The 912,844-nt window shown below is 60.4% G+C and carries 848 protein-coding genes, 5 tRNA genes, 2 other RNA genes, 6 pseudogenes, 3 riboswitches and 1 other annotated feature (2 of these 865 only partly in view); of the genes and pseudogenes, 464 read left to right on the top strand and 397 right to left on the bottom strand.

Features of this window, described 5'->3' with window-relative positions:
- Positions 1–191 carry the 5' portion of a CtrA inhibitor SciP gene (sciP, locus tag IM739_RS16795; protein WP_007606379.1) on the bottom strand. It extends 85 nt beyond the left edge of the window, so only the first 191 of its 276 coding nucleotides appear in the window; it begins with the start codon at positions 189–191; its stop codon lies beyond the left edge, outside the window.
- 459 nt (positions 192–650) lie between these two features.
- Between sciP and IM739_RS16790 the strand changes: the two genes are divergently transcribed.
- Positions 651–1,328: a helix-turn-helix transcriptional regulator gene (locus tag IM739_RS16790; protein WP_237368826.1), complete on the top strand. Its 678-nt coding sequence runs from the start codon at positions 651–653 to the stop codon at positions 1,326–1,328.
- Between the two features lie 80 nt (positions 1,329–1,408).
- Here IM739_RS16790 and IM739_RS16785 read toward each other — a convergent pair whose 3' ends face one another.
- Together IM739_RS16785 and cysQ are read right to left on the bottom strand one after the other, a co-directional pair.
- Positions 1,409–2,434, bottom strand: a complete 1,026-nt coding sequence (locus tag IM739_RS16785) for a DUF2793 domain-containing protein (RefSeq protein ID WP_237368825.1) — start codon at positions 2,432–2,434, stop codon at positions 1,409–1,411.
- A 136-nt stretch (positions 2,435–2,570) separates the two neighbouring features.
- Positions 2,571–3,377, bottom strand: coding sequence for a 3'(2'),5'-bisphosphate nucleotidase CysQ (gene cysQ / locus IM739_RS16780; protein ID WP_237368824.1), 807 nt, complete (start codon positions 3,375–3,377; stop codon positions 2,571–2,573).
- A gap of 237 nt (positions 3,378–3,614) precedes the next feature.
- On the opposite strand from cysQ, the gene IM739_RS16775 reads away from it, so the two are divergent.
- The 11 genes from IM739_RS16775 to IM739_RS16725 all read left to right on the top strand — a co-directional run bounded on the left by IM739_RS16775 (position 3,615) and on the right by IM739_RS16725 (position 17,169).
- Positions 3,615–4,868, top strand: a complete 1,254-nt coding sequence (locus IM739_RS16775) for a sarcosine oxidase subunit beta family protein (RefSeq protein WP_237368823.1) — start codon at positions 3,615–3,617, stop codon at positions 4,866–4,868.
- Positions 4,869–4,877: 9 nt separating this feature from the next.
- A complete protein-coding gene (locus IM739_RS16770) occupies positions 4,878–5,159 on the top strand; it encodes a sarcosine oxidase subunit delta (protein WP_237368822.1) in 282 nt (93 codons plus the stop codon).
- Positions 5,156–8,113 carry a sarcosine oxidase subunit alpha family protein gene (locus IM739_RS16765; RefSeq protein ID WP_237368821.1) on the top strand — a complete coding sequence of 986 codons (2,958 nt, stop codon included), beginning with the start codon at positions 5,156–5,158 and terminating at the stop codon, positions 8,111–8,113. Before IM739_RS16770 ends, IM739_RS16765 begins: the two co-directional genes overlap by 4 nt.
- An 11-nt stretch (positions 8,114–8,124) precedes the next feature.
- Positions 8,125–8,685 (top strand): sarcosine oxidase subunit gamma, encoded by a 561-nt coding sequence (locus tag IM739_RS16760; RefSeq protein WP_237368820.1) that lies wholly within the window; start codon positions 8,125–8,127, stop codon positions 8,683–8,685.
- Positions 8,686–8,925: 240 nt separating this feature from the next.
- Positions 8,926–11,352, top strand: coding sequence for a GcvT family protein (locus tag IM739_RS16755; RefSeq protein WP_237368819.1), 2,427 nt, complete (start codon positions 8,926–8,928; stop codon positions 11,350–11,352).
- Between the two features lie 278 nt (positions 11,353–11,630).
- Entirely contained in the window at positions 11,631–12,533 is a 903-nt protein-coding gene (locus tag IM739_RS16750) for a branched-chain amino acid ABC transporter permease (protein ID WP_237368818.1), read from the top strand.
- Positions 12,534–12,537: 4 nt separating this feature from the next.
- Positions 12,538–13,929, top strand: coding sequence for a high-affinity branched-chain amino acid ABC transporter permease LivM (gene livM / locus IM739_RS16745; RefSeq protein WP_237368817.1), 1,392 nt, complete (start codon positions 12,538–12,540; stop codon positions 13,927–13,929).
- Positions 13,929–14,813, top strand: coding sequence for an ABC transporter ATP-binding protein (locus IM739_RS16740; RefSeq protein ID WP_237368816.1), 885 nt, complete (start codon positions 13,929–13,931; stop codon positions 14,811–14,813). The genes livM and IM739_RS16740 overlap by 1 nt, the downstream gene beginning before the upstream one ends.
- Complete coding sequence (locus IM739_RS16735; RefSeq protein WP_237368815.1) at positions 14,813–15,541, top strand: ABC transporter ATP-binding protein; 729 nt, start codon at positions 14,813–14,815, stop codon at positions 15,539–15,541. Before IM739_RS16740 ends, IM739_RS16735 begins: the two co-directional genes overlap by 1 nt.
- Positions 15,542–15,559: 18 nt before the next feature.
- Positions 15,560–15,913 carry a DUF6867 family protein gene (locus IM739_RS16730; protein ID WP_237368814.1) on the top strand — a complete coding sequence of 118 codons (354 nt, stop codon included), beginning with the start codon at positions 15,560–15,562 and terminating at the stop codon, positions 15,911–15,913.
- 140 nt (positions 15,914–16,053) lie between these two features.
- On the top strand, positions 16,054–17,169 hold the full coding sequence (locus tag IM739_RS16725; protein ID WP_007606404.1) for a branched-chain amino acid ABC transporter substrate-binding protein: 1,116 nt from the start codon (positions 16,054–16,056) through the stop codon (positions 17,167–17,169).
- 120 nt (positions 17,170–17,289) lie between these two features.
- On the opposite strand, the gene IM739_RS16720 is transcribed toward IM739_RS16725, so the two are convergent.
- The 3 genes from IM739_RS16720 to IM739_RS16710 form a co-directional block, all read right to left on the bottom strand.
- Entirely contained in the window at positions 17,290–18,213 is a 924-nt protein-coding gene (locus tag IM739_RS16720; protein ID WP_159950714.1) for a response regulator transcription factor, read from the bottom strand.
- Positions 18,206–21,589, bottom strand: coding sequence for a hybrid sensor histidine kinase/response regulator (locus IM739_RS16715; RefSeq protein ID WP_237368813.1), 3,384 nt, complete (start codon positions 21,587–21,589; stop codon positions 18,206–18,208). The genes IM739_RS16720 and IM739_RS16715 overlap by 8 nt, the downstream gene beginning before the upstream one ends.
- 107 nt (positions 21,590–21,696) lie before the next feature.
- On the bottom strand, positions 21,697–22,155 hold the full coding sequence (locus IM739_RS16710) for a DUF5680 domain-containing protein (protein WP_237368812.1): 459 nt from the start codon (positions 22,153–22,155) through the stop codon (positions 21,697–21,699).
- A 221-nt stretch (positions 22,156–22,376) separates the two neighbouring features.
- Here IM739_RS16710 and IM739_RS16705 point away from each other — a divergent pair, with 221 nt between their 5' ends.
- Complete coding sequence (locus IM739_RS16705; protein ID WP_237371101.1) at positions 22,377–23,006, top strand: TerC family protein; 630 nt, start codon at positions 22,377–22,379, stop codon at positions 23,004–23,006.
- Between the two features lie 87 nt (positions 23,007–23,093).
- On the opposite strand, the gene IM739_RS16700 is transcribed toward IM739_RS16705, so the two are convergent.
- The 3 genes from IM739_RS16700 to IM739_RS16690 form a co-directional block, all read right to left on the bottom strand.
- Entirely contained in the window at positions 23,094–25,643 is a 2,550-nt protein-coding gene (locus tag IM739_RS16700; RefSeq protein WP_237368811.1) for an HWE histidine kinase domain-containing protein, read from the bottom strand.
- Positions 25,621–26,187 (bottom strand): biliverdin-producing heme oxygenase, encoded by a 567-nt coding sequence (locus IM739_RS16695; protein ID WP_237368810.1) that lies wholly within the window; start codon positions 26,185–26,187, stop codon positions 25,621–25,623. Before IM739_RS16695 ends, IM739_RS16700 begins: the two co-directional genes overlap by 23 nt.
- 82 nt (positions 26,188–26,269) lie before the next feature.
- Positions 26,270–27,148 carry an SHOCT domain-containing protein gene (locus tag IM739_RS16690; RefSeq protein WP_237368809.1) on the bottom strand — a complete coding sequence of 293 codons (879 nt, stop codon included), beginning with the start codon at positions 27,146–27,148 and terminating at the stop codon, positions 26,270–26,272.
- A 276-nt stretch (positions 27,149–27,424) separates the two neighbouring features.
- Here IM739_RS16690 and urtA point away from each other — a divergent pair, with 276 nt between their 5' ends.
- From urtA to ureG, 20 genes are all read left to right on the top strand, one after another.
- On the top strand, positions 27,425–28,714 hold the full coding sequence (gene urtA, locus IM739_RS16685) for an urea ABC transporter substrate-binding protein (protein WP_237368808.1): 1,290 nt from the start codon (positions 27,425–27,427) through the stop codon (positions 28,712–28,714).
- 269 nt (positions 28,715–28,983) lie between these two features.
- The gene (urtB, locus tag IM739_RS16680; protein WP_237368807.1) at positions 28,984–30,588 is read left to right on the top strand and encodes an urea ABC transporter permease subunit UrtB; all 1,605 of its coding nucleotides are present in this window, start codon (positions 28,984–28,986) and stop codon (positions 30,586–30,588) included.
- On the top strand, positions 30,585–31,754 hold the full coding sequence (gene urtC / locus IM739_RS16675) for an urea ABC transporter permease subunit UrtC (protein WP_237368806.1): 1,170 nt from the start codon (positions 30,585–30,587) through the stop codon (positions 31,752–31,754). Before urtB ends, urtC begins: the two co-directional genes overlap by 4 nt.
- A gap of 4 nt (positions 31,755–31,758) precedes the next feature.
- Entirely contained in the window at positions 31,759–32,526 is a 768-nt protein-coding gene (gene urtD, locus IM739_RS16670) for an urea ABC transporter ATP-binding protein UrtD (protein WP_237368805.1), read from the top strand.
- Between the two features lie 142 nt (positions 32,527–32,668).
- Positions 32,669–33,364: an urea ABC transporter ATP-binding subunit UrtE gene (gene urtE / locus IM739_RS16665; RefSeq protein WP_237368804.1), complete on the top strand. Its 696-nt coding sequence runs from the start codon at positions 32,669–32,671 to the stop codon at positions 33,362–33,364.
- A gap of 134 nt (positions 33,365–33,498) precedes the next feature.
- Positions 33,499–34,632 (top strand): alpha/beta hydrolase family esterase, encoded by a 1,134-nt coding sequence (locus IM739_RS16660; RefSeq protein WP_237368803.1) that lies wholly within the window; start codon positions 33,499–33,501, stop codon positions 34,630–34,632.
- Positions 34,575–35,393, top strand: coding sequence for an urease accessory protein UreD (locus tag IM739_RS16655; RefSeq protein WP_237368802.1), 819 nt, complete (start codon positions 34,575–34,577; stop codon positions 35,391–35,393). Before IM739_RS16660 ends, IM739_RS16655 begins: the two co-directional genes overlap by 58 nt.
- Before the next feature lie 22 nt (positions 35,394–35,415).
- Positions 35,416–35,718 (top strand): urease subunit gamma, encoded by a 303-nt coding sequence (locus IM739_RS16650; protein WP_237368801.1) that lies wholly within the window; start codon positions 35,416–35,418, stop codon positions 35,716–35,718.
- Positions 35,719–35,726: 8 nt separating this feature from the next.
- Positions 35,727–35,984: a DUF1272 domain-containing protein gene (locus tag IM739_RS16645; protein ID WP_237368800.1), complete on the top strand. Its 258-nt coding sequence runs from the start codon at positions 35,727–35,729 to the stop codon at positions 35,982–35,984.
- 18 nt (positions 35,985–36,002) lie between these two features.
- Positions 36,003–36,308, top strand: coding sequence for an urease subunit beta (locus IM739_RS16640; RefSeq protein WP_237368799.1), 306 nt, complete (start codon positions 36,003–36,005; stop codon positions 36,306–36,308).
- A gap of 1 nt (position 36,309) precedes the next feature.
- Positions 36,310–36,666 (top strand): GFA family protein, encoded by a 357-nt coding sequence (locus IM739_RS16635; RefSeq protein WP_237368798.1) that lies wholly within the window; start codon positions 36,310–36,312, stop codon positions 36,664–36,666.
- A gap of 21 nt (positions 36,667–36,687) precedes the next feature.
- The gene (locus tag IM739_RS16630; protein WP_237368797.1) at positions 36,688–37,104 is read left to right on the top strand and encodes a lysozyme inhibitor LprI family protein; all 417 of its coding nucleotides are present in this window, start codon (positions 36,688–36,690) and stop codon (positions 37,102–37,104) included.
- A gap of 10 nt (positions 37,105–37,114) precedes the next feature.
- Positions 37,115–37,765, top strand: coding sequence for a glycosyltransferase family 29 protein (locus IM739_RS16625; RefSeq protein ID WP_336886397.1), 651 nt, complete (start codon positions 37,115–37,117; stop codon positions 37,763–37,765).
- Between the two features lie 4 nt (positions 37,766–37,769).
- A complete protein-coding gene (gene ureC / locus IM739_RS16620) occupies positions 37,770–39,479 on the top strand; it encodes an urease subunit alpha (protein WP_237368796.1) in 1,710 nt (569 codons plus the stop codon).
- Positions 39,480–39,528: 49 nt separating this feature from the next.
- Positions 39,529–40,161: a TIGR02117 family protein gene (locus tag IM739_RS16615; protein WP_237368795.1), complete on the top strand. Its 633-nt coding sequence runs from the start codon at positions 39,529–39,531 to the stop codon at positions 40,159–40,161.
- Positions 40,162–40,330: 169 nt separating this feature from the next.
- The gene (locus tag IM739_RS16610) at positions 40,331–40,870 is read left to right on the top strand and encodes a peroxiredoxin (protein WP_237368794.1); all 540 of its coding nucleotides are present in this window, start codon (positions 40,331–40,333) and stop codon (positions 40,868–40,870) included.
- 410 nt (positions 40,871–41,280) lie between these two features.
- Complete coding sequence (locus tag IM739_RS16605) at positions 41,281–42,138, top strand: GGDEF domain-containing protein (RefSeq protein ID WP_237368793.1); 858 nt, start codon at positions 41,281–41,283, stop codon at positions 42,136–42,138.
- 65 nt (positions 42,139–42,203) lie between these two features.
- Entirely contained in the window at positions 42,204–42,662 is a 459-nt protein-coding gene (gene ureE, locus IM739_RS16600; RefSeq protein WP_237368792.1) for an urease accessory protein UreE, read from the top strand.
- Positions 42,655–43,338 carry an urease accessory protein UreF gene (locus tag IM739_RS16595; RefSeq protein ID WP_237368791.1) on the top strand — a complete coding sequence of 228 codons (684 nt, stop codon included), beginning with the start codon at positions 42,655–42,657 and terminating at the stop codon, positions 43,336–43,338. The genes ureE and IM739_RS16595 overlap by 8 nt, the downstream gene beginning before the upstream one ends.
- Before the next feature lie 56 nt (positions 43,339–43,394).
- A complete protein-coding gene (gene ureG, locus IM739_RS16590; protein ID WP_237368790.1) occupies positions 43,395–44,006 on the top strand; it encodes an urease accessory protein UreG in 612 nt (203 codons plus the stop codon).
- A 21-nt stretch (positions 44,007–44,027) separates the two neighbouring features.
- On the opposite strand, the gene IM739_RS16585 is transcribed toward ureG, so the two are convergent.
- The 9 genes from IM739_RS16585 to IM739_RS16545 all read right to left on the bottom strand — a co-directional run bounded on the left by IM739_RS16585 (position 44,028) and on the right by IM739_RS16545 (position 54,398).
- On the bottom strand, positions 44,028–44,702 hold the full coding sequence (locus IM739_RS16585) for a Crp/Fnr family transcriptional regulator (RefSeq protein WP_037074916.1): 675 nt from the start codon (positions 44,700–44,702) through the stop codon (positions 44,028–44,030).
- A 315-nt stretch (positions 44,703–45,017) separates the two neighbouring features.
- Positions 45,018–48,320 carry an efflux RND transporter permease subunit gene (locus IM739_RS16580; protein WP_237368789.1) on the bottom strand — a complete coding sequence of 1,101 codons (3,303 nt, stop codon included), beginning with the start codon at positions 48,318–48,320 and terminating at the stop codon, positions 45,018–45,020.
- A gap of 14 nt (positions 48,321–48,334) precedes the next feature.
- Complete coding sequence (locus tag IM739_RS16575; RefSeq protein ID WP_237368788.1) at positions 48,335–49,519, bottom strand: efflux RND transporter periplasmic adaptor subunit; 1,185 nt, start codon at positions 49,517–49,519, stop codon at positions 48,335–48,337.
- A 331-nt stretch (positions 49,520–49,850) separates the two neighbouring features.
- On the bottom strand, positions 49,851–50,843 hold the full coding sequence (locus tag IM739_RS16570; protein ID WP_237368787.1) for an ABC transporter substrate-binding protein: 993 nt from the start codon (positions 50,841–50,843) through the stop codon (positions 49,851–49,853).
- A 33-nt stretch (positions 50,844–50,876) separates the two neighbouring features.
- Positions 50,877–51,743 (bottom strand): ABC transporter permease, encoded by an 867-nt coding sequence (locus IM739_RS16565; protein ID WP_237368786.1) that lies wholly within the window; start codon positions 51,741–51,743, stop codon positions 50,877–50,879.
- Entirely contained in the window at positions 51,740–52,624 is an 885-nt protein-coding gene (locus IM739_RS16560; RefSeq protein ID WP_237368785.1) for an ABC transporter permease, read from the bottom strand. Before IM739_RS16560 ends, IM739_RS16565 begins: the two co-directional genes overlap by 4 nt.
- Position 52,625: 1 nt before the next feature.
- On the bottom strand, positions 52,626–52,961 hold the full coding sequence (locus IM739_RS16555; RefSeq protein ID WP_237368784.1) for a hypothetical protein: 336 nt from the start codon (positions 52,959–52,961) through the stop codon (positions 52,626–52,628).
- Positions 52,958–53,260: an endonuclease domain-containing protein gene (locus IM739_RS16550; RefSeq protein WP_237371099.1), complete on the bottom strand. Its 303-nt coding sequence runs from the start codon at positions 53,258–53,260 to the stop codon at positions 52,958–52,960. Before IM739_RS16550 ends, IM739_RS16555 begins: the two co-directional genes overlap by 4 nt.
- 349 nt (positions 53,261–53,609) lie before the next feature.
- On the bottom strand, positions 53,610–54,398 hold the full coding sequence (locus IM739_RS16545; RefSeq protein WP_237368783.1) for an ABC transporter ATP-binding protein: 789 nt from the start codon (positions 54,396–54,398) through the stop codon (positions 53,610–53,612).
- A gap of 124 nt (positions 54,399–54,522) precedes the next feature.
- Between IM739_RS16545 and IM739_RS16540 the strand changes: the two genes are divergently transcribed.
- Positions 54,523–54,936: a cupin domain-containing protein gene (locus IM739_RS16540; RefSeq protein ID WP_237368782.1), complete on the top strand. Its 414-nt coding sequence runs from the start codon at positions 54,523–54,525 to the stop codon at positions 54,934–54,936.
- A 101-nt stretch (positions 54,937–55,037) separates the two neighbouring features.
- On the opposite strand, the gene IM739_RS16535 is transcribed toward IM739_RS16540, so the two are convergent.
- The 5 genes from IM739_RS16535 to IM739_RS16515 are packed head-to-tail and all read right to left on the bottom strand — an operon-like array spanning position 55,038 to position 58,905.
- Entirely contained in the window at positions 55,038–55,529 is a 492-nt protein-coding gene (locus IM739_RS16535; RefSeq protein ID WP_237368781.1) for a DUF4760 domain-containing protein, read from the bottom strand.
- A 2-nt stretch (positions 55,530–55,531) separates the two neighbouring features.
- Positions 55,532–56,986 (bottom strand): dihydropyrimidinase, encoded by a 1,455-nt coding sequence (gene hydA, locus IM739_RS16530; RefSeq protein WP_237368780.1) that lies wholly within the window; start codon positions 56,984–56,986, stop codon positions 55,532–55,534.
- A gap of 11 nt (positions 56,987–56,997) precedes the next feature.
- Positions 56,998–57,333 carry a hypothetical protein gene (locus IM739_RS16525; protein WP_237368779.1) on the bottom strand — a complete coding sequence of 112 codons (336 nt, stop codon included), beginning with the start codon at positions 57,331–57,333 and terminating at the stop codon, positions 56,998–57,000.
- 44 nt (positions 57,334–57,377) lie between these two features.
- On the bottom strand, positions 57,378–57,602 hold the full coding sequence (locus IM739_RS16520) for a hypothetical protein (protein WP_237368778.1): 225 nt from the start codon (positions 57,600–57,602) through the stop codon (positions 57,378–57,380).
- A gap of 49 nt (positions 57,603–57,651) precedes the next feature.
- Positions 57,652–58,905, bottom strand: a complete 1,254-nt coding sequence (locus IM739_RS16515; protein WP_237368777.1) for a Zn-dependent hydrolase — start codon at positions 58,903–58,905, stop codon at positions 57,652–57,654.
- Between the two features lie 289 nt (positions 58,906–59,194).
- Between IM739_RS16515 and IM739_RS16510 the strand changes: the two genes are divergently transcribed.
- On the top strand, positions 59,195–59,845 hold the full coding sequence (locus IM739_RS16510) for a TetR family transcriptional regulator C-terminal domain-containing protein (RefSeq protein WP_237368776.1): 651 nt from the start codon (positions 59,195–59,197) through the stop codon (positions 59,843–59,845).
- On the opposite strand, the gene IM739_RS16505 is transcribed toward IM739_RS16510, so the two are convergent.
- Positions 59,846–60,784, bottom strand: a complete 939-nt coding sequence (locus IM739_RS16505) for a DMT family transporter (protein ID WP_237368775.1) — start codon at positions 60,782–60,784, stop codon at positions 59,846–59,848.
- A gap of 190 nt (positions 60,785–60,974) precedes the next feature.
- Here IM739_RS16505 and IM739_RS16500 point away from each other — a divergent pair, with 190 nt between their 5' ends.
- Positions 60,975–61,616, top strand: coding sequence for an exopolysaccharide biosynthesis protein (locus IM739_RS16500; RefSeq protein ID WP_237368774.1), 642 nt, complete (start codon positions 60,975–60,977; stop codon positions 61,614–61,616).
- Here the strand turns inward: IM739_RS16500 and IM739_RS16495 are convergent, their stop codons facing one another.
- From IM739_RS16495 to IM739_RS16485, 3 genes are all read right to left on the bottom strand, one after another.
- On the bottom strand, positions 61,617–64,301 hold the full coding sequence (locus tag IM739_RS16495) for a bifunctional diguanylate cyclase/phosphodiesterase (RefSeq protein ID WP_237368773.1): 2,685 nt from the start codon (positions 64,299–64,301) through the stop codon (positions 61,617–61,619).
- Between the two features lie 200 nt (positions 64,302–64,501).
- Entirely contained in the window at positions 64,502–65,815 is a 1,314-nt protein-coding gene (gene preA, locus IM739_RS16490; RefSeq protein ID WP_237368772.1) for an NAD-dependent dihydropyrimidine dehydrogenase subunit PreA, read from the bottom strand.
- Positions 65,816–65,839: 24 nt separating this feature from the next.
- Positions 65,840–67,201 carry an NAD(P)-dependent oxidoreductase gene (locus IM739_RS16485; RefSeq protein ID WP_237368771.1) on the bottom strand — a complete coding sequence of 454 codons (1,362 nt, stop codon included), beginning with the start codon at positions 67,199–67,201 and terminating at the stop codon, positions 65,840–65,842.
- Positions 67,202–67,553: 352 nt separating this feature from the next.
- Between IM739_RS16485 and IM739_RS16480 the strand changes: the two genes are divergently transcribed.
- Genes IM739_RS16480 through IM739_RS16470 form a run of 3 tightly spaced genes read left to right on the top strand, consistent with a single transcriptional unit; the run spans position 67,554 to position 68,617 of the window.
- Positions 67,554–67,898 (top strand): DUF2325 domain-containing protein, encoded by a 345-nt coding sequence (locus IM739_RS16480; RefSeq protein ID WP_237371098.1) that lies wholly within the window; start codon positions 67,554–67,556, stop codon positions 67,896–67,898.
- Complete coding sequence (locus tag IM739_RS16475) at positions 67,895–68,164, top strand: hypothetical protein (protein ID WP_237368770.1); 270 nt, start codon at positions 67,895–67,897, stop codon at positions 68,162–68,164. The genes IM739_RS16480 and IM739_RS16475 overlap by 4 nt, the downstream gene beginning before the upstream one ends.
- A gap of 45 nt (positions 68,165–68,209) precedes the next feature.
- Positions 68,210–68,617 (top strand): glyoxalase, encoded by a 408-nt coding sequence (locus IM739_RS16470; RefSeq protein ID WP_237368769.1) that lies wholly within the window; start codon positions 68,210–68,212, stop codon positions 68,615–68,617.
- A 44-nt stretch (positions 68,618–68,661) separates the two neighbouring features.
- On the opposite strand, the gene IM739_RS16465 is transcribed toward IM739_RS16470, so the two are convergent.
- The gene (locus IM739_RS16465; protein WP_237368768.1) at positions 68,662–69,042 is read right to left on the bottom strand and encodes a DUF423 domain-containing protein; all 381 of its coding nucleotides are present in this window, start codon (positions 69,040–69,042) and stop codon (positions 68,662–68,664) included.
- A gap of 2 nt (positions 69,043–69,044) precedes the next feature.
- Positions 69,045–69,434, bottom strand: coding sequence for a globin domain-containing protein (locus IM739_RS16460; RefSeq protein WP_237368767.1), 390 nt, complete (start codon positions 69,432–69,434; stop codon positions 69,045–69,047).
- A 233-nt stretch (positions 69,435–69,667) separates the two neighbouring features.
- Between IM739_RS16460 and IM739_RS16455 the strand changes: the two genes are divergently transcribed.
- Positions 69,668–71,290, top strand: a complete 1,623-nt coding sequence (locus IM739_RS16455) for an ABC-F family ATP-binding cassette domain-containing protein (RefSeq protein ID WP_237368766.1) — start codon at positions 69,668–69,670, stop codon at positions 71,288–71,290.
- A gap of 6 nt (positions 71,291–71,296) precedes the next feature.
- On the opposite strand, the gene IM739_RS16450 is transcribed toward IM739_RS16455, so the two are convergent.
- The 4 genes from IM739_RS16450 to IM739_RS16435 form a co-directional block, all read right to left on the bottom strand.
- Complete coding sequence (locus IM739_RS16450; protein WP_237368765.1) at positions 71,297–72,019, bottom strand: phosphatase PAP2 family protein; 723 nt, start codon at positions 72,017–72,019, stop codon at positions 71,297–71,299.
- Between the two features lie 148 nt (positions 72,020–72,167).
- Positions 72,168–73,148 (bottom strand): UDP-glucose 4-epimerase GalE, encoded by a 981-nt coding sequence (gene galE / locus IM739_RS16445; RefSeq protein WP_237368764.1) that lies wholly within the window; start codon positions 73,146–73,148, stop codon positions 72,168–72,170.
- A 74-nt stretch (positions 73,149–73,222) separates the two neighbouring features.
- Positions 73,223–74,380, bottom strand: a complete 1,158-nt coding sequence (locus IM739_RS16440) for a UDP-galactopyranose/dTDP-fucopyranose mutase family protein (RefSeq protein ID WP_237368763.1) — start codon at positions 74,378–74,380, stop codon at positions 73,223–73,225.
- Between the two features lie 212 nt (positions 74,381–74,592).
- The gene (locus IM739_RS16435; RefSeq protein WP_237368762.1) at positions 74,593–76,638 is read right to left on the bottom strand and encodes an O-linked N-acetylglucosamine transferase, SPINDLY family protein; all 2,046 of its coding nucleotides are present in this window, start codon (positions 76,636–76,638) and stop codon (positions 74,593–74,595) included.
- A 675-nt stretch (positions 76,639–77,313) separates the two neighbouring features.
- Here IM739_RS16435 and IM739_RS16430 point away from each other — a divergent pair.
- From IM739_RS16430 to IM739_RS16420, 3 genes and pseudogenes are all read left to right on the top strand, one after another.
- Positions 77,314–79,305 (top strand): annotated as a pseudogene (locus IM739_RS16430) (beta strand repeat-containing protein); the annotation flags it as partial.
- A gap of 247 nt (positions 79,306–79,552) precedes the next feature.
- Positions 79,553–79,636, top strand: a pseudogene (locus tag IM739_RS24150) (hypothetical protein); the annotation flags it as partial.
- 15 nt (positions 79,637–79,651) lie between these two features.
- On the top strand, positions 79,652–82,108 hold the full coding sequence (locus IM739_RS16420) for a beta strand repeat-containing protein (RefSeq protein WP_442981144.1): 2,457 nt from the start codon (positions 79,652–79,654) through the stop codon (positions 82,106–82,108).
- A gap of 336 nt (positions 82,109–82,444) precedes the next feature.
- On the opposite strand, the gene IM739_RS16415 is transcribed toward IM739_RS16420, so the two are convergent.
- Complete coding sequence (locus IM739_RS16415; RefSeq protein ID WP_237368761.1) at positions 82,445–83,101, bottom strand: class I SAM-dependent methyltransferase; 657 nt, start codon at positions 83,099–83,101, stop codon at positions 82,445–82,447.
- A gap of 179 nt (positions 83,102–83,280) precedes the next feature.
- Positions 83,281–83,357 (bottom strand) — tRNA-Arg (locus IM739_RS16410).
- A gap of 355 nt (positions 83,358–83,712) precedes the next feature.
- Between IM739_RS16410 and IM739_RS16405 the strand changes: the two genes are divergently transcribed.
- Complete coding sequence (locus IM739_RS16405; RefSeq protein WP_237368760.1) at positions 83,713–84,171, top strand: MarR family winged helix-turn-helix transcriptional regulator; 459 nt, start codon at positions 83,713–83,715, stop codon at positions 84,169–84,171.
- A 20-nt stretch (positions 84,172–84,191) separates the two neighbouring features.
- Here IM739_RS16405 and IM739_RS16400 read toward each other — a convergent pair whose 3' ends face one another.
- From IM739_RS16400 to IM739_RS16385, 4 genes are all read right to left on the bottom strand, one after another.
- A complete protein-coding gene (locus IM739_RS16400; protein WP_237368759.1) occupies positions 84,192–84,638 on the bottom strand; it encodes a hypothetical protein in 447 nt (148 codons plus the stop codon).
- A 140-nt stretch (positions 84,639–84,778) separates the two neighbouring features.
- Positions 84,779–85,603: a transglutaminase family protein gene (locus tag IM739_RS16395; protein ID WP_237368758.1), complete on the bottom strand. Its 825-nt coding sequence runs from the start codon at positions 85,601–85,603 to the stop codon at positions 84,779–84,781.
- 18 nt (positions 85,604–85,621) lie between these two features.
- Positions 85,622–86,563 (bottom strand): alpha-E domain-containing protein, encoded by a 942-nt coding sequence (locus IM739_RS16390; RefSeq protein WP_237371096.1) that lies wholly within the window; start codon positions 86,561–86,563, stop codon positions 85,622–85,624.
- Positions 86,564–86,570: 7 nt separating this feature from the next.
- On the bottom strand, positions 86,571–87,980 hold the full coding sequence (locus IM739_RS16385; protein WP_237368757.1) for a circularly permuted type 2 ATP-grasp protein: 1,410 nt from the start codon (positions 87,978–87,980) through the stop codon (positions 86,571–86,573).
- A 394-nt stretch (positions 87,981–88,374) separates the two neighbouring features.
- Between IM739_RS16385 and IM739_RS16380 the strand changes: the two genes are divergently transcribed.
- Complete coding sequence (locus IM739_RS16380; protein ID WP_237368756.1) at positions 88,375–89,262, top strand: DMT family transporter; 888 nt, start codon at positions 88,375–88,377, stop codon at positions 89,260–89,262.
- 80 nt (positions 89,263–89,342) lie between these two features.
- Here IM739_RS16380 and IM739_RS16375 read toward each other — a convergent pair whose 3' ends face one another.
- From IM739_RS16375 to IM739_RS16360, 4 genes are all read right to left on the bottom strand, one after another.
- Positions 89,343–90,740 carry a DEAD/DEAH box helicase gene (locus IM739_RS16375; RefSeq protein WP_237368755.1) on the bottom strand — a complete coding sequence of 466 codons (1,398 nt, stop codon included), beginning with the start codon at positions 90,738–90,740 and terminating at the stop codon, positions 89,343–89,345.
- A gap of 280 nt (positions 90,741–91,020) precedes the next feature.
- Complete coding sequence (locus tag IM739_RS16370; protein ID WP_237368754.1) at positions 91,021–92,367, bottom strand: sensor histidine kinase; 1,347 nt, start codon at positions 92,365–92,367, stop codon at positions 91,021–91,023.
- Positions 92,364–93,029, bottom strand: a complete 666-nt coding sequence (locus tag IM739_RS16365) for a response regulator transcription factor (RefSeq protein ID WP_237368753.1) — start codon at positions 93,027–93,029, stop codon at positions 92,364–92,366. Before IM739_RS16365 ends, IM739_RS16370 begins: the two co-directional genes overlap by 4 nt.
- On the bottom strand, positions 93,029–93,364 hold the full coding sequence (locus IM739_RS16360) for a PepSY domain-containing protein (RefSeq protein WP_237368752.1): 336 nt from the start codon (positions 93,362–93,364) through the stop codon (positions 93,029–93,031). Before IM739_RS16360 ends, IM739_RS16365 begins: the two co-directional genes overlap by 1 nt.
- A gap of 173 nt (positions 93,365–93,537) precedes the next feature.
- On the opposite strand from IM739_RS16360, the gene IM739_RS16355 reads away from it, so the two are divergent.
- Complete coding sequence (locus IM739_RS16355) at positions 93,538–93,801, top strand: PepSY domain-containing protein (RefSeq protein ID WP_237368751.1); 264 nt, start codon at positions 93,538–93,540, stop codon at positions 93,799–93,801.
- Positions 93,801–94,373 (top strand): cytochrome b/b6 domain-containing protein, encoded by a 573-nt coding sequence (locus IM739_RS16350; protein ID WP_237368750.1) that lies wholly within the window; start codon positions 93,801–93,803, stop codon positions 94,371–94,373. Before IM739_RS16355 ends, IM739_RS16350 begins: the two co-directional genes overlap by 1 nt.
- A gap of 128 nt (positions 94,374–94,501) precedes the next feature.
- Here IM739_RS16350 and IM739_RS16345 read toward each other — a convergent pair whose 3' ends face one another.
- Entirely contained in the window at positions 94,502–95,632 is a 1,131-nt protein-coding gene (locus IM739_RS16345) for a DNA alkylation repair protein (RefSeq protein ID WP_237368749.1), read from the bottom strand.
- 189 nt (positions 95,633–95,821) lie between these two features.
- On the opposite strand from IM739_RS16345, the gene IM739_RS16340 reads away from it, so the two are divergent.
- Positions 95,822–96,505, top strand: coding sequence for a helix-turn-helix transcriptional regulator (locus tag IM739_RS16340; protein WP_272911322.1), 684 nt, complete (start codon positions 95,822–95,824; stop codon positions 96,503–96,505).
- Here IM739_RS16340 and IM739_RS16335 read toward each other — a convergent pair whose 3' ends face one another.
- Complete coding sequence (locus IM739_RS16335) at positions 96,506–98,092, bottom strand: trimethylamine methyltransferase family protein (protein WP_237368747.1); 1,587 nt, start codon at positions 98,090–98,092, stop codon at positions 96,506–96,508.
- A gap of 229 nt (positions 98,093–98,321) precedes the next feature.
- Between IM739_RS16335 and IM739_RS16330 the strand changes: the two genes are divergently transcribed.
- Entirely contained in the window at positions 98,322–101,993 is a 3,672-nt protein-coding gene (locus IM739_RS16330) for a PAS-domain containing protein (protein WP_237368746.1), read from the top strand.
- A 3-nt stretch (positions 101,994–101,996) separates the two neighbouring features.
- On the opposite strand, the gene mnmD is transcribed toward IM739_RS16330, so the two are convergent.
- Positions 101,997–102,719 carry a tRNA (5-methylaminomethyl-2-thiouridine)(34)-methyltransferase MnmD gene (gene mnmD / locus IM739_RS16325; RefSeq protein ID WP_237368745.1) on the bottom strand — a complete coding sequence of 241 codons (723 nt, stop codon included), beginning with the start codon at positions 102,717–102,719 and terminating at the stop codon, positions 101,997–101,999.
- Positions 102,720–102,722: 3 nt separating this feature from the next.
- Here mnmD and IM739_RS16320 point away from each other — a divergent pair, with 3 nt between their 5' ends.
- The 3 genes from IM739_RS16320 to puuE all read left to right on the top strand — a co-directional run bounded on the left by IM739_RS16320 (position 102,723) and on the right by puuE (position 105,805).
- A complete protein-coding gene (locus IM739_RS16320; RefSeq protein ID WP_237368744.1) occupies positions 102,723–103,895 on the top strand; it encodes an NAD(P)/FAD-dependent oxidoreductase in 1,173 nt (390 codons plus the stop codon).
- Positions 103,896–104,076: 181 nt separating this feature from the next.
- On the top strand, positions 104,077–104,784 hold the full coding sequence (locus IM739_RS16315) for a DUF1045 domain-containing protein (RefSeq protein WP_237368743.1): 708 nt from the start codon (positions 104,077–104,079) through the stop codon (positions 104,782–104,784).
- Between the two features lie 100 nt (positions 104,785–104,884).
- Positions 104,885–105,805: an allantoinase PuuE gene (gene puuE / locus IM739_RS16310; protein ID WP_237368742.1), complete on the top strand. Its 921-nt coding sequence runs from the start codon at positions 104,885–104,887 to the stop codon at positions 105,803–105,805.
- 26 nt (positions 105,806–105,831) lie between these two features.
- Here the strand turns inward: puuE and IM739_RS16305 are convergent, their stop codons facing one another.
- Positions 105,832–106,698 (bottom strand): LysR substrate-binding domain-containing protein, encoded by an 867-nt coding sequence (locus IM739_RS16305; protein ID WP_237368741.1) that lies wholly within the window; start codon positions 106,696–106,698, stop codon positions 105,832–105,834.
- Positions 106,699–106,829: 131 nt separating this feature from the next.
- On the opposite strand from IM739_RS16305, the gene IM739_RS16300 reads away from it, so the two are divergent.
- Positions 106,830–107,684 carry an urea carboxylase-associated family protein gene (locus IM739_RS16300; RefSeq protein ID WP_237368740.1) on the top strand — a complete coding sequence of 285 codons (855 nt, stop codon included), beginning with the start codon at positions 106,830–106,832 and terminating at the stop codon, positions 107,682–107,684.
- A gap of 74 nt (positions 107,685–107,758) precedes the next feature.
- Here the strand turns inward: IM739_RS16300 and IM739_RS16295 are convergent, their stop codons facing one another.
- Positions 107,759–108,808 (bottom strand): NAD(P)-dependent alcohol dehydrogenase, encoded by a 1,050-nt coding sequence (locus IM739_RS16295; protein WP_237368739.1) that lies wholly within the window; start codon positions 108,806–108,808, stop codon positions 107,759–107,761.
- 240 nt (positions 108,809–109,048) lie between these two features.
- On the opposite strand from IM739_RS16295, the gene uraD reads away from it, so the two are divergent.
- A complete protein-coding gene (gene uraD / locus IM739_RS16290; RefSeq protein WP_237368738.1) occupies positions 109,049–109,546 on the top strand; it encodes a 2-oxo-4-hydroxy-4-carboxy-5-ureidoimidazoline decarboxylase in 498 nt (165 codons plus the stop codon).
- Between the two features lies 1 nt (position 109,547).
- A complete protein-coding gene (gene alc, locus IM739_RS16285) occupies positions 109,548–110,570 on the top strand; it encodes an allantoicase (RefSeq protein WP_237368737.1) in 1,023 nt (340 codons plus the stop codon).
- A gap of 129 nt (positions 110,571–110,699) precedes the next feature.
- Here the strand turns inward: alc and IM739_RS16280 are convergent, their stop codons facing one another.
- Positions 110,700–110,879, bottom strand: a complete 180-nt coding sequence (locus tag IM739_RS16280) for a DUF2735 domain-containing protein (RefSeq protein WP_159950558.1) — start codon at positions 110,877–110,879, stop codon at positions 110,700–110,702.
- A gap of 402 nt (positions 110,880–111,281) precedes the next feature.
- On the opposite strand from IM739_RS16280, the gene IM739_RS16275 reads away from it, so the two are divergent.
- From IM739_RS16275 to IM739_RS16245, 7 genes are all read left to right on the top strand, one after another.
- Entirely contained in the window at positions 111,282–112,316 is a 1,035-nt protein-coding gene (locus IM739_RS16275) for a glutamine synthetase beta-grasp domain-containing protein (RefSeq protein ID WP_237368736.1), read from the top strand.
- Between the two features lie 132 nt (positions 112,317–112,448).
- Positions 112,449–112,739, top strand: coding sequence for a nucleotidyltransferase family protein (locus IM739_RS16270; RefSeq protein WP_237368735.1), 291 nt, complete (start codon positions 112,449–112,451; stop codon positions 112,737–112,739).
- Complete coding sequence (locus tag IM739_RS16265; RefSeq protein ID WP_237368734.1) at positions 112,736–113,101, top strand: HepT-like ribonuclease domain-containing protein; 366 nt, start codon at positions 112,736–112,738, stop codon at positions 113,099–113,101. Before IM739_RS16270 ends, IM739_RS16265 begins: the two co-directional genes overlap by 4 nt.
- A 4-nt stretch (positions 113,102–113,105) precedes the next feature.
- Positions 113,106–113,606 (top strand): ureidoglycolate lyase, encoded by a 501-nt coding sequence (locus IM739_RS16260; RefSeq protein ID WP_237368733.1) that lies wholly within the window; start codon positions 113,106–113,108, stop codon positions 113,604–113,606.
- The gene (gene uraH, locus IM739_RS16255) at positions 113,603–113,959 is read left to right on the top strand and encodes a hydroxyisourate hydrolase (RefSeq protein WP_237368732.1); all 357 of its coding nucleotides are present in this window, start codon (positions 113,603–113,605) and stop codon (positions 113,957–113,959) included. The genes IM739_RS16260 and uraH overlap by 4 nt, the downstream gene beginning before the upstream one ends.
- Positions 113,959–114,699 carry a metallophosphoesterase family protein gene (locus IM739_RS16250; protein ID WP_237368731.1) on the top strand — a complete coding sequence of 247 codons (741 nt, stop codon included), beginning with the start codon at positions 113,959–113,961 and terminating at the stop codon, positions 114,697–114,699. Before uraH ends, IM739_RS16250 begins: the two co-directional genes overlap by 1 nt.
- Positions 114,700–114,711: 12 nt before the next feature.
- Positions 114,712–115,452, top strand: coding sequence for a metallophosphoesterase family protein (locus IM739_RS16245; protein WP_237368730.1), 741 nt, complete (start codon positions 114,712–114,714; stop codon positions 115,450–115,452).
- A gap of 212 nt (positions 115,453–115,664) precedes the next feature.
- On the opposite strand, the gene IM739_RS16240 is transcribed toward IM739_RS16245, so the two are convergent.
- The 7 genes from IM739_RS16240 to puuD form a co-directional block, all read right to left on the bottom strand.
- The gene (locus IM739_RS16240) at positions 115,665–116,810 is read right to left on the bottom strand and encodes an alpha-hydroxy acid oxidase (protein WP_237368729.1); all 1,146 of its coding nucleotides are present in this window, start codon (positions 116,808–116,810) and stop codon (positions 115,665–115,667) included.
- A 130-nt stretch (positions 116,811–116,940) separates the two neighbouring features.
- Complete coding sequence (locus IM739_RS16235; protein ID WP_237368728.1) at positions 116,941–117,429, bottom strand: hypothetical protein; 489 nt, start codon at positions 117,427–117,429, stop codon at positions 116,941–116,943.
- 109 nt (positions 117,430–117,538) lie between these two features.
- A complete protein-coding gene (locus tag IM739_RS16230; RefSeq protein ID WP_237368727.1) occupies positions 117,539–118,123 on the bottom strand; it encodes a TetR/AcrR family transcriptional regulator in 585 nt (194 codons plus the stop codon).
- 73 nt (positions 118,124–118,196) lie between these two features.
- Positions 118,197–118,631 (bottom strand): potassium channel family protein, encoded by a 435-nt coding sequence (locus IM739_RS16225; protein ID WP_237368726.1) that lies wholly within the window; start codon positions 118,629–118,631, stop codon positions 118,197–118,199.
- Positions 118,632–118,664: 33 nt separating this feature from the next.
- The gene (locus tag IM739_RS16220; RefSeq protein WP_237368725.1) at positions 118,665–119,087 is read right to left on the bottom strand and encodes a hypothetical protein; all 423 of its coding nucleotides are present in this window, start codon (positions 119,085–119,087) and stop codon (positions 118,665–118,667) included.
- A gap of 8 nt (positions 119,088–119,095) precedes the next feature.
- Complete coding sequence (guaD, locus tag IM739_RS16215) at positions 119,096–120,409, bottom strand: guanine deaminase (protein WP_237368724.1); 1,314 nt, start codon at positions 120,407–120,409, stop codon at positions 119,096–119,098.
- A 2-nt stretch (positions 120,410–120,411) separates the two neighbouring features.
- Positions 120,412–121,641 carry a urate hydroxylase PuuD gene (gene puuD / locus IM739_RS16210; RefSeq protein ID WP_237368723.1) on the bottom strand — a complete coding sequence of 410 codons (1,230 nt, stop codon included), beginning with the start codon at positions 121,639–121,641 and terminating at the stop codon, positions 120,412–120,414.
- 232 nt (positions 121,642–121,873) lie between these two features.
- On the opposite strand from puuD, the gene IM739_RS16205 reads away from it, so the two are divergent.
- Entirely contained in the window at positions 121,874–122,206 is a 333-nt protein-coding gene (locus tag IM739_RS16205) for a hypothetical protein (RefSeq protein WP_237368722.1), read from the top strand.
- On the opposite strand, the gene IM739_RS16200 is transcribed toward IM739_RS16205, so the two are convergent.
- Entirely contained in the window at positions 122,182–123,138 is a 957-nt protein-coding gene (locus IM739_RS16200; RefSeq protein WP_237368721.1) for a LysR substrate-binding domain-containing protein, read from the bottom strand. The two genes, IM739_RS16205 and IM739_RS16200, sit on opposite strands and share 25 nt — an antisense overlap.
- A gap of 110 nt (positions 123,139–123,248) precedes the next feature.
- On the opposite strand from IM739_RS16200, the gene IM739_RS16195 reads away from it, so the two are divergent.
- Positions 123,249–123,479 carry a hypothetical protein gene (locus IM739_RS16195; RefSeq protein ID WP_237368720.1) on the top strand — a complete coding sequence of 77 codons (231 nt, stop codon included), beginning with the start codon at positions 123,249–123,251 and terminating at the stop codon, positions 123,477–123,479.
- A 71-nt stretch (positions 123,480–123,550) separates the two neighbouring features.
- Here the strand turns inward: IM739_RS16195 and xdhC are convergent, their stop codons facing one another.
- From xdhC to IM739_RS16175, 4 genes are all read right to left on the bottom strand, one after another.
- Positions 123,551–124,339 carry a xanthine dehydrogenase accessory protein XdhC gene (gene xdhC / locus IM739_RS16190; RefSeq protein ID WP_237368719.1) on the bottom strand — a complete coding sequence of 263 codons (789 nt, stop codon included), beginning with the start codon at positions 124,337–124,339 and terminating at the stop codon, positions 123,551–123,553.
- 124 nt (positions 124,340–124,463) lie between these two features.
- Entirely contained in the window at positions 124,464–126,800 is a 2,337-nt protein-coding gene (xdhB, locus tag IM739_RS16185; protein WP_237368718.1) for a xanthine dehydrogenase molybdopterin binding subunit, read from the bottom strand.
- Between the two features lie 183 nt (positions 126,801–126,983).
- Positions 126,984–128,453, bottom strand: a complete 1,470-nt coding sequence (gene xdhA / locus IM739_RS16180; RefSeq protein WP_237368717.1) for a xanthine dehydrogenase small subunit — start codon at positions 128,451–128,453, stop codon at positions 126,984–126,986.
- Positions 128,454–128,539: 86 nt separating this feature from the next.
- Complete coding sequence (locus tag IM739_RS16175) at positions 128,540–129,313, bottom strand: 3-hydroxybutyrate dehydrogenase (RefSeq protein ID WP_237368716.1); 774 nt, start codon at positions 129,311–129,313, stop codon at positions 128,540–128,542.
- Between the two features lie 230 nt (positions 129,314–129,543).
- Here IM739_RS16175 and IM739_RS16170 point away from each other — a divergent pair, with 230 nt between their 5' ends.
- Together IM739_RS16170 and map are read left to right on the top strand one after the other, a co-directional pair.
- Positions 129,544–130,590, top strand: a complete 1,047-nt coding sequence (locus tag IM739_RS16170) for an LLM class flavin-dependent oxidoreductase (protein WP_237368715.1) — start codon at positions 129,544–129,546, stop codon at positions 130,588–130,590.
- A gap of 48 nt (positions 130,591–130,638) precedes the next feature.
- Positions 130,639–131,391 carry a type I methionyl aminopeptidase gene (map, locus tag IM739_RS16165; RefSeq protein WP_237368714.1) on the top strand — a complete coding sequence of 251 codons (753 nt, stop codon included), beginning with the start codon at positions 130,639–130,641 and terminating at the stop codon, positions 131,389–131,391.
- Between the two features lie 167 nt (positions 131,392–131,558).
- Here the strand turns inward: map and IM739_RS16160 are convergent, their stop codons facing one another.
- Positions 131,559–131,789 (bottom strand): hypothetical protein, encoded by a 231-nt coding sequence (locus IM739_RS16160; RefSeq protein ID WP_237368713.1) that lies wholly within the window; start codon positions 131,787–131,789, stop codon positions 131,559–131,561.
- Between the two features lie 181 nt (positions 131,790–131,970).
- Here IM739_RS16160 and IM739_RS16155 point away from each other — a divergent pair, with 181 nt between their 5' ends.
- Entirely contained in the window at positions 131,971–133,158 is a 1,188-nt protein-coding gene (locus IM739_RS16155) for a YbfB/YjiJ family MFS transporter (RefSeq protein WP_237368712.1), read from the top strand.
- 131 nt (positions 133,159–133,289) lie between these two features.
- The gene (gene sbmA / locus IM739_RS16150; protein ID WP_237368711.1) at positions 133,290–134,567 is read left to right on the top strand and encodes a peptide antibiotic transporter SbmA; all 1,278 of its coding nucleotides are present in this window, start codon (positions 133,290–133,292) and stop codon (positions 134,565–134,567) included.
- A gap of 33 nt (positions 134,568–134,600) precedes the next feature.
- Here sbmA and IM739_RS16145 read toward each other — a convergent pair whose 3' ends face one another.
- On the bottom strand, positions 134,601–135,635 hold the full coding sequence (locus tag IM739_RS16145) for a polysaccharide deacetylase (protein ID WP_237368710.1): 1,035 nt from the start codon (positions 135,633–135,635) through the stop codon (positions 134,601–134,603).
- Between the two features lie 126 nt (positions 135,636–135,761).
- Between IM739_RS16145 and IM739_RS16140 the strand changes: the two genes are divergently transcribed.
- The 3 genes from IM739_RS16140 (at position 135,762) to der (ending at position 138,576) form a co-directional block, all read left to right on the top strand.
- Positions 135,762–136,340 (top strand): NnrU family protein, encoded by a 579-nt coding sequence (locus IM739_RS16140; RefSeq protein WP_237368709.1) that lies wholly within the window; start codon positions 135,762–135,764, stop codon positions 136,338–136,340.
- Positions 136,341–136,447: 107 nt separating this feature from the next.
- The gene (locus IM739_RS16135; protein ID WP_237368708.1) at positions 136,448–137,119 is read left to right on the top strand and encodes a tetratricopeptide repeat protein; all 672 of its coding nucleotides are present in this window, start codon (positions 136,448–136,450) and stop codon (positions 137,117–137,119) included.
- Positions 137,120–137,157: 38 nt separating this feature from the next.
- Positions 137,158–138,576: a ribosome biogenesis GTPase Der gene (der, locus tag IM739_RS16130; protein WP_237368707.1), complete on the top strand. Its 1,419-nt coding sequence runs from the start codon at positions 137,158–137,160 to the stop codon at positions 138,574–138,576.
- 9 nt (positions 138,577–138,585) lie between these two features.
- Here the strand turns inward: der and IM739_RS16125 are convergent, their stop codons facing one another.
- Positions 138,586–139,662, bottom strand: coding sequence for a glycosyltransferase family 4 protein (locus IM739_RS16125; protein WP_237368706.1), 1,077 nt, complete (start codon positions 139,660–139,662; stop codon positions 138,586–138,588).
- Positions 139,663–139,863: 201 nt separating this feature from the next.
- Between IM739_RS16125 and bglA the strand changes: the two genes are divergently transcribed.
- The gene (gene bglA / locus IM739_RS16120) at positions 139,864–141,525 is read left to right on the top strand and encodes a beta-galactosidase BglA (protein ID WP_237368705.1); all 1,662 of its coding nucleotides are present in this window, start codon (positions 139,864–139,866) and stop codon (positions 141,523–141,525) included.
- Positions 141,526–141,552: 27 nt separating this feature from the next.
- Here bglA and IM739_RS16115 read toward each other — a convergent pair whose 3' ends face one another.
- Positions 141,553–142,455 carry an AraC family transcriptional regulator gene (locus IM739_RS16115; protein WP_237368704.1) on the bottom strand — a complete coding sequence of 301 codons (903 nt, stop codon included), beginning with the start codon at positions 142,453–142,455 and terminating at the stop codon, positions 141,553–141,555.
- A 206-nt stretch (positions 142,456–142,661) separates the two neighbouring features.
- On the opposite strand from IM739_RS16115, the gene IM739_RS16110 reads away from it, so the two are divergent.
- Both IM739_RS16110 and IM739_RS16105 read left to right on the top strand, forming a co-directional pair.
- Entirely contained in the window at positions 142,662–142,799 is a 138-nt protein-coding gene (locus tag IM739_RS16110) for a hypothetical protein (protein WP_237368703.1), read from the top strand.
- A gap of 70 nt (positions 142,800–142,869) precedes the next feature.
- On the top strand, positions 142,870–143,157 hold the full coding sequence (locus IM739_RS16105; RefSeq protein ID WP_237371095.1) for an Atu4866 domain-containing protein: 288 nt from the start codon (positions 142,870–142,872) through the stop codon (positions 143,155–143,157).
- 24 nt (positions 143,158–143,181) lie between these two features.
- On the opposite strand, the gene IM739_RS16100 is transcribed toward IM739_RS16105, so the two are convergent.
- The 15 genes from IM739_RS16100 to IM739_RS16030 all read right to left on the bottom strand — a co-directional run bounded on the left by IM739_RS16100 (position 143,182) and on the right by IM739_RS16030 (position 156,693).
- Positions 143,182–143,970 (bottom strand): potassium channel family protein, encoded by a 789-nt coding sequence (locus tag IM739_RS16100; RefSeq protein WP_237368702.1) that lies wholly within the window; start codon positions 143,968–143,970, stop codon positions 143,182–143,184.
- An 11-nt stretch (positions 143,971–143,981) separates the two neighbouring features.
- Positions 143,982–144,251, bottom strand: coding sequence for a Txe/YoeB family addiction module toxin (locus tag IM739_RS16095; protein ID WP_272911321.1), 270 nt, complete (start codon positions 144,249–144,251; stop codon positions 143,982–143,984).
- A complete protein-coding gene (locus IM739_RS16090) occupies positions 144,248–144,514 on the bottom strand; it encodes a type II toxin-antitoxin system Phd/YefM family antitoxin (protein WP_237368701.1) in 267 nt (88 codons plus the stop codon). The genes IM739_RS16095 and IM739_RS16090 overlap by 4 nt, the downstream gene beginning before the upstream one ends.
- A 54-nt stretch (positions 144,515–144,568) precedes the next feature.
- The gene (gene ade / locus IM739_RS16085; protein ID WP_237368700.1) at positions 144,569–146,263 is read right to left on the bottom strand and encodes an adenine deaminase; all 1,695 of its coding nucleotides are present in this window, start codon (positions 146,261–146,263) and stop codon (positions 144,569–144,571) included.
- 106 nt (positions 146,264–146,369) lie between these two features.
- A complete protein-coding gene (locus IM739_RS16080) occupies positions 146,370–146,735 on the bottom strand; it encodes a VOC family protein (protein ID WP_237368699.1) in 366 nt (121 codons plus the stop codon).
- A gap of 10 nt (positions 146,736–146,745) precedes the next feature.
- The gene (locus IM739_RS16075) at positions 146,746–147,615 is read right to left on the bottom strand and encodes an aldose 1-epimerase family protein (protein ID WP_237368698.1); all 870 of its coding nucleotides are present in this window, start codon (positions 147,613–147,615) and stop codon (positions 146,746–146,748) included.
- A 137-nt stretch (positions 147,616–147,752) separates the two neighbouring features.
- Positions 147,753–148,754 (bottom strand): inorganic phosphate transporter, encoded by a 1,002-nt coding sequence (locus IM739_RS16070; protein WP_237368697.1) that lies wholly within the window; start codon positions 148,752–148,754, stop codon positions 147,753–147,755.
- Positions 148,754–149,398 carry a DUF47 domain-containing protein gene (locus IM739_RS16065; protein WP_237368696.1) on the bottom strand — a complete coding sequence of 215 codons (645 nt, stop codon included), beginning with the start codon at positions 149,396–149,398 and terminating at the stop codon, positions 148,754–148,756. The genes IM739_RS16070 and IM739_RS16065 overlap by 1 nt, the downstream gene beginning before the upstream one ends.
- A gap of 170 nt (positions 149,399–149,568) precedes the next feature.
- Positions 149,569–150,675 (bottom strand): branched-chain amino acid ABC transporter substrate-binding protein, encoded by a 1,107-nt coding sequence (locus IM739_RS16060; RefSeq protein ID WP_237368695.1) that lies wholly within the window; start codon positions 150,673–150,675, stop codon positions 149,569–149,571.
- Between the two features lie 157 nt (positions 150,676–150,832).
- Positions 150,833–152,161, bottom strand: a complete 1,329-nt coding sequence (locus IM739_RS16055; protein WP_237368694.1) for an aspartate aminotransferase family protein — start codon at positions 152,159–152,161, stop codon at positions 150,833–150,835.
- Positions 152,162–152,570: 409 nt separating this feature from the next.
- Positions 152,571–152,888, bottom strand: coding sequence for an ArsR/SmtB family transcription factor (locus IM739_RS16050; RefSeq protein WP_007603362.1), 318 nt, complete (start codon positions 152,886–152,888; stop codon positions 152,571–152,573).
- Positions 152,889–153,000: 112 nt separating this feature from the next.
- The gene (locus tag IM739_RS16045) at positions 153,001–153,747 is read right to left on the bottom strand and encodes a HugZ family pyridoxamine 5'-phosphate oxidase (protein ID WP_237368693.1); all 747 of its coding nucleotides are present in this window, start codon (positions 153,745–153,747) and stop codon (positions 153,001–153,003) included.
- A gap of 60 nt (positions 153,748–153,807) precedes the next feature.
- Positions 153,808–154,851 (bottom strand): choline ABC transporter ATP-binding protein, encoded by a 1,044-nt coding sequence (gene choV, locus IM739_RS16040; RefSeq protein WP_237368692.1) that lies wholly within the window; start codon positions 154,849–154,851, stop codon positions 153,808–153,810.
- A complete protein-coding gene (gene choW / locus IM739_RS16035) occupies positions 154,848–155,711 on the bottom strand; it encodes a choline ABC transporter permease subunit (RefSeq protein ID WP_237368691.1) in 864 nt (287 codons plus the stop codon). Before choW ends, choV begins: the two co-directional genes overlap by 4 nt.
- A 76-nt stretch (positions 155,712–155,787) precedes the next feature.
- Positions 155,788–156,693 (bottom strand): choline ABC transporter substrate-binding protein, encoded by a 906-nt coding sequence (locus IM739_RS16030; protein WP_237371093.1) that lies wholly within the window; start codon positions 156,691–156,693, stop codon positions 155,788–155,790.
- Positions 156,694–157,039: 346 nt separating this feature from the next.
- On the opposite strand from IM739_RS16030, the gene IM739_RS16025 reads away from it, so the two are divergent.
- The 6 genes from IM739_RS16025 (at position 157,040) to IM739_RS16000 (ending at position 164,284) form a co-directional block, all read left to right on the top strand.
- The gene (locus IM739_RS16025; protein ID WP_237368690.1) at positions 157,040–157,426 is read left to right on the top strand and encodes a c-type cytochrome; all 387 of its coding nucleotides are present in this window, start codon (positions 157,040–157,042) and stop codon (positions 157,424–157,426) included.
- Between the two features lie 233 nt (positions 157,427–157,659).
- Positions 157,660–158,748, top strand: coding sequence for a hypothetical protein (locus IM739_RS16020; protein WP_237368689.1), 1,089 nt, complete (start codon positions 157,660–157,662; stop codon positions 158,746–158,748).
- A 67-nt stretch (positions 158,749–158,815) separates the two neighbouring features.
- Complete coding sequence (locus IM739_RS16015) at positions 158,816–159,967, top strand: hypothetical protein (RefSeq protein ID WP_237368688.1); 1,152 nt, start codon at positions 158,816–158,818, stop codon at positions 159,965–159,967.
- Positions 159,968–159,970: 3 nt separating this feature from the next.
- Positions 159,971–161,887, top strand: a complete 1,917-nt coding sequence (locus IM739_RS16010; RefSeq protein ID WP_237368687.1) for an AAA family ATPase — start codon at positions 159,971–159,973, stop codon at positions 161,885–161,887.
- Complete coding sequence (locus IM739_RS16005; protein WP_237368686.1) at positions 161,884–163,182, top strand: DUF6638 family protein; 1,299 nt, start codon at positions 161,884–161,886, stop codon at positions 163,180–163,182. The genes IM739_RS16010 and IM739_RS16005 overlap by 4 nt, the downstream gene beginning before the upstream one ends.
- Positions 163,175–164,284: a DUF2333 family protein gene (locus IM739_RS16000; protein WP_237368685.1), complete on the top strand. Its 1,110-nt coding sequence runs from the start codon at positions 163,175–163,177 to the stop codon at positions 164,282–164,284. The genes IM739_RS16005 and IM739_RS16000 overlap by 8 nt, the downstream gene beginning before the upstream one ends.
- Positions 164,285–164,361: 77 nt before the next feature.
- Here the strand turns inward: IM739_RS16000 and IM739_RS15995 are convergent, their stop codons facing one another.
- Positions 164,362–165,012: a response regulator transcription factor gene (locus IM739_RS15995; protein ID WP_237368684.1), complete on the bottom strand. Its 651-nt coding sequence runs from the start codon at positions 165,010–165,012 to the stop codon at positions 164,362–164,364.
- A gap of 457 nt (positions 165,013–165,469) precedes the next feature.
- Entirely contained in the window at positions 165,470–165,988 is a 519-nt protein-coding gene (locus tag IM739_RS15990; RefSeq protein WP_237368683.1) for a TIGR00645 family protein, read from the bottom strand.
- Between the two features lie 244 nt (positions 165,989–166,232).
- On the opposite strand from IM739_RS15990, the gene IM739_RS15985 reads away from it, so the two are divergent.
- Both IM739_RS15985 and IM739_RS15980 read left to right on the top strand, forming a co-directional pair.
- A complete protein-coding gene (locus IM739_RS15985) occupies positions 166,233–167,909 on the top strand; it encodes a formate--tetrahydrofolate ligase (protein ID WP_237368682.1) in 1,677 nt (558 codons plus the stop codon).
- 230 nt (positions 167,910–168,139) lie between these two features.
- Positions 168,140–170,407 (top strand): TonB-dependent hemoglobin/transferrin/lactoferrin family receptor, encoded by a 2,268-nt coding sequence (locus IM739_RS15980; RefSeq protein WP_237368681.1) that lies wholly within the window; start codon positions 168,140–168,142, stop codon positions 170,405–170,407.
- Between the two features lie 57 nt (positions 170,408–170,464).
- Here IM739_RS15980 and IM739_RS15975 read toward each other — a convergent pair whose 3' ends face one another.
- Positions 170,465–171,586 (bottom strand): extensin family protein, encoded by a 1,122-nt coding sequence (locus IM739_RS15975; protein ID WP_237368680.1) that lies wholly within the window; start codon positions 171,584–171,586, stop codon positions 170,465–170,467.
- Between the two features lie 106 nt (positions 171,587–171,692).
- Between IM739_RS15975 and IM739_RS15970 the strand changes: the two genes are divergently transcribed.
- The 3 genes from IM739_RS15970 to queF all read left to right on the top strand — a co-directional run bounded on the left by IM739_RS15970 (position 171,693) and on the right by queF (position 175,402).
- Positions 171,693–173,882 (top strand): anthranilate synthase, encoded by a 2,190-nt coding sequence (locus IM739_RS15970; protein WP_237368679.1) that lies wholly within the window; start codon positions 171,693–171,695, stop codon positions 173,880–173,882.
- 142 nt (positions 173,883–174,024) lie between these two features.
- The gene (locus IM739_RS15965; protein WP_237368678.1) at positions 174,025–174,933 is read left to right on the top strand and encodes a cation diffusion facilitator family transporter; all 909 of its coding nucleotides are present in this window, start codon (positions 174,025–174,027) and stop codon (positions 174,931–174,933) included.
- Positions 174,934–174,937: 4 nt separating this feature from the next.
- A complete protein-coding gene (gene queF, locus IM739_RS15960; protein WP_237368677.1) occupies positions 174,938–175,402 on the top strand; it encodes a preQ(1) synthase in 465 nt (154 codons plus the stop codon).
- A gap of 137 nt (positions 175,403–175,539) precedes the next feature.
- Here queF and IM739_RS15955 read toward each other — a convergent pair whose 3' ends face one another.
- Positions 175,540–176,112, bottom strand: a complete 573-nt coding sequence (locus IM739_RS15955; RefSeq protein WP_237368676.1) for a HupE/UreJ family protein — start codon at positions 176,110–176,112, stop codon at positions 175,540–175,542.
- A 526-nt stretch (positions 176,113–176,638) separates the two neighbouring features.
- On the opposite strand from IM739_RS15955, the gene IM739_RS15950 reads away from it, so the two are divergent.
- Positions 176,639–177,364 (top strand): pentapeptide repeat-containing protein, encoded by a 726-nt coding sequence (locus IM739_RS15950; RefSeq protein ID WP_442981143.1) that lies wholly within the window; start codon positions 176,639–176,641, stop codon positions 177,362–177,364.
- A gap of 66 nt (positions 177,365–177,430) precedes the next feature.
- Here the strand turns inward: IM739_RS15950 and IM739_RS15945 are convergent, their stop codons facing one another.
- From IM739_RS15945 to IM739_RS15935, 3 genes are all read right to left on the bottom strand, one after another.
- Positions 177,431–178,378 carry an MYG1 family protein gene (locus tag IM739_RS15945; protein WP_237368675.1) on the bottom strand — a complete coding sequence of 316 codons (948 nt, stop codon included), beginning with the start codon at positions 178,376–178,378 and terminating at the stop codon, positions 177,431–177,433.
- Positions 178,379–178,596: 218 nt separating this feature from the next.
- Positions 178,597–179,079, bottom strand: a complete 483-nt coding sequence (gene greA, locus IM739_RS15940) for a transcription elongation factor GreA (protein ID WP_237368674.1) — start codon at positions 179,077–179,079, stop codon at positions 178,597–178,599.
- Between the two features lie 122 nt (positions 179,080–179,201).
- Positions 179,202–179,705, bottom strand: a complete 504-nt coding sequence (locus tag IM739_RS15935) for a hypothetical protein (protein ID WP_237368673.1) — start codon at positions 179,703–179,705, stop codon at positions 179,202–179,204.
- Positions 179,706–179,962: 257 nt separating this feature from the next.
- Here IM739_RS15935 and IM739_RS15930 point away from each other — a divergent pair, with 257 nt between their 5' ends.
- Complete coding sequence (locus IM739_RS15930) at positions 179,963–181,423, top strand: protein adenylyltransferase SelO (RefSeq protein WP_237368672.1); 1,461 nt, start codon at positions 179,963–179,965, stop codon at positions 181,421–181,423.
- Positions 181,424–181,470: 47 nt separating this feature from the next.
- On the opposite strand, the gene IM739_RS15925 is transcribed toward IM739_RS15930, so the two are convergent.
- Complete coding sequence (locus tag IM739_RS15925) at positions 181,471–183,339, bottom strand: methyl-accepting chemotaxis protein (RefSeq protein WP_237368671.1); 1,869 nt, start codon at positions 183,337–183,339, stop codon at positions 181,471–181,473.
- Between the two features lie 347 nt (positions 183,340–183,686).
- On the opposite strand from IM739_RS15925, the gene IM739_RS15920 reads away from it, so the two are divergent.
- On the top strand, positions 183,687–186,248 hold the full coding sequence (locus tag IM739_RS15920; protein ID WP_237368670.1) for a GcvT family protein: 2,562 nt from the start codon (positions 183,687–183,689) through the stop codon (positions 186,246–186,248).
- A 90-nt stretch (positions 186,249–186,338) separates the two neighbouring features.
- Here IM739_RS15920 and IM739_RS15915 read toward each other — a convergent pair whose 3' ends face one another.
- On the bottom strand, positions 186,339–187,136 hold the full coding sequence (locus IM739_RS15915; RefSeq protein ID WP_237368669.1) for a DUF6232 family protein: 798 nt from the start codon (positions 187,134–187,136) through the stop codon (positions 186,339–186,341).
- A 554-nt stretch (positions 187,137–187,690) separates the two neighbouring features.
- Positions 187,691–188,794 (bottom strand): saccharopine dehydrogenase family protein, encoded by a 1,104-nt coding sequence (locus IM739_RS15910; RefSeq protein WP_237368668.1) that lies wholly within the window; start codon positions 188,792–188,794, stop codon positions 187,691–187,693.
- A gap of 152 nt (positions 188,795–188,946) precedes the next feature.
- Here IM739_RS15910 and IM739_RS15905 point away from each other — a divergent pair, with 152 nt between their 5' ends.
- Entirely contained in the window at positions 188,947–189,378 is a 432-nt protein-coding gene (locus IM739_RS15905) for an Lrp/AsnC family transcriptional regulator (protein ID WP_237368667.1), read from the top strand.
- 323 nt (positions 189,379–189,701) lie between these two features.
- Here IM739_RS15905 and IM739_RS15900 read toward each other — a convergent pair whose 3' ends face one another.
- Positions 189,702–191,045 (bottom strand): HD-GYP domain-containing protein, encoded by a 1,344-nt coding sequence (locus tag IM739_RS15900; RefSeq protein WP_237368666.1) that lies wholly within the window; start codon positions 191,043–191,045, stop codon positions 189,702–189,704.
- 210 nt (positions 191,046–191,255) lie between these two features.
- Here IM739_RS15900 and IM739_RS15895 point away from each other — a divergent pair, with 210 nt between their 5' ends.
- The 3 genes from IM739_RS15895 (at position 191,256) to leuA (ending at position 195,403) form a co-directional block, all read left to right on the top strand.
- Entirely contained in the window at positions 191,256–191,840 is a 585-nt protein-coding gene (locus IM739_RS15895; protein WP_237368665.1) for an ATP-dependent Clp protease proteolytic subunit, read from the top strand.
- Between the two features lie 211 nt (positions 191,841–192,051).
- Positions 192,052–193,236, top strand: a complete 1,185-nt coding sequence (locus tag IM739_RS15890) for a benzoate/H(+) symporter BenE family transporter (RefSeq protein ID WP_237368664.1) — start codon at positions 192,052–192,054, stop codon at positions 193,234–193,236.
- Between the two features lie 445 nt (positions 193,237–193,681).
- A complete protein-coding gene (gene leuA, locus IM739_RS15885) occupies positions 193,682–195,403 on the top strand; it encodes a 2-isopropylmalate synthase (RefSeq protein ID WP_237371091.1) in 1,722 nt (573 codons plus the stop codon).
- A gap of 98 nt (positions 195,404–195,501) precedes the next feature.
- On the opposite strand, the gene IM739_RS15880 is transcribed toward leuA, so the two are convergent.
- On the bottom strand, positions 195,502–196,413 hold the full coding sequence (locus IM739_RS15880) for a metallophosphoesterase family protein (protein WP_237368663.1): 912 nt from the start codon (positions 196,411–196,413) through the stop codon (positions 195,502–195,504).
- Positions 196,414–196,454: 41 nt separating this feature from the next.
- Here IM739_RS15880 and IM739_RS15875 point away from each other — a divergent pair, with 41 nt between their 5' ends.
- Complete coding sequence (locus IM739_RS15875) at positions 196,455–196,946, top strand: NUDIX domain-containing protein (protein ID WP_237368662.1); 492 nt, start codon at positions 196,455–196,457, stop codon at positions 196,944–196,946.
- A gap of 3 nt (positions 196,947–196,949) precedes the next feature.
- Here IM739_RS15875 and IM739_RS15870 read toward each other — a convergent pair whose 3' ends face one another.
- The gene (locus IM739_RS15870) at positions 196,950–197,933 is read right to left on the bottom strand and encodes a glutathione S-transferase family protein (RefSeq protein WP_237368661.1); all 984 of its coding nucleotides are present in this window, start codon (positions 197,931–197,933) and stop codon (positions 196,950–196,952) included.
- Positions 197,934–198,182: 249 nt separating this feature from the next.
- Here IM739_RS15870 and IM739_RS15865 point away from each other — a divergent pair, with 249 nt between their 5' ends.
- Positions 198,183–198,773, top strand: coding sequence for a GNAT family N-acetyltransferase (locus IM739_RS15865; protein ID WP_237368660.1), 591 nt, complete (start codon positions 198,183–198,185; stop codon positions 198,771–198,773).
- A 38-nt stretch (positions 198,774–198,811) separates the two neighbouring features.
- Positions 198,812–199,762, top strand: coding sequence for a glycosyltransferase family 8 protein (locus tag IM739_RS15860; protein ID WP_336886393.1), 951 nt, complete (start codon positions 198,812–198,814; stop codon positions 199,760–199,762).
- Positions 199,763–199,769: 7 nt separating this feature from the next.
- On the opposite strand, the gene IM739_RS15855 is transcribed toward IM739_RS15860, so the two are convergent.
- Genes IM739_RS15855 through IM739_RS15835 form a run of 5 tightly spaced genes read right to left on the bottom strand, consistent with a single transcriptional unit; the run spans position 199,770 to position 207,024 of the window.
- Positions 199,770–200,186: a GNAT family N-acetyltransferase gene (locus IM739_RS15855; protein WP_237368658.1), complete on the bottom strand. Its 417-nt coding sequence runs from the start codon at positions 200,184–200,186 to the stop codon at positions 199,770–199,772.
- A 4-nt stretch (positions 200,187–200,190) separates the two neighbouring features.
- Positions 200,191–202,260, bottom strand: a complete 2,070-nt coding sequence (locus tag IM739_RS15850; protein WP_237368657.1) for a hypothetical protein — start codon at positions 202,258–202,260, stop codon at positions 200,191–200,193.
- A 1-nt stretch (position 202,261) separates the two neighbouring features.
- The gene (locus IM739_RS15845; RefSeq protein ID WP_237368656.1) at positions 202,262–205,078 is read right to left on the bottom strand and encodes a DUF4159 domain-containing protein; all 2,817 of its coding nucleotides are present in this window, start codon (positions 205,076–205,078) and stop codon (positions 202,262–202,264) included.
- Entirely contained in the window at positions 205,075–205,995 is a 921-nt protein-coding gene (locus IM739_RS15840) for a DUF58 domain-containing protein (RefSeq protein ID WP_237368655.1), read from the bottom strand. Before IM739_RS15840 ends, IM739_RS15845 begins: the two co-directional genes overlap by 4 nt.
- Before the next feature lie 15 nt (positions 205,996–206,010).
- Entirely contained in the window at positions 206,011–207,024 is a 1,014-nt protein-coding gene (locus tag IM739_RS15835) for an AAA family ATPase (RefSeq protein WP_237368654.1), read from the bottom strand.
- A gap of 158 nt (positions 207,025–207,182) precedes the next feature.
- Here IM739_RS15835 and IM739_RS15830 point away from each other — a divergent pair, with 158 nt between their 5' ends.
- Genes IM739_RS15830 through IM739_RS15820 form a run of 3 tightly spaced genes read left to right on the top strand, consistent with a single transcriptional unit; the run spans position 207,183 to position 209,688 of the window.
- Positions 207,183–207,806: a DUF1285 domain-containing protein gene (locus tag IM739_RS15830; protein WP_237368653.1), complete on the top strand. Its 624-nt coding sequence runs from the start codon at positions 207,183–207,185 to the stop codon at positions 207,804–207,806.
- Complete coding sequence (locus tag IM739_RS15825; RefSeq protein WP_237368652.1) at positions 207,803–208,435, top strand: CoA pyrophosphatase; 633 nt, start codon at positions 207,803–207,805, stop codon at positions 208,433–208,435. The genes IM739_RS15830 and IM739_RS15825 overlap by 4 nt, the downstream gene beginning before the upstream one ends.
- On the top strand, positions 208,432–209,688 hold the full coding sequence (locus IM739_RS15820) for a CCA tRNA nucleotidyltransferase (RefSeq protein ID WP_237368651.1): 1,257 nt from the start codon (positions 208,432–208,434) through the stop codon (positions 209,686–209,688). The genes IM739_RS15825 and IM739_RS15820 overlap by 4 nt, the downstream gene beginning before the upstream one ends.
- A gap of 41 nt (positions 209,689–209,729) precedes the next feature.
- Here the strand turns inward: IM739_RS15820 and IM739_RS15815 are convergent, their stop codons facing one another.
- From IM739_RS15815 to hemF, 3 genes are all read right to left on the bottom strand, one after another.
- Positions 209,730–209,918, bottom strand: coding sequence for a DUF1059 domain-containing protein (locus IM739_RS15815; RefSeq protein ID WP_237368650.1), 189 nt, complete (start codon positions 209,916–209,918; stop codon positions 209,730–209,732).
- Between the two features lie 187 nt (positions 209,919–210,105).
- Positions 210,106–210,381 carry a hypothetical protein gene (locus IM739_RS15810; RefSeq protein ID WP_237368649.1) on the bottom strand — a complete coding sequence of 92 codons (276 nt, stop codon included), beginning with the start codon at positions 210,379–210,381 and terminating at the stop codon, positions 210,106–210,108.
- Positions 210,382–210,565: 184 nt separating this feature from the next.
- A complete protein-coding gene (gene hemF / locus IM739_RS15805; RefSeq protein WP_237368648.1) occupies positions 210,566–211,480 on the bottom strand; it encodes an oxygen-dependent coproporphyrinogen oxidase in 915 nt (304 codons plus the stop codon).
- A 137-nt stretch (positions 211,481–211,617) separates the two neighbouring features.
- On the opposite strand from hemF, the gene IM739_RS15800 reads away from it, so the two are divergent.
- Together IM739_RS15800 and IM739_RS15795 are read left to right on the top strand one after the other, a co-directional pair.
- Positions 211,618–211,878, top strand: a complete 261-nt coding sequence (locus IM739_RS15800) for a hypothetical protein (RefSeq protein ID WP_237368647.1) — start codon at positions 211,618–211,620, stop codon at positions 211,876–211,878.
- Positions 211,879–212,029: 151 nt separating this feature from the next.
- A complete protein-coding gene (locus IM739_RS15795) occupies positions 212,030–212,992 on the top strand; it encodes a flagellin N-terminal helical domain-containing protein (RefSeq protein WP_237368646.1) in 963 nt (320 codons plus the stop codon).
- A gap of 63 nt (positions 212,993–213,055) precedes the next feature.
- Here the strand turns inward: IM739_RS15795 and IM739_RS15790 are convergent, their stop codons facing one another.
- Positions 213,056–214,417: a cell envelope biogenesis protein OmpA gene (locus IM739_RS15790; protein WP_237368645.1), complete on the bottom strand. Its 1,362-nt coding sequence runs from the start codon at positions 214,415–214,417 to the stop codon at positions 213,056–213,058.
- 149 nt (positions 214,418–214,566) lie between these two features.
- Entirely contained in the window at positions 214,567–215,025 is a 459-nt protein-coding gene (locus IM739_RS15785; RefSeq protein ID WP_237371090.1) for a tRNA (cytidine(34)-2'-O)-methyltransferase, read from the bottom strand.
- A gap of 385 nt (positions 215,026–215,410) precedes the next feature.
- On the opposite strand from IM739_RS15785, the gene IM739_RS15780 reads away from it, so the two are divergent.
- The 5 genes from IM739_RS15780 (at position 215,411) to IM739_RS15760 (ending at position 222,477) form a co-directional block, all read left to right on the top strand.
- Positions 215,411–217,270, top strand: a complete 1,860-nt coding sequence (locus IM739_RS15780; RefSeq protein WP_237368644.1) for an ABC transporter ATP-binding protein — start codon at positions 215,411–215,413, stop codon at positions 217,268–217,270.
- Positions 217,271–217,418: 148 nt separating this feature from the next.
- The gene (locus tag IM739_RS15775; protein ID WP_237368643.1) at positions 217,419–217,901 is read left to right on the top strand and encodes a DMT family transporter; all 483 of its coding nucleotides are present in this window, start codon (positions 217,419–217,421) and stop codon (positions 217,899–217,901) included.
- A complete protein-coding gene (locus IM739_RS15770) occupies positions 217,898–218,320 on the top strand; it encodes a DMT family transporter (RefSeq protein ID WP_237368642.1) in 423 nt (140 codons plus the stop codon). The genes IM739_RS15775 and IM739_RS15770 overlap by 4 nt, the downstream gene beginning before the upstream one ends.
- Before the next feature lie 237 nt (positions 218,321–218,557).
- Positions 218,558–220,459: a HAMP domain-containing methyl-accepting chemotaxis protein gene (locus IM739_RS15765; protein ID WP_237368641.1), complete on the top strand. Its 1,902-nt coding sequence runs from the start codon at positions 218,558–218,560 to the stop codon at positions 220,457–220,459.
- A 146-nt stretch (positions 220,460–220,605) separates the two neighbouring features.
- Positions 220,606–222,477 carry an ABC transporter ATP-binding protein gene (locus IM739_RS15760; protein ID WP_237368640.1) on the top strand — a complete coding sequence of 624 codons (1,872 nt, stop codon included), beginning with the start codon at positions 220,606–220,608 and terminating at the stop codon, positions 222,475–222,477.
- 54 nt (positions 222,478–222,531) lie between these two features.
- On the opposite strand, the gene IM739_RS15755 is transcribed toward IM739_RS15760, so the two are convergent.
- Positions 222,532–223,491, bottom strand: a complete 960-nt coding sequence (locus IM739_RS15755) for an endonuclease/exonuclease/phosphatase family protein (protein ID WP_237368639.1) — start codon at positions 223,489–223,491, stop codon at positions 222,532–222,534.
- Positions 223,492–223,774: 283 nt separating this feature from the next.
- Here IM739_RS15755 and petA point away from each other — a divergent pair, with 283 nt between their 5' ends.
- The 4 genes from petA to IM739_RS15735 all read left to right on the top strand — a co-directional run bounded on the left by petA (position 223,775) and on the right by IM739_RS15735 (position 227,284).
- Positions 223,775–224,353 carry a ubiquinol-cytochrome c reductase iron-sulfur subunit gene (gene petA / locus IM739_RS15750; protein ID WP_037075490.1) on the top strand — a complete coding sequence of 193 codons (579 nt, stop codon included), beginning with the start codon at positions 223,775–223,777 and terminating at the stop codon, positions 224,351–224,353.
- A gap of 14 nt (positions 224,354–224,367) precedes the next feature.
- Positions 224,368–225,636, top strand: coding sequence for a cytochrome b (locus tag IM739_RS15745; protein ID WP_237368638.1), 1,269 nt, complete (start codon positions 224,368–224,370; stop codon positions 225,634–225,636).
- A 26-nt stretch (positions 225,637–225,662) separates the two neighbouring features.
- Complete coding sequence (locus tag IM739_RS15740; protein WP_237368637.1) at positions 225,663–226,547, top strand: cytochrome c1; 885 nt, start codon at positions 225,663–225,665, stop codon at positions 226,545–226,547.
- Positions 226,548–226,738: 191 nt separating this feature from the next.
- A complete protein-coding gene (locus tag IM739_RS15735; protein ID WP_007608340.1) occupies positions 226,739–227,284 on the top strand; it encodes an adenine phosphoribosyltransferase in 546 nt (181 codons plus the stop codon).
- Positions 227,285–227,354: 70 nt separating this feature from the next.
- Here IM739_RS15735 and IM739_RS15730 read toward each other — a convergent pair whose 3' ends face one another.
- The 5 genes from IM739_RS15730 to ychF all read right to left on the bottom strand — a co-directional run bounded on the left by IM739_RS15730 (position 227,355) and on the right by ychF (position 231,473).
- Positions 227,355–227,834: a glutathione peroxidase gene (locus IM739_RS15730; RefSeq protein ID WP_237368636.1), complete on the bottom strand. Its 480-nt coding sequence runs from the start codon at positions 227,832–227,834 to the stop codon at positions 227,355–227,357.
- Complete coding sequence (locus IM739_RS15725; protein ID WP_237368635.1) at positions 227,831–228,319, bottom strand: MaoC family dehydratase; 489 nt, start codon at positions 228,317–228,319, stop codon at positions 227,831–227,833. Before IM739_RS15725 ends, IM739_RS15730 begins: the two co-directional genes overlap by 4 nt.
- Positions 228,316–228,786: a MaoC family dehydratase gene (locus tag IM739_RS15720; RefSeq protein WP_237368634.1), complete on the bottom strand. Its 471-nt coding sequence runs from the start codon at positions 228,784–228,786 to the stop codon at positions 228,316–228,318. Before IM739_RS15720 ends, IM739_RS15725 begins: the two co-directional genes overlap by 4 nt.
- Before the next feature lie 80 nt (positions 228,787–228,866).
- A complete protein-coding gene (locus IM739_RS15715; protein WP_237368633.1) occupies positions 228,867–230,315 on the bottom strand; it encodes a hypothetical protein in 1,449 nt (482 codons plus the stop codon).
- 54 nt (positions 230,316–230,369) lie between these two features.
- The gene (gene ychF, locus IM739_RS15710) at positions 230,370–231,473 is read right to left on the bottom strand and encodes a redox-regulated ATPase YchF (protein ID WP_237368632.1); all 1,104 of its coding nucleotides are present in this window, start codon (positions 231,471–231,473) and stop codon (positions 230,370–230,372) included.
- Between the two features lie 203 nt (positions 231,474–231,676).
- Between ychF and clpS the strand changes: the two genes are divergently transcribed.
- The 3 genes from clpS to IM739_RS15695 all read left to right on the top strand — a co-directional run bounded on the left by clpS (position 231,677) and on the right by IM739_RS15695 (position 233,396).
- Entirely contained in the window at positions 231,677–231,988 is a 312-nt protein-coding gene (clpS, locus tag IM739_RS15705) for an ATP-dependent Clp protease adapter ClpS (RefSeq protein ID WP_037075493.1), read from the top strand.
- 260 nt (positions 231,989–232,248) lie between these two features.
- Positions 232,249–232,938, top strand: a complete 690-nt coding sequence (aqpZ, locus tag IM739_RS15700) for an aquaporin Z (RefSeq protein ID WP_237368631.1) — start codon at positions 232,249–232,251, stop codon at positions 232,936–232,938.
- Between the two features lie 74 nt (positions 232,939–233,012).
- A complete protein-coding gene (locus IM739_RS15695; protein ID WP_237368630.1) occupies positions 233,013–233,396 on the top strand; it encodes a hypothetical protein in 384 nt (127 codons plus the stop codon).
- 36 nt (positions 233,397–233,432) lie between these two features.
- Here the strand turns inward: IM739_RS15695 and IM739_RS15690 are convergent, their stop codons facing one another.
- From IM739_RS15690 to IM739_RS15665, 6 genes are all read right to left on the bottom strand, one after another.
- Positions 233,433–233,882 carry a GNAT family N-acetyltransferase gene (locus IM739_RS15690; RefSeq protein WP_237368629.1) on the bottom strand — a complete coding sequence of 150 codons (450 nt, stop codon included), beginning with the start codon at positions 233,880–233,882 and terminating at the stop codon, positions 233,433–233,435.
- 146 nt (positions 233,883–234,028) lie between these two features.
- Positions 234,029–234,940, bottom strand: a complete 912-nt coding sequence (locus IM739_RS15685; RefSeq protein WP_237368628.1) for an oxygenase MpaB family protein — start codon at positions 234,938–234,940, stop codon at positions 234,029–234,031.
- A gap of 102 nt (positions 234,941–235,042) precedes the next feature.
- Positions 235,043–235,795, bottom strand: coding sequence for an aminoacyl-tRNA hydrolase (pth, locus tag IM739_RS15680; RefSeq protein ID WP_237368627.1), 753 nt, complete (start codon positions 235,793–235,795; stop codon positions 235,043–235,045).
- An 82-nt stretch (positions 235,796–235,877) separates the two neighbouring features.
- Positions 235,878–236,618 (bottom strand): substrate-binding periplasmic protein, encoded by a 741-nt coding sequence (locus IM739_RS15675; protein ID WP_237368626.1) that lies wholly within the window; start codon positions 236,616–236,618, stop codon positions 235,878–235,880.
- Between the two features lie 27 nt (positions 236,619–236,645).
- Positions 236,646–239,021 (bottom strand): EAL domain-containing protein, encoded by a 2,376-nt coding sequence (locus IM739_RS15670; RefSeq protein WP_237368625.1) that lies wholly within the window; start codon positions 239,019–239,021, stop codon positions 236,646–236,648.
- A gap of 219 nt (positions 239,022–239,240) precedes the next feature.
- Complete coding sequence (locus IM739_RS15665) at positions 239,241–239,834, bottom strand: 50S ribosomal protein L25/general stress protein Ctc (RefSeq protein ID WP_237368624.1); 594 nt, start codon at positions 239,832–239,834, stop codon at positions 239,241–239,243.
- 319 nt (positions 239,835–240,153) lie between these two features.
- Between IM739_RS15665 and IM739_RS15660 the strand changes: the two genes are divergently transcribed.
- The 4 genes from IM739_RS15660 to IM739_RS15645 all read left to right on the top strand — a co-directional run bounded on the left by IM739_RS15660 (position 240,154) and on the right by IM739_RS15645 (position 245,569).
- Complete coding sequence (locus tag IM739_RS15660; protein WP_237368623.1) at positions 240,154–242,238, top strand: putative bifunctional diguanylate cyclase/phosphodiesterase; 2,085 nt, start codon at positions 240,154–240,156, stop codon at positions 242,236–242,238.
- A gap of 146 nt (positions 242,239–242,384) precedes the next feature.
- Complete coding sequence (locus tag IM739_RS15655) at positions 242,385–243,341, top strand: helix-turn-helix domain-containing protein (RefSeq protein ID WP_237368622.1); 957 nt, start codon at positions 242,385–242,387, stop codon at positions 243,339–243,341.
- 135 nt (positions 243,342–243,476) lie between these two features.
- The gene (gene adh, locus IM739_RS15650) at positions 243,477–244,991 is read left to right on the top strand and encodes an aldehyde dehydrogenase (protein WP_237368621.1); all 1,515 of its coding nucleotides are present in this window, start codon (positions 243,477–243,479) and stop codon (positions 244,989–244,991) included.
- Positions 244,992–245,188: 197 nt separating this feature from the next.
- Entirely contained in the window at positions 245,189–245,569 is a 381-nt protein-coding gene (locus tag IM739_RS15645) for a DUF779 domain-containing protein (RefSeq protein WP_237368620.1), read from the top strand.
- A 29-nt stretch (positions 245,570–245,598) separates the two neighbouring features.
- On the opposite strand, the gene IM739_RS15640 is transcribed toward IM739_RS15645, so the two are convergent.
- From IM739_RS15640 to lgt, 7 genes are all read right to left on the bottom strand, one after another.
- On the bottom strand, positions 245,599–246,453 hold the full coding sequence (locus IM739_RS15640) for a hypothetical protein (RefSeq protein ID WP_237368619.1): 855 nt from the start codon (positions 246,451–246,453) through the stop codon (positions 245,599–245,601).
- A 187-nt stretch (positions 246,454–246,640) separates the two neighbouring features.
- Entirely contained in the window at positions 246,641–247,573 is a 933-nt protein-coding gene (locus tag IM739_RS15635; RefSeq protein WP_007608394.1) for a ribose-phosphate pyrophosphokinase, read from the bottom strand.
- A gap of 160 nt (positions 247,574–247,733) precedes the next feature.
- A complete protein-coding gene (locus IM739_RS15630; protein WP_237368618.1) occupies positions 247,734–248,537 on the bottom strand; it encodes a hypothetical protein in 804 nt (267 codons plus the stop codon).
- A gap of 92 nt (positions 248,538–248,629) precedes the next feature.
- Positions 248,630–249,781, bottom strand: coding sequence for a M24 family metallopeptidase (locus IM739_RS15625; protein ID WP_237368617.1), 1,152 nt, complete (start codon positions 249,779–249,781; stop codon positions 248,630–248,632).
- A 1-nt stretch (position 249,782) separates the two neighbouring features.
- Complete coding sequence (gene pgeF / locus IM739_RS15620) at positions 249,783–250,577, bottom strand: peptidoglycan editing factor PgeF (protein ID WP_237368616.1); 795 nt, start codon at positions 250,575–250,577, stop codon at positions 249,783–249,785.
- Positions 250,578–250,712: 135 nt separating this feature from the next.
- On the bottom strand, positions 250,713–251,813 hold the full coding sequence (locus IM739_RS15615) for a class I SAM-dependent methyltransferase (RefSeq protein WP_237368615.1): 1,101 nt from the start codon (positions 251,811–251,813) through the stop codon (positions 250,713–250,715).
- Between the two features lie 13 nt (positions 251,814–251,826).
- Entirely contained in the window at positions 251,827–252,675 is an 849-nt protein-coding gene (gene lgt / locus IM739_RS15610; RefSeq protein ID WP_237368614.1) for a prolipoprotein diacylglyceryl transferase, read from the bottom strand.
- Positions 252,676–252,866: 191 nt separating this feature from the next.
- Between lgt and IM739_RS15605 the strand changes: the two genes are divergently transcribed.
- The 4 genes from IM739_RS15605 to IM739_RS15590 all read left to right on the top strand — a co-directional run bounded on the left by IM739_RS15605 (position 252,867) and on the right by IM739_RS15590 (position 255,242).
- Entirely contained in the window at positions 252,867–253,139 is a 273-nt protein-coding gene (locus tag IM739_RS15605) for an accessory factor UbiK family protein (RefSeq protein WP_237368613.1), read from the top strand.
- 431 nt (positions 253,140–253,570) lie between these two features.
- Entirely contained in the window at positions 253,571–254,071 is a 501-nt protein-coding gene (locus IM739_RS15600) for a YbjN domain-containing protein (protein WP_113141848.1), read from the top strand.
- Positions 254,072–254,073: 2 nt separating this feature from the next.
- Positions 254,074–254,892 (top strand): pyrroline-5-carboxylate reductase, encoded by an 819-nt coding sequence (proC, locus tag IM739_RS15595; protein WP_237368612.1) that lies wholly within the window; start codon positions 254,074–254,076, stop codon positions 254,890–254,892.
- Positions 254,889–255,242: a tRNA-binding protein gene (locus IM739_RS15590; protein WP_237368611.1), complete on the top strand. Its 354-nt coding sequence runs from the start codon at positions 254,889–254,891 to the stop codon at positions 255,240–255,242. Before proC ends, IM739_RS15590 begins: the two co-directional genes overlap by 4 nt.
- 26 nt (positions 255,243–255,268) lie before the next feature.
- Here the strand turns inward: IM739_RS15590 and IM739_RS15585 are convergent, their stop codons facing one another.
- Genes IM739_RS15585 through IM739_RS15570 form a run of 4 tightly spaced genes read right to left on the bottom strand, consistent with a single transcriptional unit; the run spans position 255,269 to position 258,545 of the window.
- The gene (locus IM739_RS15585) at positions 255,269–255,877 is read right to left on the bottom strand and encodes a DUF1349 domain-containing protein (RefSeq protein ID WP_237368610.1); all 609 of its coding nucleotides are present in this window, start codon (positions 255,875–255,877) and stop codon (positions 255,269–255,271) included.
- A gap of 18 nt (positions 255,878–255,895) precedes the next feature.
- Positions 255,896–257,278, bottom strand: coding sequence for an ATP-binding protein (locus IM739_RS15580; protein ID WP_237368609.1), 1,383 nt, complete (start codon positions 257,276–257,278; stop codon positions 255,896–255,898).
- Positions 257,279–257,326: 48 nt separating this feature from the next.
- A complete protein-coding gene (locus IM739_RS15575; RefSeq protein ID WP_007608416.1) occupies positions 257,327–258,028 on the bottom strand; it encodes a response regulator in 702 nt (233 codons plus the stop codon).
- Between the two features lies 1 nt (position 258,029).
- Positions 258,030–258,545, bottom strand: a complete 516-nt coding sequence (locus IM739_RS15570) for a MarR family winged helix-turn-helix transcriptional regulator (RefSeq protein WP_237368608.1) — start codon at positions 258,543–258,545, stop codon at positions 258,030–258,032.
- 370 nt (positions 258,546–258,915) lie between these two features.
- On the opposite strand from IM739_RS15570, the gene IM739_RS15565 reads away from it, so the two are divergent.
- Positions 258,916–259,077: a hypothetical protein gene (locus tag IM739_RS15565; RefSeq protein WP_237368607.1), complete on the top strand. Its 162-nt coding sequence runs from the start codon at positions 258,916–258,918 to the stop codon at positions 259,075–259,077.
- Positions 259,078–259,140: 63 nt separating this feature from the next.
- The gene (locus IM739_RS15560) at positions 259,141–259,785 is read left to right on the top strand and encodes an MBL fold metallo-hydrolase (RefSeq protein ID WP_237368606.1); all 645 of its coding nucleotides are present in this window, start codon (positions 259,141–259,143) and stop codon (positions 259,783–259,785) included.
- A 110-nt stretch (positions 259,786–259,895) separates the two neighbouring features.
- Here the strand turns inward: IM739_RS15560 and IM739_RS15555 are convergent, their stop codons facing one another.
- From IM739_RS15555 to IM739_RS15540, 4 genes are all read right to left on the bottom strand, one after another.
- Positions 259,896–260,321 carry a BA14K family protein gene (locus IM739_RS15555; RefSeq protein ID WP_237368605.1) on the bottom strand — a complete coding sequence of 142 codons (426 nt, stop codon included), beginning with the start codon at positions 260,319–260,321 and terminating at the stop codon, positions 259,896–259,898.
- 145 nt (positions 260,322–260,466) lie between these two features.
- Complete coding sequence (locus IM739_RS15550; RefSeq protein ID WP_237368604.1) at positions 260,467–260,682, bottom strand: cold-shock protein; 216 nt, start codon at positions 260,680–260,682, stop codon at positions 260,467–260,469.
- 457 nt (positions 260,683–261,139) lie between these two features.
- Complete coding sequence (locus IM739_RS15545) at positions 261,140–262,297, bottom strand: PQQ-dependent sugar dehydrogenase (protein WP_237368603.1); 1,158 nt, start codon at positions 262,295–262,297, stop codon at positions 261,140–261,142.
- Between the two features lie 174 nt (positions 262,298–262,471).
- Entirely contained in the window at positions 262,472–262,816 is a 345-nt protein-coding gene (locus IM739_RS15540; RefSeq protein ID WP_237368602.1) for a hypothetical protein, read from the bottom strand.
- 390 nt (positions 262,817–263,206) lie between these two features.
- On the opposite strand from IM739_RS15540, the gene IM739_RS15535 reads away from it, so the two are divergent.
- Positions 263,207–264,409, top strand: a complete 1,203-nt coding sequence (locus IM739_RS15535; RefSeq protein ID WP_237368601.1) for a pyridoxal phosphate-dependent aminotransferase — start codon at positions 263,207–263,209, stop codon at positions 264,407–264,409.
- A gap of 74 nt (positions 264,410–264,483) precedes the next feature.
- On the opposite strand, the gene IM739_RS15530 is transcribed toward IM739_RS15535, so the two are convergent.
- Entirely contained in the window at positions 264,484–265,689 is a 1,206-nt protein-coding gene (locus IM739_RS15530; protein ID WP_237368600.1) for an OpgC family protein, read from the bottom strand.
- 176 nt (positions 265,690–265,865) lie between these two features.
- Complete coding sequence (locus IM739_RS15525) at positions 265,866–267,011, bottom strand: calcium:proton antiporter (RefSeq protein WP_237368599.1); 1,146 nt, start codon at positions 267,009–267,011, stop codon at positions 265,866–265,868.
- Positions 267,012–267,146: 135 nt separating this feature from the next.
- On the opposite strand from IM739_RS15525, the gene IM739_RS15520 reads away from it, so the two are divergent.
- On the top strand, positions 267,147–267,416 hold the full coding sequence (locus IM739_RS15520; RefSeq protein ID WP_237368598.1) for a DUF2188 domain-containing protein: 270 nt from the start codon (positions 267,147–267,149) through the stop codon (positions 267,414–267,416).
- A 267-nt stretch (positions 267,417–267,683) separates the two neighbouring features.
- Here the strand turns inward: IM739_RS15520 and IM739_RS15515 are convergent, their stop codons facing one another.
- From IM739_RS15515 to trxB, 4 genes are all read right to left on the bottom strand, one after another.
- On the bottom strand, positions 267,684–268,784 hold the full coding sequence (locus IM739_RS15515) for an alkene reductase (RefSeq protein WP_237368597.1): 1,101 nt from the start codon (positions 268,782–268,784) through the stop codon (positions 267,684–267,686).
- Positions 268,785–268,848: 64 nt separating this feature from the next.
- Entirely contained in the window at positions 268,849–269,124 is a 276-nt protein-coding gene (locus IM739_RS15510; protein ID WP_237368596.1) for an ArsR/SmtB family transcription factor, read from the bottom strand.
- Between the two features lie 397 nt (positions 269,125–269,521).
- Positions 269,522–270,418 (bottom strand): LysR family transcriptional regulator VtlR, encoded by an 897-nt coding sequence (locus IM739_RS15505; protein ID WP_159948555.1) that lies wholly within the window; start codon positions 270,416–270,418, stop codon positions 269,522–269,524.
- An 18-nt stretch (positions 270,419–270,436) separates the two neighbouring features.
- A complete protein-coding gene (trxB, locus tag IM739_RS15500) occupies positions 270,437–271,414 on the bottom strand; it encodes a thioredoxin-disulfide reductase (RefSeq protein WP_237368595.1) in 978 nt (325 codons plus the stop codon).
- Between the two features lie 227 nt (positions 271,415–271,641).
- On the opposite strand from trxB, the gene IM739_RS15495 reads away from it, so the two are divergent.
- The gene (locus IM739_RS15495; protein WP_237368594.1) at positions 271,642–272,109 is read left to right on the top strand and encodes an Lrp/AsnC family transcriptional regulator; all 468 of its coding nucleotides are present in this window, start codon (positions 271,642–271,644) and stop codon (positions 272,107–272,109) included.
- 54 nt (positions 272,110–272,163) lie between these two features.
- Here the strand turns inward: IM739_RS15495 and IM739_RS15490 are convergent, their stop codons facing one another.
- The 3 genes from IM739_RS15490 to greA (IM739_RS15480) are packed head-to-tail and all read right to left on the bottom strand — an operon-like array spanning position 272,164 to position 274,601.
- On the bottom strand, positions 272,164–272,961 hold the full coding sequence (locus IM739_RS15490; RefSeq protein ID WP_237368593.1) for a hypothetical protein: 798 nt from the start codon (positions 272,959–272,961) through the stop codon (positions 272,164–272,166).
- Positions 272,962–273,021: 60 nt separating this feature from the next.
- Complete coding sequence (locus IM739_RS15485; protein ID WP_237368592.1) at positions 273,022–274,107, bottom strand: glycosyltransferase family 4 protein; 1,086 nt, start codon at positions 274,105–274,107, stop codon at positions 273,022–273,024.
- A gap of 17 nt (positions 274,108–274,124) precedes the next feature.
- Positions 274,125–274,601, bottom strand: a complete 477-nt coding sequence (gene greA / locus IM739_RS15480; protein WP_237368591.1) for a transcription elongation factor GreA — start codon at positions 274,599–274,601, stop codon at positions 274,125–274,127.
- 415 nt (positions 274,602–275,016) lie between these two features.
- On the opposite strand from greA (IM739_RS15480), the gene IM739_RS15475 reads away from it, so the two are divergent.
- Entirely contained in the window at positions 275,017–276,246 is a 1,230-nt protein-coding gene (locus IM739_RS15475) for a putative DNA modification/repair radical SAM protein (protein WP_237368590.1), read from the top strand.
- Positions 276,246–277,709, top strand: a complete 1,464-nt coding sequence (locus tag IM739_RS15470) for a UdgX family uracil-DNA binding protein (RefSeq protein ID WP_237368589.1) — start codon at positions 276,246–276,248, stop codon at positions 277,707–277,709. The genes IM739_RS15475 and IM739_RS15470 overlap by 1 nt, the downstream gene beginning before the upstream one ends.
- Positions 277,710–277,725: 16 nt before the next feature.
- On the opposite strand, the gene IM739_RS15465 is transcribed toward IM739_RS15470, so the two are convergent.
- The 7 genes from IM739_RS15465 to carB all read right to left on the bottom strand — a co-directional run bounded on the left by IM739_RS15465 (position 277,726) and on the right by carB (position 284,724).
- Positions 277,726–279,267 (bottom strand): MFS transporter, encoded by a 1,542-nt coding sequence (locus IM739_RS15465; protein WP_237368588.1) that lies wholly within the window; start codon positions 279,265–279,267, stop codon positions 277,726–277,728.
- A gap of 99 nt (positions 279,268–279,366) precedes the next feature.
- Positions 279,367–279,837, bottom strand: coding sequence for an SRPBCC family protein (locus tag IM739_RS15460; protein WP_237368587.1), 471 nt, complete (start codon positions 279,835–279,837; stop codon positions 279,367–279,369).
- A 1-nt stretch (position 279,838) separates the two neighbouring features.
- Positions 279,839–280,285, bottom strand: a complete 447-nt coding sequence (locus IM739_RS15455; protein ID WP_237368586.1) for an SRPBCC domain-containing protein — start codon at positions 280,283–280,285, stop codon at positions 279,839–279,841.
- Positions 280,278–280,640 (bottom strand): ArsR/SmtB family transcription factor, encoded by a 363-nt coding sequence (locus tag IM739_RS15450; RefSeq protein ID WP_237371089.1) that lies wholly within the window; start codon positions 280,638–280,640, stop codon positions 280,278–280,280. Before IM739_RS15450 ends, IM739_RS15455 begins: the two co-directional genes overlap by 8 nt.
- A 130-nt stretch (positions 280,641–280,770) precedes the next feature.
- Positions 280,771–280,965 carry a DUF2283 domain-containing protein gene (locus IM739_RS15445; RefSeq protein WP_237368585.1) on the bottom strand — a complete coding sequence of 65 codons (195 nt, stop codon included), beginning with the start codon at positions 280,963–280,965 and terminating at the stop codon, positions 280,771–280,773.
- On the bottom strand, positions 280,962–281,219 hold the full coding sequence (locus IM739_RS15440) for a DUF4258 domain-containing protein (protein WP_237368584.1): 258 nt from the start codon (positions 281,217–281,219) through the stop codon (positions 280,962–280,964). Before IM739_RS15440 ends, IM739_RS15445 begins: the two co-directional genes overlap by 4 nt.
- Positions 281,220–281,229: 10 nt before the next feature.
- Positions 281,230–284,724 (bottom strand): carbamoyl-phosphate synthase large subunit, encoded by a 3,495-nt coding sequence (gene carB / locus IM739_RS15435; RefSeq protein WP_237368583.1) that lies wholly within the window; start codon positions 284,722–284,724, stop codon positions 281,230–281,232.
- Positions 284,725–284,983: 259 nt separating this feature from the next.
- Between carB and IM739_RS15430 the strand changes: the two genes are divergently transcribed.
- On the top strand, positions 284,984–285,730 hold the full coding sequence (locus tag IM739_RS15430; protein WP_237368582.1) for a DUF1868 domain-containing protein: 747 nt from the start codon (positions 284,984–284,986) through the stop codon (positions 285,728–285,730).
- Positions 285,731–285,834: 104 nt separating this feature from the next.
- On the opposite strand, the gene IM739_RS15425 is transcribed toward IM739_RS15430, so the two are convergent.
- Positions 285,835–286,872 (bottom strand): zinc-dependent alcohol dehydrogenase family protein, encoded by a 1,038-nt coding sequence (locus tag IM739_RS15425; RefSeq protein ID WP_237368581.1) that lies wholly within the window; start codon positions 286,870–286,872, stop codon positions 285,835–285,837.
- Positions 286,873–287,037: 165 nt separating this feature from the next.
- Between IM739_RS15425 and IM739_RS15420 the strand changes: the two genes are divergently transcribed.
- On the top strand, positions 287,038–287,706 hold the full coding sequence (locus tag IM739_RS15420; protein ID WP_237368580.1) for a glutathione S-transferase family protein: 669 nt from the start codon (positions 287,038–287,040) through the stop codon (positions 287,704–287,706).
- Positions 287,707–287,781: 75 nt separating this feature from the next.
- Positions 287,782–288,711, top strand: a complete 930-nt coding sequence (gene ypfJ, locus IM739_RS15415) for a KPN_02809 family neutral zinc metallopeptidase (protein WP_237368579.1) — start codon at positions 287,782–287,784, stop codon at positions 288,709–288,711.
- Positions 288,712–288,795: 84 nt separating this feature from the next.
- Here the strand turns inward: ypfJ and IM739_RS15410 are convergent, their stop codons facing one another.
- Both IM739_RS15410 and IM739_RS15405 read right to left on the bottom strand, forming a co-directional pair.
- Positions 288,796–289,275, bottom strand: coding sequence for a DUF2938 domain-containing protein (locus IM739_RS15410; protein ID WP_237368578.1), 480 nt, complete (start codon positions 289,273–289,275; stop codon positions 288,796–288,798).
- Between the two features lie 154 nt (positions 289,276–289,429).
- A complete protein-coding gene (locus IM739_RS15405) occupies positions 289,430–290,425 on the bottom strand; it encodes an aldo/keto reductase (RefSeq protein WP_237368577.1) in 996 nt (331 codons plus the stop codon).
- 119 nt (positions 290,426–290,544) lie between these two features.
- Between IM739_RS15405 and IM739_RS15400 the strand changes: the two are divergent.
- Positions 290,545–291,455 (top strand): annotated as a pseudogene (locus IM739_RS15400) (LysR family transcriptional regulator).
- Between the two features lie 99 nt (positions 291,456–291,554).
- On the opposite strand, the gene IM739_RS15395 reads toward IM739_RS15400, so the two are convergent.
- Positions 291,555–293,705 carry a TonB-dependent siderophore receptor gene (locus IM739_RS15395; RefSeq protein ID WP_237368576.1) on the bottom strand — a complete coding sequence of 717 codons (2,151 nt, stop codon included), beginning with the start codon at positions 293,703–293,705 and terminating at the stop codon, positions 291,555–291,557.
- 347 nt (positions 293,706–294,052) lie between these two features.
- On the opposite strand from IM739_RS15395, the gene IM739_RS15390 reads away from it, so the two are divergent.
- On the top strand, positions 294,053–295,453 hold the full coding sequence (locus tag IM739_RS15390; protein WP_237368575.1) for an MATE family efflux transporter: 1,401 nt from the start codon (positions 294,053–294,055) through the stop codon (positions 295,451–295,453).
- A 47-nt stretch (positions 295,454–295,500) separates the two neighbouring features.
- Here the strand turns inward: IM739_RS15390 and carA are convergent, their stop codons facing one another.
- On the bottom strand, positions 295,501–296,706 hold the full coding sequence (carA, locus tag IM739_RS15385) for a glutamine-hydrolyzing carbamoyl-phosphate synthase small subunit (protein WP_237368574.1): 1,206 nt from the start codon (positions 296,704–296,706) through the stop codon (positions 295,501–295,503).
- A gap of 317 nt (positions 296,707–297,023) precedes the next feature.
- On the opposite strand from carA, the gene IM739_RS15380 reads away from it, so the two are divergent.
- A complete protein-coding gene (locus IM739_RS15380) occupies positions 297,024–297,476 on the top strand; it encodes a GatB/YqeY domain-containing protein (protein WP_237368573.1) in 453 nt (150 codons plus the stop codon).
- Between the two features lie 69 nt (positions 297,477–297,545).
- Here the strand turns inward: IM739_RS15380 and IM739_RS15375 are convergent, their stop codons facing one another.
- Together IM739_RS15375 and IM739_RS15370 are read right to left on the bottom strand one after the other, a co-directional pair.
- Positions 297,546–297,827 carry a BrnA antitoxin family protein gene (locus tag IM739_RS15375; RefSeq protein ID WP_442981052.1) on the bottom strand — a complete coding sequence of 94 codons (282 nt, stop codon included), beginning with the start codon at positions 297,825–297,827 and terminating at the stop codon, positions 297,546–297,548.
- A 13-nt stretch (positions 297,828–297,840) separates the two neighbouring features.
- Positions 297,841–298,140, bottom strand: a complete 300-nt coding sequence (locus IM739_RS15370; protein ID WP_237368571.1) for a BrnT family toxin — start codon at positions 298,138–298,140, stop codon at positions 297,841–297,843.
- A gap of 148 nt (positions 298,141–298,288) precedes the next feature.
- Between IM739_RS15370 and dnaG the strand changes: the two genes are divergently transcribed.
- The 4 genes from dnaG to IM739_RS24070 all read left to right on the top strand — a co-directional run bounded on the left by dnaG (position 298,289) and on the right by IM739_RS24070 (position 305,349).
- Entirely contained in the window at positions 298,289–300,328 is a 2,040-nt protein-coding gene (gene dnaG, locus IM739_RS15365) for a DNA primase (protein WP_237368570.1), read from the top strand.
- Positions 300,329–300,409: 81 nt separating this feature from the next.
- On the top strand, positions 300,410–301,699 hold the full coding sequence (locus tag IM739_RS15360; RefSeq protein ID WP_237368569.1) for an adenylate/guanylate cyclase domain-containing protein: 1,290 nt from the start codon (positions 300,410–300,412) through the stop codon (positions 301,697–301,699).
- Between the two features lie 402 nt (positions 301,700–302,101).
- Positions 302,102–304,162: an RNA polymerase sigma factor RpoD gene (gene rpoD, locus IM739_RS15355; RefSeq protein ID WP_237368568.1), complete on the top strand. Its 2,061-nt coding sequence runs from the start codon at positions 302,102–302,104 to the stop codon at positions 304,160–304,162.
- A gap of 149 nt (positions 304,163–304,311) precedes the next feature.
- Positions 304,312–305,349 (top strand): DUF930 domain-containing protein, encoded by a 1,038-nt coding sequence (locus IM739_RS24070; protein WP_272911319.1) that lies wholly within the window; start codon positions 304,312–304,314, stop codon positions 305,347–305,349.
- A gap of 15 nt (positions 305,350–305,364) precedes the next feature.
- Here the strand turns inward: IM739_RS24070 and IM739_RS15345 are convergent, their stop codons facing one another.
- Both IM739_RS15345 and IM739_RS15340 read right to left on the bottom strand, forming a co-directional pair.
- Complete coding sequence (locus IM739_RS15345) at positions 305,365–306,513, bottom strand: amidohydrolase (RefSeq protein WP_237368567.1); 1,149 nt, start codon at positions 306,511–306,513, stop codon at positions 305,365–305,367.
- 86 nt (positions 306,514–306,599) lie between these two features.
- The gene (locus tag IM739_RS15340) at positions 306,600–307,199 is read right to left on the bottom strand and encodes a LysE/ArgO family amino acid transporter (protein WP_237368566.1); all 600 of its coding nucleotides are present in this window, start codon (positions 307,197–307,199) and stop codon (positions 306,600–306,602) included.
- An 86-nt stretch (positions 307,200–307,285) separates the two neighbouring features.
- Here IM739_RS15340 and IM739_RS15335 point away from each other — a divergent pair, with 86 nt between their 5' ends.
- Both IM739_RS15335 and IM739_RS15330 read left to right on the top strand, forming a co-directional pair.
- The gene (locus IM739_RS15335) at positions 307,286–308,185 is read left to right on the top strand and encodes a LysR family transcriptional regulator ArgP (protein WP_237368565.1); all 900 of its coding nucleotides are present in this window, start codon (positions 307,286–307,288) and stop codon (positions 308,183–308,185) included.
- A 77-nt stretch (positions 308,186–308,262) separates the two neighbouring features.
- Positions 308,263–308,643, top strand: coding sequence for a nuclear transport factor 2 family protein (locus IM739_RS15330; protein WP_237368564.1), 381 nt, complete (start codon positions 308,263–308,265; stop codon positions 308,641–308,643).
- A gap of 6 nt (positions 308,644–308,649) precedes the next feature.
- Here IM739_RS15330 and IM739_RS15325 read toward each other — a convergent pair whose 3' ends face one another.
- Positions 308,650–309,102, bottom strand: a complete 453-nt coding sequence (locus IM739_RS15325) for a heme-degrading domain-containing protein (RefSeq protein WP_237368563.1) — start codon at positions 309,100–309,102, stop codon at positions 308,650–308,652.
- Positions 309,103–309,215: 113 nt separating this feature from the next.
- Here IM739_RS15325 and IM739_RS15320 point away from each other — a divergent pair, with 113 nt between their 5' ends.
- The 4 genes from IM739_RS15320 (at position 309,216) to IM739_RS15305 (ending at position 311,271) form a co-directional block, all read left to right on the top strand.
- Complete coding sequence (locus IM739_RS15320) at positions 309,216–309,632, top strand: secondary thiamine-phosphate synthase enzyme YjbQ (RefSeq protein ID WP_237368562.1); 417 nt, start codon at positions 309,216–309,218, stop codon at positions 309,630–309,632.
- A gap of 144 nt (positions 309,633–309,776) precedes the next feature.
- Positions 309,777–310,190: a hypothetical protein gene (locus tag IM739_RS15315; protein ID WP_442981051.1), complete on the top strand. Its 414-nt coding sequence runs from the start codon at positions 309,777–309,779 to the stop codon at positions 310,188–310,190.
- 419 nt (positions 310,191–310,609) lie between these two features.
- The gene (locus IM739_RS15310) at positions 310,610–310,912 is read left to right on the top strand and encodes a hypothetical protein (RefSeq protein ID WP_237368561.1); all 303 of its coding nucleotides are present in this window, start codon (positions 310,610–310,612) and stop codon (positions 310,910–310,912) included.
- Between the two features lie 26 nt (positions 310,913–310,938).
- A complete protein-coding gene (locus tag IM739_RS15305; RefSeq protein ID WP_237368560.1) occupies positions 310,939–311,271 on the top strand; it encodes an ATPase inhibitor subunit zeta in 333 nt (110 codons plus the stop codon).
- A 358-nt stretch (positions 311,272–311,629) separates the two neighbouring features.
- On the opposite strand, the gene IM739_RS15300 is transcribed toward IM739_RS15305, so the two are convergent.
- Positions 311,630–312,979: an enoyl ACP reductase FabMG family protein gene (locus IM739_RS15300; protein ID WP_237368559.1), complete on the bottom strand. Its 1,350-nt coding sequence runs from the start codon at positions 312,977–312,979 to the stop codon at positions 311,630–311,632.
- Between the two features lie 452 nt (positions 312,980–313,431).
- Here IM739_RS15300 and IM739_RS15295 point away from each other — a divergent pair, with 452 nt between their 5' ends.
- From IM739_RS15295 to IM739_RS15245, 11 genes are all read left to right on the top strand, one after another.
- Positions 313,432–314,256 carry a nickel-binding protein gene (locus tag IM739_RS15295; protein WP_237368558.1) on the top strand — a complete coding sequence of 275 codons (825 nt, stop codon included), beginning with the start codon at positions 313,432–313,434 and terminating at the stop codon, positions 314,254–314,256.
- Between the two features lie 1,132 nt (positions 314,257–315,388).
- Complete coding sequence (locus IM739_RS15290; protein WP_237368557.1) at positions 315,389–315,664, top strand: hypothetical protein; 276 nt, start codon at positions 315,389–315,391, stop codon at positions 315,662–315,664.
- A 204-nt stretch (positions 315,665–315,868) separates the two neighbouring features.
- Positions 315,869–316,033 (top strand): hypothetical protein, encoded by a 165-nt coding sequence (locus tag IM739_RS15285; protein ID WP_237368556.1) that lies wholly within the window; start codon positions 315,869–315,871, stop codon positions 316,031–316,033.
- 3 nt (positions 316,034–316,036) lie between these two features.
- Positions 316,037–316,324 carry a hypothetical protein gene (locus IM739_RS15280; protein WP_237368555.1) on the top strand — a complete coding sequence of 96 codons (288 nt, stop codon included), beginning with the start codon at positions 316,037–316,039 and terminating at the stop codon, positions 316,322–316,324.
- A 325-nt stretch (positions 316,325–316,649) separates the two neighbouring features.
- Positions 316,650–317,075, top strand: a complete 426-nt coding sequence (locus tag IM739_RS15275; protein WP_237368554.1) for an acetyl-CoA carboxylase biotin carboxyl carrier protein — start codon at positions 316,650–316,652, stop codon at positions 317,073–317,075.
- The gene (locus tag IM739_RS15270; protein WP_237368553.1) at positions 317,075–318,466 is read left to right on the top strand and encodes an acetyl-CoA carboxylase biotin carboxylase subunit; all 1,392 of its coding nucleotides are present in this window, start codon (positions 317,075–317,077) and stop codon (positions 318,464–318,466) included. The genes IM739_RS15275 and IM739_RS15270 overlap by 1 nt, the downstream gene beginning before the upstream one ends.
- Positions 318,459–318,866, top strand: coding sequence for a biotin/lipoyl-containing protein (locus IM739_RS15265; RefSeq protein WP_237368552.1), 408 nt, complete (start codon positions 318,459–318,461; stop codon positions 318,864–318,866). The genes IM739_RS15270 and IM739_RS15265 overlap by 8 nt, the downstream gene beginning before the upstream one ends.
- Entirely contained in the window at positions 318,863–319,573 is a 711-nt protein-coding gene (gene pxpB, locus IM739_RS15260) for a 5-oxoprolinase subunit PxpB (protein ID WP_237368551.1), read from the top strand. The genes IM739_RS15265 and pxpB overlap by 4 nt, the downstream gene beginning before the upstream one ends.
- A complete protein-coding gene (locus IM739_RS15255) occupies positions 319,570–320,565 on the top strand; it encodes a biotin-dependent carboxyltransferase family protein (RefSeq protein ID WP_237368550.1) in 996 nt (331 codons plus the stop codon). The genes pxpB and IM739_RS15255 overlap by 4 nt, the downstream gene beginning before the upstream one ends.
- Positions 320,566–320,595: 30 nt before the next feature.
- Positions 320,596–321,363 carry a LamB/YcsF family protein gene (locus IM739_RS15250; RefSeq protein ID WP_237368549.1) on the top strand — a complete coding sequence of 256 codons (768 nt, stop codon included), beginning with the start codon at positions 320,596–320,598 and terminating at the stop codon, positions 321,361–321,363.
- A gap of 47 nt (positions 321,364–321,410) precedes the next feature.
- Positions 321,411–322,613, top strand: a complete 1,203-nt coding sequence (locus IM739_RS15245; RefSeq protein ID WP_237368548.1) for a pyridoxal phosphate-dependent aminotransferase — start codon at positions 321,411–321,413, stop codon at positions 322,611–322,613.
- A 76-nt stretch (positions 322,614–322,689) separates the two neighbouring features.
- On the opposite strand, the gene nac is transcribed toward IM739_RS15245, so the two are convergent.
- A complete protein-coding gene (gene nac, locus IM739_RS15240) occupies positions 322,690–323,595 on the bottom strand; it encodes a nitrogen assimilation transcriptional regulator NAC (protein WP_237368547.1) in 906 nt (301 codons plus the stop codon).
- 242 nt (positions 323,596–323,837) lie between these two features.
- Here nac and IM739_RS15235 point away from each other — a divergent pair, with 242 nt between their 5' ends.
- From IM739_RS15235 to gndA (IM739_RS15185), 11 genes are all read left to right on the top strand, one after another.
- A complete protein-coding gene (locus IM739_RS15235; protein ID WP_237368546.1) occupies positions 323,838–324,602 on the top strand; it encodes an SDR family oxidoreductase in 765 nt (254 codons plus the stop codon).
- Entirely contained in the window at positions 324,599–325,306 is a 708-nt protein-coding gene (locus IM739_RS15230; RefSeq protein WP_237368545.1) for an amino acid ABC transporter permease, read from the top strand. The genes IM739_RS15235 and IM739_RS15230 overlap by 4 nt, the downstream gene beginning before the upstream one ends.
- Positions 325,303–326,064 (top strand): amino acid ABC transporter permease, encoded by a 762-nt coding sequence (locus IM739_RS15225; RefSeq protein ID WP_237368544.1) that lies wholly within the window; start codon positions 325,303–325,305, stop codon positions 326,062–326,064. The genes IM739_RS15230 and IM739_RS15225 overlap by 4 nt, the downstream gene beginning before the upstream one ends.
- A complete protein-coding gene (locus tag IM739_RS15220; RefSeq protein ID WP_237368543.1) occupies positions 326,061–326,828 on the top strand; it encodes an amino acid ABC transporter ATP-binding protein in 768 nt (255 codons plus the stop codon). Before IM739_RS15225 ends, IM739_RS15220 begins: the two co-directional genes overlap by 4 nt.
- A 121-nt stretch (positions 326,829–326,949) precedes the next feature.
- On the top strand, positions 326,950–327,786 hold the full coding sequence (locus IM739_RS15215; protein WP_237368542.1) for an ABC transporter substrate-binding protein: 837 nt from the start codon (positions 326,950–326,952) through the stop codon (positions 327,784–327,786).
- A gap of 97 nt (positions 327,787–327,883) precedes the next feature.
- Positions 327,884–328,558, top strand: coding sequence for a 4-carboxy-4-hydroxy-2-oxoadipate aldolase/oxaloacetate decarboxylase (locus tag IM739_RS15210; protein WP_237368541.1), 675 nt, complete (start codon positions 327,884–327,886; stop codon positions 328,556–328,558).
- A 64-nt stretch (positions 328,559–328,622) separates the two neighbouring features.
- Positions 328,623–329,390, top strand: a complete 768-nt coding sequence (locus tag IM739_RS15205; protein ID WP_237368540.1) for an SDR family oxidoreductase — start codon at positions 328,623–328,625, stop codon at positions 329,388–329,390.
- 61 nt (positions 329,391–329,451) lie between these two features.
- Positions 329,452–329,952, top strand: coding sequence for a gluconokinase (locus IM739_RS15200; protein WP_237371086.1), 501 nt, complete (start codon positions 329,452–329,454; stop codon positions 329,950–329,952).
- 21 nt (positions 329,953–329,973) lie between these two features.
- Positions 329,974–330,921, top strand: a complete 948-nt coding sequence (locus IM739_RS15195) for a 2-hydroxyacid dehydrogenase (protein ID WP_237368539.1) — start codon at positions 329,974–329,976, stop codon at positions 330,919–330,921.
- An 11-nt stretch (positions 330,922–330,932) separates the two neighbouring features.
- Positions 330,933–331,964 carry an L-idonate 5-dehydrogenase gene (locus IM739_RS15190; RefSeq protein WP_237368538.1) on the top strand — a complete coding sequence of 344 codons (1,032 nt, stop codon included), beginning with the start codon at positions 330,933–330,935 and terminating at the stop codon, positions 331,962–331,964.
- A 27-nt stretch (positions 331,965–331,991) separates the two neighbouring features.
- Positions 331,992–333,416, top strand: a complete 1,425-nt coding sequence (gene gndA / locus IM739_RS15185; RefSeq protein ID WP_237368537.1) for an NADP-dependent phosphogluconate dehydrogenase — start codon at positions 331,992–331,994, stop codon at positions 333,414–333,416.
- 789 nt (positions 333,417–334,205) lie between these two features.
- Here gndA (IM739_RS15185) and IM739_RS15180 read toward each other — a convergent pair.
- Entirely contained in the window at positions 334,206–335,228 is a 1,023-nt protein-coding gene (locus IM739_RS15180) for a LacI family DNA-binding transcriptional regulator (RefSeq protein WP_237368536.1), read from the bottom strand.
- A 300-nt stretch (positions 335,229–335,528) separates the two neighbouring features.
- Here IM739_RS15180 and IM739_RS15175 point away from each other — a divergent pair, with 300 nt between their 5' ends.
- The 7 genes from IM739_RS15175 (at position 335,529) to IM739_RS15145 (ending at position 342,763) form a co-directional block, all read left to right on the top strand.
- A complete protein-coding gene (locus IM739_RS15175; protein ID WP_237368535.1) occupies positions 335,529–336,863 on the top strand; it encodes an ABC transporter substrate-binding protein in 1,335 nt (444 codons plus the stop codon).
- A gap of 105 nt (positions 336,864–336,968) precedes the next feature.
- Positions 336,969–337,916, top strand: a complete 948-nt coding sequence (locus tag IM739_RS15170) for a carbohydrate ABC transporter permease (RefSeq protein WP_237368534.1) — start codon at positions 336,969–336,971, stop codon at positions 337,914–337,916.
- A complete protein-coding gene (locus IM739_RS15165) occupies positions 337,913–338,851 on the top strand; it encodes a carbohydrate ABC transporter permease (RefSeq protein ID WP_237368533.1) in 939 nt (312 codons plus the stop codon). Before IM739_RS15170 ends, IM739_RS15165 begins: the two co-directional genes overlap by 4 nt.
- Positions 338,848–339,036: a hypothetical protein gene (locus IM739_RS15160; protein ID WP_237368532.1), complete on the top strand. Its 189-nt coding sequence runs from the start codon at positions 338,848–338,850 to the stop codon at positions 339,034–339,036. Before IM739_RS15165 ends, IM739_RS15160 begins: the two co-directional genes overlap by 4 nt.
- Positions 339,037–339,038: 2 nt before the next feature.
- Positions 339,039–340,136 carry an ABC transporter ATP-binding protein gene (locus IM739_RS15155; protein ID WP_237368531.1) on the top strand — a complete coding sequence of 366 codons (1,098 nt, stop codon included), beginning with the start codon at positions 339,039–339,041 and terminating at the stop codon, positions 340,134–340,136.
- The gene (locus IM739_RS15150; protein WP_237368530.1) at positions 340,129–341,124 is read left to right on the top strand and encodes an ABC transporter ATP-binding protein; all 996 of its coding nucleotides are present in this window, start codon (positions 340,129–340,131) and stop codon (positions 341,122–341,124) included. The genes IM739_RS15155 and IM739_RS15150 overlap by 8 nt, the downstream gene beginning before the upstream one ends.
- 13 nt (positions 341,125–341,137) lie before the next feature.
- The gene (locus IM739_RS15145) at positions 341,138–342,763 is read left to right on the top strand and encodes a dihydroxyacetone kinase subunit DhaK (protein WP_237368529.1); all 1,626 of its coding nucleotides are present in this window, start codon (positions 341,138–341,140) and stop codon (positions 342,761–342,763) included.
- A gap of 540 nt (positions 342,764–343,303) precedes the next feature.
- Here IM739_RS15145 and IM739_RS15140 read toward each other — a convergent pair.
- Entirely contained in the window at positions 343,304–349,036 is a 5,733-nt protein-coding gene (locus IM739_RS15140) for a M10 family metallopeptidase C-terminal domain-containing protein (protein WP_237368528.1), read from the bottom strand.
- A gap of 115 nt (positions 349,037–349,151) precedes the next feature.
- On the opposite strand from IM739_RS15140, the gene IM739_RS15135 reads away from it, so the two are divergent.
- From IM739_RS15135 to IM739_RS15125, 3 genes are all read left to right on the top strand, one after another.
- A complete protein-coding gene (locus IM739_RS15135) occupies positions 349,152–349,370 on the top strand; it encodes a hypothetical protein (RefSeq protein WP_237368527.1) in 219 nt (72 codons plus the stop codon).
- 615 nt (positions 349,371–349,985) lie between these two features.
- Entirely contained in the window at positions 349,986–350,729 is a 744-nt protein-coding gene (locus IM739_RS15130; protein ID WP_237368526.1) for a hypothetical protein, read from the top strand.
- A 33-nt stretch (positions 350,730–350,762) separates the two neighbouring features.
- On the top strand, positions 350,763–351,608 hold the full coding sequence (locus IM739_RS15125) for an FRG domain-containing protein (RefSeq protein WP_237368525.1): 846 nt from the start codon (positions 350,763–350,765) through the stop codon (positions 351,606–351,608).
- A 481-nt stretch (positions 351,609–352,089) separates the two neighbouring features.
- Here the strand turns inward: IM739_RS15125 and IM739_RS15120 are convergent, their stop codons facing one another.
- Entirely contained in the window at positions 352,090–353,181 is a 1,092-nt protein-coding gene (locus tag IM739_RS15120) for a GTP pyrophosphokinase (RefSeq protein WP_237368524.1), read from the bottom strand.
- Positions 353,182–353,920: 739 nt separating this feature from the next.
- Here IM739_RS15120 and IM739_RS24145 point away from each other — a divergent pair.
- Positions 353,921–354,682 carry a competence protein CoiA gene (locus IM739_RS24145; protein ID WP_442981050.1) on the top strand — a complete coding sequence of 254 codons (762 nt, stop codon included), beginning with the start codon at positions 353,921–353,923 and terminating at the stop codon, positions 354,680–354,682.
- A 320-nt stretch (positions 354,683–355,002) separates the two neighbouring features.
- Here the strand turns inward: IM739_RS24145 and istB are convergent, their stop codons facing one another.
- From istB to IM739_RS15105, 4 genes and pseudogenes are all read right to left on the bottom strand, one after another.
- Positions 355,003–355,797, bottom strand: a complete 795-nt coding sequence (gene istB, locus IM739_RS15115; RefSeq protein WP_237368523.1) for an IS21-like element helper ATPase IstB — start codon at positions 355,795–355,797, stop codon at positions 355,003–355,005.
- Positions 355,787–357,306, bottom strand: a pseudogene (istA, locus tag IM739_RS15110) (IS21 family transposase). Before istA ends, istB begins: the two are co-directional and overlap by 11 nt.
- A gap of 55 nt (positions 357,307–357,361) precedes the next feature.
- A complete protein-coding gene (locus tag IM739_RS24140; RefSeq protein WP_442981142.1) occupies positions 357,362–357,805 on the bottom strand; it encodes a DUF6538 domain-containing protein in 444 nt (147 codons plus the stop codon).
- Between the two features lie 87 nt (positions 357,806–357,892).
- Positions 357,893–357,968: transfer RNA gene (locus tag IM739_RS15105), tRNA-Ile, on the bottom strand.
- A gap of 205 nt (positions 357,969–358,173) precedes the next feature.
- Between IM739_RS15105 and IM739_RS15100 the strand changes: the two genes are divergently transcribed.
- On the top strand, positions 358,174–358,917 hold the full coding sequence (locus tag IM739_RS15100) for an SIMPL domain-containing protein (protein WP_237368522.1): 744 nt from the start codon (positions 358,174–358,176) through the stop codon (positions 358,915–358,917).
- A 156-nt stretch (positions 358,918–359,073) separates the two neighbouring features.
- On the opposite strand, the gene IM739_RS15095 is transcribed toward IM739_RS15100, so the two are convergent.
- On the bottom strand, positions 359,074–360,330 hold the full coding sequence (locus IM739_RS15095) for an AGE family epimerase/isomerase (protein WP_237368521.1): 1,257 nt from the start codon (positions 360,328–360,330) through the stop codon (positions 359,074–359,076).
- Positions 360,331–360,489: 159 nt separating this feature from the next.
- Between IM739_RS15095 and metH the strand changes: the two genes are divergently transcribed.
- The gene (metH, locus tag IM739_RS15090) at positions 360,490–364,245 is read left to right on the top strand and encodes a methionine synthase (RefSeq protein ID WP_237368520.1); all 3,756 of its coding nucleotides are present in this window, start codon (positions 360,490–360,492) and stop codon (positions 364,243–364,245) included.
- Positions 364,246–364,416: 171 nt separating this feature from the next.
- Here the strand turns inward: metH and IM739_RS15085 are convergent, their stop codons facing one another.
- The 8 genes from IM739_RS15085 to IM739_RS15050 form a co-directional block, all read right to left on the bottom strand.
- Positions 364,417–365,295, bottom strand: coding sequence for a protein phosphatase 2C domain-containing protein (locus tag IM739_RS15085; RefSeq protein WP_237368519.1), 879 nt, complete (start codon positions 365,293–365,295; stop codon positions 364,417–364,419).
- A 93-nt stretch (positions 365,296–365,388) separates the two neighbouring features.
- Positions 365,389–366,537, bottom strand: a complete 1,149-nt coding sequence (locus tag IM739_RS15080) for an ABC transporter substrate-binding protein (protein WP_442981141.1) — start codon at positions 366,535–366,537, stop codon at positions 365,389–365,391.
- Between the two features lie 174 nt (positions 366,538–366,711).
- Positions 366,712–367,755, bottom strand: a complete 1,044-nt coding sequence (locus IM739_RS15075; protein WP_237368517.1) for a zinc-dependent alcohol dehydrogenase family protein — start codon at positions 367,753–367,755, stop codon at positions 366,712–366,714.
- Positions 367,756–367,841: 86 nt separating this feature from the next.
- Positions 367,842–368,894, bottom strand: coding sequence for an ABC transporter ATP-binding protein (locus tag IM739_RS15070; RefSeq protein ID WP_237368516.1), 1,053 nt, complete (start codon positions 368,892–368,894; stop codon positions 367,842–367,844).
- A 13-nt stretch (positions 368,895–368,907) separates the two neighbouring features.
- Positions 368,908–369,690, bottom strand: coding sequence for an ABC transporter permease (locus tag IM739_RS15065; protein ID WP_237368515.1), 783 nt, complete (start codon positions 369,688–369,690; stop codon positions 368,908–368,910).
- Positions 369,687–370,577, bottom strand: coding sequence for an ABC transporter permease (locus IM739_RS15060; RefSeq protein ID WP_237368514.1), 891 nt, complete (start codon positions 370,575–370,577; stop codon positions 369,687–369,689). The genes IM739_RS15065 and IM739_RS15060 overlap by 4 nt, the downstream gene beginning before the upstream one ends.
- Positions 370,578–370,671: 94 nt before the next feature.
- Positions 370,672–371,730 (bottom strand): ABC transporter substrate-binding protein, encoded by a 1,059-nt coding sequence (locus IM739_RS15055; protein WP_442981140.1) that lies wholly within the window; start codon positions 371,728–371,730, stop codon positions 370,672–370,674.
- A 183-nt stretch (positions 371,731–371,913) separates the two neighbouring features.
- Positions 371,914–372,795 carry a MurR/RpiR family transcriptional regulator gene (locus tag IM739_RS15050; protein WP_237368512.1) on the bottom strand — a complete coding sequence of 294 codons (882 nt, stop codon included), beginning with the start codon at positions 372,793–372,795 and terminating at the stop codon, positions 371,914–371,916.
- A 178-nt stretch (positions 372,796–372,973) separates the two neighbouring features.
- Between IM739_RS15050 and IM739_RS15045 the strand changes: the two genes are divergently transcribed.
- From IM739_RS15045 to IM739_RS15015, 7 genes are all read left to right on the top strand, one after another.
- Positions 372,974–373,750, top strand: coding sequence for an N-formylglutamate amidohydrolase (locus IM739_RS15045; RefSeq protein WP_237368511.1), 777 nt, complete (start codon positions 372,974–372,976; stop codon positions 373,748–373,750).
- 109 nt (positions 373,751–373,859) lie between these two features.
- The gene (locus tag IM739_RS15040; RefSeq protein ID WP_237368510.1) at positions 373,860–375,413 is read left to right on the top strand and encodes an amino acid permease; all 1,554 of its coding nucleotides are present in this window, start codon (positions 373,860–373,862) and stop codon (positions 375,411–375,413) included.
- 118 nt (positions 375,414–375,531) lie between these two features.
- The gene (locus IM739_RS15035) at positions 375,532–376,899 is read left to right on the top strand and encodes a glutamine synthetase family protein (protein WP_237368509.1); all 1,368 of its coding nucleotides are present in this window, start codon (positions 375,532–375,534) and stop codon (positions 376,897–376,899) included.
- Positions 376,900–377,003: 104 nt separating this feature from the next.
- Positions 377,004–378,389, top strand: coding sequence for an aldehyde dehydrogenase family protein (locus tag IM739_RS15030; protein WP_237368508.1), 1,386 nt, complete (start codon positions 377,004–377,006; stop codon positions 378,387–378,389).
- On the top strand, positions 378,386–379,531 hold the full coding sequence (locus IM739_RS15025; RefSeq protein WP_237368507.1) for an iron-containing alcohol dehydrogenase: 1,146 nt from the start codon (positions 378,386–378,388) through the stop codon (positions 379,529–379,531). Before IM739_RS15030 ends, IM739_RS15025 begins: the two co-directional genes overlap by 4 nt.
- 122 nt (positions 379,532–379,653) lie before the next feature.
- Positions 379,654–380,040 (top strand): hypothetical protein, encoded by a 387-nt coding sequence (locus IM739_RS15020; RefSeq protein ID WP_237368506.1) that lies wholly within the window; start codon positions 379,654–379,656, stop codon positions 380,038–380,040.
- 206 nt (positions 380,041–380,246) lie between these two features.
- Positions 380,247–380,966 (top strand): ParA family protein, encoded by a 720-nt coding sequence (locus IM739_RS15015; protein ID WP_237368505.1) that lies wholly within the window; start codon positions 380,247–380,249, stop codon positions 380,964–380,966.
- Positions 380,967–381,108: 142 nt separating this feature from the next.
- On the opposite strand, the gene IM739_RS15010 is transcribed toward IM739_RS15015, so the two are convergent.
- Positions 381,109–382,425, bottom strand: coding sequence for a L,D-transpeptidase family protein (locus IM739_RS15010; protein ID WP_442981139.1), 1,317 nt, complete (start codon positions 382,423–382,425; stop codon positions 381,109–381,111).
- Between the two features lie 221 nt (positions 382,426–382,646).
- Between IM739_RS15010 and IM739_RS15005 the strand changes: the two genes are divergently transcribed.
- The 4 genes from IM739_RS15005 to IM739_RS14990 all read left to right on the top strand — a co-directional run bounded on the left by IM739_RS15005 (position 382,647) and on the right by IM739_RS14990 (position 384,785).
- Positions 382,647–383,111, top strand: a complete 465-nt coding sequence (locus IM739_RS15005; RefSeq protein WP_237368504.1) for a MarR family winged helix-turn-helix transcriptional regulator — start codon at positions 382,647–382,649, stop codon at positions 383,109–383,111.
- Positions 383,108–383,935 (top strand): DUF4432 family protein, encoded by an 828-nt coding sequence (locus IM739_RS15000; protein WP_237368503.1) that lies wholly within the window; start codon positions 383,108–383,110, stop codon positions 383,933–383,935. The genes IM739_RS15005 and IM739_RS15000 overlap by 4 nt, the downstream gene beginning before the upstream one ends.
- Positions 383,936–384,024: 89 nt before the next feature.
- Positions 384,025–384,363: a TIGR01244 family sulfur transferase gene (locus IM739_RS14995; RefSeq protein WP_007604963.1), complete on the top strand. Its 339-nt coding sequence runs from the start codon at positions 384,025–384,027 to the stop codon at positions 384,361–384,363.
- Between the two features lie 80 nt (positions 384,364–384,443).
- Entirely contained in the window at positions 384,444–384,785 is a 342-nt protein-coding gene (locus IM739_RS14990; RefSeq protein WP_007604961.1) for a RidA family protein, read from the top strand.
- A gap of 72 nt (positions 384,786–384,857) precedes the next feature.
- Here the strand turns inward: IM739_RS14990 and IM739_RS14985 are convergent, their stop codons facing one another.
- From IM739_RS14985 to IM739_RS14975, 3 genes are all read right to left on the bottom strand, one after another.
- On the bottom strand, positions 384,858–386,510 hold the full coding sequence (locus tag IM739_RS14985; RefSeq protein WP_237368502.1) for a thiamine pyrophosphate-binding protein: 1,653 nt from the start codon (positions 386,508–386,510) through the stop codon (positions 384,858–384,860).
- Entirely contained in the window at positions 386,507–387,733 is a 1,227-nt protein-coding gene (locus IM739_RS14980) for a CaiB/BaiF CoA transferase family protein (protein WP_237368501.1), read from the bottom strand. Before IM739_RS14980 ends, IM739_RS14985 begins: the two co-directional genes overlap by 4 nt.
- Positions 387,734–387,893: 160 nt before the next feature.
- A complete protein-coding gene (locus IM739_RS14975) occupies positions 387,894–388,880 on the bottom strand; it encodes an alpha/beta fold hydrolase (RefSeq protein WP_237368500.1) in 987 nt (328 codons plus the stop codon).
- Positions 388,881–389,148: 268 nt separating this feature from the next.
- On the opposite strand from IM739_RS14975, the gene IM739_RS14970 reads away from it, so the two are divergent.
- The 4 genes from IM739_RS14970 to metF all read left to right on the top strand — a co-directional run bounded on the left by IM739_RS14970 (position 389,149) and on the right by metF (position 394,774).
- Positions 389,149–390,852, top strand: a complete 1,704-nt coding sequence (locus tag IM739_RS14970) for a hypothetical protein (protein ID WP_237368499.1) — start codon at positions 389,149–389,151, stop codon at positions 390,850–390,852.
- Positions 390,853–390,962: 110 nt separating this feature from the next.
- Entirely contained in the window at positions 390,963–392,612 is a 1,650-nt protein-coding gene (ettA, locus tag IM739_RS14965) for an energy-dependent translational throttle protein EttA (RefSeq protein ID WP_237368498.1), read from the top strand.
- A 245-nt stretch (positions 392,613–392,857) separates the two neighbouring features.
- Positions 392,858–393,865, top strand: a complete 1,008-nt coding sequence (locus IM739_RS14960) for an ArsR/SmtB family transcription factor (RefSeq protein WP_237368497.1) — start codon at positions 392,858–392,860, stop codon at positions 393,863–393,865.
- On the top strand, positions 393,866–394,774 hold the full coding sequence (gene metF / locus IM739_RS14955; protein WP_237368496.1) for a methylenetetrahydrofolate reductase [NAD(P)H]: 909 nt from the start codon (positions 393,866–393,868) through the stop codon (positions 394,772–394,774).
- A 431-nt stretch (positions 394,775–395,205) separates the two neighbouring features.
- On the opposite strand, the gene IM739_RS14950 is transcribed toward metF, so the two are convergent.
- The 9 genes from IM739_RS14950 to IM739_RS14910 all read right to left on the bottom strand — a co-directional run bounded on the left by IM739_RS14950 (position 395,206) and on the right by IM739_RS14910 (position 404,655).
- Positions 395,206–396,138 (bottom strand): DMT family transporter, encoded by a 933-nt coding sequence (locus IM739_RS14950; protein WP_237368495.1) that lies wholly within the window; start codon positions 396,136–396,138, stop codon positions 395,206–395,208.
- Between the two features lie 80 nt (positions 396,139–396,218).
- Positions 396,219–397,406 carry a lytic murein transglycosylase gene (locus tag IM739_RS14945; RefSeq protein ID WP_237368494.1) on the bottom strand — a complete coding sequence of 396 codons (1,188 nt, stop codon included), beginning with the start codon at positions 397,404–397,406 and terminating at the stop codon, positions 396,219–396,221.
- Positions 397,407–397,529: 123 nt separating this feature from the next.
- Positions 397,530–398,309: a glycoside hydrolase family 25 protein gene (locus IM739_RS14940; RefSeq protein ID WP_237368493.1), complete on the bottom strand. Its 780-nt coding sequence runs from the start codon at positions 398,307–398,309 to the stop codon at positions 397,530–397,532.
- A 149-nt stretch (positions 398,310–398,458) separates the two neighbouring features.
- Positions 398,459–399,121, bottom strand: coding sequence for a class I SAM-dependent methyltransferase (locus tag IM739_RS14935; protein ID WP_237368492.1), 663 nt, complete (start codon positions 399,119–399,121; stop codon positions 398,459–398,461).
- Positions 399,118–400,368: a DUF3419 family protein gene (locus tag IM739_RS14930; protein ID WP_237368491.1), complete on the bottom strand. Its 1,251-nt coding sequence runs from the start codon at positions 400,366–400,368 to the stop codon at positions 399,118–399,120. Before IM739_RS14930 ends, IM739_RS14935 begins: the two co-directional genes overlap by 4 nt.
- Positions 400,369–400,683: 315 nt before the next feature.
- A complete protein-coding gene (locus IM739_RS14925) occupies positions 400,684–401,661 on the bottom strand; it encodes a lytic transglycosylase domain-containing protein (protein WP_237368490.1) in 978 nt (325 codons plus the stop codon).
- Between the two features lie 127 nt (positions 401,662–401,788).
- The gene (locus IM739_RS14920) at positions 401,789–402,424 is read right to left on the bottom strand and encodes a LysE family translocator (protein ID WP_237368489.1); all 636 of its coding nucleotides are present in this window, start codon (positions 402,422–402,424) and stop codon (positions 401,789–401,791) included.
- Between the two features lie 47 nt (positions 402,425–402,471).
- Positions 402,472–403,686: a pyrophosphate--fructose-6-phosphate 1-phosphotransferase gene (locus IM739_RS14915; RefSeq protein ID WP_237368488.1), complete on the bottom strand. Its 1,215-nt coding sequence runs from the start codon at positions 403,684–403,686 to the stop codon at positions 402,472–402,474.
- 93 nt (positions 403,687–403,779) lie between these two features.
- The gene (locus tag IM739_RS14910) at positions 403,780–404,655 is read right to left on the bottom strand and encodes a DMT family transporter (RefSeq protein ID WP_237368487.1); all 876 of its coding nucleotides are present in this window, start codon (positions 404,653–404,655) and stop codon (positions 403,780–403,782) included.
- A gap of 178 nt (positions 404,656–404,833) precedes the next feature.
- Between IM739_RS14910 and IM739_RS14905 the strand changes: the two genes are divergently transcribed.
- From IM739_RS14905 to murB, 17 genes are all read left to right on the top strand, one after another.
- Positions 404,834–405,571 carry a J domain-containing protein gene (locus tag IM739_RS14905; RefSeq protein WP_237368486.1) on the top strand — a complete coding sequence of 246 codons (738 nt, stop codon included), beginning with the start codon at positions 404,834–404,836 and terminating at the stop codon, positions 405,569–405,571.
- The gene (locus tag IM739_RS14900) at positions 405,568–406,329 is read left to right on the top strand and encodes an N-acetylmuramoyl-L-alanine amidase (RefSeq protein ID WP_237368485.1); all 762 of its coding nucleotides are present in this window, start codon (positions 405,568–405,570) and stop codon (positions 406,327–406,329) included. Before IM739_RS14905 ends, IM739_RS14900 begins: the two co-directional genes overlap by 4 nt.
- 256 nt (positions 406,330–406,585) lie before the next feature.
- Positions 406,586–407,110: a lytic transglycosylase domain-containing protein gene (locus IM739_RS14895; RefSeq protein ID WP_237368484.1), complete on the top strand. Its 525-nt coding sequence runs from the start codon at positions 406,586–406,588 to the stop codon at positions 407,108–407,110.
- 88 nt (positions 407,111–407,198) lie between these two features.
- Entirely contained in the window at positions 407,199–408,389 is a 1,191-nt protein-coding gene (locus IM739_RS14890) for an NAD(P)/FAD-dependent oxidoreductase (protein WP_237368483.1), read from the top strand.
- 79 nt (positions 408,390–408,468) lie between these two features.
- Positions 408,469–408,891, top strand: an RNA gene (rnpB, locus tag IM739_RS14885) — RNase P RNA component class A.
- A gap of 421 nt (positions 408,892–409,312) precedes the next feature.
- Entirely contained in the window at positions 409,313–409,750 is a 438-nt protein-coding gene (mraZ, locus tag IM739_RS14880; protein ID WP_237368482.1) for a division/cell wall cluster transcriptional repressor MraZ, read from the top strand.
- 17 nt (positions 409,751–409,767) lie between these two features.
- Entirely contained in the window at positions 409,768–410,793 is a 1,026-nt protein-coding gene (rsmH, locus tag IM739_RS14875; RefSeq protein ID WP_237368481.1) for a 16S rRNA (cytosine(1402)-N(4))-methyltransferase RsmH, read from the top strand.
- Positions 410,794–410,795: 2 nt separating this feature from the next.
- Positions 410,796–411,188, top strand: a complete 393-nt coding sequence (gene ftsL, locus IM739_RS14870) for a cell division protein FtsL (RefSeq protein WP_237368480.1) — start codon at positions 410,796–410,798, stop codon at positions 411,186–411,188.
- Complete coding sequence (locus tag IM739_RS14865; RefSeq protein WP_237368479.1) at positions 411,188–412,933, top strand: peptidoglycan D,D-transpeptidase FtsI family protein; 1,746 nt, start codon at positions 411,188–411,190, stop codon at positions 412,931–412,933. The genes ftsL and IM739_RS14865 overlap by 1 nt, the downstream gene beginning before the upstream one ends.
- Before the next feature lie 59 nt (positions 412,934–412,992).
- A complete protein-coding gene (locus IM739_RS14860) occupies positions 412,993–414,444 on the top strand; it encodes a UDP-N-acetylmuramoyl-L-alanyl-D-glutamate--2,6-diaminopimelate ligase (RefSeq protein WP_237371084.1) in 1,452 nt (483 codons plus the stop codon).
- Complete coding sequence (locus IM739_RS14855) at positions 414,441–415,874, top strand: UDP-N-acetylmuramoylalanyl-D-glutamyl-2,6-diaminopimelate--D-alanyl-D-alanine ligase (protein ID WP_237368478.1); 1,434 nt, start codon at positions 414,441–414,443, stop codon at positions 415,872–415,874. The genes IM739_RS14860 and IM739_RS14855 overlap by 4 nt, the downstream gene beginning before the upstream one ends.
- 24 nt (positions 415,875–415,898) lie before the next feature.
- The gene (gene mraY, locus IM739_RS14850; RefSeq protein WP_237368477.1) at positions 415,899–416,999 is read left to right on the top strand and encodes a phospho-N-acetylmuramoyl-pentapeptide-transferase; all 1,101 of its coding nucleotides are present in this window, start codon (positions 415,899–415,901) and stop codon (positions 416,997–416,999) included.
- Between the two features lie 7 nt (positions 417,000–417,006).
- Positions 417,007–418,416: a UDP-N-acetylmuramoyl-L-alanine--D-glutamate ligase gene (gene murD / locus IM739_RS14845; protein WP_237368476.1), complete on the top strand. Its 1,410-nt coding sequence runs from the start codon at positions 417,007–417,009 to the stop codon at positions 418,414–418,416.
- Between the two features lies 1 nt (position 418,417).
- Positions 418,418–419,572 carry a putative lipid II flippase FtsW gene (ftsW, locus tag IM739_RS14840; protein WP_237368475.1) on the top strand — a complete coding sequence of 385 codons (1,155 nt, stop codon included), beginning with the start codon at positions 418,418–418,420 and terminating at the stop codon, positions 419,570–419,572.
- Positions 419,573–419,576: 4 nt separating this feature from the next.
- Positions 419,577–420,698 (top strand): undecaprenyldiphospho-muramoylpentapeptide beta-N-acetylglucosaminyltransferase, encoded by a 1,122-nt coding sequence (gene murG / locus IM739_RS14835; protein WP_237368474.1) that lies wholly within the window; start codon positions 419,577–419,579, stop codon positions 420,696–420,698.
- Positions 420,695–422,107 carry a UDP-N-acetylmuramate--L-alanine ligase gene (murC, locus tag IM739_RS14830; protein ID WP_237368473.1) on the top strand — a complete coding sequence of 471 codons (1,413 nt, stop codon included), beginning with the start codon at positions 420,695–420,697 and terminating at the stop codon, positions 422,105–422,107. The genes murG and murC overlap by 4 nt, the downstream gene beginning before the upstream one ends.
- Complete coding sequence (gene murB / locus IM739_RS14825) at positions 422,108–423,088, top strand: UDP-N-acetylmuramate dehydrogenase (protein ID WP_237368472.1); 981 nt, start codon at positions 422,108–422,110, stop codon at positions 423,086–423,088.
- A gap of 38 nt (positions 423,089–423,126) precedes the next feature.
- Here the strand turns inward: murB and IM739_RS14820 are convergent, their stop codons facing one another.
- On the bottom strand, positions 423,127–424,227 hold the full coding sequence (locus IM739_RS14820; protein ID WP_237368471.1) for a metallophosphoesterase: 1,101 nt from the start codon (positions 424,225–424,227) through the stop codon (positions 423,127–423,129).
- Between the two features lie 249 nt (positions 424,228–424,476).
- On the opposite strand from IM739_RS14820, the gene IM739_RS14815 reads away from it, so the two are divergent.
- The 13 genes from IM739_RS14815 (at position 424,477) to IM739_RS14755 (ending at position 441,605) form a co-directional block, all read left to right on the top strand.
- Entirely contained in the window at positions 424,477–425,331 is an 855-nt protein-coding gene (locus IM739_RS14815) for a GGDEF domain-containing protein (RefSeq protein WP_237368470.1), read from the top strand.
- A 205-nt stretch (positions 425,332–425,536) separates the two neighbouring features.
- Positions 425,537–426,463: a D-alanine--D-alanine ligase gene (locus tag IM739_RS14810; RefSeq protein WP_237368469.1), complete on the top strand. Its 927-nt coding sequence runs from the start codon at positions 425,537–425,539 to the stop codon at positions 426,461–426,463.
- Positions 426,451–427,383: a cell division protein FtsQ/DivIB gene (locus IM739_RS14805; RefSeq protein WP_442981049.1), complete on the top strand. Its 933-nt coding sequence runs from the start codon at positions 426,451–426,453 to the stop codon at positions 427,381–427,383. The genes IM739_RS14810 and IM739_RS14805 overlap by 13 nt, the downstream gene beginning before the upstream one ends.
- On the top strand, positions 427,380–428,711 hold the full coding sequence (ftsA, locus tag IM739_RS14800) for a cell division protein FtsA (RefSeq protein ID WP_007597870.1): 1,332 nt from the start codon (positions 427,380–427,382) through the stop codon (positions 428,709–428,711). The genes IM739_RS14805 and ftsA overlap by 4 nt, the downstream gene beginning before the upstream one ends.
- A gap of 96 nt (positions 428,712–428,807) precedes the next feature.
- Positions 428,808–430,571, top strand: a complete 1,764-nt coding sequence (ftsZ, locus tag IM739_RS14795) for a cell division protein FtsZ (RefSeq protein WP_237368468.1) — start codon at positions 428,808–428,810, stop codon at positions 430,569–430,571.
- 261 nt (positions 430,572–430,832) lie between these two features.
- On the top strand, positions 430,833–431,786 hold the full coding sequence (gene lpxC / locus IM739_RS14790) for a UDP-3-O-acyl-N-acetylglucosamine deacetylase (RefSeq protein WP_237368467.1): 954 nt from the start codon (positions 430,833–430,835) through the stop codon (positions 431,784–431,786).
- A gap of 297 nt (positions 431,787–432,083) precedes the next feature.
- Positions 432,084–432,890, top strand: a complete 807-nt coding sequence (locus IM739_RS14785; RefSeq protein WP_442981138.1) for an outer membrane protein assembly factor BamD — start codon at positions 432,084–432,086, stop codon at positions 432,888–432,890.
- Between the two features lie 46 nt (positions 432,891–432,936).
- Positions 432,937–434,610, top strand: a complete 1,674-nt coding sequence (gene recN / locus IM739_RS14780; RefSeq protein ID WP_237368466.1) for a DNA repair protein RecN — start codon at positions 432,937–432,939, stop codon at positions 434,608–434,610.
- A gap of 64 nt (positions 434,611–434,674) precedes the next feature.
- Positions 434,675–436,123: a phospholipase D-like domain-containing protein gene (locus IM739_RS14775; RefSeq protein ID WP_237368465.1), complete on the top strand. Its 1,449-nt coding sequence runs from the start codon at positions 434,675–434,677 to the stop codon at positions 436,121–436,123.
- Positions 436,124–436,166: 43 nt separating this feature from the next.
- The gene (locus IM739_RS14770) at positions 436,167–436,979 is read left to right on the top strand and encodes an endonuclease/exonuclease/phosphatase family protein (RefSeq protein ID WP_237368464.1); all 813 of its coding nucleotides are present in this window, start codon (positions 436,167–436,169) and stop codon (positions 436,977–436,979) included.
- 68 nt (positions 436,980–437,047) lie between these two features.
- Positions 437,048–439,207, top strand: coding sequence for an NAD-dependent DNA ligase LigA (gene ligA / locus IM739_RS14765; RefSeq protein ID WP_237368463.1), 2,160 nt, complete (start codon positions 437,048–437,050; stop codon positions 439,205–439,207).
- 193 nt (positions 439,208–439,400) lie between these two features.
- Positions 439,401–440,612, top strand: coding sequence for a glycosyltransferase family 4 protein (locus tag IM739_RS14760; protein WP_237368462.1), 1,212 nt, complete (start codon positions 439,401–439,403; stop codon positions 440,610–440,612).
- Positions 440,613–440,624: 12 nt separating this feature from the next.
- Positions 440,625–441,605: an NAD-dependent epimerase/dehydratase family protein gene (locus IM739_RS14755; RefSeq protein WP_237368461.1), complete on the top strand. Its 981-nt coding sequence runs from the start codon at positions 440,625–440,627 to the stop codon at positions 441,603–441,605.
- 30 nt (positions 441,606–441,635) lie between these two features.
- On the opposite strand, the gene IM739_RS14750 is transcribed toward IM739_RS14755, so the two are convergent.
- The 4 genes from IM739_RS14750 to IM739_RS14735 all read right to left on the bottom strand — a co-directional run bounded on the left by IM739_RS14750 (position 441,636) and on the right by IM739_RS14735 (position 445,945).
- Positions 441,636–442,070 carry a TIGR02588 family protein gene (locus tag IM739_RS14750; RefSeq protein ID WP_237368460.1) on the bottom strand — a complete coding sequence of 145 codons (435 nt, stop codon included), beginning with the start codon at positions 442,068–442,070 and terminating at the stop codon, positions 441,636–441,638.
- An 11-nt stretch (positions 442,071–442,081) separates the two neighbouring features.
- A complete protein-coding gene (locus tag IM739_RS14745) occupies positions 442,082–442,960 on the bottom strand; it encodes a TIGR02587 family membrane protein (protein WP_237368459.1) in 879 nt (292 codons plus the stop codon).
- Positions 442,961–443,073: 113 nt separating this feature from the next.
- A complete protein-coding gene (locus IM739_RS14740; RefSeq protein ID WP_237368458.1) occupies positions 443,074–445,170 on the bottom strand; it encodes a DEAD/DEAH box helicase in 2,097 nt (698 codons plus the stop codon).
- A gap of 199 nt (positions 445,171–445,369) precedes the next feature.
- Positions 445,370–445,945: a GNAT family N-acetyltransferase gene (locus tag IM739_RS14735; RefSeq protein WP_237368457.1), complete on the bottom strand. Its 576-nt coding sequence runs from the start codon at positions 445,943–445,945 to the stop codon at positions 445,370–445,372.
- 275 nt (positions 445,946–446,220) lie between these two features.
- On the opposite strand from IM739_RS14735, the gene IM739_RS14730 reads away from it, so the two are divergent.
- Positions 446,221–446,826, top strand: coding sequence for a 3'-5' exonuclease (locus tag IM739_RS14730; protein WP_237368456.1), 606 nt, complete (start codon positions 446,221–446,223; stop codon positions 446,824–446,826).
- Positions 446,827–446,875: 49 nt separating this feature from the next.
- The gene (locus IM739_RS14725; protein ID WP_237368455.1) at positions 446,876–447,373 is read left to right on the top strand and encodes a CreA family protein; all 498 of its coding nucleotides are present in this window, start codon (positions 446,876–446,878) and stop codon (positions 447,371–447,373) included.
- Between the two features lie 245 nt (positions 447,374–447,618).
- On the opposite strand, the gene IM739_RS14720 is transcribed toward IM739_RS14725, so the two are convergent.
- The 4 genes from IM739_RS14720 to IM739_RS14705 form a co-directional block, all read right to left on the bottom strand.
- On the bottom strand, positions 447,619–447,981 hold the full coding sequence (locus IM739_RS14720; protein ID WP_237368454.1) for a hypothetical protein: 363 nt from the start codon (positions 447,979–447,981) through the stop codon (positions 447,619–447,621).
- 249 nt (positions 447,982–448,230) lie between these two features.
- Positions 448,231–448,695 carry a chemotaxis protein CheW gene (locus tag IM739_RS14715; RefSeq protein WP_007602076.1) on the bottom strand — a complete coding sequence of 155 codons (465 nt, stop codon included), beginning with the start codon at positions 448,693–448,695 and terminating at the stop codon, positions 448,231–448,233.
- A 1-nt stretch (position 448,696) separates the two neighbouring features.
- Entirely contained in the window at positions 448,697–450,664 is a 1,968-nt protein-coding gene (locus tag IM739_RS14710; protein WP_237368453.1) for a methyl-accepting chemotaxis protein, read from the bottom strand.
- 213 nt (positions 450,665–450,877) lie between these two features.
- Positions 450,878–451,666 (bottom strand): DUF2189 domain-containing protein, encoded by a 789-nt coding sequence (locus IM739_RS14705; RefSeq protein ID WP_237368452.1) that lies wholly within the window; start codon positions 451,664–451,666, stop codon positions 450,878–450,880.
- A 138-nt stretch (positions 451,667–451,804) separates the two neighbouring features.
- On the opposite strand from IM739_RS14705, the gene IM739_RS14700 reads away from it, so the two are divergent.
- From IM739_RS14700 to IM739_RS14690, 3 genes are all read left to right on the top strand, one after another.
- On the top strand, positions 451,805–451,960 hold the full coding sequence (locus IM739_RS14700) for a hypothetical protein (protein ID WP_237368451.1): 156 nt from the start codon (positions 451,805–451,807) through the stop codon (positions 451,958–451,960).
- 128 nt (positions 451,961–452,088) lie between these two features.
- Positions 452,089–452,688, top strand: coding sequence for an SCO family protein (locus IM739_RS14695; protein ID WP_237368450.1), 600 nt, complete (start codon positions 452,089–452,091; stop codon positions 452,686–452,688).
- A 94-nt stretch (positions 452,689–452,782) separates the two neighbouring features.
- The gene (locus IM739_RS14690; protein WP_237368449.1) at positions 452,783–453,667 is read left to right on the top strand and encodes a 50S ribosomal protein L11 methyltransferase; all 885 of its coding nucleotides are present in this window, start codon (positions 452,783–452,785) and stop codon (positions 453,665–453,667) included.
- A 144-nt stretch (positions 453,668–453,811) separates the two neighbouring features.
- Here IM739_RS14690 and IM739_RS14685 read toward each other — a convergent pair whose 3' ends face one another.
- Positions 453,812–454,273, bottom strand: a complete 462-nt coding sequence (locus IM739_RS14685; protein ID WP_237371122.1) for a hypothetical protein — start codon at positions 454,271–454,273, stop codon at positions 453,812–453,814.
- Between IM739_RS14685 and IM739_RS14680 the strand changes: the two genes are divergently transcribed.
- Positions 454,272–456,107, top strand: coding sequence for an aminopeptidase P family protein (locus IM739_RS14680; protein WP_237368448.1), 1,836 nt, complete (start codon positions 454,272–454,274; stop codon positions 456,105–456,107). The two genes, IM739_RS14685 and IM739_RS14680, sit on opposite strands and share 2 nt — an antisense overlap.
- Positions 456,108–456,202: 95 nt before the next feature.
- On the opposite strand, the gene IM739_RS14675 is transcribed toward IM739_RS14680, so the two are convergent.
- Together IM739_RS14675 and IM739_RS14670 are read right to left on the bottom strand one after the other, a co-directional pair.
- Positions 456,203–456,490: an AzlD family protein gene (locus tag IM739_RS14675; protein ID WP_237371082.1), complete on the bottom strand. Its 288-nt coding sequence runs from the start codon at positions 456,488–456,490 to the stop codon at positions 456,203–456,205.
- A 20-nt stretch (positions 456,491–456,510) separates the two neighbouring features.
- Positions 456,511–457,239 carry an AzlC family ABC transporter permease gene (locus IM739_RS14670; RefSeq protein ID WP_237368447.1) on the bottom strand — a complete coding sequence of 243 codons (729 nt, stop codon included), beginning with the start codon at positions 457,237–457,239 and terminating at the stop codon, positions 456,511–456,513.
- 278 nt (positions 457,240–457,517) lie between these two features.
- Between IM739_RS14670 and IM739_RS14665 the strand changes: the two genes are divergently transcribed.
- A complete protein-coding gene (locus IM739_RS14665) occupies positions 457,518–457,766 on the top strand; it encodes a DUF2164 domain-containing protein (protein WP_237368446.1) in 249 nt (82 codons plus the stop codon).
- Positions 457,767–457,775: 9 nt separating this feature from the next.
- Here IM739_RS14665 and panB read toward each other — a convergent pair whose 3' ends face one another.
- The 3 genes from panB to pncA form a co-directional block, all read right to left on the bottom strand.
- Positions 457,776–458,603, bottom strand: a complete 828-nt coding sequence (panB, locus tag IM739_RS14660; RefSeq protein ID WP_237368445.1) for a 3-methyl-2-oxobutanoate hydroxymethyltransferase — start codon at positions 458,601–458,603, stop codon at positions 457,776–457,778.
- A gap of 1 nt (position 458,604) precedes the next feature.
- Entirely contained in the window at positions 458,605–459,477 is an 873-nt protein-coding gene (gene panC / locus IM739_RS14655) for a pantoate--beta-alanine ligase (protein ID WP_237368444.1), read from the bottom strand.
- Positions 459,478–459,567: 90 nt separating this feature from the next.
- Positions 459,568–460,194: a bifunctional nicotinamidase/pyrazinamidase gene (gene pncA / locus IM739_RS14650; RefSeq protein WP_237371081.1), complete on the bottom strand. Its 627-nt coding sequence runs from the start codon at positions 460,192–460,194 to the stop codon at positions 459,568–459,570.
- Positions 460,195–460,408: 214 nt separating this feature from the next.
- Between pncA and IM739_RS14645 the strand changes: the two genes are divergently transcribed.
- Positions 460,409–462,748: a glucose/quinate/shikimate family membrane-bound PQQ-dependent dehydrogenase gene (locus IM739_RS14645; RefSeq protein ID WP_237368443.1), complete on the top strand. Its 2,340-nt coding sequence runs from the start codon at positions 460,409–460,411 to the stop codon at positions 462,746–462,748.
- A gap of 164 nt (positions 462,749–462,912) precedes the next feature.
- Positions 462,913–463,191 carry a DUF6074 family protein gene (locus tag IM739_RS14640; RefSeq protein WP_237368442.1) on the top strand — a complete coding sequence of 93 codons (279 nt, stop codon included), beginning with the start codon at positions 462,913–462,915 and terminating at the stop codon, positions 463,189–463,191.
- A 48-nt stretch (positions 463,192–463,239) separates the two neighbouring features.
- Here IM739_RS14640 and IM739_RS14635 read toward each other — a convergent pair whose 3' ends face one another.
- Positions 463,240–464,010, bottom strand: a complete 771-nt coding sequence (locus tag IM739_RS14635; protein ID WP_237368441.1) for a glycosyltransferase family 25 protein — start codon at positions 464,008–464,010, stop codon at positions 463,240–463,242.
- 103 nt (positions 464,011–464,113) lie between these two features.
- On the bottom strand, positions 464,114–466,594 hold the full coding sequence (locus tag IM739_RS14630; RefSeq protein WP_237368440.1) for an ATP-dependent helicase: 2,481 nt from the start codon (positions 466,592–466,594) through the stop codon (positions 464,114–464,116).
- Positions 466,595–466,931: 337 nt separating this feature from the next.
- Here IM739_RS14630 and IM739_RS14625 point away from each other — a divergent pair, with 337 nt between their 5' ends.
- The 4 genes from IM739_RS14625 (at position 466,932) to IM739_RS14610 (ending at position 476,673) form a co-directional block, all read left to right on the top strand.
- The gene (locus IM739_RS14625; protein ID WP_237368439.1) at positions 466,932–468,143 is read left to right on the top strand and encodes an efflux RND transporter periplasmic adaptor subunit; all 1,212 of its coding nucleotides are present in this window, start codon (positions 466,932–466,934) and stop codon (positions 468,141–468,143) included.
- The gene (locus IM739_RS14620; RefSeq protein ID WP_237368438.1) at positions 468,140–471,286 is read left to right on the top strand and encodes an efflux RND transporter permease subunit; all 3,147 of its coding nucleotides are present in this window, start codon (positions 468,140–468,142) and stop codon (positions 471,284–471,286) included. Before IM739_RS14625 ends, IM739_RS14620 begins: the two co-directional genes overlap by 4 nt.
- A gap of 141 nt (positions 471,287–471,427) precedes the next feature.
- Complete coding sequence (locus tag IM739_RS14615; protein WP_237368437.1) at positions 471,428–472,837, top strand: FAD-binding oxidoreductase; 1,410 nt, start codon at positions 471,428–471,430, stop codon at positions 472,835–472,837.
- A gap of 74 nt (positions 472,838–472,911) precedes the next feature.
- Positions 472,912–476,673 (top strand): AsmA family protein, encoded by a 3,762-nt coding sequence (locus IM739_RS14610; protein ID WP_237368436.1) that lies wholly within the window; start codon positions 472,912–472,914, stop codon positions 476,671–476,673.
- Between the two features lie 88 nt (positions 476,674–476,761).
- On the opposite strand, the gene IM739_RS14605 is transcribed toward IM739_RS14610, so the two are convergent.
- From IM739_RS14605 to ssrA, 4 genes are all read right to left on the bottom strand, one after another.
- The gene (locus tag IM739_RS14605; RefSeq protein WP_237368435.1) at positions 476,762–476,995 is read right to left on the bottom strand and encodes a ribbon-helix-helix domain-containing protein; all 234 of its coding nucleotides are present in this window, start codon (positions 476,993–476,995) and stop codon (positions 476,762–476,764) included.
- 87 nt (positions 476,996–477,082) lie between these two features.
- The gene (locus tag IM739_RS14600; RefSeq protein WP_237368434.1) at positions 477,083–477,274 is read right to left on the bottom strand and encodes a DUF4169 family protein; all 192 of its coding nucleotides are present in this window, start codon (positions 477,272–477,274) and stop codon (positions 477,083–477,085) included.
- Positions 477,275–477,337: 63 nt separating this feature from the next.
- Positions 477,338–477,850: an SspB family protein gene (locus tag IM739_RS14595; RefSeq protein WP_237368433.1), complete on the bottom strand. Its 513-nt coding sequence runs from the start codon at positions 477,848–477,850 to the stop codon at positions 477,338–477,340.
- A 138-nt stretch (positions 477,851–477,988) separates the two neighbouring features.
- Positions 477,989–478,369: a transfer-messenger RNA gene (gene ssrA, locus IM739_RS14590) on the bottom strand.
- 142 nt (positions 478,370–478,511) lie between these two features.
- Between ssrA and IM739_RS14585 the strand changes: the two genes are divergently transcribed.
- The 6 genes from IM739_RS14585 (at position 478,512) to IM739_RS14560 (ending at position 483,953) form a co-directional block, all read left to right on the top strand.
- A complete protein-coding gene (locus IM739_RS14585; RefSeq protein WP_237368432.1) occupies positions 478,512–479,306 on the top strand; it encodes a thymidylate synthase in 795 nt (264 codons plus the stop codon).
- 33 nt (positions 479,307–479,339) lie between these two features.
- Complete coding sequence (locus tag IM739_RS14580) at positions 479,340–479,861, top strand: dihydrofolate reductase (protein WP_237368431.1); 522 nt, start codon at positions 479,340–479,342, stop codon at positions 479,859–479,861.
- 154 nt (positions 479,862–480,015) lie between these two features.
- The gene (gene hflK / locus IM739_RS14575; RefSeq protein ID WP_237368430.1) at positions 480,016–481,119 is read left to right on the top strand and encodes an FtsH protease activity modulator HflK; all 1,104 of its coding nucleotides are present in this window, start codon (positions 480,016–480,018) and stop codon (positions 481,117–481,119) included.
- A gap of 1 nt (position 481,120) precedes the next feature.
- Positions 481,121–482,047, top strand: coding sequence for a protease modulator HflC (gene hflC / locus IM739_RS14570; protein WP_237368429.1), 927 nt, complete (start codon positions 481,121–481,123; stop codon positions 482,045–482,047).
- Between the two features lie 6 nt (positions 482,048–482,053).
- On the top strand, positions 482,054–482,239 hold the full coding sequence (locus IM739_RS14565; protein WP_007598994.1) for a DUF2065 domain-containing protein: 186 nt from the start codon (positions 482,054–482,056) through the stop codon (positions 482,237–482,239).
- 112 nt (positions 482,240–482,351) lie between these two features.
- Positions 482,352–483,953, top strand: a complete 1,602-nt coding sequence (locus tag IM739_RS14560) for a Do family serine endopeptidase (protein WP_237368428.1) — start codon at positions 482,352–482,354, stop codon at positions 483,951–483,953.
- 4 nt (positions 483,954–483,957) lie between these two features.
- Here IM739_RS14560 and IM739_RS14555 read toward each other — a convergent pair whose 3' ends face one another.
- The 3 genes from IM739_RS14555 to serB all read right to left on the bottom strand — a co-directional run bounded on the left by IM739_RS14555 (position 483,958) and on the right by serB (position 487,889).
- Positions 483,958–486,303, bottom strand: a complete 2,346-nt coding sequence (locus IM739_RS14555) for a putative bifunctional diguanylate cyclase/phosphodiesterase (RefSeq protein ID WP_237368427.1) — start codon at positions 486,301–486,303, stop codon at positions 483,958–483,960.
- Positions 486,304–486,427: 124 nt separating this feature from the next.
- Entirely contained in the window at positions 486,428–486,982 is a 555-nt protein-coding gene (locus IM739_RS14550; protein ID WP_237368426.1) for a GNAT family N-acetyltransferase, read from the bottom strand.
- A gap of 16 nt (positions 486,983–486,998) precedes the next feature.
- On the bottom strand, positions 486,999–487,889 hold the full coding sequence (serB, locus tag IM739_RS14545; RefSeq protein WP_237368425.1) for a phosphoserine phosphatase SerB: 891 nt from the start codon (positions 487,887–487,889) through the stop codon (positions 486,999–487,001).
- Here serB and miaA point away from each other — a divergent pair.
- Positions 487,888–488,802 carry a tRNA (adenosine(37)-N6)-dimethylallyltransferase MiaA gene (gene miaA, locus IM739_RS14540; RefSeq protein ID WP_237368424.1) on the top strand — a complete coding sequence of 305 codons (915 nt, stop codon included), beginning with the start codon at positions 487,888–487,890 and terminating at the stop codon, positions 488,800–488,802. The genes serB and miaA overlap by 2 nt on opposite strands.
- A gap of 31 nt (positions 488,803–488,833) precedes the next feature.
- Here the strand turns inward: miaA and IM739_RS14535 are convergent, their stop codons facing one another.
- Complete coding sequence (locus IM739_RS14535) at positions 488,834–490,939, bottom strand: ATP-binding protein (RefSeq protein ID WP_237368423.1); 2,106 nt, start codon at positions 490,937–490,939, stop codon at positions 488,834–488,836.
- A gap of 341 nt (positions 490,940–491,280) precedes the next feature.
- On the opposite strand from IM739_RS14535, the gene IM739_RS14530 reads away from it, so the two are divergent.
- Both IM739_RS14530 and ilvN read left to right on the top strand, forming a co-directional pair.
- Positions 491,281–493,059 carry an acetolactate synthase 3 large subunit gene (locus IM739_RS14530; protein WP_237368422.1) on the top strand — a complete coding sequence of 593 codons (1,779 nt, stop codon included), beginning with the start codon at positions 491,281–491,283 and terminating at the stop codon, positions 493,057–493,059.
- Positions 493,060–493,076: 17 nt separating this feature from the next.
- Positions 493,077–493,649, top strand: a complete 573-nt coding sequence (ilvN, locus tag IM739_RS14525; protein ID WP_237368421.1) for an acetolactate synthase small subunit — start codon at positions 493,077–493,079, stop codon at positions 493,647–493,649.
- A gap of 71 nt (positions 493,650–493,720) precedes the next feature.
- Here the strand turns inward: ilvN and IM739_RS24105 are convergent, their stop codons facing one another.
- Entirely contained in the window at positions 493,721–494,215 is a 495-nt protein-coding gene (locus IM739_RS24105) for a metalloregulator ArsR/SmtB family transcription factor (RefSeq protein WP_336886386.1), read from the bottom strand.
- A 125-nt stretch (positions 494,216–494,340) separates the two neighbouring features.
- Positions 494,341–495,186: an aldo/keto reductase gene (locus IM739_RS14515; RefSeq protein ID WP_237368420.1), complete on the bottom strand. Its 846-nt coding sequence runs from the start codon at positions 495,184–495,186 to the stop codon at positions 494,341–494,343.
- A 157-nt stretch (positions 495,187–495,343) separates the two neighbouring features.
- On the opposite strand from IM739_RS14515, the gene IM739_RS14510 reads away from it, so the two are divergent.
- The 6 genes from IM739_RS14510 (at position 495,344) to IM739_RS14485 (ending at position 499,736) form a co-directional block, all read left to right on the top strand.
- Positions 495,344–495,943, top strand: coding sequence for a LysE family translocator (locus IM739_RS14510; RefSeq protein ID WP_237368419.1), 600 nt, complete (start codon positions 495,344–495,346; stop codon positions 495,941–495,943).
- Between the two features lie 41 nt (positions 495,944–495,984).
- Entirely contained in the window at positions 495,985–496,776 is a 792-nt protein-coding gene (locus IM739_RS14505; protein WP_237368418.1) for a bestrophin-like domain, read from the top strand.
- Between the two features lie 81 nt (positions 496,777–496,857).
- Positions 496,858–497,517, top strand: a complete 660-nt coding sequence (nthA, locus tag IM739_RS14500) for a nitrile hydratase subunit alpha (RefSeq protein ID WP_237368417.1) — start codon at positions 496,858–496,860, stop codon at positions 497,515–497,517.
- Complete coding sequence (nthB, locus tag IM739_RS14495) at positions 497,514–498,173, top strand: nitrile hydratase subunit beta (RefSeq protein ID WP_237368416.1); 660 nt, start codon at positions 497,514–497,516, stop codon at positions 498,171–498,173. The genes nthA and nthB overlap by 4 nt, the downstream gene beginning before the upstream one ends.
- Positions 498,160–498,534 carry a nitrile hydratase accessory protein gene (locus IM739_RS14490; RefSeq protein ID WP_237368415.1) on the top strand — a complete coding sequence of 125 codons (375 nt, stop codon included), beginning with the start codon at positions 498,160–498,162 and terminating at the stop codon, positions 498,532–498,534. Before nthB ends, IM739_RS14490 begins: the two co-directional genes overlap by 14 nt.
- Positions 498,535–498,605: 71 nt before the next feature.
- A complete protein-coding gene (locus tag IM739_RS14485) occupies positions 498,606–499,736 on the top strand; it encodes an ATP-dependent DNA helicase (protein ID WP_237368414.1) in 1,131 nt (376 codons plus the stop codon).
- 86 nt (positions 499,737–499,822) lie between these two features.
- Here the strand turns inward: IM739_RS14485 and IM739_RS14480 are convergent, their stop codons facing one another.
- Both IM739_RS14480 and IM739_RS14475 read right to left on the bottom strand, forming a co-directional pair.
- Positions 499,823–500,515: a MerR family transcriptional regulator gene (locus tag IM739_RS14480; protein WP_442981048.1), complete on the bottom strand. Its 693-nt coding sequence runs from the start codon at positions 500,513–500,515 to the stop codon at positions 499,823–499,825.
- Between the two features lie 223 nt (positions 500,516–500,738).
- Positions 500,739–501,755: a hypothetical protein gene (locus IM739_RS14475; RefSeq protein ID WP_237368412.1), complete on the bottom strand. Its 1,017-nt coding sequence runs from the start codon at positions 501,753–501,755 to the stop codon at positions 500,739–500,741.
- A gap of 274 nt (positions 501,756–502,029) precedes the next feature.
- On the opposite strand from IM739_RS14475, the gene IM739_RS14470 reads away from it, so the two are divergent.
- Positions 502,030–502,782, top strand: coding sequence for a pyridoxine 5'-phosphate synthase (locus tag IM739_RS14470; protein ID WP_237368411.1), 753 nt, complete (start codon positions 502,030–502,032; stop codon positions 502,780–502,782).
- A gap of 13 nt (positions 502,783–502,795) precedes the next feature.
- Here the strand turns inward: IM739_RS14470 and IM739_RS14465 are convergent, their stop codons facing one another.
- Positions 502,796–503,509 (bottom strand): aspartate/glutamate racemase family protein, encoded by a 714-nt coding sequence (locus IM739_RS14465; RefSeq protein WP_237368410.1) that lies wholly within the window; start codon positions 503,507–503,509, stop codon positions 502,796–502,798.
- Between the two features lie 163 nt (positions 503,510–503,672).
- On the opposite strand from IM739_RS14465, the gene IM739_RS14460 reads away from it, so the two are divergent.
- Positions 503,673–504,137: an Lrp/AsnC family transcriptional regulator gene (locus tag IM739_RS14460; RefSeq protein WP_237368409.1), complete on the top strand. Its 465-nt coding sequence runs from the start codon at positions 503,673–503,675 to the stop codon at positions 504,135–504,137.
- Positions 504,138–504,199: 62 nt separating this feature from the next.
- Here the strand turns inward: IM739_RS14460 and IM739_RS14455 are convergent, their stop codons facing one another.
- Complete coding sequence (locus IM739_RS14455; protein WP_237368408.1) at positions 504,200–504,451, bottom strand: hypothetical protein; 252 nt, start codon at positions 504,449–504,451, stop codon at positions 504,200–504,202.
- A 96-nt stretch (positions 504,452–504,547) separates the two neighbouring features.
- Positions 504,548–504,790: a hypothetical protein gene (locus IM739_RS14450; protein ID WP_237368407.1), complete on the bottom strand. Its 243-nt coding sequence runs from the start codon at positions 504,788–504,790 to the stop codon at positions 504,548–504,550.
- A 434-nt stretch (positions 504,791–505,224) separates the two neighbouring features.
- Here IM739_RS14450 and IM739_RS14445 point away from each other — a divergent pair, with 434 nt between their 5' ends.
- The 4 genes from IM739_RS14445 (at position 505,225) to IM739_RS14430 (ending at position 510,470) form a co-directional block, all read left to right on the top strand.
- Complete coding sequence (locus tag IM739_RS14445; RefSeq protein ID WP_237368406.1) at positions 505,225–505,914, top strand: TetR/AcrR family transcriptional regulator; 690 nt, start codon at positions 505,225–505,227, stop codon at positions 505,912–505,914.
- A 23-nt stretch (positions 505,915–505,937) separates the two neighbouring features.
- Positions 505,938–506,957, top strand: coding sequence for a ketol-acid reductoisomerase (gene ilvC, locus IM739_RS14440; RefSeq protein WP_237368405.1), 1,020 nt, complete (start codon positions 505,938–505,940; stop codon positions 506,955–506,957).
- A 363-nt stretch (positions 506,958–507,320) separates the two neighbouring features.
- Positions 507,321–508,997 carry a methyl-accepting chemotaxis protein gene (locus tag IM739_RS14435; protein WP_442981047.1) on the top strand — a complete coding sequence of 559 codons (1,677 nt, stop codon included), beginning with the start codon at positions 507,321–507,323 and terminating at the stop codon, positions 508,995–508,997.
- A gap of 249 nt (positions 508,998–509,246) precedes the next feature.
- Positions 509,247–510,470, top strand: coding sequence for an aminotransferase-like domain-containing protein (locus IM739_RS14430; protein WP_237368403.1), 1,224 nt, complete (start codon positions 509,247–509,249; stop codon positions 510,468–510,470).
- A gap of 78 nt (positions 510,471–510,548) precedes the next feature.
- Here the strand turns inward: IM739_RS14430 and IM739_RS14425 are convergent, their stop codons facing one another.
- Positions 510,549–512,450 (bottom strand): CASTOR/POLLUX-related putative ion channel, encoded by a 1,902-nt coding sequence (locus tag IM739_RS14425; protein ID WP_237368402.1) that lies wholly within the window; start codon positions 512,448–512,450, stop codon positions 510,549–510,551.
- Between the two features lie 216 nt (positions 512,451–512,666).
- Here IM739_RS14425 and IM739_RS14420 point away from each other — a divergent pair, with 216 nt between their 5' ends.
- The 7 genes from IM739_RS14420 to IM739_RS14390 all read left to right on the top strand — a co-directional run bounded on the left by IM739_RS14420 (position 512,667) and on the right by IM739_RS14390 (position 519,582).
- Positions 512,667–513,647, top strand: a complete 981-nt coding sequence (locus IM739_RS14420) for an ABC transporter substrate-binding protein (protein WP_237368401.1) — start codon at positions 512,667–512,669, stop codon at positions 513,645–513,647.
- Positions 513,648–513,655: 8 nt separating this feature from the next.
- On the top strand, positions 513,656–515,350 hold the full coding sequence (locus tag IM739_RS14415; protein ID WP_237368400.1) for an ABC transporter permease: 1,695 nt from the start codon (positions 513,656–513,658) through the stop codon (positions 515,348–515,350).
- Positions 515,338–516,360, top strand: a complete 1,023-nt coding sequence (locus IM739_RS14410; RefSeq protein WP_237368399.1) for an ABC transporter ATP-binding protein — start codon at positions 515,338–515,340, stop codon at positions 516,358–516,360. Before IM739_RS14415 ends, IM739_RS14410 begins: the two co-directional genes overlap by 13 nt.
- A gap of 183 nt (positions 516,361–516,543) precedes the next feature.
- Entirely contained in the window at positions 516,544–517,653 is a 1,110-nt protein-coding gene (locus tag IM739_RS14405; protein WP_237368398.1) for an endonuclease/exonuclease/phosphatase family protein, read from the top strand.
- A gap of 10 nt (positions 517,654–517,663) precedes the next feature.
- Entirely contained in the window at positions 517,664–518,389 is a 726-nt protein-coding gene (locus IM739_RS14400; protein ID WP_237368397.1) for an NUDIX hydrolase, read from the top strand.
- 72 nt (positions 518,390–518,461) lie between these two features.
- Entirely contained in the window at positions 518,462–519,379 is a 918-nt protein-coding gene (locus IM739_RS14395) for a PhzF family phenazine biosynthesis protein (RefSeq protein ID WP_237368396.1), read from the top strand.
- 127 nt (positions 519,380–519,506) lie between these two features.
- Positions 519,507–519,582, top strand: a tRNA-Lys gene (locus IM739_RS14390).
- A gap of 342 nt (positions 519,583–519,924) precedes the next feature.
- On the opposite strand, the gene IM739_RS14385 is transcribed toward IM739_RS14390, so the two are convergent.
- The 3 genes from IM739_RS14385 to IM739_RS14375 form a co-directional block, all read right to left on the bottom strand.
- Positions 519,925–520,716, bottom strand: coding sequence for a heme ABC transporter ATP-binding protein (locus IM739_RS14385; protein WP_237368395.1), 792 nt, complete (start codon positions 520,714–520,716; stop codon positions 519,925–519,927).
- 1 nt (position 520,717) lies between these two features.
- Positions 520,718–521,737 (bottom strand): FecCD family ABC transporter permease, encoded by a 1,020-nt coding sequence (locus tag IM739_RS14380; RefSeq protein ID WP_442981137.1) that lies wholly within the window; start codon positions 521,735–521,737, stop codon positions 520,718–520,720.
- Positions 521,738–521,802: 65 nt separating this feature from the next.
- A complete protein-coding gene (locus IM739_RS14375; RefSeq protein WP_237368393.1) occupies positions 521,803–522,678 on the bottom strand; it encodes a heme/hemin ABC transporter substrate-binding protein in 876 nt (291 codons plus the stop codon).
- A 246-nt stretch (positions 522,679–522,924) separates the two neighbouring features.
- On the opposite strand from IM739_RS14375, the gene IM739_RS14370 reads away from it, so the two are divergent.
- From IM739_RS14370 to IM739_RS14335, 8 genes are all read left to right on the top strand, one after another.
- Positions 522,925–523,266: an antibiotic biosynthesis monooxygenase family protein gene (locus tag IM739_RS14370; RefSeq protein WP_237368392.1), complete on the top strand. Its 342-nt coding sequence runs from the start codon at positions 522,925–522,927 to the stop codon at positions 523,264–523,266.
- Between the two features lie 7 nt (positions 523,267–523,273).
- Positions 523,274–523,795: a heme utilization cystosolic carrier protein HutX gene (gene hutX / locus IM739_RS14365; protein WP_237371080.1), complete on the top strand. Its 522-nt coding sequence runs from the start codon at positions 523,274–523,276 to the stop codon at positions 523,793–523,795.
- Between the two features lie 129 nt (positions 523,796–523,924).
- A complete protein-coding gene (locus IM739_RS14360; RefSeq protein WP_237368391.1) occupies positions 523,925–526,546 on the top strand; it encodes a mechanosensitive ion channel family protein in 2,622 nt (873 codons plus the stop codon).
- A 121-nt stretch (positions 526,547–526,667) separates the two neighbouring features.
- Complete coding sequence (locus IM739_RS14355; protein ID WP_237368390.1) at positions 526,668–526,943, top strand: hypothetical protein; 276 nt, start codon at positions 526,668–526,670, stop codon at positions 526,941–526,943.
- A gap of 222 nt (positions 526,944–527,165) precedes the next feature.
- Positions 527,166–527,990, top strand: a complete 825-nt coding sequence (locus IM739_RS14350) for a response regulator (RefSeq protein WP_007598909.1) — start codon at positions 527,166–527,168, stop codon at positions 527,988–527,990.
- Positions 527,991–528,094: 104 nt separating this feature from the next.
- The gene (locus tag IM739_RS14345; RefSeq protein ID WP_237368389.1) at positions 528,095–529,396 is read left to right on the top strand and encodes a diguanylate cyclase; all 1,302 of its coding nucleotides are present in this window, start codon (positions 528,095–528,097) and stop codon (positions 529,394–529,396) included.
- A 90-nt stretch (positions 529,397–529,486) separates the two neighbouring features.
- Positions 529,487–530,413, top strand: a complete 927-nt coding sequence (locus IM739_RS14340) for an ABC transporter ATP-binding protein (RefSeq protein ID WP_237368388.1) — start codon at positions 529,487–529,489, stop codon at positions 530,411–530,413.
- On the top strand, positions 530,410–531,171 hold the full coding sequence (locus tag IM739_RS14335) for an ABC transporter permease (RefSeq protein WP_237368387.1): 762 nt from the start codon (positions 530,410–530,412) through the stop codon (positions 531,169–531,171). The genes IM739_RS14340 and IM739_RS14335 overlap by 4 nt, the downstream gene beginning before the upstream one ends.
- Positions 531,172–531,176: 5 nt before the next feature.
- Here the strand turns inward: IM739_RS14335 and IM739_RS14330 are convergent, their stop codons facing one another.
- The 3 genes from IM739_RS14330 to cobS are packed head-to-tail and all read right to left on the bottom strand — an operon-like array spanning position 531,177 to position 532,917.
- Entirely contained in the window at positions 531,177–531,878 is a 702-nt protein-coding gene (locus IM739_RS14330) for a TIGR02281 family clan AA aspartic protease (protein ID WP_237371079.1), read from the bottom strand.
- A complete protein-coding gene (locus IM739_RS14325) occupies positions 531,875–532,096 on the bottom strand; it encodes a DUF1289 domain-containing protein (RefSeq protein WP_237368386.1) in 222 nt (73 codons plus the stop codon). Before IM739_RS14325 ends, IM739_RS14330 begins: the two co-directional genes overlap by 4 nt.
- A gap of 35 nt (positions 532,097–532,131) precedes the next feature.
- Positions 532,132–532,917 carry an adenosylcobinamide-GDP ribazoletransferase gene (gene cobS / locus IM739_RS14320; protein ID WP_237368385.1) on the bottom strand — a complete coding sequence of 262 codons (786 nt, stop codon included), beginning with the start codon at positions 532,915–532,917 and terminating at the stop codon, positions 532,132–532,134.
- Positions 532,918–533,041: 124 nt separating this feature from the next.
- On the opposite strand from cobS, the gene cobT reads away from it, so the two are divergent.
- Together cobT and IM739_RS14310 are read left to right on the top strand one after the other, a co-directional pair.
- Complete coding sequence (cobT, locus tag IM739_RS14315; protein ID WP_237368384.1) at positions 533,042–534,064, top strand: nicotinate-nucleotide--dimethylbenzimidazole phosphoribosyltransferase; 1,023 nt, start codon at positions 533,042–533,044, stop codon at positions 534,062–534,064.
- The gene (locus IM739_RS14310) at positions 534,057–534,482 is read left to right on the top strand and encodes a diacylglycerol kinase (protein WP_237368383.1); all 426 of its coding nucleotides are present in this window, start codon (positions 534,057–534,059) and stop codon (positions 534,480–534,482) included. Before cobT ends, IM739_RS14310 begins: the two co-directional genes overlap by 8 nt.
- Here the strand turns inward: IM739_RS14310 and IM739_RS14305 are convergent, their stop codons facing one another.
- Positions 534,483–536,018 (bottom strand): sensor histidine kinase, encoded by a 1,536-nt coding sequence (locus tag IM739_RS14305; protein WP_237368382.1) that lies wholly within the window; start codon positions 536,016–536,018, stop codon positions 534,483–534,485.
- Positions 536,019–536,085: 67 nt separating this feature from the next.
- On the opposite strand from IM739_RS14305, the gene IM739_RS14300 reads away from it, so the two are divergent.
- The 3 genes from IM739_RS14300 (at position 536,086) to IM739_RS14290 (ending at position 537,958) form a co-directional block, all read left to right on the top strand.
- Complete coding sequence (locus IM739_RS14300) at positions 536,086–536,712, top strand: thermonuclease family protein (protein ID WP_237368381.1); 627 nt, start codon at positions 536,086–536,088, stop codon at positions 536,710–536,712.
- Positions 536,713–536,774: 62 nt separating this feature from the next.
- A complete protein-coding gene (locus IM739_RS14295; protein ID WP_237368380.1) occupies positions 536,775–537,419 on the top strand; it encodes a uracil-DNA glycosylase family protein in 645 nt (214 codons plus the stop codon).
- A 50-nt stretch (positions 537,420–537,469) separates the two neighbouring features.
- Positions 537,470–537,958: an Lrp/AsnC family transcriptional regulator gene (locus tag IM739_RS14290; protein WP_159948143.1), complete on the top strand. Its 489-nt coding sequence runs from the start codon at positions 537,470–537,472 to the stop codon at positions 537,956–537,958.
- On the opposite strand, the gene IM739_RS14285 is transcribed toward IM739_RS14290, so the two are convergent.
- The 4 genes from IM739_RS14285 to IM739_RS14270 all read right to left on the bottom strand — a co-directional run bounded on the left by IM739_RS14285 (position 537,955) and on the right by IM739_RS14270 (position 542,120).
- On the bottom strand, positions 537,955–538,659 hold the full coding sequence (locus IM739_RS14285) for a DNA alkylation repair protein (RefSeq protein ID WP_237368379.1): 705 nt from the start codon (positions 538,657–538,659) through the stop codon (positions 537,955–537,957). The two genes, IM739_RS14290 and IM739_RS14285, sit on opposite strands and share 4 nt — an antisense overlap.
- Positions 538,656–539,531 carry an NAD(P)-dependent oxidoreductase gene (locus IM739_RS14280; protein WP_272911318.1) on the bottom strand — a complete coding sequence of 292 codons (876 nt, stop codon included), beginning with the start codon at positions 539,529–539,531 and terminating at the stop codon, positions 538,656–538,658. Before IM739_RS14280 ends, IM739_RS14285 begins: the two co-directional genes overlap by 4 nt.
- Positions 539,532–539,604: 73 nt before the next feature.
- Positions 539,605–541,287: a hypothetical protein gene (locus tag IM739_RS14275; protein WP_237368377.1), complete on the bottom strand. Its 1,683-nt coding sequence runs from the start codon at positions 541,285–541,287 to the stop codon at positions 539,605–539,607.
- Positions 541,288–541,307: 20 nt separating this feature from the next.
- Positions 541,308–542,120 carry a methyltransferase domain-containing protein gene (locus IM739_RS14270; RefSeq protein ID WP_237368376.1) on the bottom strand — a complete coding sequence of 271 codons (813 nt, stop codon included), beginning with the start codon at positions 542,118–542,120 and terminating at the stop codon, positions 541,308–541,310.
- Between the two features lie 158 nt (positions 542,121–542,278).
- Between IM739_RS14270 and IM739_RS14265 the strand changes: the two genes are divergently transcribed.
- Positions 542,279–543,019 (top strand): DUF2270 domain-containing protein, encoded by a 741-nt coding sequence (locus IM739_RS14265; protein WP_442981046.1) that lies wholly within the window; start codon positions 542,279–542,281, stop codon positions 543,017–543,019.
- A 10-nt stretch (positions 543,020–543,029) separates the two neighbouring features.
- Here the strand turns inward: IM739_RS14265 and IM739_RS14260 are convergent, their stop codons facing one another.
- The 4 genes from IM739_RS14260 to IM739_RS14245 all read right to left on the bottom strand — a co-directional run bounded on the left by IM739_RS14260 (position 543,030) and on the right by IM739_RS14245 (position 546,021).
- Complete coding sequence (locus tag IM739_RS14260) at positions 543,030–543,296, bottom strand: usg protein (protein WP_237368375.1); 267 nt, start codon at positions 543,294–543,296, stop codon at positions 543,030–543,032.
- Positions 543,297–543,504: 208 nt separating this feature from the next.
- Positions 543,505–544,335: an ABC transporter permease gene (locus IM739_RS14255; RefSeq protein ID WP_237368374.1), complete on the bottom strand. Its 831-nt coding sequence runs from the start codon at positions 544,333–544,335 to the stop codon at positions 543,505–543,507.
- A complete protein-coding gene (locus IM739_RS14250) occupies positions 544,332–545,135 on the bottom strand; it encodes an ABC transporter permease (protein WP_237368373.1) in 804 nt (267 codons plus the stop codon). The genes IM739_RS14255 and IM739_RS14250 overlap by 4 nt, the downstream gene beginning before the upstream one ends.
- A gap of 112 nt (positions 545,136–545,247) precedes the next feature.
- Positions 545,248–546,021: a transporter substrate-binding domain-containing protein gene (locus IM739_RS14245; RefSeq protein WP_007608803.1), complete on the bottom strand. Its 774-nt coding sequence runs from the start codon at positions 546,019–546,021 to the stop codon at positions 545,248–545,250.
- Positions 546,022–546,389: 368 nt separating this feature from the next.
- Between IM739_RS14245 and IM739_RS14240 the strand changes: the two genes are divergently transcribed.
- Positions 546,390–548,711, top strand: a complete 2,322-nt coding sequence (locus tag IM739_RS14240) for an OmpA family protein (protein ID WP_237368372.1) — start codon at positions 546,390–546,392, stop codon at positions 548,709–548,711.
- Between the two features lie 75 nt (positions 548,712–548,786).
- Here IM739_RS14240 and mobB read toward each other — a convergent pair whose 3' ends face one another.
- The 3 genes from mobB to IM739_RS14225 all read right to left on the bottom strand — a co-directional run bounded on the left by mobB (position 548,787) and on the right by IM739_RS14225 (position 550,915).
- Positions 548,787–549,305, bottom strand: a complete 519-nt coding sequence (gene mobB / locus IM739_RS14235; RefSeq protein ID WP_237368371.1) for a molybdopterin-guanine dinucleotide biosynthesis protein B — start codon at positions 549,303–549,305, stop codon at positions 548,787–548,789.
- Positions 549,302–549,928: a molybdenum cofactor guanylyltransferase MobA gene (gene mobA / locus IM739_RS14230; protein ID WP_272911317.1), complete on the bottom strand. Its 627-nt coding sequence runs from the start codon at positions 549,926–549,928 to the stop codon at positions 549,302–549,304. Before mobA ends, mobB begins: the two co-directional genes overlap by 4 nt.
- Before the next feature lie 81 nt (positions 549,929–550,009).
- Entirely contained in the window at positions 550,010–550,915 is a 906-nt protein-coding gene (locus IM739_RS14225) for a DMT family transporter (protein ID WP_237368369.1), read from the bottom strand.
- Positions 550,916–551,171: 256 nt separating this feature from the next.
- On the opposite strand from IM739_RS14225, the gene IM739_RS14220 reads away from it, so the two are divergent.
- Entirely contained in the window at positions 551,172–553,706 is a 2,535-nt protein-coding gene (locus tag IM739_RS14220) for a methyl-accepting chemotaxis protein (protein WP_237368368.1), read from the top strand.
- Between the two features lie 34 nt (positions 553,707–553,740).
- Here IM739_RS14220 and moaA read toward each other — a convergent pair whose 3' ends face one another.
- Entirely contained in the window at positions 553,741–554,727 is a 987-nt protein-coding gene (gene moaA, locus IM739_RS14215; protein WP_237368367.1) for a GTP 3',8-cyclase MoaA, read from the bottom strand.
- Between the two features lie 214 nt (positions 554,728–554,941).
- Between moaA and IM739_RS14210 the strand changes: the two genes are divergently transcribed.
- Complete coding sequence (locus IM739_RS14210) at positions 554,942–555,304, top strand: gamma-butyrobetaine hydroxylase-like domain-containing protein (RefSeq protein ID WP_237368366.1); 363 nt, start codon at positions 554,942–554,944, stop codon at positions 555,302–555,304.
- Here the strand turns inward: IM739_RS14210 and IM739_RS14205 are convergent.
- Positions 555,285–555,788: a MarR family winged helix-turn-helix transcriptional regulator gene (locus tag IM739_RS14205; RefSeq protein WP_237368365.1), complete on the bottom strand. Its 504-nt coding sequence runs from the start codon at positions 555,786–555,788 to the stop codon at positions 555,285–555,287. The genes IM739_RS14210 and IM739_RS14205 overlap by 20 nt on opposite strands.
- Positions 555,789–555,836: 48 nt before the next feature.
- On the opposite strand from IM739_RS14205, the gene IM739_RS14200 reads away from it, so the two are divergent.
- Positions 555,837–556,763, top strand: a complete 927-nt coding sequence (locus tag IM739_RS14200) for an alpha/beta hydrolase (protein WP_237368364.1) — start codon at positions 555,837–555,839, stop codon at positions 556,761–556,763.
- A gap of 83 nt (positions 556,764–556,846) precedes the next feature.
- The gene (locus IM739_RS14195) at positions 556,847–557,455 is read left to right on the top strand and encodes a pyridoxamine 5'-phosphate oxidase family protein (protein WP_237368363.1); all 609 of its coding nucleotides are present in this window, start codon (positions 556,847–556,849) and stop codon (positions 557,453–557,455) included.
- Between the two features lie 39 nt (positions 557,456–557,494).
- On the opposite strand, the gene IM739_RS14190 is transcribed toward IM739_RS14195, so the two are convergent.
- From IM739_RS14190 to fumC, 4 genes are all read right to left on the bottom strand, one after another.
- A complete protein-coding gene (locus IM739_RS14190) occupies positions 557,495–558,559 on the bottom strand; it encodes a GGDEF domain-containing protein (protein WP_237368362.1) in 1,065 nt (354 codons plus the stop codon).
- 207 nt (positions 558,560–558,766) lie between these two features.
- Positions 558,767–560,374: a fumarate hydratase gene (locus tag IM739_RS14185; RefSeq protein WP_237368361.1), complete on the bottom strand. Its 1,608-nt coding sequence runs from the start codon at positions 560,372–560,374 to the stop codon at positions 558,767–558,769.
- A 105-nt stretch (positions 560,375–560,479) separates the two neighbouring features.
- Positions 560,480–560,740 (bottom strand): ribbon-helix-helix protein, CopG family, encoded by a 261-nt coding sequence (locus IM739_RS14180; RefSeq protein WP_237368360.1) that lies wholly within the window; start codon positions 560,738–560,740, stop codon positions 560,480–560,482.
- 84 nt (positions 560,741–560,824) lie between these two features.
- Positions 560,825–562,249 carry a class II fumarate hydratase gene (gene fumC / locus IM739_RS14175; protein ID WP_237368359.1) on the bottom strand — a complete coding sequence of 475 codons (1,425 nt, stop codon included), beginning with the start codon at positions 562,247–562,249 and terminating at the stop codon, positions 560,825–560,827.
- 531 nt (positions 562,250–562,780) lie between these two features.
- On the opposite strand from fumC, the gene IM739_RS14170 reads away from it, so the two are divergent.
- Positions 562,781–564,640 (top strand): L,D-transpeptidase family protein, encoded by a 1,860-nt coding sequence (locus tag IM739_RS14170; RefSeq protein ID WP_237368357.1) that lies wholly within the window; start codon positions 562,781–562,783, stop codon positions 564,638–564,640.
- 82 nt (positions 564,641–564,722) lie between these two features.
- On the opposite strand, the gene IM739_RS14165 is transcribed toward IM739_RS14170, so the two are convergent.
- On the bottom strand, positions 564,723–565,400 hold the full coding sequence (locus tag IM739_RS14165) for an HAD family hydrolase (protein WP_237368354.1): 678 nt from the start codon (positions 565,398–565,400) through the stop codon (positions 564,723–564,725).
- Between the two features lie 150 nt (positions 565,401–565,550).
- Between IM739_RS14165 and rpiA the strand changes: the two genes are divergently transcribed.
- The 3 genes from rpiA to gor all read left to right on the top strand — a co-directional run bounded on the left by rpiA (position 565,551) and on the right by gor (position 568,325).
- Positions 565,551–566,252, top strand: coding sequence for a ribose-5-phosphate isomerase RpiA (gene rpiA / locus IM739_RS14160; protein ID WP_237368353.1), 702 nt, complete (start codon positions 565,551–565,553; stop codon positions 566,250–566,252).
- Between the two features lie 18 nt (positions 566,253–566,270).
- Positions 566,271–566,822, top strand: a complete 552-nt coding sequence (locus tag IM739_RS14155; RefSeq protein ID WP_237368352.1) for a DUF2059 domain-containing protein — start codon at positions 566,271–566,273, stop codon at positions 566,820–566,822.
- 114 nt (positions 566,823–566,936) lie between these two features.
- Positions 566,937–568,325, top strand: a complete 1,389-nt coding sequence (gor, locus tag IM739_RS14150) for a glutathione-disulfide reductase (protein ID WP_237368351.1) — start codon at positions 566,937–566,939, stop codon at positions 568,323–568,325.
- Between the two features lie 493 nt (positions 568,326–568,818).
- On the opposite strand, the gene IM739_RS14145 is transcribed toward gor, so the two are convergent.
- The gene (locus IM739_RS14145; protein ID WP_237368350.1) at positions 568,819–569,685 is read right to left on the bottom strand and encodes an alpha/beta hydrolase family protein; all 867 of its coding nucleotides are present in this window, start codon (positions 569,683–569,685) and stop codon (positions 568,819–568,821) included.
- Positions 569,686–569,957: 272 nt separating this feature from the next.
- On the opposite strand from IM739_RS14145, the gene IM739_RS14140 reads away from it, so the two are divergent.
- Positions 569,958–571,334 (top strand): class II 3-deoxy-7-phosphoheptulonate synthase, encoded by a 1,377-nt coding sequence (locus IM739_RS14140; protein WP_007597342.1) that lies wholly within the window; start codon positions 569,958–569,960, stop codon positions 571,332–571,334.
- A gap of 78 nt (positions 571,335–571,412) precedes the next feature.
- Here IM739_RS14140 and IM739_RS14135 read toward each other — a convergent pair whose 3' ends face one another.
- Positions 571,413–573,140 (bottom strand): pilus assembly protein TadG-related protein, encoded by a 1,728-nt coding sequence (locus tag IM739_RS14135; protein ID WP_237368349.1) that lies wholly within the window; start codon positions 573,138–573,140, stop codon positions 571,413–571,415.
- On the bottom strand, positions 573,141–573,563 hold the full coding sequence (locus IM739_RS14130; RefSeq protein ID WP_237368348.1) for a TadE/TadG family type IV pilus assembly protein: 423 nt from the start codon (positions 573,561–573,563) through the stop codon (positions 573,141–573,143).
- A 387-nt stretch (positions 573,564–573,950) separates the two neighbouring features.
- Here IM739_RS14130 and IM739_RS14125 point away from each other — a divergent pair, with 387 nt between their 5' ends.
- Positions 573,951–574,352 carry a GFA family protein gene (locus tag IM739_RS14125; protein WP_237368347.1) on the top strand — a complete coding sequence of 134 codons (402 nt, stop codon included), beginning with the start codon at positions 573,951–573,953 and terminating at the stop codon, positions 574,350–574,352.
- Between the two features lie 42 nt (positions 574,353–574,394).
- Here IM739_RS14125 and IM739_RS14120 read toward each other — a convergent pair whose 3' ends face one another.
- The gene (locus IM739_RS14120) at positions 574,395–575,279 is read right to left on the bottom strand and encodes a hypothetical protein (protein WP_237368346.1); all 885 of its coding nucleotides are present in this window, start codon (positions 575,277–575,279) and stop codon (positions 574,395–574,397) included.
- A gap of 204 nt (positions 575,280–575,483) precedes the next feature.
- The gene (locus IM739_RS14115; RefSeq protein ID WP_442981045.1) at positions 575,484–577,451 is read right to left on the bottom strand and encodes an LTA synthase family protein; all 1,968 of its coding nucleotides are present in this window, start codon (positions 577,449–577,451) and stop codon (positions 575,484–575,486) included.
- A gap of 160 nt (positions 577,452–577,611) precedes the next feature.
- Between IM739_RS14115 and IM739_RS14110 the strand changes: the two genes are divergently transcribed.
- From IM739_RS14110 to bluB, 3 genes are all read left to right on the top strand, one after another.
- Complete coding sequence (locus IM739_RS14110; protein WP_237368344.1) at positions 577,612–579,291, top strand: NAD+ synthase; 1,680 nt, start codon at positions 577,612–577,614, stop codon at positions 579,289–579,291.
- A gap of 38 nt (positions 579,292–579,329) precedes the next feature.
- Positions 579,330–580,163: a TolB family protein gene (locus tag IM739_RS14105; protein ID WP_237368343.1), complete on the top strand. Its 834-nt coding sequence runs from the start codon at positions 579,330–579,332 to the stop codon at positions 580,161–580,163.
- 41 nt (positions 580,164–580,204) lie between these two features.
- A riboswitch (cobalamin riboswitch) is annotated at positions 580,205–580,396 on the top strand.
- Positions 580,397–580,439: 43 nt separating this feature from the next.
- Positions 580,440–581,189, top strand: a complete 750-nt coding sequence (gene bluB, locus IM739_RS14100) for a 5,6-dimethylbenzimidazole synthase (protein ID WP_237368342.1) — start codon at positions 580,440–580,442, stop codon at positions 581,187–581,189.
- Here bluB and IM739_RS14095 read toward each other — a convergent pair.
- The 4 genes from IM739_RS14095 to IM739_RS14080 all read right to left on the bottom strand — a co-directional run bounded on the left by IM739_RS14095 (position 581,146) and on the right by IM739_RS14080 (position 586,341).
- A complete protein-coding gene (locus IM739_RS14095) occupies positions 581,146–582,231 on the bottom strand; it encodes a DUF2865 domain-containing protein (protein WP_237368341.1) in 1,086 nt (361 codons plus the stop codon). The genes bluB and IM739_RS14095 overlap by 44 nt on opposite strands.
- Before the next feature lie 150 nt (positions 582,232–582,381).
- Complete coding sequence (locus IM739_RS14090) at positions 582,382–583,023, bottom strand: acyl-homoserine-lactone synthase (protein WP_237368340.1); 642 nt, start codon at positions 583,021–583,023, stop codon at positions 582,382–582,384.
- A gap of 117 nt (positions 583,024–583,140) precedes the next feature.
- Positions 583,141–583,899, bottom strand: a complete 759-nt coding sequence (locus tag IM739_RS24065; protein ID WP_272911316.1) for a helix-turn-helix transcriptional regulator — start codon at positions 583,897–583,899, stop codon at positions 583,141–583,143.
- 129 nt (positions 583,900–584,028) lie between these two features.
- Positions 584,029–586,341: an NADP-dependent malic enzyme gene (locus IM739_RS14080; protein WP_237368339.1), complete on the bottom strand. Its 2,313-nt coding sequence runs from the start codon at positions 586,339–586,341 to the stop codon at positions 584,029–584,031.
- A 157-nt stretch (positions 586,342–586,498) separates the two neighbouring features.
- On the opposite strand from IM739_RS14080, the gene IM739_RS14075 reads away from it, so the two are divergent.
- The 5 genes from IM739_RS14075 to IM739_RS14055 all read left to right on the top strand — a co-directional run bounded on the left by IM739_RS14075 (position 586,499) and on the right by IM739_RS14055 (position 591,547).
- The gene (locus tag IM739_RS14075; RefSeq protein ID WP_237368338.1) at positions 586,499–587,353 is read left to right on the top strand and encodes a UDP-2,3-diacylglucosamine diphosphatase; all 855 of its coding nucleotides are present in this window, start codon (positions 586,499–586,501) and stop codon (positions 587,351–587,353) included.
- Between the two features lie 178 nt (positions 587,354–587,531).
- Positions 587,532–588,683: an ABC transporter permease gene (locus IM739_RS14070; protein WP_237368337.1), complete on the top strand. Its 1,152-nt coding sequence runs from the start codon at positions 587,532–587,534 to the stop codon at positions 588,681–588,683.
- A gap of 8 nt (positions 588,684–588,691) precedes the next feature.
- Positions 588,692–589,510, top strand: a complete 819-nt coding sequence (locus tag IM739_RS14065) for an ABC transporter ATP-binding protein (RefSeq protein WP_237368336.1) — start codon at positions 588,692–588,694, stop codon at positions 589,508–589,510.
- Between the two features lie 7 nt (positions 589,511–589,517).
- A complete protein-coding gene (locus IM739_RS14060; protein WP_237368335.1) occupies positions 589,518–590,891 on the top strand; it encodes an MlaD family protein in 1,374 nt (457 codons plus the stop codon).
- 29 nt (positions 590,892–590,920) lie between these two features.
- Positions 590,921–591,547, top strand: coding sequence for an ABC-type transport auxiliary lipoprotein family protein (locus IM739_RS14055; RefSeq protein ID WP_237368334.1), 627 nt, complete (start codon positions 590,921–590,923; stop codon positions 591,545–591,547).
- A gap of 97 nt (positions 591,548–591,644) precedes the next feature.
- Here IM739_RS14055 and IM739_RS14050 read toward each other — a convergent pair whose 3' ends face one another.
- Positions 591,645–598,037, bottom strand: coding sequence for a hypothetical protein (locus tag IM739_RS14050; protein WP_237368333.1), 6,393 nt, complete (start codon positions 598,035–598,037; stop codon positions 591,645–591,647).
- Positions 598,038–598,512: 475 nt separating this feature from the next.
- Here IM739_RS14050 and IM739_RS14045 point away from each other — a divergent pair, with 475 nt between their 5' ends.
- Both IM739_RS14045 and IM739_RS14040 read left to right on the top strand, forming a co-directional pair.
- Positions 598,513–598,884, top strand: coding sequence for an Hpt domain-containing protein (locus IM739_RS14045; protein ID WP_237368332.1), 372 nt, complete (start codon positions 598,513–598,515; stop codon positions 598,882–598,884).
- A gap of 136 nt (positions 598,885–599,020) precedes the next feature.
- Entirely contained in the window at positions 599,021–599,341 is a 321-nt protein-coding gene (locus IM739_RS14040) for a 2Fe-2S iron-sulfur cluster-binding protein (protein ID WP_113142481.1), read from the top strand.
- A 308-nt stretch (positions 599,342–599,649) separates the two neighbouring features.
- Here IM739_RS14040 and IM739_RS14035 read toward each other — a convergent pair whose 3' ends face one another.
- Entirely contained in the window at positions 599,650–600,273 is a 624-nt protein-coding gene (locus tag IM739_RS14035; RefSeq protein WP_237368331.1) for a DUF922 domain-containing Zn-dependent protease, read from the bottom strand.
- Positions 600,274–600,389: 116 nt separating this feature from the next.
- Here IM739_RS14035 and folP point away from each other — a divergent pair, with 116 nt between their 5' ends.
- The 3 genes from folP to folK are packed head-to-tail and all read left to right on the top strand — an operon-like array spanning position 600,390 to position 602,132.
- On the top strand, positions 600,390–601,259 hold the full coding sequence (folP, locus tag IM739_RS14030) for a dihydropteroate synthase (protein WP_442981136.1): 870 nt from the start codon (positions 600,390–600,392) through the stop codon (positions 601,257–601,259).
- On the top strand, positions 601,256–601,624 hold the full coding sequence (gene folB, locus IM739_RS14025; protein ID WP_237368329.1) for a dihydroneopterin aldolase: 369 nt from the start codon (positions 601,256–601,258) through the stop codon (positions 601,622–601,624). Before folP ends, folB begins: the two co-directional genes overlap by 4 nt.
- Entirely contained in the window at positions 601,608–602,132 is a 525-nt protein-coding gene (folK, locus tag IM739_RS14020) for a 2-amino-4-hydroxy-6-hydroxymethyldihydropteridine diphosphokinase (protein WP_272911315.1), read from the top strand. The genes folB and folK overlap by 17 nt, the downstream gene beginning before the upstream one ends.
- A 35-nt stretch (positions 602,133–602,167) precedes the next feature.
- Here folK and IM739_RS14015 read toward each other — a convergent pair whose 3' ends face one another.
- From IM739_RS14015 to IM739_RS14000, 4 genes are all read right to left on the bottom strand, one after another.
- Positions 602,168–602,722 (bottom strand): hypothetical protein, encoded by a 555-nt coding sequence (locus IM739_RS14015; protein WP_237368328.1) that lies wholly within the window; start codon positions 602,720–602,722, stop codon positions 602,168–602,170.
- A gap of 142 nt (positions 602,723–602,864) precedes the next feature.
- Positions 602,865–603,968: a YcjF family protein gene (locus tag IM739_RS14010; protein ID WP_237368327.1), complete on the bottom strand. Its 1,104-nt coding sequence runs from the start codon at positions 603,966–603,968 to the stop codon at positions 602,865–602,867.
- Positions 603,965–605,440, bottom strand: a complete 1,476-nt coding sequence (locus IM739_RS14005) for a YcjX family protein (protein ID WP_237368326.1) — start codon at positions 605,438–605,440, stop codon at positions 603,965–603,967. The genes IM739_RS14010 and IM739_RS14005 overlap by 4 nt, the downstream gene beginning before the upstream one ends.
- A 145-nt stretch (positions 605,441–605,585) precedes the next feature.
- Complete coding sequence (locus IM739_RS14000) at positions 605,586–606,092, bottom strand: SixA phosphatase family protein (protein ID WP_237368325.1); 507 nt, start codon at positions 606,090–606,092, stop codon at positions 605,586–605,588.
- A gap of 274 nt (positions 606,093–606,366) precedes the next feature.
- Between IM739_RS14000 and dksA the strand changes: the two genes are divergently transcribed.
- Entirely contained in the window at positions 606,367–606,786 is a 420-nt protein-coding gene (gene dksA, locus IM739_RS13995) for an RNA polymerase-binding protein DksA (protein ID WP_009109440.1), read from the top strand.
- 1,370 nt (positions 606,787–608,156) lie between these two features.
- On the opposite strand, the pseudogene IM739_RS24135 reads toward dksA, so the two are convergent.
- A pseudogene (locus IM739_RS24135) lies at positions 608,157–608,480 on the bottom strand (flagellar biosynthetic protein FliO); the annotation flags it as partial.
- 273 nt (positions 608,481–608,753) lie between these two features.
- Between IM739_RS24135 and cckA the strand changes: the two are divergent.
- Positions 608,754–611,369 (top strand): cell cycle histidine kinase CckA, encoded by a 2,616-nt coding sequence (cckA, locus tag IM739_RS13985; RefSeq protein ID WP_237368323.1) that lies wholly within the window; start codon positions 608,754–608,756, stop codon positions 611,367–611,369.
- A 77-nt stretch (positions 611,370–611,446) separates the two neighbouring features.
- On the opposite strand, the gene IM739_RS13980 is transcribed toward cckA, so the two are convergent.
- Entirely contained in the window at positions 611,447–612,373 is a 927-nt protein-coding gene (locus IM739_RS13980; protein ID WP_237368322.1) for a pseudouridine-5'-phosphate glycosidase, read from the bottom strand.
- A gap of 25 nt (positions 612,374–612,398) precedes the next feature.
- Positions 612,399–613,343 (bottom strand): carbohydrate kinase family protein, encoded by a 945-nt coding sequence (locus IM739_RS13975; RefSeq protein ID WP_237368321.1) that lies wholly within the window; start codon positions 613,341–613,343, stop codon positions 612,399–612,401.
- A 241-nt stretch (positions 613,344–613,584) separates the two neighbouring features.
- Between IM739_RS13975 and recA the strand changes: the two genes are divergently transcribed.
- The 3 genes from recA to IM739_RS13960 all read left to right on the top strand — a co-directional run bounded on the left by recA (position 613,585) and on the right by IM739_RS13960 (position 618,881).
- Complete coding sequence (recA, locus tag IM739_RS13970) at positions 613,585–614,670, top strand: recombinase RecA (RefSeq protein ID WP_237368320.1); 1,086 nt, start codon at positions 613,585–613,587, stop codon at positions 614,668–614,670.
- A gap of 155 nt (positions 614,671–614,825) precedes the next feature.
- A complete protein-coding gene (gene alaS, locus IM739_RS13965) occupies positions 614,826–617,486 on the top strand; it encodes an alanine--tRNA ligase (RefSeq protein WP_237368319.1) in 2,661 nt (886 codons plus the stop codon).
- Between the two features lie 162 nt (positions 617,487–617,648).
- On the top strand, positions 617,649–618,881 hold the full coding sequence (locus IM739_RS13960; RefSeq protein ID WP_237368318.1) for a GGDEF domain-containing protein: 1,233 nt from the start codon (positions 617,649–617,651) through the stop codon (positions 618,879–618,881).
- Between the two features lie 14 nt (positions 618,882–618,895).
- On the opposite strand, the gene IM739_RS13955 is transcribed toward IM739_RS13960, so the two are convergent.
- The 3 genes from IM739_RS13955 to IM739_RS13945 all read right to left on the bottom strand — a co-directional run bounded on the left by IM739_RS13955 (position 618,896) and on the right by IM739_RS13945 (position 622,759).
- Complete coding sequence (locus tag IM739_RS13955; protein ID WP_237368317.1) at positions 618,896–620,518, bottom strand: SulP family inorganic anion transporter; 1,623 nt, start codon at positions 620,516–620,518, stop codon at positions 618,896–618,898.
- A gap of 272 nt (positions 620,519–620,790) precedes the next feature.
- Positions 620,791–621,420, bottom strand: coding sequence for a glutathione S-transferase family protein (locus tag IM739_RS13950; RefSeq protein WP_237368316.1), 630 nt, complete (start codon positions 621,418–621,420; stop codon positions 620,791–620,793).
- Positions 621,421–621,544: 124 nt separating this feature from the next.
- A complete protein-coding gene (locus tag IM739_RS13945) occupies positions 621,545–622,759 on the bottom strand; it encodes an NADP-dependent isocitrate dehydrogenase (protein ID WP_237368315.1) in 1,215 nt (404 codons plus the stop codon).
- Positions 622,760–622,983: 224 nt separating this feature from the next.
- On the opposite strand from IM739_RS13945, the gene IM739_RS13940 reads away from it, so the two are divergent.
- The 6 genes from IM739_RS13940 (at position 622,984) to IM739_RS13915 (ending at position 629,150) form a co-directional block, all read left to right on the top strand.
- Entirely contained in the window at positions 622,984–623,508 is a 525-nt protein-coding gene (locus IM739_RS13940; RefSeq protein WP_237368314.1) for a hypothetical protein, read from the top strand.
- Positions 623,509–623,643: 135 nt separating this feature from the next.
- Positions 623,644–624,483 (top strand): RNA methyltransferase, encoded by an 840-nt coding sequence (locus IM739_RS13935; protein WP_237368313.1) that lies wholly within the window; start codon positions 623,644–623,646, stop codon positions 624,481–624,483.
- Positions 624,461–625,294, top strand: a complete 834-nt coding sequence (gene murI / locus IM739_RS13930; RefSeq protein WP_237368312.1) for a glutamate racemase — start codon at positions 624,461–624,463, stop codon at positions 625,292–625,294. Before IM739_RS13935 ends, murI begins: the two co-directional genes overlap by 23 nt.
- Before the next feature lie 84 nt (positions 625,295–625,378).
- Positions 625,379–626,665, top strand: coding sequence for a hemolysin family protein (locus IM739_RS13925; protein WP_272911314.1), 1,287 nt, complete (start codon positions 625,379–625,381; stop codon positions 626,663–626,665).
- A gap of 442 nt (positions 626,666–627,107) precedes the next feature.
- Positions 627,108–627,344, top strand: a complete 237-nt coding sequence (locus IM739_RS13920; RefSeq protein WP_237368311.1) for a DUF1127 domain-containing protein — start codon at positions 627,108–627,110, stop codon at positions 627,342–627,344.
- Positions 627,345–627,620: 276 nt separating this feature from the next.
- On the top strand, positions 627,621–629,150 hold the full coding sequence (locus tag IM739_RS13915) for an ATP-binding protein (RefSeq protein WP_237368310.1): 1,530 nt from the start codon (positions 627,621–627,623) through the stop codon (positions 629,148–629,150).
- Positions 629,151–629,187: 37 nt separating this feature from the next.
- On the opposite strand, the gene pepT is transcribed toward IM739_RS13915, so the two are convergent.
- The 3 genes from pepT to IM739_RS13900 all read right to left on the bottom strand — a co-directional run bounded on the left by pepT (position 629,188) and on the right by IM739_RS13900 (position 632,424).
- Complete coding sequence (pepT, locus tag IM739_RS13910; protein WP_237368309.1) at positions 629,188–630,429, bottom strand: peptidase T; 1,242 nt, start codon at positions 630,427–630,429, stop codon at positions 629,188–629,190.
- A gap of 26 nt (positions 630,430–630,455) precedes the next feature.
- Complete coding sequence (locus IM739_RS13905) at positions 630,456–631,268, bottom strand: D-alanyl-D-alanine carboxypeptidase family protein (protein ID WP_237368308.1); 813 nt, start codon at positions 631,266–631,268, stop codon at positions 630,456–630,458.
- A gap of 157 nt (positions 631,269–631,425) precedes the next feature.
- Positions 631,426–632,424, bottom strand: a complete 999-nt coding sequence (locus IM739_RS13900) for a TerC family protein (protein WP_237371075.1) — start codon at positions 632,422–632,424, stop codon at positions 631,426–631,428.
- A gap of 339 nt (positions 632,425–632,763) precedes the next feature.
- Here IM739_RS13900 and rpsD point away from each other — a divergent pair, with 339 nt between their 5' ends.
- From rpsD to IM739_RS13880, 4 genes are all read left to right on the top strand, one after another.
- Positions 632,764–633,381 (top strand): 30S ribosomal protein S4, encoded by a 618-nt coding sequence (gene rpsD / locus IM739_RS13895; protein WP_237368307.1) that lies wholly within the window; start codon positions 632,764–632,766, stop codon positions 633,379–633,381.
- A 112-nt stretch (positions 633,382–633,493) separates the two neighbouring features.
- Entirely contained in the window at positions 633,494–634,420 is a 927-nt protein-coding gene (locus IM739_RS13890; RefSeq protein WP_237371074.1) for a glutaminase, read from the top strand.
- Between the two features lie 69 nt (positions 634,421–634,489).
- Positions 634,490–635,377, top strand: a complete 888-nt coding sequence (ttcA, locus tag IM739_RS13885; protein WP_237368306.1) for a tRNA 2-thiocytidine(32) synthetase TtcA — start codon at positions 634,490–634,492, stop codon at positions 635,375–635,377.
- Position 635,378: 1 nt separating this feature from the next.
- Positions 635,379–636,200 (top strand): inositol monophosphatase family protein, encoded by an 822-nt coding sequence (locus tag IM739_RS13880; protein WP_237368305.1) that lies wholly within the window; start codon positions 635,379–635,381, stop codon positions 636,198–636,200.
- 46 nt (positions 636,201–636,246) lie between these two features.
- Here IM739_RS13880 and IM739_RS13875 read toward each other — a convergent pair whose 3' ends face one another.
- From IM739_RS13875 to IM739_RS13865, 3 genes are all read right to left on the bottom strand, one after another.
- Positions 636,247–637,452, bottom strand: coding sequence for a multidrug effflux MFS transporter (locus tag IM739_RS13875; protein WP_237371073.1), 1,206 nt, complete (start codon positions 637,450–637,452; stop codon positions 636,247–636,249).
- Between the two features lie 129 nt (positions 637,453–637,581).
- Entirely contained in the window at positions 637,582–637,917 is a 336-nt protein-coding gene (gene grxD, locus IM739_RS13870; protein ID WP_237368304.1) for a Grx4 family monothiol glutaredoxin, read from the bottom strand.
- A gap of 126 nt (positions 637,918–638,043) precedes the next feature.
- Positions 638,044–638,283 carry a hypothetical protein gene (locus IM739_RS13865; RefSeq protein WP_237368303.1) on the bottom strand — a complete coding sequence of 80 codons (240 nt, stop codon included), beginning with the start codon at positions 638,281–638,283 and terminating at the stop codon, positions 638,044–638,046.
- Between the two features lie 144 nt (positions 638,284–638,427).
- Between IM739_RS13865 and IM739_RS13860 the strand changes: the two genes are divergently transcribed.
- The gene (locus IM739_RS13860) at positions 638,428–639,576 is read left to right on the top strand and encodes a hypothetical protein (protein WP_237368302.1); all 1,149 of its coding nucleotides are present in this window, start codon (positions 638,428–638,430) and stop codon (positions 639,574–639,576) included.
- Between the two features lie 77 nt (positions 639,577–639,653).
- Here the strand turns inward: IM739_RS13860 and IM739_RS13855 are convergent, their stop codons facing one another.
- The 3 genes from IM739_RS13855 to IM739_RS13845 all read right to left on the bottom strand — a co-directional run bounded on the left by IM739_RS13855 (position 639,654) and on the right by IM739_RS13845 (position 643,723).
- Entirely contained in the window at positions 639,654–639,887 is a 234-nt protein-coding gene (locus tag IM739_RS13855) for a BolA/IbaG family iron-sulfur metabolism protein (RefSeq protein WP_237368301.1), read from the bottom strand.
- 33 nt (positions 639,888–639,920) lie between these two features.
- Entirely contained in the window at positions 639,921–642,143 is a 2,223-nt protein-coding gene (purL, locus tag IM739_RS13850; protein ID WP_237368300.1) for a phosphoribosylformylglycinamidine synthase subunit PurL, read from the bottom strand.
- Between the two features lie 161 nt (positions 642,144–642,304).
- Positions 642,305–643,723: an aminotransferase-like domain-containing protein gene (locus tag IM739_RS13845; RefSeq protein ID WP_237368299.1), complete on the bottom strand. Its 1,419-nt coding sequence runs from the start codon at positions 643,721–643,723 to the stop codon at positions 642,305–642,307.
- A 93-nt stretch (positions 643,724–643,816) separates the two neighbouring features.
- Here IM739_RS13845 and IM739_RS13840 point away from each other — a divergent pair, with 93 nt between their 5' ends.
- A complete protein-coding gene (locus tag IM739_RS13840; protein ID WP_237368298.1) occupies positions 643,817–644,050 on the top strand; it encodes a DUF1127 domain-containing protein in 234 nt (77 codons plus the stop codon).
- 90 nt (positions 644,051–644,140) lie between these two features.
- Here IM739_RS13840 and IM739_RS13835 read toward each other — a convergent pair whose 3' ends face one another.
- From IM739_RS13835 to purC, 5 genes are read right to left on the bottom strand one after another with little or no spacing between them, the layout of a single operon-like run.
- On the bottom strand, positions 644,141–644,527 hold the full coding sequence (locus IM739_RS13835) for a hypothetical protein (RefSeq protein ID WP_237368297.1): 387 nt from the start codon (positions 644,525–644,527) through the stop codon (positions 644,141–644,143).
- Positions 644,528–644,586: 59 nt separating this feature from the next.
- A complete protein-coding gene (purQ, locus tag IM739_RS13830; RefSeq protein WP_237368296.1) occupies positions 644,587–645,258 on the bottom strand; it encodes a phosphoribosylformylglycinamidine synthase subunit PurQ in 672 nt (223 codons plus the stop codon).
- On the bottom strand, positions 645,255–645,512 hold the full coding sequence (locus tag IM739_RS13825) for a hypothetical protein (RefSeq protein ID WP_237368295.1): 258 nt from the start codon (positions 645,510–645,512) through the stop codon (positions 645,255–645,257). The genes purQ and IM739_RS13825 overlap by 4 nt, the downstream gene beginning before the upstream one ends.
- A gap of 32 nt (positions 645,513–645,544) precedes the next feature.
- Positions 645,545–645,787, bottom strand: coding sequence for a phosphoribosylformylglycinamidine synthase subunit PurS (purS, locus tag IM739_RS13820; RefSeq protein WP_237368294.1), 243 nt, complete (start codon positions 645,785–645,787; stop codon positions 645,545–645,547).
- An 18-nt stretch (positions 645,788–645,805) separates the two neighbouring features.
- Complete coding sequence (purC, locus tag IM739_RS13815; protein ID WP_007606066.1) at positions 645,806–646,570, bottom strand: phosphoribosylaminoimidazolesuccinocarboxamide synthase; 765 nt, start codon at positions 646,568–646,570, stop codon at positions 645,806–645,808.
- 233 nt (positions 646,571–646,803) lie between these two features.
- On the opposite strand from purC, the gene IM739_RS13810 reads away from it, so the two are divergent.
- Positions 646,804–647,118: a DUF1476 domain-containing protein gene (locus tag IM739_RS13810; protein ID WP_237368293.1), complete on the top strand. Its 315-nt coding sequence runs from the start codon at positions 646,804–646,806 to the stop codon at positions 647,116–647,118.
- A gap of 51 nt (positions 647,119–647,169) precedes the next feature.
- Here the strand turns inward: IM739_RS13810 and IM739_RS13805 are convergent, their stop codons facing one another.
- Both IM739_RS13805 and IM739_RS13800 read right to left on the bottom strand, forming a co-directional pair.
- Complete coding sequence (locus IM739_RS13805; protein ID WP_237368292.1) at positions 647,170–649,677, bottom strand: putative bifunctional diguanylate cyclase/phosphodiesterase; 2,508 nt, start codon at positions 649,675–649,677, stop codon at positions 647,170–647,172.
- Between the two features lie 154 nt (positions 649,678–649,831).
- On the bottom strand, positions 649,832–650,380 hold the full coding sequence (locus IM739_RS13800) for an RBBP9/YdeN family alpha/beta hydrolase (protein WP_237368291.1): 549 nt from the start codon (positions 650,378–650,380) through the stop codon (positions 649,832–649,834).
- Between the two features lie 408 nt (positions 650,381–650,788).
- Between IM739_RS13800 and IM739_RS13795 the strand changes: the two genes are divergently transcribed.
- A complete protein-coding gene (locus IM739_RS13795; protein ID WP_237368290.1) occupies positions 650,789–651,592 on the top strand; it encodes a DUF2189 domain-containing protein in 804 nt (267 codons plus the stop codon).
- Between the two features lie 79 nt (positions 651,593–651,671).
- On the opposite strand, the gene purB is transcribed toward IM739_RS13795, so the two are convergent.
- The 3 genes from purB to rpe all read right to left on the bottom strand — a co-directional run bounded on the left by purB (position 651,672) and on the right by rpe (position 654,391).
- The gene (gene purB, locus IM739_RS13790) at positions 651,672–652,973 is read right to left on the bottom strand and encodes an adenylosuccinate lyase (RefSeq protein WP_237368289.1); all 1,302 of its coding nucleotides are present in this window, start codon (positions 652,971–652,973) and stop codon (positions 651,672–651,674) included.
- Positions 652,974–653,091: 118 nt separating this feature from the next.
- On the bottom strand, positions 653,092–653,505 hold the full coding sequence (locus tag IM739_RS13785; protein WP_237368288.1) for a hypothetical protein: 414 nt from the start codon (positions 653,503–653,505) through the stop codon (positions 653,092–653,094).
- A gap of 208 nt (positions 653,506–653,713) precedes the next feature.
- Positions 653,714–654,391 carry a ribulose-phosphate 3-epimerase gene (gene rpe, locus IM739_RS13780; RefSeq protein ID WP_237368287.1) on the bottom strand — a complete coding sequence of 226 codons (678 nt, stop codon included), beginning with the start codon at positions 654,389–654,391 and terminating at the stop codon, positions 653,714–653,716.
- Positions 654,392–654,574: 183 nt separating this feature from the next.
- On the opposite strand from rpe, the gene IM739_RS13775 reads away from it, so the two are divergent.
- A complete protein-coding gene (locus tag IM739_RS13775; protein WP_237368286.1) occupies positions 654,575–655,339 on the top strand; it encodes an SDR family NAD(P)-dependent oxidoreductase in 765 nt (254 codons plus the stop codon).
- A gap of 3 nt (positions 655,340–655,342) precedes the next feature.
- On the opposite strand, the gene IM739_RS13770 is transcribed toward IM739_RS13775, so the two are convergent.
- Entirely contained in the window at positions 655,343–656,419 is a 1,077-nt protein-coding gene (locus tag IM739_RS13770) for a branched-chain amino acid ABC transporter substrate-binding protein (protein WP_237368285.1), read from the bottom strand.
- A gap of 220 nt (positions 656,420–656,639) precedes the next feature.
- Between IM739_RS13770 and IM739_RS13765 the strand changes: the two genes are divergently transcribed.
- Genes IM739_RS13765 through IM739_RS13735 form a run of 7 tightly spaced genes read left to right on the top strand, consistent with a single transcriptional unit; the run spans position 656,640 to position 662,329 of the window.
- Positions 656,640–657,089 (top strand): flavin reductase family protein, encoded by a 450-nt coding sequence (locus tag IM739_RS13765; protein ID WP_237371072.1) that lies wholly within the window; start codon positions 656,640–656,642, stop codon positions 657,087–657,089.
- A 24-nt stretch (positions 657,090–657,113) separates the two neighbouring features.
- Entirely contained in the window at positions 657,114–658,043 is a 930-nt protein-coding gene (locus IM739_RS13760; protein ID WP_237368284.1) for an AAA family ATPase, read from the top strand.
- A 3-nt stretch (positions 658,044–658,046) separates the two neighbouring features.
- Positions 658,047–659,318, top strand: a complete 1,272-nt coding sequence (locus IM739_RS13755; protein ID WP_237368283.1) for a vWA domain-containing protein — start codon at positions 658,047–658,049, stop codon at positions 659,316–659,318.
- Entirely contained in the window at positions 659,315–659,644 is a 330-nt protein-coding gene (locus IM739_RS13750) for an XdhC family protein (protein ID WP_237368282.1), read from the top strand. Before IM739_RS13755 ends, IM739_RS13750 begins: the two co-directional genes overlap by 4 nt.
- Positions 659,644–660,351 (top strand): XdhC family protein, encoded by a 708-nt coding sequence (locus tag IM739_RS13745; RefSeq protein ID WP_237368281.1) that lies wholly within the window; start codon positions 659,644–659,646, stop codon positions 660,349–660,351. The genes IM739_RS13750 and IM739_RS13745 overlap by 1 nt, the downstream gene beginning before the upstream one ends.
- Positions 660,348–661,994, top strand: coding sequence for an NTP transferase domain-containing protein (locus IM739_RS13740; protein ID WP_237368280.1), 1,647 nt, complete (start codon positions 660,348–660,350; stop codon positions 661,992–661,994). The genes IM739_RS13745 and IM739_RS13740 overlap by 4 nt, the downstream gene beginning before the upstream one ends.
- A gap of 8 nt (positions 661,995–662,002) precedes the next feature.
- On the top strand, positions 662,003–662,329 hold the full coding sequence (locus IM739_RS13735; protein ID WP_237368279.1) for a TfoX/Sxy family protein: 327 nt from the start codon (positions 662,003–662,005) through the stop codon (positions 662,327–662,329).
- A gap of 3 nt (positions 662,330–662,332) precedes the next feature.
- On the opposite strand, the gene IM739_RS13730 is transcribed toward IM739_RS13735, so the two are convergent.
- The 6 genes from IM739_RS13730 to bcp all read right to left on the bottom strand — a co-directional run bounded on the left by IM739_RS13730 (position 662,333) and on the right by bcp (position 667,886).
- Positions 662,333–662,740, bottom strand: coding sequence for an NUDIX domain-containing protein (locus IM739_RS13730; RefSeq protein WP_237368278.1), 408 nt, complete (start codon positions 662,738–662,740; stop codon positions 662,333–662,335).
- 7 nt (positions 662,741–662,747) lie between these two features.
- Complete coding sequence (locus tag IM739_RS13725) at positions 662,748–664,313, bottom strand: DEAD/DEAH box helicase (protein ID WP_237368277.1); 1,566 nt, start codon at positions 664,311–664,313, stop codon at positions 662,748–662,750.
- A 144-nt stretch (positions 664,314–664,457) separates the two neighbouring features.
- Entirely contained in the window at positions 664,458–665,084 is a 627-nt protein-coding gene (locus tag IM739_RS13720) for a LysE family translocator (RefSeq protein ID WP_237368276.1), read from the bottom strand.
- A gap of 52 nt (positions 665,085–665,136) precedes the next feature.
- On the bottom strand, positions 665,137–666,438 hold the full coding sequence (locus tag IM739_RS13715) for a M23 family metallopeptidase (protein ID WP_237368275.1): 1,302 nt from the start codon (positions 666,436–666,438) through the stop codon (positions 665,137–665,139).
- Positions 666,439–666,576: 138 nt separating this feature from the next.
- Positions 666,577–667,419, bottom strand: coding sequence for a ferritin-like domain-containing protein (locus IM739_RS13710; RefSeq protein WP_237368274.1), 843 nt, complete (start codon positions 667,417–667,419; stop codon positions 666,577–666,579).
- Positions 667,419–667,886, bottom strand: coding sequence for a thioredoxin-dependent thiol peroxidase (gene bcp, locus IM739_RS13705; RefSeq protein ID WP_237368273.1), 468 nt, complete (start codon positions 667,884–667,886; stop codon positions 667,419–667,421). Before bcp ends, IM739_RS13710 begins: the two co-directional genes overlap by 1 nt.
- Positions 667,887–668,008: 122 nt before the next feature.
- Here bcp and IM739_RS13700 point away from each other — a divergent pair, with 122 nt between their 5' ends.
- Entirely contained in the window at positions 668,009–671,413 is a 3,405-nt protein-coding gene (locus IM739_RS13700) for an AsmA-like C-terminal region-containing protein (protein ID WP_237368272.1), read from the top strand.
- Positions 671,414–671,473: 60 nt separating this feature from the next.
- On the opposite strand, the gene tyrS is transcribed toward IM739_RS13700, so the two are convergent.
- Positions 671,474–672,727 carry a tyrosine--tRNA ligase gene (gene tyrS, locus IM739_RS13695; protein ID WP_237368271.1) on the bottom strand — a complete coding sequence of 418 codons (1,254 nt, stop codon included), beginning with the start codon at positions 672,725–672,727 and terminating at the stop codon, positions 671,474–671,476.
- A gap of 123 nt (positions 672,728–672,850) precedes the next feature.
- Here tyrS and IM739_RS13690 point away from each other — a divergent pair, with 123 nt between their 5' ends.
- Complete coding sequence (locus IM739_RS13690) at positions 672,851–674,002, top strand: anhydro-N-acetylmuramic acid kinase (protein ID WP_237368270.1); 1,152 nt, start codon at positions 672,851–672,853, stop codon at positions 674,000–674,002.
- Here the strand turns inward: IM739_RS13690 and IM739_RS13685 are convergent.
- From IM739_RS13685 to IM739_RS13670, 4 genes are all read right to left on the bottom strand, one after another.
- Positions 673,989–674,393 (bottom strand): GFA family protein, encoded by a 405-nt coding sequence (locus IM739_RS13685; protein ID WP_237368269.1) that lies wholly within the window; start codon positions 674,391–674,393, stop codon positions 673,989–673,991. The genes IM739_RS13690 and IM739_RS13685 overlap by 14 nt on opposite strands.
- A gap of 15 nt (positions 674,394–674,408) precedes the next feature.
- Positions 674,409–674,738 carry a patatin-like phospholipase family protein gene (locus IM739_RS13680; RefSeq protein WP_442981135.1) on the bottom strand — a complete coding sequence of 110 codons (330 nt, stop codon included), beginning with the start codon at positions 674,736–674,738 and terminating at the stop codon, positions 674,409–674,411.
- Positions 674,669–675,262: a hypothetical protein gene (locus IM739_RS13675; RefSeq protein WP_237368267.1), complete on the bottom strand. Its 594-nt coding sequence runs from the start codon at positions 675,260–675,262 to the stop codon at positions 674,669–674,671. The genes IM739_RS13680 and IM739_RS13675 overlap by 70 nt, the downstream gene beginning before the upstream one ends.
- A gap of 177 nt (positions 675,263–675,439) precedes the next feature.
- Positions 675,440–676,117, bottom strand: a complete 678-nt coding sequence (locus IM739_RS13670) for an alpha/beta hydrolase (RefSeq protein ID WP_237368266.1) — start codon at positions 676,115–676,117, stop codon at positions 675,440–675,442.
- A gap of 206 nt (positions 676,118–676,323) precedes the next feature.
- On the opposite strand from IM739_RS13670, the gene IM739_RS13665 reads away from it, so the two are divergent.
- From IM739_RS13665 to bla, 7 genes are all read left to right on the top strand, one after another.
- The gene (locus tag IM739_RS13665; protein WP_237368265.1) at positions 676,324–677,490 is read left to right on the top strand and encodes a cysteine desulfurase family protein; all 1,167 of its coding nucleotides are present in this window, start codon (positions 676,324–676,326) and stop codon (positions 677,488–677,490) included.
- Positions 677,491–677,633: 143 nt separating this feature from the next.
- Complete coding sequence (gene sufB / locus IM739_RS13660) at positions 677,634–679,103, top strand: Fe-S cluster assembly protein SufB (protein ID WP_237368264.1); 1,470 nt, start codon at positions 677,634–677,636, stop codon at positions 679,101–679,103.
- Positions 679,104–679,172: 69 nt separating this feature from the next.
- A complete protein-coding gene (gene sufC / locus IM739_RS13655; protein ID WP_237368263.1) occupies positions 679,173–679,928 on the top strand; it encodes a Fe-S cluster assembly ATPase SufC in 756 nt (251 codons plus the stop codon).
- Between the two features lie 29 nt (positions 679,929–679,957).
- Positions 679,958–681,235 (top strand): Fe-S cluster assembly protein SufD, encoded by a 1,278-nt coding sequence (gene sufD, locus IM739_RS13650; protein ID WP_237368262.1) that lies wholly within the window; start codon positions 679,958–679,960, stop codon positions 681,233–681,235.
- Entirely contained in the window at positions 681,228–682,472 is a 1,245-nt protein-coding gene (locus tag IM739_RS13645; protein ID WP_237368261.1) for a cysteine desulfurase, read from the top strand. Before sufD ends, IM739_RS13645 begins: the two co-directional genes overlap by 8 nt.
- Before the next feature lie 10 nt (positions 682,473–682,482).
- Positions 682,483–682,857, top strand: a complete 375-nt coding sequence (locus IM739_RS13640; RefSeq protein ID WP_237368260.1) for an SUF system Fe-S cluster assembly protein — start codon at positions 682,483–682,485, stop codon at positions 682,855–682,857.
- A gap of 135 nt (positions 682,858–682,992) precedes the next feature.
- Entirely contained in the window at positions 682,993–683,961 is a 969-nt protein-coding gene (gene bla, locus IM739_RS13635; protein ID WP_237368259.1) for a subclass B3 metallo-beta-lactamase, read from the top strand.
- Positions 683,962–684,116: 155 nt separating this feature from the next.
- Here the strand turns inward: bla and IM739_RS13630 are convergent, their stop codons facing one another.
- The 5 genes from IM739_RS13630 to rutA all read right to left on the bottom strand — a co-directional run bounded on the left by IM739_RS13630 (position 684,117) and on the right by rutA (position 687,868).
- Positions 684,117–684,644, bottom strand: coding sequence for a flavin reductase (locus tag IM739_RS13630; protein ID WP_442981134.1), 528 nt, complete (start codon positions 684,642–684,644; stop codon positions 684,117–684,119).
- Between the two features lie 28 nt (positions 684,645–684,672).
- On the bottom strand, positions 684,673–685,443 hold the full coding sequence (gene rutD, locus IM739_RS13625) for a pyrimidine utilization protein D (protein ID WP_237368257.1): 771 nt from the start codon (positions 685,441–685,443) through the stop codon (positions 684,673–684,675).
- Positions 685,444–685,618: 175 nt separating this feature from the next.
- On the bottom strand, positions 685,619–686,008 hold the full coding sequence (gene rutC / locus IM739_RS13620) for a pyrimidine utilization protein C (protein WP_007599555.1): 390 nt from the start codon (positions 686,006–686,008) through the stop codon (positions 685,619–685,621).
- Positions 686,009–686,036: 28 nt separating this feature from the next.
- Entirely contained in the window at positions 686,037–686,780 is a 744-nt protein-coding gene (gene rutB, locus IM739_RS13615) for a pyrimidine utilization protein B (protein ID WP_237368256.1), read from the bottom strand.
- Positions 686,777–687,868: a pyrimidine utilization protein A gene (rutA, locus tag IM739_RS13610; protein ID WP_237368255.1), complete on the bottom strand. Its 1,092-nt coding sequence runs from the start codon at positions 687,866–687,868 to the stop codon at positions 686,777–686,779. Before rutA ends, rutB begins: the two co-directional genes overlap by 4 nt.
- A 467-nt stretch (positions 687,869–688,335) precedes the next feature.
- Between rutA and sufA the strand changes: the two genes are divergently transcribed.
- The 3 genes from sufA (at position 688,336) to IM739_RS13595 (ending at position 689,948) form a co-directional block, all read left to right on the top strand.
- Entirely contained in the window at positions 688,336–688,722 is a 387-nt protein-coding gene (gene sufA / locus IM739_RS13605) for a Fe-S cluster assembly scaffold SufA (protein ID WP_237368254.1), read from the top strand.
- A gap of 151 nt (positions 688,723–688,873) precedes the next feature.
- Positions 688,874–689,323 carry an Lrp/AsnC family transcriptional regulator gene (locus IM739_RS13600; protein ID WP_237368253.1) on the top strand — a complete coding sequence of 150 codons (450 nt, stop codon included), beginning with the start codon at positions 688,874–688,876 and terminating at the stop codon, positions 689,321–689,323.
- A 1-nt stretch (position 689,324) separates the two neighbouring features.
- Positions 689,325–689,948, top strand: coding sequence for a LysE family translocator (locus IM739_RS13595; protein ID WP_237368252.1), 624 nt, complete (start codon positions 689,325–689,327; stop codon positions 689,946–689,948).
- A gap of 28 nt (positions 689,949–689,976) precedes the next feature.
- Here IM739_RS13595 and IM739_RS13590 read toward each other — a convergent pair whose 3' ends face one another.
- From IM739_RS13590 to gcvT, 6 genes are all read right to left on the bottom strand, one after another.
- Positions 689,977–690,306 carry a flagellar basal body protein gene (locus tag IM739_RS13590; protein WP_237368251.1) on the bottom strand — a complete coding sequence of 110 codons (330 nt, stop codon included), beginning with the start codon at positions 690,304–690,306 and terminating at the stop codon, positions 689,977–689,979.
- Positions 690,307–690,449: 143 nt separating this feature from the next.
- A complete protein-coding gene (locus IM739_RS13585) occupies positions 690,450–692,204 on the bottom strand; it encodes a hypothetical protein (protein WP_237368250.1) in 1,755 nt (584 codons plus the stop codon).
- 285 nt (positions 692,205–692,489) lie between these two features.
- Complete coding sequence (locus IM739_RS13580) at positions 692,490–693,116, bottom strand: class I SAM-dependent methyltransferase (RefSeq protein ID WP_237368249.1); 627 nt, start codon at positions 693,114–693,116, stop codon at positions 692,490–692,492.
- 439 nt (positions 693,117–693,555) lie between these two features.
- A complete protein-coding gene (gene gcvP / locus IM739_RS13575) occupies positions 693,556–696,420 on the bottom strand; it encodes an aminomethyl-transferring glycine dehydrogenase (RefSeq protein WP_237368248.1) in 2,865 nt (954 codons plus the stop codon).
- A complete protein-coding gene (gcvH, locus tag IM739_RS13570; RefSeq protein WP_007601882.1) occupies positions 696,420–696,782 on the bottom strand; it encodes a glycine cleavage system protein GcvH in 363 nt (120 codons plus the stop codon). Before gcvH ends, gcvP begins: the two co-directional genes overlap by 1 nt.
- Before the next feature lie 186 nt (positions 696,783–696,968).
- Positions 696,969–698,108: a glycine cleavage system aminomethyltransferase GcvT gene (gene gcvT / locus IM739_RS13565; protein WP_237368247.1), complete on the bottom strand. Its 1,140-nt coding sequence runs from the start codon at positions 698,106–698,108 to the stop codon at positions 696,969–696,971.
- A gap of 147 nt (positions 698,109–698,255) precedes the next feature.
- Positions 698,256–698,343: riboswitch (glycine riboswitch) on the bottom strand.
- Between the two features lie 188 nt (positions 698,344–698,531).
- Between gcvT and IM739_RS13560 the strand changes: the two genes are divergently transcribed.
- Positions 698,532–698,903: a hypothetical protein gene (locus IM739_RS13560; RefSeq protein ID WP_237368246.1), complete on the top strand. Its 372-nt coding sequence runs from the start codon at positions 698,532–698,534 to the stop codon at positions 698,901–698,903.
- 77 nt (positions 698,904–698,980) lie between these two features.
- Positions 698,981–700,012, top strand: a complete 1,032-nt coding sequence (locus IM739_RS13555) for a copper chaperone PCu(A)C (protein WP_237368245.1) — start codon at positions 698,981–698,983, stop codon at positions 700,010–700,012.
- Between the two features lie 96 nt (positions 700,013–700,108).
- Here IM739_RS13555 and IM739_RS13550 read toward each other — a convergent pair whose 3' ends face one another.
- Positions 700,109–700,384, bottom strand: coding sequence for a hypothetical protein (locus tag IM739_RS13550; RefSeq protein ID WP_237368244.1), 276 nt, complete (start codon positions 700,382–700,384; stop codon positions 700,109–700,111).
- Positions 700,385–700,509: 125 nt separating this feature from the next.
- Here IM739_RS13550 and IM739_RS13545 point away from each other — a divergent pair, with 125 nt between their 5' ends.
- From IM739_RS13545 to IM739_RS13485, 13 genes are all read left to right on the top strand, one after another.
- Positions 700,510–701,145, top strand: coding sequence for a flavodoxin domain-containing protein (locus IM739_RS13545; RefSeq protein WP_237368243.1), 636 nt, complete (start codon positions 700,510–700,512; stop codon positions 701,143–701,145).
- A gap of 51 nt (positions 701,146–701,196) precedes the next feature.
- The gene (crcB, locus tag IM739_RS13540; protein ID WP_237368242.1) at positions 701,197–701,574 is read left to right on the top strand and encodes a fluoride efflux transporter CrcB; all 378 of its coding nucleotides are present in this window, start codon (positions 701,197–701,199) and stop codon (positions 701,572–701,574) included.
- Positions 701,575–701,670: 96 nt separating this feature from the next.
- On the top strand, positions 701,671–702,666 hold the full coding sequence (locus IM739_RS13535; protein ID WP_237368241.1) for an RluA family pseudouridine synthase: 996 nt from the start codon (positions 701,671–701,673) through the stop codon (positions 702,664–702,666).
- Entirely contained in the window at positions 702,663–703,316 is a 654-nt protein-coding gene (locus IM739_RS13530) for an HAD-IA family hydrolase (protein ID WP_237368240.1), read from the top strand. Before IM739_RS13535 ends, IM739_RS13530 begins: the two co-directional genes overlap by 4 nt.
- A 10-nt stretch (positions 703,317–703,326) precedes the next feature.
- Entirely contained in the window at positions 703,327–704,130 is an 804-nt protein-coding gene (locus IM739_RS13525) for an ATP12 family chaperone protein (protein ID WP_237368239.1), read from the top strand.
- A 66-nt stretch (positions 704,131–704,196) separates the two neighbouring features.
- Positions 704,197–704,988, top strand: a complete 792-nt coding sequence (locus IM739_RS13520; protein ID WP_237368238.1) for a hypothetical protein — start codon at positions 704,197–704,199, stop codon at positions 704,986–704,988.
- An 86-nt stretch (positions 704,989–705,074) separates the two neighbouring features.
- Positions 705,075–705,445: riboswitch (cobalamin riboswitch) on the top strand.
- 196 nt (positions 705,446–705,641) lie between these two features.
- Positions 705,642–706,169, top strand: coding sequence for a bifunctional adenosylcobinamide kinase/adenosylcobinamide-phosphate guanylyltransferase (gene cobU / locus IM739_RS13515; RefSeq protein ID WP_237368237.1), 528 nt, complete (start codon positions 705,642–705,644; stop codon positions 706,167–706,169).
- 3 nt (positions 706,170–706,172) lie between these two features.
- Complete coding sequence (gene cobW / locus IM739_RS13510; protein WP_237368236.1) at positions 706,173–707,246, top strand: cobalamin biosynthesis protein CobW; 1,074 nt, start codon at positions 706,173–706,175, stop codon at positions 707,244–707,246.
- A gap of 3 nt (positions 707,247–707,249) precedes the next feature.
- A complete protein-coding gene (cobN, locus tag IM739_RS13505; RefSeq protein WP_237368235.1) occupies positions 707,250–711,011 on the top strand; it encodes a cobaltochelatase subunit CobN in 3,762 nt (1,253 codons plus the stop codon).
- 3 nt (positions 711,012–711,014) lie between these two features.
- Positions 711,015–711,410: a GFA family protein gene (locus IM739_RS13500; RefSeq protein WP_237368234.1), complete on the top strand. Its 396-nt coding sequence runs from the start codon at positions 711,015–711,017 to the stop codon at positions 711,408–711,410.
- Positions 711,407–711,853 (top strand): GNAT family N-acetyltransferase, encoded by a 447-nt coding sequence (locus IM739_RS13495; protein WP_237368233.1) that lies wholly within the window; start codon positions 711,407–711,409, stop codon positions 711,851–711,853. The genes IM739_RS13500 and IM739_RS13495 overlap by 4 nt, the downstream gene beginning before the upstream one ends.
- Positions 711,850–712,479, top strand: a complete 630-nt coding sequence (gene cobO, locus IM739_RS13490; RefSeq protein ID WP_237368232.1) for a cob(I)yrinic acid a,c-diamide adenosyltransferase — start codon at positions 711,850–711,852, stop codon at positions 712,477–712,479. The genes IM739_RS13495 and cobO overlap by 4 nt, the downstream gene beginning before the upstream one ends.
- Entirely contained in the window at positions 712,479–712,904 is a 426-nt protein-coding gene (locus IM739_RS13485; RefSeq protein ID WP_237368231.1) for an EamA family transporter, read from the top strand. The genes cobO and IM739_RS13485 overlap by 1 nt, the downstream gene beginning before the upstream one ends.
- Here the strand turns inward: IM739_RS13485 and IM739_RS13480 are convergent.
- Positions 712,901–713,686 carry a TSUP family transporter gene (locus IM739_RS13480; RefSeq protein ID WP_237368230.1) on the bottom strand — a complete coding sequence of 262 codons (786 nt, stop codon included), beginning with the start codon at positions 713,684–713,686 and terminating at the stop codon, positions 712,901–712,903. The genes IM739_RS13485 and IM739_RS13480 overlap by 4 nt on opposite strands.
- Before the next feature lie 415 nt (positions 713,687–714,101).
- Here IM739_RS13480 and IM739_RS13475 point away from each other — a divergent pair, with 415 nt between their 5' ends.
- From IM739_RS13475 to IM739_RS13430, 10 genes are all read left to right on the top strand, one after another.
- Complete coding sequence (locus tag IM739_RS13475) at positions 714,102–715,478, top strand: sirohydrochlorin chelatase (RefSeq protein WP_237371071.1); 1,377 nt, start codon at positions 714,102–714,104, stop codon at positions 715,476–715,478.
- The gene (locus tag IM739_RS13470) at positions 715,478–716,389 is read left to right on the top strand and encodes a hypothetical protein (protein WP_237368229.1); all 912 of its coding nucleotides are present in this window, start codon (positions 715,478–715,480) and stop codon (positions 716,387–716,389) included. The genes IM739_RS13475 and IM739_RS13470 overlap by 1 nt, the downstream gene beginning before the upstream one ends.
- Positions 716,386–717,030 carry a precorrin-8X methylmutase gene (locus IM739_RS13465; RefSeq protein WP_237368228.1) on the top strand — a complete coding sequence of 215 codons (645 nt, stop codon included), beginning with the start codon at positions 716,386–716,388 and terminating at the stop codon, positions 717,028–717,030. The genes IM739_RS13470 and IM739_RS13465 overlap by 4 nt, the downstream gene beginning before the upstream one ends.
- Entirely contained in the window at positions 717,023–718,258 is a 1,236-nt protein-coding gene (gene cbiE / locus IM739_RS13460; protein WP_237368227.1) for a precorrin-6y C5,15-methyltransferase (decarboxylating) subunit CbiE, read from the top strand. Before IM739_RS13465 ends, cbiE begins: the two co-directional genes overlap by 8 nt.
- Before the next feature lie 6 nt (positions 718,259–718,264).
- Positions 718,265–719,008 carry a precorrin-2 C(20)-methyltransferase gene (cobI, locus tag IM739_RS13455; RefSeq protein ID WP_237368226.1) on the top strand — a complete coding sequence of 248 codons (744 nt, stop codon included), beginning with the start codon at positions 718,265–718,267 and terminating at the stop codon, positions 719,006–719,008.
- Positions 719,005–720,822, top strand: coding sequence for a precorrin-3B C(17)-methyltransferase (gene cobJ, locus IM739_RS13450; RefSeq protein WP_237368225.1), 1,818 nt, complete (start codon positions 719,005–719,007; stop codon positions 720,820–720,822). Before cobI ends, cobJ begins: the two co-directional genes overlap by 4 nt.
- A gap of 195 nt (positions 720,823–721,017) precedes the next feature.
- Positions 721,018–721,800 (top strand): precorrin-4 C(11)-methyltransferase, encoded by a 783-nt coding sequence (gene cobM / locus IM739_RS13445; RefSeq protein WP_237368224.1) that lies wholly within the window; start codon positions 721,018–721,020, stop codon positions 721,798–721,800.
- 50 nt (positions 721,801–721,850) lie between these two features.
- A complete protein-coding gene (locus IM739_RS13440; protein WP_237368223.1) occupies positions 721,851–722,321 on the top strand; it encodes a hypothetical protein in 471 nt (156 codons plus the stop codon).
- A gap of 17 nt (positions 722,322–722,338) precedes the next feature.
- The gene (locus IM739_RS13435) at positions 722,339–722,794 is read left to right on the top strand and encodes a GFA family protein (RefSeq protein WP_237368222.1); all 456 of its coding nucleotides are present in this window, start codon (positions 722,339–722,341) and stop codon (positions 722,792–722,794) included.
- 128 nt (positions 722,795–722,922) lie between these two features.
- Entirely contained in the window at positions 722,923–723,885 is a 963-nt protein-coding gene (locus tag IM739_RS13430; protein WP_237368221.1) for a nucleoside hydrolase, read from the top strand.
- 53 nt (positions 723,886–723,938) lie between these two features.
- Here IM739_RS13430 and IM739_RS13425 read toward each other — a convergent pair whose 3' ends face one another.
- The 3 genes from IM739_RS13425 to IM739_RS13415 are packed head-to-tail and all read right to left on the bottom strand — an operon-like array spanning position 723,939 to position 726,202.
- Complete coding sequence (locus tag IM739_RS13425; RefSeq protein ID WP_237368220.1) at positions 723,939–724,316, bottom strand: nuclear transport factor 2 family protein; 378 nt, start codon at positions 724,314–724,316, stop codon at positions 723,939–723,941.
- Between the two features lie 37 nt (positions 724,317–724,353).
- Entirely contained in the window at positions 724,354–725,073 is a 720-nt protein-coding gene (locus IM739_RS13420) for a cobalt-precorrin-6A reductase (RefSeq protein ID WP_237368219.1), read from the bottom strand.
- Complete coding sequence (locus IM739_RS13415) at positions 725,063–726,202, bottom strand: cobalt-precorrin-5B (C(1))-methyltransferase (RefSeq protein ID WP_237371070.1); 1,140 nt, start codon at positions 726,200–726,202, stop codon at positions 725,063–725,065. Before IM739_RS13415 ends, IM739_RS13420 begins: the two co-directional genes overlap by 11 nt.
- Before the next feature lie 86 nt (positions 726,203–726,288).
- On the opposite strand from IM739_RS13415, the gene cobA reads away from it, so the two are divergent.
- From cobA to IM739_RS13390, 5 genes are all read left to right on the top strand, one after another.
- Positions 726,289–727,149: a uroporphyrinogen-III C-methyltransferase gene (gene cobA, locus IM739_RS13410; RefSeq protein WP_442981044.1), complete on the top strand. Its 861-nt coding sequence runs from the start codon at positions 726,289–726,291 to the stop codon at positions 727,147–727,149.
- A complete protein-coding gene (locus IM739_RS13405) occupies positions 727,146–728,450 on the top strand; it encodes a cobyrinate a,c-diamide synthase (RefSeq protein ID WP_237368218.1) in 1,305 nt (434 codons plus the stop codon). The genes cobA and IM739_RS13405 overlap by 4 nt, the downstream gene beginning before the upstream one ends.
- The gene (gene cobD / locus IM739_RS13400; protein WP_237368217.1) at positions 728,447–729,451 is read left to right on the top strand and encodes a threonine-phosphate decarboxylase CobD; all 1,005 of its coding nucleotides are present in this window, start codon (positions 728,447–728,449) and stop codon (positions 729,449–729,451) included. Before IM739_RS13405 ends, cobD begins: the two co-directional genes overlap by 4 nt.
- On the top strand, positions 729,448–730,422 hold the full coding sequence (cbiB, locus tag IM739_RS13395; protein ID WP_237368216.1) for an adenosylcobinamide-phosphate synthase CbiB: 975 nt from the start codon (positions 729,448–729,450) through the stop codon (positions 730,420–730,422). The genes cobD and cbiB overlap by 4 nt, the downstream gene beginning before the upstream one ends.
- 145 nt (positions 730,423–730,567) lie before the next feature.
- Positions 730,568–730,969, top strand: coding sequence for a L,D-transpeptidase (locus IM739_RS13390; RefSeq protein WP_442981133.1), 402 nt, complete (start codon positions 730,568–730,570; stop codon positions 730,967–730,969).
- 14 nt (positions 730,970–730,983) lie between these two features.
- Here the strand turns inward: IM739_RS13390 and IM739_RS13385 are convergent, their stop codons facing one another.
- The gene (locus IM739_RS13385; protein WP_237371068.1) at positions 730,984–731,709 is read right to left on the bottom strand and encodes a Crp/Fnr family transcriptional regulator; all 726 of its coding nucleotides are present in this window, start codon (positions 731,707–731,709) and stop codon (positions 730,984–730,986) included.
- A gap of 189 nt (positions 731,710–731,898) precedes the next feature.
- Between IM739_RS13385 and hemN the strand changes: the two genes are divergently transcribed.
- The 8 genes from hemN (at position 731,899) to IM739_RS13345 (ending at position 739,687) form a co-directional block, all read left to right on the top strand.
- Positions 731,899–733,248, top strand: a complete 1,350-nt coding sequence (gene hemN, locus IM739_RS13380; RefSeq protein WP_237368214.1) for an oxygen-independent coproporphyrinogen III oxidase — start codon at positions 731,899–731,901, stop codon at positions 733,246–733,248.
- A 105-nt stretch (positions 733,249–733,353) separates the two neighbouring features.
- Positions 733,354–733,632 carry an acyl carrier protein gene (locus tag IM739_RS13375; protein ID WP_007601806.1) on the top strand — a complete coding sequence of 93 codons (279 nt, stop codon included), beginning with the start codon at positions 733,354–733,356 and terminating at the stop codon, positions 733,630–733,632.
- 25 nt (positions 733,633–733,657) lie between these two features.
- The gene (locus IM739_RS13370; protein WP_237368213.1) at positions 733,658–734,131 is read left to right on the top strand and encodes a 3-hydroxyacyl-ACP dehydratase FabZ family protein; all 474 of its coding nucleotides are present in this window, start codon (positions 733,658–733,660) and stop codon (positions 734,129–734,131) included.
- A gap of 103 nt (positions 734,132–734,234) precedes the next feature.
- Positions 734,235–735,437, top strand: a complete 1,203-nt coding sequence (locus IM739_RS13365; protein ID WP_237368212.1) for a beta-ketoacyl-ACP synthase — start codon at positions 734,235–734,237, stop codon at positions 735,435–735,437.
- Positions 735,438–735,450: 13 nt separating this feature from the next.
- On the top strand, positions 735,451–736,740 hold the full coding sequence (locus tag IM739_RS13360) for a beta-ketoacyl-ACP synthase (RefSeq protein WP_237368211.1): 1,290 nt from the start codon (positions 735,451–735,453) through the stop codon (positions 736,738–736,740).
- 57 nt (positions 736,741–736,797) lie between these two features.
- Entirely contained in the window at positions 736,798–737,826 is a 1,029-nt protein-coding gene (locus IM739_RS13355) for a zinc-binding dehydrogenase (RefSeq protein ID WP_237368210.1), read from the top strand.
- Between the two features lie 4 nt (positions 737,827–737,830).
- Positions 737,831–738,760, top strand: a complete 930-nt coding sequence (locus IM739_RS13350; protein WP_237368209.1) for a lipid A biosynthesis lauroyl acyltransferase — start codon at positions 737,831–737,833, stop codon at positions 738,758–738,760.
- A gap of 180 nt (positions 738,761–738,940) precedes the next feature.
- Positions 738,941–739,687 carry a PAS domain-containing protein gene (locus tag IM739_RS13345; protein ID WP_237368208.1) on the top strand — a complete coding sequence of 249 codons (747 nt, stop codon included), beginning with the start codon at positions 738,941–738,943 and terminating at the stop codon, positions 739,685–739,687.
- A 47-nt stretch (positions 739,688–739,734) separates the two neighbouring features.
- Here the strand turns inward: IM739_RS13345 and IM739_RS13340 are convergent, their stop codons facing one another.
- Entirely contained in the window at positions 739,735–740,493 is a 759-nt protein-coding gene (locus tag IM739_RS13340; protein ID WP_237368207.1) for a hemerythrin domain-containing protein, read from the bottom strand.
- Positions 740,494–740,513: 20 nt separating this feature from the next.
- On the opposite strand from IM739_RS13340, the gene ccoN reads away from it, so the two are divergent.
- The 10 genes from ccoN (at position 740,514) to IM739_RS13290 (ending at position 751,583) form a co-directional block, all read left to right on the top strand.
- Positions 740,514–742,148, top strand: coding sequence for a cytochrome-c oxidase, cbb3-type subunit I (gene ccoN, locus IM739_RS13335; RefSeq protein ID WP_237368206.1), 1,635 nt, complete (start codon positions 740,514–740,516; stop codon positions 742,146–742,148).
- 14 nt (positions 742,149–742,162) lie between these two features.
- Positions 742,163–742,894 (top strand): cytochrome-c oxidase, cbb3-type subunit II, encoded by a 732-nt coding sequence (gene ccoO / locus IM739_RS13330; protein WP_237368205.1) that lies wholly within the window; start codon positions 742,163–742,165, stop codon positions 742,892–742,894.
- Positions 742,895–742,904: 10 nt separating this feature from the next.
- Complete coding sequence (locus IM739_RS13325) at positions 742,905–743,057, top strand: cbb3-type cytochrome c oxidase subunit 3 (protein ID WP_237368204.1); 153 nt, start codon at positions 742,905–742,907, stop codon at positions 743,055–743,057.
- Between the two features lie 3 nt (positions 743,058–743,060).
- Complete coding sequence (ccoP, locus tag IM739_RS13320; protein WP_237368203.1) at positions 743,061–743,924, top strand: cytochrome-c oxidase, cbb3-type subunit III; 864 nt, start codon at positions 743,061–743,063, stop codon at positions 743,922–743,924.
- A 194-nt stretch (positions 743,925–744,118) separates the two neighbouring features.
- Positions 744,119–745,699, top strand: a complete 1,581-nt coding sequence (ccoG, locus tag IM739_RS13315; RefSeq protein WP_237368202.1) for a cytochrome c oxidase accessory protein CcoG — start codon at positions 744,119–744,121, stop codon at positions 745,697–745,699.
- Positions 745,696–746,184 (top strand): FixH family protein, encoded by a 489-nt coding sequence (locus IM739_RS13310; protein WP_237368201.1) that lies wholly within the window; start codon positions 745,696–745,698, stop codon positions 746,182–746,184. Before ccoG ends, IM739_RS13310 begins: the two co-directional genes overlap by 4 nt.
- Positions 746,185–746,186: 2 nt before the next feature.
- Positions 746,187–748,499 (top strand): cation-translocating P-type ATPase, encoded by a 2,313-nt coding sequence (locus IM739_RS13305; RefSeq protein ID WP_237368200.1) that lies wholly within the window; start codon positions 746,187–746,189, stop codon positions 748,497–748,499.
- Positions 748,496–748,651 (top strand): cbb3-type cytochrome oxidase assembly protein CcoS, encoded by a 156-nt coding sequence (gene ccoS, locus IM739_RS13300; protein ID WP_237368199.1) that lies wholly within the window; start codon positions 748,496–748,498, stop codon positions 748,649–748,651. The genes IM739_RS13305 and ccoS overlap by 4 nt, the downstream gene beginning before the upstream one ends.
- Before the next feature lie 122 nt (positions 748,652–748,773).
- Positions 748,774–750,192, top strand: a complete 1,419-nt coding sequence (gene gndA, locus IM739_RS13295; protein WP_237368198.1) for an NADP-dependent phosphogluconate dehydrogenase — start codon at positions 748,774–748,776, stop codon at positions 750,190–750,192.
- Between the two features lie 215 nt (positions 750,193–750,407).
- Positions 750,408–751,583, top strand: a complete 1,176-nt coding sequence (locus tag IM739_RS13290) for a GGDEF domain-containing protein (protein WP_237368197.1) — start codon at positions 750,408–750,410, stop codon at positions 751,581–751,583.
- 48 nt (positions 751,584–751,631) lie between these two features.
- On the opposite strand, the gene IM739_RS13285 is transcribed toward IM739_RS13290, so the two are convergent.
- A complete protein-coding gene (locus IM739_RS13285) occupies positions 751,632–752,666 on the bottom strand; it encodes a LacI family transcriptional regulator (protein WP_237368196.1) in 1,035 nt (344 codons plus the stop codon).
- 449 nt (positions 752,667–753,115) lie between these two features.
- On the opposite strand from IM739_RS13285, the gene IM739_RS13280 reads away from it, so the two are divergent.
- The 10 genes from IM739_RS13280 to IM739_RS13235 all read left to right on the top strand — a co-directional run bounded on the left by IM739_RS13280 (position 753,116) and on the right by IM739_RS13235 (position 765,409).
- Positions 753,116–754,348 carry an ABC transporter substrate-binding protein gene (locus IM739_RS13280; protein WP_237368195.1) on the top strand — a complete coding sequence of 411 codons (1,233 nt, stop codon included), beginning with the start codon at positions 753,116–753,118 and terminating at the stop codon, positions 754,346–754,348.
- Positions 754,349–754,522: 174 nt separating this feature from the next.
- The gene (locus IM739_RS13275; RefSeq protein WP_237368194.1) at positions 754,523–755,425 is read left to right on the top strand and encodes a carbohydrate ABC transporter permease; all 903 of its coding nucleotides are present in this window, start codon (positions 754,523–754,525) and stop codon (positions 755,423–755,425) included.
- Between the two features lie 37 nt (positions 755,426–755,462).
- Complete coding sequence (locus tag IM739_RS13270) at positions 755,463–756,383, top strand: carbohydrate ABC transporter permease (RefSeq protein ID WP_237371067.1); 921 nt, start codon at positions 755,463–755,465, stop codon at positions 756,381–756,383.
- A 4-nt stretch (positions 756,384–756,387) separates the two neighbouring features.
- A complete protein-coding gene (locus tag IM739_RS13265; protein WP_237368193.1) occupies positions 756,388–757,476 on the top strand; it encodes an ABC transporter ATP-binding protein in 1,089 nt (362 codons plus the stop codon).
- 59 nt (positions 757,477–757,535) lie between these two features.
- Positions 757,536–759,992, top strand: coding sequence for a beta-mannosidase (locus tag IM739_RS13260; RefSeq protein ID WP_237368192.1), 2,457 nt, complete (start codon positions 757,536–757,538; stop codon positions 759,990–759,992).
- Between the two features lie 59 nt (positions 759,993–760,051).
- Positions 760,052–760,813 (top strand): sugar phosphate isomerase/epimerase family protein, encoded by a 762-nt coding sequence (locus tag IM739_RS13255; protein WP_237368191.1) that lies wholly within the window; start codon positions 760,052–760,054, stop codon positions 760,811–760,813.
- A 26-nt stretch (positions 760,814–760,839) separates the two neighbouring features.
- A complete protein-coding gene (locus IM739_RS13250) occupies positions 760,840–761,973 on the top strand; it encodes a Gfo/Idh/MocA family protein (protein ID WP_237368190.1) in 1,134 nt (377 codons plus the stop codon).
- A gap of 127 nt (positions 761,974–762,100) precedes the next feature.
- Positions 762,101–763,153, top strand: coding sequence for an L-glyceraldehyde 3-phosphate reductase (gene mgrA / locus IM739_RS13245; protein WP_237368189.1), 1,053 nt, complete (start codon positions 762,101–762,103; stop codon positions 763,151–763,153).
- Positions 763,154–763,383: 230 nt separating this feature from the next.
- The gene (locus IM739_RS13240) at positions 763,384–765,000 is read left to right on the top strand and encodes a glycoside hydrolase family 43 protein (RefSeq protein ID WP_237368188.1); all 1,617 of its coding nucleotides are present in this window, start codon (positions 763,384–763,386) and stop codon (positions 764,998–765,000) included.
- 70 nt (positions 765,001–765,070) lie between these two features.
- Positions 765,071–765,409: a YciI family protein gene (locus IM739_RS13235; RefSeq protein ID WP_237368187.1), complete on the top strand. Its 339-nt coding sequence runs from the start codon at positions 765,071–765,073 to the stop codon at positions 765,407–765,409.
- A gap of 39 nt (positions 765,410–765,448) precedes the next feature.
- Here the strand turns inward: IM739_RS13235 and fghA are convergent, their stop codons facing one another.
- From fghA to IM739_RS13190, 9 genes are all read right to left on the bottom strand, one after another.
- Complete coding sequence (gene fghA, locus IM739_RS13230; protein WP_237368186.1) at positions 765,449–766,282, bottom strand: S-formylglutathione hydrolase; 834 nt, start codon at positions 766,280–766,282, stop codon at positions 765,449–765,451.
- 44 nt (positions 766,283–766,326) lie between these two features.
- Positions 766,327–766,992, bottom strand: coding sequence for a DUF1345 domain-containing protein (locus tag IM739_RS13225; RefSeq protein ID WP_442981043.1), 666 nt, complete (start codon positions 766,990–766,992; stop codon positions 766,327–766,329).
- A gap of 43 nt (positions 766,993–767,035) precedes the next feature.
- Complete coding sequence (locus IM739_RS13220) at positions 767,036–767,476, bottom strand: YaiI/YqxD family protein (RefSeq protein ID WP_237368185.1); 441 nt, start codon at positions 767,474–767,476, stop codon at positions 767,036–767,038.
- A 29-nt stretch (positions 767,477–767,505) separates the two neighbouring features.
- Entirely contained in the window at positions 767,506–767,979 is a 474-nt protein-coding gene (locus IM739_RS13215) for a GNAT family N-acetyltransferase (protein WP_237368184.1), read from the bottom strand.
- Positions 767,979–769,106, bottom strand: a complete 1,128-nt coding sequence (locus IM739_RS13210) for an S-(hydroxymethyl)glutathione dehydrogenase/class III alcohol dehydrogenase (RefSeq protein ID WP_237368183.1) — start codon at positions 769,104–769,106, stop codon at positions 767,979–767,981. The genes IM739_RS13215 and IM739_RS13210 overlap by 1 nt, the downstream gene beginning before the upstream one ends.
- A 112-nt stretch (positions 769,107–769,218) precedes the next feature.
- Complete coding sequence (locus IM739_RS13205; RefSeq protein WP_237368182.1) at positions 769,219–769,848, bottom strand: GNAT family N-acetyltransferase; 630 nt, start codon at positions 769,846–769,848, stop codon at positions 769,219–769,221.
- Positions 769,849–769,926: 78 nt separating this feature from the next.
- Complete coding sequence (locus tag IM739_RS13200) at positions 769,927–771,201, bottom strand: hypothetical protein (protein ID WP_237368181.1); 1,275 nt, start codon at positions 771,199–771,201, stop codon at positions 769,927–769,929.
- Positions 771,202–771,322: 121 nt separating this feature from the next.
- Positions 771,323–771,688 (bottom strand): hypothetical protein, encoded by a 366-nt coding sequence (locus IM739_RS13195; protein WP_237368180.1) that lies wholly within the window; start codon positions 771,686–771,688, stop codon positions 771,323–771,325.
- A gap of 89 nt (positions 771,689–771,777) precedes the next feature.
- A complete protein-coding gene (locus IM739_RS13190; RefSeq protein ID WP_237368179.1) occupies positions 771,778–772,716 on the bottom strand; it encodes a DMT family transporter in 939 nt (312 codons plus the stop codon).
- Positions 772,717–772,964: 248 nt separating this feature from the next.
- On the opposite strand from IM739_RS13190, the gene IM739_RS13185 reads away from it, so the two are divergent.
- On the top strand, positions 772,965–773,402 hold the full coding sequence (locus IM739_RS13185) for a helix-turn-helix domain-containing protein (RefSeq protein ID WP_237368178.1): 438 nt from the start codon (positions 772,965–772,967) through the stop codon (positions 773,400–773,402).
- A 4-nt stretch (positions 773,403–773,406) separates the two neighbouring features.
- On the opposite strand, the gene lipB is transcribed toward IM739_RS13185, so the two are convergent.
- On the bottom strand, positions 773,407–774,129 hold the full coding sequence (gene lipB / locus IM739_RS13180; RefSeq protein WP_237368177.1) for a lipoyl(octanoyl) transferase LipB: 723 nt from the start codon (positions 774,127–774,129) through the stop codon (positions 773,407–773,409).
- A 214-nt stretch (positions 774,130–774,343) separates the two neighbouring features.
- On the opposite strand from lipB, the gene IM739_RS13175 reads away from it, so the two are divergent.
- Positions 774,344–774,428: transfer RNA gene (locus tag IM739_RS13175), tRNA-Leu, on the top strand.
- Between the two features lie 93 nt (positions 774,429–774,521).
- Here the strand turns inward: IM739_RS13175 and IM739_RS13170 are convergent.
- Positions 774,522–775,034, bottom strand: a complete 513-nt coding sequence (locus IM739_RS13170; protein ID WP_237368176.1) for a BON domain-containing protein — start codon at positions 775,032–775,034, stop codon at positions 774,522–774,524.
- A gap of 81 nt (positions 775,035–775,115) precedes the next feature.
- Positions 775,116–775,604 (bottom strand): peptide deformylase, encoded by a 489-nt coding sequence (locus tag IM739_RS13165; RefSeq protein ID WP_442981132.1) that lies wholly within the window; start codon positions 775,602–775,604, stop codon positions 775,116–775,118.
- Positions 775,605–775,848: 244 nt separating this feature from the next.
- Here IM739_RS13165 and mgtE point away from each other — a divergent pair, with 244 nt between their 5' ends.
- Together mgtE and IM739_RS13155 are read left to right on the top strand one after the other, a co-directional pair.
- The gene (gene mgtE, locus IM739_RS13160; protein WP_237368174.1) at positions 775,849–777,276 is read left to right on the top strand and encodes a magnesium transporter; all 1,428 of its coding nucleotides are present in this window, start codon (positions 775,849–775,851) and stop codon (positions 777,274–777,276) included.
- 59 nt (positions 777,277–777,335) lie between these two features.
- Positions 777,336–777,722 (top strand): MerR family transcriptional regulator, encoded by a 387-nt coding sequence (locus IM739_RS13155; RefSeq protein ID WP_007608667.1) that lies wholly within the window; start codon positions 777,336–777,338, stop codon positions 777,720–777,722.
- A 49-nt stretch (positions 777,723–777,771) separates the two neighbouring features.
- Here the strand turns inward: IM739_RS13155 and IM739_RS13150 are convergent, their stop codons facing one another.
- The 3 genes from IM739_RS13150 to IM739_RS13140 all read right to left on the bottom strand — a co-directional run bounded on the left by IM739_RS13150 (position 777,772) and on the right by IM739_RS13140 (position 780,047).
- The gene (locus IM739_RS13150; RefSeq protein WP_237368173.1) at positions 777,772–778,242 is read right to left on the bottom strand and encodes a methyltransferase family protein; all 471 of its coding nucleotides are present in this window, start codon (positions 778,240–778,242) and stop codon (positions 777,772–777,774) included.
- A 24-nt stretch (positions 778,243–778,266) separates the two neighbouring features.
- A complete protein-coding gene (locus tag IM739_RS13145) occupies positions 778,267–779,223 on the bottom strand; it encodes a heparan-alpha-glucosaminide N-acetyltransferase (protein ID WP_336886414.1) in 957 nt (318 codons plus the stop codon).
- Positions 779,224–779,354: 131 nt separating this feature from the next.
- Positions 779,355–780,047: a DUF599 domain-containing protein gene (locus tag IM739_RS13140; protein WP_237368171.1), complete on the bottom strand. Its 693-nt coding sequence runs from the start codon at positions 780,045–780,047 to the stop codon at positions 779,355–779,357.
- A gap of 589 nt (positions 780,048–780,636) precedes the next feature.
- Between IM739_RS13140 and IM739_RS13135 the strand changes: the two genes are divergently transcribed.
- From IM739_RS13135 to IM739_RS13125, 3 genes are all read left to right on the top strand, one after another.
- Positions 780,637–782,037, top strand: coding sequence for an L-serine ammonia-lyase (locus IM739_RS13135; RefSeq protein WP_237368170.1), 1,401 nt, complete (start codon positions 780,637–780,639; stop codon positions 782,035–782,037).
- Positions 782,038–782,146: 109 nt separating this feature from the next.
- Positions 782,147–782,584, top strand: a complete 438-nt coding sequence (locus IM739_RS13130; RefSeq protein WP_237368169.1) for a DUF1489 family protein — start codon at positions 782,147–782,149, stop codon at positions 782,582–782,584.
- 160 nt (positions 782,585–782,744) lie between these two features.
- Positions 782,745–783,371, top strand: coding sequence for a tyrosine-protein phosphatase (locus tag IM739_RS13125; protein ID WP_237368168.1), 627 nt, complete (start codon positions 782,745–782,747; stop codon positions 783,369–783,371).
- 171 nt (positions 783,372–783,542) lie between these two features.
- On the opposite strand, the gene IM739_RS13120 is transcribed toward IM739_RS13125, so the two are convergent.
- The 5 genes from IM739_RS13120 to IM739_RS13100 are packed head-to-tail and all read right to left on the bottom strand — an operon-like array spanning position 783,543 to position 789,503.
- Complete coding sequence (locus tag IM739_RS13120; protein ID WP_237368167.1) at positions 783,543–785,060, bottom strand: ABC transporter substrate-binding protein; 1,518 nt, start codon at positions 785,058–785,060, stop codon at positions 783,543–783,545.
- Between the two features lie 23 nt (positions 785,061–785,083).
- Entirely contained in the window at positions 785,084–786,775 is a 1,692-nt protein-coding gene (locus IM739_RS13115; RefSeq protein ID WP_237368166.1) for a dipeptide ABC transporter ATP-binding protein, read from the bottom strand.
- Positions 786,772–787,620 (bottom strand): ABC transporter permease, encoded by an 849-nt coding sequence (locus IM739_RS13110; RefSeq protein ID WP_237368165.1) that lies wholly within the window; start codon positions 787,618–787,620, stop codon positions 786,772–786,774. Before IM739_RS13110 ends, IM739_RS13115 begins: the two co-directional genes overlap by 4 nt.
- Complete coding sequence (locus IM739_RS13105) at positions 787,617–788,555, bottom strand: ABC transporter permease (RefSeq protein ID WP_237368164.1); 939 nt, start codon at positions 788,553–788,555, stop codon at positions 787,617–787,619. Before IM739_RS13105 ends, IM739_RS13110 begins: the two co-directional genes overlap by 4 nt.
- A 54-nt stretch (positions 788,556–788,609) precedes the next feature.
- A complete protein-coding gene (locus IM739_RS13100) occupies positions 788,610–789,503 on the bottom strand; it encodes a proline iminopeptidase-family hydrolase (protein ID WP_237368163.1) in 894 nt (297 codons plus the stop codon).
- Between the two features lie 147 nt (positions 789,504–789,650).
- On the opposite strand from IM739_RS13100, the gene IM739_RS13095 reads away from it, so the two are divergent.
- Entirely contained in the window at positions 789,651–790,433 is a 783-nt protein-coding gene (locus IM739_RS13095; RefSeq protein WP_237368162.1) for a helix-turn-helix transcriptional regulator, read from the top strand.
- A gap of 67 nt (positions 790,434–790,500) precedes the next feature.
- Positions 790,501–791,409, top strand: a complete 909-nt coding sequence (locus tag IM739_RS13090) for a proline iminopeptidase-family hydrolase (protein ID WP_237368161.1) — start codon at positions 790,501–790,503, stop codon at positions 791,407–791,409.
- Between the two features lie 151 nt (positions 791,410–791,560).
- On the opposite strand, the gene IM739_RS13085 is transcribed toward IM739_RS13090, so the two are convergent.
- The gene (locus IM739_RS13085; protein WP_237368160.1) at positions 791,561–792,394 is read right to left on the bottom strand and encodes an IS5 family transposase; all 834 of its coding nucleotides are present in this window, start codon (positions 792,392–792,394) and stop codon (positions 791,561–791,563) included.
- Positions 792,395–792,474: 80 nt separating this feature from the next.
- Positions 792,475–793,380, bottom strand: a complete 906-nt coding sequence (locus tag IM739_RS13080; RefSeq protein ID WP_237368159.1) for a LysR family transcriptional regulator — start codon at positions 793,378–793,380, stop codon at positions 792,475–792,477.
- A 204-nt stretch (positions 793,381–793,584) separates the two neighbouring features.
- On the opposite strand from IM739_RS13080, the gene IM739_RS13075 reads away from it, so the two are divergent.
- The 7 genes from IM739_RS13075 to IM739_RS13045 all read left to right on the top strand — a co-directional run bounded on the left by IM739_RS13075 (position 793,585) and on the right by IM739_RS13045 (position 802,189).
- Entirely contained in the window at positions 793,585–794,559 is a 975-nt protein-coding gene (locus tag IM739_RS13075; protein WP_237368158.1) for an ABC transporter permease, read from the top strand.
- Positions 794,556–795,458 (top strand): ABC transporter permease, encoded by a 903-nt coding sequence (locus tag IM739_RS13070; RefSeq protein WP_237368157.1) that lies wholly within the window; start codon positions 794,556–794,558, stop codon positions 795,456–795,458. The genes IM739_RS13075 and IM739_RS13070 overlap by 4 nt, the downstream gene beginning before the upstream one ends.
- A gap of 5 nt (positions 795,459–795,463) precedes the next feature.
- A complete protein-coding gene (locus tag IM739_RS13065) occupies positions 795,464–796,438 on the top strand; it encodes an ABC transporter ATP-binding protein (protein ID WP_237368156.1) in 975 nt (324 codons plus the stop codon).
- Complete coding sequence (locus tag IM739_RS13060) at positions 796,435–797,475, top strand: ABC transporter ATP-binding protein (RefSeq protein ID WP_442981042.1); 1,041 nt, start codon at positions 796,435–796,437, stop codon at positions 797,473–797,475. The genes IM739_RS13065 and IM739_RS13060 overlap by 4 nt, the downstream gene beginning before the upstream one ends.
- A gap of 19 nt (positions 797,476–797,494) precedes the next feature.
- A complete protein-coding gene (locus IM739_RS13055) occupies positions 797,495–799,069 on the top strand; it encodes an ABC transporter substrate-binding protein (RefSeq protein WP_237368155.1) in 1,575 nt (524 codons plus the stop codon).
- A gap of 61 nt (positions 799,070–799,130) precedes the next feature.
- Entirely contained in the window at positions 799,131–801,059 is a 1,929-nt protein-coding gene (locus tag IM739_RS13050; protein ID WP_237368154.1) for a CocE/NonD family hydrolase, read from the top strand.
- Positions 801,056–802,189 (top strand): CapA family protein, encoded by a 1,134-nt coding sequence (locus IM739_RS13045; protein WP_237368153.1) that lies wholly within the window; start codon positions 801,056–801,058, stop codon positions 802,187–802,189. The genes IM739_RS13050 and IM739_RS13045 overlap by 4 nt, the downstream gene beginning before the upstream one ends.
- Before the next feature lie 159 nt (positions 802,190–802,348).
- Here the strand turns inward: IM739_RS13045 and IM739_RS13040 are convergent, their stop codons facing one another.
- Genes IM739_RS13040 through IM739_RS13030 form a run of 3 tightly spaced genes read right to left on the bottom strand, consistent with a single transcriptional unit; the run spans position 802,349 to position 804,773 of the window.
- Positions 802,349–803,131 (bottom strand): SDR family oxidoreductase, encoded by a 783-nt coding sequence (locus tag IM739_RS13040; protein WP_237368152.1) that lies wholly within the window; start codon positions 803,129–803,131, stop codon positions 802,349–802,351.
- On the bottom strand, positions 803,128–804,294 hold the full coding sequence (locus IM739_RS13035; RefSeq protein ID WP_237368151.1) for an aminotransferase class V-fold PLP-dependent enzyme: 1,167 nt from the start codon (positions 804,292–804,294) through the stop codon (positions 803,128–803,130). The genes IM739_RS13040 and IM739_RS13035 overlap by 4 nt, the downstream gene beginning before the upstream one ends.
- 14 nt (positions 804,295–804,308) lie before the next feature.
- Positions 804,309–804,773 (bottom strand): RidA family protein, encoded by a 465-nt coding sequence (locus tag IM739_RS13030; RefSeq protein ID WP_237368150.1) that lies wholly within the window; start codon positions 804,771–804,773, stop codon positions 804,309–804,311.
- 88 nt (positions 804,774–804,861) lie between these two features.
- Between IM739_RS13030 and IM739_RS13025 the strand changes: the two genes are divergently transcribed.
- Positions 804,862–805,707 (top strand): LysR family transcriptional regulator, encoded by an 846-nt coding sequence (locus IM739_RS13025; protein WP_237368149.1) that lies wholly within the window; start codon positions 804,862–804,864, stop codon positions 805,705–805,707.
- Between the two features lie 173 nt (positions 805,708–805,880).
- Here IM739_RS13025 and IM739_RS13020 read toward each other — a convergent pair whose 3' ends face one another.
- The 13 genes from IM739_RS13020 to IM739_RS12960 form a co-directional block, all read right to left on the bottom strand.
- Positions 805,881–807,140, bottom strand: coding sequence for an NAD(P)/FAD-dependent oxidoreductase (locus IM739_RS13020; RefSeq protein ID WP_237368148.1), 1,260 nt, complete (start codon positions 807,138–807,140; stop codon positions 805,881–805,883).
- A 49-nt stretch (positions 807,141–807,189) separates the two neighbouring features.
- On the bottom strand, positions 807,190–808,689 hold the full coding sequence (locus IM739_RS13015; RefSeq protein WP_237368147.1) for a tripartite tricarboxylate transporter permease: 1,500 nt from the start codon (positions 808,687–808,689) through the stop codon (positions 807,190–807,192).
- 10 nt (positions 808,690–808,699) lie between these two features.
- Positions 808,700–809,158, bottom strand: a complete 459-nt coding sequence (locus IM739_RS13010) for a tripartite tricarboxylate transporter TctB family protein (RefSeq protein WP_237368146.1) — start codon at positions 809,156–809,158, stop codon at positions 808,700–808,702.
- Positions 809,158–811,560: a molybdopterin-dependent oxidoreductase gene (locus tag IM739_RS13005; protein ID WP_237368145.1), complete on the bottom strand. Its 2,403-nt coding sequence runs from the start codon at positions 811,558–811,560 to the stop codon at positions 809,158–809,160. Before IM739_RS13005 ends, IM739_RS13010 begins: the two co-directional genes overlap by 1 nt.
- A gap of 1 nt (position 811,561) precedes the next feature.
- The gene (locus IM739_RS13000) at positions 811,562–812,533 is read right to left on the bottom strand and encodes a Bug family tripartite tricarboxylate transporter substrate binding protein (protein WP_237368144.1); all 972 of its coding nucleotides are present in this window, start codon (positions 812,531–812,533) and stop codon (positions 811,562–811,564) included.
- A gap of 78 nt (positions 812,534–812,611) precedes the next feature.
- Positions 812,612–813,391, bottom strand: coding sequence for an SDR family oxidoreductase (locus IM739_RS12995; RefSeq protein WP_237368143.1), 780 nt, complete (start codon positions 813,389–813,391; stop codon positions 812,612–812,614).
- 9 nt (positions 813,392–813,400) lie between these two features.
- Complete coding sequence (locus IM739_RS12990; protein ID WP_237368142.1) at positions 813,401–814,348, bottom strand: 4-hydroxy-tetrahydrodipicolinate synthase family protein; 948 nt, start codon at positions 814,346–814,348, stop codon at positions 813,401–813,403.
- 163 nt (positions 814,349–814,511) lie between these two features.
- On the bottom strand, positions 814,512–815,204 hold the full coding sequence (locus tag IM739_RS12985) for a TetR/AcrR family transcriptional regulator (protein ID WP_237368141.1): 693 nt from the start codon (positions 815,202–815,204) through the stop codon (positions 814,512–814,514).
- Positions 815,205–815,937: 733 nt separating this feature from the next.
- Complete coding sequence (locus tag IM739_RS12980; RefSeq protein ID WP_237368140.1) at positions 815,938–816,816, bottom strand: MurR/RpiR family transcriptional regulator; 879 nt, start codon at positions 816,814–816,816, stop codon at positions 815,938–815,940.
- 136 nt (positions 816,817–816,952) lie between these two features.
- Entirely contained in the window at positions 816,953–817,909 is a 957-nt protein-coding gene (locus IM739_RS12975) for an ABC transporter substrate-binding protein (RefSeq protein ID WP_237368139.1), read from the bottom strand.
- A gap of 6 nt (positions 817,910–817,915) precedes the next feature.
- Positions 817,916–818,950: a FecCD family ABC transporter permease gene (locus IM739_RS12970; RefSeq protein WP_237368138.1), complete on the bottom strand. Its 1,035-nt coding sequence runs from the start codon at positions 818,948–818,950 to the stop codon at positions 817,916–817,918.
- Positions 818,947–819,948 (bottom strand): FecCD family ABC transporter permease, encoded by a 1,002-nt coding sequence (locus IM739_RS12965; protein ID WP_237368137.1) that lies wholly within the window; start codon positions 819,946–819,948, stop codon positions 818,947–818,949. Before IM739_RS12965 ends, IM739_RS12970 begins: the two co-directional genes overlap by 4 nt.
- 8 nt (positions 819,949–819,956) lie before the next feature.
- Complete coding sequence (locus IM739_RS12960; protein ID WP_237368136.1) at positions 819,957–820,784, bottom strand: ABC transporter ATP-binding protein; 828 nt, start codon at positions 820,782–820,784, stop codon at positions 819,957–819,959.
- A gap of 259 nt (positions 820,785–821,043) precedes the next feature.
- On the opposite strand from IM739_RS12960, the gene IM739_RS12955 reads away from it, so the two are divergent.
- Positions 821,044–823,179, top strand: coding sequence for a TonB-dependent siderophore receptor (locus IM739_RS12955; protein WP_237368135.1), 2,136 nt, complete (start codon positions 821,044–821,046; stop codon positions 823,177–823,179).
- 153 nt (positions 823,180–823,332) lie between these two features.
- Positions 823,333–824,384 (top strand): annotated as a pseudogene (locus IM739_RS12950) (transposase).
- Positions 823,614–823,709 (top strand) — a sequence feature (AL1L pseudoknot). (Overlaps the previous pseudogene by 96 nt.)
- A gap of 1 nt (position 824,385) precedes the next feature.
- Here the strand turns inward: IM739_RS12950 and IM739_RS12945 are convergent.
- Positions 824,386–824,652, bottom strand: a complete 267-nt coding sequence (locus IM739_RS12945; protein WP_237368134.1) for a hypothetical protein — start codon at positions 824,650–824,652, stop codon at positions 824,386–824,388.
- A 121-nt stretch (positions 824,653–824,773) separates the two neighbouring features.
- On the opposite strand from IM739_RS12945, the gene dusA reads away from it, so the two are divergent.
- Positions 824,774–825,826 carry a tRNA dihydrouridine(20/20a) synthase DusA gene (gene dusA, locus IM739_RS12940; protein ID WP_272911313.1) on the top strand — a complete coding sequence of 351 codons (1,053 nt, stop codon included), beginning with the start codon at positions 824,774–824,776 and terminating at the stop codon, positions 825,824–825,826.
- A gap of 174 nt (positions 825,827–826,000) precedes the next feature.
- On the opposite strand, the gene IM739_RS12935 is transcribed toward dusA, so the two are convergent.
- Positions 826,001–826,213, bottom strand: coding sequence for a cold-shock protein (locus IM739_RS12935; RefSeq protein WP_007607318.1), 213 nt, complete (start codon positions 826,211–826,213; stop codon positions 826,001–826,003).
- 435 nt (positions 826,214–826,648) lie between these two features.
- Between IM739_RS12935 and IM739_RS12930 the strand changes: the two genes are divergently transcribed.
- A complete protein-coding gene (locus IM739_RS12930; RefSeq protein WP_237371063.1) occupies positions 826,649–827,269 on the top strand; it encodes a J domain-containing protein in 621 nt (206 codons plus the stop codon).
- A gap of 65 nt (positions 827,270–827,334) precedes the next feature.
- On the opposite strand, the gene IM739_RS12925 is transcribed toward IM739_RS12930, so the two are convergent.
- A complete protein-coding gene (locus IM739_RS12925) occupies positions 827,335–827,913 on the bottom strand; it encodes a hypothetical protein (RefSeq protein ID WP_237368133.1) in 579 nt (192 codons plus the stop codon).
- A gap of 829 nt (positions 827,914–828,742) precedes the next feature.
- On the opposite strand from IM739_RS12925, the gene IM739_RS12920 reads away from it, so the two are divergent.
- Both IM739_RS12920 and IM739_RS12915 read left to right on the top strand, forming a co-directional pair.
- Positions 828,743–831,082 carry an NACHT domain-containing protein gene (locus IM739_RS12920; protein WP_237368132.1) on the top strand — a complete coding sequence of 780 codons (2,340 nt, stop codon included), beginning with the start codon at positions 828,743–828,745 and terminating at the stop codon, positions 831,080–831,082.
- A gap of 306 nt (positions 831,083–831,388) precedes the next feature.
- A complete protein-coding gene (locus IM739_RS12915) occupies positions 831,389–831,700 on the top strand; it encodes a putative quinol monooxygenase (RefSeq protein WP_237368131.1) in 312 nt (103 codons plus the stop codon).
- A gap of 148 nt (positions 831,701–831,848) precedes the next feature.
- Here the strand turns inward: IM739_RS12915 and uvrB are convergent, their stop codons facing one another.
- The 3 genes from uvrB to IM739_RS12900 all read right to left on the bottom strand — a co-directional run bounded on the left by uvrB (position 831,849) and on the right by IM739_RS12900 (position 838,051).
- Complete coding sequence (uvrB, locus tag IM739_RS12910) at positions 831,849–834,932, bottom strand: excinuclease ABC subunit UvrB (RefSeq protein ID WP_237368130.1); 3,084 nt, start codon at positions 834,930–834,932, stop codon at positions 831,849–831,851.
- A gap of 112 nt (positions 834,933–835,044) precedes the next feature.
- Complete coding sequence (locus IM739_RS12905; protein ID WP_237368129.1) at positions 835,045–835,944, bottom strand: HNH endonuclease; 900 nt, start codon at positions 835,942–835,944, stop codon at positions 835,045–835,047.
- 127 nt (positions 835,945–836,071) lie between these two features.
- Entirely contained in the window at positions 836,072–838,051 is a 1,980-nt protein-coding gene (locus tag IM739_RS12900) for a putative bifunctional diguanylate cyclase/phosphodiesterase (RefSeq protein WP_237368128.1), read from the bottom strand.
- 399 nt (positions 838,052–838,450) lie between these two features.
- On the opposite strand from IM739_RS12900, the gene IM739_RS12895 reads away from it, so the two are divergent.
- A complete protein-coding gene (locus tag IM739_RS12895) occupies positions 838,451–838,801 on the top strand; it encodes a DMT family protein (protein WP_237368127.1) in 351 nt (116 codons plus the stop codon).
- Positions 838,802–838,915: 114 nt separating this feature from the next.
- On the opposite strand, the gene IM739_RS12890 is transcribed toward IM739_RS12895, so the two are convergent.
- Positions 838,916–839,302 (bottom strand): acyl-CoA thioesterase, encoded by a 387-nt coding sequence (locus tag IM739_RS12890; RefSeq protein ID WP_237368126.1) that lies wholly within the window; start codon positions 839,300–839,302, stop codon positions 838,916–838,918.
- A gap of 475 nt (positions 839,303–839,777) precedes the next feature.
- Between IM739_RS12890 and IM739_RS12885 the strand changes: the two genes are divergently transcribed.
- The 5 genes from IM739_RS12885 to IM739_RS12865 all read left to right on the top strand — a co-directional run bounded on the left by IM739_RS12885 (position 839,778) and on the right by IM739_RS12865 (position 845,113).
- On the top strand, positions 839,778–841,586 hold the full coding sequence (locus IM739_RS12885) for a methyl-accepting chemotaxis protein (RefSeq protein ID WP_237368125.1): 1,809 nt from the start codon (positions 839,778–839,780) through the stop codon (positions 841,584–841,586).
- 222 nt (positions 841,587–841,808) lie between these two features.
- A complete protein-coding gene (locus IM739_RS12880; RefSeq protein WP_237368124.1) occupies positions 841,809–842,603 on the top strand; it encodes a hypothetical protein in 795 nt (264 codons plus the stop codon).
- A gap of 134 nt (positions 842,604–842,737) precedes the next feature.
- Complete coding sequence (locus IM739_RS12875) at positions 842,738–843,559, top strand: sulfite exporter TauE/SafE family protein (protein ID WP_237368123.1); 822 nt, start codon at positions 842,738–842,740, stop codon at positions 843,557–843,559.
- Positions 843,560–843,680: 121 nt separating this feature from the next.
- Positions 843,681–844,595, top strand: coding sequence for a DMT family transporter (locus IM739_RS12870; RefSeq protein ID WP_237368122.1), 915 nt, complete (start codon positions 843,681–843,683; stop codon positions 844,593–844,595).
- A 137-nt stretch (positions 844,596–844,732) separates the two neighbouring features.
- A complete protein-coding gene (locus tag IM739_RS12865; protein WP_237368121.1) occupies positions 844,733–845,113 on the top strand; it encodes a DUF930 domain-containing protein in 381 nt (126 codons plus the stop codon).
- A gap of 55 nt (positions 845,114–845,168) precedes the next feature.
- On the opposite strand, the gene IM739_RS12860 is transcribed toward IM739_RS12865, so the two are convergent.
- The 3 genes from IM739_RS12860 to IM739_RS12850 all read right to left on the bottom strand — a co-directional run bounded on the left by IM739_RS12860 (position 845,169) and on the right by IM739_RS12850 (position 846,972).
- Positions 845,169–846,188 carry a GlxA family transcriptional regulator gene (locus tag IM739_RS12860; protein WP_237368120.1) on the bottom strand — a complete coding sequence of 340 codons (1,020 nt, stop codon included), beginning with the start codon at positions 846,186–846,188 and terminating at the stop codon, positions 845,169–845,171.
- Positions 846,189–846,493: 305 nt separating this feature from the next.
- Complete coding sequence (locus IM739_RS12855; RefSeq protein ID WP_237368119.1) at positions 846,494–846,697, bottom strand: hypothetical protein; 204 nt, start codon at positions 846,695–846,697, stop codon at positions 846,494–846,496.
- Between the two features lie 65 nt (positions 846,698–846,762).
- Positions 846,763–846,972: a hypothetical protein gene (locus IM739_RS12850; protein WP_237368118.1), complete on the bottom strand. Its 210-nt coding sequence runs from the start codon at positions 846,970–846,972 to the stop codon at positions 846,763–846,765.
- A 106-nt stretch (positions 846,973–847,078) separates the two neighbouring features.
- Between IM739_RS12850 and IM739_RS12845 the strand changes: the two genes are divergently transcribed.
- Together IM739_RS12845 and IM739_RS12840 are read left to right on the top strand one after the other, a co-directional pair.
- Positions 847,079–847,975, top strand: coding sequence for a LysR family transcriptional regulator (locus IM739_RS12845; protein ID WP_237368117.1), 897 nt, complete (start codon positions 847,079–847,081; stop codon positions 847,973–847,975).
- A gap of 32 nt (positions 847,976–848,007) precedes the next feature.
- Entirely contained in the window at positions 848,008–848,457 is a 450-nt protein-coding gene (locus tag IM739_RS12840; RefSeq protein ID WP_237368116.1) for an acyl-CoA thioesterase, read from the top strand.
- On the opposite strand, the gene IM739_RS12835 is transcribed toward IM739_RS12840, so the two are convergent.
- Entirely contained in the window at positions 848,452–849,177 is a 726-nt protein-coding gene (locus IM739_RS12835) for a pyridoxamine 5'-phosphate oxidase family protein (protein ID WP_237368115.1), read from the bottom strand. The two genes, IM739_RS12840 and IM739_RS12835, sit on opposite strands and share 6 nt — an antisense overlap.
- Positions 849,178–849,298: 121 nt before the next feature.
- Here IM739_RS12835 and pdxR point away from each other — a divergent pair, with 121 nt between their 5' ends.
- Positions 849,299–850,738, top strand: a complete 1,440-nt coding sequence (gene pdxR, locus IM739_RS12830; RefSeq protein ID WP_237368114.1) for a MocR-like pyridoxine biosynthesis transcription factor PdxR — start codon at positions 849,299–849,301, stop codon at positions 850,736–850,738.
- On the opposite strand, the gene IM739_RS12825 is transcribed toward pdxR, so the two are convergent.
- On the bottom strand, positions 850,727–851,413 hold the full coding sequence (locus IM739_RS12825; RefSeq protein ID WP_237368113.1) for a TetR/AcrR family transcriptional regulator: 687 nt from the start codon (positions 851,411–851,413) through the stop codon (positions 850,727–850,729). The genes pdxR and IM739_RS12825 overlap by 12 nt on opposite strands.
- 156 nt (positions 851,414–851,569) lie before the next feature.
- Between IM739_RS12825 and IM739_RS12820 the strand changes: the two genes are divergently transcribed.
- Positions 851,570–852,166, top strand: coding sequence for an NAD(P)H-dependent oxidoreductase (locus IM739_RS12820; protein WP_237368112.1), 597 nt, complete (start codon positions 851,570–851,572; stop codon positions 852,164–852,166).
- 11 nt (positions 852,167–852,177) lie between these two features.
- Here the strand turns inward: IM739_RS12820 and IM739_RS12815 are convergent, their stop codons facing one another.
- The 7 genes from IM739_RS12815 to IM739_RS12785 all read right to left on the bottom strand — a co-directional run bounded on the left by IM739_RS12815 (position 852,178) and on the right by IM739_RS12785 (position 859,108).
- Positions 852,178–854,208 (bottom strand): ASKHA domain-containing protein, encoded by a 2,031-nt coding sequence (locus IM739_RS12815; protein WP_237368111.1) that lies wholly within the window; start codon positions 854,206–854,208, stop codon positions 852,178–852,180.
- Positions 854,209–854,411: 203 nt separating this feature from the next.
- Complete coding sequence (locus IM739_RS12810) at positions 854,412–855,374, bottom strand: methyltetrahydrofolate cobalamin methyltransferase (protein ID WP_237368110.1); 963 nt, start codon at positions 855,372–855,374, stop codon at positions 854,412–854,414.
- A 98-nt stretch (positions 855,375–855,472) separates the two neighbouring features.
- Positions 855,473–856,567 carry a methylenetetrahydrofolate reductase gene (locus IM739_RS12805; protein ID WP_237368109.1) on the bottom strand — a complete coding sequence of 365 codons (1,095 nt, stop codon included), beginning with the start codon at positions 856,565–856,567 and terminating at the stop codon, positions 855,473–855,475.
- 3 nt (positions 856,568–856,570) lie between these two features.
- The gene (locus tag IM739_RS12800) at positions 856,571–857,191 is read right to left on the bottom strand and encodes a methylenetetrahydrofolate reductase C-terminal domain-containing protein (RefSeq protein ID WP_237368108.1); all 621 of its coding nucleotides are present in this window, start codon (positions 857,189–857,191) and stop codon (positions 856,571–856,573) included.
- Complete coding sequence (locus IM739_RS12795; RefSeq protein ID WP_237368107.1) at positions 857,184–857,486, bottom strand: virulence factor; 303 nt, start codon at positions 857,484–857,486, stop codon at positions 857,184–857,186. The genes IM739_RS12800 and IM739_RS12795 overlap by 8 nt, the downstream gene beginning before the upstream one ends.
- Before the next feature lie 100 nt (positions 857,487–857,586).
- Positions 857,587–858,345, bottom strand: coding sequence for a formyl transferase (locus tag IM739_RS12790; protein WP_237371062.1), 759 nt, complete (start codon positions 858,343–858,345; stop codon positions 857,587–857,589).
- Positions 858,346–858,454: 109 nt separating this feature from the next.
- Complete coding sequence (locus IM739_RS12785) at positions 858,455–859,108, bottom strand: exopolysaccharide biosynthesis protein (protein ID WP_237368106.1); 654 nt, start codon at positions 859,106–859,108, stop codon at positions 858,455–858,457.
- A gap of 247 nt (positions 859,109–859,355) precedes the next feature.
- Here IM739_RS12785 and IM739_RS12780 point away from each other — a divergent pair, with 247 nt between their 5' ends.
- Positions 859,356–859,496 (top strand): entericidin, encoded by a 141-nt coding sequence (locus tag IM739_RS12780; RefSeq protein ID WP_237371061.1) that lies wholly within the window; start codon positions 859,356–859,358, stop codon positions 859,494–859,496.
- 10 nt (positions 859,497–859,506) lie between these two features.
- Here the strand turns inward: IM739_RS12780 and IM739_RS12775 are convergent, their stop codons facing one another.
- Positions 859,507–860,157 (bottom strand): DUF1638 domain-containing protein, encoded by a 651-nt coding sequence (locus IM739_RS12775; RefSeq protein ID WP_237368105.1) that lies wholly within the window; start codon positions 860,155–860,157, stop codon positions 859,507–859,509.
- 44 nt (positions 860,158–860,201) lie between these two features.
- Here IM739_RS12775 and IM739_RS12770 point away from each other — a divergent pair, with 44 nt between their 5' ends.
- Positions 860,202–860,360: an entericidin gene (locus tag IM739_RS12770; RefSeq protein ID WP_237368104.1), complete on the top strand. Its 159-nt coding sequence runs from the start codon at positions 860,202–860,204 to the stop codon at positions 860,358–860,360.
- A 69-nt stretch (positions 860,361–860,429) separates the two neighbouring features.
- Positions 860,430–860,582 (top strand): hypothetical protein, encoded by a 153-nt coding sequence (locus tag IM739_RS12765; RefSeq protein WP_237368103.1) that lies wholly within the window; start codon positions 860,430–860,432, stop codon positions 860,580–860,582.
- Between the two features lie 31 nt (positions 860,583–860,613).
- Here the strand turns inward: IM739_RS12765 and IM739_RS12760 are convergent, their stop codons facing one another.
- Complete coding sequence (locus IM739_RS12760; protein ID WP_007597768.1) at positions 860,614–861,315, bottom strand: corrinoid protein; 702 nt, start codon at positions 861,313–861,315, stop codon at positions 860,614–860,616.
- A gap of 257 nt (positions 861,316–861,572) precedes the next feature.
- Here IM739_RS12760 and IM739_RS12755 point away from each other — a divergent pair, with 257 nt between their 5' ends.
- Both IM739_RS12755 and IM739_RS12750 read left to right on the top strand, forming a co-directional pair.
- Entirely contained in the window at positions 861,573–863,138 is a 1,566-nt protein-coding gene (locus IM739_RS12755; RefSeq protein ID WP_237368102.1) for a trimethylamine methyltransferase family protein, read from the top strand.
- A gap of 98 nt (positions 863,139–863,236) precedes the next feature.
- On the top strand, positions 863,237–863,977 hold the full coding sequence (locus IM739_RS12750; protein ID WP_237368101.1) for a ferredoxin: 741 nt from the start codon (positions 863,237–863,239) through the stop codon (positions 863,975–863,977).
- Between the two features lie 6 nt (positions 863,978–863,983).
- Here IM739_RS12750 and IM739_RS12745 read toward each other — a convergent pair whose 3' ends face one another.
- Positions 863,984–864,718: a ParA family protein gene (locus IM739_RS12745; protein WP_237368100.1), complete on the bottom strand. Its 735-nt coding sequence runs from the start codon at positions 864,716–864,718 to the stop codon at positions 863,984–863,986.
- 211 nt (positions 864,719–864,929) lie between these two features.
- Here IM739_RS12745 and IM739_RS12740 point away from each other — a divergent pair, with 211 nt between their 5' ends.
- The gene (locus tag IM739_RS12740) at positions 864,930–865,652 is read left to right on the top strand and encodes a phosphodiester glycosidase family protein (RefSeq protein WP_237368099.1); all 723 of its coding nucleotides are present in this window, start codon (positions 864,930–864,932) and stop codon (positions 865,650–865,652) included.
- 7 nt (positions 865,653–865,659) lie between these two features.
- Here IM739_RS12740 and IM739_RS12735 read toward each other — a convergent pair whose 3' ends face one another.
- The 6 genes from IM739_RS12735 to IM739_RS24060 all read right to left on the bottom strand — a co-directional run bounded on the left by IM739_RS12735 (position 865,660) and on the right by IM739_RS24060 (position 871,314).
- The gene (locus tag IM739_RS12735) at positions 865,660–866,001 is read right to left on the bottom strand and encodes a hypothetical protein (RefSeq protein ID WP_237368098.1); all 342 of its coding nucleotides are present in this window, start codon (positions 865,999–866,001) and stop codon (positions 865,660–865,662) included.
- A gap of 207 nt (positions 866,002–866,208) precedes the next feature.
- Positions 866,209–867,225 carry a betaine--homocysteine S-methyltransferase gene (gene bmt, locus IM739_RS12730; protein WP_237368097.1) on the bottom strand — a complete coding sequence of 339 codons (1,017 nt, stop codon included), beginning with the start codon at positions 867,223–867,225 and terminating at the stop codon, positions 866,209–866,211.
- Positions 867,226–867,362: 137 nt separating this feature from the next.
- Positions 867,363–868,415, bottom strand: coding sequence for a quaternary amine ABC transporter ATP-binding protein (locus IM739_RS12725; RefSeq protein WP_237368096.1), 1,053 nt, complete (start codon positions 868,413–868,415; stop codon positions 867,363–867,365).
- Positions 868,408–869,322, bottom strand: a complete 915-nt coding sequence (locus IM739_RS12720; RefSeq protein ID WP_237368095.1) for an ABC transporter permease — start codon at positions 869,320–869,322, stop codon at positions 868,408–868,410. The genes IM739_RS12725 and IM739_RS12720 overlap by 8 nt, the downstream gene beginning before the upstream one ends.
- A 225-nt stretch (positions 869,323–869,547) precedes the next feature.
- Positions 869,548–870,546: an ABC transporter substrate-binding protein gene (locus IM739_RS12715; RefSeq protein WP_237368094.1), complete on the bottom strand. Its 999-nt coding sequence runs from the start codon at positions 870,544–870,546 to the stop codon at positions 869,548–869,550.
- 642 nt (positions 870,547–871,188) lie between these two features.
- Entirely contained in the window at positions 871,189–871,314 is a 126-nt protein-coding gene (locus IM739_RS24060) for a hypothetical protein (RefSeq protein ID WP_272911312.1), read from the bottom strand.
- A gap of 246 nt (positions 871,315–871,560) precedes the next feature.
- Here IM739_RS24060 and IM739_RS12710 point away from each other — a divergent pair, with 246 nt between their 5' ends.
- Complete coding sequence (locus IM739_RS12710; RefSeq protein WP_237368093.1) at positions 871,561–873,015, top strand: cobyric acid synthase; 1,455 nt, start codon at positions 871,561–871,563, stop codon at positions 873,013–873,015.
- A gap of 20 nt (positions 873,016–873,035) precedes the next feature.
- On the opposite strand, the gene IM739_RS24055 is transcribed toward IM739_RS12710, so the two are convergent.
- The 4 genes from IM739_RS24055 to IM739_RS12695 all read right to left on the bottom strand — a co-directional run bounded on the left by IM739_RS24055 (position 873,036) and on the right by IM739_RS12695 (position 875,070).
- Positions 873,036–873,164, bottom strand: coding sequence for a hypothetical protein (locus tag IM739_RS24055; protein WP_272911311.1), 129 nt, complete (start codon positions 873,162–873,164; stop codon positions 873,036–873,038).
- A 221-nt stretch (positions 873,165–873,385) separates the two neighbouring features.
- Positions 873,386–873,622 carry a hypothetical protein gene (locus IM739_RS12705; protein WP_237368092.1) on the bottom strand — a complete coding sequence of 79 codons (237 nt, stop codon included), beginning with the start codon at positions 873,620–873,622 and terminating at the stop codon, positions 873,386–873,388.
- Positions 873,623–873,916: 294 nt separating this feature from the next.
- Complete coding sequence (locus IM739_RS12700; RefSeq protein ID WP_237368091.1) at positions 873,917–874,648, bottom strand: hypothetical protein; 732 nt, start codon at positions 874,646–874,648, stop codon at positions 873,917–873,919.
- A 332-nt stretch (positions 874,649–874,980) separates the two neighbouring features.
- A tRNA-Ser gene (locus IM739_RS12695) sits at positions 874,981–875,070 on the bottom strand.
- 292 nt (positions 875,071–875,362) lie between these two features.
- Here IM739_RS12695 and IM739_RS12690 point away from each other — a divergent pair.
- The 4 genes from IM739_RS12690 (at position 875,363) to IM739_RS12675 (ending at position 879,570) form a co-directional block, all read left to right on the top strand.
- The gene (locus IM739_RS12690; protein ID WP_237368090.1) at positions 875,363–876,442 is read left to right on the top strand and encodes a septal ring lytic transglycosylase RlpA family protein; all 1,080 of its coding nucleotides are present in this window, start codon (positions 875,363–875,365) and stop codon (positions 876,440–876,442) included.
- A gap of 59 nt (positions 876,443–876,501) precedes the next feature.
- Positions 876,502–877,686, top strand: coding sequence for a D-alanyl-D-alanine carboxypeptidase family protein (locus IM739_RS12685; protein ID WP_237368089.1), 1,185 nt, complete (start codon positions 876,502–876,504; stop codon positions 877,684–877,686).
- Between the two features lie 133 nt (positions 877,687–877,819).
- On the top strand, positions 877,820–878,548 hold the full coding sequence (gene tmk / locus IM739_RS12680; RefSeq protein ID WP_237368088.1) for a dTMP kinase: 729 nt from the start codon (positions 877,820–877,822) through the stop codon (positions 878,546–878,548).
- Positions 878,545–879,570: a DNA polymerase III subunit delta' gene (locus IM739_RS12675; protein ID WP_237368087.1), complete on the top strand. Its 1,026-nt coding sequence runs from the start codon at positions 878,545–878,547 to the stop codon at positions 879,568–879,570. Before tmk ends, IM739_RS12675 begins: the two co-directional genes overlap by 4 nt.
- 70 nt (positions 879,571–879,640) lie before the next feature.
- Here IM739_RS12675 and IM739_RS12670 read toward each other — a convergent pair whose 3' ends face one another.
- Positions 879,641–880,273: a LysE family translocator gene (locus tag IM739_RS12670; RefSeq protein WP_237368086.1), complete on the bottom strand. Its 633-nt coding sequence runs from the start codon at positions 880,271–880,273 to the stop codon at positions 879,641–879,643.
- 279 nt (positions 880,274–880,552) lie between these two features.
- Between IM739_RS12670 and metG the strand changes: the two genes are divergently transcribed.
- The 6 genes from metG (at position 880,553) to IM739_RS12640 (ending at position 887,487) form a co-directional block, all read left to right on the top strand.
- Positions 880,553–882,106, top strand: coding sequence for a methionine--tRNA ligase (metG, locus tag IM739_RS12665; RefSeq protein ID WP_237368085.1), 1,554 nt, complete (start codon positions 880,553–880,555; stop codon positions 882,104–882,106).
- 4 nt (positions 882,107–882,110) lie between these two features.
- On the top strand, positions 882,111–882,896 hold the full coding sequence (locus IM739_RS12660) for a TatD family hydrolase (RefSeq protein ID WP_237368084.1): 786 nt from the start codon (positions 882,111–882,113) through the stop codon (positions 882,894–882,896).
- Positions 882,893–883,720, top strand: coding sequence for an MBL fold metallo-hydrolase (locus IM739_RS12655; RefSeq protein ID WP_237368083.1), 828 nt, complete (start codon positions 882,893–882,895; stop codon positions 883,718–883,720). The genes IM739_RS12660 and IM739_RS12655 overlap by 4 nt, the downstream gene beginning before the upstream one ends.
- A gap of 184 nt (positions 883,721–883,904) precedes the next feature.
- A complete protein-coding gene (locus IM739_RS12650; protein ID WP_237368082.1) occupies positions 883,905–884,915 on the top strand; it encodes an IS30 family transposase in 1,011 nt (336 codons plus the stop codon).
- 420 nt (positions 884,916–885,335) lie between these two features.
- Positions 885,336–886,700, top strand: a complete 1,365-nt coding sequence (locus tag IM739_RS12645; RefSeq protein WP_237368081.1) for a phosphatidylserine decarboxylase family protein — start codon at positions 885,336–885,338, stop codon at positions 886,698–886,700.
- 346 nt (positions 886,701–887,046) lie between these two features.
- Positions 887,047–887,487: a DUF4864 domain-containing protein gene (locus IM739_RS12640; protein ID WP_237368080.1), complete on the top strand. Its 441-nt coding sequence runs from the start codon at positions 887,047–887,049 to the stop codon at positions 887,485–887,487.
- A 106-nt stretch (positions 887,488–887,593) separates the two neighbouring features.
- On the opposite strand, the gene tgt is transcribed toward IM739_RS12640, so the two are convergent.
- The 5 genes from tgt to coaD all read right to left on the bottom strand — a co-directional run bounded on the left by tgt (position 887,594) and on the right by coaD (position 891,653).
- A complete protein-coding gene (gene tgt, locus IM739_RS12635) occupies positions 887,594–888,760 on the bottom strand; it encodes a tRNA guanosine(34) transglycosylase Tgt (RefSeq protein ID WP_237368079.1) in 1,167 nt (388 codons plus the stop codon).
- A 4-nt stretch (positions 888,761–888,764) separates the two neighbouring features.
- Complete coding sequence (gene queA / locus IM739_RS12630) at positions 888,765–889,856, bottom strand: tRNA preQ1(34) S-adenosylmethionine ribosyltransferase-isomerase QueA (protein ID WP_237368078.1); 1,092 nt, start codon at positions 889,854–889,856, stop codon at positions 888,765–888,767.
- Between the two features lie 162 nt (positions 889,857–890,018).
- A complete protein-coding gene (locus tag IM739_RS12625; protein ID WP_237368077.1) occupies positions 890,019–890,528 on the bottom strand; it encodes a peptidylprolyl isomerase in 510 nt (169 codons plus the stop codon).
- A 36-nt stretch (positions 890,529–890,564) separates the two neighbouring features.
- Positions 890,565–891,134, bottom strand: a complete 570-nt coding sequence (locus tag IM739_RS12620; protein ID WP_237368076.1) for a peptidylprolyl isomerase — start codon at positions 891,132–891,134, stop codon at positions 890,565–890,567.
- 24 nt (positions 891,135–891,158) lie between these two features.
- Entirely contained in the window at positions 891,159–891,653 is a 495-nt protein-coding gene (gene coaD, locus IM739_RS12615) for a pantetheine-phosphate adenylyltransferase (RefSeq protein ID WP_237368075.1), read from the bottom strand.
- Positions 891,654–891,876: 223 nt separating this feature from the next.
- Between coaD and IM739_RS12610 the strand changes: the two genes are divergently transcribed.
- The 3 genes from IM739_RS12610 to IM739_RS24050 all read left to right on the top strand — a co-directional run bounded on the left by IM739_RS12610 (position 891,877) and on the right by IM739_RS24050 (position 892,463).
- A complete protein-coding gene (locus IM739_RS12610) occupies positions 891,877–892,035 on the top strand; it encodes a hypothetical protein (RefSeq protein ID WP_007597491.1) in 159 nt (52 codons plus the stop codon).
- An 82-nt stretch (positions 892,036–892,117) separates the two neighbouring features.
- A complete protein-coding gene (locus IM739_RS12605; protein ID WP_159953079.1) occupies positions 892,118–892,270 on the top strand; it encodes a hypothetical protein in 153 nt (50 codons plus the stop codon).
- Positions 892,271–892,328: 58 nt separating this feature from the next.
- Positions 892,329–892,463: a hypothetical protein gene (locus IM739_RS24050; protein ID WP_007597486.1), complete on the top strand. Its 135-nt coding sequence runs from the start codon at positions 892,329–892,331 to the stop codon at positions 892,461–892,463.
- A 189-nt stretch (positions 892,464–892,652) separates the two neighbouring features.
- Here the strand turns inward: IM739_RS24050 and gyrA are convergent, their stop codons facing one another.
- A complete protein-coding gene (gyrA, locus tag IM739_RS12600; RefSeq protein WP_237368074.1) occupies positions 892,653–895,487 on the bottom strand; it encodes a DNA gyrase subunit A in 2,835 nt (944 codons plus the stop codon).
- A gap of 193 nt (positions 895,488–895,680) precedes the next feature.
- Here gyrA and IM739_RS12595 point away from each other — a divergent pair, with 193 nt between their 5' ends.
- Positions 895,681–896,310, top strand: coding sequence for a MarC family protein (locus IM739_RS12595; RefSeq protein WP_237368073.1), 630 nt, complete (start codon positions 895,681–895,683; stop codon positions 896,308–896,310).
- An 8-nt stretch (positions 896,311–896,318) separates the two neighbouring features.
- Here the strand turns inward: IM739_RS12595 and IM739_RS12590 are convergent, their stop codons facing one another.
- Complete coding sequence (locus tag IM739_RS12590; RefSeq protein WP_237368072.1) at positions 896,319–896,945, bottom strand: TetR/AcrR family transcriptional regulator; 627 nt, start codon at positions 896,943–896,945, stop codon at positions 896,319–896,321.
- Between the two features lie 225 nt (positions 896,946–897,170).
- Here IM739_RS12590 and IM739_RS12585 point away from each other — a divergent pair, with 225 nt between their 5' ends.
- Positions 897,171–898,127 (top strand): homocysteine S-methyltransferase family protein, encoded by a 957-nt coding sequence (locus IM739_RS12585; protein WP_237368071.1) that lies wholly within the window; start codon positions 897,171–897,173, stop codon positions 898,125–898,127.
- A gap of 171 nt (positions 898,128–898,298) precedes the next feature.
- Here the strand turns inward: IM739_RS12585 and IM739_RS12580 are convergent, their stop codons facing one another.
- The gene (locus IM739_RS12580) at positions 898,299–898,823 is read right to left on the bottom strand and encodes a single-stranded DNA-binding protein (RefSeq protein ID WP_237368070.1); all 525 of its coding nucleotides are present in this window, start codon (positions 898,821–898,823) and stop codon (positions 898,299–898,301) included.
- Between the two features lie 272 nt (positions 898,824–899,095).
- Between IM739_RS12580 and uvrA the strand changes: the two genes are divergently transcribed.
- The 4 genes from uvrA to IM739_RS12560 all read left to right on the top strand — a co-directional run bounded on the left by uvrA (position 899,096) and on the right by IM739_RS12560 (position 905,212).
- Positions 899,096–902,017: an excinuclease ABC subunit UvrA gene (uvrA, locus tag IM739_RS12575; protein ID WP_237368069.1), complete on the top strand. Its 2,922-nt coding sequence runs from the start codon at positions 899,096–899,098 to the stop codon at positions 902,015–902,017.
- A 319-nt stretch (positions 902,018–902,336) separates the two neighbouring features.
- The gene (locus tag IM739_RS12570; RefSeq protein ID WP_237368068.1) at positions 902,337–902,603 is read left to right on the top strand and encodes a hypothetical protein; all 267 of its coding nucleotides are present in this window, start codon (positions 902,337–902,339) and stop codon (positions 902,601–902,603) included.
- A complete protein-coding gene (locus IM739_RS12565) occupies positions 902,600–903,409 on the top strand; it encodes a DUF72 domain-containing protein (protein WP_237368067.1) in 810 nt (269 codons plus the stop codon). Before IM739_RS12570 ends, IM739_RS12565 begins: the two co-directional genes overlap by 4 nt.
- A 156-nt stretch (positions 903,410–903,565) precedes the next feature.
- A complete protein-coding gene (locus tag IM739_RS12560; RefSeq protein ID WP_237368066.1) occupies positions 903,566–905,212 on the top strand; it encodes a Na/Pi cotransporter family protein in 1,647 nt (548 codons plus the stop codon).
- A gap of 46 nt (positions 905,213–905,258) precedes the next feature.
- Here the strand turns inward: IM739_RS12560 and IM739_RS12555 are convergent, their stop codons facing one another.
- Entirely contained in the window at positions 905,259–906,734 is a 1,476-nt protein-coding gene (locus IM739_RS12555) for an NAD(P)H-hydrate dehydratase (protein WP_237368065.1), read from the bottom strand.
- 87 nt (positions 906,735–906,821) lie between these two features.
- Between IM739_RS12555 and IM739_RS12550 the strand changes: the two genes are divergently transcribed.
- The 5 genes from IM739_RS12550 to hspQ all read left to right on the top strand — a co-directional run bounded on the left by IM739_RS12550 (position 906,822) and on the right by hspQ (position 910,400).
- Positions 906,822–907,058 carry a hypothetical protein gene (locus IM739_RS12550; protein ID WP_237368064.1) on the top strand — a complete coding sequence of 79 codons (237 nt, stop codon included), beginning with the start codon at positions 906,822–906,824 and terminating at the stop codon, positions 907,056–907,058.
- A 26-nt stretch (positions 907,059–907,084) separates the two neighbouring features.
- Positions 907,085–907,423, top strand: coding sequence for a P-II family nitrogen regulator (locus tag IM739_RS12545; protein WP_007601055.1), 339 nt, complete (start codon positions 907,085–907,087; stop codon positions 907,421–907,423).
- A 62-nt stretch (positions 907,424–907,485) separates the two neighbouring features.
- Positions 907,486–908,895: a type I glutamate--ammonia ligase gene (gene glnA, locus IM739_RS12540; RefSeq protein WP_237368063.1), complete on the top strand. Its 1,410-nt coding sequence runs from the start codon at positions 907,486–907,488 to the stop codon at positions 908,893–908,895.
- Between the two features lie 183 nt (positions 908,896–909,078).
- Positions 909,079–910,023 carry a DMT family transporter gene (locus IM739_RS12535; RefSeq protein WP_237368062.1) on the top strand — a complete coding sequence of 315 codons (945 nt, stop codon included), beginning with the start codon at positions 909,079–909,081 and terminating at the stop codon, positions 910,021–910,023.
- A 47-nt stretch (positions 910,024–910,070) separates the two neighbouring features.
- The gene (gene hspQ / locus IM739_RS12530; RefSeq protein WP_237368061.1) at positions 910,071–910,400 is read left to right on the top strand and encodes a heat shock protein HspQ; all 330 of its coding nucleotides are present in this window, start codon (positions 910,071–910,073) and stop codon (positions 910,398–910,400) included.
- Between the two features lie 92 nt (positions 910,401–910,492).
- Here hspQ and IM739_RS12525 read toward each other — a convergent pair whose 3' ends face one another.
- Complete coding sequence (locus tag IM739_RS12525; protein ID WP_237368060.1) at positions 910,493–911,128, bottom strand: invasion associated locus B family protein; 636 nt, start codon at positions 911,126–911,128, stop codon at positions 910,493–910,495.
- Between the two features lie 266 nt (positions 911,129–911,394).
- Here IM739_RS12525 and IM739_RS12520 point away from each other — a divergent pair, with 266 nt between their 5' ends.
- Positions 911,395–912,844, top strand: partial view of an extracellular solute-binding protein gene (locus tag IM739_RS12520; protein WP_237368059.1) — the 5' portion only. Its footprint extends 356 nt past the window's final position; the window shows 1,450 of its 1,806 coding nt (coding positions 1–1,450); its start codon is at positions 911,395–911,397; its stop codon lies off the right edge, out of view.

The following is a 912,844-nucleotide window of genomic DNA, read 5'->3' as shown; positions in this document are numbered from 1 at the left end:
TCGACTGTCAGAGTGTAACGTTCGCAGGCTTCTTCCAGGCTCAACAGGCCACCGCGAACAGCGGCGACAACCTCGGCCTTACGACGGATCACCCAACGGCGTGTATTGGCCGGGGGCAGATCGGCAATCGTCAGCGGGCTGCCATCGGGACCGATGACATATTTCACTCGGGGGCGGATCATTTCGGTCATTGGACTCTCTATACATACTCAAGACCACACACCCGCATCCTAGAGCCGAGGCTTTAAAATTTGCCTAAGCACGTTGTAAGCATTTGATAATAATTTTTGCCGACCGCAACGGGCCGGATTCGCTGATTCTCCCTCACTTTGCGTAAAGTTGCGGCAATTGCATAGGAGTTATGCAATTGCCCCTCTACTCGGGCGCAACCATTCATGGCATTACCGCCGAGAAATCTCTGGTTCCTCTGGAATTGACAAAGCCGGGCGGCAAAACTGCCCGGTTGATGGTCGTTTTTCAGTCGCCGCAAGATCGGCAACAGGCCCAGTGGATACAAGTCCCTGCATGGGATGCATTCTAGTTCACATGCTTTCAATTCCCGACCGGGTGCATGCCCTGTCGAAAGGAGCTTTATGTTCAGGCCGACTGATTTGACTCGTCGTCACGAGACTGACGAAGATGTATTCCCCTTGGATGCATTCGTATCCGGACAGTGGGCCGGCAAGTTGCTGGAACTGGCGCGCGAGCATGGCTTCCGTCACTGCCTGCTGGCGAGTTTTCCCAAGGGAGACCGGCCGGAATTTGCCGCCAATCTTGTGGTGACGAACTGGCCGCAGGCGGTGCGTGAGGCTTATGAGGCGGCCGAGGTGTTTGCCGGAAGTCTGCTGGTGGCGCGCCTCAAGCAGACCATCATGCCCGTCTTCTCTGCCGAGAACCTGTTCGTCGGCCAGGCTCCCAACGAGCAAAGGTCAAAGCTGCTTGCGCTTTTTGACCAGCATGGACTGGCTGGCAGCCTTGCCTTCAACCTGCATGACCGGCATCTGGCGCAATATGTTCTGGTGTTTTCCGGACGGCTGGTGCCGCCCGATCGCGCCGAGCTGGCGAAGATGCAGTTTGCGGCAATGGAGATGCTGGACCTCGGCGCAGACGAACTCGTGCCGCGCTATGGCCCGCGGGAAAAACTGTCGGCCCGAGAGATCGAATGCCTGCGTTGGTCGGCCGCGGGCAAGAGCAGCGACGAGATTGCCATCATTCTCGACATCTCAACCCACACCGTGGTGAGCTACCTGAAGAGTGCCATGCGCAAGCTTGAGGCAGTCAACCGCATGCAGGCCGTTGCACGTGCCTGTCGGTTCCGGTTGCTCTGAAGGCGCCCCACGTCGTACGATTTTTACTCAAGACGCCGCAGGCACGCGGCGTCTTTTTTATGCGTGCGCATCCCTTGTCCTTATAGCAGCATCAGATTGAGCTCGGTCCTGCCGTAGCCGAATACGTATTCTGTCGTGCTGTTGTGAAGAAGGGTGATCGCATCACCGCTGTCCAGCCATGCGAGCGTGACAACCGTCGAGGTTCCGGCACCACCGGTGTGGTGGGCGAGATCCTCACCTCCATTGCGCCGCAGTGCGACCGAGTGGCTGCCGCTGCTGTTGGCCGTGACCGTCAGCGCCAGCAGGTAGAACCCCGTAGCCGGAACCAGTAGCGGCTTGCCGAAGCCGGATGCGAGGGGCAGGCCGAGCGTGACGCCGCCTCCCGACAGATGCAGCAGGTCGAAACCGGTCGCCGTGCCGCTCGCTGGCGTCAGTGTTGCAGCCGCCAGGGCCGCGCGCGCCAGCGGTCGCTGATCGAGGCGCACATAACCTTCCGGGGAAATTCCAATTGCCTGGCGCCAGCCGGTCACATCGCTGTTCACCTTGATCGAGAAGCGATCTTCGCCCGCCAGACCCATTTCGGCGCGGCCCTGCCAGTTGGACTGGAAGAGCAGGCTTGCAGTATCGTCTTCAGATTGCTTGTTGACGGTCAGCCGGTGGCTGGCGCCGGCGTGATTGAATAGGCTCGCGGGTGAGGAGATCGCCAGTCGATTGGAGCCGTCCGGGGTGGCGGCGATGCCGAGGCGGTCGAAATTTGCCGTCGACGGCAGCGGAAGGGCGATCCATTCCGCGCCATCGAAGACTGCCGGGCGCTGTTCGCTGGCGATATAGCCGCGCCAGCCGAGGCGAGGGGCGATGAACAGCCATGCGGCGTCCTGATAGAGCGCCAGGTGACCCTCGCGGCCGCTCCAGACGCCACCGGCCGGGGCGAGCAACCAATGGACATCACCCTCTGACGGGGCCGGCGGAGGTTCCGATGCCTCGCTTTGGATGACCAGTTGCACCAGTGCGTCCAGCCGTTGCAGGGCTTCGTTATGCGTAACGTGTTTCTGCGCCTGGGCAGGAAGGATGAAGGGCAGGTCGAGATTGCTGGTGGTGTCGGACATCGGCGTCTCCGTTTTATTGTGCCTGCATCCGGGGTGATGACGGAGCGGCGGTGAAAAGGAGAAGTGTGCGCGCGATTTTGCCGAGGGGGATGAAATCACCCTGATTTTGTTGAAATCATGGGGTTATTTGGAAAAATCATCCCCGCTGCGGCGGGCTTGCCCAGGCAATGAAGTCGGGATTGGCGAAATCTGTCTCGTGGATTCGGTTGCGCTTGCCATAGGTGAGCGGCTGGTGATCGGTCGTCATCGTGATGCCGCCGGCTGCCCTTAGCACGGCGTCGCCCGCTGCCGTGTCCCATTCCATCGTCCGGCCGAAGCGTGGGTAGAGATCGGCCTCGCCCTCGGCCAGGAGACAGAATTTCAGCGACGAGCCGACGGTACGGCGCTCGGGAATGCCGTTGTCGCGGATATAGGCCTCGGTCGCCTCGCTGTTGTGCGAGCGGCTGACCAGCGCGCAGGCCTTGGGATGCGTGGGGCGTCCGCGGATCGTGGTCCGGGCCGTCACCTGGAACTGCTCATCGATCAGGAGCTTTTCCGCCTTGTTCCCGAACCCGAGATAGGCAATGCCCAGGGCCGGTGCATAGACCATGCCGATGGTCGGTATGCCGTTTTCGATGAGGGCGATGTTGACGGTAAAGTCGTCATGGCCGGCAATGAATTCGCGGGTGCCGTCAAGCGGATCGACCAGCAGGAAGCGCTGGCCTTCGGTTGCGGGCACATCGCCCGCAGCCACGGCTTCTTCAGCGACGACCGGTAGATGTGGCAGATGGGCGATCAGGTCGGCCAGGATCAGGCTCTCGGCCGCTTCATCAGCCTGGGTTACCGGTGTGCTGTCACTCTTGAGGCGGATGTCGGGGCCGGCCCGATAAATATCGAGAATGATCCGGCCGGCGCCAAGGGCTGCCTGCTCGAAAATTCGCGCGATCGCTGCGTCGTCGGCCACTCGTCCGCATCCTCCATGATCCATCCGTGATTTCACGTTCGCACGGCCTGTGTAAAGTGATCTTTCACCATATGCGCAGGAGATTGCCCGGACATTGCGGCATCGTTGCGCGTGTCTATGCTGCACCGCAGTGGAACAAAGCGCCGCACGTCTCAAACAAAACAATTTTCGTCCTGATTGCGCTTGCTCTTTGTGACGCCTATGCGAATGTGCGGCGATATTTTCAGAGGATGGTTGATGCGTTATTCGGCCCTTTCAATCTTTCGACAGGCACTGTCGGGCAATCGCAACTGGGCGCCGATGTGGCGTGAGCCCGATCCCAAACCGCATTATGACGTGATCATCGTCGGCGGCGGCGGTCACGGGCTGGCGACGGCTTATTACCTCGCCAAGGAATTTGGCATCACCAATGTCGCGGTCCTGGAAAAGAGCTATCTCGGCTCGGGCAATGTCGGGCGCAACACCACGATCATCCGCTCGAACTACCTGCTTGAAGGCAACGAGCCTTTCTATGAATTCTCGATGAAGCTGTGGGAGGGACTGGAGCAGGACCTCAACTACAATGCCATGATTTCCCAGCGCGGTATCGTCAATCTGTTCCACAGCGATGGCCAGCGCGACGCCTATGCGCGGCGCGGCAATGCGATGATGATGCACGGGGTGGCCGCCGAACTGCTTGATCGCGAGCAGGTGCGCAAGATGATGCCCTATCTCAATTTTGACCACGGCCGCTTTCCAATCCTGGGCGGCCTCCTGCAAAGGCGCGGCGGCACGGCCCGTCATGACGCTGTTGCCTGGGGTTATGGACGTGCTGCCGACAGTCGCGGTGTCGACCTGATCCAGAACTGCGAAGTCAATGGCATCCGTCGCGACGAGGCGGGCAATGTCGTCGGCGTCGAAACGAGCCGCGGCTTCATCGGCTGCAACAAGCTGGCGCTGGCGACGGCCGGCCATACATCGGTGACCGGCAAAATGGCCGGGCTGGAACTGCCGATCGAAACGCATGTGCTGCAGGCCTTTGTCTCGGAAGGCATCAAGCCGGTGATCGACAATGTCATCACCTATGGCGCCGGCCATTTCTACATCTCGCAGTCGGACAAGGGCGGCTTGGTCTTCGGTGCCGACATCGATTATTATTCCTCCTATGCCCAGCGCGGCAACCTGGCGACGGTCGAGCATACGATCGAGGAAGGCGTTTCGCTTATTCCGGGGCTTTCGCGCGTGAGGGTCCTGCGTGCCTGGGGCGGCGTCATGGACATGTCGATGGACGGTTCTCCGATCATCGACAAGACGCCGATCGACAATCTCTACCTGAACTGCGGCTGGTGTTACGGCGGCTTCAAGGCGACGCCGGCCTCGGGCTTCTGCTTCGCCCACCTGATCGCCAAGAACGAAGCCCATCCCGTTGCCCGTCTGCTCCGGCTCGACCGCTTCAAGCGCGGTTTCGCCGTGGATGAAGGCGGCAAGGGCCCGCAACCGAATTTGCACTGAGATACGATCATGGCCAGCCTCATCACTTGCCCGCATTGCGGCATCCGTCCGAAAGAAGAGTTCTCGATCCGGGGCGATGCCAGCCCGGTGCGGCCGGTGGCCGCTGCCTCCGACGATAGTTGGTATGCCTATGTGTTCGTCCGTGACAATCCGAAAGGCCGGATTATCGAACACTGGCATCACGCAGCCGGATGTCGTCGCTGGCTGGTTGTCGAGCGTGACAATGCTGCAAGCCACGAGGTCTATAGCGTGACGGATGCCAGCGTCCATGCCAGGGGAGCTGCCCGATGACCGGTTCGCGTCTGTCTTCCGGCGGCCTGGTCAATCGTGGCCGCAGCCTGTCCTTCACCTTCGATGGCCAGACGTTGAAGGGTTTCGAGGGCGATACCCTCGCCTCGGCCCTGATTGCCAACGATCAAATGCTGGTCGGCCGATCGTTCAAGTATCACCGCCCGCGCGGCATTGTGACGGCCGGATCGTCTGAACCGAACGCCTTGGTGACAATCGGCGCCGGCGGTCGCGCCGAGCCGAATACGCGGGCGACTGTTGCCGAACTCTATCAGGGCATGGAAGCGAAGAGCCAGAATTGCTGGCCGTCGCTGAAATACGATGTCGGCGCGGTCAACAGCCTGCTTTCGCCGTTCCTCAGTGCCGGCTTCTACTACAAGACGTTCATGTGGCCGAAGCCGTTCTGGGAAAAGGTCTATGAACCGATCATCCGTCGTGCGGCAGGTCTCGGCAAGACACCGTTCGAAGTCGATCCCGATCGCTACGAAAAAGCCTGGGCGCATTGCGACCTGCTGGTGATCGGTGCAGGCCCGACAGGGCTGATGGCAGCAAGGGCTGCGGCACGAGCCGGCATGCGCGTCATCCTGGCCGACGAAAGCTTCCGCTTCGGCGGTTCGCTGCTCAGCGAGCGTGTTTCGGTCGGAGGCATGGCGGCTGCCGACTTCGCGCAAAGTGTCGTCGATGAGCTCAAGGGCCTGTCAAATGTGACGCTGATGGCGCGCACAACCGTGTTCGGCTGGTATGACGACAATGTCTTCGGTGCCGTTGAAAAGGTGCAGAAACATGTGGCGCTGCCGTCGTCAGACCTGCCGGTCGAGCGGGTCTGGCGTATCGTGGCCAAGCGCGCGATCCTGGCATCCGGTGCCGAGGAACGTCCGTTGGTGTTTGGCGGCAATGACAGACCAGGGGTGATGACCTCCGGTGCAGTTCGCACCTATCTTCACCGTTACGGGGTGGCGGCGGGCCGAGAGGTGGCAATCTTCACCAATGGCGGTGCCGGCTATCGAACCGCAGCGGATCTCGTCGCCGCCGGCGTCAGCATCGCGGCAATCGTTGATGGTCGCTCGCAATCTGCCGACGAAGCGCCGGCCGGTGTCCGGGTCATTCGCGGCGGTGCCGTGGTTGATACCAAGGGACGCCACCGCATTTCCGGCCTGATTGTCGAGCGCTCCGGTCATCAGGAAGAGATATCCTGCGATGCCCTGGCGATGAGCGGCGGCTTCAGCCCGATCGTGCATATCGCCTGCCAGCGTGGGGAAAAGCCGGTCTGGTCCGACGTGCATCAGGCATTTCTTGCACCGGATGTCGGCGGTGGACTTCGTCTCGCAGGGGCTGCCGCGGGCGTCTCTTCGCTCAAAGCCTGCCTGCGCGACGGCGCGGAAAAGGCCCATGACGCGATCGGCGATCTCGGTCGGCTGGTCGGCATGGTCGACGTGCCGGAGGTCGAGGGCGAATTCGACGCGGAATTTGCGCCGCTGTGGTATGTGCCGGGCGCCAAGGGCAAGGCCTTCGTCGACTTCCAGAACGACGTGCATGTGAAGGACCTGAGCCTTGCCCAGCGCGAGGCGATGGGCCATGTCGAACATACGAAGCGCTATACGACCGGCGGCATGGCGACCGACCAGGGCAAGCTCGGCAATGTCAACACGATCGGCATCATGGCCGGGATGCGCGGCGTTTCGCCGGCCGAGATCGGTACGACGAACTTCCGGCCGTTCTACACGCCGGTTTCCTTCGGCGCGATGGCCGGCACGAGCCGTGCCGAGCATTCGCGGCCGGTGCGTACCTCGCCGTTGCATGGCTGGGCGAAGCGGCAGGGCGCCGTCTTCGTCGAATCCGGCCTGTGGTATCGCTCATCCTGGTTCCCGCGTGACGGTGAAAAGACCTGGCGCGAGGCGGTCGACCGCGAGGTGCTGAACATTCGCGCCAATGCCGGCCTTTGCGATGTCTCGACACTCGGCAAGATCGAGGTGTTTGGCAAGGATGCGGCGGAATTTCTCAATCGGCTCTATTCCAACGCCTTCCTCAAGCTGCCGGTCGGCAAGGCACGTTACGGCCTGATGCTGCGCGAGGACGGCATGATCTACGACGACGGCACGACGAGCCGGCTGTCGGACGAGCATTTCTTCGTGACGACCACCACCGCCTATGCCGGCGAGGTGATGACGCATATGGAATTCTGCGCCCAGGCGCTGTGGCCGGATCTCGACGTGCGGTTCGTCTCCACCTCGGACGAATGGGCACAGATGGCGATTGCCGGCCCGAAGGCGCGCATCATCCTCGAGCAAATCGTCGATCACGACATTTCCAACGAGGCCTTCCCCTTCCTGTCGGCGCGCGAAGTGCTGCTCAAGGGCGGCCTCAAGGCGCGGCTGTTCCGGATTTCCTTCTCCGGTGAACTCGCCTTCGAACTGGCCGTGCCCGCCAATTGCGGTGAGGCGGTCGCGGATGCGATCATGGCGGCCGGCAAACCGCATGGTATCTGCGCCTACGGCGTCGAGGCGCTCAACGTGCTGCGGATCGAAAAGGGCCACATTACCCATAGCGAGATCAACGGCGCCACAACGCCGGACGACCTGGGGATGGGCCGGATGTTCTCGACCCAGAAGCCGGATTTCATCGGCAAGCGGCTGTCGAGCCGCTTTGGCCTGACGGCTGCCGATCGTCCGCAATTGGTGGGCCTGAAACCGCTCGAGCGCGACAAGGAAATCAAGGCGGGTGCACATCTGCTGAAGGAAGGTGCGAGACCATCGATGCCGCATGACCAGGGCTATGTGACCTCGGTCTGCTATTCGCCGTCGCTGAACTCCTACATTGGCCTCGCGCTGCTCAAATCCGGCCGTGAACGCATCGGCGAGAAGGTCGTGGTCTGGGATGCCTTGCGTGGCAGCGAAACGATGGCAGAGGTGTGTAATCCGGTCTTCTACGATCCCGACAACAAGAAACTTCACCTGTAAGGAGCAGCGCCATGCCCATGTCCTATGCCAGCCGGCACGTGCTCGAGGATCATATCGCCGGTTTCGAGGCGAACCCCAATCCGCACCATCTGTCGATAGTCAGGGCGCCGACGGTTTTGTCCGTGCTGGTGCATGAGGGCCATCAAGCCGATATCGACGAAGCGCTGAGCAATTTAGAAGATGTCTCGGTGCGGTTTGCCGGGCCGAACGAATGGCTGCTGGTCAGCGAACAGGTGAGCGGCGATGCTCTTGCCCGGCAGCTGAGCGATCTTGGCTCAGCCCGGGTGTCGTTTGTCGAACAGAGCGATGGCCGCGTGGTGTTGCGGATCACAGGTCCGCGGGTTCGCTCCATCCTGGCGAAATGCGTGGCGTTGGATTTGCATGCCGATGTCTTCGAGGTGGGTCAGTCGGCCAATGTGCAGTTCTGCCATGTCGCGGCCAATCTTGCCAGAACTGGAGACGATACGTTCGAGATCGTGGTCATGCGATCTTTTGCCGGCTTTGTCTTTGACGAAGTTGTGGAAATGGGCCGCGAATTCGCCCTGACGTCGGGTTTCGACACGAGCCTCTGAGCATTTGTTTCATCGTCCCGGATTGAAGGCCTCGAACGACTGCGTGATCGGTCATTCGGGGGCCTTTTGGTGTTGGATGGTTGTGGCGCGGATGGGCCAAAAATTGTGACCGAAGCGACATATCGCTTCGCAGAACGGACTTTTTGCCGTTCCGGTTTCTTATTAGGCTGAGGCTCTGTTGCCATATCCAGCGCGCAAGACGGGCCATTCGCCCGCGCGTCTGAAACCGGAGATTTTTCGATGAAAAGCCATGCACGGGTCGTCGTTATCGGCGGGGGTGTCGTCGGGTGTTCTGTCCTCTACCACCTGACCAAGTTCGGCTGGACCGATGTCGTGCTTCTGGAGCGCTCGGAGCTGACCTCCGGTTCGACCTGGCATGCGGCCGGCGGCATTCACACCATCAACGGCGATCCCAACGTCGCCAAGCTGCAGAAATATACGGTGGAGCTCTACAAGGAGATCGAGCACTATTCCGGCCAGGACATCGGCCTGCACATGACGTCGGGCCTGATGTTGGCGGCCACCAAGGAGCGGTTCGACTGGATGAAGTCGCTGCTCGCCAAGGGCAAGTACGCGGGTGGCGAGGCGACATTGATTTCGGCCGAGGAAGCCCATGAAATGATGCCGCTGCTTGATCCCAAGCAGTTTGTCGGCGCCGTCTTTGATCCGCATGAAGGCCATCTTGACCCCTATGGCACCACGCATGCCTATGCCAAGTCGGCGAAGAAGAATGGTGCCGAGATCTATCTGCACACCAAGGTCGAGGATCTGGTGCAGCTGGAAGACGGCACCTGGCGGGTGATCACCGACAAGGGCGAAATCCGGGCAGAGCATGTCGTCAATGCCGCCGGTCTCTGGGCGCGCGAAGTCGGCCGCATGGTCGGGCTGGAGCTGCCGGTGCTCGCAATGGAGCACATGTATCTGATCACCGAGGACATGCCCGAGGTCATCGACTTCAACAAGACGACTGGCAAGGAACTGATGCACTGCGTCGACTTCGACGGCGAGATCTATATCCGCCAGGAGCGCAACGGCATGCTGATGGGCACCTATGAAAAGGATTGCCGCCCATGGTCGCCGATCGAGACGCCGTGGGATTTCGGCCACGAACTGCTGGCCGAAGACCTTGAGCGCATCACATCAGAACTGGAGATCGGCTTCCGCCATTTCCCGGCCTTCAACAGTGCCGGGATCAAGAAGATCATCAACGGTCCCTTCACCTTCTCGCCGGATGGCAATCCACTCGTCGGTCCCGTGCGGGGCATGACGAATTTCTGGTCGGCCTGCGCGGTCATGGCGGGCTTCAGCCAAGGCGGCGGTGTTGGCCTGGCGCTGGCCAACTGGATCATCGAGGGCGATCCGGGCTTTGACGTCTTCGCTATGGATGTCTGCCGCTACGGCGACTATGCGACACTCGGCTATACCAATGCCAAGGTGCGCGAGAACTATTCCCGCCGTTTCTCGATCCGCTATCCGAACGAGGAACTGCCGGGCGCGCGCCCGCTGCTGACCTCGCCGATCTACGACAAGCTGAAGGCGGCCGGTGCCGTGTTCGGCGCCTCCTACGGACTGGAAACGCCGCTGTGGTTTGCGCCGGAAGGTGTCGAGGACAAGTTTTCATGGCGCCGCTCGACCGATTTCGAGGCGGTTGGGCGCGAGGCGAGGGCGGTGCGCGACAGCGTCGGCCTGATGGAGACCTCGGGCTTTGCCAAGTACACCGTTAGTGGGGACGGCGCGCGCGAATGGCTCGACCATATGCTGGCCTCCAGGATCCCGCAGGTCGGTCGCATGACGCTGGCGCCGATGCTCAACGAGGCCGGCAAGCTGATCGGCGATTTCACCGTTGCCAATCTCGATGACGAGGAATTCCTGGTGATCGGTTCCGGGATTGCCGAGGACTATCACATGCGCTGGTTCGAGCAACATCTGCCAGACGATGGCTCGGTCGAGCTCAATCCGCTCAATCTCGGCCTGCTCGGCCTGTCGATCGCGGGGCCGAAGGCACGCGACGTGCTGGCCAAGCTGACGCATCTGGACATCTCGGACGAAGCCTTTGCCTTCATGGACATTCGTGAAATGGATCTCGGCATGGCACCGGCCATCGTCGGACGGGTCAGCTATACCGGTGACCTCGGCTATGAAATCTGGATGCGGCCGGAATATCAGCGCTATATCTTCGATCTGCTGATGGATGCCGGTGCCGAATTCGGCATATCGCTGTTCGGCCTGCGGGCGCTGAATGCGCTCCGGCTGGAGAAGAGCTTCGGCAGCTGGTCGCGCGAGTATCGCCCGCTCTACGGGCCGATGGAGGCCGGACTTGGCCGTTTCATTGCCCTGAAAAAGGAGGCAAATTTCATCGGCAAGACGGCGGCGATCGAAGAAAAGCTGTCCGGCGGTACGCTGCGCATGCGCACGTTCATCGTCGATGCCAAGGACGCCGATGTGATCGGGGACGAGCCGATCTCGTTCAACGGCGAGGTGCGGGGCTGGGTCACGTCCGGCGGCTATGCGCATGCCAGCGGCGTCTCGGTTGCGATCGGTTATGTGCCGAAGGACATTGCCGACGAGGTCGAAGGCTGGGGAATCGAAATCCTGGGGGAGGTTCTCCCTGCGCACCTGCAGGCCCTGCCGCTTTTTGACGCAAATGGGTCGCGAATGAGAAGCTGAACCTTTTTCCACAAAGATGGGCTTGCATTAGTGAATGCACAGGCAAAGCAGGTCGCTCTCGGGCGGCCTGCTGATTTCATGGGCTTTTTCTGCCGTTTTTTTCAGTTCGCTGGTTTTATCCGCGCCAAACGGCCGGATGGCGGTAACATTTTGCCGCCTTTTCGCCTTTTTGGCTTCACATTTTCGGACAAAGCGATATGGAATCTCCCGACACCTAGAACCCGCAAGGGATCAACAAAAATGAGACGCACCACCAAGGCGCGTCCGGGGGATAATATATGGAGTACTTTATCCAGCAGCTCATCAACGGGCTGACTCTTGGATCCATCTATGGCCTTGTGGCTATCGGCTATACGATGGTCTACGGTATCATCGGCATGATCAACTTCGCCCACGGTGATATCTTCATGCTCGGCGGCTTCGCCGCTCTCATCGTCTTCCTCATCCTGACAACCTTCTTCGCCGGTATTCCCGTCGCACTCGCGCTGCTGATCATGCTGATCATCGCGATGCTGATGACGAGCTTGTGGAACTGGACGATCGAGCGGGTTGCCTATCGTCCGCTGCGCGGTTCGTTCCGCCTGGCGCCGCTGATCACCGCGATCGGCATGTCGATCGCCCTTTCGAACTTCATCCAGGTCGCACAGGGTCCGCGCAACAAGCCGATCCCGCCGTTGATCACCGATGTGCTGCATATCGGCGCGGTCACTGTTTCGCTGAAGCAGGCGATCATCGTGATGATCACCAGCGTGCTGCTCTTCGCCTTCTGGTATATCGTCAACAAGACGCCGCTTGGCCGCGCCCAGCGCGCCACCGAACAGGACCGCAAGATGGCGGCGCTGCTCGGCGTGGATGTCGACAAGACGATTTCCATCACCTTCGTCATGGGTGCAGCTCTGGCCGCGGTCGCTGGCACGATGTACCTGATGTATTATGGTGTTGCCTCGTTCAACGATGGCTTCGTTCCGGGCGTGAAGGCTTTCACGGCGGCTGTTCTCGGCGGTATCGGCTCCCTGCCGGGCGCTGTTCTCGGCGGCCTGCTGATCGGCCTCATCGAGTCGCTCTGGTCGGCTTACTTCAGCATCGCCTACAAGGATGTCGCCACGTTCGGTCTCCTGGCATTCGTGCTGATCTTCAAGCCCACCGGCATCCTCGGCCGGCCGGAAGTCGAGAAGGTTTGATCCCATGACAACTTCTGTAAATGAAACTGGTGCCGCTTCGTCCGGCACGATGGCGCGCGCGTTGAAGGAGGGCCTGCTCGCCGGCCTTCTGTCGCTCGGCCTGTTCAGCCTGTTCATCGGCATCAAGACCGACCAGAACATTTCCAACCAGCTGATCTGGTATCCGCGCTTCGGCCTGCTGGCGATCTTCGTCATCATCGCCGCCGTCGGCCGGTTCGCGATGGTGGCGTTCGTGCAGCCGTGGAATGCTGCCCGCAAGGCGAGCAAGGCTGCCGCACCCGTTGCTGATCTCGACACGCAGGCGTCGTTCTTCAAGACGCACTTCGTCAAGATCGCATTGCTGGCGCTGATCCTGTATCCGCCGGTGATCGTTGCATTGACCGGTGTCCAGGGCTCGCTGAAATATGTCGACAACTTCGGCATCCAGATCCTGATCTACGTCATGCTGGCCTGGGGCCTGAACATCGTCGTCGGCCTCGCCGGTCTTCTCGACCTTGGCTATGTCGCCTTCTATGCAGTTGGTGCCTATACCTACGCGCTGCTGTCGCAACATTTTGGCCTGTCCTTCTGGGTCCTGCTGCCACTGTCGGGCGTTCTGGCGGCATTCTGGGGCATCATCCTGGGCTTCCCGGTCTTGAGGCTTCGAGGCGACTATCTGGCGATCGTGACGCTGGCATTCGGTGAAATCATCCGCCTCGTTCTGATCAACTGGACAGATGTCACCAAGGGTACGTTCGGCATTTCCAGCATTCCGAAGGCAACGCTGTTCGGCATGCCGTTCGATGCATCGGCCGGCGGATTTGCCAAGACTTTCGGGCTGTCGATGTCGTCCGCCTACTACAAGATCTACCTGTTCTACGTGATCCTGCTTCTGTGCGGCATCACTGCCTACGTGACGATCAAGCTGCGTCGCATGCCGATCGGCCGCGCCTGGGAAGCGCTTCGTGAAGACGAAATCGCCTGCCGCTCGCTCGGTATCAACACGGTGACGACCAAGCTGACTGCGTTTTCGATCGGTGCAATGTTCGGCGGCTTTGCCGGCTCGTTCTTTGCCGCGCGCCAGGGCTTCGTCTCGCCGGAAAGCTTCGTTTTCCTAGAATCGGCTGTTATCCTGGCCATCGTCGTTCTCGGCGGCATGGGTTCGCTGACCGGTATCGCAATCGCTGCGATCGTGATGATCGGCGGCACGGAAGCGCTGCGTGAAATGGAGTTCCTCAAGCATGTCTTCGGGGACGACTTCACGCCGGAACTCTACCGCATGCTTCTGTTCGGCCTGGCGATGGTCGTGGTGATGCTGTTCAAGCCACGCGGCTTTGTCGGCAGCAGAGAACCGACAGCCTTCCTCAAGGAGCGCAAGGCCGTCTCGGGCAGCTTTACCAAGGAAGGTCACGGCTGATGACTTCCGGAACTGAAACGATGAACAAAGACACCATCCTGAAAGTCGAGCATCTGTCGATGCGCTTTGGCGGCCTGATGGCCATCAATGACTTCTCCTTCGAAGCCAAGCGCGGTGAGATCACCGCGCTGATCGGACCAAACGGTGCGGGCAAGACCACCGTGTTCAACTGCATCACCGGTTTCTACAAGCCGACGATGGGGATGCTCACGCTCAACCAGAAGGACGGCAGCCAGTATCTGCTCGAGCGCCTTCCGGATTTCGAGATTCCGAAGAAAGCCAAGGTCGCGCGTACCTTCCAGAACATCCGCCTGTTTTCGGGCCTGACGGTTCTGGAAAACCTGCTGGTCGCCCAGCACAACGCGCTGATGAAGGCTTCTGGCTACACGGTTCTCGGTCTGCTCGGCCTGCCGGCCTACAAGAGGGCCGCGGATGCAGCCATCGAAAAGGCGCGCTACTGGCTGGAAAAGGCCGATCTGGTCGATCGTGCCGATGACCCGGCCGGCGACTTGCCATACGGCGCCCAACGCCGTCTGGAAATCTGCCGTGCCATGTGCACCGAGCCCGAGCTTCTTTGCCTCGACGAACCGGCAGCGGGCCTCAACCCGAAGGAATCGCTGACGCTCAACGCCCTGTTGCGCAGCATCAGTGCCGAGGGCACGTCGCTGCTCCTGATCGAGCACGACATGTCCGTCGTCATGGAGATTTCCGACCATGTCGTCGTTCTGGAATATGGCAAGAAGATTTCCGACGGTACGCCGGATCATGTGAAGAACGACCCGAAGGTGATCGCCGCCTATCTGGGTGTCGAGGATGAAGAATTGGAAGACGCAATTTCCGAAGTGGAAGCTGTCGCCGAAGAAGTGACGGGGGAGAAGAACTGATGTCCTCCGAAGCACTTCTCAAGGTCCAGGGTGTCGAAACCTATTATGGCAACATCCGCGCTCTCGGCGGTGTCGATGTCGAAGTCAAGCAGGGCGAGATCGTCTCACTGATCGGTGCCAATGGTGCCGGCAAGTCGACGCTGATGATGACGATCTGCGGAAGCCCGCAGGCGCGTGCCGGCCAGATCATCTTCGACGGCGAGGATATCACCAAGCTGCCGACGCATATGATCGCCCGCCGTCGCATCGCCCAGTCGCCGGAAGGTCGTCGGATCTTTCCGCGCATGACGGTGATGGAAAACCTCCAGATGGGAGCTGGCCTCGACAACCTGAAATATTTCAGCGAGGACGTGGAGAAGATCTTCACGATGTTCCCACGCCTGAAAGAACGCCAGAGCCAGCGTGGCGGCACGCTCTCGGGCGGCGAGCAGCAGATGCTGTCCATCGGGCGCGCGCTGATGTCGCGTCCGAAGCTGCTGCTTCTCGACGAACCTTCGCTCGGTCTTGCGCCTCTGATCGTCAAGGGGATCTTCGAGGCGATCAAGAAGCTCAACAAGGAAGAGGGTCTGACCGTCTTCCTCGTCGAGCAAAATGCATTTGCCGCACTGAAGCTGTCCGACCGTGCCTATGTCATGGTCAATGGCAAGGTGACGATGAGCGGTAGCGGGAAAGAGCTGTTGGCGGACCCGCAGGTCCGGGCGGCTTATCTCGAAGGCGGCCATCACTGAGCGCGCGGAGGAACTGACATGCAAGGATTGTTTTTCGAGACGGATAGCGGTGTACGCACAGTGTTGCGCTTCCTCGTTCTGCTGATCGGCTTCTGGACCGCCTGGCGGACAGGCAAGGCCGTGGCAGAGGGCTGGGAAGGCTATGCAAGGGTGTTCATCTATGTCCTTGGACTTGGCTTGGTGATGCGCTTCCTGCACTTCTCGCTGTTTGCTGGCCCGTTCATCAGTCCCTTCTACTACGTCATCGACGTGGTGCTTCTGCTGGTTTTTGCGGTGGCTGGATTCCAGTCGCGCAGGACGACCCAGATGGTCGATAACTACTACTGGCTCTACGACAGAACTTCCTACTTTTCGTGGAAGAACAAAGATTGACAAGCTGTTGTTTTCTGTCCCAGATTGGCGGCAGAGGCGATGGCCCCTAATAAAGAGTGGAACAGTTTTCCGGCGCAGTGTCAGCGGGTGTTGCGCAGGGTTTTATAACCAAACCCGCATAAAAACTTGGGAGTTACAATATGAAGAAGTCTCTTCTCTCGGCAGTCGCTCTGTCGGCGATGGTCGCCTTCAGCGGCAACGCTTGGGCGGATATCCTCGTCGGCGTCGGCGGCCCGCTGACGGGCCCGAACGCTGCGTTCGGCGCACAGCTCCAGAAGGGTGCTGAACAGGCTGCTGCAGACATCAACGCTGCAGGCGGCATCAACGGCGAGCAGATCAAGATCGTTCTCGGCGACGACGTTTCCGACCCGAAGCAGGGCATCTCGGTCGCCAACAAGTTTGTTGCTGACGGCGTGAAGTTCGTGGTTGGTCACTTCAACTCCGGCGTTTCGATCCCGGCGTCCGAAGTCTATGCCGAAAACGGCATCCTCGAAATCACCCCGGCTGCTACGAACCCGGTCTTCACCGAGCGCGGCCTGTGGAACACCTTCCGCACCTGCGGCCGTGACGACCAGCAGGGTGCCGTTGCCGGCGCCTATCTCGCTGAGAAGTTCAAGGACGCCAAGATCGCTGTCGTTCACGACAAGACCCCGTACGGCCAGGGCCTTGCTGACGAAACCAAGAAGGCGATGAACGCTGCCGGCCTGACGGAAGTCATGTACGAAGGCGTCACCACCGGTGACAAGGACTTCTCGGCCCTCATCGCAAAGATGAAGGAAGCCGGCGTCTCGATCATCTACTGGGGCGGTCTGCACACCGAAGCTGGTCTGATCATCCGTCAGGCTGCTGACCAGGGTCTCAAGGCAACGCTCGTATCGGGCGACGGTATCGTTTCGAACGAACTGGCCTCGATCGCCGGCGACGCTGTCGAAGGCACGCTCAACACCTTCGGTCCTGACCCGACGCTGAACCCGGCCAACAAGGAACTGGTCGAAAAGTTCAAGGCTGCCGGCTTCAACCCGGAAGCTTACACGCTCTATTCCTACGCTGCCCTGCAGACGATCGCTGCCGCCGCCAAGGCTGCCGGTTCGAACGACGCTGAAGCCGTCGCTGCCGCAATGAAGGAAAAGGGTCCGTTCCCGACCGCACTCGGCGACATGTCCTTCGACGAAAAGGGTGACCCGAAGATCCCGGGCTACATCATGTACGAATGGAAGAAGGGCGCCGACGGCAACTTCACCTACGTTCCGCAATAATTCGATCTTTGATCGGAAAACGGAAAACCCGGCTTCGCGCCGGGTTTTTTGTGTTTTGGGGCGGAGTTTCGAAGGCGGTGGTGCCAAGGCAGGGAAGCTGCCGGGTGGTGGGGGGAGAGGTCAGCCTTCGTGCAGGACCTGGGCTGCGCGCACGGCGGCGGAGGCGCGGTTTTCGACGCCGAGCTTGGAATAGATCTGTTCAAGGTGCTTGTTCACCGTGCGCGACGAGAGGCCGAGGATTTCTCCGATGTCGCGGTTCGCCTTGCCCTTGGCGATCCACAGAAGCACTTCGCTTTCGCGGTGTGTGAGACCAAAGCGCTGGCGCAGAAGCTCGTCCTCGCTCTGCCGGTTGGCCGAGGTGATGCGGAAAAGATATTCGTCTGCGCCGATCGTGCCGAGAAATGACAGCTGCAGGGAAACGCCCGAGGCGCTGGCGAAGGGGAAGGTTCCTTCGCTTGTCGTTCCGCCACTGGCGCGGCGATGGGAAAGCCAGGTGGCCGTGGCGCTTGCCACTTCGTTGATGCCATCGGCGGTCCCGGTGGCGCTCTCGATCAGCCGGCTCGCCTGTGGCGTCGTCCAGTGCACCTGGCCATCACCGCGCACGGCGAGCAGATGGCGACCTGCTGCATCCAGCGCCACCCGGGCGCTCTGGGCGGAACGGGCGTTGGACAAGTGTACCCTGATGCGAGCACGCAGTTCATCGATGTTGATCGGTTTGGTCAGGTAGTCGACGCCACCGCTTTCCAGTGCATTGACCACATGCTCTGTCTCGGTAAGGCCGGTCATGAAGATCACCGGCACCTGGGCAACCACCGGATCGGCCTTCAGGCTGCGGCAGGTCTCGAAACCGTCCATGCCGGGCATGACGGCGTCCAGCAGGATAAGGTCCGGGCTGATGCGGTTGACTATCGAGAGTGCGGCATGGCCGGAGGTGGCGATCAGAACGGAAAAGCCGGATGCCTCCAGCGCCTCGGTCAGGAAGCCGAGCGCGTCGGGGCTGTCATCGACGAGCAGAACGATGTCGCGCCTGCTGGCTTCAACCATGGATCGGCTCCTTGCCGGTTGCAAACGAAGTCAGATAGCCGCGCAGGCCGGCCAGGTCGAAAACCTGCAGATAGGCGCGGGCACCTTCGACAAAGGCGGCATGGGTGGGCGCGCCGGACAGTTCGGTGAGCTTTGCCTCTATCCCGCGCACATAGCCGATTTCGCAGAGCTGGATCAACTCGTCCAGATGCGTATGCCCGGGTGAGGCCGGTTTGATCGCCGGCGTCGCCGGCTGATGCAGGCGCGGATCGTCGGCATAGATCCAGTCGAGGCCAAGGAACATGGCAAGCTTGTCGCGCAGGCGCTTGATGTCGACGGGTTTGGCGATCGCATCGTCATGGCCTTCGCCACCGGCCGCAGGCGCATCGCCAATATTGGCCGAGAGCATCAGGATAGGCGCTTTCTGACCGGCATCACGCAATTTTTCGACCAATTGCCAGCCGTTCATGCCGGGCATGGAAATGTCGACCAGAAAGAGGTCCGGCCGCACGCCTTCAATCAGGGTTAGGCATTCGGCGCCACCGGCTGCGGTCAGCACGACGAAGTCGAGCGGTGCCAGGACCTCGCGCATCAGTTCGCGGTGATCCTCGTTGTCATCAACCACGACAATCGTGCGACGCGGACCGGTGTAGGAGGCGATCTTGCGTTCCGGGGCAGGGGCCGTGTTCGGCCGGTCGATGGCCGACAGCATCAACCGGACCTTGAAGATCGAGCCCTTGTCGCGCTCGCTGGCAACGGCAATCTCGCCGCCGAGCGTATTGGTCAGAAGCTTGGTGATGGTGAGGCCGAGACCGAGGCCCGGTTGCGGCCGGATGTTGTCGGCCTCGCCGCGCTGGAAGGGCTCGTAGATCCGGTTGAGATCTTTCTCGGCAATGCCGCGGCCGGTATCGGTGACGGTGAAGGTCGCCACCTGGCTGCGATAGGTGACCTCGAAACGGACGACGCCCTCGTCGGTGAATTTGATGGCGTTGGACAGCAGGTTGACGAGGATCTGGCGGATCCGTTTTTCGTCGGTGCGCACATAGAGCGGCAGGTTGTGCGAGCGCTGGTGTTCGAAGACGAGGCCCTTGGCGGCGGCCTGGGGGGCGAACATGTCGATCAGCTGGTCGAGGAAATCCTGGATGTTCACCTCGTTGGAGAAGACCTGCAGCCGACCGGCCTCGATCTTGGAGATATCCAGAAGGCCGTCGATCAGGCCGGAGAGGTGATCGGCGGAGCGGCGGATGACCTTGATCGCCGACTGGCGCGGCACGGGAATGGTCTCGTCACGCTCGAGGATCTGGGCATAACCGAGCACGGCGTTGAGGGGCGTGCGCAATTCGTGGCTGAGGCCGACGACATAGCGGCTCTTGGCCCGGTTGGCGGCCTCTGCCGTCTCCTTGGCGTTCTGTAATGCCGCATCCGTCTTGCGGTGGGCGGCGATTTCCTTCAGCAGCAGCGTGTTCTGTCGCGAGGATTCCTCTTCGGCGACGACGCGGCTGTCATGGGCAAGCACGTAGAACCAGGAGACGATGCCGGCGAGGATGGCAAAGATGAAGAAGACGACCAGCACGGTGCGATCGACGACGGTTGCCATTTCCGGGGTGGCGACATTCACCTGGTGGGCGATCAGCGCGAGGATCGCACCGATCAGCGAGATCGACAGGACCGCGGTCAAGGCATAGCGGCCAAGCCGGGTTGAAAAACGCTGGAGCAGGACCTCGGGCAGGAAGGTGCGGGCAACGGCTGCGGCCTGGGCGTTGATCCTCGCGTGAGGCTTGCACATGTCGTGGCAGCGGCTGTCGAGCGTGCAGCAGAGCGAACAGATCGGCGCCGCGTAGGCCGGGCACCAGGCCATGTCCTCCGGCTCGAACGGATGCTCGCAGATCGAGCAGGTGATGCCGGTCAGGTTCTTCCAGCTCTGGCGCGGTTTGCGGGCCAGGTAGAATTTTCCATCGCTCCACCAGGCGATCAGCGGCGAGATGAGGAAGGCGATCAGGGTGACGAAGGTCGAGAGCGAAGCGAGCAACGAGCCGAACGCGCCGAAATGGGCAGCGAGCGCGATGGTCGCCGACATGAACATCGTGCCGCAGCCGACAGGGTTGATGTCGTAGAGATGGGCGCGCTTGAACTCGATGCCCGGCGGCGATAGGCCAAGCCGTTTGTTGACGAAGAGATCGGCCGAGATGGTGCAGAGCCAGCTCATGGCGATGATCGAGAAGATGCCGAGCGTTTCTTCGAGCAGTTCGTAGATGCCGAGTTCCATCAGCAGGAGGGCGATGGCCACGTTGAACACCAGCCAGACGACGCGACCGGGATGGCTGTGGGTCAGGCGGGAGAAGAAGTTTGACCAGGCCAGCGAGCCGGCATAGGCGTTCATCACGTTGATCTTCAGCTGCGAGATGACCACGAAACCGGCCATCAGCAGCATGGCGGCGGTCTCGTTGGGGATCATGTAGCCGAAGGCGGCGAGATACATCTGCGAGGGATCGGCGGCCTCGCCGACCGGCACGCCGGTTGCAAGCGTCAGAACGGCAAGGAAGGAGCCGGCGAGCAGCTTGGGCACGCCGAGCACCACCCAGCCGGAGCCGGCGAGGAAGATCGCGATCCTGTGGTGCAGCTTGCGCGCACCTTCCGGCGGCAGGAAGCGGAGGAAGTCGACCTGTTCGCCGATCTGCGGCATCAGGGCCAGGATGACGGCGGAGGCCGCGCCGAATTCGACCAGATCGAAAGGGGCTGTCTGGCCCATGCCGGCATTGGAGTGATTGATGCCGGCGAAGGCGCGCCAGAGGTCGATCTTTTCCCAGTCTAGGAAGGCGATGAAGATGAAGGGCAGGATGTTGAGCACGATCCAGATCGGCTGGGTGATCAGCTGGAATTTCGAGATCAGCCGGATGCCATAGGTGACAAGGGGCAGGACAACGACGGCGGATATGATGTAGCCGAGCCAGAGCGGTACGCCAAAGGCGAGCTGCAGCGCGCCGGTCATGATCGATGCCTCGATGGCGAAGAGCATGAAGGTGAAGCTGGCATAGATCAGCGAGGTGATGGTCGAGCCGATATAGCCGAAGCCTGCGCCGCGGGTGAGCAGGTCGATGTCGACGCCGTGGCGGATCGCATAACGGCTGATCGGCACGCCGACGAGCAGCATCAGGATCGCGGCGACGACAATGGCAAAAAAGGCGTTGGTGGTGCCATAGGCGAGCGTGATCGTGCCGCCGATGGCCTCCAGTGCGAGGAAGGAAATGGCCCCGATCGCCGTCTGGGAAATCCGGCTGGAGGAGAATTGCCGCGCGCTCTTGGCGGTAAAGCGAAGCGCATAGTCTTCAAGCGTCTGGTTGGCCACCCAACGATTGTATTCGCGGCGGACGGGGATGATGCGTTGGCGTGCCGGCATGCCTAAATTCTAGCGCCTTTTGTAGGTTGGCTGTCGTTTGGGCATTTTCACGGGAATGGCTGGAATAGCAAGGGCGGTTCGCAGACGCTATGGAGCAAAGACGGGTTTCACGGCTTGATGATGCCACCCTGATAATCCAGTTGATAGGCGAGGCGGTCGTTGACCAGGATGCGCTCGATGCCGCGGAAGCCGCGGTGGTCGCCGACGCTTTCATCTATGTATTCCCCGTCCGCGTGCTGGAAGGAGAATCCGCCAAGGAACCGGCCCTCCCGATAAAGAGCGGTTAGCGCAGATTTGATGATGGTGCCGGCGCGCGTCGAGCAGAGAAGCATGGGTTCCGTGATGCGGCCGTAGTAATTCATTGCCCAAACCGGTTCGTCGTCGATCCAGACGACTTCCTGGCCGAGAAAGTCGGTGCCGCCGAAATAGCTGTCCATGTAGCGGAATTCGTTCCGCTCATGGAGAATGTCATGCGAGCGCGTGCGGCAGGGCACTCGCGCATGGCTCCCGCCACCGGCATAGCAGGCAGCCTTTGCCTCGATGATAAATTGTTCCAACTCCCTCATTGCTGCCCTCCTATGGTGGAACATAAAGAGAACATAGCGGGGCAAGCTGCGTGTTTCAAGATGTAGAAGCGAATGTACGTGTCGCCAGCAATCGAAATGGCTTCGGAACCGTTGTGAATGGTGAAGAAGCAGCCCCCTGTTGGCATTTTCGATCTTTCATTCACGCGGCCATGCTGTATGTGATGCCGACATCAGGAACGTGGGGACGAACCAATATCATGATGGAAATCTTTACCGCCGCAGGTCTTGCGGCAATGTTCCAGGTCGTCGCAATCGATCTGGTTCTGGCGGGTGACAATGCGATCGTCATCGGTCTGGCTGCTGCCGGTCTCCCGGCTCACCAGCGCAACAAGGCGATCCTCGTCGGCATCATCGCCGCGACGGTCATGCGCATCGGTTTTGCGTTGGGCACGGCCTACCTTCTCAATATTGTCGGCCTGCAATTGCTCGGTGGCGTGCTTCTGGCCTGGGTGTGCTGGAAGATGTGGGTGGAGCTTCGCGCGGCGGCACATGTGCCGCATCACGAAGGCGAAACCGACGATGTCGAGCTGAACACCGACAAGACCTTTATGCAGGCGGCAATCCAGATCGTGATCGCCGATGTGTCGATGTCGCTCGACAACGTGCTGGCGGTTGCCGGCGCTGCCAAGGAACACACCTCGATTCTGGCGATCGGCCTTGTCCTGTCGATCGCGCTGATGGGCCTTGCGGCGAATTTCGTGGCCAAGCTGCTGCACAAGCATCGCTGGATTGCCTATGTCGGTCTCGGTGTCATCGTCTACGTCACCGTCACGATGATCTATCACGGCATGATCGAAGTCTGGCCCTACATTTCAGGCTACCTGGCATAAGCGCCATCTGCCAAAGATCGATACAAGAAAGCCGGATCCCGCAAGGGATCCGGCTTTCTTGTATCTCGGTTGCGCGGCCAGTAGCCCTCAGTTGATACGGTCCTGCAGGCGTGCGGAGAGTGCGGCCACCAAGGCAACGCTGTCATACGGTTTGCGCACGACGGGCACGTCGGCGAAATTTTCCGGAACGATGGAGCGGTCATCATAGCCGGTGGCGAAGACAAAGGGGATATTGCGGCGCGCCAGCTCTTCGGCAACCGGCACCGAGGTGTCGCGGCCGAGGTTGATGTCGAGAATGGCAATCCCCGGTGTGAAGTTTTTCAAGCGATTCAGAGCATCGGCGCTCGAACTCGCGGTGACGACGTTTTCCAGGCCGGCATCGGCCAGCATCATCTCGGCGTCCATGGCGATCAGCACCTGGTCCTCGACAAGAAGGATGCGCAGCGAGGAGTCGAGCACGGGCGCGGCACTGGCAGGTGTCGATTGCAACATCTGGCTGTCCATCTGCGGTTCCACTTCTTCCCAAGATAAGAAACGCCCGGGCAGGCGGAATTCGGCAAACAGGCCGGTCGAACGATAGTCAACACGGCTGCTGCCACCCAGATCATAAGGAATGCTGCGCTCAATCAAGGCTGTGCCAAAACCCTTGCGGCTCGGCATGCCGACAGTCGGCCCGCCATCCTCGTCCCAGGTTATCAGGCAATCACCGTTTTCCTCGCTCTGCCACTGGACGGTGAGGCTGCCGCCGGGCGTGGACAGGGCGCCATATTTGGCGGCGTTGGTGCAGAGTTCATGAATGACCAGCGCCGCGACTGCGTGGGCCCTGGCATCCAGCGTCACCGATGGACCAAGCAGCGAAAATTTCGTGTTGCCGGCGCGATAGGGCAGCAGTTCCGTCTCCAGAAGGTTGCTCAGTCCGCCGCCGCCGCCGCCTCGGGTCAACTGGTCGTGGGCATGGGAGAGGGCATGAATGCGGCCACGCAGCGAGCCGATATAGTCCTCGATCGGGCGCGCATCCTTTGTCGGCGCAACGATGAGAGACTTGATCACGGCGAGGATATTCTTGACCCGATGGTTCAGTTCCTCATTCAGCATGCGCTGGCGGACATCGGCCTTGCTGCGTTCTTCCTCCATCATCTCGCTGTGGCGCAGCACGATTTCGACGGTGGCCGAGCGCACGGCTTCGGCGATTTCGATGTCGGATTCGCTCCACGGCTCCGCCTGGCGATGGACCGTCTCCTTCCAGATGGCAAAGCTCTTGCGCGGCGTCAATCGATCGCCGAGTGGTCCGATGTCGTATGATTTTTCCGGATTGCCTGCCCAGTTCAGCGTCTGGAGACGTTCCTTGCGGAAAAAGAAAAGATAATCGCGCGCGATCTGAGATAGCGGGATGGCCATCAGGCCGGAAACATCCTCGAAATAATTCTCCGCGTCCGGAAAGATTTCGGACAGCATGTGGTTCGCCCAGATCCTGCCATCGGCAACCTCGCCGACAAAGCGGGCCAGAGCCGCTTCGACACCGGCTGGAGGCGTGGTTCCGACGGAGGTCCATCGCCCGTTCATCCACAGTCCGACGCCGTCGCAGTCGAGCAGCGACTGAAAAGCCGGCAGGGCGCCTGCAAACAGCGCGTCGACGTCGGTGTAATGCGAAGCCGTCTGGAGGAAATGGTCGAGCGAGCGCCGCGTTTCGTTGGCGATGTCGAGCTTGCGCTTCTGTTTCAGCGCCAGCAGGTGCAGTGAGAAGAACTCACCGAACATTTCAGCGGCGATACGCTCGGACATGCTGAGGGTTTTTGGCGCGTAGTGATGACAGGCGATCAGGCCCCAGAGCGTGCCGTTGGTGATGATGGATATCGACATAGACGCGCCAACACCCATGTTACGCAGATATTCGCAGTGGATCGGCGAAACGCTGCGCAGGTGCGCAAAGGAGAGGTCGAGGGGCATGCCGGCTGTGTCCAGCTCCGGAACGAGCGGCACCCGGGTGCCGCCTGCGTCCGAGATCACCCGGATCGGATTCTGCATGTAAAGGGCGCGCGCCTGGCGCGGGATATCGCTCGCCGGGAAATACTGTCCGAGAAAGCTTTCAAGGTCGGTGCGCTTGGCTTCGCTGACGACCTTGCCGGAGCCATCCTCCTCGAAGCGATAGATCATCACCCGGTCATAACCGAGTACGGCCTGCACCAGACGGGCCGAAGCGCCGATCAGCGCGTCGATATCGGTAATATCCTTGACGCGACCGATCATCTCGCGCGCCAATTGAAGCGGCTGCGTGCGGCGCAGCGATGGTTCGAACTCGACAATGGCGCCGCCGTCCTGGCGATGGACGGCGATATCGAAATGGGCGTCGTTCGGCATGCGCATATGTGCAAGCACCGCCGGGCGGCTGGCCTCGGGGGCCGCGGCAATGGCGTTGCGCAGATCGTGGGTGACTTCGGCGCCAAGCATATCGAGAATCGACCGGCCGTTCAGGTCGCCGTCGACATCCAGCATGGCGCCGGCGTTGGCGGAATGGCGCAGAACCTTGGAAAGCTCGCGGTCGCAATGCAGCAGAAATCCATGGGGTTGAATGCTCCCGGGGACATGAATGGGTTCACGGTCGCAATTGGAGAGGTCAACGGAGTGTGCTGCGGGCATCAAGAGTACTTTCGAACGCGTTGCGGGCATAGTCGAAGGCGGTATTTGCCCATGCCACAGCGGCCTGTTCGTCATATACCCACACTTTCTCCATACGATCCGAGAACGCGCGCCAGCTGGAAAAGTTCCGTGCCTGGTGAAAAAGATGTCGGGCGCCGAAAGCCGCGGAAAATCCGATGTTTTCGGCACGTTTCGCCAACACACGCGCGCCGAGAGCCGAGCCTTCGAGCACGTATAGAAGCCCGATCAGGCCGTTGCCGGGCGGCGGGACGAAGGGCTCCAGTTGCGCGGGGGCGTCAATGCCGAGATCTGCCAGATCATCGGCGATCTCCGTGCCATAGGCGCCCGGCCGCCATTCGCCGAGCTCTTCCGGCATGCTCTTGTCCTCCAGCCATGCCTCGACCGGCAGGCGGAAGCGTGCCATGCCGCTCAGATAACGCTGATAGGCTTGCGGCGTGTCGAAGTCGCCGATCAACGCGTCGAGCGCCTGATGGGCTTCAGTGGTCTGTGTCTTCAGGCCGAGCCGTCTGGGGGGAAGGTCCATGATCTGCCTTTCGCTTTTGGTGTCGTATTCAAGCTTGCGCGATGGGCGGATGACAAGTTTTGCGCGGCCGTCGCCTTCCGGGTCAGAGACGACCGAGAAGGTCTGCTTTCTTGGCGGAAAACTCTTCGTCGGTCAAAATGCCTTTGCCATGCAGATCGGCCAGCCGTTCGATCTTGGCGAATATGTCATCCTCCGCCTCTGTTGGGGCGTTGGACTGCGCCATCGGCGTGCTTGCCAGCGGGCCACTCGACGGCTGTTGTGGCCAGTGCATGGCTTCGGCGCGCGCCGGGGCCAAGCCTGAGTGTCGCGAAACGGGCGGCGCTTGTGCCGCCACGACCGGTGCTGCCGGCATTTGCGGCTGGACAATGGCCAGGTCGGCTACACGCACCAGCCCGTATTGCGAGGTGAAGCTCAAGGATTGGTCGCCGCCCTGCTGCTGCGAGAATCCGCCGATGTGATGATCGCCGGTGTCGTAGATGGTCTGGTGGCCGGCCAGGTCGATGACCAGCCGGCGGCTCTCCGGGAAGAAGGCATAACGCAGATTGTCCTGGCTGCCGACCGATGCCGGATGGCCGAGTTCGGCCGGCCAGCCGCCCGACGACATCGAGGTGCCGCCTGAAACGAACAGACTGACGCTACCGCCACCCTGTTGTTGCGATTGCCCCTGATAGGAGGTCGGCATCGGGCCGAGCATGTCCTGGTTGCGGATGAGGCCGGACAGTTCCTGGCACAGCCAGTCGACCTTGGCCTTCAGGCCGTTGTTGAACATGTCGCCGACCATTGTCATGCCGCCCAGCGACCATTGGCCCATGCCGCCGAGTTCGGGATGGTTGAATTGCGCCTGGCTGCCCCCGCCTGCTGCGACCGCCATCAGCATATGGGTTGCGGCGTCGAGGCTGATGCCGTGACGCTCGGCCAGTTCGGTGAGAATTCGACGGCCATCTTCGCTTAACGGTCGCATGCGCCACCTCCCGCAGTGCAAAAGGACCGGAAAGGGCCAATGCCCCGCCGTCTTTGCCGAGGACCCCTAGCACAGGACCGGTCATCATGACAGCACCACAATCAGGGCGCGGAAGGCGAGGCGGCATTGGCCTGCAGAGGGAATGTTCCGCGTTTCCCCCCTGGCATACGTCAAACGACGTATACGGTTTTGCGGCGCAGCATCCGATAGTCCCCTCCAGCAACGGTTAAATTTCATTAACCGACCGGTTGCGAACAAGAAGAGGGGTTCACGACAATGAATTTGAAGATGAAGCTCACGGGTGCCCTGATGGGCGCCATGCTGTCGACGACAGCCTTCCACGGCGCATTTGCGCAGGAAGATACGATCAAGATTGGCGTTCTGCATTCGCTCTCCGGCACCATGGCGATTTCCGAGACGACGCTCAAGGATGCCATGCTGATGCTCGTCGAAGAGCAGAACAAGAAGGGTGGCGTTCTCGGCAAGAAGATCGAAGCGGTTGTTGTCGATCCGGCATCCGACTGGCCGCTGTTTGCCGAAAAGGCGCGCCAGCTGATTTCCCAGGACAAGGTCGCCGCCGTCTTCGGTTGCTGGACCTCGTCGTCGCGCAAGTCGGTCCTGCCGGTTTTCGAAGAGCTCAACTCGCTGCTGTTCTACCCGGTCCAGTACGAGGGTGAAGAATCCTCGCGCAACATCTTCTATACGGGTGCTGCGCCGAACCAGCAGGCCATTCCGGCTGTCGACTATCTCGCCAACGAAGAAGGCGTCGAACGCTGGGTGCTTGCCGGTACCGACTATGTCTATCCGCAGACGACCAACAAGATCCTGAAGGCCTACCTGATGTCGAAGGGCGTCAAGGAAGAGGACATCATGATCAACTACACGCCATTCGGTCATTCCGACTGGCAGACGATCGTGTCCGACATCAAGAAATTCGGTTCCGCCGGCAAGAAGACCGCCGTGGTCTCGACCATCAACGGCGACGCCAATGTGCCGTTCTACAAGGAACTGGGCAACCAGGGCATCAAGGCTGAAGACATTCCGGTCGTCGCCTTCTCGGTCGGCGAAGAGGAACTGGCCGGTCTCGACACCGCTCCGCTCGTCGGCCATCTCGCCGCCTGGAACTACTTCCAGTCCGTCGACGCGCCGGTCAATGCCGAGTTCATCGAGCAGTGGCATGCGTTCACCAAGAACGACAAGCGCGTAACCAACGACCCGATGGAAGCTGCCTATATCGGTTTCAACGCCTGGGTTAAGGCCGTCGAAGCTGCCGGCACCACCGATACCGACGCGGTTCTCGACTCGATCATCGGCGTTTCCGTTCCGAACCTGTCTGGCGGTACCTCGACCGTCATGCCGAATCACCACATCACCAAGCCGGTGCTGATCGGCGAAATCCAGGCTGACGGCCAGTTCGACATCGTCCAGCAGACGCCGGCCGTTGTCGGCGATGAATGGTCCGACTACCTGGCCGACTCCAAGGACCTGATCTCCGATTGGCGCAAGCCGATGGAATGCGGCAACTTCAACGTCGCCACCGGCAAGTGCGGCGGCAAGGGTAGCTGATCCTACCTTGCCCGGGGCGAAGACCCCTCCCAACCCTCCCCACAAGGGGGAGGGCTTTAACCTAGCCGCTCCGCCGAGGTTCATGTGGATTGATGCGGGTGCCGCGATTTTTCTCCCCCCTTGTGGGGGAGATGGCCGGCAGGCCAGAGGGGGTAACGCTCGCCTGGCATGCCACATCTCCCTTCTCCCCGTTGACGGGGAGAAGGTGCCGGCAGGCGGATGAGGGGCCCCTTCAGGCTCCGCCGCCCCGCCATCCGGGGGACCAGAGAATGCCTATTCGTTTCATCACACTCATTTTCATCTTCCTCTCTCTCGCCGTGCCGTCTTTCGCGCAGAGCGATCCGAGAGAGCTGATCAACGGGCTTGGCAAGGCCAATTTCCGCCAGGCCGAAGAATTGCTCGGCAAGATCGCCGCGACCGGCGATGCGCGGGTCGTGCCGGCGCTGGAAGCCTTTGCCGAGGGTGACCTTTACATGCGCAAGTCCGATGGCGCGGTGTTCGTCACCAAATCCGCCGGCGCGAACATGACAGCCATCGATCCGTTGACCGGCGAGACAGTCGGCGAAGAGCCGAAGGGCGCCTTCAGCAAGATCAAGGTCAACAACACGCTGCGCCGCGCGATCCGTTCCGCGCTTGGCGGCTTGACGCTTTTGAGCCCGGACCGCTCGGTACGCCTGCAGGCGGCACAGCAGGTTTTGCAATCCCCAAGCGCCGAGAACCTCGATCTTGTCGAGACAGCCCTGGCCAAGGAAACCGACGCGGAAGTCAAATCGCGCATGGAAGAAGCCCGCGCGGTATCGCTGCTGGCCTCCGACCGATCCGCAGACGAAAAGCGCGCCGCGATCGATACCGTGGCTTCGCTGGGCGGTCGCGAGGCGATCGGTATCCTGATGGCCGTGTCGTCGTCGATCGATGAAAACCTCAAGCCCGATCTCGATCAGGCGATCAGGAAACTCGAAGGCGGATTGCTGTTCTGGGATATGGGCCAGAACGTCTGGTACGGCATTTCGCTCGGCTCGGTGCTGTTGCTGGCTGCCATCGGCCTCGCCATCACCTTCGGCGTCATGGGCATCATCAACATGGCGCATGGCGAGATGGTGATGATCGGCGCCTATTCCACCTTCATGGTGCAGGAAGTCATCCGATCCAACTATCCGGGGCTGTTCGACTGGTCGCTGGCGATTGCGCTGCCGGTCGCCTTTCTGGTCACTGGCGTGATCGGCCTTGTCATCGAGCGCGGCGTCATCCGCTTCCTCTATGGCCGGCCACTGGAAACCCTGCTGGCGACCTGGGGCATTTCGCTGATCCTGCAGCAGGCGATCCGCACGATCTTCGGGCCGACCAACCAGGAAGTCGGCAATCCGTCGTGGATGTCCGGCTCGTTTGCACTGGGCGGCCTGACCATCACCTGGAACCGGTTGTGGATCGTGCTGTTCTCGATGGCGATCTTCTTTGCGCTGCTGGCGTTGATGAAGCGCTCGGCCTTCGGCTTGCAGATGCGCGCCGTCACCCAGAATCGCCGCATGGCGTCGTCGATGGGCATCCGCACACCCTGGGTGGATGCCTTTACCTTTGCGCTCGGGTCGGGCATTGCCGGCATTGCCGGCGTGGCGCTTAGCCAGATCGACAACGTCTCGCCCAATCTCGGCCAGTCCTACATCATCGACAGTTTCATGGTCGTGGTCTTCGGCGGCGTCGGCAATCTCTGGGGCACGTTTGTCGGGGCGCTGTCGCTCGGCATCCTCAACAAGTTCCTCGAACCCTCGGTCGGTGCGGTGCTGGGCAAGATCCTCGTGCTGGTGCTGATCATTCTCTTCATCCAGAAACGACCGCGCGGCCTGTTCGCGCTCAAGGGAAGGGCGGTGGAAGCATGATTACCGGCTTCATCCTGCGCGCACTCGAAGGCAAGATCCTCATCGCGATCGGCCTCCTGCTCGGCATTGCCGTGCTCGTTCCGTCGCTCAATCTTCTGACATCGCCGGATAGCGTCTTCCACATTCCGACCTATGCCATGGCGCTGATGGGCAAGTATCTCTGCTATGCGCTGCTGGCGCTGGCACTCGATCTGGTCTGGGGTTATTGCGGCATTCTCTCGCTCGGCCACGGCGCCTTTTTTGCGCTCGGCGGCTATGCCATGGGCATGTATCTGATGCGCCAGATCGGCAGCCGCGGCGTCTATGGCGACCCGATCCTGCCGGACTTCATGGTTTTCCTCAACTGGAAGGAGCTGCCCTGGTTCTGGCACGGGATGAACTATTTCCCGTTCGCCATGGCGATGGTGCTTGTCGTGCCTGGTTTGCTTGCCTTCGTCTTCGGCTGGTTCGCTTTCCGCTCACGCGTCAACGGCGTCTATCTCTCGATCATCACCCAAGCGATGACCTATGCGCTGCTGCTCGCCTTCTTCCGAAACGACATGGGCTTCGGCGGCAATAACGGCCTGACAGACTACAAGGAAATCCTCGGTTTCAATGTGCAGGCCGATGGCACGCGTGCGGTGCTGTTTGCGCTCTCGGCGATCATGCTGTCGCTCTGCCTGCTGTTTGCCTCCGCCATTACCCGGTCGAAATTCGGCAAGGTGCTGGTCGGCGTGCGCGATGCCGAAAGCCGCGTGCGCTTCCTCGGCTACCGGGTGGAGAACATCAAGCTGTTCACCTTCGTCGTCTCGGCGATGATGGCGGGCATTGCCGGCGCGCTGTTCGTGCCGCAGGTCGGCATCATCAATCCGGGTGAATTCGCCCCGGCCAATTCGATCGAAGTGGTGGTGTGGACCGCTGTCGGCGGGCGCGGCACCCTGATCGGTCCGATCATCGGCGCCATTCTCGTCAATGTCGGCAAGAGCTACTTTACCGGTGCCTTTCCCGAACTCTGGCTGTTTGCGCTGGGCGGTCTGTTCATCGGCGTGACGCTGTTCATGCCCAAGGGCATTGTCGGTACGGTTCAGGCCTATCTGGCGCGTCGCAAGGACTTCCGTCAGGCAGCGGAGCGTGACGCGGCGGCCAATGACACCAAACCCCAGGCAACACCAGTGGCGGCGGAGTAAGGCGATGAGCGATCAGACAACAAACCGGACGACCAGCAGCCTGCTCTATCTCAACGGGGTATCCGTCTCCTTCGATGGCTTCAAGGCGCTGAACTCGTTGTCCTTCATCGTCGAACCGGGCGAACTGAGGGCAATCATCGGCCCGAACGGCGCCGGCAAGACGACGATGATGGACATCATCACCGGCAAGACGCGGCCGGACAGTGGCGATGTGTTTTTCGACGGCGGCAAGATCGACCTGACGAAAAAGGACGAGGCCGAAATCGCTCAGCTCGGCATCGGCCGCAAATTCCAGAAGCCGACGGTCTTCGAGAGCCATACCGTGTGGGACAATCTGGAGCTGGCGCTTAACCGCAAGCGCGGTGTCTTCGCCACGCTGTTCTATACCCTGTCGGCAGCCGATAAGGCCCGCATCGAGGAAATCCTCGAAACCGTGCGCCTGACCGGCCGAAGGGATGATCTGGCGGCCAATCTTTCGCATGGCCAGAAGCAATGGCTGGAAATCGGCATGCTGCTGGCGCAGGAGCCCAAGCTCTTGCTCGTCGATGAACCGGTTGCGGGCATGACCGATGCCGAGACGGTGGAAACGGCGATCCTCTTGAAAGACATCGCTAAGACGCGTTCGGTGGTGGTCGTCGAACATGACATGGGCTTCATCCGCGATCTCGGCGTCAAGGTGACGTGTCTGGCGGAAGGCTCTGTGCTGGCCGAAGGCTCGATCGATTTCGTCTCGAATGACCAGAAGGTCATCGAGAACTATCTGGGGCGGTGATGGCTCACCCTCCCCTTGAGGGGAGGGTCGGCGCAGGGCGCCGGGGTGGGGTGAATACTGGCACAAGGATCACCTCCACCCGCAGCTTCGCTGCGACCTCCCCCTCAAGGGCGAGGTGGAACAAGACAACGGGGACAAACCCATGCTGACAGTCGAAAACGTCAATCTCCACTACGGTGCAGCCCAGGCCCTGCGCGGCGTGTCGATCAATGCCGAAATGGGCAAGATCACCTGTGTGCTGGGGCGCAACGGCGTCGGCAAGAGTTCACTGCTCAGAGCCGTGACCGGCCAGCATGCGGTGTCGGCCGGTACGATCACCTTCAACGGCACCAAGCTGAACGGCATGGCGCCGTTCAACCGGGCGCGCACCGGTGTCGGTTATGTGCCGCAGGGGCGTGAGGTGTTTCCGCTTTTGACCGTGAAGGAAAATCTCGAGACCGGCTATGCGCCGCTGGATCGCAAGGACCGCTATATTCCCGACGAGATCTTCAGCCTGTTTCCGGTGCTCAACACCATGCTGTCGCGGCGCGGCGGCGATCTGTCCGGCGGCCAGCAGCAACAATTGGCGATCGGCCGGGCGATGGTGACGCGGCCGAAGATCCTGGTGCTGGACGAGCCGACCGAAGGCATCCAGCCGTCGATCATCAAGGATATCGGCCGGGCGATCCGTTATCTGCGGGACTCGACCGGCATGGCGATCCTGCTGGTCGAGCAGTATCTCGACTTCTGCCGCGAGCTTGCCGACCAGGTCTACATCATGGACCGTGGCGAGATCGTGCATCAGGGGGCGGCCGAAACGCTCGACACTCCCGAGGCGCGCCGGCACCTAACGGTGTGATCGCGTCAATTGTCGATGATCGACGGCCGTCGTCTGTTCGTGCATGGCCGTGTTGAGGTTTTGTTAAGGCTGAAGGGTTGATGCTGAAGTCAGGCGTGATAGGTTTCTCGCATCTGCTAACAGAAGGCATAGCCATGACAACCAGCACGGTTCATCGCCGCGCGCGGGCACGCGACATCGCTGTCCGGGTCGCATCGGGGCTCTTTCTCCTGGTCCTGACCGCGGTCGGCGCCGAGGCAGCCGGTTGCGGAGCGACGTTCGAGCCCGGGCGTCATGAAATGACGATCCAGTCCGGCGGGCTGGAACGTTCGGCCGTGTACGTCATTCCGTCCAACTACAGTGGCAAGCGCAAGGTGCCGCTGGTCTTCGATTTTCATGGTAGCAACAGCAATCCGCAGGTCCAGCTGACCCGCAGCCATTGGGACGAGGTCGCGGAGCGCGAGGGCTTCATCGTCATGGCCCTGGCCGGCAGCCTCAATGGCGAACTGCCGCGCACCCATGCCTGGAACGTTCCGGGCGTGACCAAGGCCGATGGTGCCGACGACATCGCCTTCATCCGCGATGCGGTCGATGTTGCCAAGGAGACCTTCTGCATCGATGCCGCACGGATCTATGCGTCGGGATATTCCGGCGGCGGGCGGATGCTTTCGCAATATATCTGCGACGGTCTGGGAGATTTTTCCGCAGCGGGCTTCGTCATGGGCCTTCGTGCGGGAACGCCGGAGCAGGACAATGGTGTCTGGCGTCCGCGTCGGGAAAGCTGCCAGCCTTCGCGGCCGGTGTCGATCATCGCCTTTTCCGGCATGAAGGATCACGTCAATCCGTTTGACGGCGGGGGCAAGGCCTATTGGCGCTATGGCGGCGAAGTGGCGCTCAACCGCTGGGCCGAGCTGAACGGCTGCAATTCACGGCCGCGCACCGATGACGGGGAAGCGGCCAAGGTGTCGACTTATCTCGACTGCCGTGCCGGCACCAGCGTCATGTCCTACATGATCACCAATGCCGACCACGCCTGGCCGGCGCGCACGGTTCGCTTCCGGCTTGCCTCCAACAACGGGGAAGAGAAGATCCGGGAGGTTGATGCGACCGACAGAATGTGGGAGTTCTTCCATGGTTCGGGTGGTGAACTTGTCGCGGGTGCCGCGTTGAAGCCAGCCTGCCCGGACGGACAGAACACCGCCTCGCTCAAAGAAGGCGGACAGGGGACGAAGTGCGGCCAGCCACGCAAAGCAGACAGCAACGCGCCGTCGGTGTCGGGAGACTTGTAACCAAGTCGCTCGGCGGCCGGACAAGGATCGCCGAGTTTTACCAGGAAGGCGCGGCGAAGATCCGCCTGCCGCAGACCTTTTCCGACGAGCTTGAGGCGGTGACAATCAATACTGCCGGTGGCGCGACGGGCGGTGACCAGTTCGACTGGAATTTCAACGCCGGGCCGGGCTCTTTCGTCACGGCGACTACGCAGGCTTGCGAGAAAATCTACAAGGCTTCTGCCGGAACTGCCCGGATCGCCACCCGGATTGAGGTTTCGAGCGGCGCCCGTTTTCACTGGCTGCCGCAGGAAAGCATCCTGTTCGACAATGCCTCGCTGACCCGGTCGCTTGAGGTCGATCTGGCCGAGGACGCGGAATTCGTCGCGGTCGAGGCGATCCTGCTCGGCCGCAAGGCGATGGGCGAGACGATGAATGCCGGGTTGGTGCGAGACCGCTGGCGGATCAGGCGCGGCGGGCATCTGCTGCATGCCGAGGATCTGAAGCTGGAAGGCGACATTGCCGCCCTGGCCGCTCGCGCGCCAGTGCTGGCGGGGCGGGTCGCCTTTGCCACGCTGATCTATGTCGGACCGATGGCGGAAGCCTATCTTTGCCACTTGCGTGACCTGATTGGCGATAAAATGGGCGGCGCAAGTCATTGGCAAGGCAAGCTTGTTGCTCGTGTTGCGGCCGAAGACGGTTTCACCTTGAGAAAAACCCTGATCCCGATGATTTCGGCCTTGCGCGGTGGCGCATCTGTGCCGAAAGTCTGGAATCTCTGACGAAAGGCATAGTGGGGCTTTCATGAATCTGACGCCGCGAGAAAAAGACAAATTGCTCATCGCCATGGCGGCCATCGTCGCGCGCCGACGACTGGAGCGAGGCGTGAAGCTCAACTATCCGGAAGCGATCGCGCTGATCACGGATTTCGTCGTCGAGGGCGCGCGCGACGGTCGCGCTGTCGCCGAACTGATGGAAGCCGGTGCGCATGTCGTCTCCCGTGACCAGGTGATGTCCGGCATCGCCGAAATGATCCATGACGTGCAGGTCGAGGCGACCTTCCCGGACGGCACCAAGCTGGTGACCGTTCACGAACCGATACGATAGGATCCGACATGGCGCTGGAACTTCGGCCCAATTGCGAATGCTGCGACAAGGATCTACCGCCGGAAAGCCTGGATGCGATGATGTGCAGTTTCGAATGCACGTTCTGCACCGATTGCGCGACCGAGACGCTCGGCGGCTTCTGCCCGAATTGCGGTGGCGAACTGGTACGGCGTCCGGTTCGTCCGGCGGCGAAGCTGGTCAACAATCCTGCATCGACCAAACGTGTTTTGAAGGCCGAGGGCTGCAAGTCCCTTTCGGCTGCCTGACTGAAAGGGAGAGAGCTGATGATCCCCGGTGAAATCATTGCCGCCAGCGGCGATATAGAACTCAATGTGGGCCTTCCCACACTGACGATCGAGGTGGCCAATAGCGGTGACCGTCCAGTTCAGGTGGGTAGCCACTACCACTTCTACGAAAGCAATGCCGGGCTGGTCTTCGACCGCGAGCCGACGCGCGGCATGCGCCTTGATATTCCGGCAGGCACTGCCGTGCGCTTCGAACCGGGCCAGAAGCGTCAGGTGACGCTGATTCCTTACGGCGGCAAGCGCGAAGTCTATGGATTTCGCCAACAGGTCATGGGGAAACTCTGAGATGGCTGTGGCGCATTATCATGGCAGCTGCCAGTGCGGCGCCGTTTCCTTCGAGGTCGATGCTGACCTCGACAAGACCGTGACCTGCAACTGCTCGCGCTGTCAGCGTCTCGGTATCGTGCTGACGTTTGCCGCACGCGAAGTGTTCACGCTGAAGTCGGGCGAGGACAATCTCAGCGAATACCTGTTCAACAAGAAGACGATCGAGCATCAGTTCTGCAAGACCTGCGGCATCGAGAGCTTTGCCTATAGCGGCATGCCGGATGGTACGCCGATGGTGGCGGTCAACGTTAATTGCCTCGACGGTGTCGACCCGCGAGCATTGACCTCGCAACATTATGACGGAGCGTCGCATTAAGGCGACGCAGGGGAGGAAGCCGTGGTGAAGTCCCTGGCGGTCGCGATGTTGTGTGGTTGCGTGCTGTTGGTCGATGGACCGGCGGTCAGCGAAGATGCGCCCGACGTTGACTGCAGCAAGGCTGAAACACAAATGGACATGAATTTTTGCGCCGCCAAGGATTACGAGGCCGCGGACAAGACGCTGAATGCCCAATGGCTGCTGACCAAGGCGATGATGGACAGGGTGGACACCGAGCGCGGGCAAAAAGACGGGGCCAAGAAGCTCGTCGCCAGCCAGCGCGCCTGGCTCGCCTACCGCGATGCGCAATGCGAGCTGGACGGCCACGCGATGGACGGTGGCAGCGCGCAGCCTTTGCTGATCTCGTCATGCCTTGCGGATCTGACTCGCAAACGTACGGACGAATTGAAGAGCCTCGACGAAGTCTTCGGGAACTGACAGGACGGATATGGTAGGGGTTCGGCAGGTGATGATCGTTGGTAACGGACCGGTCGCGGACAATGCGGCCACGCTGATCGATGCCGCCGACTTTGTCATCCGCTTCAACGGAAGCCGAAATTACGGCGTGGCCGGACGGCGCACGGATGTGGTGGCGCTGTGCAATACCGGACGTCCTGCCGCCGCCATGCTGGCGGATCCCGCCTGGCGCGACAGCGATGCGGTGCGTGAGGCATCTGAAATCTGGTCGGTGCGACACCCGGAAAAATTTGCCGAATTGCGGGTGGCGCTTGCTGCCAGCCATCCGGAACTGGATGATTTTTGCGATGACTATACCGAGGAGTTCGCCGCTTTCGCCACAACGAAGGGCAAAGGCTACCGGGTGATTTCCCCGGCGGTGCACGAGGCTGTCGATGCCGCGCTCGCCGACCATCAGGCCGAAGCCTATGTCGTGCCGTCGAGCGGCATGGTGGTGGTCGCCGCTGTCCTGTCCGACATGGCACATGCCAATGACAATGTGGTGCTTGCCGGTTTCAGCCATGTCGGGTGGGACGGGCATCCCTTCGAGGCCGAGAAGCGTTTGATCGAAAGCTATATTGCGGCCGGCCGTCTGACGCGGCTTCAGCCTGTTTCTGCATCCTCCCTCTCCCAAGGAGCCTAGTTCCATGTCCTTCAAAATGTCTCGTGCCGCCTATGCCTCGATGTTCGGACCGACGGTCGGCGACAAGGTGCGGCTGGCCGATACCGAATTGTTCATCGAGGTGGAGAAGGACTTCACCATCTATGGTGAGGAAGTGAAGTTCGGTGGCGGCAAGGTCATCCGCGACGGCATGGGCCAGAGCCAGGCGACACGGGCCGAAGGCGCCGTCGACACGGTGATCACCAATGCGCTCATCGTCGACCATTCGGGCATCTACAAGGCAGATGTCGGCCTGAAGGACGGGCGGATCCACGCGATCGGCAAAGCCGGCAATCCCGATACCCAGCCGGGCGTGACGATCATTGTCGGTCCGTCGACCGAGGCGATCGCCGGCGAGGGGCGTATCCTGACGGCCGGCGGCATGGATGCACATATCCATTTCATCTGCCCGCAGCAGATCGAAGAGGCGCTGATGTCAGGCATCACCACCATGCTCGGCGGCGGTTCAGGGCCTGCCCATGGTACGCTTGCCACCACCTGTACCGGTGCCTGGCATATCGAGCGGATGATCGAGAGCTTCGACGCCTTCCCGATGAACCTGGCGCTGGCGGGCAAGGGAAATGCCTCGCTGCCGGCACCGCTGGAAGAAATGATCCTCGCCGGGGCGTCGTCGCTGAAGCTGCACGAAGACTGGGGTACGACGCCGGCCGCGATCGACAACTGCCTGACCGTTGCCGACCAGTATGACGTGCAGGTGATGATCCATACCGATACCCTGAACGAGAGCGGTTTCGTCGAAGACACGATCGGGGCGATCAAGGGCCGGACCATCCATGCCTTCCACACGGAAGGGGCAGGCGGAGGTCATGCGCCTGACATCATCAGGATCTGCGGCCAGCCGAATGTCATCCCGTCATCGACCAACCCGACGCGGCCCTACACGGTCAACACGATCGCCGAGCATCTCGACATGCTGATGGTCTGCCATCACCTGTCGTCGTCGATCCCGGAAGACATCGCCTTTGCCGAAAGCCGTATCCGCAAGGAGACGATTGCGGCGGAGGATATCCTCCACGATATCGGCGCGTTTTCGATCATCTCGTCGGACAGCCAGGCGATGGGCCGGGTCGGCGAGGTCGCCATTCGCACCTGGCAGACGGCAGACAAGATGAAGCGCCAGCGCGGACGCCTGCCGCAGGACCTGGGCGAAAACGACAATTTCCGGGTCAAGCGCTATATCGCCAAATATACGATCAACCCGGCAATCGCCCATGGCCTCAGCCATGAGATCGGTTCGGTCGAGGTCGGCAAGCGCGCCGACCTGGTGCTGTGGTCACCGGCCTTCTTCGGCGTGAAGCCGGAAATGGTGCTGCTCGGCGGCTCGATCGCGGCTGCTCCGATGGGCGATCCGAATGCGTCGATCCCGACACCGCAGCCGATGCATTACCGACCGATGTTTGCCGCCTATGGCAAGCTCCGGACCAATTCCTCGGTCACGTTCGTCAGTCAGGCCTCGCTCGATGCCGGTCTTGCCCGGCGTCTCGGTGTGGCGAAGAAATTGCTGGCGGTAAAGAATGTCCGCGGCGGGATTTCCAAGGCGTCGATGATCCACAATGACCTGACGCCACATATCGAGGTCGATCCGGAGACCTACGAAGTGCGTGCCGACGGCGAATTGTTGACCTGCGAGCCGGCGACGGAGCTGCCGATGACGCAGCGCTATTTCCTGTTCTGATCGCCCGCTCTTGCGGCGTATATTGAAATGGTTCGGTGGCGGGGTCTTCGTGATCCTGCTGTTGCTTGTTCTGGGGGTGGTCGTGCCGCGGCCGCTGCTGGGACGAACGGAGGCTGCCGGTGATGGCGGTTCGCGACAGATCCTGCTGCTGGCCAATGCCATCCACACCGACATCGCCCTTCCTCTGGATGAGGAACTCCGGGCGGAATTTGCAGAGCTCGCCGCGCATGGTTTTGAGATCGGCAATCCGAGCGCGGTCTATCTGGTCGTCGGCTGGGGCGGCCGGGCGTTTTATGTCGAAACGCCGACCTGGAGCGAACTGAAACCTCTGCCGGTGTTGAAGGCATTGACTGTCGATCGCTCGGTGCTGCATCTCGATCTGGCCGGAGAAATTCCGGATGGCTCACCATTTGCCCGGCGCCTGACGATATCGGAGGCCGGCTATCGCCAACTGCTCGATCATATTGGTGCAAGTTTCGCCCGCACGGATGGCAAGGTGTCGGTAATCGCCGCCGCGGGGTACGGCGCCACGGACGCCTTCTTCGAGGCCAATGGCGCCTTCAATGCCTTGCTCGGCTGCAATACCTGGACGGCAGCCGGATTGCGCGCCGCCGGTCTTCGCACAGGCTGGTGGACGCCGTTGCCGCAGATGCTGGAATGGTCACTGAACATTCAGCGTTAGAGCTACATTAGCATATTCGCCCAGCGCATGGCTGCTATGCCGGCATGTTGAAATCGCGATTGCATGCTGCATTGCACCAGTTCCTGGGCTAGGTCTGAACGGCTATTTCAATGGCGCGCCGCGTGCTCCCAACACGCGCGTGCGCCAGCCCAGACAGGAGATCCGTACCATGCTTATTGGCCGCAAAGTGCCTGATGTGACTTTCCGTACCCGTGTCCGTGACGAGGCCGTCGGCGGTGCAAACCCGTTTCGCTGGCAGGACGTCCGTTCAGCCGATTATTTCGATGGCAAGCGGGTCATCCTGTTTTCGCTGCCGGGTGCGTTTACGCCGACATGCTCGACCTTCCAGTTGCCGGACTTCGAAAAGATGCACGCCGATTTCCAGGCTGGAGGTATCGACGAGATCTATTGCATCTCGGTCAACGATGCTTTCGTGATGAATGCCTGGGGCAAGAGCCAGGGGCTGGAAAACGTCAAGCTGATCCCGGACGGTTCCGGCGAGTTTACCCGCAAGATGGGCATGCTGGTTCGCAAGGACAATGTCGGCTTCGGACTGCGCTCCTGGCGTTATGCCGCGATCATCAACAACGGCGTTGTTGAACAGTGGTTTGAGGAAGAGGGCTATTCGGACAATTGCGACAGCGATCCCTATGGTATCTCCTCGCCGCAGAACATCATGGAAAACCTGAAGGCGAAGCAGGCCGCTTAGCGGCAGCGAAATCGCCTGTCGACCGTCTGAAGGCCCGGCTTTGCCGGGCCTTTTTTGATCAAGTGCATGCAACTTGTGGGTGGCTTTCTGACAGTGCCAAACATTAATGAATTGGACACTTTCTGATTGTGCCTGCGTTCAATTTTTTGTGTGTATGCAGGCTGTGTTCCGCGTAGAGGCAAAACGCCACAGTGCCTGATAAAACGCATCAAATTCCGGCAAAATCCAAAAAAAGTCACCTCTATCGGTTGCGCTGAGGGCCGATCGAGCGCCCCTATAAGTTGGGCTCCGGACCATTTTCGGGTGTCTTGATTTCATTTGCGTGACTGGTTGTATTTTAACGATTTGGTTAGCGAATGGGGAAGATTACCTCCCTATTCGATTATTGCAGAGCGGACGAGGAGCGACTCGTGAATTTCATCGAAAAATGGCTGTCCCTACAGATCGATCTCGGCAGTTTCGACAGCCGGGCGGCAATCTGGAGTTTCGCCGCAAAGATGAGCTTCAGGGCGGTGATCCTGGCCTGCATCTTCAGCCTGGCAGGTTTGCCGCTGCTTTACGCGTTTGGCATCCTGACGCTTTCCGTTTCCGAGGCGGTCAAGCTTTCGGTGGCGTTTTCATGGTTGTTCGGCGGCGCCGTTTCCGGTGCGCTGGCGCTGGTCACCGGGGGCGTGATTCGGGATCTGGCTGTTTCGCGCGCAGAATTCGAACGACTGAGCCAGACGGATGCGTTGTCCGGCCTTTCCAACCGACGTGCCTTCAACGATGCCCTAGATTCGGTTCAGGGCGAAGCGTCGCTGGCGATCATCGATATCGATCGGTTCAAGGCGATCAATGACCGGTTCGGCCACCATTCGGGCGACATGGTCATCCGCGGTGTCTCCGACATCCTGCGCGAGGTATTCCATGATTGTCACGTCGTGGCGCGGCTCGGCGGCGAGGAGTTCGGCGTGATCATCTGCGGTGGCGGCATTGCTCAGCGGCTGGCTCTGGTCGAGCGCGCACGCATGCTGGTCGCCGCGCGTGGCATCGATTGCCAGGGCCAAGTCGTCTCTGTCACGATATCGGCCGGTGTTGCCGAATTCGTTGTCGATCGGCGCTCCGAATGCGTCTATGCGCGCGCCGACAATGCGCTTTATCTCGCCAAGGGCGAAGGCCGTGATCGTGTATTGCACGAGCAGTCGATGATCTTCGATGATCCGCGCGACGTGGCGGACGAGACGGACTACGCGCGTGCTGTTTTCGGTGCGGTTCCGATGCGCAGCTGAAGATCAATCTTGCCGACTGCCTCCGTCTTGTGCATGGTTCAAAAAACAGCCAATTCGGAGACAACATGCAGCGAGCCACCTCCATCATGCCAGCCGGATCGATGGCGGCGCAGCCGGAAGGGACGGTCGTGCTGGCGCATGACGAACGTCATCTTCGGCGCAAGCTTCTGCATCTCGATGATGGCGAAATGGTCATGCTCGACCTCAAGGAGCCGGTCTCCCTCGCCGACGGCGACCGGCTGGTGCTGGAGGATGGCACGTCGATCGAGGTGAAGGCAGCCGAGGAGCGGCTTTTCGACGTTCGGCCGCGCGATAGCCTTCATCTCATCGAACTCGCCTGGCACCTGGGCAACCGCCACCTGGCCGCCCAGATCGAGCTCGAGAGGATTCTGATCCAGCGCGACCATGTCATCCGTGACATGCTGACCGGCCTCGGCGCGACGGTCAGCGAGGTGGTCGAGCCGTTCCAGCCGGTGCGCGGCGCCTATCATTCGCATGGCGGCCATAGTCACGGCCATGGCTGAAATGCCCGTCTCGGACGCATCGCGGCGTGGTCTGCTCCGGCTTATGGCGTGGTTGTCGCCGGCCTTTCCGGTTGGTGGCTTTGCTTATTCCGGCGGGCTGGAAAGCGCCATTGTCGATGGACATATCGGCAACAGGGATGACCTGTCGCGCTGGCTGCGTCTGCTGCTTGCCGATGGCGGCTTGCGCAATGACGCCATCCTTCTGGTCGAAGGGCATCGGCACTCCGGCGACGATGCGGCGCTGTGCGCAGTGTTGTCCCTTGCGTCGGCACTTGCGGGTTCGGCGGAGCGCCATGCCGAAATCGTCCGCCAGGGCGAAGCATTCGTGACGGCAGCGGGCGCATGGCCGCATCCGGTGCTGGAGATATTGAGGGGCTCCGTTGCCTACAGTGTCGCGGTTGGCGCCGTGGCTGCGGCGCATGGGGTGTCCGTCGGCGACGCACTGGCCGCCTTCCTGCAGGCGCAGATCAGCCAGTTGATCTCCGTTGCGATCCGCCTCAGCGTGATCGGCCAAACGCAGGGAGTGGCGCTGATTGCCGAGATTGAGGCCGATATTCTGGGCAGTATTGGCAATCTCGAGCGCATGGGGATTGATGATCTGGGCAGTGCCGCGATCATTGCCGAGACGCTCAGCATGCGGCACGAGACGCAGTATTCAAGACTTTTCCAGTCCTAGACGAGCACGGTCCGGGAAGTGCAGCCTGATGATGGCGAAATGACAGGAATGACAGGATGAAATCGAACAATGGTCCTCTTCGGGTTGGTATCGGCGGACCGGTCGGCTCCGGCAAGACGGCACTGACGGAAAAGCTTTGCAAGGCGATGCGGGACGACTATTCCGTCGCGGTCGTCACCAATGACATCTATACGCGCGAGGATGCCGATGCGCTGATCCGCATGCAGGCGCTGTCTTCGGATCGTGTGGTCGGCGTGGAGACGGGGGGCTGTCCCCATACGGCGATCCGCGAAGATGCCTCGATCAATCTACGCGCGATTGCCGATCTGAACGCGCGGATCCCCGATCTGGATATCGTCTTCATCGAATCAGGGGGCGACAATCTCGCCGCGACCTTCTCGCCGGATCTTGCCGACATCACGCTCTATGTGATCTCCGTCTGTCAGGGTGAGGAAATTCCGCGCAAAGGCGGTCCGGGGATCACGCGGTCCGATCTGCTGATCATCAACAAGACGGATCTGGCGCCGCATGTCGGCGTCGATCTCGAGGTGATGGAGCGGGATGCCGACCGGATGAGGGCGCAGCGACCATTTGTGTTTACCGACCTCAAGCGCGGCGCCGGTGTCGAGCGGGTCGTGCGGTTTCTACAGGAGAGCGGCGGGCTCTGAGCGCCGCTTCTCAGGTCCCGTTCAAATCTGCTTCAGCGCGGTTACGTCGGTTATCTGGATGGTGCGACCGCGCACCGTGACGCCTGCGCGCCTGAGGGTCGAGAAGGCGCGCGACAAGGCTTCCGGCGCAAGGCCAAGCTTTCCTGCCAGAAGGCTTTTCTGGAAAGGCAGACGGATCGAGACCGGGCCACCTTCCTTCTCGCAGGTCGACAACAGATAGTGGGCAACCCGTTGCGGGGCCGTCTGCAGCCGGTCATTGGCGATGCAGTCCATCGTCGTGCGCAGATGGTCGGACAGGCTGCGGATGATCGACTTGGCCACGTCCTTCTCGACCTCGGCCAGTTGACGCACCTTTTGCAGGTCGAAACGGCCCAATGTCGCGGTATCGGCGGCTTGGGCATTGTAGAGATAACGGTCGCCCATCGGCAGCAGGCATTCGGAGAAAACGTCGCCGGGGCCGCAGATGCGGATATCCGCCTCGCGGCCATCCTTGTTCAGCCGATACAGCCGGACATAGCCGCTGAGCACGCAGTAGAAGAACTCGGCCGGTTCACCTTCTCGAAACAGCACATCGCGCGCTTCGTAGTTCGTGACGCTGATGATCTCGAGCATGCCGGCCAAAGCCGACGGGCCAAGCGTCGCCAGAAAGGACGTTCGCAGCAATGTGTTCTTGTCTCTAACGTTCAGTCTCAGCATCTTGTTCACAGTCCCGCACTCCCATGGCTCCTGCCTGGCAAAATCCAGCCCGTGACCCGCGGGCGGAAATGGCCCGGTCGCGGATCAACGGCCAGCTTCGTCATTTCTCTCGTCTTTATCCACGGCATGCGACCGACGGGCAAGTGACGAGAGGCAAGCAGATCACTCTCTCAGTGCGTGCAATCTATGACAGTTATGTCGGGCCTGATTTGATTTCGATCAATCGACGTTCAAGGTTCTGCTAAAATTCGGCAGGGAGGCGCATGAAAAAAGCCGGCGATGCCGGCTTTCCTCTCTCGTTCGGTTCCCGGTCGTCTATTCCGCTGCGAGGGGTGGCAGGGTAACAACATTGTTGCTTTCACTCCGCCGGCTGGCAGGCGTGCTGCTGCGCTCTACCGCGGCGACCCGGTCATACAGTTCGGCGACCGCGACCGTCAGGTGCTCCGAGCTCAGAGGCTCGATTTCCTGTTCCTTCTTGCCGACGAGGCGGCTGAAGATCCGGCTGAGCAGGCGCGACAGGTCATCGAGGATGAGGAAGAAGGCCGGCACGACCACGAGGCTCAGCACGGTCGAGACGATGATGCCGCCGATCACGGCAATCGCCATCGGCGCACGGAACGAGCCGCCTTCGCCGACGCCGAGGGCCGACGGCAGCATGCCGGCCGACATGGCGATGGAGGTCATGATGATCGGGCGGGCGCGCTTGCGGCCGGCTTCCACCATGGCTTCCAGGCGGTCCATGCCGCGGTGGCGCATCTCGATGGCGAAATCGACCAGCAGGATGGCGTTCTTGGTCACGATACCCATCAGCATCAGGATGCCGATAAGGACGGGCATGGAGAGCGCATTGTTGGTGACGATCAGGCCGACCGCCACGCCGCCGATGGCGAGCGGCAGCGAGAACAGGATGGTGAAGGGCTGGATCACGTCCTTGAACAGCAGGATCAGCACCGTCAGCACCAGAAGCACGCCAAGCAGCATGGCATTGAGGAAGCTCTGCTGCATCTCGGCCTGGATCTTGGCGTCGCCGCTCTCGGCGAGCCTGACCGAGGCAGGAAGGTTGGCGTTGTCCACCGCATTGCGGAAGGCCGCTGTCGCCGTGTCGAGCGCAACGCCCTGCGGCAGGCCGGCCCCGATCGTGACGACCCGGTTGCGGTCATTGCGCTTGATCGAACTGACCCCTTCCGAATACTCGATGTCGGCGACGCTCGAAAGCGGAACCGCCTGGCCGCTGGCCGTCCTGATCTTCAGGGCGCGGATGGCGGCGAGATCGGTCCGGAGGTCGAGCGAGGCCTGCACCCGGATCGGTATGAGGCGGTTGTCGAGGGCAATCTTCGGCAGTGCCGAATCGATGTCGCCGATGGTTGCGACCCGCACGGTCTGGGCAATCTGTTCGGCGGTGATGCCAAGCCGTGCCGCTTCATCCGAACGCGGCCGGATCTGCAGTTCAGGCCGGGGCAGGGCGCCCTCGGCGCTGGCATTGGCCAGTTCCGGCAGGGTACGCAGCTTGGCCTCGAGAATCGCCACGGCCTCGTTCAGGTCTTCCTCGTTCTTGGAGAGGAAGTTGAAGGCGATGTCGCGTTCGCCGCGATCATTGAGCTTGAGCACGCGGATATCGGCGATCGGCGCGAGTTTGGCGAAAACCTCTTCCTCGATCTCCCATTGCGGACGGATACGGCCATGGATTTCCATCTTCGGCATGAACTGGCCGATCAGCGGCAAGCCGCCCAGACCCTTGTTGACGAGCGTCTTCACCAGAGAATGCTCGATGTGGTCGAGGTTCAAGGTGATGCTGGCGCGGCGCAGTTCCATATCGCCCTTCGGCGATGCGCCGCCCAGGACGAAGATGCTGGAGATGTCGCTGATGTCCGCGAGTGCTGCATGGATCTGGTCGGTCTTGCGCTCGGTTTCGGCGAGCGTCGCGTTCGGCGGCAGTTCGACGGAGATGACGATACGGCCGGCGTCTTCCGGTGGCAGGAAGCTTCCCGGAACCTGGGCCAGCAGCATCAGCGAGCCGATGAGGAAGGCGATGGCTGCGGCAAGCGTGATGTAGCGGCTGTACCAGTGGCTGGTCGTCAGGCGGACGATGCGCGTGTAGCCCTTCATGAAGGCGCTGTCGTTGTCGTGATGGTCGTCCATCGCGTCTTCGGCACGCATCAGATAGGCTGCCATCAGCGGGGTGATCAGGCGCGCGACCATCAGCGAGAAGAAGACCGAGAAGGCAACCGTCAGGCCGAACTGGATGAAATACTGGCCCGGAATGCCCGGCATGAAGGAGACAGGCACGAAGACGGCGATGATGGTGAACGTCGTTGCGATGACGGCGAGGCCGATTTCGTCCGCCGCCTCGATCGCCGCCCGGTAGGGCGTCTTGCCCATCTTGATGTGGCGCGCGATGTTTTCCACCTCGACGATCGCATCATCGACCAGGATGCCGGTCGCCAGCGTCAGGGCGAGGAAGCTGACGAGATTGAGCGAGAAGCCCATCATGTCCATGATCCAGAATGTCGGGATCGCAGACAGTGGCAGTGCGATGGCGGAAATCAGCGTGGCGCGCCAGTTGCGCAGGAAGATGAACACGACGATGACGGCGAGGATCGCGCCCTCGATCAGCGTGTGCATCGCGGCTTCGTAGTTGCCATAGGTAAAGTAGACGGAATCGTCGATCATCTCGATCGCGACGTCGGGATTTTCCGCCCGGACCTTGGCAAGGCTTTCCGCAACGGTCTCGGCGACCGTCACTTCGCTGGCGCCCTTGGCACGGAAGACGGCGAAGGTGACGACGGGCTTGCCGTCGAAGCGGGCGAAGGATTTCTGTTCCTCGTAGGTGTCCTTGATCGTGCCGAGGTCCGACAGCTTGACGAAGCGGCCATTGCTCAGCGCGATCGTGGTGTTTTGCAGGCTTGCAACGTCGCGGCTGTCGCCAAGCGTGCGGATCGACTGCTCGGCACCGGCGACCTGGCCGCGGCCGGAACCGAGGTCGACATTGGTACCGCGCAACTGGCTGCTGATATCGGCGGCGGTGACGCCGAGCGCGTTCAGGCGGTTAGGGTCGAGCTCGATGCGGATTTCACGGTCGGCGCCACCGTAGCGGTCGACGCGACCGATGCCGGGCTGGCCCTGGAGGGCGCGCTTGATCGTGTCGTCGACGAACCACGAGATTTCCTCGATGTTCATGTTCGGGGCGGAGACCGCAAAGCTCTGGATCGCCTGGCCTTCGACGTCGATCTTGGTGACGATCGGCTCATCCACCGTTGCCGGAAGGTCGCCGCGGATCTGGTCGATCGCGTCCTTGACGTCCTGCACCGCCTGTTCGGTGGGGACTTCCATGCGGAACATCACGAGGGTCTGCGACTGGCCGTCGGTGACGGTGGAGGTCAGTTCATCGACGCCGGTGATCGAAGCCACTGCGTCTTCGACTTCCTTGGTGACCTGGGTTTCCAGTTCGGACGGCGAGGCGCCGCTCTGAGTGACGGTGATTGCCACCAGAGGTACGTCGATATTCGGGAAGCGCGTGATCGGCAATGCGATGAAGGACTGGATGCCAACCACCATCAACAGGAAGAAGGCCAGGATCGGCGCGATTGGATTTCGGATAGCCCATGCGGAGAAATTCATAACCCGCGTGCCTCTCAGTTGGAAACGGTGCTGTCATCGACCGGCTTAATCCGGTCACCGTCGCGCACGAACGCGCCGGCCTTGGCAACGACGCGGTCGCCTTCCTTCAATCCCTTCACCACCTGGATATAGGCGCCGTCCTGAATGCCGGTCTCGATCGTGACCAGCCTGACGATGCCATCCTCGACGATGCGGGTGGTAGTTTCGCCCTTGGCGGTGGTGATTGCCGAAAGCGGAAGGGCAATGCCATCCGCCTCATTAATCACGATGTCGGCTGTGCCATACATGCCGGCACGGGCAGCGCTATCGTCGTCTATGGCGATATGCACGGAGCCAAGGCGGGTGGTCGCATCGATGACCGGAGACACAAGACGGACAGAGCCCGACAGTTTTTGCGTGCTGCCGGCAACGGTGATTGCGGCCTTCTGCCCGGGCTTCAAACGGAGGATCTCGTTTTCGGACACATCGGCAATCAGCTCGATCTGGCCGTCGCGGATGACGGTGAAGAGCGGCTCGCCCGCGCCACTGGCAATGGCGCCGATACGTGCATTGCGGGCTGCAATGGTACCTGCGACCGGCGACTTGACGTCCGTTCTCGCCAATTTCAGGTCGATATCGTTGATCTGCCTTTCGACCACGGTGACGTCGGCCTGTGCGACGGTGATCGCCTGACGAGCCGTTTCGGCCTTGGCATTGGCACTCGCCAGCGTCGTTTCGGCCTGTTCGAGCTGTGACGTCGATACCGTGCCTGTCTTGCTGAGGCGGGTGGCGCGATCGAACTGGCGCTGCGCATCCTTGGCGCTGGCCTCGGCCTCGATCAACTGGGCGCGGTATTGCGCAAGCCCGGCTTCGGCCTTCGCCTTGTTGGCGATCAGCTGGCTTTTTTCCAGGAGCAGGCTGTCATCGTTCAGCCGTGCAACGACAGCATCCTTTGCAACCTGGTCGCCTACATCGGCTTCGAGCGTCTTGGTCAGCAGTCCCTCGACCTGAGGCTGGACATAGACTTCTTCCTCCGCCTTGACCGTACCGGTCGCGACAATCCGGTCGGTCAGGTCGCGGGTTGTGGCTGTCGTCACGACGATAGCCGGCAAATTCGGCGCCGCTTTCGGCGCTGCCGGTTCTTGCGCAAAGGCAACTGTGCCGGACAAAGTAAGTGTGGCGGCCAACAGAATTGACGTGGCGCTCGTGTTTCGCAGCATGGATACCTTCCAACAAATATCGCGGATTCAATTCCAATACGCAGTCCGATCACAATCGGCTCACTGCCCGCGTATAGGGCGCCTCTGGCGCCGCCGCGCTTCTGCTGAGCTTTATCATGCCTCAAAATACTGCGTGGCAACAGGTGGTGATGGAAAAACCACCTGCAAGGCTTGTCCAGCGATATTCATCACCAGATGCGGTCGAAATATCGACAAGGCAAACCTGTGTTGCCGATTTGCCAGCTTTTGTCTCTGCGAACTGTATGTAATGCTTATGTATTTTTGAATTGCACGGGGCCGAAGCCCCGTGCTTTTTCAAGGGTGTTTCAGACTACTTCAGCGCAGCGTCAGTGATCTCGGTGGTGAAGGCGCCGGTCGGCTCCTTGGTGATGACCGGATCCGAACCGCCGCCGAGAAGGGTCTTCACCGTGCGGTCATAGGCTGCCTTGTCGAGCGCGCCGGTCGAACCGGCGGTCAGCTTGGCGATTTCACCCATCATGCGCTTCTGGTGGACTTCGGTCTGTGCGCCCGAGGCATCGTTTTCGAGAACAATCTCGGCGGCTTCATCCGGGTTTTCCTCGGCATATTTCCAGCCCTTCATCGAAGCGCGGACGAACTTGACCATCTTTTCCTTGAAGGCCGGATCGGCGAGCTTGTCTTCGAGCACATAGAGGCCGTCTTCCAGGGTGGCGACGCCTTCGTCCTCATATTTGAAGGTGACGAGGTCTTCCGCCTTGATGCCGGCATCAATGACCTGCCAGTATTCGTTATAGGTCATGGTGGAGATGCAGGCGGCCTGCTTCTGCAGCAGCGGATCGACGTTGAAGCCCTGCTTGAGGACCGTGACACCTTCCGGCGAGCCATCGGTCTTGATGCCGAGCGTGCCCATCCAGGACAGGAAGGGATATTCGTTGCCGAAGAACCAGACGCCGAGCGTCTTGCCCTTGAAGTCTTCCGGCTTGGTGATCCCGGTTTCCTTGAGGCAGGTCAGCATCATGCCAGAGGACTTGAAGGGCTGGGCGATGTTGACGAGCGCAACACCCTTTTCGCGGGTTGCGAGTGCCGAGGGCATCCAGTCGACGATGACGTCAGCGCCGCCACCGGCCAGAACCTGCGGCGGTGCAATGTCCGGACCGCCCGGCTTGATATCGACGTCGAGGCCTTCCGCTTCGAAGAAGCCCTTGTCCTTGGCGACGTAGTAGCCGGCAAACTGGGCCTGGGTGACCCATTTCAGCTGCAGCGTCACCTTGTCGGCGGCGGCCGCCTGCATGGCCGTCAGCGAGACGGCGGCAGCCAGCAACATGGATGCGAGTTTGATAGTCATGTCAGTTCCCTCTTTTTGTTGTTTGCGTCGTATTTACGCCCGCCCACCACGGACGGACGGATGCCAGAAGGTGACCGCGCGTTCTGCGAGTGCCACCAAACCGTAGAAGATCGAGCCGGCGAGTGCGGCAACCGCAATCTCGGCCCAGACCATGTCGACATTGCTACGCCCCACTTCCGTGGAAATCCGGAACCCCATGCCGACGATCGGGGTGCCGAAAAACTCTGCCACGATGGCGCCGATCAGCGCCAGCGTCGAATTGATCTTCAAGGCGTTGAAGATGAAGGGCCAGGCGGCCGGCAGCCGGAGCCGGACCAGCGTCTGCCACCAGCTGGCGGCATAGGTGCGCATCAGGTCGCGCTCCATATGGCTGGCGGCGGCGAGCCCCTGCACGGTGTTCACCAGCATCGGGAAGAAGGTCATGATGACGACGACCGCGACCTTGGACGGCCAGTCGAAGCCGAACCACATGACCATGATCGGGGCGATGCCGACGACCGGCAGGGCCGAGACGAAATTGCCGATCGGCAGCAGGCCCTTCTGCAGGAAAGGCGAGCGATCGATCAGCAGCGCCATGACAAAGCCGAGGCCGCAGCCGGCAATGTAGCCGGTGATGACGGATTTGAGGAAGGTCTGGCGGAAATCGGCCCAGAGGACCGGTGTCGAGTTGATGATGCGGGTCCAGATCATCGACGGGGCCGGCAGCAGGATCGACGGGATGGCGAAACCGTGGACGACGCATTCCCAGATGACGAGCAGGGTGATGCCGAAGATGAGCGGTACCGCGATGCCGATCGCGCGTCGCGTTGCCGGGCTTTTCGGACGCCGGCGCACGAGCCATTCGTTGAGCGCCCAGGCTCCGAGCCAGAAGAGGAGAGCAAAGACGAGATAACCGGTCATGGCTTGACCCCCATGCGCTTCAGGACCCGTGTATGGGCAAGTCCGACAATCGAGACCAGCAGGGCGGCAAGCCCAGCTGCCATGAACAGGGCGGCCCAGATCTGGATCGTCTGGCCATAGTAGGAGCCAGACAGAAGGCGGGCGCCGAGGCCGGCCACCGCACCCGTCGGCAGTTCGCCGACGATGGCGCCGACCAGCGAAATGGCGATTGCGACTTTCAGCGAGGTGAAGAGATAGGGCAAGGACGCCGGCCAGCGCAGCTTCCAGAAGGTCTGGCTCGGGCTCGCATGATAGGTATGCATCAGGTCGAGCAATTGGGTATCCGGGCTGCGCAGGCCCTTCACCATGCCGACGACGATCGGGAAGAAGGAGAGATAGGTCGAGATCAGCGCCTTGGGCATCAGGCCGGACACGCCGATCGAGTTCAGCACCACGATGATCATCGGCGCGACGGCGAGGATCGGGATGGTCTGGGAGGCGATGACCCAGGGCATCAGCGAGCGGTCCATGGCCCGGTTGTGCACGATGCCGATCGCCAGCAGTATGCCGAGCACCGTGCCCATGCCGAAGCCGGCCAGCGTCGCCGAAAGGGTGATCCAGGCATGATAGACGAGACTGCGCTTGGAGGTGATCGCCTTGTTGATCGTCGTGTCCCACAACTCGGCGATGATCTGGTGCGGCGCGGGAAGTACCGGGCGGTCCTGGACGAAAGTCCGCTCGACGACCTGGCCGAAGGTGATCGCCTCGCCGGCGCGGGCGGCCTGATCGCGGACGAAGGGCGCATTGAGATAGACGACCATGACATGCCAGATCACCAGGATTGCGAGAAGCACGGCGAGGACGGGCAGGATGCGGTCGCGGAAAAGGGAAGGGGGCTGCATGTCAGGCCCCTCCCTTTGCGGGCAGCAGCATCAACGCCATGGAGACGACGCCGAGCGCCACGCCGGCCATCTGGACGAGGCTCAGGCGCTCGCCAAACAGGAAGAAGGCGATGACGTTGATCAGCACCAGCTGGGCGATGGCGGACGCCGAGATCGCCAGCCCCAGGCCGCCTTCGCGCATCAGCTTCACCATCATCAGGTTGCCGAGGCAGTAGAGCGCCAGAGAGGCCGCGAGGACCCACAGGTTGTTGTTCGAGACATAGGCGCGCGAGACGGTGGCGGCGGCGAGGAAGGTTGCCATGGCTGCCCCGAGCCAGAGGAGAAAGACGGGGTTCATGGGGTGGGTTCCTTGGTCAAGAATTTCGCGATGCGTTGTTCTATCGACAAAAAGACATGGTCCGGATTTACGATCACGAGATCATTGTCGAAGCGCAGGACGGTGAAACCCTGTTGGTTGAGGAATTGGTCTCTGCGGTGATCATGGTTGCGACCCTGCTGGGTTTCGTGACTGTCACCGTCTACCTCTATGACAATGCGAGCGGCGAGCCAGGCAAAATCAGCGATGTATGGACCGATCGGGGTCTCACGGCGAAAGCGGGCGCCGCAGGGCCTGAAGTCCCGCAACAGGTCCCACATTTCTCGTTCGGCCCTGGTCAGTTCCCGACGGAGGGTGCGGGCTCGGGATCTGGTTTTTGGATCGATATTGGAATGCGGCATCGGGTACAGCCTTCCATTTGGGTCGGTGCGGAGACTTTCCCCTCCCCAACCCCTCCCCACAAGGGGGAGGGGCTTTCTTGCCGCTACCGTCAGCGCCAAACAACAAGCCATGGCACCCGTGAATGTATTGCGGCGGGTTTGCTTTGATCGCTGTGCCTCTCTGGGTCTGTATTTCTGGAGCGACGATTGCAGGCCGAGGTTTGTGGCGCTAAAGCCCCTCCCCCTTGTGGGGAGGGGTTGGGGAGGGGTGTCTTGCCTCAATGAATAACTATTCCTCATAGCTATGCCCCGCCTTCAGGCCCTCGCGGACACGCTGGGCGATTTCGAGGAATTCCGGGGTTTCGCGGATTTCCAGCGGGCGCTCCTTCGGCAGAGTCGACTCGATGATGTCGGTGACGCGGCCGGGGCGGGGGCTCATGACGACGATCTTGGTCGAGAGGTAGACGGCTTCCGGGATCGAATGGGTGACGAAGCAGATCGTTTTGTTGGTGCGGTCCCAGAGCTTCAGGAGTTCGGAATTCAAATGATCGCGGACGATTTCGTCGAGTGCGCCGAAGGGCTCGTCCATCAGCAGCAGGTCGGCGTCGAAGGCGAGCGCGCGGGCGATCGAGGCGCGTTGCTGCATGCCGCCCGACAGCTGCCATGGATATTTCTTGCCGAAGCCGCCGAGATTGACGAGATCGAGCGTCTGCTGGATGCGCTTTTTCTTCTCCTCGGGGCTGTAGCCCATGATTTCCAGCGGCAGGGCAATGTTCTTCTCGATGGTGCGCCAGGGATAGAGGGCGGCCGCCTGGAAGACATAGCCGTAGGAGCGCGCCTTGCGGGCATTCTCCGGCGTCATGCCATTGACGGTGATGTCGCCGCTCGTGTGTTTTTCGAGATCGGCGATGACGCGCAGAAAGGTCGTCTTGCCGCAGCCGGACGGGCCGATGAAGGAGACGAAGTCGCCTTTCTTCACCTCGAGATTGACGTTGGACAGCGCATGAACCGGACCGTCATTGGTCTCGAAGGTGAGACTGAGGTCCTTGGCTGACACGACGGAGTAGGGAGCATTCATTCGTTAGGACCAATCGGGTTTCTTGCAAAGGCGAAGGGGCTCTTGCATGCTGTCTGGAGGAGGCCGTCCGCAGACGGCGAAAAGGGACGCGCGACCCTGTCGCGGGACGGACGAGGAGCAGACCATGGACACGTCATCGAAACCCACCTGCCGCATCGTGAAGCCCGGCCATACCTATGAGGGCAAGCAGGGCTTGAGCTATTTCGAGGGGATCGCGGCCGAGACGGTCGGCGCAAAGGGCATCTGCATGCATGTCCTGACCATGCCGCCGGGCGCACGCGCCAAGGCGCATCTGCACGAGAACCACGAGACGGCGATCTACATGCTCTCGGGCCAGGCGCATACCTGGTTTGGCGAGCGACTGGAAAACCATGTGATCGTGCATGCCGGTGAGCTGTTCTACATTCCGGCCGGCGTGCCGCACCTGCCGGCGAACCTGTCGAACGCGCCCTGCACGGCGATCATTGCGCGCACCGATCCCAACGAGCAGGAGAGCGTTGTGCTTCTGCCGGAGCTGGATGGGCTGGTTGAGGTGTGAGAGGCTGTTCAATAGAGCCCGAAAGAATGGGCGTGCTACTCGGATAGCGGTCGTGAACAGGCCGAGCGTTGCTCTGTCCTCGTGATTGGGGGTGAAATACATTAGCCCCGCCACTTCTTCACTACCGTCTCAGCGTCTTCGAAGAGGGTGGTATGTTTGAACCTCTTTCTCTCTTCTGCGACAAATTTTGCAAGCCGATCCCAGTCTCTCAGCAACGCTTTCTTCCAGTATCCCTCCCAAACCTCTTCATTAATAGCCCCGAATTTGACCATCAGGCCGAGCATCTCATACGTGTTGAGTATGTATCTAAAGCCGTCAATTTGGTCTTTGTCCTTGGGCAGTTCGATTCCTGCATTCAGTGCATCGAGCATTATCTTTCGGGAATTTTTGAATGAAGGGCTCTGCAGTGCTTCGAAGACATAGTTCGCTGATTCACGCTTGAACCTTCGGTCATCATTCTGCCCGCTTTTGGATTGAAGAGATACTTGACGCCATACGAATGCTGCTGTTGCGCACACCGCGACCGAGGCAACGATATTTGCAATGCTGGCTGCGTTCGCAAGTATGGATGTTGTGACGTCAATATCAGGCATACTCACACCCCCGTCGCCGGAATGCCCGTGCGTTCCACCTTGCGCGGAGCAACCAGTTCCTTCCAGGTCGAAAGCGCCTTGTTGACCGCGGTGAAAGGCTCGCGCTTGACGAACTTGCCGTGGCCCTCGCGGGTCTTCACCGCACTCTCCTCGATCGCGACATAACCGCGGGTCAGCGTGTAGCGCGGCAGGCCGGTGACTTCCTTGCCCTCGAAGACATTGTAGTCGATCGACGACTGTTGCGTCTTGGCGGAGATGGTTTTCGAGCGCTTCGGGTCCCAGACGACGAGGTCGGCATCGGCGCCGACGAGAACGGCGCCCTTCCTCGGGTAGATGTTGAGGATCTTGGCGATGTTGGTCGAGGTCACCGCGACGAATTCGTTCATCGTCAGGCGGCCGGTCGCGACACCATAGGTCCAGAGCATCGGCATGCGGTCTTCTAGCCCGCCGGTGCCGTTGGGGATCCTGGCGAAATTGCCGAGGCCGAAACGCTTCTGCTCGGTGGTGAAGGCGCAGTGATCGGTGGCAACCACAGACAGCGAGCCTGACTGCAGGCCGGCCCAGAGTGAATCCTGATGCTGCTTGTTGCGGAAGGGCGGGCTCATCACCCGGCGGGCGGCATGGTCCCAGTCCTTGTTGAAATATTCGCTTTCGTCGAGCGTCAGGTGCTGGATCAGGGGCTCGCCATAGACGCGCATCCCCTTCTGCCGGGCACGGCGGATCGCTTCATGCGCCTGTTCGCAGGATGTGTGCACGACATAGAGCGGCACGCCGGCCATGTCGGCGAGCATGATGGCGCGGTTGGTGGCTTCGCCCTCGACTTCCGGCGGGCGCGAATAGGCGTGGGCTTCCGGCCCGTTGTTGCCTTCGGCGAGCAGCTTCGCCGTCATCGAGGCGACGACGTCGCCGTTTTCGGCATGCACCAGCGGCAGCGCGCCAAGTTCGGCGCAGCGCTGGAAGGAGGCGAACATCTCGTCGTCATTCACCATCAGCGCGCCCTTGTAGGCCATGAAGTGCTTGAACGTGTTGATGCCCTTGTCCTGCACGACGGTCTTCATCTCGTCGAAGACGCGTTCGTTCCAGCCGGTGATCGCCATGTGGAAGGAATAGTCGGCATTGGCCCGCGACGTCTTGTTGTCCCACATCTGCAGAGCTTCGAGCAGCGACTGGTCCGGTGCCGGCAGACAGAAGTCGACGACCATGGTCGTGCCGCCGGCCAGACCGGCGCGCGTGCCGCTTTCGAAGTCGTCGGCGGAATAGGTGCCCATGAACGGCATTTCCAGATGCACATGCGGATCAATGCCGCCCGGCATGACGTAGCAGCCCGTCGCGTCCAGCGTCTCGGTGCCGGAGAGGTCGGGGCCGATCTCGACGATCACGCCACCTTCGATCTTGACGTCGGCCTTGTAGGTGAGATCGGCGGTGACGACGGTGCCGTTCTTGATGACTGTGCTCATTGGCCTGCTCCCTATTCATTCAAAGGGTCCATAGGCCCTTCTTTCTTGTGGTGACGCTTGTTGTGGATGGTCGGGGCTGTAAAGTGGACAGGCACCTCGAAGCTGACACGGTTCACGGTCTCTCGAGCGACGGACCCCTTCAAGTCTCCAAAGGAAAGAACGGATATGCCGCCGCCGCCTTCTGCGTTCACAGTGACCGCAACCTCAAACTTCACCTGTTGTGCGCCGTCTTGCCTGACGCTGTTAACGTAACCCGGCGCTATATATAGAAGGGATGCTTCTTGAGCGTCAGCAACTCCCTTGGTGATGTCGAGTAGTGACTGCTCCACAAACTCATCCAGCTTCATGAGCAAACTCCTGAAGTCTTTGGATAACCCTTTGGTATAGGTAATTACACGTCGACCAGATCGAGCCGCTTTTCGATGCGCGAGAGGCGATCATCGAGTCTGTCGAGACGATTGGAGAAGCGGTCATTCTGGGCCGTAAGGCCACCGACCTGATATTCGAGCACGCCGAGGCGGGCCTTGATTTCCGACATGTCCTCGGAAAGCCGGTCCATTTTTCCACGGATCGCGCGAAGATGCTCAAGTACCAGATTGTCGGTTGACGAGGACATTTAAGATGCTCCATCGGCCCTGATGCAACCGAACATAGCGCGGAAGTGCTCACCCGACAATCTCCGCCGTCTCCAGCACGGCGCGCAGCAGCACGTCGGCGCCTGCCGTCGCCCAGTCCTTGGAGATCTCCTCCGCCTCATTGTGGCTCAATCCGCCGACGCAGGGGCACATGATCATCGTGGCGGGCGCGACCCTGGCTGCCCAGCATGCGTCGTGGCCGGCGCCGGAGATGATGTCCATGTGGCTATAGCCGAGATTTTCTGCGGCCTTGCGGACCGAGGCGACCAGTTTCGGATCGAAGGTGACCGGATCGAAATGGCCGACCGCCTCGACCGAACAGCCGACGCCGAGTTCTTCGCAGATTGCCGCAGCCTCTGTCTCGATCCGGGAACGCATGCGGTCAAGCTTGTCCTGGCTCGGGGTGCGGATATCGACGGTGAATATGACCGTGCCGGGCAAAACATTGCGCGAATTGGGCGAGAACTTCACCTGGCCAACGCCACCGACGGCGCCGGGTTGCTCGCTCATGGCAACCGTCTGGACCATTTCCATGATGCGGGCCATGGCAAGGCCGGCGTTGACGCGCAGGTTCATCGGGGTCGAGCCGGTATGGGCCTCGCGGCCGGTCAAGGTGAATTCCAGCCACCACAGGCCCTGGCAATGGGTCACGACACCGATCTGCTTGTCTTCTGCTTCGAGGATCGGGCCTTGTTCGATATGATATTCGAAATAGGCGTGCATCTTGCGGGCGCCCACCTCTTCTTCGCCGCGCCAGCCGATGCGCTTCAACTCGTCGCCATAGGTCTTGCCGTCGAGATCGCGGCGTCCATAGGCATAGTCCAGCGAATGCACGCCGGCAAAGACGCCGGAGGCCAGCATGGCGGGAGCAAAGCGCGCACCTTCTTCATTGGCCCAGTTGGTGACGACGATCGGGTGCCTTGTCTGGATGCCGAGGTCGTTCATTGAGCGGACGACTTCGAGCGCCGCCAGAACGCCGAGCACGCCGTCATACTTGCCGCCGGTCGGCTGGGTGTCGAGATGGCTGCCGACATAAACCGGCAGGGCGTCGGGGTCCGTGCCGGGCCGGGTCATGAACATCGTGCCCATCTTGTCGACGCCCATGGAAAGGCCTGCGGCTTCGCACCACGTCTGGAACAGGGAGCGGCCGGTGGCATCGTCATCCGTCAGGGTCTGGCGGTTGTTCCCGCCGGCAATGCCGGGACCGATCTTCGCCATGTCCATCAGCATGTCCCACAGGCGGTCGCCGTTCACGCGCAGATTTGCGCCGGGTTGAGCCGTCATGATCTAAGTCCTCACCTGTTTGTCAGACGCCGGATCTTGCGTCTGGCTTCCTTGTTCCCCGGGTCAACGGCTGCGATCTTTATTTGTTTTTTATCGCTGTCGTATCGGTAGTTGCCTTTATCCGGCATCTGACCAATAATTTGACCGACTGGTAAAACATTACAACTTCCATCGTCGCACTCAAGACGAAAATCGGAAAAATTTGCGACAAAAAACCGGGCAGTTGCACAGAAATTGTGCTCCAATATTGTGGAGTTACTTCAAGATGTTAGGCGGGAACACCTAAAAGATGGCGATACCGAGAGCGGCGCAGACGCAAAGGCGGACGCGCATTCAGGAAGAGAAAGAGGAGCTTATCCTCGAGGCGGCGCTTGAAGTCTTTTCGCAGCGTGGGTTTCATGGTTCGACGATCGATCAGATCGCCGAGGTGGCGGGTATGTCGAAGCCGAACCTGCTCTACTATTTTCGCACCAAAGACACGATGCATCGGGCGTTGATCGATCGGGTGCTGGAAAACTGGCTGGAACCCCTGCAGGCGTTCGATGCCGAGGGAGATCCGGAGGAGGAGATCCGCTCCTATATCCGCCGCAAGCTGGAAATGGCGCGCGACTTTCCGCGTGAGAGCCGGCTGTTTGCCAATGAGATCCTGCAGGGCGCGCCGCATATCGAAGGTGTCCTGGAAGGACCGCTCAAATCGCTTGTCGACGAGAAGGCAGGCGTGATCCGGGCCTGGATCGCGGCCGGAAAGGTGCGTGACTGTGACCCCTACCACATGATCTTCTCGATCTGGTCGACCACACAACACTATGCCGACTTCGATGTTCAGGTGAAGGCCGTGCTGGGTATCGGACACGACGGTGTCGATCGTTTCGAGGCCGCCGCCCGGTTTCTCGAGACGTTGTTCGTCAGTGGCCTCATCCTGGGCGACAAGAACGCCTGATCAGTCCTTCAGCAGTCCCATGACCAAAAGACCGCCAGCGGTCACAAGAGCACCGGCGAACACAGCCGGGCTTGCCCATCCATGACCGATCAGACCTTCCAGAATGATGACGGAGGTCGGGGTCAGGTAGCCGTAGCCGAGCACTTTGGCCGCCGGAAGTCGCGTTGAGGCGTATTGCAGCAGCATGAAGGTAATCGCGGTCGTCACCACCGAGAGATAGGCAACTGTCGCCCAGACGTTGAACGGCAGTGCGGCAAAGTCGGTTTCAAGCAGTGGCAAGGCGCCGGTCGGCAGCAGCCAGGGGACGGTAAAGACGGTGACCCAGAAGCCGAAGGCGACCGGATGTTCGCCGCGGCCGAACCTGCGGATCAGCGGGACATAGGCGGCATGCGCGACAACGCCGACGAAATAGATCAGTTCGCCGCGGCCGACATCGAAGGCGAGGATCGCGTTGATATCGGCGCGGAAAATGACCCAGATCGCCCCCAGCGCTGCAATGACGAGGGCGACCAAGACGCCGGGCCTTGTCGGCTGGCGGAGCAACAGAAGAGCGAAACCGGCACTCAGTAGCGGCATCAGGGTGAAGACCGCACCGGTCTGGACCGGGCTGGTAAACTCCAGCGCGGTGAACATCGTCAACATGTAGAGCGCGATCAGTCCACCGAGGATGATGAAGCGCCAGGGCTCGGTGGGAAACCGGAATGGTGCCTTGAAGATGCCGAAGGCCATGAAGCCCATGACGATGACGGTGAGCAGGTAGCGCCAGAGGGTCAGCGGACCGGCATCCATGGATTGAGCCGCGATGCCGCCGAAGGAGAAGGACCCGGCAATCAACGCCGCAAACAGCATCATCCCGGCATGGGCAAGTAGCTTTTCGCGACCTCTGGCATGAATGGAATGTTTGTTCGGGGAGACGTTTTCTACGGCGTTTTCAGACATTTCCATTCCTGCGGGCATGCGCGGCGACAGTGTTTTCGCCCCTGTCCGGCTGTTTTCCTCCGGTGGGCGAAGGCTTGACCAGGCCGGTATTCTCATTCATTTGCGACGGAGCGCCAATTGAAGCGCTAGTTGGAGCGATGCGTTCCGCTTCATCCCGACACACCCTGCCAGTTAATCGAAAGTGGATGCCATGACAACGACGATCGGCTTCAGCGACACCACCCGCAAAACCAGCGACGTTCTGCAAGGCGTGATCAATTCCATTCGCGGCGAGCACGTGACGCTGCGGGAGATCCTTGCGGAAATGGGCGAGAGCGGCCTGCTGCTGCTGTGTGGCCTGCTGTCGCTGCCGTTCCTGTTTCCTGTTTCCATTCCGGGGGTCTCGACGGTGTTCGGAGCGGGGATCGTGCTGATCGGTATCGCCATCACCTTCAACCGCCTGCCGTGGCTGCCGGAAAAGCTGGTCGATCGCCGGCTGGAGAGTCGCAAATTGGTTCCGGTGCTGGAGCGTGGCGTCAACGTCCTGCGACGGCTGGACCGTTTCATCCGGCCGCGCGTCTCGCCGTTGACGACCGGCACGGTGATGAACCGTCTGAATGGCCTGACGCTGACCGGCGCCGGTGCGCTCCTGATGATGCCGTTGAGCTTCATTCCATTTTCCAACACCCTGCCGGGTGTCGCGATCCTGCTGCTGTCAGCCGGTATTTCCCAGCGTGACGGTCTGGTGGTTGCCGGTGGCTATCTGCTGACGCTGCTGACGCTGGTCTATTTCGGCGGTCTAGCCTATGCAGCTTATGCCGCCGGTCAGAGCCTCAACCTGCTCGGTGGCTGATCAGGCGCGGCTGAGCAACAGGCCATTGCGCTCTTGCGCGTGCCTGCGGGCAAAATCGATGAAGGCGTCGCCGCTCATCGGTCGTGCGAGGGCGTAGCCCTGCAGCGTGTGGCAGCCGAGATCACGCAAGATCGCGGCATGCTCCATGGTCTCCACGCCTTCCGCCACGATGCCTATTCCCAGGGACCGGCCAATATCGACGATCGAGCTGATCAGTCGGCGCTGGGCCACATTGGTAACGATGGGAGCAGTCAGCTGCCGGTCGATCTTCAATCGGCTTGGCGACAGCTTGACCAGGCTGAGGATCGAAGCATAGCCGGTGCCGAAATCATCGATCTCGATGTCGATGCCATAGGCGCGGATGCGTTCGATACTCTGGGCGATCGCGTCACCCTTGTCATCGAATGAGATCGATTCCAGCAGTTCGAAGGAAAGGCTGCCGGGCTCGAGCGTGAGTGTGTCGAGCCGCTCGAGCAATGTGTCTTCGAACAGGCGCTGTGCCGAAATATTGACGGAGACCCGTTCGACACCAAGGTCGTTGGCGCGCCAGCGTGTCAGTTGGAACAGCGCCTGGTCGAGGATGGTCGCGTCGATCTGCGAGACGACGTTGAGGCTCTCGGCAATATCCAGAAATGCATGCGGTGCCAGGATGCCGCGTTGCGGATGCTGCCAGCGCGCCAGGGCCTCAACACCGTTGATCTCCAATGTATGGGCATCGAACTGCGGCTGGAAATAGGGAATGAACTCTTCCGCCGCTAGCGAGCGCAGTATGGCATCGGCGGTTTTCTTCGTATTGACGGTCTGAGCGCGCAGTTGATCGCTGAAACGCTCGACGCGATTGCGGCCCCGGCGCTTGGCTTCGTAGAGGGCGATATCCGCATTGACCAGCAATTGCACGACGACCGAGTTCCTGTCGGTCTTTGTGGCCACGCCGATCGAGGCGCCAACCCGGCATTCATGGCCCTCATAGGTAATCGGTGTGTTGATCGCGCTGATCAGGCGGCGCCCCATGTCCAGATACTGCTCCTCGCCGAGCTGGCTGAAGCAGACGATGACGAATTCGTCTCCACCGATACGCGCGACAAAATCGCCGTCGCGCACATTGAGCCGAAGGCTTTCGGCGACATGGCGCAGCATGGCGTCGCCGGCGCCGTGGCCAAGCGTATCGTTGATGTCCTTGAAGCGATCAAGGTCCATGTGCAGGACGGTGAGACGGTTGTCGCTGTGGTCAAGCTTGTCGATCGCGGCAATATGCTGGTCGAGATAGCGCCGGTTGGGCAGTCCGGTCAGGGCGTCATGCAGCGAATTGTGCTCCATGTGCCTGCGGGCGCTCTCCAGCGCTTCGTTGTGCTGTTCGGTCTGACGCTGCGCCTCTCGAAGATCCTGCTGCAGACGGATGTCGGCGGTGACGTCCCAGTTGACGCCGACCATTTTCCGGCGATTTTCACCATCACGGTAGTGCGTGCCGAAGGTGCGGATATGGCGGATTTCTCCGTCCGGACGGATGATCCGGAATTCAGCGACGTAGTCACTGTTGCGGATCACGGCTTTCTTGAAGTTGCGCTCGGACACATCGACGTCATCCGGGTGAAGCAGCGTGTGCCAGGTCTCTAGCGAGCTGTCCAGATCGTCGCCGAGACCATAGAGTTGGCGTACACGGTGATCCCAGGTAAGTTCGCCGGTGTCCAGATCGACATTCCAGATGCCGATGCCGGAGGCTGTCAGGGCCAGGTCGAGCCGGTGGGAGATCGCGTTCAGTTCGCTTTCACGCTGGCGCAGCACTGCAATATTGGCCTGGCGCTCTCGCAGCAGGCGGGCAACCCAGACGACGGGTGCGACAATCATCGCGCCGACAATCATCATGAGGAACCGGAACATGCCTTCGTCCGGGGCCGGCTGATTCCATCCCGCCTTGGGGCGTGCCGCGACCTGCCAGCTTTCATTGCCAAAGCTGATCGGCATGACGACCGGGGAATCCTGGAACACCGAAGGGCTGCCGAAAAACGGCATCTTGCTGGCGCCGCCTCGGGTGCTGACGATCGAGACTTCGATGCCGAGGTTTTCCGAATTCAGGCCGCCGTAGTCGTACAGTTTGTCCATGTCGATGACTGCGGCCATCAGTCCCCAGAAGCTGCGCGCGGCTTTGCCGTTCTGGACGACGACCGGGTAGCGGACTATCAGGCCACGCCCGCCCTGGACAAGGTCAATGGGGCCGGTCACCGCCATACGCCCGGTGTCGCGCACCTGAAGGGCAACCTCTCGTTGGGTTTCGCTTGTTCGGTAGTCGAAGCCAATGGCTTTCTCGTTGCCGTGCAGCGGATAGGCAAAGCGCACGACGAAATCCGGTGCCAAGGCAATATGGCGCAACTGGTGCGGGGTGTCGAATAGACGTGCCGCGAGGTTGGAAAAGCGCTTCTGGTCGATGTTCGGTTCCGTTTCAATCACGGCTATAAGGCCTTGAACCAATTGTATATTCGAATTGATTCCGCCTTCCAGCCGTGCCCGGATCAGGCCGAGTTCCTCGGCCACCTGATTGCGCAGATTTTCCTGATGCAGATGCCTTTTCTGAATGTCGGCGTAGACCATGGCGATCGCAACGGCAGCGATAACAACAATGGCGGGGACATAGTACTGAAGAGCAGCGTCGAGCGCTCCCCAATTCTTCTCCCGGACCTTTTCCGCCATTTTTCACTGCCCCATTGTGACGCAGAGAAGCGACTTCAGCCTGTGAAGAAGCCTCCGCTAAATGAGCAGATTTTCACGAAACCCTTGAAATTTGCTGAATCGATCGATCGAAATATCACAGGTGGAGCCTGGTCTTCGATACGCGTTAAAGATGCGTGGCAGAGTGCTATGTCGACACTCTGCCACGTATCGAAGTGGCTCTATTCCGCAGCCTGGACCGACATCGGATTGTTCGGATGGGTCGTCCAGTTGGCATAGTTCGGGTCGACCGGCTTGCCGGTGCGCTGGTCGAGGGCGCCTGCGTCCAGCCCGACCATGGTGATGCAGTTTTCCACCGGACAGACGTTGACGCAGAGATTGCAGCCGACGCATTCGTCTTCCATCACCTCAAACTTGCGAACCCCGTCGACGAACTGGGTGATCGCCTGGTGCGAGGTGTCCTCACAGGCGATGTGACAGCGGCCGCATTTGATGCAGGCATCCTGGTCGATATGGGCTTTTGCGATGTAGTTGAGGTTGAGATACTGCCAGTCGGTCACATTCGGCACGGCGCGGCCGGTGATGTCGTCGAGATTGCGATGGCCCTTGGCATCCATCCAGTTGTTGAGGCCGGTGATCATTTCCTCGACGATCTTGAAGCCATAGGTCATGGCGGCGGTGCAGACCTGCACATTGCCGGCGCCCAGCACCATGAATTCGGCGGCATCCCGCCAGGTGGTGATGCCGCCGATGCCGGAGATCGGCAGTCCGTAGGTTTCCGGATCGCGGGCGATCTCGGCCACCATGTTCAGCGCGATCGGCTTGACGGCCGGGCCGCAATAGCCGCCATGGGTTCCCTTGCCACCGACCGTCGGGTTGGGGGCAAAATTGTCGAGATCGACCGAGACGATGGAGTTGATCGTGTTGATCAGCGAGACGGCATCGGTGCCGCCGGCCTTGGCGGCGCGGGCCGGCTTGCGGATATCGGCGATGTTAGGGGTGAGCTTGGTGATGACCGGCATGCGGCTATATTGCTTGCACCAGCGCACGACCATTTCGATATATTCCGGCACCTGGCCGACGGCGGCCCCCATGCCGCGTTCGGACATGCCGTGCGGACAGCCGAAATTGAGCTCGATGCCATCGGCGCCGGTCTCTTCGACCAGCGGCAGGATGGCCTTCCACTCCTCCTCGACGCAAGGCACCATGATCGAGGCGACCAGCGCACGATCCGGCCATTTCATCTTGACCTGCTTCATTTCCTGAAGATTGATCTGAAGCGGGCGGTCGGTGATCAGTTCGATATTGTTGAGGCCGAGGAGGCGGCGATCCGCCCCCCAGATGGCGCCGTAGCGCGGCCCGTTGACGTTGACGACGGGAGGCCCCTCGGAGCCCAGCGTCTTCCACACGACGCCGCCCCAGCCGGCACGGAAGGCGCGTTCGACGTTGTAGGCCTTGTCGGTGGGGGGCGCGGAGGCGAGCCAGAACGGGTTGGGCGATTTGATGCCGACGAAATTGTTGCGAAGATCAGCCATGGTTTTGTCCTCTCAAAAACGGGATCAAGCGACAGCACTGGTTCCCGCCATCTGCATGGCGAGAGTACGGTTGATGCTCTCGGCCGCATCGCGGCCCATGGCGACGGCAGACACCGTCAGATCCTGGCCCCCGGTGGCGCAGTCGCCGCCGGCCCAGATGCCCGCGATCGAGGTGCGGCCTTCCGCGTCGATTGCGATCTTGCCGCCTTCGACCTTCAGCTCGTCAAGGCCGAAGCCGTCGAGCTTCTGGCCGATCGCGACCAGTATCTGATCGGCCTTGATCTCGGTCTTGTGACCCGTCCCTTTCATGATGCCATCTTCGATGTGAGTATATTCGAAGGTTATGGCGGAGACGTGGCCATGGTGATGAGCGACCTCCTTCGGCTGCAGCCAATGGCGGATATGGACGCCCTTGGAGGCCGCCAGGTCCTGCTCGAATGTCGAGGCGTTCATGTGCTCCTTGCCGCGACGATAGCAGATCGTCACGTTTTCAGCACCAAGCAGCTTGGCCTGCACGGCTGCATCGATGGCGGTCATGCCGCCGCCGATGACAACAACGTCGCGACCGACCGGCACGTCAGCCTTGCTGTCGGCCTGACGCAGGTGTGAGATGAACTCGACGGCGTCCATGACGCCGTTGATCTGGGCGCCCGGGATGTTGAGTATGTTGACATTGCCGAGACCGGCGCCAATGAAAACCGCATCGTGCTTGTTCACAAGCTCGGCCAGTGTGAAGTCGCGGCCAAGCATCTGGCCATCGAGCACGTCGATATTGCCGAGCGAGAGGATGTAGTCGACCTCCCGCTGGGCGAAATCATTCGGCGTCTTGTAGGCCGCGATGCCATATTCGTTCAGGCCGCCAGCCTTTTCACGCGCCTCATAAATCGTCACCAGATGGCCGTGCAGGGCGAGCCGGTGTGCGGCGGACAGGCCTGCCGGACCGGCGCCGACAACGGCAACCGTTCTGCCGGTGGAAGGGGCGGGCGTGTAGAACTGGCGGCCCTGGTCGATGGCGATATCGGTTGCGTAACGCTGCAGTCGGCCGATCTCGACGGGTCGTTCCTCGGCCGTGTTGCGTACGCAGGACTCTTCGCAGAGCTGTTCGGTCGGACAGACGCGGGCGCACATGCCGCCGAGGATGTTCTGATCGAAGATGGTCTTGGCCGAGCCCATGGGATTGCCAGTCGATATCTGCCGGATGAACATCGGAATATCGATGGCGGTGGGACAGGCCGTCATGCACGGCGCGTCATGACAGAAGTAACATCTGTCCGATGCAACAAGGGCTTCATGGTCGCTGAGCTGCGGATGCAGATCGGCAAAATTTCTCTGATAATCGGCAGCGTCAAGCCGCCCGGCCTTCAGGCCCGGTTCCAGTCTTCGCATCGCAGTTCCCTCTTTTATATTCGAAGCGATGCAGGGAAGCGTAACTCAGGATCAAAGTTTTATCAAACGGTAAAAAATCGAAAAATTCGCTGAAATAGCCCGGAAAATATGGGCATTTGATCTACATCAAGTGGAACTCCCGTTTGATGTAATTGATGATTTGCGCCGACATGGTGCCTTGTGAAAACATGAATATTCTCTTCAACTTTATACTTTACTCCTTTTGTCATGTTTTGTATGGCTATGCTCCTGGATGAGGACGGCGTCTTGCCGACTCGGATCTGACGAGCGGAGACGCGACGACATGACGAAGAAGAAGAAGCATGCGGGCAAGAAGCCGGCCACCGAAGTGATGAACAAGCCGAAGGTGCGCGTGCAGCCCGAAGTGAAGAGCTTTCTCTATGTCGGCGGGCGGGATTGCCAGGTTGCCCATCTGCGGCAGATCGCCACAAATTTCGGGGCTGAATTGATCCATCACGACGGCGGATTGCGTGAGGCGGTTTCGCGGATCGATACCGTGCTGCCCTCTGTCGACTGCGTTTTCTGCCCGATCGACTGTATCAGCCATGACGCGTGCCTACGCGTCAAAAGCGGTTGCAAGAAGTTCGGCAAGACCTTCATTCCGCTGCGCAATGGCTCGAAATCCAGCCTTGAGCGGGCGCTACAGACGATGAGTGAAAGGAATGCCGAAGCATGAGCGATGACGTGATCAACGAGGGCAGCATCAACGCCTTTCACCGCATGGCCCGGCAGCGCGGCGATGGCCTGCTTCCCGAGCTTGCTGCAGCACTTGCGCAACGCTCGCAAAAAATTGAAGTGACGAATTGCGAAATCATCACTTTGCCGGGCTTGCATAATCGCAAGACAGGTCCCATGTACGCAAAGTCACCGGGGGCAACCGCCCTTGTTATCGAATTTCCCGCGCCCAAGTGGCAGCGAAACGCCTTGCGTCAGGGGACGTAGGCTTTCGTCGATGGTGACGACGCGGGCCTAGAGGGAAAACCCCATATGAGCCGCACGGATCAAGCGATAACGAAAAGTTTCGATGTTGTCCCGATCTTACCTTCCTTGAATTTTTCAGAAACACGCGATTTTTATGTCACCCATCTCGGCTTTGAAGAGGTGGGTGCCGACTGTGACGACTACCTTGTTATCCGCAAAGGTCCGATGGAATTGCATTTCTGGCTGAGCGATGATCCGTTCCAGTGCCAGAACAGCTCGGTGTTCTTCCGCTCGAACGCCATTTGCGAAATCTACACCGTTTTGAGGGACCGCGGTGTCGAGGCCGTTCTGCCCTCAGATCAACAGCATGATGTCAGATTCCATGTCCGCGATCCGCATGGAAACCTGCTGATGTTTGCTGATGCGATGGTATTGGCCGGCGCCGCCGCACCGGTGGCCGAAGCCTGCCATTGATCCGCACAACCTGCTGACAGGACTTCCCCGCGCTGACGTTTCGGTCAGTGCGGGGAGGGCGCCCTGCGAGGCAGGGCCGCTCCGACAGCCACAAGCAGCCATGCGCCGATCAACGTCAGCCCGCCGGTCGGCGCTGCCATCGGAAATAGCCCTGAGCCTGCAAGCTGGCGCGATACCAGATCTCCGGCAAACAGCAGCGTTCCGATGGTCATCAACACTCCCGAGAGGCTGCCCAGCCGCAGGGAGCGACCGGCGACGGCGAGCGCCAGAAGCGCTGGCGCATGGGCAAGGCATATGGTCGAGGCGGGACGCAGAAGGGCTTCGCCGCCGGCATGGCTTGCGGCCGCCGCCAGTGCGACGCCGGCTGCCCCGAAAAGGCCGGCTGCCACCGGCAGCAATCGTGCTGCCATCGAGTGATACGACATGGCTATTCCTTGTTCTGCATATGATGGGCAAGGCGCACGACGGGCTCCCAGATGATGTCGCGCAGCTTTTCATTGGCGATCGTCTCGTCCATGGCGCGCCGGAAGCAGAGCAACCATTCATCCCGCTCGACAGGGCCGATTTCCGCAACGAAGTGACGGCGGCGCAGCATCGGATGGCCGCGCTTTTCCATGTAGATCGGCGGGCCGCCGAGATAGCCGGTCAGATAGTCGTAGAACTTCTCCTCGCTACCTGAGAGATCCGGCGGATGCACCGCGCGGCAGCGTGCTGCTTCGGGCAAGGTATCCATCAGGTCGTAGAAACGTCGGCAGAGCGCCTTGACGGTCTCGTCGCCGCCTATTGCCTCATAGAGGGTTATGGTTTCTTCGCTCACGGTATTTTCCTGTCACTGGTCCAGCATTCCATAGCCGTTTGCACGACGGGTGAGCAACGCCGAAGCGCATGCTGCGTCAATATGTTGTCGGCGACCAGGACCGTCTGTGGCGGTCTTGCATGATAACCATGACGGTGGAAAGCGTCGCGTTTGTCGAGTGTGCAGTGCAAAATACTGCGACAGGACCGGCTGACCATGACATAAGGGCGCCGCAACTTTTCGGGCCTCAGATCATGATTCGTATTGAAAACATCAGCAAGCAGCTTAGCCACCGGATCCTCTTCATCGAGACATCCGCCGCCTTGAACCGTGGGGAGAAGATCGGTCTGGTCGGCCCGAACGGTTCCGGAAAGACCTCGCTGTTTCGCATGATCACGGGTCAGGAAGCGCCCGATGAAGGCCAGGTCGCAGTCGATAAGGGTGTCACCATCGGCTATTTCAACCAGGATGTCGGCGAGATGTCGGGTCTTAGCGCTGTTGCCGAAGTGATGAACGGCGCCGGACCCGTCAGTGATGTCGCGGCGGAGTTGCGCGAACTGGAAGCCGCCATGGTCGACCCCGACCGCATGGACGAGATGGACCAGATCATCGAGCGTTATGGCGAAGTGCAGGCGCGCTACGAGGAGCTCGACGGCTATGCGCTGGAGGGCCGTGCCCGCGAAGTGCTGGCGGGCCTGAGCTTCAGCGAAAGCATGATGGACGGCGATGTCGGCGCTCTGTCGGGCGGCTGGAAGATGCGCGTGGCGCTTGCCCGCATTCTGCTGATGCGTCCCGACGTGATGCTGCTCGACGAACCGTCCAACCATCTGGATCTCGAAAGCCTGATCTGGCTGGAACAGTTTCTGAAGGGCTATGAAGGCGCGCTTCTGATGACCTCGCACGACCGCGAGTTCATGAACCGCATCGTCACCAAGATCATCGAGATCGATGCCGGCCAGCTCAACAGCTACTCCGGCGACTACGAATTCTACGAGGGCCAGCGCGCCCAGAACGAAAAGCAGCAGCAGGCGCAGTTCGAGCGCCAGCAGGCGATGCTGGCCAAGGAAATCAAGTTCATCGAGCGTTTCAAGGCGCGCGCCAGCCATGCCTCCCAAGTGCAGAGCCGGGTGAAGAAGCTGGAGAAGATCGACCGCGTCGAGCCGCCGAAGCGCCGCCAGGTCGTGGCTTTCGAGTTCCTGCCCGCACCGCGCTCCGGCGAAGACGTGATCAATGTCAAGAACGTGTCGAAGAAGTATGGCGACAAGATCATCTATGACAGCTTCGATTTCATGGTCCGGCGCAAGGAACGCTGGTGCATCATGGGTATCAACGGCGCCGGCAAGTCGACGCTCCTGAAGCTGGTCGCCGGCGACAGCACGCCGGATACCGGCACGGTATCGATCGGCGCCAGCGTCAAGATGGGTTATTTTGCCCAGCATGCCATGGACATTCTCGATGGCGAAATGACCATTTTCGAAACGCTCGAAAGCACGTTCCCGCGGGCAGGGCAGGCGCCGCTTCGGGCGCTGGCCGGCTGCTTCGGCTTTTCCGGTGACGATATCGACAAGCGTTGCCGAGTTCTGTCTGGTGGCGAAAAGGCACGTCTGGTCATGGCGATCATGCTGTTCGACCCACCGAATTTGCTCGTCCTTGACGAGCCGACCAACCACCTTGACCTCGACACCAAGGAAATGCTGATCAAGGCGCTTTCGCAATTCGAAGGCACAATGCTGTTCGTCAGCCACGATCGCCACTTCCTGGCCGAACTGTCGAACCGGGTGCTGGAACTGACGCCGGAAGGTGCTTTCCAATATGGCGGTGGCTACACGGAATATGTTGCCCGCACCGGCCACGAAGCGCCGGGCCTGAAAAGCTGATCGGCTTTACTGACTGGCCGTTTGTCCCGTATCACGCCGCGGTCTGAGATAGCGTCTGGCGAAGAGCCAGACGAAGCCGGCCCATGCGGATCCGGCGCACCAGCCTGCCAGGACGTCGGTCGGGTAGTGCACGCCGAGATAGACACGGCTGATGCCGATGATGACGATCAGGAAAACGGCGAGGGCAATGAAGTAGATGCGGACGTGGCGGCTCTTTTCGACCCGTGTCAGCATCGCGGCCAAGGTGAGATAGGTCGCCGCCGACAGCATTGCATGCCCGCTTGGAAAGCTGAAATCATGCACCTCCACCAGATGCGCGACGACATCTGGTCGGGGTCTGGCAACACCGAGCTTGAGTGCGCTGCTGATCGCCCAGCCACCCAGGACGGAGGCGCCAAGAAAAAGCGCACTGGCCCATTCGCGGCGGATGCACAGGAAGACGGTCGTTGCCACCGTGACCAGAGCCAGAACGGTGGTTCCTCCCAACACGGTGATATCGGAGAAGATTTTGCTCAGCCAGTAGGGGCCTAGCGGCAGGCTGGTGTCTGTCGCATCGCGCAAGGATCGCAGGATCGATTCATCGACAAAGCGCGTCTCGCCCTCAAGCATTTCACTCATCAGTCTTGAAAAGACGAAGGCGGCACCGGTGGCGAGACAGAAGACGAGCAGAACCACGGCTTCGATCTGGGCGATGCGCGCTCGTGCATGGGCGATCACCCTACGCATCATGGGCCATCCCTGCGGAATCCGGCAAGACATGCATCGGTGAAGCGCTCCTCTTCGGTCTCTGCCACATTTAGAGGAGCAGCGTGAAAGAACAATATCCTGGCAGCATCAGCCTGTTGCGGCGTGCAGGCGGCAAAGCGGCGTGATCCGCCTAGCCGTTGAAGCGCGAATGCCAGTTCCAGGCGGACCGGATGATGTCGTTGATGTCGTGCTTGGGCTGCCAGCCGAGAACGTTTTCCGCCTTGCCATTGCTGGCCACCAGCATTGGCGGATCGCCGGCGCGGCGCTCGGTCTTGACGACCGGCATCGGTCGGCCGGAGACGGATTCGATGGCGCTGATCAATTCCTTGACGGTGGTACCGTTGCCGGTGCCGAGATTGATGTCGACCGTCTCGCCGCCATTCAGCAGATATTCGACCGCGCGGACATGGGCATCGGCAAGGTCGTTGACGTGGATGTAGTCGCGGATGCAGGTGCCATCGCGCGTGTCGTAGTCATCGCCGAAGATCGAGAAATGCGGCCGGCGGCCAAGCGCCACTTCGATAGCCAGCGGAATGGCATGGGTTTCCGGCGTGTGCCATTCGCCGATACGGCATTCGAAATCGGCACCGGCGGCGTTGAAATAGCGCAGCATGACGGAACGCATGCGATCACACAGGTCGAAGTCGCGCAGGGCCTGTTCGACGATATGCTTGGTCCGGCCATAGGGGTTGATCGGATTTTGCGGATGCGTCTCGTCGAGCGGCAGGCGCTCGGGCTTGCCATAGGTGGCGCATGTCGAGGAAAAGACGAAGGCGCGAATATCCGCCTCCATCAGGGCCTGCAGCAGCGTTAGCGAGCCGACGACATTGACGTCGTAAAACGCTTCCGGCTCCTGGAAGGACTGGCCGACCTCGATCAGGCCGGCAAAATGCAGGGCAGCAACCGGTTTGTGCTTGGCCAGAACCTCGCGCAGACGGGCGCGGTCGCGGATATCGCCCTGTTCGGCCGGTCCCCATTTGACAAATTCCTCGTGACCGCCGGAAAAATTGTCGTAGACTAGGGGCACATAGCCCTTGTTTGCCAGGGCGAGGCAAGTGTGGGAGCCGATGTAGCCGGCACCGCCGACCACGAGAATTGTCTTTTCAGTCATAACCAACCTTTGGAACTGGCTTCGCGGAGGAATTCGCTAAGTGTTGTTTCACTCATCGGGCGCCGACGTAGCGCTCAGACCGGTGGATGCAGAAATGCCGGCATGGCGACATTTTTTTCCGTCGCGGAGAGGTAGAGCCTCGCGGTGTCGAGCGCTTCGCGAATGGTCACATCCATGTCGAGATAGCGGTAAGTGCCCAGGCGTCCGACAAATGTCACGCCCGCCTCCTGCTCGGCACGCGCGACATATTCGGCCAGCTGCTCCTTCTCCTTGACCAGCCGGATGGGATAGTAGGGGATGTCGTCGGGACCGCAGACACGGGCGAATTCGCGGTAGCAGACCGAGCCTGCGTGCTCTTCCCAAGGTGAAAAATGCTTGTGCTCGGTGATCCTCGTATAGGGTACGGAGGCGTCGCCGTAGTTCATCACGGCGCAGCCCTGGTAGTCACCCTGATAGGTGAAGCGCTCGAAATCGAGCGTGCGATAGCCGAGGCGGCCGTGTTCGAAGTTGAAATAGCCGTCGAGCGGGCCGGAATAGAAGACGTGTGCATAGCCAGCGGCGTCAGCGCGATCGAACCGCGTCTCGAGCTTCACCGATATGTTGTCGTGATCGAGAATGGCGGCGATCATGTCGGTGTAGCCGTTTTCCGGCATGCCCTGGAATTTGTGAAAGAAATAGTTGTCATCGTAGTTGAAGCGAACCGGCAGGCGCTTCAGGATCGAGGCGGGCAGGTCGGTCGGCGAGCAGCCCCATTGTTTTTCCGTGTAGCCCTTGAAGAAGGCCTCATACAGATCCTTGCCGACAAAGCGCAGGGCCTGCTCCTCGAAAGTCTGCGGATCCTCGATGGTCTTGTCGGCCTGCTCCTCGATAAAGGCGCGGGCTTCGTCAGGACGGAAGGTCTTGCCGAAGAACTGGTTGATGGTGTGCAGGTTGACGGGGAGGGAGTAGACCCGATCCTGGCTCGTCGTCTTCACTCGGTTCTTGTAGGGCAGGAAGGTCTCGAAGCCGTTGACGTAGTCCCAGACTTCGGCGTCATCCGTGTGGAAGATATGCGGGCCGTAGAGATGGACCATGACGCCGGTATCGGCATCGCGCTCGGTATGGCAGTTTCCGGCGATATGGTTGCGAGCGTCGAAGATCTCGACCTGATAACCGGCAAGCGCGAGTTCGCGCCCGATCACGGCTCCTGAGAGTCCAGCGCCGACGATAGCAATTTTTCCGTTTGCGGGCATTCCAAACTGTCCTGTTTCGTCTCTTCGCCAGCCGCTGTGTTTGCGCTGCGCGGATGGTGGTCAGGTGTGGCGTTGCAAGTTTTGTGACGCTCTACCGATTGTGATTAGGGGCCCCGCATCCATGCCGTCGGGCCGCAACCTGAGGCAGGCGCGGGCGGAACTCAAGCGGCTCAGTGCCGTTCCAGTTCCGCCTTTGTCTCAAGGCCGCTTCGTCAGGCCTTGGCTTCCGGCCATAGGCGGGCATCAGGGCGCAGCGGTTCATAGCTGTTCCATTGGGTGAGTTTGTCGAGGTAGCGCTGGCGATATGCCTTGTCATCCTCGAATTCGATGTGTTCGGCCACGATCTCCGCACCCACCTCGTAGTAGACATCGAGATTGCGCATGTCCGGGGTCGGCGTCTCGCCACGCTCGCATTCGCCTTGCATCTGCCAGCAAAGCTCCTCGAGACGCCGCACCATGGCCGGCATATCGCGCAGGGCGCTGGTTTCGCGCTGGCTCTGCAAGGACGCACGGACGGCTGCAAGGCTTGCAGGGTCGCGGGCATAGGCAACGGCCTTGCTGACATAGTCGTCGGGCGTCGAGCAGATCAGTTCCGGAATGCCGGCCGCCGAGACGATGCTGGCGCAGAAGCGCGAGGCAAAGCTCTTGCCGGGCAGTGTCAGGACCGGCAGGCCCATGGTGATCGCGTCCGATGCCGTCGAATGGGCGCCATAGGGGAAGGTGTCGAGGAACAGGTCTGCCACACCGATGCGCGCGAGGTGCTGGGCATTGGGTGCCTTCGGCGCAAAAATGATGCGATCGGCAGAGACCCCGCATGCGATTGCAGACTGGCGAAGCCGCTGGTTGACGGCGTCGGATCCGGTCAAGAGCCAGAGCACGCTTCCCGGCGTGGCTGAGAGGATCTTCATCCAGCGGGCAAAGCTGTTTGCGGTGATCTTCTGCATGCCGTTGAAGCAGGCAAAGACGAAGGCGTCTTCCGGCAGGCCAGCTTCGGCGCGGGTCGGCCTCGCTGCGATCTGGCGCTTGCGGTCGACCGGCTGGTTGCATGGAATGCGCAGGACTTTTTCGGTGTAGTAGAGTTCGTTTTCCGGCGGGACGATGTAGTCATCCGCAATCAGATACTGGTGGAAGGGGCTGGCCATCGAGCCTGGATAGCCGCAGAAGGCGGCAATGACCGGTGCCGGACGGTAGGCGAAGATCCGCGTGCGGGCATGCTTGGTAAAGCCGTTGACGTCGAGCAGGATATCGATCTCGTCGGAAGCGATCAGGCGGGCCGCCTGCGCGTCGTCGATGGTCGAGATGTCGCGCCAGGTGTCGACGACTTTCTTCATGCGTTCCTGGGTGCCGTCATTGGTGCGCGCCTCGCCACAATAGTAGGCGAAAATCTCGACGTTGCTCTTGTCGTGCAATTCCAGAACTTCGCTGAGCGCAAAGCCAACGGCATGGTCGCGCAGGTCGGACGAGACATAGCCGATGCGCAGGCGCTGGCCGCTGCCGGTTTTCTGCTTCACCTGCTTCGGTGTGAATCCGGTCAGGTCGGGACGGCCGACCAGGGTCTTGAGGTAGCGATAGGCCTTGGCGAGCTGGAACAGCGGGTCGTCGGCGTAGCAGCCCAGCGGCAGCGGCGACATCGCATCCAGCAGCTGCCGCTTTGTTACGTGTTCAGAGGGGACGACGATCGGCCACTTGCACTGGTGCTGGCGCAAGGACAGCCAATGCTGACCGGCTTCCGGCTTGTCAGGACGCATTTCGATTGCCTGCCACAGGGCCGTTTCGGCTTCCTCTTGCAGACCCGCACCTTCCATGACGCGGCCGATATGCTGGAGGGTCATCAGCCGATGGCTCATTCTTTCGGGCGTCAGCTCCGCCGTTGCCTCGACAAACGAGCGCCATTGCTGGATCGCCTGGGCATTGAGGCCCGCATCCTCATAGGCGCGGCCGAGATTGATATTGGCATGGCCGAAGCGCGGCTCAAGTTTCAGGCACGCGCTCAGGGCATTGATCGAGCCGGGTATGTCGCCCAGTTGCCTCAGCGTGACGGAGTAGTTGAAGTATGCAAGGTGCAAAAGGGGATTGCTGTCATTGTAGGCAATCCATGCCTTGTAGAGGTCCGCGGTCTGCGCGCTCTGTCCGGCGGCGTTCAAATTCTCGGCTATCTGAAACAGCTCGTTCAGGGGAAGTTTCTGATTCCGTGCCCGCTCCACGAAAACGGCGAGTTGCAAGATCCGGTCTGAGGCTAATGCGTTGTCCATGACCATGTATATCCCAAGAACTGAAGGCCTAACGGCTTGAATTGAAACCACACGCTAAAGCGCCGGAATGCTTTATCCGTGTTAGCTTGCTTTGGGCTTGTGGCTTTGCGCGGGTTTTGGCGATCTTGCTGGAGTGACCGGAATGGCGGGATCGTGTAGTAACTCCATGCAGGCCCGATCTGTTTTGGTGAATTGGTTGGCAGCGGACGGGTGATTTTCGGCAGCAGGGCGTCTATTCCTTGCAGTTCCGCAGAAAACAACATTGCAGCTATCCGGACGTTTTTGATGCTTGCGCGCAAAGTGAGCGGCGATTTGCTGGTCAGCTTCCGGTTAATACGCTGAAAGCTTCATCAAGACTGGTGAAACTCTGCCATTTTCAAAACCATGTCAGAAGACGTTGTGGGGTGTATTTAACCTGCCTTGGAACACGGTTGTACTTTTTCTGGATGTACTTTCCCTGGCGTGTGTAGCAGTTGGTGTCGGGGGCGTTCTGAACGCCGGTACTACAGCGCGTTAACACAAAATTAGCGTCTGACCGGTAGACCTTTGCCAAGAATTTTGTCTAAGAATGCGACTCACGGGTCCGTTCGAAACAGATTTCGAAGGAATAGTCTTACTGCGGCAAGACCAATTACGCCCGCAGGCGTGGGAAAAATCAGAGCGGCTTTACGCTCTGGATGCATGATGCCCTTCCAACGCACTGGCTCTCGAGAGCCATGTCCCACCTCCACATATTTCCGTCCGAAAGGATACCGCAGGTCGAGGCCAATCCTGGCGTCTACCTTGAGGGCAATCGGTCAACACCACAGGGGCGCGTCCATGACTTCGATCGTTTCTTCACTGACAACCAGCCAGATCAGATCTCTTTCCACCGCGACAATCGCATCGCTGAGCACTGACGATGTGGCCGCGCTGTCCACAGCACAGGTCAAGGCGCTTTCGTCTTCCCAGATCAATGCGCTGGAAACCGACGACATCGCCGTGTTCAGCACGGCTCAGCTTGGCGCCGTCTCGGCCTCTGCCATCGTCGGCCTGAGCCTTGACCAGATCGCCGTTCTCGAGTCTTCCACGATCACCGGCCTTGTAACGACGCAGATCGCCGCCCTGAGCACCGCTCAGGTCGATGGCCTCACGTCTGACCAGGTTGCCGCTCTCACGTCCACGCAGATCGGCGCCCTCGGCTCGGCAGCCATCGGCGTTCTGTCCACCGACGATATCGCATCGTTCACAACGGCTGAAGTTGCCGCCATCAGCGTCAAGGGCATGGCCGGTCTTTCGACTGCAAATGTTGCAATCCTTTCCACTGACCAGGTTGCTGCCCTCAAGACCACCCAGATTGCAGCTCTCAAGTCCGCTCAGATCACCGCGCTGACAACCGACCAGGTCGCCATCCTTTCTTCTGGTCAGATCGGTGCGATGAGCACGAGCCAGATCGCGGGCCTTTCCACCACCCAGGTCGCCGCGCTGACGACGGACCAGGTCGCCGCGCTGAGCTCCAAGGCTGCAGGCGCCTTGACCTCGGCTCAGGTTGCAGCCCTCAGCACTGACCAGACAAATGCCCTGACCACCACTCAGATCGGCGCACTCGGCTCCGCAGCCGTCGGCGCCCTTGGTACCGACGACATCGAACTGTTCAGCACTGCCGAAATCGCCGCCATCAGCGTCAAGGCGCTCACCGGCCTGTCGACCGACAATGTTGCCATCCTCTCCACCGACCAGGTCGCCGCGCTGAAGACCACCCAGGTTACGGCCCTGAAGTCCACCCAGATCCAGGCTTTGACCACCGACCAGGTCGTCGTCCTGACCTCGTCCCAGATTGCCGCTTTCAGCACCACGCAGGTTGCCGGCCTGTCGACTGACCAGGTTGCCGCTTTCAGCACCGACCAGGTCGTTGCCCTGACTTCGAAGACTGCCGCTGCCCTGACCTCGACGCAGGTTGGAGCGCTCAGCACCGATCAGGTTGCAGCCCTGAGCTCCACCCAGATCGCGGCTTTCGGTTCGGCTGCCATCGGTGCACTTGGCACTGACGACGTCGCCCTGTTTGCCACCAACGAAATCGCAGCGATCAGTGTCAAGGCACTGGCAGGTCTTTCGACCGATGCCGTTGCAATCCTCGAAACCGACCAGGTCGCAGCTCTGACGACTGCCCAGGTTGCTGCCCTGAAGACCACGCAGATCGGTGCTCTGACCACCGACCAGGCCGTTGTCCTGACATCGACGCAGATCGCCGCCCTGAGCTCGACCCAGGTTGCCGGCCTTTCGACCGACAATGTCGCGGTTCTGACCACCGACCAGGTTACCCAGCTGACATCCAAGGCTGTTGGCGCCCTGACATCGGCCCAGCTCGAAGCCATGAGCTCCGAACAGGTTGAAGCGCTGTCTTCGGCCCAGATCGCAGCTTTCGGCTCTGAAGATCTGGCCGCCCTGTCGACCGACGACGTTGCCACCTTCTCGACCGACGAGATTGCCGCCATCAGCGTCAAGGCGCTGTCGGGTCTGTCGACCGATGCCGTTGCAATCCTGGAAACCGATCAGGTTGCCGCGCTGACCACCGCACAGGTTGCCGCGCTGAAGTCCAGCCAGATCTCGGCCCTGACCACCGACCAGGTCGTTGTCCTGTCATCTGGCCAGATCGCTGCCCTGAGCTCGACCCAGGTCGCCGGCCTTTCGACCGACCAGGTTGCCGCTCTCAGCACCGACCAGGTCGTCGCCCTGACCTCCAAGACCGCAGCCGCCCTGACTTCGAGCCAGGTCGATGCCCTGACTTCGGACCAGATCACGGCCCTGACCTCCACCCAGATCGGCGCACTCGGCTCGGCTGCCATCAGCGTCCTCAGCTCTGACGACATCGTCCTCTTCGATGCTGCCGAAGTCGCTGCCATCAGCGTCAAGGCGCTGGCTGCGATGACGACGGACACCGTTGCAGCCCCTCGACACGGACCAGGTTGCGGCCTTGACGACGGGTCAGGTTGCGGCTCTGAAGTCGACGCAGATCGGTGCGCTGACGACGGACCAGGTCGTGGTTTTGACCTCGGCGCAGATCGCAGCGCTGAGCTCCACCCAGGTCGCCGGCCTTTCGACCGACAATGTCGCGGTCCTGACCACCGACCAGATCAGCCAGCTGACCTCGAAGACCGTGGCAGCCCTGTCGACGGACCAGATCGCGGCACTCAGCTCCGAACAGGTCGAAGCCCTGTCGTCGGCCCAGATTGCAGCCCTCGGCTCTGAAGACCTGGCCGCCCTGTCGACCGACGAGATCGCCACCTTCTCGACCGACGAGATCGCCGCCATCAGCGTCAAGGCCCTGTCGGGTCTGACCACCGATGCCGTCGCAATCCTCGAAACCGACCAGGTTGCGGCCTTGACCACGGCCCAGGTCGCCGTGCTGAAGTCCAGCCAGATCTCGGCGCTCACCACCGACCAGGTCGTCGTGCTGAGCTCGGGCCAGATCGCGGCGCTGAGCTCGACCCAGGTATCGGGCCTGTCGACCGACCAGGTCGCTGCCCTCACCACCGACCAGGTCGTCGCCTTGACCTCGAAGACGGCAGCCGCCCTGACCTCGACCCAGGTCGATGCCCTGACATCGGACCAGATCACGGCTTTGACCTCGTCGCAGATCTCGGCCCTCGGTTCGGCTGCCATCGGCGTGCTGAGCTCCGACGACATCGTCCTCTTCGAGGCCAATGAAGTCGCCGCCATCAGCGTCAAGGCGCTGGCGGCCCTGTCCACCGACGCCGTCGCCGTGCTCGAGACCGACCAGGTCGCCGCCATGACGACAGCCCAGGTCGCAGCCCTGAAGTCGACCCAGATCCAGGCCCTGACCACCGACCAGGTCGTCGTCCTGACCTCGGCCCAGATCGCAGCGCTCAGCTCCACCCAGGTTGCCGTCCTGTCGACCGACCAGGTCGCTGCCCTGTCGACTGACCAGGTCGTCGCCCTGACCTCGAAGACGGCAGCAGCCCTGACCTCGACCCAGGTCGATGCCCTGACCTCTGACCAGATCCAGGCTCTGACCTCGTCGCAGATCGGCGCGCTCGGTTCGGCTGCCATCGGTGTGCTGAGCTCCGACGACATCGTCCTCTTCGAGGCCGATGAAGTCGCCGCCATCAGCGTCAAGGCGCTGGCGGGCCTGTCCACCGACGCCGTCGCGGCGATGGAAACCGACCAGGTTGCGGCTCTGACCACGGCCCAGGTCGTGGCCCTGAGCTCCGGCCAGATCGGCGCCCTGACCACCGACCAGGTCGTCGTCCTGACCTCGGCCCAGATCGGCGCGCTCAGCTCGACCCAGGTGGCCGGCCTCTCGACCGACAATGTCGCGGCCCTGACCACCGACCAGGTGACCCAGCTGACCTCCAAGGCTGTCGGCGCCCTGACTTCGGCCCAGCTCGAGGCGATGAGCTCCGATCAGGTCGAAGCCCTGTCCTCGGCCCAGATCGCGGCCTTCGGCTCGGAAGACCTGGCGGCCCTGTCGACCGACGACATCGTCACCTTCTCGACCGCCGAGATCGCAGCGATCAACGTCAAGGCACTGTCCGGTCTGTCGACCGACGCGGTGGCGATCCTCGAAACCGATCAGGTCGCAGCCCTGACCACGGCTCAGGTCCTCGGACTGAGCTCCGGCCAGATCGGCGCCCTGACCACCGACCAGGTCGTCGTCCTGACCTCCGGCCAGATCGCAGCCCTCAGCACCACCCAGGTTGCCGGCCTGTCGACCGACCAGGTCGCAGCCCTGACCACCGACCAGGTCGTGTCGCTGACCTCGAAGACAGCCGGCGCCCTGACCTCGACCCAGGTCGATGCGCTCAGCACCGACCAGGTCGCAGCCCTGACCTCGACCCAGGTCGCGGCCCTCGGCTCGGTTGCCATCGGCGCGCTCAGCACGGACGACATCGCCCTGTTTGCCACTGACGAGATCGCCGCGATCAACGTCAAGGCGCTGGCAGGCCTGTCGACCGATCAGGTGGCCGCTCTCGACACCGACCAGGTGGTGGCCCTGACCACGACCCAGGTCGTGGCCCTGAGCTCCAGCCAGATCAGCGCGCTTTCGACCGATCAGGTTGCCGTCCTGACCTCCGGCCAGATCGGTGCCCTGAGCACGACGCAGATCGCCGGGCTGACCACCGATACGGTCGCGGCCCTGACCACGGACCAGATCGGTTCGCTGGGAACCAAGACGGTCGGCGCCCTGTCCTCGGCCCAGATCGAAGCGCTCGGTTCGGATCAGGTCGCAGCCCTGACCTCGACCCAGATCGCCGCCCTCGGCTCGGCCGCCATCTCGGCCCTGTCGACCGACGAGATCGCAACCTTCAGCACCGACGAGATCGCAGCGATCAACGTCAAGGCGCTGGCCGGCCTGTCGACCGACGACATCGACAGCCTGGCAAGCGACCAGCTGCAGGCCTTCACCTCCACGCAGATCCAGGCCCTGAACGACGAACAGGTCGCAGCGATCATCTCCGCCTACCAGGATCTCTGATCACAACCGGCGCGGCGAAAGCCGCGCCGACACACACTGCCACTGCCAAACGGCACACACACACACACACACGCAACAAAGCACAAGCAAATGCCGTCCCTTCAGCCGAAGGGGCGGCATTTTGCTGCGTAGAGATGGCCAAGCCGCGGGGGGGCGGGTTGTCGGGATCGTTCTGGAGCAGCACGCGTCCAGGCCGAACGAGCCAGCAGCACAGTCTACAAAGGCTGCCGCATTGACCTTGGCAACCGAAGTGCATTCCCAACCAGGATCAGTTGGGTTCCACGTGTCATCCTTGCCCGGTACGAGCGTTGCGGCGGCGATGCGAGCGGTGCAGCGTCACGGCAAGGTGCCGAAGATCAGCATGTGACGGTCGCTGATTTGGCGAACCTGTAGCTGCAAGCCGGCTTTTTCGAGCTGCCCGTTGATTTCGTCGATCGTGAATGCGGCACACAATGAATTGTAGAAGTCCTCACAGAGGATTGCATGCGCGTCCGGCGCCACCTTCTCGACGATGTCGCGGGCATGCTGCTGCGTATCCGGCCTGATCAGGTCCATCACATGCACCGATGCACCTTGGCGGCCCAACCGTTGCGTTTCAGTCCACAAAACCATCGGGTCGGGCAGGTGATGCAGAAGATCCTTCGAGAGGACCGCATCGAAGCTGTGTTCGGGCAGAGCCAGACCCGGAACGTATCCCTGCATGAGCCTTATCCGGGATTGGTGGTCGGCTGCCAACACGGCCCTGCGGGCAAGCTCGACCATCGCTGCCGATCCGTCGATCGCGGTGATGCAGATTTCAGGACAGGCATCCGCCAACCTCACCATTACATCACATGGTCCGCAGCCGATATCGACGACATGCTGCAGGCGATGTCCGCCGTTCGACAGGACATGGTCGACAAAGGATTGATTGGAAATGGAGAAGTCGGCATTTGCGTAGGCGAGCGACTGCTCGGGGTCTGCCATGATCTCAGGTTCGAGAATTCTCTGCATGAATACTCTTCCTGAATGATTGACGGGCGGACATCACCTCCAGCCACATCGTCGATACATTTGCACCACACCACGGGCGGCGATTTTATCGATGGAAGATATCGATAAAGAACGCAGGTGCCAACATATGAGGCTGCCGTCTATTCGCGCCTAAGTCTTTGGTATGGACATATGTGAAATGGCGCACCCGACAGGATTCGAACCTGTGACCTTTGGAATCGGAATCCAACACTCTATCCAGCTGAGCTACGGGTGCTTCCAAGGCATTCGTTCGGTGAATCGCCTTGTGCTGTGCTGCGGTCATAGCGCAGTCGCTGGCTGGCTTCAATCGTAAAAAGCAGGACTTGCCGTCTTCTCGTTCATCATCGCGACGGGAGAGGATGGGCATTTTGTGATCAGTTGTGCAGGTCACGTCACAATGCCTGCGGTTTTGCGCGCGGAGATGACCTAAAATAGGTCAAAAGCCGGCAAAACGGGTTTGAGCGGCTTGGCGGAGACTTGTGGCTTGGGTCTAAACCGTTAAGATCGCGCGACTTCTGAAAAAAGGCGCGATCAACGGGCCTATCTGAGGGGCAGGGGGATTTTTATACAATGGCGTCAAAATGCCGGAAATGATGACTGATGATCTGGTGCCCAACGAGAACGGGCTTGATTTTTCGATGATGGAGGATGCTGTCGGTTACAGCCTGAGACGGGCGCAGCTTGCAGTGTTCCAGCATTTCAACGAAGCTTTTTCATCCAAGGGCCTGCGACCGACGGATTTTGCCGTCCTGCTGCTTCTGAAGCGCAATCAGGGCTCCAAACAGAGCGAAGTGGCCGAAGCGCTCGGTATCCAGCGGGCGAATTTCGTCGCGATTGTCGATGGCCTGGAAAACAAGGGTTTCGTCGAGCGGCGCAAGTCCGAAACCGATCGTCGGGTACAGTCGCTCTATATGACACCGGCCGGCGAGGCCTATCTCAACGAGCTGATGCCGATCTGGCAGGGTCATGAGGAGTGGGTGCTGGCGCAGCTCGGTGGCATCGCACAGCGTGATTCGGTGATTGCGCTGCTGAAGCGCCTTTACGACTGACTGTCGTCTCTGGCTGCGAATCAGACCGTAGCGTCGAGCCGTCGCAGGGCCTCGTCGATCAGGAGGTTGGCGATCTTCATTCGCGTGTTGGCCGGCTCACGGAAATCGGGATGCACGGTGTCTGGATGGTTGTGCCGGGCGAAAAGCCGGCGCCTTTCCTGCAGCATGTCGCGCGTATCATCGGCCAGAATTCCCAGATCCTCGGCAATCTGCTCCACCGTCAGGCGATCAAGATGCGGCGGCTTGACCGGCGCCTTCGTCTCGGTGGGTTCATCCTGCGACATCAGGAATAGATAGGCGTCCTGGCGCAGGCCGGCATTGACGGGAGATGCCTCAATCTTTTCCGTGGCAAAACCGGCCGACAGGCCGTTCACGCGGAAGCTAGGCTCCGGCGCTTCGACCTCTGCCTCGGCTTCGTCGGCGAGGCGGTCGACCACCGACTGGAACAGCGATTTTCCAAACAGCATGCATGCGACCTGTTGCTGCGGACGTCCGCGTTGCGGCGCCTTTCGGACCCCATTCAATCACGGCTGAATGGAGCAGGGCTTGCGGCGGCAGCAATTTTAGCGGCGGGCCTGGCCTTCAGAAGGTTCGGCCTTGCGGCGATTCAACTCTGAGACTGGCTCTGGCTCTGTTCCTTCGTTTCGACCACCACCTTGACGTTGAGGTCCTCGCCGGCGAGGCCGATCCGCATCCCGGACACCGGGGCGGCGTCGGCGTAGCACAGGCCGGTGGCAATGCGCACATAACGAGCGTCGGGGCAGACATTGTTGGCGGCATCGAAGCCGACCCAGCCGAGCCCCTGGATATGGACTTCGGCCCAGGCATGGGTTGCCGTCTGGTCGGTCATGCCTTCCATCATCAGGTAGCCCGAAACGTAGCGGGCCGGCAGGTTCATCAGGCGGGCGGCGGTGATGAAGACATGCGCGTGGTCCTGACAGACGCCGTGGCCTGCTTCCAGTGCCTGTTCGGCGGTGGTTTCCGTGCCGGTTGAACCGGTCTCATAGGCGACCGCCTGGCTCAACCTCGCCATCAGGTCGTGCATCTTGGCAAGTTCTGAATCGCCGACGAGGCTCTTGACCAGTTCGCGCGTCAACTTGCCCGGTTTGGTCCGCGGCGTGTCCCGCAGGTAGAGCCAGAGGGGGCAATAGCCCTGATGCGGGCCATAGACGCCGGCGCGGTCTTCGGTGTCCACCTCGCCGCAGGCGATGATATGCACCGTCTTGCTGTCGCCTTCGGTGGAAACAAGGTGGGTGTGGTTGCCGAACTGGTCGTTGAAGCCTGCCTCGACCGTTGCGCCGTCGACCTTGATATTCCACGACAGCACGGTCTGGCCGGGGCCGTTGACCGGCGACAGCCGCAGCCTTTGCAGCGAATACTGCACCGGGTCGTCATAGCGGTAAACTGTGGTGTGGGTGATCCGCAAGCGCATGCTTCTTGTCCTGATCCGTCAGCTGTAAAAGCGGTAACCCTCGGTAATTTCCTGACCCAACTGGTTGTTGTGGCTGATGAAATTGTCGAGGAATTCATGCAGGCCCTGATCCATGATCGTGCCGATCGACGTCTTTTGCAATGTCGAGCGCACCCGCTCTGCCGTCTCGTGGGCAGCCAGCCGTTCGCCGTAATCCTGGCCGACATAGCCGAGGTTGCTGACGATCTTGTCGTAGCAATAGGCAAGCGAGCGAGGCATCTGGCCGTTGAGGATGAGAAAGTCTGCGATGTTGGTCGCCTTGTACTCGCCGTCATAGACCCAGCGATAGGAGCGATGGGCCGAGACCGAGCGCAGGATCGATTCCCACTGCATGTTGTCGAGCGACGAGCCGACCTGGGTGATCGCTGGAAGCAGGACGTAATATTTCACGTCGAGAATGCGGCTGGTATTGTCGGCGCGTTCGATGAAGGTGCCGATGCGGGCGAAATTGTAGATCTCGTTGCGCAGCATCGAGCCGTGGAAGGCGCCGCGGATCAGGCCTGCGCGTCGCTTGACCGTGTCGATCACTTCCGGCAGGTCGGCCGATTTCAGCTTGCGGGCGAGCATCTGCTTCATCTCGATCCAGCATTCGTTCATCGCTTCCCAGGTCTCGCGGGTGAGCGCGGTGCGGACCATGCGGGCATTGTTGCGGGCGGAATCAATGCAGGACATGACGCTTGACGGGTTGGACAGGTCGCGCAAGAGGAAGTCGATCGCGTCCGACGCCGTCACCTTGTCATGGTGCTTGTCGAAGATGTCGCGGACATCGGCGCTGAGCAGCACCGCACCCCAGTCGTCATCGCTGGCACCCGAGCGGGTCAATGACATCCTCAAGCCGGCATCGACGATCCGGGCAATGTTTTCTGCCCTTTCGATGTAGCGAAACATCCAGAAAAGGCCGTTGGCAGTTCTTCCGAGCATGACCATGTCAGTCCTCCAATACCCAGGTGTCCTTGGTGCCGCCGCCCTGGCTGGAATTGACCACGAGAGAACCCTGCTTCAGGGCCACGCGGGTCAGACCGCCGGGAATGATCTGCACCTTGTCGGAGACGAGGACATAAGGACGAAGGTCGACATGGCGGGGCGCGATCCCCTTGTTGACCAAGATCGGCACCGTCGACAGCGACAATGTCGGCTGGGCGATGTAGTTGTTCGGGCGCGCTTTCAGCTTTTCGGCAAAGACCGCTCGTTCCCGCTTCGATGCGGTCGGGCCGACCAGCATGCCGTAGCCACCGGAACCGTGCACTTCCTTGACCACTAGTTCTTCCAGATGCTCCAGCACGTATTTCAGGCTGTCGGCCTCCGAACAGCGCCAGGTCGGGACGTTTTCGAGCAGCGCCTTGCGGCCGGTATAGAACTCGACGATTTCCGGCATGTAGGAATAGATGGCCTTGTCGTCGCAAATGCCGGTGCCCGGCGCATTGGCAATGGTGATATTGCCGGCGCGATAGACGTCCATGATCCCGGGGACGCCGAGGCAGCTGTCGGGCCGGAAGGTCAGCGGATCGAGATAGTCGTCGTCGACACGGCGATAGAGCACGTCGATGGCCTCGTAGCCGCGCGTGGTGCGCATCTTCACCTTGCCGTCGATGACCCGCAGGTCCGAGCCCTCGACCAGTTCCACGCCCATCATGTCGGCAAGGAAGGAATGCTCGTAATAGGCTGAATTGTAGATGCCGGGGGTCAGTACCGCGACGCGTGGCTTGCCCTTGCAGCCGGGAGGCGCAAGCGAGGAGAGCGACTGGCGCAGCAGATGCGGATAATCCTCGACGCGCTGCACCTTGTTCAGCTGGAAGAGTTCGGGGAACATCTGCATCATCGTTTCCCGGTTTTCCAGCATGTAGCTGACACCGGAGGGCGTGCGGGCATTGTCCTCGAGGACGAAGAACTGGTCTTCGCCGGTGCGTACGATGTCTGTGCCGACGATATGGGTATAGACGCCGCCGGGCGGACGAAAACCAATCATTTCGGGCAGGAAGGTGACGTTCTTCTCGATCAGTTCACGCGGAATACGGCCGGCGCGAATGATTTCCTGCTTGTGGTAGATGTCGTCAAGAAAGGCATTGAGAGCGATGACGCGCTGCTCGATACCCTGGGCCAGCTTGCGCCATTCACGACCGGATATGATGCGGGGGATGATGTCGAAGGGAATGAGCTTTTCCGAGGAGTCCTCGTGGCCGTAAACGGCAAAGGTAATGCCGGTCTTGCGGAAGATGTTTTCGGCGTCTCTGGACTTCGCCAGCAGTCTTGCCGGATCCTGGTTGGAATACCAGTCGTGGTAATTCTGATAGGGAACCCGCGGACCGCTATCCGCTTTAATCATTTCGTCAAATGCCAATGGCGCATCCCCTTTTTTTGCCATTTGAATACAGACCATTTACCAATGCAAGCAGCGCGCAGGCTTCTGACGAAAGAATTTCCACTGATCGCTGCGGCCTTAAAAAGAGGCATAAGCCCAGTATTTCGGCGGAAGTTGCGGTTGTTTGGCAAGGGAGCAGTCAGCTACCTCCGGTGGTCCTGACGAAGCTTGGCTTCACGGGCGCACGTGATCGACTTCTCTGCCTAAATTTTAGCCGTAAGCCGTAGGGAAATATTTTCTCCTCCCGGGCATCAGCGGAATTCATCGCAGCATGCATCAAAAGTCTTTTGACCAGCTGACGGCGAGGGGTTAACCAGCCGAGACCGGGGGCAGGCCGCATCCCGAGAGCCCCTGACCCCTGGATGCCCGCCGCATGACACTTCACCGCCTTGCGCCTGTTCTCTTTGTTCTGCTCTGGTCTACCGGCTGGGTGGCCGCCAAATATGCGAGCCTGTTCGCTGATCCGCTGACATTCCTGGTCTTGCGCTACGCCGTGGCTGCCGTGCTGTTTTACCTGGTCTGCCGAGTGAGCGGTGTCCGGTGGCCTGTCAGTCGCTCGGCGCTGATCCATGCGGTGGTGTCAGGGATGTTTCTGCACGGTTTCTATCTTGGCATGGTGTGGTGGGCGATCGGGCAGGGCGTGCCGGCCTCGTTGTCGGGCATCATTGCCGGCCTGCAGCCGCTGATGACGGGAATTGCGGCCGCCTATCTTATCGGAGAGGCCCTGTCGGGCAGCCAGCGGCTTGGCCTGCTGCTCGGATTTGCCGGCATAGCGATCGCCGTTCTGCCAAATGTGCTGGCGCTGGATGCCGTGGCCATTCCGGTCGGTGCCGTCGCCGTCAATGTCCTGGCCATGGCCTGCGTGACCGCCGGCACGATCTATCAGAAGCGCTATCTGCACGAAGTGGATCTGCGTGCGGTTGCCACGCTTCAATATGTCGGCGCCTTGATCGTCACGGTTCCGGCTGCGCTGTTGCTTGAAGACCTGCATGTGAGCTGGGGGCTTGGCCTGTTTGCCGTGCTCGGCTGGTCGGTGCTCGGCATTTCCATGGGTGCGATTGCGCTGCTGCTCTATCTGATTCGTCGTGGCGACGTGTCGAAGGCGGCTTCGCTGATCTATCTCGTTCCGCCGCTTGCTGCCCTGGAGGCGGCACTCCTCTTTGGCGAGAGGCTGACAATGCCGATGATCGTCGGTACAGTGATCGTCGTGCTCGGCGTCTATCTCACCAACCGCAAGAGTGCAGCGGTGCCGGCCGGCTAAGGCGCCAAACAAAAATGGCGCGACCGAAGCCGCGCCATGTCTGTCAATATATGTGTATCAATCGGTCAGGCGCGTGAAGCTCAGGCTTCGCGGCGACGTCCGCCCGGAGCCGTGCCCGAACGGGCCGGGGGCTTGCCCTGGCCGTAGCTCTTGCCGCTACCGTTGCGATTGCCGCCATTGCCGCTCTTGCGCTTGGCGCCCGGACGACCGTCGGCCTTGGGGCCGCCACGGTTCTCGCCGTCGGACTTGCCGCGGCCCTGGGCCTGGTGATTGCGGTTACCGCCGGGAGCGCCGCCGCCGCCGGCACGACGCTGCGGACGCGCAGGACGGCTGAGGTTTGTCGGTGCTTCGCCGCTGGCAACCGGAATGTCGATGCCCATCAGGCGCTCGACGTCGCGCAGCAGGCGGCCTTCGTCGGGACCGCAGAACGCGATGGCGATGCCGTCGCGACCCGCGCGGGCGGTACGGCCGATACGGTGTACGTAGGCGTCCGGCACTTCCGGCAAATCGTAGTTGAAGACGTGGCTGACGGCCGGGATGTCGATACCGCGGGCTGCAACGTCAGTGGCGATCAGCGTGCGGATTTCGCCGTCACGGAAGCCCTTGAGGGCGCGTTCGCGCTGGCCCTGGCTCTTGTTGCCATGGATCGAGGCAACCGAGAAGCCGTTGACTTCCAGATGCTTCATCAGCTTTTCGGCGCCGTGCTTGGTGCGCAGGAAGACGATGGAGCGGCCATCGGGATTGTCGACGAGGATCTTCTTCAGCATTTCCGTCTTGGCGTTCTGGCCGGCGACGAAGTGCACATGCTGCTCAACCTTGTCGGCAGCCTTGCCCGGGGCCGTGACTGCAACCTTGGCGGGGTTGTTCAGGAAGGTTGCGGCGAGATCGGCGATGGAGCTCGGCATGGTGGCCGAAAACAGCAGGGTCTGGCGCTTGGCCGGAACCATCTTGGAAATCTTGCGCAGATCGTGGATGAAGCCGAGGTCGAGCATCTGGTCGGCTTCGTCGAGGACGAGGTAGTTGACGGCGCGCAGCGAGATCGCGTTGCGGGCGATCAGGTCGAGCAGGCGGCCCGGAGTGGCAACGAGAATGTCGGTGCCCTTTTCCAGCTGCAGCTGCTGCTTGCCGATCGAAGCGCCGCCGACGACCTGGTTGATCTTGAGCGGCAGGCGACGCAGGTAGCTGCGCAGGTTGTCGCCGATCTGGTTTACCAGTTCGCGGGTCGGGGCAAGAATGAGGGTGCGGGTGGTGCGGTTGTCCGGACGCTTTTCGTCCTTCAACAGCATTTCGATGATCGGCAGGCCAAAAGCGGCCGTCTTGCCGGTGCCGGTCTGGGCGAGGCCGACGATATCGCGGCCTTCGAGGACGAGCGGGATTGCCTTTTCCTGGATTGGAGTGGGCGTTTCAAAACCGAGATGCGAAAGAGTCGCGACGATATTCTTGGACAGGCCAAGATCGTGGAAATTGGTCAAAGTCATACCTTTCGGGGCGCCAAAAGCACACTGACCGGGCCGCATCGTGCGAACCGGTTGGCATTGGCGTCAAGAACCCCGCGTGATTTGGGAACTTGCAAGTTGGAAAAAAGCTTTCCAGCGCATCGGCGGTCGTGCCGCCATTCGTTCTGTGCGCTTTTATCCTTCGTCGCGTCTCTATTGTCGCTGGGCACGCTCACGCGGCGGCCGGAAGGTGAAAGCTGACGTGCAAATGGGCCAGTTTGCGTGGAAAGTCAAGGAAATGTTTTGCGCTGCAGCGAAAGGTTCAAAGCAGGATACGGATGCGCAGGCCGCCATGGGGCCGATTGTCAATCTCCACTGACAGGTCATAAACCGCCGCGATGTCGCGCACGATCGCAAGGCCGATGCCGGTGCCGGGAGTTTTAAGATCGAGGCGCGTGCCGCGTTCCATCATCGTGCGCAGCCCAGCCGGATCTGCGCCAGGGCCATCATCCTCGATGATCAGCTGGGTGCGCTGCTCGTGCCTGTTCGCCTCAATGGAAATCTCGGTTTTGCTCCACTTGACCGAATTGTCGAGAATATTGCCCAGCAGTTCCTGAAGATCGTGGGGATCGACGCCGACAGCAAGATCGGGCGGGACCGCGATGTGCCAATTGAGACGTTCACCGCGTGGAGTTCGTCTCAACGTCTTGACGATCAAGTCCACCGCAGCCGCGATATTGGCATCCGACCTGCGCAGGCTGGCATTTGCGGCGATCCGGCTCATTGTCAGCTCGTGCTCGACATGGGCCTGCATGACACCTGCGAGATGGGTAAGCTCATCGGCGATCGCGACCTCGCCGCGTTCGCGAAGCGTTGCTGCATCATTGGAGAGGACGGTTAATGGGGTTTTCAGACCGTGGGCGAGATCTGCCGCCCGGCTTTTTGCCTTTTCGATAAGTTGCGCCTGCGCATCGAGCAGTTGGTTGACCGCACTGACCACGTCTTTGAATTCCTTCGGATACCGGCCATCCAGCCTTTCCGCCCTGCGTTCCCTTATCCGGTCGAGACCGTTGGCGACGGAGGAAATGGGCTTCAGGCCGAATGTCAGCTGGGCGAGCGAGGCGGCGATCAGGAAGGCAGCCAGAGCCAGCATGTAGGGAATGATGTCGAAGGCAAAGGCGCGGCTGGCATCCGAGACGACGCTGGCGTTGATGGCCGCCGCGATGCGGATTGCCCGTTTTCCGCCGGGTGCGGCAAAGATGATCTTGCGTTCCTGCACGATCAGATCCGTACCTTCCGGACCGGGAAGCTGGTATCGATGGATGGTCCCGGTTTCCTGCACGTCATCCGGCAAGGGCAGGGTGAAATCCCACAGTGAGGCCGAGCGCAATTCGCTGGCGCGGTCATCGTCTTCCACTTGCCAATACAGGCCGCCATAGGGCTCTTCGAAACGGCGATCCACCGGCCTGTCGGGAAGATCAAGGGCTCCGTCCCCGGCAAAGCGGAGCGCACCGGCAATGTTGTTGATGTGGCCGGACAGCTCCGTGTCCACTCGCGCCTCGAGATTGCGGGTAAAGAGCAGGACCATCACCAGGCTTGCCATGGCAAGCGCAACCAGGACGCTGATCAGCGATACAAGTATAAACCGGCCGCGGATCGACTGCATCATGCCTGATCACCGCCGATGCGATAACCATAGCCGCGGCGCGTGGTGATGACATCGCGACCGAGCTTGCGGCGCAGGCGGCCGACAAGCACTTCGACCGAATTGCTATCGCGGTCGAAATCCTGGCTGTAGAGTTGCTCGGTCAGTTCCGCCTGCGACACATTGCGTTCCGGGTTATGCGCGAGAAATGTCAGGCAGCGATATTCAAGTGGCGTCAGGTCGATCGGCAGGCCGTCGCGTGCGACTGCCTTGGTTCGAGTGTCGATGGTAATGCTGCCGAGGGCGATGACAGGACTGGCCTGCCCGACACTGCGGCGGATAATGGCGCGCAGCCTCGCCAGAAGTTCGGCCATTTGGAACGGCTTGGTCAGATAGTCATCGGCGCCCGCATCGATGCCCTCGACGCGCTCCTGCCAGTTGCCGCGGGCGGTCAAGATGAGCACGGGTGTCGTTCTTGCAGCACTGCGCCAGCGTTTGAGCACGGTCAGTCCGTCCATGCCGGGAAGCCCGAGATCAAGGATCACGGCGGCGAAATTCTCTGCGTCGCCGGTGAACCAGCCCGATTCACCATCCCTTTCATGAACGACGACAAAGCCGACGCGCTCCAGATGCGCAATCACGTCGCGAGCAATCAGTGCGTCGTCTTCGATGAGCAGGATCCGCATTACTCGTTCTCGATTTCCAGAATGGCACCGGAGGCTGCATCGACCTCCACTTCGATCAGACGGTTGTCGTCGCGCAGGATGCGAAACTCATAGATCAGTCGGTCATCGTCACGGTCTGGTTTGGTCGAGACGATCTGTCCTGCGACGCGGGCAAGGACAATCTGCCGTAGGGTTGCAAGTGACTTGGTAACGCCACGCGCGACATCATCCCGGATGCGCTGGCGTTCGTTTTCCTGTTCTCGCCAGGGGCGGTTATCGGCATCGGCATCGGCGCTGGATGGCGAATGCGCGGCGAAGGTCAGCAACAGTGCCAAGGCCGACCCTGCCATCATCATCGCCAATCTCTTGAGACTTGGTGCGCGTGCTTGCTCCATGCCTGTGTCATAACACCGGCAAGCTGAAATTTCGCTGACATTTGTCGTCAGCCATCGCTCAGCACCGCTCACCTAATGTCCTTGCCATCGGTTCGAAGCGCGGTGCTCGACCGGAACAACGAAGGACCATATCAATGAAAAAGATTGTTGTTGCCACCCTGCTGATCTCAGCTTCGTTTGCCGGCATCGCCCGTGCCGAAAGCAGCACTTCCTGTGATGTCGCCAAGGACAAGTGGTTGAGCGAGGCTGCGATGAAGGCCAAGGCCACCGAGCTTGGTTTCGAGGTTCGCCAAATCAAGGTTGAGAACGGCTGCTACGAAGTCTACGGCATCAAGGACGGCAACAAGGTCGAAGCGCTGTTCAACCCGGAAACCGGCACCCAGGTCGGCGAAGACTGATGGGCGGCGTGGAGCGCAATGCTTCCACCGACACGAATGGTCGGCCCGAGTGGCCGCCCATGGTCAAGGTTTGGGATCCGATCGTGCGGCTATTCCACTGGGCTCTGGTGGGGCTGTTTACCTTTTCCTTCCTGACCGGCGACGAGTGGAAGGATGCCCACGTCATTTCAGGCTATATGATCGGTGGTCTCGTTGCCATTCGGCTCATCTGGGGGCTGATCGGCAGCGAGCATGCGCGGTTCGCCAGCTTCATCTACCGTCCGTCTACGATCGCGAGTTTCATCAGAGACTCGGTCTACATACGGGCCAAGCGCTTTATCGGCCACAATCCGGCTGGTGGCGCGATGGTCATCGCACTGCTGCTGATGATCTCCGGGATTGTAACGACCGGCTACCTGATGACGACGGATGCTTATTGGGGTGTCGAATGGGTCGAGAGCACGCACAAGGCGCTGGTTTACGCGACCTTGGGCATGATCCTGCTGCATGTCACGGGCGTTGTTCTGGCCAGTCTTGAGCATCGTGAAAATCTTGTGCGGGCGATGCTAACGGGTCGCAAAAGAGCCGAATAGGGCGAGCTTTCACAATTCGAGCCTTGCAGCCAAGGGGAGCCACCTAGTGGTTTCCCTTGGCATTCCTCGTAGATGTCCACACCCATCCTGGATGCCTGTACGAAGGTTTTGCTCGCGTCAGGCCAGCTTCATTGTGCTGCGTCGGTATCGGCGGATCCGCCAGATGCCGTGAGGATGAAGGTTTCCAGAGCAAGGCTGGTGCCGTTGACCAGGATTTCCAGCCGGTGTTCACCGGGATGGTAGACGCGGGTGGTGATGGGGCGGAAGGCGTGGCGGCGCTCGAAGGTCATCGACTGGCCGGCAGCCAGCGTCAGGCTTTTCGCCTTGAAGATCTTGGGGCTCAGCGTGCCGTCTTTCTTCTGGTGATGAATGGCGTAGTCGAACATCAGCGACTGCGATTGTCCGGTTTTATTGGAGAGCGAGACGGAGAAATCGAGTACGCCCGGGAAGCTCACCTGCTGGGCGGCAAGCCGGAGGTTCGCCTCGATGCCGTCGATCCGGGCGAAGCCGAAATTTGCCAGTGCGGTTGCGTGGCCTTTCTTGAGCAGCGTGCGGGAGGCGTGCCTGAGCAGCCAGAGCCGTTCGGCAGAGGCGCCTTTGTGATGGCGCCCGACAAAATCGGCGACGAGATCTTGATGATCCTTGGCGATGTCGTTGAGGCTGTTGGCAACCGAGCGGCGGACATAGTCTTCGGGGTCATCGATCAGGGCGGTCAGGATCGGCAGGAGAGGGGCAGGATCCTTGACCAGAGCCGGCAAGCGCATGGCCCAGGGCAGGCGGGGCCTTGTGCCTTCGCTGGCAAGGCGGCGGACATGGTGGTTCGGATCGTCCGCCCATTGACCGATTATGGAGAGCGCTTTTGTCTGTTCGCGGTGGATGAAAGGCCGGATGCCGAACTCGGCGGTGAAATGCGGCGTCAGCGCCTTCAGGAGATCAAGGGATATCTCCACGTGGTCCAGACCATGGGCGGCAATATACTGGTTGAAGGCAAGCAGCGACCAGCCGGAAAGGCCGGGCCTCCGGTCAACCGGCAGCGTAGCCATCAGGATCGGCGCCGCCACGGCAAAATTCCGGGGCAGATGCAGGTACATGGCGTCGGCGATCAACTGGCCACGCTGCATGAGTTCCAGGCTTTCGATGCGCGGCAGGATATCGGCGAGGAATGCGTCGCGCGGGAATTTTGTCCAGGCGCTCGACAGGGCATCGGCGATGTCCGTTGCGTTTCGTGCGCCGATCAGGTGTTTGAGTGCTTCAGCCATGGTGTTGTCCGCCGTCCTGCAATGCCGTCTGACGCACCAGTTCCGCGACAGGCCCGGATGCGACAGTGCGGACGACGATTTCTGATGATGCGTTGCCGGTCAAGCTGCCCTCCTGTTTGTGTATGCGGCTTGACCTAACACATTGCTCCTGACACCCTTCTGGCCACAGACATTATTTGGAGCGTTCCCATGCGTCCGGCAGACCGTCTTTTCCGGATTATCCAGTTAATGCGTTCTACCGGGCGGGCGATGACGGCCGCCGAAATTGCGGAGAAGATGGAGGTCGCCCAGCGCACCATCTACCGCGACATGGACCATCTGATCGCATCGGGCGCGCCGATCGAGGGCGAGCGCGGCGTGGGCTACATGCTGCGCGAGGCTTTCGACGCGCCACCTCTGACCTTTACCTTCGAACAACTCGAAGCATTGGCTTTCGGCCTTCGCGCCGTCGAGATGCTCGGTGATCCGCGTTTGGGGCAGGCGGCGCGCGAAGCCAAGGACAAGATGGTGGCGCTTTTGCCGAAGGAACATGCCGAGCGGCTGGTCGGTGCGCCGATCCATGCGTTTCGCGCGTCTGCGCAACCGGAACCGCCGGATTGCCTCGGCGATGTGCGCCAAGCCCTTTCGGCCCGGCGCAAGGTGTGGATCGCCTATCATTCGCTGGCCGGCGAGCGCACGCAGCGCACGGTCTGGCCGCTGGCGCTGAGCGCCTTCGGGGCGATCTGGGTGATGACGACATGGTGCGAGACGCGCCAGGATTTCAGAGACTTCCGGCTCGACCGGGTCGAGGGTTGGAAGGTCCTGGCGGACCGGTTCGAACCCGGGCCGGGCCAGACCTACGAGGCCTATCTTACCGGGCTCGATGCCGGCTGATCAGAAATCCGTCGCAACCCCGCCTTCTTCCTTGCGTCTTGCAACGAAGGCGTCGAGTTCTTCTTCGACGGCCGGATCGATCGGCGGGCGCTCGTAGCGCGCCAGCGTTTCCTTGAAGATGCGGTTGGCGTGGTCGTAGGTCGTCGGACGGCCTGCATCTGTCCAGGTCTCGAAATTGCGCCAGTCGGACAGGATCGGCGAATAGAAGGCATTCTCGTAGCGGGAAAGCGTGTGGGCGGTGCCGAAATAGTGGCCGCCGGGGCCGACGTCGCGCACGGCATCGAGCGCCAGTGCGTCCTGGCTCACATCGAGCGGCGTCAGAAATTCAGCGACCATCTGCAGCATGTCGACATCGAGGATAAATTTCTCGAAGGATGCCGTCAGGCCGCCTTCGCTCCAGCCGGCCGAATGCATGATGAAATTCCCGCCACCTTGGGTGAGCGCCCAGAGCGAAAGGGCCGATTCGTAGGCCGCCTGTGCGTCGAGCGTGTTCGAGGCATTGGTGTTGGATGTGCGGTAAGGCACGCCGTAGCGGCGGGCAAGCTGGCCGCCGGCGATGACGGCCTTCATGTATTCCGGCGTGCCGAAAGCCGGTGCGCCGCTCTTCATGTCAACGTTAGAGGTAAAGCCGCCATACATGACGGGCGCACCCTTGCGTACCAATTGGGTAAACGCGATTCCGCAAAGCGCTTCGGCATTCTGCTGGACCAAGGCGCCTGCGATGGTCACGGGCGCCATGGCGCCGGCCAGCGTGAACGGCGTTACGACGACAACCTGGTTGCGGGACGACATTTCGATGATGCCTTGCAGCATCGGGCCATCGAGGCGCAGCGGCGAGGACGAGTTGATGATGGTGAAGATCGACGGCTCTCGCTCGAGTTGCTCCATCGACACGCCGCGGCCGATGCGCGCGATCTCGATACCGTCGATATTGCGCTGCTGGCCGAGCGAATAGCAATGAAACACCTTGTCGGTCAGCTTGACCATGTCGGACAGGCAGTCGAGATGGCGGACGGATGCGTGGATGTCGACCGGTTCGACCGGATAACCGCCGGTGGTGTGGATGATGTCGTAGGACTGGGCGAGCTTGACCAGTTTGCGGAAATCTTCCTGGTTGCCTGCGCGCCTGCCACCTTCGCGGTCGGCCACGAAGGGCGCCGATGCGATCTGGGCAAAGACCAGATTGTTGCCGCCGATCTCGACGTTTCGCGCCGGATTGCGCGCATGCATGGTGAATTGCGAAGGCGCCGAAGCGATCAGCTCCATGATCAGGCCGCGATCGAAGCGGACCCGCTCGGTACCTTCGGTGACCGTCGCGCCGGCAGCCTTCATCATGGCGCGGGCTTCGGGCAGCATGATGTCCATCCCGATTTCCTCAAGAATGGTCAGGGACGCCTCATGGATGTCGTCCAGCGTCTGCGGATCCAGCAGTTCGGTCTTGGCGAGCCGGTTGACGAGATTGCGGTATTTCGATGCGCTCGATGAACGCACACGTTCGCTGCCGCGCCCACCGCTGCGCCGGCGCCGCTCGGAACCGCCGGAAGGGGTTTCAGTCTCGGGCAAGGCAGAGGGGGTAATGTCGCTCATGGCCAATCCATTGTGTTGATTTCGACATTATTTTTGACAGTTTCCGATCGCCATGCGCGTTGCCATTTGCGACCAATCGCTGGCTGTTCTGGAACATCGCGGCGGGAGCGTCCGGCGCTTTGAACGTAAACCCGTATTTTCGAACTGTTTCATGAAGGCCGGTTACTCCGCGTTTACCATTCCGAGTCATTGATCGAGGGAGTACACAAAGTTGAATCGGGGAGCAGCATTGCTCAACCTTGTCCGCGAAAAAATCGTCGCGATTGAGCAGCCTTCCTTCGTCAAGGATAGCGAGCTTCGCTACGTTGCGGTCAACAGTGCCTATGCCCGTATCTTCAACCTTGCGGAAAATCGTTTCACAGGACGGACCGATCGCGAGGTGTTCGGTGCTTTCTCAGACGACATGCGCGACGATCGCGAGCGCCGCGTCGTGGTGTTCGGAGAGGACGAAAGCCTGTCCTTGCGGTCTCGGTCGGGTGAGCTGCACGGTGTTCTCCGGCTCGAGCGCTTCCTTGATGACGACGATTCCATCTTCATCTTCGGCTTTGTCGAACCCGCCGAAGAAGCTTCGATTCCCACGACGGAAACTACCCGGTCTGCAGCTGCCATGCCGCCGCCGCAAGCCGGCTTTTCTGCAGTAGAAAAGACGGCAGCTGGCGGAGAGACGATACCTGGCGGTGCCGAACAGCTGCACCAACATCTCGAAAGCCTGATGATGGCAATGCCGGTGGGCATCCTCATCCTAGATGAGACGATGCGGATCGAATATGTGAATGCGGCCGTCTATCGGATGGTTGCACTGGACGATCTTCTCGATGTCGTCGGCATGTCCTACCGCGACTACATGATGGTCGTGCACACTCGCCACAAACGGGCAGATGGACCGGACGAGATAGCAAGGCTTGTCGAGGCCCGCGTTGCGGCGCTGAGCAGTCCGGACGATGCGCCGCTGACCTATGCCAGAACGCCGGAGGGCCTGACCGTCGTTGTCAGCAATCGCAAGCTGGCCGACGGCAAGATCCTGGTGACCTATACCGACATCACGGAACTTGCCGAACGCGAGGAGGAGACTGCACTTTACCGGGCTACGCTGGAACAGATGCCGGTGCCGGTGTTCATCCGCGATGCCGAACGCAAGCTGATCTATGTGAATTCGGCCTATGAGGTACTGCATGACCAGCGCCGCGAGGATGTCTATGGCCTGACCGAGGATGACATGTTTCCGGAGAGCGGCGGGGTCCTGCGCGAGGAGAACCTGCGCATTCTCGAGCATGGCGAGGTGATCGAGCGGCCGCGCGATGTGGTGATTGCCGGCGGGCGGGAAATTTCGGTGATTACCCGCCTCAACCGGATCACGACGACGGCGAACAGGCACTATCTGGTTGGCTCGGTCACCGATGTCTCGGTGATCAAGGAGCACGAGCAGGACCTGTCCCAGGCGCACAGGCGCGCCGAGACGCTCTATGCCGATATCATCAGCATGCTCAGGATCATGCCTGTCGGCGTGGTGATCCTGAACGAAGATTTGATCGTCGAATTTGCCAATGAAAAATGCCGCGAGATCTGGTGCTGGCCGGCTGACATACCGATCGATGGCCTGTCGTTCCGCGACTATTGCGAGATCAATATCGCGCGGGGATGGAACTGGCCGGGCATGTCCTTCGAAGAGGGGTACCAGAAGCGCGTAGCGCAGTTCCGGGCGCTGGAGGGCTCGCATACGACCGAGCTCGCCTATGACGACGGCAAATATGTGCTTGCCAATATCACTCGGCTGAATGACCGGAAGATCCTGCTGACCTATTCCGACCTGACCGAGATGCGCCGGCGCGAGAAGGAGATCGGCGAGGCGCGCGAACAGCTTGAAAGGCTCGGGCTGTTCATGCAGGACGCCATGGCGCTGATGTCGCAAGGGCTTGTCGTCATCGAAAATGACGTGATCACCGATGCCAACCAGTCGTTCTCGCGTATTCTCGACCTGCCGGCCGGCCTCGCCGACCAGGGCCAGAAATGGTACAAATGTTTCCAGTTCTGCGCGCAGCGCGGTGACTTCGGCGATGACCCGGCGACGCTGTTGCACCAGTGGCAGGAGAAGCTTCGTCTGACGACCGGGTTCAGCACCACTTTCCTGGCGAATGGCAAGACCTGGGTGCAGATGGAAGTCACCTTCGGCGGCAGTGGACATTGGGTGGTCGTGCTGACCGATGTCAGCGAGATCAAGGAGCGCGAGGCCGAACTCGAGGTGCTGCTGGCGAAAAGTGAAGCGGCAGACAAGGCGAAGTCGGAATTCCTCGCCAATATGAGCCACGAGATCCGCACGCCGATGAACGGGGTTCTCGGAATGGCGGAACTCCTGTCGAAATCGATCCTGGATACGCGGCAAAAAACCTTTGTCGATATCATCGTCAAATCCGGCAATGCGCTGCTGACGATCATCAACGACATCCTCGATTTCTCGAAGATCGATGCCGGCCAGCTTCGCTTGCGCAAGGCGCCATTCGATCCGGTCGAAGCGATCGAGGATGTGGCGACGCTGCTGTCGGCGGCGGCCTCGGAAAAGGACATAGAGCTGCTGGTCTCGGGTGATCAGGCGGTCCGCCACACTGTTCTGGGCGATCCCGGACGGTTCCGGCAGATCGTCACCAATCTTGTGGGCAATGCGATCAAATTCACCGAAAAGGGTCATGTGCTCATCGATGTTTCGACCCGGCCGCTGGGTGGGGGAGAAAGCCTTCTGCAGCTTCGTATCGAGGACACGGGCATCGGCATTGCGCCAGAAATGCAATTGCAGATCTTCGACAAGTTCTCGCAGGTCGACAGTTCCTCGACCCGCCGCCACGAAGGCACTGGCCTGGGGCTTGCGATCACGTCCGGACTGGTCAACCTGTTCGGTGGCTCGCTGTCGCTTCAATCCGAACCGGGGCATGGCTCGACCTTCACGGTTGAGATCCCTATGCAGATCGTCGCCGATCGGAACCGGCAGAAGACCATTCCGGCGAGCGTCAAGGATGCGCGCGTCCTGGTGATCGATGACAATGCCGTCAATCGCCGGATCGTCACCGAGCAACTGTCGATCTGGGGCTTTGACGGGCTTGCCGTCGAAGACGGGGAAACCGGGCTGAAAATCCTGGCCGAGGCCCATGATGCCGGCCTGCATATCGATGTCGTGATCATCGACTATCACATGCCGGCAATGAATGGCATCGAAGTCGCACGGGCGATCCGAAGCGACAGCCGTTTTGATGATCTGGCGCTGATCTTCCTGACGTCGATGGACATCGTGGGCGACGACCAGAGCTTCCAGAGCCTGAAAGTGCAGGCGCATCTGATGAAACCGGCACGGGCCAACCTCCTGAAGGGCGCGATCATCGATGTCGTACGGGCGGCGCAGATCCAAGGCGGTCTCCCTCTGCCGGTGCCGGTGGCTCCGGCTGTTTCGGCGATCGGCCTTCACTCAGCGCCGATGAGGACCACCGGGGCCGGCCATATGCAACGGCGCGAGAGGCTGAAGGTACTGATCGCGGAAGACAATCAGGTCAATCAGATCGTCTTTCGCCAGATCCTGAGCGGCAGCGACATCGACTACCGCATCGTCGGCAACGGCGAGGAGGCGCTAAACGCGCTGAATGACACACCGGTGGACCTGATCCTGATGGATGTTTCGATGCCGGTGATGAACGGGCACCAGGCCGCCGTGATCATTCGCGCGCAGGAGGCCCGGCGCGGCAAGGGCGAGCATGTGCCGATCATCGGTGTCACGGCGCATGCGCTCGACAGTGATCGCGAAGCCTGCCTGGCATCCGGCATGGACGATTATCTGTCAAAGCCCATCAGTCCCGAATTGCTGATGCGCAAGATCGAGCAGTGGCGCGCAGGCTCCGGCCGATCCGCTGTGCGGGTCTAAAACTCAGGCAGGCCGCCTGCCGCACAGCATTTCACGTTTTCCGGCAAAGCCTGGACGACGCTCGAGCGAATAGCCTGCGGCAATCAGGTTTCGACGCACGAAACCGGCGGCCGCATAGGTCGCAAAACTTCCGCCCGGCACCGTGTGGTCATGCACCTGCTGCATCAGTTCGGCCGACCACATGGCGCTGTTTTTCGACGGTGCAAAGCCATCGAGGAACCAGGCATCAAAGGTGAGTGGGCTGGCGCTCAAGTTTGCAAAGGCATCGCCACAGATGACGCTGAGCGTTGTCTGCTCGTCCAGCGCCACCGTCACCGTGCCGGCCGGGACTTGCGGCCATTTCGCTACCAGCGCCTGCCGTTCCGCATCGATTTCCGGCCAGCGCGATAGCGCCCGGTCGATTTCGTCCGCCTGCATCGGATAGAGCTCGAACGAGACAAAATGCAGATGGCTGGCGGGCCGGCGATATTCCTTCCATCGACGCCAGGTCTCGCAGGCGTTAAGGCCGGTGCCGAAACCAAGTTCGCCGATCGAGAAGCGATCCGCCGTCTGCCAGCGCTGCGGCAGGCTATTGCCGGCATGGAAGACATGGCCGCATTCGAGCCGGCCGTCGGTCTGGCAATAAAAATGATCGCCAAAGGCGGTCGAATAAGGCATATCGCCGTCGTGCCAGGTCAGCGGCTGTGCGCTCTCGCCGGGTTCCGGCGTCATATTGGAATGGGTCATGCAATGTCCGATAAATCGGCTTCGATCTCCGGTCAATTGCAGACCGACCTGCTGATCATCGGCGGCGGCATCATGGGCCTATGGGCAGCCATGCAGGCCGAGCGACGCGGGATCCGGACTTTGCTGCTCGATGGCGGACCTTTCGCCGGCGGCGCAAGCGGCGGTCTGCTCGGCGCGCTGATGCCGCATATGCCGGATAAATGGAACGACAAGAAGCAGTTGCAATTCGACGCCTTGCTGTCGCTGGAGAGTGAAATCGCGGCGCTTGAAGCCGAAACCGGGCTTTCTGCCGGTTACCGGCGCTCGGGCCGGCTGATCCCTTTGCCGAAGCCGCATCTGCGCGCGATTGCCGAGCGGCATTCCAGTGAAGCGCTGAGCAACTGGCATCAAGGTGACGATCAGTTCTTCTGGAATGTCATGGAAATCTCTCCCTCTGTAGCCGGATGGCCGGCGGATGAGTTTTCGGCCGGCGGACTGGTGCTGGATACGTTTGCGGCGCGCGTTTCGCCGCGCGGCTTGACGCGGATGATCGCCCGAAGGCTGGGCCGCGCCGAATATGTGCGGATCATCGAATTTTGCCGTGTCGAGCGCATCGACCCCGCCTCCGGGACCGCGATCCTTGGCGACGGTTCGGTCATCGCCTTCGGCCATGTGGTGATTGCCGCAGGATGCCAGTCCTTTCCGCTGCTGTCATCGTTCGGGCCCAAGCTTGAAAAGCCGCTCGGTCAGCCGGTCAAGGGGCAGGCGGCATTGCTGCGGGCGGATGTCTCGTCGGACCTGCCCCTGCTTTATCTGGACGGGCTCTACATCGTGCCACACGAGGGCGGACAGGTGGCGATCGGCAGCACCAGCGAGAACTGCTTCGACGAGCCTTATTCCACAGACGGAATGCTGGACGATCTGCTTGCCCGCGCATGCCAGCTCGCGCCGGTGCTTGGCGGAGCCGAGGTGATCGAGCGCTGGGCCGGACTTAGGCCCAAGGCGGTGGATCGAGACCCGATGGTCGGAATACATCCGGAGGCCGAAAGGGTGGTCGCGTTGACCGGTGGTTTCAAGGTCAGCTTCGGTCTCGCGCATGTGCTGGCGGATGCAGCGCTTGATGCGGTGGAAGGCAAGGCGATGGCCCTGCCGGAGAGTTTTTCGCTCGCGCACCATCTGCGCGTGGCCGCTGGCTGAGCCGGTCCCTGCCCCCTGTCAAAACCGTGTGGAAGCATGGGGCCGATGCAGCTTTGCATGGATCAGTATTGATAGGTCCGATGCTTGAGTTCTTCGTCATACTGTCACGCAAATCACCTAACCACTGGGTTGTAACGGCACATGCTAATGTGCCTTCAGCGCGCCAGGATGAGGTGATCGCATGCGCTATGCCATATGTTTCACACCGCCTTCCGGGGACCCCTTGACGCTGGCTGCGGCCAGTTGGCTCGGGCGTAACGTCTATTCCGGCTATCCTGCGGATCATCCGGGCCTGAAAGGGCTCGGCATCCACGAAATTGCCTTTCATACGGCCATGCCGAGGCGCGTCGGCTTCCATGCAACGTTCAAAGCACCATTCAGGCTGAGCGAGGGCAGCAGTGAAACCGCGCTGTTGCGCGAACTGATGCATTTTGCCGGGACCATGGAGCCAGTGGTCCTGGACGGGTTGAATGTTGGTCGGATCGGTGACGTCTACGGTCTCGTGCTGGACCGCCCATGCGCGGAGATCGACTATCTCGCGGCCTCAGTGGTCCAGGCATTTGATGGCTTCCGAGCCCCGCTGACCGAGATGGAAATCGAACGCCGCAATCCGGAGCGTCTGTCGGCGCCGCAATTTTCCAATCTGCATCGCTGGGGCCATGCCTATGTCATGGACGAGTTTCGATTTCATATGACCCTGACCGGGCCACTTCTTGCGCGCGATTTCTCGCGTATCGAACAGGCGATGCGGGCGCATTTCGATCAGTCCCTCAGCGAGCCGGTCGTGGTCTCCAATCTGGCGCTGTTCATTGAGCCGGAGCAGGGCGCTCCGTTCGTCGTGCATTCGCTGCATCCGATGGGCCGGGTGTCCAATCGCAAGATCGCCTGATCCAATTTGCTGCTGCGCTGCAGCGAGAAACGGTCTTTTGCGTCTCGACAGAAGACCTCCGCCTGCTTAGCCTCTGAGCCAAAATAGCAGAGGTGATTTGATGACGGCAGAGACTTATCCGCGCGATCTCGTGGGTTATGGTCGCAATATTCCCGATCCGGAATGGCCGGGTGGCGCGAAGATCGCGGTCCAGTTCGTGCTGAACTACGAGGAAGGCGGCGAAAGCTGCATCCTGGACGGCGATCCGGCGTCGGAAAATCTTCTGTCGGAAATCGTCGGGGCCGCGGCCTGGCCGGGCCAACGCAATCTCAACATGGAATCGATCTACGAATATGGTTCGCGTGCCGGTTTCTGGCGCCTGCACCGGCTGTTCACCGGGCTCAAGGTTCCGGTCACGGTCTATGGCGTGACGCTCGCCATGGCGCGCAATCCCGATGCCGTTGCCGCGATGAACGAGGCGGGCTGGGAAATCGCCTCGCACGGCTATCGCTGGCACGAATACAAGGACTATCCGGAAGACAAGGAGCGCCAGCACATTCTCGACGCGGTTCGGGTTCACACCGAAGTCGCCGGTCAGCGCCCCTATGGCATGTACCAGGGCAAACCGTCGGACAATACGCTCAGGCTGGTGATGGAGGAGGGTGGCTTCCTCTATTCCTCCGACAATTACTCCGATGATCTGCCGTTCTGGGTACCGGATCAGAACGGCAAACCGTTCCTGATCATTCCCTATACGCTCGACACGAACGACATGCGTTTCGCCACGCCGCAGGGCTTCAATTCGGGCGACCAGTTCTTCACCTATCTGAAGGACGCGTTCGACGAACTGTACCGCGAAGGCCAGGAAGGACAGGCGAAGATGATGTCCGTCGGCCTGCATTGCCGCCTGGTCGGGCGTCCGGCCCGGATCGCGGCACTGCGCCGCTTTGTCGAATATGTTCTGTCCCACGAGGATGTCTGGGTGCCGACCCGGCTCGAGATCGCCAGGCATTGGCATGCGCACCACAAGCCGGCGTGGTGAGCGACCGTCAACGGAATCTCCTCAACTTATCTGCCAAAGGTTTCGCCCAGGAGGAACGCAGCCAGCAATGTGCCAGGCTCGCTTAGCGTCTGGGCGGCGATGAGCCAGTAGGACTTGTCCTCGTCGATCGCGTGGTCGAAAAGGACGGTGAGCTCGCCGTCCTCGATCTGCTTTTCCACAAGAGCGGTCGGGCAGAGGCCGATGCCGAGGCCGGCGAGAACGGAACTCACCAGCAGGTTGAAGTCGGCAAAGAGCGGCCCCGCATTGGCCGGTGGTCGCAGGCCCTGACTGGCCAGCCACGCGGTCCAGGCGGATTCGGTTTCGTCATGCAGCAGATCGGCTCGGAGGAGGTCGGCCGGTGTTGCGATCGGGCCGCAACGCTGGAGGTAGCCACGCGAGCATGTCGGTCGGGTCGCGGCGCCGAGGATTGCCCGGGCCGGGCGGTCAGGCTGTCTACCGTGGCGAATGAGCAGGTCGGCGCCCGCCTCTTCCGGGGTTCTGGCTCCCAGCGGATAGACGATCGCGACCTGGATGTCCGGATGTGCAGCCCGGAAGGCAGGTAGGCGCGAGGCCAGCCAATGGGTGACCATCGACGGCTGGCAGGCAAGGCTGACACGCTTCTGGCCAGAGCGACCCGTCAGGCGTTCCACGGTCATGGCGATATGGCCGAGGCCCTCGCTGCAGGCTTCGCCGAGTTCGCGTCCCTGGGCCGTCAGCCGGACCCCGCGCGGGCGTCGTTCGAAAAGCGCAAGGCCAATCCACTCCTCCAGGCTTTTGACATGCTGGCTGATGGCGGCCGCCGTCATGCCGAGTTCGGCCGCGGCATGGAGAAAGTTCTGTCGGCGGGCGGCAGCTTCAAAGGCGCGGAGGGAGGCGAGCGGGGGCAGCTTCATCACTAATAGACTAAGCTGTACTTACTCATAAGGCAAGAAGATCACCAGTTGTCAGCCGTGTGTTCCTCGGGCAGTTTCAGCGTCTGTAGAGACCGCGAATGCCTGCATCTCGCCGATACCGGAGTGTCAGAATGTCCCTTGTCCATCTTCCTGTTGCCCCATCCGATGCCGCCGCGCGCCGCGCCGCCAAGCCGGTGGTCGTCTATCCGAACGGTACGCTGAAAGCGCCGGACATCGGGCTGCTCGAACAGGCCCGGGCCAGCATGGTCAAGATCGACGAGGTGATCGTGCCGCCGCGCGAGGGGCGGGCGTTTTCAGCACCGAAGGGGCACTTTATTCGCATCGTCAGCATGGATGGGCCTCAGGTCGGTGACCTCAACCTGTGGAATGCCGATGACCTTTCTGAACGATTCTTCTCGGGCAAGACCCGGGCGCTGCATGCGACGCATGTGACGACCGGCAACCGGCTGTGGAGCACGATGCCCTCGCTGCGCCCGATGGCGACGATCAGCCATGACACGCTCGGCTGGTACGGCTTCGATGAGGATGGCGGCGGCGTGCATGATGTGATCGGCACGCGCTGCGATCCCTATACCAACCGGCTCCTGAGCGGCGGGGACTACCACAATTGCTGCCATTCCAACCTATGCCACGCTCTCGCCGAGGCACGGGGCATCAGCACCCGGCAGGCCGAGCCACATGTGCATGACGTGCTGAACGTGTTCATGTGCACGGGTTTCACCCGGGACACGAAGCAGTATTTCATGAAGGCAAGCCCGGTCAGGCCCGGCGACTATCTGGAACTGTTTGCCGAAATCGATCTTCTGGGTGCCCTGTCGGCCTGCCCGGGCGGAGATTGCAGCGCCACCCATTCCAGTGATACCTCGGCCTGCTACCCGCTGAAGGTCGAGATCTTACGGCCGGACATGGCGCTGTTGAAAGACTGGCCCTTCCCGGCGCGCAGCGGCTATCAGTTGCAGCCGTGAGATTGTCTGGGCATGAATGAAGAAGGGCCCCGGCATTGCTGCCGAGGCCCATTTTTTGATCTGGCCGGACTGGCTCAATCCTTCGACAGGCTGGCGATATCGATGACGAAGCGGTAGCGGACGTCGCTCTTGATGACGCGCTCATAGGCTTCGTTGATCTGCTGGATGTCGATCATCTCGATTTCCGGCAGGATGTTGTGCTTGCCGCAGAAGTCGAGCATTTCCTGGGTTTCCTTGATCGAGCCGATCGAGGAGCCGGAGAGCGAACGACGGCCCATGACAAGCGAGAAGGCGTGCACGGGAACCGGGTTTTCCGGCAGGCCGACGAGAACCATGGAGCCGTCGATCTTCAGCATGCCGAGATAGGCGTTCCAGTCGATCTCCGTGCCGACGGTGCAGACGATCAGGTCGAAAGTGCCGGCCAGTTTCTTGAAAGTCTCCTTGTCGGCTGTAGCGTAATAATCCTTGGCGCCGAAGGCGATGCCGTCGTCCTTCTTGGACAGGCTCTGGCTGAGCACGGTCACGTCCGCGCCCATGGCGGCTGCGAGCTTGACGCCCATATGGCCGAGGCCGCCCATGCCGACGATTGCGACCTTCTTGCCGGGACCGGCCTTCCAGTGGACCAGCGGGGAATAGAGCGTGATGCCGGCGCAGAGCAGCGGCGCCGCCTTGTCGAGCGGCAGGTTCGACGGAATGGAAAGAACATAGCCTTCCTTGACCGTGATGCTGTCGGAATAGCCGCCATAGGTCGGTGTCGTGCCGTCGGCCTCGAAGCCGTTATAGGTCGGGACGACGCCCGGCATATACTGCTCGAGATCGACATCGCGGGTTTCGCAATGCACGCAGCTGTCGACGAAGCAGCCGACGCCGACGTGATCGCCGACCTTGAACTGGGTGACCTTGGAGCCGACGGCGGTGACGACGCCGGCGATTTCATGGCCGGGCACCATGGGGAAGGTCGAATTGCCCCATTCATTGCGCGCCTGGTGGATGTCGGAATGGCAGACACCGGAATATTTGATTGCGATCACCACATCGTCGTCATTCGGTTCGCGACGTTCGAAGGTGAAGGGAACCAAGGGCTTGGAAGCATCGGTTGCGGCATAGCCTTTGGCGATGGGCATGAAATGTCCTTTCGGGGGATGAGATTGAGCAAGCGTAACATAGGTTGATGTGGGCGGTGCGCAAGGCGTGATGTTCCATGATCCGGTTGAAAGTGCTTGTGCTTTCTGAGCCTCGACAATGCGGAGAGGCTTCGCTAATCCTTGTTCGAATGTGGTCCCTTGTGCTTCGCGCGAAGCCACAAAATCCTTCTCGCTCAGGACGTGGATCTTGGGCAGACACACCGAGAATTGGGGTTACACATGGACAGAGCGGAATTCGTTGCGCGCTTTGGTGGCGTGTTCGAGCATTCGCCCTTCATTGCCGAGCGCGCCTTCGACGCGGGTTTCATCGCCGAGCCGCTAACGGCCGTCGATGTGCATGACGGGATGGCGGCAATGTTCCGGACCGCGAGCGCGGACGAGCGTCTCGGCGTATTACGTGCCCATCCGGATCTCGCCGGCAAGCTGGCGATTGCCGGCGAGCTGACCGAGGACAGCCGCAAGGAGCAGGCAGGTGCCGGGCTGGACCGGTTGAGCGCGGACGAGCATCAGCGCTTCACCGCGTTCAACACTGCCTATACCGAAAAATTCGGCTTCCCGTTCATTATCGCGGTGAAGGGATTGTCCAAGGACGACATCCTTGCCGCTTTTGCCAAGCGGATCGACAATAGCCGCGAACAGGAACTCGACATGGCCTGCCAGCAGGTCGAGAAGATTGCCCGATTTCGCCTCGAAAGCCTTCTGCAGGAGAACAGCTGACATGCCTGAAATCTCGACCATTGCACTGCCGGATTTTGCCGCGGGGGCCGTCAATCTCGCCTCGGCCCGGCTCGGCGCCAAGGGTGTTGCCGTTTCGGATGAATTTTTCGCGCCGCTGGACCGCATGCTGAACGATGCGCCGGCCGAGTTCGATCCGAACCTTTATGACGACAACGGCAAATACATGGATGGTTGGGAAAGCCGGCGCAAGCGCGTGCCTGGCCATGACTGGGCGATCGTGCGGCTGGCCATGCCCGGCCGGATCTTCGGCTTCGATGTGGATACGCGCTTCTTTACCGGCAACTATCCGCCGGCCGGCTCGATCGAGGTCGCCTATGTCGAGGACGGCGATCCGACAGAGGCGACGGTGTGGACCGAGGTTGTGGCCAAGTCGCCGCTTGGGCCTTCGGCGCAGCACTTCTTCGTCAATGCCGATCAGGACAAGGTCTGGACGCATCTGCGCCTGCATATCTATCCCGATGGCGGGGTGGCGCGCCTGCGCGTCTATGGGGCTGCCCATTTCGACTGGTCAAAGGTTGAGGCCGAGCAGGAAATCGATCTCGCCTATGTCTTCCACGGCGCCAAGTCGCTGGCTTGGTCGGATGCGCATTACGGCCATCCCGACAAGATCCTCGGGCCCGGTCGCGGCGAAAACATGGGCGACGGCTGGGAAACCAAACGGCGTCGTGGCCCCGGTCACGACTGGGCGATCATCCGGCTCGGCCATGCGGGGGTGATCAGCCGGGTGCTGATCGATACACATTTCTTCAAGGGCAATTATCCCGATACGTGCGAACTGCTCGGGGCCTATCTGCCGGAAGCCGGGGACACGTTCAGTGCGGCGGAGATTGCCGCCTCCGAGACATGGAGCCCGATCCTGCCGCGGCAGAAGATGGAAATGGACAGGGAACAGGTGTTTGCAGGCCAGTCCATCGCTGCGGTCGGCCCGGTGACGCATGTGCGCCTCGCCATGCATCCGGACGGTGGCGTGATGCGCCTTCGGCTGTTCGGCAAGAAAGCCTGAGGCAGATCTCGGGCCGGTGCATGCGCCGGCCAAGGCCAGAAACGACAAAGCGGGCACATCGGCCCGCTCGTACGCACACATCAAAAGCCGCTCTTCAACAGGGCGGCTTTTGGCATTCTCATGCCATGTCTACTGCTTGCGCGCCTCTTCAGCCTCGCGGATGGCTTCTTCGTGATACCAGCTTGCTGCACCGCTCTCATAAATGACGGGCTTTGCCGCTGCACGCAGACGCATTTCCTCAAGCCTTTGCAGGTTGCGCACCGGGAATTCGTAGATCTTCGCCGATTCCCGAACCATGTTCGTTGTCATGCTACTGCCTCTCGTTTCCACCGAGTGTTGGTCTCGATAAACCCTGCTATCACAGTTCAAACTGATATGCACACGAAAAGTGCAATCTGCCTAACTTGTAGGCATTAATCGCGCATTTTTCTGAATGGCCGACAAATCATCATTTGCTCTAATCGCAACCATGTCTCGTCAGAACCCTCTGTGAGCCCGTCAGGTTCCGATAGATTGAGGGTTAACTGTTAAAGAATGATCTGAATTGGTTGCCGATTTGACGCGCATCTGCGGCAAAATGCATCAGTTGTGTGACACTCCCGGCAAGTTGGCACGCTTCCTGCTTTTATCTATTCGACTCGCCGGGCAGCCGGAGAATCACCCCCTCTGTATGCGCTCTTTGGCGAGCGCTTGACTGAAGAGAGACGATCAATGACGAAGTTCAAGCTCGAGTATATCTGGCTCGATGGCTACAAGCCGGTGCCGAACCTGCGTGGCAAAACGCAGATCAAGGAATTCAACGAATTTCCGACCCTGGAACAGCTGCCGCTGTGGGGCTTCGATGGCTCGTCGACGATGCAGGCCGAAGGCCATAGCTCCGACTGCGTTCTGAAGCCGGTCGCAATCTATCCCGATCCGGCCCGCACCAACGGTGCGCTGGTCATGTGCGAAGTCATGATGCCGGACGGCGTCACCCCGCACTCGACCAACAGCCGTGCGACGATCCTCGACGACGAAGGCACCTGGTTCGGCTTCGAACAGGAATATTTCCTCTACCAGGACGGCCGCCCGCTGGGCTTCCCGGAAAACGGCTTCCCGGCTCCGCAGGGTCCGTACTACACCGGTGTCGGCTACAAGAATGTTGGCGAAATCGCACGCGAAATCGTCGAAGAACATCTCGACCTGTGCCTCGAAGCCGGCATCAACCATGAAGGCATCAATGCCGAAGTGGCCAAGGGCCAGTGGGAATTCCAGGTTTTCGGCAAGGGCTCCAAGCGTGCCGCCGACGAAATCTGGATCGCTCGCTACCTGCTTCTCCGCCTCTGCGAAAAGTACGGCGTCGACGTCGAATTCCATTGCAAGCCGCTCGGCGATACCGACTGGAACGGTTCGGGCATGCACTGCAACTTCTCGACCAAGTTCATGCGCGAAGTGGGCGGCAAGGAATATTTCGAAGCCCTCATGGCTGCTTTTGCCAAGAACTGGAAAGAGCACATCGACGTTTACGGCCCGGACAACCACCTGCGTCTGACCGGCAAGCACGAAACGGCTCCGTGGAACAAGTTCTCCTACGGCATCGCTGATCGCGGCGCCTCGATCCGCGTACCGCACTCCTTCGCCAACAACGGCTACAAGGGCTATCTCGAAGACCGTCGTCCGAACAGCCAAGGCTGCCCGTACCAGATCGCCTCGCGCGTCTTGGCTACGATCGCCGAAGTTCCGGTGGCTGCTTCGGCTGCTGCCTGATCCATTTCGGTTCGTGAATGAAACAGCGCCGGCGATCTTCGCCGGCGCTGTTTTCGTTTCAGGCACGTTTGCAAGGTGAAGCTTTCTAGGCTTAGACGTTTCACCTATACTGTGAGCCTGGAGGCATGAACTATGCGACCGTCCGAAATGCTGGAGAAGCACAGGGCAGACATCCGCGAGGCGACGACGCGCAACAATGCAGCGAATCCGCGCGTTTTCGGTTCCGTCGCTCGAGGCGAAGACCAGCCGGGCAGTGATATTGATATTCTGGTCGATCCGCTTCCGGGGACGACCCTTTTCGATCTTGGGGGACTTTTGGAGGAACTGCAGGTCCTTTTGGGTTGCAAGGTGGATGTCGTTACACCCGCAGCCATTCCTGCGCGCATGAAGGAACGCATTTTGGCTGAAGCTACAGCCATATGAGCGAAATTGACCGACTTCTCGACTATCTTCACCGAATGCAAAGCGCGGCCACGCAGGCGATCGATTTTACCAGAGATCTCCAACCTGATGCTTTCGAACGAGACACGAAGACCCAAATGGCTGTTGCCATGGCATTCGTGTTGATCGGTGAAGCAGCCACCCGATTGAGCTCTCGATTTCCGGATTTTGTTGCAGATCATCCTGAGATCGCTTGGGCAAAAATCCGAGGCATGCGAGACCTCATAGCTCATGACTACGGCGAACTCGATATGCCTGTGGTTTGGCGCACACTGAAAAACGAGCTACCTGTTCTGATTGATCTGATCAGTCAGCTGCACTCGCGGCGAATGCAAGGGGAATGATTGCGTGCCCAATATCCTTTCCATCCAGCCACTGACGGCTGAGGCATTCGAGCCATTCGGCGAGGTGATCGAAGCCAGTCCTTCCAGCATGCGGCTTATCAATGGCGGGACGACCGAGCGGTTTCACGCGCTGTCGTCGCCGGAGGTGATCGGCGAGGGCGCGCGTGTCATACTCAATATCTTTCGCGGGCAGCCGCGTGCCTTTCCCTATGCGGTCGGCATGATGGAGCGGCATCCGCTGGGCAGCCAGAGTTTCACGCCTTTGTCGGGCCGGCCGTTCCTGGTTGCGGTATCGCTCGACGAGGGCGGGCAGCCGGGGCGTCCGCAGGTGTTTTATGCGCAAGCCCATCAGGGCGTAAACTACCGGCGCAATGTCTGGCACCATCCCCTTATGGCAATCGACGAAGCCAGCGATTTTCTGGTTGCCGATCGCGACGGGCCGGGAAACAATCTCGAGGAATTCTTCTTCGTCCATCCCTTCGTGATTCTGGAGCCTCGCCCATGACTGGCCTTACCACCCATGTGCTCGATACTGCGCTTGGCAAACCTGCCCAAGGGTTGAAAATCCACCTGATGCGCATGGGGGGCGATGAGGCGGAGCTGGTGAAAACCGTGTTCACCAATGATGACGGCCGGGTCGATGGCGGGCCCATTCTTGCGGGAGACGAATTCCAGGCCGGGCAATACGAACTGCTGTTTCACGCCGGTGACTACTTGAAGGCCAGAGGCTTTGCTCTGGCGGATCCGTTGTTCCTCGACATCATACCGATCCGCTTCGGCATATCCGATACTACCGCGCACTATCATGTGCCGCTGCTGCTGTCGCCTTATGGTTATTCGACCTACAGGGGCAGTTGATGCGTTTTGCGGCGATCGCCGATGTGCACGGCAACCATCTCGCGCTGCAGGCTGTGCTCGACCATATCGCTGCGCAGGGCATTGGCGATATTGTCAACCTTGGCGACTGTTTCTCCGGACCGCTGGAGGCGGGCAAGGTGGCTACTCTGTTGTTGCCGCTCGGTCTGACGACGGTGCGAGGCAATCACGATCGCTATCTGGTGGAGACGCCCGTCGATGCCATGGGCAAGTCGGATGCGCATGCTTTTGCGCAACTCGACCAGTCCGCCCTCGATTGGCTGAAAACCCTGCCGTTCGATGCCGTCTGGCGCGAGGATGTCTATCTCTGTCACGCAGGGCCCGACGCCGATGATCGCTACTTCATCGATACTGTCTCGGAGGCTGGTATTTTCGAGCCGCGCGCGCTTGGCGAGATCGAAGTCCGCGCGGCCGGCGTTGAGCAGAAGCTTATCCTGTGTGGTCACAGCCATGTCGCGCGATTGGTCCGACTGAGCGACGACAGGCTGATCGTCAATCCGGGCAGCGTTGGCTGTCCGGCCTATCAGGACGATGTTCCGGTGCCGCATACAGTTGAGGCAGGTCATCCGCGTGCCTGTTATGCCATCTGCGAGAACATTGACGGTGTCTGGCAAGTGGCGTTCCAGCAGGTCGACTACGACCATCAGGCAATGGCCGAGCTTGCCCTGCGCAATGGCCGTCCTGAATGGGCAAGCGGGCTTGCCACGGGTTTCATTCGCTAGGAATTGTCTGACATGCGTTTTGCAGCAATCGCCGACGTGCACGGCAATCATCTGGCGCTGGAAGCCGTCCTTGCCGATATTCGGGCGCAGCATGTAGAGCGGATCGTCAATCTGGGTGACAGTTTTTCCGGTCCGCTGGAGGCGGGGCTGACTGCGGATCTGCTGTTGCCGCTCGACGCGCTTTCGGTCTGCGGCAACCACGATCGGGCGCTGATAGACAGGCCGTTCGACCAGATGGGCGACTGGGAGAAGCCAAGCTATCCGCAATTGTCACAGATGCAACTCGACTGGATACGGGCACTGCCGTTTTCGGCTGTTCTGAACGACGAGGTCTATCTTTGCCATGCCACGCCGAAGGACGACAACAGCTACTGGATGGAGACCCTGTCGTCCGAGGGGATCTTTCACCTTAAGCCGCGGGCGGAAATCGAGGCGCTTGCCGAGGGGCTGGATTTTCCGCTGCTGCTTTGCGGCCATAGCCATATTGCGCGTGCCGTGCAGCTTTCGGACGGACGCCTGATCGTCAATCCCGGCAGCGTTGGTTGCCCGGGCTTCGACTATGACGTGCCGGTCTATCACAAGGCGGAAGCGGGCACGCCGTTTGCCAGCTACGCGATCTTGGAAAAGACGGCGCTGGGTTGGCAGCCGAGTTTCCGGCAGGTGCGCTATGACAACGTCTCGATGGCGAACCTTGCGCGCCGCCATGGCATGACTGACTGGGTCAGTGCCTTGTCGAGCGGCTGGATCGAGTAGGCGTCAAGCGCCACTGATGCCGCACGGAGATGACGGGGGAGGGAGCACATGCCCGGATCGGGCGGGCGTCGTCGTTATGTCGCGTCGTTCGTTTGTCGGGAAAACTCTGGCTGTTTTGCCGACTGCCGCAGCGAACACCGCAAGGCACTTCCTCCAGCTGCATCCGGCTGGCCAAAAGAGCCGGCCGGATAGCGCGGAGCGGGTTGAGCAAATCAGAACGGGTTTTCTGCGATGATGCTGCCATCGACGTCGCTGAGCTGCCGCTTGCCGCACAGTGCCATGGTGACGTCCATTTCCTTCTGGATGATTTCCAATGCCTTGGTGACGCCCTGCTTGCCCATGGCGCCGAGCCCATACAGAAATGGGCGGCCGATATAGGTGCCCTTGGCGCCAAGCGCGATCGCCTTCAGCACGTCCTGGCCTGAGCGGATGCCACCATCCAGATGAACCTCGATCTGGTCACCGACCGCATCGACGATGCGCGGCAGCATGGCGATGGAGGAATGGGCGCCGTCGAGTTGGCGTCCGCCATGGTTGGAGACGATGATCGCGTCCGCACCGGTTTTCGCCGCCATCTGTGCGTCCTCGACATCCAGGATGCCCTTGATGATCAGCTTGCCGCCCCAGCGCTCCTTGATCCAGGCGACATCGTCCCAGGAGAGCTTTGGGTCGAACTGTTCGTTTGTCCATGCGCCGAGCGAGGCCAGGTCTGAGACGTTCTTGGCATGGCCATGGATGTTGCGGAAGGTGCGGCGCTGGGTGTGCAGCATGTCCCAGCACCAGCGGGGGCGCATGGCCATCTGGAAAAGGTGCTTGGGTGTCAGCTTCGGCGGGGCCGACAGGCTGTTGCGGATATCCTTGTGACGCTGGCCAAGAAGCTGGAGGTCGGCGGTCAGTACGAGCGCCGAGCACTTGGCGGCGCGGGCGCGTTCGATCAGGTTGATGACGAAGTCGCGGTCGCGCATCACGTAAAGCTGGAACCAGAACGGGCGCCTGGTCACGGAGGCAACGTCCTCGATCGAGCAGATGCTCATGGTCGACAAGGTGAAGGGAACGCCAAATTCCTCGGCTGCCTGAGCCGCCAGCATTTCGCCGTCGGCATGCTGCATGCCGGTCAGACCGGTCGGCGAAAGGGCTACCGGCATCTTCACCTTCTCGCCGATCATCGTCGTTTCCAGCGATCGATTGCTCATGTCGACCAGAACGCGCTGGCGCAGCTTGATGCGGGAAAAGTCGCTCTCGTTCGCGCGATAGGTCGATTCCGTATAGGAGCCGCTATCGGCATAATCGAAGAAGAGTTTTGGCACACGGCGCCGCGCCAGGCGCTTAAGATCGGAGATTTCGAGAAGATTGACCATCGGACCCGCCTTGGAACTAGTTGTCATAGAGACCTAGCACGGGCCCGGAAGGCTTGTGAATGGGGCGAGGGCCGGGAGGTAAAGATTTTTTACCTGTTGCCTCGTCTGCTCCCGGCATCCCCAATTGGGGCTATCGGTGCACACTGCGCCCTTCGCGGCGCAGATGGATCATCTGTGCCGTCAGCCCGACGACCAGCACGGCTGCAATTGCCGCTTGGGCTCCCAGGAGAATTGGTGAATTCAGGTCGGTGACGATCGGGTGGCCATCAGGCACGCGGCGAAGGGTTTCGCTGACAGCCGGCACCATCAGCAGAAACGCCGTGAGGCTCAGGAATATCGTTTCCAGATAGCGGGCTGCTCTGCCCAATGCCTGCACATGGCCAATGGCGTAACCCGCGAGCAGGAGAAGCAGCGTGACTGCGCCGATGACCGGGCTCGCTGCCTGATGGGCTACGAGGAATACCGTCAGGGAGCCCGCCAGCATCGACAGGAAATAGAGTTTACCTGCCGTGTTGCGCGGGGTGATCCGCCCGTGGCGGGCGAGCATGTAGAAGGCTAGTGGAATTGCCGGCAGGCTGCCGAGTGTATGTATCCACCCAAGGGGAGAAATTCCAAACATCTGAAGTTCCTTTGTATTTGATGCGCACGCTTGTCTTGGGATTGACGAAAATAGTCTATCTACTAGTTGGTAGCTTCGATGATCAAATGTCGGCGCGTTGCGGAAACCGCTAGGTTTTCGGCGCGAGACGTTGGAGCAGTGCGCCTTTCACGGTGCTGAAAATCTGCGGGTCGCCATAGGCGCGAGCAGACAGCATGGCTCCGTGCACGGTCGCGAGAAATGCTTCCGCCTCGTCCGCAGGTGTTGCGCTCAATGACAGGACGTCTTGCCGCACGCCGCGCTCCATGGCGCCTGTCAACCAGGCCGAAAGGGTTCTGAAGTGCGCCTTCACCTCGCTGTGGACCTCCTCGGGCAACAGTTGCGCCTCGCCGGCAAGGAGCGCGCAGACACAGAATGGCGCGGTATTGTCCAAGATGCAGGCTTCCCAATAGCCGAGATAGGCCTGCAATTGCCCCATTGGATCCGCGATATGGGCTTCGATCTTCGCCAATCCCTCTTCTGCTTCCCGGCGATAGGAGGCGACGAGTGTGCGGACCAAGTCTGCCTTGCTGGGGAAATGATGGTGGATGCTGGCCTTGCGAATGCCGACGACTTTCGAGATGTCGGCATAGCTAAAGCCATTGTACCCGCCAGCGACGATCAAGGCCCGTGCGCAATGCAGAATTTGATCCGATGTGCTCAAAAGGTTGCTCATAGCAATTGTCTACCAACTAGTAGGTTGGTTGTCAATCTATGACATTGTCGCCTTTTCAGTGTCTCTCCAGGCCTCAGAAATGCTCGCCGGAGCGGAAGGGGCCGACGCGGATGCCGGCGGCGATCAGGTAGGCGGTGGACCAGCCGATCAGCAGGAAGCCGTTGACACCCTCGAGTGCCGCCATCATGCGCCATTCCGGATGGGGGATGACATCGCCATAACCGACCGTGGAAAAGGTGACGGTCGACAAATAGAGCGCGGTCGGGAAATCATCGACGACTCCGATCAGGCTGAAGCCGGCGGCCCAGAGCCAGACCTCCGCCGTAAGCACGCAGAACACGCCGATCACCACCGTGTTCATGGCCAGGATGCGGCTGCGGTGACCGTTTAGCCGGACGCGATCGGTGATCCAGCTCATGACGTGGGTCACGGCGATCAATCCGATCGTATGGATGACGACCGTCAGGGAGATCATCAGGGTTCCGAGGGCCAGATTGACGATCAGCATGCGGCAAATATCCTCCCGCCGAAGGCCGGGCTGTTACCGGCGTAACTCCTTGCGTATCACGAATTTCAGCCCGGACCAGATCTCGTTCACGGCACAGACCTTCACATCTACGAGCCCGATTGGCAGGAAGATGCTGCGCAGCCCGTCCTCGGTGATGGTGGTCGGCATCTTCGCGGCCTTCTTCGGCCAGGAAATCCAAAGCATGCCGGCCGGGCGGAGCATGGCGCGGAGCCCGGATGCGCGGTCTTCAAGGGCGGCGCGGGCGGTTTCGAACACATGCAGGTAGTCGAGGTCCGATCCGTCCGCCCGGGAGAGCGCGTCCACGCAGCGGGCCTGCGGTATGTGGTCGGCGAGTTCACGCAGGTCCTCTGGCAGGGCGACGAACAGAGCGGCGAATTCGGGCTTCAGTCCGAGTCTCCTCGGAAGGGGTGTGCCGGAATAGCCACTTTCGCTCATCGCCAGCCTCACATGTCCGGTCTGTGTTTTGCCGCCCGGCCCGCGACATAGGTCTCGACCACCGCGCGGTCGTCGCCGAGCGTCTGGAGCAGGAAGAGTTCTTCCGACAGGGAGGTTACCGTTTCCATCCGGAGCCGCATGGCCGGTGTCGCGGCCGCGTTCAGCACGACGAGGTCGGCGTCGGTGCCGGGGTCCAGCGTGCCGATGCGCTCAGTAAGGTCGAGCGCGACGGCGTTGCCGAGCGTCATGTGGTAGAAGCTTTCGAGCGGGTTCAGCCGTTCGCCGAGCAATTGCTGGATCTTGTAGGCCTCGTCCATGGTCTTCAGCATGGAATAGCTGGAACCGCCGCCGATATCGGTGGCGACGGCGACGGTTACCGGCTTGTCGCGACGCTTCATCGCCTGCAGCGGGAAGAGGCCAGAGCCGAGGAAGAGGTTGGAGGTCGGGCAGTGGACTGCCACCGCGCCGCTTTGCGCCATGGCGTCGGCCTCGCGGTCGGAGAGGTGGATGGCGTGGCCGAACAGCGCCTTCTTGCGCAGCAGGCCGTAGCGGGCATAGATGTCGGTATAGTCGATGGCGTCGGGAAAGAGTTCGCAGGTATAGCGGATTTCGTCGTGGTTTTCCGACAGATGCGTCTGGATGTGCAGGTCTGGGAATTCTTCCGCCAGCTTTTGCGTCATCGCCATCTGCTGCGGCGTCGAGGTGATGGCGAAGCGCGGGGTGATGGCGACGTGGTTGCGGCCCTTGCCATGCCACTGCTCGATCACGGCGCGGGTCTCGTCATAGCCGAGTTGCGGCGTGTCCAGCAGGCCCTGAGGGGCGTTGCGGTCCATCATCACCTTGCCGCCGATCATCAGCGTGCCGCGCTTCAGGCTTTCGGCAAAGAAGGCGTCGGCGGAGGTCTTGTGCACCGAGCAATAGGCGACCGCCGTGGTCGTGCCGTTGCGCAGGAACTCGTCGAAGAAATGGGTGGCGATGCGCTCAGCATGCGCGCTTTCGACGAAGCGGCATTCCTCGGGGAACGTATAGGTGTTCAGCCATTCCAGCAGGTTGGCGGCATAGGAGGCGATCACCTGCATCTGCGGGAAATGCACATGGCAGTCGATGAGGCCGGGCAGGATGAGATGCGGACGGTGGTCGATCTCGGGCGTATCGGCGCCGGCCTTCGGCTTGACGTCGGCATAGGGGCCGACCGCCTTGATGACACCACCTGCGATCAGCAGGGCGCCATCGCTTTCATAGAGAAAGCTTTCCTTGTCCGTCGCATTCTCGGGTGCGCGGCGGAAGGAGAGCAGACGGCCACGGATCAGTGTTTCGGTCATTTTCACTTGCCTTCGACCGTCGTCTCGAACCAGGCGACCAGCAACTGGCGCTCCTCGTTCGAGAGGTCGGTGATGTTGCCAGGCGGCATGGCATGGCTGCGGCCGGCCTGGATGTAGATTTCGCGAGCATGGGCGGCGATCTCGCCGTCGGTCTCGAGTTTCACGCTCTTCGGCGCGCGCACGACGCCTTCCCAGACGGGTTCGCTAGCATGGCACATGGAGCAGCGGCTTTGTACGACGTCGCGCACTGCGGAGAAATGCACGTTTTCGACAAAGGTCTTTTCCCGTGCGGAGAGCGAGACTTCGGTTTCGCCGGTCAGCACCTTGGGCACGGTCGACAGCCAGATGATGACGATGAAGATCAGCACGGTGACCAGCCAGGTCCAGGTTGGCTGGCCTTTGCGGGCATGCGTCGTGTTGAACCAGTGGCGGATAGTGACGCCCATCAGGAAGACCAGGGCTGCGATGATCCAGTTGAACTTCGTGGCGAAAGCCAGCGGGTAGTGGTTCGACAGCATGAAGAAGATGACGGGCAAGGTCAGGTAGTTGTTGTGCAGCGAGCGCTGCTTGGCAATCATGCCGTATTTGGCGTCGGGCGTGCGGCCGGCGAGCAGGTCGGCGACAACGATCTTCTGGTTCGGGATGATGATCATGAAGACATTGGCCGACATGATCGTCGCGGTAAACGCGCCGAGATGCAGGAAGGCGGCGCGGCCGGTGAAGACCTGGGTGTAGCCCCAGGCCATGGCGACCAGCACGATGTAGAGAAAGACCATCAGACCCCAGGTGTTCTTACCAAGCGGCGACTTGCAGAGCAGGTCGTAGCAGATCCAGCCGACGCCTAGCGAGGCAAGCGATAGACAGATGGCCTGCCAGGGTTCGATGTCGAGCAGGGTGCGATCGATGAGGAAGAGATCGGCGCCGCCATAGTAGACCACGCAGAGCAGGGCGAAGCCCGAGAGCCAGGTGGCATAGCTTTCCCATTTGAACCAGGTGAGGTGTTCGGGCATCGAGGCCGGCGCGACGAGATATTTCTGCACATGGTAGAAGCCGCCGCCATGCACCTGCCATTCCTCGCCATGCACGCCGTGGGGCAGGCCCGGGCGCTTCACCAGGCCAAGGTCAAGCGCGATGAAATAAAAGGACGAGCCGATCCAGGCGATGGCGGTGATGACGTGCAGCCAGCGCACGGCAAAGGAGAGCCATTCCCAGGCAATGGCGAATTCATACATGCAATATCCCTTTCTTCCCCGAACGAGATACCTTGCAAAAACTTTGGGATGAAGGAAAGGGCGCGATGCGGGACGGGGCTACTTTGTTCAGCTGTTTTGTGCGTCGCACAAATCCTGCCCGTCACTTCCTGCATTTGTCCTAATATAGTGGTTCTGCTAGATTTGGCCCTTGATGCTGCCGGATGGGGAGGGACATGGCGAACCGGCGGCCTGCCCTGAAGGAGGTGCGTCGATGCGCAGCATGATTACAGGCATTCTTCTTGTCTATTCGTCTTGTGTTTACGCCCATGAGCCCAAGAGCGGCTGGCAATATGATGCCTTCTGCTGCAACGGCAACCAGCATACCGGTGATTGCCAGATGATTCCCTCGCAGAGCGTCCGGATCATCAAGGACGGCTATCTGCTGACGCTTGGTCCGGGAGAGCACCGGCTGGTCACGCGCCGGCATATCTTCAACGTGCCGCAGGTGACGACGCGCCGTTCCGAAGATAGCGAATATCATCTTTGCCTTTATCCGAACGAGGATACGCTGCGCTGTTTCTATGCGCCCGACATGTCGTTCTGAACTGTCTTGAGTGGTAGTGGCGGGGCCAATGTCGAGGCCATCTCGTCATTGGCAAGAGCCTTGTCGATCCAGGCCTGGAAGGCGCGGATCTTTGGCGAATTGCGCCGCGCGTGCGGGTAGACCATCCAGATGGGTGCCTGTGCCGCGCAGGTCAGCGGAAACGGCTGCAGCAGGCGACCCGATGCCAGTTCGTCACGGAAGAAGAATGGGCTGATAATGGCCACACCCTGTCCGGCGATCGCAGCGCTTGCCTCAAGATCCTGCGCCTCGAACGTGTTCATGCTGTTGCCCTTAAGGGCAAGGTTCTGGATACCGGCTGCGTTGAACCACTCCTTCCACCAATGATCATCCGGGCTGATGATCGGCAGCTTCATCAGGTCTGACGGCTGGTGAACGCCGCCAATGCTGTCGGCCAGCTTCGGGCTGAGCATGGGCGTGTATGTCGCACGGATCAACTGGTGGCTGACAAGGCCCGGCCACGGCCCGTCGCCCCAGCGGATCGCAATATCGGCGCCGTCGCGGGCGAAATCGGTCATCTTGTTGACCCGTAGCAGGCGAACGGCAATGTTCGAATGGTCGAGTTGAAACGATCCGAGGTGTTTCGCCAGCCATTGCGTGGCGAAGGTCGGGATCGAGTGGATTTCCAGCGTTTCGCTTGAGGCGTGGCGGGCCGAGGCGACCGCGTCGACCAACAGGCCGAAGGCTTCGCCGACCTTTGGCAGTAGCCTTGCGCCGGTTTCGGTCAGTTCGATCTGCCGTGGTCTGCGCAGGAACAGCATCTCGCCAATATTGTCCTCCAGCAATTTGATCTGGTAGCTCACGGCAGTCTGGGTCATGCCGAGTTCTTCGCCTGCGCGGGTAAAGCTGCCCAACCGGCCGACCGCCTCGAAGACGCGCAGGGCATTCAGCGGGAACTGTTTCGACAGTTTCATGGATAAGCTCTCTTTATGTGTCGGCGCGGAAATTGAATTGGATCCGTGCTGCAACCGCAGTCATTGTGCACCCAATGCAGCCGTTTAGGCAACGGCATCTGGAGGCAAGGATGACATCGCTAATCAAATCGCAATGGCAGTTCGTCAGCCCGTCTTTTTCCAGTCTTCGAAGGGTGCTATGCCGTATTCTCGCGGCCGACCACATGGCAATCGACAACCTGCCGGAGGCTCTGCGTCAAGATATCGGGCTCGAGGAAGGACGACCATCACGGAGCCGATCCAAGGCTTTCTGGTCGGGCAACCGTCGTCTGATCGATACGATCAGGACCGGGCCTCTGTGAGGTATCGTAATTGTATTCAATGAGTTGGTGTGCAAAGCTCTGGTTCTGAATCGAGTGCTTGAAGTGCTGATTCAACCAAGCAGGGTCGCCAGCAATTCGGCTGCCACCATGGCCGCGATAACCGGCGGGCGCTTGTCCTTGACGGCACTGCCGCCAATCGGCAGCACAAGGCGCTCAAGGTCCGCGGCATCTGCGTGTTCACGGATCAGCCAGCGGGAGAAGGTGGCGCGCTTGGTGGCCGAGCCGATCATGCCGACATAACGCAGATCCGGGCGAGCCAGTGCCTGTCGGGCGATCAGGAAATCCAATGCGTGATCATGGGTGAGGATGACCGCCGCACCTCCTTCTGGAAGTCTTGCGATTTCCGCTTCTGGCATGGCAACACGGCGAAACACGATGCCTTCGGGCACGTGGCCATCGATATCCGCGCGCGTGTCGATCAGCGTGACGTTGAACGGAAGGGGCGCCAGCGCCGCGGCCAGGGCGAGGCCGACATGGCCTGCGCCATAGATATGGATCTCGGGCCGGCGCTCTCGTGCCGCTTCCTCGCGCGCCAGCAGGTCGGCACGCGCCTGTGCGTCGAGGTTGGTCAGGGTGAGGACGACACGGCCGCCGCAGCACTGGCCGATCTCCGGGCCGAGCGGTATGTCGAGCGTTGCCGATGCTTCGTCGGCCGCCAGCATGGCGCGCGCCTTTTCGATGGCGAGAAATTCCATATGCCCGCCGCCGATGGTGGCGTAAACGGTAACCGGGGCGACCAGCATGAAGGCGCCGGTCTCGCGTGGGGTCGAGCCCTTGGCATCGGTGACCTTGACGAGCACGAGGGCGGGATGGGTGGAGAGGAAGTGATCCACGGACATGCACCTCAACCGCCTGCCGGCACCTTCTCCCCGCTTACGGAGAGAAGGGCGAGTGCCGCAACGGTTCCATTCCCTCGCCCCGCTTGCGGGGAGGGGGGCAGGATGAATGGTAAAAGCAGCGCCCTCATCTCCCCCTCAACCGCTCCACCGCCATCAGCACCCGTTCCGGGGTTGCCGGTGCGTCGAGCCTCGGGCAGATCTTGTAGTCGGCGACGGAGGCGACGGCCATGGACAGGGCTTCCAGCACCGAGATCGCCAGCATGAAGGGTGGTTCGCCGACCGCCTTGGAACGGCCGATGGTCGGCTCCGCATTGACCGACCAGTCGGCCAGACGGGTGTTGAAGATCTTCGGGCGGTCGGAGGCGAGCGGGATCTTGTAGGTCGAGGGGGCGTGGGTGCGCAGCCGGCCCTTGCCGTCCCACCACAGTTCCTCGGTCGTCAGCCAGCCCATTCCCTGGACAAAGCCGCCCTCGATCTGGCCGATGTCGATCGCAGGGTTGAGCGAGCGGCCGACATCGTGGAGGATGTCGGTGCGGTCCATCAGATATTCGCCGGTCAGCGTGTCGATCGAGACCTCGGAACAGGACGCGCCATAGGCATAGTAATAGAAGGGCGTGCCGCGCCCGGCGGCGCGGTCCCAGTGGATCTTCGGAGTCTTGTAGAATCCGGCCGCTGATAGCTGGACGCGGGCGAAATAGGCCTGCCTGACGAAATCACCAAAGGCAAATTCCTGAACGCCGACGCGTACGCGGTTCGGCAGGAACTCTACGTCAGACGCGGCGACCTGATATTTTTCCGCGCCGAAGGCGATCAGCCTTTCCTTGATCTGGCGCGCCGCATCATAGGCTGCCATGCCGTTGAGGTCCGAGCCGGAGGAGGCGGCCGTCGCCGAAGTGTTGGGCACCTTGCCGGTCGTTGTCGCAGTGATCTTGACCGTGTCGACATCGACCTGGAACGCGTCGGCGACGACCTGGGCGACCTTGGTATAGAGGCCCTGGCCCATTTCCGTGCCGCCGTGGTTCAGGTGAATCGAGCCGTCCTGATAAACATGGACGAGGGCGCCGGCCTGGTTGAAGGCGGTCATCGTGAATGAGATGCCGAACTTTACCGGGGTCAGTGCTAAGCCCTTGCGGATGACCGGGCTCGTGCTGTTGAAGGCGATGATCTCGCGGCGGCGCGCCTGATAGTCGACCGAGGTTTCCAGTTCCTCGACTATGCGGGCGACGATGTTGTCCTCGACCACCTGATGATAGGGGGTGACATCGCGGCCGGAGCCGTTCGGCCCATAGAAATTGACCTTGCGGACCTCAAGCGGATCCTTGCCGAGCGCATAGGCGATTTCCTCGATGATGCGTTCACCGCCGAGCATGCCCTGTGGGCCGCCGAAGCCGCGATAGGCGGTGTTGGAGACCGTGTGGGTCTTCAGCGGCTGCGAGGTCAGCTTCACATGCGGATAGAAATAGCTGCTGTCGGCGTGAAACAGGGCGCGATCGGTGACCGGACCGGAAAGGTCGGAGGAATAGCCGCAGCGCGCGGCGAAATTGGCGTCCACCGCATGGATCCTGCCATCACGGTCGAAGGCGACATCGAAATCCATCTTGAAGTCGTGGCGCTTGCCGGTGACGCCCATGTCCTCGTCGCGGTCGGGACGGAATTTGACCGCACGCTTCAGCTTCTTTGCCGCGAGGGCCGCGAGCGCTGCAAACTGGTTGCCCTGGGTTTCCTTGCCGCCGAAGCCGCCACCCATGCGCCGTGTATTCACGGTGATGGCGTTGGAGGGGATATCCAGAACATGGCCGACGATGTGCTGGATCTCGGACGGGTGCTGGGTCGAGGACCAGATGGCGACTTCGTCGTCCTCGCCGGGAATGGCGAGCGCGATATGGCTCTCGAGATAGAAATGCTCCTGGCCGCCGATGCGCATGGAGCTTTTCAGCCGGTGCTCGGCCTTGTCCAGTTCGGTTTCCGGCGTGCCGCGCTTCAGCGTCATGCCGGGGGTGACGAGGGCGGCGCCGTTTTCCAGCGCGCCGTCGATATCGGTCCAGAAGGGCAGGTCGCGATATTCGACCTTGGCCAGACGCGCCGCCTTGCGGGCGGCGTCGCGGGTTTCGGCAATGACGGCGAAGATCGTCTGGCCGTGAAATTCCACCTTGTCGGTCGAGATCAGGGGCTCGTCGTGGCGGCCACCGGACGAGACGTCGTTGACCCCGGTGATGTCTTCGGCGGTCAGCACGCAGGCGACGCCGGGATAGGTTTTGACTGCAGACAGGTCGATCGACAGGATTTCCGCATGGGGCCGATCCGCCATGCCGAGCGCGCCGTGCAGCAGGCCTGCGGGTTCCGGAATGTCATCGATATATTCGGCACTTCCGGCGACATGCTTGTGTGCTGAATCATGCCGGAGCGACTGGTGCATCGGCCCCTTGATGTATTTGCCGGTCTCGTAGGTTGGCTTATCCATGGGATGGGCCTCCAATTTCTACCCTCCCGTTGAGGGGGAGTGTCGGAGCGTAGCTCCGGGGAGGGGTGATTTGGGGCATCCTCCACGTGTTGTTGTCGATTGAACGAGCGGGGTCGGTCACCCCCACCCGCCGCTTTGCGGCGACCTCCCCCCTCAAGAGGGAGGTGGAGAACGATCTGCGCATCACGCCTCCTCCGGTTCGAACCGGTGCAGTTCCTGCGGCGTTCCCGCGCTTTCCAGGAAAAACCGCGTGAGCAGGTTTTTCGCGGTCAGCTGACGATAGTCCGCGCTGGCGCGCCAGTCGGTCAGCGGGTGATAGTCGATGTCGAAAGCCGCCCTTGCCGCGTCGACGGCGTCCTGGGTGAACGGTTTGCCATAAAGCGCCGCCTCGACGGACCGTGCCCGTTTCGGGGTTGCCGCCATGCCGCCGAAGGCTATGCGGATATGGGTGACGATGCCGGCTGCGTCACGCTCCAGGTGGAAGGCGCCGCAGAGGGCGGAAATATCTTCGTCGCGACGCTTGGAGATCTTGTAGACCGCGACATGGCTTTCTGGTTTCGGCCGCGGCACGAAGAGGCGCTCGACGAATTCGCCGGGCTGGCGATCTTGCTTGCCGTAGTGGATGAAGAAGTCCTCGAGCGGCATTGTGCGCGTGCCCGTTGCCGAACGCAGGGTGACCGTGGCGCCAAGCGCGATCAGCACGGGTGGCGTGTCACCGATCGGTGAGCCATTGGCAACATTGCCGCCGATCGTGCCCATGTTGCGCACCTGCTGGCCGCCGATGCGTTCGATCAGCCGGGCAAAGGCCGGGATTTCCCGCCGCAGTGTCTCGAAGGCGGTGCTATAGCTGACGCCGGCACCCAGCGTAATGCCGGTATCGTCGACGATGACGTCCTGCAATTCGCCGAGATGGTTGATGAAGATAACGGGATCGAGAACGCGCATCTGCTTGGTGACCCAGAGCCCGACGTCGGTTGCGCCGGCAACGATGGTGGCCTTGGGATGGGCTGCGAGCGTCTCGGCCAGCGCTTCGACCGAACCCGGGACAACCAGCCGGCGGCCATCGCCTTCAACCCGGATCGTTTCGCGGGTCGTCAGTTCCTCAAGACGCGCGACGATGTTGGCGCGTTCGCGTTCCAGCGGATCGAAGAGGGCGGACGGGCGCATGCGGGCGACAAGCTCGGCCGCCTTGACGATCGGTTCGTAGCCGGTGCAGCGACAGAGATTGCCTTGCAGGGCGCGCTCGATCTCGGCCCGGCCCGGGTTTTCCGATGCCAACCACAGACCATAAAGCGACATGACGAAACCCGGCGTGCAGAAGCCGCATTGCGAACCATGACAGTCGACCATGGCCTGCTGCACCGGATGCAGCGTGCCGTCTCTTGTGGCAAGATGCTCGACGGTCACGACATGGGTGGCGTTGAGCGATCCGACGAAGCGGATGCAGGCGTTGACCGTTTCATAATGCAGCCTGCCGCCGGACAGCCGCCCGACCAGTACGGTGCAGGCGCCGCAATCGCCTTCGGCGCAGCCTTCCTTCGACCCGGTCAACCGGCGCTTCAGGCGCAGGAAGTCCAGCAGCGTCTCGGTCGGGTCGACGGTCGAAAGGGCGATGTCCTCGCCGTTGAGGATGAAGCGGATGCTATCTGCCATAAACGATCACTGTCTCCTGGATGTATCTGCCCGAAACGCGCTGCGCACTTGCCGGATGGTGGGCGGCGCAGCGCGATCTTTCAAGTCTATTGTGCCGTCCAGCCGCCATCTATCGAGATAGACGTGCCGGTAACCTGGGCTGCCGCGTCGCTGGCAAGATAAAGCGCGAGCGCTGCCACCTGATCCACTTCGACAAATTCCTTGGTCGCCTGAAGATGCAGCATGACATCGTTTTTCACCTGGTCCTCCGAGATGCCGCGTGCCTTGGCCGTGTCGGGGATCTGCTTTTCGACCAAAGGCGTCAGCACGTAGCCGGGGCAGATCGCGTTGACCGTAATCCCGTCGCGCGCTGTTTCGAGCGCAACAGTCTTGGTCAGGCCGAGAATGCCGTGCTTGGCGGTGACATAGGCCGACTTGAAAGGCGAAGCGACGAGGCCATGGGCGGAAGCTATGTTGATGATGCGACCTTTCTTGCGTGCCTTCATCCCGGGGATGGCAGCGCGAATCGAGTGAAAGGCGCTCGACATGTTGATGGCGATGATCAGGTCCCATTTCTCGATCGGGAACTCTTCGATCGGCGCCACATGCTGGATGCCCGCATTGTTGACAAGTACGTCGATGCCGCCGAATTCGCGATCTGCGGTGGCGATCAGGTCGGCAATTTCTGCGGGCTTCGACATGTCAGCGCCATGATAGAGCGCCCTGCCGCCCGCTTCTTCCAGCGATTGGCGGATCGTTTCGATTTCGGCCGCATCACCGAAGCCATTGATCACCACATTGGCACCTTCGGCGGCGAAGGCGCGGGCGATGCCCAGTCCAATGCCGCTGGTGGAGCCGGTTACGACGACAGTTCTTTTCATCAGATTGATCCCTTTTCGACGAATGCCGATGGATGACGGGCGTTTTGTTGCGCCCGCGAAGACAAAGGTTAGTCCCAAAGGAAGTTCCCGTGCAACGACGTTTTGCCGCAGCCGGCGAGCGCCGAGCCGTCGTGCACCGGAAATGCGACACAGTGTTCGTCGCGCACCTCTTTGCCGACGCGGGCAAAAACTCTATGTCAGTCAAATACAAACGTCATCGGAGTGTCATCGTGGAACTTGGTCTTTATACATTTGCAGACGTCGATCCGAATGCGGCCAGCAAGGGGGTGGAGGCCAAGCGTCGGGTTGACGAATTGCTTGAAGAGATCAAGCTTGCCGATGAGGTTGGACTTGATGTCTTCGGTCTTGGCGAACATCACCGCCCTGACTACATGGCGTCGTCCCCGGCGACCATTCTTGCGGCGGCGGCGGTGCAAACGAAGAACATTCGGCTTTCAAGCGCCGTGACGGTGCTGAGCTCGGATGATCCGGTACGGGTCTTCCAGCAGTTTGCCACGGTCGATCTGCTGTCGAATGGCCGTGTCGAGATGATGGCGGGCCGCGGGTCGTTCATCGAAAGCTTCCCGCTGTTCGGCTATGAACTTGAGGACTACGACCTGCTGTTTGCCGAAAAGCTGCAGTTGCTGATGGAAATCCGCGAGAACGAAGTGGTGACCTGGGAAGGCGAGACCCGCAAACCGATCAAGGGGCGTGGCGTCTATCCTCGTCCTTTGCAGGACCCATTGCCGCTGTGGATCGCCATCGGCGGCACGCCGCAATCGGCAGCGCGCGCCGGTTACCTCGGTCTGCCGCTTGCACTCGCCATCATCGGCGGCGAGCCGCATCGTTTTGCCCCGCTTTTCGATCTCTATCGCCAGAGTGCGTCCAAGGCCGGCGTCGATCCAGCAACGCTGAAAACCAGCATCAACGTGCATGGCTTCATTCACGACACGACCGAAACGGCGGCCGATATCTTCTACGCACCGCAGGCCGAGGTGATGAACCGCATCGGTCGTGAGCGCGGCTGGGGGCCGACGAACCGGGCGCATTTCGATGCGTCGCGCGGTCCGCGTGGTGCGCTGTTCGTCGGCGATCCGGAGAGTGTCGCCGAAAAGATCGTCGCCCAGCACGAAATCTTCAAGAACGACCGCTTCCTGTTGCAGATGGCGATCGGGCCGATGCCGCACAAGGAAATCATGCGTGGCATCGAGCTTTACGGCACAAAAGTCGCGCCGCTGGTGCGTCAGGCGTTGACGTCGAAGGCTTCGGCTGCGTAATCAGCCGGACTTCGAAAATAGTGTGCCGCTTGCGGCTGAAAGACCAAGATGATCGTTCAAAGCGATGAAGACCTGACGCATCTGAAAGACATCGGCCGTCTGTGTGCGGTGGCCGTCAAGACGATGGCGGCAGCGCTTGAGCCGGGGATCACCACGCGCGAACTCGACCTGATCGGACGCAAGGTGCTGGAAGACAACGGCGCACGTTCTGCGCCGGAACTCTGCTATGAGTTTCCGGGGGCGACCTGCATCAGCGTCAACGAGGAAGTGGCGCACGGCATTCCCGGTGACAGGATCATCAAGGCTGGGGATCTCGTCAACATCGACGTCTCGGCGGAAAAAAACGGCTTCTTCGGCGATACCGGCTCGTCCTTCATCGTGCCTCCGGGCACGGCGAAGATCGAACGGCTGTTGCGCGATGGCAAGCGGGCACTGTGGGTCGGGCTCAATCAGGTCAAGACCGGCCAGCCGATGGCCAATATCGGCAATGCGATCGGGACGTTCGCCAAGAAGAACCGCTATACGCTGATCCAGAATCTGGCCAGCCACGGCGTCGGTCATTCGCTGCACGAGGAGCCGAAGGAGCTATCGACCTGGCCTGATCCGGACGAGACGCGGATCATGGAGGATGGTCTGGTCTTTACCATCGAGCCTTTCCTGTCGCTCGGCGGCATCTGGGCCGAGGACGGCGAAAAGGATAACTGGACGCTGTTCAGCGAGCCGAGTGCGCCGACGGTTCAGTTCGAGCACACGATCGTGGTGACCCGCAACGGGCCACTGGTGCTGACGCTGGCGGACTGAGTTGCGGGCATAGCGCTGCCTTGATCGGCATGCCGGCCCCTTCTTCCCATCGAGGGGAAGAAGGATCATTTTCTATCGCGCCCTTTCCCTTTGCCTGATTGCTGGGAGAGGGTGCAGTATCGGTTGCCGGCCGTCGGCTTCGATGTGCAGATCGCGCAGAGGATGCGTTACGCCGAGAAGCCGATCGTTATCCCCTTCTTGCGGAAGAAGGATTGCATGATCTTGCGGCCCTGGCGATTGGACTGGGCGAGCTTTGCGGGTTCGAATACGGCTTCCTTCACACCTTCCTTTGCCATGGCGGCCTTGAGGGCGGTGACGTGGAGGTCCAGATCTTCGTTATCGTTGTTGATCGACACGTAGATGTTGTCGATCGCCTGTTGCAGGGTCAGGTCGCTCATGGTGGTGCTCCTTGGATATTTGCCTCTCCACTAGCGAATTCTGTCGCAAGAGCAAGCCGGTGTTTGCGAAACTGCCGTTTGCGGAACCGTCTGCCATTCGGTTCCCGCATTCAAGTCTGTGAAGGATGGCATCAGCAATACTCGTTTGTCGCTTGCTTGTTGCGATGCGATAAGCGGCGCCATGCATGATACAAGTCCGAAAGACGTCAATCTCGCCAAGACAGCGATCGCCGGCGCACTGGCCATGGCCGCTGCCATGGGCTTCGGACGTTTCGTCTTCACCCCGATCCTGCCGGGCATGATCAGCGGCCTTCCGCTTTCCTCTTCGGATGCCGGGCTGATCGCCGCCGGCAATTTTGTCGGATATCTCGTCGGTGCGGTGCTTGCTGCCTATGGCTGGGCGACCGGTCGTGAGCGGAAAATCGGCCTCGGCGCACTTGCCGCAAGCTCGTTGCTGCTGGTGGCGATGGGCGTGGCCAGTGATGTTGCGGTGTTCATTCTCATCCGCTTTGCAGCCGGCGTCGCCAGCGCCTTTTCGATGATCTTCATCTCGTCGATCGTGCTGGCACATGCCGCGGCGCGCGGCAGTGAAACAACACAGACGGTGCATTTCGGCGGCGTGGGCTTCGGTATCGCACTCTCCTCCCTCGTCGTCTTTATCGCCTCGAAGCTCAGCCAGCCGGGTGCGGCGGCCTGGCGGATCGACTGGCTTTACAGCGCCGGCGTGACGCTGGTGCTTCTTGCGATTGCCTGGTGGCTGTTTCCGCAGGCTCCGTTGCGAGCGGGCGGGCCTGCTGCCGAGCCGAAACTTGTCTGGCGGCGGCCACTAATTCTGCTGACCCTCTCCTACGGGTTGTTCGGCTTCGGATACGTGGTCACGGCAACCTTCATCGTCACCATGGCGCGGATGTCGAATGCCGGGCCGTTCATCGAGTTTCTCAGCTGGTTCGTGACGGGGATTGCGGCTGCCGCTTCCCTCTTCCTCTGGCGACCGGTGATGGTGCGGATCGGCCTGTTTGCCGCCTATGGCGCGGCGCTGTTGATCCAGTCGTTCGGGGTAGCGGCAACCGTCGCCCTGCCTGTGTCGGCGGCACCGCTGGTCGGCGGGTTGCTGCTCGGCCTGACATTCATGACCGTCACGGCCTATGGCCTGAGGCTCGGCCGGGTGCTTGCACCCGAGAGCCCGCGCCGGGCGCTGGCGCTGATGACCGCTGCCTTCGGAATCGGCCAGATCATCGGCCCGGTGGTTGCCGGGACATTGGCCGAACGCAGCGGCAGCTTTGCCGCGCCGACGCTGGTGGCGGCGGCCGTGCTGGCCGTGTCGTTCCTGCTGGTCCTGCCGCTGGTTCGTCACCACGCTGAAAAATGAAGGTTTGGTAACTGTGAATAGCTGCGGGTAATTCCGCCACATTTAGGCGATGGCATTGCTGGTGTTGAGGTTCTGCCCTAGGTTCGGCGCACCTCCAAGTCTGTCCCGACACCTCACGAAAGCAGCCTTCCGTGTTTCAATCCTTCTTCCCGAAGCCCAAGCTATTCTTCTCCTCCTTCGTTGTCTGGACCCTTCTTTCTGTTCTCGTCTGGTATTTTTTCGGCGAGCAGATGGGCGCAGCCGTAGGCCTTCCGCCTCCGCCGGCCGATGCCGAGCCGATCATCAACCTCAGCTTCTTCCTGACGAACTCCTATTTGTGGTTCTACATCTATGCTGCGGTCTGGTCGGTTGCCTTCGGCCTGTTCTGGCAGTTCTATGCCAAGGACCATCCATGGCGGTTCTGGTCGATCTGGGGCACGATGTTCATCATCTTCGCCACCTATTTCGACGTGCAGGTCTCGGTTCTGCTGAACAACTGGCGGCGGCCCTTCGGCGACCTTCTGCAGAATGCGCTGCAGGGTAAGCCGGGTATCACGACCGGGGACTTCTACAGCCTGATGATCACGTTCTGGAGCATCGCCTTCCTGAACGTCTTCGTTTTCGTCATCGTCCGCTTCTTTGTCAGCCACTACATCTTCCGCTGGCGCACGGCGATGAACGAATACTACATGTCGAAATGGCAGAAGTTGCGTCACATCGAAGGTGCCTCGCAGCGTGTCCAGGAGGATACGATGCGTTTTGCCTCGACCTTCGAGGGCCTCGGCGTCAGCCTGATCGATGCGGTGATGAACCTCATCGCCTTCCTGCCGATCCTCTTCGTGCTGTCCAGCTACGTCACCGAGTTGCCGATCATCGGCGCGGTTCCGCACAGCCTGTTCTGGCTCGCCTTGATCTGGTCGGTGTTCGGCACGGCGCTTCTGGCGCTCGTCGGTATCAAGCTTCCGGGCCTTGAATTCCGCAACCAGCGGGTCGAGGCGGCGTACCGCAAGGAACTCGTCTACGGCGAGGACAACGCAAATCGGGCCCAGCCGCTGACCATCGCGGAGTTGTTCTCGAATGTCCGGAAAAACTATTTCCGGCTCTATTTCCACTACACCTACTTCAACCTGGCGCGTTCCTTCTACGGTCAGGCCGACGCGCTGTTCCTGATCTTCATGCTGGTTCCGACCATCGTGGCGGTGAAGATCACCTATGGTATCTATCAGCAGATCGCCACGGCCTTCGGACAGGTGTCGAACTCGTTCCAGTATCTGGTCAATGTCTGGCCGACGATCGTCGAGTTGCTTTCGATCCACAAGCGTCTGCGTGCCTTCGAAGCGGCGATCGACAACGAGCCGTTGCCGGAAATCGACCAACGGTATCTGGAGCGGGAAGCCGACGAGGGCGAGATGGGTGCGAACCGTCCCTGATCGGGGACGGTCGCCAGACACGCAATCTGCGTTTCAGAATGACGAAGTGGCCGGTTCCCGGCCACTTTGCTTTTGCAGCATGTCGATGGCTTCGGAATAGGTGACGCAGGCAACGTCCGGCTTGTTGCAGACCTCGCCGACAAGGCGCTCCATGGCGGCCCAGTAGGCGCCGCCGTTCATCTCGACGAAATGCAGGCCGATCTGCAAGGGGATACGGTCGCCATTATACTGTCGGTCGAAAGCGGCGCGGAAGGCGTCATAGCTGCGCGCCTCAAATTCGGCTGCCTTGCTCGGATGATCGATGCCAGCGGAATGGCGGATGAAGAGATTGTAGTCCATGGCTACGATGCGGCGCTGCCGGGGACCTTCAGGGATCAGTGGCAGTCCAAAACGTGTCACCTCTCCTTCGAGCGTGGGCAGCAGCGGATCGCGTGTTACAGGACTGGCGTCATAGCGGAAGCCATGGTCCCGTTCGGCGTCGTAAAGGCTGTTGGGCGCCGAGAGATAGGGCGCGCGAAAACCAACGATACCCGTGGCGACAAACTCCGCCCATGCCGCGGGTTCCCGATCGGCAAGACCGTTGTCCTTCCAGGCGTTGGCGAGGACGCGGTCGAAGGATGTCATTTCGGTCAGCCAGTCCTGTTTGGACCAGTCCTTACCGTCGAAATGGCCGCAGGTATGGTTGGCGATCTCGTGGCCTTCGAGGTGGGCGCTCCAGACATTGTCGAGCCGCGCCGTCACATCGGCGACAGTGGGGGCAAAGCCGATATTGGATCGGCCGGCCTTCTTGCCTGGTCCCTTGTAGGTACTCGAACGCTCGCGAGGGATCAGCGTGGTGCAGGAGAGAAAATAGGTGAAGCGGGCATTGGAACGCTTCGCGATGGCGCGGCTGCGTTCCCAGAGCCGATTGTCATGGGCGCCGTCGAAGGAGATGAGCAGCAATTGCTTCGACTTTTGTTGGCTTTCGCTGACGTCCGGTGCTGCGCCGATTGTCGCAGGGCCATGCGGCTCGGCAGCGACGGTTGTCGCGGTGAGGGCAAGGGAAATGGCGAACATCGAACGCAACATGCTTTGGCCTGACAAAAATCAAAGCAGGCGTCCTTTCATCCAAATGCGGCGAAGCTTTGAACGGACTGGAATTTCACCACGCGGACCAGTAAGGCTTTGCCATTCTCAATCGAAAGGTTCTTGCAGATGACGCTTCTGATTCTCGGTATCATCCTGTTCATAGGCGTCCACATGATCCGCGTCGTCGTTCCGGGCTTTCGCCAGGCGATGATTGCAAAACTGGGACGCGGCGGATGGGGCGGGCTGCATTCGGTCCTGAGCATCGGCTCGCTGGCCGTGCTGGTCTGGGGCTATGCGGCGGCACCGATCGTCAATCTGTGGTTCCCGCCGATGGGCATGAACCATCTGACCGTCACGCTGATGCTGTTTGCCTCGATCTGTCTGGTTGCCGGCCTGCTGCCGGCCGGTCACATCGCCATGAAGACCAAGCATCCGGTGGTGCTGGCGGTAAAGATCTGGGCGCTGGCGCATCTGCTGTCGAACGGCGATCTTCGCTCGGTGCTGCTGTTTGTCGCGTTTCTCGCCTGGGGCGTCGTGTTGCGGATCAACTACAAGCGCCGTCTGCGGGCCGGCGAGATCGTGCCTCAGGCATTCGTGTCGGTCAGGTTCGACGCCTATGCCGTGGTCGGCGGCATCGCGCTTTGGGCGCTGATCACCTTCTGGCTGCACGAGATCTTGATCGGTGTTGCACCGCTTGCCATGTGAGCCTGAAGTCTTTTGACGGTTTTCCCCTTACAAGCGGGCAAAAATCGGTTAGAAGGCCGCTCACGCAGTGAAATGCATGGAAAGGCCGGCAGTGTCCGGGAATGAGTATGGTTGACAACAACGACAGCTTTATCCGCGAAGTGAACGAGGAGCTGCGCTCCGACCAGGTGCGCAATGCCTGGAAGCGCTACAGCCGGTTCATCATCGCCGCCGCGGTGCTGATCGTTGTCGGCACAGCCGGTCACCGGCTGTGGAACCATTGGCACTCGACCCAGGCTTCGGATGCCGGCGACAAGTTCCTGGCGGCGCTCAGCCTTGCGGACCAGGGCAAGAATGACGAGGCGGAAGCTGCCTTGAAGGCGCTCGAGCAGGATGGCTATGGCGCCTATGGCGTGCTTGCCCGTTTTCGGGCTGCAACAGTTCTCGGCCAGAAGGGTGACCAGGCTGCGGCGGTTTCGTCGTTCCAGGCCATCAGTCAGGATACATCCGTGCCGGAGATCATCCGCAACACGGCCAAGATCCGTGCCGCCTGGCTGCTGGTCGATGCCGGCACTTATGAGCAGGTTTCGGCTGAGGTCGAAGCCATGGCAACGCCGACCAATGCCCTGCGCCACGGCGCACGCGAAGCGCTCGGTCTTTCCGCTTACAAGGCTGGCGACATGACCCGGGCCCGCGAATGGTTCGAACAGATCACCGAGGATGCCGAGGCGCCGCGCAATGTTGCGAACCGCGCCCAGATGCTTCTCGACAACATCACGGCTTCCGGCAAGGCGCCGTAAGCCAGCTTGGGCGCATGCGCCCGGAAGGACGAAGTTTCATGAGTTTCACCGTCGCCATCGTCGGGCGCCCGAATGTCGGCAAGTCGACGCTGTTCAACCGTCTGGTTGGCAAGAAGCTGGCGCTTGTCGATGACACGCCGGGGGTCACGCGCGACCGGCGTCCGGGCGATGCCAAGCTCGTGGACCTGCGTTTCACCATCATCGATACCGCCGGTCTGGAAGAGACTGGTCCCGATACGCTCGAAGGCCGCATGCGCGCCCAGACCGAAATGGCGATCGACGATGCGGATCTGACGCTGTTCGTGGTCGATGCCAAGTACGGCCTGACGCCGCTCGACAAGACATTTGGCGAACTGCTGCGTCGTCGTGGCAAGCCGGTGGTTCTGGTGGCCAACAAGTCGGAAGCCAAGGGTTCCGACGGCGGTTTCTATGACGCCTATACGCTCGGGCTTGGCGAACCGGTTCCGATCTCGGCCGAACATGGCCAGGGCATGATCGATCTGCGCGATGCCATCGTCGAGGCAATCGGCGAGGACGTGGCCTTCCCGGAAGAGATCGAAGAGCCGGAAACCGATGTCGACCTTCGCGACGACGAGGAATTCGACGAAGACTACGAGCCGGAATACGACGACAGCAAGCCGCTGCGCGTGGCGATCATCGGTCGCCCCAATGCCGGAAAGTCGACACTGATCAACCGTTTCCTCGGCGAAGACCGTCTTTTGACGGGACCGGAAGCCGGCATTACCCGCGACAGCATCTCGGTCGAGTGGGACTGGCGCGGCCGGATGATCAAGATGTTCGACACCGCCGGCATGCGCAAGAAGGCGCGCGTCCAGGAGAAGCTCGAGAAGCTTTCCGTGGCGGATTCGCTGCGCTCGATCCGCTTTGCCGAAACCGTCGTGATCGTCTTCGATTCGACCATTCCGTTCGAAAAGCAGGATCTGCAGCTGGTGGATCTTGTGATCCGCGAAGGCCGCGCTGCGGTTCTCGCCTTCAACAAATGGGACCTCGTCGAGGATCCGCAGGCGTTTCTGGCAGACCTGCGCGAAAAGACCGAGCGTCTCTTGCCGCAGGCGCGCGGTATCCGTGCGGTTCCCATGTCCGGCCAGACCGGCTATGGCCTCGACAAGCTGATGCAGGCGGTGATCGATACCGACCGCGTGTGGAACCGCCGCATTTCGACAGCCAGGCTCAATCGCTGGCTCGACAGCCAGCAGATCCAGCATCCGCCACCGGCCGTCTCCGGGCGCCGTCTGAAGCTGAAATACATGACGCAGATCAAGGCTCGCCCGCCGGCATTCATGATTTCGTGCACGCGGCCGGAAGCTGTTCCGGAAAGCTATATCCGCTACCTGACGAACGGACTGCGAAATGATTTCGAGATGCCGGGCGTTCCGATCCGCATCCATTTCAAGGCGAGCGACAACCCGTTCGAAAATCGCAAGAGAAGGCGCTAACCGCGCTTGCTAGACGGCATCGGCATCGGCAGATCTTGTGCCGAGCCGTTGCCGCAGGCCGCGTTTGCGCCTCTGCGTTCTAGCTTCCACGACATTGTCGAAGAACTGTTCCGTTGCCGCCTGCCAGGAATAGGTTTCAGCCAGTGCCCGGGCTGCCTCCGGTGACGCCTGCAAGGCGCTGAGGCAGGCAACCAGCAGATCATCGTCGAGGGCGCCGGCTGTCGAGCCTTGCGGAATGATGTCGACGGGACCCGTCACTGGATAGGCTGCGACCGGAACACCGGATGCCAGCGCTTCGAGGATCGTGTTGCCGAAAGTATCCGTTTTCGAAGGGAAGACGAAGACGTCCGCCTCGGCATAGGCGCGGGCGAGGTCGTCGCCATGCTTGACGCCGGTGAAATGCACATCCGGATAACGGGCCTGCAATTCGGCGCGGGCTGGACCATCGCCGACCACCACTTTCGAACCGGGCAGATCGAGATCGAGGAAGGCCGAGAGGTTTTTCTCCACCGCGACCCGACCGACTGTCATGAAGATCGGGCGGGGCAGGCCGAACGGCTTTTCGCTTTTCAGGCGCGGATGGAAGTTCCGGGTGTCGATGCCGCGGCTCCACAGGCAGAGGTTTTTTACGCCAAGGCCCACAAGTTCCCGCCGCAGACTTTCGGTTGCCACCATGCAGGCGCCGCCGCGATTGTGGAACCAGCGCACATAGGCATAGAGCCAGGATGCGCGGATCGGCAGTCGGGCCGCGACATATTCCGGAAAACGGGTGTGGTAGCTGGTGGAAAACGGCTGCTTATTACGGATGCACCAATGCCGGGCCATCAAGCCGAGCGGGCCCTCGGTCGCGATATGCACATAGTCCGGCTGCTGGCTCTTTATCATCCGCCCCACCTGTCCCGGCGTGGCGAGCGACAGACGGATTTCCGGGTAGGTCGGCATGGGGACGCTCGAGAACGGCTCGGGCGTGACCATGCTAACGGTGACGCCCATCTTGACAAGTTCACGATTGGTATTTTCGATCGAGCGCACCACGCCGTTCACCTGCGGGTGCCAGGCATCGGTGACGATGGTCAGTCTCGGCATGGCGGATCGCATTTTCCGGAATCGCATCACGGGGTTGGAGCGATTCCTGCAAGTTTTTCCTGCAAACGATATGGCGGTGGAACATTACAGCCTGATGTCAGTCTTTACGGGACTGCCGAATTGTCGCTCGCGCAGCCGATATGCTCACCTATAGTGAGCCGACCGCCATCGGCCGCTGATTCCCGCCAGAAGGATTGTTCCATGACCAAGACCACCTCCAAGACTGCAGCCACGGCAACCAATCAGGACTGGTGGCGCGGGGCGGTGATCTATCAGGTCTATCCGCGTTCCTTCCAGGATACCAATGGCGACGGCATCGGTGACATCAAGGGCATCACGGAGCGGCTGCCCTATATCGCTTCGCTCGGTGTCGATGCGATCTGGCTGTCGCCCTTCTTCACCTCGCCGATGGCGGACATGGGTTATGACGTGTCGGACTACTGCGATGTCGACCCGATGTTCGGAACGCTGGCCGATTTCGACGCGATGATGAAGGAGGCGCATCGGCTGGGGCTGAAGGTGATGATCGACCAGGTGATCTCCCACACATCCGACCAGCATCCGTGGTTCAAGGAGAGCAGAGCCAGCCGCGACAATCCAAAAGCAGATTGGTATGTCTGGGCTGCGGCAAAACCGGATGGCACGGCGCCGAACAACTGGCTTTCCGTTTTCGGTGGACCGGCATGGGAGTGGGATGGTGTCCGCAAGCAATATTTCATGCACAACTTCCTTGGTTCCCAACCCGACCTCAATTTCCACAACAAGGAAGTGCAGAAGGCGCTTCTGGAAACGGTGAAGTTCTGGCTCGATCGGGGCGTCGACGGATTTCGGCTCGATACGGTGAACTACTACTTCCACGACAAGGAGTTGCGCGACAACCCGCCGCATGCGCCCGATAGCGATGAGGCGGGGCTGGATGCGCCCGATGTCAACCCCTATGGCATGCAGAGCCATCTTTACGACAAGACGCAACCGGAGAATATTGAATTCCTCAAGCGTTTCCGGGCACTTCTGGACCAGTATGAAGGTCGAACGACCGTTGGCGAAGTCGGCGATGGCGCACGGTCGCTGAAAACCGTGGCGGCCTATACCGCCGGCGGCGACAAGCTGCATATGTGCTACACCTTCGATCTGCTCGGCCCCGATTTTACTCCGTCGCATATCCGCCACTGCGTGCAGTCGTTCCAGAGCCAGGTGGCTGATGGCTGGGTGTGCTGGGCATTTTCAAACCATGACGTGAACCGGCATGTCAGTCGATTCATGCAGAATGCCGACGAACGGGCTGCGGTTGCCAAGCTTGCGATCAGCGTGCTGTCGACGCTGCGCGGTTCGGTCTGCCTTTACCAAGGTGAGGAACTGGGCCTGCCGGAAGCGGAACTGCAGTTCGAGGATCTGCGCGACCCCTACGGCATCCGGTTTTGGCCGGCATTTAAGGGGCGCGACGGATGCCGCACGCCGATGGTCTGGGACAAGGCGAAGAAGCAGGCAGGCTTCACTTCAGTGAAGCCGTGGTTGCCGGTATCTGTCGAGCATCAATCCCTTTCAGTCGGCGCGCAGGAGAATGACCCGGACTCGGTTCTGACGCACTACCGGGCGACACTCACGTTTCGCAAATCCCATGCCGCTCTTGCTGATGGCGACATGCATTTTCTGGCCACCAATGAGGATGTGCTGGCATTCACCCGTTCCAAGGGCGACGAACGTCTGCTGTTCGTCTTCAATCTGCGCCGCGGCCCGCAGGAGATCTCGCTGCCGGAGCATCTGAGCGTGAAGCAGGTCTTGGACCTTCCGGGCATGGAGGGGAGGGTCAAGGACGGTTCGGTCATTCTTGGCGCATTGGATGGTTTTTGCGCCAAGATCTGACTTCTGTACTGGGGCTCTGGGCTGGGGTCAGGCCTCGGCCAATTGATCCGGCTGGTTTTTCAACCGGTTGACATCGGCGAGCGGCGGCGCGCCGAACTGCCGGCGGTACTCGCGGCTGAATTGCGACGGACTGTCATAGCCGACCCTGCGGCCGGCCGTTGCCGCATCCATGGCTTCGGTCAGGATTAGCCTGCGCCCCTCCTGCAGTCGCAATTGCTTCTGGTATTGCAGCGGGCTCATGTTGGTCATGGCGCGGAAATGCTCGTGTAGCGACGAACTGCTCATCCTCGCTTCCATCGCCAAGGCCTCGATCGAGAAAGGTCTGTGAAAGTTGTTGCGGATCCAGTTGATCGCGCGATTGACGTTCTGTAGCCGGTGGTTCGGGGTCAGCATCTGGTGCAGCAGGCCGGCATGCTCGCCGCGCAGCAGCAGATAGAGGAGCTCGCGCTCTACGAGAGGCGCGAGGAACGGAATATCCTGCGGGCGGTCCAGCAAAGCTATCAGGCGAACCGCTGCATCGTGCAAGGCGGCCGGGGTTTCGGCCACGCTCAGAGGCTTGCAGGGAGGCGTGGTCTGGGCGATCGGCGCATTCATTTCCAGAACCAGAGTGCCGAGCAGGGCAAGGTCGAGGTCGAGCCGCATGCAGAGATACGGCTCTTCGAAGGTTGCCTCGCAGACATTGCCAATCACCGGCAGGTCCAGCGAGACGACGAGATGGTGACCTGCGCCGTATTCCAGCAGATTTTCGCAGACTTTAAGCTGTTTGCGTCCTTGCGCTATGATGCAGATGGCCGGCTTGTGCACGCCATGCCACGGCTCGCTCGGCTGGCTGGCGCGGATCAGCGTCAGGCGCGGCACGGCAGTTGCCTGCAGTCCTTCTTCGCTGGCGTGTCGTGCAATCAGGTCCCGCAATGCGGTCGATGTTGTCATCGTATCTGTACTCCGAGGTCCCTGCTTCCGGGCGCTTCCAGTGCGTAGTTAGGGACTGGCACGTTTTCTGCCAATTGGAGCATTATGCAATTCGGAGGATTGTGCAATCCTTTCGGGCGTCTGTTCTACCACTTCGCCATTCTGCTTCCCCATATGGAGCTCACCCGCCGATGGACGGTGGGGACGAGATCCCAGGAGGATGTTTCATGACTGCTCTTCAATACCTGCTGGAAAGCCCATTTCGCTGGACACTGTCGGGAACCCGACAGATGTTTGCCTCGATCAAGAACGGTTACGCCGAGCGGCGTGATGCCGACGAGCGGAGACATGGCCTCAATGGCTGATCTGCCGCATGCCACACCGGGGCTGGTCATGCTGATCGCTTCACTCGCATTTCTTGCCTTTTTTGTCCTGATGCCGGTTCGCGCGGACCGGCATCAGTTTATCGATCTTCAGGAGAACGACATGGCCAATCACCCTTACGTCGGATTGTGGGTCACCGGAGACGGTCACATTCGACACGAACTTTTGCCGAGCGGGCGCTATATCGAGGGTCGCGGCAGCCGCGAACGTGCCTATGAAGGGCGCTACGAGATCCGCGGCAGCCAGATCAACTATTGGGACGACAGCGGCTTTATCGCCGATGGTGAATTCCGCAGCGACATCCTCTACCACGGGGGCATGGTGCTCTACAGGCACTGATGACAGGTGAATATCGGACGAGGACTACATACCCTCGTCCGGTATGTTCAGGACATGGCCGCAGGCCTTGCAATGGACCGCATCGGCATCGTGGCGCTGCAGGCCGCATTCGGGGCAGGGGAACGACACCTTGTATGGGCGCACGATCGCCTGGGCGAGCCGGACGAACAGGGATATGCCGATGATCATCGTCACGATCGAGGTGAGCTTACCCGCTGTGCCGGGCAGGGTGATATCGCCGAACCCCGTGGTCGTAACCGTTGCCACGGTGAAGTAGAGCGCATCGATGAAGCCGGAGCCGGCGTCTTCGGCATAGAAGAAGAAGGTATAGACGAAGCCTGTCACCAGGAAGAGGAAGACGACCAGATTGATGAAGGCGGTGACGACATCGACCTGTTCGCGCAGACCGAGACGGTGCAGCATCAGGGTGAACACAGGCCGCTGGACCACGGCCCAGATGCGGGCCACGCGCAGGAAGGCGAAGTTGAACAGCCACTGCGGAAACAGCAGCGTCCCGAGCACGAAGATATCGATCCAGGTCATCGGTTTGGAGATGAACCGGCGTGTGCTGGGTGAAGCAGACCACTGGGCTGTCAGTTCGAGGGCAATCCAGACGGCGATGCCGTAGTCCAGGATCAAGTAGGTCGGCCGATCCCGGAGATAAGGCCCGGCGAGAAAGAAACCGATGATCGCGAGATCGATCACCATCAGGGCGGCCTGGAAACGGATGGCTGCCGTATGATGACCGAAATAGAGGCTGGCAAGGCGCTGGCGGAGATTGGCGAGGGTTCTGGAACTCGTTTCAACGGTCATCTAGGTCTTCTTCAATAGTGATAGCGACATTGCGCGATGATGACCTTTTGGTGGTCGCCGTTCCCGACGACCTGATAGACTAGGCGATGTTCCCGCGTGATGCGACGTGACCAGAAACCCTTCAATGTACCTTGCAATGGCTCGGGCTTTCCTATGCCGATAAAAGACTGGCGAAGGGTGTCGCGAATGAGATCATTGATCCGCTCCAGTGTTTTCCGGTCCTTCTGTTGCCAATAGAGATAGTCCTGCCAGCCGTCACCGGTAAAGGCCAGCCGTATCATCTGGCTCCCAGAAGCGTCTTTACTTCGATCGTTTCATAGCGACCCTCGCGGATTTCGTCGCTGGCGCGCAGAAGCCGTTCCGCATTTGCAGGTGAGGACAGGAGATGGATCGTCTCCATCAGGCTGTCATACTCGTCTTTGCCCATCAGTACGGCTGATGGCTTGTCGCGGCGTATGATTTCGACCGCCGCTGCATCGTCGTTCACCTTGTCGAGCAGACCCGCAAGTTCCGCACGGGCCTTTGAAAAGAAGATCGTATCCATGGTCATCTCCGTACTTGTCCCGATTATTGTACAAGTCGAAGCGTTTGCCAATGTTCACCCGATCAGCATGAACTTGTCGACATCCACCATGCCCTTGTCGGAGATCTTCAGGTGCGGGATGACGGGCAGCGGCAGGAAAGCGACCTGGAGGAAGGGTTCCTGCAAGGTGGTGCCGAGCGCATAGGCGGCCTTGCGCAATTCATGCAGGGTGTCGCGGACGCTTTCGTAGGGTTCCAGGCTCATCAGGCCGGCTACGGGGAGCGGGATTTCGCCGGTCACCCTGCCGTCCTCGACGACGACGAAGCCGCCCTTGATCTCGCCCAGCCGATTGGCGGCAATGGCCATGTCGTCCTCGCTGACGCCGACGACGCAAATATTGTGGCTGTCATGGCCGACGGTCGAGGCGATCGCGCCCTTCTTCAGGCCGAAGCCTTGGACGAAGCCGTTGGCATGGTTGCCATTCTTGCCGTGGCGTTCGATGACGGCGACCTTGATGATGTCACGGTCAAGATCGACCGTGGTCTGATTGCCGGAAGAGGGCAGCCGGTAGCGGCGGTGCTCGGTGATAATCTTGCCTGGAAGCACGCCCATGACCGGGGTCTCGCCGTCGGTGACCGGAACGCCGAAATCGGCCGCCTTGACGATGCGGGCCTTGACGCTGTCGAGGCCAACGGGTGCGACGGGCTTTCGCGTCGCAAAAAGTTCGCCGGTGACGCGGCGGCCGGCGGCGAAGACAATTTCCGCCTTGCAGCTCTCGAGGCTGTCGATCACGACGAGATCTGCACGCCAGCCGGGCGCCACGAGGCCGCGGTCGCGGAGGCCGAAGGCGCGGGCCGCCGAGATCGAGGCGGCACGGTAGACGGGAAGCGGTTCGACGCCATGGCTGATCGCCGTGCGGATCATGTAGTCGAGATGGCCCTCCTCGGCGATATCGAGCGGGTTGCGGTCATCGGTGCAGAGCGCGAGGAAGGGCGACAGGCGTTCTGTGATGATCGGCAACAAGGCATGCAGGTCCTTGGAAACGGACCCTTCGCGCACCAGGATGTGCATGCCCTTGCGGATCTTCTCCATCGCCTCTTCGGCCGTGGTGCATTCGTGCTCGGTGCGAATGCCGGCCGACAGATAGCCGTTCAGGTCGAGGCCGCGCAAAAGCGGTGCATGGCCGTCGATATGGCCGCCCTGAAAGGCCTCGAGCTTGGCCATGCAGATCGGGTCCTTGTGGATCACGCCGGGGAAATTCATGAATTCAGCAAGGCCGATGACCTTGGGATGATCGCGAAAGGGCAGGAGTCGCTCGATGGGCAGGTCTGCGCCGGCAGTCTCCAGATGGGTCGCCGGCACACAGGAGGATAGCTGGACGCGGATGTCCATGATCGTCTGTTCGGCGCTGTCGAGGAAGAACTGGATACCTTCTGTGCCGAGCACATTGGCGATCTCGTGCGGGTCGCAAATGACGGTGGTTACGCCATAGGGCAGGACGCAGCGATCGAATTCATGCGGTGTGACCAGTGAGCTCTCGATATGCAGGTGGGTGTCGATGAAGCCCGGAACGACGATCCGGCCGCTAATGTCGATTTCTTCGCTTCCCGCGTAGCTGCCGCCGGTGCCGACGATGGTGTCGCCGCTGATGGCGATGTCGGACGCGACCAATTCGCCGGTGACCAGGTCGAAGAAGCGGCCACCCTTCAGCACGATGTCAGCCGGCTCGCGGCCGGTGCCCTGGTCGATGCGGCGTTCCAGTGTGCTCATATCGGTCTCCGATTCCTTCGTTGCGGCCAGTGTAGCGGGGCGGGAGCGTCAGGCAAAGCCAGGCTGGCGCCCCGCCAGCCGTGACCGCTTGATCCGCGCGGGCGGCTCAGACGGACTTGAGGGCAATGCGGTTGCCTTCGCTATCGGCGATTTCCGCGACAAAAGTGCCGTTGCCGACGGGCGTTTTGGCAAACAGAAGCTCGCTGCCGAGGGTCATGGCGCGGGCAAGGGTGGCATCGATATCGGTGACCGAGAGATAGACGATGGCGCCGTGTTTCGTCGGCACATAGACGTTGCCTTCCGCAAGCGCGCCACTGGCGCCGTCGGTGCCTTCCTCGAAGGGAAAGAACGCCATGCGATGGCCATGGATCTCGGTGACATCACCGAATTCTATCTGGAACACATGCGCGTAGAAGCGCATGGCACGCTCAAGCTCGCGAACGGGAATTTCGACATGGGCAATCAGGTTCACCAGGCATACCTTAGGGCTGGATCTCGACGGTAAAACCAAATCGCATGCTGTCGCCTGCGGCAAGTGCGACAGTGAACGGCCGCTCGACCAGCTCGGCCGTGCCGCCGGCATGGGCCGCCATGCCATGCCAGGGTTCGACGCAGAGGAAAGGCGCGCCGGGCTTTTGCCACAGCGCGATATTGGGCAGGTTGTCGAAGATGAAATGCAGCGCGGGGCCGCCGTCGGCTGCAAATGTCAGGCCGTTGCCGGCGCCTTCGGGAAAGATCAGTGCGTCATTTTCAAAGAGGGAATGATCGAGGTCCAGCCGGCCGGCCGTGAATGGCGATATGTCCAGCGTCCTGCCGATCAGGCCGCCTTCGAGCTGAATGACCGGGGGCTCGGCGCCATTGTCCAGCGTGACATGATGCGGCTTTGCCTGCGCGCCGGGCAGTGGCCAGAGGAAGGCGGGATGAAACCCGATGCCGAAGGGCAGTGGCGTGTCGGAGGTGTTGGAAACCTCGGCTGTGACGCTGAGCCGGTTGCCGTCCAGCGCATGTTCCAGGGTGAGGCGAAAATCGAAGGGGTAGGCCTTTCTGGTCTCGGGCGTCGACACCAGTTCATGGCGACAGGAGGTGGCCGTGCTTTCGACAAGCGAAAATTCCAGTCGTCGCGCGATGCCGTGCTGGGCCATGGGATAGGTCTGGCCGCTGATCGCCAGCGTGTCGCCTGGGGCCTTGCCGACGATCGGGAAAAGAATGGGGGAGCGACCGGTCCACCACGCGGCGTCACCGTTCCACAGCCAGTCCCTGCCATCCTTCGAGGCCAGTGCCTGCATCTCGGCACCAAGGCTCGACACGGTGACGGCAAGGTGGTCGTTTTCAATGCGGATCAGGTTCGGCACGGGATTTCCTTTGTGTGGGAAAGCGAGTCAGCCGAATTTAGAGCATCGATCCGAAAAGCGGAATTCTTTTCGGATCGATCTGTCTGCTCAAAGGGTTAGATGCCGGACTTCATCCAGGGGCAACGCCCTCGGTATGATCAGAGTGCCGTCGCGATGTAGTAGAAGGCGGCAGACACCAAGCCAGCGGCCGGCAGTGTGACGAACCAGGCGATCACGATATTGCCGGCCAGCCCCCAGCGCACAGCCGCCGTTCGCTTGGCTGCGCCAACGCCGATAATGGCGCCGGTAATTGTGTGGGTTGTCGAAACCGGAATACCGAGCCATGTCGCGCCAAACAGGGTGAGCGCACCACCGGTTTCGGCACAGAAGCCCTGCATCGGGTTCAGCTTGGTGATCTTCGACCCCATGGTGTGGACGATCTTCCAGCCGCCGAACAGGGTGCCGAGTGCCATGGCCGACTGGCAGGATATCACGACCCAGAACGGGACGTGGAATTCCGTGCCCAGATAACCCTGGCTGAACAGCAGAACGGCAATGATGCCCATGGTCTTCTGCGCATCATTGCCGCCGTGGCCGAGCGAATAGAGCGACGCGGAGATGAATTGCAGGACGCGGAAGGTCTTGTCGACGGCAAAGGGCGTCTGCCGTACGAAGATCCACGAGACCGCGAGCACCAGCATCAGGGCGAGCAGGAAGCCGATCATCGGCGACATGAAGATCGCGCCGACGGTCTTGGTCAAGCCACCCCAAACGATGGAGCTGAAGCCGGCCTTGGCAAGGCCCGCGCCGACCAGCCCGCCGATCAGGGCATGGGAGGATGAGGACGGGATGCCGAAATGCCAGGTGATGATGTTCCAGATAATCGCGCCCATCAGCGCGGCGAAGATCACCGCCGGCGAGACGATCTGCGGATCGATGATGCCCTTGCCCAGGGTCTCGGCGACATGCAGGCCGAAGAACATGAAGGCGATGAAATTGAAGAATGCCGCCCAGGCGACCGCATATTGCGGCCGCAGGACGCGGGTCGAGACGATCGTGGCGATCGAATTGGCGGCATCGTGCAGGCCATTGAGGAAGTCGAAGAATAGCGCGATGCCGATCAGGGCGATCAGCAGCGGAAGTGCGAGCGTGGCATCCATCAGACGTTCTCGATCAATATGCCACTGATTTCGTTGGCGACGTCCTCGAAGCGGTCAACCACCTTTTCCAGTTCGCCGTATATCTCGGCGCCGATCATGTAGGCCATGGCATTGCCGGTGGCGCCATGGCGGCGGTACAGTTCCTTGAGGCCCTGATTGTACAATTCGTCAGAATGCCCTTCCACCTTCGTCACCTGCTCGGCAATGGCGGTCAGGCGCTGGACATTGGCACCGAGCTTGTCGAGCAGCGGAATGGCTTCGGCGATCAGATGTGCGGCCTGGACGATGACCTGGCCCATTTCCTGCATGATCGGGTCGAAGCTTGTCTGTTCGTAGAGGCGGACGGTCCTCACCGTCTTGTGCATCATGTCGATCGCGTCGTCCATCGACTGGATCAGGTCCTTGATGTCGCCCCGGTCGAACGGCGTGATGAAGCTGCGGCGCACTGCCAGCAGGACGTCGCGTGTGATGTTGTCGGCTTCGTCCTCGAGTGCGATGATGCGGTCGCCATTGCTTTCGATATTCGTGCCCGACAGCAATTCGCCCAGCGCTTCGGCTGCGCCGACCACGGTGCGGGCATGGGCCGCGAACATATCGAAGAAGCGATCTTCGCGGGGGAGCATTTTACGGAACAGGTTCAGCATAGGCCTCTCGGGGTTGTCGCTGCGGGTGTCATAAAACTGTCATAAAAGACAGGACCACCGAAAGAAACCTTGGAAGCCGGGCAAATGAGCCGCCCAGACGAGAGATCTGGGGATGACCACAAAAAAGCGGCCGTTTCCGACCGCTTTCTGTCTGATGCATGATCTGCGGCTTATTCGGCCGCAACAGTCTTGCCGGCTTCCCACTTGTAGACCGAAAAGCTCTGCGAGGTGAGGTCACCGGTTTCGCCATAGGTTACCTTGCCGATGGCGGTCGGGATTTCCTCGCCGGACTTCAGCGCGGTTGCAACAGCTTCCGCATCGTCGGCGCTGCCGGCCTTGGTGATGCCAGCTGCGATCACTTCGACAGCGGCAAACGCGTTTAGCGTGAAGGCTTCTGCCGGGATGTTCTTGGCGAGCAGCGCGTCGGCGGCAGCCTTGCTGTCGGCGTTCTTCAGGGCATCGGCAGCATTGGTGAAGATCGTGCCGTTCGCAGCGTCGCCACCGGTGGTGATGAATTCGCTGTTCGACAGACCGTCACCGGCAATCAGCTGCACATTCATGCCGGCATCCTTCATCTGGCGAACCAGCAGGCCGGCTTCCGGATGGTAACCGCCGAAGTAGAGCACTTCGACGCCGTCGGCCTTGAGGCGGGTGACCAGCGCGCTGAAATCCTTGTCGCCGGCGGTCAGCGCGTCATTGAACACTTCGGTGATGCCGGCGGCGTTCAGCGATGTCTTGAAGGCGTCGGCGAGACCCTTGCCGTACTGACCCTTGTCGTTGAGGATCGCGATCTTCTTGTCCTTGAACTTCGCGACGACATACTTGGCGGCAACTTCCGCCTGCTGGTCGTCGCGGCCGCAGGTGCGGAACACGGTGGTGAGGCCGCGTGCGGTCAGTTCAGGCGAGGTGGCAGTCGGGGTGACCATCAGCGCGCCGTTCTCGGCGAAGACGCTGGACGCGGGGACGGAGACGCCCGAGGTCACCGGGCCGACGACGAAGCGGATGTCTTCGCTGATCAGCTGGTTTGCGGCGGATACGCCCTGCTTGGGTTCGCCGGCATCGTCGGCGATCTTCAGGACGATCTTTTCGCCGTTGATACCGCCCTTCTTGTTGATTTCCTCGACGGCGGTTTCGGCGCCGTTCTTGATCTGGGCGCCGATCGCGGCCACCGGGCCGGTGAGGGGCGCCATCAGGCCGATGGTGATATCGGCGCGGGCGGCAGAGGTCGTGGCGATGAGCGCAGCGAGAGCCGCGCTGGCGAGAAGTTGAAACTTCATGTCCGTCTCCTTGGGGCTGGCGTTCCGATCTTTGCCGGTTTGGCGCCGTTTGGGTTATTTTGTTTCCTATCCCAGTTTGAAGTGGCTTTAGCGAAAAAAGGCGCAAGAAAAAAGGCCGCGCAGGACGCGGCCTTCTGTCACCACAAGGGTTTTGCGTTCAGATGTTCTTCAGCAGCACCTTGCGGAGCTTGTCGAAGAGTTCGTCGATCTCTGCCTTCGTGATGATCAGCGGCGGCGAGAGCGCGATGATGTCGCCGGTCGTGCGGATCAGCAGGCCGTCATTGTAGGCGTTGAGGAAGGCGTTGAAGGCACGCTTGGTCGGCTCACCGTCGATAGGCTTCAGCTCGATCGCGCCGATCAGGCCGATATTGCGGATATCGATGACATTCGGGCAGTCGCGCAGCGAATGCAGTTGTTCTTCCCAATAGGGAGCGAGTTCGTTGGCGCGCGTGAGCAGGCCTTCTTCCTTGTAGGTGTCGAGCGTGCCAAGCGCTGCGGCCGAGGCGATCGGGTTGCCGGAATAGGTGTAGCCGTGGAAGAACTCGATCAGATGTTCCGGGCCGTTCATGAAGGCGTCGTGGATTTCGCCGGTGACGAAGACGGCCCCCATCGGGATGACGCCGTTGGTCAGGCCCTTGGCCGTAGTGATGATGTCCGGCTTGACGTCGAAATACTGGGCGGCAAACGGCGCGCCGAGGCGGCCGAAACCGGTGATGACTTCGTCGAAAATAAGCAGGATGCCATGCTTGGTGCAGATCTCGCGCAGGCGCTGGAGGTAGCCCTTCGGCGGAATGAGCACGCCGGTCGAACCTGCGACCGGCTCGACGATGACGGCGGCGATGGTGGAGGCGTCATGCAGGGTGACGATGCGTTCCAACTCGTCGGCGAGATCGCCGCCATGCTCGGGCATGCCCTTGGAGAAGGCGTTTTTGGCCGGGAGGTGGGTGTGCGGCATATGGTCGACGCCGGTCAAAAGCGTGCCGAACATCTTGCGGTTGGTGACGATGCCGCCCACCGAGATGCCGCCGAAATTGACGCCGTGATAGCCGCGTTCGCGGCCGATCAGGCGGGTGCGCGAGCCGTGGCCCTTCACACGCTGATAGGCGAGTGCCACCTTCAGAGCGGTCTCGACCGATTCGGAGCCTGAATTTGTGTAGAGCACATGATCCAGGCCTTCAGGGGCGAGATCGACCAGCCGGTTGGCCAGTTCGAAGGCTTTCGGATGGCCAAGCTGGAAGGCCGGAGCGTAGTCGAGTTCGCCGGCCTGTTCGCGGATCGCCTCGGTGATCTTCGGGCGGCAGTGCCCGGCATTGACGCACCAGAGGCCGGCTGTGCCATCGAGCACCTGACGGCCGTCATGGGTCGTGTAATACATATCCTTGGCGCCGACGAACATGCGCGGTTCCTTCTTGAACTGGCGGTTCGCGGTGAACGGCATCCAGAAGGCGCGCATATCGTTCGGCGTGGCATTGAGGCGGTTGGACATTCTGATCTCCATGGCGAAGTCTCGATGGGGCCATATCCCATCGGGCGAAGCGGGCGCCCTGATAATTTGATCGCGCGGTCAAATTATCAGGGCGCCAAGACGCGTCAAGGCGGCATCACAAAAGGTCATGGGTGCTACCGGTTTCGGTGACGCATTGGCTTCGCCCGCACCCCGTCGTGACCATCGATGCCAACGCGAACTGAGCGATCAACAACAAACCGATAGAAAAACCCCGGCAAAGGCATCCGCCTCGGTCGGGGTTTGTTCGGCTTCCGGTGACGACGTCTCGTTGTCAGTTGTTGCGGGCAGTTGTCGAGGGTCGTCTTTGTTTCAAGGCCGCCTTGATCCATTCACTGCCGCAGCGGCTCCTCCCAAGCGCTATGACATTTCGATCATGGCAGCGCTGTCATCAGGCGGCGGACTTGCTTGCAACCGGGCCGCAGTAGATGCTTTCGAGTGTCGAGAGAATCTTGATGACCGATTCCGACGTGCTCGAGTAGTAGATGGTCTGCGCGTCACGACGGGTCTTGACGAGCTTCTGGGCGCGCAGCTTGGAGAGATGCTGCGACAATGCGGACTGGCTCAGGCCAACCTGCGATGCCAGAACACCGACCGGAACCTCGCCTTCAACAAGGCTGCAGAGGATCATGAGACGCTTCGGATTGGCCATGGCGGACAGCAAACCGGCGGCAACAGTCGATTGTTCGGACAATGCTTTCGTTTTCATCTTTTTTAACTTTCCTTTTCGAGCGCCTTGGGGGAAGGGCAGTCGTTGAAAATCCGTCATTTGGCTTATCCGGGAACTCTATCAGCACCGATCAAATTGTATATGCCTAAATTTAAGGTACGGCGTATGCTGAATTAGGTAACTCTAAAAACAGTTGTTCTTGTGTTTCGACCGGCACAGCAAATTCATGCCTGACAAGCAAGTCTTTGTAAACAATGTCAATTCCATGCGAATCAAAGCCGCAAAATGTCCATTTTCCCGACGGTGCCTTGTGCCTTTCGGTGGCGATTTGAGAGGCTAGATTTGGGAAGCGCTCCCCTAAATCTAGTAGTGTCTTTTGCTCATTATCGAACAAATCGCCGTTGGGTTTGCAAATGATAAAATCATCTTCGCTCAGATTATAGGCACGCCCGAAGCCACCATTCAGGCTGGCGCTGCGTGGTGTAAGGCGAAAGAAACGAAAATCCGGGAAATCGATGTACAGTGCCGCTTTCGGGTGGCGGGCGAGAAAACGGGTGCGCAGGCGCATGTGGCTTTCGCTGTCGTGCTCCACCGCTTCGGCCAGGCATTGAACGCTCAATCGTGCATAAGCGAGCGGGTCGCCCTTGCCGGGTTCTCCGGTCAAGAGGGAGGCGCGGGGATCAGCCGACAGCGCCTTGGTGTGGGCCGACAGACCCGAGACGAGAATGACGGCTGCGCCGTCGATGTCGCTGCCGAGCAGGACCCGGCTGACGGATGGAGAACGGGTTTCGGGGTCGATCACGCCGATGGCGGCAAAACGCGCGCCGCGCAGCAAAATGCGCGCCTGACGGCGCGCATCATTGTCGGTTTCCCGAATCACCGATGGTTTGTCTGGCATCTTGTCCTCTTGCGCGCCGAATGTCCCCGAAAGGTCCCAAGAACGCGGCGCGGAAGGGGGTTATGCTCTTCGGCGATGTTTGGTCAGTCCACTCACCACATCCTGGGCGCTGATCGTGCCGATCACGGTGCCATTGTCAACAACCCCGATCGTGCCCGGCTGGCGCGCCAGCGCGTCGAGGATCTCGACCAGGGGCGTCTGCGGCTTGGCCGTTGCGGTGACTGCGGCCGCTCCGTCCGTGATACCCGAATGCATGACGTCGGCTGCGGTCAGCATGTTGATCGGGTTCATGTTCTGCACGAAATCGGCAACATACTGGTCGGCGGGATTCTGGACGATCTGCTGCGGCGTGCCGCACTGGATGATCCGGCCGCTCTCCATGATGGCGATGCGGTTGCCGATGCGGAAGGCTTCGTCCAGATCGTGGCTGACGAAGAGAATGGTCTTCTTCAGGCGTGACTGGAATTCCAGCAGTTCGTCCTGCAGGCGGGTTCGGATCAGCGGATCGAGCGCCGAAAACGGCTCGTCCATCAGCAGGATCGGTGCCCCGGTGGCGAAGGCGCGGGCGAGGCCGACTCGCTGCTGCATGCCGCCCGACAATTCGTTGACCTTGCGGTCGGCCCATTTTGTCAGGTTGACCAGCTCCAATTGCTCGGCGACCATCGACTTGCGTTCGGCATCGGGGACGCCGGCAAGTTCGAGCCCGAAGCCGACATTGTCGGCGACGGTGCGCCAGGGCAGCAAGGCAAACTGCTGGAAGACCATCGAGACGGTATGCATGCGCAGATCACGCAGCGATTTTGCAGAAGCCTTGTAGGGATCGACCTGTCCGGTCTCTGTGCGAACGCTGACATTGCCGCGCACGACCGGCGCGAGCCCGTTGACGGCACGCAGAAGCGTTGATTTCCCGGATCCGGAAAGCCCCATGAGGACGAGGATCTCGCCCTCCTTGACTGCCAGCGATGCGCCGGCGACGCCGAGCACCAGGCCGGTTTCCGCGCCGATTTCATCGCGGGTCTTGCCCTGATCCACCAAGGCCAGCGCCTTGTGCGGCTGGTCGCCGAAGACAATGTCGACATTGCCGAAGATTACTGCGTCGGTCATGCGCCATCCTCTGCGTTTTCGGTTCTGAACATCCGGTCGAGGATGATGGCGAGGATGACGATGCACAAACCGGCCTCGAAGCCTCTGGCGATGTTGACGGTGTTCAGCGCACGTACGACAGGCACGCCGAGCCCGCTCGCACCAACGAGGGCGGCGATCACGACCATCGACAGGGAGAGCATGATCGTCTGGGTCAAGCCCGCCATGATCTGGGGCATGGCAAACGGCAGTTCGACCTTGCGCAGCACCTGGGTCGGTGTGGCGCCGAAGGCCTGGGCCGCCTCGACCAGCGATGGCGGCGTGGAAATGACGCCGAGCCGTGTCAGGCGAATGGGGGCAGGGATGGCGAAGATCACCGTGGCGATCAGGCCCGGAACCATACCGAGACCGAAGAGGATCAGCGCCGGGATCAGGTAGACGAAGGTCGGGATCGTCTGCATCAGGTCGAGCACTGGCCGCATGAAGGCATAGATCCAGGGACGGCGGGCGGCGGTGATGCCGAGCGGAACCCCGATCAGCATGCTGACGCCCGCAGACGCAAGCACCAGCGCCAGCGTTTCCGTGGTCTCTTTCCAGTAGCCCTGATTGTAGATCAGCAGCAGGCCAAGACAGGTGAACGTGGCAATGCCAATCGAACGCCTGAGAAACCAGGAAAAGGCCGTGAACAGGAAGATGAGCAAGAAGGCGTTCGGCCATTGCAGCACGAACAGAAGCGCATCGATCGCGGCGGACAATACGGTGGAAAGCCAGTCGAAAAACCAGTCGGCATTCGCCGTCAGCCAGTCGACGAAGTCTTTCGCCCAGTTGCCCAGCCGCAATTTGCCGCTGGAATCAATAAGCCATTCGGGGAGCCAATTCACGTTCTGACACCTGCCTGATCACGTGGAAACATGTGCGGAAATGAAAGCGGGCCGGAATGACCGGCCCGCAGGTTCATTAGAGGCCAAGGGCCGCCTTGACAGCCGGCAGCGCTTCGCCGCCGTCGCGCGTGGTGACGCCAGCGAGCCAAGGCTCGACCGCTGCACCGTTTGCCTTGAGCCAGGTGGTCGCTGCGACCTGCGGGTCCTCACCATCGTTGAGGATCTTGCCCATGATCTCGTTTTCCATGTCGAGCGAGAATTTCAGGTTCGAGACAAACTTGCCGACATTCGGGCACTCGGTGACGAAGCCGGCGCGGGTGTTGGTGTAGACGGTCGCGCCGCCGAAGTTCGGGCCGAAGGTGCTGTCGCCGCCGGTCAGATAGGTCAGTTCGAAGGAGGAGTTCATCGGATGCGGAGCCCAGCCGAGGAAGACGACCGGTTCGCCGGCCTTTTCGGCGCGAGCGACCTGCGCCAGCATGCCCTGCTCGGAGGATTCGACCACTTCGAGGCCGCCCATGCCCATTTCGTTCTTTTCGATCAGGGTCATGACCAGACGGTTGCCGTCATTGCCGGGCTCGATACCGTAGATCTTGCCGTCCAGGGCATCCTTGTGCTTGCCGATGTCGGAGAAATCCTTGATGCCGAGTTCAGCGCCCTTGGCATTGGTGGCGAGCGTGTATTTTGCGCCTTCCAGGTTTGCGCCGAGCGATTCAACCGACTTGTCGTCGAGGTAGGGCTTCACGTCCTTTTCCTGAGCCGGCATCCAGTTGCCGAGGAACACGTCGATGTCCTTGTTCTTCAGCGACTGGTAGGTGACCGGAACGGAGAGAACGGTGATTTCCGGCTCGTAGCCGATGGCTTTCAGAACGACGGCCGCCGTTGCCGTGGTCGCGGTGATGTCGGTCCAGCCAACGTCGGAAAAGCGAACCTTTGTACAGCTATCCGGATCAGCGGCATTGGCAGGCGCCAGACCGAAAGCCATGACGGATACGGTTGCGGCAAGAGCGGTACGATAGAAATTGAGTTTGGTCATGATCAGGCTCCCGTTTTTTATTAAGTTCCCAAGTCAACAGTTATTAAACCACAATTGCAAGCGGGCCCGTTGCGTTTGCGGCGCAGTGCCCTCCCTGTTTGCGACGCCTAAGGGTTTTCTTTGCCGAGGCATTTCAGCCATCTCCGCCGTCCGGCAAAAAACATCCGCTCCCTCGATTGCGATGAAGGTCGTTTCGGCGTTTCAATGGTGCGTCACTTAGGCCGTTCGCATGCGGTCGGTGGCAATCCTATCTAAGTCCATGAGGCCAACCGAAGTCCATGAAGGAAGAGTTCCTATGAAGACCGTTTCCATTTTGATGTTGAGTGCCATTCTTGCCGCGCCTGTTTCCGCCATGGCCGATGGCGATCCCGTTGCCGGCGCAAAGGCTTTCAAGGCCTGTCAGGCCTGTCACACCGCGACGGAGGCGAAGAACAAGGTCGGGCCGAGCCTTATGGGCATTGTCGGGCATCCTGTCGCCACCGTCGCGGGCTTCAAATATTCCAAGGCGATGATCGATTTCGGTGCGGGAAAGGTCTGGGATGAGCCTTTGCTGACGGAATATCTGAAGGCGCCCAAGGCCCTGATCAAGGGGACCAAAATGGCGTTTGCCGGGGTCAAGGCCGATGAGGATGTTGCCAATATCATCGCCTATCTGAAGGATCCCGCCGCCGCCGGCCCGTAACGACCGTTCCGGCCGCCGGCGCTCGCGGTGGCTGATTTGCCGTCCCGTTTTGTGCTCTCGCCCCTTGTCCGGTGCGGGCGGCCATCCATATGCAGTGGGCCACAGGCAAAGAGCTGCTTCCAGGTGGAAACTTCAGCGGATGTGCAGTGCGATGCTTCCGCAACCTGTGAATTGCGTTATGGTCGCGAAATATCGGGACGGCACAGGCCGTCGGGGTCGAAAAGGGAGACGACATGGCTACGTTGCAATCGTTTGACAGCGAGATCGAGAAAACCCGCGCGATTGTCGCCGAAATGCGCGGCAAGATCGATCAGTCCGGGGCGCTACTCGACAGCTTCGCCAAAAGCGATGCCAAGATCTCCGACCAGAATTTCGATATCGAGAATGCCCGCATCGAAGACGTGATCAAGCAGCAGAAGACCATGGAGGCAAATATCGCCGACCTGATCATCGGGCTCGAGGATGCAACTAACGTCTTCGGCAGCGAATTCGAGAGCATGAAGAGCTTCACGGGCGTCGAAAAATTCATTGGCATCTTTTCGCGTCAGCGTTCGCAGCGCATGCGTACCGAACGGGTGCGCAACATGTCGCTGGCCGGCAATCTGCAGGACCTGCTGTCAAAGTCGGATAGTATTGTCGGCATCCTGAAAGAGCAGCGGGCGGTGCTCGATACGCGCTACAAGAGTTCCGAGGCGAGCCTGATCGAAGTGATCGAGCGCCGCAAGGTAACGATCGACAATCTGGAAACGACGCAGAAGCGCATCGAGACACTCAATCCGATGTTGCTCGATATCGAAAACAAGATCGCCGCCTCGACCGAGCAGTCCTTGCGAACCGATTTGGAGGCGGAACGCTCGAAGCTTGCCACCGAATACAACCAGGCGCAGGCGCGCGAGCAGGAGCTGCTTGCCGAAAGCCAGACGCTTGAACGCTACACGTCGATGTTCCAGACCTTCGTCGATTCGCTCAATAATCAGATCGCGGCGCAGAACACGCTGATCAACAAGCTGACCATCGATACCGAACAGCGCATCGTGCTCTACAAGGCGCTGGAGGATTCGTTGAAGACCGCCGCCCAGCAGGAGGTCGCGCACCGGATCAACACGCTCGGCAGTCAGGTTGATACGGCGGCGGAAGAGACCATGGCCGGGATCGGCGCCGCCGCGCAGCGCCATATCGGCGATCTGCTGGAGCTGCATGAAAAGAACATGCTGTCGACTCAGGACATCCAGCGCCGCAAGAAACTGGCCGACGATGCGTTTGCACGGCGGTTCCAGAGCGTGCTCGACAAGCACAATTCGGCCAACTACGTGAAACCGTGATGCCTGCGGTTTGGGTCTCTTTTCCCTGCGGGCGGGCGTGCTTTGGAACAATGCCTGAGGCGCGTGGATGAACGACGCGGCGAACAACACGGCGGTTGCGCAGTATTTCTCCACCATGGCGGCAGCGCTTGGCGGCCTAGATATCCATTTCGGCAATCCGGATGCCCGGCTGGCCGACAACGGCCCTTCCGCGTCGGTCCTGCTGCCGTACATTGACCGTCTGCGCAATTCGTTCGCCTGCTGGCAGAACCGCATCGGATTTACCGAGCAATTCCGTGTGTCGCGGGCCGAAAGCGGATTTCCGGTTTACCAGAACGTGCTGGAGCTGGAAAACGACCGGGCCGGCGCTGCCAAACGGCTGGCGACCATTCCGGCGGCGGGGTCGCTGCGTGAGGAGATGGTCGATTTCATCCTGCGGCAGAAGGAATTTCCCACCGCATTGCAGACCCAGATCGCCGAGAGGCTGTATCTGGAGCAGATCGGCAAGGGGGAAATCTTCTCGCCGCTCGTCCTGCCGGAGACGATCGGCGTCACCGTCAATGCGACAAGCCGCAGGCCGAGCTATCTGGTCACCTGGGCAGCCTTTGACGGCACCAGTACTTTGCCGATGGTCTATGTGGCAACGATCGAGGATTCGTCCGACAATGTCGTCAAGTTGCTGGTGACAGACGAGGGCGGGCTGAACGGTGACATGGACATTCCGTTGCCGGTCGGCGGGCTGCTCAACCCCGAGCTTGCACGTCTGTTCGATGAATTTGTCAGCCGCAACTCCGCCTATTCCCTGACGCCGGCGACCATTGCGACCAATATGGACCGGGATTTTCCGACGCTGCATCCGAAATCGCTGCGGCGCATCGTTCTCGGCCCCTTCTATTCCTCTGGGATTACCGAGAATGCCGGGCGGGTGAACGAGATCCTGTCCAGGGTTCGCAAGCCGGAAAACGCCTGGGTGATGACCTGGACGGAGCAGGAGGTGTTTTCGAAGCGTGAGCAGCCGGCGCAGAAGGGTTTTTTCTCGTCGGCGCCTGCCGTTCAGGAATTCCACATCGAAACGCATGACCTGGAAGCGGCGCGCATGGGCGTTTCTTTCTACGAGAAACATGCACTGGTGCCGCATGACGCCTATCAGGCGCTCTATGCTTCCGGTGAGGCAAAGGAAATTTTCGGTAATTTCAAGGTGCATGTGATTTCCGGCAACCAGATTGTGAGCGAGGTCTGAGACATGAGCGAATTGAGCGCTGGCCTGACTACGTTGCACGAGGCTGATATCGCCAGGCATCTGGCGGTGGCGCAGGGGCTTATAACCCGCGTCATCGTGCTGGATGCGGGCGAGGGGGCATCCGCTGCTCCGATTGCCGGAACCAACCGGCGTTTCATCTCGACGGTTTCCACCGGTTCGGTGCGGCGGACCCGCGAGGTCGAACTGGTCAAGACCATTCAGGCAGCTGGCGGCGATCCGCTTCTGACGCCGGCGCAACATACGGTTCTCTACCGCGTCCGGCGCGGGGCGCAGATTGCGCTGGCGATTGCCGATGTCTTTGCCCGTCAGACAGAACTGGAAAGTCTGCAGGCGCGCAATCTGACGGCTCCGCTGCAGGGCGAGGATGCGGCACGCTTCAAGGCACTGCTGTCGTCGTCGGCCTATGTCGCCACATTCGCTTTTGCCGCCTATCTGCTGTCGACCGTTTCCGGCGAGAGTGCGGAAGAAAACGGCATGCGCGAGCCGGATTTTCTCTTCGATACGGCGCAGGATGGCCTGAAAAGCATGGTCGCGGGGCTTGATGCCGCACTGGCCGGCGCGGGTGACGATGCGACGGTGATTGGCCGTTGCCGCGCTTTCGCGCAGATCGCACTTGAAGGGCTCCTGTCGCGCAAGGCGCGGTTCGAACATCTTGGCGTATTCGAGACCAGCCATATCCGCGTCGATCAGGACGACTTCACGCTGGACGGTTTTGATGCAGCGCCGGGGCCGAAGCGCAAACCTCTGTCGATGACCTTCAAGAAGCCGGAAGAGATCATCGGCAACCACATCGCCAAATATCAGGCGCTGAAGCTCGCCAAGATGCTGATGGCCTATGATTTCGACCGGCAGATGAACCCGTTTGTCGAACTCGGCGGCTTCCTCTTCACCTTCATCGGCGACGGCATGCCGGGAACCGGCAAGACGATCCTGATCCAGATGCTGGCCGGTATGCTGAACGACTACTGCCAGGTGGCGGGTTATGCCTTTCACTACGAGAATTTCGGTGTCGACCAGATCTCGTCCTACCAGGGCAAGTCGGGGCAAAATGCCAAGAGCTTCGTCAACAATGTTCTGAACCCGCGCGTCATCGGTTTTGGCACGATCGACGATGTCGACCAGGTGACCGCCAAGCGCTCGGACGACCGGGCGTCGTCCGGCCAGCATGAGGTGACGGCGGTGCTGATGGAGAGCTTTGCCGGTGCCTCGACGGTCGTGCGGGGCAATTCCACCTTCGGCATGTTCTCAAACTATCCGGAAAATGTCGACGATGCGCTGCGCCAGCGCGCCGGTGCACGTTGGCTGGTCGACGGACCGCAGTCGCGGGAGGATTACATCGACATATTCTCGCTGCTGATCGGGAAGAACCATGACATCGCGCTTGGCGAGCACGCGTTGTTTGCCGGCCAGGAAATCACCAAGGCGGTGTCGCGCTCCTATGGCGAGCACGACCGACCGAAGGAGGACGGGCTGGTCGCGGTCTGGGAACGTCATGAGAAAGCGCATGGCCGGATCGTCACGCTTGCCGATGTCGGTGCCTATCTGCACGAGATCAAACTTGCCGAACCACGCTTTACCGGGCGGGCGATCAAGAACATCACCGACGCTGTGAAGATGCGGGCGATGGATGTCGAACTGCCGGATGACTGGTTCGTTGCTCCGGCCGCGTTCATGCACAAGCCGTATGACGAGAAGAAAGCGATGATCGCCGAACTGCGTGGCCCAGTGACCATGGAAATGATCCTGCAGGAGATCAACCGCTATGCCGACAGCGAATTCCGCTATGCCGATAAGTCGGACGAGGCCGCGGTCGGTGAGATCGTCCGGCGGGAACGGCAGAGAGAGCGGGCGATCGGCGAGATCGAGCAGATGAAGCAGGACGGGAGTTGGGATGCATGAACCGTCTGCTTGAAGCCGAACTGATCTATGGTCGGCTGCTGCCGATCGCCGAGCCGCACCTGATCGCGCGCTATAACAAGGCGCTGTCCGGCTTCGGGCTGCCTGAGACCAAGCTGATCGAGTTCGATATCGACATCACCGGGTTTTCGCCGCAGGTCGCAGCCGAACTCAATGATCCCGACTATCTCGATCCGGGCAAGGTCAATCGGCGGTTCATCATCATGACGCCGGAGCAGGACAGCCTGCCGGTGGTGCATACCAGTTTTTCCAATACCGCCGGCCTGATGCATGAATTCTATGCGGCCAACGCCAAGGCGATCAATGCGGTGACGATCCGCGATGCGATCTATGGGGAGATCGAAGATAGCGTTACGGAAGTGCGCACGCTCGAAGATCTGCTGTCGATCAACGAAGTGCGTTTTCGGGTGATGTCGGCCGAGGATCTGCTCGGCAAGGCGGGCGAATTGCGCCAGCTGTGTGACCAGTTGACCACGAGCAACGATGCCTGGCGTGATGACTCGTTGCTCAATCGTATGGTGGACCTAGCCAAGCAGACCGGCGACATCCGGCAGAACGTGCTGGTGCCGGACAAGGTGATTTTCCGCCACGATGCCTTCTGGGCCAATCATTTCGGCGGGGTCTTCGTATTTGTGGATGACAAGATCACCACAGTGATCTGCGATCCGTCGGCGCCTGGGTTTCGCCGCTCCCGGCCATGGCAGGTGAGCTATATCCCGATCACCGACAAGGCGCAGATCTTCGATTTTCTGGCCAAGACCGGACGGATCGAATTGCCCCGGGCAAGCTGGGTGGAGGCATCCGGGCTCCTGGCACACAGGGCAGAGATGGCGGTGCTTTCGGTGGCGGCTGGACAGTCGCCGGTCCCGGATCTTTCCCGTATCGATCCCGTGTGGCTGCAGACTTTCCTGCATCGCAATGCCCGGGCCGTTGCCGAAGACGGGGTCTATCCCTTCTTGCAGGAGGCCCTTAGAACCCTTGTAAGGAGCGGCAGTCTGCGCATCGCCGATGTGGCCCCCGAGCATCGGCTCTGGCTGGTGCGCGCCGATCCCGCCCATCCGGACCAATGGCTGACAAACCGGCTGATTTCCCGGCTGACGCCCGCCGATTTCGTCTCGCGCTTCATCTTCGACAAGCAGGGTTTCTATCAGGCCTATGACGGTTTTTCCGATGGCTTGCGTGAATACGTTGTATCACGGCTGACCGAGACCTATCTGCGGGACAAGGCCGCCTTTCGCAAACGCCTGTATGGCATAGGAGACGACAACAATGCTTGATCCGATCATCGCGTTCTTCCAGCGCGTCTTCGCCGCCATCGGTCGCGGAATCGGCATTGCGATCGCCGGATTGCTGTGGCCATTCCTGGCGGCGCATGGCTGGTATCAGCGACGCAGCTGGCTGATCCGCGGGCCGGTCCTACTTGTTCTTCTTCTGCTGATCGTCTTCTACGGGCTTTTGGTCTGGCGCACCCAGGTCTGGTATGGCTTCGACCCCGGCTTCGTGCAGGCCTACAAGCTCGAAGAGCGCACCGTGGCGGCAGGTGTGGCGCTGCCCGACCAGCCGAACCGTTGCCAGAATTCGTCGCTGGTGACGATCGCTGCCGATCTGACCGACATGAACGTCAACCAGAATGTCTGGATTTCCTCGACGCTGCTCTACAAGACCGGTTTCTTCGGAGTCGACTGGGACAATACGCCGTTCTTCGACAACAAGGCGTCGTTCCAGCGCGGCGTCAACCAGGTGGTCCGACGCACTGCCATCCAGCTTGCCGACAATCTTGGTCGCGTTCGCGGCACGTCGGGCATAAACAGCGATCTGCAGGATGCACGCGGCAATATCCAGTTCGACGAGAGCACCTGGTATTTCGGTACCGATCCGTTTGGCTTCAAGACGCCGACGCCGAGCTATTATCGCGCCGCGGTCCAGAGCTTCCGCCGGTTCAATGCGTCGCTGGAGAATTGCGAAGCGGTGTTTGATGCCCGCGCCGACAATCTGCTGCAGCTGCTCGACGGCATGGCGAGCGACCTCGGCAATACGTCCGATATCCTGCGCCGCCGCTCGGAAGAGTTCAATGCGGGCTGGTTCGACACGCGCGCCGACGACCGTTTCTGGTTCGCCTTTGGCCAGCTCTATGCCCAAAATGCGCTTTTACAGGCGGCACGCGCCGATTTCGGCAATGTGATTCGCGAGCGCAATCTGGGAACTGTTTGGGCCGAGATGGAGCGCCAGTTGCAGGCTTCGCTCAGGATCCAGCCGGCGATCATTTCCAATGGCCGCGAGGATGGCTGGATCATGCCGACCCACCTGGCCACGATGGGCTTCTACATTCTTCGGGTCCGTTCCAACATGGTCGAGATCCGCGCCATTCTCGATCGCTGACCCGGCGATCGATCGCCAATAGAAAAGGCCCGGTTCGATGCCGGGCCTTTTGCGTTTCCGTCGATCTGCGAGACCGCTCAGCTGATGATCTTCATCCGGATTGCCTTGGCGACCAGCTGGGTGCGGTTGACGCAATCAAGCTTGCGGATCGCATTGGTCATATAGGCGTTAACCGTATGATCCGAGAGCGACAGGATCTGGCCGATCTCCAGCGAGGTCTTGCCCTGGGCCGTCCAGCGTACAACTTCCAGTTCGCGTGCGGACAGGACATTGGTCGTGCTGGCAGTGCGACGCAGGCGGTCGAAGACATCGAAGGCCTGAATGCTGATCATCGACAGCTCGTTCAGTTCCGGCTGGGTGAGTGGTCCCCGGCGGCCGTCATAGCGAACCATCTGGCGGCTGCCATCAATCGACGAGGTCTGGAACATGACGCCCATCAGCAGGCCATAGCGATACATAAGCTCGCACATTTCCGGCGGACAGTCGAAATCCGGCGACTTGCCGTCCGATCCGATCGTCCAGGTCTTGTGCATGATGGTTCGCGAGACATGTGATGTCAGCGGGCAAAACTTGAGGAAGCCTTTGCGATCGAATTCGCGAACAAAGTCGGACGGGATGGTGCTTTCGTGGACCAGATTGCCGAACAGCTTGTCCTGGAAGGTTGGCGCATTGGTGACCGTCACATGGTCCAGGTCATATTCGTTTGCCACCCGGAGCCAACGCTGCATGAGCTCGGCGCGGCTTTGACAGCTCCCGATTTCGTCGCCCAAGAGCATCTGTCGTTCTGGCAGCATTTTTTGATATTTTCGAAAGTTGATATCTGTTTGTAAGTTATCTCACAAATATATCAGTCGCGCCGAAAAGCTAGCACTTTTTGGAGGGGTATTGGTATTAATATGACTAATTTCTCACCGCTGCCACTTGAATTGGCGGAACTCTGTTTCCCTAGGTTTTACACGGTCAAAGCCGTCCTGTGGCTGCATGTCCTCCATCATGGCATTGGTATGATCCAGCCGTCTGCCGGGCCGTGGCAGAATCGCTTGAGCACAGCGCTGCGCGTCGCCTGCGAAACCACGAGCTCCGCCTCGGAACCCGGTCGCGTGGCGGGGCCTGCATTGTAGAGGCAGGATGGTCTTTGAAGGCTATGGGGGGGGCGTGTCGCTCGGATATGTTATTGAGCGGCGATCAATCCTTGTCGGGATAGTCGCCCTTCTTCTTGTTCATCAACACTTCGAGATAACCCAGCATTACGGCCGACACGACGAAGGCGAGGTGGATCAGGGTGAACCACATCAACTGGCCGTCGGTGTATTTGGTCGCATTCAGGAAGATCTGCAGCAGGTGGATGGAAGAGATCGCGACGATCGAGGACGCGACCTTGATCTTCAGGCTGCCGGCATCGAGCTTGCCGAGAAAAGAGACCTCGTCACCAGCATTGTCGAACCGGCTGACGAAGTTCTCGTAGCCGGAAATCATCACCATGACGATCAGGCTCGCAACCAGGGCCGCATCAATCAGGCTGAGCATCGCGAGGATCATCTCAAACTCTTCGTAGGCAAACACGTTGCTGGCGATCTTGAGAAACTTGTAGCCGAATGACAGCGCATAGACCGCAAGCGCCGCAACCAGGCCGAGATAGAACACGACCAGGATCCAACGGCTCGAGAGAATGATTTTTTCGACGACCAGTTCCAGCGATTTCATTGCGACCTCGACAAGCTTCGGATTTCTCCTGACTTAGCCGAAGCAAAGCTTGCCGGACAAGAGTGATTGTTTAAACAGGGCATTCAGGCAGCCGGGACCTTGGTGGCAATACGAAGCTGGGCTTGCGGATCGTGGCGCCGCGGGCTGTGGCGAGGCCGCGCCAAAATAGTCAGGTCTGCGGGCTTGCAACCATTGCCCGGCAGGCCGATCTTCGGCCGCAAAACAGATGTGAGGAGACAGAAACTTGACGATCTTGTCCGATATCGAAATTGCCCGTGCGGCGAAAAAGCTTCCCATCCAGGCCATCGGCTCCAAGATCGGCATTTCGCCGGATGACCTCATCCCCTATGGCCACGACAAGGCAAAGGTCTCGGCATCGTTCATCGACGGGCTGGCCGGACGGCCGGACGGCAAGCTGATCCTGGTTACGGCGATCAATCCGACGCCGGCAGGCGAGGGCAAGACGACGACGACGGTCGGGCTCGGCGACGGGCTGAACCGGATCGGCAAGCGGGCGATCACCTGTATTCGCGAGGCTTCGCTCGGGCCGTGTTTCGGTGTCAAGGGCGGGGCGGCCGGCGGCGGTTATGCCCAGGTCGTGCCGATGGAAGAGATCAATCTGCATTTCACCGGCGATTTTCATGCCATCACCTCGGCCCACAATCTGCTGTCGGCCCTGATCGACAACCATATCTACTGGGGCAACGAGCTTGGCATCGATACCCGGCGCATTACCTGGCGGCGGGTGATGGACATGAACGACCGGGCGCTGCGCCAGATCGTGTCGTCATTGGGTGGCGCTGCAAACGGCTATCCGCGTGAGACCGGCTTCGATATTACCGTGGCGTCCGAAGTCATGGCCATTCTGTGTCTTGCGACTGATCTCGACGACCTCGAACAGCGGCTTGGCAACATCATCATCGGGTATCGCCGTGACAAGAGCCCGGTTTTTGCCCGCGACCTCAAGGCCGATGGTGCGATGACGGTTCTGCTCAAGGAGGCGATGCAGCCCAATCTTGTTCAGACGCTGGAGAACAATCCGGCCTTCGTGCATGGCGGTCCGTTCGCCAATATCGCGCATGGCTGCAATTCGGTGATCGCCACGAAGACAGCGTTGAAGCTCGCCGACTATGTGGTGACCGAGGCCGGGTTCGGGGCAGATCTCGGGGCGGAGAAATTCTTCGACATCAAATGCCGCAAGGCAGGCCTGCAGCCGGCGGCAGCGGTGATCGTGGCGACCGTTCGCGCGCTGAAGATGAACGGCGGCGTCGCCAAGGAGGATCTCGGGCGGGAGAATGTGCAGGCGGTGACTCGTGGCTGTGCCAATCTGGGGCGGCATGTGGCAAACGTGCGCAAGTTCGGTGTACCTGTCGTGGTTGCCATCAACCACTTCGTCTCGGACACGGAGGCCGAGATCGAGGCGGTGAAGGACTATGTCTCCCATCTCGGGGCGGATGCGATCGTCTGCCGCCATTGGGCTGACGGTTCGGCCGGCATCGAGGAGCTTGCCCGACGGGTGGCGGAAATGGCCGATAGCGGCGGTTCGCATTTCAAGCCGCTCTACCCGGATGCGCTGTCGCTGATGGAGAAGATCGAGACCGTGGCCTCGAAGATCTACCATGCCGGCGAAGTGACCAGCGACAAGGCGGTGCGCGACCAGCTGAAAAGCTGGGAGGAGCAGGGCTACGGGGACCTGCCGGTGTGCATGGCGAAGACGCAATATTCGTTCTCGACCGATCCGACCTTGCGAGGGGCGCCGGAGGGCCATGTGGTGCATGTCCGCGAGGTTCGCCTGTCGGCGGGTGCAGGCTTTGTCGTGGCGATCACGGGGGAGATCATGACCATGCCAGGTTTGCCGCGGGTCCCGTCGTCGGAGAAGATTTTCCTGAACGATCAAGGCTATATCGAAGGTCTGTTCTGACGCTGCGTCACCCCTGAAAAACTGTGGTATTTCTGCCGATATCGCAACGGTCATAATACATGATAAAAAGAATCATGTATTATATCTTGACATAAACAATCATGTTTTATACGGCGTAAATGAGGCGACCGGTTCTGGTCGCCGCAATTTTGACGCAATCCCATTTGGCCAGCTCGCGCACCATGACCTGCGCGGGAACGATCCTTCGTGGCCGCTGAAAGGAACATCGCATGGGTTTCCGGTCCCTCCGACCCACATTGCTCACCTGTACCGCACTTGCGGTGATCACCATTTCCAATCCTGCTCTTTCTCAGGATGCTGCGAATACCGCTGCAAACGGTGAGACCCAACTGAACACGATCGTTGTCAAAGGGAAGCGCGTCGCGAACGGGACGGTGATTTCCAACAGCCCGCAGGTCAGCCAGAGAACCGCGGAAGACCTGCGGCGGAACCAGATCAAAAACTTCAGGGATCTCGGACGTTCGCTTGAGCCGGGTGTTGATTTCGTCAAGTCCGAGGGTGGCGTCACGATCCGCGGCCTGGGTGGGCCACGCGTCCTGACAACGATCGATGGCATCCCTCTGCCTTATCTCGACAATTATGCGCGACGCGGTGGTCCAGCCACCACGACGAATGTTGCCGGCGGCAGCGACAGCTTTGATTTCTCGTCGATTTCGACGCTTGATGTGCTGCGCGGTTCTGACTCGAGCCGTCTGGGTTCCGGCGCGCTGGCCGGCGGTATCGCCCTGCGCACCCTGGAGCCGGAAGATCTGATCGGCGAGGGCAGGGACTGGGGCGGGATGGCGAAAGCCACCTTTGACAGCGAGGAGATGAGCTTCGGCGGTTCGGCAGCGGTGGCAAAGCGCATCGACAATACGTCCGTGCTTTTCCAGGGCACCTACAGGCGAGGGCAGGAGCGTCAGAACCAGGGAACGGTGGATAGCATCGGTGCAACGCGTACCGAGGCAAATCCCGGGGATTTCAACCAGAACAACCTGCTGTTCAAATTGCGGCAGGATCTGGAGGGCGGCCATACGGTTGGTCTGACGGCGGAACGCTATCGCTACAACTCCGATACCGAACTGAAAACATTGACGGGTGCTACCACGGGTTCAAGCCGTGTCTGGGCGGTCGGCGAATATGACGGCTTCGACGACACGGCGCGCGACCGGGTGTCACTGGACTACAGCTTCCTCAATCCCGCGGAAGATGAGGTCATTCAGTCGGCGCGCCTGTCCGTCTACTGGCAGGAAACGACCAAGAATGCCGGTGCATCGGGACGTCGTGTTGGGGCTGTTGCCGGGCCATGGCTGCGCGATAACGAATTGCAGGAAAGCGCCATCGGCTTTACCGGCAACGTGGTCAGCGAGTTCAATACCGGCAACCTTACGCATGAATTGACGATCGGAGCCGATGGCGCGCTGCTCGATACGAGCCAGTTCGTGACCGGTATCGACGCGTGCACGCTCGGGACGGTGACAGCCGGTTGCACCAGCTTGAAGTCCAACCAGTCGGACATGCCAGACATCGACGGCAAGAAGTTCGGTATCTATATCGACGACAAGATCTCGATGGAAAACAGTGCCTTCTCGCTGACGCCGGGCATTCGCTTTGATTGGTACGACTACGAGCCCAAGCTGACGGACGCCTATGCTATCAACAATGGTTATCTGAAGGCTGGCCTTCCCGAAAGCAGCGATGGCAGCCGGCTCAGCCCGAAGCTGCTGGCCAGCTACGATCTGACCGATGAAGTACAGGTCTATTCGCAGTGGTCGATGGCTTATCGCGCGCCGACGGTCAACGAACTCTATCTCGACTTCGTCAACACCGGATATGCCGTGGTCGGCAATCCGGAGCTTGAGGCGGAAACATCGAACTCCTTCGAAATCGGCAGCAAGGTCGAGTTTACCGACTTTGTCGCTCGTTTCGCGGCCTATCACAGCCGCTACAAGAACTTCATCGAGCAGACGACAACGTTTGGTGACCCGACTTATGGCATGCTGACGCAGTACAACAACCTGAAGCATGTGGATATTTCCGGCTTCGAGTTCAGCCTGCGCAAGGACTTCGACAACGGCCTCTTCGTGCATGCGGGCGGTGCCTATGCCTACGGCAAGGACAAGGACGCCGACAAGTATCTTCGCTCTGTGGCCCCGTTCAAAGGCGTGGTCGGCTTCGGTTTCGAGCAGCAGACATGGGGTACGGATCTCAGCCTTATCGCTGCGGCCGGCATGCGTGACGACGGCGTCGCGACGACGTTTGACGCACCGGGTTATGGTGTTGTCGATCTGACGGCATGGTGGGAGCCTGAGCAGACTAAGGGCCTGCGCATTCAGGCTGGCATCTACAATCTGCTCGACAAGACCTATTACAATGCGGTCAGCATGAAGGACTTCAACCCGACAACGGTACCGGGTACCGGCAATACCAACCAGCCTATCGAGTATTACTCCGAACCCGGCCGGACCTTCAAAATCTCGTTGACGCAAAAGTTCTAAACTTCGCTTCGGCGGGGCAAGGGAAGGGCGGTGTCATCGGACGCCGCCCTTTTTGCATTACCGGCAATAGCGGAAACCGCTGTTTCGTTTGATGACATCCAGATGCAGGTGGTCCAGGTGGGCCGCGTCGCTGCCGGGGGAGAGGACAGTGGTGAAATACAGACAGGCCATCGCGTTCAGGCTGCGCTGGAAGGCGGCGGCGAATGTGCCGTCATCCTGTTTGGCGATCACCATGGGCACGGTGCCGCGTTCGAATGTCAGGGCGGCGATGTCGACGGCATTGCCGCGGGCGTGTTCGGAGATTTTGCCGTTTTCCGCGCTGTTGCGGTTGCGGCATATGTAGCCCGATGCCTGGTTGACGGATTTTAGCGCACCCTTCTCGGACAGGCCGAGGTTTGCTGCCGGGACGATCATGTCGCGGGTCATCCGGGCAAGCTGCAAGGCCGTTTCGCAACGGAATGTCCCGGCAGGTTCCAGCAAGACTGTCGGGGAGAGCCGCGTCAGCGTTATCGGCCGGTCGATGCCACAGCCGTTGCCGTCGTCAATCCGCGCGGGTTGTTCGAATGTCGCGCCCAGATCCTTCAAGGCTGCCACGCAGGCCTTGAAGCCTGCCTCATCCTCAGTGGCAACGGTCGGCGGTGGCATCTTCGGTTCCGAAACGGGCTCCGGCGCTTTCTCCGGGGCAAGGTTTGGGTTCGGGGGCAAGTCCGGCTTCGTTGCCGGCACCGATGCTGCTGGCGGCGCGGACGGCTGGGTGGAGCCCGCGTCGTCGGGCGCGACGGCGTCCGGTGCGCCGTCTTTGTCCGCTTCCTTTGCTGTGCCCGCCTGTTCGTCCATCTCCGGCTTGTCGGCAGGTTTCGGCACAGGCGCTGTAACCTGTGGCTTTTCTTCAGGGGTCGGCCCGCGGGCTGGCAGGCTTGGCGGGAGGCTTGCGCCGATGAGCCAGATCATGGCCAGACTTACGCCGAGAAAATTCCGCATTTTGGATGCCGTCTCCCTTTTGCCGCGAGGGCTAACGGTTGGGAGCCGCTTAAGTTCAGTCCATGCTCTGCAATGTTCCCTGAATATGTGCGTCGAATCCCGCTTGCGCAGGGGCAAAGAGCAGGTTATCAAAACGCCATGAAGATCGTTTCGAACAACAATGCTTGGTGGTGGGTACGCTAACGCGGCCTTGACCAATCATGTCTTGAGACGATTGAACCCAAAGCCGCCCGGAGAACCTGAGGCGGCTTTTTTGTATTCAGGCGCCTTCCAACCGGGCTATGAAAGACGGAGAGAGACTGGAATGTCGACGATCATGCGGGAAGACGGGAGCGAGGCCTATGTAACGCGTGGCGGTGTCACCGTGACGCGGCGGCGGCGGCCGACACCCTATGCCGACGCGGTCAGCACCTATGTCGACAAGCTCGACGAGCGGCGCGGCGCTGTGTTTTCGTCGAACTACGAGTATCCGGGTCGCTACACCCGCTGGGATACCGCCATCGTCGATCCGCCGCTTGGCATATCCTGCTTTGGCCGCAAGGTTTGGATCGAGGCCTATAACGGTCGTGGCGAAGCATTGCTGGCGCTGATCGCCGACAAGCTGTCGAGCGTTTCAGACCTCGATCTCGGCCAGCGCAGTGATCGCCGCCTCGATCTGGAGGTCAAGGTACCCGAGCGTGTCTTCACCGAGGAAGAACGCTCGAAGATCCCGACCGTGTTCACCGTTCTCAGAGCCATCACCGATCTCTTTCATTCCGAGGAAGATGCGGCGATCGGCCTGTTCGGTGCCTTTGGCTACGATCTCGCCTTTCAGTTCGACGCGATCAAGCTGTCGTTGCAGCGGCCGGAAGACCAGCGCGACATGGTGCTGTTCCTGCCGGACGAAATCCTGGTCGTGGACCATTATTCGGCCAAGGCCTGGATCGACCGCTACGATTTTGCCAAGGGCGATGTGACGACGGAGGGCAGATCGGAAGAGATTGCGCCCGAGCCGTTCCAGCATACCGACAAGATCCCGCCGCGTGGCGACCATCGCCCGGGCGAATATGCCGAGCTTGTCACCAAGGCCAAGGAAAGCTTCCGTCGCGGCGACCTGTTCGAGGTTGTGCCGGGGCAGAAGTTCATGGAACGTTGCGATTCAAAGCCGTCGCAGATCTCCAAGCGGCTGAAGGAGATCAATCCGTCGCCCTATTCCTTCTTCATCAATCTCGGCAACCAAGAATATCTGGTCGGCGCATCGCCGGAAATGTTCGTCCGGGTCAACGGGCGGCGCATCGAGACCTGCCCGATCTCCGGCACGATCAAGCGCGGCGATGATCCGATCGCCGACTCGGAACAGATCCTCAAGCTCCTGAACTCCAAGAAGGACGAGAGCGAACTGACCATGTGCTCGGACGTCGATCGCAACGACAAGTCGCGCGTCTGCGAACCGGGTTCGGTGAAGGTCATCGGCCGCCGGCAGATCGAGATGTATTCACGCCTGATCCATACGGTCGATCACATCGAAGGCCGTCTGCGCGACGACATGGATGCGTTTGACGGTTTTCTCTCCCATGCCTGGGCCGTGACCGTCACCGGCGCGCCGAAGCTCTGGGCCATGCGTTTCATCGAGGCGCATGAAAAGAGCCCACGCGCCTGGTATGGTGGCGCGATCGGCATGGTCGGCTTCAATGGTGACATGAACACGGGGCTGACCCTTCGCACCGTTCGCATCAAGGATGGCATCGCGGAAGTGCGCGCGGGCGCCACCCTCCTGAACGACAGCATCCCCGAAGAGGAAGAGGCCGAAACCGAACTGAAGGCATCCGCCATGATTGCAGCCATTCGTGACGCCAAGACGGGCAATGATCCAAAGAACAAGCGCGGCGTGGCGGCCGTCGGGCAGGGTATCAACATCCTGCTCGTCGACCACGAAGATTCGTTCGTGCATACGCTCGCCAACTATTTCCGCCAGACCGGGGCAACGGTGAACACCGTGCGCTCGCCGGTGGCCGACGAGGTCTTCGACAAGCTCAATCCCGATCTCGTCGTCTTGTCGCCGGGACCGGGAAGCCCGAAGGATTTCGACTGCAAGGCGACGATCAAGAAGGCGCGGGCGCGGCAATTGCCGATCTTCGGTGTCTGCCTCGGCCTGCAGGCGCTGGCCGAAGCCTATGGCGGCGAGTTGCGCCAACTCGCGGTTCCGATGCACGGCAAGCCGTCGCGCATCCGTATCCTCGAGCCGGGCCTGGTGTTCTCCGGTCTCGCCAAGGAAGTGACCGTTGGCCGCTATCACTCGATCTTTGCCGATCCGGCCACGCTGCCGCGCGAATTCATGATCACGGCGGAAAGCGAAGACGGCACGATCATGGGCATCGAACACACCAAGGAACCGGTGGCTGCGGTGCAGTTCCACCCGGAATCGATCATGACGCTCGGCCAGGATGCCGGCATGCGGATGATCGAGAACGTCGTGGCGCATCTGGCGAAACGAGCCAAGGTGAAAGCCGCCTGATACCGGTTTCGGTGGGTTGACCCGCCGTTAAACTCTGTGCTTTAGACTGCGCCAACTCAAAACCGCCTGCGCTCCGTCGCGGGCGGTTTTGCATTTTGGGATTGCCCATTGCAATTCGCTCGCATCTGCACGGACGCATATGATGGTCGGAAAACAAGATAACCTGGTTCAGCGGCTCGCCTTCTGGGGCATTCCGCTCGCATTCGGCGTGATGGGGCTGAAGCTCCTGGCCTGGTGGATGACCGGCTCGGTAGCGCTGCTGTCGGACGGGCTGGAATCGACCGTCAATGTGATCGCGGCCTTCATTGCCTATTTCGTCATTCGATACGCCCAGAAGCCGGCCGATGACGACCATCCCTATGGTCACCACAAGGCGGAATACCTGTCGGCGGTCGTCGAGGGTGTCCTGATCGTCGTGGCCGCACTGTTGATCATCAACGAGGCCGTGGCGGCGCTTGCCGATCCGCAGGTGCTGAATGCGCCAGCGCTCGGCCTTGCAATCAATTTTGTCGCGGGTCTGATCAATCTTGTCTGGGCGCGCACGCTGATCCGCGTCGGCAAGTCGCACCGTTCGCCGGCACTTGCGGCCGATGGCCATCACATCATGTCGGATGTGGTGACCTCGATCGGCGTTCTGGTCGGTCTGGTTCTGGTCGTTGCCACCGGCTATGCGATCCTCGATCCGCTGCTCGCCATCCTTGTTGCCTGCAATATCATCTTCCAGGGCTGGAAGGTGATCAGCGCGTCGATCGACGGACTGATGGACAAGGCGGTTGACGTCAGCGAAATCGCCGCCGTGAAGCAGGCGATTACCGACAATGCGCAAGGCTCACTGGGAGTACATTATCTGCGCACCCGGCGCGGTGGTGCTGTGACCTTCGTCGCCTTCGATCTGGTCGTTCCGGCGGATATGACCGTGGTCGAGGCGCATCATATCTGCGACCGGCTGGAAGCCGCGGTCAAGGCCGTGCTGCCGGGCGGGCGCGTGACAATCCATGTGGAACCGGAAAGCGAAGAGGCCCACGGCGTGGGCGTAGCGGTAAAGGGATAAGACAATGAGCATGACCGACGTATCGGGATTGTCGCAGCTCGGCCAGGCGGTCGAGGCGCCGTCCAGCCCGGAGACTGCCGTGATGGAGCGGGTGCCGAACGGCAATGCCGGAACGGATTACGTGGTGCGCTTCACCGCGCCCGAATTCACCTCGCTGTGCCCGATGACCGGGCAGCCGGATTTCGCCCATATCGTCATCGACTATATTCCCGGTGACTGGCTGGTGGAATCGAAGTCGCTGAAGCTGTTCCTGTTTGCCTTCCGCAATCATGGGGCCTTTCACGAGGATTGCTCGATCTACATTGCCAAGCGCATTGTCGAGCTTCTCGATCCGAAATGGCTGAGGATCGGTGCCTACTGGTATCCGCGTGGCGGCATTCCGATCGACGTCTTCTGGCAGACCGGCGAGGCGCCGACTGGCGTGTGGTTGCCGGAGCAGGGGGTCGCGACCTATCGCGGGCGCGGCTGAACGCGTCTTCATCCGCAGTCTGAGGCAGGCCTGAAAGATGAGTCCGATCAGGCGCTTGGCGGCTTGTCTGTAGGAGGCGATTCAAACTGAAACGGCGGCCGTTGGGCCGCCGTTCGCATGTTGTCTGCTTGTCTCGGTCAGCCGAAGGCGATCGCGGCACCACCGAAGACCGTTGCCACACCCACCAGGCGGGCAACGACCGGGCCGACGCGGTTCAATGCAAGGCCAAGTCCGAGACCTGCCAGATGTAGGCCGGCGGTTGCGATGACAAAGCCGATGCCGAACTGCAGCGCGCCGGCAGTGCCGAGTTCGCCGCCATGGGCATGGCCGTGGAATAGGGCGAAGGCGGCAACGACGGCAGCAGAGGCTGCGACCGGCAGGCGGACGGCGGCCGCAACCAGCAGGCCAAGGCCGATGACGGAGGCAAGGATCGCCGGTTCGACGAAGGGCAGGTCAATGCCGGCGACGGCGAGGGCGAAGCCGATGGCCATCGTCCCGACAAAAGCAGCCGGCACAGCCCAGAGCGCGCGGCCGCCGATCTGCGAGGCCCAGATGCCAACGGCAACCATCGCCAGAATATGGTCGGCGCCGAACAGCGGATGCGACAGACCCGCCATCATCGAACCATGCTCTTCAGGGTTCAGGTGGGCAAAGGCCGGGGCAGTGGCTGCCGCAAATATGGCTGCTGTGTATGAAAGGCGTTTCAACATGTTAGGTCCCTCTATTTGGTCGACTCAAGGCGGCCGTGTTCGGTCCCGCCACTTCGTCTCTGTATGTCATCCGTGACAGTAACGTAAGCTGTTTGGCGCTGTCCATGGCAAAGTCTGATGCGAAACTACGTCGAATGCCGGGGTTGGGCGAGGCATGCTGCGGCAAGAGATGGCGCAGATAGAGCGACAATGTCTTGAATGGGGGCCGGGCTTTGTCCAGCGTGCCCTTGTTTCCGGCATGATCGGCATGGTCGCTGGAAGAGGTGCGAGAAGAGCTGGCTGTGAACAGATTGGCCGTCATGGACTCTTGTTAGGATGGCTTCTTGCCCTCGTCGCCGGCGTGCAGCCGAATTCGGCTTGATCGGATTTAGCACTTTCGCTAGCCACGGGTTCGGCTTAGGTTCAAGCGCTGCGTCAGCATACGGTGCCAGGTCGACCGAGGAGAGTTTCGGACATGGCGCAACAGGTTGCGCAGGCCGATACAGATTTACGCCAATGCAGCCGTTTCGGCGGATGGGAAGAGACTATGCGGCCAGTGATTGCGACTCGCGGGAAATCCGTTCTTCAATGCCTCCTGCTGATGGCAGCCTGTGCCGGGCTGTTTCGACAGGATGTCTTGGCCGCTGACGATTGCCGCGCCTCGCCGGTGCCCGGCATCAATTGGCAGGACTGCGACAAGAAACTGATCATGCTTGATAGCAGCGATCTCAGCGGCGCCAACCTGACACGGACGGATTTCACCTCGACGGATCTGAGAAACAGCAATCTGACGGAGGCAAACTTCGAGAAGGCTGTTCTGGTGCGGGCCAGCTTTGCGGGTTCGACGGCCAAGGGTACGCGATTTGCCAGGATAGAAGCCTATCGAACGGATTTCAGCCAGCTCGATGCGCCCGGTGCTGTCTTCTCCGGCGCGGAATTGCAGCGGTCCGTCTTCACCCAGGCCAAGCTTGCCGGTGCAGATTTCACCAAGGCCGACCTGGGACGTTCGCAGTTCGACGGGGCCGATGTCGGCGGCAGCCGATTTTCGCTGGCCAATCTCGCCCGTGCCGATTTTCGAGGAGCTGCGTTTGCCAGCCCGGTCGATTTTGAACGTGCCTTCTTTTTCCTGACCCGTATTGAAGGCGTGGATCTTGCCGGCGCGACAGGTCTGACCCAGTGGCAACTGGACATGGCCTGTGGTGACGACGCAACCGTTTTGCCAGCCGGGTTGAAAAAGCCGGCGAGCTGGCCCTGCCAGTTTCAGCAGGAATAGCCGAGACACCTTCCGGCACCCGACTATGTTGTTCGATATCGCTCACTGCAGGGTCAGCGGTCAGACCTATGCTACCGCTGTCTTGTCCTGCTTGATCGAGAGAGCCTCGGTCACAGCCAGATCGGCCATGGCGAGTGCCGCCTCGCGCGACTTTGCCGCTGCGACGAAGCGTCCGTTGTGGCAGAAACTTGCGCCTGCCACGCCGCAAGCGGCCTCCAGATCGCCGTTGGTCAGGCCGGCCCAGGCGGCCGGCAGATCGGCTCGGACCTCAAAACCCTCGTCCGCACGGCGGATGGTGGTCAGGCACCAGTCCTTGTCGCGCGGGTGAACGACGAATAGCAGGTGATCGGCACCTGCCTTGATAATGGCCGGGCGGAAGGGCATGCCCATCGGTAGTTCCAGCACGCGACCTGCGCCGGTGTCGACGATCGCCTGATGCACCAAGGCCTCGGCGCGCAGTTTTGCGGCACTTCCGGCGATCCGCGCCTCGACAAAGCTGCGGGCAACGGCAAGTGCGGCATGGAAGCAACGCTCAATTGCCTCGGGATCGGTTGCATCAAAGACCGGCTTCAGGGTTTCGAGCAGAGCGGGAAGCGTCAGCCCTGCCAGTGGTCCGGCGATCGAGGGGCTGAGCGCTCCATTGTCGACCAGGTCGATGGGGAGAACGAAACTCGCGTCGAAGGAGGCGTGTACCTTGTCAACATGCGCCTCCGGCAGGCCTGAGGCTGCGAGGTAGTCGCGGCCATAGTGTTTCCAGATCAAGCCGAATGAGCTGTAGGGTTGGCCGTCCTCACGCAGCGGTGCACCGCGCTGGTGATGATCGAATATCTGCGCCTGCGCGTCGTAGGCGCCACCGACGTCGTAGACGATGCGATCCGGGCCGGGGGTGAGCCATTCGGGTGCGCGGCTGCGGACGATACGAGCCTGGGGGAAAAGCCTGGTCAGGATGACGCTGGAGAGAAGTTCGTCGGCATGGAAGCCACCGGAATGGGTGACGAGGAAGTCTGGAATCATGCCGGAATACGCCTTGTAGTTTGCTGGGGGCCTGTTTGCGGTTGGCACCAGATACCCGTAGCCGGATGTCATCTCAACCCGCCATCTGCGCATTCGGCAACCATTGGTGCATTTGGACGCGCTGGCCCGGCCTTTTGGTGTCGCGATCTGGCTTGCTCAGCCCGCCGCCACAGATGATCGGGAACTCCAATGCCAAAGGCATGCGCTGAGACAATGCGTCAGGAAATCGCGATGATCTCCAGTTCCTGACCGCCTGACTCGACGATGTCCCCGATAGCCTTGCCCATCAGCATCTTTGCCACCGGCGATACGAAGGAAATCGATCCGGTCTTCGGATCGGCCTCGTCCTCGCCGACGATCCGATAGGTCTGCACGCGCCCGTCGTCTCGGCTGAAGGTCACCGTGCTGCCAAAGGCGACGGTATCCGTGGATATCGGCTCCGGGACAAGCTGTGCACTGTGAACCCTGGCTGCAAAGTAGCGGGTATCGCGCAACGGGGTTGCTGCCTGACGGCGACGCTCGTTGACATCCTCGATCGTGCTCGTGGTCTCATAGGCGTCGCGCGCCTGGCGCAGTTGCTGTTCGAGCGCCTTCAGGCCCGCCTCCGTCACCAGGTTGGGATGCGGCGAAATCGGCCGGTCGGGCAGCAGGGTTTCTGCGGCCGTTTCGGAACTTTCTTCCTTGGTGAAGGCAACGCTCAATCTTAAAACTCCGTCACGGTACGGCACGCATTGAAAGCCCGAATGGTGGCCGTGTTTGTCAATAGATTGCACAGAAGCGCAATACGCGCGCCATCAAACTCATATCGGGTATCACTGCCGCCTTATTTCTTCGGATGCGCGTCCAGCACTTCGGCGCATCTCGACAGGCTCAGCCCCTCGCCATCGGTGTCGTTCGAAGCGCGTATCGTCATGATATTGTTCGACTTGTCGGCGGTGATCTGCAATTCGCAGAACAGTTGCTGATATTGCGGCGGCGAAATCATTTCAGGACCCCAGCCCGGATCGCGGGCTATCACGCGGGTCTGGGTCACGGTCTGGCCAGAGCCGGTCTGGCGCGTCTCGGTGCGCACCACGGTTCGGGCCGGTTCGGGCATTGTGTAGGTCGGAGGAATGTAGCGTGTCCTGTCACCGCCGCGCCAGGTGTAGATGATCGTGCCGGATGCCAGGGGATACTGACTGATGGGTGGTCCATACTGGATAAAGAAGGAGTCGATCGGCTGGCCGATCCAACGTGACTGAATCACCTGTTGTGCTTCTTCAGTCGTGGTGCAGCCGGCGAGCGCCATGAATGCGGCGAGGACGGTGTAGCGAAACTTCATGGTCATGGTCCCTGTCAGGCGAATTCCGAACGCCGTTCGACGACGGCGATGGTCCGCATGGAGTGCGCAGCCACGCAATCCTGTCTTCGCTCAGTTAGCGCGCTGTTTCACCACCAGACAAGATGTCGGACTGCTCCGTGCCCATAATTGGCCCGCTCCATCCCCCGGTAATGTGCTTCCGTTTTTGCTTGTCTGTCCGGGCGCGATCCCCATATTGCAGTGTGAATGAAGCGCCTGGCACCTGCCGGGGCAAGGAGTTGCCTTTGATCGCGTTTGACAACAGCTACAGCCGCTTGCCAGACCATTTCTTCCGGCCGGCCAAGCCTGCCGCTGCGGCTCAGCCACAGTTGATCCGTTACAATCAGGCTCTGGCTGATCAGCTTGGTATTGCGCTCGACGCGGGTGACACGGCGCGGCTCGCGCAAATCTTTTCCGGGCAGATCCTGCCGGTCGGTGCCGAGCCGATCGCCATGGCCTATTCGGGCCATCAGTTCGGTCATTTCAATCCGCAACTCGGCGATGGCCGGGCGCTTTTGCTCGGCGAGGTGATCGATGGTGAAGGACGGCGTCGCGACATCCAGTTGAAGGGTGCCGGTCCGACAGCCTTTTCCCGCAACGGCGATGGGCTTGCAGCACTTGGCCCGGTGCTGCGCGAATATATCGTCTCCGAGGCGATGGCAGCGCTTGGTATCCCGACGACACGGGCGCTGGCGGCCGTTCTGACCGGCGAGCCGGTGATCCGGGAGGCCGTGTTGCCGGGCGCCGTATTCACCCGGGTCGCAGCCAGTCATATCCGCGTCGGCACATTCCAGTATTTCGCTGCGCGCGGCGATACAGATGGCGTCAAAACGCTCGCAGATCATGTCATCGCGCGGCACTATCCCGAGGTCGCTTCCGCCGAAAATTCTTATGCGGCCATGTTGTCTGTCATTTCGGCGCGTCAGGCCGAACTCATCGCCCGCTGGCTATCGGTCGGCTTCATCCACGGGGTGATGAACACTGACAATGTCGCGGTTTCCGGCGAGACGATCGATTTCGGCCCTTGCGCCTTTCTCGACGAATATGATCCGAAAAAGGTGTTTTCCTCGATCGACCAGCGCGGCCGCTATGCCTATGCGAACCAGCCGGGCATCGGCCAATGGAACATCGCAAGGTTGGCGGAATGCCTGCTGCCATTGCTGGATGAGGACGAGGAAAAGGCGGTCGAGTTGGCCAATGGCGTTTTGTCCCGGTTCGGCGACATTTTCCAGGCTGCCTGGCTTGAGGCCTTCCGTGCCAAACTCGGCCTTGCCGGTGAAAGCGATCAAGACCGGACGCTGGTCAGCGACCTGCTTGAGCTGATGCAAAAAGGCGAAGCGGATTTCACGCTGACGTTTCGGGCTCTGGGCAAGGTTGCCGGCGGGGCCGATCATGCGGGGCTGCAGGCCCGGTTTGCCGATCCGACGGGGCTTTCGGATTGGCTAGTCCGCTGGCATAGTCGCATCGATGACGGTCGCTCCCGGACAGAGATCCAGGCTCGGATGGAGGCCGTCAATCCCGCCCTCATCCCGCGCAATCACCGGATCGAAGAGGCCATCCAGGCAGCGATCTACAACGATTTTTCGTTCTTCCATCGTCTGACGGAGGCACTGCAGGCGCCGTTTGTCGACGATCCGGATGTGGCCGATCTGCGTGAGCCTCCGAAACCGGAAGAGCGCGTCACCCGCACCTTCTGTGGAACCTAGCGAAGCTGCGGGGCAATCTGTTTTGCCCCGCAGTCCACTTTTGCCGATCAGAACTCTTCCCAGCTGTCCTGCTTCAATGCGGTGTTACCGATGGCGGCCGGTATGCGGCCGGTAGCAGAGGCGGGTGCTGGTGCCGGGCGTGCCAATTGCCGGGGTGCCGTGGCCTGAGGCATTGCCGCCTTGACTGCGGAGCGTCCGGGAGCTGAGGTGATTGCGCGGTCCTGAGCGCCGCGCGCGGCCGCTTCGGAGCCGGGTTCGCGGCGTTGCTTGCGACGGTCGAGCTTGAAGCTCTGGACCAGCGTGACAAGATGACTTGCGCCGCTCGAGAGATTTTCGCTGACGGCGCTGATGCCGGTGACCATTGCCGCATTCTGCTGGGTCATCTGATCGAGCGAGGAGACCGTCGAATTGATCTCCTGCAGGCTGGTCGCCTGTTCCGTCGCGGCGGTTGCGATGGCCTCGACATTGCGATTGATCGATTCGACGAAATCCTCGATCCGGGTCAGCGCCTCGCCGGTCTCGCCGACGAGCCTTACGCCTTCCTGCACTTCGGTGGTCGATTTGGCGATCAGGCCGGAGATTTCCTTGGCAGCCTTTGCGGAACGCTGTGCGAGTTCGCGGACCTCCTGGGCAACAACGGCAAAACCCTTGCCGCTTTCGCCGGCACGCGCGGCCTCGACGCCGGCGTTGAGGGCAAGGAGATTGGTCTGGAAGGCGATTTCATCGATGACGCTGATGATGTTGGTGATTTCCTTCGAGGCGCCTTCGATGCGGCCCATGGCGTTTACCGTCGCCTTCACCACGTCGACGGATTCGCTCGCAGCCTGGCGCGCATTGTTGACCAGCTTGCGTGTGTCCCCTGCGCGGGCACTCGATTCCTTCACCGTTTCGGTGATTTGCTCCAGCGCTGCCGATGTCTGTTCCAGCGCCGTTGCCTGCTGTTCCGAGCGCTGGGCAAGGCCGGCTGCATTGTCGTGCATCTCCAGGCTCTTTGAAGACACGGTGGTCGTCTCCGCCAGCACATCCTCGAGCGTTTCCTGGAACTTGCCCAGCGCCGTGTTGAAATGCGCGCGCAGATGTTCGAATTCCGGGGTGAACGGCTCGTCGATGGTGAGGCGGATATTGCAGTCGGCCAGACGCTCAAGGCCAGCGCCGACCTGCTTCAGCGCAGTGACGCGCCCGGTGATATCGGTGGCAAACTTGACGACCTTGAACACCTTGCCCTCGTCATCGAGGATCGGGTTGTAGGTGGCCTGGATGTAGATCGGTTGGCCGCCCTTGCGCAGGCGGGTGAACTCGTCACTCAAGAATTGGCCGCCCGCCAGGCGTGGCCAGAAGCCTGCATACTCGGTTGATGCGGCGTAGCCCGGCTCGCAGAACATGCGGTGATGCTGTCCTGCGATCTCGGAATGGCTATAGCCGAGCGCGGAGAGGAAGTTCTCGTTGGCGGTGATGATCTGGCCATCGGGCGTGAATTCGATCACGGCCTGTGCTCGCGACAGGGCATCGAGCTTGCCGTTGCTGTCGAGGGACCGCATCTTGCTTTCGGTAATGTCGGTGGCGATCTTGATCACCTTGTAGGCCTTGCCGCGGCGCATGACCGGGTTGTAGGAGGCCTCGATCCAGATGGGCTTGCCGTTCTTGCCGAAGCGCTTGTACTGGCCGCGGTCGAACCTGCCCGATGCCAGTCGCTGCCAGAATGCGGTATAGTCGGGCGAGGCGGCGTCGACGGGATTGACGAAGATGCGGTGATGCTTGCCGACGATGTCCTCGAGGCGGTAGCCGAGCGCCTGGCAGAAGTTCTCGTTGGCAGTCAGGATCGTGCCGTCCGTGCTGAATTCGATGATCGCCTGGGACCGGCTGAAAGCATCGAGAACGGATTTGGTATCTTGGAAATCGATGGTCGGAAAAGGCATGGGTGGCTCCAAATGAATTCCCTGAATTGTCGTAGTTTAAAATTAAATCTTATTTAAAACCTGCATACAAAGTGTATTGACGCATCGCGATATGTCGTTATCTGGGCGGCGGAGAGGGGGCGCCTATGCTGGCGGCGTGCCTGTCGCCTCGATCGGCCGGCCGTTCCCTTCGCGTCTGTCGTGTGGGCGACATCGGCTGTTGTCATTTTGCCGCTGGCTGGCAGATTGTCAGCGGATAAGTGGTCGTGCAACACTTGGAGAATGTCGCAGACAGGCTGCAATTGTGCGTCTGCTCACCCTAAAATCGAACTCAACATCAATCATTCTCGCAGGCAGGATTGCAGGCTATGGCAGAATTTCCGTCAAAGGCAAAAGTCGTCATCATCGGTCTCGGAGGGATCGTCGGCGCCTCCATCGCCCACCACCTGATCGAGCGGGGTTGGGACGACATCGTCGGTATCGACAAGTCGGGCATCCCGACCGATATCGGCTCGACGGCGCATGCCTCGGACTTCTGTTACACCACGTCGCACGACTATCTGTCGGTCTGGACCACCCAGTATTCGATCGATTTCTTCGAAAAGATGGGGCACTATGCCCGCATCGGCGGTCTGGAAGTGGCGCGCACCGGCGACGACACCTGGATGGAAGAGATCAAGCGCAAGCTGTCGTCCGCCAAGGCATTCGGCACCCGCGCGCATTATGTTTCCCCGGCCGAAATCAAGGCGAAGTTTCCGCTGATCGAGGAAGACCAGGTGATGGGTGGCATGTTCGACCCCGACGCCGGCCTCGTCATTCCGCGTTCGCAGACGGTTGCCGGCAAGCTGGTCGATGCGGCCGAAAAATCCGGCAAGCTGACAGCGTTCGCCAATACTCCGGCGAAATCGTTGATCGTCGAGGGCGGCCGGATCAAGGGCGTCGTCACCCATCGCGGCACGATCATGGCCGATCACGTCATCGTCTGCGCCGGCCTCTGGGGCCGCCTGATTGCCGAAATGGTCGGCGAGGACTTGCCGGTCATGCCGGTCGACCATCCGCTGACCTTCTTCGGCCCGTTCAACGAGTTCGAAGGCACCGGCAAGGATATCGGTTATCCGCTTCTGCGCGACCAGGGCAATTCCGCCTATATGCGCGACACCGGCGACCCGAAGACGTCCGAAGGCGGCCAGATCGAATGGGGCTATTACGAGACCACCAATCCGCGCATGTGCCATCCGCGCGAGCTTCTCGAAAAGCATGAGGCGCGGCTTTCGCCATCCCAGCGCGATCTCGACATGGAACAGATCATCGAGCCGCTCGAGCGCGCCATGGAGCTGACGCCGATCCTCGGCGAACTCGGCTACAACGAGGGCCATTCGTTCAACGGCCTCTTGCAGGTCTCGGCCGCCGGCGGTCCTTCCTGCGGCGAAAGCCAGAAGGTGCGCGGCCTCTGGTACTGCGTCGCCATCTGGGTCAAGGACGGGCCCGGCTACGGCAAGCTGATTGCCGACTGGATGACCGACGGCCGCACGGAGATCGACCACAATTCGATCGACTATGCCCGCTTCTATCCGCACCAGTTGACCGAGGAGTTCATCGGCAATCGCTGCTTCGAGGCGGCGCAGAAGATCTATTACCCGGCCGTGCATACCCGCGAGCCCTATGCGTCGAGCCGTGGCGTCAAGCGTTCACCATTCCACGAGCGCGAAAAGGAACTCGGCGGCTATTTCATGGAACTCGGCGGCTGGGAGCGTGCGCATGGCTATGCCGCCAACGAGCACCTGCTGGAAAAATACGGCGACCGCGTTCCTGTCCGTGAAAATGAATGGGATAACAGGCACTTCTGGCGTGTTTCGAATGCCGAACATCTGGCGATGAGCGAGGATTGCGGCATCGTCAACCTTTCCCACTTCCACATGGTCGACATCGAAGGCCCCGATCATGTCGAACTGCTCGAATGGCTCTGCGCCGCCAAGATCGGTGGTGACGGCAATATCGGTAAGGGCATCTATACCCACTTCCTCGACGACGAAGGCATGGTGCGGGCCGACTTCACCGTCATCCGCATGGCCGATCGCTGCCGCCTGATCAACGGGGCGGATGCCGGCCCGCGCGACTTCCACTACATGAAGCGCGTGGCTGAGGATCGCGGCCTCGACGTCACGATCACCGACGTCTCGGAAAAGTTCATCACCATCGGCATCTGGGGTCCGAATGCCCGCGACACGCTGAAGAAGGTCGTACCCGATCCGGCCGGTCTCGACCCGGAAAACTTCGCCTTTGCCCAGATCAAGCAGATCGAGATCGGCGGCAAGCCGGTCGCCGCCTTCCGCATCTCCTATGTCGGCGAGCAGGGCTGGGAACTGCACATGAAATACGAGGATGGCCTCGCCGTCTGGGACGCCCTTCGTGCGACAGGTGTCATGGCCTTCGGTGTCGAGACCTATGCGAACTCGCGCCGCATGGAAAAGTCGCTGCGCCTGCAGAACGCCGATCTTCTGACCCAGTACAACCTGATCGAAGCGGATCTGGCGCGCCCGAAGGTCAAGGAAGCCGATTTCCGCGGCAAGGCCAAGCATCTGGAATACAAGGCCCGTGACAAGCAGCCGGCCATGCTCTGCACGCTCGTGATGACCGAAAACATCGATGCCAAGGGCGTCAAGCGCTACCCGGTCGGCTCGCTGCCGGTCATGGATCCGGCAACCGGCGAGGTGCTGGTCGACAGCCTCGGCCGTCGCTCCTACACGACCTCGATCGCCTATGGTCCGACAGTGGGCAAGAATATCGCGCTCGCCTATCTGCCGCAGGACTATTGCGAGGTGGGGCGCAAGCTGAATGTCGAGTATTTCGGGGAGACCTATCCGGTCGAAGTCGCCGGCGTCGGCTACAAGCCGCTGTATGATGCGGAGAACCTGAAGCCGCGCAGCTGAGGCGAGAGGCGGGGATTAAAAGGGCATTGCCATTAATATGAGGGCGGGCGGGCAAGAAATGGTCCCCGCCCTCAAGCGGCTCGCGCCGTATCACGAGAACATCGTTATTATAGTCGCGATACCTGCTCCCAATGTGCTGATGATTTTTTGCACGTCTTCGCCGGTCTCCCAAACTTCGCAGACTCCTTTGACTTTTGCCCAGGCGTTTCGAATCTTTGTTTTTTCGGGATTATTGCTCCGCAATATTTGTACCAGGTTTTTCAGCTCACCCTCTAGGTCGGTATTCCTGCTCGCTTCGGCGGCCTTTCCAAGTTCCCTTAGGGTGTTGTTGAATTCTCCATTCAAAAATTGCAATTGCTCGTCCGATATTCCTTCGTTCTTTGTAAATCGTATCGAGTAATCATAGATGTTTGTGGTTGACTTGGCTGTTATGTTTAATGAATTGTCAAATATCTTCTTGTTGTCTATGTTGACGTTGTAGTGAAGTGTTGTGCTGCTAGTTGTTAAAGCTTTGAATATAACGTCTCTCACCTGTGTCATGAATTCCAGGTCGCGGGACCAAAACAGCGTCATGGTGCCAGAGTTACTTAATAGTTCTATCCCATATTGTTTGGCATCAAAAAACTTTCTCTTCCAGGTGGAAAATATAAAATACGCGCCACAAATCAATCCCACTAGGGATATGGCTTGATTGTCCTCATGATCTTTGTTTGCGATGCCTACCAGCATTAATATCACGCCGATAGCGAGGTTTCTGACCATTCGTTTTGTGTAATCTTTATCGCTTTCAGGAACCTTGATGTCTTTTTCGACCATGCGTGCTGATGAGATGTTCTTTGTAGGAAAAATCTGATTGTCGAGTCTGATCGCTTCGCCAGTGATCTCCATAAAAAATCCCCCTGATCTAAGGCGACTATAAGTAAATTATATCCAGTTTATTAAATCAACTACAGCAAGAATGTGTAACGCATGCCGCAACGCTACCGAGGCTGTGATGTTGTATCTTGCTGTGGCCAACATGTCGGAAAAGTCATCTCGATGTTAAGCGCAGTCGTCGATTACTTCGGCATGTTGATGCGGGCCTGGGCCGCCTCGTTTACCAAAGCCGCTAGAAGGCGCCGGGCTGGCCCGCGATGATTTGTCTCAAAGGATCCAAGGGAAACCTTCCACGTTTGCTGACAAAATCCGGCCTCGAATGGCGGGCACGCGCGGGTCCTTCCCATGCCTAGGTGTTTCGTAGGGTTGTTTCAGGATGAGGGGGGCGGCGGTGCGATCGGATCGTAGGGGATTTATCTCCCGTAACGTGGCACCTAGCCCGCGTATGCCCTAAACGGTGCTTCAGCACGTTATCTTCCAACCGAGGTGGACGGGGCGGTCCTCCATTTTTTTCTTATACCGCCCCGTCCGGGGACCTTGCGGTCCGCTCCTCCCCCCGGAGGCGGTTAGCCGACCTTGGCGACGCGCATGACTTCGGGGTCGTAGACGCGGCCGAAGCGGTTGGCGAGGAAGGCGGGCAGGGCGATTTCTTCCTGGCGGACGAAGCCCTTGGCAGGCAGCGTGCCGTCGGCGAGCAGGTCGAGAACGGTGCAGATGCCGGCGGCCGTGGTGATCTGGATGGCGCTCATCTTCTTGCCCGCGACCACACCGGCATAGACCTTGTTGGCGTAGGTTTCCTGCAGGTAACGACCGTCCTTCCAGCCGCAGACGGTGACGAAGATGACGACGACGTCCTGCATGGTGGCGGGCAGGGCGTTTTCGAACAGGTCCTTCAGCACGTCGCGACGGTTCTTCAGGTTGAAGTCGTTGAGCAGCGCCTTGATGATCGCCTGATGGCCGGGATAGCGGATGGTGCGGTAATTCATCGTGCGCACGCGGCCTTCAAGCGTCTTGGCCAGCGTTCCAAGGCCGCCCGAGGTGTTGAAGGCCTCGTAGGTGACGCCGTCGAGCGAGAATTCCTCGCGCTCTTCCATGGCCGGCACAACGGTCAGCTTGCCTTCGACGACGGCTTCGCAGGGCTCGATATATTCGTTGATCAGGCCGTCGGTCGACCAGGTCAGATTGTAGTTCAGTGCGTTGGACGGATATTGCGGCAAGGCGCCGACCCGCATGCGCACGCTGTCGAGCGTGTCAAAATGTTTGGTCAGGTCCTGGGCGACGATAGAGATGAAGCCGGGGGCGAGGCCGCATTGCGGGATGAAGGCCGACTTGGCATTCACCGCCATCTGCTCGACCTTGCGGGTGGTGGCGACGTCTTCGGTCAGGTCGAGATAATGGGTGCCGGTGCGGGCGGCAGATTCGGCGATCGCGCCGGTCAGGTGGAAGGGGGCCGCCGAAAGGACGGCGAATTTTTCGGCGAGCAGGGCATCGAGGGCTGCGCTGTCGGTGATGTCGACCACGGTGGTCTTGACGGCGGCATGGGCATCGAGCTTGGCGAGCTGGTCGGCGCTGCGGTCGGCCACGGTCACCTGATAGTCGCCGGTTTCGGCCAGCATGCGGGCAATCGCGCCGCCGATCTTGCCGGCTCCGATGATGACGACGTTTTTCATGGTTCTGCCCTTATGGATATATGGGCCGGTCAGAATGCCGGCCGATTGCAATTAGTGGCATTCAGTTTGAGCGGGTCACTTGTCGATTCCAAGTGACGTAAAGTGTAAAACAACGTATCATTTGCTACGAAACGACGACATGGACAGGCATAATGCAGGTAACCGACAAGGATCGCGCGCTTTTGTCATTGCTGGCGGAGAATGCCCGCATGCCGGTGGCGGAACTGGCGCGGCGATTGGGCCTGTCGCGCACCACCGTGCAGGCTCGGCTCGAGCGGCTCGAAGAGCAGGGCGTGATCGCCGGCTATGCGCTGAGGCTGTCGGAAGCCTATGCGAGCGGGCTGATCCGGGCGCATGTGATGATCACGATGGCGCCCAAGGCGCTGGCCCAGGTGACGGCGGACCTGAATGCCATTCGCGACGTCACCGCGTTGTATTCGGTCAACGGTCCCTATGACCTGATCGCCATCGTCGCCGCCCCGTCGATCGCCGAACTCGATCGGCTGATCGACCGGATCGGTGAGGTATCAGGGGTGGAGCGCACGCTGTCGTCGATCATCCTGTCGACGCGCATTGCGCGGTAGGTTTGGATGCAGTTGATATGAGGGGATCGGGTGTCATTTGCGCAAGCTCGCCCCTCTCTGCCCTGCCGGGCATCTCCCCCACAGGTGGGGAGATCGAATCGCGGGCCGCGCTCGCCTGACCTGATGACGTTGAAAGCGCTGAAACGATTTCGGCAAAAGCCCGGCTGGCGGTTCTGATTAGACAGCATAGCATTGTTTTCAATGCGGCTTTTCCGTCTGGGCGAGGTGCCGCGTCTTGCGGATCTCCCCACCTGTGGGGGGAGATGCCCGGCAGGGCAGAGGGGGGCGAGCTGGCACTATGGCCAGCGGCGTCAGTTGCCCCCTCAAGCCGCCTTGAGTTCAGCGCGGGTCAATGCCCGTTCCAGCGCCTCGATACAGGCCGGATCATGGCTCTTGCCGGCGCCTTCCCAGAGGATGGCCAGTGCCGTGGCGACCGGGATGGCGGCGCGATAGGGGCGGTCGGCGGTGAGTGCATCGAAGACATCGGCAGTCGATACGATGCGGGTCTCGAAGCTGATCTGATCGCCTCGCAGGCCGCGCGGATAGCCCGACCCGTCGAGTTTTTCGTGATGGGCGCCGCCGATCAGGGCGAGGTCGGCAAAGACGCTTATGCGCGACAGGATCGTTTCCGAAAACTCGGCATGGCGCTTCATCTGCTCCCATTCCTCGCCTTCCAGGCGGCCGGGCTTGTCGAGCACGCTGTTGGAGACGCCGAGCTTGCCGATGTCATGCAGCAGGGCTGCGCGTTTCAGCCGCCGGCGTTCAGGCGTTGCCATGCCCATCTCTTCGGCGATCATGTCGGTGAATAGGGCAACGCGGTCGCTATGGCCGGACGTGTAGGGACTTTTGGCGTCGATGACATGGGCAAAGCCGGCCGCGATGTCGTCGAGATAATCCTCGTCGGCCATGATCGCCTGCCGTCCGGGTTCGCGGGCGAGAACGAAGCGTTCGAGGTTGTCAGCGCCGAGTTCGGCCCAAAAAACCGGTGTTGCCACGGTCTTGAAGACGTCCACCAGATGTGGATCGAACCAGCTGCCGGCGCGCTTGTTGACTTCGGCAATGGCGGCTTCGGCGCCTTCATTGACGAAGAAGACATCGGCGACCTGGGCAAGCAACGCAATGCGGGCAAAGAGGTGGATCTCGTCGCCCTTGAGGCCGGCGGGCTGGCCGCCGCCGTTGAAATGTTCGTCGAGATCGAGAATGCCTTGCGCGACGTTTTCGGAAAAGCGCATCTGCCGGGCGATTTCGGCGCCGCGCTCGCAGCGGGTGCGGATCAGGCTTTGGGAGATTTCCGCGCCGTTCTTGACGATGTTGAGCAGGCCGCGGAACCGTTCGGCAAGGCCAGCCTGCATGCCGGTATGGGACAGGACGAAGCGCAGTATCTGCGGGAAAGAGCCGTCGACCAGCTTGAAGTCATGCTTGAACTTCAGGTCGTCGGCGAGATAGAGCTCGCAGATCCTGGCGGCATTGGATGAGCAACCGAGATCCTTGAGCATCAGTGTATAATAGAGGTCGCGCAGCAGGTCCTCGGTCAGACCGAGTCTCTCGCCAATTGCGGTGCCGATATAGCAGCAGCGGATGCAATGGCCGGGCGGCTGGCCTTCGGTCAGATCCAGAGCATGGCTCAGCGCCTCGATGATCTCTGCCAGTCTTATCCGTGTGGCCATAATCGTTCCTTCCTGCCAGCTTATAAAGCGGGGACCGTTAATGGCCGGTGTCTTGAACGCTGGGCCGCTTCGGGTTTTTAAGGATGGCGGTGTTTCTCCCTTGGGCTAACCTCCTGTTCACCGCTTCCATGCTTGTCTTTTTCCCGCATTGTCTTACGACATGAGACGCACTATGTGCGGGTGAGCTAAACGCAAGTGGAGAATTGCCGGATGAACGAAGACGAAGACGACAAGAGCAAGGAACTGCCGATCGGCAAGGAAACGGAAGCGAACCTTTTCAAGTCGCGGTCGATCTTCATCTATGGCGGCATCACCATGGAGTTGGCGCAGAAGGTCTGCACCCAGCTTGTCGCGCTGGCTGCAGCCTCCGACGATGACATCCGCGTCTTCGTCTGCTCGCCTGGCGGCCATGTCGAAGCGGGTGACGCGATCCACGACATGATCAAGTTCATCAAGCCGAAGGTCTGGATCATCGCCACCGGTTGGGCTGCGTCCGCCGGCTCGCTGATCTTCGTGGCCGTGCCGAAGGAACGTCGCCTTGCTCTGCCGAACACACGCTTTCTGATGCATCAGCCGTCGGGCGGCACACGCGGTATGGCCTCCGACATCGAGATCCAGGCACGCGAAATCATCAAGATGAACCAGCGCCTGATCAAGATCTATTCCAAGGCCACCGGCCAGACGGAAGAAAAGATCGCCAAGGACATCGACCGCGACTACTGGCTGGCGGCCGAGGATGCCGTGCAGTACGGCCTGGTCGGCAAGATCATCGAAAGCCACGCCGACATCGGCTGAGCGTTTTCGAAGCCTTGTGAATTGAAGAGCCCCTGCCGGAGACCGGCGGGGGCATTTTTTTGTGCCGAGATGTCGATGCGGGGCCGGGCGTCGCCATTGCATACGGCCGAATGACTTAAACGTACCCGTTTTCGCCATTCGTGCCTTGCCAAGGCGCGGTCATTTTGATGTTCGATAGGCATTGTTCTCCCGTCCAAACAAGGCTTGGGCCATGCTGAAAGACTTTTCCCCCCAGAGCGCCTTCATGGGCGTGCTGATCGCCTTTGTCGGCTTTGCCAGTTCCTTCGCCGTGGTTCTTCAGGGGTTGAAAGGCGTTGGCGCGACGGACTATGAGGCGGCGTCCGGCCTTATGGCCCTGTCGATCTCCATGGGGCTTTGCGGCATCGTCCTCAGTGTCTGGACCAGGTTGCCGGTTTCTGTTGCCTGGTCGACGCCGGGGGCGGCACTGATGGCGACGGCGGGCATTCCGCTCGGTGGATTTCCGGCTGCGGTCGGCGCGTTTTTCGTCTGCGCCGCCCTCATCGTGCTGGCCGGCCTATTCCGCCCCTTCGGCAGGGCGGTTGCCGCGATACCGGCGCCCCTCGCCAATGCCATGCTGGCCGGGGTCATCATCAACCTGTGCTTTGCGCCGTTCAAGGCTGTTGCCTTCGATGCCCGGCTCGGCCTACCGATCCTGATCGTCTGGGCAGTGGTTGCTGCGTTCAAGCGCCTGTATGCGGTACCGGCCGCATTGCTGACCTTCGTTGCGGTCATCGTGTTCGGTGTCGAATTGCCGGAAGGAGCGATGGCCAGTTGGACGCAATCCCTCGCGCCGCCGATCGAGTTCGTCATGCCGGTCTTCACCCTGTCGGCACTCGTTTCGATCGCGCTGCCGCTGTTCATCGTGACCATGGCCTCGCAGAACATCCCGGGAATTGCCATCCTCAAGGTCAATCACTATGAGCCGAAGCCCGGCCCGATGTTCGCCGTGACGGGTCTCTTCTCGTTCCTGTCGGCCCCCTTCGGCGGTCATGCGGTCAACCTTGCGGCGATCACGGCGGCGATGGCTGCCGGTGAGGATGCACATCCAGATCCGGCGCGACGCTATTGGGCGGCAATCATCGGCGGTATCGGCTACATTCTGTTGGGATTGGCGGCCGGTGCCGTGACCTCGTTCGTGGCGCTCGCGCCACCGGTTCTCATTCAGTCGGTGGCGGGGCTTGCACTTATCGGCGCTTTTTCAGGCTCTGCGGTTGCCGCATTCAAGGATGTGGAAACGCGAGAGGCAGCAGCGCTGACGTTTTTGATTACCGCGTCCGGTATCTCCATCCTCGGGATATCCGGGGCATTCTGGGGGCTTATAGCCGGTGTGCTGATGCTGGGGTTGGCGAAGCTGGCCAGGCCAAAAATCTCATAGGGGAAGGACGCATATCTTAAAGTCATGTCGGTGCGCAGACTTCGACTGCCAACCGCGGAAGCACGACCTCAACGGCAATAATCGGATCGATTTCCTCCATGCCCCCGGCTTTTGCCGGCGAATAACGCTCTTGCGCGATTCATTCCTGCACGCTATCACTCTGGCCATGAGCATCTCTTTGACAATCATGTCCCAGCATATGAAGGCCACGCACAGCGCGGTCGGCTTTGCTGCGTCGGTGCCAAACTCGCTTCTTCTTCTCGGCCTTATCCGCGGTTGCCGGGTCCATTGAGGAGCGCCCGGCGGCCGGGTTAGCCGTTTGGCGATTGCTCCTCGAAAATCCAAACTTGTAGCGAGATTTGCCCTAGCAGGGCCGCTCACCCGTCGCCAAGCGCCTGCAGTTGCGCTATGAGCCGGGGGAGTGCGAAGAGCAGAGATGAAGACGATGATCATGAAATCCCAGACCGTGAAAAATGGCATGCCGGACGCGAGCGAGAAGTACCGCGCCTATCCGCCGATCCAGATTCCTGACCGCACATGGCCGTCCAAGGTTATCGACAAGGCTCCGATCTGGTGCTCGGTCGACCTGCGCGACGGCAATCAGTCGCTGGTCAATCCGATGGGCCATGACCGCAAGGCGCGGATGTTCCAGTTGCTGCTCGACATGGGCTTCAAGGAGATCGAGATCGGTTTTCCGTCCGCGTCTCAAACCGACTTCGATTTTGCCCGGTGGTGTGTCGAGGAAGGCAATGTGGCCGATGATGTTTCCTTGCAGGTGCTGGTCCAGTGCCGGCCGGAACTGATCACCCGCACGTTCGAAGCACTGGACGGTGCCAAGAGGCCGATCATCCACTTCTACAATTCGACATCCGAATTGCAGCGCCGCGTGGTGTTCGGCAAGGATGTTCAGGGGATCAAGCAGATTGCCGTGGATGCGGCCAAGATGATCACCGACATGGCGGCGAAAGCCGCAAGCAAGGACAATGGCGGTTTCCGCTTCGAATATTCCCCGGAAAGCTTTACCGGCACCGAGCTGGAAGTGGCGCTGGAGATCTGCAATGCCGTGGTCGAGATCATCAAGCCGACGCCGGACAACAAGCTGATCCTCAACCTGCCTTCGACTGTCGAGATGGCGACGCCCAACATCTATGCGGACCAGATCGAATGGATGTGCCGCAATATCGACAATCGCGAGAACTGCATCATCTCCCTGCATCCCCACAACGACCGTGGCACGGGTATTGCTGCCACCGAACTGGGGCTGATGGCCGGCGCCGACCGCGTCGAAGGCACGTTGTTCGGCAATGGCGAGCGTACGGGCAATGTGGATGTCGTGACGCTGGCGCTGAACATGTTTACCCAGGGCGTCGACCCGAAACTCGACTGCTCGGATATCGAGCGGATCAAGGCGGTCTACGAATATTCCAACGAGATGACCATTCCCGAGCGCCATCCTTACGTCGGCGAACTGGTCTATACCGCATTTTCAGGATCGCACCAGGACGCGATCAACAAGGGCATGAAGGCGATCAAGGTCGCCAATCACCCGGTCTGGGAAGTGCCGTATCTGCCTATCGATCCGCAGGATGTAGGCCGTTCCTACGAGGCGATCATCCGCATCAACTCGCAATCGGGCAAGGGCGGCATCGCCTATATCCTGCAGGAAGACTACGGTATCAACCTGCCGCGCAACCTGCAGGTCGAGTTCCGCGAGGACATCCAGCGCATCACGGATGAAGAGGGCATCGAACTGCCATCGAAGCGGATACATGCACGCTTCATCGAACGCTATGTCGATCAGCCCAAGGCTCGGATCAAGTTCGTCGACCACCATACCTATCCGGCGGGTTCCGATCAGAAGGGTATCCGTGTCGTGGCCGCCGAGATCACCGATGGCGGCGAAACCAGGCGCATCGAGGGCAAGGGCACCGGGCCGATCGATGGTTTCGTCAATGCGTTGTCGACCTATCTGGGCATCGATCTCTCGGTTGAAGACTATTCAGAGCATTCGTTGCAGCACGGGTCAAATGCGGCGGCCATTGCCTATGTCGAGATGGCGCATGCCGGCGGCAAGCTGTTTGGCGTGGGGATCAACACCAACATCGTCACCGCTTCACTGGAGGCGATCGTATCGGCCGCCAACCGCGTGCTGGCGGAACAGAAATAGGCCCGTGTCATTGCGGGGCCATGGAAGTGGTCCCGTGATCGCATTCAGTCATCGTGCTCGGGCCTGTCCCGAGCATGACCTTGCATCACAAGCGGCGGTCAGCCGCCGATCAGCATCTCTCGGTGATCGAGCGCAAGCGGTGCATTGTCGCTGTCGATCCGGTAGCGTTCCCACTCGACCTGCCAGTTTCCGGCCGTTCCCTCGACGGAAAAGAGATTGTAGCCCGCGGCTGGCTTCTTGCCGCCCGGGCCCTGGCTCGCCGACGCGATGCCGACGACGGGAACCTTGCGGCCGTGATTATCAAGCCAATACAGGGTGTTGAGATGGGTATGGCCGTGTAGCACCAGTTCGGCGCCGCCGGTGCGGATGGCGGCGGCAAAGCGACGGATGCCGATCAGCCGCTTGTGCTGCGAGGCCGCGCCGCGGATCGGCGGGTGATGGATCATCACCACGCGAAACAGACCCTCTTCGCCGGCAGCTTTCAGCAACTGCGCTGTTTCCCGCGCCTGGCGGCCGCTGAAATAACCCTGGGCGGAAAACGGTGGGGTGGCAATCGAGGTGGAGCACCCGATCAGCGCCACCGGGCCGCGACGGCGGATGTAGGGAAAGATCTTGTGATCGTGCTGCCAGATCAGCGGATCGTCGTCGCCGCGAATATAATCGTACCAGGCCTGGACGGAGCGGTCATGCGCGCCGGGCACATAGGCATCGTGGTTGCCGGGGACGACAGATGTGTCGAGGGGCGCGCCGGCCTGCTGAAGCCATTCCGCGACGAGGCGGATCTCGAGCCGGGAGGCGAGATTGACCAGATCGCCGGTGATTGCCAGGTGATCGGGCTGATGCTGGCGCAGGCTTTCGAGAACCATCTCCAAGGCATTGGGGAAAAGGTGCTTGCGCCGGTTGCGGTGCCAGTTCACATAGCCCGTAATCCGCTTGGATGCGAGTTCCCGGATCGTCAGGTTCGGCAAGGGGCCAAGATGGACGTCGGAAATATGCGCGAGCTTGAACATGGCGTCTCTCTTAAAGGCGCGGGCATTGAGGGGCAAGGAAAATGACGCCAGCGGATGATAGCTCCGAAATTCCCGGTCGGGCCAAGAAGTTCCTCGTGCGGTTGCTGCATGTCTATTTTGCCCTCAGCCGGGGCATGACACTTGGCGTGCGCGCGGCCTGCTACGACGAAGCGGGGCGGGTATTTCTCGTGCGCCACTCCTATGTGCCGGGCTGGCATTTGCCAGGTGGCGGCGTGGAGCGTGGTGAAACGGTGATGGATGCCCTGGCGAAAGAATTGCGGGAAGAGGGCAATCTGGAAATCATCGGGCCAACCAGCCTGTTCCACGTTTACTTCAATCGCAGCATCAGCCGGCGCGACCATGTCGTGCTTTACCGTGTGAACGTTCGCCAGACCGCGCCGCGCCTTGCCGATCGCGAGATCGTCGAGGCTCGATTCTTTGATCCGCTGGCCCTGCCGCAGGGCACCACTGCCGCCACTCTGCGGCGGCTGGGGGAACTTGGCGGCGAAGTGCCGCCGTCTCACCATTGGTAAACCTCACGCGGCCAGCTGTTCCCGGCCGTGCTGCAACTCCAGATCCAGTTCCGGTCCGACCGGAACCACGCCGGTCGGGTTTATCATCAGATGGCTGCGGTAGTAGTGGTGCTTGATATGGCGCATCTCGACGGTGTCGGCGACGCCAGGGGTCTGGTAGAGGTCGCGCAGATAGGCATAGAGCGCCGGATAGTCGGCGATGCGCCGAATATTGCATTTGAAATGGCCGACATAGACCGGGTCAAAGCGCACGAGCGTGGTGAACAGGCGCCAGTCGGCCTCTGTCATACGCTTGCCGAACAGATAGCGCTGGCCGGTCAGACGCTGCTCCAGCCAGTCCAGTGTTTCAAACAGCGGATAGACTGCGCTTTCGTAGGCTTCCTGGGTGGTGGCAAAGCCTGCCTTGTAGACGCCGTTGTTGACGTTGTCGTAGACACGGGCATTGACCGTATCGATCTCCTCGTAGAGGTCCGACGGATGCAGGTTCAGGGTCGAGCCGGTCAAGTGGTCGAAAGCCTTGTTGAACATGCGGATGATATCGGCGGATTCGTTCGACACGATCGTGTTCGTTTGCTTGTCCCAGAGAACCGGGACCGTGACGCGGCCGCTGAACTTGGGGTCGGCGCGAGTGTAAACCTGCCAGAGGAAATCGGCGCCGAACAGGTGGTCGGCGGTCGCACCGTCGCGGTCGTGAAACTCCCAGCCGTTCGACAACATCAGCGGATCGACGACTGAAACGCTGATCAGGTCTGCAAGCTTCTTCAGCCTGCGGAAAATAAGGGTGCGGTGCGCCCAGGGACAGGCGTAAGAGACATAGAGATGGTAACGGCCGGCTTCAGCCTTGAAGCCGCCAGTGCCCGTCGGACCTGCCGAGCCGTCGGCGGTAACCCAGTTGCGGAATGTCGATGTGCCGCGTTTGAAATGGCCGGAGGTCGATTTCGTGTCGTACCAAACGTCCTGCCAGACGCCATCTACCAGCATGCCCATGGGTGATATCCTTGTTTCTTCAGCTGTTGGGAAAATACGGCGTCTCGCACAGATTGCGAGGGCAGTATGATTGAACACTGCGTTTTTCCATTGGACGCAAAATAGTTTTGCTGCTATCGGACATTCCGCAAGAAATGAGAAAGCCCCCGATGACTGTAGTACGGACCCTGCGACGACGCTGATGCTCACGAACGCCACGAGGCGTCATCGCGAACATTGTTGCTGTCTATCTGCGGGTTTCGGTCATCCATGAACATTTCTGGGCTTATCTACCTCACCGAGGATGCGTCGCACGACGCTGCCATCGAACTCATCAACGAAGAAGCTTTTGGCCCTGGCCGGCACACAAGGGCTGCTGCGCGCATTCGCGAGCAGGGGCCGCATGACCGGTCTTTGTCGTTCATCTGTGCCGATCATGGCGAAACGATTGCGTCGGTGCGCATGACCCCGGTGATGGCCGGTTCGGTCAAAGGCCATCTGCTCGGACCGCTTGCAGTCAGGCCGTCGCACAAGAGCATGGGTATTGGCCGGGAACTGGTCCGGATTGCCATCGAGGCCGCCCGGCGCAAGGGCTCTGAAGCCGTGATCCTCGTCGGCGACCCGCCCTATTACATGCCGCTGGGATTCGAGAAGGTCAGCTACAAGGCCCTGGAATTTCCGGGCCCCGTCGATGCCAACCGGGTGTTGGTCGTGCCGATCGGCACCGACGTGCACGCACGGCTGAGGGGTGCCATCGAATGGCGCGCGGCGAAGGCTGTAGGTTCGGTGGAATCCGCCCAGCTTGACAGCTCAAAGGGGTCATGGGAGACGAGCGAACGTCTGCAGAAGGTCGGGAGCTGATCCCCGGCGACAAACCGAAACTTGGGTGAGGTTCCGACATGCCTGCTGTCCCGTCTCATGGGGAGACTGCGTCCCATGGTGTCATCACCTGCTCGGACACGCGCATGCTGCCGGCTGCGTGCTGCGCACTGTTGTCGGCAAAACGGCATGTTGAGCGACTATCGGTGCGCTTTTTCCTGCTTGCCATCGACTTGGACGATAGCAGTCGCGGGCAGATCAAGACTTTCGCCCAGATGCACGGGTTCGACATCGAAGTGGTTGATTTCGTGTCGCCTTCCTTCGAGCGACAGGCGCTGGGCCGATGGCCGGCTTCGGCGATCGCCAGGCTCTACATGGACGAGCAACTGCCCTCTGACATCGGTCGCCTGTTGTATCTGGACGCTGATACGCTCGTGGTGTCAGCGCTCGATGGTCTTTTCGATATTGATCTTCACGGCAAGCCATTGGCGGCTGTCGACGATTTCCTGATGGCCTTTCCGCGCAATATGGGCGTGCGCCTCGCGCAGATCGGGATGGCAGCGGAAAGCCGCTACTTCAATTCCGGCGTTCTGCTGATTGATTGGGTTGGACTTGCAAGGCGAAACTTCCTGAAGGATGCGCGGGAGCTGTTCTTGCGAGATTCCAATCGCTACGACTGCCCCGATCAGGATGCGTTGAACGTGGTTACCGAGCATCAGTGGCTGCCTCTTGATCCGAGGTGGAATGCGCAGACGGGTATTCTTGCCTTCGTCCCGCGCCCGGCAATCCTGCATTTCACCGGCCCTAAAAAGCCCTGGCATGCGCGGGTGCAATGGATGCATCGTGATGCCCACCGGTTCTACAAGACTGAACTGGCCGGCACTGCATGGGCCGGTTTTTGCGCCACGCCCTCGCTTTTTGCCAGTATCCGGAGCGTCCTGTCGCACCATCTGATCAATATAACAAAGTGGCATAAGCACCGGATCACGAAGCGTTATTTCGAGGCTGCGCAGGCGCGGAGCCAGCCTTGATCTCAATTCAGAACCGCTTGATCATCCAGCAGATATCGAAACCCCTGGTGAAGTCGTCGATCCGGCCGAAAACCTCGTAGCCTTGCCGCTCGTAGGCGCGGCGGGCGTCGGGATTGATCGTGTCGATATAGGCGCCGATACAGCCCCGGGCGCGCGCTTTGTGCTCTGCGCATTGCAACAGCTTGCCGGCGATGCCCTGTCGCCGCAGACGCTCGGGGACAAAGAGCATTTCCACATACAACCAGCCACGGCCAGTATAGCCGACGAGGCCGCCGTCGATATGACCGTGGTCGTCGGTCAATGGAATGAACAGGTTCCTGCGGTCCGTCTTGCCGAGCATGGCGTCGTTATGCGCCTTGAGACTGGCCAATATCGTGGCCTCGGCATCAGCCGGAACGCTGTCGGACAGCTCCAGTTCGTCCATCCGTTCAGCGCCCCTCGCGCCACCACATGGCAGACACGGCCAGCAGCAGGATGCCAAGCCCGGCAAAGCCTGCAAACAGTGGCAGCGTATTGACGCCCTTGAGCACCGTTTCGTCGGTCAGCCGGATCATGAGGCGGCGGTTGTCGGCGGTGCGGATATCGCCACGCACCGGCAGAATATCGGGGATACGCAATCCACCTTCACCATCATCGAGCCGGGCGAGCAGACCGCGGCTTTTACCGGTCACGCCGGCAAGCGTATCCGTGGTCGAGACCATGGCGCGGAACTCGGGTGAATCGACGGCACCGACATGCACCAGTGTCGAGAAGTCGCCATTGGTCACGGTGAACAGGCCGGTCTCGGTCATCCGGCGTTCGCCGCGATAGAGGCCTGGCTGGATCTCGGTCAGATTCAAGCTTTCAGTTTGGCCGGAGGGCGTGGTGATGGTGGCCGGACCCGGCGCGTCGCCAATGGTCTGGCGCGTGACCTCCATGGTGCGGCCGGTGGCGCGCGCCTTCAACGCCTCTTCCTCGAGTTCCGGCTCCTTCATCAGCCAGTGGGCGATGCGGCGATAGAGCGAGACATGCGGGCCACCGCCTTCGAAGCCGCGTGCCCAAAGCCAGCCCTGGTCCGACAGCAACATGGCGACCCGACCTTCATTGGCCCGGTTGAGCACCAGCAGCGGGCGGCCGTCGTCGGCGGTCATCACGGTTTCGCCGGTCGTCTGGCCGACATCGACGCTGCGGAACCAGCGGCCCCATTGCGGCGGTTCGACCGCTGAGCCGTCAAGGCCGCGGGTGACCGGATGGCGCTTGCCCTGTTCGGACAGGCGCGGATAGAAACCGGCCTGGTGGACGTCGCCGGTTGGGGAGGCAGGCAGGACGGTGGCGAGCGGAGTCAGCGCGATCGAATCCTCGCCGGCATGTTCGGGACCCGCGGCAATCAGCAGGGCGCCGCCATTGCGGACATATTCGGCAATGTAGTCGTAGTAGAGGATCGGCAGAACGCCGCGATGCTGGTAGCGGTCGAAGATGATCAGGTCGAAATCGTTGATCTTCTCGACGAAGAGTTCGCGGGTCGGAAATGCGATCAGCGACAGTTCGTTGATCGGGGTGCCATCCTGTTTTTCCGGCGGGCGCAGGATGGTGAAATGCACCAGATCCACCGAAGCGTCGGATTTCAACAGGTTGCGCCAGGCGCGCTCGCCGGCGTGTGGCTCGCCGGACACCAGCAATACGCGCAGGTTTTCGCGGATGCCCTCGATCAGATGGATGGCGCGGTTGTTGACGTCGGTGACTTCGCCCGGTGTGCCGGCGACCGAGAATTCCAGCACGTTGTTGCCGCCGCGCGGAACCTTGAAGGCGAACGGCGTCTCGTTGCCCGGGACTGCAGTCAGTGTGCCGATATCCTCGCCGTTCATCTTGACGGCCACGTCGGCCGGCTGGTCGGACGCCTTGCCGTCATCAAAGACGCGGAAGGTCAGTTCCTGTTCCTCGTTGACGATGCCGAAGCGCGGGGCGCGCAGGATCTCGATGCGGCGGTCGAACTCGTCGGCCTTGCCGGTGACGAGGCCGTGGACCGGCGCATTGAAGGGCAGGGGCTGGTTCTCGCCGGGGATGTCATGCACCTGACCGTCCGTGAGGAAGATCGCCCCGCCGATACGGGCAGGCGGTATATCCGTGATTGCGGCATTCAGCGCTTCGAAGAGCTTGGTCGAGGGGGCGTCGGATGTCGCCGGATCAGTCACCTCGACGATGCGCGGTTCTATATTGCCGAAACGGGACAGACGGTCGCGCAGGCCTTCAAGCGCCCGGTCGGTCTGCTCGGCTCGTCCGGCGATCTGCTGGCTCTGGCTGCGGTCGACGATCACGGGCACGACGGTGCTGAGCGCTTCACGGTCTTCCTGCATCAGCAACGGGTTGGCGAGCGCTGCCAGCACGGCCGCCGACGCGGCAAAGCGGATAAGCGTACCACGAACATGGCGGACCATGCCAAGGATTGACAGCGCCAGAGCCAGGACGGCGAGCACGCCGATGGCAAGCCAGGGGATGAAGGGGGCGAACTCGATTGTCATGTCATTGCCCCAGCCGTTCGAGCAGGGCCGGCACATGCACCTGATCGGCCTTGTAGTTGCCGGTCAGCATATACATCATGATGTTGACGCCGGAGCGGAAGGACATTTCGCGCTGCAATTCGTCAGCCGGAACCATGGGCATGACGCTGGCGCCGTTGGTGTCGATTGCCCAGGCGCCGAGCATGTCATTGGCAGTGATCATGATCGGGGTGACGCCGTCGCCGGACGAGGCAACGCCGCTAGATGACGACTGCGCCTCCTGGCGCGCTTCGACCCAGAGCGGACTGCCATTGTAGCGGCCGGGAAAGCCATTCAGTAAATAAAAGGACCTGGTCAACACATGGTCGGAGGGCACGGGCTCGAGCGGCGGAATGTCGATATTGGCAAGAATGGCCTGCAGCCGCTCGCCATTGGCACTCGGGCCGGATTCGTCACCCAATGATGAAAACTGGTCGCGCGTATCGAAGAGTACAGTGCCTCCCGCACGCATATAGGCATCGATCCGGCTGATGGCCGCAGCCGACGGCATTGGAGCCGTAGCCGAGATCGGCCAGAAGATGATCGGGTAGAAGGACAGTTCATCCTTGGCGATGTCGACGCCGACCGGAGGCTCCGGTTCGAGCGTGGTGCGATAGGTGAGGAAGTCGGTGAGGCCGGCAAGACCCTGTTCGGACAGCCGGTCGACATCGCTTTCGCCGGTGACGACGTAGGCGAGATGGGTATTGTCCAGCCTTGCGAGGATCTGCTCGTCGCCGGGCTTGGCATCGGCGGCTTCCGATTGTCGCAACGACACGGGGGCAAAGAGCAGCATAGCGGCAAAGGCGGCGATTGTCGCAGATGGTGCGGCGCGGCGCGGCATACGCGAGAATGCCCCGCCCATGAACAGGACGACAAAGCTGTCGATCACCAGCAGCAGGAAGGCGGTAATCAGAAGACTGGGTTTCAGCAGTGTTGCCTGCGTGCCCGCCATGGGCTCGCGCGTCACGGTCAACCCGGCCGACCCTGGGAGCGGCCTGATCGTCGCGTCGGCAGGCAGAAGGTTGAGGGCGACAAAACCGTCCTCGGTCCCATAAAGACCGGGCGGGTTGTCGAAAGTCGCGGCCTCAGGTCGCGCCGGGCCGAGATCGAGCGGCTTTGCATTACCGGCGTCGGCGGTCAGTGCACCGCGCTCGGTCAGCAGGCGGTACGGCGCAAGCGTCGGGGCGGTCGCCTGGCCGGGCTGGGCTTCTGCGGCGCCGACGCGGGTCAATTGCACGATCCGACGCAGCATTTCGACGAAAGTGCCGGAAATCGGCAGATCCGACCAGGTTGCCTCGGCGCTGATATGGAAGAGCACGACGCGGCCGGCGCCGCTTTCCTTGACTGTGACCAGCGGTGTGCCATCGGCAAGGCTTGCCCAGGTGCGTTCGGCAAGGTCGGGGGTTGGCTCGGCCAGAACCTGTCGTTTGACCAGGATGCCGTCTGCCTGCGCCATGCCGGCAAAGGGGCCGAAGCTGGGGAAGTCTGCGAGTGGTTGCGGTTCGGCCCAGGACAGGGCGCCGCCGAGGGCTCGCTCGCCCTGGCGCAGGATCACCGGCACGAGCGGATCGCCGCTCGGTGCCGCGGCCAGGCGTGCTCCGGCAAAGCGGATGAGTGTGCCACCGCGGGCAATCCACCGCTCGATGGGTTCATAGACATCGGCCGGCAGGCGCCCGACATCGGCGAGCACGATGGCAGAGGGGTTCTGTTTGAGGATTTCCGGGATCGAGACCGCAAGGTCGGTCATGCCCGGCTTGACCAGATCGGCATAGGGGCCGAGTGCGCGCTCGATATAATAAAGCGGGGAAAGAAGCGGCTGGAAGCCGTCGCCACTGTCACCGGAAATCAGTGCCACCTTGCGGCGGCGGAAGCCGTCATCGAGCAGATGGGTGGCGCCAGCGCTGGCAATGCCTGATATCGACAGGCGAGCGAAATCATTGCGCAATTCGAAAGGTGCAGAGATATCGCCGCTGGCTTCGGTCGCGCCGGCTGCGAAGCTGACCGGGCCTGAGGCGATGATGCGGCCTTGGCGGTCCTGCGCGTCGACGATCAGGCTCTGGGCCTCGGCGCCTTTCAGGCGTGAGAGGCTGACGGACAAGGCATCGGCGCCGTTGTTGGCGCCGGTGATGGCGACTGTTGCGAGACCGGATCCCTCGATCAGGCGAAACTCAACCGGTGAAAGAGATGCGAGATCGCCCAGAAAAGGATCGTCATCACGCAGGGCAACACCATCTGAAACATAGGCCAGCGTGCCGGCGCGCTGATCGGCCAGGGCCGTGCGCAGGGCGTCGATCGCGCGGGTCCTTTCCGGGCGCAAAGGACGGGGAGCCGCTGCGCCAAGCTTTTCCAGCGCGGCGGCGGAGGTGCCGGGTACTGCGTCATGCGTCTGGTCGGCGGTGAAGACGATCGACACCGGAATGCTGCCTTCGCCTGCGTCACCAATCAGGGCGGTTGCCGTTTCGACACGGCGATCCCAGTCTGCGGTTGTCGCCCATCCGTTGTCGATGACAAGCACCAGCGGGCCATCGGACGACAGCGAGGCATTGCGCGGATTGAGCACGGGATCGGCCAGCGCAAAGATGACAAGCGCTGCGATCATCATGCGCAGCAGCGTCAGCCACCATGGGCTCTTCGATGGCGTTTCCTCGCGCTTCAGCACGCCGGCGAGGATCTTCAGCGGCGGAAACACTTCCGCCTTCGGACGCGGCGGCGTCAGCTTGAGCAGCCACCAGATCAGCGGCAGGGCGGCAAGCGCCATCAGGATTGCGGGAGCGCCGAAGGCGAGCGGGAGGGCGTTCATGGACCGGCACTCCGGGCCACCGCAGGAGTCATGCCCGACAGATGCATGTGGATGGCGACCAGCGCCTCCGAAGCGAGCCGGTCCGTGCGGTTGTGAACGAAGCTCCAGCCCATGCGGCGCAATTGGTCGCTGATGCTTTCGCGGCGGGCGATATAGGCGCGGCGATAGTCTTCGCCCAGGCTTTCGGCGCGGCCGGATACCAGCTTTTCTCCGGTTTCGGGATCGGTGAATTCGGTGCGTCCGGTATAGGGGAAGGTTTCCTCGGCGGGATCGGCGATCTCGACGACATGGCCGCGCAGGCCGCGGCGGGCAAGCGGTGTGATGCGCTCCATGACGCGGTCTGCGTCATCGAGGAAGTCGCCGATCAGGACGATGTCGCTGGCACCGCGGATCATGCGGGTGTCGGGCAAGCCGCTGGTCAGCGGTGCGTGCATGATTGCGGTCGCCAGGCGTTCGGCGGCATTGCGGGCGGAAATCGGCTCCATGATGCCCGGACATCCGATGCGCTCGCCGGAGCGCGCCAGGATCTCGGCTAAAGCGAGCATCAGGACGACGGCCCTGCTTTCCTTGGACACCGAGGCAAAGCTCGACTTGTACATCATCGACGGCGACATGTCGGCCCAGAGCCAGACGGTATGGGCGGCTTCCCATTCGCGGTCACGGATATAGGTATGGTCGTCGCGGGCCGAGCGGCGCCAGTCGATACGGGCGAAGCTCTCACCGTCGGAATACGGCCGGAACTGCCAGAAGTTTTCGCCGATGCCGCGTTTGCGGCGACCATGCCAGCCGGCAATTACCGTGTTGGCGATGCGTTTTGCCTCGACCATGCAATCGGGCACCAGAACGGCACGCTGGCGCGCGCGTTTCAGCACTTCGCTGCCTGGGGTCTGCTCGACGATCTGGCCGATCGATGCCACCTTGGCGATGCCTCCTTATGCCCGAAGGCTTTTGACGAGGCCGTCGATCACGTCGCGCACCGTCATGCCCTCGGCGCGGGCGGCGAATGTCAACGCCATGCGGTGTTCGAGCACCGGCTCCGCCAGCGCATGTACGTCATCGATGGACGGGGCGAGGCGGCCTTCATAGAGGGCGCGGGCGCGGGCGCAGAGCATCAAGGACTGGCCGGCGCGCGGACCCGGCCCCCAGGCAACGTTCTTGTCGGTTTCCGTATTGCCGTGGCCCGGGCGAGCTGAGCGCACCAGGGACAGGATGGCATCGACGACAGTATCGGACACCGGCATCTGGCGGATGAGCTTCTGGATTTCCAGCAGTCGCGCGCTATCGACGACGCTGGCGGCGCGGTTTTCGCTGACGCCTGTAGTCTCCAGCAGGATCTGACGCTCGGCGGCAAGCTCCGGATAGAGGACATCGACCTGCAGGAGGAAGCGGTCGAGCTGAGCTTCCGGTAGGGGATAGGTACCCTCCTGCTCCAGCGGATTCTGGGTGGCCAGAACGTGGAAGGGCGCCGGCAGCGGATATTCCTGGCCGGCAATGGTCACGTGATATTCCTGCATCGACTGCAGCAGGGCCGACTGGGTGCGCGGGCTGGCGCGATTGATCTCGTCTGCCATCAGCAACTGGGCGAATACCGGTCCCTTGACGAAGCGGAAGGAGCGACGGCCGTTCTCGTCCTGGTCCATGACTTCCGTGCCGAGGATGTCGGAGGGCATCAGGTCGGGGGTGAACTGGATGCGGTTGCCGTTGAGGCCAAGAACGGTGCCGAGCGTATTGACCAGCTTTGTCTTTGCGAGGCCCGGCACACCGACGAGCAGGGCATGGCCGCCGGACAGGATGGCGAGGAGCGTATTCTCGACAACCTTTTCCTGGCCGAAGATGACCTTGCCGACTTCGGCGCGGATATTGGCGATGTCGGCAAGCGCCCTTTCGGCGGCTTCGACCATCGCCTTGTCGTCCAGTGCGGCATCCGGATTTGGCATCATGCCCATGGTTAGCTCCAATTGGTTCGGCCTATTCCGGCGAATCGGGTGCGAACGCGATCCGCAGCGTCTGAAACTAACTTATTAGCGAACAAGCGGCTGACAAGCACGTTCCGAATGACTATCTCGTGACTGTGATAGCTTAGAGACGAAACCGGGACGCGATTATGGCAAGCGAAACGCTGAATGCGACGACGGATGCGGCGGGCTTGGCTGCGCTGATTTCGCGCGCGGCGGCGCAAACCGAGGGCGGGAAAGACGCTTTGCCGCCGGTCGAACGTTGGGAACCGCCGTTTTGCGGCGATCTCGATATGGAAATCCGCGCCGATGGGACCTGGTACTACATGGGCACACCGATCGGCAGGGCGCCTCTTGTGCGGCTGTTTTCCACGGTTCTGCGTAAGGACGAGGATGGGAAAACCTATCTTGTCACGCCTGTGGAAAAAGTTGGGATCCGCATCCAGGACGCACATTTTGTCGCCGTAGAGATGAGTGTCACCGAAAACGACGGTGCGCAGGTGCTGACGTTTCGCACCAATGTCGGCGATGTTGTCGAAGCTGGGGTCGAACAGCCGTTGCGGTTCGTGATCCATGGCGAGAACCACGAATTGAAACCTTACCTGCATGTCCGAGGGAGGCTCGAAGCCCTGGTGTCGCGCGCGGTGATGTATGAGCTGGTGGAAATGGGCGAAGTGCGCGAAATCGATGGACGCGCGATGTTCGTGATCTGCTCCGGTGGGGCTGTCTTTCCGGTGATGCCGGCGGATGAACTCGAACGGTTGTCGCGATGAACGGGTTCGAATTTTCGGCCGCGGATTTCCGCCGCCGGGCGCTGAACCAGGCCGGCGGGCCGGTCGATCAGGCATGGCGCGATCACGGCGACCATGTGCTGAACCTTGCCAGCGTCATCGAGATCGAAAGCCTGAAGCTCAAGGATGCCGCGGTCCTGGTGCCGATCATCGACGATGGTGACGAGGCGCGGCTGATCCTGACAAAACGCACGACGAAGCTGCGCAAGCATGCCGGACAGATCGCTTTTCCAGGTGGCGGTATCGACGAGACCGACATTTCCCCGGAACAGGCGGCGGTTCGCGAGGCGCATGAGGAGATCGGGCTCGAGCCGCGTTATGTCGAAACCGTCGGTCGGCTGCCGCAATATCTGGCCGGCACCGGATTTCGCATCGTGCCGGTGTTGGCGGTGGTGCAGCCCGGCTTCACGATTACCCCCAATCCCGCGGAAGTCGACAGCGTTTTCGAAGTGCCGTTGTCGTTCCTGATGAACCCGCAAAATCATCGCCAAGACAGCCGGGTCTGGCAGGGCGCCGTCCGCCATTTTTACGTGATGCCCTATGGCGAACGCCAGATCTGGGGCATTACCGCCGGTATCATCCGGACGCTATACGAAAGGCTTTATGCATGACCGATCTTTCACAGCAGGACTGGTTCCGGACACCGGCGCTCGGGCGGCTGTTCGGTTTGCTGAATGCCGATGGCGGCGAGGTTCGGGTTGCAGGCGGAGCCGTGCGCAACGGCCTGCTCGGACTGCCGGTCAGCGATATCGATCTGGCGACGACGCTTCAGCCGGAAGAGGTGGTTGCTCGCGCCAATGCCGCGGGCATCAAGGCTGTTCCGACGGGCATCGAGCATGGGACGGTGACACTGGTCATCGACGGCAAGGGCTACGAGGTGACGACGCTGCGGCGGGACGTCGAGACGGACGGACGGCGGGCGCAGGTCGCCTTCGGAGCCGACTGGCAGGAAGATGCCGAGCGCCGCGACCTGACGATCAACGGGCTCTATGCAGGGGCGGACGGGCAGGTCATCGACCTGGTCGGCGGGCTTGCCGATATCGAGACGCGCACAGTCCGCTTCATTGGCGACGCAGAGCAGCGGATCGCGGAAGACTATCTGCGCGTGCTGCGGTTCTTCCGCTTCTTTGCCTATTACGGCCATGGCCGTCCCGATGCGGCGGGGCTGAAAGCCTGCGCCAGGGCGCGCGACAAACTGAAGACGTTGTCGGCCGAGCGGGTCTGGAGCGAGACGAAGAAGCTGCTTTCGGCGCGGGATCCGGGCAGGGCGCTTTTGTGGATGCGCCAGTCTGGGGTATTGGGGGAGATCCTGCCGGAAACGGAAAAATGGGGCATCGACGCCATTCCCGGTCTGATTGCCGCCGAGCAGGCATTGGGCTGGACAATCGATCCGCTGCTGCGCCTGTCTGCGATCGTGCCGAAGGATGCAGCGCGGATCGCATCCATGGCAGAGCGGCTGAAGCTATCCAACGCGGAGGCTCAGGTTCTGGAGCGTTTCGCCAAGGCGCCGAAACCGTCGGAGACGACGACCGATGTGGCTTTTGATCGAGACCTCTACCATTTCGGCAAGGAAGGCATGATCGCCATGCTGAAGCTTGAACTAGCAGCGGCTCGCATGCAGGCCGATGGCGATGCAAAAGCGATGGCGCGAACCGGACGCCTCTCGGCGCTCCTGCAGCGCGCCGAGCGCTTTTCGAGACCCGTCCTGCCGGTGAAGGGCAGCGACGTACTTGCAGCGCAGGTTCCCCCCGGTCCAGCTGTCGGTGAGATCCTCGCCAAAGTCGAGGCCGGTTGGATTGCTTCCAACTTCACCCTGGACCGCGAAAAACTGCTTGCCCGCATAGCCGAGCTTACGAAAGGCTGACCCTCCCGGTCAGCGTTCCGTCGGCCCAGCATATCATTCTCTCAGCTGTCGACCTTATGTTCCGCGCGGATGCGTGCCTTGATGTTGTCGATCATGGCGGGACGTATGACGTCCTCGCCATGTGCTGCGCGCAGGTGCTCGACGGCACGGCGCACCACTTCAGCGTCTTCTTCTGCCCGGGTATGCCAATTGCAGCCCGGGACCAGGGTTCCACACTCAAAGCTTTTCATGGTTGCCTCCTCCGTTTTTGGCCAGGGCGCCTCAGCCCGATGATTCCAGCCAATTGAGGTGTAACGACCAAGCCGGTCGTTTGTTCATGCCAGATGATAAAAAGCCGCCCGTGTCGAGCACGGGCGGGATGCAGGCGGTGGTTGGTGGATCGTCCGTTATTTTCTGTGTGCAGGTTGTGCCGCTGTGTCAGTCGGGCATCGCCCAGGCATGAAAAACCGATTGCGCAGCAGTTTTCTGCTGCTTGCGACCGGCACTCTCGATATCGTTGGCGATCATCTGATCCGCCAGATCGATGCCGCCCAGACCAAGTCGGACCTGTTCGACGAAATAGGAATGTGGAAGATCGACATCGCTTGATGCTCGCAGGCGTTCCGCCAGGCGGTCGATCAACTCGGGCGCGTCAATTGCACGGGCGGCGGTTTCACTCACTGCGGGAATGGTTGCAGTACCTGACTGGGCCATCGCATTCTCCTCCTCGAAACTGCGTGAGGCCGCAGAATGAGCAAGGATGCGGTTGAATGCAATGATTTCCGTCAAGCATTCGCGGTGCTTGCGCTAAGCTTCCGTTATTTTAGCATATTCTTTATCCACTGCTGCCGACAGGAGCAGTGGATAACCTGTATCCGGGCTTGCCATTGCGTTCTTGCTATGGCCAGCGGACCACCGGTGGCATGGACGAAAGAATCGATTCGACATTGCCGCCGGTTTTCAGGCCGAAGATCGTGCCGCGATCGTGGAGCAGGTTGAACTCCACGTAACGTCCCCTGCGGATCAGCTGCTCGTCGCGGTCCTCTTCCGTCCAAGGCGTATTGAAATTGCCGCGGACGATCTTGGGGTAGACAAGGTTGAAGGCGCGGCCGACATCTTGGACAAAGGCGAAGTTCGCATCCCAGCCGCCCTTTTGGTCCTGCGGATAGAGCCAGTCGAAGAAGATGCCGCCGACGCCGCGTGGTTCGTTGCGATGCTTGAGGAAAAAGTATTCGTCACACCACGCCTTGTAGGCTTCATAGTCGGCAATATCGGAGTGGCGATGGCAGGCGATTTCCATCGCCCGGTGGAAGAGGCGGGTGTCCGGGTCTTCCTGCGTGCGTCGACGGTCAAGCACCGGCGTCAGGTCGGCACCGCCGCCGAACCATTGGCTGGAGGTCACAACCATCCGGGTATTCATGTGCACCGCCGGCACATTCGGATTGACCGGGTGGGCAATCAACGAAATCCCGGAGGCCCAGAACCGCGGATCCTCTTCTGCGCCTGGCATCTGCTTGCGGAACTCGGGCGAGAACTCGCCATGGACGGTGGATGTGTGGACGCCGACCTTCTCGAAGACACGGCCTTCCATCATCGACATGCGGCCACCGCCGCCCTCGCCATTTTCGCGCAGCCAGTCCTTGGGCGCAAAGCGGCCAGGCTTTCTATCGGATAGCGGACCGGCCAACTCGTCTTCAATCGCCTCGAAGGACGAACAGATCGTATCGCGCAGGCTTTCGAACCAGGCGCGGGCCACAATCTTTTTGTCCTCGATGTCGGCTGGAAGGCCTTTCGGCAGGTCCGGTCGCTCCATGATTTTCCTCGTTGCGTGCTCATGCGTCGATTAGCAGTTCCAGATAGGACCGACCATATTGATGCGGAACCGTCCCCGGAAAATCGACTCGCCAATCGCCCTGTGGCGCACTAATGTCATGTCATGCGAGGTATGTCATGACGAGAATACCCGGTCCGCCACCGTTTAACGGCCTGAAAAAACGCATCGCCGACCATCGTTCCGTGGTTTCTGGTGGCAGGAGCGGACATTTCGTCCGCGAGACCTTTTGCCTCACCCGTGACGAAGCCCGCGCCAAGGCGCGCGAATGGTTCGATGCCTTCCCCAAGGCTGCCTACTGGACCGAAGTGGAAAGCTGGCGCCAGCTCGACGGCGACCAGATCGAGTTCACCATGCGCCGGCTGCCATCTGCCGATTAGCGGCATGCTGCGCGGAATTTGAGAATTCGCTCGAATTCTAATGATTGGCTCAATCGAACAACAAGCCCTTGTTGGCATCCTGTGTCGTGAGGACGGCCGTGCATGATGCACGCGGCCCGGTTCGACATGATATGCGACACAAGGTTTCTCGATGACTTCGGTATCCTTCAATTCCACATCCGCAAGTGCGCTTGCGATGTTGACTGGTTCGACATCCGCGCTTGAGCGCACGCAACGTCAGGCGGCGAACGGGCGGGAAGTCGGGGAGGCGGCAGACAATGCCGCATATTGGTCCATCGCCACGACGATGAAGGCGAGCAGCCTCTCGATGTCTAGCGTCGAGGACGCGAACGGTCTGGCGGCCGCCCTGACGGATACGGCAGCCGTCGGTATCAGTGAAGCCACCAGTCTTGTCGCGCAGATCCAGTCGAAGCTGGTGCTCGCCACCGCCGTCGGATCGAACAAGCAAGCAATCAATTCCGAAATCAGCCAGTTGAAGGACCAGTTGACCACGGTTGTCGAAAGCAGTGCCTTCAACGGCCAGAACTGGCTGAAGGTGGAGGCGGGGGCTCAGCCTAAGGTTTCCTCCATGGTGGCATCGGTGACGGGCACCGGCGGCCAGGGAGACCTGTCGATCAACATGATCGACTTCGATACCGCAAAATCAACGCTGATCTCTGGCGAGAATGCCGCCGATGGAACGCTGACCCGTTCCTATTCCGGCATGACTAGATCCGGTGCTCTCTACGACTATCATCTGCTGGATGCGAATTCAGTCGTGCCCAATGCTGCGACCTCGAAAGAAATCAGGCTCGATAGCCAGACGAGTTTTGCGGAGCTGGAGGGCATGGTCTCCACGCTGAACCGGGTCATGGCCGATATGGTCAGCGCGGGCGCCGAGATCGGCACAACGCGCAATCGCGTTTCCGCCAACATGGATTTCATGCAGGATCTACAGGATGTCACGCAGAGCGGGATCGGTCGTCTGGTCGATGCGGACCTGAATGAGCAGTCTGTGTTGCTGGCGGCGCAGTTGGCGGCTCAGCAGCTTCAAACAACCTCGCTCAACATTGCCAACAATTCCATGGGGAATTCGCTGAAGCTGTTTCTCTGACCTCGCAAGGACCTGAGACGACAACAGCCCGCTGTACGGCGGGCTGTTGATGCGATGATGGTCTCAGTGCTTCGGTGGCGAGCGCTTCGATTTTGTCCGTGCTGATGAAATCCTTGCCGGTGCCGTCGGTTTGGCGGTCGGTGCCGGGTTGGTGGCTTTCGCTGGCGTTGCGATCTCCGTCTTTACGATCTCTGGCGTTACCATCACTGGTGTTGCCAATACCGGGCTCGTTTCCGGTTCCATCGGTACGGGACCGGCTTCGCTGACAACCGGGAACGGCGGTTCGGCGTAGGCAAGCGCGTGCGGCACGTCGTCGTCCGCTTGCACATCGGGCATGAGTGCTACGGTCGGCGCTGTCTCGGCGGACGCCAGTGGCGCAAGTTCGATCGGAGCGGGTTCGTCGTCTGGTACGGCAGGCGCCGCCTGCGTCTCAGCCTCGACCACCTGCGGCTCGATCTCCTTCAGTTCAGCAGCCGAGGGCGAAGCCGCGCCGAGGATGTCTTTCAGAACTTTCGTGACCTGCAGGGCTCCGGCGATATCTGTATTGGTCGAATGGCCGCAGAGCGGAACGCGAATGTCGGTCTTGATCTTCGGCCTCGAATTGATCTCGCCAAACCAATCCAGTTCGCCCACCACGTCGACCACGTCGGTGAAGATCTCCGGCATCTTGATGCGACCGCCAAAGGTGACGATGCGCGCCTTGTTGGCAAGCGTTTCCAGTCGCGCCGGTGCCGTCTCGGTCATGGACTGGAGTGCGTCGGCCAGAACGCGATTGCCGCGCGAGTGACCGGCGAGCAGGCTGAACGAAAATTCCGGGTCGGCCAGCAACGTGGCTACCGTGTCGGTGTCCAATCCGGTACTGCGGACGCTTTCTGTGTCCGCATCGCGTTTGCCATAGGCGCCGAGTTTCGGCCGGCCGACAAGATCGTCAATGACTTCGAGATTGCTGCGGACGTGGCCGAGCCAACCGAAGAAGAAAGCGCCGCCGATCGCCTCGTTGACGATGTCGCCAAGGCCATAGCCAGAAACGACGGCGGCTACCGGTGCATCGATCGCGTTGGCAACGTTGCGGGCAAAGGCGGCGGCGCCGATCGCGGAACCGCCAATGCCGGCGACGGCAAGCGCGTGAACGTTACGGCCGCCGCGCAGGCGGTATTCCTCGACGCTGTCGCAAATTGTCAGCATGCCCTGATCGGCCGGTGGCACGATCATGATCAGGCCTTCGGAGGCCAGCGCATCGCTGATATAGAAGGTCTCCTCGGCTGACAGCGACTTGACGTCGTAGAACAATGCGTCGAGCCCGGTGTTGCGCATGCGCCAGGGCTCCAGCGCTGCATTGCGCGCCGGCCGGCGCTGCAGCCGTTCCGGCGTGCTGAAGGTTCGGGCGAACTGGGTCAAACTCAGGGCGAATGCTGTCTCGAACATTTCCATCTCCCGTTTTTGCTGCGCTGCAACATAGACCGTTTCAGATGAATTAGCAATTGCAGTTGTATTGCTGCGCGCCATCGCTTTCTTCCGGATCGAAGCTAGCGGATCGGGACGGCGGGTTCCTTGACGATTGCCTTTTCCCGCTCCTAAAGCGCGATCTGGCGCAAAGCTTCGCCAGTAATCATTGCCGCCGACATGGCAACATTGATGGAGCGCTGGCCCTCGACCATGGGGATGATGACACGTGCATCCGCCATGTCGTGAACGTGATCCGGCACGCCGGCACTTTCTCGACCGAACAGCAATATGTCGTCCGGCTGGTAGGAAAAGCCGGTATAGGCTTCCGCGGCCCTGGTCGATGCAAGCACGAGGCGGCGGTTTTCGCTGCGTCGCCACTGGTCGAACTGCTCCCAGTTGACGTGCCGCGTCATGGCGACGCTGGCGAGATAGTCCATGCCGGCGCGTTTCAGGTTCTTGTCCGACAGCACGAAGCCGGCCGGCTCGATGATGTCGACTTTCAATCCCAGGCAGGCGGCAAGGCGCAGGATTGTGCCGGTATTGCCGGGGATGTCCGGTTGGAAAAGGGCGATGCGGAGCGCTGTCATGACGCGGGTTCTACGCCAGCCCATGATGGCCTTCAAGCAGCAGTTGACACGCTTCAACCCTCTGGTTGTTGTCGGTCTGCAACAGTTGTAGCGGAATGCCCTGGCAAGTGTCATTCGACGCTTTGCAAGCGTGTCGGAGGTGATTACAACAAGATCATCTGAAACACGCACAAGGGAGGGCCATCGATGGATTTTTTCGGTTTGAAGCCAGTGCCCCACCTGCTTGCCAACCCCGGCAGACCTGCGTGACGGCGAAACCTTCGCCATCGAATTTCCCAAACTGATTCATCTTGCGGCCCTATGTGGCCTCAAACATTGACATTTCGCACAGTCGCGACACGTCCCGATGACATGTCCGCTCGCGCGGCTCTTCATGGAGTTTCTCATGTTCTCGTGGTTTGAAAACCGCTTGAATGCCTATCCTTCGGATGCGCCGTCATTGCCGCCGAAGGGGCTGTTTGCCTTTTGCTGGCACTACACCAAGCCCGCATGGCCTTGGCTGCTGCTCCTTGGGCTTTGTTCGCTGCTGATCGCGGTGGGCGAAGTGTTCCTCTACCAGTTCCTCGGCAATATCGTCGACTGGCTGTCGAATGCCGACCGCACGACGTTCCTTGAAAACGAGGGTTCGCGGCTGATCGCCATGGGCGCGCTGGTGCTGGTCGGCTTGCCGCTCGTCGGCATTATCCACTCGATCACGATGCACCAGGTTCTGGCGGGCAATTTCCCGATGATCGCGCGCTGGCAGATGCACCGCTTCCTGCTGCGTCATTCGATGACCTTCTTCGCCAACGAGTTTGCCGGACGGGTCTCGACCAAGGTGATGCAGACGGCCTTGTCGATCCGGGAATCGACGATGAAGGTCATCGACGTCTTCGTCTATGCCACCAGCTTCTTCGTCTCGATGCTGGCCCTCGTGGCGGCCGTCGACTGGCGCCTGGTTCTGCCGCTCGCCGCGTGGATCGTCATCTACGTGCTGATCCTGCGCTTCTTCATCCCGAAGCTGCGCAAACTGTCCAGCGAACAGGCGGATGCGCGCTCGATGATGACTGGCCGGATCGTCGACAGCTATACCAATATTGCGACGGTAAAGCTGTTTTCCCATGCCGGCCGCGAGGAGAGCTATGCCAAGGAAGGCATGAATGCCTTTCTCGATACCGTGCATCGCCAGATGCGGCAGATCACGCTGCTCAACGTCGCCGTCGACATCAACAATGCCTTTGTGCTGTTTTCGATCTCGGCGCTCAGCATCTGGTTCTGGCTCGACGGCGTGGTGTCGGTCGGGGCGATCGCGATCGCCATCGGCCTTGCCATGCGCATCAACGGCATGTCGCAATGGATCATGTGGGAAGTGGCGGCGCTGTTTGAAAACATCGGCACCGTCTATGACGGCATGGGCATGATGACCACGGCGCATGACATTGTCGACGTGCCGTCGGCCAAGGCCCTTACTGCTCCGAGGGGCGAGATCGTCTATGACGGCGTGGGTTTCCACTACGGCAAGCGCAACGGCGTGATCGAGGATTTTGCTCTGACCATCAAGGCGGGCGAAAAGGTCGGCCTGGTCGGTCGTTCCGGCGCCGGCAAGACAACGCTGGTCAACCTTCTGCTGCGTTTCTACGACCTGGAAAAGGGGCGCATCCTTGTGGACGGGCAGGATATTTCCCAGGTTTCGCAAGACAGCCTGCGGTCTCTGGTCGGTGTTGTCACCCAGGATACCTCATTGCTGCACCGCTCGATCCGCGACAATATCGCCTATGGCCGGCCGGATGCCACGGATGTCGAGGTGATCGATGCGGCACGCCGCGCCAATGCCTGGGACTTCATCCAGACGCTGGCCGATCAGCAGGGCAGGACAGGGCTTGATGCCCATGTCGGCGAACGCGGTGTGAAGCTGTCCGGTGGCCAGCGCCAGCGGATCGCGATCGCACGCGTCTTCCTCAAGGATGCGCCAGTTCTGGTGCTCGACGAGGCGACGTCGGCGCTCGATTCGGAAGTCGAGGCGGCGATCCAGGAAAGCCTGTTCAAGCTGATCGAGGACAAGACGGTGATCGCGATCGCACATCGCCTGTCGACCCTGACCCAGATGGATCGGCTGATCGTGCTCGACAAGGGGCGGATCATCGAAAGTGGTTCTCACCAGGAACTGGTGGCGCTGGGCGGGGTGTATGCCGACCTCTGGAACCGCCAGTCCGGCGGCTTCCTGGCAGCCGAGGACGGCGACGAAACCGACGAGGCGGCGGAGTAATACCGCCGTTTCCCCCTTACTGCCGCAACGCGTCGCCATTCATCCGGCGGCGCGTTCGAGTTTTTCTGCACCCGGATCAGGAAATGTCGATTGGCATTGCCTGTCCGCATGCTTATTCGGGTGCTAAACGCACTCCGAAATCAATGAAATGGCGAAGCCGATGCGGCAATATCTCGACTGGATCTGGGCGGCCGTTGCTGGGGGCATGCTGGCGGTGATGGTCACGTTGAACAGCGGGCTTGCCAGCTATTCAACCCCGTTCATCGCCTCCTGGGTCGTGCACGGCGTCGGGGCAGTCGTGGCGGTCTTGCTCTTGCAGGCTACCCGGGTCTGGTCTTCGAAACCGGCTGACCCGGCCATCAATGCCGGCAAACCGCCACGCTGGTCCTATTTCGGCGGAGCGCCGGGCGCGCTTGCCGTTGCGCTGGGGTCCATCGCGGTCAATTCCAGCCTTGCCCTGGCCGGTGCACTGTCGCTGATGCTTGTCGGGCAGATCCTGTTCAGTCTCCTTTCCGACCTGTGGGGCTGGTTCGGTACCCCCAAACGCCCGCTCAACCGTTTCGACCTGCTGGCCGCCTTGCTCGTCACGATGGGCAGCGCGCTGGTGATCTATTCGGGAGGCGCGTCATGATCGGCTATATTTTGATCGCGCTTTCTGCCGGCGCCTTCGTCGGCATGTCGCGCTCGATCAACGGCCGCCTCGGCATGGATCGCGGTGCGTTCAGAGCATCGTTCTGGAACCACCTGAGTGGCTTCCTGCTACTCACCGTGTTCGTGTTGCTGTTCGAACGCGGCAATTTCCACACTCTTGGACTCGCGCCGGGCTGGGCGTTTACCGGCGGCATCATCGGGGCGGGTTTTGTCGCCGTCAGTTCCTATGTGTTTCCGCGCATCGGCGCTGCCCGTTCGGCGCTGTTGATCATCGGCGGGCAGATGATCGCCGGGCTGCTGATCGACCAGTTGCAGGTTGCATCGGGTCTTCATGTCGGTCAGGTGATCGGCGTGATGCTGATCCTGCTTGGAATCTACCTGACGCGTTTCTCGCGATAGGAGCAGACTGGACGGCGCAGGATTGCCCGGCACTCTTCTTCTTGAGGCCCACAGGCTCACCCTGACCGAAGCGGCATGAGGCAGTTCCGTCGCTCGTTTGATTTTCGCAATATTCTAATTTTACAATGACTTATGGTGGCTGCGCAGTGCTGGACTTCGCCATCCGAGGTAATTTTTTCTTTAGTTTAAGCTGCCAAGACAGGGCGATATCCATCAAGCTCAGATTGCGGTTTTCAGATGTTCAGCAAAGTCAAAATCAAATTCCTCATACCGGCGCTTTTTGCGCTCGTCGTCGTTCTCCTCCTGCTGCAGGGCGTGCTGGGGATGCGCTCCGTATCCGAGCTCAACGCTCAGGCCGAGAAGCTGGGAGACCGGATGGAGCAATCGCTGATGACGGCAAATCTGGACAGGCTCTTGTCCGAAGTGCGCCGGCTTTACCTGATGACGCTGACCGCCAGCAATGCCGCAGACCAGAAGCGGACGCTTGAGCAGTTGCAAAGCAAGGTCGCGGAGCGCGCAGACGCTTTCAAGGCATTCAGCGACAGGATTTCCGACCCGTCGACGAAGGCGAGCATGGACAAGCTGAACGCAGTCCTGTCCACGTATGATGCGCTGGGCGAAAAGTTCGTCACCGTGTTCAAGGCGTCGCGCGTCTATGAAGCAAAGGCCATCATCGCGGAGATGATTCCGATTGGTGGCGAGGCCGGCACTATCATGCAGGACATGATCAACGAAATCGGCGCCAGGAGCCATGACGATCAGAAGGCCGCAGCGCTTGCAGCCGAGTTCGCCTACATCACCACCATCGGCGCCATTGTGCTTGCTGCTGTGGTTGCTGCCGGTGCGGCATTGCTGAGCCTCGTCCGCGTCACGCGCCCGATCGGCGCGATTACCCACTCGATGAACATGCTTGCGTCCGGCAATAACGAGATTTCGATACCGCATACGGATCGTCATGACGAAATCGGCGAAATGGCCGCTGCCGTTTCCGTGTTCCGCGACAATGCCGTCGCACGCGAGCGGCTGGAACTGGAAACCGAAAACAATCGCTCCATCAGCGAAAGCGAGCGCCTTGCCCGGGAGGAACACAATGCTCGTGCCGCCGCCGACGTCTCGTTTGCTGTCGAGAGTATTGCGCGTGGCCTGAAGGGTCTGTCCGATGGCGACATGACATTCCGTCTGGACATTCCGTTTGCCGGCCAGCTTGAGCCACTGCGTGCCAATTTCAACGAGTCGGTGGCAAAACTGCAATCTGTGCTGCAGTCCGTCGGCGAGAATGCCCGGATGATCGATGCCGGCGCCAATGAGATCCGTTCCGCCGCCAATGATCTGTCCCGCCGGACCGAGCAGCAGGCTGCGTCCGTCGAGGAAACCGCCGCTGCGCTGGAGCAAGTGACCACCGCAGTGAAGGATTCAGCCAACCGCGCCGGCGAGGCGGGCAAGCTGGTGGAACAGACCCGCCACGGCGCCGAGCGCTCGGGTGAGATCGTGGATCAGGCGGTCAATGCGATGGAGGCGATCGAGAAGTCGTCGAGCGAGATCGGCAACATCATCGGCGTGATCGACGATATCGCCTTCCAGACCAACCTTCTGGCGCTGAATGCCGGGGTCGAAGCGGCTCGTGCCGGCGAGGCGGGCAAGGGCTTTGCCGTTGTGGCGCAGGAAGTGCGCGAACTGGCCCAGCGCTCGGCAAAGGCGGCGCGGGAAATCAAGGCATTGATCATCGCATCCGGCGAGAAGGTCCGCGATGGCGTCGATCTGGTCGGCCAGACCGGCAAGGCATTGCAGTCGATCGTGACGGAGGTTCAACAGATCAACAACAACGTCGCCTCCATCGCGGTATCGGCACGCGAACAGTCGACCGGTCTTTCCGAGATCAATATGTCGGTGAACGAGATGGACCAGGGTACACAGCAGAATGCGGCGATGGTCGAACAGACGACGGCCGCCAGCCACAGCCTTGCAGCACAGGCGGCCGCGCTCAACGCCTTGCTGGCGCAGTTCAGGCTGGGCGAGGGGCGCGCAGATCTCCATGCCGCGACATCGGCCTCGCGTCCTGTTGCTTCACCGGCGCGTGCGATGAACGATAGGCTGGCTTCTGCTTTCGGCGGTGCAGCCACGGCTGCCCGGCGGCGTTGACGACCGCCTGATCGGGCGCAGTCCCGGCAAACACCTGGTGGTTCGGCGGCTTCGGCCGCCGTTGCCGTTTTTGCGCTGTCGATATTACGCAAATGTAATGGCCGGCTTGCTTTGCCTGACGGTCGAAACCGCCTATATCGCATTGCATGTTTAATTCTGTTGCTCGTCTCTTCGAAAATTGGCTCGATCCTTTTTCCCGCGTGGACAATTTGCGTCCGCCGGAGAAGACGTGGGCGTTCGTCTGGTTCTATGTCAGCCAGGCGAAGCTTGCTTTCCTGCTCATGGCGGTATTCGGCGGTTCGATCGCAGTGCTGGAGGCCGGCCTGTTCTGGTTTGTCGGCCGGTTGGTCGATGTGCTCGATACCGTGCCCAGGGATGCCGGATGGGAGGGGTTGATCGCGGCCCATGGTGGCGAGCTTGCCGCCATGGCTCTGGTCATGCTCGCCGGTCGATTCATCGTCGTGACGATCGGTGCGCTGGTAGAAGAACAGGTGATCGTCCTCAACTTCTTCAATCTGGTGCGCTGGCAGGCCTATGCGCATGTCGCGCGGCAATCGCTTTCGTTCTTTCAGAATGATTTTGCCGGACGCATCGTCACCAAGGTGTGGTCCGCAGGTCAGTCGACCGGGGATCTGCTGACCTCGCTGCTGCAGGTGGTCTGGTTCATGGTGATCTACACGATCTCGACCATGGCCCTGGTTGCGCAGCTCGACTGGCGGCTGTCGGCAGTCATCGGCGCCTGGATCGCGATCTTCCTCGTGCTTGCGCGCCTGTTCGTCCCGCGCATCCGTTATCACGCCAAGGAATCGGCCGAAGCATCGTCGATGTTGAATGGACGTCTGGTGGACAGCTATTCCAATATCCAGACGCTGAAGCTGTTCGGCAAGGAGCGGCAGAACGACCACTATATCAAGGCGGGCTTTGATCGTTTCCAGGACACGCTGAGGCCCTTTGCGCGACTTCTGACGGGCGTCCGGGCCTCGCTTGCCATCCTGTCCGGGGTGATGATCGTGATGGTCGCTGCAATTTCGATCGATCTGTGGTTTTCCGGCGCGATCACCGGCGGCGGGGTCGCGTTCACGCTCGGCCTCGTGCTGCGGCTCAACATGCTGCTCGGCCGGATGATGACGCAGCTCAACAGCATCATGCGCAATATCGGCACGATCCAGAATTCCGCCGAGCTGATCGCCAAGCCTATCGACCTTACCGACCGCGCCGGCGCTACGGCGCTGAGGGTCGTGTCGCCCGAGATCCGCTTCGAGGATTTGAGCTTTCACTATGGCCGCAAGAAGGGCGTGATCGATCATCTGACGCTGACCATTGCGCCGGGCGAAAAGGTTGGCATCGTCGGCCGTTCCGGGGCCGGGAAGTCGACCCTCGTCAATCTTCTCCTGCGTTTCTACGACGTCGAGGGCGGCCGCATCATGATCGACGGCCAGGATATCTCGACGGTAACGCAGGAGAGCCTGCGGTCGCAGATCGGCATGGTAACGCAGGATACGGCGCTGCTGCACCGCTCGATCCGCGACAATATCGTATTCGGACGCGAAGACGCGTCGGACGAGCAGCTGCTGAAAGCAGCGGACAGGGCCGAGGCGCTCGATTTTATCCAGCGGCTGGAGGACCAACGCGGACGCAAGGCTTTCGATGCGCATGTCGGCGAGCGCGGGGTGAAACTTTCGGGTGGGCAGCGCCAGCGGGTCGCGATTGCCCGTGTGATGCTGAAGGATGCACCGATCCTCGTTCTGGACGAGGCGACGTCGGCGCTCGATTCGGAAGTCGAAGCGGCGATCCAGTCCAACCTCGACAAGCTGATGCAGGGGAAGACGGTCCTGGCCATAGCCCACCGGCTATCGACCATTGCCGCGCTGGATCGCCTCGTCGTGATGGACAAGGGCCGGATCATCGAACAGGGCACACATTCCGATCTTGTTGCGCGGGGCGGGCTCTATTCGGAGCTCTGGGCACGGCAATCCGGCGGTTTCCTCGATACCAAGGGTGTTGTCGAGCAGGCCTGATGCGTGCCTGCCATAACGTGCGCGGGGAAAATCGCTGGCAGCGACACGTCGCGATCAGCTGTCGGGCTGGGGTTCACCGATCAGTGCCACGTCGGCCACAAGGCCGAAATGGTTTGAGCCATAGCTCTCGTCGAGGCGCTTGAGCGACAGTGGCGCGAACTCCTTGCCGATGAAGATGTGATCGATCGCAATCCCGGCCATGCCGGCTTCGATCGGCCAGGTCGCGGGTTCTAGGCCGACTTTGCGCAGGCCGGAGCGGCGCAAAAAACGTTGCATGTCCGGCGCGATGCTGTCCGAATTGAAATCGCCGGCCAAGATGACACTGCCCTTGGCGTCGTTCAGTCCCAGGATGAGGTTGTCCAGTTCGATGCTGTGATAATCGTCGAAATACGGTTTCGACAGGTGGGCCGCGAGAAGGCTGATCTTGCGGCCGGCAACCTCGATCTCGATTTCGGCAAAGCGGTCGGCGCGCAGATCGCTGAGTTCGTCGTAACGGCCGGCCCGGATTGGATGCTTGGACAGCATCATCAGGTCACAGGTCGGGGTCTCGATGCCGCAGCCGATGCGGTAGGGGTAGGTTTCGCCGAGCCGGTCGAGCTGGCCAAAAAGCGGATTGGCCTCCATGATGTAGACCACATCCGCTTGCGACCCCTGGATCATGTCGGCGATATTTGCGGCATTCTCGACATTGTCGTTGAGGATGTTGAAGCTGAGGATGCGCAGGCGAGGGGCGTTGGCGATGGCTTCAGCCGGCAAGGGGCTGGCGATGAATTCGCGCTTCATCCACAGGCTGTGGCCGATCAGGGCGAGGCAGCTTGCCAGCAAGATCCATGCATAGGCGCCGCGTTTTACCAGGAGACAGAGGAGGATGCCGGCAAGAACGATCAGGCTGATCTGCAGCTGCAGGCTGAAAAAGAAGGAAAACAACCAAAGCTCGGTCACGTAGCGCATGCCGAGCGCCGCCAGCGCCAATGTCAGCAGGACGCAAAAAACGCAATAGATATTGTCTCTCATGCCCGACCCCGTCATCCGGGCTCGGCCGGAGGCACCCGACCATGCTCGAAAAAAGGCGGGCTTGCAAGAACCGTCCGCTTCATCCAACCTCATGGCGACACGTCACATTTTATTCCGCGACATAGTGGCTCCTTCCCCCTGCGGAGACTGGACAGAATGGATTATCAAGCTTAGAACGCGCCAATCTGGGGGGAATCTATGGCTGGACTATGTCTGCTTTATGATTCCCGCTGCGGGGGCAGAATGCGGTGTGTCGCAGGATTGCGAAGAGGATAATTTGACCGTGAGCGAACACGAGACCAATGCACAACATGCGGCCGAACCTACGCGCCGTGACTTTCTCTACATGGTGACCGGTATGGCCGGCGCGGTTGGTGCAGCCGCCGTCGCATGGCCATTTATTGATCAGATGCGTCCGGACGCCTCCACCCTTGCGCTCGCTTCGATCGAGGTCGACGTGGCCGCGCTTGAGCCTGGCATGTCGTTGACGGTGAAGTGGCGCGGCAAGCCGGTGTTCATCCGCAACCGCACGGCCAAGGAAGTCGAGGAAGCCAATCAGGTTGCCCTTGCCGACCTCAAGGATCCGATTGCCCGTAACGCCAATGTCGATGCTGCCGCTGACGCAACCGACCTTGCTCGCTCTGCAGGCGAAGGCAAGGAAAACTGGATCGTCATGATCGGTTCCTGCACCCATCTCGGTTGCGTGCCGCTTGGCCAGGCCGGTGATTTCGGCGGATGGTTCTGTCCCTGCCACGGCTCGCACTACGATACAGCGGGCCGTATCCGGAAAGGTCCGGCGCCGATGAATCTGGCTATTCCGACCTTCGGATTCGTGTCCGATTCTGTGATCAAGATCGGTTGAGGGGATAAGAGAATATGAGTGGTCCTTCCAGTTACCAGCCGTCGACCGGCGTCGAAAAATGGATTGATGCGCGCCTTCCTTTGCCGCGCATGGTCTATGACAGCTTCGTCGCCTATCCGGTTCCCCGCAATCTGAACTATGCCTATACCTTCGGTGCGATGCTGGCCGTCATGCTGGTGGTGCAGATCCTGACCGGTGTCGTTCTGGCCATGCACTATTCCGCGCATGTCTCGGTGGCATTCGAGTCGGTCGAGAAGATCATGCGCGACGTCAACCACGGTTGGCTGTTGCGCTACATGCACGCCAACGGCGCGTCGTTCTTCTTCATCGCCGTCTACCTGCACATTGCCCGTGGTCTGTATTACGGCTCCTACAAGGCTCCACGCGAAATCCTTTGGATCCTCGGCGTGGTCATCTTCCTGCTGATGATGGCGACCGCCTTCATGGGCTACGTCCTGCCCTGGGGCCAGATGTCCTTCTGGGGCGCGACCGTCATCACCGGCTTCTTCACCGCGTTTCCGGGTGTTGGCGAATGGATCCAGCAGTTCCTGCTCGGCGGCTTTGCCGTTGACAACCCGACGCTGAACCGTTTCTTCGCGCTGCATTACCTTCTGCCGTTCATGATCGTCGGCGTCGTCATCCTGCACGTCTGGGCGCTGCACGTGACGGGCCAGACCAACCCGACCGGCGTCGAAGTCAAGTCGAAGACGGATACCGTGCCGTTCACGCCTTACGCGACCCTCAAGGATGCCTTCGGCGTTTCCGTCTTCCTGATCGCCTATGCCTGGTTTGTCTTCTACATGCCGAACTTCCTCGGCCATCCGGACAACTACATCCCGGCTGATGCGCTGAAGACCCCGGCTCACATCGTTCCGGAATGGTACTTCCTGCCGTTCTACGCGATGCTTCGCGCGATCACCTTCAATGTCGGCCCGATCGATTCCAAGCTGGGTGGCGTTCTGGTGATGTTCGGCGCGATCATCGTGCTGTTCTTCCTGCCCTGGCTCGACACGTCGAAGGTTCGTTCGGCCGTCTACCGTCCCTGGTACAAGCTGTTCTTCTGGCTGTTCGTGGCTAACTCGATCGTCCTCGGCTGGCTTGGCGCCATGCCGGCGGAAGGCATGTATGTCGTCATGTCGCAGATCGGCACCGCTTACTACTTCGGCTTCTTCCTGGTCATCATGCCACTGCTCGGCCTGTTCGAAACGCCGCGTCGCATTCCGAACTCGATCACCGAAGACGTGCTCGAAAAGAGCGGCAAATCTGCCGCGGCCAAAGCCTAAGTGCGCGAGAGAGGGAAAGTAGAACAATGAAAAAGCTTTTCACGAGCATCGCGCTGATTGCTGCCATGGCCGGATTTTCCGGCATGGCCCTCGCCGCCGAAGAGGGTGATCTTGCCCATCTGGTCGAACATGCGGCCAAGTCGGGTCACTATCCTATCCTGAAGCCCGAGCAGGTCGACTGGTCGTTCGCTGGTCCGTTCGGAAAGTATGACAAGGGCCAACTTCAGCGCGGCCTCAAGGTCTACACCGAAGTCTGTGCCGCCTGTCACTCGATGAACCTTGTGTCCTTCCGGACGCTGGAGGGCCTTGGCTATTCGGAAGAACAGGTCAAAGCCTTCGCTGCGAACTACGAAGTGCAGGACGGTCCCAACGCCGATGGTGAAATGTTTACCCGCAAGGCCGTGCCTTCGGATCACTTCCCGTCGCCGTTCCCGAACCACGAAGCGGCTGCGGCTGCCAACAACGGTGCAGCGCCTCCGGACTTCTCGCTGATCGCCAAGGCGCGCGGCGTGACGCGTGGTTTCCCGCAGTTCGTCTGGGACATGATCCCGGTCATCGGCGGTTACCAGGAAGGCGGCCCGGATTACATCCATGCGCTGTTGACCGGCTACCAGGAGCCGCCAGAGGGCGTTGTGATTGCCGAAGGCACGCACTTCAATCCGCATTTCATCGCCGGCCAGGCGCTCGCCATGGCGCAGCCGATCAGCGATGGTCAGGTGACCTATGACGACGGCGCGCCGCAGACGCTCGACCAGTACTCCCAGGACGTCGCTGCATTCCTGATGTGGGCTGCCGAGCCGCATCTGGAAGACCGCAAGCGCATGGGTTTCATGGTCATGATCTTCCTGTTCATCTTCTCGGCCCTGATCTATCTGACCAAGAAGTCGGTCTACGCGAACAAGGAACACTGATCGTCTGCTGACGATCTGGTGAAACAGGCGGGACCTTGCGGTCCCGCCTTTTTTTGTTGGGGCCTGTTTGCCTGATGGTGTCCCGACGAGCCTGCCAGCCGTTCGCCTCGTTCTGCCCATCGGCTGGAGGGGTGGACAAGCCGTTCTCGAAAGGCCAATTTGCCGCCACCTCCCACAGGCCATGGAAACCAATGAGCTCCGAAGTGCAGAATTACCTCGTCGATTCCATCCGTTCGATCCCGGACTATCCGAAGCCGGGCATCATGTTCCGCGACATCACGACATTGCTCGGCAATGCGCGGGCATTTCGCCGGGCAGTCGATGAACTGGTGCAGCCATATGTCGGGCTGAAGATCGACAAGATTGCCGGTATGGAGGCGCGCGGCTTCATCCTCGGCGGCGCCGTCGCGCATCAGCTTTCGGCCGGTTTCGTGCCGATCCGCAAGAAGGGCAAGCTGCCGCACGAGACGGTGAGCATCGCCTATAGCCTGGAATATGGCGTCGACGAGATGGAGATCCATCGCGACGCGATCCAGCCGGGGGAGAAGGTCATCCTGGTGGACGACCTGATCGCCACAGGCGGAACGGCCGTCGGCGCGGTACAGCTGCTGCGCCAGATCGGTGCGGACGTCGTCTCGGCCTGCTTCGTCATCGACCTGCCTGACCTTGGCGGGCGCAAGAAGCTCGAGGCACTTGGCGTCGAAGTGCGCACGCTGGTCGAATTCTCCGGCCATTGATGTGACAGCGCCGACCGGCTCAATCCGGTCGGTCGAATGCCTTGCCTCGGCGCAGGCGTGCGGCTGGTTCTCAGCCGGCCAGCGCCTTGGCGATATCCGCCTTGATATCTTCCGGTGCGGTGCGCGGCGAGAAGCGGGCGATCGGATTGCCGTCACGACCGATCAGGAACTTGGCGAAGTTCCAGGCAATATCGGCGCCCTGTTCCTGCCCCGGGGTCGCGGCTTTCAAATAGGCATAGAGCGGGTCGGCACCTTCGCCGTTGACCTCGATTTTGGTGAAGAGCGGGAACGTGACGGCAAAGCTCGTCTCGCAGAACAGAGCGATTTCCTTTTCCGTTCCAGGCTCCTGGCCACCAAACTGGTTGCACGGGAAGCCGAGCACGACGAGATCATCCTTGAAGGCCTGTTGCAGTGCTTCCAGGCCGCTGTATTGCGGCGTCAGGCCACAGGCGCTGGCGGTATTGACGATCAGGACAAGCTTGCTGGCATAGTCGGACAGATTGCGCACTTCGCCTTCGATGTCGCGGACGGTGAACTGGTAGATGCTCATGCTGGCAAATCCTCGGGTTCCGGAAGTTCAATGATATTGCTTTTGAAGCGCAGGACAGGCTCACCCTTCTGGTTGATGCCTTCACAGAGCGCCGAAATGACCATGTAGCCCTTTGTGCCGGGCATGCGGCGGGTCTCGATCGGGGTCATGAAATAGGTGACCGTGTCGCCGGCATAGACCGGTTTCAACCATTGCAGTTCGGAAAATCCAGGCGAGGGGCCAAGCCGGGGGGCTTCTGTCCCGGCGGCCGCCAACCGCGTTGTTTCGGCATCCCAGAAAGCGACGAAGTTCTTCATCCAGCCGGCGCATGTGTGCCAGCCCGAAGCGCAGAGGCCGCCGAAGACATAGGACTTCGCCGCTTCGGCGTCGATATGGAAGGGCTGCGGATCGAATGTGCTGGCGAAACGGATGATATCGTCGGCGGCGAAGGTCAGCGAACCGAGTTCCAGGCGGGTGCCGGCAGGATAGAGGTCGAGCATCTTCATGCGGAAACCTCTTCGACCTGGCGACGACGCAACATGATCGCATTTCTGGCCGACAGGACCAGCTGACCCCGCTGGTTGGTCAATTCATGTTGAAAGGTCACAATGCCCAGATGGGGCCGCGATCGCATCAGGCGGGCCGTCTCGACCGTGGAGTGGCCATTCAGCGTGTCTCCGGCCAGCACCGGCTTGCGCCATTGCATCAAATCGATGCCGGGCGCACCTTCGGAGGCCGAACGCAGCACGTAGCTGTCGATCATCATGCGCATGAAGAGACTGCTCGTGTGCCATCCCGACGCGGAGAGGCCGCCGAGAATGCTGGCGCGGCCTGCCTCTTCCGACAGATGCATCGGCTGCGGGTCGAACTCACGGGCGAATGCGATGATTTCATCTGCCGCAATGGTCTTTGGGGCGAAGTCGAAACGCCTCCCGGGCGTGAAATCCTCGTAGTGAAGCTTGACGTCCGGCATGTATGACTTCCCGTTAGTTCATGACTGTACAGTTTCTTTAGCCCGTCTTCGGCTTCTGGTCCATCGCCGAAGGTCGCTTGCTATGGTCTGGTGCGCGGTGGGGTGAAGTCGTGGCCGTTGACGGTGAGACGGCCATCCTCAGCTATCGCGAGATCCCAGTAGATCCATCCGTTTCCCGCTTTGCCGGCGAATCCCTTTGCCATCAGAGCGAAAAAGGCTGCCTCCCCAAGTTGCGGATTGACCTTGGCGTGTTTCTGGAAATGGGTGATCAAGGGGTCGAGGCTTGGTGTAATGACGCGAAGTTCCAATTTCGGCAAACTGTCGCCAATTCTGTAGGTTGCGTTGCCGAACATGCGGACGCTGTAAAGTTCGGAATTGAACTTTAGTTCTTCCACCTTGACCGGAATCACGTCGTTGGGGACCAAGTAGGAGGTAGCGCGGTTCCGTTGATAAGTGTTCAGCAGGAACGGTGTCGCGAAGTCGACGGTGCTGAAATAGTAGCGCCACGCATTTTGGACGTTGATCCCGCCAACCGACATGTCAACCGTGATCGTGTCGGGAATGAGCGCCGCATAACTTGGCTGCAATTGCCCGGCCGTGTCCGTGTCCTCGAGCTTGAGCTTGATGTCGAGGTTGGAGAGCCGGGTGAGATCTTTCCACACGACATCGTAGTCGATGCTCCCTATGCCGAAATTGAACTCGGGTTGCCCTAAGCGCGTGTTCTCCGCTCGGCCCTGCATGTCGATCTGTGTCGCTACAGGCATCAGCATACGGATTTCTTCTCGCAGGCTGCCTGCGATGGCGGCCGGAGGTTTGCCGTCCTGCGCCTGCTTAAGCCAAGCGGCAAACAGGTCCTGGATCGCGCGATAGGGCAGTGACTTTATGGTGGTGGTCGACTCGATCCTGTCGACGTCCATCGATTCCAAGTTTTCTTTATCTCGGCGCCCGAGTTCCACCGACGTTGAAACCAGATCCAATCGTCCATTCTCGACGTTGCTTGTCGATTGTGTGATTGTCCACTTGTCGGCAGTCCTGTGACTTGACTTGGTGGGGGTCTGTAAGTCCACAACGAGGTTTGTCATTTCGGATTCTGCCGTCTTAAGATACCTGAGTTCTGGCTCGGCAATAGCGGAACTCTTCAAGGAGTCGATGCGCGCATAGAAGGATAAGGGCCCTTGAGGCTTAGCGATATTTCCCTTGATGGAGAGGGTTTCTTCCTGTTCGATTTTGAAGGAGCCGTCAGGCAGAGGCTCTAAGCGTGACGTAAGTGGTGTGGCGCCTTCGGCTCTCAGGCCAATTCCCCTCAACAGTTCCAGCAGGCGTGGCGTATCGAAGACGACGTCGAAGCCATTGTCCACCGGCATCGTATGGAAGAGGCCTAACAGTTCCCCCTTAAACGGAAAGATCGCGTTGATCTTAGTCTGGATCGATGCTGCGGTCACCGACTTGGTTGATTGCGCGTGGGAAGGCGACAGAGAAACGGCCGCCAGGAAGGCGACCGTCGATAGGAGCATCAGTCTGCAATTCATAGTCTTCTCCCGAATCACGCCATGGGTAGGTTGTGTAGGGAAGAATTAACTCGATCAGGTGTTGAAGCGGAAGTGGATGACGTCGCCATCGTGGACGACATATTCCTTGCCTTCGTCACGCCCCTTGCCGGCTTCCTTGGCGCCGACTTCACCCTTGAAGGCGATGTAGTCATCGAAGGAGATGGTGAAGGCGCGGATGAAGCCGCGTTCGAAGTCGGTATGGATGACGCCGGCGGCCTGGGGGGCCTTGGTGCCGCGCACGATGGTCCAGGCGCGGGTTTCCTTGGGGCCGACTGTGAAATAGGTGATCAGGTCGAGCAGGTGGTAGCCGGCGCGGATCAGCCGGTCGAGGCCTGCTTCTTCCAGACCAAGCGCGGAGAGGAATTCTTTCGATTCCTCGTCCGGCAACTGTGCGACTTCCGCTTCGATCGCAGCCGAGATGATCACGCATTCCGCGCCCTGAGCCTTGGCCATTTCGGCGACGGCCTTTGTGTGCACATTGCCGTCCACGGCATCGCTTTCGGCGACGTTGCAGACATAAAGAACCGGATGCGAGGTCAGAAGGTTGAGGCCCTTCAGCACTTCAATCTCGTCGGCAGCCAGGGTCTTCAACAGGATGCGAGCAGGCTTGCCGTCGTTCAGAAGCTTGATGACGGCTTCCATGACCGGCAACTGGGCGAGCGATTCCTTGTCCTTGGACGCCGCGCGCTTGCGGGTCTGTTCGACGCGGCGCTCCAGGCTTTCCAGGTCGGCGAGCATCAGTTCGGTCTCGATGGTCTCCGCGTCGCCAACCGGATTGATCTTGCCCTCGACATGGGTGATGTCGTCATCTTCGAAACATCGCAGCACATGCACGACGGCATCGACTTCGCGGATGTTGGCGAGGAATTTGTTGCCGAGGCCTTCACCCTTCGATGCGCCGCGCACAAGGCCGGCAATGTCGACGAAGGAGATGCGGGTCGGGATGATTTCCTTGGAGCCCGCGATGGCCGCCAGCTTCTGCATGCGCGGATCCGGCACGGCCACTTCGCCGGTGTTCGGCTCAATGGTGCAGAACGGATAGTTGGCAGCCTGGGCTGCGGCCGTCCTTGTCAGCGCGTTGAAGAGAGTGGACTTGCCGACATTCGGCAGTCCGACGATACCGCATTTGAAGCCCATGGATTCATTCCGTCACGTAGTGGGATTTGTTGCCTTGCCTATGGGGGAAGGGGCGCGCCGGGTCAAGGGTTTCGGCTGATATTGCGCCGCGCGCAAAGCTGAGGCAGGATAAGTTGCAGCCGTGGGGGATGAGGAACGTCTGTTGTTGAATGGCCGGACAGGGGCCATTCCTGACCAATGTGATCGACGACGGAAAGAGCCTGATGCCGAATAAAGACGTCTCCCTGAAGCCGAAGCTGCAATCCAAGCCGAAGCTGGAGCGGCCCAAGCTCTACAAGGTCATCCTGCTCAACGATGATTACACGCCGCGCGAATTCGTCACCGTCGTGCTGAAAGCTGTGTTTCGCATGAGCGAGGAGGCCGGCAACCGGGTGATGATGACGGCGCACAAGTTCGGTTCGGCGGTTGTCGTCGTCTGTACCCGCGATATTGCCGAAACGAAGGCCAAGGAGGCGACCGATCTCGCCAAGGAGGCGGGATTTCCGCTGATGTTCACCACGGAACCGGAAGAGTAGGAACTGCCCTCGGTCCCGAGCCGGCTTGATCATGTGTCTGCGGAACGACAGGGCAGTTTGCAGCCGTTGGACAACGGTTCGGATCGAGAAGCGGCTTTCGCGCGTGCTCGATCCATGACCCCGGATCTGTTACCCCGGCAATTGCAGGTAGTGTAATTTTTGCTAATGTAGCGCGTCTGGAATTCAGGCGCGTGCAGGCAACGACGGTGACGTTGCAGCCTTTTGCCCAGACAGCTTGGTTCATGCATGGAGGGGGGCTCATGCGTTCGAAACTGCTTGCCGAATTTCTGGGTACGTTCTGGCTGGTGTTCGGCGGTTGCGGCAGTGCCGTACTGGCGGCCGCATTTCCTGATGTCGGAATTGGCCTTCTGGGCGTGTCGCTGGCCTTTGGTCTCACGGTCCTGACCATGGCCTATGCGGTCGGCGGGATTTCCGGCGGGCATTTCAATCCGGCAGTCTCCGTCGGGCTTGCTGTTGCCGGGCGGTTCCGCAGGGGCGACCTTGGGCCATATGTGGCAGCGCAGGTGCTCGGCGCCGCAGCTGCGGCTCTGGTGCTCTATATCGTCGTCACCGGCAAGGCGGGGGTTGAAATCGGCGGCTTTGCCGCAAATGGTTACGGCGAGCATTCGCCGGGCGGGTATTCTCTCGTGTCGGCGCTGGTGATCGAGATTGTGCTGACGGCTTTCTTCCTGGTGATCATCCTCGGCTCCACCAGTGCCAAGGCGCCCGCCGGATTTGCGCCGATCGCCATCGGGCTCGGGCTGACGCTGATCCACCTTATCTCCATCCCGGTGACCAATACCTCGGTCAATCCGGCGCGTTCGACCAGCCAGGCGCTGTTTGTCGGCGGCTGGGCGCTGCAGCAGCTCTGGCTGTTCTGGGTGGCGCCCATTGCCGGCGCAGTGATCGGGGCCTTGCTCTGGAAAGCAATGTCGGACGAGCGGGGTTGAGTTCTCTCCCGTAACAAGGCTCGTTGACTAAATTTTAGTGCAGCTGCGGCAGGGTGAAACCGGGGGAGCGCTCCATGCCGCAAGATGCCGCCACATGGCACTATGTCGTCGCAGCCTTTCTGTTGCTCATTCTCGGGGTTGCGGCGCATGTAGCGCGCGCCGTGTTCAACCTCTATCCCGACAGGCTGTCCGATCGCCCGATGATGGACCTGATGATCAGTGACGGTTTCGATTGGAATGACTGGCTGTTTGGCACCGAATACGACGAAAACGGCTACTATCGGCTGGACAGCCTGAAAAATCTTCGGCTGTCCTGCAGCTATAGCATGTTCGGTGGTCTCGCCGGCATGTTGCTGGTGCCGGGCGCATCGGCTTCCGTTGCCCAAGTCATCGATGACGGTCTGTTGAGCCTGTATGAACTCTGGCTATACCGCTGGGAAAACCTGCGACTGCTGTAGTCGGGTGCCGTGGGCATTATCTTCGAATGCGAATGGTCAGTGGCGGATCTGAAAGCCGGTCTTGCTTTGGACGAAGCCACAAGTTTCATAGAAGCGATGGACGGCCGGATCGCTCCTTCCGGTTAGAAGCATGGTCTTGTAGCAGCCGGCCTGCCGAGCCGCCTCGATGGCATGATGGACGACGGCGCGGCCATATCCCTTGCCGCGATGACTGCGCGCAGAGACGACATTCTCAATGATCGCGTAAGGGCGGCCGCCGCGGGTCAGGTTGGGCGTGATGAGGAGAGAAGCCGTCGCGACGGGCAGGGCGCCGTCGAGGGCGAGGAAAACCTGCAGGCCGGGATGGGAGAGGATCGCGCCGTAGACTTCTCCGGCATGCTGCGCATCCAGCGGTTCGTCGTCGCCGTTGAGCGTCCGGTAGAGTGCCAGCAGATCGGAAAGGTCTGTTAGCTCGGCTGGCCTGACGGTGATGGATGGATTGGACACGCGGCTCGTTTCCCACAGAATGCCAGCTTCGACATCTCTGCCCATCGATACGGTTTCAGGCAGATTCGTCAACTCCGCGGCATGCAGGGATGATTCATGCTTGGCCCAACTGGGCGCTCCTGCGGGAAAGCCGCAGCCCGTACGTTTCAGCGAAACAGATAGTCCTCCGGCAGGCCCAGCCGTCGGCAGGCCTGGATGGGCGGAGAGGATGGCAGTATCAGGCGATCGGCACCTCTGGCCGCGGCCCCGACCATCGACCGCTCCAATGTGGAAAGCTGCCACTGTGCTGCCGTGAGGTCGAGGCGGGCACGCACCCAGGCCGGCAGTAGGGCAATGCCAGCCTTCACCAGCGCGCGTTGCAACGGTCGCGCCATGGTCGGCAGGGCCTCGACATTCTCCATGATCGACAGGAACTCGACGATAACCGGTGACGGGACAAGGCGCGGGCGCATGACCTCGAAGAACAGGTCAAGTTCAGCCTGATTGCGCGGGGCCTCCGTCGCGCCATAAAGACCGGCGGCGACCGTGGCCTCGGCCAGCAGACGGTCGCGCTCCTCGGATGAAAGTGGCCGGACATAGGTATGATAGGCCTGCATGAAGCCGAAGGTCGCCGTCGCCTGAACCCAATTCAGAAGCAGCGGGTCATTGGCCTGATACGCTTGTCCCTCGGATGTGGTGCCGTGCACGACGTCATGGCGCCGTACAATGCCGCGGATCATCGCCTCGGTGGTGCTGCGGGCGCCGTAGACGGTCACCATCGCGGCGAGCCCGGTGCGCTGCAGGCGCTTGAGAGGTTCCGTACGGAAACTGCTGTGCTGCCATACGCCGTCGCGCACACGCGGCTCGGCAAGTTCCAGCAGGACGGCGGTCACCCCGCCGATGAACAGGCTGACGGGGTTCTTGAAAACCAGCCAGGACACGGAATCGGCCCACACCAGCGCCGGCTCGCCCGGCGGGGCGGTGAAATCGATCGCCATGTCCTGTGGCATGATAAGCTTGAGCGCATAGGCATCGAGACGGGACAGCAGGGGCGACGGTAGGTGCGGGATGACGTTCATGGCGATCTCCTGCCAGTGAACGCGTTTGTCCTGCCGTGGGTTCCGGTGCGACCACGACAAGCGCAAATGCCGGTGTCGGGCGGAAAGTGGGCTCGCGCCCCGTCAGTCGTCCTTCTTGCCGAACATGCGCTTCAGCATTTCGGCCATGGGACCGCTTTCCGGCAGCTTCTTCGGCTGGTTGAAGTTGCGGGCCTGATGGATATGCGACTGGCCGGTTTTCTGGGGTGTGGCCGCTTTTGTCGGCTTCGGCGCATTTGACGCCTGGCCAGGCTTTTCTTCGTCCGCCTTGCCGCCAGTTGCGAGGGCCAGCTTGTTCATCAATTGCGAATCTTCGCCCTTGATCAACATGTCGGCATTGTCAGCCAGCGCTTCCAGCAATGGCTCAAGCCATTCCGCATCCGACTTGGCGAAATCGCCGAGCACATGGCCATGGACGCGCGACTTGTCGCCGGGGTGGCCGATGCCGAGCCGCAGGCGACGGTAGTTCAGGCCGCAATGGGCGTCGAGCGACTTGATGCCGTTGTGGCCGCCATGGCCTCCGCCGGTCTTGATGCGGGCCTTGCCGGGCAGCAGGTCAAGCTCGTCATAGATGGCGATGATGTCTTCGGGTCCAAGCTTGTAGAAGCGCATGGCCTCGCCGACGCTTTCGCCGGAGAGGTTCATGAAGGTCTGCGGCTTGATCAGCAGCACCTTTTCGCCGGCAAGCGTGCCTTCTGCGATCAGGCCCTTGAACTTCTTCGTCCAGGGCGAAAAGGAATGGCGCCGATGGATCTCGTCCACCGCCATGAAACCGATATTGTGGCGATTGCGCTCATATTGAGAGCCCGGGTTTCCGAGCCCAGCAAGGATCATCATGGCTGCGTCCGTTCCTGCCGTACTGGTCAGTGACCGCGCCGATTGCGGCGCGGCCTTTCACCACCGCGAAACGCGCCGAATGTCAAGGCGTTGCCGCGCGTGCTTCGACATTCGAATCGATCAGGCCATAGTTTCCGAGAATCTTGGCCTGCCGGCCATCGGCTATTATCGTGTCGAGCGCACCCTGCATCCTGGCCAGCAGATCATCCGGGAAAGATGAATTGCAGGCGATCGAGAACTTCTGCTCGGTGAAAACGAACTTGACCTCCAGGGGTTCGCCGTCCTTTACCAGTTGCACGTAATGCTGTTCGTCGATCGGCATCAGATCGAGGCGGCCACTTTCCAGTTTCTTCAATGTCAGTTTGAGATCGGTGGCGAGATCGATTTTCTCAAATCCGGCATTCTCCAGCAGCGTCTGAGTGTAATCATTGCGCTGTGTCCCAACTGTGTAAGACTTGGCCTCGTCGGTATTCTTCACATCAAGGCCGGATCCTTTGCGGGCCACCATCAGATTGCGGCCGATCGCCAGCGGCTCAACCCATTTGAACAGCGTGTCGCGTTCGGGGATGTGGGCGGTGGTCAATACGCAATGCATCGGCTCCGTCTGGGCGAGTGCGATGGCGCGTGCCCAGGGCATCATCTCGACGGAGTAGGGGATCTTCAACTCCTCCATGATGACGATCAACTGGTCGTAGCCCGCGCCTTTTATGTCGTTGCCGGCGCGGAAATTGTAAGGAGGGTAGTCTTCGGTGGTAAAGTAGACAGTATCGGCGGCGGCAACCGGGGCCGCCGCAAGTGAAAGCAGTATGCCAAGAACTTTCATTGCGGTATGCCTCTCTTCGTGGTGTTTCTAACCCGCCGCACCCTCGCGCAGTCGGTTTTTCGTGATAGCGGCGTCGATCAGGGCTGCGACCGGTTGCGGTCGCGCGAAAAGATATCCCTGGCCGTAATCCACGCCGAATTCCTGGAGCAGGAGGCGCTGTTCGTCGGTTTCAACGCCCTCCGCGACGACACTGCATTCCATCTTGTGCGAGATCGCGGTGATGCCTTCGACCAGCATGCGGCTCTTGTTGCGCAGTTCGGGCTCGACTTCCGACAGCGAGCGGATGAAGGACTGGTCGATCTTGACTATATCGACCGGGAAGCGGTTGAGATAGCTCAGCGACGAGTAGCCCGTGCCGAAGTCGTCAAGCGCAATACGATAGCCGAAGCGGTTGAAGTCATCGAGAATGGTGCGGATCTGCGGGTTGTCGTGCAGCAGGGTTGCCTCGGTGATCTCGATGACGATGCGTTTGGGCGCGATGCCGTGCCTTGTCGTCAAGGACGCCAGCCGGACCGGCAGCGACGGCTCGAACTGCAGCGGCGAGAAGTTGATCGCAAGGTAGGTGCTGTCGTCATCCGTTGCTTTGCTCAGGCGCACCAGGTTTTCCAGCGCCTTTTCCAGAATCCGGCCGCCGACCTTGCCGATGGCGCCGATTTCCTCGGCGATCCGAATGATTTCGGTTGGCGGCACGATGCCGCGCTCCGGATGCACAAGCCGCATCAGTGCCTCGTAGCCGACGACCCTGCCGCTTTCGATCTGGACGATGGGCTGGAAAAATGCCTCGAACCAGTCGTTGCTCAATCCCTGCTCGATATCGTGTTCGATCTCGGCGCGCTGGCGCGTGTCGTCCTGAATGAGCGGATTGTAGAGCTGAGCGCCATTCTTGCCGTCGCGCTTCTTGCTGTACATCGCCATGTCGGACTTCTGCAGCAGTTCTGCCGCATTGGCCGCATGACGTGGATAGATGGCGATGCCGACGCTTGCGCTCAGGCGGGCGGTTGCGCCATCGATCTTGATCGGCTCGACAAAGATGTCGCAGAGTTGCCGGCTCAGTTCCATGGCAACGCTCTCGGCATCCGGGGCGCGCAACAAGATGGCAAACTCGTCTCCGCCAAGTCGGGCCGCCGTCGCGCCGATCGGCAAATGTGCCTTCATCCGTTCGACGAAATGGCACAGCACTGTATCGCCAGCCTGGTGACCGAGATTGTCGTTGATCCATTTGAACCGATCAAGATCGACAAAGATGCAGGCAAGTTCGTGTTCAGTGGCGTCGGTCAGCTTGATCTCGTCGTCGAGTGCGTTCTCGAAGCCCTGGCGGTTGCGAAGGCCCGTCAGGTGGTCGGTGATCGCCTGACGGTGGTTGCGCTCCTCGGACTGCTTGAGTGCCGTGACGTCAGTCATGACGCTGAGCGAAAGGCCCTCGTCGCCCTCCTGCGCCTCACGATTTGCCTCGGCGATCAGAACGTCCATGACCGTGCCATCGGCGCAGACGAAGCGGGTGGTGGCCTCGAGGACGCCGACAATCGCCTTGGTACGCTTGCGCTCCAGATAGTTTTCCCAGGCGTCGAGTGGCACGAGTTCGGAAAAATGCCGGCCGACGATCGTGTGGCGCTGATAGCCGGTGGCGAGCAACCAGTAGTCGCTGACGCCGGTGATGCGGTCCTGCTCGTCGAGCGAAAATAGCATGGCGGGGGTCAGGTTATAAATTTCGGTGGTGCGCTGATGGGCAAGCTTCAGTTCGCGCTCTTCCCGTTCAAGCTTGATCTGCATGGCGTTGAAGCTGCGCGCCAGGCGGCCGATTTCGTCATTTGACTGCCAGTCGACATGGTGGCGCGAACCCAGCCTGCGGGTCGCCTCGATGGCGGCCGTCAGTTTGAGCAAGGGTCGCATCACCATGATGCGGTTGCCGACGACGGCAGCGCCGACGACGCCAAGGACGGCGAGCATGAAAATGCCGATCAGGATCACCTCCGCCTGGCGGAGCGAAGAAAACATGTCGATGCGGCTATAATATATGGTGATTGTGCCGACGAGTTTCGGGCCCTCGATGGCATGGTAGAAGATTTCGCGGGTGATCGAACTCAGGCCGTTCTTCGGCCATTTCGGCAGCGCCGGCATCGAGACATTGATGCCATTGGACAGATCTCGGACGTGAACACGGCTGACGGTGGTGTTGGAGATGATCGTTGCGGTGATCTGTTCGACGCTCTCGCGGTCGAAATCCCACATCGGTTTTGCGAGAGCCTGGCCATTGGCGGCGATCAGCACTTCCAGGTTTTGCTGCAATTCGCTGGAGGCGCGCTCGGTGGTGAGCGAGAGGAACAGGGCAAAGAGCGGAACCACAAGAATGAAGATCGTGATCGCAACAATCGCCAGGAATCGGCTCTCGACTGATCGTGTCATCGGCATTTCGCTCCTTTATGCCGCTGACGATGGGACATGTTTCTCGGGCTGCTCCCTTTGTGGCGAGAATACGGCCGTCACGCTTTCATGAAACTGTTAAATCAAGCTAAATCCGCCATGCGCATTTCTGTCAGTTTTATGTAGATAAAGGCCTGAAATACAAAAAAACCCACCCTGTTTCCAAGGCGGGTTCTTTTTCTAACCGAAATTTCGGTCTGATCAGGCTTCGGCTTCTTCTTCGACGCCACCAGCCGGTGCAACCAGAGTTGCAATGGTGAAGTCGCGGTCAGCGATGACCGGGGTCACGCCTGTCGGCAGCTTCACGGCCGAAATGTGGATGCTGTCGCCGATCTTGGCGCCGGAAAGATCAACCGTGATGAATTCCGGGATGTTGTCGGCCGGGCAATGCAGTTCAACGTCGTGACGCACGATGTTGAGGACTGCGCCGATCTTGACGGCAGACTTGTCTTCGTTGACGAAATGCACCGGAACCTGAACCGAGACCTGGCTGTTGGCCGAGACGCGGAGAAAGTCGATGTGCATGGTGAAATCGCGGACCGGATCGAGCTGGTAATCCTTAGGGAGAACCTTGATCTTTTCGCCGTTGATTTCGATAACGGCGATCGTGGTCATGAAACCGCCGGCATGAATGCGCTTGGTGATCTCGTTGGTGTTGATCGAGATCGAAATCGGGGCCTGCTTGTCACCATAGATGACAGCCGGGATGGAACCGTTGCGGCGAAGTTCGCGGGAGGACCCCTTACCTACCCGTTCGCGTGCTACGGCCTTGAGCTCGTATGAAGCATGGCTCATGGCTTTAACCTTTCAAGTTGTCTGGAGAGCCCTGGTGGCTGCCTTTCAGCGGCGTTCCAGGACTGGAGGCGTTTGACGGCCTCATCCGCGTTGCCTCCAAGGGTGTCTACGCGGACGGGGGCGCTATAAACCAGTCCCCCCGGAATAGCAAGTTTCGTTGCAACAATACCGTTGGCCGGCAAGGGTTCTTGGCGATTAACTTCGGATTTATCGCGATTTCCGCCAGCGTAGCGATCTCGCTAACTATCTTTGCCAAGCATTTGGAAATTGACGACTGCTAAGTGGGTGATGCGCAAGATTTTACACACGGTCCCATTTGATGCTGAAATTCGTGAATTGCATTGTCGTCGATCATGATCCCGTCTCATTGGCTGCCGCGGTTGGAATATGCATCTGTGGTGCCTTTCTCACGATGCGGCTGTTCGGCCGTATCCGTGGTACGCGCGGCATGGCCCGGGCGAGCTGGATCTCACTGACCAGCGTGATCGGTGGTTGTTCGATATGGACCACGCATTTCGTTGCGATGATGGGTTACGAAGCCGGGGTGGTGACGGGCTACGAGCCACAGCGGACGCTGATGTCGCTCATTCTGGCCGTCAGCATCACGGGTATTGGATTTGCCATTGCCGGCATCGCCCAGCGCAGCCTGGCCATCGAGGCGGGCGGCGGCCTTGTCGGTCTCGGCATCGCGGCGATGCACTATGTCGGCATGAGCGGCTACCAGGTTCAGGGTCACCTCGAATGGGACCGGAGCTATGTGGTGATGTCGCTGATTTGCGGGGCGCTTTTCGGGGCGATCGCAACAAACCGTGCGTCGCGGCCGTTGACGCGCTTTTGTCGCCTGGGCGGCGGCGCGGCCTTGCTTCTTGCCATCGCCTCCACCCATTTTCTCGGTATGACAGCGGTAACCGTCGTGCCGAACATGCAGGCGCAATTGCCGTATGACGTGTTGCCGGAAAGCATTCTGACGGTCGTCGTCGTCGTCGTGACCCTGATGATCATGACGATTGGCGCCACCTCCTATGCGATCGACAGGCAATCGTCGAAATCGGCTGTCGAGCGTTATCGCCAGTTGTCGTTGCACGATGCGCTCACTGGCTTGCCAAACCGCGCGGCGTTTATCGAGCGTCTGACGCACATGATCGATATGCCATCGGCGCACAGCGAGCGCATCTACGTGTTTTCGTTCGATCTCGACCGCTTCAAGGAAATCAACGACGTACATGGCCATGCAGCCGGGGATCAGGTTTTGCGGGCCGTTGGCGAGCGGCTCAGTGCCCGTCTGCGCGAAGGTGAGTTTGTCGCCCGCATCGGCGGAGACGAATTCGTCGCCGTATCGTCGCGGCTCTACACCAAGGCGGATGCACAGCAGTTTGCCGAAAAGGTCATCCAGGATCTCGGTGCCCCGGTCGAATGGGTGGGCGAGACCCTGTCGATCGGAACAAGCATCGGCGTCACGATGTATCCCGAGAGTGCCGAGAGCATTGATGACCTGATGGCGCAATCCGATATCGCCATGTACCGGGCCAAGGCGATCGGATCGAACAATGTCTGCTTCTACGACCGCTCGATGGACCTTGCGGCGCGCGAGCGCAATGCGCTGGCGATGGATATGCGCAGCGGATTCCTGCGTGGCGAGTTCGAACTGTATTATCAGCGCCAGAACGACACCGCGACCGGCGACGTGATCGGTCTGGAAGTGCTGTTACGCTGGAACCATCCGGTGCGAGGCCTTGTCTCGCCAAACGAATTCATCCCGATTGCCGAGCGCAGTGGTTTCATCCTCGAACTTGGCGATTGGGTTCTGCGTCAATCCTGCCTCGCGGCAGTGAAATGGAGCAATCCGCTGAGGATCGCGGTCAATGTCGCGCCGAAGCAGCTCGCCGATATCAGGCTGCCCGAGCGGGTGCGCGAGATTCTCGAGGAAAGCGGCTTGCCGGCGGAAAGGCTGGAGCTGGAAATCACCGAATCCGGCATCATCGCCGACCAGCAACATGCGCTGCAGATCATCCGTCAACTGAAGGCGATCGGCGTGAAGATTGCGATGGACGACTACGGAACGGGCTATTCGTCGCTTTCGACGCTGCAACTGTTTCCGTTCGACAAGATCAAGATCGATCGCGGCTTCATCGATGGCGTGGCCAGCAGCCGGCAATCAGCGGCGATCGTGCGGTCGACGCTGATCCTTGCCGCCAGTCTCGACATTCCTGTTCTGGCCGAAGGCGTGGAAAGCGAGGCACATGTCCGGTTCCTTCAGGCCGAGGGCTGCGAGCAGGTGCAAGGCTATTTCTACGGTCGGCCGGTGCCGCTGTCTGCGCTGAGCGATGTGGTCAATCTTGTGCGGGAAATTGAAGCGGACGCCGGATCGTCCGCCGTTCCGGGCAAGCCCGGACGTGCTGCCTGACAGCTGCCTGGCCATTGCATCTGTAGATCTGTCGCATATCTGCGCCATTTATCCGGGCGCTTCTGCGCTGTTGCTTGTATTTCTTTCGTCTCATTGAAACATGCGGAATGCAGAGGCATAACTGCATCATGCTTTGGGAGGAGCCGATGCGACAGGATACCAGCCATTCGACGCTCGTCTATTCGACAGCGCAAAAGGCCTCGGCGGCCGTGACGTCGCCGGTCGCAGCGTCGTGGAGCCGCTGTCTCAATCTTTATCACCTTGCGCCGGAGGAGGCGCGCAAACCCGTGCAGGTGGACGATATCGTCTTCCGCGAGGCACATCAGCGCATGGAGCGGCTGATCGGCAGTTCTTCCGATGAGGTGGATCGGCTCTATCAAATGATCGGACGCTCCGGCTGTTGCATTATCCTGGCCGATGCCGACGGGATCGTTGTCGATCGGCGAGGCGCGCCGGGCGATGACAGGGAATTCCGCCAGCTCGGGCTCTGGCAACAGAATGTCTGGAGCGAGGCGAGCGTCGGGACCAACGGCATCGGAACGGCGCTGGTGGACGAACGCTCGGTGGTCATCCACCGCGACCAGCATTTCATGAGCGCCAATATCGGACTTTCCTGCGCGACTGCTCCGATCCGCGACCATCTTGGCCGGGTCATGGCAGCGCTCGATGTCTCGACCTGCCGCAACGACGTGAACGACATGACACTGGCCGTGCTGTCGCAAGCGGTGAAGGATGCCGCTGCCCGGGTCGAAACCAATCTTTTCCGTCAGGCTTTTCCCGGCGCACGCATCGTGGTCGTGCCGCAGGCCAACTCAATTGCGGCGCTGCTTGCTGTTGATAGCGACGACCTTATTCTCGGCGCTACCAAGGCGGCGCGGGTGGCGTTGAAGCTTGATGATCAGCTGATTTCGCAAGGCATGCCGGCAGCCGACGTGCTTCGCGAGGCGCGCGGTGACGGTGGTAGCGATCTCGATGATGCCGAGCGGGCAGCGCTGCGCCGCGTGCTGTCGCGCACCCAGGGAAATGTCTCCCAGGCGGCCCAGATCCTCGGCATCAGTCGCGCGACACTGCATCGGAAACTGAAGCGCTTCCAGCCGCAATAGAGGCTGGCAGCAGTGTCGCATTCCTGAAACAGAGTGCGGTGCGACACGGTCCAGGTGGGCTTCACGCCAACGCCAATCGCGTCAATCATCTTCCTACCGGCCCGAGGAGGGGCCCGTTCACAGGGAGGATAAGACATGAATATTCAAGTTCAAAAGATTGCCGCTTCGCCGTTCAAGCTGAAATACGGCAACTTTATCGGCGGCGAATTCCGCGAGCCGGTCAACGGCCGCTACTTCGAAAACACCACGCCGGTCACTGGGGCTAAGCTGTGTGACGTGGCGCGTTCCGACGAGCAGGACATCAACCTGGCGCTCGACGCCGCCCATGCGGCAAAGGACAAGTGGGGTCGTACTTCGTCGACGGAGCGTTCCAATATCCTGATGAAGATTGCGCAGCGGATGGAGGACAATCTCGAGCTTCTGGCCAAGGCCGAGACCTGGGACAATGGCAAGCCGCTGCGCGAGACCATGGCCGCCGACATTCCGCTCGCCATCGACCATTTCCGCTATTTCGCCTCCTGCATCCGGGCCCAGGAAGGTACGATCGGCGAGGTCGACCACGACACGATCGCCTATCATTTCCATGAGCCGCTCGGTGTCGTCGGCCAGATCATCCCGTGGAACTTCCCGATCCTGATGGCGGCCTGGAAGATGGCGCCGGCACTTGCTGCCGGCAATTGCGTTGTGCTGAAGCCTGCCGAACAGACGCCGGCCTCGATCCTCGTCTGGATCGAGCTGGTTGGCGATCTCCTGCCGCCGGGCGTGCTCAACATCGTCAATGGTTTCGGCCTTGAGGCCGGCAAGCCGCTGGCGACCAGCCCGCGCATCGCCAAGATCGCCTTTACCGGCGAAACCTCGACCGGCCGGCTGATCATGCAATATGCCAGCCAGAACCTGATCCCGGTGACGCTGGAGCTCGGCGGCAAGTCGCCGAACATCTTCTTCGAGGACGTGATGCGCGAGGATGACGACTATCTCGACAAGGCGCTCGAAGGTTTTGCGATGTTCGCGCTCAATCAGGGTGAGGTCTGCACATGCCCGAGCCGCGCGCTGGTGCATGAGAAGATCTATGACCGCTTCATGGAAAAGGCCCTGAAGCGTGTGGCTGCCATCCGCCAGGGTGACCCGCTCGACATGTCGACGATGATCGGCGCACAGGCCTCGTCCGAGCAACTGGAAAAGATCCTCTCCTATATGGATATCGGCCGGCAGGAAGGTGCCGAAGTGCTGATCGGTGGCGAGCGCAATGCTCTCTCCGGCGATCTGGCGGGCGGCTATTATGTCAAGCCGACGGTGTTCAAGGGCCATAACAAGATGCGGATCTTCCAGGAGGAGATCTTCGGTCCTGTGGTGTCAGTCACGACCTTCAAGAACGAAGCCGAAGCGCTCGAAATCGCCAATGACACGCTGTATGGCCTTGGTGCCGGCGTCTGGAGCCGCGATGCAAACACCTGCTACAACTTCGGCCGCAATATCCAGGCCGGTCGCGTCTGGACCAATTGCTACCATGCTTATCCGGCCCATGCGGCCTTCGGTGGCTACAAGCAGTCCGGCATTGGCCGCGAGACCCACAAGATGATGCTCGACCACTACCAGCAGACCAAGAACATGCTGGTGAGCTATAGCCCGAAGGCGCTCGGCTTCTTCTAAACCCGCCGATCTTCGTGTCTGGAGGGGCTGCAAATGCTCATGTTTTGCGCTTCCGGTGCTCACGTACATCAAGTACGTTCTGCTCCGGTTCTCGAACACGACCGTTTTCGCCTCCTCCAGCCACGAACCTCGACAGGTTTATGAGTGACCTTCCTTCTCCCCGCAGGCGGGGAGAAGGGACTGTGACGGAGCGACCCATGGAAATGACCCTTGATGCTGGCGAACCACGCGTGGTGGCGACCGAGGCGGCACTCGCGTTTCTCGCCGAGATACAGAGAGATCACCCAAGCATTCTCTTTCACCAGTCCGGTGGATGTTGCGATGGGTCGTCGCCGATGTGTTATCCGGCTGATGAATACCGGGTTGGCGAGACCGATGTGAAGCTGGGTGAGATCGGCGGGGTGCCGTTCTATATCAGCGGCAGCCAGTACGATGTCTGGAAGCACACGCAACTGATCATCGACGTCGTGCCGGGGCGAGGGGGCATGTTTTCCCTCGACAATGGTCGGGAGCGCCGGTTCCTGACTCGGTCACGGTTGTTTTCCGGTGGCGAGGCGTGTCCGCTGCCGTCGCGCTGAGCGAGTCTGCAAGGAGCGAGTGCGCCCGGTCAGCGAATGCCGAAGGTTTCGCAAGCGGCGTCGATAATCGCAAGCTTGGCCGATTGGGATTCGGCGTATTCCCGGCGGAATTCCTTTGAAACCCACATGACCGAGCGTCCGCGGGTGCCTTCCCAGCCGATACTGCCGATCGCTTCGGCTTCGCGGAGCTTGCGCGTAAGGTGGGTGCGCGACAGGCGGAATGTTTCGGCCATCTGGGGCACGGACCTGACCTGTGTCGCGACACGCTCGACCGATGCGTCCGCCGGCTCGATTCCGGCCAGCAGCCAGTCCATCACGATGCCGCCATTGTTCAGCCAGGTGAACAGGGTGAATGTCTTGGGTGGCGTGCGGATTTCCGGCGAGACAAAGAAATTCGCGGTCAGTTCCGGATGCAGACGGTGAATGAGGGTCGGGTCGGCTTGGTAGGCCGCACGGCGGTTACCGCCATCGAGGCGGTCGAGCGTGGCCAGATGGATCCACATCCATTGGCCGACGGCAGCAACCGTCTGCGGTGCCGGCCGGACCGGGCGATTGCGCTTGTCGGCCGTCGCGATCTGTTCCGCGATACCGTAGACCAGCATTTCCTTGACGAAGGCATCGGCGGTGTTGACGCTCGAAATACCGTGTCTCTTTACCTGCTCGAAGAAACGCGCCATGACGATTGCCGGTTCCGGGGCACCGCGTGCCGCTTCGCTGAAATAGATCGACATGGCGAGATGCGCCAGAAGCCAGCGTTGTTGCGTGCCAAACACCGCTGCAAGCTTGGGTGCCACGGCGTTGATTTCGAGCAGGGCTTTGGACTGATCGCGAATTGCCTCGTGCAGATCGGCATTCTGGAGCAGCAATTCGACTGTCAGAGACATTGGATGGATGGCCGGATGAGAGTAATTCGAGAGCATGTGCAGGCGCAGCAACCATAAACATGATAGCCGACCTGTTTTAAGGGAATTGCGTCAAGGAATGACGTTTTTGCAATATAACTAGATAAATAAGCTAAATATTCCAGTGCAATGCGTCCAAATGCGACGCATTGCACTGCATTGCCGAATATCAGTCGAAGAGGCTGGAAACAGACTCTTCCGCGCTGGTGCGGTTGATGGCTTCGCCGAGCAGGCTGGCGGTCGAGAGCACACGAATATTGTGTGCCGACTGGACTGCCGTGGTGGGCTGGATGGAATCGGTGATTACCAGTTCGCGCAGTTTCGAAGACGCGACACGGGTTACCGCGCCGCCGGAAAGTACGCCGTGGGTGATGTAGGCGGTGACGCTGGTAGCCCCGTGCTTCAGCAAGGCTTCCGCTGCATTGCAGAGCGTGCCGCCGCTGTCGACGATGTCGTCGATCAGGATGCAGTCCTTGCCTGCCACATCGCCGATGACGTTCATGACTTCGGATTCACCTGGACGATCACGGCGCTTGTCGACGATCGCCAGCAGACAGTCGAGGCGCTTGGCCAGCGAGCGAGCGCGAACCACGCCGCCGACGTCGGGCGATACGACCATGACATTGTTCTGGTCGTAGTGTTCCTTGATGTCGCGCGCCAGGAGCGGCACGGCATACAGGTTGTCCGTCGGTATATCGAAGAAGCCTTGGATCTGACCGGCATGCAGATCGAGCGTCAGAACGCGGTCTGCACCTGCTTCGGTGATCAGATTCGCCACGAGTTTGGCCGAAATCGGCGTGCGCGGTCCCGGTTTGCGATCCTGGCGGGCATAGCCGAAATACGGCAGAACCGCGGTGATGCGCCGCGCAGACGAACGCCGCATGGCGTCGATCATGATCAGCAATTCCATCAGATGGTCGTTCGTCGGAAACGACGTCGATTGCACGACGAATACGTCCTCGCCACGCACATTTTCCTGGATTTCGACGAAGATTTCCTGGTCTGCGAAACGGCGGACGCTGGCCTTGCCGAGTGGAACATTGATATAGGAGCAGATCGCTTCGGCCAGCTGCCGGTTCGAATTACCTGCGAAAACCTTCATCTTGGCCCGCCTGTTACATGCCTTGAGATGCGCGCTTTTTACCGTCCTTCCCCCTGAATGCAAGAGGCTTGGCGGCGTTCACCCGCTTTTTCGTCAATTCGGGGTGAGTTAACTCTGGATAGGGTGAATAAGGCAACTTTGACGCGTTGAAATCCAAGCTCTAACCGGTTTGCGCGTTTTTCCACGCCACATATTGCGCTACGCTCTTGGTGGCGATCTGTTGCATAACGGAGGCCGGAACGGAGGCCCATGGATCCTTTGCCCCGGACGGCAGGCTTTCCTGGCCCTGAATTCGGTGAAGCCGGCCGCCGCTGGCGTCCAGAATATCCCAGACGTAGACGATCGTCACATTGCTGCCGTCGGCAAAGGCAGAAAAATAGCCTTTCAGGATATGTTCGCTGGCTGGATCATTGGCACTCTTGATAGTCAGGCCATGCGCGCGTGCTTCCGCTCCCAGTTGGCGCGACAGGGGCGTCACGGCCTGAACCGGGGCGCCGATGATGGGGAGGAACCGGATCGTACCGCGCGCGGCCGAGGCACCGGCCGGTGCGAGAGCGGCCTGTTGCGTCTGTTGGGTAGCCTGCGCCGGCTGCGTCTGCTGCCGGGTCGCCTGTGCTTGCGGTTGCTGGGGGAAAGCCTGGTCCGTCCCGCCGCTATCGTATCCGGCGCCGTCGAGCGGGGCGGATGCGGTCGGATTATTACCCTGACTGAGCGCTGCCGCCTGAGCCTCCAGCGTGTTCTGCGGAGCGTTGTGATATTGATAGCCGGGCTGGCCGAGAGGGGCGCTCTGCACGCCCTGGGTGGCGACAGCTCCAAGCGGTGCGGCGGATGTTTGACCCATGTCGCCGACGCCTTGGCTGCCATCGCCGACATCGACGGGGGGCGTCAGGACTTCGGTACTGTTGCAGGCGCCAAGCTGCAGGAGCAGGACGATTATCGATGCCAGCCGTGCGGAACGTCTCATCTATCGCTGATCCTTCCCTGTCACTCCCGTGAGTATGTTTGTAGCAGCAATTTCCTGTCTATTTTCTGAACAGATGGTGATCGCTTCTCGCCTCAGCGGATGATCAATTCGAGCGGATGGCGGGAGAGGGCACGTGGCGCATCCTCGGTGGTCAAATAGGTATGGCCGAGCGACATCGCCGTTTCGCGCTCGCTATCCATGATGATCATATGCACGAACAGGGTCATGTCCGGCAGTATCGGCTGCGTGTTGCCGGCGTGGAACATCTGATGCTCCATCCAGGACGGTGAAAAGCGGGCGCCCAGCGAATAGCCGCAGGCATTCAAGCGATGCCGGGTCAGGCTGCGGTCGTCCAGAATGCGGGCATGGGTGTCGAAGACATCGCCGAAGGTGTTGCCGGGACGAAGCACGCCTTCGATCGCCTTGATGGTTTCATGGCAGGCGGCATACAGTTCGCGGTGTCGCGTGCTGGGTTCGCCGACGATCACGGTGCGCATCATGGCGGCGTGGTAGTGCGCTGCGGCGCCCGCCCATTCGAGCGTCAACTGGTCGGTGTCGGATAGTTTGCGGCGCCCGGACTTGTAGCGGCACAGAAGCGCATCCGCACCCGAGCCGATGATGAATTCATTGGCGGGATAATCGCCGCCGCCGCTGAGCACGGCGCCTTGCATCGCTGCCAAGATGTCTGCCTCATCCGCGCCGGCGCCGATCAGCGGCAGGGCGGCATCGAGTGCATCATCGGCCAATTCTGCGGCACGGACCGCAAATTCAATCTCGGCCGGGCTCTTGGTCAAGCGCAATTCGCTGACAAGGTAGGAGATGTCGACGATTTCGCAGAAACTGGTCATCTGGTTGTCAAGCAGTCGGGCAACGCGCCCGGTCATGCCATGGGTGTCGTATTCGATGCCGATGCGCGTGCCGAGCAGATCCATGTCGCTAAGCAGTCCGCGCAGATCCGCGGTCGGGTCGGCGTTGACGCGATCGACCCAGATGACAATGTTCTGGATTGTCGACGTATGCTTTGCCTGGCGCAGGTCCGCAGACCGCGTGAGCAGGGTCATGCTGCCATCGGCCTTGACGATAAGGGACTGGAAGAAGCAGTAGCCGAAGGTGTCGTAGCCGGTCAGCCAATACATGCTTTCCTGGGCAAAGAGCAAAACCGCATCGAGCTTCTGTTCAGCCATGCGGGCGGTCAGGCGGGACAGGCGGGTCGCATATTCGCTCTCGGTGAAGTGCAGTGCCATGTCAGTCCTCCAGTATCGCGATTGCTGAAATCTGTCGCCCATAGTCCGGTTCTCCGGCGTGGGTCGTGCGGCGGTAGGAATAGAACGCATCCGGGTCGGCATAGGTGCACAGGCCCAGCGTGTCGACCTCGATACCGGCCTTGGCCAGCCGCATCAAAGTCAGACCTGGCAGGTCAAACATGGCGTGCCCTGGCTTTGTCGAGGGCGCGAAGAATGCTGTGAAGGCCGGATCTTCGTTCGCGAAACGGTCGACGAATTCCGGTCCGACCTCGTAATTGGCGACACTGATCGACGGGCCGAGCGTGGCGCGGATGGACTGGCGGCGGGCGCCAAGCGCAATCATCGCCTCGATGGTGTTTTCGAGCACGCCGGTCAGAGTGCCTTTCCAGCCTGCATGGGCCGCGCCAATGACGCGGTTTTCGGGATCGGCAAACAGGATCGGACCGCAATCGGCGGTCAGGACGCCAAGGACGATCCCGGGCGTCGCGGTCACCTGGGCGTCGGCTTTCGGGCGGCTGCCATCATAGTCCGCGCCAACAGTCACGACGTCCGGCGAATGGATTTGGTGGGCCGTCGCCAGCCGATCGAGCGGCTGGCCGAACCAGGCACTCACGCGGCGACGGTTCTCCTCGACATTCTGCGGTTCGTCATGAGAGCCGAGGCCGACATTCAATCCGCGATAGATGCCATCCGACACGCCGCCTGAACGGGTGAAGAAACCGTGGCGTATACCGGAGGCCGCTGCCTGTTGAAGCCGTGCGCCGATGATCGGCTGCGGCGACGAGGTTTCGCTCATGTTTTTGTCTCCAGCATCGACTGCGCCCAACCGCACCTGATTCGCCACTGCGTGAAAACAGCTGAATTCATTGGTCTTTCAGGACATTCGCAGGCGGTATTTTCGGCGCGATGGTGTCAATGCAGGCGGATCAAGTCAATGCTTGACCTTGAACGGGGCGACATGGACGACGGGACTGGACACTGCCATGACCTTGAATAGTTCACCCATGTAGCCGTTGCCTGAACCCGCCAGGCGCTGGACGGCTTCGACGATATTGCGCTGGGTCTTTTCGTCCTTGCCGCGTCCAAGGGCGGCGGCGCGCTCCTCTATTCCAAGTGCGACGAGAAAGTCGCCCTGGTGCATGCAGCCGTTCAGGTGGACCCCCGCGGACAGGGAGGTCCGGGCGAGGTTTTCGAAATCGACATGGCTGGTCAGGTCGGCGAGGCCCGGATGGGCGAGCGGCGGATCGTATTCATGCGCGCGCACGGCCTGCAATGTGTCGCCGAAATTGGTGACCATGTGACCATAGTCGATGACCAGTGCCGTTCCATGATACTGCCGCAGGCGTTCGCAGATGGTCAGCATCACGGATTGGCGTGCCGGGGCCACTTCGTAGACCGCGCCGTCCTGGGGGGGCGCCATCTGTTGCGGCAGCAATGCCGCGTCAAGTGTCGCCACGCCGGTGGTGAAGCAGAGGTCGTCATGCTCGTCGAGGCCAACCATGCGCTCGCGAAAGCCGGTTGGTGTCTTGACGAACTGCCGGATCGGGATCGCGTCAAACAGTTCGTTGGCGGCAAGCAACGTGAACCCGGCGGGAACGCCGTCGAAGCTTTCGTGCCAGGACGCCTTGTCGCCGTGGGAGGAGAGTGTCTCCATCTGGGTCAGCTTCAGCAAGGCACTCGTTTCAACCAGATGCACGGTTGCCGTATCATAGAGGCCGGGTGCGACGCGGGCGATGACGCGCAGCATGTCGGCCATCATCGTGCCGCGACCAGGACCGATTTCAACCAGCCGAACATCCTGCGGCTCGCCGTGGTGTTGCCAGGTGCTGATCATGAAGATGCCGAGCATCTCGCCGAACAGCTGGCTGATTTCCGGTGCCGTCACGAAGTCCCCGGCGCGCCCGAAAGGATGACGGGTCCGATAGTAGCCGTGCTCGGGATCGGCCAGGCAGAGGGCGAAATAGTCGGTGATGCTGATCGGGCCATTGGCCAGGATCAGGGCCTTGATCTTTTCGGCGAGCGGTGTGGGCATTCGCATGACCTCCTCAGCCTCGATCCGTCCGACCGGCGCGACCAGACCACACGATCACCCAGATGCCGATGGCAGCCATCGGCAGCGACAGGACCATGCCCATGGTCAGCCAACCGCCGAACAGGTAGCCAATCTGCGCGTCGGGCTCACGGAAGAACTCGACGAAGATCCGGGCGGCTGCATAGAGAACGACAAAGACGCCGGTAATGCGGCCAGGATTTCTCAGCGACTTGAAGAGGCGTGCCAGTATCTGCAACAGCGCGAACAGGAGAAGCCCTTCAAGGGCCGCTTCATACAGCTGGCTCGGGTGACGCGGAAAAGGTCCACCTGTCGGAAAAGCCATGGCCCATGCGACGTCGGCCGGTCGGCCCCAGAGTTCGCCATTGATGAAATTGGCAATGCGACCGAAAAACAGGCCGAGCGGAGCGACGCTGGCGACCAGGTCGAACAGGCTCCAGAGCGGGATTGCATGCTTGCGGGCAAAGAGGATCATCGCGAGCGTGGCACCCAGGAAGCCGCCGTGGAAGGACATTCCGCCGTTCCAGACCTCGATCGCGCGCATCGGATTGGCGGCGACGGAGGCGAAATCGTAGAACAGAATGTAGCCAAGCCGTCCGCCGGCGACGATGCCGATGGCGGCCCAGAGAATGAAGTCGTCAACCTGCTGGATCGTCACAGGCGGCTGTCCACTGGGCCAGAGCTGCGGCCGGCGCAGCAGGTCGCGGGCAACCAGCCAGCCGAGAAGGATGCCGACAACATAGGCCAGTCCATACCAGTGGACCGCCAGGGGGCCGACCGAGAATGCGATCGGATCGATCGCGGGGAAGGTCACGACGGCGAAAAGTTCCAGGACTGACAACAATGGCTTACTTTCGTTTTTGTCGGGCGAAAATGGCGTTGCTAAATGAGGCGGTCAAGATGGAATCGCGCGCGCCTGCGACACCGTCAACCACCTTTACCAGTTCGAAACTTCTTGCAAGCTCACGGCCGAATGCCTACCTCATCTTCAACGGGGTGATCCCGAACGGATCTTGATTGAAGAGGAGCCATGCCATGTCGACCGGGCCGAACCGTATCATGGACGAATTTGCCAAACTGATGACGGATGCTGCCGGCGCTGCCCAGGGTGTGCGCCGCGAAGTGGAAACGGCGTTTCATGCCCAGGCCGAGCGCTGGATGAACAGTATGGATCTGGTCAAGCGCGAGGAGTTCGACGTCGTGCGCGAGATGGCGCTGAAGGCACGCGAGGAAAACGATCTGCTGCAGAAGCGGATCGAGGCGCTGGAAGCGCAGCTTGCGGACAAGGCGAGCACGTCGGCAAACTAAGTTTGCCGCAAATCGGTTCAAAGACCTGAATTCCGGGAAGGCCCGTAACCTGTTGGTTGCGGGTCTTTTTGTCTTTTCAGGCCCTTGACCATGGTCGGTCCAGGGCCAATCCCCGGTTATTTTGCCGCTTGTGGACAGGTGGCAAAAAGCCAATGGCCAGAGTCGGTTATGCCACGTTGCGCAGGCGATTCCCGAAGGTCCATCCACAGGCCCGAGACGCAATTGTGGCATTGGGGGCTGGTTCTTGGTTCTGGCGATTATACACTGATTTTAAATGATGATTCGAAACGGGCCTGCGTAAGTTTCGGACAGGGTGCGTGTTTTATCCTGGGGTCCTTCGGAATCGTTCCAGTGTAGTTTCCGGTTCTGGTGTTTGAGTTGTTCGGCATGCCGCCGAAAGCCTACATTCATTCCGGTCAAGAAGGTGATGCATGAGCCTCATGGAAATGGAAGTCGAACGCCAGTCCAACCCGGTCGATATGATCGAGTTTGTTGCGGCGACCAATGATTGGTCGTTCGAGCGTTCCGGCGAAGACGAGATCGCAATGACGGTCGAAGGGCGCTGGACCGATTACCATGTGTCGTTCTCCTGGATGGAAGAGTTTGAGGCGCTGCATCTGGCATCGGCCTTCGATCTGAAAATCCCGGAAAATCGCCTCAATGAGGTGATCAAGCTTCTCTCCTACATCAACGGCCAGGTGCTGATGGGTCACTTCGACCTGTGGCGTAACGAGGACGTGGTCATTTTCCGCCAGTCGCTGCTGCTTGCCGGTGGTGCTGAGCCGACCAACCGACAGGTCGAAGTGCTCCTCTCGTCGGCCGTGGATGCCTGCGAAGCCTATTACCAGGCCTTCCAGTTCGTCGTCTGGTCCGGCGTCGATGCCAAGACGGCCATGGACGCGGTGCTGTTCGAGACCGTCGGAGAGGCCTGAGCATGAGCCAGTCAGCATTCGGGCAGATCGTGCTTGTCGGCGCCGGCAACATGGGCGGCGCCATGCTGTCCGGCTGGCTGAAAAACGGCGTTCCAGGGTCGTCCGTGACGGTCCTTGATCCATCGCCGTCCGAGACGATGATGACGATGATCCGCGATGCAGGCGCCAGCCATTCGGTGAACCCACAGGAAGGTCTTGTTGCCGATATCCTGTTTCTCGCCGTGAAGCCTCAGGTGATGGATGCGGTCCTGCCGAAGCTGACTTCGCTGATGGGCGACAACACGGCCGTCGTTTCCGTTGCTGCGGGCAAGACGATTGCCTTCATGGAATCTCATCTGGGTGCGGCTGCTATGGTTCGCGCCATGCCGAATACGCCGGCGATGATCGGTCGCGGCGTGACCGGCGCCTACGCCAATGCAGCCGTCAGCGAAGCGCAGCGAGATATCGTGCATCGCCTGCTGAAGGTTTCCGGCCCGGTCGAATGGGTCGACGGCGAGGATGCAATTAATGCCGTGACCGCACTTTCGGGCAGTGGACCGGCCTATGTGTTTTATCTCGTCGAGTGCATGGCAGAGGCAGGCCGCAAAGCCGGACTGCCGGCGGACCTTGCCATGCGGCTCGCGCGGGAAACGGTCGCGGGGGCTGGTGAACTGCTTCATCAGTCTCCCGACCCCGCTTCCAAACTGCGTCATAACGTCACTTCACCGGGTGGCACGACAGCCGCCGCCTTGTCGGTGCTGATGGCTGACGAGGGCATGCAGCCGTTGTTCGACCAGGCGATCGAAGCTGCGCGCAAGCGGGCCGAGGAACTGGCCCAGTGAGCGAAAAAAGCGTGAGCGAGATCACCTTTGCCGATTTCGAGAAAGTCGACATCCGGGTCGGCACGATCGTCGAAGTCGAATCCTTTCCCGAAGCACGCAAGCCGGCCTTCAAGCTGAAGATCGATTTTGGACCGGAGATCGGGATCAAGAAATCCTCGGCGCAGATCACTGTGCACTACACGCCGGAAACCTTGCTCGGGCGTCAGGTTCTGGGGGTTGTCAATTTTCCGCCGCGCCAGATCGGACCCTTCCGGTCCGAGGTGTTGACGCTCGGCTTCGAGGACGATGCAGGTGCGATCGTCCTTGCGGCCGTCGAGCAGGCTGTTGCCAATGGCCGCAAACTGATGTGAACAAAGGCCCGCAAGGGCCTTTGCATTCAGTGAATGTCCCGACTGACGGGATCGGTGAGTGAGAAACCGTGAAAGCGGACCTTGAAGCCGCTGCGTTTGGGCGAGCAAGCGGTGACGCCGACCGAGAGCTGCTCAATGTCCGGCGGAAAATAGGCAAGCCTTGCCATCTGCCAAAGGCTGTCTTCTTTCAACTGATACTGGACAAAAAGCGCGTCTCCGAGACGGCTGGCCCGGACGCCGATGGTTTTCGTCGGCGCGGGCAGCGCGAATGCCGACCAGTCGGAGCGTCCACGGGTCGTCACGACGGTGCTGAAATGGCATAGGCCGTCGGTGAATTCGATGCCGCATTTCATCCAGTTGTCCGCATCGTGGCGGATCATCAGGCCGGCCTGATCGTAGAGTTCTTCATAGGCGCCGGTGAAATAGGTCTCAGCCGTGAAGTCACCGTGCCTGGATTGATGCAGGACGTGGCCGTCGTCATGCCGGAAGCCGTAATAGGTCGTCTGCCAGAAGTCACCCTCAGGACCGGTCTCGATCAGCAGATCGTTGCCTTCGACATGTGCAGAGGGCGGAGGATTGAGCCATGACATTGTGTTCCATGGTGGGCTCAATGGTGCGTTCCGGGACGAGGTCATGCCAGCTTCCTTCTCGGCTCAGACGGGAATGCGGATCACGGCTCGAAGGCCGCCGAGGGGGCTGTCCTCGAGCGTGACATTGCCGCCATGGCTGCGGGCGATATCGCGGGCGATCGCCAGCCCGAGACCTGTGCCGGAGGCATCGAGGTTGCGCGCTTCGTCGAGCCGGAAGAACGGCTTGAACACGTCGTCGCGCGCGGCCTGCGGAATGCCCGGACCATCGTCGTCGAAGATCACCACGAGCCACTTGGCGGTATGGCGGGCCTCGATGTCGAGATTGCTCGCGTAGCGCCTTGCGTTGGAGGCCAGGTTGGAGACCAGGCGCGTGAAGGCATTGGGCCTGACGGCAATCTCTTCGTCGCCTTCGATCGTGTATGTCAGTGTCTTCTTGTGGAGGGCAAAATCCGTGGCGAGTTTCTCGAACAGGTCGCCGAGCCTGATCTGGCCGACATCTTCCTCCGCCTCGCCCTTGGCAAAATCGAGATAGCCCTCCAGCATGGTCTGCATGTCATCGACATCCTGGTTGAGGTTGTCCAGCTCCGGATCGTCGCCCGCGAGCGCCAGTTGAAGCTTGAAGCGGGTCAGGATGGTGCGCAGGTCATGGCTGACGCCTGACAGCATGGCGGTACGCTGCTCCATCTGCCGCTCGATGCGTTCGCGCATCAGGATGAACGCGAGACCGGCGCGGCGGACCTCATCGGCACCGCGGGGGCTGAAGTCTTCCGGGGGTCTCTGGCCCTTGCCGAAACTCTCGGCGGCATTGGCAAGCGCCAGGATCGGCCGGATCTGGCCCCTGAGGAACAGGATGGAGATGATGATCAGCACCAGCGACGTGCCGACCATCCAGACAAGAAAGATATGGGTATTGGAGGCGTAGGCCTCGTTGCGCCGGGCAAAGATCTGCAGGATGCCCTGATCAAGGACGATCCGGATTTCGACGAGGCCGGAATCGCCAACGGTGTCGATCCAGAAAGGCCTGCGGATCTGGCGCTCGATCTGGTCGGACAGGATCTGGTCGAGGATTGAGAAGAAGGGGCGGGGGCGGGCAGGCGGCAGTTCCGAGCCCGGCTCCATCGCGATGGTGAGGTTCAGCCGGTCCTTCGCGATCTGGACCATCTGTCCATAGTCCTGCGGGCTCGGATAGGCCTCGATCAGGGCGATCACCGCGGATATGTCACGGGTAACGGCGGACGAGAGACGTTCGGTGACCAATTGCCAATGGCGCTCCATGAAGACGAAGGCAACAACCGTCTGGAGGATCAGCATCGGCAGAATGATGATCAGCAGCGATCGGGCATAAAGACCCGTCGGCAGTCGGTGGCGCAGCCAACGGGCCAGATAACGCAAGCCCGTTGCCGGACTGCGATCCTGATCCCGGCGGATCTGCTCGAAAAGCGTCATTGTCTTGGCTTCCTTGCCGGCTCGTGCCTCTTGCTGTCGGCCGTCCAACTAATCCATGCTCAGGCGATAGCCGATGCCGCGGACGGTTTGCAGCCACAAAGGATTGGCCGGATCATCCTCGATCTTGCGGCGCAGGCGATTGATCTGGACATCGATGGTGCGCTCGCCGACTTCCGCGTCATTGCCGACCAGTTCATGCCGCGCAATCGTCTCGCCCGCCCGTGTTGCGAAGAGGAACATGATCTCCTGCTCGCGGTCGGTCAGGCGAATGGTTTCGGCACCCTTGCGCAATTCCTTGCGCAAGACGGAGAAGGTATAGGGGCCGAACATGACCTGCTCGATCTTCGGCGCGTCCGGATTGAGGTTGCGCTTGAGAATATTGTTGATGCGCAGCACCAGTTCGCGCGGATCGAAGGGCTTGGCCAGGTAGTCGTCAGCACCGGCTTCGAGGCCGGCGATACGCGAATCCGCTTCCGAGCGGGCGGTCAGCAGGATCACCGGGCACTTTTTCGCGTCCGACAGGCTCTGCGTCAGCGACAGGCCGGATTCGCCCGGCATCATCACGTCGAGCACGAGAAGATCGAAATTGAGGCCTTCCAGCTTGCGGCGCGCCTCCGCGGCATCTGCTGCCACGGTCACGCGGAATCCTTTTTCTGTCAGGAAGCGGTGGAGCAGGTCGCGGATGCGGGTGTCGTCGTCAACGACGAGCAGATGCGGCGCATCGTCTGAAAGCAGGATCTTCTTGGCCACGTCAGTCGGCTCCGTCGATATCCGGGTTCACTGCAACTGTCTGTTTCTGCATGCCGTCCAGGAAACGGCGCACCGCCTCGCGCTCGGCGATGGACAGGCCCTGCATGGCATTGGCAATGCGTTGCGATTGCGGCTCCGACAGGGCAAGCGCCAGTTCACGGCCCGCAAGCGTCGGATAGAGGCGCCTTTGGCGGCGATCTGCCGGACCGGCCATCTGGCGGATATAGCCGCTGTCGATCAGCTCCTTGAGCACGCGGGCAAGGCTCTGCTTGGTGATCTGCAGGATTGCCAGCAGATCGGCCACCGTCATGCCCGGACGCCGGCTGACGAAATAGACGACCCGGTGATGGGCCCGGCCGTAGCCGAATTTCGACAGGATCGCATCGGGATCGGAGACGAAATCGCGGTAGGCGAAGAACAGCCTCTCTATCGTTTCGAAATCGATTGCCTTGTCATCGACCACGGGCAATTCGGGAAGATCCTTCTTGGCAGCCTTTGTCGCAGACTGTCGTACCACGCTGTCATTCCTTTCCTCCCGGCCGTTTCCGGCAGATGCGCGGGGCTCTGCCCAGTCAGGGGCCGGCTTGCTGTCCGGGATCGCTGCGGCAGAATTGTCCGCTTCTGCTCTCCCACTCGTTCCTGGCCACTCTTTCTGGGCCGATCGCTCTATGCGCATTCACGGCACCGGAACCGACACTGTATTCGATTGGCGGCAAACTAAGCGGAACTGCGGCAAAACTCCAATGATTTTACACGGATCGCACAGCTTGCGAAATAGTCTGAAACCTCTTGCCGATTCAGCCGTTATGCCCCTCGAGAAAGGTCGGACAGGTCCAGGTAAGGACGTTCGGCTAGGGATGTCAGGAATGAGGAAGGGACGGGCTCTCATGCTCCACAATGAAGTCGAGGAAAGCTCATCGGCGCGGTCTTTGAAGCCCGTGGTAATTGTCGTTGTCGCAGCCAAGCTGATGGTGGCCAGCTTGCTGGTCGCGCAGGCAACGATGCTGCCTGGCTCGCCGGTTTCCAGTGCCTATGGGCTTAACCGCTGATTTCCGTCGCCGAACAGTCGTGATATGCGCTTCCTGTTCACAGCGTCAAAGGAAGCAGTCCCGATGGGCCACGTTCAGGCAGGCATTATCCCGGTTACCCCATTCCAGCAGAATTGCACCATTCTGTTCGACGACGAAACCCGCGAAGGCGTCATTGTCGATCCCGGCGGCGATGTCGATGTGATCATCCAGACAATCCAGGAGAACAAGATCAGCCTGACGGCGATCTGGCTCACGCATGGCCATCTTGATCATGCCGGTGGCGCGGCCGAGCTCAAAGAGCGGCTCGGCCTGAAGATCATCGGTCCGCACAAGGACGACCTGCCTTTGCTCGAGCGGATCGAGACGCAGGCAAAGGCCTATAATATCCCCGGACTGCGCAATGTGCTGCCCGATCAGTGGCTGGAGGATGGCGACCGGGTTTCCTTCGGCGATCACGAGTTCGAGGTCTATCACTGCCCGGGTCATGCGCCCGGGCACGTGATCTATTTTGATCGCAACCAGAACTTTGCCCATCTTGGCGACGTGCTGTTCAGTGGTTCGATCGGCCGCACCGATCTCCCGGGAGGGGATCATCAGACCCTGCTGAATTCGATCCGGGACAAGGTCTTTCCGCTGGGCGATGATGTCGGTTTCATCTGCGGCCATGGTCCGGGCGGGCGCATTGGCGACGAACGCAGGAATAATCCCTTCCTGCGCGGGCTCTGATCCGACGGGTCTGATTGACGGCTCTGATAGACGGCTCTGATTCAAGGGCAGATCGAAAAAAAAGCGCCGCGGAAGCGGCGCTTTGCAGTTCAGGCAGTCGGTTGTTTCGCTTAGCCTGCGGTGCAGAAGTGTGACATGCCGTCATAGCCGACATAGGTACCGGTGCGCGAATTGAAGCTGCGGTAGCGGTTGGCGCAGTAGTCGTACCATTCCGGCGTCCATGGCTCGACGCCATAGCTGACACGACGCTCCTGATAAACGCTACGGCGCGGCGGGGGCGGCGGCGGATAATCATCGACGTAGTATTCCGGGTCGTCGTACACCGGTGCCGGCTCGACATAGACGCGGCGCTGCGGCTGGCTGGCGATGGCCGAGCCGACGATCACGCCGGTGGCAAGGCCGAGAACGCCGAGGGCAACAGCATCATTGTCCCTGTGGTGACGGTAGCGATCCCGTGCTTCAGCCTGGCTCGAAGCCATGATCGGGGTCAACGTGACGACCGTCGCGAGAAGGGCGTATTTTGCGATTTTCATCATAAGGTCAGTTCCTCATGCCAAAGCGGCTTTGCTCTTGGTTAACGAGCGATGAGGAGACAGTAGCCTGGTGCGGCTGAACGCAAGCTGAACGAAAAAACCCGGCAAACCTGCCGGGCCGCGAATGCGAAGCAAGGACCGGATGAAATCAGCCGGAGACTTGCAGGTTTACGGCCTTCGGGCCTTTGCCACGGCGATCCGGTTCCGTGTCGAAGCTTACCTTCTGGTTTTCGGACAGGCCCGAAAGTCCAGATGCCTGCACTGCGGAGATATGAACGAAGATGTCCGCGCCACCATTGTCCGGCTTGATGAAGCCAAAGCCCTTGTCGGTATTGAAGAATTTTACAGTGCCAGTTTCGGCCATGCGTCAGGTCCTTTTCTCTCTGCCCATATTCGGCGGGGCAGCATTGCAATGTTTTCCCGTAAACGGGTGAGCGACAGGCATTTGTCGATATGTGAGGAAAGGGGCCCTGTTACCGCATGCAATCCGAAACGTTGAACCCAACGCCTCAAGATCGTCTGCCCGGAGTTGTTATAGCGTCCCCGGCGCGCATCTGTTTATTAGGTCTTCCCATGCTCGCAAATTTGCCCGAACTCGAAAAGAGTGCTTCGTTTATCAGGAATTGGCAAGCAAAAGTTTTCAGAACGTTAACGGCGATACCCCTTGGTTATCAAGGGTTATGCCGGTTTCGCGAGGACGTTTTTGGCGGCAATTGGCGTTTCGGCGAAAATTTGCATCGCGTGCGATGGAGATTTGCGGAAATCGAGGTCGGAACACGGTGTTTTTCAGTTGAAATTTTCTGTGTTCGTCTTTTTCGCCTTTAGGATGCATCGGCGCGCGATAGACGGATCAATTGTCCGTCTTCTTCGTCCGTGACCAGCAGAATGGAGCCGTCTGACGCTACTTTGACATCGCGGATACGGCCATAGTCCCCGGCCAGAAGTCTTTCTTCCGTGCCGATGGAACCGTCGTCTGCGCGATCGATGCGGGCGAGCAGCTGATATTTAAGGGCGGCGACCAGGAAGTCGCCATCCCATTCGGGGAACATCGCGCCGCGATAGACGGCAATCGCGCCGGGGGCAATCGACGGATCCCAGTAGTGTAGGGGCTGCTCATAGCCATCTGCCGCCTGGCCGACGCCGATTTCAGCGCCCGAATAGTGCTTGCCATAGGAAATCATCGGCCAGCCGTAGTTGCTGCCGGCATTCGGGCTGTTGATCTCATCGCCGCCGCGTGCGCCATGTTCAACCGTGTAGAGCCGATTGTCGTCCGGGTCGATGGTGATGCCTTGCGGGTTGCGGTGGCCGATCGACCAAATTTCCGCTGCCCCCTTGCCGTTGGCGACAAACGGGTTGCCGTCGCCGGGCGTGCCGTCGGGTTTGATGTGAAGAATGGAGCCTGCGTGATCGTTCGGATCCTGGGCGCGATCCATCTCGCCTCGGTCGCCGATGCCGAAAAACAGGCTGCCGTCAGCGGCAATCGCAATGCGCGAACCGAAGTGCTGGCCGGCGCCGGTCAGTTTGTTCATCACGAAGATGCGTTGGACGTTTTCGAGGCCGCTTTCATCCTCCGAAAGCTGTGCGGAGAAGACTGCTGTTCCGTGTCCGCCTTCACCGGCTACCGAGGCGGTGAAATAGAGGGTACGGCTCTGAGCGAAGTCGGGCGCTAGGGCGATATCGAGCAATCCGCCCTGGCCGGCGACGCGGATTTCCGGAAGCCCGGTGAGTGGTTCGCCGGTCTGGTTGTTGCGGATGATGCGCATGCGGCCCGGCTTTTCCGTAACGATGTATGCTCCATCGGGCAGGACTTCGATCGCCCATGGGTTTTCAAGGTTGCCAGCGACGGGTTGGACGTTGATCGCGACGTCCCCGGCCTGAATTTTCTCCTGCGCCAGAACGGGTTGTGCTACGGGAAGCGTGGCCGCTGCGATGAGTGCGGCGAGGGAAAGGTTCACTTTCAGGCGATAGGTCGCGGTCATGGTTCCTCCAAACGGCCTTGTCATTCAGGTGCAATGCCTGGTTTTCATGCAATCGGGTCTCTGAAGCTATTTGGTGGACTGTCGGAGGCAGACAAGGGCTTGGGCCGGTGCGAGGTGCAAATGCATCGCGCGTTGACCTCTTTGTGAACGCACAGCCTGTCGATGATGGCCGTATCAGTGTCGGTCGGGGCCAATCCTGGACTGGATCAGATCCTTGAAGCTGCGGCGCCATAGCCCGTAGCCGCCTATGGCCATGACCGCGAAACAGAGAAACAGCAGGCCGATCAGGACACGCCGTTCCTCGCCGATAAGGGCACTGTCGGCGCCGCCGATGCTTCCGGTCTTGTCGCCGTCGATCTTGGCCGCCGGGCTGACCAATGGGAGGATCGGCCGCGCACCTGGGGTCGGGTTGGTGGTAGCATCACTCTGCTGTGTCGCGATGAGGCCTGGACTTGATTGCGCCGCCACCGCTGGCGGCGCGACCGGGGATTCAGCACTTGCCCCGAAGGTCAAAGCCATGGCGAGGCCTGTGACGACCAATATTGCGATGCCCCCTGTCTTGATGGCGGGCCGTCGAGATCGTCGATGCGAGGTTGCGCAGTCAAGCTCACGGGGCTTTTTTGTGCGGGTGTTCATGGCGGGTCTTCCACGCTGTTGCCGGGCATGCCCAGACAACCGGCATATCGCGACCGCAGCGGGACGGAATTATGGCGGTGCCGGGTTCATGTCACGGCTTTCACATGGTGGGGCAGGCGGCATGCAGGGCCGATTGGCTCGGTGACGCGATAATCGCCCTGCGCGCGCGCTTTCCGCTTGAAAGGTAGGACCATTTTCGCCATAGAGCTTGAACCTGAAGCCTTGGCTCCGTCGAGGGTTCCAATTGATCAATCAGCTTCAGGATCTCACACAATGGCATTTCTCGCCGACGCCCTTTCCCGTGTTAAGCCGTCCGCCACCATCGCCGTCTCGCAGAAAGCGCGCGAGTTGAAAGCGAAAGGCCGGGACGTGATCGGCCTTGGCGCCGGCGAGCCGGATTTCGATACGCCGGACAATATCAAGAAGGCTGCCATCGACGCGATCCAGCGCGGTGAGACGAAGTACACGCCGGTTTCGGGGATCCCGGAACTGCGCAAGGCGATCTCGGCCAAGTTCAAGCGCGAAAACGGTCTCGACTATACGCCTGAGCAGACCATCGTCGGCACCGGCGGCAAGCAGATCCTGTTCAACGCCTTCATGGCGACGGTCAACCCGGGCGACGAAGTCGTCATCCCGACGCCGTACTGGGTTTCCTATCCGGAAATGGTTTCGCTCTGCGGCGGCACGCCGGTCTTCGTTGCGACGACGCAGGAAAACAATTTCAAGCTGACCGCCGCCGATCTGGAAAAGGCGATCACGCCGAAGACCAAGTGGTTCCTGTTCAACTCGCCGTCCAATCCGTCCGGCGCGGCCTACAGCCATGACGAGCTGAAGGCGCTGACCGATGTACTGGTCAAGCATCCGCATGTCTGGGTTCTGACCGACGACATGTACGAGCACCTGACCTTTGGCGACTTCAAGTTCGTCACGCCGGTCGAGGTCGAGCCGTCGCTCTATGACCGCACGCTGACGATGAACGGCGTGTCGAAGTCCTATGCCATGACCGGCTGGCGCATCGGCTATGCAGCCGGTCCGCTCGCGCTGATCAAGGCGATGGACATGATCCAGGGCCAGCAGACTTCGGGCGCATGCTCGATTGCCCAGTGGGCCGCCGTCGAGGCGCTGAACGGTCCGCAGGACTTCATTCCGGCGAACAAGAAGATCTTCGAAGCGCGCCGCGACCTGGTGGTCTCGATGCTCAACCAGGCGACCGGCATCGTATGCCCGAAGCCGGAAGGCGCCTTCTATGTCTATCCGTCCTGCGCCGGCCTGATCGGCAAGACGGCGCCATCGGGCAAGGTCATCGAGACGGACGAAGACTTCGTCACCGAGCTTCTGGAAACTGAAGGCGTGGCCGTGGTGCATGGATCGGCCTTCGGTCTCGGTCCGAATTTCCGCATTTCGTACGCGACTTCGGAAGATCTGCTTGAAGAAGCCTGCAACCGCATCCAGCGCTTCTGCGCTTCCTGCAAGTAAGCAGCGGATCTGATGACAAACAAAAAGGCGGGGCTGCGAGGTCCCGCCTTTTTTTATTGAGTCATATGTTGCGTTTAAGCTGTGTTCTTCACCCAGGGGCCGAGGAAGGCGCTATCGCCGAACAGGCGCTCGCGGTCGCGCCACAGGGCGGGCAGGGTAAGGAGTGCCAGCGCGATGGCGGTGATCATCGTCTTGGTGAGCTGCGATAGTTCCGGCGTACGGCCGTCGATATAATAGACAAGATAGACGATCAGGACGTGCCAGACATAGATCTGCAGCGAGTGGCGGCCGAGCAACTGCAGGACATTGAGCGAGAAAAGGCTGGTCAGCCCATTGCCGATCTTTCGGATCGTTGCGTTTTCACTGCGTGGCCCGGCGATCAGCAGCCAGGCGAGACCATAGGCGACGGCGGCGAAGTTGATGAGATAGACCGGGCCGAAATCGGCGCGAACCTCCATCAGTCCGAATTTTTCAAGCACCACGCCCGGCATCAGGCCATGGGCGGTCATGATGCGCAGCGGCAGGAAGAAGAGGCAGACGGCCAGCGCCGTCCAGGCCAGCGTGGTGCTGCGCGGGTTGAAGACTTTCTGCCACTCGATCTGCTTCATCGAGGTCAGGCTGCCAGCAATGATGCCGGCGAAGAAGACGATCTGCCAGCCGAGCAGGTTGAAGCTGACACGCAGTCCTTCCTTGTCAGGTGCGCCGGCCAGCCATTCGTTGAGCGGGTAGGTGAGTGCACGCTGCAGACCGAGCTGTGCTGCCATCCAGATCAACAGTGAGCCGATGGCGACGCCGAGCCATTGGCCGCGTAGGCACAGCCAAATGACGATCGGGGCAAAGACCATGTAGACGATGTATTGCGGAAGGATATCCATGAAGGTCGGCTGGAAGAGGAAGCTTACGACCGGAGCCAGGCTGCTCGGATCGAACAACCGGGTCGGTCCCAACCAGTTCTGCCAGATGGCGCCGGCGCCCGGCAGGATCAACTGCAGAGCCAGTACCACGAGCATGATGCCCATTGCGTAGCGATAAAGCTCGAGCGCACGCGACCAGATTCGGTCACGTCCAACGGCATAGCCGTCCTTCATCATCTTGCGGGCATAGACCATGCCGGTGAGCAGACCGGACAGGAAAACGAAGCCCTGCGCATCCTCGACAAAGGCAAGGTTGCGGTGGTTGATTTCGACGAGCCAAAGGCCGCCTGTGAACACCAGATGGTTGACCAGCATAAAGACGAGGAAATAGCCCCGCATGCCGTCGATCACGTCCAATCTTTTCACGTTCGACTCCCGAGTTGGCCCCCCGGTAACCTGTGGGAGCGATGTGCATCCGCATCGTGTTGACAATGCGGCGGGTGGCCCAAAGCGGGCTGACCATCGCTGGAGGAACGGCAGTTTTCCACAAAGGTTCCCAACCGATCTCGGTTTTCGAGTGCGGTGCAAAAGACGGGGCGGGGTCAAAGACCGATGAAGGAGAGCATGATGAATGTCGTGAAAAGGATGAAATGCGTCATGCCTTCAATGGCATTGGTCTCGCCGTCGTTGAGGTTGATCGCCGCCGCAATCAGGGTAATCGCGACCATGGTGGTCTGGACAGGCGTCATCGCCATCACGAAGGGTTGACCGGTATAGAGGGCGATCCCCTCCATCACCGGGACCGTGAGGATGACCGTCGAAAGCGAGGCACCCATGGCGATGTTGACGGTCGCCTGCATGCGGTTCCTGAGGGCGGCGCGAAGAGCGGTGAGGATTTCAGGCGCAGCGGAAATCGCTGCCACGAGAATGGCGGTGAGCGCGACAGGCGCGCCAGTGCCCTCCAGTCCGGCGTCTGCCAATACAGCCATGACTTCGGCCAGTCCGCCGATCAGCACGACGCCGAAAAGGATGACGGCAATGGAGACGGCGGTTGACTGAGCATGGGGGTGGGATGGAGCGTGCGATGGTCTATGGGACGGTCTGGGGGACGGGTTGTCGTCTGCCCCCGCCCCGCTCTCTTCGGCAGAAGGTTCCCGGGTCGGATAGCTATAGGAGAAGAAGTAGCTGTGGGTGCCGACCTGCATGCGCAGGAAGAGCGCATAAAGCGCGATCATCGCGAAGATCGTATAAAGCGAATAGTACTGCCATTTGTCGCGCGGGATGAACTCGGGCACGATCATCGAGATTCCCATCGCAGTCAGGATCATCACGCCATAGGTCTTGCCGGAATCGTCATTGTAGGGCTGTTCGCCGTGCTTGAGGCCGCCGATCAGGGCGGCAAGGCCGAGAATGCCGTTTATATCGAGCATGACGGCGGAATAGATGGTGTCGCGCACGAGGGTTGGTGAGGCCTCGTTGTTCATCATGATCGCCAGGATGATGACTTCCACAGCAACGGCCGAGAGGGTCAGGATCATCGTACCGTAGGGATCGCCGACCTTGTGGGCGAGGATTTCGGCGTGATGGGCCACGCGCATCGATGCGATGACGATGGCGCCGACCAGGAGCGCTGCACCTATCAGGGAGGCGGCCTGGCCGGCCTCCAGGATCGTGTGTTCGACAAGGTATGCGATGATTGCCATGCCGATTGGAATGAACAGGGATCGTTCCTGGCGGATCAGCGACATACTTGCATTCCTCATGGTTGTATTGCGGAACGGCGAAAGCAGTCAGAGGTTCCCGCTCAAGCGGCTGTGACCGCATGACATTTGCGAAGCATCGTCTTTGATGGAATAATCGTCAAACCGTGAGAGGAGAAGGCCATGGTGAAGATTGTCTACGAGATCGTGCCCCATGATGGGGGCTGGGCCTATCGGCTGGGTACCGTCTATTCCGAATCGTTTGCGACACATGATCAGGCGCTGGAGGCGGTCCGGATCGTGGTGGCCGAGCAGCAGGTCGGCGACGAACCTGTAACGATCAGTTTTCAGGACGAAAGCGGTCGCTGGCGCGAGGAATACAGCGACGGTGGTGATCGGCCGGAAATCGAAGTCGTTGATGCCTATGTCACCGAGGCGCCTTCACAGCTGTGACGCCAATGACGCCGGTCGTTTCGTGAATCCGATCAACCGGCTAGCGGGCCTTCTTCACGCTTGGGCCGTTTGTTGATGTTTTGAATCAAGAGACTGAGCATCTGCGCTAACCGATAGTGGAGCAGTACTCCATGGCCGAAGGTTTCGGCGTCGGCATCGTCAACCGCCTTGTCGGCGGTGGTGTGAACCGCCCACCGAATTTCGAAGTTTCGGAGAGCGGTTCATTCTTGTCAGGGGATTTGCCGCGTGACGGGGGTCACGCGAGCATCAGGCCAGCGCCGGGTAGGTCGTGTAGCCCTGTGCGCCGCCGCCGTACAGCGTGGAGGCATCCAGCTCGTTGAGCGGCGCTTCTTCCCTCAGTCGGCGAACCAGATCGGGGTTCGAGATGAAAGGCTTGCCGAAGGCGACTACGTCGGCATAGCCACTTTCAACCGCTTCGATGGCTGCGTCACGATCATAGCCGTTGTTGACCATCCAGACAGCCTTGCCACCCTTGGCGCGATAGGCCGCCTTGAGGGCTGCCCAGTCAAACGGCACAACGTCGCGCGGGCCGCCGGTCGCGCCTTCGATGACGTGGATGAAGGCCAGATCATGGGCCGCCAGCTTCTCGACCAGTGCCGTGTAGACAGCTGTCGGATCTGGATCTGAAACGTCATTGGCCGGTGTCGTGGGTGAAATGCGGATGCCGGTGCGCCCGCCACCGATTTCCTTGGCCACGGTTTCGACCACTTCCAGTGTGAGGCGGATGCGGTTTTCAATTGAACCACCATAGGCGTCCGTGCGGTGGTTGCTGCTGGAGCGCATGAACTGCTCAAGCAGGTAGCCGTTGGCTGCGTGGATTTCGACGCCGTCGAAACCGGCATCGATCGCGGCGCGAGCGGCCTTGCGATAATCTTCCAGCAGGCCATCGATCTCGTTCAGCTCCAGTGCGCGGGGCTCCGAGGTTTCGGCAAAGGCGCCGGTGCCGTCGGCGTTGAGGATGTAGGTCTTGGACTTCGCCTGGATGGCAGACGGGGCGACCGGCTTTCCGCCGTCCGGCTGGAGCGAGGTGTGGGAAATGCGGCCGACATGCCAGATCTGGGTGACAATCTTGCCGCCGGCCTCGTGCACGGCGCTGGTGACGCGTTTCCAACCTTCGATGGCTTCCGGCAGATAAAGTCCCGGGACATCGGCATAGCCCTGACCCTGGTGGCTGATGGCCGTGCCTTCGGTGATGATCAGGCCGGCGCCTGCGCGCTGGCGATAGTATTCAACATTGAGGTCGTTCGGAACTGCGCCTGGCGAACGATTGCGGGTCAGTGGCGCCATGGCGACGCGGTTCGTTACGGCGATATCGCCCACGGTGGTCGATTGAAAAAGCTTGGACATGAAACCTCTCGGGAGTTTTCCAATGATGGGGAGGAAAGTGCATTGGAATTTCCCATTTGGGGTCTCAAAGCTTGCTGTTCAAGTCCTGGATAAATTCGGAAATGCTTTGTTCGTTGCGCCGGTACAGGACGCGCTGTCCCACTCGTTTCGAGGCGATCAGGCCGGCTCGCTGGAGTGTTGCAAGGTGGGCCGAGACCGCTGATTGCGACAGGCCCGAACGTTCGAATTGTCCCGCGCTGATGCCTTCTGCCGCTTCCTCGCGTGCGACGCCGAAATATTCAAGCGGATCTTTCAGCCAGATCAGCATTTCCAGTCGCGCCGGATGGGCCAGCGCTTTCATGACGTCTTCCAAAGAGAATTCTCCTCAGTGTATGTTATGCAGAAGCGTATGTTATGCAGATCAAATAGGCGGTAATTGACTATCGTCAAGTTTGCAGATTGCCAAATGCGGGAGGCTGAATGCAAGCGGCAATGGCTTCGTGAAGATCAATTAAAATTTTGGCAAAAAAAGAGGGCCACTGGAAAAATCCAGGGCCCTTTAAAGTGTGAAGGTCAAAAACCTCCAGAGGGGAACAGCTGCTGCGGTGGAACTGGGAGGAAAAAGCCACCATGTGCATCAGCTGTGTGCGATATGGTGGTTTTTTGTGCAGTGAACAATGCTTTTTTATGCATGTCAGTCATGCATCAAGCGCAAGCCTTAACTTTTCAGCTTAAGAAAGACTGCATTGCTCGGCTGATCAGAAGTTCCAGTTGCGCGCCTTGGCGACAATGAAGTCACGGAAAGCCTTGAGTTTTGCGGCGTTCTTGATTTCGTCCGGGTAGCAGAAATAGGTGTCGAAGGACGGAATATCGGCAGGGATGGCCAACTGGACCAGGCCCGGATCGCGGCCGACAATATAGTCCGGCAGCATGGCGATGCCGATGCCGAGAAGGCAGGCGCGCTTGATCGAGGTCTGGCTGTTGATCTGAAGATGCGGCATGCGGGCGTTGTCCGACGAGCGACCGGCCGTCTCGAGCCAGTTGACATCGAGCAAGTAGTTGGGGGCGGGCTCGCCGAAGGAAATGATCTTATGGCTGTCCAGGTCCTCGATCGACTGCGGTTCGCCGTAGCGATTGATGTAGGACGGTGCTGCATAGACGTGCATGTGCACGGTAAACAGCTTGCGCTGGATCAGGTCGGACTGCTGCGGCTGGCGCAGACGAATGGCGCAGTCGGCGTGGCGCATGTTGACGTCCAGTTCCTCGTTGTCGAGGATCAGCTGGATCGACATTTCCGGGTAGAGCTGCAGGAATTCCTGGACCTTGTCGGTCAGCCATCCCTGACCGAGACCGACGGTGGTGGTGACGCGCAGCTTGCCGCTCGGCTTTTCCGTGGTCTCCGTCAGTTGCATCTTGACGGTCTGCAGCTTGAGCAGGACGTCGTGCGCCGTGCGATACAGCAGTTCGCCCTGTTCGGTCAGGATAAGGCCACGGGCGTGGCGATGGAAAAGCTTGACGCCGATATCCTGCTCCAGCGCCGAGACCTGACGGCTGATCGCGGACTGGGACAGATGAAGTTTGTCGGCTGCATGGGTGAATGACCCGGCTTCAGCAGCCGAGTGAAAAATGCGCAGCTTGTCCCAGTCCAGCGGCATGCCGCCCCCTCTCATCGCTTATTCCGCCGCTTGCTGGGCGAGAACAGGGACGGCGGACAGGAAGCGCTCGGCTTCCAGTGCCGCCATGCAGCCCATGCCGGCAGCGGTGATCGCCTGACGATAGATGTCGTCGGTAACATCGCCCGCAGCAAACACACCGGGGACATCGGTCGCGGTCGAATCCGGTGCCGTCCACAGATAGCCGTTCGACTTCAGCCTCAGCTTGTCCTTGAACAGTTCGACGGCAGGTGCGTGGCCGATCGCAACAAAGACGCCATCGATCGGCATTTCCGTGATTGCGTCGGTCAGCGTATCGCGCAGCTTGACGCCGGAGACCGATGGCGGCATCGGCGGCTTGGCGGGAGTGCCGGTGATTTCATCGACGGCGGTGTTCCACAGAACGCGGATATTGTCCTTGGCGAACAGGCGTTCCTGCAGGATTTTCTCCGAGCGGAACGAATCGCGGCGATGGACGACCGTGACCGTTTTGCAGATATGCGACAGATAAAGAGCTTCCTCGACGGCCGAATTTCCGCCGCCGACAACGATGACATCCTTGTTGCGGTAGAAGAAGCCGTCGCAGGTTGCACAGGCGGATACGCCGAAGCCCTGGAAATGCTGCTCGCTTTCGATGCCGAGCCACTTGGCCTTGGCGCCGGTGGCAATGATCAGCGTGTCTGCGGTCCAAACCTGGCCGCTGTCGGTCCTTGCGACGAAGGGCCGCTGGCTGGTATCGACTTCGGTCACCAGATCGCTGACGATCTCGGCGCCAACATGGGTCGCCTGCTTGAGCATTTGTTCCATCAGCCACGGGCCCTGGATCGGATCGGCAAAACCCGGGTAGTTCTCCACGTCCGTGGTGATCATCAGCTGACCGCCCTGTTCCATGCCGGCGATCAAGACCGGCTTCAGCATTGCACGGGCGGCATAGATCGCGGCGGTGTAACCGGCGGGGCCGGAGCCGATGATCAGCACCTTTGTGTGGCGGGCAGACATGATGGATCCTTTCAAAACGACCAATAGAGAGCGGTGTCCGAGACATGGTGCACGCTCCCGCTTGTCGCTTCATTTATGAACGGTCCCCATGTTTATTCAAGGGGAGCTTTGCATTAGCAACAGGGCTTTCAGGGGGAGTGTAATATTTGTGCGCATTCTGGACAGATTATTGCGTATTCTGACGTTTCCGCTAGATAACTGAGCCTGATTTGGGAAAGGCCCCGACCGTGCTGAAAGTGGAACTCGACGCCATCGATCTTCGAATCCTTCGGGAATTGCAGCGCGATGGCCGCATGACCAATGTCGAATTGTCTGAGCGGGTCGGCATCTCCGCGCCGCCTTGCTTGCGCCGGGTGCGCAAGCTGGAAGAAGCCGGGGTGATCGAGGGTTATCATGCGCTGGTGAGCGCAACCAAGCTTGGATACGATCTTGTGGCGTTCTGCATGGTCGGTCTGAAACACCAGTCCGAAGCCAATCTCAAGGCCTTCTCCGCCGCAACAGACGGCTGGCCGATCGTGCGCCAGGCCTGGATGGTCAATGGCGACAGTGACTTCCTGCTCCATTGCGTTGCTCCCAACCTGACGAAGTTTCAGGATTTCGTCATCGAGGTTCTGACCGCAAACGAACATGTGGATACGGTTCGCACGATGCTGACGATCCGGCAGGTGAAGAAGCTCGGTCTGGTGGAAATCTGACAGCCGAAGACGTTTGGCCGGCGACAAGCCACGCGACGCCTGTCCTTCCTTTGGTTACGAGCCGTACCAGGCCTTGCGCAACCAGCTGACGTCACCAATGCGGCGATACCATTTCTGTCCGCCGCCATTCAGCGCCTCGCCCATTTTCGGATTGCCGGCAAAAACCACGATCCGAGCGTCGGCCGGAAGCGACGGTGCGCGCCAGTAGCTCGCAATATTGGCGGGAACGCAATCATTCTTGAAGCTGACGCACCAGGCGCGCGGCCAGTAGCGCAGCTTGCCGGCACGGAACATGTGATCGCTGAGGAATTGCTGCTCGTGCTCATAGTCAATGGCGGCCTGCGCCGGGTCGGCCAGATAGTCATCCAGCACGTCGGTATGGGCACCGAATTCGTAGCGGAAGACGGAGCTGTTGCCGACCATCGCGAGGAATGCGTCGCGCTTGCGATTGAGCCAACGGAAGGGCTTGGTGCGGAACAGATCATCGTCGCGAATGACGAGGAACTCGCCCGGCATGTCAAACAATGCATCGAGACCGCCGACGACGACGAGGTCAAGATCGAGGAAAAGCGTTGGCCCCGACAGGCCGGCAAGGTCTCCGGCGAATACCGACAGCTTTCTCCAGCGCGTGTCGGTTTCTCCGTCGCGCATCTTCAAGGCGGGAAGGGGGGCTGTCTCCACGTCTGCGTCCAGTCCGGAAGAGTCATCTGTGAAGCAGACGAAGCGATGCGGTCGCTTCAGGTTCCGCTGCACGCCGCGGCGGAGATTGTTTACATATTCAGGGCCGTAAAGTGTGCCCCATTTCATGCAGATCACATTCACCGGAGAGGCGGCGGAAGTTGGCAAGTTCATGGGCGTGTCTTGTCGCTCTTGATTGATGACGTTGCTTGCGGTGCATCGGTCGTGGCCAGTTCAGCCGTCCGCGCGTGAAAGCCTGTCGTAAATGCGCTGCAAGCCCCGCGCTTCACCCTCGATGGAGAAGGTGGCATGGGTTCGTTCGATTGCACGGCGACCTGCTGCGCGCCTTCGTTCTTCATCATCCATCAGGAGGCTTGCCGCATTGGCCATGCTCGTCGGGCTGATGTCTGTCAGAACCACGCCGGTCTCGTTTTCGCCAGTCGCGATCAGTTCCCGGAATGCGCCGACATCGGTCGCAATCACCGGAACTCCGGAGGCCATGGCCTCAAGAGGGGTCAGGCCGAAGCCTTCCCAGCGTTGCGGCGCGATGAACAGATCGAGGGCGCGGTACCAGTCGTTGATGTTGGTATGTTCGCCGACAAACAGAATACGGTCCTGAAGACCCGCCGCGCGGACCTTGTCCTTGAGGCCGCGCTCGAAATCCAAATGCTTGGCAGTCGCTCGGCCAGCGATCACCGCGATCCAGTCCGGCCGGGTCGGCAAAAGTTCGATCATGGCGTCGACGAAAAGGTCGGTGCCCTTCTGATGGCGTACCCGTCCGAAGCAGCCGACATGCTTGTGCTGAGGCGCAAGGCCAAGGCTCTGCTTGGCGGCTAGCTTGTCGGCCGCGGGCCGAAAGCGTTGCTCGTCAATGCCATGCATGACGACGGTGTTGGGGACCGTGAGGTAGCTCGACGTCTTGGCGCTTGTCGCCACCACGGCATCCATGCGCGAGATCAGAAACTTGGTCCAGCGGGAATGCTTCCGCTGCGAGGCGGAGGTGAAGACGAGCTTCAGCGGCATCCGGAAGAGATCCCTGAGCACGAGGCCGGGCAACATCTCGATGTTGCGGCGGGCATGCCAGACGCGGACTTTACCGCCTTTAGGCCTCCGCCAGAGCTTCCAAAGATCGGAGAAGCGGATATGCGGAAGGTGCTGCGGCAAACCAGGGCCGATCACCGCAACGCGGTGATCGAGCCTGTTTTGAACCGGTACCAGCTGGATGATCGTCGAGGTGACGCCCGAAAGACGCTGCTTGAAGTTTGGCGCAATCACGCGGATCTCGGATGGATCCACGTAGGTTGTCGGTTCGGATGCCACATGCCTCTCCTGGGTGCTCAGCCCCACTGAACGGCGAGAATTTCGTAAGCCTTGGAGCCGCCAGGCGCCACCACCTCGATATTGTCGCCAACTTCCTTGCCGATCAGCGCACGGGCAATCGGCGAAGAGATGGAAATGCGGCCAGCCTTAACGTCGGCTTCCTGGTCGCCGACGATCTGGTAGGTCTTTTCTTCTTCCGTGTCTTCGTCGACCAACTTGACGGTGGCGCCGAACTTAATCTTCGAACCAGACATCTTCGACAGGTCGATGACCTCGGCGCGGGCAATCAGGTCTTCCAGTTCGCCGACCCGACCTTCATTGTGGCTCTGGGCTTCCTTGGCCGCGTGGTATTCCGCGTTTTCGGAGAGGTCGCCATGGGCGCGCGCTTCCGCGATTGCCTCGATGATGCGGGGACGCTCTTCCTGCTGGCGCCAGCGAAGCTCTTCGTTCAGCTTGACGAAGCCGCTTTGCGTCATCGGTACTTTATCTACCATTACCTCTTCCTTTGGTCTTTTTAACCGCGAACGCGGGCACAAAAGAAAACAGGTTCCGAAGCAAAGCTACGGAACCGTGTCACAAATCAAATTTGAGCCAACTATAGCAGATTGCCTGACGCAATTTCCAGACATTTCGACAGGTGGGGTCCGTGGGGTGTGTTTCCTGCTCATGATCTCAAATTAAGTTCATGATAAGAAAGCATATATTTAATCCGTCCAGAATCCGAAGCGCTGATTTCGGCATCATCGAAACTGTCACTGATTGGGTTGAGCGGGCGTTAGGGCCTCAATTTCAGGCGGTGAAAATTGGCGCCTGTCGATGTGTGGGATCTGCGATGTTGCGCCACCCGCGAATGGTTCGATCCTTGTTGCTTGTTGACGAGTCCGGCAAGAACATATAGTGAACATTCTTATGAAGAAATCTCTTAAAGAGCGTCTCGCGATTTTGTCGGATGCGGCGAAATATGATGCTTCATGCGCTTCCAGCGGCACGACGCGCCGCGATTCTTCGTTAAGCGGTGGGCTGGGATCATCCGAAGGTTCGGGTATCTGCCACGCCTATGCGCCCGACGGACGCTGCATTTCGCTGCTGAAGATCCTGCTGACCAACTTCTGCATCTATGACTGCGCCTACTGCATCAACAGGTCATCGAGCAATGTCGAAAGGGCGCGTTTCACGCCGGACGAAGTCGTCTGGCTGACCATCGAATTCTATCGTCGCAACTATATCGAAGGACTGTTTCTGTCGTCCGGCATCATCCGGTCTTCGGACGACACGATGAGCGAAATGGTGCAGATTGCCCGCGACCTGCGCATCAAGCATGGCTTTCGCGGTTACATTCATCTCAAGACGATCCCGGAGGCTTCGGCGCGACTGGTCGAGGAGGCCGGGCTCTATGCCGACCGCCTGTCGATCAATGTCGAACTGCCGACGGATCAAGGCATGCAACACTACGCGCCGGAAAAGCGCCCGGCCGGGATCCGTCGCTCGATGGGCGATCTGCGTTTGAAGATCGAGGCCGCGGGCGAGGCGACACATACGGGCCGGCGCAAACGGTTCGTGCCTGCCGGCCAGAGCACGCAGATGATCGTGGGCGCCGACGGGGCAAATGACGCAACAATCCTCGGTTCAAGCGCCAGGCTCTACAGCAGCTATTCGCTCAAGCGGGTCTACTATTCGGCTTTCAGCCCCATTCCGGACAGTTCGCGTAACCTTCCGCTGATCAAGCCGCCACTCGTGCGTGAACATCGCCTGTATCAGGCTGACTGGCTTTATCGGTTTTATGGCTTCTCTGTTGATGAGATCACGTCGGCGCGGGCCGATGGCATGCTCGACCTGGAACTTGATCCGAAACTCGCCTGGGCGCTCGCCAATCGCCAGGACTTCCCGGTCGACGTCAATACGGCCGATCGGGAGAGCCTGTTGCGCGTGCCGGGTTTCGGCACCAAAACCGTGAAAGCGCTGCTGGCGGCCCGCCGGCATCGCACGGTAAGGCTCGAGGATCTGGCGCGCCTTGGCGTCGTGCTCAAGAAAGTCCGGCCATTCATTGTCGCCGAAGGCTGGTCGCCACATAGAAGCCTGGAGCGTTCCGACCTGCGTGCGGTCTTCGCTCCGGAGCCAGAACAGCTGTCGTTGCTATAATGCCGGTTATCACCTTGGAGGGACGCGGCAGGCTGGACGAATGGCGTGATGCCGCGCGGTCTCTTCTAAGTGCTCGGGTGCATCCTGACGATGTGCGGTGGATCATTTCCGGAGGGGCAGACGATCTGTTCGGCGGTGACGGCGCGGCTGTCAACTACCGCCAGAATGGCGACCAGACGCAAGCCTTCAGTGTACCGCGAGCGTTTGTCGAAGCAGCGGATGCTGCGCTTTGTCATTGTGCACCCGACCGGTTCGCCTTGCTTTACCGGATTCTGTGGCGGCTGCAGGCCGATCGTTCCCTGCTGGGCGATGCGGCTGATCGCGACGTCCTACAACTGAGAGCGTTGATCAAGAACGTTCGCCGCGATGCACACAAGATGACGGCTTTCGTTCGGTTTCGAGAGGCTCCCGACCGGCGGGTGGAGGGACGCCGGTGTTTTGTCGCATGGTTCGAGCCGGAGCACTTCATCGTAGCGCGAACAGCACCATTCTTTCAGAGGCGGTTCACTGACATGGATTGGGTTATCGCGACGCCCAAGGGATCTGCGATCTGGGACGGCCAAAGCCTCTCCATATCGGCGGAGCCTGCGGAAAGGCCACAGGCCGAGGACGCGACGGATGACCTGTGGCGGACCTATTTCGCCAATATCTTCAATCCGGCACGGTTGAAGGTCAAAGCGATGCAGGCTGAGATGCCGAAGAAATACTGGAAGAACATGCCGGAGGCAGATCTCATTCCCGGCCTGATTGCCAATGCGGAGCAAAGGGTGGCGGAGATGGCAGCGCGCAATGCCAGCCAGCCACCGGCCTTTCATGAAAGACTGCAAGCGGCATGGCAGGAGAGGGCGGAGGATGAGGATGGCCAGCCTCAAGATGCGCTTGCCGGCCTGAAGCGGGACGCTGCGACGTGCGATCGCTGCCCGCTGCATTGCCATGCCACGCAGACCGTGTTCGGCGAGGGGCCGATCGGTGCTGCCTTGATGTTCGTCGGTGAGCAGCCCGGCGATCAAGAGGATCTGGCTGGCCGCGTGTTTGTCGGGCCGGCCGGCAAGGTGTTCGACCATGCCCTTGCGTCAGCCGGGATCACGCGTGAACAGACTTATGTGACCAATGCGGTCAAGCATTTCAAATACGAGATGCGCGGCAAGCGCCGTATCCATCAGCGACCAAATGTCGGAGAAATCGAGCACTGCCGCTGGTGGCTGGCCGGTGAGCTTGAAATCGTCAAGCCGAAGATTGTCGTCGCGATGGGCGGTAGCGCCTATTTCGCCCTGACGGGTGAACGCCAGGCGCTTGAGGACGTTCGTGGTCATCCGCTTGCGCTGGCCAACGACCAGATCCTGTTCGTCACGGTGCATCCCTCCTATCTGCTGCGGATCCCGGAGGAGCCGCGCCGGCAGCAAGAGATCGCGCGTTTCCACGCCGACATGCTGGCGATACGAAAGGTGCTGCATGCATGCTGAGCCGTCGCGTTTTCGATCAGTGTGCCTGAAGGGCCTTCTCGTCGAGGTGAGCCGTGTCATAGACACGCTTGGCGATCACGGCGAGCAGCAGGAGCGTCACGGCTGCCACTGCGCAACAGATGGCAAAGCCGAGGGCGTAGCTGGCCCGGGCGTCGACAAGCCATTCGGGGGCAGGGCCACCGAGCGCCTTTGCTATCTCGACCGTGCTGGCGAGCGATGACGAGACCGCAAGGGCGGTCTGGCCGTCAAGGGCGGACAGATCAGCGTTGGACATGGCCACGCGGTAGACGAATGTTCCGAGGCTACCCAGTACCGCAATGCCCAAGGCGCCGCCAAACTCGGCACTTGTTTCAGAAATGGCGGAGGCAGAACCGGCGCGTTCGGGCGGTGCCGTGCCGACGATCAGACCCGTGGTGGTCAGGATGACCGGCACGAACCCGAGGCCGATGATCATGCTAGAGAAAAGCACGCCGACAAGGCTTGATTGATACGCCGCGATCGCCATGCAGGCACAGCCGAAGGCGTTGACCATGAGGCCGAGCAAGACGGTGCGGATCGATCCCAGGCGGTTGGTGACGCGCCAGGCCTGGAAGGACATGATCGTGAAGACCAGCGATGAAGGGATCGACCAAAGAGCGGCCTCCAGCGGCGTCAGCCCAATGACCAGCTGCAGAAAGAGGTTCTGGAAGAGAAAGATACCCAAGATGAAGAAGACCCCGGACAGGTTGACCAGGAGAGAGGCCGTAAAAGCCGGGATCTTGAACAAGGCCAGGTCAATCAGCGGGTGGGCGAGGGTTTTCTGCCTGCGGACGAAAAGAAAGCCGACCAGTATGCCGACTGCAATCGGCGCCAGCTGGTGCAGGTGAAAACCATCGGCCGCCATTTTCTTGAAACCGTAGATGATCGGCAGCACAGTCAAAAGCGACAGGCCAACGCTAAAAAGGTCGATGCCGGACGCCTGCTCGTCGCGATATTCTGGCAACAGGAAGGGCGCGGTGGCGAGCAGCAGCGCCATGATCGGTACATTGATCAGGAATACAGAACCCCAGTGGAAATATTCCAGAAGCACGCCGCCGATCAGCGGGCCGACAAGGCCGCCAAGCGCAAAGGCGGTGCCCCAGATGCTGATGGCGCGGTTGCGCTCGCTCTCGTCGCGAAACAGGTTGACGACGAGCGATAGCGTCGAGGGCGCGATGGTTGCACCGGCAATGCCGAGAAGGGCGCGGGCGACGATCAGCATGTCGGCCGTCGTGGCGAAGGCGGCAAAGGCCGAGGCGACGGCAAAGAAGAAGGCACCGATGAGCAGCACCTTGCGGCGACCGATCCGGTCGCCGAGCGTGCCCATCGTGACGAGAAAGCCGGCGACCATGAAGCCGTAGATGTCGTTGATCCAGAGGAGTTGGGTTGCCGATGGATCGAGATCGGCGACGATGGCCGGCATGGCGAGAAACAGGACCGAGAGGTCCATGGAATAGATCAGGCAGGCGATGGATAGGATCAGAAGGCCGATCCATTCGCGGCGCGTCGCACGTTCAGCGATCCGGTTTGGCACTTCCATGTCGTCTCCCCCAAAGGCTGGCGGAGATTTCCGCGATTTCTCAGAATTGGCAAGCGTCAAATCCGAACGTTCGGCAAAACGGCATGGCGCAGGCGTCGTTCAGACCCGTTTCTGTTGGTCGCCTGCATAGGCATCCAGGCGGGCCAGGGTTTGCCTTCCGCCTTCCACGGCACCGAACTTGATCGTCGCGTCGCGTGCTTCGGGGCTCGGGAAGATCAGCGTGATGGTGACGCGGGTGCGGTCGCCTTCCGGCTGCAGGGTGATGACGCCGTCGAAATGGGCCGGTTCGCCCATATCGCCGCCATGCTGATAGGCGATGCGGGTCGGGGGCGTGATGTCCTGGTAGCGGATCCAGTTCGGCCAGTCCTTGCCATCCGGGCCATGCATCGTATAGCGCCAGAGACCGCCGACGGCGAAGTCCATCTCGTGGGTCTCGTTGCGAAACCCGTCCGGGCCCCACCACTGGTCGATATGGCCGGGTTCGGTGAACATCGTGAAGACGAAATCGATCGGCGCGCCGACGAGGCGGTCGACCTCTATGATGCGCGCGGGGTCCAGTTGGAGGGGCATGTCATAGCGCTCCGGCGTGCTGGTCGAGCACCTGTTCCAGGCGGTCGAAATTCTGTTCGTTGGCGGCGGTGATGAATTTTTCGAGCTCGCGATTTTCCTCCGTCGGCTCGAACAGCATGCGCCAATGGAGCCGCGTGCCGTCGCTTTCCGGCGAAAAGGTCATTTCCATCGTATAAACGTGCATCGGCTCGTGATGCAGGAAGGCGATACTGCGGGTCGGGACGATCTCCTCAAAGGTCGAATGGTTGTCGAAGTCCGTGCCGTTGGAGGCCGTCATGGTGATGCGCCAGCTGCCACCTTCGCGGAAGTCGAATTCGTCGATCCTGTTGGTGAAGCCGTGAGGTCCCCACCATTGCTTGAGTTTCTGCGGATCGGCGAAGGCGTCGAACAAGGTTTGCGGATCGACCGCGAACAGGCGGTCGTTGAGGATTTCCATCTTGTCAGTCATCTCGTTCCTCCATGTCACTTGCCCCCTTGTCTCTTGCTTCGGACTGGAGCCTTACAAGGTAGTCCTCCAGGCGGTCGAGGCGATGTTCCCAAAGTTTGCGATAATCTCCGAGCCAACCGTCGACAGCCCTCAAAGGTTCCGGCTCAAGCCGGCAGGGGCGCCATTGGGCGGTGCGGCCGCGCGAGATCAGCCGGGCACGTTCCAGCACCTTCAGATGCTTGGAGACGGCCGGCAGGCTCATGTCGAAGGGAGCCGCCAGCTCGTTGACCGTCGCTTCTCCCTTTGACAGGCGAGCCAGGATCGCCCGGCGCGTGGGGTCCGCCAGGGCGAAGAGTGTTTCTGAGAGCGGGTCCAGCGACATTGATTATCCGATTGGTTAATTAACCGATTGGATAAATACAATGATCAACGAGGGAAGTCAACGACTCGTCGCGTGGCAGCCACGGAGATCTCAAAGGCGTGAGCAGGGAGGCGGGCAGTGTTGCTCAGGCGGCGTCTTCAAGCGCCGCCGCCGGCAGGTTGGCGCGGGCATTCAGGACTTCGAGCCCGACGATGCGGCCGTCGCGATCATAGTCGAGCATGATGCCTTCCGAAACCTCTTCGGTCTCGAGCACAGGCTCGCTGGAGAAGCGGATATAGGCAGCATCGGCTGCTGCATCGTATTCGAGCTTCGGCTTCATTGCGGAATCCTCGCCTTCCGGTCCAGGAACGCCGTTATGATACGGATTTCAGTGTCTGTTTCCAAGCAGATTACCCGCAAAATCCTGCCGCCGCATTCGGGGATGCGACGATAGCGTCTTTCCGTCGGCGGACCGGACGGATCCAGTTCGCGCCAATCGGGCTCATGGACGGTCCGCTCGACCCACGTCCTATCGATTTGCCGCTCCACGATCACCGTCTGCGAATGGGCGGTGAAATGGAGCGGCTTCGACATGGGTGTCCGCTCAGAAGTAGCTCTGCAGCGGACGGACTTCGAGCTGGCCTTGCTTCAGGGCCCTGATGGCTTCGGCAGCGGCGAGCGCGCCGGCCATCGTCGTGTAGTAGGGCACCTTCTGCATCAGGGCGGCGCGGCGCAGCGACTTCGAATCGGAGATCGCCTTGTTTCCGTCGGTCGTGTTGATGACGAGCTGGACCTGGCGGTTGCGGATGGCGTCCTCGATATGCGGACGGCCCTCGAGCACCTTGTTGATCTTGATCGCCGGGATGTCGTTTTCAGCGAGGAAACGCTGGGTGCCGCCGGTCGCCATGACCTTGAAGCCGATCTGGGTGAGGATCATGATGGCGGGGAGAACGCGGACCTTGTCCTCATCACGGACGGAGACGAAGACGGTGCCGTCGCGCGGCAGTTCGACACTGGCGCCGAGCTGGCTCTTGGCAAACGCCAGCGCAAAGTCGGTGTCGAGGCCGATGACTTCGCCGGTCGAGCGCATTTCGGGCCCAAGCAGCGTGTCGACGCCGGGGAAACGGGCGAAGGGGAAGACGGCTTCCTTGACGGCGATGTGCTTGAGGTTGCGCGGCTCCGGCTTTTCACCATAGGCGGCGATGGCGGCGTCGAGCTTTTCGCCGGTCATGATACGGGCGGCGATCTTGGCGATCGGCGCGCCGATGGTCTTGGCGACGAAGGGCACCGTGCGCGAGGCGCGCGGGTTGACTTCGAGCACGTAGATCACGTCGTCCTTGATGGCGTACTGGACGTTCATCAGGCCGCCGACATTGAGCGCCTTGGCCATGGCCGCCGTCTGGCGTTCCAGTTCGTCGAGTGTTGCCTTGGAGAGCGATCGGGAGGGCAGCGAGCAGGCACTGTCACCCGAATGGATGCCAGCTTCCTCGATATGCTCCATGATGCCGGAGACGAAGACGTTTTCGCCGTCGCAAAGCGCGTCGACATCGACTTCGATGGCATTGGTCAGGTAGCTGTCGAACAGAAGCGGGTTCTTGCCAAGCAGGGTGTTGATCTGGCCGGTCTTGTCGTTCGGATAGCGCTGCTTGATGTCTTCCGGCACCAGGCCCGGAACGGTGTCGAGCAAGTAGGACTGCAGCATGCTCTCATTGTGGATGATCTGCATGGCGCGGCCGCCGAGCACGTAGGATGGGCGAACGACCAGCGGGAAGCCGATTTCGGTTGCGACCAGGCGGGCCTGCTCGACCGAATAGGCAATGCCGTTGTTCGGCTGGGTGAGATCGAGCTTCATCAGGAGCTTCTGGAAGCGGTCGCGGTCTTCGGCCAGATCGATCATGTCGGGTGCTGTGCCGAGGATCGGGATGCCGTTCTTTTCCAGCGCTTCTGCAAGCTTCAGCGGGGTCTGGCCGCCGAACTGGACGATGACGCCGACGACTTCGCCCTTTTCCTGCTCGGCACGGAGGATCTCGATCACGTCTTCGGCCGTCAGCGGCTCGAAATAGAGGCGGTCGGAGGTGTCGTAGTCGGTCGACACGGTCTCCGGGTTGCAGTTGATCATGATCGCTTCAAAACCTGCATCCTTCAGAGCGAAGGCCGCGTGGCAGCAGCAGTAGTCGAACTCGATGCCCTGGCCGATGCGGTTCGGACCGCCGCCAAGGATGACGACCTTCTTGCGGTCGGAAACCTGGGCTTCCGAGCGCAGTTCACCGACGAAAGGTGTCTCGTAGCTGGAATACATATAGGCGGTCGGCGAGGCGAATTCGGCAGCGCAGGTGTCGATGCGCTTGAAGACCGGGCGGACGTTCAGGCTGTTGCGCAGTTCCGCCACTTCCTTCGGGCGCTTGCCAGACAGCGAGGCGAGACGGGCGTCGGAGAAGCCCATCGACTTCAGCGTACGCAGGTTTTCGGCGTCTGCCGGCAGGCCGTGTTCACGGATGCGGGCTTCCATGTCGATGATCGCCTTGAACTGGGCGATGAACCAGGGGTCGATCTTGGAGCCGTCATGCACCTCCTTTTCGGTCATGCCGAAACGCAGGGCCTGGGCGACCATGCGCAGGCGGTCCGGGGTCGGCGTGCCGATGGCGGCGCGGATGGCGTTCTTGTCGTCGCCGCTGGTGCCGTTGCCTTCGACGCCGGGGATCTCGATCTCGTCGAGACCGGTCAGGCCGGTTTCGAGGCCGCGCAGGGCCTTTTGCAGCGATTCGGCAAAGGTGCGGCCGATGGCCATGACTTCACCGACCGACTTCATGGCGGTGGTCAGGACCGGCGAGGCGCCGGGAAACTTTTCGAAGGCGAAACGCGGGATCTTGGTGACGACGTAATCGATCGACGGTTCGAACGATGCCGGGGTCGCGCCGCCGGTGATGTCGTTGTCGAGTTCGTCCAGCGTGTAACCGACGGCGAGCTTGGCGGCGACCTTGGCGATCGGGAAACCGGTGGCCTTGGATGCCAGTGCCGAGGAGCGCGAGACGCGCGGGTTCATTTCGATAACGACCAGGCGGCCATCGGCCGGATTTACGGCGAACTGCACGTTCGAGCCGCCGGTCTCGACGCCGATCTCGCGCAGAACCGCAATCGAGGCGTTGCGCATGATCTGGTATTCCTTGTCCGTCAAGGTCAAGGCCGGTGCAACGGTGATCGAGTCACCGGTGTGTACGCCCATCGGATCGATGTTTTCGATCGAGCAGATGATGATGCAGTTGTCCGCCTTGTCGCGGACGACTTCCATTTCATATTCCTTCCAGCCGAGAACCGATTCCTCGATCAGGACTTCGGTCGTCGGGGAGGCGTCGAGACCGGAATTGATGATCTCGTAGAATTCCGAGCGGTTGTAGGCAATGCCGCCGCCGGTGCCGCCCATGGTGAAGGAGGGGCGGATGATGGCCGGCAGGCCGACGACGTCGAGCGCCTGGGCGGCGATCGCCATGGCGTGGCTCATGTAGCGCTGCTTGCGGTCGGTCTCGCCGAGGTTCCACTGGTTTTCCAGCTCGTCGAGCGCCTTGTCGAGTTCTGCGCCGGACAGCTTCGTCTTCAGTTCGGCGCGGGCAGCCTCGTGGGTCTTGCGGTCGGCATCCTTGATCTCTGTGGCATTGGCCAGCATCGACTTCGGCGTTTCCAAGCCAATGCGGGTCATGGCTTCGCGGAACAGGGCGCGGTCTTCGGCCATGTCGATCGCTGCGGGCTTGGCGCCGATCATCTCGACATTGTAGCGGTCGAGCACGCCCATCCTCTTCAGGGACAGTGCTGTGTTGAGCGCCGTCTGGCCGCCCATGGTCGGCAGAAGTGCGTCGGGGCGTTCCTTGGCGATGATCTTGGCGACGACCTCAGGCGTGATCGGCTCGACGTAAGTCGCGTCGGCGAGGCCCGGATCGGTCATGATGGTGGCCGGGTTGGAATTGACCAGAATGACCCGGTAACCCTCTTCCTTCAGCGCCTTCACGGCTTGAGTGCCGGAATAGTCGAATTCGCATGCCTGGCCAATGACAATCGGCCCCGCGCCGATGATGAGGATGGACTTGATATCTTGGCGCTTGGGCATGGCTCTATCCGTTCTGTGACCTGCGCGAAAAACCGGCCAAGGTGATCAGGTCACCGGCCGGGCGCAGATAGATGGTCTTTTCAGGCTAGAAGCGGCTTATAGGGAAAGTTTTTGTCGAGCGGAACCCCATAAATGAAGGCTTTGCAGGAAAGTTGGGGAGGGCGGTTTTTGTCTGCCGATTGGCCTATTGTCGATGCTCTGTCACACAGGTTTCGCGGGCCGAAGCTAGGAGAGGCTTCTTTCCTGACAGGACGCCGAAATGCCGATCGAAAATCTTCTGCCGTACCTCCATTCCTTTTCACAATTTCATACACCCGGCCCGATCCCTCATCTTGGTACACGCTACAATACGGCTGGCCGCTTTCTGCCCGAGCCCGGCAATACGGTGGTGTGCCATCTTCCCGTCGGTTCCGAAACCGAAGCCGCGATTCTTGCCGCCCGCGACCGCTATCTCGGCATGCCGGAAGCAAGGCAATTGGCGTTTACGCCGCCATCGAGCCTGCACATGACGCTTTTCCAGGGCATCATCGAACATCGCCGCTGCCTGCCGTTCTGGCCGGCCGATGTGCCATTACATACGCCGATCGAGGACATGACCGCGATCTTCCTCGATCGTCTGGTCGGATTCGAGCCATGCAACCCCTTCGAGGTCGAGGTGACCAAGGCAACGCCGATCGGATTGACGCTGGAGGGAGTGACGGGTGAAGACAGGCTCGCGTTGAAAGCGTGGCGCAATCGTCTCGCCGACCTGCTTGGCTATCGCCATCCGGATCACGAGACCTACGCGTTTCATATCACCTTTGCCTATCTGATGGAGCGGTTCGACGATCAGGCAATCCTGCGCTGGCAACCTTTCCTTGAGGACATCGTTCTTGAGATCGCCGATCAGGTCCCGGTCCTCGAATTCAATCCGCCGGCTTTCTGCAGTTTCGAGGACATGAACCATTTCGAGGAACTGCTTGTGTTTGCTCCGCATTCACTCGCAGATCCGATTGACGGCCGCTAACATCTGGCTGCGACGCTGCGTAGCGCAGCATCATCGCCGAGGGGCAGGTTGAAGCCCTCATGCGTGCCGCCGGTCAGTTGGGGCATGCTAGCTGTTGCCGCTCGTTATGATCCCGCGCCAAGACCCGGCACGACCATGACCTTGACCTCACCGGGCGCCGGTGGATGCGTGACGACCAAGGCGGCTTCTTCGAGGGAGACCTTCCGCGAGATCAGTCTGTCGATCTCGATCGAGCCTGTTGCGACCAGATCGGCGGCGCGGCGATGGACGAAGGGGTTGATGAAGGACCCGAGGACGCGCAACTCGCGAAACAGGATGTCGAAGGGCTCGATCTCGACCTTTGCCCCCTGCGGCATCACGCCGAGAATAACGACCGTGCCACCTGCCTTGGCCAATCTGAATGATTGTTGCACGGTCTGTGCCACGCCGGCGCATTCGATCACAACGTCGACACCGCCGGGGACCAGGCCCTGCGATCCGGCAATCTGATCAATGATATCGCCCGCCGTCGGGTCTACGCTCGCGGTGGCGCCGAGATCCTCGGCGAGCGCGCGACGCGACGCCTGACGGGTGGAAAGGATCACCGTGGTCGCACCGGCCAGTTTTGCCAGTTGCACTGTCAACAGGCCGATCACGCCGCCGCCGAGTACGACGACGGAAGCGCCGGCCTTGATACCGGCGATATCGATGCCGTGCAGGCAGCAGGCGAGCGGTTCGCAGAAGGCGCCGTGCAGCGGGTCGAGGCCGGGCGGCAGGAGGAACGCCTGCCTTTGTGGAACCAGAACGTAGTCGGCGAAGCCGCCATCACGGTGGATGCCGATGGCCTTCAGATTGCGGCAGAGATTGACGCGACCGGCAGTGCATTGCGGGCAGCGGCCGCAAGCGATGTTGGGATCGCCGGTGATGCGGTCGCCGATGGCGTAGCCGGTGACGGCGGTGCCCATGGCTTCGACGATGCCGCTGAACTCGTGTCCAAGGGTGACGGGCGGGGTCGAGGGAAATTCGCCATGGAAGAGATGCCGATCCGTGCCGCAGATGCCGCAGGCCTCAACCCTTACCAAAAGGTCGTCCGGTCCGGGGTTCGGCCTGTCGATCTCGCGGACGAACAATTGGCCGACGGCCTCCAGTCGCATGGCTTTCATAGGTCACTCCTCCCAAAGTGATGCAGTCTGTTCTGGGCGATAGTGGCATGGCCATGCGCGGCGAGCCAGCCGGCATCGCGCCGTTTGGCACCGCGCCGAATTTTGCTCGACCTTGCCGCAACCGGCGCTAGATAGTCAGCAGATCTGCGAAACCGGAAACCATTGATGATCACCGTTCACTATCTCGACAATTCCCGCGCGCATCGCATTCTCTGGCTGCTGGAGGAACTGGGCATCGCGTATGAGGTCAAGACCTACAAGCGCACGTCGGATTACCGCGCGCCGGCAAGCCTCAAGGCCATTCATCCGCTGGGCAAATCGCCGGTGATTGAAGATGAGGGCAGGGTAATCGCCGAGAGCGGTGCTATCATGGAATATCTGATCGAGACTTACGGCGGCGATACTTTCCGACCAGCGGCAGGAACCGATGAGCGGCTGCGGTATCGCTACTGGATGCATTACGCCGAAGGATCGGCAATGCCGTTGCTCGTGATGAAGCTGATATTTTCCCGTATCCCGCGGCAGGTGCCATTCCTGATCAGGCCGGTGGCGAAGATGATCTCGGATGGCGTAAGCCGCAAGCTGATCGAACCGCAGTTTGCCGACCATCTGTCCCTGTGGAAATCGGAGCTGGCGCGTGATGGCTGGTTTGCCGGCGCCGCGTTTTCGGCTGCCGATATCGCCATGAGCTTTCCGGTGGAAGGGGCCATGTCGGCGATCGCGCAGGATCAGGATACCGCCGTGCTGAGACGGTGGATGGAGGCGATCCGGGCTCGACCGGCTTATCAGCGCGCCCTGACGCGCGGCGGTGAATATCGCTACGCGAAAAGCTAAACCGCAATGGCGTGATGGAACGCTTTATCCTAATGTGACGTTGAATAGGCGAATTGAAGCCTCGGAGGGGACAGCATGGAATGGAAGGGCCGACGCCAATCGGACAATATCGAGGATCGCCGCGGCAATTCCTCCGGCGGCGGCGGATTGGGGCGTAACCCCTTCGGCCGCTCCGGGATCCAGATCCCCATGGGCGGCAGGCGCGGTGGCGGCCTGAGCTTCGGCATGATCATCTTCCTGGTTGTTGTCTACTTCATCCTCAAGGCCATGGGCATCGACATGCTGCAGGTTCTGGGCGAGGGCAACATGTCCGGCTCCGGCTCGGGCTATGAACAACAGGTCGGTGAGGCGCCGTCGGGGCCTGCCAACGATGAAATGACCGCCTTTGTGCGCACGGTGCTCGCGGAGACCGAGACGACCTGGGACGGTATCTTCAAGGCGTCTGGCGAGACCTATCAGAAGCCGACAATGGTATTGTTCGACGGTGGAACGAGTTCGCCATGCGGCCAGGCGTCGTCGGCAACCGGGCCGTTCTATTGCCCAGGCGATAGAAAGGTCTATCTCGACACCGCATTTTTCCGTCAGCTCGAGCAGCAGTTCGATGCGGCGGGCGATTTTGCCCAAGCCTATGTTATCGCGCATGAGGTCGGCCATCATGTGCAAAATCTCACCGGCGTTCTGCCGGAGTTCAACCGTCAGCGTCAGGCGATGGGCGAACGCGAAGCCAACCAGATGTCGGTGCTTGTCGAGTTGCAGGCGGATTGTTATGCCGGGATCTGGGCGAAGAGCGCCGACAAGGAAGGAATCCTGTCGACCGGTGACTTGGAGGAGGCCCTGAACGCCGCCCAGCAGATCGGCGACGACACGCTACAGAAGCGCAGCCAGGGCTATGTCGTGCCCGATGCCTTTAATCACGGCACATCGGCTCAGCGGATGAAGTGGTTCAAGCGAGGCTACGATAGCGGCAGCGTCGGGTCCTGCGATACATTCTCAGGCAATATCTGAGGTTTTTGTCAGCGACGATCGGCGTTCAGGTTTCCTTCGGGACCTGAGCGCCGATTTACGTTGATGACCCTGCGATGTGCAGGATCAGAAGGCCAAAATGGCCGTTCCCCACAGGCCGATGGCAAAAACTGTGTGCGCCACCAGATTGAGGCTGCGAACTTTCGCCGGGTTCGGTGTCTTGGAGGCCGCCCAGCCTATACCCAGGCCGGGCTGCAATAGAAACCAGCCGGCGCCGACCGTCACGATACCAAGGATCCAGGCGGGCAGGAAGGTCGGATCTGCAAACCAGTCCGGCCCCACCAGCACCGCCAGCAATATGCCGTAGAGAATGCCGACGGCGTAGTGGCTGATCCAGCCCAGTGCCAGTTCGTGCTTGTAGGGTTCGGCATTGGCAATGCTGTCATGGAAGACCGTGCCGTTTTTCAGATGCCAGAACCAGCGGCCGACCGGCGCCCAATTGGCTTTTGGTTGGCCAAATACGCGCGACAGGACAATCGCCCAGATGTCCATCAATGCCGTTGCGCCCGCACCGATGATGACACCGCGCCAGATCAATTCAAACATGAGATGCCGTTCTTGATGGAGGAAACACGCCGCACATTAAACGCAGCCTCCGGGGAAACGGAAGAGGGCATCGGATATTCCCCAAGGAATGGTGTGCCGATCGCGGCCGGCTCCGGTCTTTACCGGTTCCGGCCGCAAGGTTTTTCCACGATGGTTACTTCTCGCTGTCGAGATGCGCCATTTGCGCTTCGGCATAGCGGCTTCCGGCGGCAGAGCCTTTCGGAACAGCCGCTTCGATTTCGGCAAGGTCCGCGGTCGTGAGCGTGAAGGCCGCAGTGCCGAGCGCTTCCGCAAGCCGGTCGCGGCGGCGTGCGCCGATCAGCGGCATGATGTCGTCGCCCTGTGCCATGACCCAGGCAATGGCGGCCTGGGCCGTTGTCATGCCCTTTACTGCGGCGACCTTGCCCAGGGCTTCGGCCAGCGCCAGATTGCGGGCTTCGTTGTCACCCTGGAAACGGGGTCCGTGGGAGCGAAAGTCTCCGGCGACATTGCCCTGCGATGGTTGCCAATGGCCGGAAATCAGGCCGCGCGACAGGACGCCATAGGCGGTGATGGCAATTCCCAGTTCGCGGCAGACCGGCAGAATCCTGTCTTCCAGGGTGCGCGAGACAAGTGAATATTCGATCTGCAGGTCGGCGATCGGATGGATCGCTGCCGCGCGCCGGATGGTCTCCGCGCCGACTTCGGACAGGCCGATGTGGCGCACATAACCGGCCTTGATCATGTCGGCCACGGCACCGATCGTCTCTTCGATCGGCACATTCGGATCGAGGCGCGCCGGCCGATAGATGTCGATATAGTCGGTGCCAAGACGCTGGAGCGTGTAGGAGAGGGCGTTTTTCACTGCTGATGGCCGGCCGTCGAAGCCGATCCAGTTGCCACCCGGATCACGCTGGGCGCCGAATTTCACGCTGAGCAACGCCCTGTCGCGCTTGCCGCCTTTCAACGCCTCGCCGAGCAGCATCTCGTTGTGGCCCATGCCGTAGAAATCGCCGGTGTCGAGCAGCGTCACCCCGGCTTCAAGCGCCGCGTCAATCGTCGCCAGGCTCTCGGTGCGATCCGATGGACCGTACATGCCGGACATGCCCATACATCCCAAGCCAAAGCGCGAAGCTTCGGGGCCTGTCTTGCCAAGTTTCATCATCTGCATTGTCATTCTCCCGTCTTCGCCAGCCGCAGCGGCGCGGCTGGTGTTGGGATGCTTCTATCTCGATGCTCTTTGTGCGATAATCCGTTTGTTAATGTACAGGTTGTTTGGATATCAGAACAATGAGTGAGCTGCCCCTGGCCGAACTTGATGCCTTCGCGGCCATTGCGAGGCTGCGAAGCTTTCGATCGGCGGGCAAGCAGCGCGGCGTGTCGGCGTCGTCGCTGAGCGAAGCGATGCGGCGCCTTGAGGCCCGGCTGGGCGTCCGGCTTCTCAATCGCACGACGCGTAGCGTGACGCTGACCGATGCCGGACAGCGGTTGCTTGATCGGCTGGCTCCGACATTAGGCGAAATCGAGGCTGCACTCGACGGGTTGAACAGCGTGCGGGAGCGGCCGGCGGGGCGGTTGCGCTTGAACGTACAGGCATCGTGGCGCGCTGCGTGCTGCCGGACATCATCAGCCGGTTTCTGAAGCTTTACCCGGAGATCATCCTTGAAGTGACAAGCAATGACGCGCTGGTCGATGTGCTGGCGCAGGGATTTGATGCCGGCATCCGGTACGAGGAATCACTGCAGCAGGACATGATCGCGATTCCCATCGGACCACGCCGACAGCGGTATGTGGGGGCCGCATCGCCGGCCTATATCGCGCTTCACGGCGCGCCGCAGCACCCTCGCGAGCTTGTCGATCACCCCGCCATCCTGCACCGCTTTTCCAGTGGACGTATGCAGGCCTGGGCCTTCGAGCGGGGCGAAGAGATCGTGTCCGTCACTCCGGTGGCACGGATGATCGCCGATTCCATCGACATGGAGATAGCCGCGGCCAAAGCCGGGCTGGGCATGATTTTCACGTTCGAGGATTTCCTGCGGGAAGCCCTTGCATCGGGTGAGCTTGTGCAGATCCTGCCGGAATGGGAAGAAGCGTTTTCCGGACCTTTCCTCTACTACCACAGCCGCAAATACATGCCGGCGCCGCTTCGCGCCTTCGTCGATTTTGTTCGCGCCGAGGGTCGAGGGGCCGAGCAGGCCTGACTTTGTTCCCGCCGCTGGCTGGAAAGCGGTTGTGCTGCAAGGATCGGTTGGTCCGATCCTTGCAGCTTTGAAATCGAAGACGGCCGTTGGTCGGAGCTCTCACCAAGTATATTTGAGCGTGCCGACAATCTTGCGGCGGTCCCCGTAATATTCCGTGCCGTAGTAGGACGATGAGACGTATTTCTTGTCGAACAGGTTTGTCGCGTTCACCGACAGGGTCACGTCCTTGGTGACCTTGTAAGAGGCCATGGCATCGAACAGGGCATAACCGCCGACCGAAACGGTGTTGGCGTCGTCGCCGTAGGACGGTCCGACATAACGTACGCCGCCGCCGACGGTCAGGTCGCCGCGATCGCCCTCTCCGAGGAACGTATAGTCAAGCCAGGCCGAGGCAAGGTGGCGAGGGACGCGTTGCGGCCTGTTGCCGATATTGCCGCTCGTCGAGCCAGCCTCGAGGATCTCCGCGTCCCAGTAGGAATAGGCCAGAGTAAGGTTGAGGTTGTCCGCAATGGCAGCCTTGCCCTCAAGCTCGAGGCCACGGACGCCAACCTTGCCGATCTGCCTCTGGACCGTGGGGCTCACATTGCTCGGCACGTTGGTCTGGGTGAGGTCGAAGAGGGCCGCCGTGAACAGCGCATCGAAGCCTTCCGGCTTGTACTTGACGCCCACTTCATATTGCTCGCCCTTTTGAGGCTTGAGTGTGCCTTCAACCGCATAACCGTTGCCGGTCGGCGTCACGAGTGGCTGGAAGCTCTCCGAATAGTTGGCATAGGCGGCAAAATCCGGTGTGAACTTGTAGCTCAGGCCCGCCCGCTTGGTGAAGGCGGAAGCCGTATCGTCGTCCTGTAGTCCCGTGTTGAAATAGTCCGCGACCGTGTTCACGTGATCCCAGCGTCCACCGAGCGTGACGATCCAGCGGTCGTCGAAGGTCAACTGTTCCTGAGCGTAGATGCCGAGCGCTTTCTGCCTGACCTTCCAGTCCACCCAAGGGTCGGATCCGGGGTCAATGCATGAGAGACCGCAATAGACCGGGTTGTTGATGTCGATGCCGTCGGCTGTGCCGTAGAAGATCTCTTCGTCGGTGTTGTCGTCGGTGTAGTCGATGCCGAGCAATGTCTTGCTATCGATCCCGTTCCAGCTGGTGTCATATTGTAGCTGGTTGTCGAAGGCGTATCGGTTCGACATGCCGTCGACCGAGAACGCCGTGCGGTCGGCTGTCGGGTCGGTCGACGCGCCGTAGACCTCTGCATAGTCGAGGCTCAGATGCGTATAGCGCGCATTCGAGCGGAAGGTGAGGCTGTCGTTGAATTCGTGCTCGAACTGGTAGCCGAAATCGAACTGCTCGGTGTTGAAGCGGTTGAATTCAGGCTCGCCGAGGAATGTATCGATGTCGATATCGGCACCGGTCGGAAAACCGCGCGCACCTGTTCCATCCCGTTTGTAGTAGTCTGTCAGGATGGTCAGCGACGTGCCCTCCTGCGGCTTGATGGTCAGGGCTGGCGCGACATAGATGCGGTCGTCCTTGGAATAATCCCATCCGAGGTCGCCGTCTTTCAGAAGCGTTGTCAGGCGATAACTCCAGACGCCATCGGCGTCGAGCGGTCCGCCGAAGTCTGCGCCGACTTCCTTCGTGCCGTCGCCAAGGGAGGTGTAGACCTCGCCGTGCTTTTCGTCCTGTGGGCGCTTGGTGATCGCGTTGACCAAGCCGCCCGGGCCATTGAGGCCGAAGAGTGTCGATGTCGATCCTTTCAGCACCTCGACGCGTTGAAGCCCGTAGGGCTCGAGACGGCTGGCAGTGAACCATGCGGGGATGCGTGCGGCCAGCCCGTCGCGATAGGTGCCGAGCGTCGTCTGATCGAAGCCGCGGATACGGATGTAGTCGTAGCGGTCATCGCTGCCGAATTCGTCGGTGAAGACGCTCGACGTGTAGGCGACTGCCTGCTGCAGGCTGTCGACATGGCGGCGCTCCAGTTCCTTCTGCGTGATCACCGAGACCGAGGCCGGAACGTCGATCACAGGGGTATCGGTCTTTGTGCCGGTTGCGGAGTTCTTGCCGACGATCGTTGTGTCCGGACCGACCGGACGATCAGATTTTCCATCGACAACGATCGTTTGCAGTTGGGTCGCATCATCCGCGACGCTGTCCTGTGCCCGCGCCATGCCCCCAGTTGCCAGCGAAACCGTCGCAATGGCACTGCTCGCAATCAATTGCCTTGCGAACATCCGCAACCCGACCTGTCTACCCACCATGTTTTCAATCCTTGTCTGACCATGTCCCCGACGAGGCCGGTCTCCCGCCCCGGCACCGTTGGCGCGAAACTAGTCAAACAAGACAAAATGAGTCAAGTTAAATATCACGCGTTCGTGATTTCCTCGATATGGCTGGTGATTGAGGGTGCGGGCACTTGAAGCGCGCGATGGCATGCCTTTGCGCAACCGTTGGTGCTGGCCAGGCATCAATCAGATTGATGATCCGACCAATAATACTTCTTGATCGGTATTTAGGCTTGCGGTCTAAAATTTCATCAACTAGTCAAGGCGAAGCGCCGCTTGCCAGCCAAAACTGGAAGCGGCTTTTTTCGTCTTGGATATATGTCATGCAACAATTCGTCCGATCCCTTGCCGCACAGGATGCCGGCGGCAGCTGGAAGTCGCATTTCCGTGCGACATTCGCGCTGGGGATTCCGCTGATCGGGTCGCAGCTGGCACAGTTGGCCATTCACACGACCGATGTGGTGATCGTCGGACAGCTCGGCGCCCAGGCGCTGGCGGCGATGGTGCTTGCCGGGCAGTTCTTCTTTACAATCTTCGTTTTCGGCTCCGGTTTTTCGATCGCCGTCGTGCCGATGGTTGCGCAGGCCTATGGCCGCGGCGACGTCGTGTCCGTGCGCCGTTCCATCCGCATGGGCATGTGGGTGTCGATCCTCTACACGCTGCTGACGGCGCCGCTGTTTTACAATGCGGAAGCCATCCTGCTGGCGCTCGGCCAGAAGCCCGAAGTGGCGACGCTGGCAGCCAACTATGTGCAGATCATCCAGCTTGGCCTTTTGCCGGCGCTGTTGTTTGCGGTCCTGCGCGCCCTGGTGAGTGCGACAGGCAGGGCAGGGATCATTCTGTATGTCACTCTGGTGATGCTGGTGATGAACGCAATCCTTGCCTATGCGCTCGTGCTTGGCCATTTCGGGCTGCCGGCCCTCGGCATGACGGGTGCTGCAATCGTTGCGGTGATCGTGCATGTGTCGAGCTTCGTGTTCATGGTGCTCTATATCCAGACCCGGCCCGAAACGCGCGCCTATGAGCTGTTCGTCCGCTTCTGGCGGCCCGACTGGCATGCCTTCCGCGAGGTCGTGATGCTCGGCGTACCGATCAGTGTCACCGTTCTTGCCGAAGTCAGCCTTTTCACCGCGGCATCGCTGCTGATGGGTCGCATCGGCACGATCGAGCTGGCGGCCCACGGCATTGCCCTGCAGCTTGCGTCTATCGCATTCATGATCCCGCTTGGTCTGTCGCAGGCTGCAACCGTGCGCGTCGGACTGGCGCATGGACGCGGGAACTATCCGGAACTCATGCGGGCCGCTGTCGCGGTCATGGCGCTTGCCAGCGTCATCTCGCTTGCCGGCGGCATCCTGTTCATGGCGATCCCGCATCTGCTTGGCAGCGCGTTCATCAACAAGAATACCGCCGATGCTGCCGCAGTTCTGAGCTACGCTGGACCGCTGATCGCGATCGCGGGGATCTTCCAGCTTGTCGACGGCGTGCAGGCGGTTGCCAGCGGTCTGCTGCGAGGGCTCAAAGATGCGCGTGTGCCGATGATCCTGGCACTGATTTCCTACTGGCCGATCGGCTTCCTGCTGGCCTGGGTCCTGGCATTCCCGCTTGGTCTCGGTGGCATCGGCATCTGGATCGGCTTTCTGGTCGGTCTGACGAGTTCGTCCGTGCTGTTGTGCGCGCGGTTTCTGCACCGGGTCCGTCATGACATGAAAACGGCCCGGATCTGATCCGGGCCGCTTGATATCCTGCTTGTGGAAGGTCGTGTAGAGCGCGATCAGCGCTCGGCCAATGCCGGCTCGCCCTTGTTCTCGCGCACCATGTTGATGAAGCGGCGGAAGAGGTAGTGGCTGTCCTGCGGGCCCGGAGATGCTTCCGGATGATGCTGGACCGAAAACACCGGCTTGCCCTTGAGGCGCAGGCCGCAATTGGTGCCGTCGAACAGGGAAACGTGAGTCTCTTCAACGCTCTCCGGCAGCGACTTCGAGTCGACCGCGAAGCCGTGGTTCATCGAGACGATCTCAACCTTGCCGGTGGTGAAGTCCTTGACCGGATGGTTGGCGCCGTGGTGGCCCTGGTGCATCTTTTCGGTGGTGCCGCCAAGCGCCAGGCCGAGCATCTGGTGGCCGAGGCAGATGCCGAACAGCGGCTTTTCGCTCTTGACCAGGGTCTGGATGACCGGCACCGCATATTCACCGGTTGCGGCCGGATCTCCCGGGCCGTTGGACAGGAAGATGCCATCGGGGTTCAGCGCGAGGATGTCTTCCGCCGATGTTGACGCCGGCACGACCGTGACCTTGCAATCCAGTCCGGCAAACAGGCGCAGGATGTTGCGCTTCACGCCGAAGTCGACACAGACGATATGATACTTCGCTTCGGCTGCGCCGAGCGTGGTGTGACCTTCCTCCCAGTTCCAGTCCTTTTCGCTCCAGACCGAAGACTGGCCGGAGGTGGCGACCTTGGCGAGGTCGAGGCCTTCGAGGCCGCTCCAGGCCTTGGCTTCGGCTTTCAGCGCATCGATGTCGAAAACGCCATTCGGGTCGTGGGCGATGACGGCATTGGGTGCGCCATTTTCGCGGATCCAGGCGGTCAGCGCGCGGGTGTCGACGCCGGAGAGGCCGATAATGCCACGGGCCTTCAGCCAGCCATTGAGATGGGAGGCGGCGCGGTAATTCGATGGCTCGGTGATGTCGGCCTTGAAGATCGTGCCCACGGCGCCGTGGCGGGCAGCCGGCGTCAGGTCTTCGATATCTTCCTCGTTGGTGCCGACATTGCCGATATGCGGGAAGGTGAAGGTGACGATCTGGCCGAGATAGGATGGGTCGGTCAGGATTTCCTGGTACCCGGTCAGCGCCGTGTTGAAGCAGACCTCGGCCTGGACCTTGCCGGTCGCCCCGATGCCGTGACCTTCGATGACCGTCCCGTCAGCAAGAACGAGAAGGGCGGTCGGCTTGCGTGTGGTCCAGGGGGCTGTCGCGGTCATGGTCGTTCCTTGTTCGCCCTCGCGGCAGCCCACTTGTCAGGGCGGCTTCCAAGGGCCATCTATGTTGCAGATCGAGGGCGCGCGTAGTCGCGCGTGTTCGGCCCTGATGACAATTTCGTGCAGGTGCCGAGCAATAGACGGATCGATCCGTCAGGTCAATTCTTGAGTTTGAAGGCTTGCGGATTTCTCCCAAGCCATTTCAAGGGTTTGTGCAATTTGTTTGCACTGCCGAAGATGTCTGGCTATGAAACGGCTCAGAAAACAAGGAAAAGCCACAATTCGACACCGTCCGCATTGGCTTTTTCGCGGAGAAAGAAATGATACGCGATATACTCGCCAATACGATGAAAGAGTCCCTGAAGGCGAAGGATGTTCGCCGCACCTCGACCGTGCGTCTGATCCAGACGGCGATCAAGGATCGGGACATTGCCAACCGCGGTCTCGGCAAGGATCCTGTCAGTGACGACGAGATCATGCAGATCCTGATGAAGATGATCAAGCAGCGCGACGAGTCGGCCAGGATCTATGCCGAGAATGCGCGGCCGGAACTGGCAGCCCAGGAGCTGGAGGAAATCGAGATCATCCGGTCCTTCATGCCGGAACAGATCTCGGAAGAGAAGGTGCGTGCACTGTGTGCCTCGGTGATCAGTGAGACCGGCGCGCAAGGTCTGCGCGACATGGGCAAATGCATGAACACTCTGAAAGAGCGTTATCCTGGCCAGATGGACTTTGCCAAGGCCTCGGGCCTGGTCAAGGACTTGCTCAAGTAGTCGTGTCTTCGGCCAAGGCATTGACGAGCGCCGCCTTCGGGCGGCGTTTCGCATTTCTGGCCGGGATAGTCAGCCCTTGGAGCGCCTCTGTTCGCTGACAAAGTGCCGCAACACTGCGTTGATACGGGTCTGGTAGCCTTTGCCGGTTTGCTGGAAGAAGTCGATGATGTCTTCGTCCAGGCGAATGGAGATCGCCTTCTTCTTCTGGGGGATGACCATCACGGCCTTCGACCAGTCGATGTCCATGAACTCCTGCCAGTCGGGATCGTCGCGCATGGCGCGTTCGATGTCTTCGTCGGTCAACGCGTTGACCCGAGCCCAGTCGGTTTTGTCCTCGCCGCTGGCCTTCATTTCCCGAATTTCCTTAAGGGTATATCTGACGATATTCTCTTCGCTCATTGTCACGTGCAGCCCGCGCCGAAATGATCCGACACCTTGCGTCGCGCATCGTGTAGACGACAGCGATCAATCGTTGTGTGTCGGGGCAGATGGCAAGCGTCCGGGCCTCTCCATTTTGATCCGATTGCGTTTCCAGTCTCGGTCCCTCGAGCGCGATGATAGCGCGCACAAAGTCGATCCCATGTTTGCGGATGTTCGCCTGCCTCTTGGCTTCATCCCACTCAAACTCCCAATCCTCGAAGGGCACGTCATCCAGACTTCGCATGTGCCTTCCATCGACAATCGTGATATTAATTTTCTGTATATACATTTGTCATTTTTGTCAATGACTGTGAATTGCGGGCATCATGCGCGAAAGGCGTGGCGTTGGGTCGAGAGCGCGCCTATATGAAACTCAGCCAACAGGGACAATTATGCGCTTTTCCAACGACTTTCTCGACGAGATCCGTGACCGCGTGCCGATTTCGGCCGTGATCGGCCGTCGTGTGACCTGGGATCGCAAGAAAACCAATGCGCCGAAGGGCGACTACTGGGCCTGCTGCCCGTTCCATGGCGAAAAGAGCCCGAGCTTTCATTGCGAGGATCGCAAGGGCCGATATCACTGCTTCGGCTGCGGTGTTTCGGGCGACCATTTTCGTTTCATGACCGAGATGGAGGGGCTGAGCTTCCCTGAAGCGGTTCAGCAGATCGCCGACATGGCGGGCATTGCCATGCCGCAACCGGATCTGCAGGCGGAACGCCGCGAAAGGGAACGGACGACCCTGCAGGACGTCATGGAACTGGCGACGCAGTTCTTCCAGGACCAGTTGCAGACGGCGAGCGGCGCCCGGGCGCGGGCCTATCTGCGTGAGCGCGGACTGTCGGGGAAGACAATCGAGACGTTCCGCCTCGGTTACGCGCCGGAGAGCCGCAATGCTCTGAAGGAATATCTGTCGGGCAAGGGCGTGCCGAAGGAGCAGATCGAGGCCTGCGGCCTTGTCGTGCATGGACCGGAGATCCCGGTTTCCTATGACCGCTTCCGCGATCGCATCATGTTCCCTATCCTGTCGTCCCGCGACAAGGTGATCGCATTTGGTGGCCGCGCGATGTCGCCGGACGCGATGGCCAAATATCTGAACTCGAATGAAACCGAGCTCTTCCACAAGGGCAATGTCCTTTACAATTTTTCGCGCGCACGCCGGTCGATGCAAGGCGCTGGCGGGGCGGAGACGCTGATTGCCGTCGAAGGCTACATGGACGTCATCGCCCTCTATCAGGCAGGCATTGAAAATGCCGTGGCGCCGCTGGGCACGGCATTGACCGACAACCAGCTGCAGCTGATGTGGAAGACGACGCCGGTGCCGGTGCTGTGTTTCGACGGCGACGGGGCCGGACAGCGGGCGGCGTTTCGTGCCGTCGATCTGGCGCTTCCGCATATCAAGCCCGGCCAATCGCTGCGCTTTGCCATGCTGCCCGACGGCAAGGACCCTGATGACCTGGTCAAGCGCGACGGGCGCGGACCTTTCGACCGGGTGATGGCGGAGGCAAGGCCGCTTGCCGAAATGGTCTGGTTGCGCGAGGTCGGTGGCGGCGGTTTCGATACGCCGGAAAAGCGGGCCGAACTCGAGGCGCGGCTGAAGCAGATCGTTATGGTGATCGCAGACGAGAATGTGCGTCGGCATTACCAGCAGGATGTTCGCGATCGGCTTTACGCCTTCTTCCAGTCAAGCCAGCCGGGCCGCAACGATCGTCGCGGTGGCGGAGGCGGCTATGAACAGGGCAATCGCGGCGGGGGCCGCAATGGCCAGGGCGGGCAGGGTGGTCAAGGCGGCGGAAGGTTTGGCGGGCGGACGCCCGGACCATCTGCCGGTGGCGGCGGCGCCATTTCCGACCGGTTGGCGCGCTCTGGCCTTGTGCGCGGGCATCAGGAGCAACCGGCATTGCGCGAGAGTGTGCTGGCCCTGACCGTGGTCAACCACCCGCAACTGCTCGAAGACGAGTATGACGAGATCGCAGCGATCGACTACGAAAATCCGGCACTGCAGAAGCTGTGGTCGTCGCTTTTGACGGCCGTTGCCGAAGGTGGTCCTTCGCTGAGCCGCGAGTTGTTGATGGCGCGGCTCGACACGCATGGCCATGGCCAGACGCTGCGCAATCTCGACCAGCAGATCCGCAATGCCCGGCTCTGGACGGCGACAGAGATCGCCGCCCCTGAAGATGCGCGCGAAGGCTATCGACAGGCCCTCTCGCTCTACAAGCGGGCGCGGGCGCTGAAACGGCAGCGCATCGAGCTTGAGCGCGAGGTCGCCGATGCGACCGAGGCGGATGACGGCGGCCGTATCGATCAGCTGATCAATGCCTTGCACGAGGTCCAGCTTGAAGTCGCCCGGATGGAAAACCAGGAGGCGATCATCGATGGCTTCGGGGTCATGTCCGGCCGTGTCAAAGGCCCGGCAACAGGTCACAGCTCGTAATTCGTGTGGCGGATTCGAGGTTGCGCGCGTTTTGCAAATGCGGGATGGAACATCAGCAAACCTTTGTGCACGGAGCGCATCGTGTCGTCAGATGAGCTCGAACTGATAGCGCCCGGAACGCGTGGTCGCCGGTCACCCTGGCGGCTGCCCGTTGTGCTTTGGTGGATTGCACGTATCGGTACCACCGGCTATTCGCCGCGCGTCCGCCGACGATTGGCGGTCACCAATGTGATCTCGGCCATGTATAGCCTGATCACGATACCATATATCCTGTTCTACATGCTCTATGACGGCTGGGGTCTTTTGCCGGCAATCATCGCGTTTGCGCCGCAGGTGGTGTTCTATGCCGTGACGCCGTTCTTCCACCGTTTCGGTGCAACTGCCGGCGCCGTCTATCTGTGCACCATGTGGCTGATCTTCGGGCTCGCCAGTTGCCTGTTCTTCGGACGCGATTCGGGACTGCAGTTCTTCTTCCTGCCCGGGGCTGCTGCGTCCATCCTGGTTTTCGGTGCCGAGCGCCTTGCCCTGTCGGGACTGGTGGCGCTTATTGCGCTTTGCGCCTTCCTCGTGGTGGAGATCGTTCTCGTTCAGCCGATCTCATTCCTCCATGTCGAGCCTGTATTCCTGCAGGTTCTGTACTACATGACGGTGCCGTTCACGTTTCTGCTCATCTTCACCACCTCCTTCTTCGCCTTCAAGGAGGCGGCGCAGGCGGAGACGGCGCTGGAAACCGAATATCGCTTCTCCGAACGCCTGCTGCAGAATATCCTGCCGCGTGCCGTCGCCGATCGGCTGAAAGATCATCGAACACAAATCGTCGCCGACCATGTCGATTCGGCGACGATCCTGTTTGCCGATATCGTGAACTTTACCCCGCGCGCTGCACGCTGGGGACCACAGCAGGTGGTGGCTTTCCTCAGCCAGATCTTTGGCCGCTTCGATGCCATCGCCATGCGGCACGGGCTGGAGAAGATCAAGACGATCGGGGATGCCTACATGGTGGCAGGCGGACTACCGGAACGCCGTGCAGATCATGAGGCGGCGGTGGCGTTGATGGCTCTGGATCTGCTTGCATGCTGCCGAGCGATCTCCGAGGAGATCGGCGAGCCGGTCGAAGTGCGAATCGGCATGGATACCGGGCCGGTGGTGGCCGGCGTGATCGGTCCGAACAAGCTGCTCTATGATGTCTGGGGCGATGCGGTGAACACGGCGGCGCGCATGGAATCACTGGGTGTCGCCAGTCGCATCCAGGTTCCGGACTGCCTGAAGCAACGGCTCGAGGATCGTTTCGAGTTCGAGTTACGCGGCCCCATCGAGGTGAAGGGCAAGGGCCAGATGCGTGTGTGGTTTCTGGTAGGAGCCAAGGCGTGAACGCGTCCGATCTGCATAAGGCAATGCTCAATTGCCTCGGCCCCTTGTTTCTTCGGCCCGACAACCTACATTCCCGTCAACAGGTGTATAAGCCACCGCATGGCGTCTATTTTGGTGTTTTTCTGGGCATTCGTTGTGGAAAAGCTTGACGCCAAGAAAAATTGTGGGAATCACCAATTCAGCGACACAAGGGTGAAGTGGGTTCAGACGGATCTCTGGTATGATGACCGGTCATGCGGATATTCAAGAGTTTGGTGCTGCGGCCGCAATGCCTTTAGTTAATCAGGAATTAAGCAACACTCCGTTAGGTCAGTGACAGCTATCCGCCCGGGCGAGTGGTCCGCTCTCCTTTTGCCCGGCGGTGGGCAGCATGATCAGACGTCAGGGAAAGCGACGAGATAAATGGCATCGAAAGTCAAAGAAAACGAAGAAGCCGAAAGCGAACGCGACGGCGCGACAGACGGTCCGCTTCTCGATCTTTCGGATGACGCAGTCAAAAAGATGATCAAGGCCGCCAAGAAGCGTGGCTATGTGACCATGGACGAGTTGAATTCGGTCCTGCCGTCGGAAGAAGTGACGTCCGAGCAGATCGAAGACACGATGGCCATGCTGTCGGATATGGGCATCAACGTCGTGGAAGACGAAGATGCCGAGGAGCAGACGGCGAGCGAAGATACCGACGACGCTGACGACAACGAAAGCGAAAGCAACGAACTGGCGCCGTCCGCTGGAACCGCTGTCGCAACCGCCAAGAAAAAAGAGCCGACCGACCGTACCGACGACCCGGTGCGCATGTATCTGCGCGAAATGGGGTCCGTCGAGCTTCTGTCGCGCGAAGGCGAAATCGCGATCGCCAAGCGCATCGAGGCTGGCCGCGAGACGATGATCTCCGGTCTCTGTGAGAGCCCGTTGACGTTCCAGGCGCTGATCATCTGGCGCGACGAACTCAACGAAGGCACCACGCTGCTGCGCGAGATCATCGATCTCGAAACCACCTATTCCGGTCCGGAAGCCAAGGCGGCCCCGCAATTCCAGAGCCCGGAAAAGATCGAGGCTGACCGCAAGGCTGCCGAAGAGAAGGAAAAGGAGCGCGCCAAGCGCCGCCCGGCCGCCTCCGGCGACGACGACATCACGTCGATCGGCGGCGAAGGCATGCCACAGGAAGAAGAGGAAGAAGACGAGGACGAGAGCAATCTGTCGCTCGCCGCCATGGAGGCGGAACTGCGTCCGCAGGTCATGGAAACCCTCGACCTGATCGCCGACACCTACAAGAAGCTGCGCAAGCTGCAGGATCAGCAGGTCGAGGCACGTCTTGCCTGTGCCGGTACGCTGTCGTCGGGCCAAGAGCGCCGCTACAAGGAACTCAAGGACCAGCTGATCACGGCCGTCAAGTCGCTGTCGCTGAACCAGAACCGCATCGACAGCCTCGTCGAGCAGCTTTACGACATCAACAAGCGCCTCGTTCAGAACGAAGGCCGTCTGTTGCGTCTGGCTGAATCCTACGGCGTGAAGCGCGATTCGTTCCTCGAGCAGTATTCGGGTGCCGAACTCGACCCGAACTGGATGAAGTCGATTGCCAATCTTTCGGCGCGTGGCTGGAAGGATTTTGCCCGCGAGGAAAACCAGACTATCCGCGACATCCGCGGCGAGATCCAGAACCTTGCGACCGAGACCGGCATTTCGGTGACGGAATTCCGCCGTATCGTGCACATGGTGCAGAAGGGCGAGCGCGAAGCGCGTATCGCCAAGAAGGAAATGGTCGAGGCAAACCTGCGTCTCGTCATCTCGATCGCCAAGAAGTACACGAACCGCGGCCTGCAGTTCCTCGACCTCATTCAGGAAGGCAATATCGGCCTGATGAAGGCGGTCGACAAGTTCGAATACCGCCGCGGTTACAAGTTCTCGACCTATGCGACATGGTGGATCCGGCAGGCGATCACCCGCTCGATCGCCGACCAGGCCCGCACGATCCGTATTCCGGTGCACATGATCGAGACGATCAACAAGATCGTTCGTACTTCGCGCCAGATGCTGCACGAGATCGGTCGCGAGCCGACGCCGGAAGAACTGGCCGAAAAGCTGGCCATGCCGCTCGAAAAGGTCCGCAAGGTCCTGAAAATTGCCAAGGAGCCGATCTCACTCGAAACCCCGGTGGGTGACGAAGAGGATTCGCATCTCGGCGATTTCATCGAGGACAAGAACGCGCTTCTGCCGATCGACGCCGCCATCCAGGCGAACCTGCGCGAAACGACGACACGCGTTCTCGCCTCGCTGACGCCGCGCGAAGAGCGCGTGCTTCGCATGCGCTTCGGCATCGGCATGAACACCGACCACACGCTCGAAGAAGTCGGCCAGCAGTTCTCGGTTACCCGCGAACGTATCCGTCAGATCGAAGCGAAGGCGCTCAGGAAGCTCAAGCACCCGAGCCGCAGCCGCAAGCTGCGGTCGTTCCTGGACAGCTAAACGCGGCAAGATCGTGATTTTCAGAACCCGGCGGTGACGCCGGGTTTTTTCTTGGGTGCTCATCACCGGATTTGGCTGGATCACAAAGGTTCACCATTGTTTCCGCCCCATTCGTTGCTAAGTATCGCTCGATGGTAGAAGCAAGATCGATGCGGTGGCGGCGTTTTGGTGGTGGCTTGGGTGTCTCCCTGCTGATCCATGCTGCCGTGGCGGGTGCCTTGCTGTTCAGTTTCACCTGGCCGGAGCCGGACGTGCCGGAACAGCCGCCGGAGGAGCCGGTGGTCGATGTGACGCTGGTGCCGCCGCCAGAGCCACCTGCGCCGGAAGAACCGGCAAAGGAAGAGCCGGCGCCGGAGGAAAAGCCGCCCGAACCGGCAGAGGCGGAAGCGCCACCACCACCACCGCCGCCTGCAGCTACGGAACCCCCGCCATCAGAGACTCCGCCGGAAACGGCAGCGCCAGAGGTCACGGCCCCGCCGATCCTGCCGATGCGTCCCGTGGTTCAGTTCGGTGACAAGGATGCGGGGCCGCGCAAGGCCGATGACGGCAGCGACGCTATTGATCCGGCCGAGACGGCTGCGGAAGATCCGGAGGAGCCGCCCGTGGCCGAAGCTGAAAAGCCTTTGGAGCCGCCGAAGGAAGAGGCCGCCGCAAAGCCATTGCCGGAGATAGCGTTGCCGGAAGCCGATCTAGAAGGTCAGGTGCCGGATCCTTCCGCCGAAGGAGAGGCCTTGAGCGGCGAGGCGATCGCGGCGTTGAACGAGGCCGAGGTAAAGGAACCTGAGACACCGACGGACGAAGCGAATGTCGGGGCTGCGGCGCCAAAACTCGATGAGGCCAAGAAGCTGTTTTCGACCGTGATTTCGAGCGATCCCGCGGCGATGACGGCGATGAACGGATTGCCACGGGAACGGCGGGCGGACCAGTTGTGTACGACCGAATTACGCGAGCAGTTGCGCAATGCTTCACCGCCGTTCAGACCGGAGCTGCTGCCGTCCTTCGGCTTGAAGAAGGGCAATCTCCTGGCGCCGGCAAAGACCGCATTCAGGGCGTCCGGCCAGTGGTATGACCTGAGCTTCCGTTGCGAGGTCGATGACGGGGCGACCAAAGTCGTCTCGTTCGGCTTCTCGGTCGGCGCGGCAATTCCCAGATCCGAATGGCGCAAGCGCCGTTTCCCGGATTTTTGATCAATAGGCTTTCAATCAGTCCAGCAGGTCGCGGATCACCCGCATGAAGATGCGTGCGCCGGTGGCAATCAAGGCGTCAGGGAAATCATAGTCGGGATTATGCAAGGCCGGATAATTTTCGCCGGACCCGAGGAAGAACATCGCGGAGGGGGCGACGGCGCGCAGGCGGCCGAAATCCTCCGACCCGCGCATCGGCAGATCGCCTTCGTCATGGGAAATACCCTCTGCGTCCAGCGCGCGGGCCAGATGGGCGACGGCCTCAGGCGCATTGTCGCAATGCAGAAAAATGTCGTGATAGCTGGTCGACAGCGTAAGGTCATGACGGGACGCCGCCTCTTCGGCCAGCGCTTCAGCGCGGGCGCAGAGTTCTGCCATTCGATCGTCAACCAGCGTGCGCAGCGTCACCCATATTTCGCCATCGCCTGGGGCAATGCCGAAGGCTTCCTCGCCGAGCCATGCATGGGTGACGGTGGCCAGCGTGAATGCCGCATCCGGCGGGGCGCCGTGCGACAGGGCCGTCAGCGCCGGCATCAGGGCGGCGATGGCTGCCATCGGCGATATGCCGGTCTCAGGCTGGGATGCGTGGGCGGTCTTGCCGGATAAGCGGATCTTCATGCCGCGCGAGGCGCAGTTGACCGGACCGGCCTTCAGGGCGACGTGGCCGAGCGGCATGCCGGGCAAGTTGTGCAGGGAAAAGGCGAAGTCCGGGGCGATGTCCGCAAAGCGCGGATCGGCCAAGACCGCTGCGGCACCACTGCCATCCTCCTCGGCCGGCTGGAACAGCAAGACGACCCGGCCGCGCTTCGGTGGCTGGCGGGAAAGACCCAGCGCCAGGGCAGTCATGATGGTCGAATGTCCGTCATGGCCGCATAGATGGCCCTTGCCGGGGATCGTCGAGCGATAGGCGGCGGTGGATTTTTCTTCGATCGGCAGGGCGTCCAGTTCTGAGCGGAAGAGCAGGGTCGGGCCGGCGGCTTTACCTTCGAATACGGCCGCCACGCCATGGCCACCCAAGCCGGAGATGATGCTGGCGGGCGACAGGGGCTTGAGGGCGTCAATGATGCGCCTTGCCGTTTGCTCCTCCTCGCCGGACACTTCCGGATGACGGTGCAATTCCTGACGGAAGTCGATCAGGTCGACGATATCGCGATTGCTGAGAAACATGAGCACCTATCCTCCTGCGTGGTCGAGCATGAACCGTTCTAGCCGAGCGGCACGGTGGCTGCATCCCCAAAGCAGGCTTTGTCCGTTCAGCGCACAAGATTGAGAGCGATGGATGCCATGATGACGGCAATCGCGCCATCCAGAACGCGCCATGCGAGCGGCCTGGCAAACAGCGGCTGAAGCAGTCTGGCACCGAAGCCGAGCGAGGTGAAAAACGCAAAGGATGCGACGATCGCTCCAAGGGCGAAGGCGGTTTGATGGCCGGGATAGCGGGTGGAGATCGAGCCAAGGAGGACGACCGTATCGAGATAGACATGTGGATTGAGCCAGGTGAGGGCGAGGCAGGTGGCGAGCGCCGGCCACAGCCGTGTCTCCTGGCTGTCGGTCGCCCGCAGGGCGCTTGCGCCGGTGATGCTCTGGTGCAGGCTGCGCAGCGCATAGATGGCCAGGAACAATGCGCCGCCGTAGCGCATGACGGGATCAAGCCAAGTGAGAGTCGACAGGATGGTGGCAAAACCGGCAACGCCGAGCGCGATCAGGATTGCATCGGATATGGCGCAGGTCAGCACGATCGGCAGAACGTGGCGGCGTAAAAGTCCCTGGCGCAGGACAAAGGCATTTTGGGCGCCGATCGCGACGATGAGGCTGAGACCGAGCAGAAAACCGGCGATCAGGGCAGTGGACATGGCAACTCCTTCTTCGAGAAGCTTTGACTACCGCCTGCAGAATGATTAGAAAAATTAAAAAAACTTTGCTTGGATTAGACTACCTAATGATGGATTCAGCCCAGTTAACCGCATTGGCCGCCGTCCTGCGCAGCGGCAGCTTCGAGCGGGCGGCCCGCATGCTTGGTGTGACATCCTCGGCGATTTCGCAGCGGATCCGAGCGCTGGAAGAGCAGGTGGGAAGTCCGCTGATCATCCGCTCGCAGCCTTGCCAGCCGACTGAGGCCGGCCAGAGGCTGTTTCGCCATGCGGAAGAACTTGCTTTGCTGGAGCAGGGACTGCGGCGTGACCTGGGTCTTGGTCAGACGGGGCGAAATGCCGGCGCTGTCTGGCCGAGCCTGCGGATTGCGGTCAATGCCGACAGTCTCGCCACGTGGTTCGTGCCGGCGATGGCGGCGGTGCAGGAAACGCTGTTCGATCTGGTACTCGACGATCAGGATCACAGTGCCGCTTGGTTGCGTCGTGGCGAGGTGCGGGCGGCGATCAGCGGTTCGTCGCAACCGGTGCAGGGATGCGATTGCAGGCCGCTAGGTGCCTTGCGCTACATCGCGACGGCAAGTCCCGACTTCCATCGAGACTGGTTCGGCGAGGAGGGCGTTACGGCTGCGACACTGGCACGGGCACCTGTCTTGACTTTCAACGTCAAGGATCAGTTGCAGCCGCGCTGGGCCGAAGCGGCAATCGGCTGTGCCGAGATCGGGCCTTCTCACTGGCTGCCGTCCAGCCAGGCCTTTGTCGATGGGGCCATTGCCGGGCTTGGCTGGGGCATGAACCCGCTGGCTCTGGTAGCGGGGCACATTTCTGCCGGCCGGCTCTTGCCGTTGATCGACGCGCAACCCCTTGACGTGCCGCTCTATTGGCATGTCAGCCGATCGATCAAGGCGCAGTTGGCACCTTTGACCGCTGCGGTTGTCGGCGCTGCCGGAGCGGTCTTGCAGCCGCTCTGATGGCCGGTGGAAAACAACTGGCCTTGCCGGCAGCAGGGACGGGCCTATCTAATCGGAGAGGAAAAGGAGCTTTGCCTATGTCCCTGAAAGATCAGACCCTTGCCGTGATCGATGCATTGAACCGGCGTGATTTCGATCGCCTGATCAGCGCCTTCGAGGAAGATGCCGTGCTTGATCTGCCCGATGGGATCAGGGTGATCGGCCATGCCTCGTTTCGAGATACGTTGTCTGCCTATGTGCTTCGGCATGACGTGTCGCTGGCCGATATGCTGGTGATGACCGATGATGCAGAAACACGTGTTGCCGTCGAATGCACGCTGAGGGGCAGCGATCACCGCGGCGTCGATGCGGAAAACGGCAATGACGGCGGACCGTATTCGCTTCCCGCGGTGATGGTATTTGCGCGGGAAAGCGATGTCTTCAACCGGATGAGCCTGTTTGCCGCGATCAGACCGTGAATGCTGTCATGCCAGATAGTCCTCGAGGACCTTGACGATCATGTCATGATCTTCCTGCGATTTCAGGCCCGACACAGTAATTGCCGCGACAACCAGACTGCCGAGACGGACCGGGAAACTGCCGCCATGATCAGCATAGTCGAGCGGGTCGAGGCCGAGATCGGGCGTGACGCCGCGATCCTTGCTGCGGTTCAATTCACCGATTCGCATCGAGGCCTTGTGGAAACGCAGCGCGACATTGCTCTTTCGACGCGCCCAGTGATCATTGTCCGGCGAGGACCCGGGCAGGGCGGCATGAAAGAGTGTGCGGTCGGGCGTGCGGATGTCGATCACCACCGGGGCCTTGTCCGCCAGAGCCTGGCTGACAAGCGCCTGACCGACTTCGAGTGCGGTGATTTCATCAAAGGTCTTGAAGACCAGCTGGTTTTCCTGTCTTTCCAGCGTATCGAGCAGGCTCATCGTTCATCCTCCTGGGTTTGCCAGAGACTAGCGGCAGGGGATGGCCGCGCCAAGCGGCAGGCAGAGTTTGTCCCATACCAAAAACGGCGTGGACACGATGGGAGGAGAGTGCAGTGGCTATCGGTCGAATCGAGCTGTCGACGCGCGGGCAGGGGCTCTACGAGTTCACCGAGAAAGCGGCGCGCTTTGTCAGCGAGGAAGGCGCCGAGGATGGCCTGCTGACCGTATTCGTGCGGCACACATCCTGTTCGCTGCTCATCCAGGAAAATGCCGATCCCTCTGTGCAGTTTGATCTCAAGGCGTTTTTCCAGCGCCTCGTGCCGCCAACGAACGATCCCGCGATGGACTACATCACCCACCGCGACGAGGGACCGGATGACATGCCGGCCCATATCAAGGCTGCCATTCTGCCGGTATCCCTTGGTGTTCCATTCGCGGGAGGGCGACTGCTGCTGGGCACCTGGCAGGGCCTCTATCTCTTCGAGCACCGCGATCGGCCCCATCGCCGCCAGATCGTGCTGCATCTGTGAAGTCTGCCCTGTGATTTGCATGAATGCCGGCTGAATGACGGCTTCGGACTGCGTTCAGCCGGACGCACTTATTCTCTCCTCAATCGCTCGCAATGGCGGGATGGACAAAGGGCCAGACGCCCGGAACTCGAAGAGGAGAGAGAAATGATCGACATGCTGCGTAAACTGGGTATCGCTGCCCTGGTCTCCGTCACGACCATGACCGGCCTTGCTGCCACGACATCCACCGCATCGGCCGATAGCTGGGGCGTCTATATCGGCGGCCCGGGCTATGGCGTCGACTACCGCGACGGTCCGCGCCACTGGGACCGTGGTCCGGTGATCGACGAGCGCGATCGGCGTGGGGAGCGGGGTCGCCGCTACGAGCGTGCCGAGCGTCGCGATCGTGGCGACTGCCGCCCGCATCGCGCGGTTGAGAAGGCGCAATGGAGCGGCCTGCGCCGGGCGCGGATCATCGACGTCACGCCGCGCCGTGTTGTCGTCGGCGGCGTACGCCGTGGCGACTTCGACCGCATGGTCTTTGCCAATGTACGGGGCTGCCCGGTCATTCGCTACTGAGCCATCGGTGCGGGACCAAAACCCGCACCGGGACTCAACCGTTATCCGGGCCATGTCGTATCGGAGCTGAAAAGCCCGTTCGGCATGGCCCGTCACTTGCTGCTGGGAGGATCGGTTCCGGCGAATAAATTGCCGGCAGGCCTTGACGCCGGTTGTGCCGCTCCCCATCTCCCGCTCAACCCGCTGGTCCGGGCCCCTCTGGTGAGAGCCGCCCGGCGCTCTTGCGATGTCGGACCGTTTCACCGACACGCTCGCCGGCCAGAGGACATGACCTTGCAACACCCTTATTCCGCTCAAAATGGCCCAGGCCGCTTCTCCCTGTCGATGGGCTGCGATCCGCGTCCGGGACAACATGGTCCGCGGGTTGCCACGATCGCCCGTTTGGCGGGTTTTGAGCAGCGCTTCAGGGAGGTGGCTCGATGATTTCCGAAATCATTGCCTCTCTGTTTGCCACTTTTGTCGTCGAGCCGATGCAGGCCGACATTCTGGCACGCCTCAACGAGGCTGGCGCCTCCGTTGAGGTGGTCAGCCAGTCGCGCGATTGCCTGGCCAGCACGACGCCGATGCTCATCAGTCGTGCCGGAAACGATGTCTGGTGGGCGGGAAGCACGGTCGTTGCCGTTGCCGTCGGTTGGCAGAGCCCCGCCGAGCTGCTCGATGCCGGAAACCCGGCTTGCGGGCCGCTTGCAACGTTCCTGACCGGCAATGAGGCTTCGAGCTGACGATGTCCCATCAGAAGGAGGAGACCATGACTATCGCGACCGATGACCCCAAGAAGACAGCAGGCCGCTCGCATGGCGAGCATCACGACGGCGAAGGGCTTGATGGTATCCGGGCGCGCCGCAACCTGCTCGCAGGCTACTGGGCCGGCTCCTTGATCGGCTTTGTCGGCGATGATCTTGGACGCTATGCCCGAGACCTGCATGAGGTCGATCATGTCGTCGCCGGAGACAGTGACGTGGTTTCGCGGCTCTCGCGCGACCTATCCCTTGCAGGGCACGCGTTCAGCAAAGCCGATATCGAGGCGGCGCTGCGGCGGTTTCATATCCAGGCGCTCAAGGATACCGGCTGTACCGAATAAGGGGGCGAGGTTGCTGGAGATGTGACCGATTCCAGCGTTGATCCCGGCTTGCTCTTGTTGTACGGGATCAGCCTTCAAGATGAGGCCTGCCAGCCTGTCCGTTTCAGCGAGAGATGTTGGCCTTTTTGGAGCGAACACCTTTGGCTGCACTCCCGGGATGGCTCTTCCTGCACTGTGTCGGGACTGTCCCAGGCCGGCCAGGCGCGTGCATCCCGAAGGCAGGGGGCCATCTGTGTTTTAACGATGGCCCCTATTTTTGGTGCGCGGTTGCTTTTGGCGCCGCACCTTCATCGGAAATATCAACGATTTGATTCACCCGATCTATGCCGTCGCAAATTGTGACGGAGTCGAGCTTGAATCATGCCGCTTGGCCCGCCGACGATGCCCGTGGCGTCTCGTGAGACACATTGAGGCGTCGTGCGACGACGTCATGGTTGAGCCACTGTACGGGGCCTGCCGGAGCGGACGATGCCCCGAATATCAACTGTCCCGTCGCCTCTACGACCAGAGCGCTCAGATGGTCACTGATCAGCGCCTTTGCATCGCGGTGCATCTGCGAGATTTCATGCGAGGTGCCGATCGTGAGATCAGCCTGGGCCTGGCTGTTGGGCATGGGCCATGCGGAAAAGTCATAGAAGGGGATCATCACGTCGCTTGACTGCAGATCCGATATTTTGCCGATGACGTCGTCCACGGAATATCCGTCGGCCATCAGCGCCTGACAGGCCTGCCACTGTTGTTCAGCCCATGCGCCGCCGCCTTCCTTGCGCAACGCAAGGAGAAGCGGGATAAGCGGCAGTTCGATGCCGGTGAAGACGTCGGAGGAATTGGTGCGGATCTCGGGGCAGTTGTAGACGGTTGCCTTGATGCCCGCGGCCCATGCCTTCTGCGCAATGCCTTCCAGCCGCATCTTGGCGTAACCCTGCGTGTAGTTGGTGTAGGTCTGCCAGCGGTATTGTCCATCGATGAGGATGCCCGTGCCGTGGTAACCGTATGCCGTATACCGCACCTGGCCGCCGGCTGCTTCCACGCGCTCGCGGATCGCCGCACTGAAGTCGATCAGGTGGCCGAAGGTATTGGCGGACACCTCGTCGAAATTCTGCAGAATCAACTTGCCCAGGTCGCTGTCGAGAAGGGTCTGCGACGACATGTGCCGGCTGCCCGTTCCCTTGTAGATGCGATTGGCAAGAACGAGGAAGACCTTCGCCTTCGGGATACCGCCTGCCATCGTATGGGCGAAGAACACATTTCGGCCAGCCGGGATCATGCCGTCCAGAATCGCCATGACCTGCGAGAGCGCATCGGTGAACCGCTTGATTGCGATCTCGCGGCATTGTTCGATATAGGCCCAGTCCAGCTTGTCGCCTTCCCAGCTTGTAAGCGTCATTCCGGCGAGCAGGTCGGTCGGTGTGGGCTGACCTTCGGGCGCGTCGAGATCGAACCCTGCCATGAGCGGAATGTTGATGATCTTGCCGCCCAGCTGCGTTTCGGCGGCGGAAAGCTCGTCGGCGTTCAACGGGCGCAACGCGTTATGCTCGTCGCGGCGACCCACCGTGATCCCGACGATCTGCATGCCGGCCTTTCGGGCCTCGTCCAGCAGTCCGGTTGCGTAGCCACGTCCAAAGAGCTCGCCGAAGAGCACAAATACGTCGCCCTTTCGAAACAGCTTGTTCTCGGAAATCTCTTGCAATGCGATCGGTGTTTTCATGCTGCATGTTCTTCTTGAGGAGCGCCGGCAACGGGCTCAGACAATCATTGAATTCTCTCATGACTGCTCCGGGATGGAAAAGGAACTCATTTTGCGTGACAGAGCATAGCATTACGTGAACCGTCGCTGCCGGCGGGGCACTTGCATGGTTCAATCGCAAGCGCGCATGTCGCCTTGGGAGCGGTTAATCTGCGGCGGTCATTGCGATGACCGGCTGCGTCAGCTGGGCTGAGCTTTCGCCGCGTGACGTCGGTTATTCGATGATGGTCAAATGCAGCCAACGAAGCTCCGGGTCATGCATCAGCCGGTTTGTGCTAGCGCGTCATCTCCTGCGCGCGGCGTCGGCCCCTGCCGAACCCGAGCACGATTTCCGCAGACGGCAAGGGGCGCGATCGATTGCCCAAAATCCGGATCGGGCTTACACTTCCTGCAGACCGGGGAAGGAGAGGACGATGGCCATTTTCATGGATCGTCATGATCTGAAAGGGTATAGCGCCGCAGATGTTGCCGAGGCACATCGGAAGGATCTGGAGATCCAGGATGCGTATGGTGTCAAGTTCCTCACTTACTGGTTCGACCACGAACGCGGCACCGCGTTTTGTCTGATCGATGCACCAGACAGGGAAACGGCCCAATGTGTCCACCGCGTCGCCCACGGCCATGTAGCCGGCGAGGTTGTCGAGGTTGCTCTTTCGGCGGTGGAGGCATTTCTTGGCCGGATCCACGATCCCGCGCCGCCAATCGCACAGTTTAACAATAACGACTGCGCCCATCGCGCGATCATGTTCACGGATATTGTTGGCTCGACGGAAATGACCGCCCGCCTCGGCGACCGGATGGCCACGGAACTGGTCAGGGCACACGATGCTGTCGTTCGAAGATGCCTCAAAGACTACGACGGGAGCGAAGTGAAACACACCGGCGACGGCATCATGGCGTCGTTCATTTCCACCACTCAGGCCGTTGATTGCGCCACTGCCATTCATCAGGGCTTCTACCGCTACAATGGCGGCAACGCGGAACCCATCCATATCCGAATCGGCATCGATTGCGGCGAACCCGTCGAAGACAGCAACGATCTTTTTGGCGCGACAGTACAGCTCGCTGCGCGCCTGTGCTCCGCCGCCTCGACCGATCAGATTCTCGTATCGGAAAGCGTGTTCCGCGACCAACACAGCAACGCTGCCTTCAAGGAAACAGCAAGATTGCAGCTGAAAGGATTTCCCGTGCCAATACCAGCGTTCGAATGCGCGTGGTCCGGCCCTGTCGGCATTTGATCGGGCGTGTCGCGTTGTGGATCGGGATATTTGGTGGGGCCGAAGGGACTGCTGAATCCAAGCAAAATTAGCCGCTTAATCCCATGTGGGACGACAACGCCACTTCAAAAAATCAATGGCTTAGTAGGTCCGACGTCCCACTTTTTTCGGCCGTTTCCGCCCCTTCTTTCCCGGTCATATTGCGGCCAGGGAGGCGGCATGAGTGGGGCGCGGCCATTTCCGGGGCGTGAAGCTGCAATGGCTTCAGCAACTGAGCTGCGACAAGGATTTGAGCGACAGCGCGCGATCCGTGGCGCTCTGGCGGGTATGCCCTAAGTGCTTGGCCTCACTCACACGCGCCGATGCCATCCGGTTCCCAAGGTGGACCCGGAGCTGGTGGGCGACGTCGCCCGGATCGGTGGCAACCTCAATCAGATTGCGTAATGGCTGAACACGGCGCTGGCTGAGGGCCAGCTGTCCGTTATCGACGCAGTCACCGGTGCCGTCCGCCTCGTCGCAATCAAGCGAGTGCTTTCGGAAACGATTAAGCAGTTTGCGGCCAAGGATGGTGCGCCGTGCTGATCTAGTTTTTCATAAGCGGCCAGGGCGGCGGATCGGGACCGGTTGATTATCTGTTCGAGCGCCACGTCATCGCCAACGACCAGAACCGCAAAGCGATCCGCAACGAGCGCGCGAGGTCATGCTGTTTGCCCGCGAGCCTCCGAGCCTCCGAGCCTGAGCCGTAGGTGCTGCGCGGCGACACACAGCGCATGCGGGCGCTGATCGACGCCTGCCCGCACCAGTGGGCCTGCCGCGCTGGCGGCATCGCCTTTATCGCGGAAGACGAGCCGAGCCATGAACAGCAACGGCAGTTGATGGACGCCCTCGAGAATCTTGCCTTTGTCGGCCGTAAGCTGACCAGCGCGATATGCTTTGGGTCCGCCGCACCCATAAGGGCCGTGTCGAGCTTCATTTCGTTCGCCGCGCATGGAGCTTGTCAGCGGGAGCAGCCTTTATATCGCGCCACCCGGCTACCAGAGGCACTACAACGCCTTGCGCGATGCCCTGAACAAGGAACACGGCTGAAACGATCCGACGGCCCCGGAGCGCTCACGCGAGACCGTCAGCCTCATCGAGAAAGTCAGGCGCGGCGATGCCCGCGCTGATCCATGACCGGCCGAGCATCACCGCAGTCTTGACTGCGGCGGGTTTCGACCTGCCTCGCGCCGGAAAAAACTACATCACAGTACGCGATCCGGAGACGGAAGAGCGCTCGCGTCTGAAAGGAGACCTGTTCCGTGAAGACTGGACCCGAGAGAATATCTTGAGCGAGCGCTTGAAAGATCGGCTGGCGAGGCCAGCTGTTCCGAAGCCGGCTCGACTCCATCGCCCTCGACGAGCTTCCTGGCCGATTGGAGCGAAGCTTTGAAGCTCGCGCAAGCTACAATCGAGAGCGATTTCTGCAGCTTCAGGGACGCGAACCGCCAACACTTGAACGAGGCGTTGGTGACGACCGAGGTTGACGTGAACCGGCTCCAGTCGATGGTGCAGCCGTTCTCCCTGACTATGGGCGCGGTGGCCTTGTTGATCGTCCTTTTTGAGCGTCACCGCAGGCTAGTTTTGGGTGGCGCTGATGATCGATCGCGCCGAGAGCGCCAGCCTCTGGCAGATGGGTTTACAGATCAACCAGACCAGCAGCGGCAAAGTCCTGACATGGGACGTCAACCGCCTTCAGTTGATAACCTGCCAGGCCGGGACCGCCAAAACGCCGTGCCTGAAGATCGTCCAGGGAGATTGACCGATGACCGGAACGACCAGACCACCGATGCCCGAGAGCCTGTCGCCGCTGGAGCGCGAATTGCTGGGGTACGTCGACATGTTGATGAACGTATTGAGCAGCGGAACCGCGCAATTTGAGGCTCTGGAGAAACGATCGGCCGACATAATCGAAAATCGGCAAGCGGCTTTGGAAGGATCGCTGAAATCGCTCATCACGTCACAGGCTTCCGTCATGAACGCCTGTCTCGTCTCTGGCAATCCTTCTGCCGACACGGCCGGGACTGAACTGGCGGAGCGCGTGTCCTTCTGAAACAAGGCGAAGCGATGCTTCAGGCGGTCCGAGCTTTTGTCCCAGAGCAGGTCCCTATGGCAGTTCGCTAGTTCGTGTCGAACGCATTTGCTGCCGGCTAGGCAAACGGTAGTGCTATGGCAGTCTTCGGACGTAAAACCTTTTCCGCCTTGGTGCTCCCGAAAAATACGCGAACACAACGCCGAACAGCCCCTTGGGGGCATGGCATAGAAACTTTGTTTGCCCCCATTCACTGTCGCGTTGTGTAAGTCTTCACCTCGACCGACCTATGAGCCGCGCCGCGTAAATGTGTCGCAAAGGCCCGATCTGGTTTCTGAGGGACGACATGGATCTGGATAAGATCAAAGCACTTCTCGAATATGTAGGCCGTTCGCGGGTCGCAGAAATGCGTGTGACGCAGGACGGGACGACAGTCGTTATTCGCAATGCGCCGGCCTCTGCCGGCGGGTCACTTGCCGCAGCGGAACGAGATGCCGCATCCGGCGCTAGCGATCACCTTGTTACCGCTTTTGAACAGAAGGGCCTCGTGCGGGCTCCGGTTTCCGGCATCGTCCACAATGCCGCAAGCCCCGGTGCGCCGGCGCTTGCCCAGGTGGGAGATCGGGTGGAGGCAGGGCAGGGCCTTTGCATTCTCGAGGCAATGAAGGTTTTCACGACGGTGCCGGCGCCGGCTGACGGTGTGATCATGCGTGTCCTGTTCCAGGACGGTCAGGAAGTCGCGGCCGGCGATCCGCTGGTGGAGATCGCGTGATGTCTGAAAGAAAAATGGCCAGGGGTCTCCGTCGATTCGACACTGTGCTTATCGCCAATCGCGGTGAAATTGCCGAGCGGGTCAAGCGGGCTTGTCTTGCCATGAACATGGGAGCGGTTGCGATCGCCTCCGAAGCCGATGCCGCCGAAGCGTCCGCGCTGGAGGATGGCGGTCCCTTGTGTATTGGACCTGCGACAGCGTCGAAAAGCTATCTGAACCAGGCAGCCGTACTTCTCGCCGCGAGAGCGAGTGGCGCCGGGGCTGTCCATCCAGGTTACGGATTTCTGTCGGAGAACGCCGACTTTGCAGAGGCTCTGGAAAGGGCCGGATTGGTCTTTATCGGCCCTCCGGCCTCTGCCATCCGCATCATGGGCGACAAGATCGCGGCCAAGCGCGCGATGCAGCAGGCCGGCGTGCCATGTGTGCCGGGTCCCGGCGAGCCCTTGACGGATGATGTCGAGGTGACGTGCAGGGTGGCAGAAGAAATCGGCTATCCGGTAATCATCAAGGCCGCGGGGGGTGGCGGCGGCCGAGGCATGCGGGTGGTGCGCAATAGCGCCGAGATAGCGGATGCCGTGTCGATCACGCGTGAGGAAGCCCGCCGCGCTTTCGGCAAGCCGGAACTTTACATGGAGAAATTTCTCGAAAAGCCGCGCCATGTCGAATTCCAGGTCCTCTGCGACGAATATGGCAATGCGGTCTGGGTCGGGCATCGCGATTGTTCCCTGCAGAGGCGCCATCAGAAGGTCGTAGAGGAAGCCCCGGCACCCGGGATAGACGCCGCGCTGGCTGCTGCCACTGGCGCCCGCTGCGCGGAAGCCTGTCGGCAAATCGGCTATCGCGGTGTCGGCACGTTCGAATTCCTCTATGAGAACGGTGCGTTCTTCTTCATCGAAATGAATACACGGCTGCAGGTGGAACATCCGGTAACCGAGGCCACTGCCGGCGTCGATCTCGTCCAGGAACAGTTGTGGGTTGCCCAGGGAGAAACCATTGATCCTGCGTCCTTCGACCGGCCAGCCTCGGGTCACGCCTTCGAGTGCCGCATCAATGCCGAAGACCCGGAAACCTTTGCGGCGTCTCCGGGTCGTATCACGCTTGCGCGCTTTCCTGTCGGTACCGGCATCCGTGTCGATACCCATGTGCATGACGGCTACCGTGTCCCCGCTTACTACGACTCGCTGATTGCCAAGCTCATCGTCCATGCGCCGACACGTACGGAGGCGATCCTGCTGATGCGAAAGGCTCTGGCCGAAACGCGGATCGACGGCATCTCCACCAATCTTCCTCTGCATGTGAAAATCTTCAACGATCCGGATTTCGTTGCTGGCACGGTCGACATTCATCATCTGGAAAAACGTTTGAAGGAAGGGTTCTGCGCCAATGCGTGACGGCCCCAGACATCGTAACCGGCTTGGCGATCTCGCCGATCCGACGCTGATTGCAACACTGACCGATTGGCTTGAAGCCTCCGGTGCCTGCGAGCTCGAGATCCAGGCTGCAGACGGACAGAGCCTTGTCCTCGTCCTCGGCAAACCGGTGAATATCGACAAGCGTGAAATTGAGGCCGTAACGATAAAATCTCCTCTGGCGGGGCATTTTTTCGTGCAGGCTGATCTTGCCAGCGGCAGCGCTGTTGATGCCGACGACATCCTGGGTCTGATCGAAATTGGACCGCTTCGACTTCCTGTTTCGGCGCCTGCCAGAGGCGTCCTGCGTGACATTCACGGCCGGAATGGTCAGCTATCCGGTTATGGTGCACCCCTTTTTACCCTGGAGCGGACAGCATGAGCCAACTCCATGCAACGGCTTTCGCTTCGCCAGGGATAGTCAGTACTGACAGCAGCGCTCTTGCCCGGATCTCCTTCATGGGGGCTCGCGCCTTCCTTGTCGAGGCGCCAGGCGCTTTTGATCTTCCGGGGCAGCGACGCATTTGGGCGTTGTCCCGGATTTTGGCTGCCCGCGAGGACGTTTCCGAAATCATTCCAGGCATGACGAACCTTCTCGTCATTCTGAATGCGATTCCGGAAGATCCGAATTCTGTGGTTGGTGATCTGCAGCGAAGCTGGCGGCAAGCCAGCGAGGTGGATCTTGCTGGTCGTGAAATAGAGATTGCAGTCACCTATGGAGGTGAACATGCGACCGATCTTCCGGCCCTCTGCGATCTCAGCGGATTGACCGATCGGGAGGTTGTTCAAATACATTCCGAAGGTTCATATCGGGTATTTGCGCTCGGTAGCGCACCTGGCTTCGGCTATTTGCACGGTCTTGATCCTCGTATCCATATGCCGCGCAAGACGGTCCCTTCGCTGAACATGGCACGGGGTTGCGTGACGATCGGTGGTGCCCAGACCGGTGTTGCCGTGCTGACCGGGCCGAACGGCTGGAATTCCATCGGTTATGCCGAACTGACGATGTTCGACCCGTTGGCCGCGTCGCCGGCGGTTATGGCTCCCGGTGATATTGTGCGTTTCCGGGCAGAAAGGATCGAGCTGTGATCGACATCCTTCAGACTGGACCGCTGAATACAATCCAGGATCTTGGCCGACCCGGCTATCGAAATATCGGTGTCACCGCGTCTGGCGCCATGGACCCGCTTGCCCTCTCCGTTGGAAATCTGCTTGTCGGAAACGCAGAGAGCGAGGCCGGCATCGAGATCCAGACTTTTCCCTTTCGCGTGCGTTTTACGGCGAAGCAGGTTTTTGCGCTCACTGGTGCCGATTGCGCGGCGCGTCTGGATGGCCAGAAGCTCCTCGGCTGGTGGTGCACGGAAGCGCAGCCGGACCAAGTCCTTGAACTGGATCCGCCGCTGAAGGATGCCCGGGCCTATCTCAGTCTTGCCGGTGGTGTCGGCGTCGAGCCCGTGCTGGGCTCGCGCAGCACCTCGCTTCGCGGCGCCTTCGGCGGCTTTGACGGGCGGTCGCTTGCGGTCGGCGACGAGATCGCCGTGATGACCAGTGAACCGCATGGGTTCTTTCCGAAGGGCGGTTTTGGCGTGAAGCCACCGACCGAGGCGTTGGCGCAGGTCTTCCCGCCAGTCGAGGATGGCGTGCTGACCATCCGCGCCATTCCGGCCGGTGAACACGATCTCTTCGGGGCCGATGCCGCACGTTTCTGGTCACAGGCCTGGAAGATTTCCGCTCGTAGCGACCGAACCGGTTTTCGTCTGAGCGGTCAGCCGATCCGGCCGATCGAAGCGGTGGAAATGCGCTCGCACGGTATCATGCCCGGTGTCGTTCAGGTGCCGCCGGCAGGTGAGCCGATCGTCCAGATGAGCGATGCCAATACGGCAGGCGGTTATCCGAAGATCGCGGGCGTGCTGGAGGCGGATCTCTGGCGGCTCGGTCAGGCGCGTATCGGCTCAAGCCTGCGATTTCAATCGGCCACCCATGCCGATGCAAGGGCCGCCGAAATCGCAACCAAAGCCTATCTCGATGACATCAGCCAGACGCGTGCCCTTCTTTTGCAGGCGCTGGCCGCCATGGCCTGACACGCGGCAGGCAAAGAAAGCGAGCAGGATATGAAGGTCGATCTGAATTCGGACATGGGAGAGGGCTTCGGCCCGTATCGCCTCTGCGATGACGAGGCGATGATGGATCTCGTTTCCTCCACCAATATCGCCTGCGGATTTCACGCCGGCGACCCGACGATCATGACGAACATGGTGCGGCTTGCCAAGGCGCGCGGTGTCGATGTCGGCGCCCATCCCGGCTTGCCGGATCGCGAAGGCTTCGGCCGGCGCGAGCTGCCGTTCAGCGACGCGGAACTGCGCCAGCAATTCCTCTACCAGCTCGGCGCCCTGATCGCGATTGCCAAGGTGGAAGGCGTTCGCGTCTCGCATGTCAGCTTTCACGCTGCAATGGGCAACATGGTCAATCGCAGCGAAGCACTTTCGACCGCCATGATGGAGGCGATCCGCACCATCGATCCTGCGCTGATCGTTTTCTGCACGGCCGGCAGCATCATCGAGCATACGGCCCAAGCCGCCGGACTTCGTACGCTCAGCCTGTTTCTCGCCGATCGGGCCTATCAGGCCAGCGGTGCGCTGGTGCCTCGCGGCCAGCCCGGCGATCTGGTCAAGGACGAAACAGCCGTGCGCCAGCGCGTGCGGCAGTTCCTGATCGAGGGCACGGTGACAGCGATCTGCGGCACGGTCATTCCAATGGCTGCCCGCTCCATCCTCGTCCACTCCGACACGCCCGGTTCGCTGGAGCTGGCCAAGCGCGTGCGTGCCGAAATCACGGCCGCCGGTGGCGAGATCGTGCCCGTTTCGCAGCTGCTCGGCTGATCATCCCACGTTTCGATCCGACTATTCCGTAACCGAAAGCAAAGACCATGCCCGCCATTGCAGACCGCCTGAAGAACGTTTCCGTTTCCGCCTCGGCCGCCATGACACAACGCGCCCGTGACCTTGCTGCTCAGGGCATCAAGGTCATCAGCCTGTCTTCGGGCGAGCCGGATTTCCCCACGCCTGCCAATGCGATCGAGGCTGGCCATGCCGCAGCGCTTGCCGGCGAGACGAAGTATCCGCCACTGGACGGCACGCTTCAGCTGCGTGAGGCCATCTGCCGCAAGTTCAAGCGCGATAACAATCTCGACTATGCCGCCGACCAGATCGTCGTTGCCGGCGGTGGCAAGCAGATCATCTTCGATGCGGTTCTGGCAACCTGCAATCCGGGCGACGAGGTGGTCATTCCGGCGCCGTCCTGGATCAGCTATGCCGATATCGTCAAGTTTGCCGGTGGCGTGCCGGTACCGGTCGATTGCCCTGAGAACAACGGTTTCAAGCTGCGCGCCGAAGACCTCGACAAGGTCATTACGCCGAAGACGAAATGGCTTTTCCTGAACTTCCCGAACAACCCGACCGGTGCCGCCTGCTCGCGGGCGGAGATGAAGGCCATTGCCGACGTCATGCTGCGCCATCCGCATGTCTGGATCATGACCGACGACATGTATGAGCACCTGATCTATGACGGCTTCGAATTCTGCACCATCGCCGAAGTGGAGCCGCGCCTTCTTGACCGCACCCTGACTGTCAATGGCGCATCCAAGGCCTATGCCATGACCGGCTGGCGTCTTGGCTGGTGCGGCGGTCCGCGTGATCTCATCAAGGCGATCAGCAATGTCAACGGCCAGAACAGCGGCGGCACGTCGACCATCACCCAGGCCGCGGTCGCCGCAGTGCTTGACGGACCGCAGGACCTGTTGAAGGAGCGGGCTGAAATCTACCGTCAGCGCCGCGACTTCGTGGTCAAGCGCCTCAGTGAGATCGACGGCATCCGTTGCCACAAGCCGGAAGGGGCCTTCTACGTATTCCCGAACATTGCCGGACTTCTGGGCAAGACCTCGAAGGGCGGACGCAAGATTGAGACGGATACGGATTTTGTCCTGGCGCTCCTGGACGAGCAGCATGTCACGACCGTCCAGGGGGCGGCCTATGGCATGAGCCCGTATATTCGCATTTCCTATGCCACGAGCATGGATAAGCTTGAAGAAGCCTGCAATCGTATCCAGCAGTTCTGCGAAGACCTGCGCTGATTGAAAAATGTCCGTCCGGTGCGTGGCAGCGTGCCGGATGGACGCGGGGGACGCAGCCTGCTCCTCGGGTTGCGTCTTACGCCTTCAGATTGCTTGTCAGCTCCAGCAGGATCGCCTTCACAGCCGATGCCGGAGCAGACAGTTCGCTCTGATCCGAAACGCAGAGCGACAAGGTCTCTTCGATCTTGGGCGTGATGGCGCGCAGGACCAGCGGCTCGGAGGATTCGCTCAAGATCCGCTCGGCAATTGCCTTCGGCATGATGGTCGCTCCGGTTCCGGTATTCACCACCCTTGCCAGGGTCCTGACAATCTCCACCTCCGCCACCACATTCAGCGACAGCCGGGCGCGGCTGAAGGCGAGGTCGACAGCGCGGCGGACGAAATTATAGGGCGGCGGCATGAGCAGCGGCACATCGCTGAGCGCTGCCACCGGCAGAGGCGCATCGACATCCTCGATGCCGAAATCGCGATGGGCGACGAGGTAGAAATCCTCCGTCAGCAAGGGTTCGAAACGAACGCCCTTGATCGGCCCGGTGCCATGGATCAGTGCCATTTCCAGCCGGCCATTCATGATCATCTGGCTATAGGTCTGGCCAACGCTTTCGGTCAGGTGCAGGAGAATGCCCGGATGGCGCTTGCGGGTCTCGATCAGGAGGTCGGCAGAGAGTGTCGCGGCGCTGCTGAACGGAACCAGTCCCACGGATACGCGCCCGACCAGCGTTTCGCCGGCAGCCTTCACGGCCGCCTGCGCCAGATCCATTTGCCGCAGAATTGTCTGGGCGTGCCGATAAACCGCCCGACCGGCCTCGGTCATGGTCACGCCCTGCTGGCTGCGCAGCAGGAGCTTCTGCTGGAAATGATCCTCAAGGGCTGCAAGCTGCTGGCTCAGTGCCGGCTGGGCAATGTGCAGGACATCGGCCGCGCGGGTAATGCTGCCGGTGTCGACGATCACGATGAATGACTTGAGACGCCTTGTATCCATGGAATTCCATTCCTCCTGCAGCTGGCGGAATGTCGCAAGCCGGGCGCGGCATTGCAACACCTAACTGATGGACCGCGCAGCGGTTTTTCAGAAAGATACTGCAAGCGGACATGCTTGTTTTGCTTGTAGAAAAACGCCCACCAGGACGCTCCATAGGGCTTTTTTATCCATCCAGATTCAATCGGTCTTAGGCAGAGGCGTTAAGCTCCGCTAGTCTTCCTTTCACAAACAAGGGGAACATAATGTCTTTCTCTGATTACAAGACAGCACTCGTGACGGGAGGATCCGGCGGCATCGGCGCGGCGATCGTCGAGCGGCTCCGTCGGGAGAATATCGACGTCCATGTTGTCGCCCGCAATGAGGCGGCTCTCGAAGCACTGGCGGCGCGGACCGGCTGTATTCCCCATGCCATCGACGTGACGGATCGCCAGGCGCTGGCTGAACTGGCCAGCCGCGTTGAGTTCGACATTCTCGTCAACAATGCCGGCGTGGACCGGCCGAAAAAGTTTCTCGAGGCGGAGGATGGCGACATCGATCTGCTGATCGACGTCAACCTGCGTGCCGTTCTGCATCTTTGCCGCATGATCGTTCCCGGCATGGCTGCCCGCGATCGCGGTCATGTCGTCAACATTTCCTCGATTGCCGGCAACTACAATTTCGGTGGCAACTCCACCTATCATGCCACCAAGGCCGGTATTGCCATGCTGTCCAATCAGCTGCGCATCGATACCTTCGGCAAGCGTGTCCGCGTGACTGAAATCTGCCCCGGCCGCGTGGCGACCGATATCTTCAATCATGTCCATGGCGATGATCCCTCGGTGCGCGAGCGTTTCCTCGATGGTTTCGAACTGCCGCAGGCCTCTGACATCGCCGATGCCATCGCCTTTGCGATCGCAGCGCCCGTCGCCGTGAATATCGGCCATATGGAAATCACGCCGACCCTGCAGGTCATGGGCGGCCTCCAGACCGCCAAGCCGCAATCTCCATCCGGGGAGGGGCGCTCGTGAATGGTTTCGATCTCGGCGTAATTCTGGCCAATCCGGAATACGTCTCCATGCTTCTGCATGGGCTTGAGATGACCTTCATCATCGCCATCGGCTCGTGGCTGCTGGCAATGACGCTGGCTCTCGTCCTCCTGGCGATCCGATTTTCGCCGGGCCCAGTCGGCCACCGTGTGGTCGCGGCCTACGTCTCCTATCACCGCAATGTGCCGACGCTGGTGCAGCTGATGCTCTGGTATTTTGGCATCTACACCATCCTGCCCACGGCCGTTTCAGACTGGCTCGCCTATAATTCGGCGGAAATGGTGTTTGCCGTGCTGGGGCTCGGTCTTTGTCAGGCCGCTTATTTCAGTGAAGACATGCGCTCCGGCCTGCGGTCTGTCGGCCCCGGCCAGATGGAGGCAGCCCAGGCGCTTGGTCACGGTTACCTCTCGGCAATGCGTTATGTCGTGGCGCCGCAAGGCATCCGCAATGCGCTGCCTGCCCTCGTCAACCACAGTGTGTCGCTGTTCAAGAACAGCAGTCTGGCGCTGGTAATCGGTGCGCCCGAGCTTACCCATGCGATCAAGGAAGTCGAAAATCTCAGCTTCCGCACCTTCGAAATCTATCTCATCGGCACCGTGATCTATCTGGCGATCTCGCTGGTCATCATGTGGGTCGGAGCATATCTCTGCTGGCGTGCCGACCCGGCAAACGGGGGTGCACGATGATCCAGGACATGTTCGCCATCCTCGACCAGTACGGCCTGCTCCTGCTGATCGGGCAATATCCGAATGGTCCCCTCGGCGGCCTTGCCAACACGCTGATCCTGTCGGCGCTGGCTATCCTGTTTGCCTTTCCGGTCGCCATCCTGTTCGCCTTCGCCCGGCTCTCCCGTTTCCGGATCCTGCGCTGGCCGATCACGGTCCTGGTCTATGTCACGCGCGGCGTGCCGCTGCTGATGCTGATCCTGTGGTGCTACTTCCTGGTGCCGATGCTGACGGGTGTGGATGTGCCGAGCTTCGGGATCATGCTGGTGACTCTCGTCGTCTACCAGGGCGCCTTCCTGAGCGAGATCGTCCGTGCCGGGATTATTGCGCTCGGCCAGGGCCAGATGGATGCGGCGCGGGCGCTCGGTCACGGGTATTTCGGCGCGATGCGTTACGTGATCCTGCCGCAGGCGCTGTACAACATGATCCCGAGCATGCTGTCGACCTTCGTCGCGACGATCAAGGACACCACGCTCGGTTACGTCATCAATGTCCCGGATCTGACCTTCGCCGCAAGCCAGGTGAACAACCAGCTCCTGACGCAGCCATTCCAGGTCTTCCTGATCCTGGCCTTGACATATTACGTCCTGTGCTGGTCGCTGACCTGGCTGACCAATGTCGTCGAACGCCGCATCACACGCCGGCGTGCAGGTCTCAGCGTAAAGCGCCGCGACGACGTCCAACCCTTTACTTCCAGTGTAGTGGAGCCGATGCCATGACCGCCACGTCCGTTTCCACCGCGACCGATCACGCGATCCAGATTTCCAATGTCAGGAAGGCCTATGGCGATTTCGAGGTGCTGAAGGGCATCAACGCCAATGTCTCCCGCGGCGAGGTGGTCGTCATCTGCGGCCCCTCGGGTTCGGGAAAGTCGACGCTGATCCGGACCGTCAACAGGCTTGAAGAGATCAGCGCCGGCTCGATCCTCCTCGAAGGCCAGGATATCCATGCGCCGATGAAGACCCGCGAGCTGAACCGCTTGCGCAGCCGCATCGGTTTCGTCTTTCAGAACTTCAATCTCTTTCCGCATCTGTCGGTGGTCGAGAATGTTGCCATGTCTCCTGTCAAGGTGAAGGGTGTGAATCCGGCCGAAGCGCATGACAAGGCGCTGCGCTTGCTCGCCCGTGTCGGTCTGGCGGAAAAGGCGAATGCCTATCCCGCCCAGCTTTCGGGTGGCCAGCAGCAGCGCGTGGCGATTGCCCGTGCGCTTGCCATGGAGCCGCCGGTCATGCTCTTCGATGAGCCGACCTCGGCGCTGGACCCGGAAATGGTGGGCGAGGTTCTGGCCGTGATGAAATCGCTGGCTGCCGACGGTATGACGATGATGTGCGTGACCCATGAAATGGGTTTCGCCCGTGAAGTCGCCGACCATGTCTGGTTCATCGATGCCGGCGAGATCATCGAAACCGCGACGCCGGAAGATTTCTTCACCAATCCCCAGCACCCGCGCGCGCAGCGTTTTCTTTCAGACCTGCGGCACTGAAGGCTGCGGTTAGAACAGAATTCTCCTGGCCCCTGCGGGCCAGGCAGGAGAGCCATGCCCGTGATCTCTCTCGGCACGGCTCGAACACAGAATGCCTGACAATAAATCAAGGAGAACAGTCGTGAAGTGCAAGTCCATCATCCTCGGCAGCCTGCTTGCCGCATCAGCCCTCGCAACCGTCGCGAAAGCCGATACCCTCGCCGATATCGAGGCCAACAAGACCCTGCGTTGCGCCACCTTCGCCGACGTGCCGCCCTTTGCCGCACCGGACGTGAACACCCGTGAAATGGTCGGCTTCGACGTTGATCTGTGCAATGCCATCGCCCGCGAACTCGGCGTCAAGGCTGAGGTGAAGCCGGTTTCCGTCGAAGCCCGCGTGCCGGAAGTCAAGCTCGGCCGCGTCGACATCACCGTCGCCAACCTCGCTTACACCCAGAGCCGTGCGGAGCAGATCCAGTTCTCCGATCCCTACTACCTCGCCAAGGAAATGCTGATCGTGCCGGCTGACGATGCCGGAAAGTCGAAGTCCGACTATGTCGGCCAGCGCGTCGCCTCGACCAAGGGCTCGACGTCGGAAATGTCGATCAAGCTCAACAAGTCCGAGCCGCTGACCTTCCAGGACACAGCTTCCGCCTATCTCGCCGTCCAGCAGGGCAAGGCGCGCGGTATGGTCGCCAACACGATGACGACCACCAAGCTCGTCAACGAGTCCAAGATCAAGGGCAAGGAAATGCGGATGATCCCCGAGCCCATGCTCTACCAGCCAATCGGCATTGGCATGGCCAAGGACCAGCCGGCCCTGACCGCCAAGATCAACGAAGTCCTGCGCAAGCTCGATACTTCGGGCGAACTCAACCAGATCTGGGACAAGTGGCTTGGCCCGAACACCGAATACAAGATGACCCGCACCGACAAGGTCGTGCCGCTTTCCGAACTGAAGTTCGATCCGATCCCCTGATCGGCGCTGACCGCCGCCTCTGAGGCGGGTTCCGGACATCAACGAAACCAACGTGGCGGGCAGGCATGCCCGCCCGAACGATAACCTGCGAGGAAACATGGCCCATATCAAGAAGATCCCTGTCCGTCCGGCAAAGGCAGACGTCGAGGCTTTGGCGAAGTTTTCGCCTGCCACCATTCACGAAGCGCAGGGTCGCCGTGGCGCCTTGTCATCCCGCATCAAGCCGGTCGACTACCGCATGAAGCTTTGCGGCCCGGCCTTCACCGTGCGTTGCGCCCCGCGTGACAACATCATGCTGCAGCTCGCGATCAATTATGCGCAAGCTGGCGACATCATCGTCGTCTCCGGCGGCGAATATGAAGAAGCGGGATCTTTCGGCGACGTGCTCGCCAATGCCTGCCTTGCGAAGGGCATCGGCGGCTTGGTGACGGATAGCGGCGTGCGCGACAGCCTGCAGCTGCGCGATCTCGGCTTCCCGGTCTTTTCGCTCAGCCTGTGCATCAAGGGAACGGTCAAGGAAACGCTGACCTCGACGAATGATACGATCGTCATCGGCGGCGAGATTGTGCATCCGGGCGATCTGATCGTCGGCGATGCCGATGGCCTGGTCGTCGTGCGACGCGAGGAAGCAGCCGAAGTGGCGGCTCTTTCCCAGGCCCGCGAAGATGCGGAAGCCGAATATATCGCCGACTACAAGGCCGGAAAATCGGTCATCGAAGTCTCCAAGCTCGAAGCAGTCCTCGAGGCAAAGGGCCTCACGGTCGAAGCCTGACGGTTGAGCAATCGGCGTCGAGCCTTCAAGAAGAAGGCTCGACCACACAGGAGGAGATGTCGATATGACCAGTCCATTATTTGACCTGACGGGTCGTCGTGCCCTGATCACGGGTTCGTCGCAGGGCATTGGCTTTGCGCTTGCCGAGGGTTTGGCCGCGCATGGTGCCGAGGTGGTGCTGAATGGCCGTGATCGGGTAAAGCTGGATGCGGCGGTAAAGTCGCTGCGGGATGCGGGCTGTGAGGCCTCTGCCAGCGATTTCGACGTGACGGATGGCGAGGCGGTCAAGGCGGGTGTTGCCGCGATCGAGGCGGGGATCGGTCCGATCGATATCCTGATCAACAATGCCGGCATGCAGTTTCGTTCGCCTCTGGAAGACTTTCCGGCCGATCGCTGGGAGCAGCTTTTGAAGACGAATGTGTCGAGCGTGTTCTATGTCGGCCAGGCGGTGGCCCGCCACATGATCGCACGCGGTCGCGGCAAGATCGTCAACATTGCCTCGGTGCAGAGCGAACTCGCCCGTCCCGGCATCGCGCCCTACACGGCGACCAAGGGGGCGGTGAAGAACCTGACGCGCGGCATGTCGACCGACTGGGCCAAGCACGGCCTGCAGGTCAATGCGATCGCGCCGGGCTATTTCAAGACGCCGCTCAATCAGGCGCTGGTCGACAATCCGGAATTCTCCGCCTGGCTGGAGAAGCGCACGCCGGCCGGTCGCTGGGGTGATGTCGAGGAACTGGTCGGTGCGGCCGTGTTCCTCTCGTCGAATGCTTCCTCCTTCGTGAATGGACACACGCTTTATGTCGACGGCGGCATCACCATTAGTCTCTGAAGTGGCAGTCTCTGACGAGGCAGTCTCCGGCCCGGCCTATTCGCCCGGCCCGATCGTGGTCATGGGCGTGTCCGGCTGCGGCAAGTCGTCGGTCGGGGCAAGGCTTGGCGATTATCTCGATGCCGCCTTCGTCGAGGGCGACAGCCTGCATCCACCGGAGAATGTGCGCAAGATGCGGCTCGGCACGCCGCTTGACGATCAGGACCGCTGGCCCTGGCTCGACAGGATCGGTCAATTGCTGTCGGTCGGGCCGCAAGGTTCCCGGCCGGTGGTGGTTTCCTGCTCGGCGCTGAAGCGCGCCTATCGCGATCGGCTGCGGGAGTTGGCCGGCCAGCCGGTGACCTTCGTCTTCCTGCAGGGAGACCGGACGCTGCTGGCGGCGCGCATGGCCGGGCGCAACCACGACTACATGCCGCTGTCGCTGCTCGACAGCCAGCTTGCGACGCTGGAATTGCCCCAGGCGGAAGCCGACGTCGTGACGATCGACATCAATCAACCGCTCGAAGCCATCGTTGGACGGGCCATGACGGTGCTTGCGCTGCGCAAGCGAAAGACGAGCTGAACACAACAATCGGAGGACACCATGAGCAAGCCCGAACTCCTTCTGGTCGGGCCCTATCCGGAATGGGATATGGTCGAGCTGGAAGCCCATTACACGGTCCACAAACTGTATGAGGCAAGCGACCGCGACGCCTTCATCCGCAGCCATGCGGACAAGATCCGGGCGATTGCCACGCGCGGCGAGCTGGGTGCCTCGGCCGAGCTGATCGCAGCGCTGCCCAAGCTGGAGATCATCTCGGTCTACGGCGTCGGCTTCGATGCGGTCAATCTGGAGGCGGCTCGTGCCCGCGGCGTCCGCGTCACCAATACGCCTGATGTTCTGACCAATGACGTGGCCGATCTCGGGGTTGCGATGATGCTGGTGCAGTCGCGCGGCATGATCGGCGCCGAGACCTGGGTGCGTGACGGCAGCTGGGCGGCCAAGGGCCTCTATCCGCTGAAGCGCCGCGTCTGGGGTCGCAAGGCCGGCGTGCTCGGCCTCGGTCGCATCGGCTATGAAGTGGCCAAGCGCCTGAAGGGGTTCGACATGGACATCGCCTATAGCGACGTCTCGGCAAAACCCTATGCGGAGGGTATGACCTATATCGCCGATCCGGTAGAGCTTGCCCGCCATGCCGACTTCCTCTTCGTGACGCTGGCGGCTTCTCCCGACACGCGCCACATCGTCGGCCGCCAAGTGATCGAGGCGCTCGGTCCGGAAGGCATGCTGATCAACATCTCGCGCGCGTCGAACATTGACGAGGCAGCCCTGCTGGAGGCGCTGGAGAAGGGCACGCTCGGCTCAGCCGCGCTTGATGTCTTCGAAGGCGAACCGAAGCTCGATCCGCGCTTCCTGGCGCTTGAGAATGTGCTGGTCCAGCCGCATCACGCTTCTGGTACGATCGAAACCCGCAAGGCAATGGGCAAGCTGGTGCGCGACAATCTCGCCGCCCATTTTGCCGGCGCCGCCCTGCCGACCCCGGTGCTGTGAGGAGCCTTGCCATGAAAGCCATCGTCATTCATGCGGCAAAGGATCTGCGCATCGAAGAGCGCGCGGTCGAGGCGCTCGGCCCCGGCCAGGTGGAGGTCGCGATCGAGGCCGGCGGCATCTGCGGCTCGGATCTGCACTACTACAATCACGGCGGCTTCGGCACGGTCCGGATCCGCGAGCCGATGATCCTCGGCCATGAAGTGGCCGGCACGATCAAGGCGCTCGGCGCCGGCGTCTCGCATCTGGAAATCGGCGACCGTGTGGCTGTGTCCCCGAGCCGGCCCTGCAATGCCTGTGACTACTGCCTGGAAGGCAAGCAGAACCATTGCTTCAACATGCGCTTCTATGGCTCGGCCATGCCCATGCCGCATATCCAGGGGGCGTTCCGCCAGCGCCTGGTCGCGGACGCTTCGCAGTGCCACCCGGTCGATGACGGCCTCTCGATCAACGAGGCGGCGATGGCGGAACCCTTTGCGGTGACGCTGCATGCGGTGAAGCGGGCAGGGCCCTTGACCAACAAGCGCGTGCTGGTCACCGGCTGCGGGCCGATCGGGGCGCTCGCGATCATTGCAGCACGCGCCCATGGCGCACGCGAGATCGTCGCCACGGACGTGATGGATCCGGTGCTGAAGAAGGCGCTGCAGGTCGGCGCGGACCGGGTGATCAACAGCGCCGAGAACCCGGAGCGGCTTTCGGACTATACCGCCAACAAGGGCTATTTCGATGTGCAGTTCGAGGCCTCCGGCAATGAGCGCGCCATGCGCTCGGGCCTCGAAGCCCTGCGGCCGCAATCGACCCTGGTCCAGCTTGGCCTCGGCGGCGATATCTCCTTCCCGCAGAACATGGTGGTGGCCAAGGAGATCGAACTCAAGGGCACCTTCCGCTTCCACGAGGAGTTCGGCCTTGCGGTCGATCTGATCAACCGGCGCCGCGTCGATCTCGCACCGCTTCTGACCGGCACCTATCCGCTGGAAGATGCGGTCCGCGCCTTCGAGGTGGCGGGCGACCGGACGCAGTCGATGAAGGTTCAGCTCGCGTTCTGATCACGCAATAGACGATAGGGAAGTGACATGCAGCAAGCGGAAATCGGCCTGATCGGTCTCGGGGTCATGGGCTCCAATCTCGTCCTCAACATTGCCGAGAAGGGCAATCGGATCGCGGTGTTCAACCGCACGCCGGCGCGCACGGACGAGTTCCTTGGCGAGGCGGGCGATCTGGCCGGGCAGATCATTGGCTGCCACACGATCGAGGAATTTGTCGCCGCCATCCGCCCGCCGCGGCCGATCATCATCATGATCAAGGCCGGCGAAGCGGTCGACCAGCAGATCGCGGCCCTCATGCCGTATCTGGCGAAGAACGACATCATGATCGATGCCGGCAATGCCAATTTCCGCGACACGGTCGCGCGCTTCGAGCGTCTGGCCGGCACCGACTTCACCTTCATCGGCATGGGGGTCTCGGGCGGTGAGGAGGGCGCGCGCCATGGTCCCTCGATCATGGTCGGCGGCTTGGAGGATAGCTGGAAGCGCGTCGAGCCGGTGCTGACCTCGATTGCCGCCCGCTTCAATGACGAGCCTTGCGTCGCCTGGCTCGGCACGGATGGCGCTGGCCAATTCGTCAAGACGATCCACAACGGTATCGAATATGCCGACATGCAGATGATCGCCGAGATCTACGGCATCCTGCGCGACGGCCTGAACCTGTCGGCGCCCGAGATCGGCGAGATCTTCGGCACCTGGAACAAGGGCCGCCTCAATTCCTACCTGATCGAGATCACCGAGAAGGTGCTGAAGGCGACCGACCCGGAAACCGGCAAGCCGATGGTCGATGTGATCGTCGATTCCGCCGGCCAGAAGGGCACCGGCAAGTGGTCGGCGATCGAGGCGCAGAACCTTGCGGTCGCGGCCACCGGCATCGAGGCGGCAGTCGCCGGCCGCGTGCTCTCGTCGCTGCGCTCGGAGCGCCTCGCCGCCGAAACCCTGTTTGGCCTGCCGGCCGTCACCGACGCGCCGAAGGACCGCGCCGCCTTCATCGCCGATCTGGAAAACGCGCTGCTTGCCGCCAAGATCGCGGCCTATGCGCAAGGCTTTGCCGTGATGTCTGCCGCCTCGGCCAAGTTCGGCTGGTCGCTGCCCATGCCGACGATCGCCCGCATCTGGCGCGCCGGCTGCATCATCCGCTCGCAATTCCTCGATGAAATCACCTCGGCCTTCACCAGGGATCCCGGCGTTGCCAATCTCGTCATCACACCGGCCTTCTCGGCCATGGTCAAGGAAACCGACGGCGCGCTGCGCCGGGTCGTGTCGCACGCCGCCCTGTCCGGCCTGCCGGTTCCGGCACTCTCCTCGGCGCTTGCGTATTTCGATACCTACCGCCGCGGCCGCGGCACCGCCAACCTCATCCAGGCCCAGCGCGACTTCTTCGGCGCCCATGGCTTCGAAAGGACAGACGGAAAGGATATCCATCACGGGCCCTGGGCCGGCCAGTTGGGCTGAACGGTGTCGTGCGTACAAACCGGCAGTACGCTTACAACTTGGCTTTTGCCGTTCAATACAAAACGATGTGTTGCACATCGGCGCTACGGGCTAGACTTGGCGAGTATCATCTCGATCCGTCGATGACAGAGGCAAGACCTAGGACAGCTAAGGCATTTCCTAGAGCAAAGTGTCTCGGCCCGGCGAGGAAATGGACGGCAAGGTGAAGACCTTTCTCGACAGCCCATGGGGGCCAATCTCTGGGTCGATGATAGCTAACTCAAGGTGTCAAGGCGCAGTGGGCGCATTGTCTCTGTCGCGTTCATCTTCGAGGTGAGCGTCAACATCTACGGCCCGGCGCAAAGTGTTTGGCATGGAGATCGGCACATTGTTGTTGCACGTGGCATAACCGACAACGCAGCTTGCTACGTCGCCTGGTGCGCAATTGGCATCGTGCGCACGGTGGCCTAGTATCCAAAACCCCCATCAGTCGCGGCGGCATTGACCGCGCTAACCTGTCGAGGTTCTACATCGAGTACAAGTCTCCATGCCATCAGAGCTCCGCAGCCAACGATACATAGATCAAATGCCGCCTCGGCGTAACAGGGGCGATATTTCCATTTAGGTAGGCAGAGAAGGAGCTGCATATGCTGATTTTCTACGGCTAGGGCCTTGGATCCGTTGTAAAATAGCCTGAGAGTGTTACAGGCGAGAGGCAGGTTTGGAAGTAGCAAGAAGACGTGCGAATCTATCCCCCGAAGCATCCTGATGGTGGCCGCGCTTTCGTCGTCGGGGGCATGTATCGTCGCCTCAAAGGTTTTCCTTCAGCAGAACCTCGATACGGATCTTTTCCTGCGATGCGATCAACTCCCGCTGCTCAAGCCTGGCACGCATGATGCGGATGGCACTTCTCACGGCGTGGCTCGGATCCTGGGCGATGATCGCGTCAATCCGGTCATCCTTCAGCGCCCCCTCATTGAAGGGGGTTCGTTCGTGGACCACGATCGTCAATGCGCGCGGATCCTGGACCTCCTCGATCGCGATCAAGGGTACACGCGCCTCTGAACTCAGGACATAGACCGCCCGGACATCCGGATGATTCTCGAGAAGTCGGCGGATGACCAGTCGCGCCCGTCTTTCGTCACCATAGGTTTCCAGTGACGGCAAGGAGACGAGATTTGGAAACTGCTGGTTGACTATGCTGTCGAACCCAAGCCGGCGCTCGATACTGTCCTGTGCCATCATGGTATCCGCGACGACCATGATCTTGCCCGTCCTGTTTCCCAGGAAACGCCCGACGATCTTGCCAGCCGTGGCCCCGGCGGCAAAATTGTCGACGCCGACGAAATCCGCCGTCGGCAGCTTCTCCTGGCCGGAGAGGAACTGCACCACCTTGATGCCGCGCTCGATCAGGCGGGCCATGGCATCGCGCACCTGCGGCGATTCCGGAGCCATGATTGCGACGCCGTCGACCTGCTCGGGATCGAGGGCGGAGAGATATTTCGCCAGGGCATGCGGATCGCTGACCGGCAGTTGCGCCACATCGATATCGGTGAGGTCACCGTGCAGCGCCTCGCGCGCTTCCGCGACCTGGGCCATCAGTTCCTGCAGATACTGGTCGCCGGCAAGCGGCAGCACGAAGCGGAAGCGATAGGTCCTGTTACGCGCCAGGTTCACCGCTGCCGGATTGCGCACGAAGCCGATCCGGCCGATCGCCTCGTTCACGAGGCGTGCCGCCTTTTCGCTCACATTCGGGCGATCGTTCAGCACGCGATCGACCGTGGCAAGGCTGACGCCTGCGGCTTCCGCGAGGTCTTTGGCGGTGGGTCTCATGAGGCCTTTCAAATGGCTGTGCGTGACGTCTACGAAAGACTTTTCCAACAAATTCAAACCAAAAGCAAGAAATTGAGGTGCGCACCTCAAAATTAACTTGCGTTGAGGTGCGCACCTCAATTATACGATATGCAGTGTCGAGGAGAGCGGCCGCACATGGTTTGCGTATGCCGTCGACGCCATCGGATCGGGGAGGGAAGGCCTCGGATCCCATGGGATTTCGCATTGCATTTTTTGCCCTGGAGGGGCGTTGCAGGTGTGCCGATGGAGGTCGGGACATCGTTTTGGGAGGAGAACGTCATGACATCCGCATTCCTGAAGTCGACAGTCGCAGCCGGCGCCCTGATCTGGGCCAGCCTGTCCGGCGCAGGGGCTGCCAAGGCCGAGGACCTGACCCTATGCTGGGCCGCCTGGGACCCGGCCAATGCCTTGGTCGAACTATCAAAGGATTTTGAGGCCAAGTCCGGCCACAAGATGAAATTCGAATTCGTGCCCTGGCCGAATTTCGCCGACCGCATGCTCAACGAGCTCAATTCCGGCGGCAAGCTCTGCGATCTGATGATCGGCGACAGCCAGTGGATCGGTGGTGCGGCCGAGAACGGCCAATATGTGAAGCTCAATGATTTCTTCGCCAAGGAAGGGATCAAGATGGAGGACTTCATCCCGGCGACCGTCGTCGGTTATGCCGAATGGCCGAAGAATTCACCGAACTACTGGGCGCTGCCGGCCTTCGGCGATGTCGTCGGCTGGACCTATCGCAAGGACTGGTTCTCGCGTCCCGAACTGCAGGCCGAATTCAAGACGAAATACGGCCGTGATCTGGCCGTCCCGAAGACCTTTGCCGAACTCAAGGATATCGCCGAGTTCTTCCAGGGACGCGATATCGATGGCAAGAAGGTCTATGGCGCCGCGATCTATACCGAGCGCGGCTCGGAAGGCATCACCATGGGCGCCATGGACGTGCTCTATTCCTTCGGCTTCCAGTATGAAAACCCCGACAAGCCCTATGATCTCGAAGGCTTCGTCAACTCTGCGCAGTCGATCGCCGGCCTCGAATACTACAAGGCGCTCTACGACTGCTGCACGCCGCCCGGCTCTTCAGACACCTACATGTCCGAGAACATCGACGCCTATAAGTCCGGCCAGGTGGCGCTGCAGATGAACTTCGCCTTCATCTGGCCGGGCATCCATGCCGACGCCAATGTCGGCGGCGACAAGTCGGGCTACTTTCCCAATCCGGCGGGCCCCGACGGCAAGCAGTTCGCCCAGCTCGGCGGGCAGGGCATCTCGGTGGTCGCAGCCTCCTCCAAGCAGGATGCGGCGCTCGAATACATCAAATGGTTCGCTCAGCCGGAAATCCAGAACAAGTGGTGGTCGCTCGGCGGCTATTCCGCCCTGCGCTCCGTCGTCGAGGATCCGGGCTTTGCCACCAGCCAGCCCTATGCGCAGACCTTCCTCGATTCCATGGCGATCGTGAAGGACTTCTGGGCCGAGCCGTCCTATGCCTCGCTGCTGCAGGCCTCCCAGAAGCGCTTCCACGATTATGTTGTGGCCGGCCAGGGTACCGCCAAGGAAGCGATGGACGGGCTAGTCAAGGACTGGACCGAAGTCTTCGAGGACGAAGGCAAGATCTGATCCAAAGAGCCTCGATCCGCTTATGGCGGACAAGATGCAATCGCAGGGCAGGTCGTCTGATCGGCCGGCCCTGCCGGATGCAACTGATATCTCTGGGGGAAACCCATGTCCGACACTGCCATCGACCGCATCGCCCGCGCGACGCCCCCGCCTGTGGCGAAACGCCTCTCCGGTCTCTCGGACCGTGCCATCGCCTGGCTCTTCGTCACGCCCTCGATCGTGCTGCTGCTCGCGATCAACATCTTTCCGCTGATCTGGACGGTCCGGCTGAGTTTCACCAATTTCCGCGTCAATCGCCCCAACGAGGTGCCGGAATTCGTCGGTTTGCGCAACTATGCCCGCATCCTGACCGATGGCGACATCTGGCTGACCATGCAGGCGACCGCGCATTTTCTGCTCTGGACCATCGCGCTTCAGGTGCTGATCGGCTTTTCGCTCGCCTATCTGATCAACAAGAAGTTCCGCGGCAATGATCTCTGGACGACGATCATCGTGCTGCCGATGATGCTCAGCCCCGCCGTGGTCGGCAATTTCTGGACATTCCTCTACCAGCCGCAGATCGGTCTGTTCAATTATGTCGTCAGCTTCTTCACCGGCATCGACCCATCAGCCTTTTCGATGATCGGCGATGTCTCGCTCGCCCCCTGGGCGATCATCATCGTCGACACCTGGATGTGGACGCCCTTCGTCATGCTGATCTGCCTCGCCGGTCTGCGCTCGATCCCCGACAGTATCTATGAAGCCGCCGAATGTGACCGCGCCAGCAAATGGCGTCAGTTCTGGACCATCACCATTCCGCTCGTCCTGCCCTTCCTGATGCTGGCCATCCTGTTTCGCGGCATCGAGAACTTCAAGATGTTCGACCTCGTCGTGCAGCTGACCGGAGGTGGCCCGGGCTCGGTTACCGAACTCACCTCGATCAACCTCAAGCGCGAGGCCTTCGAGAAGTGGCGCACAGGTTATGCCTCGGCTTATGCGGTCATCCTTTTCGTCACGGTCTTCGGCCTCGCCTCGATCTATGTGAAGGCGCTGAACAAGGTGAAAGAACGATGAGCTATTCCGTCACCGAACCCTCCGTGCGGCAGAAGTGGTTCGCCGGCATCCTCGTGATCTTCTACGCCGTCGTCACCATCATGCCGCTGATCTGGATCATCACGACCGGCTTCAAGAGTCCGTCGGATTCGATAGCCTATCCGCCGAAAGTTCTCTTCCAGCCGACGCTGGAAGGCTATGTGAACCTCTTCACCACCCGCACCCGCGTCTCCGATGCTGATCTTCAGGCACTCGGCGAGCCGAAGACCTGGTATGAGGCGCTGGTGCGCAAGGACGGCCTGATCATCGCCGGCCCCTCGCGCTTCGGCGAGCGCTTCACCAATTCGGTGGTCATTGGCTTCGGATCCACCTTCCTCTGCATCGTGCTGGGTACGGCAGCAGCCTACGCCTTCTCGCGCTTCAAGGTGCCGTTCAAGGATGATCTCCTGTTCTTTATTCTGTCTACCCGGATGATGCCGCCGATCGCCGTCGCCATCCCGATCTTCCTGATGTACCGCCAGCTAGGCTTGAGCGACACGCATCTCGGCATGATCCTCCTCTATACGGCGGTCAATCTCTCGCTCTCGGTCTGGCTGCTCAAAGGCTTCATCGACGAGATCCCGATCGAATACGAGGAGGCGGCGTTGATCGACGGCTACACCCGCTTCCAGGCCTTCTACAAGGTGGTTTTGCCCCAGGCCGTCACCGGCATCGCTTCGACCGCGATCTTCTGCCTGATTTTCGCCTGGAACGAATATGCCTTCGCCGTGCTCCTGACCTCCGGCACCGCCCAGACCGCGCCGCCCTTCATCCCCACCATCATCGGGGTGAGCGGCCAGGACTGGCCGGCGGTTGCCGCCGGCGCCACGCTCTTCCTCATCCCGGTCGTCGTCTTCACGATCCTGTTGCGCAAACACCTCCTGCGCGGGATCACCTTTGGAGCGGTGCGCAAATGAGCCGGTTCTTGCAGGGCCTGCGCCACTTCCGGCGCAACGAATGGGAATTGCTCGCGTCGGCGCTGATCGCGCTCGGCGTGGTCATGATGATGCAGCCTTTCGCGCTTGTCCTCTATTCCTGGTCTTTTCTCGTGACGCTGATCGGAACCGTGATGTTCATCATCGTCAGCCATTTCCCGGAGTAATCATGGCGCAGATCCGTATTGAAAACGTGCGCAAGGAATTCGGCAGCTTCACCGCTGTCCAGTCCTCCAGCTTCACAATCGAGGATGGCGAGTTCTTCATGCTGCTCGGCCCTTCCGGCTGCGGCAAGACCACCACCTTGCGCATGATGGCGGGGCTGGAACTGCCGACCAGCGGCGAGATCTATATCGATGGCGAGGAGGTCGGCATGAAGCCGGCAAGCCAGCGCGACATCGCCTTCGTCTTCCAGATGTTCGCGCTCTATCCGCACATGAATGTCCGCCGCAACATCTCCTATCCGCTCTTGAGCCAGGGCGTGCCGAAGACCGAGGTCAGGACCCGCGTCGAGGAGGTCGCCCGCATCCTCAAGATCGAGGACATCCTCGACAAGCCGGTCGGTGGCCTCTCCGGTGGCGACCGCCAGCGGGTGGCGCTCGGCCGCGCCATTGTCCGCCGGCCCAAGGCCTTCTTCATGGACGAGCCGCTCGGCGCACTGGATGCCGAGTTCCGCGAGCACATGGCGGAAGAATTGCGGGCGCTTCACGACCGCATGGGCGCCACCACCGTCTACGTCACCCACGACCAGCTGGAGGCCATGCAGATGGGCGACAAGATCGTCGTCATGAATCATGGTGTCGTCGAGCAGTTCGGCTTGCCGCAGCAGATCTACGACTGGCCGGCCACCCGCTTCGTCGCCAATTTCATCGGCTCGCCCTCGATGAATTTTCTCGACTTCGACGGCATGGTCGGCATCGGCAGCGATCACGTCACCCTTGATGGCCATCGCTTCGCCATTCCCGTGTTGCGCCAGGGCGCCGAAGGCCGGCTGACGCTCGGGGTGCGCCCCGAACACATCAGGTTTTCCGACGCCTCGCCCTATCGCGGCCGGGTCATCGCCACCGAATACCTCGGCACGACCCAGATCGTCACGCTGAAGACCGCCAATGGCGACATCAAGGCCCGCATCTCATCCGCTGTCCCGGTGAAGGCCGGCGAGACCGTCGGTCTCGAATTCGACAGCCGAACGCTGACGGTCTTTGCCGGCGAACGCGGCCATGCTTTGCTGTCGGCCGGCAATGAGGGAGTGCTGCGTCATGGCTGAGATCACCCTTCACAATGTCACCAAGCGCTTCGGCAATCATGTCGCCCTCGACAATGTCTCGATGACCGTGCCGGACGGTTCCTTCGTCGTGCTGCTGGGCCCGACCGGCGCCGGCAAAACGACGACGCTGCGGCTGATTTCCGGGCTTGAGCGCCCCGACAGCGGCGAGATCCTGATCGACGGGCGCCCCACGCAGGGCCTCACTCCGGCCGAACGCAACGTCGCCATGGTCTTCCAGCAATATTCGCTCTACCCGCATCTGACGGTGCGCGAAAACCTGGAATTCCCGCTCAAATCGCCGCTGCTCAAGACGCCGAAGGACGAGATCGACAGCAAGGTCAAAGCCATCGCCGATATCCTGCAGATCGGCCACAAGCTCGACAACAAGGCAACAGCACTCTCCGGCGGCGAGATGCAGCGCGTCTCGATCGGCCGCGCTTTGGTACGCAATCCGCAGATCTATCTGATGGACGAACCCTTGAGCTCTCTCGACGCCAAGCTCCGGGCGGACCTGCGCATCGAACTGAAGAATATCCAGGCCAATCTTGGCGCGACGCTGCTTTACGTCACCCATGACCAGGTCGAGGCCATGACCATGGCGACCCATGTCGGCGTTCTGCATCACGGCCGCCTCGTCCAGTTCGGCTCGCCGCGTGAGGTCTATGAACAGCCGGTCAGCATCTATGCCGCCGCCCGCCTCGGCCAGCCACGGATCAATATCCTCCCCGCCGATGCTTTCCCTGGAGCCCCGCCGCGCGCCGTTTCCATGGGCCTCAGGCCCGAGCATATCCGCCAGGGGGCAGGCGAGGAGAGCCTCGTGCACCGGGTCGAGCGGTTGGGCGACCAGACCCGCCTGCACCTGTCGTTTCGGGGCTTGAGCCTTGTCACGGTCACGGAACCCCACACGGCCTTGCGCGATGGCGACATCGTCAAGATCGAGCCCAGCAACCCGCTTTATTTCGACGCCGACGGTCTGCGTCTCGCTTGAAGGAGTTTTTCCAATGGCACAGTTCATCAACAAACGGGAAGACGTGGTCATCGAGGCGGTCGAGGGCCTGCTCGCGACCTCCGCCGTGCCGCTCGCAAGGCTCGATGGTTACCCGCATATCCGCGTCGTCGTGCGCGCCGATTGGGACCGCTCGAAGGTCGCCCTGGTCTCCGGCGGTGGTTCCGGCCATGAACCGGCCCATGCCGGCTTCGTCGGCGCGGGCATGCTGACTGCCGCCGTCTGTGGCGATGTCTTTGCCTCGCCAAGCGTCGATGCGGTGCTCGCCGGCATCCTCGCCGTCACCGGCCCGGCCGGTTGCCTGCTGATCGTCAAGAACTATACCGGCGACCGCCTCAATTTCGGTCTCGCTGCGGAACGGGCCCGCGCCTTCGGGCTCAACGTCAACATTGTCATCGTCGACGACGACATCGCCCTGCCGGACCTGCCCCAGGCCCGAGGTGTCGCAGGCACGCTCTTCGTCCACAAGATTGCCGGTGCGCTTGCCGAAAACGGCGCCGATCTCGACACGGTCACCGCAGCCGCCCGCCGCGTCATTTCGGGCACCCGCAGCATCGGCATGTCGCTCGACACCTGCACCGTACCGGGCTCGCCGAAGGAGGATCGTATCCCGAAGGGCATGGCGGAACTTGGCCTTGGTATCCATGGCGAGGCTGGTGTCGAGCAGGTTCATTATTCTGGCGCGCAATCGGCGATGGCGGCCGTCGCCGGGAAGCTCAAGGCCGCAGTCGGTGAGCGGAACCATGTGGCGCTGATCAACAATCTTGGCGGCACATCCATTCTCGAAATGTCGGTTCTGACACATGAACTCATTCGATCGGAGATCGGTTCTCACGTAAGTCACGTTGTCGGCCCAGCAGCCATGATGACGTCACTCGACATGCGTGGCTTCTCGATCTCGCTTTATCCGGCTGACGACGAGGATCTTGCATGCCTTGCAATGCCTGTGGGTCCGTCCGCATGGCCCGGCCTTGCCACGGTCGACCCGGTTAGGGTCATGGGTCTTTCCGACGGGCTGACGCCGATCATGCCTCTTCCATCAAACCACAAACCGACGCGCGACTTTCTGGTTGATTGCTGTGAAGTCATGATTGCCGCGGAGCAGACGCTGAATGCTCTCGATGCAAAATCAGGCGACGGAGATACCGGTTCGACGCTTGCGGGCGCCGCACGGGCGCTGATCAGCGCGATGGATCGCCTGCCGCTTTCCGATCACACGCAGTTGCTGCGGGCGATCGGTCTCGAACTCAGCCAGACCATGGGCGGTTCCTCTGGCGTCTTGCTCGCGATCTTCTTTGCAGCAGCCGGTGACGGGGCCTCGAGCGGTTTGCCGATTCGCGAAGCGTTGAAGGCAGGGCTTGGCCGAATGCAGGAAATTGGTGGGGCCAAGGTCGGCGACCGCACAATGGTGGATGCCCTCGCGCCGGCACTCGACAGTCTGAACGACGGCTTTTCGCAGGCCGCCAGTGCCGCTCGAAAGGGGGCGGACGGAACCGCTGGAATGAGCCGAGCCAAGGCCGGACGCGCAGCCTATGTCAATGCGCGACAACTCGAAGGGAACAATGATCCGGGGGCGGAGGCCGTGGCGCGCCTCTTCGAATTCCTGGCATCGCGCAAATGATGAATGAAGGGGCACACGACGAGGTGTGTGCAAGCACGTGTCTTGGGGCGAATATCTGGCCCATTTCTTCATCAAATTAGCGGCCTTCTGGGCGGGACTGTCTTCCGTAGGATGCACGTCGAACTGAACTGATGGGATGGATGCCCCCTCCGGCAGGCATCATACGGGGGCATCCACCCCATCAGTTCATTCCGTATGGGCGCGGTTGATGGAGAAGCCGGGCAGGAGAGCCAGCGCCCGATACCAATTGCCGAGATTGCAGTAGACCCGTCCATCGACGCGGGCGAGCATATTGTCGAAGACTACGGCGCTCCCGCAACCACTCTTTGGTTGACGCCAAGAGGGGCTACAGCCGTTCACCGATCGCTGCACCCTCGAGGATGCGGTGGACGGAAAGCACTTCCGCCAGCATGTCGCGCACGCGCCTTTTCTGATTGAGCGAGGCGGCCGGGTCCTGGAAGATCATCTGCATCTTGGGGCGGACGGAACGCGGTAAACCCCGCGCGACCGCCGTGTGGAAATTTTAGCGACGTGGCGATTTCAGACCAGGGTGAAATCACTGTGCTCAAGTGAGGTTCCTGCCGTCAATCGAGCGAAGACGACCGGATCGATCAGACCGCTACCGTCTGCATCGTAGAAGATGTTGCCCGAGCTTTGATCGTAGAGGATCCGCTGATCCTCGTTGGTCGCTTCGGTTCCCCGCCCGAAGGCAGACCCAAGCAGTTGCCCAAGATAATCATCGTCACCGAAGACATCGGCGTCGAGCAGGATCGTGTCTGCCGCCGCGTTGAAGTCTGCGATCGTGTCGGCATTGCCGTCACCAAAGACGTCAAAGTAGAAGGTGTCCTCGCCCGTTCCGCCGATGAGGGTGTCATTGCCCTCGCCACCGGAGAGCCGGTCATTGCCGTCGAGGCCGCTCAGGATGTCGTCGCCCGCGCCGCCCGTGAGAACATTGGCCAGCGTGTTGCCCGTGCCGACAAAGCCACCCGTGCCGTCGAAGGTCAGGTTCTCGACATGCGCACCCAGCGTATAAGCCGCAAGCGTCGTGAACACCGTGTCCGTCCCGGCCGAGACGAGTTCCGTCACGACGTCGCCGATGTCGTCGACATAATAGCTGTCGTTGCCGACGCCGCCGGCCATCTTGTCGGCGCCACCTTCGCCATCGAGCAGGTCGTTGCCGATGCCGCCCACCAGGCTGTCATTGCCGAGCCCGCCATAGAGGAAGTCGTTGCCGGCCGCACCGTCCAGAACGTCGGCGCCCGCACCGCCCGTCATCCGGTTGGCATCCGCACTGCCGATCCCCTTGAAGGCACCGCTGCCCACATATTCCAGATTGTCGACATAGGCCGACAGCGTGAAGCTCGATGCCGACACACGCACCGTATCCACACCGCCGTTCACCGCTTCCGTCACAACGTCCTTCGCCGAGTCCACGACATAGATGTCGTCGCCAGCGCCGCCGCTCATCGCATCGTTGCCCGTGCCGCCGTCGAGGATGTCGCTCAAAGCGCCACCGATCAACCGGTCGTCACCCGCTTCGCCATAAAGCCTGTTCTCGCCGCCGCCGCCATTCAGCGTGTCGTTGCCCGCACCGCCATAGATCGTGTCATTGCCGATCCCGCCGACGATGCTGTTGGCCAGCGTGTTGCCGATGCCCGTAAAGGACGACGTGCCCGTATAGACCAGACCCTCGATCCAGGCGCCCAGCGTGTAACGTTCCAGCGTCGTGCGGATCGTATCGATACCACCCGTCGAGATCTCGATTGCCGCGTCGCCGATATTGTCGACGATATAGGTGTCGTTGCCGGCCCCGCCGGTCATGTCGTCCTCGCCCTCGCCACCATCCAGCGTGTCGTTGCCCGAGGAGGCGATCAGCACGTCGTGGCCGAGGCCACCGCGCAGCGTGTCATTGCCACCGCCGCCGCTGATCCGGTCGGTGCCGTCAGTCCCCGTCAGGGTCTGCGCCTTGGTCGAGCCTGTAATGATGTTGTAGGTCGGCGCCGTCTCGTCGTTGAGGATCGTCATCGTCGCCGTCGATGGCCCACGCCAGAGGCCTTCCGAAAGCGCGCCGAGCACGACCGAGAAGGTCTCGTCCGCCTCGTATTTTGTGTCGCCGCGAAGCGTGATGCTGATCGTCTTTGCCGTCTCGCCGGCCGCAAAGCTCAGGACACCGCTCGTCACACCCAGAATGTCGGCAAAGTTCGCCGGCCGCGTGCCGGAGCCTGCCACCGACCAGGCCACCGTCTCGACATCGTCAGACGCCATGGTCAGCGCAACCGTGAAGGTCACCGTCTGCTCGACCGCATCGCCTTCAGCAACACTTGGCGCATCCGCCACGATCGAAACCTCCGGCACGAAGTCGCCGGGCTTGATCAGGAAGGCCGCCGTGCGATCGATGCCGGCTGCGTCCCGGAACGTCTCGACACCGGTGACCGCATCAGAACCGATCAGCGTGCCCATGAAGCGGAAGGTCGCCGTCGCGATGTCGTAGATCCAGCTGATGTTCGCCCAGAGATCGCCGAAATAGACAAAATCGTCGCCGTCACCGCCCTCGATCGTGTCCGCGCCCGTCCCGCCGATGAGGGTGTCATTGCCCTCGCCACCGGAGAGCCGGTCATTGCCGTCGAGGCCGCTCAGGATGTCGTCGCCCGCGCCGCCCGTGAGAACATTGGCCAGCGTGTTGCCCGTGCCGACAAAGCCACCCGTGCCGTCGAAGGTCAGGTTCTCGACATGCGCACCCAGCGTATAAGCCGCAAGCGTCGTGAACACCGTGTCCGTCCCGGCCGAGACGAGTTCCGTCACGACGTCGCCGATGTTGTCGACATAATAGCTGTCGTTGCCGACGCCGCCGGCCATCTTGTCGGCGCCACCTTCGCCATCGAGCAGGTCGTTGCCGATGCCGCCCACCAGGCTGTCATTGCCGAGCCCGCCATAGAGGAAGTCGTTGCCGGCCGCACCGTCCAGAACGTCGGCGCCCGCACCGCCCGTCATCCGGTTGGCATCCGCACTGCCGATCCCCTTGAAGGCACCGCTGCCCACATATTCCAGATTGTCGACATAGGCCGACAGCGTGAAGCTCGATGCCGACACACGCACCGTATCCACACCGCCGTTCACCGCTTCCGTCACAACGTCCTTCGCCGAGTCCACGACATAGATGTCGTCGCCAGCGCCGCCGCTCATCGCATCGTTGCCCGTGCCGCCGTCGAGGATGTCGCTCAAAGCGCCACCGATCAACCGGTCGTCACCCGCTTCGCCATAAAGCCTGTTCTCGCCGCCGCCGCCATTCAGCGTGTCGTTGCCCGCACCGCCATAGATCGTGTCATTGCCGATCCCGCCGACGATGCTGTTGGCCAGCGTGTTGCCGATGCCCGTAAAGGACGACGTGCCCGTATAGACCAGACCCTCGATCCAGGCGCCCAGCGTGTAACGTTCCAGCGTCGTGCGGATCGTATCGATACCACCCGTCGAGATCTCGATTGCCGCGTCGCCGATATTGTCGACGATATAGGTGTCGTTGCCGGCCCCGCCGGTCATGTCGTCCTCGCCCTCGCCACCATCCAGCGTGTCGTTGCCCGAGGAGGCGATCAGCACGTCGTGGCCGAGGCCACCGCGCAGCGTGTCATTGCCACCGCCGCCGCTGATCCGGTCGGTGCCGTCAGTCCCCGTCAGGGTCTGCGCCTTGGTCGAGCCTGTAATGATGTTGTAGGTCGGCGCCGTCTCGTCGTTGAGGATCGTCATCGTCGCCGTCGATGGCCCACGCCAGAGGCCTTCCGAAAGCGCGCCGAGCACGACCGAGAAGGTCTCGTCCGCCTCGTATTTTGTGTCGCCGCGAAGCGTGATGCTGATCGTCTTTGCCGTCTCGCCGGCCGCAAAGCTCAGGACACCGCTCGTCACACCCAGAATGTCGGCAAAGTTCGCCGGCCGCGTGCCGGAGCCTGCCACCGACCAGGCCACCGTCTCGACATCGTCAGACGCCATGGTCAGCGCAACCGTGAAGGTCACCGTCTGCTCGACCGCATCGCCTTCAGCAACACTTGGCGCATCCGCCACGATCGAAACCTCCGGCACGAAGTCGCCGGGCTTGATCAGGAAGGCCGCCGTGCGATCGATGCCGGCTGCGTCCCGGAACGTCTCGACACCGGTGACCGCATCAGAACCGATCAGCGTGCCCATGAAGCGGAAGGTCGCCGTCGCGATGTCGTAGATCCAGCTGATGTTCGCCCAGAGATCGCCGAAATAGACAAAATCGTCGCCGTCACCGCCCTCGATCGTGTCCGCGCCCGTCCCGCCGATGAGGGTGTCATTGCCCTCGCCACCGGAGAGCCGGTCATTGCCGTCGAGGCCGCTCAGGATGTCGTCGCCCGCGCCGCCCGTGAGAACATTGGCCAGCGTGTTGCCCGTGCCGACAAAGCCACCCGTGCCGTCGAAGGTCAGGTTCTCGACATGCGCACCCAGCGTATAAGCCGCAAGCGTCGTGAACACCGTGTCCGTCCCGGCCGAGACGAGTTCCGTCACGACGTCGCCGATGTTGTCGACATAATAGCTGTCGTTGCCGACGCCGCCGGCCATCTTGTCGGCGCCACCTTCGCCATCGAGCAGGTCGTTGCCGATGCCGCCCACCAGGCTGTCATTGCCGAGCCCGCCATAGAGGAAGTCGTTGCCCGCCGCTCCGTCCAGAACATCGGCGCCCGCACCGCCCGTCATCCGGTTGGCATCCGCACTGCCGATCCCCTTGAAGGCACCGCTGCCGACATAGTCCAGATTGTCGACATAGGCCGACAGCGTGAAGCTCGATGCCGTCACCCGCACCGTGTCGACGCCGCCGTTCAACGCTTCTGTGATCACATCCTTGGCCGAGTCGACGAAATAGATGTCATCGCCTGCACCGCCGCTCATCGCATCGTTGCCCGTGCCACCGTCGAGGATGTCGCTCTGCGCCCCGCCGATCAGACGATCGTCGCCTGCCTCGCCGTAGAGCGTGTTCTCGCCGCCGCCGCCCTGGATCGTGTTGGCGAGCACATTGCCCGTCGCGGTCCAAGTCACTGCGCCAGTCTGGATGAGGACCTCGATCCAATTGCCAAGGACGTAGCTGGACAGGGTGGTGCGGATCGTATCGGTGCCCACTGCGGAGGTCTCGACGACGACATCGCCGATATCGTCGACCACATAGGAGTCGTTGCCAGCACCGCCCGACATTTCGTCGGCGCCTTCGCCGCCGTTGAGCGTGTCATCGCCATTTCCGCCGAGAAGTATGTCGTTGCCAGCAAGACCATTGATCACATCGTTGCCGGAACCGGCCTCGAGCCGGTTTGCCAGTTCGTTTCCGCTGATCCGATCATTCCCTGCGCCGGTGATCGCGTTTTCGATCCAGGCCCCGCGGGCGATCGAAATGTTCAGCGTCATGCTGTTGCCGGAGGAGAAAGTTCCCGGAGCGAGATTGACGGTGCTGGCGGCACTCCAGCCGGACAAGTTCAGCGTGTCATTGCCGTTGGCATCCCATATGCACAGGATCGGATTGAGGTTTTTGCTAAAATTGTAGATCGACGCGGTGGCTCCGATGACGTTGGAGCCGAACCCGTAAACCGTATCACCGGTGCGCGTCGTCGTATCGGCGCCGTAAATCCTCTGGATCGCCATGATGTCGTTCATCATGGGTGTTTGAGGACTGTAAAGCTTGCCATCGGCGCCGACCCAGTCGGCCCAGGCCACCAGCCCTTGACCATTGACCTTACCCGTCCCCCAGGACGGTCCAAAGTAGGACATGATCGAGTAGACGGTCGAGTCCTGATAAGATGACGGCTGGTCTGCAGTACCGTTGTAATCGCCCATATGTTCGAGGCCGATCGCATGGCCGATCTCATGGACGAAGGTCGCGAAACCGTGATTGCCGATTCTCGGCGTCACCAGATCGTCAGTGCCGTAGCTGGCATTATAGGCGCTGTTAAACCAGACGCTGCCAATGCCGGGATAATATGCATAGGCGTAGTCGAGTGTGGACTTGAAGTTGGCAAACTCGACGTCCGAGTGATATTCGCTGTTTCCTGCATCGACACGCACGAAGCTCGGCTCTATGAGGTCGTCCCAGAGGTTGATCGCGAGGACCGCCCTGGCCTGCTGCGTCGCGTTCAGTCCAGAAAAGCCAGCCTCCCCGTCGCTGTACATCGACCATATTGTCGTCGGAAAAGCGTAGGTGATAGTCGAACTTGTCCAGCGAGAGCCCGAATTCAACTGATCGAGAACCTGTTCATCGGTCCAGGAAGCAAGGGCCATAAAGGGATTGTTCCAACATCAACTGAGATCAACAACTTCTTGCACTGCAGCAAGGCGCAGACGAAGCCGACGATCTCTTAGAGGACAGAAAAATGCAACCCTGATGAGACCATGAATGGAAAATAATCTTTATGTTGAGAAGGAAAAATGGCGCACCCGACAGGATGAAGCTGGGAATCCTCATATTCGTCCCCAACGGGCGGCTTCACTAATTGACGAAGTCGCTGTTCAGGCGTGCGCCCGGACCGTCGCTGCCAGCGTATTCACCCTCGATGAAAGTTATCCCTGCCTTCTCAAGTGCTTGCCGAATGTCACCAACAGTGCGCGGCTTTAGTAGCTCTCCTCCGCTCGAGCCTCACAATCGTGTTCGTGGAGACGCTTGCCGCAATTGAGAGATCTTTCACGCTCCAACCAAGAGCGGTGTGAGTCATCCTTCATTGTACCGCTAACAAAGTCGCATCCACTGAGCGAATACGACTTCAAATGGCGATTTCTGTCACGTGTATATTGTAAATAGTGCGGAACAAACCCTAATTCAGGGAATCATAAATGCATTCGCTCGATATCGCGAGCGCGATTTCTCGTGCCCGCTAAACGGTCAATTCGCCGGATCGATTGCCGGGAGCTATCATGGAAACCAACAGACTACGGAAAAGACCTCTTCCGCCGCGACCAGTTCGAACGCATGTCGGACCGACTGAAGAGGCTTCGAGGCTGCTTTAAAATGTCTTTGAACTATCGTCGAGAAGTCCGCGAATGCGTCAAATGCTGTCGCCTGGACGCTGTCGACCTCATCTATTCCGTCAGTGGCGGGAAAGGGAGGAGAGCGACGGAGTTGATCATTTCCGGTTCAGCGCTGACTAACGTCGATTCTTGAATGTGCTTTAGACTTGTGGCCGAGCGAGAGTCGGCTTTAGATCTCCAGCACAACTTGAAGGGGCTTTATTCAATGCAGACGGCGCTTCCTTTTTTGACACTTGCCTTTTTTATCTATGCAGCGTGGTGCGTGGTCAGCCTGCCATTTAGCCCAGGCAAGCGTCAGAGAAAGGCATGGAAGGCGATGGCCGCTCTCGTCGCCAGCGTGGGCGCGGCTGTCACCTTCGGCATGATCGAGAACCAGAACGCGCAAACGGCTGGCTTCCAGAGCCTTACGGATCAAACCAACGCTGAGAAAGCCGGCATCACAGACCCAGCCGAATGGGCAAAGGTTAGGGAGCAGGAGCTTTTCAAACAGCGACAGGCAGAGGCCGCAGCACTGGAGGCAGAGAACGCTCGAAAGCGACAGGAGGGAATAGCCGCCGCCGAAGAAGCCTCGCGAATCGCAGAGGCGAAAAAGGCGGATGAGGACCGAGAACAGGCTCACGCTGCAGCGGCGAAACTGGCTAAGCAGGAGGAGTGCAAGAAGGATATCCAGTGCTGGGGCGATGAAGCGGCCATTTCCGGCACATATGATTGCACCCAGCTCATCGAGCGAATGGCGAAGCATGACTTCGAATGGACTGACGGGATGCTGGAGCCGAAGTTCAGTCACTATCGCTGGCGCGATCCGGAGGCGGGCACGATCACGCTCATTGGCGATAAGATCAAAATGCAAAACGGTTTCGGGGCCTGGACCCACATGACGTATGAATGCGACTTCAACCCAGTTGGTGAACAGGTTGTCGACGTCCGCGTCAGCGAAGGAAGGCTTTAAGCTTCAATGAGCGTTCGTGATGAGGAGGTGCATGTGGCTGAAGTTGACGTTGTAGAGTTTAAGAATGCTCGCGAGTTTCTGGAATACCTTCGACCGTCTGCCGATCGATGGTGGTCGCAAAGATCGGCCGCGGATTACGTTTTTCGCGGCCATTCAGACGTCAACTACCTGCTCGTTCCGAATGCAGTTCGAAGAAGCGAGGAGCCAATCGATTTGGATCGAATCGCCCAGCATCTGCAGATGATCACTCCCGGCCTCGACGAGGTCACTGCGGTTCACTATGCGATTGCGGAAGTGATGCGCTCTTTAGCCACCGTTGCACGGAGCGTTGGTATCGACCAGGTAGCTGAAGCGTCGGAACTTAATGATCCATTCTCCAGCTTTGAATTGCAGGCGCAGCTGCAACACTATGGCGGGAACACACTTCTGCTGGATTGGACTCGATCTCCTCTAGTCGCAGCCGCGTTCGCTGCCAAAGATGACGGAACAACAGACATTTGTGTATGGGCACTTAATCGGGACAAGTTTGGTGAGTTGGGTATGCTCGCAGGTATCCGAAAAGACGGTGGATCCGTTGAACTGGTCCTTCAGGACGCGCCGATCGTTCGCAACCGGTACCTGATAGCCCAGTCTGGCACTTTCACCTATCTTCGGTCTCACAACTCTAATGAGCCCGATAAGATCGATTGGGATCCTTTAGAGCGCCTGCATGAGCACTCGGCGCAGTGCGCCCTGGTCAAGATCGTTCTATGCAGATCCGAAGTCGCGGCGTTGCGGGAACTGTTGTATCGGGAAAACATTTCTATGGCCCACCTAAAGCCGGATCTTGGCAACGCGGTTCAAGTCGCCGTCCAACGGTGCCTGCGCATCCACAGCTAGAGCGCTCTGCCCTGATTTTTGTCACAGCTCCGGAAATTCCCTTTTTCCGATTTTGCGTGTCAAAATTCCGGATTTGCGCGTCCGGCTACACTGAGGGCAATTGGTTTGACGAAAAGATCGTCGATTCTGGCGAGCTAGCGATATTTGGTGGGCCCGGAGGGAGCGCCCACCATCGCTCAAAAGCCTTAGAAGCCAGGGCTTGAGGATGGCTAGGGGGACACGATGTCCCCCTTTTGTGTCTCTGCGTCTCACATGATCGGGAAGCGTGCAAGAGGCATGGCTGATCATCGTCGCATCGGTAGTTATGGCCCGGTAAGCTCTAGGTGCTATTAGAAATGGGGAAAAATAGCCGTATTTGGGCCTTGCGAGATCCGAAGCAGTTCTAAACAGCGCCACACATTGCGCATGCGCTTACACTGATTGGCTGAGCTCTGCAGTGGTTTGGTATGGTGCAAAGTTCGCGCCTGAAACTCTTCAAGCGTCAGGTACGCCGGACTTTCCCTCTGTTTTGGGAAAGGCGGTTGATGATATCCTTGGCAAGTTCCTCTGAAAAATACCTCTTCAAATAAGTCTTGGAGTTTGCAGACGGAATCCACTTGTTCTGTACTTTCTTGATGAACCGCTCGGGATCGTGAAGATACATCATGCGCCGAACGAGGCCAGTGGCGGTTACCGCTCCAGAATCGATGTCTCTGATAGCGTCTGCATAATTGTCAGGCATGCACTCCTTAAGATCTGCGAGAGTCTTTATGCCGTATTCTTCAAGTTCTCTAAGTAGCCCTGAGCTATAAGGTGTGCTGTTTCGCGATGGTGTTATCTTTATGTTGTTTTCAGACGCCCATTTTTCAATAAAACTTTGCAGGCTAATTGAGTTGACTTCAATATCGAGGTCCCCTTTAGCAGAGTCCTCGTTCACATGCTCGACATAGCTATCAAGAGCTTCAGCTAAGTCATCAAATCCCTGGTCGGCGGTCTCTAATAGACCCGCTAGCAAAAAAAGCCGGCGTTCAAGATGTCTGGGCATCTTGCCTGAGAACTTATAGTTTCTATCATGGGATAGCTCGGCCCAGGCGTGCTGTAGCACTGTTCTCACTTGAAATTCGAACTTCAAGCCCGCTAGCGACTGAAATTCGGGCAGTTTACACCGGTTTTCTCCCAAATCGCACACGAAGTGCGTTGACCTGTAACCGACCTGATCCGTTGAAAGCCGTTCATCGTTGTTGCTGCTATTGGCTTCATCTACGCTGAAAGAATTTCGAATGATCCCGGCGACTTTTGAGACATCTGATTCCAGAAACACAATTACTCGGATGCCAGCTAGGTCGGTCATTTGGCTTTGGGGGTCGTCGTATCCCTTGCGAGTTATCTTCTCCAGCGCGCTGACAGGGTCTTTTGCTCTGCCGGTGACAGTCAAGAAGTCGACGTGGTTCTCCGTCAACAAACTGGTCGTGATCGAAATGACGGCGTCCTTGAGATTCACATATCGCTGATGATTGGCCGTCAGCCAGCTGATGAATTCGCTCTCTCCATCCAAGTCTGCCGAAGCTGTTTCGATATGCTGCTTTTTCGTCACTGAAGTCTCCCCGTCCGGAATGCTGCAACATGTTATATACCATTGGTTGCTGAAAGGTGAGGGGTGCTGTAAGGGTCGACGGGGGCGGGATGCCCCTTACGTCTTCGGCGTCTTGCCTCGCGGAGGTATGCCAGAGCCTGCCGTGATAAAGATGGGCTTTCGTACTATTGCTAGTATCACGCGAATAGGCCTGACTGCATATCAGTAGCCCTGAATATGCAAGGATGGAGACTGCTTCGAAAAGCTACACCAAAGCGAAGCTCCGGTGATTGCCGGATTGGCCGCTTCGATATGTGTCGCCGATAATCCAGGCCAAAGTATCCACTTGTAGGCGCACGAAACGAAGCATAGCTTGGGAAGCTGAATGTGAATGCAGTAAAAACAATCAGTTAGCACAAAAGTTTTACAAAAAGGCGCACAATTAACCGCTTTAGGTATCAATAACTTAGCGGGTCGCTGTAAAAACCCACGTCGTGCCTCCTAGCTATACCCCTTGCCGATCCAGTCCGTTTAAACACAGGCGACTACCGGCAGTCGGCGGAGGCTTTAGAACGAAGGAAGCGACCAGTCGTTTACCCGCTTTTTCTGTGGCAGATAAGCAACTTTGCGAACCAAAAATGCCGCTCTCTCCCCTATGCATTTACTGACACCAGCCGCAAAAACTGCCGTCCTGAACCTTTACAATTCGGAACTCCGTGAACAACGCTTCTCTACTAGTCATTGATAGGGAGGTAAGCAGGTGAAGTATGCACTAGTCGACGGCACTCGCCAGGAGGCCCAGCCGAAACTGCGCGGCGTTTGCGTAAACTGCGAGCGGGAGGTAGTGGCCAAGTGCGGTAGCCAACGCATCTGGCACTGGTCGCATCGTGGCAAACTAGAATGTGACCACTGGTGGGAGCCGGAAACTGAGTGGCACCGCTCATGGAAAGCACATTTCCCGCGAGAATGGCAGGAGGTCGTGCATGCCGCTGACAATGGCGAGAGACACATAGCAGATCTAAAGACCAGCCGTGGGCAAGTGGTCGAGTTTCAGCATTCGCCAATTAGCCCCGACGAGCGGAACTCTAGGGAAAGTTTCTACAACCCGATGGTCTGGGTCGTAGACGGCAACCGATACAAGCGCGATCTCACGGTGTTCCGCGAGGCAATACAACACGGGACAATTATACAGGACGCCCCACTGTATATCCGTCCTACTAGACGTGATGCCGCCTTATTTCGGCGCTGGTCACCTTTGCAGTGCGCCGTGTTTCTCGACTTTGGGCCTGAGGAATTTTCGATAGCTGGTTTCCCCCTTGCCGTATCCGTCCTGTGGCTGCTGCAATTGGATAGAACCACTGGACAGGTGGTCGTGAGTGCAGTCACACGAGAGAGCTTCATTCACTTCTGCATGACAGGTGAGAATTGGCAGACGCTTACGGTCATACGTTCTCAGCCCTCATACAGTTTCTACAGGCGCCCGCAGAGCCGTGGTTATGGGTCCCAGCGACGCCGATTTTAGACCGTGAGCGAGTGCTGCCAATATCACCAGCGTTCCGACGGCGCCGCTTACCAGCATCGCGCACAGGGACAGGACTGCAACGCGGCAGGGTCAGCGCGCTGAGCAAGCTCAAGGAGCCTAGAAGTAGAAAAGGGCTGCTGAGGGCTATGAGAGAGCGCCCACCATCCGCTAGCCTTCAATTACTGGAATTTGGCCACTAGCGAGGGAGACACGATGCCTCCCTTCTGTGTCTCTGCATGGCGTACGACTGTTGGTTTCCACGCGGAACTGAGCCGGTTTTTCCACCGAGAAGTGAGCCACCTCTGATTATGGTTTTCTGATCAGGCTTTGGTCAATGGGTTGGTCTTTTCTCCTCTCTTTTGCGCTGCTGCGGCCGAGCTGGCTTTGAAGCGGAAGCTGTCGTTCCCGGTTTCCAGGATATGGCAACGGTGGGTGAGGCGGTCCAGCAGAGCTGTCGTCATCTTGGCGTCGCCGAAGACCGTTGCCCATTCGCTGAAGCTGAGGTTGGTGGTGATGATGACGCTGGTGCGCTCATAAAGCTTGCTCAGCAAATGGAACAGCAGTGCACCGCCTGAGGCACTGAACGGAAGGTATCCGAGCTCATCGAGGATAAGCAGATCGAGGCGAACCAGTGTCTCGGCGATCTGGCCTGCCTTGCCTTTGGCCTTCTCCTGCTCGAGCGCGTTGACCAATTCGATGGTCGAGAAGAAGCGGACCTTTCGGCGATGATGCTCGATGGCCTGGATTCCAAGAGCGGTCGCGACATGCGTTTTGCCAGTGCCAGGGCCACCGATAAGGACAACGTTCTGCGCCCCATCCATGAACTCGCATCGGTGCAATTGGCGCACGGTGGCCTCGTTGATCTCGCTGGCGGCGAAGTCGAAGCCGGAGATGTCTTTGTAGGCCGGGAAGCGGGCAGCCTTCATATGATAGGCGATGGAGCGGACCTCGCGCTCGGCCATCTCGGCCTTCAGCAACTGGGACAGGATTGGCACGGCCGCATCAAAGGCGGGAGCGCCTTGCTCGATAAGGTCGGTGACGGCTTGGGCCATGCCATACATCTTCAGGCTCCGCAGCATGATGACGACGGCAGCACTTGCGGGGTCATGACGCATGGCGGCCTCCTGCGATCCGGGCGCGTAGGTCATCATAGCGTTCGACATTTGCTTTGGGTTCACGCAGCAAGATCAGAGCCTGTGGCGTATCGATGTCGGGACCATCGATTGTCTTGCCGTCGATCAGCCGATGCAGCAGGTTCAGCACATGCGTCTTGGTCGCCACCCCCGCATCCAAGGCCAGTTCCACAGCCCTGAGGACGACCTGTTCGTCGTGATGAAGGACAAGCGCAAGGATATCGGCCATCTCACGATCACCGCCGGGGCGGCGAAGCATCTGATCTTGCAACTGTCTGAAGGCCAGCGGTAATTCCAGGAAGGGTGCACCATTGCGCAGGGCACCGGGTTTGCGCTGGATGACGGCAAGGTAATGTCGCCAGTCGTAAATCGTTCGCGGCGGCTTGTCGTGGCTGCGCTCAATGATCCGCTCATGCTCGCATAGGACATTGCCCTCAGCCGCAACCACCAGTCTTTCGGGATATATCCGCAGGCTGACGGGCCGGTTCGCAAACGATGCAGGCACGCTGTAGCGATTCCGCTCAAAGGTAATCAGGCATGTCGGCGAGACGCGCTTGCTCTGCTCGACGAAGCCGTCAAATGCAGCGGGGAGCGGCATCAATGCTGGTTGTTCTGCGGACCAGACGTCCGCGATCGTGCCGGGCAAGGTGCCGTGCGCTGTGTCGCGCCACAGGTCCTGGCAATGCTGTTCCAGCCAGGTATTCAATGCCGCCAGATCCGGAAAGTCTGGCATCTGTTGCCACAGCCGCGGTCGGGCATCTTGGACGTTCTTCTCGACCTGCCCCTTCTCCCAGCCGGCGGCGGGATTGCAGAACTCAGGCGCAAAGACGTAGTGGTTCGTCATCGCGAGGAAACGGATGTTGACCTGCCGTTCCTTGCCGCGGCCGACACGATCGACCGCCGTTTTCATGTTGTCGTAGATGCCGCGACCAGGTACGCCGCCAAACGCCCGGAAGCCGTGCCAGTGGGCATCGAAGAGCATCTCATGCGTCTGGAGCAGATAGGCCCTGACCAGAAAGGCGCGGCTGTGCGACAGCTTGATGTGAGCGACCTGTAGCTTCGTGCGCTCGCCGCCGATCACGGCATAGTCTTCACTCCAATCGAACTGGAATGCTTCGCCTGGGCGGAAAGACAGAGGAACGAATATGCCGCGGCCAGTCGTCTGCTGCTCAACCCGCCACTCACGGGCAAAGGCGGCGACCCGACCATAGGAGCCGGTAAAGCCGAGAACCACCAGATCGGATGAAGCTGCTTCAGCGTTCGGCGCTGCTTGCGCGACCTCCCGGCCTCGGTCTTCAGCCAGCCAGCAAGTTTGTCGGCATAGGGATCAAACTTGCTCAGTCGTTCCGGTCCCGTGAACGTCGGCTCGATCGTACCAGCGTTCAAATACTTCGCGATCGTGTTACGCGACAAACCGGTATGCCGACTGATCTCGCGGATCGACTGCTTCTCGCGCAGCTTCATCCGACGGATGATGTTTAAAAGTCCCATGTGGATCACTCCGTTGCCCCCGTCGCTCACCGCGTTGGGGGAAGGTTCACATGGCTCAATTCTCAATGGAAATTATGCGCCTAACCGGCTCAGTTCTGCGTGGAAACCAACAGCGGGCCAACAACTCGTCGTCAGATTTCACGAGAGAGAGGGGAGTATCTGTCTTCTTTGCATGCTTCGCTACGCGCTTGCTCGTCTCGTAAGCCTGCCTGAGCTCCTCATCGAGAGGCCCTGTAGCGTTCATTTCCGTTTTCGCTTGGTTCAACAACCCCCGAAAATGCTCGGTCAAAGCGCCTCTAAGTTCCTCGTACCGCATTCCGTAGGCAATTCCATACTCATTCCACTGTTCGCCTATGTGGCTCAGAGAACGGGACAAGCGCAATGCTTTTCGTGGGTCACGGGTCTGTAGAGATAGCTTGAGCGTGGAGGCTTTTTTCTGTGGATGCAGCTGCTTCGGTATCGGCCAACGCAAATAGAAGACGCCGCATCGAGACTTCACGAGATAGGACGGATTGAACAAACCAATGTTCCCCTTGGATGTCTCCCCAAGAAGATCCGTCTTCTAAGTCTTTGATTTTAAACGAAATGGTGGGCCCGGAGGGACTCGAACCCCCAACCAAGCGGTTATGAGCCGCCGGCTCTAACCATTGAGCTACAGGCCCAGCCCGGCACGCGGTGCCGCGGGGCGGGCAATGGTCATCCCGCTCCGTGGCGAAGGCTCTAACGCAAATTCTGCGGAGCGACAAGCCTTTGCCGCAATGGCTTCACAATCCCGCGTCATCAATGACTTGGAAGGGCATTCAACCGGGCCGTGAAGAGCAATATAGGCCGAAGGGTCCGGATCCGAGGGAAAAGGAAACACTCCACATGCTAAGACATACACGCGCGCTTGCCCTGGCTGCAGCGCTTTCGAGCACAGCTTTTATGCTCACTTCGGTCGCGCCGGCCTTTGCGGCGGAGGCGGAGAGGCGCGAGGCGACAATCATGGTGTCGGGTGAGGGCGAGGCGGCAATCGCGCCGGACATGGCACTGGTGTTGCTTAGCGTCGTGCGCGATGCGGCGACCGCCGGCGAGGCGCTGAGCGCCAACAATGCCGCGATGGCCGAGGTGCTGGCCAGCCTCAAGGGGCAGGGCATTGCAGACAAGGACATGCAGACGACGGACTTTTCGATCCAGCCGAAATATCGCCAGCAGCCAACCGATGGCACCGGCTTCGAGGCGCCGGAAATCGTCGGCTACAGCGTGTCGAACGGCCTGACGGTCAGGGTGCGCGATCTTTCCAAGCTCGGCGGCCTGATCGATCAGGCGGTGAAGCTCGGCGTCAACCAGGGTGGCAATATCGTCTTTTCCAATGACAATCCGGATGCGGCGATCGAGGTGGCACGCAAGGCGGCCGTCGCGGAAGCTGCCGCCAAGGCAAAGACGCTTTCGGAAGCCGCCGGCGTCAAGGTCGGCCGCGTCATCGACATTTCGGAGAATTTCGCCCGGCCGATGCCGATGATGATGGCCGCAGCGCCGATGGGCAAGCGCATGGACGAGGCCATGCCGGTCGCGGCCGGCGAGAACCGCTACACGGTGACTGTCAACATCACCTACAGCATCGAGCAGTAAGATCCATCGTCGCCAATGACAGCAAGGGCCGCGGAGAAATCTCTGGCCCACACACCGCGAGGCCGGAGCATCGGTGACGATGTTCCGGCCTCGTTTGTCATTGGAATGGCTGCAACGCGGCGATGACGGTGCTGACCTGTCGGCCTTTGGCGCGGCTTATACCGAGAGCGGGTATTCGCGGATCACCTTGGTGAGGCTGCCTTCGGCGGGGAAAAGCGGAATGAGGCAGGCCTGCAGCGCGTGATAGATATCGCCCTTGCCGGGGAAGAGTGTGTTGGAAGGCCGTCCGTCCTCGGTCAGTTCCTCATGCCAGCCGCCGAACTCGCGGTCGAGACTGTTGCCGGCGATATAGTTCCAGATCCTGCGGTAGCTGTCTTCGTGGAATTCGCTTTCCTGGTGCTGGTTGAGGAAATGGGCGGCGCCGGCGCCCTCGCAGAGCGGCCACCAGAGCTTGGCGGTCTTTTCCGGCACATTGGCCCAGTCGAGCGTGTAGAAGAAACCACCCTTTGTCTTGTCCCAGCCGAGGGCCATGGACTGGAAGAACAGGCCACGTGCGGCCTCCGGCATCCACGCATGGCGCTTGCCGTCGAGGATCCACAGCTGCATCAGAAGCCTTGCCCATTCCAGCCAGTGGCCGGGCGTGGTGCCGGCGGGGCGGAACATCTCGTTGGCATGGTAGTAATTGCGGTCTACCACCCAGTGTTCGTCGAAATGTTCGGCGACGCGGAAGGCTTCCTCGCGGGCGCGGCGGTTGATCAGGAGATCGGCAATGCTTGTCGCCTTGTCGAGGTAATGGCGTTCTCCGGTCGCTTCGAACGCGGCCATCAGGGCTTCGGTCAGGTGCATGTTGGAGTTCTGGCCGCGGTAGCCGGGCACGGGCTGCCAGTCGGCGGAAAACTCCTCGGCAATGGCGCCGTGGGCTTGTTCCCAGAAGCGGGTTTCGATCACTTCGGTGATGTCTGCGAGCATGCGGTCGGCGAGCGGATGGCCGATGGTCCTGGCTGATGAAGCGGCGAGGAGGACGAAGGCGTGGCCATATCCCTGCTTGGACGCGTCGGCAGCGCCGGTGTCATCGGCCTGCCAGAAATAGCCGCCGTTCTTCTCGTCGCGATGCCTGTCCCAGAGATAGCGCATGCCGTGATCGACGACATCGGCCGAACCCGGGCGGCCAAGCAGGTCGCCGATGGCAAAACAATGGACCATGCGGGCGCTGGCATGGATGCCGCGGGCAGGGTTTTCGGTCGCCAGCGGCTTGCCGTCGCGCGACAGATCGTAGAAGCCGCCCCTGGGGTTGATGGCGGCGGTCTGGAAGAAATCGAACAGGCCATTTGCCTGACCGAGCAGCCAGTTGCGGTGATAGGGGCGATCTGACCAAAGGGCTGCGAGCGGCACGGCTCTGCGAGTGTCCGGCATGTTGTCCTCCCGGGAATTAAATCTTTTCAGCTCTATAGCCGATCCGGCCGGGTCTTGTCATCGCTGGAAGCATATTGCCAACAGCGCATTGGCATGTTGACATAAAGATATCTTTATGTGATCTGGCGAGTGTCGTATTTGAAATAAAGGAATTCGCTCATGCTCGATTCACTGTTCGGTCGCCAGGGCGCCAATCGGGACGGAGCCGAGATTCTGAAAGCGCTGCAGCAGGCGGCGCGCGAGCGCATTCTGGTGCTTGATGGCGCCATGGGCACCGAGATCCAGGGGCTGGGGCTTTCCGAGGACGATTTTCGTGGCGAGCGCTTCATCGGCTGTGCCTGTCACCAGCAGGGCAATAACGACCTCCTGATCCTGTCGCAGCCGCAAGCGATCGAGGACATCCATTTCCGCTATGCGATGGCGGGGGCGGATATCATTGAAACCAATACCTTTTCCTCGACCCGCATCGCCCAGGCCGACTACCAGATGGAAGGTGCGGTCTATGACCTGAACAAGGAGGGCGCGCATGCCGTGCGCCGCGCTATTCTCAGGGCCGAGCGCGAGGATGGCAAGCGCCGCTTCGTCGCGGGAGCGATCGGACCGACCAACCGCACGGCCTCGATTTCTCCCGACGTCAACAATCCCGGCTACCGCGCCGTCTCCTTCGACGATCTGCGGCTCGCCTATGGCGAGCAGATCGACGGGCTGATCGATGGCGGGGCCGATCTCATCCTGATCGAGACGATCTTCGACACGCTGAATGCCAAGGCTGCGATCTTTGCCTGTGAGGAACGGTTTGCCGCCAAGGGCATCCGCCTGCCGGTGATGATTTCCGGCACGATCACTGACCTGTCCGGACGCACGCTGTCGGGCCAGACGCCGTCGGCCTTCTGGAATTCGATCTCGCATGCACGGCCGTTTGCCGTCGGTCTCAACTGCGCGCTGGGCGCCGACGCGATGCGGCCGCATCTGCAGGAATTGTCAGGCGTCGCCGACACCTTCATTTCGGCCTATCCGAATGCCGGCCTGCCGAACGAATTCGGTCTCTATGACCAGAGCCCAGAGGAAATGGCAGTCCTCGTGGCCGGTTTTGCCGATGAAGGCATCGTCAATGTCGTCGGCGGTTGCTGCGGATCGACGCCGGAGCATATCCGGGCAATCTCGGAGGCGATTGCCGGCAAGGCGCCGCGGGTGCCCGCCGAGCACCGGCCGTTCATGTCGCTGTCGGGTCTCGAGCCCTTCGTGCTGACCAAGGACATCCCCTTCGTCAATGTCGGCGAGCGCACCAATGTTACCGGCTCGGCCAAGTTCCGCAAGCTGATCACCGCCGGCGACTATTCCGCGGCGCTTGTCGTCGCCCGCGAACAGGTGGAAAATGGCGCGCAGATCATCGACATCAACATGGATGAAGGCCTGATCGATTCGGAAAAGGCGATGGTCGAGTTTCTCAACCTGATCGCGGCCGAGCCGGATATCGCCCGCGTTCCGGTCATGATCGACAGTTCGAAGTTCCAGATCATCGAAAGCGGCCTGAAATGCGTTCAGGGCAAGTCGGTGGTGAATTCGATCTCGCTGAAGGAAGGCGAGGAGAATTTTATCGCCCAGGGCCGGCTGATCCGCAATTATGGCGCAGCCGTCGTCGTCATGGCCTTCGACGAGCAGGGCCAGGCCGATACCTATGAGCGCAAGGTCGAGATCTGCTCGCGCGCCTACAAGATCCTGACCGAAGAAGCCGGTTTCCCGCCAGAAGACATCATTTTCGACCCGAACATCTTTGCCGTGGCGACCGGCATCGAGGAGCACAACAACTACGGCGTCGACTTCATCGAGGCGACCCGCACCATTCGCGAGCGCATGCCGCTCGTGCATATCTCGGGTGGCGTGTCGAACCTGTCGTTCTCGTTCCGCGGCAACGAGCCGGTGCGCGAGGCCATGCATGCGGTGTTTCTCTACCATGCCATCCAGGCGGGCATGGACATGGGCATCGTCAATGCCGGCCAGCTGGCGGTCTACGAGAGCATCGATGCCGATCTGCGCGAGGCCTGCGAAGACGTGGTGCTCAACCGTCGCAGTGATGGCACCGAGCGTTTGCTGGAGATCGCCGAGCGTTATCGCGGCACCGGCGAGAAACAGGCGCGGGTGCAGGATCTGTCCTGGCGCGAGCAGCCGGTGGAAAAGCGGCTGGAGCATGCGCTGGTCAACGGCATCACCGAATTCATCGACGCCGATACCGAGGAAGCCCGCCTGCGGGCAGCCCGGCCGCTGCACGTTATCGAAGGGCCGCTGATGGCGGGCATGAACGTGGTCGGCGACCTTTTCGGGGCTGGCAAGATGTTCCTGCCGCAGGTGGTCAAGTCTGCCCGCGTAATGAAGCAGGCGGTTGCGGTGCTGCTTCCTTACATGGAAGAGGAAAAACGGGCCAATGGCGGCACCGGCGAGCGCCAGGCTGCCGGCAAGGTGCTGATGGCGACGGTAAAAGGCGACGTGCATGACATCGGCAAGAACATCGTCGGCGTGGTTCTCGCCTGCAACAATTACGAGATCATCGACCTTGGCGTCATGGTGCCGGCGACCAAGATCCTGCAGACGGCGATCGACGAAAAGGTCGACATCATCGGACTTTCCGGCCTGATTACGCCGTCGCTGGACGAGATGGTGCATGTTGCTGCCGAAATGCAGCGGCAGGGCTTCAACATCCCGCTTCTCATCGGTGGCGCGACGACCAGCCGGGTACATACGGCCGTCAAGATCCACCCGCAGTATCAGGCGGGGCAGGCGGTCTATGTCACTGACGCCAGCCGTGCCGTCGGCGTGGTGTCGTCGCTTCTATCCGATGATACGCGGGAAACCACGATCGACACCCTGCGCGGCGAATATGCCAAGGTGGCGGACGCACATGCCCGCGCTGAAGCAGAAAAGCAGCGTCTGCCGCTGGCGCGCGCCCGCGAAAATGCGGTGAAGATCGACTGGCCGGCCTACAAGCCGACGAAGCCGGGCTTCATCGGCACCCAGGTTTTCGAGGACTATGACCTCGCCGAACTCGCGACATACATTGACTGGACGCCGTTCTTCCAGACCTGGGAACTCAAGGGACGATATCCTGCCATTCTCGAAGACGAGAAGCAGGGGGAGGCGGCACGTGCGCTTTACGCCGATGCGCAGGCGATGCTGGACAAGATCATCGCGGAAAACTGGTTCCGTCCGCGCGCCGTCATCGGCTTCTGGCCGGCTAATGCCGTTGGCGACGACATCCGTGTCTACACCGACCACAGCCGGACCGAGGAGCGGGCGACGTTCTTCACGCTTCGCCAGCAGCTGTCGAAGCGCGACGGTCGTCCGAATGTCGCGCTGAGCGATTTCGTCGCTCCGCTGGACACCGGCATCGAGGACTATGTCGGCGGTTTCGTCGTCACGGCTGGCATCGAGGAAGTGGCGATCGCGGAACGCTTCGAACGGGCCAATGACGACTATTCGTCGATCATGGTCAAGGCGCTGGCCGACCGGTTTGCCGAGGCTTTTGCCGAGCGTATGCATGAGCGCGTGCGCCGCGAGTTCTGGGGATACGCGCCAGCCGAGGCGTTTTCGCCGGAACAGCTGGTGGCCGAGGATTATGCCGGCATTCGTCCGGCGCCAGGCTATCCCGCCCAGCCCGACCATACGGAGAAGGTGACGCTGTTCTCGCTGCTGGATGCAACGAAGGCAACCGGTGTGACGTTGACGGAAAGCTATGCCATGTGGCCGGGCTCGTCCGTTTCGGGCCTCTATATCGGTCATCCCGACAGCTACTATTTCGGCGTCGCCAAGGTCGAGCGAGACCAGGTCGAGGATTACGCCGTGCGCAAGGGTATGGATGTGCGCGAAGTGGAACGCTGGCTCGGGCCGGTTTTGAACTATGTGCCGAAGGCGGATGCCTGAGGAACGTGCTGATACTCAACCTGAACTCTCTCCGCGCGGAAGGGAGAGAAGGTGCCGGCAGACGGATGGGGGCAGAAGCGGCGAAGAAATAGCCTGAAGCCATGCGCCAACTTGTTCGCAAACCGATTCCGGTTTTGGCGATAAGTTATTGAGGCTGATTCCTAATTGCCTTCACGCCTCAAGTCGCAACAGGATCGCCGTCGTATCATCCGACTGCTTGAAGCGGGGATATTGCAGCCCGTCCGGATCCAGTTCTCGCTCGTAGTGGCGCAATTCGGCGACCAGTGAGCGCAGGCCCGTTGTTGCCGCGCGCCGGATCAGCGAGGCGGGATCATAGGCCTTGTAGAGGGCGACGAGGTCGGCCAATCCATCGGAGCACAAGATAGCCGTCGCACCGCCGCCGTGAACGGGCACGTCGCAGATGAACAGATGGTCGGCAGCCTCAGGTACCACGCCGAAGGTCCAGGTCGCGCCATTCGGGGTATTCTGCAGCGCGCGGCCCTTGCGCAGGTTTTCGAGCGTCGTCGGGTCGGTATTGGCGCTGCCGGATGCGCCGATGCCGCCAAGGCGGGTTATGTGTTCCGCGGCGCGGTGCTGTTCCCATTCATAGGCGCCGGGGAGCGGGATGACAAAATCGCTCCGTCCGTCGTCATGCAGGATGTAGAGGGCGCTGTCGCCCAGGCCGAAATACTGAAAGCCTGTCGGTGTGGCGCGTAGAGCGGTCAGGCTGCAGAGTGGCCAGGCATAGCGAGGTTGATCGCCGGCAACGGCTTCGAAAGCCTGCCGCGCATTTTCGGAGATGGCGCGCAGGATGGATTTCGGATCGGCTGTCGCATCCAGCCGTTGCTCCAACTGCATGGCGCCGAATTCGGCGATCCAGGCGGCATCGGAGCCGTAACCCTGCATGAATTGGCGATCGCCCAGACCCGTTGCGCCGTCGAAAACGAAGGCGGCATGTTGATTGTATCCGAGCCGGTCTTCGTTGGGTCGTCCTTCCTTGCCCGGATCGGAAATGACATCGATGATGGAAATGGTGGGCTTGGGGCTCATAGGGGCATCCTTGCAAATCCTGACGGCAACGCATCGGGCAGAGTGGCAGATTCGCAATCATTTGTTGCCGCAAAGGTGAACAGTCTCCGGTTTTTATAATGCGGCCTTGAAGCGGGTCATGATGGCGGCCCGGTTCGGGTCTGTAAGCACAACCGCAATTGCATATTCCAGCGCGCTCAAGCTGGCTTCGTCCGGATAGATGACCTTGTCGGAGATGATTTCCTCCGGCAGGAGTGGAAAAACCCGGCTGTCTGTGGTCGCGCCGCCATTGATCAGAAGATCGGCGGCTGCAACTTTCGGATCCATCAGGTGGTTCAGCAAAGCATAGGCAGCCGGTCTGTTCTGTGCCCCCGTCGGAATCGCGTAGTAGTCGGTCCAGATCTCGCCACCGTCCGATCCAAGGCTATATTGGATCTCATCCATGTCGCGGACCAGTTGCGCGGCGTCGTTGCTCCAGCACATGCTGAGCCAGGCGTCACCAGCGCGCATGGCCGGCTGGTAGTCGCTGTCGATCGCCAGCAGATGCGGCTTTACCTGCATCAACAAGTCCTCCGCCTTGGAAAGGGCGTTCGGGTCTATCGAGTTGAAGGGATAGCCGAGGGCAACAAGCGCACCGCCGATCGTGGTCAACTGGTAGTCCTGAACAATTGTCCGGCCCGAAGCATCGCCCATGGCTGTGTCGAAGAAGCTGCGCCAACTCGTCACCGGATCAAGTTTGCGTCGGTTGTAGGCGATGCCGGTAGTGCCGGTATTCTTCGGCAGAGCATGAAGCCTGCCGCCGAACATGGCCGGCGCGAGATAGCGTTCTGGATTGGCAGCCGGATCAAAATTCGGCAGTGCGGCCAGATCAAGCGGTTCGATCAAACTCAGGCCTGCATAGGGGGTGAGGGCATATTGTGTCGGTACAATGAGATCCCAGGCCGCCGTCTGCGTCTGCATGCGCTGGATCATCATCTCGTTGGAGCCGATGATCTCGACATTTACCGCGACGCCATGCTGTTGCGAGAATTGCTCGAATGTCGCCGGGTCGTGGTAGTTCGGCCAGGTTGCAATGCTGACGCTCCTGCCGAGCGAGCCCGCATGGGCCGGAGCCCAACCGTTCCCTGTGCCGCCGAACATGAGACCTGCAAGGCCGAGACCCGTTACCTGCAGGAAATGCCGCCTTGAAACGGATCCGCGCTTCAATCGCATCAATTGATCGATGAACCCGGCCGGATAGATCGGCGCGCCCTGTCTCGGCATGCTCATCGCGTTTGTAACCTCCGTCATGGGCGAATTGATGGTCGTTCAAACTGTCTTACGTTGCGTCAACTCACCATAAAACTATTAACGGGGTTCGAACCCTTGCAAGAATTTCAAGGTTTCGTCGTCCACTTCCGCCGCGCCGCCTGACCAGGCAGATTGGTTGATGCTCCATCAGACGAAACCGTCGATGATGCTGATACCGCTGTCCTTGAAGCTATCCATTTCCGTCAGCGCCAGAGCCGCCTCATCGAGGCTGATGTGCCGGCCGATCAGCTTTTCCGGTGCGAGTTTGCCGGACAAGATCATTTCCAGCATGGCGTCGTAACGCCAGGCCTGCATGCCGTGGCTGCCGTAGATCTCGAGTTCATGGCCGATGACGCGCGCCATCGGAATCGCGGGCGTAGCGTGCTCGCCGAGCATCAATCCGACCTGGACGTGGCGTCCGCGTCGTCTCAGGTTGCTGATCGAATGGAAGCAGGTTTGCGGGTGGCCAAGCGCATCCACCGAGACATGGGCGCCGCCTCCGGTTGCCTCGCGCACCGCCTCTACCAGATCAGGCACCTCGCGGCTGTTGATCGCAACCGTCGCGCCGAGCTGGCGGGCCAGTGCCAGCTTGTCGTCGGCAATGTCTATGGCCACGACATTGGCACCGAGTGCGTGGCCGATCATGATCGCCGACAGGCCGACGCCGCCGCAGCCATGCACGGCCAGCCATTCGCCGCCCTTCAGACGCCCCTGATCGACGACGGCACGAAACGACGTGGCGAAGCGACAGCCGAGACTGGCCGCGGTCTCATAACTCATGCTGTCGGGCAGGTGGACGAGGTTCTGGTCGGCGTAATCGATTGCGACATATTCGGCGAAGGAACCCCAATGGGTGAAGCCGGGCTGGAACTGCTCTTCGCAGACCTGCTGGTTGCCGGAACGGCATTCATGGCAGTGGCCGCAGCCCGAAACGAAAGGCACGGTGACCCGGTCGCCGATCCTGAATCGACGGACATCGCGGCCGATCGCGGCAATAGTGCCCGCCAGTTCATGGCCGGGCACATGCGGCAGGCGGATATCCGGGTCGTGGCCCATCCAGCCGTGCCAGTCGCTGCGGCAGAGGCCGGTTGCCTTGACGGCGACGACGACGCCGGAAGGAGAGGGTGTCGGGTCGGGCAATGTGCTGACCGTCGGTGTTTCGCCGAAACGTTCGTAAAAAAGAGCGCGCATCGGTATGTCCTCCCTGCCTGAATGTGCTTCGGCGCGCATTGTGAATGCGCGCCGAAAAGTGTTTACCACCCGAAATGTCGGGTTTTCTAGTCCGCGAGTACGATCAGGCCGGACGGGTCGATCTTGACGCCGACCAGATCGCCGATCACCGGCGGCTTGGTGCCGGGATCGTTGAACGTGTCGAAGGAAATCGACTTTCCCGCAACCTCGACACGGGTGCGGATCACTGAGCCGAGGAACTGGCTGGATGTGACTTTGCCGCTGACGGTTGCTTGACCATTGCCGGCCAGAGCACCCGCTTCCGGGCGCATGGCGAGTTGCACGGTCGATCCGTTGGCGGCCGGGATGGTGTCATTGATCGCAAGGGTTGCATCGCCGATCCTGACGAGGCCGGCCGCCTGGTCGGTCACGGTCGCCTCCAGAACGTTCAGCGTGCCGACGAAGGAGGCGACGAAACGTGTGGTCGGGCGGTTGTAGATCTCGAACGGGGTACCGATCTGGTCGGCCTTGCCGGCATTCATGACGACGATGCGGTCGGAGATCGACAGGGCCTCTTCCTGGTCATGGGTGACGAAGACGGTGGTGATGCCGAGCTTCTGCTGGATATGGCGGATTTCCTCGCGCAGCGAGACGCGGATCTTGGCGTCCAGTGCCGAAAGCGGTTCGTCGAGCAGAAGCACCTGCGGCTTGGGCGCAAGCGCGCGGGCGAGCGCCACGCGCTGCTGCTGGCCGCCGGACAGCTGGTAAGGATAACGCTCGGCCAGGTGTTCGAGATGGATCAGGGCGAGCATTTCCTTAACGCGCGCCTCGATGGCAGCCTTTGGCATGCCGGCGATCTTCAGGCCGAAGGCGACATTGTCGAAGACATTCATGTTGGGAAACAGCGCATAGGCCTGGAAGACCATGCCGATATTGCGCTGGTTCGGCTTCAGGTTTGTCTGATCCTTGCCGGCGATTTCGATCGTGCCGCCGCTCGGGCTCTCGAAGCCGGCGATCATGCGCAGGATCGTCGTCTTGCCGCAGCCCGACGGCCCAAGGAAGGAGATGAACTCGCCCTTGTCGATCGCCATGTTGAAGTCGTGAACGACCTTGGTCGGCCCAAAGGATTTCTGCAGATTGGTGAGTGTGAGAAAGCTCATGAAGGTTCAGTCCTCAGGCCTGGCGAGGCGCGGTTTTCTGGAAACGGGAAACAAGCTGGATCAGTCCAAGGCAACCCCAGGTGATGCCGAAGGCGATGACCGCCAGGGCAGCAGGTTCATAGGCGCGGTTGGCGCCGAGCAACTGCATGTAGGGGCCAAAGGCCGGCTTGTTGAGAAGGGCTGCCATGGTGAACTCGCCGATGACGATGGCGAAGGTCAGGAAGGCGCCTGAAAGGACGGCGACCAGCACATTGGGCAGGATGATGCGCGAAATGATCGTGAACCAGCCGGCACCGAGGCTTTGGGCTGCCTCTGTCAGGGTTCCGACATCGATGGTGCGCAAACCCGTGTCGACGGCACGGTACATATAGGGCAATGCCAAGGTCGCATAACCGAACATCAGCAGGACATCTGTGCCAAGGGAGGAGCCGGTGAGCGGCAGCCAGCTCGATGTGTTGTAGAGGCGGATATAGCCAAAGACGATGACGATGGCGGGAATGACCAGCGGCAGAAGCGTGACGAATTCGATGTAGGGACGCAGACCCGGCAATTTCAGACGAACCCAATAGGCGGTGGGCACGATCAGGAAGATGCCGAACAGGATGGTCACCAGCGCCATGGTGACGGAATAGGTGAATGTCTCCTGGAAGCGCGGATCATTCAACACCTTGACATAGGCATCGAAAGAATAAGCGCCGCGCCGCATCTTCAGCGAGAAATTGGTCATGCCGATCAGCGGCAGGAAGAAATAGAGGAGGCCGAAAGTAAGGGCTCCCCAAGCCCATAGACGCTTCATTTCAGCCACCTTTCACTGCGGGCGCGGAGCCAGATATAGACTGCATTGGCCACGCCGGTGACCACGATCATGCCGAAGGCCAGTGCATAGCCGAGATGAGGATCGCCGAGGACGTCGCCGCGGATCTGCGCAAAGAGCAGGATCGGCACGATATTCAGTGACGAGCCGGTCAGCGCGATCGCAGTTGCGACAGCGCCGAAGGCATTTGCGAACAGAAGTGCTATCGTGCCCAGGAAGGAGGGAAGCAGGATAGGGAAGGCGACCAGGCGCCAGTATTGTGCATTGGTGGCGCCGAGGATCGAGGCTGCCTCGCGCCATTCCCTTTTCAGGCCGTCCAGCGCAGGCGTGATGATCAGGATCATCAGCGGGATCTGGAAAAAGAGATAGGTCAGCGTCAGGCCCCAGAAGGACAGGAGGTTGAAACCGAGCATGCGCAGGTCAACCCCAAGCTGGGTCTTGAGGAAGACCGTGACAAGGCCGACTGGGCCAAGGGTTGCGAGAAAGGCGAAGGCGAGCGGTACGCCGGCGAAATTGGAGGCAACGCCTGAAAAGGTCAGCAGCGGGCCGCGGATCCATTGCGGCAATCCGCCCAGCACGACGGCGGCCGCGACGGCAAAGCCGATGGCGCAGCCGAGGATGGCGGAGGCAAGGCTGATCCGGATGGAGATCAGATAGGCCGACATGATCGATGGAGTGAACAGGCCGCGGATATTGTCCAGCGTGAACGTCCCGTCCGGGGTCTGGAAGGCGCCAATGACGATTTTCATCGTCGGCATGATCAGGAAAAGTATGGTGAAGGCTGCAAAGGGCAGAACGCCCAGCCAGTGGAGGGGGAGGCGGAAGCGTGGCCCGGGGGGCGCAGCTGAACTGACCTGTTGAGATGACATTGCTGGTGCCCCTTCGTCCGCGCGGTTCGCGGTTTCTATAAAATGCAAATGCCGCCCCGGTCGCAAGACCGGGGCGGCTTTAATAAGCTATGCTTTACTGGACGTTGGCGCCAACGACGCTGTCCCAGGCGCCGGTCACGGCAGCCTTGTTGGCATCGACTTCCTCGAGTGTCGGGAAGTAGGCCTTGGCATAGGATTCAGCCGGCGGCAGCTTTGCCAGCAGGTCGGCAGGGATCTTGCCGGCGGCCGACATCGCGTTGAAGCGTGCCGGGTGGCAATAGCCTGCGAGCCATGCAGTCTGGCCTTCGTCGGAATAGAGGTATTCCATCCAGAGCTTGGCGGCGTTCGGATGCGGGGCGAAGGCCGAGATGCCCTGAACGTAGACGCCTGCGAGAACGCCCGATGCCGGAACAACGACTTCAACCGGTGGGTTGCCGGCCAGCGTGTCCTTGGCGGCGAGCGCGTTGTAGTCCCACATGACGACGATCGGGGTTGCACCCTGAGCGAGCGTACCGGACTTGCCGATGACCGGAACGAAGTTGCCGGCCTTGTTCAGCTCGCCGAAATACTTCAGGCCAGCTTCGCCAGCGTCCTTGCCAGCCTTGGCGCCCGATGCGAGGCCGGCTGCAAGAACGCCGAGGATAGCTTGGTTGGAAGCGCGCGGATCACCGGCGAGGGCGACCTGACCGGCATATTCCGGCTTCAGGAGGTCCGACCAGTCCTTCGGCGTGTTGGCAACGAGGTCCTTGTTCACCAGCAGCGACATGACGCCGTAATAGTCGCCGTACCAGTAGCCTTCGGCATCCTTGACGTTTTCCGGGATTTCGTCCCAGGTGGAGACCTTGTAAGGCTGCAGCAGGCCTTCGGCCTTCATCTGCGGGCCGAAAGCGAGGCCGACGTCAACAACGTCCGGCGCCTGCGGGCCCTTGTTGTCCTTGTTGGCCTTGATGGCTTCGACTTCGTCGGCCGAACCGGCATCCGGGTTCAGCTCGTTGACGGTGATCTCCGGATACTTCTTCTTGAAGCCATCGATGACGGCGCCGTAACCGCACCAGTCGTGCGGCAGTGCGATGGTGGTCAGCATGCCTTCCTTCTTGGCCGCTTCGATCAGTTCTGCGCTCGGTTCGGCGTAGGCAACGGCCGAGCTGGCCATCACGAGAGCCGTCGTAAGGGACAGGGCTTTGCGGAAATTGGTAATCACTGGAATTCTCCTCTGAGTTGGCAGCGATGCGGTTCACTTAGGTGCGGTTTATTATCGTTGTGTGACGGTTGACGGCGGCAAACTGTCTTTCCCCACTTGCCGACGTTCATCGGGTCTGGTCCTCCATGCTCGCGTTTACCCTCTTTCTCGGGGCTTTCGAAACAGGCGTGCCTGCTCGAACAAGCCTTCCAGGGTATTCATACGTTCGCGCGTCTCATCCCAGGACGAGCTCTGCACGGCTTCTATCAGGGCCTCCACGACAAACAGCGTCACCACGGACGAATCCCAGGCGGATGGCGCTTCGATGTGGAGCTTGAAACAGTTGCGGGCATGCTGGGCGACGGGCGACATCCACTGGTCGGTAAAGAGGATGATCTCGACACCGTTGGCCCTGGCAACCTCGGCAAGAGTGGTCATGTCGGCTTCGTAGCGACGAATGTCGAAGACGATCAACACGTCGCCGGCCTGCATGTTGAGGACATGCTGCGGCCAGGAGCTGGCATTCGACGACATCAGCGTCGTCTTCGGCCTGATGACCTGCATATGGGTGAAAAAATATTCGGCCAGCGCGCCGGTGATACGGCCGCCGACAAAATACAGGCTGCGATTGCGGTCGCCCAGCAGGCGCGCTGCCTCGTCGAAGGTCGATGTTCTCAGTTCGCCCAGCGATGCACGTAGATTGTTGATCACGGCTTCGGCAAAACGATTGAGGATGTGGCGGTTCGGCGCGTTGGCCGCCCAGCGGTCGTGCTTGCTGATCGGATTGGAGATTGTCGCCTCAAGTTCCTGATGCAGATGCGCCTGGAATTCCGGATAACCCTTGTAGCCGAGCTTCTGGACCATGCGGGCGACAGTGGGTGTCGATACGCCCGCGTTCTCGGCGACAGTCGTGATGCTGCCGAGGCCGGAGACGGGGTAATTTTCCAGCAGGCTCTCGGCCAGCTGTCGTTCGGCGCGTGTCAGCCCATCGAAATGGGCGTGGATCACGTCCGACACTGTCTTGGACGCACTTAGCAAGGACCGATGGTCTCCCCTCAAGCCGATCTTTTGCCGGCTTTTGGAGAATTAAGCCTTTATGGCCGGAATGTGTCAATTGCTATTTTGAAGAGATTTCTTCAGATCCCATTGACAGCGGCTAAATCGTGAAGAATTCTCTTCTCAATAAATGCAGCCGAATGGCGCAGGGGAAATCAGCATGCTCTCAAGGCCAGACATCCTGACGTCGGCGGACGGCGAAGCCGTTGCAGTGGAGAATTCCGCTGCTTCAGGCGCCGTGGTGCTGGTCTGTGAACATGCAAGTCGCGCCTTGCCTGTGCGGGCAGGGGACCTAGGCCTTACGGCCGAAGCGCTGGAAAGCCACATCGCCTGGGATCCGGGCGCCCTGGCGGTTTCGCGGCTGTTGTCGGAAAAGCTTGATGCGGTGCTGATCCACCAGCGGTTCTCCCGTCTGCTCTACGACTGCAATCGCCCGCCGGAATCACCCGCCGCCATGCCGGATCGCAGCGAAATCTACGACATTCCGGGGAACCGCGACCTTGATGCGGCCGAGCGCTACGCGCGCACCGCAGCACTCTATGTGCCGTTTCACGATCGCATCAGCGCGACGCTTGCCGCGCGCCGGGCGGACGGCCGCGCGAGCGTCCTCGTCACCGTGCACAGTTTCACGCCGGTGTATTTCGGCAAGCCGCGGGCCGTTGAGATCGGCATCCTGCACGATGCCGACAGCCGGTTGGCGGATGGCATGCTGGAGGCCGCCAGGGGTGGCCCGTTCCGGGTGGAGCGCAATGCGCCCTACGGTCCGGAGGACGGCGTCACGCATAGCCTGAAATTGCATGCCCTGCCGCAGGGGCATCTCAATGTCATGATCGAGGTCCGCAATGACCTGATCGCGGAGAGTAACGGCCAAGGGGTTGTGGCCGATTATCTGGCAGTCCTGATCAAACGCGCGATCAACGACTGCCTGAAACAATAACAAGACCCCGAGGGGAGCGGCTCTGCTGCAACCTCCGCCCGTCAGTGGTGGAACTGAAAGACAGTCAATTGTCCGCAATTCCGCGGATAATCGTCAATTGGGGGACGTCATGTCAGACTATTCTGATTCCGATAAAAAGCAGGATCTTCATATCCTGCATTCCATGGGCTATGCCCAGGAACTCGAACGACGGATGAGTTCATTTTCGAACTTCGCCATTTCCTTTTCAATCATTTGCATCCTGTCGGGCGGTATCAACTCCCTCGGCCAGGCTACGTCCGGCGCCGGCGGCGCTGCGATCGGTATCGGCTGGCCGCTCGGTTGCCTGATCTCGGGCCTGTTCGCACTCGGTCTGGCGCAGATCAGTTCGGCCTATCCGACGGCCGGCGGCCTCTATCACTGGGGTTCGATCCTCGGTAACCGCTTCACCGGCTGGCTGGCTGCCTGGCTGAACCTGCTCGGACTTGTCACCGTTCTGGGCGCCATCAATGTCGGCACCTTCTACTTCTTCTTCGGCTCGTTCGGCGCCTATTTCGGCATCGAAGACACGCTGACGCATCGCGTCCTCTTCGTGGCGCTGATCACCGGTCTGCAGGCCGGCATCAACCATTTCGGTATCGGCCTGACGGCAAAGCTCACCGATTTCTCGGGCTATTTGATCTTTGTCACGGCTATCCTGCTGACGGTGGTTTGCCTGTTTTCGGCGCCGAGCTTCGAAATTGGCCGCCTCTTCACGTTTGCCAACTATACCGGCACCGAGGGCGCGTCGCTTGTCTGGCCATTTGCCGTGTCCGGCACCATGGCCTTCCTTCTCGGTCTGTTGCTGCCGATCTACACGATCACCGGCTATGACGCTTCGGCGCATACGTCGGAAGAAACGGTCAAGGCGGCCGAATCCGTGCCACGCGGCATGATCTCGTCGGTATTCTGGTCGGCGCTGTTCGGTTACATCATGCTGTGCTCGTTCGTCCTGATGCTGCCGAACATGGATGATGCGGCAAAGCAGGGCTGGAACGTGTTCTTCTGGGCGATGGACGCGCAGGTGAATCCGACGATGAAGGAGATCCTCTACTTCCTGATCTTCATTTCGCAGTTCCTGTGCGGTCTTGCCACGGTGACTTCGCTGTCGCGGATGATCTTTGCCTTCTCGCGTGACAAGGGCCTGCCGGGCTCTGCAGCGCTTGCCAAGGTCAGCACGAAGTATCGCTCGCCGGTGGCTGCGATCTGGACGGGTTCGATCCTGTCGGTTTTGTTCGTGTGGTTCACGTCGGCCATCACCATTGCCGGCACGCCTGCCTATTCCATCGTCGTGTCGTGCACGGTCATCTTCCTGTTCCTGTCCTTCGCGCTTCCGATTGCGCTCGGCTTTGTTGCCATCGGGACGCCGAAGTGGCCGGCAATGGGTCCCTGGAACATGGGAGCAGGCCTGTTCCGTCTCGTTGCGGTCCTGGTGGTTCTTGCCATGGCGCTGATCTTCTACATCGGCATCCAGCCGCCGAATGACTGGGCGCTTCCGATCACGATCGGCTTCTTCGTCATCACTGCCATCGTCTGGTTCGTCTTTGAAAACAAGCGTTTCAAAGGACCTCCCATCGGCGAAGAAGTTGCCAAGCGCCAGGCCGAGATTGCCGCAGCCGAAAAGGCTGTCGGTGAGGGCGCCTGACCGTTGAACAAAACAGCAAGCCGGTGGCGTCGTGCTTCCGGCTTGCTGCCCACGTCATTTAACCAGTGCCTGCGGCGCGGTTTCCTGTTCCTTTTACCTACCCATTCGGATGGCACCCATGACCACCACCTACACATTTGAAGACTTGAAGAAGGATGTCGCCGAAGGCCGCATCGATACCGTTCTGGCCTGCCAGGTGGACATGCAGGGCCGATTGATGGGCAAGCGCTTCCAGGCGGAATTCTTCGTCGAGAGCGCCTACAAGGAAACGCATAGCTGCAATTATCTGCTTGCCACCGACATGGAAATGGAAACGGTCTCCGGCTACAAGGCGACGAGCTGGGAAAAGGGTTATGGCGACTACACCATGAAGCCCGACCTTTCGACGCTTCGAAAGACGCCCTGGCTGGAAGGAACCGCACTCGTTCTCTGCGATATGCTCGATCATCATACGCATGAGGAGGTGCCGCATTCGCCGCGCGCCATCCTTAAGAAGCAGGTCAAGCGGCTGGAAGCCATGGGCATGAAGCCGTTCATGGCGACCGAACTCGAATTCTTCCTGTTCGACCAGAGCTATGAAACCGCTCAGGCGAGCGGCTACCGCAACCTGAAGCTGGCTTCGGGCTATAACGAAGACTATCACATTTTCCAGACGACCAAGGAAGAGGGTGTCATGCGCGCGATCCGCAAGGGCCTGCAGGGCGCGGGCATCCCGGTCGAGAATTCCAAGGGTGAGGCGTCCGCCGGACAGGAAGAAATCAATGTCCGCTACGCCGATGCGCTGACCATGGCCGACCGCCATGTGATCATCAAGAACGGCTGCAAGGAAATTGCCTGGTCGCAGGGCAAGGCGATCACCTTCCTCGCCAAGTGGCATTACACTGCAGCCGGTTCGTCGTCACACATCCACCAGTCGCTCTGGTCGCTCGATGGCAAGCCGCTGTTTTACGACGAGAAGGGCAAATACGGCATGTCCGAGCTGATGCGGCAATACATGGCCGGCCTGCTTAGCCATGCCAGCGAGATTACCTATTTCCTCGCGCCCTATATCAATTCCTACAAGCGCTTCATGGCTGGCACATTCGCGCCGACCAAGGCAATCTGGTCGAAGGACAACCGTACCGCCGGCTACCGGTTGTGCGGCGAGGATACCAAGGCTATCCGCGTCGAATGCCGCGTCGGTGGCTCCGACCTCAATCCGTATCTTGCCATGGCGGCCCTGATTGCTGCCGGCATCGACGGCATCGAGAAGAAGATGGAACTCGAAGCCGCATTCACCGGCGATGCCTATGGTGCAACCGATGTGCGGGAAATCCCACGCACGCTGCGCGCGGCGACCGAAGAATTGACCAAGTCTGCGATGCTGCGCTCGGCATTCGGCGACAATGTCGTCGACCACTACGTCCGCGCGGCAGAGTGGGAACAGGAAGAATATGACCGGCGCATCACGGATTGGGAGGTGGCGCGCGGCTTCGAGCGCGCGTGACACAAGGCGGCCTTGAGGCTGCCACCTTCGCCGTCGTAGGGTGAAAACAAGGACAGCGGCGATTGCCGCTGTCATCTTCTTTATGCAACAACAGGAAAAAGATCATGACCATGATCCAATGCATTTCGCCGATCGACGGATCGGTTTATGCCGAGCGACCGGCCATGTCGCTGGAAGCGGCGACGGAGGCTGTCGGCCGTGCCCGCAAGGCGCAGAAGGCCTGGGCGCGCCGGCCGCTCGAAGACCGCGTGCAACTCGTGCTGAAGGGCGTTGCCCGCCTGAACGAGATGGCCGACGAAGTGGTGCCGGAACTGGCGCACATGATGGGCCGTCCTGTGCGCTATGGCGGCGAATACAAGGGTTTCAACGAGCGCTCCAACTATGTCGCGGCGATTGCCGCCGACGCGCTGGCGCCGCTGGTTGTCGAGGACAGCGCGACGTTTTCCCGCCGCATCGAGCGCGAGCCGCATGGTGTGGTCTTCGTCATTGCGCCGTGGAACTATCCCTACATGACGGCGATCAACACGATCGCGCCGGCGCTGATGGCCGGCAATACCGTCGTCATCAAACATGCGACGCAGACGCTGCTGGTCGGCGAGCGCATGGTGCGTGCCTTTGTCGAGGCGGGCGTTCCGGATGATGTCTTCATCAACCTCTTCCTCGACCACGCCACGACCTCGGCGCTGATTGCGGCCGGCAACTTCAACTTCATCAATTTCACCGGCTCGGTCGAGGGCGGTCGTTCGATCGAGCGGGCCGCCGCCGGAACTTTCGCCGGTCTCGGCCTCGAGCTTGGCGGCAAGGATCCGGGTTACGTGATGGAGGACGCGGACCTAGATGCCGCTGTCGATACGCTGATGGACGGCGCGACCTACAATTCCGGCCAGTGCTGCTGCGGCATCGAGCGCATCTATGTGCATGAGAGCCTCTATGACGCCTTCGTCGAGAAGTCGGTCGCCTGGGTGTCGAACTACAAGCTCGGCAATCCGCTCGACAAGGAAACGACGCTCGGGCCGATGGCGAACAAGCGCTTCGCCAAGGTTGTGCGCGAGCAGATCGCCGATGCCGTGTCGAAGGGCGCCAAGGCGCTCGTCGATCCGAAACTGTTCCAGGCCGATGACGGCGGCGCCTATATCATGCCGCAGGTGCTGGTAAACGTCGATCACTCGATGGCCTTCATGAAGGACGAGACCTTTGGTCCGGCCGTCGGCATCATGAAGGTGAAAAGTGATGAAGAAGCGCTCGGCCTGATGAATGACAGCCCTTACGGCCTGACCGCGTCACTCTGGACGCAGGATCCGGAACGCGCCTCGCGCATCGGTCGCGAGATCGAGACCGGTACCGTCTTCATGAACCGCGCCGATTATCTCGATCCGGCGCTATGCTGGACCGGCGTCAAGGAAACCGGCAAGGGCGGCTCGCTCTCCGTGCTCGGCTTCCAGAACCTGACCCGCCCGAAATCCTACCATCTGAAGAAAGTCACGAAATGAATATCGTCGCCAACTGGAGCTATCCGACCGCCATCAAGATGGGCCGTGGCCGGATCAAGGAACTGGCCGATGCCTGCAAGTCGCTCGGCATGAAAAAGCCGCTGCTGATCACCGATCGTGGTCTGGCGCCGATGCAGATCACCCAGGCAGCGCTTGAGGTTCTGGAAGAAGCCGGTCTCGGCCGGGCGATCTTCGCCGATGTCGATCCGAACCCGAATGAGAAGAATCTGGAAGCCGGCATCAAGGCCTACAAGGATGGCGGCCATGACGGTGTCGTTGCCTTCGGCGGCGGTTCCGGCCTCGATCTTGGCAAATGCGTTGCCTTCATGGTTGGCCAGACCCGTCCGGTCTGGGATTTCGAGGATATTGGTGACTGGTGGACGCGTGCCAATTCCGACGGCATCGCACCGATCGTCGCCGTGCCGACCACGGCCGGCACAGGCTCTGAAGTCGGCCGCGCCTCGGTGATCACCAATTCGGTCACCCATGTGAAGAAGATCATCTTCCATCCGAAATTCCTGCCGGGTGTCGTCATCTGCGATCCGGAATTGACGGTCGGCATGCCGAAGATCATCACGGCCGGCACGGGCATGGACGCGTTTGCCCATTGCCTGGAAGCCTATTCGTCGCCTTTCTATCACCCGATGTCTGCCGGCATAGCGCTGGAAGGCATGCGCCTGGTCAAGGATTTCCTGCCGCGCGCCTATCATGACGGAACCGATATCGAGGCTCGCAGCAACATGATGTCGGCTGCCGCTATGGGTGCCGTCGCGTTCCAGAAGGGGCTTGGCGCAATTCATGCGCTGTCGCATCCTATCGGCGCCGTCTACAATACCCATCACGGCATGACCAATGCGGTGGTGATGCCGCCGGTATTGCGCTTCAATCGCGAAGTGATCGAGGACAAGATCGAACGGGCTGCTGCCTATCTCGGCATTTCTGGCGGCTTTGACGGGTTCTACGACTATGTCCTGTCGCTGCGTGCCGAACTTCACGTTCCGGAAAACCTGACGGCCATGGGCATTGCCAATGACCGCGTCGACGAGTTGTCGGCAATGGCGATCGAGGATCCGAGTGCAGGTGGCAATCCGGTCAAGCTGACGCTGGAAAATACCAAGCAGCTGTTCGCCGACTGCTTCTAAGACCTTGCATATTCACGATATTGGCCCGGCATCTGGCGATGCCGGGCTTTTCTGTGTGTTTTGTCTCGAATACAGTTGCCGAGTCGGTCTGCTACAATGGCAGGTGGTATCAAGGGAAGTTCATGATCAGACATCGTTTCTATCTGTCCACGCTGCTGGCATCGTTTTGCGTGCTGGCCGCAGGCACGGCTTCTGCCGAGAGTTATTCGGGCCTTTTGAAGAAGGGCTACACGGTCGCTGCAATGAGCCATGCCAAATCGGGCTCCATGGGTTGGGTGCTCAGCGGCAAGGATGGCAAGCACTTCTGCAAGGCCAAGTTCGGCATGGCCGTCATCGATTCCAAGACACTGGTGAGCTTTCTTCCGAGCGGCAAGATGATCAAGCTCGACCGGGTGGTTTTCGAGGAAAGCGTCGGTGGTCCGGATCCGTCACTGCCGAATCTCGCTGATCTCAAAGCCGGACGTGTTGAGCCGCGGCATGTCGGTTCCTGCGTGCCCTTGCGGGGTTGACGTCGCCAATGCGACGATTGCATCCATTCTTGCCTGTTGAATTCATTGGATTTTACTGAGCGCCCTCCCTGATTTAGGGGAGGGCGTTTTTGCTTCATATTTTCTGTTTGTTAACCATAATTAGAAAGAATGCAGGTAGCGGGCGCCAATGATCAGGGCTGCTCCAGAGCGATGAGACGCTCGGACGAGACCCTTGAGGACAGAGAATGCCAGTTATCTCATTTGCCAATGCCAAAGGTGGGGCCGGCAAGACCACTGCGGCGCTTCTGCTTGCTACCGAATTGGCGCATCAGGGCTATCGGGTCGCGATCCTGGACGCCGACCCGCAGCGCTGGATTACCCAGTGGTTCGACACCTCCGGTCCGCAGCACAATATCGAAGTGGTTTCGGAAGTGTCGGTGGCCTCCGTGCAGGGGCATATTCGCGAACTCTCGCGCACCAATGACTACATCGTCATGGATCTCGCCGGCGCGCGCGATGCCATGGTGACAACGGCTGTCGGTCTGTCCGATCACGTGATGATCCCGATCCAGGGCTGCGCCATGGACGCCAAGGGCGGCGCGCAGATCCTCGATCTGATCAAGATGATGGAAGATGCCGGTCGCATGGTCATTCCGCATTCGGTCGTGCTCACCCGTGTGACATCCATGGTTACCACGCGTGCGCTGCTGACGATCAAAGGGCTGCTGGCGACGCGTGGTGTCAACGTGATCGATACGCCGATCGTCGAGCGCAGCGCCTATCGCGAGATCTTCGACTGTGGCGGCACGCTGTATTCGATGGATGCAGCGAAGATCAGCAATCTCGACAAGGCACGCGAGAATGCGCAGGCGTTCGCGGCCGAAGTCATGCGGCTGCTGCCGGTCAAGGTGATCCGCACGACGCAGCCGCGCCGGTTGTTCCGGTTGGTGCGCAACGCAGCCTGAGATAATTTCAATTGGAAGTGCTTGAAGCCGTCCGACCGTCAAGGTCGGGCGGCTTTTCGTTGCCGATATTTTGGTCAGCAGACGTGAAAAGGCCTCCGGATCATCTCCGGAGGCCTTTCCTTGTCTTGCGGGATTTGGTCGATTATTCAACGAACTCGACGGTTACTCCGGCGCTGACCATCTTGGCCAGTTCCGTCGCGTCCCAATTGGTCAGGCGGATGCAGCCATGGCTCTGGGTTCTGCCGATCTTGGATGGCTCGGGCGTACCGTGAATGCCGTAGGTCGGCTTGGAAAGGGCAAGCCAGACCGTGCCGACGGGGCCGTTGGGGCCGGGCGGAATGGCAAGAACCTTGTTGTTTTCACCCTGCTGGAAGTTGATCTTCGGATTGTATGTGTAACCCGGATTAAGCGCGATACGCTCGATCGTCACCGTGCCGGACGGCGAGGGTGTGTCGGACGAGCCGATGCTGGCGGGATAGGCGGCAACAAGAGCACCGTCCTCACCATAGGCAAAGACCTGCTTCAATCCCTTGTTGGCGACGATGCGCGCAACCTTGCCGGCCTTTATCGGACCTGGATCGACCACCTTTATGATCGTGCCGGGAATGGTGAAGTCGACGCCCGGATTGAGGGACTTCAGATAGGCCTCGTCCATATGGAATTTTTCGGCCAGCATTTCGGTTGTCGACGTGAAGGAGAGCGCCGGAAGCATCGCCTTGTGGCTGTAGTCTTCCGGGATAGACGCGACATAGGGGCCAGCGGCGTCACCCGGCGTAATGGTGTAGCTGGTGATCGCAAGGCCGCCGGACAGGCGCAGGCGCTCCAGCACTTCCTCCGCATTGTTCGGGTCGATGGTCTCGCCGGTCATCTGCTGCCAGGCGACCAGCGCCTTGTTGACGTTCTGGCCCATCTTGCCGTCGATCACGCCGGGGGACACGCCCTCGCGATCGAGAAAAACCTGCAGCGCGGTCATTTCGAGTTGCGACAGGTTGCTCTTCACCGGGATGTCCGGTGTGACGATGCGCGGCGTAGACGTTTCGGTCGGCGGCGGCTGGTCGGGACCGCCATAGGGCATGTCCTCCGGCAGTGCATCAAGCGCCTGGCGGTCGATTGGGCCATCCTGCGGAACCGAGCCGGTGACGACGTTGTCGTCCCAGGCCGGAGCCTCGGTGCGCGGATTTCCATAGGGGTCGTAGACGCCCGGCAGGTTTGGATTGGAGGCATGCTGGCTCGGCGGGAAATAGCTTTCTGCCGGAATTTCGGTCGCCACGACATTGCCGTAACGATCGATCAGCACCGTGCGTCCCATCTGGTCGCGGCTGATGACGACCTCTCCGGTCTCCGGCACATAGTCGAGGATCTCGCCTTCGGGCGAGACGAGCAATGTCTGTGGCTGGCGGTAACCATAGGCGGACTGCGCCATGGACGGGGCGGTGTCGAATATTGGTGCGGCGGTCATTGCCACCAGAAGCAGGCCGGTTTTCTTGATGTCGAACACGATGCAGAATCCTCGTCTATGCAGGCGACAAACGCGTCAAATTTGACACTAATGTGGAAAAGGTGAATTCATAGTGAATTAATGGTTAACTATCTGCGGTGGCATGGAAGATTTGTCGTCTATCTTTCCGTCGAGTTGACTTGGGGCCATCGTGGGGTGGAGCGATGCAGGACAGTTTCAGCATGGAGTCTTTTCTTCCGTATCGATTGATCAGAGCGACCGAACGATTGGACATGGTGTTTATGCGATTCTGCGGGCCAGAGGACGAACTTTCCTGGTCCGAATGGCAGGTTCTGTGGTCGCTAGGGGACGCGACGATCACAACGGCAAAGGCTATCTGCGGGCAGTCGGGACTGTCGAAGACCAAGATCAGCCGGGCGGTCAAGGTTTTGGAGGAGCGTAGCTATCTGGAGCGCAAGCGCGATGCCCATGATCGACGCTTCGAGCTTTTGTCGCTCTCGCCGGCCGGCCGGGCGCGTTTTTCCACCTTCAGGCAGAAGGCCATCGAGTTTCAACATCGGCTTGAGGCAATCATCGATTTGCCCTATCTATCGGCACTCGATACCGGCCTTGGTGGTCTTGAAGACCTCATGGCGGCTGGGCATTTTCGCCATGTACCCGCGGTCGCGGAGGGAAGTCACGCATGATTGCATTCCATGGCCCGAAGGGACCGCAACTCTCGCTGGATGAGGGTTCGGTGTTCGATATCGGCGCCTGCGTTGTCGATGGTGTCGATCTGGCACCGGGGCGGGCTATTCCCGATGACGGCGATGCCCGCATCGACCATTCGCTCGAAGGCTTTCTGTTTACCTGTGGGCCCGACCATATCCGCCATCCGCAACCAATGCCGGGTGGCGAGGGATTGTTCCCGCTGCATGGATCCTATTCATCGCATCCGGCCGAAGCGGTTGAGGTTTCCACCGAAAGCGGGGATCTTGTCGCTCGCGCGACCGTGCCGGTCGTACTGGCGGATGGGGGACGGGCGCGTCTCGACCGGATCTGGCGGCTGAAGGCCGACAGTGGTGAGGTGCAACTGAGCGATGTCGTCACCAACACCGGTGGTGCGCCGTTTCCAGCGTTCCTGATGTACCACATGAACCTCGGCGCCAAGCATTTCGACGATGGCGTGCGGCTGGAAGGCGCGATGCTCGATGACGGTGGCTTCCCGTGGACTTTCGGCGAGAAGGATGGCGGCATTTTTTGCGTGCCGGCGGGCAAGGGCGGCTGGGCCGAGCTCCGTCTCGGACCGATCCGGGCGATCGGCGGAAAACGTCTGAAAGTGCGCTTCCGTACCGATACTTTGCCCTATCTACAGGTTTGGCGGAACCAGAAGGCGCCGGCACATGTGTTGGGCATTGAGCCGGTCTCACATCGTTGGGAGAGCCGGGATGCGCTGGAGGCACGTGGCGAGTTCGTCATGCTGGCGCCCGGCGAGAGCCGTGAATACGGGCTGGCCTTTTCCTTCGTCTGATGCGGCGTACCGAAGGACCACTGTCTGTGATTGACGCCCCGGTAAGCCCGTCGTAGATGTTTCGGCCAAAGTTTGAGAGAGGTGCGCCGATGAATATCAGGCAGATCAACGAGGAATATTCCGTTAGCGGCCAGATCACGGTCGAGGATGTGGACACGGTCAAGGAACTCGGTTTCAAATCGATCGTCTGCCATCGTCCGGACGGCGAGGAATTCGGTCAGCCGGAATTTGCCGCCGTGGCAGCGCGGGCTGAACAGCTCGGCATCAAGATCAAGCACGTCCCGGTCGGCCCCATGGGTGTGACACCGGAAGCGGTGGTCGGCATGGTCGATGCGCTGGAGGATTTCGAGCGTCCGATGCTTGGCTACTGCCGTTCGGGCGCCCGTTCCACGGCAACCTACGAGCATGCGCTGCGTCAGCGCGGTTGAAGCCTTTTCAATTTATCCCTGACGACGCCGGGCAAAGCGCGGCGTCGTCGTTCCGTTTCAACATCCGATAGGAGAATTCCATGACCATCAAGCGTATCGAACCGGGCAAGCGTATGAGCGGCGCCGTCGTGCACGGCAACACTGTCTATCTCGCCGGCCAGGTTGGCGAAGGCACCACGGTCACCGAACAGTCGAAATCGGCGCTGGCCGAAGTGGACCGCCTGCTGGCGGCTGCCGGCTCCGACAAGTCGAAGATCCTGCAGACAATCATCTATCTGTCCGACATGTCGACCTTCGCCGAAATGAACGCCGTCTGGGAAGGCTGGATCGACCCGGCAAACCCGCCGGCCCGCGCCACCAGCGGTGCTCCGCTGGCGACCCCGGACTACAAGGTCGAGTTCATCGTGACGGCTGCAATCTAAATTCCGTTGTGTGACTTCATGAGAAGGGCCGGGAGCGATCTCGGCCTTTTTCCGTTGTATTGCAGCGTCTTGTCAGGACTTTTCGCGAATTTGAGTCAAGGTCCTGGTGGGTGTGATCGCTTCCGGGTCCAGCTTGATCTCGATGATTGCCGGCTTGCCGGATGCGCGAGCGCGCTCGAAGGCCGATGCAAAGTCTTCCGTGGTTTCGACCGTCTCGCCGTGGCCGCCATAGGCGCGGGCAAGGGCTGCAAAATCGGGATTGGTCAGATCCGTCGCGCTGACGCGGCCCGGATATTCGCGTTCCTGATGCATGCGGATCGTGCCGTACATGCTGTTGTTGATGACCAGCGTGATGATGGGCAGATTGTAGCGGATCGCGGTGGCGAATTCCTGGCCATGCATCATGAAACAGCCATCGCCGGCAAAGCAGATCACTTCGCGATCGGGGAAAAGCTGCTTGGCGGCGACAGCGGCCGGTAGACCATAGCCCATCGAGCCGGATGCGGGGGCTGCCTGGGTGTTGAACGCCTGGAAACGGTGGAAACGGTGCAGCCATGTGGCGTAGTTGCCGGCGCCATTGGTGAAGACCGTGTTCGTTGCAGTGTTGGCTTCGATCCAGTCCATGATTGCGCCCATCTGCACCTTGCCGGGGCTGACCTTCGGCGCCGTCGACCAGTTGAGATAGGCCTGATGCATGCTCTCCGTGCGGGCGGCCCAGACAGGGTTGGCCGGCGCTTCAAGGCTGGCAAGCGCATCGACGAATTCGGCCGGCGCCGCACAGACTGCGAGATCGGCGCGGTAGACGCGACCAAGCTCGGACGGGTCCGGATAGACATGGACCAGGGTCTGGGCCGGGTAGGGTATGTCGATCAGGCTGTAGCCGGAAGACGGCATTTCGGAGAAACGGCCACCGAGCATGATGATCAGGTCGGCTTCCCGCACCTCTTTGGCGAGCGCAGGGTTGATGCCGATGCCGACATCACCGGCATAGGAGGGATGCGTGTGGTCGAACAGCATCTGACGGCGGAAGGAGCAGCCGACGGGAAGTTTGAAGCGTGCCGCGAAATCCTGGAAGGCGGCGACCGAGGTTTCATTCCAGCGAGTGCCGCCGAGGATGACCAGCGGCTTTTTTGCTTCTGCGAGCAGTTCGCCGAGCTTTGCGATGTGGGCTGGGCCGGGATGGGCCTCCACCGGCATGAAAGGCTTTGCTTCAGGGGCCTCGACCTCGTCAACCAGCATATCTTCCGGCAGTGTGAGAACGACCGGACCGGGACGACCCGAAGTCGCGATAGCAAAGGCGCGGGTGACAAATTCGGGAATGCGGCGGGCGTCGTCGATCTCGCCGACCCATTTGGCGAATTCGGTGAAAGCGCGGCGATATTCGACCTCCTGGAAGGCTTCGCGCTCACGGGCGTCGCGCTGGACCTGGCCGATGAAGAGGATCATCGGGATCGAGTCCTGGCGGGCGACATGCAGGCCGGCGGAGGCGTTCGTGGCGCCGGGGCCTCGGGTGACCATGCAGATGCCGGGCTTTCCGGTCAGGCGGCCCCAGGCGTCGGCCATCATTGCCGCTCCACCTTCCTGCCGGCAGACCAGTGTCTCGATACCGCTGTCCTTCAGGGCATCGAGAACCGCAAGATAGCTTTCCCCGGGCACGCAGGAGACACGTTCCACGCCATTGGCCTTCAGGGCCTCAACGATCAGTTCGCCGCCGGTTCTCTTCATCGGGCTGCCTTTCCTTCGATCTCGGCCAGTTCGGCCAGAATTTCGTTGCTGTGTTCTCCGATCCGCGGGCTCGGGCGCTCGTAGCGCAAAGCCGTCTCGGAGAGGATGATTGGGGTGCGCACGCTCGGAATGATCGTGCCCCTGTCGTCTTCAAGTTCGATCTTCAGGCCACGTGCCTTGATCTGCGGGTCTGCGAACATCTCTTCGATGGAGTTGATCGGCCCGGCCGGAACGGCGTTGGCCTCGCAGGCGCTCAGGAGGTCGCGCTTGATCCACCTGGCCGTTTCCGTGGTGACGATGCGGCGAACCTCTGCCTTGTTGGCAACGCGGGCCTTGTTGGTGGCGAAGCGCTCGTCTTCTGCGACCGAGGTTATGCCCAGTATGGCGCAAAGGCGCTTGAACTGGCCGTCATTGCCGACGGCAAGGATCAGGTGGCCATCGGCGGTCGGTACCACCTCGTAAGGACTGATATTGGGATGCGCATTGCCGAGTCGCGTCGGAGCCTTGCCGGAGACGAGATAATTCATGTTCTGGTTGGCCAGAACCGCCGACATGACGTCGAGCAGTGCCATGTCGATGAACTGGCCCTGGCCGGTCTTCATCACATGGATGAGCGCTGCCTGGATCGCGGTTACGGCATAGATGCCGGTGAAGATGTCGGCGATGGCAACGCCTGCCTTCATCGGTTCGCCATTCGTCTCGCCGGTGATCGACATGAAGCCGGACATGCCCTGGACAATATAATCATAGCCGGCAAATTCGGCATAAGGGCCGTTCTGGCCAAAACCAGTGATCGAGCAGTAGATCAGCCTGGGATTTTCGGCTTTCAGGCTGTCGTAGTCGAGGCCGTATTTCGCCAGGCCGCCAAGTTTGAAGTTTTCGATCACCACGTCGGCCGTGGCGCAGAGGCGTCGGACGGTGTCCTGGCCTTCTTGGGTCTTCAGGTCGATAGCGATCGAACGCTTGTTGCGATTGGTCGAATGGTAATAGGCGGCTGACAGGTTTTCGCCATCGGCGCCTTCGACGAAGGGCGGCCCCCAGGCGCGCGTGTCGTCGCCACCTTCCGGATTTTCCACCTTGATCACGTCGGCGCCGAGATCCGCCAGCATCTGGCCGGCCCAGGGCCCGGCCAGGACGCGTGCAAGCTCGATGACGCGGAGGCCGGCAAGGGGCGGTCCTGCGGTTGGACTATCGGTGGCGCTGGCGTTCTGTCTGGTGGTCATGGCGCTTCCTGTGCTGATCGGCATGACGGCGCAAAGCTGTCATGATCCGCAGCCTGTCATGAGCATTTCTGCTGGCTGACCTCGTATAACCCCGGATTAGTCCACCGGCACCTGATTTTCTCTCATGGGATCATTCCGTTTCGGCAAGCCCGCCTCAAGTTCAAGCTCGTGCATGGGGAAGGGGCGCGGTCGCGGTTACCGGCGCCGTTGCGCGTTCGATGTCGGCGAGCACGCGGTTACACCACGCAAGGAAGCCGGCTACTGGTACTTCCCGGCCACTCTCATTCAGGGTTTCGTGACGCATCGCGTCATAGATGCGTGTTGTGACGTTGCGAATGCCGGCCTCCGACAGGCGTGTTGCCAGCCAGCGGATTTCCCGTCCCTTGTTGGTGGCGGGGTCTTCACCTCCACCGACCAGATAGACCGGCGTGGACTTGTGCAGGCGCGCCAACTGACGGTCGCTGGTGCCGCGAAAGGTCAGGTGAAAGAGATCCTGCCAGAGGGAGACGCTGGCATCGAAGCCGCAGAGCGGGTCGGCGATATAGGCGTCGACTTCGGTTGCGTCATGGGACAGCCAGTCAAAGGCGGTACGATGGTTGGGGATTGCCTTGCCCCAGGCCGTGAACGTCGCCAGTGGCAGGATGAGGCTAGGAACGTCGGAGCCTTTGTAGATCTTCTCCAGTTTCAAAACCAATTGGGCAATGCGTCCAGCAATTCCCGGGTTGAAATTGGAATTCCACACCGACACCGCCTGGAAGGCGTCCGGATGTTCGGTTGCAGTATTGAGGGCAATCAGGCCACCCATGGAGTGGCCGAACAGGATGACAGGCAAGCCTGGGTGACGGGCGACTGCAAGATCGCGCATGGCGCGGACATCGGCCACCACCTTGGCGGGACCTTCGCTTGCGGCATATCGACCGAACGGCGCGTCCGGCGCAGTTGTCTCGCCGTGGCCGCGGTGGTCATGGGCGTAGACATGCAGGCCCGCCGCCGACAGGTTTGCGGCAAAGGCGCCGTAGCGGCGCGAATGCTCGGCGAGGCCGTGGCAAATGACGATGATGGCGCGCGGCGCGCTTTGTGCCGCCATGTGATGATACGCAAGTCGTGCGCCGCTTGGGGCATCATGAAAGTACAGTTCGTCGAACATGTTTTCCTCCGTCGGCGCAGATAAAATGGGATTTTCCGTTTGCGTGCAATGGAGGCTGATGTTTATCTTCCGGCCAACTATAGGATCAGTATGTAAGGATGCGTCGCTAACCCGATTTTAAAGCGCGAACGACCATAGTGCGTCGGCTCTTGGATGACGGGGTGGGGGAAAAACGCTGACGCAAACGGTTCAGAGACATCCGGTATGGTCAGGCGGACATAGTCTGAGGATGGGCGGCTCAAGGCCTGCTTTTCTGGCTACAGCGCTCATGACGGCCATCTTCATGCTGGTGTTCGACCTGCTTGCTGATCGACACTACTACAGCGATATTGATGATGTTCTGCGTGCTGTCCAGATCCGGCAGTTGCTCACGAACGGCGAGTGGTTCGACTTGATCATTCATGGCATCGATATGCCAGGTCCCTATCTTTCTCCCTGGTCCCGCCTTGTCGATCTTCCCTATGTCCTATTGGCGCTGGGGCTGCGCAACGTCACCAATGAAGCTACGGCCCTCTGGTGGGCTTTCCGGCTTTGGCAGCCTGTGCTGTTAATCGTTTTCTGCTGGCTGTGGTGCGCCATTGCCGTTCGGCTGGAGGAGGATGTTTTCAGGGTGCAGCCTCTGCACGCGGTGGCAGCTTTCGCATTGATGCCTTTGACGCTTTGGGAGTTCAGCCCTGGTCGCATCGATCATCACAACCTCCAGATCGTTGTGTTGATGCTGGCGCTGTTCGGAATTTCGCGTTGGTCGGCGGCGGGCGGCTTCGTTGCTGGCATGGCCTGCGGCCTGTCTTTTCTGATTGGACTGGAACTGGCACCTGTACTGCTGATCGTGATGGTTGGACCCGGTTTCGCATGGATCGCGGGTGTCGCCGGAAGTCGCCGCGTCCAGATCTTCCTTGCGGCAGGTCTAGCGCTCACGACACTGTTGGCTGGACCGTTGCTGGTCGGGCCAATTCGTTTCATGGCCACCGAATGCGATGCTTTTTCAGCGCCGTTCGCCGTCGCATTCCTTGGCTATGCCGCAATTACGGCGGCCATCATGTGGAGTGTTCGGTCGACTGTGCCTTATGTTCGACTTGGTGCGCTTGTCCTGTCTGCTGGTGGCCTCGTTCTCGCTCTCGCCATCGCATTTCCAGGTTGCCTGCAAGGACCATATCATTCGGTGGATCCGGTTGTTCGAGGGCTCTGGCTCGACCGGGTGCAGCAGGAGAAGTCGTTTCTTGAGTTTTACAGGGTAGGAGATACGATCAAGATCGTCTGCCTCGCGCTCCTGGTTGTCGTGTTGTGCGGTGCGCTTCCGACTTTCGTGCGGCGGCTGATGCGGCGCGATGCGGCTTTCGTGATAATTTTCTGTGTCGCCGTTGTGCTGACCGTCTTCAGTTTTGCGCAAACGCGCTTTATACGCTTCCCGGCCGCCTGCACGCTGCTTTTCCTCCCCATGGTCTGGAGCGAGGCGCGATTTGGCATACGGGCCACGCTAAGGGCGGTTGGGGCGGGGGGCGCGGTGACGTTGGCGGCTGGACTGCTTTTCCTGAAGCTCATCCCCAGTCATGAGTTGCGGCCGGAACTTCTGGACTATCTCGCTTTCGACCTTTGCACCGATGTCGATACATCACCGCTGTTGACGCTCGCGCCCGGCCGGATAGTGGCGCCGAGTTCACTTGGTCTTTTCATGCTTGACCGACTGCCGCCTGGCATGACCGTCAACGCCATTTCCTTTCATCGCGCAGCCCCCGGCATGCGACGGACGTATGATGTCTTCGTTTCGACGGACAGCGAGACCCGCAGGAAGGCGGCCGAGCCATTCGACTACCTCGCCGTCTGTCGCTATCCGATGGTGGCTGACATCCCCAACGACACGGTCTTCGCTGCACTTACCCGGGGAGGAGGCTGGCCGGGACTGGTTCCTATTTCCGATTCGCCGGCTTCCGGCCTGCGTCTGTTCCGGATTGACCATGAGAGCTTCAACTAGAGGGTAAAAAAGCCCTCGCGCTGTCCGTTCTTTGGCCGTTCGCCGTTGCTCCAGCGTCGCAATTCGCCTACATAGCGGCAACTTCCCAATCTGCCCGGAGCAATTTTACGATGGCACGCCAGTTCATCTATCACATGTCGGGACTGAACAAGTCCTACGGCGCCAAGAAGATCCTCGAGAACGTCAACCTGTCCTTCTACCCTGATGCCAAGATCGGTATCCTGGGTCCGAACGGCGCCGGTAAGTCGACCGTGCTGCGTATCATTGCCGGCCAGGACAAGGAATTCACCGGCGAAGCCTGGCTCGCCGAAGGCGCGACCGTCGGCTACCTGGAGCAGGAACCGCATCTGGATCCGACCAAGACGGCGTTTGAAAACGTCATGGTCGGCGTTGCCGACAAACAGGCCGTGCTCGATCGCTACAACGAACTGATGATGAACTATTCCGACGAGACCGCCGATGAAGGCGCCAAGCTCCAGGACATCATCGACAGCCAGAATCTCTGGGATCTCGAACAGCAGGTCGAGATGGCGATGGAAGCCCTGCGCTGCCCGCCGAAGGATTCGGACGTCACGCTCCTTTCTGGTGGTGAGCGCCGCCGTATCGCGCTCTGCCGCCTGCTTCTGTCGCAGCCGGACCTGCTGCTGCTCGACGAACCGACCAACCATCTGGACGCCGAAACGATCGCCTGGCTCGAAAAGCATCTGCGCGACTATCCGGGCGCCGTGATGATGATCACCCACGATCGTTACTTCCTCGACAATGTCACCGGCTGGATTCTCGAACTCGACCGTGGCCGCGGCATTCCCTACGAAGGCAACTACTCGGCATACCTGACAGCCAAGGCCAAGCGCATGCAGCAGGAAGCCCGCGAAGATGCCGGCCGCCAGAAGGCCATCTCGCGCGAGCAGGAATGGATCGCCTCCAGCCCGAAGGCGCGTCAGGCCAAGTCGAAGGCGCGTATCAAGTCCTATGAGCAGTTGGTGGATGCGGCCGAAAAGCAGCGTCCCGGCGACGCGCAGATCATCATCCCGGTTTCCGAGCGTCTCGGCCAGGTGGTCATCGAGATGGAAGGCATCACCAAGGGCTTTGAAGGGCGCACGCTGATCAATGACCTGTCGATCAAGCTGCCGCCGGGCGGCATCGTCGGCATCATCGGGCCGAACGGCGCCGGCAAGACGACGCTGTTCAAGATGATCACCGGCCAGGAAAAGCCGGATTCCGGCTCGATCCGTATCGGCGAGACGGTGCATCTCGGTTATGTCGACCAGAGCCGCGACGCGCTCGACGGCAACAAGACCGTTTGGGAAGAAATCTCGGGCGGTGCCGAGGTCATCAAGCTCGGCAAGTTCGACATGAACTCCCGCGCCTATTGCGGTGCCTTCAACTTCAAGGGCGGCGACCAGCAGCAGAAGGTCGGCAATCTCTCGGGTGGTCAGCGCAACCGCGTTCACCTTGCCAAGATGCTGAAGGCCGGCGGCAATGTCCTGCTGCTCGACGAGCCGACCAACGACCTTGATACCGAAACGCTCGGTGCGCTGGAAACGGCACTGGAAAACTTTGCCGGCTGCGCCATCATCATCAGCCACGATCGCATGTTCCTCGACCGTCTGGCGACACATATCCTGGCATTCGAAGGCGACGGCCATGTCGAATGGTTCGAAGGCAACTTCGAAGACTACGAGCAGGACAAGGTTCGCCGTCTCGGTGCTGACGCTCTCAATCCGGGCAGCCAAGCCTACAAGCGCCTGACGCGCTGACCGGATCACCTTTCGGTGGCAGATGTCTGCCGCCCCGTATCGAAAAGCCCCGGCCGTGCCGGGGCTTTTTCGTGTCGGCTTCGAACTGTGGGTGCTCGGTTTGTCAAGTGCGCGCATCGAGCGTCATGGAGACCTTAGCCTCGAGCGCCAGCGGCCTTCCTGAAATTCGAAGCAGATAATGCTTGCAAGGTTCGCGCGAACGACATAAACATATCTTTATATGATTATCGCTCTCGAGGTTCGGTATGAAATTTGGCGTGGATGCTCTGGTGGAGTTGTTGAAGGCGGCAGGTGAACCTACCCGGCTTCGCCTGCTTGCGCTCCTGTCGGCTGGGGATCTGACCGTGACCGATCTTACCGAAATTCTGGGGCAGTCGCAGCCCCGAATTTCCAGGCACCTCAAGCTTCTTGCCGAGGCGGAACTTGTCGATCGGTATCAGGAGGGGGCCTGGGCGTTCTTTCGATTGAAGCAGGATGGCGCCGCTGCCGATCTGACCCGTGTATTGCTTGATAGTACGCAGGAGGCCGATCCTGTTCTGCAACGTGACAAGGAGCGCCTCGCCGCCGTCAAGCGTTCACGAGCGCAGCGCGCGCAGGAGTATTTCAGCCGCAATGCATCCGAGTGGGATGAACTGCGCCGACTGCATGTCAACGATGCCGATGTCGAGGCAGCCTTGCTGAGGCTCGTCGGGCCTGAGCCGATCGATGCGCTGCTCGATCTCGGCACTGGCACAGGGCGCATCCTGCAGCTGCTCTCTAGTCACTACCGTCGGGCAACGGGTATCGATGCGAGCCGTGACATGCTGTCGGTCGCGCGCGCAAATCTCGACAAGGGCGGCGTTCTGTCGGCGTCCGTGCGTCACGGCGACATTCTCAACCTGCCGCTTGATGCTTCAGACTACGATCTGGTGACAATCCACCAGGTGCTGCACTTCCTTGAGCAGCCTGAACTGGCGCTTGCCGAGGCGGCTCGCATGTTGAAGCCGAATGGTCGTCTGGCGATTGTCGATCTGGCGCCGCACGAACTGGAATATCTGCGCGACGAACATGCCCATGTGCGGCTTGGTTTCTCGAGGCAGATCATGGCCGACTGGCTCAATCGAAACGGGTTTCACGTCGAGGAAGTGGTCGATCTGCCGCCGGAAAGCGCGGCGGGCAGGGGCCTTACCGTTACCATCTGGCTCGCCCGGCGCAATGCCGTTCTGGCACCGGCTGGTATGGAAGCAGCAATTTTACAGACCGGGAGCAGATAAATGGCCGAGCACCATAGAGCGATCGAAGACGCTGCAGACCTGCGCATCTCGTTTGAATTCTTTCCGCCGAAGTCGCCGGACATGGAAGACCAGCTCTGGTCAACGGTTGAGGCCCTGGCACCCTGGCAGCCGGATTTCGTATCCGTCACTTATGGAGCCGGCGGCACGACGCGCGAACCGACCCTGAGCACGGTGAAGCGGTTGATCAGCGATACGCCGATGCCGACTGCGTCACACCTGACCTGCGTCGGCGCGACACGCGACGAGGTGCGGCGCGTGGTCGAGGAATTCAAGGCCGTTGGTGTTCGGCATTTCGTCGCGCTGCGCGGCGACCCGCAAGACGGCGTCGGCGCGGCTTACCAGCCGCATCCGGACGGTTTCGTCAACGCGGCCGACCTTGTGAGCGGTTTGCGCGCGATGGGCGATTTCGAGGTGTCTGTCTCCGCCTACCCGGAAAAGCACCCAGAAAGTCCCGATGAAGCCGCCGATCTGGATATGCTAAAGCGCAAGGTGGATGCTGGCGCAACCCGGGCCCTGACGCAGTTCTTTTTCGACAATGATGTCTACGCCCGCTATCTTGATCGCGTGCTGGCGGCGGGGATTGCCATCCCGATCGTGCCCGGTATCATGCCGATCCAGAACCTCACGCAGTTGAAGCGGTTCGCCTCGATGTGCGGCGCATCGGTGCCGGCAAGCATAGATCGCCGTTTTGATGGGCTCGATGGCAATGCACAGGATCGGGCCGAGGTGGCGGCGGATATCGCAGCCGAGCAGATCGCTGATCTGGCGAAGCGCGGTATTCGGGAGTTCCACATCTACACGATGAACAGAGCGCCGCTGACGATTGCGACGCTGTCGCGCCTTGGGCTGGATGGCAAGTCCCGGACGCTATCCGGTGCTGCGGCCTGAAACGGCTTCCTTGTAAAAGATGAAAGGCGCATGACGGAGGTCCATCATGCGCCTTTTTGAATTGCAGAAGCATTGCTGCCTGAGAGGCCTTTAGGCCGCTTCATCGCTTTTGGCTCATCTTACTCCCGGTCAGATGAACAGCATGGTGGTAATGAACACAAACGCCGCACTGACGATAAGGACATTGATCGAATTAGTCAGTCCCATGTCTGCCTCCTTGTGTTTGACCGTTAGATGTTATGTCCGATTTGTGTCATCGAAAAGCGAATTCTGTGCTGCGCTGCGATGACGGGCGGTGGATAAGTTGTCGATCGTCGAGAATTCATCATTTTTTTCAGTGATTTAAGAATTTTCAGCTGTTGTTAATGAAGTTTAACAAACGTGACCTGTCGGGCTCCAATATGATGCGCAATGTTGCATTGTGGCAACAGTCAGCCAAGCCGGGATTTGTTTGCAAACGGGAGAAAACCGAGCAGCCGACCGTCCAATACAAGCAGACCGGCCCCAATCAAGGCCATGCCCACGACGTCGAGCGGATGCAGAATCTCGCCGAGAAAAAGCGCTCCCAGCAGGATGGCGCTGGGCGGAACGAGCAGTGTTACGAGTGAGGCGTTCGTCGCTCCGGCGATGGCCATGATGCGGAAGAAGAGGATGTATGCGAAGGCCGTGGACAGCAACGCGAGCGCCAGAATGGCCGCGATTGCGCTCAAAGGAGGCATGGAAAGCGCCCATGGCTGGTCGATGACAAGCGCTGCAGGCAGCATGATCAGCGACGAAGCGGTGAGTTGGCCTGCTGCTGTGATCGGGGCGGGAACGTCTCGGAACCGTTTTCCGTAGGTTGCTGCAAAGCCATAGGATACTGCGGCGAGAATGGGCAGGATCACCGCCCATAGGGGTACGTCCGTCTGCAGGAAGGTGCTCGGGCCGATCAACACGGCCGTGCCGGAGAGGCCGAGGATGGTACCGACCATCTTCGCCCGTGATAGCTTTTCGTCGGCGGTCAGCTTGTTTGCGATCAGCACCGTCCAGATCGGCGTTGTCGCATTGAGGATCGAGGCGAGACCGGCGCCGATCTCCGTTTGGCCGAGGAAGATCAGAGTGTGCGGGATGGCATTGTTGATCAGGCCGAGCAGAAGGAAGGCGCGCCAGCGTGTCTTCAGGATTAGATAGAGGTCTTCACCACCGCGCAGATAAAGGTGCAGGGCCAGTGCTGCCAGCGACAGGCGCAGGAAGACGAGCGTGAACGGCGGTACATACGCAACGGCATAACGCGCGAAGAAGAACGAGCCGCCCCAGATGAAGCCGAGCAGGATCAGCAGGGCCCAGGTGGTCGCGTTCAAGGTCAGGGGAGCTTGTTTTTGCATGGGGCACCTTTCGAATCGGAGCCCCACGCTAGTCTTACGGTCTCGCTGAAACCACCCGTTTCATGCGGCCGGTCTATGGATCACAACGTGTTCAGCAGGGAGGGTGTCGCCCAGCCATCCGCCGGCACACCCAGCCGCTGCTGCTCCTTCTGGATGGCAACGCGGGTTCCGGATCCCAGAATGCCGTCAATCTTGCCGACGTCATGGCCGAGTGTTTGGAGCTTCGTCTGGAGTGCCTTCATCTCAACGTCGCCGAGGCCCTGTTCCGGGGTGCCCTTCAGGTAAGCCGGAGCGCCCATCAGGCGGGTGGCAAAGTAGGCCGCAGAGGTCGTGTAGATGAACGACTGGTTCCATTCCAGATAGATATTGAAGTTGGGATAGGTCAGGAATGCGGTGCCTTTGCGCCCTTGCGGCAGGACCAGCGATGCAGGCAGGTTGCCTGAGGTCGTGTTGCCGTCTCGCGGCGTGACGCCGAGCGCGAACCATTCACCGGCTGTCAGCGGACCGTTCAGGCCGGTCTTTTCGAAAGGCAGGTTTTCGGGAATGGTCACTTCCTGGATCCACGGCTCGCCGCGCTTGAAGCCGAGGTGCTGGATGAACTTGGCAGCGGTCAGGATGGCGTCCGGCGCACTCTGCTTGACGTTGATATGGCCATCGCCGTCGCCATCGACGCCGAATTCGATGATGTCTTTCGGAAGCATCTGTACCTGACCGATTTCGCCGGCCCAGGCACCGGTGTTGGTGGCCGGATCGAGATCGCCGTGCTGCACCATTTCGATCAGGGCCAACAATTGCGGGCGAAACAGTTCGGGACGACGGCAGTCGTGCGCGAGCGTCACGAGCGCATTGCGGGTGCTGAAATCACCCTGCACGGCGCCGAAATCGGTCTCCATCGCCCAGAAGGCGGCAATGATGCCGGATGGAATGCCGAATTCCTGTTCAGCCCGGTCAAACACCGCCTTGTACTGCTGCAGCTTCTGGCGGCCGATGTCGAGACGGGCCTGGCTGACGGTACGCTGCGAGAATTCGAGGAAGGTCTGCTTGAACACGCCCTGAGAGCGATCGCGGGCCAGAACTTTCTCGTCGATCCGGGCGCCGGCCAAGGCCTGTTCGGCAATGTCAGCCGGTACGCCGACGGCCACGGCTTCCGCCTTGACGCCCTGGAGGAAGGTGCCGAGATCGCCGCCACATTCGGCTGCCATCGAAAGGCTGGTGGTGGCCATGAGGAAGGCGAAGGGAAGGGCGAAGCGTGAGGCAAAGGTCATCATTTGGTCCTTAGATGTTTCTTGTGGACGGTTATTAAGCGACTTTTTGACGAAAGAGAGATGGCGGCACAAGGACTCGTGCCGCCATGGTCTTATTTTCAGGAATTTCTCGGGTTGGGGCCGCGGTTACTTGGAAACGGACGCAACCCACTTTTTCCAGTTTGCCTGCGTGCCGGCGAAAACGTTGATATCCGTGCCGCCCTTGATACCCGGAATGACGCCGGTCGACGTATATTGCCAGAAGGCCCAGCGGCGTTCCGGATAGATCTCGTTGGGATGCTGGGCGACGGCCCGCACCCAGAAATGATAGTCCTGGAACGCACCTTCGAGATTGTCACGGTGGAAATCGACCGATGTGTAGATGATCGGGCGCTTGCCGTAATAAGCTTCGATGCGATCCATGAACCGCTTCATTTCGCTGCGCACAGTTGCCCCGTCCGGGCGGAGTTGGCAGGTCTTCGAGGCGTGATTCCACTCTACATCGAGTACGGGCGGCAAATGCATGGACTGCTTGGGGACGTTTCGGATGAACCAATCAGCCTGCTCGTCGGCTGTCGAACAGAAGTAGTAGAAGTGATAAGGGGCGTGTGGAACGCCAGCGGCGCGGGCCTGCTGCCAGTATGCGTTGAAGCGCGGATCGACCATATCCTTGCCTTCGGTCGCCTTGATGAAGGCGAAGGAAACGCCGGAGCGGCGAACCTGGTCCCAGTCGATGTCGCCGTTCCATTTCGACACGTCGATGCCGTGCACGTTGTGGCGATGCGGCGTCTTGCCGTTGAAGTCCTGCGGATCGGTATCCTTGAAGCGCGGCGAAATCGATGCCGTTTCCATCAGGTCATAGCTGGTGGAGGTGCAGGCTGCCAGTGACAGCGAAATCGGCAAGAGCGCCAGGAGAAGCCACCGCATGGATGTTCCATCAATTGGAGTTGGAATCATGCCCCAAGAGCGGTGCGCACGAACGCGAGACACAAGAGGCGCGAGCACCATTCATGGTCCATCATCGTTAAAACTTGGTTATATGCAATCCGTCTTGCGGAGTTAATGACGGTGCCGCCTCAGAATTTGACGATGGCGTGCCACGCGTAACCGCGTCCGACCGTCTCGAAGGCGAGCGTTCCGCCGCGCTCGGCCACTCTGGATTCGAGGGCTTGGCGCAGGGATGCGCGAGGGGTGACGTGGAAACGTGACAGCCAGTTGCGCAACAGATTGTGGAACCAGCGCGGCAGGCCTTCCTGCTGGCCGAAATCGACGATGTGCAGCGAGCCACCGGATGCGACGGCATCCAGCGCGCAATCGATCGCTTTTTCCCAATCCGGGATCATCGACAAGGCGTATGAAATCATAACACGGTCGAAGCCCTGCATGCCGAACTGGCTGGCGTCGAATGCGGTGGCATCGGCGACGGTCAGGACAGGCTGTGTGGGGTCGTGACGAAAACTGGCGCGTGCCGAGACGAGCATCTCCGCCGAAATGTCGAGGCCGTAGAGATGCGCCGTCGGATAGAGGCGGCGGGCAAACAGCAGATTGCGGCCCGTGCCGCAACCGACCTCGAGCAGGGTGCCTGCTGGTGGGATGTCGAGCTGGGCGATCATGCGGTCGCGGCCGAGCAGGTAATACTTCCGCGTCAGGTCGTAGATGTGGCGCTGGTAGCGATACATGCTGTCCATGCGTTCGGCATGCGGCTGGTCGATGACGCTGTTTGCAGCCTGTTCGCTCATGCCCGGGGCATTTCATAGATGTGGAAGCCGCCGTAGATTGCCGAGCGGTCCTGCTTCTTCAGGGCAGTGGAGCGCTCCGCCTGATAGTGCCATTGCGAGAGCAGGCTGTCGGAGAGCTTGCCGTCGAGCACGCTCTTTTCCGCGGCCGTGCGAAAGATGACCCGGGCGCCCGGTGCCGCAGTACGGGTGATCTCTGTCCAGAGTTCGTTGAGCTGACGCTCGTTCATCCAGTCCTGGGCATCAAGCAACACGTATCGGTCCACGCTGGCGGCCGGTTTCTTTGCCAGCAACTCGGTGAAGTTGGCATGGTGAACTTGGACCCGGTCGACGTGGTCGCGGATCAGCGGATAATGCTCCCGCTTGAGATAGGTCGGCAGGGTGCCTTCTTCCGCAGTGGGGTAGCGACGGGCAAATGCCTGCCAGGCGAAATAATTGTCCTTCAGCGGAAAATAGCAGGCCAGCTTTTCCAGGCGGTGGCGCAGGACCGGAGCAATCGTTCCGCCCTCGGAGAGGCTAGCCAGCTCGTCATATTGCTGCGGCGGAATGCCAAGGCCGAAGAGCGAGCTCTTGCGGCTGGTCAGCCAGCGGATCAACGGCTTGTCGAACAGTGGTGCAATCCGGCTGTCGAAGAACTGGCGCTGGTCGCGCAGCGACTTCGCTGTAGTCATCTCTTCGAGGCGCACACCATGCAAACGGGCGAGCAGATGGCCAATGCCGATAAAGCGCCCGAGCAGACCGGTACGATAGAGATTGCGGTTGAACACCGACACCCGACGCCGCCCGGTCATTCCGCGCTGGTTCCAGTAACTGCGGCTCACAGCGTCGAGATTGGGTGCCACATGGCGGTCATAGAGGCGACTATTGCCAGCTTCACCGTCTGTTGCCAGAAGGCGGACAACGGCAGCATGATCGGGCAGATGGCGAAAGGCTGCGAGCTTCAGCCGGTTAAGCGCGACGTGGTTGGGGTTCAGGTCGACGACGTCGATCGAGGCAGGTCTTCGGCTGAGGTAAGCGAGCATGTTACAGCCGCCGGAGCCGATCGTCACGATCGAATGGCCCTCGGCCAGATCCATCGCCTCCATGTCGACATCCGGGTCTTCCCAGATCTGGGCATAGACCAGGCCTGAAAACAGCAGGCCGAACAGACGTTCTGACAGTCCGTCCCTGGACATTGGCTTATGCTGGAGAAGCGCGTCCTTGAGTTTGTGATTCTCATGAAAGCCAGCATCCGGTGCAATCTCGGTCATCTCGATCCGCCATCCTCTTGGAGTTGATGGCGTGTAGCCCTGCGATGCTACAGTTTGATGACGTGGACGTGCCAGCTGGTTGGCGCAAGCTTGCCGGAATTTGATAAGCCGTTGACGGATCTAATACATTCCTGGCGCGGCCGGTCTTGCCCGCAGGCGAATTCTAACGCCTCGAAACATGGGTGTCTGGAGCTGGACTGTGCAAGGCGGGGATATGAGGGCTTAGACCGTTGCGAACGTGCACCGATTCTCTTCTTCCTGCCTGAAGAGTCGATATGATCGTTGCGGTATCGGTCGCTGGTGAAGATCCGGGATCTACTGCGTCAGGTGCAGCATGCCCTTACGCTTGGCATCGTAATAATAGCCGCGTGCGTAAAGGCGCACCGCCTGGTCATGATCGCTGTCCGCCACGAGCCACGCGCCCTTGAGGTATTTGACGGCATATTTGATGTTGGTCTCGGCGTCGAAAAGCCCTGACGGCTCGCCGTTGTAGCCCATGGCCTTGGCGGTGTTGTAGCGGATCTGCATCAGACCGTAGTTACCGCTGTGATAAGCGCCTGGATTGTATGTGCTCTCACGCTTGACGACGCGATGTACCAGATCCTCCGGGATCTCGTAGAACTTCGCATATTTCTTGATCAGGGCGTTGAGTTTGGTCGGGCCGCCGCTCAGCGCTTCCGGCTCGGGTTCACGTTCCGGTGGCAAGCCTGGCGAGGTGATGTCGAAGGGGTCGCCAAAGCTGGTCAGGGCCGTCCTGCGCAGGGGGGCTGCATAGGCGAGCACGACGGGTGCCGGTGCCGGCAGTGTGCCTGACGTCGTCTCGGCTGTGGTCGAGGCCGATGTCGATCCAGGGGCTGCGGCAACGGCCTGCATGGGGGCTGCGCCGGCGGTGATTGCTGCCTGCTGATCGACGCCGGGAAGCGGCGTGGCTGTCGCCAGTGTCGTCAGGGCCTGTGTTGCCGCCGTCTGCGGCGCAGTGGCAGCCAGTGACGATTCCTTCAGCATCGGAATGGGGGCTGCTGTTTCTGTGCCCGGAATGATCGGGGCGGGACCCGGATTGGCCGCCGCCAGTTCCGCAGTCGTGGTCACGGTCGTCGCTGCTGTCGGTGTCGTTCCGTTCGAAATGGCTTCGGCAGTATTTGCGGCCTGCATTTCCGCCGAATTGGGTTTGGCAACCGGTGTTGTGGCCAGGTCCGCCTTCATGTTCTCATCGATTGCAGTGCATCCCGAGAGGCCCGCTAGCAAGGAAGCAGCCATGCAAATCGCAATGCCGCGGTCTTTCTTGACGATCATGCCACTATCCGTTTTCACGCTGCAGGCGACCGGTGACGAAGCAAATCACCGACCGTTAAGATTTCCATTTATTAATGCATGCCGGCCCTTGCGGCAAGCGCTCGGCGAAATCGGCCTCTCTCGGGCGTCAGGCGGCGATCTTGCGATAGCCCGCCGTGACGGCTCCTGCCGAGATCAAGACGGTGCCGCCGCCATGCTTCGCTGTCCTGCGAACCGAGCGTTTGCGGATGTATTGCCGGGCTTTTGCGGCGGCGAGCACATAGGTAATCGAGCTGGCAATCGACAGGGTGACAAAGGTCGCGACGAGCATTGACGCCTGTTCGAAACCGAGTGCGGAAGACGTCAGGAATTGTGGCAGGAATGCGACGAAAAAGACGATGCTCCTGGGGGTGAGCGCCGTCACCGTGAAGCAGTGGGCGACGATCTTCAGCGGCTTTTCTTGCGGAAGATTGTCATTGTCGGCAATCGGTCCCTTACCTACAGGCGCGCGCCAAAGGCGAATGCCCAAGTAGACTAGGTATCCGGCGCCGATCCATCTGACCACGGCAAAGGTCGCGGGCGAATTGGAGAGCAGGGCGGTCAGCCCTGCAAGCGAGGCTGACATCACCACCATGTGGCCCAGTGCCACGCCGATCACCGTGGCGAACGCCGTCTTGCGGCCGTGGCCGAGCGCATAGGAGATGACCTGCTGCACCGATGGTCCGGGAATGGCAAGAACGACCGCCGACGCAGCCACGAATGCGAGCCAGGTTTCATTGGACATAGAACTCACTCCTCCTCAGGAGAGGAAGCCAGCTTTCGCTCCGAAGGTCAATTCACAGGATGGTACTTCTGGCCCAAATAATCCATCACTTCCTTGAACCATGGGGTCGACAGATCGAAGGCCTTGCCTCCCTTGATGCGCGGAAATTCGATGGTGCGAAGTTTTCCACCCTGGTCTTCGTCGTGGCCGGTCACGCCGGAAATCTTGTTCAATCCGCTTTCCACGGCGAGATCGACCATGCTCTGGATCAGGCGCAGGTCCTCGGCGTTTGCCGGAGCGGAGCGGGCGAAATAACCGGATTTCTGCACCATCGAGCGCTCGGCATCGAGCAGTTTGGCAAATTGCTTCTGGAACCAGTTGCCGACATTGATCGTGTCGATCTTCACATGGCCGAAAGCATCGCGCTTGACCTCTTCTCCGGAAGCTTCGCGTTCGGCGACGATTTCGTCGAGGCAGGCGCCTTCGGAAACGAAGAGCGTGACAAAGCCGGTACGGTCCATGATCTCCTTCAGGCGTGCAGCTTCGGCATGCATATCGAAATGGGTTTCAGGCAGATAGAGGCCATCGATGTTCTTCAGCTCCTGGTTCATCATGAAGCCGTCGATATATTCGTTGTTTTTGGTGCGCTGGATGTATGCGCGGGCGGTTGCCGCCGTCAGCCAGCCGCAATGGCGGCCCATCACCTCATGAATGACGAGCGAGCGCGGTGCGGCGCTCTGTTCGTTGGACACGTGGTCGAAGAAGCGGGCACCAACATCGGCGGCCGTCCAGGCGCCGAGTGATTGCCTGATCGGAACGACGTCGTTGTCAACGGTCTTGGGCAAGCCGACGACGGTCAGGTCGTAGCCATGGGCGCCGAGATAGGCCGCCAGGTCGGCTGCCGTGGTGTTGGTGTCGTCGCCGCCGATGGTGTGAAGGATCGTCACGCCGTCGTTCGCCAGGCGTTCGGCTGCGACGCGCAGCGGATTTTCGCCTTCCTTGACGAGGCCGCGCTTGACGCAATCGGCGGTATTGGTGAGCTTGACGCGGCTGTTGCCGATCGGCGAACCGCCGTAGCGGTGCAGCAGATACGCCTTCTCGCGCATGTCCTGGTTGATCTCGATCTTGTAGTCCATCAGCAGGCCGCGATAGCCGGACTTGTAGGCGATCATCTCGATATCGGGGGCGATGTCGTTGTAGCGCTCGATCAGGCCGCCGACGGCGGACGAGAGGCAAGGCGCTAGGCCACCGGCGGTCAACATTGCAACTTTCTGTTTGGCCATCGATCCTCCTTGGGCACCGTCCGGCAGTGCCGTCTTCATGACGTTTCCGGTCGAATGGATGCGACAGTCAGCGCGGGCTGTAAAGCCAAAAAATCAAGAAAAACGGGCCTTTCGGCCGAGCCAGACGACGAAGGCAACCGCAAGAGCAAATATAATCGTTTCAATCCCGATCTGCTCGCCGAGCAAGATTGTGGAAAAGGCCAAGGTGACAAACGTCTGCATCAACTGGATCTGCGCAACCTTGGCAATTCCGCCGATGGCGAGACCGGCATTCCAGAAAATGAAGCCGCCAAACATCGAGATCAGGCCATGATAGAGCAGGGCGCCGATGGCGGCCTGGTCGGGCGCATGAACGCCATTTGCGGTGGTCAGGGCGAGGCCAACAAGCGATATCGGCAAGGTCACCACGAGAGCCCAGGATATCACCTCCCAGCCGGACAGATTGCGGGCGAGGCGGGCGGACAGCACATAGCCGAAGGAGGCAGAGACAGCAGCGGCAAAAAGCCAGAGGTCGCCGATCTCCAGCTGGAAGCCGTTCTGTCTTATCGAAAATACCGCGACAAGACCGGCACCCGTCAGGCCGCAGGCCCAGAAGAGCGGGCTTGGTCGCTCGCCGTCGACGATCACCGCAAAGATGGACGTCAGCAGCGGCAGAAGGCCGAGCACCACGCCGCCGTGGCCGGCGGGCAGGGTCTGCATGGCGATCGATGAAAAGATCGGGAAGCCGTAAACGAGACAGAGGCCGGCGACGAAAAGCGTCGGAAATGCACTAGCGGGCAAGCGTTTGCCAAGCGCCAGAAGGGCAAGACCGGCGGCCGTGGTCGCGATGACGGCGCGGCCGAATGTGATGACTTCCGGCGAGAAGCCCTGGAGAGCGAGATGGGTCATGGGCAGGGTCAGGCCGAACATCGTGACGCCGATCGCACCGAGACCGAGACCGAGCGCGCCTTTGGAAATGTCTGTTTGCATAAGTTCCACCGGGAATGTTTGACGGCTGCTCGCATGCGCTCGGTGAATAGTCCAATCAATTGCGGGAATGTAAATCGTCGTCCTGGTTCAGCAATTCGCAACCGAACATGAATAAAGTTTAATGCCGCAGGGCCGGTGTCGGGTTGCTTTTTGGCCGATATTTGGTCAAGGTCGCGCCATGATTTTTGATTTCGCCTGCGAGCAGATATCGTCATTCTGGGACCGTTTGCTCGGCGCGATCGGTGATGCTGCGGGCAGCGCGCTGCATGGAATGATCGAGGCCATCCGGACCGTCTTCGAAGGCGACCCCGAAACCCGCCGTCGTGTTTCATTCTCTGTTGCGATCATCGCTCTCTCTGCAAAGATGGCCAAGGCCGACGGCGTTGTCTCCGTTGCCGAAGTCGATGCCTTCCGCAAGATCTTCGATTTTCCGCCGGAAGAAGCGCGCAACGTTGCCCGTCTCTACAATCTGGCGCGCCAGGACGTGGCTGGTTTCGAGACCTATGCCAAGAACCTCGCCAACATGTGCCGGACCTGCGACAACTTCTGCCCGGTGCTCGAGGATATCATCGACGCATTGTTCCATATCGCCAAGGCGGATGGACTGGTGCATGAAACCGAGATGGCGTTCCTTGCCAGGATCGCCGAGATCTTTGCCGTTCCAGAAGAACGCTTTGCGATGATCACCGAGCGGCATATCCACCTCGATGGCGATCCCTATGGCGTGCTCGGTGTCCAGCCTTCCGACGACTTTGCGACGATCCGCAAGCGCTATCGCTCGCTGGCTGCCGAGCATCATCCGGACCGGCTGCATGCACGCGGCATCCCGGCTGAATTCCACTCCGTTGCCAATCATCGGATGGCCAAGTTCAACGCTGCCTATTCGGCGATCGAAAAAGCACGCCGGGCAGCATGACCTCCTTTTCCGCTGAATGCCGCCTCGCAGAGGTGGTTGCGTCGCCCAATCACGGCGAGCGCATTGGCGTGACCCGTCCCGACATTCTGCTGCTTCACTATACCGGCATGCCGACAGGCGAGGGTGCGCAGGCCTGGCTGTGCAATCCGGAAAGCCAGGTGTCGAGCCATTACATCGTGCATGAGGACGGTCGGGTGGTGCAGATGGTGCCGGAAGATCGCCGCGCCTGGCATGCAGGCAAGAGTTCGTGGGCGGGCGAGACGGATATCAATTCGCGCTCGATCGGCATCGAGATCGCCAATGCCGGGCACCCGGCAGGGCTGCCCGACTACCCCGCCCGGCAGATCGAATCCCTGATCGAATTGTGTCGCGAATGCGTCAAAAGGCACGATATTGCCCCCGAAAGAGTGTTGGCACACTCCGATGTGGCCCCTGTTCGCAAGGTCGATCCGGGTGAAAATTTCCCATGGTCCACCCTGTATCAAGCGGGTATCGGCCACTGGGTCGAGCCGGCCCCTCTCGGCGGTGGGCGCTTTTTCCAGCGGGGCGACCAGGGGCAACCGGTCGAGGCGTTGCAGTCGATGCTGTCGATCTATGGTTACGGCGTTGAGATCACAGGTGATTACGGTGCTGAAACCGAAGGCGTCGTAGCTGCATTCCAGCGCCATTTCAGACCCGTCAAGGTTGACGGTATTGCCGACAGCTCGACCATCGAGACGCTTCATCGCCTGCTGACCAGCCTGCCGCGATTTTCCTGAATCCATCTCCCGGACCATGCCGGCGGCGACCCTTGAGACAACGTCTGGCGGGCCGATTTGTTGCAGTGCCATACGATTTCCTTAATGAGCCGGTCTAAAGAGCGGGCTGAACAGCGGCGTGGAACTCTTCGGAGCCGGTCGCAAACATCAACATAAAGGCATGGTTCGGCGAGTCCCGGTGGGCTCGCGACGCCGAAGGATTGCGTCCGCTTCGAAGTGCGCGGATGACCTGCCTTTGTAGGAGACTGACCTTTTCATGAACAGACGACTCGTTGCTGCTGCGGCATGCCTCGCTATCCTTTTGTCCCACACCCAGGCGGCGCTTGCCGGAGACGACGAAGGTCGTTTCAAAATGCCTCTGAAGACGGTTACCCGTGACGCTGGCTTCCCGGCCGCTCCGGCGTTTTCCAAGAGCCCTTACGGCTCGATCATTTCCAAATATGCCAAGCAGTATGGCGTGCCGGTCGAACTGGCGCATGCCGTCGTTCGTATCGAGAGCAACTTCAATCCGAAGGCACGCGGCAGCGCCGGTGAAATCGGGCTGATGCAGATCAAGCCTGCCACCGCGCGCTACATGGGCTATAACGGCACGAAGAAGGGGCTTTATGATCCCGAGACCAATATCCGCTATGGCATGAAGTATCTCTCCAAGGCGCATGATCTTGGCAATGGCGAAACCTGCAGCACCATCCTGCGCTACAATGCCGGTCACGGCGCCAAGCGCATGAACCCGGTATCAAAGCGCTATTGCGGCAAGGTGCTTGCCCTGATCGGGACGTGACGATCTCCTGTGGCCGATGATCGCACCTGGCTGGACAGGGCGTTCGGTCATGCTATCCAAGGACTGAACAAGCGTTGGGTGGCAACATATGGTGGAACGTTTCAAGTCGATCGTCGTCGGGCGCGGCATGATGGGTGCAGCGGCTGCGCGTTACCTGGCTGGGTCGAGCGAAGGGGTGGCGATCATCGGTCCGGACGAGCCGGCGAACTGGTCCACCCATCGTGGTGTCTTTGCCAGTCACTATGACGAGGCGCGCATAACCCGGACCATTGATTCCGATCCAGTCTGGGCACGGCTCGCCAACCGTTCGATCGCCCGCTACGGTGCGCTCGCTGCAGAGAGTGGCGTCGACTTCTACGAGGAGGTCGGTTGCCTCATCGTCGGGCCGAAACGTGGCGGGGCGGATCCGTATATCTCCCAGATCGAAGCGGCGGCCAATACGCTCGGCGTCGAGACCGAGATGCTGACGGATGCTGAGCTGAAAAGCCGCTTCGGTTATTTCGAATTCGGCCTGGGCTGCGAGGGTGTCTTCGAAGGCACCAATGCCGGATATATCAATCCGCGCAAGCTTGTCGCGGCGCAGAGCGTGCTGGCCGAAACGGCCGGTGCCACGCTTGTCCGTCATGCCGCGGTTGCGATCCGGGAAGAGGCTGGACTGGCGATCGTTACCACAGACGATTGCAGGGAGTTCAGCGCCGAAAAGGTCCTGGTGGCCGCCGGTGGTTTCTCCATAGCTGCGAATCTCTTGCCGCGTCCCGTTCATTTGTCGGTCTATGGACGAACGGTCGCTTTCTTCGAGATCGCCGACGCTGCCCTTGCCGATTATGCGGGCATGCCGTCACTGATCCACCAGCCCGACAATCCGCGTGACCACATCTATCTGCTGCCGCCGGTGCGTTATCCCGATGGCCGTACCTATCTCAAGATCGGCGGAGATCCCGACGACTTGCTGCTGGCAACGGAGCCGGAGGTGCGCGCGTGGTTTCGTCGCGGTGGGCGCGAGACGACGCGTGACCATCTCAAGCGAATTGTCGGGCAGATCGTGCCGAGCCTTGCGGAGGCGCGGGTCAGCATGGCGGCCTGCGTGACCTCGTTCACGCCGGACAATTATCCGGCCGTCGGCTTTGCTAGCGACCGGATTGCCGTTCTGACAGGCGGTTGCGGGGCTGCGGCAAAGAGTTCGGACGAAATCGGCAGGCTCGGGGCGGAATTGCTCCAGCACGGTGCCATCCAGGACGATGCCTACGGTGCCGTTTTTTCTCCCACCTTCAGAGACTGATTCACCAAATCCGGGCAAGCGCGTGCCGCGCTTATGTTTTTGTTGGCTTTCGCCGTCTCTGTCGTTTAAGGACGCCATGCCAGTTGGCCGGGCAGCCGCGCTTTACCAATGTCGAAAGACGGTAAGGGGAGGAAAGTCCGGGCTCCACGGAAACACGGTGCCGGATAACGTCCGGCGGGGGCGACCCTAGGGAAAGTGCCACAGAGAGGAAACCGCCTCGATTGTTCGATGCTCTGCATTGGGCGCTGCGAGGTAAGGGTGAAAGGGTGGGGTAAGAGCCCACCGCGTCGCTGGCAACAGGGACGGCATGGTAAACCCCACCGGGAGCAAGACCGAATAGGGATGACGCGGGTGACGCGAAAGCGCCACCACAGCCTGTTTCCGGGCCAGTCATCCGGGTGGGTTGCGAGAGGCAGCGTGCAAATGCTGTCCCAGATGAATGGCTGCCACGTTCCGGGCAACCGGAGCCATACAGAACCCGGCTTACAGGCCAACTGGCAAATTCTTTTCCCTCTGTCGCTGGGCAGGTTTGGGCGTGGGCGTGAAAAATCAGCCAAGTTGCTGAAATCGCCGATATAAAACTCATTCACATCCATTTTGGATGCGTCGCGCCTCATTCCGGAAAGCGTCGTGTTCCCAGCCCTTTCTAACCTTTCGTTAAGCTTAACAGCCTATCAATGATTGAATCCTGAAAGGGGTTCCGCCAGTCCGTTCCCATTGACGCCCATAGTGTCCCATGGTATCCCAAATGCATGCCGTTGAAGGGGTTGATTTTGCCCCGAAAGCCCAGAATTCAGGCAGGCAGTTCAGCAATGCGGTGCGCAATGCAGAAGGACTGGCTGCCGGGTTGTCAGCGGTTGGCGTAACCAGTTTCCGGAGGCCGATCAGTGGCTTCCTGTCGAGGAGGAAGTCGGTCGATTGCCATGAGCCGCTTCCTGTCCAACGCGATAAACAGGATCGATGCGAAGGGGCGGGTTTCCGTTCCTGCGGCTTTTCGTGCCGTGCTCGCGGGGCGCGACATTCAGGAGCTTTATTGTCTCCAGGATTTCGTCTATCCGGCAATCAATATCGGTGGCCCCGATTTGCTGGAGCGATACGAGCGGAAGGTGGCGGCGGAAGATCCCTTTGCTTTGGAGGCAAACGAGATGTCGCTCCTGTTGCACGGTGGTGGCGTCTTCATGCGACTCGATGCGGAAGGGCGACTGATGGTGACGGAGTTCATCCGGGATTTTACGGGGATTTCCTCGGAGGTCTGCTTCGTCGGTCGATCGGATCATTTTCAAGTGTGGCAGCCGCAGGCGTTTCACGAGGCGCAGGCGAAGGCCAGAGAGGTCGTCAGGCAGCGAGGCCTGCGGACCTAGAAAGACGGGGAAACGGAATGGCGGCGAATCTTGGCGAGGGAGAACCTGATGCCAATGGCGGACCGGTTCGCCACATTCCGGTTCTTCTCCCGGAAGTTCTGGCGGCGCTTGATGCGCAGTCGGGCAAGATCATTCTTGATGGTACTTTCGGCGCGGGCGGCTACACGACCGCCATACTCGGCGCCGGCGCCGATGTAATCGCGCTTGATCGCGATCCTAATGCGATCGCTGCCGGTCAGTCGCTGGTCGAGGCCAGCAAGGGGCGTCTGTCTCTGCGGCACACCCAGTTTTCCCAGCTTGCCGAGCACGTGCCCGCCGAAGGGCTGGATGGCATCGTGCTCGATATCGGCGTGTCATCGATGCAGATCGATGAGGCTGATCGCGGTTTTTCTTTTCAACGCAACGGACCGCTCGACATGCGCATGTCGTCCTCCGGCGTTTCTGCCGCCGATGTGGTCAATCGGGCCAAGCTGACCGACCTCATTCGCATCTTTGGTTTTCTCGGTGAGGAGAAGCATGCAGGTCGTATCGCGCGCGCAATCGAGAAGCGCCGTGCGACCGAACCCTTCCGGACGACGCGCGAGCTGGCCAACCTGATAGAGACGGTCAACCCGCGCAAGGCAAAGGACAAGATCCATCCGGCGACACGCGTGTTCCAGGCGCTGCGGATCTTTGTCAATGACGAACTTGGTGAACTCGCGCAGGCGCTTTTTGCGGCGGAAAGCGCATTGAAGCCCGGTGGCCGGCTGGTTGTTGTTACCTTCCATTCGCTGGAAGATCGCATCGTCAAGAAATTCTTTTCCGAGCGTTCGGGCAAGGCGTCAGGTTCGCGCCATCTTCCCATGGTCGAAGCACGTCCAGCGACCTTCGAGCCGGTCGGCAAGGGGATGGTCGCAGCAACCGAAGCCGAGGCGGAGATCAATCCGCGCGCCCGCTCTGCCAAGCTGCGTGCCGGCATCCGCACCAAAGCTCCAGCAGAACGCGCCGACATGTCGATCTTCGACCTGCCGGACCTTGCCACTCTCGACAAGATCGGAGGCTAACGATGCTCAGAACCTTCGATCTTGTTCTTGTCGGGTCGATGCTGGCGGCGGCGGCCGTCACCTATCAAATCAAGCACCATACCGACAACAAGGCGGTAGAGGTTCGCCGTCTGGAGGCCGAGATCAAGCTTGAGCAGGACACGATCGAGCTGCTTCGGGCCGACAGGGCGCTGCTGACGCAGCCGAACCGGCTGGAGCGGCTGGTCAAGGCATATTCGGAAGAGCTGAAGCTGGCGCCGACATTGCCGGAGCAATTGGCGCAGCCGGTGGAACTTCCGATGCCTCGAGACCAATTGCCGAAACCCGAGGTGGCTGAGGGCGAAGCGCCCTCCGATCCGGTGAAGGACCTGATCACGACAGGATCGGTGCACCCCATGGAATCGGTGGAGGACTGATGACCTTTCTTTCGCGAATCATGTTGTTGAAAAGCCGGGCGCATTTTTCCACGGATGTGCAGCGTAGCGGCACGGTGATCAATGGTGCCGTCTTCAAGGGCGCCGGCAAGCGCAAGACGGAAATGGCACGCACTCGCGTCGGCATCATGATTGCCGGCTTTTGTTTCGCCTATGCGATCATCGGCGGTCGCCTCGTCCAGTACGGCCACGCGCAGCCGGAAACGGTTTCCAGCATCCTGCCCGCCGATCGCCTGATGGCCTCGCGGCCCGATATTCTCGATCGCAACGGCGAAGTTCTCGCCACCGATATTCGCACGGTTTCGCTGTTTGCAGAGCCGCACAAGATCGTCGATCCGGACGAGGCCGTCGAGAGGCTCGCAACCGTTCTTAGAGACCTTGATATCAAGGGAACCTACAAGAAGCTGTCGTCGAATTCTCGTTTCCAGTGGCTGCGCCGTCAGCTGACGCCGAAGCAGCAGAGCCAGATTCTCGCGCTCGGCATCCCGGGCATCGGCTTTCGTCCGGAAAAGCGCCGTTTCTATCCGGGTGGTTCGACCGCCTCGCACATTGTCGGTTACGTCAATATCGACAATCGCGGCATGACCGGCATGGAGAAATATATCGACAACCAGGGCCTTGCGGACCTGCGCGCGCTCGGCATGACCAGCGACACGCCGCTTGAGCCGGTCAAGCTTTCGATCGATATTCGCGTGCAGAACATTGTCCGCGACGTACTCGTCACGGCGATGGAGAAATTCAAGTCCATCGGTGCCGGCGGGGTGGTTATCGACGCCCATACCGGTGAGGTGCTGGCGATGGCGTCCCTGCCGGATTTCGACCCGAACAACCCGGTCGGATCTGAGGAGGGCTGGCTCAGCCGCATGGCTAACGGCACATTCGAAATGGGTTCGACCTTCAAGTCGTTCACCATTGCCATGGGACTGGATTCCGGCAAGGTCTCTCTGAAGGACAGCTTCGACGCCCGTTATCCGATCAGGATCGGCGGCTTCACCATCAAGGACTTCCACGGCAAGAACCGCGTGCTGACCGTGCCGGAGATCTTCCAGTATTCGTCGAATATCGGCACTGCAAAGGTCGCCGACCTGGTTGGTACCGATGGCCACAAGGAATTTCTGACGCGACTCGGCCTGCTCAGCAAAATGCAGACCGAGCTTCCGGAAGTGGCGATGCCGTCACAGCCGCGCGAATGGAAGAAGATCAACTCGATCACCATTTCCTTCGGCCATGGCGTCTCGACCACGCCGCTGCAGACGGCGGTGGCGGGCGTCGCTCTGGTCAATGGCGGCAAGCTGATCGAACCGACCTTCCTGCCGCGCACGCGCGAACAGGCCGACCTCGTCGCCAAGCAGGTCATCAAGCCGTCGACCAGCGACGACATGCGTTTCCTCTTCCAGTGGAACGGGATCAAGGGGTCCGGCAAGAACGCCCGCGTCGAAGGCTTCGATGTCGGCGGCAAGACCGGGACTGCCGACAAGGTGGTCAACGGCCGCTATGTTGGCGACAAGAACTTCAACGCGTTTCTGGCAGCCTTTCCGATCGACAATCCGCGCTACGTGGTGCTGACCTTCATCGACGAGCCGAAGACCGACAAGGGCAATGGTGCCGCACTGGCGGGCAACAGTGCCGCGCCGATGGTTGCCGACATCATTCGCAGAAGCGCCGCAATTCTTGGTGTAGAACCGAAATTCGGAGAAGACGGCTCGGCGCTGCTCGTCTCTTATTAAACAGATCGAATATTGACGGGGCGATTCGGCGTGATTTGCCCCGAGAGGATGGAATGCAGATGTTACTGGGCAAGCTGGCGGGCGAGCACTATCAGGATCAGATGACCAAGGAGGTCGGCTCGATCGAGATTACGGGTCTTGCTGCCGACAGCCGCAAGGTCGTGCCCGGCACCCTGTTTTTTGCGCTGACCGGCAGCAAGGCTGATGGTGCAGCCTATATTGCCGACGCCGTTGCCCGGGGAGCGGCGGCCGTCGTCGCGAGCCATCAGGTCGATGCGGCGGTACCCGTGATCACGGCCGAAAATCCGCGCCATCTGCTGGCTATGGCTGCCGCACGCCTTGTCGGACGGCAGCCGGAAATCATGGTGGCGGTCACCGGCACTGCGGGCAAGACCTCCGTCGCATCGTTCACCCGGCAGATCTGGGCCGAGGCCGGCAAGGCCGCCGCTCAAATAGGCACCACGGGCGTCATCTCTCCCAAACGCAATGACTACGGTTCGTTGACCACTCCGGATCCGATCGCGCTTCATTCGTTGCTGGGCGAGTTGGTCGACGAAGGCGTGACCCATGCGGCGATGGAAGCATCCAGCCATGGTCTCGACCAGAGCCGGCTGGATGGTGTCAAGCTCGCGGCCGCGGGTTTCACCAATCTCGGCCGTGACCACATGGACTACCATCCGACGGTCGAAGACTACATGGCCGCCAAGATGCGGCTGTTCGATACGCTTTTGCCGAAGGGATCTCCGGCGGTGATCTTTGCCGATGACCCGTGGTCGCAAGAGGCGATCCGTGTCGCCACGGCGGCCGGTCATGACGTGCGCACCGTTGGTCGCAAGGGGGATTTTCTCAGCCTCAAGCGCGTCGAGCATTTCCGGCACAAGCAAGTGGCCGAAGTTCATTGCGAAGGCGAAATCTTCGAGGTGCATATCCCGCTTGCCGGCGATTTCCAGATTGCAAATGCGCTGGTGTCTGCCGGACTTGCCATCTCGACGGGCACACCGGCTGCCGTTGCGCTCAAGGCGCTGGAGCATCTGAAGGGTGCCTCGGGCCGGCTCGAACTGGTCGGCCAGAACAAGAGTGGTGCGCTTGCCTATGTCGATTATGCGCACAAGCCGGATGCACTGGAAAACGTCCTGAATTCCGTACGTCCTTTCACCACCGGCCGCGTCATCGTGGTGTTCGGCTGCGGTGGCGATCGCGACAAGGGCAAGCGGCCGATCATGGGCGAAATCGCCAGCCGTCTCGCCGATATTACCGTCGTGACAGACGACAATCCACGTTCGGAAGTCCCTGCCACCATCCGGTCCGAGATCATGGCGGCAACGCCCAGGGGTATCGAGATCGGCGATCGTGCGCAGGCGATCCGCGCGGCAGTCGCGATGCTTGCCGCCGGCGACACGCTGATTGTTGCCGGCAAAGGCCATGAAGAGGGCCAGACGGTCGGTGCCGTCACCTTGCCATTTTCTGATCATGCCGAACTGCGCAAAGCACTGGAGGAGTTCGACCGTTGACCTTTCTTTGGACGTCGCGCGACATGGTGGCCGCAATGGCCGGACGACCTTTCGGCAATTTGCCGGAGGGCATAACCGGCATTTCGATCGACAGTCGCACGATCACGCCGGGCGAGGCCTTCTTCGCCATCAAGGGCGACCGGGTCGATGGACATGACTATGCCAGCATCGCGATTGCCAATGGTGCGTCGCTGCTGGTGGTCAATGAAGCAAAGCTTCCGGCGCTTGGGCGCCTGACCGTGCCGATGATCGTGGTCGAAGATGTCCTCATCGGGCTCGAGAAGCTTGGGCTCGCGGCCCGTGACCGGACACCGGCCACAGTGATTGCGGTGACCGGCTCCGTCGGCAAGACGACGACCAAGGAAATGTTGCGTGTTGCGCTTGAACCGTCCGGCAATGTGCATGCCGCTGTCGCATCGTTCAACAACCACTGGGGCGTGCCGCTGACGCTGGCGCGCATGCCGATGGATACCCGCTACGGCGTGTTCGAGATCGGCATGAACCACCCTGGGGAAATCGGCCCGCTTGCGCAGATGGTCCGGCCGGACGTGGCGATCATCACGACGATTGCGCCGGCGCATCTGGGCAATTTTTCGAGCGTGGAAGAGATTGCGGCTGCAAAGGCCGAGATTTTCGATGGCTTGGCGCGTGGTGGTGATGTCATCCTCAACCGCGACAATGCCTATTTCGAACAACTTGAGCAGGCCGCCTACGCCGCCGGGGTCGAGAACATTCACACCTTCGGCCAGCACGCCAAGGCAGAGTTCAGGCTCGCCGAATTTGATGGAGCGGCCGAACGTTCGACGGTCTGGGTCTCATTTGGCGGCGAAACCCGCGAAATCAGCATCGGTGCACCGGGCAGACATCTGGCGGAAAACGCCATGGCGGTCTTGGCCGCCGTCTCGCTGGTTGGTGCCGATGTCGATGCCGCGATCGACGCGTTGTCCAACCTTGCGCCGGTCAAGGGACGCGGCCAGCGCCATAAGCTGTCGATAGGCCGTGATGTTCTGACGTTGATCGACGAGAGCTACAATGCCAATCCGGCATCGATGCGGGCGGCGATCGCGGTGCTTGCCGCGTCGCAGCCCGAGCATGACGGCCGCAGGATTGCCGTGCTTGGCGACATGCTCGAGATGGGCGAGTTCTCCGCGGGCGTTCATGCCGATCTCGCAAGTCCCCTGCTGGCGGCCGGGATCGAGCATGTCTGGCTTGCCGGGCCTGAAATGACGGCACTGCGCGACGCGCTGCCGGAAAGTGTTCATGTCGTCTATCTGGAGACGACGGCGGAGCTGGCGAATTTCGTCGCTGCCGAGGTGCGTGCCGGAGACGTGGTCATGGTGAAATCCTCGCTCGGGATTGGTTTCGGCAAGATTGTATCGGCGCTGCTTGACAAGTATCCGGCATTCCCCGACACGGAGCGCCACTTTTAATCCGGGCTTTTGGAAAGGGCTCCAATGCTAATCTGGCTTGTGGAACTGGCGGACCACTTTCAATTCTTCAATCTGTTTCGGTACATCACCTTCCGCACGGGTGCTGCCCTGTTCACATCGGCCCTTGTTGTCTTCCTGTTCGGCCCGATGATGATTTCATCGCTTCGGGTCCGCCAGGGCAAGGGACAACCCATCCGGGCCGATGGCCCGCAGACCCATTTCAAGAAGGCGGGAACGCCGACGATGGGCGGTCTGATGATCCTCGCCGGCATCGTCGTATCGGCACTTCTGTGGGCTGACCTGTCGAATGTCTATGTCGTGGCGACGCTGCTGGTGACGCTGGGCTTTGGCGCGATCGGTTTCTATGACGACTATCTGAAGGTCACCAAGCAGACGGACAAGGGTTTTTCCGGCAAGGCGCGCCTTGGTCTGGAATTTGCGATTGCTGGCATTGCCGTCTTTTTCATGATGAGTTCGGCACTGCATTCGGGTCCGCAGGGCTCGACTTTCGGTTCTTCGATCACCTTTCCTTTCGTCAAGGATTTCATGATCGATCTCGGCATCTTCTTCGTACTCTTCGGTGGCTTCGTCATCGTCGCGGCGGGCAATGCGGTGAATTTGACCGATGGTCTGGACGGCCTTGCCATCGTGCCGGTGATGATCGCTGCGGCGTCCTTCGGTGTGATCGCATATCTGACCGGCAATGCCGTGTTCTCGAACTATCTGCAGATCCATTTTGTTCCGGGCACCGGTGAACTTGCGGTGCTTCTGGGGGCCGTGATCGGGGCGGGTCTCGGCTTTCTCTGGTTCAATGCGCCGCCGGCTGCCATTTTCATGGGCGATACCGGTTCGCTCGCGCTCGGCGGTCTGATCGGTTCGGTCGCGGTAGCGACCAAACACGAGATCGTCATGGCGATCATCGGCGGCCTGTTCGTCATGGAAACACTGTCTGTCATCATCCAGGTCGGCTATTTCAAGATGACCGGGCGGCGCGTGTTTCTGATGGCGCCCATTCACCATCACTTCGAGAAACTCGGCTGGACCGAAAGCCAGGTGGTGATCCGGTTCTGGATCATCGCCGTCGGTCTTGCCATGCTCGGCCTTTCGACACTCAAGCTGCGGTGAGGCCGAGATGATCCCGGCCACCACTTTCAAGGGCAAGCGGGTTGCGCTGTTCGGCCTCGGCGGTTCGGGGCTGGCGACGGCGAAGTCGCTGGTGGCCGGCGGCGCCGAGGTTTTCGCCTGGGATGACAATCCCGACAGCGTCGTCAAGGCGGCAGGCGAGGGCGTCAATACAATCGACCTGCATGGTCTCGACTGGAAAAGCATATCGTCATTCGTGCTGTCTCCGGGTGTGCCTTTGACCCATCCGAAACCGCATTGGTCGGTCGCCTTGGCCAGGGCCGAAGGCGTCGAGATCATTGGCGATGTCGAGATATTCGTGCGCGAACGCCGTGCTCACGCTCCCGATTGCCCGTTCATCGCCATCACCGGCACCAATGGCAAGTCGACGACCACGGCGCTGATTGCGCATATCCTTGCTGCCAGCGGCCGCGATACCCAACTTGGTGGCAATATCGGCCGCGCCGTGCTGACGCTCGATCCGCCGAAGCATGGCCGGTTCTTTGTCGTCGAGTGCTCATCCTACCAGATCGACCTCGCACCGACGCTGAACCCGACGGCGGGCATTCTCCTCAACCTGACGCCGGATCATCTCGATCGGCACGGTACGATGCAGCATTATGCGGAGGTCAAGGAACGGCTTGTGGCCGGCGCTGAAACGGCGATCATCGGCGTCGATGACAGCCACTGTGAACTCATTGCCGACCGCGTCGAGCGTAGCGGACACACCGTCATGCGGATCTCCAAGCGCCAGCCTTTGGCGGATGGTCTCTATGCCGACGGCGCGCATATCATTCGTGCGGACGTCGGTGCGATGGCGTCGATTGCCGACCTTGACGGTATTCAGACCCTGCGCGGCGCGCACAATGCACAGAACGCCGCGGCAGCGATCGGCGCTTGTCTTGCTGTCGGGGTGTCGATTGCCGAGATACAGGCCGGACTTGTCAGCTTTCCAGGGCTCAAGCATCGCATGCAGCCGGTCGGTCGGCGTCGGCAGGTGGTTTTCGTCAATGACAGCAAAGCGACAAACGCGGAAGCTGCCGCACCTGCCTTGTCCAGTTATGAGCGGATCTACTGGATTGCCGGTGGTCTGCCGAAAGAAGGCGGCATCGCAAGCCTCGCACCACTCTTCTCGCGTATCGTGAAGGCCTATCTGATCGGTGAAGCGGCGTCTAGCTTCGCCGCGACGCTGGGCGAGCAGGTGCCATACGAGATATCCGGCACACTCGATCGCGCCCTGGCCCATGCCGCCGTCGAAGCCGATCAGGATGGCGAAGCCTCTGCGGTCATGCTGTCCCCGGCTTGTGCAAGCTTCGACCAGTACAAGAATTTCGAAGTTCGCGGTGATGCCTTTGTCGGTCACGTCGCGGGACTGGAAGACGTCGCAATGCTGATCGACATGCCAACAGGAGGCAAATGATATGGTTAGCCGCGTGGAGAGAGGCCCGCTTGCGGACTGGTTCTGGACCATCGACCGCCTGTTCATGATCATCTTCATCCTGTTGATGGGGATCGGGCTGATGCTCTCCTTTGCGGCTTCGCCGGCGGTTGCCGAGCGGCTTGGCCTCGACAGCTTCCATTTCGTCAAGCGCCATGCCGTTTTCATGCTGCCGGCGCTTTCAGTGATGATCGGCCTGTCGTTCTTGTCGCCACGGCAGGTCCGTCGAACCGCCATGGCGCTGCTCGCCGTCTCGCTGATCATGATGGTGCTGGTGCTGTTCATCGGCGTCGAGGTGAAGGGCGGTCGCCGCTGGTTGTCGCTGGCCGGCCTGTCGATCCAACCTTCCGAATTCATGAAGCCGGCTTTCGTGGTGATCTGCGCCTGGCTGTTTGCCGAACATGCGCGCCAGCCCGAAATCCCCGGAAACCTGTTTGCGATCCTGCTTTTCGGGATTGTTGCAGCCCTGCTGATTGCCCAGCCCGACCTTGGCCAGACCATCCTGACCGCGAGTGTCTGGGGCAGCATGTTTTTCATGGCAGGGGTGCCGTGGTTCTGGATCGTCGTGCTGGGCGCCCTGGGCGTCAGCGGTTTCGTCGGCGCCTACATGACGCTGCCGCACGTTGCTGGTCGCGTGGACCGGTTTTTGACCGGCGAGGGCGATACCTTCCAGGTGGATACGGCGCGCGAAGCGATCATTCGTGGCGACTGGTTCGGCCAGGGGCCGGGCGAGGGTATCGTGAAGCGGATCATTCCCGACAGCCACACCGACTTCATATTCTCTGTTGCTGCCGAGGAATTCGGCATCATCTTCTGCATGCTGCTGGTGGCGATCTTCGGGTTCCTGGTGCTGCGCGGTCTCAGCCATGCCTATCGCGAGCGAAACGACTTCAACCGGTTTGCTGTGGCGGGTCTCGTGCTGCTGCTCGGCATCCAGTCGATGATCAATATCGGCGTCAATCTCGAACTGCTGCCAGCCAAGGGCATGACGCTGCCGCTGATTTCCTATGGTGGCTCATCCATGACAGCGATCTGCGTGACGGCCGGCTTCATCCTGGCACTGACGCGTCGGCGTCCGGAAAAGCGGGCGCAGGAACGCAGCCTGTTCCGGTCGGTTGCCGGCGTTCCGGCGGAGTAGGGTGATGTCCAAGGGTATCATATTGCTTGCCGCCGGCGGGACCGGCGGCCATCTGTTTCCGGCCGAAGCGTTGGCACATGAACTGAAACAGCGCGGTTATGGCGTGCATCTGGTCACAGACCGGCGTGCCGAACGCTATGCCGGCAGCTTTCCGGCCGATGCAATCCACACGGTTGCCTCGGCGACCATCGGCTCCCGCAATCCCTTGGCAATCGCCAAGGCGTTGCTGGCACTGTGGAACGGTTATCGCGAGGCCCGCAAGCTTGTTACCGCGCTGAAGCCGAAAGCCGTGATCGGGTTTGGCGGCTACCCGACAGTGCCGCCACTGATGGCGGCGGCAGGGCTTGGCGTGCCAACGGCGGTGCACGAACAGAATGCCGTCATCGGCCGTGCCAACCGCATGCTTGCTTCGCGGGTCGATGCCATAGCCGGCGGCTTTCTTGCGCCATCGGGGAGTCATGCGGCCAAGATGATGATCACCGGCAATCCCGTCCGCCCAGCGGTGATTGCCGCCGCGGCTCAGGACTATCATCCATCGCTGGCGGGCGAACCGTTCAAGCTTGTGGTGTTTGGCGGGAGCCAGGGCGCGCAGTTCTTCTCAGATGCCATTCCGGCGGCGGTCGGACTTCTGCCGCTCGAACTTCGCCAGAGGCTTGTCGTGACGCAGCAGGCGCGCCCCGAAGACCAGCAGAAGGTCGTCGGTCTCTATCAGGGACTCGGGGTTCAGGCCGATGTTGCGCCATTCTTTACCGATATGGCCGAGCGCATTGCCGGCGCTCATCTGGTGATCTGCCGGTCAGGCGCCTCGACCGTGTCGGAACTTGCGGTGATCGGCCGGCCGAGCATCCTCGTCCCCTATCCGTATGCGCTCGATCACGACCAGGCTGCCAATGCTGCAGCGCTTGCCGCCAATGGCGGTGCAAGGGTCATTGCCCAATCGGAACTGACGCAGCAACGGTTCGTCGACCTGTTGAAAGAGGCACTTGAAGGGCCGGAATTGCTCGTGGAGACCGCCGCGGCGGCAAAAAGCACCGGGAAGCCCGACGCAGCCGGCTTGCTCGCCGATCTGGTTGAGGCTATTGCCGCAGGCAAGGGCGTTGCCCAGGTCAAGGGAGCCAAACAATGAAAATGCCGAAATCCATCGGGCTGGTCCATTTCATCGGGATCGGCGGAATCGGGATGAGCGGGATCGCGGAAGTCCTGCATAACCTTGGTCACAAGGTCCAGGGTTCCGACCAGGCTGACAGCGCCAATGTGCAGCGCCTGCGCGCCAAGGGCATCGAGGTTTTCGTCGGGCACACGGCCGAAAACCTGGGCGAAGCCGAAGTGGTCGTCGTTTCGACGGCGATCAAGAAGAACAATCCGGAACTGATCGCAGCACGCGAAAAACTGCTGCCGATCGTCCGGCGCGCCGAAATGCTGGCGGAACTGATGCGGTTCCGCAATGCGATCGCGATCGGCGGCACGCATGGCAAGACCACCACGACATCGATGGTGGCAGCCCTTCTTGACGCCGGCCAGATGGACCCGACGGTCATCAACGGCGGTATCATCAACGCCTATGGCACGAACGCCCGCATGGGCGAGGGCGAGTGGATGGTGGTCGAGGCTGACGAGTCGGACGGCACGTTCCTGAAACTGCCGGCCGATGTTGCGGTGATTACCAATATCGACCCGGAACATCTGGATTACTACGGCACTTTCGACAATGCGCGGGCAGCCTTCCGCCAGTTCGTCGAGAATGTGCCGTTCTACGGCTTCGGCGTCCTGTGCCTCGATCATCCGGAGGTCCAGGCGCTGGTCGGCAAGATCGAAGATCGCAAGGTTATCACCTATGGGGAAAACCCGCAGGCCGACGTACGTTTTTCCAATGTGCGGCTGGATGGGACACGGTCGATCTTCGATGTGGAGATCCGCCGTCGTCGAACGGGCCGTGTCTTCACCTTCAACGACCTGATCCTGCCGATGCCGGGCCGGCACAATATTTCCAATGCCTGCGCAGCGATCGCCGTTGCCAATCGGCTGGGTATTTCCGAGGACGCCATCCGCAAGGGGCTTGAAGGTTTCGGTGGCGTCAAGCGGCGCTTCACGCTGACCGGAACCTGGAACAATGTTCAGGTTTTCGACGACTACGGACATCACCCTGTCGAGATCAAGGCTGTGCTGAGAGCCGCACGCGAATCCTGCAAGGGCCGGATCATCGCCGTGCATCAGCCGCATCGGTATTCACGTCTTGCGAGCCTGTTCGAAGACTTCGCCAACTGCTTCAACGACGCCGACACATTGTTCCTGGCGCCGGTTTATGCGGCGGGCGAAGATCCAATCGAGGGGATCGATTCGGAAACGCTGGTCTCGCGGATCAAATCCGGTGGTCATCGCGATGCCCGCTACCTACCTTCGGCTGATCAACTGGCTTCGCTGATCGCAGGCATTGCGCAACCGGGTGATTTTGTGGTCCTGTTGGGGGCGGGTAACATCACGCAATGGGCCGGGGTGTTGCCTGCGGAACTTGATGCAATTTCGGGAAAGTCTTGAATGAAACAGGTGGATGGGGAAAAGCTGCTGGCCTCGCTGGGCCCGGGTGTAAACGAGCTGAAGGGGCGACTGACGCCGGATGCACCTATGGATCGGGTCACCTGGTTTCAGGCCGGTGGTCTGGCGGAACTGATGTTCCAGCCGCACGATACCGCTGATCTGGTGAGCTTCCTCAAGTTGCTGCCGGAAGAGGTTCCGCTCACTGTCATTGGCGTCGGGTCGAACCTTCTGGTGCGCGATGGCGGTATTCCCGGCGTGGTCATTCGTCTGTCCGCCAAGGGTTTCGGCCAGGTGGAACTGGCCGGTGAAAACCTGATCCGCGCCGGCGCCATCTGCCCGGACAAGCACATTGCCGCCATGGCGATGGACAACAATATCGGCGGCTTTCATTTCTACTACGGCATTCCCGGTTCGATCGGCGGCGCGATCCGGATGAATGCCGGTGCCAACGGCGGCGATACCGCAAGCCGGCTGGTCGAGGTCGAGGCAGTTGACCGCAAGGGCAATATCCACGTCCTGTCAAATGCCGACATGGGCTATAGCTATCGCCATTCCTCCGCGCCGGACGGATTGATCTTCACCAGCGCGCTGTTTCAGGGCTTCACGGAGGATCGTGCCAAGATCAGGGCGGACATGGACGCTGTGCGCCATCACCGGGAAACGGTGCAGCCGGTCAAGGAAAAGACCGGGGGCTCGACGTTCAAGAACCCGGAAGGTCACTCGGCCTGGGAACTGATCGACGAGGCGGGTTGCCGTGGCCTGATGATCGGCGGCGCGCAGATGTCGTCGCTGCATTGCAATTTCATGATCAATGTCGGTCATGCCTCCGGCTACGACCTGGAATATCTCGGCGAAACCGTGCGCCAGCGGGTGTTCGAACATTCGGGCATCAAGCTGGAATGGGAAATCAAGCGCCTTGGCATTTTCATGCCTGGCCGCGAGGTGAAACCCTTCATGGGGCAAGTGACCGCGACGGCCTGACAGAGCGCCGCAAGACCGGTGGTTAAGCCGGTCTTGTCTCAGGCGAAAGTCTTGCTGAATGCGTCGGTGAACCTGATTGCGCCGTGATCGCCCGTTGCTTCAGCCAGTACGACGTCCATTGTCCCGCCATTGATCCGGATCAGGCCGAAGCCGCCCATGAAGGCGGCCTTCGGCTTGATGATGTCGTAGCCCTCGGCCCGATACAGCATCGGCGTCTCATGCTGATGGCCATGGACGATGGCAATGATGTTGTATCCCTTCAGGGTGTTCAGAAAGACCGACCGTGCCTCATCCGACCACCAGTGCGGTGCGCCGGTTCCTTCGACATCAAAGGTGCTTTTCAGAGGATCCCAGCGCTCCCGCGAAAAGGCATCGAAGCCGTAGTGCTGGAAAATGATGACGGGACGGCCGTCGGCTGCATAAGTGGCCAAATCATTTTTCAGCCAGTCGATCGCGTTTGCTGCACCCTTGTTGGTATCGCCCGCGAAACGCTGTGCCTGGATCAGGTGCAGACCGTCCCAGTTCCATGAATAGGTGTCGGATAGGTCGTGGTAGTTATCGACTGGCACCGTCGGTTTGAAGAAGACATTCGGGCGATGGTTCATTTGGACATACTCGCGCATCTCCCGCCGATACCAGTCGCCCTGCGGCGCGATGCCGTCCTGGTCGAGATCGTGGTTACCGAGGCCGACATAGACTGGGTAGTGGACACGATCTGCTCCGACACCCTGCTGGTAGCGGTGGGAAAATTGCAGCAGTTGCGAGCCTTCGGCGGCAAGCGCGGTCTGGCCTCCGCCATCGTCGGTCATGTCGCCGCTGACGACGATGCCGCGCGGCATGGCAATCTTTTGTCCGGCGCCGGACAGGCCGCTGGGTTGTCCGTCGATCTGGGTCGGCCAGTGTTCGTGTGCAACGCGGTTCAGCGCCGCTATGTGGCGGAGCAGGTTCTTGTCGGTCTTGCCTTCCTCGGCACAATTCGGACTGAGCCCGCTACCCATGTTGCAGGTGTGGATGTCGTTGATAACCAGGAATGTCACGTCTGTTGGCAGGATTGTCTCTTTTGCAGACAGGCGCATGGGTACCAGACATGGCAAGCCGGCCGACAGCCCGCAGCCGATCAACTGTCGTCTCGAAATCATCTGTCGCTCCCAATCAGATCGTTTGCATTGAAGGGTATGGCGGATTGGCAAAGGTGACAATCCGCCCGATGGCCACGGTCGGCCAAGACAAAGGACACAAAACCAAGCGGTTCTTCGTTTCTGTTGTCATTTTGATTCCGGACCTTTCCATCCTCTTCTTGCCTACCCGTACGGCTTGAGGCACTAGCATGTCGCTCCCACGAATTTTTAACTTCGCTGAAATATGCTGCGCAACGATTGGGGCGGGTGATGATCAGCAAGACAAACGAGTGGATGATTGGGCAGCTGAGTTTGGGCGAGTTTTCGTCGCGCAAGGCGGTGTTTTCCCGTTCGGTCTGGATGGCCGCCAAGATTGCCGCTTTTGCCTACCTGCTGAATGTCCTCTCGCATTTCGGGCTCGTGGCTCTTGGCCTGCTGCCCTATGATCTTGCTCCGGCGCTGGTGATCGCAACGGTGCTGACGCCTCCCGTTTCCTTTATCGTAGCGCTGCTTGCCTATTCGGTCGTTGGCTTTGCCGTTTACGACCTCGGCGTCTCGCGTCAGCGTTTCGAAGAGCTCAGTCGTACTGACATGCTGTCCGGTCTGATGAATCGGCGCGCGTTCCTTGATGCGTTTGAAAAGAGCCGGGGACCGGTCTCACTGCTGCTGTTCGATATCGACCGGTTCAAGGCCGTCAATGACAGCCTCGGACACAAGGCCGGTGACGATGTGATCGTCACGGTCGCTGCCGTGATGGCCGCCGCGGTCAAGGGGCGCGGCGTGTTGTCGCGTATCGGCGGAGAAGAGTTTGCAGTGTTGCTCTCCGGCGTCGCCCCTCAGGATGCCATGCAGCTCGCCGACGAGGTTCGGGCGAGGGTGGCGGAGGTGTCCATCGGAACGGTCGGAAGGGTGTTCAGCGTCACCGTTTCAGGTGGGCTCACGGATGCGACGGCCGATCGCGGCTTCAGCGAAATCTTCTCTGACGCGGACATGGCGCTGTATCATGCGAAGGCCACCGGCCGGAACCGAATCGTCCACGCTGCTTCGTTGAGTTCCGCTGCCGGAGACCGCAATCGTCAGCAGGCTGGCCTCAGCGATACTGCGGTGATGCTTCGCCGCGCTTGAGCCGAATTCTAATTTTATTGTTTAATTTCAATATCTTGATTGTGTTTATGCTGAATTTGATTCAGTCGGGCAGGGTGCGCCTCATGGTGCGAAGTTAACGAAAGTAAACGCTTCATTAACCTTAATGTTGTTCTACTGATGCTGCAAAAGTCGCCGCGGCATGAGAGTTCGCAGGCTCAGGTTCTGAATTGGTTGAGAGGCGTTGATGAGTGGCAAGCATGTCGCGGTTCTGATGGGGGGGATTTCCTCCGAGCGTCCTGTCAGTCTCTCTTCGGGGACTGCATGCGCTGCCGCGCTTGAGGGTGAGGGTTTTCGTGTCACCCGTGTCGATGTTGGCCGGGATGTTGGTGAGGTTCTCTCTGCTCTGCGTCCGGATGTCGCCTTCAATGCGCTTCATGGTCCGTTTGGCGAAGACGGTACGATCCAGGGCGTGCTCGAATATCTCGGCATTCCCTACACGCATTCCGGCGTTCTTGCCTCTGCGCTCGCGATGGATAAGCGTCAGGCGAAGCTGATCGCTTCGCTGGCCGGCATTCCTGTTGCCGAAGCAATCGTGATGAGCCGTTTCGATATCGGCAATGAACATCCGATGGCACCTCCTTATGTGGTGAAGCCGGTTCGTGAGGGGTCCAGCTTCGGTGTTGTCATCGTACGGGAGGATATGGCGCATCCGCCGCAGATCCTCACTTCGTCCGATTGGCGCTATGGTGATGTCGTCATGGTGGAGCGTTATGTCGCCGGGCGCGAGTTGACCTGTGGTGTGATGGACGGTCGTGCGCTGGCGGTCACCGAGGTTGTTCCGCTTGGGCATGGCTTCTACGACTATGACGCAAAGTATGCTGCAGGCGGGTCCAAGCACGTACTTCCGGCGGAAATTTCACCGAAAATTTACCAAAAAATACAATCATTGTCAGTCAAGGCACATCAGGCGATCGGTTGCCGCGGAGTGAGTCGCTCAGACTTCCGCTACGACGATCGGTTCTCCGAGGATGGTGATCTGGTCTGGCTGGAACTCAACAATCAGCCGGGCATGACCCCAACCTCCCTGTTGCCGGAAATGGCGGCCCATGCGGGCCTTGGATTTGGTGAATTCGTTCGTTGGATGGTGGAGGACGCCTCTTGTTTGCGCTAAGCGGCAACAAATCGGCTGAGATCAGGGGTGGGTATCCCGGCGTGCAGGTTGCTGCCGCAGATACCGTTGTCCTGCCGCGTCCTCTGCGTCGCGTCGTCCGCTTCGTGATCAGTCTCTGCTCTGGTCGGATCGTTCTGCCGCGCCACGCCGGCAAGATTGCCTTTGTCGGTTTCTATTCGGCTGTTGCCTTGCATGGCGTTGTTGTCGGCGGTCATGGTCCGGCGGTGCTTCAGTCGATGACTTCTACGGCGGGTTTTGCCATCGAGGACGTACGCGTCTCTGGTAATCAGCACACGTCTGAAATCGATATTCTGCAATTGCTCGGCCTCGATGGCGCGACCAGTCTGCTCGGTCTCGATATCGCCGAAGCGCGCAAGTCGCTTGCCGATCTGCCATGGATCGAATCGGTCGAGGTTCGCAAGATCTATCCGAGCACGGTCGAGGTTCTGCTGCGCGAGCGGCAGGCTTATGCGATCTGGCAGCATGGTTCCGATCTGTCGATCATCGAACGTTCGGGTTCTGTCATTGCGCCGCTGCGCGACAACAAGTTTGCCTCTCTTCCGCTGTTCGTCGGTCGCGACGCCGAGACGGGTGCTGCTGCGATCGAGGAAGAATTTTCCAAGTGGCCGGGTATAGCGTCGCGGGTAAAGGCATTCGTCCGCGTCGCCGGTCGTCGCTGGGATATCCATCTCGACAATGGCATCGTGGTGAAACTGCCGGAAACCGATATCAGTCAATCGCTGGCGCTTCTGTCGCGTTTCGACGAGGAGCAGCAGGTTCTCTCGCGCGATATCGCGGCGATCGACATGCGCCTGCACGATCGTGTGGCTGTACGTCTGACGCCTGAGGCGCAAGAGCGTCGGATTGCTGCGGTCGAGGCGCGTCGCAAGGCGCTGAAAAAGGCGGAGCAGAACATATGAACTTCTTCGGGGGCTCAAATTTCGGTCTGCCGCGCACCAAGCCGCTTTCGTCCAAGCGTGCCCATGTGGTCTCCGTGCTGGATATCGGCTCGACAAAGGTCGTCTGCATGATCGGCAGGCTGACGCCGCGCCGCGAAAGCTCCGTGCTGCCGGGCCGCACCCACAATGTCGAGGTTATCGGCCTCGGTCATCAGCGCTCGCATGGCATCAAGTCCGGTGTGATTGCCGATCTCGATGCGGTGGAAAACGTTGTCCGTCTCGCCGTCGATGCGGCGGAGCGGATGGCCGGCCTGACCGTCGAGAGCCTGATCGTCAATGTTTCCGCCGGCCGCATCGGTTCCGATGTCTATACGGCAACCATCGATCTCGGTGGCCAGGAAGTGGAGTCGGGCGATCTGCGCAAGGTTCTCGTTGCTGCCGGCCAGCAGTCGCAGGGCAATGACCGTGCCGTTCTTCATTCGCTGCCGACAGGCTTTTCGCTTGACGGAGAGCGGGGAATCCGCGATCCCCTTGGCATGTATGGCGACGTCCTCGGCGTCGACATGCATGTGGTCACGGCCGAACGTGCGGCGCTCCGCAACCTGGAGCTCTGCATCAATCGCGCTCATCTGACCGTCGAGGGTGTGGTTGCCACGCCTTACGCCAGCGGCCTTGCTGCCCTGGTCGACGACGAGGTGGAGCTCGGTTGCGCTGCGATCGACATGGGCGGCGGTATGACCACCATTTCGGTCTTTGCAGAAGGCAAGCTGATCCATACGGACGCCATTGGGATTGGCGGTCATCACGTGACCACCGATCTGGCGCGCGGGCTTTCGACCCGTATCGAGGATGCAGAACGCTTGAAGGTCGTTCACGGATCGGCTGTCGCCAATGGCGCAGACGACCGCGAGATGATTTCTGTCCCGCCGATCGGCGAGGACGACCGCGACCAGCCGACACAGGTTCCGCGGGCGCTTCTGACCCGGATCATCAGTGCGCGGATCGAGGAAACGCTCGAACTGCTGCGCGACCGGATCCAGAAGTCGGGGTTCTCTCCGGTGGTCGGCAAGCGCGTCGTCCTGACGGGTGGCGCCAGCCAGCTGACAGGCATGCCGGAAGCGGCCCGCCGTATTCTCGCCCGCAATGTGCGAATTGGTCGTCCGATGGGAGTGTCCGGTCTTCCGGCTGCCGCCAAGGGACCGGCCTTCTCCACAGCGGTCGGTCTGATGATCTATCCGCAGGTTGCGGATCAGGAAACACATGCCGGGCAGGGCGGGTTGTTCTCGCCCTTCGGCAACGGAAACAGCCGCTTCGCCCGCATGGGTCAGTGGTTGAAAGAGAGTTTTTGAGTTCACCCACCGGGCCACAAGGTTCGGGACAGGGAAATCTGTTGAAATGACTTGGCCGGCTAGGCGATGCGGCCGGAAAAAGAAGGGACTGGTACCATGACCATCAAGCTGCAGAAGCCAGACATCACTGAGCTGAAGCCCCGGATCACCGTTTTCGGTGTCGGTGGCGGTGGCGGCAACGCCGTCAACAACATGATCACCGCTGGCCTGCAGGGCGTCGACTTCGTCGTTGCCAATACAGATGCCCAGGCGCTGACCATGACCAAGGCCGAACGGATCATCCAGCTCGGCGTCAGCGTCACCGAAGGCCTCGGCGCCGGTTCGCAGCCCGAAGTCGGCCGTGCCGCCGCTGAAGAGTGCATCGACGAGATCATCGACCATCTCAATGGCACGCATATGTGCTTCGTCACTGCCGGCATGGGTGGCGGTACCGGTACCGGTGCTGCTCCAGTCGTAGCTCAGGCTGCCCGCAACAAGGGCATCCTGACGGTTGGCGTCGTCACCAAGCCGTTCCACTTCGAAGGCCAGCGTCGCATGCGTCTTGCCGAAGCCGGTATCGAGGAACTGCAGAAGTCGGTCGACACCCTGATCGTCATCCCGAACCAGAACCTGTTCCGCATTGCCAACGACAAGACGACCTTTGCCGACGCTTTCGCCATGGCTGACCAGGTTCTCTACTCTGGAGTTGCCTGCATCACCGACCTGATGGTCAAGGAAGGCCTGATCAACCTCGACTTCGCCGACGTTCGCTCGGTCATGCGCGAGATGGGCCGTGCGATGATGGGTACCGGCGAGGCTTCCGGCCAGGGCCGCGCTATGCAGGCTGCCGAAGCTGCAATCGCAAACCCGCTACTCGACGAAACCTCGATGAAGGGCGCACAGGGCCTGCTGATCTCGATCACCGGTGGTCGCGACATGACGCTCTTCGAAGTCGACGAAGCTGCGACCCGCATTCGCGAAGAAGTCGATCCGGATGCCAACATCATCCTCGGCGCGACCTTCGACGAAGCGCTGGAAGGCATCATCCGCGTGTCCGTCGTTGCTACCGGCATCGACCGTGCGGCTCTCGCCTCCAAGGGTTTTGAAGCCGCTCCGCTGGCAAAGCCCGTTATGCGTCCTTCCGCGGCCGTTGCTTCGGCGCCGGCCGCATACCAGCCTGCAATGACGCAGGCCCCCAAGACCGTCATTGATCCGGTCGCAGAAACCATCCGTTCGGCTGAAGCTGAAATGGAACGTGAACTTGAAATCGCCATCGCTCGTCAGGCCGTAGCCCAGCCGCAGGCTGCCGCCGAACCGGAATTCCGTCCTGCCAGCCGTCTGTTCGGCGCTCCGGCTCAAGATGTTGCTCCGGCCCCGGCACCGCGCATGGCAGAACCGATGATGGCTCCGGCGCCTGTCGTTTCGCAGCCGGCTCCGGTCGCGCAGGCTCCTGTCTATCATGCTCCGGTTGCTCCGGCACCGATGCAGATGGAGCCGATGGCTGCTGCCCCGCGGATGGCCCCGGAACAGGCGCGCATGCCGAAGGTTGAAGACTTCCCGCCGGTCCTGCGCGCTGAGATCGATCATCGGTCGCAGACGGCTGCTCCTGCCGCCCAGGACGAACGCGGCCCGATGGGTCTGTTGAAGCGAATCACCAATTCGCTCGGCCGCCATCAGGACGAAGAGCCGGTTGTCGGCGACATGACCGGTTCGGCGCCTGCGGCACCGCAGCAGCGTCGTCCGCTTTCGGCTGAAGCCAGCCTCTACGCTCCGCGTCGTGGCCAGCTCGACGATCAGGGTCGCACGACACCTCCGACCCGCACTTCGAACGAAGACGACCAGCTGGAAATTCCGGCCTTCCTGCGCCGCCAGACAAACTGATCAGCGCTTCTGATCGCTTAGGGAGCCCGGGCCAAAAGCCCGGGTTTTCTGCTTTTGGAAAAGGCTGAATGCGTGTGCTTTTTCTTGTGCTTTTTCAATTCGATAGTTTCGTTACAGTCGGAAAGAAACAGTGATTTGGCTTGGGGCTGCTACCTCCGTATGTATGAATAGGAAACAGGGCTGCCCAAGCCCTCAGAGAAGACCAATTGGTGCATGAGCTTTCCTACGACGGCGAGCGCCAAGTCAGATAAGGCATTCGGAATGGCAATTGCTTTGCTCGGATTTCAAACGACGATCGCGGCTCCGCTTTCTGTCACGGGTATTGGTGTGCATTCCGGTCGTGACGTGACGATTACCCTGCTGCCGGCGGAAGCCGGTACGGGCATCGTTTTCAGCCGCCAGCATGGTGACGGCTCGACAAGCGAATATCGCGCCGTCTCGGCCCATGTCGGCAATACCGATCTCTGCACGGTGCTGGGTACGTCGGCGACCCGTTCGATCGCGACGATCGAACATGTCATGGCGGCGCTGTATGCGCTGGGCCTCGACAATCTCATCGTCGAAGTCGACGGCGCAGAAATGCCGATCATGGATGGAAGCTCGGAAGTCTTCATCGATGCCATCGAGCAGGTCGGGATCACCAATCTGGGCGTGAAGCGACGCTATATCCGTGTGATCAAGCCGGTTCGCATCGAGGCCGGAGCTTCATGGGCCGAGTTCCTCCCTTACGATGGCACGCGCTTCGAAGTCGAAATTGACTTCGACAGCAAGTTGATCGGTCGCCAGAAGTGGCAGGGTGACCTGACGGCAGAGACATTCAAGGCCGAACTGTCGCGCGCTCGTACCTTCGGCTTCATGCGTGATGTCGAACGTTTGTGGGCCGCAGGGTTTGCATTGGGGTCGTCGCTGGAGAATTCCGTCGTCATTTCTGACGACGATGCCGTGATCAATGTCGAAGGCCTTCGTTACGAGGACGAGTTCGTTCGTCACAAGACGCTGGATGCCGTGGGTGACCTGGCGCTGGCCGGTGCCCAGTTCATCGGCTGCTACCGCTCGTATCGCGGTGGCCACAAGCTGAATGCAAACGCGCTGAAGGCGTTGCTGAGCGATGCTTCCGCCTACGAGGTGGTCGAGGCGCCGTCGCGCAGCCTGCGGGCACGTGCGCGCGAATTCGTTCCGGTTCAGGCACTCGAATTCGCGCCGTGGACCGCGTAAGCATCCTGTTCGAGATTCTAAAGTCGTTTGAATGATTTGGGCGCCGGTTCCGCTTCGTGCGGGCTGGCGCCTTTGCTTTTGAGGCTGGAACCGGTCGAATTGGAACTTTCTTCGTACGTCGCCACAAAATTGCGCTAAATCGCCATCACTGCGTTGCCCTCATACGTCTTTTGTGGCTAGAAACGCCATCTGAAAGCGACGACTTTTAAGGCGGCGCTGCAATCGGGATCTTTCGGAATGAGTCAAGTAGGATCGGTCGTTGTGAAGAAAGCCGCGCGTGTCGCCAGCCTTTGCGTGATGATGTCGCTGGCAGGCGTGCTCGCCAGTTGCCAATCGGATCCTGACATCGACATCACCAAGCTGGCCACCGAAACCGATCCGCCGGATGTTCTCTACAATCAGGGTCTCGCCAATATCAAGGCGGGCAACATGAGCGAAGCGGCACGCAAGTTCGACGCTGTCGATGCCCAGCACCCGTTCTCCGAGTGGTCGCGCAAGGCGCTGGTGATGAGCACCTTCACCAAGTATCGCCTCGGTCGCTACGGCGATTCCATCGCAAGCGGCAATCGCTACATGAGCCTGTATCCGAAGTCTGAGGATTCGGCCTACGTGCAGTATCTGGTCGGTCTTTCCAACTGGAAGCAGATCGCCAACGTCACGCAGGACCAGAAGGCTTCGCAAAAGACCATCGAGGCGATGCAGCGCGTTGTCGACGAATATCCCGACTCGGAATATGTCGATGACGCACAGGCGAAGATCCGTTTTGCCCGCGACCAGCTCGCCGGTCGCGAAATGCAGGTCGGACGCTACTATCTGGAACGCAAGGAATACCTCGCTGCCGTGTCGCGCTTCCGCGTCGTGGTCGAGGAGTTCTCCAATACGAACCAGATCGAGGAAGCGCTCGCACGTCTCGTGGAAGCCTATTTCGCCATGGGTATCGTACAGGAAGCACAGACCGCTGCGGCCGTTCTCGGACATAACTATCCGGACAGCCAGTGGTATGCGGACTCCTACAAGCTGCTGCAGAGCGGCGGTGTCGAGCCGCGCGAAAATGAGGGTTCGTGGATCGCACGCGCCGGTCGCAAATTCCTGACCGGTAGCTGAGAACCACTATCTGTTGCCACCGTCCGTCAAGTGAGATCTTGAGCCCATGCTGGTCCAGTTATCGATCCGCGATATCGTTCTGATCGAGCGGCTGGATCTTGCATTCGAGGCCGGGCTGTCGGTCCTGACCGGTGAAACGGGAGCTGGCAAATCGATCCTTCTCGACAGTCTGTCGCTCGCGCTCGGCGGGCGGGGTGATGGTTCGCTCGTCCGTCACGGTGAAGACAAGGGGCAGGTCACGGCCGTTTTCGACGTGCATGGCAGCCATGCTGCTCGCACCTTGTTGCGCGGCAATGGCGTCGATGACGACGGCGACCTGATTTTCCGCCGCATCCAGTCTGCCGATGGCCGCACGCGCGCCTTCATCAATGATCAGGCCGTCAGTGTTCAGTTGATGCGCCAGGCCGGCCAGTTGCTGGTTGAGATCCATGGCCAGCATGACGACCGTGCGCTGATCGACACGGACGCACACCGCATGCTTCTCGATGCCTTTGCCGGTCTTTCCGACGAGGCGGTGACGCTCGGCGAAAGCTATCGCCGCTGGCGCGACGCGGAACGCAGCTTCAAGACGCACAAGGCCAAGGTCGAGGCGGCCGCGCGCGAGGCGGACTACCTGCGTGCCTCGGTCGAAGAGCTGGAAGCTCTGTCACCGCAGGATGGCGAAGAGGACGAGCTTGCGGAGCGTCGTTCGAGGATGCAGAAATCCGAGCGCATCGCGGGTGACATTTCCGAAGCCTCCGAATTTCTCAACGGCAACGCATCTCCGGTTCCGCATATCGCCGCGCTGATGCGCAAGCTTGAGCGCAAGAGCCATGAGGCGCCGGGCCTGCTGGAAGAAACGGTGCAGTTGCTTGGCTCCGCGCTCGACACGCTATCGAGCGCGCAGATGGAGGTGGAGGCGGCGCTAAGGCGTACGGAATTCGATCCGCGTGAACTGGAGCGGGTCGAAGAACGCCTATTCGCATTGCGCGCTGCCGGCCGAAAGTATTCGGTCGCCGTTACGGGGTTGCCGGCGCTGGCGGAAAAAATGGTGACCGACCTTGCCGATCTCGATGCGGGCGAGGAGCGCCTGGGGCAGCTTGAGGCGGCTGTGACCGAAGCACGGGCACATTACGATCACCTGGCCGTCCAACTCTCCGCCAAGCGCCACAATGCAGCGAGTGCGTTGGGCGACACGGTCATGCAGGAATTGCCGGCCCTGAAACTGGAGCGGGCCAAATTCATGGTCGAGGTGACGAGCGACGCGGAGGCCGCCACGGCCGAGGGTATCGATACAGTCGAGTTCCATGTGCAGACAAACCCGGGCACCCGGCCGGGTCCGATCATGAAGGTTGCTTCCGGCGGCGAACTGTCCCGTTTCCTGCTGGCGCTCAAGGTCGCGCTGGCAGATCGCGGATCGGCCCCCACGCTGGTTTTTGACGAAATCGACACCGGCGTTGGTGGTGCCGTGGCCGATGCCATCGGCCAGCGGCTGAAACGTCTGTCGAGCAGGGTGCAGGTGTTGTCCGTCACCCATGCACCGCAGGTGGCCGCGCGCGCGGCGACGCATTTCCTGATCTCCAAGGGACCGGCGGGCGATGCCGGCGACAAGATTGCGACACGGGTCGCGATCATGGAACCGGACCATCGCAAGGAAGAAATCGCCCGCATGCTGGCAGGCGCCTCGATTACCGACGAGGCGCGGGCGGCGGCAGCCAAGCTTCTGGCCGGCGAGGCATGAGCGATGCCTGCGCCCGGCGATTGCCATTGCATTCGACTGTGAAAGCTGTTTCGCTCCGGCAACCATGCTCGACCTTCTGATCACCTACTGGCCCCATCTGCTTGCCGCCGTGTCGATTGTTTTCGGCACAGTGGCCGCGGTGCATGCAACCATGACCAAACGCGAGGTTCGCTCAGCCCTGGGCTGGGTTGGCGTGATCGTGCTGTCGCCGCTGATCGGGGCGCTGATCTATGCCGTGGCAGGCATCAATCGTATCCGTCGCGCCTCGCTCACCTCGCGACGAGCGCTCCGGCTCGACGAACTCTGGCGCAGCATCTCTTCCTATGGGGTGGCCGGGGATGTGATCGCCGCGCAGTTCGGTTCCGAGATGGCGTCGCTCAAGACGCTGGGTGATCGGGTGGCGCGTCATCCGCTTTCTTCCGGCAATCGTGTCCTTTTGCTTGGCACGGGCGAGGAGACCTATTCCGCCATCTGCGAAGCGATCACGTCCGCCGAGCGCAGCGTTATTCTGGAAACCTATATCTTCGATCGCGATCCGATCGGCCTCAAGGTTGCTGATTGCCTGATCGCTGCCCACAAGCGCGGGGTGGCCGTGCGGGTGCTGATCGACGCGGTCGGTGCCCGTTACAGTGTGCCAAGCATCATCGGTTACCTTCAGGATGCAGGTGTGTCGGTCGCCGCCTTCAACGGCAAGGTTATCATGGGGCTTCGGTTGCCTTACGCAAACCTCAGGACACACCGCAAGATCGTGGTGGCCGATGGTACCACCGCCTTTATCGGCGGCATGAACATTCGAGCCGCCTTTACCGGTCCGGACGGCGCACGCGATACCCATTTCAGGGTCAGCGGTCCGATTGTCGCCGATATCCTGGCCGTCGCTGCTGAAGACTGGCACTTCGAAACGAAGGAAGTGCTGAAGGGACCGGAATGGCGGCTTGGATTGGATGGTGCGGTTGCCGGTGAACCATCTTACGCCCGGCTCATCGTATCGGGTCCGGATACGCATCTGGAAACCAATCACAAGATGCTGATCGGCGCCTTTTCGGTGGCGCAGCATTCGATCCGTATCATGTCGCCCTATTTCCTGCCGGATGCCGTGCTCATTTCTGCTCTCGCGACGGCGGCACGTCGCGGCGTGCGGGTCGACATCGTCGTGCCGTCGCGCAACAATCTTGCCATCGTCAGCCATGCGATGACGGCGCAATTCGATCAGGTGCTCAAGGATGGCTGCCGGGTATTGCGAGCCGCCGGTCAGTTCGACCATTCCAAACTCGCTGTCATCGATGGTCGGTGGGTGTTTGTCGGTTCCTCCAATCTCGATTCGCGTTCGCTTCGCTTGAATTTCGAAATCGACATGGAAATCTTCGACATGGAAGTGGCCGGTGAAATAGAAAGCCGGATCGCGGCGGCGATGGAGGATGCGGAGGAGGTCATTCTCGATGAACTTCGCGCCAGGCCATTCCTGATACGGCTTTTTGAACGTTTCCTCTGGCTTGGATCGCCCTATCTGTAGTGGGCGACAGGCTGTGTTGCTTGTGAATGAGCCGGATGGTGGGATGAAAAAGACGAACGGCAGTCTCGCGCGGACAATGATCTCGTCGATCCGCAATCGGCGTCAGCGACCGTTTGGTCCAGCGATGCGCGAGGCCGAAGACGGGATGATCACCGTCGCCTCCTACAATGTCCACAAATGCGTCGGAACCGATGGACGGTTCGATCCCGAGCGGGTGATCGAGGTGATCCGCGAGATCGAGCCGGATGTCATCGCGTTGCAGGAGGCGGACCAACGCTTTGGCGAAAGGTCCGGGCTTCTCGACTTGACGCGTCTTCGGCTTGAGACCGGCTTGCTGCCGGTGCCGGTGGTCGGCGGACCGAAATCGCATGGCTGGCGCGGCAATGTGCTGCTGTTTCGCCAGGGTATGGTGCGTGACGTGCACCAGATCGCCCTGCCGGGTCTTGAGCCGCGCGGCGCGCTGGTTGCCGAAATCGACATCGATGGGCATGCGGGTTTGAGGGTGATTGCGGCGCATCTTGGCCTGTTGCGATGGGCACGCCGGCAGCAGGCGGACGTGATCCTGGACATCCTGCAGGCACGCGAGGAACGTTCGACCATCCTGATGGGTGATTTCAACGAATGGCGACTGGGGCCTGGGTCGGCGCTAACCCGGCTGGAGCCCATCTTCGGGCCTTTGCCGCCGCCGATCCCGAGCTTCCCGGCACGGCTGCCCGTGCTGTCGCTCGACCGGATTATGGCGAACCGTGCCGACCTGATTTCCGACATGACCGTGCATGACACGCCGCTGGCGCGGCTTGCCTCCGATCATCTGCCGCTGACGGCGAGGGTCAGGCTGCATCGGATTGAGGATTAGTCGAGGCGAGCCTTTTCAACCTGCCGGATTCGAGGGTAAGACCGGCAGGTAATTTTTCGGAGGGCGCCATGACCGTTGAACTGATCGCAGTCGAGGATCTGACAGAGGAACAGGCGAAGGCCGAGCTTCAGCGCCTTTCCGCCGAGATCGCCCATCATGATGCGCTGTATCACGGCAAGGACAAGCCGGAGATCTCCGACGCGGAATATGATGCGCTCAAACGGCGCAATGATACGATCGAGGCGCAGTTCCCCGAGCTCGTGCGCACTGACAGCCCGTCGCAGCGCGTGGGCGCAGCGCCCGTCGGCATCTTTGCGCAGGTTGTTCATGCGCGCCCGATGCTGTCTCTGGATAATACATTCTCGGACGAGGACGTGGCCGATTTCATCGCGTCGGTCTATCGGTTCCTGGGCATGCTGCCGGACAATTCGATCGCCTTTACCGCCGAGCCGAAGATCGATGGGCTTTCCATGTCGCTGCGTTACGAGAACCGAAAGCTGGTCACCGCCGCGACCCGGGGCGACGGGACGACGGGTGAAAACGTCACCGCCAATATCCTGACCATCAAGGAGATCCCGACCGAGCTTCCTGCGGGCGCACCGGATGTCGTCGAGGTGCGTGGCGAAGTCTATATGGCCAAAAGCGCATTTCTGGCGCTCAACGCGCAGATGGAGGCCGAAGGCAAGCAGACCTATGTCAACCCGCGCAACACCGCATCAGGATCGCTTCGCCAGCTCGATCCAAAGGTAACGGCGAACCGCAATCTGAAGTTTTTCGCCTATGCTTGGGGCGAAATCAGCACGATGCCGGCCGATACCCAATGGGGCATGGTCGAGACGTTCCGAAGCTGGGGATTTCCGGTCAATCCCTTGACCCGCCGACTGAGCTCTGTCGATGAAATCATCGCACATTACCGCGACATCGGCCTGCAGCGCGCTGATCTCGACTATGACATCGATGGTGTCGTCTACAAGGTCGATCGGCTCGACCTGCAGGGCCGGCTCGGGTTTCGCTCACGCAGCCCGCGCTGGGCGACCGCCCACAAGTTTCCAGCTGAACAGGCCTTTACCACGGTGCAGGCGATAGACATCCAGGTCGGGCGCACCGGGGCACTGACGCCGGTCGCACGGCTCGAGCCGATCACCGTCGGCGGTGTCGTGGTCACCAATGCGACACTGCACAATGCCGACTATATCGAAGGCATCGGAAATGGTGGCGAGCGCATCCGCCCGGACGGTCATGATATACGCATTGGCGACACCGTCATCGTCCAACGCGCGGGCGACGTCATCCCGCAGGTGCTGGACGTGGTACTGGAAAAACGCCCCGTAGCGTCTGAGAAATACGCATTTCCGGCAAGATGCCCTGTCTGCGGCAGCCATGCCGTGCGCGAGAGAAACGAGAAAACCGGCAAGCTCGATTCTGTTACACGCTGTACCGGCGGTTTCGTTTGCCGGGCCCAGGCGGTCGAGCACATCAAGCATTTCGTTTCGCGCAACGCCTTCGATATCGAGGGTCTCGGGACGAAGCAGGTCGATTTCTTCTTTGAAGCCGAGGATCCGTCGCTTTCAATTCGCACGGCACCCGATATCTTCACCCTGAAGCGGCGCCAGGAAAGTTCATTGCTGACCAAGCTCGAGAATATCGAGGGCTTTGGTCGCGTCAGCGTGCGCAAGCTGTTCGATGCAATCGATGCGCGTCGCGAGATTGCGCTGCAGCGCTTCATATTCGCACTTGGTATTCGGCATGTCGGCGAGACAACCGCCAAGCTGCTGGCGCGCTCCTACGGCTCCTATGCGAGCTTTGCTGAGGCGATGCAGGCGGCGGCGCCGAGATACGGCGATGCCTGGAACGAACTGAACAGCATCGATGGCATCGGCGAAGTGGTTGCGGCCTCGATCGTCGAATTCTTCAAGGAGCCGCGAAACCTTGAGGTCGTCCAACGCCTGCTTGACGAGGTGACACCGCTCGACGCTGAGGCACAAGTTGCCACGGACAGTGTGGTCGCGGGGAAGACAGTCGTGTTTACCGGCTCGCTGGAGCGCTTTACCCGTGATGAAGCCAAGGCCCGGGCCGAGGGACTGGGAGCCAAGGTTGCCGGCTCCGTGTCGAAGAAGACCGACTATGTCGTTGCCGGTCCCGGTGCCGGGTCCAAGCTCGACAAGGCTCGGGAACTGGGCGTTGCCGTGATGACCGAAGACGAATGGCTGGACTTGATCGGCGGCTGAAAGCGGCCCGAGCCGGAGCAAGGGAACAGATCCGACGGGAGCAAAATACCACTTCGACTAGTGAAAAAGGATAAGTTGAATTACGCCCTGAAATAGCGGTCAATCGAACTTGAAAACGAGAGAAATGGCGATCCGCAGGGGCGGGCACCGTCTTTCCTGGTTTGCACTATCCTCGATTGCACCACGGCGGGTCATGCGGCTTATACTGATCAACGATGTCTCTGTAGTCCTGGGCGGTGCCACCAAGGTGGCGATGCAATGTGTCGAGGCAGGTCTGTCGGCCGGGCTGGATTGCACGGTTCTGGTGGGTGATGACGGCGAAGGCGTGCGCCGGAATTTCCCTGCGGCAAAGGTCGAGGCACTGGGCGAGAAGCCGCTGCGCGACGGAGTGCATCTCCGCGATGTCGTCGACCGGAATTTCAATCGCCAGGCCTATGCGGCGCTTGACCGGCTCCTGGCTGCCAGTGCGGAAAAAACGGTCGTTCATGTGCATGGCTGGTCGCAGATCCTGTCGCCTTCGATCTTTCACGCGCTGGCCAAACACGGTGCGCGGGTCATCGTCACGGCCCATGATTTCTTCCTGAGTTGTCCGAACGGCGGTTACCTGAATTTCAACACTGGTGACGTCTGTGGACAGCAGCCGATGTCGTTCGGCTGCCTTACCAGCAATTGCGACAAGCGGAACTATTTGCACAAGCTCTGGCGGGTCAGCCGCATGCTGACCCAGACTTCTGCCGGCAAGGAATTCTGGGGGCGGGTCGAGGTCATCCTGGCGCATGAGAATATGGAGCTTCACCTGACCGGCGGGGCCTTGCAGCATTTCCAGACCTTGAGGACGCCTTGCAAGCCGCTGACTGCAGGACCTGTGAAAGCATGGGAAAACAGCCGCGCGCTTTTTCTTGGACGGATGACTTGGGAGAAGGGTGTGCGAACGCTGGCCGAAGCGCTGAACAGCACCGGCCGGACCGCGACGTTGATCGGGCGTGGCCCCTTGCTTCAGGAAATGCAGGCGGCCTTGCCGCACTGTTATGTGCCCGGCTGGCTGGACGATAGCGAAGTCAACCGGATGGCGGCGGAGGCACGTTTCTTCATCATGCCTTCGCGCATGCCCGAACCTTACGGGCTCGTGGCGGCCGAGGCGGTGATGAGCGGCATTCCCGTGATCGCAAGCAGCAATGCGCTGATCGCCGAGGAAGTCTCCCGCAATGGTGCAGGGCTTGTGTTCGAGAGCGGCAATGCAGCTTCGCTGGCCGAGAAGATCGCCTTGATGGACAATGACGCACTCGTGCGCAACCTGAGTGAGGGCGCTTACGAATACGGCAAACGCATTGCGCCGTCGAACGACGAATGGCGTCAGCGGATCGTCGATATCTACAGAGGCAATTCCAGTTTATCCGTTCACTGAGGAGAAGATGTCATGGCCAGGGCTTTGGTGACCGGTGGGGCCGGATTTGTCGGACGTCATCTCTGCGCGCGTCTCTTGTCCGAGGGGCTCGATGTCGTCTGTGTCGATAGTCTCGTCGAGGGGACCGGGGCACTGCCTCCCGAGCACTGGCCGCTTCCGCCAAAAGGTCGGTTTACCTTCGTGTCGTCCGATTGCCGCGACTATTTTGCCCGGACCGACGAACGTTTCGACTATGTCTACCATCTCGCCGCAGTTGTCGGTGGCCGGGTGATGATGGAGACGCAGGCGCTTTGCGTGGCCGAAGACCTTGCGGTCGATGCTTTGATGTGGAAATGGGCTACGGCCACCCGCCCGGGCTGCGTCGTCTTCTTCAGTTCGAGCGCGGCCTATTCGATCGGGCTCCAGAGAGCGCAAGGTCACAGACAGCTGCGCGAGGACATGATCTCTTTCGAGGATGGGCTCGGCGTTCCGGATCTCAGCTATGGTTGGGCGAAGCTTACCGGCGAATTTCTGATGAAGCTCTATGTCGAACGTTATGGTGGACGCGCTATCGCCTACCGGCCTTTCAGCGGCTACGGCGAGGATCAGGATCTGGCCTATCCGTTTCCCGCGATCTGCCAGCGGCTGATGGCCGAGGTGGGCAGGGACGAGGTGTTCGTCTGGGGCTCCGGACGGCAATGCCGGGATTTCATCCATATTTCCGACTGCGTGGATTTTGTCTGGCGCACCGTGGATCGGTTGCCAACGGGGGCTAGCCTTAATCTCTCGACCGGCATAGCAACCTCGTTCATCACCCTCGCGGAGGAGGTTGCGCGACAGATCGGATGGGATCCGAAAGTTTCCGGGCTATCCGACAAACCGGAAGGCGTATTCTATCGCTGCGGTGATACCGGAATGCAGCAGGCATATGGATTGCTGCCCTCGGTCACTCTCTCAGAGGGCATTGCTCGCATGCTCGACAGGTTGCGATTCAAGGCCGGGCGTGCGGCGTGATCTGCCTAATTGAAAGGCGGTCAGATGGTCTCATGGTTCGGTGAAACCAACGGCTCGTATGTTGAAATCGTGGTTGTTCGGATCCTGGCTGAAGATCAATGCGCCACGCGCCAATGAGCGAGCCGCAACGTAGTCGAAGGTGACGGCGGCCTCTTCAATCAGGCGGCCGCGATCGGCCAGGGTGCCGCGTACCTCGACGGATGCCGCTGTGGTTTCTCCGCTATTGCTTAGGTCGAACAACACCCGCCAGGCCGCCCGGGTCTTTTCGACGGATACGATGTCGACACGCAAGTCTGCAGGGGTATCGGTGCCATTGACGGCCTCGTAACTGACCCAGGCGATGATGGCCAGGACGAGGAGCGACGAGACAAGACCGGTCAGCCATTCGATCCAGTGTGGTTTAAGCCGTTCGATATCCGGGCTCTTGCCTGATCTCGCCACCTTTTTATTCTCCAACCTGGTCATTGGCGATCATCCTACAATATGAGCCGCGCGGCCGCGGCACCGATCGCCGCCGGGAAGCCGAGAACGATGACGACCAGGACAATCTGGGTGACGCCCGTGTCGTCCAGCCGCTCGAAGGTCCACAGGGTGAAAAGACTGACGGCCAATGCCACCAGATAGCCAGGCAAAGTAAAGCGAATGAAGGCATGCCAACCGGGTACGCCGCTTTCGAGCCGGTGGCCGCCGCGAAAGGACAGGGCGTAGACGAAGCCGTGCATCATGCCCATGGAGATGGCGATGAGGGCAAGCGTATGCCAGGGCGTCATCTTGTAGGCGAGGAGGATCATCTCTTCGGTGGGTGCCAGATTGAGCGACAGGAACAAGGCGCCGACTGCCATCATCGAGAGTTCGACAACATAGCTGCCTCCGTCGGACGGCTTTCCGGTCTCACCGGCGTTTCCGTCCTCTTCCTCGCCTTCGTCATCTGCGCCCATGCCGAGCTGGCTTCGTGCAAGCAGCGCACCGATACTCGCAGGTACCGCCTGTATCGCCACCATGCCGACCCATTGGCGTGGCGGCATGTCCGGCGTGATGACGCCAAGGACCAACAGGAGAGCCGCGCTTGCTGCGATGCCCATCCCAAAGGCCACAACCGCGTCCCGTATGGTGCTGCTCCAGCAGTTGGTATGCTCGAAGCCGATCCGGTGCGAGAGAAAGACGAGCAGGGGAATGTTGAGGACCAGTAGCAGGAGCAGACGGACGCGCTCCATATAGAAGCCGAGGCTCCACATCTCCATCGTCATCAGCATAGGCAGTGCAAAGAGGAGGGCGCCTGCCAGGCCGCGGGCGAGCCCGGTCAGGAATTCGTTGATATCCGTGGAGGTCTCTAGTCGAGCGCTGTCGGCGGCCATATGAAATTGTTCCCCTTCGCGCACTCAATGCGCAGGGGCGGGGCTTGTTCCATCAATGATGGAGCCCGTGCCCCGGAGGGGCGGGATGGGGCATTGACTGCCCCATCGATCACTCAGCCCTTAGGCTTGAAGGTCTTCTTCTTCGGTCCTGCCGACGGGCCACGATCGTCGAACTTCGGCTTGGTGGCGTAGGCAGGCTTGTCGCCCTTTGCGGCATAGGAGGGCTTGTCACCCTTGGGCTTGCCGGCCCAATCGGACTTGGCCGGCTTGTCCCATGCATTGGAGGCGCCCTTCGGCTTCTTCTTGAAATCGGGCTTTGCCGAAGTTGAATCGTCACGCTTGGACCTTGCCGGTGCGGCGCCCCAGACGTCCGCGTCGGCGCGAGCCATGTCGTCCTTGTACGGCTTGCGTTCGGCACTGTCGCTCTTGGACGCATAAGGCTTTTTGTCACCGTAGGGCTTCTTATCGCCATAAGGCTTCTTGTCCGCGAAAGGCTTCTTGTCGCCATAGGACTGGCGCTCACCATCTTCGCGCGGCGGACGGGCTGCGCGTTCCTTCGGTGGTGCGGAGAAGTCCGGCACGCCGGGCAGCTGCGTCACGGTGATGCCGCGCTCAAGTGCCTTGTTGGGGCCGAGCGCCGTGAGGAACTGCTCGAGATTGCTCTTGGCAATTTCGACGAAGGTCTCTTCCGGCTGCATCTTGATCGCGCCGATTTCGTTCTTGGTAATGTTGCCGTTGCGGCAGATCATCGGGATCAACCAACGCGGCTCGGCGCTCTGGCGACGGCCGACCGACAGCGAGAACCAGACGCTCGGGCCGAACTCGCTGCGCGGACGCAGTTCCGTGGGGCGCTGCTCGAAGGTTTCGCCTTCGCGGCGCTTGCGCTCTGCCTGAAGGGCGACCGGGATGAGATCTTCCGGAGCCGAGCGATTGCCGCGCTGCAGACGCAGGAAAGCTGCTGCAACCTGTTCAGCGCCGTGCTGGGCCAGAAGCGTCGCGATAAATGGGGCTTCATCCTCGTTGATCGTCTGAGACAGAGCCGGATCGGCAAGCAGGCGCTCGTCGTCGCGGGCGAGCACTTCGTCTGCGGACGGAGGCAGAGCCCAGGTCGGCTGGACGCTGGCACCACCAAGCAGGCGTTCGGCCTTGCGGCGGGCGCTGACCGGCACGATCAGCGCGGAAACGCCCTTGTTGCCGGCACGGCCGGTACGGCCCGAGCGGTGCAGCAAGGTTTCCGAATTGTTCGGCAGGTCGGCGTGGATGACAAGTTCAAGGCCGGGCAGGTCGATACCACGGGCGGCGACATCGGTCGCGATGCAGACGCGGGCGCGGCCGTCGCGCATGGCCTGGAGGGCATGTGTGCGTTCGTTCTGCGACAGTTCGCCAGACAGGGCCACGACCGAGAAGCCGCGATTGTGCAGGCGGGCGGTCAGATGATTGACGGCAGCGCGGGTCGAACAGAAGACGATGGCGTTGCGTGCCTCGTAGAAGCGCAGCACGTTGATGATGGCGTTTTCGCGGTCGGGATTGGCGACCGTCAGTGCACGGTATTCAATGTCGACGTGCTGCTTCTTTTCCGAAACGGTCTCGATGCGCTTGGCATTGCGCTGGAAGTTCTTGGCCAGATCGGCGATCGAGCGCGGAACCGTTGCCGAGAACATCAGGGTCCGGCGCTCGTCCGGCGAGGCTTCGAGGATGAATTCGAGGTCTTCGCGGAAGCCGAGGTCGAGCATTTCGTCGGCTTCGTCGAGAACGACGGCGCGAAGTTCGGACAAATCCAGGGCACGGCGGGTGATGTGGTCGCGAAGACGGCCGGGGGTGCCGACGACGATATGGGCGCCACGTTCGAGTGCACGGCGCTCGTTGCGCACGTCCATGCCGCCGACGCAGGATGCGATGACCGCACCGGTCTTCTCGTAGAGCCATTCCAGCTCGCGCATGACCTGCATGGCCAGTTCGCGGGTCGGCGCGATGCAAAGCGCCAGAGGGGCGCCGGCGCGGCCGAAACGGTTTTCGCCAGCCAGCAGAGTCGGAGCGAGCGCCAGGCCGAAGGCGACGGTCTTGCCGGAGCCGGTCTGGGCGGACACAAGCGCGTCCTGGCTTTCGAGATCAGGATCGATCATCGCCTGCTGTACGGGGGTCAGCGTGTCATAGCCACGTTGGCGCAAGGCCTCGGCGATCGCCGGGACGATGCCGTCAAAATCAGTCATCGGGGTCAACTTTCGAAATTGGTGTCTCTTGCGGGCCAAAGCACCGCGCCCGCCGATTGCGGGTATGTTGGCGCCGTTCCTACTCGTGTCAGCCCGGAAAGTATAGGGGGTTGGGGACAAAAGGCCGCATATGGTGAAGGCGGGGCAAGCGAATAGCTGCCCCGCCCGTCGTGTCGAGCATCGTCCCACTCGTGTGGCGTCACGTTTTTATCCTGGCCATTGCATAGGCATCGACATAACTCCCCGCTCGCAATGCGTAGGCGCGGAGGGTGCCTTCACGTGTGAAGCCGAAGCTTTCATAGAGAGCAATCGCCGGGACATTGTCGGTAAAGACGGTCAGTTCAAGCCGTCTGATGTCCATCCAGTCGAAGGCAATGGCAACGAGCTCGCCAAGCAGAGCCCGACCGATGCAGCGGCCCTGATAGTTATCATGTACGGCCATACCGATCTCGCCGACATGGCTGCGACGGCCAGCCAATCGCGTCAATCCGGCATTGCCGACGATTCGTGCCTCCAGGATCGCAACCAGGGCAGCGGTGGTGGCAGACTGGTTCTCGATAAGCCGGCGTATATCCTCGCTGCGCGGATAGGGCGGGCGCAGCGTTCCGGCGCGGACGCCGGGCATGCTCTGCAACTCTGCAATTCCGATTGCATCGTCAGTTGATTGAGCTCGAATCTCCAGGCCTAAAGGCCAACGCGCGTTGCTCGCGACTGGTACACTATGCGCCCGCGTGATCGGGCCTGCTGACGGATTTATCGGTGGTTCTGGCTGCATCGCTGCTCTCCTTCAATGTTTCGGGAGCAGGGACTTTTTCGAACCCTGCATATCCCGGCAGGGTTCGTGGGGGTGATCGATACGCCGTCTAGCCGCGCAACGAAGCATCCACGTTCCCTGAAGGAACGGTGGTGAGCATCATCACGAGATGGGTCGAGCGGCTGGCGATCATGCGCTTACTGTGCGTTGTCGGCAGGTCTGCGTCAATCCGGGATTGCGTCACTTGTGGTGTCGGTTATGACAAGGTGATCTGACGTAGAGAAGAGTCGCATCCGTTGAAAACCATCGCCATCGATTTCGAGACCGCCAACGAGGAGAGGGGCAGTGCCTGCTCCGTCGGTCTTGCCTGGATCGAGGAGGGCCGGATCGTGCGGGTCGAGGAGCGTCTGATCAGGCCGAGGAGCATGCGGTTCTCGCCGTTCAATGTCGCGATCCATGGTATTCGAGCCGAACATGTCGAGGATGCCAGCGCGTTTCCGGAGGTGATGGACGAGTTTGCCGATGATTTTGCCGGCGCCACGATGATCGCACACAATGCTGCGTTTGATTTTTCTGTCTGGCGTGCATCGCTCGACGACTATCGCATGGCGTATCCGACCTTCTCCTACCTGTGCAGCGTGAAGATGGCGCAACGCGTCTGGCCGCATCTGCCGTCGCACAAGCTCAACATTCTGGCCGAGCATCTCGGCATGCGATTTGTCCACCACAATGCCGCAGAAGACGCCGTGGTCTGCGCCCAGGCTTCGATTGTCATGGCCGAAGAGATGGGCGCAGCACGGATCCTCGATCTGGCCGCAATGATCGGGCTGACCCCGGGGCGCCTGCATGCAACCGGGTATCAGGCCTGTTCCGTGCGCAAGGTATCGGCGCGCGCCTTGTAACGGGGCGGATCTGCATTAAGTCATTGAAGAGATGCTAGTGGAGAGCCCTATGACAATTGCAAAGACCATCCGAAACCTCGCCGGTGCCGCAGCGCTTGCACTGGCTCCAGTTGCGGCCAGCGCGGAGGTTGTCGGCGAAGTCGGGGTCGACTGGGTCGGCAATGACATCATTGTCGAGGCGGTCAGCGATCCCGGCGTCAAGGGCGTGACCTGTCATGTGACCTATTTCGACCGTTCGATCATCGATCGGCTATCGAAGGGCAACTGGTTCGAAGATCCCTCGAACAATTCCATTGCCTGCCGCCAGACCGGCCCGATCGAGATCGGAGATATCGAACTGTCGAAGGAGGGTGAGGAGGTGTTCCGCGAGGGACTGTCGATCATCTGGAAGTCGCTTGTGGTCAACCGGATCTACGACAAACAGAACGACACGCTGATCTATCTCATTCATTCGCGCCAAGTTGTCGACGGCTCGGCAAAGATGGCGATCTCGACAGTGCCGCTGTTCAACCAGCCTGTCACCTGGGTCAACGGCAAGCCGAACTGAGCGACCGTTTTAGGGTGTATCGGCGCAGATGTCTGTCGCTGTGACGAAGGTCACTTTTGCTTTGATCCACGCTTTGTCACGTACGTGACGGGCTGGACCGGGCGGCGTGATCCCCAATATCGCCGTCCAGAGTGGTCCGGTCGTGTCCAAGGCTGGGCAAGGATCTGTTCACCGGGCCTGTGTCAAACGGACAGCGCCCTGGAGCCTTGCGGCTCCAGGGCGCTTTTGAATACGGTGTCCGCCAATTACTGAACGTAGACGACCTTGCCGCCGTTGGCTGCGGTTTCGATGTGAACCACATTTTCCAGCTGTACGTTCTTTGCCGTCAGGGCAGCCGCCAGATTGGCGTCGGCTTCGATCATGCTACGCGCTTCGGCACGGGCAGTATCGTTCTTCGAGAGGGCTTCGATTTCGGCGAACTTGGCGCGATCGCTTTCGGTATTCAGGCTACCGAGCATGACCACGCTGACATTGGCATCCATGGTTGTCGAGTTGGTTGTCGTTGTCGTGTCCACCATCGGTTGGGTGGCAGTCTGCGCCACCGCGACGCCTGAAAGCGAAGCGACAGTCATGGCACCCGCGAGTGCGATCCGAAATGCAGAATTCATGATCTTTCTCCTTGGTTTCCTTGCAGAAACTTCCGTTTTTTCTTTTGGAAGTGATTGTAGAACTCCCCGGAGATCGACATGTTCCGATTAAAATGGACGCATTGTGCCGTCGGCGATAAGCGGACCCAACGGCGGCTGCGTCTGCCGACGCAAAAAATCGCAACCTGCTTTCGCCGATTGCGTCATCACGATCTGAGTGGGGCGGGCCCCGCCGTGGCGGGGCCTTGTCCCTGGGAAGAGAGGTTCGGCTTATGCGGCCTGGGCAAGCTCGTCGGCGATGACCGTGTCGAGATTGAGGAAGCAGACCATCGACTTTTCCAGCGCAACGATACCGCGGCAGAATGCGCGCTGCTCTTCCGGGATGATTTCCGGAGCCGGCTGAAGGTCTTCGCCACGAATGGTCATCATGTCGGAAACCTGTTCGACCAGGAGGCCGACAAGCTTGCCGGCGATATCGGTGACGATGATTGCCGCGCGCTCGGACGGTTCGGTCATGTTCATGCCGAGGCGGCAGGCCATGTCGATAACCGGGATCACCGCGCCGCGAAGGTTGATGAGGCCGAGAACGTATGGCGGGGTGTGAGGCATCGGCGTTACCGGTGCCCAGCCGCGAATTTCGCGGATCGCCATGATGTCGATGCAGAATTCCTGCTCTGCAAGATGGAACGATACGATTTCCAGATACGCGCCAGACTGCTTGATTGCGTTAGACATGTTAGAACTCTTCCCAGTGCTCTGCTACTGCGGCGTTGCTTGAGGACGCCGGAGTCGTTCGGTTGAATGTTCCTGCAACCTTTTCGATCAAGGCCTTTGCAGGAGATGGTCTCGGTTTGGAGGCGACCTGGGCCGGCTCCGGGCGGTAAGCGGCGACCGGCTGGTCGCTACCTACCTGGAATTGTCCAACGAGGCGCGACAGGTTTTCCGCGTCGCCCGCCAGGGTATGGCTTGCAGCATTGGTCTGTTCGACCATGGCTGCATTCTGCTGGGTAACCTGGTCCATCTGGCCCACGGCAGAATTGATTTCACTCAGTCCAACTGATTGTTCACGTGCGCTGGTAACGATTGCCTTAACGTGCTCATTAATTCTGAGAACGTCTTCGCCGATGCGGTGCAGTGCATCGCCGGTTGCGGTCACCAATTCGACGCCGGTTTTGACTTCTTCAGACGAACGCCCGACCAGGGATTTGATGTCGCGGGCGGCTTCGGCAGCGCGCCCGGCCAATGCCCGAACTTCCTGCGCCACGACTGCAAAGCCCTTGCCGGCATCCCCCGCACGAGCAGCCTCGACGCCTGCGTTCAGTGCTAAGAGATTGGTCTGGAAAGCTATTTCGTCGATAACGTTGATGATCTTTCCGATCTCGCCCGTTGCATCCTCGATGCGTTGCATCGCGGCCATCGCGTCGTTGACCACCAGTCCGGACTTCTCGGTGAAGTCCCTGGCGTCATCGACCATATGGCTTGCTTCCTCGGCGCGATGGGTCGCGCTCTGGACGGTTGCCGTAATTTCGGAAAGGGCGGCCGAGGTTTCCTCGAGGGAGGCCGCCTGCTGTTCGGTGCGGCGCGCGAGGTCGTCGGCGGCACTGCGCATCTGTTGGCCGTTGGCGCGAATCGAACTGCTGTTGGCGGCAATCTCGCCCATGACGGTGCGCAGGCGCAGTGTGACCTGGTTGAAGTCATTGCGCAAACGTTCCAGATCAGCCGGGAAGGGACCCCTGATCTCGGCGCAGAGGTCGCCCTCAGACAGCTGCATCAGTCCGCCGCCGAGTGCATCGACGGCCAGCTTCAATGCGCGGGTGTCGGCCTCCATCGCGGCGGTACGGCTTTCGCGCTCGGCTTCGTTCTGTCGGTTGGTGTCACGGGTTGAGGTTTCGAGATCCCGCTTTTCGATCGCCGCCCTGCGGAAAATGTCAGTCGAGCGGGCCATGCCGCCAATTTCGTCGTTGCGCTCGGTTCCCTCGACGGCGCTATCGTAGTCGCCATCGACAATGCGCTGCATGCTCGCCCGAACGCTGCGAATGCCGTTGGCGATGGAATTGCCGTGGATCAGTTGCAGCAGCACCACGAGGACGAACGCGATGCCGCCGAGGCTGAGCTGGACTGACAGGGCGTTGCGGCTGCGGGCTGTCGCTTCGCCGACCCGCTCTTCGACTTCCTTGCCGCCAAGGGTGGCAATCTTGCTGAGGACATTTCCGAGCCGCTCACCGGCACCGTCGATCGCATCGTCGATGGCGGCATAGTCGTCTTCTGCAGCGCCATTCTCGACCAGGCGCTTCAAATCGATCTGGATCGCACTGGCGACGGCCTTCAGGTCGTCGTCGTAACTTGCAACTTCGGAGGCTGCGCCGGCCTCGTTGGCAATCGATTTGAGCGTGGACGAGCCCGCGGCAAGAAGATTGACAGCTGTGTCGATGATTGCGATGCGCTCTGGCTGGATAGCCCCTTCCGAGCGGTCGATGATCGTGTCCATGGCCGCCAATACGAGATTGGCGTTGGCGAGTTGCATCTCGTTAACACGTTCAACGTCGGCCTTCATCTGAACGGCGCGCCGGAGGGCACTGTCGAGTCCGGCATTCTGATACCAACCGACGCCGAGCATCGAACCGATACCAACCACCGCCGCGACACCGAGTGTCAAGAGTCGCTGACGAACCGACAGGCTTTGTCCTGAAATGAAATTTAGCATTTGTCTCCCCAAGCGCGTGTTCCGCTGGCGTGTGCCAGCCGGAAGCATGTCATGCGAAGACCAGGGAGGCGGTTTGGCGGCCTGGCGGACGGTTCATGTCCGTGCGCGATCCGGCGGGATCGCAACGCGTATTAAGAATCCCGAATATTAGTTAATCTACGGCTAACAATGCTGTCGGGCGGCGGTGGATCACCGATATTCCCGGTCGTGAGCCTAGATTCTGCTGATGGCGCGACGGTAAAGATGCCATGTCGCATGTCCGGCGACCGGCAAGACGACCAGCAGACCGAGAAAACCGGGTACCAGCGCGAGGATCGCCAGCGTTGCGACTGCCGCGCCGAAAGAGAGCATCGGCAGCGGATTTTCCAAAACAGTGCGCATGCTGGTCAGCATGGCCGTGACAAAATCGACGTCGTAGTCGAGCAGAAGCGGCATGGAAATGACGGTCGCCGTGAAGAGTATGGTTGCCAGAACAGCGCCAACGACCGTTCCGACGACGAGGAAGAGCAGGCCGTGCGGCGTCGAGACCAGCAGGTGCGCAAAGGCATCCAGAGATGCGGGGATCCTGAAACCGAGAAACAGCGCCATGAGCAGACGCACCTGGTAGATCCAGATCCAGAAAATGAACAGGACGACAAATGCCATCCACGACAACTGACGTTCGCGTTGGCGGAAAACCTCAGTGAGGACCGCCGACCATCGGACGTCTTCGCCACGATAGTGGCGCCGGCTGACGTCGTAGAGGCCAACGGCGACGAAAGGTCCGATCAGCGGAAATCCGATGGCGACCGGGATGATCATCCAGGGAAGATGATAGTGGACAAGAACGACGGCAATGAAGAGGCCGCCGAGCGCATAGATGGTCCCGAAAAACAGCCCGATCGCAGGATAGCGACAGAAATCACGCCAGCCATCCCTGAACGCGGCGGTGATATCGGACGCCACAAGCCGGTTGACGCGAAACTTCGGTGTCTGGCCGCCGTGTATCGCCTGCTCTTCCATCTGTCCCTCCCAAGACGCATTCCTACATGCAATGTGTCAGCAAAAAGCGAAGGCCTTCCTTGATCTCGGTCAATTTTTGCCTGCGGATCAACCCGATCCCCGGTTTTATCAACGCAACAGATGCGCTATATTTGCTTTATGATCACCGTAGAGCGCCATTCAAAGCTACTCCCCCTTGCTGCCATCGGGCTTGCCGGTGCTCTTCTTGCCGGCCTGATCTTCATCGGCTGGATGCGGTATGGCTCCGCTATTTTTCTCAGCCTGGTCGAAACCGGTCTGTCCTATTGTTTCTAATTGTTTCCGACACGGATTTTGCGACAAATCAGCGCTTACAGCGGATTTGACGGCGAGTTGAATTGCCTTTCGCAGCCGCTCGGCTTATCCGGCTCAATCAATGGCGATTGTTGTTGAGGACTTTTGAAATGCGGACTTTGCGGGTGGTTTTATGGGCGGGCGTGCTGGTCATGGCGGGTCTGCTGGGCTGGCTGACGCTGAACGTCACCCAATCGAGCGACAAGATCGCCGAAGGCCCCTTCGGAGTGCCTTTCGAACTGGTGGACCAGAATGGCAAGGCCATCTCCGAACAGGCCTTTCGTGGCAAGCCGACGGCTTTGTTCTTCGGTTTCACCCATTGCCCGGAAGTCTGCCCGACCACGCTTTTCGAACTCAATGGCTGGATGAAGCAGGTTGATCCCGATGCCAAGGGATTGCAGGCCTATTTCGTCACTGTCGATCCCGAGCGTGATAGCCCCGAGCTTCTCGGCCAGTACATCTCGAACGTGACAGATCGCGTGATCGGCATTGCCGGTGATCCTGCGAAAGTTGCCGAAGTGATCAAGGGCTTCCGGGTCTATGCCAAGAAGGTGCCGCTGGATGAAAAGGATCCGAACGGCGACTACACAATGGATCACACCGCCTCGATTTTCCTGCTCGACGCGGATGGCCGCTTCAAGGGCACGATTGCCTATGGCGAGAACCCGGACACTGCGGTGAAGAAGCTTGAAAATCTGATGAAGGGCTGATCACCGGCGCGTTGTCGCCGGCTGGACGGTTGCCTTGGCGGCGATTGCGTTGTACCGCAACCCCTTCAAGTCTAGATCGACAGGACGTGCGCCCGTGAGTGAAATCCGCCTCTATGTGACGACCACCGAGACTCGTGCCAACGACGTGCTCGACGTGATGACGTTCGGCTTCGGGGAGGAGGATTATGCGATCGCCACCACCGAGGTCGACGAGAAAAACGATATCTGGGAAGCGTCGATCTATCTGACGTTCGAGGAAGAGGACGAGATCCGCGAGCGGCTGGCTGCCATGCTCTCCGAAGAGTATTCAGATCTCAGCATCGAGCGCGAGATTATTCCGGAGATCGACTGGATTGCAAAGTCGCTGGAAGGGTTGACGCCCGTGCGCGCCGGCCGGTTCCTGGTGCATGGATCGCATGACCGCGACAAGGTCCAGCTCAATGACGTGGCGATCGAGATCGATGCTGGCCAGGCTTTCGGGACGGGCCATCATGGAACGACGGCGGGGTGCCTCGAAGTCATCGAAGAGGTGGTGCGGGCCCGCAAGGTGCGCAATGCACTGGATCTGGGAACCGGCAGCGGCGTGCTGGCGATTGCCGTCCGCAAGCTACTGCCGGTGCCGGTGCTCGCCACCGACATCGATCCGATTGCCGTGCGTGTCGCCAAGGAGAATGCGCGCCGCAACCAGATCGTGACGGGCATCGATTTCCGCACGGCTCCCGGCTTTCATTCGACAGCCTTCGGACAACATGGTCCTTTCGACCTGATCATCGCCAATATCCTGGCACGACCGCTGATCAAGATGGCGCCGCAACTGGTCAACAATCTTGCCGACGGTGGCTCGGTGATCCTGTCGGGAATTCTGGCGGCCCAGCGGTGGAAGGTGATTGCCGCCTATAGCGGTGCGGGCCTCTCGCATGTGCGGACGATCTGGCGCAATGGCTGGGTGACGATCCACCTTCGGCATGGCAAGGGTTAAGGTCATTTACTGAACGAGGGACAGAAAAAAGGCGACCGCAAAAGCAGGTCGCCTTTGGCACGACATCATGCCGTGCGATCCGCGAGCCCGGGAGGATGAGCTCAAGCGGATGTCAGTGTCGCCGCTTGTGGGCGGCAGATGGCATCAGCTGATCGAACGCAGCGAGGGCTTGCGACGGAGTTCTTCGCGATTGAGGCCCATAGCCTGGAGCGTGGAGTCATCGAGGGTCTGCAGGGCGCCATTGGCGTAGAGGTTGGCGCGACGCTGGCGTGCTTCAACGAAATTGTCGAGGGCGATACGCAGGAATGACTTGGCCATTTCTCTGTTCCTTTCGGGTGTGACGCGATCACCGCGTCTTTCGATGCTCCAGATATAGAGTGGTTCCCGCGGTTCAGTCAGGTGGGCAATGGCACGGGAGACCTGCAATTGCTGCATGGCAACATGAGGTTTGCCTGAAGTGTAGGCGGTTTTGCCATCGCCGTCGTTCAGTTGCACCAAGACATTGCCATTGAGAAACTGCGGATGACCTTTGGCGACGGATGGGCAGGCGTGTGGTGCCTTGTTATAACGGTCGCCGAGAATCCTCCATCCTGCAGGCCTTTCCATGTTTCAATCCTTCGATATCAAATCCACTCCTCACCACGGCAAGGAGCGCATTGCGGCGCTGCGTGCGCTGTTTCCCGAAATGGGCGTCGACGGCGTGCTGGTGCCGCGCTCGGATGAATATCTTGGGGAATATGTGCCGGCGTCTGCCGAACGGCTGGCTTGGGCGACGGGTTTCACCGGGTCTGCCGGGCAATTGCTGGTCACTGATGCGGAGGCTGTTGTGTTTGTCGACGGGCGCTATGTGACGCAAGTCGCCCAGCAGGTCGATCTCGCGGTTTTTACGCCAGGCGATCTGATCGGCGAACCGCCGCATGTCTGGGTCGCCAACCATGCAGGCAAGGGGTTCCGGCTTGGCATCGATCCCTGGACGCATACCGGCGTCGAGGTCAGCCGGCTCGAAAAGGCACTGGAAGACAAAGGCGGTGCGCTGGTCCAGCTGTCGTTCAACCCGATCGACAGGCTGTGGAATGATCGACCGGCAGAACCGCTGGGACAGGTGAGCATTCAACCGGAAAGCTATTCCGGTGTGCCGGCGGCCGAGAAAATCACCAGGATTGCTGCCGACCTCACCGCGAAGGGCCTTTCGGCAGTGCTGATCAGCGACCCTTCATCCGTGGCCTGGATTTTCAATGTCCGGGGCGCCGACGTACCGCATACACCGCATCCGCTGGCGCGCGCGATCATCAAGGCCGACGGCAAGGCGGAACTCTTCCTCGATGGGGCCAAGACCAGTCTGGACGTTGAGACCTACCTGCGCGACCTGTGCGAACAGGTTGATCCCCAATTGCTAGCCGAACGGATCGAACGGGTGGCCAGCGGCGGCGGGCGTATCCTGATCGATCCTGATCTTGCGCCGCATGCACTGGCGCAGTTGATCAAAAAGGGCGGTGGCACCGCTATTGCCGGCAACGACCCGGCCAAGCTCGGGCGGGCTGTGAAGAACCTCGTCGAACTGAATGGCTCAGCCGCGGCGCACTTGCAGGACGGCGTGGCCGTGGTTGAATTTCTGACCTGGCTCGATCAACAGCCGGCCGGAACGGTCAGCGAAATCGGAGCGGCCAAGGCACTTGAAGCGACAAGGGTTCGCGTTGGCGAGCGGATGCAGAACCCGCTCAAGGATATTTCCTTCGAGACGATTTCGGGAGCCGGCGAACACGCCGCGATCATGCACTACCGGGTGACGACCGAGAGTGACCGGACCATCAATGCCGGGGAAATGTTTCTCATCGATTCCGGTGCGCAGTACGTCAACGGTACGACCGACATTACCCGGACGATCTCCATCGGGGCTGTGCCTGAAGAACAGAAGCGATTTTTCACTCTGGCGCTCAAGGGCATGATCGCGATCAGCACGGCGCGCTTCCCCAAAGGCACGCGCGGTTGCGATCTCGATCCCCTGGCGCGTATCGCCCTGTGGAAGTCCGGTGCCGATTTTGCCCATGGCACGGGCCATGGTGTCGGGTCATACCTGTCCGTTCATGAGGGGCCGCAGCGGATTTCCCGGCTGTCGACGCAGGAATTGCTGCCGGGCATGATCCTCTCGAACGAGCCGGGCTACTATCGTCCCGGCAGCTTCGGCATCCGCATCGAAAACTTGATCTATGTGCGCGAAGCGGAAGAGATCGACGGTGGAGATCAGCCGATGCTCGGCTTCGAGACGCTGACCTTTGCGCCGATCGATCGACAGTTGATCGTCGAAGACCTGCTGACGCGCGAGGAACTGCAATGGCTCGATGACTATCACGCCCGCACGCGTGCCGAGCTTCTGCCGCTGATCAGCGATCCCTCAGCACGCGAGTGGCTGGAGCGCGCGACGGAAGCCTTCGAACACTAGACGAGCCCGCTGGATCATCCTGTCGGATGACGAGATGATCCAGCGTCCGGATTGTTGATTTTGACTTGCGGCGGCCCGGCACTCCTACCGGCCGTTCAGCCACCGAGATGGCGGATCGCGACGGCGACGGCCCAGCCAGCCAGCAGCATCGGGATTGTCGACAGGCGCATGCCCGCCAACAGGCTGACCGCAAGCGCAATCTTGACTTCGATGCCGCCTGCAAAGAATGCCGGCGCCACAAGCGTGGTCAGAACGGCGGCGGGGACGGCATTGAGAGCGGCCTCCATCCGCGGCGGTATGTTTTTCATCTTGCGGATCAGGACATAGCCGCCGATGCGCGTGACATAGGTTGCGACCGCCGAGGCGAGAATGATTGCCACCATTTCGGGATTGAAGAGCGCGTTCACTTGCTGTCCTCCGCAGCCGCACCGGAGGCGGATTTCGCTTCCTCAGCCTTTGCAGGCGGCATCAGCGCGGCAGCCAGAACGCCGGCCAGCGCGCCAATGCTGACATGCCATGGCGAACCGACGGTCTTGTGGGCGATTGCCGAAGCGAGCGCGCTGACGATGACGACCGGCAGGAAATTGCTGCGGCGGCGAAAACCCAGCACCAGAGCGAGAAAATAGATCGGAAGCAGCACGTCAAAGCCGAAACGGGCAGGGTCTCCCATCAAGCGGCCGAAATAGGCGCCGACGACGCTGAGCAGGACCCAGGCGACAAAAATTGGCAATCCCAGCCCCATGTACCAGGCAAAGGTCACCTTCGTGCCGGTCTCTGCACGCTTCAGTGTTTCGGCGAATTGCGGATCGGTGAGCAGGAAGAAGGTTGCAGCCTTCTGTGACACGGAGAAATGTTCGACAAAGGGGGCGAGCGCCGCGGAATAGAGCACATGGCGGAAATTGACCGCAAAGATCGACAAGACGATCAACCAGGCCGGGACATGGTGGCCGAACAATTCAATGCCGACAAGCTGGCTTGCGCCGGCGAAGATGGTGCTGCTGGTCAGTGCGACCTCGCCGACGGTCTGGCCGTTTGCAATGGCAATGGCGCCGAAGAGCACGGCAAAGGGGCTTGCGGAGACGACAATTGGAATGGACCGGGTGATCCCGTCTCTGAACTCTGAGCGTGACATGCTGTATTTCCGTGTTTTGCAGCCCGGTTACCCTGTCTGTCGTGTTCAGGCAAACCAATAGGTTTGATGGAACGTGCATCAGGGTTGATGAAACACACCTGTTGGCAGCAAAACATCCGCAGATCTTGTCGAAAAGAAACACATGGGGCAATTGGGTCTCGGGATGAAAGCCCGCTTCGGTTTTCAGCAGTGCCTATGGTGATTGACACCTGGCTGAGTTCGCCAGCAACGGACTTGTTCCGCATCTAACTTGATCATGGCTCCTGGGAGGCTGTATTTTGGAGAAACTCGATTTTTCAAAGGAAGAGCAGGCTCGCCTCGTGGCGCAGATCCAGTCTCATTTTCACGATGAATTCGATCTGGAACTGGGACGCTTCGAAGCGGAGGGCATCGCTGCGTTCTTTTCAAACGTGCTCGGGCCGCAATTTTACAATCGCGGTCTGCACGATGCCCAGGCCGTTTTGGCCAATCAGATCGACCTGTTCAACGATGCCGTCTATCAGCTCGAGCGGGCTTCAAAGACGTAGTCCGTTCGCTTACCGCTTCGGGCGGATCTGGAAAGTATGCTCGGGGGCGGGGAAGCTGCGTGCCTGAACCTCGGTTGCGTAATTTTCAGCCGCGGCCGAAATGACCTGTGCCAGATTGGCAAAATGCTTGACGAAACGCGGCTTGAAATCATTGAACAGGCCGAGCATGTCGTCGGATACGAGGACCTGTCCGTCGCAAGCCGGAGAGGCGCCAATGCCGATGGTTGCCGCACCGACGGTCGCCGTGATTTCGCGCGCCAGGGGTTCAACGGTCCCTTCGATGACCATGGCAAATGCCCCAGCCTCGTCGATCGCCTTGGCATCCGCGCGGATCTTGTCCTGTTCCTTGTCGCTGTGGCCCTTGGAGCGGTAGCCGCCGGAGGTGTTGACCTGCTGCGGCATCAGGCCGATATGGCCGAAGACCGGCACGCCGCGGGCAACCAGAAATGCGACGGTCTCGGCCATTTCCGCACCACCCTCAAGCTTTACGCCGTCGCAGCCGGTTTCCTTCATGATGCGGGCGGCATTGCGGAAGGCCTGTTCTTTGGACTCCTGATAGGAGCCGAAGGGCAAGTCGACGATGACGCAGGCACGGTTTGCGCCGCGCATGACCGCCTGTCCGTGGGCGATCATCATCTCCATGGTGACGCCGACAGTTGTCTCCAGGCCGTAGAGCACCATGCCGAGGCTGTCACCGACCAGTAGAAGATCGCAATGGTTGTCCAGCAATCGCGCAATCGGCGTCGTATAGGCGGTGAGGGAGACTATTGCCCGCTGGCCCTTCAGCGCAGTGATGTCGGCAGGTGTGAAGCGTTTCTGGCGAGGTGGTGTGCTCATGTCAGGCGGCCTCCATGCCGGCGTTGGCCTGGTGGCCGATGACGCGATTGTCGAGAAGTTTGGTCTGGCCGAAACGTACAAAAAGAAGGACCAGGGCAGGGCCGTCGATCGTTTCGAGCTTTGCGAGCGTTACAGGGTGGCGGATCGCCACGACTTCGGGATTGGCAAGAGGTTCGGTCTTGAGGAAGTCGATCAGCCGCGCCTCAAGGGTCTTCACGTCGCGGACGCCGGCGAGCAGAAGGCGATCGGCTTCGGCAAGCGTCTTCGGCACGATCACGGCCGCCGCGCGTTCCTCTTTCGACAGATAGACATTGCGCGAGGAGCACGCGAGGCCGTCCGGTTCACGGACCGTTTCGACAGGAACGATGCGGACCGGGAGCGCGAGGTCCTGGACCATCTTATGGATGATGGTGACCTGCTGGTAGTCTTTCTCGCCGAAATAGGCCGCATTGGGCTGGACGATATTGAAAAGCTTGGAGACTACCGTGGCGACGCCGGCGAAATGGCCGGGCCGGGCTTCCCCCTCGAGCTCGGAGCCGAGCTTCGGCAGATCAACCACCGTCTGCATCGGTTCGGGATACATGTCGGTGACCGAAGGCGCGAAAATGAAATCGACGCCGGCCTTCTCCAGCATGGCGCTGTCGCGCTGCAGGTCGCGTGGATATTTGTCCAGATCTTCGCTTTTGCCGAATTGCAGCGGGTTGACGAAGATCGATACGACCGTCACGTCATTCTCGGCCTTGGCATGCGCGACAAGGCTCAGGTGGCCCTGATGCAGATAGCCCATGGTCGGCACAAAACCGATCGTATGGCCGGCGCGGCGGCGGGGCGCGAGCTTTTCCCGCAATGCGGCGATCGTGGTGATGATTTCCATGATCGGCGTCCTCCCTGACTTTTCATTGGCTCGGGCTCTAACCCGTGGCGTCAAAAAAGGCAATCGCACGAATCGTTTGCAGTGATCTGCTCAGAGCGTGATTCCGCTGCTCTGGATGATTTCGACACCTGCATACTTCATTGCCTCGATCGCATCCTCAACGCCCTTCGGATCGATGCCGCGGCAGCCGTCGGCAATCAGTCGGACCTTGATGCCGGGCAGCATTTCGATCGCATCGAGGGCCGAGAATTTAACACAGTAGTCAGTGGCAAGGCCCATGATGTCGAGCTCGGTGACCTGTCTGGACTGGAGATAGTCGGCAAGGCCAGTCAGGGCGCCCTTCTCGTTGTCGCGAAAAGCGGAGTAGCTGTCGACTGCGGGATTTTCGCCTTTTCGCTGCACGTAGTTGAATTTTGCCGTCAAAAGTTCCGGATGAAATGCCGCGTCGGGTGTTCCCTGAACGCAGTGGTCCGGCCACATGACTTGTGGCTGGCCCGAAAGCTCGCCCATGTCGAAAGGTGCCTTGCCGGGATGTTGCGAGGCAAAGCTGCCGTGATCGGCAGGATGCCAGTCCTGGGAGGTGACGATCAAATCGTACCGACCGCTTTCCATCAGTGCATTGGCGACAGGAACAACCAAATCACCATCGGCAACAGGCAAATTGCCACCGGGACAGAACCCGTTTTGAATATCAATTAACAATAAGGCTTTGGTCATGGACGCTCCCCAGCGCTTGTGTGCAATGCAGGATGACAAGTCATTCGCCGCAGCACAAGCGTGACTTCTTTTCTTTATGGATTCCGGCACTGCCGCCATCACGGTCATGATTTTCCGGATGACATGGAACAATGGGCAGTTTTGTGCGTTGCGCAATCGTCGTGCGCCTCCGTTCGGAGGCGCTTCACCCATTTTAGTATGAACGGAATTGGAAATGCTGATCACCATTACCGCCATAATCTTTGGCGTGCTGGGGCTGGTGCTTGCCGTGGGTGGCGGGCAGCTTTTGTTGCTTGGGGGCAGCCTCTATTATCTCGTTGCGGGTATCGTCCTGCTTCTCACGGCGGTGTTGCTGTTGCTCCGGCGTGCCGAGGCGCTCTGGCTCTACGGACTGTTCATCGTGGGCAGCCTGGCATGGGCCATCTGGGAGGTTGGATTTGACTGGTGGCAACTCGGAACGCGCGGCGGATTGGTCGTGGTACTCGGCCTTTGGCTGATGGTGCCGGCGCTTCGGCGACAGCTTGGCCCGATCCATCGCCGTGGTCGGGTGGCTGCGAATGGCTGGCCTCTGGCGTTGCCGGTGCTGCTCGCGATTGCTGTCGCCGTCTTCTCGATGACACAGGATCCCTACGACCGCGCCGGCGCCTTGCCAACAGAGCAGGTTGCCGCCGCCCCGAGCCTTGGCGGTGATGTCCCGGATGGTGATTGGCATCAGTATGGCCGGACGCCCTACGGCCAGCGTTATTCACCACTGACGCAGATCAACACCGACAATGTCGACAAGCTGGAAGTCGCGTGGACTTACCAGACGGGCGACGTGAAGTTGCCGGAGGATGTTGGCGAGACGACGTATCAGGTAACGCCGCTCAAGGTCGGCAATACCCTGTATCTGTGCACCCCGCATAACTGGGCGATTGCCATCGATGCCGAGACTGGCAAGGAAAAGTGGAAATTTGATCCGAATGCGGGCCTGAACCCGGACCGGCAGCACCAGACATGCCGCGGCGTGACCTACTACGCGGATCCGGCTGCTGCTGCTGGTGCGGCTTGTTCAGCGCGCGTCTATCTGCCGACTTCCGACGCGCGTCTGATTGCCCTGGATGCGGAGACTGGTGCCATTTGCCAGAATTTCGCTGATGGCGGCACGCTGCGCCTCGAACAAGGAATGCCGTTCAATCCGGCCGGCTACTATTACTCCACGTCGCCTCCGGTCGTCGCTGCCGGCAAGATCATCGTTGGTGGTGCGGTCAACGACAACTATTCGACCCAGTCGCCCTCGGGCGTCATCCGCGCTTTCGACGTCAATACGGGCGCCCTGATCTGGAATTGGGATGCCGGCAACCCAAGCCAGACACAACCGATCGGCCCTGGTCAGACCTATACGGCAAACTCGCCGAACAGTTGGTCTGTCTTTTCTGTCGATGAGCAATTGGGCCTCGTCTATATTCCGCTCGGCAATCAGGTTCCGGACCAGCTCGGCATGGGTCGCTCTGCCAATGTCGAGAAATACTCGTCGTCGATCGTGGCGCTTGATCTCAATACCGGTGCCGATCGCTGGGTGCGTCAGACCGTCCATCACGATCTCTGGGATATGGATGTTCCGGCACAACCGGTATTGCTGGATATCACCAATGCCGAAGGTGTGCCCGTGCCGGCGCTGGTCGGGCCAACCAAGCAGGGCGATATCTATGTTCTGGATCGGCGGACAGGCGATCCCATTATCCCGGTCAAGGAAATTCCGGCACCCGGTGGTGCGATCGAGGATGATTTCACATCGCCCACGCAGCCCGTTTCCGATCTGAGCTTCCGACCGAAGACAATGGTCGAGAGCGATATGTGGGGGCTCAGCCTCATCGATCAGATGATGTGCCGCATCGCCTTTCACAAGCTCAAATACGAAGGCCAATACACGCCGCCTTCGCTGGAGGGCACCCTGGTCTACCCGGGCAATTTCGGTACGTTTAACTGGGGCTCGGTCGCGGTCGATCCCGAGCGCCAGGTGATGTTCGGAATGCCAACCTATTTGGCCTTCACCTCGCGGCTGGTACCGCGATCGGAAATCGCGCCGAAGGGGGAGGGCGAAAAGGGCTCTGAACAGGGGCTGAACCGCAATGAAGGTGCGCCTTACGGTGTCTACATGGGGCCATTCCTGTCGCCGATCGGCATTCCCTGCCAGGCTCCGCCGTGGGGTACTGTCGCGGGCGTTGATCTGCGCACCGGCAAGGTTGCCTATCAACACCGCAACGGTACGGTCTACGACATGACGCCATTGCCTTTGCCGTTGAAAGTCGGGGTGCCAGGGATCGGTGGGCCGATGATCACCAAGGGAGGCGTCGCCTTCCTCGGGGCAGCCGTCGACGATTACCTGCGTGCCTATGATCTGACGAGCGGCGAGCAATTGTGGGAAGCCAGGTTGCCAGCTGGTGGCCAAGCAACGCCAATGAGTTATGCGCTCGATAACGGCAAGCAGTATGTCGTTATGGTTGCGGGCGGTCACGGATCGGTCGGCACCAAGCCGGGTGACTACGTAATCGCCTACAAGCTGCCTGATTGAGTTCGACCTTGTCACGACTATGAAGAGCAACCCTTCGGGCGAAAGCGCTCGAAGGGTTGCATTTTGATACGGATTTCGGTTGATTCGGTCGTGGGCGACCAAAGGAAACCAAACGTTAACCATGTGATTCTACACCCATTCACGTAACGTGAGGATGTATTCGCATGAGTGACCAAGCCATGATCGGCCAGACCAACCCGTCCATCGCCTTCTTTCCGCTTGCGAACCGCACCGATCTTGTGCGCCGTTCGGCTGTCGAACTCGACCGACTGAACGGCTATGCCGCCGTCGAATTCTGGAAGACGACATGCCGTGCCCTCGGCAGCGAACTGCTGTCTCTTGGTTGCCCGGAAGATGAGATGCGTGTTGAAATCATGGATTTCCAGGCAGCAGTCCAGATGGAACTGATGTGGCTGCATCGCGCCGAAGAAGCGCACGGCTGAGGCAAGCGGTCCTGACTCGCGGCGCTCAATGCGCTTTGTGAATTTCAGTCAGAAGAACCTGTTTTTCAACAGCTGGAAACCGCGCGAAAAGAAGCGCGAAACTTCCAGATAAGCACGGTAGGGCAGGACCGTCAGGTAGCGCCAGCGCGGCAGCTTGTATTGCTGCATGTTGCTCTGGATCTGGGTTTCGTGTTCCGAATATTGGCTGGCCGGTTGCGGGTGTATGAAGGCGGCCTTGAGGCCGTCGAGATATTCGAGATCAAAGGCAATGTCATAGGCGAGCCGCATCGGGAGCAATCGGTTGACGATCCAGCGTGCCGCCTCGCGATTGATGACATAGGCGCCGGCCCCTTTTTCCCTCGTCAGCGCAAGCGCCAGAGAGCGACCGTTCTCCAGGTCCTTGAAGGGGTATTTCCGCCCCCGGTTCACGGTTGTCAGGCGAAGGATGTCCCAGTCGGTCGGGTGCATGGCAGCACAGTCGACACTGTTGAGAAAGTCCGGCTCGAAGGATACGTCGTCTTCAAGGATCAGTGCGAGGTCGGTGTGGCTGGCGAGCAGGCGGCGGGCACAATCGACATGGCTCAGATAGCAGCCGACTTCAGCCGGTGTGGTCCGCCGTCCATGCAGAAGCTTGTAGGACAGTTCGCTGAATTCCTTGATCGGAAAGCTGATCGCGCGTCCGTTCACACCGGGCACACGCTCGTATTCGAGGCTGGCAGCCTGGAGTTTTTCCGTCATCGCGGCGAGGCGATCCGTCGCCCCGTCCATGTTGATCAGGTAGACGGACAGCGTCATCTGGCTCTTTGGCAGAAAATGCAAGGCGATCTCCGACAGAACGGGTGAGCGAAATCTTCCACGCCTCCTAGCAGGCTTTTGGCATGGGTCAAGCAATGGGAAGCCTGGCCGGCATCCAAAGCCCTGCTCAGCCTGCCATTTCGACAAAGCCGTCCAGCACGCGCTTTTGTCCTGCCCGGTCGAAATCGATGGTCAGCTTGTTACCTTCAATCGAGGCGATGTTGCCATTGCCGAACTTGATGTGGAAGACGCGGTCGCCCACGGAAAAGCGCGACGGCTCGTTGCTGGTGGATTTTGCCACCAGGTCGCCGTCGATGGTTTTTGCGCGCGGGCCGCTCTCGCCATAGCCGATGCGTTCCACGGCATGGCCGGAGCGACTGCCCCAATTGTCCCGCGTGGCATCGGTCTTGTTGGCCTGCGCGCGCTTCCAGCCGGGTGTCGAATAGGAATTCTGGAAAGGTTCCTGCTTGTCGAAGCGCGACTGGCCATAGGGGTTGCGACCATAGCCGCCGTAGGACGTCTCGGATTCCGCGACCTCGACATGGGCCGGCGGCAATTCGTCGAGGAAGCGCGAAGGCATGGTGGATTGCCAAAGGCCATGGATACGTCGGTTGGACACGAACCAGATATGGCAGCGTCGTTTGGCACGCGTGATGCCGACATAGGCGAGACGGCGTTCCTCCTCGAGGCCCGAGCGGCCGCCTTCATCCAGCGCGCGCTGGTGGGGGAAGAGGCCTTCCTCCCAGCCGGGGAGGAATACGGTTTCGAATTCAAGGCCCTTGGCCGAATGCAGCGTCATGATCGAGACGGCGTCCATCTCGGCATTCTGCTCGGTATCCATGACCAGCGACACGTGTTCGAGGAAGCTGCGCATGCTCTCGAAGGCTTCCATCGAGCGGACGAGTTCTTTCAGGTTTTCGAGGCGCCCCGGCGCCTCTGCGGATTTGTCGTTCTGCCACATGGCCGTGTAGCCGCTCTCGTCCAAGATTTGTTCGGCAAGCTCGGTATGGGGCGTGTTTTCCAGAAGCGTCTGCCAGCGGCGGAAGTCGGTCACGACATCAAACAGCGACTTGCGCGCTTTCGGCTTTAGTTCGTCGGTCTCGATGATGTCGGCGGCTGCCGCCAGCATCGGAATGTCACGGGCGCGCGCATAGTCGTGCAGATTGCGGATGGTCGTGTCGCCGAGACCGCGTTTGGGCGTGTTGACTATGCGTTCAAAAGCCAGATCGTCGGCTGGCTGGCAGACAAGTCGGAAATAGGCCATTGCATCGCGGATTTCGAGGCGTTCGTAAAAGCGCGGGCCGCCGATGACGCGGTAGTTCAGGCCGAGCGTGACGAAACGGTCTTCGAACTCGCGCATCTGGAAGGATGCGCGCACCAGGATAGCCATATTGTTGAGCGGGTGCTGGTTGCGTTGCAGCTGCTCGATTTCCTCGCCGACGGCTCGGGCTTCCTCTTCAGAATCCCAAGCTGCGTGCACGACGACCTTGTCGTCGTTGGGGTCGACGCGGTCAGTGAATAGCGTCTTGCCGAGGCGGCCTTCGTTATGGGCGATCAGATGGCCGGCGGCACCCAGAATGTGTTCCGTCGAGCGGTAGTTGCGCTCCAGCTTGATGACCTTGGCGCCGGGGAAATCCTTGTCGAAACGCAGAATATTGTCGACTTCGGCGCCGCGCCAGCCATAGATCGACTGGTCGTCGTCGCCGACGCAACATACGTTCTGTTGAACACCTGCGGGACGCTGCGCCAGCAGCCTGAGCCACATGTACTGGGCTGTGTTGGTGTCCTGATACTCGTCCACCAGAATGTATTTGAACTTCTGGTGATACTCCCTCAGCACATCCGGATTGGCGCGGAACATGCGGATCGGATGAAGCAGGAGATCGCCGAAATCGCAGGCGTTCAGAGTCTTCAGGCGGGCCTGATACGTGGCATAGAGTTCGCGGCCCTTGCCGTTTGCGAAAGCACGGGCATCTCCTTCGGGGATCTGCGCCGGTTCGAGTGCCTTGTTCTTCCAGCCATCGATCATGGCGGCAAATTGCTTGGCCGGCCAGCGCTTGTCGTCAAGGCCCTCGGCCTGAATGATCTGCTTGATCAGGCGCACCACGTCATCGGTATCAAGAATAGTGAAATCCGACGAGAGCCCAACCAGTTCGGCATGGCGACGCAGGAGTTTGACGCCGATCGAGTGGAAGGTTCCGAGCCAGGGCATGCCTTCAACGGCACCGCCGACAAGGTGGCCGATGCGCTCCTTCATCTCCCGTGCCGCCTTGTTGGTGAAGGTCACGGCGAGAAGCTGAGAGGGGAAGGCGCGGTTGGTCGCAAGAATATGAGCGATGCGGGTGGTGAGCACACGGGTCTTACCGGTTCCCGCGCCCGCCAGCACAAGAAGCGGACCATCGACAGTTTCGACGGCCAGGCGTTGTTCAGGGTTCAAACCGGAGAGATAATCGGGAATGCGTGCCTGGTCGCGCGCCGCCATGGCGCGGGCGGCAATACCCAGCCCGCTGCCGGAAGATGGGGCAGCGGTGCTGGCTTTCGCCGGCGCCGGCTTGCGCGGGGCAGGTTCTTCATCGAAGAAAGGAATGTCGTCGAAACCGTTACTCATGCGGCTCAATGTAGTGATTCGGTATGGAAAGGCCAGACAAGGCGTTCTGGTTTTATTCCAGATTGCTTGCTTGCCGACGGTTTTTGCAACTGGCGCGCAAGCGGGGATTGGCACAGAATGCTGTCAGCCGGTGCAGGTTGTCCTGTCGCCAGCGACTGCCGACGGTTTTGGCGACAAAGCCGTCGCGAACCACGGTCCCCAATTCAGGGCGCCAATCACGGGCGCGTGAATTCGCGTGATATTACAAATCAGTAAGCTTGACGATCGGCCATTGCATTCGGCCCCTTGAAACCAGATAGTTCAGCACGATTTTCATTGCATTAATTTGGAGTTCCGCATGCCGCTTTGGAAGCAACTCGGTCTTAGTCTGTTGCTGCTTTTCGCAGGGCTGTGTCTTTGGGTCTATGTGTCGCCGCAGGCTGGCCAGACCCTGGTTCAGATGGGCGTGCCGCAGAATGTCGTTTCGCTTGTTTCAAATTCGGCAGCAGGTGGTGAAGGGCAGCAGGCCCAAGGCCAGTCATCGGATCAGTCGCGGGGCAAGGGGCAGGCTGCAGGCCAAGGGCAGCGTCAGGGCGGTCGCAACCAGTCGATCCTGATCGTCACTCAACCGGTTACGGTTGGCGTGCTGAACGACCGCCTGAGCGCAATCGGCGACGGCGAAGCCATCCAGGCGGTTACCGTGATGCCACAGGCTTCCGGAACGATCACCGAGATCCTCGTATCCTCCGGCGAACGGGTGACGAAGGGGCAGGTTATCGCCAAGCTCGATGACGATGAGCAGATCATATTGCGTGACCTGGCCAAGGTCGGTCTGCGCAGCGCCAGTGAAAAATCCGAATCCTATCGCAACCTGCAGAGCTTCTCGCGGCTCGAAGTTCTCGACGCCCAGATTGCGCTGGAACAGGCGCAATTGGCCCTGACAACAGCGGAACTCAATCTCAAGCGACGCGACATCGTTGCCCCGATCGACGGGATCATCGGTATCGTCGGGGTCAGCATCGGCGACAATGTCACCACATCGAGCAATGTGGTCACGCTGGACAACCGGTCCGAATTGCTGGTCGATTTCTGGGCGCCAGAGCGGTTTGCGACGGCCGTCAAGGCGGGCATGGCGATCGAGGCGATTTCGGTTTCGAGGCCGGGCGAGGTGTTTTCCGGCAAGATCGATGCCGTCGACAACCGGGTTGACCCGGCGAGCCGCACGATTCGTATTCGCGCCCGGATCGACAATTCCAACGATCTGCTGCGGGCCGGCATGTCGTTCAATGTGACCATGCAGTTTGCCGGAGATCGCTATCCTGCCGTCAATCCTCTCGCAGTCCAGTGGGACGGGCAGGGATCGTTCGTCTGGCAGGTCAAGGATGACAAGTCGATCAAGACGCGGGTGCGCATCATCCAGCGCAATTCGGACCAGATACTTGTCGAGTCCACTCTCAAGGAAGGCGATGTCGTCGCCATCGAGGGCTTGCAGCGCGTGCGCGATGGTGGTGGTGTTCAGGTCGCGGGCAGCGACAAGGGCGCGGCGACCCCGGAGGTGGCAAGCCAATGAATCCTGTCGACAATTCATCGGAAAAATCAGGCCAGTCGTTTACGGCGCTTTTCGTCCGTCGCCCGGTACTGGCTGCGGTGCTGAACACGCTGCTGGTCGTGGCGGGGCTTGCTGCGCTCGCCGGTATCGAAGTGCGCGAATTGCCGGATGTCGACCAACCGGTGATTTCGGTCACAACCGAATATGACGGTGCCTCGGCCCAGACGATGGACCAGGAAGTTACCAAGGTGATCGAGGGCGCCGTTGCACGGGTCAGCGGGCTGAAATCGATATCGTCACGATCGCAGTTCGGCGAAAGCCGCACGACGCTGGAATTCAGCGACAATGTCGATCTGGCGGTTGCCGCGAACGATGTGCGCGACGCACTCGGCCGTGTGGCGAACCTGCTGCCGGATGACGCCGACGAGCCGCGCATCGTCAAGGCGGACTCGGATTCGCAGGCCATCATGCGTCTCGCGGTCACATCGACGAAACTCAGCATGGAAGACCTGACGCTGCTCGTCGACAATGAGATCTCCGACCGGCTTGCCGCAGTCGAAGGCGTTGCCGATGTCCAGGTATATGGCGATCAGGAGAAGGTCTTCCGGGTCGATGTCAATCAGGCGGCATTGGCCAGCCGTGGGCTCAGCGTGGCCGATCTTTCAACGGCGCTGCAGAGCTCGGCCATGGATGTGCCGGCGGGTTCGCTCGAATCCATGACCCAGGACATTGTCGTTCGGGCGACGGCCAATCTCACGACGCCCGAAGATTTCGAGAATGTCCTGATCGGCGACAAGGTGCGGTTGCGCGATGTGGCAACCGTGACGCTTGGTCCGGATGACGGATCGACGTCGCTGCGCTCGAACGGCGTGCAGGGTGTGGGCCTTGGCATTATCCGTCAGGCGCAGTCCAACACATTGAACATCTCCGAGGGTGTGCACGCGGCCGTCGACGCCCTGTCGAAAACGCTGCCGGAAGGCACGAGAATTGCCATTACCAGCGATGACGCGGTGTTCATCGAAGGGGCACTTCATGAAGTGGAGCTGGCGCTTTCGCTTTCCGCCTTCATCGTTGTCGTCGTCCTTTATCTCTTCCTGCGCGACTGGAAAGCCACGCTCATTCCTGCGCTGACGATGCCCGTGGCATTGATCGGAACACTGGTCGCCATCTACATGGTCGGGTTCTCGATCAACATTCTGACCCTGCTCGCGATCGTTCTGGCCACCGGACTGGTGGTCGACGATGCCATCGTGGTTCTGGAAAACATCGTGCGTCGGCGTGCCGAAGGCATGGGGCCGCGCGCGGCGGCTGTTCTGGGAACGCAGGAAGTGTTCTTCGCGGTTCTCGCCACCACCGCAACATTGGCGGCCGTTTTCATTCCGCTCTCCTTCCTGCCCGGGCAGCTCGGTGGCCTGTTCCGCGAGTTCGGCTTCGTGCTGGCCTTTGCCGTTCTTCTGTCATCGGTAACTGCTCTGACCCTATGCCCGATGCTGGCATCACGTATGCTCGGAAAGTCCGAGCACGAGGATCATGGGCTGCTCGGTCGATTCGGTGCGCTGTTTTCAAGGGTCTACAAACGTACGCTGCATTCAAGCCTCAGCAATCCGCTGATCGTCGTGGTTGTCTCGATACTGATCTCGGGGGCGGCATTTGCGACATTCGGCTTGATCCAGAACGAGCTGACGCCGCAGGAAGACCGGTCGATGGTCATGCTTCGGCTCTCCGCGCCGCAGGGCGTGAGCCTTGCCTATACGCGCGATCAGGTCCAGCGCGTCGAGGAAAAGCTGCGGCCTCTGGTCGACAGCCGCGAGATCCGCAATATCTTCTCGATCTCCGGGCAGGGCGCGACGAACAGCGCGTTCATGGTGCTGACGCTGGCACCCTGGAGTGAGCGTGAGCGCACACAGAACCAGATCGTGCAGGATATCAACGCCGCAGCGGCGACCGTGCCGGCATTGCGCGGCAATGTCTTCCAGACCAACAGTTTGCGAATCCGGGGTGCGGGTAGCGGTCTGCAGATGGCGCTTGTCGGCAGCGACCACGAGAAACTGACGGAAGCGGCGATCAAGGTCGTGGACCAGATGCGCAACTCCAGTCTTTTCCAGACGCCGCGGCTGGATAACGAACCGACCCAGGCGCAGATATCGGTGACGGTCAATCGCGAGCGCGCTTCCGATCTCGGCGTCGATATCAATGCGATCGGAACCTCGGTGCAGGCTCTTTTGGAAGGCCGCTCGGTAACGGATGTCTTCGTCGACGGCGATGCCATTCCGGTTCGGCTGATTTCGAGCACGCAGCCGATCAATGATCCGACGGATCTGGAAAACATATTCCTTACCACGTCCGACGGTCGGGTGGTGCCGATGTCGACCATTGCGACCCTGCAGGAAAATGCCGTGTCGCCGCAGCTCAATCGCGAGCAGCAGCTAGCCTCGGTGTCGTTCTCGTCGAGCCTGAACGAGGGCGTATCGCTTGGCGAAGCGGTCGAGGCGATGAAGGCCATTGCCGAACCGCTTCTGCCAGCGGGTGCGCGGCTGGTTCCACTCGCCGAAGCCGCAACGCTTGAGGAAAATGCCTCGGGCATGGCGCTGACCTTCGGATTTGCCTTTGCCATCATCTTCCTTGTGCTCGCGGCGCAGTTCGAAAGCGTCATTTCGGCGCTGATCATCATGGCCACGGTGCCGCTCGGTCTTGCCTGTGCGGTGTTTGCCCTGGTGATCACCGACTCCAGCCTGAATGTCTACAGTCAGATCGGTCTCGTTCTGCTGGTCGGTGTCATGGCGAAGAACGGCATCCTGATCGTCGAATTCGCCAACCAGTTGCGCGATCGGGGTGCCAGCGTTCGCGAGGCGATCGAAAGCGCGTGTTCGATCCGCTTGCGACCGGTGATGATGACGATGATCGCTACGGTACTGGGCGGCTTGCCTCTGGTGCTTGCAAAGGGAGCTGGTGCGGAAGCGCGTATCGCGCTCGGTTGGGTCATCGTCGGCGGCCTTGGCATGGCGACACTGGTGACGCTCTATATCACGCCGGTCGCCTATCTGCTGCTTGCCCGGTTCTCCAAGCCGCATGCCCATGAAGAGGAGCGGTTGAAGTCGGAACTGCAGGATGCGACCGCGGCGGCCAATGATGCCGGGGAGCCGCGGCGGATTGCTGCAGAATAACAACCGCCAGAAATGGCGCGGCGCATTGTCCCGCCGCGCCTTTCACCGGCTGGACAAACGCCGGAGCCTATCCCATAGCAGACGCCACGGAGTGCGGCGCTCGAGCTGCCGCAATGGTCCTGGTTTTTGGGGGTGGCCGCTATGGCGTTGAAGGATGTTATCGATGGCCCGCGCGATGCCGAGGCAATTGCAGCTGTTTGTGCAATGCTGAAGCAGCGCTTTGGCGATGCCTTCCAGGCCGGCCAGTCGTTTCGTGAGCAGCACAGCCACACGACCACCTATCTGCCGTCGCAATTGCCGGATGGCGTCGTGTTTGTCGAAAGCAGCGAGGATGTCAGCGATGTCGTGCGTGCCTGCGCGACCCACAAAGTTCCCGTCGTTGCCTTCGGGGTCGGCTCATCGCTGGAAGGGCAGGTGAATGCACCGTTCGGCGGCATTTCCGTCGACTTCAGCCGGATGAACAAGGTCTTGCGGGTGAATGCCGAGGATCTCGACTGCACGGTCGAGCCGGGCGTAACGCGTGAAGAGTTGAATACCTATCTGCGCGACACCGGCCTGTTCTTCCCCATTGATCCAGGTGCCAATGCCTCGCTTGGCGGCATGGCATCGACACGGGCCTCGGGCACAAATGCCGTGCGATACGGCACGATGAAGGACAATGTCCTGGCCTTGACCGTGGTTACGGCCAATGGCGAGGAAATCCTGACAGCGCAGCGGGCGCGCAAGTCGTCTGCCGGTTACGACCTGACCCGATTGTTCGTCGGTTCGGAAGGGACGCTTGGGCTGATTACGTCGATCACATTGCGCCTTCAGGGCATACCGGCGAAGATCAGCGGTGGTGTCTGTGCCTTTCCGACACTGCAGGATGCCTGCAACGCTGTGATCATGACGATCCAGATGGGCGTGCCGGTGGCGCGTATCGAAATGCTGGACGAGATGCAGATCCGCGCCTGCAATGCCTATTCGAAACTGTCCTACGACGAGCGGCCGACATTGTTCCTGGAGTTCCACGGTACCGATGAAACGGTTGCGTTGCATTCTCAGCAATTTGCCGAGATCGCGGCCGAATTCGGCGGCGGCGAATTCCACTATACGACCAATGCCGAAGAGCGCGCGACCTTGTGGAAGGCGCGTCATAACGCCTATTGGGCAAGCCGCGCGCTGGCGCCGGAACTTGCCGCGCTGTCGACCGACGTTTGTGTGCCGATTTCGATGCTGGCAGACTGCGTCGCGCAAACGCAGGCGGATATTCGTGAAAACAATTTTCTGGCTCCAATCGTCGGCCATGCCGGAGACGGCAATTTCCACGTGCTTCTGCTGTTCAACGACAAGGATCCTAAAGACGTTGCGAAGGCCGAGGCGTTTATCGGGCGGCTCAACAATCGTGCGCTGGCGATGGAGGGGACCTGCACCGGCGAACACGGCATAGGCCAGGGCAAGATCAGTTACCTCGAGCAGGAACTGGCGAGTGCACTGCCGGTGATGCGAACAATCAAGGCAAGCCTGGACCCCGACAACATATTCAATCCGGGCAAGATTTTTAGGCTCTGATTACAAGACCTTGCAGCTTGCTCCCACGGCGAATTGGGTTACCTTGCGGGCTGTGAACAAGGGAGTGGCATTTGGTGCTCGGACGCATCCTGGTAAGTCTCGGAGGCCTGCTCGTCGTTGCGCTTTTTTCGGCGCTTCTGGCTCCGCTCTTCGTGGACTGGACGAATTTCCGGCAGAACTTCGAGGATCGGGCCAGTGTCCTGCTCGGCAAGAAAGTCGTGGTGCATGGCTCTGTCAGCGCCCGCATATTGCCGTTTCCGTCAGTGACGATGGAAGACGTGACGATCGGAACGGATATCGATGGTACGCCGCTCGTCCAAATCGCCCGTTTTTCCCTTGATGCGGAACTGGCCCCGCTGCTGTCTGGCGAGGCGCGCATCTTCGACATGCGGATCGAGGAGCCAAAAGCCCGGATCCGACTTCTGCCTGATGGTACGATGGACTGGCTACGGGGCAGCAAGCCCAATATTCCGGCCCGGACCGTCGTCCTGGAAAGCGTTTCCGTCAGCGGCGGCGAGGTTGAGTTCATCGACCAGCAGTCCGGTCGCAATCGCCTGCTGAGAGATTTCGACGCCAAGATTTCAGCCCGCTCTCTTTCCGGTCCATGGACGGTTGAGGGACGGGCGTCGCTGGATGGTGAGGCGGCGCTGTTTTCCCTGGCGACATCGCCACCGCAGGACGCCGCGTTGCCCTTGCGCCTGAAACTTGATCCCGAAACGCGACCGTTCGATCTGGTTCTGGAAGGTGCCCTGGCCTTCGAGGCAGGGCGGCCAGTCTACAAGGGCCGGTTTGAATCCAACTGGAAGGTGGCCGAGAACGCATCGCAACCGGGGCAGGCGAAGCCGCTGCCGGGGCCGCGCGTCAAGGGCGATTTCGAACTGACGAATGAACGGGTTGCGGTTCCCGGTTATCGACTCGAGCTTGGCGATCCTGCCGATCCCTATGTGGTGAATGGAGAAGCAAAGCTGGACACCGGAAGGCAGCCGGAATTCCTCCTGACCGCAGATGGCCAGCAAGTCGACGTGAACCGTCTGGCGGGCGACGGGACCAAGGGCAAGACTTCGCGCAGCGTGGCTACATCCGTTCGCCAGAGACTGGCGCTTCTTCTGGCGACGGCCGCAGAGATTCCGATCCCCAGCGTGCCGGGGCGGGCGAGCCTGAAATTGCCGGCAATCGTCGCAGGTGACACTGTCTTCAGGGACATCCAGCTCGATGTCCGACCGGCCGGTACCGGCTGGACGGTCGATCGCGCGGTTGCCGTCCTGCCCGGACGAACACAGGTGGAAGCCAAGGGCTGGCTGAGGCTTGCCAGTGCGCCGTCTTTCGATGGCGAACTGCTTGTCGCTTCAACGCAGCCATCGGGGCTTGCGACATGGATTTCCGGGAAGGTCGATCCGGCGATCCGGCAGCTCAAGTCTGCCGGATTTTCCGCGTCGGTCAACCTGACAAGCGATCTGCAGCGGTTCGAAAAACTGGAACTGGCGATTGGCGCCGAGCCGCTCAAGGGCCGGGTCGAACGCGAGTCCGTTGCCGGCTCGGCTGCCAGCCTCTCGGTCGATCTGACCGGCGATGCGCTGGATCTGGATGCCGCACGCGCGATAGCGGTCCTGTTGGTCGGCGAGGATGCCGAGCAGCATCTGCTGGCGGAGCGAATTGCCGCCCGATTGAAAGTGGGAACGCTGTCGGCCTATGGGGTGGAGGGGCACGATGTCGATACGGTGTTTTCCTTCGATAACGGAAAAATCGCGGTTGAAAGGCTGAGTGTCGGTGATGTTTCCGGTGCCGCGATCGAGGCCAATGGCGCGATCGGGGGCACTTTGCTCAAGCCGAGCGGGCAGGGACACATCGCAATCAGCGCGCAAGACCCCGGTCCATTCCTCGACCTGCTGCGCCAACGCCTTCCGGGCAACCCGTTGTTGCCGAGGCTTTCAGCCAGCGCTGCCTGGTATGCCGACAGCAAGCTGGCGGTCGATGTCTCCCTTGGCAACCAGGATGGCGGAGGCCTTGAAGCCAAACTTTCAGGGACTTCCAACGGCAGCCGGATCGAGGCACGCTACAATACGAGTGACCTGATCAATACGACCGTAAATGCAAAGGCGGACATCTCGGCCACGTTGGAAAACGACGAAGCCCAGATCCTGCTGGGGCAAGCCGGGCTCGATCCATTGCCGCTGGAGATCGGCGAGGGCGGTCTACTTGGCGTGACGATGAAGTCTGGCCCGTCCACGGCATCCGAAGCGGTCGTCACCTATACGTCGAACAGCACAAACCTCCAGGCACACGGCACGCTCGCGGCTGCGAACTCGGCCGATATGCTGCTGGACGGAGACTGGGCGGTTGATTTCAACAGCGAAGACCTCGGACCCTATCTCTTGACGCTGGGTTCCATCCTGCCGGAAACTGGCACCGGGCTTCCGGTCACGCTGGATGCGGAAATCGGCCTGGCGAAACGCCAGATCGCAGTGAAAAAGCTTGCCACCGAGGTCGACGGCAATGCCGTCAACGCCACGGGGACGATCGACTGGCAAGGTGACCACCCCATGGCGAGTGGTTCGGTCTCGATGGATCGGGCAGACCTCGAATGGCTCGCGCAAACGGTCCTGGGGCCGGTTCGTGACCCGGCGAGCGGTGCATTGCTGGAGACTGCGCTGCCGAAGATTGCTGCACAGGCGGAGTTTGATGTCGAACTGACTGCCAAGCGGTTCGCGCCGGGATTTGCCGGCGCGATCACGGAATTTGCCGGAAAACTGAGCCGGAAAGCCGGTGAGATTGTTCTTGATGACGTTACCGGACAATGGCTCGGTGGGCGGGCATCCGGCCGGCTGTCGCTGGCAAACAGCGAAGGCGCCGGCTTCCTGCAGGCGCGGCTCGATCTGAGCGGCCTTGATCTTGCCGAGACCCTGGCCACGCTGCGGACCGAACGCGGGATCGAAGGTGCCGGCGTCGCCGAGGGGAAGTTCGACGCAACATTCGTGGCCGAGGGCAGCGGCAATTCGGTTGCTGAACTGTTTCGCCAGAGCAGCGGATCCGGCGAAATCAAGCTGGCGAAGCTGACCGTGCCAGGTTTCAAGCTTGGCATCATGGCCGGCCTGCTCAGCGAAGCCGATGTCATCGGAACGGCGATCAACGAGGAGAAGGTCCGCGAGATTGCCGACGGACTGATAAAATCGGGCTCGATGCAGGTGACTGATCTGTCACTGCCGTTTGCGGTGACGGATGGCGTGGTGCGCGTGCAAAATGCCACAGTGCAGACGCCCGAGGCGCAGCTCGGCGGTGATCTGCGGCTTTCGCTTGCCGACAGCGAGATCGAGGCGGGCGTTCAGGTGTCTCTTGATGCCGGAGAGGCGGCGCTGCCCGGCACGGACGCCGGTTACCGGATGATCTTGAGTGGCGACGCCCTGTCGCCGACGCGATCGCTTGATGTCACGGGGCTGACCAATTTCCTTTCCTTGCGCGCGTTTGAAATCGAGCGCCGACGGGTCGAAACCCTTCAGTCCAACGTGCTGGAGAAGCAGCGCTTGAGGCGCGAGGCGGCCTTGGCCCGTTTTCGTCAGAACGAGCGTGACAAGGCAGAAGTGGAGCGGATGCGGCTCGAGCAGGAAGCGCGCCTGAAAGCCGAGACCGAGGAGGCGGAGCGGCTGGCGCAGGAGCAGCGCCGTCTGTCCTTGCCTGCAGATCCATTGGCCGCGCGCCCGGTTGAACCGGGGCAGGTGCCGCTCACGACGGAAACAGTGCCACCCAAGCCCTCGCTGCCGGTGGCGCCGGGGGAAAAGGTTACGCGCCAGCCATTGCCGCCGGTACCACTGACATTCGAGACCTTGCCGGGATTGAATTGAGCCGACCCGCCGAGGAGCAGGATTAGATGATCGAGGTGGCGATCTATCCGAAAGCATGCCGCGATTTTTCAGACGCGCTCTGTTCGCTTTAACCCTCTATTTTGCGCATGTCGGATCTCGATTTCAACCATTCGAGAACGCGAAGCCGCAGGGCGGAGGACAGGTTTGCCCCGTAGGGACGGCTTTCGTCGATTTCCGCGATCAAAGCCGCTAGCGGCAGAGACTTCTCGGCGGCCATGGATCTGAGTTCGTCCAGAAATGCGTCCTCTATCGAGAAGCTTGTGCGATGACCATGGAGCGTGATCGATTGCTTACGGATCATCGCTGCCTCGTGATGCGTCGCAAGGGCTTCGCATCTTGATTCCGCAAAGCGGCGCAAGTCGCTGATTGCGATTCGCTTTCGCGGGTTTCATTCGCGTTCTGTGTCTTCCAGCCGGCCTTGTTCGTGCGCCTTGTTCGCCTTTTCGTTCAGGCTGCGGGTCAGGCTCTTTTCGGCTTTGGTACGGCCAAATGAAATGCGATTCTGTTCCGCCGTCGCTTCCTTCTCGGTGCGCGCCTTGGCTTTGCGGAACTGGCGAAGATTGACGATGTCAGCGGCCACGATCGAACATCCCCTGGAATCAGTCGGCCGGGACATGTCCCGGCCGATCTTGATGAACCTGATTTACTGCTTCTTGCGGAAGGCATCGAGCGAGACGACCGAGCCCTCCTTCTTCTCTTCGCCTTCTTTATGTTCGCCACCCTCGTCGCTGCGGGCTGCGACATCGACCGGGTAGGCGGTGATCTCGGCGCTTTCGGACTCTTCGTCCTCTTCGGCCAAGGGAACATCGAATTCGAGTTCGAAATTCACCGACGGGTCATAGAAGCCGCGAATGGCATTGAACGGAATCACCAGCTTTTCCGGTGTGTCGGAGAAGGAAAGGCCGATTTCGAACAGGCTGTCCGTCACCTTTAGTTCCCAGAACTGATGCTGGATGACGATCGTCATCTGTTCGGCATATTTGGTCTTCAGGTGCTGCGAAATGCGAACGCCCGGCGCGCCGGTCAGGAAGGTGATGAAGAAATGATGGTCACCCGGAAGGCGTCCTGCCGCGGCGACCTCCGTCAATACCTTGCGGATAACACTGCGCAATGCGTCCTGGGCCAGAATGTCGTAGCGAATGTGGTCTTGCCCCATGAGATCCTGTCTTTCCTAATCATGCCGGTTTCATTCGGCTGTATGCCACGGCGAGGGATTGCAGAAAAGCCCTGACGCACGAGTCTGATGCGGCGAGAATACATCATTTTAGAAAGATGGGGTAGCGGGAGAAGGTAAGGTGAAGGCTTCTGTTGCCAGGTGCCTTCGGACCCCGCCTCAAGGGGCTAACCTAGAGGACTTGGTTCGGATTTCCCGCACCGCCATTAGGCAGCGAGAGCATAACCCTTAGCGTTGTTGTCGTTTGCAACTACACTTGTGACCCGATAACGGCGGTATCATGCCGAGCAAAAGTTCGATCTTTACGCCCTTGTCGATCCTATTTCGCCCCCATCAAAAGCCGGTCTTCTCGGTTTCCCAAGTCGTCCGACCGGTTTTTGGTGGAGGCGCCGGGTACCGCCCCCGGGTCCAATAGGTTTATTACACCGACCGTTTATTGCCATAGATGGCCCGAAAGCCAACGAAACTGATATAGGTGTTTCGGTCGCCAATGAAAAGGGGTGTTGGCGAGGCGCGGCCAAAAGACTTTGACGGCGGCGCAGCGCGCAAGCTGTTGATGGCTTCGTCCTTCGCGCCGTCTGTGGCTTGGTTTGGCCGACGGCTGACATTAGAATGCAATCAAACAGAATCGGCGGTCCGACCCATGAAGCAGTATCACGACCTTCTTCGCCATGTGCTAGCTACGGGCACCGATCGCGGTGACCGTACGGGAACCGGCACGCGTTCGATTTTCGGCTATCAGATGCGCTACGACCTGTCAGAGGGTTTCCCGGTCACCACGACGAAGAAGCTGCATCTCCGGTCGATCATACATGAGCTGCTGTGGTTTCTCAAAGGCGACACCAATATCGCCTATCTGCGCGAGAACGGCGTGACCATCTGGGACGAGTGGGCCGATGAAGACGGCAATCTCGGTCCGGTCTATGGTGCGCAGTGGCGGTCCTGGCCGGATGGCAAAGGGGGGCATATCGACCAGATCGAGAAACTGGTCGAGAGCATCAAGACCAATCCGAATTCCCGTCGTCATATCGTGTCGGCCTGGAATCCGGCCGAGGTGGACGAGATGGCCTTGCCACCGTGCCATTGCCTGTTCCAGTTCTATGTGGCCGACGGCAAGCTGTCGTGCCAGCTCTACCAGCGCTCGGCCGATATTTTTCTCGGCGTGCCCTTCAATATTGCATCCTATGCCCTGCTGACAATGATGGTGGCTCAGGTGACCGGCCTGAAGCTCGGCGACTTCATTCACACGCTGGGCGATGCGCATCTCTATGCGAACCATTTCGAGCAGGCGGAATTGCAATTGTCGCGCACACCGAAGGCGCTGCCGGAGATGCAGATCAATCCCGACGTGAAAGATCTGTTTTCGTTCAGGTTTGAAGACTTTACGCTGGTCGGCTACGAAGCTGATTCAAGCATTAAGGCGCCGATTGCCGTCTAGGCGCCGCGCACAAGCCGAGCAAGGGGTTTGGCTATGGCCAGCATTGATATCGTCATCATCGTGGCCGTGTCCCGCAATGGCGTGATTGGTCGCGATGGCGACATGCCGTGGAAGCTCTCGACCGATCTCAAGCGGTTCAAGGCTCTCAGCATGGGCAAGCCGTTGATCATGGGGCGCAAGACGTTTGAGTCCGTCGGCTCAAAGCCCTTGCCCGGGCGCCCACACGTGATCGTCAGCCGCAACAGCCGTATCGAGATGGAGGGCGTCGAGACGGTTCCCAGCCTCGATGCCGCTCTTGCAAGAGGGCGGGCACTCGCGGCGGCTGCAGGCGTGAATGAGGTTTGTGTCGTCGGCGGCGGCGAGATCTATCGTCAGGCGCTGCCCTATGCCGACATGCTTTATGTCACCCATGTCGAGACGGAGATCGACGGCGATACGCATTTTCCCGAAATCGACCCGGCCGAGTTCGAACGTGTCGATGAAACCGTCGTTCCGGCCGGCGAAAAGGACAATTACGCGACCCGCTACGCGATATACCGTCGCAGGCGGGCCTGATAACGTAATATTTCCCCTGTCTTTGAAAGAAGTTGACCGGTTTGCGTTGAAAGCCAGCAGGCTGATACCTATAACCATGGCAGTCATTTGCGCGCTTGCCTTCCGGGGTGTCCGCGAGGGGCTTGGGAGCGATTTTACAACAAAAGAGGTATGAATGCCCTGGAGCAATCAGAACGGCGGCGGCGGCGGTCCATGGGGCGGCGGCGGCGGCGGAAATAATCAGGGCCCCTGGGGGCAGGGGCCGAACCGGCCACGTGGTGGCGGTGGCGGCAACAACACGCCCCCCGATCTGGAGGATTTGATCCGTCGTGGACAGGATCGTCTGAAAAACGTGGTCCCGGGTGGGTTCAACGGCGGCGTGGTGGCTATCCTTGCCCTCGTCCTCGTAGCCTTCTGGCTGATCCAGGCTGTCTATACCGTCCAGCCGGACGAACGCGGCGTCGAGCTGCGCTTCGGCAAGCCGACGGAAGACATCTCCATGCCCGGCCTGCACTTCCATTTCTGGCCGTTTGAAACGGTGGAAATCGTCAAGGTCACCGAACAGCAGCAGAATATCGGCGGTCGCGCGAATTCGAGCAATTCGAGCGCTGGCCTGATGCTGACGGGCGACCAGAACATCGTCAACGTTCAGTTCTCGGTTTTGTTCACGGTTTCGGACCCGAAGGCCTATCTCTTCAATCTCGAAAACCCGGCGCAGACATTGCAGCAGGTGGCAGAGAGCGCGATGCGTGAAGTTGTTGGCCGTCGCCCTGCGCAGGACATTTTCCGCGATGCGCGTCAGGACATCGCGGCTGGCGTGAAGGCGATCATCCAGGGCACCATGGATGCCTATGGAGCCGGTATCTCCATCAATGCCGTGGCGATCGAAGATGCGGCTCCGCCGCGCGAGGTTGCTGACGCATTTGACGAGGTGCAACGCGCCGAGCAGGATGAAGATCGTTTCGTCGAAGAAGCCAACAAGTATTCCAATACCCAGCTCGGCCAGGCGCGAGGCCAGGCTGCGCAGATCCGCGAAGAGGCGGCAGCCTACAAGGACCGTGTCGTCAAGGAAGCGGACGGTGAGGCCAAGCGCTTCGTCTCGATCTATGACGAGTACAGCAAGGCGCCTGACGTTACCCGCCAGCGCATCTATCTGGAAACCATGGAGCAGGTTCTGAAGAATTCCAACAAGGTCATCATCGACGAGAAGCAGGGTGTGGTTCCCTACCTGCCGCTGAACGAAATCACGCGGCCGGCGCAGACCCAGGGAGGCAACTAAGATGTCCAATCGTTTGGCTGCAATCCTGATCGGTCTGGCCGTATTGCTGGTGCTGATCTATTCGTCCGTCTTCGTCGTCAACGAACGCCAGCAGGCGGTGGTTGTCCGCTTCGGTCAGATCCAGAACGTCTACAGCGAGCCTGGCTTGTACTTCAAGCTGCCGTTCGCCTTTGCCGATGCCGACAGGGTCCAGTATGTCGAAGACCAGGCGCTGCGTTTCGACCTCGACAATATCCGTGTCCAGGTTTCGGGCGGCAAGTTCTACGAAGTCGATGCCTTCGTGGTCTACAACATCACCGATCCTCGTCGTTTCCGTGAAACCGTGTCCGGTGACCGGGAATCTGCCGAAGCGCGCCTTCGGACGCGTCTCGATGCATCGCTGCGCCGTGTCTATGGTCAGCGCAGCTTCGAGGCGGCCCTGTCGGATGAGCGCTCTTCGATGATGCAGGAAATCCGCAGCGACCTGAAGGCGGACGCGGAAACGCTCGGCATCACGATTTCCGATGTCCGCATCCGTCGCACGGACCTGACGCAGGAAGTGTCGCAGCAGACCTTCGACCGCATGAAGGCCGAGCGTCTTGCCGAGGCCGAACTGATCCGCGCCCGCGGTAATGAAGAAGGCCAGCGCCGCCGCGCGATCGCCGACCGTCAGGTTGTCGAATTGCAGGCGGAAGCGCAGCGCGATTCGGAAATCCTTCGCGGTGAGGGCGATGCCGAGCGCAACCGGTTGTTCGCTGAGGCCTTCTCGCGTGACCCGGCCTTCTTCGAGTTCTATCGGTCGATGCGAGCCTACACGGCGTCGCTGAGCGACAAGAGCACGACCATGGTTCTGTCGCCGGATTCCGATTTCTTCCGCTTCTTCAACAGCGGCGTGGGAACCGGCCAGACACCAGGTACGCCAGCGGTTCCGGCTCCTGCCGGAAACTAAACTGCCATGGCAGACCTTTTGACAGGTATTGCCTTGTTTCTGATAATCGAGGGGCTGGTCTACGCACTGGCCCCTCGTTTTATTGTGCGCATGGCACAGTTGCTGCCAGGCATTCCCGAGGAACATCTGCGTCTCTCGGGACTTGTCGCAATCATTTTCGGCGTCGGCATCGTGTGGTTTTTGCGCGGTTGACAAGATCTGGTCGCAAGTCTGCGCTAGGGGATTTCCGGCAAATGTGATTTCCCCTTCTGCCAATCCGCCTTATGTTCCGATAGCAGGACTGAAACCGACAATGAGGAAGCCCATGACCACGAACGCCCGCACTTTGCGAACGATCCTGCCGGCCTTCCTGATTGGCAGCGCTGTAGCACTTGGAACCGTCTGTGCGCCGCAGCAGAGTTTCGCGCAGGGACCGGAATCGGTCGCCGATCTCGCCAGCGGGCTGCTCGGCGCTGTGGTCAATATCTCGACTTCGCAAAGCGTCAAGGAAGAGGGCAACGGACCATTGCCGCAGGTGCCGGAAGGCTCGCCCTTCCAGGAGCTATTCGAGGATTTCTACAAGAACCGTGAAGGCGGCGACAGCAACAGCAAGGTCAATTCGCTGGGGTCGGGCTTCGTCATCGATCCGACCGGTTTTATCGTCACCAACAACCATGTCATCGAGAATGCCGATGATATCGAGGTCATCTTTTCCGACGGCTCCAAGCTCAAGGCCAAGCTGATCGGCACCGACACCAAGACAGACCTGTCGCTGCTCAAGGTGGAACCACCGCAGCCGCTGACCTCCGTCAAGTTCGGCGATTCCCGCAAGATGCGGATCGGTGACTGGGTCATGGCGATCGGCAATCCGTTCGGTCTCGGCGGATCGGTCACTGTCGGCATCATTTCGGCGAGCGGCCGCAATATCAATGCCGGGCCATACGACAATTTCATCCAGACCGATGCTGCAATCAACAAGGGCAACTCCGGTGGTCCGCTGTTCAACATGGACGGCGAGGTGATCGGCATCAATACGGCGATCATTTCGCCCAGTGGCGGCTCGATCGGGATCGGGTTTGCCGTGCCGACGGAGCTTGCCGCCAATATCGTCAGCCAGTTGAAGGAGTTCGGCGAAACCCGTCGCGGTTGGCTCGGCGTGCGCATCCAGCCGGTTTCCGACGAGGTGGCCGAAAGTCTGAAGATCGGTCGGGCACGCGGCGCGATGATCAGCGGCATCGTCGAGGGCGGCCCGGTTGAAAAAGGGCCGATCGCAGTCGGTGACATCATCGTCAAATTCGATGGCAAGGTGATCAGCGAGACCAGGGATTTGACCCGGATCGTGGCAGAAAGCGCGATCGGCACGCCGCTCGATGTCGTCATCCTCAGGGACGGCAAGGAGCAGAGTGTCAAGGTCACGCTCGGGCGGCTGGAAGATGACGAAGTTGCCAGCAACGAAACCGAAGACGGACAACAGAGCGTCGCGCCGGAGGACGAGGATCAGGCGATGCCAGAGGACGAGACGCCCGATGGCGAAAACCAGTCCCCCGACAGCCAGACGCCGGATGACGGGCAATCCGCAGAGCAGGACCAGACGGCGCCTGCCGAGCAGAAATCGGCGGCACCTGTGACCGAAGGCCTGATCGGAGTGGAGATCGCAGTGCTGGATGACGCAGCCCGCAAGTCCTATGGAATTGCCGAGAGCGTCGAGGGTGTGGTGATCACACGAATCCTGCCCGGTTCCAAGGCCGAGGAAAAGGGCCTCAAGGCCGGCGACGTCATTGTCGAGGTGGCGCAGGAGTTCATGAAGACCCCGCAGCAGGTGGCCGAGAAATTGACCAGCATCAAGGGTGAGGGACGGCGCAGCGGGTATCTGATGATTGCTGACAAGGAAGGCAATCTGCGGCTCGTTGCAGTCCCGCTCGAATAGCCGATCAGGCGGAGAGACGCAGCGGCGCGCTGCTTTCAGCGGCGAGATAGGCTTCGAACTGCTCGATCGGCATCGGTCGACTGACAAGATAGCCCTGTATTTCGCCGCAGCCGAACTGCTTCAAGAGGTCGAGCTGACCTGTCGCCTCGATCCCTTCGGCGGCAATAGACATACGCAGTTCCTTTGCCAGATTGATGATCGAGCTGACGATAGCGCGGCTGTCGGCGTTGGTTTCGAGGTCGGAGATGAAGGACTGGTCGATCTTCAATTTGTCGAAGTGATAGTGGCGTAGGTAGCTCAGCGACGAAAAGCCGGTGCCGAAATCATCCAGCGCGATACGCAGGCCAAGCCTGCTCAACGCCTGAAGTGTCTCCCCAACGCCGGGCGTGGAGTTCATGAGCAGGCTCTCGGTGAGTTCGAGTTCGAGCCGCGCTGCCGTCATGGAATTCTGCTGCAGCGCGTTTTCAATCATCGGCAGCAATCCAGGGCTGATAAACTGGCGCGGTGACAGGTTGACCGCGACGCGAATATGCGCCGGCCAATCGGCCGCAAGCTTGCAGGCCTGGTTGACCACCCAGGCACCGATGCCTGTGATAAGGCCTGTCTCTTCGGCGATCGGCACGAATTCCGCGGGACTGATTGACCCCAATGTTGGATGATTCCACCGCAACAGAGCCTCGGCGCAGACCACCTTTCCGCTCTCCGCGCTGATCAAGGGCTGGAAGTTCAGGGAGAGGGTGTCGTTGGTCAGCGCCATGCGAAGTTCGTGTTCGATCTGATTGCGGCGGCGTGCCGAAGCATCGAGGGACGTGTCGAAGAAGTGGAAGCGATTGCGGCCATCGACTTTTGCCCGGTAGAGCGCAAGGTCAGCATTGCGCAGCAATTGGTCGGCCTCGGTGCCATCGATCGGCGCGCAGGCAATACCAATGCTGACTCCGACCTGGACCGTGCCGGATTTCAGGGAGAAGGGTCGCTGCAGTCTTTCAATGATGCGTGTAGCGAGGATGCCGGAGCATTGGGGGCCTTCCGCTGACATGTGCAGAATGGCGAACTCGTCTCCGCCCAGACGTGCCAGAGTGTCGGTCTCGTCGCAGAGCGTATTCAGTACCCGAGCGACCTCCCGGAGCAATTCGTCACCGACGCCATGGCCGTGCGTGTCGTTGACCTGCTTGAAGCGGTCGAGGTCCAGCAGCAAGACCGAGAAAGGATCTGCGAAGCGCTCGTGACGTGCAATGGCGCGTGTGAGATCTTCGTTCAGCAAGGTGCGATTGCCGACATCAGTCAGCGGATCATGGCGTGCCATGTGTTCGATCCGCAGCCGGGCTTCACGACTGGCGGTTACATCGCGGCCGACGCCACGGTAGCCTGTGAATGTGCCGGAAGCGTCAATGATGGCCTTGGCTGTCAGCGACCATATCGCCAGTTCTCCGGCCTGTTCCACACAGATGTCGGCGTCACGAAACGATTGCTTCTGGCACATGCGACGGTGATAGTCTTCCCGTGTCTCTGTCCCGTCGATCGGCTTGCTGCCGATCCGGGCGAAGGGCAGCGCATCGATGATCGGCTTGCCGAGAATGAATGTGTCGGGCACCTGCAACTGTTCGCAAAAGCGCGGCGAGGCGTGATCGATCCGCATGTCCGCATCTGTGCCCCAAAGCCAGTCTGCGGCGTTTTCCTCAAAATCGTTGAGAAGAAGATTGATCACATCGCGCTGTTCCAGGGCTGCCAACTTTGCCTGCACGCGCTCGGTGATGCTTTTGCAAAGTGCCAGAGACGCGCGGACAATGATGGCGACATAGATCAGGAAAAGTGCGAAGAGATAGAGGCCGATCACATCCGGTGTCAGCAGCAAGGATATCGCGACACCCATTCCCATTATGCCGCAGAACGCTATGGCCGCAGCGGGCACGGTGGCGAGGGCAAATCCGGCACCGGCTGTCATGCCGACCGTCAGTGCAATAAGGACCTGTTTCTGGCTGCCGGTAGCGTCGGCGAAGCCGATAATGTCGATCGTCGCCCAGAGGAAGCTCAGCAATGCGCCGTAAATCACCGCATTGCGCGTGCCGCGAATGCTGGCATATTTGCGGACCGCCTTGCCGCGCCCGCGCCACCAACCGAAGCTGGTGTGAAGGGCGATCGCTATCAGCAGTCCACATACGATGTTGACCAGCAAGGCGGACGGATGGTTGGCGAAGACGATGATGGTCAAAACGGCGTTGCCGAAGTTGGCTGCCATCATCCAGGGCGTGTTGTTCCAGACCGTGGCCAGCCGGACGGCCCGAATTCTATTGATTTCTTCCTCGCTGCTGCCCGTTTCCCCAAGGCGGAGGAAAGTGTCGGCCAGCGTCAAGATTTTTGCAAATAGTCGGGATCGCGATCGGTTGTGCATGCAACTTGATATATGCGAAACAACTTAATCTTGAATAAATCGCAAATGTCAGATTGTCATCTTTGATGATTTTGTGCCGCCGTGCCTATTCAGGGGCTGTCTGTGGTGTTTTGCGATACAGCACATGCCGTTTCAGCCCCGGATGCGTGTCCGGTATGCGCGGATGATCGAATGCGCCATTTTCGACAGCCGACATGCCGATTCGCTGCATGACGGCAATGGAGCGGGTATTTGCTTCGACCGCGAAGGAAAAGATTTCGTGCAAGCCCTTGTTGTCGAATCCAAAATGGCAAAGCGCTCTTGCCGCTTCGGTTACGTAGCCATTGCCCCAGAAACGGGTGGCGAGCCGCCAGCCGATCTCGATTGCATCGTCAGGCAGGATATCGGGCAGACCCGCAGGAGACAGGCCGCAAAACCCCATGGCCTCGTCCGTTACCTTGTCAGCCACGGCGTAGAAGCCAAGACCGGTATCGGCAATCATCGACGTGACTTTGTCCATCAGCGCGTCGGCGTCTTCGCGGCTACGCCGGAACGGAAAAAACTCCATCACCTTTGGATCGCGGTTGATCTCTCGGAACAGATCGCGATCGGTTTCGCGCCAGTTGCGCAGATAAAGCCTTGTGGTTTCAAGGACGATCATGGCTCTCCCTGCCGGATCAGACCGTAACGAAGTCCGTCTTTCTGTAACCCTGTAAATAGAGCAGGGCGGTCAGGTCCGCGTGGTCGATGCGGATTTTCGCCTGGGCTGCGACCGTCGGCTTGGCATGCAGGGCGACGCCGGAACCGGCGATGCCAAGCATGCCTAGATCATTGGCACCATCGCCGACGGCAAGCGTGTCTTCCGGTCGGAGGCCGAGCCTGTTAGCGATTTCGAGCAGCGAATCAACCTTGGCCTGTTTGCCGAGGATAGGCTCAGCGACCTCGCCGGTCAGCAGTCCGCCGCTTTCCAGCAGGATATTGGCGCGGTTTTCGTCAAATCCCAGCGTTGCGGCGATCTTCGAGGTGAAGACGGTGAAGCCACCGGAAACCAGCGCGGTGTAGTAGCCTTTCGCTTTCATCGTAGCGATCAGTTCCGGCCCGCCAGGTGTCAGCGTGATACGCTTGGCGATCACCTCGTCGACCACCGAAATTGGCAGACCCTTGAGCAGGGCAACGCGCTCGCGAAGGGCCGGCTCGAAAGCAATCTCGCCGTTCATCGCACGGGCGGTGATATCCGAGACCTTGTCTTTCAGGCCGACTTCGGCTGCCAGCTCGTCGATGCATTCCTGACTGATCATGGTCGAATCCATGTCGGCAATCAGGAACTGCTTGCGGCGGGTGTCCGCGTCCTGGACGATAACATCGATAGGCAGGTCCGCGATGGCGTCGCGCAGCCGGTTTTCGGCAATTGCCGCTTCGGTACCGTCTTTCAGAGCGATGTCGCAGGCAATGCCGTCGGCAAGCCAGTAAAGACCAGAGGCCGAAACAGAGGCGGCGGCCCGTTCTCCCAGTGCCTGGATGAGAACGGGATTTGACGGATTGGCAACAAGCGTGGCAACCAAGGCCATGATGGAAGATCCTAGACAAGACATCGACGCGATCCTGATAACCGGGCCGACCGCCAGCGGCAAGTCCGCTCTGGCGGTTGAACTGGCGCGTCGCCATGACGGTGTCGTGATCAATGCCGACAGCATGCAGGTTTACGATACTTTGCGCGTGGTGACGGCGCGACCGAGCGAGGCCGAGATGGAGGGTATTTCGCATCTGCTGTACGGCCATGTCCCCGCTTCGGCCCGCTACTCGACCGGAGACTGGCTACGCGAGGTTGGGCGTCTTCTCGAGGACCTGAAGTCCAAGGGGCGGATGCCGGTGATCATCGGCGGCACGGGGCTGTATTTCAAATCTCTCACCGGTGGACTGTCGGATATGCCGACTATCCCGGCGGCTATCCGGGATGTCTTTCGTCAGCGTGCCGTCGGCGAGGGGGCGGAGGTTCTGCATGCGGAGCTTTTCGCACGCGATCCGGTGGTGGCGGAGAAACTCCGACCGCAGGATGGGCAGAGGATCGTCAGGGCGCTCGAAGTTATTGAGGCGACCGGGCGGTCGATCTCGAGTTTTCAGGGCAAGGCGGGTCCGATGATTGTCGATCCGGCGCGAACCGAGAAGTTCGTGGTTTTGCCAGACCGGGCCGTGTTGCACGAGCGGATCAATCGTCGGTTTTCGATGATGATGGAGGAGGGCGCTATCGAGGAGGTGGAGGCCTTGCTCGCTCAGGGCCTGTCACCGGAGATGCCGGTGATGAAGGCGATCGGCGTCAGTCAGATCGCCGATATGCTGGCTGGCAGGGTCGGTCGGCAGGAAGCTGTCGAACGCGCCTCTGCGGCAACTCGGCAATATGCCAAGCGGCAAATGACCTGGTTCCGGAACCAAATGGACGAGACCTGGTTGAGGATCGATCCGGCGCAACGAAAGCCCGCCTGACCCACGTTCGCAGTGTCGATCCAGTCGCAGTTCAGTCCTTCTTGTAAAGGCTTGAAAGCGGCTTCTTCAGGATGCTCTCGCGAAGCGAGGGCCCGGATTCGCGGCGCAACGTCGATGTGCCGAAGCCTGGTGCCGTGGTTGCTGGTTCCCTGGAAAAGGCGGGAGCCGGAGCCGGTGCTTCCTGTCGATAGCGCTGGCCGTCATCGGCTGGCGGATTGCGCGGCAGCATGTCTGGTCGGTAGGGCTCTATTGCTGGTGTTTCAGCTGCCGGCAAGGTGTGGCGGAACGGCGGGGGATCGTAAGACGACGGCGCAAGCGATGGTCGCTGTTCGCGACCAGCAAAGGCCGGTGCGGGATAGTCATCGTCGCCAAAATCATCCGGGTCTTCATCATCGTAGATGCCTGCCGGATCGCCGGTGCGGCGGTTGCCCAGTATTGCGGAATCAAAGCTTTGCTGGAAGGCGGAGATATCCGGCGCGGCAATGGCGCGCATGCGGCCGATGATCGAGCGCAGATCGACGGTATCGGGCGATTCCTCGGAGCTCTTGGCTGTCGCACCGTTCGCCTTCGGCAGGTGGCTTGTTTCGACTCGGGTGAAGCGCATGCGCATCGGGACGGCGATCGCTTCGCCAAAGGCGATGGCCTCGCCGTTGCCGATCGACGAAATGAAGCTTGTCGTCGAGATCGAGCTGTCGGGAATGGCCGAGCGAATGATCTCCTGGTCGCGATCGTTCGACAGGCGCATGGCAAACAGCGTCGAACACTGCGACAGGATCGTCTGGTCGAGTTCACCGGGGCGCTGGGTGATGATGCCGAGCGAAACGCCGTATTTGCGGCCCTCTTTGGCAATGCGGGCAATGGCCTGGCGTGTCGGAATGAAGCCGAGACTCTGGTCCGCCGGCACGTAGCGGTGGGCCTCTTCGCAGACCACCAGCATATGGATCGCACCGTTCGACCAGAGCGCCAGTTCGAAGGCCATGCGGCAGAGGACAGAGGCGACCGAATTGACCACTTCGGACGGGATGCCGGCGAGCTGGAAAGTGGAGATCGGTCGATCGTCGCCCGGAATCCGGAAGATATGGGCGATGGTCTCCATGATCGTGTCGCTGATCGTGTTGCTGGAGAACATGAAGTGATAGCGCGGATCGTTGATCGCCGACATGATGCGCATTTTCAGCGCCCGCAGGAACGGTTTTTCGCCGCGCCCTTCGAGGCGGCCGATGCGCTCGTCGATCAGGGCCATCAGATCGGCAATGCGATAGGGAACCGGTGTGTCGGCCGTCATCGAACTCTTGTCCGAGGCGCGGCGCATCAGGGCCGATTCGTTGCCGCGGAAGGCGCGCTTGGCCTCCGGCATCAGATCGCGCAGGATATCCAGCTCTTCGGGGACGGGCGGGCGGCCACGGAACAGCACTTCGGCAAATTCTTCCAGCCGCATCAGCCAGAAAGGCAGGTCCAGTGTATCTGTGTCGATGACCACGGCGTGATCAGGGAAAGCTGCGGCAAACTCGTTGTGCGGATCGAGGATCAGCACACGCAGTTTCGGATCGCTTTCAATCGCCTTGCGCAAGAGAAGCGAAACCGCGGTTGATTTGCCCACACCTGTCGAGCCGACAACCGCAAAGTGTTTCGACAGCATGGATGGAACATGAATGGCGGCATCGATGGTTTCATCCTGGGTCAGCTTGCCGATGACGCAGGTGTCGCCCTGACGGGTGTCGTAGATACGCAGGAGGTCGGCTGCGCGGATGCGGTGGGCGATGGCGCCTAGATATGGGTAGCGCGAGATGCCGGTGGAGAAGACTTCCGATCCGTCGATGTCGACATGAACCTCGCCGAGAAGTTCGACTTCGATCAGGAAATAGTTGTCCTCGCCTTCGCCCCAGTTTTTCGATCCGGTTTGCATCGAATATGCAAGTGCCACCACGCGGTTCTTGCCGACGGTAATCGAGATCAGCCGGCCGACCGACCAGAGTTCGGTCAGGTCGGTTCCACCATCTTCGGCGACGGCTGCAATGGTTGCCCGGGCGCCGTTACAGGCGACGACTCGTCCGAGCATGCGATTGCCGGGCCGCATGACATCGCGGCGGTCTTGGTCTCCGGCAGCGCCAGACTTGTGAAGATCATCGTTCAACAAGATAACTCCCAGTTAGACGAGAGCCTATCCGTGAACGACTTAAGACTTCGTATAGCTGCCGCCCGCGCGATGGCTGGAGATCAGCTGCGCAATAAAAGTGCGCCAAAGGGCGTAAAAATTCATCAATGATGCGTTGACGCTCAGATCGTTTGTGGCTAACACTTCGCACCATGAAAAACTCGAACGTACTTATCGTGGTGGGACAGCGCATGGGCAGGATGGTGTAACCATCCGGCGTTAGCCACCCATGCGCTAGATGACAGGCTCCTCAAGGGGCCTTTTTTTATGCCCAAAACCGGGGTATCAGCCCTAAAATCCAGAAGGCAGATGGAAACCACAGCATGACGGGTAAAGACAACCAGATGACCGGCGCCGAAATCGTTCTGCGCGCGCTGAAAGACAATGGTGTAGAGCACATCTTCGGCTATCCCGGAGGCGCGGTGCTTCCGATTTATGACGAGATCTTCCAGCAGGACGATATCCAGCACATCCTCGTTCGCCATGAGCAGGGTGCGGGTCATGCGGCCGAAGGCTATGCACGATCGACCGGCAAGGTCGGAGTGCTGCTGGTCACTTCTGGCCCCGGCGCGACCAATGCAGTGACGCCGTTGCAGGATGCACTGATGGACAGCGTTCCGCTTGTCTGTATTTCCGGCCAGGTTCCGACTGCCCTGATCGGCTCGGACGCTTTCCAGGAATGCGACACCGTCGGCATCACCCGCCCGTGCACCAAGCACAACTGGCTGGTCAAGGACGTCAATCAGCTCGCAGGCATCATCCATGAAGCTTTCCGGATTGCCCAGTCTGGCCGCCCGGGTCCGGTTCTGGTCGATGTTCCGAAGGACATCCAGTTTGCCACGGGCACCTATACGCCGCCGGAAGCGCACAAGCCTGCCAGCAGCTATCAGCCTAAGCTGCAGGGTGACCAGCGTGCGATCCATGCTGCGGTCGAGCTGATGGCCAATGCCCGTCGCCCTATCATCTATTCCGGTGGCGGCGTGGTCAATTCCGGCCCGGAAGCCACCAAGCTGCTGCGCGAGCTGGTCGGCCTGACCGATTTTCCAATCACCTCGACCCTGATGGGTCTCGGCTGCTATCCGGCATCGGGGAAGAACTGGCTCGGCATGCTCGGCATGCACGGTTCCTATGAAGCCAACATGGCGATGCACGATTGTGACGTCATGGTCTGCATCGGCGCACGCTTTGACGACCGTATCACCGGCCGGTTGAATGCGTTTTCGCCAAACTCGAAGAAGATCCATATCGACATCGATCCTTCGTCGATCAACAAGAATGTTCGTGTCGACGTGCCGATCACCGGCGATGTCGGCAGCGTCCTGGAAGACATGGTTCGTGCCTGGCGCGCCCTGCCGAAGAAGCCGGATACGGCGCAGACGGTCGAGTGGAAGGAGAGCATCACCAAGTGGCGGGCTCGCAACTCCTTCGCCTATACGCCGTCCAAGGACGTGATCATGCCGCAATATGCGCTGCAGCGGCTGTATGAGCTGACCAAGCACCGCGACACCTACATCACCACCGAAGTCGGCCAGCACCAGATGTGGGCGGCACAGTATATTGGCTTCGAACAGCCGAACCGCTGGATGACATCGGGCGGCCTCGGCACCATGGGCTACGGCCTGCCGGCGGCGATCGGCGTTCAGGTTGCCCATCGCAACGCTTTGGTCATCGACGTTGCGGGTGACGCCTCGATCCAGATGTGCATCCAGGAGATGTCCTGCGCCATCCAGCACGAGTTGCCGGTCAAGGTGTTCATCCTGAACAACCAGTATATGGGCATGGTGCGCCAATGGCAGCAGCTGCTGCACGGCAACCGCCTGTCGAATTCTTATACGGAAGCGATGCCGGACTTCGTCAAGCTGGCGGAGGCTTATGGCGCGGTCGGACTGCGCTGCGAAAAGCCGGACGATCTGGACGACAAGATCAACGAGATGATCTCGGTCAACAAGCCGGTGATTTTCGATTGCCGGGTCGCCAACCTCGCCAATTGCTTCCCGATGATCCCGTCGGGCAAGGCGCACAACGAAATGCTGTTGCCGGACGAGGCGACCGATGAGGCCGTTGCAACCGCTATCGACGCCAAGGGCCGCCAGCTCGTTTAACCGAAGGATTGAAGATCATGAGTGCACAGCTTCAGCCGACCGGTTCGGCCTATTTCATCGCCAAGGAAACCGCAGCGGTCGAGAGCCATACGCTTTCGGTTCTGGTCGACAACGAGCCGGGCGTGCTGGCCCGGGTCATCGGCCTGTTTTCCGGCCGTGGCTACAATATCGAAAGCCTGACAGTTTCGGAAACCGAGCATGAGGCGCATCTGTCGCGCATCACCATCGTCACGCGGGGCACGCCGAACGTGCTCGAGCAGATCAAGGCGCAACTCGAACGTATCGTACCGGTTCACCGGGTGCTCGATCTGACGGTGCGGGCGCGCGAGCTTGGCCAGGAGCGCCCGATCGAGCGGGAAGTGGCGCTGGTCAAGGTGGTGTCGTCGGGCGAAATGCGGGCAGAGACCCTGCGTCTGGCCGATGCCTTCCACGCGAAGGTTGTCGATGCAACGGTCGAGCACTTCATCTTCGAAATCACTGGGAAATCGTCGAAGATCGATCAGTTCGTGGCGATCATGAAGCCGCTTGGCCTGAACGAGATCTGCCGGACCGGGATTGCCGCGATGAACCGTGGCTCGCAGGGTATGTAAGATTCGCGACATCGCGACGAATTCTTCGACGGGCGGCCTTTGGCCGCCCGTATGCATTTGAAGGCTGGGGCTCAGTCGAGGGCGGAGAGGAAATCGAGAAGGCCCATCTGCTGTGGCAGCTCCTTTTCCGGTTTGCCCGGCTTCTTTTCCATGGCCTCGATGGATGCCTTCGTGTCCTGTTTCTTGGATTTCTTCTCGCCGGAGCTTGTTGGCTTGTCGGCTGCTTTTTTCGCTGTCTTCGTGATTTCGCCGTTTTCGCGCAGGGTTACATAGTCGACAAAACCTCGTAGCGTCCGGCGCAACGGATCGGGCAAGAGGCTGTAGTGGATGAACTGGCCGCGTTTGTCGCCCTCGATCAGGCCCGCATTCTCGAGAATGGCAAGATGCTGCGAGATCGACGGTTTCGCCATGTCGAAACGCGAGGAGATTTCACCCGCAGTCAGGCTTGAGCCGGAAAGATGAACGAGGATCATGCGCCGGGGCTCCGAGGCCAGCGCATTGAAAACGCGTTGGGAGGCCCGGTCCATGATGTCGTTTGGGACATCCTTCTTCTGCTTCTTGCTCATCAGGGGTACCTGTCACGCCTTTATTGTAGAAAAAGAAGTTAGGAAATGCCCTAATTCCCTTTCCGCCTCGCGTAAAGGTGCCGGAATTGCCCGCGAAGCGCTGCGCTTTGCAAGGATGGACTTACTCACAACATTTCGAGGGGCATCTTGCGTGACGTAGGCGGGAAGGCGACATCCAGACGGTCGAAATCCTCGTCGGTGATGTCCAGTTCCACGGCATCGCGGTTTTCCTGCAAGCGGCTCAGGCTGACGGTCTTCGGGATCGGTATGACGCCCTCGCGGTCGAGAAGAAAGGCGAGGGCAATCTGGGCCGGCGTCGCCTGGTAGGCCTTGGCGATATGGACGAGCTCCGGATGCCGGAGCAAGCGCCCCTGCTCGATGGGTGAATAGGCCATGATCGGGACATGGCGCTCCTGGCACCAGGGTAGAAGATCATATTCGATGCCTCGGCGTGAGAGATTGTAGAGTACCTGGTTGACCGCGCAGTTCTTGCCGTCGGGCAGTTCGAAGAGTTCTTCCATGTCGTCGATGTCGAAGTTGGAAACGCCCCAGGACCTGATCTTGCCGGCAGCCTTCAATGTTTCGAGTGCGCCGACTGTGTCGGCAAGCGGGTGCTCGCCGCGCCAATGCAGCAGGTAGAGGTCCAGATAGTCGGTTTCGAGGTGTCGGAGGCTGCGGTTGCATGCTTCGATCGTACCGTCGAAACTGGCATTCCACGGCAGGACCTTGGAAACGAGAAAGGCTTGCTCACGTCGGTCTTTCACCGCTGCGCCGACAATCTTCTCGGATTCGCCATCCGCATACATTTCCGCCGTATCGATCAGGGTCATGCCGAGTTCGATGGCATGGCGTACGGCCGCGATTTCATCCGCCATGCGCCTTTTGTCCTCCCCCATCATCCAGGTGCCGAGACCGATGGTCGGCACGCTTGCACCGCCTGGAAGGTTGACGGTCGGGATAGGGTCGTCCATGGCGCTCTCCTCGAATTCCGGCTGCGAAGATAGCAGTGAATGCGGAGCTTGCAAGAATGGTGAGTCGCGACGGGTTCGTGTCACGGAGACAAGTGATCGGCTGGTCACGCATGTTGGGACAGCTATGCTGACCCAAAAACTGAACGGGAGGACCTCCATGTCCATCGACACATTGCTGGCGTTGATTCTTTTTGCCTTTTCGACGTCCATCACACCAGGACCGAACAATATGATGCTGTTTGCTTCGGGCGTGAATTTTGGCTTCCGGCGCACGATTCCGCATATGTTCGGGATCGGTGCCGGGTTCCTGTCGCTGCTGCTCGGGGTTGGACTTGGCCTTGGTGCGGTGCTGGCAACTGTGCCAATGGTCTATACGGGCCTGAAGATCGTCGGCGGGCTGTACCTGATCTGGATCGCCTGGAAAATCGGCACGTCGCGATCGCTGGGACAGGGTGAGGCCAAGGCCAAGGCCAGCCCAATGACTTTCCTGGGAGCGGCAGCCTTTCAGTGGGTCAATCCGAAAGCCTGGGTGATGGCTGTCACGGCCATGGCGGTTTATCCCGATCCACAGAACTATGCCCTGACGGTGGGTGTCGTCGCGCTGGTCTTTGCTGCAGTGAATGTGCCGAGTGTTTCAACCTGGGCAGGCTTCGGTTCTGCGCTCCGGGAGTGGTTGTCGGTTCCCGTGCGGCTGAAATGGTTCAATATTACCATGGCCATCTTGCTGGTTCTCAGTCTCTGGCCCATGTTGAAATAAATGTAGCCCGCCGTCGCAGGCCTTGAGAGATGCGGCACGTCATGATGGATATTGTTGGTTCCGGCCTTGTCGGCTTCGGTTTCGTTCTGGGCGCTGTCGGGCTTGTTCTGGGCAGCTATTTTCTGGCGCGCCGGCTTCTGACAAGCGGCGACGAGGGTGATCGCACGCATGACGCAGCCAGCACGGTCGCCGTTCGCGTGGCGGCGCTGCACGGGCTCATCCTGGCGCTCGTCTATGCCCAGGAACTCGACGACTACAAGGGCATCCGCACGGACCTGACCCAGGAGGCCGTGGCGATTTCCGATGTCTTCAATGATGCGGCGCGCTATGGCGGGCCGATAGTGGTTCCGGTCCAGCAACATCTGGCGCGCTATGTCGCGCTGGTCGTCGATGAGGAGTGGCAACGGCTCGCGCAGAGGCAAGGGCTGTCAGTGTCCGCCTGGGTCGAATGGGACAAGGCATACAACATCCTTCTCGACCTGGACCCGGCGAACGACCGGCAGCGTTATCTTGCCCAGCACATGCGCCAGCGCATCACCGACATTGCCGGATTTAGGCAGATGCGCGAGGCACCGACGCTTGGTACGTTTGCCGGCTTGTTCTGGGCGCCGGCATTGATTGGCCTGATCTGTGTTGCTGCACCTTTCTATGTCTATCGACCCACGCGCACGCATATTGCCCTGCTGTCGATGTTTGGCGCCTATTCCGGCGTCATCCTGTTCTTTATTTTTGCCTTTTCAAATCCATTTGCAGCACCCGGCCGGCTTGAGCCCGCACCTTTCCTGCACTTGCTGAAAGGCGATATCGGCAAGGCCTTGCCGACAGCAAAATGACAGGCACGGATCTCCCAAGTTCTTGGCAGGCCGGGAGCCGAAGCTTACAACCGTTCGTACAATCCTCTGGGAGGCCAGTCCTTGGTTCACGATCACAATCATTCCGACGATCATGATGCGCATGACGAACATCACGGTCATCACCACGACAACCAGTATTCGGACATGCAGGCGCGGGTGAAGGCGCTGGAAACCCTGCTGACCGACAAGGGATTGATTGATCCAGCGGCGATCGATGCGATTGTCGATACCTATGAAACGAAGATCGGGCCACGCAATGGCGCCAGGGTGGTGGCGAAGGCCTGGAGCGATCCTGCCTTTGCTGAATGGTTGAAAGCGGATGCGACTGCTGCCATCGCCAGTCTGGGCTTTGCCGGTCGGCAGGGTGAGCATATGCGCGCCGTGTTCAATACGCCGGAGAGCCACAACATGGTCGTCTGCACACTGTGTTCCTGTTATCCGTGGGCTGTGCTCGGACTTCCGCCGGTCTGGTACAAGGCGCCAGCCTATCGGTCGCGCGCGGTGATTGATCCGCGCGGCGTGCTGGAAGAGTTTGGCGTCACCCTTCCTGAAGGCACGAAAATCCGCGTCTGGGATTCGACGGCGGAACTGCGATACCTGGTGGTGCCTTTGCGGCCGGCCGGCACGGAAGGTTTCAGCGAAGAGCAGTTGGCCGATCTTGTCACGCGCGATGCGATGATCGGAACAGGACTGTCGCATGCGCCGGAGGATCTCAGATGAACGGCCCACACGACCTTGGAGGACAGATGGGTTTCGGCCCGATCGCGCCGGAGCGCAACGAACCCTATTTCCACGCGGAATGGGAAAAGCGCGCGCTCGGTATCACACTGTCCTGCGGTGCCTTCGGTGCCTGGACCATCGATGAAAGTCGACATGCACGCGAAAGCATTCCGCCGGCCGCGTATCTCGCAGCAAGCTACTATGAGGTGTGGATCCGCGGTGTCGACACGCTGCTGGAGCGGCATGGTTTTGCAAGTCGCCAGGAATTGCTGTCGGGGCAACATATGGGGCAGGGCGCGATACCGAAGCGAGTGCTGACGGCGGATATGGTGGCCGCTGTGCTGGCCAGGGGCGGTCCCTGTGATCGCCCTGTGCAAGCGGCCGCGAAGTTTGCCGTGGGCGACCGGGTCAGGACGAAGAATTTCCACCCGGTCGGTCACACGCGCCTGCCACGTTACGCCCGCGCGAAGACGGGTGTCGTCGAGGCCGTGCAGGGCGGGTTCGTTTTCCCGGATGACAATGCCCATCGCAACGGCGAAAATCCGCAATGGGTCTACACGGTCGTCTTCACCGCCGACGAGATCTGGGGTGAGGGTGCCGATTCTTCGTTGAGCATCTCCATCGATGCCTGGGAGAGCTATCTTGAGCACGTGTGAAATCCCGTCGCCGCTGTCACAGTCTCCGGGCCTGCCGAAATCAATTGAAGGCGATCCCGTCTTTGCCGAGCCTTGGCATGCACAGGCCTTTGCGCTGACCGTGCATTTGCATGACCGAGGACTTTTCGACTGGAGCGAATGGGCGGCCAGCCTGTCGCTAGAGGTGCACAAGGCGGGCAGGGCCCCGGACGGCTCCGACTATTTCGATGCCTGGATTGCGGCCTTGACGGCATTGCTGGACGGCAAGGGCGTGGCAGAACCTGAACAGGTTCTGGCCTTGCAGAAGAGTTGGCAGCGCGCGGCGCAAGCCACACCGCATGGCAGCCCGATCGAATTGGCAAATGACCCGCTGGTCGTCTGATGTCCACTCTTTGTTCTTGTTTTCGGCCTTTTGACTTGCAATCAAAGCTCGAATCCGCGCATGCCTAGGTCATGGAATTTGCTCCGCAACAAGATGAAGCCCTGAAGGCCGTTTCCAAATGGTTGAAAGAGGGCAAATCGCCGATCTTCAGGCTGTTTGGCTACGCCGGGACCGGCAAGACGACGCTTGCGAAACATTTCGCCGAGCATGTCGACGGCGATGTGCTTTTCGCGGCCTTCACCGGCAAGGCAGCCCAAGTGTTGCGTTCGCGTGGGGCGTCCAATGCCAAGACCATCCATTCCCTCATCTACCGGCCGCGCGGCGAAGAGGCTGTCGAGGACGAGGAGACCGGCAAGACATCGATCGCGCCGATGTTCTCGATCAACCGGCAGAGCCCAGTCGCCAAGGCGGCAATGATCGTCATCGACGAATGCTCGATGGTCGATGAGCAGCTTGGCCGCGACCTGATGAGCTTCGGTACGCCGATCCTGGTGCTTGGTGATCCCGGACAGTTGCCGCCGGTCACCGGTGGCGGCTACTTCACGGAGCAGGAGCCGGACTATCTGCTGACGGATATCCACCGCCAGGCACGCGACAATCCGATCATCCAGCTTGCCATGCATATCCGCGAGGGCAAGGAGATCATGTATGGCGACTATGGGTCGACCGCGCGGGTCATCTCGAAGAACGAGGTGAACCAGGAACTGGTACTCGAGGCCGACCAGGTTCTAGTCGGGACCAACAAGACGCGCCGTCGCTATAACAAGCGACTGCGCGAGTTGAAGGGTTTTACCGTCGAACATCCGCAAGCGGGCGACAAGCTCGTGTGCCTGCGCAACGATCAGGTCAAGGGCCTGCTCAATGGCTCGCTCTGGCAGGTCATGACATCGTCACGGGAAACCGTGAAACCCGGCATCAACCTGCTGATCAAGCCGGAAGACGACGACATGGATCGCGGGGCGGCCAAGATCAAGCTGTTGAAGGCGGCCTTCGAGGATATCGAGACTGAAGTACCGTGGTCGACCCGCAAGCGGTACGACGAGTTCGACTATGGGTATGCCCTGACCGTGCACAAGGCGCAGGGTTCGCAGTGGAACAATGTCGTGCTGTTCGATGAGAGCTGGGCGTTTCGCGACACCCGCGAGCGCTGGCTCTACACAGCTGTCACCCGTGCGGCGGAGACGCTGACCATCGTGCGGTGATCGGCCGACGTCGATGCAGCCGGCACTTGAGCACAACAAGGTTTGCTCCGCAGTGTGCCAATCGGCCGTAGTGCAGGCGTTCCAAATCAACTGGCGATCATTCCGAGCAAGACGGCCTTCGCGATGGCCTGGAAACGGTTTTGGGCACCGATCTTTTGAATGAGCCCGTTTTCGATCTCGGTCACTTCGTCGATTTTCATCTCGAAGTTCCTCGCGATCCGGCTTGTTGTATGTCCCTCGGCCATCATATGCAGGCAGCGATGCTCGATGTCGGAGAGATCTATCGTCTGCCTTGTCGGGGTCGTTCGTCCGGAAGTTGCCGTTGCCTCGTTGGCCAGCAGTGTGTTGACCTGCTGCAATTGCCGGTGGATTGTCGAGAGGCTTGCGGTCAGCTCCCGTTGCCGTGTCATCAGTGCTTCTTCCAGCAGCGCGTTGGCCTCCGCCCGTGACTGGGCTGCAGACAGCCGTTCGAACAGATCCTGAATGACAGATATTGGCATGCCGACTTCCCGGCATGTGTTGATGACCGCCATGCGTGCGACATCGGATTGGCCATAGACGCGCATCAAGCCCATCCGGCCGGCGCCGATCAGACCTTTTTCCTCGTAGAAGTGAAGCGTCCTGTGGGTGATGCCGAAAAGTTCGGCCATGTCCGCGATTGCGACGGGCTCGGACGGCACATTGGGTGGCAATATGATATCTGGCAGGACAATCCGATCATCCCGCATGCGTCCGGTCGGTTTTTCTATTTTATGCAGATTTTTCGGACCGTTCGCCATGACTCCTCCCGTCCCCCTAGCGTGTCGCTTGTCTGCTATTTTTCTCGATGCACTCCTGTATCTGCTGATCAACCGCAGAGCGTGTTCCAACTCTGCTCCTGTGGGCAGACGCTATATTTATATTACTTTTCGCCGAAATAAATAAATCTCTGCCACTGTAACGCTTGGTGAAGGGCGTTCTGCAATTTTCGCATGACGAACACGTAGGCGCGAACGGGTTGGCTCAGCCACGAAAAGCGGTGAGCGCCAGCAATTTTGGGATTTCGGTCACGATGTCATGTTGCCCGCTAAGCCCCACCCAGCGTTGCTGATGGCTTCTGGCATTTTGGTAGGCGTCGTCGGTGCGCAGCAAGGCATAGCGATAGGTGGCATCGAGACACTGCATGAGCTGGCTTGAAAGGCCGCTCGCCTGGCAAAACTGATAGAGATGTCCGGGGAGTGTCAGCGTTGATCCGGTATATTGGTTAGCCAAGGCGCCGAGCTGAAGGACGGTACCGGATAAGGTCTGCGGATGGATTTCTTCCGCGAGCGTCTGGCCGGATGTCACATGACGGAGCTTGACCTGAAGTGTGCCGTCATGGTGATCGGTTTTGACCTCCAAGACGAAAAACAGGTCTGTGGTATTTCCCGATCGAGGCTCTGATCTTGGTTCGGGGCTGTCGCCAAGGGCGGCCAGTGAAACACCCCAGAGCCGGTCTGCCCAGAGACGAACTGCATTGCAGAAGATGTCGCCACGCCAGTCGCTTCCGGCTTCGATTTCAAAGAACAGCCGCGGCAATGCTCGGACAAGGTGGCCCGCCGAGGTCGGACCGGGCAGCGTCGACCGTTCCCGGGGACCGGCTCCCACGGGCTGCTCCGCGACGAGGGTACATTGATCCGAACTGCGGCGCGCGGTGACCGCACGCTCGTACAACGGCACATAGCCGCCCAGTGGAATACGGATGCGAAGTTGCTGGTTGCGTCCTTCATCGGCATAGAACTGGTTGAGAAGACGCCTGAGTTTACCGGCCTGAACCCGAACCAAGGGATCTGTTCCCGGATTGAAGGCCTCGTCGCGGCTGAAGACGTCTACTCCTATCGTGTAGCCCTTTAGCTGATGTCCCCGGCCAAGCTGTTCCATCTCGACCACGAATTTCAGGAACGAGCGCAGACGCTCTGACCGAGAGAATGTCTGACTGGCAAGAATTGTCTGCAGGGCCTGGCGAATCTCGTCACGGTCGGTCCGTTGTTCGGCGCTCATTGTTGCTCCACGGACGGTTCGATCATTTGTGCAACCCCTGACATGCCGCGAATGGATCGTGTGCTGAACTGACCTTTTTGTGCGCTTTGTCACACGGTTTAATCTGACTAATCTATACAGGTCCTGCGTCAATACCCCAAAGTCCGCGGGTTCGCCAAAACGGGCGGATCCTACTCATCAATTCGTTCTATCGGTTCATCTGCAATTCTCGTTGGTCTTCGCGTCGATGATGTCCTAAGGATGCGGTTCGTTTCAGACCTTTGGACAAGATCGAATGCCGACCAAGCTTTCCGTCAATCTCAATGCCATCGCCATGCTTCGCAATCGCCGGGATTTGCCGTGGCCGAGCGTGGCGGATCTGGGGCGTATCGCCTTGCAGGCCGGTGCAAGTGGACTGACCGTGCACCCGCGGCCGGACCAGCGACATATCCGCTTCAGCGATTTGCCTCTGTTGCGCGCCCTGATCGACGATGAGTTTCCACAGGCCGAGTTCAATATCGAGGGATACCCGACCGAGGAGTTCCTTGCTCTCTGCGAAGCTATCGAGCCTGAACAGGTAACGCTTGTCCCCGATGATCCGTCGCAGGCGACGTCCGACCATGGTTGGGATCTGGTCGCACATGGCGATGACCTGAAGAGAATCGTCGCGCGGCTTCGTGCCAAGGGCATGCGCGTGTCACTATTTGTCGACGGGGACGGCCAGACGGAGACGATGGCTCTGGCCAAGGCGACCGGTGCCGAGCGTGTCGAGCTGTATACAGGGCCTTATGGTGGCTGCTTTGACAATCCTGAAGCGGCCCAGCGTCAGATTGCCTTGCTCGGCGCGACGGCCGATGCGGCGATTGCCGCCGGCCTTGCGGTCAATGCCGGCCACGACCTGACGGTCGCTAACCTGCCGGCGCTGGTCAAGCGCATTCCGGAACTGGCCGAGGTCTCGATTGGCCACGGCCTGACGGCCGATGCACTTGAATATGGAATGGCAGAAACGGTACGCCGTTTCTGCCGCGCCTGTGGCCAGACTATCTGAAACCTCACCGATATCAGGCGGCGTCGGCGGCCATGGTCCGCGCCAGGCAGAAATCGACGGCCGCCTCGGCATGGATGGTGGTCGAATCGAAGCCGGGTAGCGGCAGGTTTGACGGATCGAGGATCAGGCAGATTTCCGTGCAGCCAAGGATCACGCTGTCGGCGCCCTCTGCCTTGGCCTTGTCGATGATGGCCATGAGCGTGTCACGCGAGCTGTCGAAGACATGACCGGCGCAGAGTTCATCAAAGATGATGTTATGGGTCGCGGTCCGGCCATCTGCGTCCGGCACCATGATCTCTACGCCATTCAGGCGCATGCGCTCGGCATAGAAACCGTGCTCCATGGTATAGCGGGTGGCAAGCAGCAGAGGACGCTTGGCACCCTTCTTCTTCAGGGCATCTGCGGTCTCGTCGATGATGTTGATCAGCGGCACGTTGATGCGGGCCTGAACTTCGCCGGCAACCAGATGCATGGTGTTCGTGCAGATCAGAACACAGCCGGCTCCGGCTTTCTCCAATCCGGCGGCTACATCCCCCAGGCGACGTGCGGCATCGTCCCAGCGGCCAGCCTTCTGTAGGGCGACGATGCTCTCGAAATTGACGGAATGCATGATGACTTCGGCGGAAGTCAATCCGCCGAGCCTGTTCCTTACGGCTTCGTTGATCAACCGATAGTAGACGGCAGAACTTTCGAAACTCATTCCACCGATCAGGCCCATCATCTGCATCGTCGTCTCCTTATGTTTGATGACCGATGATCGCCGATGTCGCTTGCATCTGGTGTGCGATTTTGGCGGTGCTGGAGGCTTTTCTTGCAAAATCAGACGTGCCATTTGTCATTCTGGCGCAGAATTTTTGCGTCTTTCGTTTCAGACCTCGGAGAATGGCAGCGTGATTGACGAAAGAGACCGGAAGATTCTCGAGTTGTTGCAGATGGACTGCGCCATTGCTGTTAGCGATCTGGCTGAGAAAGTATCGCTTTCGGTTTCGGCCTGCTCGCGCCGGATCCAGAAACTGGAAGAGGGTGGATATATCGCGCGGCGCATTGCCGTGCTCGATCGTGAGAAGATGGGCGTGCCGACCACTGTTTATGCGCTGGTGAAGACTGCCCACCATGCCGACGAATGGATTGAGGAATTCCGTCGCGCCGTCGGCGATATCGCCGAGATCGTCGAGGCGCATCGGCTGACCGGGCACTATGACTATATCCTGAAGATCGTATTGCCGAGGGTGGAGCATTACGATGTGGTCTATCGCAGGCTCGTCAAGAGGATCGAATTGTTCGACGTTTCGGCGTCAATTTCGATGGAGACGCTGAAAAGCGGCTCGGCAATTCCCGTCGATTATGCGCGGTAGGCGGGTATGATAAAGCCCCGGAGCTTTCACTTCGGGGCTGTTGGGCGATGCGTTTTTGGGGATCAGTGCGAACCTGCTGTCGCGCGCGACTTCAGAGACACTGACCTGTCGGCATTCACTTTGTAAACTTCGCGTACATAGCGGCCACCCGCGCCGATGAAAGTGTGGAAGAAGGTGCTGCCGACCGGCGCCTTTTCTAGGTGAACAGTCTTGCCACTGTAGGTGATCGAGCCTTTGATCGGCTGAATATCGGCCAACGCGGCGGTGCCTGTCAGGGATGCGAGCAGTATGGCGCTCAAGATTGTGGTCTTCATTATACTATCCTTCTGCTGGTGCAGTCGCCAAGGAAATAAAATCTAGGATTGTAAGACTTGGTGCACCGCACCCACGTGTGCAGTTGAGGCTGCAGATCAATCGTTGATGATGCCGCGCTGAACCAAAGTCACGGTGTGATCAGCGTTGACCTTGTAGACTTCGCGAATCTTGTCGCCGTTGAAATTGAAGTTGTGGAAGAGGGTCGACCCCGCGGGAGCCTTCACGATATTGGCTTGCTTGCCTGCGTAGGTAATCGAGCCGGGGATCGGTTCGAGCGCGAGGGCGGCGGATGCGCTTGCGAGGGCGGCGATGAGCGCGGTGGCGGCGACGATTTTCATGGTCTTGCTCCTAATTCTATCTGGTGTCGACACGTTTGCTTCGACAGGGTCGATGTGGCGTGTCGCTCTCAGAAATTCAATACCACTTTGTGCGCAATCGAACTGATTGGTTCGGCATTTTTCATCGAATCCATTGTTGAGCGTGAAAATAAACATATTACTAACAATGGCTTATAAAGCCACCAAACCGAAATATAGATATAAGGTACAATAATTATTCTTGCTTCATTCACCTATTTGTGACGACGCACGAAGAGTGCGCGCCCTGCCACCAGAAGGCAGATTCAGTATGATAGGGGCAAGTGCGGATGCTCAAAACATTTGCATCATTCAGGGCGAGATTGCTTAGAAAAATATCATTGCGGCACTTGACCTGCAGCGTGTCCGGGCTCATAAGGAGCAAGAACCGTACCGTACGGTACTCGGAGGCCGTCATGTCGAGCGAGAGCAGTCAGAATACCGAATTCACCCCACGCCAAAACGCTGTGCTGGCGGAAGCCTTGCGGTTGTTGGTCGAAGGTGGTGACAAGGCTGTGACGACGGCCGGTCTGGCCCGTGCGGCCAATTGCTCCAAGGAAAGCCTCTATAAGTGGTTCGGTGACCGCGACGGTTTGCTGTCGGCGATGATTTCCTATCAGGCCAGCAAGGTTCGCACGTTTGAGCGGCCGGGCGAGCGGCTGACCGCGGCAAGCCTCACCGATCATCTCGAGGTATTCGCCAAGGATCTGCTTGAAGTGCTGGCGGGCGATGTATCGCTGGCGCTCAATCGCCTCGCCATCGGTCAGTCGAGCCGCGACGGCTCAAAGTTTGGCACGTTGCTGCTGGAGCGCGGCCGTCGGCAGATCGATCGCAGGGCGCGGGCGCTGCTCGAGGCCGGACAGCGCGATGGCCTGTTGCGCTTCAATGACGGCGAGGAAGCCTATCGCACGCTTTACGGGCTGATCGTCAGCGACCTGCATGTCCGCATGCTGCTCGGCGATATGCCACAGACGACGAGTTTCGGGTCGAGGGCCTCGAAGGCGGTGCACGCCTTCCTGATGCTTTACGGCACGGAGAGGATTTTGGCGGGCCTGGACGGGACGTCCCGTGCGAGCGCGCCATTCAACAACATTCACCACAACTGACAAGCATAGGGAAGGATACAACAATGCGCGTTTATTACGATCGTGATGCGGACTTGAACCTCATCAAGGCCAAGAAGGTAGCAATCATCGGTTACGGTTCGCAGGGTCGTGCGCATGCGCTCAACCTGAAGGATTCGGGCGCCCAGAACATGGTTGTCGCTCTGAAGGCCGGTTCGCCGACCGCCAAGAAGGCTGAAGCCGATGGCTTCAAGGTCATGACGGTTGCTGAAGCTGCCGCATGGGCCGACCTGATGATGATGGCGACCCCGGACGAGCTCCAGGCCGACATCTACCGCGATGAGATCGCCGGCAACATCCGCGACGGTGCGGCCATCGCATTTGCCCATGGCCTCAACGTTCATTTCGGCCTGATCGAACCGAAGGCTTCGGTTGACGTCGTGATGATCGCGCCGAAGGGCCCGGGCCACACCGTTCGTGGCGAATACCAGAAGGGCGGCGGCGTTCCTTGCCTCGTTGCGCTCCATCAGAACGCATCGGGCAACGCACTTGAACTGGCTCTGTCCTACGCCTGCGGCGTCGGCGGCGGTCGTTCGGGCATCATCGAAACCTCATTCAAGGAAGAATGCGAAACCGACCTGTTCGGCGAGCAGGTTGTTCTGTGCGGCGGTCTCGTTGAACTGATCCGCGCCGGTTTCGAGACGCTGGTCGAAGGCGGTTACGCCCCGGAAATGGCCTATTTCGAGTGCTTGCACGAAGTGAAGCTGATCGTCGACCTGATCTATGAAGGCGGTATCGCCAACATGAACTACTCGATCTCTAACACGGCAGAGTGGGGCGAATATGTCACCGGCCCACGCATCATCACGGCTGAAACAAAGGCTGAAATGAAGCGCGTCCTGACCGACATCCAGACCGGCAAGTTCACCTCGGACTGGATGCAGGAATACCGCGCAGGCGCCGCCCGCTTCAAGGGTATCCGCCGCATGAACGACAGCCACCAGATCGAAGAAGTCGGCACCAAGCTTCGCGCCATGATGCCTTGGATCGGCAAGAACAAGCTGGTCGACAAGGCTCGCAACTAATCCGAGCGTTTCGACGGGCAATGTCCGTCCCAGCAAATCGCTGGATTTTCAGCCGGGGGCCACAAGGCTCCCGGTTTTTTTGTTGTCGAATATGCAGTGGTCTTTTGCTCGAAAAATTGACTTTTGTTCAATCAGAGCAAGGGGAATCCTTTTGTTGCGGGGTTTTCTGTGTGGAGCCTGGTGACGGCGGGGTGAGGTCGGCGATTGCCTGGGTGTGAATAACGTATCTCTAAAATATTTGCCTGAATTGGACCCGCTCTCAAGAATATTAGGAGTTTGTATACTAATGTTCATACACTTTATCGGTGTGCGAACCGTGGGTGTTTCGCCATTAGCATCGGTTGGATGCATGGGGGAAGTTGCATGCCTATTTTGAGATTCATGAGGGACTCCCGGGCTGAATCCGAGGCCTTGAGGCGCTCGCAGGCAGTAATCGAGTTCGATCTGGACGGCATCATTCTGACAGCCAATGAAAACTTCTGCATGGCGGTCGGCTATGCGCTGTCCGAGATCCAGGGCAAACATCACCGGATGTTTGTCGATCCGGTGGAGGCGGCCTCGTCCGAATACGCTTCTTTCTGGCAGCAATTGCGCAGCGGGAAATTCGATCGCCGGCAGTATCGCCGCATCGCAAAGGGGGGGCGCGAAATCTGGATCGAAGCGTCCTACAATCCCCTGATGAAGGGTGGCAAACCCTACAAGGTGGTGAAATACGCCACCGATATCACTGCAGCCAAGATCCGCGCGCTGGAAGATGACGCCAAGCTCAAGGCTTTGTCAGCATCGCAGGCAGTCATTGAATTCCAACCGGACGGTACCATCCTGACGGCCAACGAGAATTTCTGCAAAGGCCTCGGCTATAGCCTTGGGGAAATTGTCGGCAAACATCACCGGATGTTTTGTGATCCGGCCTATGTCAAATCCGATGACTACCAGGCATTCTGGGGCAGGCTGTCCGCCGGCGAAATCTTCTCCGACGAGTTTCGCCGTGTGGCCAAGGATGGACGGGATGTGTGGATCCAGGCGAGCTACAATCCGGTGTTCGATTCCTCCGGCAAAGTCTACAAGGTCATCAAGTTCGCTACGGATGTCTCGTCACGGATGGACGCAATCGCGCAATTGGCCGGTTCGCTCAGTGGACTGGCGGACGGCGATCTGACCTGCAGCCTGGACCGTCCTTTCGTGCCGACCATGGAAAAGGTTCGCAGTGACTTCAATGAAGCTCTGACGCGCTTGAAGCAGACGATTTCCACCGTCACGACCAATGCTCGATCGATTGCATCGAGCACCGGGGAGATCTCCGACGCGGCCAATCAGCTCGCGCGCCGCACCGAAGTGCAGGCGGCTTCGGTCGAGGAATCGGCCGCGGCACTTGAGGAAATCACCACCACCGTGATGGAGTCTGCCAAGCGGGCGACCAATGTCGGGAAACTGGTCGAGCAGACCCGTGCCAATGCGGAAAAGTCTGGAGCGGTGGTCCGCGACGCGGTCGGCGCCATGAGCGAGATCGAGCAGTCGTCGAAACAGATTTCCAGCATTCTCGGCGTGATCGACGAAATCGCCTTCCAGACAAATCTTCTGGCGTTGAACGCCGGTGTCGAGGCGGCAAGGGCAGGGGAAGCGGGCAAGGGCTTTGCGGTGGTGGCGCAGGAAGTGCGTGAACTTGCGCAACGATCGGGCAGTGCCGCCAAGGAGATCCGCCAGTTGATCAGCACCTCGGCGGCGCAGGTGAGCCGCGGCGTAGATCTTGTCGGACAGACGGGTTTGTCGCTTGAGCAGATCGCCAGCCAGGTCGAGGACATCACCATCAATATCCGCGCGATCATCGAGGCATCCGAAGAGCAGTCCGGATCGCTGAAGGACATCAACAGTTCGGTGAACCAGATCGATCAATCAACCCAGCAGAATGCCGCAATGGTCGAGGAAACGTCGGCCGCCGCGCACTCGCTGTCGCGCGATGTCAACGGGCTGTTCCAGCTGGTCCAGCAGTTCAAGACGGCAGTATCCGTGCCGCAACAAAGAGGGTTGTACGCGGCCTGATGCCGGCGTTTCAGGCACGCTGCCAATATTTACACGACCACAGATCCCGGAGGCGCTGTCGCTGCTTCCGGGATCTGTTTTCGTGCGTATTTGCCATCGAAGGCGCGATCGATTTCGCTCTCGTTTTTCTAATAGTTTCATTCTTTTCAATAGTTTGATTGGTCAATTGCATAATAGGTCAGTATTGTTGACATATCTATGTTTTCATGGTCTCGTGGGATGTCAAAAAGAACATCCGAGGAAACGCCCGTGCTTGATTGGGACCATATTTTCGCTACGCGCTCGTCGCGTATGCGCGCGTCGGAAATCCGTGAGCTGCTGAAGCTTCTGGACCAGCCTGAGATCATTTCGTTTGCCGGCGGTATTCCGGACCCGGCGCTGTTTCCGGATGAGGCGTTCAAGGATGCCTATGCCGAGATTTTCACTGGTGGACAGGCGGGTGCCGCCCTGCAGTATTCGGTTTCGGAGGGCTACAGGCCGCTGCGCGAATGGCTGCAGGCGGACATGACCCGGCTCGGCATCGAGTGCAGTATCGACAATATCTTCATCACCTCCGGCTCGCAGCAGGCGCTGGACTATCTCGGCAAACTGTTCCTGTCGCCGCGCGACACGGCACTGGTCAATTGGCCGACATACCTGGGCGCCCTGCAGGCGTTCAATGCCTATGAACCGATGTACGACCAGCTGAGCCTTGGCAACAGGACGCCGGGAAGCTACACGGCAGCGGCCGAAACCAATGGTGGCTCGGTGAAATTCGCCTATCTGTCTTCGGACTTTTCCAATCCGACCGGCGAGACGGTTTCGCTTGAAAACCGCAAGCGTTTGCTGGCTCTGGCCGATGAGTTGGATATTGCGGTCATAGAGGATGCTGCCTATCAGCATCTGCGTTATGACGGCGAGGCGGTGACGCCAATCCTGGCGCTCGACATCGAACGCAGCGGCTCGATCGAAAATTCGCGGACGATCTATTGCGGCAGCTTCTCCAAGACGCTCGCACCCGGATTGCGCGTCGGCTTTGTGGTAGCGTCGACGGCCGTCATCCGCAAGCTTGTCCTGATGAAGCAGGCTGCGGACCTGCATTCGTCATCGATTAACCAGATCGCCATCACCCATGTCGCCGAACGCCATTTCGACGCGCAGGTCGCCAAGATCAGGCGGGCCTATAGCGCACGGCGTGACGCCATGCTGGCGGCACTTGACCAGTACATGCCGGCGGGCACGCGCTGGACCCGGCCCGAAGGTGGCATGTTCGTCTGGGTTACCTTGCCGGAAGGAATGGATGGTGCCGAATTGCTGGCGCTTTCCGTGCAGACCGAAAAGGTCGCCTTTGTTCCGGGGCAGGCTTTCTTTGCCGATCGCTCCGGTACCAACACGCTCCGTCTCTCTTTCTCCTGTGCCAACGAGCAGATGATCGATGAGGGCATCAAGCGGCTTGGTCGCCTTGTCGGCGGCGTGTTGGCCAAGGCTGCGTGATCAGCCCGTCCATGCATGCAAAAGGCCCGGAGCAGTTGTTTCTGCATCCGGGCCTTTTGCATCACCTCTCGAATTGCGTCAGTCGGCTGCGAGGACAATCACCATGTCGTCCTGACTGAAATGCATCATCTGCCCCTTTTGTGGATTGACCACCACGCCGCCGAGGCGACGCGGATCGGCGGCAGACTCGTTCTGCTTGCGATAGCCGATGGCAATTTCTCCACGGCGAAGAGCCGAGAGCGTGACGGTGTAGAAATTGACAGGCTTGTCGATCGATACGTAGTCCGAGATCGGTCGCATGTAGATCTCCGAGCCTTTTTCATCCAGCAATTCGCCGAAGATCGCGGCCATATAGGCATTCTCCGACGCCTGGGCGAGCATAAGGCTGACCAGCTTGTTGCTGACGACGAAGTCATCGGCTCGGGTCACTTCCGCCAGTTGGCGATTGCGGATGTCGATCATTTCGCTGACGACGCTGATGTGTTTTCCGGCGCTCTCTGCAATCTGGCGCAGTTGAAGCAGGGTGATCAGCGTGTGGGTGTCTGCAGTCTGGGCAGCCATCGTGTCGCTGTAGCCGAGGACCAGGACATGGTCGTATGACGGGATATCCAACTCGTTCAAGGTGCCGCGATGGCTGGTGTCGATCGATCTGGCATCGACCGTCATGATGTCGCGATCGATTTGCAGCGCGGATACCTCATCGACGAAACCGGGTGTTTCAGCTGCGATCGTGAGATGAGATCCGGGCGCCACATAGCGTGAAAGCTCGGTGGCGATGATCGGGCCTCGGCGATTCCAGCCAAGGATCAGGGTGCGTTCAGCCTGCTTTTCGCGGGCGACCGGCGGTAGGATCAGGCTCTGCGCGACGGTCGTCTTGCCTGCGTCCAGTTTGATCGAGGCGTCGTCCTCGGAAATGATGATGGCCTTTTCACCGGCCTCGAATACGCGGTTCGGCGGCGGATTGAGGTGAACCGCGCCAGTGTTGTCGCAGATGCCGATCAGCGTGCTTGCCTGATAGCTCATCACTGCAGTGCCAAAAGGCTTGCCGGTCAGCTCCGGCTGTTCAAGGGTGTAAATCTCACATCCGTCGAAATCGAGCAGTTCGGAATAGACCGCCGACAGCCCGGACTGGCGGCTGGTGTGGACCACGATCCGCGAAATCAGGTCGTCGGCGAGGATGAGCTGCATCTCGCCGCCGCCGACAATACGGGCGACTTCTGCGTTGGCGGCGTTACGGATCTCGGCTGCGATCATGTAGGGCGCGGCGCGGCGCTTCGGATCGTTGACCAGGGCCAGTACGGATTTGATCACGCGGGAATCGGCATCGTCGTCTTCCGGCGACAGCACGATGATCGAGCGGGATGTCTGGGCATTGACGATGTCCAGGTCATAGAGATCCGTCGGATCGCCGCTGCGGCAGATGATCCTGGTGTTCTTCAGGTCATCGACCTTGGTGGCGATCTCGTCTTCCATCTCCACCTTGTCCTTGTGGGCCATGATGACGATGCGCGGATTGCGGCGGCTCTGGTTGGCGATCACCAGTTCGCTGATGATATCGAAGATTGAGGGAGACCAGTTGAGAATGATGGTGTGATCTGCCTCCAATACCCGCGAGCGGCCCTTTCGCAACTCATCGAGCTTGTTTTCCAGACCGGAGCTGATGACGCCGATGAGGGCGGAGAAGACGAAGATGCCGGCGATGGTCACGGCGAGCGAGACCATACGGAAGGACCAGCCGACATCGCCGCCCATGGTTCCGGCGTCCATGGTGCGCATCAGCGATTCCCATGCCGCTTCGATGAAGCTCACCGGTTCGCCGCCTTCCGGTGCAATGCCGGTGAGGGCAAGGAAGATGCCTGCGATCACGATGACAATCAGGGATATCAATGCCAGCCAGCCCATGAGCGCTATCGCGCCAGCCGCCATGCTCTTGTCGAACTCATACCGCAAGCGTGCGCGCCAATGGCTGCCTGTCTTCATGATACTGATTTTCCCGTGAAATTTCGGTTCCAGATCGCAGCATTTGCCTGTGGCTGCAATCCTTGGATGGGAGACTTTGCCGTAGCTTACCCAACAATAGTTCATTGAGTGTTGAAGTGCGGCGCCGGGGATGCAGCCGGCAGGCGTCGCTGCTGTCATCCACCTGTCAAAGGGAACCACTAAGGAGCGGTGACTTGATGCAACGAGGATACCCGGATGACAAAGCTCCTTTGCGCCTTTACCGCGCTTGTTTCCCTTGGCCTGATGGCTGGTTCGGTCAATGCTGCTAACCTGGTGCTCTACACCAGCCAGCCGAACGAAGATGCGCAGGCGACCGTCGATGGCTTCATGGCGGAGCATCCCGACGTGAAGGTCGATTGGGTCCGTGACGGTACCCCGAAGATCATGGCCAAGCTGATGGCGGAGATCGAGGCCGGCAATCCGGTCGCCGATGTGTTGTTGATTGCCGACACCGTGACGCTCGAGCGCATGAAGCAGGCCGGCCAGCTGCTCGCCTACAAATCGCCGGAGGCGGCCAATTATGACGCCAGCCTCTATGACGCCGACGGCGCTTACTACTCGACCAAGCTGATCACCACCGGCATCATGTACAATACGGCGGCCGGCATGAAGCCGACCTCGTGGAGCGACTTGGCGAAGCCGGAAGCCAAGGGCCTGGTGACCATGCCGAGCCCGCTTACGTCCGGAGCTGCCCTCATTCATGCCCAGACACTGGTGCGCGTCGACGTTCTGGGCTGGGACTACTACAAGGCACTGCAGGCCAATGGCACGACCGCATCAGGTGGAAATGGTGCGGTGTTGAAGGCGGTTGCGACTGGTGAAAAGGCTTATGGCGTCGTCGTCGACTACATGCCGCTGCGCGAAAAGGCCAAGGGTGCGCCGGTCGAGTTCGTCTTCCCGAAGGAAGGCGTGTCTGCCGTCACCGAGCCTGTCGCCATCCTGTCGAGCAGCAAGAATGCCGAGGCAGCCAAGCTTTTCATCGACTACGTGCTGTCTGAAAAGGGCCAGGAAGGTTTCCTCAAGCTCGGCTACATTCCAGCACGCAACGGCATGGCCGTACCGGAAGGCTTTCCGGCACGCGACACGATCAAGGTTCTGCCGATCAATGCCAGCGAGGCCCTCAAGGCCAGCGAAGACGACCTGAAGACCTTCTCCGGTATCTTCGGCACCAATTGATCCCAGGTATGACCGTTTCTTCGCAACAGTCGAACAGCCAGCCTCGCTGGCTGTTCCCCTTTGTCGGCCTGCTCGTCTTCAGCCTTTGCGCCTTGCCATTGTTGCGTCTCGTGGTCGCCGGATCTCGTTCGATCTGGAGCGGCAAGGCATTGGACCTGCTGCGCGAGCCAGCAGTCTGGCAGGCTGCCGTCAACACGCTCACGACGTCATTTCTGGGCATGGTTGTCGCTGTGATCATTGGTGCTTCGTTTGCGCTCGCCCTTGCCTTGACCAATGTCCGGGCGAGGGGCGTGCTGGGTTTTCTGTTCATGCTGCCGACGATGATCCCGCCGCAGGTGACCGCGTTGTCCTGGGTCGGGCTGTCAGGGCCGTCCAGTCCGCTGCTGAAGGCGATCGGCCTTGCGCCGCCGCTCGGAAGCCCGCAGCCGCTCTATTCGATCTATGGGATCGCCCTGCTGTTTGGCGTGCAGCACGCGCCTCTGGTGTTTCTCTCCCTGAGGGCCGTGCTGTTGGCGCTGCCGCAGGAAGGCATCGACGCCGCCAAGCTCTCGGGAGCCTCGTCGCGCAAGGTGCTGCGCGATATCGTGCTGCCGCTTGCCATGCCCGGGCTTATTGCAGGTGCTGCCATCGCATTTGTCTCGGGCGTCGGCAATTTCGGCATTCCCGCCATCCTCGGCATGCCCGCAGCCATCTACACACTGCCTACATTGATTTATGCACGGTTCGCCAGCTTTGGGGCCAATACATTCGGTGACATAGCCATGCTTTCGGCAATGATCGCCATCCTTGCCATCGCGGGCCTTGGTCTGCAGGAACGGGCGTTGCGCAATCGGGAATACCGGACCATCGGCGGCGCCGGTCTGACGGCAAGTTTCAGCCTTGGTCTCTGGCGGCTGCCGGTCGAGATGACATTGTGGCTATTGCTGTTCGTGATGCTGGTCCTTCCCTTTCTGGCGCTTTTGGCGGGATCACTCGTCTCGACCTATGGCGTTGTGTTTTCATGGCAGACGATTTCCCTGTCGGCCTATGAGGAGATCCTGTTGCGCCAGGCGGTGACCCGGACCGCCTTCGTCAATTCGCTATGCCTCGCCGGATTGACGGCCTTCGGACTGCTGGTTTTTGGTGTACTCACCGCCTATGCCCTGACGCATACGAAAAGCCGCTGGACGGGACTGGTCGCTGCAATGATCGAGATCCCCTATGCGCTGCCGGGTGTCGTCATAGCGGTCGCCTTCATCCTGATCTTCGCCGCACCCATCCCGCTTGTCGGAGTGACGCTGTACGGGACGCTGTGGATCATCCTGCTTGCCTATCTTTCCAGCTTCTTCGCCGTCGGTCTGAAGCCGATCATCAGCGCATTCCGGCAGATCGATCCGGCGCTGGAAGAGGCGGCGCGCCTGTCCGGTGCCGGGTTCTGGCGGCGGTTGGCGGAGATACTGGTTCCTCTGATCGCACCCGCCGCCGGTGCATCGGTGATCCTGGTTTTCCTGATCGCCTGCAATGAGCTGACAGTGTCCGCGTTGCTTTGGTCCGCCGGTACCCAGACGCTGGGTGTCGCGATCTACAATCTCGACGACAGCGGATCGTATGATCTGGCCGCGGCGCTGTCCGTGCTGGTGGTGCTGATGATCGTCGTGCTGATGTTGCTCCTCGAATGGATGGCGGCCTGGCTGCCGAAAGGTGTCGTGCCGTGGCGAAACTGACCCTGCATCAACTGAGCAAGGATTTTGGCACCGGCCGGCCGGCTGTCGATGCCGTGTCGATGGAGATCCGCGACGGAGGCTTTCTGGCGCTGCTCGGGCCCTCGGGCTGCGGCAAGACGACGGTGCTGCGCATGGTCGCGGGCTTCGAGACGCCGACGGATGGCTCGATCCTGTTAGGTGAGCGGGTGATGTCGGATGCAGCCAGGGTCGTGCCGCCGGAACGGCGCAACATGGCCATGGTGTTCCAGTCCTATGCCTTGTGGCCGCACATGACGGTTGCCGAGAATGTCGGCTATCCCTTGAAGGTGCGTGGGGTGACCGGCGAACGCTACCGCGCGAAAGTGCTGGAGGCTTTGCGATCGGTGCGGCTTGAAGCGTATGGCGACCGCCGCCCAGCAGCGCTTTCCGGTGGACAGCGTCAGCGAGTGGCGCTTGCCCGTTGCCTTGTAACATCTCCCGATGTCGTATTGCTGGACGAGCCGCTGGCCAATCTCGACCGTCATCTCAGGGGCGAGATGGAGGACGCTTTCCGCGAGTTTCATGCGCGCTCCGGCGCCACGATGATCTATGTGACGCATGATCAGGCGGAGGCGATGGCGCTGGCAACCGATGTCGCGGTGATGGCGGACGGCAAGCTGCTGCAGATGGCGGCACCTGACGAGCTCTATGCACGACCGGAGGGCCGGCGTGTGGGCGAGCTTGTCGGGCGTGGTGCCATTCTGTCTGTCCGGGTCGTGGCAGGCGCTGCACGCAATTTCGACTGGCAGGCCGTCCAGCTGGCTTTGACGCGATTGGACGCGCCGTCTGTGGACCTTCTGGTTCGTCCACAGGATGTCCATATCGGCGATGGTGGCTTGCCGGCAGTGGTGGAAAGCGTGGTCTTCGAGGGCGAGCGCTATACCGTGGGCTTGCGCCTCGGCGACGGTCAGTCCCTTCGGGTTCACTGGCGCGAGCGGCTGCAGGTTGGGGCCGTGGTCCCGGTCATAATTGCCGGCGGTTGGCGTCTCTGAAGTCTTTCTGCATCCGCTTGCTTGCGCTTTGCCGGTCGATGCATGGCCATCGTCGATCGAGCTGCGGTTCGGCAAAGTCCATCCGAAATCGGCTGCTGTGTCGCGCTGCCGAAAAATCTCTGCAATAAAGCTCGAAGGTCGTTTCCACAGATTCTCCTCCCGGCTCGAAAGGCTGTAATCGAGATGTCGCTGCGTATCGCAACCTTCAATATCGAGAACCTGATCGCCCGATTCGATTTCACCGGCTTTCGCAACCAGTTGCGCTCAGACCGGGTGCTGAAACTCTTCGAGATCAAGACCGAGCTCGGCTATCAGCAGTTGGAGGCGGCGCGGGTCGTGGCCACGACCGACGACACAAGGCAGCTTTCGGCGCTTGCGATTGCCGATACCGATGCGGATATCCTCTGCCTGCAGGAGGTGGACAATATGGAGTCCCTGCAGGCGTTCGAGTATGGCTATCTCTTCCGCATGGCCGGGGCGGGTTACCGGCAGAAATACATTATCGAGGGCAATGACAGCCGTGGCATCGATGTGGCTGTGTTGATGCGCGAACAGACGCGCGGCGGCGAGCGGATCGAGCTTGTAGATATAAAGAGCCATGCTGCGCTCACCTACAGGGACCTATCGCTCTATCATTCCGGCCTCGGTCCGAATCTGCAGCCGGATAGCAAGATCTTCAAGCGCGATTGCCTCGAGCTTGATCTGCGCATCGGTGGTCGGCCGTTGACAATCTATGTCCTGCATCTCAAGTCGATGACCAATGGTCGCGATGGAGTCGATGGGCGGGAGAGCACCAGGCCGATCCGCGAGGCAGAAGTGAAGGCCGTGCGCCACATCATCGAAAACCGGTTCGGCATGGATCAGGTCTCCGAAGCCAATTTCCTCATCTGCGGCGACATGAACGACTATCAGGAGCGCGTCGACGTCATCGGCGAAAGGCGTCTCGGGTATCGGTTCGAGCCGGTGGGCGGCCTGAGCAGCGCCCTCGACATCCTGTCCTCGGACAACTTTGCCGAAAACGTCATGCTGCGCCGCCATGTTCTCGACCGATGGACGCTCTATCACGCGCGCGGCCCGGAGGAGCAGCATCTGTGCCAACTGGACTATATCTGGCTCTCGCCAGCGCTTGCACGGGCCAATCCGACCGTTGCGCCCGACATCATCCGCAACGGTCAGCCGTTCCGGACACCGTTTCCGCCGGGCCAGGAAATCGAGCGCTATCCGCGTGTTGGCTGGGACAGGCCGAAGGCGTCCGATCACTGCCCGGTTGCGATAACCCTGCATGTGCCGTGAAGAGGCGGTCATGATCGACGAGACCGGCCTCAGGGTCGATGGCACGGTGATGCCGATCCAGTCATATCATCTGGCGGTATTGCCGGGTTTCCATCCACTGGAGGAGACCATGCGCGATGCCATCGCCGAAAACTGGGCTGTCGAGCACGCGGCCAATCCGAGGCTGTTCGATGGGCGAATGATCCTGCAGAACCGGATCAGGCTCAACGGGGCTGCGATCGAGGCCGAAGGCTATCTGTCTTCGTTTTCCACCTTTCTCTGGTGGCGAAAGCAGCAGGACAGGTCAGGGGCCTGCCATCTGTTCGGCTATCCGGTTATTGCCGCGTCTGACGGCACGCTGATTGCCGTTGAGATGGCCTCGCACACGGCAAACGCCGGGCAGGTCTATTTCGCGGCCGGCTCGCTTGATGCCTCCGATGTCGTCGATGGCGTCTGCGATCTTGCCGGCAACATGCGTCGCGAAGTGCTGGAGGAAACGGGGCTTGATCTTAAGGACGCCGCAACTGATGGTTTGGTCTATGCGAGCTATCGGTCGCGCCGGCTGACGTTTTTCCAGATCTTTCAATTCGATGCGACGGCGGAAGATCTGATCACGGCGATCAATCTGTTTGCCGGCTGTGCGCAAGAGCAGGAAATATCAGGCGCCGTCGCCATCCGCAACGGAGACCACAACGCGTATCGCTACAATCCCGCCATGCTGCCAATTCTCGACTGGTACTTCGCGTCGCGGCGGTGACGCCCGTTGCTTGCCTTGCGCGTTGCGCTGGGGCAGTGTGACGGGCCAAATGCGACCGACCGGAGATTGCCCGTGGCACGAAACTATTCCATCTATGACGTTTTCACCGATCGCAAACTTGCCGGCAATCCGCTGGCTGTGGTTTTCGACGGTGACGACCTCTCGGATCAGGCCATGCAATCGATCGCGGCCGAGTTCAATCTCTCAGAAACGGTCTTTGTGCAGAAACTTGGCAATTCTGCGCATGCCACGCGCATCCGGATCTTCACGCCGGCGCGGGAATTGCCGTTTGCGGGCCACCCGACAGTGGGAACCGCGATCGCGCTTGCAGAGCAGGCCTATGGCGGCCAGGACGGCGGTCTCGATCTCGTCACGGTGCTGGAGGAAAATGTAGGTCCGGTTCGCTGTGCCGTCAGGCTCAGGCCCGGCGAGGCGAGCTTTGCCGAATTCGACCTGCCGCGGACCTCAAGCCGCTATGATCTGCCACTCGACCGTCAGGGTATCGCTGACGCGCTTTCGCTGAAGGTTACGGCCATCGGCTTCGAGAACCATGTTCCGGCCATCTGGGGGGCTGGTGTGCCGTTTCTGCTCGTGCCTGTCCATGACATTGCGGCTGTCGAAAGCCTGGAGTTCGATCCACAACTTTGGGAGCGCACGGCGCCTCTGTGTGAGGGGCGCCTTACGCCTGCCTATGTCTATTGTCGCGGCGGGGTCCATCATGCGGCGAAGTTCCATGCGCGGATGTTCTCGCCTGATATGGGCATTACGGAGGACCCTGCGACGGGATCCGCCGTCGCTGCGCTGTCGGGTGCCATCTGGCATTTCGATGGATTGCCGGATGGCCATCACCCGCTGATGGTGGAGCAGGGCGTGGAGATGGGCCGGTCGTCCCACATTCATCTGCATATCGATGTCAAAGACGGTGCGATTTCGCGTGCTCGCATTGGCGGTCAAGCGGTGCGTCTTGCGACCGGTAGTCTCGATCTTTGAAAAATAAGGGAAATTTCGGATTTCTGAAATTTTTTTGACCAAATAGCCAAGAAATTTCGTCTCGGCGCTAGACAAGGTCCGATATCCTGTTTATACGCCCGGTCACGCCTCCAGAACGGGGCGCGGCGGGTGATTAGCTCAGTTGGTAGAGCAGCTGACTCTTAATCAGCGGGTCGTAGGTTCGAGCCCTACATCACCCACCATTGTTCAATCTTTCCAATAGTTTGGACATGTTGTGACCCGAAGGGTCAACGGTGATTGAAACGTTCGCGATCCCAACAAAAGTGCTTTCGCATCCATTTACTTAGGCGCGCTTCAAGCGCGGGCAAGTTGCAGGATTCGGCGCGCGAATTCTCCGAAGCGCGATCGGCAGTCGGCTAATGATTTTCGCTCATTGCATTTGGCTTGTCGCTGCCGGTGCGCGTCCGGGATGTTCCTCGCATGTTCCTCACTTCAGTCGGTCACGTTCACCTTCTGTTGCCATTTTCACGCGCGTTTATGTTTGCTTGCCCTGTGGATAACTGTGGATAACCTGAATAGCCGGCTCAGCGTTGAGCCGACTGCCGCGACTGGGGCAAGACATAGGGGATGTGATGGGCCGGCAGCCGCCCGACCGTTCCGGCGATGCCGTAGACCTCACGGATGATGCTGTCGTTGATCGTATCGCCAGGAAGGCCTTCGCAGACAAGTCTGCCTTTGTGCAGGATGGCAAGATGATCGGCAAACTCTGCGGCGAGGTTCAGGTCATGCAGGATCGCCAGCACGATGCCGCCGGCGCGGGCGAAATCGCGGGCCAGCTCCAGGACGGAAATCTGGTGACCGATGTCCAGGCTTGCCGTCGGTTCGTCGAGATAGATCGCACATGGCTTGCCGTTGGAAACCGGCGAGGGCATCTGCGCCAGCACACGGGCCAGCTGCACGCGCTGCTGCTCGCCGCCGGAAAGCGCGTTGTAGCTTCTTGCCTCAAAACCGCCAAGGCCGACACGGGCGAGTGCCTGGCGGGCTGCCAGGCCGGGCTCCAGGCTACCATGGGCGACCGCGCCCATGCGAACCACTTCCAGCGCTGTGAAGGGAAAAGACAATGCGGTTGACTGTGGCAGGACCGCGCGTTCTGACGCCAATGCGATGGCCGACAGGCCGGTCAGGCGACGGTCATGGTAAAGCACCTCGCCTTGGTCGGGTTGCAATTCGCCCGAGATGGCCTTGAGCAGGGTGGACTTGCCCGCGCCATTCGGGCCGATCACCACCGTGAACCGTCCCGGTGTGAGATCGAGACTGACGCGGTCCAAGAGTGTGCGTCCGCCGCGAATGATGCTGATTTGTCTGGCTCGGATCATCTCACAATCCCTCCATGCTCGAACGGCTGTTTCGACCGAGCAACAGCATGAGGAAGACCGGCGCTCCAAGGATCGCTGTGATGATGCCGATCGGCAGTTCGGCCGGAGCAACAACCGTGCGCGCGATACTGTCGGCAAACAGCAGCAGTGAAGCGCCGCCAAGCGCGGAGGTTGGCAGGAGGAAACGATGCGACGGACCGATGGCCAATCGCAGCAGGTGCGGGACGATTATGCCGACAAAGCCGATCGAGCCGGCAACGGCAACCGTGGCACCGCAGGCAGCGGCCACGGCGAGGATCGTCAACCGTTTCAGGCGCTGGACCGGTACGCCCATGTGAAATGCGGCGGCGTCGCCGAGGACGAGCGCGTCAAGGCCCTTTGCGACGAAGGGTATGATCAGCATGACGAAGCCGACAAAGGGCAGGATCGCGAGAATCTTGGCGGTGCTTGCACCGCTGAGCGAACCCAGCGACCAGAATGTGATATCGCGCAACGCGCGGTCGTCGGCCATGAAGATCAGCAGTCCGGTTGCAGCGCCCGTCATGGCCGCTATGGCGATACCGGAGAGAATAAGAGCCGTCGTCGATGTCTGGCCATGCCGTGTGGCGATGGCATACAGCAGGAACGTGTTGGCAAGGCCGCCCAGGAAGGCCATCAGCGGCAGAAACTGTTCGCCGAGCACGGATTGCAGCGGGAAAAGCAGTGTTGGACCAAGCACGATAGCGGTCACGGCCGCGAGCGCAGCGCCCGAGGTCACGCCGACAATTCCGGGGTCAGCCAGCGGATTGCGGAACAGGCCCTGCATCATGGCGCCCGAGACGCCAAGTGCTGCGCCGATCAGCAGCCCGATGGCCGTACGGGGCAGGCGCACCGCCTCCAGGATCAGCAGGTTCTGGCTGTCGAGAGCTGCTGCATTGCCGCTCAGATAGTCGAGCAGATGGGGCAGGCCGACGCCGGTCGGGCCAACGACGATCGACGTGAAGATGGCCAGGACCAGCAAGAGCACGAGCGCGACCAGCATCAGCAGGCCGAGTGCGGAACGGTCGCCGCTGACGGTGCCGCGACCGGCGAGAAGCGCCAAGGTGTTCACAGCTTGCTCGCCTCCGGGTAGAGCTTGCCATGCAATTCGGCGGCGGCGTCTGCCGCGCGGGGGCCAAGTCCAAGGAGATAGAGCCCGTCCATGGTGACGAAAGCCTTGTTCTTGGCTGCGGGGCTCGAGGCCAGAGCGGGCAGGGCGAATGCCTGTTCCGCCGTCAGATGCATGGCGCCACCGCTCATCACCAGCACAACATCGGGGGCCGCCGCGATGACTGCCTCGTCGGTCAGGGGCTTGTAACCCGACACGGAACTGACCGCGTTCTCACCGCCGGCAAGCCGGATGATGGCATCAGCCGAGCTATGCGAACCGCCAGCCATGATGCGGCCATTGGCAAGCGAGAGGGCAAAGAGCACCTTTTTCTTGGTGCTTGTGGATGTGGTCTTTTCTGCCGTCGCCTTCAGCGTCGCCTCGACCTTGAGCGCGAGCTCATCTGCCTTGTCCTTGCGTCCGATTGCTTCGCCCACGGCGCGGATCTTGGCCGGAATCGCCGATGTTTCCGGCGGGCTCGGAATGCTGACCAATGTCAGGCCGCTTGCCTTGAGAATATTCATTGCATCGGCGGGGCCTGCACCTGCCTCGGCGATGATCAGGTCCGGTTTTTGTGACAGAACTCCCTCCGCCGAGACCTGTCGAACATAACCGATATTGGGCTTCTGCGTGGCTTCTGCGGGAAAGCTGCTGGTGGTGTCAACGGCCACGACCCGGTCGCCTTCACCCAGCGCATAGATGATTTCCGTCACGGTGCCGCCGATGGCGACAATGCGCTTGGCATCCGCTGTCTGGGCGAAGGATGTCGGGGGCGCGATCAGCAAAGCGCAGGCAAGAGAAAGGACGAGGCGGCGGGGCAAGTGAACAGAACGCATGTTATCGCTTAACCTATGGTGCAAGGCGATCGGCAAGCCTTTCGGCTGACGTCACCTCGCTCTGTTTCGGGGTGTGATGGCGCCGGGAAAGCAGCGACATTTAACTTGACTTAGTTACACAAGTTTATCTAGGAAGGCAACAGATTGCAGGCTTGGCGCTGTGTTGGTGAGATCCGAGAAATTGCTCCCGACGGCGATTTGCCTGTATCGCGCCGCGTTCATTTTGGATCGAGAGGGATCAGTCACATGTATATTGCCATGAACCGTTTTCGCGTTGTGCCGGGCTTTGAAGAGGCCTTTGAAAATCAGTGGCTTTCGCGTCAGGCGCGGCTGGCTGAAGTGCCGGGCTATGTCGAGTTCCACATGCTGAAGGGTGGCAAGGCAGAGGATCATACGCTGTATGCCTCGCACACGGTGTGGGAAAGCCATGCGCATTTCGTCGCCTGGACGCAGTCGGAGCAGTTCCGCGCGGCGCATGCCCGCACAGGCGAAAGCAAGGTCCAGTATCTCTCCGGTCCGCATTTCGAAGGGTTCGACGTGATCATCCATGAAGACCGCACCGGCAAGCGCGCCGAAGTTGCAGCGTGAGCGCATGATGGATACGCCAATTCAATCGACCAATGAGCGCCTCGAGCGCGCACGTGCCGCACTTGCAGAAAAGCCGGAAGGCGTCATCGAGCAGATTGCTGCTCAGGCGGATGTGTCGCCCGCGGATGTACTTTCCGTGTTGCCGGCGGGCGCCGCCGTTCTGGTCCCGGCCGAGCGCTGGGATACCGTGTGGAAGGACATGACCGGCTGGGGAGAAATCCTGCTGATCGTGCATACCGATGACGTCGTGCTGGAGGTGAACGGCGCACTCGTCGATGGCAGCGAAGGACATGGCTGGTTCAACATTCATGGCGACAGCCCGATCGGCGGGCATATCCGCAAGGATCGTTGCGTGAATATCGCTTTCGTCGACCGCGGCTTCCATGGCCGCCGCTCGTGTTCCGTCTGGTTCATGAATGGGGATGGCAAGGCCATGTTCAAGGTCTTCGTCCGTCGTGACAAGGACCGTGCACTGATCGAAGATCAGGTGCTGCGCTTCGAGGCCCTTCGGGTCGCTGCCGCTGCTTGATGGCAGAACTTTGAACAATGGCCGGTGGAGCATTTTCTCCACCGGCCATCGTCGTTTCAGCGGTTCTTTCTTTTGCCTATAACTGCTTCTATGGTCCCGCCGATTTCTCATACAGGCTAGGGATTTGCATTGATCCGACTTCGATACGGCTTCTTTTCCATTGTTCTTGCGCTGGCTGCGGTCGTTTTGCCGCCAGTCGTTTTCCATTCCATGGTGGCGCAAGCGCAGACACAAGAGCAGGCGCAGCCCGCTGGGCAGGCTCCCGCAGGAGATGCGGCGCCTCCGGTGTCGGCACCCGCTGCTGAAGCAACGGCGCCGGCAGCGGCGACCGAGCCTGCCGCTGCAGCCACGCCTGCAGCCGCGCAGCCGCTTCGGGATGAAAAACTGGCGAAAGCCGACACGCAAATCGAGCAAGCGCGCAAGCGGCTGGAAAACCTGAACAATCAGGTTGAGCAAAGCAAGCAGGACGATCGTGTTCTGGCTGATCTGAAAGTGCAGGTCGACGGCATGGTCCGTGACCTGCTGGCAATCTCCGTCGAACTCAGACCGCGGCTGAATGATATCCAAACCCGTCTGACCGAACTCGGAGAGCCGCCTGCAGAAGGACAGCCGGCGGAAGCCGCTGATGTCACCGAAGAGCGCAACCGGCAGAACGCCGCTCGCTCGCAGATCAATGCGCTGACCGGTCAGGCCGAGGATCTGTCGATTGAAGGCAAGTCGCTCGCCGATCGAATCACAAGCATCCGGCGCGCAATCTTTACCGATCAGCTTTTCGAACATACCGAAATCAACGCCGAGGTTGCGGCAGAGGCGGCCGAATCGTTCTCCGCGGATGTCGGACGCGTTCACCGTAGCATCGTCAGCTGGATCGTCTTCGTGCTGAAGTACAAGACTGTGCCTTTCGCAATCACGGTCTTTCTTTCCGTGGTGCTGGCGTCTGCGATGCTGTTCATCGAATATCGGCTGTTCGGTTCACTGATCCGCCGCGACCCGATGGTCGAGAACCCGAACTATATGAGCCGCTTGTCGGTGGCTTTCTGGTCAACGATCCTGCCGTCACTGGCGTTCGGCTTCTTCCTGGCCAATACCTATTTCCTTCTCGATACCTTCAATATCCTGCGACCGGATATAGCACCGATCGTCAGTTCTATTTTCGGGTTCGTCGGATTGGTGTTTTTCGTGTCGATGATCTCGCGGGCAGCGCTTGCACCGCGAGCGCCGAACTGGCGGCTCGTCAAGCTGTCCAACGTCGGTGCGCGAGACCTGACGATCGCAATCTTCCTGATGGCTCTGGTAAACGGCCTCGACTATGTCCTGGCGGTGATCAGCGAGGCATTCAGCTCTCCGGTTGTGTTGACGGTCATGAAGAGCCTGATCTCGTCGCTGACGGTCGGCCTGTTGTTGTTCATCGTTTCGTTCCTGCGCCCCGTGCTTGCCGAGAGCGGCGACCCGTTTGACAAGGGCAGGGCCTGGCCGCGCAGCGTTTCAAGCACTTTCCGGCTTGTCGGGATCCTGCTGATCTTTGCCAGCGGCATCGGTTATGTCGGCTTTGCGCGTTTCCTCGCCACCCAGATCGTAGTGACCGGCGCAGTGCTGGCGACCATGTATATCGGCATCCTCTCGGGCAAGGCGATCTCTGCCCCGAACCAGTTCGGCGATACACGCATTGGACAATATGTGGCGAAGCGCTTTCGTCTTGGTCCTGTGGGGCTGGATCAAAGTGGCATCGTTGCCGGTCTGCTGATCTACGCCTTTGCGCTGATCCTCGGCATTCCGCTGATCCTGATGTCGTGGGGCTTCCAGCCCCGCGATATTCAGCTGTGGCTTTACAATCTTTTCACCGAGGTCAATGTCGGCACGATCCGCATTTCAATCTTCGGGATTCTTGGCGGCGTCCTGCTGTTTGCGCTGGGTCTGGTCGTCACGCGATGGCTGCAGAAGTGGCTCGATGGCAATGTGATGGCACGGTCACATGTCGATCCGGGTGTGCGCAATTCGGTGAAGACCGGCATTGGCTATCTGGGTACGGCGCTGGCAGGGATCGTCGGGATATCGGCGGCCGGTATTGACCTGTCGAGCCTGGCACTGGTCGCAGGCGCCCTGTCCCTCGGTATCGGTTTCGGCTTGCAGAACATCGTGTCGAACTTCGTCTCGGGCCTTATTCTGTTGGTGGAGCGGCCGTTCAAGGTCGGCGACCATGTCTTGACCGGAACGACGGAAGGCATCGTCAAGCGGATCTCGGTTCGTGCAACGGAGATTGAGACCTTCCGCAAGCAGTCGATCATCGTGCCGAACTCGGAGTTGATCAACGCGCCTGTAGGCAACTGGACGCACAGAAACCGCATGCAGCGGTCGGAAATCCCGGTGAGCGTCGGTTATGAGGCTGATCCGCAAGAGGTGATCGATCTGTTGCTCGACATCATCAACACGGTTCCCCAGGTCCTGCGCAATCCCGAACCGCATGTCGAATTTCTTCGGTTCGGCGCCTCGTCGCTCGACTTCGAACTGCGCTTCCATCTTGCAGACATGAATGATGGCCTGGCGATCCGCAACAGCGTCCGTATGGAAGTTTTGCGGCGATTCCGAGCGGAAGGCATCTCGATGCCGTATCCGCATCAGGATGTGATGCTGCATCTGAGCGACAGCGACCGCAGTTCACTGCTGCGGCACAATCGCGGAAAGGAAGCGGGACGGAAGCCAAGCGAGAGCGAATTGCATGACGGGACGGATGATGACAAACTCCTGCCATGAATGCCTCATTCAGGCGCCATTCAGGGGGAATGCGTCAGAAGAGGGGTAAGGCCGCGGGGAAGAACCTTCCTGGGAGCGGTCATGCGCAACAGAGGGCGGGGCCTTGAACCCCGCGACCTAAATGATCAGACTTCTGGCAGTGGGTGGCGTGCTTTTCTCTTTGACCCCGGCCCTCGCCGGTGTTGCCGTGGCGGCCTCGATCAGCAACTCGGGCACGTCTTCGATCGTGCTGATCGTGGTTGAGAACGGCAATCGCGCCGAGGTGTCGCTCGACGCCGGAGGCTCGGATTCGATCTGCCCGACAGGCTGCTTCGTAACGTTGCCAAATGGCGACAGGCTGGGTCTTGCCGGTGGCGAAACCGTCGATATCAAGGACGGTATCGCGACGATCAAGTGAAGCAGCCGGTACGGGCGTCTGTGTGGACTGCACGGGCAGATCATAACCGTCCTGCGTGTCCGTCGGCGATCTTGCGCAAGTAGGAATGGTTGCCGAAAGGTCAGGCTTCCGCATTGCTTAACTATCGCCTCGCGTTGCTGCCTTAAAATGGTCAAATTAACGGTTCCGCAAATGATCACTGCTAAATGGCTAAGTGTTGAATAAAACACAAAAAGGCGAGTCATGGCAGTTCTAGGTATTTCCGGGATGCAATATTCCGGGGAAACATTCCCCGATGTCCGCATCATTCTCGGGGAAGATTCCAACGTCTTCACACAGATGATCAGCCAGCGCCTCAAGGAGCTGATGGGCGTCGATATCGAGATCTGCAGAACCTTTGAAGACATGCAGATGGCCAATGAGCTCAATGACGAGCCAGTCGTACTTGCCATATCGAATATCAATCTGCCCGGTGCCGAGAATGGCGAAGCGCTCGAATACATGATCGACTGCAATATCCCGACGATTGTCTTTACCGGGACGTTTCACGACGAAATCCGTGAGAAGCTGCTGGCCAAGGACATTGTCGACTACATTCTCAAGGACAACGTCTTTGCCGTCGATATGCTGGCTGAATCCGTCTACCGGTTCTTGACCAATCACCGGCACCATGTGCTGATCGTCGATGACAGCGCGACCGCCCGTGCTCTGCTCTCCAGTCGTCTCAAGCGTTATAATTTCCGTGTCAGCCTCGCCGATAGCGGTGCCAAGGCGATCGAAATTCTGAAGACCAATCCGGATATCGGTCTCGTTGTTACCGACTACAACATGCCCGACATCGATGGTTTCGAATTGACCCGGCGCATTCGTTCCGTTCGCGGAAGTCACGAATTGCGGATCATTGGCGTCTCGTCGTCCAACAATCGGCTGCTGTCCGCACGCTTCCTCAAGGTTGGCGGTAACGATTTCATGCTTCGCCCGTTCATCGACGAAGAATTCTACTGCCGCGTTAACCAGAACCTTGATACGCTGGTGCAAATCAGAGCGGCGCAAGCGCGGACTAAATAGGCGCGCAGAGCCAATTTCGCGTAGAACAAGCGGCAGGCGGGAACCCGGTTCCACGCCTGCCGCTGGTATTGCAGGTCATTATGTTTAATTCATTTGGTAGTCGCATGCCTGACCATGCCGTTCGGCCTGCGTCGCGAAACAAGGCTCATGTTCTCGTCATCGAGGACTCGCGCTCTCTTTCTTCAATCCTATGTCACCGTTTTGAAAACGAGCTTGGTTATCAGGTAACCCATTGCGCAACGGTCAAGTCGTTCGAGGCCGCGATTGCGGCAGATGTGTTCGATATCGCCGTTGTCGATCTGAACCTGCCGGATTCGTACGACGGGCAAGTACTGGATCAGGTCGTGGCGCTCAATGTGCCGGCCGTGGTTTTCACCGCCGATTTCAATCGAGACATGCGTGAGCGCCTGCTCGAGCGCGGCGTTGCCGACTATTTGATCAAGGACAATGAGCGCGCGCTCGACATGGTCGTCGAGTCGATCGACCGCATTCTTTCAAACCGAAATGTTGGCGTCCTGGTTGTCGACGACGTGGCATCGGCCCGGGCGATGCTGGTCGATCTGCTGCGCGTTCAGAAATTCCAGGTCTATGATGCCGAGACTGGGGCCGAGGCGCTGACACTGTTGGCCGATAATCCTCACATCGAGCTGGTAATCACCGACTACCATATGCCCGATATGAACGGCTACGAGCTGACGCGGCGCATACGGCGTCAACACCACAGCGACCGCCTGCGCATCATCGGGATTTCGTCGTCCTCGGATCGCTTGCTTTCGGCAAGTTTCCTCAAGGCCGGGGCGAACGATTTCGTCTATCGGCCCTATGTCGTCGAAGAACTGCAATGCCGGATACAGCACAATATCGAGACGCTGTCGCAATTGCGGCAGTTGCGTTATGCGGCTTTCAGCGACTACCTGACCGGACTGCGCAATCGCCGTTATTTCTTCGATGAAGGACCGGCACAGGTGGCGAGCATTCGTGCACGTGGCGAGCCATGCAGCATCGCCATGCTCGACATCGATCATTTCAAGAAGCTCAACGACAGCTATGGTCATGAAGTCGGTGACCGGGTTCTGAAGGCTGTGGCGGGGCGGCTGAGCGTCATGCTCGACGGGACCGGGCATATGCTGGCTCGACTGGGCGGGGAGGAGTTCAGCGTGCTTTTGCTCGGTCTTGATGCCAGCGCTGCCGCTGCATTTTGCGAGGGCTTGCGCGAGGACATCGCCCAGATGCGCGTTGTGCTCGACGATTCGGAGCTTGGTGTCACGGTCTCCATCGGCGTCGCGGAAATTGCCGAACAGGAGAGTTTCAGCAATTACCTGAACGCTGCTGACCAGTTGCTGTATTTGGCAAAGCGCTTGGGCCGGAACCGCGTTTATTCCGAGAATATGTTGGTGAGTGGATAAGTTGGTGTCGGCAAGCCGAGGCTGTCACTGGTAACCGGGTATTCGGCACCTATATTCAGCCAGCCGATAGCAAAAGCGAGTCCCCCGCCAATGGCGCCAATCATTTCCATCCGTTCCCTGTCCAAGATCTATTCCAACGGTTTTAAAGCACTCGACAATGTCAGCCTCGATATCGAGGAGGGCGAAATCATCGCATTGCTCGGGCCGAATGGTGCGGGCAAGACGACCCTGATTTCAATCGTCTGCGGCATTACCAATCCCTCGAGCGGGCAGGTACTGGTCTCAGGCCACGATGTGGTCAAGGATTTCCGCAAGACTCGCGGAGAGATCGGTCTGGTGCCCCAGGAATTGACGACCGACATGTTCGAGACCGTCGTCAACACAGTCAGCTTTTCGAGGGGACTGAACGGCAAGAAGCCGAACCCCGAATTGGTCGAGTCGCTCTTGCGGGAATTGACGCTGTTCGAGAAACGCAACAATGCGCTGCGTGAGCTTTCCGGCGGTATGAAGCGGCGTGTGCTGATTGCCAAGGCGTTGTCCCACGAGCCGCGTATTCTGTTCCTCGACGAGCCGACGGCGGGTGTCGATGTCGCGTTGCGCAAGGACATGTGGCAGCTCGTGTCACGCCTCAGGCAGACCGGCGTCACGATCATCCTGACAACCCATTATATTGAAGAGGCGCAGGAAATCGCCGATCGGATCGGCGTGATCAACCGGGGCAAGCTGCTGCTGGTTGAGGACAAAAACACGCTGATGCGCAAGCTTGGCAAGAAACAACTGACTATTCAGCTTCATTCGCGGCTTGAAGAAATTCCTGCAAGCCTTTCGAAATGGAATCTAAATCTGAGCGAGCCTGGCGACCAGCTGATCTATGGCTACGAGCTTGGCAGCAATCACGGTGCCATTGCCCGGCTGCTGCAGGATGTCGATGCCGCCGGCATCGGTTTCGACGACCTTTCGACGCACCAGACGTCGCTTGAGGACATTTTCGTCTCGCTGATCGGAGAAGCTCAATGAATATCGAGGCGATCAAGGCCATCTACTTTTACGAGATGGCACGCACCCGGCGCACCCTGCTTCAGAGCGTGATTTCGCCGGTTCTGTCCATCGCACTCTATTTTATCGTCTTCGGCGCGGCGGTTGGTTCGCGCATGCAGGAAGTCGAGGGCGTGCCCTATGGCGGTTTCATTACGCCCGGCCTGATCATGCTGACGCTGATTACCCAGTGCATCTCGAACGGCTCGAGCGGGATCTATTTTCCAAAGTTCACCGGCACGATTTACGAGATCCTGTCGGCGCCGGTGGCGATGAGCGAGATCCTGATCGGATATGTCGGGGCGGCAGCCACCAAGGGGATGATGATTGCGCTGATCATTCTGGCAACCGCGGCTTTTTTCGTCGACCTTTCCATCGCCCATCCCTTCCTGATGCTGTTCTTCATGCTGCTGACGGCTGTGACATTCAGCCTTGCCGGCTTTATCATCGGCATCTGGGCGAAAAACTTCGAGCAGTTGAGCCTGGTGCCCATGCTGGTGGTGCCGCCACTGACGTTCCTCGGCGGCACGTTCTATTCGGTGAACATGCTGCCGCCGTTCTGGCAGACGGTCAGCCATTTCAATCCCGTGCTATATCTGGTCAGCGGTTTTCGCTGGAGCTTCTTCGAGGTTTCGGACGTGCATCCGCTGACGAGTCTTGCCATGGTCAGCGTGTTCCTGCTGATGTGCCTCGGCTTTCTCGCCTGGATCTTCAGGACGGGCTACAAGCTGCGGCCCTGAGGACCTCAGTCGCGCAGCCGCAATTCATCGGTCTGCATCTGCAGCGATCCCAGCGTCGACAGAAAGCTCATGCCGAGCAGGCTCTGGTCGAGCTTGCCTTCCTCCAGCACCACGCCTTCGACATTGGTGCGGGCAATCGGTCCGAGACGAATTTCAGGGATGCGAACGGGCGCCGCCGCGGCGCGGCCGTTGGCGGTCATCACGGTGCGGGTGAAATTGATCGTTGCCGGATCTATGCCAATGCGCACGGCGTCTTCAAAGCGCAGGGCAACCGAGCTTGCGCCCGTGTCGATCAGAACCGGGACGGAGACCGGGCCGACTTCGATGGTGGTTTCAAAGTGACCGCCCAGCGACTTGTGCAGGATGACTTCGGTCGCGCCGTCTGCCGTCGTCACGCTCACTGCCCTGCCGGGCATCAAGCCGGCCAGTATACGTTCGCCAACTGCGCTGAAATCGTTGCGATAGAGATAGCCCGTCACCAGCACCATTGTGATCAGCACCCAGATCGCCAGTTGCCTGATGCTCTGGCCGAGCGTGCGGCGGCTTGCGACGATTCCAGCGGACAGCATCAGCATGATCGGGAGGGTCGCGACGAGGCTGCCGAAATCATCGTTGCTGATACCGAAACTCTGCCCCACGTCATGATTGAAAACCAGTACAGCGAGGCCAAATCCGAGAATCGCCAGAACTATCATCAGGCGCATCAGCCGGCCTCGCGCTCACGGGACAAGCGGGTGCGACGGGTTTCGCGACGGGGTTTTCTTTCGACCGTTTCGAGCCGTGCCGGGAGCGTTGCCATGATGGTGCGGCGCTCCATGTCCGAATAGGCGGTCCAGCTACCGATTTCATCGCGCGTGCGTCCGCAGCCGAAGCAATAGCCGGTCTTGTCGTCGATCGAACAGATCAGAATGCAGGGTGATTCCATCGCGGCCTTCCAGTCGATTTCCTTATATCGTTTGCCTAAAGGGCGATGGCAAGAGTGACGAGGAAGCCGATCTCGGCAAATTGCTGGCAGGCGCCGATCGTGTCACCGGTCTGTCCACCGAGCCGATGGCGGATGCGAGCGGTAAAAACGTAGCTGATCGCTCCGGAGACGCACACGGCGGCAAGCAGTGGTGCAAGGGGTAGAGTGAGCCAGCCGAGCGCGATGGCCAGTGCACCGCCCAGCACAAGCGCTAGATTGGCGATCTGCTTGCCCGGCGCACCCGCTCGCGATGCCACACCCTCGACCCGCGCGCTCGGAAGGGCGGACCAGTGCCATGCCATCAGTCCGCGACTTAGGCTTGCCCCGGCCAGCCATGCGGCGATGGCGGGCGTATTGGCGCCGGGGGTGCACAGTGCCGCAAGCGCTGTCGTCCTCAGTGCAATCGACAGGATCAGGGCGAGGGCGCCATAGGTGCCGATGCGGCTATCCTTCATGATCGTCAGGGCTTTTTCACGATCATGGCCGCCGCCAAGGCCATCGGCCGTATCCGAGAGGCCGTCCTCATGCAGGGCGCCGGTGATTGCGACATTGACCGCAATCGTCAGCAGTGCCGCTATGGTGGCATCGGCACTGAGCATCTGAGACAGCCACAGAACGAAGGCGGAGGGTAGCGCGATCAACAGTCCGGCGAGCGGGAATGCAGCGGCGGTCCGTGAGAGGCTGCCGTCATGGCCGGTGAAACAACGATCGGGGACGGGCAGGCGGCTCAGAAACGAAACTGCCCTTGCTGTTTCATCGATGTAGGCGCGCCAATCCAGCATTTATCGTCGTCCGGTGAAATGGCGACCGCATCTGCCGCTTTTTAAGTTGAGACAGGTGGCCGTGGCCAGTATGAGAGAGGCCACAAAGCCTGATTTGCTGGAAGATTACAAGGAAGCTCGCCTCATGACCGTTACCGGCCTGCCATTCGACGATTTCCGCGCCCTGTTGCGCGATCTGCCGGGACCCAACGCCGCTGCCCTGGTTGCCGCGCGCGATCGTGACCGTCAGTTGACCAAGCCGCCTGGTGCATTGGGACGGCTTGAGGAAATCGCAATGTGGCTTGCGGCATGGTCGGGCCGGCCGCCGGCGGTCACCCGCCCGCTGGTGGCAATTTTCGCTGGCAATCATGGCGTCACCAAGCACGGCATCACGCCATTTCCGCCTTCCGTGACCCAGCAGATGGTCGAGAACTTTGCCGCCGGCGGTGCTGCGATCAACCAGATCTGCGTGACCTATGACCTGGGGCTGAAGATTTTCGATCTGGCGCTCGACTATCCGACAGGCGACATCACCAGCGAACCGGCGCTGTCCGAGCGCGATTGCGCGGCCACCATGGCCTTCGGCATGGAAGCGATTGCCGGCGGCACCGACCTGCTGTGCATCGGTGAGATGGGTATTGGCAATACGACGATCGCCGCTGCCATCAACCTTGCGCTCTACGGCGGTGAGGCCGAAGACTGGGTTGGGCCGGGCACGGGTTCGGAAGGCGACGTGCTGCAGCGCAAGATCGCAGCCGTCAAGCAGGCTGTCGCGTTCCACAAGGAACACCTGAACGATCCGCTCGAAATCATGCGCCGGCTCGGTGGGCGTGAAATCGCTGCCATGGCGGGTGCGATCCTTGCGGCGCGCATGGAGAAAATTCCGGTTCTGATCGACGGTTATGTCGCGACAGCCGCTGCGTCGATCCTCAAGGCTGCCAATCCGGCGGCGCTCGATCATTGCCTGATCGGTCATGTGTCGGGCGAGCCGGGCCATCTGAAGGCGATCGAAAAGCTTGGCAAGACGCCGCTCCTGGCGCTTGGCATGCGGCTGGGCGAGGGGACGGGTGCGGCCCTCGCAGCCGGTATCGTCAAGGCTGCAGCCGCCTGCCATTCCGGCATGGCGACCTTCGATCAGGCGGGCGTGAGCAACAAGACCCATGGCTAAGCAGAAAAAAGTGTGGGCGGCGAACGAACCCCTCGCGGCCGAGATCATCCAGAAGAAGACCGGCATCGCGCATCTCTTCGCTGCCGGTCAGTATTCCTCGCAAGGATTTCGCCGGCTGATCGGCGAAGCCGCTTTCCGGCATGAACTCCTGGCTCTGGTCGTCGGTCTGGGCCTGTTTGCGCTGGTTGGCGCGACTGTCCTCGAATATCTCGGCTTCCTGATCCTGATGTTGCTGATGTTTTGCGTGGAAGCGTTGAACACGGCGATCGAGGAGCTTGTCGATCGGATCTCGCCTGAGATTTCGACAGTCGGGCGCAATGCCAAGGATCTTGGATCGTTTGCAGTCTTCTGCCTGATCGTCGCAAATGCATTGCTGGTCGGCTACGTCATCGGCTCACGCCTGATCGCCTATCTCTGATCAGGCAAACTGGCGGCGCCGTGGCTCGACGGCCTTGGCTTCGCTGACTGCGGGAAGGCTTTCCAGGACGCGGCTTGATGGCAGGATGGCAATGACTTCCGTGCCTTCGCGCAATTTCGACTTGAGCTTGAATTCCCCGCCATGCTTGGCGAGGATTGCCTGAACGATCGGCAATCCAAGGCCGGTGCCTTGCTCGGCGCTCTTGATGGCGATCGAACCCTGGCCGAAAGCCGAGAGCACGACGGGAATTTCGTTTTCCGGTATGCCGGGACCGTTGTCACGGATGGAGACATACTGACCGCCGCCTGCGGTCCAGCCTGCCTTGACGATGATCTCGCCGCCCTGGGGGGTAAACTTCACGGCATTCGATAGCAGGTTCAAGACAACCTGGCGCATGGCTTTTTCGTCGGCCCAGACGGAGGGCAGGTTGGGTTCGAACTGTTCCTCGATGCGGATATTCTTCGATTTCGCCCTGAGCTGGATCATGCCGATGCCGTCTTCCGCAAGCTCCAGCAGCGAGACAACCTCTTCGCTCAGCTCATACTTGCCAGCTTCGATACGCGACAGGTCGAGGATTTCGTTGATCAGTTCGAGGAGATGTTTGCCCGAGCGGTGGATGTCGCCGGCATATTCCTTGTAAAGCGGGTTGTTCAGCGGTCCCAGGATTTCGGTTGCCATCACCTCGGAGAAGCCCAGGATCGCGTTCAGCGGCGTGCGCAGTTCATGCGACATCGATGCGAGGAAGCGCGACTTTGCCATATTCGCCTCTTCGGCGCGACGGCGGGCCTCGTCGGACAGAGACTTTGCCACTTCCAGTTCGGCGATCAGGTCGTCCTTCTCCGTCTGGAAGGAGAGCAGCTTCAAATTCGCCTGATGCAAACGGTTGGTGATGTAGATGAAGAAGATCAGCGCCGTGGTGAATACCGCCGTCAGGCCGAGGTCGAGCATCTGGCGACTGGTCAGGGAGAGATAGACGAGTGCCGCAACCGTCGGGAGGAAGCCGAACAAGACGGCCTGGCGAAGCAGCATATTGGCCATTGCGGTGACCGAAAGGACCAGCAGCAGCACGGCCCCTTTGAAAAAGACAAAGCCGCTGCCGCCGCAGGTGGCGCATTGCTGGGTGGCAAAAATCGCCCAGGAGCAGCCCATCGCGACCTGACCCGCGAGCAGGAACTGTCGCCAGCGTTTGTGATTTTCCGGCGTGATGACTGTCTTTGAGGCGCGTTTGACGACCAGGATGCAGAGTGCGTGCATGCTGAGCGCGAAAATCGCCCAGAGAAAGAGACGCGGCTCTGATGTGAGATATGTGCCAATTCCAGTGACGAGCAACAGGATGGCCGGCATCACGGCGGCGCCCTGGAGGGTCGCAGACAGATGCATACCGAGGATTTCGACATCGAATGCGGGAGAGACACCTTGATCCGACTGCAGGCGCTCACGGGTCGTGCGCACGGCTTTCGCCGCGGCCCGGCTGTGGTGGGAGCGCGTCAGGTCGACAATGTTCTTGTCGGTGGATGTTGGTACGCCGTTACTCATCACTGGGAAGATTTTCTACCGCTGACTTACAGCAAGCTTATCGGCCATTTCTTAAGAAGATCCTGTCATGGAAGGATTTGTTTGCCATATGCGCAAAGGATTCGTTGTCGAAATGGGAGAGAATGTGGCGGTGTCCAGATGGCGGTTGCATGACGCAGTTGTGGGTCTGTGCATGCTGGCACTGGTGTTGATCATCATTGCGAAGCTTGAGCAGAGCGCCGTCACGGACATTGTCGGTCCGTTTCATGTGGTGGACGGCGATACGCTTTCGGCAGATGGCAATCGTTTCAGGCTTCTCGATGTCGATGCGCCGGAACTTGGCCAGCGGTGTACGGGCGACAGCAGAATCTATGATTGCGGAAACGCGGCGCGCGACGGGCTGGCCGGGATGCTGGATGGCGCCGATTGGGTATGCGCGGCCAGCGGGCAGGATAAATACGGGCGGCTACTGGTTCGTTGCAAGAGTGGCGAGACGGATTTGGCGGAGGAATTGGTGCGCCAGGGCCTTGTTGTGGCCGACGGTGGCTATCTCGCAGCCCAGGCTGAAGCTCGGGGAGATCAGCGGGGAATTTGGGGCGGAACTTTCGACATGCCGTCTGATTGGCGCCGGGCCCGGCAGTTGGAGGAGATGGAGCCAACGGACGGGTTTCTGACATACGTAGTCGAACGAATTGGCACCTGGTGGGGGAAATGATCGCGTGACCGGCAGAGTTCGTCAGACGCAAGAGAAACGCTCCTGTTCGCTTGAGGCAATTGATGGCTGATCAGGTTGACGTTCTCGGGCGAGCGATCGCCCAATGCCGGATCTGTCGTGACTGCCCGGCGGGCGGTGATGCCGATCGACTGCCGCACGAACCCCGGCCGGTGGCTTATCTGTCGAAGACCGCGCGGATCCTGATTGCCGGTCAGGCACCCGGTCTGCGGGTGCAGGAGACGGGGATTCCGTTCAATGATGCGTCCGGCGATCGCTTGCGGCAGTGGCTCGATGTCGATCGGGAGACCTTCTACGACAGATCGCTGTTTGCCATCGTGCCGATGGGCTTCTGCTTTCCGGGATACAATACGCAGGGGCATGACCTGCCGCCCCGGCGCGAATGTGCACCGCAATGGCGCCAGGCGGCGATGGATGCGATGCCTCAGATCGAACTCATCCTGGCGATCGGTCAATACGCCCAGGCCTGGCATCTGGGCGGTCGGCGTCGCAGGACCATGACGGAGACGGTCGAACACTGGCGTGATTTCCTTCATGGCAATGTTCCGGGGCCACGGGTGCTGGCCTTGCCGCATCCGAGCTGGCGCAATACCGGATGGCTGAAGAAACATCCGTGGTTCGAGGCGGAGGTATTGCCGGCGCTGAGGCGAGAGGTTTCGCTGTTGATAGATCGAAATAATTTTCCTTAATTTGAGCGAATCCCGGTATATCTGAGAAAATCAGTTTTTCAGGACCCGTCATGGACCGTCTCGACCGCAAAATTCTTCGCATTCTCCAGGAAGACTCCACCCTGGCAGTTGCCGACCTCGCAAAGAAGGTCGGATTGTCGACCACACCGTGCTGGCGACGCATCCAGAAGATGGAGGAAGACGGCGTGATCCGCCGTCGGGTGGCGCTTCTCGATCCGGCCAAGGTCAATACCAAGGTGACGGTTTTTGTTTCGATCCGCACGTCGAGCCATTCGATCGAATGGTTGAAGCGGTTTTCGGAGGTCGTGTCGGAATTTCCGGAAGTGGTCGAGTTCTACCGCATGAGCGGTGATGTCGACTATCTCCTGCGCGTGGTCGTTCCCGACATCGCGGCATATGACGCGTTCTACAAGCGCATGATTGCCAGGATCGAAATCCGCGACGTGTCTTCTGCCTTCGCCATGGAGCAGATCAAGTACACGACCGAGCTGCCGCTGGACTACATGATGCTCGACAACAACAAGTCGAACGAGGATTAAGCCGCCGGGCTTTTTCGATGACGGGCGAGAATCTTTTCGCTCGTCAATTCCTTGATGGCTTCCCGTCCAATCCAGCGCGCGGTCTTATCGCCGCTTTCGGCCAGGCGTTCCGCGCAGGCAAGTGCGGGGCCATGGCAGGCCAGATTGCGCTTGCCGATATTGCGCAAGGCCCAGTTCACCGATTTCTTGACGAAGTTGCGCGGATCACCGCGATGTCGCTCGATCAGTGCCAGAAAAGCGAGGAAGGTGGCGTCTGGCTCAGATTTGTTGTGAACGCAGGCGCCGGCGATCATCGCAAACGCAGCCCTCCGCACATATTCGCGATCGTCGTCGGCAAAGTGTGCGACCAGACCTTGCCAGTCAGGCAACTCGGTCAGCAGATCGGCTGCGGCATCGACGATTTCCCATGAATTGAAGTCCGCGGCCCAGGACTGGACATCGGAACTGGTCATTTTTCCTGGATCAGCGGTGTAAATTGCCAACATGCGTGCATCGCGCATGCCGCTTTGCCAGAGTTCCAGTGCGCGGGAATGATTTTTCCCGATCTGACGGGCGATCTTCTGCAGGGTGGGATTTGATATGCCCAGTGCGGTTTCGGTGGCAATGGCGAAGCGGGCCATAGTCCTGACTTGCTGATCGTCGCGCACGCTTTTCAGATGCGCAATGAGATCTTTGGTCGTTGACTGCGGCCCGGGTGTCATTTCTCGAGCCGCGCCAGCAGGGACGACGTATCCCAGCGCTTGCCGCCGAGTTTCTGCACCTCGCCATAGAACTGATCGACCAGTGCCGTGACGGGTAAGGTTGCCCCGTTGCTCTTGGCTTCCGTCAATACGATGTCGAGATCCTTGCGCATCCAGTCGACGGCAAAGCCGAAGTCGTATTTACCGGCGGCCATGGTCTTGTGACGGTTCTCCATCTGCCAAGAGCCAGCCGCGCCTTTGGAGATAACTTCGATAACCTTTTCAATGTCCAAGCCGGCTTTCTTGCCAAAGTGAATCCCCTCCGCGAGGCCCTGGACAAGGCCGGCGATGCAAATCTGGTTGACCATCTTGGTCAGCTGGCCGGCGCCAGTCGGCCCCATCAGGCCGACCATCCGGGCAAAGGCCTCGATGACCGGCTTTGCCTGTTCGAAGGTCTTGTCATCGCCGCCGCACATCACAGTCAACACGCCGTTTTCGGCGCCTGCCTGACCGCCCGACACTGGGGCGTCGATGAAGCCGCAGCCTTTCGCTTCGGCAGCCATCGCCAGTTCGCGCGCCACTTCGGCAGAGGCCGTCGTGTTGTCGATCAGGATCGCGCCTGGCTTCATGCCGGACAGGACGCCATTTTCGCCGATGGTGACGGAGCGCAGATCGTCGTCATTGCCGACACAGGTAAACACGAAATCCGCATCTTTGGCTGCTTCGGCCGGGATGAGCGCGTGGCGGCCGCCGTGCTGCTTCACCCAGGCTTCTGCCTTGGCGGTGGTGCGGTTGTAGACGGTCACATCATGGCCGCCCTTGGCTTTCAGATGCCCCGCCATCGGATATCCCATGACGCCCAAACCGATGAATGCGACCCTTGCCATGCCCATGCTCCCTGCCTGCGAAAATGTCGGCACAAGGCATAGCGCAAGGTTGTGGAGAGGGGAAGACGATCGGTGGAGTTTACTGTTTGACGGGCGCGCCCGCATTTTTACGGATATCGTCATCGCTCAACAAGGTGAGAGACAAGGGACCGAGGCGTCCGGAAATCTCGTTCCATAGACGCCGCAGGCGACGAACGTGCAGATCATCACCGATCCAGTCCATCAGGTGTTCGATAGCGCGGGAGGCGTCTTTCGCTGTGCCCGTAATCGAGGACAATGCCCAACGGCTGAACTCTCCTGCATCCACTTCCCGCACCTGTCCTGCTTCGTCACCAGGGATCAGGAATTTTGCGTTGCTCGTGGTCTGAATGCCTTGCAACAGGTTGTTGGGCGCGAAGAGAACAGCAGCATAAATCCGGTCGAACTTGTCGATTGCTTGCTGTTCGTCGGCCGCTAGCTTTCGATCCTGCTTCAACGCGCGTTCCAGATCAAAAATGGTCCGGACGTTGAACTGGCGTAGCAGCAGGAAGCGGTCCAGTCCGACAACGCAGCAAAGTTGCGCCTGTGCGATCCAATCTATGGCCTGGTAAATGCCATAAGGTGTTTCGATGTGCAGCATGATCGGATTGTAGGTCGCGAGCGACTGGACTTCGGAGATGCCGCATTCCTCCAATCGGAACCGGGTGAAGTAGTCTATGCCATCGATTGCATCGAGTGGTATGACCCTTGTCCAGTCCTTGAATCGGTCGTCGGTCTGCTTGATCCAATTGATAACGCTGGTCGACTTAAGCAAGGCAAATTGTATTGCGCTTTCCGGCAAGAGGCCGAAACACAGTGCCAGCAGGATCCAGATCAGCGGGATACCCGGATTAATCGTGATCGGCGTGTTATTCGATGGCGGCTTTGCGAAATCCGCAATTGCAAGAAGTGGATTGGGCAAGGCTCGGTAAAGGATGATCGTGACGAGGACGGAGACGACGATCATCGCGGCCTGGCGGATGAAGGTGTAAGCAGACAGGTCGAAGACGGCGAGAGCCTTGACCAGATAACGGAGCGAAGCGACATAGGCGCCGATGAAGGCAAAGGCTGCAACTGTCGCGGTGTTTTCTGCTGCAATCCGGATTGTCTGGTTTGCTTCTGCACCGCCAGATCCCGGCAATCCGCCGGTGATGAATAGGCTGAGCACCAGATCCTGCGTACAGGTGGCATTGATCATGCTGCACAAAGGGATGAGTGAAATATAGAATCCGGTCATCACGACAAGTGCGTAGGGCAACGATGACAAGAGCAACTGGCGATCGTGCTGGCGCCCAAAACGATGTGTCTGCTCGATGGTGGCGGTGATCTGGGAGACCAGTTCGTCAGCGTTTTCCTTTGCCCCGGGTTCTCCATTTGGCGGCGTTCTGGATGCTTCCGGGGGCGGCGCGTATGGCTCGACGTCAGCCGAGTATTTCGTCCGGACAAACTCGAATGATGGATTTATGCCCTGTGCGCCATCGCCGCCAGCCGTAGTCGGAAAGGCGGCAATGTAGTCGCGGATCATTCGTAGGCGGCGCAATCTGATCTCGTATCGACCGAAGATCAGACCGATGACTGTGGTTGCGGCCATCGCAATGGCCACCAAGATCGATTCAGTGGTCAGGAACTCTTTCAGTGATGCCCAAATCACAGCCAATGTTTGCATTTGCCATCCCCCATTTGCGGGAAAGCCTAGCAAGAACAAAAAAGGGCGCCACCAATCGGTGACGCCCTGTGGTTGCATATAGCAATCCTCGATTGCGGCTACTTCTTTTTAGCAATGACCAGGTGACCGGGAGACGGTTCGCCGTCCTGCATGCGCACGTTGATGTCGATGATTTCGACGATTTCAAAGCCGGTGGCGGCCAGGCGTTCGCGGACATAGTCCTCGGCGTGGATGAAGCGCTGGTGCGGACCGACCATGTAGGGACGGCCGGCCATGACGTCGGCCGGGCGTGTCTCGGACGAGAAGATGAACAGGCCACCGTCGACCATGTTTTCCGCTGCGCCGAAGAACAGCGGCTCCAGCGCCCCGAGATAAGGCAGTACGTCGGTCGCGGTGACCAGGTCGAAGGCCTTGTCGTCATTATCTTCGAGAAAATCTTCGATTTCCGCGACATACAGGGTCTCGTAGAGATCCTTTTCATGGGCGATTTCGACCATGTTTTCAGAGATATCTATGCCGGTGATGTCATCGACCATGTCGCGCAGGGTGCCGCCAGTGAGGCCGGTGCCACATCCCAGATCAAGCATGCGCTTGAATGGGCCGAGGCCAAGTGTCTGGAGGCGCTGGCGCACCAATGCTGGCACGGCATAACCAAGCTGCTCGACGAGGATGTCCTCGAAGGCTTCGGCATGCTGGTCAAAGAGCGTTTCGACATAGGCGTCGGGCGCTTTGGGTGGTGCATCGCCACGCCCGAGTGCCGCGATACGGACAGATGCTCCACCGTGATCCTCGGGATCAATGTCCAGCACTTCGGCATAGGCTTTTACGGCAGCGTCGATGTCTCCGGATTTTTCGAGCGCCAGCGCGCGATTATAGGCCTCGGCCAATGCTTCTTCGTCGATCTTGGCCATTGCGGCTCCTTGTGGTCTCGGCCGCTTTCCGGCCCTTGGCTGTGGCTCTAGCTGCTCGGCGCCGGAATGGCAATGTGGAGGCGAGATAGTTGGGCCTGCCGCATCTTTGCCGGACTGGTAGAGTATGGCAAGGAAGGCGCTATCGGGGTTAGGATGTCATGTCTGGAGAGCTGGAAGCAAAACACGTCAGCATCGAACCGTCGGCGGCTACGGCGGCTTCGGGAACTGCGCCGACATTGCCGGCTACTTCTGCGGAAAAAGCCAATATGATCATCCACTATTATCGTGGAGAAATGGGGCGCATGACCAGTTGGCGCGATCGCATAGACCGGACATCCAACTGGTCAATGACGGTGGTCGCAGGTCTACTGTCGGTTTCGCTCTCAACGCCAACGTCACATCATGGCGTCATCCTGTTCGCCATGCTTCTGATATCGGTATTCCTGATGATCGAAGCGCGACGATATCGTTTTTTCGATGTCTACCGCGCGCGGGTTAGGCAGTTGGAGCGTCATTATTTTGCGCAGGCGCTTTGCCCGCGGCCGGAGTTGAAAAGCAACTGGGCGGAAGTCATAGCCGACAGCCTGCGCAAGCCGGTGTTTCTGATCGAATATCGCGAGGCACTGTTTCGACGCATCCGGCGCAACTATGGCTGGATGTACGTGATATTGTTGCTGGCCTGGACGCTGAAGATCTCAAGCCCGAAATTGCAGCCTGACGAAGTGCCCGTCGAGTTTGTGACTAGCTTCGGGCAAGTGGTTGCGAATGCGCATCTGGGGCCAATTCATGGCCTCATCATTCTGGCTGCGGTCGGGCTATTCTATCTCGCAATTCTTATCGCGGTTTTGTACCGCGATCCCGAAGATGGCGAACTGTCGCATGGCGATGCGCACGTCTGACCGTGCGACCTCAATGCAGGATGAATTCGCCCTTCAGGGCGCGCCATTCGCTGGCGCCTATCATCTTCTGATGAACATACTGGACAGAATGAATCGGCCCTTCGATCTTGTCCTGCCAGAAGCGAAGGAAGCCCTTCATTTCTGGAAAGTCCGGCGCCAGATCGTATTGCTGCCAGACATAGGTCTGCAGCAGCAACGGATGGTCGGGCAGGCGATAGAGGATCTGGGCCGTGGTGAGACCATAGCCCTTCAGCATCAGTTCCATTTCGTTGTTCATGCTTGTTCGCTCCGTATCCCTTGTCTGGGGATCGGTGCGGACGGTGACGCGCTTCCGCAACCGACCGGGGCCGCGACCAACGCGGGCCCTGTGGATCATGGAACCATCAGATAGTTAATTGCGCATTAACCTTGAGGTGGTGCGTGAAAAAATCAGGAAAGTCAAAGCCTTGGCAGCCCTCATGCACGAGTGCTGCCAAGGCTTTGTCCTATCGCTTCAGATGGCGCGTGAGGCGTGTCTCCAGCCAGGCCCAAGTGTGACGCAGGGCCTCGACGATCGTGAGATAAAAGATCGCAGCCCAGAGATAGGTCTGGTAGTCGAATGTGCGCGAGAAGGCATAGCGGGTCTGTCCCATCAGGTCGAGCACGGTGACAACAGCGACGACGGCCGAACCCTTGACCATCAGGATGATTTCGTTGCCGTAGGGGCGCAGCGCCACGATCAAAGCCTGGGGCAGGATGATTTTCCAGAAGGTTACGGAGGTCGGCAAGCCGAGGGAATTGGCGCCTTCCGTCTGGCCACGCGGCACGCTCTGGATAGCGCCACGCAGGATTTCTGCCTGGTAGGCAGCGGTGTTGAGTGTCATTGAAAAGGCCGCGCAATACCAGGCTTCGCGGAAGAACCACCAGAGGCCGATGGACTCGATCTGCGGCCGAAACGAACCCAGGCCATAATAGATCAGATAGATCTGGGCGAGCATCGGCGTGCCACGAAACACATAGACATAGAGGTAGGATATCGTGTTCAGCAGCTTGTTGCTCGACATACGCGCATATGCAACGGGTACCGAGAGCACTGCGCCAAGGGTAATCGAGGTGACGACCAGGCCAAGGGTTGTGCCAAGGCCCTGGAGATAGCGTGGGCCATATCGGACAAACTTGTCGGTGTCCCAGTTGTTGATCATCATATAGACGAGCCCGACACCGAAAAGTGCCCAGATCGCGAGGGCGATATAGCCGATCACGCGTGCCGGAGTGAGAACCCTTGCGGCAATTGGCGGAGCCGGACGTGCGGGAATCAGATCGAGGGCAAAACTCATCGGCTGGCTCCCGAACGGTTGCTCCATCGGGCAAGGGCATTGATGCCGACCGACGAAAGAGTGGCGAGGGCGAGGTATAGCGCGCAGGCCAGTGCGTAGAAGAAGAAGGCTTCCTTGCTGACCTTGGCCGCCACCCCTGTTTGTCGCAGGATGTCGGAAAGGCCGATGACGGAGACCAGCGCGGTATCCTTCAGCAGGTTCATCCAGAGATTTCCAAGTCCGGGGAGGGCAATTCGGATCAGCTGTGGCACGATGACGAGCCACATGGTGCGTCGCCGGGATAGGCCAACGGCGCTGCCAGCTTCATATTGTCCCTTCGGTATGGCGCGGAATGCCGAGAGCAGTACCTCGGAACAATAGGATGAGAACACCACGGACAGAGCCAGCATGCCTGCAAAGAAGGCATTGATCTCGACACGCTGTTCGCTGCCGAACCAGGACAGCATTGTCTGGATCAGCATCTGGAAGCCGTAGTAGACAATGAAAAGCGTCAACAGTTCCGGCAGGCCACGGAAGATGGTTGTGTAGATACCGGCGGCACTGCGAAGGCTTCGTTCCTCCGATTGCATCGCCAGAGCGATCATGAATCCGAGCATCAGTCCGAAGGGCAGGGTAATCACGGCAAGCGTGATGGTAACCTTGACGCCCAAGGCGATCTCGTCGCCCCATCCCACCGCGCCGCATGATATGATGCCGTCGCCAGCGAGCAGGGTGAACACGCCGGCTGGCCCGCAGAATGGATCAAACACATGCCCGATCCACGCCCAGACTGAGCCCAGCGCGGAAAACAATCCGCTCATGCCATATCCCCCTTAGCGGTTTGCCCGCATTTGATTATTGCTTCAGCATGAAATGCAAAATGGCGGAAGCATAGAACTTCCGCCATTCGCAATCGTATTGGCGATCCGGCGGTTACTGGCCGTAAACGTCGAAGTCGAAATACTTGTCGTTGATTTCCTTGTACTTGCCACTCGCACGGATGCCAGCGATTGCTGCCGTGAACTTGTCCGCAAGCGCGGTTTCGCCCTTGCGGACGGCAATACCGGCGCCTTGGCCGTTGATGTCGACATCGACCGGAAGCGGAGTCAGGATCTTGCAGCAGGTGCCGGCGTCCGACTTGACCCATTCAGACAGAACGACGATGTCGTCGACGACGGCGTCCACACGACCGCCTTCGAGGTCGAGCTTGTATTCGTCAGCGGTCGGATAAAGCTTGAGCTCGGAATCAGCCATATGCTTTTCGGCATAGTTGGCGTGCGTGGTCGAGGACTGGGCGCCAAGCGTCTTGCCCTTCAAACCGGCAACGTCGGTGATCGGGGAGTCCTTCGGCACGGCAACAGCCGGCGGTGTGTTGTAGTACTTCTTGGAGAAGTCGACCTTCTCAAGACGTTCCGGGGTGATCGACATGGATGCAATGATCGCGTCGAACTTCTTGGCCTGGAGAGCCGGGATGATGCCGTCCCAATCCTGCGTCACGAATTCGCAGGTGACCTTCATCTCGTCGCAAAGCGCCTTGGCGATGTCGATGTCAAAGCCGACGAGGGTACCGTCGGCTTCCAGGTTGTTAAACGGCGGATATGCGCCTTCGGTCCCGATGATGATCTTTTCCTGCGCCAATGCTGCGCCAGCAAACAGCGACAGTGCGGCGATCGAAGCTGCAGCCAAGAAACGTGTGGGAATACGCATGTGATCCTCTCTGTTGGTGGATGCCGTTTGTTTTTGTTGGCGGCTATCCGTGGTCGGTGCGGCAATTGATCGGCCACACTTGGGCCCAATATTCGTCTGGTTTTCCCGCTGAAATCAACAGGAAACCGTAGAGGTCCAAAAATTAGCGTGTTTTTCTTGTGTTGAAACCAGCGGTCGCGCCCTATTTCACGCACAGGCCGCATGGAGCAAAACGGCGTCCCGCTCGTTCAGGTGGGGTTAATTTGATCGAACCTAGGTTCTTGGCGAGGCTCGGTTCCATAGAATCGGCGAAACAGAATAAAAGTTGCAGTCTGGATGGTTTGACCATCGTCGACCCCAGGCGGGACTAAGGGAAGGAAACGCAAGGCATGTTCAAAAACAGATTGCTGAACACGGTGGCCATACCGGTGCTTTCAATGGCGGTACTGGCCAAACCCGTCATGGCATCGACCATTGGCTATTCACAGACGAAATCGCAGTCGCGCCAGGCCGAGGAAGGCCTGATCCAGCTGGCTCAGGCGGTTGTCTGCAGCGATGGTGCGGAAGCGGCTGATCAGGACGCGTGCAACGCGCGCGATGCCCAGCGCGCGGCAGAGCAGGAGGCCGCACGCCAGGCCGAGGAAGCGCAAGCTGCGCAGCAGGCCGCCGCGGAAGAAGCACAACGCGCCGCTGAAGAAGAAGCTGCCCGTCAGGCTGCTGAGCAGCAGGCCGCGCAGGAAGCGCAGAAGGCTGCCGAAGAACAGGCCGCACAGCAGGCTGCCGCAGAGGAGGCCCAGCGCGCCGCCGAAGCCGAGGCCCAGGCCGCGCAGCAGGCCGCCGAAGAAGAGGCTGCCCGCCAAGCCGCCGAGCAGCAGGCTCAGCAGGAAGCACAGAAGGCGGCTGACGAACAGGCCGCTCAACAGGCTGCTGCCGAGGAGGCGCAACGCGCCGAGGCTGAGGCACAGGCCGCGCAGCAAGCCGCAGAAGAAGAAGCCGCTCGCAAGGCTGCGGAAGAACAGGCAGCGCAGCAACAGGCCGAACAGCCCGCAGCCGACGCACCTGCAGCCATGGTCACATGTACCGACGGCTCCCAGGCGGCCAGCGCCGAAGCTTGCCCGGTGCCGGAAGCCGCGCCGCCAGCAGAACAGGCCCCTGCCGAACAGCCACAGACAGAAGAGGCCCCGGCCGCAGAAACGCCTGCGGAAGCACCTCCTGTAGAGCCGTCGGCTGAACAGCCGGCTCCGGCAAACGAAGCACCAGCACCCGAGGTGCCAGCAACCGAGGCACCGGCAACCGACACCCCTGCCGAAGCGCCAGCCGAAGCTCCGGCTGACAGCGGACAGACCACTGGTGAAGCCGCGCCGGCCGAACAGCCGGCAGCTGAGCAGGTCGTCGTGCCTGCCGTTGAACCGCCGGTCGATCAACCTGTGCCGGAACTTGTCGAGACGCAGACCGAGGAGCAGAAACAGGAAATCGCCGCAGATCCGTCGCAGACATCCGAAACAGTCGTGTTGCCGGTCGAAGGCGGCGCGGCCGTGCTCGACAGCGACAAGGACGCCGACAATGCCGGTGGTCAGGCGTCGCGCGAGCAAAGGACGCAGTTGCGCGCCGCGGAAGAGGTCGCACCTGCCCCGGAAACCGACGCTGCCGCGCAGGCCGAGGGCGCCCAGGTGGAGAGCCAGGTCATCCAGGCGACTGTCGCGGAAACCGGCACCAAGCTCGATGCAGCGCCGGCATTTGCCGTTCCGACATCTGTGACCAACAACGCGACGAACATCACCAACAATGTGACCAACAACAATGTCACGAACAACACGATCATTCAGAACAACGTCGTCAACCAGGTGACTGAAGTGAAGGTGATCGAGCAGATCGATGACCGTACGATCATCAATGTCGGCAACCAGATCGTGGTGCGTGGCGACGACCGTCAGCGCCTGCGCTATGACTCGGAAGAGACGTTCTACGAAGAACTTTCTCGTGGTCGCACCCGCGAGACGATCGTGCGTTCGAACGGTTCGCGCCTGGTGACGATCTACAATAGGTATGGCGATATCGTGCTGCGTTCGCGCATCACGCGTGACGGAGAAGAATATGTGATGATGTATTCGCCGGAAGCCGACGAGGAGCGTCCGCAGGTCTTCGTCGACGTTGGCTACTCCCTGCCGCCGATGCGGCTGACGATTCCGGTCCAGGACTATATCGTCAGCACGTCACGCGAGCCGGATCGTGACTACTATGATTTTCTGGGTCGTCCGCCGGTCGAGCGTGTCGAGCGTGTCTACTCGATCGATGAAGTGAAGTCGTCTGCCCGCCTGCGCGACAAGGTGCGCCGTATCGACCTCGATACGATCACTTTCCCGTCAGGGTCGGCCGAAGTTCCGCTGGCACAGGCGAAGACCCTGCGCCAGGTGGCAGCCGCCATGGAGCAGTTGCTTGAAAAGGATCCGGGCGAAGTCTTCCTGATCGAGGGCCATACCGATGCCGTCGGTTCCGACCGTGCCAATCTGGTGCTGTCCGACCAACGTGCCGAAACGGTGGCCAACCTCCTCACCGAAGTCTACGGCATTCCGCCGGAAAACATGTCGGTTCAGGGCTACGGCGAACGTTATCTGAAGATCCGCACGGAAGCCGGCGAACAGCAGAACCGCCGTGTCGCGATCCGCCGCGTGACGTCGCTGGTGCGCCCGGCCGCTGCAGCGAACCGGTAAGCTTTAGCTTATCGAAGATCATTGAAGGGCCGCCGGAGAGATCCGGCGGCCTTTTTCTGTCTGAACCTTTGTGCGTTATAGGCGGGTGAGGCCAGTCACTTCGGCGACGAAGTCGGCGATTGTGATCGTATCGTCGAGATCGAAGATTGGGAGGGTGGTGTCGTCCACGGGATGGTCGGCAGCGATTGCCACGATGTACGGATCGGTCGGGGAAAGCGGTTCGCGGTTGTTCGCCTCAAGCCGCCGCGCCTCGATCTTGGGTACGGCCTCGCGTTTATAGCCCTCGATCAGGACTAGGTCGCAAGGACCTATGCGCGCCAGTATCTCCTCGAAGGATGGCTCGGCTGCGCCGCGCAGTTCATGCATGATGGCAAACCGGGTGCCGGAGACGATGACGACCTCCGTGGCTCCGGCCTGTCGATGGCGGTAGCTGTCGGCGCCGACCTTGTCGATATCGAAGTCGTGGTGGGCATGCTTGATGGTCGATATGCGATAGCCGCGGCGGGTGAATTCTTCCACCAGCCTCACCGCAAGCCCGGTCTTGCCGGAATTCTTCCAACCGGAAATGCCAAAGATACGAGGCCGCTCGCTCATCCTATGCCTTTCTGCAGCAGAGCCTCGGCCTGCGCGAGGTCCTCCGGCGTGTTGATGTTGAAGAAGGGATCGCGTGGACCCATTTCGGTTTTGATCATGGGAAAATCGACGATCACGCGAGGATGTCGCTCGGCGAAGTCGAAGACGCGTCGATGGTCCGGGTCATCGAGCCAGACTTTTAGGTCGGATGCCAGATTCCTGGGCCACAGGGCAATCACAGGATGGGTTCTGCCACCAGAGGCCGCAAGAATGATGGTGCCGGTGGTGGCCTCAGCAGAAAGGCGATCGACGAGATCGAGGGGCAGGAAAGGTGTGTCGCCGGGAACAGTCAGGATATGGCTGTACCGCTCGCCGTGCTGCTCCAGCGCGATCAAACCCGCCAGCACGCCGGCGAGAGGCCCCGGCCTGTCCGGCAGCGGGTCGGGATAGTTGGGAAGGCCGAGATCAAGCGGATAATCTGTAGGCGCATTGCTCCAGACCGGATCGGCCTGACTTCTCAGGCGGTGTAGGATGTGAGCGATCAATGGCTTGCCGCCCAGAAGCATCTGCGTCTTTTCGCGCCCCATGCGCCGCGATTGGCCGCCGGCAAGAATGATGGCGGGAAAGCGATCTTGTTTGCTCATCTCCAACCTATGCAGCCTTCCGAATGACACGCGGATCGAGTGGCAATCGACTTCATTTCCGACACATGCCTCGGTGCAATTTCAGGCAGGCGTTGTGGGCCCCGCGCTTGCAGCCACCCGTGCCTTGCGCTTGTTTTCCCGATAGAACGTGTAGAGGCCCGAGGCAATGACAATGCTCGCGCCGAGCAGCGTCGCCGGTGTTGGCAGTTCTCCGAAAAATACGAAGCCGAGCAGGACCGCCCAGATCAGACTGATATAGCGGAACGGGGCGATGAACGAAATTTCGCCGGTTCTCATTGCCATGATGATCGATTGATACCCGACAAACAGAAAGCCGGAGGCGACGATCATCGTGCCATAGGCGCCCAAGGAGATCGGCCGCCAGCCGCCATAGACTGGTATCAGCAGCAATCCGGCAAAGGAAATGCTGGCTGCGGTGAAAAGCGTGACGGTAAACGAGGAGACATTCGGGTCGATTTTCTTGGTGACAAGGTCGCGGCCCGCTGCGGTGATCACGCTGATGACGACATACAGAGCCGCCAGTGTAAAACCTTCGGGACCCGGCTGAATGATGATCATGACGCCAATGAAGCCGACGCCAATTGCCGTCCAGCGGCGCCAACCGACCGGTTCGCGGAAAAAGAGTGCCGCCCCCAGCGTCACTGCAAGCGGCAGCGACTGCAGGATGGCCGACGCGTTGGCGAGCGGGATCTGGCCCAGTGCCGTCAGGAATGTGATCGCGGCGATTGTCTCCAGCGCTATGCGACAGAGGATCAGCGGCTGAAACAGGTTGCGGATGTGATCCAGTGCACCGAGCCGTCTGGCAACGAGATAGACCATCATGGTGGTCAATGCGCCGCGCACGAACATGATCTGTCCGACGGTCATTTCGTCGGTCACGGACTTGGTCAGAGCGTCGTTGAAGGTGAAACCGGCCATCGAAAGCGCCATCAAGGCTGCGCCTCGCGTATTGTCGGATAATGCCATTTTGAACGGATCCTGAAACTTGCAGGGATCCTTCTAAACGAAGCCCGGAAGAGGCGGTACCGCTTTTCGAGCAAAAACTACAAAAGTTCAGGTATCCAAACGGCTTAAAAGCGCAAAAAATCTGGGCATCGATTAACGTTTGTTCAAACTTGCAGGCGGAAGCTCGATACACTTGTTCCACATGAGGTGGAAACCGCCCGTTTGACGCCGCGCAGATGTTTTCAAGCGTGGGCGCCGACCTCGTTCCGAGGGTTTCATGAGTTTCATAGATCGCCTCCTGCAGAGCCGCAGGATTGTTACGAAAGTGCTCCTTTTTGTCGTCCCTCTCGTTCTGCTGATGGCTGGTGTCGGGCTTCTGGGTTACCGAACTGCCAGCATGCTGAACGGTCATATGACCGTCACCCGCGCCACAATCGGCAATATCAGCGATCTCGAGCAGGTTCAGGGTGGCTTGCAGGAGTTCAGTCTCGACCCGACCGACAAGAGCCGCGAAGGTGTACTGGCGGCGGTAGACAAGCAGGAGAATGGCCTCGCTGTGCTGGATGGTGTGCTCGCAGGGCAGGCGCAGAAGGCGGACCTGAGCGATCTGCGCGCGCTGCCGCAGCGCATGCGCGATCAGACCAAGGCGATGTGGGACAACAAACAGGAACGCAGCGCGCTCGATGCTGGACTGATCGAAGCCGTCGCAGCTCTGCAGGGCGATGGCAAGCAGATCGTCAAGCAGGTGGATTTCGTCCGCAAGGAACTTGCCGACAAGGAGCGCTTTGCCAAGGAACTGTTGTTCGACGCTTCGGCATTCCAGTCGCTGATCGATCGACTCGGCAAGCTCCGGGTTGCGGTGCAGATGGGCTTTACGCCAGCCGAACAGCTGGATGAAGCCAAGCTATATGCCGGTGCTATGCAGAAGGATCTGGTCAAGGCGCAGGCGATTGCGTCCGACAAGGGCAAGGTGTTGATCGATGAAGTGGCCGGCGCCATGGGAAGGATCGACTCGATCCTGAAATCGCAGGATGCCGATGACGTCAGGGCGCAAGGCCTGAACAAGGTTTTGGCCGAGCTCGTGCTGATTGAACAGAAGATCACGCTTCAAGCATCGAAAAACAGCGATGTCGCAGCCGACCGCTTCGTCGGTCTGGACAAACTCGTGGCTGACCAGAAGGAACTCATGAGCCTGGTCGATGACGCCGCCATGGAAATCGCAACGCTCGAACTGCGGGTGCAGAAAATGCGTGGCAGCCTGGACGAGGCATCACGCGGGATCGTCCTGTCGAACGTCTCGGCGCTTGGCGAAATGGCAGCGCGAATTTCCGAGCTCGGAGCCAAGAACAGCACGCTTCGCGATTTTTCCAAAACCATCGCGCCGCGCCTGAAAACGATCGAGGACAATTCGCAGGCCCTGCTCAAGGCAGGGGGAAACTGGCAGTCGTTGCGTCTGGCATCCACTGAGTATGTCTCCACGGCGATGGCCTCGCTGCGTGACTTTGTCAGCAATGCCCAAGAGGTCGGCAAGGAGGACAGCGAGCGGTCAGCGACCATATCGATCATCACCATGGTGGCCGGAACGCTTTTGGCCATTGTCGGCGGTCTGATGCTGATCGAGACGCTGCGTGCGCCCCTCAAGCGCATCACCGGGGTGATGTCGCGGCTGGCGAATGGCGATCTGTCCGTGCCGATCGAAGGGCGCAATCGTGGCGACGAGATCGGTGACATGGTCCGTTCCGTGACGGTATTCCGAGATGCCGCACTCGAGAACAAACGGCTGGAAGAGGAGGCGGCGCAATCTCGTGAATTGTCGGCACGCGAAACAGAACTGCGCGCTGAGGAGCGTGCCCGGGTGGAGGCCGATCAAAGGGCAGCCCTTGAAGCGCTTTCGTCGGTGCTGCAGGCGCTTGCCAACGGCCACCTGAATGTCAGCATGCGCGAGGATCTGCCTACAGACTTCGTTGCCATGGCGACGACCTACAACCACGCGGTTGAAGCACTGCGCGCGACCCTTGACGAAGTGCGTGGCGCCAGCTCCGACATCAATGCCGGTACCGAAAATCTTGCCGTGTCTGCCGATGATCTGGCGCGACGCACTGAACAACAGGCGGCGGCACTTGAAGAGAGCGTGCGGGCCTTGTCGCATCTGAGCGATGTCGTTCGCTCCACAGCTGATGGTGCTGGTCGCACCGCCCGCTCCGTCGCATCTGCACGCGATCATGCGCGGCAGTCCGGGGTCGTTGTGAAAAAGGCCGTCGAGGCGATGGCCGAGATCAGCCGTTCGTCCGACAAGATCTCGACCATCATCGGGGTCATCGACGAAATTGCCTTCCAGACAAATCTGCTCGCCCTGAATGCGGGTGTCGAGGCGGCGCGGGCCGGGGAAGCGGGACGCGGATTTGCCGTCGTTGCCCAGGAAGTCCGTGATCTTGCACAGCGTTGTGCGAACGCGGCGAAGGAGATCAAGCAGCTGATTTCGGTCAGTGGCGGTCAGGTGAAATCCGGTGTCGAGCTGGTCGAGAATACCGGTGAGGTCTTGCAGACGATCATCAACCAGGTCGAGGAGGTCCAGGGGCTGGTCGAGACGATTTCAGCGGCCACCCGCGAACAGTCGACGGGCATCAGCGAAGTGACCAGTGCGGTGCGCGACGTCGAGCTTATTACCCAGCAGAATGCCGCTATGGTCGAAGAAAATAATGCCGAAATTCATGGCCTTCGCCAGCGGGTGGAGAACCTAATGGGCAAGATCGAGCATTTCCGCACTGAGGCACCTGCCGCACAGCATCAAGCGCTACGACGGATCGCCTGAGGCTGACTTTACGCTTTTTGCAAAGCCGGCGGCATCAGCCGCCGGTGACGCTCATATGCCGACCGACGGCGGGCTTGCGATGATCGCGGTCGATGATGAAGTCATGGCCCTTGGGTTTGCGGGTGATCGCCTCGTCGATCGCCGCCGACAGATAGGCGTTGTCATCCGAGGCGCGCAACGCGGTGCGCAGGTCTGCGGCATCTTCCTGACCCAGGCACATGTAGAGCGTTCCTGTGCAGGTGAGCCGGACCCGGTTGCAGCTTTCGCAGAAATTATGGGTGAGGGGCGTGATGAAGCCCAGTCGGCCGCCCGTCTCAGCCACTTCGACGTAGCGGGCGGGGCCTCCGGTCTTGTAGGGGATATCCTTCAGCGTGAACCGTTCTTCGAGCCCGCTGCGCACCAGTGACAATGGCAGATACTGGTCGGTGCGATCCTCGCCGGTCTCGCCCATGGGCATCGTCTCGATCAGGGTCAGATCCATGCCTTCGCCATGGGCAAAAGTCATCAAGTCTGGAATTTCCGCTTCGTTAAAACCCTTCAGGGCAACGGCATTCAACTTGACATGAATGCCTGCCGCCTGCGCTGCCCTGATACCTTCGATGACCTTGTCGAATTCTCCCCAGCGGGTGATCGACTTGAACTTTGCCGGATCCAGCGTGTCGAGCGACACATTGATCCTGCGGACCCCGCAATCGGCCAGTTCGGCAGCGTGTCTTGCAAGCTGTGAACCGTTGGTCGTCAGGGTCAGCTCATCGAGGCCGCTACCCAGGTGACGGGACAGGCCGCGGATGAGGAACATGATATTCTTGCGGACCAGCGGCTCGCCACCCGTAAGCCGCAGCTTGCGAACACCCTTGGCGATAAAGGCGGAACAGAGCCGGTCGAGCTCTTCCAGCGTCAGCAGGTCCTTTTTGGGCAGGAAAGTCATGTTTTCCGCCATGCAATAGGTGCAGCGGAAGTCACAGCGATCGGTGACGGACACACGCAGATAGGTAACACTGCGGCCAAATGGATCGATCATCGGCGCACTCCGCTCCGCTAGCGGTTCTGCAGTTTGCCAGGTGCCAGGGCTGTGATCCAAGTGAAGTCTCCCAATGTTTGCGACAATGTGGGCTTGCTCCGCAGATGCGTCAAGCGAAGCGCCCGGAATTGTCGGTCAAATTCTCTTGCGCCGTTCCCGCCAAGGTCCTACCTGTTCGGTACAATTCAGCAATTTTGATCGAGTGAGAACCGGCATGAGCGACACCTGGCCAAGCGAACTTAAGGTTTCCAAGGACCGGCGCCTTCTGACCGTCAGCTTCAATGACGGCATGGTGGTGTCTCTGCCGGCCGAAATGCTGCGCGTGCTGTCGCCATCAGCCGAGGTTCAGGGGCATGGTCCGGGTCAAAAGGTCACCGTGCCAGGCAAGCGCAACGTTGCGATCAAGGCATTGGTGCCGACCGGCAATTATGCGGTGCGAATCGGTTTCGACGACGGCCACGACACGGGGATCTTTACCTGGATCTACCTGCGAGAGCTCGGCGAAACCGGCGCCCAGAAGTTTGCCGAATACGAAAGCGAGCTAGCCACAAAGGGGCTCAGTCGCGATCCGCGTTGACGGCGCCTCGCTCTTCCTCTTCCCCACCAGGATCGGCGGCCTGCATTCGCTGGATCAAGCCTTCCATGCTGTCAGCCATTCTCAAGCAGTCCTCCAACGGCGTCGCGGAAAGCGTTCGCTCGATCAGGTCTGTCTGGATCAGCATAGCCTTTTCGGTGAGTACCCGTCCTTCAGCGGTCAGGAACAGCCTCAGCATGCGTTTGTCACGCTGGTCGGGGCGTCTCTCCAGCAGGCCGCGCTTTTCCATCTGCGGCAGCAGCATGCTCATGTTGGAGCGGCCGACCAGTAGCTTGCGAGCCAGCTCCTGCTGCGAGATCGCCTCGAAGCGGTAAAGATTGATCAGGATATCGAGATGCGGCGGCTTGATGTCGAGGGGCGCCAGCGCCCGTGTCAGGGTCTGTTGCATCAACTGGCAGGCACGGCCGACAGATATCCAGCTGCGAAAACGGGGATGATCCCAGGGGAAGGCTTGATTTTTGTTCATTCTTGTACTTTATTGTTCAATATTGAACATTAACGTTGGTCTCCGATTATGACATCCTTCGCATTCAAGGTCATCCGTTTCGGTTTCTCCCGGCTGGAGGCGCTTTCGCCGAGACTGTCCGGCAGCCTCGCATTCAGGCTCTTCTGTCGCACACCCAGCCGCAAGCCGAAAGGGGAGAAAGCCAAGCGGGTTTTTGTCGCCGGCCAGCAGCAGCTGAGCAATGCCGCGATCGTGCGCCTGCCGACCTCCGCTGGCAGTGTCGCCACCTATCATCTGGCGAGCAGCACGGTCCAGCGGGTGGCATCGAGGTTGCTGGTGGTTCACGGATGGGGATCGCGGGCCGAATATCTCACCGATCTTGCCTCCGGGTTGAGCGCGGCGGGTGCCGATGTGGTGATGCTGGATCTGCCAGGTCATGGCGCCTCCACCGGTGCCCGCCTGGATCTCAGGCTGGCTGCGGAGGCGATCGGTGCTGCGGAGCGACATTATGGGCCGTTTGACGGCGTGGTTGGGCATTCCTTTGGCGGAGCGGCGGTGATGACAGCTGCGGGCGGCGTGTTCGGCGATCGCTCGAGACTTGAGGCGGGGCGTATCGTGCTGATCGGCGCGCCATCCAGCATGGGCGAAGTGTTTGCCGGCTTTGCCTCTGCGATCGGCTTGGGCCGGCCGAGCTTGATGGCCATGCGCCAGCGGGCGGAAGACTATGTGGGTGTTGGGGTGGAGCAACTCGATACGGTGACCGTGGCACGCCGGATCGATCGCCCGCTCTTGGTGATCCATGCAGAAGACGACAAGGAAGTGAATGTCGGGCATGCACAGCGCTATATCGGGCTGTCGCCGAAGGTTCGGCATATCTGGGCCAATGGCCACGGGCATCGCAGGATCGTCAGCGCTCCCGAAGTCATCGATGCGGTTGCGGATTTTCTCGTCAGAGACCAGGCAATAGTCGCAAGGCAAAATCGCGCTGTGTCATAGGCTTGTCATCGGTCTTTCCTAGGAGCCTGCGACATGGAATGCTGTCTACGGGCGGCAACGCCGCGCCACCATGGAGGGACAGCATGCAGGTGATCCGGACAGTAGAAGAACTGAAGCAGATCTACGGCGATGTGTCCGAGGCTTCTGTTGCCAAGGTCACGCAGGCTCTGACGGCAGAATACCGCCAGATGATCGAACTTTCACCCTTCGTCGCGCTGGCGACCGTCGGGCCTGAGGGACTCGATTGTTCTCCTCGTGGCGATCGAGGCGCGGTCATTCGCGTCAAGGACGAAAAGACACTGGCGATGCCCGACTGGCGCGGCAATAACCGGGTCGATTCGCTGGTGAATATCGTGCGGGATCCGCGTGTGGCTTTGATGTTTCTCATTCCGGGCTCAAACACCGCGATGCGTGTCAACGGCAAGGCCGTCGTTTCAGTCGAGCCGGACCTGCTGCGCAGCTTCGAGATGGAGTTGAAACACCCGCGGAGCGTCATCCTGATTTCGATCGACGAAGTCTATTTCCAGTGCGCACGGGCGGTCATGCGTGCGGATCTGTGGAACCCTGCTGTGCAGATCGATCCAAAGAATCTGCCGACACCGGGTGATTTGCTGAAAGCCGCAAAAGCGGATTTCGACAAGGAGACTTATGATCGCGAATGGCCGGCGCGCGCTGTCAAAACGATGTGGTAGCGTAACGGGGCGGCAAGTGCCGGCGCCGCCCTCGTTTTGTCACCGCTTGTAGATCAGCCAGCTCTTGGTGAAGTCCTTCTTCATCCCGTCTTCATAGAGGCGGGTCCGGTTTCGACCGGTATTCTTGGCGCAATAGAGGGCGATATCGGACTTGGCATAGAGTTCGCCGGCGTCCTCGGCATCGCTTGCCATGCAATAGCCGAGCGAAATTGTGACCGGACCGTAGTTGACGCCGGTCTTGGAATTCTTGAACGGCGTCGTCTCGAGGGCAATGCGGACGCGCTCGCAGATCTGTTGGACTTCTTCGGCGGTGTTCCCGTCGATGATGATGGCAAACTCCTCGCCGCCTGTGCGTGCGACGAAACAATCCTTGCGAACATTGGCCCGGATCACATTGGCAACGGTCGCCAAAATCTTGTCTCCGACCGGATGGCCGTAGGCGTCGTTGACCTTCTTGAAATTGTCGATGTCGGCCAAGACAAGGGCGGAGAATGTGTGGCTGTCATTTGCGTATACGGCGGACAGCTTTTCATCGAATGCGCGCCGGTTGGCGATGCGGGTCAGCGAGTCGGTATTGGCGATACGCTTGTACTCGTCCAGTTCCTTTCGGACCTGATCCATTTCCTGCGATTTCTGTGAAACCTGCGAGACGGTCTTTTCACCATGCGCCATCGTGTTGCCAGTGGCTTCGGTCAGGATGTTGATGGCACTGCGCAAGATATCTGCGCTCGAACTGCTTTTCGAGTTGATGCGGCTGTAAGTCTCGCCGAGCAGTTTATTGTAGCTTTCGAGGGAGCTCTGTTCCTGCTGCAGGACCCTCAGCAGGCCTTCCAGCTCGCCGATCAATTTGGTATGGGCGTTCTCGATCGCGCGGCCCTGATGGCTGCCGAAATATTGCTCGCCGATTGCGTCCAACTCGTCCTGCGTCGCCTTGCTGCCAAGGGCGGCAAGCTCGCGCGTCAGAGTGGGATTGGAGCCGATATAGGCTTCGTAAAACAGCTCGTAATTGCGCGGAATGGGAGCGACGCCCATCGTGCGCATTGCGAAAGAGATTTGTGCCGCGACGTCAGTTACCTGCGCTTTGGGCGGTGTCGCCGTAGTCATCGGCCAACTCCAATAGATTGGTCGGACCTTCTAGTCCCAATAGATTGTTTATCGATAAAAACTTTGAGAATGTTTAATTACATTGCAGTGATAAATCTTTGACGCAAATTCGCACTGTCGCCGGCCTGCAGTTGCAAGCCTTTGTTTGCAAACATCTCTTGAGGCGTGACGTGCATGTCACACGTCACGCCTGATCGTGATTTCGGGTTATCCGAGGTTGAATTCCTGGAAGAAATCATTGCCTTTGTCATCGGTTACGATGAAGGCGGGGAAATCCTCGACCTCGATTTTCCAGACGGCTTCCATGCCCAGTTCCGGATATTCAAGAACCTCGACCTTGCGGATGCAATCCTGGGCGAGACGTGCGGCTGGGCCGCCGATCGAGCCGAGATAGAAGCCGCCATGGGTCTTGCAGGCCTCGCGCACGGCGCGCGAGCGATTGCCCTTGGCGAGCATAACCATCGAGCCGCCGAAAGACTGGAACTGGTCGACGTAAGAGTCCATTCGGCCGGCCGTGGTCGGGCCGAAGGAACCGGAGGCAAAGCCGGTCGGCGTCTTGGCGGGGCCTGCATAATAAACCGGGTGGTTCTTCATGTAGTCCGGCATGCCTTCACCGTTTTCCAGCCGCTCGCGGATCTTGGAATGGGCAAGGTCGCGGGCGACGATGATGGTGCCGGTGAGGGACAGGCGAGTCTTGACCGGATGTTTCGTCAATTCGGCGAGAATGGCGCTCATCGGCTGGTTGAGGTCGATCTTGACCATGGAAGAGGAGAGGGCGGTCTCGTCGATCTCCGGCATGTATTTCGACGGATCGGTCTCGAGTTGTTCGATGTAGATTCCGTCCCGAGTAATCTTGCCCAAGGCCTGGCGGTCGGCGGAACAGGAGACGCCGAGGCCGATCGGCAACGATGCGCCGTGGCGGGGCAGGCGGATGACGCGGACGTCATGACAGAAGTACTTGCCGCCGAATTGGGCGCCGACACCCATCTGTTGGGTTAGCTTGTGGATTTCCTTCTCCATCTCGACGTCCCGGAAGGCATGGCCGGATTCCGAGCCTTCCGTAGGCAGACAGTCGAGGTAGCGCGCGGAAGCGAGCTTGACCGTTTTCAGCGTCATCTCGGCGGACAGGCCGCCGATAACGATCGCCAGATGGTAGGGAGGACAGGCCGCTGTGCCGAGCGTCAGGATCTTTTCCTTGAGGAAGTCGATCATCCGGTCATGGGTCAGCAACGAAGGCGTGCCCTGATAGAGGAAGGTCTTGTTGGCCGAGCCGCCGCCCTTGGCCATGAACAGGAACTTGTAGGCATCCTCGCCCTCTTCATAGAGGTCGATCTGGGCTGGAAGGTTGGTCTTGGTGTTCTTTTCCTCGAACATCTTGAGCGGGGCGAGCTGCGAATAGCGCAGGTTGCGGCGCTCATAGGCGTCGCGGACGCCGGCTGCCAGCGCCTCATAGTCGCCGCCATCGGTCCAGACGCGACGGCCCTTCTTGCCCATGACAATTGCCGTGCCGGTATCCTGGCACATCGGCAGCACACCGCCTGCGGCGATATTGGCGTTCTTCAGCAGGTCGTAGGCGACGAAACGGTCATTGTCGGTCGCTTCCGGATCCTCAAGGATCGAAGCGAGCTGCTTCAGGTGGCCCGGGCGCAGCAGATGGTTGATGTCGGAAAGGGCGGTTTCGGCCAGCAACGTCAAGCCTTCCGGCTGCACAGTCAGGATTTCCTGGCCCTTGAAGGTCTCTACCGAAACAAAGTCGGATGTCAGCTTGCGGTAAGGGGTCTTGTCTTCGCCAAGGGGAAAGAGATCGTCAGCCATCAGTCCGGAGCCTTTCAGAGGCAGGTTGTCAGATGGCGGTGGTTTACGGCGATGGGGGTTAAATTTCAATGATTCTAAAGAGGCAGGCGCGGGGCGAGCAAAAGCTTATGCCAAGTCGCCCAGCGTCCTAAGGAAGGTTGCGGCATTGACGCTTTCACGCCCCGTAAGGGCCAGGCTGCTTTCATAGGCCCTCTTCAGTTCCAGCTCGAATTGGTGCTGGTTGAATGTCGTCAGCCAGAGCACCAGTGCTTCCTGCACGATCTCGCTTGAATTGGCGAAGCGACCGGCGCCAATCATCGTCTCAATCCGGGCAACGACGTCCGGATCGAGGTAGACCGTCAGTGACTGTTTGGCGACCTCCCGCATGCTTGCTACTTTAGCATATGTGCAGGTAGAGCGTAATTCACCATATGCAGCCATGCACAGGTTTGTGTCGATCGCTGAACTTGTTCAGTTTGGCGCGATCATCAGTTCCGGTCGCACGTACTCGTCGAATTCCTCGTTGGTCAGATAGCCGCCTCCGACCGTTTCCTCACGCAGGGTCGTGCCGTTCTTGTGTGCGGTCTTGGCAATCTTGGCGCATATATCGTAACCGAGCTTACCGTTCAGTGCGGTCACCAGCATCAGTGAATTCTCGACGCCCTTGCGAATGTTGTCTTCGCGCGCTTCGATACCGACGACGCAATTGTCTGTGAAGGAGACGGCAGCATCCCCAAGGAGCTGCACCGATTGCAGGAAGTTGTAGGCCATCATCGGATTGTAGACATTCAGTTCGAAATGTCCCTGGCTGCCGGCGAAGGCAATCGCGGCGTTGTTGCCGAAGATATGGGCGCATACCTGGGTAAGGGCCTCGGATTGGGTCGGATTGACCTTGCCGGGCATGATCGACGAACCAGGCTCGTTTTCCGGTAGCGAAAGTTCGCCCAGACCGGCGCGGGGGCCGGAGCCGAGGAAGCGGATGTCGTTGGCAATCTTGAACAGGGCGGCGGCGGCGGCATTGATGGCGCCATGCGCAAAGACCATGGCGTCGTGCGCGGCAAGCGCCTCGAACTTGTTGGGGGCGGTGACAAACGGTATCGAGGTGATCTTGGCGATTTCCTCCGCCACTTTCTCGGCAAAGCCGATGGGCGCGTTCAGGCCGGTGCCGACCGCCGTGCCGCCCTGGGCCAATTCGTAGAGGCCCGGTAGGGTCAGTTCGATACGCTTGATCGATGAGGCGACCTGAGCGGCGTAGCCGGAGAACTCCTGGCCAAGCGTCAGAGGGGTCGCGTCCTGGGTATGGGTGCGGCCGATCTTGATGATATGGGCAAAGGCCTTGGCCTTGGCATCGAGCGCTTCGTGCAGATGCTTGAGGCCCGGAAGCAGATGGTGAATGACGTATTCTGCGGCAGCGATATGCATGGCAGTCGGATAAGTATCGTTCGACGACTGGCTCATGTTGACATGGTCATTCGGGTGAACCGGCTTCTTCGAGCCCATGACGCCGCCGAGCATTTCAATCGCACGATTGGAAATGACTTCGTTGGCGTTCATGTTGGACTGGGTACCGGAGCCCGTCTGCCAGACGACAAGCGGGAAATGCTCATTCAGCTTGCCGTCGATGACTTCCTGCGCGGCTTCAACGATCACATCGCCGATGGCCGGGTCGAGTTTTCCCAGTGCCATGTTGGCGCGAGCTGCCGCCTGTTTGACAATGCCAAGCGCCCGAACCACCGGAAGGGGCTGCTTCTCCCAGCCAATCTTGAAATTGCCGAGCGAGCGCTCCGCCTGGGCGCCCCAGTAGCGGTCAGAGGCGACGTTGATCGGGCCGAATGTATCGGTTTCTGTACGGGTGGTCATGGTCATCCTGCTTTCGCTCTGCCGCTTTCGCGTCATCAGTGGATCGTCGAATTGCCGGTACACATTATCTAGGTCCGATATCTGCCAGCGCAACCGCATAAGAATAAGATGAGGCTTTTAGTCAAGATGCCAGCCACGGCAAATCTTTGTTGCGCCGACCGGTGCCGCTGCAGATGCCGGCTTTCGCCGCATTGCGCCAGTCGGCCAGACTGCTGGCCGCAGTATCCTCCGGTCATGTTGACCGGCAAGACCACGAAGCATCCCAGCAGTTGACGTTGTGTCATATTCGGCACGGATCACAACAATTTGTGCATGGCAGCACCCTGCCGCGCCTGTGCCACGGTTCTGCTCACATTTGTCGTCAATCAAAAATTAACGAATATTTCCATTTAGTTTGCTGTGTCTGTCGGGTGCTTCGTTCAGCCGAGTCACACAAAGTTGAGACCCTCTTCCGGATCCAAGAACCCGGGTGCAACTTTTCAAGCAAAAGCCGATCGGCTAGTGATCCGCAAACAGGCTGTCGATGCCACGAGTCCCGGTGACTCGGATACTGAAATGAGAGCGAGAATGACGAGAAACAGCAAATTCGTGGTAACCGCGCTGTTGGCCGCGGCCACTGCCCTTGGCGGTCTTCCTCAACAGGCCGGGGCGACGACTCTTCTCGATCTTCTTCGCGGCGGGCCTGGAAAGCAGACGAAGCGTCAGGCTGCATCGGCGGCTCTTGAGCAACAGGCTCAGGGTGGCCTGGAAATGGGTGACCCGGAGCCATTGCCGAAGGTTTCCGGACCGCGTTACTATACCTACAAGCCTGAAGCCCAGCGCGCGATCCTGGTCAATCTGCCGGTTGCCTCAAAAGGAGTTCAGGCGCCGGAAGGCCAGGTTCTGGGTGCGCGCCGATTCCTCACGGAAGCATCGGTACGCGCGACCGATGACGTCGCCAAGGTCGTTGAAGGCTACTATGGCAATCCGAACAAGCCATTGATCTGGGTCACCGATACCGCGCTGACGGATCGTGCGCGCCAGATGATCGATGCGCTTTCTCGTGCTGCCGACGCCGGCCTTTCACCGGAGGACTATTCGGTCGTGACGCCTGCGGAGACCGGTGATCCGGCGGATCCGGAGAAGCGCCAGCGGGAGTTGATGGCTTTCGAACTTGCGCTTTCGGCCAAGGTTCTGACCTACGTCAACGATACGACCCGCGGTCGCGTCGACCCCAACAAGATCTCCGGTTACCACGATTTCAAGCGCAAGGGTGTCAATCTCGCGCCGGTTCTGGACATGCTGCGTTTGAGCCCGGACGTTGGCGCATATCTGCGCAACCGTGATCCGCGCAATGCCGAATATGCCGCTCTGCGGAATGAACTTCTGCGCTTGCGCGCGGAAGACAGCAAATCGGCGCCCGTCATCAAGGTTGCTCCCGGGACATTGCTGAAACCCGGCCAGACCAATCCCGAGCTTGCCAACGTCATCGGCCTGTTGAAACAGGTCGGTTCCGATACTCTCAAGACCCAGCATGCGGCCGTTCTGGCGGCCTATGCGGGCGCGCCGGAATATACGCCGGAGCTGGTCGCTTTGGTGGAATCATTCCAGCAGGAAAAAGGCCTGAAGGCTGATGGTGTTGTCGGTCCGGCTACGGTCCGGGCGATGACGGGCCACAGCAATGCCGAGAAAATCCAGAAGCTGATCGTTGCCATGGAGCAGATCCGTTGGCTGCCGGCCGATCTCGGCCAGCGCTATGTCTTCATCAATCAGCCGGCTTATACTGCCTATTACATCAATGATGGGCGCGAGCAGCTGAACATGCGGGTCGTTGTCGGTTCGCGTTCAAACCAGACATATTTCTTCCAGGATCAGATCGAGACGGTAGAGTTCAACCCCTACTGGGGCGTGCCGAAGTCCATCATCATCAATGAAATGCTGCCGAAGCTGCGGTCAGATCCGAGTTATCTCGACCGGCTGGGTTATGAGGTCAGCTATGGCGGGCGCAAGGTCGCGTCCAGCCAGATCGACTGGTACACGACACATTCGGTCGATGTGCGCCAGCCGCCGGGTGGCGACAATGCGCTTGGCGAACTGAAGATCCTGTTCCCGAACGACCATGCCATCTACATGCATGACACGCCGTCGAAGAGCTTCTTCAAGCGCGACATGCGGGCGCTGAGCCATGGTTGCGTGCGTCTAGCCGAGCCGCGCGTAATGGCCGCTGCCGTCATGGGAACCACGGTCGAGGAAATCGGCAAGCAGATCTCGTCTGGCCAGAACCGTGCCGTGCAGGTGCCGCAGAAGATCCCCGTCTACGTTTCCTACTTCACCGCGTGGCCGAACAAGGACGGCGTGGTCGAGTATTTCGACGATGTCTATGGCCGCGATGAAGCGGTTGGCAAGGCTTTCGTCACCACGACGGATGCCCGCACGCCGGGCGCATAAGCGAAGACTTCGCGGCAGGTATATTCAAGTTGATCTGGCGGGCCTTGGCCCGCCATTTTTCATCGGGCTTGCCGCGATCGGTTCAGGCGTTTTCCACCAGTTCGCGAACGAGAGCTACCGTCAATTCATCGAAGTGACTGATGATCCGGCTTGCGCCGAGCGCTTCGATCGGCGTGTCGGAATAACCGAAGGGCACGGCAATCGAGGCGATGCCGGCATTGTGGGCAGCCAGGATGTCGTTGATGCTGTCGCCGATCATCAGGGCCCTTGCCGGGTTGCCGCCTGCTTTTTCTATCGTGCCCGTCAGGTGGCCGGCATCCGGCTTGCGGACGGCAAACGTGTCGCCGCCGGTGATCACGGCGAAATGATGTGTCAGGCCGAGCTTGTCGATCAACGGTCGCGCGAGCTCCTCCATCTTGTTGGTGCAGACCGCCAGCGTGAATCCTTCGGCGGCGAGCCGCTCGAGGGCGGCGACCAGGCCGGGATAAGGACGGCTCTCGCCCGGCATGCCGGACTTGTAATGGGCGATGAAGCGGTCGAGCAAAGCGGGAAGTTCCTCCTCGTCGAGTAGTACACCGCGCAGGTCGAATGCGCGCTTGATCATCATACGCGCGCCCTGGCCGACGAGATGGGTCAGATCTGCGTAGCCCACTGGTTCAAGATTTCGGATTGCGATCGTGTGGTTGAGGCTGGCAACGAGATCCGGTGCGGTGTCGACAAGTGTGCCGTCGAGATCGAAGACGATGGTCGTTTGTGTCACGCGGATGCTCCATTCGCTTGGGCGGCAAGGTCTGTTCGGCGTTAGGGGAAATCCTCCGAAAAGGCAACGGCGGCGGCATGGTGAGGGCTTTCGTTTGTCAAAGGAGGCGTGTAAACAGCATCCGACGAAACGGATGGGAGCTTTTGGCGCATGGACGCCCGCGAAATGAAGATCAAGGCCGCTGCCGCGGCTCTGGAGTACGTCGAAGATGGCATGCGCCTTGGTATCGGCACCGGTTCGACCGCGGAAGAGTTCGTTCGCCTGCTTGCGGAAAAGGTGGCGGGTGGCTTCAACGTTCAGGGTGTGCCGACATCCGAGCGGACCGCACGTCTTTGTGTCGAACTGGGCGTGCCGCTGAAATCCCTTGATGAACTGCCGGAGCTTGATCTGACCATCGACGGTGCTGACGAAATCGATCATCGACTGAGTTTGATCAAGGGCGGTGGCGGTGCACTGCTGCGCGAAAAGATCGTCGCCGCAGCGTCGCACCGGATGATCGTGATTGCCGACGACACCAAGGTGGTTGACACACTTGGCCGCTACCCGTTGCCGATTGAAATCAATCCGTTCGGCCAGGTGTCGACACGTGTCGCAATCGAAAAGCTCGCATCGCGCCTTGGTCTGACCGGTGCGCTGACATTGCGGGCGAGAGGCGACGATGGCGTCTTCATGACCGACGGCGGACATCTCATTCTCGACGCATCTTTTGGCCGTATTCCTGATGCAGACGCATTGGCTAGCCAGCTCAATGCCATCCCCGGAGTCGTGGAACACGGCCTATTCATCAACTTGGCCTCTCTCGCCATCATCGCCGGTCCGGCGGGTGCGCGGGTGATGGAGCCGAAGAACTAAACAGGAGCACTGAATTTCATGATCAGCTTTTCGGGTATGAGCCGTTTCGCATCGGTCGCGGTTGTTACCGGCAGCGTGATGCTGGGCGCGATCTCCGCCAAGGCGCAGGATATCGCGCCGGAGCACATTCAGGCCGCGCGTGCGGCGATCGCGTCGCTTGGCGTGACCGACCGCTTTGATGCCATCCTGCCGAATGTCATGAATCGCCTGACGGGTCAGCTTATTCTCGCTTACCCCAATCTGCAGGACATCATTTCCGCCAAGGTCGAGGAAGAAGCGCTGAAACTTGCGCCGCGCCGCGCTGATCTCGAACAGGAATCGGCACTGGTCTATGCCAAGGCATTCTCGGTCGAAGAACTGCAGGCAATTACGGCATTCTACAGCAGCGATGCCGGCAAGAAGCTTCTCAAGGACGGCCCGATCGCCACACGCGAATTGCTCAAGGCTGCCGATATCTGGACGTCCGGCATTGCCCGGGACCTGGAAAAGCAGGCCAATGAAGCGCTGCTCAAGGAAGTTGGCGAGACGCAGCCTGCGGTGGCGCCGGCTACGGACGCGCCCAAGCCGTAATCTGCTGATTTCCAGCGAATAGATGAAGCCCGGACCCTGGTCCGGGCTTTTCTTTTGGCGCCTACCCACCCTATATCAGGTCCGTCCCGTGCGTTGGGGCGGCAAGGAGAGAAAATGTCCAGTTTCGACTATGACCTGTTTGTGATTGGTGGCGGGTCCGGGGGGGTGCGCAGCGCGCGCCTGGCGGCATCGCTTGGCAAAAAGGTTGCTATTGCTGAAGAATATCGTTTCGGCGGCACCTGCGTCATTCGCGGTTGCGTTCCGAAGAAGCTGTTCGTCTATGCCTCGCAGTTCCACGAACATTTCGAGGATGCTGCCGGCTTTGGCTGGACAGTCGGCAAAAGCACTTTCGACTGGACCAAGCTGATTGCCGCAAAGGACGTCGAGATTGCCCGTCTAGAAGGCCTGTACCGCAAGGGCCTGGACAATGCCGGGGCCGAAATCATTGAATCGCGGGCCGAACTTACCGGGCCCAACAGTGTGTTGATCAAGAAGACGGGCAGGGTCGTCACCGCTGAGAAAATCGTCATCGCAGTCGGTGGCGGCGCGAATCCGCATGCGGCCCTGCCGGGCCACGAACTCTGCATCACCTCGAACGAGGCTTTTCATCTGGAAACGCTTCCACGTTCGATCCTGATTGCAGGCGGTGGTTATATAGCGGTGGAATTCGCCAATATCTTCCATGGTCTCGGTGTCGAAACGACATTGATCTATCGCGGTGCCGAAATCCTCAGCCGCTTCGACCATGACATGCGCCGTGGCCTGCACGAGGCGATGGAAGCCAAGGGGATACGGATCCTGTGCCATGACCATATCCAGTCCGTGGCCAAGACTGAGAATGGCGGTCTCGAAGTCGAGACGATGAACAATGGCAAGCTTGCCGTCGAGCAGGTCATGCTGGCACTCGGACGCGATCCCTACACCAAGGGCCTCGGGCTTGAAGCGGCCGGCGTTGCCACCAACGAGCGTGGTGCGATTGTCGTGGACGCTTATTCCCGCACCAATGTCGCCGGCATCTTCGCACTCGGCGATGTCACCGATCGCGTGCAATTGACGCCTGTCGCCATCCACGAGGCGATGTGTTTCATCGAGACGGAATACCGGAACAATCCGACATCGCCGGATCACGAGATGATTGCGACGGCTGTATTTTCTCAGCCGGAGATCGGGACTGTCGGCATGTCGGAAGACGAGGCGGCGAAACGTTTCGACGAGATCGAAGTCTATCGCGCGCAGTTCCGTCCGATGAAGGCAACGCTGTCCGGTCGGGCTGAAAAGATGATCATGAAGCTGATCGTCAACACGGCCGACCGCAAGGTCGTGGGCGCACACATCCTCGGACATGACGCAGGCGAAATGGCACAACTCCTCGGCATTACGCTGAAGGCAGGTTGCACCAAGGATGATTTCGACCGGACCATGGCCGTGCATCCAACCGCGGCGGAAGAACTGGTGACGATGTATAGCCCGAGCTATCGCATCAAGAACGGTGAGCGGGTCTGATCCGGTGAAGACCTGCGCCGCTCCAAGGGCGGCGCGCAATCATCTTAAAGACAAAGAGGCGCGACAATGCCGCGCCTCTTTGTGATGAAACTCCGTTCAAGCTTTGTCTGTCTTGCCCGCAGGCTTCAAGCCCATGCCAGCACCGGTGCCGCGAGAACGGCGAGCCCCAGGACAGAGAACGCGATCAACCGCATGCGGTTTCTTCTACGCGTAAGGGCACCATTCCAGTCATACGCCATAACACGATCCTCATGATCTACGCAGGAAACCGAGGTTTCCAATACAGTTCGCAATACCCCCGCCTGTCGGGGTAGTCAGCGAGACTTGCGTGAGGCTGACCAGGGGGGAAGGGCGATTGCGATGTCATATTGGTCAAGTGTTGATTACAGGTCTCGAATGTGCGGCGGACACGGTCGTCTGACAAGACCTCTCGATTGTGTCGGTCTGATACACACTGTGAATAGTGTGCGCAACTCTTGTGCGCCGCCGCAATTCAGCGGCCACGATCGAGCCAGTCGATTGCCTGGGCCCAAAGCGTGTCTCGAAATGTCTGACGGAAAAAGCCCAGGTGGCCGATTTTTCCACCCACTTCCTCCGGTGCATGCCAACGGGTCTCGATCGGGGCGTTCGTATAGTGCTTGAGCAATGCGTGCTGCGCCCGTGGTGTGCCCCAGGGATCATCCGTCATGCCGAGCGCGAGGATCGGTGTCGTGACCTCGCTGAAGCTGCTGACTGCATTCAGCGACCGATCGGCAAAGAAATAATCCGGATGACGTCCCCAGCGGCTCCATTCCCGAAAAACCGTACCGGGCAGCGTTTCGCCAAGGCCGATCCATCCCGGGACACTTCCCGTCAACGTCGCAATCGGTACGCCAATCAGGTTCATCAGGGTGAAGACCTTCCATGGTTCATTGGTATTGGCCCAGTGACCGGTCATGGGCGCTACCATCAGGTAGCGATCGAAACGATCCGCACGGCCACCCAGTGCCAGGACCTGGCTGCCGAATGATTGGCCAATGCCGACCATGGCATGGCCCGGCGCCGCGCGTTCAAGTGCGTCGACGGCTGCGGGCATGTCGAAAAGGGCCCAGTCGCGCATCAGCAGCGGTCGCAGCCAGCCTGGCGGGATAGGTGATCTGGCGACGCCGCGATAGTCGTAGGTGAGTGCCGCACGGAAACCGTGATCGGCGACCAGATGCTCGGCGAAGCGGGCATAAATCGTGCGCGGCACCGCTGCTGCGGAGGAGATCAGCGCGAGGGGGCCATCGCCGGTGCCGCTGAAGAGTGTACCGGTCAGCGGGAATTGATCGGCGGTGGTGAACCCGATTTCCCGACTGGTGATCTCGCGACGTGTGTCCATCGCAGTGCTTCTCCCCCCGCACGGCTCAAAAATTACGTTTACGTGAATGTCCATTATGGTTCATCGGCACGCGAATGACAACGTTCTGATCGTGCGGGCTTTCAGTTCGAAACAGATCGGTTTCGAATTGGTATCCGGTCCTTGTCGACAATGAATTTTCCGTTCGAAAGCCCTTAAACTTCGGCTTTGCAAGCCACATATTACGGTCTATAAGCCCCCATCCGACGCGGCCGGGAGGAGGCCGCTTTACTATTTCAGGACAGGTGACGACCATGGCGCAGAATTGGACCCCGAACAGCTGGAGGCAAAAGCCTATCAAGCAGGTTCCGGCCTATCCGGATCAGGAAGCTTTGAAGGCTGCCGAACTGCAGCTTGCATCCTATCCGCCGCTCGTTTTTGCCGGTGAAGCACGCCGCCTGAAGAAGGCGCTCGGCAATGTTGCCGAGGGCAACGGCTTCCTTTTGCAGGGCGGCGATTGCGCCGAGAGCTTTGCCGAACATGGCGCGGACAATATCCGCGACTTCTTCCGCGCCTTCCTCCAGATGGCAGTCGTTCTGACATTCGGCGCACAGTTGCCGGTGGTCAAGATCGGGCGTATTGCCGGCCAGTTCGCCAAGCCGCGCTCGTCCGACATGGAGAAGATCGGCGACGTCGAACTTCCGAGCTATCGCGGTGATATCATCAACGGTATCGAATTCACCGAGGATGCCCGCATCCCGAACCCGGACCGTCAGCTGATGGCTTACCGTCAGTCTGCTGCAACGCTCAACCTGCTGCGCGCCTTCGCCATGGGTGGCTATGCCAACCTCGAGAACGTGCACCAGTGGATGCTTGGCTTTGTCAAGGATTCACCGCAGGCCGAGCGCTATCGCAAACTCGCCGATCGCATTTCTGAAACAATGGACTTCATGAAGGCCGTGGGCATCACGTCGGAAAACAATCCGAGCCTGCGTGAAACCGATTTCTTCACCAGCCATGAAGCCCTGCTGCTCGGCTATGAAGAGGCGCTGACGCGCGTCGATTCCACCTCCGGCGACTGGTATGCGACCTCCGGCCACATGATCTGGATCGGCGACCGCACGCGCCAGGCGGACCATGCACATCTCGAATACTGCCGCGGCATCAAGAACCCGATCGGCCTGAAGTGCGGTCCGTCGCTGCAGGCTGACGATCTGTTGAACCTGATCGACATCCTCAACCCGCAGAATGAAGCCGGCCGCCTGACCCTGATCTGCCGATTTGGCCATGACAAGGTTGCCGAACATCTTCCGCGCCTCATCCGTGCCGTCGAGCGAGAGGGCCGCAAGGTGGTGTGGTCCTGCGATCCGATGCATGGCAATACGATCACGCTCAACAACTACAAGACCCGTCCGTTCGAGCGCGTCCTGTCGGAAGTGGAAAGCTTCTTCCAGATCCATCGTGCGGAAGGCTCACATCCGGGCGGCATCCATATCGAGATGACTGGCAAGGACGTGACGGAATGCACCGGTGGCGCGCGAGCGGTTTCGGCAGAAGATCTGCAGGACCGCTACCACACCCATTGCGACCCGCGCCTCAACGCCGATCAGGCGCTCGAGCTGGCCTTCCTGCTTGCCGAACGCATGAAGGGTGGCCGCGACGAAAAGCGCATGATGGTTGCCAACGGCTAAGCCGTGCGCTCGATACTTCAATCATGGGGAAAGGCCGACGCGAAAGCGTCGGCCTTTTTCGTTGTCAATTACTGCTGCCTATTGGACGAGAACCGATTGCATGCAGCGCGCGTCGGTGACCCTGATATCGGTTTCGCCCACCCTGATGCCGAGCGTCAGCAACGTGTTGTAGAGGATCTTGTCGAGCGGGACAGTGAGCGCCGAAAGCGTGTCGGACAGAGCCGTCTGGATGGCCTTTGGACTGCTGAGGCTCAAGGGGCCGAGCCGCACGTCAAGATCGAGGTTCTTCAGCAGCGACGTCTGCAGCGATGTCAGCGTGTCGCTTGTCGATATCGTCTTGATCGTGCCTGACCGGATGTCACTGGCGGTAAAGGTCAGGGTTTTCGGCTGGATGTTGCTCGCGTTGGCATAGGCAAGTGCGTCTATACCCAGCAGCGGTGCCGCGACAAGGGTTGCCTTGCTTACGCGTGGGGTGGTGCCAAAGTTTGCAAACGCCTTGGTGTTGACCTCGCCGAGGGCCAGTTCAACGATACCCGGCACCGCTTCCACCTGTACATTGCCCTCCTTGCCAACGCCCTGGCAACGAATGTTGGCCAGTCTGGCTTCCGCATGGGCGACTTCGAGGTAAAATGGCACTTTCACCTTTACTCCCGCCAGCGCCAACAGTCCCTCGCTGCTGATTTCGAGCGCCAGCCTTGTTTGGGCTGTACGGATGATTGTTCCGGGCGCACCGATGGCGGCCTTGGGCGAGACGATCGCCGGCTCGCCGATGGCAAGGCTCAGTTTGGCGGATGCCAGGCCCGGTACCTTTGCGCCAAGGTCAAGATCGATTTGCGACTGTTCATTCGCGGCGCTGGCGGCCGCTGTCAGGATATCGAAAACGCCGACATCCAGCGCCATGTAATTCGAGCTGCCTACAAGGTTTTCGGCAAGCGGTTCCAGGCCAATAATCTCGGTAAGATGCAGGGTAAGCCGGGTCTTCGATGCCGTGCGCACCAGCGCCTCGATTGCGGCCTTGCTCCTGGCGTCCAGCCCAGGCGTTGCGAGGATTGCGCGAAGCAGACTGCCATAGGAAATTTCCGTTTGCAGCAGCTCATCATAGGTGAGCGCAGTCAGTCCGAGATTGATTGCGAGGGCGTCGAGGATGCCGAGGGCATTGACCTGGCAGTCAAGCAGCGCCCGGTAGTCCATGAGATCGAGATCGACCGTGGTGCCGATGAGCCCGGAAAGAACCGCATTGAGAATGCCATCATGCAGGCTCGCAAGACGGGAACCGATGGAAAAGGCGGCGACCTTGTTTGCAGCGGCTGTTCCGACAGCGCCGAGTGTCGGCGGCTCGGTAAACGCGTTGGCGAAGAAGAGCTGTCCCTTGCCGTGAATTTCCACCCGTGCCGCGTCCGCATAGCTGCGGGTTCTGACGAAGCGCGCCGCGACGGAAATTGCGGGGTCCGCAGTGTAACGACCTGGCGTAACCGTGGCGACGACGCCCGGCGTTTCATTGGGATCGTAAGCAATCAGCCCTTGATCCGTCAAAAGCCCCTTGGCGGTGGCGACCGGAATATCGAGGCCATTCATCTGGAAATACTCAAGCGTGGCCTTTTCGGGATCGGACAGGTTTGCGGCCGCCGCAATCGCGGCCAGATCCGCTGCCTGCTGAAGCTCCCGTTGCTGAAGGGTAAGGCTGCCGTAGTCTACGCCTAGCGCTAGCGCGCCGATGAACAGCGGCGACACCAATGCGGCGGAAATGGCGATGTTGCCCCGGCTGTCGCGGGCAAGTGCCTTCAAGACTGAAAGTCGATCACGCATTCAAATCCCTCCCACCCGGATCGTTGCGAAACGTCGGATCGTGCTATCGGGCATGGCAAAGCTGTAGAGCTGCCATATCGGCAATCCGGACGCGTCATAGTAGATGTTGACCGTGAACTGGTTCGGATTGTCGGGACTGTCGTTGACCGCGACGCTGAAGGCTTCCGAATCCAGGAAGGCATAGTCGGATGTGACTGTTTTTACGTAATCTTCCGCGAGATGCTGACGTTCGCGCAGGCTCAGTCCGGCAATGGCGGTGCGGGCCGCATCGGCTGTAATCTGCTGAACGGCATGGCTCGCGCTGAGGTAGACTGCGTAGCCCAGCATGGAAAAGACAACGAGGAAGAACAGGGGCGCCAGAATGGCAAACTCGATCGCTGAAGATCCATTTTCGTCACTGAGGAAACCGGAACGGCAACACATCGGATCTCTCCATTTGATGTTTGTAATTTAGATGATCATGAAAATACCGAAGGATTTAATGCTTGGTTACCTGGTTGCATCAGTTTTCGCCTGCACGCAGGTGTTTAGCTGAAACACTTGTAATGGTTGCATTATTTATTTCGTACTAACATATCTGGTTGCGCTAACAGATGCCGCACATCGCGCGAATTTGCGTTTTGTGTGCGCCAAGTCTGTCGCGAGGGGAGCAATATTGGTTAACAATGGCAGGCTTTCGATACGGAAATTCTGCTTTTGGTTGCTGTTGCCAACATTGCAAATGTCGTGAATCTTGGTTTCAGCTTTCTTGAATTGACCTGATGCCGTTCCGTGAAGATGATGCTGGCTTGCACTGTTTAGGGGAGCGGCATGACGGAAATACACCACGGGGGATGTCTATGCGGTGCGGTTAGCATCGCGGTCAGAGGAGCGCTGAGCCCCGTCAGTTTTTGCCATTGCTCCCAATGCCGTCGGCAGACGGGACATTTTTACGCCACTACGGATGCTGCGGTCGATGACGTCGAGATCCTCGGGGCGGAGGCGATAGCGTTCTACCGTTCAAGTCCCGAAGCGGAGCGAGGTTTTTGCAGCAAATGCGGTTCGGCATTATTCTGGCGTGCAGACAATTCCGGGCGGATGTCGATCATGGCCGGGCTTTTCGACACACCTACCGGACTTGACGGTGGTTACCACATCTATTGTGCTGACAAGGGTGACTATTATGCGATCAACGATGCGTTGCCGCAGTATTCGGCAAGCAGCACCGTGTGATGTTCGCTGATGCGCGAGGAAAAACGGATTGTACTACCCGCATCAGGCGGCTGCATTCCGTTCGACGGTCAACTGTCTAATGCTCTGGTGATAAGCAACATCAAGCGCTGCGAACTTGGCGGACTGCCAAGTGAAGTAGTCCTCGATGAAACGCTGGCTTAGCCAAAGATTGCCGCGCCTTCGGGGCAGCTCCCAGCCGAGCAGATCGTCGCTTTCGGCCTTCTTGAACATGCGCTTGAGATTTGTGGCGGAGATCAAATAGGTCTCGCTAAGGGCGCCCAGGGTAACCGGGCCGGCTTGAGTGCGCGGTGCTGCCCGGTCAAAATCACTCAATCGCGCGATCAGGTCGTGCAGGACCATGCCGCCGAGGTCGGACCACAGGAAATGACCGATTGTATCCGGCGGATCGCGCCAAAGCGGATCTTCGACAAGGATTTCCGCAGCGATCGGTTGGCCGAGCTTGAAGATACGCGGATCTGCGATCGTCGTCGTCTCGCGATTGCCGCCGTCGAGACGGTCAAGGCAGGCCATGTGCCCGATGAACCAGCGCATCATCGCCCCATTGGCGATGTCGGTAATTTCGAACACCTTCACGCGCTTGTCAGGGATATCCGGCACCTCGCGCAGGAATTTGTACGCCAAAAGTTCCGCGAGATAGGCGGTCGCAGTATTGCGGCTGGCGGCTCCAAGCCGCATCACGATTTCAATGAAACGTGTCGCCGTCAGTCCGGACATGGGGTCATCGTCACGGCGGCTCAACGATAGTGCGAACATCGCATGGGTCATCAGCCATTTGCGGTGCGATGCCTTAAGGCGCGACAGCCTTGGGGTTTCATTGTGAATGGCAATCAGATGCCGGGCGATCTGTTTCTCAATGGCGGGAAACAAGGCATGGGCTGCTATGGAGGCACGCGTAAGTTGCGGCATGGCTTGTGCTCTGTTGAACATGCTTGTGTTCAAGGCTTGCCGGGCGCGGCACAATCCGATCAAGACGAGCGGACGACGATAAGATCAAGCGCGCTGCAGTTTTGAACAAAAAAAGTCAGTGAAGTTAAATTGACTTTCCCGCAATAGTGCAACTGAGCAGAACTTGTCAAGCTGGGCAAATGTAGAGAATGCCCGTTCGCCTGATCAAGTCACCGGCTGCAGTCGTTCAGCCTGCTCGGGGAAGAAACGTTCTGTTCCAAAGCCTTCGCCAAACATCATGTCGTGTTGAAGTAGTCGATAGTCGCGGATCATCGGATCAATCCGACCGGACACGGACCAATCAGGCTGGGCACGATTGTTGCGCTCGATCAGTTGGTGACGATCGATGACAGTATATCGTTCCTGAACGCGGCCCAGCATGCCCGTGTAGAACGGATGCCGGTAGCCGCTCATGCGGACAATGAAATGCGGCAGTTGCGAAGGGCTGACCGAACCCAGGTTCTTCTGAACGCCGCGCTTGGACGACCACACAACCAGTGGTGTTTCGTGTTCGCGCTTCATTGTCGCAACGGAAGCTTTGCGGGTGGCGACCTGGTCCGCCATGTAGCCGCTCTCCGGGTAGACCATTCCGAGCGGCGGCAGGTGGTCGCCAAAGAGCACAATGATGGTTTCGCGCCGGCGCTTCTTCGCCCAGTCCATCAGCATCTTCAGGCTCTGGTCGGCCTCCTTGACGCCTTGAGTATAAGTCGCAAGGGCGCTGGCGCTGGCATCGGAAAGCGTCGGTCCGTCGACTTCGATCGAGTTCTTCTTGTAGCGGTTTTCTTCATACGGACCGTGGCCCTGCAGTGTAACGGCGAAGAAGAAGAACGGCTTTGCAGTATTGTCGGCCTGGCTGATGATATGGCGCGTCAAGGCGTCGTCAGAGGCAAAGATGCCGCGTTTTTCCATCGCCGGCATGTTTTCCTCGGACTGGAAATTCTGGAAGCCGAGCGCCTGATAGACGTTCTGACGGTTCCAGAACCAGCTCTGGAACGGATGGAAGGCCTTTGTCACGTAGCCCTTCGATTCAAAGAATGTGGCGAGCGAGGGCAGCGGGCGACGGATATACTGCTGATAGGGAATGCTGCCATAAGGCAGGAACGCGTTGCTGAAGCCGGTCAAGGCCTCGAACTCGACATTGGCGGTCATGCCGCCGAATTCCGGCGAGAAGACGTTGCCGGACTGGGCCGCATGGATCGTCGGCATCGGATCGCTGGAGTAGCGCACGCTCGACATGCGCGTCGGATCCCAGAGCGATTCACTCATGATCATGATCACGTCGGCCTGGCGACCCGAGAAGAAGGTCGCGGGCAAGCGGTCCGTCGGGATGTCGGAGATGGCGAGATTGTCGTAACCGGCCGGTGCGCCGACATTGGCCATGGGAATGTTGAAGGCGAAGGCAAGCAGGAAGCCGTTGTGACGGTAGTTCTCCTTCTGGTCCCACATCATCGGCACGATATTCAGTCGGTCGCGGACATAGGAAAACGCCATCGGATCCATCAGGGTGATGAAGCCGGCGAGGACGGGGGCTGCCACCAGCGTGCGGCCAATGCGAACGACAGGCAGGATCCGGGGAAAGTGGCGGCGGCTGATGACGATCAGATAGACGAGCGCTCCGATGATCGCCACCGATGCCAGCGCCATGCCGGCGGCAGCCAAGGGGCGGGCGGCAACCATCACCGGCAGAAGTTCCATGATCTGGCGACCGAAAAGCAGGTCGCTCGGAAACAGCGGGTCAGACAAAAACAATTGCTTTTGGCCGGAAAAGAAGGCTGGCAGGAGCGACAGCGGGACGATGAGCAGCGCTGACTGGTACGCACGTCCGACAATGGCGTCTGCGAAAAGCATCAGGAGAAAGAGCATGCCAGCTGCGACCATGCCCGGGCGGGCGGGTGACAGCATGTAGTCGGCGACATCGTTGAGATTGCCGCGCGCGAGCCATTCGCTGGCGATGATCGTGATGATTGCCAGCAAAGCCGTGTTGATCAGCGGGAAGACGATGCGTGCGATGCGTCCGGCTGGACGTGCTTCACCTCTGGAGGGAGTTGTGCCGACGGCTGCCAAAAGGCTTGAATTTACCGATTTTGGAAGAGTGTCAGCCACAGAATTCTCCGAGAGAAATGCGATTTTCATCAAATGTGCGCATAGCTGTCACATATCCGTCATGAACGCTACATGAACTATGGCTGAGGCCTGATTGTTCCCCGATTTTGATTGATATTTCGGCGCCCGCGCAGGGCTTCGTCTGCCCATGCCGTTGCGATCCGCCGACCGAGCGTTTAAACCGTTGACCATGAGCGAAACATTGAAAAAAACAGATGTCCTGCGCATCGCCATTGCGCAACTCAATCCAACGGTTGGCGACGTGGTCGGCAACCTGGCAAAGGCACGTGCGGCACGGTCGGAAGCGGCGGCACAGGGTGCCGACCTGTTGCTTTTGACCGAGTTGTTCATCTCCGGCTATCCACCGGAAGATCTGGTTTTGAAACCCGCCTTTCTCAGGGCCTGCCTGTCGGCGGTCGAGCAGTTGGCAGCGGATACCGCCGACGGCGGCCCCGGCGTGATTGTCGGCTTCCCGCGGCAAAGCGAGAAGGGCCGGCACAATTCCGTTGCCATCCTCGATGGCGGCAAGATCCTCGCCTTCCGCGACAAGATCGATTTGCCGAATTACGGCGAATTCGACGAAAAGCGGGTTTTTGTCGAAGGCGAGATGCCGGGGCCGGTGAATTTTCGCGGCGTGCGCATCGGCGTGCCAATCTGCGAAGAGATCTGGAACGATGCCGGCGTCTGCGAGACGCTGGCAGAGACCGGGGCCGAGATCCTGCTGGTGCCGAATGGCTCGCCGTTCTATCGCAACAAGGTGGATGTGCGCCATCAGGTGGTACTGCGCCAGGTGATCGAGACCGGCCTGCCGCTGATCTTCGCAAACCAGATCGGCGGCCAGGATGAGCTTGTATTTGACGGTGCGAGCTTTGCCTTCAACGGCGACCGGTCGCTCGCGTTTCAGATGAGCCAGTTCGAGGAGACGCTCTCTGTCACGACCTGGAAGCGGACAGAGGCCGGCTGGTGCTGCGAGCAAGGACCGATGTCGCGCATTCCTGAGAAGGAAGAGGCCGACTACCGGGCCTGCGTTCTCGGCTTCCGCGACTATGTGAACAAGAACGGTTTCAAGAGCGTCGTGCTCGGCCTTTCGGGCGGGATCGATTCCGCCATCTGTGCGGCGATCGCCGTCGATGCGCTGGGCGAGGAACGGGTGCGCGCGGTCATGCTGCCGTATCGCTACACGTCGAAGGAGTCGTTTGCTGATGCCGAGGCCTGCGCACAGGCTCTGGGCTGCCATTACGATATCGTCCCGATCGCAGATCCGGTTGAGGGCTTCCTGTCCAGCCTGTCGGAAATGTTCGAGGGGACGGAGAGCGGGATCACCGAAGAGAACCTGCAGAGCCGCGCGCGCGGTACGATCCTCATGGCGATCTCCAACAAGTTCGGCTCGATGGTCGTCACCACGGGCAACAAGTCGGAAATGTCGGTCGGCTATGCGACGCTCTATGGCGACATGAATGGCGGCTTCAATCCGATCAAGGATCTGTACAAGATGCAGGTTTACGCGCTTTCCGCCTGGCGCAATGCTCATGTGCCGCCGGGTGCACTTGGGCCTTCCGGCCAGGTGATCCCGGCCAATATCCTGTCCAAGGCGCCTTCGGCCGAGCTTCGGCCAAACCAGACCGATCAGGATTCGCTACCGCCGTATCCGATGCTGGATGACATCCTGGAGTGCCTGGTTGAAAAGGAAATGGCCGTCGACGATATCGTGGCGCGGGGGCATGACATTGCCACGGTCCACCGCATCGAGCACCTGCTTTACCTTGCGGAGTACAAGCGGCGGCAATCGGCGCCGGGCGTCAAGATCACCCAGAAGAACTTTGGCCGCGACCGTCGCTATCCGATCACCAACCGTTTCCGCGATCGCTGAGCCCGTCTCTGATGGCTTGGACCAAGGGAGGAGAGCCTTTGCGCAGTTCCGTCGAGATCTACAATATCCGCACGCGACAGACACGTGTTGTCTGGCAGACGAGTGAACTGGTCGAGGCGCCAAACTGGTCGCCTGACGGTTCGTATCTGCTGATCAACGGCAATGGTCTGTTGTATCGGCTTTCGCCCGAGGGCGGCCAGGCGCCGTCCCTCCTCGACACAGGATTTGCCATTGAATGCAACAACGATCACGGCATCTCGCCTGACGGCTCGCTGGTGGTCATCTCGGACAAGACGGAGCACGGAAAGTCCTGCATCTACGTATTGCCTGCCGAAGGCGGTGTTCCGCGCCAGGTTACGTCGCGCCTGCCTTCCTACTGGCATGGCTGGTCGCCCGATGGTCGTCAGCTTGCCTATTGCGGTATTCGCGACGATGTCTTCGACATCTATTCGATTTCCGTCGATGGCGGCGAGGAGCGCCGACTGACTGAAGGCGAGGGTCGAAACGACGGCCCGGACTGGTCGGCCGATGGCAACTGGATCTATTTCAACTCCAGCCGAAGCGGCCTGATGCAGATCTGGCGCATGCATCCGGATGGCAGCGATGTCGAACGCATCACCTACAGCGATACGGGAGACTGGTTCCCGCATCCGTCACCGAAAGACGGCAAGGTTCTCTACCTCTCCTATGCGCCCGACGTCTTTGATCATCCGCGTGACCGCGAGGTCAGCCTTAGGCTGATGGACATGGACGGTGGTACCCAGGAAACGCTGTTCGAACTCTTTGGTGGGCAGGGTACGATCAACGTGCCGAACTGGTCGCCGGACGGCGCGGAATTCGCCTTCGTCCGCTATTTCCCCGTCAACGACTGAACGTCGTCGCAGGCTGGCGCTTGCGTCCTTCGGCGATCGGACTAAAACAAATCCTGTCAGGTGCCCGCAGCGATGCGGGAGAATCGGGAAGCCGGTGCAAATCCGGCACGTGCCCAACGCTGTGAGGCGGATGCACACGCAAGGGGAGACCCGGCCACTGGTGGACAAGACCGGGAAGGCGGCGTGTGCAGCGGATGCCAAGTCAGAAGACCGGCCTGATGCGATAGACTTGCCCGCGCGGACGGCGGGCGGTTGCGCATTGTTGGGGATTTGACGATGCACGACGAATCGAACGATTTTCTTGTCCGGGCCGGTTCCTTTTCCGTCGAGGAAAAGCAGGCCGTCTACCGGGCCATCCACACGCGCCGTGACGTGCGCGACCAGTTCCTTCCCGACCCCTTGCCGAATGACCTTGTCAGGCGTCTGCTCAGTGCCGCGCATGCCGCACCTTCAGTCGGTTTCATGCAGCCCTGGAATTTCCTGCTGGTGCGCGACGCCGTGCGTCGGCAGCTCATATGGGAGGCTTTTGACCGGGCAAATCGCGAAGCGGCGGCTATGTTCGATGAGGATAGGCAGGCCGCTTATCGGTCCTTGAAGCTTGAGGGTATCCGCAAGGCGCCGCTCGGCGTTTGCGTGACATGCGACCGCGACCGGGCCGGTCCCGTCGTTCTGGGGCGCACCCATAATTCACGCATGGACAGCTATTCCACCGTCTGTGCCATCCAGAATTTGTGGCTTGCTGCGCGCGCCGAAGGTGTCGGGCTCGGATGGGTGAGTATCTTTCAGGAAAGTGAGCTGAAGGGGATTCTGGATATTCCTGACGACATCGAGGTCGTCGGGTATCTGTGCCTCGGCTATGTAGATACGCTTTACGCGACACCGGAACTCGAGGTGAAAGGCTGGCGATCACGGTTGCCGCTTGACGAGTTGGTGTTTGAGGAGAGCTGGGGACTTCGGTCCGGAACCTTCGCCGTTGACGGTGCTACTCCTGCAGAGGCTGCGGACCTGGAGAGGCAGGATTTCTGAGATTGATGGTGCCCGTCACCGGCGGCAGGAATTGTGGACCCACTTTGCGTATATTGGCCGCACTGCCATCGTAGTCGCGCTCGACAGGCTGTGCCGCTGGTACCGCTGCGGCTACTGCAGGCGTCTTCGGCGCGATGGTGACGATCGACGACTGGTAGTCTGGAACGGGCGTGGGCGGTGTCGATCGCCTTTTCGCCTGTTCGTGATAGCGGGCCAGATCGCATCCACATTGCGGATTGTCACCGGCCGTGCGGTTGCGATAGGCGAAGGCGTTGGGCAGGTCGCGGTAGGGTCGCCCGCTGACCGCCGAAATCATCTCGGATGTTTCGCTGACCGCGGGTGCGTGGAAATACAGTTCCGTCTCGGTGTTTGGGCACATCTGCTGACACAGGCCGGCGTCATGTCCGAAATTCATCGCGGATGTGCTGGAGGAAATCGGAAAGAAGCCTCCGTCACAGGTGCGGACGCATAGTGTCCGGATATTGCCGGTCGGCAGTGCGGGTGGCTGGCCGGGGAGGGCCTCCAGCGAATTGCGGCTGACTTGATAGGGCTCCGCCAGCGTATCGAGATAAGGGACGCGCTCGGCTTCCTCGATATTGCCGCCAAAGGTATCATCAGTCTGCGCATTGCAGCCGTTTGCCTCGAGAGCGGAGGTCAGCCGGGCGCGAGCGTCTCTGCTCTCAGCCCCACCGGATCTGATTTCCTCCAGCTTGGCCACCAGAATGTCCTTGTTCGCCTCCATTCGGTCGAGCGCCGCGGAAAGGTCGCCGCAATCGTTACCGCCGTCCGGTCGCACGACGACCACTGAAGAGGTCAGGCAGCGCAGGCGTTTCTGGTCTTGCCTTGCCTTTCGCAGCTCCAGATTCTGCTGGGCAATCGCGCTGGCATAACTTTTGATTTCGGGGTTTTCACCGACGAATGCCGACACCTCGGCAAGCCGATCACGCAAGCGTTCGCAGACAACCGAAGCGGAGGCTGCATTCGGTACAATCCAGGCAAAGCACAGCGCTGCAGCGAGAAGTCCTAGTATTCTGGTCTGCAAATTCACTTTCCCGGTGAGTTCTCATGGATGCCGGTTGTTGGCTCCCGCTCCTATACTACCCGACCGAGAATACGCCAGTTAACGCTAAAGTAAAATGACGGTGCCGTCATAGACCGCCATCGGATCTCAAACGATGGCGGTCCATCCGGTTTAAGCGGCGCGTGCCGTTGTTAGTGTCATCGGGTGTTCGAGGACATTGCCCGAGATCGCGGCCACATGTTTCATCCGTTCGAGCAGACCCTCCGTCACGTCCCAAGCGATGGCAACGGCGTGAACGGAACCAATCCGCTGCGGATCGGAGATGCGCATACCGGGGCAACCCATGCGCTTGAACATGCGTTCCAGGAAGACATCCGTAACGGTGACGATCTGGCTCAGGCCGGAAGCAAGTCCGAGTTCGCCGACGCCGCACATCAGTTCAGCCGCGGCAATTGTGACCTGGTTGCCGGCACGATCCTGCGAGATTTGCGGATCGATACAAAAGCGGCTCGATTCCCAGATGGCCGCACTGCGAATTTCGCTCTGATCCCCGAGCAGTATCGGAAACGTGTCCGCGAGCATGTTCGGTCCCAGTGTCGGCAGCAGGCGCAGCGCGCCGCGCAGGCGTCCACTGTCGTTGTAGGACAGGATATAGAGCGGATTGGACTGATCATAGTGATCAATTTCCCAGTCACCGTGCAGGGCGACATCCCAGCCCAGAAGATCGTGGAAGACATTTTTGCGCAACCGATGCATGGCGTCGATTTCATGTGGATGGCGGTTGCGATTAACGCCATTGATGATCCGGATCATTCGGCACTCCTTCAGTTTGAACGAGTGGCAAAGATGTCGTTTGCGGCGGATCGATAAAACTGTCGGTAGCGACAGCTTTCATCATGCAATCAAAGATGATGGCATTGCGGCGGACGCCTAGGTGGGCTCAGGTGCATTGTGCGGGTTCGCGATGAGTTTGCGCCAGAGCGCTTCCGCGACTGCTTGCGGGTTAGTCACGACATTGAGTTTCCGTCGCGCATTGGACATGAAAAACCGCACTGTGCGTTCCGTGATACCCAGGATGACGGCGATTTCCCAATAACTCTTTCCGGCCGCAACCCAGGATAATGTCTCGATTTCTCGCCGCGTGAGCCGGTCTTTTTCATGCCGAATGCGCGTTTCGGCTGATGTGCTCGCCAGGTTTCGTGCATGAAATCTGACGGCAAGCGCCGCAATGTCGCGGTCATGCGCGCGGCGCAGGTTTCGCCAATCCTCAATCGTCATGTCGGACTGGACGAGGAGGAAGGCCGTTCGGCCTCCTCGCGACAGCAAAGGATAAAATGCACCGACGGGAGCGAGTTCGAGCAGGTTGGCGAGTTTCGAAAGGTTCTGGCCAGCTCTCGTTAGAGGACCGACGTCCCGCCAGTCGAATGGCTCTATCGCAATTGTTACGCGGGTGAACAGGGCAGGTAGAAGCTCCCACTGGAGCTTTCGGGTCAACCGGGACAATCGCGGCAATATCGTGTGATGCAGGCTGCGAGCTGCAAGGCGATCGCCGTAAAGGGTTCCATCGAAATACAGCAGATGGCTCAGGTTGTAAGCATGCCGCATGCGATCGAAAAATTGCTGCGGCTCGAGACGTTCGGCTTGCTCGAGCCAGTCTGTCAGTTCGAAATAGGCCTCCGAAGACACCATGTAGAAACCCTAGAATCCAAGGGCTTTAAGATGGTTTCTCATACTTGGAATTGTCCAGCGGCAATCTGCTTTGCCGCTGGCTCCGAACAAGGAGATTTCGGTGCGTTGCGTCCTGTGGTCTGGCGGGTGTCAGGCGGGCTGGGAAGCCTCCACGACGGCAAGAGCGGCCATGTTGACGACGCCACGCGAGGTAACCGATGTCGATAGAACATGGGCCGGCATCGCCGCACCAAGCAGGATCGGGCCTACATGCAGCGCGTCCATCATGGTGCGCATGATACCAAGCGAGATGTTGGCCGCATCAAGGTTCGGGAAGACAAGGAGATTGGCTTCACCCGTCAAGGTGCTGTTCGGCATGGCGCGTTTGCGCAAAGCCTCGGACAAGGCCGATCCGCCCTGCATTTCGCCATCAACCTCAAGTTCCGACGCTTCCTGCCGCAGAATTTGGAGGGCGCTGCGCATCTTCGTGGCACTCGCCGACGGGCGTGATCCGAAATTGGAATGCGACAGAAGGGCTGCTTTCGGGGCAATGCCGAAGCGCCGGATTTCCTCGGCGGCCAGCATCGTCATTTCGGCGATTTCCTCTGCCGACGGGTCGTCGGTGACGAACGTGTCGGTGAAGAATATTGCGCCGCGCTGGGAAATAAGCAGGCTGAGGCCGGAGAAGTCGCGAACGCCCTGTCGTTTGCCGATGATCTGGCGGACGTCGCGGACATGGCGATCGAACCGGCCTTCAACACCGCAGATCAGTGCATCGGCGTCGCCGCGCTTGACGGCAAGCGCGCCAATGACGGTGGTATTGGTGCGAACGATGGTGCGGGCAGCTTCCGGATTGATGCCGGCGCGCCCGACGATGGCGAAGTAGTCATCGACATAGTCGCGGTAGCGCGGATCATCTTCCGGATTGACGAGCTGGAAATCCACGCCTGGACGGATGCGCAGGCCGTAGCGCTTCAAGCGGGTTTCGATGATTTGCGGGCGACCGATCAGGATCGGTTCACCGATCCCATCTTCGAGCAGGACCTGGGCGGCGCGCAGGACGCGCTCGTCTTCACCTTCTGCAAAGATCACGCGCTTCTTGGTTGCGGTCTTGGCGGCTGCAAAGATCGGCTTCATGACGAAGCCGGAGCGGAAGACGAAACGGTTCAACTGGTCGAGATAGGTGTCGTAGTCGGTGATCGGACGGCGGGCGACACCGCTTTCCGCTGCAGCACGGGCGACAGCCGGCGCGATACGCAGGATCAGGCGCGGATCGAACGGCGAGGGGATCAGGTAGTCGGAACCGAATGTCGGCGTCTCGCCCGTATAGGCTTTCGCGGCAACTTCCGAGACTTCTTCGCGGGCGAGGGCTGCAATGGCGCGCACGGCGGCCATCTTCATCTCTTCGTTGATCGTGGTCGCGCCGCAGTCCAGTGCGCCCCTGAAGATGTACGGGAAGCAGAGTACGTTGTTGACCTGATTCGGAAAGTCCGAGCGGCCGGTGCAGATCATCGCATCGGGGCGAGCCGTGCGCGCCTCTTCCGGCATGATTTCTGGTTTGGGGTTGGCAAGTGCCATGATCAGCGGATTGGCTGCCATTTGGACCAGCAGTTCCGGCTTCAGGACGCCAGCGGCCGATAGACCGAGGAAGACGTCAGCGCCATGAATGCTGTCGGCGAGGACGCGATTGTCGCTGTCCTGGGCGTAGACTTCCTTCCAGGGGTCCATGAGCTCGTTGCGGCCCTTGTAGACAAGGCCCTCAATGTCGTGCACCCAGATGTTCTCGCGCTTGGCGCCGAGGATGACGAGCAGGTTGAGACAGGCAAGCGCGGCAGCACCGGCGCCCGACGCGACGATCTTGACGTCTTCGATCATCTTGCCGGCAAGTTCCAGGCCGTTCAGGATCGCGGCCGCGACGATGATCGCTGTGCCGTGCTGATCGTCATGGAAGACCGGGATGTTCATCTTGGCGCGCAACTGGTCCTCGACCTCGAAGCATTCCGGTGCCTTGATGTCTTCCAGGTTGATGCCGCCGAAGGTCGGTTCAAGCGCGGAGATCGTCGAGACCATCTCGCCGACGGTCGGCGCCTCGATCTCGATGTCGAAGACATCGATGCCGGCGAATTTCTTGAACAGGACCGCCTTGCCTTCCATGACGGGCTTGGAGGCGAGCGGGCCGATATTGCCGAGGCCGAGAACAGCCGTTCCGTTCGAGATTACCGCCACGAGGTTAGAGCGCGCGGTATAGTCGTCCGCGGCGGCTGGATCTTCCTTGATGGCGAGACAGGGCGCGGCGACGCCGGGGGAATAGGCCAGGGCCAGGTCACGCTGGTTGCCGAGCGGCTTGGTCGCCTGGATTTCCAGTTTCCCCGGTCGCGGATAGCGATGATAGAAAAGCGCCTGTTCATCGAGGTCCGCGGAGGTGTTGGAGGCTTGCGGCTTGTTCTTGTCCTGGGAATTCATCGGCTCACCGGCAGTTTCTTGAAGGGGACGTGTGGGTTCCTCAATACACGAATTGCCCGCGAGTGGTAGTCGCTAAGTGCGCCGATCTGTACGGTGTCATCTTCCTGAAACACGAGTCTGATTAAGCGCTTGACAAAGAGTGCAAGAGGACTGTGACGTGGACGAAGCCAGCGAAACCCGGCAATTCAGGACACTTTTCATTTCGGATGTTCATCTTGGCTCGAAAGCGGCCAAGACCGATTTCCTCCTCGACTTTCTGCGCCTGCACGAGGCGGAGACGATCATTCTGGTCGGCGACATCGTCGATGGCTGGCGATTGAAACGCAGCTGGTACTGGCCCCAGGAATGCAATGACGTCGTGCAGAAGTTGCTGCGCAAGGCGCGCAAGGGGACCCGGATCGTCTACATTCCAGGCAATCACGACGAATTCCTGCGCGGATTTCCGGGAACTCATTTCGGCGGCATCGAGGTCGCGGAACGGATGATCCACGAGACGGCCGATGGCAAAAAATATCTCGTCCTGCATGGCGACGAATTTGACGTTGTTGTCCGCAATGCCCGGCTGCTCGCCTATCTCGGTGACTGGGCTTATGACACGGCGATCGCGATCAACGTGTTTCTGGCGGCCGTGCGCCGTCGTTTGGGCATGCCTTACTGGTCATTTTCCGCCTGGGCAAAGCTGCAGGTCAAGCACGCCGTTAATTTCATCGGCGAATTCCAGAAAATCGTTGCCGAAGAGGCGCGCCGCAACGAGGTCGACGGCGTGATCTGCGGTCATATCCATCACGCGGTCATGGAAGACATCGACGGCATCCACTATGTCAACACCGGTGACTGGGTGGAAAGCTGTACGGCAATCGTCGAGCACCATGACGGTCGATTCGAGCTGATATCCTGGGCGCACAAGATCGGTGAAGCCGCTGCTATCAAGCGGATCGCCTCGCCGATGGTCCCGGTTTCGTTGCCGGTGCTGGCCGACATGGCTGAAGGCGAGGGCGTGCGCGCAGCCTGATACTTGCCGGCGACGGTGCCGGAAGGCGACAGCACTCCAGATTCCATTGATGAAGTTGCGATTAATTCCCGGTTAAGGATTACATCGTCTACCACGATCGTTATAGTACACGTCAGTTCGTGTGATTTGCGTGGGCGGGATTCGCTTCGACCCCGCAAGTGTGGAAGTAGTCGCCCCCTTGAAGTCGGTCCAGCCTGAAATTGCTCGTATCACGATCGACGACCTGGCGGAGGGCCGCGGGCGGCTCATTCGTCTGACGGGCAATTGGAAGAACACCAGCCTGAGCGCCATGGTCAAGAGTGCCGGCAGCCTTGTGGACGACACGTCCGGGATTGCCGAGACAATCGACCTTGATGGCGTTGCCAGCATGGACACGGCCGGCGCATGGCTTGTCCGGCGTTTCGTCGCGCAGCGACAGGCGGATGGCCGGAGCATTTCAATCAAGGGCGGTACGCCGGAAATGCGCGAGCTGATCAATGCGCTGCCGGAACGCGTGCAGCCGCCCGACAAGACGCGTAGTCACAGCAGCCTGTTTGAAATCATCTTCGCGCCGGTCGGCAAACTCACGATCAGCCTGTGGGACGACCTCGTCGCGATGATGTTCGTGCTCGGCTCCGCCGTGCGGGGGGCGCAGACGAAATTCGGACGCGGTAGTGGCGTATCGCCGGCATCTGTTGTCAACCAGCTCGACCACATGGGCGTACGCGCCGTGCCGATCATTATGCTGATGTCCTTCCTGATTGGTGCCATCATCGCGCAACAGGGGGCCTTCCAGCTTCGCTACTTCGGCGCGGAAGTGTTTGTCGTCGACCTTGTCGGGATCTTGCAACTGCGTGAAATCGGCGTTCTGTTGACTGCCATCATGATCGCCGGCCGTTCCGGCAGCGCCATCACAGCCGAAATCGGCTCGATGAAGATGCGCGAGGAGATCGATGCGTTAAAGGTCATCGGTCTCAATCCGATCGGTGTCCTGGTCTTCCCGCGGCTTGTCGCGCTGACAATCGCGCTGCCGCTTCTGACGATCGTTGCGAATTTCTCAGCACTTTATGGTGCAGCCGTCGTCGCCTGGGCCTATTCCGGTATCACATTCGATGTTTTCATCACGCGCCTGCATGACGCGGTAGACTACTCCACGCTTGCGTCCGGCATGATCAAGGCGCCGTTCATGGCGCTGATCATCGGCATCGTCGCCGCGGTCGAAGGCATGAAGGTCGGCGGTAGTGCGGAATCGCTCGGTCGCCACGTGACGGCTGCCGTGGTCAAATCCATCTTTGTCGTCATTCTCGTAGACGGGCTGTTCGCCATCTTCTACGCGGCCATCGATTTTTGAGGGCGCGGATGGAAGGGAAGAAAAACGCGACGATGAAAGACCGGGAAACGATCCTTTCCGTCAAGGGACTGACCGTCGCCTTCGGCGACAATGTCGTGCTCGACAAGCTCGATCTCGATATCTACCGGGGCGAGATCCTGGGGTTCGTCGGGGCGTCGGGTGCCGGCAAGTCCGTTCTGATGCGGACAGTCCTCAGACTGCTGCCGCGCCGCTCGGGCAAGATCGAGATCCTTGGCGCCGATTACGACGAGGTCGACGAGCGTGAGCGGACAATGCTCGATACGCGACTGGGCGTGCTTTTTCAGCATGGCGCCCTATTTTCTGCCTTGACCGTCAAGGAGAATATCCAGTTGCCAATGCGTGAGTACCTTGATCTGCCTCAGTGGCTGATGGACGAGCTTGCCTATCTGAAGATCGAACTTGTCGGTCTGCATCCGGATGCGGCAGACAAATATCCCTCGGAACTGTCGGGCGGCATGATCAAGCGCGCCGCACTTGCACGGGCTCTCGCCCTTGATCCTGATCTCGTGTTTCTCGACGAGCCGACGTCCGGTCTCGACCCGATTGGCGCTGCCGAATTCGACGATCTGATCGCCCGGTTGCGCGATACGCTTGGATTGACGGTCTACATGGTCACTCACGATCTCGACAGCCTGTTCTCGGTCTGCGACCGTATCGCGGTGCTGGGACAGAAGAAGGTACTGGTCGAGGGCACGCTAGACGACATGCTCGCCTATGACGATCCGTGGGTGAAATCCTATTTCAAGGGCAAGCGGGCCCGCTCCATTCCTCGGCCGGAATCGTCCGGCGTGCATCCGGTAGAGTGACTGATACATGGAAACCAAAGCCAACTATGCCCTCGTCGGCTTTTTCACCCTGATGGTCATCGGAGCCGCCTTCGGCTTCGTCTACTGGATGGCGGAATATGGCCGTGGCGGGCCGGTGGCGCCGCTCGCCATTCGCATTCCGGGCTCTGCCAACGGCCTGAGCATCGGTTCGCCGGTTCGCTTCAACGGCATCGCCGTCGGATCGGTCCGCAACCTCTACATCGACAATGATGACCCGCAGTTTTCGGTAGCGTTTACGGAAGTTCGCGCCGATGCGCCGGTGACCTCCTCCACGAAGGCGGTTCTGGAAATCCAGGGCTTGACCGGGGCCGCCTATATCGAGCTTTCCGGCGGCACCGCCGACGACAAGGAAAATATCCTTGCCAAGGCGATGGCGACGGGAGAGCCGGCGGTGCTGATGGCTGATCAGTCGAGCGTGACAAACCTGCTTTCCACCGCCGACAAGATCCTGCAGCGGGCCAATGATGCCATTGGCGAATTGCAGGGCTTCATCAGCGATGCGCGCACGCCTTTGACCAATACGGTGAAAAATGCCGAAGTATTTTCCAAATCGCTGGCCGACAATGCCAAGGGCATCGATCAGTTCCTGAAAAGCGTGAGCGCGTTGTCCGAATCCGTATCCGGCCTGTCGGGTCGACTGGATTCGACCCTCGCTGCCGCCGAAGACCTGTTCAAGGCGCTCAATTCGGAAAAAATCGACAAGATCCTGACCAATACCGAGCGGGCGACGGCAAGTATCGCCGCCGCATCTGATCGGGTCGGTCCGGCCATCGACAGCTTCAAGCAGACAGCAGAAACCTTTCAGCGTTTCGGCAGCAATGCGGACCTGACCTTGCAGAAGGTGTCCAAGCTGGTCGACGCTGTCGACAGCCAGAAGGTCGGCAAGGTCGTGGATGATGTCTCTGTGGCATCTGCCGATGCGCGCGCCGCAATTGCCGGGTTCAAGGACCTTTCCGTCAGCATTACCGGTCGCAAGGACGACATCAACAAGGCGATCGACGACTTTACCCAACTCGCCAATCGTCTGAACAATGCGTCGCAGCAGGTGGATGGAATCCTGAAGAAGGTCGACAGCTTCCTTGGGTCGGACGATACCAATTCGCTCAGCGCCGAGGCGCGCAAGACGCTGGAACAGATCCGGCTGACGGCCGAGAACCTCAATGCCCGGATCGGGCCGATTGCCGAGAACCTGCAACGCTTCTCCAGCACCGGCTTGCGTGACATCCAGACCTTGGTCAACGACACGCGCCAGACCGTGCGTGGCCTGAACGATGCGATTACCAATTTCGACAACGACCCGCAGCGGTTGATCTTCGGCGGCGACACGGTCAAGCAATTTGACGGGCGAACACGCCGATGAAGGACCAGAACCGGAAGGGAAATGACAGCATGACTATGTCCGGCTTGGGAGAAGAGGTGCGTCGCGGGCGTGCGCGGGTGCTCGGCGCCGTGGTCATGCCGATGTTGCTTGCCGGCCTGTCAGGCTGCGCTTCCAAGGCGCCGAATGATACGTTTGATCTGTCCGCAAGTGGTGTCGTCTCGACGAATGCTTCCGCCAAGAACAGGCAGCTACTCATCGCTGATCCGACGGCGCTCAGGGCGGTCGACAGCGAGCAGATCCTGGTGCGCGTTTCAAACTCCGAGATCCGCTATCTGTCCAAGTCGCAATGGAGCGACAAACTCACACGCATGGTCCAGTCGAAGCTGGTGGAGGCGTTCGAGGACTCCGGACGTCTGGGTGGTGTCGGGAAGCCGGGGCAGGGCCTTGCCATCGACTATCAGCTGATCACCGATGTCCGTGCGTTTGAAGTGGCAACCGTCGGCGGTGACCACGGTGTCGTAGAGATTTCGGCCAAGCTGCTCAATGATCGCAACGGAACGGTTGTTGCCCAGAAGGTATTCCGGGCGGAAGCGCGCGCGGCTGGCACGAGCAACGAGGCCTATGTCACGGCAATGGACAAGGCGTTCGGCTCGGTCACGGCAGAGATCGTCAACTGGGCGCTGATCGCCATCTGACTTTTTATGGTTTGAGTCAGAAAAGCCCCGGATCCTATTCAGATCCGGGGCTTTTTTGTTTTCAGTCTGGCGCGATACCCGCCGCCTTTCAGGCTGCTTAGCTGAAGCGGCCGGCGGCGTGCGCGAGCATGGTATAAACCTTGCCGGTGTCGGAGGTGAGGTAGGACTGGGTCACGCTCTTGTCGCGATCCGTGCGGGCAACATCGGCCAGCAGCTTTTCGAAATCAGCGATGTAGCGATCGACGGCGACGCGGAATTCCGGTTCCCGGTCATATTTCCGCTTGATCTCGTCAAAGGTCTGCTGGCCTTTCAGCGTATACAGGCGACGGGTGAACACATCGCGTTCTCCGCGCTGGTAGCGGCGCCAGAGTTCGACCGATGCATCATGATCGATGGCCCGGGCGATATCGACCGAAAGCGAATTCAGCGATTCGACCATGTGACGCGGATTGCGGCTGTCGGCCTGCCGTTGAGCGGCCGGAGCTTCCGGTGCCGGACGGGCAGGGGCGGCACGAGCCGGCGTGGGCGCAGCAGCTGCAGTCTCGTCGCGCGAGGCGCCGCGCAAAAGGTCACTGATCCAGCCGCCGCCTTCGACACGGCTCGCCGGCTGTGCCGGCTGGCCGTAGCTTTCGCCAAGCTCCAGGCTGCCGCGCAGGCCGAGATTTTCGGCGGGGCGGGCAACCGGCTGGGCTTGTGGCGCAGGGATCGGTGCTGCGGCCGGGGCGCGACGGACCGGCTCCGGCTGGGCTTCAGCCAATCGGCGGGCGACCGGTTCAGAGATTTCCAGCGTCTGGCTGGTGCGGCCAACAAGCTGTGAAATGTCCTGCAGGGCCTTGATCTGTTCGGCCACGGCGCGGCGCATCGCGGCGGCACTTTCCTTGGCCTCTTCCGGCAGATCGAACGCGCCGCGCTTCAATTCGTTGCGGGTCAGATCCAACTCCTTGCGGATGTCGGTGGCCGAGCGACGGATTTCATCCGTGGCGCCGGCAAAGCGGGCGACGGCCTCGGTCACTGCCTGCTGCATGGCTTCGCGAAGGGCGACGGCGGCACCTTCCGACTTACGGCCGGCTTCGCCGAGCAGGTGGTCAATGTCATTGAGGGATACAGCGAGGCCGCCGCGCAGACGGTTCGCAAGCTCGCCCGAACGCTTCTCGGCTTCGGTCAGCGTCTTGTCGATGGAGACCTGTGCCTCCTGTTCGGCGGAGAGCAGGGCATTACGCATGTTGGTTGCGGTGACCTGTGCCTTCTTTTCCGTTTCCCCAAGCACCTGTCCGATGTCGGCAAAGGAGGCCTGAACGCTCTCTCGCATGTTGGCTGCCGTCGACTGGGCGCGCTTTTCCGTCTCACCAAGGATCTGGCCGATGTCGGTGAAGGACGCCTGGACACTCTGGCGCAGGTTGCCCGCCATCTGGCCCGAACGTTGTTCGGCGCGGTCGAAGGCGGTTTCGACCATCTTGCCGAGGCTCTGCATGGTATTCTCAATTTCTTCTGAGCGCTTGACCAGACCGATCGAGAGCTCGCGCAGGGCCTGCTGACGTTCTTCCAGCGTTCCAACCAGATTGGACTGGGCGGCCGAGAGAAGTTCGGATGCCTTGCCAAGCACCTTGGTGTGTTCGCCGAAACGGCCAACGATCGACGAGACCTGGCCAAGTGTTTCGGTCGACACGACTGTCAGGCGCTCCAACTGGCCGTCCAGAAGACGGTTCGACGTCGAAAGGATGTCGGTCGCCTTGCCGGCTGTGTCGTTGAAGCGCGCAGCTGTTGCGCCAAGGCGGCTATCCAACGAGCCGATGCTCTGAACCGCCTGTTCGACGATGGCAGAAATACCGGAATTGCTTTCGCCGAGACGCTCGATGAGTTGCGAGGCACTCGAGACTATCGAGTTTTCCGCAGCGCCGAGGGTCGCGGCGGCGCGGTCGGCGCGTTCGGTGATCGCACCAAGGATCGCGGCATTTTCACTGCGCAGGCGTTCGGCGCTCTGTTCTGCAGCGGCAGTGATCTGTTCGGCTGCGGTGCGCCCGGTCTGGGCGTAGGTCGCGATCATCGGACCGGCCTTTTCGTCGATCAGACGCGACAGTTCTGCCGAGCGGCTCGACAGCATCGAGTTCAGTTCGCGGGTCCGGTCGTCGAGGACGGAACGAATGGTGTTGCCCCGTGCTTCGAGCGCCTTTTCGACCGCATCCATGGTTACGGCGAGTTCTTGCGTGTTGCCGGCAATCGCTTCGCGGATGGCGGCGGTGCGGCCTTCCAGGGTCGATCCCACATCCGCCAGCGTGCCCGACAGGTTGGCGACCTGCGCGCTGACCAGCGCTTCTGCCTGAGATACCTTGCTGGTGATGGCATCGCTTGCCTGCGAGACCTTGTTGCTGATCGCATCGCCAGCCTGGGAGAAGGTCTGGGCAACGGCTGCTGCCTGGCCCGCAAGACGGCTCTGCGTGTCTTCAATGCGCCGGGTGAGATCCTGCGACTGTTCCTCGACCGTACGGCTCAATTCGGCACTGCGCTCGCCGATCTGTTCGGCAAACTGGGTGCTGGAGGCTGTCAGACGGTCTACCGAGCGCTGTGCTTCGGTGTCGAGATCGCGGGCGGCATCGGCAACGGCGCCACGCAGCGCCGCTGCGAGACCGGCGGCCTTGCCTTCAATGGTACGGTTGACATTTTCAAGGCCGATATTCAGCGCGCGGTCCATGGTCGACAGTCGTTCGTCGATCTGGGCCGTGCGGCCTTCGAAGGTTTCGGCGACCTTGGCTGTGCCGTCGTCGAGGATCTGGGCGACGCGGCTGCTCGCTTCGCTGCCAACGCGCTCGATCGCGGTCACCTTTTCATCGAGGCGGGCTGCAAATTTCTCGCCGGCATCGTTGACGCGGGCGTCGACGCCGTCCAAGCCGTTGCGGAGGCGGTCTTCCAGGGTACCAAGGCTCAATTCGATCCGGTTGCTGGTTTCGTCGAGGCGCGAGGTCATGCCGCTGACCGATTGCTCCACCACGCCTGAGAATTCCTGGGCGGAGCGGGTGATATCACCGGCGGCATCGCGGATCTGCGAGGTCAGCGAGCCTGCGGTCCCGCGCAGGCGCTCATCGAGCGCCTTGCTGCTGTCGTCGATAGCGCGACGCAATGTGCCTTCGTGATCCTCCAGGCTCATTTCGAGCATGCCGGCCGATGCGGCCAGCGATGCGCCGAGCGAGGTCGAGTGTTCGACCAGGCTGTTTTCCAGATCGCCCTGGGCTTCACGCAGCGTTGTCGAGATTGCATTGGTGCGGTCATCGAGCGTCGAACGAATGCGTTCGTGGGTGTCGACGAGCCGGGTATCGATCTGGGTGACACCCGATGCGATCGTATCTGCGATGCGGTTGGTGTTGAAGCCGAGTGTCTGGGACAGTTCGCTGTTTGCACCTTCCAGCGTATTGCGCAGATGCTCGCTGGTGCCGGCAAGCTTGCCGTCGATATCGGTAATGCCGCTCGAAAGCGCCTCGGTGATGTAGCTGGAATGGCGTCCAAGCGTCCGGTCCAGCTCTCCACCCGCATCTTCCAGTGCCGACGCGAGGTAGGCTGTGTGGCCGGCGAGCGAAAGATCGAGGCGTTGCTGGCTTTCACCATAGGCGCTGCGAACCGATTCCGCCTTTTCGGCAAACGCGGCATCGATGCGTCGATCGGCGTCGGCCACGGCATCGATGATGCCCGAGGCGCGTTCGGTCAGGGTATCTTCGAGGCGTCGTTGTCCGTCAGACAGTGCCTCGACAATGCGGCCCGAATTCTGGCTCAGCGTCCGCTCCAGCGTGCCGTTTGCATCTTCCAGCGTCGAGGCGAGATAGGCGGTGTGGCCGGCCAGGGAAAGATCGAGCTTTTCATGGTTTTCACCATAGGCGCTGCGGATCGCTTCCGCCTTTTCGGCGAATGCTGCATCGATGCGGCGATCGGCGTCTGCGACGGTGTTGATGATGCCCGAGGTGCGCTCGGAAAGCGCCTCGTCCAGGCGACGCTGTCCGTCCGACAGGGCTTCGACGATACGGCCGGAATTCTGGCCGAGTGTTCGCTCAAGAGTGCCGGTCGCGTCTTCGAGCGTCGAGGCGAGATAGGCCGTGTGACCAGCCAGGGAAAGATCAAGTTTCTCCTGGTTTTCACCATAGGCGCTGCGGATCGCGTCTGCCTTTTCGGCGAATGCAGCATCGATGCGGCGATCGGCATCGGCGACCGTATCGACGATATTGATTGCGCGCTGCGACAGGGCTTCTTCCAGATTGCGCTGACCGGTGGACAGCGTTTCGGCGATATCCTGGCTGCGGGTGCTGAGGGCGATGTCGAGCTCGAGGCTTTTGGTGCCCAGGGTATCGGCAATCTCGCGGCTGGCCGCGTCGATGGACTGAACGATGTTCAGGCTTTGCGAACCCAAGGTCTCAGCGATGTCGCGACCCTTGATTTCCAGCGTCTCGGCGAGGTGCTGACTGCCTGTGCTGAGGGCGATGTCGAGTTCGAGGCTCTTGGTGCCCAGCGTATCGGCGATGTCGCGGCTTGCTGCCTCGACGCTCTCGACGATATTGCGGCTTTGCGTTTCAAGCGTGTGGGCAATCTCGCGGCTCTTGCTGTCCAGCGTGTCGGCAAAACGGTCCTGATTGCTGTTGAGCGCGTTGACGATCAGTTCGGAGCGCGAGGTCAGGGTCTCGTCAAAACGTGTCTGATTGTCGGCAAGGGCCGTATACAGCGCACCGCCGCGCTCTTCCATAACCTGGTCGATGCGCTTCTGGGCGTTCTCCAGGCTCGCGGTCAGTGCTGCAGCCTTGGCGGACATGGCATCGGCGATTTCCTGAGCGCGATCGGCAAGGGCGCTGTCGATCATTTCCTGGCCGGTTCCCAGGGTGGCAGCAAAGGCAAACGACTGATCTGCCAGAGTGGAACCGAGACGGTCGATGCTCGATGTGAGGATGCCGTCGATCGAGTCCGTGCCACCTGTCACGGTCTCGTTGATCCGCGCCAGGCTTTCCATCAGTTTGTTGTCCAACGTGCCCGCACGCTGGTCGAAAGCGCTGGAGAATTCGGCGACGCGCGTGTCGAAGGTGGTGTTGATCTGGCCGATGGTCGTCTGGAAACGATCTTCGAACAGCCCGGAACGCAGGTCCAGATCGACAATTGCGTCGTCGGCCGCCGACTTCATGCTCTGTCGGAAGGACTGGCCGCGCTCGTCAAGCGAGCCGTTGAGCTTGGCGAGAACGTCGTCCAGCGAGGACGTGATGGTGCGTTCTCCGCTTTTCAGTGCATCGGCAATGTCGCGGGTGCGCTCGACCAGAGTTTCGTTGAGCTGGCGGGCACGCTCGTTCAATGCGGCGTTCAGCTTTTCGGTATTGGCGTCGAGCGTTGATGCGCGGGTCTCGAACTGGCCCAGCAATTCCTTGCCGCGCTCGCTGAGCGTGGAAGACAGGTTAGCAAGCTGCGAATCGAATTCCGAAGCCAGAGAGATTCCGGACGCGGCCAGCGTCTGGACCATGTTCTCGGTCTTGTGCGTCAGAAGCGAGCCGAGTGCAGTCACTGCGGCATCCGACTTTTCGGTCAGCGTCGCTGCGCGAGTGTCGATCATCGAGGCGAAGGCTTCGCCCGATGTCTGCAGGCGCACGGAGATTTCCTCCGTCGCGAGCGACAGCTCTTCCTTCAACTGGTCATGCGCGCCGATGATCGACGAGCGGATACGCTCGGCGTGGTTAACGATGGCATCGCGCTCGGCGCCGAGTTCATGCACAAGACCGCGCACGCGCAGTTCGTTGTCAGTGTAGCTGCGTTCAAGCGCGGTCACTTCCGAATGCACCAGCGTTTCAAGCTCGGTCGCACGGGCGATCGTGCGTTCGATGCCCTCGTTCATGGCCGAAACTTCACGGCGCACGGCCTGGCCGACCGTCATGATGCGTTCGGACGCAATGGTTTCCGGCTCGGAAAGCCGCAAGGCCACTTCAGCCATGGACCGTGCCGCATTGCGCAGGTCATGAGCGCGGGCCATCATGATGGAGAAGGCGAAAAACAGCATGATCGGCACAAGGGTGCCGACGAAGATTGCAACGACACCCGGCATTGCGACGATATCGGCAACGGAAGGTGCCTGCCACATCTGGCCGCCGTAGAGCAGTTGCGTCAATCCGATCGCCCCCAGCACCCAAAGCGCTGAAATGATCGTGGCGTTGCGAAGTGCTGTCGGCAGGGACGCGCCGTCAAGCGACTTCAAGATGGCAGCCGGCGTGCGGCGCGATGTATCGTTGGCCGGCGCGAAGGTCGGAGCTTTGGGAGCCGGCTCCGGGGCCAGCTCGCTTGACCGGACGGTACGGCGTTCCTGAGACTTCTTAGCCGGTGCAGGATTTTGAACGGGTTCAGACACGGGGCTCTCCGATGCGCGTGCCGCCGGTCGGACGGGTTTGGTCGCCGGCGCCTCATTGTCGAAATCAATGCTCAGGGCCGCCTCGAGAGCTTGAAAGGCGCTCTCATCAATGGAGTCGGACTTCTTGTTCGCCATAGGGTTACGCCTCGTTACCGCTACTCTCGGCAGTTCGATCCAAGGGCTCTGCGCCGCCTGCATTCGAGTCCTGGTCAGACTGCCTTACTTTAGGATCCTCGCCTGCCGCCACGCCAGCCGAAAATCCCTTGGGATTTCATCGTCGGAGCAGCCTGTCATCCTGACATTCGCGTTGTGTTTTAGCACTATCCGACATTGGGGCAAAGATTTCCGCCTTTAGCCCATTCAACCGTATCGTAGTGACACATTCGGGCTTCCGATACAATTAATGGCCCGGACGGCGGTTAACGGGGTTTTCGGTTGTTAACAGTATTTAAACCAGTGAAGGGCGTGAAAAGCCAATGTCCGTCAGGGTTTAACGGGCGTTAACCATAGTGCGAAGTTTTCCGGGGCAATGAGTCCCATTTTAACGCAATTGCCATCGGCGCCGGAGAGACTGCAGCTCACAAATAACAAGAAAAGAAGGAATTTGGCTATGGCAGCCGTAAATGTCGCTTTCGAAGCTCCTGAAAATTTTGGCGGCCTGTGCCCCTCGCAGCAGCGTCCTGTTGACCTTGTTCATCTTGCTACCCAGACCAAGGGCGACCGCGCCGTCGAGATCGAGATTCTTCAGATGTTCGCGCGCCAGGCCCGCGGCTGTCTTCAGGCTCTGGCCAGCGATCGCGACGCGCTCCAGGTCAAGGCGGCCGCACAGCGGCTGAGGAATGCTGCAATGGCGGTTGGTGCTCTTCGGGTTGCCGGGGCAGCCGACCTGATCGAAACAAAGGGTGCGACCATCGATTCGGTTGCCTCGGTGAGTGCCGCTGTTCTCGAGGCGGAGCATTTCATCCTCAAGCTCGCCCGTTAGGCAGGACAAGAGACGCGACGGACGAACGGTGCCCGCGTGGTTCCTTAGAGTTGACTGCTTTCCTGTGAGTTGACTGGTGTTTCGATTTGTTGGATGACTTCGCGGATTTTTTTGGCGAAGCATGGACACACGACACATGGCAAATATCAGCATCATCGCCTTTGACGGCACGCGCTTCGACATCGCAGCCGCCGAGGGCTCGACAGTCATGGAAAATGCCGTGCGCAATTCCGTTCCCGGGATCGACGCCGAATGTGGCGGCGCCTGCGCTTGTGCGACCTGTCATGTCTATGTCGACGATGCCTGGACCGACAAGGTCGGCGCACCTTCGGCCATGGAGGAAGACATGCTCGACTTCGCCGTTGACGTGAAGCCAAGCTCTCGGCTGAGCTGTCAGATCAAGGTCGTGGCTGCGCTTGATGGCCTTGTGGTGCATGTTCCCGAACGCCAGGGCTGATGAGACTTCCTACGCCCCCGCTGCAAAAAAAAGCCCCGCTCTCGCGGAGCGAGGAGCGGGGCAAGGGGGCGCATCGCCAAGCAGGCGAGGGAGGAAACACCTGTGGCACCAGGACGCGCCGGGAGAACTGGCAAATCGGAAAACGCTTAATCAACGTTTGCTGATGACAGGTATATTTCAGATTCTTATCAAGTGCCACGCCGAGAAATAGCCGGTTATTCACAGGTGCTGTCGCAAGTTTCGAGCAAGATGTGTCCTTGCTGCATTAGCGAGCTATAATTTTTGGTGGGTTATTTCCGCCCGAACGTTTAGTCCTGACTTGCCCTGCCGCTTTTGTAGCGCAGGATGCGCGCCATCCTGTTCTGGAAGTTCTTCGCCTCTATGCGGTCAAACTTCATCTGCGCCTCGTCATGGGCCAGCGTGATGCGATCGGTGACTTCGGCGACCTTGTCCTGCATCTTGTCGCAATTGTCTTGCGTCGGAAGTCTCCTCAGCGCCTTTTCAAGATCGCGTGCATATTGGCGGGCAATTTCAGCGTGGCGTTCCTCGTGGCGCTTGATGTCGGCCGACAGGGCATCCCAGATGAAGCCGAGTTCTTTCGTCGCACGCTTGCGATTCTTCCAGCGCGGCAAGATGATCTTGGTGTCGAGGGTGACGCGAGCATCCTCAATGGCGCAGCGCTCCCCTTTGCGCACATAGGTCAAGTCGCCGCCGAAACGGATCTGCGTGGCTCCGGGATGGCGGTTTCCCGTCATCTGGGTCATCGGTCCCTTGCGCGTCAGTTCGTCATCGATCTCCGCCGCGGTCTTGCCGCCGATCTGGAAATAGCTTGTCGACTTGCGAACGATGGTTTCGGCATGCGCCGGAGAGATGGAAACGGAAACTAGGGCTACAGTGACTGCGGTTGCCCAAAAACGGCGAGCATTTGACATTATCATTTTCCGCAATCTTCTGATCCGCAATGTTGAATTCGCTGCGCCCTTGGGGCATAGCCAAGCCGCGAGCACTATTGCAGCTTCGCGGTTTTCCGTCGAGAGGACAGATGAAAGTGTCGACCGCCAATCGAAGCATCTGGCGCGTTGCCCATGGTCGGGACCTGGACCTGACGGCGCGGGGCGCACTGATGGCCATCATCAATGTCACGCCGGATTCGTTTTCCGACGGCGGTTTGCATGCCACGACCGAAAAGGCGGTTGCCCATGCGTTTGCCTGTGTCGAGGCCGGCGCGGACATTCTTGATATCGGTGGTGAATCGACACGCCCCGGCGCTGCTGAAGTGACGCCCGAGGAAGAAATGGAGCGGGTCGTTCCGGTGATCGAGGCACTGGTTGCCCGTACCGACGTTCTGCTGTCAATCGACACCTACCGTGCTGACACCGCCCGCGCAGCGATTGCAGCGGGTGCGCACATCATCAATGACGTGCACGGGCTGCAGCGGGAGCCGGACATTGCATCCGTAGCTGCAGCGAGCGGGGCCGGGCTCTGTATCATGCATACGGGACGCGGACGGGAGACGCTTTCCGACATCATCAAGGACCAGTTTTTCTTCCTGGGGCAGTCCCTGGACATTGCACGCGCTGCGGGCGTTCTTCCTCAGGCGATCACACTCGACCCCGGTTTCGGATTTGCCAAGGAGACGGCGGAGGAAAACATCGAGCTGATGGTGCGTTTCGAGGAATTGCATCGTTTCGGTCTGCCGCTTCTAGCCGGTACCTCGCGCAAGCGATTTCTCGGGACCCTGACCGGACGCGACGCTGCCGGGCGGGACGCGGCGACGGCCGCGACCACGATTGCACTGCGTCTGAAGGGAGCAGCCGTATTCAGGGTTCATAATGTCGCGATCAACCGTGATGCACTTGCCGTTGCCGATGCAATGCTTGCGACACAAAAGCGGCTTGCCGAAGGAGTGACGCCATGAGTGCCATCTTCACCATTACCCTGAAGAATTGCTCCTTCTTCGCCAATCATGGCGTGTTTGCCGAAGAGGGTGTCCTGGGTCAGCGTTTTTACGTCGATGCGGAATTCGATGTCGATGCCGGCGAGGCCGCTGCTCAGGACAGGCTTGAGGGTACGGTCCACTACGGCATCGCCTTCGAGGTCATAGAATCCATTGTCACCGGTGCGCGCGTCATGTTGATCGAGGCGCTGGCGCTAGCCATCGCCAAGGCCTTGCTGGCGCGGTTTCCCGAAATCCTGAGAACGCGCATCACAGTGCGCAAGCCCAGCGCGCCAATCGCTGGTATTCTCGACTATGTACAGGTGAGCGTTGAGCAATTCAGGTGAGTTTGGGTGGCGTCAGGCTACCCTTGGGCTTGGCGGCAATATCGGCGATCCGGTATCCGCCATGGCAGCGGCTCTGCGGCATCTCGATGGCCGCTCCGATTGTCGGGTGACCGCCGTGTCGGGGCTTTACCGGACGCCGCCCTGGGGGAAAGTCGATCAGGCGGATTTCTACAACTGTTGTGCGGCCATCGAGACAACGCTCGCACCAGAACCGCTGCTGGACGCCTGTCTCGACATCGAGCGCGAGATGAAGCGTGTTCGGATCGAGCGCTGGGGACCCCGTACCATCGATATCGATATCCTGACCTATGACAATGCCAGTGTCGATGGCGAGCACCTGAAGATCCCGCATCCGCGCATGACCGAGCGTGGTTTCGTATTGATGCCGCTTGCCGATATCGCCCCGGACCTGATTGTCAGGGGCATTTCGGTTGCCGACTGGCTCGGGCAGAGCGATTGCAGCGGTATCGAGGTCGCAAATGAAAACCGCGCCTGGTGGCGCGGTTGATCGAAGTCATCGAATAACGGGTTTCTGTTCGGCCTTTATTCGCTGGCCGTCGTTACGGCCATTGCCTCGGCCTGACGGTTCAGCTTCAGGCCGATGACCGGGATCAGGCGATCTTCGACCTTGACCGAGATCGTGATGTTCATCGCATCGTCTTTTTCGATGCGCGCGACCATTGCGCCATTCAGTTTCTTGCGGTTGATGCCCATGACCGCGCGGTTGCCGGTGACCGTTCCGGAAACGATGTCCATGCCCTTGCCGTCGGCACCGTCCAGAAACTGGCCTTTGTAGGTGCTGCCTGCCTGGGATATGAACGCGGACATCGGCTGGCTGAATACGCCGACGCGGCAGGTGCCATCGAGCTTCATCCCGGCTTCCTTGCCGTCCGCTGAGAGGCCCGTCAGGTTGCAGGTGAACTTGGTGCCCTTGTATTTGCCGGCAACAATTTCGCCCGGGCCCTTCCAGACGCCGGCGACCTGTTCAAAGAAGCGCTTGTCGCGCGAAGCTGCATCCGCAACGGTGGCGGGCAGGAGTGCCGCGGCGGCCAGAATGACGGCATTGCGGCCGAGCGACGAGAAGATGCGAGAAGACATCGATTTACCTTGGTACGAGAAACCAGAAAACCCGCAGTCAACTTAGCGCGGTATTGGTTAATGCATCCTTGCAATTAGCCTTAAATGGCATCGCCCGCAATCGGCAAAACACAGGTTCTGCCGTTGGTGTTGCCCATAAGACTCAGTTGGTTTCGCCCCCGGATTTGCCGTTTAGCGATGGCTTGAGGTCGCCGATGAAGTCGCCGATGCCTGGTCGCTTCAAAGCCTTGAAGGGCAGAGGACGACACAGATCCATTGCCGCAATGCCGATTCGCGCCGTCATCAGTCCGTTGATGACACCTTCGCCAAGGCGCGCCGACAGACGTGAGGCGAGGCCGTGGCCAAGGACCTGCTGGACCAGGCTGTCGCCGACCGCGATCGATCCTGTAACTGCCAGATGGGCGATCACGTCGCGCAACAGACGCAGCATTCCGAGGCTGCCAGGTCGTCCGCCATAAAGTTCGGCCATGGCGCGGACCAGTCGAACGACCTCGAAAAGCACATAGCCAAGATCCACCAGCGCCCGGGGACTGACGGCGGTGACGACAGACACCCGCTTGGAAGCGCCCAGAATGAGGTTTCTTGCCCGGAAGTCGAGGGGGCTCAACAGCTCCCGCTCGGCAAGCTCGATCAGTTGCGGTCCGTCGATCACATCCTCCTCGACCTCTGCCATCACTTTCTGGCCGCGGGCGGTCTCCGGGCGATGGGAGACGAGGCGCGTCAGGCGCTTGACCACGGCGAGAGCCGCCGGGCGCTTGCGATCGGCGCTGGCAATTTCCGCTTCCGATTTCAGCGACTGGACCGCTTCCAGCCGATAGAGGCCGACTACCTCCCGTCCTATGGCGATTGCCAGAGCCAGGATCCCGACCGCAAGCACGCCGATCGCGGCGTAGCCAAGCCAGTCGGAGCGGGAAAAGAGGTCACGGATCAGGCCATCGACCCAGAGGCCGAGCGCGAGGGAGACCAGGATACCAAAGGCGCCGGCGGCAATTTTCGCGAAGGAAAAACCGCGTCTCCGCGGGATCGCGAGCGGAATCTCGTCGTCGGCAACTCCCCCGCCGATAAAGGGGTCTTCCTCGTCCGGGACAATCACCACATCGTGCGAGAAGGCTCGCGGTTGGCGTGCCGCGGCCGGTCGAGGGGGTTCTGTTTCCGGAGCAGCCTCGATGGAGAATGCCGCAGGCCGTCGGCGGTTGCCGGTGCCCTGACCCGCGCCGGGGACGGAGGATGAGGGGGGCTTGGTCATGCGAGACGGTCTCCGAGCAGGAACTGCATGGCGCGATCTAGGCGGATATGAGGGACGGACAAAGTGATGCCGCCACCGGTTTCCTCAAGGCGCGGCGGACGGAAGCGGACAATGTCGAGATCAGGCAATTCGGCCGGCTCGCCGGCGTCAAGCGACCGGAAGAAGGCTTCCGGATCCTCGGGAAGATCGCCGGGGAACACAGCGGTCTTGCGCTCGCCGTCAAAGATCTCTTTGCCGATCCGTTCTCCAGCCATCGGGGTGCCGACAATCACCGGCAGGTCATGGCCATCCCGCTTGACGTTGGCCTCACGCGTCGCCCGGACGGACGCCAGCGCCATGACCTCGATGCCGGCACCGCTCATGCCGATCGTCTGGATCGCCCGGTCCACCAGTCGGCGGGTGAGCGTTTCCAGTCGGTCATGGCTCTCGTGATGCAGATGATCGGCCTTGGTGGCGGCCACCAGGACGCGGTCGATGCGCCGGCGAACCAGAGATGTCAGGATATTGTTCGAGCCGGCGCGAAAGCAGGTCAGCACGTCGCCAAGCGCCCGCTCCAGATCTTGAACCGCTTCCGGCCCGCGATTGATGGCCTGCAGCGCATCGACTAGGACGATCTGTCGATCGAGGCGCGCGAAATGTTCCCGGAAGAAGGGTTTCACCACCAGGCTCTTGTAGGCTTCGTAGCGGCGCTCCATCATCGCCTGCAGCGATCCCTTCGGCGCCTTGCCATCGGCCAGTGCGGGCAGGGGGGCGAAGGTCAGCGCCGGTGAGCCTTCCAGGTCACCGGGCATCAGGAAGCGGCCAGGAGGCAGCGTCGACAGCGAGCGTTCGTCGGATTTGCACAGGCGCAGATATGTTGTGAACGTCTCAGCCAGCCTGCGCGCCAGCATTTCGTCGGCCGGAGCATGCGGATCAATGGATGCCGACAGTTCGCGCCACTCGCGTGACAGTTCCGCGCGAACGCCGGTCGTCGCAAGACTTGCCGTCGCCTCGGAGAACTGGCGATAGTCTTGCTGAAGCAATGGCAGGTCGAGAAGCCATTCACCGGGATAGTCGACGATATCGATCGACAGGCGTCCGGACGAAAGCAGGCGGTTCCATGCGCTTGCGCTCTTGTATTCTATGGTCAACCGCAGTTCCGAAATTGCCCGTGTCGAATCCGGCCAGACCCGTTCTTTGATCAGGGCGCGGATGTGGTCTTCATACTGGAAACGCGGTACGGCATCGTCCGGCTGTTCCTCCAGTTTCGCACCGGCAATGCGGCCGGCGCGAACCGGTTCGAACAGCGGCAACCGTCCGCCATGCAGAAGGTTGTGCACGAGCGAAGAGATGAACACGGTTTTGCCTGCGCGCGACAGGCCAGTTACGCCGAGGCGGATCGTCGGGTGGACCAGATTGACGGCACGATCGGCAACATTGTCGAGAGCAATCGCTGCCTCATCGGTAATGTTGGTGAACAGGGAAGGGGGCAATGGCGATTTCCTGAAATTGTCATGGCGCGGTCTGCTGCACGCCGCCACCCGGCGGCAAGCATATGCCTCGTCGCATATAGGTCGGCATTGCGCTGCAAAAAAGGAGCAGGCGCGCCTTGTGGCTCACTGAGTGGGTCCGTTCTGATCAGCCGACGATAAAGTCCTGCAATTTCCACCCCTGACCCCGACCGTCGATCTGCAGCGCATCGATCACGGCAAGGCCAGATGTCGGGTAGCCTTCGGGCACGGTGCGGCCGACAACGTCATGGCCGACAAGGCGCGCAAAAACCTCCTCGACGGCTGGATTGTGACCCAACATCATCAGCGACTGAACACCGCGCGTTGACGTCAGGATCTCGAGATATGTATCGGCCGGTGAATTATAGAGGTCATCGACGAAACGAAATTCCGACTGGCCCGAAAAGGCCCTGCGTATTGCATCGGCAGTCTGTCGGCACCGCTTTGCGGTTGAGGAAATCACCAATTCGGGCTGATATCCCTTTTCTGCGGCGGTCTCGGCCAGCAGTTCCGCCTCGGCAAAACCTGCGTCGGAAAGGCTGCGGTCAAAATCGCGGCCGCCCGGTTCGGCCCAACCGGATTTTGCATGTCGCAACAAATAGATGCGTTCAGGAGGCTTGGTGGAGAGCGTCATCCGTTGGGTTATCCGCGTCAGATCATCCTGCTAATGAACTAGCGGTTATCAACCCTCCACGTCAACTGGGCGCACGTGGCATATCGTGGTCTGCATCCAGCGCTCCGCGGACAGCGGGTTTGTGATGGTTGCGGCAAATAGTGCTTAAAAAATATACTCTTAGATGAAAAATGTAACAGATTTAAAAATGCCGTGGAAACAGTCAGGAGGCTTGAACAGGTTGGAATGAAAGGTTATACACCCGCACATTGAGATGTTCTTCAGGAGAATCGCGTTGAGTGAGAAGATCAATCTTAGCAATTATGTGCTCTCTGAGGATGAAGAGTTCATGAATGCGAACCAGAGGGCCTATTTTCGGGCAAAGCTTGTTGCCTGGAAGAATGATATCCTACGCGAAGCGCGCGAAACTCTCGGTCACCTTGCCGAAGAGAGCGCCAACCATCCCGACCTTGCCGACCGGGCTTCCTCCGAAACAGACCGTGCCATCGAGCTTCGTGCTCGCGACAGGCAGCGCAAGCTGATCTCGAAGATCGACGCTGCCCTGCAACGGATCGACGAAGGTACCTACGGTTTTTGCGAGGAAACCGGCGAGCCGATCGGTTTGAAGCGCCTTGACGCCCGTCCGATCGCAACTCTGTCGATCGAAGCGCAGGAGCGCCACGAGCGCCGCGAAAAGGTTTATCGCGACGAGTGAATACGCCTCACTCTCGCCTGCGCGACGTGTAGCGACCGATTTTTCATGCCGGCCTCAGGGCCGGCATTTTTCGTTGTGTTTGCTGATCAGGCTACTTCTCAGGAGTTTCGGCTGGCCGACATCTCGCCGAAGATGCGGGCGATTTCGTTCTGCAAGTTGGGCTCGTCGGGTGTGCCGTCAGCGTTTGCGGAGGGTCTCGCCACCGGTGGCGTCGCATGTCTGCCTTCCGGCAGGATCGCCGACACCGGCAGACCTGGCCTATCGCTGCGGATCTCGGGCAGAAATGGTTGGGCCGTGGGGCCGTCGCCTCTGATATTGTTATCTTGGGGCAGCGGCAGTGGATCTGCGGCCAAATGCAGCGCCATCTCCTCTTCAAGAACCCGCTCGAAATCACTCATGTCGCGTGCCGGCTCCTCAGCCTGAGCGACATTTATCGGTTCGTGTTGTGGGACGAAACGTTCGGCGGCGAAAGGTTGTGCCGCGCCCGGACGTTCGGCTGCGTTCAGCGGGAGGACGCGCGCGCGCGCCGCTTCCAGTATGTCGGCTGCATCGGGCGCCGTCACATCCGGCGCGCGCGCCGGTACAGCTTCCGAGGCAATCTCTACTGGGGGGATCTGATGCACCGGCATGGCCGGTACCGCGGGCGAGGCGATAGACGGAACCTCCGGCGCGCGGCCGATGCTCACAGGCTGTTCGAACTGCGGCTTCCGGTTTTGCTCATTGTGCGGCTGGTGTGAAACTTCAGGCGCGATCGTTATCGGGTCCGCTGTGTCTCCTGGCGAAACGGGGGACGGAATTTCGACCGGAGCGGGGATCGACGGTGACTGAACCGTTTCTACAATCGGGGCGACCGCAACGGGCGGAGCTACAATAGCCGGCGCAACAGGCGGGGCGACAACGTCAAGGCGTGGTTCCGGGTGCATCTGGGTCGGGGTGGTCGCGCTCTGCGAGCGCAGCTGATCGCTCGGTTTTGTTTCGTTACTCGGCATCGGCTGCTGGAGCGTCGCCTGCGCAGTCATCACCGGGATCGTCGTTGCTGCGATGGCAGGCGCTACCAAGACTGCGGGCGGGGTAACGACGGGAATCGGGGCTGCCGCTGATATCGGGGCGCGGGCAGCTGGTGGCACTTTCGGCGCTGGCACGGTGCCGGCTGGCTGCGCGGGGCGTACAGGGGCTGCTGGCTCCACCTGCGCGGAAGCGGGCGGTGGCGTGGAGCGGACGGGTTCCGGTTCGGCCATTGCCAAGTCCGCGGCAACGGCCACCTCCGTGGGAAGTGTACTTTTTTCGGCGGGTTCCGTTACGCTTTGAAGGGCAACAATCTTGGCTGACTCGGTGTGAGGGAGGTTCGGCGATGCGTCCAGAGCTTGGGCCTGGGGCTGGACGGCCAAAGTCGAAAGGTAGGCGCGGTCATCGCCAATGCCGCTTTCAATGACGATGTCGGTCGGGCCGCCGATCATGACGAGGTGTTCGACATTGTCGCGGCGGATCAGGACAATGCGTCGGCGGGCGTCGACGGCTGCGGCATCGAGGACCTGCAGGCGGGGCTGACGGTTTCTGCCGCCGCGAACGAAGGGTGAGGAGGCGCGGTTGCGCATCAGCCAGAGCACGATGAACAAACACAGCAGGGCGAGCGCCACACCAAGTGCCGCAACCAGTAAACGGTTGCCGTAGGCGGAAATCAGTTCGTCCAGCATGATAGGCTCTCCTTGTAAGGCTTTCTCGCAGAAGATAGGCCTTTCCGCAATCATGACCCGCAATCATGACTTGTCGGCTATCCCATGCAGCAATTACATGGAGCGCCACCCCTCAATTTCCATGCAGAATGCGGCAATCCTGTGGGGTAGCGACAAAGCGCGCAGGTTTCGGCCTTTCTTTGCTTTTTGCACCCCTTGCAAATTGCTAAACAGGACGGTGCGCCGATTCCCGTAACGGGTCGGGAGCAGGGCGCGGACAGGCAAGAGGCATTCATGACACGACAGCAGAAGCCCGGCGATAGCGACAGCCCTCTGGTGGACCGCCGGGGCGGATTCGGTACAGCGCTGCGCATTCTCTTGCTGGCCCTGGTGCTGATCGGAGCATCCGCTGCCTTTGTCTTTTTCCGCGACCAGCTGGACAACCAGATCGTTCTCGGAGTTCTCGGCGTTCTGGCGATGATGGGCATCTTCTTCATCGTTTCGGCCGTCATCGGCTTCGTCGAGGTCATGCCGCAGTCGCATACCGATACGCTGGCGCGGCGATTTCTGGCCAGCCAGCCGGAAGGCACGCTGATCACCGATTCGGAGGGCCGCATCGTTTACGCCAATGCGGCCTATGGCGAGATGACCGGCGCGAAGAAAGCGACGGATGTGCAGACGCTCGAAGCCTTGCTGTCGCGTTATCGCGAGTCGAGCGAGGCGCTATACCGGCTGACGAACGGTTTGCGAGAAGGTCGCGAGAGCTACGAAGAGTTCCGTCTGCTCAAGCCGCTCGGCAATCAGACAGGCAATGGTTCCGGTGCCCATTGGTACCGCCTGAAGGCGAGACTGCTGGAGAACGAGAGCCGCGGACGCGGCCTGCATGTCTGGCAGATCTCCGACATTACCGTCGAACGCGACGATCAGGAGCGCTTTTTCAAGGAATTGCAGCACGCAATCGACTATCTCGACCATGCGCCGGCCGGCTTCTTCTCCGCTGGTCGCAAGGGCGAAATCTACTATCTCAATGCGACACTTGCTGAATGGTTGGGCGTCGACCTGACGCAGTTCAGCCCGGGCTCGATGTCGATTGCCGATCTGGTTGCCGGCGAAGGCATGGCATTGATCAATTCGGTACAGGCCGAACCCGGCAATTCGCGGACAGAGACGCTGGATCTTGACCTGCGCCGGGTCAACGGCCAGATCCTGCCCGTGCGACTGGTACACCGGGTACGCGCAGCGCGTGACGGGGCACCGGGCGAAAGCCGGTCGATCGTGCTCGCCCGGCAAAGTGGCGATACCGGCGATCACTCCGCCTCGGTCGCATCGATGCGTTTCACCCGGTTCTTCAACAACACGCCGATGGCGATCGCGTCCGTCGATGGCGAAGGCCGAATCCTGCGCACCAATGCGCCGTTCATGAAACTGTTTGCCGACATCATCACTCGCGATCAAATCGAGCAGCATGACAGGCTGGAAATCGTGTTCCATGAGAGCGAGCGCGAGCGGTTTCATGATGCGCTGGCGCTGGCCAAGGATCGCCAGGTCGATATCGCCCCGATCGACAGCCGCCATCCGGTCAGCGATACCCGCCACTTCCGCTTCTATGTCAATGCCGTTATCGACCAGAGCGACGAGGCGCCTGAAGAGGCCGCGATCGTCTATGCCGTTGATGTCACAGACCAGAAGGCGCTTGAAGCGCAGATGGCGCAGACTCAGAAGATGAATGCCGTTGGTACGCTTGCCGGTGGTATCGCGCATGACTTCAACAACGTCCTGACCGCGATCCTTCTGTCGTCGGATCATCTGCTGCTGCAGGCGCGGCCTTCGGATGCAAGCTTCGCCGACCTGATGGAAATCAAGCGCAACGCCAATCGTGCGGCCGTATTGGTCCGACAGTTGCTCGCTTTTTCCCGCAAGCAGACGATGCGCCCCTCGGTGTTGAATCTCACCGATGTGATCGGCGATCTGCGCATGCTGGTTGACCGCTTGATCTCCGGCAGCAATGTCAAGTTGCGGGTTGAATATGGCCGCGATCTCTGGCCGGTGAAGACGGACCTGTCGCAATTCGAGCAGGTGATGATCAACCTCTGCGTCAATGCGCGCGATGCCATGCCGGGAGGCGGGGCAATCACAGTGTCGACGCGCAACGTTTCTGCGCAGGAAGCAGGCGATTTCCAGTATCGCGGCCTGCCGGCGGAAGAAATGGTGCTGATCGAGGTTGCCGATACCGGCACGGGTATTGCACCTGATATCATGGACAAGATCTTCGAGCCTTTCTTCACGACCAAGGAAGTGGGCAAGGGCACCGGTCTCGGTCTTGCCATGGTTTATGGCATCGTCAAGCAGTCTGGCGGCTACATCTATCCGGAATCGGAAGTCGGCAAGGGCACCACGTTCCGCATTTTCCTGCCGCGGCACATCCCCGAGATCCAGCCGGTGATAGAACACGTGGCCGGTGCGCCGGATCCTGCTGCGAACGTTGCTTCGGCTGCGAGCAGCGATTCGTCCACCGAGAACCGCGATCTGACCGGAAAGTCGGCCGTCGTGCTTCTCGTCGAGGACGAGGAGGCGGTGCGGCGCGGTGGCAAGCGCATGCTGGAAACGCGCGGCTATACCGTGCATGAGGCGGGATCAGGCGTGGAGGCGCTGGAGATCCTGGAAGAACTGGGCGGCGCTGTGGACATTGTCGTGTCCGACGTCGTCATGCCGGAAATGGACGGGCCGACGCTGCTGAGCGAACTCAGAAAGACCTATCCCGACATGAAGTTCATCTTCGTATCCGGCTATGCCGAGGACGCGTTTGCGCGCAATCTACCCGCGGATGCCAAATTCGGTTTCCTGCCCAAGCCCTTCTCGCTGAAGCAGCTGGCGGTGGCCGTTCGTGAGATGCTTGACGGCCAGGGCTGAGATCCTGGGATATCGGACCTAAAAAATCCGCGCTGGCGACAGCGCGGATTTTTTGCTTCTTGGCTACGGCGACGGTATCAGCCGTTCATTGCGACTGCGATTTCCGCGGCCAGACGAGCATTGTTTTCGACCAGCGCGATATTGGTCTTCAGGCTGCGGCCTTCCGTGAGATGAAAGAGATTGTCGAGCAGGTACGGGGTGACCTGCTTTCCGGCGATCTCGTCCCGTTCGGCATTGGCCAGCGCGCGGCTGATGTAGATTTCCATTTCCTCGCGCGGGATCTCGTCTGCTTCGGGAACGGGGTTGGCGATCAGCATGCCGCCATCGATGCCAAGCTGTTCGCGCAGCTTCTGGAAGTTGGCGATCGCTGCAGGGCTTGTCAGATTGAGGACGCTCTTGAGGCCGGAACTGCGCGACCAGAAAGCCGGGAAATCCTCGCTGTCATAGGTGACGACCGGCACGCCACGGGTTTCAAGCACTTCAAGGGTTTTGGGAATATCGAGAATGGCCTTCGGACCGGCAGATACAACAATGACCGCCGTCCGTGCCAGTTCTTCAAGGTCGGCGGAAATGTCGAAGCTTTCTTCAGCGCCACGATGCACGCCGCCGATGCCGCCTGTTGCAAAGACATGGATGCCGGAACGATAGGCGGCGATCATCGTTGCCGCGACCGTGGTGGCGCCATTGCGGCGCTCGGCGAGCGCAAAGGCTAGGTCGGCGCGCGACAGTTTCATCACGTTGTTCATCTGGGCCAGCGCTTCCAATTGCGAAGGCTCGAGGCCGATATGCAGCACGCCATTCATCACGGCAATGGTCGCCGGCACTGCGCCCTGCTGGCGGATGATCGTTTCGACGCTCTTCGCCATGTCGAGATTGCCAGGGTAAGGCATGCCGTGGGTGATGATGGTCGATTCGAGCGCCACGATCGGCGCGCCACGCTGCTTGGCGGCGCTGACTTCGCTGGAATAGGCAATGGGCAGGAGGGGGGAGATGGAACGGTTCATTTGAGCTTCCAGATGGTTTTGCCCGTCATGGCAGGAAACGGGCCCGTGGGACAAGAGCCAACTGTGTTTCCAGCCGCTGGGGCGTGAGGTTTTCTTCAGTTGCATGCAGGGAGGCAAGGGTAATCGAGGCGGTCGCGGTTGCCTGACGAAGTGCGCCGCAAAGGTCGCCGCCGGCCAGCCGGGCGTTCAGGAAACCGGCGGCGAAGGCGTCGCCGGCGCCGGTGACGTCGGCAATCTGGGTCACCGGTGCGGGTTCGATGGCCGCCGCCGATGTCTCATCAAATGCAATCGCAATGCGCCCGCCACTGGTGACGCTGCCACCGCGCAGGCCGGCCAGACGGAGAAGCGATGGCCAGTCCTCCGGTTGTACTGCCGTCTTTCCAGTCAGGCTTTCGGCTTCGGCGACGTTGAGGAATAGGTGGTCGATCCGTGGCAGGGCCTCCCTGAGGCGAAGGACCTTTGCCGGGGATATGGCGATGGCTGACAGGCCGATGCCGCGCTGGGTTGCCTCATCGGCCAGGGCTGCGATTGTTGGCCCCGGCAGGTTGGCGTCACACAGGACATGGCGTGCAATGTCGAGGCTGTCGCGTGTGGAACGGGCCCGCAGCCGGCGCGCGCTGAACATGTCGTACAGTGCCATGTCGGCAAGGGCGATGACCAGATTGCCGTCGCGCTCGAGGATGGCGGTGTAGCTTGGCGTGGCGCGATCGAGAAAGACCACCGGGCAGTCGTCGAGGCCGGCGCGCTCTGCGGCATCCGCCACCGTCTGGCCCGCCGCGTCGCCGCCACGGGGTGCAACAAGGCGAACACGGTGTCCGAGCCGTGAAAGATTGCTGGCGGCATTGAACACGCCGCCACCCGCCTCCTCGAACCATTGGCCGGGATTGCTGGAGCCTGGTTTCGTTTCCCCGAACAGACGTCCGCGGCGATCGATATGGGCGCCGCCGATGGCCAGAATATCAAAGCTCATGCACGGCACTTTCTCACACGGATGATCCGAATCGCAAGGACATAAAAACTTCAATTTCGCAATGTAAGACACTGTTTGCAAAAGCTTTTCCAAGGTGCGGAACATTTGTCGAACATGGTTGAAAAAGCCGTTTTCTCTCAATGGCTTGAATGGCGCTTGCAAAGGTGGAACAAAAGAAGTACATACAGTCCATCGGCGGCTTCATTGCCTATGCGGCCTCAATAACCTAAAGGTGGATCAAATGGCACAGAATTCTTTGCGGTTGGTAGAGGACAAATCGGTGGATAAAAGCAAGGCATTGGAAGCGGCGCTCTCGCAGATCGAACGTTCGTTCGGCAAGGGCTCGATCATGAAGCTCGGCGCGAACGAGAGTGTGGTCGAAGTCGAGACTGTCTCGACGGGATCGCTCAGCCTCGATATTGCGCTCGGTATCGGTGGTCTGCCGAAGGGCCGAATCATTGAAATCTATGGACCGGAAAGCTCGGGCAAGACGACGCTTGCGCTGCAGACGATTGCCGAAGCGCAGAAAAAGGGCGGTATCTGCGCCTTCGTCGATGCCGAGCACGCACTGGATCCGGTCTATGCCCGCAAGCTGGGTGTCGATCTGCAGAACCTGCTGATCTCGCAGCCGGATACCGGCGAGCAGGCGCTCGAAATCACCGACACTTTGGTGCGCTCCGGCGCTGTCGATGTACTGGTTGTCGACTCTGTCGCGGCACTAACTCCGCGCGCCGAAATCGAAGGCGAGATGGGCGACAGTCTTCCGGGTCTGCAGGCGCGCCTTATGAGCCAGGCGTTGCGCAAGCTCACCGCATCGATTTCCAAGTCGAAGACTATGGTGATCTTCATCAACCAGATCCGCATGAAGATCGGCGTGATGTTCGGTTCGCCGGAAACGACCACCGGCGGCAATGCACTGAAGTTCTATGCCTCGGTTCGCCTCGACATCCGCCGCATCGGCGCGGTCAAGGATCGTGAAGAGGTTGTCGGCAACCAGACACGCGTCAAGGTCGTCAAGAACAAGATGGCACCTCCGTTCAAGCAGGTCGAATTCGACATCATGTATGGCGAAGGCGTTTCGAAGACCGGTGAGCTCGTCGATCTCGGCGTCAAGGCCGGCATTGTCGAGAAATCGGGTGCTTGGTTCTCCTACAATAGCCAACGTCTCGGCCAGGGGCGTGAAAATGCCAAGCTGTTCCTGCGTGACAATCCGGCGCTTGCGCAGGAAATCGAACTTGCACTGCGCCAGAATGCCGGTCTGATCGCAGAGAAGTTCCTGCAGAACGGTGGTCCCGACGCCAATGATGGCGATAGCGCCGAAGACTAAGTCTCGCGCTGTCCCAGATTTGAATTCAGGCCGGCCATGTTTCGAAAGAGGCATGGCCGGTTTTCTATTGCGTGGCTGGACAGCGACCATACCGGACGATAAAAGCCATTGATTTTGCGAATTGGCCGGCTTGCGGCCTGAATGAAGGGCGTGACATGAGCGGTGTAAACGACATCCGGTCGACTTTTCTCGATTACTTCAAGACGAACGGTCACGAGGTCGTATCCTCCAGCCCGCTGGTGCCGCGCAACGACCCGACATTGATGTTCACCAATGCCGGCATGGTGCAGTTCAAGAACGTTTTTACCGGTTTGGAACAGCGTCCTTATTCGCGCGCCGTAACCGCGCAGAAATGCGTGCGCGCCGGCGGCAAGCATAACGACCTGGACAATGTCGGCTATACCGCCCGTCACCATACCTTCTTCGAAATGCTCGGCAATTTCTCCTTTGGCGACTATTTCAAGGAAAATGCCATCGAGCTGGCCTGGAACCTGATCACCAAAGAATTCGGCATCGACAAGAACCGGCTGCTGGTGACCGTCTATCATACAGACGATGAAGCGCATGGCTTGTGGAAGAAGATCGCGGGCCTGACGGATGACCGGATCATTCGGATTCCGACCAGTGACAATTTCTGGGCCATGGGTGATACCGGTCCGTGCGGTCCCTGTTCCGAGATCTTTTACGATCACGGCGACCATATCTGGGGCGGACCGCCCGGTTCGCCGGAAGAGGATGGCGACCGCTTCATCGAAATCTGGAATCTCGTCTTCATGCAATACGAGCAGGTGACGAAGGAAGAACGCATCGACCTTCCCCGTCCGTCGATCGACACGGGCATGGGCCTTGAGCGCGTCGCCGCCCTGTTGCAAGGCAAGCATGACAATTATGACATCGATCTGTTCCGTTCGCTGATCGAGGCGTCTGTCGAACTGACTGGCGTCAAGGCCGAAGGCGAGCGCCGGGCCAGCCACCGGGTGATCGCGGACCACCTGCGTTCGTCGGCTTTCCTGATTGCCGATGGCGTTCTGCCTTCGAACGAGGGACGTGGTTATGTCCTGCGCCGGATCATGCGGCGGGCCATGCGCCATGCGCAGCTCCTCGGCGCGCGTGATCCGATCATCTACAAGCTGCTGCCGGTTCTCGTTCAGCAGATGGGCCGCGCCTATCCCGAGCTTGCCCGTGCAGAATCGCTGATTGCCGAGACGCTGAAACTGGAAGAGACCCGGTTCCGCAAGACCCTGGAGCGTGGCCTGTCGCTGCTTTCGGATGCGACGACCGATCTTAGTCAAGGCGATAGCCTCGACGGCGAAACCGTGTTCAAGCTCTATGATACCTATGGCTTCCCGCTGGATCTGACGCAGGACGCCCTGCGTACCCGTGGCATCGGCGTGGATATCACCGGTTTCAACGATGCGATGCAACGGCAGAAGGCTGAAGCGCGGTCGCATTGGGCCGGATCCGGTGACAAGGCGACGGAGACCATCTGGTTCGAGCTGCGCGAAAAGCACGGGGCGACCGAATTCTTCGGCTACTCGGCGGAAACGGCAGAAGGCCAGATCCAGGCAATGGTACGCGACGGGGCGCTGGTCGAGAGCGCTTCGGCTGGCGAACTGGTGCAGATCGTCGTCAACCAGACCCCGTTCTACGGCGAGTCTGGTGGCCAGATGGGTGATACCGGCGAAATTATCGGCGAGGGTTTCTCGCTGGATGTGACCGATACGCAGAAGAAGGGCGAGGGGCTCTTCGTCCATATCGCCACTGTCCGCAACGGCGTCGTGCGCGCTGGTGAAGCGGTGACGCTGAATGTCGATCATGCCCGCCGCTCAAGGCTGCGGGCCAATCACTCCGCAACCCATCTACTGCATGAAGCGCTGCGCGATGTGCTTGGAACGCATGTGGCACAGAAGGGGTCGCTGGTTGCGCCCGAGCGGCTGCGCTTCGACATCTCGCATCCCAAGCCGATCACCGCAGAAGAGCTGAAGATCGTCGAAGAGATGGCCAATGAGATCATCGTGCAGAATGCACAGGTCACAACGCGCCTGATGGCTGTCGACGATGCAATTGCCGAGGGCGCGATGGCACTGTTCGGTGAAAAATATGGCGACGAAGTACGCGTTGTATCGATGGGCACCGCTGTTCGGGGGGAGAAGGCCGGCAAAGCCTATTCGATCGAATTGTGCGGCGGCACCCATGTCAACGCAACCGGTGATATCGGCCTTGTGCGCCTAGTCGGCGAAAGCGCTGTCGGTGCCGGTGTGCGTCGTCTGGAAGCACTGACCGGCGAAGCGGCCCGCGCTTATCTGGCCGAGCAGGACGAACGGGTGAAGGCGCTTGCCACGTCGCTGAAGGTTCAGCCGTCCGATGTGCTTTCGCGTGTCGAGACATTGATCGATGAGCGCCGGAAGCTTGAGAAGGAACTGGCTGACGCCAAGCGCAAGCTGGCCATGGGTGGCGGTGCGACCGGCGGCGCCGACGCACCGCGCGTGATCAATGGCATCAGCTTTATTGGGCGCCAACTGTCCGGCATCGACGCCAAGGACCTGAAGGGCATGGCCGACGAGGCCAAGGCTGGCCTGGAGTCCGCAGTCGTCGTTCTGATCGCCGTGGCTGAGGATGGCAAGGCGAGCGCCGTTGTTTCGGTCACGCCCAGCCTTGTCGAGCGTTTCAGTGCGGTTGATCTGGTACGGATCGCGTCCACGGCGCTGGGTGGAAAGGGCGGTGGCGGTCGTGCCGACATGGCACAGGCCGGCGGCCCCGATGGCGCGCAGGCCGAAGCCGCGATCGAAGCGGTCGCTGCTGCACTCGCGGTCTGATTTTGGCGAACGGGCTTCGGGACGCAGATGCGTTTCGAAGCCCGATCTTAACGCCCTTTTGCATTGGCGACCGCAGCAGAATGCATAGTCATTTAGCGAGCCGGTTTTCTTTTCCTTCAGTCTTGAATGGTATGTCTTACCTCGTTTTCGAGGTTTGCCGGCTTGGTCCATCTTTTCCACATTCCCACATTGATGCTCTGCCTTTCGGCGGCCTGCGTGATCATCTCGATCTTTCTGACGCTTCTCTGGCTGTGGGATCGAAACAGCCAGGCTTTGCTACGCTGGACGGTGGGGTTCTGGCTTGGCTGTCTCGGTCTGACTCTCTTGGGCTTGCGGGATATTGGCCCGCCGATCCTCTCAATAGGGCTCGGCAACGCGCTTAGTCTCTGGAGCCTTGGTCTGATCTGGCTTGGCTGTCGGGCGTTCAATGAATGGGATCCCGACGCGCCTTCAGCGCTGGCGATGTCGGGCGGGCTTGTGTGGCTCACCCTGGTTGCCTGCTGGCCGCGTTTTGCCGAAGACCTGAACATCCGCGTCGTTGTCGCTTCTGCCCTCTATGCCGGATATTCCTTTCTCATCGTCAACACGGTGTGGCGGGGATATCGCCACGAACCGCTGCCTGCGCGGCGCCTTGCAGTCTTTGCCTTCGGGCTGCATGGCCTATTTTACCTGTTGCGACTGCCGGTACCTTTGTTGTTCCCCGCGACTTTGAACGGGGGATATCCCAATCTTTGGTTCGGTGTGGTCACTTTCGAGTATTTCATACAGGCGCTTTTCGGCGCTCTCGCCATCTTTGCAATGGTGCATGAGCGTCTGACCATGCGCTACAAGGTGGCCTCCGAGATCGACTATCTGACTGGCATTTACAATCGCCGTGCCTTTCTCAGCGCGATCGACGCCAGTCGTCAGCGCCCCGGGGGCGATCGAGTCGGGGCGATGCTGGCTCTGCTGGATGCCGATCATTTCAAGGCGATCAATGACACGCATGGGCATGGTGCCGGTGATACTGTGCTGACTTGCCTGAGCGACCTGGTCGCCAGCCGGTTGCCACAGGGGGCAATTTTCGGGCGCGTCGGCGGCGAGGAATTCGCCATCTATCTGCCGGCGACGGCCGCCCTTGCCCATGGCGATCTGCTGGAGCACATCCGTGTCGATATCGGCGCCATGGCCGTTCGGCACGGTGAGGCCTGCATCCAGATGAGCGTAAGTATTGGCCGTTGCATTCTTCCGGCAGGACCGCTCGACGTGCAGATGGCTCTGGCGGCGGCGGATCGTGCCCTCTATGCGTCGAAAAAAGCGGGCCGCAACTGTGTCACGACAAGTAGTTTTGTACCCGGTGAGAAGAAACCAACCGGCGCTTATCCGGGTCCTGCTCCTTCAACCTCGATCGCCTGACACCCGGACCATTCCTACGTTGCGCTAGCGGCAATTTCGGCTTTTGCAGTCAACAGGCTGTCGACGAAGATCACCTTGTGCGCCGGTATGCCATGATGGAGCAGCATGCTGCGGAGTTCAGCGCGCTGTGTCACCACATAGACTGCGATGCCATGATGCAGGGCCTTGCGCATTGCGCCGGCAAGGACGTTGACGCCGGAGGCATCGATCATCTGCAGGCCGGTGCAATCAAGCACGAGGTTGCGATGGCTGTCGGCAATCCGGTCGAGCACAGCACTGGCGGCAGCGACGGCTCCGAAGAAGAAGGCCCCGTCGATACGATAGATCACCGTGGCTGCGTCGGTATTGTCTATCGGATGTTCATCACTGTGGCTGGTGACACGCAATGTCGTCGACATGCGGTGAATGAACAGCATGGCAGCCAGGGCGAAGCCCACGACGATGCCTTCTGTCAGATCGCGGACGATCACCAGCAGAAACGTGACGAGAAGGACCAGGGTTTCGCCGCGCGACGATCTGAACAGCGAGACGATGGCCGAGCGTTCCACCATGTTCCAGGAGACCACCGCGAGAACCGCTGCGAGCGACGCCAACGGTATATAGGCAGCCAGCGGCGCAGCAGTCAGCATGAATATCAGCAAGAACAGTGCGTGGAGCATGCCCGAAACAGGGCTGGTTGCGCCCGAGCGGACATTGGTGGCCGTGCGGGCTATGGTGCCCGTTACGCAAATGCCGCCAAAGAGCGCCGAACCGATATTGGCGACGCCCTGGGCGATCAGTTCGACATTTGAACGGTGACGGCGGCCTGTCATGCCATCGGCAACGACGGCAGACAGGAGGGATTCGATGGCTCCCAATAGCGCGAAGGCGATGGCATCGGGCAAAACGGCAAGGGCGAGATCGATTGAAAAAGCTGGCAGGGCAGGGCGCGGCATACTGTTGGGAATGCCGCCGAATTTTCCGCCTATGGTGGCAATCGGCAGGTCAAGGACGGCTGTCAGGACCGAAACGCCGACGACGGCAATCAACAGGCCGGGAAAGCCTGGCCGCCAGCGGCGCAAACAAAGAATGATGGCGACGGTCAGGATCGCGATTCCCGTCGCGGGCATGTTGATGGTGGGGAATGCGGCGATCAGGGCCGGGATTTTATCAATCAATGGTCCGGGTTCGCCTGCCGGCAGCATCAACCCGAACAATTCGCTGATCTGGCTGGCGAAGATGATCACGGCAATGCCAGCGGTAAAGCCTACGGTCACGGGATGCGGAATGAACTTGATATAGTCGCCAAGCTTTAGAACGCCGCAGAGGATCAAGATCAGTCCGGCCATGCTGGTTGCGAGCAGCAGGCCTTCGATCCCATGGGTCGCGACGGTGGCCGCGACAAGCACGATGAAGGCTCCTGCGGGTCCGCCGATCTGGTGACGGCTCCCACCGAAAAGGGAGACCAGAAAGCCGCCGACGATTGCGGTAAACAGCCCCCGGTCCGGTGTCACGCCGGACGCAATGGCAATTGCCATGGAGAGCGGCAGTGCCACTATCGCCACGGTCATGCCGGCAATCGCATCGGCTTTCAGGCGCTCGAGGCCATAGCCCTCACGCAAGACACTGACTGTTTTCGGCAGGAGGGCTTCGTTCATGGAGTGCGTCGATACCAGCCTCGGGGATACAGGAGCATTCTGCGTGCAGCAATCAGCAGTGGAGCCTGAGTCTCGTCCGTTGGCAATGGCAGGCATACCGGCACAATGCGAGATGCGCTTTACCCTGGGCAGGCTGTTGTCACGATCAACCGGATGAGAAGTTTGTTAGAGACCAATCGGCAAACATGAGCCGCCTGTCGGCAGATCAGCACCCTCGTACATCTCGTCCGTTCCCTCGTATGACCTCGCATCAACGGCAGGCGGATTGCGGCTTATCGCCCGGTCCGCGGCATGTCTGCCATGGCCGCGTCATCGAGCGATTTGGCCCGTTGCCAGGCTGGTCGACCCGCAAGTCGGCTGTAATAGGCTTCAAAAACAGGGCGTTTGTCGATCGTGCCGAATTGCAATCCCCATCCGATCTGCGAACCGAGATAAACATCTGCTGCGGTAAATCGATCGCCCGCAATATAGGGGTTGTCTGAAACCGCCTGTTCCAGCGTGTTCATCACGGCGCCGAACGATCCATAGCCGACCATACGACGTCGGTCTGCTGCGACCTCCACGCCCAGACTGCGGTTGGTGACCGCAGCCTCCAGCGGGCCTGCCGCGAAGAACATCCAGCGATAGTAGGCGCCGCGTTCCTCTGCTGTCGGTGCAAGGCCAGCTTTCGGGAAGGTATCCGCCAGATAGGCACAGATCGCCGCGCATTCTGTGACGATTGTGTCACCGTGTTTCAACGCCGGAACCTTGCCCATCGGATTGATCGCCAGGTAGTCTGGTGCGTGCATTGACGGACCAAATGCTACGATTTTCGTGCGGTAGGGTTCGCCGACCTCCTCCAGCATCAGACGTGCAATGCGTCCGCGCGACATCGGATTGGTGTACAGCATCAGTTCCGCCATGGCCTTCCTCCCTATTTGTGCCCTTAGACTTCAATATATGGAGGATCAGGTGCTTGCGGTAAGGCACAGGGCTTAACAAAAAAGCCCGGCGCGTGCCGGGCTTTTCGTCGGTCATGGGTTTTGATCAGGCCGCCATGGCCTTCTTGAGGTTTTCATCGACCTTGTCGAGGAAGGCGGTGGTCGAAAGCCACGGCTGGTCCGGACCGATCAAGAGTGCGAGGTCCTTGGTCATGTAGCCGGCTTCGACGGTGTCGACGCAGACCTTTTCCAGCGTGGTGGCGAAACGGGCGAGTTCGGCGTTGTCGTCGAGCTTGGCGCGGTGCGCGAGGCCACGGGTCCAGGCGAAGATCGAGGCGATCGAGTTCGTCGAGGTTTCCTGGCCCTTCTGATGCTGGCGGTAGTGGCGGGTCACGGTGCCGTGAGCGGCTTCCGCCTCGACGGTGCGGCCGTCCGGCGAAAGCAGGACCGAGGTCATCAGGCCGAGCGAGCCGAAGCCCTGGGCAACGGTGTCGGACTGGACGTCGCCGTCATAGTTCTTGCACGCCCAGACGTAACCGCCGGACCACTTGAGCGCGGAGGCGACCATGTCGTCGATCAGGCGGTGTTCGTAGGTGATGCCGACTTCGTCGAACTTCGCCTTGAATTCGGTCTGGTAGACTTCCTCGAAGATGTCCTTGAAGCGGCCGTCATAGGCCTTGAGGATGGTGTTCTTGGTCGACAGGTAGACAGGCCACTTGCGCATCAGGCCGTACATCATCGAGGCGCGGGCGAACTCGCGGATCGATTCGTCGAGGTTGTACATCGCCATGGCAACGCCGGCGCTCGGGGCGTCGAAGACGTCCTTCTCGATGACCTGGCCGTCTTCGCCGACGAACTTGATCGACAGCTTGCCCTTGCCGGGGAACTTGAAGTCGGTTGCCTTGTACTGATCGCCGAAAGCATGACGGCCGACAACGATCGGCTTGGTCCAGCCCGGAACGAGACGCGGTACGTTCTTGCAGATGATCGGCTCGCGGAAAATCACGCCGCCGAGGATGTTGCGGATCGTGCCGTTCGGCGACTTCCACATCTGCTTGAGGTTGAATTCCTTGACGCGGTCTTCGTCGGGCGTGATCGTCGCGCACTTGATGCCAACGCCGTGCTTCTTGATCGCATGGGCGGCGTCTACGGTAACCTGGTCCGAGGTCGCGTCGCGGTTTTCGACCGACAGGTCGTAATACTCGATGTCGAGGTCGAGGTAGGGCAGGATCAGCTTTTCCTTGATGAACTGCCAGATGATACGGGTCATCTCGTCGCCGTCGAGATCGACGACCGGGTTGGCTACCTTGATCTTGCTCATGAATATCCTCGCTCGGAATGAATAGGGACGAGCGTCCCACTTGGTTCGGCTCGCTGGGCTATAGCATTCCCGGTTAAGAACGCAAAGCACCGGCACAGGCTGATAGCGCGATTTCATTCACAAATTGACACCAACAATGGTCTCATGCGGGCAGCTATCGACATTGAGCTTTGGCCGGGCGTCTGTAGAGTGCCGCAACATTCAATCCGCAGATGGAATCCGACATGAACATCCTGATTGCCGCCTCGATGCTTCTGGCGTCGAGCGTCGGTGCGATTGCCGCAGACGTGACTGGCCCGGTCCGCGAGATCATCGAAGCAACCGCAAGCAACTGGACGGAAGAGGCCTTCGGCAACGAGAAGGAGGTCTTCACGGAAGATCGGCTGGACCGGATCTTCAGTGCAGATTTTGCCACGATGTACCGGGAAGCCTCGAAGAACCCAGCCTACGATTTGCCCGAAGGCGAAACGACGGGATTTCCGTTCGACTATGATCCGATTGCCCGAGGCCAGGATGGTTGCCCGTTCCAGAACATTCGTATCGAGGATGATGGAGATGGGCAGGTGACCGCCCTGTTCAACAACCGCGAATGTATGGGCGATGATCCTGCATTCAAGGAAGACACGGTTCTGATCTTTCATGTCCTGGACCAGAACGGTCATGCGGTGATCGATGATATCTATCCGGTGGAAAACGGTCAGTCCGGTCAATCGATCAAGGATGAACTCAGAACGATTGCCGGGCAGTAGTTCGATCGCGCCAGTCTCATCCAGGGAATGAATTGCGCGGCGGTGACGCCGTCCGGCATTTTGCTGTCCGCATCTTTTGATTTTTCCGGCGGTTTGTGTCAGTGAGGCCGCAAATATCGATCGAGACGGGCGAATATGGCAGGGACGAACAGCGAGCGTGTACTTCTGGCCGAAGGGCCGGCCATCATCCTTGTCGAGCCGCAATTGGGCGAGAATATCGGCATGGTGGCGCGCGCCATGGCGAATTTCGGTCTGGCCGAATTGCGACTAGTCAAGCCGCGTGACGGCTGGCCAAGCGACAAGGCGCGGTCTGCCGCATCCAAGGCTGACCATGTGATCGACGGTGCCGTGGTGTATGAGACACTGGAAGAAGCGGTCGCCGATCTCAATTTCGTCTATGCGACCACGGCCCGCTTCCGCGACGGTTTCAAGCCGGTGCGATCGCCGGTGACGGCAGCCTCGACCTTGCGTCGGCGTTTTGCCGCGGGCGAAAAGACCGGCATCATGTTCGGCAGGGAGAAGTCGGGCCTGTCGAACGAGGATGTCGCGCTTGCCGACGAAATTGTCACCTTTCCCGTCAATCCGGCATTCGCGTCGCTGAACATTGCCCAGGCCGTACTTCTGATGTCCTATGAATGGATGAAGTCGAGCATGGACGATCTTCATGCCGTGCCTTTCGATGCGGTAGAGCAGGCACCCGCCACCAAGGACGAGGTCATCGGACTTTTCGACCACCTGGAAGAGGCGCTCGATGCGCGCAACTATTTCCATCCGGCCTCGAAAAAACCGAGAATGATCGACAACCTTCGTGCTGTTCTCTCGCGGCGCGCGTTTACCTCGCCCGAGATCAAGGTTTTGCGCGGCGTGATTTCTTCGCTCGACCGGTTCCAGCGGTCCCGGCCGCGCGGTTCCGGGCCGCCGGATGTGGCGCTATTCAAGGGCAGCAAACGGCATGACAGCGGCGACAAGGAATGAACTGAAACCGGTACTGGTGTTTGATTCCGGTATCGGTGGGCTGACAGTTCTGCGTGAGGCCCGGCTGCTGATGCCCGAACGCGGCTTCATCTATGTCGCCGACGATGCCGGCTTTCCCTATGGCGGCTGGGAGGAAGAGCCGCTCAGGGCGCGCATCGTTTCCCTGTTTCGCGATCTGCTCGCCGCCTACGAGCCGGAAGCCGTGATTGTCGCATGCAATACGGCCTTCACGCTGGCCGGTGGTGACTTGCGCGCCGCCTTTCCCGCCATGCGCTTCATCGGGACCGTGCCGGCAGTCAAGCCGGCGGCCGAGCGCACGCGCTCCGGCCTCGTCTCGGTTCTGGCTACGCCTGGCACCGTCAAGCGCGCCTATACCCGCGATCTCATCCAGTCTTTTGCCAGCCAATGCCATGTCCGGCTGGTTGGTTCGGAAAATCTGGCGCGCATGGCGGAAGCCTATATTCGCGGCGAGACGCTGGACGATGCGCAGGTGCTTGCGGAAATTGCGCCTTGTTTTGTCGATAAGGATGGTGCTCGAACCGACATCGTCGTGCTGGCCTGCACACACTATCCTTTCCTCGCCAATGTCTTTCGTCGTCTGGCTCCGTGGCCCGTCGACTGGCTCGACCCGGCCGAAGCTATCGCACGGCAGGCGCGGCGTATGGTCCCGCTGGTCGAGGGCGCTGAGCATCCCGATGGCTTTGACTTTGCGGTATTCACCTCCGGACAACCGAATTTCTCGACCCGCAGGCTGATGCAGGGCATGGGCCTGTCAATGGCGTCTGCCGATGACGCCGGGTTTTGCCGATAGACCCTTTGGATCGGCATGTCGGTGTGCTAGAGGTCGAGCCGTTGCCGGACGCTTAGCCGGTGTAGAGGAGCTTTGCTCGTAGTCTTGTTAACCGAGATATCGATTGTCGTATTCCTGACGCTGCTGAACGGCGTTCTGGCCATGTCTGAACTCGCCGTCGTCTCATCGAGACCCGCACGTCTCAAAGTCATGAGTGAACTTGGAAATCACGGCGCGCTTGTCGCCATCCGGCTGGCGGAAGATCCGGGCCGTTTTCTCTCGACAGTCCAGATCGGCATCACCCTTGTTGGTGTCCTGTCCGGCGCATTTTCCGGCGCTACACTCGGGGCGCGCCTTTCGGACTGGCTTGAGCTTCAGGGCGTGTCAAACGGTGTTTCGGATGCGGTTGGCGTCGGCTTCGTCGTTATGATGATCACTTACCTCTCGCTGATCGTCGGTGAACTGGTTCCAAAGCAGATTGCGCTGCGCAACCCGGAAGCGGTTGCTGCGCGTGTCGCCATGCCGATGCTCGTCCTGTCGAAAGTGTCGGCGCCGTTGGTCTGGCTGTTGAATGGCTCCGGCAAGCTGATCCTGTCGCTTCTTGGCCAGCAGGGTGTCTCGGCCGGCACGGTGACCGATGAGGAAATCAAGACGGTTCTGGCCGAAGCGCACAGCGCCGGCGTGATCGAATCGGAAGAATCGGCGATGATCTCGGGTGTCATGCGTCTTGCAGACCGCACGGCGCGCGGACTGATGACACCGCGTCGAGACGTCGAGATCCTCGATGTGAAGGATACACTCGACGAATTGAAAGAATCGCTGCGCGACAGCCAGCATTCGCGCCTGCCGGTGCGTTCGGGCGATTCCGACGAGATCATCGGCGTGTTGTTCGTCAAGAAGGTCTATGAGGCCATTGCGCTCGGGACAGCCGTGGACATCCGGACCCTGGTCAGCGAAGTGCCGATCGTTTCGGATCTTGCCGGGGCGATCGATATCATTCAGGCGATGCGCAAGACCTCTTTGCACATGGTGCTGGTCTATGACGAATACGGCCATTTCGAAGGCATCATTACGTCGGGCGATATTCTCGAGGCGATCACCGGGGCCTTCCAGGACGACAGCGAGGGCGAGCCATCGCTGGTCCTGCGCGAAGACGGTTCCTATCTGGTGGCGGGCTGGACGCCGATTGACGAATTCATCGATCGCATCCGCGTGCCGATCGATGCCGACCCGGACTACACCACCGTTGCAGGTTTCGTGATTGCCGAATTGAAGCGGATCCCGGAACTTGGCGAGAGCTTCGTCAAGAACAACTGGCGCTTCGAAGTGATCGATCTCGACGGACGCCGGATCGACAAGCTGCTGGTGTCGCCGGTGGGGCCTGGGGACTGACGCCGAAGGCGTACCCAGCGCAGGTTTTACATCTGATCCGAAGCAACACTTTGCAGCCGGAGGCGGTTTGCGCAGTGTTGCTTTTCAGCAACTAAAATTCGACAAAATTTGCAATCCGGAATTGTGATCTTGCCGGTTGCTTTTTCTTGTGTAATCTTCTGCACATCCGCAATTCAAACAATAGGAGGCGTCAATGATTACTCATTCTGTATATATGCGCCTCTCTGGCGGATCGGTGTTTACGGCAGGGGCCACTTGCGCCTTTTCCCCACGAACCACCGCCTGAACGGTTATCCCGTACAGGGTTTCCGGCGTCTGGCGCCATTTTCAACAAAACTAACGTGATCGGCTGACAGCACGCTGCTGCGTTTTTGCTCGTCCGTCTCTCCGTGTTTTTCATCTAGAGGACCTGGTCGCTTCGCTGCGCCGGGACGGAAAAGCTATGCACAAAGAACAATCTATAGTTGTTGATACCCTGACGGCTACGGTCGCCGAACTTTGCGAGAAATTCGGCGTCTGGGCCGCCGCCCGCACCTTGATCCATGTTGCCTGGACTCAACGGCGCAAGTCCAACTCGGTTGACGGGCTATCAGAGCGCATGCGCCAGGACATCGGTCTCGATGCTGCCGAGGACTGGCGATTGCCTTCGAAGATGTCCCTGTGGGACATCCGTTTGTGATGCTCGTTGCAAAAACTCCGGTGGATCTGACCACCGGAGTTTTTGGCTGAGGCTTGCACTCGATTCCCCGAGACAGGCGGCCATTCCACGAGGGTGGGTCGGGCAATAAGTGAGGCTCACAGCAACTCTCTCGAATTTTGTCTGCGGAAGCGGCATAATTGCCTGTTGATGGCGGCGTGTTTCGCGGCGCTGATTCGTGAAAAATTTGCTAAAGCATCTGCGGGTCGTTTGGCGATCCGGGCGCGCGGCGTGCGCGTGAGCATACGAGGTGGATTGGTGCAGGTCGGAATCGATATGGGAACCCTGACGGGCGGCGCTCAGGCGAAGCTCGACATAGAGGAACTTCTCGCCACGCGTCTGCTGGTTCAGGGCAATTCCGGATCGGGCAAGTCGCATCTCCTGCGTCGCCTGTTGGAACAGTCCGCGCAATGGGTGCAGCAGGTCATCATCGATCCCGAGGGTGACTTTGTGACGCTGTCGGATCGATACGGCCATGTGGTGGTCGATGGCGAGCGCACCGAGGCGGAACTGGCCGGTATCGCTGATCGTATTCGCCGCCATCGCGTCTCCTGCGTGCTGACGCTGGAAGGGCTGGATGTCGAGCAGCAGATGCGCGCGGCTGCCGCATTCCTCAACGGCATGTTCGATGCCGATCGTGAATTCTGGTTTCCGGTTCTGGTCGTGGTTGACGAGGCGCAGATGTTTGCGCCGGCGGTCGGCGGCGATGTTTCGGAAGATGCGCGCAAGATGTCGCTCGGCGCCATGACCAATCTGATGTGCCGTGGCCGTAAGCGCGGGCTTGCCGGGGTAATCGCCACCCAACGCCTGGCGAAGCTGGCGAAGAATGTGGCCGCCGAAGCGTCTAACTTCCTGATGGGCCGCACCTTTCTCGATATCGATATGGCGCGCGCCGCCGACCTGCTCGGCATGGACCGTCGCCAGGCCGAGATGTTCCGCGATCTGCAGCGCGGCAATTTCGTGGCGCTTGGCCCAGCCCTGTCGCGCCGCCCCTTGCCGATCGTGATTGGCGAGGTGGAGACATCGGCGCGTTCGTCCAGCCCGAAGCTGATGCCTCTGCCGGATGCGCCACAGGATGTCGAGGATCTGATCTTCACGCCGGATCCGGAAGAGTTCACACGGCCGATCGTGCGCCGGGCGCCGCCGGCACCGCGTCCGACGACGGACATTCTCGCAGAATTGTCGCGATCGATACCGGCTGCCCTGTCACCTGTCGGCGGCAGCGAACCGGGAACGCCAACGCGCGGCGCTGAAATGTCGGCGGAGGAACGCGAGGAGCGGCTGGCTGCCGTTCTGTCGGAAATTCTCGGGGATCCTCAGGCCGCCTATCGCACCGACAGCGTGCTTTACCAGGAGTTTCTCGTGCGGGCCCGGATGCGCCGGGTGTCAGGACCGCCAATGCCGATGGGTGAGTTTCGTCGACGCGTGGCGATTTCACGTTCCGGCGTAGATGAGGAGACGGCGGCGAGCGCTGCGTGGGCGACGGCACTCGATCTGTCGGTGCGTGTTTCCGACGACCTGCAGGGCGTATTCCTGCTGCTCGCCAAGGCCGCCTTGTTGTCGGAGGAGTGCCCGTCCGACCATCGCATCGCCAAGGCCTATGGTACCCATTCGTCCCGCCGCGCGCGGCGTCTGCTCGGTTATTTCGAAGAGCAGGGACTGGTCGTGGTGCATACCGATTTTTCCGGCAAGCGCATCGTCGCCTTCCCGGATCTCGAAGCCGAGACCCAGCCGGGCGATCCCAATCTGATGGATGCGGACGTGCCGACGCAGTCGGCGGCCGAGTGAGGGGTTAAGCGGAGCCGAGTACCCTTTTGCCTTTCGGCTATCTGGCCACCGTCCGCTCTGCCCAGACCTTGGCCAGTTCGACAATGGTCTTCACGGCTTTTTCCATGTCCTGGACGCTGACCCACTCCAGCGGGGAGTGATAGGCGTGGCCGCCGGTATAGATATTGGGGCAGGGCAGGCCCATGAACGACAGGCGTGAGCCGTCGGTGCCGCCGCGGATGCTGTGCAGCTTGGGTTCCAGTCCGATACGCCGTACGGCTTCGACGAGATTGTCGACCACTTCCGGATGCTGGTCGAGCACCTGTTTCATGTTGCGGTACTGCTGCTTGACCTTGAATGTGTAACGGGAGCCGGGATAGGTCTTCATCACGTCCTTGGTGATGTCTTCCAGGAGTTTTTCCTTCTCCAGCAATCCTTCGTCGGTGAAGTCGCGGATGATCAAGCCGATATGGGCGCTCTCCATGGCGCCTGTGAGATTGGTCGGATGGATAAAGCCCTGCTTGCCTTCGGTTGCTTCGGGCGTGATGTCCCTTGGCAGGCGCGCGACGATGTCGCTGGCAATCTTGATGGCATTCTCCATCTTGCCCTTGGCGTAGCCCGGGTGCATGGCGACACCGGTAATGTCGATCTCGACGCCATCGGCCGAAAAGGTCTCGTTTTCGATTTCGCCGACCGTGCTGCCGTCGAGCGTGTAGGCAAAACGGGCACCAAGCTTGTCCAGATCGACCTTGTCGGCGCCACGGCCGATCTCTTCGTCGGTGGTGAAGAGGATCTTGATCGTGCCGTGCTTGATGTCCGGATTGGCCAGCAGAGTTGCTGCCGCCGTCATGATCTCGGCAATGCCCGCCTTGTCGTCGGCGCCCAGGAGCGTTGTGCCGTCCGTTGTGACGATATCGTTGCCGATCTGGTTTTTCAGTTGCGGATGGCTTTCGACGCGGATGACCTGGGCGGTATCACCTGTCAGCCGGATATCGCCGCCGCGATAGTTGCTGACGATCTGCGGCTTGACGTTGGTACCGGTAAAGTCGGGAGCGGTGTCCATATGCGAGCAGAAGCAGATCACCGGGACCGGCTTGTTGGTGTTGGCCGGGATGGTCGCATAGATATTGCCGTGTTCGTCAAGGTGGGCGTCAGGCAGGCCGAGGGACAGCAGTTCCTGCACAAGGATGCGACCCAGATCCTTCTGCTTCTCCGTCGAAGGCTGCGCAGAAGACTTCGGATCGGACTGGGTGTCGATCACGACATAGCGGAGAAAACGGTCGAGGACGGTATCGGTCATTGGGCGTATCCGATCTCTGAAGAGGTTTATTGTCCGGACTGCGCGCCCAGATATTTGTCGAACAGGGCGGCCATCTGGCCGTCGCGCTCGGCTGCGCTGTCGCCGCCAAGGACAACGCCGACGACGCGGCGGCTGCCATTGCTGGCAGAGCTGACGAGGTTGTAGCCCGAGGCTTTGGTATAGCCGGTCTTGATGCCGTCCGCACCCGGATAAGTGGACAGCAACTGGTTGTGTCCGCGGAATTTCATGCTGCGAAAGGTGAAACGGGTCGTGGAAAACAGTTTGTACTCTTCCGGATAGTCACGCATCAGCGCCAATCCCAGCTTCGCCATGTCGGCGGCCGTGGTCACCTGGTTCGGATCGGGGAGGCCGGCGGGATTGGTGAATACCGTGCTGCTCATGCCAAGTGTGCGGGCCTTGGCGGTCATCATCTGACCGAAGGCCTGTTCGGAGCCGGCGAGCGCTTCGGCGACCGCGACTGCCGCGTCATTGGTCGACAGCACAATCATGCCCATGACCGCTTCGCGCACGGTGATCTTGTTGCCTGCGCCGACTGCGAATTTATAGGGTTCCTTGCTTTCGGCATTTTCCGACATCACCAGACGGTCATCCCAGCCGAAGCGGCTCTGATGCAGTGCCTCGAAGGTCAGGTACAGAGTCATCATCTTGGTCAGCGAGGCCGGATAATTGATGGCGTCGGCGTTCTCTGCCTCCAGAATCTGCCCGGTATTGGCGTCGAGGATTACATGGGCGCGACCGGCCTCGGCAGATGACGGCGCGAATGCCGACATGACGGTGAGGAAGGCCGAAACAATAAGGGAGGAATTGCGAGAAGCCATGATTGTCCTGAACACGATCTTTAAATCCGTAACCGGAACTGGCTTTAGACCAGATTGGCGAAGCTGTCAGCTTTGCAAACAGTCGTAAACGGGATTTTCAGGTACACGTCTGCGCGAGGTGCGATGGGGACGACCCAAGGGCCGCCCCCATGCGGGTTTACTGCTCAGCAACGGCGGTTTTGTCGTCCTTGCCGGTGTTGCGGGTCGCCCAGAGCGATCCGAGGATGCCGACGGCTAGGATGCCGATCGTAACGGAGAGCGAGATGGTGGGCGGGATCTTGGCGAGGCCCAGCATGTCTGCGACGAAGATCTTCGAGCCGATGAAGATCAGCACGACCGACAGCGCATATTTCAGATAGGCGAAGCGGTGGATCAGGGCGGAAAGCGCAAAATAGAGCGCGCGCAGGCCGAGGATCGCGAAGATGTTTGACGTATAGACGATGAACGGATCGGTGGTGATCGCAAAGATCGCCGGGATTGAGTCCACCGCGAAGATCACATCGGCCAGTTCGACCATGATCAGCGCCAGGAAAAGCGGCGTGATGAAGGTCTTCAGCTTGCCGGTCTTTTCGTCCGTTTCGCGAACGAGAAATTTCTCGTCGCGCAGGCCGTTTGTGACAGGCAAGCGCTTCTGCAGAAATTTGAGGACCGGATTGCTCGAGACGTCGTGTTCCTGTTCGGCTGTCAGCAGCATCTTGATGCCGGTGATGACCAGGAAGGCGGCGAACAGGTAGAGAACCCAATCGTAGTTCTCGACGATGGCAGCGCCTGCGGCAATCATCACGCCACGCAGGACGATGACGCCGAGAATGCCCCAGAGCAGGACGCGGTGCTGATAGGCGCGGGGTATGGAGAAATAGCCGAAGATCATCGCGATGACGAAGATATTGTCCATCGCCAGGCTCTTTTCGACGACAAAGCCCGTCAGATATTCGAGACCGGCCTGCTGGCCGCTCTGGAACCAGACCCAGCCGCCAAAGGCGACTCCGAGGGTCATATAGAAAGCTGAGAGAAGAAAACTCTCCTTGATGCCGATTTCACGGCTTTCCTTGTGCATGACGCCAAGGTCGAGAGCGAGTAGAAAGGCAACGAGGGAAACGAAGGTAAGCCACATCCAGGCGGGAGTGCCCAGAAAGTCAACCCAAAGAAAATCCACCATGAGGATTCCTTTGCCGGAAAGGTTTTTGATCGCAGCCCCGACATCACGAGAATCCGGCGCTCAACGTCAGAGGGGCCCGGTGGCTGCGTGATGGGGCAAATGGGACGGTGTCGCGGAAAGTTCAAGGCACAACGTTGACATTTTCTCGCATCGCCCATATAGCCCCCTCAACTTCGGGTTCCCTGAGCCCGTCGTTTAACGACATGTCCCGTGGTTTTCCCCGTACGCTTTACGTGAGAAGCCTGTCAGAGTTTCTAAAACGGAACTCAGAGGAGGGCGTGTTTCCTTGATCCTGTTTGGTAACAAACCGGTGTAACCTGTTGAGAAGGAAATGCGATGAGCAAGCGCGCTGCATCCAAGTACAAAATCGATCGCCGTATGGGCGAAAATATCTGGGGTCGTCCTAAGTCCCCGGTTAACCGCCGCGAATACGGTCCTGGCCAGCACGGTCAGCGCCGCAAGGGCAAGCTTTCGGACTTCGGTGTCCAGCTTCGCGCCAAGCAGAAGCTCAAGGGCTACTACGGCGACCTGCGCGAAAAGCAGTTCCGCGCCACCTACGACGAAGCCAACCGTCGCAAGGGTGACACCTCGGAGAACCTGATCGGTCTGCTCGAGTCGCGTCTCGACGCGATCGTATACCGCGCCAAGTTCGTTCCGACTGTCTTTGCTGCCCGCCAGTTCGTCAACCATGGCCACGTCACCGTCAACGGCGTCAAGGTCAACATCGGCTCGTACCGCTGCAAGGCCGGCGACGTGATCGAAGTTCGCCAGAAGTCGAAGCAGCTGGTTACCGTTCTCGAATCGGTTCAGCTCGCCGAGCGTGACGTTCCGGACTACATCGAAGTCGACCACAACAAGATGGTTGCTACCTTCGTTCGCGTCCCGACGCTGTCCGACGTTCCTTACGCTGTCGTCATGGAACCGCAGCTGGTCGTCGAATTCTACTCGCGTTAATCGACGCGTTTCGGATTTTTGGAAAAGCCGTCCTTCGGGGCGGCTTTTTCTGTTTGCAGTGCGGCGATGGACGATGAATATAGTACCAGCGCTGCCGAGCGAGAGGGTGGACATGGACCTGCAGGCGATTGTTGACGACATCGTGCGCGAGCTTGAGCCTCGGCTGGGCGAGGGCAAGGTGGCGGACTACATTCCGGAACTGGCGCGGGTCAATCCCAGGCAGTTCGGCATTGCGATCACCACGGTCGAGGGACAGACCTATAAGGCCGGCGATGCCGAGACGTCCTTTTCCATCCAGAGCATATCCAAGGTGTTCATGCTGACGCTGGCGCTCGGCAAGGCCGGCGAGGGCGTGTGGAACCGTGTTGGCCGCGAGCCCTCAGGCTCGGCTTTCAACTCCATTGTCCAGCTTGAACACGAGCATGGAATTCCGCGCAACCCGTTCATCAATGCCGGTGCGATCGTTGTCGCCGACATGGTGCTTGCGGGGCACGCTCCCCGTGAGGCGATTGGTGAATACCTGCGCTTCATGCGCTATGTCGCCGATGACGAGACGCTGTCGATCGACGAGAAGGTCGCGCAGTCGGAACAGAAGACCGGCTACCGAAATTTTGCGCTGGCGAACTTTATGCGCGGCTTCGGCAATCTGCATCACCCGGTGGAGCATGTGCTTGGTGTCTATTTCCACCAATGCGCGCTCGCGCTGAGCTGCGTCCAGCTGTCCCATGCCGGCCTCTATCTCGCCCATCGCGGTACCAATCCGCTCACCGGTTTTTCGGTAGTCTCGCCCAAGCGTGCCCGTCGTATCAACGCGCTGATGATGATGTGCGGGCACTATGACGGCTCGGGTGATTTCGCCTTCCATGTCGGCCTGCCGGGCAAATCCGGTGTCGGTGGCGGCATTCTGGCCGTTGCGCCGGGCAAGGCGTCAATCGCCGTCTGGTCGCCGGGGTTGAACAAGGTCGGCAATTCCGCGCTTGGCTCGGTTGCACTGGAAATGCTGGCGACCAAGACCGGCTGGTCGGTGTTCGGCACTTGATCTTGCCGGCTTAAAGGGGCATTGCACAGGCGAGATGCCACGCGGCCCCAGTGCCCGACGGAGCCCGAGATGAACATTTCCTTGCCCGCCGATACATTTGGCGCCGATGCCACAGTCCCGGAAGACGAACTCGACCTTGCCGGGATCCATCCGATCTTTGCCAAGGCACCGCAGTCGGTGTCGTTCAACAAGCTGCGCAAGCGGCTGATTCGCCAGGTCCGTCAGGCGATTACCGATTTCGACATGCTGAAGGGGCAGAAACGCTGGCTGGTAGGGTTGTCGGGAGGCAAGGACAGTTTTGGTCTGCTGGCCATCCTGCTGGACCTCAAATGGCGCGGCCTTTTGCCGGTCGAGCTGATTGCCTGCAATCTCGATCAGGGGCAGCCGAATTTTCCCAAGCATATCCTGCCGGAATATCTCACTGCAATCGGTGTCGAGCACCGGATCGAATATCGCGACACCTATTCGATCGTGAAGGAAAAGGTGCCGTCGGGTGGGACCTATTGTTCGCTCTGTTCGCGCCTGCGTCGCGGCAATCTCTACCGGATTGCTCGCGAGGAGGGTTGTGAGGCGCTGGTTCTGGGTCATCACCGGGAAGACATCCTTGAGACCTTCTTCATGAACTTCTTCCATGGCGGGCGTCTGTCTGCCATGCCGGCCAAGTTGCTCAACGACGAGAAGGATCTCTTCGTGTTAAGGCCGCTTGCCTATGCCGCGGAGGATGACATGGCGCGCTTTGCCCAGGCGATGGAATTCCCGATCATCCCTTGCGATCTCTGCGGCTCACAGGATGGCCTTCAGCGCAACGCGATGAAGGAGATGCTCGCCGGTATCGAACAGAAGATGCCGGGTCGCAAGGACGCGATGTTGCGTGCACTCGGCCATGTCGATGCCTCGCATCTGCTCGATCCGAAGCTTTTCGATTTTTCCGCACTTCAGACATCCAAGGACAGCTGACATGGCCGACATTGATATCGCAGCACTTGCAAATCTCCTGCAGGAGGCCGCAGTGCGCGAAATCCTGCCGCGTTTCCGCAATCTCGGCGACGGCGATGTTCGGATGAAGAGCGAGGCAATCGATCTGGTGACGGAAGCGGATGAAGCCGCAGAGCGGCTGATCCGGGACGGTGTCGCCGAAATCATGCCGTATGCCCTGTTCGTCGGCGAGGAAGCGGTTGCTGCCGATCCGGCGTTGCTTGGCAGGCTGGGCGGCGCAGACCTTGCGGTCGTCGTCGATCCAATCGATGGCACGTTCAACTTCGCCTCGGGGCTGGCGCTGTTCGGTGTCATGTTGTCCGTCGTCAGCAAGGGTGAGACGGTTGCCGGCCTGATCTATGACCCGATCGGCAATGACTGGGCAATCGTCGAGAAGGGCTCGGGGAGCTGGATGTGCAAGCCGGACGGGTCGCAGGAGCAGATGTCCATGCGGCCGTCACAACCGCTCGAACAGATGATCGGCATTGCCAATACGGGCTATTTCGACATCGAGACCCGTCGCAAGCTTCTGGTCAATCTCGCGGACGTGCGTCTATTCACCAGCTATCGCTGCGCCGCCCACGAATATCGCCTGCTGGCTCAGGGGCATATGGATTTTGCCATGTATAACAAGCTGATGCCCTGGGATCACCTGGCCGGTGCATTGATGATGCAGGAGGCTGGCGGCCATGTAGCCCGCTTCGATGGATCGGCCTACCTGCCGCATCATACCGAGGGTGGCCTGCTGGTAGCCGCCGATGAGGACACCTGGCAGGAACTGCGCGAAAAGATCTTCACGGTTTAATGGAAAAAGGCCCGGTTTCCCGGGCCTTTTTGCATCTTCCGTCCACTCAGACCGGTTGGTTGTGGGCGTGGAACAGCCGTCCCTTTTCGCCGATCAGGACGAAGATCAGACCGATCACAGAGACGACGAAGTAGCCCGCCACCATTGGCAGGGCCGTGCCGTCATAAGCCTGGCCGATGGCCGCGCCGATGAGTGAACCACCGACGGTGCCCATGAAGCCAAGCACCGACGATGCCGTGCCGGCAACGTGGCCAAGCGGTTCCATGGCCAGCGAGTTGAAGTTCGAACCGATCCAGCCGAACTGGAACATCGCCAGTGCGAAGAATGTGATGAACAGCGCAAACGGCATGGGTTGCGGTCCAAGCACCTGTACGATCAGCCAGATAAGGTTGATGGCGATGAAGCCGAGCAATGACGCATGCGAGAGCTTGCGCATGCCGAAGCGGCCGACCAGCTTTGCGTTGACGAACGACGACAGAGCCATGAAGAGCGCAACGCCAGCAAAGGCGACGGGAAACCAGACGCCGAGGCCGTAGATGCCGACATAGATCTGCTGTGCCGAATTGATGAAGCCGAACAGGGCGCCGAATATGAACGTGCTGGCGATCGTGTAGCATAGAGCGACACGATTGGTCAGAACGATGCGGAAGCCATCGAGGATCACGCGTGCGGTGAATGGGCGAACATCTTCGGCGGCCAGTGTCTCGGGCAGGCGAATGTACATCCACGTTCCGACGATGACCGCGATAGCGGCCATGAAGACGAAGATCCAGTGCCAGTGCCCGAAGAGCATGATCACTTGTCCGGTGCCGGGTGCCACGACCGGGATCACCATGAACACCATCATGATCAGCGACATGACTTCCGCCATGCGGCGACCGCCGTATACGTCACGAACGATCGAAACGGTGATGACGCGGGTGGCGGCAGAACCGATGCCCTGGATGAAGCGGAGCAGAAGCAGCATGCCGAACGACGGCACGAGAACGACGGCCAGCGACGAGATGACATAGATCGCCAGGCCAATGATCATGGGGATCCGGCGGCCGAAGCGGTCGGCGATCGGACCGTAGAAGAGTTGGGCGACGCCGAAGCCGATCAGGTATGCCGAGACCACATACTGGCGATGGTTTTCATTGTCGACATTGAGGGAGGCGCCGATTTCCTGCAAGCCCGGCAACATGATGTCGATGGCAAGCGCGTTCAGCGCCATCAAAAACGCCATCATCGCGATGAATTCTATTCGTCCCATCGCTCCGAGAGCCTTGGGCGCCGATTGTAATGAATCTGACATGAAAAATTACCTTAAAACGGCAGCAAGGCGTTGCCCGGGGCAACGCCTTGTCAACCGAAGAGTATGACCTGTCTTGCGGTGGAGGGATCAGGCGGCGCCGCGAACGGCAATGCCTTGGTCTTCGAAATGCTTCTGCAATTCGCCAGCCTGGAACATTTCGCGGATGATGTCGCAGCCGCCGACAAACTCGCCCTTGATGTAGAGCTGCGGGATCGTCGGCCAGTTGGAGTAATCCTTGATTCCCTGGCGGATCTCCTGGTCGGCGAGCACGTTGATGCCCTTGTAGTCGACGCCCAGGTAGTCGAGGATCTGCACGACCTGGCCGGAGAAACCACACTGCGGAAACTGCGGTGTGCCCTTCATGAAGAGGACGACCGGATTGCTCTTCACTTCGTTGTCGATCAAATCGTTGATGCCGCTCATGGGTGTTCCTTTCACGCGCGGATTCAAGGTCCGCTGTTTGTAACCGTGTTTCTAGATAGCAAGCAGAATGCAATTTTGCCAGAGTTATGCACTATAACATTTGACCGGGAATTGCTGAAAAACCGTTCAATGGGCGCGCTGGCTGCTCCGGTTGGAAGCGCTACGGCGGCGGCTGACCTGCTTGCGGGCCGGCTTTGCGCCCTTTGCCTTGCTGCGTGCTGTCTTCCTGACGAAACGGCCGCTGGTCGCGGAGCGTGTCTGGCGCTTGCGTCGGCGGGTGGTGCCCTTGCCTGTCGTCTTTTTCAGTATTTCCTTAAGGACGCTTTCGACGACGTTGCTCACCATCTCATTGACCAGGCTGGTCATCGGCTCTGTCTCCGCTTTGAACACTTGTGAAGGGTGATTGTCCCGAGATTCGGGGCTTTTTCGACCGATCCTCTTTTAATCCCGGTACTTCTCGTCTAGCAAGCGCTGCTTGCGGTCGCAGATCGCCATCAACGAACAGAGACGATGAATAAGATCGATACCAGGCTGGTCCTGCACTTCCCCGGCTTCGAGCCTCTCGACGCTCAGGCTCATCAGCAGCGCTATGCCCGATCCGCCATTCAGGCTTCCAAGGTTTGGGGGGCGGATTTTGCCGTGAAGCCACTGGTGCAAGGCGACGCTGGTGCGTGCTTTGATGTCGAGGCCCGATCTGAGGCGTGGCAGGTACGCTCGATGATCCATGTCTTCGACCACAATGAGCTGATTGCCGAAATGCGCTCGGAACCGCTCTGGCGGCAATTGTTGGCTGGTTACTGCGCGGCAGTGCATGTGGTGATGCAGGGCGGCGCCTTCGCGTATCTGCGCCATGCCTGGCGCTTTGGTCTGTTCTTCCTGTTTCCCTTCCTGTTCGTCGGATTGGCGATGGTGGCAAGCATGGCGATTGCCGCCCTGCCGATCCTGCTCATTGTGTCTTATTGGTTCTTCGGTCTGTCCGTTCCGGCAGCTTTTGGATTTTTCGTCTTCCTGTTCGTGCCGTATTCGAACCGTTTCCACACCCTGCATCTGTTTGCCGACTGGCGGCTGGCCGTGGCCGTTGCGCGGGAAGACGAGCGCGTGCGGATCTGGATCGACAGGAGAGCAGATGAGATATTGCAGGCGCTGAAGCGGGACGCGGACGAGGTGCTTGTGACCGCACACAGCATGGGTGCAAGCCTTGCCATTTCCGTCATCGGCCGGTTGCTTGAGAAGGAGCCCGAGGCATTCGCGGGCAGGAACGTCGTTTTCGTCACGCTTGGTGGCGCTGCCCTGCAATGTGCCCTGTTGTCCGGCGCGACAAACCTGCGCCGGCGGGTCGGCACTCTTGCGCGCAATCCTGATATCTTCTGGTTCGACATCCAGTGTCTGACGGACCCGATCCATCTCTACCGCTGCCATACGGTGGCGCTCTGCGGTCACGAGGACGCTCCCCAGCCGAAGCTTGTCTTCATCCGGTTCAAACATGCGCTTTCGCTGGAGCGCTACAGGAAAAATCGCCGCGATCTGTTGCGCATGCATCGGCAGTATATTCTAGGTCCGGACCGCCCGAGCGGTTTCGACTTTACCCTGATGACGGCAGGGCCGCTGCCTGCCGCGAGTTTCGTCGACCTGAAATCGGATCAGCCACCGATATTGTGACTGTTGGCAAAAGACAAAGAGGCCCGCTTGGATCACCAGGCGGGCCTCTTGTTTTTACGGTCGCTATATCTGTGTCGCTATTCGGGGATGCTGGTCTGCAGCGCCAGCGCATGCAGAACGCCACCCATGTTGCCCTTCAGTGCGTCGTAGACCATCTGGTGCTGCTGCACCCGGTTCTTGCCGCGAAAGGCCTCGGCGACAATTTCTGCCGCATAGTGATCCCCGTCGCCCGCCAGGTCGCGGATGACGACCTTGGCGCCGGGGATGCCGGCCTTGATCATGTCTTCGATATCGCCCGGGTTCATCGGCATTGGCTATCCTCCTGCAATCTATCGGCTGCCGCGTTAGGCGATCTCGCCATCCATGAAAGAAGGGAACCACGATTCATGGGCCGAGCGCAATTCTTCAATTGCGACGGGGCGTGTATCGCCGAGCGTGACATTGGAGCCACCGGTGCGGCCGATCCACGGGCAGAAGACGCCAGCGGCTTCGGCGCGAACCTGCACCGTGTCGACATTCTCCTGGGTCACGGTCAGCACATAGCGGCCCTGGTCCTCGCCATAGAAGACGGCAACCGGGTTGGCGTCGTTCAATGCGTTGACATGGGCGCCGATGCCGGAGGCCATGGCCATTTCGGCAACAGCAAGAGCAAGGCCGCCGGACGAGCAGTCATGTACTGCGGTCGCCAGGCCGTCCTCGATGAGGCCGCGGACGAAATCGCCGACCTTCTTCTCATGGGCAAGATCGACATGCGGGGCAGGGCCATCCGTGCGGCCATGAATGTCGCGCAGATAGACCGACTGGCCGAGATGCGTGCCCCAGCCGGACGGCGCACCGGCCAGCAGGATCGCTTCGCCCTGTGCGGCAAAGCGGATGCGGGCCATTTTCGACCAGTCCTTCATCAGGCCAACGCCGGCAATCGTCGGGGTCGGCAGGATGCCCTGGCCGTTGGTCTCGTTGTAGAGCGAGACATTGCCCGAGACTATCGGGAAATCGAGCGCGAGGCAGGCTTCGCCGATGCCCTTGATGGCGAACACCAGTTGGCCCATGATTTCCGGGCGTTCCGGATTGCCGAAGTTCAGGTTGTCGGTGGCCGCCAGCGGCAGCGCGCCAGTCGCCGTTATGTTGCGCCAGCATTCGGCAACGGCCTGCTTGCCGCCTTCGAACGGATCGGCCTCGACGTAACGCGGGGTCACGTCCGAGGAGAAGGCGAGTGCCTTGCTCGGATGGTTGTCGACGCGGATCACGCCGGCATCGCCGCCCGGAAGCTGCAGCGAATTGCCCTGGATCAGCGTGTCATACTGTTCGTAAACCCAGCGGCGCGAGGAGTTGTTGGCCGAGCCGACCAGCTTCAACAGGCTGTCGCTGATGTCGGCGACCGGAATGTCGTCTTCTGCGAGTGGGGCAGGCGTCTTCGGCTCGATCCACGGACGATCATATTCCGGCGCCTCGTCACCGAGTTCCTTGATCGGCAGGTTGGCGACTTCCTCGCCTTGATGCAGAACGCGGAAGCGCAGGTCGTCGGTCGTGTAGCCGACGATGGCGAAGTCGAGACCCCATTTGACGAAGATCGCCTTGGCGACCTCTTCCTTGGAGGGCTCGAGCACCATGAGCATGCGCTCCTGGCTTTCCGACAGCATCATTTCATAAGCGGTCATGCGCTCTTCGCGCACCGGAACCTTGTCGAGTTGCAGCTCGATGCCGAGGTCGCCCTTGGCGCCCATTTCGACGGCTGAACAGGTGAGGCCGGCGGCCCCCATGTCCTGGATGGCGATGACGGCGCCGGTCTGCATCAGTTCAAGGCAGGCTTCCAGCAGGCACTTTTCGGTGAAGGGGTCACCGACCTGAACGGTTGGGCGCTTCTCTTCGATGGACTCGTCGAATTCGGCAGACGCCATGGTCGCGCCGCCGACACCATCGCGGCCGGTCTTGGCGCCGAGATAGACGACCGGCAGGCCGACGCCTTTGGCTTCCGACAGGAAGATGCCATCAGACTTGGCGAGACCGGCGGCAAATGCGTTGACGAGGATGTTGCCATTGTAGCGGGCGTCGAACTCGACTTCGCCACCGACCGTCGGAACGCCGAAGGAATTGCCGTAACCGCCGACACCGGCAACCACGCCGGCAACCAGATGCTTGGTCTTCGGATGGTCAGGCGCGCCGAAGCGCAGCGCATTCATGGCCGCCACCGGGCGGGCACCCATGGTGAACACGTCGCGCAGGATGCCGCCGACGCCGGTCGCTGCACCCTGATAGGGCTCGATGTAGGACGGGTGGTTGTGGCTCTCCATCTTGAAGACCACGACGTCGCCGTCATCGATGTCAACCACGCCGGCGTTTTCGCCCGGCCCCTGGATAACGCGCGGACCCTTGGTCGGCAGCGTCTTCAGCCACTTCTTCGAAGACTTGTAGGAGCAGTGCTCGTTCCACATGGCAGAAAAGATGCCGAGCTCGGTGAAGGTCGGCTCGCGTCCGATCAGGTTCAGGATGCGATCGTATTCGTCCGGCTTCAGGCCGTGGCTTGCGATCAGTTCTGCGGTGATGGGACGGGAGTTGGAAACGGTCATCTGGCTCTCAGGGCAATGGAGATCGGTGGGAGATCGGTTTCGAGGCAGGCTATAACCCAAGCCCGCGCGCCGCGCGACTGGAAAATGCGCCGGTCATGCGGTTTCTCGACGGTTTCGACCGGCAAGTTCACCTGCCCGATGCAATGCGCTCGGGCACCAGGTCAGACAATCGCGCTTGTCCCGACCGGTGTCTGGTCAAGCAGGCGGCGCAGGGTCTTCAGCCCTGCCTCAGAAATCGATCGGTCACGTCCTTCGCTGAATCCGGCCCGGACGTGATGAAATACGCGTGACGACCGAGCGGGCTTGAATTCGTCCTCGTCGTCGATCAGCACATCGACATCAAGTGCGGCCTGCTTGAATGTTCCCGACAGCCAGGGTTCCGGGAGCTTCAGCCAGAGAAAGGGCAGGCGAGGGTGCGAGCGGAATTCGAAGCCTGAAAAGAGCTGGCGCACGATCGCTTCGCGCGCGGCAAGCTCGGCGAGCACAGCTGCGCGGATTTCGTCGGCCGCACCTGACAGAACAAGTCTTGCGGACAGTTCGGCGAGCAGAAAGGGCAGGCCGCCGCTGACCATTTTCTGGGTGACGCGTACGCGCTGGCTCATATGCGGCGGGCAGGCCACCCAACCGCCGCGAACCCCGGCTGCAACGGATTTCGACAGGCCGTTGAGCAGGAAGGTCCGGTCTGGAGCGAGTTCGGCAAGAAGCGGAATGCCGTCATTGATCATTCCACCGTAGAGATAATCCTCGATCAGCCAGACATTGTATTTGCGGGCGATATCAATGATCTCGCGACGCCTGGCCAAAGGCAGGCAGGCGAGGGTGGGATTCTGGCCGGATGACATGATGAAGGCCGCTTTCGGGTGTTCCCGGGCGCAGACCCGCTCGAAATCCTCCGGCAGGATGCCGTCGGCATCGGAGTCGACAAGTGCGATCTGCCGCCCCATCAGATTGGCGCTGCGCGATACCTGAGAATAGGTCAGGTGTTCGCAGACAATGCGGTCACCGGTGCCGCTTATGGCGGCGATCACCGCATTGATGCCGGCATGGACGCCGAGTTGCGGCAAGACCTGGCTGGGATCTGGTGCCCAGCCACCACTGGACAGCCACCTGCGTCCCGCCTCCTGCCAATCCGGCGACAGGGTTCGGGTGTAGCTGGAGATCTCACCCGGGTGGGCCAGCGCGATTTCGGCCATGATGCGGCCGACCATGTCGGCCTGACCGACATCGACGGCGGCGGTCGTGTCAAAACGCAGCTTTCCGGCCGGGGGTGATATGGCCCGGGTCCCGCCGAATTGCTGAGTGACAGGATCGACAAGCGGGCTTGCGGGATCCGCGCCGCCGGCGTGAACATAGGTGCCCCGACCGACTTCGCCGGCGACAAGGCCACGCTCGCGCAGGACGTTGTAGGCTCGGGAAATCGTCCCGATTGTAACCCCAACGTCATAGGCCAAATCACGCTGCGGCGGCAGCTTGGCGCCGTGAGGCAGTTGACCGGTCTTGATGGCTGCTTCCGCCTCATCAGCGATCCGCAGGTAAAGCGGCCCCTGGCCGTCGGACAGTGTGGGTAGCCATTTTGTCATGATGACATTTCTGTATATTGTCACCATTCCTGTGTCAATTGTACCTAATGACAATCGAAGAATTGAGCATTTTAGTCAGGCATGGGTGCAGATATGGTGACAATCGACACAATTCCAGCAGAATCGATCGGCGAGCCGGTTTCGGCGGCGCGGAAGCGGTTTTCTGTACTTGGAGCACTGGCTGGCTTGCAATTTCGGTGGGCAAAGAGACGCAGCCGTCTCGCATTGCTGGAGCTCAACGAGCATCAGTTGCGCGATATCGGCATCACGCATGAAGAGGCGCGTCATGAGGCAGCCAAGGCGTCCATTCTTCCGCGGATGCTGTAAGCGCAGGTGTATCTGATTGCGCGTTGCGCTGGACTTCGAGGCGGAGTGATCCGCTGGGCATTTCGGAACTGGCGGACGCGCGGCAGGCTGTCAGCAGCTCTTGCCGCCCTTTGCCCAGTGCAGAACATCCTTGCGGATACGTTCCGAGCCGGATTCGTTCATCATCGGACCGAATGCATCGAGACGTGCGGGTCGACCTTCTGCCTGAACGACTAGAAGCGGGCGAATATCGGCCGAGCCCTTTCTCACGACCAGAAAACGCGGCTTGCCAGAGAAGGAATTGAGTTCCGGCGCCATCGCATAGGCCTTGAAGGCGGGGTCGCCCGACTTGAACCAGCAACGATTGGCCGCGACGGCGACCAGTTCCATCACGTCCAACGCGGATTGTCCGTGCGCGGGCGGCGGCGGAGCTTCCGGCTTGCAGGCGGCAAGGACGACTGCTGTGGATATCAGGGCGAGGCAGAGAAAGGGGCGCATGGCGATCATCCGGCTATTCGCCGCCTCTCTAGCATTGGTCTGGTTAAGCGGAGCTTACCTTAAGCCGCAATGACGTCCAGCGCCGAGGCAAAGATGCCGCGACCGTCATTGCCGCCATGGGCTGCTTCAATCAGGTTTTCCGGATGCGGCATCATGCCGATGACGTTGCCGCGGGCGTTGATGACGCCGGCAATGTCGTTGACCGAACCGTTCGGATTGGTGCCTTCTGCGTAGCGGAAGGCCACCTGGCCATTGCCTTCTATCGCCTTCAGGGTCTCTGCGTCGGCGAAATAGTTGCCGTCATGGTGGGCGACCGGGCAGCGGATGATCTGGCCCTTGGCATAGGCGCGGGTGAAGTCCGTGTCTGCATTGGCAACTTCGAGCTTGATTTCCTTGCAGACGAATTTCAGCGATGCGTTGCGCATGAGGGCGCCGGGAAGCAGGCCTGCTTCGACTAGGATCTGGAACCCGTTGCAGACGCCGATGACCTTGACGCCCTTTTCAACCTTTTCCTTGATCGCCTGCATGACGGGCATGCGGGCGGCGATCGCGCCACAACGCAGATAATCGCCATAGGAGAAGCCGCCCGGGATGACGATCAGATCGACGTCCGGGATCTGGGTCTCTGTCTGCCAGATGGTGGTCGGCGCATGACCGGAAATCTTGGTGAGGGCGGCAATCATGTCGCGATCGCGATTGAGGCCGGGGAGCTGGACGACGGCGGACTTCATGGGTGTGTCTCAAACCTTGCTTGTGCTTCCTGCAGCTCTCGCAGCTCCAGGCGATTTTCAATGCGATCAAGGCGATCCAAAACCTGCGTCAGCGTACCGCGCATATTGTTGAAATCGCCCTGCATCAAATGCATGTGGTTGCGCAGGCTGTTGAGATCCTGCCGTGTCTCTCGCTGGCCGTCCTTGAGAAGAGCCATGTCCGCCTGCATCTTGCGCAGGATCTCGAACATCAAATCCTGTGTCTGGTCGGCCATGCGCCATCGCTCCTTCAACCGTTAGGCAACCCTTAGGCGAGAGCGATAGTATAGTTCTCAATAACCGTGTTGGCGAGGAGCTTATCGCACATCGCCTTGAGGTCGGCCTCGGCCTTGGCCTTGTCGGTGCCTTCGACTTCGAGGTCGAAGACCTTGCCCTGGCGGACCTGGCCAACGCCATCGAAGCCCAGTGCGCCGAGCGCTCCTTCGATTGCTTTGCCCTGGGGGTCGAGTACGCCGTTCTTCAACGTAACGGTGACGCGTGCCTTGATCACTTGCGCTTTCTCCAGATCTTACTTGACCAGAACCGGACCGGTGCCACGCAGCGGTTCGTTCTCATTGATAATGCCGAGCCGCTTAGCGACTTCCTGATAGGCTTCGAGCAGGCCGCCGAGATCCTCGCGGAAGCGGTCCTTGTCGAGCTTTTCACGGGTTTCGATGTCCCACAGGCGGCAGCTGTCGGGCGAAATCTCGTCGGCGAGGATGATGCGCATCATGTCACCTTCGTAGAGGCGGCCGCATTCGATCTTGAAATCGACGAGCTGAATGCCGATGCCGAGGAAAAGGCCGGACAGGAAGTCGTTGACGCGGATGGCGAGCGCCATGATGTCATCGAGCTCGGGAGGGCTTGCCCAGCCGAAGGCCGTGATGTGCTCTTCCGAGACCATCGGGTCGGCGAGCGCGTCGGACTTGTAATAGAACTCGATGATGGAGCGAGGAAGGACAATGCCCTCTTCGATGCCCAAGCGCTTCGACAGCGAGCCGGCGGCGACATTGCGCACGACGATCTCAAGCGGAATCATTTCCACTTCCTTGATCAACTGCTCGCGCATGTTGAGGCGCCGGATAAAGTGCGTCGGGATGCCGATCTTGTTCAGATGCGTGAAGAGATATTCGGAGATGCGATTGTTCAGAACGCCTTTTCCGTCGATGACTTCATGTTTCTTCTTGTTGAACGCCGTTGCATCATCCTTGAAGAATTGAATCAACGTGCCGGGCTCGGGTCCTTCATAGAGGATCTTAGCCTTGCCCTCGTAAACGCGGCGGCGACGGTTCATGGCTGGTTTTCTCTGTTGTTGGCATCCGATTGCGGACGCAGTGGTTGGGTATCGAAGCGGTCCCATAACGGAAAACCTCGGTTTTCACAATGCAGCAGTTTCTCCTTCCCGCCAAAACCTCTCCGCGAGCCCGAAGCATACGGAATCGCGCAAGTTTGCATTGCACTTTGTACTCCCTTTTGATTAATGGGGAAACGATACCGCACGATGGCGGCATAAAATGGGAGAGGCAGATGAGCGGCATGAGTGATCGTGAAAAGGCGTTTGAAAACAAGTTCGCCCATGACCAGGAACTGCGCTTCAAGGCCGAAGCGCGTCGCAACAAGCTGATCGGCCTCTGGGCCGCCGGTCTGCTCGGCAAAGCCGATGCCGATGCCTATGCCAAGGAAGTGGTTGCTTCGGACTTCGAGGAAGCAGGCGACGAAGACGTGTTGCGCAAGCTGCGCGCCGATCTTTCCGCCGGCGGCGTCTCGGTTACCGATGAAGAATTGCGCGCCAAGATGAGCGAATTTCTCGTCCTGGCCGTCGAGCAGATCCAGAACGCCTGATTTTATCGCTCCTGTGTTTATGACACATCCGCCCGCATTTTGTCGGGCGGATCATTTTAGGCCGGTCAGGAATTCCGTGGTTGCAGCGAAATCCATCGGTTTTGCCAGGCCGAATCCCTGAAGCGTATGGCAGCCGAGCTTTTTCAGGATCGCGACATGATCCTCGGTTTCGACCCCTTCGGCAATCACCCTGATATTCAGTGATTTCGCGATACCGATAATCGATTTTGCCAGCACCCTCTGCTCCTGGCTGCTTGGCAGCTTGTGGATGAGTTGGCGATCGATCTTCAGGGTCTTAGGTTTCAGATTGAGAAGTCCCACGATGGAAGCGTGGCCGGTGCCGAAGTCGTCGATCTCGATATCGATGCCCAGATGACGCAGATGGGCGAGATTGCTCATGGCGATGGCGTCGTGGCTGTCGAGAAAGACCGTTTCCAGCAATTCGAATGACACGATGCCCGGTTCGATGTCTAGGTCTGTCAACAGTTGCGGAAGGCGAGGGTCGTTCAGGCGCTTGGCGGAAACATTGACGGATATCTTGGGGATGCCCATGCCCATGGCGCGCCACTGCCGGAAATCGGCGAGTGCCTTTTCCAGGATCAAGCCATCGATCTGAGCAAGGACACTCATCTCTTCTGCAATTGGCAGGAAACGATCAGGTGCCAACAGACCGTGTGTGGGGTGCTGCCATCGGGCGAGGCACTCGGCTCCGACCACCCGGCGGCTGCGGGCATCGAACTGCAGCTGATAGAAGGGAACAATCTCGTTGTTTTCCAGCGCACGCAGGAGATCGTCGGACAGCCGGCGGTGATTGGCCAACAGCTTGCGGCTGCCCTGCGAATAGAATTCGTGCCGGTTTCTTCCCAGGTTCTTGGCATTGTAGAGCGCAATGTCGGCATACAGCAGCATCTGCTGCGGATCGATGATCTCACCGTCGGAATGGGAGATGCCGATGCTGGCGCCGAAGCGGCATTGGTGACCGTCATAGGTGACCGGCTGGCTCAGCTCGGCGATAATCCGGTCGGCCAGTTGTGAGAGCGTCTTGGCCTTGCCATCAAACGCAACGAGCAGGACGAACTCGTCTCCACCGATGCGGGCGACAAAATCGCTGGCGCGAATATTGGTGCGCAAGATCCTGGCCGCATGTTTGAGCATCGCGTCGCCGGCGCTGTGGCCCAGTGTGTCATTGATCTGCTTGAAGCGATCAAGATCGACATGCAACACGGCCAGACGGCCGAATGTGTTGATTGTCGATTTCTGCCATTCTTCCAGCTTTGCTTCGAGATAGCGGCGGTTCGGCAAGCCGGTCAGATAATCATGCAGGGCGCTGTATTCGGCTTTTGCCCTGGTCTGTTCCAATTCGGCATTGCGCGCTTCAGCGAGGGTCTTGGCCCGTTCGAGTTCCTGGCGCAGGCGATGATCTTCCGAGACGTCCCAATTGACGCCGATCATCTTGAGGTGGCCATCGTGGTCTATGTAGGGCAGGCTGTTTGAGCGTATATGCCGAACGGAACCGTCTTCCGCGATTATGCGGTACTCGTCGGTGAAGGGTTCTAGTTTACTGATGCGCTCCTCGACATGGGCGAGGGTGCGCTCCCTGTCGTCGGGATGGAGCTTTGATTCCCAGAACTCGCCGATGCGGATATCGTCCCCTGGCTTGACCTCGAAGATGCGCCGCATGCTGTCGTCCCAGTCGCTGGTGCCGGCGGCGAAATCGGTTTCGAAGACGCCGATCCGGGACACATCGAGGGCCAGTTTCAGACGGCGGGAAATACGCTCCAGCCACTCTTCCTGCTCCTTGCGAGCCGTGACGTCGGTATCTGTTCCAGTGATGCGCGCGGGCTGGCCGTTTTCATCCCATTCGACGCAGGCGCCACGGCATTCTATCCAGATGTAGTGACCGTCCTTGTGGCGCTCGCGATACTGGAAAACTGTGTAGTTTGGATCGCCGGCGTTTTGCCGCTCGATGCAGTGGAGGGTGCGTTCGCGGTCCTGCGGGTGGACCATTTCCAGCCATTCCTCCGTCGATCCTGGGATCGGGTCGTCGGGCGCCATGCCGCGCAGCTCGCGCCAGACATCGGAATAGTAGAGTTGGCCGTCGAAGCGTTGGTCCCATACGCCGGACAGAGAGCTGCGCAAGGCGTTGTTCCACCGGCTTGCGCTGATTTCGAGATCTGCAATCGTTTCTTTCAGCCCCGAAATATCCGTCAGCTGCACGATCGCCTGAAGCTCGTTCACATCGGTCGCCTGCGATGACAGACCGGCCAGGTAGGTGGCATGTGCATGGGTCCTGCCGAACCTGACTTCGAGATTGCTGACGGTCGAGGCAGAGAATGCTGAAGACAAGGCCGCGAGAAAAAGTGGGCGATCTTCCGGGTGAAGGCAATCCATCAGGTTTGACGAACCGGTACGGAATTCGCCTGTGACCGCTGCAAAAGCCGCATTCTCGGCAATCAGCAAACAGTTTGCATCAATCAAAGCGGCCGGAATCGGCAAGCTTTCGATGCCGAGTTGCCGGTCTATGCCGGAGGGGTCCTGATAAACAAACTTTGGCTGCAATCGATTTGCTCACATGGAACGCAGAACATCGTGCCATGCTAGGTTTGTCGTCTTAATATCGCTTTAATGCGCAATGCTAATAAAACCAAGAGTATACTTGATGAAACCTTAGAGTAGCGCGGTCCTTGTGTCGATCTGAAGCGATTGCAGCCTATTACAGCTTGCCGACGAACTGGGCGAAGACCATCGTGCCTTCCGGCCATGGACCATGGCCGGATTCCGCGTTGATGTGGCCCGATTCCCCGGCATCCACCAGCATGGAGCCCCAGCACCTGGCAACATCCTCGGCATGTTCATAGGTGCCGAAGGGATCATTGCGGCTGGCAACCATGATCGACGGAAATGGCAGGGGATCGCGTGGATAGGGGCCAAAGGTCATCAGGTGTTTCGGGCGGATCTCGGGGTTGGCGACATCCGGAGGCGCGACCAGAAACGCGCCTGCAATGCGCTGCTTCAATGCAGGCACGGCATGGAGCACGGTCGGAACGCCGAGCGAGTGCGCAACCAGCACGACGGGACGGGTCGATGCATTGACCTCTTCCACCAACCGGGCAACCCAATCCTCACGCACCGGTTTCGACCACTCTGCCTGTTCGACGCGGCGTGCGGTTGAGAGTTTAGTCTCCCAACGGCTTTGCCAGTGATCAGGGCCAGAATTGGTGTAGCCGGGGACGATGAGGATATCTGCTTCAGATACTTTCATGCGCCTTATCTGCGTTCGCATGCACCATACGTCAAGATGGCAAGATCGTTCGATGGGGTGAAAAATTGCAGGCCGCTCACCCATGCCGGCTGAGATGCAGAGCAAGGCACGGGACGTTATTGGACAGGTCAACGGTCGTTTGCCGGGTTGAACGTCGATCTGCCCGGTGGCGGATCACATATCTGACATGCGTGGGGCATCCCCCGCGACAACGGCGTAAAAACCTGTTAGATTTCAGATTGATCGGACGTATTGTCCACACTGATGGAACAACCGCCACCTGAACGGTGATCTCGCGTGAGCCCTTGGCCGGAGATTGCAGGGTGTGCCCGACGGTATGAGACACGATACCGCCTCTGAATTTCATTGCCAGAATGCAGACTTGGTTTGCTTGAGGAGGAAATGAGGATGTCGAACTTTCATGTCATGACCGGATCAGCCGGTATTCTGGAACGGCCCGATATTCGTCGAATATCGGTTGATGATGTCTTTGACGCGCTGCGCGCCGGCATCAATGACTTTCGCGAGCAGCCTTCGCATTATGCCTTCGTTTGCCTGATCTACCCGATCGCCGGCGCAATCATGATTGCCTGGAGTGCCGGCGTTCAACTCCTGCCCATGGTCTATCCGCTGATGTCGGGCTTTGCCCTGCTGGGGCCGCTTCTGGCGGTCGGCCTCATGGAAATCAGCCGGCGTCGGGAACGCGGCGATGATTCCAGCTGGTCGCATGTCATTGCCTTGCGTAAATCTCCGGCCCTGCCATCGCTGCTGATGATGAGCCTCTATCTGTTGATGTTGTTTGTGGTCTGGTTGGTTGCCGCGCAAGCACTTTACGTGCATTTCATCGGCGACTATCCGGCGCCGGGTTTCATGGGCTTTGCCAAGGGTGTGCTTTCGCATCCGAATGCCATGGGGCTGATCGTCTGGGGCAACGTCATCGGTTTCGCCTTGGCCCTGATCGCGCTGGTGATCAGCATTGTTGCCTTCCCGCTGCTGCTCGATCGCGACGCAGGCGCCGCGACCGCGGTTCACACCTCCGTTCGCGTCAGCATGCTCAATCCGGTGCCGGTTGCCGTGTGGGGCTTGATCGTCGCGCTTTCGCTCGCGGTCGGCATGGCAACCATGATGGTCGGGCTTGTGGTGATCATGCCGATCCTCGGCCACGCCACCTGGCATCTCTATAGAAAGCTGGTGGTCTCGTCTCCGCGTTGAATGCTTTGCCACGGTGAGACGGAAAAGGCCCGGTCGCTTGATGCGCCGGGCCTTGGATCGATAGGGCTTGTCGTGTGGCTCAGCCGAAGACGCGCTTGAAGATCGTGTCGACATGCTTGGTGTGATAGCCAAGGTCGAATTTTTCGCGGATTTCGGCTTCCGGCAGTGCTGCGCGCACCTCTTCATCGGCAAGCAGTTCCTCCAGGAAATCGGCGCCCTTTTCCCAGACCTTCATGGCATTGCGCTGGACGAGACGGTAGCTGTCCTCGCGCGATACGCCAGCCTGGGTGAGGGCCAGCAGCACACGCTGGCTCATGACCAGGCCCTTGAACTTGTTCATGTTGGCGAGCATGTTTTCCGGGTAGATCACAAGCTTTTCGATGACGCCGGCAAGGCGGTTCAGGGCGAAATCGAGGGTGATGGTGGTGTCCGGACCGATGGCGCGCTCGACGCTCGAATGGCTGATGTCGCGCTCATGCCAGAGTGCAACGTTTTCCAGTGCCGGGACAACCGACATGCGGACCAGACGGGCGAGGCCGGTCAGGTTTTCGGTCAGGACCGGATTGCGCTTGTGCGGCATGGCGGACGAGCCCTTCTGGCCCGGCGAGAAGAACTCCTCCGCTTCCAGCACCTCGGTGCGCTGCATGTGGCGGATTTCGATGGCGACGTTTTCGATCGACGAGGCGATGACGCCGAGCGTTGCGAAGAACATCGCATGGCGGTCGCGCGGAATGACCTGGGTGGAGATCGGTTCGGCGACGAGGCCAAGCTGCTCGCAGACATATTCCTCGACGCGCGGATCGATGTTGGCGAATGTGCCGACGGCGCCGGAGATTGCGCCGGTTGCGACTTCCGCACGGGCGGCGATCAGACGGTCGCGGTTGCGGTGCATTTCCGCGTAGAAACGGGCAAAGGTGAGGCCCATCGTCGTCGGCTCAGCATGGATGCCGTGGCTGCGGCCGATGCGGACCGTGTCCTTGTGCTCGAACGCCCGGGTCTTCAGTGCATTCAGCACCCGGTCCATGTCGGCCAGCAGAAGGTCGGCTGCGCGTACGAGCTGGATGTTCAGGGTGGTGTCGAGCACGTCCGACGAGGTCATGCCCTGATGAACGAAGCGGCTGTCGGGGCCGATGAATTCGGCAAGATGGGTGAGGAATGCGATGACGTCATGCTTGGTGATGGCTTCGATTTCGTCGATGCGGGCGACGTCGAACTCGGCTGCGGCACCCTTTTCCCAGATGGTCCTGGCGGATTCCTGCGGAATGACGCCAAGATTGGCGAGCGCCGTGCAGGCATGGGCCTCGATCTCGAACCAGATGCGGAATTTGGTTTCAGGCGACCAGATGGCGACCATTTCTGGCCGGGAATAGCGCGGGATCATCGGGATTTCTTTCGTTCAACTTGGGGCTGTCAAGCTTGGATTGGCAAGCTTCGGATTGGCGAGCTTGAGATTGGCACACTGGCAACGTGGCCCGCTTTAGCAAAGACCACCCGTAATCTCAACGGCTACGGCGCGACATAAGCAGGCTGACGGCAAACAAGAGCACGAAGGCAAAGGGCAGGAAATGGCGCAAGCCCAGCACAGCAAACTGATAGAGCGCGGAGGCGGTGGTGAAGATCTGCTGCAGAAACCAGACGCGCGAGGGAAATGGCGCGTGCCATTGTGCGTAAAAGAGTCTGTACTGCAGCGCGAAAAGCCCGGCGGTCACAGCGATCGTGCCCATGCCGAGAAACAGGAACCAGGCAGCCAGGCGCGTTTCACGCAGCCGGCCATGGGACGCAAAACGGATGAACGGCAGGGCGATCAACCAGGCAAGCGCGCCGCCGCATCCATAGACAAGTGCAAGAAGAGGTGGGTTGCTTCCCCCCGCGCGTCCGATCAGGTGAACCGATAGAGCGAAACATCCGGCCATCGCCAGTCCCCAGACGATCGCGCCGAAAAGGCAGAGCTTTGCCGGCGGAAGACAGGCCGAAAGTCGCGACGCGGGTATTGTTCCTTGCGGGAGTGTCGCGGCGCTCACTGGTGCAAGCACCGCAGTTCCAGGCTCGCGATATTCCCGGCTTTCACCGGGAGCTGAAGGCAGATGGCGCCGCGCGCCGCGATGCTTTCCTGCACTCGCCTCAAGCCCTGCCTCCCTCGGCTGCCTTGCGGAGAATGTCGACGGTTTTGCGATAGTCGTCAACGCCCTTGCCCTGATAGATGGCCGAGCCTGCCACAAGAACGTTGGCGCCTGCACCGGTGACCAGAGGTGCGGTCGCGGCCGTTATGCCGCCATCGACTTCGAGGTCGATCGGTCGGTTGCCGATCAGGGCATTCGCCTTGGCAATCTTGTCGGTCATGGCCGGGATATATTTCTGGCCACCGAACCCCGGATTGACGCTCATGATGAGGATCAGGTCGAGATCGTCCATGACATGCTCGATGGCCGAAAGCGGCGTTGCCGGGTTGAGCGACACGCCGGCCTTCTTGCCAAGGCTGCGAATGGTCTGCAACGAGCGGTGCAGATGCGGGCCGGCCTCGGCATGAACGGTGATGATGTCGCAACCGGCATCGGCGAAGGCTGCCAGATAGGGATCGGCGGGCGCAATCATCAGGTGGCAGTCGAACACGGCCTTGGTATGCGGACGAAGTGCCTTGATGACGGCCGGGCCGAACGAGATATTCGGGACAAAGTGGCCATCCATGACGTCGAGATGGACCCATTCTGCGCCGGCATCGACCACGTCGGAGACTTCCTGTCCCAGCCGGGCGAAATCGGCAGCAAGAATGGAAGGTGAAATCAGCAGCGGGCGGGTCATGGGCCAGGGTCCTCGATGGCGGTCTTTGTTGCGGCTCGCCTTAGCACCGTGGGCCTGTTGCGGCAACCATCCGAGACGTCAACGAAAGGTGCAGACAGGCTCAAGACGGTGCGGCGAGCTTGACTGTTGGCCGCGGCCCCTTCATCCATCGTCCACGGGGCGGAGCCCGGCAGGGAGGATTAAATGCAGAAATTCGTCATCATCACCGGCGGCAGTTCAGGTATCGGCCGGCATCTGGTCCATGCGTTTTCGGCGGCGGGCTACGATGTTGCCTTCACGCATCTTGGCCAGATGGATGCCGCCGACGAAGTGGTGCAGGATGCAGCCCATGGCGGGGGACGGGTGATCGGCCATGATACGGATGTTGCCGACAGCTTGGCCGTTGCCGGCTTCCTTGATCAGGCGATTTCCTGGGCTGGCCAGGCGCCGGACGTATTGATCAACAATGCCGGGATCCAGACCTGGGCACCGCTGCTTGAATTGTCCGAAGAACGCTGGGACATGGTCATCCGGACAAATCTCAAGGGTACGTTTCTCAACACCAAGCTGACCGCGCAGCGCATGATCGAGGCGGGCAAGGGCGGCTCGATCATCAATCTCGGCTCCGGCTGCAACAAGCTCGCCTTTCCGAAGCTGGTCGACTACACCGCCTCCAAGGGCGGCATCGAACAGTTCACCAAAGTCTCCGCCGTCGAACTCGGACCGCATGGGATCCGGGTGAACTGCATCGCGCCAGGTGCGATCGAAACGGCCCGCACGCGCGCTGAGGCGCCGGACTACGGCAAGACATGGGGAGACGTGACGCCGCTGAGACGTGTCGGTACGCCAGAGGACATCGCCGGACCGGCCCTGTTTCTGGCCGGCGATCAGTCGAGCTTCGTCACCGGTCAGACGATCTGGGTCGATGGCGGCGTGTTCAGCCAGGCCTTCTGGCCCTATCGCGACTAAATCCTACTGGGTCCCTGCGGCAATCGGTACAAAGGCACCGTCCTTCCACTCGACCAGGCGGTAGGGGTTCTCTGCCAGTTCATGCGCCTCGGTGAAGGTAATCGGCCCGATCACCGTCTCGAACATCGTACCGGACAGGGCTTCCGTCAGCGGAGTGCCCATGGCCGACGAGATACCCGCCGCGTCGGCGACAATGGTCACGGCCGCATGGGCTGGCAGGAAATATCCGTCCGGCGCATGTTTTCGTTCCGTCAGTGCGGCCAGTACATCGGCCGCAGAAGGGCCCTCCGGTGTCTCCGTCAGGGCAACGGCCATCACACCGTTGCGAAGCGGGACCGGTTCGTTGGCGGCCTGCATCGTGTCGCCTGCGAGGATCGTCAGCGGTATTTTCTCCGCGGCTGCATCGCGGGCAATGATTGCCACGTCATTGCGGTCGCCGCCGATGAAGACATGCGTGGCGCCTGCCTTCTGAAGACGGCGGACCAATGATAGCTGCTGTTCCTGCCCGGGGCGCAATGTGTCCGTGAAGACAGGTTTCAGACCGCGCTCTTCCAGGCTGTTGCGGATTGCCTCCGTCAGTTCGCGGCCGCGGATGGTGCCGTCCTCCAGCAATGCAACGGGTTTGCTTTCCCAGTCGCGCAGAATGAAGTCGGTGAGAATCTGCACCTCGGCTTCGGCCGTTGGAGCAAGCCTGAAGAAAGGCCAGCCCTGCTTGGCGGCATCCTCCATCAGTCCCTTCCAGCGGACGGAGAGCGAGATGGCCGGTATCTTGCGGGCCGCGAGGAGCGGAAGCCCACCCTCCAGGCTCTCGCTGCAGAGAAATCCGATTGCGGCGGTGACCTCCGCCTCGGTAATCTTCGTCGCGACGGCGGGGCCGCTGCCGGCCTCACAGCTTTCGTCGATCTCGACGAGGTCAATCGAAAGCCTGTCGGCTGCCAGTTGGGCGCCATGGCGGATCTGGTCGCCCAGCGGCGCAAACATGCCGGTTTTCGGGGCCACAACCGCCAATGTCAGCGTCTTTGCCTCGGCGCCGGCAATGCCGGTAAGCACAAGGGCGGAGGTGATCAGCAGGCGCTTCATCAGGTCATATCCATCTCAGTTGCAGTGATCCTAGCGCAAAGGATTGCTGTTTGGAAATGCGCGGTTTTCGCATTGATGGCGGCCCGTTCGTCAGCCGGGCCGTGCCGTTGTGGAAAAGGTAAGGCTTGCGGCCCATATTCGCCTCGGCTAGGGAGCGTGGACGTGCGGGAGGCAGCATTTGAGTAACAAGACTTTGGATCCGGTCATCTATCGCGACGCGATGAGCCGCTATGCCGGCCATGTGCAGATCGTGACGACCGAGCATGGCGGGATCCGGCGCGGCGTGACGATCACGGCAGCCTGCTCGGTGTCCGACCAACCTCCCACCGTTCTTGTCTGCCTGAACAATGGCAATGCCAATAACACCGTCATGTTCGAAAGCGGGCATTTTGCCCTGAACTCCCTTGCGGATCACCATCGTCCACTGGCCAATGCCTTTGCCGGTTTCGGCGGTCTTTCGGTCGAAGAGCGTTTTTTGCTGGCCGAGTGGCAGGTGATTGAGACCGGGTCGCCTGTGCTGGTCGATGCCGTGACCGCCTTCGACTGCGTCGTGGTGGACCGCAAGGTGACGGCGACGCATACCGTGCTGTTCGGCGAGGTAAAGGCTGTGCATTTTGGTCCGAAACACGCGCCACTCATCTATCTGGACCGAGGCTATCACACGCTGTAAGCTTCTCCTCGAACAGGAGGAGACATGGCGGAAACCTCGGCAAAGGGACTGCCGGAATCAATTGATTCTGTTATAGAATTTCTGGCGGCGGAAGACTATCTCGCCGGCCGTGCGCTGGCGACCGTGCTGTTTCTCGCACTGAAGATGAAGCGCCCGCTGTTTCTCGAGGGAGAGGCCGGCGTCGGCAAGACCGAAGTGGCCAAAGTGCTTGCCAAGGCGCTTGGCAGGCCATTGATCCGGTTGCAGTGTTATGAGGGCTTGGACGTCGCGTCCGCCGTCTATGAATGGAATTATCCGGCACAGATGCTGGAGATCCGGATGGCCGAAGCCGCTGGTGTTTCCGATCGCGACCGGCTTGAACATGACATCTTCTCCGAGCGTTATCTTATCCGGCGTCCGGTGCTGCAGGCCCTGCAGAGCGTGCCCGGTCGGGCGCCAGTCTTCCTGATCGATGAACTGGATCGCACAGATGAAGCATTCGAGGCTTTCCTGCTGGAGGTGCTTTCCGATTTCCAGGTGACGATCCCGGAATTCGGCACGGTGAAAGCTGCCGAGCCGCCGATCGTCATCGTCACCAGCAATCGCACCCGCGAGGTGCATGATGCCTTGAAACGCCGCTGTCTCTATCATTGGGTCGACTATCCGAAAGCGGCAGACGAGCTTGCCATCATCCGCCGCAAGGTGCCCGGCTGCAATGAACAACTGTCGCGACAGATCGTGGCCTATGTGCAGAGGTTGCGGACGATTGACCTGTTCAAGAATCCCGGCATCGCCGAAACCATCGACTGGGCAACGGCTTTGACCGAATTGGACCGGCTGGCGCTCGATCCGGAGACAATTGCCGACACGCTTGGCACGCTGTTGAAATATCAGGAAGATATCGCACGCATACAGGGCAGCGATGGCCAGAAGGTGCTGGCGGAGGTCAAGGCTGAACTCTTGGCGGCGGGCTGACGTATGCAGACGTTTGACGCGCTCACCGACAATAGGGATGGATTTGTCGTGCCGCCACATCGGGGCGAAGCCCGGCTGGCCGACAACATCGTGCATTTCGCCCGCGTGTTGCGCAAGGCCGGCCTGAAGCCGGGGCCGGGGGCGGTGATCGACGCGATCGAAGCCGTCGATGCTATCGGCATCGGTTCGCGAGTAGAGTTTCATGCGGCGCTGGCGTCGATCTTCGTCAAGCGTCATGAGGACCAGCCGGTTTTCGACGAAGCCTTCTCGATTTTCTGGCGCAGCCGCGACCTTGTCGGGAAGATGATCGCGCTGATGTCACCGGTCGCGGTGGATCTCGGAGAGCGGCAAAGGCCGAAGGCGGGGGCGGCGCGGGTCAGCGATGCGCTGTATGCCGAGAAGAACAGGCCGGCGAGGGAGGGCAACGAACCAGAGGTCGAGATTGACGCGCGGCTGACAGTGTCTGGCCAGGAGGTTCTGCGGCAGATGGATTTCGGCCAGATGACATCGAGCGAGCTGGCTCAGGCTCGACGGGAGATCGAACGTCTCGCTATGCCCTTCGACAAGGTGTCTACCCGCCGTTTCCGGGCGTCGAGCCGCGGACGCCACATCGACCGGCGCGCGAGCATGCGGCAGGCACTGCGAACCGGAGGCGATCTGATGCTGCCGCGTTTTCGCGAAAGGCGTCAGCGCCCGCCGCCGCTGGTGGTGCTTGCCGACATTTCCGGATCGATGAGTCAATACAGCCGGATTTTCCTGCATTTCCTGCATGTTCTGAGCGAACGTCGGCAACGGGTGCATACTTTCCTTTTCGGCACGCGGCTCACCAATGTCACCCGGCAGTTGCGGCATCGCGACCCGGACGAAGCAATCTCCCAATGCACGGACGCCGTTGCCGACTGGTCGGGCGGCACCCGGATCGGCGAGACATTGCGGCTGTTCAACCGGCAATGGGCGAGACGGGTTTTGGGGCAGGGTGCCGTTGTCCTCTTGATCACTGACGGTCTGGAACGGGACGATGTCGAGACCCTGAGCATGGAGATGGACCGACTGCACCGCTCATGCCGGAGGCTCGTCTGGCTGAACCCGCTGCTGCGATTTTCCGGCTTTGAGGCTAGGGCGCGCGGCGTGCGGGCGATGTTGCCGCATGTTGACGAATTGCGCGCGGTTCACAATCTCGAAGCCCTGGCTGATCTTGTCAGGGCGCTGACCGGACCGCCCGAAAAGGACGCCGATCCGCGTCGTTTCCTTGTGTCGATGAAAGGTATGTCATGACCAAAGACAGTTTGCGGCACGATCCGCTATTGATCGCCGAGGACTGGATCGGTGCTGGCCGCGAGGTCGCCATCGCCACCGTGGTCGAGACCTGGGGCTCTGCACCCAGGCCGGTCGGCAGCCACCTGGTGATCGACCGCGACGGCAATTTCGAGGGCTCGGTGTCCGGCGGCTGTGTCGAGGGCGCCGTGATCACCGAAGCGCTGGACGTGTTGGACAGCCGTCAGCCGAAGATGCTTGAGTTCGGGGTGGCGGATGAGACGGCCTGGCGGGTCGGCCTATCCTGTGGCGGGCGTATCCGTGTCTATGTCGAAAGGCTCGGTTGATGGATCCGGCGCATCTTAAGGCGTTGAACGCGGCAAGAGGCAGGCGACGTGCCGCCATTCTGGTGACCGATCTGACGGGGGACGGCGACAGACTGGTCTTCGAAGGAGAGGATGTGAGCGGCGCGCTTGGCGAGGCCGTGGCACAACACTTTCTTTCGGGCAAGGCGGGCTCGGTTGAGATCAATGATCGTCACTATTTCCTCAATGTGTATCTGCCCCCGCCGCGCATCGTCGTGATCGGCGCGGTGCATATCAGCCAGGCGCTGGCCCCGATGGCCGTGCTTGCCGATTTCGATGTGACGATCATCGATCCGCGCACTGCTTTTGCCACGCCGGAGCGCTTCGCGGACGTCGAGCTGATCGCCGACTGGCCGCAGGACGTTCTCCTGCAACGCCCGCTTGACCGCTATAGCGCGCTGGTGGCGGTCACCCACGATCCGAAGATCGACGATCCGGCAATCGTCGCGGCACTGAAGGCGCATTGTTTTTATGTCGGGGCACTGGGTAGCCGGAAAACCCATGCCAAACGGGTCGAGCGTCTGATGACGGCTGGATTCGGGCCCGAACAGATCGGCGTGATCTCGGCACCGATCGGGCTCGACATCGGGGCTGCCACACCGGCGGAAATCGGCGTCGCGGTGCTGGCTGATATCATTCGCGCCTTTCGTCGCCGCACGCTCGCCACATCGACAGGGACTGCTTCATGATCTTCGGCAGCATCGCGGTGGATGAAGCCGAAGGCGTGATCCTGGCGCATTCGGTTTCGATTGCATCGGGCAAATTCGGCAAGGGATGCAGGCTGACGGTGGCCGACCTGGATGCGTTGCGCTCGCATGGGGTATCCTCGGTGATTGGTTGCCGCATGGAGCCGGGAGATCTGGACGAGGATGCTGCGGCCGCCAAACTGGCCGCGATGCTGGAGCGGCCCGCGATGCGGTGTTCGCCGGCGACGACCGGCCGGGTCAATTTCTACGCCGATGCCAATGGCCTCTTCGTTGCCGACAAATCGGTGGTCGACCGTTTCAATCGTATTGATCCCGCGATTACGTTGGCGTGTCTGGCCGATCATGCCGATGTGCGGGCCGGGGATCTGGTCGCGACAATCAAGATCATCCCGCTTGCGGTTGCCGGGCACAGCGTCGAGCGTGCCTGTCAGGTCTTGTATGGGCATGCGGCTTTCCAGTTGAAACCTTACGTCGCCCATTCCGTGGTCCTGATCGCCACGACCCTGCCATCGCTGAAACCCTCGGTGATGGACAAGACGGTCAGGGTTCTACAGCAGCGCCTCGTTTCATCCGGCAGCGAATTGATGTCTGAAGCACGCGTGCCGCATGGGGCCGGCGCCGTTGCAGACGCCATGCAGGCGGCACTCGCGGTTGCACGCAGCGGTGAGCAGGCGTCGCCTGCAATGATCGTCGTCTTCGGCGCGTCGGCGATGAGTGATCCACATGACGTTATCCCTGAGGCAATCCGGTTGGCGGGTGGGACGGTCGTGCAGGTCGGCCTGCCTGTCGATCCCGGCAATCTGCTGGTGCTTGGCTATCTCGGGACCGTGCCGGTAATTGGAGCGCCGGGCTGCGCACGGTCGCCAAAGGAAAACGGATTCGACTGGGTGCTCAACCGTCTTCTTGCCGGCGAGGCGCCGACGCGCGACGAAATGACGGGCCTTGGGGTTGGAGGATTGCTGATGGAGATCCCGAGCCGACCGCTGCCGCGCCTGATGGCAACGCCGGACCGGGCGGGCGACGGCATCGCGGTTGTCATCCTCGCTGCAGGCCGGGCAAGCCGCATGGGAGACGGTGGGCAGCACAAGTTGTTGGCGGAGTTCGACGGTGAAGCACTCGTCCACCGGGTTGCACGTCAGGCGATCGAGGCAAAGATCGGCCCGGTGCATGTCGTCGTCGGGCATCGAGGTGACGAGATTTCCGCCGCGCTCGACGGGCTGGATGTCACGATCATCGACAATCCGCACTACGCGACCGGTATGGCCAGTTCGCTGAAGGCGGGTCTTGAGAGAAACGATGTCAGCGCAGCGCCAGGTATGATGGTGCTGCTTGCCGATATGCCGAATGTCGCGACAGGCGATATCAGGGCGCTCGCAAACGCCTTTGCCAGTGTGTCCGGGACAGCTATCGTGCGCGCTGTCGCCGACGGGCAGCGAGGAAATCCGGTCATCCTGCCGCGTTCGACCTTTGAGGCGCTCAAGGCCATCGAAGGCGATATCGGTGCACGACCGGTGATCGAAAGCGCGGGCCTGCCGGTGATCGATGTCGAAATCGGCGTGGCGGCGCGGCTCGATGTCGATACGCCAGATGCTGTCGTGGCCGCCGGCGGAATTCTCAAGGATTGAGCAGACACATGGACAACGATGCGATCGAAGAGATGTTTCAAGCACTTGGCTCTGTGTCCATCCGCCGGATGTTCGGCGGCAAGGGCATCTATCATCAGGGCATCATCTTTGCCCTCGATCTGTTCGACGAGATCATGCTGAAGGGCGATGGCGAGACTGCGCCGCTGCTGGAGGCAGCCGGTGCTCGGCGCTGGTCCTATGCGGGCAAAACAGGCAAGCCGGTTGCCATGCCTTACTGGACTGTTCCCGAGGAGGCGTATGACGATCCCGACGAGATGGCGAAATGGGCGCGGCTGGCTTTCGAGGCAGCAGTCAGGGCCGAGGCCAAGAAATAGGCTTCAGCGCAGGTAGGGCAGGAGTGCCACGGTGAATGCAGACAGCGGCTGCGGCAGGTCGTCGAGCGAGAAGAAGCCGATGGCCGAAAGCTTGTCGGGCTCGGTCAGTTGCGGCTCGCCTTTTATGTCGGTCGTCTTGTAGAGCAGCGATACCCAGTGCTGGCGGTCAGCTTCGATCAGTTGCTCGGTGAGCCCGAGATACTGGATTTCACCGATGGTCATACCGGTTTCTTCTTCAGCCTCGCGACGGGCCGCGCGTTCGGCTGGCTCCATATGGTCGACCTTGCCGCCGACGATATTCCAATGGCCGGCCTCCGGTGCTTTCATGCGCTTGCACAAAAGCAACTTGCCATCCCGAAGGATGGCAAGACCGACGCCGAGGCCGGGGAAATCAATGCCGGGTGCAGCCATGACCGGATCAGGCCTTGGCAGCAGCCACGATCAGCATGAAGGCGGGAATGTCATCGCCGAAGCCGACCGGTGTCGGGCCGTCGTCGTGGTCGCGGTGGTGGCTGCGGCGACGCTCGCGATGATCGTCGTTGGCCGGGTTAGGGGTCGCGTTGTTGCGGGCATTGCGCGGGTGCTGGTTCGGACGCCTGTCCGCCTTACGCTCGTTTGCCACGGGTGCTTCGATCCTTGCCGGTTCCATTACGACTTCCTCTGCGGGCTTGGTATATTCTGCGGGCGTTTCGGTTTTGTGACTGTTACGCTCGCCACGTCCTTCGCGATTTCCATCGCCCCGGCCTTCACGCTTACCATCACGTGCACGATCGCGGCTGCCTTCGCGGCCCTTGTCGCGGCTGCCGCGCTTGCCTCGACCTTCGTCGTGGCTCTCGGCAGGGGCTGGCAAGGCAGAAAGGTCGCCATTGTGCCATTCGATCTTCTGACCGATCAGCTTTTCGATTGCATCGAGAAACTTGGAATCGCTGCGCGTAACCAGCGAGAAAGCAGCACCTGAACGACCGGCGCGGCCGGTACGACCGATGCGGTGGACGTAATCCTCTGCATGGATCGGGATGTCGAAGTTGAAGACGTGGCTGACGTCAGGAATGTCGAGACCGCGCGCAGCAACGTCGGATGCGACGAGCAGGGTGATCTGGTTGTCCTTGAAGCCGGCCAGCATATTGGTGCGCGAGCGCTGGTCCATGTCGCCATGCAGGGCGCCAACGGAAAAGCCGTGGCGTTCGAGCGAACGGAACAGGTCTGCAACATCCTTCTTGCGATTGCAGAAGATGATACCGTTCTTCAGGTCTTCCTGGGAGCGGATCAGGTCACGCAGGACCGAGCGCTTTTCGTAGTCCTTGTTGTGGGCTGCGACGAGGCGCTGCGTCACAGTGGTGGCGGTCGACGAAGGCTTGGCAACCTCGACGCGCTCCGGGTTCTGCAGGAAGCGATCGGCCAGTTTCTGGATTTCCGGCGGCATTGTGGCCGAGAAGAAAAGGGTCTGGCGGGTGAACGGGATCATCTTTGCGATGCGTTCGATATCCGGTATGAAACCCATGTCGAGCATGCGGTCGGCTTCGTCGATCACGAGGATCTCGACGCCGGTCATCAGGAGCTTACCGCGCTCGCAATGATCCAGCAGGCGGCCGGGGGTGCAGATCAGCACGTCGGCGCCGCGTTCCAGCTTGCGGTTCTGCTCTTCGAACGACACGCCGCCAATGAGAAGCGCGACATTGAGCTTGTGGTTCTTGCCGTATTTATCGAAATTCTCCGCGACCTGGGCTGCGAGTTCGCGGGTCGGCTCGAGAATCAGCGTACGCGGCATGCGGGCGCGCGCTCGACCGTTTTCCAGGAGCGTCAGCATGGGAAGCACGAAGGACGCCGTCTTGCCGGTGCCTGTCTGAGCAATGCCGCAGATGTCCCGGCGCTGCAGGGCTGGCGGGATAGCGCCGGCCTGAATTGGGGTCGGGTTCACATAGCCGGCATCGGTGACGGCAGAGAGGACTTTTTGGCTCAAGCCAAGGTCAGCAAAAGTTATCAAAGGGAAGTAGTTCCGTTCCTGTTCTTGCGAACATCCATGAATCGCCCTTAACGCGGGCCTTAATGGAAGGGGCGAATAGTCCCAAACTACCTGAAAGTCAAGGAAACTGAGGTATCTGGCGCAACAAAGGCTTAACAGCTGTGCTTAACTGCTGCGCGTTGTCACAAGCACCTGGATGCCAGCCAGTGCCAATGCCGAGCCGGCAATCCGGTTGGCTCGTCTGACGATCGCCGGCGTGCGCAGCAGGGCGCGTGCACGATCGGCAATCCAGACATGGCCGCCGACGACAATGCACTCGACCAGGACGATGACCGACGCGAGCTTGCCGTAGTTGGCCATCCCAAAACTGGTGCCTACGAAACCCGGCAGCAGCGCAAGGTAGAAAAGCGGCATTTTCGGATTGCCCAGATTGAGCGCGACGGCCGTCATGCAGACACCAGCCAGATTGCGCGGCCGGTTTTCTCCCGGTGTGAGTTCCGGGATGACCGGAGGCTCGGTCCACAGGCGATAGGCCATGTAAATCAGGTATGCGGCTCCGGCATAACGCAGGATCGTCATCAGCAGACCCATCTTGCTGGCGATCAGTGACAGGCCGAAAGCGGCAAGGCCCAGGTAGATCAGGATGCCGATGACGGTACCAAGGCCATAGGCGAGGCCGGACGCTGGGCCACTCGATACCGTTTTCGCGACAATGGTCATGTTGTCGGGACCGGGGGAGGCGGCAAACAGAAAAAAAGCCAAAGCAAAGGCAAGCAGCGACGTCGTGTCCATGGCAGCTCCGGTCACATCGTTGCTGCAATCATTGGCTGAAATGGGAAGCGCGTCAATTGATCAAGGTGGTGAGCTTCATCCCGGCATTGAGGAAACGAATGGGGTCGACCGCATCCTTTCCGCGGCGGACCTCGTAGTGCAGGTGTGGTCCGGTGGATCGGCCGGTCGAACCAGACAGACCAATCAAATCGCCGGCCTCGACCTTGTCGCCTTCCTTTACCAGGATGCGCGACATGTGACCGTAGCGGGTCGACAATCCGTATCCATGGTCGATCTCGACCATATTGCCATAGCCGCCGGATAGGCCGGCGGTGACGACTTTCCCAGCCCCGGTGGAGTGAACTTCCGTTCCTGTCGGTGCACGAAAGTCGATGCCGGCATGCATGGCCAGGCCACCAAAGAAGGGATCGGGACGGTTGCCGAAGCGGCTGGTGATTTCGCGCCCCGGAGCTGGATTGGCAAATGGCAGACGCCTGGCGGTATCGCGCACGGTCTCCAGTCTGGTCAGTGCCGCGTCGAGCGTATTCAGGGTCGCGTTGAAGTCGCGTTCGGGGCTGGGTGCGATGTAGGGACCGCCGATTGCATCAGAGGTCTTTGCATCCAATGCTTCGTCCAGTTCCACGCCGCTACGCTCCAGGATCGAGGCGATTTCCGCGGCCGTCTGGGTCGCTCCCGATGCCAATGTGGCAATGCGCTGCATTTGCTCGCTTTCGATGTCCTTCAGCGAAAGTGTCATGTGCGAAAACAGCTTGTCGGCGCGGTCGGCGACGTTTTCGTCCGTCATCGGCACGTAACCCAAAGCGAGGTTGGTCTTGGCGGGTTTCGGTGGAGCTTTCGCGCCCAGGAGTGCAGCAAACGCATGGGTGCCGGTGGTCGTAAGGGATGCCTCGTCCTTGGTGCCGGTCGACGGTCGATTTGCCGGCAGAGGGCCGTCGCTCGGCAGGCTGTCGGCGCTGGCGGCACCTTCGAGCAGCGCGTCGATGCGTCCGTGACGAGAGGTCAGCGCCATCTGCTGCTCCAGCAGCTTTTCGACTTTTTCCTCAACCACCTGCTGGTCGAGCAACTGGCGCGACGTGACACGGTCCACCTGAGCGCGCAGGGACGCGATGCGATCCTCGTAGTCATGCTGCATGCGGGCCTGGCGGGCCATGGTGGCTCCGATCAGGTTGTCGCGCAGAACGAGATAGGTGGTGGCGCCGAGATAGCCGATCGACATGACGCCGAGAAAGCAGAAGGTCAGCGCAGCCATCCACGGACGAATGGTCATGTGACGGATCTTGTCGCCACTGGCGAGAATCACGACGTGTTGCTCACGGCGCTTTCCAAAGACCTGGTTGTTTGCCTTGGCTGTCACGTCTGTCCCCACCGTATCTCAGTGCCGCTTGAGGCGCCGGAAGATGGCGAAACCGATTCATTTGGCCCCGCTCGTTCATGCGTATTTACGCATGGTTAGGGTTAACAAACATTTAGTCCGGCGGTGCCGCCGGATTGGTCAAGACGTGTTTTTCGACGAAAGGGATCGATAGAATGATGGCGTCAAACCGGCTTCGGCGCGGGCAACGTCATTGAACGGCGCCTTGAGGTTTCCGCGAAAATTTGCGCGGACCAAGTCCTGGAATGTCCTGGCTGGATCACGTTTTTCGCGCGCGCAGAGAAAACGGAACCATTTGGCGCCGACGGCGACATGGCCTTTCTCGTCCTCGTAGATGATGCTCAGGACATCGGCGCTCTCGATGTCGCCGGTTTCGCGCATCTTTTCCTGTAGGGCGGGCGTTACATCGAGACCGCGTGCTTCCAGGATCAGCGGCACAACGGCGAGCCTGGCAGTCAGGTCGTTGCGGGTGGAGTGGGCTGCCTGCCACAATCCGTCATGGGCCGGCATGTCGCCGTAGTCCGCACCGAGGTCGCGCAATCGGTCGCGCACCATGCGGAAGTGTTTCGCTTCCTCGAAGGCAACCTTCATCCAGCCGTCGAAGAAGGAATGCGGCACGGGCTGCGAAGCGAATCGGGCGACGATATCAAGCGCCAGATCGACGGCATTGAGTTCGATATGCGCCAGTGCATGCAGCGTGGCGATGCGTCCCGGCAGAGTGTGAAGCGAACGCTTTTCGGTGCCTTTTGGCGGAACAAGAACTGGCTTTTCCGGCCGACCCGGACGATCCGGCAAGGCCGGGTCGAGAGGTGAGCGCAGCGACAGCCTGCGCTCCTGCCAGCGGATCGCGGCGGTCTGGGCAAGGCTGGTCTTCTCATCGAGATCGGCGCTCATGATGGCAAGAGTCGCGGCCTCGCGCAGGGAGCGGAACGGCGTTGCAGGTTCCTTCACGACAAGGTTCATCAGAGAGATCGAACCGCCTGAAGGACGGCTTCCGCGTGGCCGGCCACTTTGACCTTGGGCCAGATCTGCGCGATCTTGCCCGCGGCATCGATCAGCACTGTCGTGCGCTCGACGCCCATGTAGGTCTTGCCGTACATGCTCTTTTCCTTCCAGACGCCATAAGCTTCGAGCATCTGGTGCTCTTCGTCTGCTGCAAGGATCACGGACAGATTGTGCTTGGCGGCAAATTTGTCGTGGCTTTTCACGGAGTCGGGCGATACGCCGACGATGGCTGCGCCGGCTTTCGCGAAGCTTTCGGAAAGCGAAGTGAAATCAATTGCTTCCGTGGTGCATGCCGGGGTGCTGTCCTTGGGGTAGAAATAGATGACGAGCGGCTTTCCTGTGAAATCGGCGAGAGAAACGGTGCCGCCGCCGTTGCTGGGCAGGGAGAAATCCGGAGCTGCTGTTCCAACTGCCAATTCCGTCATGGGAAAACCTTTCTTTTGCCCGCTTTTTGGATGATTGTGGTCGTCATCGATATATAGTCCGCTGCGGAGTCGTCCAGAGCGACTTGATAGCTGCATCGATAGACGGAGACAATCACCAGGACATGTCGGATATCCGGGGCGACAAGCTACGGTTTCGCACGCGGGACATCGTGCCGCTGCATGCCCTGCCTTCCGCGCAGGTGGAAGATCCCATGATCGTCCACTGCCCGCCGCGTCGCAGTCTCGTGCGCCGTTGCCTGCGGGGTCTCGTCGCGTTCATCGGTTTGTGGGTCATCGTCATCGCGGGCGTGTTTGCCGTAGTTGAAAGCGGGACGCTGGATGCTGCTTTGGCGCAACGTGCCACGACAGCGCTCTCCAATGCCATGGGCCCGCAATACGACGCGAAGATCGGTCGTACGGCGATCCGCTTTTCGGGCGGGCTCGATGTCACCGTCGATGCCCATGATGTTTCGGTCGTCGATGCGGCGAGCGGCCAGCAGGTGGCGATGACGCAGTCGGTAAGCCTCATTCTGGAGCCCATGGCTTTGCTTGGTGGCCGGTTCTCGGTTCGAGAAATAGACAGTCAGGGCATCTCCCTCGATGCCCGGCTCTTGCCGAAGCGCGAACCGATGGATCTATCCAGGTTCCGGATCGACAACATGCCGGCGGTGCTGGACGGCGCGTTCGGCGAATTGGACCGATTGCAGGGCTTCATCGCGCGGGGCGGGCTCGATCGCATGCGCCTGGGCGGCCTCGAGGTGGCGGCCACCAGTGCAAGCGGACGGCCGTTGACGTTATCCATCGATGATCTGGCGATGGAGCGAGGCAGTGACGACTCACTGTCGATCTTCGGCGCGATCTCGGTGAATGGCCAGCAGACCGAATTGACTGCCCTGACGACGAATGTCGGCGGTGCCGTCCATTCGATGACGCTCCGGATAGCGGACTTCCGCTTGACGCCATTCATGTTGCGGCGATCCAAGGCCGGCCTGCCACGCCAAGGTATCGATGGTTCCGCCGAGCTTGTTCTGTCTGCCAAACGCGATATCGCGGGGCAGGAGCCGGAAATGTCCCTGGCGGTCAACACGAGAGCCGCCACGTTCTATACCGATGGCCAGCCGCAGGAGATCACCGGGGCCGACCTGAACTTCGCCTATGACTTTGGCAAGGATACGATCGAGATCGCCAATTCCAGGGCCGAGTTCGGGCCGATGATCCTGCCGCTTTCTGGCGGCTTGATCGATCTGGACCGGCTGCCCGAGGGCAAGGATTTTGGCAAGGGCATCGGTATCGACCTGCTCGTCGCCCAGGGGCGTGCCGATGTGCCTTCCTCCGGTGAAACTGCGTTCCCCTTCGACATGAAGGCCTATGGCCGCTACCTGTTCGATGGCACCCTGCTGCAATTTGATACGTTCGACGTGTCCACGGCCAATGGCAAGATGGTCAGCACATTGCAGATTCGGTTTGGTGGCACCGGCCCTGAAGTGAAGTTCGACGGCGTGGTCGAGAACATGAAGGCTGCTGTGGTCAAGCAGCTCTGGCCCTATTGGATTGCCGACAAGCCTCGCAGCTGGGTGCTGAAGAATATCTTCGGTGGAACGGTATCGCATGGCGAGATTTCGGTTTTCATCCCGCAAAACCGCCTGTCGCTGGAACCGCGTCCGGTGCATCTGAAGGGTGACGAGCTGCGCATCGGCTTCGATGTGGTCGATGCCAGAGTGAACCTGACCGGGGATATTCCACCGCTGCGCGATGCCAATGCTCGCTTCGACATGATGGGCGAGCGGATCGAGGTGAAGATCAAATCGGCCGCCTCGTATTTTCCGTCTGGGCGTGTCGTGGCGCTGGAAAGTGGCGCGGTGACCATCGCCCGTGCCTATGAGAAGCCGCTGATGGCGACCATCTCGGTGGCCGTCAATGGTGCTGCGGATGCGGTCGCCGAACTTGTGTCGTTCAAGCCGATCCAGGCGTTGCAACGTATCGGATTTGTCGCAGAAGACTTTAGCGGCGCGATCAAGGGCACGGCGGAGGTCACCCTGGGTCTGATCGCCGATCAGAAACCGCCAGCGCCGGTGTGGAACGCCTATCTGCAACTGGACAAGGTTGCAATCGAAAAGCCGTTTGACGGGCGCCGGATCAGCGATTTCACCGGCACGCTTGCCGTCGATCCCAAGCTGGCGCAGATCGAAGGCTCGGCAAGGATCGACGACGTGCCGATGGACATCCGCATGAGCGAACCCGTTGCGCGGGATACCGACAGCGGGCGCGAACGGGTGGTGACGGCCAAGCTCGACAATGCCACGCGCAACAAGCTGGTGCCCGGGCTCGACGATATCATCGATGGTCCGATCTCGGTGGAACTCACCCGCCTGGGCGACAAGCGTCAGGCGGCCTCCGTCGATCTGCGCAATGCCAATCTCAATATTCCGTGGATCGGCTGGTCCAAGGGGCAAGGCATCGGCGCCAAGGCGACATTCGAGCTGAGCGAAGTGGACGGACAGACGACGATTGAAAAGTTCGTGCTGGATGGCGATGGTTTCGGGGCGAGCGGTGAGCTGTCCACCGGCCCGAAAGGCCTGATCGCGGCCAATTTCAGCAAGGTGAGGCTGGCGCCGGACGACAATCTTTCGATTGCGATCCGTCAGGTCAAAGGCACGTACAACGTGACTGTCTCGGGCAGCTCGTTCGATGCGCGGTCTTTGATTTCCAAGCTCAAGGCTCCGGCCGTCGCCGGCAAGGGGAAAGGCGATGATGTCAGCTTGCGGATCGAGGGCAAGGTCGATCGCGTCATAGGCTTTGGCGGAGAGGCACTGTCTGGATCTTCGGTGATCTACAGCGCGAGACAGGGCAAGACGACGGCGCTGGACTTCTCTGCCGTCACCAGCAGTGGCCAGGCGGTGGTCGCCAAGCTTCGCCGACCGGACGGCTTCAGCGAAGTCTCGGTGACCAGCAGCGATGCCGGCGCGCTGGTGCGTTTCATCGATCTCTACAAGCGGCTGGTGGGTGGCCTGGTGAACCTGAAGCTGAATGAAACGCCGGGCGGGGCATGGGCCGGCAATCTTGATCTGCGCAGCTTTCAGGTCGACAACGAAGAGCGGCTCCAGTCGATCGTGTCTACACCGACCGGCAGCGATGGGCGCAGCCTCAACAGTGCGGTGAAGCGCGACATCGATGTCAGCTCGGCCCGGTTCCAGCGGGCGTTCGCGCGGCTGTACTACAATGCCGGCACGCTCAGCGTGGAAAATGGCATTGTCAGGGGAGACCAGATCGGGGCGACATTCCAGGGCATCGTGCGCGACAGCAGCGGTCGGATCGATCTCACCGGCACCTTCATGCCGGCCTATGGCCTCAACCGACTGTTTGGCGAACTTCCGATCATCGGCGCCATTCTGGGCAATGGTCGCGACCGTGGACTGCTTGGCATTACCTTCAAGCTGACGGGCGCTGTTGAGCGACCCAATCTCGTGATCAATCCGCTGTCGATCATCGCGCCGGGCGTGTTTCGCCAGATCTTCGAGTTCAGGTAACAAAAAACCCGCCGATGGCGGGTTTGATGCGGTCGATTATTAGGCCGGTGTTCTGACTTATCAGACCGGGCGGACCAGGATGTGCTTCTTCTTGCCGAGCGAGAGCTTGATCACGCCGTCGCCGGTCACTTCGCCGGAACCGACAATCATCTTTTCGTCCGATACGCCAGTGTCGTTGATCTTGACCGCGCCACCCTGGATATGACGACGGGCCTCGCCGTTCGAGGCCGCCAGGCCCGCCTTGACGATCAGCGCGAGCAGGCCGATGCCGGTTTCGAGTTCACCCTTGACGACCTCAATCGATGGCAGGTTGCCCGACATTGCACCTTCCTCGAAGGTCTTGCGCGCGGTTTCGGCGGCTTGCTCGGCGTTTTCACGGCCGTGCAGCATGGCGGTAACTTCGGTCGCGAGGATCTTCTTGACCTCGTTGATTTCCGAGCCGCCAAGCGCCGACAGCCTTGCGATCTCATCCATCGGCAGGGTGGTGTAGAGCTTCAGGAAGCGCGACACATCGGCATCCTCGGTGTTGCGCCAGTACTGCCAGAAATCGTAGGCCGACAGCATGTCCGGATTGAGCCAGACGGCGCCGTTCAGCGACTTGCCCATCTTTGCGCCAGACGAGGTGGTCAAGAGCGGAGAAGTCAGAGCGTAGAGCTGCGGCGTGCCCATGCGGTGGCCGAGGTCGATACCGTTGATGATGTTGCCCCACTGGTCGGAGCCGCCCATCTGCAGGCGGCAGCCGTAACGCTTGTTCAGCTCGACGAAGTCGTAGGCCTGCAGGATCATGTAGTTGAATTCGAGGAAGGACAACGATTGCTCGCGGTCGAGGCGCGTCTTGACGCTGTCGAAGGACAGCATGCGGTTGACCGAGAAGTGCCGGCCGACGTCGCGCAGGAATTCGAGGTAGTTGATGTCGCGCAGCCAGTCGCCGTTGTTGATCATCATGGCGTCCTTCGGGCTTTCGCCGTAGGAAAGGTAGTTCGAGAAGACGCGCTTGATCGAGGCGATGTTGCTTTCGATCGTGTCGACCGTCATCAGCTGGCGGGCGTCGTCCTTGAAGGACGGGTCCCCGACCATGCCGGTGCCGCCGCCCATCAGCGAGATCGGACGATGACCGGTCTGCTGCATCCAGTGCAGCATCATGATCTGGATCAGGCCGCCGGCATGCAGCGAAGGCGCCGTCGGGTCGAAGCCGATATAGGCGGTCACGGTTTCCTTGGCGAACAGTTCGTCGAGACCTGCCTCATCGGAGATCTGGTGAATGAAGCCACGCTCGTCGAGCGTGCGGAGGAAATCGGACTTGAACTTCGTCATGACGGTCTAACTTTCGGGTTTTCAGTAAATTCCGTCGGCGCTTTAGCATTGTTTTTTTGAAATGTGCACCCGTTTCAACCATGAATGTGCGCGATAGGTGGCATGCGAATCGGTGATGGTCCCATGACGGCATTGAAAACGGCGATCGGCCTGATGAGCGGCACATCGATGGACGGCATCGACGTGGCGCTGGTGAAGACCGATGGTGAAACCCTGGTGGAGCGTGGACCGTTTCTGTCCATACCTTACGAGCCCGCCTTTCGTGATCGGCTGAAGCAGGGGTTGGAGGACGCCAAGGCGATCACCATCCGCGAGCAGCGACCGGGGGATCTGGCGGGTATCGAGCGAGATCTGACCCTGCGTCATAGCGAGGGCGTTTCTCTGTTCCTGCAACGATACGCGCTCTCGGCAGCGGATATCGACCTCATCGGTTTTCATGGCCAAACCGTGCTGCATCGACCGGATCTGGCGCTGACGGTGCAGATCGGCGACGGTGCGCTGCTGGCGCGGGAGACGGGGATCGACATCATCTTCGACATGCGGGCCAATGACATGGTGCATGGCGGCCAGGGTGCGCCGCTGGTGCCCGTCTATCATCGGGCGCTTGCTCATCGGCTGCCGCCCGAACAATGGCCGGTCTGCTTCGTCAATATCGGTGGGATCTCCAACCTGACCTATCTCGATCGTGATGGCGCCGTCATCGGCTTCGACAGCGGGCCAGGCAATGCGCTGATCGATCAATGGGTCGAGGCACATGCCGGCATTCCCTATGACGAAGGTGGGCGTATCGCATCGGAGGGCAGGGTGCTGATGCCGCTGGCCGGGCGCTATCTTGCCAACTCATTTTTTACGACCAGCATACGCCGATCGCTCGATCGCAACGACTTTGTGCCGCCGACAGGAAGCGAAGCGGAACTGTCGGATGGAGCTCGCACGCTTGCCTATGTGTCGGCCGCGGCGATCATCAAATCTGCGGCGCATCTGCCGCGAACACCCAGGACCTATGTGGTCTGTGGCGGCGGTCGGCTGAACAGGATCATCATGGGTGATCTGGCGCGATTGGCGGACTTGCAGGGAGCGACTGTGCTGCGCGCGGAAGAGGCGGGGTTCGACGGCGATGCAATGGAAGCCGAGGCCTGGGCCTATCTCGCCGTGCGGGCGACCATGGGGTTACCTTTGACCTTTCCAACAACGACCGGTGTCAGGGAGCCGGTGACAGGGGGCGTTCTGGTCAGGGCGCATGCGCTGCCCGCAACGGAGCCTACAAAAGCCTGATATCCGCCGGGGTGCGGTCCCAGCGGTCCGTACGTCCGTCTTCGTAGGTTATCGGCGCGCTCGCCACTTCTGCCGCATCCACACCCTCCAGGCAGCAGATCTGCACATTCCAGTAGCGGCGTCCGTCGGAGGGTATGTCGACATAAGCGATGGGATGCACGCCGCAGGTCCGGCAAAAGTAGTGATGCGCAACATGGCTGCCAAAGGCGTAATCTTTGAGCGCCTCGCGACCCTGGCTGATGCGAACATCATCCGGTCCCGCCTTTGCACCCCACATGCGGTATTTGGCGCAGATCGAGCAGTTGCATTTCACCGTACCGAGGCCGAGATCGAGGTCGGCTTCGAAGGTGACTGCGCCGCAGTGGCAACTGCCATGATAGGTCCGTCGCATGGCCTTCTCCCGTTGCTATGCCGACGAGAGTGTTGTCGCAAAGGCCTCGCCGTCGCGCAAGCCGAGTTCGAAGGCATGACGTAGGCCCTTGGCATCGCCGACGGCGAATTTGTTGACCGGAACATCTTCGCTTGGGGCAACGACTTGCCTGTTCGGCGCCTGTGGCGGCGGGCGCCCGTACCGGGTGGAGAGCAACAAGGTCCGGCCACCCTGTCGTTCGGTTTCCACAAGTTTGCGCAGCGGCGGATTGTCGACCAGTCCTCCGTCCAGGTGAGCTATCCCTCGGATCCGTCCGATCGGCATGAAAGGCGGTACGGACGAGGTTGCCATGATCGCATCGACCAGATCCGCCGGTGTCTCGATGTCGTGGGTCGAGATCCAGGCCGGCTTGAGGCCGAGATAACCCCGGCCCTGGAATAGGAACCACTGGTGACCGCTTTTTCGAGTTGGTAAGCTGCTATCGAGCCGATCGCGGCCAGACCGCCGGGCATCCATGCCGGCGGGCGCGATAACTGGATCAGGATTGGTGGGGCGGCCTTCAGGGCAACGAGTTCAGCGGCGCCGAATTGCTCGGTGAGAAAATGCCGGAAGAGGGCGCCGACGACGAGCGGCGACTGCCGCGTCCGCAATCGCGACCAGTCGATGCCGGGTATTCCTTTCTCGGCAAATGAGAAAGCCGCATTGCGCGCCCTTTCACCAACGCCGGCAACATTCATCACGCAATGATAGGCGCCGGCCGACACGGCGACGTAAAACTTCGGCTTTACCGGGTGCATGGCATTGAGCGACTGGAAAAAGCCGCTCTGCCAGTAGCAGCGGTTGCCACCGCCGGCAAAGCCGATTGCATCGAAGGTCGGATGTTCTGGCATGTCTACCTATGGTCAGGTCGGGCGATACTTGGTGATCGGCAGAGCCATCAAACTTGCTGTCCCACAAGGTGCGATCCCTGGCATTTTTGTCAATCGACATCGGAACTGCACTGACGGACGGCCACAAAAAAAGCGCCGGTCTTTCGAACGGCGCTTTGCACTTGCTTTTTCCGGGACTTAGCGGATGCGCTTGGCAGCCGGTTCAGGAACCAGTTCGCCTTCGAGGCGGCGGTCGAGGTAGTCCTCGCATTCGCCCATCAGCGTTTCGATCTGGCCGTTGAAGAAGTGGTTTGCGCCCGGAATCGTCTTGTGGGTGATCAGGATGCCCTTCTGGGCCTTGAGCTTGTCGACCAGGCCCTGGACATCCTTTTCCGGCGCGACCTTGTCGCTGTCGCCATGAATGATCAGGCCGGACGACGGGCAGGGCGCGAGGAACGAGAAATCATAGGTATTCGGCTGCGGCGCGATCGACATGAAACCTTCGATTTCCGGGCGACGCATCAGAAGCTGCATGCCGATCCAGGAACCGAAGGAATAGCCGGCGACCCAACAGCTTTTGGAATCCGGATGCAGGCTCTGGACCCAGTCGAGCGCCGAGGCTGCGTCCGACAGTTCGCCGGCGCCGTGGTCGAATTCGCCCTGACTGCGACCGATGCTGCGGAAGTTGAAGCGTAGCGTGGTGAAACCGCGCTTCTGGAACATGTAGAAGAGCTGGTAGACGATCTGGTTGTTCATCGTCCCGCCGAATTGCGGATGCGGATGCAGGATGATCGCGATCGGCGCGCTCTTTTCCTTCGAGGGCTGGTAACGTCCTTCGAGACGACCCGCAGGGCCGTTGAAAATGACTTCGGGCATTGGGACTCCGGTCAGTAAGAATTTTACAGTTCTGTTCCACCAATTTAGAAACCTGACTTGACGACGCCAGTCAGCTTTTCTAAAACGAAGTTTAGAATTGTTCGAAACTGGATGGCTGTGCATCCGGGATGAACGTGTCATAGTGCAAGCCCGGCCAAAATTTCAAGAAAAATGCGCCGGTGCTAATCAGAGGTTTTCCGCAACAGATGGCGATTGAGCGCATCTATCTCGACTGGAACGCGACCGCGCCGCTTCTCGGCTGCGCGCGCGATGCCATGATCGAGGCGCTGTCTTTGCCCGGAAATCCGTCTTCGGTGCATGCGGAAGGCCGGTCTGCCAGGACGCTTGTCGAGAAAGCGCGCCGCGATGTCGGTGCGATGGTCGGTGCATCGTCGGCAACGGTGATCTTTACCGCAAGTGCGACTGAAGCTGCCAATCAACTGCTGTCGCCGGTCTATCGCATGGGGCGCTCGGCCATTTCCATCGGCCGGCTCTATGTCTCTGCGATCGAGCACCCGGCCATTCGCGCCGGCGGACGCTTTGCCGCAGATCGGATGCGCGAGATATCGGTTAAGCCGTCTGGTGTGATCGATCTTGATTCCCTTGCCGCGCATCTTGCCGAACACGATGCGACTGCCGGGCTGCCGCTCGTGGCGCTGATGCTGGTCAACAACGAGACCGGCATCGTTCAGCCTATCGCCGAGGCGGCGGCGCTTGTCCACAAACACGGTGGCTTGCTGGTCGTCGATGCCGTTCAGGCAGCCGGTCGCCTGCCTGTTTCGATTGAGGCGCTCGGTGCCGATTTCCTGATCATCTCCGCACACAAGATCGGTGGTCCCAAAGGCGTCGGGGCGGTGATTGCGCGCGGCGAGGCCCTGATGCCGGAGCCTCTCGTACGGGGCGGCGGCCAGGAAAAAGGGCATCGGGCGGGTACGGAAAATGTTGCGGCGATCGCCGGTTTTGGTGCTGCGGCCCGGTTTATGCTCGATGGGCTTGAGGCCAGAAATGCTGCCATCGCGCTGCGTCGCGATCGCCTGGAGACCGCCATGCTGCAATATGCGCGGGATGTGCTGATCTATGGCCGAGGCGAACAGCGCGTGGCCAATACAAGTTTCTTCCATCTGCCCGGGCTGAAGGCCGAGACCGGACAAATTGCCTTCGATCTCGAGGGCGTAGCGCTTTCGGCCGGTGCCGCCTGCTCTTCGGGCAAGGTCGGCGCCAGTCATGTGTTGACGGCGATGGGCGAAGACGCAGCGACCGGCGCGCTCAGGCTTTCGCTCGGGCCTTCGACCACCGATGCGGAAATCGACAGGGCGATCGACGTCTTCGCCAAGGTGGCCGGACGGCGCAAGCTCTCGGGGCAGGCCGCGTGAAATTGAGGAAGAAATTGGGTTTTGCCAATTTTTACCTTGCCAAGAGGGGGTGAAATAGTGCCTCCGAACATTACATATGGCGGACATCCCGCCCAACGTTAACAAGCTGCCGGACTTTGACCCGGCAAGATTGGAGAACGACCATGGCTGCTGTGCAGGAAACCATCGATCAGGTCCGCCAGATCGATGTCGATCAGTACAAGTATGGTTTTGAAACCACCATCGAAGTCGACAAGGCCCCGAAGGGTCTGTCCGAAGATATCGTCCGCTTCATCTCGGCCAAGAAGAACGAGCCGGAATGGATGCTGGAGTGGCGTCTTGACGCCTACAGGCGCTGGTTGACGATGGAAGAGCCGACCTGGGCGCGCGTCAACTATCCGAAAATCGACTTCAACGACATCTACTATTATGCCGCGCCGAAGAGCACGGCCGGCCCGACCTCGATCGACGAAGTCGATCCGGAACTGCTGAGGGTATACGAAAAGCTCGGCATTCCACTGCGTGAGCAGGAAATTCTGGCTGGCGTACAGACTTCGAAGATCGCCGTAGACGCGGTGTTCGATTCGGTCTCGGTTGTCACCACCTTCAAGGAAGAGCTGAAAAAGGCCGGCGTGATCTTCATGTCGATCTCTGAGGCCGTGCGCGAGCATCCAGATCTGGTAAAGCAGTATCTCGGCTCGGTCGTGCCGGTCACCGACAACTATTATGCGACGCTGAACTGCGCCGTGTTTACCGATGGCTCGTTTGTCTACATCCCGAAGGGTGTTCGATGCCCGATGGAGCTTTCGACCTATTTCCGCATCAACGAGAAGAACACCGGCCAGTTCGAGCGCACGTTGATCATCGCCGAAGAAGGCGCATACGTGTCCTATCTTGAAGGGTGCACAGCGCCGCAGCGCGACGAAAACCAGCTGCATGCGGCGGTCGTCGAACTCGTCGCCATGGATGATGCCGAAATCAAGTATTCGACCGTCCAGAACTGGTATCCGGGCGACAAGGATGGCAAGGGCGGTATCTACAACTTCGTCACCAAGCGTGGCGATTGCCGCGGCCATCGCTCGAAGATTGCCTGGACCCAGGTCGAGACCGGTTCGGCGATCACCTGGAAATATCCGTCCTGCATCCTGCGCGGCGACGACAGCCAGGGCGAATTCTACTCGATCGCGGTGTCCAACGGTCACCAGCAGGTCGATAGCGGCACGAAGATGATCCATCTCGGCAAGAATACCCGCAGCCGCATCATCTCCAAAGGCATCTCGGCCGGCGTGTCGCAGAACACGTATCGCGGCCAGGTTTCGATGCATCGCAAGGCGGAAAATGCGCGCAACTTCACCAATTGCGACTCGCTTCTGATCGGCGACAAATGCGGCGCCCATACGGTGCCTTATATCGAAGTGAAGAACTCCACCGGCAAGATCGAGCACGAGGCCACCACCTCGAAGATCTCCGAGGACCAGAAGTTCTACGCCATGCAGCGCGGCATCCCGGAAGAAGAGGCGATCGCCCTGATCGTCAACGGCTTCGTCCGCGACGTCATCCAGGAATTGCCGATGGAATTTGCCGTCGAGGCCCAGAAGCTGATCAACATCTCGCTCGAAGGTTCGGTCGGCTGATCGCCGACCGACTTCGCACCGCATTACGCTGCGCGAAAGCGCACCCACAATCTGTCCGAAAGAACTGCTATGCTTGAGATCAAGAACCTGCACGCCCGTATCGCCGAAGACGGCACCGAGATCATCCGCGGCCTGAACCTGACCGTCAAGGCTGGTGAAGTGGCTGCCATCATGGGTCCGAACGGCTCCGGCAAGTCGACGCTGTCCTACATCCTGTCGGGCCGCGAGGACTATGAAGTCACCGAGGGCGACATCCTTTACAATGGTGAGAGCATCCTCGAACTCGACCCGGCCGAGCGCGCCGCCAAGGGCATCTTCCTTGCCTTCCAGTATCCGGTCGAAATTCCGGGTGTGGCTACCATGCAGTTCCTCAAGGTCGCGATGAATTCGCAGCGCAAGGCACGCGGAGAGGATGAACTGACGACGCCGGAATTCATCCGCCGCGTCAAGGAAGCCGCCGCCGAGCTGAAGATCAATCCGGACATGCTGAAGCGTCCGCTGAACGTCGGCTTCTCGGGCGGCGAAAAGAAGCGCGCCGAAATCCTGCAGATGGCGCTTCTCGAGCCGAAGCTGTGCATCCTCGACGAAACCGATTCCGGCCTCGACATCGACGCGCTGAAGATCGTTGCTGATGGCGTCAATGCGCTGAAGCGTCCGGATCGCGCCACCGTGGTTATCACCCACTACCAGCGCCTGCTCGATTACATCGTGCCGGACAGCGTCCATGTTCTCTACAAGGGCCAGATCATCAAGAGCGGTGACAAGGATCTTGCACTGGAACTCGAAGCCAACGGCTATGCCGACATCACCGGTCAGGCAGCCTGAGGGCTCTCAAGTTTGAAGGAGTTGCAACGATGACATTGCAAGCGGCCAACCGGCTCACCGCAGCCGAGACCCAGCTCATCGACGCCTATACGAACCAGATCGGCAGCCTGCCGGGCGACGGAGCCGTGCTACTGCAGCGCGACGGTCTGTTCGACGCCTTGAAGCGTCAAGGTCTGCCGACCCGACGTGTCGAGAGCTTCCACTATACCGATCTCAAGGCACTGCTGCGTGCGCTGCCGGCAGACGAAATCTCGGCCATTGCCCAAAGCGTTCGGCCGATTGTCACGGGTGCGACGGTTCTGGCCATTCGCCAGGGCGTGGCGCAGGATGTCGGTACACTGCCGGAAGGCCTGACGGTGACTGCCTATCGCGACAGCCTGAAGGATGGCTCTGCCGCCCCGGCATTGACCGCCTATAGCAGCGAAGACACGATCGGCCGGATCAACGGTGCCTTCGTCCGGGATGGTTTCAGCCTGAGCGTTGCCGATGGCGCCGAGATCGAACAGCTGATCGAATTGCAGTCGGTGCATGCCGCCGGACATCTGCACCTGCGCTTCCCGGCCGTCTTCGGCAAGGGTGCCAAGGCAACCATCGTCGAGCGCCATGTCGGCCAGTCGGATTCGGCCGCCCTTGCGACCGTCGTTGCCGACCTGACACTGGGTGAGGACGCGGAGATCACCTGGGTTATTCTCCAGGGCGAGGGGGATGCCGACAGCCATCTCGGCCAGATCCGCGCCGATCTCGGCACAAATGCCAAGTTCCGCCTGTTCGTCGTCAATGCCGGCGGCAAGCTGGTGCGACAGGAAGTGCATGTGAAGACGACGGGCGAAGGCTCCGACTTCACGCTGCGCGGCGTAAATCTACTGGGTGGCGATACCCATACCGACGTTACGATGACGCTCGGCCACAACGTGCCGCATACGACGTCGACGGAAATCATCCGCAACATCGTCTTCGATCGCGCCAAGGGCGTGTTCCAGGGCATGATCCGGGTTGCCCCGGATGCCCAGAAGACCGATGCGCGCATGGCCTGCAACACGTTGTTGATGTCCGACGATGCCGAATTCTCGGTCAAGCCGGAGCTTGAGATCTTTGCCGACGACGTGCAGTGCGCTCATGGCGCGACGGTCACCGATATCCAGAAGACCCATCTCTACTATCTGATGTCGCGCGGCATTCCGGAAAAGACGGCCCGTGGTCTGCTGATCAACGGCTTCGTCGCCGAAATCGTCGAGGAGCTGGAAAACGAGGCGCTCGTCGAGGCGCTGGAAACCATCATCACGGATTGGCTGGAGCATCATGGCTGACACCGGCGTGATCAAGGCAGGATATGATGTCGAGGCGGTGCGGCGGGATTTCCCGATCCTGTCGCGCGAGGTCTACGGCAAGCCGCTGGTCTATCTCGACAATGCGGCTTCGGCACAAAAGCCGCAGATGGTGATCGACGCGATCAGCCACGCCTATAGCCACGAGTATGCGAATGTGCATCGCGGCCTGCATTTCCTGTCCAATGCCGCGACCGATGCCTATGAGGGCGCGCGCGAAAAGGTGCGGCGGTTCCTGAATGCCGGCTCGATCGACGAACTGGTCTTCACCAAGTCCTCGACCGAGGCGATCAACACGGTCGCCTATGGCTGGGGCATGAACCATATCGGCGAGGGCGACGAGATCGTCCTTTCGATCATGGAGCATCATTCGAACATCGTGCCATGGCATTTTCTGCGCGAGCGCAAGGGTGCCAAGCTTGTCTGGGCTCCGGTCACCGACGATGGTGCGTTTGATCTCGAAGCCTTCGAAAAGAGCCTGACCGAACGAACCAAGCTCGTCGCCATCACCCATATGTCGAATGCGCTTGGCACTGTCGTTCCGATCAAGGAGGTCTGCCGGATCGCCCATGAACGGGGCATTCCGGTCATGGTGGACGGCTCCCAGGGCGCAGTCCATCTGCCGGTCGATGTCCGCGATCTCGATTGCGACTGGTATGCCGTCACCGGCCACAAGCTCTATGGTCCGTCGGGTATTGGCGTGCTCTACGGCAAGATGGAGCGGCTGAAGGAAATGCAGCCCTTCATGGGCGGCGGCGAGATGATCGTCGAGGTTACGCAGGATCTCGTGACCTATAACGAGCCGCCGCATCGCTTCGAGGCCGGCACGCCGCCGATCGTTCAGGCGATCGGGCTCGGCTATGCGCTCGACTACATGGAAAGCATTGGCCGTGAGGCGATTGCAGCCCATGAGGAGAGCCTGCGCGCCTACGCGCATGAGCGGCTGTCGGCGATCAATTCGCTGAGGATCATCGGTAACGCGCCGGGCAAGGGCTCGATCTTCTCCTTCGAGCTTGCCGGCATCCATGCCCATGACGTGTCAACGATGATCGATCGGCGCGGCGTTGCCGTGCGCGCGGGCACGCATTGCGCCCAGCCGCTGCTCGCACGATTTGGCGTGACGTCGACTTGTCGTGCCTCATTTGCCCTTTATAACACCCGCGAGGAAGTCGATGCGCTGGCGGATGCGCTCGACTATGCCCGAACCTTCTTCGCCTGAGGATGACCCGATGAGTGATACCGAAACCAAGCCGGATGTCCGCGAAGGCATCGTACAGACCAGCCTGCCGGCCGAGGAAGTGGCGCGCCTGTCTGACGACATCATCGCGGCGCTGAAGACTGTCTACGATCCGGAAATCCCGGCCGACATTTTCGAACTCGGTCTGATCTACAAGATCGACATCGAGGACGACCGTTCGGTGAAGATCATGATGACGCTGACGGCGCCCGGTTGCCCGGTTGCCGGCGAAATGCCGGGCTGGGTGGAAAACGCCGTCGGTTCGATCGAGGGCGTCTCGGGTGTTGACGTGTCGATGACCTTTGATCCGCCATGGACGCCGGACCGCATGTCCGAGGAAGCCCAGGTCGCCGTCGGCTGGTACTGAGCCGCGACACGGCCGGCCACCGTTCGTGACTAGCCGGCAAGCCGCGTGCCTATGCTCGATGATCAATGACTGCTAATGTGTCCCTGCATGGTCCGACAGCCGCATATGAGGCTGGGCCATGAAATGGAGGGGGACATGCTCGGCAGGCCTCATGCCTTTATCCTTGTCAGTGCACTGACGATCGCGACGACGCTTCCGGCAGTCTCGCACGCTGAGGACGCATCCACAAAGCTTCCGACTGAGGAAGAGCTGGCAAATGACAACCAGCTTTTCATCAATCTGGCGCGAAAGGTGCTGAAATGGGACGAGCCGACCGAACCGTTCAGGATGGTCGGACCGCTCTATTTCGTCGGAACGAAGGGGCTCAGCTCGTTTCTGTTTTCGACCTCGGAAGGGCTGATCCTACTCAATACGGCCATGCCGGAGACTGGCGCCCTTGTCCTTCAGTCGATCCGCAAGCTGGGGTTTAGGCCCGAGGACATCAAGATCATCATCAACGGGCATGCTCATTCCGATCACGCGGGCGCCTTTGCCCAGATCAAGCAACTGTCCGGCGCGAAACTCGCCGTCATGGAGGCCGATGTCGGGCCGATGGAGGACGGTGGCAAAAGCGATTTTCACTATGGCGACGACTGGAAGATCATGGGCTTTCCACCGGTGAAAGTGGATCGCATCCTTCGCGACGGCGATACGGTCAGGCTCGGTGAACTCGTGCTGACGGGCTACAATACGCCCGGACATACGCGGGGATCGACGACATGGGTGACGCAGCTTGTCGATGACGGCAAGGCCTATACGGTCGTTTTTCCGGACGGCGCTGGGTTCAATCCCGGCTATCATGTGGTCAAGCAGCCGTCCTATCCGGGCATCGAAGGCGACTATCGTATCACACACCACGTGCTGGAGATGCTCAAGCCCGATATCTGGGCCGGGCACCATACGGAATATTTCGACATGGAAAACAAGCGCAAGCGGGCCGAAACCGAGGGCGTTTCGGCATGGGTCGATCCCGAAGGATATCGCCGCTTCGTTGCCGAGAAGAAGCATGCCTTCGAGGCGCTTGTCGACGAGGAAATGGGCGTTTCCGCACAGCCGGTGCCATAGTCCCCACGCCAGAATCCATTGGCGTTTCTGCGCATCTCGACCGGAGGATGCGGGTGACTGAGTCACTTGCCTCAAGCTAACCGTGTTCCCTCGGCTATGCTCTCTCTGTTTCTCCCCCTCGCTGGTGCTGGACCGATGTCTGGCCTGGAAAGGCCTTAGACCAGTCGATAGTCGCGATCGAAATAGACCAGCGACTGGCCGTCTTCGCGTGTCCTGACGTCAATCACTTCGCAAAACAGCACATCATGCGTCGCACCGTCGGCGATCGAGGCAATGCGGCAATCGAAGGTCGCGAGTGCGCCCGGCAGGCGGTGGCTGCCGGTTTGCGTTCTTTCCCACTCTGCAGCCGCGAAACGTTCCTCGACGGGGGTCTTGCCGCCGAAGATGCGGCTCAGGTCCCGATGCCCGCCTTCCAGCACATTGACGCAGACCACGCCATTGGCCTTGACGGCAGGATAGGCAGAGGAGCCGCGGTTGAGGCAGACGAGCAGGGTCGGCGGATTGTCGGAGACACTGGTCACGGCGGTGGCGGCAAAGCCTGCCCTGCCGCCAGCACCGTCCGTCGTCACGATATTGACCGCGGCTGCCATGCGCGCCATGGCATTGCGATAGGCGAGGCGGATGTCCTCGCTGGTTTCGCTGCGCGCTTGCATGGGCTCGGGTTCAATGGTCTTGGCAGCCAGCATGGCAGTCTCCTTGATCGGCATCAGCTTACGACAGGAAGTCGAGCACGGTTTGGTTGAAGGCGTCGGGATCGGTGACGTTCACGGCATGGCCGCCGAAGTCGCGCAGCGCGAGCGTTGCGTTCGGGAGGCCTTCGGCCAGGCGCAGTGAGCGGGAATAGGGGACAAGCAGGTCGTCACGCGTGGCGATAAGCAGCGTCGGCGTGGCGATCGCAGCCAGATCGGTATCGACATCGAAGGCGCGCAGGGCGGCAATGCGGCGCAGGATATTGGCCTTGCCCTGGAAATGCGCGATGGCATGGGCCTCTTCGGCCGCCATGCGCTGCGGGTTTTCCGCCATGAAGATCGCGGGATAAAGGAAGAGCGGCTGCGCCTTGACGAAGGCCGGAATGCCGGACTTTTCCAGGAGCTCGATGCGGATGTCAAAGCAGCGGCCGGAATGCGGATCGGCCTTGCTCCAGGCATTGATCAGAACCTGTTTTGCGATGCGTCCTGGCTGGCGCAAGGCAATGTCCAGCGCCATCAGGCCGCCCAGCGCATGGCCGATGAAATGGAATCGCTCAAGCTTCAGGCCGTCGGCGATCGACAGCACGTCGTCGGCCATGGCGCGGATACCGCCGTTTTCCGGGACCTCGCCACCCGTCCTGCCGCAGCCGGTATGATCATAGGTGATGACGCGGAAGCTCTTGGACAGTGCCGAAATCTGAGGAGCCCAATAGCCGCCTGATCCGCCGAGACCGGAGGACAGGATGATGGTTTCGGCGCCTGTGGCCTGATTGCCATGGATGTCGTAGTGCATGCGTGCTTTGCTCTGGCTTTGCCTTCACCAGGCCCATCTCGCCGCGGGCGGGGAGAGGGCACGGCTGCCCTTTGTGCGAGGGAAGCCTCCGATGCAGGCGGATTGCGGTCTTGTCTCCTCTCCCCCGCTTGCGGGGGAGAAGGTGCCCGTGGGCGGGTGAGGGTGTATGTGCCTCTTACTTCGTTCCGATATGCGCGACCGTGGCGATCTCGACCAGTGCGTCCGGCTTTACCAAGCCGCACTGAACGCAGTAGCGGGCCGGCTTGTCGCCAGGGAAGTATTCGGCATAGACCTTGTTGACCGCCTGGTAATTGGCCCAATCGGTCACAAAGATATGGTTCATCGTGACGTCTTCCATCGTGCCGCCGGCGGTCTCGATCACCGACTTGATCGTCTCCAGGACGTGACGCGTCTGGGCGCCTGCGTCGCCGACATGCACGACGTCGTTGTTCTTGTCGAAGGGAAGCGTGCCCGAGACATAGACGATGCCGTCTGCCAGCGTGCCGGGAGAATAGGGCGCTATCGGCTTTTGGGTGCCTTCGGGAACGATGATGGTCTTCGGCATGGTCTTCTCCGTGTTGTCCTGTTGGGTTTCAGATGGCGTCGGCGGGGGCTGCCTGCGAAATCACGCTGCAGAAGTCGTTGACGGTTGCGACCCAGCCAAAGAATTTCTCGACATTGTAGACGGTCGCCTGCTGGATGAAGTCCGGGCCTAGGTGATGGGTCGCGTCTTCCAGCATCACGCCGAAATATTCGAGGTGGAAGGCATCGCGCAGCGAGCTTTCGACGCAGACATTGGTGGCGATACCGACGAAAACGAGATTGCGGATGCCGCGGGCGCGCAGCACGCTGTCCATGTTGGTGTTGAAGAAACCGGAATAGCGGGTCTTCGGCACCAGGATGTCGCCCCGCTGCGGCTGCAACTCGTCGACAATGGCATAGTCCCAGGTGCCCTTGGCGAGCAGTTGCCCCTGCAGTTCCGGCCGCTGGCGCATGGTCTTGAGGGCGTTCGACTTGTGCCAGTTCGGTGAGCCCGGGCCGCCGGCCTCGACATAATCCTTGTCCCAGCCGTTCTGGAAATAGACGACGAGAACGCCGGCCGCACGGGCAGCGTCCAGGGTCTTCTTGATGTTGCCGATGGTCGACTTGGCGCCGGAAATGTCGAAACCGGCGAGGTCGACATAGCCGCCTTCGGTCGAATAGGCGTTCTGCATGTCGACCACGACGACGGCGGTTTCGCTCGGTTTCAGGCTGATTGGCTCGGGGCGGGCGGGCAGGGTGACGCTCTTTGTTCGTTCGGGGCGCGGCTGGTAGCCCGCGACAACGGCCTCGCTCATTCGGCGGCCTCCAACATCGACGTGACATGCTGCCGGCTCTTCATCAGCGGCTGCACGTATTTGCCGAATTTCTCGATGCCCTCGACGAAATCGTCGAAGGTCAGCATCACGCCGCCGGTTCCCGGCACCTCGCTCATTTCGTCGAGCATGCTTGCCACCTCCGCATAGGAGCCGATCAGCGTGCCCATGTTGATGTTGACGGCGGAGACCGGGTTGGACATGTGGCGGACATTGGTGTCCGAACCGGACTTCGTGTCGGCTGCGCTTTGCAAGCCGAGCCACTTGATCGCCTCCTCGTCGGCGCCGGCCTTGTAATGCTCCCATTTGGCAAAGGCGGCTTCGGTCGTTTCCTCGGCCAGAACCATGGTCAGTACGAAGGAGCGCACGTCGCGGCCGGTCTTTTCCGTTGCGGCAAGCAGGCGTTCGTTGGTCGGGGCGAAGGCCTTTGGCGTATTGACGCCGACGCCGAAGCAGAAGCTGTAGTCGGCGAATTCTGCCGAGAATGCCAGGCCGGCATTGGAGGATCCGGCGCAAATCAGCTTGACGTCGCCCTGTGGCACCGGTTTCATCCGGCAATCATCCATCTGGAAATACTTGCCCTTCAGGTCGGACTGGCCGTTGCCCAGCAGATCCTTGAGGACGGTGGTGTATTCGCTGAGATAGGCATAGCGGTCGGCGAAATATTCGTCGCCGGGCCACAGGCCCATCTGGCTATATTCCGGACGCTGCCAGCCGGTCACGAGGTTTACGCCAAAGCGACCGTTGGAGATGGAATCAATGGTGGTCGCCATGCGGGCGACAATCGCCGGCGGCATGACCAGGGTTGCCGCGGTGCCGAAGAGTTTGATCTTCGAGGTGACGGCGGCTAGGCCGGCCATCAGCGTGAATGATTCGAGATTGTAGTCCCAGAACTCGGTCTTTCCGCCGAAGCCACGCAGCTTGATCATCGAAAGGGCAAAGTCGAAGCCGTATTGCTCGGCCTTCTGGGTGACTTCCTTGCACAGGTCGAACGTCGGCTTGTACTGGGGAGCATTCTCAGACAACAGCCAGCCATTGTTGCCGATCGGAATGAAGACGCCGATTTCCATGTCATATTCTCCGCTTCGAGGGGCATGGGATGCCCGGATGGGTTCGGAGATATAAAAGCAATCGGCGTGCCATTTCAAAAAAACTCATTTGAAACAGTATGTTGATCTATGGTCCGTAAAATAATTTACCGATTGGTCAAAATTTCAACGAACAAGAGGTGAAAATTCCAGTTTTTGCCGAAGTGATGGGCGTGCCTTGCGCGCAATTTGATCGTTGCCAGGTTGTGACATCGGCTTCCGGGGGGGCAAACATCTGATAATGATCAAGTTTAAGGCTTGTTGCTAAAATGCCCAGAAATTCGGCGGGACAGCAGGGCGCTTGTATCGGCTCTGAGGCTTCCCTCGATTTTGACCTTTCGAAACGGTGCCGGATGCGGCTGGCACTATTGAACGCTTAACCCGGCTCCCTTACATTGGCACCGAGAAACTCCGGGCCTTGAACCCGGCTGTTGAAGGAGAATGAGCCGATGGGCTTTCAGATCATGAGCATGAGCGATGCGGCAGCGAGCCGCGTCAAGGCAATCGTCGAGAATTCCGGACCGGAAGCTCAGGGTATCCGGGTCGGGATAAAGAAGGGCGGTTGCGCCGGAATGGAATACACGATTGATCTCGTCCGGGAGATCAATGCCAAAGACGATCTGATCGAGCGCGATGGCGCGCGCGTATGGGTCGATCCTGCTGCTGTACTTTATCTGCTCGGCACTGAAATGGACTTCGAGACCACCACGCTGCGCTCGGGCTTCACCTTCCACAATCCCAACCAGACCTCGGCTTGCGGCTGCGGCGAATCGGTCGAGCTCAAGGCGGCGGATCTGGCCGAACTGGCACGCCAGAAGCAGGCCGAGACGGCCTGACCGGTAAGCGATTTCTGCAGATTAGCGCCCGGCTTTGCCGGGCGTTTTTTTATGCCTATTAATGTCGGTAGCTTGATTGAAGATGCGGTGAAATTCTAGTTTCGTAAGAAAATATCTTGAGGATTTTAGAGGTTCCGCATATTTTGCGTTTATGGAAAGCATTGACCGTAAAATCATAAATCTTCTCGCTGAGGATGCCCGCCGCTCGCTCGCCAGTATCGGCGAGGTCGTGGGGCTTTCGGCTTCAGCTGTCAACGAGCGTATCCGTCGGCTTGTGGCCATCGGCGCGATCCGGCGCTTTACCGTTGACGTCGATCCTGCAGCTCTCGATCTGCCCATCACCGCCTTCGTGCTGGTCGCGCTGAACTATGACGCCGGCGAAGATGCGTTCAAGGCCGCGATCAAGGCGCATCCGGCGGTGCTCGAATGCCATCATGTCACGGGGGGCTGGTCCTACATGCTGAAGATTAGAACCGCCGACCTCGGCGGGATCGAGGCGTTTCTTGCAGACCTGAAGGCTGGTCGTTTCGTCGCGCGGAGCGAGACCATAATCGCACTCTCGACGGTCTGTGAGCGCGGCTTCGCCGGGATGGAGGGCTGAGATGGACGCCGTCGTCTTCGGTAAGGGCCTTGTCCTCGGTGTCGCGATTGCAGCCCCGCTTGGGCCGATCGGCGCGCTCTGCATCAATCGGACGCTGGAGCGCGGCTTCTGGGCCGGCGTCGCCGGTGGTCTCGGGACGGCGCTTGCCGATGGCGCCTATGCAAGCCTGGCTGCGGCCGGCTTCACCGCGATGGGAGGGCTTTTGGCGTTCATCGAACTGCCGCTGCAGATCCTCGGTGGCCTGTTCCTACTTTATCTTGGATTGATCGGGATCAAGCCGCGCGGCGCCGTGGTCGCTGCCCGCGTCGAAGCGAGGGGCTTATTGACGACTACGGCGGCTACCTTCCTTCTGACTATCGCCAATCCGGCGACAATCCTGTCCTTCGCTGCCATCTTTGCGGGGCTGGGTCTCGCCGCCGGTGAGGGAGGGTTGTCGGCAGCACTTCTGGTCGCCGGCGTTTTCATCGGCTCGCTGGGCTGGTGGTTCTTCCTCAGCGGTTTGGTCAGCCTTCTGCGCTCACGATTGCCGCAAGGCTTTGTGGTCTGGGTGTCACGGACTTCCAGTGGAGTTCTGCTGCTGTTTGGCATCGTCTCGCTCGGCATGGCCGTCAAGGCGATCCTTTGAGGTTTGGCGCACGCTCGGCTTCGCCAGGTCAATCCCGCTTGATGCTCAACAGCACGTCCCACAGGTCAGCGCCGGTCTCGAAGGCTGACGCATTGGCCTTGAAGGAGATTTCGGTTTCCACCAGGGTCAGCATTTCCGTGGCGAGATCGACGTGCGTGCCTTCATCCACGGTCTGCGCCTGTGCAGATGTCACTGTAGCCGTCACTCCGCCCGCCGAACCGGTGGAAAAGTGCGTGTCGCGGCGATCGTAGCCCGCAGAGAGCGCGTTGGCGATATTGTCCGCCGTGGCCAAGAGCCTGCGCTGCTGGGCATACATCCCGGATGCGGCACTGTTGATTGCGGCGGTGATGGTCATCATGCGCTTTCCGGCTTTTCATCGACACGCGCAGTTTAGAGCGAAGACGTTAGAAAAGCTTGAAAGGGCAGTTGCGCCGAAATGGTACACCTGCGGATATTGGCCTGTTGTCTCCCGCCCGCGAGCGGGAGTTGTGTTGGTGTCTGTTACTCAGCTGCCGCTTGGGCGGCGACGCCACGGCGCATGTTTCGCCTCTGCTCTTCGCCGAGATAATGCATTTTCAGCATGTGGGCCGGGAACAGATCGGCTATCGCTTCGGCGGCAGTCAGCAGCTTGTCGAGGGGAACCGGCGCCTTGGGTGGCGCGAAGCGATCGAGGCTTGGCAGGAACCTGAAGAAATTCGCCCGCATCTCGGTGATGATGACCTTCATGAAGTCGCTGAATTCGTTCGGCTGCTGCTCGACACTGACAAGGTGGTTGTTCACCCTTGCAAGCACGGCCGATCCGTCTAGGGAAGCGTTCAGCGCTTCGAGATACATCCGGTTTTTGTAGTAGTCCCGGTGGATCATGGTTCGCAATGTACGGGCTTCCGGGGCGACATCGTCTCCAACGAGAAGACATGGCATGACCTTGTCCTGCAGGCCGGTTCTTTCCACGAAGGTTTTCATCGAACGTCCCGTGCCAACAAAGTCGACAAGCAAGGTGCGTTCGCCGAGCTTCGAGCGGAAATAGGACTCGAATTCCGCTGTGTCGGAATAGCACAGGGTGCGCGACATGCGAACGTACTCGGCAGGCGGCAAGCCATGGCGGGCAAAATGGGTGGATGACAGCAGGTGGATCAGCAGATTGCAGTCCCGCGCTGCGGCCATGACCTGGGTTGCGCCAAACATGTCGGCCTGGTGGCGAAGCCAGAAGGTGCCGATCAACATCAGGGGGATGTTGATGCTGACCTGTGCCTGCAGTGCGTTGCGCACCTGGGCATTGCGATGGAATGTCTGGAGCCGCGTCTCGCGCAGGGCATGGGCATAAGGGCCGAGGCTCGCTTCATGCAGGATTTCTTCGGTCCTGTCCCATTTCGAAAGGCTGACATAGGTTGCCGGGATGCCGAATTCGGCGGCTCCCTTGATGTCGGCATTCTGGTTGTCGCCGTAGTGAGCGCGCAGTTTGTATTCCTGCTTGATCGATGGCCAGATGATGCGGTGATGCTTGCCGTAGTTGCTCAGATAGACCTTGTTGTTCAGGCCGCATTTCTCGCGGACGACCCGTTCGACAAAGGACTGCGGCAAATACATGTCGGAGATGATGATGTCGTCCGGATTGACGAACGCCGTCACCTGTCTCATCGGGAAGAGGTTGTCCCATTCCTCGTCGAGCTCCATCAGCTTGACCATCTTGGCCTGGCTGTCGGTGAGCGTGTTTTCCTGAACCAGCAGGTCGTAGATGTCGTCGAGGCCATAGTTGCGGCGTCCGAACATGCTCATCTCGACAAGATGGCGGCGTGCAGCGAAGTTGGCGACACCGCTCTTTTCTTCGACACGGCGGAATATCTCAAGCGGTCCGAAGCAGCGGCGGGCCACCAGGGTATCGAACAGATCGAAGCTCTGGATGTGGCTATGGAGGTCGGAACCGTTCTCCGTCAGGATATGCCGCGTGGCCGTGGTCGCATAGTTGTCCCACGGGCTGATGAAATTGCCGCCAAGGCTGGGTATGCCGTTGCTGTCCATCTGGAATGACAATCGGCAGGTGGTCATGCCCTGAAGGTCGATGATCAAGAGGTCGTTGCCGTCGAGATCCCAATAGGCTTCGTTGGGATGATTGTATCCGACGATGAAGCCGTTCCGATGGAATACCAGCTTGTCGCTGATCGTCTGTCCTTTTGGCTCGGCGCGAAAATCGAAGGTGCGCGTCGTGAGCCACTCGACAGTCAGCAGCGGCATTGGCGTTTCGGCGGCAAGAGCCATGATAACCTCATACGAATCTCGATGGGGACAGTAATGCTGCCTGAAACTTGCGTATAACTGTTCCTTGTTTGTGGCTGGCTGGCATTGCAGCGCAAGTTGAACCGCGCCGGTCCGCAGGTGGGGCTTGCAGAAGACGATGACCGTTTCAGCGGAGGCCATGCCATACACGCAATCCAATAGGTTTTAAGCCGGCCCAAGGTTGAGAGAGACCTCAAGACGCTAAAGAGCGCCATCGGAGACGAGGGCGCTCTTTCAAGTTTGATGTCAGGCAAGTTACCTGAGACGCTAGTCCAGGGTGAATTCTTCCGCCTGGGGATTGTCCATCCGGTTGTAAACCATGTTGGGTGCGGAATTGATCCGGTTGAACTTGAGCGGCTCGCCCTTTTCCAGAACCACGATGCTGTCGTAGAAATGCACGCCCTGGACCTTGCGGAACAGGGAAAGAAGCTCCGGGTCGACATGTGGACCTGCCGGCGTCTTGCCGACGCCGATCGCGAATTTGGTGTGCTTCTCGTTGACCACGTCGATGATCTGCTTGGAGAATTCGATGAAGCTTTCAGGATTGCGCAGGCCGCCGCCCTGAACGCGCACATTCTTGTAGTAGCTGGTGTGCACATCCTCGCACCAGTAGATCCCGCCATCACGCAGCAAACCGTAGGTTTTCTGCAGCGTGACGATCTGGTGGACGTTATCATGGCTTCCGTCATCGATGATGATGTCGAAATAGCCTTCGCCGTAGATCCGGGCAATCTCGTCCCAGAAGGCAGTGCTGCCCTGGTCGCCCTGAATGACTTTCAGGAAGCTGGTGCCAGCGCTGCGCGGTGCGATATCGATGCCGACGATTTCCGTCTCGGCGCCGAAATACTTGTACCAGAGCTCGGCGCTGCCGCCGAACTGAACACCGACTTCCAAGATCCGCGGCGCGCGGTTTACAAACTTCCCGAACCACTTTTCATAGAGCGGAAGGTAATGCTCGAACTTGTCGCAAAGTGTTCCAAGTTGAAAAAACGTTTCTCTTAACGACACTTCACTACCTCGCTTGGTGATCTTGGCCTGCATCCGGTCAGGACTGTTGCGGGATTCGGAAACCGAGGTCAAGTGAAGGTCATCGCTCTGCCGGCTGGCCGATGCCGGTGGTCGTACCACCCGGAAATACTCTCGGTTGAAAAGGCGCTTTCCGCCTGGCGTCCGATCATCGAGGGGAAACCCCTGGTGCAACTATAGCACAAAAGCAGCCTCGATGGAGTCACGCCTGTCTTGACTGCCGACTGATCATATTGCGGCCATCGCGGCACGGTTCCCCCAAAGGGTGTCCGATGACGCGATGGCCCATGGCTGTGTCTCGTGCCGCTTACTCGGCCGCTTCCGCGTAGTCTTCCATCGGCGGGCAGGTGCAGACCAGGTTGCGGTCGCCATAGACATTGTCGACGCGGTTGACCGAAGACCAGTACTTGTCCACCCGGAAGGCGCCCGGCGGGTAGCAGGCCTGTTCGCGGCTATAGGGACGCGTCCACTCGCCGACCAGGTCTTCCACCGTATGCGGTGCATTCTTCAGCGGGTTGTTGGTCTTGTCCATGCGGCCGTCCTCGATGGCGCGGGCTTCCTCGCGGATCGCCAGCATGGCCTCGCAGAACCGGTCGATCTCGGCCTTGGTCTCCGATTCCGTTGGCTCGATCATAAGGGTTCCTGCCACCGGCCAGCTCATGGTCGGGGCGTGGAAGCCGCAGTCGATCAGGCGCTTGGCGACATCATCGACGCTGACGCCGGCCGAGACATTCAGCGGGCGGGTGTCGATGATGCATTCATGCGCCACGCGACCCGAGGCAGACGTGTAGAGCACGTCATAGGCGCCGGTCAGCTTTGCTGCGATGTAGTTGGCGTTGAGGATCGCCACCTTGGTCGCCTGGGTCAGGCCTTCGCCACCCATCATCAGGCAATAGGACCAGCTGATCGGCAGGATCGACGGCGAGCCATAGGGTGCCGCCGAAACCGCGCCCGGACGACCGTCGGTCGAGACATGGCCCGGAAGATAAGGTGCCAGATGCGCCTTGACGCCGATCGGGCCCATGCCCGGTCCGCCGCCGCCATGCGGAATGCAGAAGGTCTTGTGCAGGTTGAGGTGGGAAACGTCGGAGCCGATGTCGCCCGGACGGGCGACGCCGACCATGGCATTCATGTTGGCCCCGTCGAGATAGACCTGACCGCCATGCTGGTGGGTGATCTCGCAAATCTCGCGCACCGTTTCCTCGAACACGCCATGGGTCGAGGGATAGGTGATCATGCAGCAGGAGAGGTTTGCCGCATGATGCTCGGCCTTGGCGCGGAAGTCGTCGAGATCGACGTCGCCATTGTCCTTCGACTTGACCGGCACGACCAGCATGCCGACCATCTGGGCGGAGGCGGGGTTGGTGCCGTGCGCTGAGGTCGGGATCAGGCAGACGGTACGATGCCCGTCGCCCCGGGCGAGATGGTAGTTGCGGATTGTCAGCAGGCCGGCATATTCGCCCTGCGCACCCGAATTCGGCTGCATCGAGATCGCGTCATAGCCGGTGACGGCGCAGAGCTTTTCCGACAGGTCGTCGATCATCTCCTTGTAGCCGAGCGTCTGATCGGCCGGTGCAAAGGGATGGATGTCGGAAAATTCCGGCCAGGTGATCGGCAGCATTTCGGCTGTCGCATTCAGCTTCATCGTGCAGGAGCCGAGCGGGATCATCGCGCGGTCGAGCGCCAGGTCACGGTCGGAGAGCCGGCGGATGTAACGCGTCATCTCGCTTTCGGCGCGGTTCATGTGGAAGATCGGATGCGAGAGGTATTCGCTGGTGCGAAACAGATCGGTCGGCAGGCGGTAGTCAGCGTCGAAATCCGAAACCTCGAACTTGCCGCCAAAGGCGCGCCAGACAGCTTCAAGTGTTGCCGGGCGGGTGCGTTCGTCGAGCGCGATGCCAATCCGGGTTTCGCCGACCTTGCGTAGGTTGACGCCCTCGGCGACGGCAGCGCGCATCACGAGGCCCTGCATATGGCCAACTTCAACCGTGATCGTGTCGAAGAAGGTCTTGGGCTCAATCGTATAGCCGAGCTTTTCCAGACCCTTGGCAAGCAGTACGGTCTTGCGATGCACCTGTTGGGCGATCGCCTTCAGCCCCTGCGGTCCGTGGAAGACGGCATACATCGAGGCCATCACGGCGAGCAGGACCTGCGCGGTGCAGATGTTCGACGTCGCCTTTTCGCGGCGGATATGCTGTTCGCGGGTCTGCAGGCTGAGGCGGTAGGCGCGGTTGCCGCGTGCATCGACTGAGACGCCGACGAGGCGGCCGGGCATGGAGCGCTTGATCGCGTCCCTGACCGCCATATAGGCCGCGTGCGGGCCGCCGTAGCCGACCGGAACGCCGAAGCGCTGGGTCGAGCCGATGGCGATGTCGGCGCCCATTTCACCGGGAGATTTCAGGAGCAGCAGGGCGAGTGGATCTGCGGCGACAGCGGCGAGCGCACCTGTCTGGTGCAGGCGGGCGATCAGGCCGGAGAAATCGCGCACATGGCCATGGGTGCCCGGATACTGGAAGATCGCGCCGAAGACGTCCGTCGGATCGAGATCGGTATCTGGATTGCCGATGATGACCGTCCAGCCGAGCGGCTCGGCGCGGGTCTGGATGACCGCGATGGTCTGTGGGTGGCAGTTCTCGTCGACGAAGAAGGCGGTCGCCTTGGTCTTGGCGCTGCGCTGGCAGAGCGCCATGGCTTCGGCCGCAGCCGTCGCTTCATCGAGCAGAGAGGCGTTCGCCACGTCAAGCCCGGTCAGGTCGCAGACCATGGTCTGGAAGTTGAGGAGCGCTTCGAGGCGCCCCTGGCTGATTTCCGGCTGGTAGGGCGTATAGGCCGTGTACCAGGCCGGATTTTCCAGGATGTTGCGCTGGATGACCGGTGGCGTGATCGTGCCGTAGTAGCCCTGACCGATCAGCGAGGTCAGCGCCAGGTTCTTGTTCGCGGTCTCGCGCAGCTTGTCGAGGGCCTCGCGCTCGGTCATCGCCGCACCCCAGGTGAGCGGCACCTTCTGGCGGATCGAGCCGGGCACGGTGGCATCGATCAACTCGTCGAGCGAGTGATAACCGACGGTCTTCAGCATCTCGGTCATTTCGGCCGGCGAGGGGCCGATATGGCGGCGATTGGCGAAATCGTAAGGATCGTAGTCGGTAAACTGGAATTCGGTCGAGGTCGACATCAGGCGATCAGCTCCTTGTAGGCTGCTTCGTCGAGCAGGGCATCGGCGTCTGCCGGATTTGCAAGCTTCAGCTTGAAGAACCAGGCTGCACCTTCGGCATCGGAATTGACCAGCGACGGGTCATCGACGATCGCCTGGTTGAAGGCGGTGATTTCGCCGGCCAGCGGGCAGTAGACGTCGGACGCAGCCTTGACGCTTTCGACGGTCGCCGCAACGGCATCCTTGTCGAAGGTCGCGCCTTCTTCCGGCAATTCGACAAAGACCAGATCGCCGAGCTGGCCGGCGGCATGGGTGGTGATGCCGACCGTCGCAATGCCGTCCTCGATCTTCAGCCATTCGTGTTCAGCGGTGAATTTCAGCATGGTTTGTTCCTCTCGTATGGTTTGTTCAAAGGCTTGTTTTGGGATGGTTGCGCCTCATCCCCCTGCCGGAACCTTCGCCCGCAAGTGGGATGAAGCGGACAGAGCGGTTACCGCATTGGTCCTCTCTCCTTGAACGGGGAGAGGGTGGCGGCAGCCGGATGAGGGGCAGTCCAGCAATTCGTCGTCTCAGCGTTTGTAGGTCGGTGTAACAAAAGGCAGATCAGCCACCGTCATCGGCAGGTATTTGCCGCGAACTTCCGCAAAGATCTGGGTGCCGGATGCGGTGTAGGCCATCGGCAGCATCGCCATGGCCACAGGGCCCTCGACGGTCGGGCCGAAGGTGCCGGAGGCAACTGCGCCAATCTCGGTCTTGCCTTCCGCATCGGCAAAAAGCTTCGCGTGGCTGCGCACCGGCGCCTTGCCTTCAGGTTTCAGGCCGACGCGGCGGCGCGATGCGCCATGTTCCAGTTCGGCGAGGATACGGGTCGCGCCCGGGAAGCCGCCTTCGCGGGCACCGTTCTTGCGGCGGACCTTCTGGATGCCCCATTCGATGGCGCCTTCCATCGGGGTCGTGGTGGTGTCGATGTCGTTTCCATACAGACAGAGGCCTGCTTCCAGGCGCAATGAATCGCGGGCGCCAAGGCCGATCGGGGCGCAATGCGGATGCGACAAGAGTGCCTTGGCCAGCGCGACGGCCTTGTGGCTGGGAACGGAGATCTCGAAACCATCCTCGCCGGAGTAGCCTGAGCGCGACACGATGCAGTCGACGTCGAGCAAGGGGATCTCGCGGACATCCATGAATTTCATGCCCGAGACGCCGGCCCAGAGTTCGCCGAGCACCGATTCGGCGCGCGGCCCCTGCAGCGCCAGCAGTGCCCGGTCCTCGAGCAGTTCTACTGTGCAGCTATCCGACAGATGCGCCTTCATATGCGCAACGTCAGCGTCCTTGCAGGCCGCATTGACGACTACGAGCAGGTGGTCGCCGCGATTGGTGATCATCAGGTCGTCGAGAATGCCGCCTTCATCATTGGTGAAAAAACCGTAGCGCTGGCGGCCGGGCTTGAGGCCAAGAATGTCAACGGGAACAAGGGTTTCGAGCGCAAGGGCCGCATCCTCGACCTTGCCGGATTTCGGCGTCAGCACGACTTGTCCCATATGCGAGACATCGAACAGCCCGGCATCGGAACGGGTGAACAGGTGTTCCTTCAGCACGCCAGCCGGATATTGGACCGGCATGTCATAACCGGCGAACGGCACCATCTTGCCGCCAAGCGACAGGTGGAGATCGTAGAGGGGGGTGCGTTTCAGGGCGGCATTATCGTCCACGGTGCGTCTCCGGTGTCGCGCGTTCGCGCTTGCTCAAGTCTGGGCACAGTTGTGCCGGTGTCATGAGCCCCCTCTGTCCTTGTGCCTGAGATTGTTATCCCTTCGGCGCGATCTGCTTTGGAAACAGACCTCTCTCCAGAGTCCAGTCGACGCCTTGTGGTCCTTTTGCCTGAGAGTTTCCGGGGCGGTTGCTCCTTCGGCACCGGAGTGAACCGGTTTCTCCCAACAAGGTCGTGGTGGAGGCATTATCCGGCTGGAGGGTGACTTGGCAAGGGGATGTGTCGCGTCCGAGAAAATATTTGTCGTTGACGCGTCATGATTGCGCTGGCGCAAACAGGGGGCCATTTCCGTGGCTGCGCGGCATCTCGTCGCTTGGCACCGAGACAATGCCGCTGTAAAGCAGTCGTCGAAACGAGGAGCGCGATGAAGACGAAGTCACAGCTTATGGCAAGGATCCTGCGCATTTTCTGCGCCATGGTCTTCCTGTCGCTGGGATTTGCCCACAAACCGCCCCAGGCGATGGCGTCGCCATTTCTGTCTGCGTCCTATCAACTGCCGGATGGCAGTTTTGCCGATCTCTGCGTCAGCGATACGGCGGTCAAGCATGATATCGGCGGCACGGGCTGCGACGTCTGCCGTCTTCACTCCATGGCACTTTTGCCGACGCCCGATCATGATCATTGGCTGATAAGTGTCTTCCCAAGCCTCGTCGCCCGGCTGGAAAATACGGCGTCCCGTTTTGTCTTCAAGCCCGTCGAAAGACCGCGATCACGTGGACCGCCTGCATTCGCCTGATCGCATTTGCCGACGACCGTTGATCAGAAGACATGCCGCGTGCACCGCAGAGACGGGCCGTGGCCAGGAGACACATCATGAAAACCCAGTTCATTATCGCAACCGCCGTGTTGACGCTTGCTTCCTCCACGGCGGCACTGGCACATGCCACATTCGCCAATGTACCGGTCAAGCTCGGCTCCTATGTCGCGGCCACCCTGCAGGTGCCCCATGGTTGTGACGGCAAGGCGACGAATGAAGTTCGGATCAAACTGCCGGAAGGGTTCATTTCAGCCAAGCCGCAGCCCAAGGCCGGCTGGGAACTGGAAATCATCACCGGCGACTACCAGAATTCGTATGACAATCACGGCAAGGCTGTCACCTCCGGTCCGGTCGAGATCCGCTTCAAGAACGGCAATCTGCCGGACGAGTTCTACGACACGTTCACTGTATACGGAAAGGTTGCTGCGGCTGATCCGGCAACCGGACTGGCGTTTCCGACCGTGCAGCTGTGCGGCGCCGACGCTACCGTTGCCTGGACCGATATTGCGGCTGCCGGTCAGGATCCGCATGATTTGAAGAGCCCAGCACCGGTTCTCAAGATCGCGGCGGCCGAGGGCGCCGATGAACATGCCGGTCATGGTGCTCCGGCAGCGGGCGGCCATGCGGCGGGGCATGCTGGGCACGACGCGCATGCGGGACATGGCGATCATGCCGCTGCCGTCAATCCGGGTGGCTTCGAGGCGGTGACCGTCGGCGATCTGGAGCTGACGGGCGGGTTCACAAAGGCAATGTTGCCCGGCCAGCCGGTCGGCGGTGGTTTCGTCACCATCACCAACAAGGGAAGCCAGGATGACGTTCTGATCTCCGCCACGTCGCCGACAGCAGGCGAAGTTCAGCTCCACGAAATGGCCATGGTCAACGATGTGATGAAGATGCGGCAGCTTCCGGAAGGGATCACTATCCCGGCCGGCCAGTCGGTGGAGCTCAAGCCGGGCGGTCTGCACCTGATGTTCTTCAAGATCAGCGAGCCCTTCAAGGAAGGTGCTATGGTCAATGTGACGCTGAACTTCCAGAAGGCGGGCAGCGTCGAGATCGCATTGCCGATCGGACCGGCCAAATCCAACTAGGTCAAGCCCTGGCGACGAAGGGCGACCGAGCCACAAAAAGCAAACCGCGGCCAATCATTGGCCGCGGTTTTGCAACGGGGTGGAAAAGAGTTCCTGTCAGGCGACAGAACTCCGATAAGCTGAGATTGTTTCCTTCAGCGTTGCCTGCTCCAATTTCTGCTGACTAGCCGTCAGAAAATAGAGTGCAAGTGCCGGTGGTTGGACAATGCTGACCATTGCCCTCAGCTTGAAATCTTCGCCTTTCGCCGCTTTTTCAGCCAAAAGACGGGTGATTTCCTCCGCATGGGTGGATCCGGTCACCCGCTGCTGCGGCTTGATCGGCTCCATCGCATAGGCGGCGGTGGTAGCAGAAACTGTCACGACCTGTGTCATGGGTTACATCCAGATATTACTTTACCACTTGATCATAAAGCACGGATATCTCTGCATCTTTAAATCGAATGACGTGTTTTTAATAAAATGCCGGAGGTTGAATTCCTCGCGCTATATGCATCGAAATGACCGTATTTGTGCTAGATCAACAGGTGCGGCGCACCGGTCTGGTAGAAGGGCAATCATCATTATGGCGCCCCATCTGGCGCAGGCGGGAGGGTGGAATGATTGTTCTGGTCGGTTATGTCAGCATCGAGGGACAGACGCGAAAGATCGCGGAGGCGGTTGCCGCGGAGCTTGAAAAGCGTGGTGACCGCGCCTTGTTGTTCAATGTCGGGGAGATGGTCGAGTATGGGGTTGATCATCCGCAGGCTGCGATCCTTTGCGCGCCGGTGCATTCCGGCCGTTACCCGGATCCCTTTGTTGCGTTCGTCAGTCGCGAGGCCGAGTGGCTGAAATCGGTCCCGACTGCCTTTGTCTCCGTTTCGCTGCTGATCCGAAGTGAGTTTGAGGAAGAGCGGCTGGAGGCGCAGCATTTCGCCGACAGCCTTTTTGCGCAAACGCATTGGCAGCCCGGGATGGTACATCATGCGGCCGGTGCGCTGCGCTACAGCGAATATGATTTCTTCAAGCGCTGGATGATGCGACGCATGGCGGCGCGCGAGAGAGCGCCGACCGACGTCAGCCAGAACCATGAATTTACCGACTGGACTGAGCTTGCCACGTTCACTACAGAATTTGTGAAAGCGGCCGCACGATAGTCCCTAGGCTTTCGGCACGTCCGGCGGCTGCCTCGTGACTGGAGTTTGTGGATGTATCATGTGGTTCTGGTCGCCATCGGCGGCGCTATCGGCTCGGCCCTGCGCTATCTTACCGGGATTGCCGCGTTGCGGATGATGGGTCCCAATTTCCCTTGGGGTACGCTGACCGTCAACGTCGTCGGCTCGTTTGCGATCGGCATCCTGTCGCATGTCATCATGGCGCGCTTCGGTGCTTCCGAAGCCTTGCGCCTGTTGATGATCACCGGCGTTCTCGGCGGGTTCACCACGTTTTCAGCGTTCACGCTGGATGCTATCGTGCTGGCCGAGCGCGGTGCCGTCGTGATGCCGCTTGTCTACGTCCTGGCCAGTGTCACACTGTCGATCGGAGCAGCCCTGCTCGGTCTCGGTCTTGCCCGCAGCTTCGCCTAACCGGTTTTCCTGTTTCCATATTGGGGCGAAATGCTCTAAAGCGCTCATAAAAAGGCGCAGGCAGGGCCTGTTGCGAAAAAGAAAGACCAAACGAACATGGCAGGCATCGAACATATCACCGTGGCAGCCGACGAGGCCGGCATGCGCCTGGACCGTTGGTTCAAGGTGCATTTCCCGGGGCTCGGATTCGGCCCGCTGCAGAAACTTCTGCGCTCCGGTCAGGTGCGCGTCGATGGCGGCCGGGTGAAGACCGATGCACGCGTGCAGCCGGGGCAGGTGGTGCGTGTGCCGCCGCTCGACGTCGACCTGAAGGGCAAGTCCGGTCCGATCGGTTCGCACGATCTCAAACATTCCGAAGACAGCGAACTGCTGTCACGCATGCTGCTGCATGAAGACGAAAAGGTCATCGTGCTCAACAAGCCGGCCGGTCTTGCCGTGCAGGGCGGTTCCGGCTTGGTGCGTCATATCGACAAGATGCTCGAAGCCTGGACCAGCAAGAAGGGCGAGAAGCCGCGCCTTGTCCATCGCCTCGACCGTGATACGTCCGGTGTGCTCGTGGTCGCCAAGACGCGCGGCGCGGCACAGAAGCTGACCGCCGCTTTCCGCGAGCGCGATACGAAGAAGACCTATTGGGCCCTGGTCAAGGGCGTGCCGCGCAAGCAGAGCGACAAGATTTCGACCTGGCTGGTCAAGGACCAGACGGACGAGGGCGACCGCATGCGGGTCTGCAAGCATGGCGAGGACGGCGCCGATCACGCGATTTCCTACTACCGTGTGCTGGAGACGGCTGCCCATACCTTCGCCTGGCTGGAGATGGAGCCCTATACCGGTCGCACGCACCAGTTGCGCGTCCATGCCCTTTATATGGGGCACCCGATCATCGGTGATCCGAAGTATTTCGATGACGACCATAACTGGGACTTCCCCGGGGGGGTGCAGAAGCGCCTCCATCTTCATGCACGGCACATCGACATCCCGCATCCGAACGGCGGACGTCTGAAAATTACGGCGCCGTTGCCGCCGCACATGGTCCAGACCTGGAACCTGTTCGGCTTCGACATGGCATCGGGTGAGCGGGAAGACGAGGAATGAAGCTGGTTCTGTTCGATTGCGACGGCACGCTGGTCGACAGCGCCGGGCTGATCCATGAAGTGATGCGACGGACATTTCTTCATTTCGGCAAGCGCGAACCGGATGTTGCGGAAACCAAGGCGATCATCGGCCTGACGCTCGACATTGCCATTGCTCGCATGGACGGCAAGCCGCATGCGGATGACGAGGCGGTCGACATGGCGACCTATTACAAGTCGATCTTTGGCGATGTCCGTCGGGACAGCGGCTTTGAAGAGCCCTTGTTTGACGGTATCCATGGCGTGATCGAAACGCTGGCGGCACGAGACGATGTAGTCCTGGGCGCGGTCACGGGAAAGTCGCGGCGTGGATTGGCCATGGTCCTGGAGGGGCATGGCTTTGCCCCGCATTTCCGGTTCTGCCGCACCGCGGATGACTGCCCGTCGAAGCCGCATCCGGCCATGGTGACGGAATGCTGCGACCAGTCGGGAATTGCGCCGTCTGAAACGATCGTCATCGGCGATGCCGTCTTCGACATGCAGATGGCTAAGGCTGCCGGTGCCACCGCTATCGGCGTTTCCTGGGGCTACGCATCTGTCGATGAATTGTGGAAGGCCGGTGCCGACGCCGTTGTCGACCACCCTGCCGATCTTCTCGCCTATATCCACTGAGGGCCTCTAGATGCGTGACGAACTCAGCAACATTTCCGGCACCTTCATGCCCGAGCACAGCGATGCCGATCCCGTGCGCCGCGCCCAGATCCAGATGAAGCGGCCGCTGCCGAAGCGCTTTTACTCCGCCGTATCGATTGCAGCCGACGGGAACGGATTTGCGATCCATCTCGATGGCAAGCCGGTGAAGACCCCCGCCAAGAATACGCTGTGTTTGCCAACGCGCGAGGCGGCGGAACTGGTCGCTGCGGAATGGGCCGCACAGGGTCAGGTTATTGATCCGGGCACGATGCCGGTTACCAAGCTTGCCAATACCGCGATCGATGCCGTGAGCGCGAACCTGTCGGAAGTCTTCGACGAGATCGTGCGTTTTGCCGGCAGCGACCTGCTTTGCTACCGTGCTGACAGCCCGCAGGAACTGGTCGACCGCCAGGCCGGCCGCTGGGATCCGGTGCTCGCCTGGGTGGCGGAAGTCCATCATGCCCGGTTCATCCTGGCGGAGGGCGTGATCCATCAGGAACAGCCCGGCCATGCGCTGCAAGCTTATGCGGCGGCGCTGGAGCGCTACCGTGAAGCTTTCCGCCTTTCGTGCTTGCATGTGGTCACGACGCTTGCCGGATCATCGATCCTTGCGCTTGCCTTCGCAGAGGGTGCCTACGACCTCGACACCGTCTGGAGCCTGGCGCATCTCGACGAGGATTGGACGATCGAGCACTGGGGAAGCGATGAAGAGGCTGAGGCGCGTCGCGAGGCGCGCTACGGTGAAATAGCTGCGGCCGCTTCGCTGTTTGCTGCCCTCCGTAGCCAGGATTAACCAAGGGCTAACCATAATCGACCAATGCTCGGAGCGGGTTAGAATCACCGCGTCGGGGTTGTCCAGATGGTTGCTCGCAGTTTTCGCATCGCTTTTGCGCTCGGGCTCCTTCTCGTGCTGTCGGCGTGTGCACATTCCAATGAACGCGGCATTGACAGGCCGCTGGTCTACTACGTGCGCGACGTTACCGTCATGGCTGACGCAAGCGTTCCCCTTGATCTGGTGAGGGGCATCGATCGGCGCGTTGCGGCGGCGATTTCCTCGACACGGCCGCCGGCAGGCGCCGAGCGTGTCGTGCTGCTGGTCAAGATCGACAAGTTCGGTGCGGGGGCAAATGCCCGGCGTTACTTCGAGCAGGTGCGGTTTACCGTGACGGCTGCTTCCGTTGAGACCGGTGAGCCTGTTGCGGCAGGAAACTTTACCGTCAATAGCCCGACCAATGATCCCCGCTTTGGCCGCGAGCCATTGGCCGAAGAAATTGCAGCCCGCATCCGTTTTGCCTTTTCGCTGACCGTGCCACGGATCAGGACGACGCGTCCGCCGCGGACGATGTCGACCCGCTTTGCAACCGATCCAGCACCTGTTGAGGCGGTTGTTACGATGCCGAAGCCAGTGCGCGCTGCAGCACCGGTCACCGTGACCAAGCCGGCGCCTGTGGTGCAGCCTGCGCCCGTTGCTGTTCCGGCCGAGATGGTTGCGCCGGTGATTGCCGCTCCCGTGGTGCAGCCGGCAAAGGCAAGGGCCAAGGATGCCCCGGCTCAAGGTGGTCCGGTGGAGCAGGGAGCCAGCGGATCTGTGCGGCTTGACGGGAGCTGCGATCCGGCAACGGATGCCGGGTGCCTTGCGCCGAAGCCCTGACAGCTGATCTGTTTTCGCGATCATGATTTCCGGCAATTGCCTTCGATGCGTCTACGGTCTCGATTGACTTGCCGCGAGGCACCGCCTAATCCTTTCGACTGGATGGTTTCCGGGCGACAGAAGTGTTGCCTGGAAAGCAAAAGGGAATGCGGAGGCAGGGATCCAGACCGGGACTGCCAAACGCAGCCGACCCCGCGACTGTAGAGCAGCGAGGGTCTTCCATCCGGTTTTGTGCCGAAGTCATGACGGGTCGCGCGGTGCGATCGATGCCGGAGGTCTTGAACCGGAAAAGCCACTGGGGTGGCAGCGCGATCAGCCGGGGTGGGACGCCTCTATATCTACGAATCGTCCGCCTTTTCGCGACTGCCGACAAGCCCTGGGAAGGTAAGGAAGATCCGTTGGCGTTTTTTCGCCGGCAGCTGCGAGCCAGGAGACCTGCCGTCCGTGACGGGCCGTTGTGGCCCAATTTATGGGGAGAGATCCCCGGCGCCAGCACGGAGGTTGTCGTGGCGACGTTTGCATGTGGCGGGACCTCTCGGTCGCGCAAGGCGGCGCATCCGGATCGGGATGCGGGTCGGTTCGATTTGGTTGGCGACGGCGTTCTGCCGGTGGCGCCTCGTTGTTGCTCCGGTTTTGCGGAGCGTGGCTGACTGATGCAGTCCATTCATTCCCCTGTTTTTGTCCTGGGTGGCGCCCGTTCGGGCAAGTCGCGGTTTGCTGAGCAGGTCTGCCGCGACAGCGGCCTTGCGCTTAACTACCTCGCGACCTGCCGTGCCTGGGATGACGAGATGGGCGCACGCATCGAGGCCCACAAGCAGGATCGCGCCAGCCACGGCTGGAGCACGCACGAAGAGCCGCTTGATCTTGTCGGATCACTCGTGGCGATCGACGATCCTGGCCGGGTGGTACTGGTCGATTGCCTGACGCTCTGGGTCACCAATCTGATGATGCAGGAGGGGCGTGATATAGCTGCAGAGAGCGGCGCACTCGCTGACCTGCTGCCGTCGCTCAAAGCCCGTATCGTTCTTGTTTCCAATGAAGTCGGTCTCGGCATTGTGCCGGAGAATGGAATGGCGCGCGCTTTTCGCGATCATGCCGGCCGGCTGCACCAGCTCATCGCGGCAAAGGCTGCGGAAGTATATTTCGTCGCGGCCGGTTTGCCGCTGAAAATGAAGGGTTGAACCATGTTGCAGCAGAAAATTCCCGCCACCGTGATTACCGGCTTCCTCGGCGCCGGCAAGACCACGATCATCCGCAACATGCTGATGAATGCTGGTGGCAAGAAGATCGCGCTGATCATCAATGAATTTGGCGATCTGGGTGTCGACGGCGATGTTTTGAAGGGCTGCGGCGCCGACAATTGCACCGAAGACGATATCATCGAGCTGACCAATGGCTGTATCTGCTGCACGGTCGCCGACGATTTCATTCCGACGATGCAAAAGCTCCTGGAACGCGACGTGAAACCCGATCACATCGTGATCGAGACTTCCGGCCTTGCGCTTCCCCAGCCGTTGGTCGCCGCCTTCAACTGGCCGGATATCCGCACCCGCGTCACCGTTGATGGCGTTATCACCGTCGTCGACAGCGCAGCCGTTGCCGCCGGTCGTTTTGCCGATGACCACGACAAGGTGGATGCGGCAAGGGCGGAAGATGAAAGCCTCGACCACGAGAGCGCCATCGAGGAACTGTTCGAGGACCAGCTCACCTGCGCCGACCTGATCGTGCTCAACAAGACCGATCTGCTCGACGCTGCCGGCATCTCTGCGGTGCGCGCGGAGGTGACGGGCCGTACACAGCGCAAGCCATCGATTGTCGAAGCGCGCAATGGCGAAGTCTCGTCGCTTGTGTTGCTGGGTCTCGGTGCCGGCACCGAGGACGATATCGACAATCGCAAGTCGCATCACGAGCTGGAGCATGAGGCGCTGCACGAGAGCGGTGCCGACCATGACCATCATCACGACCACGACGAGTTCGAAAGCTTCGTGCTCAAGCTTGGCGCGATTGCCGATCCGACAAGCTTCGTCGATCGCCTGAAGCCGGTGATTGAGGCCCACGACATCCTGCGCCTCAAAGGCTTTATCGACGTGCCCGGCAAGCCGATGCGCCTCGTCATTCAGGCGGTCGGCACGCGGATCGACACCTATTTCGACCGGCCATGGACGTCGGGCGAAAAGCGCGAGACCCGCCTCGTCGTCATCGGCCTGCATGAATGGGACTTTGGCGCGGTTGTCGAAGCAGTTCAGGCGGCTGCCTGAACCATGCATCTCCTGCTGGCCCAGAAAGGCTCGATTGCCGACGGTGACGAAGCGATCGACCTTGGGCAGACGCCGGGAGACATCCTCTTCCTGTCGGCTGCCGACACCGAACTGTCGGCGGTGGCCGCAGCCGTCGCTGCGGCGGGGGCCGGGCCAAGCTGGCGTCTTGCCAGCCTTATGGCGCTCAAGCATCCGATGTCGGTCGATACTTATATCGAGCGTACGGCGCGCCATGCAAAGCTGATCGTCGTCAGGGCGCTCGGGGGGGCGAGCTATTTCCACCATGCGCTGGAGGCGCTCACGGCAGCCGCGCGTGCCAATGGTGCGCTGATCGTCTCGCTGCCCGGCGACGACAAGCCGGATGCCGGTCTCGATCCCTTCAGTCTTTGCATGGATGCCGATCGCTCGGCGCTCTGGACCTATCTGACCGAGGGCGGTGATCGCAACACCGCGCATTTCGTTGCCTATGCGGCGGCAATGCTGTCGGGCGCCGATAGGCCGGAGCCCGCGCGTCCGCTGCTGAAAGCCGGTATCTGGTGGCCGGGCAAGGGCGCGATCGGTGTCGAGGAGTGGCGGCAGCTGGCTGCCGCCAACGGAAGTGTCGCTGCCATCTGCTTCTACCGTGCGCTCGTCCAGAGTGGCGAAACTGCGCCGGTGGAAGCCATGATCGGCGCACTCCAACGGGAGGGCCTCACGCCGTTGCCGGTCTTCGTGTCGAGCCTGAAGGATCTCGTGTCGGTCGAGACCCTGCGCGCCGTGTTTGGCGACGTCCCGCCGGATGTCGTGATCAACACGACGGGATTTGCCGTTTCGGCGCCGGGATCGGTCAATCCCTCGACCATCCTCGACGAACAGGGCGCGGTGGTTTTGCAGGCAATTTTCTCTTCGTCGCCGAAGGCGGCATGGGAAGCATCCAGCCAGGGGCTTTCGGCGCGCGATCTTGCCATGAGCGTTTCACTGCCGGAAGTCGATGGTCGGGTGCTGACACGCGCCGTTTCGTTCAAGTCGGCGGCCCGCTTCGATGAACGGGTCGAGACCAATCTTGTCAGCCACGAACCGGATCCGGGCCGGATGGCGTTCGTCGCCAGGCTTGCCGCCAACTGGGCGCGGCTGCGCAAGATGTCGCCGAAGGATCGCAACGTTGCGCTGATCATGGCGAACTACCCCAATCGCGACGGCAGGCTCGGCAATGGCGTCGGGCTCGACACTCCGGCCGGGACAATCGAGGTGTTGCGAGCCTTGTCTGCCGCAGGCTACGCGACGGGTGAGTTGCCGGCCGACGGCGATGCGCTGATGACGGCGCTGATGGACGGGCCGACCAATGCGGCCAATGATGGGCGCATTGTCCGCGAAGTCATTTCCTTGAGCGATTACAATAGTTTTTTTGAATCGCTTCCGAAACAGATTCAACACGAAGTGCGCGCTCGTTGGGGTGATGCGGCGAACGATCCCTTCTTCCGCGATGGCGGGTTTGCCTTGCCGCTGATGCGCTTCGGCCGGGTGATGGTAGGCATTCAGCCGGCGCGGGGTTACAACATCGACCCGAAGCAAAGCTACCATTCTCCCGACCTCGTGCCGCCGCATGGCTATCTTGCCTTCTATGCTTTCCTGCGCGGCAGGTTCATGGCGCATGCCGTGATCCACATGGGCAAGCACGGCAATCTCGAATGGCTGCCAGGCAAAGCGCTGGCGCTGAGCGAGACCTGCTATCCGGAAGCAATATTGGGACCTTTGCCGCATCTTTATCCGTTCATCGTCAATGATCCGGGTGAGGGAACGCAAGCCAAGCGCCGGACGTCGGCGGTGATCATCGACCACCTGACGCCGCCACTGACGCGGGCCGAGAGTTATGGCCCGCTGAAGGATCTGGAAGCGCTGGTTGACGAATACTACGAGGCGTCGGGCGGCGATCCCCGCCGGCTGAAGTTGCTGAAGAAGCAGATCCTCGACCTGGTCTCGGATATCGGGCTCGACCAGGATGCCGGGATCGACAAAGGGGAAGCGGAAGAGACGGCGCTGGAAAAGCTCGACGCCTATCTCTGCGACCTGAAGGAACTGCAGATCCGCGACGGTCTGCACATTTTCGGCCTTGCACCCGTAGGACGGCTGCTCACGGACCTGACGGTGGCGCTTGCACGGGTTCCGCGCGGGTTGGGCGAGGGCGGTGACGCAAGTCTGCAGCGGGCGATTGCGGCAGATGCGCTGGCGCAAGTGTTGCATTCGGGCCCATCTCCGTCTGGCGACTTCGACCCTCTCGACTGTGTCATGTCCGATACCTGGACGGGATCACGGCCCGAGATCCTCGCACGCCTGACCGACGAACCGTGGCGCACCCACGGCGACACCGTCGAGCGCATCGAATTGCTGGCGGCGGCTCTGGTCGACGGAACGACCGCCTGCCCGCCGGACTGGAGCCGGACCGAAGCGGTCCTCGCGGAGATCGAATGCCGCCTTAAGCCGTCGATTGTCCGGTCTGGTCCGGCGGAAATCGCCGGCCTGCTAAAGGGTCTCGACGGTCGTTTCGTGCCGCCCGGCCCTTCCGGCGCCCCGACCCGCGGGCGTCCCGACGTATTGCCGACTGGGCGCAATTTCTACTCGGTCGACAGTCGTGCCGTGCCGACGCCGGCTGCCTACCAGCTCGGCAAGGCGTCAGCCGAACTGCTGATCCAGCGGTTTGTCCAGGATCACGGCGAATGGCCCTTATCGTTCGGGCTGACGGCCTGGGGTACGTCGAACATGCGCACCGGCGGCGACGACATAGCCCAAGCGCTCGCGCTGATTGGCGTCAAGCCGGTTTGGGACATGGCCTCGCGGCGGGTCACTGGTTACGAAATCCTGCCGCAGGCGCTGCTCGGCCGGCCGCGCGTCGATGTCATCTTGCGCATTTCCGGCTTTTTCCGCGATGCCTTCCCGGAGCAGATCGCCCTTTATGACAAGGCGATCCGTGCCGTCGGTGCGCTTGACGAAGATGAGGGCGACAATCCGATTGCGGCGCGCATGCGGGCCGATACCGCGCAGCTGGTTGCCGATGGCCTCGACGCCGCCGCCGCCACAAGGCGTGCCGGCTACCGCGTGTTCGGCTCGAAGCCAGGCGCATACGGGGCGGGTCTGCAGGCGTTGATCGACGAGAAAGGCTGGGAAAAGCGCGGTGATCTCGCTGAGGCCTATCTGGTCTGGGGCGGCTATGCCTATGGGGCGGGTGCCGAGGGAAAGGCCGAGCGCGGGTTGTTCGAGGAGCGGCTACGCACAGTGCAGGCGGTGGTGCAGAACCAGGACAATCGCGAGCATGACCTGCTCGACAGCGACGACTACTACCAGTTCGAGGGCGGCATGACGGCGGCGATCGAAGAAATCTCGGGCGCACGGCCGGTCGTCTACCACAACGATCATTCGCGGCCGGAAAAGCCGGTGATCCGCACCCTGGAGGAGGAGATCGGACGGGTCGTGCGCGCGCGTGTTGTCAATCCGAAATGGATAGAAGGCGTGATGCGCCACGGCTACAAGGGCGCCTTCGAGATCACGGCGACGGTCGACTACATGTTCGCTTTCGCGGCAACAACGGGCGCCGTGCGCAATCATCATTTCGAGGCCGTCTATCAGGCCTTCGTGCTCGACGAGCGGGTGCGCGACTTCATGGCCGAGAAGAATCGACCGGCATTGCGGGAAATGTCGGAGCGCCTGATCGAAGCCATCGATCGCGGCTTGTGGACGCCGAAGAGCAATTCGGCCAAATTCTCCCTGCTTGAAATTGCCGAGGAGATCTAGGCCATGACTGAGTTGTCCGGACATTGTCTGTGCGGGGCGGTGCGATTCAAGGTTCGCGGCACGGTGCGGACGGCGGGCCATTGCCACTGCGAAAGCTGCCGACGGGCTGCCTCGTCGCCGGTCACGAGTTTTTTCACCGTCGAGCGCGCGGATACGGTGCTGGCTGGCGACAGTCTGCGCTACTATGCCTCGTCCCCCGGCGTGCGGCGAGGTTTCTGCAGTCAATGTGGGTCACCGATGTCATTCGAGACCGAGCGGCGACCGTCCGAAATCGACTTCTATGTGGCAAGCCTCGATCACGGCCTGGAGATGGCGATCCGGGAGCACTGGCATTGGAACGAGCGTGTCGACTGGCTCAATGTCATCGACGATCTTCCCAAGGGTGAGGGCGGAGCATGAACGATACGATCCTGATCAGCGTTGTCGAAGGCGAGGACAAGGAATTTGCCGACGCAACCGTGGCCATTCTGGACGAGGCGGCCCGAGCGCTTGATAAGCCGTTTGATGGCGAAACCGTGCAGGTACGGGCCGAAGACGGCGAGGGGCGTCTGTTGGGTGGCCTTGTCGGGTCCGAGGTGCAGGGCTGGTTGTATGTGAAACTGCTTGCGGTCGCAGCCGATGCCCGCAATTTCGGGCTCGGCGGCAAGCTGCTGTCTCGGGCCGAGGACATCGCCCGAGCCAGGGGCTTTGTCGGTATCTATCTCGACACGTTCGATTTCCAGGCGCCACGCTTCTACCTGCGCGAGGGATTTACCGAAATCGGACGCCTGCCTGCTATCGGCGGCAAACCGCAGCGCATATGGTTTGTCAAAACATTTGATAATTCCGGGAGTGCACCATGACCGAAGAGACGACGTCCACCGATGCGGATCTTGCCCGCCACGCCGAAAAGATGGCCAAGAAAAAGGCTGCCCGTGATAAGATCATGGCGACCAAGACCGGCGAAAAGGGGCTGGTGATCGTCCATACCGGCAAGGGCAAGGGCAAGTCGTCCGCGGCATTCGGCATGATCTTTCGCCATATCGCGCATGGCAAGAAATGTGCGGTCGTGCAATTCATCAAGGGTGCCATGTCGACCGGCGAGCGGGACATGATCCTCAAGCATTTTTCCGATCTCTGCCAGTTCCATACGATGGGCGAGGGCTTTACCTGGGAGACGCAGGACAAGGCGCGCGACATCGCGATGGCCAAGGCCGCCTGGGAGAAGGCCAAGGAACTGATCCGCGATCCGTCCCATTCGATGATCCTGCTCGACGAGATCAATATCGCCATCCGCTATGACTATATCGATATTGCCGAGGTGGTCGAATTCCTGTCGAACGAGAAGCCGGAGATGACGCATGTCGTGCTCACCGGCCGTAATGCCAAGGACGAGCTGATCGAAATCGCGGACCTGGTGACGGAGATGGAACTGATCAAGCATCCGTTCCGCTCCGGCATCAAGGCGCAGATCGGCGTGGAGTTCTGATGGCGCAAAGCTGGCAGTTTTGGGCATTTCTTTCCGCGGTCTTTGCGGCGCTCACTGCGATATTCGGCAAGGTCGGCGTCGCCGGGGTCAATTCCGATCTGGCAACCCTGATCCGCACCGTTGTGATTATCGTCGTCTTGACCGGTATCGTGGCGGCGACCGGCCAATGGCAGGCGCCATCGACGATCGCGGCAAGGACCTGGATCTTCCTTGGCCTGTCTGGATTGGCCACCGGCGCTTCCTGGCTCTGCTACTACCGGGCGCTCAAGCTGGGCGATGCTTCGCGCGTGGCGCCGATCGACAAGCTGTCGATCGTGTTCGTCGCTGTCTTTGCCCTGCTCTTTCTCGGTGAAAAGCTCAGCCTTGGCGCCTGGGCCGGCATTGCGATGATCGGTGCCGGCACGATCATGGTGGCTGTGCTCTAGAACCCCAACCAGACCCGGATCGGATTGGTCGGGTCGAGCAGCAGTTTTGCCGCCAATGCCACGCAGGTGACAATCAACAGCGGCTTGATCAGCTTTGCGCCGCTTTTCATGGCGAAACGCGAGCCGACCTGGGCACCGAGGAACTGGCCGAGCCCCATCATCAGGCCGATTTTCCAAAGCACTACGCCGCCGATCATGAAGACGATGAAGGCTCCGACATTGGAGCCGAGGTTGAGCAGCTTGGTATGGGCGGTCGCCTTCAGCACGCCAAAGCCGGCAAGTGAGACGAAGGCCAGCATGAAGAAGGAGCCGGTGCCGGGACCGAAGACGCCGTCATAGAGACCGATCAGTGGCACGAAGGTCAGGCCGAAGAGGAATGGCGGGATGCGCTGGTGTCGGTCTTCGTCCGACAGGTTCGGCTTCAGTGCGAAATAGAGGGCGATCGCGACCAGAAGGAAAGGCATCAGCGCGCGCAGGACGCTGCCCGGGACCACGGTCGCGATCAGTGCGCCGATCGCGCCGCCCGCCACCGCCATGAGCGCCATCGGCAATTGCTTCTTCAGGTCGACATGGCCGTTGCGCGCATAGGCAATCGTCGCGGAACCGGCGCCGAACATCGATTGCAGCTTGTTGGTGCCCAGTGTTTCCAGCGGCGGGATACCGACGATCAACATGGCAGGAATGGTGATCAGGCCACCGCCGCCGGCAATGGAATCGACAAATCCGGCGATAAAGGCTGCGACGAAGAGCAGAAGGAGGAGGTTGAAGGCAAGGTCGGCCACAGGTCACTCAATGTCATAAAGGGGGGATCTGGAAGTGCAGTGTCGTCTGGAAGGGCAGGATCATCCAGCCGGCGCGGATGGAAGTCAGTCACAGATATGGGCGCAGGACTTGTGCACCGAGTCTCCGGCGGGAGCAACCATACTCGCCGACTTTGCGCAGGGAGCGCCTGTTCTACTGTGGACTGGCGCATCTTCCACATGAAGCGGCGCAAACCGGTTTGACCCTGAAAGCGTGCTTCGATAAAGCTCTATTTAATGTGCGACGGCGCCTGTTCGACAGGCTGGAAATAGTCCGGTGCGGCCGACCCATTCCGGGGGCCAATTCCGGAGCTGTCCCAAAGGCCAAGGAGCTGCAGACTGCAGCTCCCGGCGCTTCGTACATAGAAAAAAATACGAAGCAGGGAGGCCGGAAATGATGGCTGAAAAACTTGGAATCATGGTCTGTGGCCATGGCAGTCGCAACCAGAACGCGGCGCGCGAATTCGCGATCATCGCCGAGGCGTTGCGCGCGCGCAATACCGACATGCCGGTCGAATACGGTTATCTCGAATTCTGCAATCCAGTGATCGCCGAAGGCCTCGACCGGCTGCGCGCGCAGGGTGTGACGCGGGTCCTGGCCGTTCCCGGCATGCTGTTTGCCGCAGGCCACGCCAAGAACGACATTCCGTCGGTGCTCAACACCTACCAGGCGCAGAACCCGGGCATGGTGATCAACTATGGTCGCGAACTCGGCATCGACCTGAAGATGATCCGTGCTGCCGGCGACCGGATCCAGGAAGCCGTCGATACCGCCAATTCCGAACTGGGCTTCGTCGACAAGCATGACACGCTGCTGATGGTCGTGGGCCGTGGTTCGTCCGACCCCGACGCCAATTCCAACGCCACCAAGGTCATGCGCATGCTCTGGGAAGGCATGGGCTTCGGCTGGGGCGAGACCTGCTATTCGGGCGTGACCTTCCCGCTGGTCGAGCCCGGGCTGACCCATGCCGCCAAACTCGGCTACAAGCGCATCATCGTCTTCCCCTACTTCCTGTTCACCGGCGTGTTGGTCAAACGTATCTACAGCTATACCGACGAAGTCGCCGCCCGCCATCCCGAGATCCAGTTCGTCAAGGCGAGCTATCTCAACGATCACCCACTGGTGCTCGACGCCTTCCAGGACCGCGTTCGGGAAATCCTCGAGGGTGCGGCCGTGATGAACTGCCAGATGTGCAAGTATCGTGAACAGGTGCTCGGCTTCGAGGCCGATATCGGCCAGCCGCAGGAAAGCCACCACCATCATGTCGAAGGCATTGGCGGTGGCATGGAAGACTGTCCGTGCAAGGGGGACTGCGATGCCTCGTGTCGCGAGGAGGATTTCTGCCGCGAACATGGGCTGCCTTGGACACCGGTGCACAGTCATGCCGAGCCGGCAGCGCTGGAGCCGGCCTTCGATTACGGAGCCTCGACCTTGCTGGGTGGGAAATATGGTCATCTGCTCAATGCGGCGCCGGATGCGGAACTCGAGGCGGTGATGAATGCACCGTCGAGCGGCAGGAAAGCGGCGCATGAGCACGGACCGAACTGCGGTTGTGGTCATGATCACGACCATGCGCATGACCACGACCACGATCATGACCATCATCACGGTCACGGTCATCACGGCGCCGATCGTGACCACACCCATTCGCATGATCACGGCCATTCCCATGGTCACGGCCACGCGCATGATCACGGCCATGACCATCACCACGCGCCGTATCCGCATGCCGACCACCCGCTTGGTCCGAAGTCGATGCAAAAGAAGAAATAATGACCCTGTTCGACCGCATCCTGATTGTCGACTGGTCCGGCGCCGGCGCGCCGGTCAAAGGGCCCAATTCGATATGGGCCTGCCTTGCTGTGCGCCAAGGCGATCAGGTGCGCCTCGACTGGCTGGAGAATTTCTCCACCCGCCATGCCTTCATGCAGCGGCTTGGCACTATCGTGGATGAGGCGCTGGCGGCCGGCGAGCGGCTGCTCTGCGGCTTCGACTTTGCCTTCGGCTATCCGGCAGGAACGGCCGAGCGCCTGACGGGCAGGGCGGATTGGCGGGCGCTGTGGCGCAAGATTGCCAGTGAGATTGAGGACGGCCCGGACAATGCCAACAACCGATTCCAGCTGGCGTCGAACTGGAACCGCGATTATTTTGCCGATGTGCCGCGTTTCTGGGGCCGGCCGCAGGGACATGACTACACGCATCTGAGCGACAGGAAACCTGCTCTGCCGGCTGACTTGCCCTTGTCATTTCGCATCTCCGAAACACATGCGAAAGGTGCGAAGTCCGTCTGGCAACTGCACTACAATGGTTCTGTCGGTAGCCAGTCGCTGCTTGGCATTGCCCGGCTTTCGCGATTCATTGACGACAACGGGCTGGCCGATCGCATTTCCGTGTGGCCATTCGAAACTGGTTTTTCTGTCCAGACGTTCAAGCCGGTGATCTTCGCCGAGATCTATCCTTCGCTATTTCCGGTTTCGGTTGGCGACGGGCAGATCAAGGATGCATTGCAGGTTCAGACAGTGGCAGAGCGCTTTGCCGAATTTGATCGTGGCGCCCAGCTGGCTGGCCTGTTTGCTTCACCGGCCGGATTGAACCTGCGTGAGCTTGCCCAGTGCATGAAGGAAGAGGGCTGGGTGCTCGGCATCGGGCACCAACGGATACAACCGCTGGAGCTGGCCGCATGACTATCGCCCTAGACTACATCCGCGACCCCGCCGAGATCTACCGCCAGTCCTTTTCGACGATCCGTCGCGAAGTGGATTTGTCGCGTTTTCCCAAGGGGATGGATGAGCTTTCTATCAGATTGATTCATGCCTGTGGCATGGTTGATCTGGTCGACGACATCGCGTTTTCGCAAGGCGCCTTCGAAATCGGGGGCGCCGCACTTGCACGCGGCGCGCCGGTTCTGGTCGATGTCGAAATGGTTCGCCATGGCATTATCCGCCGGTTGCTTCCAGCCGACAATGATGTGCTCTGCCTGCTGAATGACGCCCGGGTGCGCCCGAAGGCCGAAGAGATCGGCAATACCCGTTCGGCAGCCCAGGTCGATCTTTGGGATGAATATCTTGCCGGCGCGGTCGTTGCCATCGGAAACGCGCCGACCGCACTTTTCCGGCTGTTGGAGCGGATCGACGCCGGTGCGCCGAAACCGGCTTTGATCCTCGGCATGCCGGTCGGATTTGTCGGTGCGGCGGAAAGCAAGGATGCCCTGATCGAAGACAGTCGCGGTATTGCCTATATTGCCGTACGCGGCCGACGCGGCGGGTCGGCGATGGCCTCTGCTGCGGTCAACGCGCTTGCCGGAGGGCTTGGCACCAATGTCTGATCATTCCCAATCCTGGCTGACCATCATCGGGATCGGCGACAACGGGCTGGAAAGCCTGACGCCGGAGGCGCAGTCGCATGTCTGGCAGGCCGAAACGCTGGTGCTGGGTGAACGGCTCGATGCGGTGATCGATGGTAGTTCGTTGCCAGAATTGAAGCGGATCCTGACCTGGGGCGCCGGGTTTCGCGAAACGCTGGCCGAAATCCTCAAGCTGCGCGGCTCGCCGGTCACGGTGCTTGCCACCGGCGATCCGATGCATTTCGGTATCGGCGCGACGCTTCGCCGGCATGTTGCGGCCGAGGAAATGTATATCCTGCCAAGCCCGTCCGCCTTCTCGCTAGCGGCAGCCCGGCTCGGATGGCCCTTGCAATCGGTGACGCAGATTTCCCTGCATGGACGGCCGTTGGCCTTTCTCCATCGCCATGTGCTGCCGCGCGCGCGGATCCTTGCGCTGACCTCGGATGCAGCGACCATCGAGCAGGCGGCGGCCCTGCTGGTTCATCGCGGCTTTGGCAATTCGATCCTGCATGTGCTGGAGCATATGGGCGGTGGCACGGAGCGGGTCGTGACGCTGACGGCGCGCCAGATCCTCGAGCATCAGCCGGAATTTTCCGATTTCAACACACTGGCCATCGATTGCGCTTCCGACGGACCGTTGCTGTCGCCCGTCTCCGGCCTTCCCGACGAAGCCTTCCGCCACGATGGCCAGCTGACCAAGCGCGAGATCCGCGCGGTAACCCTGTCGCAGCTCTCGCCCTTTCCCAATGCCATGCTCTGGGATGTCGGGGCGGGCTGCGGCTCGATTGCGATCGAATGGATGCGCGCCGGAATGGGAACGCGGGCGGTGGCGATCGAGGCCAAACCCGAACGGGTGGCGATGATCCGCGAAAATGCCGAGAACCTCGGAGTACCCGATCTCGACATCGTCGAGGGCGAGGCGCCTGCGGCCCTAGCCGGCCTGCGTCGCCCGGACGCAGTTTTTATCGGTGGCGGCATCACGGGTGAGGGTGTGTTCGAGGCCTGCTGGCAGGCGCTTGGGCTCGGCGGTTGGCTAGTGGCCAACGCCGTCACGATCGAGGGTGAGGCGCGACTTGCCGAGTTGCGTGGCATTCACGGCGGCGACCTTATCCGCATCCAGGTGTCGCGCGCCGCGCCAGTCGGTCGCTATTGTGGCTGGAAGTCGCTGATGCCGGTGACGATCTGGACCGCGACCAAGGAGGAGGCGTAACCTATCATGACTGGTAAACTCTACGGTCTTGGCCTTGGCCCCGGCGATCCGGAACTGTTGACCCTGAAGGCGCATCGCATTCTGACGTCGTGCCCAGTCATCGCCTATCCCGCCCCGGATACCGGGCCGAGCTTCGCCCGGCAAATTGCCGCGCCCTATCTGACGGCTGCGCAACTCGAGGTGCCGATCGTGGTGCCGATGCGGGTCGAGCGCTTTCCGGCGCAGGAAACCTATAGCCATGCGGCCGAGGTTCTGGCACGACATCTCGATGCCGGTGCGGATGTTGCCGTATTGTGCGAAGGCGATCCGTTCTTCTACGGCTCCTTCATGTATCTGTTCGAGCGGCTGGCTGATCGGTATCTGACCGAGGTCGTTCCGGGCGTGTCATCGATGATGGCTGCCGCCGCCGGGCTGGGTCGACCGCTGGCTGCGCGCAACGACGTGTTGAGCGTGCTTCCCGGTCCCCTTGACGACGACGTTTTGGCGGCACGCATCGCGGCCTCCGGCGCGGTCGCAATCATCAAGATCGGCCGCCATTTTTCCCGCATCCGCGCCTTGATCGCAGAGCTCGGGCTGACGGCGCAGGCCGGTTATGTCGAGCGTGTCAGTCTCGCGGAACAGCGGCTGATACCGCTTGCCGACGTGTCCGAGGATGTCGCGCCCTATTTCTCGATGATCCTGATCTACAAGGGCGCCGAAGCATGGCACCCGGCGCTGGCAAGCCGGCTGGGCGTGGAGCCGGGCGCATGAAGGATACCCACAGGCCCGCAGTGCTCGTGCTCAGCGATAGCGCCGCCGATCTTGGTCGGCGCATTGCCGGCATCGTCGATGGCGAACTGCATGGCGCGCGGGCGCGCGTGACTGACGCCGACCGTTATTTCGACATGGCGAAGACCCATATCCAGGTGCTATTTGCCGAAGGACGCCCGCTGGTCGCTGTCATGGCGTCCGGGGCGCTCATCCGGCTTCTGGCCCCGGTCCTTTCCGACAAGCATTCGGAGCCGCCGGTTCTTGCCGTGTCGGAGGATGGCGCCTCGGTGGTTCCGTTGCTCGGCGGCCACCACGGCGCCAATGACCTGGCCCGCTTGCTTGCAGACGGTCTTTCAGCCCATGCCGCGATCACCACCGCCGGAGACCTGAAATTCGGCGTGGCGCTCGACCAGCCGCCAGCGGGCTACCGCCTTTCCTGCCCTGCCAATGCCAAGGCAGTGATGGCCGAACTGGTCGCCGGCTGCTCGGCAAGGCTTATCGGCACTGCCCCCTGGCTTTCCCATTCCCGCATTCCCTTCGATGATGAGGCATCCGTGACGCTGACTGTGACAGACAAAACCAAGACTGCGGACGAGCTGGAGCTGGTCTACTATCCGCGAACCCTTGTGCTCGGCATGGGGTCGGAACGTCACGCCAGCGCTGCGGAAGCGATTGTGCTGGCCGAACAGGCGCTCGCGTCCGGGGGGCTTGCAGCCGAAAGCCTGGCTGCGGTTGCATCGATCGACGTCAAGGCCGATGAAGCCGCGATCCATGCCGTCGCCCGCCATTTCAACGTGCCGGCCCGCTTTTTTCCGGCAGCGGTGCTGGAAGCCGAGACGCCGCGGTTAAAGAACCCGTCCGACGTGGTCTTCGCAGAGGTCGGCTGCCATGGCGTCGCCGAGGGGGCGGCACTTGCGGCGGTTGGCGCGCGTGGCGAACTGGTCGTTGAAAAGATCAAGTCCAAGGGGGCAACCGCCGCGATCGCGCGCGCGCCGTCCGTGATCGATCCGCAGGCGGTCGGTCGGGCTCGCGGCACGCTGTTCGTCGTCGGCATCGGTCCAGGTTCTGATGGTTGGCGTTCGCCGGAAGTCTCCTCCATGGTCAGCCAATCGACCGATCTGGTCGGTTACTCGCTCTACCTCGACCTGCTTGGTCCGCTTGCCCAAGGCAAGGCGCGCCACGACTTCGACCTTGGCAAGGAAGAGGCGCGCGTCGTGCATGCGATGGAGCTTGCGGGCGAAGGCAGGACGGTGGCGCTCGTCTGCTCCGGCGACGCCGGCATCTATGCCATGGCGACGCTCGTCTTCGAACTGTTTGACAAGGGCGGCATCACCGATGCGGCCAGCCGTATCGAGGTCCAGGTTTCGCCTGGCATTTCCGCGCTGCAGGCCGCGGCCGCCCGGATCGGCGCGCCGCTCGGCCATGACTTCTGCACTATTTCCCTGTCCGACCTGCTGACGCCGTGGGAGCATATCCAGCGGCGCGTCAAGGCAGCGGGCGAGGGCGACTTCGTCATCGCCTTCTACAATCCCGTCTCGATGAAGCGCCGTACCCAGCTTGCCTATGCCCGCGACGAATTGCTGAAATACCGCCCCTTCGACACGCCGGTGATCCTTGCCACCAATCTCGGGCGCGAAGGCGAAACTGTGCGCACCGTGCCGCTTGGCGCGCTGAACGTCGATGATGTCGACATGCTGACGGTGGTGGTGGTCGGGTCTTCCGAAAGCCGGACGGTCACGACCGGCGACGGCAAGACCTGGGTCTATACGCCGCGTGGTTATTCGGGCAAGGCCGAGAGTGGAATGAAGGGCTGAGCGGGATTGCGGGGTATCTTAACTTTGCCCCTCATCCCCTGCCGTTGCCTTCTCCCCGTAAACGGGGCGAAGGAGAATTGAGCCGAAACGGCGCTTGTTGTGCCTTCGCCACGCCTGTGGGGAGAAGGTGGCGGCAGCCGAATGAGGGGCAAATTGCGCCAGGTGGCGCGAATAGAGATTGCGAAGGACAACCACATGACCGTCTATTTCATCGGTGCCGGACCCGGCGCGCCAGATCTGATCACCGTGCGGGGCCTGAGGCTCATCGAGCGCTGCCCGGTCTGCCTCTATGCCGGGTCGCTGGTGCCGGAGGAGACGGTCAAATGCGCGCCGGAAGGGGCGATCGTCAAGGATACGGCGCCGATGCATCTCGACGAGATCATTGCCGATATCGAGGCAGCGCATGCGCGTGGCGAGGATGTCGCGCGGGTGCATTCCGGCGATCCATCGATCTATGGCGCGATTGCCGAGCAGATGCGCCGGCTCGACGCACTCGGCATTCCGTATGACGTTGTGCCCGGCGTTCCGGCCTTTGCGGCCACCGCGGCACGGTTGAAAACCGAGCTCACCCTGCCGGAGATCGCCCAGACGATCATCATCACGCGCACCGAGATGAAGGCGTCGTCGATGCCGGAATTCGAAACGCTGGAGATCCTCGGCAAGTCGCGGGCAACGCTCGCCATCCACTTGTCGATCCGCAACCTGCCGCATATCCGGGATACGCTGACGCCTTACTATGGCGAGGATTGCCCGGTGGTGGTGGCTTATCGTTCGACCTGGCCGGACGAAATGTTCATCCGCACGACATTGAAGGACATGGCCGATGAGGTTCGAAAGGCCAAGTTGACCCGTACGGCTCTGATCATGGTCGGCCAGGTCTTCGGACATGTCGAGTTTCGCGACAGCGATCTCTACAATTCCGATTTTACCCACGTGCTGCGCAATGCCGGCAAGAAGAAAAAGAAGGTCGCAAGCTAGCGCCTCCTGACCGAGATTGACCTCTGTCGCCGAGGCTGTACGCTTGCGGCATGTATGTCCTGAAACACGGAATCAAGAAGGATCCCGTCCGGCGGTGGGCGCTGCCGGACCGAGTATTCTTCGGCTACGGCGCTTGTCATATTCTCGCAGGAGTCTATCTCGCGACGCGACCTCTTGGTGGCTTCCACGCCGAGCGCATCATTCCCGACGAGGGCTTTGCCGGTGGCCACATGTTCGTGACGAATGGCTTTGTCGCTTTCGACTATCACGGCTATTGCCTGCGTGACCGATTGCTTGCCCATCATGCGAAGGGATGGTCGCGCCACAGCCCAGGCTGGCGCAGCACGATCGTGCCGGTCGGTTTCGACGCGCTGGACACAGCCGAACTGAATGCCCGCAAGATGCTTGGGCCGGATCAGTATCTGCACGATCCCCGTCCGCGTGCGGCTGCGTTCATCGCGCGTCGCGACCATGCGGCGGCAGTGGCGCGGCTGCAAGGTCTGTCATGTGATGGTCCGTGAAACGAGGAGATGTCCTGATGTCCGATGATACCAATGTTCACGCCGGAAGTTGCCGCTGCGGCCAGGTCCAGCTGAAGGTTCGCGGCAAACCGCTGATCACCATGGCCTGTCATTGCACCGGCTGCCGGAAGATGACGGCAAGCGCCTTTTCGCTGAGCGCGCTCTATCCGCTGGATGCGGTCGAGGTGCATGGGCTTCAGCCAGTCATCGGCGGCATGCACGGTGATCTCCATCACAATTTCTGTCCCCATTGCCTGAGCTGGATCTTCACCCGCGCCAAGATGCTCGGGCCGCTGATCAATGTGCGCGCGACCATGCTCGACAATGCCGCGGAGCTTGCGCCCTTCATCGAGACCTGCACGGACGAAAAGCTGCCTTGGGTCGTCACACCGGCCGTCCACAGTTATGGCAAGTTTCCGCCGCCGAACGACTTTCCGCAACTGATGCAGGCTTTCGCCGAGACTACCGGCTGAGGACTGCGCCGCGCTCTGTCGCCGCTTTCGTTTCCTGCCTTGAACCGTCACCGCTCCTCGGCTAATCCGGTGGTATTGCGGCGGGTGATCTGGCGCATCCCTTCTCTGACACGATGGCGGCACTTTTCATGCACAAGGTCATTTTCGATACGGATCCGGGCGTCGATGACGCAATGGCGCTGCTCTTTCTCCACCACCACCCGGAGATCGACCTGATCGGTATCACCAGCGTTTTCGGCAATGCAACGATCGAGACCACCACGCGCAATGCGCTGTTCCTCAAGCGTGAATGGCAGATCGCGGCTCCGGTCGCCCGGGGGGCTGGCGAAACCTTCATTCCCCATCGCGTGACGCATGCGCCGCCGACCTTCATTCACGGGGATGACGGGCTCGGCAATATCGGCGTGCCCGAGGTGACCGACATTCAGCCGGATCCGCGTCCGGCGCATCGTTTCATCGTCGACTTGGTCCGCGCCCATCCGGGCGAGGTGACGCTGGTCGCCGTCGGCCGCATGACCAACCTCGCCAATGCGCTAAAGGAAGATCCGGAAATTGTCACCCTGGTCAAGGAGGTTGTCATCATGGGCGGCGCCTTCGACACCAACGGCAATGTCACGCCGGCGGCCGAAGCCAATATCCATGGCGACCCGGAAGCCGCCGACATCGTGATGACCGCGACATGGCCGGTGGTCGTGGTTGGCCTCGACGTCACGCTGAAGACGGTAATGACCCGCCAGGCTCTTGCCGATATCCGCGATGCGGCGGGCAAGCGTGCACAATTGCTGTTCGACCTGTCGCAATTCTACATCAAGTTCTACGAGGGCCGCGTTCAGGACGGCATGGTCGTGCATGACAGCTGCGCCTGCGTCTATGTCGTGGCGCCTGAACTGTTCACCACCCGCTCCGGTCCGATCCGCGTCGTTTGCGGTGGCATTGCCGATGGCCAGACGATCCAGAAGCCCGACGGCAAGGGATTTGGCCCATCCGACTGGGATGGCAACCTGCCGAGCCAGAAGATCTGTGTCGATGTCGAAGCTGATGCAGTGTTGAAGCTGATCCACGACACGATCGTGGCGGTCAAGGAAGACTGAAGCTTGACAAACGCCCCGGCCAGTCCGGGGCGTTTCTACTTTTGCCGTCGCGTTTACGCCTGATCCAGGCGCGGCGCACCGACCTTGAACCAGGCCCTGGCGATCTTGCCGGCCTCGATTTCGTAGATGCAGATCACGTCCACTTCGCCTGGACCCTCCGGGAAGGTGCGGGTGACGGTCTCGTGGTCGACCACGACATTGCCGACGACGGATCGGCTCAGCAGCTTGCCGTGCAGGTTCGGCTCCTTGAAGCGCTCGACATGGCGGGCGCGGATCTCCGTTGTCCCTCGGGCGAGAAGCGTGTCGGGAAAGGCGTAGTAGGCACAGTCCTCCCGCCACCACTGCATGAAGCTCTCGATATCGCGGGCATTGTAGGCCTCGAGTTGCATCTGCACCGGATAGGCGATGCTTTCCCCGTCAGTATCCTTCATGAAAACTCCTTGAAGTATTGGCTGTCTCTGCTTTGGTTCATTCTCGTTCCAGCATGATGACCTGCAGGCCAAGTTCGCGGGCGGCGATGATCTTGGCGTAACCGGCCGGCCCGCCGGAATTGCGGGCAACGAGATGGGTGATGCCGTGTGCCGTCATCAGATCCGCCTCGCGGGCCGGGTCGCTTGCCGGTTTGCCGAGGACCAGCGCATGGTCGAAAAAGCCGAGCGGCCTTTCCGGCGGATCGACCATGCGAATGATGAAACGGCAGTCGACACGTGGCAGGAAGGCATCGAGATACTGGCGACCGAGGGCGAGGAAAACCGTGGCTCCGGACGGCAGGAGCCCGGCGGCCTGCTCCAGTGTGGTGACCTGTCGCCAGCGGTCGCCCGGCTGTTTCTGCCAGCGCGGGCGAACCACCTGTTCCAGCACGATGCCGGTTTCGGCAGCCGCGCGGATGGCATTTTCGGAGATCCGGCGGGCAAAGGGATGGGTGGCGTCGATGATCCGGCTAACGGCATTTTCTCGAAGATAAGCCGCCAGTCCCTCGGCGCCGCCAAAGCCGCCGATGCGGATTTCGCCGGCTGGAAGGACCGGATCTGCCGTGCGCCCTGCAAGGCTCGTCGTCACCTCGTGGCCGTCCGCAACCAGCTTGCCTGCCAATTCGCGCGCTTCGGCCGTGCCGCCGAGGATGAGGATCCTTTGGCGGTCTCCGGTGCGCGGTTCTTGAGGCGTGTCAGTGGGCAGTTTACCGGGCATGGGCGAGGATGTTTCCCTTGCGATCGGTGACGATCACGTCGACCTGGATGGGGGCACCCCTGAGGACGCCGCAGGCCGACAAACGCGCCGCCTCGGCGACTGGAGAGGCAATTTTTACTCCATGTTCTTTTGTTATTTCAAGAACTTCAAGTGCTGTGTTCGCAAACCGGATTTTATCTCTTGTCTCTTGATTTAAGTTTTTGATGCAATCCAATGATAAAAAATAATTATTATCGATCTGGCTGCGTGACGAATGGAGGTCCAGCGCGCCCTGGGCGAGCTTTGCCATCTTGGCGAAGCCGCCGGCGATCGTCAGGCGGGGAACGGGGTGCGCGCGCAGATATTTCAGCAGGCCGCCGGCAAAATCACCCATGTCGAGCAAAGCGCCATCGGGCAGATTGTGAAAGGCCTGCGCCGTCTTTTCGGACGTGGAGCCGGTCGCGCCGAGTACGTGGGTCAGCCCCTCGGCGCGGGCGACATCGATGCCGCGATGGATCGAGTGGATCCAGGCGGCGCAGGAAAAGGGATGAACGATCCCGGTCGTGCCGAGAATTGAAATGCCGCCGAGGATGCCGAGGCGCGGGTTCCAGGTCTGCTCTGCGAGCAGATCGCCTCCAGGGACCGAAATGGTAATCTCGATATCAGCCGCGATGCCATGGCTGGCGCAAAGCGCCTCCACTTCCTTCGTCATCATCTGGCGCGGCACCGGATTGATCGCCGCTTCACCGGGGGCGATCGGCAGGCCAGCCTTAGTCACCATTCCCACGCCGTCGCCGGCCACAAAGACGATGCCGCTTCCGGGATTTGTCCGGCGCAGTTTAGCCACTACGGTAGCGCCATGGGTCACATCAGGATCATCGCCTGCATCCTTAATGATGCCTGCAAAGGCACTATCGCCGTTGATGCCTTCGGTTGCGAGGGCAAAGGCCGGTGTCTCGCCGCGCGGAAGGGTGATCGAAACAGGGTCGGGGAATTCTCCTGTCAGCAGTGCCGTCAGTGCCGCCTTGGTTGCGGCCGTCGCACATGCGCCGGTGGTCCAGCCGGTGCGCAGCGCGATATCAGGCCTTTCCACGCGCAGGTCGTCCGCCTCGGTCGGTGCGCTGGATGTGGTTTTGCTCGGCTTGCTCATCGCCCTCTTATAGGCGAGGCACGTGGCGACCGGAAGCGTCCAGTCCATTGCCGCACATTGCATTTTTCGCCTCTCGGACATAGACCATGAGCATGAGTGATATGACGCATCTTTCGCTGCCTTCGAGCCTGCCGGCAATTCAGCCCGGTCACGTCTGGCTGGCCGGTGCGGGGCCGGGGGATCCCGGTCTTTTGACCCTGCTCGCCGCCAAGGCCCTGAGCGAAGCGGATGTGATCGTGCACGATGCTCTGGTCAATGACGACTGCCTGAAGCTCGCCCGAAGCGGTGCTGTGCTTGAATATGCCGGAAAGCGCGGCGGCAAGCCGTCGGCCAAGCAGCGCGATATCTCGCTGCGGTTGGTCGAGCTGGCGAAATCCGGCCTGCGCGTGCTTCGTCTCAAAGGCGGCGATCCCTTCGTCTTCGGGCGTGGCGGCGAGGAGGCCCTCACGCTGATCGAGCATGGTGTGCCGTTCCGTATCGTGCCGGGCATTACCGCCGGCATCGGTGGCCTTGCCTATGCCGGCATCCCGGTGACCCATCGCGAAGTCAATCACGCGGTGACATTCCTGACCGGTCATGATTCGTCCGGCATCGTCCCGGACAGGATCGACTGGGAGGCGATCGGTCGCGGGTCTCCGGTGATCGTCATGTACATGGCGATGAAACATATGGGTCAGATTGCCGCCAATCTGATTGCCGCAGGTCGTTCGATTGACGAACCGGTGGCGTTTGTCTGCGATGCGGCAACGCCAGCGCAGGCCGTGCTTGAAACGACCCTTGGCCGTGCCGAGGCGGATATGCTGGCTGCGGGCATCGCGCCGCCAGCGATCGTCGTTGTCGGCGAAGTGGTGCGGCTGCGGGCCTCCCTGGACTGGCTCGGTGCTCAGAATGGTCGGGCGCTGCTCCCCGATCCATTTGCTGCGCAGGAGAGGAAAGACCGGGCATGAGCGGTCTTATGATCGCAGCGCCGGCATCCGGTTCCGGCAAGACCGTGGTGACACTCGGCCTGATGCGGGCGCTGAAACGTCGCAGCCTCAGGCTTGCTCCGGGCAAGGCCGGTCCCGATTACATCGATCCGGCATTTCATTCCGCGGCCAGCGGCGAGACCTGCTTCAATTTCGATCCCTGGGCCATGCGCCCCGAATTTCTTCTCGCACAGGCCGAAAGCCATGGCAGCGGGCGGCTGCTGCTGATCGAGGCGATGATGGGTCTCTTCGATGGAGCCGCCGACGGCTCCGGATCGGCGGGCGATCTCGCGGCCCTGCTCGGATTGCCGGTCGTGCTGGTAGTGGACTGCGCCAAGACATCGCAGTCTGTCGCGGCACTGGTCCAGGGTTTTGCCGCTTACCGCGCCGATGTCCGGGTGGCTGGTGTCATTCTCAACCGGGTCGGCAGCGATCGTCATGAGGCGATGTTGCGCATGGCGCTCGACGCGATCGGCATGCCGGTGCTTGGCGCGATCCGCAGCGATGCAGGCCTCGCGCTTCCCGAACGCCATCTCGGCCTGGTGCAGGCGAGTGAACATGCCGCACTTGAAACCTTTGTCGGGCATGCGGCCGACGTCATGGAACGCTGCTGCGATCTCGATCTCCTGGTCGCGATCGCCGATCGGGCTTCCGGTCAGTCAGCATCGCCTGCCGTGTCGTCGATCGCACCGATCGGCCAGCATGTCGCGATCGCGCGTGACATGGCCTTTGCCTTTTCCTATGCGCACCTGATCGAAGGCTGGCGCGGGCAGGGTGCCGAGGTCTCCTTCTTTTCGCCGCTGGCCGACGAAGCGCCTGCTGGTGCGGCCGACGCGGTCTATCTTCCAGGTGGCTATCCGGAACTGCATGCCGGCCCGCTTTCTTCCGCCGCCCGTTTCAGCTCCGGCATGCTGAATGCGGCCGCGCGCGGTACACGGATCTATGGCGAATGCGGCGGCTACATGGTTCTCGGTGATGCGCTGATCGATGGCGAAGGTGCTTCACACGCCATGCTCGGGCTCTTGCCCTTGGTGACAAGCTACGCCGTTCGCAAGCGTCATCTCGGTTATCGGCGGGTTACGCCTGTGGATACCGGTTGTTTCGCAGGCGCAATGACGGCGCATGAATTTCACTATTCGACCGTGGTTGCCGAAGGTGACGCCGATCGGCTCTTCACTGCCAGGGATGCGCTGGACAATGATCTTGGTGCCGTTGGTCTCAGGCGCGGCAAGGTGTGCGGCTCCTATATGCATCTGGTGGATATCACGGAGACCGGCACATGAGCGGCCCGATCCAGCATGGCGGCGGGCTGGCCGCCGCGGCTGCCATCTACGGCGGACAGCCGGAGGATTGGCTCGATCTGTCAACCGGTATCAATCCGTGCCCGCCGCCTTTGCCCGCGACCCCCGATCGGGCATGGCACCGGCTGCCCGATCGCGAGCTGGAGCTTGCCGCCCGCGCGGCGGCACGCGTCTTCTACAGATCGGGCGAACGGTTGCCCTTAGCTGTGCCCGGCACCCAGTCCGCTATCCAGCTTCTGCCACGGCTTGTTGAACCTTCGCGACGTGTGGCGATCTTTTCTCCGACCTATGGCGAATATCGCCGTGCCTTCGAGCTTGCCGGCTTTGTCGTCGATGCCGTCACGTCGCCAGAAGAGATCGATGCGCGTCATGGCATGGTTGTCGTCGTCAATCCCAACAATCCTGACGGCCGGGTATTTGCGCCTGATCAGTTTTCGCCGTTGATCGAGCGCCTTCGGGGAGCCGGTGCGTTGCTGGTGGTAGACGAGGCCTTTGGCGAGAGCTGCCCAGAGACGAGCATGGCGGGCACTGCCGAGAAGCATGTGATCGTCTTCCGCTCGTTCGGCAAATTTTTCGGCATGGCGGGTATCCGCCTCGGATTTGTCATCGCCGATGAAGCCATTACCGCTCAAATGGCCGAATGGCTCGGTCCTTGGGCCGTTGCGGGACCTGCACTGAGCATTGCCACCGAGCTCTTTTCGACGGACCGGCAGGTGATCATGGATGGCATTGCCGAGCGTCGCGCCGGCCTCGACCGTGTATTGGCCGCGCATGAATTGAAAAGCCGGGGCACAGTCGGATTGTTTGCGCTGGTGGAAGATGACCGTGCGCCGGATTTGCACACGCATCTCTGCCGGCACCACATCCTGACCCGCAAATTCGACTATGCGCCGACCTGGCTCAGATTCGGCCTTGCGCCCGACAGGGCTGGCGATCAGCGGCTGTGCGATGCGCTGGATCTCTGGCGGGTGAACCGCAGATGATGCACCTGCTGACGCTTTGCCTGGCGATCGTGTTGGACCGGTTGATTGGCGATCCGCCGAAACTATGGTCGCGCGTGCCGCATCCCGTGGTGCTTTTTGGTGCCGCGATCAGTTTTCTCGAAAAGCACCTGAACAATGCGCGCTTCACGCCGGAAGGCCGGCGGTTGAACGGCGTGTTGTCGATTCTGGGGCTGCTTTTGCTTGCTGTCCTGGTGGGTGCTGTCCTCTCGGCGTTTTTTGACGCTTTCGGTGTCGTCGGAATGGCTTTCGAAGCCGTCGTTGCCGCCGTGTTTATCGCCCAGAAAAGCCTTGGCGATCATGTTCAGGCTGTCGCGCGTGGCTTGAAACTGGACGGGATCGACGGCGGGCGGCAAGCGGTGTCGATGATAGTCGGTCGCGATCCGAAGACGCTTGACGGACCAGCTGTCTGCCGGGCCGCGATTGAAAGCCTGTCTGAAAACTTCGCCGATGGCGTCGTGGCGCCGGTGTTCTGGTATGCGATAGCGGGACTTCCCGGACTTCTGGCCTACAAGATGCTGAATACCGCCGATTCGATGATCGGTCACAAGAATGAGCGCTATATCGACTTCGGCTGGGCTTCAGCGCGACTGGATGATCTGGCGAACTGGCCGGCTGCGCGGATCTCGGCAGTGCTGATTGCGCTTGCGGCCTGGTTGCGGCTGGGCTGGGCTGCCGGCCGGCTGTCGCTATCGGCGGCGCTGCGCGATCATGGCCTGCATCGTTCACCGAATTCTGGTTGGCCGGAGGCGGCGATGGCAGGTGCGCTCGACCTGCAACTGGCGGGTCCGCGCATCTATGGTGGCGTGCGTGTCAGTGAACCGATGATGCATGCCGCCGGTCGCGGTGATGCGGACTATCGGGACATCACGCGCGGCGTGAAGGTTTTCTACGCAGCCTGCGACATTCTTCTGGCTGCTTCACTCTTCGTCCTTCTATTGGCTACAGTTTGAAACACTCTCCGGAAGTTCGGGTCATTCAGGCGTTTTAAACAGTGTAAGCTTGGCAATCGTATCTTCATGTCTTCCGCCTAGGCTGTTCCTGTTCAAGGCAGATCATCGGAGGGGGGATGTCATGCGTGGGTTTATGCTTGCAGCCATGCTTGGTGCGATGTTGTCGGCGCCGCTTTCGGCCGAGGCCAGTTCTGTTGTGGCACGCGTCAGCATCTCGAAGCAGACGATGACGGTGACGGAAAATGGCGTTGTGAAATATCGTTGGAAGGTTTCGACCGCTCGGTCAGGTTATGTCACGCCCACCGGCAGCTACAGTGCCAAATGGGCGTCGAAGAACCATCGCTCGCGCAAATATGACAATGCGCCGATGCCTTATGCGATTTTCTACAATGGTGGTTATGCCGTGCATGCGACCTTCGATCTGAAGCGTCTCGGCCGTCCGGCCTCGCATGGATGCGTTCGGCTTCATCCCGACAATGCGGCGGTGTTCTTTTCCCTGGCGCAAACAAAGGGCCTGCGCAATACTCGGATCGTGATCGCGCGGTAGGTCCGGCCGTCGCCTCAATCGATGCCGGCCGCGTCGCGCAGACGCTCCGTATTCGGCACGATGACATGTCGGTTGTTTTCGATGACGATGATGCCATCCTTGCGCAGCTTGGTCATCTGGCGGCTGACGGTCTCGATGGTGAGGCCAAGGAAATCGGCGATATCGGCGCGCGACAGCGGCAGATCGAAGGTGGAGGCGGCCTGCGTCTCCGGATCGATATGGATGGCGATCAGGTAAAGGAAACTTGCGACCTTCTCCTGGGCCGTCTTGCGGCCGAGCGTCAGCATCCAGTCACGTGCCTCGTCAAGTTCCTTCAGCGCCTGGGTGTGAAGCATGCGCTCCATGTCCGGGACATCTCCGACCATGCGGTCGATGATATGGCGGGGGAAGGTGCAGATTTCCGTGTCGGTTGCAGCTTCCGCTGTGATCGAACTCTCCCCCTGGAACGGCCTGCCGATAAAATCTGGGGCAAATTGTAGTCCGACGATCTGCTGGCGTCCGTCCGCCATCATCTTCGACAGCTTGATGACGCCTTTCAGGACATTGCCGTAACTGCTGACCGGCTCGCCCTGGCCGATGATCTCATTGCCTGCTTCGACACGCCTGCGGATGGAGTGTCGGTTGAGTTCGACCATCTGGGCGGCGGTCAAAACCGAACAGAGGCCGCCATGGCGGGCCTCGCAGCTACGGCAGACGGCCGGAGTTTCACAGTCGGGCCGTGGTTTTTGGAAGGTGTCCATCATCATGCCGCCCTGTAAATATCCTTGGTCATACGTCCGACGCCGCTCGCGTTACGGTGCCAGGCCGAAAAACTTCAATCCAACTCTAGGCGGAATATTCGGCCGGGGACTTGATCGAAGTCAAAGGAAGCGCGGTTTGCCATGGTTATCCTTGGCTAAAATCAAGTCGCTGCGGAGTCCCAACTCGCCATGAACAACACTCTTCTTTCCCGCTATTCCGGCGCCGTCCCACGCTATACGAGCTATCCGACGGCGCCACATTTTCATGAGGGGATCGACTGTGGCATTTATGCGCAGTGGCTTGGTTCGCTGTCCGGCAAGGAAGATCTGTCTCTCTATATCCACATTCCCTATTGCGACCGGCTCTGCTGGTTCTGTGCCTGTCACACGAAGCACACGCTGAAGTACGAGCCGATCGCCATCTATCTCGAATCGCTCAAGAAAGAGATCGAGAAAGTTGGTTCTCTGGTGTCGGGAGATGCAAAGGTGTCGGCGGTGCATTTCGGCGGCGGGTCGCCGACCATGGTGCGGCCCGAAGACCTGATCGCGCTGATGGCCTGTCTCAGGGCGGCCTTCAGTTTCGGTGAGAACGTCGAAATCAGCGTCGAGATGGATCCGAACGACCTCGACGACAGCCGCTACGATGCGTTGGCAGAGATCGGCATGACGCGGGCAAGTCTCGGCGTTCAGGATTTCGATCCGCGCGTGCAAAAGACGATCAACCGGCTGCAGTCCTTCGAGCAGACGAAGTCGGTTGTCGACGCGGTTCGGGTACGGGGCGTGCATTCGGTCAATTGCGACATTCTCTACGGCCTGCCGCACCAGAACCTGGAAACGCTTGGTCGCACAGTCGATGACATCTTGTCGCTGGCACCGGATCGCATCGCACTGTTCGGGTATGCCCATGTGCCATGGATGAAGAAACACCAGGCGATGATTCCCGAAGCCGCGCTTCCGCGGCTCGAGGAACGGTTCGCCCAGATGAGTATGGCTTCTGACAAGCTGTTGGCCGCCGGCTATGAGGCAATCGGCATCGACCACTTCGCGCTTCCCGGCGACAGCCTGGCGATTGCCGCGCGGGAAGGGCGGTTGCATCGGAATTTTCAGGGCTATACCGATGATGCTGCCAAGGCGCTGATCGGGCTTGGTGCTTCGTCGATCGGGCAATTGCCGCAGGGCTATGTGCAGAACATGCCGGCGACCGGCGAATATCAGCGCATGGCCGACAATGACGGGCTTGCTGTCGTGCGCGGCATCGCGTTGTCCATCGAAGATCGATTGCGCGCCCGGGTGATCGAAGAAATCATGTGCAGTTTTACCGTGTCGTTTTCCGGACTGAGGACACATTTCGGCCTTCTGGCCGAGACGGTGATCGCCGAGGCACGGCAGTTTGCGGGGAGCAATCGCGACGGGATTTGTGAGATAATCGATGACGAATTCCGGCTCACTGAAGCCGGCCGGCCCTTTGCCCGCACGGTTGCCGCGGCGTTCGACAGCTACCTTTCCAACGGCAAGGGACGTCATTCGATTGCTGTTTAGGCAACACTTCGACGCCAATTTTCATCCAGTCTTAAAACGGCCATTGGCTTTTAAGAGTGTTTTCCCTATGTGGAACACAGAATTTAAGACATATGAGGTATTGGCGTGACCGCTACATTCGACAAAGTTGCCGACATCATTGCTGAAACCAGCGAAATCGATCGCGAGACGATTACGCAGGAAAGCCACACGATCGACGATCTCGGCATCGACAGCCTGGACTTCCTCGACATCGTCTTTGCGATCGACAAGGAATTCGGCATCAAGATCCCGCTCGAGCAGTGGACCCAGGAAGTCAACGAGGGCAAGGTCTCGACCGAGGAATACTTCGTTCTGAAGAATCTCTGCGCCAAGATCGACGAACTCAAGGCTGCCAAGGGCTGATCCGCTTCAACCGGCGGAGATCGTCATGCTGCTTGAATATTTTCAGATGATTGACAAGGTCGAGAGCGTGGATCTCGGCCTTGGCCGTTTGAAGGCCCGCTCGGTCGTGCCGATGGAAAGCCCCGTCTTCGAGGGCCATTTCCCCGGCATGCCACTGGTGCCCGGTGTTCTTCTGATCGAAACCATGGCCCAGGCGTCCGGCCTGCTGCTGCTGGCGGTCAAGGATTTCGAGGCGATGCCGTTCCTGATGGCCGTCGATGGCGCCAAGATGCGAACCTTCGTCGAACCGGGCGCCGTGCTCGACATCGAGGCCGACCTGGAACATGACGGTTCCGGTTTTGCCGTGACCAAGGCGCGCATCACGTCAGCCGGCAAGAAGGTCTGCGATACGCAGCTGAAACTCAGAACCATGCCGTTCAGCGAAATTCCGCTGGCGCCGATCGTGCGCAAGAGGGCCGAGGATATCGGCCTGATCGACGCGATTGCCGCAGCCCGCTGAGGGCTGCTTCCCGCCTTCGAGCGCAATCGTCTATTGACCTTGAGGCGTGGATCGGGAAAACCCGCTTTGGACGCTGGCCGTGGGGCCGGCGAAAGGATTGCATATGGTCAAGAATCCGAATGATGTGGTGATCACCGGCATTGGCATCGTCACATGCCACGGTACCGGCAAGGAGCCTCATATCGCGCTTTTATCGTCGCCGAAGGCACCGGATCCGGTGCTGGAGACGGAAAAATTCAAGCCTTATGTCGTGCATCCGCTGCCCGAGATCGACTGGTCTGCCCAGATCGGTCGCAAGGATCAGCGGCAGATGGAAAACTGGCAGCGCCTCGGCGTGTTTGCAGCAGGTCTGGCGCTTGACGATGCCGGCATGAAGGATGACGTCGAGGCCTGCGGCTCGATGGATCTGATCGTGGCTGCCGGGGGCGGGGAGCGTGATATTGCCGTCGACAGCCTGATCGTCGACGAAGCCTTGAAGCGCAACGACCGCGAAAAGCTGTTGATTGAAAAGCTGACGACGGAACTGCGTCCGACCTTGTTTCTGGCGCAGCTGTCGAACCTGCTCGCCGGCAATATCTCCATCGTGCACAAGGTGACCGGCTCGTCGCGCACCTTCATGGGTGAGGAATCGGCCGGAATCTCTGCAATCGAGACAGCCTATGCCCGGATCAAGGCCGGACAGTCGACCCATACGCTGGTCGGCGGTGCCTTCATATCGGAGCGTCCGGACATCCTGCTTCTGGTCGAGGGCATCCGTGCCCACCAGACCGGCCCATGGCAACCGCTCTGGGCACGTGACGGAACAGAAGGCGGCGGCATGATCCTTGGCACGGTCGGCGCCTTCCTGGTGCTCGAATCGCGCGAACATGCCGAAGCCCGCGGCGCCCATATCTATTGCGTCCTCGATGCGGTCGAGGGCGACCGCGGCAATCGTGACGACGGCAGGTTCGAGGCAAGGCTCGCCCGGATCGCGCCCGAGGCCGATGCGCTCGATGCTGCTCAAACGATCGTCTTTTCCGGAGCGTCCGGCATGGCCGAACTTGCGCAACGTGAAAAGTCCGCGCTGGAAGCGCGCTTCGGCGCGGCACCTGTGCGTGGTTATGCGGGCTCGATCGGACATTCGCTGGAAGCGCAGTTTCCGGTCGGACTTGCTCTGGCGGCGCTGTCCATCGACAGCGGGGCGGTCGTGCCGGTGTTTGACGCCGAGCATGAGACGGAGCAGGCTCAGCCTGCAAAGCATGCTGTCGTGACGACGGTCGGCTATGTGCGCGGCGAAGGCCTTGCCGTTCTTTCGGCGAATGCTTGAGGAGACTGGATCCATGTCTGACAACCGCTTCACCGACCATCTGGGACGCCCGATCATCGCCGTTACCGGTATGGGCGTCATCACCTCGCTTGGCCAGGGTCTTGCCGACAACTGGTCGGCGCTGACGTCCGGCACGTCGGGTATCCACAAGATCAAGCGCTTCGACACCGAAGGCATGTCGACCCGTATCGCCGGCACCGTCGATTTCCTCGAGGTCCCGGCCCCCAATTCCGTCGAGCGGTCATATGCGATGGCCCGCGAAACCACGATCGAAGCCCTGGCCCAGGCCGGGATCGACGGCGATTTCAACGGCCCGCTGTTTCTCGCAGCGCCGCCGGTCGAGCCGGAATGGCATGACCGTTTCGCGCTTGCCGATCGTGCACCGCCTGCGTCGGAACCGGGTGACGCCTATGTGCGGTTCCTGGCCGCCATGCGCGCAAAGCCGGATCCGGTCTTCCTGGAGGCGGTGCAGTTCGGTGCGATTTCCGAGCGTCTAGCCGACCGTTTCGGCACACGCGGACTGCCGGTGACGCTGTCGACGGCGTGTGCATCGGGCGCGACTGCTATCCAGCTTGGCGTCGAGGCGATCAGACAGGGGCGGACAACCCGCGCACTCACTGTTGCGACCGATGGGTCCATCAGCCCGGAATCGGTTGTGCGGTTCGCGCTTCTGTCGGCGCTGTCGACCCAGAATGATCCGCCGGAAAAGGCGTCGAAGCCGTTCAGCAAGGAACGCGACGGCTTCGTTATCGCCGAGGGCGCCGCAACTCTGGTGCTGGAATCGCTGGAATCGGCGATCGCCCGCGGCGCGAAGGTGCTCGGCATCATGAAGGGTTGCGGCGAAAAGGCCGACCATTTCCATCGCACCCGGTCGTCGCCCGACGGCGGCCCGGCGATCGCCACTATGAAGGCGGCACTTGCGGATGCGGGCCTGTCCGAAGGGCAGGTCGGCTATATCAATGCGCATGGCACGTCGACGCCGGAAAACGACAAGATGGAATATGGCGCAATGCTGTCCGTCTTTGGCGACCGCCTCAAGGACGGTATTCCTTGCTCGTCGAACAAGTCGATGATCGGCCATACGCTGACGGCGGCGGGTGCGGTCGAAGCGGTGTTTTCGATCCAGACCATGCTGACGGGAACATTGCCGCCGACGATCAACTACACCAATCCCGATCCGGCCATCGTGCTGGACGTGGTGCCGAATGTGAAGCGCGATGCCGATGTTTCGGCCGTTGCGTCGAACTCCTTCGGGTTCGGTGGCCAGAACGCAAGCCTTGTCATGACGCGGGAACCGGTCTAATCCGCCTCGCAACCTTGATTGACCTGAACTAACGCCCGCTGGGCGGGGAAAAATCCTATGCGCGCATTGCAACTCGTCGAAGACCGCAAGCTTGAAATCGTCGACCTGCCGGAGCCCGATGCTCCTGGCCCAGGTGAGGTCACGCTTCGCGTCAAGGCCGTGGCCCTCAATCATATCGATGTCTGGGGCTGGCGCGGCATGGCATTTGCCAAGCGCAAGATGCCGCTGGTGATCGGTGCGGAAGCGTCGGGCGTCGTCGAGGCGATCGGTCCGGGCGTCGGCAACATCCTGCCGGGCCAGCTCGCCGCGATTTACGGTGCGCGCACCTGCGGTCTGTGCAAGCCCTGTCGCGAAGGTCGCGACAATCTCTGCGAAAACGTCTCCGGCGTGCACGGTTTCCATCTCGACGGCTTTGCCCAGGAAAAGATCAATCTGCCGGCGCGTCTGCTGGTTCCGGCCCCTCCGGGCGTCGATGCGATCGGCGCGGCCCTGGCTCCTGTTACCTTCGGGACGGTCGAACACATGCTGTTCGACAATGCCAAGCTTGAGCCGGGCGAAACGATCCTCATTCATGCCGGTGGATCAGGCATCGGAACGGCAGCGATCCAGCTGGCCAAGAAGATCGGTTGCACGGTTATCACCACCGTCGGGTCGGATGACAAGATCGAACCGGCGAAGGCGCTGGGTGCCGATCACGTCATCAACTATCGCACCGAGCGCTTCGAAGGGGTGGTCCGCAAGATCACCAAGAAGAAGGGTGTCGACGTGGTATTCGAACATGTCGGCAAGGACACGTTTGCTGCCTCGATGTTCTGCCTGAAGCGCGGCGGCCGTCTGGTCACCTGCGGCTCGACGTCCGGTGTGTCCACCGATGTCAACCTGATGATGCTGTTCCAGCAGCAGTTGAAACTGCTCGGCTCGTTCGGCTGCCGGATGGAAAACATGGCCGACGCCATGCAGAAGATGGCGCGTGGTCTCGTGCGTCCGGTGATCGATACCGAAGTCACCTTCGACGATATCGACAAGGCGCTCGCCCGCATGGAAGGCCGACAGGTGTTCGGCAAGATCCTCCTGAAGATGGATTGATCCATTGCGGATGATCATCACCCGCATCGTTCTCGGTCTGCGTAAGCTGTCCCAGTGGCTGGTTGCGCAGGCAGCGTTCGGCTTTCTCAGCCTGCTCAAGGTGCTGCCGGCCGATTCGGCGATCAATTTTGCCGACCGGTTGATGCGTTGGATCGGGCCGAAGACGCGCCGACACAGGCTGATGATGGTCAATCTCGGCAATGCGTTTCCGGAAAAGACGCAGAGTGAACGCGAGGCGATCGCCCTTGCGAGCTGGGGCCATATGGGCCGGTTGGCGGCCGAATACGTCTTTCTCGACCAGTTGTTTGACTACGATCCGGAAAAGCCGGGCGAGGGGCGAATTGAAGTGTCGGGTGTGCCGATCTTCATGGAATTGCGCAACCAGCCGCGGCCGTTCATCGTCTTTACCGCCCATACGGCGAATTTCGAGCTGTTGCCGGTCGCAGGGGCTGCATTCGGGCTCATGGTGACGGTGCTTTTCCGTCCGCCCAACAATCCCTATATCGCCGAAAAAGTGTTCGAGTTCCGCCGCAAGCGCATGGGCAAGCTGGTTCCCTCGCATGCGGGGTCGTCCTTTGCGCTGGCGCGCCAGTTGGAGCAGGGCGGCGGGGTCGGCGTGCTCGTCGACCAGAAATTCCAGCGCGGCGTGCACACGCAGTTCTTCAATAATCCCGTGCAGACCAATCCGTTGCTCGCCAAGCTTGCGCGGCAGTTCGGCTGCGATATCTATCCGGCGCGCTGCATCCGTCTGCCTGGCAATCGCTTCCGGCTCGAGATCGAACCGAAGATCGATCTGCCGCGCAATGATCGCGGCCAGTTGGACGTTGCTGCAACCGCGCAGATGCTGAACGACAAGGTTGAAAGCTGGGTGAGAGAGTATCCGGAGCAATGGCTCTGGTACCACGATCGTTGGAATATCAAGCACACGATCTGAGGTGTTTCAGGCCGACGGGACGTATGTTCGACGGCCGTCAGATACCGTAACATTTTTTGGGCTAGAGCGCGAAGCCTACGCCCAGAGATTGAAGATGATGCAACCTCATGTTATCGCTCAAGTTGGAGTGAATGTGATGTGGTGGCTTGCCCATGTCACACGAGTGAATGAGGTGACGGCATGTCTTCAGATCCATCGCGCGACGGCAATCTTCTTCCGCTGTTCGAAGCTGTTTCATTGAAGAACGTGCAGTTGCAGCAGGCCATTCGCAGCGGCAATGACCGGCTGGTGGCGACGCTCGATCGCGAGCTTGATCCTCTCATCTGCGAAATGGTGGCATATCGCGCCAGCGAGCCCGACGAAATCTACCTTCAGCTGCACCTGCTGACCAAGCTCCTGCGCGAAGACGCCGACGATCGGTCCTGCGTCCTGCGCCATACCGCGCTGATGAGCATCCTGATCGAGCGCTATTTCGGACCACGTGGCCTGGCGAAGCCAACCGGTGATGCTGTTGTGTCGATGCTCGATTCCAAGCCGCATCCCGCCTTTGGCGATGACGACATGCTGAATGAGGTGATCCTCAACAGTCTTCCCGACAGGGTCGCTGTGGTGACACGGGACTATCGCTATCTGTTCGCCAATCCGGCGATGGCCGATATGCTGCGCACCCGCCCGATCGATATGATCGGTCGCAGTGTTTTTGAACTCGGTCTGCAACCGGATGCGTTTGTCGCCATGCGCGACGCGCTGGATCACGCATTCCGCGGTGAAAGCGGTGATTTCGCGAGCCGCTTCAACGGCGGCAATCATCTGGTATCGGCGTTCCACGGCCGGTTCACGCCGTTGCGCAACAGCCATGGTGTGATCAATGGTGCCGTGCTGACCTTCAGCAGCGGCAATGTCGGTGTCAGCACACTGGCTGCCTGAACGGTTTGGGGCGGCCGGCGCCGTTCACCTCGGCCTTTGGTTGACCTTCAATTTACATCGAAGCCGCGCGCCTTGTCGCTCACGCCCGCCAGCAGGTGCTCGCGCTCAAAAGCGATATGGCGCCGGATGCCTTCGAAGAAGCCGCGCAGCATATAGCCGACCGCCTCCATGTTGACCGCATCGCCCGACCCCAGCTTGAGAAGCGCGTCGGTCAGCTCCTCGGCAAAACACTCGTCTTCGAAATGTTCGAATTTCAGTCGCTCGAGTGTCTGTGCGAGATGCGCGGGCGCGCCCTGGCTTGACTGCAACTGCGGGAAGAGCACCGTTTCCTCATAGTGATGCCCGCCCTTGATCAGTGGCCCCAGCGCCTTTGCCGCATAGATACACTTCTGCCGGTTGATGTTCGACGGCAGCGAATCGGCAATCTCCTCAAGCTCCTTGCACAGCGCCAGTTGTTCGCCGTGCGAGCGCCGCAGCCAGGACAGGCTGCTTTCGCCCCCGTCTGAAAGTTGTGGCGTGCCGGTGCGGAGTTCGTCCGTGCGGGATGTCTGCGTGGTCGTTTTTGCTTGCATCTCGGTCATCTCCAACGCGCCGTCCGCGGCGGGCCCGTCCCGCGCCTGCCGCCCTCCGGTGCTCCCTGATCGGGTGGCGAAGAAGCGGCTTCCTCCGGTGTGTTGGCAAGGTTGGCCAATCCCCGCGAGATTGCCTTGACTTGGATCAAGGTGGTTTCGCCGCGTCAATGCGATGTCTGCAGATGATGCGGGAGGATTCTCCGTCTGGCGATAGGCCCGCAATTGGATCAGCAAGCCGTTGGGGGATTCCAACAATGAATTATACGATAGAAACCATGGGGATGGCGTTGCTCGCCTTCGCCGCGCTGCTCGGGGTGGCTTTTGCCCATGACAGCCTGTTTGCGGCCCATATGTGGGTTGCTTTCTTCGTGCTGGCGGGCGGCACGATCATCATGTTGCGACGGATGAAGTTTGCGCCGACTAATGGCGTGGTCACGGCACCTTCCGCGCCGAAGTCCGAATATTTCGATGAAGTCGTGCGCTACGGCGTCATCGCCACCGTATTCTGGGGTGTGGTCGGCTTCCTCGTCGGCGTCGTCGCGGCGCTGCAACTGGCCTATCCTGACCTCAATATCGAACCCTGGTTCAATTTCGGCCGGGTGCGCCCGCTGCACACGTCCGCCGTCATCTTCGCCTTCGGCGGCAATGCGCTGATCGCCACCTCCTTCCATGTGGTGCAACGCACGTCGCGGGCACGCCTGTTCGGCGGCAATCTCGGCTGGTTCGTGTTCTGGGGCTATCAGTTCTTCATCGTCATGGCCGCAACCGGCTATCTGCTGGGTATTACCCAGGGGCGTGAATATGCCGAGCCGGAATGGTATGTCGATCTCTGGCTCACCGTTGTCTGGGTTGCCTATCTGATCACATTCCTGGGCACGCTCCTGACCCGCAAGGAGAGCCACATCTATGTGGCCAACTGGTTCTACCTGGCCTTCATCGTGACGATCGCGATGCTGCATATCGTCAACAACCTCGCGATGCCGGTCTCGTTCCTCGGCGTGAAAAGCTATTCGGCCTTCTCCGGCGTACAGGATGCTCTGACCCAGTGGTGGTACGGCCATAACGCGGTCGGTTTCTTCCTGACGGCCGGCTTCCTCGGCATGATGTATTATTTCGTGCCGAAGCAGGCCAACCGTCCGGTCTATTCCTATCGCCTGTCGATCATCCACTTCTGGGCGCTGATCTTCATGTATATCTGGGCCGGCCCGCACCACCTGCACTATACGGCTTTGCCCGACTGGGCGCAGACGCTCGGCATGGTGTTCTCGATCATGCTGTGGATGCCGTCCTGGGGCGGCATGATCAACGGCCTGATGACGCTGTCTGGCGCCTGGGACAAGATCCGTACCGACCCGATCATCCGCATGATGGTGATTGCCATCGCCTTCTACGGCATGTCGACCTTCGAAGGCCCGATGATGTCGATCAAGGCGGTCAACTCGCTCAGCCACTATACCGAATGGACCATCGGTCACGTTCACTCCGGCGCACTCGGCTGGGTCGGCATGATCACCTTCGGGGCGATCTACTACCTCACGCCGAAGCTTTGGAACCGCAACCGTCTGTACTCGATGCGCCTGGTCAATTGGCACTTCTGGCTCGCCACGCTCGGCATCGTCGTCTACGCCGCTGTTCTGTGGGTTGCCGGTATCCAGCAGGGGTTGATGTGGCGCGAATACGACGCGCAGGGCTTCCTGGTCTATTCCTTCGCCGAATCGGTCGCGGCCATGCACCCCTATTTCGTGCTGCGTGCCATCGGCGGTGCCATGTACCTGCTCGGCTCCCTGATCATGGCCTACAACGTCCTGATGACCATCCTCGGCTACGAGCGGCAGGAAGCGCCGATCTCAGGATCCGTCGCCCCCGCTGCTGTGCAGCCGGCTGAATAAGAAGGAAGGCTCATATGTCTATTCTTGATAAACACGTCATCTTCGAGAAGAACGGGAGCCTTCTTCTCCTCGGCTCGCTGCTGGTGGTCACCATCGGCGGCATCGTGGAGATCGCACCTCTGTTCTACCTCGAAAACACGATCGAAAAGGTCGAGGGCATGCGGCCCTACACGCCGCTCGAACTGGCCGGTCGCAACATCTACATCCGCGAGGGCTGCTATGTCTGTCACAGCCAGATGATCCGTCCGTTCAAGGACGAGGTCGAACGCTACGGGCATTATTCGCTGGCGGCTGAATCGATGTACGACCATCCGTTCCAGTGGGGTTCCAAGCGCACCGGTCCCGATCTCGCCCGGGTTGGGGACCGCTATTCCAACGAATGGCATGTCCAGCACCTGAAAGAACCGCGCGACGTCGTGCCGGAATCGGTGATGCCGAGCTACTCCTACCTGCAGACAACAGTGCTCAAGGTGCCGGATGTCGGCATGGAACTGGTTGCCAATCGTCGGGTAGGCGTTCCCTATTCCGATGAGATGGTCGAACAGGCGTCCGCAGATCTTGCCGCACAGGCGGATCCGAACGCGGATACCGAGGCGCTTCTGGCCCGCTATCCGAAAGCAAAGGTCGGCGATTTCGATGGCGATCCCGCCCGGCTGACGGAGATGGACGCGCTTGTCGCCTATCTGCAGATGCTCGGCACGCTGGTCGACTTCTCGACCTATGACGATGCAACTGGTTATCGCTGAGGAGGGCATCATGGAAACCTACACCGCTCTGCGCCACTTCGCCGACAGCTGGGGTCTGCTCGCCATGGCTCTGTACTTCGTTGGCGTCGTTGTCTTCACGCTGCGTCCGGGTGCCAAGCGGCTGGCCGATGAAGCAGCCAGCATCCCTCTCAAGGAGGATTGAAAAATGGCAGAAAAACACATTGACGAAATCAGTGGCGTCGAAACCACTGGCCATGAATGGGACGGCATCCGGGAACTCAATAATCCGATGCCCCGCTGGTGGGTCTATACGTTCTACGCGACCATCATATGGGCCATCGGCTACATGGTTGCCTATCCGGCAATCCCAATGCTTACCAGTGCTACCAAGGGGCTGCTCGGGTATTCGAGCCGTGCGGAGGTTGCGGCCGAGCTAACCAGTGCAAAGGCTGCCCAGTCTGTCTATCTCGACAAGATCGCAGCCTTGCCGCTGAACGAGATCGTCGCTGATCCGGGCCTTGCGCAGTTTGCGGTTGCCGGTGGTGCGGCGGCGTTCAAGGTCAACTGCGCCCCGTGCCACGGATCCGGTGCTGCCGGCGGTGCCGGCTATCCGAACCTGAACGATGACGACTGGCTTTGGGGTGGCGATCTTGAATCGCTCCACACCACCATTGCCCACGGCATTCGTTACGACGGCGATGCCGATACCCGTGTCTCGGAAATGCCGGCCTTTGTCGAGATCATCGAGCCGGAACAGGTCAAGCAGGTTGCTGCCTATGTGGTCAGCCTCACCGGCACGCCGTCCAATGCGGCATTGGTCGAGCCCGGTCGTCAGGTCTTTGCCGACAATTGCGCAGCCTGCCACGGCGAGGATGCCAAGGGTCTGCGGGATTTCGGTGCTCCGAACCTTGCAGATGCCATCTGGCTGAAGGCGGGAACGGAAGCGGGGATCATTGCCCAGATCAATGCCCCCAAGCATGGCGTCATGCCAGGCTGGGGAACGCGCCTTGGTGACGCAACCGTCAAGCAGCTGACCGTCTATGTTCATTCGCTCGGTGGTGGCGAATAACGCAAGTTCCCGATTTCATCGGTTTGTCCCAGCCCTGGCCGCATCTCCGGATGCGGCCTTTTTTGTCTGCCGCTTGCCCGAGAGACCAGGCTCCATGCGTTGCGACGCTTCGCCGCTGCTTGACTTAAGTCAAGGCGGCTTGGGCCTGCAGATGGGACAAGCAAGCATCAGAAACAGGTCCGGGTGCCACGAATATGCTTGCCGATCAGAATCAGGTCGCGAATGGGGGCGATGTCGAAAGGCATGACGCCGAGGCGGTGATGTCGGCCAAGCTGCGTGGTCCGCTTTACGAGGCGCGCAAGAAGATCTTTCCCAAGCGTGCCGAAGGCCAGTTTCGTCGGTTTAAGTGGATCGTCATGGCGATCACGCTTGGCATATACTACCTGACGCCCTGGTTGCGCTGGGATCGCGGCGCCTATGCGCCGGATCAGGCGGTGCTGATCGATCTCGCCCACCGGCGCTTCTATTTTTTCTTCATCGAGATCTGGCCGCAGGAGTTCTTCTTCGTCGCCGGTCTGCTGGTCATGGCCGGCTTCGGTCTGTTTCTCGTGACATCGGCGGTTGGCCGTGCGTGGTGCGGCTATACCTGTCCGCAGACCGTCTGGGTTGACCTGTTTCTTGTGGTCGAGCGGTTCATCGAGGGTGACCGCAACGCCCGGATCAAGCTGGAAAGCGCGCCCTGGAGCCCGTCGAAGATCGGGAAGCGCGTCTCCAAGCATGCGATCTGGCTATTGATCGGGGTTCTGACCGGGGGTGCGTGGATCTTCTATTTCGCCGATGCCCCGTCGCTTGCCGTGGATTTCGTGACCGGCCGCGCCGAGCCGGTTGCCTATATGACCGTCGCCGTGCTTACGGCCACGACTTATGTGTTCGGCGGGCTGATGCGCGAGCAGGTCTGCATCTATATGTGCCCATGGCCGCGCATTCAGGCGGCCATGCTCGACGAGAAGTCTCTGGTCGTCACCTATAACGACTGGCGTGGGGAGCCACGCACGCGCCATGCCAAGAAGGCCGCCGCTGCCGGCGCGCCTGTGGGCGATTGCGTCGATTGCAACGCCTGCGTCGCCGTCTGTCCTATGGGCATCGATATCCGGGATGGGCAGCAGCTGGAATGCATTACCTGTGCTCTATGCATCGACGCCTGTGATGGGGTGATGGACAAGGTCGGCAAGCCGCGCGGCCTGATCGCCTATGCAACGCTTGAGGAATACCAGTCGAACATGGCACTGGCGACCAATGGCGGAACGACGGCAATAGAACCCGCGCGGGTGCGCAACGCCGATGGTTCGTTCAGCGACAGGGTCCGCCATTTCGACTGGCGCGTCATCTTCCGCCTGCGGACGCTGCTGTACATGTTTGTCTGGAGTGCTGTGGGCATTGGCTTGATCGTCACGCTGCTTGCTCGTGATCGGTTGGAGCTCAACGTCCTGCATGACCGGAACCCGCAATTCGTGCTGGAATCGGACGGCTCGATCCGCAACGGCTACACGATCCGGATTCTCAACATGATCGCCCAGCCGCGTGACATCATCGTGTCGCTGGAAGGCCTGCCTGATGCGGTGATGAAGATCAACGGCATCAACGAGGCGCCGGGCCGCTCGTTCACCGTTTCCGTGGAGCCCGATGAAGCGACCACCCTGAAGGTCTTTGTCACCATGCCGGGCGACAAGATCGCCAGCGATGCCGAGGATGTGCAGTTCCTCGCCAAGGATGCGGCAAGCAACGAGCAGGATACCTATACCGCCGTCTTCAATGCCCCGGGAGCGAAGAGATGAACCAGAAAACGATCAAGACCTTCACCTTCACGGGATGGCACATGTTGGCCGCCATGGTGCTTTTCTTCGGCACGATCATCACCGTGAATTTCACAATGGCCTATTTTGCCACCTCCACCTGGAGCGGGCTGGTGGTGAAGAACACATATGTCGCCAGCCAGCAGTTCAACGGCAAGACGAGTGCCATCCGCGAGATGCTGGCGACCGGTATCAAGGGGACGCTGGACGTTCAGCCAACCCAAATCCGCTATCGCTTGATGCTGCCCGGCGACAAGCCGGTTGTAGCCGACAGCGTGACGGCGCATTTCAAGCGGCCGGTCGGCGAACATCAGGATTTCCAGGTGGTGCTGACACCTGCGGGCGACGGGCTCTATGTTGCTGAGCATGCTGTTCTTTCCGGAAACTGGATCGTCGAGATGATGGCCGTCCAGGGGGGCAAGACCGTGATGCATGAGGCCAATCGCATCGCGATTGCAGGAGAATAGCCATGAGTTGCTGCGCGGCAGGAACCGAGGGTGCGCTTGATATCGAGCGGGCAGGGCACGCACTGCCGTCAAGCGAGGAAATGAAGATGTCGAGCCGGGAGGTCGGACCGGGCCTTTTTCAGGTCGATCTCAGCGTGCCGGCCGTACATTGCGGAACCTGTATCGTCACGGTCGAAAGCGCCTTGAGGGCGCTGCCACAAGTGGAACGGGCGCGGGTCAACCTGTCGACCAAACGGGTCTCCATTGTCTGGCGTCATTCCGTCGATGGCGTCGAGACCGATCCGGTGCAACTCGCCCGGGCGATTGCCTCGACCGGATACGACACGCATCTGTTCACGGCTGCGGAGGAAGCATCCGATGCGCTGCGCAACCAGTTGATCCGGGCCGTGGCGCTATCCGGTTTTGCCGCGACCAATATCATGCTGCTTTCGGTGTCGGTCTGGTCCGGTGCGGATGCCTCGACGCGCGACCTTTTCCACTGGATCTCCGGCATGATCGCCGCCCCGGCATTGATCTATGCCGGCCGGTTTTTCTATCAGTCCGCCTGGAGCGCACTCAAACATGGGCGCACCAACATGGATGTGCCGATCGCTATCGGCATCACGCTTTCCTATTTCGCCTCGATCTGGGAGACCATCCATCACGGCGAGCACGCCTATTTCGATGCAACGGCGTCGCTGCTGTTCTTCCTGCTGATCGGGCGCACGCTCGACCACATCATGCGCGATCGGGCCCGTTCGGCGATCAGCGGTCTGGCGCGGCTCAGCCCCCGCGGTGCGATGGTGGTCGGTTCCGATGGTTCACGCGATTATCGCCCGGTGGAGGACATCCGGGTGGGCGACCATGTGTCCATCGCCGCCGGTGAGCGTATCCCCGTCGATGGCCTCGTCATTGCCGGCGAGACCGATCTCGACATGTCGATCGTCAACGGTGAAAGCGCGCCTATTTCCATCCGCCCCGGTGCCTCCGTCCAGGCCGGTACACTCAGTCTGACCGGTTCCCTGACCATCAAGGCTGATGCGACGGCGAAGAATTCCTTCCTGTCGGAAATCATCCATCTGATGGAAGCCGCCGAAGGGGGCAGGGCGCGTTATCGCCGCATCGCCGACCGGGCGGCCCGCTACTACTCGCCGGCAGTCCATTTTCTCGCGATTGCCGCCTTTGTCACCTGGGGCCTCTACGACGGCGATTGGAAACACGCGATGATGGTGGCGATCGCCGTCCTGATCATCACCTGCCCATGTGCGCTGGGCCTTGCCGTTCCGGTGGTTCAGGTTGTCGCTGCCGGACGGTTGTTCAAGGCCGGCATCATGGTCAAGGACGGGTCCGCGATGGAGCGACTTGCCGAAATCGACATGGTCGCCTTCGACAAGACCGGGACGCTGACACTGGGCCGGCCACGGCTGATTGACGGAAGCCGGATCGAACCGGGCGTCTTCTCGATTGCCGCCGGCCTTGCGGTCCATTCGCGTCATCCGCTGTCACAGGCGTTGTGGAGTGCCTATGGCGGCCAGCCATTCGCCTTTGCGTCCGTCCGAGAAGTCCCGGGTTCAGGTGTCGAAGCCGATGGTCCCTCCGGCCTTTACCGGCTCGGCAACCGGCGCTTTGCCTGTGCCGAAGCCGGTGAGCGCAACGGGGCCAATGTCTATTCCGAGGTGGTGCTCTCGCTGAATGGGGCCGAAATCGGCGCCTTTCACTTCGAGGACATGCTGCGGCCGCGCGCCGAGACCGCGATCCAGAGCCTGAAGGCCTCCGGCCTGACGCTCGGCATCCTGTCAGGGGACCGTGCCCCGGTCGTGGCGCGCCTGGCGAACCAGCTTGGCATCGAGCACTGGCGGGCCGGGTTGTCTCCGCGGCAAAAGGCAGAGGCTTGCGCGCAAGCAGCCCATACCGGCCAGCGACTGCTGATGGTCGGCGACGGCATCAACGATGCGCCGGCGCTCGCTGCTGCGCATGTCTCGATGGCGCCGGCAACGGCTGCCGATGTCGGACGCCAGGCCGCCGATTTCGTCTTCATGCGCGATGGTCTGGATGCCGTGCCGTTTGCGATCGAGGCTTCTCGCCGTGCTGGCCGGTTGATCCGCGAGAACTTCGTCCTGGCAATCGGCTACAACGTCATTGCCGTGCCGATAGCGCTCCTCGGCTACGCCACACCCCTGATTGCGTCGATCGCGATGTCGACCTCGTCGCTGATCGTTGTCGCCAATGCGCTGCGCCTCAATCGTCTGGCGATGAGTGCCGAAGGCGCGACGGGCGTCGCCAGGATGCCAGGCGAGGTCGCAGGACCGGTAGCCGCCGAGAGGCTTGCCGCATGAATATGTTGATCTTCCTCATTCCGATCGCGCTTTTTCTCGGGGGGCTTGGTCTCTATGCCTTTCTCTGGTCGTTGAAGAGTGGGCAATATGACGATCTCGATGGCGCGGCCTGGCGGGTGATCACCGACGACGACGATCATCCCGCCGCCTGAAGACGGCCTTTCCTGACCGCTGTCATCAAGTTTACCGATTGATCAAATTTCATCCTTGCCGCTGGCGTCGGAGAATGCGAGAAAAGCCCTCCTTAATCGATTTGCATGCGGAGGTCTCTATCGTGCAGCAGGCGGAAATCGGACTGATCGGTCTCGGAGTCATGGGCTCCAATCTTGCGCTCAACATTGCCGAGAAGGGCAATCGGATCGCGGTGTTCAACCGGACTACCGCGCGAACCGACGAATTCCTTGGTGAGGCCGGTCCACTGGCCGATCGGATCATCGGTTGCCATACGATCGAGGAATTCGTCGCCGCCATCCGCCCGCCGCGGCCGATCATCATCATGATCAAGGCCGGCGAGGCCGTCGACCAGCAGATCGATGCGCTGATGCCGTATCTGTCGAAGAACGACATCATGATTGATGCCGGCAATGCCAATTTCCGCGACACGGTTGCCCGTTTCGCGCGTCTCGATACCACTGATTTCACCTTCATCGGCATGGGCGTTTCCGGCGGTGAAGAAGGCGCTCGCCATGGTCCGTCGATCATGGTCGGTGGCCGGGAAGAAAGCTGGAAGCGCGTCGAACCGGTGCTGACCTCGATCGCCGCAAAGTATGACAACGATCCTTGTGTCGCCTGGCTCGGCACCGACGGCGCCGGCCATTTCGTCAAGACGATCCATAACGGCATCGAATATGCCGACATGCAGATGATCGCCGAAATCTACGGCATCCTGCGCGATGGCCTCGGCAAGAAGGCCGGTGAAATCGGCAACACATTCGGCGCCTGGAACAAGGGTCGCCTGAATTCCTACCTGATCGAAATCACCGAGAAGGTTCTCGCTGCCGCCGATCCGGAAAGCGGCGCGCCGATCGTCGACGTGATCCTCGACAAGGCTGGCCAGAAGGGCACCGGCAAGTGGTCTGTCATCGAGGCCCAGCAGATGGGCATTCCGGCGACCGCGATCGAGGCCGCCGTTGCCGCCCGCAGCCTGTCTTCCGTAAAGGAAGAACGCGAAGCGGCGCAAAAGATCTTCGGCAACCCGGCCCGCGTGTTCAAGCTTGAGGGCGGCGCGATCGAGACCGATCTCGAACTGGCGCTGTTTGCCGCCAAGATCGCGGCCTATGCTCAGGGCTTCGCCGTGATGGCGGCGGCATCCAAGGAATTCAATTGGTCGCTGCCGATGCCGACGATCGCCAGGATCTGGCGTGCTGGTTGCATCATCCGTTCGCAGTTCCTCGACGAGATCACCCAAGCGTTCACCGCCAATCCGGATGCGGCCAACCTGATCGTGACGCCGGCTTTCTCGGCCATGGTCAAGCAGAGCCTGCCATCGCTGCGCCGCGTCGTTGCGGCCGCCGTGACCGCCGGCCTGCCGGTCCCGGCCCTTGCCTCGGCACTGACCTATTTCGACGCTTATGCACAGGCACGCGGTACGGCCAACCTGATCCAGGCGCAGCGCGACTTCTTCGGTGCGCATGGTTTCGACCGTATCGACGGCAAGCCCCTGCACCACGGCCCGTGGGGCAGCGGCGCCTGAACCGGTCGACCATTTAGCCATCTTTGCTCAAAGGCCCGGGAAACCGGGCCTTTTTGCTGTCGAGAGCGGCGTGGCAGTTGTGTTGCATAGCTGCCATGCATTTTGCGAGGGTAATATCGGCCCGTCCATTATGCCGCGATTAACCGCTCGCTCCTTACGGTCGGGCTAGCTGTAGACGTGGGGGTCTTCGGCAGAACTGATCGAGTGTTCAATCCGTGGCCGCCATTCACCTTCCGACCATCATGCTGGGTAGCTTTGCAGCACTTCTGGTCTTCAGCGTGTTTTTCATCCTGGACTGGCTCCGTGCACGGCATCGCCTCGAGCTTTTGATGTGGTCGCTATCGTTTTTCACCGGGGCGATCGGTTTCGTCCTGCTGGCCCAGCGCACCAACGACTACAGCTTTTTCACCATTTCGCTGGGCAACAGCCTGGCGCTGGCGGGGCTCGCCTTTGTCTGGGTCGGCCTCAGGCTGTTCGACGCGCGCCGGCTGCATATCGTCGCGGCCTTTGCCGGCCCGGTCCTGTGGACCGTGCTGACAGCCGGAGTGCCCGCGATCGGCAGCAGCGTGAATATCCGCCTCTGCATCTATTCGGTGCTGGTCGCGGTCTATTCGACGCTGATCGCCCGGGAAGTCCTCCGCGATGTGGTCGGCGAGACCTTGCCGAGCCGACTCGTGGTCGCCATCTGGTTTTTCCTGCATGGATTCATCTATCTCCTCAGAATTCCGTTTTCCTTTCTCTGGCCGGTGGTGGCGGGTGGAGATGCGCGCGTCCTGCAGCCGTTCTGGTACAGCGTCATCACCTTCGAACTCTTCGTGCACATCATTGTCGGCGGCTTCTCGTTCTTCGTCCTGATGAAGGAACGGATGGAATGGGAGCACAGGAAAGCTGCGGAAACGGATGCGCTGACTGGCCTTGCCAACCGGCGGGCTTTCTTTTCAAGGCTCGACCGGCTGACGTCGGAAGACCGTGGTCGGGGCGCCTTGCTCTACATGGACATCGATCATTTCAAGCGGATCAACGACCAGCATGGGCATTCGGCGGGCGATATGGTCCTGTCTGCCTTCGGCGCATTGCTGGCGCGCGAAGCACCTGAAGGCGCGGTCGTTGCCCGCCTTGGCGGTGAGGAGTTTGCCGCCTTTCTGCCGGATATGGGTGAGGGCGATGCCATGGCATTCGGCAACCACCTGCGCAAGGTCCTCAGCCGGGAAGGTTTCAACGTCGACGCCGGCAAGATTTCGGTCTCCGTCAGTATCGGTGTGGCCAGCGGCTGTCCGCTGTCTTCGGATGAATTGCTCAAGCGGGCCGATATCGCGCTCTATCGGTCGAAGCTCGAGGGTCGTGACCGTGTCACCTTGTGGATGCCGGAAGTCGTTGTGGCAACAGCCTGATCCGTCTCCGATACGGTGTCACCACAATCGCTGCGGTTCGGCTCCGCCTCAGTCTCCCCAGATCGGCTGGCTGATGCTCTGGAGCAATTGCGGCTCAACACCGTCGATGCGGGCAATCACTGCCTTTGCCAGTTCCCGACCGGACTGGCGCACATCTTCGTAGGCTGTGATGATTTCGGGGCGAATCCAGCTCAGGATCGGCGTGCCCTGCTTGGATACCAGATCGAGTTCCCGCCCGACATGCTTTCCCGCCGCCTCGATGCCTGCGTTGGCGGCAATCGCGGCGCTGCCGGATGCGGTGATCAGTCCGTCCGGCGCATCGTTTGCGCGCATCAGCTGTTCGATCGCATTGCGAATGTCCCCCAGCGACGCATCGATGTTAATATTAAGCGGCACCTCTTCTGCACCGAAATCCCGCAGGCCGCGCAGAAATCCGTTTCGCGTATGCTCGCTATAGGTAAGCTTTGAGGGGGGCGGCAAAAGCGCGATGCGCCTGCGTCCCTTGTTTACCAGACGTTCGACTGCCCCGTAGGCAAAAGCCTCGTTGTCGAAGTCGTGGAACGGATGCAGTTCTCCCATCTTGGTCCGGCCATGGGTGGCGAAGGGCATGTTCTGCTCGATCAGCAATTGCACGCGGGCGTCTTCGGGTTCGGTGCGCGATATGATCACCCCATCGGCCGAGCCGGTTTCCAGGATATAGCGCACCGGGAGCATCGGGTCCTTGGTGTGGGCATGGGGCGTGACGACGATGTGATAGGGTGTTCCGGACAGGACTTCGGAAATGCCAACAACCATCTGATTGGAAAAGCCGAGGATTTCCTCATCGATGCCGAGCACCAGAGCAATGACATTGGTCTTGCCTGTGCGCAGGCGAACACCCGCCCGGTTGGGCTGGTACCCGAGCTGGCGTGCCACCATGCGCACGCGCTCTTTCGTCTCCGCGCCTATGTCGGGTGCATCCTTCAGCGCTCTCGAGACAGTGGTGATGCCAAGGCCGGTCATGAAGGCGATCGTCTTGAGCGTCGGCCGCTCCTTGGTCGCCGTCGCGCGTTCAATGGTCCCGCGCCCTTGCTGCTCTGTCATGGTGTCCCTGCCATTCGTGTAAGCCTTGCTTATAGTTACCTTTTTGCTGGCTGCAAACACGCCGGACCGCGCCTCTCAACGGTTCGGTGGATGTGAAATCTGTAACGATACAGTTGGTTTGTCGAGTGGATTTTTGCGACGCCTGCTGTCGTGTTGCAACCTTGGCATGAAGGTGCGAGATTCCAGTGGTTTGTCCTTCGGTTTTTGGGTGAATTTGCTGCAAAGCACTGAAATATCCGCCAATATGTGGCATTTTACAATGAAATCAGAGTAAAAATCTCTGCTGCTTTGCAATATATGGCGCATGCAAAGAACTTGGAATGCATCGATGAAGGTGCATTCCTGGGTTGAATTTGTCTCTGGAATATAAAATTTCGGTTCTTGCGGTTGCGCCCTCATATCGTTTCGCATAGATTTTTCCGGCAACGTTTCAGTGAGGGAGGAGACTCATGAATTTTCGTAGCTTCGCGGCAGCTTTGGCCGTAACCGTTGTCATGCCGTTCGCGGCTCATGCAACAGATCTCGAAGTGACCCATTGGTGGACGTCCGGCGGCGAAGCCGCGGCGGTCGCCGAGCTTGCCAAGGCGTTCGACGCCACCGGCAACAAATGGGTCGACGGTGCGATCGCCGGGTCCGGCGGCACCGCGCGTCCGATCATGGTCAGCCGTATCACCGGCGGCGATCCCATGGCGGCGACCCAGTTCAACCACGGTCGCCAGGCAGAAGAGCTGGCCCAGTCCGGCCTGCTGCGCGACCTGACCGCGGTTGCGGAAAAGGAAGGCTGGAAGGACATCATCAAGCCGGCCAGCCTGCTCGAATCCTGCACGATCGACGGCAAGGTCTATTGCGCGCCGGTCAACATCCATTCCTGGCAGTGGCTGTGGCTTTCCAACGCCGCGTTCAAGACGGCTGGCGTTGAAGTTCCGAAGAACTGGGATGAATTCGTCGCAGCCGCCCCGGCACTTGAGAAGGCTGGCATCATTCCGCTCGCCGTTGGCGGCCAGCCATGGCAGTCCGCCGGTGCCTTCGACGTTCTGCTTGTTGCGATCGCTGGCAAGGACGTGTTCACCAAGGTCTTCCAGGACAAGGATGCAGACGTTGCCGCTGGTCCGGAGATCGCCAAGGTGTTCAAGGCCGCCGATGATGCTCGTCGCATGTCCAAGGGCTCCAACGTCCAGGACTGGAACCAGGCCACCAATCTGGTGATCACCGGCAAGGCCGGCGGCCAGATCATGGGTGACTGGGCGCAGGGCGAATTTGCTCTGGCCGGCCAGAAAGCCGGCACTGACTACACCTGCCTACCGGGCCTCGGTGTCAACGAGATCATCTCGACCGGTGGTGATGCCTTCTACTTCCCGCTGTTGAAGGACGAGGAGAAGTCCAAGGCGCAGGAAGTGCTGGCCTCGACCCTGCTTGCTCCGGCAACCCAGGTTGCGTTCAACCTGAAGAAGGGTTCGCTGCCGGTGCGTGGCGACGTCGATCTGGCTGCCGCCAACGACTGCATGAAGAAGGGCCTGGAGATACTTGCCAAGGGCAATGTCATCCAAGGTACCGATCAGCTGCTGTCGCCTGATAGCCAGAAGCAGAAGGAAGACCTGTTCTCCGAATTCTTTGCCAATGCCTCGATGACGCCGGAAGACGCGCAGAAGCGTTTTGCCGAAATCATCGCCGCTGCAGACTGAGCAAGGGCGGTTGACGAAATCCGGTCGGGTTCGAAGGAGCCCGACCGGTGATCTGCCAACTCCGGCCGGGCGCGGGAAACCGTGCAGACACGAAAAGTCCGACGAAGCTGCATGACTGCGGCGCTTTCGACGGGCTCGCTGTCACCTCTGGCCGTATAACAGGAGGACTGATCGATGACGGGCCAAGCGCATGCCGGTCGACCCAATAAGCTGTTTCGCAATCTGAATTCAAAGATTGCCTCGATCCCCATGATCCTCACCGCCTTGGTGATTTTCCTCGGCGGCACCCTCTGGACGGTGGTGTACTCCTTCACCAATTCCAAGCTCCTGCCGCGTCTGAATTTTGTCGGTCTCGACCAGTATGACCGTCTTTGGGACGCGCCGCGCTGGATCATGTCGATCCAGAATCTCGCGATCTATGGCTTGCTTTCGCTGATCTTCAGCGTCGTCATCGGCTTTCTGCTGGCGGCATTGATGGATCAGAAGATTCGCTTCGAAAATACATTCCGCACCATTTTCCTCTATCCTTTCGCGCTGTCCTTCATTGTTACCGGTCTCGTCTGGCAGTGGATCCTCAATCCGGATTTCGGCGTGCAGTCGATTGTGCGCAGCCTTGGATGGACGACATTTACCTTCAATCCGCTCTATGACGCCGACATCGTCATCTATGGGGTCCTGATTGCCGGTCTCTGGCAGGGTACGGGCCTTGTGATGTGCCTGTTGCTCGCCGGCCTGCGCGGCATCGATGAAGACATCTGGAAGGCGTCGCGGGTTGACGGCATTCCGGTCTGGAAAACCTATCTCTTTATCATCATCCCGATGATGCGCCCGGTGTTCATCACCACGCTCGTCATCATCACCAGCGGCATCGTGCGGCTCTATGACCTCGTCGTGGCGCAAACGAGCGGTGGTCCGGGCATCGCCTCGGAGGTTCCGGCCAAGTATGTCTACGACTACATGTTCCAGGCGCAGAACCTTGGCCAGGGCTTTGCCGCATCGACGATGATGCTGCTGACGGTCGCAATCATCATCATTCCCTGGGCCTATCTGGAATTTGGAGGAAAGAAGCGTGGCTAATTCGGTTTCCCCCAATCTCCCCACGGTATCAGGTGCAATGCCGATCCCGACGGGACCCGGTCCGATCGGCCGCCTTGGCCCCGGTCCGGCCGGTGCCAAGCCGCGCCGCACCTTTTCCGGCCGCAACATCATGCTCTACGGCGCGCTGATCTTCTTTGCGCTGTATTACCTGCTGCCGCTATACGTGATGATCGTCACGTCGCTCAAGGGCATGCCGGAAATCCGCATGGGCAACATCTTTTCGCCGCCCATGGAAATCACCTTCGAGCCTTGGGTCAAGGCCTGGGCCACGGCCTGCACGGGCCTCAACTGCGATGGCCTGTCGCGCGGGTTCTGGAACTCGGTGCGGATCACCGTTCCCTCAACGCTGATCTCGATCCTGATCGCCTCGGTCAATGGCTATGCGCTCGCCAACTGGAAGTTCAAGGGCGCGGACCTGTTCTTCACCATCCTGATCGTCGGCGCCTTCATCCCCTATCAGGTGATGATCTATCCGATCGTCATCGTGCTCAGGGAAATGGGCATCTACGGCACGCTCACCGGCCTGATCATCGTGCATACGATCTTCGGCATGCCGATCCTGACGCTGCTGTTTCGCAACTACTTCACGTCGCTGCCGGAAGAATTGTTCAAGGCGGCGCGTATCGACGGGGCAGGGTTCTGGCAGATCTATCTGAGGATCATGCTGCCGATGTCGCTGCCGATCTTCGTCGTCGCGATGATCCTGCAGATCACCGGTATCTGGAACGACTTCCTGTTCGGCGTCGTCTTCACCCGTCCGGAATACTACCCGATGACGGTCCAGCTCAACAACATCGTCAACTCCGTCCAGGGCGTGAAGGAATACAACGTCAACATGGCCGCCACGCTGCTGACGGGCGCGGTGCCGTTGTTCGTCTATTTCGTGTCGGGACGTCTCTTTGTCCGCGGCATTGCCGCCGGCGCAGTCAAGGGTTAAGCACATGTCGCATAGCGTATCGATCAGAGACCTCTCCTTGAGTTTTGGTGCCGTCAAGGTGCTGCAAAATCTCAACCTCGACATCGGCGACGGCGAGTTCCTTGTCCTGCTCGGCTCGTCCGGCTGCGGCAAGTCGACCTTGCTCAATTGCATCGCCGGCCTGCTGGAGCCGACCGAGGGCCAGATCTTCATCAAGGGCAAGAACGTCACCTGGGAAGAGCCCAAGGACCGCGGTATCGGCATGGTGTTCCAGTCCTATGCGCTGTATCCGCAGATGACCGTGGAAAAGAACCTGTCCTTCGGCCTTCAGGTTGCCAAGATGCCGAAGGCGGATATCGACAAGCGCGTGCAGCGCGCCTCCGACATCCTGCAGATTGGACCGCTTCTGAAGCGCAAGCCGTCGGAGCTATCCGGCGGCCAGCGGCAGCGCGTGGCGATCGGCCGGGCGCTGGTACGAGACGTCGATGTGTTCCTGTTCGACGAACCGCTGTCCAATCTCGACGCCAAGCTGCGCTCGGAGTTGCGCGTCGAGATCAAGCGCCTGCACCAGAACCTGAAAAACACGATGATCTACGTCACGCACGACCAGATCGAGGCGCTGACGCTCGCCGATCGCATCGCGATCATGAAAAGCGGCGAGATTCAGCAACTTGCCGATCCGAACACGATCTATAACCAGCCGAGGAACCTGTTCGTCGCCGGCTTCATCGGTTCGCCATCGATGAACTTCCTGCATGGCGAGATCGTGGAGCAGGGCGGCCAGCCGTTCTTCAAGACCCATGACGTGCTGTTCTCGCTTGCCGGCTACCGCGCGAAAGAGGCTCTGACTGCCGGTCGCAAGGTCGTTCTCGGCGTGCGTCCGGAGCATGTGAAGGTGGACGAGGAAAACGGCATTGTCGAGTTCCACGAGGCCGTCGTCGATATCGAGGAGCCGATGGGCGCCGACAACCTGCTGTGGCTGAAACATGCCGGACACGTGATGTCGGTCAGAATCGGCGGAACGCGGCGTTATACGCCGGGTTCGCGCGTGCGCCTCAGCTTCGACATGTCGGTGGCGTCACTGTTCGATGCCACGTCAGAGGAGCGTATCTGAACGTGATCCCAGGCATCCCGGCTTCGGTCGGGATGCCCGTCTCAGTCAGGATAAAGACCATGCAGAGTTCAAACGGCGACATCATCGATCTTCACGGCGAATGGCAGCTGGCGTCCGTCGATGGCGAACACGGCGCAAGCATCAGCCTGCCGGGCGATGTGCATTCGGCGCTGGTCAAGGCCGGCATCATTCCCGATCCGTATTTCGGCCGCAACGAAGAGGTCGTGCAGTGGGTCGCGGAGCGCGAATGGTCGGTCGAGCGCAGCTTCGTCGTGCCGGACGCCTCGGGCAGTTGGTATCTCGACATCGACTATCTCGACACGGTGGCCGTTGTTTTCGTCAATGACGTGCCGATTCTTTCGGCGGACAATTGCTTCCGCCGCTACAGGCCCGACATTTCGGCTGCCCTGCAGCCCGGCGAAAATCGCATTCGCATAGTCTTTCACTCGAGCCTCGCAGCCGGCGCTGAGCGCCAGGCTCGCCAGCCGTTCTACGTGCCCTATCACAAGGGCAACTCGCCGCTTGCGCATGGCAATATGCTGCGCAAGCCGCAATGCCATTTCGGCTGGGACTGGAATATCGCCATCGCGCCACTCGGGCTCTACGGCACGGCTTCTGTGAAGAGGCTCGATCCGGCGCGGATCGAACATGTCGAGACCGAGCAGCTTCATCATGCCGATGGCCGCGTCGATCTCAAGGTGACGGCGACGATCCACTCGGCCGAGCCGGCCGTGGTGCCGGTGCATTTTGCCCTGGACGGCGACAAGGTCCGCCTCGATGTCGGAATCAATGCCGGCGAGACTAAGGTGGTCTATGTCTTCGAGGTGGAAAACCCGCGGCTCTGGTGGCCGGCCGGCAATGGCGAGCAGGCGCTCTACACGCTCACCGTCGATCTGCCCAGCGAGGTCGTCAGCCGCCAGATCGGTCTGCGCACGGTCGAACTGATCACCGATCCGGACGAGGCCGGCAGCCGGTTTGCGCTGAAAGTCAACGGGCGCGAAATCTTCTGCCGCGGCGCCAACTGGATCCCGGCCGATGCGCTCTATTCGCTGAGTTCGATCGCCAAGACCGAGGACCTGCTGCAATCGGCCGTCGATGCGCACATGAACATGATCCGCGTCTGGGGCGGCGGTTTCTACGAGCAGGACTGGTTCTACGATCTGTGCGATCGCAAGGGACTTATGGTCTGGCAGGACTTCATGTTCTCCTGCAACCTTTATCCCTGCACCGACGACTTCCTTGCCAATGTCGCACAGGAAGTCGACTATCAGGTCCGCCGGCTGGCCTCGCATCCGTCGATCGCGCTCTGGTGCGGTGACAATGAACTGGTGGGTGCGCTCACCTGGTTCGAGGAATCGGTAAAAAACCGCGACCGCTATCTGGTCGCCTATGACCGGCTCAACCGGGTGATCGAACAGGGTGTGCGCAAGGCCTTCCCGCAGGGTATCTGGTGGCCGTCGAGCCCAGCTTCCGGTTATCTCGACTATGGCGACGCCTGGCATGCCGATGGCTCGGGCGACATGCATTACTGGTCGGTCTGGCACGAGAACAAGAGTTTCGACAACTATCGCAGCGTTCGTCCGCGCTTCTGCTCGGAATTCGGCTTCCAGTCCTACACGTCGCTGCCGGTGATCGAGAGTTTCGCCGATGCTTCCGACATGAACATCGCCTCGCCGGTGATCGAGTTGCATCAGAAGAATGCCGGCGGCAACGAGCGGATCGCGGGCACGATGTTCCGCTATTTCCGTTTTCCCAAGGATTTCGCCAATTTCGTCTATCTCAGCCAGATCCAGCAGGGGCTGGCTATCAGGACAGCCGTCGACTATTGGCGCTCGCTCAAACCCCATTGCATGGGCACGCTCTACTGGCAGCTTAACGACACCTGGCCGGTGGCCTCGTGGTCGAGCCTCGACTACGGCGGCAGCTGGAAGGCGCTGCATTACATGGCGCGGCGGTTTTTCCAGCCGGTGGCCGTCGCGGCGATCCCCTCTGATGACGGTGCGTCGCTGACGATGTCCATGGTCAACGATACGCTTGATCCGGTGACGATCGACATGAACCTGTTCGCGTTGGCGCTCGACGGGAAACGCAAGCCGCTGAAGAGCGTCCAGGGCGATTGCGGCCCGGATCGTGCCGAAGTCCTGCTGGTGCTCGACACCACGGAGATCCCGGTCGACGGACTGCTTGCCTGGAGCTTCACGGCATCGAACGGGATGCGCGGCGAGGGACATTTCCTCAACGGCACCTACAAGTCGCTCGACCTGCAGTCGCCGGAACTCACGACCGGTGTCACGGCGCTTGGTGACGGCTCATTCGAGATTGCGGTTTCGGCAAAGGGGCTCGCCCTGTTTGTGATGATCGAAAGTGCCACGCCCGGTCGCTACAGCGACAATGCCTTCGATCTTTCAGCCGACGAGAGCCGCCGGATCGTCTTCACACCGTCATCGCCGATCGAACCCGGCTTATTGCCGGACTTCCGCATCTACGATCTGCATTCCTGCCAAGCGGCGGATTGACAACATTCAGGTACAAAAGCCCGGCCGACGGCATGGGCAGCATCGAGGAGGAACTACCCATGACGAAACTCGGCTTCCAGCTTTATAGCGCCCGCAATTTCCAGCCGTTCAGCGACATCCTGCCCAAGCTTGCTGCGGCCGGATATGGCGCCGTCGAAGGCTATGGTGCAATGTATGCGGCGCTCGACGACGCCGGTCTCTCGGCATTGAAGGCGGATCTGGAGACCAATGGCCTGACCATGCCGACGGCGCATTTCGGTCTCGACATGATCGAGGGCGACCCGGCCAAGGTGGTCAGGATCGCCAAGGCGCTCGGCATCGAAGCAATCTATTGCCCGTATCTGATGCCTGACCAGCGGCCGAGCGACGCGTCCGGCTGGTTCGCCTTTGGTCAGCGCCTCCAGGCGGCGGGCAAGCCGATCCGGGACGCCGGTCTCATTTTCGGCTGGCACAATCACGACTTCGAATTCGCCACGCTGGAAGACGATTCGTCGCCGCAGGAGCAGATCCTGGCCGGTGGTCCCGAGCTCGACTGGGAGGCGGATATCGCCTGGGTCATCCGCGGCAATGCCGATCCGCTTGCCTGGATCGAAAGCTACGGCAAACGCATCAGTGCCGTCCACGTCAAGGATATTGCGCCGGCGGGGCAAAATGCCGATGAAGACGGCTGGGCCGATGTCGGTCACGGCACGGTCGACTGGAATGGGCTGATGCAAGCCTTGCGCGGCACCAAGGTCAAATATTTCGTCGTCGAACATGACAATCCGAAGGATATCGACCGGTTGATTTCCCGTTCGATCGCATCCTTCAACGCCTACTGATCCCATTTCAAAGCAGGACATTTCCCATGGCACGCGAACTCGGCGTCGGCATCATCGGATGCGGCAATATCTCAACCACCTATTTCTCGCTGGCACCGCTCTTTCGGGGGCTGAAGGTGCTGGCCTGCAGCGACCTCAACATGAATGCGGCCGAACTCAGGGCCGACGAATACGGCGTCAAGGCGCAGACCATCGACGAGCTGCTCGCCAATGACGAGCTCGACATCATCGTCAACCTGACCATTCCGGATGCGCACTACGCTGTGTCGAAGCGCATTCTGGAGGCGGGCAAGCACGTCTATTCGGAAAAGCCGCTGGTCCTGACGCTCGAACAGGGCGAGGACCTGCGGCGGATCGCGCGCGACAAGGGTCTGTTTGTTGGCTGCGCGCCGGATACCTTCCTTGGCGGCTCGCACCAGTTGGCACGCGCCTATATCGAGAAGGGCGGCATTGGGCGGGTCACGTCGGGCACTTGCCATGTGATGAGCCCGGGCATGGAAATGTGGCATCCGAACCCTGACTTCTTCTTCCTGCCCGGCGGCGGACCAATCCTCGATCTCGGTCCCTATTACATCGCCAATCTCGTCAACCTGATCGGCCCGGTCAAGCGGGTCGCGGCCCTGACGTCGATGGCAAGCGAGACGCGGACCATCACCAGCCATCCGCGTTCCGGTGAAACCATCCCGGTCAAGACGCCGACCAATATCCATGCGCTGCTGGAATTCGAGAATGGCGCGACGATCACGCTGTCGGCGAGCTGGGATGTCTGGTCGCACCGCCATACCAATATGGAGCTTTACGGCACAGAGGGCTCGCTCTACGTACCCGATCCGAATTTCTTCGGCGGCGCCGTCGAGGCATCAGGGCGCGACAAGAACATCCAGCCGCTCGAGGCCTGGGATCATCCGTTCGGTGTCAACAATCAGGAAAGCCCGCAGGGTGCACGCGCCAACTACCGCACAGCCGGTCTGGCCGACATGGCAATCGCCATCCTCGAAGGCCGTGACGCGCGCTGCTCGCTCGACCGTGCTTTGCACGGCGTCGACGTCATGGTCTCGATCCTCAAGTCGGGTGAAACGGGCGAATTCGTAACGCTCTCCACAACTTGCACACAACCGGCGGCCCTGGGTATCGACGAAGCACAGGCTTTGCTGAGATAAGGGGCGCGGCTTGCCCCTCATCCGGCCGACGCGGCCGGCGTTCTGCCCCTTCTCCCCGCCTGCGGGGAGAAGGTTCCGGCAGGGGATGAGGTGCGAGCGACGAACTCTGTATCTGGGAGAACCACATATGACTTATACCCCCGCCGAAGATCGCTATGAGCGGATGACCTACAACCGTTGCGGCAAGAGCGGCCTCAAGTTGCCGGCGATCTCGCTTGGCCTGTGGCACAATTTCGGCAACGACACGCCGCACCAGACCAAGCAGGCGATCTGCCGCAAGGCCTTTGACCTGGGGATTACGCATTTCGATCTCGCCAACAACTACGGTCCGCCGGCGGGTTCCGCCGAAACCGCCTTTGGCGAGATCCTCCGCACCGATTTCCGCGGCTACCGCGACGAGATGATCATCTCCTCGAAGGCCGGCTACAACATGTGGCCGGGTCCATACGGCGAATGGGGCAGCCGCAAATATGTAGTTGCCTCTTGCGACCAGAGCCTGAAGCGGCTGGGTCTCGACTATGTCGACATCTTCTACTCGCACCGCTTCGATCCCGACACGCCGCTGGAGGAGACCTGCGGCGCGCTCGATCACATCGTCCGGTCGGGCAGGGCGCAATATATCGGTATCTCGTCCTACAATTCGAAGCGCACCCGCGAAGCCCATGACATCCTGAAAAGCCTCGGCACGCCGCTTCTCATCCATCAGCCGAGCTATTCGATGATCAACCGGTGGATCGAGGAGGATGGGCTGGTCGACACGCTGGAAGACCTCGGCGTCGGCTCGATTGTTTTCTCGCCGCTCGCCCAGGGCATGCTGACGGCCAAATATCTCGGCGGCGTTCCCGAAGGCAGCCGCGCAGCACAGGACAAGTCGCTCAATCGCGACTTCCTCACCGAACGCAATATCGAGAACATCCGCGGCCTCAACCGCATTGCAGAGCGTCGCGGCCAGACGCTGGCGCAGATGGCGCTCGCCTGGGTTCTGCGCGGCGGCCGCATCACGACGGCGCTGATCGGCGCCTCCAGGCCAAGCCAGGTGGAGGATTGCGTTAAGGCGATCGAAAAGCCGGACTTTACAGCGGAGGAACTGGCCGAAATCGACGTCTTCGCCAAGGATGCCGACATCAACCTGTGGGCAGCCTCAGCCGAGCGCAAGGGGCCGGCGCGCAAGAAGAAATAGAGTTGAGGGCTGGGTTACCCCCCTCTGGCCTGCCGGCCATCTCCCCCACACGGGGGGAGATCGATGCAGGGCCGGCAGTAACGCGTTTCGGCATGCGACATGGGGAACGGAAACCCTGTGTTGAGGAGGATGCAACGCCAGCGGACGATCTCCCCCTTGTGGGGGAGATGTCGGCGTAGCCGACAGAGGGGGGTATCTATCCCACCGGCAAGCACACGGAGGAGACACGCATGATCCAGAACCCCATCCTGCCCGGTTTCAATCCGGACCCGTCTTTCTTGCGTGTCGGCGAGGATTACTACATCGCCACCTCGACATTCGAATGGTATCCCGGCGTGCAGATCCACCATTCTCGCGATCTGGCCAACTGGACGCTGGTGTCGCGCCCGCTCAGCCGGGCAAGCCAGCTCGACATGCGCGGCAATCCCGACAGTTGCGGTGTCTGGGCGCCGTGCCTGTCCCATGCCGACGGGCTGTTCTGGCTGGTCTATACCGATGTGAAGCGCTTCGAAGGCAGCTTCAAGGATGCGCATAACTACATCGTCACGTCGCCCTCCATCGAAGGTCCCTGGTCCGATCCGGTCTATGTCAATTCGTCAGGCTTCGACCCGTCGCTGTTTCATGACGACGATGGCCGCAAGTGGTTCGTCAACATGCAGTGGAACCACCGACGGAAGGCCAACAACACGATCGGCAAACATCCGGCCTTCGATGGCATCCTGCTGCAGGAATGGGATTCCAAAGCGAACAGACTTACGGGTCCGACACGCAATATTTTTGCCGGAAGTCCGCTCGGACTGGTCGAGGCGCCGCATTTGTTCAAGCGCGACGGCTGGTATTACCTGACCACCGCCGAGGGCGGCACCGGCTATGAACACGCCGTCACCATGGCGCGTTCGCGCAAGATCGACGGCCCTTACGAATTGCACCCAAACCAGTATCTGATCACCTCCAAGGACAATCCGGAAGCGGAGCTGCAGCGTTCGGGACACGGCCAGTATGTAGAGACAGCCGAAGGCGAGGTTTATCACACCCATCTCTGCGGCCGGCCGCTGGCGCCGAAGCGGCGCTGCACGCTCGGACGCGAGACCGGCATTCAGAAATGCGTCTGGAAAGACGATGGCTGGCTTTATCTCGAGCAGGGCGGCGTGGTGCCGGCCGTCGATGTTCCCGCGCTGAAGGGGGCGGTCACGTTGCCGGAGGCTGCCGAGATCCTGCGGACCTTCGACACGCCCGAACTGCCGTCCGAGTTCCAGTGGCTGCGCACGCCCCAGCCAGACCGTATCTTCAGCCTTACCGAACGGGCAGGGCATCTGCGGGTGATCGGCCGCGAAAGCATCGGGTCGTGGTTCGAACAGGCGCTGGTTGCCCGGCGACAGGAGCATCATCGTTTTCGCGTCGAGACACGGCTCGATTTTTCGGCCGACACCTACCAGCAGGTCGCCGGTATCACCCACTACTACAATCGGTACAAGTTCCATGCGCTTGGCCTTTCCACCGACGAGGAACTTGGCCGCTGCCTGATCATTCTCTCCGTTCCTGGTGACTACCCGGCCGGCAAGCTGACGTTCCCGATTGGGCAGGGTATTGCCATCGGCCATGGTTCGGTCGATCTTGCGATGGAAGTCATCGACAATGATCTGCAGTTCTTCTGGCGCAGCGCGGCAGACGCTGGCGGCGACTGGCAGGCGATCGGGCCGGTTCTCGACGCCGGGGTCGTCTCGGACGAAGGCGGTTTTGGCGAGCATGGCTCGTTTACCGGCGCCTTCGCCGGCATGTTCGCCTTCGATATTACCGGCCAGGCAAAGCCCGCCGATTTCGACCATTTTCTTTATCGAAGGCTTTGAACCAAGGCCGGCGCATTTCGCCCCGCAGATGTCTGTGATCCGGTGACAACGACTGAAAGGAGATGTCGTGATGCGGTATCTGGTGGCGATTCATCACCCCGACGACTACGATCCAGCGGTTGCGGAGGACGAGGCGATGGCGCGCGACATCGATGCGCTCAACGACGAGATGGTCGCCGCCGGCGTCCGGGTTTTCGTCGGCGGCCTGCATCCCGCACGCCACGCGACGTCTCTGACTTTGCAGCCCGACGGCGAAGTTCTCGTCAGTGAAGGACCATATCTTCGAAGCACCGAGCATGTCGGCGGTTTCTGGGTACTGGAGGCCGCCAGCCTGGATGACGCGCAGGCATGGGGCCGCAAGGCCGCCATTGCCTGCCGCGCGCCGGTCGAGGTGCGTGCCTTTCATTGATCCTGGTCCATACCGCAAGGCGCCAGCAGGCGAAATCGCCTAGCCGAGGCGCGCCGCGTGCCACTTCAGATGATCCTCCATGAAGGTCGAAATGAAGTAGTAGGAGTGGTCATAACGCTCGTGCATCCGGAGGGTCAGGCCGATGCCCTTGTCCTTGATCGCCTCTTCGAACAGCCAGGGTTGCAGTCCGGTTTCGAGGAAACTGTCGGCCTTGCCCTGGTCGATGAGGAATTCCGGGAAGCGCGCGCCATCCTCGACCAGTGCGCAGGCATCGTATTGCCGCCATTTCGCCCGGTCCGGGCCGATGTATTTCTCGAATGCGTCCTGGGTCCAGTCAGCAGTCAGCGGATTGACGATCGGGGCGAAGGCCGAGCAGCTCTTGAAACGGTCGGGATTCTTCAAGGCGATGGTCATCGCGCCGTGGCCGCCCATCGAGTGGCCGAATATGCCCTGGCGATCCATATCGACACGGAACTGTTCGGCAATCAGGGCCGGCAGTTCCTCGGTGATGTAAGAATACATCTGGTAGTGTTCGGCCCACGGCGCTTCGGTTGCATCGAGATACATGCCCGCACCCTTGCCCATCTTCCAATTGGTCAGTTCGTCGGCGACGTCGTTGCCGCGCGGGCTGGTGTCCGGGCAGACGATGATCAGGCCGAGCTCTGCGGCCATGCGGCGGTATTCGCCCTTTTCCATCACATTGGCGTGGCTGCAGGTCAGCCCCGACAGATACCAGATGACCGGCCGCTTTTCGGTGATCGCCTGTGGCGGAACGAAGACGGCAAAGGTCATCTCGGTTCCAGTGGTCTCGCTGTCATGGGAAAAGACGCCCTGCATGCCGCCAAAGGCGGTGTTCTGGGAAAGGATCTTCATCGGTCTTCCTTGTCGGTATCGTGGTCCAATCGGGATTGGCGGGATCAACCGGCCAGCGCCACGGCTGCATTGACGGCAGCGGCGATCAGCACGGTGTTGAAGAAATAGGAGGTGGTGGCATGGATCATGTTGAGCCGGCGCATGGCCGTCGTGGTGATCGAGACATCGGCGGTCTGCGCCGTCATGCCGATGACCAGGGCAAAATAGACAAAATCATGGCCACACGGCTCCGGCGTGCCGGGAAAATCGAGCCCGCCGCGATGCGGACGATGACCGCCCTGCTGTGTTGGGCCGGGTTTCCAGTAGACATGGGCATAGTGCATGGCCGCCATGGTGTGGATGGTCAGCCAGCCGAAAATGACCGATCCGGCTGCCGTCAACAGTTCGAGCGATGCGCCCCGGATTTCTCGGTTCAGAACGGCGAACAATGATCCGACTGCCGCCGCGATGGCGAGTGCCGTGACGAACAAGATGACAAAGGCCGGGGCATCCGCCGTCTCGGCGTGCTGGCGCAGAAAGGCTGGCGTCAGGCGCTTCAGCCTCGACCAGGCGAGCAGCAGATAGGTGACAAAGAACAAGATTGCCGGACCTTCGATCGCAATCGTCGGTGCCAGCCGGGCAATCACCGGCAGCGCAACCAAGGCCAGAGCGCCGGCACCCATGAAGCTGCTGTAGCGATGGTCGAGGATCCAGTTGCGCGCTTGTGTCATCGGTCCATCCGGTGATGTCGGGCAAAAGCCCGGTTGGGCGTCGTCACTTCTTGAGGCGGCGGCACAGCCTGTCAAGCGTTTCGAGGAAAGCGGAACGGTCGCGCGGCGAGAACGCGGCGTTATAGCCCTTGCTTTCGCCGGTCTCGCGCAAATGGGCGCCGAGATCCCGCATCGCCGTTGCCATGCCGATATTGGCGGTATCGAAGACGCGGCCCGTCGGTCCGGTCACCTGTGCGCCGGCGGCGACGCAACGGCCGGCCAGCGGCACGTCGGCGGTGATGACGATGTCCTCGGGGCCAGCCCGTTCGGCAATCCAGTCGTCGGCCGCGTCAAAGCCGCTCGAGACGATGACGTTCTTCACCATCGGGTCCCGCGACGGGCGCAAGCCGGAATTGGCGACAAAGGTCACCTCCATGGCGTGGCGCTCGGCCACTTTCAGGATTTCCTGCTTCACCGGGCAGGCATCGGCATCGACATAGATCATCAAACGGTTTCCCGGCGCATCACATGCGGTTAGTTGACGGCGACTGTCGTCGGGCGAAACATGTCGACATGGGGAATGCCGTCCTCGAGATATTCCGCCGAACAGGCCTCGAAGCCGAAGGAGGCGTAGAATGCCTTCAGATGGCTCTGGGCCGATAGGGCGATCGTGCAGGCGGGGAAACGTTCCTCGCACAGCAATATTGCTTCGCGCATCACGGCGTCGCCAAGCCGCTTGCCGCGATGGGCAGGCGAGACCACGACGCGGCCGATCTTGGCCGGGCCTGAGGCTTCGGTGGGCGCAAAAATCCGGGCGGCGGCGAGCAGGTCACCATCCTGCATCAGGCGCAGATGCAGCGCATGCTTGTCCTTGCCGTCGATCTCCGGATAGGGGCATTTCTGCTCGACCACGAAGACATCGACGCGCATCTTCAAAAGATCATGCAGTTCGAGCGCGGAGAACTCTTCCAGTCTCCGCGCGTCGACGCTGTAACGCAAGTCCGTCATCAGTAGACCACGACGCCACGGATGCTCTCGCCCGAATGCATCAACTCGAATCCCTTGTTGATGTCTTCGAGCGGCATGGTGTGCGTGATCATCGGGTCGATCTGGATCTTGCCGTCCATGTACCAGTCGACGATCTTCGGCACGTCGGTGCGGCCACGGGCGCCGCCGAAGGCTGTACCCATCCAGTTGCGGCCGGTTACCAGCTGGAACGGACGCGTGGAGATTTCCTGGCCGGCGCCGGCCACGCCGATGATCACCGACTTGCCCCAGCCGCGATGCGACGATTCCAGCGCCTGGCGCATGACCTTGGTATTGCCGGTGCAGTCAAACGTATAGTCCGCGCCACCGATCAGGTCGCCGTTGCGCTTGGTCAGGTTGACGAGATAGGGCACGATGTCGTCGCCGACTTCCTTCGGATTGACGAAATGCGTCATGCCGAATTTCTCGCCCCAGGCCTTGCGGTCATTGTTGATGTCGACGCCGATGATCATGTCAGCGCCGGCGAGACGCAGGCCCTGCAGAACATTGAGGCCAATGCCGCCGAGACCGAAGACGATCGCGGTCGAGCCGATCTCGACCTTGGCGGTGTTGATCACGGCGCCAATGCCGGTCGTCACGCCGCAGCCGATGTAGCAGATCTTGTCGAAGGGGGCGTCGGGATTGACCTTGGCGAGGGCAATCTCGGGCAGAACGGTGAAGTTGGCGAAGGTCGAGCAACCCATGTAGTGATGGATCTTGTCCTTGCCGATCGAGAAGCGCGAGGTGCCGTCCGGCATCAGGCCCTGGCCCTGTGTGGCGCGGATCGAGGTGCAGAGATTGGTCTTGCGGCTGAGGCAGGAATAACATTCGCGGCATTCCGGCGTGTAGAGCGGAATCACATGATCGCCCTTCTTCACCGAGGTCACACCGGGTCCGACGTCAACGACGATACCCGCGCCCTCATGACCGAGAATGGCCGGGAACAGGCCTTCAGGATCGGCACCAGAGAGAGTGAAATCGTCGGTATGGCAAATACCTGTGGCCTTTACTTCAATCAGAACTTCACCCGCGCGCGGGCCTTCCAACTGAACAGTCATGATCTCCAGCGGCTTGCCAGCCTGCACGGCAACGGCGGCGCGAACGTCCATGGTATATTCTCCCTAGCTGATGTGTCGGCGCGACATTGGCACAGCGGGCCAAGCACGCTCAAGGGCTATTGGTCCGCTTTTTGGTCCGCCGCCGTTTTTGTGATGGTAGCGCTTACAAAACCGGATCTGCCGGCCGGATCAGCGGAACGTGCTGTGCCGCGTCAATCCGCATTGTGCCAGTCAGACGTGGGTCCTCGGTCACTTCGACAAATGTGCCGTAGGGTTCGAAACCGGAGCGGCGATAGAAGGTGATCGCACCCGGATGGTCGAAATGACAGGTGTGCAGCCAGAGCCGACTGATCGGCTTTGACCAGGCCTTGTCCAGGGCCTGGCTCATCAGCCAGCGGCCCGCACCCTGGCCGATCGCCTCCGGCACGAGGCCGAAGAAGACCAGTTCGCACTCGCCCGGCTTGCGGAAGTCCAGTTCAAGGATGCCGACCGGCGCGCCGTCTTTCATCGCTGCAAAGAGTTCGATACCGGGATCGCTTAGGGTGGCTCTCAGCTCGTCATCCGGCATGATAAGACGCGACACCCACATCCAGTCCTCGCCAACGCGGCGAAACAGGTTGCGATACTGATCAAGATCGACATCGACCCAGCGCTCCAGTGTCATGCCCGGCGCTGCAGTCGGCTTTGCAGCATCCGGCCTGTGGTGCATTTCCAGGCAGGTGACGACATTGGCGATGGTGCCGGCGGGAAGGGCTGAATAGCCAAGTGGCAGAATTGGATTGTCGGTTTTCATGGCTCTTTTGGAGCCAGTTCGGCGTATGAAGTCAAGGTCATCAACCGGCCCGTCAGCAGTTTCCCAAAGGATCGCCTGTCAGCCGAACAGCCGGTCGCAGGCATAGATCACCGCATAGGCATGGATCGAAATCGCCGAATAGAGGCCGAAGCCGGTCATCAACCGTTCCGGTCCGGACATTGGCACCAGCTCATGGCGCGGCTTGATCGAGCGGGTGCGGATCAGGCTCAGCAGCGTGAAAATCGCCAGCCCCGACACGAGCACCATCGAGGGCAGGCCGATACGCCAGCAGGTCCAAAGAATCACGGCGGTTATGCCGAAGCTGCCGAGAGCCAGCATTTTCTGGCTGACGAATATCTGCCTCAGAACCTGGCCGCCGTCGAAGCGATAGGTCGGCAGCAGGTTGAGCAAGTTGAAGGCGCCGAGGATGACCAGAAAGATCAGGATCGGTCCTTCGGTGGCGGCCGGGTGTGGAAAGCTTAGTGCCGACTGATGACCAGCGACGATGATCGGGACCAGAAGAGCCGACACGCCGGCGCCCATCAAAGCGCATGTGGCGACCTCGAAAAGGCTGTTGTAGGGGCGCCCGCCGATCGCAATGCCGCCGAGGAATGGAATGAAGACCATGCGCACCCTCGGATGGCCGAAGGCTCGGTAGGCGACCATGTGACCAAGCTCATGCAGCACGATGACCAGGGTGAGGAAGGTGGAGATCATCAAACCTGCCGGATTGAGGCCGAAGAACGGCCAAAGCAGCAGAGTGGAGGCGATGACGATCAGCGTCTGCCAGAAAGGGTGCTCGATATGGGTTCTGCCGGTGTGGGCGCGTCCCTCGACGTGATCGTCCAGCGCCTGCAGTTCGCGGCGTATGGAAAACAGTCGCAGCAGATAGAAGGCGACACCACGATAGCTGTCGGTCTGCTCGAATGTGACCAAGGCACCCTTTTCTGCGGGTTCGATCTGGCGGCTCTCGCGGTATCCGGACCAGAAGGATTGATCGAGCGTGCTGTCGGAGACGACGCGCAGATCGCAGGCGAAACTGCCGTTGGTATTCATCGAGGCGCGGTCGACGATCATCGTCCGCTTTGTCGGCTTGCCGTTCCTGTCCGGTTGACGGTAGGCGAATTCGACGCGGTCCGGATGCCCGGCCACCGGCTCGACGGCGATGACCGACGGGTGCCAGTCGGTCAAGGCGCCGGCCGGTCGAGTGATGTTCCACAGATCCTCAGGCCGCTTGCGCACCATGCGGCTGACGCGGATGGTGCGGCGGCCGAGCGGGGCCGCCATCATCAGCCAGAGAAGGCCGAGATTGATCACGAGCAGGATTATTGCGGCTTGATGTGTCGCCAACACTGTCTCCTCGGGCCGGGAACGGCTGGTGCCACCCTAGGCCGCATGTCTTATGTTTGGGTTTCTTGAATTGCTAAAATACTGGGCAACATGCTGGCCCGAAGGACCGGCGTCGTCATGCCCATCAGGCGGCATTGCCCTGTTCTAGAAAGAAGTGGTCCGGCACTTTCAGCCACCGGACGTCGGCGCTGGTTGGGCTTTGCGGCGTCGATTTCGCACGACATGGCGGCAGATGGTCGGCAAGGCCATGCCATTGCGGATCGTTCGACAGGCCGTCAGCCGCTGCTTCGAGATCTGTGAAGAAAAAGCTGATCCATTCGGCACGTCTGTCGCGACCGCAATTGTCCGGCGCGGCAGGCGTAGTGACATCGGCGGATGTCTGAACACCGCCGGCAAACATATGAATGCGCAGAAGACGAATGTCGCTTAACGACAGCGTCTGTTTGCCGGCAATGGCACATGCCGGAAACGAGAGGCGAAACTCGCTCATGTTTCTCTATCCTGTTTCATCATGAAACTGGCGATCAGGATAGATATCCATGCCTTGCGATTTCGCTAAGGAAATGCGTTAGCAAAGTCTTATTGGCCAGCGCCGATGTTGAGACTGCCCGTCGCCCGCTTCTGTTCGCGCCACAGAATGAAGAGGCCGGAGCCGACAATGATCAGGATACCGAGCCATTTCGAGGCACTCGGGAATTCGTCGAAGAACAGATAGCCGAGTGCTACCGCTGCGATGATCTCAAAATACTGGAACGGCGCGAGGACCGACAGCGGTGCCATGCGAAAGGCGCGCACCACCAGAAGATGGATGAAGCCGGATATCGTTCCGAGCAGGATCAGGAGCAGCAAGCCGAGCCAGGAGGCGGGCAGGGATACGGCGAAGTTCGCATCGCCGGCGGTTGTTCCGATTGCCAGGGCGGCGGTCATGAACAGGGTGCCGCCAATGCCCGCGAGCGTCTGCATGGTCATCGGCGAATCGGCCTCGCCGATCGCCCGGTTGAGAAACATGTAGAGCGCAAACAGGAAGGCGCAGGCGACCGGCAGCAGGGCGGTCAGGCCGAAGATGTCGTAGCTCGGCTGGATCACGATCATGGCGCCGCCAAAGCCGACGACAATCGCGAGCCAGCGGCGCCAGCCGACCTTCTCGCGCAGAAAGACCGCAGAGAGGGCCGTCAGAATGAATGGTTCGACAAAGTAGATGGCGAAAACGTCGGCAAGCGGCATATACTTGACGGCCATGAAGAACAGCAGGCTCGCTGCTCCATGCAGCGCGCCGCGCAGGAGGTTCATCCACGGCCGATTGGCGGCCAGCGCCGCAAGGCCACGCAGTGCGAGAAGGAAGGGCAGGGTGGAGGCGAGCTGGAACAGGAAGCGATAAAAGGTCACCTGGGCCGGTGACATGCCCTCGACGGTCGCCATGTATTTGGCAATCGCGTCCATCACCGGCAGAACCAGCATGCAACCGGCCATCAGGACCATGCCGCGCAGGGGATTGGACGAAGAACTCGACGGCTGCATGGTGTTTGCCCCTGGCGATTGTCAGGTCATCAAGCACAGGCGCCAAGGCAGATCAAGGAAGGGGAGCGGCCCTGCGCGTCGTTGCAAACAGGCAACTTGTCGGGTTCTGGCGATTTCCTGCATGTGCATGCCGTTGCCGGGGTGGCGGTCCAATGTTAGCCATCCTATATTCGTCTGGAGGATGCAAAAGACTGGCTGACAACCGGGAGCCTCCGGTGTTCGGCCGTTTTGCCAAGGGAGGACGGTGCATGCCCAACCGCGACAGCGTTTCAAGGATGATCGATTCGAGCGACGATACGCTGGGGGGACGTCTGTCGGCCGCACGCGATGCGGCGGGCATTTCGCTTGTCGACCTTGCCAATCGTCTCGGGGTGCGCAAGGACAGCCTGCTGAACTGGGAGGCAGATCGCTGCGAACCGCGACCGTCCCGGCTGATCGATCTTGCCGGCATCCTGGGCGTTTCCCCGATGTGGCTGATCACCGGACATGGTTATGGTCCGCTGGAAGAAACGGACGAACTGCCCCTGGAAGCGCTTCAGGTGCAATTGCGACGGCTGAACGATGCGCATCAGGAATGCGGTCGGTTGATCCGCCAGATCAGCCAGCAGATCGAACGCTACGAGGACCGGCAGAACGGAAAACGCGCGCTGTCCGATCTCGATGGCCCGACGATCGGCCGCGCCTGAGGCTTCACGCCGTGCTGTCGTTGGCCGTCTCGCCGAAAACCTCTTCGAATGCATCGCGCAGCCGCATGTCGACATCGGTCATCATCACCGGCAGCCCCAGATCGACAAGGCTCGTCACGCCGTAGGCGCTGATTCCGCAGGGCACGATGCCGGAAAAATGGTCGAGGTCCGGATCGACATTGATCGACAGGCCGTGAAAGCTCACCCACCGGCGCAAGCGGATGCCGAGTGCCGCAATCTTGTCTTCCGCCATCGTGCCGTCGGGCAAAAGGGGCTTTTCCGGCCGGCGTACCCAGACACCAACCCGATCTTCGCGCCGTTCGCCACGGACATTCATGCTGTCGAGCGTGCGGATCACGACCTCTTCGAGCGCAGCAACATAAGCGCGCACGTCCTGGCGCCGCCGCTTGAGGTCGAGCATGACATAGGCCACCCGCTGGCCGGGCCCGTGATAGGTATATTCGCCGCCGCGGCCGGTGGCAAAGACCGGAAAGCGATCCGGCTGGATCAAGTCGGCGGAATCGGCGCTGGTGCCGGCGGTATAGAGCGGCGGATGTTCGAGCAGCCAGACCAGTTCGTCGGCCGTGCCATCTGCGATGGCCGCGACCTGGCGCTCCATTTCGGCCACGGCTTCTTCATAGGGAACAAGCCCTTCGGTGATCCGCCAGCGAATGGGGGGACAGCCGTCAGCGGCCAGCATGGAGAGATCGAGATCGGTGCGTTGCATGAAATCTGCCTCGGGTGAAAACCCTTGTTTTCCCTTTACTTGGCAAGAAAAGCCCCGGACTTCAAGAGGAGTTGGCAGCCCGTCGCCTCCGGCTGTTCACAGGCTTATCCACCGGTGGAACCGATTTTTCAAAAAACTGTCACGGCGGGCTTGTGGACCCCGGATGCTTTTGCTACATGCAGCCCCGCCGGAGCAATTCGGCGCCTACCACGATGCGGTCGTGGCGGAATTGGTAGACGCGCAGCGTTGAGGTCGCTGTGTCGCAAGACGTGGAAGTTCGAGTCTTCTCGACCGCACCAAAAAGAACCCGGCCTTTGGCCGGGTTTTTTGTTTTCTGCCGCACGAACAGTGTTTTGGTCTGATCTATGGCGTCAATTGGCTTGCGTCGGCAATCAATCGGCATCGCCGGGAATGTGGCTGTCGATGCCGAGCGTGGTGATATGGTTGTGCACAGCGCGGACACCGTTGAGCGCCAGCACCTTCAACTCGATGCTGCGACGTTCCTCGGCCGTATCAACGGCGCCGCGCAACGTCACCAGATGACCGCCAGCCTGTCCATCAACCTGGATGTCGATCCCGGCCAGGATATTGTGGTCGAAATCCGAAAGCGCCGCGTCGATATCCGATTCGAGCTGGTCGTCGTCGTCGCTGTGATCGTTGGCCGAGAGGGCAGGCGTGGCCGGTTGAGGCTGCAGGCCGTTTGCCTCGACCGTGCTCACGCCGAAGCCCTTGTTGCGATCGCGATCGAAATTGGCGCCGGTCTCGCCGTAACCGTGGTTCTCGACAGGCTCGGCCGTGGCGCCGGACCCGTCGGCATAGGGCCAGCCATTGTCGATATCGCGCTGCTCGTAGTCGCGGTAATCGTCTTCGCGGGAAAATTCGGTCTTGCGGTTGTCCTTGGCCATCGATCTGCTCCTTCGCCTCGAAAGTACAAACCAAACGCGCGGGAGCGCGCTTTGTTCGAGGTCAGGTTCGCGGATCACATGTCAGCGCGCCTGCTTTTCCCATTTCTTCAACAGGCGCTCGCGCTTCAGTCGCGACAGCCTGTGGATCCAGAACAGGCCGTCGAGCTGGTCTATTTCGTGCTGCATGCAGATCGCTGCAAAGTCCTCCAGCGTTTCGAACCTCTTCTGTCCATCAAGTGTCCGGTAGCGAATCTCGATCAGGCGAGGGCGCGCAATCGTTTCGGTCATGCCCGGCATGGAAACGCTGCCTTCGGTGTGTTCCATCGTATCGTCCGATGCGGCAAGAAGTTCCGGATTGACATAGTCGCGGCGACCGCCGAGTTCCGGCAGGTCGAGCACGACGACGCGCTGGAGGATGCCGCAATGGGCGGCGGTGATGCCGACGCCCGGCGCGGCCGTCATTGCCGCATGCAGGTTGTCCGCCAGCGCCTTCAGGTCAGCGTCGAATACGGTAACTTCGGAGCAGCGGCTTTTCAGGGCGGGATCGGGATAGCGGCGGATGGATAACATTGTCACTGTGGTCTGAGGTCTCGCGTTTCGGGCCGTTGGAGGCTCCTGGCTGTGGCGGGCAAGGCAGGCCTTGCGATCCGTCAAGACAGGACTCGACCGGGCTGCGGCAATAGGTTAGCAGGGAGCCTTCGCATTTGCACATCCGGGCGAGATCAGATCGCTATGCAGTTGTTGACAATGCATTTTTTGCCGCCATTCTTCGGCGGTCGGGCGCGGCAGACCAGAATGAGGCGAGGGTGCTTTTATGACGGAGACCGAGGACGACATCCGTAGCCGCGCCCTTGCCGACGAAGATCACGCGGATATCTATGCGGATGACGGTTCGATCCGCCTGGATTTTCTGGCGATCGTCGGTGCTGCCATTGCCGACCGCGATCTTCTCTTCCTGCGCCAGCATGTCGCCCGCCTGCACGAGTCTGAACTCGGCGACCTGATCGAGGCTATCCAGCCGGATCAACGTATCGCGCTTGTGCGCCTGCTCGGCGACGATTTCGACATGACGGCACTGACCGAAGTCGATGAGGCCATCCGGTTGCAGATCGTCGGTCACCTGCCGAACGCCCAGATCGCGGCAGCGATCGGCGACCTCGATTCGGACGATGCCGTCTACATTCTCGAAGACCTCGACCAGGAAGACCGCGACGAGATCCTGGCGCAGCTGCCGTTCACCGAGCGGGTGCGCCTGCGCCGGGCGCTCGACTACCCGGAAAGCTCGGCCGGCCGGCGCATGCAGACCGAGTTTGTCGCCGTGCCACCGTTCTGGACGGTTGGCCAGACGATCGACTACATGCGCGACGAGGAAGGGTTGCCGGAAAGCTTTACCCAGATCTTCGTCATCGACCCGACCTTCAAGCTGCTCGGCGTCATCGACCTTGATCGCATCCTGCGCACCAAGCGGCTGGTGAAGATCGAAACCATCATGCGCGAGACCAACCATCCGATCCCGGCCGAAATGGATCAGGAAGAGGCGGCGCAGCTTTTCGAGCAATATGACCTTCTGTCGGCTGCCGTCGTCGACGAAAGCGGTCGGTTGGTCGGCGTGCTGACCATCGACGACGTGGTCGATGTGATCCAGGAAGAGGCCGAGGAAGACCTCATGCGCCTTGGCGGCGTCGGCGATGAGGAACTGTCCGACAATATTGCGGAGACGTCACGCTCGCGCGTGCCATGGCTTGCGGTCAACCTGTTCACCGCGTTCGTCTCCGCATCGGTCATTTCGCTGTTCGAGGCGACCATAGAACAGGTCGTTGCGCTTGCCATCCTGATGCCGATCGTTGCCGGCATGGGCGGCAATGCCGGTTCGCAGACGATGACAGTGACCGTCCGGGCGCTGGCGACCCGCAATCTGGACATCCACAACGCCTGGCGCGTCGCACGTCGCGAGGCGGGCGTCGGGCTGATCAACGGCGTGCTGTTCGGCTGTCTCGTCGGCACGGTGGCGGCGATCTGGTTCCAGGATATCCATATCGGCGGATTGATCACCACCGCTATGCTGATCAACATGTTCGCCGCAGCGATGGCCGGCATCACCATCCCCATCCTGCTGGTACGCGCTGGTGCCGACCCGGCGGTGTCTTCCGCCGTGTTCGTCACCGCGATTACCGATACGACCGGCTTCTTCAGCTTCCTCGGTCTTGCCACATGGTGGTTCGGCATCGGAATCGGCAGCTAAAAATTGACTTTTACGTAAATGTAAATATGCTGTCGGTTCTTGATTGGACAGGAACGCATGTGAAGAAGTTTTATAGCATCACCGAGCTGACACGGGAATTCGGCGTGTCGACGCGCACTCTACGCTTCTACGAGGATGAGGGTCTGCTTCATCCCGAGCGGCGTGGGAGAACCCGTCTCTACCGCTCGGCGGATCGCCGTCTGCTTCAGGAAATCCTGCGTGGACGCCGCATTGGCTTCACCATCGCGGAAATCCGCGAGATCGTGCACGTCTACAAGGAGCCGCCGGGCGAAATCGGTCAGTTGAAGCTGATGATGAAGCGCATCGACGAGAAGCGCGAGGAGCTGCGCCAGAAACGCCGCGACATCGACGAGACGCTGGCCGAGCTCAATCATGCCGAGGAAGCCTGCCTGACCCGTCTGGTGGAAATCGGCGTGGGTAGCTGATCGATCCGGGCCAAAGGTGGCTGTCGCGGAACGCGGTTTCTGGATGATCCTAGATCCAGCGGCGCGTCTGGCGACAATATTGTTCAAAATCGATGCCGAAGCGCGCCAGCAGGTGCATTTCCTCACAGCGAACGGCGACCAGGCCGGTCACCGCGGCGGCGATCAAGCCTGTGATCAGGAACCAGGCATTGCCGGTGATCAGGCCAAGAGCGACCGTCATCAGCGTATAGCCAAGATAGATCGGATTACGGCTGAACCTGAACGGTCCGGTGGTGACGAGCCGCTGTGCGCAGCTGGTATGCATGACCGGCGTGTGGGAATCGATCAAAGTCTTTGCCGCCCAGACGTCGATCGCGACGGCAAATGCAGCGAGTAACAGTCCGGCAAGCGATCGCCATGAGCCGCCGCCAAGCGGCAGGATGCCGATCAGTTTGTGCGCGAGCAGGGCGGCAATGATTGCGATCCCAAACAGCATGGGCGGCCATGGATAACGCAAGGGCTGCTGCCTGTAGGCATTCATGGCCAGCTTGCGTTCGAGCTGTTGTCACTGACTCGTTGTCGAACACTCACTTGCAAGCTTTAGGATGCGCTCATCCTGATCCGGCAGGATTGCGCCAGACTGGAGTGGTTCGAGCAGCGATTGCTGTTGCAGGCGCTCTAAGGTGCAGCCGCAAAAGCGCTGGCACACCGCCTGGCTGCTGCCCTCGGCCTGGCAGCCGCTCTCGCAGCTGTTGATATAGGTGATCGCCGGATCGGGTTTTGCCGCCGGCATCACCAGCGATACGCCATAGACAAGGGCAAACAGGATCGGCTGATGCAGCAGGTAGATGATCAGGCTATGGCGACCACCCCAGCGCAGCCAGGCCGGTCCTGCGGGCAGTTTGGCAAGCCGGGCAAAGCCGTTGCGATCGTGCAGGATACGGGCAACGGCGATGCCGCATAGCAGCGCGCCAAGCCAGGGCAGAAGCGGGACATAGTCGTTCGACCGCGGCAGATTGTGCGACAGGCCGACAAACCAAAGCCCCGGCGCATCGAAGATGTCCGAACGCCACAGGTTTGGCAGCGCGAAAGCTCCGATCGCAGCGGTCAGCGTCAGTGCAGGCGGAAGGCGCAGAAACAGCAAGCCGATGACGCTGGCCGTGGCGATGCAATGCAGGATGCCGAAGAAGATCCAGCCGTCGGGAACGAACCACCATGTGGCTGCCGAAATCGCCAGTGCCGCAGCAACGATCACGACCAGGCGCTGGAGAAAGGCCTTCAGCTTCAGTTGCGGATAGTGGGCGAGGAAAAGGCTGAAGCCGGCAAGAAAGAGAAAGCTGGACGCGATCATCCGTGCGTAGAGCCGCAGGAAGCCCTCCGTCGATGTGCCAGGCGCCAGATAGCCGAAAAACTCGAGATCCCAAGAGAAGTGGTAGGTCGCCATGGCGATCAGGGCGATGCCCCTTGTGGCATCGAGCCACAACAGCCGGTGTCTTGCCTTTGCCACTGCCGCGCTGTTCATTTCCGCCACGTTGCGTCCTTCCGATCCGATGGTCTGCGCTGACACCGTGTCTGTGCCGGGTCCGTGGCAAAGACGTCAAAGGCGGCGTTTTCATGACTGCGCATCGGCATCGTTTCTGGCTCCCCGTGGCGTCAGCGTTCCCGGTCGCTCAACAGCGCCAACCGTGCTTCGGAGAAGAATTGCCGGCGCAGCAACACGATGAAGACAAGCACCGTCGTCAGCATGAAGATGTACGGGCTGACGAACCAGCCAAGATAGCCGATCGAATAGAAGATCGCGCGCAGGCCGGCGTTGAAATGGCTTGCGGCGATAATGTTCATGCGGATCGTGATTTCGGCCGCCTCGCGGGACCTGGCTGGATCTTTCTCGGCCTCCGCCATCATCGGAATGGTGCCGAACAGGATGGTGCAATAGTTGAACAGCCGATAGGACCAGCCGAACTTGAAGAAGGAATAGGCAAACAGTGCGATCAGGCCGCTGACCTTCATCTCGAAGGCCGCGCGACCGCCTTGGACGATATAGGGGATGTCCTTGATGATCGCATCGACCTGCTCGGTCGCGCCGAGCAGGGCAAAGCAGCCGCCAATGGCAAAGATTGTCGTCGAGGCGAAAAACGCCGTTCCATTCTGCAGGCCACCCATGATCTGGGTGTCGATCATCTTCAGGTCGCGCGTCAGCGAATTGAGTATCCATTCCCGACGGCGCTCCGCCATGGCCATGGTCAGACTGGTCCGCTTCAGGATGCGTTTCTGCCCGGTGATCCAGGCATAAGCCATCCAGAGAAACACAAAAAGCGCCATGGCGCAGTAGTCGGTCACGGTCATGGGGCGATTCCGCTTTGAAATTTATGCTTCAGCTTTAGCGTCAGCGCTGCCCCGGCGCCACGGAAATTAACCACCGTAAATAGTTTTGGGCCAAAATGAGGCAGGTTGCAGTCGCGCAGAATTTGCTAATTTTCGTTGCAAGTAATTGATACTTCACATGCCTATGCGCAGAATGCATATCTGCCTAGCAAAAACCGTCATTCTTTTGCCTTTTTTGCGGTTGCGAAGGGCCGCGAATTTTAATAGATCGTTCGTCATAAGGCGGTCGGGGGACAGCTTTTTCTAACGATGCGTTCTCATTTGGAGTTTCCATGGAAGGCAGTGTCCAGAAGTCGTGCTGGAGTGTTACTTTTCGGGCTTTGATGGGGTTTGCCGGCGTTCTTTGCCTGGCCTATCTTTTCAGCAGCATGTGACGCTCACACGCAGTCAATTGCAAACAGCGCGGTCTTCGGGTCGCGCTGTTTGCGTTTGCGGCGACAATTTCAATCGCTTCGATGTCGCGTCGATCAAAGCCGATGTCGATCCTTGCCCGCATTCGTGCTACGCGATCCTCTAGCCTCTGGAATTTGCAGGGCAGAAGGACGGTTCCATGTTTCTTTCGGTTTTCGACGTCTTCAAGATCGGGGTAGGGCCTTCGAGTTCCCATACGATGGGACCGATGACGGCTGCCAACCGGTTTCTCGATCTGATACTTTCAGACGAATGGCCGCGCCCCGCCGGTGCGCATGTGACGGCGCTGAAGGCGAGCCTGCACGGCTCGCTAGCCTATACCGGCATCGGCCATGGCACCGGCAATGCCGTGATCATCGGCCTGATGGGGGAAGCGCCGGACAAGGTCGATCCGGACCGGATGGACGACATCATCGCCGAAGTCGAGCGCACCGGTCGCGTGACGCCGCCCGGCCATCCCGGCTACAGCTTCAAGCCAAAGGACGATCTCGTCTACGACAAGAAGACGCCGCTGCCCGGCCACGCCAATGCGATGCGCCTGACTGCGCTCGATCGTGACGGCCGTGTGCTGCTCACGCAGGTCTATTTCTCCATCGGCGGTGGCTTCGTCGTCACCGAAACCGAGCTACTTGCGATGCAGAAGAACAAGAAGGCGGCGTCGACGCAGAAGGTTCCTTATCCCTTTGCCTCGGCCAAGGAGATGCTGGCCATGGCGGCAAGCTCCGGGTTGAGCATTGCCCAGATGAAGCGGGCGAATGAAGAGGCGGTAATGGACCGCGCCACGCTGGATGCCGGGCTTGACCGGATCTGGGACGCGATGAGCGGCTGTATCGATCGCGGACTGAAGCAGGACGGCCGGCTTCCAGGCGGCCTCAACGTGCGCCGCCGCGCCCGGTCGATCCATGACAAGCTGCAGGAGGAATGGCGCAGCAACCGGCAGAACCCGCTTCTGGCCAATGACTGGCTGTCGGTCTATGCCATGGCCGTCAACGAAGAGAATGCAGCCGGTGGCCGCGTCGTCACGTCGCCGACCAATGGTGCGGCCGGCGTGGTTCCGGCGACCGTGCGCTACTACCTGCATTTCCATCCGGAAGCCGATCAGGAAGGCATTCGCGACTATCTGCTGACGGCCGCTGCGATCGGCGGGATCATCAAGCACAATGCCTCGATCTCGGGCGCTGAAGTCGGCTGTCAGGGCGAGGTCGGCTCGGCTTCGGCCATGGCTGCTGCCGGACTGGCCGCCGTGATGGGCGGATCGCCGGAGCAGATCGAGAATGCCGCCGAGATCGCGCTGGAACATCATCTCGGCATGACCTGCGATCCGATCGCCGGCCTCGTGCAGGTGCCCTGCATCGAACGCAACGCTCTGGGCGCGGTCAAGGCGGTCACGGCTGCCTCACTGGCGATGAAAGGCGATGGCGAGCATTTCGTCCCGCTCGACGCCTGTATCGAGACCATGCGTCAGACCGGCAACGACATGAACGAAAAATACAAGGAAACCTCGCTGGGCGGCCTGGCGGTCAACGTCGTCGAATGTTGACGCACCCGTCCTTGTCGCCGACGCTCCGCATGGTCGATCATCTGGGGAGGGCACGGCCTGCGGCACAAGCGCCTCTTGACGGCGGCGCGGAACCGTCTATCTCCGGGGCATGACGCTCCATCTGATCAAGCTCTGTGTCGGCTGCGATGCCATCGAAGACCTGCGGGAATGGGTCGCCGAGCGCGCGCTGGTTTCGGTCGCGGCCGGCCTGCAGCCGCAAAGCAGCCATGTGACGCGCATGGTGCCGAAGCGCGTCGACGAGTTGCTCGATGGCGGTTCGCTCTACTGGATCATCAAGGGGCAGGTGGCGGCGCGCCAGGTGCTGCTCGACATCAAGACCTTTACCGGTGGCGACGGCATCAGCCGTTGCGAACTGATCCTCGGCCCGGAGGTCATCGAGACTTCACCCGTACCGCGCCGTCCGTTTCAGGGCTGGCGCTACCTCGAGCCTGATGCTGCCCCACGCGACCTCGGCGCCTCCGGTGCCAATCTCGAAGCAATGCCGGATGAGCTCAAACGCGAGCTGGCGGAACTCGGACTGCTGTAGCAAGCGGACCAATCGTGGTCCGGTCGGCGATTTGGTCTCACCGCTTGGGTAATGGCGCATATGTGCCCGCGCCAGTTTCTTGATCGGCACCGACTGACGCCACAGGAAAGCCTTGGTGCGCAGTCATGGATGCATGGCCTTGAGGTTGGATCGTTGAAGAATGTCGAATGTGGCTGGGGTTGAAACACCGATCGTGAATGCGAACGGCGCTGGAGGCGGTCGGTTCCTCGTCAAGACGCTCAAGCGCTGCTGCTTCTTCGTCGCTGCGATTTGCCTCATATATGGTGCCTATATCGGGGTCGTCCTGCTGCGTGGCAATTTCCACGAAATCCTGCCGGGCCAATACTACCGGTCGGCACAGCTTTCGGGCGAGACGCTTGGCCGCTATATTGATCAATACAAGATCAAGACGGTGATCAATCTGCGCGGCGAGCATGTCGGCACGCCCTGGTATGATGCGGAAGCCGCAGCGGCTGCGTCACGCGACACGACACTGGTGAATTTCCCGATGTCGGCCCTGACCGAACTGAAAGCCGAGGACGTGCAGCGGCTGCTCGGCATCCTGAAGACCGCACAGCAGCCGGTCCTGGTGCATTGCTCGTCCGGCGCCGATCGCACCGGTCTCGCCTCGGTGATCTTCCTGCAGCAGGTCGCCGGTATCGACGAGGAGACCGCCGAATGGCAACTCTCGCCGGTCTATGGCCATATCGGCCTGCCATTCCTGCGCACCTATGCCATGGACGATACCTGGGAGGCATTGGAAAAGGTGATCGGCCTCGACAGCTGAGGATTGCGCCGGTCGTTTTTTGCGAAACCGGCGCCGATGAAACGATACGCCGCCACCGCCTCGATCCATCATCTGTCGAACGCGTCGACATGCCGGCCGGATTGGTGATGCTGGTCTTCACCATTCGCTGCGAGTGCAGCGAATGGTGTGTTCAAACAGGTTACCGGCAGCTCAGTTCTTCACGGTGTCTTCGAGGAAGAAGCGGCCGAGCGGGTTCTGGTAGAAGTTCTCGATATTCTTGCGCGAGACGTTGATATAGGGGCTGTAGTAGAGGTCGATCCAGTGCACGTCGTCCTTGGCGGTTTTCTGGATATCGATGTAAAGCGCCTCGCGCTTTGCCGGGTCGAGTTCAAGGCGGGCCGCGGCGACCATGTCCTTGACCTTGTCGCTTTTGTATCGGGTCATGTAGTTCATGTTGGTGTCATGGCCGAGCACGAAGGTTGTCTTCTGGTCGGGGTCGAGAATGTCATTCGTCCAGTACATGACCGAGATGTCGTAGTCGCCGGCGACCAGCATGTCCCAGCTCTGGCTCGGGTCGACCTTCTGCAGGTTGACCGTGACGCCGGCCTTGGAAAGCTGCTGCTGCAAGAGCACGGCAATCTGCTCGTCGACTTCGTTTCCGGCGTTGACGATGTAGTTCAGCGACAGATCGGAAGCACCGGCTTCCGCCAGCATCGCCTTGGCCTTTTCCGGCTCGTAGGGATATTGGTAGTTGGCGTCGTAGTGATAGAGCGAGCCCTTAGGAATATAGGAATTGGCGACGGCGCCGAGGCCGAAGGTCACTGTGTCGACGATTGCCTTCTTGTCGATCGCCATGTCGAGCGCCTGGCGAACTTCCTTCTTGGCGAGCGCGCCATGCTCGTGGTTGATCAGCAGATGGTCCTCGCGGGTCGAGGTGTCGATATGCACTTCGAGATTCGCATCCTTCTTCAGTTCCTCGACGCGCGAGAAGGGCACGAAGATGGCTGTGTCCAGTTCGCCGGCCTGCACGTTCAACATGCGGGTATTGTCGTCAGGCACCGAGATCCACTCGACACCGTCGAGCTTCACCCGGTCCGCCTGCCAGAAATTCGGATTTTTCTCCAGAATGACGCGATCACCGCGGCGCCATTCCTTGACGATGAAGGCGCCGGAGGAGGCTACCGGCTTTTCGGCGAAGGCTTCCTCGCCAGCCTCTTCAAGGCCTTTCTTCGACAGCACCGAGACGTTCGGCAATGCCAGCGTCGACAGGAACGGCGCCGACTGCGTCTTCAATTTGACCACCAGCGTCTTGTCGTCAGCGGCTTCCGCCGTGTCGACGACCTTGTAGCTGTCGCTCCACAAAGAGCCTTCATTGTCGCGGATGCGCAGCAGGCTGAAGGCGGCATCGCCGGCCGTGATCGGCGAACCATCGGAGAATTTGGCATCGCGCATCGTGAAGGTGTAGGTCAGGCCGTCATCGGAAATGGTCCAGCTTTCGGCAAGGCCGGGCTCCAGTTTGGTGCCGGTCTTGTCAACGCGCACCAGCACGTCGAAGACGTTGGAGAATACCCAGTTGTCGACGTTCTGGGCCGACTTGATCGGGTCGAATGTCGTCGAGTCCTCGCGTCGGCCAATGGTCAGCACGCCGGCAGCCTCGGCCAGCGACGAACCCAGCGTCAGCATCGCGAGCACGGTGGCCACGCTGATGGTTTTCCAATTGCTTGTCATGTTATTCGTTCCCTTTGTTGTTATCAGGCAGTCAAGAGATGCGGCATGGTCTCCGTGGACAGGCCGCCCATCAGCGGCTTGTCGGGGTCGATATCGGGAATGGCGGCGATCAGCGCTGCGGTATAGGCGTGTTGCGGCCGGGCAAAGACATCCTCGCAGCGGCCTTCCTCGACGATCTGGCCGCGATACATGACCACCACCCGGTCGCAGAGGTTTCTGACGATGGCAAGGTCGTGAGCGATGAACAGAAGCGTCAGGTTCATCGCGCTCTTCAGGTCGCGAAACAGGTCGATAATCTGTGCCTGGATGGTGACGTCCAGTGCCGCGACGCATTCGTCGGCTATGATTAGCTTCGGATCGACGGCCAGCGCCCGGGCGATGCCGGCCCGTTGGCACTGGCCGCCACTCATCGATAGCGGATGGCGGCTGGCAAACTCCCGGTCCAAGCCGACGAGATCGAGCAATTCATGGACGCGCGCTGCAATTCGGTTGGCTGGTACCTTGTTGTGCACCGTCAGCACCTCTGCCAGCATTGCGCCGATGCTCATGCGCGGGTTGAGGGCGTTGTAGGGATCCTGAAACACCATGGCCGACTGCGTACGGATTTTCGCTAGGGCCTGGCGGCGCTGCTGGGCAAGGTCGAGGCCGTCAAATGCTATATGACCCGAAGACAGCGGCGTCAGGCCGAGGATGGCGCGCGCCAGCGTGCTCTTGCCGGAGCCGCTTTCGCCGACAATGCCCACCGTTTCGCCGGGCAAGACGCGCAGGCTCACTCCGTTGACTGCGGCCACAGGCGGCTTGCTGCCTTTGAACAGGCTGAAGCCGGGGGTCGGGAACCGAACAAACAGGTCATCGATTTCGAGCAGCGGTTTTGCCGCCGTTGGAAGCAACGCAGCCGGGGTAGCTGAAAGGGTAGCGTTCTCGGGCATCGATGGATGGCTATCAAGCAGGCTGACCGTATAGGCGTGTTGCGGGTTCGACAGCACCTGCCGCTTGTCCCCAAGCTCCAGCAACTGGCCATGACGCAGCACGGCGATCCGGTCGCAGGTCTGGGCGACTATGCCGAGATCATGGGTGATGAGGATGATTGACAGACCGCGAGCGTCGCGCAGGTCCATCAACAGTTTGAGGATCTGCGCCTGGATGGTGACGTCGAGCGCAGTCGTCGGCTCGTCGGCGATCAGGATTTTCGGATTGCAGGAGAGGGCCACCGCAATCATCGCTCGTTGGCGCATGCCACCGGAGAATTCATGCGCGTAATTTTCGTACTGGCGCTGCGGATCGGGAAAACCGACCTGGGCGAGGATGTCGATGGCCATGGCTTTCGCATCGCTGCGCGACTTGTTCTGATGATAGCGGATACCCTCGGCGATCTGATCGCCGATGCGCATCACCGGATCGAGATGGCTGGTCGGGTTCTGGAACACCATGCCGATCTCGGCGCCCCGCACCGCACGCATGGCATCGTCATCCAGCCTCGTCAGGTCACGGGCGCCCAGCATCACGGACCCGCCGACGATGCTGATCGCCTTTGATGGCAGCAGTTTCACCAGCGCCCGGCAGATCATGCTCTTGCCGGAACCGCTTTCGCCGACAAGACCGAGGATCTCGCCGCGGCCGAGATCGAAGGAGACGGTATCGATAAGCTTGCGCGTTTCGCCGTCGAGCATGGCGTTTACCACAAGATCGCGGACGGAGAGGATCGGCTCGCTCATTCTCGCACCCCCAGCCATTCACCCAGCCCATCGCCGAGCAGGCTGAAGCCGAAGGCCAGTACGACGATGGAGAGGCCGGGAAACAGGGTGATCCACCAGGCCGTGGTGATGAAGCTCTGGCCCTCGGCAACCATGACGCCCCATTCGGCGACCGGCGGCTGAACGCCGAGACCTAGATAGCTGATGGCCGCGCCATTGAGCAGCACAAGCACGGCATCCGACATGGAAAACACGATCGATCCGGCGATGGCATTGGGCAGAAGGTGCCGGAACATGATGCGGCTGCGGCTGAAACCGAGGCTGACGGCGGCAACCGCATAGTCGCTGTTCTTCAGCACCAGCATTTGCGCGCGGATCAGCCGCGCATAGGAGACCCAGCCGACAAGCGCCATGGCAATATAGAAGCTCGACAGACCCGGCCCGAGAATGGCGATGATCGACAGCATCAGGACCAGGAACGGAAAGGCAAGAATGATATCGACCAGCCGCATGAAGATCGTATCGATGATGCCGCCGAAGAACCCGGCGATCGTACCGACGAAGGTGCCGATCAGGAACGGGAAGGCGACGCCGATGACGGCGATCTGCAGGTCGATGCGCGTGCCCCAGATGACGCGCGAGAGGATGTCGCGGCCGAAATTGTCGGTGCCGAAGGGGTGGGCGAGGGTGGGGCCGGCGAGCCGAACCGCAGCATCCTGGTAGATTGGATCATATGGCGCGATCAGGGGTGCGGCGAGCGCGACCAGCAGAAACAGTCCCAGAGTGGCGGCACCGGTGGCCAGCGTCAGGTTGCGGCCAAGAAACCGGCTCCACGACACATTCATGCGAGTGGCTGCGGCGATCATAGGCGCACCCTCGGATCGAGCGTCACGGTGACGATATCGGCCAGGAAGTTGACCAGTACAGTGGCGCAGGCAAACACCATGGCGACGCCCTGGACCACCATGTAGTCGCGCGAGAAGATGGCGCGCACCAGGAGCTGGCCCATGCCCGGAATGGCAAACACGGTCTCGACCACGACAGTGCCTCCGATCAGCCAGCCGACGTTGACGGCCAGCAGGTTGACCGTCGGCACCAGCGAATTGGGCAGGACATGGCGCCAGAAGACGATGTTTTCCGGCATGCCGCGGGCGCGTGCCGCCGTCGCCAGGTCCGATTGCAACTCGACGATCATCGCCGCCCGCAGGCTGCGGGTCAAAACCGCCGACAGCGAAAGCGCGATGGTCAGGCTCGGCAGAACCAGGTGAGCGGCCTTGTCGATAAAGCTCTCGCCATAGCCGGACACCGGCAGGACGCCGAGCTTGACGGAGAACAGGATGATCAGCATCAGCGCCAGCCAGAAGGGCGGAAAGCCGATGCCGAGCGTCGAGACGATGCGCACGGCATGATCGGGCAGCCGACCGCTGTTGCGCGCCGCGAGAGCCGCCAATGGAACGGCAATCAGGATCGACAGGATCACACTGGTCAGAACCAGCACAAGTGTCGGTTCGATGCGCGTAAGGATCAGCTTCAGCACGTCGATCTTGTAGAGGATCGACTTGCCCATCTCGCCCTTGCCGAGATTTTGCACAAAGTAGAAATATTGCAGCCAGATCGGCTCGTCTAAACCGTATTGGGCGCGGATGCGGGCTATCGCTGTCGGTGTGGAGCGGGCGCCAAGCAGCACGCGGGCAGGATCGCCGGGGATCAGCCGGACAAGGATGAAGGTGATCACGCTGATGCCGAACAGCACCGGCAGAAACTGCAGCGGGCGAAATAGCACGAACCTATAGCGGTGCATCGGCTTGCACCTTTCCGGCCATTCGGCCTTGCGCAGATTGTCGCGTGCAACCGATCATGCCGTCGCCCTGTGGCGCGCCAGGAAGTCGAGAAGCAACGGATAGTAACCATCCGGGTTCTCATAGAATGGCATATGGCTGGCATTGTCGATGACGTGGAGCTCCGCGTCGGGAAGGTTGAGCTTCATGCGCAACGCGCAAGCCGGGGTCAATTCGTCATGCTCGCCGCAGGTGATCAGCACAGGAACGGTAATCCTGTGAAGGTCCGGCACGCGGTTCCAGTCCTTCAGATTGCCGATATAGAGGAATTCGTTCGGGCCCTGCATCGTGCTGTAAGGTCCCATGTTCCAGTCGTCGAGGGAGCGCTTGACCGGAGCCGGCCAATCCGAAAGCCGGCAGACATGGCGGTAGTTGAGAAGTGTGATCGCCGCCAGATATTCCGGGTGATCAGTGCTGCCGCGCGCCTCATGCTTCTGCATCATCGCCACCGTTTCCGAACCAAGGGCAGCACGCAGCCGCTCGAGTTCCACGATCAAATGCGGCATGTCGGCCACGGTATCCTCAAGGATCAGCGTCTCGAGGTTTTCCGGATAGGTCAGCGCATAGTCGATCGCGAGCCAGCCGCCCCAGGAATGGCCGAGCATATGGACCTTGCCGATGCCGAGTGCCTTGCGCACGGTCTCTGTTTCCTCGACATAGCGGCCAATGGTCCAAAGCGCAGCATCGGTCGGACGGTCGGATGCGCCTGTGCCGAGCTGGTCGAAGGCGACGACGCGGTAGCCCTGGTCGATGAGGCAGGAATGGGCGTCGCGCAGATAGTCGCAGGGCAGGCCAGGTCCGCCATTGAGACAGAAGACCGTGTCCGGTCCAGCGCCAAAACTGTAGGCGACGACCTTGTGGCCCGCCACCTCAATCTCGATGCGCTCATCCGGTTCCATCTCGCGCCACATCGTGCGTCTCCTGCATGCCGCAAACAGTGCTCATCTTTTCAGCAGGTCTATTTTTTAGCGTTTTCTCGGTTCCGCACCAGCTATAAGAAGTGATAGGATGTGACCTCCGCTGGCCTATGGACCCCGGTCCGACATTAGGATTCTCGCATGTTTGACGATATTGGTTCGATCCGATCGCGGCTGACCGAGGGGGAGACCTTGGATGGTCGGATCGATACCGCGTTCGAGGTCATCAAGGGGTTCGGCTTCGATGCGTTGATCTACGACTACACGCCGGTTCCCTACGATCTCGATGGCGCGCTGATGCTGCCCTCGCTGTTGAAGCTGCGCAACATTTCCGAGGACATGCGCGAATACTGGTTCGACCGCGAATATTTCCGCATCGATCCGGTGCAGCTGCTTGCCATGCGCACCACGACACCGTTTTTCTGGAACTACGATCACAAGGCCGGAACACCGATCAACCGCTTCCTCGACGAGCGTAGCGCTCCGGTGTCACGCTATCTCCACGAGCGCAACATGTCCTGCGGCGTCACCGTGCCCGTGCATCTGCCGCGCGGCGACTGTGCGACCGTGACGGGGGTGCGCTTCGGCGCGGGCCGAGGCTTCCAGAGCGACGCGGATCGCCACATGGCCGATTTCGGCCTTCTGGCTCATGTCTTCCACGAGGCCGCCTATGCAGCTTTCGACGAAACAGCGAAGACCGGAACTCGCGCGCATCTGACGAACCGCGAGCGCGAGTGCCTGCGGCATTCGGCGGAAGGCCTGTCTGCCAAGGAAATTTCCCGCATCATCAGCCGCTCGGTTCCAACAGTGGTCATGCATCTCAATGCCGCCGCCAAGAAGCTTGGCGCCAAGAACCGGACTCAGGCCGTGGTGCGCGCCACCCATTATCGCCTGCTGGAAGAGCCGCCATCCTATTACTTGTGATAGCTGCCGCCACTGAAAACGGGAGGCTATGCTTTCTCCATCGGAACAACCGCATGGAGATGAAGACGTGGCACCGGTCGAAGTTCAGGAATCCTATCTGCCGTTTCGAGGCTATCAGACCTGGTACCGGATCACCGGATCGCTGGATTCGCCGTTGCTGCCGCTCGTCGTCGCCCATGGCGGACCCGGCTGCACCCATGACTATGTCGACAGCTTCAAGGATATCGCTGTACTCGATGGCCGCCCGGTCATCCACTACGACCAGCTCGGCAATGGCAACTCGACACGACTGCCGGAAAAGGGCCCGGATTTCTGGACGGTCGATCTGTTTCTCGAAGAGCTGGACGCGCTTTTGAAGCATCTCGGCATCGCGGATCGTTATGCCTTTCTCGGCCAGTCCTGGGGCGGCATGCTCGGCGCCGAACATGCGGTGTTGCGACCGAAGGGGCTGAAGGCGTTGGTTATCGCCAATTCGCCCGCCAACATGCACACCTGGGTCTCGGAGGCCAACCGCTTGCGCCGCGACCTGCCGGCCGAGGTTCAGGCGACTCTTCTCCTGCACGAACAAGCCGGGACGATCACCGATCCGGATTATATCGCGGCATCGCGCGTGTTTTACGATCGCCATGTCTGCCGTGTCTCGCCCTGGCCGCCGGAAGTGGCGCGCACTTTCGCCATCATGGATGAGGACAATACCGTCTACCGCAACATGAACGGTCCGACCGAGTTCCACGTCATCGGCACGATGAAGGACTGGACGATCGAGGACCGACTGCCACAGATCGAAGCGCCCACCCTGCTGATCTCCGGTCGTCACGACGAGGCAACGCCCGAGGTCGTGCGCCCCTATGTCGAACGTGTGCCGGGATGCCGCTGGGTCATCTTCGAGCAGTCCAGCCACATGCCCCATGTCGAGGAAAAGGCCCTTTGCCTGGCGACGGTTTCGGACTTTCTCAAACAGCACGACCAGGCTTGAGCTTGTAACGGACACCTGCAACACCCTCGGCGCGACCGCACTTACGCATTCGGCGCGCGGGCTCGCGGCGAATTGGCCGAAGCGGATCAGTATTTCGACGAGCCGTCAGCACGGGTTGCTTCCGGCGCTCAGAGCCTGACTCGAAAAGACCTCAATAGGCATGGTACCTTGCGAGCCTCCGAGTGAGAATGCGGATATGAGCGATAAGCATCCAGGCTTCAGCGGAAGCGATTGATTTTTCCCAATCCTTGGCCAGTCGTCTGCATCGGCCAAGCCAGGCGAATGTGCGCTCCACGACCCAGCGACGCGGCAGCACTTCAAAGCCTTTTGCCTTGTCTGTTCGCTTGACGATTTGCAACGTGAACTTCGCGACCTTGCGCAATGCGGCCCGCAGCTTCGGACCGGCATAACCGCCGTCAGCAAAGATGTGCCTGAGCCAAGGCCAGCGTCTGAGGATGGTTTTGAGAGCCGCCACTGCACCATCGCGGTCTTGAATGTCAGCGCTGTGGACGGCGAGCCCCACCATCAAACCGAGCGTGTCGACAACGATATGACGCTTGCGGCCTTTGATCTTCTTGCCCGCGTCAAAGCCCGCAATCCCGCCGCTTTCAGTCGTTTTGACGCTCTGACTGTCTATCACGCCTGCCGTCGGTGAGGCTTCCTTTCCTTCCAGCTCTCGCGTCTCCATAACGAGATGATGGTTGATCCGCGTCCACAAGCCAGTCGCCCGCCACTCGTAGAAGTAACCCTGCACAGTTGAATAGGGTGGAAAATCTTTCGGTAGCATCCGCCATTGGCATCCGGTCGACGCGATATATAGCAGTGCGTTTAAAACTTCGCGCAATTCCGTCTTGCGCGGTCGACCAAGCCTACGGGGCATCGGCATAAACGGAGCAATCAGCGACCACTCCCTGTCCGTCAGATCACTTGCATAACGCCCCGTCCGTCGGCCATATTGGCGACGGGTGAAATCAGTCCAGCCCATTGCGGTCTCCATCGAATCCTAAGCAAATCCGAAGGAATCACAACTGGCTGATTTCACTCAATTCTTTTTCGGTCAGGTTCTCAGGCAACGTCCGCGCCGGTTTGCTGCGTTTCCTGCCGCATCAGATCGACAAAGGCTTCGCAGCTCCACGACAGTGCCGAATCCGCCTTGGTGATGATGCCGTAATCTGCCTCCTTCGTGGAGCGGAAGGGGCGCATGATCAGTTTTTCGCTCTGAAAATAGGCAGCGATCAGCGTCGGGACGATGGCGATCCCCAGCCCTTGGGCCGCACAGACGCAGGCCGTCTCCACCGAATGCACTTCGAGGCTGCAGCGATAGCTCGGCACCATGCGGCGCAATTCATGCTCCAACTCGTTGCGGTTGATTCGCTGTCGGCCGAGGAGAATCAGGTCGTTGCGAGCGAGATCGTTGACATCGATGGTTTCCTTGGATGCCAACGGATGCCCTGCGGGCATGACGCAGGTCGTGCCGCTGGAGGAGAGCGAAACCGTGTTGAAACCCGGCTCCTCCGGCGGCAGGCGCACGAAACCCAGGTCGGCCACCCGTCCGCGCACCATGCGTTCGATCGCATCATACGGCCCGCTCAGAATCTCGACCGTGACCCGCGGGTGGTCAGCCTTGAAGCGAGCGATAAGCGGCGGCAGCATGGTCGTCGCCAGACTGTGGGGGAAGGCCACGCGGATCAGCGCCTCGCCGAAGATGCCCGTGCGGATATCGCCGATCTTCGTGCGCAGCTTGGCCATGCTTTGCGCGACTTCATCGATCTCTCCGACCAGAAGAAAGGCCTCAGGTTTCGGCTTTAGCCGGCCCTTCTCACGCAGGAACAGTTCACGCCCGATTTCCTCCTCCAGGGCCGCCAACTGACGGCTGATGGCCGACTGCGAAAGTCCGAGCTGCGAGGCAGCCGAGATCGTCGAGCCTGTATCCATGATGGTTTTGAAGATTTCCAGCTGCTTGAAGTTCATGCGCGCGATCCTAGGCGGATTGTCTGCGAAGGCAAGCGCCCATGCTGCTGTCAGCGGGCCGCGAAAAATGCATAGGGTGATGCCGCCACCTCATAAGATTGCGGGCAGCTGAAACACCGCTATCGTTTCACCAACACAAAAGAGAAAAAGGGGTTCCAACCATGATCATCGATTGTCCCATGCCCGACCGCGGGGCGTGACGAGGTGAGCGTCTTCATCATCCGCCGATTGATGCAGAGCGTCGCTGTCCTGCTCGTCACCGCCCTTGTCGTCTTCCTGGGGGTCTATGCGATCGGTGATCCGGTCGAGATGCTGATCTCGCCCGATGCAAGTCCCGCCGAGCGCGCCCAGGTGATCGCCTCTCTTGGTCTCGACAGGCCGCTTTGGCAGCAGTTCCTGACCTTCATCTGGAATGTCGTCCATGGAGATCTCGGCCGCTCCTTCGTCTTCAACCGGCCGACGATCACGCTCATCCTCGAACGGTTGCCGGCAACGCTGGAGCTGACGTTGACGGCGCTCGCCATCGCGCTCTTCATCGGCATACCGCTCGGACTGATCTCCGGCCTGAAGCCGAACAGCGCGACGGACGAGGCCATCATGACCGGCTCGATCCTTGGGTTTTCTCTGCCGAGCTTCTGGCAGGGCATGATGCTGATCATGATCTTTTCCATCTGGCTCGGCTGGTTACCCTCCACAGGGCGCGGCGAGCTGGGCTTGTTTCTCGGCATCCAGTCGAGTTTCTTCACGCTCGATGGCCTTACCCATCTCATTCTTCCCGCAGTCAACCTGTCTCTGTTCAAGCTGTCGCTGGTGATCCGCCTGACCCGAACGGGGGTGCGCGAAACCATGCCGCTCGATTTCGTCAAATTCGCCCGTGCGAAGGGCATATCGGAACGGCGCATCGTTTTCGTCCATGTGCTGAAGAACATCCTGATCCCGCTGATCACCGTCATTGGCATGGAACTCGGCAGCATGCTGGCCTTTGCCGTGGTCACGGAGACGATCTTTGCCTGGCCCGGCATCGGCAAGCTGCTGATCGATTCCATCATGCGCCTCGATCGGCCCGTCGTCGTCGCCTATCTGCTGGTGATCGTCAGCCTGTTCATCCTGATCAACTTCGTGGTCGACATTCTCTACTCGCTGATCGATCCGCGCGTGCGCCTGGGGGAACCGTCATGAGCGCGATCACTGCATTCTTCGGCGAAGAAACGACGACCGGCCGCCTGCTGCGCGGCATTGCCAGAAGTCCAAAGGCGCTGATCGCGACCGTGATCTGTCTCGCGCTTTTCCTGGTCGCCCTGGCTGGCCCTTGGCTGACCCCGCAGAACCCTTACGACCTGGCGGTTCTCGACATTCTCGATGCCAAGCTGCCGCCGGGTTCGGAAAGCATGGGCGGCATGGTCTACTGGCTGGGCACGGACGGCCAGGGTCGCGACATGCTGTCGGCGATGATCTACGGCCTGCGCACCAGCATCGGCGTCGGCGTCTTTTCCGGCATCGTCGCGCTGGTCATCGGCACCGCGCTTGGGCTGATCGCCGCCTACTACGGCGGGCGGATCGATGCCTTCATCATGCGCGTCGTCGATCTGATGCTGGGCCTGCCGACCATCCTTGTCGCTTTGATGCTGCTTGCCCTTCTCGGTCAGGGGCTGTGGAAGGTAATCTTCGCGCTGGTTTTGGTGCAATGGGCAACCTTTGCCCGTTCGGCCCGCAGTGCGGCACTGGTGGAGAAGAACAAGGATTATATCGAGGCCGCCGTGACGCTGGGCATTTCCACGCCCCGCATCCTGTTCGGTCACCTCCTGCCCAATTGCCTGCCGCCGCTGATCGTCATCGGCATGCTGCAGGTGGCGAATGCGATTTCCGCCGAAGCGACGCTCTCCTTCCTCGGCATCGGCCTGCCGATCACCGAACCCTCGCTCGGGCTTTTGATCGCCAACGGATACCAGGTGCTGATGTCCGGCGAATACTGGATCAGCGTCTATCCCGGCCTGCTGCTGCTGCTTCTCGTCTTCTCGATCAACATTACGGGTGACCGCTGCCGCGAGATCCTCAATCCCCGTCTGGGCGAAAGGTAAGCGCCATGACGCAACCCGTTCTCGAAGTCACCAATCTTTCCACGCATTTTCCGACGCGACGGGGCATCATCAAGGCTGTCGATGAGGTCAGTTTCAGCGTCGGACAGCGAGAGATCGTCGGTCTCGTCGGCGAATCCGGTTCGGGAAAGTCGATTACCGGCTTTTCGGTCCTGGGGCTGGTCGATCCCCCAGGCCGCGTGGTCTCCGGCAGCATCCGTTTCCGGGGAGAGGAACTGACGCAATTGCCGCAAAAGGCCATGCGCGCCATTCGCGGCAAGCGCATCGCGATGATCTTCCAGGATCCGATGATGACGCTCAACCCGGTGCTTTCCATCGGAACGCAAATGGTCGAGGCGGTTCTGGCACATGACACTGTCAGCCGGGCGGAAGCGCGCATCCGCTCCCGTGATGCGCTCGGCATGGTCGGCATTCCATCCCCTGAGGAACGGCTGGATGCCTATCCGCATCAGTTTTCCGGCGGCATGCGGCAGCGCGTGGCGATCGCGATCGCGCTCCTGCACCGGCCCGACCTCATCATTGCCGACGAGCCGACAACCGCGCTCGACGTCACGATCCAGTCGCAGATCCTCTACGAAATCAAGCGGCTGGCACAGGAGTTCTCGATGGCGCTGGTCTGGATCAGCCACGATCTCGGCGTCGTGGCCGCGCTCGCGGACCGGGTTCTGGTCATGTATGCGGGGCGGATCGTCGAGGCAGGTCCCGTCGACGATGTTCTGTCGCGACCGGCACATCCCTACACTGCCGGGTTGATGCAGGCGATCCCGTCGGCCGTGCCTCGCGGCGAGCCGTTGCGGCCGATCCCCGGCATGGCACCGTCGCCGCTGGCCCGACCCACTGGCTGTTCCTTCCGCGACCGCTGCGCCCTCGCCACCGAAATATGCACCAGTCATCCGGCCCTCGCTGTCGAGGCGGGCCGCGAATGGCGCTGCTTTCATCCTAGCCACGGGAGGGTCGCATGATGGAAACGCCCCTGATCGAAGCAATTAACGTCAGCCGGCGCTTCTCCCGCAAGCTCGACTATGCCGAAAAGATCGCCCGTGCCTTCGGCGCCAATCTCTCCGAGAAGACGGTTCATGCCGTCGATGAGGTGAGCCTTGCCGTCAACAGCGGCGAGGTGGTCGGGCTGGTCGGTGAATCCGGCTGCGGAAAGTCGACGCTCGGTCGCGTCATGGCGGGAATCATGCCTGCCAGCGCGGGTGAGGTCCGCTGGAAGGGCAGGGAGCTTGCAACCCTGAAGGGGGCCGAGAAGCGGCAGGCGCGGCTTGCGGCCCAGATGATTTTCCAGGACCCGATGTCGACGCTCAATCCGCGCAAGCGGGTGATCGACATCATTGGCGAGGCACCCATGGTGCATGGCCTCGTGGCCCGTTCCGCGCTTCGCGGATACGTGGCGGAGCTCGCAGAGCGCGTGGGCCTTGATCCTTCCTATCTCGATCGCTATCCGCACCAGTTTTCCGGTGGCCAGCGGCAGCGCATCGGCATCGCGCGTGCGTTGGCTGTAAAGCCGGAACTGATCGTCTGCGACGAGTCGGTGGCGGCGCTCGACGTGTCAATCCAGGCGCAGATCCTCAATCTGTTCATGGATCTCAGGAAAGAGTTTGGTCTGACCTATCTGTTCATCAGCCATGATCTCGGCGTGGTGAAGCATATCTGTGACCGGGTCGTGGTGATGTATCTGGGGCGCATCGTTGAGACGGGCACACCTGACGAACTCTTCGCCAATCCGAAGCACCCCTATACGCAGGCGCTGATCCGCGAACTTCCGAGCATCAATGATCGGCGGCGCGATTTCACGCCGGTAAAGGGCGAAATCCCGTCGCCGCTGCATCCGCCGACGGGCTGCCATTTCCATCCGCGCTGTCCGCATGCCTTTGCCCGCTGTCATCAGGAAAGACCCTTTCTGCAGCAGACAGGGCCGGGGCAGGCCAACGCGTGCCACCTGAATGACGAACCGAGCCCGGCGGCAAGAACCGGGACCTTCCACATCGTCAGTTAACCGAGAGAGGAACAAGAATATGTATCGCAAGACCTTTTACGCCGCGATGATTGCAAGCACCATGCTCGCATCATCGATCGCTTCTGCCGCGAGCCTGACCATTGGCAGTTCGACAGAACCCTCGTCCATCGACCCGCAATTCTCGCGCACCGGCAACAACCAGAATGTTGCCATGCAGATCTTCGACCGTCTGCTGGAAACGGATACCACGATCGGCATTCATCCGGCACTTGCCGTTTCGTGGGAGAATACCGACCCGCTCACTTGGCAGGTGAAGCTGCGCGAGGGGGTCAAGTTCCATGACGGTTCGCCGCTGACCGCGGAGGACGTGATCTTCTCGCTCACACGCGCCAAGGACATCCCGAACAGCCCGGCGCCGTTTTCAGGCAATGTCGCGGCGATCGACAGCATGAAGGCGATCGACGACCTGACCGTGGAATTCAAGACGAAGAAGCCGGCGCCGGATTTCATCGAACAGGTCGGTTTTGTCTATATCGTCAGCAAGAAGGTGGCCGAGACCGCGACGATCGAGGATTTCAACAGCGGCAAGGCGGCGATCGGAACGGGGGCTTATAAGTTCAAGTCCTGGACGCCGGGCGACAACCTGACGCTGACGCGCAACGACGACTTCTGGGGCAAGAGCCAGGATTTCGATACCGTCACCATCAAGTTCATTTCCAATGATGCATCGCGGGTGGCCGCGCTGCGCTCCGGCGCCGTCGATCTGATCGATTCCGTTCCGCCCGGTGATGTGAAAACCCTGTCGTCGATCTCCGACTTGAAGGTCTTCTCCATCCCGTCGGCGCGCCTGATTTACCTCGCGCTGGACAGTGCGCGTGACGAGAGCCCCTTCGTCACCGACAAGGATGGCAAGCCGCTGGCGAAGAACCCGCTGAAAGACAAGAATGTTCGCATTGCCCTGTCCGAGCTGATCAACCGCCAGCTGATCGTGGATCGCATTCTGGATGGTTCGGGCGAACCGGCGGGCCAGCTGGTCCCGGCCGGCGTCGCCGGCAACGATCCGACCATTGCCGCACCGGCCTTTGCACCCGATGACGCGAAAAAACGTCTTGCCGATGCGGGCTATGCGGATGGGTTCGGCATTACCCTGCACACGTCGAACGACCGTTTCCCGGGTGACTCGGAAACCGCCCAGGCACTTGGCCAGATGTTTGCCCGTGGCGGTTTGACGGTGAACGGCGTGGTGGCGCAACCTTACAATGTCTATACCAAAGGTGCCTCGGCGCAGGAATTCAGCGCCTTCATCTTTTCGCTCGGCAATTCCACCCCGACCTCGGCGACGGGGCTTCGTAACCTGTTGATGACCTATAACAAGGAGGCCGGCACGGGTTCGTTCAATCGGGTGCGCTACAGCGATCCGGCCTTCGACGAGATGATGCAGGCAGCCATGGGCGAATTCGACAGCGACAAGCGGATCGAGCTGCTGCAGAAAGCCACCGCTCATGCCTTCCAGGACATGCCGGTCATTCCGCTGTTCTGGCAGAAGGTGCATTGGGCGGGCAAGGCCACGTTGTCCTACGATGCCAACATGACGGAAGACACCAGCGCAACGCTTGCAAAGCTCGCCAAGTGACCTCCGGCGGGCGCAGCAATGAGCGGCGCCCGCTCATCTCTCCAAGCTCAAGGAATGTATGATGACGATGCTGGCGTCTTCCGGCCCGCAGGCGATTGCCGACGATGTGATTGTAGAACGCGACGTGATGGTGGTGATGGGTGACGGTGTGCGCCTGGCGACCGACATCTACCGTCCGGCTTCCGGCGGTCAGGTGATTTCAACGCCGTTGCCCGCCATCCTCGAGCGTACGCCTTATGGCAAAGGCGAGCGATCACGCTCGGAAATCGAAGTGGGCATGGCAAGCCCGATGCGCCGGGATGAGGTCGCGGCCTATTTCGTGCGCGCCGGCTATGTCGTGATCTACCAGGATTGCCGCGGCCGCTATGGTTCGGAAGGCGAATTCTCGAAATATGTGTCGGAGGCCGCCGACGGCTACGACACGGCGCAATGGCTGGTGGCGCAGGATTGGTCGAATGGCCGCTTCGCCACCATGGGGCTGTCCTACGCGGCCCACACGCAGGCGGCGCTTGCCTGCCTCAATCCACCCGGACTTGCCTGCATGGTGATGGATTCCGGCGGCTTCTCCAATGCGTACCGATGCGGTATCCGCCAGGGCGGCGCATTCGAACTGAAGCAGGCCAGCTGGGCGTATAACAATGCCCGCGAGGCCGCCGAAGGCCTGGCGAGATCCGCGATCGAGGCAGAGGATATCCGCGCCTGGTTCAAGGCCATGCCGTGGAGCGAAGGCGTATCTCCCATTCGCGAAGCGCCGGAATATGAAGCCTATCTGCTGGACCAATGGCGCAGCGGTGCCTTCGATGACAGTTGGCGGCGCGTGGGGCTCTACATGGAAGGCTTCTACTCCACCTTCCCGGAGGTCCCCGTTGTGCTGATGTCCAGCTGGTATGATGCCTATGTGAAATCGACACTCGACAATTATACGGGTCTTTCCGGCAATGCGCGCCGGCCGCTGTCTCTGATCATGGGGCCCTGGCTGCACGGCAACCGCAACAGCACGTTTGCCGGCGACATTTCCTTCGGAGCTGAGGCGCCGATCGGTGGCCATGTGGCGGAAAGCTGGCTCGACTACCGCCGCCGTTGGTTCGATCGCTGGCTGAAGACCGGCATGCCCGAGGCTTGCGAGGAACCGCAAGTGCGCTACTTCCTGATGGGCGGCGGCTCCGGTTCGAAAACTGAAGAGGAGCGTCTCGACCATGGCGGCTCCTGGTGCACGGCCCCCGACTGGCCGCTTCCGGGCGCCAAAAGCCAGTCCCTGTATCTGCATGCGGGCGGCCGGCTCAAGCCAGTCGAACCGGCGGAAGAAGCGGCTGCCTTTTCCTATGATTTCGACCCGAACGATCCGGTGCCGACCATCGGCGGATCGTTGACCAGCGGCCAGCCAATCTTTGAAGGTGGTGGCTTCGACCAGCGCGAGGCGGAGCGCTTCTTCGGCAGCCGTAACCTGGGACTGCCTCTTTCCGCGCGGCCGGATGTCCTGTCCTTCGAGACCGAACTGCTGGAGGACGATCTCGCCGTGATCGGCCCGATCACCATCGAATTGCATGCAGCGTCGAACGCGCCCGATACCGATTTCACCGCCAAGCTGATCGATGTCTATCCCCCGAGCGCGGACTATCCGCTCGGCTTTGCCCTGAACATCACCGATGGCATCTTCCGATGCCGCTACAGGCATTCCTTCGAAAATCCGGCTCCCATCGAGACGGGGGAGGTGTTCCAGATCACGATCGAACCTTTTGCGACGGCCAATCTCTTCCGGAAAGGGCATCGGATCCGCCTCGATATTTCCTCGTCAAACTTCCCGAAATACGATGTCAATCCGAACACCTTTGCACCGGAGGGCACTGGTCGCCTGACGCAGGTCGCCCGCAACACCGTTTTCAGCAGCCGGACGCATCCGTCACGCCTGGTGCTGCCAGTTGTCCCCAAGGATCGCATCACGCCGCTCGGTCCTCCTTCGGCGCCGATCAAGGAGGCGTCACCGGCATGAGCATCACCATTGCCATCACGGGACAGGCATTGATCCATCAGCCGCTTAATCTCGACTGTGCAGATGCGGCTGAAATGCTGGATTTCCTCAAGGCCGATGCGACGATCGGCAACTTCGAAGGCGTGATTGATGCACCCGGCGCGTGGCCCACCAAGACCAAGACGGTGCATGCCGTCAAGGAACCGGTACTTGCCTCGCTCGCAGCACTCGGCTTTAGCGCCATGGCGCATGCAAACAATCATGCCTTCGATCTCGGTCCGCCCGGTATTGCCGCGACCCATGCCGCCATGCAGCGCCACAACATCCTTCTTGCCGGCAGCGGCCAAAATCTTGCCGAGGCGGCCCGCCCCGTCGAATGGTCAACCCATAGCAAGAACCTCGCCCTCTTTTCGGTCGATCTCGGACCACAGGCCGACATCGTCTATGCGGGTCTGCACCGGGCAGGCATCGCGCCCTTGCGCGTTCGGCGCAGCACCGTGCTGCCGGATGCCGATTATGCCAGGCTGCTGGCGATCCACGAGGAGACGGGCGATGCTGCGCGTCTCGCAGCCAGGCGAAGGGCACAGTATAGCCCGGAAGCGACCGAAGGTTTCGATGCCTTCGGCGGAAGTTTTGTTCGAGGTGACCGCGTGGAAGGGCGCTGGACGGTTGATCCGGAGGACCTCAGCCGTCTCGTCACTGCGCTCGGGGATGCAAAACGTCGGGGCAATATCGTGCTTCTGGCGCTGCATAACCATCACTGGGATTCCGACTGGGCGACATCACCCGGCTGGCTTGATGGATTGTCCAGGCACTTGGTGGATGCGGGTGCCGATGTCATCATCGGGACGGGCGCGCCGGTGATGCAGCCGCTCAGCCTCCACCGTAACCGGGCGATCATGCCGGGCCTGGGCAACCTCATCTTCCATACCGCCCGTGCCGAACTCTATGACGCCATGGGCATCGATGTCTGGCGCAGCGTGGCGGTGCGCCTGACGCTCGATGATGACGGGGCTGTCGAAAATATCGCCATCCTTCCGCTTGCGGCTTGCCGGCTGAATTCGGACGGTCGGCCTCCCGCCTTGCTCAAAGGGGCGGACGCCGAGGACATCGTCGCGCGCTTCATGCCGGGTAATCCGGCACCACGGTAAGGCGTGATTGCGCCCAATTCGCTTGCGCTTTTTCCCGGATGGCGGCTCTGCAATTCGCGCCGCAACATGTCTGCCGAAGGTTTGGGCGTCGTGGCAGTTAGCCCTGCGCTAGTCCGCCGAGTTCGGTATTACCCGTCGAACAGCCGATAGCACGCGCTGTCACATCGAACGGCTAAGGCCGCCATCGACTGGCAATGCAACCCCCGTCACATAGCTCGCTTGTTGGCTGGCGAGAAAAGAAACCACAGCTGCGAATTCTTCCGGTCGACCATATCGACCGACAGCAATTTCCCGCTGGCTGTCCGCTGCGACGACGGTCTGATCCACGCCGCGCTCTGCGGCATCCATCGCGTCGAGCCGCGTGGTGCGTTCTGTCGCGAACCGGCCGGGAAGCACGACATTGACGGTGACACCGTCACCGGCAACTTCGGAAGCCAGCGTTTTCGCCCATCCGGCCAAGGCTGACCGCAATGCATTTGATGCGGCAAGGCCGGGAATAGGCTCGCGAATGCTTGTCGATGATACGGCGATGATACGGCCAAATCCACGCCGTCGCATTCCCGGCAGATAGTGTGTCGCGATGTCCACTTGGCTTAGAAACATCGCTGAGAACTGCTTCTGCCAGAATTGCTCGTGGTACTCGGATGCGGCGATCGGAGGAGGGCCACCGCCGTTGAGCAGCAGGATGTCGATCCCGGCTGACCGCCGATCGATTTCCGCCATCATCTGCGCGACGCTTTCCCGGTCGAACAAGTCACAGGCAATGGAGGTAACTGCGCCGGGAGATCCTTGCAGCCGGGTCTCGGCTGATCGCAACGTCGTTTCGTCCCGGCCGATCAGGATAACATCGACACCCTTGCGGGCCAGGGCCTCCGCGACGCCAAAGCCCAATCCCTTGCTTGCGCCGAGAAGAAGTGCGGTTTGTTTCCGGCTTGAATTCATTTGGGCGTCCATTCCTGTGTTTTGCCTGAGGATGCGATTGCTGCGATCGCATCGATGAATTTTCCGATGTCCTGTTGCGTGGTGCTCAAATGCACGGATGCGCGCAGGAGTTCAGGTATCTCCCGCAGATCCAGATCGCAGGGCGTATAAGCTCGTCCGTTCATGCCGATGGCGATACCCCGGCGGGCGAGCGATTCTTTGACCGCATCGCAAGGAACACCCCCAAGGACGAAGGTGACGCAGGCGGATTTCTCTTGTCCCAGATCCAGAATGCGGACACCCGGAACAGCATTCAGGGCCGCTCTCAGCTGCGAAGCGGTTTCATCAAGTGTTGTGCGTGTATTGGAAACCCCATGCTGAAGCGCCAGTTCTATCGCTTTCCCCAGGCCCAGTTTGAGTGCAGCTGATGCTTCGCCCGCATCGAATGCTTTTGGTTTGCGGATTGGTGTGGAGTGCTGACTATTCCAGGCAATTGAAAAGTTGTCGATCTTGCGGGGGACCGCCGCGGCCGCGAGGCGCGGCGAAATGAATGCCAACGCTGTCCCGCGAGGTCCCCGCAGATATTTTCGTCCGCATGCCACCAGTGCATCGCAGCCGAGTTCCTTCACATCGATCGGTATCTGTCCAAGCGCCTGGCTGGCGTCGATGATGTAGAAGGCATTGGCGCCACTATCGCGGATGGCCTTGCCGATCGCTGCGGCCGGATTGATCAACGCACCACTTGCGCCGATCCAGGTCAGCGCCACGATCCGAACGTCCGGGGTAAGCGCCTGTTTCAGTGCATCGACATCGACCGCGGTGCTCTCGTCTGACACCATGACGGATACCGATGCACCACTCAATTTTGCAACGTTCTGCAGACAGGCGAGATTGCCCATCCACTCCTGGCGGCTAGCCAATATTTTGTCTCCGGCCTCAAGGGGGATCGTGGAAACAATGTCGCCAAAAAGTTGGCCGTGACCCGTGCCGAAGACAATGTCCTCCGGGCCGGCATTCAACAGGCGAGCGGCCCGATCATAAACGGCGGCCAGTTGGCTGGCGGCCATCGCTGCGGCTTCCATCGGTCCGAATTGGGCCTCCAGATGCAACTGGTCGATGATCGCCTGTAGCGTCTCCGGTGCGGGGATACCCGCACCAGCGTGATTGAAATGAACAACGGGCATCTTTTTAGCGTCCGTCAGCGAACGTGAAACACGGCTTCGACCTCAACGGGAACATTGGCGGGTAACCCGGCCATGCCGACTGCTGAACGTGCATGTTCGCCGCGTTCGCCGAACACGGCGTTCATCACTTCCGAAGCTCCGTTGCCGATTTGCGAGAATGCAGCGAAGCCGGGAGCGGCATTGATAAAAATGGTGAGCTTGGCCAGTTGAATGACACGATCAAGGTCGCCGTCCAAAGCCTGGTCCACCCAATAGATGACATTTGCCGCACACAGCTTGGCACTCTTCAAGGCCGTTTCAACATCGATCTCTGCGCCCACTTTACCGGTGAAGACAATATCACTGAGGGCTTCCGGTATCTGTCCAGAAACATAGAGGATGTCCCCGATGCGTTTGGTCGGCGCGAACGGCAGATTGGGTCGGGAAAGCTCAGGCCACGCTATGCCACAGGCTTCGAGCGTCGTTCGGTAACTGGTCATGATGTCTCCTGCGATTGTCAGGACACATTGCCAAACCATGATCCAAACATGTAGCCTTATAATAATTGTCTCGATATCAGGAAATTTTATGGCAGTGAATTTCGACATTCGACTACTTAGGATGTTCATCGCGGTGGCCGAGACCGGGGTCGTCAGTAAAGCTGCCGAACGCCTCGCACGCACTCAAGCCGCCGTGAGCATGCAGTTGCAACGCATCGAGCAGGATTTGAATACGCAGCTGCTTGAACGGTCGTCGAAAGGCGTCGCGTTGACCGATGCCGGTAAATCATTTCTAGCCTATGCGCGAAAGACAGTCGCCCTGACGGAGGACATGCAACGCGGCCTGACCGATCAGCGGCTGGCAGGAAGGGTTCGTGTCGGCATGTTTGAGGATCTCGCAGTCACAAGACTTCCCACTGCGCTTGCGGAGTTTCGTCGAAAGCACCCGTATGTCGAGATCGAATTGACTTCGTCCTATTCGAAGGAATTGGCACGGATGCTCACGGAAGGCCGGGCTGACCTCGTTATAGCGGATCCGGCCCGGTTCACCGTGCCACCACAGAGCTGCATTTCCAGACGGCTGGTCTGGTCCGCAAGCCGCCTGATTGATGTGGAAGAAAAGGTGTCTCTTCCCCTTATTCTCTTCGATACGGAGTGCTCCTGGCAGGACAGAATGCTGTCTGCGCTCGCTGAAGCTGGTACGGCTTGGCACACTGGATGCAAAGTCAAGACGCTGCCAGCCATGCTTTCGGCGCTACGGGCTGGATTGGGCTTTGGTCTCCTGTTTCCCGAGGCTGTGCCCTTGGATTGTGCGGTCATCGACGGGCAATATGGCTTGCCAAACGCGCCATCTGCGGAATTTGGCGTGTTTTACGGTGCCAAAGCGTCGATCCTTGTTCAGGAGTTGGCGTTGTTTCTGAATCACGACTACTAACGAGAACGGCGCTCAAACGCGTGTGGCGCCGACTGTTGGCTCATCAAGTGTGAAAACCGCACAGCAATCTCAAATCAATCGACCCGCTATCTGATTGAAAATGTCGGCGCGAGAGGCCTGCGGTAAAAGGCAAAACCGCTACCGTTCGATGAGCGCATTGACATTACCATTCTTCACTTTCGAAAACGCGCCGCAGAAAGACTGGAGATTTCCAGCGTGGTTTCCCGTTCGGCGATTAGATCCGAAGCGAGTTTTCCGGTGACCGGGCCGGTTGCAAGTCCGATATGGCCATGACCGAAGGCATGGATGATGTCGTTGCTGACGCTGCTCGGTCCGATCACGGGCAGGCCGTCGGCGATCGATGGCCGGTGGCCCATCCAGCGATCGATCCCGTTCGTTCCGGAAAGATGTGAAATTGCCGGATAGGCGGATGCTGCATGTCGCAGCAGGATGTCCGCACGCCGCCAATCGGGCGCGGCGGCGACGCTGGCCAGTTCGACCTGTCCGGCGATGCGCAGACCGGCGAGCGTTGGATTGTTGCCCATCTTGCCGTCCCCGGGCATGACAGGCATGGCGCCGGCCAGGATTTGGCGCGGAATGACCACATGATACCCGCGTTCGCTTTGCAGCGGCACCGTATCACCTGCCTGTGCCGCGAGGGTTTTGGAATGGATGCCGGCGGCGATGACGGCGCGGTCGCAGGGGACCGAGCCGGACTCAGTGACAACGCCTTGCAGCCGACCCTTCTCTACCCGGAAACCGGTGGCCTTCATCTGAATGCGCTCGGCCCCGAGCGTCACGGCATGATCGACGATGGCAGCGACATAACCACCCGGATCGACGCAATGGCCACCCTTTTCCACATAGGCGGCGAATGTGTAGCGAGGGGCGAGATCCGGCTCCAATTCATGCAGTTCTGCGCCAGACAGCTCGCGGTACGCGACGCCGTTGTCGCGTCGCAGTTGCCAGGCAAATGCCTCAGCCTCGAAGGCGTGTCGGTCGGGATAGGCATAGATCAGTCCCTTGCGGGTGACGAGATCGCCGCGACCGATTTTTTCCGCCAGCGCCTGATGCCGCGTCGGTGCGTCATGCAGGAGGCCGGAGAGGATGCGGGCCGTGCGCGTGACCTTCGTGGCTGTCGAACCGGCGGCGACGAAGCGTGCAAGCCATGGTGCAAGCGATGCCAGATAAGGCCAGCGGATGGCGAGGGGGCCGCCGGGGTCGGCGAGATAGCCGGGAACCTTTTTCCAAAGTCCCGGCATCGACATCGGGATGATCGATGCCGGGCTGATCCAGCCGCTGTTGCCGTAGCTCGCTGCATGCCGACCACCGGGCTGTTCGGGCTCCATGATCGAGACACGGTGCCCCTGTTCGACAAGTTCAAGCGCGGTGGATGCCCCGACAATGCCGGCTCCGATGACGACTACATGCATGACTTTTCTCTGGGATAAGGCTTCGTTGGCTTGCGCGGGGAGGCGAATGTCATTCCTGGAACGCCTCTTCACGGACACGGCTGATCTTGGGAAGCGCAACGATCACCAGCGCGATCACCGCGAAAGCCAGCAACATGGCCGAGATGGGCCGATCGACGAAGATCACCGGATTGCCACGCGACAGGAACATCGCGCGACGGAAGTTTTCCTCCATCATCGGTCCGAGCAACAGTCCCATGATCAGCGGCGCGGCATCGCAATCGAGCTTTGCGAAAATGTAGCCACCGAGGCCGAACAGGCCGAGAAGCCAAAGGTCGAACACGGAATTGCCGAGCGAGAATGCACCGATCGAGCAGAACACCATGATCGCCGGATAGAGATAGCGGAAGGGCAGGGTGAGCAGCCGCGTCCAGATGCCGATCAGCGGCAGGTTGAGCACCAGCAGCATGACATTGCCGACCCACATCGAGACGATGACGCCCCAGAATATGTCGGGATGATCGGAGATCAGCGTCGGGCCGGGGGCGATGCCCTGCATGATAAGCGCGCCGAACATCAGCGCCATCACCGCATTGGCGGGCAGTCCCAGCGTCAGGAGCGGCACGAACGACGTCTGTGCACCGGCATTGTTGGCGCTTTCCGGCGATGCGACGCCTTCGATCGCGCCGCCGCCAAAGCCTTCCGGCGGATTGCTGACGCGCTTCTCGACAGCATAGGCTGCGAAAGCGGCCAGCAATGCGCCACCGCCGGGAAGCAGGCCCAGCAGCGACCCGATGCCGGTTCCGCGCAGGATCGGCCAGATCATCCGCTTGAGGTCGTCTTTCGAGGGGATCATGGAAAAGAACGGCGCGCTGATGGCCGTCCGGCTTTCCGGATTCTCGAGGTCCTTGATCAGTTCACCGATGCCGAACAGGCCCATGGCCACGACCACGAAATTTACACCGCTTGAGAGATCTTCGAAACCGAGCGTGAAGCGCGGGATCGCCGTCTGCACGTCCTGGCCGATGAGACCGATCAGAATGCCCACCAATACCATCGCCAGTGCCTTGGGCAGCGAGCCCCGCGATAGGACGACGGAGGCGATGAGGCCGAGGATCATCAGCGAGAAATATTCGGCCGGACCGAACAGCAATCCGATTTCCGCCAGCGACGGCGCAAACAGCGCGAGCAGAAGCGTTGCGGCCGTTCCTGCAAAGAACGAGCCTATGGCCGCCGTCGAAAGTGCTATGCCCGCCCGCCCGTTGCGGGCCATCTTGTAGCCGTCGATGGCCGTGACGACGGAGGATGCCTCGCCCGGAAGATTGAGCAGGATGGCGGTTGTCGAGCCGCCGTATTGCGCACCGTAATAGATGCCGGCCATCATGATCAGCGACGTCACCGGCTCGAGACCTATGGTGAACGGCAACAGGATCGCCATCGTGGCTGCGGGTCCGAGACCCGGCAGCACGCCGACGAGCGTGCCGAGCAGCACGCCGGCGAAACACCACATCAGGTTGATCGGCATGGTGGCCTGATCCAGGCCGAGCAGCAGCGAGTTCAAAGTTTCCATGGGATGTCTCCTACTGTCCGAACCAGGGACCGATCATCGCAACCGGCATTCCCAGTCCCTGGATGAAGGCCAGACTGCAGGCGGCGCCAAGAACCACCCCGTAAATGGCCATTCTCACCGGCTGGAACGGCCGCGATGCGAGCGCTGCGATGAAGCTGCAGCACAGCACGGCGGGCAGCAGGCCGCCGCCGCGGATCACCAGTCCGAAGACGACAATCGAGGCGATGATCACGAGCAGTTTCTGCGCCTGGAAACCCAGCGGGGCCGCAACCCGGGTCTGGCGCTTGCCGGTGACGAAGACGAGGATGCCCATGGCGACGAGGCTTGCGGCAACCAGTGCCGGAAAGGCGCCTGGGCCAATCTTGCGCCACGTTCCGTAGGGCAGGTCGAAACTGCCAATCAGAAAGCAGGCGCCAATCAGCACAAAGAATAATCCGGCAATCATGTCGGCGTTCAATCGGGATGACATCAGCGCTCCTTGTCTGTTTTGCGTTCAAGCCGCGGATCGGCGACGAAATCGGGCGGGCGATAGGCATGCGATACAGGTATGACGCCCGCAAAGCCGGTGATTTCCACCAGGCATGAATTCGGACTGGGCCCCTGGGCCAGACGCGAGGTGCCGTGATCGGGTGTCAGGACGTTTGGATTGCCGTTGATCTCGAGCGAACCGGGGCAGGCCGGATCCGATGGGTCGAACCAGGCGCCGGTCGACATCTGTACCACACCCGGCCGAACGGCATCCGTAATCGACGCGATGGCGAGGCATTCGCCGCGGGGGCTGGTGATCTTGACCGTATCACCATCGACGATGCTGCGCGCGGCTGCATCCTGCGGGTGGAGACGTACGGGCTGGTGGCGTTCCCGCTTGGTGCGGCGCGACGGCTTGGCATGATCCCATTGACTGTGGAGCTTGTCATGCGGCTGGCATGACAGCAGGTGCAGCGGAAAAATCGAGGCGGCTTCTGCACCCAGCCATTCCCTGGGTTCGATCCAGGCCGGATGACCCGGGCAGTCGTCGTAACCGAAGCTTTCGATCACGCTGGAGCCGATCTCGATCCGTCCGGAAGGCGTATTCAGGGGATTTGCCGAGGGATCGGCCCGGAAGGCTGCCAGGAACGGGAGATCGGCGCGTTTGCCCGCGATCTCGATCAGGCCGATGTCACGGAACTCGTCGAAATCGGGCATCTCGATGCCGATCTGGGCGGCACCTGTGCGGGTCTCCGTGTAAAGCCGCCGCAGCCACTGATCCTCGTCCAGTCCCTCGGTGAATGCCTGATCGGTACCGAACCGTTTTGCCAGCTCGCGCAAGATGTGGTGGTCGGTCAGGACGTCCTGCGGGGCAGGAAAGAGGCCGGATGAATAGCCGATGAAGCTGTCCCGTCCGCTGGCGGCGATGTCGTCGCGTTCCAGATATGTTGCGGCGGGCAGGACGATGTCGGCATGTTTGGCATGGGCGTTCCACCAGTGTTCATGCGCGATGATGGTGTCCGGGCGCTGCCAGGCCTGTGTCAGACGGTTGAGGTCCTGATGATGATGAAACGGGTTGCCGCCGGCCCAATAGACGAGCTTGATGTCCGGATACGTGCAGGTGCGGCCGTTGTATTCGTAGCTGCCACCGGGTGACAGCAGCATGTCGGCGATGCGGGCAACGGGGATGACGCCTGAGACGGCATTGCGGCCCTGCGGCAGCGCCGGCCAGCGGGTGGCCGGCGCCGATTGTCCGATCCCGGCAACAGATGCGTAGCCGAAGCCAAAACCGCCACCGGGCAGGCCGATCGTTCCCAGCAGCGAGGCAAGCGCAACCGTTGCCCAATAAGGTTGTTCGCCATGATCGGCACGCTGCAGCGACCATGACATCATGATCAGCGTCCGTTGCGCGGCCATGGCGCGGGCGAGGTCGGTTATGACCTCCGCATTGAGGCCGGTGATCGCGGATGCCCAGGCGGCGTTCTTGGCTATGCCGTCGCTAGTACCACTACCATTGCCGAGCAGATAGTCGCGGAACTGGTCAAAGCCCGCCGTATAACGCACGACGAAGTCGGCGTCGTAGAGGTCCTCGACGATCAGCGTATGGGCGAGCGCAAGGATAAGCGCGGCGTCCGTACCGGGCCGAAGCGCCAGCCATTCGGCATCGAGTTCGGTGGCCACGTCATCCTTGACCGGGCCGATATTGACGAAGTTTGCGCCCGCTGCACGACATGCCCGCAGTCCGTCGCGGGTTTCATGGCGCGAGACGCCGCCGGCATTGACCTGCGCATTGCGCAGGGGCGTGCCGCCGAACATCACGATCAGTTCGCTATGGCCGACGATCTGGCTCCACGGCGTATGACCGGAAATCATGCCGTCCGTGGTGCCGATCACATGGGGCAGGATGACTTCACCGGCTGCATAGCTGTAGGTCTGCACGGAGCGATAGGAGCCGCCGACCGTGTTGAAAAATCGCTTTAGCTGGCTTTGCGCGTGATGGAAGCGGCCGGCGCTGGACCAGCCGTATGAACCGGAAAAGATCGCTTCAGGCCCGTATGTGTCCCTTACGCGGCGGATTTCGGCGGCGACCAGATCCAGTGCTTCCTGCCAGGAGACCTCGACGAAGGGTTCGGCGCCGCGTCTCGATGTGCCCGAGCCCGGTCCGGGCCCGTTTTCAAGATAGGACCTGCGCACAGCAGGCCTGACGATCCTGCAGGGGGCAAGTCTGTCGGCGAGAAGCTCCGTTCCGAATTGCGCGGGATCGGGGTCGGCGGGGTGAGGCTTGAGAGCATCTGCCTGGGTGTCGTGGCTGTAAAATCCCCAATGCGCCGCAACGTGCCGCTGGTCGGTTGAAGGCTCCGAACATTTCTTGTTGTTGTGAGAGATGTCCGGAGCCTCAGTCATGTCAGTCTACCTTGATGCCGGCCACGTCGATGATTTCGCGGTAGCGCTTCGTCTCGTCGGCGACGAACGCCTTCAGGTCGGCACCGTTCTTGTAGGCGGGTTCGAAGCCGAACACACCCAGCTTGTCCTTGAATTCGGCAGAGGTCGCAACCTGCTCGACCGCCTGGTTGAGGAAGGCCAGAGCTGCGGGATCCATGTCCTTCGGTCCCCAGATCGCATACCAGGAGAGCATTTCGAGCGGTGCCATGCCACTTTCTTCGACGGTCGGTACGTCGGGCGCCAGGGCGGAGCGCTTGAGGCTGGTGATGGCGAGTGCCTTGAGGCGGCCCGCCTTTACATGCGGGAGCGCAGACAGGACCGGGTCAGCCATGAGCTGCACCTGGCCGCCGATCATATCGGTCAGTGCCGGGCTTGCGCCCTTGTAGGCCACGACTTCCGTATCGATGCCGGTCTGGTGCTTCAGCACTTCGACGGTCAGATGCCCGGCGGAGCCGTAACCCGATGTGGCGAAATTGAAGTCGTCGGGATTTGCCTTAACCTCGGCGAAAAACTCCTTGAGGGTATTGGCCTTGACCGAAGGATTGGTCATGACCAGCAGCGGGCCGGCGGCGACTTCGCCGATATGGGTGAAATCGTTCATGACGTCGAAGGCGACATTCTTGTTGAGTAGCGGCGTGACCACGTGGATCGACGCATTGAACAGCAATGTGTAGCCGTCAGCCGTCGCCTTGACGACTTCCGACGAACCGACGACGCCACCGGCTCCGCCGGCGCGATTGTCGACCACGAAGGTCTTGCCGGTCTTTTCGGCCAGGCCGCTCGCCAGAACGCGGGCGATGCCATCGACAGCGCCGCCCGGCGGATAGGGAACGACGATCGTGACCGGACGGGATGGGAAGTCATCGGCCATGGCGATGGCGGAAGACATCAGCGTCATCGACAGGGCAAGCAGTGTTGATCCAATACTTCTCATGCTGTGTTCCTTCAGGTTGGGGTCGCGATTTGTTGATGCAATCGATCAGTCTCGGCCATCATTCGGCGGGCGTCGGCCTTAGAACGTTCCTGGATACTGGCCACCGTCGATCAGCAGGTTCTGGGCGGTGACGAATCCGGCATTGGCCGAGCACAGGAAGGCGATATAGGCGCCGACCTCCGCAGGTTCTCCGTACCGTCCGGCAGGGTTCTGTGCCGCCCGCTGCTTCCAGATGTCCTCGAACGGGCGACCGCTCTCTTCGGCCAGAACGCGCACGTGTTCGCGTTGTCCGTCCGAGGCGATGATGCCGGGCAGCACATTGTTGATCGTGACATTTTTCGAGATCGTCTGGCGGGCAAGGCCGGCGACGAAACCGACCAGTCCGGAGCGGGCGGCGTTCGACATGCCGAGTTCCGGCTGGGCGATCTTCACGCTGCGCGAAACGATGTTGACGACGCGGCCGAAACCGCGATCCATCATGCCATCCACAGTCAGGCGCATCATGTCGATCGGCGTCAGCATCATCCGGTCGACGCCGCGCAACCAGTCTTCGCGGCTCCAGTTGCGATAGTCGCCGGGAAGCTCGCCGTCGGCATTGTTGATGAGAATGTCGGGAGAGGGGCAGGCCTCCAGTGCCGTCTTGCGCCCCTCCGCCGTGGTGACGTCACCGATGACGGTCGTGACCGAGGCACCGGTCAGGTTGCGGATCTCGGTCGCCGTTGCCTCGAGTGTCGAGGGCGTGCGCGCCATGATGGTCAGTTCGACCTGTTCGTGCGCCAGAGCGAGAGCCGCCGCCTTGCCCATGCCACGGCTTGCGCCGGTGACGAGTGCCTGTTTGCCGCAAATACCGAGATCCATCGTGCTACCTCAGGCTGCCAGCGAGGAAGCTGGCTTGACAGTCCAGCCATATTTGGTGTCGAGGCCAAGTTCCTGAACGATGCGGATGCCCCGCGCCAGGGCTTCGCCTTCGAGCCCGGTCAGGGGACGACGCAACTCGCCGGCCGGCAGGCCGACGGCCTTCATCAGCGATTTGACGGCGACCGGGTTGATGGCCGAGTAGTTGTAGTGAAGCAGCGGCAGCAGGTTGAGGTAGTTGGAGCGGAAGCCTTCAGCCTCTTCGTAGCTGGTCCACGGACGCGACATCACGGCGACTTCCGCAGGTGCAAGATTGCCACTCATATTGGCCGTGCCATGGCCGCCAAGGCTCATGGTCGGTACGACGAGGCCGAGGTTCGGGCTGTCGCAGCACATGACCGAGACGTCGGGACGGGCGGCGAGAACCTGTGCGACCTGGCCGACGCGTGCGGTCGACTCCTTGTGGATGACATAGTTGGGATGCTTGAAGATCCGCAGCAGATGATCCCAATGCAGGTCGCTCTTGACCCGCGGCGGGTTGTTGTAGAGGCCGAGCGGCAGGTCCGTCGCATCGGCGATCTCAAGGAAATATCCTTCGATATCGGCTTCCGGCGCGCAGATGTAGGCGGGGGCCGCAAGGATGGCACCATCAGCGCCATTTGCCTGGGCGAACTTGACATTTTCAATGGTCACGTCGGTGTTGTTGCCGGTGCAGCCGAAAAAGATCGGCATCTTTGCCGACTTCATCTTCGATGTCTCGACGATGATCTTCTTCTTTTCTTCGGCGGACAGCATGGAGACTTCGCCGGTCGACCCCATGATCAGAACTGCAGAGGTGCCGTTCGTTTCATGGAATTCCAGCAGTTCGCGGAATGCGCCGAAATCGACTGCGCCGGATTTGTCAAAAGGCGTGATCAGCGCGACGAAGGACCCGGTTATTTTCGGCAGGGCTGCGGACATCGGAAAGCTCCATGATGTTAAACACTGTTTAAAACATAGTTTAAGACCATGCGCTGTCAACGACTAAGGAAAGTCATTTTGCTCAATACGTAAGCGACATTTGCTCAATTTTCTCGCATCGGAGAAACATTCTACCTTGCCGCCATTTTTCCGTGGAATGCGCTTATCGGACGGCAGGCGCCAGAAATCCGGCAGTGACGAATGCCTTAAGCTGGGCGATGATCTGCTCATCGTCATCGGTGTCGCACAGGCCACCCGACAGGTGCTTGAGGCGGTTCGATGCCTGGTCGGAATCGATCAGCACCTGCATCACCGCACCGATGGCAAAATTGTAGCGCCAGAAGATATCCTTGCGCTCCAGCTGTTCCGGCGCAACCTTCTCGAATGCGTCGATGAAGCGGAAAACCGCGGGATCGACCCTCCGTATGAAGAAGCGCGTCGTGAATTCGCGGGGGCGAGAGCGGATCTGCAGGATCAGTCGCGTCAACGGCCGGGCACCGGTCGAATCGCGGCTTAACTGCACCATCGGCCGGATCAGTGCCTCGATGACATCACTCAGCGACGGCGTGCCGGGTCTAGCTGCGGTCTCGCAGGCTTCGAGCGCGGCAATGCGCGCATGTGTATAGGGCTCCATCATCAGATTGAGCACTTCGCTGATCAATTCGTCCTTCGAGCCGAAGTAATAGTTGACGGCTGCGACGTTGACGTCGGCACGCAATGTTATCTCCCGGACGGTCGCCAGGTCGAAACCCTGTTCGATAAAGACCTCGCGTGCGGCCGCAATGATCCGGTCGCGCGGGTCCTCTGTCCGTTCATCAGGTGCAGTCTCTGCTGCCGAAGTTGTTTTTCTTGCCATAACGTCTGACGTATTTGTGATTCTCAAAAGGGTGCGAAAGCCGGGCGCCTGGGGCGAGCTCGCTGTCAAACATGCCTGTTACGGAAATAGACTACAACACGCAAACACGCAGTTGGAATGAAAGCTGACTCCCGTCGGAATTTAGCGACAAGCATCAACCCTAAAACCGGAGCTGTTAAAACATCGCAAAAGCAGGATCATAGCCAGGGAAGCCTGCCGGGCGAGACCGCTTCCGCCTGAAGTTCACATAACTTGGAGTGACGTCAGTTTCGTACACTTTAGATGGCGGATGCCACCACTTGGCCAACTCATATTCTCGATTTTTCGGGTCGTTAGCTGACCTGATGTCGATGTGGTGCCGGTTCAGATCTCGTCAAGGCGACCAATTTTGCAAGTCTCCGTGCAGTCAGCCGCCCCGCAACCAAGGCTCCCTGATCGCCTAGTGCCAATTGTCTGCCCTTCTGTCTGACCATTCGACTATAGTGAACTGATCGCGGCGCTGACGGATAGTCGGTCGTTGATGACACCGTTTGCGAAGGAGGCGACCAAGCCTGATCGGGTCCGTCGGCTAGCTGGAACTCATCAAAAGTAAGTCAGCCCCAACATTCCGTGCCGAATGCCGGTTCCCGGCATCTAGGCCGAAGTCAGCCAGTAATTCCACTTGTCCTGGTTTGCAGATTTCCCGAGCCGGCTCTTTGTTCGAATTCTGTAACGGATCTTGCGCCTGATGAATTTACCTTCCACTCGGGCGTATCAGCGCCCTCAGGTCTATGAGACGTTCCAACGAGGCGATTGTCGTTTCCGGCTCCACCATGGAATAGATGACGTGCAGCAGCTCTAACGCAACCAGAGACGGTGCGTGCAGAGCGATCCGCTCAGATTTAGTGCGTGGCAGCAGCAGAACTTCCCGGGCATGCGCGCGAAGAGGCGTGTCGGCCTTGCCGAGGATCATCACGATGGGAATGTCCAACTTCTGAGCTTCGCTGATGGTCGCCATGGCCTCGCGGTGCGACCGCCCGTGCAGAAGCATGATGAGCAAATGACCCGGCCGCAGGACGAGTAGCTGCTCGGCAAGAGCAATGCCCGTGGCATTGAGGACATGGCTTGGCATGCCTGAGCGTCCAAAGAGCCGCGCACCGTATTCTGCGATGATTCCGGAGGCGCCGATGCCGAATGTTGTAATCGCCTTCGCCTCTTTGAAGAGAGCTGCGATCCCGCCAAGCGAGAGTCGGTTCTCTGCTGAGGACAAGTGCTCCACGGTCGAAGCTATCGATTGAAGTGCAAAGTCCAGCGCTTGATCGACCTCACCGTTTACGTCCCTAAGGGTCGAGGCCATCTTCTCGATCGGTGAGTCCGTCTCGCCGAGCCAGGCCTCCAGCACGTCCTTGAGTTCTCGCATGCCGCTGAAGCCCAGCGACTGGATCGCGCGGATCACCGTGGCGTCAGAAGCACCGACCGCGAACCCGATCTCCAAAGCCGATAGCCCCAGCGCTTGGTGACGATTGGTGTCGATGAACTCCAGCACTTTCAAAAGTGCCGGTGAAAGTTGGTGCCGTCGTCTGGCGAGTTGCTCGCCCAATCGATCTTTAAGTCTGTTCGGTTTCTTGTGCATTGGTTTCACGGTTCACGTCATTGCGCACGGCGCAGGTTGATGTCGATGGAGTGTGAAGCTGCCTTCCGCTCTGCAACGCTGATGGTCTACAAGCCAGTCAGCCACACATATCAATTCTGTCTGCTGCGGATAGATGTCATGGGTCCGACGCCGTTGTTGCGGCCGGGTGGGGCGCAAAGGTCGTCTGCACTGTGGCAACCATGCGCGAGAGGGCCGCATACGAGTTCGAGATGGCCTCTTCGCGTGGGATCAGGACATATCTGCCGTTACGGCAGGCTTTCAGAAAGCGACAGAAGCCCGGAATCATCTTTTCCATCGCTGCTATTTCTGCCTTGGCACCCGCCTTGCGATCGGACCTGTAGGGGTCGAAAATTACGTCGGCATCGAGTTCCGGCAGGCGCTCGGCACTGACCACAATGCTCTGACCTTCCGGAACCTCGTCCAGCAGGTTCGGGAATCGAAAACCGGCATCGCGCAGGACCTGCCCGATAGCGCGGTAGCTGTGATAGACATTCAGCTTGCCACGAAGCGGCTGGAAGACGGACACGGTCTGCATGTCGGTTCGCACCTCGGACTTGAGCAACGCGATCTGTGCCAGATATCGGCTTTCAAGCCGAAGCCTTTCGGGCTCCCTTCCGGTGGCTTGAGCGAGCAGCCGGTAGACGTGTGGTGCTCCGAGGTCTGAGTTGATGACGAGCGTCGGCGCCAATTGTTCGAGTTTGTCTACCGGGGTGGGACGAGAGACTTCCGTCACGATCAGATCCGGCTTCAAGGCCGCGACCCGTTCCAGATCGATTTCAGCCGCACCGAGAAAGATGATGTCGCTGTTGTCGAAATCCACGCCCGTCAGCAGCCTCGAAGAGCGCAGGTAAGGTTTGCCGTTACCTTGGATCCGTCCATGGCTGGCAATGGGCAGGATACCGAGTTCGATCAAGGGGATCGTCACGTCGATGTCGTAGTCTGACACGATGCGGATCGCCGGGCGATCCAGCGCCACGTTGCGGCCGATGTCATCCACGATGCGGATCGGTTCGGCAGTCACGGGGAAGAACGCACCTAGAAGTATGGCCAGGGACAGCAGGAGTGGCTTCATGGCGGATTATATCCTGTTTCTACGCAGCCAGAGCAAGAGCACGAGCAAAGGGGCGCCGATCATCGCAAGAGTGACGCCAACGGGCAGACGGATCGGAGCAAACAACCCAGCGCCAAGCAAATCGGCTGCCAGCACCAGGAGCCCGCCGATCAGGGTGGAGGATATCAAATGCCCCCTCAACCCCTGCCTTGGCAGGAGCCTGGTCAGATGAGGCGCAATCAGGCCGACGAAGCCGAGCCCGCCCGCAACCGATACCGCCCCTGCAACCAGCAGGACCGTCGCGATCAGGCACGTCGCCCGCACGCCCTTGATGTTCACACCGAGTGTCGATGCCTTTGCCGCCCCCATGTCCGCCAATTCCGCGTGGCGCGCCAAGGAGAGGATGATGGCCGCCAAGCATGCAAGGATGGCCGATGCGAGATAGACGGAGGGCCAGTTGGCACCCTCTAAGCTGCCTGCAAGCCAGATCATCGCCCGTTGCAAGCTGCGGATATCCGCGGCGGTGAGCAGGACGACCAGCATGGAGGAAAGGCACCAGGAACATCCGACGCCGATCATGATGAACTTCAACGGCGACGCACCGCGTGCGAGAAATGCTACGGAAAGGCCTGCGGCCAGCCCACCGGCCAGTCCAACGATTGGTCTAAGCGCAAGCGGGGCTTCAGGCCAGGTCAGGAGCAGGGCGACGATGCACAGGGACGCACCGGCCTTCACGCCGATCAGGCCAGGATCGGCAAGCCCGTTGCGAGTGACATGCTGTGTGACGGCGCCGGCTAGGGCCAGCATGCCGCCGCATGTCGCGGCGAGCAGAATGCGCGGAGCCCGAAGAATTTCGAGCACGGTCGTTTCAGTCCACCCGACATCTCGTTGCAAAAGCCAGTCGGTTATGACCGCCGGGCTGACGTTTAGGCTGCCAGATCCGAGGGCGAACCCGACGAGGAGCGAGAGCAGGAGTGCTAGCACCCCATTCGTCAACAGGGAGCGATGGACTAGGCGCAGGGAAAACCTGTTGACCCGCAAGACGACCTGGCCGTCGCTCATGGCAGTTTCCTCGCCACGAGCCAGATGAAAACCGGAGCGCCCGCCAGACCGGTCAGTGCCCCTGTCGGCAGTTCGACAGGGGCGAGAAGCATGACCGCCAGCAGATCGGCGGCCAGCAGCAATGCGGCCCCGGACAATGCGGATAGAAGAAGCGCCACGGTCGATGGACGGGAATGAAGCCCCGGCCAGAACGCCGGTGCGATCAGGCCGACGAAGCCGATCGGACCGACGAGTGAGACTGCCGAACCGGACAGCAGAGCTGTGACCAGAAGGGCTGCGATCCGCGTGCGCCGGATGGTTGCCCCAAGTGAAGAGGCTATCGTCTCGCCAAGGGCAAAGGCCGCCAGCGATGGCATCAGGAGAATGCCGAAGAGCAGGCCGAGCAGGATGATGAGGGAGGTCGTCGCCAGGGCCGCATAGCCTACGCCGGCGGTATCCCCGACCAACCAAAAGCGAAGTTCATCGAGAGTGTCCTCGTTGAGGATCAGTACGGCCGACACGATGGCATTGGCAAGAGCAGAGATGGCAATCCCGTAGAAGATCATCTTGTCTGGATCGAACCGGTCTCGGCCTGCTGTGGAGAGGAGGAGAATAAGGCCGAAGAGCGCGCCGGCGCCGAGACTGGCGGTAAACGGCATCAGCAAAGGCGAGGGGGCCAGGAAAGGGTAGCTGCTCGACAGCACGACGGCAAGACTGGCGCCAGCATTGAGGCCGAGGATCTGAGGCTCGCCGAGACGATTGCGCATAGCGGTTTGCAACAGGAAACCCGAAGCGCCGAGTGCCGCGCCAGCAATGATGGCGGCCAGGATTCGTGGCAGCCGCAGGAACACGATGACGAACTGATCGAAGCTACGCGTGGCCGGGTCCTGAAAAGTGGCGAAATAGGAATGCAGCGGAATGCTGCGTGGACCCTGAATGAGATGGAGCCCGGCCAGTATCGCGATGACCAGCGCGGTGAGGCACAGGAAACGCCTGTCGCGCCGGTGGGTACGCAGCATGCGGAAATTCACGTGGCTTCTCTCTGCACTGTCGGTGAAAAGGGCAGGAAGACCGGTAGACCCGTCTGCGGGTGGCGTATGGCGACGGCCTGCAGATCGAAGACATCACGGACAATTTCGTCCGTGCAGTCTGACGGTTCAGCCAGAACATGCCTGATCGAGCCTTCCTTGAGGAAGATCAGCCTGTCGGCATATTGCAGCGCCATGTTGAGATCGTGAAGAACGCAAATGACGGTGCGGCCATGATGGCGGACCAGATCCCGCAACAGGTCGAGGATCGCAACCTGATGGGAGATGTCCAAGAACGTCGTCGGTTCGTCGAGCAGCAAGAGAGGCGTTTCCTGTGCGAGCACCATGGCAATCCACGCCCGCTGGCGCTGGCCGCCGGACAAGGTTTCCACCGGTCGCTGTTGAAGATCGGCGATGCCCGTCAGCGCGATTGCTTTGGCAACTGCGCTTTCGTCCTCACTGCTCCAGTGCCGCAAGAACCCCTGATGCGGAAAACGCCCTCGTGCGACCAGATCGAAAACCGTAATGCCTTCCGGAACTGGCGGTTGCTGTGGCAACATTCCGAGCTTGCGCGCCATCTGCCGTGGTTTCAGTCGGCCTATGTCGTGGCCGTCGATCACCACGCGTCCGGTGCGTGCTGGCAGAATCCGCGCTAGCGCCGCCAGGAGTGTCGACTTCCCCGATCCGTTCGGCCCGATAAGCGCTGTCATGAAGCCTTCTTCCACGCCCAGTCGAATGCCCCGTATGGCATTGTCGCGGCCGTAGCCTGCAGCAAGATCATGCGCAGCAATACCCTGTTGCAGGTTGAATTCGACACTATCGATCATAAGGACGTGTGCTCGTATTTCGGATCGCGCCTTGTCCGCATATATGAATGTAGTAGTCAAGATTTTCTGGGCAAAAAAGTCGATTTACGAGGGTCGAGATTGACGTGACGCTGCCTTTCAAGGGCCAAGCTGTCCCGAATGCGCCGCTTGGATGCCACTCCAGATGCCATTCCAGCCCTGTCTTTCCTTGGTTATATCTTGACTACTACATTCCACTATTGAATCAGGCGGGTTCCTCAACCCTTGCTGCGAAACCGTCATGAAACCAGATTCTCTATCCGCACTTTGCCTCACCCTCTCTGTCGCCGTTTCGGCACAACTCCCCGCCCGTCCGGCTCTGTCCCAGGATGAGGTCAGCACCGAGCTTGGTGTAATCGTCGTGGATGGTGATGGCCAGAAAGCCAAGAGCTACAAGACCTCGCGCAATTCGACCGCTACACGCAGTGATACGCCCGTGACCAAGATCCCCCAGTCCATCACGACGGTCACGCCCCAGGCCCTGAAGGACAAGTCGGCGAGCACGCTCGACGACGCTCTGTCTGACGTCAGCGGCATCACCCAGGGCAATACGATTGCCGGCGCCAATGATGCGATCATGCGCCGCGGCTTCGGAGAAAGTCGCGATGGTTCGATCCTCACCGACGGCTTGAACACCGCCCTGCCGCACAGCTTCAATTCCACGACCGACTATGTTGAGGTCCTCAAAGGTCCCGCATCGACGCTCTACGGCGTGCTTGATCCCGGCGGCATGGTCAATGTCGTGACGAAGAAGCCGGAAGACACCTTTTCCGCCGAGGCGTGGACGAAGTTCTACGCCTATGGCGCTGGGCGCTACTCCGAGAAGGCCGGCTTCGACATCACTGGTCCTGCTGGTGACAGCGGCTTTTCCTACCGCTTGATCGCGGAAGGCGAAAAGGGCGACTACTGGCGCAATTTCGGCGACAAGAAGAACTGGTTGATCGCCCCCTCGCTCAAATGGGAGCGTGAAGGCACCGAAGTAGATGTGTCCTATACCCACAACGATTACCTGACGCCCTATGACCGCGGCACCGTCTACAGCGCGACGACCGGCACGTTCCTCGATATCAGCGCGCGCCAGCGACTGGACGAGGCATGGTCCGAAGTCGATGGTTCCTCCGACCTGTTCAAGGCTTCCGTAAGGCACGAACTCGGCGGCAATTGGGTGGCGAGCCTCAACTACGCCTACAGCAAGGACAGCTTCACCGCCGACCAGACGCGTGCCACCGCCTACAACGCGACGACCGGCATCCTTACCCGCCGCTCCGACGTGCGCGGGTACTACGATACGACGGTCCATTCGCTCAGGTCCGATCTGACTGGCAGCGAGGACCTGTTCGGCTTCGACAACGAATTCCTCTTCGGCGCGGCGCTTCGCAAGGAAGACATCGCCCGCGCTGCTCTACAGACCTGCAATGCGAACAACCGCCTCAACGTCAACAACCCCGTCTATGGCGCGATTTCGCCGTGCACCTACAATGCGGCGACCGCCACCGAAGAATACCAGCACATGTTGACCCAATCGGTCTATGCCCAGGACCGCGTGCATCTGACCGACCAGCTGATCGCCGTCGCCGGCCTGCGTCTCGAGCATTACGACGTCACTGCCGGCAGCGGCGCAACAGAAAACACCGATACTGCCGGCAATGCCCTGATCCCCAATGCGGGTCTGGTCTGGGAAGTGCACCCGGATGCCTCTCTCTACACCAATGTCGCGCGTACATTCCGGCCGAACAGCTCGATCAACAGTGCCTATGGCACTCTCGATCCCGAAGAAGGCATCTCCTACGAGATCGGTTCCAAGCTCGACGTCACCGACTGGCTGAGCGGCACGCTTGCCGTCTTCTATGCGGAGAAGAAGAACGTCGCCTATTCCGAAACGGTTGGCGGCACTACTGTCTATCGCACCGCCGGCCTCGTCCGCTCCAAAGGCGTCGAGCTTGATCTGGCGGGCCAGCTGACTGACGAATTGCAGGTGATCGGAAGCTATGGTCTGACCGACGCCGTCGTGGTCGAAGACCCGAGCTATGCCGGCAACGATCTCGCCAACGTCGCCCGCCACACGGCATCGCTACGCATCGCCTATGATTATGGCGACGTCTTCGACGGCGCCGGATCATTGCGCTTCGGCGGCGCCATCAAGGGCGTCGGCCGCCGCGCCGGCGATGCCGATAACAGCTTTGATCTGCCGGGCTACGGCGTCGTTGATCTCTTCGCGAGCTACACCATCGAACGCGAGCATCCGATCGAGATTCAGCTCAACCTCAACAACATCTTCGACAAGACCTATTACACATCGTCAATCGGAAGTTCGGCTTATGGTATATCGGTCGGCCAGGCATTCAATGCCGCTCTTTCCATCGGCATGAAATTCTAAAGGCTCTCCGCAGGTTGTCAGAGGTCTCTCTCGGATTCGTCAAAGGAGCCCGAGAGAGGCGTTCTGGTAAGGCGCTCATCGGAAATATGGTCTATGGCTCTGAACCGCCCCGGGTTTGCCGGAGGCTCCAACTTCTAAGAAAGTGGAGCCATCCTGAGCAAGACAACGAACCAGTTTTCACCTGAAGTCCGCAGTAGTGCCTTCCGTATGGTGCTGGACCATGAAGCCGAGCATTCTTCACGCTGGGCTGCCGTTTCATCTATCGCTGCCAAGATTGGCTGCTCGCCAGGCACCCTACATGGGTGGATCAAGAAGACCGAGGTCGATAGTGGTAAACGAGCAGGCCTGCCGAGTGATGTCGCCGAGAAGATGAAGCCTTTTGAGCGGGAGAACCGCGAGCTTCGTCACGCCAACGAAATTCTGCGCAAAGCTTCGGCCTATTTCGCCATGGCGGAGCTCGACCGCCCCTTCAAGCGATAATTTCGTTCATCGACGAACACTGTGGTATGTTCGGGGTCGATCCGCGCCCGCAGCGATATCGGCCTGAAGATCGAGATGCGTCGCGTCTTTGAACAGAACTTCTACGTCTATGCCGTTAGCAAGGTCTTGCGGCAATTGAAGCCTGAAGGCTTCAATGTTGCCCGATGCAGTGTTGCCAGGCTTATGAGCTCGATGAGCCTGCAAGGCATCACTCGGGGAAAGCAGATCCGCACGACGTTCTCGGACAAGACGGCTCCGAGCCCGCTTGATCGCGTGAATCGCCAGTTCAAAGCCCCAGCACCAAACAGGCTGTGGGTTTCGGATTTTACCTATGTCGCCACTTGGCAGGGCTTCGTCTACGTGGCCTTCGTGCTTGACGTCACGACCACGGCGGCGGCCTCGTGCGTCACTCAGATAGGGGCGCCCATTACGTTTCCATTCGCTATTCCGAGCGGTTGGCAGAAGCCGGAATCGAGCCTTCCGTTGGAAGCGTCTGCGACAGTTACGACAACGCCCTCGCCGAAACGATCAACGGTCTCTACAATGCCGAGGTCATCCATCGGCGTGGACCGGGGAAGAGATTCGAGACAGTGGAATTCGCCACGCTTGAATGGGTCGACTGGTTCATCCACCGACGGATTCTCGAGCGGATTGGGAATATACCGCCAGCCGAAGCTGAAGGGCGATATTGCGCCATGCTGGACGAACAGCCATGGGCCGCATAACTTAAACGAAATGGCCTCCGGCAAACCCGGGTGGTTCAATGTAGCGGTCGATGACTTTGGCTAACGTCGTCGGATCATCATTTTTAGATTTCGCCACTGCCCCTGGTTTGGAGAGTTCCCGTTCGCGTTTTGAAATCCAGGCTGCGGCCGCAGGGCGTCTGTCAAAGGTCTTGGTCTCGTGATAAGTCACGCCATCCTGCATCACCCGCACTCGCGCCCGGTAAACGGCGCTGCCATCCTTGCGCTTGCGCGCGCTAATCGTGCCCATGATTGGCTCGTAATTTGGTCCACGGAATAGTGCAGTTGTTCCATTGGACCAAATCCAGTACCAAAATCGGCGGAAATAATGGCGACCGAAAGCAAACTAAACGATGAAGAAAGTCTTTTAAGTGACTGTTAAGCAAGAGAACGTCAATGGTTTCAACGCTCCCGTCTTTGCCGTTGCACCGATGATCGACTGGACGGATCGGCATTGTCGCTATTTCCTGCGGCAGCTGAGCCGTCAGGCGTTGCTGTATACCGAGATGGTGGTGGCAGATGCGATCATTCATGGGCCGCGCGAGCGGCTCCTGGCGTTTCATCGCGACGAGCATCCGGTCGCGCTGCAGCTTGGCGGTTCGGATCCGGGCAAGCTTGCCGAGGCGGTGAGGATTGCGGCGGATTACGGTTATGACGAGATCAACCTGAATGTCGGCTGTCCGTCGGACCGGGTGCAGTCGGGCACGTTCGGTGCCTGCCTGATGCGCGATCCGCAGACGGTGGAGGCCTGCGTCGCGGCGATGAAGGCGGCGGCTTCGGTGCCGGTGACGGTGAAATGCCGGATCGGGGTCGACGAGCAGGAGCCGGCCGAGGTGCTGCCGGATTTTATCGCCCGGATGGTCGGGGCGGGGGCGGATGCTATCTGGATCCATGCCCGCAAGGCCTGGCTGCAGGGGCTGAGCCCGAAGGAGAACCGCGATATTCCGCCGCTCGACTATGATCTCGTGCATCGGATGAAGCGGGAGAACCCGGATGTCTTCCTCGGCATCAATGGCGGGATCACCACGCTTGCCGAGGCGAAGGCGCATCTTGAGGTGATGGACGGCGTCATGCTCGGGCGGGCGAGCTATCACAATTCGACATTGCTGACCGGGGTCGACCAGCTGATCTACGGCGCGCCGGAGCGGGATTTTGACTGGGCGGCTCTGTGCGCGACGATGATCGCCTATGCCGAGCAGGTCATCGCCGACGGCGGGCGGCTCAATCATGTCACTCGGCACATGTTCGGGCTGTTCCAGGGCTATGCCGGGGCGAGGCGGTTCCGGCAGATCCTGTCGTCCGAGGCGACCAAGCCGGGGATTTCGCCGATGCTGATCGCCGAGGCCTTTGCCGCGGTCGATATTGCCGGCGGACCGAAAGTGCAGCCGGGTCCGGTTACCGAGACGGTGCGGGCGGCGGAATAGGGTCTATCGCCTCGCCAGACATTCCTAGCCTTACACATCCCCAGACCGGCACATCACGAACAAAAAAACGGCGCCCGGTGAGGCGCCGCTGGTTCCTCGTGCCCAGGGGGACAAGGATAATGCGAAAATGTGGCGCGCGTCAGGCGGGCGCCTTCATCAAGCATGCGGGTGACCTTAGTCAGCCTGGATGTTGACTGCCTTCGGGCCCTTGCCCATGCGATCCGGCTCGGTGTCGAAGGTGACCTGCTGGCCGTCCTTCAGGGTCTGCAGGCCGGACGCCTGGAGAGCCGAGATGTGGACGAAGACGTCTTTCGCGCCGCCGTCCGGGGTGATGAAGCCGAAGCCCTTGTCCTGGTTGAAGAATTTAACGATGCCCTTGGTGGCCATGGGAGGTTTTCCTTTTCCCGTGTTGCGGTATCCTCCGCGCCCGGCGAGACCGGAGGCGGACAAGTTAAGTCCCGGCAGGCGGGACCGTCGAGTGGTCGCGATAACGGGGAAAGAACGTCTACCAGCGGGAGGAGGCCCCCAGGGACCGCATGACGCGGTCAGAACAATCGGTCCAGTCTCCGGGATCATTAGTGCCCGAACAGCCATAGAGGTAGGGACATTTTTTCCGAAAGGCAAGGGCCAAAAATGAACGGGTCCTTTCCGTATGCCCTGCAAACGGCTGATATCCTTGATCATTGGCAAGGCGTCCGCGCCGGCCGGAGGCTGCGCCGGCGGCCGTTGCTTGTGCAGGCGGCGGGGGAAAGCCCGGGCTTTAGTCTTGAAGCCGCCCGCGGTCCGGGTTAGGGGAAGGGCGGCTGGGAGCGAGGTGCAATGATGGCGAAAACGGGTGCCACGGTGATCGATCCCTATGACATTCTCGGCGTGGCGCGCGATGCCGACGAGGCGGCGATCAAGGCCGCCTACCGCAAGGTGGCGAAGAGCGCGCATCCCGACGGCGGCGGCGATACCGCGCGCTTTGCAACGATCAGCGCCTGCTACGAGCTGCTGAAGGACCCGGTGCGCCGGCGCGTCTATGACGATACCGGATATGATCCGCAACTGGCCGAGCCGACCGACCTCAAGGGCCTTATGGTGCTGGAAACGCTGGTCAATGACATGATCCTCGACGAGCGCGAGCCGGGCAGTTTCGATCCCGTCGCCGGCCTGCGCCGCAAGCTCACCGACGATATATTGAAAGCCCGCTTCCACATTCTCGAACTGGAGCGGCACCGCGCCCGGGTGCGCAAGCACATGGACCGGATCGGCCGCAGGCCGGAGGCTGATGTGCTCGGCTCGATGCTGCGGGCGCGGGCCACCTCGATCTCCGAGGCGATCAAGAACAGCGAGACGCAGATCGCCGCGATCGAGCGGGCCTATACGATGCTGGAAGGCTATTCCTACGAGATGGAACCGGCGCCGGTGAATGCCGAGGAACTGCCGAAGGCGGCGGAGTAGCCGGCGCGCCGATAGCTGGGCCCATTTCCGGGCCAATTTCCGGATTGGGGGCAGGGTGGTCGGCATCATGGCCCGGCTCGCTCAGGTGCGGGCGCCGGACGTTTTTTCCTCGACGGTTTCTGCATTGCCGCCCTGTCGCTCGGCCAGTCGGGATCGGAGCGCGCCCAGGCGCGCACCCGGGCGCCATGCACCGGATGCCGAAAGCCGAAGGCGAGATTGAGCAGGATCACGTCGAGCCGGCGCCGGCCGACGGCGTCTTCATTCTGATCCGCCGACTCCTGCTGCAAAGGCCCTTGCTCCACTGGCCCTTGCTGCACTGGCCAGGGATCGGGATCCCGGCCGAGCTTATCGCGGGCGCCGGCCGCAAGCCGGTGAAATTCGGAGCGCGTGGTGGCGCGATCGGCCTCGGACAGGACGGCGAGGCAACGCGGCCAGGCGGGCTGTCCGCTGCTGGCGGTGCACCGGTGCCGGCGGTGGCAGGCGCGCACCCGGCAGGCGTCGAGCTTGAACACCAGCTTGACCAGGGTGCGGAAGATCACGTCGTCGGCGGGTGCCGAGGTCGGATCGGCGGATGTCGGCCTGGCTGCCGAACTGGCTGCCAAACTGGCGGATGATGGGGGGAGGTTGGTCTTGCGCTCGGTCATCCTGGGTCTCCTGAACAGCGCTGGTGAAAGGGAAGGGCGGAAAAAAGGTCGCGCTTCGCCGCCGGTCGGATCGAACTCCTCCGGGGATGGTGGCAGTTTCGGACAGGGCGCCGGTAGCAGCCTCTGTAAGTTTAGTATGTGGCTCCTTCCGGCGCCCCGTTCGGCGATTTTTGCCGGTTGCATGCGTCTCTCTGGCAAGGCGGCTCTGGCCGGCGAAACTTGACGTTTCACCGTCAACCGGGCTGGGGTCCCAAACGTCTCGTTGAGACGTCCTGGCCGGGTGCCCGGGAGGTTTCAGGTTCTCGGCGGATGTGCGCACATCCCGACCTGACCCTCGCCCGGGGAGCCTTGGCATGTTCGCCGCCGCTCCCGCCGTCTTTGTCACCGCACCCGTTGACCGGATCCGGCGCCTTGTTTGTGTGCCGCTGAGGCACGTCCGATGGCCGTTGGGATCGAGGTTGGCTCAAACCATCCGAGGTTTTTGCCATCCACCATCCCGCCACCGGAGGGAGACCGTTGCATCCGGCCCGGAGGGTCTGGCCAGCGACAGCCGCGCCCTCCGGCGCCGGTTCCGCTTCGCCGGGCTCGCAACACCCGGTGTATCCGAAAGCGGAATGGGGGGATTATCGCACGGCTCAAAACAAGGGGGATGAAAGTGAGTGCGTTTTGTTGAAAACGTTGAGGGATTTGGAAAAGTCATCCCCCTTTGAGTGGGGGGAGCCGCTTTCCCTGTCGAGTTTTAGAAGTTCTTCAAACAGCGCCTTCTTCATTCTTAAAAAATGTATATCCTAAGGTTGAATATGATTCAGATCGCACCAAAGAGTTCTCAATGACAAAATTATCCGGCTCGGAACTTCGAGATTCAGTCGCTAGCATTCTTCGATTGACACATCCTTTAGTCGAGACGGAGAAGAGACTCGTCGCAACGACGGCCGACGTCTACTTCGAAGAAGTATCTCACCAAAAATTTATTAGAAAATTTGCAGTAGAGGCAAAGGATTGGTCCTCTCCACTTAGTTCCAAAAAAATTGCAGATATCTACAATTTGTACCAACCCTCTATCGCATCTGGTGAAATTGATAGCCTTTGGATTATTGGAAAAAAAGAACTCGGCATGCAGCCCACTGATACGATCAATCGAATGTCCAATGTTGCCTATAGCACTTATGAGGAATTCGTATCATCGGCGATGAACTTCTCTCTTTACCTTGAAGATCTGAGGGCATCATTTGAGACAACGGACGCCAGTGCGAATTTTATCACATCGACAGTTCGGGGAACCGGTGAAAAACTCGAGGATGCAGTAGAAAAGTGGCTTAATCGACATCAAAAACTAATGTTGATTTATGGTGGATACGGTCTCGGGAAGACCACTTTTTCCCTCTATCTCGCGTCTAAATTATCAAAATTGTATCAAAATGGCGAATTTGCACGCATACCCGTGAGGATCTCTTTGGGCGGTCTCTTCACCAAGCAGGATCTCAGAGGGTTGATATGTTCATGCCTCACGGGTTCCGAAGGCTCAGCCTCAGTTGGCAACTTCTCGTACAATCTCTTTATTCATATGGTTAGAGAAGGGTTGGTTCTGCTGATACTGGATGGGTTCGATGAAATGCGTCACGCCATGGATGTTGACGACTTCGCCTATACGTTCGAGCAAATGAGCCCGCTTTTTGAGGGAAAATCAAAGGCCATTATCCTTGGCCGTCCCGACTCGTTCTTTAGCGATGAGGAGGAAAGTCGGCTGATTGACTCACTTTTGGCTCCAATATTTGCAGACGCCAGTGACGTACACAAGGCCGAGATAGATTTCATGTCAGAGGAGCAAATAGAGGCCTACATCGAACAATTCATAAATACAAAAACACAATCTGAACGACTAAACACTATGCGTAAAATAAAAGAAAATGTAATTTCTACCGAAATCGAGGTTTTGTCTCGTCCAGTACAGCTAAAAATGTTTACTAGAGTGATGCACTCATATTCTGATGGAAAAAACAAGCTAACCAGATACTCACTTTATAACAAATTTATTGATAGCTTTGTGAAGCGAGAGGATGACAAGCCTGCTCGACAAGTGCGCATTAGCAATTTTCCGAGCGAACAATTTCCCGGCCCACGTGTAGTTTTTATGCAAAATCTAGCGTGGTGGGTCTTGATGGAAAAGCGAGAAAACCGATTTCAGCCGTCTGAGATACCGTACAATTACATACCTACTCAATTTGCTCCCAACCGCTCCCGGGATGGGGCTCTGCGTGAGGCACTTGTAGGCTCTGTGATAGAGCGCAGTAGTAGTTCGCACAGCGAAGGCACAGGACTACTAGGAAAGAAAGGTGGAAGTTATTTTTACTTCCCTCATAAGAGTTACATTGAGTTCTTGGTTGTTCAATATTTCCTGAGATTCAACTTTGATAAAGATTTGTTTTCTCAGTTTTTCAGATCAATGAATAAAGAAATGTTGTCTTTTTTGTCGGAGGCGGGAGATGAGGCGGTACCGCTTCTTCGCGCAGGTATTACTTTCGCAACAGGGTACGTCGATCGAGAAATCATCAAAATTTGCGCCAAAGACACCAACATAAATCGTGAGATATCCTCATTGAAATCGCACAATCTCACATCAGATTTGATTTACACATACTATGAGTACATGATAAATTCGGATTATGACAAGTCTACAATTTCTAACTTTATTTTCTCGTGCTTCGTTTCAGCGCAAAATTTGTCGAGAGTTTCTAGCTCGGTTAATCTCATCAGGCATTTTATTGACCATTTTGGCGAAACTGCCATCTTTAGGAAGATGGTAGTGCACGTTATTACCAGCATCGGCTTCGAAAAGATGGCGGTACTGGCGCGTTCCGACAGTGTTATTAGTGTTTACAACCTTGACGCCGCATCAGCGAAGTACATATTTTTCGCGAAGTACTTCGTTTGTGATGGGTTAAACATTTCATGTTCCACATCTAATTTCGCAAGTTTTTCTCAAAAAATAGCCGAAGGAAAACTATATGTTCCCGGATATGACGCAGAAAAAAGTAAAAACAGAAGATTAACTGTGACGATTTTGGATTGTGAATTTGGTGACCCGCGATACCCGGTCATTCTACAAAATTGCTCTGCCGCCGAGCGAAAGCTTTTCCTTTATGGCGATGCTGAACGATTGCTGGGTTAAGTTTTCAATTTAACGCATGACGATACAGACCATATGCGGGCTCTCTGGGCCGACGGGCCATTGCTGCTGTCGCATGTGGTGATCGACAGTGTGATCTCCGACCAGGTGCAGCATATCGACGAGCGGTTTGATTGAGGGGGGCGGCTTTGGCTTGTGTTCGGCCATTTGGGGTGGCCCCCTCATCCGCCCTTCGGGCACCTTCTCCCTCGGGGGGAGAAGGAAGTCACCGTCTGGGGCGGCAGTCTTGCATATCACCCACACTCGGCCGACACTTCACCCCTAAGCCAAAAACCTCGGGAGGATACCATGAAATGCATCATCGGTTTCTTTACCACCAAGCCCGGACAGCGCGACGCCTATCTGCGGGCGGCGCAGGATCATCTGGAGAAGAGCCGGCTTGATCCGGACTGTCTCTATATCGAGCTTGTGCCGATGCCCGAGCATCCGGACCGGATTTTGCTGGCCGAGGCGTTCACCAGCGAAGAGGCGCATCGGCGGCATGAGGATACCGAGCATATGCGGGCGCTCTGGGCCGTCGGGCCGCGGCTGCTGTCGCATGTGGTGATCGACAATGTGATCTCCGACCAGGTGCAGCATATTGATGAGCGGTTTGATTGAGGGGGTGGCTTTGGCTGGCGCCCCCTCATCCGCCCTTCGGGCACCGCCGGCCCTTCGCATAGCTCAGGGCGTTCGACACTGCAATCGATTCACTGGATCGATTGCTTCGCTTCGCGAACCGTGTCTCACCCTCCGGGGGAGAAGGAAGTCAGCGGCCGGGTCTCCCGGTCTTGCCCTTGGTGCGTTTCTGTCGCTTGACGTCGCCGGCGTCCTCGTAGGAACCGGCGCCGGATTTGGCGCGGATGATCGGGCGGGGGTCGGTTGGGGTGGTTGGCCCCCTCACCATAGGGGGGATGGCCCCCTCATCCGCCCTTCGGGCACCTTCTCCCTCACGGGGAGAAGGGGGAGCCGCCGGCTTTTGCGGGATCTTGCCGGGCATCGGTTTTTCGGTACGGCCGACGGTCATTTCGTCGAGGGTGTTCTTGCGGAACAGCGGCGTCGCCGTATCGGTGCCCGGGCCCATGTCGTCAAGGGTGGGTTTGGCGAAGTAGCTGCCCTTGCCCTCCGGTGAGCCGGATTTGTTGCGGCCTGACGTCGAGATGCGGGGTTGGCTGTCGCCTGCGTTGTCGGTGGGTCCTCGGGTCAAGCCCGAGGATGACGCCGGAGAGGCTGCGGATGGAGACGGAGAGCTGGGTGCGGATCCTTTTCCATTGCCTCTCGCGCCTTCCGCATTTTTCGCCTCTTGTCTGGCCATCGGGTCGTCCATGGCGGCGAGTTCGGCGGCCTTGAGGCGTTTGATTTCGTCGCGCAGGCGGGCGGCCTTTTCGAAGTCGAGGTCGGCGGCGGCGTCGCGCATGGATTTTTCGAGCGCGTTGAGATGGGCCTGGAGGTTGTTGCCGACGAGGTGGCCGCCATCGGCAAAGCCCTTGCCGCCCACGGCGCCGGAAATGTCGGGGCGGACATGGTCGCGCTCGTAGACGGAATCGAGGATGTCGGAGATCTTTGCCTTGACCGATTCCGGCGTGATGCCGTGTTCGAGATTGTAGGCCATCTGCTTTTCGCGGCGGCGGCTGGTCTCGTCCATCGCCCGCTGCATCGAGCCGGTGATCTGGTCGGCATAGAGGATGACCTTGCCGTCGACGTTACGCGCCGCGCGGCCGATGGTCTGAATGAGCGAGGTTTCCGAGCGCAAGAAACCTTCCTTGTCGGCGTCGAGGATGGCGACGAAGCCGCATTCGGGAATGTCGAGGCCTTCGCGCAACAGGTTGATGCCGACCAGAACGTCGAAAGCACCGAGACGAAGATCGCGCAGGATCTCGATGCGCTCCAGCGTGTCGATGTCGGAATGCATGTAGCGGACGCGCACGCCATGTTCATGCAGGTATTCGGTCAGGTCCTCGGCCATGCGCTTGGTCAGGACGGTGACCAGGGTGCGATAACCCTTCAGCGCGGTTTCCTTGATCTCGCCGAGCACGTCGTCGACCTGGGTCTTGGCCGAGCGGACCTCGACCGGCGGGTCGATCAGGCCGGTCGGGCGGATGACCTGTTCGGCAAAGACGCCGCCGGACTGTTCCATTTCCCAATTGCCGGGCGTGGCCGAGACGGCGACCGTCGGCGGGCGCATGGCGTCCCATTCCTCGAAACGCAGCGGCCGGTTGTCCATGCAGGAGGGCAGGCGGAAGCCGTATTCGGCCAGCGTCGCCTTGCGCCTGAAGTCGCCGCGATACATGCCGCCGATCTGAGACACCGAGACATGGCTTTCGTCGATGAACAACAGCGCATTGTCGGGGATATATTCGAACAGGGTCGGCGGCGGCTCGCCGGGCTGGCGGCCGGTGAGATAACGCGAATAGTTCTCGATGCCGGCGCAGGAACCGGTGGCTTCGAGCATTTCGACATCGTAGCGGGTGCGCTGTTCGAGGCGCTGGGCTTCGAGGAGGCGGCCGGCCTTTTCCAGTTCGGCAAGGCGCGCCTTGAGTTCTTCCTTGATCGACTTGATCGCGCCGTTCAGGGCCGGGCGCGGCGTGACATAGTGGCTGTTGGCATAGATCTTCACCGACTTCATCTCGCCGGTCTTTTGACCGGTCAGCGGGTCGAATTCGGTGATCGCGTCGATCTCGTCGCCGAACATCGAGATGCGCCAGGCGGCATCCTCAAGGTGGGCCGGGAAGATTTCGATCGTGTCGCCGCGCACCCGAAAGGAGCCGCGGATGAAATTGATCTCCTGGCGCTTGTATTGCTGGGCGACGAGGTCGGCGAGCAGCTGGCGCTGGTCGATGCGGTCGCCGACCGACATCTGGAAGGTCATGGCGGTGTAGGTCTCGACCGAGCCGATACCATAGATGCAGGAGACGGAGGCGACGATGATGCAGTCGTCGCGCTCGAGGATGGCGCGGGTGGCGGCATGGCGCATGCGGTCGATCTGTTCGTTGATCGACGATTCCTTCTCGATGAAGGTGTCGGAACGCGGCACATAGGCTTCCGGCTGGTAGTAGTCGTAATAGGAGACGAAATATTCGACCGCGTTGTCGGGAAAGAAGTGCTTGAACTCCGAATAGAGCTGGGCCGCCAGCGTCTTGTTCGGCGCGAGAATGACGGCCGGGCGCTGGGTGGCCTCGATCACCTTGGCCATGGTGAAGGTCTTGCCGGAGCCGGTGACGCCGAGCAGGACCTGCGAGCGCTCGCCGGACTGGATGCCCTCGACGAGGTCGGCGATCGCGGTCGGCTGGTCGCCGGCGGGTTCATAGTCGGAGACCATGCGGATGGCGATGCCGCCTTCCGACTTGTCCGGCCGGGCCGGGCGGTGCGGCGTCCAGATCTTGCCGTCCTTGAACAGCGGATTGCCGCTCTCGATCAACGAGGACAAAGCCTCGACGGTGGCGGTGACGGCGCCGGGGGCGAGGCTTTCGGCTTCTTCCAGCGAGACATCCATGCCGGCGACCGGATTGAGGCCGGCAGCCGCCCGGGTCTTCGGATCGGAGGAGGCGCCGACGGACACGCCGCGCGACGTGGTGGTCGCGGTGGTGTTTTTCGCGGTGGTTGATTTCTGCGCCTTGTCCAGCGCCACCTTCTCGGCGTGCTTGCGCGCCTCGATCTCGATTTTCTTGCGATGCTTGCCGGCCTTGGAGGCGAGTTCGCGCTGGCTCTCGACGCCGGCCGCCTCGGCTTCGGCCTCGAGCTGTCTCACCCAATCGGAGACGGAGCCCGAGAGGGGCTCGCCTTCAAACGCGGTTTGCGGAGCTTCCTCGAAACCGGGCTTCGAAGGGGCGGAGGATTTGGGTGTCTTGGCCATGGGCGGAATATGGCGAAGCGGCGGACGAAAAGGAAGGGCCGGCGGCGAATAATCCGGAACAAAAGCGCAACGGGATCGGGCTCAACTGACAGGGTGGTGGCAGGAGGAGGTGCTATTGCTTGAAGATGTTGTCGCGATGCCAGGCCATGTAGGCTGGATGCGGCCGGTGGCGCGGCTCGGCGGGAACCTTGGCGATCAGATCGCGGGCGAGCATATGCGAGATATCCTCGTTCAAATGGCGCGACTGCAGGATCTTGTAGTCATCCGCAATCGACAACAATCCGCGATCGAACATCCAGTGAACCGTGCCGGACAGGGCAAGACCGTTCTGGATCGAGTCGTTGCCGCCACGCTCGACAGGCACGATATGGGCCGCTTCGACTTCCGGGCGTCCGCCGCCATTGATCAGACGCAGGCCGGTGAAGGCGCAGGTGCGGTCATAGACCTGACGGATGTGCTGTTTGAACTTGGCGTCGCGAAAAGGTCGGTTGATGGTCTGCTGGAGTATTGCCCGCTCAATCGGCTCGAACAGGAACGGGGTCTGGGCGGCTTCGTCGACTTCCAGGCGTGGCAGGTCGATGGCTTGGGCATCGGTCCGTGCCGGCCATTCGTCGGGCTCAGACAAGCCGGCCTGAACGATCGCGGCAAACTCGCGGTCGTCAATGATGCGGACGGCCTGGACACTTCGTCCGGGATTGATTGTTCCATCGGGGCGAACGAGTTGCTTCTCGAACCCGCCTCGCTCGACATAGTCAACCGGCCTGTCGAAATCCAAATAGTCATCGAGCAACGCGTAGAAGTGTCCCGTTCTTAGCGGATCGGGTGACACGCGGTTTATCCTAGCCATGCCGGAATAATATCGGCTTTTCAGGCCGGGCAGTGGGCCGTAGTAGATGATCCAGTCGCCGACGGCTTGTGAGACACGGGAAAGATAGGTCTTGGGGAAATGATAGCGTCCGGGCGCATCGTCATAGATGCTTCCAGCCTTATGATAAAAGATCGCCTTGGCCATGTTGCCCCCGAGTCATACGGCTGTAGTTTTAGGCGAGGACCGCAGCAAGTGGCAACAACCTTAAGCCGCAACCTGAGCTTGGCGACACTTCATGCCCGGAGCACAGCGTAGGCCCGGATCAACCCGCTCAAGTTCCGGCCACAGAGAGGTGGCTGGCCTTGCGCTTCAGCGGCGTCTTGTTCTGGTGTTCGATGATCCAGTCCTCGAGCTGCTTGACCGGCATCGGGCGGGCGAAGAGGTAGCCTTGCGCGGTTGTACAGCCGAGACGGGCGAGGATGGCGGCATCCTCGGCTGTTTCGACGCCCTCGATGATGATGTCGAGCGAAAGCGATTCGCCGAGGCTGACCAGGGCGCTGATCAGTTTCTGGTTGGTTTCGAAGCGGGCGACGTCGCAGGCGAAGCTGCGGTCGATCTTCAACCGGTCGATCTTCAGGCTGATCAGATAGGCCAGCGAGGAATGGCCCATGCCGAAATCATCGACAGCCAGCTTGTAGCCGGCTGTTTCGAGGCGCTTCAATTGTTCGCCGGCAATTTCCGGATCGAGGATCGCCTCTTCGGTGATCTCGATCTCGATCAGGCTGGGATCGACGCCATGTTCCCCGGTCACCCGTTCGAGCATGTCGGCGACCGAATACAGGGCAAATTCGCGCGGCGAGACATTGAGTGCCACCGTCACGCCCTTGATGCCGAGTTCCGGCAGGCGCTTGCTGAGCAGGCAGACATCGGCGGCGATGCGTGCCGTGAGGCGATCGGACAGATGCACCACGCCTGCGGCCGTAACGATTTCAGGTGGCGAGACAAAGCCGAGCTGCGGATGCTGCCAGCGCACCAGGGCTTCAAAACCGGCGATGTCGCGGGTGGCCAAGTTGATCTGCGGCTGAAACCAGGCGGTTACCGCGCCGGATTCGATCGCCTTTTCCAGGTCCTGCTCGATGATGCGCTGGCGCTCGGCGTCCCGCTTGAGGTCGGGATTGAACTCACGCATCTGGCGACGACCGAGGCGCTTGGCATCGTACAGCGCCATGTCGGCGCAGGCGAGCAGTTCCTCGGCATTGGCGCCGTGATCGGGATAGGCGGCAAGGCCGATGCTGAGGCCGATGACCGAATTTGTCGCGCCGCAGCGGATGGCCGCCCGGCTGGCCAGCAGGAGCCGGTTGGCATGGTTGCGGGCGCGCTCCATGGCGCGTTCGCCGGTGACTACAACGGCGAATTCATCGCCGCCGAGGCGGGCAATCAGGCTACCGTCGGTGATCGTATCGCGCAGCCGGTTGCCGATATCGCAAAGAAGCGTGTCCCCGGCGCTGTGGCCAAGCGTGTCGTTGATCGACTTGAACCGGTCGACGTCGATGATCAACAGCACAACCTGCTCGTTGACGACCACGGCGCGGGCAATATCGCCGCTCAGGTGGCCATTGAAGAACATGCGGTTGGCGAGGCCCGTCAGCGTGTCGCGATTGGCCAGCGCCTCAAGCCGGGTATTCTGGCGCAGGATGTCATTGTTGGCGCGGGTGAGACTGTCGGCAAGCGCGGTCGCCTCCAACCGGGCAAGCTGGTTGCTGACAAACATCCGTTCGGTCCACAGGCTGCGGCGCACGAAAACGTAGATCAGCATCGTCAGGCAGCCGGCGAGCAGATATTCCGGCCATTCGCCGATCCGGACGAGGCTGAAGATGATCGAGCAGAGGATCGGCATCGAGAAGACCAGGGCCTGCGGCGTGTAGCCGATCTGCTTCACGACCGAGCCTGCCGCCATTCCACCGAGCAGGATCACCAGCGCCGCATCATGGGCGAGCGGGGCAAAGTCACTGACGAGAAAGGGAAGGGCCGCCCAGCACATACCGGAGGTCGCCGCACCGAGCGACATCACGAACAGGGCGGATTTCGGCTTCTGCGCGGCGATCTGCTGTTTGCGCAGGAAGTTCACCGAGATTCGGCGCAACACTAGGATGGACAGGCCAAGGGCGAGCCAAATCAGGGATGGGAGTTGCAGTCCGTGGTTGAAGGTAAGGATGCTGAGGGCGACAAAGAGATTGATCCCGTTCATGGCCAGTGTCGAAGCATGGCCTTCGATGATGTCATCGACCTGCGCCTGCATCACTGCAGGCATGAAATGGGCGCCTCGATTTCGAAACAATGACATAAAAAACGTCCGCGCTTAATCGCAATAAATACTCAATAACATGAGCCACTTAACGGCCCGTTACATGACTAGGCATGCATTTTAGTAGAAATCGTCCCTCAGTTTTCAGGCAATATGAGTACTCTGATCCAAGGTTGAGATTTGCACGTGTCGCGAGCATGCCGCCGCGGCCGACCTCGGACACCGACCAAGCAGCATCAATCGCCTTGGTTGCAAAGGCGTCATCGCGGCAAAAGCAATCCGCGCCGCTTACAAACACGGTCGGCGCTGCTAAAAAGGCGGAAGCGCCAATTGCGGATTCGCGAGGCTGCGCTATCTGCCTTGCAGCAACCGCTGAATTTTCATTTTCTCTTTGTGGACCTCACCATGCCAAGCTTCTCCCCGGCCGCGCTCTGGCCCATCGTGCTGCTGTCGCTTTCGAATGTCTTCATGACCTTTGCCTGGTACGGGCATCTGAAATACAAGAATTCCGCACTGTTCATGGCGATTCTGGTCAGCTGGGGGATCGCCTTCTTCGAATATTGCCTGGCGGTTCCGGCCAATCGCATCGGCTCGCAGATCTATTCCGCGGCGCAATTGAAGACGATGCAGGAAGTCATCACCCTGATCGTGTTTGCCGGTTTCTCAGTATTCTGGCTGAAGGAAGCGCTGACCATCAATCACGTGATCGGCTTCATCCTGATTGCCGCCGGCGCAGCCTTCGTCTTCAAGGGCTAACGGCGGCGCGACATGCCGGCAGACGCGGTCCGGGCTAAGGGTGGTCGAGACCGCCTTCAGACGGACTGTGCTGCCGGCGGTCATGCTATAATCTGCGGACAACCCGGCAGCGGTTCAGACCGGCGGGACGGGTGTCGGCTTGCCGTCGCTGTCGAGCGCGACCATGACAAATGTCGCGGCCGTGACCTTTTCCATGATGTGGGTGAGATAGCGCTGGGCCCAGACCTCGACGGACAGCGTGATCGAGGTGCGGCCGACACGGGCGATATCGGTATAGACGCAGAGGGTGTCGCCGATCTTGACCGGCATGGCGAAGGCCATTTCCTGAACGGCGGCAGTGACCACGCGGCCGCTCGCCCGTTCGGCGGCACGGATACCGCAGGCAAGGTCCATCTGCGCCATCACCCAGCCGCCGAAGATATCGCCGGCGGCATTGGCATCGGCCGGCATGGCCAGCGTACGCAGCGTCAGTTCGCCAGTCGGGGTCTTGGTTTCGGTCATCGGGCACCTGAATCACGTTTCATCGGCGATCAGGCTAGCGGAGACGGTGCGGCACCGCCACAGCGAAGATGAAATCATGGGGCGTGACCTCGGTCGGGCTTTTTAAGGTTGCCGCTGGCCAGGTCCGCCGGAGATGATCTTCTGGACTACATCTTCACGCGTACCGATCTCCGTGTCATCCCGATCGGGCATGGATGAATGCTCGCTACGATCCCGGGTCTGGAAATCGATCGGAATGACAGCAATCCGGATGACGGAACAGAAAACAACGAACTGCAAGCCAAGCCTACAAATTGACTTTAGCGCGCTCCCGGCAAGACCTGATTTCATGCGCCCGCTTCGAAGCAAGGCTTCGCAGGCATCGCAAAGATTAACGGAGTCTTGCTATCTTCATTATCATTTTTGGTAGTTCGCTCTTTAGAATATAAAAAAATGACATATGCCAAGATTGCCCCAGTTAAATGTGGGGGAATTCATGAAAGCCTTTTCCTTGTCCGTCAGGCTCTATGCCCTGGTCGGCATTACGCTTGCGGTTCTGGTCGCGACGCTGACCTACAGCCTGTTCCATTCCTATGACGCGCTGACCAATGAACGGCGCGCGGGGCTGTCGGCGATCAATGACAATGCGATCGCGATCTTCAACAAGTATTACAAGATGGAGCAGGACGGCACGCTGACGCGCGCAGAAGCGCAGGAGCGGGCGAAGGAGGTCGTCGCGGCGATGCGCTACAAGCCGGACGGCTACCTGTGGATCAACGACATGGTCCCGACCATGGTCATGCATCCGATCAAGCCGGAGCTGAACGGCAAGGACCTGAGCCAGAACAAGGACCCGACCGGCAAGCACCTGTTCGTCGAATTCGTCAACACGGTGAAGGCGCACAAGCAGGGCTTCGTCGACTATATGTGGCCGAAGCCGGGCTTCGACGAGCCGGTGATGAAATTCTCGCATGTCGTCGGCTTCGAGCCCTGGGGCTGGGTCGTCGGCACCGGCGTCTATTCGGACGACCTGGCCGCGATGTTCCGCCAGACTGCGCTGCAATATGGTGCGATCATCGGCGTCAGCATCCTGGCGATCATCGCCTGCGCCTATGCCGTCGTGGCAAGCGTCGTCAAGCCGATCAACCGGCTGAAGACCGCGATGACTGATATCGCCAATGAAATGGTCGATACCGAGATTGCCGATGCCGACCGCCGCGACGAGATCGGCGGCATGGCCGGAGCGCTTCTGGTGTTGCGCGACAGCGTTCGCGACCGGATCGGCATGCGCCAGCGCGAAAGCGAGCAGCAGCACAGCCTGAACGGCGAGCGCGAGCGCAACGAAAGCCAGCTGCGCGCTGCGGCAGAACGACAGAATCATGCGATCCATTCGATCGGCTCGGCGCTGGAGCGGCTGGCCGAGGGCGACCTGACGGTGCAGATCGAGGCGCTCGGCGCCGACTATGAAAAGCTGCGGCACGATTTCAATCGCGCGGTCGATTCGCTCGGCAGCGTCATCGCATCGATCAACCAGACCAGCGATGTCGTCACCTCGAGCGCCGGCAATATCAGCGAGGCGACCAACAACCTGTCGCGGCGCACCGAGCAGCAGGCCGCCGCGCTGGAACAGACGGCAGCCGCGCTGGACGAGATCACGGCCACCGTGCGCACTGCCGCGGAGCGGGCGAACGAGGCCCGTGACATGGTGGCGGCGACCAAGAAGAGCGCCAACCGGTCCGGCGAGATCGTCCGCAATGCGGTCGACGCCATGGGCCGGATCGAAGGCTCTTCGCAGAAAATCAACCAGATCATCTCCGTCATCGACGAGATTGCCTTCCAGACCAACCTGCTGGCACTGAATGCCGGCGTCGAGGCGGCGCGTGCCGGTGAAGCCGGTCGTGGCTTTGCCGTTGTCGCCCAGGAAGTGCGCGAGCTGGCGCAGCGTTCGGCCAATGCGGCGAAGGAAATCAAGACGCTGATCAGCGCGTCTGCCGCGGAAGTCGATACCGGGGTCGGCCTGGTGCGTTCGACCGGCGAAGCGCTCGTCGAGATCGAGCAACTGGTCAACCGGGTCAACGACAGCGTCGACACGATCGCGACGGCGGCCCGAGAGCAGGCGACCGGGCTGCATGAGATCAACACCTCGGTCAATCACATGGACCAGATGACACAGCAGAATGCGGCGATGGTCGAGGAAACCTCGGCGGCCGGCCAGGCGCTGGCGGAAGAGAGCCACAACCTGCGCCAGCTGCTGTCGCGGCTGAAGATCAACCGCGACCAGGGCCGCGCACGTCGCGCAGCATGACGCGCCGTGCAGTCTGACGCCCGATGGGCATGAACGAGAGGCCGGTGGAGCGATCCGCCGGCCTTTTTCGTTGTCTTGCGCGGCGCGTTAACCATGACGGCAAAAGATGGGCGCCAGCGGTCGGGCGGTCCTAACTCGGCCTTAATGGCTGGCTTCTATCCTGTCTCGCAATGGTCCGATGTCTACCGTCTGATGTCGGCCGATTCGAGAGTGGAACCTGGTATGGCGTCTTCCTTCTCCCAAACCCGCGTGGCGCTTGCCCTCGGTGGAGCCATGGTGCTTGGCGGCTGTTCCGCGAGCGACCGGCTGCCTCCGTCCGAGATTTCAGGCGTGGCCGACGACGTGCGCGGCGAACTGGTGCTGGAGGGGCCGGTGGGCGATCGCCGCCTTGCCCGGCGCAGCGGGGCCACCGAACCGCCGATCGCCTATGCGGCGCCGATGGCAAACACCAATGGCGGCAGTGCGGCGATCGACTATCTGAACACGCCCAACCTTGCCGGCGCCGGCTCGCAATCGGGCGAGCCGCAAGCGATGGCGGCAATCGATGCATCCGGCCAGGACGGGTCCATGGCGATGGCGAGCGTGGCACCCGATCAGACGGGGGCGGAAGCGCTGGTCATTCCGGAGGGGGGCGTCAACATCGATGCCGAACTCGGCATTTCGGCCGCCGACAGCGACGGATCCAGCCCCCAGCAGGTTCAGGGTGTACAGCCGCAGATCGTCACATCGCATGGCGCCATGGCGATTGCCGAAGGCAATACCAGCCAGCCGGTGGTCGATGGCATCGGTTTCGACAATCCGACCTCGCTGAACTCCGGGCAATTGCCGCCGGTGGTGGCGGATGCGGAGATGCCGGCTGCAGAGATCTCGGGCGCAGAGATCGCGGGCGAAACCGGGCAGGGCGCCGACGACGGCATCCTGCCACTCGCCGAAGACAGCGGCACGAGCGGCATGGACAGCGCGCCAACGGTCGATTGCTCGCTCTATCTCGACAAGCGCAACTGCCCGAAGGGTTGAGGTCAACTGGCATTGTCGCGGCTGCGTACCGGATCGGCCGGCTGCGGCCTTGCGGGCAGGTGGCCGGGCGCCTAGACGGGGGATCCTAGCATTAACGCCGGTTGATCGAGACCCGCCGAACGCGCCGAGGGACCATGCCGCCACTATCGGAACTATTGATGTTTGCCGCACTGCTGGTGCTGGCCGGCGGTGTTGCCGGCCTGCTGGCCGGGGTATTCGGCATTGGCGGCGGGGCCGTGCTGGTGCCGGTGTTCTATCAGGTGTTCGGCTGGGCCGGCATCGCGCCCGAGGTCATCATGCACCTGGCGGTCGGGACCTCGACGGCGCTGATCGTGCCGACGTCGATCCGCTCGTTCCGGGCGCATCAGCTACGCGGGGCGGTGGATATCGACCTGCTCAAGGGCTGGATCGTCGCGGTGCCGCTTGGCGCGCTGCTGGCAACCGTGGTCGCGGCCTATGCATCGAGCGAAATGCTGCGGCTGATCTTTGCGGTGATCGGGCTGGTTCTGGCGGCGCGCATGCTGTTTCTCAGTAACCGCTTCCATCTCGGCACCGAACTGCCCGGCGAGCCGGTGCTTTTCCTGACCGGTGGCGTGATCGGGCTGATCTCTGGGCTGATGGGCATTGGCGGCGGCGTGCTCAACAATACGTTCATGACGCTGTTCGGCCGGCCGATCCACCAGGCGGTGGCGACCTCATCGGGGGTCGGCGTGCTGATCTCGATCCCGGCGCTGGTCGGCTATGTCTGGGCCGGCTGGGGCAGGGCGGACCTTCCGGTGTTTTCGACCGGCTATGTCAACTGGGTGGCCTTTGCGCTGATCTTTCCGACCGCCATGCTGGTCACCCCCTATGGCGCAAAATTGGCGCACCAGATGAGCAAGCGGCAGCTGGAAGTCGGGTTCGGACTGTTCCTGATCTTCGTCTCGATCCGGTTCTTCATCAGCCTCTATGGCTAATTCGACTATGGCTAAATCGATCCGGCCATGGCGCAGCGGAACGTGTTAAGCCTGCGCCTTGTAAACGTGTCAAAGACGGATAGCGGCCGAGTATAACGGTCCGATTTGGGAGGAATACATCATGAACCTGCGCGCGACCGGCACGGCCGGCAATGCGGTGCTGGCCGGCGTCCTGCTCATGCTTCTCGGCGACTTCCTGTTCTCGCTGAACGATGCGATGGGCAAATGGCTGGTTGCGAGCTTTTCCGTCGGGCAGGTCCTGGTGATGCGTTCGCTCGGATCGTTCGTGATGCTGACGCCGATGATCGCGAAACAGGGAAGCGACGGGCTCTTCAGGCTGGAGCGGCCGTCGCTGCAGGTGCTGCGCGTGGTGTTGACGACGGCGGATGTGGCGCTGTTTTACGCCGCAGTCGCCTATCTGCCGCTGGCCGACGTGATGACCTTCTACATGGCCGGCCCGATCTATGTCGCCGCGCTGTCGCATTTCTTCCTCGGCGAGACCATCGGCTGGCGTCGCTGGCTTGCGGTCGTCATCGGCTTCATCGGCGTGATTATCGCGCTGCGGCCGTCGTCGGCGATGCTATCATGGCCGGCGATCTTCGGCCTGATCGGCAGCCTGTCGTTTGCGCTGACGCTGATCCTCAGCCGGCGGCTGCGCGCGACCAGCGATGTCACGCTGGTCACCTGGCAGACGGTCGCAGCTCTCATCACGGGGGCCGTTCTCAGCATCGGCAACTGGAACTCGATGTCCGGCCTCGATCTCGTGGCGATGCTGGCACTGGGGATCGTCGCGGCCAGCGCCCATATGATGATCACCCGGTCGCTGAAGCTGGCGCCGGCGTCACTGCTGGCGCCGCTGCAATACAGCCTGCTGCTATGGGCGATCATCCTGGGTTATCTGTTCTTCGGCGACCTGCCGGACAGCCAGGTTCTCGTCGGATCGGCCGTGATCGTGCTTGCCGGCCTGTTCATTTTCCACCGGAAAAAGGTGGTGAGCGGGTTGGCACCCGACGACATTGCGCCCGACGGGCACTGAGGTCCTGTCACCAAAGGGTTTTCGCCACACGAGACCGGTCGGCTTTGCGCCTTTGCGGCGGACCTGAAGACGTCTCACCGGCAACCGGGGCGATCTCCGGCTTTATTCTGACTTTTTCAGATGCTACTGATCCGGCCATGCGAAAGACATCCAAGACTGCCATTGCCGCATTTGCATGCGCCCTCATGGTCCCGATGGTCGCACAGGCGATCGACAAGAGCACTGCGAGCCAGATCGAGAAGCTCGATCCGTCCGATCAGCTAGAACAGCGATGCGACCTGGAGGGGATGAACCGGCTGAAGGCCGACAAGGTGATTTCCTACACCTTCTCGCGCCCGAGACACACTGATGTGCATATCGATGCGGACGGCGCAGTGTTCCGTCGTGACGGCGAGTGGTATCGGTTGTCCTATGCCTGCACCACCAGCGCGGATCACCTTTCGATCGTGGCGTTCGAGATGGAGCCGGGAGCACGCATCGCCCATGAAGACTGGGACCGCTACTACCTCTATCCCTGAGCGCGACCGGTCCGAGCGCCGACAGGCGGCGCCCGGGAAACCATGGCCGTTGTCGTCAGACGACGATGCCGGTGCGGTTCGTCGACATGGTCAGCTTGCGTTCGGCGCGCTCCTGCTGGGGCGAGCGGTTGTAGAGTTCGCGATAACACTTGGAAAAGTGCGAGGCGGAGACGAAACCGCAGGCAACCGCGACCTCGACTACCGGCATCGACGACTGGACCAGAAGGTGGCGGGCGCGATCGAGGCGGATCTCGAGGTAGTAACGGGCCGGCGAGCGACCCATTTCCTGGCGAAACAGGCGCTCGATCTGGCGGCGTGACAGGCCCGCATCGTCGGCGATCTCGAGCAGCGACAGCGGCTCCGACAGATTGCTTTCCATCAGTTCGATGATCTGCAGCACCTTGGAGTTCTGCACGCCGAGGCGCGCCCTCAGCGGCAGCCGCTGGCGGTCGTGGGCGGAACGGACCCGGTCGGTCAGGTGCTGCTCGCAAACGCGGTTGACAAGGCCCTCGCCGAAATCCTGGCCGATCAGGTTCAGCATCATGTCGAGCGAAGCCGTGCCGCCGGCACAGGTATAGAGATTGCCATCGACCTCATAGAGGTCGGCATAGACTTCTGCCTGCGGGAAGGTTTCGGAGAAGCCGGGCAGGTTTTCCCAATGGATGGCGCAGCGCTTGCCATTGAGCAGGCCCGCCTGCGCCAGCACATGGGCGCCCGTACAGAGCGAACCGATGGCGACATTGCGGTTATAGGCTTCGCGCAGCCAGGCATTGACCGACTTATTGTTGAATTCCTCGACATAGATGCCGGAACAGACGATCGCCATGTTCGGGCGGTTCTCGCCGCCTAGGAAGCGGCGCTCGTCGGCAAGCGACGAATTCACCTCGATGCCGATGCCCGAAGAGGAATACACTTTCTGGCCATCGACCGAGGCGAGCCGCCATTCATAGGCCGCGTAACCCAGCATGCGGTTGGCGATGCGCAGCGTTTCGATCGCGCCGGCGAACGGCAACAATGTGAAATGCGGAACGAGAAAGAAGGTAAGTGATCGCTTCTTGACTTGCTGCTTGCTCATGGTGATGTCCAGTTCCCTTGTTTTCCGGCATGCTCGACCGGAAATGCATTCTGGGATGTTCTCACTGCGACATTGACATGGAATTCAGCGGCGCGAAACTATTCACGACCGCTAAAAAGCGACATTTCTTCCGCGTTTCCATCCTGCGACGAAAGGGAGCAGGCAATAACAATCGTCAGTTTAGCAGGCCTTTGAAAAGAAATTACTTTGTCGATGCCGCGCTGGCGCAATCCGCAACCGGCACTCCTGCCGGTTTGCGACATGACCCAAGGATCACGTCGCAAGCCATAGCGACATGCAGGCCGTCAGCGACGCATGTCGCCGGCAGGCCAGCCGAGGTCCTTGCGCAGGTCGAGGGGAAGCGATTCCAGCGCACGCTGTTCGTCACGGCGCATACGCCAGCTGTTGATCGCCGCAATGGCCTTGACGATCAGGTGCGCCGGGCGGTTCGCCGCCGGAGCACCACGCAGGGAGCGGGCAGTCGGGGAATCGAAATGAACCAGTGTCATGGCATTTATCCTTTTCGGTCAGGCCCAGCGGGGAACCCGTTTGGCAGTTCGTTTATCTGCTCTCGTTAATCATCAATCAAACGAATGTTTCTTATGGCATCAATTCGATTTACTGATGATTGATCGGCGCCACCCAAAGCCAGGTCACGTTGCAGATAGTCCGGCAGGCGGGCGATCTCGCGCTGTGCTGCGGCTTGTGTCCTTGCCCGGAGACGAGTGTTAAGGCGATCACGATAGCGGTCGTGGCAATAGGCCAGAAAAGCGCCGAGAAGCATGTCTTCCTCCTTTGTTCAGTGCATGGGATGAAAATGCGCCTCGATTGACATTCAATCAAACGCAATGATATCGTCCTCATGTTCAATTTTCTTGAAGGCTATCGCCATGACACTCATGCTGCGCCAACCCCTGCCGCTGCTCGACAACGATGTGCTGCGGACATTCGTTGCGATTGCGGAAACCGGGAGCTTCACTACGGCCGCCGACCGCGTGTTTCGCACGCCGTCGGCCGTGTCGATGCAGATCAAGAAGCTGGAGGAGCAGTTGAGCGTGACGCTGTTCCTGCGCGACGCACGATCCGTTGCACTCACAGAAGGAGGGGAGGTCTTGCTTCCCTATGCGCGGCGCATCCTGGCGCTGTCGAACGAGGCGGTCGGACGCTTTCGCATGCCGGAGATGAAGGGCGTGGTCCGGCTCGGGGCGCCAGACGATATCGGCGAACGATTCATGCCGACGATCCTCAGGCGCTTTGCCGAACATTACCCGGCTATCATGGTCGATCTGACCGTCGATACGTCCGGGGCGCTGCGCCGGCGGCTGCAGGAACAGCGGCTGGACCTGACGCTGATCAATTGCGCACCGGGGGCCGTTGTGCACGAGGGCGAGGTCATCCATCAGGAGCAGCTGGTCTGGGCCGGGGCGAAATGCGGCACGGCGCATATGCGCGATCCGTTGCCGGTATCGATCTGGGAAGACGGCTGCTGCTGGCGGGCCGACGCGCTGGCGCGGCTCGACAAGGACAAGCGGCCGTATCGCATTGCCTATCTGTCTGCGCATACGATGGCGCAGCGCGCGGCGGTGATTGCCGATCTGGCGGTTGCACCCTTGCCGCGCAGCTATCTGACCGCCGACATGACGGCGCTGGGCTCCAAGCACGGATTGCCGGATCTCGGATCCTTCGACGTGCGCTTGCTGACCGGCAACGAGACGAGCGACACGATCCGGGCGGTGGCCGACAGCGTGCGTTATGCATTTGCCGAGATGATCGGGATCGCGGCCTGAACTGCGATCCTCCACAGCCAACCGGAGACACGATGACCGAACTGCCTCGCCTCGAAGATTTCCCGTGCCGCAGCTACGACAAGCTGCGGTATGGCGACACCGATCGCCAGGGGCATGTCAACAATGCGGTGTTTGCCACTTTCCTGGAAACCGGCCGCGTCGAGATGATCTATGCGGCGGACGAGCCGCTGCTGGAGGACGGCTTTTCCTTCGTCGTGGCAAAGCTCGAGCTCAACTATCTGGCCGAGATCCTATGGCCCGGCACAGTCGATATCGGTACACGCATCATCAAGGTCGGTCGCTCGTCGGTGACGATGCAGCAGGCGGTGTTCCAGAATGGGGTGTGCTGCGCTTCCGCCGAAACGGTCGTTGTGCATTTCTGCCAGGCAACACGGAAATCGCATGCGTTTTCCGACGCGCAGAGGGCGCGGCTGCTTAAGGCCGATTCGGGCGAACCGGCCGCAGCAGCCGGCTCCCTATAGGGCTTCCTCGTAGGCGAACTGAGCGTCGCGAAGGGCGTCGTCCAGCGTCCGGCCCTCGCTGTAGATCCTCAGGTAATCCGGAGCACTGACGCCTGGTGGCACATGCGGGCTGATTTCTGCCGGGCCGATCACGGTCTTGACCGGAATGACGCCTGCCCAGAGAGGGGTCGCCATGTCTTCCTCGTCGTCACCCACGCCCTTGGCGCGGCTTTTCGCCGACGCTTCCTCGATCCGCATGCCGATCACCATGCTGGCCTTGACCTCCTGGCCATGGTTTTCGCGGAGTTCCGTACTGCGGCCCGGATAGAAGCGGTCGACGACAGCCGCCAGCGCGCGGGCTTTCTCCTGCGGGTCGTCGATGATGGCTGCCGTGCCGAAGCACATGGCCGAGCGGTAGTTGGCGGAGTGGTTGAAGCCGGACCGGGCAAGCACGAGACCGTCGAGGTGGGAGACGGTCAGGCAGACGCGCACGCCCTCCCTCTGGCTCTTCAGCATGCGGCTGGCCGACGAGCCGTGCCAATAGAGCCAGTCACCCTCGCGCCAGTGGATGGTCGGCGTGCAATAGGGCTGGCCGTCGATGACATAGGCGACATGACAGAGAAAGCTGCTGTCGAGGATGGCGTAGACGGCTTCCTGATCATAGGCGGCGCGTTCGTGCATACGCCTTGCGCGGTTGCGCGGGCTGACCGGGAATGTCGTCTGTCCTGCCATCTTGTCCATGTGTGTCTCCATCGGGAAGGTTTCCGGCCGCGCATGTCGTCCAGGCTTGTTATCCGGGCTTGTCATTGCTGGGGCCTTGGTGCAGGGATAGATCTGCCGATTGGTCCAATAAAGATCCAATATGACCAAGAAAGATCGAACCAATTCCGACTGGTCTGCCGCAAGACCCTTGCTGCCTGCGTCCGGGCCGCGACGGCAGGCGCTTTACCGCGAGCTGCGCGACCAGATCGTCGATGGCCGGCTCTGCCCCGGCGACAAGCTGCCGACGACGCGCGACATCGCCGCGCGGTTCGGCATCGCGCGCGGTGCTGCGGTTGCGGCCTATGAAATGCTGGCGGCCGATGGCTTCGCCGAGGCAAGGGTCGGCGCGGGCACCTATGTGGCGGCGGCGGTGCCAAGCCTTCCGAGGGCGGCCAGCCCGCGGCTTCGTAACGCGCCGGATGCGGTGGCGCCGCTTCCCGGCACGCTCGGCTGCTCGACCGCGGACGCGACGACGCTGCGGATCTTCCGCATGCTGATGAACCGGCACCTGACCAACCCGTCACCACGGCATTTCCACTATAACGATCCGGCCGGCAGCCATGCGCTCAGGGTCGAGATCGCAGCCTATCTGAAGGCGGCCCGGGGCGTGAACTGCGATCCCCAGCAGGTGATCATGACCTCCGGCACCCAGCAGGCGCTCGATCTTACCATCCGCGCGCTGCTGAAGGCCGGCGATCGGGTCTGGATCGAGGATCCCTGCTATGTGATGGCCCGCAAGGTGTTTGCCGCGAACGGCATGGAGATCGTGCCGGTTCCGGTCGATGGCGAAGGGCTGGATGTAGCGGCCGGGGCGCGGCTGGCGCCACAGGCGCGGGCCGTCTATGTGACGCCGTCGCATCAGTATCCGCTCGGCGTGACGCTATCGATGGCACGCCGACTGCAGCTGATCGACTGGGCGCAGCGCGCCGGCGGCTATATCATCGAGGATGATTACGACAGCGAGTTCCGTTTTTCCGGGCCGCCGCTGAGTGCGCTGCAGGGTATCGACGGCGAGGGGCGGGTGATCTATGTCGGCACGTTTTCCAAGACGCTTCTGCCCGGCTTTCGCATCGGCTATCTCGTGGTGCCGTGGGCGGTGCGTGACCGCGTGCTGGACGTGCGCCGGCTGACCGACCGTTTTCCCTCGACGCTGGCCGAGGATGCGCTCGCGGAATTCCTGCGTGACGGGCATTTTTCCGGCCATGTCAAACGGGCGAGACGGCGGTTGCGGTCGGCGCGCGATGCGTTGATGACGGCCCTTGAAGAAGCGGGGGTGGAGGACGGCGGCCTTCATGTCGTGCCGCCTGAACAGGGGTTGCATCTGGTCGCGCATCTGCCGGCCGGTAGCAACGATGTCGCGCTGGTGCAGATCGCCGCAGATGCCGGGTTCGGGGTGCGGGCGCTGTCGCCGCTTTATGCGGACAGCACAAACAAGCGCGGGCTGGTGATCGGCTTTTCCGGCTTCGAGGCCGAGGTGCTGGCGCAGGCGGCGCGGCGTTTCATCCGCGATCCACGTTTCGTTGCGCTTTCAGGCAGATGATGTGCCACCACTGGCAGAAACGCTGGCATCAACGCTGGCGGTGGCGCCGGCAATCCAGACAGTAAGAAAATCCCCGAGCATCGCCCTTGCGGCTGCAGCATCCGGCGTCCAGCCGGACAGGCGGTAGACCATGACCTCGTGCAGCAGCGCCTGGATGCCGCGGCTGAGCATGGTGGCGCGGGCGTCGTCGCAGGCCGGCAGGGTGGTGCGGATGAGGGTGGCAACCAATCCTTCCAGCTCGTGGCAGATGGACAGGAAGCGCTCGGTGAAGGGACCGGCGCCGAGGCCAGACTGGGACAGATAAAGACGGGCAAAGGCCGGATCGGCACCAAAATAGTCGAGCCAGGGCGACAGCAGTCGATGGATGACCTTGTCTAGCGGCTCTGGGTCGAGCGGCTCTGGGTCGATCTGTTCTCGGCCGAGCGGCCCTGCGATTGCTGCCGCTGCCAGGCCTCGACTACGCGCGGAGATTGCCTCGATCTCGGCCAGTCCGAGGGCGGCGAGCAGATTGGTCTTGTCGCCGAAATGGGCAAAGACGCTGGCCTTGGCAACCTTTGCCCCGGCGGCCACCTGATCGATGCTGGTCTGCTCGAAACCCTGGACGGCAAACAGGGCGCGTGCGGCAGCGAGGATCTGTTCGCGGGTCTGGCGGCTGCGTTCCTGGCTGAGTTTCATTGCGTGGGTCTCCGATGCCTGTCCGGTGCGCGGTTAGCGGACCATACACTGTCTGCATTAGTTGTTGACCACGGTCAATTTATCTTTGTATAATTTGACCGTGGTCATAATAATTGCGCCTGCTGCCTTTCGCACCACCAACTGATGGGGATCCGCATGTCCTTCCTAACCGCATCGAATATGCCGGCACGCTTGCTGGTTCTCAACGGCAATCCCGGACGAGCGACGCTGTGCCGCCAGATGGCGGAGCGCATTGCCGATGCCGCACGGCAGAGCGGCGCGGAGGTGAGGCTGGTGCATCTCTCCGATCTCAGCTTCGACGCCAATCTGGCGGAGGGCTATCACCAGCGGATGGACTGGGAGCCCGATCTGACGACACTCGCCGAGACGCTGGTGTGGAGCGACAGGCTGGTGCTGGTACAGCCGTTGTGGTGGGGCTCGGCGCCGGGAAAACTGAAGGGCCTGTTCGACCGGCTGCTGATGCCGGGATTTGCATTTGCCTATATCGACGGCAAGGCGCTGCCGAAAGCCTTGCTCAAGGGGCGGAAGGCGCGAGTGGTGATCACCTCGGATACGCCGTTGTTCGTACTCCGGTGGTTCTACGGCAATGGCTGGGTAAAGGTGCTGAAACGGCAGATCCTTGCCTTTGTCGGCTATGGTGACCTGAAGACGGTGTATTTCGGCCCCATTCGGGGTGCCTCGGCGAACAGTCTCTGTGCAATGGTGGAAAAATCGGTGCGGATTCTCGACTGAGGGCGCCGGGCCTATTCGCGGCTTCTGCGACGCCTGCGACCACCCGCTTCACCATCGCCTTCCGACAGGACCTTGCGCTCCGGCAGCGTGACCACTGCCGAGAGTTTCGGGAAGGGATCGACCTTGTTGGGCAAGGCCATGGCATCGATGAACAGCTGCTGGAAATTGGGCTCAAGTGCTGTCTCGATTTTCTCGATCACACGCACCGTCTCCTCGATCTCGCGGCGGTGACCTCGGTTCAAGAGCGCCATCAGAGCGCCGGTGCCAGCGGCATTGCCGACGGCCTTGACTTCGGCAAGATCGCAATCGGGGATGAGGCCGAGCACCATGGCGTATTTCGGATCGATGAAGGAGCCGAAGGCGCCGGCAAAGCGGATCGTGTCGACGGTCTGGATTTCCAGCTTTTCCATCAACAGCTTGATGCCGGCATAGAGAGCCGCCTTGGCGAGCTGGATGGCGCGTACGTCGTTCTGCGTCACCGTGATCTTCTGCGCGCCGTCATGCAGGAGGTAGGAGAAGGTACGACCATTTTCCAGGATGCGCGGGCTTTTCGCCGCCATGGAACCATCGACCACGCCGTCGGCCGAAATGACGCCAGACAGGTACATTTCGGCGACGACCTCGATGATCGCCGAGCCACAAATGCCGGTAATTCCGGTCTTTTCGGCAGCTTCGGCAAAGCCCTCTTCATCTGACCACTGCTCGACGCCGATCACCTTGAAACGCGGCTCGAGCGTCGTCGCATCGATGCGCACGCGCTCGATTGCACCGGGGGCTGCGCGCTGGCCGCAGGAGATTTCAGCGCCCTCGAAGGCGGGGCCAGTCGGGGAAGACGCGGCAACGGTGCGCACCCGGTTACCAAGCACGATCTCGGCATTGGTGCCGACGTCGACCATCAGCATCATCTTGTCCTGGCGATGCGGACCTTCGGCCAGCGTGGCGCCGGCAGCGTCGGCACCGACATGGCCGGCGATGCAGGGCAGGAGATAGGTGCGGGCGCCGGGATTGAGGCCGAGTTCGATGTCCTTGGCCGGGCAGGAGACGGCACCGGAAACGGCGAGCGCAAAGGGCGCCTGGCCAAGCTCGGTCGGATCGATGCCGAGAAACAGGTGATGCATGATCGGATTGGCGACGAAGACGGAATCGAGGATATCGCTGCGGGCGATGCCACCTTGCTCGCAGACCTGGTCGACGAGGTCGGAGACCGCCTGTCGCACGGCCTTGGTCATCGCTTCACGGCCGTCCGGGTTCATCATCACATAGGAGACGCGGCTCATCAGATCTTCACCGAAGCGGATCTGCGGATTGGAGGCGCCGGAGGAGGCAACAATGCGGCCGGACAGCAGCGAGACGAGATGCATGGCGATCGTCGTCGAGCCGATGTCGCAGGCAATGCCATAGGCTTCGTTGTGCAGGCCGGGCCAGAGGGCGACAATGGTCGGGCGCGAGGTCGGGCTGTCGCGGTGGATGGCGGCGGTCACCGTCCAGTTGCCCTTGCGCAGGATCTTCTGGATCTCCGGATAGAGATAGGGCTCGACCTGCAGGTCACTGTAGCCCCAGTCCTTTTCCAGCATGACCTTCATCCGGTCGAGATCGCCGAGCGGCTTGTGCATGTCGGGCTCGTCCACCTCGACATAGCAGAGATGCACGGCCGGATTGCGCTCGATCACGCGGTCGCTGGCGGCCTTGCGCACCACCTGCGCATTGACCACCGCGTCCTGCGGCACGTCGACGACGAGATCGCCCTGGACAGTGGCGGAACAGGAGAGGCGGCGGCCCTCCGGCAGCGTGCGCACTTCGCTGTAGCGCCTTTCCTTCGGACCCACAGGCGAGATATGGTCGTTGGACGACGTGATGCCATGCTTGGCAAAATGGCCCTCCTGCACTTCGATCTGGCAGCGCCCACACGTGGCGCGCCCCCCGCAGACGCTCTCGACATAGACGCCTAGCTGGCGCGCGGCATCCAGCACCGGCGTGCCGACGGCAAAACGGCCGCGCTTGCCGGAGGGCATGAAGAGGACGAGGGGATCGATTTCGGTCATGAGCAATGCAATTCCTGAGAGGCCTGGAAGCAGGGGGCGTGACTAAGCGGTATTTTTGCCGTTGTCGAGTGGACCGCCTTGCCCCTCACCCTAGCCCCCTCCCCGGAAACGGGGCGAGGGGACTGGCCGCGGTGCCGCTTGTGACTTCTCCCCGCCTGCGGGGAGAAGGTACCTGCAGGCGGATGATGGGCGAGCTACAATACTTACTCCGAAGCAGCACCGGCACCGGCCCGTGCCGCGCGACCACCACGACGACCGGATGAAGCGCCGGGAGGCGTTGTGGAGGGCGCGGCGCCGGCTTCCGCCGGCTTGTGGTCACGGTAGGTCATGATCCAGTTGCCGCAATTCGGGTCGGTGCCGTTCAAGACGTTTGCGGCGCGCACGGCTTCCATTTCCTGCGGGCGGCAGGGGTTCATGATCGCCGATGTCATGCCGGCGCCGATGACCATCGGGATGAAGCCGGCATTGATGCCGTGGCGGTGCGGCAGGCCGAAGGAGATGTTCGACAGGCCGCAGGTGGTGTTGACCTTTAGCTCGTTGCGCAGGCGGTAGAGCAGCTGAAACACCTGGCGGCCGGCATCGCCGAGCGCGCCGATCGGCATGACCAGGGGATCGACGACGATGTCATGCGGCTTGATGCCGTAGTCCATGGCGCGTTCGACGATCTTCTTGGCAACGGCGAAACGCACGTCCGGATCCATGGAAATGCCGGTCTCGTCATTGGAGATGGCAACGACCGGGACATTGTACTTGGCGCAAAGCGGCAGGATGGCCTCGAGCTTTTCTTCCTCGCCGGTGACCGAATTGACCAGCGGGCGGCCCTTGGCGACCTTGAGAGCGGCCTCGATGGCAGCGGTGACGGAGCTGTCGATCGACAGCGGCACGTCGACGAGCCCTTGCACGATTTCCATGGTCTTGACCAGGAGGCCAGGCTCGGTCTCGTTCGGATTGACCGAGGTGACGCCGGCATTGACGTCGAGCATGGTGGCGCCGGCGGCGACCTGTTCGAGCGCGTCCTTGATGACGGTGTCGAAATTCCCTTCGATCATCTCGGCGGCGAGCTTTTTGCGGCCGGTCGGATTGATGCGCTCGCCGATGACGCAGAAAGGCTGGTCAAAGCCGATGACGATTTCCCTGGTGGCAGACGCGACGATGGTACGAGTCATGTTGATCTCCGGTGTGGCCTCTGGGCAATGTTTGCCAGACGGCCGATGGATGCAAGGTGTCTGATGCGGGTGGATGAGTTCCGCCCGAAATCTGCTTGTCAGTGCGGCAGGTGGGCAGCCTTGTCGACCAGGGCCTGCTGATCCTGGACGGGCTCGGTGCCGATTTCGTGGAGGCGTTCGGCAACCATGGCATCGCTCTGGCCGGTTTCCCGCTTCCACGGACGACGGCCCTTCAGGATGCCGGATTCATGAACGATTTCGGCGACATATTCTTCCTGGCGGTAGGCCATGACATGCACGCCGGAGACGCCCTCGATCTCCTTCACCTCGTTGATGATGTCGATGCAGAGCTGCTTGCCTTCCTTCTTCTGGTCGGCAGCGCCTTCGAGACGGGTTATGACCGAGTCCGGGATATGGATGCCCGGAACATTGGAACGGATCCACTTGGCGGTCTTGGCGGAGGCCAGCGGACCGACGCCGACCAAGATGAAGCATTTTTCGTCGAACCCGAGATCGCGGACCTTCTTCATGTATTCGCGGAACATCGGCACGTCGAAGCAATACTGGCTCTGGACGAACTGGGCGCCGGCCTCGATCTTCTTGCCTAGCCTGTAGGGTCTAAAATCGTAAGGCGGGGCAAACGGATTGATGGCTGCGCCGAGGAAGACCTTGGGCGGCGTGGTCAGCTTGCGGCCCGAGAGGAATTTAGCCTCGTCGCGCATGGTGCGCACGGTTTCCAGAAGCGACATGCAGTCGAGGTCGAAGACCGGCTTGGCGCCAGGCTGGTCGCCGGCCTGCACGCCGTCGCCGGTCAGGCACATGATGTTGGCGACGCCCATGGCGGCCGCACCCAGCACGTCGCCCTGGATGGCGATGCGGTTCTTGTCGCGGCAGGCGATCTGCATGATCGGCGCATACCCCATGCGGGTCAGAAGCGCGCAGATGCCGACCGAGGACATGTGGCAATTGGCGCCGGAAGCATCGACGGCGTTGATGCCATCGACCCAGCCGTCGAAGACCTTGGCGCGTTCGTAGACGTCCTGCGGATCGGCGCTGTCGGGCGGGTTCAACTCTGCGGTGACGGCAAATTCGCCGCGCCGCAGGACACGCTCGAGACGTCCCAGCGAGGAGTGGCCGGGCAGAGGATCAAGCGGCAGATGCACGCCGAGCGGGTTTTCATCGATATGCGCCATCGCTCAGGCTTCCTTGTTTGCGGCTGCATCGCGCCGGGCTGCCGCTTCGGCCGTCACCCGCAACCAGGACGAGGTTTCGCGCAACGACTGGTTCACCGGTTTCTGCACATTCAGGATGGCGTCGCCCTTGGCCATGTTGCGTGACCCGTTCCAGGCCTGAACCCAGACGCAGGGCATGTCGGGTTCGACCTCGCAATTGCCATTGGCACGCACGCCGCCGCAGGGACCGTTGCGCAACTGCTTGGGACAGTTCATCGGACAGGACATGCCGGTCGATGACAGAGCGCACTGGCCGCACATGCGACAGTCGAAGAGCAGGCCCTTGACGTTGCGCTCGACGAAGGTGATCGGCCGTTCGACGCGGCTGTAGCCGATGGCTTTCCACAGCGGGTGCAGCAGCAGGAACGTATCGGCAAAACGGTTGTAGAACCATTCGAGGAAGCGCGAGTTTCGCACGGCCCAGAGACGGATCGTATAGGAGCGACGGGCGCGGCGGTTGGGCGAGACGCCGGCCGGCGTATAGGCGCCAGTGGCCGCCTTCTTCGCCGGAGCGGCATTGCCCTTCAATACAGGTGCGGCGGGAGACGGGGCGGGCCTTGCCGGATCGGGACTGGATTCAGCCATTGTCGCGGCCTCCGGCATGGACCAGGGCAACGAGGCGGGGCTTGTCGTAAGCCGCCTCGATCTCGGCTGCAGCCTTGTCCGCCTCGGCTTCGAGATCGTCGCCTACGGGGATCGGATCTGCCTTGCGCCATTCGGCGAGATAGTCCTCGGTCTCGGCCGCGCCGGTGCGCATCGCGCACATGTCAATCGCCTCGGTAAAGCGCAGCGAAAGCTCGCGTTTGGCGGCCTTGCGCCCCTGCTTGATGATCACCTGGGCCGGGATATCGCGCCAAAACACGATGATCTTGTCTGCCATGCCACTCACTCCCCTTTATCCTAGCAGAATGCACGGCGTCAGGGTGCCAGACTGCGCTTTTCACGACGTCGCAGACAGCAAAAAACGACGCAAACCGGATTTACCAGATTCGCCGGGTGATGCCGTGGAATATCCACGACCAGAGCGTCGGCGGAAAGCGCAATGCCGAAGGGCCTTGCGGGGCATAGGGCCTGAGGTTTCGGCTGAGCGCATCTTCGACGGCGCGGCAGGTGATGTCGAGGGCCGCGACGGTCAAGACCAGGGGATAGGTGGAGATGAAATCGCCGTGGGCGGGGGCGGCGCGGACTTCGTAGAGCGTGCCGCCGGTGTCTGTGCCGGCATCGACGAGATGCACGGTTGCGCCGAAATTGCCAGCATCACCTTCGCGTAGTGACCAGTAGCCGCCCATCTGGCCGCGGTAGGCCGGGTTGATTCCGGCATGCAGATTGAGGACCGGGCAGGGCATGGCGGCGAGCTGGCGTGCGGACAGCAGGCGGGTCGACACCAGCAGGATGGCGGCGGGGCGGATCTGCTCGACCAGGGCAAGGGTGCCCTCATCATTGATCGAGCCAACCTGATGCACGCGGACATTGGCGGGCATGGCGTCGGTGAGATCGTTTGCGCCAAGAATTTGTGCAATTCGCTTATTAGCGAAATTCCTCAAGATACGCGCGGCGATCATCGTGCCGAGCTGGCCGATGGCCGGGACCCAGCCAAGACGGCGGGCCCGGCGGCGTGTGATGCCGATCTTGGTTTCCGGCTGCTCGAGGATGACGCGGATATCGGCATTGCGGGCGGCAAGCGCCTGGATCACCAGCGTCGGATTGAGGCCGCCGGCGGTCATGACGATGACGGGCATGCCGGCGGCGGGATCGGAGAGTTGTCCGGAGACTGGTCCGGCAACCGGTCCGGTCAGCGGGCTCTGGACGTGAGGCGTCGATATCTCGGTCACCGCGGGCTTACCCGATTCAGACGACGAGCATCAGCACGGCGCAGGCCGTGTAGACGACGAAGCCGGCGACCAGCAGGGAGACGACACCAAGCAGGCAGCCGAGCGTGACGCCGACGCCATCGCGCTGGGAATGGGTGAAGCCGATGATGGCGAGCGCCACGGCCGGCGGCCAGTTGCCGAGCGGGATGGGCAGGAAAATCACCACCGCCAGAACCAGCGCGAGAAAGCCGATGACGCGTTCTGCAATCCGGCTTTCGAGAAACCAGAAGCGCGGCACGACAAGCTTTTCCGCCTTGCGCAGCCAGGGCACGAGCCGGTCGACGACCAGCTGGAAGGTGCCTGCCTCGACGCCATAGTCGCCGATGCGGCGGGGGAAATAGACGCGGCCCTGGGCGGAGGCAAACATCTGCCAGGCGATAAAGACCAGGGGAAGTCCGAGGACGAAGGTGGCGCCGGGCGGCAGCGGCACGAGATTGGGTAGGGCAAAAACCAGAAGGAAAGCACCGAATGAGCGATCCTGAAGGGCAATGGCGATGTCGCGGATCGTTACCTTGCCATCGCGGGAGCGGGCCAGCCGCGCCAGAAGGTCGGAGAGGTTTTCGGGATGCGTTGCAACCGCAGCCGTCGTGCCGGCAAAGCCGGTTCTATGCGTGTCCACCCTGTCGGTCATGATCTCGCTTCATTTTGTTTTGTTGACCTGGGAGACAGGCTGACAGCGATTGCTTGCAGGACAATTAAGGCGTGACGAGGCCGCAGCACGGAGAGCGTGCAATTTTGGGTGGATGGTAAAGGCAGCGTTACATTTGCAGCCGTGCCGGCGTCAGCCTTGATTTTTCCCCAGAGCTTTGCCACCAAATGAATGGTTGTTTTGTTCCATCGGAGAGATGAAAATGTCGGCTTTGACTGCCAAAGGCTTGATGCGACTGACGGTTTTTGGACTGGCGCTGATCGCGCTGTCGTCCTGCGGCAATACGATCCGCGGCGTCGGCCGCGACATGGGCAATGTCGTCGATGCGACCCAGGATGCCGGGCGCAGCGTGGCGAATTCGGTGAACTGAGAATTTCCGATCAGGGCCCCGGAGCGGCGGCCGGCGGCTCTGCGGAAACCGCCGGCCTTGCCGCGAGCGTGAGTTCGCGATCGAGGTCGCCGTAGCCTGTGAAGCGGTATTCGTAATCGAGCTTCAGGTAGTCGGCCGCCCATTTTGCCTTGTCCTGCAGGGCCTTGTCCTCGGTCTGGGCGAGATAGACGATCTTGGTGTAGTTGCCGAACACCATGTCGCGCAGTTCCGGGTGGCGGTCGAGCTTCAGCGGCTCGATGACGAATGCCTCGAACTGGCGGGTAATCAGGTCTGTCAGGTAGAAGGCGGTGAACTCGGTGTCGCATTCGGCGAGGAATTTTTCCGTGCCGGAGAAAAAGGCATAACAGTGCGGGCCGGAAATGCGCTCGATGCCCTCTTCGGCGCAGATCTTGTCGATTTCGCCCTGGGTGCCGCATTCGGCATAGCCGATGAAGATCTTGTCATGACCGTTCGAACGGGCTTCGGCGATCTTCTGCCGAAGCGCCGGCGCTATCTTGCCGGGATAGACGTGCCAGATCGCCGGCAGACATTCAAGGCTCAGATAATCCAGGTGATTGGCGTCCTTGATGGCCAAAATTTCGCGGGCGATCGCGCCGCACGCAATCACGTGAACTTTTTCGCTTCTGCCGCGTTGTTCCATCGCAAATCGATCCTCGTCGAAACCTACAGAAGGGTTACACACTCATGACGGCCAAGAAACTCACAGCTGGTGCTGCTCTCATCCTCACCGTATTCGCGCTCAGCGCCTGCGGCAACACGATCCGCGGCGTCGGAAAGGATGCAGCCAATACGGTCAATGCAACGCAGGCTGCCGGCCAGAGCGTCGAGAACGCCGCCAACTGATTTTCGCGGCGCAGGCGACATACAGGTGTCGCCTGCGCCGGCTAGACTTTGCCAAGAAGGAGAGGGGCAATGACACTGACAACGGTTGCAAAAGCAAGCGCCATCTACATGCTGGTCGCGGTCCTGTATTCCACCGGACATGTGGCGATGAATTCGATGTCCAGTCCGACGGCAGCGGGCCACGTCGTCCAGATGTCGCTGTTGACGGATGCCGGCCGTTAATGCCGGCATCGCCTTGTCGTAAAGGTTCGGCTCAGGCGCGGGCGCCCAGGCTGTTGTGCTTACGAGCGACAAATTCCTTTGCCGTTTCAACGGCCACGGCCGCATCGCGACAATAGGCATCGGCGCCGACAGCCTTGCCGAATTCCTCATTCAGCGGCGCGCCACCGACCAGAACGACATAGTCGTCGCGAATGCCCTTTTCCTTCATCGTGTCGATGACGACCTTCATGTAAGGCATGGTGGTGGTCAGAAGCGCCGACATGCCGAGAATGTCGGGCTGTTCGCGCTCAAGCGCCTCGAGATAATTTTCGACCGGGTTGTTGATGCCGAGATCGATGACGTCGAAACCGGCGCCTTCCATCATCATGCCGACCAGATTCTTGCCGATGTCGTGGATGTCGCCCTTGACTGTGCCGATGACCATCTTGCCCTGCTTCGGCGCGCCGGTGGCGGCCAGGAGCGGACGAAGGATGGTCATGCCGGCTTTCATCGCATTGGCCGAGAGCAGCACTTCCGGCACGAAAAGGATGCCATCGCGGAAATCGATGCCGACGATTCGCATGCCTTCGACCAGCGCCTGGGTCAGTACGTCGTAAGGCACCCAGCCGCGCGCGAGCAGGATGTTCGTCGCTTCCTCGATTTCTTCCTTCAAGCCGTCATAAAGATCGTCGTGCATCTGCTGCACAAGCTCTTCGTCGGACAGGTCTTCGAGAATGATTTCGTCGTCTGACATTGGATGTTTCCCGCTCGCTGTTTTTTGGCGCTGTCTATGACAGTTCAAATCGAGACTGCCTGAGTTAGAGTTAAACCTCAAGTTCGTGAAAAACTCTTTTCGAAAGCGACGCGGCTTCGGTGAAAAGCGACGGGAATGGACAAGGCATGTCCGCAACGTGCCAGTGGTTGGCGCAATAAGGAATGTTTCCCATGGAAATGCGAATAGCATAAAGGTGAGGAAGCAGCGCGGAACGCGCGAAGGACGAGGAAACACAGATGGACGATAGCACAGCAGAATCGGGCGCCGGTCGGCGCGTGCGGGGAGAAGGCCGGGGCGCAGCCGCCAGGCGCGCCTCGCGGTCGGGTGGAGGACCGGGCGCGTCGCTTTCGTATATCGAACGCCAGATCCCGGTTTACGAAGTGCTCAACGAAGAGGCGCTGCTGCTGATCGAACGCAATGCCGACATCGTGCTGGAAGAAATCGGCATCGAATTCCGTGACGACCCGGAAGCTCTGGCGTTGTGGACGGCAGCCGGTGCCGATGTGCGCGGCGAGCGGGTGCATTTTCCCAAGGGCCTGTGCCGCGAAATCCTGAAGACGGCGCCATCGGAATTCACCTGGCATGCCCGCAATCCTGAACGCAATGTGCGCATCGGCGGCAATGCAACCGTCTTTGCCCCGGTTTATGGTCCTCCCTTCGTGCGCGACCTGGACGGCGTGCGCCGATACGCGACGATCGAGGATTTCCGCAATTTCGTGAAGCTTGCCTATATGGCCCCGTCGATCCATTCCTCGGGCGGCACCGTGTGTGAACCGGTCGACGTGCCGGTCAACAAGCGCCATCTCGACATGGTCTACAGTCACATCAAATATTCCGACAAGCCATTCATGGGCTCGGTGACCGCGCCGGAACGGGCCGAAGACACGATCGCCATGGCGAAGCTGGTGTTCGGTGACGATTTCGTCGAGAACAATTGCGTCACGCTCAACCTGATCAATGCCAATTCGCCGATGGTCTTCGACGAGACCATGGTGGGAGCGCTGAAGGTCTATGCGCGTCACAACCAGGCCTGTGTCGTATCGCCGTTCATCCTGTCGGGCGCGATGAGCCCGGTTACCGTCGTCGGCACACTAACGCAGATCCTGGCCGAAGTGCTGGCGGGCGCCGCATTCACCCAGCTGATCCGCAAGGGCGCGCCGGTTCTGTTCGGCACGTTTGCCGCCTCGATCTCGATGCAGTCGGGTGCGCCGACCTTCGGCACGCCGGAGCCGTCGCTGGTCTCTTACGGTGCAGCCCAGCTGGCCCGCCGTCTCGGCCTGCCGTTCCGTACGGGCGGTTCGCTCTGCGGATCGAAGGTTCCCGATGCGCAGGCAGCGCACGAATCGGCCAATACGCTGAACACGACGCTGCTGGCCGGCACCAATTTCGTGCTGCATGCCGCAGGCTGGCTCGAAGGCGGCCTGGTGTCGTCCTACGAGAAGTTCATGATCGACCAGGACCAGCTCGGCATGATGCAGAAGATGGCACAGGGCGTCGACACGTCGGAAAGCGGCCAGGCGATGGACGCCATCCGCGAAGTCGGTCCCGGTAGCCACTATCTCGGCTGCGCCCATACGCAGGCGAATTTCCAGACGGCCTTCTACCGCTCGGCGCTGATGGACAACAACTCGTTCGAACAATGGGAAATCGAAGGCGAAAAGCGCATCGAGCAGCGCGCCAATGCGCTCTGCCGCTCGTGGCTCGACAGCTACGAGGCACCGGCGCTTGATCCGGCGCTGGACGAGGCGCTGCTGGCCTTCATCAAGGGGCGCAAGGATTCGATGCCCGACGCCTTTACCTGAAAGGCTCCCGCAGCCAGGGAGCAAGGCGGAGCGGACAGGGTGGCGGACATGATCCAGGAAGAAGTCTGGCGCCCGCACTACAAATTCGAGGGGCCGCGATGAGCGGCCCTTCGGGCATTCTGGCACGCCTGTCGGAGCATCTGGCAGGGCATGGATTGTTTACGCGTGGTGTCGTGCATCTTGACGCAACAGGTCCGGTGACGGCACCAGCGCCGGCACTGGCCGATGGTTCCGCCGCACGCACCATCGTGCTTGTCGGTCCCATCGGCGGCTCGCTGTGGCCGGCCTTCAGCCAGTGGCGAACGACGCAAACCGACAACGGCGGTGCGCATCCGCTTGATGCCTGGTCAAAGGTAGTCCTGACCGCGACCGCGCGGACATTTGGCGCCACCGCATATTTTCCGTCGGATCCGCCCTATCAGCCGTTTCAGGCATGGGCGATTGAGGCAGAGGGGATGAAAGCTTCGCCGCTCGGGATCCTGATGCATCCGCAATTCGGCCTCTGGCACAGCTATCGTGGGGCGCTCGGATTCTCACGAGCACTGGACGTGCCGGCCAAGCCGGTTGCGCCAGCCCATCCCTGCGATCACTGCCTGGATAAACCATGCCTCAGCCACTGTCCGGCTGAGGCCGTCCGTGTCGAGAACTTCAACGTGTCGGCATGCCGCGCCCATCTTGCCACCGAAGGCGGTCAGGCGGGATGCATGCAGCAGGGGTGCCTGGCGCGCAATGCCTGCCCGGTGGGGCAGGCCTATCGGTATCCGGGGCCGCAGCTGCGCTTTCACATGCAAGCACTCGGGCAAGCACTCGGGCAAGGGCTAGAGCAAGCCCCGGAATAGACCGTATCAGGCCGCCTTCTTGAGCGGAGCCTTGGCAACAGCCTTTGGCGCGGCGGCCTTGCGCATGGCAGGACGGGCAGGGCGCTGTGGCAAAAGCGAAATGACTTCATCGGCAAGACGGGCGGCATTTTCGAGTGCCCGGGGCAGATTGGAGACGTCCAGCGCGTCGAGATTGTGCAGCAGGCCACCCCGATCGAAAATATCACGGTAGGCGGCGCGTTCGGCAATGGCGGTCGTCAGCGTGCCGATGCCTCTTTCAGCGAGAAAGTCCTTGGCGGCCTGCAGCGCGCGCGTGGTCACGGCGGCATTGACGCGGGTCAGGACGACGGAATGGGGGATCTTGACGTCGCACTGGCTGTCGAGTTCGGCCAGCAGATCGAGGACTTCGGCACCGCCCTGCGCGTCCATGGCGCAGCCCTGCACAGGGATCATCACATGGTCCGCCAGGCCGACAGCGCGGGCAAGCAGAGCATCATGGGACGAGGGCAGGTCAATGAGGATATAGCCACCGCGCTTCTTTGCCTTCAACGTCGCGGCCTCGATCGTCTCATCGTTGACAGACACGACGGAGAGCAGCGCGCCGGTTCCGCCCTTGGCGTGCCAGCGGCTCATCCAGCCGCGCGGATCGGCATCGAGAATGGTGACGCGATTGCCGCGGGAAACGAGTTCGCATGCGAGCATGAGGGCTGCCGTGGTCTTGCCGGCGCCGCCCTTGGTATTGGCAAATGTTACAACTGGCATAATCTTTTCCTTTTAAAATAAGGGTCCGAGCCAAGTCATCGCTCTGATGGTACAGCCATAGTCATGCTGTGCAGCGAGGATCATTGGCACGCATGGTTAACCAATGGTAAATGCCAGGCAGGATTTGTTAACGACCGTAAAAAAGGCTTGCCCTACAGGGCTTTGCGGGCGGTGAAGGCGGTTCATGAGGCAATTGGCGCGATTGATTTTTATGGCATATCTGGCGCTTGTTGTGACATCCGGCACAGTGCTGGCCAATTGTGGGGAGATCGACGAAAACGGCAGCCGATACACCGCCTGCCGCTTCGATCCGGATGAGGTTTCGATCCGGACTCACCTGGCCGACCCCGACGGGCGGATCTACGGCGGATTCGATTCCCTCAGGCGACAGCTCTGGGCCGAGCGCCGGGTACTGCTGTTTGCAATGAACGGCGGCATGTATCACGACGATCGTTCACCGGTCGGCCTGTTCGTCGAATACGGCAATAGACGCCATTCCGCCGTGACCGGCGGCGGATGGGGCAATTTTCACCTGCTGCCGAACGGCATTTTTGCGCTTGTGAAAGGTAAGCCGATGGTGATGGAAACCAGGACTTACGTTGCGCAGGGCATCAAGGCGGAATTCGCCACGCAGTCAGGGCCGATGCTGGTGATCGATGGCGCGGTGCATCCGCGCTTCCTGCCGGATAGCGACAGCCTGAAGGTGCGCAACGGCATTGGTGTCGATGCCGAGGGGCAGGTGCATATGGTGATTTCGAAGGGACCGGTGCGCTTCTACGACTTCGCCAGGCTGTTTCGTGACCGGCTCGGCTGCGGCAATGCGCTCTATCTCGACGGGACCATCTCAAGCGCATTCATTGCGGACAGCAATCGGCGCGACCGGCTGTTTCCGGTCGGACCGATCATATCTGTCAGCATGCCCTTACCGAACTGAGGTCCTGTCAGACGGCAGCCTTGGGATAAGCCCGTTCGAGGCCGCCCGACGCCTGCAGGCCCTTGCGGAAGGCAGCAAAAGCCGGATGCTGGCTCGACTTGGAGGCCTCCATCAGGCGGATCTGCAGGCGGGCGGGGGCATTGTTGCCGACCCACTCGCCACAACGTTCGAGCTTCAGGGAATTGAGGAACTTCGCCTCGGAGGCACGGTCGAGATAGAGATGCAGACCATCGAACAGGGCATCGTCCTGGGCCGCATTTTCAAACAGCAGACACAGGAAAGACTGATCCTGGTCCTGCAGGGTTGAAAACTTATCGGCAACGGTCTGGCGATCCGGGAAGGCGGACATGGCGGATACTCCCTTACAAGGCACAAAACAGGTTTGCAGCCACATGCAGCCGCATTCATGAGGGTAAGCTAAACCACACCAATATTGCCCGAGGCTTGTCCGGGCGCGGGCTTTGAAAAGACCGCCGGGTCAACCGATCGCTGCGCGAGACGAAAACGGCGACCAGAAGGTCGCCGTCTCTTGTGCGTAGCGAAAGCTGGCGGTCGGCTAGCCGCGGCGGCGATTGCGGCGGCCGCTATCCTGGCTGCTCGATTCGGTCGCCGTCTTGTTGCGCAGCGGGCCGATGCGCTCGACGATGGTTTCGATGGTCGGGCGAGGGCCTGGCGTATAGTCGTCAATGGCGGCACGCATGGCGGCCAGATGCCCACAGGAGGTGCCGCAGCAGCCACCAATGATCTTCGCGCCTGAGTCACGGGCGAGGCGGGCATAGTCGGCCATCAGCGGCGGCGTGCCGGAATAGAAGATCTCGGTGCCGCGAAACTCCGGGATGCCGCAATTGCCCTTGACGATGACGGTCGCATCAGGATTGGCGGCCGTCATGTCGAGCAGGCTGGCGAGAATGTCCGAGGCGCCGACGCCGCAATTGGCGCCGACTGCGAGAGGACCTGCGCCAATGTCGGTCGCAACGCCATGGATGTCCTTGGGATCGAGGCCCATCATCGTCTTGCCGGCGGTGTCGAACGAGCCGGTGAACGTGTAGGGCAGGCCGACTTTCACGGCAGCTTCGGCGGCGGCGCGGATTTCGTCGGGCGACGACATGGTCTCGATCCAGGCAACATCGACGCCACCGGCTTTCAGGCCTTCCATCTGCTCGACAAAGGCTGCAACCGCGTCATCATAGGTCATGGCGCCGAGGGGGATCAGGAGTTCGCCGGTCGGACCGACGGAGCCGGCAACGATCACCTTGCGCGGCGCCTTGTCGGCCACGGAACGGGCGATCTCGGCGGCCTTCCTGTTCAGCTCATGGACACGGTCCTGGGCATGGTGCAGCTTCAGGCGATGGCGGGTGCCGCCGAAGGAGTTGGTCAGGATGATATCGGCGCCGGCATCGACGAAGTCCTGATGCAGCTTGACGATCTTTTCCGGCTGCGCCTCATTCCACAGTTCCGGCGCCTCTCCGGCTTCCAGACCCTGGGCGAAAAGATTGGTTCCTGTGGCGCCATCAGCGAGAAGTACGCCTTTTTCGGCCAGCAGATCGGAAAGCGGATTGGAAAGGGGTGCCATGATCGGTCCTTTGATGGTGTTTGATCCATCATATAAAGAAGTCTTTATGTGACTTCAACGATTAAAAGAAAATCGGCCCCGATGGCGGCAAGCCAACGGGGCCGATTGCGACAGGTCAGCCGAAGGCCAGGCTTACGTCAGGCGGCTGCGAGCGGCTTTTCCTCATGGTTCACCGGGGTGACCATGGACGAGATGATCTGCTGAAGATCGATCATGCCGATCGGTGCGCCACGATCATCGACGACCTTGGCGCTGGTCTGGTTGACCTCGATCATCAGCTTGGCTGCGGATTCAAGAACCGTGCTGCGCGGGATGGCGATGCCCTCGGCTGCCCCGACAAAGGGCGACATGATGGTATCGACGCGAATGACGCGGCCGCGATTGACCTCCTTGACGAAGGAACTGATGTAGTCGTCGGCGGGCTTCAAGACGATTTCCTGGCCCGAGCCCTGCTGAATCACCTCGCCATCGCGCAGGATGGCGATCTTGTCGCCGAGGCGCAGCGCCTCGTCGAGATCGTGGGTGATGAAGACAACCGTCTTCTTCAGTTCCTGCTGCAGGTCGAGCAACACGGTCTGCATGTCGACGCGGATCAACGGATCGAGGGCCGAATAGGCCTCGTCCATCAGCAGGATGTCTGCGTCGTTGGACAGCGCACGGGCAAGGCCGACACGCTGCTGCATGCCGCCAGACAGCTGGTTGGGATAGTGTTTTTCGAAACCGGTCAGCCCGACGCGCTCGATCCAGCGGCGACCGATGGCCTCGCTCTTCGAGCGATCCATGCCCTGGATGTCAAGGCCGTAAACGGTGTTTTCCAGCACGGTACGATGCGGCAGAAGGGCGAACTTCTGGAAGACCATTGCCGTTTTCTGACGCCGGAAATCGCGCAGCTCAAGCTGCGTCATGCGGCAGACATCGACATTGTCATAGAGCACTTCGCCGGCGGTCGGCTCGATCAGCCGGTTGATGTGGCGAATGAGTGTCGACTTTCCGGAACCCGACAGGCCCATGACAACGGTGATGCCACCGGCCGGCATGGAAATGTTGATGTCCTTGAGACCGAGCACATGGCCGTGTTTCTCGTTGAGTTCCGACTTCGAGATGCCAGCCTTGGCTGCCTCGATATAGTCTTCGCCGCGCGGTCCGAAGATCTTGTAAAGACCGCGAATTTCAATGCCGTGACTAGCCATGGACAACCTCCGTATGACGCTGCAGTCGCTTGCCATAGGCCTGGCTGGTGCGGTCGAAAATGATGGCGATGACGACCAGCGCAAATCCGTTGAGGAAGCCGATCGTGAGGAACTGGTTGGAAATCGCCTGCAGCACGTTCTTGCCGAGACCACCGACACCGATCATCGAGGCGACGACGACCATGGCGAGCGACATCATGATGGTCTGGTTGATGCCGGCCATGACCGTTGGCAAGGCAAGCGGGATCTGCACGTTGAACAGCTTCTGGCTGGGCGATGAGCCGAAGGCATCGGCCGCCTCCAGGACTTCGCGGTCGACGAGGCGAATGCCGAGATTGGTGAGGCGGATCATCGGCGGAACCGCATACATGACGACGGCGATCAGGCCAGGCACCTTGCCGATGCCGAAGATCATCACGACCGGGATCAGGTAGACGAAGCTCGGCATGGTCTGCATGACGTCGAGGATCGGATTGATGATCGACTGAACACGTTCCGAGCGGGCCATCAGGATGCCGATCGGAATGCCGACGACGATCGAAATCAACGTACAGACCGTGACCATGGCCAGCGTGACCATCGTGTCTTCCCACAGGCCGACAAAGCCGATCGCCAGCATCGACACAGCGGTGCCGACGGCAATCTTGCCATTGCGGCTGGCGACATAGACGATCAATGTCATGACGAGAATGACGATGAACCAGGGCGTGGCGACGAACAGTTCCTGCAGCCAGTTCAGAAACCATTGCAGCGGCTGCACCGCAGCATCGAGAATATAGCCGTAGGCACGGACGAAGGCCTTGAAGTTATCATCGATCAGTTTGCGCGCCTCGCGCATCAGGGTCTGATCGATCTGCGGAAATTTGCACAGCAATTCCGGCACGTAATTGCATAGGACTGAAGCCATCTTTTTCCCCTTACTGTCCCCCCACTTGCGGGCGATGCCGAGCCGAGCAAAAGCCGGCCATGGTGGCTATGCGCCGCTTTTGCGGTCAAGGTCGCTGGCAAGTTAACCGAGTTCCACGGAGGAATTCATGCTATCTGCGACGTTTGGCACCGTCTGATGGCGGGTTGCGGCTTGCCGCATGGCTGAAATGAACGACGGGCCCGAAGGCCCGTCGCAAATGATCGATCAGAGGCTTGCCTTGATCTTTTCCGCCACGTCCGGGGCCACCCATGTGGTCCACATGTCCGCGTAGTTTTCGAGGAAGTGCTTGGCGCCGTCCTCGTTGGTGCCCTGGTTGTCACCCATCCAGGCCAGAACCTTGCCGACCGTCTGGTTGTCCCATTTGCGGGTCTTGACATAGTCCATGGCAACGCCGGCCTTCTCGGAGAAGCCCTTGGTCACGACGGTATAGACGTCGGAGACCGGATAGGCATTGACCTTCGGATCCGGGCAATCGGGAACCGCGGTGCAGGCATCCCAGTTGGCCTTGTCGTGATCGACGCCGAAGGACAGCTTGACCATCTCGTACTTGCCGAGGATGGCGGTCGGCGCCCAATAGTAGCCGAACCAGCCAGTCTTGTTTTCAAACGCGTTGGCAATCGAGCCGTCGAGGCCGGCAGCTGAGCCGGTGTCGATCAGTTCAAAACCCTTATCCTTCGCCCCGAGTGCCTTGTAGAGGTTCGCGGTCGAAACCTGGCAGTTCCAGCCAGACGGGCAGTTGGTCACGGCACCCTTGGACGGATCTTCAGGGGCCGGGAACAGTTCCGGATGCGCCAGTGCGTCCTGAACCGTCTTGATGTCCGGATGGGCGTCGGCGATGAACTTGGGGATCCACCAGCCTTCAACGCCGCCATCCGAGAGAAGTGGCGCAGCCTGGATCAGGCGGCCTTCTGCAATTGCCTGGTCGAGCGCGGTGCGCACGGCATTGACCCAGAACTCGGGCGCCATGTCCGGCTGGCCCTTTTCATTCATCGAAGCGAAGGTCGGCATCGTGTCGCCGGTGACCATGGTCACCGTGCAGCCATAGCCGCTTTCGAGGATGATCTTGTCGACATAGGCGGCAACGCCCGCCGATGCCCAGTTCATTTCCGCAATCGAGACTTCGCCGCAATCTGCAGCCTGAGCAGAACCGGCAGCAGCATAGAGACCTGCGGCGAGGATAGTGGAAGCGAGGAGCTTCTTCATGGAGTTAAGACCTCCCAGTCTTATCAGCAGCGTTCATCGGGAAGGGCATGGACGGTTACTGCTGAGCCGGCCTGCCAATGGTTCCTGTCGTGGAGTGCGGGCACGATACGCGCCGATCAGACACCAACACCCCGCATACGAAGCGGCCTTGTCTTTGGGGCAGGAAAAATACCCGGTCGGCCTGTTTCGTAACAGCAGCCTACGTCTTCCGATGAGGAAATCAACCTCCCGAAACGGGTCACGCCAGCGGGCGGCCTTGGAACAACCCATTGGAGCGACTTATTTTGCCGCATTTTACGAAGGTGGGGAGGAGGTTTCGCACAATGCGCAGGCAGGTGCGCAGGACGGATCGCAAAGCAGGCCGAACCGCCCTTCCAGTTAAGACCTCAGCTATTCTGGTTGCGGCACCGACAGGCCTTCCGGCAGCCGGCGCAGAATGTCAAAAAATGTCGAAAAAAAATTGCCGCGCGGGCAAAAATAACCATCCGGTAACGGTTGAACCGATAGATGGAGGGACCGGCGCGTTTATGCCGGTTGCGCCCCGGATCCTGTATTGCGTCCCGGGGCGTTTGTTTTTTCAGCCCATGGCTGAGCACACGTGCCCGACCGACGATCGGTCGGGCACGGGCCAGACGGCCAGTTTCAACGCTTTGCAACAACCGGGCTACGCGGGTCGCGAACTTCCCAGCGGGCGACGGTTTGCAGCTGCGGCGCGCGGCCGTTCCAGGCGATTGCAAGGCTATTGTGGTTGCGCAGGATATAGAGCATGGAGTGTTTCCTTCGGGGGCCGCGCTTCTCTTGTTGGAGCGCTGGTTTCGAATGGCAGATAATCACTCTCAATGGTTCGCGCAACGACATTTATCGGCATGCGATGTCGCATTTGAGCGATTTGCGAAGAAAGGTCCGCGGCAGGCTGTCGCAGTGTCGCATTTTCGGCAATCAGGCCCGGGGAATTGCGGCAAAAGCACGGCAAAATAGCGGTTCCGCAGGACGGCGCAGACAGGACAGGACGCAATGAGCAAAGCGATCATGCTGCAGGGAACCGGCTCGGATGTCGGAAAGACGATACTCGTCGCCGGGCTCTGCCGGCTCGCTTCCAATCGCGGACTTAAAGTCGCTCCGTTCAAGCCGCAGAACATGTCGAACAATGCAGCAGTGGCCGACGACGGCGGCGAGATCGGCCGAGCGCAGTGGCTGCAGGCGCTGGCGGCGCGCACGCCGTCGTCCGTGCACATGAACCCGGTGCTGCTGAAGCCGCAAAGCGAGACCGGCAGCCAGATCATCGTGCAGGGCAAGGTGTTCGGCCAGGCGAAGGGGCGCGACTACCAAAGACTGAAGCCGCAACTGATGGCAGCGGTGCTCGACAGCTTCGAGCAGGTGAAGGCCGGTCGCGACCTGGTGGTCATCGAGGGGGCCGGGTCGCCGGCCGAAATCAACCTGCGGGCCGGGGATATCGCCAACATGGGCTTTGCGACGCGGGCCGGGGTGCCGGTGGTGATGGTCGGCGACATCGACCGCGGCGGCGTGATCGCCTCGCTGGTCGGCACGCATACGATCCTGACCGAAGAGGATCGCGGCCAGATCGCCGGTTACATCATCAACAAGTTTCGCGGCGACGTCTCCCTGTTTTCGGACGGGATCGAGGCGATCGGCAAATTCACCGGCTGGCCCTGCTTCGGCATCATTCCCTGGCTGAAGGCCGCGGGACGGCTGCCGGCGGAAGACAGCGTGGCACTGGAGCGGCTGGTCCGGGGCACGGGCGGGGCGCTGAAAGTGGCGGTGCCGGTCTTGTCGCGGATTGCCAATTTCGACGATCTCGATCCGCTCGGTGCCGAAGCCGAAATCGACCTGGTCTATGTGCGGCCCGGCGAGGCGCTGCCGGTCGATGCAGGGTTGGTCATCCTGCCCGGGTCCAAATCGACGATTGCCGATCTGGAGGAATTTCGCAGCCATGGCTGGGACCGCGATCTTGTCGCCCATGTGAAACGCGGCGGCCGGGTGATCGGCATTTGCGGCGGCTACCAGATGCTCGGGCGCACTGTTTCGGATCCGCTCGGGCTGGAAGGCGCTCCGCGACAGGTCGACGGGCTGGGGCTGCTGGATGTCGACACGCAGATGGCGCCGGAAAAAACCGTGCGCAACAGTGCGGCCCATTCGCTCGACCATGACGTGCCGCTGTCCGGCTATGAAATCCATCTCGGCCTGACGACGGGGCCGGATTGCGCCAGACCGCCGATCTCGATCGAAGGCAGGCCGGATGGCGCGAAGTCGGCAGACGGGCGGGTGAGCGGCACCTATCTGCACGGGTTGTTTGCGAGCGACGATTATCGTCGGCATCTGCTGGAGAGTTTCGGCATCAACGGCGGCGGCGTGAACTACCGGGAAAGCGTCGATGCAGCGCTTGACGAGGTGGCGGGCGAACTCGAGGGCCTGCTGTCGCCGCAATGGCTGGAAAGTTTCCTCGGCTAGGCTCCGGCTTCTGCCACGCGTCAGTTCTGCGTGGTGACGCCATGAACAGGCGATGCCATCAATTCGCCGGTGCCGAGCGAATTGTCGGAATATTTGAAGGCCAGGATACTGAGCACCGAGGCGATCAGCAGGATGAAGATGTATCTCATGACTTGTCCCCATGTGTCCGAGTAACAACGAGAGTAAGGCACAAGCAGTTCCGGCCCGGCTAAACCTGACGTTAAAATCTTAAGCATTGCGGCGAAATTGCCGCATTATACCCGCCAAATGAACGGTGCGCCGCCAAAATGGGCGCTGGCGGCCTCACCAGATACGGCCTCACCAGATACAGGGCGTCATTGAGATTGCAGGTGGATGCTCCTGTCGCGGGTCAGAAGACCCCGACGACGCGCCACTTGCCGCTGACCATCTCGACTGCGGCGCGATGGTGATGGCCATGCGGCGATTCCAGCACGATCTCGTGCTGCTCAACGGCGTGGATCAGTGTGTCAGGGTCCCCCTCGATGGGGCTGGGCGACAGCCGCTTTGTGCCGCGCACGGTTTCGAAATGAATGTCGCCGGAAATGCCGTGACGCGTTCCGTCCTTCAGAAGTATCTTCCAGGTCATAATGTCTCCTCCCATGGTCGCCGAGGCCGTTCTCCCAAACGGCCTGCGGTGGGTGAAAAGGTGACATGGCAGGCGCAGGAGTCAAGATGGGGGGTGGGGCGGGAGGTGCTGTCCATGACCGATGTATGCCACATCCGCATGACGGATTGTTGAGCCGCGGGGCAGAATGCGGCACTTGGCGACGTCACGTCCTCTTTCTTTTTTTGCTGGTAAGTTATGCGCGGGCATTTTGCTCATCCGAGGAGGTGCACTAGCCCATCAATGGGAAACTCGCGGCTGCAGGAATTGCAATGCTTAGACTGTTCTCGCCATCTCGTTTCTACGGGCATCCGCCAAACAGCCCAAAAACTCTCTGCCGACCAAGATTCTCAGTCGCCCTATAGTTTGCTGGAAGTTTGCAATGTCCGCTGCGACGATAGATAACGATGCTTCATCAAACCTATTGGACAGATGCCCTGCTTTCTCCCTGACGGGGGCTAGAGCAGTGGCAACTGCATTGATCTTGGACGCGATCCTGTCTTCAAACTCAAAAATAGTATCGTAGACTTTGTGCCGCTGAATCAGCTTTCGTAGCGGTTCGTAAGCGCTGGATACGTGCCTGAGTTCTTCTTGCATCATTTCGAAGTAGTCAGTGGCCAGTCCGTCGAGGAAATACTGCTTCCATATTGCAGACCTGTCCCCCATCGCGTCTATATGAAGTTCGGATAGGTCGTGCGCGATGGGATAAATATCATCGATAAAAGCGACAAGTTTTAGATCGGCTGGGCGAACAATCTTATTCTGCAGCTCCTCGGTTTGAGCGACCGGGTCCCTCGTCTCTCGCGCATCTCCCTTCCAATGTGAAGTGATGCCGCCGCGGCTTTCGCGGGGCCATGAAACCCACATGAGAAAGCCTGTGGAAAAGAACGCGAATACCCACGGCAGCCACCATGGCGCAAGAAACACAAGGTCAAGCAACTGATCAATTCGCCTACCGAATACATGCACATCGTCTGGTGCTGTTGACCAACCGATAAGGTCAAGCATGGTTCTCACCGCTGTGATGAACCAGCCTCCAGCCGTTAGAAAAATACTGCCAAGGCGCTTCAACAAAATCATGTTCGCACGATGACCGAAAACTTCAGGAAAGTGTAGTCCTACCGCTCCTCGGTTTCGTCTGGATGCACATCCTAATTCGTCTGCCCTCGCGATTAAGATTGCGCCTAGCCGGTTCCTAAATTGCACAATCTCCGGGTTTTAGACCTAAATGACTGAAATGGTATCAGACTGCTTTGGATTTCCGGAGGTAGTCTCGAATATGACCGATGCACTTGTCATCACAAATATCATACCAATCAGGCAAATCGGGAAAAGACACGTGGCGGAAGAGGTGGGATTCGAACCCACGGTACGGTCTCCCGCACGCCGGTTTTCAAGACCGGTTCCTTAAACCGCTCGGACACTCTTCCGGACGTCTGCCTTATGCGCAAAGACGGTGATCTTTGCAAGATGGTTTGTGTTCGACCGTTGGGTGTCGGCAAGGGCCGGCATGTGGTGCGGTCGAGGGCGAACTCACGTTAGGTGAGTTAACGCCTTGCTAACCATAAACAAATTTGCCCTGCGGCAAAGTTGTGACTTTTCCCATTTTGGCCATTTTTCACAGGCTTCCTTGCTCCGAAGTGAGACAGTTGCGGGGTTTCTCGCGCGTGACCGGGTTCGTGGCTGGGGATGCCGCGGCCGAGATGGACAAAAGTGGGACGCATGGAAGTCAAGGTGAGCGGCCGTTTGATCAGCGGTGCCAAGTGGGTCGGGATTGCGGTTCTCTGCAGCCTGGCCGCATCGTGTTCGACAACCAAGGACACGGCGTCCAACAAGAAGCGTTCGAAGGAATATTTCGCCGAGTCGGAATATGGCGTGAAGGCCAGTCCGCGGATCGTGGCGAGCGGTCCGGTGCCGAAAGGCGGCGGGCGGGCCATGGTCGGCAAGCCCTATACGGTCAAGGGCAAGGTCTATGTGCCGAAGGACAATCCCGGCTACGACAAGACCGGGATCGCCTCCTGGTACGGTTCGGCATTCCATGGCCGGCAGACGGCCAATGGCGAACTCTATGACCAGCACTACCTGTCGGCCGCCCATCCGACGCTGCCGTTACCGAGCTATGCGCGGGTGACCAACCTGACCAATGGCAGCTCGGTGGTCGTGCGCATCAATGATCGCGGACCGTTCCATGCCGGCCGGATCATCGACCTCTCCAACAAGACCGCCGACATGCTCGACATGGCCCATAGCGGCACCGGCAAGGTGCGGGTGCAATATGTCGGCCCGGCGCGCATGGACGGCCATGACATGCCGTTCCTGATGGCCTCCTATGTGAAGAAGGGCGACCGCACGCCGCATGTCGATCCGCAAGGCCAGATCGCATCCGGCGTGATGGTCGCATCCAATGAAGCGGCAATCCCGCAGTATCGTCCTGACAATACGATGGGCGACACCCCGAGCTACCAGACGGCGCTGGCCGGTCCGACGCCCAGTGGCGGTGCGGCGGCCAATACACTACAGGCGCAACTGATGGCCCAGCCGGCAATGATGCCGACGGGAGACCCGGGACTGGCTGAACAGTTCGCGCTTCTGCCCGATTTCGGGCCGATCCCGGCCGAGCGGCCGGCGCATGTGCCCGGACTGGACGGGTCCGGCTATGCGGCGGCCTTTGCCGAAACCGCGCAGCCATCTAAGGCGGCGCTTGCCTTCGACGCCGTTATGGTGCGCAATGACGGCCTCACCGAGGCCTCGATTCTGACGTCGGTCGCGCGCGGCAAGACCCGGATCTCGACGGGAAGCTGAGCGGGGCATCACATGTCGGAGGCCTAGACACCGACGGTACAAGAAGCCGAAGTTAGTTCATGCGATATCGTCTTGCCTCGAGGATCTGCCTCGCTTTCCTGCTGATCGGCCTTCTCGTTTCGCCTCTCGTCGCAACGCATGCGCTGGCACAAGCGGCAGCGGCACCCGCCCTGTTCGAAACCAAGGCGTCTCAGGTCTATCTGATCGAGGCTTCGACCGGCACCGTGCTGCTGGCCAAGGGCGAGCGCCAGGCATTCGCGCCTGCGTCCCTTGCCAAGCTGATGACGCTGGAGATCGTTTTCGATGCGCTTACGCGCGGCGAAATCCGGCTCGACACGATTTATCCCGTTTCGGAATATGCCTGGCGGACCGGCGGCGCGCCATCGCGCACGTCGACGATGTTTGCTGCCGTCAAGAGCCAAGTGCCGGTGGGCGATCTGGTCAAGGGTGTCGCTGTGCAGACCGCCAATGACGGATGCCTGATCCTTGCCGAGGGCATGTCCGGCTCGGAGGCGAAATTCGTCGAGCGGATGAATGCGCGGGCGAAGGCGCTGGGCCTCAAGGACACGACTTTCGGAAACGCGACCGGACTGCCGCATCCGGACAATGTCTCGACGCTGGTCGATCTGGTGACGCTGGCACAGCATCTGCAGGCGACCTATCCGGCGCTCTACCTGACCTTCAGCCTGCCGGAATTCGAGTGGAACAAGATCCTGCAGCGCAACCGCAATCCGTTGCTGGGCACCGGCGTCGACGGTTTGGGGACGGGCTATGCCGAAGGCAGCGGCTTTGCCATCGTCGCGTCGGCCGAACGCCAGGGGCGGCGGCTTTTTCTCGGCATGAACGGGCTTGCCACCGACAAGGAGCGCACGGACGAGGCCAGGCGCGTGCTCGACTGGGGTTTCAACGCGTTCGAGATGCGGGAACTGTTCAAGGCCGGCGAAGTGATCGGGGAGGCCAGCGTCTATGGCGGCGCGCGCGCCACGGTACCGCTGGTCGCCACAACACCCGTGCTGGTCTATGTGCCGGTCAACAATCCCGACCGCCTGCAGGCAAAGGTGGTCTACCGTTGGCCGCTTGATCCGCCGGTGACGGAGGGCGCGCAGATCGCATCGCTGTCGGTGTTTTCCGGGGAGCGGCTGTTGCGCAGCGTGCCGCTGCACAGCGCATCGAGCGTCGAGGTCGGAACGTTGCGCCAGCGGGCGACCGACGCCTTTATCGAAATGCTGTTCTTCTGGTTATAGGTGCGAAAGCAGGGATGCGGACAAGAGCCGGGTTTCACTGGTCACATTCTTGCGCTAGAGCCGTAGTAGAGCCATGAATGGCACCTTGAGAAATCCGCCTGCGGGCGCAAGACAAGCGGGAAGTGGGCAGGCATTGGCAACCGGACGCGGATTGTTCGTCAGTTTCGAAGGAGGCGAGGGGGCCGGGAAATCGACCCAGATCCGCCGCCTTGCCGAAAGCTTGCGCCAGAAGGGCCACCAGGTCCTGCTGACACGCGAGCCGGGCGGATCGCCGGGTGCCGAAGCGCTGCGGCATGTGCTTTTGTCGGGGGCCGCCGAAGCCTTTGGTGTGCGCATGGAGGCGATGCTGTTTGCCGCCGCACGGGCCGACCATCTTGCAACCGTCATCCGGCCGGCGCTGACGAAGGGGCAGATCGTACTGTGCGACCGCTTCGTCGACTCCTCGCGGGTCTATCAGGGCGTGACCGGCAATCTCGAGCCGGCGCTGATGGCGGCGCTGGAGCGGGTAGCGGTCGGCAAGAGCATGCCGGACCTCACCCTGATCCTCGACCTTCCGGCCGATGTCGGGCTGGCGCGGGCGCGAAGGAGAGCCGGCGAGCAGAGCCAGACGGCCGTGGCGGACCGGTTCGAGCGCGAGGAGATCGACGTGCATGAGAAGCGCCGCCAGGCATTTCTCGAGATTGCCCAGCGCGAGCCGGCGCGGTGCCGCGTGGTCGACGCAAGCTTCGATGTCGACCGGATCGCCAAGGACATCCTTGCCGAGGTGACACTGGTCCTCGTGCAGCGTGGGTCCAGTGCTGGGTCCGGCGTCGGGTCTGGCGGCGTCTCCAACGCAAGCCACGAGACGGCGGCGGCGCGATGAGCGAGGAACGGGCAGGCCTGCTGGACGGCGCCATCGCGCCGATGCTGAATACCCGGCTGTTCGGCCACCGGGAGGCCGAGGATTTTCTGGCGCGGGGATACCGGTCGGGCAAGGGTCATCATGCGATCCTGATCGAAGGCCCCGAAGGCATCGGCAAGGCGACGCTGGCGTTCCGCTTTGCCAATCACATCCTGCGCCATCCCGATCCGCTGACGGCGCCCGACACGATCGGTGACCCCGATCCTGAACACATGATCAGCCGGCAGATCGCCTCCGGCGCCAGCCACAACCTGTTGCATCTGTCGCGGCCGGTGGACGACAAGACGGGCCGGGTGAAATCGGCAATCACCGTCGATGAAGTGCGCCGGGCAGGCCATTTCTTCAGCCAGACTTCGGGCACCGGCAACTGGCGGATCGTGATCATCGATCCGGCAGACGACCTGAACCGCAATGCAGCCAATGCCATCCTGAAGATCCTCGAGGAACCGCCGAAGCGGGCGATGTTCCTGGTGCTTTCCCATGCGCCGGGCAAGCTTCTGCCGACGATCCGGTCGCGCTGCCTGCCGCTGAGGTTGGAGCAGCTTTCGCCACAGGCGATGGACGAGGCGCTCGGGCAGCTCGGCCTTGCCATCCCGGACGAACGGCGCGAGGCGGTGCTGGCGCTTGCCAAGGGCAGCGTGGCGAGGGCACTGAAGCTGGTGAACTATGGCGGCGCCGACATCCTGGCGGCCTTCGACGAGATGCTGGCGGCGCAAGGGCCGGGACAGCGCCGGATGATGTTCAAGATCGCCGATGCACTTTCGGGCAAGGACAGCGAGGTCGCGTTCGGCTTCTTCACCGAACATCTCGGCGATCATCTGAGCGATCTGGCGCGCCGCCTGGCACTGTCGGGCGACCTTCACGCGGCGGAACACTATGCGCGGCTGACCTCGACGATCAACGAACAGCTATCGATTGCCGCCGGCTACAATCTCGACCGCAAGCAGACGATCCTCGACGTGCTGGCATCGGTGACGCGCTGACGAAGGCGTTTCGGGATGGCAGCGGGCTTTGACCCGCTACCGTCCCTTCGACCGTTTGGGGCCGGCGCAATTAATGCCTCGTTCCAAGGGCGAGACGGCAAGCAAGGCCGGCAAAGACCGTCGCGAGTAGGTACTGGGGCAGCTTCCTGAAGCGGCCCAGACCTGTCATCCGGTTTCGGATATGGCCACTCAGCAGGATGACCGCTCCGTTGACACCGAAACCTATCAGGTTCAGCACCGTTGCCAGAACGAGGATCTGCAGGGTCAGGGAGCCCTTTGCCGGATCGAGAAACTGCGGGAACAGGGCGAGGACAAACAGCGCCATCTTCGGATTGAGCAGGTTCGTCGCCAAGCCTTCGCCGAGAATTCGCCGCATGGAATAGCGCTTCAGGCCGGCGCTCGGGGCAAATTGTGTCGCTTCAGACCGCAGCGTCTTCCAGGCGAGATAGAGCAAATAGGCGCAGCCGGCCCAGCGGACTAGCTCGTAGGCGGCCGGAACAGCGAGAAAGAGCTGTGACAGTCCCAAAGCTGCGGCAAGGGCGTGGCAATATGTACCGAGCGCGATGCCGACATAAGTCAGAAAGCCTGCAGCACGTCCCTGGCTGATGCTGCGCGAGGCAATCAGCAACATGTCAGGCCCCGGCGTCGCAGTGAGAACGACGCAGGCTGCAGAAAAAAGCATGAGAGTGGAGAGATCCGGCATATCGGTTTCCTTCGAGTTGGCCGGAATTCCCGTTTATCAGGATCGGCGACCTTGGCAAGCCCCGTATTGCTGGCACACAGCTCCTGTCGCCCGGCATCGTCTGGCGATGTCCCAGCGCGAATCTTCGTGGCGCTGCAGCAAAACGGATGTTCCTAAAGGCCAAGGAATGTTTTAAGAGCGTTCGACCCCATTTGTCGTCGCCGTTCCTGGCAGGCCGTCACGCGCCGCCATTGTCCGGCCCCAAGACAATCGCAACCGACGAAAAGACACCAAGAAACCATGAGCGATCCGTATTACATCACAACCGCCATCTCCTATCCGAACGGCAAGCCGCATATCGGCCATGCCTATGAGCTGATCGCGACCGATGCCATGGCCCGGTTCCAGCGGCTCGACGGACGGGATGTGTTCTTCCTGACCGGCACGGACGAACATGGCCAGAAGATGCAGCAGACGGCGCGCGCGGAAGGCATTTCGCCGGAAGAGCTGGCCGAGCGCAATTCGAACGAGTTCCGCGCGATGGGCACGTTGCTGAATGCCTCCAATGACGACTTCATCCGCACCACCGAGCAGCGTCATCACCAGACGGTGCAGGAAGTCTGGCGGCGGATGGAAAAGAACGGCGACATCTACAAGGGTGGCTATGCCGGCTGGTATTCGGTTCGCGACGAGGCTTACTATCAGGAAGACGAGACCGAATTGCGCGGTGACGGCGTTCGCTACGGGCCACAGGGCACGCCGGTCGAATGGGTAGAGGAGGAGAGCTACTTCTTCAAGCTTTCGGCCTATGAAGACAAGCTCTTGAAGCTCTATGAAGACCAGCCGGATTTCATCGGGCCGAACGAGCGCCGTAACGAAGTGATCTCCTTCGTCAAGTCGGGACTCAAGGACCTGTCGATCTCGCGCACGACGTTCGACTGGGGCATCAAGGTGCCCGGCGACGACAAGCATGTGATGTATGTCTGGGTCGACGCGCTGACAAACTACATCACCGCGACCGGCTATGTCGAAGACCAGAACGGCCCGCGGGCCAAATACTGGCCGGCCGATGTGCATATCATCGGCAAGGACATCATCCGTTTCCACGCCGTCTACTGGCCGGCCTTCCTGATGTCGGCAGGCCTGCCGCTGCCCAAGCGCGTCTACGCGCATGGCTTCCTGCTCAACAAGGGCGAGAAGATGTCGAAATCGCTCGGCAACGTCGTCGATCCGGTCAATCTGGTCAACCATTTCGGCCTTGACCAGGTGCGCTATTTCTTCATGCGCGAAGTGTCGTTCGGCCAGGACGGCAGCTATTCAGAGGAGGGGATCGCCACCCGCATCAATGCCGATCTCGCCAATGGCATCGGCAATCTCGCCAGCCGATCGTTGTCGATGATCGTGAAGAATTGCGACGGCCGCATTCCGACTCCGGGCCCGCTGACCGAGGCCGACGAGGCGATCCTGAAGATTGCCGACGACGCCATTGCCATCTGCCGCGAGGAGATGGACAAGCAGCAGATCCACAAGGCCGTTGCCGCGATCATCAACATCGTCAACGAAGCCGACCGCTATTTCGCCGCGCAGGCGCCGTGGGTGCTGAAGAAGACCGACGAAGCGCGCATGGGAACCGTGCTTTATGTGACCGCCGATGTGGTGCGCCAGATCGCAATCCTGTTCCAGCCGATCATGCCGGCATCTGCGGCAAAGCTGCTAGATCTGGTGGCCGTCGCAGCCGAAGACCGGGTGTTTTCCAAGCTCGGCGCTGCCGGCCGGCTTTCGCCCGGCACCGTGCTCGAGGCACCGTCGCCGGTGTTTCCCCGCTATGTTGCGCAGGAAGCGGACAAGGCTTGAGCGCATGCTGATCGATACGCATTGCCATCTCGATTTTGCCGATTTCGACACCGAACGCGACGAACTGGTGACGCGCGCGCATCAGGCGGGCGTCAGACAGATGGTGACAATCTCGACCAGGGTGAAGAAGCTCGACACGCTGCTGGCGCTGACCGAGCGCTATGCAAGCGTGTTCTGCTCGGTCGGCACGCATCCGAACAATGCCGGTGACGAACTTGACGTTAGCGCGGACGAACTGGTGCGGCTGGCAGAAGCGCATGACAAGATCGTGGCGATCGGCGAGGCGGGTCTCGACTATTTCTACGACACACAGACGCCGGAGGACCAGAAGACTGGCTTCCTGCGCCATATCGAGGCCGCACGGCGCACGCAACTGCCGCTGGTGATCCACAGCCGCAGCGCCGACGAGGACATGGCTGCGATTTTGACCGAGGAGACGGGGAAGGGCGCCTTCCCGTTCATCTTGCATTGCTTTTCGGCAGGCCAGGCCCTGGCCGATACCGGCGTTGCCCTTGGCGGCTATGTCTCGTTTTCCGGCATCGTCACGTTTCCGAAGTCGCAGGAACTGCGCGACATCGCCGCAACCGTGCCGATGGATCGGCTTCTGGTCGAAACGGATGCACCTTATCTGGCGCCGAAACGCTGGCGGGGAAAGCGCAACGAGCCGTCCTATGTGGTCAACACGGCCGAGGTTCTGGCCGAGGTCAAGGGCGTGTCCTATGCCGAGATGGCCGATATCACCACCGCCAACGCATTGCGCTGCTTTTCGAAAATGCCGAGGCTTGCATGAGTTTTCGCCGCCGGTTCACGCTTCTCGGCTGCTCATCGTCGCCCGGCGTGCCGCGGATCAACGGCGATTGGGGCGATTGCGACCCGACGGAGCCGAAGAACCGGCGCACACGCGCGTCCTTCCTGATCGAGCAGATCGGGCCGGATGGCGGCACGACGACCGTGGTGGTGGATACCGGGCCTGATTTTCGCGAACAGATGATCCGCGCCAGGGTCGAGCGGATCGATGCGGTGATCTATACGCATGCCCATGCCGATCACCTGCACGGCATCGACGACCTGCGCGGCTATTTCCACATCCAGCACCACCGTATTCCGATCTATGCCGATGCGTTCACCATGGAGCGCATCGAGATGGGCTTCGGCTACTGTCTGAAGACGCCGCCCGGCAGCAATTATCCGCCCATCGTCGCGCCGAGGATCCTGACCGATCTGGATGCGCCAATCGAAATCTCCGGCGCCGGCGGCACGATCTCGCTGATGCCGCTGGTGCAGCAGCACGGCGACATCACGTCGCTCGGCCTCAGGATCGGCAATGTGGCCTATTGCTGCGACATCAGCGATTTTCCGATTGCGACCGTCGACAAACTGGCGGGGCTTGAGGTGCTGTTCATCGACGCACTTCAATATCGGCCGCACCCGAGCCATCTGTCGCTTGAGGAAGCGCTTGCATGGATCGAGCGGCTGAAACCCGGCCGGGCAATTTTGACCCATATGCATATCCCGCTGGACTACCACACCGTGTTGGCCGAAACGCCGGCGCATGTCGAACCGGGTTACGACCAGTTTTCGTTTGAAATTCAGCTGGATGCGCCAGAGGCCTGACAGATCCGTGGAAGCCCAGGGGGAACCTCGGGACATGCCGGAGATTGGAACGACTGGCTTGCGGGTATATTATTTAGTTCCATAATCTATCTTATGCGATTGTTGTGTGTAGCCGGGGTGGGTTCAAGGATGAAGTGCGACTTGCGAATGATACCAATGGGTTGTCACTCGCAAGGAAGCTGCAATGAAACGCACCTACTCCCATATTGATCTCGATGAGCGTCGTAAGATTGCCCGCTGGCGAACGGCTGGGCTGAGTGTCGAGGTCATCGCCGAGAAACTTGGTCGACATCGCTCGACGATCTTTCGTGAGATCAAGCGCAACACGTTCGCCGACAAGGTCGTCCCCGATCTCAATGGCTACTACTGCGTGACGGCGCACGAAATGGCTTGCGAACGGCGGGCCAAGCTCCGGAAGCTGGTGCGCTTCTCGACTGTGAGGCAGTCCGTTATCGACCGGATCATCCATGGTTGGTCGCCGCAGCAAATCGCTGGCCGGATGCGCTTGGAACGGCACCCGATCTCAGTCAGTCACGAAACGATCTACAAGTTCGCATACTCGTCCGACGGACATGCAATCAAGCTGTGGCGTCATCTGCCTGAGCATCGGGCTCGACGGCGACCGCGACATGCAAGACGCAAGTATGGCCAAAGGTTTAGCCCTGAACTGAACATTCTACGCCGTCCGGATGTCGTTGCCGATCGCAAGCAGTTTGGGCATTGGGAATGCGATCTGATCCAGTTTCGCAAGAAGTTCGGCAAGGCCAATATGACGTCCCTCGTGGAGCGAGTCAGCCGCTTTGCCATCTTTCTGCGCAACAATGATCGGCAGTCCCGGCCGGTTATGAACGGACTTGTGCAAGCGCTACAAGCGCTGCCCCACCTCGCCCGCCGCTCAATCACATTCGATCGTGGCACTGAGTTCACCGACTGGCCCTATCTGCAAGCCAGCATCGGCACACAGACCTGGTTTTGTGACCCGCAGTCACCCTGGCAGAAAGGCACGGTTGAGAACACCAACAGGCGAGCGCGGAAATGGCTTTCGAGAGAGGTCGATCCCTTATCCGTGACTGATGCCGATCTGATCGCCATCTGCAATCAGCTCAATGCCACACCGCGCAAATGTCTCGGCTATCGAACGCCGGCAGAAGTCTTCCGCAAGAAACTGCTCGCACAGCTGAGGCATGCCGGATAGCTTCGCCATGCCCGCAAGTCGCGCTTCAACATGAACTCACACCGCAATGTTGGAATGTCCTGTTCCTTCAAAGTTGGAATGTCACACTCCCCGGGTCTGACTAACGCCAGGACGAGGCATCTGGGATTGTTCGCAGCGATCTTGACGGTCCGAAGCAATTTGCCGGTCCCGCGCCAAACTCGCCGCCCCTGGGCTGATTTCGAGATATCGGCATAGCGTTGAATGCGCAGTTTCGGCACATGCGCCGTATCGGTGCTTGCGGATTGTTAGTCATATCGCATCGGTAAAGTTGCGGCACCCCTCTCAATCCAGGGATGTGTTTCTGCGTGATCTGCGCTAGCTTCGGGTGCGTGCATTTGAGGACCGCGGATACCGAGACGGGTCCGGCTCGTATCGGTCGCCAAGCAGAGGTCGCAAGCCATGGATGAACGACTGCAATTGGTGAAGGCGCGGCCGGGCGGCTGGTTGCCGGACGATGCATCGGTCGTTGCCGGATGGATCGGCCGGCTCAAGGCGATGGCCCGTGAACGCGCGCTGCCGATCGTGGCGCCGATCGCCGATTTTCGCGACATGGTCTACAATGATCCCGGTCTCTACAGTCAGGCGGACCGGATGTTTGCCGATGCCTACGCCAAGGCGCCGACCACGCCTCTCGGACAGCCCTCGCTGCAGAGTTTCGAGGAATTCATCGACCTGCTCAATCTGATCATGCAGATGGCGCCGGAAGCCTATCAGGATGTCAGCACGCAGCAGCCGGCCGGGTTGATCGGTTTTCCGATCAATGCCTTGCTGGACTGGCCAATGGCAACCGAGGCCGGCTACAATTTCTTTTCCAACGCCCTGGTCAACCAGCAGTTCAAGAAGATCCTGGCCTACTGGGCACAGTTTCTCAGCTCGGAAGCCTCCCGCTATGTGCTGACCCAAGCGGCAACGCCGATCAGCCCTGAGACAGTTGCCGTGCCATGGCTTGGTGCCGATGCCCAGGAGGAAATGACCTCGGTCGCGACACAGGCGCTCGGCTACGGACCAAACCCGACACCGTCCACCTTCGACCAGATCTTCAATTGCGATCCGGGGGCGCCCTATTACGGCTTTGCCTCCTGGGACGATTTTTTCACGCGTACCTTCCGCACTGGTGTCAGGCCGGTCAGTTTTCCGCAGGATGACAGCGTTGTCATCAATGCCTGCGAATCCGCGCCGCTGCAGGTGGTCAACAATGTGTCGGCGAGCAACCGTTTCTGGATGAAGGGACAGCCCTACTCGCTCGAAGACATGCTGGCTTTCGATGCCCTTGCCCCGCAATTCATCGGCGGCACGGTGTATCAGGCGTTTCTCAGTGCCTTGAGCTATCACCGCTGGCACAGTCCGGTCAGCGGCAAGATCGTCAAGGCCTATGTCTCCAACGGCACCTACTACCTGGAAAACCTGCACGAGGGCTTTGCCAATCCCGGCGGCGCGGATCCCAGCGCGCCAAACGATTCACAACCGTTTCTGACAGCGGTTGCCACGCGCGGCATCATCTTCATCCAGGCCGACAATCCGGCAATCGGGCTGATGGCTGTCGTTCCTGTCGGAATGGCGGAAGTCTCGAGCTGCGAAATCACCGTGAAGGCCGGCGATCGCGTCAACAAGGGCGATCAGCTTGGCATGTTTCACTTCGGCGGATCGACGCATTGCCTGGTGTTCCGGCCGGGCGTCAATCTGAAATTCAACTTCTATGGTCAGACGCCGGGTCTCGACGCGATCAACATGCGCGTCAACACGGCAATTGCGGCGGTCGTCTGAAGCGGGCAACGCGCCCGTGGTCACTCGGTGGTCAATTGCCGGCGCCCTCGCCCCTTGTCCGTTCCGATGCGTTGGCCTTTTGATCACCGCCCGAATGCCGATATTTCGGCCGTGACCGTCGGCTCGTGCCCGTTTGCCGAGGTGCTGCGGCATACAACGGCCTTGAGCAATTTCAACATGATATGCGGCGTTTTCATCGCCTGAGAGCGGGCCATCGCACCTCTGTGGGATTTGCCACGTGGTCACGAAGCCGCGACCGGATGACGATTCGATGACAAAGCTCTTTTCGAACCGGAAAATCGCACTATCCTCTATATTCGCGGCGACTGAAAAAAGGGGAAACACGATGTGCAGTCGATTTGCAGCGGCCCTTGTTGTTTTGGCGGGGCTTTATCCCGGGCTGGCTTCGGCCGATGATCCGACGGCTGGCGACCCAGCCACACAAGCGCGACAGGTGATCACCCAGCAGATCACCGCATTTCTCAACAATGATATCCCGGCCGCCTATTCCTTCGCGTCGCCTGAAATCAAATCGGCATTTCCGAATGCCGAGCGTTTTTTCGAGATGGTGAAGAAGAGTTATGAGCCGGTATACCGGCCCGGAAATTTCGCCTTCGGCCGCAACCAGATGTCGCCGGATGGCACGGTGGCGTTCCAGGAAGTGCTGATATCGGCGCCGGACGGCAAGGACTGGGCGGTATTCTACGAACTCAAGCGCCAGCGCGGCGGCAATTTCGCCATCAACGGCGTGCGGATGATGCGCGAGACCAATAGCCAGGGAATCTAGATCCGGGGCGCATTGAAGGTGACTGCAAAGCCAACGGGCAGAGGTTTCCCCCTGCCCGAGCTGTGATGTCTTGCAATGCAAGTGTTGGCCGATGACGGCCGGAGCGTCACAGCTTGTCGATGTCGCCCCGGTTCCACATTTCGATGGTTTCGGCCTTGAAGTCCTCGAAGCGGTTTTCGGCGATCGACTTGCGGATGCCCTGCATCAGTTCCTGATAGTAGGACAGGTTGTTCCAGGAGAGCAGCATGCCGCCCAGCGCCTCGTTGGAACGCACGAGATGATGCAGGTAGGCGCGGGAATAGTCGCGGGCGGCCGGGCAGGACGACTGCTCATCGAGCGGGCGCGTGTCCTCGGCATGGCGGGCATTGCGGATATTGACCTTGCCGCGGCGGGTAAACGCCAAGCCGTGACGGCCGGAACGGGTCGGCATGACGCAATCGAACATGTCGATGCCCTCGCCGACCGATTTCAACATGTCGTCCGGCGTGCCGACGCCCATCAGGTAGCGCGGCTTCTCAACCGGCAGGACCGGTAGCGTGATGCCGAGCATTTCCAGCATGACATGCTGCGGTTCGCCGACGGCGAGGCCACCGACGGCATAGCCCTTCAGGTCCAACTGCTTCAGTCCCTCGGCCGACCGCACGCGCAGACCCGGCTGGTCACCACCCTGGACGATGCCGAACATGGCCTTGCCGGGCTGGTTGCCGAAGGCGACGCGGCAGCGCTCGGCCCAGCGCAGCGACAGCTCCATCGCCCGCTCGATCTCGCGCGGCTCATTGGGCAGCGCGACACATTCGTCGAGCTGCATCTGGATGTCGCTGTCGAGCAGGCCCTGGATCTCGATCGAGCGCTCCGGCGACATGTGATGCAGGGAGCCATCGACATGACTCTTGAAGGTGACGCCCTGTTCGTCGAGCTTGCGCAGGCCCGACAGTGACATGACCTGGAAGCCGCCGGAATCGGTGAGGATCGGGCCCGGCCAGCGGATCAGTTCATGCAGGCCGCCGAGGCGGGCGACGCGTTCCGGGCCGGGGCGCAGCATCAGGTGATAGGTATTGCCGAGAATGATATCGGCGCCACCTTCCTTGACCTGGTCGAGATACATCGCCTTGACGGTGCCGACGGTGCCGACCGGCATGAAGGCCGGCGTGCGGATCGTGCCGCGCGGCATGGAGATCTCGCCGAGCCGGGCCTTGCCGCTGGTCGCCTTCAGCGTGAACGTGAAGTTCTCTGACGTGGTCTCGGGAGTGCTTTCGGAGATGGTTTCGGACATGGAATTATCTGTCTTTCCGGAACAGCAGGCTGGAATCGCCATAGGAATAGAAACGGTAGCCGGTCTCGATCGCATGGGCATAGGCCGCATGCATGGTCTCAAAGCCGGCAAAGGCCGAGACCAGCATGAAAAGCGTCGATCTCGGCAGGTGAAAATTGGTCATCAGCATGTCGACCGCCTTGAAGCGGTAGCCGGGCGTGATGAAGATGCCGGTGGCACCCGACCATTCAGGGATGAGACCGTCGTCACGCGCCGCACTTTCGATCAGCCTGAGCGATGTCGTGCCGACGCAGACGATGCGGTTGCCGCGGGCGCGTACGGCATTCAGCGCCGCCGCCGTCTCGGCCGAGACGTAACCGATCTCCTGGTGCATCTTGTGATCTGCGGTATCGTCGGCCTTGACCGGCAGAAAGGTGCCTGCACCGACATGCAGGGTGACGAAATGGCGCTCGATGCCGGCGGCATCCAGCCTGGCAAACAGGTCGGGGGTAAAATGCAGACCGGCGGTCGGGGCGGCCACGGCGCCCTCCTCCCGCGCATAGATGGTCTGGTAGTCCTGCCGGTCCTTCTCGTCCTCGGGCCGCTTGGCGGCGATGTAGGGCGGCAGCGGGATATGGCCGACGGTTGCGATCGCCTGGTCGAGGTCGGGGCCGGAGAGGTCGAAGGCGAGATCGATCTCGCCCGCCTCGCCCTTTTCGGCAACCGTGGCGTCGAGCGTGCCGAGCAGGCAGGCTGCGCCCTCGCCCGTTTCGCCAAAGCGGATGCGGTCACCGACCTTGATGCGCTTGCCGGGCTTGGCAAAGGCCTTCCAGTGACTGGCACCGACGCGCATATGCAGCGTGCAGGAGACGGCGATTTCCTCGGCGCCTTCGCGAAACCGCACGCCTTCGAGCTGGGCTGGAATGACCTTGGTGTCGTTGAAGACCAGCGCGTCACCGGGCTGAAGGAAGGATGGCAGATCAAAGACCTGGCGATCGTCCAGCACTGGATCGCCGTCCGGCCTGACGACCAGGAAACGGGCATGGTCGCGCGGGCTTGCGGGCCTCAGTGCGATATTGTCGTCCGGCAGATCGAAGTCGAAGAGGTCTACACGCATTCTAGTCGGTCAATCATCTGGTCTTGGCTGGCTTCTGGTCTTGGCTGGCTGATTGGCTTTGCCTGGTCGGCATGCTACCGGCCAGCCATTCGTCATGCGCTTTAAAATGCGAAAACCCGCCCGGGCGCAAGGCGCCGAGGCGGGTTTCTGCGAGACGATGCCTCAGGCGTCGGCAGCGACCTTCATCGAAACGATCGAGTCCGGATCGCGAACAGGTTCGCCACGCTTGATGGTGTCGATGACTTCCATACCCTCGATGACCTGGCCCCAGGCAGAATACTGCTTGTTGAGCCAAGGCGCGTCTGTGAAGCAGATGAAGAACTGCGAGTTGGCGGAGTTCGGGTTCTGCGAACGGGCCATAGAGCAGATGCCACGGGTGTGGTTGGTGGCCGAGAATTCAGCCTTCAGGTCCGGCTTGGACGAACCACCCATGCCGGCACGGCCCGGATTGAAGTCCGCGCCACCCTGCTTGCCGTACTGCACGTCGCCGGTCTGCGCCATGAAGTCTTCGATGACGCGGTGGAAAACGACGCCGTCATAGGCGCCTTCGCGCGACAGTTCCTTGATCCGCTCGACGTGAGCCGGCGCGATGTCCGGGAAAAGGGAGATAACGACCTTGCCCTTGGTCGTTTCCATGATGATGGTGTTTTCCGGATCCTTGATCTCGGCCATATTCTTTCTCCTTATTATGGGGCGCTCGCCCGATTATCAGTTGCGGCCGACGGTGACCTTCACCATGCGGTCAGGGTTCGAGACTTCGCCATTGCCACCTTCGCCGCGCTTGATCTTGTCGACGGCATCCATGCCAGCGACGACCTTGCCGACGACCGTGTACTGGCCGTTGAGGAAGCCGCCATCGGCAAACATGATGAAGAACTGCGAGTTGGCGGAATTCGGATCCTGGCTGCGGGCCATGCCGATGGTGCCGCGTTCGAACGGCACGCTCGAAAATTCGGCCGGAAGATCCGGCATGCTGGAGCCACCGGTGCCGGCGCGCGCGGCGTCGAAGCCGCTTTCCATGTCGCCGAACTGCACATCGCCGGTCTGGGCCATGAAGCCCTCGATGACGCGGTGGAAGGCAACATTGTCATATTCGCCCTTCTTGGCGAGTTCCTTGATCTGCGCGACATGCTTTGGCGCAATGTCCGGCATCAACTGGATAACGACCGGGCCATCCTTGAGCTGGATGGTGAGGAAATCGTCGTTCGACTGGGCCTGCGCGGTGCCAAATCCGGCGACGGCGAGGAAAAATGCGGTGGCGAGATGGACGAGCTTCATGGTCACTCCGGTCATGTCTGGGGCTTAACGCCCGTGTTTTGATTTCAGGGCAGCAAGAACAGCCGCCGGGACGAAGGCGCTCACATCGCCACCCATGGCGGCGATCTGCCGGACCAATGTGGCGGTAATGGGCCGCGAGGCTGTTCCGGCCGGCAGGAAGACCGTCTGCACCTGCGGTGCCATTTGGGCGTTCATTCCCGCCATCTGCATTTCATAATCGAAATCGGTGCCGTCACGCAGGCCGCGCACGAGAAGGCTCGCACCGTGATGGCGCGCGGCATCGACGGCCAGGCCACTAAAGGACACGACATCAACATCCCCTGCCCGGTCCGGCAGCGTCTGCGCCAGCGCCTGGCCGATCAGGGTCGCGCGCTCCTCATAGGAAAAGAGCGGCGTCTTGCCGGGATGGATGCCGATCGCGACGATAACTTTGCCGGCGACCTTCAGCGCCTGGACGAGCACATCGAGATGACCATTGGTCATCGGGTCGAATGAGCCTGGATAAAATGCCGTTGTCATGACATCCCGATCATTGTTTTCGACCGCCTTTTGTCACGGAAGCCGGCTCACCGCAAGCGAATTGCCACGTGGCTTGACGCCACTGGTCGGAAGCCAAGTCGCCAACATGGCGACGGGCGCAGCCGGTGAATGACGGATGAACGGTGCATTCAAGCTCGTTTCAGGTCGACCACGGTAGAAATGCATCATCGTCAACACGCGCCTTCAAGATAAAGGTCCAGCCATGCTTGCCATCCTCATCGCTTCAGCCATTGCCGCTTCGCTTCTGGTTGAACTCGGACTTGCCGTGACACGGGCCTTGCTTGAGACAACGCATGATGAACACGAAGATGAACGCCAGATGAACAGCGTGTTCAAGCGCACTTCAGGCGCTGTTCATTAAACACATTTCTACACTGCGCAGGAACCATTCCTGATCGCGAACATTATTACGGCAGACTGCCGAGTTTCGAAGGACTAGCGCCATGCATGACAAAGTTACCCTGATCAACCTGGTTTGGATGATGATGATGACTGCCATGGTTGCGACTTCCGCAACCTTCTATGTCAACGACAGCAAAGACGCCAAGTATTACGGCCCGCCGATGACCGCCCGCTACCACAGCTTCGGTCATTAATCGGATATCAAATCTTCGCCGCTAGATACGAAACGTCGCTGAAAAAGAAAGGAAGACCATGTTTTTGACCCTCACGGTTCTTGCCGCTCTCATCAGTGGTATGTTCGTCGCCTCCGTGGCGTCTACCGTCACGGCGCTGAAGCGCGAAAATGATGATTTCCGGGCCATGATGGAGCGCCGCAAGGCCTTCTAAGCTCTTACAGAGCGGCCAACCCGGCGGATCCACACGCGGGTATCAAGAAGCCGCAACGGACTTGATGTCAGACCTCCAGTCAAAAAGCCCGCCAGGACGACAGTCCAGCGGGCTTTTTCGTGCTTTCTGACTATCGTCGAAGCGGGAGAGCGGCCGGCCCGAAGTTTAGGCCGGTGCTACCTTTCAGCTTTACTCGGCAGTCGGCTCGGCCGTATCCGGTCCGCTTTCGACCGGCGCCTGCGTGACCTCTCCCTCGACCGCCTCGACAACACCTTCCACCACATCTTCCTCGCCTTCCGGCTCGCTGATGCGCTCGACGGACACGACTTTCTCGTCCTTGGCTGTCGAGAAGATGGTGACGCCCTTGGTCGCCCGGCTGGCGATGCGGATGCCGTCGACCGGCACGCGGATCAGCTGGCCGCCGTCGGATACCAGCATCAACTGGTCCTTGTCCTGGACCGGGAAGGCGGCGACCAGTTCGCCGATCTCGCTGGTCTTCGACGTATCGGTGGCGCGGATCCCCTTGCCGCCACGGCCCGAGGTACGGAAATCGTAGGACGACGAACGCTTGCCGTAACCCTTCTGAGAGACGGTCAGGACGAACTGTTCCTGCGCCTTCAGCGCTTCGTAGCGTTCGTCGGACAGCTGTCCCTCCTCGACCACTTCCTCGCCGACAAGCGCGATGTCGTCTTCGTCGACACCCGCTGCACGGCGTTCTACTGCCGAACGCTTCAGATAGGCGGCGCGCTCCCAGGGTTCAGCCTCAACGTGGCCGACAATCGTCATCGAGATGATGCGGTCGCCATCGGCGAGCGTAATACCGCGAACACCGATCGAATTGCGGCCCGCGAAGACGCGCACTTCGTCGATCGGGAAGCGGATGGCCTGGCCGAGCGCCGTGGTCAGAAGCACGTCGTCGCCCGGAAGGTTCAGGTCTTGGTTCGGCGGGACGCAGGTCTCGACATTGAGGATCTCGTCGCCCTCTTCCTCGAGCTTCATCGCGATCTTGCCGTTGCGGTTGACCTGAATGAAGTCGGACAGCTTGTTGCGGCGCACGGTGCCGCGCGTCGTCGAGAACATGACGTCGAGGTTTTCCCAGCTCGTCTCGTCCTCGGGCAGCGGCATGATCGAGGTGATGCGCTCGCCGGGCTCCAGCGGGAACATGTTGATCATCGCCTTGCCGCGCGAGGTCGGCGTGCCGATCGGCAGGCGCCAGACCTTTTCCTTGTAGACGATGCCACGCGAGGAGAAGAACAGCACCGGCGTATGGGTATTGGCGACAAACAGGCGGGTTGCGAAATCCTCGTCCTTCATCGCCATGCCGGAGCGACCCTTGCCGCCGCGGCGTTGGGCGCGATAGGTGGCGAGCGGCACGCGCTTGATATAGCCGGCATGCGATACGGTGACGACCATGTCCTCGCGGGCGATCAGGTCCTCGTCGTCCATGTCCGGGCCGCCATCCATGATGACGCTGCGGCGCGGTGTACCGAACTCGTCACGGACGGCGATAAGTTCGTCCTTGACGATCGTCTGGATGCGCAGACGCGACGAGAGGATGTCGAGGTAATCGGCGATTTCCGCGCCGATCTTGTTGAGCTCCTCGTCGATTTCGTCGCGGCCGAGAGCAGTCAGTCGAGCCAGGCGCAGTTCGAGAATGGCGCGGGCCTGCTCTTCGGACAGATTGTAGGTCAGGTCCTCGTTGATCCGGTGGCGCGGATCGTCGATCAGGCGGATCAGCGACTCGACGTCCTTGGCCGGCCAGCGGCGCGTCATCAGCTGTTCGCGCGCGGTTGCCGGATCGGGCGCGCGGCGGATCAGGGCGATGACCTCATCGATATTGGTAACCGCGATCGCCAGACCAACCAAGACATGGGCGCGATCACGCGCCTTGCGCAGGAGGTACTTGGTGCGGCGGCTGACGACGTCTTCGCGGAAGGCGACGAAGGCGCGCAGCATGTCGAGCAGCGTCATCTGCTCCGGCTTGCCGCTGTTCAGGGCCACCATATTGCAGCCAAACGAGGTCTGCAGCGGTGTGTAGCGATAAAGCTGATTCAGGATGACATCGGCATTGGCGTCGCGCTTCAGTTCGATGACGACGCGGTAGCCCTGACGGTCCGACTCGTCGCGCAGGTCGGAAATGCCCTCAATGCGCTTTTCGCGCACCAGTTCGGCCATCTTCTCGATCATCGTCGACTTGTTCACCTGAAAGGGAATCTCGGAGATGATGATCTGTTCACGGTCGCCGCGCATCGGCTCGACCTTGGCGACGCCACGCATGATCACGGAGCCGCGGCCAGTCTCATAGGCCGACCGGATGCCGGAGCGGCCGAGGATCAGGGCACCGGTCGGAAAGTCGGGTCCCGGGATGATCTGCATCATTTCCGGCAGTTCGATCGCCGGATTGTCCATCAGAGCGATGCAGCCGTCGACAACCTCGACCAAGTTGTGCGGCGGGATGTTGGTGGCCATGCCGACCGCGATGCCGCCTGCGCCATTGACCAGCAGGTTGGGGAACTTGGCCGGAACGACGACCGGTTCCGACATGGTGCCGTCGTAGTTGTCGCGGAAATCGACAGTCTCCTTGTCGAGATCGTCGAGCAGCGCATGCGCCACCTTTTCCAGCCGGCACTCGGTGTAACGCTGGGCGGCCGGCGGATCGCCGTCAATCGAGCCGAAATTGCCCTGACCATCAATCAGCGGCATGCGCAGCGACCAGTCCTGCGCCATACGGGCCAGCGCGTCATAGATCGCCGAGTCGCCATGCGGATGGTACTTACCCATCACGTCACCGGTGACGCGCGCGCTCTTGACGTATTTCTTGTTCCAGTCGAGCCCCAGTTCATTCATCCCGAAAAGGATGCGGCGGTGCACGGGCTTGAGCCCGTCTCGCACGTCTGGAAGCGCGCGGCTCACGATCACGCTCATCGCGTAATCGAGATAGGACCGCTGCATTTCCTCCATGATGGAAATAGGCTCGATGCCTTGCGGGAACTTGCCGCCGCCGGGAGTGCTTTGCTCAGTCAAATCAGGTCACGATCTTTGTTCGGAATCACTGGGGATTTTATAGCGGAACAGGCGCGAAAGCGCCAATTTCCAGCACGGTTATAAACAGGCTTTTGCGGCTGTGGAAAGGCAATTGCGTCAATATCTTGGTGCTTGCCTTGCCAAGCCGGCGCGGCTTGCCTCTAAATAGGGTCTGCACAGGGAGATCTCAGATATGGCCAGCGCCGAAGCCATGATTGCCGCCTTCACGACGTTGCTGGTCACGGTCGATCCGCCGGGGCTGGCGCCGCTGTTTCTCGGCCTGACGGTCGGCATGAACAAGAGCCAGCGCAAGCAGGTGGCGGTGCGTGGATCGATCATGGGATTTGCCATCCTGACCGTGTTTGCCCTGTTCGGCGCCACCGTCCTCAGCGCTCTCGGCATCTCGATGGGCGCCTTCCGCATCGCGGGCGGACTGATGCTGTTTGCCATCGCCTTCGAGATGATCTTCGAGCGCCGCAATGAACGCAAGGAAAAGACCACCGACGACGCGATCACCAAGGATCACATTCACAATCTGGCAGTGTTTCCGCTTGCCATTCCGCTGATCGCCGGCCCAGGCGCGATCTCGGCGACCGTACTGATCGCCGGTACTATGAATGACCTGATGGGCAGAGCGCAACTGATCGGCGTCATCGCCGTGGTGCTCGGACTGGTCTATCTGGCGCTCCGCGTGGCCGAGCGGCTGAACCGCTTCCTCGGCGTAACCGGTCGGGCACTTCTCACACGGCTTCTGGGCGTGCTTCTGGCGGCGCTGTCGGTGCAATTCGTCGTCGATGGCGTGAAGTCAGCCTTCGCTGCGTGAAAGCGCCCTCACGGACGGCCGAACGCAGCCTTGATGAAGGCCCGGTAGGCAAGCACCTGGCGCTCGAGTACATCCGGCTGGTGCAGAATCTTCGACATGATGATGCCGCCGTCGATGATGCAGCAGAGCATGTTCGCAAGGTCGGCCAACTCGACATTGGTTTTGAGCGGGTGTAATCTTGCAATCCGCTCCAGATACCCGAGGAATCGGTCATTCCACGACATCACGGTCAGGGCGCTGAGTTCACGGACCTCCCGGTCGAACAGGCGTTCCTGGTAGCAGATCGCGGAAATCAGGCATCCCGGATGCACGCTCGGCAGGTCCTTCATCAGTTCGGCCAGGAGTTTCAGGCCGATCAGGAAGGCTTCGAGCGGATCGTCGCTCAATTCTGCGCCGCGACCGAATATGTCATCGAAGATCTGCTCGTTCTCGGCAATGTAGCGGCGCAGCATTTCATGGGCGAGTTCGTTCTTGTCCCTGAAGTGATAGAAGAAGCCGCTCTTGGTGATGCCGGCCTCGGCGATCACCTCCTCGATCGAGGTCGCGGCAAAGCCCTTCGACAGCACGCTGTGCTGCGCGATCTCCAGAATGCGCTCGCGTGTCGCGGCGCCCTTTCGGCTCTCCTGCCTGTCCAAGATCTGTACTCACGGTATGGTTTTCATCACGGAACGGGGCGCAAGTGAACAGTCGGTGACCGCGCGGAACGATACAAGTCTATGAAATAACTACGCTTCCAAAGCCAATGGACGTGCCGCACCACAAGATCACTGGAATGCAACGGCACGGATTTGCGAGAAATGAGGTCATCGACGGCACACACGTCTGCCGTTGCGGATCGATTTTATCATCGGAGACACATCATGGCAAAGTACAGACAGCAACTGCCGCAGCTTGAAGGCGGCGACTTCCTGACGGATGGTGGGATGGAAACCACCTTCGTCTTTCACCGGGGCATGGAACTGCCGCATTTCGCCGCCTTCCCACTGCTCGACAGCGACGATGGCCGCAGCGAACTGCTGAGCTACATCGAGCCCTACATCCTGCTGGCGCAGCAACGCGGCGTCGGCTTCATCCTCGACACGCCGACATGGCGCGCCAACGCAGACTGGGGTCATAAGCTCGGCTATGACCGCAAAGCCCTGCACGACCTCAACTTGCGCGCCGTGGACTTCGCCGAAGCCTGCCGGAACCGGTGGGAGACGCGCGCCACGCCCGTGGTGATCAGCGGGATCATCGGACCGCGCGGCGACGCATACAAGGGCGGCCAGACCGATGTGGCGGAGGCGCATGACTATCATGCCGACCAGGTTGCAAGCTTTGCGCAGTCGGCGGCCGACATGGTTTCGGCGATGACGATCAACACGGTGGAAGAGGCAACCGGCATTGCACTTGCCGCCGCCGAACACGGTATCCCTTGCGTCGTGTCATTCACGGTCGAAACCAACGGGCGCCTGCTGAACGGCACCAGCCTGCAGCACGCGATCGAACGGACCGACGACGCTACCAACGGGGCGCCCGTCTATTACATGGTCAATTGCGCCCATCCCACCCATTTCGACCAGGCTCTGGCCGTCGATGCGCCCTGGGTTCGGCGCATCCATGGGCTTAGAGCCAATGCCTCGGCCAAGAGCCACGCCGAGCTGGACGAGAGCGAGACACTCGACATCGGCGACCCGGCCGATCTCGGACGACGCTACCGGACGCTGCGGCGGGATTTTCCGGGTTTCAGGATCCTCGGCGGCTGCTGTGGCACAGACCATCGCCACGTCGCCGCGATCTGCGAGGCTTGCACGCCGTCCGCCGGACTTGCCGCCTGATGCCGGCTGCCTGACACTTCTACGCCCGACACACCGCAGCTGAAACAAAGCGCGGCCCGCAAGTAACTGCGGGCCGCGCTTGTCATTGAGGATGGCGCAACAGGAGACGTTGCATCGCGCCGGATCAGATCGGTTCGAACCTCTCAGACCCGACCAGCGGTTGACGGCCGATCAGAACGGGATGTCGTCGTCCAGATCGCGCGAGAAGCCGCCCGACGGTGCGCTGGACCCACGACCCGCCGAGCCGCCGCGCGGAGCGGAGGAAGCCGGAGCAGAACCGTAGTCGTCATAACCACCGCCTGCGCCGCCGAAGTCACCGCCACGCGATGCGCCGCCGCCATCGCCACGACCTCCCAGCATTGTCAGGGTCGAGTTGAATCCCTGCAGCACCACTTCCGTCGAGTAGCGGTCCTGACCGCTCTGGTCCTGCCACTTGCGGGTCTGCAGCGCGCCCTCGATATAGACCGTGGAGCCCTTCTTCAGATACTGCTCGGCAACCTTGCAAAGGCCTTCGTTGAAGATGACGACCGTGTGCCATTCGGTCTTTTCCTTGCGCTCGCCGCTATTGCGGTCGCGCCATGTTTCCGATGTGGCAATCCGCAGGTTGGCAATCGGCCGGCCGTCCTGGGTCCGGCGGATTTCAGGATCGGCGCCGAGATTGCCGATCAGGATGACCTTGTTGACGCTACCAGCCATGACACTCACCTTACTGCCGCGCCGCCGCGGCGTTCAAAATCCAATTTGGGCCACCTTATCCCATACAAGGGGAACGATGGGGCGCGGACAAACTATAATCCACAAGGAAAAATGTTCTTTATTTGTTCTATTCTTTCGCTAGGATGCTGTCAACAGAATCGAATTGTCATCCCGCGATGACGGCAAGTGCTCGACACGCGCCGTTGTTAGACTACATAAGGACAGTCCTCCTCCCGGGATCCCCTGTCCACTGTCCGATCCGAGCCATTGCCATGTCCGAACTGAAGACTATCTCCATTCGCGGTGCCCGCGAGCACAATCTCAAGGGCATCGACCTCGACCTGCCGCGCAACAGCCTGATCGTGATGACCGGGCTTTCCGGCTCGGGCAAGTCTTCGCTGGCCTTCGACACGATCTATGCCGAGGGGCAGCGCCGCTATGTCGAGAGCCTGTCGGCCTATGCGCGGCAGTTCCTCGAGATGATGCAGAAGCCGGATGTCGACCAGATCGAAGGCCTGTCGCCGGCGATTTCGATCGAGCAGAAGACGACCTCGCGCAATCCGCGCTCGACGGTCGGCACGGTCACCGAAATCTACGACTATATGCGTCTGCTGTTTGCCCGCGTCGGCATTCCCTATTCGCCGGCAACCGGCCTGCCGATCGAAAGCCAGACGGTGAGCCAGATGGTCGACCGGATCCTCGCCTATGAGGAAGGCACACGGCTGTTCATCCTGGCGCCAATGATCCGAGGACGAAAGGGCGAGTACAAGAAGGAACTCGCCGAACTGATGAAAAAGGGCTTCCAGCGGGTCAAGATCGACGGCCAGTTCTACGAGATCGCCGACGCGCCACCGCTAGACAAGAAATATAAGCATGACATCGACGTGGTGGTCGACCGCGTCGTGGTGCGGCCGGATATTGCCAGCCGGCTGGCCGACAGCCTGGAGACCTGCCTCAGGCTCGCGGACGGGCTGGCGGTCGCCGAATTTGCCGACAAGCCGCTGCCGCCGGAAGAGACGGCGGCCGGCGGCTCGGCCAACAAGTCACTGAACGAGACCCACGAACGGGTATTGTTTTCGGAGAAGTTCGCCTGCCCTGTGTCGGGCTTCACCATTCCGGAGATCGAGCCACGGCTGTTCTCGTTCAACAACCCGTTTGGCGCCTGCCCCACCTGCGACGGCCTGGGGAGCCAACAGAAGATCGACGAGGCGCTGATCATTCCCGAGACGCAGCGCAAGCTGAACGACGGTGCGATCGCGCCCTGGGCTAAATCCGCCTCGCCCTATTACAACCAGACGCTGGAAGCGCTGGGCAAGGCTTTCGGCTTCAAGCTGACCGCCAAATGGGCGGACTTGCCGGAAGCGGCACAGAAGGCGATCCTGCACGGCACCGTGGACAAGATCGACTTCCACTATGCCGACGGAGCGCGTTCGTATACCACGACCAAGACCTTCGAAGGCATCGTGCCGAACCTCGAGCGGCGCTGGAAGGAAACCGACAGCGCCTGGGCGCGGGAGGAAATCGAGCGCTACATGTCGGCAGCGCCCTGCCCGTACTGCGCCGGTTTCCGCCTGAAGCCGGAAGCATTGGCCGTCAAGATAAACGGGCTGCATATCGGCCAGGTGACCGACATGGCGATCCGCAATGCCGGCGCCTGGTTCGAGGTGTTGCCGGGCAAGTTGACCGACAAGCAGAACGAGATCGCTGTGCGTATCCTGAAGGAGATCCGCGAGCGCCTACGCTTCCTCAATGATGTCGGGCTCGACTATCTCAGCCTGTCGCGCAATTCCGGCACGCTGTCGGGCGGCGAAAGCCAGCGTATCCGCCTGGCCTCGCAGATCGGTTCGGGCCTGACGGGCGTGCTCTACGTTCTAGACGAACCGTCGATCGGCCTGCACCAGCGCGACAATGCGCGTCTGCTCGAGACGCTTAAGCACCTGCGCGATATCGGCAATACGGTCATCGTCGTCGAACATGACGAGGACGCCATCCTGACGGCCGACTATGTCGTCGACATCGGTCCAGCCGCCGGCATCCACGGCGGCCAGGTGATCGCGAAAGGCGCGCCGAAAGACATCATGGCCAGCCCGAAATCGCTGACCGGCAAATACCTGACCGGCGAACTCGGGGTGAAGGTGCCGGAGCAGCGGCGCAAGCCGAAGAAGGGCCAGCAGATCAAGGTGGTCGGCGCCAAGGGCAACAATCTGAAAAATGTCACCGCCGCCATTCCGCTTGGCGTCTTTACCGCCGTCACCGGCGTGTCGGGCGGGGGCAAGTCGACGTTCCTGATCGAAACGCTTTACAAGGCGGCAGCGCGGCGCGTGATGGGCGCGCGCGAAAACCCAGCCGAACACGACCGCATCGACGGTTTCGAATTCATCGACAAGGTGATCGATATCGACCAGTCGCCGATCGGACGCACGCCGCGCTCAAATCCGGCCACCTATACCGGCGCCTTCACGCCGATCCGCGACTGGTTCGCCGGCCTGCCGGAAGCCAAGGCGCGCGGTTACCAGCCGGGCCGCTTCTCATTCAACGTCAAGGGCGGCCGCTGCGAGGCCTGCCAGGGCGACGGCGTGATCAAGATCGAGATGCACTTCCTGCCTGATGTCTATGTCACCTGCGACGTCTGCCACGGAAAGCGCTACAATCGCGAAACGCTCGACGTGCATTTCAAGACCAAATCGATCGCCGACGTGCTCGACATGACGGTCGAGGAAGGCGTCGAGTTCTTCCAGGCAGTGCCGGCGGTGCGCGACAAGCTTCAGGCGCTGTTCGATGTTGGCCTCGGCTATATCAAGGTTGGCCAGCAGGCGAACACGCTCTCAGGCGGCGAGGCGCAGCGCGTCAAGCTGGCCAAGGAACTGTCGAAGAAATCGACCGGCCGGACGCTCTATATCCTCGACGAGCCGACGACCGGACTGCATTTCCACGATGTGGCCAAGCTTCTGGAAATGCTGCAGGAACTGGTCAACCAGGGCAATTCCGTCGTGGTCATCGAGCACAATCTCGAAGTGATCAAGACGGCCGACTATATCATCGACTTCGGCCCGGAAGGTGGCGATGGCGGCGGCGAGATCGTTGCCCAGGGCACGCCGGAAGAGGTTGTGAAGGTTGAGACGTCCTATACCGGACAGTTCCTGAAGGAGTTGCTGGAGCGGCGACCGATGAAGAAGGTGCAGGCGGCGGAGTGAGCAGGATTCTCTCAAGGGTCCGTGAGCTGATAGCTGAAGGCAATTTCAGGGTTTCGGTTCACGCCTTGAGGGAGTTGGTGAATGAGGGGCTGCTGACTGGACCTCTGATATCCGGTATTACATCCTGCACATTGGTGGAGGAGTATCCGGACTATCACAAACGCCCTTGTGTGCTTGTGCTTTAGAAGGACGAGAATGGACAGGTGATCCACTTGCTCTGGGGTATTCCGGCGGGCGCGGAGCAACCCGCTGTACTGGTGACGGCCTATATACCGGATGCTGAACGTTGGAACTTTGATTTTACGAAGAGGAGGCCTTGATGACCACGCAAGCGTCACAGCTCATTCGAGAGGGGCAGTATGCCGCCGAGGTCTTGATTGCCCTTCATGACGATGGCGGAGAATGGGGGCCAACGGTAGCGCCTGAAGACATCCAAAAATTGGACAGGGTTCGTGCCGCTCTTCGCGCTGGCGACTTCAGTCTCGCGGAAATGGATGCGAAGGTCTTTCGGCTTGTGCATTACAGCGCTGAAGCAAGACCTGCCGCAGGCTTTGGTGACAACGAACAGGATGCATTCCAGTCATGACCCAATCCGGCACTATCCGCACTGGCATCGGCGGCTGGACGTTTGAGCCATGGGAGGGCACGTTCTATCCCGAAAAGCTTGCCAAGAAGAAGCAACTGGAATTTGCCAGCCGCGAACTTACGGCGATCGAGGTGAACGGGACCTATTATTCCAGCCAGAAGCCGGCGACATTTGCCAAATGGGCGTCAGAAGTGCCGGAGAACTTTGTGTTCTCCCTGAAGGCAAGCCGGTTCTGCACCAACCGCAAGGTGCTGGCCGAGGCGGGCCCCTCGATCGAGAAATTCCTGACGCAAGGCATTGCCGAGCTTGGGCCTCATCTCGGGCCGATCCTCTGGCAGTTCATGGGTACGAAAAAATTCGAGCCGGAGGATTTCGAGGCGTTTCTGGCGCTGCTGCCGAAGACACTGGACGGATTGCCGCTGCGACACGTCGTCGAACCGCGGCATGGCTCTTTCCAGGTGCCGGAATTCATCGATCTTCTGGCAAAATACGATGTCGCAGCCGTTTGCGCGGACCATCACGACTATCCGATGTTTGCCGATCCGACGACGGGCTTTGTCTATGCGCGGCTGCAGAAGGGCAGCGATGACATTGCCACCTGCTATCCGCCCGAAGAGCTTGACGCTTGGGCTCAGCGATTGAAGATCTATGCGGCCGGTGGCATACCGCAGGACCTGCAGGCGATCGCGCCACAGCGCAAGATCAAGGCGGAGCCACGCGAGGTGTTTGCCTTCTTCATCACCGGCGGCAAGGTGAATGCGCCGAACGCGGCACGCAAGATGCAATCCCTGGTCGCCGAGAGCTAGAATACTCGTATTCGTCGGCAAATTGTGACATTGGCGAATCTGGACTAGGCTCGGTCGCAGAGTCGCCGTCATCCGTGAGGAAATGGTCGACAGTGTGTGATCATGGGGATGTGCGGACCACGCCTCATGTTTCTTATCCGGTCTCGAGGCATTTCCATGTCAGGCATAGCAGTCTTCATCAACCTGGCAGGCGCGGTCGCATTGCTGCTCTGGGCGACACGCATGGTGCGGACAGGCATCGAGCGGGCCTATGGCGGCGTTTTGAAGGACAAGCTGCGACTGGCGGTCGGCAACCGGTTTTCGGCGGCCTTTGCCGGTTTCCTGTTTGCCGTGGCCCTGCAGAGTGCGACCGCCGTTGCCCTGATCATCGCCTCATTCACCGCCGCCGGCTATGTCACCTCGGCGATCGGCATTGCGACCTTGCTGGGTGCAGATTTCGGTTCGGCCTTTGTCGTGCGCATCCTGCGCTATGACCTGTCGCTGCTGGTCCCGATTCTTTTGCTGCTTGGCACGATCGCCTTTCGCGCCTCGGAAGAACGCCACTGGCGCCAGCTCGGCCGGATCCTCTTCGGTCTCGGCCTGCTACTGCTGTCGCTGAAACTGATCGGCCAGGCGTCGGATCCGCTGCGCAGCAGCCAGATCCTGCCGGTTCTGTTCAACTACCTGGCGAGCGACTGGATCAGCGCCTTCCTGCTCGCCGCATTGCTGGCGTGGTCCTTCCATTCCAGCGTCGCCGCGGTTTTGCTGGTCGCGTCACTCGCCGACAAACATCTGCTGCCGGACGCCTTGATCATCCCGCTGGTGCTCGGGATCAATTTTGGTGCGGCCGTGATCGCGGCGCTGCTGACCAAGAATGCGGAGGCCAATGCGCGTATCGTGCCGCTGGGCAATGTCGTCATTCGCGGCCTGATGACGCTGGTGGCGCTGGCACTGCAGTTCATCGTCCAGGTCGGACCCGCCCAATTGGCCGCGCATCCCGGCGATGCCGTCGTCATAGCACATCTGGCGATGAATGGCGCTGTCCTGGTGCTCGGCCTGCCATTCGCGGCGGTCGTCGCCCGGCTGCTGGAACGGTTTCTGGCGCCGGCCGCAGGACAGCCGGCCAATGACGACCGACTGTCGGCGCTCAATTCGGCCGATCTCGTGCATCCGCAACAGGCGATCAGCAACGCCACGCGCGAAGTGCTGACCGTCTGCGACAAGACGGAAATCATGCTGAACAGCATTTTCGAGCTTTACGAGCATTGGGATACAAAAAAGACCCAGCGGATCGAGGCGCTCGACGACCAGATCGACACCATCCACCGCGACATCAAGTTCTATCTGGCGCGGATTTCGCAAACCGCGCTGGACGAACACTCGGCCGAGCAATGTCAGAGCCTGCTTGGTGCGACGATCAAGATCGAGCAGGCGGCGGACATCATTTCGCAGAACATGCTGACCCGAGCGCGCAAGAAATACGAACGCAATGCGGCGTTTTCAGCCGAGGGCTGGGCGGAACTGTGTGCCATGCATCACGAAGTGGTGCAGAACGCCCATCTGGCATTCAACCTGCTGGTCAACCGTAATGTCGAATATGCCCGCCAGCTCGTGGCGCGCAAGGAAGTGGTCCGGCAATTGGTCAAGGCCAGCGAAGAGCAACATCTGCAGCGCCTGCGTCAGGGCAATGCCGCGAGTTTCGAATCCAGTTCGCTGCATATCGACACGATGCGGGATCTGAAAGAGATCAACTCGCTGTTCGTATCGATCGGCTATCCGCTGCTGGAAGGCGAAGGCCTGTTGCGCGGCAGCCGGCTTCTCTAGCGCTTCCTGGCTGGATCAAAGCATTCTGTTGGCGCTGTTCCCGGCGCTACATCAGCGGCCGGACAGACGCAACGAGGTCTTCGGCGGTCATCCCCTGCCCGGCCCTGACCGCTGCCTCGCCATGCAGGTGCACGCCGGCACAGGCGGCTTCGAAGGCGGGAAGACCCTGTCCGATCAATGCGGCGATCACGCCGGCCAGCACGTCGCCCGAGCCGGCTGTTGCCAGCTGCGGCGGTGCGCGTTCGTTGATCACGGCGCGACCATCCGGGGCTGCGATGACCGTGTCGGCGCCCTTGTAGACGACGATGCCGCCCAGGGCGCTTGCTGCCGCGCGGGCCTTTTCGACCTTGCCAATCTTGTCCTGCGCGATCTCGGGAAAGAGCCGGCCAAACTCCCCTTCATGCGGCGTCACGACAAGGCGTGGCCGCTCGCCCGAAAAGGCGGCGCGAAGTATCGGGGCATCGTTGCGGAATGCCGTTATGCCGTCGGCATCCAGAACGATGGCTCGCCCCTGTGCACCGAGGCAAAGCGCATAGTCTCGGGCCGTGGCAAGGTCGCCGAACCCCGGACCGAGCACGAATGTCGCGCGGCGGGTGTCCTCAAGATAGTTTTCAAGATCGGCTTTGCCGTTGATTTCCTGCAGCATGATCGCCGTCAGATGCGCGGCATTGGCAGACAGCGCAGCGGCGGGCGACGCTATGGTCACGAGACCTGCCCCGGCTTTCAAGCCTGCCATGGTCGACAAGCGCGCCGCGCCGGTGGCCGTTGCGCCGCCGGAAAAGACGGTGAGATGGCCGCGGCGGTATTTGTGGTCAGCGGCGGCGGGTAGCGGCCATTTGCCTTGCCAGAGCGGGGGCGCATTGACCCAGAGTTTTTCTGCCTCTGCATCGACCAGACGTTTCGGAATGCCGATATCAAAAACCTGGATCGCGCCGCACAGAGTGCGGCCGGGCAAAAGCAGGTGACCGGGCTTGCGCGTCATGAAGGTCACCGTGGCGGTAGCCTGCAGAGCCGCGCCGCGGATCAGTCCCGTCATGCCATCGAGGCCCGACGGCAGATCGACGGCTAGCACCGGAAGCCGTGCAGCGGTTATACGCGCCACAAGATCGGCCAACTCTTGCGGCACATCGCGGGCGAGGCCTGCGCCAAAAACCGCATCGATGACGACGTCACCTGGATGCGGCTCGTAGGAAGACAGGGGCAGCGACGGCAATGATGCATCGATACGCGCCCTTGCTGCATCGCCCTTGAGGGCGGCTGGATCGCCGAGATGATAGAGCGTGGCGGGAGCACCGGAACGCGCAAGCGCCGACGCTGCAACGTATCCGTCGCCGCCATTGTTTCCGGGACCACACAACACGACGAAGCGATGAGCGGCTGGAAAGAGACGCAGGGCCGCAGCCGCGACGGCCTCGCCTGCCCGCTGCATCAATCCGTAACTGTCCATGAGCGATGCCGCCGCCGCATCGACGCGCGCCATGGCGGTGGGGCTGAGGAGGATTTCTGCAGATCGCGCTGTCATGCCTGGGGTTAAAGCAGATTTTTCAGCACAATCCTAGCGGCACAAAAATAGGCACAAGCGAGAGGTGACATATTGTGCACTTGCATAATGTTTGATCATAGCCGCCCGAATTTTCGCAATGGCCTCGGCATGTTAGCAAAATCGACAGCAAAGAAAAAAGGACGAGAAAATCGTCATCCGGGACGAATTGGGCTGGCTTTTCCAGTGATTTTGCGGGAGATTTGCTCGGCCGGGCGGTGGAAGCTGCAAAAATTGCGAAATTCTGGCAAAGAACTGGCACGTTCCATGCATTCAACCTGGCGGGCGGGACTGATCCTGCCGTAATGAGGGAAGCGGAGAGAAATTTTCTCATGAAAAAGATCGAAGCGATCATAAAGCCGTTCAAGCTCGACGAAGTGAAGGAAGCCCTTCAGGAAGTCGGCCTGCAGGGCATAACCGTCACCGAAGCCAAGGGCTTCGGGCGCCAAAAGGGCCATACAGAGCTCTATCGCGGCGCCGAATACGTGGTGGACTTCCTGCCTAAGGTGAAGGTGGAAGTGGTTCTGGCGGACGAAAATGTGGAAGCCGTTATCGACGCTATCCGCAACGCCGCGCAAACGGGCCGGATCGGCGACGGGAAAATCTTCGTGTCGAACATCGAAGAAGTCGTTCGTATCCGCACAGGCGAGACCGGCGTCGACGCCATCTAACTACGGTCCGGCACCTAGGGAGGTCGGGCTTAATCGTCATCTCACGCGAGGAAAACAATAAAATGACGACCGCAAGCGATATTCTCAAGCAGATCAAAGACAACGACGTGAAGTTTGTCGACCTGCGCTTCACGGACCCGAAGGGCAAGCTGCAGCACGTCACGATGGACGTGGTTTGCGTTGACGAAGATATGTTCGCCGATGGCGTCATGTTCGACGGCTCTTCGATCGGCGGCTGGAAGGCGATCAACGAATCCGACATGGTTCTGATGCCGGATCCGGACACGGTTCACATGGACCCGTTCTTCGCGCAGTCGACGATGGTCATCATCTGCGACATTCTCGACCCGGTCTCGGGCGAAGCCTATAACCGCGATCCGCGCGGCACCGCCAAGAAGGCCGAAGCCTATCTGAAGGCATCGGGTATCGGCGACACCGTATTCGTCGGTCCGGAAGCCGAATTCTTCGTCTTCGACGACGTCAAGTACAAGGCCGATCCGTACAATACCGGCTTCAAGCTGGATTCGTCGGAACTGCCGTCCAACGATGACACCGACTATGAGACCGGCAACCTCGGCCACCGTCCGCGCGTCAAGGGCGGCTATTTCCCGGTTCCGCCGATCGACAGCCTTCAGGACATGCGTTCCGAAATGCTGACCGTTCTCGGCGAAATGGGCGTGGTCGTCGAAAAGCATCACCACGAGGTGGCTGCCGCCCAGCACGAACTCGGCATCAAGTTCGACGCGCTGGTGCGCAATGCCGACAAGATGCAGATCTACAAGTATGTCGTGCACCAGGTCGCCAACGCCTATGGCAAGACGGCAACCTTCATGCCGAAGCCGATCTTCGGCGACAACGGCTCGGGCATGCACGTGCACATGTCGATCTGGAAGGACGGCAAGCCGACCTTTGCCGGTGACGAATATGCCGGCCTGTCGGAATCCTGCCTGTATTTCATCGGCGGCATCATCAAGCATGCCAAGTCGATCAACGCCTTCTCCAACCCGTCGACCAATTCCTACAAGCGTCTGGTCCCGGGTTACGAGGCTCCGGTTCTGCTCGCCTACTCGGCCCGCAACCGCTCCGCTTCGTGCCGCATTCCGTTCGGCTCCAACCCGAAGGCCAAGCGCGTCGAAGTCCGCTTCCCGGATCCGATGGCAAACCCGTATTTGGCCTTTGCAGCGATGCTGATGGCCGGCCTGGACGGCATCAAGAACAAGATTCATCCGGGCAAGGCCATGGACAAGGATCTCTACGACCTGCCGCCGAAGGAACTGAAGAAGATCCCGACCGTCTGCGGCTCGCTGCGCGAAGCCCTGGAAAACCTCGACAAGGATCGCAAATACCTGACGGCCGGCGGCGTGTTCGACGACGACCAAATCGATTCGTTCATCGAACTGAAGATGCACGAAGTGATGCGCTTCGAAATGACGCCGCATCCGGTCGAATTCGACATGTACTACTCGGCCTGATTGGCCCGGAGATACATGATTCCGTTCACATTCAAAAAGACGCCGGCGATTGTTTCGCCGGCGTTTTTATTTGCAAACCCGGGCGTTCCAAGGTTGCCGAATATCTTTACGTAACGTCAGATATACTACGTTAGGGAAGCGCATCCTCTTTCCCGGCTTCAACAGCGAAAGACAGACGGCCCCATGCCTCAAACCGCTTCGCCGCCTCGCCTGGTCGACTGGACGCTGTTTCTGCTCGCGCCGGTGTTCTTCTCGTCCAACCTGATCTTTGGTCGCGGCATCACCGGCGATATTGCTCCTTACACTACGGCGCTGCTGCGCTGGGCCGGATCGGCGCTGATCATGTTTCCGTTTGTCTGGCGCGAACGCCAGCTGTGCCTTGCGTTCGTTCGCCATCACACCGTGCTGTGGCTGGTGCTCGGCATCCTGGGCATGGGTGTCTGTGGCGGCGTCGTCTACTGGGCGCTGACCCAGACGACTGCCTCCAATGCAACGCTCATCTACACGACGTCATCGCTGTTCATCATCGTCTTTCAATGGCTTTTCCAAGGCCGCAGGATCAGTGTCATCGAGTTTGCCGGCATGATGATTGCATTTGCCGGGGTGGCGGTAATCGTGCTGAAGGGTGATCTTGCAGCCTTGCTGCACCTGAGTTTCAATATCGGCGATCTTGCGATCCTGGCTGCAGCGATTGCGTTTGCGCTCTATTCACTGCTGCTGCGCAACCCGGCGGTCAGGGCGATGCCGCCGCTGCCGCTGTTCGGGCTGCTCGCCCTGTCCGGCGCGATTGTTCTGGTCCCGCCCGGACTGCATGACGTTTTGACCGGGGGGCTTTTGCCGGATACGCCGCGCGACTTCGCCAAGCTTGCCGGCATCATCCTGTTTGCCTCGCTGGCCGCCTTCTATTGCTTCCAGCACGCCGTGCAGGTTTTCGGGCCTGGCATAGCGGGCATGACGCTCTATCTGATGCCCCCGACCTCGATCGTCATGGCGGTGGTCTTTCTCGGCGAAAGCTTCGAAACCTATCATATGGCTGGGATCGTGCTTGTCATGGGCGGACTTGTTCTTGCGACCGCATTCGGGAGCAAAGCGGCTGTTGGCGCGGCCGGCAAAGACGAGAACCCTTGATTGTCCGTGTTTCCATCCCAAATATACAAGGGAAAGGAAGTGAAACCATGAAACAACGAAGCGCTAAATTTGGTATCGGAGATGTCGTACGGCACAAGGTCTTCCCGTTCCGTGGCGTGATCTTCGATGTTGACCCGGAATTCGCCAATTCCGAGGAATGGTGGAATGCGATCCCGGCAGAGGCGCGTCCGAGCAAGGACCAGCCCTTCTACCATCTGCTCGCGGAAAACTCGGAGACGGAATATGTCGCCTATGTTTCCGAGCAGAACCTGGAGCCGGATGGAAGCGAGGAGCCTCTGAGAAATCCGCATATCCAGCAGATCTTCGACAAGGCGCATGCCGGGCACTACAAGCCGAAGGCCAACTTCACGCATTGACGAGATGCGGTATCCGACAATCTCCTCCCAGGCATGAAAAAGCCCGCGTCCTTGGACGCGGGCTGATCTTTATGCAATGCGAGGAGCTGCTATCAGTTGCCCTGCTTTGCCGCGTTCTGGGCGTCGGTGATCGCCTTGTTGCGCTCTTCCTGCTTCTTCTGCATGGCTTCCTGCAGCAGACGCTGACGCTCGTCAGCCTGCGACTGGGACATCGCCTCACCGTCGAAAGCGCCGGTGAAACCTTCAAGCGGAATCTTGATCGGGTTCGGCGCGCGGCGGAAGTTGATCGACGTCAGGACAACCTCGTTGCCCTTCTTCAGGCTGGCGATAATCGCGTCGGTCAGCGGCATTTCAGCCGTGCAGCGGTCCGGCAGGCAGACGGTGTAGTCGAGCTTGACGCCCTTGGCACCATCGATCTGCATGAGGATGCCCGGCGGGATCAGGCGCGCGGTCGGTACCGTCACCTGCATCAGCTTGCGGTTGACCTTGCCCTCGACCGAGATCAGGCCAACGGCGGTGATCAGCTGTCCGTTTGCGGCGACCTGCTGGTTCTGCACCACACAGACGTCGGATTCTTCCTGCTTGGCGCAGGTCTTGAACCACTTGGCAGGGCCAGCAGCCGGAGCCGCTTCCTGAGCCTGGACTGCAACCGGCATGGCAGCTGCACCGAGCGTCAGAGCGAGAGCAGACACAGCCGTCCGCGTTGCTTTGTTGAAATTGAACATCATCCGTATTCCGTCTCCTGAAAACCCCTGGCGCGCGGACTTTGCGCCGCGTCGTTCACCGGTCGTGCTGGCCGTCACCTGTCGTCCAAATGAGGCAAATACATGACCTAGCGATCTGGCTCACCTGTTACATCGCGACGGCTGGAATATCCAGCCTTTCTTTGAAGCAACGGCAATGCCTTTTCGGTTATTCGCACCGCGATGTGTTGGATTTGTGGTGACTGTGCTAGCTTCCCGACGTTTCCAGATTCTTGCCGGAGGACTTCACATTGCGTCGCCTTGCCCTCAGCCTGCTGTTCCTGCCCTTCTGTTCGCTTGCGCAAGCAGAGCCGCTGCACGGGATCGCCATGCATGGTGAGCCGGCGCTCAGCGCCGACTACAAGCAGTTCCCTTACGTCAATGCTGACACGAAAAAGGGCGGCAAGGTCAATTATGGCGTCGTCGGCACCTTCGATGCACTGAACCCGTTCGTGCTAAAAGGCATGCGGACGTCGGCACGCGGCGTATGGGATCCGGAATTCGGCAACCTGCTCTACGAACCGCTGATGACCCGATCGTCCGACGAGCCGTTCACGCTTTATGGCCTGCTTGCCGAAACGGTGGAATGGGACGAGGCGCGCAGCTTCGTCCAGTTCAACATCAATCCGAAGGCACGCTGGAACGACGGCAAGCCAGTGACGCCGGAGGACGTGATGTTCACCTTCGAACTGTTGCGCGACAAGGGCCGTCCGCCGTTCAATTCACGGCTGGCGGTCGTCGAGACGATGGAAAAAGTCGGCGAGCATGGCGTCAAGTTTACCTTCAACGACAAGGCCAATCGAGAGACGGCGCTGATCTTCGCATCCTCGACGCCGATCCTGCCGAAACATGCCGTCGATGCCGCCACATTCGACCAGACGTCCCTGACCATTCCGGTCGGCTCCGGTCCTTACAAGATCAAGGACATCCGCGCCGGGGAGAAGATCACCTGGGAGCGCGACCCTAACTACTGGGGCAAGGATATCGCCTCGAAGATCGGCTTCGACAACTACGATGAGATCAGTGTCAGTTATTTCCTGCAGGAATCGACGCTGTTCGAGGCGTTCAAGAAAGGCGAGATCGACGTCTATCCCGAGGGTGACGCCAATCACTGGCTGCGCGCCTATGACTTTCCGGCCGTGCAGAAGGGCGATGTTGTGAAGGAAGCCTTCAAGCCCGGCCTGCCATCCGGCATGCTCGGCTTCGTTTTCAACACCCGCCGGCCGATCTTTGCCGATGCAAAGGTGCGCGAGGCGCTGTCGGTGGCATTCGATTTCGAATGGCTGAACAAGACGCTGTTCAGCGGCGCATTTAACCGCACGCAGAGCTATTGGCAGAACTCGGCGCTCGGCGCCTATGGCAATGCCGCCGACGACCGCGAGCTTGCGCTGCTCGGGCCGGCGAAGGACAGGATCCCGGCGGAGATCCTGTCCGGCACTTATGCGCTGCCGAAGACCGATGCGTCGGGCGGCGACCGCAAGGCGCTGGGCCAGGCTGTCAAGCTGCTCGCCGAGGCCGGGTACCGGATCAAGGGCGGCAAGATGCTGGATCAAAGCGGCAAGCCGCTCGCCTTCGAGGTCATGACGCAGAACGAGGGCCAGGAGAAGATGGCGATCGCCTATCAGCGCACGCTGAAGCTGATCGGCATCGACATGGCGATCCGGACCGTCGACGATGCACAGTATCAGGCGCGATCGAACA

Origin of the sequence: Rhizobium sp. SL42, from assembly GCF_021729845.1 — a bacterium.
Taxonomy (GTDB): Bacteria; Pseudomonadota; Alphaproteobacteria; order Rhizobiales; family Rhizobiaceae; genus Allorhizobium.
This window is presented reverse-complemented; position numbering and strand designations above follow the sequence as displayed.

Excerpts from the sequence above, each read along its gene's own strand:
- IM739_RS15695 (WP_237368630.1), top strand. The coding sequence starts at position 233,013 with ATGCCGCAAGATGCCGCCACATGGCACTATGTCGTCGCAGCCTTTCTG.
- IM739_RS16440 (WP_237368763.1), bottom strand. The coding sequence starts at position 74,380 with ATGCCCGCAAACGGAAAAATTGCTATCGTCGGCGCTGGACTCTCAGGA.
- IM739_RS13500 (WP_237368234.1), top strand. The coding sequence starts at position 711,015 with ATGACTGAGTTGTCCGGACATTGTCTGTGCGGGGCGGTGCGATTCAAG.
- IM739_RS15855 (WP_237368658.1), bottom strand. The coding sequence starts at position 200,186 with ATGGACGAACTGGAGCTGTCCGACAGCGTTCCGGCTGATGCCGAGGCC.
- IM739_RS15815 (WP_237368650.1), bottom strand. The coding sequence starts at position 209,918 with ATGAAAAGCTTTGAGTGTGGAACCCTGGTCCCGGGCTGCAATTGGCAT.
- IM739_RS16090 (WP_237368701.1), bottom strand. The coding sequence starts at position 144,514 with ATGGATACGATCTTCTTTTCAAAGGCCCGTGCGGAACTTGCGGGTCTG.
- hflC (WP_237368429.1), top strand. The coding sequence starts at position 481,121 with ATGTCCAATCGTTTGGCTGCAATCCTGATCGGTCTGGCCGTATTGCTG.
- mraZ (WP_237368482.1), top strand. The coding sequence starts at position 409,313 with ATGAGCCGCTTCCTGTCCAACGCGATAAACAGGATCGATGCGAAGGGG.
- IM739_RS12875 (WP_237368123.1), top strand. The coding sequence starts at position 842,738 with ATGCCGCCACTATCGGAACTATTGATGTTTGCCGCACTGCTGGTGCTG.
- IM739_RS16500 (WP_237368774.1), top strand. The coding sequence starts at position 60,975 with ATGACAACGACGATCGGCTTCAGCGACACCACCCGCAAAACCAGCGAC.
- ettA (WP_237368498.1), top strand. The coding sequence starts at position 390,963 with ATGGCACGCCAGTTCATCTATCACATGTCGGGACTGAACAAGTCCTAC.
- rpe (WP_237368287.1), bottom strand. The coding sequence starts at position 654,391 with ATGACCCGCCCGCTGCTGATTTCACCTTCCATTCTTGCTGCCGATTTC.
- IM739_RS16015 (WP_237368688.1), top strand. The coding sequence starts at position 158,816 with ATGAACGACGCGGCGAACAACACGGCGGTTGCGCAGTATTTCTCCACC.
- IM739_RS16315 (WP_237368743.1), top strand. The coding sequence starts at position 104,077 with ATGCGCTATGCCATATGTTTCACACCGCCTTCCGGGGACCCCTTGACG.
- IM739_RS15995 (WP_237368684.1), bottom strand. The coding sequence starts at position 165,012 with ATGCAGCGTTGGCTCCGGGTGGCAAACGAATATGACCTGGACCATGTG.
- IM739_RS12740 (WP_237368099.1), top strand. The coding sequence starts at position 864,930 with ATGGCATATCTGGCGCTTGTTGTGACATCCGGCACAGTGCTGGCCAAT.
- mobB (WP_237368371.1), bottom strand. The coding sequence starts at position 549,305 with ATGAGCGAGCGGCCTCGTATCTTTGGCATTTCCGGTTGGAAGAATTCC.
- IM739_RS14140 (WP_007597342.1), top strand. The coding sequence starts at position 569,958 with ATGGCGCAGAATTGGACCCCGAACAGCTGGAGGCAAAAGCCTATCAAG.
- IM739_RS16250 (WP_237368731.1), top strand. The coding sequence starts at position 113,959 with ATGCGTTTTGCGGCGATCGCCGATGTGCACGGCAACCATCTCGCGCTG.
- sufD (WP_237368262.1), top strand. The coding sequence starts at position 679,958 with ATGACATTGCAAGCGGCCAACCGGCTCACCGCAGCCGAGACCCAGCTC.
- IM739_RS14190 (WP_237368362.1), bottom strand. The coding sequence starts at position 558,559 with ATGACTACGGCGACACCGCCCAAAGCGCAGGTAACTGACGTCGCGGCA.
- IM739_RS13585 (WP_237368250.1), bottom strand. The coding sequence starts at position 692,204 with ATGGCTCTTGCCGCCGAAACGCCAATGCCGCTGCTGACTGTCGAGTGG.
- IM739_RS15250 (WP_237368549.1), top strand. The coding sequence starts at position 320,596 with ATGAAGGTCGATCTGAATTCGGACATGGGAGAGGGCTTCGGCCCGTAT.
- IM739_RS15235 (WP_237368546.1), top strand. The coding sequence starts at position 323,838 with ATGTCTTTCTCTGATTACAAGACAGCACTCGTGACGGGAGGATCCGGC.
- IM739_RS15675 (WP_237368626.1), bottom strand. The coding sequence starts at position 236,618 with ATGAAAGTTCTTGGCATACTGCTTTCACTTGCGGCGGCCCCGGTTGCC.
- IM739_RS24060 (WP_272911312.1), bottom strand. The coding sequence starts at position 871,314 with ATGCTCTATATCCTGCGCAACCACAATAGCCTTGCAATCGCCTGGAAC.
- IM739_RS16375 (WP_237368755.1), bottom strand. The coding sequence starts at position 90,740 with ATGACTTTGACCAATTTCCACGATCTTGGCCTGTCCAAGAATATCGTC.
- IM739_RS15920 (WP_237368670.1), top strand. The coding sequence starts at position 183,687 with ATGGCAGAATTTCCGTCAAAGGCAAAAGTCGTCATCATCGGTCTCGGA.
- IM739_RS16395 (WP_237368758.1), bottom strand. The coding sequence starts at position 85,603 with ATGCGCTTGCGGATCACCCACACCACAGTTTACCGCTATGACGACCCG.
- IM739_RS15600 (WP_113141848.1), top strand. The coding sequence starts at position 253,571 with ATGAGCCTCATGGAAATGGAAGTCGAACGCCAGTCCAACCCGGTCGAT.
- IM739_RS14350 (WP_007598909.1), top strand. The coding sequence starts at position 527,166 with ATGGCAGTTCTAGGTATTTCCGGGATGCAATATTCCGGGGAAACATTC.
- IM739_RS24055 (WP_272911311.1), bottom strand. The coding sequence starts at position 873,164 with ATGAGATACATCTTCATCCTGCTGATCGCCTCGGTGCTCAGTATCCTG.
- IM739_RS12765 (WP_237368103.1), top strand. The coding sequence starts at position 860,430 with ATGACACTGACAACGGTTGCAAAAGCAAGCGCCATCTACATGCTGGTC.
- IM739_RS13555 (WP_237368245.1), top strand. The coding sequence starts at position 698,981 with ATGAAAACCCAGTTCATTATCGCAACCGCCGTGTTGACGCTTGCTTCC.
- IM739_RS15925 (WP_237368671.1), bottom strand. The coding sequence starts at position 183,339 with ATGCCTTTTCCGACCATCGATTTCCAAGATACCAAATCCGTTCTCGAT.
- IM739_RS13835 (WP_237368297.1), bottom strand. The coding sequence starts at position 644,527 with ATGCGCCCCTTTCTCTGCCTCGCCCTGATATCCACAGCAGTCGTCCTT.
- IM739_RS16595 (WP_237368791.1), top strand. The coding sequence starts at position 42,655 with ATGGCTGAAATGCCCGTCTCGGACGCATCGCGGCGTGGTCTGCTCCGG.
- rutC (WP_007599555.1), bottom strand. The coding sequence starts at position 686,008 with ATGCCGAAGACCATCATCGTTCCCGAAGGCACCCAAAAGCCGATAGCG.
- purL (WP_237368300.1), bottom strand. The coding sequence starts at position 642,143 with ATGACCGTTTCCAACTCCCGTCCCATCACCGCAGAACTGATCGCAAGC.
- IM739_RS14815 (WP_237368470.1), top strand. The coding sequence starts at position 424,477 with ATGATCAGCAAGACAAACGAGTGGATGATTGGGCAGCTGAGTTTGGGC.
- IM739_RS12545 (WP_007601055.1), top strand. The coding sequence starts at position 907,085 with ATGAAAAAGATCGAAGCGATCATAAAGCCGTTCAAGCTCGACGAAGTG.
- cobD (WP_237368217.1), top strand. The coding sequence starts at position 728,447 with ATGAGCGGCCCGATCCAGCATGGCGGCGGGCTGGCCGCCGCGGCTGCC.
- IM739_RS16700 (WP_237368811.1), bottom strand. The coding sequence starts at position 25,643 with ATGCCCGCAGCACACTCCGTTGACCTCTCCAATTGCGACCGTGAACCC.
- IM739_RS15220 (WP_237368543.1), top strand. The coding sequence starts at position 326,061 with ATGACCGCCACGTCCGTTTCCACCGCGACCGATCACGCGATCCAGATT.
- IM739_RS15755 (WP_237368639.1), bottom strand. The coding sequence starts at position 223,491 with ATGAGAGACAATATCTATTGCGTTTTTTGCGTCCTGCTGACATTGGCG.
- IM739_RS13740 (WP_237368280.1), top strand. The coding sequence starts at position 660,348 with ATGATCTTCGGCAGCATCGCGGTGGATGAAGCCGAAGGCGTGATCCTG.
- mgtE (WP_237368174.1), top strand. The coding sequence starts at position 775,849 with ATGACGGAGACCGAGGACGACATCCGTAGCCGCGCCCTTGCCGACGAA.
- IM739_RS16580 (WP_237368789.1), bottom strand. The coding sequence starts at position 48,320 with ATGAATTTCTCCGCATGGGCTATCCGAAATCCAATCGCGCCGATCCTG.
- IM739_RS14260 (WP_237368375.1), bottom strand. The coding sequence starts at position 543,296 with ATGAACAACGAAATGGAACTGATGCTGAAGGGCTATGGTCTCACCACG.
- rsmH (WP_237368481.1), top strand. The coding sequence starts at position 409,768 with ATGGCGGCGAATCTTGGCGAGGGAGAACCTGATGCCAATGGCGGACCG.
- IM739_RS14565 (WP_007598994.1), top strand. The coding sequence starts at position 482,054 with ATGGCAGACCTTTTGACAGGTATTGCCTTGTTTCTGATAATCGAGGGG.
- IM739_RS14935 (WP_237368492.1), bottom strand. The coding sequence starts at position 399,121 with ATGAGCGAACAGGCTGCAAACAGCGTCATCGACCAGCCGCATGCCGAA.
- IM739_RS15565 (WP_237368607.1), top strand. The coding sequence starts at position 258,916 with ATGCTCCACAATGAAGTCGAGGAAAGCTCATCGGCGCGGTCTTTGAAG.
- IM739_RS14675 (WP_237371082.1), bottom strand. The coding sequence starts at position 456,490 with ATGGTGGCAATCATTCTCGCCTCGGCGGTCGCAACCTATGTCACGCGC.
- IM739_RS16455 (WP_237368766.1), top strand. The coding sequence starts at position 69,668 with ATGATTCGTATTGAAAACATCAGCAAGCAGCTTAGCCACCGGATCCTC.
- IM739_RS15910 (WP_237368668.1), bottom strand. The coding sequence starts at position 188,794 with ATGAAAAACGTCGTCATCATCGGAGCCGGCAAGATCGGCGGCGCGATT.
- gndA (WP_237368537.1), top strand. The coding sequence starts at position 331,992 with ATGCAGCAAGCGGAAATCGGCCTGATCGGTCTCGGGGTCATGGGCTCC.
- IM739_RS12945 (WP_237368134.1), bottom strand. The coding sequence starts at position 824,652 with ATGGGCACGATTAGCGCGCGCAAGCGCAAGGATGGCAGCGCCGTTTAC.
- IM739_RS12925 (WP_237368133.1), bottom strand. The coding sequence starts at position 827,913 with ATGACCGAGCGCAAGACCAACCTCCCCCCATCATCCGCCAGTTTGGCA.
- IM739_RS14760 (WP_237368462.1), top strand. The coding sequence starts at position 439,401 with ATGCGGCTTATACTGATCAACGATGTCTCTGTAGTCCTGGGCGGTGCC.
- IM739_RS15670 (WP_237368625.1), bottom strand. The coding sequence starts at position 239,021 with ATGACACGATCAGTCGAGAGCCGATTCCTGGCGATTGTTGCGATCACG.
- IM739_RS15550 (WP_237368604.1), bottom strand. The coding sequence starts at position 260,682 with ATGGCCGAAACTGGCACTGTAAAATTCTTCAATACCGACAAGGGCTTT.
- IM739_RS13875 (WP_237371073.1), bottom strand. The coding sequence starts at position 637,452 with ATGGGACGAATAGAATTCATCGCGATGATGGCGTTTTTGATGGCGCTG.
- IM739_RS16200 (WP_237368721.1), bottom strand. The coding sequence starts at position 123,138 with ATGAAACTGTCGAAACAGTTCCCGCTGAATGCCCTGCGCGTCTTCGAG.
- IM739_RS13305 (WP_237368200.1), top strand. The coding sequence starts at position 746,187 with ATGAGTTGCTGCGCGGCAGGAACCGAGGGTGCGCTTGATATCGAGCGG.
- IM739_RS13145 (WP_336886414.1), bottom strand. The coding sequence starts at position 779,223 with ATGAACAGCGCGGCAGTGGCAAAGGCAAGACACCGGCTGTTGTGGCTC.
- uvrA (WP_237368069.1), top strand. The coding sequence starts at position 899,096 with ATGTCCGAACTGAAGACTATCTCCATTCGCGGTGCCCGCGAGCACAAT.
- IM739_RS16350 (WP_237368750.1), top strand. The coding sequence starts at position 93,801 with ATGGGCGGCGTGGAGCGCAATGCTTCCACCGACACGAATGGTCGGCCC.
- IM739_RS16540 (WP_237368782.1), top strand. The coding sequence starts at position 54,523 with ATGGACACGTCATCGAAACCCACCTGCCGCATCGTGAAGCCCGGCCAT.
- IM739_RS15190 (WP_237368538.1), top strand. The coding sequence starts at position 330,933 with ATGAAAGCCATCGTCATTCATGCGGCAAAGGATCTGCGCATCGAAGAG.
- ccoS (WP_237368199.1), top strand. The coding sequence starts at position 748,496 with ATGAATATGTTGATCTTCCTCATTCCGATCGCGCTTTTTCTCGGGGGG.
- IM739_RS15145 (WP_237368529.1), top strand. The coding sequence starts at position 341,138 with ATGGCACAGTTCATCAACAAACGGGAAGACGTGGTCATCGAGGCGGTC.
- IM739_RS13100 (WP_237368163.1), bottom strand. The coding sequence starts at position 789,503 with ATGTGGCGCGAGATGGAACCGGATGAGCGCATCGAGATTGAGGTGGCG.
- IM739_RS16235 (WP_237368728.1), bottom strand. The coding sequence starts at position 117,429 with ATGTTTGGAATTTCTCCCCTTGGGTGGATACATACACTCGGCAGCCTG.
- IM739_RS16220 (WP_237368725.1), bottom strand. The coding sequence starts at position 119,087 with ATGAGCGAAAGTGGCTATTCCGGCACACCCCTTCCGAGGAGACTCGGA.
- IM739_RS15890 (WP_237368664.1), top strand. The coding sequence starts at position 192,052 with ATGCTGAAAGACTTTTCCCCCCAGAGCGCCTTCATGGGCGTGCTGATC.
- IM739_RS16050 (WP_007603362.1), bottom strand. The coding sequence starts at position 152,888 with ATGAAAACGAAAGCATTGTCCGAACAATCGACTGTTGCCGCCGGTTTG.
- IM739_RS16305 (WP_237368741.1), bottom strand. The coding sequence starts at position 106,698 with ATGAAGCTGCCCCCGCTCGCCTCCCTCCGCGCCTTTGAAGCTGCCGCC.
- ureG (WP_237368790.1), top strand. The coding sequence starts at position 43,395 with ATGAAATCGAACAATGGTCCTCTTCGGGTTGGTATCGGCGGACCGGTC.
- alaS (WP_237368319.1), top strand. The coding sequence starts at position 614,826 with ATGAGCGGTGTAAACGACATCCGGTCGACTTTTCTCGATTACTTCAAG.
- IM739_RS16640 (WP_237368799.1), top strand. The coding sequence starts at position 36,003 with ATGATCCCCGGTGAAATCATTGCCGCCAGCGGCGATATAGAACTCAAT.
- IM739_RS14820 (WP_237368471.1), bottom strand. The coding sequence starts at position 424,227 with ATGATTTCGAGACGACAGTTGATCGGCTGCGGGCTGTCGGCCGGCTTG.
- rutD (WP_237368257.1), bottom strand. The coding sequence starts at position 685,443 with ATGCACTACGACATCCATGGCAATCAGGCCACAGGCGCCGAAACCATC.
- IM739_RS16550 (WP_237371099.1), bottom strand. The coding sequence starts at position 53,260 with ATGTGGGACCTGTTGCGGGACTTCAGGCCCTGCGGCGCCCGCTTTCGC.
- IM739_RS14585 (WP_237368432.1), top strand. The coding sequence starts at position 478,512 with ATGAAGCAGTATCACGACCTTCTTCGCCATGTGCTAGCTACGGGCACC.
- ccoO (WP_237368205.1), top strand. The coding sequence starts at position 742,163 with ATGTCTATTCTTGATAAACACGTCATCTTCGAGAAGAACGGGAGCCTT.
- IM739_RS14895 (WP_237368484.1), top strand. The coding sequence starts at position 406,586 with ATGAACAGACGACTCGTTGCTGCTGCGGCATGCCTCGCTATCCTTTTG.
- IM739_RS13210 (WP_237368183.1), bottom strand. The coding sequence starts at position 769,106 with ATGGACGTTCGCGCCGCCGTTGCCGTGCAGGCTGGCAAGCCGCTGGAG.
- coaD (WP_237368075.1), bottom strand. The coding sequence starts at position 891,653 with ATGACAACGGCATTTTATCCAGGCTCATTCGACCCGATGACCAATGGT.
- IM739_RS14340 (WP_237368388.1), top strand. The coding sequence starts at position 529,487 with ATGGCGCCAATCATTTCCATCCGTTCCCTGTCCAAGATCTATTCCAAC.
- hspQ (WP_237368061.1), top strand. The coding sequence starts at position 910,071 with ATGAAACAACGAAGCGCTAAATTTGGTATCGGAGATGTCGTACGGCAC.
- mnmD (WP_237368745.1), bottom strand. The coding sequence starts at position 102,719 with ATGACCCATTCCAATATGACGCCGGAACCCGGCGAGAGCGCACAGCCG.
- IM739_RS14060 (WP_237368335.1), top strand. The coding sequence starts at position 589,518 with ATGGAAACCAAAGCCAACTATGCCCTCGTCGGCTTTTTCACCCTGATG.
- IM739_RS13950 (WP_237368316.1), bottom strand. The coding sequence starts at position 621,420 with ATGGCGGAACTGATGCTGTACACCAATCCGATGTCGCGCGGACGCATT.
- IM739_RS15265 (WP_237368552.1), top strand. The coding sequence starts at position 318,459 with ATGCGTGACGGCCCCAGACATCGTAACCGGCTTGGCGATCTCGCCGAT.
- IM739_RS14465 (WP_237368410.1), bottom strand. The coding sequence starts at position 503,509 with ATGCAGATGATGGGCCTGATCGGTGGAATGAGTTTCGAAAGTTCTGCC.
- urtA (WP_237368808.1), top strand. The coding sequence starts at position 27,425 with ATGAATTTGAAGATGAAGCTCACGGGTGCCCTGATGGGCGCCATGCTG.
- IM739_RS13785 (WP_237368288.1), bottom strand. The coding sequence starts at position 653,505 with ATGGCCGGATGTTTCGCTCTATCGGTTCACCTGATCGGACGCGCGGGG.
- IM739_RS15820 (WP_237368651.1), top strand. The coding sequence starts at position 208,432 with ATGACCGATCTTTCACAGCAGGACTGGTTCCGGACACCGGCGCTCGGG.
- IM739_RS14785 (WP_442981138.1), top strand. The coding sequence starts at position 432,084 with ATGATGTCGCTGGCAGGCGTGCTCGCCAGTTGCCAATCGGATCCTGAC.
- IM739_RS15310 (WP_237368561.1), top strand. The coding sequence starts at position 310,610 with ATGATTTCCGAAATCATTGCCTCTCTGTTTGCCACTTTTGTCGTCGAG.
- IM739_RS15440 (WP_237368584.1), bottom strand. The coding sequence starts at position 281,219 with ATGTCGAAGCCGCTCCATTTCACCGCCCATTCGCAGACGGTGATCGTG.
- IM739_RS15605 (WP_237368613.1), top strand. The coding sequence starts at position 252,867 with ATGTCGACCGGGCCGAACCGTATCATGGACGAATTTGCCAAACTGATG.
- IM739_RS16100 (WP_237368702.1), bottom strand. The coding sequence starts at position 143,970 with ATGACCGTTGAAACGAGTTCCAGAACCCTCGCCAATCTCCGCCAGCGC.
- IM739_RS13730 (WP_237368278.1), bottom strand. The coding sequence starts at position 662,740 with ATGGCTGCACCCGGCATTGATTTCCCCGGCCTCGGCGTCGGTCTTGCC.
- IM739_RS13045 (WP_237368153.1), top strand. The coding sequence starts at position 801,056 with ATGAGCATCACCATTGCCATCACGGGACAGGCATTGATCCATCAGCCG.
- IM739_RS13485 (WP_237368231.1), top strand. The coding sequence starts at position 712,479 with ATGGCGCAAAGCTGGCAGTTTTGGGCATTTCTTTCCGCGGTCTTTGCG.
- IM739_RS14305 (WP_237368382.1), bottom strand. The coding sequence starts at position 536,018 with ATGAGTAACGGCGTACCAACATCCACCGACAAGAACATTGTCGACCTG.
- IM739_RS15580 (WP_237368609.1), bottom strand. The coding sequence starts at position 257,278 with ATGACGCTTTTCGAGCAGATCCGCCGGGATCAGGATCGCAGTCCGGCA.
- ccoP (WP_237368203.1), top strand. The coding sequence starts at position 743,061 with ATGGCAGAAAAACACATTGACGAAATCAGTGGCGTCGAAACCACTGGC.
- IM739_RS12985 (WP_237368141.1), bottom strand. The coding sequence starts at position 815,204 with ATGGCAAGAAAAACAACTTCGGCAGCAGAGACTGCACCTGATGAACGG.
- IM739_RS15520 (WP_237368598.1), top strand. The coding sequence starts at position 267,147 with ATGGTGAAGATTGTCTACGAGATCGTGCCCCATGATGGGGGCTGGGCC.
- IM739_RS12770 (WP_237368104.1), top strand. The coding sequence starts at position 860,202 with ATGACGGCCAAGAAACTCACAGCTGGTGCTGCTCTCATCCTCACCGTA.
- IM739_RS15300 (WP_237368559.1), bottom strand. The coding sequence starts at position 312,979 with ATGAAAACACCGATCGCATTGCAAGAGATTTCCGAGAACAAGCTGTTT.
- IM739_RS12930 (WP_237371063.1), top strand. The coding sequence starts at position 826,649 with ATGGCGAAAACGGGTGCCACGGTGATCGATCCCTATGACATTCTCGGC.
- IM739_RS16000 (WP_237368685.1), top strand. The coding sequence starts at position 163,175 with ATGCTTGATCCGATCATCGCGTTCTTCCAGCGCGTCTTCGCCGCCATC.
- IM739_RS12675 (WP_237368087.1), top strand. The coding sequence starts at position 878,545 with ATGAGCGAGGAACGGGCAGGCCTGCTGGACGGCGCCATCGCGCCGATG.
- IM739_RS14310 (WP_237368383.1), top strand. The coding sequence starts at position 534,057 with ATGGCTAAGCAGAAAAAAGTGTGGGCGGCGAACGAACCCCTCGCGGCC.
- IM739_RS12760 (WP_007597768.1), bottom strand. The coding sequence starts at position 861,315 with ATGTCAGACGACGAAATCATTCTCGAAGACCTGTCCGACGAAGAGCTT.
- IM739_RS14120 (WP_237368346.1), bottom strand. The coding sequence starts at position 575,279 with ATGCCGCAACTTACGCGTGCCTCCATAGCAGCCCATGCCTTGTTTCCC.
- IM739_RS15465 (WP_237368588.1), bottom strand. The coding sequence starts at position 279,267 with ATGGAAGTGCCAAACCGGATCGCTGAACGTGCGACGCGCCGCGAATGG.
- IM739_RS16225 (WP_237368726.1), bottom strand. The coding sequence starts at position 118,631 with ATGCTGATCGTCAATCTGGCCCTCGGAACCCTGATGATCTCCCTGACG.
- IM739_RS13110 (WP_237368165.1), bottom strand. The coding sequence starts at position 787,620 with ATGATCGCCGCAGCCACTCGCATGAATGTGTCGTGGAGCCGGTTTCTT.
- IM739_RS16520 (WP_237368778.1), bottom strand. The coding sequence starts at position 57,602 with ATGTCCTCGTCAACCGACAATCTGGTACTTGAGCATCTTCGCGCGATC.
- IM739_RS15625 (WP_237368617.1), bottom strand. The coding sequence starts at position 249,781 with ATGGCACTGCACTTCACCGAGAGCGAATATGCGACCCGCCTGTCCCGC.
- IM739_RS16060 (WP_237368695.1), bottom strand. The coding sequence starts at position 150,675 with ATGAAGTTTCAACTTCTCGCCAGCGCGGCTCTCGCTGCGCTCATCGCC.
- rpoD (WP_237368568.1), top strand. The coding sequence starts at position 302,102 with ATGGCATCGAAAGTCAAAGAAAACGAAGAAGCCGAAAGCGAACGCGAC.
- IM739_RS15030 (WP_237368508.1), top strand. The coding sequence starts at position 377,004 with ATGACCATGATCCAATGCATTTCGCCGATCGACGGATCGGTTTATGCC.
- IM739_RS13550 (WP_237368244.1), bottom strand. The coding sequence starts at position 700,384 with ATGACACAGGTCGTGACAGTTTCTGCTACCACCGCCGCCTATGCGATG.
- IM739_RS15475 (WP_237368590.1), top strand. The coding sequence starts at position 275,017 with ATGAAGAAATCTCTTAAAGAGCGTCTCGCGATTTTGTCGGATGCGGCG.
- murG (WP_237368474.1), top strand. The coding sequence starts at position 419,577 with ATGTCCAAGGGTATCATATTGCTTGCCGCCGGCGGGACCGGCGGCCAT.
- IM739_RS13390 (WP_442981133.1), top strand. The coding sequence starts at position 730,568 with ATGCTTGGTGCGATGTTGTCGGCGCCGCTTTCGGCCGAGGCCAGTTCT.
- metF (WP_237368496.1), top strand. The coding sequence starts at position 393,866 with ATGGCCGAGCACCATAGAGCGATCGAAGACGCTGCAGACCTGCGCATC.
- gor (WP_237368351.1), top strand. The coding sequence starts at position 566,937 with ATGTCCAGTTTCGACTATGACCTGTTTGTGATTGGTGGCGGGTCCGGG.
- IM739_RS15645 (WP_237368620.1), top strand. The coding sequence starts at position 245,189 with ATGGAAATGACCCTTGATGCTGGCGAACCACGCGTGGTGGCGACCGAG.
- lipB (WP_237368177.1), bottom strand. The coding sequence starts at position 774,129 with ATGCAACGCACCGATCTCGATCTCTCCATGCTGGCCGCTGACGGCTGT.
- IM739_RS16320 (WP_237368744.1), top strand. The coding sequence starts at position 102,723 with ATGTCCGATAAATCGGCTTCGATCTCCGGTCAATTGCAGACCGACCTG.
- IM739_RS16055 (WP_237368694.1), bottom strand. The coding sequence starts at position 152,161 with ATGTCCAACCGCCTCAATGCCACGCCGAACGATATGCGCGCCTTCTGG.
- IM739_RS12935 (WP_007607318.1), bottom strand. The coding sequence starts at position 826,213 with ATGGCCACCAAGGGCATCGTTAAATTCTTCAACCAGGACAAGGGCTTC.
- IM739_RS15390 (WP_237368575.1), top strand. The coding sequence starts at position 294,053 with ATGCAACAATTCGTCCGATCCCTTGCCGCACAGGATGCCGGCGGCAGC.
- IM739_RS13060 (WP_442981042.1), top strand. The coding sequence starts at position 796,435 with ATGATGGAAACGCCCCTGATCGAAGCAATTAACGTCAGCCGGCGCTTC.
- IM739_RS24070 (WP_272911319.1), top strand. The coding sequence starts at position 304,312 with ATGCGGTGGCGGCGTTTTGGTGGTGGCTTGGGTGTCTCCCTGCTGATC.
- IM739_RS12745 (WP_237368100.1), bottom strand. The coding sequence starts at position 864,718 with ATGCCAGTTGTAACATTTGCCAATACCAAGGGCGGCGCCGGCAAGACC.
- IM739_RS13120 (WP_237368167.1), bottom strand. The coding sequence starts at position 785,060 with ATGACAAGCAATTGGAAAACCATCAGCGTGGCCACCGTGCTCGCGATG.
- pxpB (WP_237368551.1), top strand. The coding sequence starts at position 318,863 with ATGAGCCAACTCCATGCAACGGCTTTCGCTTCGCCAGGGATAGTCAGT.
- IM739_RS15210 (WP_237368541.1), top strand. The coding sequence starts at position 327,884 with ATGGCCCATATCAAGAAGATCCCTGTCCGTCCGGCAAAGGCAGACGTC.
- IM739_RS16625 (WP_336886397.1), top strand. The coding sequence starts at position 37,115 with ATGGTAGGGGTTCGGCAGGTGATGATCGTTGGTAACGGACCGGTCGCG.
- uraH (WP_237368732.1), top strand. The coding sequence starts at position 113,603 with ATGACTGGCCTTACCACCCATGTGCTCGATACTGCGCTTGGCAAACCT.
- IM739_RS13225 (WP_442981043.1), bottom strand. The coding sequence starts at position 766,992 with ATGACACAAGCGCGCAACTGGATCCTCGACCATCGCTACAGCAGCTTC.
- IM739_RS13810 (WP_237368293.1), top strand. The coding sequence starts at position 646,804 with ATGAGCGGCATGAGTGATCGTGAAAAGGCGTTTGAAAACAAGTTCGCC.
- IM739_RS15020 (WP_237368506.1), top strand. The coding sequence starts at position 379,654 with ATGATCAGACATCGTTTCTATCTGTCCACGCTGCTGGCATCGTTTTGC.
- IM739_RS16275 (WP_237368736.1), top strand. The coding sequence starts at position 111,282 with ATGACGAAGTTCAAGCTCGAGTATATCTGGCTCGATGGCTACAAGCCG.
- purB (WP_237368289.1), bottom strand. The coding sequence starts at position 652,973 with ATGATCCCGCGCTATTCCCGGCCAGAAATGGTCGCCATCTGGTCGCCT.
- IM739_RS13165 (WP_442981132.1), bottom strand. The coding sequence starts at position 775,604 with ATGTTATCCATCCGCCGCTATCCCGATCCCGCCCTGAAAAGCCGCTGC.
- IM739_RS14530 (WP_237368422.1), top strand. The coding sequence starts at position 491,281 with ATGACGGGTAAAGACAACCAGATGACCGGCGCCGAAATCGTTCTGCGC.
- IM739_RS15870 (WP_237368661.1), bottom strand. The coding sequence starts at position 197,933 with ATGGGCATGCTGGTAGATGGCGTCTGGCAGGACGTTTGGTACGACACG.
- IM739_RS14940 (WP_237368493.1), bottom strand. The coding sequence starts at position 398,309 with ATGCGGTGGCTTCTCCTGGCGCTCTTGCCGATTTCGCTGTCACTGGCA.
- cbiB (WP_237368216.1), top strand. The coding sequence starts at position 729,448 with ATGATGCACCTGCTGACGCTTTGCCTGGCGATCGTGTTGGACCGGTTG.
- IM739_RS13880 (WP_237368305.1), top strand. The coding sequence starts at position 635,379 with ATGGCCGACATTGATATCGCAGCACTTGCAAATCTCCTGCAGGAGGCC.
- IM739_RS13700 (WP_237368272.1), top strand. The coding sequence starts at position 668,009 with ATGTCGGATATCCGGGGCGACAAGCTACGGTTTCGCACGCGGGACATC.
- IM739_RS16025 (WP_237368690.1), top strand. The coding sequence starts at position 157,040 with ATGAAGACCGTTTCCATTTTGATGTTGAGTGCCATTCTTGCCGCGCCT.
- IM739_RS15245 (WP_237368548.1), top strand. The coding sequence starts at position 321,411 with ATGCCCGCCATTGCAGACCGCCTGAAGAACGTTTCCGTTTCCGCCTCG.
- IM739_RS15290 (WP_237368557.1), top strand. The coding sequence starts at position 315,389 with ATGCCCGCGCTGATCCATGACCGGCCGAGCATCACCGCAGTCTTGACT.
- IM739_RS16610 (WP_237368794.1), top strand. The coding sequence starts at position 40,331 with ATGCTTATTGGCCGCAAAGTGCCTGATGTGACTTTCCGTACCCGTGTC.
- IM739_RS14445 (WP_237368406.1), top strand. The coding sequence starts at position 505,225 with ATGTCGAGCGAGAGCAGTCAGAATACCGAATTCACCCCACGCCAAAAC.
- tyrS (WP_237368271.1), bottom strand. The coding sequence starts at position 672,727 with ATGACGAAGTTCAAGTCCGATTTCCTCCGCACGCTCGACGAGCGTGGC.
- IM739_RS12605 (WP_159953079.1), top strand. The coding sequence starts at position 892,118 with ATGCATGACAAAGTTACCCTGATCAACCTGGTTTGGATGATGATGATG.
- cbiE (WP_237368227.1), top strand. The coding sequence starts at position 717,023 with ATGTCTGATCATTCCCAATCCTGGCTGACCATCATCGGGATCGGCGAC.
- IM739_RS12755 (WP_237368102.1), top strand. The coding sequence starts at position 861,573 with ATGGACGATAGCACAGCAGAATCGGGCGCCGGTCGGCGCGTGCGGGGA.
- IM739_RS15510 (WP_237368596.1), bottom strand. The coding sequence starts at position 269,124 with ATGAAAGCGCTGGCCCATCCGGCGCGACTGGAAATGCTGATCTGGCTG.
- IM739_RS16140 (WP_237368709.1), top strand. The coding sequence starts at position 135,762 with ATGACGCTTCTGATTCTCGGTATCATCCTGTTCATAGGCGTCCACATG.
- murD (WP_237368476.1), top strand. The coding sequence starts at position 417,007 with ATGATCCCGGCCACCACTTTCAAGGGCAAGCGGGTTGCGCTGTTCGGC.
- IM739_RS15830 (WP_237368653.1), top strand. The coding sequence starts at position 207,183 with ATGGCAAGCGAAACGCTGAATGCGACGACGGATGCGGCGGGCTTGGCT.
- IM739_RS16570 (WP_237368787.1), bottom strand. The coding sequence starts at position 50,843 with ATGACTATCAAACTCGCATCCATGTTGCTGGCTGCCGCCGTCTCGCTG.
- IM739_RS13545 (WP_237368243.1), top strand. The coding sequence starts at position 700,510 with ATGACCGTATTTGTGCTAGATCAACAGGTGCGGCGCACCGGTCTGGTA.
- IM739_RS15715 (WP_237368633.1), bottom strand. The coding sequence starts at position 230,315 with ATGAATTGCAGACTGATGCTCCTATCGACGGTCGCCTTCCTGGCGGCC.
- IM739_RS16405 (WP_237368760.1), top strand. The coding sequence starts at position 83,713 with ATGATGACTGATGATCTGGTGCCCAACGAGAACGGGCTTGATTTTTCG.
- miaA (WP_237368424.1), top strand. The coding sequence starts at position 487,888 with ATGATGGAAGATCCTAGACAAGACATCGACGCGATCCTGATAACCGGG.
- urtE (WP_237368804.1), top strand. The coding sequence starts at position 32,669 with ATGCTGACAGTCGAAAACGTCAATCTCCACTACGGTGCAGCCCAGGCC.
- IM739_RS12850 (WP_237368118.1), bottom strand. The coding sequence starts at position 846,972 with ATGCTTCTCGGCGCTTTTCTGGCCTATTGCCACGACCGCTATCGTGAT.
- IM739_RS12725 (WP_237368096.1), bottom strand. The coding sequence starts at position 868,415 with ATGGCTAGTCACGGCATTGAAATTCGCGGTCTTTACAAGATCTTCGGA.
- IM739_RS15825 (WP_237368652.1), top strand. The coding sequence starts at position 207,803 with ATGAACGGGTTCGAATTTTCGGCCGCGGATTTCCGCCGCCGGGCGCTG.
- IM739_RS12790 (WP_237371062.1), bottom strand. The coding sequence starts at position 858,345 with ATGCCCGTCATCGTCATGACCGCCGGCGGCCTCAATCCGACGCTGGTG.
- IM739_RS15315 (WP_442981051.1), top strand. The coding sequence starts at position 309,777 with ATGATCGACATGCTGCGTAAACTGGGTATCGCTGCCCTGGTCTCCGTC.
- IM739_RS13195 (WP_237368180.1), bottom strand. The coding sequence starts at position 771,688 with ATGAGCGAGTTTCGCCTCTCGTTTCCGGCATGTGCCATTGCCGGCAAA.
- IM739_RS12700 (WP_237368091.1), bottom strand. The coding sequence starts at position 874,648 with ATGCTTGACCTTATCGGTTGGTCAACAGCACCAGACGATGTGCATGTA.
- IM739_RS13070 (WP_237368157.1), top strand. The coding sequence starts at position 794,556 with ATGAGCGCGATCACTGCATTCTTCGGCGAAGAAACGACGACCGGCCGC.
- IM739_RS14630 (WP_237368440.1), bottom strand. The coding sequence starts at position 466,594 with ATGAGTAACGGTTTCGACGACATTCCTTTCTTCGATGAAGAACCTGCC.
- IM739_RS13530 (WP_237368240.1), top strand. The coding sequence starts at position 702,663 with ATGAAGCTGGTTCTGTTCGATTGCGACGGCACGCTGGTCGACAGCGCC.
- cobN (WP_237368235.1), top strand. The coding sequence starts at position 707,250 with ATGCATCTCCTGCTGGCCCAGAAAGGCTCGATTGCCGACGGTGACGAA.
- IM739_RS16735 (WP_237368815.1), top strand. The coding sequence starts at position 14,813 with ATGTCCTCCGAAGCACTTCTCAAGGTCCAGGGTGTCGAAACCTATTAT.
- hemN (WP_237368214.1), top strand. The coding sequence starts at position 731,899 with ATGAACAACACTCTTCTTTCCCGCTATTCCGGCGCCGTCCCACGCTAT.
- IM739_RS12855 (WP_237368119.1), bottom strand. The coding sequence starts at position 846,697 with ATGACACTGGTTCATTTCGATTCCCCGACTGCCCGCTCCCTGCGTGGT.
- sufB (WP_237368264.1), top strand. The coding sequence starts at position 677,634 with ATGGCTGCTGTGCAGGAAACCATCGATCAGGTCCGCCAGATCGATGTC.
- IM739_RS14405 (WP_237368398.1), top strand. The coding sequence starts at position 516,544 with ATGTCGCTGCGTATCGCAACCTTCAATATCGAGAACCTGATCGCCCGA.
- IM739_RS13050 (WP_237368154.1), top strand. The coding sequence starts at position 799,131 with ATGACGATGCTGGCGTCTTCCGGCCCGCAGGCGATTGCCGACGATGTG.
- IM739_RS15735 (WP_007608340.1), top strand. The coding sequence starts at position 226,739 with ATGAGCTCCGAAGTGCAGAATTACCTCGTCGATTCCATCCGTTCGATC.
- IM739_RS13355 (WP_237368210.1), top strand. The coding sequence starts at position 736,798 with ATGCGCGCATTGCAACTCGTCGAAGACCGCAAGCTTGAAATCGTCGAC.
- IM739_RS15800 (WP_237368647.1), top strand. The coding sequence starts at position 211,618 with ATGACGAGAATACCCGGTCCGCCACCGTTTAACGGCCTGAAAAAACGC.
- IM739_RS12880 (WP_237368124.1), top strand. The coding sequence starts at position 841,809 with ATGGCGTCTTCCTTCTCCCAAACCCGCGTGGCGCTTGCCCTCGGTGGA.
- IM739_RS15060 (WP_237368514.1), bottom strand. The coding sequence starts at position 370,577 with ATGTCATCTCAACAGGTCAGTTCAGCTGCGCCCCCCGGGCCACGCTTC.
- IM739_RS16045 (WP_237368693.1), bottom strand. The coding sequence starts at position 153,747 with ATGCCAGACAAACCATCGGTGATTCGGGAAACCGACAATGATGCGCGC.
- IM739_RS16705 (WP_237371101.1), top strand. The coding sequence starts at position 22,377 with ATGGAAATCTTTACCGCCGCAGGTCTTGCGGCAATGTTCCAGGTCGTC.
- IM739_RS15295 (WP_237368558.1), top strand. The coding sequence starts at position 313,432 with ATGGCCATTTTCATGGATCGTCATGATCTGAAAGGGTATAGCGCCGCA.
- choV (WP_237368692.1), bottom strand. The coding sequence starts at position 154,851 with ATGACCGACGCAGTAATCTTCGGCAATGTCGACATTGTCTTCGGCGAC.
- IM739_RS15325 (WP_237368563.1), bottom strand. The coding sequence starts at position 309,102 with ATGAGCCTGCTCGATACGCTGGAAAGACAGGAAAACCAGCTGGTCTTC.
- IM739_RS13800 (WP_237368291.1), bottom strand. The coding sequence starts at position 650,380 with ATGAAAGTATCTGAAGCAGATATCCTCATCGTCCCCGGCTACACCAAT.
- IM739_RS12710 (WP_237368093.1), top strand. The coding sequence starts at position 871,561 with ATGAGCAAAGCGATCATGCTGCAGGGAACCGGCTCGGATGTCGGAAAG.
- IM739_RS15335 (WP_237368565.1), top strand. The coding sequence starts at position 307,286 with ATGATGGATTCAGCCCAGTTAACCGCATTGGCCGCCGTCCTGCGCAGC.
- IM739_RS14510 (WP_237368419.1), top strand. The coding sequence starts at position 495,344 with ATGTCCATCGACACATTGCTGGCGTTGATTCTTTTTGCCTTTTCGACG.
- IM739_RS13845 (WP_237368299.1), bottom strand. The coding sequence starts at position 643,723 with ATGACAAAATGGCTACCCACACTGTCCGACGGCCAGGGGCCGCTTTAC.
- IM739_RS13435 (WP_237368222.1), top strand. The coding sequence starts at position 722,339 with ATGTCCGATGATACCAATGTTCACGCCGGAAGTTGCCGCTGCGGCCAG.
- IM739_RS12860 (WP_237368120.1), bottom strand. The coding sequence starts at position 846,188 with ATGAGCAAGCAGCAAGTCAAGAAGCGATCACTTACCTTCTTTCTCGTT.
- IM739_RS13840 (WP_237368298.1), top strand. The coding sequence starts at position 643,817 with ATGGTGACAATCGACACAATTCCAGCAGAATCGATCGGCGAGCCGGTT.
- IM739_RS14890 (WP_237368483.1), top strand. The coding sequence starts at position 407,199 with ATGGTGGAACGTTTCAAGTCGATCGTCGTCGGGCGCGGCATGATGGGT.
- IM739_RS14010 (WP_237368327.1), bottom strand. The coding sequence starts at position 603,968 with ATGACCAAGCCCCCCTCATCCTCCGTCCCCGGCGCGGGTCAGGGCACC.
- IM739_RS15730 (WP_237368636.1), bottom strand. The coding sequence starts at position 227,834 with ATGAGCATCTACCAGTTCACCGTCCGCGACATCGAAGGCGAAGTGCGC.
- IM739_RS12620 (WP_237368076.1), bottom strand. The coding sequence starts at position 891,134 with ATGAAGCTCGTCCATCTCGCCACCGCATTTTTCCTCGCCGTCGCCGGA.
- IM739_RS13085 (WP_237368160.1), bottom strand. The coding sequence starts at position 792,394 with ATGGGCTGGACTGATTTCACCCGTCGCCAATATGGCCGACGGACGGGG.
- lpxC (WP_237368467.1), top strand. The coding sequence starts at position 430,833 with ATGGCAATTGCTTTGCTCGGATTTCAAACGACGATCGCGGCTCCGCTT.
- IM739_RS14220 (WP_237368368.1), top strand. The coding sequence starts at position 551,172 with ATGAGTTTCATAGATCGCCTCCTGCAGAGCCGCAGGATTGTTACGAAA.
- IM739_RS15395 (WP_237368576.1), bottom strand. The coding sequence starts at position 293,705 with ATGGTGGGTAGACAGGTCGGGTTGCGGATGTTCGCAAGGCAATTGATT.
- IM739_RS14715 (WP_007602076.1), bottom strand. The coding sequence starts at position 448,695 with ATGTCTAACGCAATCAAGCAGTCTGGCGCGTATCTGGAAATCGTATCG.
- IM739_RS16720 (WP_159950714.1), bottom strand. The coding sequence starts at position 18,213 with ATGGTTGAAGCCAGCAGGCGCGACATCGTTCTGCTCGTCGATGACAGC.
- carA (WP_237368574.1), bottom strand. The coding sequence starts at position 296,706 with ATGACCGCGACAGCCCCCTGGACCACACGCAAGCCGACCGCCCTTCTC.
- IM739_RS14265 (WP_442981046.1), top strand. The coding sequence starts at position 542,279 with ATGTCTGGAGAGCTGGAAGCAAAACACGTCAGCATCGAACCGTCGGCG.
- IM739_RS14035 (WP_237368331.1), bottom strand. The coding sequence starts at position 600,273 with ATGTCAAATGCTCGCCGTTTTTGGGCAACCGCAGTCACTGTAGCCCTA.
- IM739_RS16135 (WP_237368708.1), top strand. The coding sequence starts at position 136,448 with ATGGTTGACAACAACGACAGCTTTATCCGCGAAGTGAACGAGGAGCTG.
- sufA (WP_237368254.1), top strand. The coding sequence starts at position 688,336 with ATGGGCTTTCAGATCATGAGCATGAGCGATGCGGCAGCGAGCCGCGTC.
- IM739_RS15865 (WP_237368660.1), top strand. The coding sequence starts at position 198,183 with ATGAACATTTCTGGGCTTATCTACCTCACCGAGGATGCGTCGCACGAC.
- purQ (WP_237368296.1), bottom strand. The coding sequence starts at position 645,258 with ATGAAGTCCGCCGTCGTCCAGCTCCCCGGCCTCAATCGCGATCGCGAC.
- IM739_RS16340 (WP_272911322.1), top strand. The coding sequence starts at position 95,822 with ATGCGTCCGGCAGACCGTCTTTTCCGGATTATCCAGTTAATGCGTTCT.
- IM739_RS13415 (WP_237371070.1), bottom strand. The coding sequence starts at position 726,202 with ATGAGCAAGCCGAGCAAAACCACATCCAGCGCACCGACCGAGGCGGAC.
- IM739_RS16465 (WP_237368768.1), bottom strand. The coding sequence starts at position 69,042 with ATGTCGTATCACTCGATGGCAGCACGATTGCTGCCGGTGGCAGCCGGC.
- fghA (WP_237368186.1), bottom strand. The coding sequence starts at position 766,282 with ATGAAGATCCTTTCCCAGAACACCGCCTTTGGCGGCATGCAGGGCGTC.
- metG (WP_237368085.1), top strand. The coding sequence starts at position 880,553 with ATGAGCGATCCGTATTACATCACAACCGCCATCTCCTATCCGAACGGC.
- IM739_RS16280 (WP_159950558.1), bottom strand. The coding sequence starts at position 110,879 with ATGACAACGAACATGGTTCGGGAATCGGCGAAGATCTACGAATTCCCG.
- moaA (WP_237368367.1), bottom strand. The coding sequence starts at position 554,727 with ATGATCGATCCATTTGGCCGCAGTGTTACCTATCTGCGTGTGTCCGTC.
- IM739_RS15795 (WP_237368646.1), top strand. The coding sequence starts at position 212,030 with ATGACTTCGGTATCCTTCAATTCCACATCCGCAAGTGCGCTTGCGATG.
- IM739_RS15085 (WP_237368519.1), bottom strand. The coding sequence starts at position 365,295 with ATGAGCCCCAAGCCCACCATTTCCATCATCGATGTCATTTCCGATCCG.
- IM739_RS14915 (WP_237368488.1), bottom strand. The coding sequence starts at position 403,686 with ATGGCCAAACAGAAAGTTGCAATGTTGACCGCCGGTGGCCTAGCGCCT.
- IM739_RS16585 (WP_037074916.1), bottom strand. The coding sequence starts at position 44,702 with ATGCTGAGACTGAACGTTAGAGACAAGAACACATTGCTGCGAACGTCC.
- IM739_RS16360 (WP_237368752.1), bottom strand. The coding sequence starts at position 93,364 with ATGATGATGGCAGGGTCGGCCTTGGCACTGTTGCTGACCTTCGCCGCG.
- IM739_RS13215 (WP_237368184.1), bottom strand. The coding sequence starts at position 767,979 with ATGACGGACTTGCGTTACAGCGTCGACGCGCGGAGACTGGAAGAGTTC.
- IM739_RS13345 (WP_237368208.1), top strand. The coding sequence starts at position 738,941 with ATGTCTTCAGATCCATCGCGCGACGGCAATCTTCTTCCGCTGTTCGAA.
- IM739_RS15340 (WP_237368566.1), bottom strand. The coding sequence starts at position 307,199 with ATGTCCACTGCCCTGATCGCCGGTTTTCTGCTCGGTCTCAGCCTCATC.
- IM739_RS16245 (WP_237368730.1), top strand. The coding sequence starts at position 114,712 with ATGCGTTTTGCAGCAATCGCCGACGTGCACGGCAATCATCTGGCGCTG.
- IM739_RS14065 (WP_237368336.1), top strand. The coding sequence starts at position 588,692 with ATGGAAGGGAAGAAAAACGCGACGATGAAAGACCGGGAAACGATCCTT.
- IM739_RS12625 (WP_237368077.1), bottom strand. The coding sequence starts at position 890,528 with ATGGCCGAGATCAAGGATCCGGAAAACACCATCATCATGGAAACGACC.
- IM739_RS13385 (WP_237371068.1), bottom strand. The coding sequence starts at position 731,709 with ATGGACACCTTCCAAAAACCACGGCCCGACTGTGAAACTCCGGCCGTC.
- IM739_RS13665 (WP_237368265.1), top strand. The coding sequence starts at position 676,324 with ATGGCGATTGAGCGCATCTATCTCGACTGGAACGCGACCGCGCCGCTT.
- IM739_RS14400 (WP_237368397.1), top strand. The coding sequence starts at position 517,664 with ATGATCGACGAGACCGGCCTCAGGGTCGATGGCACGGTGATGCCGATC.
- IM739_RS12870 (WP_237368122.1), top strand. The coding sequence starts at position 843,681 with ATGAACCTGCGCGCGACCGGCACGGCCGGCAATGCGGTGCTGGCCGGC.
- IM739_RS14930 (WP_237368491.1), bottom strand. The coding sequence starts at position 400,368 with ATGACCGAGATTGCACCGGATGCTGGCTTTCATGAGAATCACAAACTC.
- IM739_RS14470 (WP_237368411.1), top strand. The coding sequence starts at position 502,030 with ATGCCGACCAAGCTTTCCGTCAATCTCAATGCCATCGCCATGCTTCGC.
- IM739_RS15005 (WP_237368504.1), top strand. The coding sequence starts at position 382,647 with ATGGAGTCTTTTCTTCCGTATCGATTGATCAGAGCGACCGAACGATTG.
- IM739_RS13645 (WP_237368261.1), top strand. The coding sequence starts at position 681,228 with ATGGCTGACACCGGCGTGATCAAGGCAGGATATGATGTCGAGGCGGTG.
- IM739_RS14670 (WP_237368447.1), bottom strand. The coding sequence starts at position 457,239 with ATGTCACGCTCAGAGTTCAGAGACGGGATCACCCGGTCCATTCCAATT.
- IM739_RS14245 (WP_007608803.1), bottom strand. The coding sequence starts at position 546,021 with ATGCGTATTCCCACACGTTTCTTGGCTGCAGCTTCGATCGCCGCACTG.
- IM739_RS14325 (WP_237368386.1), bottom strand. The coding sequence starts at position 532,096 with ATGGAATCACCCTGCATTCTGATCTGTTCGATCGACGACAAGACCGGC.
- IM739_RS14910 (WP_237368487.1), bottom strand. The coding sequence starts at position 404,655 with ATGCAAACAGACATTTCCAAAGGCGCGCTCGGTCTCGGTCTCGGTGCG.
- IM739_RS14455 (WP_237368408.1), bottom strand. The coding sequence starts at position 504,451 with ATGAAGACCACAATCTTGAGCGCCATACTGCTCGCATCCCTGACAGGC.
- IM739_RS16525 (WP_237368779.1), bottom strand. The coding sequence starts at position 57,333 with ATGAAGCTGGATGAGTTTGTGGAGCAGTCACTACTCGACATCACCAAG.
- IM739_RS15585 (WP_237368610.1), bottom strand. The coding sequence starts at position 255,877 with ATGACCTCGTCCCGGAACGCACCATTGAGCCCACCATGGAACACAATG.
- IM739_RS12895 (WP_237368127.1), top strand. The coding sequence starts at position 838,451 with ATGCCAAGCTTCTCCCCGGCCGCGCTCTGGCCCATCGTGCTGCTGTCG.
- IM739_RS15165 (WP_237368533.1), top strand. The coding sequence starts at position 337,913 with ATGAGCTATTCCGTCACCGAACCCTCCGTGCGGCAGAAGTGGTTCGCC.
- IM739_RS12660 (WP_237368084.1), top strand. The coding sequence starts at position 882,111 with ATGCTGATCGATACGCATTGCCATCTCGATTTTGCCGATTTCGACACC.
- IM739_RS13765 (WP_237371072.1), top strand. The coding sequence starts at position 656,640 with ATGAGCCGCTATGCCGGCCATGTGCAGATCGTGACGACCGAGCATGGC.
- IM739_RS14415 (WP_237368400.1), top strand. The coding sequence starts at position 513,656 with ATGACCGTTTCTTCGCAACAGTCGAACAGCCAGCCTCGCTGGCTGTTC.
- IM739_RS16270 (WP_237368735.1), top strand. The coding sequence starts at position 112,449 with ATGCGACCGTCCGAAATGCTGGAGAAGCACAGGGCAGACATCCGCGAG.
- IM739_RS16710 (WP_237368812.1), bottom strand. The coding sequence starts at position 22,155 with ATGAGGGAGTTGGAACAATTTATCATCGAGGCAAAGGCTGCCTGCTAT.
- IM739_RS14960 (WP_237368497.1), top strand. The coding sequence starts at position 392,858 with ATGAAATTTGGCGTGGATGCTCTGGTGGAGTTGTTGAAGGCGGCAGGT.
- IM739_RS15505 (WP_159948555.1), bottom strand. The coding sequence starts at position 270,418 with ATGCCGCTGGACTGGGACAAGCTGCGCATTTTTCACTCGGCTGCTGAA.
- pth (WP_237368627.1), bottom strand. The coding sequence starts at position 235,795 with ATGATGATCCTTGCTGGGCTCGGAAACCCGGGCTCTCAATATGAGCGC.
- IM739_RS12980 (WP_237368140.1), bottom strand. The coding sequence starts at position 816,816 with ATGCACAAGAAACCGAACAGACTTAAAGATCGATTGGGCGAGCAACTC.
- IM739_RS13975 (WP_237368321.1), bottom strand. The coding sequence starts at position 613,343 with ATGAGCTTTGATATTCTGGCCATCGGCGGCGCCCATATCGATCGCCGC.
- IM739_RS13775 (WP_237368286.1), top strand. The coding sequence starts at position 654,575 with ATGCAGAAATTCGTCATCATCACCGGCGGCAGTTCAGGTATCGGCCGG.
- crcB (WP_237368242.1), top strand. The coding sequence starts at position 701,197 with ATGTATCATGTGGTTCTGGTCGCCATCGGCGGCGCTATCGGCTCGGCC.
- IM739_RS13250 (WP_237368190.1), top strand. The coding sequence starts at position 760,840 with ATGGCACGCGAACTCGGCGTCGGCATCATCGGATGCGGCAATATCTCA.
- IM739_RS13125 (WP_237368168.1), top strand. The coding sequence starts at position 782,745 with ATGTCGAATGTGGCTGGGGTTGAAACACCGATCGTGAATGCGAACGGC.
- IM739_RS16065 (WP_237368696.1), bottom strand. The coding sequence starts at position 149,398 with ATGCTGAACCTGTTCCGTAAAATGCTCCCCCGCGAAGATCGCTTCTTC.
- IM739_RS14515 (WP_237368420.1), bottom strand. The coding sequence starts at position 495,186 with ATGGACGACCCTATCCCGACCGTCAACCTTCCAGGCGGTGCAAGCGTG.
- urtD (WP_237368805.1), top strand. The coding sequence starts at position 31,759 with ATGAGCGATCAGACAACAAACCGGACGACCAGCAGCCTGCTCTATCTC.
- IM739_RS14280 (WP_272911318.1), bottom strand. The coding sequence starts at position 539,531 with ATGGGCATGGCAAGGGTCGCATTCATCGGTTTGGGCGTCATGGGATAT.
- recN (WP_237368466.1), top strand. The coding sequence starts at position 432,937 with ATGCTGGTCCAGTTATCGATCCGCGATATCGTTCTGATCGAGCGGCTG.
- IM739_RS14170 (WP_237368357.1), top strand. The coding sequence starts at position 562,781 with ATGACGAGAAACAGCAAATTCGTGGTAACCGCGCTGTTGGCCGCGGCC.
- IM739_RS15275 (WP_237368554.1), top strand. The coding sequence starts at position 316,650 with ATGGATCTGGATAAGATCAAAGCACTTCTCGAATATGTAGGCCGTTCG.
- IM739_RS13130 (WP_237368169.1), top strand. The coding sequence starts at position 782,147 with ATGACGCTCCATCTGATCAAGCTCTGTGTCGGCTGCGATGCCATCGAA.
- IM739_RS14335 (WP_237368387.1), top strand. The coding sequence starts at position 530,410 with ATGAATATCGAGGCGATCAAGGCCATCTACTTTTACGAGATGGCACGC.
- IM739_RS15950 (WP_442981143.1), top strand. The coding sequence starts at position 176,639 with ATGCGGCCAGTGATTGCGACTCGCGGGAAATCCGTTCTTCAATGCCTC.
- IM739_RS12890 (WP_237368126.1), bottom strand. The coding sequence starts at position 839,302 with ATGACCGAAACCAAGACCCCGACTGGCGAACTGACGCTGCGTACGCTG.
- IM739_RS12785 (WP_237368106.1), bottom strand. The coding sequence starts at position 859,108 with ATGACCGACAGGGTGGACACGCATAGAACCGGCTTTGCCGGCACGACG.
- ftsA (WP_007597870.1), top strand. The coding sequence starts at position 427,380 with ATGAACTTCTTCGGGGGCTCAAATTTCGGTCTGCCGCGCACCAAGCCG.
- ilvN (WP_237368421.1), top strand. The coding sequence starts at position 493,077 with ATGAGTGCACAGCTTCAGCCGACCGGTTCGGCCTATTTCATCGCCAAG.
- trxB (WP_237368595.1), bottom strand. The coding sequence starts at position 271,414 with ATGTCTGCCCGCCACACAAAGGTGCTGATCATCGGCTCCGGCCCCGCC.
- IM739_RS15545 (WP_237368603.1), bottom strand. The coding sequence starts at position 262,297 with ATGACCGCGACCTATCGCCTGAAAGTGAACCTTTCCCTCGCCGCACTC.
- IM739_RS16690 (WP_237368809.1), bottom strand. The coding sequence starts at position 27,148 with ATGCGACCGTTAAGCGAAGATGGCCGTCGAATTCTCACCGAACTGGCC.
- IM739_RS14990 (WP_007604961.1), top strand. The coding sequence starts at position 384,444 with ATGACCATCAAGCGTATCGAACCGGGCAAGCGTATGAGCGGCGCCGTC.
- IM739_RS15760 (WP_237368640.1), top strand. The coding sequence starts at position 220,606 with ATGTTTAATTCTGTTGCTCGTCTCTTCGAAAATTGGCTCGATCCTTTT.
- IM739_RS14720 (WP_237368454.1), bottom strand. The coding sequence starts at position 447,981 with ATGAATTCTGCATTTCGGATCGCACTCGCGGGTGCCATGACTGTCGCT.
- IM739_RS16380 (WP_237368756.1), top strand. The coding sequence starts at position 88,375 with ATGACACTTCACCGCCTTGCGCCTGTTCTCTTTGTTCTGCTCTGGTCT.
- IM739_RS14125 (WP_237368347.1), top strand. The coding sequence starts at position 573,951 with ATGACGGAAATACACCACGGGGGATGTCTATGCGGTGCGGTTAGCATC.
- IM739_RS15170 (WP_237368534.1), top strand. The coding sequence starts at position 336,969 with ATGTCCGACACTGCCATCGACCGCATCGCCCGCGCGACGCCCCCGCCT.
- IM739_RS13280 (WP_237368195.1), top strand. The coding sequence starts at position 753,116 with ATGAATTTTCGTAGCTTCGCGGCAGCTTTGGCCGTAACCGTTGTCATG.
- IM739_RS16070 (WP_237368697.1), bottom strand. The coding sequence starts at position 148,754 with ATGGATGCCACGCTCGCACTTCCGCTGCTGATCGCCCTGATCGGCATC.
- urtC (WP_237368806.1), top strand. The coding sequence starts at position 30,585 with ATGATTACCGGCTTCATCCTGCGCGCACTCGAAGGCAAGATCCTCATC.
- IM739_RS14240 (WP_237368372.1), top strand. The coding sequence starts at position 546,390 with ATGTTCAAAAACAGATTGCTGAACACGGTGGCCATACCGGTGCTTTCA.
- dnaG (WP_237368570.1), top strand. The coding sequence starts at position 298,289 with ATGCGCTTTTCCAACGACTTTCTCGACGAGATCCGTGACCGCGTGCCG.
- IM739_RS14620 (WP_237368438.1), top strand. The coding sequence starts at position 468,140 with ATGAATCCTGTCGACAATTCATCGGAAAAATCAGGCCAGTCGTTTACG.
- IM739_RS14995 (WP_007604963.1), top strand. The coding sequence starts at position 384,025 with ATGAATATCAGGCAGATCAACGAGGAATATTCCGTTAGCGGCCAGATC.
- IM739_RS12670 (WP_237368086.1), bottom strand. The coding sequence starts at position 880,273 with ATGCCGGATCTCTCCACTCTCATGCTTTTTTCTGCAGCCTGCGTCGTT.
- IM739_RS16390 (WP_237371096.1), bottom strand. The coding sequence starts at position 86,563 with ATGCTCGGAAGAACTGCCAACGGCCTTTTCTGGATGTTTCGCTACATC.
- IM739_RS12960 (WP_237368136.1), bottom strand. The coding sequence starts at position 820,784 with ATGATCGATAGTGTCGAATTCAACCTGCAACAGGGTATTGCTGCGCAT.
- IM739_RS14290 (WP_159948143.1), top strand. The coding sequence starts at position 537,470 with ATGGACCGTCTCGACCGCAAAATTCTTCGCATTCTCCAGGAAGACTCC.
- IM739_RS13270 (WP_237371067.1), top strand. The coding sequence starts at position 755,463 with ATGCCGATCCCGACGGGACCCGGTCCGATCGGCCGCCTTGGCCCCGGT.
- IM739_RS14810 (WP_237368469.1), top strand. The coding sequence starts at position 425,537 with ATGAGTGGCAAGCATGTCGCGGTTCTGATGGGGGGGATTTCCTCCGAG.
- IM739_RS14505 (WP_237368418.1), top strand. The coding sequence starts at position 495,985 with ATGATGGATATTGTTGGTTCCGGCCTTGTCGGCTTCGGTTTCGTTCTG.
- IM739_RS14385 (WP_237368395.1), bottom strand. The coding sequence starts at position 520,716 with ATGATCCGAGCCAGACAAATCAGCATCATTCGCGGCGGACGCACACTC.
- IM739_RS16760 (WP_237368820.1), top strand. The coding sequence starts at position 8,125 with ATGCCCATGTCCTATGCCAGCCGGCACGTGCTCGAGGATCATATCGCC.
- hydA (WP_237368780.1), bottom strand. The coding sequence starts at position 56,986 with ATGAGCACAGTCATCAAGAACGGCACCGTCGTCACCGCCGATCTCACC.
- IM739_RS13525 (WP_237368239.1), top strand. The coding sequence starts at position 703,327 with ATGCGTGACGAACTCAGCAACATTTCCGGCACCTTCATGCCCGAGCAC.
- murC (WP_237368473.1), top strand. The coding sequence starts at position 420,695 with ATGAAAATGCCGAAATCCATCGGGCTGGTCCATTTCATCGGGATCGGC.
- IM739_RS15555 (WP_237368605.1), bottom strand. The coding sequence starts at position 260,321 with ATGATGAAAATCGCAAAATACGCCCTTCTCGCGACGGTCGTCACGTTG.
- proC (WP_237368612.1), top strand. The coding sequence starts at position 254,074 with ATGAGCCAGTCAGCATTCGGGCAGATCGTGCTTGTCGGCGCCGGCAAC.
- ychF (WP_237368632.1), bottom strand. The coding sequence starts at position 231,473 with ATGGGCTTCAAATGCGGTATCGTCGGACTGCCGAATGTCGGCAAGTCC.
- IM739_RS16480 (WP_237371098.1), top strand. The coding sequence starts at position 67,554 with ATGAACAAGCCGAAGGTGCGCGTGCAGCCCGAAGTGAAGAGCTTTCTC.
- IM739_RS13920 (WP_237368311.1), top strand. The coding sequence starts at position 627,108 with ATGCACAAAGAACAATCTATAGTTGTTGATACCCTGACGGCTACGGTC.
- IM739_RS15025 (WP_237368507.1), top strand. The coding sequence starts at position 378,386 with ATGAATATCGTCGCCAACTGGAGCTATCCGACCGCCATCAAGATGGGC.
- IM739_RS15130 (WP_237368526.1), top strand. The coding sequence starts at position 349,986 with ATGCAGACGGCGCTTCCTTTTTTGACACTTGCCTTTTTTATCTATGCA.
- IM739_RS12595 (WP_237368073.1), top strand. The coding sequence starts at position 895,681 with ATGGCCAGCGCCGAAGCCATGATTGCCGCCTTCACGACGTTGCTGGTC.
- IM739_RS15035 (WP_237368509.1), top strand. The coding sequence starts at position 375,532 with ATGACCACCACCTACACATTTGAAGACTTGAAGAAGGATGTCGCCGAA.
- IM739_RS14975 (WP_237368500.1), bottom strand. The coding sequence starts at position 388,880 with ATGTTCGACGAACTGTACTTTCATGATGCCCCAAGCGGCGCACGACTT.
- IM739_RS15900 (WP_237368666.1), bottom strand. The coding sequence starts at position 191,045 with ATGGCCACACGGATAAGACTGGCAGAGATCATCGAGGCGCTGAGCCAT.
- IM739_RS14775 (WP_237368465.1), top strand. The coding sequence starts at position 434,675 with ATGCTCGACCTTCTGATCACCTACTGGCCCCATCTGCTTGCCGCCGTG.
- IM739_RS12650 (WP_237368082.1), top strand. The coding sequence starts at position 883,905 with ATGAAACGCACCTACTCCCATATTGATCTCGATGAGCGTCGTAAGATT.
- IM739_RS15330 (WP_237368564.1), top strand. The coding sequence starts at position 308,263 with ATGTCCCTGAAAGATCAGACCCTTGCCGTGATCGATGCATTGAACCGG.
- IM739_RS14050 (WP_237368333.1), bottom strand. The coding sequence starts at position 598,037 with ATGGCGAACAAGAAGTCCGACTCCATTGATGAGAGCGCCTTTCAAGCT.
- rpsD (WP_237368307.1), top strand. The coding sequence starts at position 632,764 with ATGAGCAAGCGCGCTGCATCCAAGTACAAAATCGATCGCCGTATGGGC.
- IM739_RS16505 (WP_237368775.1), bottom strand. The coding sequence starts at position 60,784 with ATGTCTGAAAACGCCGTAGAAAACGTCTCCCCGAACAAACATTCCATT.
- IM739_RS16105 (WP_237371095.1), top strand. The coding sequence starts at position 142,870 with ATGCCGGTTCGCGCGGACCGGCATCAGTTTATCGATCTTCAGGAGAAC.
- IM739_RS13260 (WP_237368192.1), top strand. The coding sequence starts at position 757,536 with ATGCAGAGTTCAAACGGCGACATCATCGATCTTCACGGCGAATGGCAG.
- mgrA (WP_237368189.1), top strand. The coding sequence starts at position 762,101 with ATGACTTATACCCCCGCCGAAGATCGCTATGAGCGGATGACCTACAAC.
- murB (WP_237368472.1), top strand. The coding sequence starts at position 422,108 with ATGAAACAGGTGGATGGGGAAAAGCTGCTGGCCTCGCTGGGCCCGGGT.
- IM739_RS12535 (WP_237368062.1), top strand. The coding sequence starts at position 909,079 with ATGCCTCAAACCGCTTCGCCGCCTCGCCTGGTCGACTGGACGCTGTTT.
- map (WP_237368714.1), top strand. The coding sequence starts at position 130,639 with ATGATCGTTCAAAGCGATGAAGACCTGACGCATCTGAAAGACATCGGC.
- IM739_RS16785 (WP_237368825.1), bottom strand. The coding sequence starts at position 2,434 with ATGTCCGACACCACCAGCAATCTCGACCTGCCCTTCATCCTTCCTGCC.
- fumC (WP_237368359.1), bottom strand. The coding sequence starts at position 562,249 with ATGACGCGAAAGCGGCAGAGCGAAAGCAGGATGACCATGACCACCCGT.
- IM739_RS15630 (WP_237368618.1), bottom strand. The coding sequence starts at position 248,537 with ATGAGACGTTCCGCACGGCTGGCATCGATAATCGTCCTGCTCCTGCAG.
- ureE (WP_237368792.1), top strand. The coding sequence starts at position 42,204 with ATGCAGCGAGCCACCTCCATCATGCCAGCCGGATCGATGGCGGCGCAG.
- IM739_RS15685 (WP_237368628.1), bottom strand. The coding sequence starts at position 234,940 with ATGAACGTCATCCCGCACCTACCGTCGCCCCTGCTGTCCCGTCTCGAT.
- IM739_RS13405 (WP_237368218.1), top strand. The coding sequence starts at position 727,146 with ATGAGCGGTCTTATGATCGCAGCGCCGGCATCCGGTTCCGGCAAGACC.
- IM739_RS14695 (WP_237368450.1), top strand. The coding sequence starts at position 452,089 with ATGCGGACTTTGCGGGTGGTTTTATGGGCGGGCGTGCTGGTCATGGCG.
- IM739_RS14680 (WP_237368448.1), top strand. The coding sequence starts at position 454,272 with ATGTTTCAATCCTTCGATATCAAATCCACTCCTCACCACGGCAAGGAG.
- IM739_RS14475 (WP_237368412.1), bottom strand. The coding sequence starts at position 501,755 with ATGAGCGCCGAACAACGGACCGACCGTGACGAGATTCGCCAGGCCCTG.
- IM739_RS14185 (WP_237368361.1), bottom strand. The coding sequence starts at position 560,374 with ATGGCTGACGATCTCTTTCCCCTTGGCGAAGACAAGACCCCTTACCGC.
- cobA (WP_442981044.1), top strand. The coding sequence starts at position 726,289 with ATGAGCATGAGTGATATGACGCATCTTTCGCTGCCTTCGAGCCTGCCG.
- IM739_RS14380 (WP_442981137.1), bottom strand. The coding sequence starts at position 521,737 with ATGCTGGTCGCGCTCGTGCTCTTGCTGGTCCTGGCCATCTTCACGTCG.
- IM739_RS12775 (WP_237368105.1), bottom strand. The coding sequence starts at position 860,157 with ATGGAACAACGCGGCAGAAGCGAAAAAGTTCACGTGATTGCGTGCGGC.
- IM739_RS14180 (WP_237368360.1), bottom strand. The coding sequence starts at position 560,740 with ATGCGGGAGGTCGCCAAACAGTCACTGACGGTCTACCTCGATCCGGAC.
- IM739_RS13030 (WP_237368150.1), bottom strand. The coding sequence starts at position 804,773 with ATGACCAGTTACCGAACGACGCTCGAAGCCTGTGGCATAGCGTGGCCT.
- IM739_RS13755 (WP_237368283.1), top strand. The coding sequence starts at position 658,047 with ATGCAGACGTTTGACGCGCTCACCGACAATAGGGATGGATTTGTCGTG.
- IM739_RS13520 (WP_237368238.1), top strand. The coding sequence starts at position 704,197 with ATGGTTGCTCGCAGTTTTCGCATCGCTTTTGCGCTCGGGCTCCTTCTC.
- bmt (WP_237368097.1), bottom strand. The coding sequence starts at position 867,225 with ATGGCACCCCTTTCCAATCCGCTTTCCGATCTGCTGGCCGAAAAAGGC.
- IM739_RS13425 (WP_237368220.1), bottom strand. The coding sequence starts at position 724,316 with ATGAAGGATACTGACGGGGAAAGCATCGCCTATCCGGTGCAGATGCAA.
- IM739_RS15205 (WP_237368540.1), top strand. The coding sequence starts at position 328,623 with ATGACCAGTCCATTATTTGACCTGACGGGTCGTCGTGCCCTGATCACG.
- pdxR (WP_237368114.1), top strand. The coding sequence starts at position 849,299 with ATGACCAAGAAAGATCGAACCAATTCCGACTGGTCTGCCGCAAGACCC.
- IM739_RS13325 (WP_237368204.1), top strand. The coding sequence starts at position 742,905 with ATGGAAACCTACACCGCTCTGCGCCACTTCGCCGACAGCTGGGGTCTG.
- IM739_RS14270 (WP_237368376.1), bottom strand. The coding sequence starts at position 542,120 with ATGGCCAAGATCGACGAAGAAGCATTGGCCGAGGCCTATAATCGCGCG.
- IM739_RS16415 (WP_237368761.1), bottom strand. The coding sequence starts at position 83,101 with ATGCAGAGAATTCTCGAACCTGAGATCATGGCAGACCCCGAGCAGTCG.
- IM739_RS12835 (WP_237368115.1), bottom strand. The coding sequence starts at position 849,177 with ATGGACAAGATGGCAGGACAGACGACATTCCCGGTCAGCCCGCGCAAC.
- IM739_RS14645 (WP_237368443.1), top strand. The coding sequence starts at position 460,409 with ATGCTGATCACCATTACCGCCATAATCTTTGGCGTGCTGGGGCTGGTG.
- IM739_RS14905 (WP_237368486.1), top strand. The coding sequence starts at position 404,834 with ATGATTTTTGATTTCGCCTGCGAGCAGATATCGTCATTCTGGGACCGT.
- IM739_RS13825 (WP_237368295.1), bottom strand. The coding sequence starts at position 645,512 with ATGGCCGACCAGACACAGGATTTGATGTTCGAGATCCTGCGCAAGATG.
- IM739_RS15990 (WP_237368683.1), bottom strand. The coding sequence starts at position 165,988 with ATGAAATCGCTGGAACTGGTCGTCGAAAAAATCATTCTCTCGAGCCGT.
- ccoG (WP_237368202.1), top strand. The coding sequence starts at position 744,119 with ATGCTTGCCGATCAGAATCAGGTCGCGAATGGGGGCGATGTCGAAAGG.
- IM739_RS13795 (WP_237368290.1), top strand. The coding sequence starts at position 650,789 with ATGTCGAACTTTCATGTCATGACCGGATCAGCCGGTATTCTGGAACGG.
- IM739_RS14980 (WP_237368501.1), bottom strand. The coding sequence starts at position 387,733 with ATGACCACCAGACAGAACGCCAGCGCCACCGATAGTCCAACCGCAGGA.
- IM739_RS16775 (WP_237368823.1), top strand. The coding sequence starts at position 3,615 with ATGCGTTATTCGGCCCTTTCAATCTTTCGACAGGCACTGTCGGGCAAT.
- IM739_RS12720 (WP_237368095.1), bottom strand. The coding sequence starts at position 869,322 with ATGGCTTCAGTCCTATGCAATTACGTGCCGGAATTGCTGTGCAAATTT.
- IM739_RS12810 (WP_237368110.1), bottom strand. The coding sequence starts at position 855,374 with ATGACTCGTACCATCGTCGCGTCTGCCACCAGGGAAATCGTCATCGGC.
- ftsW (WP_237368475.1), top strand. The coding sequence starts at position 418,418 with ATGGTTAGCCGCGTGGAGAGAGGCCCGCTTGCGGACTGGTTCTGGACC.
- IM739_RS13135 (WP_237368170.1), top strand. The coding sequence starts at position 780,637 with ATGTTTCTTTCGGTTTTCGACGTCTTCAAGATCGGGGTAGGGCCTTCG.
- IM739_RS15785 (WP_237371090.1), bottom strand. The coding sequence starts at position 215,025 with ATGACAGCGCTCCGCATCGCCCTTTTCCAACCGGACATCCCCGGCAAT.
- IM739_RS15790 (WP_237368645.1), bottom strand. The coding sequence starts at position 214,417 with ATGTTCGAGACAGCATTCGCCCTGAGTTTGACCCAGTTCGCCCGAACC.
- IM739_RS16400 (WP_237368759.1), bottom strand. The coding sequence starts at position 84,638 with ATGCTGTTTGGAAAATCGCTGTTCCAGTCGGTGGTCGACCGCCTCGCC.
- IM739_RS15770 (WP_237368642.1), top strand. The coding sequence starts at position 217,898 with ATGATCGGCTATATTTTGATCGCGCTTTCTGCCGGCGCCTTCGTCGGC.
- IM739_RS15095 (WP_237368521.1), bottom strand. The coding sequence starts at position 360,330 with ATGCCGGACACTCGCAGAGCCGTGCCGCTCGCAGCCCTTTGGTCAGAT.
- IM739_RS13080 (WP_237368159.1), bottom strand. The coding sequence starts at position 793,380 with ATGAACTTCAAGCAGCTGGAAATCTTCAAAACCATCATGGATACAGGC.
- IM739_RS15660 (WP_237368623.1), top strand. The coding sequence starts at position 240,154 with ATGCTGAAATTCGTGAATTGCATTGTCGTCGATCATGATCCCGTCTCA.
- IM739_RS14300 (WP_237368381.1), top strand. The coding sequence starts at position 536,086 with ATGGAAGGATTTGTTTGCCATATGCGCAAAGGATTCGTTGTCGAAATG.
- IM739_RS16715 (WP_237368813.1), bottom strand. The coding sequence starts at position 21,589 with ATGCCGGCACGCCAACGCATCATCCCCGTCCGCCGCGAATACAATCGT.
- IM739_RS13430 (WP_237368221.1), top strand. The coding sequence starts at position 722,923 with ATGCACAAGGTCATTTTCGATACGGATCCGGGCGTCGATGACGCAATG.
- IM739_RS13735 (WP_237368279.1), top strand. The coding sequence starts at position 662,003 with ATGGACAACGATGCGATCGAAGAGATGTTTCAAGCACTTGGCTCTGTG.
- IM739_RS15725 (WP_237368635.1), bottom strand. The coding sequence starts at position 228,319 with ATGAAGATGCTCGACCTCTATCCTGCCGGCACCCGCCTGGAACTCGGT.
- IM739_RS16770 (WP_237368822.1), top strand. The coding sequence starts at position 4,878 with ATGGCCAGCCTCATCACTTGCCCGCATTGCGGCATCCGTCCGAAAGAA.
- urtB (WP_237368807.1), top strand. The coding sequence starts at position 28,984 with ATGCCTATTCGTTTCATCACACTCATTTTCATCTTCCTCTCTCTCGCC.
- IM739_RS13690 (WP_237368270.1), top strand. The coding sequence starts at position 672,851 with ATGACGGCATTGAAAACGGCGATCGGCCTGATGAGCGGCACATCGATG.
- IM739_RS13140 (WP_237368171.1), bottom strand. The coding sequence starts at position 780,047 with ATGACCGTGACCGACTACTGCGCCATGGCGCTTTTTGTGTTTCTCTGG.
- IM739_RS15850 (WP_237368657.1), bottom strand. The coding sequence starts at position 202,260 with ATGACAATCGAGTTCGCCCCCTTCATCCCCTGGCTTGCCATCGGCGTG.
- IM739_RS15345 (WP_237368567.1), bottom strand. The coding sequence starts at position 306,513 with ATGTTTCTCAGCAATCGCGATATCGTCGACCTGATCGACTTCCGTCAG.
- IM739_RS14550 (WP_237368426.1), bottom strand. The coding sequence starts at position 486,982 with ATGATCGTCCTTGAAACCACAAGGCTTTATCTGCGCAACTGGCGCGAA.
- IM739_RS12840 (WP_237368116.1), top strand. The coding sequence starts at position 848,008 with ATGACCGAACTGCCTCGCCTCGAAGATTTCCCGTGCCGCAGCTACGAC.
- alc (WP_237368737.1), top strand. The coding sequence starts at position 109,548 with ATGCCTGAAATCTCGACCATTGCACTGCCGGATTTTGCCGCGGGGGCC.
- IM739_RS14985 (WP_237368502.1), bottom strand. The coding sequence starts at position 386,510 with ATGAAGAGAACCGGCGGCGAACTGATCGTTGAGGCCCTGAAGGCCAAT.
- IM739_RS16240 (WP_237368729.1), bottom strand. The coding sequence starts at position 116,810 with ATGGTCAATCTTCTCGAAATCTCCGATCTTAAGCGCCTGGCGCGGCGC.
- rpiA (WP_237368353.1), top strand. The coding sequence starts at position 565,551 with ATGGACGCCCGCGAAATGAAGATCAAGGCCGCTGCCGCGGCTCTGGAG.
- aqpZ (WP_237368631.1), top strand. The coding sequence starts at position 232,249 with ATGCGTTCGAAACTGCTTGCCGAATTTCTGGGTACGTTCTGGCTGGTG.
- IM739_RS14345 (WP_237368389.1), top strand. The coding sequence starts at position 528,095 with ATGCCTGACCATGCCGTTCGGCCTGCGTCGCGAAACAAGGCTCATGTT.
- IM739_RS15455 (WP_237368586.1), bottom strand. The coding sequence starts at position 280,285 with ATGACTGACAAGATGGAAATCCTCAACGACCGCCTGTTCGCGGTCGAT.
- IM739_RS15015 (WP_237368505.1), top strand. The coding sequence starts at position 380,247 with ATGCCAGTTATCTCATTTGCCAATGCCAAAGGTGGGGCCGGCAAGACC.
- IM739_RS15460 (WP_237368587.1), bottom strand. The coding sequence starts at position 279,837 with ATGCCCCTCCAACTGGACCCCGCGCGCATCATAGAGGTCGACCGCCTC.
- IM739_RS12865 (WP_237368121.1), top strand. The coding sequence starts at position 844,733 with ATGCGAAAGACATCCAAGACTGCCATTGCCGCATTTGCATGCGCCCTC.
- IM739_RS16725 (WP_007606404.1), top strand. The coding sequence starts at position 16,054 with ATGAAGAAGTCTCTTCTCTCGGCAGTCGCTCTGTCGGCGATGGTCGCC.
- IM739_RS16435 (WP_237368762.1), bottom strand. The coding sequence starts at position 76,638 with ATGGTCATGGACAACGCATTAGCCTCAGACCGGATCTTGCAACTCGCC.
- IM739_RS16495 (WP_237368773.1), bottom strand. The coding sequence starts at position 64,301 with ATGGCGGAAAAGGTCCGGGAGAAGAATTGGGGAGCGCTCGACGCTGCT.
- IM739_RS13590 (WP_237368251.1), bottom strand. The coding sequence starts at position 690,306 with ATGATGACCATCACCGCCGCAATCAACAGTGCCGCATCCGGGATGTAT.
- cobW (WP_237368236.1), top strand. The coding sequence starts at position 706,173 with ATGTTGCAGCAGAAAATTCCCGCCACCGTGATTACCGGCTTCCTCGGC.
- IM739_RS15955 (WP_237368676.1), bottom strand. The coding sequence starts at position 176,112 with ATGTTGAAACGCCTTTCATACACAGCAGCCATATTTGCGGCAGCCACT.
- pepT (WP_237368309.1), bottom strand. The coding sequence starts at position 630,429 with ATGACCGATACCGTCCTCGACCGTTTTCTCCGCTATGTCGTGATCGAC.
- IM739_RS12735 (WP_237368098.1), bottom strand. The coding sequence starts at position 866,001 with ATGTCCGCCTTCCCGGATCGCCAGACCGTTGCCGATAAGTTTTCAACC.
- IM739_RS15740 (WP_237368637.1), top strand. The coding sequence starts at position 225,663 with ATGAAAAAGCTTTTCACGAGCATCGCGCTGATTGCTGCCATGGCCGGA.
- IM739_RS13560 (WP_237368246.1), top strand. The coding sequence starts at position 698,532 with ATGAAGACGAAGTCACAGCTTATGGCAAGGATCCTGCGCATTTTCTGC.
- IM739_RS16635 (WP_237368798.1), top strand. The coding sequence starts at position 36,310 with ATGGCTGTGGCGCATTATCATGGCAGCTGCCAGTGCGGCGCCGTTTCC.
- IM739_RS15160 (WP_237368532.1), top strand. The coding sequence starts at position 338,848 with ATGAGCCGGTTCTTGCAGGGCCTGCGCCACTTCCGGCGCAACGAATGG.
- IM739_RS13980 (WP_237368322.1), bottom strand. The coding sequence starts at position 612,373 with ATGAACCGTTCCATCTCCCCCCTCCTGCCCATTGCCTATTCCAGCGAA.
- puuD (WP_237368723.1), bottom strand. The coding sequence starts at position 121,641 with ATGTATGAATTCGCCATTGCCTGGGAATGGCTCTCCTTTGCCGTGCGC.
- IM739_RS14640 (WP_237368442.1), top strand. The coding sequence starts at position 462,913 with ATGAGTGACCAAGCCATGATCGGCCAGACCAACCCGTCCATCGCCTTC.
- IM739_RS16020 (WP_237368689.1), top strand. The coding sequence starts at position 157,660 with ATGGCTACGTTGCAATCGTTTGACAGCGAGATCGAGAAAACCCGCGCG.
- metH (WP_237368520.1), top strand. The coding sequence starts at position 360,490 with ATGCTCGATTCACTGTTCGGTCGCCAGGGCGCCAATCGGGACGGAGCC.
- IM739_RS13440 (WP_237368223.1), top strand. The coding sequence starts at position 721,851 with ATGTATGTCCTGAAACACGGAATCAAGAAGGATCCCGTCCGGCGGTGG.
- IM739_RS15075 (WP_237368517.1), bottom strand. The coding sequence starts at position 367,755 with ATGCGCGCTCTTTTTTACGAACGTTTCGGCGAAACACCGACGGTCAGC.
- IM739_RS14865 (WP_237368479.1), top strand. The coding sequence starts at position 411,188 with ATGACCTTTCTTTCGCGAATCATGTTGTTGAAAAGCCGGGCGCATTTT.
- preA (WP_237368772.1), bottom strand. The coding sequence starts at position 65,815 with ATGGCTGATCTTCGCAACAATTTCGTCGGCATCAAATCGCCCAACCCG.
- IM739_RS15915 (WP_237368669.1), bottom strand. The coding sequence starts at position 187,136 with ATGGAGATCACTGGCGAAGCGATCAGACTCGACAATCAGATTTTTCCT.
- IM739_RS12585 (WP_237368071.1), top strand. The coding sequence starts at position 897,171 with ATGGCAAAGTACAGACAGCAACTGCCGCAGCTTGAAGGCGGCGACTTC.
- cobT (WP_237368384.1), top strand. The coding sequence starts at position 533,042 with ATGACCGTTACCGGCCTGCCATTCGACGATTTCCGCGCCCTGTTGCGC.
- IM739_RS15040 (WP_237368510.1), top strand. The coding sequence starts at position 373,860 with ATGTCAGACTATTCTGATTCCGATAAAAAGCAGGATCTTCATATCCTG.
- IM739_RS16125 (WP_237368706.1), bottom strand. The coding sequence starts at position 139,662 with ATGCCGAGACTGACCATCGTCACCGATGCCTGGCACCCGCAGGTGAAC.
- IM739_RS12955 (WP_237368135.1), top strand. The coding sequence starts at position 821,044 with ATGAAACCAGATTCTCTATCCGCACTTTGCCTCACCCTCTCTGTCGCC.
- IM739_RS12800 (WP_237368108.1), bottom strand. The coding sequence starts at position 857,191 with ATGGCTGAATCCAGTCCCGATCCGGCAAGGCCCGCCCCGTCTCCCGCC.
- IM739_RS15860 (WP_336886393.1), top strand. The coding sequence starts at position 198,812 with ATGCCTGCTGTCCCGTCTCATGGGGAGACTGCGTCCCATGGTGTCATC.
- IM739_RS14040 (WP_113142481.1), top strand. The coding sequence starts at position 599,021 with ATGGCAAATATCAGCATCATCGCCTTTGACGGCACGCGCTTCGACATC.
- IM739_RS15305 (WP_237368560.1), top strand. The coding sequence starts at position 310,939 with ATGACTATCGCGACCGATGACCCCAAGAAGACAGCAGGCCGCTCGCAT.
- nac (WP_237368547.1), bottom strand. The coding sequence starts at position 323,595 with ATGGATACAAGGCGTCTCAAGTCATTCATCGTGATCGTCGACACCGGC.
- IM739_RS14480 (WP_442981048.1), bottom strand. The coding sequence starts at position 500,515 with ATGGCGAACGGTCCGAAAAATCTGCATAAAATAGAAAAACCGACCGGA.
- IM739_RS12705 (WP_237368092.1), bottom strand. The coding sequence starts at position 873,622 with ATGACCTGGAAGATACTTCTGAAGGACGGAACGCGTCACGGCATTTCC.
- IM739_RS15835 (WP_237368654.1), bottom strand. The coding sequence starts at position 207,024 with ATGGGCATGATGCCAAATCCGGATGCCGCACTGGACGACAAGGCGATG.
- IM739_RS14225 (WP_237368369.1), bottom strand. The coding sequence starts at position 550,915 with ATGGCATTATCCGACAATACGCGAGGCGCAGCCTTGATGGCGCTTTCG.
- IM739_RS15100 (WP_237368522.1), top strand. The coding sequence starts at position 358,174 with ATGCTAAGACATACACGCGCGCTTGCCCTGGCTGCAGCGCTTTCGAGC.
- IM739_RS15175 (WP_237368535.1), top strand. The coding sequence starts at position 335,529 with ATGACATCCGCATTCCTGAAGTCGACAGTCGCAGCCGGCGCCCTGATC.
- IM739_RS16660 (WP_237368803.1), top strand. The coding sequence starts at position 33,499 with ATGACAACCAGCACGGTTCATCGCCGCGCGCGGGCACGCGACATCGCT.
- IM739_RS13710 (WP_237368274.1), bottom strand. The coding sequence starts at position 667,419 with ATGAACCTTGTCGTGAAGGAACCTGCAACGCCGTTCCGCTCCCTGCGC.
- IM739_RS13495 (WP_237368233.1), top strand. The coding sequence starts at position 711,407 with ATGAACGATACGATCCTGATCAGCGTTGTCGAAGGCGAGGACAAGGAA.
- IM739_RS12815 (WP_237368111.1), bottom strand. The coding sequence starts at position 854,208 with ATGACCGAAATCGATCCCCTCGTCCTCTTCATGCCCTCCGGCAAGCGC.
- IM739_RS12525 (WP_237368060.1), bottom strand. The coding sequence starts at position 911,128 with ATGATGTTCAATTTCAACAAAGCAACGCGGACGGCTGTGTCTGCTCTC.
- IM739_RS12640 (WP_237368080.1), top strand. The coding sequence starts at position 887,047 with ATGTGCAGTCGATTTGCAGCGGCCCTTGTTGTTTTGGCGGGGCTTTAT.
- leuA (WP_237371091.1), top strand. The coding sequence starts at position 193,682 with ATGATCATGAAATCCCAGACCGTGAAAAATGGCATGCCGGACGCGAGC.
- bla (WP_237368259.1), top strand. The coding sequence starts at position 682,993 with ATGCTCGGCAGGCCTCATGCCTTTATCCTTGTCAGTGCACTGACGATC.
- sufC (WP_237368263.1), top strand. The coding sequence starts at position 679,173 with ATGCTTGAGATCAAGAACCTGCACGCCCGTATCGCCGAAGACGGCACC.
- IM739_RS15635 (WP_007608394.1), bottom strand. The coding sequence starts at position 247,573 with ATGAAGGTTTTCGCAGGTAATTCGAACCGGCAGCTGGCCGAAGCGATC.
- bcp (WP_237368273.1), bottom strand. The coding sequence starts at position 667,886 with ATGACGGAATTGGCAGTTGGAACAGCAGCTCCGGATTTCTCCCTGCCC.
- IM739_RS13265 (WP_237368193.1), top strand. The coding sequence starts at position 756,388 with ATGTCGCATAGCGTATCGATCAGAGACCTCTCCTTGAGTTTTGGTGCC.
- IM739_RS14295 (WP_237368380.1), top strand. The coding sequence starts at position 536,775 with ATGGCTGATCAGGTTGACGTTCTCGGGCGAGCGATCGCCCAATGCCGG.
- IM739_RS13465 (WP_237368228.1), top strand. The coding sequence starts at position 716,386 with ATGACTATCGCCCTAGACTACATCCGCGACCCCGCCGAGATCTACCGC.
- IM739_RS13600 (WP_237368253.1), top strand. The coding sequence starts at position 688,874 with ATGGAAAGCATTGACCGTAAAATCATAAATCTTCTCGCTGAGGATGCC.
- IM739_RS16030 (WP_237371093.1), bottom strand. The coding sequence starts at position 156,693 with ATGGCTTTCGGTCTGGCGCCTGCCAATGCCGCTGATCCGGATAGCTGT.
- IM739_RS14710 (WP_237368453.1), bottom strand. The coding sequence starts at position 450,664 with ATGCTAAATTTCATTTCAGGACAAAGCCTGTCGGTTCGTCAGCGACTC.
- IM739_RS12610 (WP_007597491.1), top strand. The coding sequence starts at position 891,877 with ATGCTTGCCATCCTCATCGCTTCAGCCATTGCCGCTTCGCTTCTGGTT.
- IM739_RS14015 (WP_237368328.1), bottom strand. The coding sequence starts at position 602,722 with ATGTCTTCTCGCATCTTCTCGTCGCTCGGCCGCAATGCCGTCATTCTG.
- IM739_RS13205 (WP_237368182.1), bottom strand. The coding sequence starts at position 769,848 with ATGAAAACCGACAATCCAATTCTGCCACTTGGCTATTCAGCCCTTCCC.
- IM739_RS12550 (WP_237368064.1), top strand. The coding sequence starts at position 906,822 with ATGTTTGATCATAGCCGCCCGAATTTTCGCAATGGCCTCGGCATGTTA.
- istB (WP_237368523.1), bottom strand. The coding sequence starts at position 355,797 with ATGCGTCATGACCCCGCAAGTGCTGCCGTCGTCATCATGCTGCGGAGC.
- IM739_RS12645 (WP_237368081.1), top strand. The coding sequence starts at position 885,336 with ATGGATGAACGACTGCAATTGGTGAAGGCGCGGCCGGGCGGCTGGTTG.
- IM739_RS12915 (WP_237368131.1), top strand. The coding sequence starts at position 831,389 with ATGAAATGCATCATCGGTTTCTTTACCACCAAGCCCGGACAGCGCGAC.
- IM739_RS15945 (WP_237368675.1), bottom strand. The coding sequence starts at position 178,378 with ATGATTCCAGACTTCCTCGTCACCCATTCCGGTGGCTTCCATGCCGAC.
- IM739_RS13855 (WP_237368301.1), bottom strand. The coding sequence starts at position 639,887 with ATGCCGATGAACCCGGGCGATATCGAAGACATGATCAAGGCCGGCATC.
- purC (WP_007606066.1), bottom strand. The coding sequence starts at position 646,570 with ATGAACCGTCGCCGCCGCGTTTACGAGGGCAAGGCTAAGATCCTCTAT.
- IM739_RS14705 (WP_237368452.1), bottom strand. The coding sequence starts at position 451,666 with ATGGAAGAGCAGGCGATACACGGCGGCCAGACACCGAAGTTTCGCGTC.
- IM739_RS13275 (WP_237368194.1), top strand. The coding sequence starts at position 754,523 with ATGACGGGCCAAGCGCATGCCGGTCGACCCAATAAGCTGTTTCGCAAT.
- IM739_RS13675 (WP_237368267.1), bottom strand. The coding sequence starts at position 675,262 with ATGCCAGAACATCCGACCTTCGATGCAATCGGCTTTGCCGGCGGTGGC.
- IM739_RS15655 (WP_237368622.1), top strand. The coding sequence starts at position 242,385 with ATGCGACAGGATACCAGCCATTCGACGCTCGTCTATTCGACAGCGCAA.
- IM739_RS15965 (WP_237368678.1), top strand. The coding sequence starts at position 174,025 with ATGGTCGGAAAACAAGATAACCTGGTTCAGCGGCTCGCCTTCTGGGGC.
- IM739_RS16695 (WP_237368810.1), bottom strand. The coding sequence starts at position 26,187 with ATGGACCTTCCCCCCAGACGGCTCGGCCTGAAGACACAGACCACTGAA.
- IM739_RS15080 (WP_442981141.1), bottom strand. The coding sequence starts at position 366,537 with ATGCCGAGACAGGGCGCGCCGATCTATCCGGCCGGGTTCATCGATCAA.
- ftsZ (WP_237368468.1), top strand. The coding sequence starts at position 428,808 with ATGACCATCAAGCTGCAGAAGCCAGACATCACTGAGCTGAAGCCCCGG.
- IM739_RS12905 (WP_237368129.1), bottom strand. The coding sequence starts at position 835,944 with ATGGCCAAGGCGATCTTTTATCATAAGGCTGGAAGCATCTATGACGAT.
- IM739_RS16370 (WP_237368754.1), bottom strand. The coding sequence starts at position 92,367 with ATGATGCAGTCGATCCGCGGCCGGTTTATACTTGTATCGCTGATCAGC.
- IM739_RS13255 (WP_237368191.1), top strand. The coding sequence starts at position 760,052 with ATGACGAAACTCGGCTTCCAGCTTTATAGCGCCCGCAATTTCCAGCCG.
- IM739_RS14055 (WP_237368334.1), top strand. The coding sequence starts at position 590,921 with ATGACTATGTCCGGCTTGGGAGAAGAGGTGCGTCGCGGGCGTGCGCGG.
- IM739_RS15405 (WP_237368577.1), bottom strand. The coding sequence starts at position 290,425 with ATGCAGATGATGAAACTTGGCAAGACAGGCCCCGAAGCTTCGCGCTTT.
- IM739_RS14195 (WP_237368363.1), top strand. The coding sequence starts at position 556,847 with ATGCAGGTGATCCGGACAGTAGAAGAACTGAAGCAGATCTACGGCGAT.
- IM739_RS13945 (WP_237368315.1), bottom strand. The coding sequence starts at position 622,759 with ATGAGCAAGATCAAGGTAGCCAACCCGGTCGTCGATCTCGACGGCGAC.
- IM739_RS13310 (WP_237368201.1), top strand. The coding sequence starts at position 745,696 with ATGAACCAGAAAACGATCAAGACCTTCACCTTCACGGGATGGCACATG.
- IM739_RS14450 (WP_237368407.1), bottom strand. The coding sequence starts at position 504,790 with ATGAAAATCGTCGCCGCCACCGCGCTCATCGCCGCCCTCGCAAGCGCA.
- IM739_RS14210 (WP_237368366.1), top strand. The coding sequence starts at position 554,942 with ATGAGCGACACCTGGCCAAGCGAACTTAAGGTTTCCAAGGACCGGCGC.
- IM739_RS16475 (WP_237368770.1), top strand. The coding sequence starts at position 67,895 with ATGAGCGATGACGTGATCAACGAGGGCAGCATCAACGCCTTTCACCGC.
- IM739_RS15810 (WP_237368649.1), bottom strand. The coding sequence starts at position 210,381 with ATGGCCCAGTCAGGTACTGCAACCATTCCCGCAGTGAGTGAAACCGCC.
- panC (WP_237368444.1), bottom strand. The coding sequence starts at position 459,477 with ATGGAAATCATCACCACGATCGCCGCATTGCGGGAAAAGCTCGCGCCC.
- IM739_RS16160 (WP_237368713.1), bottom strand. The coding sequence starts at position 131,789 with ATGAGCGACCTGACCCTGCAACAGGCGATCGACAACATCTACGTGTCG.
- bglA (WP_237368705.1), top strand. The coding sequence starts at position 139,864 with ATGACCAAGACCACCTCCAAGACTGCAGCCACGGCAACCAATCAGGAC.
- IM739_RS16755 (WP_237368819.1), top strand. The coding sequence starts at position 8,926 with ATGAAAAGCCATGCACGGGTCGTCGTTATCGGCGGGGGTGTCGTCGGG.
- IM739_RS14200 (WP_237368364.1), top strand. The coding sequence starts at position 555,837 with ATGACATCCTTCGCATTCAAGGTCATCCGTTTCGGTTTCTCCCGGCTG.
- IM739_RS15470 (WP_237368589.1), top strand. The coding sequence starts at position 276,246 with ATGCCGGTTATCACCTTGGAGGGACGCGGCAGGCTGGACGAATGGCGT.
- IM739_RS15410 (WP_237368578.1), bottom strand. The coding sequence starts at position 289,275 with ATGTTTGAATTGATCTGGCGCGGTGTCATCATCGGTGCGGGCGCAACG.
- IM739_RS16470 (WP_237368769.1), top strand. The coding sequence starts at position 68,210 with ATGAGCCGCACGGATCAAGCGATAACGAAAAGTTTCGATGTTGTCCCG.
- IM739_RS13185 (WP_237368178.1), top strand. The coding sequence starts at position 772,965 with ATGCCCAACCGCGACAGCGTTTCAAGGATGATCGATTCGAGCGACGAT.
- IM739_RS15905 (WP_237368667.1), top strand. The coding sequence starts at position 188,947 with ATGCAGGTAACCGACAAGGATCGCGCGCTTTTGTCATTGCTGGCGGAG.
- IM739_RS15150 (WP_237368530.1), top strand. The coding sequence starts at position 340,129 with ATGGCTGAGATCACCCTTCACAATGTCACCAAGCGCTTCGGCAATCAT.
- IM739_RS15775 (WP_237368643.1), top strand. The coding sequence starts at position 217,419 with ATGGCGAAGCCGATGCGGCAATATCTCGACTGGATCTGGGCGGCCGTT.
- IM739_RS12845 (WP_237368117.1), top strand. The coding sequence starts at position 847,079 with ATGACACTCATGCTGCGCCAACCCCTGCCGCTGCTCGACAACGATGTG.
- IM739_RS13005 (WP_237368145.1), bottom strand. The coding sequence starts at position 811,560 with ATGACTGAGGCTCCGGACATCTCTCACAACAACAAGAAATGTTCGGAG.
- IM739_RS16485 (WP_237368771.1), bottom strand. The coding sequence starts at position 67,201 with ATGCGAAGACTGGAACCGGGCCTGAAGGCCGGGCGGCTTGACGCTGCC.
- IM739_RS12885 (WP_237368125.1), top strand. The coding sequence starts at position 839,778 with ATGAAAGCCTTTTCCTTGTCCGTCAGGCTCTATGCCCTGGTCGGCATT.
- pncA (WP_237371081.1), bottom strand. The coding sequence starts at position 460,194 with ATGACCAAAGCCTTATTGTTAATTGATATTCAAAACGGGTTCTGTCCC.
- clpS (WP_037075493.1), top strand. The coding sequence starts at position 231,677 with ATGCCGAATAAAGACGTCTCCCTGAAGCCGAAGCTGCAATCCAAGCCG.
- IM739_RS14605 (WP_237368435.1), bottom strand. The coding sequence starts at position 476,995 with ATGATCCGTAAGCAATCGATCACGCTCCATGGTCATCGCACAAGCTTC.
- IM739_RS13865 (WP_237368303.1), bottom strand. The coding sequence starts at position 638,283 with ATGACCAGCCTGGTCAATGAGATGGTGAGCAACGTCGTCGAAAGCGTC.
- ilvC (WP_237368405.1), top strand. The coding sequence starts at position 505,938 with ATGCGCGTTTATTACGATCGTGATGCGGACTTGAACCTCATCAAGGCC.
- IM739_RS14740 (WP_237368458.1), bottom strand. The coding sequence starts at position 445,170 with ATGACTGATTTTGACGGCATCGTCCCGGCGATCGCCGAGGCCTTGCGC.
- IM739_RS13595 (WP_237368252.1), top strand. The coding sequence starts at position 689,325 with ATGGACGCCGTCGTCTTCGGTAAGGGCCTTGTCCTCGGTGTCGCGATT.
- IM739_RS15000 (WP_237368503.1), top strand. The coding sequence starts at position 383,108 with ATGATTGCATTCCATGGCCCGAAGGGACCGCAACTCTCGCTGGATGAG.
- folB (WP_237368329.1), top strand. The coding sequence starts at position 601,256 with ATGAGTGCCATCTTCACCATTACCCTGAAGAATTGCTCCTTCTTCGCC.
- IM739_RS13040 (WP_237368152.1), bottom strand. The coding sequence starts at position 803,131 with ATGAATTCAAGCCGGAAACAAACCGCACTTCTTCTCGGCGCAAGCAAG.
- IM739_RS14685 (WP_237371122.1), bottom strand. The coding sequence starts at position 454,273 with ATGGAAAGGCCTGCAGGATGGAGGATTCTCGGCGACCGTTATAACAAG.
- IM739_RS16145 (WP_237368710.1), bottom strand. The coding sequence starts at position 135,635 with ATGTTGCGTTCGATGTTCGCCATTTCCCTTGCCCTCACCGCGACAACC.
- IM739_RS14285 (WP_237368379.1), bottom strand. The coding sequence starts at position 538,659 with ATGACACCCGGGCCGCAGTCAACGACCAAAGATCTCATTGCGCATCTG.
- IM739_RS15445 (WP_237368585.1), bottom strand. The coding sequence starts at position 280,965 with ATGAAGCCGAAGCTCGAATACGATGCAGCAGCCGATGCTGCCTATATC.
- IM739_RS16365 (WP_237368753.1), bottom strand. The coding sequence starts at position 93,029 with ATGCGGATCCTGCTCATCGAAGACGACGCACTGATTGCTCGCGACGTG.
- IM739_RS15745 (WP_237368638.1), top strand. The coding sequence starts at position 224,368 with ATGAGTGGTCCTTCCAGTTACCAGCCGTCGACCGGCGTCGAAAAATGG.
- IM739_RS15380 (WP_237368573.1), top strand. The coding sequence starts at position 297,024 with ATGATACGCGATATACTCGCCAATACGATGAAAGAGTCCCTGAAGGCG.
- hutX (WP_237371080.1), top strand. The coding sequence starts at position 523,274 with ATGGATACGCCAATTCAATCGACCAATGAGCGCCTCGAGCGCGCACGT.
- IM739_RS16155 (WP_237368712.1), top strand. The coding sequence starts at position 131,971 with ATGCATGATACAAGTCCGAAAGACGTCAATCTCGCCAAGACAGCGATC.
- IM739_RS14770 (WP_237368464.1), top strand. The coding sequence starts at position 436,167 with ATGAAAAAGACGAACGGCAGTCTCGCGCGGACAATGATCTCGTCGATC.
- IM739_RS16355 (WP_237368751.1), top strand. The coding sequence starts at position 93,538 with ATGAAAAAGATTGTTGTTGCCACCCTGCTGATCTCAGCTTCGTTTGCC.
- IM739_RS14090 (WP_237368340.1), bottom strand. The coding sequence starts at position 583,023 with ATGATCCGGATCATCAATGGCGTTAATCGCAACCGCCATCCACATGAA.
- IM739_RS16510 (WP_237368776.1), top strand. The coding sequence starts at position 59,195 with ATGGCGATACCGAGAGCGGCGCAGACGCAAAGGCGGACGCGCATTCAG.
- IM739_RS15615 (WP_237368615.1), bottom strand. The coding sequence starts at position 251,813 with ATGCCCACACCGCTCGCCGAAAAGATCAAGGCCCTGATCCTGGCCAAT.
- IM739_RS13360 (WP_237368211.1), top strand. The coding sequence starts at position 735,451 with ATGTCTGACAACCGCTTCACCGACCATCTGGGACGCCCGATCATCGCC.
- IM739_RS16295 (WP_237368739.1), bottom strand. The coding sequence starts at position 108,808 with ATGCCCATCGCCAAAGGCTATGCCGCAACCGATGCTTCCAAGCCCTTG.
- IM739_RS16730 (WP_237368814.1), top strand. The coding sequence starts at position 15,560 with ATGCAAGGATTGTTTTTCGAGACGGATAGCGGTGTACGCACAGTGTTG.
- IM739_RS16750 (WP_237368818.1), top strand. The coding sequence starts at position 11,631 with ATGGAGTACTTTATCCAGCAGCTCATCAACGGGCTGACTCTTGGATCC.
- IM739_RS15875 (WP_237368662.1), top strand. The coding sequence starts at position 196,455 with ATGACGCCAGCGGATGATAGCTCCGAAATTCCCGGTCGGGCCAAGAAG.
- IM739_RS24105 (WP_336886386.1), bottom strand. The coding sequence starts at position 494,215 with ATGAGCAAGAAGCAGAAGAAGGATGTCCCAAACGACATCATGGACCGG.
- IM739_RS16335 (WP_237368747.1), bottom strand. The coding sequence starts at position 98,092 with ATGAGCGACATTACCCCCTCTGCCTTGCCCGAGACTGAAACCCCTTCC.
- IM739_RS15535 (WP_237368601.1), top strand. The coding sequence starts at position 263,207 with ATGGCATTTCTCGCCGACGCCCTTTCCCGTGTTAAGCCGTCCGCCACC.
- tgt (WP_237368079.1), bottom strand. The coding sequence starts at position 888,760 with ATGTCCGAAACCATCTCCGAAAGCACTCCCGAGACCACGTCAGAGAAC.
- IM739_RS15135 (WP_237368527.1), top strand. The coding sequence starts at position 349,152 with ATGGAAAATAATCTTTATGTTGAGAAGGAAAAATGGCGCACCCGACAG.
- IM739_RS14700 (WP_237368451.1), top strand. The coding sequence starts at position 451,805 with ATGATCACCGTAGAGCGCCATTCAAAGCTACTCCCCCTTGCTGCCATC.
- mobA (WP_272911317.1), bottom strand. The coding sequence starts at position 549,928 with ATGAGCAAACAAGATCGCTTTCCCGCCATCATTCTTGCCGGCGGCCAA.
- glnA (WP_237368063.1), top strand. The coding sequence starts at position 907,486 with ATGACGACCGCAAGCGATATTCTCAAGCAGATCAAAGACAACGACGTG.
- IM739_RS13190 (WP_237368179.1), bottom strand. The coding sequence starts at position 772,716 with ATGCAGCCGTCGAGTTCTTCGTCCAATCCCCTGCGCGGCATGGTCCTG.
- IM739_RS14755 (WP_237368461.1), top strand. The coding sequence starts at position 440,625 with ATGGCCAGGGCTTTGGTGACCGGTGGGGCCGGATTTGTCGGACGTCAT.
- cobI (WP_237368226.1), top strand. The coding sequence starts at position 718,265 with ATGACTGGTAAACTCTACGGTCTTGGCCTTGGCCCCGGCGATCCGGAA.
- IM739_RS15070 (WP_237368516.1), bottom strand. The coding sequence starts at position 368,894 with ATGAGCTTTCTCACACTCACCAATCTGCAGAAATCCTTTGGGCCGACC.
- IM739_RS15430 (WP_237368582.1), top strand. The coding sequence starts at position 284,984 with ATGCCGATCGAAAATCTTCTGCCGTACCTCCATTCCTTTTCACAATTT.
- hemF (WP_237368648.1), bottom strand. The coding sequence starts at position 211,480 with ATGGAGCGACCGGACCTGCCGAAAGGCCTTCCAGCCGACATCGAGGAC.
- IM739_RS16645 (WP_237368800.1), top strand. The coding sequence starts at position 35,727 with ATGGCGCTGGAACTTCGGCCCAATTGCGAATGCTGCGACAAGGATCTA.
- IM739_RS15515 (WP_237368597.1), bottom strand. The coding sequence starts at position 268,784 with ATGTCCAAGCTTTTTCAATCGACCACCGTGGGCGATATCGCCGTAACG.
- IM739_RS13955 (WP_237368317.1), bottom strand. The coding sequence starts at position 620,518 with ATGAACGAAGCCCTCCTGCCGAAAACAGTCAGTGTCTTGCGTGAGGGC.
- IM739_RS16535 (WP_237368781.1), bottom strand. The coding sequence starts at position 55,529 with ATGCCTGATATTGACGTCACAACATCCATACTTGCGAACGCAGCCAGC.
- IM739_RS15045 (WP_237368511.1), top strand. The coding sequence starts at position 372,974 with ATGCTCTCAAGGCCAGACATCCTGACGTCGGCGGACGGCGAAGCCGTT.
- IM739_RS14970 (WP_237368499.1), top strand. The coding sequence starts at position 389,149 with ATGACGGCCATCTTCATGCTGGTGTTCGACCTGCTTGCTGATCGACAC.
- IM739_RS13220 (WP_237368185.1), bottom strand. The coding sequence starts at position 767,476 with ATGATCTATGTCGATGCCGATGCCTGCCCGGTGAAGCAGGAAATCCTG.
- cckA (WP_237368323.1), top strand. The coding sequence starts at position 608,754 with ATGACACGACAGCAGAAGCCCGGCGATAGCGACAGCCCTCTGGTGGAC.
- IM739_RS15720 (WP_237368634.1), bottom strand. The coding sequence starts at position 228,786 with ATGCCGGACGTCAAGCTTCACTACGAGGATTTCACGCCCGGGAGGCGT.
- IM739_RS14615 (WP_237368437.1), top strand. The coding sequence starts at position 471,428 with ATGGCGTTGAAGGATGTTATCGATGGCCCGCGCGATGCCGAGGCAATT.
- IM739_RS16110 (WP_237368703.1), top strand. The coding sequence starts at position 142,662 with ATGACTGCTCTTCAATACCTGCTGGAAAGCCCATTTCGCTGGACACTG.
- IM739_RS12580 (WP_237368070.1), bottom strand. The coding sequence starts at position 898,823 with ATGGCTGGTAGCGTCAACAAGGTCATCCTGATCGGCAATCTCGGCGCC.
- IM739_RS13670 (WP_237368266.1), bottom strand. The coding sequence starts at position 676,117 with ATGCCCGAAGTCATTTTCAACGGCCCTGCGGGTCGTCTCGAAGGACGT.
- bluB (WP_237368342.1), top strand. The coding sequence starts at position 580,440 with ATGCACGACGAATCGAACGATTTTCTTGTCCGGGCCGGTTCCTTTTCC.
- cobU (WP_237368237.1), top strand. The coding sequence starts at position 705,642 with ATGCAGTCCATTCATTCCCCTGTTTTTGTCCTGGGTGGCGCCCGTTCG.
- IM739_RS13010 (WP_237368146.1), bottom strand. The coding sequence starts at position 809,158 with ATGTCATCCCGATTGAACGCCGACATGATTGCCGGATTATTCTTTGTG.
- IM739_RS16230 (WP_237368727.1), bottom strand. The coding sequence starts at position 118,123 with ATGAGCAACCTTTTGAGCACATCGGATCAAATTCTGCATTGCGCACGG.
- IM739_RS16450 (WP_237368765.1), bottom strand. The coding sequence starts at position 72,019 with ATGATGCGTAGGGTGATCGCCCATGCACGAGCGCGCATCGCCCAGATC.
- IM739_RS12900 (WP_237368128.1), bottom strand. The coding sequence starts at position 838,051 with ATGCCTGCAGTGATGCAGGCGCAGGTCGATGACATCATCGAAGGCCAT.
- IM739_RS14580 (WP_237368431.1), top strand. The coding sequence starts at position 479,340 with ATGGCCAGCATTGATATCGTCATCATCGTGGCCGTGTCCCGCAATGGC.
- IM739_RS12805 (WP_237368109.1), bottom strand. The coding sequence starts at position 856,567 with ATGGCGCATATCGATGAAAACCCGCTCGGCGTGCATCTGCCGCTTGAT.
- murI (WP_237368312.1), top strand. The coding sequence starts at position 624,461 with ATGACAGCGGCGACAAGGAATGAACTGAAACCGGTACTGGTGTTTGAT.
- IM739_RS13065 (WP_237368156.1), top strand. The coding sequence starts at position 795,464 with ATGACGCAACCCGTTCTCGAAGTCACCAATCTTTCCACGCATTTTCCG.
- IM739_RS14375 (WP_237368393.1), bottom strand. The coding sequence starts at position 522,678 with ATGCGTTCTGTTCACTTGCCCCGCCGCCTCGTCCTTTCTCTTGCCTGC.
- IM739_RS16565 (WP_237368786.1), bottom strand. The coding sequence starts at position 51,743 with ATGACCGGTTATCTCGTCTTTGCTCTCCTCTTCTGGCTCGGAGCCTGG.
- IM739_RS16650 (WP_237368801.1), top strand. The coding sequence starts at position 35,416 with ATGAATCTGACGCCGCGAGAAAAAGACAAATTGCTCATCGCCATGGCG.
- galE (WP_237368764.1), bottom strand. The coding sequence starts at position 73,148 with ATGACTGAAAAGACAATTCTCGTGGTCGGCGGTGCCGGCTACATCGGC.
- nthB (WP_237368416.1), top strand. The coding sequence starts at position 497,514 with ATGAACGGCCCACACGACCTTGGAGGACAGATGGGTTTCGGCCCGATC.
- IM739_RS16740 (WP_237368816.1), top strand. The coding sequence starts at position 13,929 with ATGACTTCCGGAACTGAAACGATGAACAAAGACACCATCCTGAAAGTC.
- IM739_RS14920 (WP_237368489.1), bottom strand. The coding sequence starts at position 402,424 with ATGTCCAATGAAACCTGGCTCGCATTCGTGGCTGCGTCGGCGGTCGTT.
- IM739_RS13935 (WP_237368313.1), top strand. The coding sequence starts at position 623,644 with ATGGCAGGGACGAACAGCGAGCGTGTACTTCTGGCCGAAGGGCCGGCC.
- IM739_RS15970 (WP_237368679.1), top strand. The coding sequence starts at position 171,693 with ATGTCGACGATCATGCGGGAAGACGGGAGCGAGGCCTATGTAACGCGT.
- IM739_RS12715 (WP_237368094.1), bottom strand. The coding sequence starts at position 870,546 with ATGAAGAAGCTCCTCGCTTCCACTATCCTCGCCGCAGGTCTCTATGCT.
- IM739_RS13150 (WP_237368173.1), bottom strand. The coding sequence starts at position 778,242 with ATGAATGCCTACAGGCAGCAGCCCTTGCGTTATCCATGGCCGCCCATG.
- IM739_RS15935 (WP_237368673.1), bottom strand. The coding sequence starts at position 179,705 with ATGACCATGAAGTTTCGCTACACCGTCCTCGCCGCATTCATGGCGCTC.
- IM739_RS13025 (WP_237368149.1), top strand. The coding sequence starts at position 804,862 with ATGGCAGTGAATTTCGACATTCGACTACTTAGGATGTTCATCGCGGTG.
- puuE (WP_237368742.1), top strand. The coding sequence starts at position 104,885 with ATGACGGCAGAGACTTATCCGCGCGATCTCGTGGGTTATGGTCGCAAT.
- greA (WP_237368591.1), bottom strand. The coding sequence starts at position 274,601 with ATGGTAGATAAAGTACCGATGACGCAAAGCGGCTTCGTCAAGCTGAAC.
- IM739_RS16545 (WP_237368783.1), bottom strand. The coding sequence starts at position 54,398 with ATGAATGCTCCCTACTCCGTCGTGTCAGCCAAGGACCTCAGTCTCACC.
- IM739_RS14750 (WP_237368460.1), bottom strand. The coding sequence starts at position 442,070 with ATGACCAGGTTGGAGAATAAAAAGGTGGCGAGATCAGGCAAGAGCCCG.
- IM739_RS12780 (WP_237371061.1), top strand. The coding sequence starts at position 859,356 with ATGCGACTGACGGTTTTTGGACTGGCGCTGATCGCGCTGTCGTCCTGC.
- IM739_RS13750 (WP_237368282.1), top strand. The coding sequence starts at position 659,315 with ATGACCAAAGACAGTTTGCGGCACGATCCGCTATTGATCGCCGAGGAC.
- recA (WP_237368320.1), top strand. The coding sequence starts at position 613,585 with ATGGCACAGAATTCTTTGCGGTTGGTAGAGGACAAATCGGTGGATAAA.
- carB (WP_237368583.1), bottom strand. The coding sequence starts at position 284,724 with ATGCCCAAGCGCCAAGATATCAAGTCCATCCTCATCATCGGCGCGGGG.
- IM739_RS16515 (WP_237368777.1), bottom strand. The coding sequence starts at position 58,905 with ATGACGGCTCAACCCGGCGCAAATCTGCGCGTGAACGGCGACCGCCTG.
- IM739_RS15665 (WP_237368624.1), bottom strand. The coding sequence starts at position 239,834 with ATGAGCCATGCTTCATACGAGCTCAAGGCCGTAGCACGCGAACGGGTA.
- IM739_RS12920 (WP_237368132.1), top strand. The coding sequence starts at position 828,743 with ATGACAAAATTATCCGGCTCGGAACTTCGAGATTCAGTCGCTAGCATT.
- IM739_RS13760 (WP_237368284.1), top strand. The coding sequence starts at position 657,114 with ATGGCGGAAACCTCGGCAAAGGGACTGCCGGAATCAATTGATTCTGTT.
- uraD (WP_237368738.1), top strand. The coding sequence starts at position 109,049 with ATGGACAGAGCGGAATTCGTTGCGCGCTTTGGTGGCGTGTTCGAGCAT.
- der (WP_237368707.1), top strand. The coding sequence starts at position 137,158 with ATGAGTTTCACCGTCGCCATCGTCGGGCGCCCGAATGTCGGCAAGTCG.
- IM739_RS12995 (WP_237368143.1), bottom strand. The coding sequence starts at position 813,391 with ATGGATCTCGGTATTTGCGGCAAACAGGCACTCGTCACCGGCGCAAGC.
- gcvH (WP_007601882.1), bottom strand. The coding sequence starts at position 696,782 with ATGCTGAAATTCACCGCTGAACACGAATGGCTGAAGATCGAGGACGGC.
- IM739_RS14370 (WP_237368392.1), top strand. The coding sequence starts at position 522,925 with ATGTATATTGCCATGAACCGTTTTCGCGTTGTGCCGGGCTTTGAAGAG.
- IM739_RS12825 (WP_237368113.1), bottom strand. The coding sequence starts at position 851,413 with ATGAAACTCAGCCAGGAACGCAGCCGCCAGACCCGCGAACAGATCCTC.
- IM739_RS14595 (WP_237368433.1), bottom strand. The coding sequence starts at position 477,850 with ATGGGGCAAGACCACATTCGCTACGACATTCTGGCCCAGGACGCATTG.
- IM739_RS14145 (WP_237368350.1), bottom strand. The coding sequence starts at position 569,685 with ATGGACACACGTCGCGAGATCACCAGTCGGGAAATCGGGTTCACCACC.
- IM739_RS15010 (WP_442981139.1), bottom strand. The coding sequence starts at position 382,425 with ATGACCGCCGCACCAATATTCGACACCGCCCCGTCCATGGCGCAGTCC.
- IM739_RS12565 (WP_237368067.1), top strand. The coding sequence starts at position 902,600 with ATGACCCAATCCGGCACTATCCGCACTGGCATCGGCGGCTGGACGTTT.
- ureC (WP_237368796.1), top strand. The coding sequence starts at position 37,770 with ATGTCCTTCAAAATGTCTCGTGCCGCCTATGCCTCGATGTTCGGACCG.
- queA (WP_237368078.1), bottom strand. The coding sequence starts at position 889,856 with ATGCGTGTAGACCTCTTCGACTTCGATCTGCCGGACGACAATATCGCA.
- IM739_RS13370 (WP_237368213.1), top strand. The coding sequence starts at position 733,658 with ATGCTGCTTGAATATTTTCAGATGATTGACAAGGTCGAGAGCGTGGAT.
- xdhC (WP_237368719.1), bottom strand. The coding sequence starts at position 124,339 with ATGTCCGTGGATCACTTCCTCTCCACCCATCCCGCCCTCGTGCTCGTC.
- IM739_RS15425 (WP_237368581.1), bottom strand. The coding sequence starts at position 286,872 with ATGAAAGCCATGCGACTGGAGGCCGTCGGCCAATTGTTCGTCCGCGAG.
- IM739_RS15780 (WP_237368644.1), top strand. The coding sequence starts at position 215,411 with ATGTTCTCGTGGTTTGAAAACCGCTTGAATGCCTATCCTTCGGATGCG.
- IM739_RS13035 (WP_237368151.1), bottom strand. The coding sequence starts at position 804,294 with ATGCCCGTTGTTCATTTCAATCACGCTGGTGCGGGTATCCCCGCACCG.
- IM739_RS13940 (WP_237368314.1), top strand. The coding sequence starts at position 622,984 with ATGAACATCCTGATTGCCGCCTCGATGCTTCTGGCGTCGAGCGTCGGT.
- IM739_RS15420 (WP_237368580.1), top strand. The coding sequence starts at position 287,038 with ATGATCACCGTTCACTATCTCGACAATTCCCGCGCGCATCGCATTCTC.
- guaD (WP_237368724.1), bottom strand. The coding sequence starts at position 120,409 with ATGACCGAAACACTGATCCGTGGCCGTCTGCTCTCCTTCCGCCGCGCA.
- IM739_RS12560 (WP_237368066.1), top strand. The coding sequence starts at position 903,566 with ATGTCAGGCATAGCAGTCTTCATCAACCTGGCAGGCGCGGTCGCATTG.
- queF (WP_237368677.1), top strand. The coding sequence starts at position 174,938 with ATGAGCATGACCGACGTATCGGGATTGTCGCAGCTCGGCCAGGCGGTC.
- IM739_RS16205 (WP_237368722.1), top strand. The coding sequence starts at position 121,874 with ATGCGCAGCATGATTACAGGCATTCTTCTTGTCTATTCGTCTTGTGTT.
- IM739_RS14745 (WP_237368459.1), bottom strand. The coding sequence starts at position 442,960 with ATGGCCGCCGACAGCGCTCGACTAGAGACCTCCACGGATATCAACGAA.
- IM739_RS14255 (WP_237368374.1), bottom strand. The coding sequence starts at position 544,335 with ATGAGTTTTGCCCTCGATCTGATTCCCGCACGTCCGGCTCCGCCAATT.
- IM739_RS13240 (WP_237368188.1), top strand. The coding sequence starts at position 763,384 with ATGATCCAGAACCCCATCCTGCCCGGTTTCAATCCGGACCCGTCTTTC.
- IM739_RS15195 (WP_237368539.1), top strand. The coding sequence starts at position 329,974 with ATGAGCAAGCCCGAACTCCTTCTGGTCGGGCCCTATCCGGAATGGGAT.
- IM739_RS24065 (WP_272911316.1), bottom strand. The coding sequence starts at position 583,899 with ATGGTGTCTTCGGAGGCCTATTTCGAACTGACAGACTGGCTCGAGCAA.
- IM739_RS13475 (WP_237371071.1), top strand. The coding sequence starts at position 714,102 with ATGGCTGAAAAACTTGGAATCATGGTCTGTGGCCATGGCAGTCGCAAC.
- IM739_RS12795 (WP_237368107.1), bottom strand. The coding sequence starts at position 857,486 with ATGGCAGACAAGATCATCGTGTTTTGGCGCGATATCCCGGCCCAGGTG.
- IM739_RS12690 (WP_237368090.1), top strand. The coding sequence starts at position 875,363 with ATGGAAGTCAAGGTGAGCGGCCGTTTGATCAGCGGTGCCAAGTGGGTC.
- IM739_RS13020 (WP_237368148.1), bottom strand. The coding sequence starts at position 807,140 with ATGCATGTAGTCGTCATCGGAGCCGGCATTGTCGGGGCATCCACCGCG.
- IM739_RS13890 (WP_237371074.1), top strand. The coding sequence starts at position 633,494 with ATGGACCTGCAGGCGATTGTTGACGACATCGTGCGCGAGCTTGAGCCT.
- IM739_RS15140 (WP_237368528.1), bottom strand. The coding sequence starts at position 349,036 with ATGGCCCTTGCTTCCTGGACCGATGAACAGGTTCTCGATCAGTTGAAT.
- IM739_RS15225 (WP_237368544.1), top strand. The coding sequence starts at position 325,303 with ATGATCCAGGACATGTTCGCCATCCTCGACCAGTACGGCCTGCTCCTG.
- IM739_RS15375 (WP_442981052.1), bottom strand. The coding sequence starts at position 297,827 with ATGAAGGCCAGCGGCGAGGACAAAACCGACTGGGCTCGGGTCAACGCG.
- grxD (WP_237368304.1), bottom strand. The coding sequence starts at position 637,917 with ATGAGCGGCATCAACGATTTGATCGACAACGAAGTGAAGAGCAATCCG.
- hflK (WP_237368430.1), top strand. The coding sequence starts at position 480,016 with ATGCCCTGGAGCAATCAGAACGGCGGCGGCGGCGGTCCATGGGGCGGC.
- IM739_RS12975 (WP_237368139.1), bottom strand. The coding sequence starts at position 817,909 with ATGAAGCCACTCCTGCTGTCCCTGGCCATACTTCTAGGTGCGTTCTTC.
- IM739_RS16345 (WP_237368749.1), bottom strand. The coding sequence starts at position 95,632 with ATGGCTGAAGCACTCAAACACCTGATCGGCGCACGAAACGCAACGGAC.
- cobO (WP_237368232.1), top strand. The coding sequence starts at position 711,850 with ATGACCGAAGAGACGACGTCCACCGATGCGGATCTTGCCCGCCACGCC.
- IM739_RS14425 (WP_237368402.1), bottom strand. The coding sequence starts at position 512,450 with ATGAAGACAGGCAGCCATTGGCGCGCACGCTTGCGGTATGAGTTCGAC.
- IM739_RS14080 (WP_237368339.1), bottom strand. The coding sequence starts at position 586,341 with ATGAATTCCCAGGACAAGAACAAGCCGCAAGCCTCCAACACCTCCGCG.
- IM739_RS13745 (WP_237368281.1), top strand. The coding sequence starts at position 659,644 with ATGGATCCGGCGCATCTTAAGGCGTTGAACGCGGCAAGAGGCAGGCGA.
- IM739_RS13285 (WP_237368196.1), bottom strand. The coding sequence starts at position 752,666 with ATGACAGAGCAGCAAGGGCGCGGGACCATTGAACGCGCGACGGCGACC.
- IM739_RS12970 (WP_237368138.1), bottom strand. The coding sequence starts at position 818,950 with ATGAGCGACGGCCAGGTCGTCTTGCGGGTCAACAGGTTTTCCCTGCGC.
- IM739_RS14900 (WP_237368485.1), top strand. The coding sequence starts at position 405,568 with ATGACCTCCTTTTCCGCTGAATGCCGCCTCGCAGAGGTGGTTGCGTCG.
- IM739_RS15845 (WP_237368656.1), bottom strand. The coding sequence starts at position 205,078 with ATGAACGCCCTCCCGCTCGCCTTCGGCGCTCCCGCAATCCTGATGGCG.
- ftsL (WP_237368480.1), top strand. The coding sequence starts at position 410,796 with ATGCTCAGAACCTTCGATCTTGTTCTTGTCGGGTCGATGCTGGCGGCG.
- IM739_RS15065 (WP_237368515.1), bottom strand. The coding sequence starts at position 369,690 with ATGAAGCGTCTATGGGCTTGGGGAGCCCTTACTTTCGGCCTCCTCTAT.
- IM739_RS13470 (WP_237368229.1), top strand. The coding sequence starts at position 715,478 with ATGACCCTGTTCGACCGCATCCTGATTGTCGACTGGTCCGGCGCCGGC.
- IM739_RS16095 (WP_272911321.1), bottom strand. The coding sequence starts at position 144,251 with ATGATACGGCTGGCCTTTACCGGTGACGGCTGGCAGGACTATCTCTAT.
- IM739_RS13420 (WP_237368219.1), bottom strand. The coding sequence starts at position 725,073 with ATGCCCGGTAAACTGCCCACTGACACGCCTCAAGAACCGCGCACCGGA.
- IM739_RS15180 (WP_237368536.1), bottom strand. The coding sequence starts at position 335,228 with ATGAGACCCACCGCCAAAGACCTCGCGGAAGCCGCAGGCGTCAGCCTT.
- IM739_RS14725 (WP_237368455.1), top strand. The coding sequence starts at position 446,876 with ATGACAATTGCAAAGACCATCCGAAACCTCGCCGGTGCCGCAGCGCTT.
- xdhA (WP_237368717.1), bottom strand. The coding sequence starts at position 128,453 with ATGGCAGATAGCATCCGCTTCATCCTCAACGGCGAGGACATCGCCCTT.
- ttcA (WP_237368306.1), top strand. The coding sequence starts at position 634,490 with ATGAACATTTCCTTGCCCGCCGATACATTTGGCGCCGATGCCACAGTC.
- rutB (WP_237368256.1), bottom strand. The coding sequence starts at position 686,780 with ATGAGCGAGGCCGTTGTCGCGGGCTACCAGCCGCGCCCCGAACGAACA.
- IM739_RS14275 (WP_237368377.1), bottom strand. The coding sequence starts at position 541,287 with ATGCAACCACAGGGCGTCACCGATTGGTGGCGCCCTTTTTTGTTCTTG.
- IM739_RS12655 (WP_237368083.1), top strand. The coding sequence starts at position 882,893 with ATGAGTTTTCGCCGCCGGTTCACGCTTCTCGGCTGCTCATCGTCGCCC.
- IM739_RS16300 (WP_237368740.1), top strand. The coding sequence starts at position 106,830 with ATGTCCCTTGTCCATCTTCCTGTTGCCCCATCCGATGCCGCCGCGCGC.
- IM739_RS24050 (WP_007597486.1), top strand. The coding sequence starts at position 892,329 with ATGTTTTTGACCCTCACGGTTCTTGCCGCTCTCATCAGTGGTATGTTC.
- IM739_RS15560 (WP_237368606.1), top strand. The coding sequence starts at position 259,141 with ATGGGCCACGTTCAGGCAGGCATTATCCCGGTTACCCCATTCCAGCAG.
- IM739_RS14115 (WP_442981045.1), bottom strand. The coding sequence starts at position 577,451 with ATGAAAATCGCATTTCTCTCGGAGAATTCTGTGGCTGACACTCTTCCA.
- IM739_RS15285 (WP_237368556.1), top strand. The coding sequence starts at position 315,869 with ATGATCGATCGCGCCGAGAGCGCCAGCCTCTGGCAGATGGGTTTACAG.
- IM739_RS15200 (WP_237371086.1), top strand. The coding sequence starts at position 329,452 with ATGGGCGTGTCCGGCTGCGGCAAGTCGTCGGTCGGGGCAAGGCTTGGC.
- IM739_RS14155 (WP_237368352.1), top strand. The coding sequence starts at position 566,271 with ATGATCAGCTTTTCGGGTATGAGCCGTTTCGCATCGGTCGCGGTTGTT.
- IM739_RS14560 (WP_237368428.1), top strand. The coding sequence starts at position 482,352 with ATGACCACGAACGCCCGCACTTTGCGAACGATCCTGCCGGCCTTCCTG.
- xdhB (WP_237368718.1), bottom strand. The coding sequence starts at position 126,800 with ATGGATAAGCCAACCTACGAGACCGGCAAATACATCAAGGGGCCGATG.
- IM739_RS16265 (WP_237368734.1), top strand. The coding sequence starts at position 112,736 with ATGAGCGAAATTGACCGACTTCTCGACTATCTTCACCGAATGCAAAGC.
- IM739_RS15980 (WP_237368681.1), top strand. The coding sequence starts at position 168,140 with ATGGGTTTCCGGTCCCTCCGACCCACATTGCTCACCTGTACCGCACTT.
- IM739_RS15765 (WP_237368641.1), top strand. The coding sequence starts at position 218,558 with ATGTTCAGCAAAGTCAAAATCAAATTCCTCATACCGGCGCTTTTTGCG.
- livM (WP_237368817.1), top strand. The coding sequence starts at position 12,538 with ATGACAACTTCTGTAAATGAAACTGGTGCCGCTTCGTCCGGCACGATG.
- IM739_RS14250 (WP_237368373.1), bottom strand. The coding sequence starts at position 545,135 with ATGAGCGGATTGTTTTCCGCGCTGGGCTCAGTCTGGGCGTGGATCGGG.
- ccoN (WP_237368206.1), top strand. The coding sequence starts at position 740,514 with ATGAATTATACGATAGAAACCATGGGGATGGCGTTGCTCGCCTTCGCC.
- IM739_RS12570 (WP_237368068.1), top strand. The coding sequence starts at position 902,337 with ATGACCACGCAAGCGTCACAGCTCATTCGAGAGGGGCAGTATGCCGCC.
- IM739_RS14435 (WP_442981047.1), top strand. The coding sequence starts at position 507,321 with ATGCCTATTTTGAGATTCATGAGGGACTCCCGGGCTGAATCCGAGGCC.
- IM739_RS14000 (WP_237368325.1), bottom strand. The coding sequence starts at position 606,092 with ATGACGCTCTCCACCAAGCCTCCTGAACGCATCTATTTGTTGCGACAT.
- uvrB (WP_237368130.1), bottom strand. The coding sequence starts at position 834,932 with ATGGCCAAGACACCCAAATCCTCCGCCCCTTCGAAGCCCGGTTTCGAG.
- IM739_RS15525 (WP_237368599.1), bottom strand. The coding sequence starts at position 267,011 with ATGTCGCTGATCCGCCAGGAACGATCCCTGTTCATTCCAATCGGCATG.
- IM739_RS13365 (WP_237368212.1), top strand. The coding sequence starts at position 734,235 with ATGGTCAAGAATCCGAATGATGTGGTGATCACCGGCATTGGCATCGTC.
- IM739_RS13000 (WP_237368144.1), bottom strand. The coding sequence starts at position 812,533 with ATGAGAAGTATTGGATCAACACTGCTTGCCCTGTCGATGACGCTGATG.
- IM739_RS13685 (WP_237368269.1), bottom strand. The coding sequence starts at position 674,393 with ATGCGACGGACCTATCATGGCAGTTGCCACTGCGGCGCAGTCACCTTC.
- IM739_RS15270 (WP_237368553.1), top strand. The coding sequence starts at position 317,075 with ATGTCTGAAAGAAAAATGGCCAGGGGTCTCCGTCGATTCGACACTGTG.
- IM739_RS15880 (WP_237368663.1), bottom strand. The coding sequence starts at position 196,413 with ATGTTCAAGCTCGCGCATATTTCCGACGTCCATCTTGGCCCCTTGCCG.
- IM739_RS12965 (WP_237368137.1), bottom strand. The coding sequence starts at position 819,948 with ATGCTGCGTACCCACCGGCGCGACAGGCGTTTCCTGTGCCTCACCGCG.
- IM739_RS15895 (WP_237368665.1), top strand. The coding sequence starts at position 191,256 with ATGAACGAAGACGAAGACGACAAGAGCAAGGAACTGCCGATCGGCAAG.
- IM739_RS14950 (WP_237368495.1), bottom strand. The coding sequence starts at position 396,138 with ATGCAAAAACAAGCTCCCCTGACCTTGAACGCGACCACCTGGGCCCTG.
- pgeF (WP_237368616.1), bottom strand. The coding sequence starts at position 250,577 with ATGAGCGAAACCTCGTCGCCGCAGCCGATCATCGGCGCACGGCTTCAA.
- IM739_RS14130 (WP_237368348.1), bottom strand. The coding sequence starts at position 573,563 with ATGTGTTGCCGTTCCGGTTTCCTCAGTGACGAAAATGGATCTTCAGCG.
- IM739_RS15055 (WP_442981140.1), bottom strand. The coding sequence starts at position 371,730 with ATGGCCAGCTCGGCCGTTGCCTACGCCGAACCGAGCGCAGAACTGATC.
- IM739_RS14735 (WP_237368457.1), bottom strand. The coding sequence starts at position 445,945 with ATGCAGCCAGAACCACCGATAAATCCGTCAGCAGGCCCGATCACGCGG.
- IM739_RS13720 (WP_237368276.1), bottom strand. The coding sequence starts at position 665,084 with ATGGACACGACGTCGCTGCTTGCCTTTGCTTTGGCTTTTTTTCTGTTT.
- cobM (WP_237368224.1), top strand. The coding sequence starts at position 721,018 with ATGACCGTCTATTTCATCGGTGCCGGACCCGGCGCGCCAGATCTGATC.
- IM739_RS12685 (WP_237368089.1), top strand. The coding sequence starts at position 876,502 with ATGCGATATCGTCTTGCCTCGAGGATCTGCCTCGCTTTCCTGCTGATC.
- IM739_RS16115 (WP_237368704.1), bottom strand. The coding sequence starts at position 142,455 with ATGACAACATCGACCGCATTGCGGGACCTGATTGCACGACACGCCAGC.
- IM739_RS14205 (WP_237368365.1), bottom strand. The coding sequence starts at position 555,788 with ATGAACAAAAATCAAGCCTTCCCCTGGGATCATCCCCGTTTTCGCAGC.
- IM739_RS16195 (WP_237368720.1), top strand. The coding sequence starts at position 123,249 with ATGACATCGCTAATCAAATCGCAATGGCAGTTCGTCAGCCCGTCTTTT.
- rutA (WP_237368255.1), bottom strand. The coding sequence starts at position 687,868 with ATGGAAATCGGCGTCTTCATTCCGATCGGCAACAATGGCTGGCTGTTG.
- IM739_RS14485 (WP_237368414.1), top strand. The coding sequence starts at position 498,606 with ATGGAATTTGCTCCGCAACAAGATGAAGCCCTGAAGGCCGTTTCCAAA.
- IM739_RS16005 (WP_237368686.1), top strand. The coding sequence starts at position 161,884 with ATGAACCGTCTGCTTGAAGCCGAACTGATCTATGGTCGGCTGCTGCCG.
- IM739_RS15155 (WP_237368531.1), top strand. The coding sequence starts at position 339,039 with ATGGCGCAGATCCGTATTGAAAACGTGCGCAAGGAATTCGGCAGCTTC.
- ade (WP_237368700.1), bottom strand. The coding sequence starts at position 146,263 with ATGAGCACACTGGAACGCCGCATCGACCAGGGCACCGGCCGCGAGCCG.
- IM739_RS13640 (WP_237368260.1), top strand. The coding sequence starts at position 682,483 with ATGAGTGATACCGAAACCAAGCCGGATGTCCGCGAAGGCATCGTACAG.
- IM739_RS16575 (WP_237368788.1), bottom strand. The coding sequence starts at position 49,519 with ATGCTGCGAAACACGAGCGCCACGTCAATTCTGTTGGCCGCCACACTT.
- ypfJ (WP_237368579.1), top strand. The coding sequence starts at position 287,782 with ATGGAATGGAAGGGCCGACGCCAATCGGACAATATCGAGGATCGCCGC.
- IM739_RS14945 (WP_237368494.1), bottom strand. The coding sequence starts at position 397,406 with ATGATGACCTTTGCCTCACGCTTCGCCCTTCCCTTCGCCTTCCTCATG.
- IM739_RS15640 (WP_237368619.1), bottom strand. The coding sequence starts at position 246,453 with ATGTCTCTGACAGTCGAATTGCTGCTCCAGAATGCCGATCTGCACGAG.
- gcvP (WP_237368248.1), bottom strand. The coding sequence starts at position 696,420 with ATGTCGACCTCGACCGAATTCCAGTTTACCGACTACGATCCTTACGAT.
- IM739_RS16175 (WP_237368716.1), bottom strand. The coding sequence starts at position 129,313 with ATGAAAAGAACTGTCGTCGTAACCGGCTCCACCAGCGGCATTGGACTG.
- IM739_RS14925 (WP_237368490.1), bottom strand. The coding sequence starts at position 401,661 with ATGATCGTCAAGAAAGACCGCGGCATTGCGATTTGCATGGCTGCTTCC.
- IM739_RS13770 (WP_237368285.1), bottom strand. The coding sequence starts at position 656,419 with ATGAAGCGCCTGCTGATCACCTCCGCCCTTGTGCTTACCGGCATTGCC.
- IM739_RS14625 (WP_237368439.1), top strand. The coding sequence starts at position 466,932 with ATGCCGCTTTGGAAGCAACTCGGTCTTAGTCTGTTGCTGCTTTTCGCA.
- IM739_RS16765 (WP_237368821.1), top strand. The coding sequence starts at position 5,156 with ATGACCGGTTCGCGTCTGTCTTCCGGCGGCCTGGTCAATCGTGGCCGC.
- IM739_RS14110 (WP_237368344.1), top strand. The coding sequence starts at position 577,612 with ATGAGCGAAACATTGAAAAAAACAGATGTCCTGCGCATCGCCATTGCG.
- ligA (WP_237368463.1), top strand. The coding sequence starts at position 437,048 with ATGACCGTTGAACTGATCGCAGTCGAGGATCTGACAGAGGAACAGGCG.
- IM739_RS14355 (WP_237368390.1), top strand. The coding sequence starts at position 526,668 with ATGATCAGACTTCTGGCAGTGGGTGGCGTGCTTTTCTCTTTGACCCCG.
- IM739_RS14420 (WP_237368401.1), top strand. The coding sequence starts at position 512,667 with ATGACAAAGCTCCTTTGCGCCTTTACCGCGCTTGTTTCCCTTGGCCTG.
- IM739_RS15490 (WP_237368593.1), bottom strand. The coding sequence starts at position 272,961 with ATGAACTTGCCAACTTCCGCCGCCTCTCCGGTGAATGTGATCTGCATG.
- cobJ (WP_237368225.1), top strand. The coding sequence starts at position 719,005 with ATGAAGGATACCCACAGGCCCGCAGTGCTCGTGCTCAGCGATAGCGCC.
- serB (WP_237368425.1), bottom strand. The coding sequence starts at position 487,889 with ATGGCCTTGGTTGCCACGCTTGTTGCCAATCCGTCAAATCCCGTTCTC.
- IM739_RS13105 (WP_237368164.1), bottom strand. The coding sequence starts at position 788,555 with ATGCACCGCTATAGGTTCGTGCTATTTCGCCCGCTGCAGTTTCTGCCG.
- IM739_RS14045 (WP_237368332.1), top strand. The coding sequence starts at position 598,513 with ATGGCAGCCGTAAATGTCGCTTTCGAAGCTCCTGAAAATTTTGGCGGC.
- mraY (WP_237368477.1), top strand. The coding sequence starts at position 415,899 with ATGCTAATCTGGCTTGTGGAACTGGCGGACCACTTTCAATTCTTCAAT.
- IM739_RS13055 (WP_237368155.1), top strand. The coding sequence starts at position 797,495 with ATGTATCGCAAGACCTTTTACGCCGCGATGATTGCAAGCACCATGCTC.
- IM739_RS14860 (WP_237371084.1), top strand. The coding sequence starts at position 412,993 with ATGTTACTGGGCAAGCTGGCGGGCGAGCACTATCAGGATCAGATGACC.
- IM739_RS14135 (WP_237368349.1), bottom strand. The coding sequence starts at position 573,140 with ATGCGTGATCGACTTTCAGTCTTGAAGGCACTTGCCCGCGACAGCCGG.
- IM739_RS12750 (WP_237368101.1), top strand. The coding sequence starts at position 863,237 with ATGAGCGGCCCTTCGGGCATTCTGGCACGCCTGTCGGAGCATCTGGCA.
- IM739_RS16010 (WP_237368687.1), top strand. The coding sequence starts at position 159,971 with ATGAGCGAATTGAGCGCTGGCCTGACTACGTTGCACGAGGCTGATATC.
- IM739_RS12555 (WP_237368065.1), bottom strand. The coding sequence starts at position 906,734 with ATGACAGCGCGATCTGCAGAAATCCTCCTCAGCCCCACCGCCATGGCG.
- IM739_RS12990 (WP_237368142.1), bottom strand. The coding sequence starts at position 814,348 with ATGTCCGCAGCCCTGCCGAAAATAACCGGGTCCTTCGTCGCGCTGATC.
- IM739_RS13535 (WP_237368241.1), top strand. The coding sequence starts at position 701,671 with ATGGCAGGCATCGAACATATCACCGTGGCAGCCGACGAGGCCGGCATG.
- IM739_RS16555 (WP_237368784.1), bottom strand. The coding sequence starts at position 52,961 with ATGAACCCCGTCTTTCTCCTCTGGCTCGGGGCAGCCATGGCAACCTTC.
- IM739_RS13860 (WP_237368302.1), top strand. The coding sequence starts at position 638,428 with ATGAATAAGATCGATACCAGGCTGGTCCTGCACTTCCCCGGCTTCGAG.
- IM739_RS13235 (WP_237368187.1), top strand. The coding sequence starts at position 765,071 with ATGCGGTATCTGGTGGCGATTCATCACCCCGACGACTACGATCCAGCG.
- IM739_RS15540 (WP_237368602.1), bottom strand. The coding sequence starts at position 262,816 with ATGGCTTTGACCTTCGGGGCAAGTGCTGAATCCCCGGTCGCGCCGCCA.
- IM739_RS15370 (WP_237368571.1), bottom strand. The coding sequence starts at position 298,140 with ATGCGAAGTCTGGATGACGTGCCCTTCGAGGATTGGGAGTTTGAGTGG.
- IM739_RS16560 (WP_237368785.1), bottom strand. The coding sequence starts at position 52,624 with ATGCAGCCCCCTTCCCTTTTCCGCGACCGCATCCTGCCCGTCCTCGCC.
- IM739_RS13095 (WP_237368162.1), top strand. The coding sequence starts at position 789,651 with ATGTTTGACGATATTGGTTCGATCCGATCGCGGCTGACCGAGGGGGAG.
- IM739_RS12820 (WP_237368112.1), top strand. The coding sequence starts at position 851,570 with ATGTCCTTCCTAACCGCATCGAATATGCCGGCACGCTTGCTGGTTCTC.
- cobS (WP_237368385.1), bottom strand. The coding sequence starts at position 532,917 with ATGCTGGATTGGCGCGCCTACATCGATGAAACAGCAAGGGCAGTTTCG.
- IM739_RS13905 (WP_237368308.1), bottom strand. The coding sequence starts at position 631,268 with ATGGCTTCTCGCAATTCCTCCCTTATTGTTTCGGCCTTCCTCACCGTC.
- IM739_RS13170 (WP_237368176.1), bottom strand. The coding sequence starts at position 775,034 with ATGGCCAAGGACAACCGCAAGACCGAATTTTCCCGCGAAGACGATTAC.
- panB (WP_237368445.1), bottom strand. The coding sequence starts at position 458,603 with ATGAGCACACCACCTCGCCAGAAACGCTTCACACCTGCCGACATCACT.
- IM739_RS15280 (WP_237368555.1), top strand. The coding sequence starts at position 316,037 with ATGACCGGAACGACCAGACCACCGATGCCCGAGAGCCTGTCGCCGCTG.
- IM739_RS13115 (WP_237368166.1), bottom strand. The coding sequence starts at position 786,775 with ATGAGCGAGCCGATCCTCTCCGTCCGCGATCTTGTGGTAAACGCCATG.
- adh (WP_237368621.1), top strand. The coding sequence starts at position 243,477 with ATGAATATTCAAGTTCAAAAGATTGCCGCTTCGCCGTTCAAGCTGAAA.
- IM739_RS13015 (WP_237368147.1), bottom strand. The coding sequence starts at position 808,689 with ATGGAAACTTTGAACTCGCTGCTGCTCGGCCTGGATCAGGCCACCATG.